Here is a 713,459-nt window from a genome sequence, read left to right as displayed (position 1 = left end):
CTGAGACTTCGGCCCGGAAGGCCTTAATCGAGCCATTGACGGTAACTCGCCGGATCATTATGCAAAAGGCACGCCGTCACACTTATCCGAAGATAATAGTGCTCCGACAGCTTGTAAGCGTATGGTTTCAGGTTCTTTCCCTCCCCTAACAGGGGTTCTTTTCATCTTTCGGTCACCCTACTTTTCACTATCGGTCATCAGAGAATACTTAGCCTTAGGAGATGGACCTCCCAGATTCAGTCCGGATTCCACGTGGCCGGACCTACTCGGGTACCTGTCGGAAGTCTATTCACTTTCAAATACGGGACTGTCACCCTCTATGGTTTCGCTTTCCAACGAATTCTTCTAGCAAACAGTTTTGTAACTCCACAATGACAAGCCCCACAACCCCGCCATGCCGAAGCAAGACGGTTTAGGCTAGATTCGCTTTCGCTCGCCGCTACTCACGAAGTCGCTGTTGCTTTCCTTTCCTGCGGTTACTGAGATGTTTCAGTTCACCGCGTGTGCCTCATATACCTATGTATTCAGTATATGATAATTCAGGAACCTCGGGATCAACGCTCGTTTGACAACTTCCCCAAGATTATCGCAGTCTTCCACGCCCTTCATCGCCATCTGATGCCAAGACATCCCCCATACGCCCTTAATAGCTTAGCCGTAATAATTTTTACCTCACAAAGACCACATTGGCCAGCGGGAGCCAAAAACATTACAACCCGATCTCAATTCACAAGGTCTTGCATAACAACCTTGCACTTGAGTCGATTTGCCTAAGAACAAAATCTCGGTAGCAATACAATTCCTAAGAATTGGTATTGCAACTTGAGAACTCTATGTTTATAGATGCCACTTATTACTTTTACCAAATTGTCAAAGATCGTTGATCCTCAGGGTTATCCCCAGAGAAAAACAGCCAACCAAAATCAGCTGAATCAAAACCAGCACTGCTGAATTCGATTCAATCGACTTAAGTCAGCTGAGAGAGTCATCTTATCGTCGTCTCTCAGAAAGTCAACCGTCCGAGAAACAAATCTGAAAACTTTTTTCAAAACCTCTCAAACACTTTCTTGCCACAAACTGCTTTGCGACAACCACTTGCACTCAACAAGATTTGTTAAGAACAAGTGAAGGAGCAGAATCCTAACCAGTCAGAAACCACTCGTCAAGCCAGAGAGATTAAATTCTCTGAAAGTTTTTTTGTCACAAAACCTTTTGTGACAACCACTTGCCCTCAACAAACCTGCCAAGAACAAATAGCGGAGCGGGATCTTAACCAGTCAGAAACCACCCGTCAACCCAGGGGAGAAAAATTCCCTGGAAGTTTTCCAGAAAGACTTGGGACCTGATTTAGAACCTCTAAAAGGCACAGGTCACTTCACTTCCCGAAAACACAATGGAGACGACCGGGATCGAACCGGCAACCTCCGCCTTGCAAGGGCGGCGCTCTCCCAGTTGAGCTACGTCCCCTAACAGTGCCAACAATACTATTGCTGGCAAACCCCAGGCATGCAACTAAAAAAGCTACAAAACCTGGAGTCCCTCTTAGAGAAGAAAAAAATGGGCGTACGTGGATTCGAACCACGGACCTCAGCTTTATCAGAGCTGCGCTCTAACCAACTGAGCTATACGCCCCAATAAGAGGACGCGTATTCTGTCTTCTTATGTTGTTGCTGTAAAGTCTCTTTCGACACTAGTTTTACAAAAAATTACATTTTCTTCATGGTAAAAAGACACACCACCTGCGAACTGGTTCGCTTTCAGCTGTTATCCACCCGGAAACAGTTTTCCAACGGTTCACACATTAAACACGTAGTAGCTGACAGACATCAGGGAATACGTTCTTTCAACAAAGCTCCCTGACCGAAATTTATCTATCAGAGAGAAACAACGATGCTCAATCTTCTACTCAAAACTGGTTTATCACTGGCATTACTGTCCAGTCTGTCCAGTCTGACCATTTCTGATAATAGAACCTGCGCTTCGAACAACCAGTCGCAGAACCTGCCGCTTCCTTCTGATTCACAATGCTGCCTGTCCCAGGATGCACCTGATCATTGCCCGGTCAGGCCAGCCTCAAGTGATGACTGCCAATGCAGTATTCACCAGGTCCTGGCGACTTCCAAAAGTCGATTACCCGAACCAGATACTGGAATTTCCACATCGCATGATTCCAGTCTGCCAGCTCCATTCGGCCTGAGTACAGTCGCTACATCCCACCATTTTCAGGCGAATTCACGCCCATTATATCTGATACACTGCGTCTGGATCTGCTGATCACCTGAAACCGCGTACTCATGTTTCATCCAATTTCAGCAATTCATTCACTGATCCACTCTAAAGGAGATGTCAGATGTTATCGAAAATGATCACTGCCACAATGTTGTCTGTCGGGCTGGGAATTACTGCCTCTGCTCATTCACAAACAGATACATCCAACTGTTGTCAACTGAATTTGACCTGTTGCGAACAAGGTCAAGCCTGTTGTATTACCTCTTCAAAAGCAGACTGCTGCCTGGAGGACCTGGCCTGTTGTGACCAGGCAGAACAATGCTGCCTGACAGAAACAACCTGCTGTGAGACAAAACTCTCCTGCTGCGAAACCGGGGGGAACTGCTGCATCGAAAGCCCCACCGCTAACAGCCCCCCGCAATAATACCTCCTGAAAAAGATAGATCGTTTCTATCTTTGAAAATGGTCCCCTGCAGACAGTTAGTCTGCGGGGGATTTTTTCTACCTGCCGGAGCTGCGCCCCTGCTCTGCAACTACAATCACCAAATCCCCCATCGTCCTGTATGTAATGAACTTGATAGCTAATAATGTTGCAGTTTCCGGGACTTTGTGGATGGCTGTCCCCTACTCTGCCACTTTCACTTTCTGCTTTGCCATTTCATGGAACTGTTTCCATGTAATGACCTCAATCCCCAGGTCCTTAATTTCTTTCATGACTTCCGGATCAGTAAAGACACGTCGATCTCCATCGCGGCGTGAGGAACTATGGGTAATATTCTGTAATTCCTGATTATCAATGCCACAATGAATAATTATCTGTGTCACCCCCGGTTTGAGTCCCCGCAGCTTGTCCAGATATGACTGTTTTCGCTTTCCATAATCTGGCTCGCCATAAAACTGAACCAGTTCATCCAACACGGGCAGACCGTTTTTCGAAAGAACCGCTTTGAGTTCTTTCGACTTCTCTGCAATCAGGCCGTACTTCTTCGGATCAAGATTAGCAACAAACAAGACAGGGAGCTGGTATTCAATTCCCAGATTCACATACATTTCCAGCAGATCAGGGCGGCTGACGACAGCCCCCATATGGGTATCGAGGTGACTTAAGGGAACACCAAATTTTTTCGCACGCTCGATCTGGGCTCGCAGCTCTTTTTCGGCGTCTTTTACATTAACATGCTGCATTACCTGCCCGACATTGTCCCAGAGATATTGCTCCTCGTCTAGCAGGCTGGGGACCAGATCACGCGAAGCAACTGGTCCCCAGCGATAATTTTTCCATTCCGAATTCAAAGTCAGATGAATGCCAAAATCCTGATCCGGATTCTGCTTTGCGTATTCGGCAAATTCTTTGAACCAGGGACAAGGCACCATTATGCTCGCAGACGAGACGATTCCTTTCTGCATGCCTTCTATCGTTGCCTGATTCACCGAATGCGACATACCGGCATCGTCCGCGTGGATGATGAGATATCGTTTCTCCCCTGTTTCTTTGTGTTCCGCCTGAACAGAAGCGACACTGGTCGCAGCAATTACACAGAACCAGATCATCATCATTTGACGTTTCATAAATCACCTGAGGGAGTTACGGAAAATGAAATACAGGATTTGATGCCGCGAATTGAAAGCGTTCGCTTGAATTCTGATATCAATCAGATCAAGCTATAAGTGGATTTGGATTGTTACCACTTCTCTATTCTACTTATCCTGCAAGGAACTACAAATGAATTGTACCTCTCTGAAACGACTTGCAGCCGTTTTGCTGATGCTGATCTCCGTGAATGCATTGAATGTAAAGCTGGCGCACGCAGAAATCAAACTTCCCGCGATTATCGGTGACAACATGGTCCTGCAACAGGGGCAGAAAAACCCGTTATGGGGTTGGGCCGAACCAGGTGAGAAAATCACCGTTACCGTCAATGGACAGACTCACTCTGCTACTGCAGATGAAAATGGAAAATGGAAAGTCACACTCGAACCTCTCAAAGTTGGTGGTCCCTATGAAATCACGATCAAGGGAAAAGAGTCCATCACCCTGAAAAATGTACTTTCTGGAGAAGTCTGGATCTGTTCTGGTCAATCCAATATGGCCTGGACCGTTGGATCATCCAATGATGCCGACCTGGAAATCATGACCGCCAATTACCCCAAGATCCGATTGATATCGGTACCCCAGGTTGGCACACAGGTAGCCCAGGATAACTTCAAAGGTCAGTGGGAAGCCTGTACCCCTGAGACCGTCAGAAACTTTTCGGGGGTTGGGTACTTTTTTGGTCGGCAACTCTACCAGACATTGAATGTCCCCATCGGCCTGATTGACAATGCCTGGGGTGGTTCTTCTGCAGAAGCCTGGGTGAATCGTAAACGACTGGAAGATGAGCCTGCCTTTAAAGAGATGCTGGAAAAATGGGAAAAGACAGAAGCGTCCTACAACCATGAACAGGCTGTTACAGCTTACAATAAACGTCTGGATCAGTGGAAAGAATCAGTCAAAAAAGCCAATGCAGCTGGAAAAGCCGCGCCACGGCGTCCTCGCGCACCACGTAACCCGCTGACAGGTAATCATCGTCCGGCTAACATTTACAATGGCGTATTATACCCGACCATTGGTTACGGGATCAAAGGTGTGATCTGGTACCAGGGTGAATCCAATGCCAGCCGCGCCTATCAGTATCGAAAACTGTTCCCTTACATGATCCAGAACTGGCGTGACGAATGGAAACAGGGCGATTTCTCCTTCTACTGGGTCCAACTGGCAGATTTCCGCAACGAAAACCCGGAACCAGCTGACAGCGACTGGGCTGAACTCCGTGAAGCACAGACCATGACAATGGATGCACTCCCCAATACGGGTGAAGCCGTCATCCTGAATCTGGGTGAAGCCTCTGACATTCATCCCAAAAACAAACAGGATGTCGCCATGCGACTGGCCCGCTGGGCACTGGCGAAAGACTATGGCGTGAAAGTCGTACACCAGAGCCCCCGTTACAAATCTATGGAAGTCAAAGGCAACAAAGCGATTCTGACCTTTGATCATGTTGGCGGTGGCCTCGATACCTTCGACGTGACAACTCCCATCGGTTTCGCCATTGCCGGCGAAGACAAGAAGTTTGTCAAAGCGAATGCGAAAATTGTTGGCAGCAATAAAATCGAAGTCTGGAGTGACGCAGTTGCGAATCCAGCTGCCGTTCGCTACGCCTGGGCAGATAACCCCGTCTGTAACGTCCAGAATAAAGAAGGTCTGCCTGTCACACCCTTTCGTACGGATGACTGGCCTGGAATAACAATCAATAATCATTAAGCAATCTACTGATAATGCAGTCACAAAATGCCTCAGGGAACAGGTTTCTCTGAGGCGTTTTTTATAAGCTCTTGACGGTGTCCCGTATTACAGCAGCGTTTCCATCCGCCTGCAGGACTGAACTTCCCACACCTGCTGCTGCACATTCCCGCACTCCCGCTGCATAAAATGAACTTGACCGCTGCGCGCCACCGGCGATAAGCGTTGTTTTGGGTCGCGCGCGTATCCAGTTTACAGTGCACCGGAACACGCGACACTTGTTCGTACTCTTCACGATAAATGAGCCTGTTTTTTCCAGATATTCACTTGTCAAAACAACACCCGTTCCCAATGTATGCCTGCGGGTCGACGCACTTCGCAGGTTTTCGTCCAAACATCGTCTCAGCACCGCCAGACATCGTTCCCATATCAACACAGTTCGCCACATTTTACTGTTCATCCCCCTTGACCTCCCCAGGCCCTTCCACAAAATAATCCAACATGCAATCAAACCCGCTTCCCAAACCCCAAGCATCACCCCTCCCCTTTCGTGTCATTTCGTGTTTTTCGTGGTAGCAATACAAAACGGTCGGGCGCCCCGGTCGGCTCGCCCGACCGTGCCGATGCGATCATCCCCTGATCGGTTTCACATCGCATTATAAAAGAAGTGCCCCCACCCCCGCAGATGAATAACCCGAACCACTATATACAGATCAGGGGGTAGCCCCGAATGTAATTCGGGGTTGTCGCAGACAACAGGAAACTGTCAGAGCAGACCTTCAAATAAGAATTGACTACCCCGATATAACACAAAAGAAAGGGTAACCCCGGATGTAATCCGGGGTGAGCGCAGCGAACAGGAGGTCCTGGCGAATCCGCTCCCTCCACAATCGAACTTCCTCTACCCGCCGGGTGCCATCGGTCGGCCTGCCCGACAGTGCCTGTGCTCAGGGCCTCCTTCCCGGGTTCACCAGGCATTATAAAAGAAGTGCCTTCAGTATCTGCAGATGAATATCCCGAACCACCGTCAACAGGTCAGGGTTTAATTCAGAAATCTCATCCAGGCCGGTTCACAACCATTTTTTCTTTTTAAAATAGGTCACCAGTACCACAGGTAATGTGATAAAAACCACCCACAGAAGCGGATACGACCATTTCCAGCGGAGTTCAGGCATGTATTCAAAGTTCATACCATAAATTCCCGCAATAAATGTAAGCGGAATAAAAATCGAGGCAAATACCGTCAGGATTTTCATCACCTCATTCATTTTGTTACTCACACTCGAAACATAGATATCCAGCAGGCCGGCCAGCATATCACGATAAGAGTCCACCGATTCTGAGATCCGCAGAACATGATCAAACACATCGCGAAAGTAGATATGCGTTTTCTCGCTGATCAGATCATGATCTGATCGCAGGATCGCTGACAACAGTTCCCGCTGAGGTGAAGTCGAACGACGTATATTGATCAGTTCCCGCTTCAGATGCTGAATGGAAACCAGCGTATTTGAGGTGGGATCCGATAATAATTCTGCTTCAATTTCATCAATCCGCTCATCCATCGAGTCCAGCAGCACAAAATTCTGATCGACGATGCTGTCTAAAATCGCATAGGTCAGATAATCCGACCCCAGAGATCGAATGCGGCCTGTACTGGTGCGGATCCGCTGAATCAGGGGAAGAAACAATTCGTCCTTCCACTCTTTGAAGGTAAAAACGAAATCATTAAACACCAGAATGCTGATCTGCTCGTAATCGACACTAAACTCACTCGACGCAACGTCCTCTTCTCCCAGGGAGAGACCTTTCAGAACGATATAGAGATAATCATCGTACTCTTCGAACTTGGGCCTCTGGTGAGTATTGAGAATATCTTCCAGCACTAACGGATGAATGTCGAAATATTTGCCGATCAGCTCGGTGATTTCGACATTTTTGAGTCCTTCCAGGCAGACCCAGGTAATCGAATCCTTCTCACGGAATTTGAGCAGATCCTCCACTGTTTCCACACTGGGTTCCTCGACATCAATCAGCCCATAATCGATCACAGAAATTCGTGTATCTTCTTCATTAAAGTCGGCCACGTGGATCAGAGAACCAGGTGGCATACCGGCTTTTTTTGAGGTATTCCGATAGGCATCAATCATAGATATTTGCTCGCAGGAAAAGCGGTCATGATTCATTCGCACACCTGAAGCTGGTGAGACGAGAACGCAGTAACACTACCTGGGGGCTCTCCCACAGGCAGTCCGAGCCAGATTTTATGACATCATGGCTCGGGCTGCGAGATCAGACTGATGCGGGACTGGTCAAATCTCGAAGGAGTTGCCATCTTCCTTGTAGACCACCCGGTAGAGTTCTGTACGGCGGTCATTCCAGTTCTGCACACTGCCCGACTCACGATGCCGCCTTAACAGTTCGAAGTCGAGGTCATGAATAATCACGGTTTCGACGTTCGGATTACACTCCGCCGCCACGCCATCACTGGCGAATTCCATATCGGAGGGTGTAAAAATCCCAGACTGGGCATAGTGGATGTCGGCATTTTCCACAAAGGGCAGATTGCCTGTGCAGCCTGATATCGCTACGTACAGGTGATTTTCGACACAGCGTGCCTGGGCACAATGTCTGACCCGCAGATAACCGTGCCGCGTATCGGTATTGAAAGGCACGAAGACAATCTGTGCCCCTTTCTGAGCGGCAATCCGGGTCAGTTCGGGGAATTCAATATCGTAACAGATCTGGATGGCGATCGTACCGCAATCCGTTTCAAAGACTTCAACCCGGTTGCCTGAACTGACGCCCCACCACTTGCGTTCACTGGGAGTGATATGAATTTTATCCTGTTTTCCAATTGTTCCATCGCGACCGAACAGATAGGACGAGTTAAACAGCGTGCCATGCTCGACAACAAACTGCGACCCCCCAATCACGTTGACATTGTATTTGACAGCCATTTCCGTAAAGAAATCGAGATACTGTGGTGTGAATTCCGCCAGACGTCGTGCGGCCTGCCCGGGACGAGTCGCCTCCACACAGGAAAGCAGTTGTGTGGTAAACAACTCCGGAAACAGGATGAAGTCGCATTTATAATCGGAGGCCGTATCCAGAAAGAACTCGCACTGCTGGGCAAACTCGTCGAAGCCTTTAATCGAACGCATCTGGTACTGCACGACACAGATCCGGATCGGTTCGACCGGATGATGAAAACGCCGTTTGGCACCACGTTTATAGTCCAGATTCGTCCACTCCAGGTAGGTCGCATACCCGCAGGATTCGGTATCCGAGGGCAGATAATTGGGAATCAGCCCCTGCACGGAAAATCCATTGGCCAGTTGTGCTGTCAACACCTGATCATAGATCGCCTTTTCAACCACGCAGTCAATGTATTCACGGGCCGTCAATTTGTCGGCGTGCAGATGATATCCTGGAATCCGACCGGCAATAATCATCTGGGTCAGATTTTTCTGACGGCAGAGTTCTTTGCGGGCATCATACATCCGCCGGGAAAGTTTCATCCCGCGAAAATCAGGGTGAACCATGATTTCGATCCCGTACAGCGTATCCCCCTTGGGATTATGATTGCGGATATACCCGTCGTCGGCGACTGCTTTCCAGTTATGCCACTCCATACTGGGGTCAAATGTCAGAATCAGACTGGAAGACGAAGCCGCCAGTCGCCCATCAATTTCCACACAGAGTTGTCCCTCGGGAAAATGCTTGAGCTGGCTTTCAATATGCTCCCGCCCCCAGGTCTGCATGCCGGGAAAACAGAGTTGCTCCATTTCCACCAAGGCATCGAAGTCGTCCATTGTCAAAGGTCGGACTTCGATCTTCCATTCGAAATCCTTCAGATCAAGTGGTTCCATTGATTTTCCTTAAGAGAAGCAGCTACAGGGACAGTGCACGAGATTATTATCGTCAGCACTCTTGATTTTGAACAGCCCCCGAAAATCCTTTTCTCTGCGGTTGCCAGGAATACCCTTGCCCGAAATCCCTTCTTCAGGTCTCCGTAACAGTTTCTGTTCGGGAATCGCTCGCCATGTCCTCAAAGAGAGATTTCGTATCTCTGGCAGTTAATACAAAGATCGCCCAGGCTCCCAGCACCGTCCCCACAGGAAAGATAATGCAGGTCACTGCGGCGCCCACGAGACAGGTCCGATAACTGATTCGCTTTAAGAGGCAGACCCCTGTTAAAAAACAGACCAGTGTAAAGGTAATCGAGACAATGAACATCCCCATTAGCATGCTGTTCGCCATGGAATCAAATTGATCACTGCTTTCAGGTTTGGTTCCCTCGAGTGACGTCAGATTTGCTGTCATTTCAGAATTCGCTTTGAGCTGATCGCCAATATTCCTCAAAATCGCAAGATTGAATATAGAGATCAGACCCAGAACTAAAAACAGGGCGCCGATCAGATTCAACTGGCTGGCTCTGGAAGCAGTCATCGGGCCACTCCTCTGTTCGCTGGGATGGGAGGTCTCAACGACATATATTCTGAAATTCAGGATAAAAAATCGTCTTCCGCGAGTAGATTCGGTGCATCAAAGAGAGGCTGGGCCTGTTTATCAAACAGGATCAGCAGCGTCCAGACTCCCAGAGCGGTTCCGAGCGGGAACCAGATGCAGACCGCAGCTGATCCAATAATACAGACAGTCCGGCGGGTTTTCCGGTACAGGTTGATCCCGGTGACCAGTGTCATTCCGCCAAATAACAGACCCAGGGTCCCCATAAAGCCATACATCAGATAAAGGGAGGGTTGCATGGTCTGTATCATCTGCCGGGGGTCGGGTCGATCCTGGCGTTTTGGAAAATCAATCTGCTCAAATGACTCCATCACTGACTGCATCATTACGTAATGGAGCGGCAGCAGCAACAGCCCCAACAGGCAGAAGCCAGCCAGAACCATGAATAACACCCCGGCTACTTTGAGCTGCTTTTCGAATTTGTCTGTCTGTTTAGACATCCGTGACAACCTGACTTTGAAGTGATTGATAAGTTGAGATTGTTCTCAGTCTAGAATAACAAATGAAAAATCCAATCCATTAACGATCCTGAACCTGATTGCTGTGAACCCGCCTTTTTCTGGAAAGATTGTCGTTCTGCGTTCTCGGGGTATCGGGCGACAATCGGCTGGTCGTTCAGGTTCTGGTAGCCGTTCAGATCGGGTTCCTCCCACTCCAGCGGATTGAATTCCACATTCGAGAAGAGATAAACAGTACTCTGCTGACCTGAGGGGTGAATATATTGCACCGCCCTTAATCTCCAGGGGCGTTTCTCCAGATGAAGCTTGAATTCATTAAAAAGGGCTGCGTATCTTCGATTTTTTGGCTTGCCGGCAATCCAGATATGAGTGTCATTTTCCCGAATGACCTGCAGATAAGAATCAGAAATAAATTCATCAAAATTCGCCTGATTAGGCACACCAGGCAGAACCGGTGCCATGTTGTCCATTTCCGAGAAGTACCGACCGAAATCATACCATTTCGGCTCCGATTCAGTCTGAGGTCGTTTAATAATTCTAAACTCTTCGTACTTTTTTTCTCTGTGATCGATGCTTCTGATCCATGATTTCTGCCAGCGCCATTCTTCGCTGAAACCCTCTTTATACTCATAAGGACTCCCATCAGGTGCTTTCTTCAGAGAGTCAGGATCAGGTTGATTCGGTGCGGGGTTGTATCGAAAGAAACCATACTGAGGTCCCAGATAGCCAAAGGTACCCACTGAATGCTTTTGCTGCTGAAATACATCATCGTAATCAATTCTTAAAATCTCGCCTTGTACTCCTGTGAAGCTCAGGCATTCTTCACTCCATTCGTGCAGAACCTCCCGGGCTCGCTGCTCTGTTTCATGGACAGGAGGGGATTTCGATTCCGCTTTGAGGGGAGTCACAGTCAGTCCGAACACGATCAACGTCAGAAAAACACGGGCATCCATTCGAGTGTTCCTTTTAGTATGAGATAAAACTGCTCAGGCCGGGAGATTTTCGGGGCAACACAAATCCTGGCGGCTGTGCCATTCGTGGGGAATACCCCGCATCAGCAGGGCACAGTCGAATTCGATCGTCCCCGGCGGAAAACGCTGGGGATCATCAAAGAAACTGGATGCGATGGACTCTACCTGCAGCGGTTCCGCTTTCCAGTCCCGGCAACTCAATTCCAGCCCGTCAAAATGCCCGGCCCTGTTGCTGGCCGAATACCCCAGTGACCCCTGTTCGAAAAAGTCAGACGCTTCCTGCACAGTAGCGAAGATTGACGAAGCAGGTAATTCATCCACGATGGAACCTGTCACCTGCATCCGGGCCTGACCATCTCTGGCCCGCATTTCGACCGAGAAATGGTCGTCCGTCTCTTCGACTGTAAAGCGGGCATGGTGATGAGTTCCCGGAAAAATCCGCCCTCCTGCCAGTGCATTCAGACAGGAATCCGTATCCCGACGATTAACATAGACTCCCTGGTGTGTCTGACCGCCCGCTTCCCATTCGACGGCGAACCGGTGGGCGGCGTTTTCAGAACGAATTCCCCAGGAAAAGGGAGCACACCGGGGGCGGACATTCGTCAGTCGAATAAGACAAACGCCACCAATGGCATATCCATGAATCAGTTGGGGACGAAACGGGGCCGGCAGAACACGGGCCATGGCTTCCGGATCAACACGGAAATTGGCCAGAATACGACGGTCAATCATGCCTTCAATTACGGGAATCTTCATTACCGGCTCCAGGAGAAATGAGAGTGAACTCCCCTACCAGTTCCAACGATACCCCATCTCCCGCCTTTCGTCAAAAATATTTTCCATGCGGAAGCAAACGGCGACAAAGTGACTTCTACCAGTCCAGAACTGAAAAATGAGGTCATCAGTGGGAAGAGCTGCTTCGATTTCGAGTTAACGTCAAAGTAAGCCTTTGCGGGCATATTTTGAACGGCGACACAGTCGAATTATTGTTCGACATTTATTCTATGCAGTAAGCCCCTGACTGAAAGGAACTTAGATAGCTGGAAATTATTCAGCGGCCGCTGATTCTCCGGTGCCGGAATGGGAATTTGATTCCCGTTGATGGTGAGGATTCATCTTCAATTGTGCCGCCTCATCGCAGGGTTCGACAACGACCAGATTGGTTGAAAGCTCTTCCACAACCTGACCTTCCAGCCCGTCTTCCTCGCGTCGAAATCGCCTGATTTGTGAAGGTTTAGTTCCTTCAGGCAGCATTCCCAGGTTGCAGATCGGCTCACCCGGACTGATAGCCGGCAGAGTGGTCATCCCAATCACAACGGAATCAAAAGGGGCATACAGCATACTGCGTTCTCTGCCCAGCAGAGTGGTGTTGGTCGCCAGTGGCTGATCTTTTTCGATAATGTCGCCCGGCTTGACATGGAATTTGAGGAAGCCCCCCCGCTCTGCACGGACCCACGTCGATTTATCCACGATGACCTGATAATCGGGAGATTCCGGCTCGCCATCCAGCATTTGCAGATCGCGCAGAACATTTCTGACCCCGCGCGCTGCAGACTCAACGATTCCCGGTTCGACTTTCCAGACTTCGCCACCTTCCATGATGATGGTCGGACAACCTGAGTTACAGGCTTCACGACGGAAGGCTCCTGCGGGTCCTTTACCATTCATAATGATTTCCGAACCAAAGGCTTTCGCCAGACGACTCACTTCAGGATTACTCAGATCGCCGCGGACATTAGGATAATTGGTGCGACGCACCGAAGCGGTATGCAGATCGATGCCATAATCGCAGCGGGATACAATTTCATCAAAAATGATTCTCGCCATGCGACTGGCAAGGCTTCCGTTTGCAGACCCCGGAAAAGAGCGGTTCAAATCGCGCCGGTCAGGTAAATAACGCGAGTGTCGATCAAAGGCCAGAATATTGAGAACCGGAACCAGAATGACCGAGCCCCTCAATAGCTGGAAATCGACATCCTGAATCAACTCTCGTATCGCCCCCGTGCCATTAATTTCATCGCCGTGTAACGCGGCAGTCACAAATACCACCGGTCCGTCTTCCTCAGCACGACGGATATGTATGGGAATTTTGACATTCATACTGCTGTAGCTTTCGCTGACAGCCAGCTTGACGTCGCGCGACTGTCCAGCCGGTATAGATTCTCCGTTCCATTGATCGATTGGCTTACGTCGTCGCGGTTTTGTCATGTGTGTTGTCAATTCCTTCCCGACCGCGCTGACTCAGCGGTCTCCTTGACAGCGTCAGTCAGTACTTCTTCGGCCACGGGTAATTCGGGCAGATCCTGGACTTTCGGACGACGTTTTCGGCGTGTTTTTGAAGGAACCAGATCGCGCATCAGTTCCAGCTTACCAAAACAGAGTAATCGATCATGTGATTCCAATTTTCGATCGGAACGGGGGTTGGGAATCACCGTTGTACCACGATAGAGGGTCAATACGTTTATATCTTTATCCCGCAGTCCAGATTCATTAATGGCTTTCCCCACGTATTCAGACCCTTCCGGAATATGAATCTCAGTCACACCATATCCACGGCTGACAGTCAGTCGCTGCCGCAGATCAATCTCCGGAAAATCGACCTGGGCCGAAATATAATCGACCACGGCACCGGCAATATCGAGCTGGGTACATTTCTCGATTCCCTCCAGGCCAGGTGAGGAATTGACTTCCATGATCTGTGGTCCATTTATCCCTTCCAGCATGTCAACACCGGCGACTCGCAGGCCCATAATCTGCGCTGCACGAACTGCTGTTTTACAATAGGTCTCATCCAGAATGACTGGTTCCGTCAGGCCGCCACGATGCACGTTGCTGCGGAACTCCTGGCCTTGTGCCACGCGTCGCATGGCTGCCACTACCCGGTCTCCGACGACGAAGGCCCGGATGTCACGCCCCTTGCTTTCGGCGACAAATTTCTGAATCAGTACATTCTGTTTCTGGTTCTGTAACAGTTCGATGATGGCTTCAGCCGATTTCACCGATTCGGCAAGAAGCACGCCAATCCCCTGGGTTCCCTCAAGAAGTTTGATTACTACCGGGGCGCCCCCCACGCGTTCAATGGCGGGCAACACGTCTTTTTTATCACGGACAAATGTCGTTTGCGGGATCCCGATCTGATGCCGACTCAGAATCTGCAGACTGCGGAGTTTATCTCGGGAGTTGGTAATTCCAGAAGAGGAATTCGCACAAAAAATATCCATCTGCTCGAACTGGCGGACCACCGCGGTTCCGAAATACGTAATAGAGGCCCCAATGCGAGGCAGCACTGCGTCATAATCAGAGATGGACTTCTGGCGGAAAAAGAGATCCGGTTCCGCCTGTTTGAGGTCGATGGCAAATTTGAGCGTATTCAAAACTTTGATCTGAAAACCACGTTGCTCTGCCGCTTCGCGCAAACGCCGCGTGCTGTAGCACCTGGGACTGCACGAAAGAATTGCAAGTTTCATGAAATATCCTTTTGTCGCCTGAATGGTTTTGGTTTGAACCCGTTAAACCGATTTTGGCTTTTTGACTTGTTGCGGCTTTCCACCATAATAAGACTTCCCGGCGTCGACTAAAAAGCGTCGACGAAATGCTTCACGACCGAGCAGCATTCGGAAGCCCATTTCATCGCGGTTGGCAAGCGTTAATTCGACGGGCCAGCTGACTCCCAGCAATTCGATATTCGTCACGATGACAGGCCGCAGACTGGCCTTCCCGCTGGAACTGCGTACAGAACGGAATTCAAAAATCCGGGCTTCTGCGACCACCACCTCGCGCGTTTTCCGTTGCACGGGATGGACCTTAAATCGAATCCATTTTTCATTGTCTCGCTCGAACTGATGCAAATCATAAGCATGCAGAGACGACGAACGGGCGCCGGTATCTACTTTTGCTTTAATGCTCTCAATTCCCAGATCCGGTAGACTGATCCACTCGCGCCAACCAATGACAGGCAGACCTGTTCTCCGTCTTTTTTCCTTCTGCAGTATTCTCGTCACGTGTGCTGCATGGCCTCCTTTGCTCTCTTTTCTCAGTTTCGAGATATTTAGTCTACATTAAAATACTTAGATATGCCAGTTCTGCAACACGATTTCGTCTATATCTGGAAGGCATCATATTTAAGCGTAGCGTCTCCCGGTCTATGATACCCGGTCCAAATGCCCCTGGAGACGCAACAGTAAAATGGAACACAGCCTAACCCGCTGTATCAGCTATCGTATCTGTGGCACGAACCTCTAACTGAAAATCTGAAAAAAAAAACAGGCGATGCCTGAATCTGGCATCGCCTGTTTTTCATGTTTTGTAGTGTAATCTGATCGTATAACTATGGTTTGGGAGTTAATCCAAAATCCATGGGAACAGAAGGATCCAGCTTGGGAGCGTACTCGTAAGGAGCAGCATACTGATATTTCAGAGGTGCCTTCGGATTGAGGAGATATTCATCATCGTTACCAAAATTTGAGGCAGAAGGATACTTCGGGGTAAACGTCCGCGGAGGATTTCCCTGGGCAGGAGCGTTAATCCGTTCTGACCAGCCAAGCGTCACATCAACCGTGCTGACGGCGCCCTGTTCTCCTACCTGGATCACAGAAAGCTTAACGTCCTGACCTGGCTGCGCTTTGGCTAACAAGGAGTTCAACTGACGGACGGAAGCCAGACGATGGCTGCCGAATGACAGGATAATATCGTACTTCATTAAGCCTGCCTGATCTGCAGGAGATCCGGGGGCCACGTGCATGATCACAACACCATAGCCTGGATTTCCATCCAGATTGGTGCCCACGCCGGTCCACCAGTCAGGTGCACCGTTTGTCAAATGAGCAGCCAGCGGGCCGGATGCATCAGTGCAAACCACGCCCAGTGTGGCTTTGTAGTATTTCGCATAATGCTGATCCAGACGGGCTTTATGAGCGTCACTCATCAGAGCAGCATACTTCTGACGCGCGGTCGAACCAGCTTGTTTTTTGACAGGTGCTTCTTGAGCCTGTGATTCATAATTCACGACCAAAAAGAGTGTGAGAAGACAAAGCAAGCCCTTGCTCGATATAGACTTCTGCAGTTTCATCTTTGTAACCCTTTATCTCAAAATATGTACACGACACATGATATTTCTGGCTGCGGAGCTTCTCTTTTCAAGGCAACCCAACAATTGCCGCACTCAACGCATATACCCTATCCTAGCTTACGCATATACCTTGTCAAATACGGAAATCGAATTCTGATGATTATTTGCAACATCACCAGAAACGCTCTCTCACCTCAAATCATGCGCGATAGAAATCTGATACTCCTTCTGGAACCAGAGCAAAAGAGCGTGTAAGCTGATTGAACAGTCTGCAGGACTTTCTAACTACGTGAAACTTTGCCCTGTCCTCACTTCATCCCTGCCTTACTGATAAAGAGAACTTTAATGACGACAATCCCAGCGCGCTCTTCCTTTCGTTTCTGGTTGATCTGTTCCCTGCTCGCATTCATGAATTGCCTCTGCTGGTCCGGACAAAGCTGGAGTGCCGAGCGAAAACCTAATATCCTGTTGATCGTCGCCGACGATCTGGGCTACAGCGATCTGGGATGTTTTGGAGGCGAGATCGAGACTCCCCATCTGGATTCCCTGGCTGCCAGGGGAGTGCGACTGACTCAGTTTTATAATACGGGCCGCTGCTGTCCCTCTCGCGGAACCATCATGACCGGTCAATACCCCCATCGGATCGGTCTGGGGCACATGACGCGCAATCTGAATCAGCGCGGGTACCAGGGACATATCTCTGACGAAGCCATCACGGTCGCCCAGATCCTGCAGCAGGGAGGCTATCGCACATTCCTCTCCGGGAAATGGCACCTGGGAACCGAGGATCCAACCAAACTTGGTTTTGAAGAATTTTACGGGACACTGGTCAGTGCAAAAACGTTCTGGGACGTCAATCACTTCACCAGACTTCCCGCCTCCCGAGCGACGCACACCTATCCCAAAGGAGAATTTTATGGCACTGACGCGCTCGGCGATTACGCGATCGATTTTCTACGAATGGGAAGACACACCCCGGAACAACCCTGGTTTTTATACCTGGCCTTCAATGCGCCGCATTTTCCACTGCATGCCCCCAAAGAAGAAATTCTCAAGTATGCAGACCGCTACCATGCAGGCTGGGATAAAATCCGCGAGCAACGACTGGCGCGTATGAAGAAAATGGGAATCGTACCACCGGAGACGAAGCTTTCTCCCCGTTCACAATACTGGGACTGGGGTGAAGCAGAGGCGCGAGTGAACCCGGCCTGGGATTCGTTGCCTTCAGACCGCCGAGGCGACCTGGCGCGACGCATGGCAATTTTTGCCGCGATGGTGGATCGTATGGATCAGAATATCGGGCGCGTCCTGACCAGTCTCAAACAGAACAATGAACTGGAGAATACGCTGATTATTTTCACTTCCGACAACGGGGCCTGTGCAGAATGGGATCCCTATGGATTTGATATCCGATCCAGCCGCAATAACACGTTATACTGGGGAGATCAACTCGATAAAATGGGCGGACCGGACACGCATCACAGCGTCGGTTCCGGCTGGGCAAATGCTTCAAATACCCCTTGGAGACTTTACAAACATTATAACCACGAAGGGGGGATCGCTTCACCTGGCATCGTGCACTGGCCTGCACAGATTAAGCAGCAGGGCACCATTGTTTCGACTCCCGCCCATATTATCGACATTGTCCCCACACTGCTGACAGCCGCACAAGTCGATTACCCCGCTCAGTGGAATGGCTTGAAAACGATCCCCCTGCCCGGACAGAGTCTATTCATCCCCATCAATAACTCTCCTCAGACCGAACGCACGCTCTACTTTGAACACCAGGGTAACCGGGCCATCCGGGAAGGTCGCTGGAAGCTCTCCGCTCTGCGCGGCGGACCGTGGGAACTCTATGATATCTCAGTCGATCGTACAGAACTGAATGATCTGGCCGAAAAGCATCCGGAGGTCGTAAAGCAACTCGACCAGAAATGGCAGACCTGGGCCAATGCGAATTTTGTACTCCCTTTCCCCACAGATTACCGCATCGATTATCTGGCACCGTTGAAGCAATAGTATTCCCAGCAGAAACAAAAACAGAGCTGGTCAACATTAACCAGCTCTGTTTTATGGTGAATAGATAAGTTCAATAGTTGAGCAGTGATTACTCGCTGGCAGAAGTACTGGAAGACTTATCTTTGTCCTTCTGAGTAATTCTGACCATGAGCCATTGCTGAGTCTCATCTTTACCGATGTGCACCAGCAGTGGCGCTTCGTCTTTGGTCAGGTTATAGATGCCTGTATCATAGACGGTATTTTTGTCATCACCGACTGTCCAGGCGGCCCGTTGTGTTTTCTTATCCACGGATCCCTCGACCTGCTGAGTTTTATTGGTCTTGGTATCGGTGAAATTACCCCGGATGATGCCTTGCGCATCAACGGCCAGTTCCACAGTGGAATCAGACTTGGTCTGCCCACTGGGTGAGAGAGCGAACACACCGAGCGGCATCCAGTCCTTCTGATTGCTGACATCCGCGGCAGCGCCTTGTGACGCCAGCTGACTGGCCTGCTGGGTGTATTCTTCCGCAGATCCAACGTCCTGGTTGTTCACGTAAACACTGTTATCCTGGTAGACCACGTTATTGCCATAGTCATAATAGAGGGGCTGCGAATTGGCTAACGTCAACCAGGCCATCATCGAGTTCCAGGTGCAGGCACTCCAGGCATAACCAGCCGGCCAGCCGGGAACGTACCAGACTCCCGGATGCGCTGCATACCAGCCGGGATAATACATCCCGTATCCAACAAATCCCCCGCGAATCACGGCACCATGATAATAGCGGGTTGAAGGAGGGACATGCACAAATCCGGCAGCATAGCCTCCATTTGGTCCTCGAACCACTCCACCAGCCGTACCGCCTCCATTGGGTCCGCGAACAACACCGCCCGCGGCTTTCCCGCCATTGGGACCGACAACACGACCACCAGCAGCACTGCCACCATCCCGGCCGACGACACGTCCTCCTGCAGCTGTGCCTCCGTTCGGACCAACGGCTCTACCACCGGCAGCAGATCCACCATCGGGACCCACAACACGTCCCCCGGTTGCACTACCGCCGTTCTTTCCATCGATTGATCCGCCAGCTGCGTGACCGCCATCCGGGCCGATGGCACCTCCACCGGTTACAGTATTTCCTCGCGGCCCCGTATAAGTACCACCGCCAGCGACACCACCATTCGGACCATGATAAATATTACCAGATCCGGAACCGGAGCTGATGGAACGGTTGATCGTATCACGCCCGGTAAAGTCCTGCACATGGGGATGAGAGTTGGTCACCGCATTGTGCCCGGCATCAGAGGGCAGACCCAGGAAATTATTTAATCCCTGTTGAGTGGGGCGCTTGTTGAAGTTCATGTCTCCGACATTCAGTGAACCCGAATTTCGAAATCCTCGGTCTCCATTACCGCCGAGCTGGTTTAAATTTCCCCGATCGAAATTATTTCTCCCAGATTGCTCAAACGAGCGTGCCTCATTTGAGAATTTGGAGTCGAATCCGCTTTGATCATTAAAACGGCTGGTCGTATCAAATCGACTGCCGTAATTGGAAAAGCGACTGCCGTCAAAGCCACCGCTTCCATTAAGACCGTTACCACCCAAATCGCGACCGCCTCCATAGCCGCCTGCGCCACCAAGTCCACCGGCACCACGGAAATCACCGCCGCCAGCACCGTCGAAACTTCTTCCGCCGCCGCCGAAGCCACCACCGGCTCCGCCGAAGCCACCTCCGCCGCCACCAAAGCTCCTGCCGCCTCCGCCGCCAAAGCCTCCTCCACCTCCGCGGAATCCACCGCCACCAAAGCCGCCACGAGCCCAGGTTTCAGAAAGTTCAGGATTGAACAGGCAGACCGCCGTAACCGCCATCAGTGTGATGAATAATCTCATATCTAATATCCCCAAATTCAGAATTTTGTCAGTGTGTGTTTTGAAGAGCCTGGTTCGCGGAAATTAATTTCTCCTGGAGACCACTTCGAGTGCATCTGGTAATTCAGTCCCATTTACGAAACGATTGACTGACTGCCAGCGACAACCATGATCATCAATTTTCGTCACAATATTATTAGCGCTCGTGAGCATGCCATTTGCCATAACACCACGGGATTCGATCGCCCACCCGCCATCGACGGGCATCCAGATTCCGATCGCATGACTGCCATCCGCATTGAAAGTCCACGACATGATATCGCCACTCAATGGATCAATTCCGATAATTTGAACGCCAATCTGCTGCGTTTTTTTTCCAGTTTTCGTCACAAAAGTTCTTTCGATGAACTTTTTCCCCGGCATCCAGCGATAAATGGTCTTCAATGTGACACCTTGATCCTCGGTGGTCCAGCTTCCAATCAGCCATTCCAGATCCTTCAGGTTAATTTGCGACGCTGAAGGTGAAGCCACCGATTCATTAACGCTGACCATCTTCCATTGACCATCCTGTTTCATATGGGTCGCGGTATATCGACTGTAAGCTGGGGGAGCTTCCGGGCCAGTCACAACGGTCCGCCCTTCTTCGATCGCCAGCTGATCACCGATTTCGCGTACCGCATCGACGGAGATCTGAATTTTCGCATCTTTGTTGTTTTTGAAGTATTCCGTATACATTTTCTGAATCTCAGCGCGACCGGCCAGGCGTTTTCCACTGCCATCGATATATTCCCCCTCGGGAGCCCAGAATCCAGCAACTTTTTCGGCATTCCCTGCATCAAAAGCCTGTTTAAACTTCTCAGCCACTTTCTTGACTGCTGTTTCAGCATCGGAGGGAGAGGGGGTTTCCTGAGCTTCTGCCGCTGCAGGCTCCCCATTTGAAGTGAGCGGAGTTCTCTGAAACTGCGCCTGCAGAGCAGCACTGTCCAGCATGAAAAATAACGAAAAAGCAGATACGGTGAGACCCGAGCGGGTCAATCGCAGTAGAAGATTCATTCTGACATCTTTCAGATATGGTGTTGAAATTCGCTTGCATTGTGAGAGAGTCAACAGACTGCTCCAGAAGCCACAGCCCGAGGTTTTATTCTATTCCTGTCTATTCAATATTGCACGCATAATTTATGATCTCTTTCAGAAAATTCATGAGCTGTTAAACGTAACGAAAACAATATTCGCTCGACTACCAGATCCCCTGATGTTAGCGCGCCTGTTTGATCACACTGCTGATGAATTCATGCAATGACTGTTCTCCTTCTCACTGAGAGCAGTAAGCAAAACGATTCAGCAACAACAGATCAGTGAATCCGAATTTGTTACTTCAGAGCCATCAGCACCTTTGTTATTAAGAATCATTGATGCTTCATCGTCTTAAACAACTTGCTCCCCTGGCTGTCATTGCTGTTTTCATGGGAGCAATCTGGCTGCTGTCCCGGGAATTAAAGCATTACAATATCCATGATATCCGCAATGCCATTTCCCACATACCGGCCTGGAGACTCTGGGCGGCCGGCGGCCTGACAGTCTTGAATTACCTGGTTCTGATCGGCTATGACTATCTTGCCGTCCGCGCGATACAGCATCCACTCTCCCTGGGAAAAATTTCACTTGCTTCGTTCACCGGTTTCGTAACCAGTTATAACTTCGGTGCCGTTCTGGGAGGAACTTCGGTCCGCTATCGCCTGTATTCCGCCTGGGGACTTTCGGCGGTGGAAATTCTGCAGCTGGTCATCATGCTGGGTACTACATACTGGATTGGTGTGTTTGCCTTAGCGGGAATCGTTTTCGTTTCCCACCCGTTTCCGATCCCCGCTTCATTACACTTCCCATTTGATAATGTGCAGCCAGTCGGGTATATCCTGCTGACTGTCGCCGCCTGTTACACTTCGCTGACGTTGATTCGTACCAAACCAATCAACGTCAAAGGAATTCAGTTAAAACTTCCCGGCACGGGGATGACTTTACTGCAACTGGCTGTCTCTGCCATTGATCTGATCCTGGTTGCTTTCATTGTATATACGCTGCTGGCGGAAGACATTTCCATTGGATACGGGGAATTTCTGGGAATCTTTCTGATGGCCACTGTGACGGTAGTCCTGTCGCACGTGCCTGGCGGAATTGGTGTTTTTGAATTAGTGATGCTGACTCTCCTGGCATCTCCCGATTCAGGAAAAATCCTGGCCGGCCTGCTGGTATTTCGAGTGATTTATTATCTGATTCCCCTGTTTGCAGCAGTCATACTCCTTGGCTTGCATGAACTGTCTCTCAATCGAGGCCTGGCATCACGCGTGATGCAGGAAACAAGCCGCTGGTCGACAGCCATCGCCCCTCTGATTCTTTCCGGGTGTACGCTGCTGGCCGGAGCCGTACTGCTGTTTTCCGGAGCAACACCGATCGTCACCGCCCGCATTGGATCTCTGCAACAGACGCTCCCACTGCCTCTCATTGAAGTTTCGCATTTTCTGGGAAGCTTAACGGGGGCCGCCCTGCTCGTCCTCGCCCGTGGTCTGCAGCGTCGACTGGATTCTGCCTGGTGGCTGATTACCTCTCTGTTGAGTGTGGGAATTGCAGTCTCTCTGATGAAAGGTTTTGATTTTGAAGAAGCGATCCTCCTGAGCGTGCTGCTGTTCGCATTATTGATCAGTCGCAAACAGTATTATCGAAAAGGGGCGTTGATCCACGCCCGTTTCAGTCCCGGCTGGGCGGCGACCATTCTGACCATCGTGATCTGTTCGATCTGGCTGGGCCTGTTTGCTTATCGACATGTCGAATACTCAGACGAACTCTGGTGGGCTTTTACCATCAAGGGTGATGCCTCACGCTTTCTAAGAGGCAGCGTCGGCGCGATCGCTATCATCCTGCTGTTTGCAATTTCCAGACTGGTGGCAGCCCACAAACCTCGCACGCTGCCACCCACTCCCGCTGAACTGGATGCGGTGAAACAGCTGGTCCTGTCATCGCCTCAGACCTCTACGCAACTGGCACTGCTGGGCGATAAATCACTACTGTTTAATGACCGGCAGACGGCCTGCATCATGTATGGCGTACAAAAACGTTCCTGGATTTCACTCGGCGATCCTATCGGGGCAGACACAGAACGGGGAGAACTGATCTGGCAGTTCCGGGAACTGGTCGATCGTTATGACGGCTGGCCCGTCTTTTATCAGGTGAAACCGGAGAATCTTTCACTGTACCTGGATCAGGGACTGACAATTCTCAAACTGGGGGAAGAAGCCCGGGTCCCGCTGGATTCATTTGACCTGCAGGGCGGTAAGCGTCGCAAGTTGAGACAGGCCATCAATCATTGTGAAACAGATCAGTGTGAATTCTCCCTGATTCCCCGTGATGGGGTACCGAAAATTCTCGGGGAACTCAAACAGATTTCTGATGCCTGGCTCCAGGCGAAAGAGATCAGCGAAAAAGGCTTTTCACTCGGCTACTTTGATGAAACCTACCTCAAGCAGTTTCCAATTGCCATCGTTCGACAGCAGGGACGGATCATTGCGTTTGCCAATGTTCTGGAGGGTGCCCGCAAAGACGAACTCTCTGCTGACCTGATGCGACATATCCCCGAGGCACCGCCGGGAGTCATGGAATATCTATTTGTGGAATTACTACTCTGGGGCAGGCAGCAGGGTTATCAATGGTTCAATTTCGGTATGGCTCCCCTGTCCGGTATCGAAAATCGTCCCCTGTCCCCTGTCTGGAATCGAACGGCCAATTTGATTTTTCGTTATGGCGATCATTTCTATGGCTTTGAGGGATTGAGAAGTTATAAAGAGAAATTCGATCCCGTCTGGACACCCAAATACCTGGCGTCACCCGGCGGAATGGCATTGCCTCAAATATTGTCTGATGTTGTCGCGATCATTGCAAAAAACCAGTCAAATTCAAACCGGACCTGATACCATGGACCACTGGGATAAAATCGAAGGTTCTCCTGTAAAGCTGGGGGAAACCTGGGTTCCTTCCGAATACGCTTATAATTTTGCCATCTATTCCAAACATGCAGAGCGGGTTTCCCTGCTCTTTTTCGCCGAAAATGATCTGTATCATCCGGTTCATGTTTATCATTTTGAACCTCACCGCAATAAAACAGCTGAAATCTGGCATTGTCGAATCCCGGCCGTCAATATTCGTCCTGCTACGTATTATGCCTATCAGATTGAGGGCCCCTCTCCCGAAGCTCCTTATGACTGGCATGCGTTTGATTCTGAAAAACTGCTCTTTGATCCGTATTCACGAAATATCTATTTCCCGCCCGACTTTGACAGAGAGGCTGCCTGCCACCCCGGAAGCAATATGGGTCGCGCTCCGCTCTCGGTTCTGCAATCTATCGAATGTGCTTTTAACTGGGACGATGATCAACCGGTTCACCATACCTCTAATTTAATTATCTATGAGATGCATGTGCGTGGCTTCACAAAGCGGGATAACTCGGGCGTAACCGAAAATGCCCGGGGCACCTTTGCAGGAGTCATCGAAAAAATCCCCTACCTGCAGGAACTGGGAATCACAGCGGTCGAACTGCTGCCCGTTTATCAGTTCGATACTCAGGACGGCAATTACTGGGGCTACATGCCTCTCGGATTCTTCGCACCGCACGATGGATACTGCATGTCGCAAGAGACCTGTGAACGACACATTGAATTTTGTGAAATGGTGAAAGCCCTGCACCGCGCCGGAATCGAAGTCATTATAGATGTCGTCTACAACCACACAGGCGAAGGAAACGAGAATGGTCCGACCTACAGCTTCAAAGGCATTGATAACACGACCTATTATTCATTGACAGGCAACCCGGAATCTCAGTTCGCCAACTACTCGGGAGCGGGTAATACCCTGCACACCGCCAACCGTGCCGTGCGTAAAATGATTGTCGACAGTCTGCAATACTGGGTGAAAGAAATGCACGTCGATGGATTTCGTTTCGATCTGGCCAGCGTACTCACCAGAAAAGCAGATGGCAGCATTGAAGACACGAACCCGACGACACTCGGGCAGATCGGATCTGATTCTTCGCTGGCAGGCAGACGATTCATTGCAGAACCCTGGGATGCGGGTGGCGCTTTTCAGCTGGGCTCACGTTTTCCCGGTCATCGCTGGATGCAGTGGAATGCCGCCTATCGGGATACGCTGCAAAAATTTGTCCGAGGCGATGAGGGACAGATTGCGGACCTGATGACGCGACTGTACGGCAGTAGTGATCTCTTCCCGGATGACTGCCTGCATGCACTCAGACCCTACCAGAGTATCAACTACATCACTTCGCATGACGGCTTCTCCCTGTACGATATGGTGTCATTCAATCAAAAACGCAACTGGGAGAACGGCCAGCACAACGAGGATGGAACTCACGATTACAGCTGGAATTGTGGCTGGGAGGGATCTGACGCCCCCGAGGACATTCTCAAATTGAGAAAGCAGCAGGTCAAAAACTTTTTCACCCTCCTGATGGTTTCCAATGGCACCCCCATGTTTCGCATGGGCGATGAATTCCTGCAAACCCAGGGAGGAAATAACAATCCTTATAATCAAGACAATGAAACCAGCTGGCTGGACTGGAGTCGTCTGGAAGCGAACCAGGATATGTTTCGATTCGTTAAACTGCTCATCGCGTTTCGCAAAACCCACTCGTCGTTGTGTCGTTCCCATTTCTGGCGGGAAGACATCAAATGGTATGGCGTTACGCGTTATGTGGACCTCCAGCCTTCTGCCCGAACTCTCGCTTTCTGCCTGCATGGAAAAGAAGAACAGGATGCTGACATTTATGTGATGATTAACGCTGCCGCCAATACCTGCTGCTTTGGAATACATGAAGGTACTCCGAAAGAATGGAAATGCGTCGTAGACACGGCACAACCCAGTCCGCAGGATATTCTGGAATCAGGCAACCTGGGCTCCATTACAAAAGACACGTATGACGTGCAGGCACGTTCTGTCGTAGTACTGATCCGACAGACAGGTTAAAATAGATTGCGTACAGAATTCATGCGAGCGGGTTCTCAACAAATCAGATGAGGGGAGCACTATGGATGGGATTGCTGAAGTCTTTGGTGGAGTCATGATTGTGTTTGTGATCGTAATCTTTTCACATCGCTATCGGAAAAACAAAGCGAAACGGGATGTGAACGAAAAAGCAGATTCATCTTGAATCATCAGGCTGAGATTTCTATGCTGCGGAATCGCGCCCTCTGAAATGGCGATTCAACAACACCAGTTTTACAGGAGGTAACACGCAGTGATCGAATCCCATACCCCTCTCTCCGGATCACAAATCAGAACACGGTGCTGTATTGTCGGCGGAGGCCCGGCTGGTCTCTTTCTGGGCTACCTGCTGGCCCGCGCGGGTGTGGAAGTCATTGTCCTGGAAAAACACAAAGATTTTCTGCGTGATTTTCGTGGCGATACCATTCACCCCTCTACGCTGCAGCTGTTGTTTGAACTGGGGCTGTTGGATGAGTTTCTGAAAATCGCTGACAAGCACTTTGAATCTCTGAACCTGAACTTTGAAGGCCAGCAGATTCCCGGACCTTATTTCACGCATCTCCCAACCGAATGTAAATTTATCACATTTGCTCCCCAATGGGACTTTCTGAACATGATTGCCAGTCATGCCAGTGAATATCCCAACTTCCATCTTCATCTGCAGGCCGAAGCGAAACACCTGATTCGGGATGGAGAGCACGTCATTGGGGTCAAAGTAAATGGACTGGAGGGGGAATACGAAATCTTTTCCGATCTGGTGGTAGGCGCCGATGGTCGTGGTTCGCAGATGCGGATTGACGCCGGCGTCGAAGTGATCGAAAAGGGAATTCCCATTGATGTCCTCTGGTTTCGAGTAGGCAAACAGGGAGACATTGATGACAACACGCTGGCACGGATTAAACAGGGCCGCATGCTGATCACAATTGACCGCGGAGACTATTTCCAGGCAGGCCTGATTATCCATAAAGGTTTTTTTGATGAAATCAAACAGGAAGGGCTGGAAGTCTTCCGTAACAGAATTCTGGATATCCTCCCCGATCTGGGAGAGGGAGTCGCAGAAATCGACAGCTGGGACAAAGTCAGACTCTTAACCGTGCAACTGAATCATATCACCAACTGGGCACAACCGGGCCTGTTATTGATTGGAGATGCCGCCCATGCGATGTCTCCTGTCGGCGGAGTCGGGGTTAACCTGGCGGTACAGGATGCCGTCGCCACTGCCAATCTGCTGGCTGATAAACTGTACGCGGGAGTGGTTACATTGGCCGATCTGCAAGAGGTACAAAACCGTCGTGAACGGCCAGCATTGAAAACACAACGCATGCAGGTCTTTGCCCATCAGCGCCTGTTTGGAGGACACTCTGCCCCCGGTAAACCTGTCTCGATCTCCTGGGGCCTCAGAAAATTTGCCAGGCTATTGGCCCCGATTCTTAAACGAACCGCAGGCAAACTGATTGGTCTGGGATTCCTGCCCGAGCATATCCAGACCCCGGAACGGGCAGCCAAAAACAGAACTCCTGTTGCCCCATAATTGTTCAGAGCCGGTTTCGTAAAAAGAAAACCGGAAAGATTCTGCCTTTTTGTTTCCCGCATTGTTAAAATGAAATCTGGTCTGGATGACTTTTACCAGATCAGATTTATTGAAACGAGGTACCAGGAAAAGCAGCATGGGTAGATTCTGTTTCCGTAGTTTGATTCTGACTCTGGTGATTCTGACTCTGGTATTGTCTGTTGCCGTCACATCCCAGGCGGATGAACAGCTTGATAGTACGACTCAGATCAGAAATGCGATCCAGAGATCCATTCCCCTGATCGAAACAGCGTCCGCGGGATCAGCACGCGAACGAAAGTGCTTCACCTGTCATAACCAGGCCCTCGCTGTTCTGGTTCTGGATGAAGCCCGCCAGCGAGGATTCAATATCAATCCAGCGAATTTTCAGTTGCAGGTAGACCATACAGCGAAACATCTGAAACGAGGGCTGGAAAACTATCGTGCCGGCAAAGGACAGGGAGGCGGCCCTGACACTGCCAGCTATGCGTTGTGGACACTCGAAATAGCCGGACAAAAGCGGGATGAAGTGACGACTGCAGTCACGGGTTACCTGCTGGAACGTGACAAGGGGCGTCCGCACTGGATCCGTAATTCCACCAGGCCCCCTTCCATGTCTTCAGACGCCAATACGAACTATTTTGTCATCAGGGCACTGCAGACGTTTGGCAGTGAATCTCAACAACCGGAAATCAAAGCCCGCATCGCAGACGCCCGGCAGTGGCTGCTTGATCTGAAACCCGCTTCCACAGAAGAACGTGTGTTTCAACTGCGCTGCCTGCAAACCCTGAGTGCTGACGACGCGGTCCAGCAAACTTCCGTAAATGAATTATTGAAGCAGCAAAACGCGGATGGTGGCTGGTCCCAACTGCCGGAGATGCAGAGCGACGCCTACGCAACGGGCACTGTGCTGGTAGCATTGTTACGTTCTCATCTGATTGATGGGGACCAACCTGCGATCGGAAAAGGCATTCAATATCTGGTCGATACACAACAGAACGATGGCTCCTGGCATGTAATCAGCCATGCAAAACCATTTCAAACTTATTTTGAAACCGGTTTTCCCCATGGAAAAGATCAGTTTATCTCGGTCACCGCCAGCAGCTGGGCCACTGTGGCTTTGTTACTCACTCAGCCAAAAGTGGATTGACAGCAATTTTTCCCGTTCCACTGATACTGCTTATTCTGATATAACCACAGCCTGACCATTTCCCGTAGAAAAGTATCGTGAAGTGAGTGGCGTCTCATCTCCGTTAAACCCCTATCATATCAGAGGGCTGACTGACCATGTTTGAACGTATTTCGAATGGCTGGGCGTTATCGAAACAGAGCTTTCGAGTCTTGATGCTGGATAAAGAACTGTTGCTGTTCCCGATTATGAGTGGGATCTCCTGCCTGCTGGTTTTAGCCAGCTTCGCCTTACCGCTCTGGGACAGTAAATACTTCGACACGATTATGAATGACCAGCAGGCGCCCCAGGATCCTCTGGCGTACGTGATTTTATTCGCCTTCTATTTTGTCAATTATTTTGTAATGATCTTCTTCAACTCAGCCCTGATGGCCTGTGCGATAATCCGTTTGAAAGGTGGTAACCCCACCGTAAGTGACGGTTTTAATGCCGCGTTAAATCGACTGCCTCAAATTGCAGGCTGGGCCCTGGTCAGTGCGACGGTTGGGTTTATCCTGAAAATGATCGAATCCCGCTCGGAACGCATCGGACAGATCGTCGCCGGCCTGCTGGGCATGGCCTGGTCGATCACCACATACTTTGTCATCCCGGTACTCGTCGTCGAAAAAAAGAATCCCTTCGAAGCCATGAAACGCTCTGTCAGCGTATTACGCGAAACATGGGGCGAATCGCTGGTTGCCAATTTTGGAATCGGCGCGATCATGTTTCTGATCATGATTCCGGTTTTCCTGATGATGGTCGGCGGCGGCATGTTGATCGCCACAGGAAATGCCCTGGCGGGGGGAGTTCTCATTGGATGTGCCATCCTGTTGATACTGTTGATCTCCCTGGTTTCCTCTGCAGTACATGCCATCCTGATCGCCGCGATCTACCTGTTCGCAGCAGAAGGTGAAGCTCCAGCACAGTTTGACCAGACCCTGATCGCACACGCCTTTAATCGAAAATAAGCCGGTAAAGCAGTCGCCTGTCAGAATTCCCTTGAAGTCAGCCCGTTTCGGCACTTATGATCAAGTTGATCTTTTTGCTCCCACTGATTTTCTGCCGAGGACTTCTCAATGGCATTGCGTGTTCTATTACTGACTTGCCTCTCTTATCTGTCGACTGCAGTCTCTGCCGCAGAGCCTGGTATCCAGCTACAGTTAAATCCGGTGATCTATCAGCGACATATCACGCGTATGGGGAAACAGGGTTTCGCAGCAACTGACTTGAGTGTCTATCCAGGCCAGCGATCAGAACGATTTGCCGTTCTGGGAATCAAACAGACAGAATCGAAAGACTGGAAAGCCTATCATGGGCTGGATGAAAAGCAGCTGGACATCAGGCTGAAACAACAGGCTACCGAGGGATACCATCCGCTGGTCATCAGCGGCTACGAGAAACGGGGGGAACCACGGTTCGCCATCATACTCACCAAATCAGCGGCAGCAGATTCAATTCTCAAACACTCCCTTCCCGGCAATCAACTCCAGTCCACTCTGAAATCCTTAAAAGAAGAGGGCTACGCGCCATGCCAGTTGGACGGGTACACTGTCAACGATCAGGCTTTTCATGCAGGCGTCTGGAAAAAACAAAATGACAGCGTCTGGGAAGCCACCTGTCAGGTTCCGTTAAATCAGTTTCAGAAAACCTTTGATGATTACACAACGAAAGGATTTCGGCTCGTCGACCTGTGCGGTTTTGTTGAAAATGGGACGGTCATTTATCATGCCCTCTGGTCGAAAGCAACTGGCCCTGAATGGATATGTTATTATCATCTCTCACCAGATGAGTTCCAGAAAACCAATCAGAAGCAGCTCTCCGAGGAGTTTCAGCTCACCAGTCTCGACGCGTATTCCCTGGATAATCAACCATTTTTCGCAGGAATCTGGGAGAAAGTTGAGCCGGAGAAGCGTGTGGAATTACCGCTCTGGAAATCACCGGACGCGATTCCGATGACGGGTCTGGACCAGAAAGAATTAGCGTCACTCGATCAATCAATCAAAGACTTCATGATGTTGCATAATCCTCCGGGAGTTGCTGTCGCCGTCAGTTATCGCGGTCGGCTCGTCTATGCACGCGGTTTTGGATATGCAGATAAAGAGACCGAAGAACTGGTGCAGCCCGACAGTCAGTTCCGCATTGCCAGTATTTCCAAACCCATCACCGCCGTCGGCATCATGAAACTGGTCGAACAAGGTAAGCTTAAGCTCGACAGCCGCGTCTTCGATATTTTAAAACAGTATCGACGTTCGCTTTCGCAGAAGGAAGTTGACCCGCGACTGAAAGACATCACTGTCCAGCAGTTACTTAATCATACCGCGGGCTGGGATCGGGAAGAATCTTTTGATCCGATGTTTCGTTCGATCACTTTTGCAAAACAGGTGGAAAAACCCGCGCCCGCGGAAATCGATGATATTATTCGTATCATGCTGAAACATCCACTCGATTCTAAACCAGGTGAGCGCTATGCCTACTCTAATTTCGGCTACTGCTTACTGGGGCGGGTCATAGAAGAAGTCAGTGGCCAAACCTATGAAGACTACATCCAGCAGACAATCTGCAAACCGCTTCACATGAACGAGACACAACTGGGGAAAACGCTTCTCGAAGATCGCAGCGAGAAAGAAGTCAAATACCACAGCAACCTGCGGGGAAGTTCGGTCTTTGCTGCCAATTTGCGAAAACAGGTCCCTTCCCCCTACGGTGCCTGGTATCTGGAAGCAATGGACTCTCATGGCGGGTGGATTTCATCAGCGCCGGACCTGCTGCGATTTGCAACCGCTTTTGATGTCCCGGACCGCAGCCCCATTTTGAAAGCCCCGACAATCTCTCTGATGCTGGAACGCCCCCCCGGACTCGCTGGATTCGACGAGCAAGGTCAACCCAAAGACGCCTACTATGCCTGCGGCTGGATGGTCCGTCCCATAGACACTGCCGGGAACTCCAATCAATGGCACGCCGGTTCCCTGGATGGGACATCAACTCTGCTGGTGCGAAGGCTCGATCGAATCAACTGGGCAATCCTGTTCAATTCTCGACATGGAATCGATGAAAAACGACTGTCTTCACTGATTGATGCCCCCATGCATACCTGGATTAACCGAATCGAACGCTGGCCTGCCAAAGATCAGTTCAAACAAAACTGATTCCCGTTTACTGCTTCAGATGGTGGTCAAAAAACTGGTAAGCCGTTTCGCGAGTGGCTGGTGGAAAATCGTGTTTTGCTTCCGGATACACAGCCTGCAAGTTTTCAGGCTGACTCGATAACGCATAAACGGGTTGCGCAATCCGCACCACATCTTTCACGCCGGACACCTCAAAGTTGCTGTCGCTAATCGGTGCACATGCCAGAAACGCGCGGGGCGCAAAACTGGCAACGATTTCGGTAAAATCAAAGGGAACCAGATCCGGATTGTTCTGATACTCGCTATTGATCACAGGCATATACCGGTCACTGGTCCAGCCTTTCAGTTTGCCACCATAATATTTATGGAAACGGGTAAATCCACAACTGGAAACCAGTGCTTTAATCCGGGAATCAAAGGCAGCCGTGAACATCGTGTTATGGCCTCCCAGTGAATGCCCGATGCAACCGATACGATCCCCTTGCACATAATCCAGAGACTGCAGTAAATCGAGAGACCTCATATTGTCATAGATGGCTTTCATCGTGCCACTGCGGTATTCAGGATGCGCCTTGAAATCGTAGGGATATTCACCGAACGAAGGGTAATCCGGCGCGAGTGTGACATAACCCCGCTCGGCCAGTTCCAGCGCATATTTCAGATTCGGCAAGCCTTTGATTCCCGCCGGTTCTTCTTTGCCCGTACTGGAATTCGTCTGATGCAGACAGAGTATCGCTGGCACAGGATGCTCAGGAGACGCTGAATCGGGAACGAATAAATACGCCTTCACACGCTGATTTAAATCATCTGTATGATAAGAGATCTTCAACCGCTTAACCGACCCGACAATCGTTTCTTCCAGCACCTTCAGATCCAGGGGAACCGGTTTCGTCGGACGGGGAACTTCACCCATCACGGTCTGCATATTCGCCAGAATATGACCGCGACGAATGTTCCAGTCCTCCCAGCTCTGAACGGAATGCTTCTTCCCGGCTGAATCGAGATAATAAGAAAGATCCAGATGCTCCTGATAAACGGGAACCTGCTGCCTGGGATTTCCGGGATCGTCTGCCCCACACACCACCGGGCAACAGGTAATCATACAGATGACGAAACAAAAATATCTTGAAAGCACTGCTGTCCCTCTCTTAAACTGAACCTGATTATTTTTCAGATGGTTTTGCTTCTGGTTTTACAGATTCCGCAGGAGCGATCAGCGTATTCTTGATAATGGATTCGGTCAGCTTTTCATGATCAGATTCGACATCGATTAACAGATTATTCCCGAAGATCACATGCGTTGTCGGCTCGATCACTTCCACTGCTTTCGGTCGAACCGAAGAAAACAGGTTGCCGGAAACGGTGACTCCGCGGGTTTTATCCAGCGTCAGCCCCGCAGCTTTCAGATCATTCGTACGGCGTTTGACCTGTCCGTTTCCAATATAGCTGTTGGAGAAATTATTGCCCGTCACCGTGATCCGACCCGACTTGGGTCCAATCTTTAAAGCATCCGCAGCCAGCAGTGTAAATGTATTCGCACTGACCGCACAACCATGGGCATCATCCAGAATAATGCCGCTGCCATTATGCGCGATGACATTGGCAGACAGCGTAATGCCATAACATTCCTTATCCAGGGTAATCGCCCGGCCCTGGCATTCTTCAATCATGTTGGCACAGACAATAGAACCATAGGTATTTTCAATGATCACACCATCCCGTAAATGGTCATCCAGATTGTTGCCACTCATGCATAGATTAAATCCTTCCGCGCATTTTAACGCATCCAGGTTCTCTTCAAAATGATTCGCTGAGACCACAATGTCATGACAGCCGATCAAGTTCAACCCGGTGGCTTTATTGTAGGTAATCAGACAGTCGGAAACACGGGGATCTTCAAAGCAGAAGTCCAGAAAAATACCGTCGCTGCCATGATAGCTGCAGGTGACCCCATGGATGTAAATCTCCTGAACCCATTTGGCATTAATGCCCCGCCCACTCTTCTCATTTCCTGTCACACGAAAGTTCTGTAACTGCACACGCCAGATGCGTGGCTTCGGATCGGGCTTTCCATTCGGAAGCTTTGCATCAGCCGGCGGATGAATGGCGATTGCATCCTTTCCTTCTTCATTTTTATTATGAATGTGTGTCGCGGAACCGGCCCCCATCAGCAACACATCACCTTTGGTAATGACTAATGGCTGATCAATTTCAAAGTTCCCGGGAGGCAGCATGACGACGCCCCCTTCAGCAGGAAGAGCATCCAGCGCCTGTTGGATAGATTCATAATTGATTGCGTGGATCACAGGGCGTGCCCCAGGCAGTTTCGCTTTCCCTTGACTTGCCCCGTTTTCCTGACCGGCGAACACGAAATTGGAGCTCAACGTAATCATGAGCGCCAGAGACAACATTAAATATTTAACGGCTGTGCGAGAATGATTCATACCAGGCAGGACCTCTCATAAATTCAAATCGTAGGCAGGAAGAATACCGCTTTGGAAAAACCGGTATTCACTATCAGGACTGGGGAATTCCACCAGCTTAACTTTGTTTCGTAATTCCACCATCACAACCGAAATGGCTCAGATAGTCAAGCTGCAGACTCACCGGGCTCGCAAAGCAGAACCTATAATTTGAAGTACGGAAATCGATACTGATTCGAAAGGCAGTCTCTGTGATTCGATTACAATTCCCCACGCGGAGCGACTTGTATTTTATGCGAGGAATGCTAGAATCGCTTTCCGCAACAGTTGCATCTGTTTATGGTTTTAGTAACATGAACACTGACAACAGGTTGCACCTGCTGCTCCACAGCGGCATCTCTCAAAATCCGGCAACTTTCGGATTTTATGAGGAACCTGAAACACATCAGGATAGTCCACTATTCTGACAGGCACCCGTAGCTCAACTGGATAGAGCACCGGTCTTCGGAACCGGGGGTTGGGGGTTCGAATCCCTCCGGGTGTATTTTTTCAAGTCAATTCAAAACAACAACTTACAAACCCAAGGCCTTCGTCTCACCGACAAAGGCCTTTTTAATTCCCCCCACTACTGCGATTTTTTTGCATTAGTTCAGCCATACGCTATCCACTTATTTTAGCCTAGATTTAAACAATTGGATGCAATAATTCTGACACTCCAGTTGCTGATCTTTAAGAACTCATTGCCTTCGTTTATCACGACAACTATCTCCAGCCCGAATCAGAATTCCAATTACCTGGGCAAGATGGACTTCGGCTTCCCGGAGTTTCGAAATGATCTGTTCGGAGAAATGAAGTTTGGTAGGCATGTTGCCTCCTCCTCAATTGGTCCAGAATCCTGATTAGTATATCAAGTTCTGGATGCGGTTAAGGGGGGGCACGTCAACCAGCTGAAGCAATCTGCAGCAGAAGGAATACTTGAACAAGCCATTGTCAGCGTTTCTGAATCTCTATCGGCTGGCGAAATATCAAAACTCGAAAACGTTACGATCCAAGTGGTCGATCTGAATGGGGGGACAATTGGTCGCGTAGCTTCTGATACAATTTATATCGATATTAATGCCGCAGGCTATGGCTGGTTTATCGATGAAACTCCTCTGGATCATAGCGAGTTTCGATACGACCGCAAATTATCATTGATCGCGTTACCCGGTAGTGAAGCAGAAGGTCTGATCGATCTCTGGACGGTGATACGTCATGAATTGGGGCATTTTCTGGGATACGAACATGAGGAAAATGGAGTCATGGAAGCGACACTGGATCTGGGAGTACGTAACCTTCCGGACTGGAATGCTGACGCCGATGACTTCTTCGCATCAGTCAAGGATGAACTGGAACTTCTTTTATTCTGATACTCCAGTTGTTTGAGACGCCTAGCTTCTGCCGATTTCATGCCGCCGAACTGATTCCGCCAGCGCAAGTAATTCGATTCACTGATATCCAGGAACTGCAGCACGGAAGCCAGATCTTTACCGGCATTCAGCATCGCATCCGCATCACGCAACTTGCGGACAAGCCGCTCGGAATTTTGACGTTTTCTTTGCTTGTTCATCAAAAGTTCCCTGCGTCAAAAGGACGCTAAGAACCTTCATATCAATAGAACCAGTTTTTGAAAAGCAGACCAGGAAAGAAGGACACTCGGATGATGGCGATTGGTGTTTACACGCGACTGAGATTATCTGGTTGACTTATCAAAATGTTTCAAAAAAAGAACACTGACAGTCTGGATACTTTCGAGCGAAACAGGTACCCGAATTGCTGGAATGTAATTGGTAGCTCAAAAGTGATGATTATGACGGTGAATCGGGTGATCTGCAGCAGCTTCAGAGTGCCAGAATACGGCGTGGCCTGATTCGGGGGCATTTTACCAGTATCCAGGGTAATCACCTTCCAATTAGGTATAAAAATTGCCGTTTATGCTGATCGTTGAGAAATCTGTCGAGCAAAATCATGTAGTGGGAACGCTCAAATCAATCGTAGTATTCTTCAGAAGTTCCCTGGTATTGAGTTATCGCATACAAGAAAGCCACATCAGGGTTCATTCAATGTTTTTAAAACAACAATCTTCATTGTTGAGTCAAGCTACCGTAGTAATCAGCTTAATCGTTTTCTCGACAACTCTGTGGGGCGTGTATACTCATTTTTCTCCAGTCCCATTTTGGGATATGTGGTCTGGTTATATTGGGTTTTATTTACGGGTTTTGGAGAACGACCATTCGGTCTGGCTTAGCCAGCATAACGAGCATCGCATATTAATCTCACGCATGTTATTTTGGCTGGACTTGGAATATTTCAAGGGCCTGGGGGTGTTTCTTGTCTGTGTTAATCTAGTAATCCAACTGGGAATGGCATTTGTTTTTTTCGCAGTGGTTTCTAAAAAACTGAAAGCAGATCCCCATAAAACGGCAATCTATGCGTTTATTTTCTGCCTCTTATTTTCCTGGGTTCAACGCGAAAATTTTATATGGGCTTTTCAGAGTCAGTTCTTATTCGTCTTCATGTTTTCGCTTTTATCGTTTTTAAACATGGGACGATACACTGCAGATAATAAAAACCATTATTTGCTGCTCTCCTTATTTTTTGGATGCTGTGCCACTTTTTCAATGGCAAACGGCCTTCTGGTATTCCCCTTACTGGTCGTTCAGGCCTTACTCCTACGTACCTCCAGGTTGTCTCTTGCGACCATCATAGCGGTCGGAATTACAGTATCGATTCTTTACTTTATTGACTACCACAAACCAGTAAAACATGATTCTGCCATTCAAAGTATTCTACAAAGCCCATTATTGGTAACAGTATTTACGCTTACTTATTTAGGCTCACCTTTTGTATTTGTCCTGGGGCAATCATATCTAATAACAGCCGCTGGTTTTTTCTTTTTAACCGCAGCGGGAGTATGCTTATACTGCATTATCAAAAAACATGCTCTGGATTATGTGAATGTCACTTTATTTATTTTTCTGCTGTTCATCGTGGGGACTGCTTTGGCCACCGCATCCGGAAGAATATTTCTCGGTGTCGATGGTGCTCTGGCAAACCGCTATGCGACACCCGCTTTAATGGGGTGGATCACATTAGTATTAATTGGTTTTATAAATCGCACGATCCTTCCCAAAGCCTGTTTTTATATTGCAAAGGGCTGTTTGATTTGTATCCCCCTGCTCTTACTCCCTCCACAGATAAAAGCTTTTGATAATTTTGCTGGAACTGCCTTTCATCGAAAAATTGCAGTACTGGGAGTGGCCAATCATCAGTACGATTCCTTTTACTTTGAGCAGATTTGTTATAATCAGGAAGGACTATTAGAGATCATTGAACAGTCCATTGATAAAGGCATTTCTGTCTTTTCATCAGATTGGATTAAATATGAAAACAATCAGATCTCGGCGGATTCAATTCATCCAGAGCCTTGCATGGGGGCCATTGAATCAACTGAACCTTTTCAATCGGGGTCTTCCATTTCTTATCGTGTGAAGGGTTGGGCATGGGATCCGAAGACACAGACAGTCCCGGAAAAAATCATCCTGGCCGATAAAGAATTTAATGTCGTTGGCTATGGAATTAGTGGCGAACCCAGATTTGATATTACGAAAGCCATAGCAGGGAATCCTTTTAATTCCGGTTGGCTGGCATATATTATCAATCCAGAGGTCAAAGGACCGATTTCTGCGTACGCTGCAACTGATTCAGGCTTATTTAAAATTCCCGGTAAGCCAATAGAACTGGATGAAAGCGTCAGGGTAATGAATATTTCGAGATGGAAAGGCGAACCCTCTTCAGAACTTTTACACATTTCCGGGGAATGGAAAAAAGGGGCGACCCATCCACGAGTTCGTCAAAAGGAAAACCAGACGATTTACGGTTCCTGGGTTGGCGGAGATGAATATGTTGGAAAAGTCGAATTTGAAATAAGCCCCAGTAATGATCCGGTAAACATCATCTATATGACCGGACCTGATTCCAGATTTCAAGATATTGAAATCTATGATATGGCTGGTAAATTACTGTATCGCTTTCAATTACCGAAGAGCATAAACGTGTGGTCAAAAATCTCATTGCATTTGAAAACGACTGAAAATATCAAAATCGTTGTGGCGGATAATGGAAATTCCCGGGGACAATGGTCAGCCCTGCTAATACCATAATACCTGCCCCCCATCCATGCCTTGTCTGTAACTTGACTCAAACAACCTTGCCTCTGACTCTGTACCAGTTGGAATGCCCAATGCACTGAAAGGACGACGCACACTGGTTGAGAAACGAAGACGGACTGATGACAGACAATCGGTCAACAGGATAACTGTGCTGGCCTCCTGAAACAGTAGCGATACTGAGCGGATCGTTTCCGGACCTGGTGTTTCTCCGTTGTTGCATCATGCTCATGGTCGTTCAACAGCGGAATCCTGTTTTATCTTAGTCCAAGTTGTTTATTACGGGACTTGTGGAGTTCCTGCACCGGACTATCCTGCGGTACATAGACTTCAGCATAGCAGCTGAACGGATCATGAGGATCGCCATAGGTTGCGATGAGCCTCCCATTGAATGCCTGGCTGGTATCTCTCTCCTGGCTATCGTAGCTGACGACAAGGTAATCGTAAGGGAATTTTCGTGCGTCAAAGTAAAATTCCCGCATCATTGAGAGCAGTGTTTTGCGGCCGGCTGCAGAAAAGTTATAAACAAAGGCCCGATCGACCGTCACACGGGCATCAGGGGGTATATCGTCAATGATCTGTTGGGCAAAGCGCGGGCCGCTGTAATTGACGTTGGACCAGTTTTGTATATGAGCGACCCAGGTACGGATTCCCGAACCGGGGAACATGGCCGCCACAAAAATCAGGGCTCCCGACACGGCAGCGACCCGCCAGGTGAGGCTGTGTTCCCAGAAGTTTCGCCCCAGCCGACTCAAACCCCAGCCAAGACAGAGAAAGAGCAGTGCACCTGGATAGCACCAGTAGCCTTTGGTAGGATGAGATCCCTGGCACGCGATGAGCAGATAGATTGACGACCACGAAAGATATATCAGGATGCGTGGCCGCCGATCCACTGACCGCCAGGCCAGCCAGGTGCCGGCAAGCAGTCCGCCGGTCATCAATGTGAGTTGAATCGTCCCGGCATATTCTCTGAGCAGGCCGAGTTGAGTGGGAAAGTAAGGCCAGGGAAAGAGAAGCCTGCTGATCAGGCCCGGTCCCGAACGATCTAAGACGTTGTTAGAAAACTGGAGCCGAAACGTTTCCGGGTAAGCGAAGATCAGAGGGAGCCACAAAGCAAAGATGGCCAGAGCACAACCGGTGATCACCGTCCCCCGGCTGAAGCGTTCCCGCCAGGTGCCCTGTGTCAGAACCGCCCAGAGACCAACCTGAATACAGAAGACGATTGCAAAGGGGTGGGTCAGCATACCCAGCCCCAGACAGATGCCGGCCAGGATCAGGTCACGGTATCTTTTTTCGTTGTCATACCAGCGCCACATCATCCACAGCGCGGCCAGCCCCCACATGCCACACAGCATATCCGGGCGTGAAATCATGGCCGGGAGGAAGAGAAGTCGGGAGAGACTGAACAGCCCGGTGCCGATCACCCCCGCCAGGGGGTCCTTCAATATCCGCCACGCCAGTAGATAGATCAGAATAATCGCACCGACTCCTGCCGTAATGGAGACCAGGCGGGTCGTACTGTAAGTCGGCGGTAAAACGGCGTAGAGGGGCGCGCTGGCATAATAAAACAGAGGTGGTAGAGCGAAGAGGGCTTTGTCGACATTATAGAAAGCGCTTTCGCGATTTCGTTGAGGGACGAAAGGGACACGGGGGATACCTTCCTGCCAGATCGTGGAACCGGGAATTGCGAACCATTCTTCATCTTGCCCCCCTGCTTCGCGCATGACCAGAGGGACACGCCAGATGAGGAACAGCAGAATAATCACGACTAATGACCAGCGGTACCAGTTCGTCTCCCGCTTTGATGATAGAATGGTATTATTGTCTTCCAAAGGATCATTTCTGGATTGGTGGTACAGTCGAGTGATCTCTCCCCATACCAGAAAGGTTTCGGGATCACAGTCAACGTTTGCTTGAGACCGCGTGGAATCAGTGGGTTGTGGATTGCTTCAGTTCGATTCGATCTGGGAGCAAAGCACAGATCTCTGTTGATCAACCAGGAACTCCATTCAGAGTCTGCATAAACAATAATCAGTTTCTGTGTCAGGATCAAGAATGATTCTCATGCAGTATTGCCTGAAAAACAGGAAGGTTCCGTCTGATTGCGGAAAGGATTTGAGTACTTCCGATAAAGGCCTTGTTCATTTCCTCTCTTGATAATTCCCTGAGTCCGTCACCAATCAATTTCAGACAAGCTGCTAAACCACGGCCCCCTGCTCCTGCAGTGTTTTTCGCAGATGCTCAATATCGACTTCACGGGGACTGACAGACTGTTTGAGAGAGAGGCTGGCTGCGGTCCCAGCGGCCTGGCCGGTGGCATAGCACGGCGGAATCACGCGGGCCGAGGCGGCTCCTTCATGGTCTGCCGAGATGGGACGTCCTGCCACCAGGAGATTACTGACCTGTCGCGGCACGAGACAGCGATAGGGAATTTCATAATGATCTGCGTGAATGCCTTCCAGGCGGCCGCGGGGCCCCTGCGGATCATGGATATCGATCGGGTAGGAACACTGGGCGATTCCATCTGCGAACTTGCGTCCCTCAAGTACATCCTGACCGTTGAGCACGTAGTCTCCCAGAATATGTCTCGTTTCTCTCACACCCACCTGACTGCCTGTGGCGAGCAATTGTGTGTTTTCCAGACCGGGACAGTGCGAACGGAAAAAGCGAATCAGATCCCAGGCCTGACGTCGGCTTTCGACTTCGGCGCGAGACAGGTCATCGGGATTCGTTCCATCTATATTCTGAACACGGGTCGTATTCACGCGCCACTGACCGGGTGTCGGCTCGCGATAGATATTCAGAAACTCGCGTTCCAGAGTCCAGTCGCCGGTTTCTCGTGCCTGCTTGACAATACATTCAAACAGACGTTCTCCCGGGTGCAGTTTTTCATGCTCGCGCATCCAGTCAACCACGCGGTCATCATCGACATTGCCGATCGTCAGAAATAACGTGACTGGCATCATCTTGCCATCTTCGCGGCGGCCTACTTCAAAAGGAGCCCCTGCTTTGGCTGCGATGTCTCCATCTCCTGAAGTATCAATGACTACTTTGGGTCGCAGCAGTCCGAGCCCGGCTTTATCAAGAATCACAATATCAGAAATGCGCTCACCGTCCATTATGACATCAACAAATGAAGTATGAAAACGAATTTGTGCGCCGGAATCGCAGACCATTTCCAGTGCTGCCATCTTGAGCGATTCGACGTGAAAAGGTGTCACATTGGCATGCCCCAACTCGATAAAAGAACCCCAGGCGGAACCCGCTTCTGTCGTGGAAGGATCAACGGCGCCCCCCATTGCCACCATGCGATCTATGACTTCCTGAAACAGCCCGGCGACGAGTTGTCGCTTACCATCGGGTGTATAGGACGTCATGAAGGGCCCCACCATCCCGGCCGTCGAAGTTCCACCCAGAAATCCGTAGCGTTCAACGAGAATCGTCGATGCCCCGTTGCGGGCAGCAGCAGAAGCAGCCGCGACACCAGCCGAACCGCCACCGATGACAGCGACATCCACGCTGGCACGCAGCGGAATATCCCAGGTTTTTGTGATGAACTCAGTCTCAATCGTCATGGTTGTTGATCCAGCGGAAGTAAAGAATGCTATGAATGCAAGAGTCAAAATAGCAATCAGCCAACCAGGTCGCAACACAGACTCAAAGCGTTCTGAATTCTGATCCGGGTGAAACACCAGAGTTTTACCTGTAAACCGAGCGCAATGACTCTGTTCTCTGACATCGCTTTGATGATTCTTTTCAGAAGCTCAGGCGGACACTCGTGCGAGTTCGGGAATCGGTTCGCCAAAGGGAAGGATGGCGACGGGACGTCCCTGGAGATCGTGGAGGACATGCTCGTAATCGATGCCCAGATGTCGATAGACGGTTGCCCATAGATCGTTGGGAGTCATCCGCCGTTCAACCGGGTATTCGCCTTTGGGATTGGTCGCACCAATCACCTGGCCTGTGCGCATCCCGCCACCTGATACCAGGACAGACATGGCTTTAGGCCAGTGATCGCGGCCGGGCTGCATGACGCCGGTCTGCGTTCCGCGTTGAACGGAAATTTTAGGAGTCCGACCAAATTCTCCCGTGACCACGAGTAAGACCCGTCGGTCCAGCCCGCGCTGATACAGGTCTTCGATCAGAGCAGAAACGGCCTGGTCATAAGGTGGCAGACGCCAGTCACAATCTTTAAACAGGTGCGCGTTGACCGCATGAGAATCCCAGTTATAGGCGGCTGTTTTCGGTGTGGGCTTACCTGGATAAGGGTGTTCCCAGACCATCGTCACAAAACGGACACCAGATTCTACCAGTCGTCGTCCCAGAATGGCGCGCTGTCCATATGCATTCCAGCCATAACGGTCGCGCAGTTCTTTAGGTTCCTGTGACAGATCGAAGGCACTGCGGACCTTTTCGCTGGTCAGCATATCGATGGCCTGGCGATTGAAACTGTCCATGGCTTCCATGGAGCCGCTCTTGTCCACATCGCGGCGGAATTTATCTATGCCTTTTAACATGGCAATCCGGTCATCCAGTCGCGCTTCCATGGAAGACTTTACGCCGATGTTCTGGACTTTGAAATCCGGATCGCTGGGATTACCGGCGACCATAAACGGCGTTGAGGAGGGTCCCAGATAAGCGGGCCCCATGGCAAATGTATCGATGGAAGCACGGGAGGCATCAACTTCGGAAACACAAACCGGCATTTCGTTGCCGTTTTTCTCGAGCATCTTTTTGACGATGGTACTGACTGCGGGAGCATCATTGATGGTGCCGACAGGAGTGGCAGGAATCCGGCCGGTCATCAGGCGTTTGTGTCCGCCGCCATGGTCTGCGAATTCATGATGAATGGAACGGATCAGGTTGAACTTATCTGCGATTCTGGCGTGCTGGGGGAGCATCTCACAGACATCAAGACCGGGAACATTCGTATGAATCGGTCGGAATTCACCACGATATTCTGCCGGTGCACCAGGCTTCATATCATAGGTTTCCATGTGAGGAGGACCGCCGGGAAGCCAGACGAAAATCACAGAGGTATCTTCGAGTGAATCTCCCATCGCCTTTGCCATGGCCTGCTGGCGCAGCAGATCATTCATTCCAAGTCCCAGCAGGCTCGCCCCGCCGAACTCAAGAAATGTACGACGCTTCATCGGACCTGCGCAGCGACCTGTTCCGGATTTCACACCCATTGCATTCATCCCAATCGGTAAAAAAACTCGATTCGCTTTGAAAACTGGTACACATCAACGTATTGTAATGTATCTTGCATCGTTTAAAATGGAAACACAAGTTCAATTTAAATCAGAAACTTCTGAAATTTGGACTGAATGACGAAAAACGATCGATAAATCCGATTCAGCAGCCAGTTTAGCCCCGTTTTCATTCTATGGGTCTGGACGAGACTGTTTGATTCTGATTTCTCAAGACGGTTGTTTTTACAGCCACAAAACGAACCTTCTGAACCTGAAAGTCCGGGAAGTTTTATGAAATCGCTTTCTCTTTTACTGGTGCAGTTTTTCTGTCTGACTGCTGTCTGCACATCGTATACAGGTTCTGTGGAATCAGCGGAACTGATTGGATACCTTCCCCGACAGGCAAAGAGTATTCATCTGACTGACCCTGATGCCTCGCAACAGCTTCTGGTAACACTGAAAGAAGAACAAACGGGAAGTCAACGGGATGTGACTCGGGAAGTAAAGTATGAGATCATTCCTGCGGGAGTCGCCCAAGTCAGTTCCACCGGTTTTGTGACGCCGCTGTCCGACGGCAGTGCCACGATTACAGCCCGATTGAATGAGAAGCTGGCGGTGAATTTTCCGATCGTGGTTTCTTCCTTCGAAACGCAGCGACCGGTTAATTTTTATAACGATGTAATTCCACAACTGACACGGGGCGGCTGTAACAGCGGTGCCTGTCATGGCACTCCTTCCGGAAAGAATAATTTTCATCTTTCCCTGCTGGGTTTTGAACCAGCCAATGATTTCGAATACCTCACGAAAGAATCATTGGGACGTCGCGTTTCTGCAGCAGCACCGGAAACAAGCTTGCTGCTTCGTAAAGCAACGGGTGAGCTTCCTCACGGTGGCGGAAGTCGCTTTAAAAAGGGAGGCGCAGAATACGAGCTCATTAAGCGCTGGATCCAGGAAGGAATGCATTATGATCCTGAGTCGGGCCCGACTGTCAAACACATCGAAATCTATCCTCAGAATCGTGTGCTCCCGTTACATGCACAGCAGCAGTTGACGGTCACCGCTTACTTTTCAGATGGAACAAAACAGGATATTACCCGTGTCGCGGAGTACAAGCCGAACCAGCCCAAAATGTCTGAAGTAGATCATCATGGACTGGTAACACTCAAAGACATGACGGGCACCACATCCGTCATGGTTCGCTTTCAGGAACATGTTGCCGTTTTCATGGCAACCATTCCTTTAGGAAAGCCGACACCCAACCTGCCTGATCCGACGAACTTCATCGACAAACATATTTTTGCCAAACTGAAAGTCCTGGGACTGCCCCCTTCGGAAAATTGTGATGACTCCACGTTTCTGCGACGCGTCACCCTCGATATGACGGGGAGAATTCCGACACTGGAACAGACCCGCGAGTTTCTAACAGACAACCGTCCTGACAAACGGGCACGAAAAATTGACGAACTGCTGGACAGTCCCGGATACTCTGATCTGTTCGCTGCCAAGTGGGCAGGAATTCTACGCAATAAAGCGGGGGGAAATCTGGAACAGATCGCGCGAGAAACATTCGCATTTCATTCCTGGATCCGCAGCAGTATTTCGAATAACAAACCTTACAATCAATTTGTCACCGAACTGGTGACGGCACGAGGTAAATCGGGAACCAATCCCGCTGTCTCCTGGTACCGGGCTGTGAAAGACCCCAAAGACCAGATGTCTGACATTGCCCAGGTGTTTCTGGGTGTGCGAATTCAGTGCGCTCAGTGTCATCATCATCCTTATGAAAAATGGAGTCAGGATGACTTCTACGGATTTCAGGCCTTCTTCACGACGATTGGTCGAAAAGAAGTCTATAAACTGCCGGAAGACGACACGGTCTATCATAAACGCATGGTTGCCGTTGCGATAAATCCCAATACTGATCGCGAACTGAAACCAACTCCACTGGACGGAGATGCTTTGGACATCCCTGCCCGTCGCGACCCGCGCATTGATCTGGCCAACTGGATTTCTTCCCCGGAGAATCCTTTTTTCGCGAAGATGCTGGTGAACCGCTACTGGAAACATTTCTTCGGCCGCGGTCTGGTCGAACCGGAAGATGACATTCGAGTTACCAACCCGGCGACGCATCCGGAACTGCTTGATGAACTGGCTGCATCATTCGTGAAATCGAATTACGATCTGAAACAGTTGTGCCGCGTAATTTGTAACAGCCGCACTTATCAGTTCAGTTCGTTCCCCAACCAATACAACCAGGATGATGACCAGAACTACGCCCGCTACTATCCAAGACGTCTCTCTGCCGAAATCATGCTCGACGCCATGAATGATGCCGCCGGCGCAAAGAATAACTTCAACCATCAACCTGTGGGAGTTCGTGCGGTGGCGTTACCTGATGACTCCGCGAATGTGGACTCGTTTTTCCTGCGTGTCTTTGGTCGTCCCCAGATGGATACCGCCTGCGAGTGCGAACGCACGGCCAACGCCGACCTGGCACAGAGCCTGCACCTGATCAATTCTGACACGATCCAGAATATTCTGACGACTTCCAACGGCAGAGCCGTTCAAATGGCTCGTGACAAATCAAAAGATGATCGCACCCACATTGCAGAACTCTATTTACTCACCATGTCGAGACAGCCAACACAGGAAGAACTCGATACGGCGCTGGCACACCTCGCTAAAAAACGTCAACAGTCTGCTTCTAAAAATCAGACAGAAGAACAGGCTGTGAAAGAAGCTTACGAGGACATTATCTGGGTGGTTATCAACACCAAAGAATTTTTATTCAACCATTAAACAAAATGAATGATATAAAAATGAAGACGATCAATCGTTTGAGTTTATGTGGCTGTTTCTTCTCAGTGCTGTTGTTTCTGTTACATCAGCAGATGGTTTCCGCACAACTGCCTACCGCTGATCTCAGACAGATCAGGCCGTTTGCAGCATCGGCGGGAAAAACGGTCAAGATGTCAGTCATCGGATCGAATCTGGATGATGCCAGCGAACTTCGGTTTTCGCATCCGGGGATCACGGCCAAACCGGTGATGCTGCCTGCAGATGACATTTACCCGAAACCGCGCATTCAAGGCTCCCAATTTGAAGTCGTCGTTTCAGATGATGTTCCTCCCGGTATCTATGAAGTCCGTGCCGTCTCCTATTTTGGACTGTCCACAGCCCGCCCGTTTGTTGTGGCTCCTGCTGACAGTCAGGAAGTGGATGAGACCGGAAAGAACGAAAGTCGTGAAACAGCCCAGTCTATTGAAGTCAATTCGACTGTGACAGGTAATGTTCCATCCCGAGGCATCGACTGGTATCGGTTTAAAGCAAAAAGGGGACAACGGGTACTCGTCGAACTGGTAGCGGAACGAGTCGATTCCCGCCTGGATGGCCAGATTGTGGTCTATGATTCCGAAGGGCGGGAGATTTCCCGCAATCGGGACTGGTATGGACGCGACCCTTTTCTCGAAATCCAGTCAGAACAGGACCAGGAATATTTCCTGGCGATCTCTGATATCCTTTATCGGGGTGGTTCAGAACATTTTTATCGTCTGAGTATTTCTGATCGACCTCATATTGACTTTGTCTTTCCACCTGCTGGGGAACCCGGATCCCGGAAAGTCTATACTGTTTATGGACGCAACTTACCAGGTGGCAGCCTGGGGAATGCTGTTTCTTTGAATGGACAGAAACTGGAGTCCATCGAAGTAGAAATCCAGCTTCCCGAAGTCGCAACTCCCCCTGCCAGTTTTCAGCCCTGGGAACCTCGGCAGGGAATTCTTAACGGGCATGAATTCCAGTTGGAAAAATCAAATTCCGTCAGCATTGGTTTTGCGACGGCACCAGTTGCCCTGGAATCCGCCGGGCAGAAAGCACAAACTGTAGCAGTTCCCGTCGAAATTGCCGGCCAGTTCATTGAGCCCAATGAAGAGGACGTTTACCAGTTTCAAGCCACTAAAGGAAAAACCTATTGTATTGAAGTCATCGCAGATCGAATGAAATCCAAGGTGGACCCATACCTCGAAATTTACCAGGTCACGAAAACAAAAGAAGGTGATGTCACGCGAAAAAAAGTGGCAGAAAACGATGACCTCCCGTCGTTTTTCAGTACTGACAATAAAGATGCGATTAATTTTGACACCGTGGATGCGGCAGCTTCATTTACAGCAGATGCAGACGGATTATATGAAGTCGTCGTTTTGAATCAGTTCGGCGGTGGCAGCCCGGCCCATATCTATCGGCTGGCGATCAGAGAACCCACGCCTGATTTCCAGGTCTTTGCTTCAACGGAAAGAACGCTGCCCACTAACCGAACCGGTTACTCAGTCACCCCGCTGCTCAGGCGCGGTGCCAACTGGGGAGTCCGAATCGTCGCACCGCGGCAGGACGGTTTTACCGGTGATATCACCATAACTGCAGAAGGTTTGCCACCAGGCGTCACGGCAAAGCCACTTGTCCTCAGTGGTAAAACGGATCGTGGCGTACTGGTACTTGCGGCTGATCCTGCCGCAAAACGCTGGGCAGGCGAAATCAGAATTACAGGTAAAGCCCAGATCAATCATAAAGAGAAAGTCCGCGAAGCGAAGTTTGCCTCCCTGATCTGGGGGCATATCTTCTCAGATTCCATTCGAGTTCGTTCCCGCCTGACAACGCGCATTCCGCTGGCTGTCAATGAAGATGAAGAGGCCCCGGTGGTGATCACACCAGTAGAAGACAAAACCTGGGCCGTGGAGCTGAACCAGAAACTGGAAATTCCGATTCAATTAACCGGCAAGGGATCTCGCAAAGGCAACCTGACGATCGAACCGAACGAGCTGTTTGGCCTGCTCCGACGCCCTCCAACAGTGAATATTGGTGAAAAAGAGACAGAGGGAACGCTGGTGATTGATTTCAAACCTGATGGGAACTTTAAAATCGAACCAGGCCAGTATCAGTTTGCTTTAATGGGGGTGGGCGTTACCCAATATCGCCATAACCTGCCTGCGAGTGAGGCAGCGACTGCCGAAGTAAAACAACTCGATGCGCTCATTGAAGCGATCAAATCAGATGTCGAACTGACTAAATCCGCGGCTGAGAAATCCAAATCGACGCTGGAACAGGTTAAACAGAACGCGGAACAACTGAAGCAGGCACAGGCAGCATATGATACGGCTTTGAAAGCCAACCAGGCTGCTAAAGACCGTCTGAAACGTGCAGAAACCGCCTTAACTCAGGTAACGAACAAAGCGAAGTCAACCGAAAAAAAGGCGGCGGCAGCAGATAACAAATTTGCCGCCTGGTCCAAACTGATCACAGTCAACGTGACTAAGCCTGCTGAGAAAAAATAGTTCTCAAACTGATCTTTCTCAGATATATCATGATCAAGCAGATCGTCATGTCAATTCTGATCTATTTTCGATATCAGTATTCGGTTTTCCATGCTATTCGTTTTGCGAAACGAAACTGTGCCCAACGCTTCGAATCAATTTTCTGACACTGCGACAAATTGTCTTCAGTGGGTTCCTGACTGTGAGTGCCAGGTTCTTTTGCGATTCCACTTACAAGAAAAAGACAGGCATGACCTCCATCTTCGCTGGCATTTCTCCTTATTTTTCAGGAGTTCCCGATTCGCAAATAATAAAGGCGGTATCTCCGGGCACATCGCGAATCCTGTGTTTTCTCTTCTTCTCAGGCTATGAAAGTATATCATATGTCCCGATTCTGGTCTGAATACTTCTAATGTATAGGGACTTTTCCTGCAGGCCAGTAGACAGATAGTATCTGTCTGCTGATAATAGCTTAACAGGTGAAGTGTAGTTAACCTGAGGATTCATCTCCATTTAATGAATGGATTAATCCAGATACCCACTGCCACAGAAGCGTAATTCTGATTGAATACCTCGCAAAACATAATTCTCTGCCTGATTTAATATTGGATAAAACAGTTACCCAATTGAGAGAAGACGATGATGAACGATTCAAAACTTGACCAGATGGTGCAAACAGGTAATCCAGCATTAGATACCATTCTGGAAGGTGGTTTGACGTCCGGTCGGGTCTATTTAGTTGAGGGTGACCCGGGTACGGGCAAAACCACCCTTGCCCTCCAGTTTCTGCTGGAAGGAGCTAAAAATGGAGAGACGGGTTTATACGTCACGCTGTCTGAAACCAAAGAAGAACTCGAGGCGGTTGCCGCTTCGCATGGTTGGAACATGCAAGAGATTGAGGTCTACGAACTGGTTGATTCAAATGAACTGGTTGACTCCAATGCCTCACAGTATTCCATGTTCGAACCTTCCGAAGTGGAATTAAGTAAAACGATCCGCGGGGTACTGGAGCACGTCGAACAGAGTAAACCCACGCGAGTCGCCTTCGATTCACTTTCCGAAATGCGGCTGCTGGCACAGAGTCCTCTTCGCTATCGACGCCAGATACTGGCCCTCAAACACTTCTTCACTGGTCGCAACTGCACGGTGCTGATGCTGGACGATAATACCGCACAGGATGCGGATCAGCAATTGCAAAGTATTGCGCATGGCGTGATTCGCCTGGAACACTTGATGGGAGATTACGGGGGCGAACGTCGTCGCTTGAGAGTGATTAAGCATCGAGGCCAGAAATTTCAGGGAGGCTATCATGACTTTCAGTTGCTGACGGGGGGGCTGAATCTGTTTCCCCGCAAGGGACAGCCACAACCGATTGAGAACGCGAATTTCCCACTTATCTTGAGTGGAAACGATTCATTAGACCAACTGGTGGGCGGCGGTCTCTCCCCCGGAACCAGTACCCTGCTTCTGGGTCCGGCAGGAGTGGGTAAATCATCCACTGCCATGCTGTATGCAATTTCCGCTGCGAGTCGGGGCGAAAAAGCGGTCTTTTTTATCTTTGATGAAACGCGTGAAGTCCTCCTGGAGCGTGCAGCCAGTTTAAATATGCCACTTCAGGAACACCTGGAGTCGGGGAATATTCTTATTCATCAGCTGGATCCCGGTGAATTACTGCCCGGAGAGTTTGCCTGTCAGATTCGAGAAGCGATCCAGCCCAGTGAAGATGGCCGGCGGGTTTCTGTCGTGGTTATCGACAGCCTGAATGGTTATATGAATGCAATGCCTCATGAGCGTTTTCTGATCGTGCAGATGCATGAAATTCTCAAGACTTTGGCCAAGCAGAAAATACTGACATTCCTTGTTGTTGCCCAACATGGGATGCTGGGGCATATGGCTACCCCTGTCGACGCCAGTTACCTGGCAGATGCAGTCATCCTGTTTCGTTATTTTGAAGCGACAGGAGAACTGCGGCAGGCGATTTCCGTGGTAAAAAAACGGACTGGCTCTCATGAGCGCACAATACGTGAATTTCAAATGCGGAATGGTGTCATTCGAGTTGGTTCACCTTTAGACGAATTTCAGGGAATCCTCAGTGGTACCCCCACTTTCACCGGAAAAACCTCAAAGTTACTGGGAAGAGAGCATGAGTAAAGAATCAGTGACAGAGGATTCCGACAGTCTCTGTGTGCTGATTCTGGCTCCGACCCCCAAGGACAATGAATTTTGCGTCCAGGTTCTGGAAGATGCTCGAATTAAAACACGAGTGTGTACCAGTCTGAAAGAACTCTATGAACAGGTCAACCAGGGTCACGCTGCGGTCGCACTGATCGCAGAAGAATACCTGAAAGCTGATCAGAATGGCCTGATACCGGACTTACTGTCAAACCAGCCGGCATGGTCCGATCTTCCCATCGTGGTTTTACTGATCGCCGGTGAGCATGCCTCGCCTTCACTCAATCAGTTACAGGAACTGGGGAACATTACCCTGATTCGGCGTCCGGTTCGGATTGCAGTTTTTATCAATACGATCCGGGCGAAGCTTCGCGACCGGGAACGCCAATACAGTGTGCGCGACCTGCTGAGAGAACGAACCGAAGTCAATCAGAACCTGGAGATTCAGCAAAGACGCTTTTCACTGGCCTTGAAAGCAGGAGGCATGGCTGCCTGGGAACTGCAGAATGAGAAACTGTACTGGTCGGATGCGATTTATGATTTACTGGGATTGCCTCCCGGTGAACCTGTCACACTTGAGCGATTTTATTCCGTGATTCACCCTGAGGATTTACCGAAGTTACAGGAAGTCTGGGAAGCCTCCGTCAGGAAAAATCAGTCTTTTGAAGAAGAATTTCGTATCCTTTACTCTGGCAAAGAACAGAGATGGATGGAGTTGATGGGCGAATCTGTAGAATGGGAACTGGGAAACCCCGGTCATTTCGCCGGCCTGTTCTGGGATATTACAGCGGAAAAAGTTCAGGAGAAACGGGAACAGCGTGCAGCTGAAATTGAACGGTTTCTGAGTGAAGCAACGATGACACTTGCCGCTTCGCTTGATTTTGAAACGACACTGGAAAGCGTCACATCATTATGTGTGCCCACCTTGGGAGACTGGGCGATTCTGGAGTTGATCGGCGATGATCATACCATCAGGCGCATGAAAATTGCTCATTCGGATCCGGGAGCCTCGATTCTGGCAGAGCAGCTGATGCAAACCGACTCCATCCCCTCCTTAAAGGAACGGTCAGCCAATTCACATCTGTTCGGAAACGAAACTATTTTTGTGGAAAACCTGACAGAGGAATTGCTTCAGGAAGTCGTTCCGACACCAGAGCATCTGCCTGTCCTGCGAGAGTTAGGCGCGGAGTCATTGATCGTGGTAGCCCTGGGGATACGCGATCTGCAGTTTGGTGTTTTAACCCTGATTCAAACAGATGCCGCCCATCGACACAAAATCAGTGACTTCAAGACTGCTGAAGAACTGGCACGACGGGCTTCCATCGCGATTGACAATGCCCGGCTGTACAAAATCGGGCAACAGGCGAGCGCTGCTAAAAGTGAATTTGTTGCCAACATGAGTCACGAAATACGCACTCCCATGACAGCAGTTCTCGGCTATGCTGATTTACTTGCCGGTTCAGAAAACGATCCAGAAAAGCTGAAACACCTGCGCATGATACAGAAAAACGGAAGTTTCCTGCTGGATATCATCAATGATATTCTGGATCTTTCCAAAATCGAAGCCGGCAAGATGGAATGCGTGACGGAGTATTTTGCCGCGAATGAGCTGATTGCAGACGTGTACTCGATGATGCATATTCGCGCGGCCGAAAAGAAACTCGATTTCAGTGTCGAATACGCAACAACCATTCCCAGCCAGATCGAAAGCGACCCAAAACGACTGAGACAGATTTTAGTGAACCTGATTGGGAACGCGGTCAAATTCACCTCGGAGGGTTCAATCCGACTTGTCATCTCCTATGATGCATCCGGTGAACCGCCCGCCATTCAGTTTGAAGTGATCGACACAGGTATCGGAATCACAGACGCACAACTTTCCCAGCTTTTCCAGGAATTTTCTCAAGGCGATACTTCCGTGACCCGCGCGTTTGGAGGAACCGGGCTGGGGCTTGCTATCAGTGCGCGACTGGCCCGCATGCTGGGCGGAAGTATTGAAGTTCACAGTAAATCCGGTTCAGGTACCACATTTACCTGCCAAATCACTGCCGGTTTAGTCGAGTCTGCTTCATTGATTCAGCCGCAGAATAAACATAAAACATCGAATGACAAACCAGATTCTCAGGGATCGGCACCTTCTTTATCCTGCAACGTACTGGTCGTGGATGACCGACGTGATATCCGTTATATTGTAAAACAGTTTCTGATCAAATCCGGCGCACAAGTCGAATCGGCCAATGATGGGCTTGAAGCTATCGAACGGATAAAACAGGGAGAAAAATCATACGATATGATTCTGCTGGACATGCAGATGCCTCGGCTGGACGGATACCAGACTGCGGAACGACTGCGCAGCCTCGGCTTTAAGCGACCGATCATTGCACTTACTGCGGACGCGATGCACGGCGATATGACCCGTTGCCTGGCCAGTGGTTGTGATGCTTTTATCAGTAAGCCGATCAATACTAAAGAACTGATTGAAACAGTGGCTCGCTATACGCAATAAAGTTTTCGGATATTTCTTATTCAGAAGTCAGCCAGCCTCAATCTGTTACTTTCTGGATCGCATCACATTGAGCCATAGCGTCTTCCGATCTAGATACTCGATCCCCATAGCCCCGGAGACGCTACAGTAAAAATGGATACAGTCTATACGGCCCAGAACAGCTCGAATTGAGGATTATGGATATAGTCCCCGGGCCAGTTTCGCCTGGGCAACGCGTTCGACCCCCTCAATCATGGCAGCGGTTCGCATATCAAACTGATTCTTCTGGGCGCGATTCAGAGTTCGTCGAAACGCGTCCTGGAGAATCGACTTCAATCGCTGGTTTACTTCATCCAGTGTCCACATATAGTTTTGAGTATCCTGAACCCATTCGAAGTAGGATACGGTCACACCGCCGGCATTTGCCAGAATATCCGGCAGGATAAACACTCCTTTTTCATTAAGCACTTCATCTGCTTCCAATGTCGTCGGGCCATTGGCTCCCTCCGCCAGAAGTTTACATTGAATACGGTCGGCATTCTCCGCAGTGATCTGATTCTGCAGTGCTGCCGGAACCAGAATATCACACTTGAGCTCCAGCAGTTCTTCATTGCTGATGTGATCCCCTTCTGGATAACCTTCCAGAAACCGGTTTTGGGCGACGTATTCCAGCAGTGAAGGGATTGATAACCCGTGCCGATTATAAACGCCGGTTGTGGCATCACTCACGCCAATGAGCTTTACCCCCAGTTCACTCAGGAACAAGGCGGCATGGCTGCCGACATTTCCAAAGCCCTGTACCACGGCCGTGCATTCACTCAGGTTCATTTTCAGGTGTTTCGCCGCTTCCTGGATCAGATAAACCACACCGCGTCCGGTGGCTTCATTTCTGCCGCGGGCTCCCCCCAGTACCAGTGGTTTTCCGGTAACAACTGCAGGAACAGTGTACCCCTTTTCCTGGCTGTAGGTATCCATAATCCAGGCCATGACCCGTTCGTTCGTTCCCATATCGGGAGCCGGAATATCCTTATCAGGACCGATAATCGGGCTGATTTCTGTAGCAAAGCGCCGCGTCAGCCGCTGCAGTTCATGGCTGGTCAACCCGGTCGGATCAATACGAACTCCCCCCTTCGCTCCTCCAAACGGAAGATGCACGAGCGCGCATTTCCAGCTCATCCACATGGCCAGTGCAGAAACTTCCCCCAGGCTGACATCCTGGTGATAACGGATCCCCCCTTTCGTCGGTCCCATCGTCAGAATATGCTGGACTCGATATCCAAAGACGGTCTCCACCTCTGTATAATGATCCCGCCGAAAGGGTAATGTGACCACCAGGGTTCGCTGCGGGAATAACAGCCGCTGCCTGATATTATCATCCAGTCCCATGAACTGAGCCGCTTTCAGAAACTGCCGCTGGGCCAGGCGAAACATGGGAGAATCCCATTCTGCGTCTCGTACCCGGGTCCGTTCAATTGCATATCGCATCGATCGAATCAGTGAAGTTCTGCTGAGTTGCGTCTTCACGAGGTAATCCTGGGCACCGGCCTCGACCGCCTTGGCAGCCAGTTTGACATCATCCAGACCGGTTACAATGACAATAGGAATCGTCGGGGCAAATGAACGAACCCTGATAAATGTATCCAGGTCTTCACTGTCAGGGAGAGTCAGATCGAGGAGCACGACATCTACCGCGGCCGCATCCAGTTGATTCAAACCGGCCTGTAATGTCCCGGCATACTGGAGTTGAAAAAAGGGAGATTTTGATTCTGATAATAAAGTTTTAACCAAGCCGACGTGAATCGGATTATCTTCAATCAGAAGTACTTTTACTGTATTCCCAGATGAAGTATTCATCAGTTATTCCTTTTCTGAGGTAGTTGACTCAATGTGATCGACGACTGCGGGGAGTAATCGCTCGAATTCGCGGTCCAGATTCTCCAATGCCTCCCTGGCTTCGCTCAATTTTTTCTCTTTCCCCATCATTTCCAGCTTTTGAGCCGCTTCTGCAGCAGGATGCGCTTCAAACAGAGCAGCCGAACTTTTCAGCGTGTGGGCGGCGCGCCTGAGCGTCTGCGCGTCATTGTCTTTCAAAGCTTCCCTGATTTCAGACAATAAGCGAGGGGCCTCGGTCAGAAAGATCTGTCCCAGTTCATTAAGCGCTTCAGCGGGAATTTCAGATTTCTCCATCGCCTGCTGCCAGTTAATGACAGGCATTGTGCCTGGTTCGTAGAGTTCCTCTGGTTGCCTTGCCTCTGCCTTGCTGCTTGAATCATCCATGATCTCATCCGCGTCTTTCGATTCAGGAATAATAATTTCTTCGGTGAGAGCATCTGCTGAAGTAAAATGCAGACATTCTTCTATCGTCGAAAACAGTTCTCTGACACGAACCGGTTTGGATACGTAACCATCCATGCCAGCCTCCAGACAACGCTCACGATCTCCCTTCATCGCGTGTGCAGTCATGGCGATGATGGGAACGTGCTCTCCTGTCTCCTGTTCATATTCTCGAATCTGTCGGGTTGCTTCCAGACCATCCATTTCAGGCATCTGTACATCCATCAGAATCAGATCAAACTCACGGTTTTTCCTTTCGTTCACGGCATCGCTGCCATTCAGAACGACTGCAATTTCATGCCCCTGGGGTTTCAGGAGTGCCAGCGCCAGTTTCTGGTTTACCAGGCTGTCTTCTGCCAGCAGAATCTTCAGAGGCGGGATCCTCTGTGCCAGATCAGCAGTCGCTGTTCGCATATCATGCTGTGGCGTCCCGTTCATCCCCAGGGTTTCTGCAATCGAGTTGAACAACTCCGACTGCTTTAATGGCTTAATCAGATGGGCGGCTATTCCCAGCTCTTTACAGCGGGATATTTCTCCCTGGCGGTCGCTGGAAGTAATCATCATGATGACGGCACTGCCCAGTGTGGAATCCTGCTTGATGGCCTTTGCGACAGAAAACCCGTCCATGACAGGCATATTTGCATCAACCAGTACCAGGTCAAAAGGATGCTTTGACTGCTGGCTGGCGTGCATGACATCCAAGGCATCACTGCCGCGATTGATGGATTGAGTCTGCATGTTCCAGCTTCCCAGCATCTCTTCAAGAATCTGGCAATTCGTAAGATTGTCATCCACAATCAGAACCCGTAATCCATCAAGCTCCGCTTTCAACAAAGGTTCGTTTGCAGGCACTTCCTCCTCAGTTAATTCGAAACGGGCCGTAAAATGAAATTCACTTCCTTTGCCGACTTCGCTGTTGACCCAGATCTTTCCCCCCATCATTTCAATCAGGCGCGAGGCAATCGCCAATCCCAGCCCCGTACCACTGAAGCGTCGGGCCATCGATTCATCAACCTGTTCGAAAGCCTGGAAGATCTGCTGTTGTTTGTCCTCAGGGATCCCGATTCCGGTATCGCGGACAACAAAATGCAGTTGCAGTTCATTTTTTGACTGGAAGTCGTAGTTCACGTCCAGAACAATTTCGCCTTCCTCAGTAAATTTAATGGCATTACCGACCAGGTTGACAATAATCTGACGCAATCGGAAACGATCACCGACGATCGTATCCGGGACATCTGCATCAAGGTGGAAGGCGAGTTCCAGGTGCTTGTGATGAGCACGGACTGCGAGAGACCTCATGGTATCTCCCAGGTTTTCCCGCAGGTGGAACGGCGCTTTCTCAAGATCAAATCGCCCCGCTTCGATTTTCGAGAAATCAAGAATATCGTTAATCACCGAAAGTAATGATTCCCCCGATTCCTGCACCATCGTCAGATATTCACGTTGAGTGGAATTCAGGTCCGTATCGAGCAGCAGTTCCGTCATCCCGATCACGGCATTCATCGGTGTGCGAATTTCGTGACTCATCGTAGCCAGAAATGCACTTTTCGCGCGACTGGCAGCTTCAGCAGCTTCTTTTGCCTGTCTTAATTCTTCCTCTGCCTGTTTTTCTACCGTAATATCATGAATAAATGCGGCAAACAGAAAGCCGCTCCCCTGGGGAACCGGTGTGATGGTTAGTTCCACGGGAAATTCATGACCATCGCGGTGCATGGCTGATAGCTCCAGACGTTTGTTGAGAAAGGGACCTTCGCCTGATCGTAAATAATGCTCAATACCATGCGTATGCTGCAGCCAGTAACGTTCAGGAATGATCGTCTCTTCCAGAGAACGTCCTATCGCTTCTGCATAAGACCAGCCAAATGTCACCTCCGCCTGTTCGTTCCACTCACAAATAAGACTCTTCTCATTGATGGCAATGTATGATTCATGAGTCGTCGCCAGAATCGCCCGGTTCTTTTCGTCTCTTGACTGCAGTTCCTCCTGGTTGGCACGAGACTCCGTAATATCCCGCATTACAATGACGCCGCCTCGTAACTCACCGCGATCGTTTCTGAGAGGCCGGGCGGTCACACTGATCCAGGTCCCCTCCGGGATATCCGGATTTTCGAGATACAGCACAACTTCATCCAGCGACTCTCCCCGCATCGCGCGGGCCAGAGGCAGATCCCGGGAGGGACACATGGTTTTGCCGTCTGCCAGGTAGCATCCATAAATCTGCGACCACTTGTCAGGATCCACATTCTGCGGACCAATACCTACTATCTGCTCGGCGGCCGGATTCCAGAATACGGAATTTCCATCCTGGTCAGCAACAATCACACCATCGCCCATACTGTCCAGGATCGATTGCAGAATCTGCGACTGCCGCCTGAGCTGCTTCTGTGAAGCTTTTAGCTCAGCCGTGCGTTGTTCAATCCGGTCTTCCAGTTCTTCTCGAGAGGCAGACAGTTCCTCTGCCATATGATTAAACGCTGCCCCCAACATGCCCACTTCATCTGAAGAAGAGATGGGAACCCGGACATCCAGGTTCCCTTTCGCAATTTTGGAAGCGGAAGTAGCCAGCCCCAAAACAGGCCGGGTAAAGCGACGTGCAACGAGAAACGAAACAGCCATGCCGAAAAACATCAGCCCCACCTGCAGTAGCAGCAGCACTTTGCGCAAATAGGTCACAGGCGCGTAAGCTTCCTCCAGGCTGATTTTGGCAATCATGCCCCAGGGCGCTTCCAGATCTGGTTGATAATCAACCGGGCGATAAGAGACCAGTACCCGATCGCCGCTGTAATTCAAAACTTCTGATCCACTCTCGTCCTGCAGTGCTTTTGCCATCGCCGGCACATCAGAAATCGGCACCGACCAGACTTCACTGTCGCGTGGCTGAAACAGATAGCGAACATGATCTCCCTGCTGGGTCGCAACCAGTAAGTCCCCTGTCTTCTGCAAGCCAACGCGATTCGTCAGTATCTCTTTGAGCGGGGTCACATCCAACCAGACCATGAGGACCCCCAGCAGGTTTCCTGCTTCAGAGTTCATCGGTGCGACCAGGTAAGTGAGATAACGGCCGTCGACTTCCTGAGGCAGATCCAGGCGTGGATGCTCTTTTCCTTCCAGAAAACCAGGATCACCGGCATAGGTTTTACTCAAATAAGCATCATTGGTCGCAGTAATCACGGTTCCCTGCGGATTGACAATCCACAGATCACGAAAGCTCGATGAACTTCCAAATTTTGTGTCCTCCAGAATTCGCTGCGATTGCTCGCGAAACGAATTCAGATCAATTTCTCCCCCGTTGAACTCCTGAATCAATTCATGCAGGCTGGTCCGATTTGTCACCAGAGCAGCACGTTCTAACTGCTGCTTCACATATTCTTCGAAGAGCGCTGCCCGATCTGTGACAACCAGTTGCAGACGGAGGTGAATATTGTCATGAATAATATCACGCGCGAGAACATAGGCCAGATGCCCGAGAATCCCGCCGCTCAATACGACGACAGCTGCAACGAACAGAGTATTCTTTAACAAAAGTGATCGCCAGAATGAAGGCGGTTCATTTGTGAAAGTATGCTGCTTTGCTACGGGAGCAACTTGAGCTCGATCAGTGGAAGCGCACATGGAGCTGATCCTTCCTGGCACATAACGATACCTGCGCCTCGGGTGCACGGCTCTTCTCCAGCCCCTCTCCCGGTGCAGCAATTTCTTTGCAATCGTCAGTCGACTTCAATCTGCAATTTGTTGCATCGTATGCGTTTACATATATTCTATGCAGTAAACTCTGCTTTGGAAATGGGTTGTTTAAAAGTTCGAAAAGATCTCCCGGACTTTCATCAAAAAAATGATCGATTTTAAGGAATCGACTGATGTCACATGGCATTGAAGCGGTTTGTTTCTGAATCTGCCTGGTCTCAGTATTTGAGCCAGAACACAACAATTCCACTGCCATAAAACCCGGCATACGTGAACAGCTTCAAGATCGCAGAAAGACAGATTCCTCTGAACTTTTCTTTGGAAAGCTGTGCTTCCAGCAGTCCCGGCGGAAGTGCCCCGATCGGACCAGCCAGAAAGGCCCATTCAAAAACCAGGCTCAAACGTCGGCATAACAGAAAATACAGAATTGAAATGCCAGCGAAGATCAACAGTGGCAGATAATCACGCCAGAGGGAACGCTGATTCGATCTTCGAAACTGGACGACTGCCAGAACAGGATCGAAGGCAATATACAGACAGAGAGGCCAGGTAAAAACGAACTCCCCAGTCCAGGCACTGATCCAGGTAGTCCCCAGCGCACCACAGATAAAAGCGAGGGTTCGATAACAGACTGTCCAGGTTAATAACCGAAGCTCAACACGAACCAGACTGGCCGGGATCAATGCGATCAGCAGACTCGCCAGCAGCAATCCCGTGGACCAGCAAAACCAGTTCCAGAGCCAGGCCTGGGAAGGCAGGTCAAAGGCATACTCTGGTTCGACGGAAAGAATCTCTCCCGCCCAGTCCACATATCGTTCCTGGGGGATCTCATCAACACGCAATGTCTGTTGCTGAGTTGGCAGTAATTCAGGCTTCCCGACATAGATACAGGCCGCCCGCGACTGATTGCGAACATAAACACAACCACGATGCAGAATCGGAGGCGTCCAGGTCAATTCGCCTGTCAGAACAGAACAGCGCGCCAGAATATCACATTCCTCCGGATTGATTCTTAATAAAATCAGTTCACCACGCTCGTTGAGCAAAATCAGTTTGTCGTCGGCAACGATGATCCCTGCCTGACCAATCTCGTCCGAAGTATCATTGGTGGAGCGTTCCGGTCTGCCTGAACCCTGCTCCCATAATTCGTTTCCCGTCAGAAAGTCAATGCAGCGGAATTTTCCCCGCGAAGGTCGTTGCGTTTTTGACTGCTGATCAAAAATATCAAAACCATAGATCTGATCCCCCACAAGGACACTCGAAAGAACGTCATTCGCTAAGATCCTGGAACGCCAGATCGTTTTAAGTGTGGCCCCTTTTTCAAACTCTGCGGGGATTTCGAACAATTGAGAGCCCGACCTGAAGGGAGCCGCAATCCATAGATATGGCTCCCGATAGAGTGGCCAGGACGAATGTTCGTCGTATCCTTCAGAAAGATCATGTTCCAGAAGTAATTCACCGGTTTTGAGATCGTGAAGTACCAGTGCATTCTCCAGGTAACCCACGATCAGTTTTCGTCCATTTCGTACAATGGGCATAGCCGGCGTATAACTGGCTGGTTGACTTCCTGCCTGCCAGGCTGTCTTTCCATCCTCCAGATGCAAGGCGACCAGGCTTGCCCCGGGACCTCCGACAGGCATTACGACCAGTTGATCGACGACCGTAGGCGAACAGGCATAACCAAAGCCGATCCCCCCATCCCCTTTGAATTCTGTGACGAGATTGCGCGACCAGATTAATTTTCCAGTGTCTGCATTCAGGCAACCAACCAGCCCGCTGGGACCGGCAAACAACAGACGCCCCTCTGCCAGTGTGGGAGTGGCACGCGGTCCCGGGTAGACTCCCGCCAGTTCGTAAGGCCAGTCATACCAGTGCTTCCAGATTTCTGTTCCCGAACGGGCATCCAGACAATAGACATACTGCCCCTGCAGGTTCTGTCCCTGGGTATAGACCCGATTTCCTCGCGCAACAAAAGCAGAGTACCCCTGGCCCAGTTCTTTGACCCACAGCACCGGCGGCCCCGCGGTGGGCCAGGTATCCGCGATATGGATCTCAGGGGAATGTGCATCAAAATGAAGTCCCCTGACCGCAGGCCAACCTGCCTCTTTGACATCAGCCGGTAGAAATGGACTGGGAACAATTGTCTGTGCATATAAAGATCCGGGAGAAGTCAGCAAAGATAAAATCAACAGCAGCCAGGCTGCCTGATACAGCTGGGCGATAATCCCTCGCGCAGGGGGTGATGGCACATTTGTCACAGGCTGTTCATTCAATATCGAAGCGATTCAGAATCTTAATTCAGAAATGTCAGGAACCGGCTGCCGAAAGTTTAGAGAGTGCCTCAAGTGCCTCGACCGGAACGGTCATGGACGAATCCAGTGATTTCAAGGCATGCACAACAGGCGTCAGTGTGTCTCTCAAATCCTCGTTATCAGAAGCCAGGTGATGTAAAACAAAACAGGCACCATCTCTGAACTCCGCGGGATCTTTGATTAATGCATGCAAAACCTCCGGCACGGCCTTTTCATTCAATGCGATCAATGCATCGCCGGCCACCCATTTCACACTGGTATCATCTGTTAAAGCTTCTACTAAAGCAGGTACTGCATCCGGGTCGCAGATGGCTTCAAGCGATTTGGCTGCTTCCCAGCGCCGCATTTCGGAAGCACTTCCCAATGCTTCCGCCAATGCAGGGACCGCTGGCTTGCCGAGTTTAGTCAAACTCTTCCGAGCGGACTGGCGTAACTCACTGTCTGAACTGTCAAGCTGACTGATCCATTCAGCAACTTGAGGATCTGCGATATCTGTCTGAGTTGGTTTATCGGTCATCACCGTTTCTCCTGTTGATTAGACAGTTAAAATACTGAAAACGACAACAAGCGGTATTATACCATTTTTCGAATCAAATTACACGATTCTTTCCAGTTTGGATTCGAATACGAATCTACCAGAATCCATCACCGTCTCACAGTTTGCAATGATTGCTGTATCCCAGTCGACTCATTACAATCAGGCAGATGGTGAATTGATAAGAATAATCGTACGCTGACAATGAAATCCGGTAAACGGTATGCCACATCGATTGAACAGACTTCTGGTTTTTCCGCTCCTGCTTCTTGCGATCAGTCTTCCACTGCGTTGGGGGCACAGCCATGAAAGACTTCTGGGACAACAACTGGCTCAACACATACAGTTGTTCCACCCTCCTTTTCAAAATCAGTCACTCCCCTCTGGCTGGCATTCACACCCTCTCTTCCCCGGTGTTGTCCTGGAAGACCACGGCCATTCAATCGTCTTCAACAATTCGTCTGCCAGCGGATTTCAGTCACCTGTTGAGCGCGTGCATCCTGACCTTAAGCCTGTTGATCCGGGCATTCCTGATTTTTCAGACCTCACCCTGCTTCAGCGTAATCGTCTCAAAAGCCAGGCTTACAAAGTATGCAGCACGCAGACTTATCTGTATCTTCAGATTCTGCTCATTTAAAGCTGCGTAAATCACGAGCAGATATTACAAACCCACAACTGAATTTTTCTGTAATCCACCCACTTCAAGGAACTCCCAAAATGAATTTGAACATAAAACTGATCATTTCCGTCTGTTTCACCCTGTTGGTCGGCATAACACTGGCATTCAACTCGTCTTCTTCCGTGCAGGCAGAACCGGCCAATGGCAAGAAAGATGCAGGCGAACCGGTTGAGCCGGATATGCACGAGTTTATGGAGTACGTTTTTCAACCCACTTACAAACGACTCAAACAGGCGATGGCTGCAGAACCTGCCGACAGAAGTGCCTGGAAAACGATCAAAGCCGACTCTCTGATTCTCGCAGAAGGGGGCAATCTTTTACTTCTGCATGATCCTGAAAAAAAACGTAAAGAATGGGACGCCCACAGTATTGAGGTCCGTAAAGCAGGTGGTTTGCTTTATAAATCAGCGAAAGCAAAAGATTTTAAAGCAGCTCAACTGCACTATCAATCCATGCTGAAAAACTGCAATGCCTGTCATCAACAGTTTGCAGGCGGCAAGCATCAGCTGAAACCCTGATCTCAAGACCTGTCCCAGATATGTCATTACCGCCTGTGTGCCTTAAACGGGCAGCAGGCGGTAATGATCGAATTTGCTGTTTCATGCAGGCTGAACCAGAGGACTGAAGTTCTTTACTCTGGCTTCTGCTGCGAATCTTTTTCCGCGTGGGTTGCTTTACTGATGAGCTGCTTCAACTTAGATTCCGGGCTCACCAGTTTTTTCGCCAGAATATCCTGCTCGGTAAATTTCGCCAGTAATATTTCGCCATCCGTGGATCGATTGCGATCGTATGAAATATAAATCGATCCATCCGGCGCCTGAAAACCATCGGGGTAGGAAATTCCTTTTCGCTCATCAATCACCAGCCCGCCCTGCCAGGTCAGACCATCATCGTCTGAGAGCCAGGCACTTAACTGTACCCTGCCCTGATGGGAGTCAATCTTATCTCCATGCTTGATGAGCAACAACCGCCCTGATGCCAGTCGGCGGATATGAAAACGCGCGTTGGGCTGACGAATCTGTGGAGGCTGTGTAGGATTCGCCCAGGTTCGGCCGCCATCCGTCGATATCGTCTGCATAATGCCTTTTCGGGTCCGCGCCAGCATCCAGAGTGAACCATCCTTGCGTTCGACGATCATATGTTCGTGCCAGTCCGGGTTGGGAAATACTGCCGCGCCACGGCGTTGCCAGGTGGCTCCCTGATCGGTCGAAACGAATACATTCGCTCCACGCTGGGAATCCAGCTCTTGAAAGCAACCTTTAAAGGGTCCGAAACCGCTACGCTGATCCAGCGAGATCGGCAGCATCCACTCTCCCTTCGATAACACAGTCGGTTTATTTAAAGTGACTCCATGCCAGATCCGGCGTGGCTTGGACCATTTTGGATCTGCGGCATCAGGATTCTCACATACCGTTGCCCAGACTCCTGCCCGGCCATCGAACATATGCAGTGATTGATCAAAGATCAGCCAGAGCCGCCCGAGCGGATCGGTCCAGAGATTGCCAACCAGAATACTGCGATCAATGGGATGATCCGGCGAATGGGAATCCAGAACCACACGCGGCCGTGACCAGCTTGCCCCGTCATCATCACTGGAGGCAAGTACAAAAAAAGCCTCGGGACTGTCGCCCCCTGCCACCCAGCAGGCCCAGAGCCGCCCGCCAGGCGTTCTTTCGATGCCAATCGTCATGCCGTAATCAAGTTTGTCGTAGTCATATTCAGGAAGCGGTGAAGTATTCACCACGGGCGGAACTAACGCCAGATCGGCCAGCTGTTCCATATTTTTAATCTCAGCCTGTTTCTCTTTTTTCGACCTGGGAGTCGCTTCAGTTACTTCGACGCTTGTATCAGCCCCCATTACGAGTAACACCAGTTTCTGAAACCGCAGATGCTCTCCTTGTTTTACCTGTTTTCGCCAGGTAGTCACCCGATTGATTTCACCCGGGAAGAGCGGAAATTCCGGGAGATCCACTTTTTCAAATCCCTGTCGAATCAGATCGAGTACTCGACTCGCCGCTCCTGGCCGTCTGGCGGGAGTCAGGGCATACAGAGTTCCCGCTGTTTTGCAGACCACTTCATACCCTTCAATAGTTGTTTTGAGGAACTTTAGTCCTTTCAATAACTCAGGAACCTCCTGGAGTCTGTATTGACGATCGGTAAACAGTTCTACGCCCGGCTGCATGATGGCGGGCTGAACAACCGGTTTTGGTTTCGGCTTTCTTTGCATGCCCGCTTGAGAAGCAAACTCGCCCTTCGCTTCGAGTTTACCAAACATGATTCGCTCTTTACGACTGGGAGAAGAATCTCCCTGTGTGACGCAGAGCCAGATGGCTCCTTCGTATTCTGCGAAAGCCGGATATTGAAATGAGTGAGGTGTTTCGAAGCGGTACTTGCGCTGCCAGGTCTTCCCATCGCGGGAGACATCGACGTTAAAGACGCTGCGATTCACACCCTCAATGCGGGTCGCTTCCTGCCAACCCAGATAATACACTTCACCAAATTTATCGAAGGTCGGTTTTGAATTCGTGCCATTGGGAACGGCAGGAATTGGTGCACCCACTGTCCAGTTATGACCATCCTGACTGGTAGTGAAATAGTAATTGCGATCGCCGCCATCATTGCGGCAGATGGCCATCCAGGTTCCATCGGACAGGCGATTGATGGCCGATTCACTCAGTTGTGCAGACTGGGGTTCGTTGTAATGCCCGAGTACTTCAATCGTATCATGCTGATCATTGATACGGGCGAGTGCATTCTGTTTTCCTGCAAAATTATTAATGGCGATATAAGTCTGATTTTCCCAGTTTTTGAAGGAATCAAACAGATAAAGCCCGAAATCTTTAGCCGGTTTCCTGAAACCGTCCGCAACGGCATCGACATGAAAATACTGCGGCTGCATATCGAAGGTACCAGCAGCGGTTTTCAGTTTGATCTTATGGATTTTGTTTTCGAAAGCACGGGCAGGAATATCAAAATCAATATACCAGGTTTGAGCCTGTCGCTTGCCGGGCTGTTCACTGGCAAAAAAACAACGCAGGGTATTTTCATCATGTTGAAGAATCCGGGGTACAAAACAGGCACCGACGGGCAATGTTTCATTTTCGTACTCCTGGCTGCTGCGTGCGAAGGGAATGACCGCTTCGACTTTTAACGACGTCAGATCTACGATCGACATTGCGCAGTAGATTTCAGGCCAGCCGGCACTTTCACCGGCTCGGGTATCATTGACCTCTGCAACGATAAAGGCGTGATCGTTTATCAGGACCAATTCCGCATCGTGAGCCCCCTTCACCTGTTTTCCCGTGACCGTGATCAGGCGTTCCAGAACCTGATCACCGGCGAGCGCAGCATCCCAGCCAGCGGGTACCTGTGGTTCCGCAGCAGTGCACAGCGAAACAAACAGAAAGAAGTTGAAAGTGAAGCCGAGCGCGTATTTCATGGGAGTCATTCTTTTCTATAGTTTTCAATGAATTGAATGCAGGTCTCTGTTATAACGATATTTATTATGCACAACCGAGCAGTTTTCGAACAGTCAGACGCGGCGAGATAAAGCGTTTTGAGTAGTCTGCATAGATAAAGTAAGAGGTGATGAGCACGAATTCAAATCAGGAATCACAGGCAACAACGAGCGGAAATCTGGCACCGTGGACAACCGGCGATCTGCCCGCGCCGCCTCCCTTTACGATTCGCAATTTATTTCGCACGATTGGCCCCGGAGCAATTTTACTCGCGGGTTCCATTGGAGGAGGTGAATGGCTGGTCGGCCCGACCATTACGGTCAAGTACGGATTGGATATTCTGTGGATCGCCACAGTTGCGATTGTGCTGCAGTTGCTGTTTAACCTCGAAGCAATCCGGTACACACTTTATACGGGTGAACCGATCCTGGTGGGAATCATGCGCTTACGTCCCGGCTCCCGCTTCTGGGCCAGCGGTTACATCTTCGCCACCATTGCCCAACTGGGAGTACCTGCCCTGGCGGCGGGTTGTGCCTCTGTGCTCTTCGCTGCGTTTGCCGGTCATATCGCCGGCGCAGGAGATGCCACGTACCTCAGCTATTTAACTTATGTTGTGATCCTGGTGACGGTAGGAATCCTGCTTAGCGGCAAGACGATTGAACGCATGCTGGAATATTTTTCCTGGGCAATGATCGCGTTCATTTTTTCGTTTCTGATTGTTGTGAATGTACTTTTCGTTCCACTGGAACACTGGCTGAAAACCTTAAGTGGGTTCTTTCAGTTTGGACGACTCCCCGCTGATATTGATATTTTGTTGCTGGCTGCTTTTGCTGCGACCGCAGGCTCCGGAGGCATCGGCAACCTGGTGATTACCAACTGGTATCGCGATAAAGGTTTTGGCATGGGCAGCAGGGTCGGCTCGATTTCGAGTGCCTTCAGTCACAGTGAAGTACAGTTGTCTGCAACAGGTCAGGTTTTTCCCATCACCGACGAGAATCTCCAAAACTGGCGATCCTGGTGGAAGTATGTCTCTGCAGACCAGATCTGGCTCTGGGGCATGGGGTGTCTGGTCGGCATGTTTTTGAACGTCAATCTGGCGACAGCCGTCATCCCGGAGAATACGGAGATGGATCACATGGCAGCAGGTGCTTTCCAGGCCCGCTACATGGCGGAACATCTCTGGTCAGGCTTCTGGTGGCTGGCGCTGTTGAATGGGTTCTGGGTGCTGATGTCGACTCATTTAAGTAATACCGATGTTTTGATTCGCACGGTGACCGATATTGTCTGGGTGGCCAGCCCGCAGGTGCGCGAACGCCGTAGAATGAATATCAGCCGGCTGTATTACTTCTTTCTGACGCTTGCCACGATCTGGGGACTGCTGGCAGTGAACTGGGGCCATGCGCTGTCCCTGTTCAAGATTCTGGGAGCCGTCGCCGGGCCTGTACTCGCTATTGCTGCGGTACAGATCCTGATTGTCAACACGAGGCTGCTACCTGAAGAACTGCGGCCTCACCTCTGGCGGCGCGGTGCCTTGATACTGTGTGCAATCTGTTACGGATGCCTGTCGCTGGCTTTGCTTTGGGACTTGTATTTATCGCTGAGATGAGCCAGACTGTACTGTACAAAGAGCGTGCTCATTGGATCATGGAGATTCCAGCTGTGAAGCCACTTGTATCAACCAGAGAACATTGCCCCCCTGTTTTCCCACGAACGGTTTTGTTAGCGATCCTGCTCTGCGCTACTCTTCCCTCTTTCTCTGCTGCAGCTGAGAATCCTGTCGCACAAACACCTGTGTTTTATGAAAGCAGGATCCAAAATCTCTTCGAAGAGAAGTGCCTCAGCTGTCACAATGCAAAAACCAGAAAAGCGGGACTGGATCTGAGTTCTCCCGAGAGCATCCTCAAAGGAAGTGAGTCGGGGCGGATCATCCAGGCGGGTGACGCAGACGCCAGTCTGTTATTTCAGATGATCGAATCATCTGAAATGCCGCCGGATGAGAAAAAACATTTCAGTAAAGAGGAACTTCAGCAGTTGCGTGACTGGTTGAACGCCGGTGCCCACTTTCGCGAAAAAGTCAAATCAGCGCCTGCTGTCACGCAGCACGACATTATTCCCCTGCTCCATTTACGATGTGTGGTCTGCCATGGGGGCCGGCGCAAAGAAGCCGGTCTGGACTTGCGAACGAAAGCATCCATTGTCAAGGGGGGCAAATCCGGGCCGGCAGTCATTCCGGGTAATCCGTCAGACAGCCTGTTGCTCAAACGAATTCATGCAGGTGAAATGCCACCCCCGCGCAAGCTGGTCTCAGCCAGCGTCAAACCGATGCCGGACAATGAACGGGAACTGCTTGCGCAGTGGATTGCGCTGAAATTACCGGAAGTAGATGCGCCGCGAAGTGAGGAAGAAACACTGATAACGGAGGCTGATCGAAAATTCTGGTCTTTTCAGCCCCCCGTACAGCCAAAGCCACCGAAAGTTGAGGGGCAGGACCGGGTACAGAATCCGATTGATGCATTTGTTTTACAGCGTCTGGAACAGAAGGGGCTGAGCCTGTCTCCTGCCGCCAGCAGACGAACTTTAATTCGCCGACTCTATTTTGATTTGACCGGGTTGCCTCCGCAACCTGATGAAATCGAGCAGTTTCTCATTGATACGGATCCGCGTGCCTATGAAAAACTGGTGGATCGTCTGCTCGCATCCCGTCGCTATGGCGAACGGTGGGCACGGCACTGGCTGGATGCCGCCGGCTACGCGGATTCGGAAGGTGCACAGAATGAAGACAAACTGCGGCCTCACATGTACCGCTATCGTGATTACGTGATTCGGGCCTTGAATGAAGACAAGCCTTATTCGCGTTTTCTGATAGAACAGATCGCCGGGGATGAACTGGTCGATTACCAGTCAGGAAAAATCACGCCGGAAGTTTACGACTGCCTGGTTGCGACAGGATTTCTGCGAACCGCCCCCGACCGTACGTTTGCGGACATCACGAACTTTGTCCCGGATCGCCTGGAAGTCATCGCCGACGAGATGGACATCCTCGGTTCGGCTGTGCTGGGGTTAACCATTAAGTGTGCCCGCTGTCATTCCCATAAATTTGATCCCATTCCTCAACGCGATTACTATCGTCTGACTGCGGTTTTCAAAGAAGCCTATGATGAACACGACTGGCTCAAATCACAGGGACCACGGACGCTGTCATATATCCCGAAGGAAGAACGCGACAAATATCATCAGCGCGAACAGGAACTGGCTGCCAAAGTGCAGCAGATCGAGCAGGAAATCGCTAAGCTGACAAAACAGACACAGAAGCTGCAGATGGAAAAGCAGGCCAAATCGCTGGAAGAAGCTGATCCGCAGTATAAACAGAAATGTGATCAGCTACAGCAGAAGATCAAAGCATTGGAGGCTAGAAGACAGCCTCAACCGCGGATTCGCGCACTCTGGTCCCGGGGCACCCCTTCCCCCAGTTATATTCTGAAACGTGGAAACTATCTCACTCCCGGACGCCCCGTCGAACCCGGTGTGCCCGCTGTACTCGCCGGCAGACAAAACCCGCTGGAGGTGATATCCAAGCCCGGTCAAGTGGCTCACAAGGGGGGACGACGGCTGGCGTTTGCACGCTGGCTGAGTCAGCCGGACCATCCATTGACCGCACGGGTGATGGTCAATCGTATCTGGATGCATCATTTTGGCAGAGGAATTGTCAAGACACCCGAGAACTTTGGACGGGCAGGAGAACGTCCGACTCACCCGGAGCTGCTGGACTGGCTGGCAACAGAATTTGTGCGGCAGGACTGGAGCCTGAAAGCCCTGCATCGGCTGATGGTTACCTCAGAGACTTATCGACAGTCCTCAGCGGTATCGGATGAGGCATTGCGCGGAGACCCGGATGGCAGCCTGCTCTCGCGGATGCCTTTAAAGAGGATGGAAGGTGAAGTACTTCGGGATACGCTGCTCTACCTGTCAGGCCGATTGGATGAAACTCCTTATGGGCCTGCCGATCCGGTTGATGTACGCCGTGATGGTCTGGTGACATCCCAAGTTTCCGATCAGGGCTGGCGCAGAAGCATCTATGTGCTGCAACGCCGCACACAGATACCAACGCTGCTGGAAAACTTTGACTATCCACAGATGGGCCCGAACTGTATTCGACGCGGCGAATCACTGGTGGCGCCCCAGGCGTTACACTTATTGAACGATCAGATGATTCATCGACTGGCGACTGACTTCGCTGCAAGAGTCTCCAGTCAGGCTGGCAATGATTCTACTGCTCAAGTGGAACAGATCTACCTGCAGGCATTTGGTCGGGAAGCATCTCAGGAGGATATTTCCATTGGGATAGAGACTATGAATGCATTGAATCAGCAATGGTTAAAAGCGAATCCCAAAATCACAGCAGAGGAAGCATCTCAAAAATCGCTGACTAATTATTGTCATGCGATTTTCAATCTGGCCGAATTTCAATATATCGATTGAATGGATCTGTTGATCCATATTACTGCAGCAGAAAGTAATGTTGTATGAATCCTGAAAGCTCTGTCCAGAATCTAATTCCTCGCCGCAGTTTTTTTCAGCAGGTCTCCACGGGGTTGCAGGGAGCCGCCCTGACCTGGTTATTGAAACAGGATCTGTACGCTGAGGAAAAACCGAAGCCGGCTCACCAGACTCCCCAGTTCGGCCCTCATCATCAGCCGCGCGCCAAATCGGTCATTCATTTATTCATGAACGGCGGTCCCAGCCAGATGGACCTGTTTGATCCCAAGCCTTATCTGGACAAACACCATGGCCAGGATTACTTTCAAAAGATTGCCGGCGAAGTCGAGTTTCCTGCCCAGGCGGGTGCGATCATGCGCAGCCCCTTCAAGTTCGCACAGCATGGCGAATCAGGGATGTGGGTCTCGGATATCATGCCTCACCTGGCGGAGCAGGTCGATGAAATCACCATGATCCGATCGATGTATACGACCAATTTAACCCATGAACCGGCGCTCTATAAAATCCAATCAGGCAGTGAATTCACAGGGCACCCTTCCCTGGGCGCCTGGGTTTCCTATGGACTGGGAAGCGAAAACCAGAATCTACCCACCTATGTCGTACTGGATGATCCACGTGGTCTTCCCGTAAACGGGATTGAAAACTGGCAGGCAGGATTTCTGCCGGCACAACATCAGGGCACACGCTTTCGCGCCACCGGTTCGCCCGTGCTGAACCTCAAACCCGATTACGAACAACCTTCTACAGTCACACAACTGGAACGCGATCTGATTACCCGCCTGGATCGAATTCATCAGCGAAAACGGACACACCATCATCAACTGGAAGCGCGGATTTCCTCTTACGCTCTGGCCGCCCGGATGCAAATCGCGGCATCCGATGCCCTTGATCTGACACAGGAGACCCAGAAGACTCAGCAACAGTATGGTATCGACCAGCCTGTGACAGAATCTTATGGTCGCCGCTGCCTGATTGCACGTCGTCTGGTTGAGCGGGGTGTGAGGTTTGTCCAACTATTCATCAACAGCCAGATCTGGGATACACACAGTTCGATCGCTTCTAACTTGAAAAAAGCCTGCCAGCGGACGGATCAACCAGTGGCGGCATTACTTCAAGACCTGAAACAACGCGGTTTACTGGATGACACTCTGGTAATGTGGGGTGGCGAAATGGGGCGTTTACCTATTGCCCAACTGGCAGCGAATAAAGATGCCAGCAAATCAGGTCGCGATCATAACAAGAATGCCTTGTGCACCTGGATGGCTGGTGGCGGCGTGAAAAAAGGGCTGGTCTGGGGCGCCACAGACGAACTCGGCTTCGCTGCGGTCGAAAACCGCATCAGTGTTCCTGACTGGCATACCACCATGCTGCATTTACTGGGGTTAAACCACGAAGAACTGTTTATTGAACGCAATGGACTGAAAGAGCGTCTGACCGGAGTAGGTAACAATCCTCAGATCATACAGGGGATACTGGCTTAAATTAATCTTCGCAGCCCCAACAGCCCCTGGCCGAGCGCTAAGACCGAATCCGGGCTTATATCATCTCAGCCGGAGTCATTCCCCACCTTTCAAATTGAGACCAAATGTCGCCTTACAACAAATAAGGAAATATTTTCACAATTAATTAGCATTCCTAATCCAAAACGTTAGGATCAGATAAAACCCTCTCTTCCTGATTCTTTCAGAGTCAGGACAATCGTCGATGATTCATGTAAAAACTCCCATTTCGGGAAATTGAAAAACCAAAATTCGTGTCACAACAAAAAGCAGGCAGTTTCAAAAACAATTGATTCGAAACCGACAGGAGGCACCATGTTTAAACGTGTTACTTCGTGGTTGAATTATCTGCTGCTCAGCCCCGCTGTCTTGTGTATTGTGCTGGTTGCGTTTTTTTCAGGTTCTCTGCTGCTCTGTAATCACCTGATTAATGTGGATACATCAGGAAGACCGCTGACGTATCAATGCACCATATTTAAAAACCACCCCGTCACCCAGGAATTAATAGATGCCACCAGTGAGTTAAACTGGCAATCCGACCCGGAGCTGGTAGCCCGGGTAGACGAATTGTGTGAGATTCTGGCGCAAATGAAAGCGGACCGGGAACAGAATATTCTTTCCAAAGCAGACAAAGATCATTTAGATGATCATCAAGACTGGTTTGTTGATATTTCCGTACCAGTCAGACAGGCTTCCATGGAATCAATTCGTGAGTCGGAGATGTGAAGTACCGGGTCAGAAGTAAGATGATCAGCACAGAACAGCAGCCGCCGTTCAATGCAAACCGTAGCGGCTCATCTTATAGTGTAGTGTGCGAACACTGACCCCTAACAGTTTAGCCGTTTTTTCACGATGATAATCACATGAAGCGAGTGCCGCAGTAATTGCTGTCTGCTCTGCCGCTTCGGTCACTTCTACCAGCGTTTTTACAGGAACTGATGTGGCCGACATTTCGGGATTCAGTTCAACGGGTATATCTGTCGCGTGAATCACTTCCCCCGGCAGAGTCACCACCAGTCGTTCAATGACATTGCGAAGCTGCCGAACATTTCCAGGCCAGCGTGCTCTGGCAAACTTCTGCATTGCCTCGGGAGAAACCTGTTTTAAGGGCCGGTTATGCCTCTGGCAGAAGTGCGTCAGGAAATGTTCGATCAACAGGGGAATATCATCTTTACGTTCGCGGAGCGCCGGTATCTGAATCGGGATTACATTCAGTCGATAAAACAGATCCTCACGAAAGGAGCCGTCCTCAATCAGTGGCTCAACCGATTTATTGGTCGCAGAGATAATCCGGGCGTCACTGATAAATACTTCTTCTCCTCCCACTCGCATGAACTGCTGCGTTTCCAGGACGCGGAGTAAATCGACCTGGCTTTTGGCTGGCATCTCTGTCACTTCGTCCAGAAACAGGGATCCTCCCTGGGCCTGCTCGAAGCAGCCCGGCTTCTGTCGGGTTGCACCGCTGAACGACCCTTTTTCATGTCCGAATAATTCACTTTCAAGAAGCGTTTCGGGCATGGCACCGAGGTTCACGGCAATAAAGGGACCGCTGCAACGATTACTTAAATCATGCACGGCACGGGCAACCAGTTCTTTCCCGGTGCCACTTTCCCCCTGAATCAGAATCGTCGCATCGGTCGCTGCCACCTGACGTATCTGCTGAAACACATCATTCATCGCGGCACAGTTTCCAATGATACCGGAAACTTCACCGGCATTAACCAGGCGATTTCTTAATTCAAGATTCTCAATCTGTAAACGATGATGCTCTCGCGCTTTGCGAACCTGATGTCGAATCAGGTCCAGATCCAGAGGCTTGGTGATAAAATCAAATGCCCCCAGGCGCATGGATTTCACCGCTGTTTCCACGGTTCCATGGGCCGTTATGAGGATCGTTGTTGTCTGCGGACGGATGTGTAGAATCTGATCAATTAATTCGAGCCCGTCCATTTTTCCCGGCAAGCGAACATCGGCAATGACCAACTGAAAAAAACCTTCTCGGAATTTAGCAAGCCCTTGTTCTGCATCTTGTGCCGTCTCTAACACATCGGCTTCGCGCGCTAAACCTTTTGCCAGCCCCGAACGAATGTTGGGTTCATCATCGATGATCAGTATTCCAAATCCATCAGAATTCATGGTTTCTCGTTTATTGGCAATAGTACTGAAAAAGCAGTTCCACCAGCACCCGTCTTCAAATCAATGGTACCATCATGCTGTCTTACAATCTTTTCACATAGAGCAAGTCCCATGCCGGTTCCGTCATTACGGGTTGTAAAATAAGGATCAAAGATGCGATCACGGTACTCGGCTGGAATTCCCTTACCGCTATCGGACACCTTTATACGCAGCCATTCCCCTTCCTGCTGTAAACCAATTGAAAGAATCCCCCCCTCAGGCATGGCCTGCAGTGCATTCAATGCCAGATTCAGGAGCACCTGATCCATGTGAACAGAATCTGCTTTTATGGCAGGGAGGTTTTCTTCTGCAAGATTTACCTCCACTTTGACGTGCTGCTGTTCTGCCTGAGGTCGAATAAACCGCGCTAACTTTTTGATTAAGGTTCCCAGATCAACGTCCGTACGGCCTGGCTCAGACATGGAGGCATAGTCGCGAAATCCCTCCAGAACGGCTGTCAGGCGGATAATTTCAGTATGAATTACCCCCAGCATTTCATTGACATCTTCGCTGGTCGTCTGCCCCATGAGAGCTTCATCCAATAGTTGAACATGCAGAGAGAGAGCACTCAGTGGATTTTTAATTTCGTGTTGCAACCCCGTAGCGAGTGACCCCAGACCTGCATATCGTTCCATTCTGCGCAGTCTCTGTTCCATCAAAGCGCGCTCTGTCACATCGCGAACGTGGAGCACGGTCCCCAGTTCTTCCTGTTGCTCATTCCTCAGTAAACTGCACCCTGCCCGGAGAGTCTGTTCATGTCCCTGTGTTGTAATCGTATAATCACAGTCTCTGACAGGGGAATGATGCGCATTGACATGACTGCAGATCACCGACAGCAGGGTGTGTTCTATGCCAACGACAGATAAAGGCTGATCAATAACATTCCCATGCAGGCCGAGTAATTCCATTCCGCGCGGATTGATACTGGTGATGACTTCCTCTCGATCTGTCGTCAGGACTCCCTGATCCATGCTGGCCAGCACATCACTTGCCAGAACTTTGACCTCACGTAAAGAACGTTCACTATTTAAATAGGCGCGAACCAGCAAAGCCAGAGCAACTGCGGTAACACAGAGATTCAATACCAGCAGGATTGATAACTGTGACTGAAATCGTAATTCCCCCGCCAGTTCCCTCGCGACAGCCAGATCACTGTCAGGCAGATCTCGTATAATCCGCGCTACTATTTCCTGTTCACGTTGGAAATCCGCGAGAATCCAAAGAGTCACTATCAGTCCTGTGAGACTCAGGAGAGCCAGACCACCGATTGCCAGTTGAAATCCGCGACTGACTCGCGTCTTGTAGACATGAAACATCTATAGGATCCCGCCCGCCATACATTTCTCTCCCTGCAGAGATGAGTGTTCGCAATAACATCCCCGAACAGCCATCCTGCTGGAACAGATCATTCTAAACTCTTTTGTACACAAAATATTTTAGTCGGTAATTGTAATTTCTCAATGAGTTGAAGCCCGTGCTTTTGCTTACCCCATCTGCAGAATCTTGCAGACAATATGCAGCAGTTTGCACATATCATCAATCTGGAGTGGACTGACAGAGAGTTTTATCCACAATAAGAAAGAGGATCATCCTTTCTACAGATTTATGAAAAGAGCTTGAAGAAGAGAGACTCCTGCCAGCTTTCAGACCAGCAACTGTATTCAAACACGTTTCATTTGAGACCTGAAAAGGAAACCTGGATCTCACGAACAGGTAAGCAAGCATTAATTGTACCGTGGACATGTTCATGAATCAGTCTCCCCTTGTTACAAATCAACTATCGATGAAGATCCAGTGTATCACAACATGTACTGGAGCGGATCACATTTGGTCCTGTCGTCTGGCGATCTATTAAACTCGATTCACATGAACCTGGAGACGCTGCGTAAAACTTGCCACAGTCTTTAAGACAATTTTCTGATCCATTGTCTTCTGATCGGCTGCATCCATTGTCCACGAACTGCCCTTAATGAAACGAATATTCATCCTTGTAAGCTTTCCTGTGTGAGAGATCGGAGCCAGACAGGTCAGCCTGATTGCCATGCATTCGTGCTTGACTGCGCCACGGTCATGTAATACTTTATATTACATGACACAAAACAGCAAATTATCTGGGATTCTTCACATTCTGCTTCACATGGCCGAGCATCCAGGCCCTGTCACATCAAAAGACCTGTCCGAAATGATGGTCACTAATCCGGTAGTCATCCGACAAACCATGGCAGGCCTCAGGAAGCAGGGATATGTAAAATCAGAAAAGGGACATGGCGGCGGTTGGACGCTGGCGTGTGATCCCTCGACTGTGACATTGCAGGATATCTACGCAGCGCTCGGGAGCCCGTCTCTACTTGCCATAAGCAATCGAACGGAATCGCCAGGATGCCTGGTAGAACAAGCCGTGAACTCTACTCTCCAGCAGACCTTCAACGAAGCAGAGGAACTACTGCTTTCCCGTTTTGGTGAAATCACGCTGGCGATGTTGATCGCAGAGTGTCACGCAAATGCCACAGCTCGTGGAAATAACTCGCAATGTTATGGAGCCTCTTGATGGATCAGCACTCCTCTGCCCCACCAGACCCGTTCTCTGATCCTCAAAGTGTAGCACGATATAAAGAGGGGCCGCCGCGCATTGTGCCCGGGTTTGCTGACATGCAGCGCATGACGACTCTCATCCTTTCTGAATGTGTTCCGCAGAAAGGTCGGGTGCTCGTCGTTGGAGCAGGAGGTGGATTGGAGTTACAAACATTCGCGCAGGCACACCCGGGTTGGACCTTCGACGGGGTTGACCCGTCTGCTGAAATGATCCGACTTGCCGAGCAGACTTTGGGACCGCTCTTGTCGCGTGTCCGCTTGTATCCGGGGGAAGTGGACATGGCTCCGGACGGACCGTTTGATGCAGCAACCTGCCTTTTAACGATGCACTTTGTAGAACGGAAAAAGCGGCAACGTATGGCAGTTGAAATTCGCCGCCGGCTGCGCCCCGGATCGCCTTTTGTGGTAGTTCACATGAGTATTCCTGATTATGAAGATGCAAAAGCACGGGCTCACTGGTTGTCGCGCTATGCAGCCTTTGCGGTCAGTTCCGGAGTTGCCCCCCGGAACGCGGATACTGCCCGGGCCACAATGGAATCACGTTTAAATATTCTCACTCCCGAGCATGACGAAGCGATCTTGCATGAAGCGGGATTTTCGAACATCAACCTGTTTTATGCAGGATTCACATTTCGTGGCTGGGTGGCATATGCCTGATGCAATTCAGCCAGGCACCTCTACAACGAGTTCAGCAGTTTGAATCTGAGTTCTGGAATACATCATATTTAACGATAGCGTCTTTCGATCTATTATACCCGGTCCCACTGGCCCCGGAGACGCTGCAATACAACTCGAAACAGTCGAAAGTTGATCTCCTGTCAAAGCAGTAACAGGGGAAAAGATCCATTCCAATACCGACATGACTGTTGTTGAGAAAAGAGAAACGTGCCCGTCGTGAAGCTCAGAGGCATTGACAGAAATCACGCAGTTGCCAGCCACCCATCATGCTAGCTACCCGCCAAAGTAAGCACATGAAGGTGACTGGCAAACTACGTTAACTCATGTCGAGAAAAAAACTGAACCTCCCACTCGCATGGGCATTGGTCATGCGCAACTGATAAAACTCAGGAAACCAGCACGACGGAACACGACTCTTCATACTGATGATCAAGCACGCTTTCAGACGACCATTTTCTGGAACCGTTTTGATCACAAGATGATTCCCTTTTTCTCAGGTAATAAATTTGTCAGGATCACGAACACGAACGGACTCAAGATAAACAGTAATCGCATGTGTTTCAAAACGTGGCTGACGACAAAAGTCGACAATGGAATCTGCAATTTCATCTGTCGTAATCATTTCGATCCTGGTCTGCGAATGATCCATAAATGGTTCATCATAAACCTGGTGATGTCCCTGCCCCCAGCAGTTCATACACGTGAAACCTTTGATACCCAGCTTTTGAAAACTGGTTAACATTTCCTGTTCATAATGGGCTTCGGTAATCACAATCACTTTTGCCAACTCTATCGTCGCTGTCATGTCACTAATTCCTGTGAACGTAAGTGAATCCGCGATGTATGTTTAAAATGAATGAGTGGATTGTCAAACTGAATGCAATGGAGAAGCACCGCTTTCCAACCCACTCATTCACTGGTGAAGTTTGCTGATATCTCTCTACTCGATTTTTTTATGGGAGTGTCTGCAGTGGATTCATTTCTACCGGAAAGCCTCTCTCACACTTCCTCTGTCTTCTGATTCAGCCCCTTACCTGCAAATCGGGCTGCGCTCATTGTTGTCATCTTTTCCAGAGTCATGCCACTGGAAAGTTTTTCATAACCACCTGTGCAACCAACATGTAGACGGGAATACCGATGGTAACGTTGTAAGTAAACGTGAGCCCCAACGATGCTGCCAGAGGCAGAGTGGGACTGGCTTCGGGGATGGCAAGTCTCTGCACAGCTGGTACAGCGATATAGGATGCTGCTCCACACAAAACGGCAAAGAGTGCATAAGTCCCCAGGTCAAACGGTTGCCCCAGAACGATACTGTAGCCATGGGCCACCAGAATTCCAATTATTGCAAAGACGTTTGGAGCAAGGACACCAAACATGATGAATCGCCAGCCAGCGGTCTTCAGGTCTTGCAAACGACGGCAGGCTGTAATTCCCATTTCCAGCAGGAACAGACACAACATACCGTGAAAAATATTAACAAACAAAGTATCGTCTGCCCGTGTGACCGCCTCACCCTGCAGTCTCCCCAGAAATCCGATAATAATCCCGCCAAACAGCAGGTAAAGACCGGGATTCAGAAAAACTTCATGCAGAAGCTCTTTACTGAAAACGGGTTGTTTTTCCGTTTCCCCATCCAGTTCAACTGCCAGTTCCTGCTTTGTGGCAGTCACTGTTTGTGTTCTCTCAGCAACAGCCGCCATAGAATGGCCATGCATGCGACTTCCCTCATATCGAGTTAACGGTTCGCCGTCTTCATCGACTGTAATTTCTCCACCACCGTCTGCTCCTTCCATCGCTAACGCAGAATGGACGGCAGGTTGATAGCCGGATTCATGAGGCATATTCCCCTGGGGGTCCATACCTTGCTGGCGTAAACGCGATACGAGATAAAGGGCAACCAGACATCCCGGGATTTCCATAACAGCTAGCATCACTGGCATATAAGCAGCGTAAGCGATATTGGCCGCAGTAATCACACCCAGACAGGTCACAAAAGTACCAGCAGAGTCTGACCCGTAAAACCCGGCGACAGTAGCCGCATCAACCTGACGCAATTTCGTCGTACGTTGCAAAATAAAATAAGCTATAGCACCAATACTCAGGTTTGTGATGAATCCGATCGCCATGAAACCCAGCGCCTGACCAAACTCGGCTAAAGACAGCGAAGCCAGTTCTTCCCCCCCGTGCCAGCCAATAGCAACCAGCAGGTACAGAGTCAGCCCCTGGTACACGGCTTTTGGAAATTCAAACGGCACCTTCAAAACAGGTATCAAAAAACCCATATAGAAAAACAGTAGAAGCGGTTTAAAAAGGTTGTGAGCAAAATTATGAATGAATTCTTCAAACAAACCAGTGCTCCTCAACTTGGCAGGTGCGATCGGTACGATTTCCGATCAGGGGATTGATCACTTAGAAGTTCACTCAATATTGCGAACATGAATTGAACAGGTTTGCTTGTAGCAATCAGCATACCGGTAAATCCAATCAATTGATTATGCAGGCTCCAAACGAGTGATATGCCTTGAAATGTAGGGCATTTACATTTGAAATTTTTATATGCGTGTCTGTTCGAAGCTCAAAAGACTGGAATCCATTCCTATACCGCCAGATAAAACATGCAAGATATTGCACCTCAAATGCAAGACAATGCAGACCCGTCAAGTGAAAAACCAGGTGCGTGCTGTTCGTACCGAGTTCAACCATCATTACCGGCTGGTGACTCAATTTCTGCTGAGGTCACTTCAGAAAATTCATTACCAGGCGATTCGATAGAATCTGGTAGACTTTATCCTGCTGAAATTTCAGCACTGATTTTCAGAAGTTGATACAAAACTTCCTGCTCTGCGTCCGATTGAGATGGACAGAAAAAGCTGGCGGTACGTGGTGATGTGTTCTGATATGGGGGCGCGGAGCCAGACGGTACCGGAGTGATACAGCGTGGGCAGGCGATGATTCAGTGAGAGATTTTCACCGATAGATAGCTGAAATGGTGTTTTAGACTGTGTCCAGTTTTACCGTAGCGTCTCCAGGGCCATTTGGATCGAGTATCATAGACGGGGACGCTATGATTTAACGTGACGCGTTCTAGATCTGGGTCACCTGTTCCTGTTCGCTGCGTTGCTGTTCGTCGACTGCTTTATGGTGTTCCCAGTTCCCGGCAGCTCCAGAACGTCGCTCATCGAGATTTTTCAAGACACTGGCCTTGCCATAAAGCAGGACGCGATCGTTCACTTCCAGACGTGTCCCTCCCCTGGGAGCCCCGACATAGCTTGTGTCCGGTTTTTCAATCCCCAGCACCAGGATCCCTTCTGAATCCAATTTCAGCTCAGTCAGTTTTTTATCGGCAAGCCAGCCGTCGGGGTTCACATTCAGTTCCACCACGAGGTAGTCGCCCGTCAGATGGAGCAGTCCTGCGTAATCTCGAATTTCAAGATCAGTCCAGCGCTGGAGCGCATTCTGAATCACCCGGGAGATACGATGATCAATCCATTCACTGTAAGCAAGCATCCAGAGTAATGACAAGCCAGCAGCGAGAAGTGCAATGCGTAACCAGAGGCCTGTACTGGAATCTGCACCGACAAAGGAAATAATGAGAGAAGAAATTGCCGTTACGATTCCCGCATTACCGAGAATCATCAGTGCCATGATGATCCGACGACGAACAGGGTGACGCATCACTTTTTCCGTCTCACTTGTGGTGAATCCGGTACTGGTAAATGCAGAGCGTGCCTGAAATCGTGCCAGTGGAGTGGAAAGCCCTGTCAACGTTAATGCGACTGTTGCCACTCGAACCACAATGATTGATACGACAATAATCACTATCAGTGAAATGATCGCAAACATGGTTTTTTCTATTCAATGCAATGTTTAAAATAGTTGAACTTGCTGCGATTCATTATTTTTTCGCTATGACCCAGACTGCATGCACAAGCCCGGGAATGTAACCACACAGAGTCAAGACAATATTCAGCCAGAAATGCATTCCCAGTCCGACTTGCATTAAAACTCCCACTGGCGGCAAAATGATTGCCAGGATAATCCTGACCACATCCATGAAAGTAGAAGATTGTGGTTGAGCGTGTTGAGGGTAGTGAGTTGACATCGCCTGTTTCCTTTCTGAATTGCTTAAAGCAATCTGTTGTAGTGCCCCTTGAAACGGAGTCAGATTTCACATTGGTTCCAGGGTGCATCGCATTTTACTATCGTGTCTGTCAATCTATTCGACTCGGCCCAGAAGGTCTCGGAGCCGCTATAGTAAAACTCCACACACTCTGACAACGAACCTGGTTTGATTCCGGATCAAATTTTCAAAGTGATTTAGTGGATTAAGAAGCACATCCCATACCAATCCCCCAGCAACGTGAACATAAACTATATAAACGTTAAAAACAGGGGTATTATAAGGTTTAAGCGGTAGAGGAATCCATTAATGGAGCATGTTCCTGGCAGCAGCGCGACCGGCTTGAATGCAGAGCCATCAGTTCAGAACGACTCGGGTGAGGTATTTACTGACTTGCTGATAGGAACCATTTATTGTGCAAATCAGGAATTCTCAGATTTCCATGCGGAGAGCTCGCTATTGAGCCGTGTGAATTCCGACTCAAGAACGGGAATCACAGCAGGTACTTCCAGAAGCTTTCCCTGGCGTCCATATTCCTCGATCGTTTTCGCCACTTCCACGGCTGGATAGGCATTAAAGTTAGCACATAGTCCTTTCAAACTGTGTGCTGCACGCGTCAGTTCTTCCGCATCACCTGCCACTGCCTGTTGATTGATTTCTTTCAGTAGCCCGGGGGCGTCTTCGAAAAAGAAATTGACCATATCGTTGAGGATTGTCATATCATCACCGACTCGTTTGAGGGCGGCCCGCATGTCAATTACGGGCCTGGAATCTACTGTGGGCGGTTTAGATGGGGAAGGCTCCTGCAACAGTTCTTGTTCTGACTCCTCAAGAGAGACTTTTGAACTCGCAAGACTATTCTCGGGTAAATTGGTCTTCTGATGACGCATTGCCAGTCGCTCCAGTATCAAGATCAGTTTTTTGGCATCTATGGGTTTAGAAATATAGCTATCCATGCCAGCCGCTATACATTTATCGCGATCCCCGCGCATCGCATAGGCTGTCATTGCAATAATGGGAGTGTGCACACCAGAACCATATTCGTTCTCACGAATCATGGCTGTTGCCTGCAAACCATCCATCGTTGGCATCTGCACGTCCATCAATACCACATCAAATGACTCATTTCGCAGACAATCAACCGCTTCACGACCATTATCGGCGATCACACACTGATGCCCCCGTTTCTTGAGGATCGCGTTAATCACTTTCTGGTTTGCTGGAGTATCTTCTGCCACCAGTACTCGCAAAGTCTGTTTTGATTCTCTGATCTGGGACACGCTGGAACTTTCCAGTTGAGGCCCCTTCAAGGCGGTCATGATGGCATCCAGCAGATCTGATTGTGACACCGGTTTTTCCAGAAATGCGGAAATATCCAGGCCCTGGCATCGTTCACTGAAAATCTGGTGATCGGCAGAAGACAGCATCAGAATGGTCGCTGAATCAAGCAGTCCTTCTTCCCGCGCCTGTTCCAGCAGCATAAAACCATCTGTTTCCGGCATCAGGGCATCCACAATCACCAGTGGATAAGATTTCTCTTTCTCGCTGAGTGCAGAGAGTTGGTCTAATGCTTCCCGCGCAGAGTCAACGGGTGTCGGAGACATGGACCAGTTGGTCAGCATTTCTTCTAAAATGACACGATTCGTCTGATTATCATCTACCACCAGTACCGGAAGATCACGTAACTCAGACACTGAAGCTTTTTCGTTTCCCTGGACTGATTCTTCCGGTTCTGCCACCGGTAAAATCACCTGGAAAGAGAAGCAGCTCCCTTCTCCCGGTTCACTGGTTAAGTACATTTCTCCATCCATTAAGCCGATCAGTTCGTGACAGATCGCCAGCCCCAGGCCTGTTCCAGAATAATGTCGCGTTGTCGATGCATCCGCCTGTGCAAAAGGAGCAAAAATTCGTTTCTGATCTTCCACCGCGATTCCAATACCCGTATCAGACACGCTGAATTCCAGCAGAGCCTTTTCTCCCGGTTGAAGTCTGGGAAGCGGGATTTCACCTGCAGGCTCAATCAGTTTGACATCAACAACCACTTCTCCCTGTTCTGTGAATTTGATCGCATTCCCGGCCAGATTGGTCAGAATCTGACGCAGGCGGACCGGGTCACCCAGTACCTGAGACGGTACCCGTTTATCAATGCGGCAGATTAATTCCAACCCTTTCTCACAGGCACGCAGCGAAAGCGTTTTCACTGCTTCGTCAATCATGACCCGTAAGCTGAATGGAACAGGTTCCAGTTCAAAATGCCCAGCCTCCAATCGCGAAAAATCCAGAATATCATTCACAAGCAGAAGCAGTGAGTCTGCTGAATCTTTTGCTGTCTGCAAATAATCCCGTTTAAGCGGTGTCAGGTTTTCCTGCAAAGTCAATTCAAGCATCCCCAGGATCGCATTCATGGGTGTGCGGAGTTCATGGCTGACATTGGCCAGAAATTCGCCCTGCGCGCGTGTTGCCTGTTCAGCTTCATCCTTGGCTTTACTCAGTTCCTCTTCACGACGGCGCCTGGCAGTGATATCTCTCTCGATACTCGATGACCCTACGACCTGTTGATCCATTCCACGTATAGGGGAAACGGTAATAGCCACATCGATAATGGTTCCATCTTTCCGCATGCGTCTCGTCTGAAACTGATCCAGCCTGCGTCCCGTTTTCATCGCTTCCAGTATTTCAGACTCTTCACGAGCCATTCCGGGAGGCAGCAGAATTGATACGGTCTCACCGATAACTTCTTCTTCCAGCCAACCATATATAACTTCGGCTCCATTATTCCAGGAGGTGATTGTGCCATCGGGTGCTTTTCCAATAATGGCATCCCCTGAAGAATCAACAATGGCGGCCAGCCTGGTACGTTCTTCCTGCCACTGAACCCTTTCAATGACATGTCTGATCAGATTACTGACCCCGCGAGATAATGCCAGTAGATTCAGATCCGGAGAAATGAGCCTGGTATTAAAGAACTCGACCACGGCGATCACATCGCCATCGAGTTTTACTGGAAATGCAAAAGCTGACCGAACACCCAGTGCGGCAAAGTCTCGCTTTTGAGTAATGATTTCTTCATTTTCAAAGTCTGTCACCCAGACAGGTTCACCGCGACTCCAGACATATCCTGGCAGATCTTCTCCACGCACAAACGACTGCTTCTCTGATTCATCCCGTAAGTCCAGAAAATGGTCTCGATTTGCCAGATGCCAGATTCGTGACGAGACAAGACGATTTCCTCCCTGGTGACGCAGGTAAGCATGACCAATGGGCCAACCTGAAATATCTCCCAGGTTGGCAACACAAATTCTTAACGCATCTTCGAGAGCGTCGCTTGTCGATGAGGAAAAACTCGCCTGTTGTAACAGGGCCGCCTCAAGTTTCTCACGGGCAATAAGCTGCTCCGCTTCTTTTCTGTCAGAAACATCTCTTACAAAAGCATTGAAAATAACCTGACCATGCCATTCAATTTGTGTGATGATCATTTCAACCGGGAATTCATGACCGTTCCGGCGGAGCGCTGTCAATTCCATTTTATTATTAATCAACCGCCCTTCCCCGGTAGATTTAAACTGCCGAAGTCCATCCTGATGCTGGGCGAGATATTGAGGAGGGATGATTAATTCCGCGACCGCGCTTCCGATTGCTTCATCTCGAGACCAGCCAAATATTTCTTCGGCCCGCCGATTCCAGTCAACGACATCACCATCTATATCCATGGTGATAACCGCATCCATTGCGGAATCAACAATTGTCTGTAATCGGCCATCGGAAGCCCATAAAGCATTCTTCGGGAATTCTGGCTTTGAGGAAAGTCCCATGCGTTTTCATGCCCGACTGGAAAAAAGATTAGAATTCTTGTGAATTTACTGATGAGGGTATTTACTGAAGCGGATATGACACCAATTTAACAGAATGGAATTATTATTTCCATGACAACCTGTAGAGAGCAGGGATTCAGTTGAGGGGGATTGTGATAATGGTATCTTGATTGTGCTGAGCGGTTCCAGCATTAAATATCGTGGCTTTTAATTTATTCCACTCGTCTATTTACCTGGGAGTGTCTAAAGCCTCTGTTTGATTACGATTGATATCTGATTCTTCCTCGACTGACTCTTCAGAATCGATCGCATCTTCTGTCTGGTTCATCAGCTTTCTTCCTTCTCTCGCTGCATCCTCAACGAGTTCCTCTCCTTTTCTTACTGCTTGTTCCGTATCTTTTTTAACTTCGTTTTTATGGATTGTCATAGTTGCGCTGTCATCCAGGTCAGCAAACGAAATCCAACCTCCCACCACCATGGCGACAACCGCTACTATGATCAGAACGATGATGATTACGTTTTGCATCTGATTTCTCCAGTATGTTGAACAACGACCGCAAGCACATGACAGACCAAGCCGATGGCACTCTTTTGAATGCCATCGGCCAGTCGTCTCAGCAGTTTCGAATCAAGCGTATATCGCTTTCTTCAAATACTTATTCTGTGGGAACTCTCTTACCTGTCAGCAGACTGATGACAGCTAATACGAGAAAGATAAAAAAGCAGATCTTTGCTGCGCCATAGGCCATGCCGCCGACCAGACCAAAACCAAACAGACCCGCTACCAGTGCAATTACTAAAAACATTAATGCCCAACTCAACATGGTGATACCCTTTCAATTTGTGGGATTGTAAACTCCTGCGAAACCAGGTTCTAAAGCCCGATCCGGCTGGTTGGATTGAGGTTCAAATTTGCCAGCCGACCAGGTATGCCCCTGGTTCATTCGATTTGCTTGTTTCAATTTCATTCACATTGCTGTGATAATACAGGACTTCGCAATCGCTGTGCCAAGCTGAAAGTACAATACGACAAATCGACGTAAGCCATTAAACAAAAGCATGTTGGAGCACTGATAAAATCCGTACAGGATTCTGAATTCACTGTTTGGTAGTGGAAAATCGATTGCTGATCGCTCGATGGGAGACGCGCCTGGGCGTTAAGCGACCGCCAGGCTGTGAGCAGTTTTACACCAGCGGCTTCAGGTCGAGTTAGAGCGAGCTGATAGAGCAAGTGACGCTATGATAAGATGTGACGCGATCTAGACTGTGTCCAGTTTTACCGTAGCGTCTCCAGGGCCATTCAGATCGAGTATCGCAGACCGGGAAACGCTATGTGTAAATGTGACGCGCTCTAGTTCTCATCTATACTGACGGTTTTCTCAAGGGAGATACCAAACTGCGCAATGCGATCACGTATCTTGCCGCGAGTGATTCCAAGAATTTCGGCAGCACGTGTCTGATTACCGCTCGTTTCATTCAAAACGCGAGTCAACAGATATCGTTCCATCGCTTCCAGTGTTTCGCTGTATAGATCTGTAGATTGTTCCGCAAGACGCTGATCCACGAACAGACGTAAATCAGATAATGGCGAATCATCACCATTGATATCAGCTTGAGGCTCTGATGGAACCGCCTGCGTGCTGAACCGTCTGGATAATTCATCTGGTAGAAAGGAAGGAACAATGATGGGAGAAGTGCTCTTCAACAGAGACTGCCGAACCACGCTTTGAAGTTCCCTGACATTTCCAGGCCAGGGATACTGAATCATCATCTCCAGAGCTTCTGAAGAGACCCCTTCTGTTTCTGTACGCCCCATTTCAAAACATGCTTCATTCAGATAATGCTCGACCAGCAATGCGATATCATCACCCCGTTCACGTAAAGGAGGCAGCGAAATTGTCATTCCATTAAGTCGGTAGAACAGATCTTCACGGAATAAACCCGCCTTAACCATCTCTTCCAGATTGCGGTTCGTGGCTGCAATAATACGGACGTCGGTTTCAATCGTTTTATTACCGCCAACCCGTTCAAATCTCTGTTCCTGCAACAGACGCAGTACCTTTCCCTGAGTCAGTTGTGACATATCTCCCACTTCATCAAGGAAGATTGTCCCCCCATTACATTGTTCAAATTTACCGATTCGCTGTCTGTCTGCGCCTGTAAAGGCTCCCTTTTCATAGCCAAACAGTTCGCTTTCCAGAAGTGTTTCCGTGAGCGCAGCACAGTTGACGGCCATGAAACTGTCTTTGGAGCGGGGACTATGCTGATAAATTGCCCTGGCAACAAGTTCTTTCCCAGTTCCACTTTCTCCACGAATAAGAACATTGACGTTTTCCGCTGCGACACGCCCAATCGACTTGAATACTTCAAGCATTTGTGGACTACGCCCTACAAACTGATCCCCTTTACTGGCTTTAGTATCACCCACCGGCAATGCAACCGGGATATTCATCAGCCGACGTGTCTCAATAGCCTTCTGGACCAGCTGATTCAATTTAGGGAGATCCAGAGGCTTGGCAAGATAGTCAAAGGCCCCCAGTTGCATGGCTTCAATCGCAACATTACTTTCACTGGAAGATGTAATAAACACGACTGGTAAACGTCGATCAAGTTTATGGATTTCGCGAAATACGTCTAAACCGGATACCGAAGGCAGCATAATATCCAGTAGAACAACTTCAGGAGAACTCTCCCGAATCGCATCCATCGCCTCGTCAGCGGTGCCAGCCGTGATGACATCGACGTTCATTTTTTCCAGCGATCGACGTACCATCTCGAGTACCGTGCGATCATCATCCACCACTAATGCCTGAGACATAATTTATTCCAAACTGATTCAATATTTGAAAGGATTTCTTTCACAGAATTTTTCTATTCTAGCAATCTGATTTCTGTTTTACAAAGAGTCAGAAAATAAAACCCTGGCAATTCGTTTTCCTTGTGGACGATTCAGCGTCTCGAAAACTGATAACCTGGTCTGTAAATGAAGAATTTAAATCGAAAACCGGTTTGTGATAGATTGACTGTGTATAGCTCTGCGTTACACTTTAAGCATCCATGACCTGCTCCCGGAGTATGGTCATCAGCAGGCCTATGACAGCCCTGCGGCGAACTAACCATGTACGCCGCAGGGCTTTTTTTATTAATCTGGCTGCCTTTCATCAAAGTGCTGACTGATGGTCAAGCATCGCGGTTTCTCAGCGGTCGATCACATTATTTAGTAAATGAATTAACTGAGCCAGAAATTAATTCTGAGAATAATCTGAATTCAGCATTTTCGTCAGTAAAACAAAGAACCTTCTGCATGGTCTACAATGAAATCCCTCCTGACTCAAAGAAATTCCCACGGAATGGCACACGATCTGCATTTCGTCTTCAGACAGAACCAGGAAAGGAGACAGAGATGTACCGAAGCACGAACGAACTTAAAGGCTACAAAGTCCTGGCGACCGACGGGGATTGTGGAACTGTTCAGGATTTATTGTTTGACGATGATACCAATATCATGAGATATCTTGTGGTAGATACGGGAAGCTGGCTTACTGATCGTCAGGTCCTGGTATCTCCCGTAGCAATCGATCAACCAGACCTGGATAGTTTTGAACTACCGACAGTACTTTCCAAAGCCAATATTGAAGCAGCACCGTCAGTGGAAACAGACCAGCCTGTTTCCCGGCAGTACGAATCAGCATTAACGTCTTTCTATAACTGGCCTGTTTACTGGGGAAGTTCACCCACTCCAATATTGAATCGCCCTGCGGCTACCGTTGAACTTAAAGAACGAGTGGCTGCCGGGAACGGTGATCCTCATCTACGAAGCGCCAATGAAGTCACTGGTTACGAAATTCAATGTATGGAAGACACGCTCGGACATGTGGAAGACATTATCGTGGATACAGAAAGTTGGAGTTTACGCTATCTCGTGATCGATACTCGTAACTGGCTGCCAGGAAAAAAAGTGATCATCGCATTCGACTGGGTCACACATTTCACCTGGGATGATCGAAAAGCGCATGTAGATTTAACACGGTCACAGGTTGAAAATGCTCCGGAGTACGACCCACGACTTCCAGTCAATCGCGCTTACGAAACACAACTCTATGATTTCTATGGACGTCCCACTTACTGGTAGAGCAGCTGGTATTCCATGAAGACAAATCTGGCTGAATAGATGAAGCCATTTCACTTGAGATTTTTAACGGACTCCCGGTGCGCATACAGCGAGCCAGGTTAGTTTTAGCAATAAGGAAACCGTTATGAAAAACTACATCATCAATTCCTGCTTTTTATCGTTAGCCCTGATGCTGATGTCGGCAACAGCGTTCACCCTGGCAGGTTGTGAAGAAAAAGAGAAAGTCCTCGATATTGAAACTCCCAACGGGGAACTTGAGATTGAACGCGACAAAAGCGACGGCGATATTGGTGTCGATCTCAAGAAGAAAGAGTAAACAGAAAATGAGTCGTTTGCTGATTTCCAGTCTGGGATCGGCAGTTAATTATTGTTTAAAAATATGTATTCCAATACAGGAGAAGAGAGATGAATTCAGACCAATTTTCAGGAAAATGGAAACAGATCAAAGGTCAGGCTAAACAGAAATGGGGAGAGTTGACCGACGATGAAATCGACCAGATTGATGGCAAACGGGAAGAACTCGTAGGCAAAGTCCAGGAACGATATGGCATCGCTAAAGAAGAAGCAGAACAGCAGGTAGCCCAGTTTGAGAGCTCATGCCACTGCTGAAACTGATTTTTCAGCGCTCGCTTAACACTATCAACAGCTGATAATAGAACTTACTGATAATTCAAGACTGCCGGCGAATCCTCGCTCTAACCGTTAAATATTTCGGTCAATTACATTCAGTCATCTGTATTGTCTCAAAGGAAATATTATCAGCTGTGATAGTTAATTACAGGTCACATCTTACTTCAAATTCTTTGATACCCGAGGAGAACTAAAATGAAACGATATACTACACTCGCAAGTATTTTTGCGTTTAGTGTTGCTACTTTATGCCTGGCCGGAAGCACGTATGCTTTTGACAATCCAAATGAAGAGAAAGCACAAACACCGGATAATTCCAAGACATCCAAGGCTGATAAAAAAGCATCCAGAACCGATAAAGCCGAAAGAAAACAGATGAAAAAAGCGGGCATGGCAACCCGCGCCAGTAAATTGATTGGGATGAATATTGAAAATCCTCAGGGACAGAGCCTGGGCGAAATCAATGATCTGGTGATAAATACTTCAACCGGAGAAGTCCGCTACGCAGCTGTCACCTATGGTGGTTTCCTCGGCGTGGGAAATAAAATGTTTGCTGTGCCTTTTGAAGCATTTAACATCAAACAAAAAGCGGATTCGCAAGAACCTGCATTGATCCTGAATGTGACACAGAAACATTTGGAAGGTGCAACTGGCTTTGATCAAGATCACTGGCCGAACTTTGCAGACGACAGCTATCTTGCTGATCTCAACAAACGGTATGATGTGAAACAGAAAAGAGCGCACAAGAACGAAAAGCTTCGTTCCAAAACAGGTAAACTAGACCCTAAAACATCGGGAACGAATGTAAGAATCAGCCAGTTAAATGGTATGAACATTCAAAACTCTCAAGGAAAAAGTGTTGGTGAAATCAAAGATATTGTTGTCAATGTTACACACGGTAATGTCCAATATGCCGCTGTGACCTACGGAGGATTCCTTGGTGTTGGGAATAAAATGTTTGCCGTTCCATTTAAAGCGTTTGAGATAAAACAGAACCCAGAAGAACCTGAAGAACAGATTCTGGTTTTGAATGTGACTCAACAGCAGTTGGAAGGAGCCCAGGGATTCGATGAAGACCACTGGCCTGACTATGCAGACCCGGACTTCTCGAGAGAACTTCATAAACGCTATCGAATTGATGCTGATCTTAAAAATCGTGATTTAAAAGTGAATATCGACACCTGAGTCGGTTTTTGAATCCAGCTTAGCTCCAGTTAATAAAACGCTGTGAGGAGTGATTTACTGCTCATAGCGTTTTTTTGTATCTTTTTTAATCATTCTCTATACCATAATCAAAACAGCCGGTTGATACGGTTAACAATACTGGAACGATAACCTGAGAGAATCATCTTCGATAAGGAGTATAACTGGAATATGAGAGCACGACTCGAGAATCTATGGGATTCTTTCCGAACCAGCTTCTGGTTTGTCCCGACCATCATGTCCTTAATGGCTATTATGCTGGCAATGGGAACAAATCAGCTGGACAGCCTGCTCGCATCGTCTGATCGTCAACTCAGCTGGTTTTCAACGACCGCCCTTGCTGCCCGCTCTACGCTCTCTTCGGTAGCGGGAGCAACGATTGCACTGGCAGGTGTCGTATTTTCGATCACCATAGTGACTTTATCGATAGCCTCTTCCCAGTACGGTTCCCGACTGGTTCGCAATGTCATGGGTGCCAGTATCGCTGACCTGGTAATTGGCCAGTATATCGGAACCAGCCTGTATTGTATGCTGATTCTACAGAATGTACGCGAAGCACACGGAGACAGCCCTGCGTTTACTCCACAAGTGGGAACTGCTGTTGGACTCTGCCTGGGTCTGATCAGTATGGGAATGCTGATCTGGTTTATTCACCATGTGGCGACCGCCATTCAAGCCCCGACAATTATCCTGGAAGTCTCTCGTGATCTGAACGAGGCCATTAATCGATTGTTTCCTGAACGGATTGGCGAGGCGGCGGAGAAGGAAATAGACGAAGAAGCACTGGAAGATCAGAATTGTCAAACATTCGACGAAATTTTATCAGGGGTTGGAAAATATAACATCACTGTCCCCTCGAAACGGGAAGGCTATATCGAAGGCATTGATGGGGGAAGTCTGATCTCGCTGGGGCAGGAGTTGAATGGTGTGGTGGAACTGATGTGTAAACCCGGAGATTACATCACCCAGGATCAACTGCTGGCCCGGGTCTGGTGCCAGGATCAGACAGAAACAGAAGAGGATTCTGAAGAACAGATAGAAACGGTGAACAATACGGTTAATCGAGTCATCATTATCGGCCTGCGTCGCACCCCCCGCCAGGATGTCACCTATGCAGCCCGAGAACTGGTTGAAATCGCTTTACGGGCCCTCTCCCCGGGAATCAATGATCCCTTTACCGCAATGAGTTGTGTGGACCGGCTGGGAGGCGCACTGGGCAGACTTGTTGAACGATCCTGTCCCAGTCAAATTCGACGAGACAGCGAATCGGTTCCTCGCCTTTTAATAACCACGGCTGATGGTTTTGCTGAAGTTTTAAAATACTCATTCGGCATGATTCGTGAGTATGGTTCCAGCAACACCACCGTTTCACTGAAGATACTGGAGGCACTGACTGGAATCACCAGCCATGCTTCTCGCCCGGAAGATATTGAAGTAATCCGTCAGGAAGCAGAAGCTTTACAGACCGCGTTTGAAGAACACCATCTTGTCAAAGCAGACCTAATTAGTTTTCAGCAGGCTTTCGATCAGTTAAACAATTTACTGGAGTCCAGCCTGCGGATGACCCGCGAGCCCGAACTGTCTTAGATCAGTTCCAATCCAGTATTCTGATAATCAGAAAAGTTCATCACGCGAGAGGAGCACATTCATGGGAATCTTTCAATTTTTATTATTGCTGTTGGTCGCTGCCATCTGCGGTGGCATTGCACAATCACTGGCAGGATATTCCCGCGGGGGTTGCCTGACCTCAATCGCCCTGGGTTTCATCGGTGCACTGCTAGGCACATGGATTTCCGGAAAGCTGGGCCTGCCTGAATTACTGACGGTTGAATTCGGGGATCAACCCTTCCCCATTCTATGGTCGATTATCGGAGCGGCGCTGTTTGTATCACTACTCAGTCTGATTTCATTCCAGAAGAAATAAGGAATCAGTCTTTCTGGATGAGATCGAAGGCACCCTCAGCGGTAATGATTGCACGGGCGATTTCAATCAGTTTCGTGCGTTTATGACTGGCGATTTTTTGAAGCTGGCGGAAAGCTGTCGCCTCATCCAGATGAGCAGTTTTCATCAGAATTCCCTTAGCCTGTTCTATGATTTTTCGATCATTCAACGAGTCACGGAGATCCTGATTTTCCTGTCGAAGTTCAGCAAATTCGGCAGCGCGTCGATGTACCAGCAATATTGTAGGGCCAAGATCAATCGCTCGAATCGGCTCAACCAGCCATGCCATGATATGATCCAGAGCTGCAGTTTCCACGAGCTCCAGGTCAGACTTGGGAGTAACAATAATTCCCGGGACGGGAGTATTTTTACCAATAAGTGTCAGAGCGCGAATCCCATCCATATCAGGCATGCGTACGCCGCTGATGACGATATCAGGCAGTTGACTGGCACAGGCTTGAATAATTTCCTCACCCGTTTGAACAGTCCCGATGATCTGATGCCCCAGTTTAAGCACTGCCTTCTGGATAAGCTGCAGAGTCGCACTGTTACTGTGTGCAATCAGTATCTGCAGCGATTCCATCTCCATCATCAAATTTTCCTGATCTGTTATTGAGTATCAGAATTGTCACAAAAAAATACAATCAGGTCCTATTAAACCAGATTTAAAGTGCTTACACCATCTCCCGGGTTTTTAAAATTGATGAAATGTTTGCGTTATTGGTGTATCTGATCGAACCTCAATAATCGTTTTCAGGACCTAGCAGTACCTTGAATAACTTCTTATAACTAAGACAGGAAGGGACGCGAATTGTCCTTGCCCGAGTTGAAATGATAGCCTCAAGTTTTCTCACAAAAATAACTGGCCAGTTCACATGCGAGATTATGAGTTCCGGCCTGGAGTGATATCGCAAATATGAAAAAAGTCATCTTGATTATAATTGATGCCATGGCGTCCCGAGTTGTCCAACCAGCATTGGAAAAAGGCTTGCTGCCCCATTTCCAGCAACTGGTGGAACGGGGTGTTTTATCCCGGGAATGCACGTCCATATTTCCCTCGATTACACCGGCTGCAACATGCGCCCTGGCAACAGGCACTTATCCCTTCGAACATGGAATCTCCGGTGCATACTGGTACGATCGTGACCAGGATGATATCGCTTATTTTGGATCTGATCTGCCGGCAATTATGAATGAGGGGATGGATCGATATATCAATGATTTTCAGATCAAACTGAACATCGACCGTCTTCAGGTACCGACGATTTTCGAGCGAATTGAGCAACACGGGAGCCTGACGGATGCAGTGGTCAACTTCATGTGGTATCGAGGCACTGTGGCGCATGAAACCAGCACCCCTTTTCTTCTGAAGTTGACTCCCGGAGTGACCCTGGCGGAATCGATGATCGGACCACATACCATGTTTCTGGGAGAGTTTGTTTCGACTCCGCTTTATGGGAATACGCTTTCAGCACGAGGTGGCATTACGAGGCGATTTGGTTTCCACGACGATACGACTGCCGACTATCTGCTGGGGATGGCTGAGCAGGACTGTCTACCAGATTTTACACTGGCCTATTTTCCCAACAATGATTTTGACAGTCACTCAGAGGGACCGGAAAACGCGATAACAACTCTCCAGAACGTCGACAGTCACCTGGGCAAACTGATTGAAATCCTCGGCGGTATCGACCAGTTTCTGGAAAAACATACAATCCTGATGACAGGTGACCATTCTCAGAGTGATCTGGAGGAAAATCCGGGAATCCATTTAGACGAAGTACTCAAAGAGTTTCAGGTCGTAGATGCCGGTAACCCCTGGAACACTTCAGAAGAATTGATGGTTTGCCCGAATATGCGGTCGGCACAAATCTACATGCAACCCGAATTGTGGGAGAATCGCAAGGCAGTCATTGACTGTCTGTTGAATTGCCCCGAGATTGACCAGGTGATGTGGTGTGACCATGACAGTGGATTGAATGGGACAGACCAACCGGCCTTTTACGTTCATACGCAAGACCGGGGACATCTGGTTTTTAAACCGGCTCCTGATTCAACCGGTGATGCCCACGATGTCTATGGTACATCCTGGATCTGGAATGGCGATTTAAACGCCGTCGATGCAAGCATTACAGCTGACCATCAAATTAAATTCGGTGATTACCCGAATGCATTTGAACGTATCGCAACAGGTTTTTCTGAAAAGACAGGAAACATCTGGGTGACAGCCCGACTGGGTAAGGAATTCTGTCTGCCGTCAATGAAGTGTAATCCAGCGGGCTCGCATGGTTCCCTGCATGAGTTAGATTCGACCGCCCCCCTGATCGCAGCAGGACTGCCTGATGATTTCGAGTTGCCTGATGCGCTTCGTATTATCGATATTACACCGATCTGCCTGCAGTTACTGGGACTGGAAACGCCACGCCAGCCAGGTGAAAGTGCGATCAACAATCCTCAGAATAGCCAGAAAAGTTGAGAGGAAATCAATCGTGTCTTGAACTGTCCACTCTCACAGGAATGCGTTCACCCAGACAGGATGCGGGCAACCGGCTGCAGGGACTTAAAGTGGTCACAGGATATCTTGACCATGCCGATCAGGGGAACGGCCAGTAGAATACCACCAACGCCCCAGGCCCAGCCCCAGAAAATAATGCAGACAAATACCAATGCCGGGTTGAGCTTCATCGAATGCCCTAAAATCATTGGCGTAAACACATTCCCTTCCAGGGTATTAATCACGATATACATCAACGGCCCTAACATGGCTTCTGCCGGCGTATTGAGATAAACAATTCCGATTAGAAATGTCACAGCTGCACCAATAAATGCGCCCACAAACGGAATGAAGTTGAGAGTCGCTGCCATGATTCCCAGCAGGATGGGATCGGGGAGGCCCAGCAACCACATCACAGTTCCGATGATGATCCCCAGCCCAATATTGATCGCTGTAATCGTGACCAGATATCGGGAAATACCATTTTCCACGTTACGAATCATTGTCACGAGGCCTCGTTTATCGTCGAGGGTCGGAAGTAACTCAACGACCGAATTCAATGTCCGATGCCCCATCGCCAGTAGAAGATAGACCAGCACCACAGTGATTGTCACACCTGCCAGAAAATTAACAGTTGAGCTTAACAGGTAACTGGTGACTGGGGGCTGTTGAATTGAAACCTTGACCACATCGTCTTTTTCTTTACCGCCTGCAATGTCAGATACCTGGGAAGAAGCCTGGTCGATTTTATCTACCGGGTCGATAATGAAGCGTAATTTCTGTTCCGCTTTTCTAAATGTGGCAGGAGCGCTCGAAAGCCAGTCAGAAACCGGCGACGCCAGGAAATAGCTGGCAAGACCAATCATAAAAGTGAGAGAGAGCACAACGATCGCTGCAGAAAGAGATTCCGGAATGGGACAGACTCGTGTCAGAAATCTTACTAAAGGCGCCAAAAGAAAAAACAGAACAATCGCCAGCGCGATGGGTATAAAAATGGCTCGAGCAAAATACAAGGCATGAACTACACCCAAAGTCGCAAGAATGGCCAGTGAGATTCGGCCATAAGATTGAATCTGAATCTTATCTTTTAATACAGTAGACGACACCGCCTGCTCTTCCCTGAGCTGCTGAATATCAGAAGATGAAGAATCTGTATCCGAATCATCGCCAGTTCGAACTTCCTGGCTGGGGTTCCGGCAATCGGATGCATTGGACGTCGTAGACAGGGACACAGAATCTTCTCCTTACTGGTAAATATCAAAACAGAGAGTTTCCCCTCCCTGTTACATTGATGATTATTTTCTTACCAGGGTTTTAACTTCCAACCAACGATGAAACCGATTCCGAAACACCACAGGGCCGCAGTCCCGGGATTCTGCTTTGCGTAAGTAGAGACATAATCGACCAAATCATCAACCGGTTTCAGCTGGTCGTAATTCTCTGCACCAGGCGCACCTGCGGTTGTTTCTCGATCCGCTGTCTGGGCATTTTGAGAAGAGGTTGTGTACATATTCATGATTGATTTCCTTTCAAATTTATTCTTAAAGATCGATCTTATTTTCTGTGAACAGTTTTCTGACGATTTCGATGCTTATCGGAGATAATAGTTTTAATCCAATCGATATTACTTCGCAGTTCAGTTCCCGATCGCTGTAAGATGCGTAAGCTTTTCTTAAAACCTTTCCAAGCGAAGAAGAAAAATCCGCTGGCAAGAATCAGACTTAAGACGGCTACTGTCAGCATGCAGGAGGCCAGAGTTAATTCAAATGCGCTACTCAACCACCAGGCACATCCTAAAAGCAAAACAGGAAATGAGCCGATACACAGTCCCATCCCGACAGCCAGATAGATTGTCGGAGAGAATGATTCTCGGACTGCATCTCGCGTATCTACAGACAGGAGTTCTACTTGAAGCTCACTCAGAGCCAGTAAATCTGCCCCCAGGTCACCCAGGTCGCCTCGCATGTCAGGCTTATGTTCCGACTGGACTGTTCCGTTCTGACCGATCATCGTTTCACCCACCATCCGGCAAACAGACCTGTAAGCAGACTGATTTTCAAGGCCTCACCAGGATGCTCGCAAATCTGCTTACGTAAGCGTTCTTTCAAATCTGTTAGTATCGATACAGGATCTGATTCATCCTGCTGTCCAACAGACTGGGATCTGCTTTCAGCCCACTGGGAAGTATTTTGTTTCACCTGCATTTGATAGGGACTCATTTGATTAAAATCTCCGGTCGAGATGATTTTCGAAGGGTTTTGTAGCGGCAGAATCAGCAGTATCCGACTGCCCGGAAGCAGAAGACTGACTCCCGCTTCCCTGATTCTGATTCAAAATTGATGCCGCATGCTGTGCCACCTGTGCTACTGCTGCTCGCATCGCCAGGCCGGATAAAAACGTAAATGCTGTTTTAACTACTCCAGCTCTGTCGGCATCATCATCGTCTTCTTTATTGATGACCAGGCGTTTTTTTCTGGCCAGTTTTAACAATTCGTCCGTATAGGGGTTACTGACTTTCAACTTTCGGGGAACTATCATAAATCCAAATGCAGCTGCAGCCCCGACACATGCCCAGGGATAATGCCTGATGTAGTATTGCCAGTCCGTCAATGTCGAAGCCGACTGCTTAATCTGGCTGACATCGTCATCCAACTCACAGCGAATTTCATGCATCGCCTGTCGTATCTGATTTGCTCGTTTGTCTTCTGGCTGGCTGGCCACTCTTTCAACTCCCGTCTGGAATTCTTTTGTCCCGAAATAGCCTCTATTACGAACGCAAACTATTTCTGATGTCGCTTCCCCTGCTCTCACATCAGGAACGGAAATGTTTCTTCAGTGAGTCGGGAACAATTTCAGACAATGACTCTCGGACACTGTTTCCTACGCGATCCATAAAAGCCTGATCCCGTGAAAAGTACCTGGTCGAACCCCGGAACATGGATCCTAAAAGCAGTCCAGCACCGATGCCGACCCCCAGGCTGATCATTACGGATTTGACTGGTTGTTCTTCTACGTAATCGCAAACCTGAGATGATTTCGAAGTTACCGAACTTTCCGCCTGATCGTGCGAGACAGGTACAATGTGTTTTTCCAGATCTTCATATTGGTGAATCATGATTTACTCCCTGTAAGATTCAGTCCATGGTATTGAGCAGTAAATTGAGAATTATCGACGCCACGCCAGGCTTACAATCACACCTGCAATTAACCCCGTGCCAAACGCCACTGCAACGGACTCCGCGGGATGCTTACGTACCGTACGCTCTGCCTCGCGATACCCTTTCTGAACTGACTGATTCACCTGCTCATATTGCTCACGGGCAGCGTCTGAAGCGTGAGCAAACTGTTCTTTGGAATTTTTGACAGCTTCGTTTAGAGTGTCACCCATTTTATCTGCCATTGTTGATGCCGATTGAGAAAAGCTCTCAACCATCGAATCGAGTTCTCGCTGGATATCTCGTTTCGTTTCACCGGTCTTCTGCTGAATCCTCCCTACGAGTTGATCTGTCTTGCCTTCCAGCCCGTCTAGATCACTCGAATTAAGCTGGCTCCATCGTTCTTCAATGCGTCCCCGAATTTCATTCCAGTGGCCGCGAAGTTCTTCTCGAGTGGTCATTATTCTCTCCTTACATTAACTGTGGGATTCTTAATCTACTTGGAAACGCTAAACGTCACATAACCTGAAAAGCAAGAAGTATGCCACTTCATAGATTCCCCCCCCGACCGTTGAATCCAACAGGTTGAGATTGTACGAATTCTCATTAAAAACAGGCTGAATCACAAGTTTTTCACATTTTTTAAGGATCAGCCCGGAAGTCCGCCTGGATACAGGGTTTCCCTTTGGGAACGGTCGCCAGTGTGCCAACCTGACTCCCTTTCGATCAATCTTTACAGCCTGTACTGGAAAATCGCGAGCTCCATTTGAAATGGGTACCCCGAGTGAACGATTGATTCATAACAGATGCCTGACTCAATTTTCTGGTGAAATCTTGAAGTAGATCCGTCATCAGTGGCAACAGAAACGTATAGAGATTCAATCCTCTCCATAAACGATTACAGAATACCGGGATCGGTCAGTTGTGATTGAGCCGAAATTACGCATGAACAGCACGACTTGTCGGTATTGCAGGCAATCGGGTACAATCACCGCAGAATGCTCCGGTCGAACCCGGATGCCTGGCACGATTGATAAAATCGAATCTATACTGACTGGGAGATTTGTTGGTTGTTTGATGAGTTCGAAGACCCTGAGATCTTTCTCAACCGATTACGCGAGAATCCGGAAGGGGTGCTTGCGGATGAATACGACCGTTACCGGGATCGTCTGTGGCGTATTGTCAATTTTCGACTGGATACACGACTGCTCGGTCGGGTTGACGCGGATGACATACTGCAGGAAGCATACCTGGATGCGGCCACGCGCATTGAACACTATCTGAACGACCCGGCTACTACGTTTTTCATCTGGCTGAGAACGATTGTCGGACAGACTTTGATTGACGTTCATCGTCGACACCTGGGTGCGCAAAAGCGAGATGTGCGTCGTGAAGTAAAGGCAAAGCGTCGCGTTTTTTCAGCCTCGACTTCCTTTCAGATTGCAAACGTTCTTCTGGGGGACATGACTTCACCCAGCCAGGCTGCCCTCAAGGAAGAACTGGCGATTCAGTTGCGTGAAGCTTTGGAGTCCTTAAATGAAATTGATCGCGAAATTCTGGTCCTGAGACATTTTGAAGAACTGTCCAACCTCGAGGCATCTGAGGTCCTGGAAATTGAACCCAAAACTGCCAGTATGCGATATTTTCGTGCTCTGACCAGATTACGCTCCATTCTGGTTCAAATCCCTGGTATCATTGAATAAAAGTCTTCATTGAAGCATCTTTCTTTACAGATCGAAATCGTCAGGACAACAGTTGATGTTATCACCCGATTCCCCTCAATCGATCAAAAATCTGACACCTCCGGCGACATCCGCTCTGGATCAGGTCGCTGATGATTTTATCGCTAAAATTCGTCAGGGTGAAAAACCAGTAATCACGGATTATGTAAACCGTTATCCGGAACTGGCCAGCGAAATCGAAGAAATATTTCCCGCGATTGTTGCCCTGGAGGGTGGAAAATATGCCGCTCAGGCACAGGGAAAAGTCTCCCTGGGTGCCAGTGCACCAGATCAACTGGGAGATTTTAAGATTGTCAGGGAGATCGGCCGGGGCGGCATGGGCGTTGTCTACGAAGCAATACAGGAATCTCTTAATCGCCGTGTCGCATTGAAGCTTCTGCCACGACATTCACTGCTCGATGACAAACAATTAAAACGATTCCGCAGAGAGGCAGAACTGACCGCTTCCCTGCACCATACTAATATTGTTCCGGTATTCGGTGTGGGTGAAAACGGAAACTTCCACTACTATGTGATGCAGTTGATAGAAGGTGTGGGACTGGATGAACTGACACAGAAAATTGTCTCTACTGCTGTGGACAGTCATGTGAAAGTAAAAAAAACGAAACCGGTTTCTGAAACAGAAACCGGTAGTGATACTGTCTATACACCGTTTGAACCTGGTGACGAAAATCGATCCGACGATCAACCTGCTGCAGAACACCTTCATTCGTCAGAATTCAAAAAGTATGTCAATTCACCTTACAAGATTGCGACATTAGGAATTCAAGCGGCAAATGCCCTGCAATATGCACACGACCGGGGGATTCTGCATCGCGATATTAAACCAGGTAACCTGCTCCTCGACCGCGAAGGGCTCTTATGTATCACAGACTTTGGACTGGCACGCGCCGCCGAACAGAGCGATCTCAGTAAATCAACCGATATCGTGGGAACGCTGGGATATATGGCTCCGGAAATGTTTCGGGGAGAGACTTGCCGACAGAGTGATATCTATGGACTGGGAATCACCCTCTATGAGCTTTTAACGAAACGTTATGCCATTGAAAGAACCAGTCGGCATGCCATGATTGAACAAATCACTCATGGCACGATCACCTCTCTAAGGCGAATCAATCCGCGCATTCCACGCGATCTGGAAACCATCATTCTCAAAGCGATCGCCACCGATACGAAACATCGATATCAGACTGCCAGTGAACTTGGAGAAGACCTGAACCGGTTTCTGGAAAATCGTCCTATCCGGGCAAAGCGCATATCGCCAATCGAATATCTGTGGCGCTGGAGCTGCCGTAACCCTGCAATCGCGTCTCTGTCCGGACTTGCATTAATGTTGATGCTGGCTCTGGGAATTTCCATGGCAGTGGGATTTGACAGGGAGCGGCGGGAACGAAAGCGGGCAGAATCATCTGCTCAACTGGCGACGAATGCCCTCGATCGTGTCTTTGACCGCTTTGTCCCCTCAAGATTGCATACGCCAGAGATTTCCGGTGCCGGAGACGGCTATGCGGAGCCGGTGCTCTCACGTGAATCAGCTGACCTGCTGGCAGGCATGGTCCAGTTCTATACGAAACTGGCGGAATCAACTGGTGAGCAGGAGGAGTTTCAAAACAAAGCTGCGAACGCACAACGCAAAGTGGGAGATATTCATCGTCGGCTGGGAGATTTCAGTTCTGCTCTGACAGCTTATCAGAAATCACTCAATCTTTATCAGCAGAATACTGGTGAATCGAATGCGTTGACCATCGCTACCTTGTATAATGAAATCGGTCGCATTTACCGTTACCTGAGTCAACACAGTGAAGCCACTGAAGCACATGAGCGTGCAGAAAAACTGCTGCAGGCAAATTTTGCTGCCGACCTGAATCAGGCAGATCTTCAGTTTGAACTGGCACGGACTTTTTTCCTGAAAGCCATTCAGTTTCATCCGGATCAACTAGGGAGCATGACCACTAACATACGCTTGCAGACTCCCACCGGCAGATTCGTCCCGTCGGAGGAAGAACGCACACAACTCCAGCAAGCCATTGAAATTCTGGAAGCTCTGATTGAGTCAGATCAGACCAATCCGGAATATCGCTATTTACTCGCGCTTTGTCTGCAGGAACAGCTTCCCGCCGATTATGTACGCTCTCCAGGTGAAAGAGGCAAACAGGCCCGCGCTTTCGAAATTCTGGAAACGCTGGTTCAAGAGCACCCCCATGTTGCAGACTATCGTCAGGCTATAGTGAAATCGTTTGGACGTCTCGATATCCGTCGGTTAAATCCGGATGAAATCGATGAATCTGTCATCGAACGCCTGGAAAAAGCGATCCAGCATGCCAGCCGCCTGGTCTCAGATTATCCCACAATTCCAGAATATAAGATTTCCCTGATTCACGCACATAACAAGCTGGCACATGGTCTGGATAAAATGACCACGCAACAAGGGGGCTCAAACGAAATTCGGACACGCCACGATACCGCCGAACTCTCCCTCCGTACCGCCCTCCGATTGCAGAAAGAACTCATTATTCAGTTCCCGGAGGCACCAGAACACCGAATCTGGAAAGCCAAGTTTGAAAACGGACTGGCTGATATTCTGTATAAAAAAGGGAGTGAAACCGAAGCCATCAGCCTGCTGGAAAGCGCAATTAAAACGTTGCAGGCTGAACTAAAAACAGATCCAGACTCATACAATATCCATAGCGTTCTCTTAGGTTCAATGGAAGAACTTGCCCGAATCTACCACTATGTCGGCAATGAAGTTGACAGTTGGCTGATGTGGGACAAATACGATCAACTCATGGGAGAATATAAACGGAAATTTCCTAACGCCGTTCATCGCATGTCAAATGAACATTCTCCACCAGCACATGGAGGCCCGCGACCTCAGCATGGCAGGCGTCCTCCGCGGGGACCAGACAGACCCGGACCTCCCCGGTTTAAAAATCGTTGACTCATTTCAAATCAGTCGAATACACTCACCGATTTTACTTTTCCTGAAGCCTGGTCATTTCCCACAACCATTCGATTCTGAATTCATACGAGATTTGACCGCACGGCTGTTCAGAAAACGGACCAGAGAGACACTCAGTTCATCGGCCGACTGATAGCGGTTCTGTTTTGACCGATCAAGGCAGCCGAGAATGATATTTTCCAGCGCAGGTGGAATCTCTCTGTTGATTTCACGCGGGCGTGCATATCTCCCACAGAGAATCTGTTCGATGAGAGCATTGGAATTCCTGGATTCAAATACTGGCAAGAACGTAGCAAGTTCATAAAGAACACATCCCAGGGAATAGAGATCGCTGCGTTCATCCATATCACCCTGGATACGTTCTGGAGGCTGATTCAACAGAGACTGAACCCTCTGTTGCCTGAATGTGCCTTCCAGATGTTGGGGGAGAGAGAAACCTGTCAGCCAGCAGTGTCCTTGCTGGTTCAGAATAAAATTGCCCGGCCTCAAGTCACAATGCAATGTGCCACGACTATGAGCAAAACGTAGTGCATTGGCTGCCTGCAATCCCAGGTTGGCAATCGACCGCCAGTAATTCTGCCTGAATTCTGCCAGCACCTGAGGCAGTTTTTCTTCATACAGGTAACCGGCCTGTGGTTCATATTGAGCCTGGTCTACTGTTCCTGTCTGCTTCTGTGCCAGACCTCGCAGAACCTGATCCAGACTGATTCCTGGAACCAGTTGCATTATGGCATAAGTATACCCCTGATCTTCCTCAGTGCTTTCAACCGAAACAATATTAGGATGACTGAGTCGATAGACCAGACGTGTTTCACGTAGAAACCTTTCCTGCAATCGAAGAGAACAGTCCGACTTCCAGGGTAAAAGTCTGACAGCGACCTTTCGTTTGTGTTGGCCTTGCGCAGCGGCATAGATGATTGAAGTACGGTCGCGGTTGATTTCATTCAATATGTGACAGTTCCCTAACTGGGAAATCATGAAATCAGCCGGAATCTGTCTCCGTAACCTGGAAAATTCCTGGTTCGTTTTCCACTCTTCCATTGCAATCAGAACGGGGAAACTTTCACGAATTTCGTCAGCATATCTCGGACAGGCACTCGCATAAGCATCTATAGAGGGATTCAACCAGCGGCGATACTCTTCTACAAAACGGGACGCCAGAACTTCCAGTGTGATTCGCTCGGAAGCGGTTTCCTGCCGTTCGATTGTCCCAGATGATGATTCAGAATTCATGTTGCCCCCTCAAGGAATTCTGAAGTCAGCTGGTATGTGCCCGGCTTACCATTGTGGATTCGACAATCTTCCGTTTCAACAGTCCCGCGGTGTTGTCTTTTTCAGTGACAACAGCACTTTAAAAGACAGTCGTTCTTCAGGTCAGTCTGATCACTTTGGGAATGAAAGCGAAGTACAACAATTTCAGCAGATCGGATAATACAGATACCTGAGCTGGCTTCAAGCGGCACCATCTGGTTTCATCAGCAAGACTTACGATCTACACTCGCTGGAAGGCTGGTAAGAATCAAACGGGCCCGCAATTTTATAACGAAAGCCGTTTCTGGTCAGCTACCGACAATTTTATAGATTTTTAATAAAGCTGCGGCAGTGACTTATGGAACGCATGACAACAGACTGCAAGCCAGCCCGGCAGCGATTACTACATGTCGAGTTCCTTGTATTGAGCCTTATTATCCAGGACCGTTCCCCAGACTCGATTGGAAGCCTGATGTCGTGAGGGACCGAAGTTAATGATCGGACCGATTCCCAGGTCCAATCCTTGTATCTGTTCCAGGGCGTTGATCAGATTTTCTGTAGTCATGGGTTTGCCGGATTTTTCCAGGCCTTTCAAGCCTTCTACCAGACATTCAGCCGCAATGTACCCTTCCAGTGAAACAAAACCCGGCTTGGAGAGGGGATAGAACTTTTTCATGGCATTTCGATATCGTAATACGCCGGTGGCACTCGAAAGATAGTAGGGGACAACCTGAGTCACAATCACCCCTTCCGCGTACTGCGGCCCCATTTCTTTAAACTGTTGAGCCAGCAGTTCACTCCCCACGAAGGAAACAGCGGCAGTACGAATATTCAGATTATTATCTTTGAGCTTCTGGACCATTAACGCCGCCGGTTTATAAGTTGCGACCATGATCAAGGCTTCGATGCGATCCTGATTCTGTTCAATCTGTTTGACAGCATCTGCAATTTGCGTGGTATTACGCTCATAGCCAACTCTGAATATATTTTCCGGTTGGATTTTGTATTTTTCCAGAGCTTTCGCCACACCTGCAAAGCCATCATCGCCGAAGGAATCATTTTGCGCGAACACCGCAATTTTTTCCGGGGCAATGTTTTTCTTTTCCACAAAATAGTTCACCATTGCCGCTGTTTCATCTGCATAGCTGGCGCGAAGATTGAATACATAGCGGTCGGGAGGATCACGTCGCAGGCTTTGAGCCCCGGTGAAAGGAGCAAAAAACAGATACTGGTTTTCATTAGCATAAGGAACTGTAGCCTGTGCTGTCGGAGTTCCTACATTCCCGATCACCGCAAACACCTTATCCTTTTCAAACAGCGTGTGCATATTATCCAGCGCCTGGTCTGGTTCATATCCGTCATCTTTCACAACCAGTTCAATCTGGCGACCACCGATACCACCCGCTTCGTTGATCGATTTAAAACAGGCCTGCATCCCCATAACCATATTGGTTCCCAGTTCCTTATTGGCACCGGTCATGGCAGTTGAAGTCGCCAGAATGATTTTATCTTTGGTGATTCCCTGGGCGGCGGGTCCCGCCTGCTGGATCGGTGTCGACGATTCAGTCACTTTTTGAGGATGGCTGTAATTCCAGTAATAGTAAGGAACCAGCGTCAACAACAGAAAAGTCACCAGAAAAATAACGGTATTAAATACCGTACTGCGCCACGGAGCAGTTGTCGAAGCAGGAGCTGTAACAGGAGATCCTTCCAGCTCTTCCTGGCTCAGAATCTTTGTATCATCATATTTTTCTACACTGGCTGTGATTGCCTTCAGGTCCTGCAGCATTTCTTTGGCAGACTGATAACGGTCTTCCGGCTTTTTGGCCATCGACTTACTGACGATGGCAGCACATTTATCAGGGATGCTGGAATTCACCTCGCGGGGGTCAAGAATGTCCGCATGGCAATGGGCATACATGATCTGCACAATGCTGCCAGCATCTTCATAGGGATGATCTCCTGTCAGCAGGGTGTAATAGGTTGCTCCCAGAGAATAAATATCGCTACGCATGTCGACCGGTTTCGACTCGCACTGTTCGGGACTCATGAAGTAAGGAGTCCCAATCAGCTGACCATCCTGTGTAAGCTGCATCGATTGCTGGATGATTCGTTTCGCCAGACCAAAATCAGCAACTTTAATCGTGCCATGGGCCGACTGCAGCAGATTTCCCGGCTTAATATCACGGTGGACCAGACCGGAGGCATGAGCCACCATTAAACCCTCACAGGCATCTGCGATAATGCGCGATGCTTCCAGAGGAGAATAAGGACCGATCGACTCCAGATGGTCATCCGTACTGCCGCCCGTCATCAGTTCCATTACGATGTAATGGACGTCCCCTTCCTGGTTGATTTCGTGAATCGAAACCACATGGGGATGGGTTAAGCGACCGGCGGCTTTGGCTTCTGCAAGAAACCGATCCAGCATCATCTTGTCTGAAGCCAGTTCGGCAGGCAGGAGTTTAATGGCAACGTCACGCTCGATCATTGAATCGTGCGCCTTGTAAACAACCCCCATCCCCCCCTGTCCCAGGAGACCGGAAATCGTATATTTGCCCAGCTTTTTACCAATCCACGCGGCAGCCTTCTCAGCAGAAGGCCCTTCCAGATGAGGCGCTGACTTTCCAGTGATGCTGTCACCACCTATCATGGTTTTGTCAATTTCGTTGATGTTGATTGGCGGAATTTCATCGACCGTTTCTTCCTGCGCAGGATCGACGGGGGGAAATTCATCGACAGTTTCTTCACCATCTACGGGATCTTGATAACCTTTGTCCGACACGGGTCAGTTCCCAGATTTCGATCGTCTCAATCGAGTAATATTTCAGCCCCGGAATACAGGGATCCAGTCAGGCAGCTCTCAAACGACTGAAATATTCATTCCAATCAACGGCCGGTGTTCTACTGAACACACAATAAAGACCATGTGAGTGAGGGTTTTATTGATATACAAAATCATCGTTCATAAAAATATTTACGCAATCGTTTTTTTTCAATCTCGATAGAATATTCATGAAAATTCGCTAAGAACAGGGAATGTACAAGCACTTCTCTGTTCTCTACCTCCAATAACGGCAGAACGTTGGAGTTGACACCTGTTTTTCACCAATTATTTCCAGAACCATCAGAGGTTATTCGTCACTGGAAACACGAATTTCGAAGTCTGCAGAATCAATACAACCATCACAGAAGACTGCATGTGATAGATCAGATCCGATTCACAGTAAATTGATGGCATTCTGCTGAGGCTGCCACAGTCAGTACTTATTGACTGGCAACCCGAAGACGGACCGTTTTGAGATCCAGAAGTGCTTTGTTGATTTTGCCATCGCTGCGGACCGTCAGTCGCGTCTGGCCACTGGGAACAGAAATCGTACCTATTTTGCGACTCTGATAAACGTCCCAGCTTCCCGTAGAAGCTATTGACCAGATCAGTCGCTGACCGGCGACTTCCAGCTGCATCAGATTACCGGCAACCCCCTGTGGACAGGCATATTCCAGATAGACATCATATTTGCCGGATTTTGGAACGTCCATTGTCCAGACGGCCCGGTCATTTTCACTCTGCCAGTACCCCAGATTCTTATATTTATTTTCAAACTTCAGTGTTTGACCATAAATCTCTGCGAGTTGGGGAGTCAAAAAGTAATCTCCCCGGAGTGCTTCCGCCTCCACGACAGCCGGTTCGTTGCCGCTAAATGTTTTGCGTGGTAATTCCGTTGCGTTCAGATAAGTAATTACATCCGCCAGATCCTGGGGAGTCATATCTTTTTCTAACCCTTCCGGCATCAGTGATTTACCGGTACTGAGCAGTTCTTCCAGATCGTTGCGCAACAGAGTTTTCGTTTTGCCATCATTTTGAACTAATGTAATACTCTCCCCACTCTCGGCAGCAAGCAGTCCATTAAACGCCAGCCCGTTGACGGTGACTGCCAGATAGCTCACATATTTATTCTCAATCGCCCGGTTGGGATCCAGAATCGCTGTCACTAATGCTTGATGAGACTTATCAGTCAACGCTGACAAATCCGGGCCGATGGGCTTTCCTTCCTGATTCAGCTGATGGCAGACAGAACAGCGTTTGATAAAAATCTGATGTCCCGACTCTACATTTCCTTTGAGCTCCAGGACCTTGGAATACTCTTCAACAACTTTCATTCGATCGGAATTCAGGGATGAAGCCAGCAGTTGTTCTGCCTGCTGGCGAATATTCTTGTCTTTACTGCTCAACAGGTGCTGGCGACTGGAAGCATCGATCTCGGCGGGAAGAATGGTTTTCTGTTCCAGAGCCGTTAAGACGGACTGACTCCAGGCACTGCGACTCAGCAGAGCGTTCAATACTTCAGCACGTAAGCCGGGCCCAAAACTTTTCCAGCGTTCAAGTAATATTGCGGGTGTTTTTTGATTTCCGAATTGTGTCAACGCCGCAACAGCAGCGCTCTGAAGTTCACGCGAATTCCGAGGAGAAAGCAGGCCCGCCAGCAGTTCGAAATCCTCGTCGCGGTGTGCGAAACCGCGACCGAGTAATACAAGAACATCACGACGCTGATCCTCTGAAACTGTTTCATCAGCAGCAATGATTCGCGCCTCAGCAAACAGAGGTTTCAGTTGATCCAGTACTTCCCGTAATTGTTGATTGGATTTCTGATAAAACTGTGTAAGAGACTGATTCCGACGCCCCAGCGATTGCAGCAGGGCGGAGACAGCCTGAAACTGCCACGGCTCAAATGTTTTCCCGGCTGTTTGTTTCCCGACCACATGATAAATCTGCTGCAACGTCGCCTGATCATGCTCAGCGACTGCCATCGCCACCAGAGCATTAAAACTCTCAGCGGGAGGCTCTTTGCCCTTCAGATCCTTGAAAAGTGCCGTTGTGAAAGTTTTTAAGTGGGAACCTGTTGAACTCAGGATCGCAGTACGCAGGTAAGCATCCCGGTCGTGTTGCAAAACCAGTTGTGCCAGAGCAACACCTGCTTCCGGCGAGTTCCACTCCCCCAGTGAATAGGCAAGCTGCATTTGTACCTGAGGATCAGAGTCGTTGACCATACCCAGAAACTTCGCCCCGATTTCCGGGGAATCGTCTACAAATGCTTCACTAATCCGAATCGCATGGCGGCGTACACCTGGATGCGGATCTGCCAAAGCTGAGAGTACCTCTTTCGTGGTGACTTTTCCCAATCCTTCCAGCACACACAATGCATGCATACGGGCCGTCGCAGCATTGCCGTCTGATACCATCCTCTTCAAATCCGGTACCGTCGAATGCCGTTTCTGACTCACGATCCATTGATGAGCCATATCACGCTGTGTCCCGTTTGGACTTTCCAGCACCTGTACCAGCTCTGAATCCGTCAGTTGATCGAGCCGGGGGACAGAACGCAACGGCGTATCATCTTTTACAATCCGATAGATTCTCCCCTGTTCCTTCCCGGCGCGCAGATCCAGTTTTTCCTGCATTTCCTGCGGAATCCACTGCGGGTGTTCAATCACATGACGGTACATGTCTGCCACCCAGAGCGTCCCATCAGGTCCGGTGCGCGCCATCGTGGGGCGAAACCAGTTATCCGTCGAAGCCATGAACTCCGAATCCTGTTCGCTCTCTGCCCGTTGGCTGGTGAAAGTGGTTCCTTTAGCTGAAACGATTTCACGATGTACCAGATTATGCACCGGTTCACAGATAAACGAGTTACCGACGAATTCAGGCCCCAGCAATTCATCCCGATAAAAACAGAGACCACAGGCCGATGTAATGCGATTCACTTTATTGAAATCGTTAAAGCGCACCTGTGTTCGGCTGACGGGAAAAATCGTGGCGGCACCTGGTCGGACCGAAACCTGGACTTTCGCATTCGGCGCAATCAGACTTTTATTACGGCGGAGATAGTGATCCGTCAGTGCATAATGAAACGCAGGATTACTGTTAGTGCTGCCAAACCAGTTGCCCCAGTCATCGCGTTCTCGGCCGAACTGTGTCTGCCCGGACTGCGGGTCCATCAATCCGGAATCCGGCCTGATGCGTAAATCACGACGTCCAAACGTCAGCTTCTCCCCCGTTTTAACCGAGAGCAGATCGCCGCCGGAATCGCCGTTGGCCAGATAGATCCAGTTGTCCAGCCCCCAGCGCAGACCATTGACGCGATGCTGCTGGTTCCCTTCACCAAAGCCGGTATACAGCGATTCGCGCAGATCGGCTTTGCCGTCTCCGTCTGTATCTTCTGCATAAAATACTTCAGGAGCCGTCGTCACAATCGCGCCCTTACGCCAGGCCATGACACCCGTAGGATATCCCAGTCCCTCTAAAAAGAGCGTCGATTTATCATACTGGCCGTCACCGTCTGTATCTTCCAGGTAGCGAACACGCCCGGCAAATTTTCCGGTTTCATCCACTCCCAGTGGATAGTCAGCCATTTCTGTTACCCAGAGTTTTCCATCCGGTCCCCAGTCGAAAGCGACGGGATCCTGCACCAGGGGCTCAGCAGCAACCAGCTCTACATGGAATCCGGGTTTGACTTGAATGGTTTTCAGCGCTGCGGAAGGCGACTTGGGTTGAGGTCCCTGTAACTCCATCAATTCTTCAAACGACTTGCCGGCGACAAGATGTTTCAGTTTGGCTGTATCTTCATTTTGAACCCAGAGATGTTTCGAGTGAAACCAGGCACCATTATTCGTTCCGTTCCGGGATATGGCGGGAACCTCATCTGCATCTTTTCGCTGCTTATTAAACAGTTGCTTCCAGCCCTCATCAATTGATTTAAACAGATGCAGCGAATAGCAACTCTCATTGGAAAAGAGCGCATCCTCGTAGCCATCTTCATTAATATCCACAAACCGCAGCCCCGCATCCTGACCTTTGGCATCGACAAGCACTGTCTCCTGGGGCAGCGACCAGGCAAGTCGCTGCCATTTTGAATTCTTCTCAGACCACGTAAACACAGACTGCTGATCTGGATTAGAAACGATTAACTCGCACTGCCCATCATGATTCAAATCACGCAGGCGGACTCCCTGGTCGATGCCTTGCTTGAGAATGAACAGCGACTGTTCTCTCGCAGGCAAGCCTGCCAAAAGTGCATCATCTTCAATCCAGTTTTTACCGTCAAAACGCCAGGCATTAGATTCATCAGCGGTCAGCGTGAACAACACCACCTGATGATTCAAGATCCCAAAGCGGCTGCGAATGGATTGAGTGCCGTCGGCAGCAGGCTTAGTAACCAGTTGAGTCGGGAATTCACTGTCGACCCAGCTATTATGAGCCGGATTCCAGATTCGAGTTTTCTGCACACTCTGATTGCCGATGACGACATCCATGAAACCGTCACTGTTCAAGTCCAGCAGTCGCACTCCATTGTCAGCCCCCTGCTGATTTCGCAGAGGCTGACCGGCCAGCAGGTGCCGGTTCATACGCTGCAGCACTTCACGAAACGAGAGAAACTGCACCGCGGCTCCATGTTTCACTGTCGCATGATCAATCAACTTGATGACCTGCTCATTACTGATCCAGCCATGTGGATGAAAGACCAGATTGAACGTCCCCTGTTTGACAACAGTCGCATCCAGCACGGCGGTCCAGTCACGAACCGTCAGCGGGTTCATCGGTTTCTGGCGATGCTGGGCTGACCAGTCACTGGGCGTCACACAGGAAAATTCCCAGCACAGCCGTGAAATCGGGTACGGATAAGGATAATTAAAGATGGTATTTACAAACCCCCGATCGACGGGAACATACTTTTCAATGCGCCCCTGACCATCCGGATCGACAACATACTCTTTTGGCAATTCCGGATCCTTGTTCGTGAATACATGAAATACCGAAGTATCGATCTGCAGAAAGTTACCTTTCGAGGACTGACTGTTGAAGATCTCGGTAAAAAAACGGGGACTGACGGTATTCAGGGAATCACAACAGGGCATGCGATAAGCAACGGGCTGACTGTGAGGGATCTCGTTCAACAGATCAACACAGCGATCAACGGTCCCTTTGGCTTTTTCAAAATCACGATCTTTCAAAAGTGGACAGGGATGATCATAAGTGTGTACCTCAATGCTGACCCCCTCTTGAATCCACTTCTGCAGATGAGGGTCTTCCGGCTTTACGCGGCAGGTCATGATACTGACGCCCGCGCTCCCGTTGATTTCTTTGAGTCGCTCCAGAATGGGTCGCAGGTAAGTTTCGTACTTCTGAACATCACGCATGTCATCGATGGCAAGCACACAGACCGCTTTGACGGAAGGATCTCCATACCACTGCGGCGTTGTCAGCTTGGGAAAATGCTGCGACACATAATAGGGATCATCCTGATCCAGGTAGACCAGGCGATTACCGGTTTCGACGGTTTTCTCCGCTGCCTTCAGCGAGCAGGACAGAAAAAACACAATACTCAATATCAGAACGGAAAGTTTCTGGATTCGATCCCGGTTTGAACACGCGGATTGAAAAACAGCTGTGACTGACAAAAGCATCTGTAATTCTCCGGTAGTTATTAAATTGCCATACTGACTTAAGAACCTGGTATTCGTCGCGCTTTCAGGAAACACTCTCCCTTTGAGTCTGGCTGTCTCATTGTGACCTGTCAACCAACCAAACCACTTATTGTATACAATTCAGACAATAACACCGTATTGGAAAAAACTGTCCCTGTGACACAAAACCCAACATAGTGATCAATAACAATCTGTTTTACAACTTACCGAGACCATCGCCAGAAACAATTCTCCTGAATATGAATTGCAATATTGTTCACAATTACACAGAATGGAGCAATCAAAGCGATAACACAGTATCATCCCGTTGGAAATAGACCAGGTAACATCATGTCCCAGATCGAATCAGCCGCCAATCAGAGCCAGGACATTGTCGAGCAATTACGGATGGAGATCATCACCGGACGTTTTGAAGAAGGCATGCCGTTAAGAGAAGTCAGTCTGGCGGAACGGTTTCAGGTCAGTCGAGCCCCGATTCGTGAAGCGCTCAAGCAACTGGCTCATGAAGGCATGGTGGAATCCAAACCAAACTGCGGTATGCGCGTGGCCCCGGCTTCCTCGGAATCCATGCAGGAGCTGGTGATTCCGCTCCGGCAGACGGTGGAATCCTTTGCTTTGAAGTCCATCTTTTCAGATTTGTCAGAAGAGGATTTTCACGAATGGGAGGAGCTACTTATTGAGATGAGAGCCGCCTGCGAAGCCAGAGACTATGCTCAGCTCACGGAACTGGATATCAAATTCCATCAGTCGATCGTTGCCAAATCACCGGAGCAGGGTCTGATGTCGATCTGGGTGACTCTTGTCTCTCGACTGCGTCGCCACTTCCTGGCAGGATTTCAGAAACCCAATGACCCGATGAAGGTCTACTACGAGCATGTCGCGATTGTAGCCATGTTTCGAACCGGCAAGCTGGAACCATCGTTGCAGGCCCTGATTTCCAATATCGATTAAAAAAACTCCCGCTGCCACAAAACAATCTGTGACGACGGGAGCCCCTGATTTATAGAATATTGGATTACAGAGAAGACATTTCTGTATAAGCATGGTCCAGAGCGTTTCTCAATCGCCATGCCTGTTGTGAAACACAGTTCATCTGCTGCGACTCACTCAAGGCATGTTTCATGTTCATGCGAATGGTAGCAGGCATGCTGTCTGTACTCTTAAGGACATCCTGCATTGTTTTCTGATAAAGCTGAGTCGTAGCGTGATAATCCCCACAGTTATAGAGATTAGCGCCCCGTGCCACGGCATGCTTGATCTTCTCGCGAGCTTCTGTCGCACTGTACTTCTTACCTTCTGGAGGCATGATCACAGTATCGATGACATGAATCACCCCGTTGGAGGCATCCAGGTCCGTCATCAGCAGTTTGGCGTTATTAACTTTTGCAACTCCATCCACCACTTTGATCATCACAGGTTTACCCTGCAGCGTTTTCGCTTTACCTGCTTTCAAAGCGTCTTCAGAGTAAACCCGGCCTGCGACGACATGATATTTCAAAATCGCGGCCAGTTTGTCTTTGTTCTCTGGCTTCAGAAGTGAGGCAATCGTCCCTTCCGGTAGTTTCGCGAACGCATCGTCAGTCGGAGCAAACACGGTAAAAGGCCCCTGCTCAGACAACACGCCAGCCAGACCAGCCGCCTTGGCTGCAGCAATTAAGGTTTTAAACTTCTCAGCTTCCACTGCCGTTGTGACAATGTTTTTATCGCTCGGAAGAATAACGGAATCTATCACGTGAATGATCCCATTGGAGCACATGATATCTGTCGCTTCGACTGTTGCTCCATCAATCTTTACACTTCCTTCTCCAGCCGCGATATCCACACGCTGACCATTCAGTGTTTTCGCCCCTTTCAGTTTGACAACCTGACTGGCGGGTACTTCACCTGAGATCACGTGGTATTTCAGGATGGCGATCAGCTGATCTTTATTCTCCGGCTTCAATAAAGTTTCGACGGTACCGGCAGGTAATTTCTGAAAGGCGGCATCCGTGGGAGCCAGTACCGTAAAAGGCCCGTCACCCTGTAATGCACCAACCAGATCAGCAGCTCCCAGGGCGGCGGCAAGTGTTTTAAAAGATCCTGCTTCCACAGCAGTTTCGACAATGTCTTTCTTTTCAGCGGCCTGAATCAGCGTGGCTGATAATGTGACAGCAAAAGCGGTGGCCACAGCCGCTGACTGCTTTAGCAAGTGGTTCATCAAACAAACTCCTTGGGTGATGAGAAATAATTGACTCGGTTTCTGAACGACTGGAGCGCATCACATGTAACCATAACGCCTCTTGATCTATAGCACCTGGTCCAAATGGACCTGGAGACGCTTCAGTTAAACTGGACACGGTCTTATGTGAAACATGAGTGGCCACTACAGTTTCCAAGCTAACAATACCTTAGAATGAGAAGGCTGTTTGACAAGCAGCGGTTTGCAAAGATTTCTGAAATGCGCGAAGAAGGATCTGAATCGAGAATCAATCAGGGAGCAGAGCAATCCTCAGAGGGGTTATTAAATACAGGTGTTTCCAACCCGTTCTGCTGTAAATCGGGATCCAATTCAGATTGGTGGCAGCGTTTCCAATAGGATGCCAGGAGTGAACTGGTGACTGCACTCCACGGACCAAAGACTGCAGAACCCAAAGCAATAACCGGGTTTTTCAAAACATTGACCGCCAGGCCAGTCGCCATGCCCCCATTCTGAATCCCCACCTCGAGTGCCACGGTACGACAGTCCCTGTGACTCAGCTTCAGGCACCAGGCCGCCCCGTAGCCCAGTGTATAACCGGCTGCATTCTGACAGAGAGCTGCCGCAAATAATGCCAGCCCGACTGCAGCCAGTTCCTGCCTGGCAAGCGCGATCGTAATCGCGATGATCAGGCAGATCGAAAACATGGCAATACCCGGAAGTATTTTTCCTAACCTGTTCACAAACCGGGGAGCAAACTGATTCACAAACAAACCCAGCAGAACAGGAAGCAGAACCATGAAGAGAATCGAACGCATCATCGGCAACACGGGAATCGGCACGTACTGCCCTGCCCAAAACTCCATTAATAGTGGTGTCAGAAACGGAGAAAGCATTGTAGAACAGGCCGTCATCGTGACAGATAAGGGGACATTGGCGCGGGCGATGTAGGCGATCACATTGGAAGTCACTCCTCCCGGGCAGGATCCAATCAGAATCAGTCCGGCAGCGATTTCCGTGGGCAGTTGAAATAGAACCACAAAAATCCATGCCAGAAAAGGCATGATCGAAAACTGGCAAATCACTCCGATCAGTACCGCGCGAGGCATTTTTAATACTCGACGAAAATCGGCAAACGAAAGCGACACGCCCATCCCGAACATAATCACCTGCACCAGCGGCACAATTGCCTGACGTGGTTCCCAGCCCCCGTGATTCCAGTCATATAGCCAGGGAAAATAATAGCCACTGACAGCAAACAGGAGCACCCAGAGAGTGAATGGAATTTGTATCAGGCGGAATAATTGCTGTTTCACGAAGCCAGTCCCTTCTTCCAGCTGAAACTGGTCCAGCCATTATTCTATGCCACCATCTGCAGCCGTTGAGCCAACCTGTAGAGATGTGACTGGTAGAATCGATAAGCCACAGTCTTCTTTCCCGATCGAGTACACGACATACAGCTTGCCATCATACTCATGAGCATAGGGATAAGACCATTGCTTACTTTTCGCGAAACCTTTGAAGCGCGGGGCCTCCGATTTTCCATGGCGAATTCTCCACATCTGGCTGAGCGTGGATGCGCCTGGCTGACTGACGGAAATCACCAGCGTATCTCTGTTTTTTAAATTGGAGACAAGGTACTGCTGTCCGGTACTAAGGTTCCCCAGATATGCCTTGGCACGCGGCATCCGCAGATTGGCAGGCCGTGCGCTGGACCAGTTGCGGCCATTGTCCTGACTGATGGAAACCCAGGCCGTTCCACCGCCCCCTCGAATAATCGCCCGCACATTCTTCCCGTCAACAGCGACGGTGGTCTCTGCAAAAGAGGGTGAAAGTTCAGGAGGGAAGGGAATCCGAACCGTATCCCAATGCAAAAGATCATCACCATGGCTGATGGCAACGACAGGCAGTCCATCCTGATCCTGTCCGCCGGTAATCAGATTCCCATCGGGCATGCGAACGGGTTCGTCATACGGCCAGCAGTTCTGCATGACAATGCCTTTTGATTCCCATTGATCCGTTTTTTCATTGAGCACGAACGCCTCGCCCTGCAGACCGGGAAATCGTCTTGCCGGTTGCCCCACTCCAAATCGACTGCAGATCGTCCATAATTTCCCCTGATGTTTCAGCAGAACGCCATGACTGTGCCTCTCGGATCCTTCAAATCCCGGACCAATCATTTCCAGCCCCGACCAGGTCTTGCCGCCATCTTCAGAACGCCTGCCCTGCAGCGTTTCATGCGGTCCATTCTCATTGGCCGGGCTGTTGGCCCAGTTCGCATATAAGACACCATTATGAGCTATGATGGCGGCACCATGCAAAAATTTATAGCCATCTTTTTCAGCGCGATGAATTGTCTGATGGGTCATTTCCGGTACAAAAGGAATCTGATCCAGATCGGCGGGGACAGGTGGCCCACTCCACAGAGCAAACGGTTCTGGCAGTGGTTCGACACTGCCAGGACTCGGGAGTTGAGTCCCCCCCTTGATTTCCAGATCATCAATCAGGTACCAGGCATCGTTCGCCAGACGCGTACCCGAAACCAGTGCCAATCCCGCCAGATCCAGATCACTGCGATAGGCGTGAAGAGTTCCGGTGGGAGAGCCTGGCAGTTTGAACTCTCCCGGTTTCGCTAACCAGAAATCGATGCCAGATTGTCTTGCATCAACCAGGATCCGCAGGCGATGCCAGATCGGATCTGTCGGATCTGTTGAGGGTTCCACGTCCTTTGAGATCACGCGCCACGAACGTGTGCGACCATCATACTGTTGCAGTTTCCCATTTTGAATACACAGGTTCAACTGGCTGGCATCAGTACCTTCCGGTGCGAAGGTCCACAGATTCAAAGAACGACCGGCTCCGGGTGAAAATGCAAACGAAAACTCAATTAACACTCTCTGTTGTGGCTGAGAAAATGCCCTGGTGATCGCAGTCAGACCGCCTGAAGCAGAACGCACGCTTTTTAAAGCATGGTTCGATTCCCCTGCCCCCTGCGCAACGACTTTGACGTTGGGTGAAGTTTTCGGCAGAAAAACAGACCAGCCCGCGGGAACCGCCCCGACCCGATCGGATTCAAATCCACTTTGATAAATCAGATCTTCGGATGCATTCAATACAACAGGAAACGTCAGGCAAGCAAACAGTATGAGCACAGATTTCATTGGGGACCTTTCAGCGCATTTAAAGTCGATTCAAGTTTTGATGCATCTTACCCAAAACCTGATTGACATTCAGCGAGAAAGACTGAGCTGGTCGTGATACACCTGAGGAATATGAGCTTCATCCGTTATTTGATCGAATTCAAATAAGCGAGCAGGTCGGCCATTTCCTGTTTGTTGATCTGCTTTTCCAGTCCCTCAGGCATGAATGACAGCCGCGAGCTGATCAGCTCATCAATGTCGATCCGCAACACGGTATCACTCGTGCCATCCGCACGGGCAATTGTAATGCTGTTCGCATTTTCTTCTTTGATCAAACCCGTAATCGTTCTCCCCTGGGTGGTCACCAGCAGGTAGGTCACATACTGTGGCTTCACCTCCCGGTTGGGGTCCAGAATATTCAGCAACACGGCTTCCGTCCCCCGGTCTTTAATCGCTTTCAGGTCGGCTCCCAACTGTATGCCGACATTCTCCAGACGGTGACAGGCCGAACACGATTTCTTAAAGACCTCTTTCCCGCTGGCCGCATCCCCTTTAAGTTTCAAAGAAGACTGATACTCCTTGATGACATCGGAACGCCCGGTCAAACGCTCATTGTGAAACAGGGACTCCGCCATTTTTTTGACTGCTTTGTCCTGATTCTTCTTCAACAGCTGTACTCGCTCCGGACCTATATCACCGGGATTGATGTCGCCCGCCTTCACCGCCTCCAGCAGACTGACCAGCCACGGCTTTCGAGAAAAGAGCGTCTCGACCGCGCTCATCCGTAACTGAGGACTCAGGCCAGGCCAGGCTGCAATCAACAGTTCAGCCACGCGATCATCGTTGATCAGCCCCAACGCTGTGATCGCTTTCTGACGAACCGGCAAAGGCTGCTGCACGGAAAGCAATTCCTCAAAAACCGGTTGCGTCTCATCGAATGATCCGATACTTAAAGTCGGAATGGCTGCTACGCGTGTTTTCACCACTGCTTTACCATTCGTCGCCTGAGAGATCGCGGTCTGCATCATCCCTTTCAGCAGCTTCGCCGTATGATCACTGTCCGATTTCGCAATGACCTGTTTTGTCTCATTGGAGGCACGAGAGAGCAGATTGCGAAACAGAATTTCCGCCAGCTTCTGATGTGATTCCGGCAGAGCTTCGAGTGCAGCCAGCACCCGTTTCACATTACCCGCTTCCTGCTGGGCACCAATCTGGACGGCTAACGCAACCAGGAACTGCTGGATCTGCTTTTCTTTGAGTGACTTGTTATTCTTGATCAGAATTTCGAAGACCTCACCGGCTCCCTGATCCAGCGAACTCTGTACCGCCATCCGTATCCATTGATTGGCTGCATGTCGTTTCAACAGATCCGCCAGCGCCGCATTGCGTGCCGACGATTCAAATGCTCCCAGCGAGAATGCAGCCTGATACTGCACTTCGAGTGAAGGATCTTTCGCCAGAGCAATCATCTGTTGTTGAATTGCTTTCGCGTCAGCAGACTGTTCGGCAATTTTTAAAGACTGCTTGCGGACCTGGAAACTTTCATCCTGCAGCCCTTTCAGTAATGTAGATTCATCTAATGATTTCAAAGCTTCCAGCGACCAGAGTGCCGTCGCCCGCGTAATAGGTTTTGTGGAACCGGTCGCCAGCTGCTTCAGATCACTGGCAACCGATGTATCCTGACGCTCATACAACAGTCTTTGCGCGATATCGCGTGTCCAGCCATTATCACTTTCCAGTAATTCAACCAGTGCCTGTGAACTGAGTTTTGTCAGATCGGTTTGCTGAGGCTGTTGAAATCCTTTCGGAACGATCCGATAGATTCGCCCCTTGTCCTGTCCTCCCACCGGATCCAGATGCTTGATCACCTCTTCCGGAATAAAAGGAGCGCCTTCGATTAATTCACGATACATGTCTAAAACGTAAAGCGCGCCTTCAGGCCCATTCTCAAATTGAACCGGTCGGAACCAGACATCCGTCGAAGCCAGAAACTCCGCATCCTGGTCAGCACGGGGAGCCACCAGCGACAGTCCGTCCGGCTGAGGAGCTGCACGATAAACAAGATTGTTCGCCGGTTCGCCGACAAACAGGTTCCCCTGATATTCCGCAGGCCACGCACCGCCACGATAAACGGTAATCCCCGTCGCTGCAGTGAAGAAACCAGAGGGCTGTCCCTTTTCATAGTCACCCCGCTCACTTGCTGCACGAATCCGGGACCGCAGCACACGCCACGGTTCCACCTGACTGATACGCAGCAGCTTCGTGAACTTCCCACCGGGAGCAATCGAAACCGGAGCGGCCGGCGGTGCCAGGTAAGGATTACGGGCGATATAACGGTCGTCGTACATCAGCACCTGCATCGGGATACTGTTCGCGCAGACAAACTCACGATTCCAGTTCCCCAGGCTCATCCCATGCTGTCCGCCACCGGTCGTCAGTTCAATCGTGCGGGTTTCGGGGTCCAGAATTACGCCCCGCCCCTTGGTATTGTAAGTCTTCTTGTTCTCATCAGCGGCGAGAGTCACATTACCGCCATCAATGCCTGTGGAGAAATGGATTTTGTTATCAAGGCCCCAGCGGAACGAATTGATCATTCCCTCATCACCTTTGTCGCGACCAAATCCGGTCATCACCACTTCGCGTACATCCGCAATGCGGTCACCATCGGTGTCTTTACAGTAATACACGTAAGGTGGTGCCCCGACAAAGACGCCCCCCTTGTAGCTGAAAACAGCAGTTGGCAGCGTCATATCAGACAGAAACGGGTAGCTCTTGTCGAATCGGCCATCGCCGTCGGTATCTTCCAGCAGTTTGACCGAACTGTAGCCTTCCTTATTCGCATCATTGTATTCCGGCATTTCAACCACATACGCACGACCACGGGCATCAAAGCACATCGCGACGGGATCTCGAACCAGTGGCTCTGCCGCCACAAGTTGAATCTCAAAATCCGGATGAATTTTGAACGACTTAACAGCCTCTTCCGGCGTGAGCGGCAGTATCCGAGGCATCTCCGCTGAATAATCGACCTTGGGTTTGCTCTCCGTTTTATCAGCCGACTGAACGGTCAGCGTCAGTCCCGTCAGCAGAATCGAAATGAGAGCGAATGCGAACACAGAAAGACGGAAACGCGAGGCAGAAATAGAGGAAGGCATGAATCAATCCTGTTGAAGGCTCAGGAGGCGGGAAAGGGACTTTATTTAACATCCCTAATTTATATGTTTTCTGCATTATAAAGCAGGTATCACGGCAAGTTGAAGTATGCGATCCAGAAACTGACACATTTTCTACAAATCAGTATCCGCTGATCTATAGGGCTCTTTCTGTGATGAAAGCCGTCAGTCTTTCATCAGTTGTTTCAGCTCTGCTTGCAGCTGTTTCACCGTTTCTTTCGCAGCCGGATCGTTGATCAGGTTCTGCATTTCATAAGGATCACGCAGCATATCGTAAAGTTCGTTCATCCCTGTCAGTTCATTAAATTGAATGTACTTCCAGCGTGGCGTGCGTACCGCCGTGTATCCCATTTTGACCAGCCGCGGGAACACGGTGTCACTGTTGTACTCCACCAGGAACGACTGACGCCAGTCCGCCGGGTGCTCCCCTTTGAGCAAAGGCACCAGACTGCGACCATCATACTTCTGATCCGTTTTGACATGCGCCAGATCCAGCATCGTCGGAGCCAGGTCCACACTCACAGCAAATTCATCAATCACAGTCCCCGCTTTAATGACAGGGGGATAACGTACCAGCAGAGGCACGCGGATCCCTTCTTCATAAGGCAACCGTCGCTCCACACTCAAACCATGTTCGCCGTACCAGTAACCGTGATCGCTGGTGAAGACAAACACCGTGTCGTCAAGTTTCCCCTGCGACTCTAACAGTTCGCACAGAGAGCCCACCCCTTCATCAATGCCAGCCAGCATCCGCAGACGATCGCGGATCACTTCATCACTGGTTCCTGTCTTCTGACTTAAAGGTGGCAGACCCGGCACAGTTCGTTTTAATGCCCGTTTCCCTTCGAGCGTATCCACCACATTCAATCTGCGGGGAATCGCATCATCGCTATACAGCTTTTCGTGTCGCTTGGCAGGCATGAACTTCGCTGCCGACGGATCGGTAATACTTCCATCGTCGCGCTGCGTCAGTTCCGGATGCAACGCTTTATGTGCAATATACAGACAGAAGGGTTTCTCACCCTGTGCTTTGACGAATTCATTCACTTTCTGATTGAGCACATCCGTCGTATGTCCCTTGAACTGAATTCGCTCGCCATTGATGTTCAATGTTGGATCAAACGAGGTCCCCTGCCCCTTCATACTCACCCAGTGATCAAAACCGGGGCGGGCCGTATCGTCATTCCCCATATGCCATTTTCCGACATACGCGGTCGCGTAACCAGCTTTCTGGAGTTCCTGGGGAAATGTCTTCAGCGTATGGCTGTGTTCGCTGCGGTTGATGTTATCGAAAATTCCATGATTGTGCGTGTAGCGTCCCGTCAGCAGACAGGCCCGCACGGGAGAACAGAGAGGCGTCGAACAGAAGGCATTCCGGAACCGGGCCCCTTCGCGGGAGATCCGATCGATGTGTGGCGTCCGCACAAACGGATGTCCCATGCAGCCCAGTTCGTCCCAGCGCAGATCATCTACCAGCACCACAACCATGTCAGGCTGCGCGGGAGCGGCTTTCACAGAGACCGCATTCAGACAGAGGCAGATAACCAGACAACACCAGACCAGAGTCTGCACCATGACGAACCGGGGAAAACGTTTCACGAAAACTGCTCCTGGTTGAGATTCATAAATCATCGTCTGAGCACGCGGACGAATTGGTTGAGACTTCACTGTACCAGACTGCCCGGGTGAATCAAGTAAGCTGGCAGTTTTGGCAGAACCGGAATCGGGCTTCCGACCTGCGTCACAAATCGCAGTACTGCTGCACTGTCTCCCTCTCATCTGATTCTTCCTGAATAAACTCGTCTTGACTCCGCCGAGCCAGTAGAGATAAACGCTAAAACGTGTCGCGCGCGTGACCAGTTTACAGTGCACTGAAACACGCGTCGCTTGTTCCCGTTCTTCACTATAAAACAGCCCGTTTTTTCCAGATTTGCACTGCCCGTAACCACAGAGGTTCCGAAAGTACTCGTGCGGGTCGCCGCACATCGCAGCCCTTCGCCCCGGCACCGCTTCAACATCGCAATCCATCGCCCCCGGATCAACCTGTATCGCCACATTGTTCCCCATCTCCACTTGCTCCCTCCGCGCCCTTGCATAAGATTCATCCTCGAACCTGAAATCAAATTTCCGATCACCGATTCAAAAGAAAACACAAAACCAGCCATATGAAAAACCCCGCATGCCCCGACTATCCAGGCGAAAGCATTTTTGAAAAGTGACTCACGACACACAGAGCCTGGCATCCAACTAAATCCTTTTTCGTGAAGTTTCGAATTTTTCGTGGTAGGAAATAATCGTGTCGGGTGGCCCTGTTGGCTCGCCCAACAGTGACTGTGCAAAGCCCCCGATCCCCAAAATCACAAAGCATTATAAAAGAAACTCACCCGCCCCCGCAGATGAAAATCCCGAACCACTACAGATAAAACAGCGGACTTAGTAAGTTCGACACAATTCACAGTAGAACAGATTAGCCGCAGGGCGTTAGCCTAATGGCACTTACTTTAAATTAAGCTGGTTACCCCAGCCGTTTGGCATGGGATTTGCGCAGGATTCTATTCTTGAAAATAGACTGCCAATTTGCCAGGAGTAATCACGCTGTGAAACAATCACCGGAACAGATTCTTGAATTCGATCGTGCCTTCGAACAACTTAAAGATTTGGTGGACTTACGCCAAGCCGATCAGCTGCATCCCAGGCGGCCCAATGCAATCTATACCGCCTGCGTTGTGCTGTGGATGCTGATTTTTCAACGCCTCAAACCAGATGCCTCACTCGAAGCGGCGGTGAAGCATCTGATTGAAAATCAACCTGACTACCTTCCTGAAAACAAACGATTAAGCCAGGGTACACTCTCGTCCAACAGTGCAGCATACAGCCGGGCTCGCAGCGAACTGCCGTTGGATGTTGTGAAATGGTTTTCCAATGAAATCACTCGTGCCATCGTCGGGCAATCTGAAACCCTGCTGGACGGTCGTCAAATATTTTTACTCGATGGAACCACGATCACATTAGCACCGGAAAAAGAATTACAAACGAAATTTCCGCCCGCCTCAAATCAGCACGGTGAAAGTGTCTGGCCTGTTGTCAATCTGACCGTTTTTCACGAACTCAGTAGTGGATGTGCCTTGCTGCCACAGCTGGGGGCCATGTATGGACCTGAAGCGGTTTCCGAAACGGAACTTGCCCGAAATGGCATGCACTGCCTGCCAGACGAATCGATCATCATGGCTGATGCAGGATTTGGGATCTTTGGCGTTGCTTACCAGGCACAACTCCTGGGGCATGATTTTTTTCTACGCATGAAGAAGTTAAACTTTGAGTCACTTCGAGCCAAAGCAAAACTCGTATCGCAAAGCCCAAAACATAAGACCTACCAACACCAGTGGACTCCGACCCCCAAAAACCGTAAAACACAACCCGGGCTCCCCAGGGACGCTTCGCTGGCTGTTGTTTTGCACGAAATCATCGTCAATGAAACCTTGACGCTGTATTGCGTTACCAGCCTGCCGCAAGACGCTGCCACCCTGGGCAACCTCTACAATCAAAGGGTCAATGTCGAAGTTGATATTCGTAACTTGAAGGTCGTATTGGACACCGAGAACATTCGCGCCAAGAAGGTAGACACGTTTTTGAAAGAGCTGTATACGTCAGTGGTCGCCTACAATTTAGTTGGTCAATTCCGCAGACAGGCGGCTGAACTGAATCAGGTTGCTCCGCGGCGGATGAGCTTTAAGCGAACCTGGACAACATTCCAAACGTTCCTGTTGAAGCACCTGCACACTGAGCCAGAATCATGGCGTGAATCCTTCGAGCGAGCACTGTTCTACGCGACCAAAGATAAACTACCCAATCGCGCTGCCAGCCGAAGCGTAAAAAGAGAATGCTACGCCAAACGTTCAAAGAGAGACCATTTCGAAAAAAGAAAAAAGCCCCCAGAGAAATTGAAACACACTGATCTGAAGTAAGTGCCATTAGGCGTTAGCCCCGGTTGTGTTACGAACTTATCATCAACCGAACCGACCTCTTGACGACTGATGACAGGAAAAGGAACTACCACGAAAAACACGAAATGAAAAAAGGGTAAGCCCGGATGCACATTCGGAAACGAAGCCACGGGCTCAAGCTTTCGACGACTCTTCACCGTCAGTCCCCGGTTCACGTCTGCAGGAATTTCCACCGGCGATCACTGGCACTCGAACGACCGCAGTGATCGCCGGCCGACCGATCCTAGCGGCAAAATACCTTCACCTGGGGAACAATCAGCCCTCGCCCCACGAATCCCGCTCAGGTGGAACGAGATTCGCATCATGTTGAAGTGAAACTCCGTGAGGCCGCAGGGGCGGCCCCGTTCACAGCAACTACAGGGGATTTACCGATGACTGATTCCGAAACATATACCAGCGATACAACGCGAACTCTCGCCTATGAATGCCCCCACTGCGGAACGGCTAATACGGTCGATCCCGGCGCGATCGGCGAGCTCGTCACGTGTGTGAATGACAATTGTGGTCAGGTCTTCAAGATTGATGCCCCCGCCGGTCACCTGCTTCGTGACGACGATCCAAAGGCGGTCGAGGCGCGGGACCACCATCGGAATACCTCGGTGTCTCAGGCTGAGCAGGAACTCTGCACCGTGCACCCGGCGATATTCGGGAATCATCCGTTCTCGTTTCTTGGGTGCCTGCTGGTTGTCATTGGGGGTATTGTCGCGGCGGTGATGGGGCGCGACGAGTTGATCCAGTTGTATTCCGGATTGACTCTCGCCTTAGCCGGGGTCTTAATTCTGTCGTATTGGTGGCTTCAGACCCGGTTCCGATCCGTGACCGTGACTTCAAAACGCACACTCTACACTCAGGGCATCTTTTCCAAACAAACGAGCGAAGTGCAGCACGATGACGTTCGCAACATGCAGGTGAATCAGAGTTTCTTCGATCGCCTGGTTGGCGTCGGACACATCGCAATCTCCAGTTCCGGCCAGGATGACATGGAGATCGACGTTCGCGGACTGAAGTCACCGCAGCGGGTGATCGACATCATTCGCGAATATCAGTAGGATTAATAAGATCACCTGGAAGAAGCGGGGGAATCGCTGCAATCTGTAATTGACGGGCAGCAGCAAGATTGGCCATTCCGATCCCCCAGATACATAAAATTTCATCGATCGTGTTGGCAAAGATTCTGTTCGCTTTCGTCTGTCTTACATGACCACGTACGATCGATTGAAAACCTTCATTTGCCAGGAGGGTATTTTTCTCAAGAATTGCCTGAAATACCTGGGCATACCCCAAAAGATCTGTCAGCTTATGCTGCTCACAGGCGACAAACAGCTTCGGAAGCCACCTTTCCATCTCAGCGAAATCATTGAGTACAAAGGCCCTTAAAGTATATCCCATCACATAGTCAAAAGGGTGGTCATATTTTTTTTCAAGGACGTCTCGTCCTCCCATATTCAGCGCAAGCCGTTTCGCAACGTCCCTGTTCTTTGCTGCTAAAGCATTGAATAATGATTTATACGACAACATGGAAACCAGCGAATCATCTATCGGCTCCCCTGCAGCATGTCGGAGAAAAAGCCCAATATCTAACTCTGCAGCTTCAGTGAGTTGCCTTTGAAATGAATCCACGTCGTGCTTTAAATAATAATCTGCGACTGCAAAAAAACGCAGATCTAATGCGAGCATATTAGTGCTTGAACCATTCCTGTCTTTAACAGAATCATTCGCGTTCGCTCTTACGATCTCGCGATTCTCACTCCGTAACTCTACCAGCATTGGTAATCGATCTACGAGTTTTGACATTTCTCTTCTCTTATCTCTTCATTCAATACTGGAAAAGGACAATCAATCGATTCCATCATCCCGCACTCAGTCCCGATGTCCATCCAGTCCCGTCCAATGTTTTTCATTTTCGTGTGGTTTCGTGTTTTTCGTGGTAGCAATTCATTTACATGAACCACGTTCAATCACTTCATTGCCGCAGCCCACGCGCGGACCGCTTTTCTGATCGACTTCTCATCAAAAGCCGCGAAGCCCAGGATCAGCCCGCGGGCCTGTTTCGGTTCCCGGGCATAGATGTGCACCGGATGAAATTCCACACCGGCCCGCTATGCCGCGTCCATCAGGGCCCGGTTCTGTTTCGCCGTCTTCCCCTGCACGACCAGATGCATGCCCGATTGCCGGCCGCGTTATATATACATCAGAAGTGGGTGTTAGCCGAAGAAAAGTGGGTGATGTGTGTATCCCAACCGGTGGCGTCACAGGCTAGGTAAACCACGATGGCCCTTCAATTTTTCTTGGCGAACATCAGGTCACCCCATCTCAGATTTAAATGAGGTTTCTCCGCTTTCGTAATCAATCACAACAATAATTTCTCCACCATCTATGACAGCGTCCAACTCTTCATTTAAACTGTAAGAGCTATAGATGATGACCCAAGTTTGAGGTTTACCAGCATGTCTATTCAGCGTGGCAAATTCGGGATAACAATCGACTCCCATTTTTTGAATAATAAATTCTCTCGATTTCTCAATTGCTTCTTGAATATTCATCGTCCAACTCCTCCCCACTTTTCTGTGTTGTACTAAATCATGTATTCTCAATACTCAGGTGTTAACTGACACCAACGATCTGGTTTTTCGGGCAAATTAAACACAAATTATTCTGGAACGTTGATACCAACTACTCTGGGGAGATCTTTGTATACTTTCGTTCCCAGCGTATTGCAATGTAGAAATTGCCCAGCCTCATGCCAGACAGTTTGTTTCAATGGATTTTGATCTCTAAAGGTAAGAGTTAAAAGACCTTCTTTTGTAATAAAGAATGAACCTCGGGCATTAAGTGGTATTAGATTAGGATCAGTACAACCTACTTCTAGTTTAGCCCCACGTCGGTTTAAGTCCTTTTCTAGTTTTCTAGGTCGTTCTACACCATACCAGTCTCCTCCAGTAGCAGATAAACACTCGCTAACGCTAACCTTTCAGGGCTATTGACTAAGGAATACAACACTGTAACATCACCTTTTCAATCACCTCATCGCCGCAGCCCACGCGCAGACCGCTTTTCTGATCGACTTCTCATCAAAAGCCGCGAAGCCCAGGATCAGCCCGCGGGCCTGTTTCGGTTCCCGGGCATAGATGTGCACCGGATGAAATTCCACACCTGCCGACTTTGCCGCGTCCATCAGGGCCCGGTCCTGTTTCGCCGTCTTCCCCTGCACGACCAGATGCATGCCCGATTCGGGTAGTTCCAGGTCAAGCTGATCCCCCAACTCGCTCTTCAATGTCTCATACAGGCAGGTCTGACGCGTATGGTACAACGATCGCATCTGGCGAATGTGTTTCAGGAACTGACCCGATTCGATAAATCGATGCAGCACCATCTGCATGAGTGGCGGAGAGAACCGATCGTTCAGCCAGCGGGCGTACGCAAAAGCACCTGCGATCTGTTCAGGCACAATCAGGAATCCCAGCCGGATCGCTGGAAACAGCAGCTTGCTGAAAGAACCCATATAAATCGTTCTGCCGCGCTGATCCAGACTGCTTAGCGCTGGATGCGGGCGCCCCATGTACCGGAACTCGCCATTATAGTCATCCTCGATAATCCAGCTCTGCTGCCGTTCCGCTTCCGCCAGCAATTCCAGCCTGCGATTCAGACTCATCGTCATTGCCATAGGCCACTGTCCGCCCGGCGTCACATACATCAGCTTCGGCGATTTCTTCCGCGCGGGTACCCGCGTCAGGTCGATCCCTTCCCGGTCCACGGGCACGGGGACAATTTTGAATCCCAGCAGTTCCAGTAACTGGTTGGCGGGCGCGTTGCCCGGTTCTTCCACCCAGATCTCATCCCGTGGCTCCAGCAGCACCTGCGTGACCAGGTTCAAGCCCTGCTGCGCTCCTGATGTGATCACCACCTGCTCCTTACTGCAGGAAACGCCCCGCGAAACACCCATGTACTCAGCAACCGCGGCCCGCAACGGTTCGTACCCCTGCGCATCACACTGTTCCAGATGTCGCATCGACCAGCGGGCCTGTTCATTCGCCAGACGATTCCACGTCGCCCGCGGGAACTCTTTCACCGCAGGCAGATGCGGTCGGAACGGTTCCGCCTGAGAAGCAAATTCCGGCATCCAACTTGCATACTCATCAAGCAGTTTGCCCGATGCCGACAGCGACGCTTTGAAATTAGTCTCCGACGTTTGCGTCCGGTTTGCGTTGCCAAACTCAAACGCTTCAGGAGGAAACTGCGCAACACGCGTTCCCGAACCGGTTTCGGATTCCAGGTAACCTTCCGAGATCAACTGCTCATACGCGGCCAGCACCGTATTCCGCGAAATCCCCAGCATCTGTGAAAGCGTGCGACTGGAAGGCACCCGCGATCCCGGCGTTAAGAGTCCGCTGGAAATCCCCTCGCGAATCTGATCCTCCAACTGCTGATACTGGCTCACATCCGCCGATTTCTCGACAAAAATCGCTTCAAATTCAAATCGTTCTTTCGCGCGTCGGCTCATGAAAAGTGGCCCCATCCAATTAACCCATAGTGGTTCTTTAACGGGTCCATCGTACTGGTATAATCACAGCATCACAAGCAGCTTATTCCTTCATATTCACTGATAAGGAGACAATGAAATGTCCGGAACCCGCGTCAATTATTACAAACACGTCGGCAAAGCCGCCCAGCACCTGATGGCTATCGAAGAACTGCTCGAGCACACCACGCTCGGCCCGAAACTCCTGGAACTGATCCGCCTGCGCACCTCACAAATCAACGGCTGTTCTTTCTGTGTGAATTACCACACCCAGGTTCTCGGCTTACTGGAAGAAACTCCCGAACGCATCAACCAGGCCGCCGTCTGGGAAGAAGCCCCCTGCTTCACCGCACAGGAAAAAGCCGCCTTTCGCTGGGCCGAAACCCTCACCAAAATCTCCGACACCCGCTACGTCAACGATGACCTCTACCAGGCCACGCTCGACGCCTGGGGTGAAGCCGGCATCAGCGAACTCACACTCGCCGTCGGCATGATCAACACCTGGAATCGACTGGGCATTGCCTTCCACACCGATCACGGCTTCATCGATCAACTCCTCCGCGCCAAACGCAACGAACTGGCACACGCCTGAAAGTCTGTCAGAAAATATTTACGAATACCAACAAAGGAATTCCACTGTGAAATTACAAAGCGTCTCGTCGGCTATCTTGTTTTTCATCAGCGTCTGCTGCCTTGCTGCATTCACGTTTGCAGCAGGCGCAGCAGAACCGAAAGTCCACGTCAAAGTGCTGCGTGCGGATGAACTCCCAGTGAAACAAAACGGCAAGAACATGACTGCCACCATGCTGGATGTCACCCTCGATCCCCTCGCAGGCAGTCCCCCGCATCGGCATCCCGGTGCCGTCTCCGGTTACATCCTCGAAGGCACCTTCGAATTCCAGGTCGGCGACGGTCCTCTGCAGACCTTCCGAGCCGGCGACACCTTTTTCGAACCCGCCATGATCCTGCACCGCATCGGCCGCAACCCCGATCCTGAAAAACGAACCCGTTTCATCGTCACCATGGTGCATCCCTCCGATGCCAGACAACTGGTGATCCCAGAACCCAAATAAAAAAGCGTCAGAACTTCAACCGTCGAACACACTCATTAGCCGCAGGGCCTTAGTCCCGGTTGTACTACGAAATTGGCATCAACCAAACCTGCCTGTTGATGACTGAAGCCAGGAAATGAACTACCACGAAAAACACGAAATTTGTGATTGATCTACAGAAAGCAGCACCTTGAACTCCTCTACCCCGCGACACGAACGCCTCACCCGGTTCGCCCTTTATTTCGTCCGCCTGGCTCTGGCAGCTTCGTTTCTCTCCGCCGTCGCCGATCGCTTTGGCTTGTGGGGCGCAGCCGGCACCGGGGAAGTTTCCTGGGGCAGCTTTCCCCCATTCGTCGACTACACGGGACTGCTGCTCTGGTTCCTGCCCGAACCGCTGGTCCTACCCTTTGCCTGGACGGCCACGATCTTGGAAGTCCTGCTGGCAATCGGCCTGCTCATCGGCTTTCAGTTACGTTACGTTGCCTTCGCCAGCAGCCTGCTCCTCTTCACATTCGCTCTGTGCATGACCTTCGGCACCGGCCCCGAAGGCCCGCTCTCCTTCTCCGTCTGGACTGCCTCCGCCGCCGCCTTTTTGCTCGCCACACACCCACAGGTGCAGCGAAAGCCTGCTGAAAACTAAGGCTCTCTCACATTTGAATTGTTGAATAGAACCGTATCACACCGTTTCAATCACTGCACGGTTCATTGCTGATCAACATAAAGCGCGTAGATGTGTGCGCTGCTGTCATTCGCGAAGGTAACCCGAATTGAGAATGGTTCGGTGACCGCAATATCGTCGCTGTTTGTGGCCGGCCAGATGATCGCCTGACGCGTGCCGTTGTGAGTGAGCCTGGCAGCGTTCTTGCCCGAATAACCGGCGATGGATTTGCCCCGGTTATCAATCAGCTCAACGCGCGGCGGGGATCCGATATTGGCCTGGTCAATATTCGCGATCAGGCGGACGCCGTTCTGCTGTGGGTGAATGGTCATCGTGTCAAATACCGCAGCGGCACTTTCGTCGATTCGCGACAGATAACCGAAGCCGTCACGTCGCATCGTGACCAATCCCACACCGCCACGTGGCGGGAACTTCGGGGCTACCGTCAGATCCCAGGCACCGTAGTAAATATAGGTCTCGTCGCCGACATGAGCGAAGCCCTGTCCCTGGAGCAGGCCGCCTACGTCCCACTCGCCAACTTGACCGGCTTTAATCAGCACGTAGTCGCGGATCGGTTCGCGGAAGTGAATGCCATCGTTGCTGATATTGAGGCCAAGATCGATGATCCGATCTTTCCACTCGGCAGCGCCCCGCCAGATCCCGTAAACGCCGAGCAGCACATTGTTGCGATGCCACACCGACGAGGGTAAATGTGCTTCCTCATCTTCAGCGGGCTTGCCGGGAATGCCAATCGCGGTGCCGCGCATGAAACCGAATGCGGGCGATTCCTGCCAGTGAATCAGATCCGGCGAGCGATACGTCGTCATCACCCGCCCCGCCACTTTGCCATCAGCCTGATACACCCAGGGAGTAATCTGTTGACCGGCAAGGTGGTACATGCCTTTCCAGCGAAACAGACCGCCCTGCTCAAAATGCACGGGCGGCAGCGTGCGGTATTCATCTTTGATCTGGCCGTTCTCGAACTCCATCTTGGTGGCAGCCCGCCAGCGCAGTCCGTCTGCACTGAAGAAAGCAACTGAGGTCGCGACATTTTTCTTGCGCGCGGCCAGACGGGTCTGCACATTCATCATCATCTTGAAACGACGCGTCGGATCGGGCTCGTCCGCTTCGTGGAGCACGATCATGTGGATCGTGCAGGCTTCCGGAGGATCGAAGGCGACCAGGTTGTTGTTGGTATTACCTCGATATTCGACCAGCCCGAGATTCGGTTTGGTCCAGTGAATGCCATCGTCACTCTCTGCATAGGCGACACGCAGGCCTTGGTACGCCCGCTTGAATACGGTATCGTCCAGAGCAACGTACCAGAGTTTATATTTTCCCTCGTGTTCAATCATCGAACCGTAAAACTGAACGCCCCCTGCATCGCAGGCTCCCTTTTTACCGATGGGGATCAGCGGATTGTCCGGATGCTTCTTCGGCGGCGTCATCGTCAACTTGAGGTTCGACTTCCACGGGATGCTGTGTTCGTCAAAAGCGAACAGGCTGACATCGTATTCCGTCGAATCTTCCGCTTGAACCGCAGTGGTCAGTACAAACACAATCGCAAACAGTAGCAGACGAATCATGGAGTGCTCCTGGCTTTAATTGAATGGCACTACCGATTAAGGCAATGACGATGGGCGTAATTTTAAAGCAGTGTAGCGGTTTCCGCTGTGCGAATCCAATAATATCGTCGCGTATTAAACGCAGACGTGGTGCGAATCAAGATCGATGACACCGCATGCGGCAAACTGATATTTCTATTTTCATCCACTTTTTTCTTCGCTGATCGATCCGAGCGTGACTATAATAGCAGTCGTTGCTCAGGAATGTCTTTTTACTCGATTAACGACTCGAACAACCATAGAGGAGAATGCCAATGAGAGACCTGGGATTGAAAGTCTTCACCATCGCAGCGGCACTGGCCATCAGCCCCCTGCTGTTATCCGCAGCGGAACAGGATTCCCAAGCCAATGACAACATCCAACTGGATCCCATCGTCCGTGAAGGGACCGCGCATCTGAATTACGACGACGCGACCCGGGCACGTTACCACTTCCACAATGGTCACTGGATGTTTGAGACCGAAGAAGGCCAATGGCTGATCCATCAGAACGGCGCCTGGAAACGCTCCAGACCCATGAAGGACATCACGACGACACTGCAGATGAGTTCCTACACCGCGCAGGTTCCCGCGGAGCCTGGGCTGGAGCCTGTTCCGGAAAATCCGCCAATGATTGAGTCTCTTCCTGACGGCGGCGTCATCTTCAGACCACCCCCAGGCGGCAACCAGCTCGCCCCCTATTTCGATCAGTTCATCCCCAGCTACGCCAGCACGGGTCGCGGCTCTTACGGGGGATATGGTGGCGGCTGTTATGGCGGCAGCTATTACAGTTCGTACCGCCGCTGGTAAAGCCGGAAACAGGTTACCGCAACAGCGAACCTGCTTCAGAATTGGTGAGAACAGATAGCAACCGGTGTCAGGTCCAGGATCTTTTGGACCTGACACTTTAGTTGCTGCAAGATCCATTTCTCATTTCTAAATTCAGCGAAGAATACCATGCCCGTCTCTACTGAAACTCAAGTTCGTGTCGCGCATGCGGATGTGGTCATGGACATGGCGTTCCAGCGCTCCCTGGGATACTGGCAGCATGGCGAGAAGGAAAGCGATCCCTGGCTGAAACGGACGGGCGACTCAGGTGCCATCTTTCTCGAAGAGAAACAAGCCGTCATCATCGAAGGGGACTGTCTCCATCAAGTCTCGGCTCCGGAAGGGGGCACGATACTTGTCTGCGGCAATCTGTACTCCACTCTGGATGTCAGCGGCTTCTCCGAAATCATCATCACCGGCGATGTCAGGCCGGACGGTTATATCAGAGCCGATAACTCTTGCCATACGTTTATTGGAGGCCGCCTCGAAGGCACACTGCAGTCTTCTGATTGGAGCAAAGTCTGGATTGAATCCGATTTATCAGGTGTCCTGAAAACCGGATTCTCTTCCACGCGCATCCACGTCAACGGCGATTACACCGGGAGCATCATACCCCATGAACAACCATCCTCATTCTTTCTGACCGTCGCCGGCTTTGCTGCGAATGATTCACTTCACAGAATCATGGAATACTACCCCAACCGTTTTAATGCCTCCATCAGCGTCAGCGATGTCCCGCCAGGCCTGTACCCGCTGGAGGACTCTCTTCGAAGAAACGAACGTGGCAATTGTTTTGCCCGCTGGTCGGTTCAACAACAGCGATAATCAGTAATCAGTAATCAGTTGGGCATAAATAAATGCCAGCGAAAAGTCACATTTTTCGGCCCCCGCTCTCAGGTAAGACAAGACTCCCCCCGAATCGACTGATATACTGACACAGAAAGTCGGTTCGCTGACGCAAATGTCGCGCCCCCCCCCTTAAATCCTGCACTCGATTTCAAGGACCACTGATGATGTACCGCTTGAGTCTGCTGCTGTTTGCGCTGTGCTGTGCCGCTCCCACTTTTGCAGCAGAGCGTCCCAATGTCCTGTTTATCGCCGTCGATGATCTGCGTCCCGAACTGGCCTGTTACGGCAAGCAGCACATTCATTCGCCAAATATCGACAAGCTGGCCGAGAGCAGCGTGTTGTTCGAGCGGGCGTTCTGCATGGTGCCCACCTGTGGTGCTTCGCGGGCCAGTCTGATGACCGGCATCCGCCCTGCGCGGAATCGCTTTGTCAACTTTCTCGCCTGGGCCGAACGCGATGCGCCGAATGCCACGACGATGAATACCCAGTTCAAACAGAACGGCTACTACACGGCGTCGCTGGGAAAGATCTTCCATCACCCCGCCGACAACAGGCAGGGCTGGTCCGAACCGCCGTGGCGACCGAAAGGGGTGCAATGGTATCAGCGACCGGAAAACCAGGAAAAGCACGCCGCACGACAGAAGCTGGGCAACAAGAAAAAAGGGCCCGCGTGGGAATCAGCCGACGTCCCCGATAACGCGTACATGGATGGCGTATTGGCAGAGAAAGCCATTGAGAAACTGCAGCAGTTGGAAAAACAGGAGCAGCCTTTCTTCCTGGCGGTCGGTTTCTTCAAGCCGCATCTGCCCTTCATCGCTCCCCAGAAATACTGGGATCTGTACGACCACGACAAAATCCAGTTGCCCGCCAATCACAAAGTCCCGCAGGACGCACCAAAAGAATCAATTCACAGATTCGGCGAACTGCGGGCCTACGCCGACATTCCCGCGAAGGGCCCGGTCTCTGAAGAAACCGCCCGCAACCTGATTCACGGCTATTACGCCTGCGTGAGTTATACCGACGCGCAGATTGGTAAGCTGCTGGCGGAACTCGATCGTCTGCAACTCAGCGACAACACCATCGTCGTCCTCTGGGGCGATCATGGCTGGAACCTGGGCGATCACACACTCTGGTGCAAGCACAGCTGCTACGAAAGCTCGCTGCACATCCCGCTCATCGTGCGGGCACCGGGGATCAAGGGGGGCGAACGCCGCTCATCGCTGATGGAGTCGATTGACGTCTATCCCACCCTCTGCGATCTGGCCGACATCCCGCAGCCGAAACACCTGAAAGGGCAAAGCTTCGTCAGCCTGATGAAAGACTCTACAGCAGAATGGAAACAGGCCGCTGTCAGCCGTTATAGAAACGGCGATACCATTCGCACCGATACGCTCCGATATACCGAATACACGCTTCCCAAAGGCAAGCTGGTCTCGCAGATGCTTTACGATCACAGCACCGACCCGCTGGAGAACGTCAACGTTTCCGCACAGCAGGCCGACGCCGTCAAAGAGTTGTCCGCACAGTTAAAGCAGCTCAAAGGCCGTAACCGGAAATCCGGCAAAGGCAAGCAGAAGCCATAGCGGCCTTTATTGAAGGTAAACTGCTTTATAATAAAATCAGAATCAGAACGATAATCAAAATCAATCCGATCCCTCCACTGGGCCCGTATCCCCAGTTACGACTGTAGCCCCACGTAGGTAAGGCTCCGAGCAGAAACAGAATCAGGATGATTAATAAAATTGTCTCTAACATGACTTCACTCCTTAGCTGTAGATCTCATTGAATTGTTTAAAATTTGCCAGGCTTGACTATTGCGGGTAAATGCAGTTTGTATGCCAGTAAACCTCTTCTGACATTATTTTTCTCATATTCAATAAGAACCCTGTCTTTAAAGGGCTTATTAGCACTCCACTCGTCTGTTTTCCAAAATCAGCGGGCACCGCAATCACTCAATCCGCCTAAATATGAGCGATCACAAACCAGCCTGGCAGCCAAACCGACTCAACCATAAATAAAGGAAATAAAGGGGTCAGCGACTGTCTTGGATTATGTCAAGAAGCAAGAAGATTTTGATCCCACGTCTGATTGTTTTTCATCATGGAATTCAGGATGGTGATAAACTTTCTCATGCAGGCTGTGATGGCCAGCTTCTTCGGTTTACCTCTTTCCAATAAGGACAAGTAAAATGCTTTGATGCGACTGTTCCAGCGCGTGGCTACTAAGGTCGCCATATAAAGGATCCGCCGTATCTGGCTTCTGCCGGCATATGTTCTGCGCTGCCCTTTGAATTTGCCACTGTCCCGAACGAGAGGAGCCAGGCCGACGAGCTTGGCGATCTGCTGCCGATTCAGTTGCCCGAGTTCAGGCAGCCCGGCAATCAGGTTAGCGGTTGTTGCCGGGCCGACACCTTTCGCAGAGAGCAGAATTTCGGACTTCTGTTTCATGGTCTGGTCGGCTTCAATGACCTTCAGCATTTCATTGTCCAGTTTTTTAAGCTGTTTCTGATAGAGTTGGATCGCCCGTTGAATGAAGGCCCGAATTTGCCGATCCTCAATTTGCTGCTGACGATTGGATTCCTGGGTAATCATACTTTGAACCTGTTCTCGACGAGTTGCCAGCAACTTGAGTTTCTCCCTGTTTCGATCGATTTTTCCCATCGTCCTCGGTTGCATCATCTGTCCAAAAGAGGCGATGATCCTGGCGTCGATGGCATCGTTTTTCTCAAGCTTCCCACAGGCTCTGGCAAAGTCACGAATCAGCTTCGGATTCACCACGGCACATGCAATTCCCTGGCTCTGTAAATATTTGACCAGTTTCTTTTCGTAGCCACCCGTGGCTTCCATGACGACGGTTGCGTTGAGCTTGATGATCTGCCGGGCAAGCAGCTTGAGGGAATCCTGCTGATAAGCGATCTTCTGCTGCTGGCCATTAATCGTATGGAAGAGATCGAGTGAATCTTTAGAAACATCAATGCCAACCACAGAAATTGAAGAGGAGTCTTTCATCGTGTGTCCCATCCTAGTAAAATACGAGCTCACCTGAGTGGCTCTAGCGACTGTTCGGGTTGAAAACGATGCGGCTCTGCGATCCAACTGACCCACGGTGTCTATCAGCACCCAGGACTCGACGATCTACAAAGTCGCAGCTCATCCCTGATGGCCATCAGGGATGAGCTCTTATCAATATAACCAGCCACATCAATTCTGTAAGCCTGGTCCAATGCCGCTCGTACCCGAGATACTAGGAACCTATTATTTTTGGTTCCTGACCCCTTTATTTAAAAAAGAACCCGGAAAACAGATAATTCTGCTTCCCGGGTCTGAACAGAAGGCCCCAGCCAGCGGAACGAATTTGTTCAGATCCGTTCCGGCCATTTCCGTTATAAGCATTTCATAAATGCGACCAGGGCCTGCTTTTCCTGCTCCGTCAGATCGGTCTGCAGTACCAGGTTAAAGAACTCCACCGTGTCCGCCAGCGTCATCAGACGGCCGTCATGATGATACGGGGGCGAATCTTTAATCCCACGCAGTGTGAAGGTTTTAATCGGACCGTCGGGCATATTGTACTGATCACTGATCGTTTCAGTCTTGTAGAACCGCTCCAGATGCAGGTCGTGCATTTTATCGTCCAGATAAAACGGCGCCGGATGGCATTCGGCACAACGACCTTTGCCAAAGAAGACTTCCTGCCCCTGCAGTTCCAGCTCAGTTGCTTTTTCCGGAATCAGTTTCCCGAAGACATCCAGCTTGGGAGCCGGGGGAAAATCGAGCATATTCTGCATCTGTGCCATCATCGCGACGGCATCACTGCGATCAGGAAGATGCACGCCTTTCTTGGCGGCGATCACATGGTCGCCATCGAAATAGGCGGTTCGTTGTTCGAACTCACTGAAATCTTCGACGCTCCGCAACGATCGCTTTGAGCCATGTATCTGTTGATTGAACATGCCCCGCAGACTGACGGTATCAATCCGAAAACGAGCGGCTTGAGGTCGGGTATCCGGATTCAAATGAAAGGCAGCATTCGTGTGTCCGTTGACATGACAGTCCAGGCAGGATACTCCCAGACTCGCTTCTTTCACTTTGCGATCTTCTGTCTGGTTAAACTGCTGTTGCGGGAACGGTGTCAGCAACAGCCGCATGCCTTCCATCTGCACGGGAGTCACTTTTCCTTTCAACAGTTTGTAATAATTCTTGATCGACAGCACCTGTCCCTGCGAAATATCTCCCAGGTCGGGACGACTGGAGAGAAAGATCGGCGGTGGAAATTCAGGGGTCAGGTGATCGGGCAGATCGAAGTCGACATCAAAACGGGACAGATCGCGGTTTTCCAGCTTCTGGATCGCATCAATCTGATTCTTGGGAAAGACCTGCCCTCCGACCGGATGATTGGCGTGCGGCAAAGGACGGAAACCATACGGAAAGGTATTCGTCTCTTTAATGCGTTCGGGAGTCGCCGCCGAGAGCTGTTCCCAGGTCACGCCTTCGGGCAATTTCACGCGTACTCCCTCCTGAACCGCTTTCCGACCGCCGGACATCATGGTTTCAGAGGGTTGATCGCTCATGTCATAGCGATTTTGGAACAGATTTTCCTGACGCTGCATCAACTTCGGTTTTTTCTCTACATCCGCCTGCATGACCTCTTCAAAAGGTTTCTCTTTGACCACAGGCATGTAAGTCTGATCGGGCAGCTTGGGCTTTGCCTTGTCTGCTTCCTGTGACTTTAAAGCAGGGGCAAAAGAAGTACAAAGTACCCCCGTTAATAAACTGAGCATCAATAATTTACTCAAGCTTCTTCGTTGCATTGATTCGATCCTTTTCCTGGCGATTCATCTGGAAATAATTACTCAACAACTGCCTCCCCGTTCGGTCTTAAATACCAGACGGCGCAGAGTTGACCGACCCGAAAATACCTCAAGCAGAGACTATGGATTTACTGTCGCAACAGCTGAAACAGCAGATGTTATGCCAAACTGAGAGAGTCCGTGCCTGAAAGAACAGATACAATCCTCTGGAGCACATCCCATTTAACTATCGCGTCTCGCGATCTATAAAAAGCAGTTCAAATCGAACGGGAGACGCGAAAGAAAAACAGGAGACAGCCTATGGTACGGAATAAATTTGCAGGTTAAAAAGCGAATTTTACTTCCGAAGTGGTAGGGGAATCCCCGATGCGGATGATTTCCGATCAAAGTGACCGTTTTCAAGCCAGCACAGTACCGCCCGAGCGAGCCACTTTTGACCAGCGTGGCTCTCGAGCTGCAATTTTCAGTCCCGGCGGTCTTGGAGACGCTACAGTCAAACGGGAAACCGTCGAGCGTGGCCAGAAATCGAGATACTTATCTCTGCTTAAGCGGTGCGTGAGAGGGAATTGGCTGCGGCTGCCCCTTCACTTCGGTCAATGGAACGATCTGAATGGCATTGAACATCGAATAACCGCTGGGGCCGCGATGGCTGATGAGTGTCACTTCTTCGCCCGCCTTCTTCTTGAACTGGAAGCTGACATACTGCAGACCTTCACGGTAAGGCTGCGTCCGATAGTCCCAGGTTCCGTCATTGGCGGTCGCTTTTTTGCCAACCACCCGCTTGCCGACTTTGAGTTCAATCTCCGCATTCTGATCGGGCGCATCGCCGTGGGCAAAGACATAGATTTTGTACTTACCCGCCGGAAGGTCGAGAATTTTTGTTTCCAGATCCACACAGCGACAGTTGTGATAAATATAACCCTGGAAGATACCGCTCTGCCCCTTGATGCCCCACTCCCCATCATGACGGGTTACCCGCAAACGGGCGGTACTCGGGCTGGCATCGCTATAGCGCATATAGTCGACGGCGGTTGTGCCAATATCCACTGAATTCCACACATCACTGGGCCGCCCCACGATGCCATCGTAATTCCCGATTCCCGGATCATGGGCAAACACCACATTCAACGACCGTACCGCCGGCCGTTTCCCGGCTTGAATCAGATCAGGACGACTGCCATTTTTGAAAGGTTTCTGAGTGGGAGCAACGGGAATCGATTTCAATTCGCTTCGCTTCGGCTGTCTGGGTAGCGACTCCTGTCGAGACTGTTGCTGATGCTGTTGCGGTGCCTGCGAAGATTGCCTGAGCGACTCCGCCCGAGACTGCTGCTCGCCACGTTGAGTGGTCTCGGCCTGTTGTGCCCAGGCGGTTCCGCTGAACGCCACCTGGAAGACTCCCAGCAGACCGGTCAGCCCGATAAATGTGATCGCCAATGCAACCATCGTCCGCACTCGGACCGGACGTCGATCCTGGGTTTCCAGCAGAATCGCCTGCAGTCGCTCTGCAAAACCGCTGCGCGACGCCATCGAGACAGCCAGGTATTTCAGCCTGCGACCTGCCTGGAATCGCGAGACCACCTGCAGCAGTTGGTCGGCGTAGTCGGAAGCCCGGGTTCCATTTTGTAAGACAATATCATCACAGGCGCGTTCCCGTTCGAAATGCACACAGCGGGAGGCGAACCAGATCAGCGGGTTCAACCAGTAGACTGCACACGTCAGTTGCACAAACAGTTGCAGCAGGCAATCGCGACGCGAGACATGCGCCAGCTCATGCAGCAGCGCAACACGGATTTCCTCATCCGACCACTGCTCTGCTTCGCGCGGCAGTAAAATTGAGGCCCGCAGCATGCCCCATGTCATCGGCATCGTCCACTCTTCTTTCACCAGTAAAGTGACAGGCTGCGTACAACCTAATGTTTCGCGACAGGTCTGCAGGATGTCAAACAGGCGTCCTTCCGAAACCATTTCACACTGCCGACCAATTGAACGAAGTCGAACCGACATCACCGCCAGTCGCAGACACAGCAGCACCACTCCCGTCAACCAGCAGACGCTCAACCACTGCATGGCTTGTGAAATATAAAACGTCGCGTCTGCGGAGCGACTGTTTTGAATCTTGTGCTGAGTTGTGAACGTGACAGCAGGCGGTATTTCTGTTTGGCTGGCAGCAGTATTTGCAGCGTTGTACGGTATCGTTTTCACAACAGGCTCTGCTGCCGACGTTGTCTGGCTGGTATTTGCAGCATTCGCCTGCGACAGGGAAAACGTTCCCATCGACCATTTCGGCAGGCTCGCATTGATGACAGGCAAAGCCAGTACCGCCAGGAGCGCAGCACCCCAGACCGTATGCCGCACAGAGGCGCTCGCCTGTTGTAACAACCGTGTCAACAGAAATGCAGCCACCAGAATCGCGGTCGACTTGATCACCAGGTCCAGCAGGAAATCAGGCTGTCCGATAAACGCAATAAGTTCCCAAAATACATCCATCGTTTAATTCCCCTTTTCTCGCGCTGCTTTGATAAGTTTGACCATCTCACGCAATTCGTCGTCGGTCAGAGTATCGTCGCCACTGGTCAGCTGCGCCGCTAAAGCCTGCTTAAAGGAACCATCAAAGAACGTCTGGATCACATGCTTCAACGCTTTCGTCCCTTCCGGTCGTCGTGGCGATGTGGGCGCGTACACAAACTCGCGTCCCCGCTTATGCCGACTCACGATGGTCTTATCCATCAGAATACGCAGCATGGTGCGAATCGCGGTCGGCGTCGGTGCGTTCGGCAGATCACTCTGGATCTCCAGCACGGTCGCTTCCCCGCGCGAATAAATCGAATCCATAATCTGGCGTTCCCGCCGGCTGAGTTCGATATGCTGTGACATTTCCCGTTCCCTGTAATCGCTTCAAAACTGACACGCTAAATTATTAGCGTTTACACAAGGCGTGTCAATACGAAAAGCTAATTTATTAGCGAATCGGTCCTGTAAGCCATCTGAGCTTCTCAAGTCAGTCTTGCGTCTCAGCCGCGTGCCCTTCCGCTTGACTGGGAACTACGGCCCCTTCCGGGGTATGAGATTTCCGATAAAGCCCCCTGGCCTGCATCACTTCCTGATTCGGCAGATGTGAACCACAACGCTCGCACTGTGACCGGTACTGAGGTAAGTGAAACTCACATCGGGGACAAATATACCACAACCAGTCAGCTCGCGTGCGTCCGGGATTGGTTTCCGCAGCTGCGATGGCAGCCAGTAACATCTCTGCGGTCGACTCTACGCCATATGTATAAGTTGTGACGGTTGCCTCAGAATGATCCTGCTGTCCCTGCTTCAAATTGAACCAGGGACAGAATTCCTGAGGCATCGGATATTCAAGCAGATACCAGCCTGGATCACGCGATGCGTGTATCCACGCCAGTGAAGGCACATGATCGGAGGGGTCTTCCGCATCCCGGGCATTGAAATTCATCATCGAATGTGAAGTACCAACCCAGAGATCCGGCCCCTCTATCGTTTCGAGATATGTGAGAAGTTGATAGTTTGGAAAATCGTATTCCCGATAGACATTGTATGAATCCGGATCGGGTCCCCACCGTTTCAGAAGTTGATCCCCCCACTGATGCTTGATTCCTGTGATTTTCATAGACTCTTATTTCTCATATTTATCGATAATCTACCGACAACCTGGCGAACAGAAATTTGCCTGTTCTCGTTCCTGATCAATCCGTTTCAGGTGCGATAATGCCTTCAGGAGCGGATACTGTCCGATACAGGCCTTTTGATTTCATCTCATTTTCTGGAGGAAAAGAAAAACGACAACGCTCACAGTGCACCATGTAATGGGGAGAGTGCAAGTCACAGACCGGGCAGAGATACCATATCCAGTGGGCACGCGTTCGACTCGGATTCGTATCCGAAGCGGCAATCGCATTTAATAACTGGGTTGCCGCCATCTCTTCACCACTGGCTGTTAAAGTTACCCAGGCACTTGCCCAGAGATTATTATTCCCGTGCCGCCTTTTAACTCTGGGAATGACATCACGTGGTACCGTCTGAGCCCCCTCCTCCACAATTTCCGCAGACGCTGGAACCCAGGGACGTGCTTCGCGTGGCAAAGGATATTCAATCCTGTAAAAGACAGGTGAGGAATTGAAATGGTAACTGTTAAACCCGGAGATTTTGACGAACACCAAAGGTGGTACAAGATCATTTTCATGTTAGGAATCACGAGCGTAGAAACTGAAAAGTGAGCTATTTCTGGAATACCACAAGCTCGGCCCTTCAACCGTTTCCAGGAACGTTAAGAATTGCTGGACAGCAAGATCAAGGGCATCATAATATTCAGGCTCACTAGCTCGAGAGGGAAAGGAGGAAACAAATTGTGTTTCTTCCTGTTCGAATGTCATACTCAATAGTTTCATTCAGTTTAATCCCTTTTGGAGGGGGCAGCAGAGAGATTAACATGATTTGAGGTAATGAAGCCAGGAGATGAGTCCCTCTGATTCGATTTTGATCACCCACTACCTACACCAGTCCAGGTAACCTCCCCTAAATGACTAACTGTCTTCATCTACATAGTCACAGTAAAAGCAGGTCTCTTCCGGAATCGAAACCGTCTGCTGTAATTTCGGTTGCTTCTGTTTGCGGCGCACCAAGAGATCACTACCTTCTATGAGAATTCAGGCATACCACTTCATCATGTTATCAGTGAGAGAATCGAGAAAAAAATGAGCCCCCTTTCAGGGATCTGCTTTTTCTTCTTTGCGTTCCGTGACGGTTCCCTCTTCTTTGATATAAACCCGAGTTCCTGCTGGGAAATCAAGATTCGAAAAAACAGTTTCAGACAGTTGCTGCAGATCAAGCGAGATGCTGGTGACATGGAATTTTTCCCGCCACGAAAGCTGCTGTTTCCCTTCCCGTTTGATCACGAACGAATCGTATCGGTCGGTGTGAAACCTCACAGGTATCCAGACACCGGGTTGGACTTCTCGCCATTCATCGACCGTCGATTCCGCAATGGGCATCTCTGTTGACCAGCGGTACGTGTAACTCAAATTCCGCACAGGCAGCAGGTTTCGATCCACAGCCAGCCAGAGTTCCCAGCCGTTATGACGGGTTCCGTTGGAGAGAATGACATCAATGAGCACCCTCTTGCATTTGTGCCCCTGAAATTCACGATCTGCTAAGAGTTGAGTTTCAATTTTCGAACCGGGAGCAACATAAGAAGGGTTCGGGTACGCCAATACTGCTGGCGCCCCTTTCATATACGTGGAGAGAGGAACCTTCGGGGCTCCACTGCTGAGCAGATACATATGCGGCCGGGCCAGGTTCGTCAGGCTCGGGTACTCATCCGAAACCTGACCTTGACGCTGGGAGTGAGTTTGCTCGGCGTTCTCTGGAGTCTCGATGAGTAACTTCCGCAAACTGCGAAAGGTGGTTCCATCAAAAACCTGAATTGATTCCGACTCACTGTATCTGCTTTTAGGACCGTTCTTCGGGACTTTCACTGCCCCGATATATCCCACTTTTAAACGCCCTTTGGATTTCTCTTCCAGTCGAAATTTCTGTCCCTGTAGCGTGAGTGAATAGTCCCACTGTTTTCGAATCTGCTGATCCGGGTCTGCCGCTTTGGGAAATTTTTCGTAAACTCGTGTCAGTTTGAGCCGCTGGTCTGCATAGAACTTCTCATTGCGTTCAATCTCACGAATCAGATCCTGCAGCGTTTCGATCTGCTGTTCCCCGGATGCAGGTTCCTTCGACTCAGCCTGCGCCCGGGGTTTATCTGGTTCCGCTCCAGTAGCAGAGACAGAGAATACATGGACTGGCATCAGAATCAGTAGAGAGATATATAAAGCATTTCCCATCAGTTTTATCTGTAACAGCACGTTGATTCTCCTGGTGACTCAATGAGAAACGAAGTCCAGCTTCTTCAATTCAACATTCTTCAATCGTTCGCGTCCTGTTCCGGAATGATCTTCAGCTTGGCCAGCCATTCCATTGACTGCTTCTGCCAGGCGTCCCACATCGGGCCTTTGTAGCCATTCAGTCCATGACCGCCGGAAGGAAGTTCCAGCAGTTTGGAAGGAATCTTCTTCGCCTGCAGAGCCGCATACAGATCCTGGCTGTTTTTGATGGGCACCGGTTTGTCATCAACGGCATGCGCCAGGAAAATGGGAGGTGTCTCTGCGGTCACCTGTTTTTCGTTGGAAAACAGTTTTACCATCTCCGGAGTCGGATTGTCGCCCAGCAGATTTTTACGCGAGCCCCCATGCGTACTTTCCCCCATCGTCACGACAGGATAAACCAGGATGGCAAAATCGGGACGGCAGCTTTCGCGATCAACGAGTTCTTTGGCCTGGGGATTTCCTTTATCAAAATGGGTCGCCGCAGTCGAAGCCAGATGTCCGCCGGCTGAAAAGCCCATGATGCCGATCCGATTGGGATCGATGTCCCAGCGTTTGGCATTCGCCCGCACCAGACGAATCGCCCGTTGGGCATCCATTAAAGGCACGTACGTACGACCGTGGGGCATCCGGTATTCCAGCACGATCCCGGTAATCCCATGTTGATTGAGCCACTTGGCAATGCCGTGCCCTTCTCCGCCGGTTACCAGTCGCTGATAACCGCCGCCCGGACAGATCACAATCGCGGCCCCGTTCCCTTTTGCCGGTCGATGCACGGTGATTTTGGCGTCTTCCTTTTTGAAGTGCTCCCTGTCAATCGGTGCGTGACCGTTCCATAACGAAAACTCTTCCGGAGCCAGACTGGTGGCTTTGGTCGAGACACTGACCGTCGGCGGAACCAGCAACGCGGACAAGACCTGCGCGTAAACGCGATGCCCGAAATCATTCGGATGGTTCACGCCGTTTCCGGTCAGATCCCAGTCCTGTTTCTGCTTGAGAAACTCGGTCCAGATCGAAGTCATATCCGCCAGCGCGACTCCCGGCTCGCAGAGTTCCGCCAATGCATCGCGATACTGGGGAAACAGTTCATGTTTGAGTCGTACCCAGTCCCGGTTGCCCAGCATGGGGGCGACCAGAATGAATTCTGTTTCCGGCAGCTTTTTTCGAACCTCTTCCATCAGGGCTTGCGTATTGGCCTGATATTCTTTAGCAGAGCGACCGGCGGAATCGTTCATGCCAAACGCGATGATCACCAGATCGGGTTGGGGTGCCACCACCTGGTCCACTTCCGTCAGCGCCCAGCGTGTGTCTTTGCCTCCCACCGAGGGATTCGTCACATTGACCTTCGTCTGATACTTATGTTCCAGATGCTGCTGCAGCAGTTCCAGAAACGCTGGCTGAAACGGCGCCGCCCCTGCCCAGCCTGAGGCATTACAGCCCGTGGAGATACTGTCTCCCATCAACACGATGGAAACCGGCTTCTGCTCGCGCAGCTTGCTTATCGTGCGGGGCAGCATTTTCTCATCAAAGGTCGGCGTAATCCCCTGCCAGTTGACCGGCTCGTGAGTGTAGGTGATGCAGGTCTGCATATTGTGATATTCGAGTTTCCCGCCAAAGAAGATTTCGCCATTCCCGTCGCGGTGCGTCAGTTTATGTCGCTGTGAGTCATCGGGACGACGCAGGTCAGCAGGCGTCTGCGAATTGATTCTCGAATTGGCAGTCAGCATAATTTCGTGCGTCCCTGGATTCCAGCAATAGTCGCGGCATTCCTCATAAGTAATCGTCCCCGCAGAGTTAGTCACTTTCAAAACTCTGTCGATCGGAAACAGGACCGATGCACTCGCTACCCCGGTTTCCGGATCTTGAATAAACAGGACTGATTCACCGCGAACCGTATCCCCCTGCCAGAACGGTTTCAGCAACTCAGGCTGATACTTCCACTCTGACTTCGCTTCAGGTTCAGCAGCGAAAGTAATTCCCGACAGCAACAGCATTGCCGCTGTCAGAGCAGTAACCAGTCGCCAGGATCGGTTGACATTGAATTGAGAGAGGAAAAACCCGGCGTGAATGGGATTAGGACTGTTCACAAAAAACCTCCGATTGAGCTGCCTGGACGAGGATATCACTGTTACAATAAAACGGACCTGCATTGTAACGCGCTCAATTTCGTTTGTCTGCTGAATTGAGAGAAATGCCGACAATCAGGATCTGCCAGAAATGGAATGACACATTTTGCATAATTTCTTTGGATATATTTTTCCCCGTTTGATAGATATTGATATACGAATCAGTCTTTTAAGAAATCGGTAAATCCCAAGTAACAAGAGGCAACTGTGGCGAATCCGGATCACATATGGATCATCCGACAGGGAAATCAAGCGATCAATCAATGGAAAAGCAGGCATCCCGATGCAGGTCTGGATCTTTTTAAAGCGGATTTGCGAAGAGATAACTTAAGTGATCTCGATCTGTCGGAAGCTGATCTGAGAAATGCAGACCTGCGAGATGCGAACCTCGAAGGCAGTGATTTATCAGGAGCTTATCTGGGGCAAGCCAGACTTTGCCAAACAAATTTGTGTCGCGCCAATCTGCAGAAGGCTGACCTGACTGGGGGCAATCTGACAGGCGCCATTTTGAATGAAGCGAATTTGGAAGCTGCTTATTTGAATCAGTCCAATTTTAGTCATGCTGATTTAAACGAAACGAAGCTTGCCCACACTAAATTAATGGAAGCAAATTTCTTCAATGCCGATTTAAGGAAAGCGGATTTAAGTGGTGCTGACCTGAGGGGAGCGAATTTAAAATGGTCTAATCTCAGTGGAGCCAGGTTATCAGCTGCTGAGTTAAGTAAAGCAAATCTGATCGAAACTGATTTGAGCGACGCGGATCTGACTGAGGCCATTTTCACTGATGCGAAATTGCGGCAAGTCAAATTGAATAATGTAACCGGATATAATTTGACTTCTGAACAGGAAGCCGAGAACGCAAAAAAGATAACAAAAAGAATTATGGGAACTGGTTATTTGATTATCCTGATCTCTGTTCTGATATTTCTCGGATTGATCGCGATGGGCACTGTCTTTCCGCCATCAACAGACAACCCTGGTCAACTTGATCCCGCTGCTTCGGGAATAATCACTTTCCTGGCAATGGGAATTCTGCTTATAGGTTTTCTTACCGGTTCTGTGTATATTGCGACAGACAAGGGTTATTCCGGGGAACTGGGATTCATTATCACATTCTGTTTTATCCTGACGGCATACCTGCTGTTGCAGGTCCTGCTGGCGGAATTCATCGGAGTCGCATTTTTCGGTCCAATCGTTCTGGCACTTTTACCAGATAAAAACCAGAGACGAACTTACTGAAGCAGATTCGAAAGCAACGGTTGTACCGACGGGAATCTGCAAAACAATGCGGTATTCACGCAATAGCCTGAATGCCTTGCTCTTATCACCTGCAATGATTTGCAGCCTGTTTCGCGTCGTGTTTCCCAACTCTGTTGATCGTCGGCCCACTCAGTTTCCAAATCAGAAATCGGCTCGGAAATGCTCCGGACCCCCAGCGACTGCCAGTATTTTTTTGTACCCTTATGTGAGCAAAAAACACGCAGGTTAAGACAAAATTAATTAGCTTTGCATTAGTTTTTACTGTTGCGTTTTGTATAGAATATATGACACAGGTCCAGCCTGTCACTTCATTTGCAGTCTGGTACGCTGTCATCTCTGAACAATTCAAGGAACGACTCTGGGAGTTATTGCATGTCAGGAAACCAAATCGGTCGCCGCGGTCTGCTTGCGCGGCACTGGAAGTTAAGCAGTTGTTGTATTGCCGCCTTTGCGTTCATCGTCTTCTCCAGCCTGCCCGACTCCGAGGCAGCACCACGACGAAAACCCGTCGCAAAAAAAGCCGCTCCGAAAAAAGAAGAACCGCTCCCGCCACGATTCACAGTCAAATCCAAGCCCGTCAGTACGACCAAACTTTCATCAGCCATCAAATCGGCAGAACAGATCGACAAGCTGGTTGAAGCCAACTATCGGAAATACAAAGTCGAACCCAACCCGATGACGACCGACGAACAGTTCCTGCGTCGCATCTACCTCGACATCACCGGCACGATCCCCACCTATCGGGAAACCAAATACTTCCTGGCTTCACGCCACCCCGACAAACGCAAGATGCTCATCGACCGTCTGTTGAACAGTGATGGTTACGCCAGCCACTTCTACAACTACTGGGCCGACGTATTACGGTACACCGACCGCCTGAATAACAACGTCGATGGTTCTCCCTATCGTCAGTGGATCAAACAATGCCTGGCAGAGAACAAGCCCTGGGACAAAATGGTCAGTGAAATGATCACGGCAGAAGGATTGATCTGGGAGAACCCCGCTACCGGCTACATGCAACGTGATTCCGGCATGCCACTGGACAACATGAATAATACCGTGCGTATTTTCCTGGGAACCCGCATCGGCTGTGCCCAATGCCACGATCATCCCTTTGATCGCTGGAAGCAGAAAGAATTCTACGAAATGGCGGCTTTCACGTTCGGTTCTTCGACCCGCGCCAGTGGCCGTGACAAACGCTTCTACACCGGTCAGGATCCCAACAGCCGTCTGCGTAAAGAGTTCGCAGAACTGGATCAGGAAGAAAAAGACCGACGTCGCAAGCAGGGACGATTCAATCGCATGATCCGCGTGAACATGATGGTTGTGCACGACAATAACCGGAAGATTCAGCTGCCACATGACTACGCTTATACGGACGCCAAACCGAAATCGGTGGTCGAACCCAAAACCATCTTCGGTAAACCGGCAGACATTCGCAAAGGCGAAACGCCTCGCCAGGCTTTCTCCCGCTGGATGGTCTCTAAAGATAACCCCCGGTTTGCTTTGACCATTGCCAACCGACTGTGGACTCAGGCCTTTGGAAGAGGACAGATCGAACCAGTCGACGATATGATGGACAGTACTGTCGCAGAAAACCCCGAACTGATGAAACATCTCGAATCAGAAATGAAACGACTGAATTTCGATATGAAGGAATATCTGCGAATCGTGTTTAACACGAAAACCTATCAGCGACAGGCATCTCCCAAGGATGTTCCGCTGAGTGAAATCTATCACTTCCCGGGACCGGTATTGCGTCGCATGTCCGCTGAACAGGCCTGGGATTCCTTCCTCACAATCGCCGTGGTGGACCCCGAAGAATACCGCGAACTGCCCGCAGAAATGGAAACCGAAATCATCTCGGTCGACCTCAATAAAGCGACCGCCCAGGAAGTCCTGGATGCGGATGAAAAGAAACGGGAGGAAATTGACCGTACGCGATACAAACGGGAAAAGAAATACAAGTACAAAGGCCAGCTGCTGGCCCGTGCTGCCGAACTCCCTTCTCCGGTACCGCCCAGCCACTTCCTGCGTACTTTCGGTCAGTCCGACCGTGAACTGATCTCTGGTTCATCCGACACCGGATCCGTGCCACAGGTGCTGTTCATGTTTAATGGCCCGGTCACTCACATGATGCTGGAAAAAGGTTCCACGATCTACAACAACGTGATCGAGCAGAAAACAATTAAAGATGGCGTCGATGTCATTTTCATGACCATCCTCAGCCGTCGTCCCGACGCAGATGAGTTGAAAATCGCCATGGACGAAATCGAAAACAATGGCCCTGCAGGTTACGGTAACGTGATCTGGTCACTCGTGAATACCCGCGAGTTCCTGTTTATTCAATAAAACCATTTCGGCTCCCTCCGGTCAAACCGTGGGAGCCGGTTATGCAAATGACAACTAATTCAAATCAATATCAAAGGCATACAGATGAGAGAACTCTATAAACAACTCGACGGAGTCGGTCGGCGGCGGTTTCTGGAATATGCTGCCAAATCTGCACTGGGTGTCAGCGTGCTCCCCGTATTCAACAACATGCTGGAAGCGGCTCCCACAAAAAGTAAAGGTCCGAAAGGCAAGCCCGTCAATGGTAAAGCCAAACGCCTGATTTACCTGTATATGGCTGGCGCCATGACTCACCTGGATACGTTTGACCTGAAACCAGGTCATAAAAACCAGGGGGACACCAAAGGCATCAAAACCAGCGTTCCGGGGGCTCAAATCAGCGAGTTTCTCCCTACATTGGCAGAAGAATTTGACAAGATGGCCGTCATCAATTCCATGTATACCGAAACCGGCGCGCATGGACCCGGTGAATACCTGATGCGGACCAGCTATAAGGAAATCGCTTCGACCCGGCACCCCTCTATGGGACCGTGGATCCAGCGTTTCCGTGGACGTCAGAATAAAAATCTGCCCGACACCGTTCTGATCAGTGCGCCCGCCCGACACCCGAGTTCAGGATTCCTGGACCCTTCTTACAGCCCCCTGCCGATTGGTGACCCCAATCGGGGGCTGGAGAATACAGATACTCCTTCCTACCTGTCTGAAAACACGTTTGAAAAACGAATTGATCTGATCAATAAGTTCGACAAAAAGTTTCAGACCAAGTTCAAGAATCAAAACGTCCTGGCTTACACGGACTTTTATTCTCAGGCCACCAGCCTGCTCTCCAGCGATGAACTGAAAGCCTTCGACCTGAATGAAGAAAAAGCGGAAGACCGTGACAAATACGGCCGCAACTCATTCGGTCAGGGATGCATGCTGGCACGCCGTCTGGTCGAAAACAACGTCCGCTGCGTCGAAGTCAACTTCGGTGGCTGGGACATGCACCGCGATATTTACGACGACGGGATTCTTCCCACTCGAACCGGTATTCTGGACAAGGCACTCGGCAACCTGCTCAAGGAACTGTCGGAACGCGGACTGCTGGATGAAACACTGGTCGTTCTCACCACCGAATTCGGCCGTACTCCCGTAATCAACCAGAATGGTGGTCGTGACCATCATCCCGGCGTCTTCTCTGCCGCCTTAATGGGTGGCGGTATCAAGGGAGGCCAGTTCTACGGAAAGTCTGATAAAGGGGGACATAGCGTTGATGCTGACGGCGTACTGCCGGCTGACTTCAATGCGACCATCGCGTCAGCTTTGAACCTGCCTCTGGACAAAGAAATCTTCTCCTCTGAAGGTCGCCCCTTCAAAGTCGCCCACGATGGCGAAGCAGTCACCAAACTGCTCTAAAACCAGAACCTTTTCATTGCAAAATCCAGTACGGCTTCCTTCACGGGGAGCCGTTTTTTTTATAATTAGCAACCTTAAAAAATATTCGTCCTTCTCAGCGAAAAACCCGAAAAATGGTAGACTCCTAAATTTAAGCCGTCTATGATCAATATATGGAATCATTGATATGAGCTTTGAAAATCCTTCCCCAATGCCACGATGATCCACAAATAATATGAGTATCCGACCTTGAGTCCCGCCAGTTTTTCCTCAAAACCGCAGTCTGGAAAGACGATGATGATACGATCCTGCCGCTGCTTTTGTTGGTTTCAGACGTACCTGATTCTGACGCTCTTCTGTTCCTTTACTCAAGCCGCAGACAGTTGGCTGCAGTTGAAAGGAGACAGCCAGCGTTCCGGTAATGCACCTGCCATCTCCCTCCAGACGCCCCTCTCTCTGGCCGCAGCCGTCCCGTTAACCGACGGCATTTATACATCGCCAGTCGTCAGCCAGGGAACCGTCTTCGTAGTAGATGGCGCGGGTGTTGTCTTCGCGTTGAATGGACAGACCGGTAAAGTCCTCTGGAAATACGCGACGAAAGGGGGAACGGGAAACTGCAATAATGTTGCTTCGCCCGCCATCATCGATAACTACCTCCACGTCGGTACTGCTGCCGGCTATTATTATGTATTCGACCTCAAAACCGGCGCCGTCATCCAGGAACTGGACTGCCGGGAACCGATCTTCTCTGCCCCGGTTGTCAACAAAGGCCGCGTCTATTTCGCTACCCTGGGCGCGCAGGTTTATGCAGTCGAACCGGCCGGTGAAGTCGTCTGGACTTGGGACTTTGTCAAAGAAGTCGTCGACTTTGAGGGCAATCGCTGGAGCGGCGCAGACTGGTTAAAACACCGAAAAGACCGAGTCACCTGGAAGGATCACTTCGTCTGTTCCCGCGATATCTGCCTCGCCGGTGATTCCCTGGTCATCCCTGCCGGCGGTCGAACGGTCTTTCTGAAAGATGGCGGCACAGCCCCGGAGCTGCAGGTCGTAGGAGAAATTCCCAAGTACGCCGGTGCAGAGTTCCCCGCCACCTTTGGTCAAAGCGCGGATGCCGCCGGCAATGTTTTTGTACAATGGCATCGCCGCGATAATGCAGGGCGCGTCGAAGTCATGCGACTGGACGGCGACAAAATCCAGGCCGACTATATTAAAGGCACTCAAACATCCATCCGCGATCCCGGCCTGCTCGGCTTTGCCTCGGTCACTGTTCGCGGCAACGATGTCTTTCGTGTTCGTCCCGAAGCCGGTCTCGGTCTGGTCCGTCATACACTCGACTCTGAAACAACCGACGTGCTCTGTGAAGCCCCCTCCATCTGCCCGCCGGTCATCACGGACAACCACATTGTTTATGGCGGTCTGGATGGCACCTTGTATGTCATCTCGCTCTCAGATAAACAGATCACAGAATTCAAAACAGCGTTTCAGGCACCGATTACAGCTCCCGTCGCTATTGCCGACCAGAAAATCTATGTCCCCTGCGAAGACGGTTATCTCTACATTCTCAATGCCGATGGTACCACGCCCCAGACACAGGCCGCACTCCCAGCAAAAGACCTGGAACTCTGGAAAATCCGCAACCCCCTTACTGGTCCTCTCGCCAAACCGGAATTTGACTGGTACACCAACTACGGCGACTTCGGGGGTACCAATGCCAATGCCCAGGACTTGAAACCGCCTCTGCGAATGCGGTGGGCGCGGCGTCTGGAAGGCACGGTTAAACATCTGCCTGTCTGTGGCGGCGGTCGTCTTTATACGCATACCGCTGAAGGACAGATCATCGCCGTCGAACAGGATACCGGCCGTTTGCTCTGGAGACGCTATTGGCCCGACGTCTATCTCTCGTTTACTTCGCCTCTCTATATCGACGGCAAACTGCTGATCCCTCAGGCAGGGATCAAAAAATCCGTCATGCGTTGTCTGGATGCTGCCACCGGCGATCTGCTCTGGGAGGCCCCCTTTACCGGTTCTCCCAGCTGGAGCCGACAGTTTCCCCCCGTCGTCTCAGGTAATATTGCCATCTATGCTTCCGGCTCCGGCGAATATGCGGCCCAGGGAACAGAGAAAGCCTTCACCTTCGGCGGCAAACCAGCGGTCAAAGAAGACGGTCGCGAAGTCATGAGCTGGATTTATTCGAACGACAATCCCTACTACCCCCGGGATCACCGTCCGCGGATCTGGGCCTGGGATCTCGACACAGGCAAAGTCGTCTGGGAGAAAGATTTCTCCGACTACGGTCGTGGCGGGAATGATTGTGGCATCGCCATTCTGGACGGGAAACTGTATTACTCCACCTTCTTCGGCTATGCCAGCAGTCAGCGAAAACGCCGCGGTTTACCCGTCGAAAATAATGGAATCACCGCCTGCCTGGATCCCCGGACAGGGGATGTCGTCTGGCTGACCAACAAATACTATGTCACATCCAAATGCACGCTCAGTGCCCGCGACGGACGCATTTATATAGGTGGATACAACCGTGCGAATGAAGACACGCAGGACCGGTTTGTCTGGTGCCTGGATGCGAAAGACGGTGCGCTGGTCTGGCAATCCGATGCAGTGACCTCGGCTTTGAATGTCGTCACCGTCGGCAAGGATTACATCTTTTCCAATGCGCTCCGGGGAAAAGGAAACGTCTTCGATCACAAAACAGGTAAAGTCGTGAACAGTATCGGGCACAACTATGCCTGCTGTCGATTCACACTCTCTGAGCCTTATGTACTGGGCGCCAATATGGATATGATCGATTTATCAGACGACGGCAAGCTGGTTTCCACCGGCCCCGCGATCGACTCGCGCGAGTGTCTGGGAGCCGTCGTTTCCAACGGGCGGATTTTTTACACATCCCAGGCCAGCGGCTTTATCGTCTCCCAGACCTATGGGGAAGCTTCGAAAAAACTGCCCGCTGTCTGGGAACGCCCCTGATGAAAAAAGTTCCCAAATCGCAAGTTGACTATTTCAAAGGTTAAGAAACAATGAAGTGACGTCGGCGTGTATCCCGAGATTTTCAGCCCGTTGGTTTGCACTGCTGTTTCACACAATTTAAAATTCACCGATACGTTAGTATTAACGTATCATCTGCATCCCGCAGAACACTTTTGTCACGTATAGGAATTTGAGGAGAAATACATGAAAAGACTGCTTACACTTTCAGTCGCGTTGATGTTCGTTGCAGCCAGCTCATTCAGCTCAGCAGCCGAATTGAAATCTGGAATCGAAGTTGGTGGAAAACCAGCTCCTTACACAGTCAATGATTGTACAGGACCTAACGCTGGTAAATCACTATGTTATCGCTGCAGCTACGGCAGACGACCTGTAGTGAATATTTTCACTCGGGACATGAATGGCAACGTCCAGGATCTGATTACTCAAATCGACGCTAAAGTCGGTAAAAACCGTGATCAGAAAATGGCCGCATTTGTCGTGCACCTGACAGACGATGCTGACAAATCCAACGCTGAACTGAAAAAAGTCGCTGACAGCAAGAAAATCAAAAACACACCGCTGACCAACTACGAAGGCGAAGCGGGTCCTTCGGCCTACAATATTTCTAAAGACGCTGACATCACCGTACTGATGTGGGTCAACGGAGAAGTAAAGGTCAATCACGCTTTCAAGAAAGCCGACCTTTCCAAAGACAAAATCTCTCAGATCGTAAAAGAGACTTCCAAAATCTTGAACTAACGATTGATGAGATTGCTTTTTAACCAGGAATCGACCCCGCTTACCCTGACCGGTGAGCGGGGTTTCTACTTCCCGCCCGAAAAGTCTCAGACGAATCTACACAGTAACAAAAGGGGTTTACATGTTTCTTCGTGTCAGGTCCGTTCATTCTGCTCTACTGCTGACGCTCGTTTTATGTGCGAGCCTGTTATTCACCACGCGGCATCTTTCCGCCGGTCAGTCAAACAGTCTGCTTGACATTTCCGCCGATGGGAAATTGCTGGCCTGCTCGAACAGAGACAGTGGCTCAGTCACCATTGTTGATTTGAAAACCAGTCAAAAACTCCACGAAATCAAAGTCGGTAAACATCCCGAAGGCGTCTCCTTCGTGGGAAACAGCCATCAGGTCGCGACCGCCGTCTACGATGAAGACCGCATCGTGTTCCTCAATGCCGACACCGGCAAACAGACCGGACAGACCGAAGTCTTCGACGAACCGTACGGCGTGGTTTCCACCACGGACGGCAAACGTATTTTTGTCACACTTGACTATCCCGGTCGCATTGTAGAGATCGATCCTGCGACAAAAAAAGTCGTCCGCGAGTTCTCTTCCGGAAAGCATCTGCGTGGCATCGCTGTCTCCAGCGATAACCAGAGCCTGTTTACCACTGAATACTATTCCGCACTGGTTCGCCGGGTGGATGTCAAAACGGGAAAAACCGTCGACGAATGGCCGGGCGGCAGCACCGATAATCTCTCTCGACAGATTACCCTGCACCCCCGTCGCGCCAAAGCTTATCTGCCTCATATTCGCTCACGCATCACTGTCGCACACGGCGCCGGTTCGATCTTCCCCATCGTTTCCATCGTTGATACGAAACCCAAAGCAGGCAAACGCCGACGCAAAATTCCGATGGACTCGTTCCGCGGTGCTCGCGTCACCTGCAATCCGTGGGATACCGCCATCACTCCCGATGGAAAAACGTTCTTCATCGTCTTCGCCGGAACCGACGATCTGTATGTCAGCAATGTAATTGATGACGATTACCGCGAACTCACCTTCCGCGGTTCTCTCAACGTTGGCGCGAACCCCCGTGGCGTACGCGTCGCCCCCGATGGAAATACATTCTACGTTTATAATGCCCTCGACTTCGAAATTGTCGCTTACGACACACACTCACTCAGTCGGCTGGCCACGATCAAAGTCACAGAAAATCCCTTAAGCGACGAAGTCCTGCTGGGCAAACGTCTGTTCTACACAGCGCTGCAACCCATGACGAGCCGTCTCTGGATCTCCTGTGCCAGTTGTCATCCCGACGGACAGCCCGATGGAAAGACCTGGCATAATCCGGAAGGCCTGCGAAATACTCAGTCACTGGCCGGCATGGCGTGGACCCACCCTATTCACTGGTCGGCTGACCGCGACGAAGTTCAGGACTTCGAACACACAATCCGTGGCCCCCTGATGCAGGGGAAAGGCCTGGCACGCGGCAGAATTTATGAATCTTTAGATAAACCCAACAAAGGATTATCAGAGGCCCTCGATGCCATGGCCGCATATTCCAACACACACGATTTCACTCTCAGCCCGTATGCGAAAAATGGCTTATCCCCCGCAGCCCAGCGCGGACGCCAGCTCTTTTTCTCAAAGCAGACCCAGTGCGCCACCTGTCACTCAGGTCCCTTCCTGACTGATTCGGTTCCTTCGAAATCGATTACGCGGCACAACGTCGGCACCGCCGTCGATAATCCCGGTGAAAAAATGGGGCCTGAATATGATACGCCGACGCTCCTGGGCATCTACCGCACTGCCCCGTATCTGTCACACGGCAAAGCAGAGACACTCGAAGAAGTTTTGACGACCTATAATCACAATGATCAACACGGCAAAACCAGCCAGCTTTCAAAACAGGAACGTGCCGACCTCGTCGAATTCCTGAAAGCACTTCCCTACGAAGACCCGGTACCACAGGCCAAAGCCGCCGGACTGGTCAAAATCACAAAATAACTGACCTCTTTTGAAACTCAATATCTGGAAATAACAGAAACATGTCGCCTCAAGTACTCTGTCTGTTTGGTTCACTCGTCTTATTTTTTGGCTGCAGCCAGGAAGGCAGCACAGCGGATACTCCGGTAGAACCGGGTACCCCCGCTCAAACAGTAGCTGCTTCCCCAGCAGAGCCAGCAACAAAGAAACAAACCGCTCCGGCGATTCCCGGTGCACAGACCTTTGAACAGGATGGGATCACCGCTCAAATCGCCAACTGGGAACAGCTGCAGGAATTCATCGGCAACCAGGACGATAAAATCGTTATTGTCGATCTCTGGTCGAGCTGGTGTGAACCCTGCCTTCGCGAATTCCCGCACCTGGTCGCGCTGCAGAAGAAGTATCCGGAAAAAGTCGTCTGTGTTTCCTTCAACCTCAATTATGACGGCAGCAAGGCTTATCCTCCGGAATCCAGCAGGGAAGAGCTCATGGAGTTTTACACGAAGCAGAATGCAGAGATCGTCAACCTGATTTCCAGCACACCAGACGAAGATCTGTACAAGAAGCTTGATCTCGCCGCGATTCCCGCCGCCTATGTGTATGGCACTGATGGGAAACTGCTGAAACGCTTCGACAACGAAACCCTAGCCTACGGACAGGAAGGCTTCACCTACGAAGAACACATCGTCCCTTTCATCGATGAAATGCTCCAGCAGGCACAAAAGCCGACGGAATAATCATCGATCCCTGTTTGATTGCTGATCAGGCAAACGTAATATAGATCCCCGACATGATTCCAGCCAGTAGTATGGCAATCAGTCGCGGATCGGTAATTCCTGACAGGGGTTTCAGCACGATTTCTTTCAATGGGTTTTGCCAGCACATCATTTTAACCTGATCTTCAGAAGGAGGTGGAGTCAGCAGACTGACTGACACAAACACCACCGAGCAGATGACAAACAGCCACCAGGCCTGCAACATAAAGGGAATTCCCATCTCTTTTGTGATCAGTTCAAATCCAAAGTCGAGCGCAAATGTCAGCCCGCCCAGAATCGAACCGATAATTAAAGTCGACAGCGAAGCTTGTGCAGTCCCCCGTTTCCAGAGCACACCCCAGATGAAGACCGCAGTGATCGGCGGCGCCAGGCAGGCAATCATACTGTTCAATCCGGAAAAGATGCTTTCAAATTTACTCCCCATCGTGGACCAGCCAATCGCCAGGATCATGACCACCACGGCGGTGATCCTCCCGACAACCACCAGTCGCGCATCGCTGGTTTCCGGTTTCAGTTTTTTCACGACATCAATACTGATCAGAGTCGCTGTGCTGTTCAATGCCCCGGCGATCGTACTCATCAAAGCTGCCAGCAGCCCCGCGGCAATCAGTCCCTTCAAGCCTTCCGGGATCAATTGTTTAATCAAAACCGGCAGCGCTTTATTAGGATCGTCGCCAATCTGTTCCTGAAACAAAACATAAGCAAGCACGCCGGGAAAGACCATGATCAGTAACGGCAAGACCTTGATAAAGCCCGCGAATAACGGGCCAGCCTGGGCATCCTTTTCAGTTTCTCCCCCCAGTACCCGCTGCACAATCGTCTGATCCGCACACCAGTACCAGATTCCCAGGACCGGGTATCCCAGCAGGAAGGCATACCACGAATAGCCCCCGCTTTCCTGTAGCATACTCATGTGTTTTTCAGGGAGCGCTGCACGCAGTTTCGTCAACGAATCAATCCCCTGTTCGTTCAGGGCACCTGCCGCGAAGTAAGTCACCGCAATCGAACCGATAATCAACAACACGGTCTGAATCGACTCGGTGATCACCACCGCTTTCAATCCGCCGACGACGGTATACAGCGTCGTGATCGCGGAAATCACCAGTACGGAAGTGATGACATCGATTCCAAAAAACTCGTGAATCACAGTCGAGCCCGCATACAGCGTCATGCCGATGTGGATGAACAGAGCCGCCACGACGCCCATGATCGCCAGCACGACCCGCGATCCGGCACTGAAGCGTTGTTCCAGGTAATCGGGCAAGGTAACCAGACCGCTGCGGTGATAAATCGGCGCAAAGATCAGCCCCAGCAAGATAAGGGTAAACGCCGCCAGGCATTCGAAGTTCCCCACGACCAGCCCTACACGATAGCCGTCGGCAGCCAGTCCGATCAGATGCACGGTGGAGATATTTGTGGCAAATAAAGACAGTCCAATGGTCGGCCACTTTAATGAGCGTCCCGCCAGGAAGTAACTGTCGACAGTCTGTTTCTGTTTTCGGCTGACGAACAAACCCATTCCGGTAATCAACACCAGGTAGGCGACGATGATCACAGAGTCAAGAACAGAAATATCCAGTTGATTGGCTGCCAGCAGAAAGAGCGCGTTCATAAAGAGGCAATCACATCATAGATCTAAATCAGGTGGGCGAGACTTCAACTTCAGAAGACGTCACATCTTCGCAGACTGGTTCCGTTGTTTCCAGTGGCGGCAGCCCCCCTGCGGAGGCCAGTTCGTTAAACTGATTAATCAGCCGCAGTCCCACCGGAATTCCTGACTGCAGACGCTCCACTCGAGTCAATGCCTCCGGTTCGCCCGGATAGTAAACTTTGCCTCCCTCTTTCAGAGGCTTGACGGCTCCCCAGCGTTGAATCAGCTCTTCAATGCGATCCTGGAACGTTTCCACCTCGGTAAAGCGACTGATATCAATGGCCCCCACCATACCTCCCAGCAGACGTCGCTGTGTCAGATCGCCATACATTTTGGGAATATCCGGGCCAATGGGAGCCCCTCCCAGCAGCGCGCACAGCACATCGATCATCAGTCCCAGCCCCGAGCCTTTGAAACCACCAAATGGAAAAAGTGCTACCACTTCATTGGGATCGGTCGTCCCCCTTCCATTGGCATCCAGCGCCCAGTCTCCCGGGATCGAAACACCTTCCGTCGCGGCATTCGCAATCGTATTCCAGGGCGTAATGCTTGTCGCCATATCCAGGCAGAGCGATTTCCCCTCTTTTCCCGGTGCCGTCATGCAGATCGGGTTTGTCCCACAGAAAGGTTCTGCTGCTCCGTGGGGAGTCACCATCGGATCAACGTGCGTAAACGCAAAGCCGATCATCCCGGCCTCTGCAATCCGTAATCCATAATAAGCCAGTGCTCCGCAATGCGAAGAGTTACAGATCGAAACCCAACCGGCCCCGGAATCCCGCGCCAGTTCCACCGCATGGTCGGCTGCTTTCACCATCGCCAGTTGCCCCAACCCGTGATCGCCGTCCACGCGACCGACGGCGTCTCCCAGCGGTTCCCACTGCATTTCCGGTCGGGGTTGAATGCTCTGTTGACGAATGCGCTCCAGGTAATGCGGTAACCGTGCCACGCCATGAGAATCAATTCCACGCAGATTCGATTCCACCAGGGTATCTGCTACCAGACCTGCATCGTGCCCTGTCAGATTCGCTTGCAGCAGCAACTGGTAACAGAACTCCTTCAGGGATTCAGGCTCAATCAGAGCACTCTCAACTTCGATCTGCGCCAAAGGTCACCTCAACTTCTCATTTTTGTGACGCATCCTGTAATGTGTCACGGAACACAATTCAATTCAAACAGGGTAGTAAATGACTACATTCAGATCTGTTCTCAGGCAAACAGATCATACATCACTTCACCATGCACGTCCGTCAGACGGAAATCGCGCCCGGCAAACTGATACGTTAATTTCTTATGATCCAGCCCCAGCAGATGCAGCATCGTGGCATGCAGATCATGTACGTGGACCTTATTCTGGACCGCGTAATAGCCATAATCATCGGTGGCACCATACTGCAGCCCTCCCTTGATGCCTCCCCCCGCCATCCACATCGTGTACCCCTGGGGGTTATGATCGCGGCCGTCTGCTCCCTGACTGACGGGCGTTCTGCCGAACTCACCGCCCCAGAGCACAAGCGTGTCATCCAGCAGCCCCCGCGCTTTCAAATCTTTCAGCAGCGCGGCAATGGGTTGATCGACCTCTTTGCAATTCCGAGGCAGTGCCGTTTTTAATCCTCCATGCTGATCCCATTTATAACTGTGAGTAATCTGCACAAACCGCACACCCCGCTCAGCAAAACGCCGTGCCATCAGGCATTGTCGACCGAAGTTTTTCGTCACATCCTGATCCAGCCCATACTCCTTTTGTGTCGCCTCGGATTCATCGCTGATATCCTGCAATTCCGGCGCGGCCGTCTGCATCCGGTATGCCAGTTCAAAGGAATTGATACGTCCCTCCAGCGCCGCATCGGGGCCGGACTCAGCCAGATGCTCCCGGTTCATCTGCTGCAGATAATCCAGTTCTTTCCGCTGCACCGACATCGGAATTCCACTCTCATTTTTTATGAACGGAATCAGAGCCCGGTCGGCAGGGATACTCGCATTACCGATCGGCGTTCCCTGAAAATCAGCCGGCAGAAACGAAGAGCTGTAAGCGTTCACGCCCCCATGGGTCAGAGTCGGACAGACAGTAATGAAACCGGGCAGATCCTGATTTTCCGAGCCCAGGCCATAGGTAATCCAGGACCCCATACTCGGTCGCACGAATGTATCGCTGCCGGTGTGTAATTCCAGCAGTGCTCCACCGTGCCGCGAGTTGGAACCATACATCGAGTTGATGATACACAGATCATCGACACAACCTGCCACATGCGGAAACAGTTCACTCACCCAGGCTCCACTCTCCCCATGCTGTTTGAACTTCCAGGGTGAGCCCAGTAGATTTCCCGTCTCAGCAGAAAACACCTGAGGTTTGTCAAACGGCAAAGGCTTACCGCTGTCTTTCTGCAACTGCGGTTTATAGTCAAACGTATCCATATGCGACGGGCCGCCGTGCATGAACAGGAAGATTACACGCTTCGCCTTCGGTGTGAAATGCGGCGACTGTTCCGGTTTTTTGCTGGCTGCCCGACCTTCATTCCCCAATAACGCCGCCAGCGCCAGACTCCCGAATCCGGCAGAACTGCGCTGCAGCATTTCCCGACGGGTGAGCGGCGTTGATCCCCGATAACTATTCCAGTGATTCATAACTGATCTCTTTTCTGACAGACAATCCAAAACAAACTGTTGTCATTTCAATCCACAAACAGAAATTCATTCGACGAAATCAATGCCCGGCACAGACTCTGCCAGGTTCGCAGTTCTTTTTGTTCCGCAGGCAAGTCCAGATCTGCCAGTTCCCGCCGATACAGTTTCAGATAAGCCAGCGCCTGTGCGGTTTCTTTCTCAGTCGCCGATCGACCGAAGATACGTTCGTAAATCCGATTGACTTTCGCCGACTCTTTCAGATGTGTTTCATGCAGAATCGACTCGGCGAAGTCCTCTGTATTCTGCATGATAAATTTGCTGTTCATCATGAATAAGGCCTGCGGTGCGACTGTGGTATGCACCCGGTTTCCAGACAGTACACTCGGATCCGCAAAATCAAAGGCCTGCAGCACCTCATACAGGGCACTGCGGATGATCGGCAGATAGACCGAACGCCGATTCGTCTCATAAACCACCGGATCCACATTCCGCGTGCTCGTCACATATTTGCGATTCTCCACAGTCAGCAGCGAGCCCCCCATTTCATAATCCAGTTTCCCACTGACGGCCAGAATCGAGTCCCGGATCGCTTCTGCTTCCAGACGCCGTCGATTCATGCGCCACAGCAGGCGATTCTCGGGATCAACGGCCGCCATCTCCGGATCAAATTCGGTACTCATCTGGTAAGTAGCCGACAGCATGATCAGACGATGCAGGTCCTTGATCGACCAGCCGTTTTCCATAAACTGCACTGCCAGCCAGTCCAGCAGTTCCGGATGTGAGGGGCGTTCCCCCAGTTTTCCAAAGTTGTCCGTCGTTCTGACAATACCGGTACCAAAGTGCCAGCGCCAGATTCGATTGACCATCACCCGCGCCGTCAAAGGATGAGTATCACTGGTCAGCCATTCCGCCAGTTGAAGTCGGCCACTCCGCTGATCATCAATGGGCGTCTGCTCTTCCCCTTCAATAATCCGCAAGAACTGGCGGGGAACTTCATTGCCCAGCGTAAAGTGACTGCCTCGCAGATGCACCTTGATGTTTTCCGGTTTCTGCTCGGAAACCGCCATCGCGGTCGGATACTCGGGCAGTGCTGCCGTTAACTCTTTTTTCTTACCCCGTTTTGTTTTGAGCTGCGTCAGTAACTCTGCTGTATAATTCTTCTCGCGATCTTCCGGTAATGCAAACGGCCCTTTGGAATCATACAGCACACTGCGTATCGCTTCCCGCTTCGGATCTGGCAAGACTTTCGCAGCCTGTCCCGCTTTCGTTTTCTGGTACGACTGCCACTCCTGATCCACCTCAGCAAACAACGCCTGGTACAATTCGGCTGCTTTCGCCAGTCGCTGCTCTTCCGGCACTGTCTTGATAACCTCAAAGCGTTGATCAGTCTCAACCAACTCCTGCGGCACTGTTCCACTCTGAATCAGTTCATTCCAGACCACAAACGGAGAACCCTTTTCTCCTGCCGTTTTTTTCAGGTATTCCGCCCACTGCAGCAGGAATCCCCCCACCAGCGTCTGCTCAGGCGGTGTCAGGGCAGCAACGCGGTTTTCAGTCTGGCCGGTAGTAACATTCGGCTTGGCAATCAGCAGTTTATCGATATGCGGAAATACTTTTTTACTCTCCAGGCGGACCCGGTTCAGACCGGCTTTGAACTGATAAATCCCCTCTACTTTCCACTGCTGTGACTTGGGATACCAGCTGCCCGTCACTTCACCAGCGACACTGTCATTGACCAGGTTTCCATTAATCAACAGCTGCACCGGACGCGCCGCTGCCGCCGCATAACGAAGCTCCACCTGGTAGCGGCCTGCTTCCGGAATTTCGACCTCATACTCGGCGATATTCGGCAGCTTCCCGGCGTTATAGATGACACCAATTCCCTCGCCGTAACCGGTCGTGGATTTGACAACATTACCCGACTGATACGCTTCCGCTTCCAGCAGAATCGCAGACTGCGATTCATACAGCCGGGGATCAGCGCCAATCGACTGCGCATCGCTGTTCTGCAGATCGTGGTAATTCTTGATCTCAGCCGCCAGCAGATAAGCGGCTATCTTCCCACGCTCCTGCTTCAACAGTCGCTCGTCTGCTTTGCCTGTGATTGATTGAATCTCAGCGTCCAGCGCAGCGATCTGCTGTTTCTGTTTCTCCAAAGCTTCAATTTCAGACGGGCTGGCCAGCAGCTGTTCCTGCCAGCGGGCCACCACTTTGAAGTTTTCCATCGTCTTCGTACTTTTGAAGATACCGGCCAGCGAGTAATAATCTTCAATCGGAATCGGGTCGAATTTATGTGTATGACAGCGGGCACACCCCAGCGTCAGCCCCATGAAGGTCCGCCCTACGGTATCCAGTTGCTCGTCGATGATATCCATCTGCATTTTCGTCTGATCATCTTCGGCCAGCATCTTGGCGCCGATCGAAAGAAAACCGGTCGCCGTGATCTTTTCGTTACGATTTTCAGCATCATCACGCGCCGCCAGAATGTCTCCCGCCAGTTGTTCCTGCAGAAACTGATCGTAGGGCTTATCCTTGTTGAACGCGGCAATCACATAATCGCGATACCGCCAGGCATTGGCATACGCCAGGTTTTCATCCAGCCCATTCGAGTCGGCGTAGCGGGCCACATCCAGCCAGTGACGCCCCCAGCGTTCCCCATAACGAGGCGAAGCCAGCAGGCGATCAATCACCCGGGCAAACGCCTCCGGCGATTCATCGTTGAGAAAAGCTTCGATCTCCGCGCGCGTCGGTGGCAGCCCCGTCAAATCAAATGTCGCACGACGGATCAGCGTCTCTCGATCTGCAGCAGGCGCAGGTGTTCCCCCCGACGCTTCCAGTTTTGCAAGAACAAAGAGATCGAGTGGACTTTTCCCCCAGTCAGTATCGTTCACTTCAGGCAGCTTCGGTTTACGAGGAGACTGGAAGGCCCAGAATTCCTGCTGCGCCTTCGTAAACAGCGGGCCGTCCGGCGTTTCCTGTTTCAATACCTCGACCGGTTTTGCATCAGGCCAGTAAGCACCGCCGCGAACCCACTCTGTCAGATCAATGATCGCTTTTTGAGACAGCTTATCCTTGGGAGGCATGTGTAATTGACCGCTATGTTTGACGGCACTGATCAACAGGCTCTGGTTCGGTTTTCCTGCGACAATCGCCGGGCCCCTTTCTCCGCCAATCACCAGACCCGCGAATGTATCAACCCGCAAACCGCTCTCAATCGAATCCTCGCTGTGGCAGTCATAACAATGCTTGATCAGCAAAGGGCGAATCCGTTTTTCGAAGAATTCTGCTTTCTTCAAGTCCGCTTCTGACGCGAACAAGGGACACAGCGCAGTCAGGCTGACAATTAAACTCAATCCCCAAAATACCAGGAGTTGTCGTTTCATTTATCTGCTTCCGGGAGGGCACGTGTGTGTATGAAGTAACTCTCGACTTACCAACGTTTTTCTACGGGTAGAATGCGTACGAATCCTCATCAGTCAATCTACCACCCAAAGGATTATATATTATATATAATCAGATCGCTGACGCAAAGTCAACCACAGAACATCAACTGATACCGACTTTTAAGAAATGAGCACTTCGGGGCAGATTTTTATGAATCAGCCAGGAATCGCCCCTCACACGTTGTTCGCTCCACCACAAACCAGGCAAAAAAAACACGCCCCGGAATTGAGGCGTGCGATTTGATTTTAAATGGACATCAGCCACCGCTTACCGCTGCACCACTCCGTATTCGGCCTGCAGTTGTTTCACCACATAATCCATCAGTTGCTGTGCTTCCCCGGATGTCAGAGTATGCAGTGCATCACGGAACAACATGCGAATCGTCAGGCTCATCGCGCCTTCTCCCACGCTTTCACCAGAGAAGGTATCGACGCAGATCACGCTTTCCAGTTCCGGTTGCAGTATGAAATCGGCTCCCGCATCCTTTCGCGGTTCCGTTTCCAGATTTTCCACAGCAGATGCGAATGCCTTTTCCAGGGAGGATTCAATTTCGGCATAATGCAGATCACTGGGAACGACAATCGAAATATCGCGGGCAATTACCTGTGTTCGGGCCAGCCCTTTGAACATGCCCGGCGGTGACTTTACGGTAATCAGTGTCGACAGATCCAGTTCGAATCCATACAGAGGCACGCGCGCCCGATCCTTGATGCCCAGCGTTTCCAGATCAATGCGTCCCAGTGCTCCAATACGCTGCTGGCCCTGGCTGATTACGGCGAACTCTTCCCCCCGATATCCGTTCGCCGGTGTATCACTGGCAAACGTGCAACCATCCACATTCAGATGTGAGAGCAGATTCTCCACCAGCCCCTTGGCACGCAGGAAGTCAATCTCTTTTTCCGAAGCAATCCAGGCGGAATCATTTACAGGTCCCCCCAGCACGCCTCCCAGCATCCAGCGTTCATCAATCTCGCTATTCTGGCGGAATGTCCGATCGACTTCGAAGAACCGGAAGCTGCTGGCACCACGCCTGGCATTGCGTTCTGCCACTTCAACCAGGCTGCCTACCAGGCTCTGTCGCAGTGTGGTCATCTCTTTGGAAATCGGGTTCTGTACCTGGATCGCGTCTCCGGGCCACTGGCTGAAAGAGAGAGCAATCTGTTCGGTCGTTAAAGGTGGCGTACGACATTCCAGGAAACCGTTGCTCGTCAGAAAACCGGCAACACTGTTTCGCAGATTGTCGGTATCCGAAACGCGCCCTTTGGTTGTCGTCGCCATCATCGGTTTCATGTCAATACTGTCATATCGCAACAGGCGGGCCACATCTTCCGCCAGTACAACTTCATTGTTCACATCGACGCGCCAGGTCGGAACAGAAATCGTGAGGTCATCCTCAACCTGCATTTCCAGACTGGTCAGACAGTCCTTGATCTGTTTGTCACTGATGTTCGCGCCCAGAATCTTGGAGACGCGTGCGGCACTTAATGTGAACTGAGTCGACTGCTTGACGCTCGGATAACTGTCCGTAACGGTTGAAGCGGGACTGGCGGCTGACAGTTCCGCATCCTGCAGCAGCTCGGCGGCACGGTTGAACGCGCCGCTCAGCATGCCGTTGGGATCGGTGCCCCGTTCGAAGCGATAGGAAGAATCGGTGCCAATCCGCAGTTTGCGGGCAGAAGTTCGAATGCAGACCGGATCAAAACAGGCCGCTTCCAGCAGAATCCGTTTGGAGTCTGTCGTGGTCTGCGAATCCCAGCCTCCCATGATCCCGGCCAGCGCAATCGGCTTTTCCCCATCCGCAATCACCAAAGGTTCGTGAGTTGCATCCACTTCTGCTTCATCCAGCAGCTTGAGTTTTTCCCCGTTCCGAATGCGACGGACTTCAATCTGATTCCCTGTGAGGGAATCGAAATCAAACGCATGTAGTGGCTGGCCCCATTCGAGCATGACAAAGTTGGTAATATCCACCACATTGTTGATCGGCCTCAATCCCGCGGTCTGCAAACGACTTTGCAGCCAGTGGGGAGACGTCCGCACCTGCACGCCATCAAACACCTGGCAGGTATACCGCGAACAAAGTGATTCGTCCAAAATCTTGACGGTGACCGCATCGCCCTTAGCTGACTGCGAATTCAACTCGCGGGCACTGGGATATTTCAATTCCATTCCTAATACAGCGGCCACTTCGCGGGCAACGCCGATCATCCCCAGACAGTCGGGACGGTTGGGAAGCACCGAGACTTCGACCAGTGATTCTTCAATCGGTGAAACAGAAGGCAGGCTTGCGCCCAGCATCGCTTCGTCATTGAAAACCTGCAATCCGGTTGAGCGGGCAATCAGCCCCAGTTCGCCGTCCAGGCAGAGCATGCCCTGTGACTTAACGCCTTTGAACTTGCCTTCACCAATCAATGCGCCACTCGGCAGCTTCGTACCGGAGACCGCGACAGGTACGCCCCAACCAGTTTCAACAGGATGCGAAGAGGCACAGACGATGGTAATCAGTTTCCCTTTTTCGATTTCCACCTGGCATTCATACAACGCGCCCGTATCACCCAACGGCTTTTTCTCGCGAATAAACCCGATGCGGATCGGCGCCAGCGCTTCGGCCAGATGAAATTCTTCTTCGACTTCCAGGCCGACAGTCATAAAAGCGTCGAGCAGTTCCTGTTCTTGACAGTCTGACGCCAGGTAATCGCGCAACCAACCAGTATTAATTCGCATCGTTCTCTCTTCTTATGCCAGAATATTCGTGCCAGGTTTTACCAGGAAAAATGGATTAAAACTGACGCAAAAACGCTTCTTCATTTTCGTACATCAGCCGGATATCACTGATCCCGTGGCGAATCATCGCCATCCGGTCCAGTCCCAGACCAAAGGCAAAGCCCTGCCACTGTTCCGAATCCACGCCCCCCGCCTGCAGCACTTCAGGGCGAATCATGCCAGCTCCCAGGATCTCCAGCCATTTGCCGTTAAACATCACATCCACTTCCGCGCTGGGCGTGGTGAACGGGAAATAACTCGGCCGGAAACGCAGTTGCACGTCTTCGCCAAACAAAGCACTCGCCAGCTGATACAGTACCCATTTCAGATCAGCAAAGCTGATATCCTGATCGATGGCGATCACGTCCAGCTGATGGAAAATCGGAAAATGGGAAGCATCAATTTCATCGCGACGGTAACAGCGTCCCGAAGTCATCGCCCGCAACGGCGGTGGCCCGAACTGTTTCATTGCCCGGGTCTGAAAAGCCGATGTATGGGTGCGGAGCACATTTCCGACAGTCGTGTAGAACGAGTCGTGCATATCCCGTGCGGGGTGCCAGTCGGGTGTATTTAATGCGTCGAAGTTGAAGAATTCGGTTTCGACTTCAGGATAATCATCGTAGCGAAATCCCAGACCGATCAGAATCGATTTCACTTCTTCCATGGTCGCCATCAGGGGATGTCGATGACCGGGCAGGGATCGAACCCCTGGCAGCGTCACATCGATGGCATCAATTTGTGGTCCGGTCTTTTCGCTGGCTTCCAGAACTTCTTTCTTCTCGGCCAGCGCGGTCTGGATGCTCTCTTTGACGGCATTCAGCGTTTTACCAAACTCCCGTTTTTCTTCCGGCGATAATGACTTCAACTGCTGCTGCAGTGATTTCAGTTTTCCCTTTTTCCCCAGGTACTGGACCCGTACTTCGTCCAGCTCTGCAAGATTTTGTGCCGCCGCGATGCTCTCCATGGCGGCTTCTACCAGCGCGTCATTATTGTCAGACATTTTGATTCTTCAGATTTTCGAATATTCTGTTTATGGATTCAGTACTCTGCATGGTCTCTACTCGCTCATATCTCATGAATTGACAACGAGTTGCGCGCAAAGTCCGCCTGAGATCGGGATTGTAACTATTCCTGCTGCTTTCTGCAACTACCCCCACGGCCTGCTGGCCCCCATTCAACAGAAGCCCTGAACAGCTTTAAGCTTAGCAAGATCAGTGGTTTGCACAGACTATGGACAGACCTGCATAAGGGTCTGACAGGCAGATGGTCTCACAGGTTCTCATCTGTGAATTTCAAAGACTAACGGTCGCGAATTACCCGTTGAGAATCTCGGTAACGACATCGCCGTACACGTCGGTCAGGCGGAAATCGCGGCCTGCGTAACGATAAGTCAACCGCTTGTGATCCATGCCCATCAGATGCAGCAGCGTGGCATGCAGATCGTGAATATGAACCTTATCGCGGGTCGCATAGTAACCGTACTCATCGGTTGCCCCATGGACGTGTCCTTTTTTGACCCCCGCACCAGCCAGCCACATCGAATACCCCTGCGGATTATGATCGCGGCCATTTTTCCCCTGCGCGATGGGAGTCCGTCCGAATTCGCCGCCCCACACAACCAGGGTATCGTCCAGCAGTCCCCGCTGCTTCAAATCCGCCAGCAGCCCGGCGATGGGCTTGTCGACCATTTTCGAATTCCGTTCGTGACCGTTTTTCAAGCCGCTGTGCTGATCCCATTTATTATTTCCCAGCGCGACTTCAATATATCGTACCCCCGCTTCGGCAAAACGACGCGCCATCAGACACTGCCGACCGAAGTTTTCGGTGGTTTTGTCATCAATGCCATACAATGCCTGCGTCTCTTTGGTTTCCGAATTCAGATCCATCAGTGCAGGAACTTCCGACTGCATTCGGAACGCCAGTTCATACGAATTGATCACGCCTTCGATTTCGTTATCCACCTTGACCTGCGTCAGATGTCGTTCGTTCATTGCCTGCAACAGGCCCAGTTGTTTGCGCTGTTGACTGACCGAGACACCGTTGTTGGCCAGAAAGCGGATCTGTGCTTCTTTCGCTGCAGTGTCGGCATCACCAATCGCGGTCCCCTGGTAGACAGCCGGTAAAAACGCACTGCCGTAATTGCGTACGCCCCCATGCCCACGTGAAGGACAGATCGAAATGAAACCGGGCAGATTATTGTTCTCGGTTCCCAGCCCATACACCATCCATGAGCCAACGGAAGGCCTGACCAGGCTGTCCGAACCAGTATGCAGCTTCATCACTGCCTGGCCATGCGACTGACCGTTGGTATGCATCGAGTTGATCACGCACAGATCATCAGCGTGCTCAGCGACATTGTCAAACAGTTCAGAAATCCACAGACCGCTCTCGCCCCGCTGCTTGAACTTCCATGGCGATTTCATCAACCGCAGATTTTCCTGTGAAGACTTCTCAATGTTCTTCGCCGCCTTGAATGGCAGTCGCTGACCATCTTCCTTATTCAGACGGGGTTTGTAATCGAACGTATCCACATGACTCGGCCCGCCATGCATAAACAGGAAGATGACCCGTTTGGCCCGCGGTTCAAAATGAGGCGTCTTCGACATCAGCGGAGACTGAGACTTCAACGCGGCTTCCGCGCTCAAACCGGCCAGCGCCATGTAGCCAAAGCCACACGCTGAGGATTTCAACATCTGTCGTCGTGAAATATTGAGAGCTTCCATAACGGTTCATTCTTCATATGAAGGCGAGTGAATCCAGTGATTCACACTATCATTTAGTTCAAAAAGCGAAATTCGGTCGACGCAAACAGGATCTGGCAGTACGAAGCCCAGGCCTTTTGCACCGCCGCTTTCGCATCAGTATGATCCTGGTCATTCTGTTGCTTGAGAGAATCGATATACTGCACCGCTTCGGTCTGTTCCGCTGCCGTCGCTTCCCGCCCCAGGCAGGCCAGGTACAACTGTGAAACACGCTGGCGATCATTCTGCTGTGTGTCAGACAACAGTTTTGACGCGGTCTGCTCCGCCTGAGAAACCACGAACGGACTGTTCATCATAAACAGCGCCTGAGCAGGCACTGTTGTCACCGGGCGATTTCCTACCAGCATTTCCGGAGCCGGAAAATCAAACACGGTCAACGCCGCCGGCACATTGCCGCGTACGATCGGCAGATAAATGCTGCGCCGAAACTCGGACGGATTCTGGTCCACCTTTTTATTCCGGTTCGGACTGATCGCCTGCTCGGGATAGTGCGCCACCGAAGAGCCCCCCTGCGCCAGATCGAGTTTCCCTGAAATCGACAGGACGGCATCACGGATTTTTTCTGCGGACAGACGGCGGCGATTCATCCGCCACACCAGGTGGTTCCCCGGATCTTTCTGATATCGTTCTTCACTGAAGTCAGAACTCAGGCGATACGTAGAGCTCACCATGATCTCGCGGATCAACGTCTTCATCGACCAGCCTTCCGCGACAAACCGCTGTGCCAGATAGTCCAGCAGTTCCGGATGCGTGGGCTGCTCACCCAGGTGACCGAAGTTATCGACACTGCGAACCAGCCCGTTTCCGAACAGGTGCTTCCAGATACGATTCACCATCACACGGCTGGTGAGTGGATTCTGCGACTGACTCAACCAGTTGGCCAGTTCCAGACGTCCACTCTGCTGCGGACTCACGGTCGGCGGATCCTGCAGTGAAGCAATCGTCAGAAATCCGCGATCAACCTTATCACCCAGCTGATGAATATTTCCCCGCCGTGCAATCCGGTAGTCCGCCGGGTCAGGCTGCTCACCCACGGCCAGCGCCATCGGTACCGGCGGCGGTGCATTCTCTTTTAATTTCGCCAGCTCCGATTTGAGCGATTTGACACTCGCCTGCAGTTCCTTAATCTGTTTCTGCTTCTCAGCAGTATCGGGATTTGCTTCTGTTTTTTTTGCCAGCTTCACATCCGGTTTCGGCAGTTCAAACTGGGGCAGGAACTGAACCGCATCGACCACCACATAGCCGGAAGCCCCCTTGTTGGAGATTTCCACATAGCCGGCTGTTCCTGCTGCGAACTCAAAACTTCCCAGTGAAGTGAAGATGCCGTCTATCGGGCCCTGCTTCGTCTGGTCTACGTTGACCGTCTTCAGCCCCTGTTTCGTCTGAATCGTTACAGGCACCTGACTCGCACGGCCGTTGCTGCCCGGAAATGCAAACCGGACTTCATACTTACCAGCGGCTGGCAGATCCGGGATGAAGCGAATTGCCTTTTTCCCCTGCTCCTCGTTCATATCATGCACGTAACCGACGCCCAGGTAATTTTTGGAATAAACCGATTCCTGCCAGGCACCCGTTTTCTTCGCCTCGGCATCGTCGACGACAATTCCCGCGAGTTCTTTCAAACGCTGCTGCTGACTGGTGTCCCCCTGCAGTTTCTTTAATGTATCAGACTGAGACTTCAGTTTTTCTTCCAGCGTTTTCAGATCGGTTTCATATTTCTTAATCGCAGCCGCATGCTCCGGTTTGATCGGCAGTGGACGCGTCATCCAACCTGAAACAAACTGGTTGTTCAAGCGGTTACCATGCACGGTTTCCGTACTGCGAAAGATCCCGGCGAGTGCGTAATAATCGGTCATCGGAATCGGATCGAATTTGTGATCGTGACAACGGGCACAGCCCAGCGTCATTCCCATGAAGGCCCGCCCGGTCACATCGATCTGCTCGTCGACGACATCCATGCGGAGTTTTTCTTTATCACGCTCACTCAACATCTTGGCTCCCATCACCAGGAAGCCGGTCGCGACGATCTTCTCTGTCCGCTCTGCATCATTTTCAAACGGCAGCAGGTCGCCGGCGATCTGTTCGCGGATAAACTGATTGTAAGGCTTATCTTGATTGAAGGCTTGGATGACATAATCGCGGTACCGCCACGCATTATAAAACGTCAGGTTGATATCCAGCCCGTTCGAATCGGCATACCGCGCCAGGTCCAGCCAGTGACGCCCCCACGTCTCACCATATTGAGGCGACTCTAAAAGGCGATCAATCAGATGCTCGTACGCCTGGGGAGAAGGATCATTCACAAACTGCTCAATCTGTTTCGGCGTGGGAGGTAAACCGGTCAGATCAAAATAAACGCGACGCACCAGCGTCTGTCGATCCGCGCCTTTGACGGGCTTCATCTGTTTCGCTTCCAGCTTCGACAAAACAAAACGATCAATATCGTTGGTCGGCCACTCGCTTTGTTTCACTTCCGGAACAGTCGGCTTTGTCAGCGGCCGGAACGACCAGAATTCGCGTTCCTTGTCAAAGTCAAACGCCAGTTCTGATTTCTTCGCTAGCGGACTGGTCTTCACTTTTCCTTCCCGCGGATCGGGGGCGCCCATCTGAATCCACTTGCGAAAGTCAGAGATGATATTCGCCGACAGTTTCTCATCGGGAGGCATCGCGTAAAAATCGGGATCATGTTCAATCGCCTGCAGTATCAGGCTCGATTTCAGATTGCCAGGCACGACTGCTTTTCCCGAATCGCCGCCCATGCGAATTCCGGCCCGCGTGTCCAGTACGAACGAAGCGTTCTCCGGATCGGGTTCCCCGGCATGGCAATCGTAACAATATTCCACCAGCACGGGACGGATTTTGTTCTCGAAGAATTCAATCCCGGCCTGCTTCTGCTGCAACGCCGTTTGTGGATCTTCCGCATACGCGTTCTGATTGAAGACACAGACAACGGCAAGACTCAGGCAGGACAGATAAAGGAAAGGACGCAAAGCAGTTCTCCTTCTCGAAGCTTTCAGATGAACGCACTCAATAGGCTTAGGGAAGCTCACTCTCTGGGATTGAAAGACAGGCAGGAGGGAATCAGTAAACTCTGATCAGGCCTGAATTTTAATCATCGTCCAGTATAACGCATCAACGTCGATCCATGAACTAAATAAACGTGATTTCCACGCAGTTTCAGGCTATTCCCGCGCAGAACTTACCAGATCAGCACGAAACGCAGGCAAAACACTTTTATTAACGAAATAAAGAAATCCCGTAGCTGCTGGACCACACAAGATTGCACGGATCAGCGGCGTAAAACAGGTCGTTGTGATGGAGAATGGATGCCTATTTACATTCGTTTTTGCTACCACGAAAAACACGAAAGAACACGAAAAATCTTCGGGTAGGCCCGAATGCAATTCGGGCCGAGCGCAGCGAGCAGGAGGTCTCAGCTCACAAGATCAATTCATAACATAGCCACCAACTGAAATAATTTATCTTGAGGAACACATACGATTCACATCGTCTGCCCTGCAACCTCCTGTTGCCTCTGGCAATACCGGATTACATCCGGTACCACCCACTTCTTCTCCAGGCTTACCAACACAGTAATTTCTTGTCATTTCGTGGTAGCAACTTTTCACCCAAGCAATCAGTCAACTCAGTCAGTTTTTTCACTTCATCGCCAACTGAACTCCCGAACGTTTACAGCGTTCGCTCAGGTAGCATCCGCCCCTCTCTTTTCTTTCACGGATCGATATTCAAGTTCATTCCAGTCAAAGCGTCCGACCCAGTACTGGTGCTCCTCGTCATAGTCGATCACCGCAGGCGTTTCCAGAAAATCCGGTTGGCCAGTTTCATCGATGTCATCTGGCTGGCTTAATATGACTTTCATCCCGCGCGAAAACTGCACTCCCTGTTCTTCCAGATCCTTCCATGTCCCAGCACAAAGCAGGATCGCATTTCGATCCCGGTCCAGTTTATTAAAGTCAGCATAGATTCGCGGAATTGTCATTTGAAACCTGTCAGCCTGAATGAAATAAAAATGTATTCCCGCCATTCATCTTACGATAGAGACAACAAACAAAGAAACAGCATCTGTAGTTTAGTAAATTCTCCCCCTGGAAATACCTCTCTCATATATTTTCGTGTTTTTCGTGGTAGCAAAAATAATCGAAACCATCTCCCAGTTTTCTTTTGCCCCGCGTTCCCTGTCCCCTATAATCAAAGTTCGTCTATCTGTTTCCTCCACCATCTACCACCAGTCAGGAGCACACCTACTATGGATCGCAGGACGTTTCTACAGGGTTCAGCCGCCGGGCTGGCCTCACTCTCTCTGGAACAGGTTGCCAAAGCCGCTGCCAGCGAACGCATTCGTGTCGGCATGATTGGTGCCGGCGGTCGCGCCTCGGCCCTCAACCGTCATTTCGCTGAAAATCCCCAGGCCGAAATTGTCACCATCGCCGAGATCGATTCCGCCCGGCTGGGCAACACCGTGGAGACCGTCACGAAACTGCAGGGAAAACAGCCCTCCGTCACGCAGGATTTCCGCCACCTGCTCGACGACAACAGTCTCGACGCCATCGTGGTTGGCACTCCCGATCACTGGCACGCGATTCCCACAATCCTCGCCTGTCAGGCCGGCAAAGATGTCTATGTCGAAAAACCGGACGGGCACAACATCGTCGAAGGCCAGCGGATGGTCGCCGCCATGAAAAAACACAACCGCATCGTGCAGCTGGGTTCGCAGCACCGTTCCACCGAACGCCTCAAATCAGCACTTGACTACATTCGCAGCGGTGCCCTGGGTCGCTGCCTGGTCGCGAAAGCCTGGGAAAGTACGAAGCAGGGAAATATCGGCAACCCGCCGGATGGCACGCCTCCCGAAACCGTCGATTACGACATGTGGCTCGGCTCGGCGAAAAAACGTCCCTTCAATAAAAACCGCTTCCATGGACGCTGGCGCTGGTTCCACGATTATGGCACCGGTGATCTGGGAAACGACGGCGTACACCGTCTCGACATGGCCTTCGCCGCACTCAACGCCGCCTGCGCAGCACAGGGAGACGCGGCGATTTCACTCCCTTCCAAAATCTCCGCGACCGGCGGCAAATGGTACTTCGACGACATGCAGGAATGGCCGGATACCCTGCAGGTCACCTACGAATACCAGAGCAAAACCCCCAAGATCCTGACCTACGAAATGCGGATCTGGGCCCCCTATCATTATCACGGTGAATCCGAAGGCGCTGTCATCTACGGTGACAAAGCTCACATGACCATCGGCAACAGCCGCTGGCGCGTTTACGGAGAACGCGGCAAACTGATCAAGGAAGTCAAAGGGGATAGCGACGCGACACCGCATGTGGCCAACTTCCTCGACTGCATCAAGACCCGGAGCAAACCAGCCTGCGATCTGGAGACAGTCGGCCACCCGGCTTCGGTGCTCTGTCACGCCGGCAACATCGCCGCCCGCGTGGGTCGCACACTGGTTCTCGATCCGAAAACCGAAACCTTCGAAAACGACGACGCCGCCAACCAGCTCCGCGGCCGAGAAGAATGGCGCAAACCCTGGGTATTACCCGAAGTTTAAGTGCGACAGAATTGTCCGGTCGGGTGGCACTGTTGGCTCGCCAACAGTGAAATTGAAATCATCCCCATATGGGGGACGCATTCAGTCCCGAGGGTAGGCCCGAATAAAATTCGGGCCGAGCGTAGCGAGCAGGAGGTTGCAGCTCACGAGATCAATTTACAACAGAGAAACCCACCTGTTCGATAAAAAGAGCTTGAGGCACACCCACACTCTACAACATCTACCCCACAACCTCCTGTTGCTTCCAGCAATATCGGATTACTCCGATACCACCCAACTTCTCTACCACACACCCACCAGCAAATGTTCGTGTCGTTTCGTGCCTTTCGTGGTAGCAAAAAACAAAGAGTCCGTTTCGTTTTGCAATCATCGCAGCCCGCGTTACACTGAATGGAATGATTTCACTGATTGTCACACTCCTGTTTTACAGTATTACGGGGCTGATCGTCTTCCGTCGCGTTCCAGCAACCGCGCGCCTCTTTGCCTGGGGCAGTCTGCCCATTGCCTGGGTTTCGCTGCTCGGATTTTGTGGGTTATTTCAGACTCTCAGCGGGTTGCCAGCACTGATCCCCCTGCTCCTGCTGTTTGCGGCCATGATCTTTTCTCTCTTCCGTTTACAGCCGCTGGATAATTCATCAGTGACACTTCCCACTCCGGTACTCTGGATTCTCCTGCTGACTATCATTGCCGAATGCGGCGTTGCCGTGCTGGTTCACACGCACGTTCCCTGGGGGAGTTGGGACCCGATGTTTACCTGGATCATGCGGGCCCGCTTTCTCGTCGATGGAGGTGCGATGTGGGCGCAGGGTTTCAGCAGCGATCTCGCTTTGCTCCACCCCGATTATCCGCCTCTCTTTTCCTGGGCGCTGGTTCCGCTCTGGAGCCTGGATGGCAGCGGTTCCTCTCTGGCGGTCGCTGCCCTCACTATTCCCTGTTTCAGCGGCTTCGTTCTCATTCTTGCCGGCTGGTGGAATGCTCTGGAACGTAAAACTTCTTTATGGCCTGCTTTCACAATTGCCGTTATTTTGAGTACGCCGTTTCTGATCTACCTGCACGCCGTCAAATCGCTCGACTTCATGCTGGCCTATGCAATTCTCACATCGCTTGCCTGGTATTATTATGCCATGCTTTCACAGCAGCGACTGGCCTGGTCGCTGTTTGGTTTCATGGTCGTCTGGTCGGCACTCGTCAAAAATGAGGGACAACTCTGGATACTCGCCTGCTTCAGTTGCCTGATCCTGCTCAGACTCAGCCATTCGTTTCTGGAAACCCCCGAACAGGAATCAGCCGAGAAAAAGAAAATCTCCATGCTGCCCGACCTGATCAAAGGGGCTGCAATTCCGCTCGTGTTTCTGATCTGGTTCAAAGCCAGTCTCGCTCCCCCTAACGATTTAATGGAACCAGCGCGGGCCTTTGAAATCAGTCAGGTCATCCAGCCCGATGTCTTTATGAATCCCTATGGACTGCTGGTGCGCCTCGATCAGGTCGAATCGCCTGAATGGCATCAGATCATCTGGAGCCAGTTCTGGAATGTGCTGTTCGCCTGGAAAACCGAAGCGATCCTGCTCTGGTCTATCGTTCTATTGTTTCTGATCAATTTATCCCGTCGCCAGCATCGACTGCCACGACTGTTGATCGCGCTGGGTTTCCAGCTGGGCGGATATTATGCGGTTTATCTGCTGACTCCCTATAATCCCTACTGGCACGTTTCTACTTCCATGAATCGTCTGCTGCTGCACATCGCACCGGCGGCACTCTGTCTGCTGGGGTTTGCCCTGTATCGCATTTCGCCAACGGCAGGAGAAGCACTCCCGCGCACACAATCCCTGCGACTGGGATTACTCTTAAGCCTGTCTTTACTCGGTCCCCTGTTCTGTTTTTATCAACTTCAGAACAACGTCTTTCCCTGGGATTTTCCGAATGAATCGCTGGTGGAAGAAAGCCAGCTGAAAGAATTGAACTTCCCCCACGTTCCCCAGGCGACCTTCATCACAGATCAATTCGAACCGGCGACGCTATACCGCATGCAGTTTGCCGCGTTGCCAACCGTGCTGCTCGTCGACCGACGAGCGCCCGTTCTGATCGCGAGTTTTCCGACAGAGCAGGAACTCAAAGATTATTGTGCAGAAAACGACTGGGATCTCAAACAGCATCAGGGGGGACTGGGCTGGGCCGAGTCTACGAATCCACAAGGCCCGCTGCCACACATGGAACGCATTCTGGAACAGAGCCGATAGAACCAGAATACGCTATGGGACTATTTTTCCTGTTGTGTCAGCGGATTGGTTTCCAGAATGATCTCATTGATACCAGTCTGATTGAAGCCTTTGAATCCCTCTTCGCGCTGCAGAATTTCCAGATGCGAACCGATGGCTCCCTGCAGCCGAAAGCGGTCTGCCGCCTCTTCATTGATCAAACCTTCATCCAGCAATGACTGAATCCGCGATTCCTTTACAGGCCAGATTTCACCCGCCGTAAACGCCTGCTTGAGATGGGGCAGATCCGTAAAGGGTTTCATCGTTTTGACTGCATTTTCGTCTGCCAGTTGTTCGCGTGCAGCGTCAAAGTCGAACTGGCATTCCAGGTGATGCATGCCCGCCTGCAGAAACGCTTCTCCATGTAGACGGCACCAGAGCCCGACAGTTCCCAGTTGCTTCAGTTCGGGCAGTGGCTCATGCGCGAAATCCTGCGAGACTTCTTCGGGCGACAGATCCACATCGGCAAAGATCACGACTCCTGCTGCCGGCTGTTCCAGCACCTGCGCTCCCCAACCTGCTTCTTTCCCAGCATAGAAACGCTCCCGCAATTGAAAGCCCAGCAGCTCCAGCACAGAAATCAATCGCCAGAAATGTTTGCGACTGGAACGATAAGTATGGTGATCGTGATTCGCCCACCCCATGCCCAGGGTGTCCTGGCGTGCTTTCTGAATCCGGGCGACTCCATTGCGCTGCTGCCAGTAAGCCCGCTCGGCAGCAAAAAACAGATCGCAGGTTCGATCGATCCCCAGGTCATCAATGGCTGCTCGTATCAGGGATTCTGCTGCGGTGAAGCCGGCGATCTCATCGTCATAATCACGCTTTCGTAATTGAAACGCTTCAGCGTGTTTCAGCAACAGTGACACATCTGCATCCATTACCTCTACGGCACAGATTGGCGCACCATGACGTTCAATCACATGCAGTTCCAGACCGTTGTCAGAGATCACAATCCGCTGACGGACTGCAGAACCAGTTTCACCAGTGATGGGTCGTTCCAGATCACATTGATGTATGGTTAAAAAGTCCGCCACCGATTCTACGCGGACAAACAGACGCTCAACTTTGGAATCACTGGCCTGAATCGCGGGAAACATCCCATCAGGATGCTGATGCAGGTGAGAGTCCGCTCCATCAACGGGAACATACCCCAGTTTTACCAATTGATTTTCTAGCGTTTCCGACCAGTTCAGTTCCAGATGATCCACCCAGTCAGATAACCGGGTTCCCGTTTTAAACTGCAGCTGGTCCGCGAAGTCCTGAATCAACGCAGAATGTTTGCAGAAGCCGGATATCCGCTCGTAGATAAACGCTGCCGTTTCCGGATATCGTTTCCAGTCATACGCCGTAAGTGATTCATTGGACATAACTTATCCCCTTTACATTCCCATTCTCTCATGCCAGACTGAAGAGTCAAGTCACCATTCTCTTCTTAGTACGCAAAATGCAGGGAAAACAGAAAGTCAATCAGAAAAGTTATTTTCAGCGTATATAATCACAGTAGGTCTCTCAACGATCATATCACATCTTGAATCACTGGCAGGAGGACCCGGCATGTCACAGACTATTCTTTTAATCGGCGCAGGTAAAATCGGCCGCATGATCGCATCACTGCTGCATGCCAGCGGCGATTACCAGCTGCGCATCGCAGATCAGTTTCCCGCAGCATTAGAGCGCATCCAGAAACGCCTGCCCGATGTGGAAACGCGTACGCTCAACGCCGATTCCCATGCCGAACTTCTGCAGTTGATGCAGGGTTGTACCGCCGTCATTTCCGCGCTTAGCTTTCGTGAAAACCCCGGAGTCGCCCGCGCCGCGCTTGAAGCGGGTATCAACTATTTTGATCTGACCGAAGACCGCCAGACCACCGCCGCTGTCAAGGAAATTGCAGAAGGCGCTGCCGCCGGTCAGGTCTTTCTGCCTCAATCAGGACTGGCTCCGGGTTTTGTCACCATCGTCACAAAACACGTTATGGAGTGGTTCGAAGAAATCGACACCGTGCGAATGCGCGTCGGTGCCTTGCCCCAGCATCCGACGAATGCCCTCGCCTATAACCTGACCTGGTCAACCGATGGATTGATCAACGAATACTGTAACCCCTGCGAAGTGATCCATTCGCATCATGTCAAAAATCACCTCCCCCTGGAGGGACTCGAACAGTTCACACTCGACGGTAATGTCTACGAAGCCTTCAATACGTCCGGCGGACTGGGCACACTTTGTGAAACAATGCACGGACAGGTTCGTGAACTCAATTACAAAACCATCCGCTATCCCGGGCATCACATGCTGATGAAGTTTCTGCTGCAGGATCTGAGGCTCACAGAACGTCGCGCCCTGCTTAAGGATGTGATGGAACATGCGATTCCTGTCACTTTCCAGGATGTGGTGGTTGTCTTCTGCACCGTGCGGGGGACCCGCAACGGACAGTTCGTCGAAAAAAGCGACCTCCGAAAGCTGTACGCGAAAGAAATCAATGGCGAGATCTGGAGTGCCATTCAACTCACCACGGGAGCAGGCATCTGCGCCGTCGTGGATCTCGTCCAGCAACAGCAGTTGAAAGGAACCGGCTTGATCAAACAGGAAGAAATTCCCTTCGATAAGTTTATCAACAACCGGTTCGGCCAGTTCTATGAATCAGAAACCTTTGGACTCGAAACATTGAATTCAGGCGGGTAAGGACATCATGACGCATCCCATTCACGAAGTACTTAAACGTATCGGCTTTGCTGATCATCCGGCAGCAGTCGCCGTCAGCAATACCTGGCAGGCCGGCAGTGGAGAACCGTTGACAGTCGTCTCTCCGATCGACGGTTCGACACTTGTCAGCCTGCGACAGGCCACCCGTAGCGATGTCGATCTGGTCATCGAAACCAGCAAAAACGCCTTTCACCAATGGCGCGAGGTCCCCGCGCCCAGACGGGGTGAATTTGTTCGCTTGCTGGGAGAAGCGCTCCGCAAACACAAAGCCGATCTCGCTGCCATCGTCAGCTGGGAAGCGGGTAAGATCACCCAGGAAGCGCTCGGCGAAGTGCAGGAAATGATTGATATCTGCGACTTCGCCGTCGGTCTCTCACGTCAGCTCTACGGCAAAACCATCGCCAGCGAACGACCGGGACACCGCCTGATGGAACAGTGGCAGCCTCTGGGTCCCGTGGGCGTCATCAGCGCGTTCAATTTCCCCGTCGCCGTCTGGGCCTGGAACGCGATGCTGGCATTCGTCTGCGGCGATACCGTCGTCTGGAAACCTTCTGAAAAAACACCGCTCTGCGCCATCGCCTGTCAGCAGATCGTTAATCAGGTTGCCCATAATTTTCCCGAAACACCTGATGGCATCTCCAGTCTGCTGATCGGCGGCGCAGAGGTCGGCCAAACGCTCGCCGCACATCCGGACCTCCCCCTCATCTCTGCCACCGGCTCGATCCCCATGGGTCGCGCCGTGGCAGAAACAGTCGCCCGTCGGCTGGGACGCAGTCTGCTGGAACTGGGTGGCAACAACGCCATGATTGTCACTGAATCCGCCGACCTGGAAATGACGGTTCGCTCTGCCCTGTTCTCAGCCGTCGGTACCTGCGGACAGCGCTGCACATCACTCCGTCGTTTAATCGTCCATGAAAGTATCGCCGACAAACTCCTCGCATCGCTCAAGAAAGCTTACGAGAAATTACCCATCGGCAATCCCCTGGATGAAGGCACACTGGTCGGCCCGCTCGTCGATCAAAGCGCACTCGAAACCATGCAGCAGGCGCTCCGCACGGCCGAAGAACAGGGAGGCACCGTCCACTTCGGAAACCCGCTTCTGTCCGACATCCCCGCAGGCGGTTCTTATGTCCATCCTGCCATTGTCGAAATGCCGGGGCAAACGGAAATCGTCATGCAGGAAACCTTCGCCCCCATTCTGTACGTGATGCGCTATGAGCATCTTGAGACAGCGATCCAGATGCATAATGCGGTCCCACAGGGACTTTCCTCGGCTATCATGACGAATGACATCCGCCAGGCCGAACTGTTCCTCTCTCCTGTTGGCTCTGACTGCGGCATCGCCAATGTCAACGTCGGCCCCAGCGGCGCCGAGATCGGCGGTGCCTTTGGTGGTGAAAAAGAAACCGGCGGCGGCCGCGAATCCGGCTCCGACGCCTGGAAAGCCTACATGCGCCGCGCCACCAACACGATTAACTACTCGACCGAACTCCCCTTAGCCCAGGGCATCAAATTCGACCTGTAAGGAAAACCTTCATCACAGGGTGGGGTACAGTTGGCTTGTCAACAGTGAAATTGATATCCCCCCAGCAGGGGTAAGCCCGAATGCACATTCGGGCCGAGCGCAGCGAGCAGGAGGTTGCAGCTCACTAGATCAATTCACAACAGAGAAACCCACCTGTTCGAAAAAAAGAGCATGAGGCACACCGACATACTTCAACGTCTGTCCCGCAACCTCCTGTTGCCTGCGGCAATATCGGATTACATCCGATACCACCCACCTTCTCTACCGCACACTCGCCAATAATATTTTTCGTGTCTTTTCGTACTTTTCGTGGTAGAAAATCTTCGAGCAATTCAAAAACTACCCGAACACCTCGCCGGGTACCGGTTTTGAACGGTTATTATCTCCCGGGTGCCATCTGTCGGCTTGCCCGACAGTGAAATTGAGATCCCACCAGCAGGGGTAAGCCCGAATGCAATTCGGGCCGAGCGCAGCGAGCAAGAGGTCTCAGCTCACCAGAACAATTCATAACAGACCCACCAACTCGGTTATCCCCAAATGAGGTACGTCCCCTCAGCATATAACAATCACCCCGCAACCTCCTGTTGCCTGCGGCAATATCGGATTACATCCGATACCACCCACTTTGATTCCGTGCAGACAATTTAGTGTTTTCGTCGTAGAAAAATTTCATGCAATTCGCGGTTTACCCGAACACCTCGCTAATCACTTCACCGCCCAGCACCGTCGCAATCTCTTTTCGGTTGTTATGTCTGAAAAACAGCTTGTGCTGATCCAGCCCCAAAGCGTGTAACAAAGTCGCGTGTAGATCTGCCGGAGAAACAGGACGTTCCACCGGTGTATAACCCAGCTCATCGGTCTGACCAATAATCTGGCCCCCCTGCACGCCACCGCCGGCCATCCACATGCAATACGTCGTCGGCAGATGATCGCGACCGCGCCGATCTCCTTTGGCAGAACCTTCCGTAGTGGGCGTGCGACCAAATTCGCCTCCCCAGATCACCAGCGTGTCATCCAGCAGTCCGCGCTGCTTCAGGTCTTTGAGCAGTCCCGCGATTGGAACATCCGTGGCCCGGGCCTGTTTGATATGATTCCCTTTCAGCGAACCATGCGCATCCCAGCCTCCATTCCTCAGCTGAACGACACGCACACCCCGCTCAACCAGCCGTCGTGCTATCAGACAATGCCTGCCGAACTCTGCGGTTGGCTTGGCATCCAGCCCATATAATTTCGCGGTCTCCGCCGTTTCGCTTTCCAGGTCGAAGACTTCCGGAGCGGAGGTCTGCAGACGAAATCCAAGCTCATACGAAGCAATCCGCGCTTCCAGTTCCGAATCCTCACCCAGCTGATTCAGATGCTTCTCGTTCATCCACTTGATGAAATCCAGCTGTTCGCGGCGGTTCTCATTCGAATAGCCGGTCGGCATTTTGGTATAGGGAATGCCCCGTTTCCCATCCACCAGAGTCCCCTGGTAACGCGAAGGCAGAAAGCCGGCCCCCCAGCCGGGGGTCTGTGGCGCCGGGCCGGTACTGTTTGACAGCATGGAAATAAAAGCGGGCAGGTCACGGCTTTCACTTCCCAGTCCATACGTCATCCACGCCCCCAGGCTGGGTCGGTCTCCGACTGCCGAACCGGTCAGAGCAATACACTCACCCGGTCCATGCACGGGCACACGATGATTCACCGCGCGCAGCAGACACAGTTCATCCACCATCTCCGCTGTCGAAGGAAACAGATTTGATACCTCAATCCCGCTCTCGCCGTATTTTTGAAAGGTAAACGGAGACGCCATCAGTTTTGAACCCAGGCCGGCCCGCGGAATATTCGGAACCCTGGCTGCAATCGCATCGGGCACTGCCTGACCTTCCAGCTTCGTCAACAGAGGCTTGGGATCGAATGTATCCACCTGGCTCGGCCCCCCCGACATGAACAGGAAAATCACATTTTTCGCTGTCGCCGGAAAGTGACTTTGACCAGCGTGCGCTGGCGCACCATCGTCGGCACTTAACAGCCCCTCTTCCGCCAGCAATGACATCAGCCCGACGGCACCGAAGCCCAATACACTCTCTTTCAGCATCGCCCGTCGACTGCGCTGCAGGAATGCAATTCCGTTTTTCTGATTGACATCAAACAACATTCAGCCCCTCTGATCTAAGGGATATAAACGAACTCATTCAGGTTCAGTAACGCATGACACAACATCGACAGCCGCCGCTCTGTCTCTTCTCCTGAACCACTCTGCAGCAGCGAGACGGACCGCCCCTGCTCCTCTTGATTTGGCTTGCGCCCCAGCACTTTCAGAAACGCCGCTTCCGCCTGAAGACTGGCATCATCACTGGTTTCTTCAACAATCTTCTTCGCCAGCATTTGCGCCCGTCGATCCATGAATTGACTGTTCAACATGAATAACGGCTGCAGCGCCACCGTGGAAACCTGCCGACGCGAACAGCTGGTGATACTGTCCGGCGCATCAAACATCGCCATCACCGATGGCATTTCGCTTCGACGCTGAAACAGATAAATCGTGCGCCTGAGATTTTCCTCTTCCCGCTCCTGAGGTACACTCGGCCCCCCCAGTTCCCGTTTCAATTCCCCGGTCGCACACAGAATCGAATCTCGAATCGCTTCTGCTTCCAGCCGCCTGCGCGGCCAGCTCCATAGATACCGGTTCTCTGGATCTTTCTCAAAGTTCGCTTCATCAAACGTCCGCGACTGCCTGTAAGTCGACGACAGCACAATCAGTCGATGGATGTGTTTGGTACTCCAGCCCTGTTCCAGCAGTTCCCTCGCCAGCCAGTCCAGCAGTTCGGGATGTGAAGGGGGTTCACCCTGCACACCAAAGTCGCTGGGTGTCGATACCAGACCGCGACCGAAGTGATACTGCCACAACCGATTCACCCACACGCGTGAGACCAGCGGATTCTTGCGGTCACTCATCCATTCAGCCAGCGCCGTCCGCGAGAGTTTCTCTGAATCAATGTTTGTCGCTCCCAGGACAGCAGGCCAGCCTTTGCCGACTTCCAGTCCCGGTTTATGCACATCGCCACGAATCAGAATCTGCGACTTTGTCTGTTTCAGCTGCGCCGCGGAATACGGGATCGGATCGCGGTTCACTACCGGCAGCCGCTCTATTTTGTCGTGCCCCGTCAGAGGCGAATAGTATCCCCACGTGTGTGCCTGCTTTGTATGCGCGAACCGTTTTCGGTTGATCAGTTTTTTTGCTTCCCGCTGATAAAAATCAAACGTCCCTTTCGTCATCCACGATTTCAGATCGGTCGGGTTCGGCAGATCGTCTCCCTGTAAAGACAGGTTCCCCAGTTGGCCATTCACAAAGAAACCTTGTAGTCGATAGTAGTCCCGCTGCGTCAATGGATCAAATTTATGATTGTGGCACTGGGCACATTCCAGTGTGAGCCCCAGCAGCGCACTGCTTGTTACATTCACAATATCGACCAGCACGTCGTTCCGCTGCGCCGCCTTGTCCATATTGTTCCCGCTGATCCGGGCAGACGCCAGAAATCCGGTCGCAACCACATGCTCGTCTTCATAAGGTGTCAGTTCATCCCCTGCCAGTTGCTCTTTAATAAACTGATCATATGGTTTGTCGGCGTTGAAACTCTCGATCACGTAATCGCGATATCGCCACGCATAAGGTCGCGGTAGATCGTGCTGGTAGCCATGACTCTCCGCCCAGCGCGTCAGATCCAGCCAGTACCGCGCCCAGCGTTCGCCATAATGTTTCGACGCCAGCAAACGTTCCACCAGTTTTTCATAGGCCCGTGGATCGGTATTGTTTTTAAACGCATCCACCTCAGCCAGTGTGGGCGGCAGACCTGTCAGATCGAGTGACAGTCGCCGAATCAGTGTTGCCTTGTCTGCTTCCTCCGCCGGTTTGATCTCCTGCTGCTGCCAGGCACGGGTGATAAACGCATCCACGGGAGTCCGAATCGGCTTCGGTCCGCTCACCTTGGGAACCGCCGGTCGTTTGATGGTCTGAAATGCCCAGTGATCTGACTCCGTTCGCGGCGTCGGCAGCACGGCAAAATCCCACTTCGCCCCCTGGTCAATCCACGCACGCAATAACGCAACCTCTTTCTTTGAGAGGGCTGTCGCTGAATCAGCGGGTGGCATCCGTTCCTCAGCAACTTGTGAGGAAACCAGTTCGATCAGCTTACTCTGACCGCTCTGGCCCGGCACAATCAGTTTTTCCCCGGTACTGAAACCCAGTAGTTCGTCATACACATCCAGCCGATACCCCGAATCCGGATTTGCCCCGGCGTGACAGTTGAAACATTTTTGCTTGAGCAGCGGAACAATCTCATCTTTGAAATGTACCGGTCTATGCCACGCCGTTTGTGACTTTGAACCACCGGCCGGAATCTGCCCCGGCGAAACATCCAGGACGTCGCTCCACGTGCGACTCAACACCAGATCACTGACATAAATCTGGTCCTCCAGTTCTGTTTTATAGCCGGTCGCAAAACCAACCCAGCGCACACCATTCACACTCTGCGGATTCACCGTTGTCGCGACCGGCTGTTCCTGATCACCGGGCTGCGGATCGACCCATAACTCAAATCGCGTGAAACCAGCCCGCAACGATTTCTCCGGCTTCGACAGCCGCCCCACGATCAGGTAATCCCGATCCCGTTCCAGTTCCACCGAACTCCAGGCGGTTTTCTGCGCACCAATCCGCACCATGAAAACCACTTTTCCCTTCTGCGGTCCACTGGAGGCAATGTGCACGCCGATATTCGGGACATGATTGGCATGCACGGCTTTGTCTGAACCTTCGTAACGATCCAGCCAGAAGACGAAGAACTCCCCCTCATCGCGGGGCTTCTGATCGGCGGCATAGCGAAAGCGAAACCGCATAAACAGCTCCTGCCCCTGGTACGTCTCCGTCAGTTCCCGCCGCAACGGATTGTTCCGCTGTACTGATCCCTGAATCAACGCTTCATGCTGAATCGCGGAACCGGAGGTCTGCTTCGACTTCACATCCACAAACAATGCCGGCTGACGATTCGAAAGCACCCAGCCCCCGTTCCAGCCAAATCCTTTGTGATCCCGTTTGACAGAATCCATCTGCGGGTTGACCAGTCCGTGCGCCAGCCGCGGAGAATCCCCGGCAAACGTCTGCGTGGACCAAAACAGCAGCCCGCAAACCAATAGCGCCGTTACCAGCTGCCTGCCTACTCGATTCGATGTCAGAGCCCGATTTATCATCATGATTTCCATCTGATTAAACGTGAGCAGATCCGCCACGTAGCATTTTTTTATGGTTTTAAATGTGCTTCACACTTTGCCAGCCGGAGTGACAAATTAGCCGCAGGACGTTAGCTCCGGTTATGTATCTTTGGTAAGAACCATTTCGATTTTTTAAACACTAAACAACCCCCGGTTTCTCCCATTTATTTAGACTCATCCTGATAAAAAAATATGAATGTCATTACTCCACAGGTTGTGTCACTGATTCAAAAGTCTTTCCAAGTACCAGTCGATCCACGAACAGTGAATCGCCGACCTCTGTGTATTGTCCAATTCGCATGCCCAGAACGTGAACGGCATTCAGCTTCTTTGCCCCTTTACCCAATTCCACGACCGCATCAGGAGTCTCACTTCGTTCCCCGACCGGATTCACCCAGATTTCCAGACGATTGAAATAAGACGACTGCTCTTTCATCACACGCCCCACCAGTAGAAAACATTCTCCGTCGATCAGTCCCGCGGAAAAGCCTTCCTGATTCACCTCGAACCGGGCGAAGAACCGTTTCTCTTTCAAGCCGAAATTGGGCACACGCGAATGACTGCTCCCTTTGCTTCCCGCCACATCGTCAAACCAGAGGGCAAAGAAATCGTTCTTGTCCAGCCCTTCGTACTTCACCAGCAGACTGAAATAAAAATCCTCGGTAAGCGGTTCTGCCAGTTCGCGGGCCATCCGATGTGCCAGGGATGGATAGGCATGATGATGACCGCGGGACTGCAATACCATCGGCCCTCCCTCCAAGTCTCCCCACTGCATCCGCTGTTCAGGAACCATCAGCCGGGTAAAATTCGGATCGGCCCACCAGCCTTCATAGTGAAAACCCACGCCCCCGGTCTGCTGTAACAGCGACGTCGCCGGATACTCAAACGCTTCACCAGCCAGAATCCCTTTCGGCAACGCGGTCTGCATCTGAATCAAGGCATATTCATTCTGCAGTGCTTCGCGTTCAAAGGGAACCGCTTCCACGGGGGGATAGTTTCCCGACTTCGCCGCCGTCAACTGTTCGGGAGTTGGCACATCAGCAAATTTGGTCGGCGTCAGACGGATTGCAGATCCCTGTTCATTCTGTCGTGAGAACAGCACCGCCTGACTCGCTTTCAGATTAAGCGTCTTGGCAGCAGACTGCGGTTTGACATCCACCTGCCCTTCAAACACATGCACTTCCGCTTTGCCCAGCGGATCAACGACTGCACCGAACCGCGTCCCCTGATCGACGATCTGAATCTCAGGGGTATCGATGGTAAAACCGTGTGCTTCGTCAGGAACATAAGCGGCAATCTTGCCATAATTCAGCTTTGCATTCAGCGGGGAACAGAGTTCAATCTGCGCCGGTCCTTCCAGCACAATTCCAGCTCCACTTTCAAAACGAATCCTGCCAATGCCCGACTTCAGCCACAGTTTCTTTCCCGCCGGAAACCGGGTCCCATAGGCGATCTCCTCGCCCAGGTCTTCGTCTGCCCACACCGCATCCTCGGTATCCAGCAGCATCCCGACATGGCTGAGCGCAAGCGGCGCCGGTTCAGAAATTGCAGCAACCTGGTTGACCGGTTCACCATCCCACCAGCCCGCATTCAGCCACAAAGCGATGCCCACCAGCAGCACGGCTGTGACCACAGTCACCGACTGCCACAACGAGATGCTTCGTCCCACTTCGCTTTTCACTTCTTCCGCGACAACCGTTGGATAGGCAGCGGGTTCCAGTGTTTCCAGGTCAACCCCTTCCGGCACCGAGGTATACAGATCAGCTGTCAACACTGCATCAATCTGGATCTGGTTCGTATAGTCTTCAATCAACTCGGGATATTCAGTCAGAATCTCAGTCAGCCGCGCGTCTTCTGCATGGGTCAGACTATGATCCAGAACCCGACAGGTCAGTTCTGCGAGTTCTTTTTGAATTGCCTCGTATGATGAATTCATCACTGTGCCTCCCGGGCCACCTGTTTTTGAATGCATTCCATGAGCACTTTACGAATTCGATATAAGGTCATTGAAACCGCATCCGCTGAACGGCCCGCCTGTGACGCAATCTGATTCACCGGTGTCGCATCGCAGTAACGTCTCTCCACCAGCTGTCGATGTTCGGAAGGCAGCTTTTCCATGCAATGCGTCAGTGCGGCACTGTGAGCATGCGTCTCTACCGCCCTGCTGGTCGCAACAGCAGCAATCTGTTCCAGCGTCTGTTCGTCCACAGCCGACTGACTGTGATTGCGCACCCGTTTGAAATACGCCAACGACTGCAATTGAGCGATGCGACAGGCCCAGGGAAGAAACGGACGGTCCCGATCAAATTCCTGTCGCTTCCGCCAGAGCACGGTATTCGTCTCCTGTAGCACATCATCGACATCTGAAGCCTGGCGTATCAGTGCCCTCAACAGCCCCCGTAGCGCAGGCTGACTGCCGGCAATCAACGCAACATATTCTTCATCGAGATCACTGTCCGACAAAACCAGGGCCCTTCCGCGCGAATCAGATAATTTAAAAACGTCCTGTATCAGTTCATTAGTTCAACAGACTCCAATCTAACGCAGATTCTGATAAAAAGAAATTTATTCATTAAAACGAGTGAAACAAAAAAGACATAAAGCACTGCAATTATTGAACATGCGAAATATCAGCGGGTGGGCCCGAATAAAATTCGGGCCGAGCGCAGCGAGCAGGAGGTTGCAGCTCACCAGATCAATTCTTAACAGGGCAACCAACTCGAATAGCACCTGAATGAGGTACGTCCACTCAACACATAACAATCCCCTGCAACTTCCTGTTGCCTCCGGCAATATCGGATTACATCCGATACCACCCGCTTTCTCTCCCGTACTCTCCACTAGAATTTTTCGTGTCTTTCGTGGTAGAAAATAATGCCGAGCCCCTTAGTGGTCCTTACCGCCCGTCATAACCAAACACCCCGATCACCCGCACCGGCTCCCCCTTTGCCTGTAACCGAATCCGATGCTTCCCGAACGGCAGTCCCAACACGCCGCGACGGTTCTCAATAAAATGGTCCCGCCCCTGCGAATCGGTAAACGGCTCATTGGTCGGCTGTGCCCAGACCTGTTTACCATCCACTTCCGCTATCAGCGTGCCTCCGTCCGGATCATCCAGCCAGGCGATTGAAAGTTCATCCGCCTCCACATCAATTTCCAGCGTCTCACCCGGCTGCAGTTGGAACGCCTTCTTCCCATACGGAGCCCCCCACTTCGATTCGAATGTCTTTACCGCAGATGTCCCCCGCCAGTCCTTTGAGTCGATGCCATAGAACCGGCGGTTCAGACCCACTTTGCAGTCCACGGTGTTCAACTGCGCATTCTTATTGGGAATTTCAATAATATGTCGATCGCCGCGCGACAGTCGTCCATGCACGAACGTCGAATTGCGTGGATTGGGTCGCGACCAACTGTGCCGTCCATGTCCCGCGTGTTGCGCCGGATGACCATCGATCTGCAACTGCATCTTCTCTCGTTTGTTATCCGCCCAGAGATTGAACGCGGCGTCTTCCAGAATCATCATCCGCCCGTCCACAATCCGCGGACTGTCGGCAGCGAACCGGACCATCTCTCCTTCCCAGTTCGCCGTAAAGTCATTCATCCGCGCAGGTAGTTGCTGTTGAGCGATTCCCGGCTGCGGATCGTCGGGCATCTCGAATACCTGCTCCAGCTGTTTGAACCAGATATAATGACTGGCAGCCCCAGGATGACCGCCATCAGGAGCAATCGCATACTGATTACACGTCGTCTTCAGATCAATCAACAACTCTCCCAGATCGACAAACGGGATTCCGTAATGCGTACAGAGCTGCTGCATCGGCCCGGTCATTGAATTCGGCTGCCCTTTGTCGCGGATCCACATGCACGAAACGAACTCCACACCGGGATAGTGCCGCTGAAACCAGCGAATCGCCCCTTCATACGCGGCGATTTCATCGGGACGGTCAATATGCTCATTATGCCCGTGCCCGAAGATCACCAGGTCCGGCCCTGGTTTCTTCCCGTTCTCAAACAGTGATGGATAGAGTTCCTGCCAGGACTTCCCGGTTGGATGTCCGTTGTCATTCGGGTTCGGCGGCAGCTCCAGTTCCGCGTATGCTTTGAAGCCGCTATGCGATTCGCCGATCGATGAACCATCGGCGGCCATCACGTTCAGCAGAATCTTGTCAACCGGATAATGAAACTTCCGCAGCAGTTCCCGTCGCATCCGTCCGGTATACATAAAATAATGTTGCGACCAGCCCACATAATCCTGCAGTTCGGGTTGCTCCATCCGCTCTGCGATCAACTGTTTCATCGCATCCGGCTTTCCCGGTCGGGCCTCGACCAGGGGCTCTTTATAATGCGGACTCGCGGGATCTTCGTCGTAGAAATACAACCGCGGATTGGCACTCCCCCGATCGATACTCGACCCCAGTGTCAGAATCGTCACCGGCTGGCCCGTTGTCAGCTTCTTCATCGTGCGGGGAATCTGGCGATACAGGTCCGGCAACGCACGCGATGCGGCAGACTCAGTCACCGCCTGATCCCCTTTAACCAGCGCAGGCGAATCAATCCAGACCCGTTTGTCAGAGTCATTCACAAATTCCACCAGCACACCTACCACATTCCGGAACGCAGCATCCGATTCCCGCTGATGCTTAAAACGGGGATCGACTTTGAGACCATTCACTTGCAGATGAAATTCTTTTCCGGTCTCCTGCGCAGACGCCTCCCGCTGCGGCGCACGGATCAGTTCCCCCCGCCCCTGCTTCGCAAACGTCCGCTTATCGGGCAGACGAAATTCCGCCGGCGACCACTCACCATCGTCACTTTCAATCAGCATCAGACAGAGCCGCACTTTGAGGGCGCCGCTTGTTTCCTGGTACCCGTTGACCGACAGGCTGACCGCATCGCCAGACTTCAGTCCCAGTTCCGGCAGCGTCGCAAACTGCCAGATCCGCTTGCCCGGCAGAAGCTCCACCACATTCTCGGTTGGCTGGAGCACCAGTTTTCCGTTGCCCTTCCCGGCAATCACATCTCCCCAGCGATCCGTATTCCAGCAGAGAATCGAGCGTCCCGGCTCTGTTGCAGCCGACTTCCGCAACTGGAACTCCGGGTTCTGCAGGAGGTTCTGCACTGGCTTCGTTTCCTCAGCGCAGACAGCGGAAACCAGGGGACTGGCAACAACAGACAAGACTAAAAGAAACACGTTTTTCACGGCAGGTCTCTCAGGTAGGGGAATTCAGGAAGAAGAAATAAGAAAAGAACCGCTCCCGATCATACCGGAGACCACAACCGGTTCACAACAAAACAAAGGTTTCCAACACAGAAAACACATCAGAATATAGATCAGGAGGTGGGGCCGAATGCAATTCGAGCCGAGCGCAGCGAGCAGGAAACCGACAGTGTTGCATTCAAGAAAGAAACATTTCGTCTGCTCTCAAATCATCTCTGCTGAGGTCGGACAGAGTAAATAACAGATTGTATTTTTGAACTGACACTTTCCTGTTGCCTCCGGCAATACCGGATTACATCTGGTACCACCTGCGACTCGTTTTTTTCATTAGCGGCATCACCAGCTTTCGCTCCGGTACTCCCGCCAGTAAATTTTTCGTGTCTTTCGTGGTAGCATTAATTTCGCTGTAGCACGCGCTTCGTATGAGCCAGTACCAGCGGTATCGAAGCCCGCACTACGGGGAACGTATGCCCTCCTTTGAGCTCCACATACTCATGAGGTAGTTTCAGCTCTGTCAACCGGTCGCGAAAATGTTCGTTCATCGTCCGGTCAAATGCCTGGTCTGCCGTGATGATCAGCACCGATGCCCCTTTTAACTTCTCAGCATCATTGATTGGATTGAACTGTTTCCACACCGCTTCATCGGAGCCGAAACGGTCGACAGGCACTTTGTAGGATTGCCCCTCCGGTAATCCACTACGTGGAAAATCAAGCAGACCGATGATCGAACTGACCGCGGCAAACCGACCGGGATGTCGTTCAGCAAAACGCACGCAGCCAAACCCTCCCATCGACCAGCCGGCAATCGCACACTGTTTTTGAGATGTCGGCAATTCATACTGCTCAGAGACAATCGCCAGGACCTCTTCCAGATACGTCTCATACACATCCTGCTTTCGTAGCGGCGAATTAAGAAACCAGCCATCATCACCGTCCGGCAGAATGATAAATAAGCCGGAACCCAAAAGCTGCTGGCGGATCAGCTTGTCATCAATCAGCGATCGCTCATGCCGCCCCCGCCCATGCAGAATGACCAGCGTCCGTCGCTCCGCAGGTTTGATCGACTGCCAGTTCTTAGGCAACACGACCACTGCCCGCTTTCGTTTCTTCAAGCGCGAACTCTCAAACGAAACCGCATCAATCCGCGGAAAGAGTTCTTCTGTTTCCAGCTCTGATGCAGACAACTCAGAGGCAGACAGCGACAGCCCCACCATCAGGCCAGCTTTCATCAGATTGTTCCAAAACCTTTTCGAAAACATCACACTTCCCTAACAGTATCAACATCATTGGTAAACATTGTGGGTGGGCCCGAATGCAATTCGGGCCGAGCGCAGCGAGCAGGAGGTCGCAGCTCAATCTAACAATTCACAACAGAGCAACCTACTCTAATAATTCAAACAAAATGGGGCACGCTCATTCCTCACGCAGCACTCACTCTGCCACCTCCTGTTGCCTGCGGCAATACCGGATTGCATCCGGTATCACCCAGTTTTTTGTATTATCTGCTTCAATACACCCTGATCTCACACACCCGCGCCTGAACCACTCCGTTCGTCGCAGTCACGACAATCCGTAGCTGTTTCACAGTGATCTCCGATTCCAGTTGATGCACTCGACGCCGCTGAACATTCCCCGTAACGTTAACAATCTGTTGCCAGTCAGAACCGTCGTGAACTTCAATCTGATAATCCCGCACCGTTTCCGGTTGCGGCGTTCCCCACTGCATCTTAGCAGTATAACCATCATGATGGCTCAAAGTCAGATGCCGATGCAGGCCCGTATCAAATATCAGTTGAACCACATTCACCTTTATTGACTTTTCCCATTCCAACAGCAGCGTCGCCGGCAGATCTTCAGCAGGATCGGACAACCAGCGATGCCCGCCGGGAAAGGCACGCCCCTCGGGTGCACCGGCCGATCCGTGCACACTTCGCGTCTGTCCCGAGATTACATGACATGCTTCGTATCCAGCCTGCTCGCTACTGGCAGAAACACTTGCGGAGCGAGCGAGATCATATACATCTTCGTTTCGAATCCCGACCAGATACGCATCATCACGCAACAACTGCTGCTGAATCTGCGCCATTATTTCAGAATTCGTGCTCAACTCAGCTGGTTCCTGCTGTTGCTGAATCGCCAAAGCGGCCGCCGTCCCCACTCCCTGCCCGATCGTCGCACAGGTCGCCATCACCCGCGTCGATGAGAATGCCACATGCGTTGCAGAGATATTGCGTCCCGCAAACATCAGATTTTGACGATTCACCGAAATACAGGCCGCAAGCGGTATGTCATACAAATGAGGCACTGGATGCTGTATACAGGGCTCCAGCCCAGGCGCATCGATACCTTCGGGCGGATGCAGATCCAGCGACCAGCCACCATAGGCAATCGCATCAGGAAATGCGCGGGATGAGAGCAGATCGTGTTCGGTTAAAATATGTTGCCCGATGAACCGGCGGCTTTCGCGTTTGCCTGGTACGAATCCAAACCAGTCCAGCGCCCAGTGTGCCGCTTGAAATGGATCTTCGCCGGCGGGCGTTCCCTCCGGTCCGTTTTTCACATGATCCCAAATGCCCAAGACGATCGCCAGCAGTTCATCGCGGATCTGTTCATTCTCTTTAATCGTATCCAGCATACCGCCCCACTCGGCCCACCAGTAACCATACTCGTGTGTCGGCTCCTCTTCACCCGGCGTCGCATAGAGTCGCAGCTTCAACTCTGCGGGATCAAATTTCCGCGCCCACGCGGGCGCCACAAAAGGCATCGGCCGGTCATGACGACGTGCCTGCATCAGAATCGTCGATCCCAGTCGATGTGAATCTGCCGTTTCCGGAGCCAGACTTTCATTGAACTGTTTTTGACTTTCGCGCCCTTCCATAAACAGCGCCCCGGCTTCTGCAGCCAGTCGTCCATCACCGGTACAGTCAATAAATATTTCCGCGTTGATCGTGAAACGGTCTTCTGTACTCTGCCGTTCTGCAGTCGCACTCTCAATCCGGTCGCCATTCAATTGAACCGCAGTCACACAGGTATTGAGCATCAGTGTGAGATTGGGTTCCGCCTGGCATTTCTCATACAGGATCAGATCGAACATCGAAGCCGAACGTTGGGGATTGCGGAGGCAGTTTTCCAGCCTCAACTCCTCGATGATCCCCCCTTCACGGGCTTCCGTCTCCAGTTCTGCTCCCCGATCAAAACGCCCCGTGCCATTCGCACCGACGATATGCATGCGGACTTCACTTGATGCATTTCCGCCGAGCACCGAGCGATCCTGGCACAGAATGACCTTTGCCCCACAGCGCGCCGCAGCCAGCGCGCCGCAGCAGCCGGCCATCCCTCCGCCAGCGATGAGAATCTCAGAATTCAGAACATGCTCTTCCAGTATCGTCATTTTGCCTTAACACCTGTTTTTGTTTGACACCCACTTTAAATGTCATATAATATCACCCAGGACTCTTTTTTCAATATATCCTCCGATAATAACGACCTATAATGGCACTTATTCAAAAAGAACCGCCGCATTCGCTGGCACTGGAACTCTCCGAACGCATCCGCCATCGGATCCAGTCCGCTGAATTTACAGACGGTGATTTTTTTCTGACCGAAGCCGAACTGGCGGAAGAATATCAGGTATCGCGACGCATTGCCCGCGAAGCCGTCAACCGCCTGTGTGCCTTGGGACTGCTGGAAGGACGCAAGCGCAAAGGACTGATCGTCCGCCATCCCGATCCGGTTGAAGTCTGGGCAAACTGCCTCCCTTCACTGGCACGTTCGCAGGAAAAGCTGGCCGAACTCGCATCCTTCCGCTATGCCCTCGAAGTCGGCGCGGTCGAGTTGGCCATCAAAAATGCCAGTGAAGCACAGATTGAACAGCTGGCTGAACTCGCCGAACAGTTCAAACAGATCGCCCGCCAGAAGAAAGACCGCCCGCGCCGTATCGAAGTGGAGCGCCAGTTTCATGGTCTGATTCTGGAGATGTCGAGCGTACCTCTGATCGCCGACATGCAGAAACTGCTGGCGGCTCTCTTTGAAACTTCCTATCCCACGCGAAAATCTCCCATGCTGGATGATGACGTCAACGAGCGCATCATCTGGCAGCACTTTGAACTGGTCAGTGCGATACAGGATCGCGACGTCGAACGGGCACGCTCCGTCATGCGGGCTCATTTAAAATATCTGTTGATGCCGGAACGGGAAATCGACTGAAACACCGAGACATTATTCCAGAAAGCGTATCACCATGAAAAAAACACAATTCTGTTTGATACCCCTGCTAACACTGCTCTGCTGCAGTATGCTGACAGCCGCTTCTCTCCCTGCAGGTGAAAACAGCGACCTGCCGGAAGTAGAAGTCTCGAATGTCCATAAAGTCTTTGACAACGGCGAGCACAATGCGTTTACCGACATGATCGAATTCAAAGACAAATTCTATCTCACCTTCCGCACCTGCCCGGGCGGCCATATGCTGTTCCCGACTTCGCGAATCCTGATCATGCAGAGCGATGACGCGAAAACCTGGAAACAGGTCGATGAATTCTCGGTCCCCAAACGCGATGTCCGCGACCCGCACTTTCTGATCTTCAAAGATAAACTGTTCGTCTACACCGGCACGTGGTACTGCGGCGACTCTGCTCCCAAAACACGGACGATTAACGAACACCTGGGCTTCGCGGTCTGGTCCGCCGACGGAAATGAGTGGTCGAAACCGATCATGCTGGAAGGAACCTACGGCCATTACATCTGGCGGGCTGCTGCCTATAAAGACAAAGCTTACCTCTGTGGACGCCGCATCCGACATTTTGCACAAGGCGATAAGGATCGCGAACTGATCGAAACCGCGATCCTGGAAAGCGACGATGGACTGGTCTGGAAAACCGCCAGCCTGTTCAATGAAAAGCAGGGAGATGAAACCGCGTTTCTGTTTGAAGACAACGGCGACCTGCTGGCCATCGGTCGCAGCGGCTCCAATCCAGCCTGGGTGATGCGATCGCGGCCCCCCTTCGATCACTGGGACCGCAAACAACTCGACCGCTATATCGGCGGACCGCTGCTCGCCAAATGGGGTGATCGCTACCTCGTCGGCGGCCGTCAGCGCAAGAACGGGAAATATGTGACTTCACTCTACTGGTTCAAGGACGATCAACTACACGAATTCGCTTCACTCCCCAGTGGCGGAGACAACTCTTATCCCGGCATTCTGATCCTGAGTCCCGATCACGCCTTGATTTCCTATTATTCAAGTCATGAAAAAGACAAGGATGGTAAACCGATCACCGCAATTTACATGGCTGATCTGAAACTGAAAAATAAATAACGGCAATTCCGTGGAGTTCAATAAGGGGAAGTGTCCTGCGGGAGGCTTTCCCTTTTTTTATAATGCCTCATAATACATTAACGATGTGCATTCTGAATGAACCGCTTTCACTTCAAAACTTGACGCCGCTGATATATCACGATATATTATATTAATTAAAGTATATCCGGTCTCGAACGAACCAGCAGTGGACGCTAATGGAAGATACATCAAAAAATCTCACTGAATACTCTTATCAGTATATCAAACAACAGATGGAACAGAACGTGCTCGCGCCGGGCGCCCGACTCGTGAACCGCAAACTGGCTGCGGAACTGGGGGTGAGTGCGATTCCCGTACGCGAAGCAATCTGCCGTCTGGCATCGGAAGGCTTCGTGGAACACATTCAGGGATCCGGTGCCTTCGTCCGGGAGATTGGACGCGAAGACCTGGATGAATTGTACGTGCTGCGTGATCTGCTCGAAAGTTTCGCAGCCGGCGAAGCGGCCTTGTATATCACACCGCAACAGTTGGACGATCTGCAGTTTCTCATTGACGAGATGCGTGAAATCACTGCTTTGCTGAATGAGCGGAACGCGAAACACACCACGCCGACCCAATTCAATCGCTGGGTGGACTGCGAAACCGAATTTCATGAAATCCTGATCGAAGCCTCGCGGAACCGACTGCTGAAAAAAGTCATTCAGGAACAGCGGGCGATCACCGATGTCTTTTATGCCCTGCGGCAGTTAAAACATAAGATCATCACTCCTCAAAGTGCAGAAGAAACCTGTGCGGGCAAAGAACAGATCCTGGCAGCGTTCCGTAACCGGGATGCCGATCTGGCCCGACAGATTATGAGCGAACAGATCCAGGCAGGCCGTCGCGACGTCCTGGCTTTCATGCGAAAACAGGAACGAGGTCGTAATGCAACTTAAACAGCTGGAAACAGGGATCCTGTTCAAAAATGCAAAACCGCATGTCAAAAGCGTGCACGCCTACTTCCCTTCGGTCGCATCCCTGCCTGATGGCTCGCTGCTCTCGATGTATATGCTGGGAGAAGCCTTTGAAGCGGTCGACCTCAAACTGCACCTGTCGCGATCGAGAGACCAGGGACAGACCTGGGAATATCAAGGCTCGATCGACACCAGTGTAACCGGGCGACAAACATCCACTTTCGGGCGGCTTGCAGTGACGGAAACAGGAGAGCTGATTGCAAATCTGGTTCGCTTTGATCGTACCGATTTCCCCGGCGAAGGCTTATGCAATCCACAGACACTGGGTATGGTCCCCTCCGAACTGTTAATAATCCGCTCCCTCGATCAGGGTAAAACCTGGTCAGAACCAACCCTCGTCACTCCGCCACTCGAGGGCCCCGAATTCGAAATGTGCAGCCCGCTTACGATCCTCAATGATGGCCGCTGGATCTGGCCCACTTCCACCTGGCGAGACTGGAACGGCGCTTTACCCAATGGAAATCGCATGCTGGCGCTGGTCTCCCGCGATCAGGGCAGTTCCTGGGATGAATACCTCGATATCATGCACAGCGAAAACAACAACCTGATCTTCTGGGAATCCAAAGTTGTTGAATACCCTGAAGGACGTCTGCTGGCGGTTGCGTGGTGCTACGACGAAGCATCGTCAACCGATCTCCCGAATCACTATGCAATCAGTGATGACGGCGGAACTTCCTGGTCGGAACCTGCTTCCACACAGATTCAGGGCCAGACTTTGACACCCTGCCTGCTCGAAGATGGCAGCCTGCTTAATATCTATCGTCGCATGGATCAGCCGGGACTCTGGGCCTGCCTGTCCCGTTTAGATGACGCAGGCAACTGGATCAACGGCGACCAGCAGCCACTCTGGGGGCACAATCAGCTGGAAGGGATTACGGCCACGGGAGAAAACATGTCCGATAATTTCGCCGTGCTCAAATTCGGTGCCCCCCATATTACCCGCCTCTCTGACAGCGAACTGTTTGTCACTTTCTGGTGCTACGAACAATGCGTCAGCGTGATTCGCTGGTTCCGCTTTCAGGTTGAACAGCAATCGATTGCGCAAAACCAGAAAACAGTCGTCAATTGTTAATCAGTCACTCACTGCTTGAGGTACACTCGTGTCTTGTCACTCCTTGCGCCTCGGAATAAAGCCAGCCTTGTTCCTCGTTTTGCTGCTCCTGCAGTTACATACAGTGACAGCAGAAGTTCCGGACCTGCAAGTCGCAGTATTTTCCACTGAGATTACTCCGCCCCTGAATGAGCCGGTGGGGATGGGATTTGTTCCCATTCCCCGGACAATTGAACATCCGCTGCTGGCCAAGGGTGTTGTTTTCAAGCAAAATAATCGCCATTATGTTTTGTGTGCACTCGACTGGATGGAAGTTCACAACGAATCATACGACGCATTGCGGAAGACTCTCGCCGAAGCTGCCCACACCACCAGTGCTTGCGTAGCCCTGCATTGCCTGCATCAGCACACGGCACCCGCGATCGACTCAACCAGTCAAAAACTCTATTTAAAACCGGAAGATCCCCGCCGTATTGCATCTCTCAAATACGAACAACGTGTGACCAAACTACTGCACACAGCAGTTCGCAAATCGCTAAAGAGTATGCAGCCCATCACGGGGCTGGGAATCAGTCAGTGCCTTGTGGAACGAGTGGCATCAAACCGACGCCTGAAACAGGCAGATGGCTCCATCCGCGCACGCTTAAGCAGTACAAAAGATCTCGAACTGCAGAACGCGCCACAAGGTCTCATTGACCCCTGGATGCGCACTCTATCATTATTTAACCAAAATCAATGCCTGCTGCAGATCCATTATTATGCCACACACCCACAAAGCTTCTACGGAGATGCCCGCATCAGCTATGACACGGTCGGCATTGCTCGAGAACGACTGCAGAAAAAAAACAATGTGTTTCAGCTCTATTTCACCGCCTGTGGAGGAAACATTGCCATGGGTAAATATAATAATGGCACACGGGAAGCACGCCAGGAGCTTTCAGAGCGGCTATTCCAGGCGATGGAATGTTCCCTCACACAAATCGAACGCCTGCCGGCTGCACCCCTGCAATGGCAGACCACAAAAATTCAGTTTACCCCACGACGCGCCGCTGAATTCCAGAATGCCCCCCAGCAATCGATCCTGCAGAATCAGCAATCCCCCCTCTCGCAAAAAATTAAATCAGCCATGATCGTCACTTGGAACGAACGCCTGAAACAGGGGGACCAGATCGAACTCAGTTGCCTGACCCTGGGAAAAGTCAGACTGCTCCACCTGCCAGGTGAACCCTTTGTTGAATTTCAACTGGCAGCTCAGAAAACACACCCTGAACTGTTCCTGCTGACAGCCGGCTATGGCGATTGTGCAATGGGTTATATCGGGACTGAAATATCCTACTCAGACCGTGGTGGCTATGAACAGACCTGGTCTTTCATCGAGCCAGGCGAGGCATTGCTTCAAGCAGCAATCGAACAACTACTGGCTGGAAACGGCTGCCCTCATTAAAGTTCGTGAGCAGAATTTCCACGCCTCACTTCCCTGAACCCACTTCCGCAGCTCACACCCCACCCCCGGGATGACATTCAGGGAACCCCTTGATTTTTTTGCCAATCATCCATTTTCCCGTTGACAATATTTCCAACCCACCTCATGATATATCATGATATATAATCATTTCATAATTTTACAATTCTCACACAGAGGCCGATTCCTTTGTGGATTCATATTTTTATATCTCTACAGGAGACCGAAAAATGATGAGACGACATCGAGAAACAGAAACTGCCACCAGGGGCTTTACTTTAATCGAATTACTGGTCGTGATCGCCATCATCGCGATTCTGATTGCCTTGCTGCTGCCTGCAGTACAGCAGGCTCGTGAATCAGCGCGTCGCAGTACCTGCAAAAACAATCTCAAACAGATTGGCCTCGCGCTGCACAACTACCATGAATCGCACGGCTTGTTCCCCTTTGGTCGCAGTTTTACTGATAACTCCAGTTCTGCCCCGCAAAACTTCGGTTCCCAGATGTGCTCCACCATGCTGCTTCCATTTCTGGACCAGACGAACGTCTACAATCAGTTCAATTTTCTGGCGGCTTTTAATCACGCTTCGAATTCTCCGGTGACCCAAAACAAAATCAACGTGTTTCTCTGCCCCAGTAATCCACAGGATGAAGGACAGAACTGGACAGGAGCCGGCGGCCCCAACGACTCCTGGGGCAGTCACTATCAGCCGGTAGCACATAGTGGCAGAGACGGGAACCCGGCACGCGATGGACAGGACGCCGTCGGCTTCAATAAAGATGGTGTCTTTTATCGCAATTCAAAAACCCGTTTTCGCGATATCCTGGATGGCTCCAGTACAACCCTGGCGTTTGCAGAAACAGTCGGCGACAAACCCGGTACACACGAACTGTTTACCTGGGGTGCCTACGGCGGTGGTGGCATTGGCGTTCGCAGCGGCATCAATGCCAATTTCCCCCTGCTCACAAGCTGGAGCTGGAACGGCGATGATTTTACAGGTCCCGGCAGCTATCACACAGGAGGCTGTCATTTTCTGATGGGAGATGGTGCCGTCCGCTTCATTTCTGAAAATATTGATCTGGGAACACTGCAGGACCTGACAACCCGTGCCGGTCGTGAAGTGATCGGCGAATTCTAAATCTCTTTGACTGCTTCTGCTTCACAAGCGACTGCATCGCCACACAATTTACAGGTACCAGAAAATGAGCAAACTGAATTTCCTCTGTAGCTGGCTGCTTTTACTCACTGGATGCGGTCAAGCGACCGACGAAATGACGCTCACCCCCATGAGTGGAACCATCACCTACCAGGGAACTCCCATTGAGGAAGGAGTGATTCGACTCGTCCCCCAGAAAGGCAGCTCTGCACCAGTCAGAACAACACAAATTAACGCAGGCAATTATCAGTTCACCGATCGGTCCGCAGTCAAACCGGGCACGTACCAGGTAGAGATCAATGCCTACCAGGGAGAAGCGGGACTGCCCGGTGATCAACCCACAGGAAGTTCCACCAGCCGAAAACAGTACCTGCCAGAACAATTCAATACGAAATCAACGATTGAACCACTCACCATTCCGCCGGACAGTGACCCGGTCCAGCATGATTTTAATCTCAAATAAAAAGGCCTCTCCATGAAATCGCTATTCCGTATCCCGCCCCTCTGCCAAATTGGTTTCAGCCTGCTGTTTCTGGCTATGATATCGACCGCTAACCCCAATGATTGCCATGCTGAATCGCGCCTGCTGATCAAAGCCACAAAAGAGCTGCCGCGACATGGCGAAGGTGCTTTGCTCACGCTCGACAACGGGCGACTACTTGTCGTTTACACCCAATGGTACGGCGCCACAGGCAACGACCATGACCCCGCGCGGCTGGTTGAAATTCATTCGGACGATGGTGGCAAAACCTGGTCGGAGCCGCAAACCGTTCAGGAAAATATTGGCAAGATGAACGTGATGTCGGCCAGTCTCGTCAAAACAACCAGTGGGAAAATCCTGCTGACCTACATCCGCATCGACAGCAATCGCTTTGCCAATTTATGGTTCAAAGAATCAACTGATGAAGGAAACACCTGGAGCGAACCCAAACAACTGTCACATGGCAAAAAGGGATTAATTTTCACCGTCAACTCAGCAGCCATCCGATTGAAATCCGGACGCATCCTGCTGGCTGCCTTTGGTTCTCCCAGTGCCTGGCAGAAAGACGAACACTTTGTCTCTTTCAGTTTTTACACCGATGACGAAGGCAAGACCTGGCATCGATCAGCCAATGAAGTGGATTGTCCTCTGCGCGGTGCAATGGAACCTGAAATTGAACAACTCAACGATGGGCGTATTCTGATGCTCATCCGCACGCAGACCACCCGCATGTATCGCGCTTACAGCAGTGATGGGGGAGAAACCTGGAGTCCTGCTGAGAAAACCGACATTGTACATCCCGAAGCCCCCATGCTGCTGCAGCGTGCACCAGGAAAAAACGCACCGCTGATCCTGATCTGGAACAATGCAGTTGTTCCCGGAGCCGACCATCAGGGACCACGCACGCCGCTGACTCTCGGTCTTTCCTATGATGAGGGAAAAACCTGGGAGAACCTGACCAAAATCGAAGATGATCCCAAAGGCTCTTACTCTTATGCCAGCATGGATTTTCGCAATGATTCGCTGCACCTGGTGTATTACGGTCCGGGGGGACTGCGTTACCAGGAAATCCCATTAGCGACTCTGTTGCAGAAAAACAGTGAGCCCTGACCGACTTCGGCTGGCAGATTCAATCAGCCGAGCCTGCGTAGATTCCAGTGAAACAGGAAAGATTAAAGGGGTCAGCGACTGTCTTGGATTATGTCAAGAAGCAAGAAGATTTTGATCCCACGTCTGATTGTTTTTCATCATCGAATTCAGGATGGTGATAAACTTTCTCATGCAGGCTGTGATGGCCAGTTTCTTCGGTTTACCTCTTTCCAATAAAGACAGATAAAATGCTTTGATGCGACTGTTCCAGCGCGTGGCTACTAAGGTCGCCATATAAAGGATCCGCCGTATCTGGCTTCTGCCGGCATATGTTCTGCGCTGCCCTTTGAATTTACCACTGTCCCGAACGAGAGGAGCCAGGCCGACGAGCTTGGCGATCTGCTGCCGATTCAGTTGCCCGAGTTCAGGCAGCCCGGCAATCAGATTAGCGGTTGTTGCCGGGCCGACACCTTTCGCAGAGAGCAGGATTTCGGACTTCTGTTTCATGGTCTGGTCGGCTTCAATGACCTTCAGCATTTCATTGTCCAGTTTTTTAAGCTGTTTCTGATAGAGTTGGATCGCCCGTTGAATGAATGCCCGAATTTGCCGATCCTCAATTTGCTGCTGACGATTGGATTCCTGGGTAATCATACTTTGAACCTGTTCTCGACGAGTTGCCAGCAACTTGAGTTTCTCCCTGTTTCGATCGATTTTTCCCATCGTCCTCGGTTGCATCATCTGTCCAAAAGAGGCGATGATCCTGGCGTCGATGGCATCGTTTTTCTCAAGCTTCCCACAGGCTCTGGCAAAGTCACGAATCAGCTTCGGATTCACCACGGCACATGCAATTCCCTGGCTCTGTAAATATTTGACCAGTTTCTTTTCGTAGCCACCCGTGGCTTCCATGACGACGGTTGCGTTGAGCTTGATGATCTGCCGGGCAAGCAGCTTGAGGGAATCCTGCTGATAAGCGATCTTCTGCTGCTGGCCATTAATCGTATGGAAGAGATCGAGTGAATCTTTAGAAACATCAATGCCAACCACAGAAATTGAAGAGGAGTCTTTCATCGTGTGTCCCATCCTAGTAAAATACGAGCTCACCTGAGTGGCTCTAGCGACTGTTCGGGTTGAAAACGATGCGGCTCTGCGATCCAACTGACCCACGGTGTCTATCAGCACCCAGGACTCGACGATCTACAAAGTCGCAGCTCATCCCTGATGGCCATCAGGGATGAGCTCTTATCAATATAACCAGCCACATCAATTCTGTAAGCCTGGTCCAATGCCGCTCGTACCCGAGATACCAGGACTCTTTTTTTATAGTCCTGACCCCCTTTTTTCGCTAGAAAGATCCCACTCCGTTTTTGAAGATGCATCTGGCAGCAGACCAGCCAATTCCGGTTCAAACTGCAGTTCCTCGGGAACGACAACCAGAGTGTCGCTGACGAAGCCCCCCCAGCGGAGGGCAGGATTATCAGACTTATGGCATGTTTTATGAGAGAAATAACCCAAACCGGCACTTTTAGTTCTGAGATACTTCATGTGCCATATGAGACATCTCAGAAATGAAGCCAAGTACGAAATTAAGGTTATATTACTGATTCAATCAGATGGAATCTGATCAAGCCAGTAGGTATAGCTATCTCTCCAAATGTTTCCATCTTTTCTCTCACGAAGAATACCGTATGCTTCAGCGATAGAACCTCCTATCGGTTCAAGGGGATTCAACTTAAATCCTTCCAGCACTGGCAGGTTATATGAAATCTCGCTCTTGGGGCGTCTCAAAACACTCCAGCGGATTTTGTGCCTGCTCTCCTTTAATAATAATTTTGCCAACAGTAACCCCATATCTGCAGCCAGGGCATAACCTCTGTCAGTCAGTTTCTTTTTTTCAGTGTCACATTCTGAGAATTCTTTTTGTTGAAGGTATTGAGCTGCTTTTTTACCTGCTGCACTCATAATTTCTTCAACGTCTTGATTTTTCGTTTCAGGTACATTCAGAAATTTCAACAAAAAAGAAACTCGTTCATCAATTGAAGCTAACAGCCAGTCTCTGTATTGTCTGGCTTCTTGTAGGGTCCAGTCTCGAGCATTTTTTTGACACAGTTCAAGCGGGGGGACAAACAAGGGATATTCTTTCATACCAGATTCCATCATCAGTAATTGATCGTTATACCGGAAAGTTCAAGAAGTTTTTCAAGAGGTCCCGTAGGACCAATTTTTCCAGTCTTGCTACGAAAAAAGTGCCATTCGATCTTATCTATTCCATTATTTGGTGTGCTCAACAATTCAACATCTTTCGCTACTTGAGTGCGGACAAATTTACTAGCAGAAGTTCTTCCTACTTTTGACTCTCGAGCTACACCATCAGCCAAATTATCAATGTATCGACCACCTGATGAAGTTTTTCTGTAGACTTGAGATACACCTCCATATGTATCCTCCAAAAATTTCTCACCTGCTTTTCCAGCGGCCCGATTTGCCTTTAATTGAGCCTTGGGACATAGGCCGCCATTATGAACCAGCACACCAGAATCGGCAACGAAGTAGGTGTGTTTAACCTGGACTTCGAGATTGTAAACCGGTTCCGGCGGGCCGCGGGGGGTGATACTGGTGACGCGGGCGATGCCATTTAAGGTCTGCAGTTGTTCGCCCACGGAGAGACTGTCGGCCCGGATGAAGGCTTCCCGGTCCACGCTCCAGATCGGGTGGTTCGGCGTGGTGCCGATCGGTTTGGATTTGCCTTCAACGGCGACGCAAAACAGATCAGCGATTCAATGCGCCTATTCACTCTTGTTCAGTTGTTCTAAAACTTCAAGTGAACACTCTGAAAGTATCGGATCTTCCGACCAGCGTTCCAAAACAGGAAGTACCTGTTCAATGGGAGCGGACAACAGCCCCAGCGGCAGAAATGACCGTCCACGTCCATGATCGGGATCTTCTGCTAATTCAATAATTTCTTCAATATCTGTCGGCATAGCTGCCTGCGCAATGGCATCTCCTAATAACCATTTAAGCTCAGAGTCTGCATCAGAAGTATCGCGAAATATTTTGACCAGTGCGGAAAACGCAACTCCACGAGATTCTGGTGTTGTTAATGCTCTTACAATTCCCTGAATTGTCCAAGGGTGATGGTTCTTTTCCAGATGTCTAGCTAGAATGGGAATCGCCGAGGCATAACTGACTGAAGTATTGACAAAGTCCCACACAGAGTTAATTGTGATCCCCACGGCATGACACTCTTGGATGAGCTCCCTCTCATCTTCAGCAAGCTCTTGTTCGCGAATGGCACTCTCCTTTTCTTTTTTCTGCATCCTGAGTTGATACTCAGGGTCTTTCTCCAGTTCATCCATCAACTCTTTTGCAGACATTGGTTTCTTTTTCATTGTATCCCCGGGATGTACTTTAATATGATCTCACCTTTACGGATTTTCTCCAGCAATGTCGACGATAGTTTTGTTGATCCTCTAACGAATAGCTCATATCTCAGTCCGTTAGTTTTAGCATAATCCGAAAAGTCTCTTAATTGACGAGTATAACTTAACTTGGCAACATTTTTAACTTCCGTCAATTTTGTTGCGGTCAAACTATCTGGTATTCGATTTTGGCCATTGATTGAAATCTTGGTCTTTCTTCCACCAATTCCCGCTAGCGTCTCACCCACACGGCCTAGAGTCGTTGGCTTAGGTGTGAAACTTGAATCAATCACAGGTAAGTTGCAGGTCTTTCCATTATGAACCAGCACACCAGAATCGGCAACGAAGTAGGTGTGTTTAACCTGAACTTCGAGGTTATACACCGGCTCCGGGGGGCCGCGGGCTGTGATGCTGGTAATGACTGTGGTGCCGTTTAAGGTTTGTAAACGCTCTCCCACTGTCAGGCTGTCGGCTCGGACGAAGGCTTGTCGGTCGGCACTCCAGATCGGATGGTTCGGCGTGGTGCCGATCGGTTTTAATTCATCCTCAACTGAGATATCCAGTGTCTGGGCGGCTTCATGCCGGAAGGTGCCGGTGACGATCTGGAAACCAGGTCCCGGATTCGCGGCTATGGGGGGGCAATTCGCGATCTCAAGAACCTGCGCATTTCCGGGGAACATTTTAAGGGGTCAGTGAATCTTTAGAAACATCAATGCCAACCACAGAAATTGAAGAGGAGTCTTTCATCGTGTGTCCCATCCTAGTAAAATACGAGCTCACCTGAGTGGCTCTAGCGACTGTTCGGGTTGAAAACGATGCGGCTCTGCGATCCAACTGACCCACGGTGTCTATCAGCACCCAGGACTCGACGATCTACAAAGTCGCAGCTCATCCCTGATGGCCATCAGGGATGAGCTCTTATCAATATAACCAGCCACATCAATTCTGTAAGCCTGGTCCAATGCCGCTCGTACCCGAGATACCAGGACTCTTTTTAATAGTCCTGCCCCCCTTTTATTCAGCTAGCCGCGGTTTCTGTGATTTCGTCTGGCCGTGCCGAGTATAGTTGCTGCCCTGCTTTGGATTGAACGTAACAGTTGCGACCTCCTGCTCGCTCCGGATTGCATCCGGGGGCACCCTTTCTTTCACATGAGCCGTACAGCGTGAGACGCAGTTTCTGCAGATCGGGGGACAACCGGAGCTGACGCTCTGCGGCCAATGGGGAACGCTTTATGGTTTATTTTTATAGCCACCACCCACTTTTATTTTCGTGTGGTTTCGTGTTTTTCGTGGTAGAAAAATCTGATTGAGATGTTTCATGCTGTTCCCATTGTGTGTGATACCAGGGCGATACTCACCAGGCAGGCGGACACATGGGGCGCTGTATGATGAACAGGTGGGATACGTTGTTCTGAATTGTACGATTTCACTGACAGTTTCCTGTTGTCTGCGACAACCCCGGATTGCATCCGGGGCTACCCTTTCTTTCGCATGAGCCGTACGGCGTTAGCCGCGGTTACTGCAGATCGGGAGACAACCGGAGCTAACGCTCTGCGGCTAATGGGGAACGCTTTATGGTTTATTTTTATAGCCACTACCCATCTTTACTTTCGTGTGGTTTCGTGTCTTTTCGTGGTAGAAAAATCGATTTCGAGAGGTTCATCGGTTCTCGTTGTGGTGTGATACTGGTGCGAACCGTGTCAGACGGACACGTGGGTTCCGTTCCTATGGCTGGGCAGGTTGGTGATCTGGAAACTGCTTGTACGATTTCACTGACAGTTTCCTGTTGTCTGCGACAACCCCGGATTGCATCCGGGGGCACCCTTTCTTTCACATGAGCCGTACGGCGTTAGCCTAATGGCACTTACTTTAGATCAGTGTGTTTCAATTTCTCTGGGGGCTTTTTTCTTTTTTCGAAATGGTCTCTCTTTGAACGTTTGGCGTAGCATTCTCTTTTTACGCTTCGGCTGGCAGCGCGATTGGGTAGTTTATCTTTGGTCGCGTAGAACAGTGCTCGCTCGAAGGATTCACGCCATGATTCTGGCTCAGTGTGCAGGTGCTTCAACAGGAACGTTTGGAATGTTGTCCAGGTTCGCTTAAAGCTCATCCGCCGCGGAGCAACCTGATTCAGTTCAGCCGCCTGTCTGCGGAATTGACCAACTAAATTGTAGGCGACCACTGACGTATACAGCTCTTTCAAAAACGTGTCTACCTTCTTGGCGCGAATGTTCTCGGTGTCCAATACGACCTTCAAGTTACGAATATCAACTTCGACATTGACCCTTTGATTGTAGAGGTTGCCCAGGGTGGCAGCGTCTTGCGGCAGGCTGGTAACGCAATACAGCGTCAAGGTTTCATTGACGATGATTTCGTGCAAAACAACAGCCAGCGAAGCGTCCCTGGGGAGCCCGGGTTGTGTTTTACGGTTTTTGGGGGTCGGAGTCCACTGGTGTTGGTAGGTCTTATGTTTTGGGCTTTGCGATACGAGTTTTGCTTTGGCTCGAAGTGACTCAAAGTTTAACTTCTTCATGCGTAGAAAAAAATCATGCCCCAGGAGTTGTGCCTGGTAAGCAACGCCAAAGATCCCAAATCCTGCATCAGCCATGATGATCGATTCGTCTGGCAGGCAGTGCATGCCATTTCGGGCAAGTTCCGTTTCGGAAACCGCTTCAGGTCCATACATGGCCCCCAGCTGTGGCAGCAAGGCACATCCACTACTGAGTTCGTGAAAAACGGTCAGATTGACAACAGGCCAGACACTTTCACCGTGCTGATTTGAGGCGGGCGGAAATTTCGTTTGTAATTCTTTTTCCGGTGCTAATGTGATCGTGGTTCCATCGAGTAAAAATATTTGACGACCGTCCAGCAGGGTTTCAGATTGCCCGACGATGGCACGAGTGATTTCATTGGAAAACCATTTCACAACATCCAACGGCAGTTCGCTGCGAGCCCGGCTGTATGCTGCACTGTTGGACGAGAGTGTACCCTGGCTTAATCGTTTGTTTTCAGGAAGGTAGTCAGGTTGATTTTCAATCAGATGCTTCACCGCCGCTTCGAGTGAGGCATCTGGTTTGAGGCGTTGAAAAATCAGCATCCACAGCACAACACAGGCGGTATAGATTGCATTGGGTCGCCTGGGATGCAGCTGATCGGCTTGGCGTAAGTCCACCAAATCTTTAAGTTGTTCGAAGGCACGATCGAATTCAAGAATCTGTTCCGGTGATTGTTTCACAGCGTGATTACTCCTGGCAAATTGGCAGTCTATTTTCAAGAATAGAATCCTGCGCAAATCCCATGCCAAACGGCTGGGGTAACCAGCTTAATTTAAAGTAAGTGCCATTAGGCGTTAGCCGCGGTTTCTGCAGATCGGGAGACAACCGGAGCTAACGCTCTGCGGCTAATCTGGAATGTTCTACGGTGAATAGTAATGACACCTTTTGAACTTCCAGTGGTGCAGGATTTTCATCTGCGGGGGGTGGGAGCCGATCTTTATAATTTGTGGTGAATCACGTCAGGGAACCGTGAGCCACGATCTGGCTTGTGAGGCTGTGCCGAATGGATATAGGAATCCCGGTTCCGGGTGGTGCGTGGTAGCTGCGACCTCCTGCTCGCTGCGCTCGGCCCGAATTATATTCGGGCTTACCCCTGCATCAGGAGCGGGAACTGGTTTTTCGGGCAGCGTCAGGCAAGCGAGCTGTGCCACCGGCATGAGAGGACGTTGAGTTATGTTCGTTGTTGTAGTGTTCAATCTGCTTTTCTATCCGGGGTGTCTGGTGACTGTGATACCGTTGCATGGTGAACTATTTTCTGTAGAGGCGCGGGGGCGTCAAGGGGGGATGAACCGAATCGGGTGGCGATCTGCGTTGATACAGGGACGATGCTGGTGTGAGCAGTGGCGGTTCCGGGGTGAAAGACTGCGAAGTGTGGCGACCCGCAGGCATACATTCGGAACAGGTGCTGTTCTGCGAACTGCTTATCTGGAAAAAAGGGGCTGTTTTATAGTGATGACTGCGAACAAGTGGCCCGTGTTTCAGTGCACTGTAAACTGGGCACGCGCGCGACCCAAAACAACGCTTATCGCCGGCGGCGTGGCGGGGTCAAGTTCATTTTATGCAGCGGGAGTGCGGAAATGTGTCGCTACCAATGTGGAATATTCAGTTCTACAGTCGAATGGTGATGTGAGTGATGACCCTTTATTGCCCGCGCGCAGCGTGATGCCGGGTGGGTCGTTTTGGAGTCCTTTCTAAAAAGTGAGTATGTGATGCGCAGGTATTATGCCGAACTTTGTGTGGGCGTTTTTCCCTGCACATCAGGGCCGTTGGGCTATTGGCAGTGAGGGGGGATGAACTTCCAACAGCTGTTTTTTGACTGTTATCGGTGACAAGCCCGCATACATGGATTAACATAACAGATCAACAAATTCTGATTCGTATTCCTGTCCGAAAAAACTGACCTTCCGAGGCGCTCCATGAAACTCCTGTCTTCATTCGCATTCCTGATCATCAGTTGTGCTTTCTCAACACCTGCGTCAGCAGACTGGCCGCAATTTCGGGGAGACGCTGCCCGCAGTGGATACACCGAAGCCCCCCTGCCCAACCGCATGGAACTGCAGTGGACGTTTCGGACAAAACACGCTCCCGCTCCCGCCTGGCCGACTCACACCCGCATCAAGTTTGATGAAGTTTTTCAGCCCATCATTGTCGATCAGACGGTGCTGTTCGGCAGTTCGGCTGATGACCAGCTTTATGCCCTGGATCTGAAAACGGGAGAACTGAAATGGAAATTCTTCACCGAAGGGCCGATCCGTTTTGCACCGGCGGCCTGGAAAGACCGCGTGTTTGTCGCCAGCGATGATGGCTGTCTGTACGCGCTGGCCATCAAAGATGGTTCCCTGCTCTGGAAAAAACAGGGGGGACCGCAACGCAAATTCATCATGGGCAACGACCGGCTCATCTCACACTGGCCCGCAAGAGGCGGCCCGGCAGTGGTCGGCGATCAGGTCTATTTCGCCGCAGGCGTCTGGCCTTCGGATGGCGTTTACCTTTATGCCCTCGATGCTGCAACGGGCGACGTGATCTGGGACAATCAGAATTCCGGTCAAATGCTGATGAATCAACCCCATGGCGGCGCGAGTGCGAAAAGCGGCGTCTCTTCTCAGGGTTATCTGGCTGCCAGCGAAGACCAGATTTTCATGCCCACCGGACGCGCAGTTCCCGCGGCTTTCGAACGGGCGACCGGGAAGTTTCAATATTATCACCTGCAGAAAAATCAGCAGCGCGGCGGTGCCGATGTGGTACTGGCAGATCAGTTTTTCTGTAATGCCGGTTGTCTCTACGATCAGACAAACGGCAACCTGACACAACAAACGGGAACCGGCCCGATGGTCGCCACGCCGAAAGGAATTCTACGAGGCAGCGGTCAGTCTCTGATTTACAGCGAATGGTCGGACACAACTGCCCGCGACCGGAAAGGGCAACCGATTACCGTCAGACAGCTCAAGGAAAAACGCCTGATCCCGCTGGATTATGAAATCACCGATCTGATCATCGCCGGCAACGACGCGTACTGCGGCTCTCACAACAAAGTGACCGGCGTCGATTATAAAGCGCAGGCCAACTCCTGGTGGTCGCATGATATCAAAGGGACTGTCCGCGGCCTGGCGGCCTCCGATGATTGCCTCGTCGTCAGCACCGATCAGGGCGTCATCAGCTGCTTTGCGAATGCTGAACCCAATCACAAGAAGACTGGAAAACGTCCCTTCAGGGAGATGCCGTTTTCCGTCAGGCAGATTTATTCCACTGCCGCACAAGAAATCTGCGACAAAACCGATGTCAAATCCGGAATCTGCATCGATCTGAATGCGGACGATGCGTACCTCGCAGCCGCGCTGGCCCGGATTTCGACTTTCCAGATATATGTCGTCATGAAAGACGCGGAACATGCCGCTACTGCGCGTCAATTTCTACATGATGCAGGTTTATATGGTTCACGGGTTGTCGTGCATGTCGCTGATTCAGAGCAGCTTCCCTATTCCAAACACTTTGCGAACCTGGTGATCTGCTCTGCTTCACTCTACCGGGATATGACCCCGCAACTTTTAAGCGAAGCCCGACGCATCCAGCGTCCTTATGGCGGTCAGTTTTGCAGGGGACCGGTCAGGAAAATGCAGGTGGAAACCAAAGCCGACCTGCAAGGGGCCGGAAGTTGGACGCACCAGTATTCAAATTCAACAAACACCGTGAACTCGGATGATGAAATCGTCAAAGGGCCGCTCAAAATGTACTGGTATCGAGACATGGATTTCCAGATTCCCAATCGTCACGGTCAGGGTCCCGCGCCGCTGGTGAATCGGGGCGTGATGGTGGTCGGCGGTCTGCATGGTTTATGTGGGCTGGATGCTTACAACGGGCATACGCTCTGGAAATACAGACTCAAAAACAATCTCACCGATATGAATGGCATTCACCATGATCTCAGCACCGCGGAAGTCGGCAGCAACTTTTGCCTGGGCGGCGATGATGTCTTTGTCAGCAAAGACGACGTTTGTCACCAGATCAATTTGAAAACCGGCAAACTGGTACGGAAGCTGTCCACGCCCGTCAGCCGCGACGATCCGAATCAGAACTGGGGGTATCTCGGTTATCATGACGGCGTGGTATATGGCTCTGTGAGTAACGACGCGCATTATACCAGCCCCCGTTACAAAGGACTGAAGCTGCGAAATGAATCGGTGCTGTTTTTTGCGATGGATGCAAATACGGGTACTCTACTCTGGACCTATCAGCCGGAATATTCGATCCGCAACAACGCGATTACGATTGGCAATAACAGCGTGTATCTGGTCGACCGTGAGATTGCCAAAGCCGACCACATTAAAGAAGCACGGCGGAACGGCCGCCCCAATCCCCCGTCTCCGGAAGACGCGTTGCGCAAAGGAAAACTGAAAGCGTTCCAGGCCAAGACCGGCATGGATCTCTGGCACGACGATCAGGAAATTTTCGGGACACAGCTGGCGCTTTCCGAAGACCACGAGATCCTGCTGATGTTTTATCAGGGAATCCGGCATAATTTTTTCCAGCTCCCCTCTGAAGTTGGCGGGCGCATGGCGGCCATCGATGCGAAGACCGGCAAGCGGATCTGGGATATCAAAGCCGAGTATCAGTCGCACCCTGTCATCAACGGCGACAAGATCTATGCCCAGGGGGGTGCCTGGAATTTAAAAACCGGCAAACCCATCGATTTCCAATTCGACCGCTCCTACGGCTGCGGACAGATTTCCGCCAGTAAACACATGATGGTCTTTCGCTCGGCGACACTCGGTTATTTGGATCTGACCCGTAAAGCCGGCGTCGAAAACTTTGGTGGCATCCGCCTGGGCTGTTACATCAACGCGATCCCCGCCGGCGGTCTGGTGCTGGTTCCCGATGGTTCGTCTCAGTGTAACTGTTCGTATCAAATGCAGGCGTGGTTCGCTCTGGAGGGAAGCGAGTGAGCAGATGTATGGTCAGAAAACCTGTTAAAACCAGTGGATTCTCAATAATTTGAGAATTAAGTGGTAGTTCTCCTGGAAAGCGTGCGTTAGGGTTCCTGACGGATCCTGTTCCGCGACACTTAAAACATGATGAAATTCAACGAACAGGGATACATCGAATTTACAGGGCCCCCAGCAGGGAGATCGATTCTGATGAAATTTCTGATTGCGTTTGCAGCTGTTGCCGTATTAATTGCGACTGGAGTCTCTTCTCATCCGCCACGTGATAAGGGAGATCGGGGCTGCCGGCGACCGGAGGGTCCCCCTCCTGATCCATATATGATTCTGTTTGATACCGACCAGGATGGCGAAATTTCCCCAAGGGAAATCGAACAGTCAGGCTCTGTGCTCAAGAAACTGGATCGTGATCAGAGTGGCACGCTGACACGAGATGAAATGCCGCGCCCCCCACATCCTCCGCGAGATCATCACCCCGGTGCGGAGCATCACCGACGACCAGGAGCCAATCGCCCCCCTCGCCACGGAGCAGACCCAATGCCAGAACAAAGGCAACAGAAAGCAGTCTCAAAAAACACTCCTGCTGACACGGTTATTTTTACAGGAGGGTACGAAACAGATCCTCGTGATCACGGACGCCCGGTCGCTCTGATTGCCGCGGCACTCGGCGTCAAACCCGAAGTCTTTCGTCAGGCATTCAGTAACGTGAAACCCGCACGCGGCGGTGATCCTTCTCCCGCCCGGGCGCGTGCCAACAAAGAAGTATTGATGGCAGCCCTTGGAAAATACGGTATCACCAACGATCGACTGGACAACGTTTCAAATTATTATCGCTATCAACCTGAACGCGGAGGCCTCTGGAAACATACACCTGCCACAGCAAAAGCCATCATCAAAGAAGGAACGGTGACCGGCTTGCAGATCACCAATGCAGGATCGGGTTATATGACGCCTCCCACAGTAACTATAGCCGGCCATGAAGATGTAAAAGTAAAGGTCGCGCTTGAATTCAGCCAGGACTTTTCGAAAAACGGCAGCATTAAATCATTAAAGATCGTGAAATGATGACATCGGTGATCGCACGAAGTTAACTGTGCGCGCGATCACCCGGCTCACTTTCAACCAGCTGACAGGGCACTCGCTTTTTGCTGCAGCACTTCCAGTTGTGCATCGATTTTATCTTTCGCAGCTGAACTCTGATATAAAGACAACAGCTCTTTGGCCGCATCACGCAATTCGATATAGGGACCTTCGTATTCGCTGGCATACGCTTCCAGGGACTCCATCAGAATCGAAAGATTCTGAGCTGCCTGCTTCGGACTTTTTTTGGCTGCCGCGATAAAATCATCAATCGACTTTTGAGCAACCTTGCTCTTTTCCGTTTCAGTAGGTGGAGGCGACGATTCACGACCACCACAACCTGTCGCTGTAAAAGTAATCATGATTAATGCGATGCAGCAAAGCAGCTGCTTATAATTCTCAATACTGTTTTTCATTTATAAAATCCTTTTATCCGGGGATTAAAAAAACAGCTCCAATAGACCCTATTGGAGCTGTCGTTTATCTGCCAGGCTGGATCAGACAGATTGTTTAAAATTCACCAATCACATTGCCATCACCAATCGACAACAGGTTGAGATAAGTGGTTTGATCCACATTTTCGGAGATGAATCGTACCGCTCCATCAGCCATGGTGAAGTGCACGCCTCCCACATGAGAACTGCGGGCTGCCTGACCAGAACCTGCATTTGTATCATCTGGATTATTTCGACGGTTGAAATCGTTATCGGAAGTATTATTTGAGGCATACGGAGTCCGATCATAAACCTGTGCATTCGGAGTCAGGATCCCGTTAGAATTCCGTCCGGCAAACAAAGCTCCAGTACACCAGCCCCAGGCTCCCTTATCATCTGAAGTGGCTGTCCCCACCACGATTTCCCCCAACATAATCGTATTTGAAGTTCCATCTTCGACATCACGAATTTTTGCGCCGTATTGACCCACCGCGCTGAACATTCCGCGACGAGTATTGTTATGATCAGATCTGGTCAATGCAGAACCTGATCCAACAGCAGCGGCGTAGGTAATTCTTGAAAACCCGTCATGATCCTGAGTCAAACGGCTACGGTCCACTTTTGTCTGCGAGGGACACTTTAAACTGGGGATGATGGCCCGTAAAACACTGGAGCCAGTATTAGAATTCGCACTGCGGGCAGGCAAGCTCATATTGTAGTTATTATACAAGGGACCCTGATCCATGAAGGGTAAAACCTGTACAACCCAAGTGGTTCCCCAGAGTGCATCCCGTCCATTTTCAGGAGCAACACCAACACCATACCAGACAGCGCCAGGAGGAAAAGTACGGTGTGAATCATGATAGTTATGTAATGCCAGACCAATCTGTTTCAGATTGTTTTTACAGGTACTGCGACGAGCTGCTTCTCGTGCCTGTTGCACAGCGGGAAGTAACAGAGCAATCAGAATCGCAATGATGGCAATCACCACCAGCAATTCAATTAATGTAAAACCTCGCTTGTGTGAGACGTTCTTCGATCTCATGAGTTCAACCCCTTAAATATAGTAAATATAAATTGAGACAATACCGGAAATACTGGCATTGAAATGAGAGCCCGGGTCACTCGCTTTAGTAGATTAAAAGCTGGGCGGATAAGAATGGCTTTACATTTGAAATGAACGCAAATCACTTCAGATAGCGTTTATGAAAGCATCACTCTTCTAAAGTTAATCTAATAGGAATTTTAGAGTTTTATCGGTTAATGACAACAAGAAGAATTCTTTAATTCACAGCATAATAGAAAATAATTTATTCCGTATAGTGTATTCTCAGTGAACACGCATTACTCAACAAAATTAACTATTTATTGATATGTAAATCATACTTCTACGTATAAATCAACGCTGCCCCGACATTCCATCATTATGAACTTTATCGAAGTAAGATCTGATTTCCTGGCGGCTTCTATTTCTGTTCAAATGATGCTTCCAACTTGCGACGCAGCTTTTCTTAACTTACATTAGAAAGCTGAGACATCACAAACCACAGTCGAGTTAACAAGCAGCATCAGTTCACAAGGAAATCCACATGAAAAGATTGACGACTAACCTGAAGTCAACCAACAGACTCGCACTCTTGTTCTGCCTGTTGACCGTTAGCCTTTTTCATTCTGGACAGTCTGCAGTCCATGCTGAAACAGAGTGGAAAGCAGGGATCGCCAAGGCAGTCATCACCCCCCAAACCGGTGTCTGGCTCGCAGGCTACGGGTCCAAGCGACTGCCTGATGGAAAGCTGCATGATATCTGGATGAAAGCGCTGGCCCTCGAAGATGATAAAGGTCATCGTGCCGTGCTGATCACCAGCGATTTCCAGGGGGTCCCCCGCAGCATGAGCGACCGCGTCTTCGCTGAGATCAAACAGAAATTTCAGCTCGAACGCCATCAGATCATGTTTACCTTCTCGCATAATCATTGTGGACCAAGACTCGGTGATGACCTTTACGATTACTATCCTGTCGATCCGATGCAGGTCAAACTGGTGAATGAATACACTGACCGCATGGTTGTTAAAACCGTACAGATGATTGGAGAGTCACTGAAAAACCTCGCCCCTGCTCGACTGCAGATGGGCAATGGTCACACCACCTTTGCCGTCAACCGTCGCAATAATCGTGAAGCCGATATCCCCAGTCTCCTCAAAGCGGGAAAGGAACTGGTCGGACCGGTTGATCATGCTGTACCTGTCATGACTGTCACACGCCCCGATGGCAAGCTGGATGCAGTCCTGTTTGGATATGCCTGTCATCCCACGACACTCAGCTTTACTAAAGTCTGCGGCGACTATCCCGGCTTTGCTCAGCTGGAACTCGAACAGAAACATCCCGGTGTTACCGCCATGTTTGTCAACACCTGTGGTGGCGACCAGAATCCGCTTCCCCGTCGCAAAGTCGAACTCTGCGAAAAATATGGCCACATGCTGGCTGTCGCCGTTGAAGAAGTTTTGCAGAAACCACTCGAGCCCATCTCCGATGGATTATCGACCGCGTTTGAATATGTTGAACTTCCCTATCTGAAAACCGTCACGCGTGCTGATCTGGAAGCTGACCTTCAAAGCAGCAGTGCCATCAAAAAGCGCTGGGCCGAACGACTGCTGAAAAAACTTGACTCCGGAGAAAAATTTCCATCGAGCTATCCCTATCCGCTGCATGCCTGGCGACTGGGCAGCAACATGCTGATGATCGGCATGGGGGCGGAAACCGTCGTTGACTATGCCTTGAAATTCAAACGCGAATTCGGGCCGGGTACCTGGGTCTGTGGTTATGCGGATGACATGATCTCCTACATCCCCTCCAGACGAGTCTGGCTCGAAGGAGGTTATGAGGGAGGTTATAACCTGTATGAATACGGTCGCCCGGCTTATCGCTGGGGACCGGATACAGAAACCCTGATCTCAAATTCCGTCGACAAACTCGTCAAACAGGTTGAACGTAAATCTGACTGACTGTTTCCAGTTCAACTTACGCTTCGACAGATGTGATCGGCTTGCCTGTGAGTACTTTTTGTACCAGTGGATGGGCGAGGAGCTGCTCCCGCTCTGCTGCAGTCACAGGTCGCATTGGCTGCGGAGCAAAGTTGCCGGGGATCCCTCGCTCGTTCATCAGTGTTGTGACCGTCGAAAACAGCGGGGTAGAGAACGTTGTCAGCAATTTCAGTAATGCCGATAGATCCTGTTGCACCAGCGCCAGCCGATTCCAGTCTTTCACCAGAGTCGCTTCCACCATTGCTTCAATCCATTCCGGCACCACAATATAAATTCCATCCAGATGTTCGCGTACTCCTGCCTGCAACAGGACATCCATCAGATTGGGCTGTGCGACAATGACGCGGAACTCTTCACCCACCGCATCGATGACAGGACGAATCGTCGTGAAATGATCCGAACATTTAATCCCCCGAATATTGGGATGTTTTGCCAGCTGCAGAACGGTATCGACTTCCAGTTTTGTACCGGTCGTCTGCGGCAGATCGTAGAGGAACACGGGCCGGGAACTCAGGTCGGCGAGCGTCTCAAAGTAATCAACCAGGTCACTCTGACTGTACTTGAGGAAGTAAGGAGAGATCACCACGATACCATCAATGGCAAAATCTTCTACCATGCGAATCCGCTCACGCGTTCGCACAAAACTCGTATCTCCTACTCCCACCAGCAGCTCAGCATGTCCCGCATTGAATTGTACGCTCCGCTCTACCAGCTCACGGTAAGTTGAATCTTTCAGTAGCTGCATCAGCCCCATCGTTCCTGCGACCAGAAAGCCATTGATGCCATGCGTCAGCTGGTCCTGAATCTGTGCTTCCAGGCCGGCTGGATGCAGATCTTCTTCCGCTGTCAGTGGAGTTCCCAAAGCGGTAATCATTTTCAACGAGTGAGTCATGCTGTATTTCTTTCTAAATAATAATTCAAGCCGTCTGATCGATAAATTCAGCTAAGGAGATCACGGGACTGGTCGTGCCAGCTAACATGCGATCAACCGATTCCTGATCCTTGAACCCGCTGCCCGTAATCACACAGACAACGGTCTCTTTACTTGTAATTTTACGTTCGGCGGCTGCCTGTAAGATGCCTGCCATCGAAACAGCGGCAGCAGGTTCACAGAAAATACCCTCCTGACGCGCGAGCAACGCCTGGACCTCATATACAAATTCGTCTTCCACCAGATACCCACTGCCACCGGTATACCGGCAGGCAGCAATCACATCGTTCCCATCCAACACACTGGCCACCTGCAGTCCCCCAATTTTCGTCGTACTCCGACAGGTCTGGGCACGATCGGTCCCTGCCAGTAACGGACCGGCGATCGTATTGTTTCCCGCCGGTTGCACACAATGAAATGCTGGCAGTCGTTTGATTTGCCCTGCCTGACAAGCAGTCTGAAATCCACGATAGACGGCCAGCAACAGCCCTCCCCCTCCGGCACAGCAGAACAGATGATCGATCCCCCCTCGCTCATCAGAGATCTGGCTAACCAGTTCGCGACCAATTGATTCGACCCCTGCCATCCCGATGGGATTGAACTGGTAGCTGCTGACCTGTAACTCTGTGTCGGCGGCGGCCCCCAGATGTTTCAGATACTTGAACACCTTTCCCGAGATTTCCGGATCGGCACCAAACCCCTCAATCCGCCACACGGTCGCCCCATAAGCCAGCATCTGTTTCAGCTTGTTTTCAGGAGCACCGATAAATACCGCAACCTGGCAATCCATTCCCGCGGCAGCACAGTAAGCCGCCAGGGCGGAACCCGCGTTTCCACTCGAACAGGTCACCACCCTTTTCTTCCCCTGTGACAGCATGTCCGTGACAGCTGCAGCAGCAAAGCGATCTTTATAGGAACCGGTGGGATTCACCGTTTCCAGTTTGAAATATAAATGATCAAGCCCCGCGTCGGGACCGATTCGACGTGATTTAATTAAAGGAGTATGCCCCTCTCCCAGCGTGAAATACGCTGACCCCATAACTGTTCCTTTTGTAGCGATGCCTTTAATATATTGTCTGATGCACGAACCCAATGAGCTATTATTAAATCAGAATGTCGCTCGCAACATCAGCAATCTTTGTCAAAACGTCATGAAAAGTCTTGACGACCAAATAAGCAATTATATGATAATAGATCAGTTTATCATACAATCTTTTTATTTGTAGTATAATGCGAACGCAATAATAACGAACTCCACTTCTGGAATTTCAGGCCCGTTCAATACTGGCAGTTATTTTTCGCTTTAAATTACACTTCTTACTGTCATCTATGGCGCTCACCGGAAAGCAGTGAATCGATGGAAGTATCGCGTGACGATATCACAGTTCCTACAACGGAAGCCCGAACATTGAGTGCCGAAGTCGCAGACCATCTTTGTGAACGTATTCGCAGCAAACGCCTGGCTCCCGGCGATCGACTGGGAACCGAAGCAGAACTGGCAGACCAGTTTGGCGTTTCGCGAACGGTTGTTCGTGAAGCCGTCGGTTCTCTTAGAGGGCTGGGAGTAGTGATTGGTCGACAGGGACGCGGACTCTGTGTAGCGGAAGCGGACAATTTTTCTGATGTACTCAGAAAAGCCCTGGTCCCCCAGGTCGCCAGCCCCCACGGTTGGCGGGAATTACAACAGTTACGTGCCGTGATTGAAATTGGTTCCATTGCCTTGGCAGTCGATCTGATCACGACAGAAGAAATCATCCGCCTGCAGACAATCGTCTCCGAAATGAAACGCGTGATGAAAAAAATAAAACTGGATCCCAAGGGAGCCAGTAAAGCATACAAAGAGATGGACTGCCTGTTTCACCAGACAATTCTGGCAGCCTCTCACGGCAACTTTGTCAAACAGTTTCATGGCGTGCTGCTGGATTACTTTCATGCCGGTGACCTGTATGGTCAGGCTCCCACAATGAGAGGGCTCCGGCAACACGAATTGATCGCCAACGCAATTGCCGACCGGGACACCGATCAGGCAACCATGCATCTGACCGACCACCTGAAACCGCAGTTAAAAGCACCAACCCAACAATAACGGAGAAGAACGAGTCGCTCTGACATCTGAATACAGAAATTGAAACTACGATACCTCAGGCGCGGATATCGAAACAATAAACAACAGCTTCAGCTTGATGAATTGATTCCTGCAGACCTCAGACAGAACCGTTCCGGGTTCAGTCTTACAGCAGAATACGCACCTGTGTGCCAGGGTGATTATATTGTTTATATTTTCTGAGCTTCGTTTGATGGAGACGATTCAATGTTCCTGACTGATTACGAAAAACGACATCGTGGATTTACTTTGATCGAGCTACTGGTGGTCATTGCCATCATCGCGATCCTGATTGCCCTCCTGCTGCCAGCGGTCCAGCAGGCCCGTGAAGCAGCCCGTCGCTCCTCCTGTAAAAATAATTTCAAGCAGGTCGGCCTGGCTTTACACAACTACCACGACACGTTCACCGCCTTTCCCATCGGGGCTGGCATCAGTGGGGGATGCAGCGGGTACTCGGGCGCGCATCTGTTTTCCTGGGGCGTACGGATCCTGCCTTACCTCGATCAGGCAAACATTTATAACAATCTTAACTTTTCCGGCTCTACTCCATTCGTACCAGCAAACTTCAGTTCCAGTACCTGCCTCGTTCCCGTCCAGCCCTTCCTCTGCCCCAGCAATCCACAACCTGACGTCATCGTCAATAAAGCAGGCGCATTCGCCGGCGCGCTACCGGATGGTATGGGGAGAACCGATATGGGAGGCGTTGCTGATTCGATCAGCTGGAAATGCAACAGTGGCTCCGGAGTGCGTCCCACTTCAGTAGGAAATGGCGTCCTGTTTGCCATCTCGCGAGTGAAAATGCGCGACATCATTGACGGTGCCAGCAACACACTCATGGTCGGAGAAATTACAGGTTCTCTCGCCTCCTCAGGTCTGAATGGAAATTCTTATACAGGCTATGACGTCTTTGATACCAGTAACGGTATCAATAGCATCGACACTGTCCCCGGAGGCGGTACCTTTGCTTTTCGGCCCCAGGGATTCTCCAGCTTTCACGTCGGTGGAGCACATTTTGTACTCGGCGATGGCTCAGTCCGCTTTCTGTCGGAAAACATTGACCAGGGCACACTCTCCGCAATTACCACCCGCAATGGACGTGAAGTCGTAGGCGAATTTTAAACTGATCATAGTTTATAGTTTATGGACTCTATCCGAATCTCGATTCAAACGCAGCCCCACTCTAACGGGGATGTCACGAGGACGCCTGCACCCTGCAACGACGCAGGGTAAAGCAGAGTCGAATAAACAATTGAAAGGAGGCAGAGATGCCTGAATTAAAAATCATAATATGCATTCTGATCAGCCTGCTGCTGGCAGGTTGTGGCAGGATCAGCGATGCCCCCGACCGTCGGATTGTCACGGGAAACGTCACTCTGAATGGCTCTCCGCTTGAAGGTGGTGTCATTCGCTTTCTTCCTCAACCCTCTGGTCCCATCGCCGCGGGGAAAATTCGCGATGGCAAATATGAAGTCACCAATAAAGGGGGAGTCCCTCTTGGAAAACATAAAGTTGAAATCAAAGGGACTCCGATTCTTCCTGAGGATACCACCGGAATGTCGCTTGGTGAAATTGATGCAGCGACCAAACCCGCCATCAATGTTCCCGAAAAGTATTACAAAGACTCTCAGCTTGAGGCGACAGTAGAAGCAGGCCATGACCCGTTCAACGTTGACTTCGAACTGAAAGACTGACTTTACTCAATTGGATTATAAGGTTTTCCGAAATGCTGCAGCGCTTCATCATAGCCTCGTTCCTCGTTTCAATCTGCTTCTCATCATCAGTCACACAGGCGGAATGGAACCATCCCCAGACGAAAAAACTACCGCATCAGCACCTGGGCCCCTTTATTAAACTGCAGAATGGCAACCTGCTGGCTCCCGATGCAAAACAGTCTTTACTCAGCACCGATCAGGGAAAAACCTGGGAAGCTACCCCCCTGTACCAGGAACCGTCCAGGTTCCATACCAGTAACGAACGCGCGCTGCTGCAGACAAAAAAAAGAACCATTGTCCTGGCCTATATGAATCTGGCGGAACGCAAATTTCACTGGAACGATAAACAGGGAGGCCCACAGCCCGATTGTTATCTCCCGGTGTACATCGTGCGCAGTACCGATAACGGAAAGTCATGGCTTCCGCCTCAGATCCTGCAGGACCATGGCTGGTGCGGTGCCGTCCGCAGTATCATTCAGACGCGCTCCGGTCGCATTATCGTTGTCGTCTCCCAGACCATTGCCAATCCGGGTCGACATGTCATGCTGACCTATTACTCCGATGATGAAGGAGCCACCTGGAACCACAGCAACATGATTGACCTCGGCGGTTCAGGCGATCATGACGGCGCCATGGAAGGGACGATCGTTGAACTGAAAGATGGTCGCATCTATGCCTTAATCCGCACAAAATTCGGACGCTTCTGGGAAGCCTACTCGACTGACGAAGGCGCCTCGTGGCGCACCATTCAACCTTCAGAGATCCCGGCCAGCAGTTCGCCCGCCATCCTGCAGCGACTGGAAAGCGGACGGATTGTCATGCTCTGGAACCGCTTCCGTGACCCCGATCGCAAACTCGGGCGACGGGAAGAATTGTCGATCGCCTTTTCCGACGATGAATGTAAAACCTGGAGTGAGCCGGTTGTCATCGCCCGCGATCTGACACCAGCCGGGAAGAAATACGAAAACCGTGTCTCATATCCGTATGTCACGGAAATTACGCCCGGAGAACTCTGGATCACCACCATGCAGGGCCCCGTAAGGCTGAGTTTGAAAGAAGCTGATTTTCTGAAATAACTCCAGCTACCATTCCACCCCACCCCCATACTCAACTTCCTGCAGAGTAATTGTTTAAGCCCTCTCCCAGCTGCCCGTAATCTTCCACGCCACGCAAATAACACTTATTTGCGTGGCGTGATTTCAATGTTTCTCTGATTCTTCTTAAAGCTATTTTCAGAGAATCGCTGTATTTCCGCTTTACATTAAGTATCTATTTGAGTATCACGAGATAGACTCAAGGAAACGGGTGGTTTTAATTTCCCTGCTTATGTGCATCAAATTGCGTCACATTCATTATCTTTGATCTTTCAGGAAGCCTGAGGTCTGCTATGAATAAGACTGCTGAACTCGTCACGGTAAAGACAGTCGCCAAAGCGGCTGACTGCGCCGTCAGCACAGTCAGCCGTGCATTGCGTGACGACCCTTCCATCAGTGATGCCGCCAAGCAGCGAATTCGCCAGGTCGCTGAATCGCTAGACTATCGCCCCCTCAGGCGCCGCCGTCCTAAGAAAGAAAACAGCCAGAACCCAGGCAGCGTCCTGGCCGGAAAACGATTGCTCGTTGTCTCCCTGGGACTGGATCGCTCTTTAATTTCACTCCCAGTCGTCAGCTCTGCGATCAGCGGAGTCGAAGACGCGTTCTCTGAACTGGGTGTCCGTTTTCAGATCGCCCATATTCCCGACCTGCAGGCAGTCCCTGCTCATCTGGATTTTGACCAGACGGATGGTCTGTTCCTCATTGGTGCCCTGCAGGGAAAAATGCTGATCGAATCCAATAGAACATTAATGGAACGACTTTCTCGCATTCCATCAGTCTGGCTCCTTGGCAGACCACAAGGTTGCGCGGGTGACTGTGTAGGTGCGAATGATGTTCTTCTAGGCGAAAAGGCAGCCGACTATCTCGCCGATCACGGACACCAGCATGTCGCCTTCCTCAGTCCTAAACCAGATCACCTGATTATGACGAATCGCGAAACCGGCTTCGTCTCCCAGGCAATGCGACGCGGCCTGGATATTCAGCGCTTCGTCGATCCTCCTTCCCGAGGCTGGAAGCTGCCGATCAAACCTCCACTTTCAACAGACGCCGTTCAGCACCTGGTCGATCAACTGTTGAATGCCAGCAAACGTCCCACAGCAATCTTCGCCGGAGCAGACAGTGTCGCCGCGGTCGTCTATGGATCACTGGCCCGTCGCGGAATTAAAGTGGGTGATGAGATCAGCGTCATTTCCGGCAATAACGACCATGCATTTATTACCGGCCTGTATCCACATCTGACCACGTTTGACATTCACGCACATGACATCGGTCGACTGGCGGTCAGACAACTGGAGACCCGACTGTCCATGAACAATGCCATTGCCAATGTCGACTTAACCCTCGAACCACACTTGACTCCTGGCGAATCAGTCCGCCAGCTCTAAAACTGATTACAGCCCCCCTGCTCCGAATGAGGAAACCAGATATGCAGCCGCTCAACCGCCGTCAGTTTCTCACCACCGCCAGCATCGCCACAGGCGGTCTGCTGGGACTCAACAGATTACAGGCAGCAAAACCAGATAATCCGGAACTCACGCTCGGTTTCAGCCTGTATGGCATGCCTCACATGAAAACAGAGGAGGCACTCCGTATCGTCGCCGACATCGGTTATGACTCGGTCGAACTGGCTCTGATGAACGACTGGGACGCTACCCCCGCCAAACTGAACTCAGAACGTCGATCTTCAGTTGCCAAAACGCTTGACGAAACCGGATTAAAGTTGACCTCATTAATGGAGCACTGCATTCTAACCGGTTCCAAGGCCAGTCAGCAGAAAGTCCTCGAACGCTTTAAACAGGCTGCTGAACTGGGACACGATCTGCGCCCCGACCATCCCCCGCTGATCGAAACGGTCGCCGGAAGTGGCAAATGGGATAACCTCAAAAACGAAATGCGCGACAACCTGGGTGAATGGGCCAAAGTTGCCGCCAGCACAAAAACCATTATCGCCGTCAAACCACATCGGGGCGGCGTGGTCGATCATCCCGAACAGGGTGTCTGGCTGGTCGAACAGGTCAACAGCCCCTGGATTCGCCTCGATTATGACTACAGCCACTTTACTCATCGGGATATTTCACTGAAAGAATCCCTGCAGACCATGCTGCCTTATACCAGTTTCATACAGGTCAAAGATACGATCATGAAAGACGGTAAAGTCAGTTTCGTGCTGCCTGGCGAGAGTGGGGAGATTGACTACGTACAACTGCTCAAACTGGCAGTCGCAGGCGGCTATCGAGGAGATATCTGTTGTGAAGTCAGCAGTATGGTCTTCCGTCAGAAAGGCTATGATCCCGTTGCCGCTGCCAAAACCTGCTATCAGAATCTGGCCCCCGCTTTCAAACAGGCGGGACTCAAACGAGGTTAAACCATTTTCAGCCCCCGAGCATAAAAGATTCGCACATGACTCAATACCAACGAATCCCACTACTCGTTCTGATACTGGCTGTATTATTCAGCCAGCCCGATTCAGTCTGCGCAGCAGAACCAGTCAGACCTGATGCCAGCCAGCTCGAATTTTTCGAACAGCATATCCGACCGGTTCTGATAGAAAAATGCGCCGACTGCCACTCCGGTGATGCCGACGCTGAAAGCACACTGGCCGTCCATTCCCGCGCGGCTCTCATTCAAGGCGGCGATTATGGTCCAGCGATTCTGCCCGGAAATGCGCAACAGAGCCTGTTGTTTCAATCCATCCAGCGAACTCATAAAGAATTGAAGATGCCCCCTGATGCGGATGAGAAACTCAAACCGGAAACCATCACCCATTTCAAACGCTGGATTGAATGGGGCGCTCCCTGGCCTGCTGAAAAGCCAAAGCCAGTCACGACATCACAAAAAACCAAACCACAGAAAATGACAACCTCACACTGGTGTTTTCTGCCGCGAAAAGAACTCGCTCCGCCAACCGTCAGCAACCCCAAATGGTCGGTTTCTCCCATCGATCGTTTTGTTTATACACGACTGCAGAAAGAACAACTCCAGCCCGTCGGCCTGGCTTCCCGGCGAACTTTAATCAGACGCGCTACCTTCGATCTCACCGGATTGCCTCCCACGCCCCAGGAAGTCAAAGCGTTTGAGGATGACCCGGAAACTGATTTGAAAGCATTTACCAGAGTAGTAAACCGACTGCTGTCATCCCCGGCATACGGCGAACGCTGGGGACGCCACTGGCTCGATGTGGCTCGCTATGCAGACACCCAGGGCGATGTCGGGGATTTCCCCATTCCCGGAGCCTATCTCTATCGCAACTGGGTGATTGATGCGTTCAACACCGATCTCCCCTATGATCAGTTCCTGAAAGCCCAGCTTGCAGGAGATATTCTGGCAGAACGCGAAGCCGATCCGGAACAGGCTCGTCAACTGAAAATCGCGACAGGCTTCATTGCCCTGTCGCGACGCTTTGGTAACACGCGCTATGAAGATCAGAACCTGACCATTGACGACACCATCGACACCGTCGGACGTGGCATCATGGGTGTCACTTTGAAGTGTGCCCGCTGCCATGATCATAAATTCGATCCGATGCTGGCCACCGATTATTACGGCCTTTACGGTATTTTTGAAAGCACACTTTATCCGAGTATGGGTGCATCCAATCAACCCTCGCCGGCACAGCTCGTCTCGGCAGAAAACGATCCCGATTCGCAGCAGAAAATCAATGAATACTGGGATCTACTCAGCTATTACCAGCATCAGATTCGCAATCACTTCCGCCCCTGGCTGAAACCGACGCTCGAAGAGTATAAAGACGTCACCGCAAAAATTGAAGCAGCGAAAATATCCAAAAGCCCGACAGACAAACTGGAACAGCAACGTCAGAAGCTCCTGGCAGCACATAAAGGTAAATTCCGGGAACTGATGCTGCACGGTTTACCATGGCTCAAAGCCGAAAAAGCCCGACTGGTAAAAGCGCCTCCTGCAGAAATGCTATATGCTGTCATTGATGGCAAACCGCATCACTCTCGACTGCATCGACGCGGTAATCCGGAAAATCCAGGAGACATCGTTCCACGCCAGTTTATCAATGTCATCTCAAAATCAAAACCGGAGATCGACAAAACGGAATCCGGTCGCGAGGAGCTGGCCGAATGGCTCACCGACCCGACTCATCCTCTGACCTCACGGGTGATTGTGAACCGACTCTGGTATCACCACTTCGGACATGGTCTTGTCAAAACAGTCGACAATTTTGGCGTCTTAGGCGATACCCCCTCTCACCCGCAACTGCTCGATTACCTCGCCGGTCAACTGATTGATCAGCAATGGTCGCTCAAAGCCCTGCATCGTCAGATCATGTTAAGCCGCGTCTATCGACTCGACAGCCATGACATCACAGAAAACTCCAACCGTGATCCGGACAACGTCTTTCTCTGGAAATATACCCGCAGACGCCTGGACGCCGAATCCATCCGCGATGCCCTCTTGTTTGTTTCCGGCGAACTGGATTGTGAACAGGGAGGACCGCACCCCTTCGTCCCCTGGCACAAAAAAGGGTATAGCCTGAATCGTCCGTTTCATGAGGATTTCCCAACAAAGAAACGTAGCGTCTATCTGATGACGCAGAGACTTTATAAACACCCGTTTCTGGGCCGGTTCAATGGACCGGAAACCAACGAAACTTCGGGAACCCGGGACAGCTCCCACCTGCCGACACAGGCGCTGTACCTGATGAATGCACCACTCCTTCCCGAACTGGCAGAAGCGTTTGGCAAACGGATTCAGCAATCGGCGGGGACGGAGGAAAAGCAGATCATCCAGGCCTACCAACTCGCATTCAGCCGAAACCCGACCGCTGTAGAGCTGTCAGAAGCGGCGCAGTTCCTGGAATACTATCGCGAAGAATTAAAAACAGAACAACCTGATGAAGACACAGACGCCGGTCAGAATGCGTGGACAGGTTTCGCGAAAGTTCTGCTTACCAGTAACGAATTCTTTTTTGTCGATTAACATTAACGTTTCGAATGAAAACAATCAGGTTTGAATCTATGCACGACTCATCCTTCTTCTCACGTCGACAGCTGCTGCAAACAGGGCTCGGAACAGCCGCCGGACTCGCTTTGCCGAACACACTGCCAGCGGGACAGGATCTGCCTCACCACCGCCCGGCAGCCAAACAGGTCATCATGCTCTACATGTCAGGCGGATATTCGCATGTCGACACTTTCGACCCCAAGCCCGAACTGACCCGTCGGCACGATCAATCGATCGGCGATGAAAAAAAAGCGGCCGTCTCAGGACAGCCGATTGTCGAACGCTACCTCAAAGCGCCTCTCTGGAAGTTTCGCCCCAATCAGGAATGCGGAACGGAAGTCAGCGACCTGTTCCCCCACATTCGCAAGATCATGCATGAAACGGCCCTCATCCGCTCAATGAACAGTGATCACCGCGATCATGGTGAAGCCACTTTGCAACTGCATACGGGCAGCACCACAGCCGCCATGCCCGGCATCGGTGCCTGGTTAAGTTACGGCTTGAAGTCATTCAACCCGAACCTGCCTTCTCACGTCGTCATTTCAGAACATCGTCCTTACAATGGACCTCAACTCTGGGATTCCAACTTCCTGCCCGCTGCCAATACAGGGGTGCGCGTTGTCCCCGGTGATGATCCGATCCCGTTTCTCAAATCACCTGTTTCACAATCGCGGCAGCAGCTGGAACTCGCGCTGTTGAGAAAAATGAATCAGCGTCACTTTAATCAGCGTGACCACGATGCCCAACTGGCAGGCCGCATGTCGACGTTCACCACAGCCGCCGGGTTGCAGAAACAGGCGCCTGAGGCACTCGACCTGTCAAAAGAAAGCAAAGCCACACTCAAACTTTATGGTGCCGACAAAAAAGATCAGTCCAGCTACGCGGCTCAATGTATTATGGCACGTCGACTGGTTGAACGGGGAGTCCGCTTTGTCGAGATCATCGATGCAGTCGGTGCCTGCCGGGATAACTGGGACGCGGCACATCGTGATATCGCATCCCACGAAAAATATGCCCGCCGTGTTGACCAGCCGGTCGCCGCTTTGCTGATGGATCTGAAACAACGCGGCCTGCTGCAGGATACGCTGCTGGTCTTCTGCACCGAATTCGGCCGCACTCCCTGGGCGCAGGATGGAAAAGGAACGAAATCGCGTAACCATCACCCGGAAGCCTTCTCCTGCTGGCTTGCTGGCGGCAATGTCCGCGGCGGCGTGGTTCACGGGCAGACCGACGATATCGGCAATTATGTCATCAAAGATCTGGTGCACGTTCACGATTTCCATGCCACCATTCTACATATCATGGGACTGGATCACGAGAAACTGACCTACCGCCACGCAGGTCGGGATTTTCGACTGACCGATGTGCATGGGCACGTCGCCAAAGAAATACTCCACTCATAAAATCTTATTTCAGAAACACAGGCACCGACTGGCGTTTTTTTCGACAGCGCTGACGTTATTTTCAACGCCCCTTCTAAAACAAAATCACTGACTTTTCAGCCTTGTCTGCCTATACTGAAAAAGTGATCGCAATCCAAAGCGGAACAGCTTTTGCGACATCTTATCGACAACAACCCTCCCAGCATTCATATTCAGGAGTAATTAAGAATGAACTGGTTTCTACGCCTGATGATCATCGGCTGTCTCTGCTGGAATATCAGCCCTCTTTCTGCAGCAGGACCGGATTCAGTAGAGTTGAAAGCGTCCCGTGACAAAGCGATCAACTTTCTGAAGAACTCACAGAATGAAGATGGCACGTGGACCTTCAGCGAAGCGGCGGGAATCTCAGCTCTGGTGACCTCGGCGCTGATTGAATCTGGCGTCCCTGTAACTGACCCGACCGTGGACAAAGCGTTAAAGAAACTGGTCTCCTTCTGTCAGGAAGATGGTCGTATCTGCTCTGCCCGCAGTCAGCACTCCGGTTACGAAACCGCTGTCGCCTTGATGGCATTACAGGATGCCAACCAGTCAGGCAAGTACACACCCCAGATCAAAAAAGCAGAACAGTTCCTCCGCAGTCTGCAGTTTGATGAAAGCAAAGATATCAAACCCAGTGATCTGGAATATGGCGGCGCAGGTTATGGCCCCGATGGAGGCCGTCCCGATCTCTCCAATACCGTCTTCATGATAGAAGCCCTCAAAGCCGCCGGTGCGAAAGCCGATGATCCCGATATCCAGAAAGCACTCACTTTTGTCTCTCGCTGCCAGAATCTCGAAAGCGAATTCAACACGTCTCCTGCAGCTGCCAAAGTCAATGATGGCGGCTTCTACTACAATGTCTCTGCTGGCGGTGCCTCTCCTTCTGGAAAAAATCAAGACGGTGGCCTTCGCTCCTACGGCAGTATGACTTACGCTGGTCTGAAAAGTATGATTTACGCCGGTCTGACTCCCAAAGACCCGCGCGTCAAAGCAGCTCTCGACTGGATTCAGAAAAACTACACAGTCGAAAACAACCCGGGCATGGGAGATAACGGTCTCTACTACTATTACCAGCTGTTTGCCAAAGCCCTCGACACTGCCGATCTGAAACAGGTCAAAGACAGCAAAGGCCAGGAGCACGACTGGCGTAAAGAACTGGCAAATCACCTGTTTAAAATCCAGCAGGAAAACGGCAGCTGGGTCAACTCCAAATCCAATCGCTGGTTTGAAGGAGACCCGAACCTCGTTACCGCTTATACGCTGCTTGCATTAAAAAACTGTGAGCCCAAACCAGCAGCAGACTGACGATCAGTCCTTTTTATCCGGATTTGCCAGTGAGCGCTGTCGCAGCCAGTCTGCGGCGCGATCCGGCCAGGTATCGACGTAGGAATCATCCACGGGTCGCATCCCGTAGCCATGACCGCCATTCTCGTAAATATGCAGCTCGCTGGGCACCCCATTTTTCTTTAAGGCCGTATAGAACAGAATACTGCTGATGGGCGTTGCATGGTCATTGTGTGCATGAACCATCAGTGTTGGCGGCGTGGTCTTATTGATCGTCAATACTTCGTTTAACTCCCCTGTTTTTTCATCGACCAGTCGCCAGGGATAAATCAGCATACTGAAATCGGGTCGGCACGAAACCTGATCCACATCGTCAGCAGTTGCATAGGCTCGCTCTTCAAATCGGGTCGTTATCAGAGCCGCGGCCTGACCGCCGGCGGAAAAACCGATCACACCAATCTGCTCAGGCTTAACTTCCCATTCCGCAGCCCGCTTGCGGACCAGGCTGACAGCACGTTGCCCATCCTGTAAGGGACGTTCTGAAAACGGAGGTAATCTGGCATCGGTCTGTGCGCGAGGCTCAGGTTGTTTGGTTCTATAATGCGCAACAAACGCGGTAATCCCCAGAGAATTCAACCACTCTGCCGTTTCAGATCCCTCTTTATCCGCGACTACATAATTGTAGGCACCGCCCGGAAAAATCAGGACCGCTGTCCCGTTGCGTTTCCCTGCCGGTGGCTGAAACAGATGCAACTGAGGTCGCGTGATCTCTTTGATGCGAGTCGCCGGTGGATTTTCGTTCGCCCGCCGTTCCAGTTTAACACCTGTCTCACGGGTTGTTTCTCCCGGTGCGTTCTGCTCCCAGAGATCAATCACGGCATCCGGCTCGCGTGCTTCAACCAGCGAGCTGAAACTCATTCCTGCCATTAATAAGAACAACCATGTATTGTTAAACCGTCTCACGCCAGTATCTCCTTGATGATATTTGACGGTTCGACGCCCGTCAGTTTGAAATCCAATCCCTGATGTCGATAAGTAAACCGCTCATGATCGATGCCCAGCAGATGCAGCACCGTTGCATGCAGGTCGCGTACATGCACCGGATTCTCGGCAACATTATAACTGAATTCATCAGTAGCCCCGTAGGTCAGTCCGGCTTTAACACCGCCGCCGGCCAGCCAGGTGGTGAAGCAGCGTGGATGATGGTCGCGGCCCCCTTCGGGACTGTCCCATTTCCCCTGCCCGGCAACACCGCGACCAAACTCGCCACCCCAGATCACCAGTGTCTCATCTAAGAGACCACGCTGTTTGAGATCTTTGACGAGCGCGGCACTCGCCTGATCGGTATCACGACAACGGGCGATGCACCACGAACTTAAACGGCTGTGATGATCCCAGTCGGGATGAAACAGCTGCACGAACCGCACGCCCCGTTCAATCAGACGCCGGGCCTGCACGCAGTTGGCAGCATAACTTCCCGGACGCCTTGAATCGGGTCCGTATAACTCGAACGTGGATTCCGGTTCATCACTTAGATCATTCAGCTCGGGAATGCTGGACTGCATCCGCCATGCCATTTCATATTGTCGAATCCGCGTTTCAATTTCCGGGTCGCCCGTTTGTTCCAGTCGCAGCTGATTCAGTTCGGTTATTCCGTTTAACATGCCTCGACGAATGCTGCGGGGCATGCCATCGGGATCGCGCAGATAGAGAACGGGCTCTTTCGCATTCCTCAGTTTGACCCCCTGATATCGTGAAGGCAGGAATCCACTCCCCCAGTAATGGTCGTACAACGGTTGATCACTGGGTCGCTTCATCTTCGAAATCAGCACCAGGTAATCCGGCAGATTCTGATTTTCGCTGCCCAGCCCGTAACTGCTCCAGGCACCAATGGAGGGTCGTCCCGGCAACTGATGTCCGGTCAGAAATTTCGTCATCGCAGGAGCGTGGTTGATCTGATCAGTGACCATCGACTTGATGAAACAGAGCTCATCCGCGACTTCCCCATGATAAGGCAGCCACTCTCCCAGCGTCGCGCCGCTTTCACCATACCGCTTGAACTTCGTGCGGGACGGCATGATTAACTGCTTCTGATTGGCAGTCATCGTGGTCAGCCGTTGTCCGCCGCGTACACTCTCCGGCAGTTCCTTGCCTGCCCACTTCATGAGATCGGGTTTGTGGTCGAACAACTCAATCTGAGATGGGCCGCCCGACTGAGTCAGGAAGATCACATTCTTCGCCCGCGGCGGTTTGTGCGGCAGATCTGCCAGGCCGATATTAGAATTTGGTTTTGCAGCCACACGACGTGTGCTTTCTAACAGACCGAGGGCCATCGCTCCCAGACTGACGCCGGCTCCACGACCCAGAAAATAACGTCGGGTTTCTGCCAGTGCGGCGTTTTCAATTGAATTATTCATGAGTCATCGCCTCATCCAGGTTAAAAACCATACTGGCCACCACCATATAAGCAGCCAGTTCCTCGGGCGAAACTTTATTTTCGGCTGGAGGCTGTCCACTGGAAATCAGCTTCAAAGCTTCATCGGGTTTCCTGCGATAATAAGCAAAAGACTGCTGCTGTTCCTGTTTCAGAACTTCCGACTCCCGCTGCTGTAGTGTTCTCGAAAGAATATGCTGTGCTATGAAATCCAGCCGTTCCTCAGCCGCTTTCTTCCGCTGGATCGCCATTCGCGCCAGTTCCCTGGAAGATTCGAGAACACTTTGATCGTTAAGTAACGTTAAAGCCTGCAGCGGAGTATTAGTCCGTCGGGGCTGCACTTCACACACCCGACGCTGCGCACTGTCAAACAGAAATGTGGGAGCACTCGAACGACGCCAGAAGGCATACAGGCTCCTTCGATACTGGGCCGCTCCCTGGCTGGGTTCATAGCGGAAGCGCCCCATAAACATTTCGGTCCAGACGCCCTGTGGTTGATAAGGCATCACAGGGGGACCTCCCAGCGCCGGGTTGAGCAGTCCACTCGCCTGGAGCGCCGCATCACGAATCATCCAGCTGGGTAAACGAAAGCGGGCTCCCCGTGCCAGCAGGCGATTTTCCGGATCGCGTTCCAGTAGTTCCGCAGTGACTTTGCTCTGCTGCTGATACGTGCGGCTGGTCACAATCAGCCGGAGAATATGCTGCAGGTTCCAATCATGCTCCATCAATTCGACCGCCAGCCAGTCGAGTACATCTGGATGAGTCGGTAATTCTCCCTGCAGACCAAAGTCTCCCGGTGTACGAACCAGTCCCGTCCCAAAACAGTTCTGCCACAAGTGATTGACCACCACACGCGCCGTTAAAGGATTCTGATGTGAGACCAGCCACTCTGCCAGATCCAATCGATCTTTAGTCTTCTCTGCAGGCAGGGCAAGCACCGCAGCGGGTACCGAACGTGAAACTTCTTTGCCGTGCTTGTCCCAGACGCCCCGCTCCAGCACAAATGATTTGCGGGGTTCTTTCCGTTCCGCCAGAACCATCACGTTCAGCTCGCCGGCTGCCTTTTTCACCTGCGCCAGTTGCGTATTTGCCTGATCCAGTTCTGATTTACGCTGTTGATAATGTTCATGATCCACCAGAAACTGATCCAGCAGCCGTTGCTTCAATTTCGCATCCAGTTTTTCAGGATCCTCTATTTTTGCTGCTGCGAGTGCTTCTAAAGGCATTGGTTCCAATGAACGGACAGCGGGCCCCGGCTGGTCTGTCAGCATCACTCGAAAGCGGCCAATATTCGCATCTCCTTCTGTGGATCGATGCAGCATTACGAAGATCAGTTCTTCGCGCTCATCCAGGACCAGAGGTTCTGCCAGTTCGAATACGGCGACATGCTTCTGGTGCGCATCATGGGTTTCGGTCGTCCAGCCATTCCGGGGATCGTCATCGAGTGTATCTTTGATTTTTCCGTAGTTGCGACCTTTGACATTTTTTTCGACATCGGCAATCGCGGAGACAAAGTCAATATCGCGCAGCTGGGAACTCCCTTCACGACGGACCTGTAGTTTGACGTCCGTCAGAATAAATTCGCCACTGTCGCCACGACTCAGTTTTCCTGCGGTATGCGATTCATGCGGAAAGACTTCCAGCCGCAAACCGGTGACTCGAGGTAAGTCTGTCGCTACGCTCAGTCGATAATCATCCTGCCTGAGTTCCGGGCCCCTGGCTTGAATCACCCCCTCAGACTCAACAGACAACCTGGTGCCTTCAACAGAGGTCACCGATCGCAGTTCCGGCAGATGCCAGGCGGTAAACTCATTCTGTACCTTCTGCAGTTGCTGAACCAGCCACGGTTCAAACTCCTGTTTCGCCTGCTGAAGTGCAGCAGTTTCCCGTGGTTTGCGATCGTCCGCGACCTGCTGTGCCTCTTTGACGGCGCGTGCTGCCAGTGGCGATTGAAATTTTAAATACGGCTTTGCGCGACTGCCGGCCTTGCCATCTTCGTCAATACTGTTGAAGAATGCATAGAGACTATAGTAGTCCGCCTGTGAGATTGGATCAAACTTGTGGGAATGACACTGGCAGCAACCCAGTGTCAATCCGAGCCAGACCGTTCCCGTGGTGTTGACCCGGTCGATTACATAATCGACGCGCGACTCTTCGGGATCGCGGCCCCCTTCTCCATTGGTCATGTGATTCCGGTGAAAACAGGTCGCCAGTTTCTGCTCGTCTGTGGCATCCGGCAAGAGATCGCCGGCGAACTGCTCAATCGTAAACTGATCGAAGGGTTTGTTCTCATTGAATGACTGAATCACCCAGTCCCTCCACGGCCAGTTTGTCCTGGTAGAATCCTGCTGAAAACCATCGGTATCAGAGTAGCGTGCCAGATCCAGCCACCACATCGCCATTCGCTCGCCGTAATGTTTTGACTTCAGCAGACGATTGACCAGCTTCTGATCCGCATCGGATGACTTGTCATTCACGAAAGCTTCCACTTCATCCACCGTCGGCGGCAGCCCCGTCAAATCAAAGGAGAGCCGGCGAATCAGAGTTCGTCGGGACGCCGGTTTTGAAAACACGAGTCGCTCTTCAGTCAGCTTTCGTTCCACCAGCGCATCAATGGGATTGAGTTTCGCTTCCTGCTCATTCAACGCGACTTTAACGGGTGGCTCGAACGACCAGTGCTTCCCCCATTGTGCCCCTTCTGCAATCCATTGACGGATCGTTTCAATCTGTTTTTTAGTGAGTGGTTTACGATGCGAATCAGCGGGCGGCATTAGCAGATCCGCGTCGGAACTGGTTATCCGCGCCAGAACCTCACTCAGTTCCGGCTTACCGGGAGCAATGGCAAACGCACCATCTCGATTCTCAGTCGCTGCTTCGACCAGATCGAGCCTGAGATCGGCTTCACGATGCGTCGGATCCGGACCATGACAATGAAAGCAACGATCCGAAAGAATCGGCAGAATGTCATGACTGAAATTGATCTGGTCCGCTGCACACAACTGATTCCCGGCAATAACACCCGAAATCACAATAATTAGTTTGGACAGGTAAGGCATAAACGTTTAAAGCTGGCTCTTAAAACAGGGATGTTTTTATGAGGAAGGATATCAAAAGAATACGTCAAATTCATGTTACGTTCGACACCCACTCAGGTCCAGAGAAACCCGTCGAAACGATAGGCAACATGTGATTTCAAGGAATTTCTCAAGAAATCAGAATGATTAATAAAATTTCTGGCAAACTGACGCATCGCTAAAACAATAAATACGCCTCATCATTTCTATTAAAATACAGATAGGTAGTTTTATTAAAAAAAGATTGACAACCCAGCCTCTTAGTATACCATTTTGTTTAGGATATTTACTTATCTTTAATAATGAACTCTTGCCAGCTATTGAAAAAAGCGACTCAGCTATCAGCCGCTCAATATTTCCTTCTCTATTGAAAATTTTTTATGAGGAAATCATCCCATGGGCAATTTATCCAGACGCAAAGCTTTTACTTTAATCGAATTACTCGTTGTCATCGCGATCATCGCTATTCTGATTGCTCTGCTGCTACCTGCGGTCCAGCAGGCACGTGAAGCAGCCCGCCGCTCACAATGCAAGAATAACTTGAAGCAGCTGGGACTCGCCTTCCACAACTATCATGACACCTTTACCTGCTTTCCGAATGGCAGCCATCCAACCCCCAGCTATGTTGGTGGTGGCTATCACATGGGTTGGGCTCCCAAAATTTTCCCTTATATTGATGAAGCCAACCGTGTAAATGCTATGGAGAGTTTCTCTGCGAACCCCATCACACAACTGGCCCCCTGGCGGTATGACTCTGCTCCCCATAATGGTTCCAGTCAGATCTGGGGACCTGTACCTGTCTTTGCCTGTCCTTCCTCCGCTCTGGGAGATCGCTCACCAGATATTGTGAACTCCACACTCCCCTGGATTGTGGGACATGGCGCCCTGCACTATCGCGGTTGTGCCGGGCGTATTGAAGATGTAACGAACCCCTCAGACAGTAATAACTATCGCTGGGCCAATACCGGTCTCATGTATCCACACAGTAAAATCCGTTTTCGCGATATTACTGATGGTGCCACGAACACAATTCTGTTGGGAGAGTCTTCTTCATCGCGCGGCTGGTCCTCTTCAATGAAGGCTGGCTGGGGAGGAATTCAACCCTGGACCTGGGGAATGTATTGGTATACGGACACCCGCAGGCTGACACTGGACAGTAAGAACATTCAGTTCCCAATCAACTATCGGGGAGATTTCGGAACGAATCATACACCTTTTACCAGCTACCACATTGGTGGTGCTCATTTCATGATGGGCGACGGTTCGGTTCACTTTATCAGTGAAAATATCGATCTCGCACTGTTCAAAGCATTGGGAACACGAGCCGGCGGAGAAGTCCTCGGCGAATGGTAAGATTCAAATCGAATGCACTCTGTCGGCGGAAGTTATCGATCGTCGATAAATTGGTCCGAAGTACTGTCACAATTCAATTTTTACTATTCTCACTTCAACATCGAAAAAGTGTTACCCATGATTATCATACAGCAATTTTTTTTGAGACGTCCTTTCATCTTTTCAAACTCAGTTTTATTCCTGTTCTGTTTAATCATCGTAACCATGACAGGGTGTGGCGACGGTCACCCGGCGCGATCCCCTGTTTCGGGAACCATCAGTTATAATGGAAAGCCTTTGAAAATTGGCTCACTACTTTTTGTCCCAGTCAAAGGGGGGCCTCCTGCTCAGGGAAAAGTCAGAGGCGATGGCTTTTATGTAATGGAAACTTTTAGCACAGAAGATGGTGTAATACCCGGCGACTACAAAGTAATGATTACAGCTCTCACCAGTTCCGGAGGCTCCGGACTACCCGAAGATACCGTCAAGGCAAACGCGGAACCGGTCTCAGTCATTCCAGAATGGTATGGTGATCTGGAAAAGTCCGGACTGCGCGTGACCGTCATTGCCGACAAGCCAAATACGATTGATTTTCCACTGACAGACGATAAACCTCAAGACCTGGTCACAAAATAATTCACCCGATCCACGCAGTACGGAACAACGATTCCGTACTGCGGTGTTTTCCTCTCAATCAATGTAATAGCTTCTCTGAAATTCCATTCCTGCTAAATGATCTTGCATTTTTCAAAGTGTCTGATCAATTCAGGCTTACTTGATTAGTCTAAACAGGCTCTCTCCCCTGATCCCCTGCACTGATTTCAGCATACAGTTCGCATTCATTCACCTTCCTGAATATAATGAGATCAGGCCTTTATTGCCGGCATTCACTTACCACTCCTCAAATGACCTGTTTTGCAGAGATCATCAATATAAAGATCGTCCATGAGTACAAATTCACCTTCAAGTCGCCAGCAGTTTGAAGAATATAAAAAAGAATTTCAGGAAGCACACGTTGCTCCACAGGGGAACGCTTCCACAACGCGAGACCGCTCCTCCTGGGAACTGGTCAAGAGCTTTCTGGGTTTGCTTAAAGTGCATCGCTGGCCTGTGATATTATCTCTGTCAACTCTGACTGTCGCGACATTACTTGCTCTGATCCCGCCAGCAGCGACAAAATTCGTAGTTGACTATGTTCTCCAAAAAAAACCACTGCCGAAATTGATGCCGGCCTGGTTCCCGCACGAACCCTGGCCGATGCTGGTCACGATCACTGTGACAGTGATTATTATTTCCCTGATTCGCATCGGACTGCAGATCTGGGGACGCTGGCACGCAACTCGTGTGACCAAAATGATTCAGATGAAAGTTCGCAAAGATGTCTTCGCGCAGGCAGTCCGACTGCCTCTCCATCGGGTGCAGGAACTCAAATCGGGAGGTGCCGCGAGTATTTTACGCGAGGATGCCGGCAGTGTAGGTGAACTTGTTTTCGGCATGCTTTACAATCCCTGTCGTGCCATCATCCAACTGCTGGGCAGCCTGGTGATTCTCGCCTGGGTCGACTGGCGACTTCTGCTGGGAGCACTCTTTCTCGTTCCCCTGGTCTATCTGTCACACCGGACCTGGATCAGTCGTATCCGTCCACAACATCGAAAAATCCGGGCACAGCGTGTTGCTGTTGACGCTTTGGCCACGGAGTCCTTCGGGGGCATGCGCGTGGTCCGTGCCTTTGGACGCCAGCGATCAGAAACCAGCCGCGTTCTGCGTGGCAATCACCTGATGGGACGCCAGGAACTCTATGCCTGGTGGTGGTCTCGTTTTATCGAAATTGTCTGGGAAACCCTGATCCCTGTCGCTTCCGCCTGCCTGCTGCTCTACGGCGGCTGGCAGGTTCTGCAGGGTGAATTAACACTCGGCGACCTGGTCATGTTCCTGGCTTACCTGCTGATGCTGCTTGGTCCCCTCGCGGTACTCGCACAAAGTGCAGCGCAGTTTCAGAACAGCCTGTCCGGCTTCGATCGCGTACTGGAACTTCTCGACGAACCCCGCGAAATGGAATCTGCTACCGCGCGGACGATCACGAAAGCGGAAATTGAAGGTCAGGTTACATTTGAAAATGTCAGTTTTCAGTATCCAAATTCTCAACAATATGCATTACGGGAGGTTTCACTCGACATTGCTCCGGGTGAAACCATTGCACTGGTAGGTCCCAGCGGTGCCGGTAAAACAACGTTTTGCAATCTGGTTGCCCGTTTTTATGATCCCACTTCAGGACGGGTTCTGCTTGATGGTCACGATTTAATTGATTTTGATGTGGAAAGCTACCGGAATCAGATCGGCGTCGTTGAACAGGATGTGTTTCTGTTCGATGGCTCGATCGCTGATAATATTGGATACGGAGATCGCAAAGCGACCATCGAACAGATTCAATATGCGGCAGAAATCGCGAATGCAGACGAATTTATCCGAACCTTACCAAACGGCTATCAGACTCTCATCGGTGAACGCGGTGTTAAATTGAGTGGCGGACAACGACAACGACTGGCGATCGCTCGCGCCATTCTCGCAGACCCCAAGATATTAATTCTTGATGAAGCCACCAGCAATCTGGACACTGAAAGCGAACGGCTGATTCAGGACAGCCTCACAACGCTCATGCAGAATCGCACCTGCTTTGTAATTGCACACCGCCTGAGCACAATCACACACGCCAGTCGGATTGTTGTTTTTGAAGGGGGACGCATCATCGAAAGTGGGTCACATGAAATCTTAATGGAAACCGGCGGCAAATATAAAGAGATGGTGCTGCTGCAAACCAGCCCCGCAGAAGTTTCCTGAAACGATATTTATCTGCACATTCGTTTTTGGAATTATGGACATCTACATCACATTTTCAAATTGAATTCACGCTCTCGCATGTTTACAATTTTATCTATCACACCAGTGTCGTGAGTGCACTAAGTTCCCTCCACAAGTTGAAATAAAATTGATTCATTCATTTCAACGGCATTCACAAGAAACCAACAGGTAATCTAAAACTCATTCAGTTAATTAGTTGTTACTGAAACCAACCCGAAAAGGAAATCAGTAGAATGAAATCCATCGTTCTCAATCAATGTCATTCCATTTTAAAATTCAGCATCGCTTGCGGAATGATGATGGGCTTACTTTCGCAGAGCAATCTTCAGGCTGCTGAAAAACAAACCGCGAAAAAATCAAACAAAGTCATGCTGGGGACAGCAGAGCTGACCTCAGGAATTCCTGGAAAAGGCCCCTTGACGGAAAAAGAGATCAAGGACTGGCTGAGCGACTCCGCAAACCATGAAGTACTGGAAATCACATTGCCGCTGGGATTAAATGCCGGGGCGGGCCAGATCGTAGGACTCAAAGAGAATCCGCTCACGCGTGCAAAAATTGAGCTGGGACGTCAGTTGTATTTCGACCCGCGTCTCTCTGCAGATAACACCATCAGTTGTGCAAGCTGCCATCATCCCGATGAAGGCTTTGGACGTCACACGAAATTTGGCATCGGAATCAGAGACCTTGAAGGGGGACGTAACTCTCCCGTCAGTTACAACCGAATTCTGAGTGGTCCCCAGTTCTGGGATGGACGTGCCGCCACTCTGGAAGAACAGGCCGTCGGCCCCATCGCCAACCCGATTGAGATGGGACACACTCATGAAGCCGTCGTCAAATCCATCAGGGAAATCCCCGGTTACCGACTTCAGTTCCACAAAATTTTCAATGATGGTGTCAACATTGATAATATCGGCAAGGCCATTGCCGCCTTCGAACGCACACTGGTCTCAGGCCCTTCCCCCTTCGATTATTACGAACAGCTGCGTCCGTTTCTGAAACTGGATAAAGAGGATCTGGAAGACTTTAAAGAAGAATACACGGCGGCCCTCTCGCTGGCGGAAGCACATCCGATGTCAGAAAGTGCCAAGCGGGGGCGCGAACTCTTTTTCAGCGAGAAGGTCAACTGTGCCGCCTGCCACCTGGGCCCCAACCTGGCTGATGAAAAATACCACAATCTGGGAATCGGGATGTCTGCCGAAGAACCGGACCTGGGACGTTATGTCGTCACGAAAAAAGAAGAAGACAAAGGCGCCTTCAAAACTCCGACGATTCGAAACGTCGAATTCAGTGCTCCCTATATGCATGATGGATCCCTGGAGACACTTGATGAAGTCGTCGAACATTATAACAAGGGAGGCGACCCTAATCCTTATCTGAGTGAAAAGATCAAGAAGCTGAATCTTTCTGATCAGGATAAGAAAGACCTGGTTGCCTTCATGAAAGCCTGCAGTGGTCCCTTTACCAAAGTCGAATCGGGACGCCTGCCTCAGTAACTCATCTGAGTCCTCGATCTCCTCACAGCCCGGTCTGCTAACCGGGCTGTTTTTTTTGTCAGACAGAATTTCCCGGTCGCCTGTTGCATCTTCAGTAAGTCTGGTATCTTTAATCTCTACTGCAAATGAGCCACTGCCAGCGTTTCTTTATTTCAGAAGGATTCACATTGACCGGTGTACTGGAAGTCATTGTACTGACCACACTCGCTGGGGTTACAATTCCAGTGGGTGGTTTTCTTGCCAGAATCGAACACATACACCCCCAGTGGCTGGATGACGAGTTCCGGCACTCGGTCATCGCTTTTGGAGGCGGTGTACTGCTGGCCGCAGTTGCCCTGGTACTGGTACCGGAAGGCATCGCTGAACTGCCACCCTGGATTGCCTCCCTGGCTATTCTGTCGGGTGGCATCTGCTTTATGTTTACTGACATTTACCTGGCGAAGCATCGCAGTTCTGCTGCACAGTTGCTAGCCATGTTGCTCGACTTTGTTCCAGAATCAATGGCATTAGGAGCATCTTTCGCCACCAACAGTCAATCAGTCGGACTGCTGCTGGCCATCCTGATTGGCCTGCAAAACCTGCCTGAAGGTTTCAACGCCTATCGAGAACTGGATAGTTCCTCAACCATGAAAAAGTCGGCCATCCTGCCCGGTTTTTGTCTACTCGTCCTCTTGGGACCTCTATCAGGACTGACCGGTTATTATCTGCTGGCTTTATTCCCCAGACTGGTGGGACTGATCATGCTCTTCGCAGCAGGAGGCATTCTTTATCTTACCTTTCAGGATATCGCGCCGCAGGCGCAGATCAAACAACGCTGGGCTCCTTCACTGGGTGCCGTAGTCGGATTCGTATTCGGACTGATCGCCCAGATGGTCATCGCCTGACGATCAGCGAATCCTGGAGGATCTACTGCATCCTGAATTCCACTGTTTACACATCCAAATTCCAGTCTATAGTGGATTTATCATTATCAGCTTTCAAACATTTCTGCTATTTCATTATTAATAAGGATGAGCGTGTCGAACTCCAATCCAGCGAAAACGGGTTCAGCAGTCTGGAAATCCCTGGAAACATTGATTGCCGCATTTACGGTCATCATGATCACCGCCCATTTAATCCTTCGATATGGAACAGATTGCACAGTATTCATTCAAAACCTTCCTCTCTGGTCCGTACTGGCGCTGGGGGGAATTCCCCTGGTCTGGGGACTGCTGGTCAAAATGGTTCATCGAGAATTCGGCTCCGACCTGCTGGCGGGAATCTCCATTGTCGTATCCGTTTTACTCGATGAATACCTGGCTGGCTCACTGGTCGTACTGATGCTCTCTGGCGGAGAAGCCCTGGAAGCGTATGCCGTCCGCAGTGCTTCTTCTGTATTACAGGCACTCAGTAAACGCATGCCTTCGGTCGCTCATAAAAAAATGGAGACTGACATTCAGGATATCGCACTGGATCAGATCGCCATTAACGATTCGATTGCCATCTTTCCCCACGAAATCTGTCCCGTAGATGGAATCGTCATCGAAGGGCATGGCGTGATGGACGAATCCTACCTCACCGGCGAACCCTATATGATGTCCAAAACTCCGGGTTCCCAGGTCCTCTCCGGAGCCATCAATGGTGAAGCGGCACTGGTCATCCGCGCGGAAAAACGAGCCGTCGACTCCCGCTATGCCAAAATTATGCAGGTGATGCAGAGTTCCGAACAGCATCGCCCGCGAATGCGACGTATGGCCGATAGACTCGGTGCCTGGTATACGCCACTGGCTGTGCTGATTGGATTGGCTGCCTGGGTCATCTCGGGCGACCCGGTTCGCTTCCTGGCGGTCATGGTAGTCGCCACTCCCTGTCCACTGCTGATCGCTATCCCGGTCGCCATCATCGGCTCCATCTCACTGGCCGCACGCAGAGCCATCATTGTCCGTGACCCCACGGCGTTGGAAACAGCGGACACCTGCCGCGTCATCATCTTCGATAAAACAGGCACTCTAACCTATGGAGAGCCTCATCTCACCGATCAACTCTGTGCACCCGGTTTCAATCCCCTGGATGTCCTCTCACTCGTTGGCAGCCTGGAACGTTTCTCCAAACACCCCCTCGCCGGCGCAATTTTGCAGACGATGCAGCAGGCAAATACCGTCAGTCATGAAGCAACCGAAATCAGTGAGCCTCCAGGACAGGGGATGCAGGGAACCGTCGACGGACATACCGTGCAGATCACCAGTCGCAAGAAATTACTCAAACAGCAGCCAGAACTGGAAGATCAACTTCCCCCGCAGGCGGGAGGACTGGAATGTGTGATCCTGATCGATGATCAGTACGCGGGCATTTATCGATTTCGTGACACCCCGCGAACCGACGGACAGTCTTTCATCTCTCACCTTTCGCCGCGGCATCAGATCCAGAAGACCATGCTGGTTTCCGGTGACAGGGAATCAGAAGTCCGTTATCTGGCCGAGCAGGTCGGAATTGAAAATGTCTATTTCAGCCAGAGCCCCGAACAGAAACTGAAAATTGTCAATTCGGAAACCAGCCAGGCGAATACAATCTTTGTCGGCGATGGCATCAACGATGCACCGGCACTCATGGCGGCAACAGTCGGCATGGCCTTTGGTCAAAACAGTGATGTGACTACCGAAGCCGCCGATGTCATTGTCATGGACAGTTCGCTGCAGAAGATTGACGAATTCCTGCACATCAGCCGCCGGATGCGTCGCATCGCATTACAGAGTGCCATCGGAGGCATGGCGTTGAGTATGTTCGGCATGCTGCTGGCGGCCTTTGGATATCTCCCTCCCGTAGCTGGTGCGTTGTCCCAGGAAGTGATCGATGTACTCGCCGTGCTCAATGCACTGCGAGTCGCCATTCCACCAAAGGCGCTCATTGATTTCAATCCCGAACGTCCCGCCTGATCTGTGGAATCAATGTCGGCAGCAGTTCACTTCGCTTCAAATCGCACGGCAGGAATCCCATTGGAATAAGATATCACATAGCGACCATCGGAAGTTGGATAAACGACATCCTGCTTCAATTCAAAATCGGTCGGCGACTGACGCAGGCGAAACTTCTTTTCTCCTGGAATGATGTAAGGACCACCGTATTTGACAATCATCTTTGTCCTGTCACCCAGTGAATGTCCCGTTGATTTGAATATCACGCCATCCAGATCCGACTTTGTGACAAATTTGGCTTCGACATCCAGATCGGCCGCCTGCATATTCTGAACCATCTGTTTTGCATCTTCATACGGACAGGTCGTATCTCCTGTCCCATGAATAACCACAATTTTCCCGGCATGCCCCATTTTCTTCATTACTTTCAGATGCTCTGGATTCCCGATGAAACGAAGTTCCTGTGCTCCAGGTGAAAGATAGTCGGCTGAACTTTTACCCCGACTGTAGCGCGCATCCAGACTGCTCCCCCCCGGCAGATGATAGGCGATATCATCTGACAGACGCGGCATCCCGCAGATATCAACCACACAGGTAAAGGTGTGCGGTGCAAACTTATTACACATGAGCGTCACATTTCCCCCGCCCGAACCACCGGTGGAATAAATCCGATGCGAATTAAAAGGGATCTTCTGTTCGTTTAATGCATGATAAACATGTGAAAGTGCCCTTAATGCATCGATCGCCTGCAGATAACCAAAATCATAGGGAGCCCCCGACTGATCTTTCCAGGACCCGCTTTGAACTTAATCCACCGAAATCACAATCACATTCAGCTCTCTGGTCAGTACCGCCGGATTCCCGGCTCCTGAAGTATTCGTGCCTCCCCAGTTATGCAGATTGAGCATCAGCCCGGTTTCAGCATTCACATTCTTTAATTCTTTGCCCGGATAGTACAGATATACTTTGACAGTCCGAGGTCCCGGCTGAAACGGCCATTCCTGTGTTGAGATGGAAAAGCTGCTATCGCGTTCTGGTAAATCTGCTGCCTGCAAAGCAGTACACACAAACCCGACGAATAAGAATACCAGAACAGATAATTGAAACCGAATCATGGATGGAACCTTCACTGAATGCGACGACACAGAAACAGATTTACGGGAATTCAACAAGCAATCGCTTGACGCTCTCTCTAAGATCGATCATGGTAAAAGAATCCCGCAGAGTCAACACTGACCATACCGTATCAGGAAGAAGCCCATGACTTCACTGCCGATTGTAAAACCAGAGGAAATCAAACTCGACAACGAGCGGTTGCAACAGGCAGGAAGTTTGCTGAAAGAGTGGACTGCAGCAGGCAGTGTTCCCGGAGCCGCAATTGTTGTCGGGCGGTACGGTATGATGGTCGAACCTCAATTCTTTGGAAAACAGGGACCTGAAAAAAACGCGAAAGCCATTCGATCTGATGGTATGTTTCTGCTGGCTTCCATTACCAAACCGATTGTCTATATGAGTGCGCTGCGTCTGGTGGAACGAGGCGAACTGGTTCTCTCACTCCCCGTCACACACTATATCCCCGACTTTGCTGCACACCATAAGGAGTCCATGCTGGTTCATCACCTGTTTACACACACTTCGGGCATGCCTGATATGCTGGAAAATAATGTCGCACTTCGTCAGTCACTGGCGCCGCTCAAACAGTTTATCCATGGAGCCATCTACGATACCGTCCCCCTGTTCCAGCCAGCGGGAACTGGACTCAGCTATCAGAGCATGGGCACATTGATTCTCGCAGAAATCATACAGCGATTGACTCGAAAAACCATCGCACAGCATGTTCGAGATGAAATCATCAAACCACTGGGGCTGCAGAATACCTGGCTGGGACGGGGAGAATTCCCGCGTGAACGACTGGTGCGTGTCGAAACACCGGAATATCAGACTGATTCCAACTTTGGTTGGAACAGCCCCTATTGGCAGGATCTCGGGGTGCCGTGGGGAGGCATGTTCAGTTCCCCCGCTGATATGGCGGTCATCTGTCAGTGCATGCTGAATTATGGAGAAGTGGCAGACCGACGCCTGCTCTCCCGCTCGATGCTCGAAATGGCAACGACCAATCGCTTGAATGATTATCCCGATCTCCCCGAACCGATCCGCCGCTCTCAACCCTGGGGACTGGGCTGGCGCTTAAATCATCCCGGGCAGTCCGGAAGCTGGGGAAACCTGCTCGACCGCAGTGTATTTGGACACACCGGCGCAACAGGAACCATGGTCTGGATGGATCGCCGCCGCAATGGATTTGCGGTACTGCTCACGACTGCCATTCGTTCCCAGGCTCCCTGGCGCCTGGTAAAACTGTCGAACATGATTGCATCTGCGTTTTATTAATCAGCCTTACTGTCCAGAAATGCGTTTCACACTTTAACGATAAATTAAAGTCTGACTCCTTCACATTACGATGGAAATGATGACCGTTACATCAAATTGCTCGAATTCATATTCACATAGGTAAGATAGTTCAACTGGGTCCTGAACTATTTTGTCAGTGGATCAGTTTTTTTCATATTAGAAATTGATGAATTCACATTCATTAATCAGACTAATGCACTATACTGGGACACATCCATTTTAAAGAACGCATTTTCATTGCACTTATTCCTGATAAGAATGAACGGGAAGAGGCAGCTTTAAACCGGATTACTGCTGAGATCAACTCACCGGCTCAGTAACACATCAGCTCGAAACAGACACCTTTGAATACCAGATGCCAGGCATTGATTATGAACTCTGTGATTCCTGTTCTTGACCCCGCGTCTCCGCAGGCAGAGGCCATTAACAATTTGTTTCTTCAGGTGTTACTCATCAGTGCCGTCATTTTCGCGATCGTATCAGGTTTGATCCTGATTGCCATTTCGCGTGGCCGACGCCGTGACACTCTGCCCGAACAGAATTTTGGTAGCGAGAAATCTGAAATCTTCTGGATGATCGGCCCTGTGATCATCGTCATCTGGTTGGTTGCCATCAGTGCCAATCTGGTTATCACACTGAATGCCATTCCCCAGGCAGACCCCGATGGGAAGACCAATTTCAATGATGTTGATCTGATTGTGACCGGGCACCAATGGTGGTGGGAAGTGAAATATCCCAAATCCGGGATCATTACCGCTAATGAAATTCATATGCCAGCGGGTAAAGAGAAAAAATTCCGCATTCTGGTTACCTCTGCCGATGTGATTCATTGTTTCTGGGTTCCACAACTGGGGCGCAAGATCGATGCCATCCCGGGACGAGATAATTACATCTGGCTGCAGGCAACAAACCCGGGTTCGTACCAGGGACGCTGTTCTGAATACTGTGGTGCTCAGCATGCCTGGATGAACTTCAAAGTCTACGCCGATACAGACGAAGAGTTTCAGCAATGGGTGGCCAGTGAAAAGCGGACGACAGAACAGCCTCCGTTACTCTCTCCTCTGGCCGCTGACGGCAAAAAGTACTTTTTTCAGGCAACCTGTCCGCAGTGCCACACGATACAGGGGACAGAAGCAGAAGCCACGATTGGCCCAGATCTGACCCACTTTGCCAACCGCAAGGAAATTGGTGCAGGCGTCATTGAAAACACATCGGAAAACCTGGCTTTGTGGCTCAAAAATCCCCAGGCACTCAAACCGGGATGTAAAATGCCAGACTTCAAGCTGAGTGATACTAATTTAAAACAACTCGTAGCCTACCTGGAGACACTCAAGTGACGACAGGATCCGTCGAACAACCACAACTCACGATGCTTGAACCCCAGCCGACTTCCACGCGCATGCTGGATTGGGTCAGTACGCTCGACCACAAACGTATCGGCATCATGTATATCCTCACCGCCGTCTTTTACCTGGCGGTCGGAGGCTTTGAAGCTTTGCTGATGCGAATTCAGCTGGCTTTCCCCAACAATACGTTTCTTTCACCGGAAATGTTCAATCAGCTCTTCACCATGCATGGCACCACGATGGTTTTCCTGGTCGGAATGCCGGTACTGACTGGCTTTGCCAATTATTTCGTCCCCCTGATGATCGGTGCTCGCGATGTCGCGTTTCCCCGTTTGAACTCCTTCGGCTTCTGGATGTTCTTTTTCGGAGCGGCCCTGCTGCACTTCAGCTTTCTGACAGGTTCAGCGCCTAACGCAGGCTGGTTCAGCTATGTTCCACTCTCTTCGAAAGCCTACAGCTCTCTGCAGGGAGTGGATTACTGGATCATCGGTCTGCTTATTATGGGCATCGGTTCTGTTTCCGGGGCGATTAATATTTTTGCCACGATCATCAATCTACGGGCTCCCGGCATGAGTCTGCAGCGCGTCCCGCTGTTTGTCTGGATGATGTTGATGCAGGCGATACTCATCATCCTCGCTCTGCCGGCTCTGAACTCGGCACTGGCCATGTTATTGATCGACCGCTGGCTGGGCTCTGCGTTCTTTGATCCGACACGCGGTGGTTCAGCCGTCCTCTGGCAGCATTATTTTTGGATCTTCGGACACCCGGAAGTTTACATCCTGATCCTGCCTGGCTTCGGCATGATCTCGGAAGTCATTCCCGTTTTCTCACGAAAACCGATCTACGGTTATACGTTCGTGGCAGCTTCCTCGGTAGCGATCGTGCTCCTGGGCTACGGTGTCTGGGCACATCACATGTTCGCCGTCGGACTGGGCATGTATGCCGACATCTTTTTCGCCGTGGGTTCACTGCTGATTGCCATCCCCACCGGAATCAAAGTCTTTAACTGGACCGCCACTCTGTGGGGGGGAGAAATTCAGTTTAACACCTCGCTGCACTTCGCAGTCGCGTTTCTGCTGCAGTTCGTGATTGGCGGATTAACGGGCATCATGTTTGCTGCTGTCCCGATCGACTGGCAGTTGACTGATACCTATTTTGTGGTCGCTCACTTCCATTATGTGCTGATCGGTGGACTGGTCTTTGCCTTATTTTCAGCCGCCTACTACTGGTTCCCCAAAATGACCGGACGCATGCTGAATGAACGCATCGGAATTCTGCAGTTCTGGCTCTGGGTTCTCGGCTTTAATATGACTTTTATGGTGCAGCATTTCCTGGGATTGATGGGCATGCCTCGCCGCGTCTACACCTATGCTGACAATCCCGGTTGGGCCATGCTGAATGGAATTGCTACCCTGGGCGCCATTTTCATGGCAGTCGGCACCCTGGTCTTTCTCTGGAATATCTTCAAAAGTTTACGTAGTGGAAAAATTGCCGGCGACAATCCCTGGGATGCCTTCACCCTTGAATGGGCCACCACTTCGCCGCCTCCGCCGGAAAACTTTCCAGTCATCCCTGAAGTAAAAAGTCGACGTCCCGTCTGGGACATCAATCATCCGGAGTATGCTGACTGGAAAAAAGAAAAAACTCCGGAAGATAAAGGCAGACGCGGCAACCTGGCCAAAATCGCTGCCTGGTCATTCATCGCATCTGAAGCGGTCTTCTTCCTGCTGCTCCTGGTCGCATACGTGGTCTTCAATACAAAACTCATGGCACCGGTGGGCGAAGCCAGTTCTCCCGAGACGCTCTCTGATGTGACTTCATCTGTCCTGGACGTCAAACGGACCGGCATCTTCAGCCTGTTCCTGATTGCCAGCAGTATCACTTTCTGGATCGCTGAACGTTTTTTGAAAGCCGGAAAAAAATCTGCGTTTGTCTTTTCCCTGGGTCTCACCATTTTGTTGGGCATCATCTTCCTCGCCGGTCAGGTCTGGGAATATACGGGACTCCTGACGAGTGATATCAGTATCAATACAGACCTGTTCTCAGCAACTTTTTTCACAGTGACCGGGTTCCACGGAATTCACGTGACCGCCGGTGTGATTGCCCTGTTTGTCATGCTGCTGATGGGGCTCAAAGGAAATTTGACATCTGAGAAAACACACGTCTTCGGAGCCGTCGGCGTTTATTGGCACTTTGTCGATGTCGTCTGGATCGCCGTCTTTGGAATTATTTATCTGGGGCTTCTGCAATGAGTTCGTATTTCGATCTGACAAGCAGTTTATGGAAATGGGATTCCCCCGTCTGGCTGTTGGTCCTCGCACTGACCGGGATGTATTTCCTGTTACAGCGTGGCACCACCGGAAAACGACTGACAGCATTTGCGACTTCAATGTTCGCACTGGTACTCGCCTACGTCTCCCCGATTGGTGTTCTCTCCGACGGCTACCTGTTCAGCGCACACGTCATCCAGCATCTGTTGCTCTTATTGATTGTCCCCCTGTTTCTGCTGCTCAGTCTGTCTAAGCCCGCCATGGAATCGCTCTTCAATCGTCCGTTGATGAATCGGCTGGGGTCCGTGATGGCCGTCCCGTTCCTGGGCTGGCTCAGTGGTCTGGGAGTGATGTGGTTCTGGCATATCCCCTCTTTCTGCAATGCATCGACCATAAACTACTCACTTGGAATTTTCCGGGATGCCACCTTCCTGCTGGCTGGCCTGGCATTCTGGTGGCCCGTCTTTTCGCCTGTCAAACGGTATCATCTGAATCCAGCGGTGGCAGTCGCATACTTGTTTTCAGCCTGCCTGGCCTGTACGCTGCTGGGCATCTATATCACGTTCACCGTCATCTCTGTCTGTCCCGCGTTTGCCAGCCCCGTCGATCGGATCGGAATTCTGAATCTGCTCTATGACCAGGGACTGACTCCTGCGACAGACCAGCGACTGGGCGGACTCCTGATGTGGGTTCCTCCCTGCTCACTCTACGTGACCGCGATCATGGTCGTGCTCAAACGCTGGTACGCTGACATCGAACATGTCTCGGCTCCACAGTCGACGGTAACCCCCGGTTCTCTCAGGGAGGCACATCAGTGAATCAGCCCGATTTACCCGAAACACATTCTGAAGAAACCACCGAACACGAACTGCAGCCCACGTATGCCCCTGCGACACTCGCCCTGGGTATCATGTTTATGTTCTGGGGAATCTTGACACACTGGAGCATGTCACTGATCGGAATCATGGTCATGGTCGGAGGCATCTGGTCCTGGATGAAAGAGATCAACAGCTCATGGAGTGAAACGCCTTGAATACCGAACAACCTCAGTCAGATCAACCATGTTGCCAGCAACAGCAGCGCCGCACGTTTCTGACCCGTCTTTCAATCGGGTTATCAGCGCTGATTGGACTTATAATCACCTTACCGGGAATCGGCTTCGTTCTGGCACCGGTCTTTCGCAAACCAAAACAGCAATGGAGAACGGTCGGCAAACTCGAAGACTTCAAGGTTGGCGGATTCGTGCTCGTACAATATGAAGACCCTTCTCCGGTCGTCTGGTCTGGTGTGACGGCCAAAGCCGGTGCCTGGATCCGACGCGCCAGCGAATCTGAATTCATCGCCTTTTCCATCAACTGCCGACACCTGGGTTGCCCGGTTCGTTGGGTTGAGGACCCGAGACTGTTCATGTGCCCCTGTCATGGCGGCGTTTACTATGAAGACGGCACGGTCGCTGCAGGACCTCCGCCCGAACCATTGGATCGACTGAAAGTGCGTGTGCGTGATGGTCATGTGGAAATTGAAACAGCACCCACACCTTTGACGCTGACAAAGTTAACCTGAAAACCACCTTTGATGAAAAGCGAGTATCCGGCTGAATGAGTGACAACTTCCTGACTCGAACCTGGAACTGGATTGACAATCGAATTGGTTTTTCCGATTACATTGTTCCGCTGATGGTCCATCTCGTGCCCGACAACGCCCGCTGGTGGTATATCTTCGGCAGCGCCACTCTGTGTGCCTTTGTGGTTCAGGTTCTGACCGGAATCAGCCTGGCCATGTCCTATGTTCCGGGCGGGGAGAACACTTACGAAAGCCTGGTTTACATTACAAATACTGCACCGCTGGGCAGCCTGGTACGGGGCATGCATTATTACGGCGCCTCCGCCATGGTCATGCTGGCCGTCATACACATGGTGCAGGTCTACATGCACGCCACGTATAAATACCCACGCGAAATGAACTGGATGAGCGGGGTCGTGCTACTGTTCGTCGTGCTCGGCATGGCATTCACCGGTCAGTTATTACGCTGGGATGCGAACGGCGTCTGGTCTGTTACCGTCGCTGCGGAAATGGCGGGGCGAACCCCCATTATCGGCCCTACACTGGCACACTTTATTCTGGGCGGTGAGACGGTCGGCGGTTCCACCATCACCCGCTTTTTTGCCATGCATGTTTTCATTATGCCAGCGCTGATTTTTGCCGGCATCGGATTGCACATGCTGCTGATCATGAGGCATGGAATCTCCGAAATGCCCGATGTCAAAGAACCGGTTGACCCGGACACCTATAAAGAAGAGTACGAAAAGCGGATTCACAAGACCGGTGTCCCCTTCTGGCCTGATGCCATTTGGCGGGATATGATCTTCTCCACGATCATCGTGGCTGTCATTTTGGGCTGTGCCCTGTTTCTCGGGCCCCCCGCTCTGGATCCGCCCCCCAATCCCAGCAGTATTAATGCAAACCCACTGCCCGACTGGTACTTTCTCTGGTACTTCGCCGTGCTTTCACTGCTGCCTCCCCAACTTGAAACCTGGGTCATTCTGGGAGTACCGGTCCTGGGTTTTCTGGGCCTCTTCTTTCTACCCATGATTTCCAATAAAGGGCACCGCGCCCCTTCCAAACGCCCCTGGGCCGGCTTCACCGTGATCTTCGGATTTGTCGCCTTCCTGGTATTAACAATTTATGGATATAAAAAACCCTGGTCTCCCGACTTTGGCGTAAAATTTCTGCCGGCATCCATCGTAGGCACCGATCAGGGACCGCTGGCTGAAGGGGCCAAACTAATGCACATTAAAGGCTGCCTGTATTGTCACGATATCGGCGGCTATGGTGGTCATCGTGGTCCGGAACTGACAGAAATCGGGAAATTGCTGACTCGCGACGATTTGATTATCCGCATCAACAATGGCGGACATAATATGCCTGCCTTTGCCAGTTCAATCAGTGATCAAGAATTACAGTTGATTGTTGGTTTCCTGCTGACGCGGGGCGTGATGCATGAGGATAATTCCCCAGCAACCGCCACACCCTGACATCGTCTCTTTACAAGCGATTCCATCGAGTTCAGATCAAATTAACTCATCACTTCTGACAGGTAAGTTCCATGAGATATTCGGCGTATATCCTGACAATCGTTTTAGCACTGCTCTGTCTGATTCTCGGGCTGACTGTTGAAAGTGATTTTCTCTGGGCGCTACTGGTCCTGATTCCCCTGGCGCTGCTGGGAACCTGGGACCTGATACAGACGCGTCACAGTATCACCCGTAATTATCCGATCATCGCTCACATGCGATTTCTGCTGGAAATGATTCGACCTGAAATCCATCAGTACTTCATCGAAAGCAATATCGATGGGCGTCCCTTCAATCACGATGCCCGCTCTTTGATTTATGAACGTGCCAAAAACATTGATGGTTTAAAACCTTTTGGAACCGAACTGGATGTTTACGGCGAGGAATACGAATGGCTCAACCATTCCATGGCCCCTCGTCCAAAATCAAAAGAACTCTTCCGTACCACCGTCGGCGGCCCTGAATGCAAGCAGCCTTACTCCTGCTCCATTCTTAATATCTCCGCCATGAGCTTTGGTGCGCTCAGCCCGAACGCTCTACTGGCATTGAATGCGGGAGCCCAAAAAGGCAACTTCTATCACTGTACCGGCGAAGGAGGCGTCAGCCCTTATCATCTCAAAAACGGGGGTGACCTGGTCTGGCAAATCGGTACGGGCTACTTTGGCTGCCGTAATAACGATGGGACTTTTAACCCTGATCTGTTCCAGGAACAGGCGGCTCATGAATCCGTCAAGATGATCGAAATCAAAATCTCCCAAGGCGCCAAACCAGGACATGGCGGCGTCCTGCCGGCTGCCAAAATCACTCCCGAAATTGCCTCTACCCGCAAGATTCTGATGGGGCAAGACTGCATTTCTCCACCCGGCCATAATACCTTCAATACGCCCATCGGTCTCTGCGAATATATCGCGCAACTCCGCGAACTCTCGGGCGGCAAACCGATTGGTTTCAAGCTCTGTATCGGCCACCCCTCTGAATTCCTCAGCGTCTGCAAAGCCATGCTGCAGACAGGCATTCTCCCCGACTTCATTACTGTCGACGGAGGTGAAGGGGGAACCGGGGCAGCGCCGCTGGAATTCTCTGATAACATGGGAATGCCTTTGAAAACAGGTCTGATCTTCGTTCACAATGCACTCGTTGGCTGTAATCTCCGAGACAAAATTAAAATCGCCGCCGCAGGAAAAATCAGCTCGGCCTTCACCCTGTCCCGCGCCCTGGCGATCGGTGCCGACTGGTGCAACTCCGCCCGTGGCTTCATGATGGCAGTCGGCTGCATTCAGGCCCAGTCCTGCCACACCAATGAATGTCCCGTCGGTGTCGCGACCCAGGACCCCGGACGTCAACGTGCCCTGAATGTTGGAGATAAAAGCGAACGCACGTTTAATTTCCACCACAATACGATGGAAGCACTGGCGGAAGTCATCGCTGCTGCAGGTCTTGACCATCCCGATGAACTTCGCCCGTGGCATATCTACCTCAGAACCAAACGCACCGAAGTTCTGTCCTACCACGAAGCCTTCGATTTCCTGCAACCGGGTGAACTGCTCAACGATTGCCCTTATCCCGTCTATAAAAAAGTCTGGGACCTGGCCTCCGCCGACACTTTTGAAACACACCACGGCTAAACAGCACTCCGACTGACAGCCTTTCAATACCTGCAATTTCAGCTGATCTTTCAGCAAAAAAGATTGCCGCTCCATCCCTGCATAAAATCAGATCGTTGGCACAGATCATTCCGGTACCAATCCGAACACTGTTCAGTGGTATTCCATCAATTCTTTGATACCATCCCCGCATGGTTACCACACTCATTGGACATATTGACTCAGACTGCTTCTATGTAAGCTGCGAAAGAATCAGATCTTACAGTCTGCGCGGAGTTCCCTGTGGCGTGCTGGGTAACCAGGGAGCCTGTGTCATTGCCAAGAGCTACGAACTCAAAGCCTATGGCGTAAAAACAGGACACCCGATCTGGGAAGCCAAGAAACTCTGCCCGCACGCCGTTTTTGTGAAGCGGGATTTTCGCTGGTACGAAGTCATTTCCCGGCGACTGCTTGATCTGCTCAAAACCGTCAGCCCCCTGGTCGAATATTACAGCATTGATGAAATGTTTTTCGATGCCTCCGAGCTTCAGCGATATTTTCGACTCCCCCTGGAAGCTGCCACCCGGGCTTTGCAGACACTGGTTCAGGAGGAAATCGGCGTCCCGGTCTCGATCGGAATTGCTCCCTCCCGCTCCCTCGCCAAACTGGGCAGCGATGCCGCCAAACCGTTCGGCATTCAGGTGATTGAGCGCGACTGTGAACGGTTTCTCCGCTCACAACCCGTGGGAGAACTATGTGGTATTGGCAGCCGTAGCGAGCGCAAACTCCGCGACAGAAACATTCACACCTGCTGGGACTATCGTCAGGCAGATCGTCTGCTGATTCGTAATCTGCTCACCATTAAAGGGGAAGCCCTGTGGTGGGAACTGCGAGGCGACGCGGTCAATCCAATTCAGACCACTCGCCCTCCTCACAAAGCGATTGCCCGCGGCGGCTCGTGTGGCGGAAAGACCATGGATGCCGACCGCATTCGCGCCTGGGCGGTACGAAATATCGAACGTCTGATCGAAGCCCTCGATCATCACCGCGTCTATGCCCGGCACATCAGCCTGCAGATCGACGCCAATAAAACCGCACTCTGGCTGGGACGTACGCCACTGGCAGTCCCTTCCGCATCCTTTCGCATGATTTACGATGCCGTCATGCCCATGCTGGCGACGGCCCCGACCACGCACCCGGTCAGCCACATGCACATCATTGCCGAAAATCTGACCTGGCGGGACCGGATCCAGAAATCATTGTTCTTCGAAGACGCGCAAAGCCCCCTCGATCAGATCAAACGGGACATCAATCAAAAACTGGGCCGGTTTGCCATTCGCAGCGCGGAGACACTGCCGCTGCATGAAATCTACCACGACGCAACACACAACTACGACATCTGTGATATTTCTGGAAAGATGTGCTTCTAATGTGCACCGGAATTACCATTGCCTGGCGGGACATCCCCACCAGACTCATTCGCAAACACCAGCTCGACGAACGCATCATCCAGCGCTCAGAAACAGCAGACAAAGAAATCCTGTTCATGCAGCGACATCGTCAGCCCCTGCTCCCCGTTTTTTACCAGGGAGAACTGCAGATCCTCCCCTGGGGCAATCGGCACCGCCACAACAACGCCCCCCTCGCCTGGTGGTGTGAACTCGCCACGCTGCAATCGGGCGCCTGGTCCCTGTATCACCCCGAACCGGTAGAAATTCTCGCGAACTTCGGGCTGGAACGCGGTGTCTGGTTTCAGATCAGAGAAGGCATTCAAGGCGTCCTCATTCATGACCAGCACGAACAACCCTGCGTCTACCTGCTCCTGCAACCCGCGTCCCACTACTACCAGGTCATGACCGGCTATCACCGCGAACCTGTCTTTCTGGGGGAGCAGATTTGAAAACGCTGGAGTCAGTTCGAGCCATCCAATCCCAACTAAGCTATTGAGTACACACTCATCACGCGATATACTTCAGCAAAATTCCCATCACTCAGGAGAGAAGATTATGAATGGATATCGCTTCTATACTGTCGCCAGCCTGCTGTTACTCACGGCGCTATTCACTGCCTGCCAGAAGTCAACGCCGGCCCCCCAGGAAGAGCCCGGAGTCAATGCAGAAACCGAAATCATCCCCGAACCCAACGCCGGCTCTGAAAAACCGCAGTTGAATGTCGCCATCAGTACGGACATCGCCCCCTATGTCATGAAAAATGGGACGACAGGTATCGAAGTCGAAATCGCCACCCAGGCACTCCCCGGTTACCAGCTCAACTTTATTCAGATGCCTTATGAGAAACTGCAGTCAGCGGTCGCTGAAGATCGGGCCGATATGGCTCTGGGAGTACAGAAATTCAAAGACGTCGAAGGAATTTTCTACTCCGACAATTTCATCGACTTTGTGAACGCTGCCATTACCAAAAAATCAGCCAATCTGAAAATCGAAAAAGTCGCCGATCTGGCTGACCATAAAGTGCTCACCTGGCAGGATGCGTACCTCGAACTCGGCCCCGAATTCGAAAAGCTGTTCGCTCCAGACAGTCCGCAGCGTAAAAATTATGTGGAAGTCGCCGACCAAAGTGAGCAGGTTAAGCAGTTCTGGGACTCTAAAGACGCGGTGATTGTGATTGACCGCAGCATCTTCAATGCCATCAGCCAGGCGACAGAACACAAACTGAGTGAAGTCGACTATGCGTCGATTTTCCCCGAGGCCACCTATTTCAAAGCCAACTTTGAAGAAGCCGACGTCCGCGATGCCTTCAATGTGGGTTTGAAAAAACTCTGCAGCAGCGGCGAGTATGATAAGCTGCTCAAGAAATACAACATCGAACTGCCAGGTACCATCTGCGATTCTAAAGCTCATCCATGACCGAGATCACTTATTTGAAAGGCGATGCCACCACGCCGCAAGCCAGAGGAAATAAAATCATCGCCCATGTCTGTAATGACCTGGGTGGCTGGGGAAAAGGTTTCGTGCTGGCAATCAGTAAACGCTGGCCTGAACCGGAAGCAGAATACCGTCATTGGCATCGCAACCGCGCCCAGAACAATTTCGCCCTGGGCGAAATACAGTTGATCAATGTCGAAAAATACATCTGGGTGGCCAATATGATCGGTCAGCGCGGCATGAAAACCGGCAGCAAAGGCCCGCCCGTCCGCTATCCGGCCATCGAACAGAGCCTGCAATCAGTCGCAGATAAAGCCCGGGAACTTTCGGCATCAGTCCACATGCCACGCATCGGCTGCGGACTGGCGGGTGGAAAATGGGACATGATCGAGCCTCTGATTGAACAGACACTCTGTGTTACAGAGATCGAAGTCTACGTATATGACTATGGAACATAACTTATTCTGGTGCCCCCGGGAAAGGTCTGATTCCAGACAACTATTCTTCTTTCAACAGCGTATACTTCGGCACATAAGGCAGCCGCCACAGAGTCGCTCCGCCCAGGCTTGTTGTAAAAAACATCTGGTTGTTCTTCATGAACACAACATTCTCCACATCGTCAAAATGCGAAAGAGTTTCAATCAGAGGTTCACCAGACCCGGTGTGCCAGACACGCGCCTCACCGTACTTACACCCCGTCGCCACCAGGTTGCCATCGGGACTGAAGCGAACCGTGAGTACCTCGTTATCGTGCTCCATGGGCCGAGCTTTGACTTTACCGGTCGACAGTTCCCACAGCCGGGCAAATCCATCCCGGTAACCGGCTACCAGAGTTTTCCCGTCGGGACTGAAAGCGACAGTATTCACTCCTTCTTCCTGCTGCAGGATCGCAACAGGCGCGGCTGTCAGAGCATCCCAGAGATAGACGCTCCCATCGAGGCAACCTGTGGCCAGCAGCTTACCATCCGGGCTGAGGGCGGCCCCTCGCGTAAACGAACCATGCTTGAGCGGCTTCCCGATCTGTTTGTGCGTCTCCAGATCCCAGACATGGCCGGAACTCCCCGCCAGCGTAAACATTTTCTTCCCATCCGGGCTGAATAAAATTGCCTCAATTGACGCAGTGTGCTGGAATGGCTCGTCTGCCGGTTCACCGGTTGCAGCATCCCACAGGCGAACGGTCTGGTCCCAGCTGCCGCTGGCTACTTTTTTCCCATCAGGACAGAAGGCGACTCTCGTCACCAGATCATCGTGCTGCAGCACTTTGCCTATTGGCTTGGTAGTAACAGTATCCCACAGTCGAGCCGTCTTGTCTTCGCTGCCGGTTACAATGGTTCTCCCGTTGGGAGAAAATGCGGCATCATAAATGGCTTCCGCATGCTTGAGCGAATTCCCCATCTGTTTCCCGGTCGCGAGAGACCAGAGCTTTGCCGTACCATCCACAGCCGTGGTCAGGATCTGGTTTTCATTGGGGCTCAGCAACAGAACTTCAATCCGTGATCCATGCGAATACTGTTTCCGTTCTTCAGCTTCCCTGTTAATCGGCAGCAGCTTGTCATAGGGCTGACCTGATTTTGGATCCCACAGCAAGACCGAATCGACGCTGCCCGTCGCCACAGTTTTCCCGTCCGGACAGATCGCCACCACGCTCACTTCATCTTCGTGTTGAACGGGCATCCTCCGGAGCAAACCACTCTCCACGTCCCAGATATAGGCCAGTTTTCCTGCCGCGGAAATGAGCGTCCTGTTATCGGGACTCAGGGCCAGATGAGAGACTTTTTCTTCATGCTTGAACTCACGGGATGGCACCTCGCGGACCAGCGCGTCCCACAGACGAACCGACCGGTCTTCGCTTCCGGTAGCGATCAGAGTTCCGTCCGGACTGTAGGCCACCACGTTCACCCGGGAGTGATAAGTAAAGGAAACTTCCTGGAGATACTGACCACTGGGAATATCGAACTGATAAATGGCCCGCTTCGTCCGGTCGGTCACCACTGTCTGACGATCTGGACTCACAGCAAATGCGTGCAACGTAAAACTGTATTTAATCAAGTCGCCTGATTTCTGCTGCGTAAAAGTATCCCAGAGCTGTGTTCCTGTCCTTGTCGACACGGCCAGTGTCTTACCATCATAACTCAGGGAACGGCTCTCCTGTTGAGTCTTGACAGGAAACGCCTCGGTCTTAAACTGGCCGGATTTCACATCCCAGAGACGAATCCGTTTATCGAACAGTTGACTCAGTAAATCATCGCTTTCGGTCACCACCGTCTGGCCATCTTCAGAAAACGCCACCGCTGTGACCGGGCCACGATGCCTCCAGGGTTTGCAAATCGGTTCTCCTGTCACAGCATTCCAAAGCCGGGCCGTAAAATCTTTACTGCCCGTCACCACCTTGCGACCATCAGGGCTGAAGGCAATCGAAGTCACAGGGCCTTCATGTTGCAGCCTGCCATGAAATGCTTGAGGGATTTCAGATCCCCCCGGGCGCAGCGCCTCTACCGGACCGGTATTCTGCAGAGTAACCTTCTCTTCGACAATCGCAGCGGGTTTTTCAGCAGCATCCCGCTGTTTCCACAAACAGATCATACTCTCAGCGCTGGTCACGGCTGTATTGCCATCCGGGCTGAAAGCAACACGTTTGACAACCTTAGCGTCATGATAGAAGAGATCGCCTATTCGTTCCTGCGTCTCTCCATCCCACATCCAGGTTTCACTGCCGCCAGCCAGTATGGTCGTTCCATCAGGGCTGAAGACTGCTGATTCAAAGGTAATCGTTGGCTTCATTTCCTTGCCAATCTGTTTGCCACTGGCAACATCCCACAGACGGGCAGCCCCCCAGGACCCCGTCATCAACAAGGATTTACTATCGGGACTGAAGGCCAGCGATTCAATACATTTGGGCAGTTTGATAATTTCTCCCAGCGGCTTTCGGGCAACAGGATCCCAGAGTTGGAACATGCCCTCCTTCAGCAATTCTCCGCCCCCAACCGCCAGGTATTTTCCATCGGGACTGAAAGCGACTGCATACACAGAAGGTTCTATCTCCAGTTCTTCACCAATCTGCTGGCGACGTTCGACATCCCAGAGCTGCACATCATAACCGCTGACAGTCGCCAGCATTTTTCCATCGGGACTGATTGCCAATTGTCTGACTTCGCTGCTCAACTCCAGTGAATCTCCGGAACGTGTTCCTGTTTTCACATCCCAGAAATTAAGGAATTCACCATCATCTCCAGTAATGAGTGTTTTGCCATCCGGAGTGAAAGCAACGGCATTCACATAATACTCATGCTTGAGAGGTTCCCCCACCTGCTCTCCCGTCTCGACATCCCAGAGTCGCGCCGTGTAATCATCGCTGCCGGAAGCCAGCAGCTTTCCGTCCGGACTGAAGACGATATCCTTCACCTCATCGCGATGCTTCAGTACATCGACCGTTAACTGATCGCTGGAGACATCCCACTTCATTTGTTTGTTATACTTTTCAGGATCGTATTCCGCAGCCTCTTTCGAGAGCGGAATCTCGGAAATCTTCCAGACCCGAACTGTCGTATCAGAGCTGGCGGTCAATATGGATTTCCCATCCGGGCTGAAAGCCACATCGGTAATCGAAGCCCCGTGACGTATGGGCCCTGCCACCGGACGCCGTGTCTCCATGTCCCAGAGCATAGCCGAATGATCCTTACAACCGGTCAGTACCAGTTTTCCATCGGGGCTCACTGCCAGTTTCTCAATGGACTCCTCATGATGAAACGCTTTCCCCAGCGGTTTCCCCGTTTCCGCATCCCATAAATGCACATTCTTATCTTTGACTCCCGAGAGGGCATCAGAAATATTGAGCACACTCCCCGCGGTCAGCAGTGTCTTACCATCCCGACTGAAGGCCATCGCCTGCACGATCCCTTTATGCACACAGGGACTCCCCTTTACTTTTTGCGTCGCCACATCCCAGAGGAATGCCTGGGGGGACCAGCCACCGGTCGCCATGGTTTTCCCGTCCGGGCTGAAAGCCAGTACCGTGACCAGACTGTCCTGGGACAGCGGCTGACCGATCGGTCGCCCCGTCGTCATGTCCCACAATTGTGAACGATTCATCCCGCCGGTCAGGATCGTCTTGCCATCGGGACTGAGGGCCATCGAGAATACCGAACCCTGCCCCTGCAGTAGATCTCCTTTGGATTGATTCGTCGCCAGATCCCATTTCCAGACTCGTTCCACATTCGGGTTCGGCTTCAGGCTGGCACTCGCCAGAATCAATGTCTGGCTGTCGGTACCGAACTGAACCGTAGCCAGGTACTTGTTCTGAATTGCCTCACCCTGTTGCTTCCCGCTGGTAAGGTCCCAGACATAAACTGTGCCGTCCCCACAGCGGGTTACCATCAGCTTGCCGTCCGGGCTGAAAGAAGCCTGGTCCACGTCCCGCGGATGCTTAAAGACGAGTTCATCCATTGCTCCCCGTTTGGCTTTTTCCAGCGGAACTGGCGTGGGCGGCTTAGTTTCCCGGGGCTTACTCTTTTCCGCCGGTGCTTTACTTTGAGCCGCACTTGCAACCGTCATCTTCTCTTTCTTTTCCTCAGGCTGCGTCTTGGCTTCTGTTCGCAGCGACTCAATCTGCCTGAGATAAGGCGCATCAGTACATCCCAGCAACACAGTCTCATTATCGGGGCCAACGGTCACCGTGCGAATAGTATTTTCGTGTGTAAAGGGAAACGCCTGCGGAGTATCACCACTGAGATCCCACAGTACATGCGAGTTTTTCCAATCCTTCCGGTCCATGTATTCTACCAGCACGCTTTTATCTTCAGGCGTAAAGGCGAGCGTCTCGACCTCTCCTGTATATTTGAGAGGCTCCTCTTTCCTTTCATTCCGCGTCAGATCCCAGAAGTGAACCTTCCCCGCTTTGGTTCCCGTTAACAGCGTCTTGCCATCGGCGCTGATCGCGATGGCCTTGATGTTCGACTCGAGCCGATACGACTCCTTCTTTAAATTTCTGCCGGGCACATCCCACACTTCCAGGTAATCTTTCCCCGTCGACGTAAACAGGGTTTTCCCATCCGGGGACAGCAGCATCGCTTTGATGTAGGACTTACCTTTCTCCAATGGCTCTCCCGCAAGCTCTCCCTTTTCAACATCGCACACATAGACCACATTTTTACTCGCGGCGAACAGGGTCTTCCCATCGGGGGTGATCGCCAGACTCAACACTGGCCCTTTCAGTTTCAGCTCTTTGTCCTCGTCCAGTTCTCCTGTTTCAGCATCCCAGAATTGAACGGTACTGTCAGTGCCACCACTGATCAGCGTTTTCCCATCGGGCGTAAAGACAATATCACTAACGCGTCCTGACAGGTGATGGAGTTTCTTTCCCTTCTGCTTACTGCTCGCCACATCAACAATCTGCGCCGAACCATCATGGCTGGCAACCACCACACTCTCAGCGTCCGGACTAAAGACGATCTTCTCGACTGGACCTCGGAACTGCAGTTTCTTCCCTTTCTGCTTGCCGCTGGCCACATCCCACAGCTTGGCCGACTTATCATCCCAACTGCCGGTCACAAGTGTTTTGCCATCGGGACTGAAGACCGCGGAAATGATCTGCTTCTGCTGTTTGAGAGGCCCTTCAAACCGGGGAGGCACAACCTGTTTGGGCGCCGTTTTTTTTACCTGCTGCGGTCCAGGGTTCAGAGAAAACCAGAAAGCAGTCGTCCCCGCTGCCATCACTAGAACTGAAATCCCCAGCAGGCTCCAGCCAAATTTTGAATATTTTTCAGGGGCTGGTTCATGCTCGAGGCTGACTTGATCTGTCATTATCCTGCTCGTTTTCTCAGTACGGAATGGATTGTTTCTGGAGAGCACCCGCCAAACATGAACACAATACACGTGTCACATTCGCACAGATACACCATAATTGGTCAAAATTCAATACACAATCCTTCGCTGGTAATTTTTACCAGATGCGCAGCATTCAAAGGCTCCCTGAACACCATCTGTAAGCAGTATCAGAGCTGTGTAATTCGATCATCCCTGTCAAAAGAAAAACAGGAGGCCGTAAGCCTGAGCAAGCCCCGAAACCGGTCAATCTCACAGACTTTCGAAGATACTTCGAGATCAGTATCAGTCGGCAGCACCGATGTCGTTATTGAACGCGTCCTGCAGAATCCGGCGTTCGTGACGTTGATGGGCGATGTAACTCGTAATCCAGTCGCGGAGTTCATCTCGTAATTCACTCGCAAGCTGCTTCATCTGCTGCAATGGTTGCGAATCCTGCATCCGGGTGCGCAGTTCGTCCAGCTTCTTTAATAAATCGCAGCGTTCCTGGTACAGGTCTCGCACCTGCCCCTGCCAGTTGGGATGCTCTTCGAGAACTTCTTCCAGATAACCACCTTCATCCTGTAACTCGAATTCACGCGGCATTGCCTTCAAAAGTGTATCGAGTACTTTGGAGATCCATTTCCAGGCCTCCGCATCACCGTCGGCTTCTTCCAATAAGTCCAGTAAGTCGCCTAACAGGATATATTCCAGCGCTGAAATCTCTTCCAACGCGCCATCAACAAGACATGAATATTTTCTGGCCATTCTAAACTCCTTGAATCGCAAAGAGACCACTCCGCGCAAGACGCTCTCTCTGTTACGGGATAGATTGATGTGACGTAGGCAACTCCTGTTTGAAATTTGCTGGATCAATCGGAAATGAAATAAGAACGCTGTGATTTGCTGATATCAATTTACCATCCTGAAGAGAGCCCGTCAAAAATATTTTCGCAGAATCAAATTTCCACAGGATTACAGAAAGGCGCCCCAGTTCCTTCCCTCCAAACCAAATCTTTCAACCTCATACAAGATTGAGAGTTAGCATTTTCCGTTAAAGAGTTTTCTCATACTTTAGACACCTGTACTATCCATCACCGACAATCTGACAGATTCTGCTCTGACACCGCACAGAGCGTGAAATCTCCTCTCAAACCGCGGCGATATTTCATTGCCGTTGATCAATAGATTCGCGCCTCTTGTTCCGCTACACTGAATTTAAGACTACTCTGAAAGAATCCAGTTACAATCATTCATATCACTGATCACGTTTGCTTTAGAAGCAGGATCAAGACATGCCTACGACCACCGGGATGAAAGGGGGCGGCTATTACGATGCCAACTCCCGAGAACAGCGTTCTGCTTCGCAGGCTTTTCTTCCCTGGCTGGAAACAGCCGTTGCGGAACTGCCTGAACCATCGCCTCACCAACAGTCATGGAACCTGCTCGACATCGGTTCGTCTGAAGGTGCGAATGCCATCTCTACCACCGAACAGCTCATAACCTGGTTAAGGAAAAGAAGTGAGCTGCCTGTCTGGGCATTCTTTGATGATCTGCCGACCAATGACTTCAACCAGATGTTCCTGAACCTGTTTCCAGCCGGGAAACCTGTCATTACTGCCAACGACATTTATACCGCCGCCATTGGAGGTTCTGCCTTTGAACGACTGGTTCCCCCCGCCAGCCTGCATATCGCGACCACCTTCAATGCGATCGGCTTTTTTGAAACCAGACCTGCTGCCTCGCTGCCGGGGTTCATCCTGCCTATGCTGCCTAACCTCAGAGCACCACGAGACGGCGTGCAGGTCAGCGAAGACGAATTGATCCCGTTTCAAAAGCAGGCACATCAGGATCTCTGTCATTTTTATCGAGCACGAGCGGCAGAACTGGTTCCCGGCGGAAAACTGCTGGTTCAAATATTCGGGAGAAATGAAACACATTCCACGGGTCATGGAATAATCGATGTACTCAGCGACGCCTTACTTGATTTCGTTGAGGCAGACCTGCTGCCCCGCTCTTTCTATGAGGAATTCCTCTTTCCTGCTTCCTATCGAAATACGGCAGAACTGATTGCTCCTATCGAGAATGAACCCGACTTGACGGCTGCGTTTCGTGTCGATCAGCTTGATGCACGCGATGTACCGGTTCCCTTTAATGATGTGTTTGCTGAGAATGAAGACCGGGCTGCCTGGGCGAAAAGTTATACAGGCTTTCTGCGCGCTTTTACTGAACCCGTCCTTGCTGCCGCCCTGCCAGAATATTTGCCACAGGAAAATACTGTGGATAAAATATACCAGCGAATTGATCGCCTGTTGCAGGATCATCCAGATCGGTATGAATTCCATTTCATTTCGATCGCAACATTACTGACACGACTTTGAACGATTAGATTGAGGGATAGAACTATGGTATCGGAACCATCCGAAGCAAAATATAACCCGCTCACCCCCGAAGAAGCCCGCGTCATCCTGCATAAAGGAACCGAGCGCCCTTTTATCGGCGAATACACCAACCTCAAGTCAGAAGGAACATTTATCTGTCGCCAGTGCAATGCACCTCTCTATCGCAGTGAAGATAAATTCGAGAGTCATTGTGGCTGGCCCAGTTTTGACGATGAACTGGAAGGCGCGGTAGATCGCTTCCCCGATCCGGATGGCTCTCGCACCGAGATCGTCTGCCACAACTGCGGCGGTCATCTGGGTCACGTTTTCCTGGGGGAACGCATGACCGATAAAAACACCAGACACTGTGTGAACTCCATTTCGATGAAGTTCATTCCCGCCGGCGAGGAATTGCCCTCTGTGATTTCAGCGGACAAACCCTGATAATTCACGAGCTGCAGGACAGCATCGAACAGCCGGGACGATTGCGGGCCCACTCCGGTCGCCTCCCGGCGTATTCTTCCTGTTCAGGCTGCTCGTCATAAGGACGTCTCAACAGTTCCAGCAGCTCATTCACCAGGGAGAAATCGCCTTCGGCTGCTTTATCAATCGCCAGTTGCGCCAGATAGTTTCGCAGTACGTACTTGGGATTCACACGATTCATCCGTTCCCGCCGCACTGTGTCGGAAGACTGCTCCTCACGCAGGCGTTTTAAATATCTCTCCAACCATTCCACAATTTTCGCGCGCACATCACCCGTGACTTTGTCCGGTTCGTAATACGCATCCATCAACGGCGCCAGTAACTCGGCTGCATCGGACGATGGTTGACTTTCGGCTTTCAATAATGCCAGTCGACGGAAGAAAATGGTCATGTCCGTTTCTACCAGTTGCAGCACCTGCTGCAGTTCTTCAATCAGCGGCAAATCAGTGTCCCTCTGCAGTGAACTGAATCCCAGTTTCTCTGCCATCATCTGCTGGAATCCCTGTTCGAACCCGTCTACATATTCATCCAGCGATTGCTGTAGCGGTTCGGCATCTTCAATTAAAGGAAAGATGGCATTCGCCAGCTGTACGAGATTCCATAAGGCAATCTGCGGCTGATTTCCAAAGCGATAGCGTCGCCCCGCGGCATCAGTGGTGTTGGGAGTCCAGTTGGGGTCATAATCTTCCAGCCAGCCATACGGACCATAGTCAATCGTCAGTCCCAGGATTGACATGTTATCCGTATTCATCACGCCATGCACAAAACCGACACGCATCCAATGGATAATCATGTCCGCCGTACGACGACAGACTTCTTCGAACCAGCGCAGATAGACTTCACGGCTCGGTTCACCCAGCTCGGGAAAGTCAGTGCGAATCGTATAGTCGACCAGTTTCTGTAACGGTTCAATTTCACCACGGGACGCGAATATCTGATAATTCCCGAATCGCAGAAAAGAAGGCGCGACGCGACACACCACAGCCCCCGGCTCATGCTCGGGATTCCCATCATAAAACATATCGCGCAAAACCTGTTCCCCGGTAAGAACCAGACTCAGCGCCCGTGTTGTCGGCACTCCGAGATGATACATGGCTTCACTGCATAAAAATTCGCGCACGGACGACCGTAACACCGCCAGTCCGTCAGCAGTGCGAGAATAAGGCGTCGGCCCTGCCCCCTTTAACTGTAGTGTCCAGTGTTCCCCTTTTTGATTGCGAACCTCTCCCAGGTTGATCGCCCGGCCATCTCCCAGTTGACCGGCCCAGTTCCCAAACTGATGCCCGCCATAACACATGGCAAAAGGGTCCATCCCTTCCAGAACCTGGTTCCCGGCGAAGACCTCGGCAAATTCATCTGATTCGACCGCAGCAGTGGAAAGATCTAAAAGATCCGCCACTTCTTTCGAATACGAGACCAGTTGCGGCTGACTCACTCTGGTGGGGGTGACGCGCGAGTAACAGGCCTGACTCACCTGCCTGCGGAAGTTCTCCGTCTCCGGATCAGCGGGCATTTCCCGGGTAAACTGGTTATCAAATTCAAGATCATGCAGATTTTTTATTGTTTGTTGACTGTTCATACCTGAATTCTATCAGCTGAACAGTCTGAAGAAAAGATATGCACTTTCAGCAACCGCTTACCGAACTCTAAAACAACATTCAGAATTCCAGCTGTTTAACCTTTCGTGAAGCGAGATACGCGGTTAAGACCGTGATTGCAGAAATCGTACCAAATACCGGGGGAAAATGATTTCCTGAGAGATCAAACTGACCCTGACTCTCAGCGGTAAACAGATTGTTATAGACATACATCGGGTCGAATTCCATGATTCCAGGAATAGATTCAATGACCATGGTACTGATAATAAATATCGCTAACGCCATCACGGCTCCCCGTACAGGTTTTTTCCACCAGCAAACCCCCAACACAGCGAGAGAATACATCATGGCATGTAAAATAGGAAAACAGGCGATATACGACCAGCTTAACAGATTTCTGTCATGGATATACTGATTATTAATATAAGGATCCAATGGGGATCGGGAGAGCATGTTCCAACCGAGAAGAATGGTAGTACCATCCAATACGGTCAGTACAGCACACAACCCAACCAGATATTTAAACCAGAACCAGTGGTTCATTTTGAGAGGTCGAGACATCCAGAAATGCCCCAGTCCTGGTGTAAGCTCCGCGGCAAATATTCCCGACCCGACAACCGTCGCCCAGAGTATTCCAATAATCCACATTGCCGATGATAGACTATAAACTGTTAACTGTATCGTTCCGCCTTCCGTATAACTACTCGTAAGAATATTCGCAAACGACATCAGACAGGCTAAGGCGAGTCCAGCCAAAGCTAATGGAACTGACTGTCTCAAATTAATCCAGGTTAGAGAAAAATATTGTCCCCGATGCGGGAACGAGATCCACGAGAAGAAAGGTGGCCAGCTCCAGCGACGATTCTTTCTTCCTGTGAGATCCAAACTCCGCGTTCCATAACGCTGCGTGAACCAGTACCCCAGCCCGCATAGTATCAGCACATTCAAACACAAAGGCAACCAGATACGATTTGACATATCAAGATCACTGAAACTGCCGACTCCATCTCCATAGCCATAATATATAACCATCGACTGGGGAAACAGCACACCAATCCAGTCTTCCAGGTAAAACAATCCCGCTCTGGATAACATCACGCGGGCTTCCGTTGGTAGAATCCAGGCAAACGAAATCGCTGCTCCCAGGAAACCGATGTGTGATTCTTGTCGTCGTCGCGCACCAGCCAGCACTAGAACCATAAATAAAGCAGTCGCCGATACGGAAGCGACACTGGTAACTTTTGCCAACAAAATCAAGCCTGCCGCGGGTGTCAGACTCGGGAGTTCCCCAATGGAGAAACCGGAAGGGTACCCATCTCGACGCTGAGGAACCTGCTCCAGTATCCCCAAAGCCAGAAGTAAAGCGAGTATCATTGATCCCAGAAAGATGGGGCCCACGAGAGCAATGATTCCCCCAACCAGCCTTGTAACCGCCACCCGCGAAAGAGATACCGGTAAGGACGAAGTAAACGGAAGAGTTCCTTGCGTGACTTCGCTCAAACAAACCCGCATCGCAAGAAACACGGTCATGAACATACTGTAGACCATACAGATCGAACCGAAACGAGCGACCGGGGTGCGATAACCTGAGACCAATTCATAGATCGTCACATAGACCACACCACACAGAATCCACGCCAGACAGACAAAAAAGGTCCGCCTGCGTTCCCGCCATTCTTTCCAGACCAGAGACTGTAATACTAAATCCATCTGACTGTTCCTTGAAACGAGCCCACTTTTTCAGCAGTATTGCTCACACAACGACGGGCATCCCCGCCTGGGGCCAGGCTTGCGTACGACCAATCACAAACGACTCAAAAATCTCATCCAGGCTCAACTCCACAATTTCATGTTCGATACCCAGTGAATTCAGCTGTTCCACGAACCGTTCCGCTCCGTCGACGGTCACAACGAACTGTGACTCCCACACTCGGACATCCAGTAATCCGGGAGGAGGCATGACTCCTGCGATTTCCACCGAATTCAGTACAAAACGTTTGACCTCGGACCGCAGTGTTTCCGTCGCAGACTGTCGAATGATTCTTCCTCCATCCAGAATTGCGACAGCATCAGCCACTGCTTCGACTTCATCCAGCAGATGTGAGCTGAACAGTACCGTGCGACCCGCTGCCTGCAGATGTTCAATCAGATCACGGTTAAATTCTTTGCGGGCAATCGTATCCAGTCCCAGAGCGGGATCGTCGAGAATCACCACATTCGGCTCATGCGCGAGCGCCAGTGTCAGTCCCAGCTTGACGTTCTGCCCCTTGGAAAGTCGTTCAATCCGCTGATGTCGGGGAATATCAAACCGCTCCAGATAATCGTCTGCCAGCGACTGATTCCAGGCCGGATAAAAGGGATTCAGAAAATGACACAATTCCACCGCCGTCATCCAACCATACATCGTCTGATCTTCCGCCAGATAGCCGACGCGACGCCGCAACTCGATCGCTTCCCTTGTGGGATCGCAGCCATCCACTTGTATTGAACCGGCATCCGGCTTGAGTAACCCCAGCAACATGCGAATCAGCGTCGTCTTACCAGCGCCATTTCTGCCCAGCAACGCCAATGTCTGGCCGCGGGGAATCTCCAGTGAAACTTCTTCCAATACAACATTCTTACCAAACTGTTTTAGGACCTGATCAATTTTGATGGCTGCTGCTGACACGTTCGACTCCTGTGAAATAGATGACTTTCCCAATTCTGTCTCGTGTTATTGACGCGTTGCTGCTTCTGTTTTTAATTCCCGTTTCGACTCTGCAATCGAGGTCGTCAACAGCTTTCGGAGTTCAGCCGCGGTGAGTCCGAGCAGTAACCCCTGGTGAACCACCGCTGAAAATTCCCGTTCCAGTTGCTCCCGCTGCTCCGCCATCTGCTGTCGATTTTCGGAGAAGGCAGCCTGGGGTAATACAAAAGTGCCTTCCCCATGCCTCATTTCCACCAAAGACTCGGCAGCCAGTCGCTCATAGACGCGCACCACCGTGTTAACATTCACCCCCAGCCGCGATGCCAGCTTACGTACGGAAGGCAGACTGTCTCCCGGCAGCAATGTCCCGGAAAGGCAATGTGCCCGGATCTGCTCCATGATCTGCCGTGAGATCGGCGTTGAAGAACCACGTTCGATTCGGATATGCATAAAAACTCACCTCAAAGAGTACACAGTACTATAACAGTACGTTCTTGCATGTCAATCTTATTTTTTTGAGAAGCACCCGTGAAATACGCTCTCACCTCCGTAACTGTGCCTGCTTCTCCAAAAACACTTGTAGAAAAGCAGGCAATCCTTCATAGTTAACATAAACCATCCTTGATATTTCCTGCATTCACTTATGCTCAGAGTGATTCACCAGTCAGGATGACCCCGAGAGGAGCAAAAACATGAGTCTCATCAATCGTCGCACCTGGTTGCAACAGGCTTCCGCAGCCACCCTCCCCTGGTTGATGACACAACCTGTCCCTGCAGCTGGCACCACCAAAAGATCAAAGCTACCAGTTGCTGCTATAGTGACCGAATACACGCCGAACTCGCATGCAGATGTGCTGGTCGGAAAAATCCTGGAAGGCTTCCAGCAACAGGGAGGCGTCGGTCCTGACTTAAAACTGGCTGCACTCTATACCGATCAGGTGCCGGCGAGGGACATGAGCCGCAGCCTGTCACGTAAATACAAATTCCCTCTGGCAGGAACGATTGAAGAAGCGATCACGCTCGGAACAGATCAGGTCCAGGTCGCAGGAGTTCTGATTGTCGGCGAACATGGCAACTACCCTTTTACACCTGACACGAAACAACACATGTATCCCCGTAAACGGTTCTTTGATGAAATCACAGCCACGTTCAAGAAATATGGCAAGTCGGTTCCCGTGTATAATGACAAACACATGGGTTATCGCTGGGAGGACGCCAAAGCCATGTACTATATGTCACTCAAAATGAATTTTCCCATGATGGCCGGTTCTTCCCTGCCCGTCGCCTGGCGCAAACCGAGATTAACGCTACCCGAGAATTGTGAAATTGAATCCGTGCTGACAATCGGTCGTGGTAATTTTGAAGCCCACGGCTTTCATTCGCTGGAAGCCCAACAATGTTTAATTGAACATCGCAAAGGTCCTGTGGGAGTTACCGCTGTGGAAACCGCGCAAGGCCAACAGATCTGGAAAGCCGGACGGAAGGGAAAATGGGATCGGGCCATGCTGCAGGCGGCGCTGGATGTAATCCCGAATGTCGCCAAAGGAGACTGGGAGGAGATCCTGAAAGATGACAGTGCGTTCTATTTTCTGGAACATCAGGACGGTTTAAAAAGTACGATCGCGATGGCAAATCGACTCAGTCGGCATTATGCTGTCGCCGTTAAACTAAAAGGAGAAGACAAACCGCGGGCCACCTGGTTCAAACTGGAACTCAAGCCCCCGTTCGGTCATTTCGCCTACCTGCTTCAGGCCATCGAACACATGATACATACAGGCGAACCAGCCTATCCTGTCGAGCGAACGCTGCTGACTACCGGCATTCTGGACGCCGTCATGCATAGTCTGGCAGCAGACGGCAAACGAATTGAAACGCCTCATCTGGCCATTGATTACAAGCCCACCCACTGGCCGTATGCGAATCAGACCGCTCACCCCTGACCAGTTCAAGAAAACCTTATTTCAGCAATTCACATAAACGTTGTGCCAGCAGACTGACCTGATCTGATCTTAGACACAGTGGGTTGACCGACAGCAGGCCTTCATGCAACCGGGCATGACCTACATACACCACAGGCGTACCCTCTCTCAATTTCCGGCAGACATCAAAGGCTGTTCCGACTTTGTCTTCTTCAATCTGAATCTCCAGCAGCGGCCAGCGTTCACTGCATTCCGGTATTACCAGAGACCAGGCGGCATTCACATTCGCCTGTTCCAACTCTCCTGCGATCTGTTCCAGCCAACGGCGGTACTCCTGGTTCTGCGCATCGTAGGCACCGGAAGAAAACAGTTCTAATGCGGTCAGCAACGCAATAATCTCTTCTTTCGAAACTTTCAGAGCGCGTCCAATCCCGTGCCGGGGAATACCATCGAACATTGTCAGATCAATCAGGTCGGCCGGAGGATCCCACAACTGCCCGTGATCGTCCATATCAAGCAGTTGCAAAGCTGCAGAAGAAATCAATTCCCGCTTTCCACATAACAGACCTGTCGACTGCGGACCGCGAATTGCTTTTCCACCACTGAAGGCAATCAGGTCGGCTCCCGTAGCGGCAATTGCTTTCAGATTGGAGCGTGGCGGCACTTCTCCTGCTGCATCAACGAGAACCGGAATCCCCCGCTGCCGGGCGACTTTGATAACTTCACTCAACGCCGGCTGTGAATTTGCTGCATGGACATAGACAATCCCCGCAGTTTGCTCATTGATGGCAGCAGCATATTCCCAGGGTTCCGTGCGTCGAACTCCGGCATTCGAAACAATTTCATTAAAACCGACTTCTACCAGCCGTGCCCCGGATGCCCTGACTGCATGGTCATACCCGCTCCGCTGTTCCCGCGCAATAATAAACTCATGCGGAAAACCGTCACAGTGAGGCAGTTGTTCCATCCGCCTCAAATCATGCCGTGCCAGTACCGCAGCCGCTCCCAGTGTCAGCGCTCCCGCAGCACCGGAGGTCACCAGACCGGCCTCCGTACCGGTATGCTCGGCAATCTTACGTGAAGCTGCAGCCTGCAACTGCTCTAGCGAAACAGAGACTTCAGACGCCTGTCGAAATGCCTCCAGCACTTCTTCAGGCATCGGTGCGCCACCCAGTCGAGTCACGCTGCCACAGGCGTTAATAATCGACTCCACACCAAAACGTTGATAGATACTCACCCGCGACTCACTTTCCATATTTCTGGCGTGCCCAGTTTTTGAAGGCACGCTGAGCTTCTTTTCCTTTTCCGGGAAATCCACCATGCTGCACCATCCAGATGGTAACGAGCCCGTCTGCAGGTCGAATTTCCATATTCGTGGCGTGCGCACCACCATGTCCAAACCAGTCTGGTCCGACTGCCAGCCCCAGTCCGTAGCTTTGCTTAACTGCTTCAGGCGTCTGTCGCGTTGTCGATGCTTTAAACTCGTTTTCGCTTAAATAACGTTTGCCCTTGAACTCTCCTCCGTTAAGCAGCATCTGACAGTAAATCGCAGTGTCCTTCATCTGTTGAAATTAAATTATCAAGTCCTTCATCTTACCGAAAGTATGTATCCAAGGTAAAGCGGGCAGACCAATCCTGGTCAAACCGTACGGGTCAGACAGAAGAAATTCATAAGTGTCGAATTGATTCATCGATACTTTTTTTCTGATTCCGGGCAATCATGAACAACTGCACTATAGTCGAGACTCCTGTTTTGTCTATGATTAAGTGAAGACTGCAGGTATCCGATCACACCTGCCCAGCTCATTATCTACTTGACAATACTAATCCAAACTGGAATGAGATAACTTTATGAATCGTCCCACCAATCTGGCGGAACTCCGAGAAAGCGGCTGGAAGAGTAAAACAGTAAAACGAGAAATTTATGATAATCTCATGCAGGCCCTGCAGACCGGCGATGAACTGTTTCCCGGAATTGTCGGCTATGATGATACTGTAATTCCCGATATTGTCCTGGCACTCCTGTCAGAACATGACATGCTGTTCCTGGGAGAAAAAGGGCAGGCGAAAAGTCGTATCATGCGATTACTGATCCGATTTCTTGATCCGGAGATCCCCTACCTGGACATCCCGGAATCACCGGTCCACGACGACCCCTATCAGCCGATCACCAGTATCGGGAAAAAGTGTATCGCGAATACCCCTGAACACGAGGTCCCCATCGCCTGGTGGTCTCGAGAAGACCGCTACGCAGAGCGTCTCGCTCCAGGTACGAAATTCGCCGATGTGATTGGTGAAATCGACCCGGCCAAACTGGCGCACGGCGAAAGTATGTCTGCAGAAAGTGCGCTGCACTTCGGCCTGATTCCCCGCATGCATCGCGGCATCTTTGCCATGAACGAACTTCCCGAACTGGATGAACTCGTACAGGTGGGTCTGTTTAATATTCTGGAAGAACGGGACGTGCAGATTCGCGGCTACCCCATCCGCTTCGACCTCGACATGCTGATTCTGTTTTCATCCAATCCATCAACATTCAACCGTAGTGGAAAAGTCATCCCGCAGTTGAAAGACCGGATCGGCTCGGTCATCCATACTCACTATCCCCGTGATCGCAGCCTGGGAATTGAAATTATGGAGCAGGAAGCCAGCGTGGAACTGGAAGGCCAAGTCCCCGTCGTGGTTCCCTATTTCATGCGGGAAATTATCGAGCAGATTACCGTCGCCGCCCGGGCATCGAAATACGTTGATCACGACTCGGGTGTGAGTGCCCGCTTCAGTATTGCCAATTATCGAATGATGGTTGCTGCCGCCCGCAGACGAGGTGCCGTGCTCAATGAAAAACCGGCGGTCCCCCGCATCAGCGACCTGGGACACCTCTATTCTTCTTCATTGGGAAAACTGGAACTCGATCTGATGGGCGCCAACCAGATGTCCGAACGTCAGGTTCTTGATGCCATCATCGCCAAAGCAATTCAGGATGTCTTCCAGGAATACATCGTCGAACATGGCTTGGCAGAGATCGGCGAAATTTTTGCCCAGGGCATCAAAATTGAAGTCGGTGACATGCTCCCCTCCTCCCAGTACGCAGAACGACTGAAACGGGTTCCCCCTGTCTGGGACAAAGCATTCGAAGTCAATGCTTCGGGTGACGAATCCATCCGGGCCTCCTGCATCGAATTCGTATTAGCGGGACTGTATGCCAATAGTAAAATTTCGCGTTCCCAGGATCATGGACGCATTGTCTATGAAACATAAACGTCACACTCGACTTCTACGACAACTCTCCCAAGAGAGATTGAGATACGACTATGTCTGATAAACGACTGACCGGCGGGATTATCCATACGTACCAGAAGTACGACCCGAAACGCATTCCCGACCCGATGCAACCCCCTCCCGACCTGGTATCTCCCGCTTTGAATCACATGATGTATTATGGTTCCATGCGGGAATTGACGGAGGAAGAACTGGCACGGGCCATCAAACTGGATCCCAGCCAGATCGCAGGTCTGGGACCCAGCCTGGATGCGCTCGTTGCCATGTTGGAAGAGCGCAAACGCAAAATCTTGGAAACGTATGAGACTGACAGCGTCCGCAAAAAAGCCCGACGTTCTTATCGTGATTATGCCAAACAGATGCAGCCCCCACGTCGATTAAAGGACTTCTTTCAACAGGCGGTCCGCGAAGAACAGATCTACGATCTGGAACGGATCTGGTACAAAACAGAAGATGACAGCAGTCCGTTTGCCCGCGGCCTGGTTCAACTGGTTGATCGCCTGGGCGACAAATACGAAATCGATGAGCTGGCATCCAAATACTACTTCACCGGGCAAACGTCGATGACGATTCCGGAAGCCCTGGAAATCAAAGCTGAGCTTGAGAAGATAGACGAACTGCTCAAGCAACTCGAAGAAGCCCGCGAAACCGCACAGATCGCCATCATCGATATGGAAGCCCTGTCCGAATTCACACAACCCGGGGACATGGAAACGCTGAATGCTCTGCAGAAACAGGTCCGCGACCTGATGCGGGAAATGGCCGATCAACAGGGACTCGAATTTTCTAAAGGTCAGTTTCGCCTGACTCCCAAAGCATACCGTCTGTTTCAGAGTCGCATTCTGGAAAAGATCTTCAGTGACCTGCAGGCATCACGTACCGGACGACACACAGGCCCGGTTGTTGGCGAAGGAGCGGTAGAACTTCCCACCACCAAACCATATGAGTTCGGAGATTCCGTTTCGAACATGGACATCACCCAGTCCTTCACGAATGCGATTCTCCGCGATGGTCCCGGCTTACCTATTCGCTTGAAATCTGATGACCTCGTGATTCATAAAACCCGTAACACACCAAAATGTGCCACCACCGTGCTGATGGACATGAGCGGGTCGATGCGATACGAAGGTCAGTACGTCAATGTCAAGCAGATGGGCCTCGCGCTCGAAGCATTGATTCGAGGCGAATACCCCGGCGACTATCTGCAATTCATCGAGATGTATACCTTCGCCAAACCGCGAACGGCGGCAGAAATTGTCGAGTTGATGCCCAAACCGGTCACCATATTTGATCCGGTCGTACGTCTGAAAGTCGACATGAGCGATGAAAATATCAGCGAGCAGATTGTGCCACCGCACTTCACGAACATACAACATGCCCTGCAGCTCTCAAGACATTTTCTCGCTCTTCAGGATACACCCAACCGCCAGATCATTCTGATTACTGACGGTCTACCTACTGCGCATTTTGAAGGCGAGCAACTGTACCTGCTCTATCCGCCGGATCCACAGACCGAAGCTGCCACGATGCGGGAAGCCCATTTATGCAAACGCGAAGGCATCACGATTAACATCTTTCTGATTCCCAGCTGGTCTCAATCCAGTGAAGATATTCAGTTTGCCCATCGTTTGGCAGAAGCGACGCAGGGTCGCGTCTTCTTCACTGCCGGCCGCGATCTGGACCGCTACGTCGTCTGGGACTATGTTTCACATCGCCGGGATATCATCGGCTGACAATGCTCCCCGAAATTGCAGAACAATACAGAAAGGCAGGACCCGAGTGGCCCCTCGCCTGGCCTGAATCAGAGACTGTTTCCTCGCCAGACATTCAGGCAACCAAAGTGCTGCTGCTGTAATGAAGTGATTAGTTTTTGACCGGATTTTCCATAGCGATCAGCATTCAATGCCATCGCCTGGAGAGCGTGTTCCCGTGCCTTGCTTGTCTGTTGAGTATCTTCATAAAACTGCGCGAGCAAATAATGCTGGTCAGCCGTGGGTGCCAGTGACAACGCCGATAAATACGCACTTTCTGCTTCTTCATAGTTCCCTCGTTTCCTTTCAGCAAATGCAATCCCTTTCCAGGCAGAGACAATCCCCGCCTGTTGCTGTTCTGAATGCGGCAATCGTTTCCAGGCATTCAGGGACTTCTGGTACCACCGCTCACTTTCTCCCCACTGCTCCTGCTGCTGATAGATATTCCCCAGCAACTGACAGGTGAGTGGGCTCACGGTTTTCTGATCTTTCCAGGGAGCCAGCAGTCGGATTGCTGCTTCGCCTTTTCCCAGAATGGTCAATAGCCGTGCCTGTTGATAGGCGGCTTCTTCACTACCTACGGGCTCAAGCTGCATAAACCCGAGGTTGCGTTCGATTTCATAACAGCTGCGATCCAGGTCGCGAGCCAGATCACCTGCGGGTAGATCACCAATTTTCTGCCAGGGTGCCAGTACACAGACCTCGCGAGTCAAACGTCGCGCATCCCCCAGGCGACCACTGCCCAGTGATTCCTCAACAGTTGTCACGATTTCATTCACCCGTGATTGAATATAGATCGCTGGAACCAGGACCGCTGTCATCAAAGCCAGCCCCCAGATCAGGAATCCCTGCTTAGAATTCGATTCAGAGGTTTTTCCTCTTTTTGAGATTTGCCCTTCGATCAGACACAGAGTCATCATCAGCCAGAAGGCCAGGACAGGTCGCAGAATCATGGACTCCCAGGCATCGTATCTGCTCAGCGTGCCATTCGGATGACTGCTGGTCAAAGCCATGATCAGAATTCCTGCCGCGCCAGTATAAAATATAATCTGAACCAGTTTAAACAGAGGCGGACTGTGATGACTGAAAACACGGAACAGCCAGTCAGAACTCAGAATGACCAGTGGCAACATGCAGACGAAACAGACAATTGCAATATCGACACGCAGATAAGGCAGACTCAGACTTTCCGCGTCACGGACTGTGGAAACCCACCAGCCAGTCAGACAAGCTAGAATAATCGCCAGCAGAATTATCGGGCTGCTATCAGATGTCACATTCACTGTACCTTTAATTTCGACGTCGGCAGCTATTGTTGTATCGAGAGAACCTTTCTGACGTTTCATGCGCGCGCAGGCCTCCTTGATTTCCAGAGGAAGCCATCATAGGCATAATGCAGAAACGCCATGATCAGATTGGCCGTGAGCCAGAGTTCCAGCAGATGAGATTCCATCAACCAGGCTCCCATGCCCAGGATCACGACAAACACAGCCAGAATCAGTCCCCAGCGAGGCATCAGTTTTTTAAACAGTTGTGTCGTCGATTGACCGGATTTCCGTGTCCGGTCGACGGACCAGTTGACGATTGCCAGATATTCAATGGAATGAAACAAAGCGGACGCCGTCGTCAGGACCAGCAGCATCATCGGGTTTTGAGCAGCCACTGCCCCCAGCATTGCCAGATACAATGTCATCACACTGGTAAAGTAGAGACATCGGCCCACTGTTTCCGCTCTCAGCTGCCAGAGTTCCCTAAGAATCATGGAGACTGGAATCACAGCAAAGACATAATCCAGAGTTCCCCACCCCTGGCTGGCAGCAGTTCCCACAGAAGCCCAGCTCGCAATTCGAAACGTTACATACAACAGAAAGCCCCGCATCAGCCATTTATCAATCCGCAATCGTCCGGGGGAAAGTCCCCCTGATTTACGACCATAAATACTATAGATGCCGTGATGTTGAGCAGCAAAATGCCAGGCATTCCAGATGTAATCGATTGTGAGCAGGCAGGTGAGCGCCCCCGTGGAAATCTTGACCGCTATTGGAATCGTCAACAGACAGACCGTAATCAGAATGTACTTCGTCTTGTTGGCCTGCAGACGGTCCCGCTCTAAAAACAACAATGCGGGTGTGATCCAGCGATGCGGTGTTGTAATAAAATAGACCTGCCAGAAACTGATGCCACTCTGAATCTCCAAGCCTCCCCACCACTGAAGTAATACCAGTAATGGCCATCCCAGGTTCGCCAGGAAGAGCAAATCGTATCGGGGATCAACGAGCCAGGCTGCCTGAAGCGACTGGCGAAAGCTGCGCACTGCAGAGTCAGGTTGTTCAACAGCCACCTGAGACAAAAGTGCGGATTCAGTCATTTGAGAGATACTTATAATTGCCCTGAAATCATGCCAGGTTCAAAGAACCGATTTGGAATGAATAATGATTTGAGTACATCTCATAGATATTCTAATAACAGTTAACTCTCTGTCCTGTATTACCCTGGCGACTCCAAGCTCATTTGGATCCGGTATGTTAGATTGACAGACGCTATGGTTATATGTGATGCGCTCTAGAGTAACGATTCTGGCTTCCAGTCTGAGCTTTGCGGAATTCAGACAAAGAGATTGCTGATCTTGAATAAACAGCAATCTCGCATGAGATGTATCTTAAGCGTGAATTATTAAGAAGCTGTGAACAAATGAAGAAATTATTTTGGATAAGAAAGGCTTGGAAAAAAGAGGTGGCTTCAAACGCTCCTTTCAGATAGAAAATCCCATAAATTAATGTTTCGTGAAGTTCGTCATCGAGACAGAATCCGATCCGCGAGACAGCAGTTGCGCAGCAGGCAGTCAGGCTGAGTCAAACGCTGACAGCTCCAGACGAAAGTGTTACTTTCCCTGGAGGGTATCACATTTAACCATAGTGTCTCTCAATCTAATATACTCGGTCCGAATGGCCCCGGAGACGCTACAGTTAAACTGGACACAGTCTAGCCGGCGGGCTGTTCAGGATTAAAGCCCTTAATATTCTGACCATGCGGTTTCACTGCGCTGTTATCATCGGCAACTCGAAACCAGGATGTGGTACTTTTGCCCGAAGCAAGTTCTTTCACCCGCACGATCCAGACTCCTGCTTTATCATTAGGTGCAATCTGTACCTGGAATTTCTGTTCGCCATCCTGAAGAGCACGATATCCGGACATTTCCGCCACACGTCCTTCCGCATCTTCAATCGATACTTCCACAGGTATGACAGCAGCGACCGGGGCCCCCTGCTCATCAAGAACTTGAATCGTAACTGTTCCGGCTTCCCCGCGTTTCAATGCCGAGGGGACGTCAACAGCCACCCGTTTGATCGGCTGATCTGTGCGGAGATAAATCCCGCCTGCACCGGGTCCCAGTTTCACATTTGATGTCTGCTGCTGATTCGACAATTCCATATTGACCTGCTGATGCTGAACCAGATCATAAAAAAAGCCATCCTGGCGATTCACAGATAAAGTTGATTCTGCAGGGAGTCCGATTTCCATCACACGACCATGGTGACCGACATAATCGCCGAATTCGCGATTGTCATTCACGACAAAAATGTAGTCCGCATGAGAGGCACGACGACAATAGGGAACCACATTCAGATTAGAAGAATCGACATAACGAGAGTACTTTCCAGTCAGTGCCTGTCGCAGTTCTGCAGCCTTTTTCTGTAACTCCTGTTTATCAAGATCTGCTTTACCGGATCGCGTGTAGGATGAAATTCGAATGTCTGGTTTGACAGCAGGAGAAACCCGTTCGTCGGCAATCACGATCCCGCCCCGCGTCTGAAAATCTTGAATTGCCTGCTGAATCGATTCTGTAATCACATCACAATCCATCATCACCAGTACCTTGTACTGATCCAGTCCAGTCTGATTGATTGTTTCGTCAAACACAACATCCGTCTGTAAACCGGCCCACTGCAGCATCTGATGCGCGTCTCCCAGCCAGTAACCGTTCCAGCCATAAGTTCCGCGTCTGGCAAAAACCTGTGAGGCAAAACTTTCATAGAAGGCAATATCATTCTTTGCTGCCGGCATCGTTTTTAGAGCCGGTCCCAGAGGCTGTACGACTTCATGAATCAGTCGCGTCAATTCGTGTTGAGTTTGAGGATTGGTATAGCGATATCCGCCGGCCCCATCGGTTGGCACCAGAGACTGCCAGCCATGGTACATAATGCCTTTGATGGGTCGTGACATTTTAGCCCAGAACGCTTCTCTCAAATGCATGGGAGAGATCGTGATAAAAGCCGCATCTGGTTGTTCTTCCTCCCAATGTGCCAGATCTTCTGGCCCGTCACCCGTTTTTTTCGGAATCGGCGCGGTCTGTGATCGATACCAGATGATCTGCGTCATATTCATCACATCCTGATGCTTTTGAGACCCTCGGGCCATGGCAAACAATTCGTCACCAACAACATTGATACGAATCGGATCGGGATAACTGTAAGTCCAGTGCGAAAGTACATTCACATTTCCACCGGAGCCAAATACACTGGCCACGCGCATCGCCGGGTCATACCAGGTCCAGAATTTTTTAGCAGTCGAATTCAGCCCCCGTTCCAGATCACTGTTTAATTCGTTCCAACCATCACCGGTTTTCCAATGCCACTTGTAGTAGACATAGAGCGGGTCATCGTCAGAAACGACACGGTCCGAAGGGAAGTTTTTCAGTTTTTTATAGTCAACTCCCCGAGGTGGACCGGCTTCTGCTGGAATCTCTATTCCGGCAAACTTCTTAAATGCTTCGCGGTCATGTTGATGAAAACAGGGACGTGAATGACCTCGAACTTCAGTATGCAGTAGAGCAGAATCCAGCGCGGGATAATCCTGATAGGTCTGTGCTACTGAAGCTCCCACGTTATACGTGAACTCTTTGATCTCTGGAATCAGGGGGCAGATGTCTTCGCGTGAAGAAAGCGTGGTTCCATCCCGGTTCACACGTTGAAGTTTTTCACGAGATCTCAGATAAGAACCAGGAGACAATGATGCGTAAAACGAAATGCCATTGGCCAGCCCCCGATCCAGACCGGCTCGCATCTTAGCGACATTTTCTTCGGAATCTACCAGGGTGGGTTCGCCCGCTTCCAGTACTTTTGCGTAATTGACCCTGGTTGCCACCGCATGTGTAAAACCAATTTTTTTCAGGCGGTCAATTTCACCAATCCCGGCTCCCCACATGATCACGGGAAACTGGTCAGGTAATTTACGCCCTACAATTTGAATCGGGAACACTGCCTCCGCTGTTGTCTGTGGCGGACCAGATGTTTTCAATCGGGCCGTCAAGTCATACTGGTCCGGACGTAAGGAGGTATTTAAAGGGAACAGGATCTGTTGGGGTTTACCTGATTCCAGATTTTTCAAAGTGGATGTCCCCTGAATGTCGCCATTCAATAACCAGGTGACAGTCGCTTCTGACAACAACTCCGGCTGCAGGTTCGTTACCTGAAAGGCAAGCGACGGGTTCTGCTCCATCCGAATGTAGCAGGACCGCTGAGTAAGACGATCAAAGCGCACCGGACGAAATTCCAGTTCCCCACTACTGATCCGCACCTGATCAATCAGCCCCGGAAAGCCACCATAATTACTCCCGTTACGATCCCCGATAGTAAGCGGCCTGGTCCCGGGAGTGATCGCTCCCACGCCAGCGACTGTCTTTTCACCGTGTGGTAATCCATTGACCAGAAATCGACCTCGACCGGCACCGTTATACATAAACACAATGTGATACCAGGTACCTGGATCCAGCTTGAGCGGGTCGGAATACCAGGTCTCAGAAAAGTCACCAAAACCGAGAATGGCTCTCAAAGTTCTGGTTCCGGTTCGCCCCGCCGGATTAACGATGAGTTGATAGTCGTTATGGCTGACATACTTTTTATCGAGCAGATAGGCGGTAACCGCTTTTTCAATATCGGCTTCAGGCTGGACCCACATTTCCAAAGTGAAAGCACCGCGCGGTGAAAGACGAGGTGACGTTTTCACGGAAGCCCAATGGCGTTTATCCTCTACGGGAAATCCGGGGAAGGAACGCATCGCAGCACCGAATTTCCCCTGTGGTTCAATTTCAGACCCATTGAAGGAAGCCGTATTTCCGTTTCCTGAAAGATCAGTACCCGGATTAGTATCATCAAACGTCCACAGTCCCAGAACATGAGGACCGGTGGCATTCTCCTGGGTATATTGTGAATTCCAGGGTTCCTGTAATGCGAGCGAACCGGAATCAGCAGCGTGAAGGCTGGACACAGCGCCGAGTGAAATTATTAACAGAGCAACTGATTGAATGACTTTTCGCATGAACGCAAACTTTCGAATTACATGATGCAGGAGCCTAAAGTGTAGTCAATAATTATTTAACACAGTTTACCAATCCATGTTACCAATGAAAACTGTGTTGCTTCAGACATTTGTCTACAACCATTGGCACATTCATTCTTAGCGAATGTCGAGACGTATTTGTTCGCGGGAACAATACCTGTTAGGATGCAGACAGCGTTTCTCGCCAGCCGCTTTATACAGTCTCCCCTTTCACTGCATCTGTCAGGTTATGTCTACAGAATCTCAACATACATTAGAAAATAGTCCCCCCTTGATTGTCATGAGTGATCTGGATGGCACATTGCTGGATCATGATACATATTCGTTTACCCCCGCAGTGCCTGTCATCTCACGATTACGAACTGCGGGAATTCCATTGATGCTGAATACCAGCAAAACGGCAGCCGAACTGCGCACGTTGCGCGAAGCACTGAACAATACCGATCCCTATGTAGTGGAAAATGGTTCTGCCATCTATTTTCCTGACACAGCGTTTATCAAATCAATTGAGTCATCTGCACAAATTTCAGGAAAAGACGTGCATATTTTAGGGGCAAGCAGAGCTGAGATCCTTTCGATCATTCAAAAAAAACGCAGTGAAGAAAATTTCCTGTTTACAGGATTTTCAGACATGGAAGTCTCTGAAGTCATTGCATATACGGGATTATCGGAATCCGAGGCTGTACAGGCAATGACCCGGGAATTTTCAGAGCCGCTAATTTGGCAGGACTCGGCACATCAATTGCGTAAGTTTGAAGCACTGATTGCCAATCATGGTCTGCGGCTGCTGCGAGGTGGCCGGTTTGTGCATGTGATTGGCGCGTGTGACAAAGGAAAATGTCTGCAGTGGTTCAGGGAATGTTATACCCGTTCGGGTAAATCCTCTCCCCGATTCGTGGCACTCGGTGACAGCCAGAATGATGTCGCCATGCTCAATGCAGCAGATATCGCGGTCATTGTGCGCTCTTCCCATCATGAACCTCCCGATCTTGAGAAGCAATCTTCGGTCATCATTACTGAAGAGTTCGGCCCACAGGGATGGGCTCATGCGTTAACCCAAATACTGGATGAAACATTGACCTGATCATCCCGGTTTTGGCGCTCAAACATCGATCATGGAGATCTGGTATGGGAGACTTTTACCAAAACGGTATCATTACGACATTACATAATCTCTCGTCACGCCCGATTGACGAGATGGAAGCAGAACTGCTTCAGTTTTCCAAAATACGCCCGATGAGCCTGGTGCTGCCCTGTCTGTACAGCGAACTAGAAGGGCCTGCCCTCGATAAAATTGTGACAGAACTGGCGAAAGTCGGTTATCTGAATGAAATCGTGATTGGTCTGGATCGGGCAAACGAAGAGCAATACAAACACGCCATTCAGTTCTTCAGCCGCCTCCCCCAGAAACATCGGATTCTCTGGAATGATGGCCCTCGACTTCAGGAAGTCAATACTGTCCTGCAGGACCAGGGACTGGCTCCCAACGAGCTGGGAAAAGGCTGCAACGTCTGGTACTGCCTGGGTTATATCCTGGCGCAGGGAACGTCTGCTTCCGTCGCTTTGCACGATTGCGATATCCTCACTTATGACCGCAATCTGCTGGCACGACTGATTTATCCTGTCGCCAACCCCAGTTTCAACTATCAGTTCTGCAAAGGTTATTATGCACGGGTCGCTGGCAGTAAAATGAATGGCCGGGTAACTCGACTGCTGGTGACCCCATTGTTAAGGGCACTGAAAAAAATACTCGGCTCACTGGATTATCTAGAATACCTCGACAGCTATCGCTATCCACTGGCGGGCGAGTTTTCGTTTCGTGTTGATGTCATTAACGATATCCGGATTCCCAGCGACTGGGGGCTGGAAATCGGTGTACTCTCGGAAGTAAATCGGAATTTCTCGACCAACCGGCTGTGTCAGGTCGACATTGCTGACCGCTATGATCACAAGCATCAGAACCTGTCCGTGGACGATGCCCACGCGGGGCTTTCGAAAATGTCGATTGATATTTCGAAAGGCATCTTTCGCAAACTGGCGACAAATGGTGTTGTCTTCTCCACCGAAACGTTTCGGTCGATTAAAGCCACTTACTATCGGATTGCACTCGACTTTATTGAGACTTATCGCAACGACGCCATCATTAACGGATTGGCCCTGGATATTCATAATGAAGAAAAGGCTGTTGAGCTGTTTGCAGAAAATGTGCTAAAAGCAGGTTTGCACTTTCTGGATAATCCGATGGAAACCCCCTTCATTCCCAGTTGGAATCGGGTGCAAAGTGCCGTTCCGGATATTTTTGCGAGCCTGTGCGCCGCAGTTGACGATGACTATCGGGAGTTTGCCTGAAACCATGAGTGAGCCAGTTGAGCATTCTGCAGTCAGTGAGTATCAGTTTCTGGTAGAAAACCATTTAAAAGTCATATACCCTGAAATTGATCAGAGTGCCTTTGCCAGGGAACTGATTCAGATCATGTGTCCTGACGGGAATTGCCAGACGCCTCGGACACACCAGAATCACTGGGATCAGAAAAACGTGGTGATGATCACATATGGCGACAGCCTGCTCACGGAAGATCAGCAGCCACTGGAAACACTGCTGCAGTTCTCTGAAGAATTCCTGAAAGAAACCATCGATGGAATTCATATCCTTCCGTTTTTCCCTTACAGTTCAGACGATGGTTTTTCCATTATCGATTATCATCAGGTGAACCCGCGCCTGGGTGACTGGACTCACATAAATGCCATCGCGAAGCAGTTTCAACTGATGTCAGACCTGGTAATCAATCACTGTTCCAGTCAAAGTGAATGGTTCCAGCAGTTCAGACGAGGAGAGACGCCAGGTAAGGATTATTTTTTCTGTGCTACTCCCGAAGAAGATTTATCTGAGGTCGTTCGTCCCCGCACTAATGAATTATTGTGTCCGATTGAAACTCCCGATGGCACACGTTACGTCTGGTGCACGTTCAGTCCTGATCAGGTTGACCTGAATTTTGCTAATCCCGAACTGCTGCGGGAACTGGTTAAAATCATCAAGCTCTATCTGGACCAGGGAGTCAAGATCTTTCGGCTCGACGCGATTGCCTTTATCTGGAAGGTGGCAGGTACCAGTTGCCTGAGCCTGCCGGAAACACATGAGATCGTGCGCCTCTTCCGTACATTGATCCAGTTTGTTGCTCCAACGGCCATGATCATTACTGAAACCAATATCCCCAACCGTGAAAACCTGGCCTATTTCGGGAACTCGAATGAAGCCCATGCCATCTATAATTTTTCACTCCCTCCGCTGCTGGTAAACGCCATGCTTTGCGGCAGTTGTCAGCACTTGAAAACCTGGATGATGAGCATGCCCCCTGCCCTGCATGGCACCACTTATCTGAACTTCATCGCTTCCCATGACGGTATCGGACTCAGACCTGCTGAAGGACTGATGAGTGAAGAGGAAATCGGCAGCATGGTCGCTATGATGGAACAGTTTGGCGGACGAATCTCCATGCGGTCGCTCGCAGGAGGTGTCAAGCGCCCTTATGAAATCAACATCTCGTTGATCGATGCGATGAAAGGGACTCTGGATGGGGAAGATGAATGGCAGGTCGAACGCTTCCTGTGTGCGCATGCCATCATGTTTGCGCTGGAGGGAATCCCGGCCGTCTATATTCACAGTTTCCTGGGTACCCTGAACGACCAGGCAGCCGTCACAGAGACCGGTCAAAATCGATCCATCAACCGTCATCGCTGGGATTACCACAAACTCGCACTGGCACTTGCCGATGACACTTCCATTCATGCACAGGTCTTCCAGGGCATGTGCCATCTATTGAAAGTGCGTCGACGCCAACCAGCCTTTCACCCCAATGCCACCCAGTTTACCTTACACCTGGGAGACAGTGTGTTTGCCTTCTGGCGTCAGAGCATGGATCGTCAGCAGAGTATTTTCGCGATTAATAATATTTCCAACCAGGAACAGATTGTCCCCTTATCCGAAATCAATCTGATCGGGACCGATAACTGGACTGATCTGATCAGCGGAGAACTATATTCTGACCTGCGTGCCGAACTGGTCCTGAAACCTTATCAGGTGATCTGGCTGACTAACCGGTGGTCGCACGATTAACCCCGGACTGACATTCTCAGAACATCAGACCTGATTCTGAAAGCAGAGTTCATATCCATCCGGATCTTTGAGAAACAGTTGATTCATTCCATAGAAGGCGACCTGCGGAGGCTCCAGGTTCAGTCCGTTCGCTGAGAACTCAGCATACATAGTTTGCGCATCATCACAGAGAAAAAAGAGCCCCACACCTTTGATCCGTTCCGCTCTGACTCCATCTTCATCCGGACAGGCCGGTTGTAACATCAGCGCCGCCGATCCCCGATCAATACGACACCATAATACTTTTCCCTCAGGCTCCCATTTCAGACTGACTTCAAACCCCAGCTTATCAGTGTAAAATTCGATGGAATCATCGATATCTTCTACAAACAGGAGAGGGACCAGTTCTTGAACAGGGTTATTCTCAGCTGACATGACATCCCCTTATGCATGAAGGATATGGCAGAACATACTGTATTTAATCATCTGATTCACGATGGACCGTCTCTGGTGAAAATGCTGGCAGACAGATTGCGATATACTCCGCTCCTTCATTTCCGGGAGTGCTGTAGCGGACCCATTCCCCCGCATCCAGAATTATCGCCTGCCCTGTTTTGACTTCGAATTTTCCCAGCTTCGTTTCCACATGCAATACGCCTTTCAAGACTACAGACATCTCCTGAAATTCGGGAGATTGCGCCGGTTCAACCCAGCCGCCAGGAGACACCATCCGGGCAACACTGATGGATTCATCCCCCGTGTTCACGCGTCCGACAAATTCTTCGATCTGTTTCGGTTTATTCCCCGCAGCTTTTACAATTGTGGGGAGTTCAATGTAACGAGGCATACTGGCTCCTTATAAATAAATGATACATCGAAATCAGAATTTTATGATGACTCATCGTATTGTGATGGCTTTTTGACAGGAAAGCCGCAATCAGGCATCCCTTGTACTACGTATTCATTATTTTGACTCTGTAGATCGACTCGGGACAGTCAATAATTTGCCATGAACAGGCTAGGAATGCAATGGGTGAATTCTTATCATGAAACCAGATTCGGAGAATCAAGCCATTTTAAAAACACCTCTGTCACTCTGTTCCGTTCGCACCTGCTATCTACATTTTTCCGGAGCCAAACATGTTGACAAGTTTATTGCTTCCAGTCCTGTTATCAGCGGTCGCCCTGTTTTTCGCCAGTTTTCTATCCTGGATGGTCATACAACTCCACAAGAATGACTGGAAAATAATGGAGCAGGAAGACACCTTCCTCAAAACAATGCGGGAACTGAATGTGCCTGTAGGCAGCTACATGTTTCCGGGATGCAATTCAGCTGATGAAATGAAAAGCGAAGAATATCAGGAGAAATGGAACAAAGGCCCCTGCGGTGTGATGACGGTGTATCCCAAAGTCAACATGGGGAAAAACCTGGGCCTGACCTTTGTGTTCTTTCTGGTCATCAGTTTTTCACTCGCCTATCTGGCCACCCTGGCGATTCCACCTGGAGCAGAATTTATGGTCGTCTTTCGTTTTATGGCCACTGCCGGCCTGTTAACTTTTTTATCGGCGACGGTTCAACATGCGATCTGGTTTCATAATCGGATCGTGGGACACATCATTGAATCCATTGCCTATGCCGTTATCGTTGGTGCCATCTTCGGCCTGATGTGGCCAGTTGCTTAACCCCTGCAATTTTGATTATCAATTAACAAACTGAGGTATATCAATGACTGTTTCTCTTCCACTGTCCGGTCAAAAGTTTTTACTGTTTACAGGCGAAGACTACGAAGACCTGGAACTCTGGTATCCCAAACTCCGCCTGGAAGAAGCTGGTGCAGAAACCACTCTGGCAGGTCAGGAAGCAGGGAAGACCTATCTGGGAAAACATGGCTACCCTTCCGTCTCGGAAGCCACGATCGACAGCATCAACTCAGCTGATTATCACGGAGTCATCTGTGCCGGTGGCTGGATGCCTGATAAACTCAGACGATCTGAAAAAGTACTCTCACTTCTGCAGGAATTCCATGAAAGCGAAAAACTGATCGCCGCTATCTGCCATGGAGGTTGGATGCCCATCTCGGCTGGAATCTATTCCGGCGTCAAAGTCACCGGTTCACCCGGAATCAAAGACGACCTGATCAACGCAGGCGCTGTCTGGGAAGATGCTCCTGTAGTTGTTGATCGCCATTTTGTCTGCAGCCGACGCCCCTCTGACCTGCCCGATTTCTGCAAGGGCATCCTCGAAGTCCTGAAGGCGACTTAGACCGGTTAATCAAAGATCTGATTCGCAAGCTGTTGCACTTCTGCAGTCTGATGTGTCTTCAGTCGCTGCAGCAGTTCGCCATCGATCAACTTCGCTAAATGCTGTTGCTGTTGAATCGCCTTCAACAAGGCGATCGCACGGGCATCCGTTCTGATTAATGCCAGCAGGGCAATTTTCTGATTACGGGGAGTTAATACAGGCAGTGATTCGATCAGGTCTGCAGTTGCTGTCGGCACATCAATATCGCCAAGCCCGCTGACGGCTCCCATCTGCAGTTCAGCATGACTGGCATCATTCAGGTAACGCTTCAGCTGTTTCTGGCAGATGTCATAATCCAGCATGGCTACCATCCGCAACGCATCATAACGGGTGCCACCTTTCACATTCGGATCCTCGGCCATCTTGACGGCACGCAGGAGTGCCTGCTTCCAGCGGACCGCCAATTCCGGCTTCTCTTTCAGCAGCAATTCGATTTTACTGCGAGGCCAGTCGCCGGCAATCGTAATTCCATTAATCACCCCTCCTCCAATCACGACCGCCTGCCAGCATTCCAGCGGTTTATCCGGTCCGGGAAGAGATACCTCCAGCAGGTCGCGAATTTCATCTGCCTGATTCCGTTTTCCGACTGCGATCGCGGTTCGCCAGATCTCGGGGATATTTCGATATTCATCCGGAGTTCCGACTTTGACCTCTGCCACAAGGGCTTTGATCTTTGTGCCGGGCTCTGCCCCTTTTGTTTTGACAGATTTCTCAACAGGTTGAACTGGCACCGCTACATTCTGATTCTCCGAAGAAGCGCTGGCCAATGAAATTTCAGAGAGAAATATCCAGCCCTGCTTACCCTGAAAATCGATACGAACAAACTGTGCCCGTTGTTCGGGAATATTGATTACCGTTGTCCGTCGATCAATTTCATAGAGCCCCAGGCCATCAGCGTGATCATCAAACCCAGAAAACTTGTGAGGATTGCCATACTGTTTGCTGTTGTTACTGAAAGCAACCTCGATTGAGGAGGGTGCATGAATCGATCCCGGTTCATGGTTCACGCCATAGACAATTCTCAATGCGTTAACAGGAATTTTGCGCTGCAGATCTATCACAATGCGAGGCTGTGGCTCAGTTCCAGCAAAGCGAAAGCCAACCCACTGACCATCATTAAATCGTGTTGAACCTGTAGAACGATTCACCAGTTTTAAATTCTGAGGATCGTCCGGGTAGTTGGCATCCGGCTTGACAGATCCTGCATAAGTATATTTCAGAGGTGCACTGTGTTCCTGCAGATATACCAGCAGATCCGCCATCGCGGCGGGAGGAATCTCACGCTCAAGGCCTTCAGGCATCAGTGACTTTCCACTATTAATCAATTCATCCAGCTGCGTTCTGAGTATGGTCTGTACTTTTCCCTGCTGTGCTTTCAAGGTAATACTGTTACTCTGTTCCGACACCAGAATCCCGGTATTGATGCGACCATCGTCAGTGACTGCCAGATACGAAGCGTATCGACCATCGACGGCTTTATTCGGATCAAGAATGGAAGTCAGTAAAAATGACTTCGACTGATCGGTGAGTGCAGCCAGGTCTGGTCCAACAACGTGCCCTTTCCCGTTCAAGCGGTGACAGTTGGCGCATTGTTTTTCAAAAACCAGGCTGCCTCGATCCACACTGCCCTGTTTCAAATCGATCGATGCATACTGCTTCAGGATCGCTTCCCGGCTTGCGCTGGTCGCGACTGAAAACAATTTTCGGGCACGCTGTTTGATCTTTTCATTTTTATGATCAATCAGGGTCTGACGGTTTGTTAAATCGATTTGAGCAGGTTGTATTACCTTCTGCTCAATTCTGTTTAACAGATCCAGCGTCGACGATTCGCGGGACAGTAACTGACTGATAACCTCAGCCTGTAAGGCGGGCGTAAATTGCTTCCAGTTATTAAAGACCAGTTCCACGGCAGCAGGACTCTGCGACTGGATCAGGCTTTTCAAGACAGCCATCTGAAGATTTAATGCTGTCTGTGGTGATAACAAATCTGCAACCAGCTCAAGAGTATCCTGGCTTTGATCAACTGAGAGAACAAACTGTAATGCAGCGATCCGTACAGCCTCTGATTGTTTGGTTTCTGATATCTGTCTGCATGCCAGACTGATGAGCCGCTTCCATTGAAGCCCCTGTTTCTCCAGGCTCGATTTATCACGACCTGGCATTGCTTCGGTCAATTGTGTTAATGCCAGCCATTCCCAGGCTTCCGACTTCTGTTTTCGTATAATATGCTCAGACAGTGCAGTGGAAACCTGTTTCAATAATCCAGGATCCCTGGTCGCAACTGCCATGTCCAGCAATGAATGAAACATCGGCAGCAATTGGGGATTCGCTTCGATCCTGGGAAGCAGTCTTACCAGAGCCGGACTCAAACGAGCGGGCTTAAAACTGGTCAATACTGCCGACCTGAGATAGACATTCTCCGAATGCTGTTCCAGCAACTGTAACAGAGCCTTGGTCGCCTCATCCTTTTTCAGATATCCGAGTGTATAAGCCAGCTGGAGTTGTACTGAAAGTTCCCGTTCCTGATTGACCCGTTCCAGTACTGCGTTTGCCAGTTTCTCTGACTGTTTCAGGAACGGCTCAGCTAATCGAATCGATTCCCTGCGAACACCGGGGTCCTGCTCGATAATCCGCGGCAATAGTACATCCGGTGTCAGTGCCTGCAGTCCGTCCAGTGTGCACAATGCCTGTAACCGGGATTGTGGCAATACTCCATCACTGGCAAGCTTTGACAAGGAGGGAACTGCTTTCTTATCCCCCCGCAAAATCAGTTCCTGCTGCACCATGTCACGCAAAGTTCCATTCGCACTATTGAGTAACTGAGTGAGCTCTTGAGTTGGCAGTTGTTTTAGATCAGGGACAGGTTGACAGGTTTGATTTTTCGCGGAAATTCGATAAATCCTGCCACGAGTCTCGCCAGCGCGCACATTCAATTTTTGTACTGCTTCTGGCGAAAGAAATTTGGGATGCTCAATCAGATACCGGTACATATCCACGATCAGCAGCGAGCCATCCGGGGCCGTTCTCGCCTGGACTGGTCGAAACCAGTTATCGGTGGATGTTAAAAAATCTCGTTCCTGTTCTTCAGGTGCTCTCAGTCCCGAAAACGTGACCCCCTCTGGTTTCACGACTAAGCGATGTACCAGTTGGTTAACGGGTTCACAGATAAACGCATTTCCATAAAAAGATTTACCTAATTCCTTATCCCGGTATAGCCCCAGACCACACGCCGATGTCGGACGCCCCCGCTGTCCACTCAGGTGAAACTGAACCAGTTCACCTACGGGAAACAACTGGTTGACATTTTCTCCCTGGGGTATCGAAACTTCCGGAGGAGGCGAACTCACATAGGGGTTCTTCTGGAAATAGGTTTCATTAACCGGGTAATGCACACACAATGTACCATTACGGCATCCAAACCAGTTGCCCCAGTCATCACGCACGCGTCCCTGCTGAGTCCGGCCACTGACAGGCTCCAGGACACCAGTCTCAGGTTGAAACCGAAAATCCCGGTTGGTCACGTTGACAGTCTGCCCGTTAAAGGATTGTATGATACCGCCGAACAACCCACCGGAGGCATAGACCCAGTTATCAAGTCCGGGAACCAGGCTGTTAACCCGCGCCTGATAATTATGTGTCGCGAAACCGGTCAGAATTTTCTTCTGAATATCCGCTTTGCCATCGCCGGTAGTATCTTCTGCATAAATGACATCCGGGGCCGTACAGACCAATACCCCTTGTTTCCAGACCATCACCCCTGTCGGAAAAGCCAGACCTTCCAGAAATACAGTGGCTTTGTCATACCGGCCATCCTGATTCAGGTCCTCCAGATACTTGACCACTCCTCCCGGTTTGTAATTCCCATCCATACCCGCAGGATAATCACGCATCTCGACGACCCACAATTTGCCATCTGGTCCGAAATCCACTGCTACTGGATCTACAACAAGGGGTTCCGCAGCGACCACTTCCACTTTCAGATCATCTGTCAGATTCATGCGGGAAATGGATTCCGCAGGAGTCAAAGGCCGTTTGCCTCCTGTACGACTCACATCATCGACTGCCTTGAAGGAATCAGGTAACTGCCGGGAAACGACATCCAGAATCTTTTTCTCCACCCCTGAAGCAAGCGGACCCGGCAGGTCATACCAGACCATGGCATTTTTCCCTTCATAGCCGCCTTCCTGTAAAACCCGTTCGGACGGGATATAGCAGGGGACATGATTGGCATAGGAATTCACCCAGACTTTCGCGCCATGTTTTTGCTTGATCGCCAGGGAATAATCAACGACCACTTCTCCGCCGAGAAAGACCATCGCCAGATCGTCTCCAAAAGACCAGGTCTTGATCGGGTATTCGATCTGATCTGTTAAGACCTCTCCCCGCTCTAATCGGTTCAGATTTTTTTTCGCATGGTATCCAGTGATCCCCGGTTTACCGACACGCTGTTTCCATTCTTCTACGGTTGGCAGGGTCGCCAGAGGTAATTTGATTTCTTCACTAAAAGCTGAGAGATTTCCAGTGACAGCTGTAAGACCAGTTTTAAGCCGTTTCTGAATTCCTGCAGCAACGGCTTTCCCATTCACGCGGGCGGCCCCCTGATCGTCACCTCTGAATTTCGGATTCTGGTCTGCACCACAGCCGATCACGACCATTGCCATACAGCCGGGAATATCTGCTTCGACTTCCTCGACAGCGCAACCAGCCCAGTCACCGGACATGAAAGGAACACCACCCAATGTCGTGCAGTGACAGGCATAACCAACCAGAATCGCACGTGCTTTACCTTCCGGGCTTTTCACGCGCAGGACAGGCAGGTCATAGTCAGTGGGCCCGGAGATGTTCCTGCGATTTTTCGCAAACGTCGCAGTTCCGATGCCCCATTCCAGAAATGCAGGTTGGACATCTTTGATCGCCTGTTGAGCCACGGTGGTTAATTTCTGAATCAGGTCACTGGTATAACGCTCCACTACCGCCTGTTCTGCTGTGGAAAGATCCTGTGTGTAAATATTAGGAAGCACTCCGGTCAGCATGGGGGCAGCATGAGTGTGTGTCGAACAGACCACCAGGCCAGCCGGCCTAACCTGATACTCTTCTTTCAGATTCGCGACAACCCTCTTGGTCACCAATGCGGGTACACCACAATTTTCGACTGAGATCAGAACATGAGCCTGTCCCTGCTGGTTCAGGACTGCAATCGCCCGGGCCCAGAGTGGCTGCTCGACCTGATCGATTAAATCAGTCCCTCGTGAGGCATAACCGTTCAGGAGCACGGGATACTCAGGAGTGATATCGACTTTTGCCAGACCGACCTGGTAAGATTGAGGTTTATCTGCATGACAACTGGAAAAAGAAATAACATAAATAAAGAGTAACACTAAGAAACGTGTGAGATACATTTACTTGTTTCCTCATCCAGTCGTTTTTTTGTGAGCGAAGCATACCCAGTCATTCCTCAATGAAATCAGGCACACTTTTCAAAATAGTTAGAGTTCTTTAAAATCTTCTGAACCCTCAGTGTACCAGCAGCGATCACGACGCATCAATCCAGTGGTGCGACAATCTCTTTCAATTTTGCGACAACAGAAAACGGATCGATGAACGCCCACTCAACTCCGCAGGTTGCAATTTTTATTGAAACGTCTAAAACATTTGGTCGTGAAATTTTACAGGGCATTTCGACTTACTCCCGTACGCACGGCCCCTGGTCAATTTATATTGATGAATGGGGGCCACAAACCCCATTACCTGAGTGGATCAAAACCTGGCAGGGGGATGGCATCATTGCCCGCGTTCGTTCACGTCAGATGGCGGAACGACTGGCCCGACTTCGGGTCCCGGTGGTTGACACGCTCCAACAGGTACCCGAACTGGAGATGCCTGCGGTTTTTGCTGATGATACCTTGATTGCTAAACTGGCGTTTGAACATTTGCACGATCGACATTTGAGGCAATTTGCATTCGTGGGTGTCGAGAAAGCGAACTGGTCGCATCGACGTCGTGATGCCTTTGCAGAGATCGCCTGCGAACAGGGGTTTACCTGCGAGATTTATTCTCCCCTTTCACGCCGCCGATTTGCTGAAAGCTGGAATGGAGGACAGGACGACCTGGCAGACTGGCTGGAAGCACTCCCCAAACCCATTGGCTTATTTGCTGCCCACGACCTGAGAGCTTTATGCGTTCTCGACGCCTGCCGACGGCGCGATATTGCCATACCAGAACAGGTCGCGGTTGTGGGAGTCGATAATGACGATGTATTTTGTGAAGTCGTTGATCCGACACTTACCAGTATCGCACTTCAGGCGAAAGAGATTGGTTATCAGTCAGCAGCGCTCCTTGATCAGTTGATGCGCGGCAACCCTCCGGCACAGTACCCGCTGCCCGTCCCACCTCGGATACTGATACCACGCCGATCTACAAATATGATCGCCGTCGAAGATCCCGCCATTGCCTCTGCTCTGGAGTTGATCCGCAGAAAGGCATGCGAAAAAATCAGCGTCTCAATGATCGCCAGTCAAGTCAATCTGACACGACGCTCCCTCGAACGACGATTGATGAAACTGGTAGGAAAGACACCTCACCAGCTTATTTCTGAAGAACGCGTGAGACGAGCCAGGCAACTACTGATTGATACTGATTTTACCCTTGAACAGATTGCACAAATGGCGGGTTTTTCCAGCGCCGCTTATCTGAGTGTGATTATTAAAGAACATGAAAACTGTACTCCTACCGAGTTTCGTCAGAAACCCTGATCGAGTTGACGCAAGACATTTTCATTCTCGATTTCTGCCCCTTGAAGAGAGCGTCCATTACTCATCACCAGCATTACTTTTACACTGAGTTTCCTCGAATCTGACTACGCCCGATCCACACTTTTCAGTGTGATCCAGTTTGGATTGAAGCTACATAGCCTATTGACGCCTTAATATTTTACACATAAAATGGCTGGATTATGTTCCATTAACCAGGGGTCAAAATGTCACACAGCAAATTGCAGCATGAGATTAAAAAAAAGCAACCTTTTGACTCTCTGGAACAGGCAGCGATTTTAAATATTCTCAGAACAAGTGATGTCTTTCATAACCAGTTTGGCAGACTCTTCCGAGAATATGGTTTAACGCCTTCACAATATAATGTATTGCGAATTTTGCGTGGCGAACGCAAACCGATGCCTTCTCTCGAAATCGCAAACCGCATGATTCAGGTTGTACCCGCGATTACAGGCTTACTTGATCGCCTGCAGGCTCAGGAATTAATTAAGCGAAATCGCTGTACTGAAGACCGACGCGTTGTTTATATCGAAATCACCGCCAAAGCTCTTAAGTTGTTAAAAGAGATCGATAAACCGGATCTGGACCTGCATCACAAACTGATTGGTCATCTCAGCTCATCTGAACTCACTGAACTTTCCCGCTTACTGGAAAAAGCTAGAACTTCACTTAAAAGTGTGGAATAACCCCTCTTAAATTCTCTACCTTTCTCGTCTGGCCTGAAGCCAGATTTACTGCAGCGTCTTCAGCGCCACTTGTCCAGTGCCCTTGGACCGAATGCGATAAAAGTCTCTCTTCCTAAAGTGAACCGTGATAGCATTTCTTTGTCTCTCTAAGCAGATCTACTGATAGCACCCGGATAACTTGAGCCTGATTCTAAATACGAACCGGCATTTGATTTCCCTATCTAATTAAGTATTGATATCAATAGTCAGGATCGCAGACTCAGCTATCGACATTAAAATGGGAATAAACTGATTTCAATCTCGATCTGATGGATTAGTAACACCCGTATTCTGGAGCAGGCATCCCATCTGTAGTGATTCTCAATTGAATTTAGACTCTCTTGTCTGACTTAAATAATATTTTTATTTCATTCGAGCACAAGTTTGAGTAAATTGATACTTAGACCTGTCTCTGTTCAGAGATTGAAAATAATGATGATACTACATTAGATGGTCAGTGAGTCACGAAACGAGACTCATAGGTTCACTACACGAAGCTGGCAAACCAATACGTAGAAGCCCTTCACTGAGGAACTGACAGATGAACTATAGCCCTGAATGGCCATCGACTCATATCACTCTTTTAAATCGAGTTCGATTTCAGACAGACTCCGAAGCATGGAGGGAATTTGTTGGTATCTACGGCCCTTTGATTTACAATTATTGCCGAAAGTTCCATCTCAAAGACTGCGACGCTGAAGATGTATGCCAGGAAGTATTTCGGAAGATCAGCACTTCAATGCATTCATTTGAATATAACAGGCAGTTGGGGCGGTTTCGATCGTGGCTGGGCACTGTAACCTATCACGAAATTTGCCGTTATTTCAAGAACAACAAACGATTCCAGAATCAATCCGGGACCCCCGGTCTACGGGATGAGATTTATGAGCAGGCTGGGGAATCAGATGCCGCCTGGGCTGATGAGTTCTGCAGCCATATTTACTCGACTGCTCTTAATAATATTCAACCCCTGTTTGATAACCAGACCTGGAAAGCATTCGAGCTGACCTGGATTGAGGATCTTGGTGCACAACAGGCTTCAGAAAAACTGGGCGCGGAAATCACTTGGATTTATAAAGCAAAATTCCTGGTACAGAAAAAACTGAAAGAGGAGATACAGCGGCTTTCGTTTGACAGCGTTGTATTTCAAAAATGATTTTTTTTTCGGGCCATTTATGCAAAAATGTATTTCAGACAGCCAGATCATTCATTATCTCCGCAATGAGCTTGATGAACTTGAAAATCAACATGTCAAAGATCATCTGAATCATTGCGCTATCTGTCAGAAACGAACCGAGGCCTACTCAGAAGATAAGGAACTGAAGACCTGGCAGGAATGCCAGCAACGACATAATCAGTCCGGTCATTCCGACCAGAATCCTTTTTCAGAGCAACAGCTGGACCGTATTTATAACTCAACAATCTCCTCCATAAATCAGCCACCATCGACGGCATATTCACCATCCCCGCATACCAGTTCTTCTCATCACATACCAGTCGACGAGGAATTGAATCGGATCACAATCAGGGTCGTTGGAAACTACCACCTCATTGAGAAAATTGGGCAGGGAGGGATGGGTGTAGTCTATAAAGCCATCCATGCTCGCCTGAAAAAACAGGTTGTCCTTAAATTACTGTTAAACAACCAGTGGGATAATGACACCCAGACACAAAGGTTCTATCGAGAGATGGAATTGATCGGGCAGTTAGATCATCCCAATATTGTCAAAGCCACAGATGCCGGTGAAGTCGATGAAACCTGTTTTCTGGTCATGGAATACTTATCCGGACATGACCTGAAAACCATCCTTAAATCCGAAAACAGGCTTTCCATCACCTCCGCCTGCTACATCGTGCGACAAGCCGCAAATGGTCTGCAATATATTCATAATCACAATCTGATTCATCGAGACATTAAACCATCTAATCTCTTTCTCACCCTGGAGGGTGAAGTAAAAATTTTAGACCTGGGGTTAGCAGGACTCAGTCAGGCGAATCCGCACCTGAGTGATCTGACTGACAGTCAGTGTATCATGGGCAGTGTGCAATACATGGCCCCCGAACAGGCTCACAGTGTAAAATCAATCGATCATCGAGCAGATATCTATAGCCTGGGATGTACGTTTTATAAACTGTTAACCGGACAGGCACCTTTTAAACAGCAGACCCAGATTGCTACAATTCTTGCCCATCGTGAAGAGACATCACCCCAACTGTCAGATCTGCTACCGGAGATTCCTGAAAAACTGGAAGAACTGTTTCAGTCGATGATGAAGAAAGATCCCGTCGATAGAATTCAGACCATGGCGGAAGTTGTGGAAATACTCGACCAATTTCTCAGCGAACAAAACGAAATTCCTCTCAATGAATCGGCGGAAACCTGTCTCAGTGAAAGCCAGGAATTAATTGAACTGTGTCGAAATACAATTTTGACTCCGCCAATTGAAGTCATGTCCGCAGATGCCAGTACGCAGGTTCAACCGTCGACACGTTACGTAAACTCGAAACGAATCAGTCTGTTTTTAACATTGATTCTGCTGTTCAGCCTGGGAACATGGGTCGCATGGTGGTATCAGCCCCCTGCACCGGAACAAGTCGCGGATCTTCCCCCAACTGTTATGCCAGTAAAAGAGCCGTCACCTGAACAGGCGAAAATGGAACGTGAAGCAGCAGTCTGGCTGTTGAATCATCAATGCGAAATTATTATTGACGGGCGGTATGAACCGGTGACTCAGGTACAGGAATTACCCGTAGTTGATTTTTATATCAGGGAGATTAAATTTCATCCCCAGACAATCACGCGCGAAGTCATGGCCCCCCTGAAGGGGCTTGCTAAACTGGAGACTCTGCACCTGGAAGACTGCCACGTCATGGATGACGCGCTTGCTCCTCTCGAGGGAAAGCTAACCTTAAAAACTCTGGATCTGCATGAAACGGGTTTGACAAATGCAGGACTCTCACACATCAGCAGCCTGTTGAACCTGACTCACCTTTCTCTTCAAAAAAACCGCGAGATCACAGACGAAGGTCTACAGGCCCTGGCGAATCTGAAAAAACTGAGTTCGATCAATCTGGATCGACTTAATATCACGGACGAAGGCATCACATTCATAAAACACAATCCCCGTCTGGACTGGTTAAATATTAAAGACACGCAGATCTCTGATACATCTATTCCACTACTGATAAAACTGAATCGAATGAAGAATCTGTATCTGGAAGGATCTAAAATCACAGATCAGGGAATCCAGAAAATCAAAAATGCTTATGCAGGCAGAGACCCCATCAAATACTAAGCCCTTTTAATCGCACACACACCAGTTTAAAACTGAATTATGCTGCGTAAACTCCCATAATCCTCACTATCAGATTTGATTCATTACCTCAAACAAACGAAATCTGATTTCTCATATTGACCCGTCTGTGTCCTTCTGAATACTACATTAAAGCTGAATTCTTAATCCATATTTTCCATGAAAAAAGGGCTAAACTCATGGTTGGAAACGCGATATGGCCGTATGACACTCAGGCAGTCATACAGCAGAAACCTCATATTAAATCTACTCCAGCATGCTCTCAAAAGGTCAGCATAGTCATTGCAGCTCGCAATAACTCAGCTTACCTGGCAGAGACGATCGAGTCCGCATTCAATCAGACCATCCCGTGCGAGGTGATTTATACCGACGACTGCAGTTTTGACGATTCAATCAACATCGCTCGACAGTATCAGAATCGGGGATTGATTCTTCTTGAGTCTCCCTGCCATACCGGTGTCTGTGAAACAAGAAATCGGGGTGCGGAAATCGCAAGAGGTGATTACCTCCTGTTTCTGGACGGAGATGATATCCTGCCGTTAGATTATGTGAAAAAACATCTTGAAAAGATGTCGCCGGACACCCCATTTGCATATGGGGGTGCAGAAGCGTTTGGAGACTACTCCACACTCTGGAATGCCCCTGAATGGACAGATGGTCGTCTCTGGTTAAGAAATTTTGTGAATACCTCAGCACTCTGGAACCGCCAGGCATTTGAAACTGCTGGCCGCTGGCGAAATAAGATCAATACCATGTGGGACTGGGATCTGGCATTACGAGGTTCCCGGTTAGGCACACCGGTACGCAGTAACGCGGTACTACGATATCGTCAGCACGCAGACTCCTGGTCAGCAAATATCAAGACGAAGTACCAGCAGCGCCAGGAAATCCTGCTGCCACAGATGCGGCAAATCTGTTCGCGTCTCAGTATCGGATCGATTATCAGTGGCAGAGTCGCTGATTTTTTTCCGCAGTGGATTTCAGCCATCTCACAATCAGTAAACCTGATCAACAGCCCTGAACCTGTTGAACTGGTGCTTCTCGATAATACAAACAACACCAGCACACTGAGAAAAATGAGAGACGAAGTCAGCCGCTACGTCAATACATTTGAAACAATTCGAATTCTGCCACACCCGACTTCTATCACTTTTTCTGATGAAAAAGAACGCAGAGACAAAACGGCTCGTTTCATGGCCCAGGCTTGCAATCGATTGCGGTTTGAAATGCGAGGGGATATCCACTGGCTGATCGAAGACGACATCCTGGTCCCACTGGAAGCAGGTGTGAATTTAATCTCAAACCTGACAGCTGACTGGGTCCCCCCGAACGCAGTCTCCGGATGTTATCGCAATCGTCATACAGAATCACAATATGTCGGCGGCCTGTTTGATGACCATCACATCGTGAACGCATTTTCTGATATTGGCGGCGAAACCAGAGTAGTAGATTATTGCGGAACAGGTTGCCTGATGTACTGGAAAGACAGAACTCCACGCTACTGGAATAGCCATTACAGAAATATGCCTGCACATGATTGGGAATGGTGCTCCCAACTGAAATCATCTGATGGCGTTATTTTGATGCTGCCATCAGTGCATTGTGGCCATGCAAAGTCTTCCAGTGAGATTTTGTATTGAGACCTGCAATGGCGGGAGACAAAAAGAAAGCACGAGCCCACATACACAATGAAAGGAAGCAGGCACTAGTCCCCTAACCTTGTGTGCTTATTAAGCAAGTGAGCTCGCGCATTTCCATGATGAGTTCATTGATGCTTATCACAAAAATGAATAACACCCTCTATATGCATATAGTGACATAGACCCCATTTCTTCCCAAATAATTTCAGTTTTTTGATATGTTTTTAAAAGAAAAACAGCATCAACAACACTTTAGTACAGTTATATATATTATTACAGAATGGCATTCTAATCAGATATCACGAAATCAGCAACCCTTGAATCACCTGCGATAAATAACCACAAGTCCTTTTATAAATAGTTCTTACAATACCATATCTCACAGAAAATGAACTGGACTTTACAAATCCTTCCCTGAGTTTCACTTTAACCGGCAAGACATCGGCGAGGATACTCTCCTGAAACCAAAGACACGTACTCATTAGTACACTGCAACTACATGTTACGATATATTTGTCTGCATTCCCTTTCTTTTCATTTTACTTTTGACTTCAGATTGTTAACAATTAACATTAAACGACCGTTTCACGCATCGAACTATTACTGTCCAGGGAATACAAATGAATGAACCGCAACTGGTCCGGGGACTGGGCGAACAAATCGTGGAACGGCTTCGTGAAGATATTCTCTCAGGCAGGATTGCTGAGGGAGAACGATTGCGTGAAGTGGACCTGGCAAAACGATTCTCTGTCAGTCGAGGTCCGATTCGGGAAGCCATCCAGCAACTGGCGTGGGAAGGTGTCGTCGAAACCGATCGGAATAAGGGAGCGCTGGTCTCTACTTCGGCTCCCAATGAAATCACGGAATTAATCATCCCGCTTCGCTGCACGATTGAAAAATATGCCATACGCCTCTATTTCGACCAACTGACAGAAGACGACTTTCTCGTATGGGAAACGATTCTGAAAAAGATGAAACAGGCATGTGAAGTAAATGATTTTGCCCTCATCTCGGAACATGATATTGCCTTTCATCGTTCCCTCGTCACGCGTGCCCATTCTCCCGATCTACTGGCCATCTGGTCGGCGATGGTATCACGCATCCGAAGACACTTTCGAGAGTCACATCTGAAATACCAGCAACCGATTCAAATCTATGAGGAACACCTGCCGATTATCGAGGCGCTGCGTGAAGGCAGTCTGACAGAAGTATTACAAACGATTGATGATCATATCGAATAATTCAACAGGCAATCCGATTTGAACTATCTGGAAAATCATGCGATGAAACTTTTACTGCACAGTCTGATCTGGTTCCTGACCCTGACCTGGATCTCACCTTTCGAATTCGCGTCAGCAGAAAGCCCTCTGCTGAATCTCAGCGAAAAAGAACGGTATTTCGAACAGCATGTACGTCCCTTGTTAATCAGACATTGTCAGGACTGTCATGGCGTGAAAAAACAGTTTGCCGAGCTGAGACTCGATTCCCGCGACGCACTGCTTAAGGGAGGGGAAAGTGGACCGGCGGTGAAAGTGAATCATCCGGAAAACAGTCTCCTGATGAGTGCCGTCCGACGCGAATCACTGGAAATGCCGCCTGAAAAATCTCTGAAAGCAGAAGAAATAGAAATCCTGTCAACCTGGATCAGACAGGGAGCCATCTGGCCTCAATCAGCAAATCAAAAACAGCCAACCACAATTGACTACACAAAACACTGGTCATTTCAGCCGATTCAAGACCCCGTCATTCCCCGTGTCAAAAATAATAACTGGCCACAAAATGACATTGATTATTTTATTCTCTCTCGACTGGAACAGGCAGGGCTGCAGCCAGCCCCGACCGCGAATTCTGCCGTACTCCTGAAACGTATTTTCTGGGACTTGACGGGTTTACGGCCTACCCGGGAGCAGGTTCAGAGTTTCACAGCCGATAACCAGCAATCAAGGGTAGATACTGCAGTCACAGCACAACTCGCTTCTCCGCATTATGGCGAGCGCTGGGGCAGACACTGGCTCGACCTGGCACGTTATGCGGATACCAAAGGGTATGTCTTTTTCGAAAAACCTGCCTTCCACTTTGCCTACACATACCGCGACTATGTTATCAACAGCTTCAATCAGGACAAGCCCTTCGATCAGTTCATACTTGAACAACTCGCCGCCGATTACCTGAAAGAAGAACTGCCTCATGAATCACAGGCAGCCCTTGGTTTCATTACTCTCGGCCCACGCTTCAAAAATGATATTCACGACATCATTTCTGACCGCATCGATGTGGTCACGCGCGGATTTCTAGGGCTCACCGTCGGCTGTGCCCGTTGTCACGATCATAAATACGACCCTGTGTCCATCGAAGATTATTACTCGCTGTATGGGGTCTTTCGAAATTCACTTGAACCACTCGATCTTCCATTTCGCAACCAGGACCAGCTCTCGCCTGAACTTCAGGAAAAAGCTGTTCAGATACAACGGGCAGCCAGAGAGCTGAACGACCTGTATCAAGGTCAACACAAAAAAGTATTAGAGGATACTTCGAAACGCCTGTCAGAATACCTGATCGTCGCACAGTCACGCAGACAGGGTCCGGATACTGTGAAATTCGATGTCATTGTAGATGGCAATGATCTCAACCCTGAAACCTTACTGCTCTGGCAGGAATTTCTGGACATCGCGGAAAAATCCGAGGACCCGGTATTTTCGATCTGGCAGAAGCTGGAAAGCGTCCCTGAGCAAATGTTTGCTTCCCGGGCGATTGAGGAACTCAAGCTGACAATGATGAATTCTCATCCTGATTCTGTGGAATACCTGATCGCTTCTTTTTTATTGAAAAATAATCCACAGCAATTTGATGACATCATTCGCGGCTATGCAAATCTCTTTCATGAGATTGATGACGAATGGACCAATCGAATTGTTGTAGCCAGAAAACCAGGACAGAAACATCATCAGCAAACATTCCCGATCGTCAAGCGAGAATACCTGAAAACGTTTTACAGCCCTCATTCACCACTGGTCATTCCCTTGCACGGTTATACGGTTTTAAAACTCTTTCCAGATAGAAAGCTTCAGCAGAAAGTAAAAAAACTGAATGCTGCACTCGATCAGGCACGCGCGAAGGTTCCGGTCGAACTCGCACAAATGATGACGCTCCGTGATGCCGATCATCTCATTGAACCACGCGTCTTCAAACGGGGGAACACCGGATCACCGGGGCAACCCGTCCCCAGAAAGTTCCTCAGTTTTTTCGATCAGATATCGGATAAACCATTTCAGCAGGGAAGTGGCAGACTGGAACTGGCGAATGCGATTACTTCTCCCCGAAATCCACTTACTGCGCGAGTCATCGTGAATCGTGTCTGGCAACATCATTTTGGACAGGGAATTGTCGACACCCCCAGCGACTTCGGAATTCAGGGGTCACATCCTTCTCATCCGCAGCTGCTGGATCACCTCGCCAGCTGGTTCATGCAAAATGGCTGGTCGATCAAAAAACTTCATCGCTATATCATGCAATCTGCAACTTACCAGCAGTCAAGCGTCTCACACGAAACGGGAGAGAAACTTGATCCCGCCAACAAACTGTTATGGAGAATGAATCGCCGCCGCCTGGACTTCGAATCGATGCGTGATACGCTGCTCCAGGTGAGCAATCAACTGGATAAAACAGTCGGCGGTAAATCGATCTCGGGGATCACCTCTGCTTCCAACCATAGACGTACCCTCTACACTTTCATTGACCGCCAGCAGGTTCCCGGTCTGCTCCGGACATTCGACTTCCCTTCTCCCGATGTCAGTACCGGCGCCCGCAATTCGACTTCGGTTCCCGGTCAGTCGCTGTTTCTGATGAACCACCCCCTTGTCCTGAAATCCGCACGCATCCTGGGGCATGAATCGAGACAGGCAGAAACCCCCACAGCGGGAATTCAAAAACTCTACCAAACGATACTCCAGCGTGATCCCACACAAACAGAACTCGACGAGATACTGGAATTCCTCAAAACAGATCAGATCAAACCCGAACCTGAAACGATCCGACCAGAATGGGAATACGGTTACGCCTCCTATGACCTCAAAACAAAAACTGTGAGTGATTTCCAACCTCTGCCCCACTGGGATGGTAAACAGTATCAGGGGGGAGACCGATTACCCGACCCCAAAATCGGCTGGGTCTTTTTAGACCAGACCGGCGGGCACCCCGGTAATGATCTGGATCATGTCGCCGTAATCCGCTGGCGCGCTCCTGAAGACATCACCGTGTCGCTGACAGGAACTCTCAAACATGAACTGCCACAGGGAAATGGAATCCGCGGTCGAGTACTGGTCAATAATCAGTTGGCAATCGGCCCCTGGACATTGCATCAAAGTACGGCGAAAACCGATATCAAGACAATCAAACTAAAGAAAAATCAGACAATCGATTTTGTCGTCGATATTGCCGGGCACCTTGGCTTCGATTCATTTGTCTGGTCGCCGGAGATTAAAATTCAGGCACCTGAATTCACAGCCGTTTCCAGAAACGATCGGCAGCCACCACTGCCGCAACTGTGGAATTATTCCCAGGATTTTCGCAAGCCAGCACCTGTACCAGTTACTCCCTGGCAGAGCCTGGCTCAGATTCTGCTGCTATCTAACGAATTTCAGTTTATCGATTAACCGGCAGGGATTTATCATGTCATTCAATCAGCCCACACAATTTGCACCGCAGTTTTCACGGCGCGAAATGCTGACTCGTTCCGGTATGGGAATAGGTATGCTGGCACTCGCGGAACTCACTGCGCGGGAAAATGCCCAGGCTTCTACCAGAGAAAAACCAGCTACACGACATCATCCGGCTTCCGCTAAACAGGTCGTGCATTTATTCATGAATGGGGGGCCTTCGCATGTCGATACCTTCGATCCCAAACCGCTACTCAAAAAATATCACGGTAAGCCCCTTCCCAATCCAAATCTGCCAACAGAGCGTAAAACAGCCGGTGCACTGGGCTCTCCTTTCCAGTTTAAAAAGTATGGCGAGTCTGGCATCGAAGTCAGTGAACTGTTTGACAAAACGGCAGCCCACGTAGATGATATGTGCATCATTCGCTCTATGCATTCAGATATCCCCAATCATGAGCCCTCGCTGCTGCTCATGAACTGCGGTGATAACGCACTGCCCCGTCCCAGCTTCGGTTCCTGGGTGAATTACGGGCTCGGTTCACTCAATGAAAACCTGCCCGGCTTTGTCGTCCTTTGTCCGAACGGCTTTCCCGTCGTCGGTCCCAAAAACTGGCGTTCCGCCTTTCTCCCCGGCGCTTTCCAGGGAACACATCTCGACACCAAAGAAACTTCTGTCTCCCGTCTGATTGAAAATATCAATAACCCTCAAACACCAAAACGACAACGGCGCCAGTTAGACCTGCTGCAGAAGATCAATCAGCGACATCTGGAACAGCGCGGCCATGATTCACTGCTCGAAGCGCGAATCCAGTCATTTGAACTGGCCTATCGTATGCAGTTTGAAGCATCGGACGTGCTTGACCTCTCTAAAGAACCCAAACATATACAGGAAATGTATGGGGACGGTCTACAGGGACGACAACTGCTCATGACCCGGCGGCTGCTGGAAAAAGGGGTGCGTTTCATTCAGGTCTGGCATAGTGGCGGACAGGAATGGGATAACCATAGCGGCATTGAAAAGAGCTTGCGACGCCTGTGTGGTCAATGGGATCAGCCCATTGCCGCCTTCCTGACTGATTTAAAACAACGCGGCATGCTCGATTCCACACTCCTGCTCTGGGGAGGCGAATTTGGCAGGACACCGGTCGCTGAACTCCCCTCGATGAGCGGACGCGATCACAACCACTACGGCTTCAGCATGTGGATGGCCGGCGGTGGTGTCAAAGGGGGACACGTCCACGGCGCCACCGATGAAACCGGCTTTGCAGCATCAGAAAATAAAGTTCACGTACACGACCTGCATGCCACCATGCTGCACCTGCTTGGTATCGATCACGAACGACTCACCTATCGCTACGCCGGCCGAGACTTTCGATTAACCGATGTTCACGGACGCGTCGTCAAAGAGATGATCTCTTAATTTACTGTTCCCATAGTTCTTTTCAGCCAAGGCTCTCAACATCAATGAAAATTGAACAAATCACCTGTCAGATTTTACGTTCCGGTTCTGTCACCAACAAAACAGCCAGCTGTCAGGATTCGGTACTGGTTCGTATCAAAACAGATACAGGCCTGGAAGGCATCGGAGAAGCCGACTCTTCTCCAGAAGTCGTCAAAGCAATCATTGACGCTCCCTACAGTCACAATGTCGCCTGTGGATTGCGCGAACTGCTGATCGGTGAAAACCCACTCGAAACAGAACGTCTCTGGCAGAAAATGTATCGCCATACCATGTACTTCGGCAGAACCGGCGTCACGATCACCGCGATGGCAGCCATTGATATGGCACTCTGGGATTTAAAGGGCAAACATTTTAAAGAACCCATTCATCGCTTGCTGGGAGGACAATATCACACCGAATTCCAGGCGTATGCTTCGATCCTGTTTGGTAAGGATGGTCAGGAAACCTGTGACATCGGCCAGCGCTGGATTGAAAACGGTTACACTGCGGTCAAATTCGGCTGGGAACCAATGGGGCAGTCGGAACAGCTTGATATTGAACTGGTCGCGGGAGCACGCGAAGGGATGGGCGATGGGATTTTATTGATCGACGCCGGCTGTGTCTGGGACGCCCGTACCGCGTTACAGCGGGCACACGCTTTTTCCGATTACAATATCGGCTGGCTTGAAGAACCGCTGTTTCCTCATGACATCGCCGGTTATGCGTGGCTGAAAGATCGTTCTCCCGTCCCCATCGCTGCCGGCGAAGAAGAGTGTGGTCGTGAATCGTTTCGCCCCTACTTCGAACAAAGAGCTCTGGATGTCTATCAGATCGATCTGGCCCGCAATGGTTTTACTGAGGCCAGTTACCTGAAACAAAGAGTCGCGGAAATTGGTGCCCGTCCCTGCAACCACTGTTATACCAGTCCGATTACTGTCGCCGCCAGCCTGCACTGGCTGGCCACCTGCAAAGATGCCTTCATCTTCGAAGATTGCGTCGAAGATGAACCACTCCGCCATGAGTTGACTCTCGAAAAAGTACAGGCAGAAAATGGAGTCATTCAGGTTCCCAACCGTCCCGGACTTGGCATCACTCTGAATGAAGATTTTGTCGCAGCACATATCGTCGCTGAATCTAACTAATATCAGACCGGTTTCCCCACATATCAATAGAAGCTTCAACATGACTCAAACTCCGATCAGTACCAGGATTGATTTCGATAAAACCGGCATCCAATGGGGGACACTCAACATCCCCTTCTCCTACAATTTAAGTGGCTGGGCACAGCTACAGATTCCCATCTCAACAATGGCAAGCGGCGAAGGTCCGACTGTACTGCTGATGGCGGGAAATCACGGGGATGAATATCCCGGGCAGATCGCCATCATGAAACTGATGAAAGAATTGAACCTGGACGATATTTCAGGACGCATTATCTTTATCCCCGCAATCAACATCCCTGCAGCCAAATCTGCGACTCGACTCTCTCCCCTGGATGGAAAAAATCTGAATCGCTGCTTCCCCGGAAATGCGGAAGGCACTGTCACAGAGATCATGGCTCATTACCTGACCCATGAAATCTTTCCGCGTGTTGATGTCGTCATCGATCTGCACACAGGAGGACGAGGCGTCTATTTCTATCCGTGCGCTCATATGCATCTGGTCGAAAATCGTGAACAACTCCGCCGTATGGCGGCTGCAACGGAAGCCTATAATACCGATTTTTCCTTCCTCTATGCCGACATCGCCGGCAAGGGATTGTTGCCTGTCGAAGCGGAAAACATGGGCAAGACCGTCGTCACAACAGAAATGGGAGGTGGAGAGGTCACCAACGCCGCCGTACATCGACTCTGTCAGTCTGGACTGAAGAATGTGCTCATTCATCTGAAAGTTCTCGCTGGTGAAGAGACATCGCGTTCCGATCTGGGGTTGCCACCGACTCGCTGGATTCAGGCTCTGGACGCGGAAGATTATCTGTTCGCCCCGGAATCAGGTATCTTCGAAAGCTTCGTCGATGTCGGCGCGGATGTCTCCGTAGACCAGCCCTTAGGGGCACTCCATTTTCTGGAACGCCCTGATCGAGAACCGACCATCATCCACGCCCCTTCAAAGGGAATCGCCATAGCCCATCGTGGCCCCACCCTGACCAGTCAAGGCGATATCCTGTTCTGTCTCGCCCATGATGTGGAAACAGATGTTCTGAAAACATTTGCGTAACCACAGTTTTCGAAGCAAAAGGGATCTCTCAAATGAGTTGGCTGGACTGGATGATCGTGTTCTTGCTTAATGGGTCGGTAATCGCCTTCGGGTTTTACCTGGCTCGCAGCACCCACTCCAGCAGTGACTGGTTCCTGGGAGGTCGTTCGCTTCCCTGGTGGGGACTCGGACTTTCTATATTCGCTACCAGTGTCGATAATGCTGACGCCGTCTCATTAACCGGTTACGCTTATAATCATGGCATGCACATCATTACGGCCTTTACACTCGCCAGTGTCTGCGGTGCTGTCCTGGCTTCGTTTGTAGTGGTCCCGGTACTCTACAAAGGTGGCTTTTACACGAACGCGGAATACCTGGAAACACGCTTCGGAAAATCGATTCGCACCATCAGCGCCCTGATTCAGATTCAGTATCGCACCAGCATGCTCGGCCTGATGATCTGGTCAATCTATCTCATGCTGCAGGGAATTCTAGATTTCACTCCCTTGCAATGCTGGTCCCTGATCATACTTCTCGTCATTTTCACCGCCGCCTACACGACCTGGGGAGGTTTGACATCCGTGGTCTGGACAGATGCCTTGCAGAGCCTGATCATGATCGCTGGCGGCATCACGATTTTCTTTGCTGTCTGGTCAGCCAGTGGAGGCTGGGCAGCCACCGTTCAAAAGCTCTCAGAGTCAACTGATGCCAACGGGCAACCACTGATCAACTGGCTGCACATCGGACAGTTTCAGGACAGCCAGTCTACTTCCCCCTATCTGATCGTCATGGGCTGGTCGATCATTGGCCTGGGTTATTACACTGTAAACCATACGCAGACCATGCGACTGATGGGGGCCCGCTCTTTGTGGGATATGAAAATGGCAACTCTGTTCGGCTGTCTGCTGATAATGCCCATCATGATCGGCACGACGTTAATGGGTGTCATGGGGCGTGTCCTGGTCCCCGAATTTACAGCGCACTCCGCTCCAGACCAGTTATTCCCGTATTATGCCAACCAGTTTCTGGCCCCCGGATTCAAAGGACTGGTGGTCGCCGGCATCCTCTCTGCTGCCATCAGTACCTTCGATTCGATCGGCTCTGCGTTATCCGCATTATTTACACGCGATATCTATGCATGCTGGATCTGTAACAATCAAACGGAAAAACACTACCTTAAAGTCACTCGCTGGGCGACTGTTGGCATCCTGCTAATCGGTTTCCTGTATATCCCCTTCATTGTTCGCTATGACAATATGATCCAGGCATTTCGCACACTGATTCCGATTTTTGTCACGCCGCTGTTTACCATCTATCTACTGGGAGTTCTTTCTCGCGTTCCTCGCCAGAGCGGTCTGGTGGGGCTGATCGCCGGCTCATCGTTTGGAATACTCGGCTTCATCGACCGCGAACTGGTCGACCATCAACTATTCAGCCCGTTACTGACCGAAAAATGGTATGCCTTCCCGGCTTCGATGCTGGTCACTGCCCTTGCCATGTTTTTAGCAGCGATTAAATGGGGCTGGCTGGAAAAAGAGAGTGCACTGGTATTGAAACAGGATGACGTAATCAAAGAACAGACCTGGCTCACAGAAAGCCGGGAGGAACTGCTGGATATCCAAATCAGTCCCTTCAAAAAATCAACGCCGCAATACTTGAATCCGAACTGGTACGCCCTGGTCTTAATCGCCATTTCATTCTGGATCATTTTTGGACTCTTCTGGTAAACCACAGACCAATATGAATATTGACAAGCAGAAACTATATCAAACTGGTTTAACATACATCGCATGCTGTTTATTAATAAACACATCAACTCAAGCAGCCGACCTCGCACAAAGACTGTCTGCTCCTCAGGACATTGCATTCACCGCCAGCTGTGATCAGAGTCTGCAACACTACGTCCTCATGTTGCCGAAACCCTTTGATGAACAGAAGCCTCATCCTGCCTTGATTGCTTTACACGGTCACGGATCGGATCGCTGGCAGTTTGTGAAAGAGATGAGAGGCGAATGTAAGGCAGCCCGCGACTTTGCAGCAGAGCATCAGATGTTGTATGTCTCACCCGACTATCGCGCCCGTACTTCCTGGATGGGGCCCAAAGCAGAAGCAGACCTCGTCCAGATTATTGCGGATCTTAAAAAACAATATCAGATCAGTCAGGTCTATCTGTGTGGCGGTTCCATGGGCGGTTCATCCAGCCTGACCTTTGCAGCTCTGCATCCCGAACTCATTGATGGGGTCACCGCGATGAATCCTACTGCCAATCATCTGGAGTATGACAAATTCCAACCCGCCATCCAGGCATCATTCGGAGGCACCAAACAGGAAATTCCCACCGAATATAAAAAACGAAGTGCCGAATACTGGCCGGAAAAGTTCACCATGCCCGTCAGTATTTCCGTTGGCGGTCAGGATCAGCTGGTGCCTCCGGACAGTGCGCGTCGCCTGGCTCGGATACTGAAACAGTTAAACAGACGAATCCTGTTGATTGATCGTCCCCAACAGGGACATTCAACATCCTATGAGGACAGTAATTCACTTCTGAAATTCATGCTGAAAAAATCAGCGCAGCAGTAACGACATTGATTTCGGTTACTGCCCGATCTGTGTCTCATTGCGCAGCATATTCCCACGGTTTAACAGCTCTTCCGTCGGCACAACCACCTTGGGCTGCAACTGGTAGGTGAAATCATGACGATTGGTCACCTCGAAAGGCAGCAGGTTGTCTGATACTGCATCCAGAGGAAAAACCTGATACCAGGGGGTTTTGACCTTCTGCATTACCGTCTGCGTTTCGTAGCCATCTTTGGTCAACGTGATTTCCCGTGTCGCATAATAAGTGAAATCGACAGAGACCGGCGTATAGCCGATTTCATCTCCATCCACTTTGACCAGCGCCCCGGCGGGGATCGAACGGATCGTCATTCTCCGATGTACACAGCCTGATTGCGTAAACGCCAGCAGAACCAATAGCGCAAGCAGACACTGCCGCTTTGTATTCGCAGCTGTATCACGCCAAAAAACAGGGGTATCGGACAGACAGGAATCGGACATGGATTATTAGAATCAGAAATAACGGGAACGGCACAAAACTCGACCTCAGGTCGGGAAACCCGATAGAAGAGCGGAGATTTTACTGCGATCCTGAATTTCTGCCAAGACAAGTTTCTCCATGCCAAACCCCGCTCAACTTCCGTAAGTCATTTATATATTTCAACTTAAGTATGAACACCCAATACGCTCAACGTCTGAAAATCTGCGAACCTCTTCACAAATCCATGTTTCAATAGTCTAGATCGTATCACATTTAACCATAGCGTCTCTCGATCTATTATACTTGATCCAAATCGACCTGGGGACGCTACAGCAAAGCCGGAGACAGACTAAATCGACCGTGAAAACAGCAGATTTGCGGAAAGCACAAAATTATTTTGCACACAAAAGCGGGTAAGTGTCCCCGTTATCTTGAATTTCTTGTCCGAGCGTGCGATAAAGTGCGAATCAACAGCAAGTTATAGAACTCTGAGCTATTCTGCCAGAGCTTCTCACAAATCGGGACGTAGCGCAGCCTGGTAGCGCGCTACACTGGGGGTGTAGAGGTCGCAGGTTCAAATCCTGTCGTCCCGACTTACTTACCATACAAGCCCATCGTCGTTTTCGGCGGTGGGCTTTTTGATTGGAATCGCTGAGTTTCACGTCTGTTTTAACAAGTCAAACGACGTTCTGTCTCCCAGGTTTAATGGACCAACATTTCTGTCGGTTGTCGCCTGCTCTCGAAGTGATTTGCTCCAATCGGCTCTGCCTTAATAAAACCGGTTGTTGGATTTACGAAAGATCTTGGAAATTCCGAAGCGGTCAGGGCGACCAACAACTCCGAAGAAAACGACAGCAGGAGCGGTTCGCGGTCCGAAAGATGGCTGATTGCTGGAACTTTCCCTACGGCTTCGACGTCAAACATGTTGACGCATTCAGTACCGCGAACACGCAGGTTCGTTCGCACAAAGGAAGATGAAATGACGATTTCGTCGAGAGGTACCGCCGTAAAAATCGTTTTAGCCATCGTTATAACTGGCTGTTCAAGGAAATCCACAGACACATTCGACTTACCCGAAACTGCAAAAAATAGAACGATCGATAACATCATTTCCATCGAATTTTCAAAGAAGGCATATCATTTCTCCCTAGCTGAAGTATCAAAGGGCATCACCATTGATTACACGATTCGTGTCAAACAAGACATCTACAACGTCATTCCACGTCCACAAGACGATGGGTTTGTGTCGGGACCGGGGCCAGGTGGCTTGTTTCCATTCGAGAAAATCTCGGGTAATGGCCAATCCTACTCGCTGCGGGATCTTGGTCTTGGACCACAGAACGAGAAACCGGCCCGCACAATCAAGAAAGGCGTGTATGCCATTTCTTTCGAGTGGGAGGGGCACAATTGGACTGGGTCTTCCGACTTTGATAACCCTAAGGGTGATCCATTTCCACCAGGTCGCTATATTTTGACGATACGAATCGTTGGTGAAGTGGAAACCGCACAGGGAAAAAAGCCTTACGATATTGCCAACAGCGTCGAGGTAATTCTTGTACCTTGAGTGTTTTTTGTTTGCGGGTAAACAGCTGAAGAGAGTTCCCTTTAGGTGTGTAATACGATATTGCATCGCAGGACTCATACGCCCTGTTACCTTTCATTGCATCTGTTCTCCGACACGACTAAGCTTGATAAAGAGCCACAAACAGCACTCAAACAGTGATTAGAATATAGAAAGCGAAAAATCATGAAAACACGACAACTCGGCAACAGCGGTCTCGAAGTTTCCTCCCTCGGTCTTGGCTGCATGGGTCTCAGCTTTGGCTACGGTCCCGCCGTCGAAGAACAGGATGGTATCGCCCTGCTCCGTGCCGCCGTCGATCTGGGTGTCAACTTCTTCGACACCGCCGAGGTCTACGGCGCCTTCACCAACGAAGAACTCCTCGGCAAAGCCCTCTCTCTCGTCCGCGAACAGGTTGTCATCGCCACGAAGTTTGGCTTTGCCATTGACGACCAGGGAGTACAGACCGGTCTCGACAGTAGCCCCGCACACATCCGGAACGTCGTCGAAGCTTCGCTCAAACGACTGCAGACCGACTACATCGATCTGCTCTATCAGCACCGTGTGGATCCGGAAGTGCCAATCGAAGAAGTCGCTGGCACTGTCAAAGAACTGATCGCGGAAGGCAAAGTGAAACACTTCGGCCTCTCGGAAGCAGGTGTCGAAGTCATCCGCCGCGCCCACGCGGTCCAGCCGGTCGCCGCCCTGCAGAGTGAATACTCCCTCTGGTGGCGTGAGCCGGAAGAAGCCATCATCCCCACACTCGAAGAGCTGGGCATAGGTTTCGTCCCTTTTAGCCCCCTGGGCAAAGGCTTCCTCACCGGCAAGATCGACGAATCAACCACATTTGACAGCACCGACTTCCGCAACAAGGTTCCCCGCTTCGCTGAAGAAAACCGTAAAGCCAACCTGGCCCTCATCGACCTGTTGAACCGGATTGCAGAACGCAAGCAGGCCACTCCGGCACAAATCGCACTGGCCTGGATCCTGGTTCAGAAACCGTGGATCGTCCCCATTCCGGGTACCACGAATCAGCAACGCCTCAAGGAAAACATCGCTGCGGCAGACATCGAACTCTCCGCAGGTGATCTTGCCGAAATCGACAGTGCCCTCTCAGAAATCGATGTTCTGGGCGAACGCTACCCCGAAGCGGCAATGAAAATGATCAATCGCTGAACGATGAGAACCGGGGGGCTTTAGTCAGTTTCTTCGACTTAGCCCCTTTTTGCGTCAAACTCGAATTTAGTTTTCCGCCTTCAATCCTACCGCTTTGCCATCCAACTGCCACTGTGGGTCGACTTTCCCCAGCAAGTGTTTCAGTGCGGTTGCTGTCACATCAACCAGATAGGCCTGCTCCTGAATGCGCCCTGGTTTCACCGACGGGCCATGTACAATCATAAAGACCCTGCGAATTTCTGGCACCTGGTGTCCGTTGCTGTGGCTGCGTTTCAGACCTCCATGATCAGTACAGACAATCGTCAGCCAGTCCTCGTTTTCATAATCGGGCCGGGAATGCATTGCTTTGAGAACAGTGTTCACACACGCATCCACATTTTCAATGGCAGAAACGTATTCCGGAACATCAGGGCTGAATCCAATCGCATGCCCTGTCGCGTCAGTCTGATGAAAATAGACAAACATTGCAGACGGATTCTCTTCACTCAGGATGCGTGCTGCCTTTGCTGCGATAATTTTATCCCGTTCTCCTTCTCGCTTCAGTGCCCCTGCATTACGGGGATCAGGAGGTTGAACATAAACCCGTACGGTATTACCCCGATGCAACTCCAGATTCAATGCACCTGCTTTTCCATCATAATTTCCCATAAGAATATTGCGGCCCTGATCCGTCGTTTTAAAACGGGCTTCTATGGTGAAGTCTGATCGCGTGACATCTCGAAATGGTTCTGTCATAGCAATCCGCAAGCCATGCGATTTGGATCCTGCGGCAGCCAGATCTAACGCCTGCGATTCAGCACCGGATCCCAACTTCACTCTATGAAGTTCTGAAGTAGGCGAAACAGCATTCGCCGGGAAAGGTCCTCCCGTATCACCTGCCGTATCAGAGAACTGCTTGACCTTACCATCGCTCTCTGGACAGTTCTCAAACATGTACTCTGCAAGCAGGCCCTTACGATCGACAGAGTGAACAGACCCGGCTGTTGATTTAGCCAATAGCTTGATTTCCTCCGCCGAGAGAGCCCGCTTCCAGATTCTTACATCATCCAGTTGTCCATGAAAACAGGTCTGACCGGTACGGGTATCTCTTCCGAGATAATAAAAGGCTCCCCCCAGAGAAAAATCCAGATTCACCCCAGAAAGTGAAGCGATCTGAGTACCGTCGAGATATAACTGCAAGACATCCTGTTTTCGAACAGCTAGCAGGTGATGCCATTTCCCATCCCGGGTATTAATATTGAGCTTCGAAGCAGAGGCACTGAGATCTGCGATCTGTTTTTTTGCTCGAGGTAATGACTCGACCTCTGCAATATCTGCCTCTGATAGAATATATTTATGAATCGGCTCCCAGGAGACGAACGATGCTGTCTGTGCATCGGGTCGTTCCCGCTTCAATCGTTTGAAAAAATGCGGGAACAGTTCGTAGTTCTTACCTTTGAAATTATTATCGTGCACACCGTGTTTGTCGGCCCAGACGCCGGTCAGAATACTCGACCACCCGGGACCACTGATTGTATCATTTTTCTGATAACGTTTTCCTAATATCTGTGCCTGATCGGTAAAAGCACCTTCACGAATCAGTCTGTCAAATGCAGGAGTCCTGGCTTTTAGCAATGCATCCGGCCGCGTGCCATCCATACCGATGATTAATACGCGTTTGTGAGCTCGATCCTCAACGGGTTCAGCTGCCGACAATGAAGGTAGCAGAACAGTTCCAGAGAGAAGCAGACAGAAGATCCCCGCAATCTGTTTCAGGTTACTCATCACATTTCTTTCCCTCAGGCGAGTGATTAAAAATGGTTTCTGTAAATGACTCTTCAGCCAGAGAAGACTACAGTATAGCGCGCCCTGTTTTGAATACTCAACTGCGTCGTGATGAATTTGTGATGAAGTTATACTCAGTCCGGAAAAGCCTGCAAAGCCAGATCAGCGACTTCGCACAATTGTTTCCTCCCAGCTCCACCTGCCGCCTGTACGGCGATCCCATAAGACACCGTCGATACATATTTTGCCAGTTGCTCTGCATTGGAATCGGCGGGTAGATCCCCTTCCTCGATCGCACGCTCTAACCGTTGACACAATAGTTTCTCACACTTGGACCGGCGTTTAACCATTTCCTTGCGAATGGACTCCGCGGCATCTCCGCAAGCCAGGGCGCTTTGTACCAGAAAACAACCACGTGGATTTTTTGAGTTCGAAATCAGCTCAATATTTCCGCTCCAGAGTTTTTTCACAACTGCCCGGGCCGTTGGCTCGTCCAGTGCACTGAGAAGATGGCAGGCACGGATTTCCATATAGCGATCAATGGCCTTATGAAACAGTGCTTCCTTATTTCCAAAGGCTGCATATAAACTCGGCCGATTGATACCCATGGCCTCAGTCAGTTCCAAAATAGACGTACCTTCATATCCGTTTCGCCAGAAAACATCTAACGCATCGTCTAATGCCTGATTTGTATCAAATTCACGTGGTCGTCCAACCGACATACTGAGGCTGCTCCTTTTCTTACTGATTAGTACACAATCGGACTTGACTCGCCAAGTTGATTGGTATATTTTTTACCTGTCAGTATATAATTCTATTATATTAAGGAAGTTTCAACATTGGAATTCTATCATATCAACATATAAATATTTTTCACTGCCGTTTGGGAATGATTCAGAAATCAGCGCCCCCTGACTGCATTTTCAGCCTCGGATACGGTATTTGCTCTTAAAAATGCCACCAGAAACTTCTAAGTCGAACCAGTTATCGAAACCAGGGTCTATCCCCCTGAAACCGATGTGAATTCCTCGAATTCAAAGTGCTCAAAAAATATTGAGACCGGACCTGATTGCTGAGTTTCTTTTATGCAATCGGAAGGTGACTCTAAGCCCCCAGACAGACTCCATGGAGAACAGCTAATGTCGCGAGTGACATTGTTCGTATTATTAATTCAGACATTGATTTTAACTGCCTGTAACGAGAACGCCGCTCCTCCGGTTGCTCCGCCTCCCGCCAAGGTCACCACTGCCCGGCCTCTGGTTTTGCCAGTCATCGAATGGGACGAATACACCGGACGCCTGGCAGCTATCGACGCTGTTGAAGTCAGGGCCCGTGTCAGCGGCTATCTGCAATCAACTCATTTTGAAGAAGGTCAGTTGATCGAAAAAGGAGATCTGCTGGCGATTATTGATCCACGCCCGTTTGTTGCAGAATTGAACGCCGCCCAGGCAAGGTTAGAAGAAGCCAATGCCAGGCTGGCTGAATCGAAATCATTGCTGAAACAGTCACAGGCGGAACGAGCGGATGCCGCCGCCCTGTTAACTCTGGCGGATCAGCGCGTCAGCCGCGTTCAGCAACTGGCACGTAAAAACGCCACGACACAGGATGATGTCGATGTCAGTAAAAGTGAAAAATTACAGGCGGAAGCCAACCTGGCAGCAGCCGATGCCATGATTGAATCCTCGAATGCCCGAATTAAAACTTCTGAAGCAGCCATCGAAACAGCGAAAGCAAACCTGGAAGCAGCAGAGTTAAATATACAGTACACTCAAATTCGGGCCCCCATCAGCGGACGCATCAGTCGACGCTATGTAACGGAAGGTAACCTGATCAGTGGAGGCTCAGAACAATCGACACTTTTAACGAATATCGTCTCAGTCAATCCTATCCATTGTTATTTCGATGCAGACGAACAGGCCTTTCTCAAATATGCCCGTCTCTCACGTGAAGGAACCCGTAAAAGCTCGCGGGATGTTAAAAATCCGGTCTATATGAGATTGATCGATGAAAAAGGATTCCCCCATATCGGTCATATGGATTTTGTAGACAATCGCATTGACCCCAATACTGGAACGATGCGCGGCCGCGCCATCTTCTCAAATGATGATGACAGGCTCACTCCCGGGCTGTTCGCAGAAGTCCGCCTGCCTGGCAGTGGTCGCCAAAACTCTATTCTCATTCCCGACAGTGCCATTGGCAGTGATCAGTCAGAAAAATATGTGTATCTGGTTGATACTGAGAAACAGATCAGACGACAAGCCGTGGAGTTAGGGCCTATCGCCAAAGGTTTAAGAGTGATCCGCTCCGGTCTGGACGGATCGGAACTCATCGTGACACACGGGTTGCAACGCATATTCCCTGGCGTCACCGTCGATCCCACTCTGGAAACACTCAAAGCAGCCTCTGAATCCGGTTTACCTGATGATTATCGACCGGTACCACCAGAGAAATGGCTCTCGCGCCGTTCTGCTCCTGCACCACCTGGAATTTCTTCAAACATTCATCAGGCAGGCGCTCGAACATCAGCTCGATCAATTGGGGGTCAATAAATCATGAAGTTCCCTCATTTCTTTATTGATCGTCCCATTTTTGCATCCGTGCTATCGATGGTTGTGCTACTGGTGGGAAGCCTGGCTTACTTCCTGTTGCCTGTCGCGCAGTATCCGGAAGTCGCGCTCCCCACGGTTGTCGTCCGTGCCAGCTATCCGGGAGCCACACCTGATACAATCTCTAAAACAGTCGCCACTCCCCTGGAACAGGAAATCAACGGCGTCGACAATATGGTTTACATGGATTCGCAGGCAACAACTGACGGCTCTATGACACTGACCGTTTCCTTCGCTCTGGGAACCGACGTTGACCAGGCCCAGGTGCTCGTGCAAAATCGTGTCGCCATCGCAGAGCCGACTCTTCCCGCCGAAGTGCGTCAGATCGGGGTTACCACACGCAAAAGTTCGCCCGACCTGATGATGGTGATCCACCTCTATTCACCCGACGATTCCCGGGATCAACTCTATATCAGTAATTATGCCTACCTGCAGATTCGCGATATCCTGTCCCGTCTGGACGGTGTAGGAGACATTCAGGTTTTTGGAGGAACACAATACAGCATGCGGGTCTGGCTGGATGTGGAACGCCTGGCAGCACTCGACCTGACTCCTGGTGATGCCGTACAGGCTATGCGCCAGCAGAATATTCAGGTTGCAGCAGGAGTCATCGGACAACAGCCACTACCTGAAACCAAAGAAGCATTTCAGGTAAATGTGAACACACTCGGTCGGTTGCAAACTGCAGAAGAATTTGGCGAAATCATCCTGAAAACAGGCGAGGAAGGACGTCTCGTGCGGCTGAACGACGTTGCGCGAATTGAGCTGGGGGCTACCGACTATTCCGTCCGCAGCTATCTAGGCGACAAAAACGCCGTCGCCCTGGCCATGTTTCAGCGCCCCGGCTCAAATGCGGTCGCGACGGCAGAACGCATCATCAGCAAAGTCGAAGAACTTTCACAACAGTTTCCCCCCGGATTAAAACACGAAGTCATTTACAATCCGACCGCGTTTGTGGAAGAATCGATCGACGAGGTTTTTTCCACACTCTGGCAGGCAGGCCTGCTGGTCACGCTCACTGTATTTGTCTTTTTGCAAAACTGGCGTTCCACCATTGTGCCCACCATTGCTATCCCGATTTCACTGGTCGGTACTTTTGCCGTCATGCATGCCATTGGCTTCAGCTTGAATAACCTCTCACTGTTTGGACTGGTCCTTGCCATCGGTATCGTCGTAGACGATGCCATCGTGGTCGTCGAGAATGTCGAACGACTGATTGCGACCGGGCTTTCGCCTCGAGACGCAACTCGAAAAGCAATGGACGAAGTCGGTTCAGCATTGATCGCAACGACGCTGGTTTTAATCGCTGTTTTCGTACCCACTGCTTTTATTGCCGGAATCAGCGGACAGTTTTATCGACAGTTCGCCATCACCATTGCTGTTTCGACAGCTATTTCTACATTTGTATCTTTAACGCTTACCCCCGCAATGTGTGCGTTGCTGTTACGCCCTCCCAGAAAGGCTGCTGATAAAACGGCTTCAGCCAGCCGCTACCGTCTGATTCGTGGCCTGGTCTACCTGCGCGATCTTCCCTTCTACCTGTTTAACAAAGTTTTTGATTTCACCAGCGAACTTTATGCAGGCATCGTCTCACGCGTGTTACGCTTGAGCTTCCTGATGCTGATTGTGTATGTCGGACTATTGGGATTGACGTGGTTCGGTTTTACAAAAGTTCCCAGTGGTTTTATTCCGGCGCAAGACCAGGGTTATCTGATTATTGCAATTCAATTGCCCCCTGGAGCAAGCCTGAATCGAACCGATAAGGTCACACGACAGATTACCGATATGGCACTGGAAGTACCTGGTGTTTCAAATGCAGTGTCGTTTGTCGGTTTTTCAGGGGCAACGCGCGCCAACAGCTCCAACTCAGCCGCTATCTTCCCTGTACTCGAAGACGCTAAGCTCCGTGCCACGAAAGGACAATCGGTCGAAACAGTCCTGGCAGAACTCCGCAAGCGGGTAAGTGTAATTGAAGATGCCAACGTATTCGTCATCCCCCCACCTCCTGTCCGTGGGATTGGAACGGGGGGCGGCTTTAAAATGCAGATCCAGGATAAGTCAGGCGCCGGTATGATTGCATTACAGGATGCCACCAATGCAGTGATCAACCAGGCAAGACAGGAACCGGGACTGGTCCAGGTATTTACGAACTTTACGATCGGGACGCCTCAATATTATGCTGATATCGACCGTACTAAAGTCCGCATGCTTGATGTTCCCATCAGTAATGTCTTCGACGCTTTACAGATTTACCTTGGTTCGTCTTATGTGAACGACTTTAATTTCCTGGGACGTACGTATCGCGTAACGGCACAGGCGGATTATCAATATCGTGATGAACGCGAAGATATCGCCCGGTTGCGTACCCGCAGCAGCTCCGGCGCGATTGTTCCACTCGGATCAATGGTCACACTCCGTGAAACAACGGCACCGGATCGAATCGTCCGTTACAATCTTTACCCGGCAGCTGATATCAACGGAGATACAAAGACCGGCTTCAGTTCCGGGCAATCCATCGCCACCATGGAACGTATTGCCCGGGAAACCTTACCACCGGGATTTGGCTTCGAATGGACCGATATCGCGTACCAGCAGAAAGCCGCGGGAAATACGATCGTTTATATCTTCCCGTTGTGTGTGCTGTTTGTATTTCTGGCGCTTTCCGCTCAGTACGAGAGCTGGATCCTGCCACTTGCGGTTATCCTGATCGTGCCGCTCTGCCTGTTGTGCGCTGTCTTTGGAATCTGGCTGCGAGAGATGGATAATAATATTCTGGTACAGATCGGCTTTATCGTGTTGATCGGCCTGGCTTGTAAGAATGCGATTCTAATCGTCGAGTTCGCCAAAGCAGAAGAAGATACAGGCAAGAGTCCATTTCAGGCAGCCGTCGATGCCTGCCGGTTACGTTTACGGCCAATTTTAATGACCGCCTTTTCCTTTATTTTAGGTGTAATTCCACTCGTGATTGCCACTGGCGCCGGTTCGGAAATGCGACAGGCACTGGGCACGGCAGTTTTCAGCGGTATGCTGGGAGTCACTCTATTTGGACTGTTTCTGACCCCCGTATTTTATGTCGTGCTGCGAAAAATGGCCACCCGTCGAAATCTCCCCGACCCGGAACACGAAAATCGCGTTACTGCTCCACAGACTGTTATCGAAAACCAGTCATAAAAAAACACCTCATCATTGGTTAGTTCTCAATGATGAGGTGTTTTGTATTTCCAAAGCAGAATTTACTTAGGCAACAGTTACTTCCAGAGTAATTTCGGCGTTGAACAATTTCGAAACGGGGCACCCGGCTTTCGCCATGCCGGCCAGTTCTTCTACTTTGGCTGCATCAGCACCGGGAACGCTGGCTTTCAGAGTCAGGTGAACGGCGTTAATCGCAAAACCACCTTCGACCTGATTTAAAGAAACCTCAGCCGAAGTCTCCAGCTTGTCGGCTGTGAAACCGGCATCACCCAGAATCTTCGAAAGGGCCATCGAGAAACAGCCCGCATGAGCAGCGCCCAGCAGTTCTTCCGGGTTCGTTCCCTGCTCACCTTCGAAGCGGCTGGAAAAACCATAAGGCAGTTCGGTTAACGCGCCACTCTCGGTTGAGACGGTTCCTTTGCCATCTTTAAGCCCCCCCTGCCAGACTGCAGATCCTGTTCGTTTAATCGCCATGATCAACTCCTTTATTTTAAATTGAGACTTTTTACAACACAGTCCCCTCAGCTTAATCAATTCGCTTCTGGATGTCACCCATCAACCCGTCAGCACTTTGGTCGTCTGTTCTGAATAATCAAAATCACGAGATAGAGATTCCCACTATTGCCTGCCCCCCATTTCAGGATTACAATCCATCATTCTAAAGAACTTACCAATATTTGAGTATCAGAACCAGACTGAGACGGGGAGTTTATTTCATGTGTCATTACAAATCATATTCTTATCTATTTGTATTCTTTCTAATCATCAATCTGGTTCCCCGCACCACTATTCCTGCAGAAATTTCGTCACCATTAAAACCTGACACAGCCTATACCGCGAAAAAAAGTGAGCCCGTCACTCATGAGGTAGAATTCTCGATCATTGTGACCCCGCCATATCATTGCAAGTTATTGAAAGTCTGGGTTCCGGTCCCCCAGTCAGATACTGCTCAGAAAATTGAGGACAGTCTATTCAGCACTTTTCCGAAGAATGTCGAACCTCAAATTTCCAGTGAACCGATTTACGGAAACCGCTTTGCCTGTTTTGAGTTTCACGAGCCACACGGCGCTCAGATTATAACACATCGCTTTCAGGCAAAGGTCTGGAACCTGAACTGGCAACTTGAGCCGGAAACTGTCACCACCGTTTCCAACTGGCCTGACCAGTTCGCACCATACCTGACGCCTCAATCCATCGAGGATCAGCAGCAGTTTCAACAGGTGCTCAAACAGATTGGAAATGCCTCCGAAAAGAAAAGTTCGGGATTGACGCAGGCGATGAACTGGATCGACCAGAATCTGACTTACGATCACATCAACGCGTCGTTACAGGCCGATGCCAACCATGCCTTGAGCAAACGACGCGGGCACTGCAGTGACTACCATGGCTTATGTGCAACGATGGGACGGGCCATGGGATATCCCACGCGCGTCACCTATGGACTGGCCCTCTACCCCCAAAACTCACCATCTCATTGTAAAATGGAAGCATTCCTGCCCCCGTATGGCTGGGTCAGTTATGATATTTCGGAAACTCAGAAACTGGTTAAATCAATTCAGTCCTCAAGCGATTTAACACCGCAACAAAAACAGAATTTCATTACCGCCGCCCGCCAACGGCTCCGTTCCGGGTTTCGAGAAAACAGCTGGCTCCTTTTGACAAAAGGAACCGACTATGAACTTGCGCCTCCCGCTGCAAAACCGGTACGAATCGTACGCACTGCCTATGTCGAGGCAGACGGCGTTGCCCTGCCCGAACCGGACCCCGCCAATATCAATCAGCGCGAATTTTCGTGGATGACATCCCACCGCTACACAGCTGACAGACCCTTTAAAAAGCCGTTCAAAGACCTCTCAACACTCAACAGAGATTAACTGCTCCAGGATTTCTGAAAGCGAAGTTTCACTCGCAACGGTTATTTCAGTGAGCGAAAGGGAATGAGTTTCCACAATCGCTTGTCGCGCAGGAACAGACTGAGCCAGACCAGTATACCAAGTCCCGCCTGAACGACAAAAGGGTCGCCGACTCGCCAGTGTGTGCAGATCGCACCACCCAGATAGCCGGTCAATAAAATGGCTCCCAACACCGACGTCCAGGGAAGCAGATACAGTACCAGGCAGGTCAGCTCCAGAACCGCCAGCGGAACCACCATTGAGTGGGGCAGTCCCAGATGAGTCATGCCTTCTGCCAGTTCAGAGCCTCCTTTAAGTTTCATCACTCCGCTCATTCCGAACAGGAAAGCCATGGCAGCAGCAATCAGACGGCCAATCCAGACCAGTGCGGTGTGAGGGCGTTGACTCGGTGTGGATATGGCGTCATTCATGATCAATTCCTTGTTGGGAGTCGGGAAGCAGTGATAAACAGATCAAAACATATACATCAAACAGAGAACCGCATCGTTCTGTTTAAGATCGCGATTGAAATTCACTCAGCTGCAGAAGGATCCATATAGAACACTTCCCAGATATGACCATCCGGATCCTGGAAGCCGTGTGCATACATAAAGCCATGATCCTGGGGTTCATTATAAGTACTTCCCCCGGCAGCAACAGCTTTTTTTACCAGTTCATCTACCTGGTCCCGATTCTCACAGGATAATGCCACCAGCACTTCCGTACTTTTTGTCGCATCACATATTTCTTTGGGAGTGAACATCTTAAATTTAGGATAAGTCAACAGCATGGCATAAATTTCCTCGCTGATTGCCACACTCGCAGCTGTCTCGTCTGTCCATTTTTCATTAATCGAATATCCTAATGCTTTATAAAATGTCATCGACTTCTCCAGGTCTTTGACCGGGAGGTTTATGAATACTTTTTTCGACATTTCAACTCCAGAATCCAATGTGAGTGATGATTGACTGATTGATTTCTCGTTCGCTGAAACACTAAACTCGAGAATCGCGATAATTATTCTGCCGAGTTCAACCGCTCCGCAGCAGTTCTGATCCGATCTTCCTGCGCCTGTAACTCCGGAGTAAATTCATCGCCGAAATCTTCCGGTCCAAAGATGGGCCGTATTTCAATGTCCGACTCCTCAGACATGGGATTGGGACAGCGTTTCACCCACTCGATCGCTGCTTCCATCGAATCCACCTGCCAGATCCAGAACCCGGCGACCAGCTCTTTCGTCTCTGCAAACGGACCATCAATCACCGTACGATTGGTACCGGAAAAACGAACGCGGGCACCGCGCGAGCTGGGGTGCAGCCCTTCTCCGGCCAGCATGATTCCTGCTTTGACCAGTTCTTCATTAAAGTTCCCCATGTCGGTCAGCAACTGTTCGCTCGGCATTTCACCTGCTTCTGAACTGGGAGTGGCCTTGACCATTACCATGACTTTCATTTGATTTCCCTCTCTGTTCATCTCGGAACTGCTATCTGTTACGACTGCTGTTCGATTATCGAACATTCATTATCGGATTCGACATTGCGGTCTATTTTTTCACTGGGATTTCCGGCAACTCGAAAATGGGCCGAATCTCCACAGTCCCTTTCTTCGCCGGTGGAAGACGACTGGCAATCGCGATCGCCTCGTCCAGATGATCGACATCTATAATATAATATCCCCCCAGCTGTTCGGTGGTCTCTGCAAATGGACCATCTGTCACAATGCGGCGGTCCTCACGAACCCGCACACTGGTAGCCGTCGAAACCAGATGTAATGGCGAAGACGCCAGGTATTGGCCTTTGTCATTCAACTCATGACAAATCTGCATCGATTCTTCCATGCAGGCAGACCGTTCCTCTTCGGTCCAGTTTCTTTCTTCACCATAAATCAGCAGCATATATTTCATCGTATTTACCTTTAGTACTTCGATAAAAATCAATAACTCACGTCAAATTGAATCCTGTTTTATGATCTCGATTCAGGCAGATCAGTAAGTTCAACCACGGGACGCACCTCAACGGTACCGACTCTTGCTCCGGGAATACGACGTGCGACTGCGATGGCAGCATCTATATTTTTTACATCCACCAGAAAATAACCTCCCAGGTGCTCTGTCGTTTCGGCAAAGGGACCGTCAGTGATAAGTGCCTCTCCTTTACGAACTCGCACACTCACAGAGGTCGTCACAGGTTTCAAGGGAGCAGCGGAACAATATTGTCCTTCCGCATCCAACTCATGACACAAAGCGACCGATTCCAAAGTCGCCAGCTTCCGTGCCTCTGCTTCCCAGGCATCTGCTTCTGCATAAACCAGTAACATAAATTTCATAACCAGGCTGCTCCACTCAGGTTTTTCGACGGTAGTGGGAAGTCACTATCTGTTGCCACTTTCCTTCATCAGTCAGGATTTCACTTGTGAGTATCCAATGTGAATCATCGACCAGTTCAATTATGTCTTTATAAGACGTCATCCCTTCACCGTGAAAATTCGGCCCCTCTGTATTCAAGATGAGCTTCTTACCCTCCGAAATAATACCACTGGTGTATAGCCAGAGATGCGTCATCATGGACCCGACGAATGTTCCCGTGTAACAACTCTTTTTCGCATCGTAGCCTAAAGTCATCAGCGTTGACCAGCGGCCTCCCTCGGGTTCCTCTCCACTGCCTTCCAACAGATACCACATTCCCTCCATTGAGCGACACCTGGTTTCACCTGTTGACTTATGCAGCGGCTCTCCCGGCCCCATCTGGCATTCCGCTTCCGTCAACCAGTCTCCCAGCAATGGCTCCAGCCAGCTATGTTCCGCCTGGGGTTTTTCAAACATCGTACTATCCTTTTGTCAGTTTAATAAAAAGTGACTTTCTGATCTCTGCCTTTCAGGTATTCCCGGCAGCAGTATCACGTGCCTTAATTAAAGCGTTGATCTCATCATTCGCAGGCCGGATTTCAAAAGGCCCGAAACGAACACCTGGATGCTTTGACATCAGAGCAATGGCATGATTCAAATCCCGGGCCTCCAGAAACAGCAAACCACCAATCTGCTCTTTGGTTTCCGCGAATGGCCCATCGGTTACAGCCACCTGCCCTCCTTTCATCCGCAGTGTCACAGCCCCTTCCGCATGCTGTAACGCTTCGCCTCCGATAAAGTGACCGCCTCGTCTGAGTTCGTCATCGTAAGCAAAACATTCTTCCATGAATCCTGCCATTTCAGCTTCCGTTTTGCCTTCCATGGTTGCATCATCGTAGTAGCCCAGACAGACAAATTTCATCTTTTTCTCCCCAGAAATGTATATGATCTGATCGTGAAATTTATTGAATTACAATGACTCTCCAGCCGCAGCCTGTTGCAGACGTGCAATATCCAGTTTTGCCATCTGCATCAATTCCTGCATCACCCGCCCGGGAACAGCAGGATCGGGATCTGACATCAACTCAGGCAATATACTGGGAACGATCTGCCAGGAGAGTCCGAACTGATCTTTCAACCAGCCACACTGCCCCGGCTCTCCACCTGCAGATAACTTTTCCCACAGCTCATCGATTTCACCCTGGGTATCACAGTTCACAGCAAATGAAATCGCTTCGGTAAATTGAAATCGGGGGCCGCCATTCAAGGCCAGAAACTGCTGACCTTCCAGTTCAAATGCAGCTACCATGACAGACCCCTCAGGTCCCGGGCCTCCTGCGCCGTAATAATTGACATTCAGTTTCTTTGAGTTTTCAAACACCGACAGATAGAATTCCATCGCCTGCTCGGCATTGTCATTAAACCAGAAAAATGGCGTAATTTTCTGCACCTTGGACATGATCCAGATTCCTGATGACTGGAGTAATAAAGAAGCTGAAAACAGACAATAGAAAAATCAACCCTGGCTGAACATCGACTGCATACCTTCCTGAATTTCTTCCAGACTCAGATCACGCACATGTGTCGCGATCGCCCAGCAATGCCCGAACGGATCTTCCACCTGCCCGTAACGATCTCCCCAGAACATATCAGTCACAGGCATTTTCAATGTGGCTCCCGCTGCGACTGCCTGCTCGATCAACGCATCTGCGTCTTCCACCTGCAGATGCAGTGTCACAGGTGAACCGCTCAATTCTTTGGGACCTTGAATGCCACAATCGCTGTTCGCATCCACCAGCATTACCTGCGAATCACCAATTTTGATACAGCCATGCATCAGCCTTCCATTCGGTCCAGGCATCCGCATTTGTTCGACTGCACCAAAGGCCTTTTCATAAAATGCCATCGCATCGGCCGCACCGTCGCAGACCAGATGTGGTGTGACCGTATGCATGCCTTCCGGAACAGGTTTGACGTCTGTGTTCTGTTTTGCTGAATTCATGTTCTCGCTCCATTGATCATCTGAAATATGATAAACCGTATTTACTTCTGCTGAGAATTAAATACCTTATTTACCCAGTAGTCGAACGTGCCCCGGCGAAATCGACATTCAGGCAGAAACATTTTTCATTTTGAGAATAAGACGCTTTCGACAGGGAATCACATCCACATAAAACCAGCAACAGCAATCCCTTACGTATCGATGACTTTACTGAGACTGAGCCTGGATGTGCGTCAGTTCCTGCAGGCGCTTTTCCAGAAACCGAGATTCTGCTGTCTGATTCGTCAGGGAGAGTGCTTTCCCATAAGCGGCTCGGGCTGCCTCAATCTGCCCCAGTCGTCTGCAGAGATCAGCGCGGGCAGCATAAATCAGATGGTACTCCTTGAGATCTCCGCGAATCAGAATCGCATCAATTAACTGCAAACCGGCTTCTGCACCATCACGCATCGCAATTGCCACGGCGCGGTTCAATTCAATGATCGGCGTTGGATTGGCCTGTAACAGCAGATTATACCAGGAAACGATACGTGACCAGTCAGTCTCCGCGCTGCGTGAAGCGACTGCATGGGCGGATGCGATTGCCGCCTGAATCGTATAACTGCCCACTTCACCGGAGGCAATCGCCTGCCCCACCAGTGCTGTTCCCTCCCGGATCTTTTCCTGATCCCATAACGAACGATCCTGATCTTCCAGCAGAATCAGATCTCCGTCAGTAGTCGAACGGGCTTCACGACGCGATTCGTGGATCAACATCAACGCCAGTAAGCCTTTCACTTCCGGGTCTTCCAGCAGATCCAGCAGCAGACGGCCCAGTCGAATCGCCTCTTCGGATAAATCTTTACGTGTTAGAGAATCGCCTGACGAAGCTGAATAGCCTTCGTTGAAAACCAGATACACGACTGTCAGCACAGCATCCAGCCGCTCAGGCAAATCAGCCCGGTTGGGCACAACATAGGGAATGCCCGCATCACGGATCTTCGACTTACCCCGTACGATTCGCTGCGCCATTGTGGAAGGCGAAGTCAGAAACGCGCTGGCGATTTCCTCCGTTGACAAGCCACACACTTCGCGTAAGGTCAGCGGAATCTGTACCTGAGGTGCAATCGCCGGGTGACAGCAGGTAAAAATCAACCGCAGGCGGTCATCTTCGACCTCAGTATCCGACTTCTCGGCATTCAGACCGGCGATGCCTTCCAGTCTTTGTGCCACTTCAAGCTGTGCTTCATCAAAGCGGACACGACGGCGAATATGATCGATGGCTTTAAAACGCCCAGCTGATACCAGCCACGATCGGGGATTGGCAGGAATTCCATCACGGTCCCACTGTTCGACCGCAGCAGCAAAAGCTTCATGCATCGCCTCCTCAGCCAGATCAAAATCACCAATCAGACGAACCAACGTCGCAAAGACACGACGTGAATCCGTCCGGTAGACTTCGTCGACTTTCTCGCGTATTTCTGCAGAGGAATATTCACTCATCTGACTACTTCTTTTGTCTCAGACAGAAACGGCGTTCTTAAGCAAATGAAAAATACAACCTGGCGCGAGAGATGGGTCGGATTTATTTTTCCTTAATGATCTTACTCAAAATCGGATGATTATCCCGAATATGATAGGACAATGCCTTACGTGCCGACCGCCAGTCCTGCTCGATTAAAGCTGTCAGGATGGCCTGATGCTGTCTGACCGTTTCAATAGCGGTTTCCCGGTCCTGATCTTCCCAGTCAAACAGGATATCATAATACCTGCCCTGTCGCTGAAAAAAGTCTTTGATGTAATAATTACCCGCTTTTTCGATCAGATATTCATGTAAAGAATTATCGATCTGTACGTCTTCTTTCGCAGACTGTGGAATGACATTACCGTCCAGGATCTTCTGCAGGTCTGCTTCCTTAAGATGAGGCTTCGCCAGTTCCAGAGCTTTAAGCTCCAGCAGTTCCCTCACTTCCAGAAAGGCCTGCATGTCTTCCTGGCGAAACGGCCTGAGCCGCCAGCCACGTCGCGGAATATGATCCAGAATGCCGGTCCCCGCCAGGCGGTTTAAGATAATCCGCAACGAAGAACGACTGATTTTGTATCTGCGGGCAGTCACCTCTTCACGGATATCGACCGGCTCTCCTTTCAGGCTGAGCTTCACAAAATCATTCGTGATCACTTCAAACATATCCGCCGGCGGTTCCGGTAGCGCGGAACTTTGCCCCTGTTTGAGAGGTTTGATCTGCTCTGCATTTCGAACCAGTCTGCGGTTCGTTCCTTTCTGTAGCAGGCCTTCCTCTACCAGTTCTGCCAACGCGATTCGAACCGGCGAGAAACTGACCTGGTAATGTTCCGCCAGTGATTCCAGAGTCAGTTGGGCGGGTAGTTCCTGACCGCTCCGCAAGCGAATTTCCAGGTCGTTCTTGATGTAGTTCTTGAGAGACATGACGCGATTCTGAGACCAACCGTCTTTCTGGTGAAGTGCTTAAAACAAGGAAAAATCAGTAAACCAGAGGCGAAAGAATACAGGTTCTCCGTGCTGTCCAGTTTACAATTCACACTTCCCGTATGAAAGCCTACACCTTCAGAAAAGCATAAAACACTCTCTCACAGCTCATTCGACAGCCCACTCGACTACACGCCCAGCTCTTCCCAGGGGCCGGTGATCGCAAACGTCACTCCGGGATCATGTATGTTGACAAACAGCCATTCTCCATCCGGACTGAAACAGGCCCCCGCCCATTCCCCACCGCTGAAATCTCCAGCAAGTGACCCGTGCTGACCGGATTTCAACTGAATGTTATTGACGGCAACTGTCTTCAATTCTCCTTTACGCGAAAGGGCGTGCAGACGCAGAGGTTTCAAATCAGCGTCTTCGCACAGAATCAGACCGCCTCGGGGACTGACTGTTAAATTATCCGGACTGTCCAGAATCTCATGGCGCGGTGATTGAAATACCAGCTCCAGAGTCTGTGCTTTGGGTGAATAAGACCAGACCTGACCCAGTCCGGCTTCGCCTCCATTAGTGCAGTTAAAGTAGACAACACCATCGCCAAACCAGCAGCCTTCCAGACGACCAAACGTCGTTGCGCCTTTGTCTTTTCCCTGCGAGTAGACCCCGAGACCGTCTTCTTTGCCCGGCGTATTGCGACGCAGGGGATCTTCAATATCAACCCATTCTGCTTCGTAGCGAATTCCAGTTCTGGCGCCGGTTCGCAGATCATCTTTTCCTTTGATCTTAATCATCTGCAGACGGCCTCCTTTCGTCAGCACCTCAGGTTCGTTCGGCAGGAAGCGATAAAAACCGGCGGTGTCACGGTCCTCGGTTTCGTAGATCGTGCCTTCCGCAGGATCAATGGCGAGTGCTTCATGGACGAAACGCCCTAATGCCTGCAGAGGTTCGACCGTTGCTTTCCCTTCTGCAGGAACTTCAAAGACCCAGCCATGATGTTTTTCATGCTCGTACTGCACATCCCGGAAACTTTCCTTCGGGCCTATCACTGTTTCCTCGCAGGAGAGCCAGGTATCCCAGGGAGTCGGTCCGCCGGCGCAGTTCTGCACGGTCCCTGCCAGGCTCGTCCAGCTCCTCAACCACTTCCCGGATTTGACATTGAACTGCAGATTGGCACAACCACCGCCTGCCTTGGAATCAAAGGTCAATTCCGCCGGACCAAAACTTTTCGCCCCCTTGATTTCGTGATTTCGACAAAGCGTTACGATATCACCGGTCTGGGAAATCACTCCCATCCCATCATGACCTTCCGGCGTGATTACACCGTCAGACATCACATCCCCTACCCAGCCGAATGACTGGTACCGAAACCCTTCAGGCAGCTTTAATAAAGGCAACCCTGTTGTTTCATCCCGGATCGGGTTGAGACCGGAATCACTTTTCTCAAGCCCTTTGGCTTCGACTGCTGACAGAAAACGAGAAAAGACAGTACCTGCTGCAGGAGCAGCAATCGCTGATTTAAGAAATAGACGCCGCGATGAGGATGTACGCACGAGTCCCTCTGTGAAACTGGAAAGCAGGACATTGTGTCAGATTGTGGTTCCGAACATAGAACCCGGGGAGAAAATGACACTTTCGCAAAATAATACAAGGTTTTGTTAAGTTTTAATGAACAAACAATGAAGACTTCCAAACCCGTTCTTCTTATTCGCATAACCAGAATTTCTTGAACACAGAGAGAGCCTCTGTTGGGCTCGCTTTTCAGTAACACATATGACCAGTAGAACTCTATTTCCGCTGAAAACATTCAACTTGACCCGCTCCTGGCATTCAGCATACTTCCCTTGTTTTATGCGTCGCGCGCGTTGCTCTTTTTTTCACAATGTGAGAATTCATTCACACCTGCCGTTTCTTCACCAGTAAAAGTCCCTGAAAACAAGGCATTTTTCTTAATTTCGAACTTTTCAGTCAGCATCCATTCACTCATATTTCTGTCATTTTTGCCCCATTTCAAACCCTTTCAGTACCACTTTTATGCTTTAACACGCTCCAAGTCACACCAGCCTGAGGACAGCCTCGCACTTATCAAAGTCAACCGACCTGGAATTCAGTATCGAAATTCCAATCTTATTGCTGCGGGGAGGCACTCAGGCGATAACTGATCTGCGCATCAGCTCCTGCTGAATTTCCAGCCTGGAAAATCTGCACCATTTTACCAGTTGCGCAGCAGCCAGCGGAGATGAAAAGCCGACAGTACCATCAGAGAGCAAAGCCACCTCAATCAGCGAGTGACCTGCTGGAAAGGCCGCTTGTCTAGGGGCCTTTTGAAGAAGGAAACGAGAACCCGGACTGACGGACTCGGGAAGGTTGCTGCTGAGGTTGGTCCCCGGCTTCCTTCAATCCCGAACTCCCTTTCATGGCGCCACTCACACCCAGCACTTCCGGATGGCGGGCAATCTTATCGCTGAAGATGCGAATGTCCCGGGCAATCGGCTCCAGGTTATTCAACAACACCGTCAGTGAGCTGGCGGAACGGTTCATATTCCGATAGAGCTCCGGATCCGAAATGAATTTTTTCAGTGAGCCATCCCCCGCATTCAACGCCCGCGAGAAGGAATTCAACTCTGCCAGAATGGCGTCCAGTCGGGTCAGACTGCGATCCATTTTAACCACCATCGACTGACTGTGCTTTGCCAGCGGGTCAGTCACCTGGGAAAGATTATCCAGGTTCTGCCCGGCTTTCTGCACCGCAATTTCGACTGATGCAATCGTGCGTTGCGTGCTTTCAATCATGGCCGGCATGGCAGCCATTGAACGTTTCAGATTTTCCTGCTGCACGGGGTCGGCCACCAGGTGATTCACACTGGTCATCATCTGGTTCATCTTACGCATCGCCAGCGAAAACTCTTCCAGGGAAGTTGCTGCCCGTTCGATAACCACGTCCAGGTTGCCCTCCTTGGTCTCCATCAGGCGATTCATATTACTCGCTACTTTCTCCCATTCTTTACTGGTCGTGGAAAACGCATCAAGGGTCTTGGTCACCTGTTGCTCCATACGATAGACGATCTCCATCGGATCACTTGACTCACGTCCCACCAGTCGGTCGCCGGGATTCAGGAATTCGGAACTGACGCCGGGCTCGATCACAATTTTCGAGTCCCCCATAATCGAACTGACGATCTGCGGACTGGCATCTTTGCGCAGATGTTGGGACTCGCTGATATTCACCAGCAGCATTACTCCCGTTTTACTGTCACTGGTAATAATTTTATCCACTTCACCAATCCGGATCCCGTGGCGCACGACAGGGGTACCTTGATGCACGCCTGAAATCGACTCGAACCTCATGGCGATCGTATATTTTTTCTTCCACAGTGTTTCCAGTTGGCCGAACTGAAAAATCATTCCGGCTCCCGTGATCATTGCAGAAATCACAAACAGTCCTACACGAAATTGAATCTGGCGGTCCGTCATAAATAACCTCTATTTTGATCTCATCCTTGAGATCAATTACTCTGGTCTGGTTTTAAAAATTACTTTTCTCTGTCTCGGAACAATCTGGCTCAGCTGGCTTCGGCCAGTTCACGAATCCGGTCACCGGCCTCGCCATGGACAAACTGATGCACCCGGGGCAAGTCAGACTGAAACGCTTCCTCTGCCGTCCCCTCGAACACAATCTGATCTTCCGTGGCATTCAATCGGGCCAGCGGATACAGCATGATAATCCGATCAGCGACCTTCTTGACAGTGCTCATGTCATGTGTCACGACAATACTGGTTACCGGACGACTGGCACGTGTCTGCAGAATCAGCTCATTAATCACATCAGTCATGACCGGGTCGAGCCCCGTGGTGGGCTCATCATACAGCATGACTTCAGGTGTCATCGCCAGTGCCCGGGCCAGGCCGACCCGTTTCTTCATCCCTCCGGAAAGTTGAGCCGGTTTTTTCTGACTGATACTTTCAGACAGTCCCACTTCCCGTAATCGTTCGACTACGATCTGATCGATCTCTTCTGTTTTTAATCGCGTATTCTGTTTCAATCCGAAGGCCACATTCTCATAAACGGAAAGACTGTCGAATAACGCTGCTCCCTGGAACAGGTAACCGATCCGCAATCGATCCCGATGCAGTTCGCGCGGACTGCGATCAGCAATCGAACGATCATTCCACAGAACGTCGCCCTGGGAAGGTTGCAGCAGGTTCATGATCATTTTCATGGTCACACTCTTACCACATCCACTCTCGCCGATCACAACCAGCGTTTCGCCGCGACGCACTCCAAATGAAACATCGCGCAACACCTGCTGTGTCCCGAACTGGCGGGACACATTCCGCAGTTCAATCACATATCCCTCGTTGGCGGTTCGATCATTCATGGTATATAATTTTCTGTTCGATTTCGAACGGAGACGTTATCTGAGGACCCCTGGATAAACGGACTGCATGAAGTGATAGAAGTTCACAATCGTGACCCCCAGCAGAAAGTCCAGAATCATGATTACAATAAAGGAATACACAAACGCTTCTGTCGCCGCCTTACCCACTCCCTCGGCACCTGCACCACAGTGAAAGCCCCGGTGACAGGAAATCAGTGAAATCGCGGCACCAAAGAAGAAACTCTTGAAGATGCCCCCCATCACATCGTAGGCATACACAAACTGTTCGGAATAATGCCAGTAATAAAAGGAATCCACGCCTAAGATCTGCGTGCTGAAAAACCAGCCTCCCAGAATCCCGACCGCGTCGGCCACAATTGTCAGCAGTGGAATCAGTAAACAGCAGGCAAGAAATCGGGGAACCACCAGATAATGAATCGGGTCTGCTCCCAGCGCACGCAATGCATCGATCTGTTCGGTCACACGCATCGTTCCCAGTTCCGCCGACATCGAAGTTCCCACACGACCGGCCAGCATGATCGCCGCCAATACCGGTCCCAGTTCTTCCACCAGCGAAATGGCGATCACGGCACCAATCTGATTTTCCAGATGCATTAACTTAAATTGATCATACGACTGGACTGCCAGCACCATGCCGATGAATCCACCTGTGATCAGGATCACGGGAATACTCTGAATCCCGATATGGTACATGCACGACCAGAGATTGCTCCGGGGAGGTAGCCGGGTAATAATCCATCCCAGCATTTCCCAGCCAAACAGAAACAGATCCCCCAGCAGGCAGACCGTATTAATAACTCCACGTCCCAGACCATGAATCAGGGTATCTCGAGGGACTGAAGGAGAAGCAGATGACATTAATTCTTTCCAGTTCAGACTTTACTATTCTATTAACAGAAACTTCCGCGGGCGGAAGGTTAATAGATTTTTGGATTTGAATCGAGACCATTTCTGCTTTGCCGGCTCAATATACAAATGGGGGGATTTTCTAAGCAGAAGGACACATTTTGAGAGTTGAGTCTTTCCGTACGACCGTTTCTCCTGATAAAATGCATCAAGATCAGTTGAATTGATAAATTGGGGTGTATCTCCATGTCACATATTGATTTAATGCACATCACTCACTCAGGATACCGGTCGATCTGATTGGCCAGACCGTGATGTGCTACCCACTTTGACACCAAATCCGATGAACAACAGAGAAAGTAAGGATAGGTAAAATGAGATTTTTTTCTGTCGCGCTGATTTCCGTTATCTCGATCACTCAGGTTGCTAACCTGTCAGCCGAGGATAAAAAACCAGATCCCGCTACCGAGCAGGCCAAAGCCAAAATCATCGCCGCCGGAGGGTCCGTTCTGGAACTGGCGCAAAATGATGACCGACTCGAAATTGCCTTCCACCTGTCAGACCAGAAAATCACCGATGAAACCCTCAAAACCCTCGCAGGGCTCTCGAAAGTCGATTCACTCAATCTGCGTGGCACAGAAGTGACTTCCGCCGGACTGGCACAATTGCAGCATCTGAAAGCTTTAACTCACCTGCACCTGGAAAAAACCAAGGTGAATGATGCCGGTCTCAAGCATCTGCAGCAACTTCCCAATCTGGAATATCTGAATCTGTATGGCACCGAAATCACAGACGCCGGTCTTTCCCAGTTGAGTTCACTGAAAAAGCTCAAACGCCTTTATGTCTGGCAGACCAAAGTCACTCGCCCCGCGGGACTGGCGCTGCAGGAACAGATCACCGGCCTGGAAGTCATCGGCTTACCCGAAGAACCCAAACCGGTTGCAGCGGAAAAGCCAGAACTTCCCAAACCAGTAGAAAAGAAACCGGAAGCGAAAAAGACTGCTGAGAAAAAGCCGGAACCTGAAAAAGAAAAGAAACCGGAGCCCAAACCGGCTAAAAAGAAAGCCGAGAAGAAACCCGCTGAGAAACCAGCAGAAAAAAACGAAGCTCCCAAGCAAGCCGAGAAAAAAGACAAATAACATTTCAGGATTGCATTACCGTATAAAACGCAGGGCGCCCCCAGTCCTGCGTTTTTTGACATTCTACTGACGAACAACCTACTGACGAACAACTCACTCAAACTTTCGTTTCTCATTTTCAAATGGAATCGTATGGAACTACAGTCCGATCTACCGTGGCCACTGAATCAGAACTCGGATTTAATCGATCTGATCGCCAGTATCTCCGGGGAGCATAAACGGATTGTTACATCAAAACTCCTTCAGGAAGAAAAATGCCTCGGCTGGAATGTCAGAACGGATTTGCAGGACAGGCAGTTGCCACCCCATCACTGGAGCGAAGACCTGGCTGAATTTTATGCATCGACGAATGCATTTCTCTATGAAACTTCTGTCTGGAATCGCAGGCCGCTCAAACAGGAAATCCGCAACTGGATCTGTGACTATCTGAAAGCCAGTTTCCCGGAGCCACTGAAAATCCTCGCCTATGGGGACGGACTGGGCTTTGACAGCCTGCAGTGGTCGCAAACCAGACATGATGTCACCTACTTCGAAGTCTCCCCAGACTGTATTGCTTATGCACAGCAGGTCTTCAAGAAAAACAATGCCGAAATCAACATGCTCCAGTCCATTTCAGGTCTGGAGCCCGATTCGTTTGATGTGATCATCTGCCTGGATGTTCTCGAACATGTCCCGGAGCCGAGTTTCATCCTCGCCGATTTCACGAAGTGGCTGAAAGTTGACGGACTGTTAATTACTCACTCCCCTTTTTTTCTGGTACATCCCTGGTACTCAACACATCTGAAATCCAATCAGAAATTCAGCGGCTGTACGAAGCTTTATACAAGCCTCGGACTGCAGCCTGTTCGCAGTCGCCTGTTCTGGGATCCGATTGTATTGAAAAATACCAGGCAAGCTTTCATCAGATCAAAAATCCCCTGGAGCACCAGACTGGGAGGAGTGCTCCTTGCGCAGGGACGTGGCTACAATGGAAAAATCCACTCATTGATTGCGCGACTCAAATCTCAGGGACATTCACACTGGGTCAATGATTTGAAACAACTGCTGGAACAGGAACAGGCAGGAACGCTGGAACTGCCTCCTGCCTGATGTACCGACTGCCAGCCAGACAATCTCAGATGATCGACGAATTTGTCTGTTCGGTTTGCTCTACTGATTTTTTTGCAGGCTGATAAGGCTCATAATGCACGATCTGTATCTGAAAGGGAGCCGCCGCATTATAAATAACACCTCGCCAGCGAATACGTTCTGTTCTCCTGGCTGCTAACAACGCCGCGCAATAGACAAGCAGAGTCGGTATCAGAACAAACACAGCGGTGAGTGGCAGGCGTTCCACATTTACTCCCCGTTTTGCGATCAAACGTCTGATCTGCAGGTCCAGACGGTATACCACATATCCTACCGATCCGCTGGTAAACGCAATGACGCCAAGAATCATCCCCACCCAGGGCAGATTCCCCTGATTCAAAAACAATCCCAGTTGTGCAATCAGGGTCAATTCAGCAACCGCAGAAAACAGGCCGAGTCCACAAATAAACAACCAGCGAGAATGATAAAATCGGGCATTCATCAATTGCCTGGTCATGAATTGAAAACAGGATTTCAAAGACGTAGATTCCTCATTGACCATGGTGACAGCGGGGACAAACACAACTTTCTGATCAAGCTGGCCAGCCAGTGTGTTCAAATAGGTATCTTCCCACATCATCTTCGACCAGGCTTCTGCCAACCGGGGATTTCGAAAAACACGACCGCTGACCGCAACAGAACCACCCCAGACAATTTCCATCGCCAGCATTTGAATCACAGCTGCAGAATTCCAGATATACCGCACCAGGGTTCCCACATTCGCTTCTCGCGGCGCATACCACCTGATGCCGGAAGCGACGCCGACCTGCTCATTCTGCAGAGGCTGTACCAGATCTCGAAGCCATGTCCGGTGAGGTACTACATCTGCATCCAGCCAGGCAACCACTTCGACGTCTTCAGACAGATCTGATAACCCCTGGAGCAATGACTGATTTTTCAACCCGCAGTTCTCGCTTCGTGATTCCAGCACGCTGACCTGACAATGGGGATGACTGTGTTGCTCCAGATACTGATTGACAAACTGAAAGACAGGATCCTCTACGTGGTCCACAATGATCTTCACTGAATATTCTGGATACTCCTGATTGAGCAACCCCTCCAGGCAGTGTATCAGGAATGGATCATTGCCCCTCAACGGCAGGAGTACGATGGCCGGAGGTTGATATTCAGTCAAATCGGCACCGGAACGGTTCTGCTCATAAAGCCGAAGGCAGCCCCGTCCCCAGTACAGGTACATGATCCCAAAGTACACGAGCATCAGGAGGCACGGTATTGCCAGTAAGTACATTCAATTGGCCCTGGTGAGTTTAAAATTGCAACACGATTATGAAACGGATCAGCTCCATCTGAAGCGCAACTCTTCTCAGTCGGGAGTCGCGCGATTGCTGGAATTACCGATTTACGAGAAGCTCCGCAGAGCAGATGCTCTGCCTTCCTCTGAATCGAGTTATCCGGAATCAATTTTATCTGAGAATTAACTGGCGGGGCTCGCGTTCACGCAGCATCCTACAGCGGCATTTGAGGCATTGCAATAAGCAATCTGCAGAACAGCAGACCTGAAAATGAAACCGGTTTTCACAGTCAGCAGAACCTGATCTTTAAGGTTCCTTCCCCTGCCAGATCACTTCTGCCTCACCTGAACAGCCAACTGGACACAGTTTCGTGTTCGACCAGATTAAATAAAATTTCAGCATACAGTTGCAAACGTGACCACACCGGAAGTAAAAGCATGATAGAATGCTGCGTGAGCTACAACTGGAAATTCACCATTGATACTGGTGATCGACTTGAAGACTGTGTCCCGTTTTACAGTAGCGTCTCCAGGGCTATTTGGACCAAGTAGAATTAGTCAGGGGACGCTATGGTTAAATGTGATGCGTTTTAGATTTAAATCCCAAGCGACAAGTCACGATCAACCGGGGAGAGAGCGGCTTTGGAAATTACACACCATCAGGAAATCATCGCACCGATTGATCTTGTTTTCAGTTACCTGAATGACGATGAAAAAATGAAGCTCTGGATGGAAGGGCTGGAATCGGTTGAATATCCCAGGGGGAAAAAACCAGAAAGTAAAGCAGGGACAAAGTTCATCCATTCCATTAAAGAAGGCCTGAATACCCAAACATACAAAGGGATCATTACCGAATACGAACCACCGTCGCTGCTCGCTGTGAAACTGTCCCATCCCGCACATCGAATCAAAGTCACATATGAATTAACTTCACTCGGCAGAAAAACGGAACTGGACTATCACTGCGAGCTGGAATACACATCCTTTTATTATCGCTTCATGGGAGTGTTATTCAGCTGGTTTACAAAGCGAATTCTGAAATCACAGCTCGCAAAACTCAAACAGCTCGCAGAACAGGAATCGGTGCGGCGTGTCCCTCCTGCAAATTAATCACTTTTTTTTCTTTGCCTTGTCTTTCGTTCTGGCTGCCAGCTCAGTCGGCGTTTCAGGGCCCAGATGATAGAGGCGTGCTGTCTTGTCAAAACAGGCCACACACATCCGCAGACCATCCGGATGGAAATCCAGATCATAGGGCACACTTTTGATTTTTTCCGACGCGAATGGTTTTTCTTCCCCCAGTTTCCAGAACCAGATCATCCCAGATGAATTTCCGCCAACCGCGGTGATAAAATCGTTTTCGGGATGAAAGCGGACGCCCCAGCAGGTTCCTTTAAAGTTATCATCGGGTGACATGATCGCCAGTCGTTTGCCGGTCGCCCAGTCAAACAGAATCACGGTTGGCACCCCGATTCCGGCGAAGGCATTCGAAACTTCACCGATCCCGCTGATAGCGAAATATTTGCCATCCCGGCTGATATCCATACCTCGGACGCCGCCAATATGCCCATGAAAAGTCTTATCGTATTTATAAATTGCACTTCCGTCGAAATCACGCACCAGTGCCCCGGTTTTGACATCCCACTGTTTCAGATTCCCACGCAAATCTCCTGAAATCAGCCAGCGGCCACTCGGGTGAAATTTCACGTTATATACCTGATGTTCGTGACCTTCCAGGGTCCGGACCAGCTTCGCCGTCCTGACCGACCAGAGTTTCACCAGGCAGTCATTTCCTCCTGTCGCTACCAGAGTTCCGTCAGGGCTGATGGCCACTCCGCGCACATAACCTTTATGGGCCGCAACTAAATGTTGTGGTTTGGGTTGATCCGACTCCAGATCCCACCAGGCGATCTTCCCTTCATACGCGCCCGTGATCAACAACGGATCAGAACGCCCTACATCAAATCGGCGGACCCAGCTCTGATGTCCCAGCAACTCCGTATTCTCCGCACTCACCAGATCCCAACGGTTAAAAGCGGAACCCTGGGCGCCTGCCAGCAGGTAATTTCCATTCGCGTCGATCTTACAGGAATACAACGGACGCGAATGGGAAAACGCAGCCACTTCACGAAATCGCGTGGGATCTGCTGCAGGCGTCTGCTTGCGAAACAGCTCAGCGAATTCCTGAAACTGACTCTCTTTCTTCTGTTGATCCGTCAGTATTTTTTCAGCTGCTCCTGACTGCTTTTTCAAATCTGCCTGCTGCTTCTGCTTCTCAGGCAGCGACTGTTCCAGCATTTTCAACTGCTTTTGCAGTTGTTTCAGTTCCTGTGAAAGTGTTTCAGCCTTGAGTTTCGCGGCTTCAGCTGATTCATTTGCTTGAACTTCCGTCTTTTTGTCGTCTGATTTCTTCTCCGAAATCGCTTTCAGTTGCTGTTGCAGCTGTTTTAAAGCATCCGTTTCGGTTTTGATCTGCTGTTTTGCATTTTGAATCTCGGCCTGAAGCTTACTGATTTCAGAGTCGGCCTGCTTCAGTTCTGCAGTGATCTGGTTGACGGCTTTCGCTTGAGCGTCAGTAAGTTTTGACGCTTTGGCAGCATCCTGTTCCGCAAATTTTAAAGCAGCTGGTAACTGCGTTGGCCCATGAATGAGGATTGGCTTAACTGCCTGGAGCGGAGATTCGGCAGCAGATGTTTTATCAACTGATTCATCCGCCGTCGCTGGAACCGTTCCACAGCACAGCATCGCCACTGTCTGCAGACACAAGAATTGAAACCGCCGCGCTGGTAATCCACTCACGCCAGAATCTCCTTGATTGCTTCAGTCTTGGGATCGGCTTTGGCAATCGGTTGACCATTGGGATAAAACTCTTCTGTCGAATCCAGTCCGACCGCCTGGTAATAGGTGTGGAACAGATGCCCGCCATTGACTTCACGATCAATCACTTTGGTACCGGTCTCATTCGTCTTACCTGAAACCGCGCCCCCTTTGATTCCGGTTCCGCCCACGGCGATGGACCAGGCTGTTCCCCAGTGATCGCGGCCTATGCGCGAATTAATTCGGGGTGTACGACCAAACTCGCACATGCAGATAATCAGAGTATGTTCCAGTAGCCCCCGATCATAGAGGTCCGAGATGAACATCGCAAAAGGCCGATCGAATTCCCCCAGTTGCTCGATATGAAAATTGAAATTCTCGGAGTGAGTGTCGTAGTTCGTATGGCCCACTTTGACAAACGTCACGCCTTTTTCAATCAACTGACGCGCCATCAGACAGTGTTGACCGAAATCGTGTTTGCCATAGCGTTCCACATCTTTATCAGAAAAATGACTGAAGTCAAAAATATCCCGCCGGGACATCAACGCCGCCGCCTGATCGAACGACTCATTATAGACTTCGGTATGCGCGGTTTTGCGTTTCTGTTCAAATCGCTGACTGACTTTACTTCTCAGACTCCGCCTGAGCGCGTCTCGCTCCGCCGTCATGGAAGAATGCATCTCCAGATTCGCTGGCGCCTTACCTCCCGACAAAACCAGTGGTGCATGGCGGGGTCCCAGAAATGTCGCTTCCTTAGAAGACCCCCCGGCTCCCACAGAAATATACCCCGGCAGCGGGCTGTCGGCGGGAGACAGATGACTGGAAAACGAGGAACCCAGGTATGGGTATGCAAACCCGGGCTGTTCTTTCCGCCCGGTCTGCATAATGTAGGCTCCTTTGCCATGATTGTTTTCTTTGGTGTTAATCCCCCGCACCAGCGCAAGATGGTGCATCTGCTGCGCCGTGTAAGGCAGCAGTTCGCTGATCTGCACACCAGGTGCTGACGTGTTAATCGCCTGGAAAGGGCCTCCTGTTTCCGTCCCCGGCTTGGGATCCCAGGTCTCCAGCTGACTCACCCCACCGGACAGCCAGAACACCACCACCTGCTTCTGTTGCGCAGCCAGTTTTTTCGCTGCCTGCACCTGGGTCATTCCACCGAAGCCCAGCATACTTAATGCACCAGCGGCAGAGCCACCAATAAAAGAGCGACGCGTCAGTGATTCATGTGATCCACAAGCATAGTTACAACGCATTGTCACACCTTTTTCCTGTATTCCGTATGTCGGACTGTATTTCAATCTATTTGATCAGTGATTAAAGCGAAACTCCGATGACATTAACAACGCCCAAATCAGATCAGTGACGACCACTGCCCGATCTGACCCTTTTTTCCCTGCCAGTAGCGTAGTCACTTCTTGCTTTTCAGAGGGAAGGGGTGATCTTGTCAGGACGCTGAGGTACAGTTCTTCTGCCAATTTTGCGGTTTGATCCGCTGGAATTTTCATGAGTCGATCAGCCAGATTTCCCGGCCGCGCCGGCAGAATCACCTGAATCCGCTGATCATTGGACAGGTATAAAATCTGATCTGCAGTCGCTTCGAATTCTTTAACGGGCTCACCCGGCACACCACCAAACAGGGATACAAACTGTCTTTCATAGCCCAGCAGATTTTTCCGAAGTGTTGCTTCACTCAACTTCGTTTTCAGACTGTTTCGATGTACTTCTGCCAGTCCGGTCGCTTCCATGACCGCCCAGGCATACTGCTCCGGATTCAAAGGCTTCATCAACGCGTGAGTGAATTGGGCATCGGACAAGTCATTCGCCGTTTTATCCTCAAACAATTCGTTGGCACTCGAGCGCTGATACGTTTTGCTCAGAACGATTTCGCGCAGATACCATTTCAGGTCATACTGATGTGCCATCAGTTGATCTGTCAGGACATCCAGCAACTCCGGATGTGAGGGAGGATTATCCGAATGGTCTGCATCAAGAGGATGGACGATTCCCCGTCCCAGCAGCATCGCCCATAATCGATTCGCCATTGTTCGCGCAAAGCGGCGATTCTCTCTGGTAATCGCATTGCCCAGTTGAGCACGACGGCTGTATTTGGGAATCGGTCGAACATCCTTGGCCGGTTTGACTTTATACTCTTCCCCCTTTTTAAATGTGGGTTCAGAAATCTTTTTGCTGTCAAACACAGCGGGCAGTGTTGTCTCGGGACCTTTGGAGGTTTTGTCACGAACTTCAAATACCGATTCAAATTTGACTTCGCCTTCGGCTTTCTCCGCAAAGACTGTCTGCTTCTTCTTTTTGTCCGTAAACACAAAGCTGCGAATCAGAAACGCCGAGATCCCGTAGTAATGATCCTGTTTCCAGTCCGCAACTTCCGGGTGATCGTGGCACTGGGCACACGTCAGGTCGGCCCCCAGAAAAATTCGACTGATATCACGCGTCAGTTCGTTCACTTCGCCACTGCGGGCCAGATAAAATCGGGCTTTTGCCTGGTGCGCTTTATCAGAGCCATCCGCTGAAAGAATTTCACGTACCAGTTGATCCAGCGGTTTGTTCTCAGCGACGGAGGTTCGCAGGTATTCTTCCCACGTGCTGACATTGAAATATTTCTTATTCATCCGCTGCATCAGCATCACATCCAGACGCTGCGACACAAAGCGGGCGTACTCGGGAGAGTTTAACAGCTGATCGACCAGAACCGCACGTTTGTCGGGCCGTTGATCATTCAGAAAACCTCGCGTCTGTTCGATCGTCGGAATCCGCCCCGTGAGATCAAGGAAGATCCGCCTCAGAAATTCTGCATCGTCACTCAGTGGAGACGCCAGCCTGGCATAATCGGCATGACGGTTCTGCACAAACTTGTCGATTAACACATGCAGAGCAGGACCAGCGGATAGGTTCGGCTTTTGAGCTACCAGTGCCTCATCAGCAGACTGTGACAGATCTGCGGCCATGACGGAAAATGATCTCACCGGGAGGTAGAACACAATCAGCAGCAAAACGTAAACTCGCATGTTCGCGCGAAACATGGGTCTCCTTTCTTCCGTTCTCTGCAATGTCGTTCAGACAGTCTGGCCGTCTGAGGCGGGACGTAGCGAAACTCAGTCAGTTTCAATACGTTGGAGGAAGTCAAAACACATAGGTGGGTGTTTATTTATCGTCTATTGTGCAACCCCCGCTCCACTCCGTCAAGTACAATCCGTAGATCTTACTTAGCTTTACACGATTCCGTTCAAGAGCTGAACGAACGAAAACAAAGCTTCAAAAGTTCGCTCTAACGATCCCTTTTTTTAATGGGAGCTCTTTGCGAGTTCTTTGAGATGTCGTAGCAGGCAGCCATTTCACTGTTTCGCACAAATAGTTTGCCGTGAGCCAAAGCGGGATGATTCCAGGTCTGTCCGCTGATCGCCTGAATTTTCGCCACCTGGAAATATTCGTCAGGATCCGCTTTCACCAGTTCCACGCTGCCATCCTCTGCCAGAATCAGCAGCATTGAGCCTGCAAGCAGCATCTGACCATAACCATAGCGTCCTTTTTTCCACATTCGTTTCCCATTCTCCAGGTTAAAACAGGTCAGGATGCCTTCATCCAGTCCGTAAACGAATCCATCATGCATCACTGCGGAATTGAATTTCAGTTTGGGACTGTTACTTGTCCAGACTTCTTTCACTGTCCAATCCTCTCCGGACTTTTCAATCAAAAGTCGCGCCGAACCAACTCCATATCCTGAGCCGATAAAGATCGAGGAATCATTTATCACAATTGGCTGGGCGGCGTTGACGCCCGCCTGGTTCGTCCAGGGATAGAACCACAAGGATTGACCGTCAGCCGGCGCAAAACTTTCCAGCCCTTTTGCATGAAACACCAGGATCTGAGGCACTCCCTGTAATTCTGCCAGTTGGGGAGAACTATAGCTCGATTTTCGGGTCCCCCCCGACCAGACCTGCTCGCCGGTCCGTTTATCAAAAGCGATGATCGAACGATGGCCCAGCTCGGATGGATCCACAGCCAGCCCCTGGTTCACAATCACCAGATTTTCCCAGATCAACGGGGAGCCGGACATACCCCATTGCAGATTGTTCTGATTCTGTTCTTCGAGCAGATCGTGAGACCAGACTGAAATACCGGTAGCCGCTTCGAAACAATGGAGCACTCCCGTGCCCCCCACTGTATAAAGAAAACCCTGATCGAAGGTCGGAGTCGCGCGCGGCCCGACTCCCCCCAGAGTCTCTTCAAAGCGTACCTCATCTTCAGAAACCCAGAGTTGATTTCCACTCAACGCGTCATAGCAGACTACGACTTCGACGTCGCCTCGCTGCTCCTGCGTAAAAGCCCGATCACCGACAATGCAGAACGATCCCCAACCTGCACCGACCGGATGCTTCCAGATCAATTCGGGAGGATCTGTTTTCCAGTCGGTTCGAATGAACTGCTCATCCACGATCCCATTCCGGCTGGCACCCCGGTAGCCGGGCCAGTCCCCCGGGACCACATCCGGAATCTGTCCCGATGCTTCCCCGTTTGCGACAGATTTGTTATTGATCTGTTTGAAATATTCTTCTGCCCGTTCTTCAGGAGTCGGCGAGAAGCGAAATCGAAACCGGGGGACCATGTCCCCCTCAAAACTTTCCACGCGCAGCAGGCCAAAGAACAGAACGAATGCCAGAACGGCACCGCCAAGACCCTGGAAGCGTGTCTTCCAGGCTAAACCTGAAAACAGCAGCCACCAGATGAGTAAGCCCACCAGGATATTGCGGATCCCTTCATAGACCGAGAACACCTGGTAAGTCCGGTCTGGTGCCAGTCGAAACCAGTTAAAAACAATCGCAGCGATTCCGAGCAGCAGAATCGCCAGTCCCCATTTCCAGCGAAACGTGCGCCGGGGTATTTCAACAGATGTTGCCTGATCAACTTCTGGTTCGGTCTGTGGCCCGCTTTCATTCATGCAACAGCTCGTTATTTTTTAAACAGACCCACATAGGCTTTGACAACACTGGATGCCGGCTCCAGATCCGATTTCACAATCCGTGCCAGTGGTGAATAGATGACTTTCACAGATCGGGAAAATGGAGGAAACTTCATCTTACCTTCGATCCAGACCATTGGCCCCGCCAGTAAAAAATAGAGCATCAGTAACGCAAATGCACACATCACAACAACCCCTGTTTTCTGCAGAGTCGTTGTCTGTTCCACATCGGAAACCGGTGTCAGCTTTGAGTTCACAGGTGCGTCCATAATTCAACTCGATATTGTGAGTAGCTTCATAACAGTCTTACCCGAAACTCATTTGGGACGTTTCAACAAATATCGGAATTGATTCAGGGCCGACTACTTTTTACGGAAGGCAGGCAACTGCTGACCGGTTTCCCGATCAAATTCATCCGGTCGACGGGTGCGAGGCAGTCGGTCATGAGTCTCCTCCTGCCACTGATCCAGGGCTGTTCGCAATTCCTGTTGAACTTCGGCATACTCCGGATTTCCTGCCAGATTACGTAATTCATGTGGATCTGTTTGTACGTCATAAAGTTCCACTTCCTGTCGGGGAATCTGAAAACAGCTTTGCTGATCTTCGGTCAGTTTCCCCGCGTCACGCAGTTCCAGCATTTTAACGTACGTATCACTGCGAACGGCATCTGCAGGTGGAGTTCCCGGAATATCGGTGTAGAAATTCCGAATGTATTTATAGCGCGGCGAACGGACGGCTCGACCAAAGTCTTCAAAGTCATGCCAGTTGTGCTCTGCAAAGATTAAACCGCGGGTGGTTGCTTTCGGATTCTTCAACAGTTTGCGGAAACTTTTTCCCTGAAAAGTTTCTCCGACTGGCAAACCTGCCAGATCCAGTACGGTCGGCGCAAGATCGACCGAGCTGATCAGGGAATCAGAAACGCTCCCCGCTTTGACTTCAGCAGGCCACGCGACAATCCAGGGAGTTCGAATTCCGCTGTCATACATGGTTGTCTTGCAGCGGGGAAAAGGACGCCCGTTATCACTCAAAAAGATAATCACCGTGTTGGACGCCACCTTCTGCACATTCAGTTCTTTACGCACATTGCCGACGACGCCATCCAGCCTGGCAATCTCATCATAGTATAAAGCCAGGTCCCCCCGTACTTCCGGTGTGTCGGGCAGATAAGGGGGCACGACGACATCTTCATTGGTATGCGGTCGGTCAATAATATTCCGCTGATAGGGTCGATGCGGATCAGTAAAGGCAAACCACATGAAAAACGGCTTCTCTTTCGGTCTCTGCTTCAGTGTCGAAACCCACTCGTTCATCTTCGTCGTGACCAGATCGAACTTACTTTCCGTAGGTGTCCCCAGATGCCACTTCCCGGCTGAAGCGGTATAGTAACCGGCAGCTTTCAGTTTCTCGACAAAAGTTAGCTGGCTGGCGGGCAGGGGTAGATGGAGCTGATGCGCTCCCGTGCTGTGTGGATAGCGGCCCGTGATAATACTGGCTCGACTCGGACTGCAGGAACTGCAGGTCAAATAAGCATGGTTAAACTTCATGCCATCCTTAGCCAGCTGATTCAGATTGGGCGTCTGAATTTTGGGATGCCCATAAGCACCACAGTCATCCCAGGCCATGTCATCCGCAATGAAAACAATAAAATTGGGCTTTTCCGTCGGCTGCGTTTGCGCTGAAACTTCCCCTTTCAACCCCATGAATACCAATACTGTCAGCAGGAAGCATTTCAACGGCATCAATCGCATAACGGTCTCTTTATCAACTTAAAATGGAATTCGTTTAAGGCAGGATACGGGCACGCTCATCAGGACCTGGCATTCGGCAGGTATCATGTTTACCAAACAGGCGATAGCGAACTCTCGCAATCAGTCGATATCCCAGGTCCCGGATCGGAAGTGGAACGCACCACAACAACCATCCATAGAGATTCCAGGGAAACCCCAGCAGCCACAACAGCCTGACGACTGCCGCAGATCGGCGATAACAGTGTGCCCCATCCGCAGTCCGGAAGATAACCGTATCGACACTTGCCAGATCCTGCTTATTTAATAATTCGCGTGCAGTTTCTCCCTGGAGAGGTGCATAATACAACCGTGCCTGCCGATCTCGAATCATTGCAAAATCGACACTGGAATTACATAAACCGCATACCCCATCAAAAAACAGAATCGGCTTCTCCACCAGACGACACGTTTCCGTCCCTTCTGTATGAATGTCCTCAGATACAGCAGAGTCAGGAAGATTGGGATCCAGGGTCGTTACTGATTTTTTCATGTGGTTTTGTTTCTTAATCTGAAACACGATCCAGCTTGCCGAAAAAACGTACTTTACCTGTAATATTATACGTAATAAGCATTTATCTCCAGCCGTATTTTACTGCATTCGTGGGAATACCGGCAAAACGCTACGCCACACACTCTGCTGACGCCCCCGTAAGTCCGATTCATTGAATACTTCTGTTGTTTCCTCAAAATTAACGCTAGAATCAGAGTAGCTAACCTGCCGATTTTACTAAAAGCAGGCTTATCTCTCGTTCAATCCGGTCAAGAATACCATGCAGCCCCCATCCTCACATTCTGATTCACAAATGCGCTGGAATCAGGGTCTGGGAGTCTCTACGCTGGTTCACCTGCTTATTATTGGCAGTCTGTCGCTGATTTTCGAACATCAGCTCGATAGACAGCGTTCAACGTCAACAGATACCATCCAGACCCGCTGGACGCCCACACAAGATCAACAGGAACCAGAAATACAGGAACTGGTACCCGTCGTCATCCAGAAACAGAGCCCCAGTAACTCTGCTCTGCTTTCCAGATTACCTCTGATCGCTGACCGTACTTCTGCGCCAGATCCTGAATCCCAGTCATCGTATCTACAGGGCCCCCTGCCCCAAGCAACACAGTTTGAAGAATCGCTGACCACAAAATACGGTTCAGAAATTGTCGGCGCACTACTGACCTCGACAGCCCTCGGAAATGGAGAAAACGGTTCTGACTCGGGAAATGGGAATGGGAGGTTTTTCGGAATCAATCCGCAGAGTAAAAAAATCGTCTACGTGGTCGATTCATCCAACAGTATGAATTTCCCACATGAAAGTGAGGGAAAAACCAGGCTGGGTCGCGTCAAACTCGAACTGGCACGCGCGATCCACTCCATGGACGAAGATCAGCAGTTTTTTGTAATCTTCTTCAGCGACATGGCAATCCCCATGCCCGCGCGTGCGTTACAACCTGCCACAAATCAGGCAAAAAAGAAATATCTCAACTGGGTTGCCCGAGTACCCGGTATCGGAACAACGGAACCCTATCAGGCGTTACTGCTGGCTCTGAGTTTGCAGCCGGATACTATTTACTTTCTGACCGACGGTCAATTTGACCCGGTGATCGTGAAGTCCTTTAATAAAGTCGCTGCGCAGAAATACCGTAATCAGAAAGTTACGGTGAATGGTATCTGCTTTGGCAGCCTTGAAGGAGAACAGACCATACGGGAACTGGCAGAAAATAATTCGGGGACGTTCACCTTCATTCCCTGACCCTACAACAATTGAACATACATACACACCAGGTTGCCTCTCGTAGATTCTTTAAAGCCATTCAATATCTAAGTCTTTACAGATAAATACTTTTTGGAATAGTATGCCCCTTGCTTTTCTATCATCGTGTTTTTTCGCGTGATATTTTGGGCCACACTTCGCCTTCTTAGAAGTGATCAGTTTGATTGCTTTTCTTTCAAGTATATTTCCCAAGCTTGTACTCCAAGTGACTCTGGTTGAATCCAGACGATTGAACCAAGCCGTACGAAAATCTGGATCGCTTAATAACATGAATTCCACGATCACCGCAAAAACAGAACCCCGAAAACGCGGTGTACGCAAAGGGACGCTGAACTCGCCTTCATTTCTGGCCTTGCTCGGCACTCAGTTTCTGGGAGCGATGAACGACAATATGTTTCGCTGGTTCATCATTCCCATCGCCAAACCGGAGATCGGTGATGCGAATGCGCTTTCCTTAGGACTGGCCTGCTTTACGCTCCCTTATCTGCTGCTGGCCAGTCTCGCCGGTTATCTGGCAGACCGTTTCAGTAAACGTACGGTGATCATTGCCTGCAAAGTCGCAGAAATTTTTATTATGATTGCAGGGGTCTGTGCAGTTCTGATCGGGAATCTCTATCTGCTGTTTTTCATCGTGGCTCTCATGGGCTGCCAGAGTGCGCTCTTCGGTCCTGCCAAGTTTGGAAGTATCCCCGAAATGCTGCGAGATAATCGCCTCTCACGCGGTAACGGTATCATGGGATTGACGACTGTTGTGTCATCGGCCATGGGATTTATCGCAGGCAATTATCTGTATCACATTACACAACCCAGTCTCTCCGCCCCCGGTTCTTTTAGTGATATCAGCTTCGCCGCCTTCACCCTGGTAGGTGTCGCTGTGCTGGGAACAATCACCAGCCTGAAAATCAGGAAGCTGGAACCCGCTGCTCCTGATCGAGAGTTTCCCTATAATCCCGCCAAAGAGACCTGGCATCAGATGCAGATGCTCACCAGCAGTACTCCCCTGTTGAGAACCGCTTTAGGTGTCGCTTTTTTCTGGATGCTGGCTTCGCTGGCACAGATGAACGTGGATACGTACGGCATCAATGAACTGAATCTGACTCAGAAAGATATCGGTCCTCTGCTGGGAATCCTCGTCTTCGGCGTGGCGCTGGGCAGCATGCTCGCAGGGATCTGGTCTTCCGGACGCATCGAACTGGGAATTGTCCCCCTGGGGGCTGCCGGCATTGTCATCACCTCGCTGCTGCTCTACTTCACCGGAAACAGTGTCATTCCTGGATCCGAGTCGAACTCACAACTGCTCTACGGTCTCTCCCTGTTGTGGCTGTTTCTACTGGGGGTCAGTTCCGGACTGTTTGATATTCCGCTGGAAACGTTTCTACAACATCGCAGTGACGTCGACACGCGGGGCAGTATCCTGGCAGCTGCCAACTTCCTGGCCTTCCTGTTTATTCTGATCGCTTCCTTTGGCTTCTGGGTCATGCAGGCAAAACTCGAAATGTCCGCCAGCCAGATCTTCATGGTACTGGGCCTGCTCACCATTCCGGTCGGGATCTATATTTTCAAGCTGCTCCCCAATGCAACCATCCGCTTCATGGTCTGGCTGGTTAGTTGTACGATTTATAAACTGCGTGTGAAGGGGGTTAAAAATCTGCCTCCGAAGGGGGGAGCCCTGCTGGTAGCCAACCATGTCTCGTGGCTGGATGGCGTGTTCCTGATCCTGACATCCACGCGACCGGTCCGCATGATTGCCTATTCCACCTACGTCCAGGGCCCCTGGGTCGCGTGGCTTACGAAGTTGTATAATACCATCCCCATCAATGTAGAAGATGGCCCCAAAGCATTAATGCACTCCATCAAAACAGCCCGATCTGCCATTGAAAACGGAGAATTAGTCTGTATCTTTGCGGAAGGGAAATTAACCCGATCGGGATACCTGCAGCCTTTTCAATCGGGTCTGATGAAAATCATAAAAGGCACAGGCGCCCCGGTGATACCCGTCTATATTGATGAACTCTGGGGGAGTATCTTTAGTTTTCATGGCGGAAAATTTTTCTGGAAAAAACCTCGCAGATGGCCTTATCCCGTTTCCATTCGCTTCGGGAAGCCCATTCTTCATCCCGAAAATGAAAAGCACGTCCGTAGAGTAGTGCAAAACCTGGGAGTCGAATCTGCCAATTTTCGAAAGACATATCAAATGATAGCGCCAAGATTGTTTCTGAGAAAATGTAAGAGTCAACGATTCCAGCAAAAAGTAGCCGATTCCACGGGAGTGGAACTGACGGGTGGAAAATTATTGACCGGTGCGCTGCTGATGAGGCGACTGCTCAACAAATACGTTCTGAAGCAGGATGAAAAAATGGTCGGTGTCCTGCTGCCTCCTTCCGTAGGCGGCAGTGCGGTCAATGCCAGCCTTGCCATTTCAGGCCGCGTCCCCATCAACCTGAACTACACCCTGTCTGACAGTGATATCAATTATTGTATCCGGGAAGCAGGCATCAAAACCGTGCTGACCAGCAGCAAGTTCCTGGAGAAAAAGCCCATCGAAATGGATGCGAATGTGGTCCTGGTCGATGAGATCAAACTCAAAGCGTCCCTGTTTGACAAACTCATCAGCCTGTTCATGGCTTACATCCTCCCGGCCTGGTTGATCGAACGCATTATTGGTCTGACCAAGGTCAGCTCAGACGACCTGAGTACTGTCATCTTCACTTCCGGTTCAACAGGACGCCCCAAGGGAGTCATGCTGACTCACCATAATATTATTTCCAATATCAACTCAGCCGACGACCTGCTGCAACTCGCCCGGCGTGACTGCATCCTGGGAATCCTGCCGTTCTTCCATTCGTTCGGCTACACGATTGCACTCTGGATGCCTTTTGCCAGAAACATGCGATCCTGTTTCCACTTTAACCCGACCGATGCCCGCACCGTCGGCAAAATGATTGAAAAATACAAAGTCACACTCTTTACCTCCACGCCTACGTTCCTCAGGCATTATCTGAAACGCTGCACACCGGAACAATTCCAGTCACTGGAGATTGTGATTACCGGCGCAGAAAAACTGCCTCAGAGCCTGGCCAGAGAATTTGAAGAGAAATTCGGCATCTTCCCGACTGAAGGTTACGGCACGACAGAACTCTCTCCCGTCGCTGCGGTGAATGTTCCCCCCACACGACAGCTGGACCCGACAGAAGTCAGTGCCAAGCCGGGCACCGTAGGCCGTCCCATCCCCTGTGTCATGGCCAAAACCGTGGACCCGGATACGAGGGAAGATCTCCCTGACGGAGAGGAAGGCCTGTTGTTTATCAAGGGGCCCAATGTCATGAAGGGCTATCTGAATAATCCGGAAAAAACAGCAGAGGTCATTATCGACGGCTGGTACAATACTGGTGACTTTGCCATCATCGATAATGAAGGATTTATCAAAATCACCGGCAGGCAGACCCGCTTCTCCAAAATTGGCGGAGAAATGGTCCCGCATCTTCGGATTGAAGAACTCATCATCGACATTGTCAGCAACCCGGAGGAAGATGAACCGGAAGTCCAGGTCGCGGTGACTTCGGTTCCCGATCCGAAAAAAGGGGAACGGCTGATCGTCCTGCATAAACCACTGCAGATTTCAGTCGATGAGATTCTCAAAACGCTCGCCAGCGAAAATCTGCCCAATCTCTGGATGCCTTCCAGCGATAGTTTTCTGGAAGTCGAAGCCATCCCTCTGCTGGGCACCGGTAAACTCGATCTGGCAAAAATCAAGCAGGTTGCCTCTGAAGCCTTTGCAGCCGAAGTCACCAGTTGATATCATCATTATTACTTTACATGCTTTAGCGGTGTGCTTTCCGCACATCTTTCGCTTTCGCAACAGCTTACACAGATTTATTGAAAACTGTGTTAGGTTTTGGGGTCTCATGAGTCCATTAGTGTAAAGAACGGGCCATTGTATAGTGAAAACGCTATTTAGAGTGTGATCACTATGGTGTAACCGTTTAGCGATAGTGTATGTGATGAGGAAGCAGGCATGATAAATCAAAATGTCAAATTGACGGAGCGGCAACTGGCGATCTATCAATTTCTGAAAGACAAAATTGTTAACCGTGGATATGGTCCCACGGTCAGGGAAATCGGCGATGCATTCGATATCCGGTCTCCTAACGGTGTGATGGGACATCTGAAAGCTCTGGAACGAAAAGGGCTGATTAAACGTAAATCCCATATCTCACGTTCCATTCAACTTTGTGACAATGCACAGAAACCGGCAAACGTTACCTTTTCCGGTTCACTACAGGCTGGGACACCAATCATCCCACCAGCGGCAGATGACTCACAGGTTGATTTCAGCGCTCTGTTTGAGAGTGGCGATAATTTCTGCCTGAAAGTCAAAGGCAACTCCATGATTGAAGCACAGATTCAAGAAGGAGATTTTGTCGTTGTCAAAAAGCAGGACACCTGCCAGCAGGGCGAAATTGTCGTGGCACTGGTCGATAATCAGGAGGCAACATTGAAACGCTTCTATCAGGAAGCAGACCGTGTGCGACTGGAACCTGCCAATTCGACCATGTCCCCCATCTATTCCACCGACGTTCAGGTGCTGGGTGTGGTGAAGGGTGTCATCCGCAAGTTTAACTGAGTCACTGCAGACTGGCTAATCCGGGTCAGTCTACTGTGCCCATCTGCGTTCGAGCGAGGGTAATCAGCATCGTTGCCGGCAGAGGCTCTATGCCAATCTGTCGCAGCATGTTGATAACCTGCGCTGTGGTATATTGCGCGTGCGTACAAACATGCAGCAATATATCTTCACAACGCGTCTGATGCACGCGCCCTTTTCCACTGCTCGTACTCCGTTTATTGACCAGGTCATCCAGCATTTCCGTCGAAATCTGCTCCAGATAGTCAATCCACCTCTGTTCCTGTGCATTCCATTTCTGCTTCAGTTCTTCCAGGGACCTGATCCCACCTGCTCCCTGCTGATTTCCCGGCAGTGCCTCTGCCACATCGCCGGGCAAAACGGGAGACTCGTTTCCCTGTAATGCTTCCAGCCAGACATACTCAGCCGCATATAGATGCACCAGTGACCGCCAGACAGATCCCTGGCCGATGGAAAAACTCTGATGGAGCTGCTTATCCGAAAGTGCTTCTGCCGAGTCCAGTAAAGCCTGGTTTACCCAGCGCCGATGTTCATGTAATCGAGAGATCGATCGAACGGCCATTCATTGCCCCTGATTTTTTATGTGAAACTCAAGCAAAACAAGCCGCATACAGACCACCGGCTCCTGTTCATTCTCTCAGAGCTGTATTACACGCCCGGGGTTCACAGTTCAGATCACAAAATCACCTAAACCTTCACTGGGTTTTCACTTGGAACAACCCATTTTTGTTTTCTCAGTACGATTTTTGAGCGTTTTTTTATTTAGATTGTTTCTCAGCTCTTGAATTGCCGAAACTATTTTCTATCCTTAGCCTTAGATTCAGCGGGAATCAACACCATTCTGGGGGATTAGCTCAGTTGGGAGAGCGTTTGGCTGGCAGCCAAAAGGTCACCGGTTCGAGCCCGGTATCCTCCACTTTAAGCCACTTGCAGTGTTCTGCAAGTGGCTTTTTTTATTTTGATTAACTCTTGAACAAAGCTGCTGAATGCAAAAAAGATCGGCACAGTCTCTTATCGGAAAGACTGGCCGACCTTTAGCTACCACATGCCCGGTCTGGTGGGTCCCGCGGGAGATCCTGCCCGACGAGCCCACATTGTTCTACTTCTGTTGTACATTAGGAGTGGATGATGGTTGAGGCTGAGGTTCAGGAATCACTTTCTCTTCGCCAGGCACACAACCGGGGCAATCCAGATCAGGACCTTCGATCACGTCTTCCTGCACAGCCCCTGGTTTACAAAGTTCACAGGGCTGATCCACCACTTCAGGTTCCAGGACCAGGTCTCGGGAGTAACTGCCTTGAGTTCCACCATAATTGCCACCGTTCCCCACAACATTACAACTGTTGTACCCCAGAACCGCTCCGCCTCGTGGATAGTTGAAATAACATGATCCAGAATAGAAGGCTTTAAATTTTCCAAAGTAGCTTTGCGAATAATAGCCACTGTAAGCGTAGCTCTGATTCAATGAAGAAATCGCAGTCCCGATATCCGAAAACTCACTGATGACAGCCGTCTGGACATAACTTAAGCCGACAATCATCGCCAGGACGGCAACGGTCAGGATAATGACCAGTTCAGCCGAGAGAACGAATCCGCCTTCATCGTTCCAGAATTGTTTGACAAATTGATGCATGGGAAGCTCCTTTTGTGATCTTGATGTTCCGCATTTTGATTGAAAAGTCTGCTTGATCCGCTCTGGAGAATCACTCCAGGGCGTACAGGATTCAACAGCACGAAATCAACCTGTCTGTTGAACAGATTGATCAACGCTGTTGCACGATAAATTGTGTTTCTCACAGGGACGATTCCCTGCCTCTGATACTGTTGGTCGATTGAAAAATGCCGATTGGCTAAAGCGGGAGAGGAAAGTTTCTCAGGCTTTCCTTATCTGGATTTCGAGGCGGAACTCAATTACCTCACTCACCATAAAATCAGGGTAAATACCAGAAGTTCTCTCCGCTTCAGTCAATCAGTCATCGGTGGTCTCTCAGGTCACCGACTTGTGCAACGGTCTCTCAGGTCGCCACACACTCTCTCTATGCACTTAACTTCTCCTGACACGTTCAGACAGGAGAATCATTTTGTGAATGGTATAACCGTCATATTCGGACTGTTCAGTAATCTCCGAATAACCGGCATGCCTGTTACATTAGGCAATATGCGTGCCATACGAAGAACGCCTATGAAACCTACAACCAGGATTTTCGACATAAACCATTTAATCAGAATAACTTATATATTCGGAATAAAGCTGTATTCGAAAAGATGCGGTCAGCAAGAAGCGGGAGTTCGACCTGGAATGTTCAGATTGCTTTACAACGACTTTAACGCTTTTGATAAGAAATCTGGTCGTATCGGTTATGACGATCAGGCAGGAAACGCAGCGGAAAGGCTCGGTCTCAGGACCGTCGGCTGGTTTTTCAGAACCAGGGTGAGAAATTTCAGTCGAGTGAATGGTTTACCGCTTGCGTTGATAGAGAAACGAAGCAGAAATATGGACAGGTAAGGAAGCTCTTTTCACATCAGGGGCTGGATGAGGGGATCAGCTCATTCCATCCTAATTCCTTAAAATCTTCACAGCACCCATCTTGTTCATCTTTACATTAACTATGGTATATGACCAAAATACCAATCCGGGTGACTAATAACCTGGATCGGTCTAACGCGACATCAAGCAGTTGAGAAAAAAGAACCATGAAGAATCGGACGCAATTGAAGTATTCAGCACTGGCGTTACTGTCACTGGTCTGCCTGGCGAGTTCCTGCCAAAAGTCTGAACGAGACTTGCTGATCGGGCGATGGCAAAACTCCAGCGGACCTAACATGATTTTCAATAGAGATGGGAGCGTCTACAGCGTGCATCTGGGAAAACGGCGTAAAGGCGCCTTTTACCTCGATACAGAATCGGATCCACAGCAAATGGTCCTCGACATGCGAAAAACGGAAATCAATGCCGTTTTATTTTTTGATTTCCATGCTTTCTCTGAAAAACATTTAGAGCTGACTCCTACTTATGTGCAGAGAACTGGCGGTCCCAAAAAAAAGTCTAATGTGACTCGAAAATTACTATTCCAGAAAATTGATCCCAACGATCCTTTGATGGGAGCCAGTCGCTTTTCTGCAAAAGCAACTCCGACAGTCGCCCCCTAACCTCTCGTTAAACTGTTGGGAAGTAAACGGCGCATTAAAAAAGCAGCAGTCGTCAATCGACGTCTGCTGCTTTTGTATTTTGTTTGTTTCTTCGCTTATTCGACACTGCGAACGTTGGTCACAGATTCCAGACTTTGAACGGTTTTGAGAAACGTATTATCAACTGAAGGTATATAGTCGTCGTTGCTCACATGCAAAGGAGGCTCAAAACCCTGAATCGGCAATTCCTGGACTGCAGAAATCTGAGCCACAGGTTGCTCCATAGTTCCGATCACTTCTGCATCAGCTTCTGTGATGATCCTGAATTCTGTGTCTTCTGATTCAGAAACAACTGACTCTTCTGTCACAGTTACGACTTCAGACACGAACGAATCAGCTGGGACTGGTTCTGTGACAGGAGTCTGTGCAACCTGAACCTCAGGTTGTGAGATTGTTTTTTCCATCTGCTGTTTCTGCAGCTGGGCAACCTGTACCACGGCTTCCTTGATCGAATCCAGGTCTGGATTGATTTCTAAAGCGCGGTGATAATGCCGGGCTGCATCATCCAGCATACCTCTCTGCAGGGAGATATATCCCAGATTGGCATGCGCTTCTTCAGCACTCATCACAGTACGAGCTACCTGATAAGCCTCGTCCATGCGTCCCTGATGCCCTAACACGAGGCTCAGATTGTTGAAGGAGCGTTTAGTACTGGGATCTCGTTTGATCGATTCTTCCAGTGCAATCTCAGCAGCGGGAAGATCATTCTGCAGATAAAGGGCATAACCCAGGTCTGTCAGATATTTGGGATTCTCGGGCTGAACCTTGACTGCTTCCATCAGATATTTGGTGGCAGTTTCATGTCGGCCCAATTTTGAGTTGACAATCCCCATACGATGTAAAGCGACTGAGTTCCCTGGATTTCGCTGTAACATGACACGATAAGTCTGCTCGGCTTTGACGAACTGACCTTTTTCTTCAGCCTGTCGCGCCATTATCATTTGGGGAGACTCATCCATTGGCAACTTCAGGCCTGATCGCACCATATTCGGAGAGTGAGAACATCCCGTTGTCAAAAGAGCGGCCACTCCGGAAAAGAGGACCATTGTCCATATTGTTGAGTTTCGCATTCCATTACCTCACAAAATTTAATTGTGATTTTTCACTATCCATTGTGAGAAACACTCAGACCATCCTGGGCAGACACAAGTATTAAAACAGGCATTGCTGACCTGAAAGTGACTCGAAATTGAATCCGTTCTACATTCAGTCCCGGTGAGAATAGTTAAAGGTAGATTCTATCTACGAAACACCAGGACTCCTTTTCATTTATCGACCACCGTTAAGCCTGGGATGAAAGAAGTCGTAGAATCCCGGAACTCTTCTCGAATTCCTATCTGAAGCAGACCCTATATGTTCACATTGCTTCAACAATCGGCAAAATCCGCCGATCGAAATCGGGCAGAACCATCAAAAACGCATATACATCAATGCATTCTGATCCGTCGCCTGCTGAGTAGCTATGGGGATGAAACCGGCAGAAATGAAAGCCCGACACTTCATTTACGATTCCTGTTCGTCAGTGTCTGCTTCCTGATACTCGGGTAACACTTCAAAACCCAGTAGTGTTTCCACTTGCTCTGCCAGCAGACAGAGACGTCCCAGCACCCGATGATTCAAGGCCATCAGACTATCGAACAGAGCCTCTGCCGCACCCAGAAGCTCTGCTGGGTTATTCGATTCCGGAATCCGTGCGAGTGCAAATTCGGCAATCGAAATATCGACACGAGAATGTTCAAAAGGATACAGCAGGCGTTTAAAACGATTGTAAATCGAATTCAGCAGCGCTTCCATTTTCTCCATTTCGGAAAGCACCACTTCACAATATTTATCATCGGTACGCAAATCATCAAAAAAACGCAGTAACACCTGAAGCGCAACCGAGTTCATATGCAGTTCCCATAAACGGCTGATCTGTGAATTCGTGGCCTGTAACGCCAGCAGCAGATCAGGCAAGTCACGTTCCCAGAGAGCAGCATCAGCAATCTGAGCCTGCACTTTTGGGACATGAAACAACTGCAGGCCCCGTTCGAGTCGATTCACGACCAGTGTTTCATACTTTTCCAGTTCGCCGCGTGTTTCGCTTTTCTTCCGTTCAATACCATGCTTTGCATTGATGACCTTATCGTAATTCTTCAACGATTTGAAAAAAGGATCATCAATATCCAGCTTGAGCCGCGCGCGTACAGCGACTTCGGCCATCGTCACACTCATTGATTTTGACTCAAATTCACGATACTCATCAATAAAGGATTTATATTTCACCCGATATTTCAACTGCTTCTCTCGACTGCTTTTCAATTCCTGTGCACACTGCTTTGCATCATCCGGGGTATGAATGGCGGACTCGGAAAACAGCAGTGGGCGGTTCGGATAAATCGCTCCCTGATAAAATCGTTGCACCGCTTTATGGGACTCATTTTCTGCTTCCAGTCGAATCTGTAATTCATCCACCGAATGCAGGTCTTCGCGCGGGATTTTCTTGCCGAACACCCCGTAATAGAAATCACGTGTGACAAATTTGGCTTCCCGGGAAAAATCGCTGAACAAAACCGTTGCTGGAGACTTCAACTGGAAGATTCCCTCCGGATCTTCATCCTGGATATTGGCGATTCGCTCCAGCGTCGCAGGATGCGTATCAAACCAGCCGGTCTGCTCCTCTTTGATATGCTTATTCACAGCCTGTTTTACTTCTTCCGGCAGCTTATTCAAATTGATATTGATCAATGCAGGGAAATTGTCAACCAGTCGCCCCTCAGCATAAAACTGTCCCAGATCACTTAATGCCCCCTGGTTGGCGACTCCCAGTAACGCCAGCCGTTTACTGGTCACTGCAAAACAGCGACTTCCCGCCAGACGTGCCTCGTAACGATCTGCGTCAAACTCCATCTGCCGCATCAGAAAACCACTTACCAGGTGTCCCACCATCATCAGTAACCACAGAATTTTTCGTGTGAGCCAGACAAACAGCCTTGCCAGGTACAAAACCCAGCTCACACGTATGTCGATGGATTGCGACAGATACTCCAGCCGCTCATCCCATGCATCACGTTCGTAGACCACGCGCATAAACCACATATTGATACTGCGGATAATAAACGAAAGTCGCATGCCGGCTCCCTGCGAAAAATGACCAAATTCATGTGCGAGTACTCCGGAAAACTGCCTCAGCGATAAACCGGCAACCAGAGGCATGCCGATTGTCAGCACCAGGTCATTCCCCAGCATACTCAACCAGCCCCGCCGGAAACCGGCGGACGCATTGACCTGAATATCAAGGTTAATCTGCACCGGTTGCGGCGCACCGACGGCGTCACAGACCTGATCGACAAACATAAACAGCAGTGGTTCTTTTTCCCGCTTCAATGCACGAAACGCCGAAGAATGAGAAGGCCGCGAAAAGAGTGGCTTCAACATGAAAATGATCAGAATCACACCGACGATAATCGGTGTCAGATACACCAGCAGCAGCAGGATCATCCCCTTGCCTCGATTGCGTGTCGAAGAACTCGAACTGCCGGCTTCAAACATACTCAGTGAATGAACGGCATGAAAATAAACGCCCCAGATCACCCCACCGATCATCGCAATGTAGATCAGCGGCAGTAAAACCATGACGAAACTGACCAGGAGCGCACACAGGCGATACATCATTGTGGGAGTGACCGGCTCGATATTCCCTTCGAATGCCTGCATGATTTTACGCGGCGTCAGTTTCTGTATCTCGCGACTGGAACGTTTCCGAGGTTTTGCAGGTGAAGATTTTTCAGCTTTGGCAGGCTTCTGGACAGACTGTTTCACTCGACGGGGGGCAGAATCACTCATCACGGTTCCTGTCTCAATCTTGCTGCCGCGAAGACTTCCCGGAGCGCCACATGATCTAACGAACAGAACTCCTACTTGACATATAGTAAGTAGTCCAGTTCATAAAATCCATAATCATTTCTGGCACATTAAGACAATTTTAACTTAATACTGCCGCGCTGGATCCTGCCGATAAAACATGCGCAGAGTTTCATAGAGATCAACAGAATATTCCTGCATGAGTCGCGGTTGTTCAAAAAAATGTTCGGAACAGACGGCAAAAAATTCAGCCGGATTGGTGGAGCCATATGGATCAATAAATGTGTCCTGCCCCTGTTGTACCTGTGAAACCAGCCTCTGAAACTCTCTGGTCATCACTTCATTCCAGCGCCGATATTCTTCGGGACCACTTAGCAGTGGAGTACCATTAAACTGCCGGTCAATGGCATCGTAATAATGCGCGAATTCATGGATCACAACATTGCGACCATCATCGGGAATCTGCCCTCCCTCCCGAATACTTTCCCACGACAACACGATCGGCCCCTGTCCCCAGGATTCTCCCAGGCGGAAGGACGTCCCTTCTGTCAGCACGCCGATCGAGTTGAGCATCTCCTCGCGTGCCATATAAGTATCAGGATAAACCAGTACCGTCTGCAGGCGATCAAAGCAGTCGGTGGCAAACCCCAGTGTCAACAGGCAGGCCTGCCCGGCGATTGTCAATTTGACTTCTTCGGTAATTTCAAAACCATTACAGCCTTCCCAGTACTTTTCTTTGAAGAAAATCTGCACACGCTGATAAAGCAGCGTCCGCTGAGCCTCGGTCAACCGGGAGAGCTGCGATACGTTCTGATCCAGGATTGTTAACCAACTGTCTGGCATCGGCGAAGCCAGAATCTTTCTGCGTCTGCGGTTCCGCCACCAGGTAAATAACATGAAAAACAATCCTCAACCATGAATCTGAAATCGTATGCTTGACGTTCGTCGTGGAATTCAGGAGCATTATAGTATCAGTGAACTCAAAACATAGTCCACGAACTTTTTTCTGAATCTTCAAATCGACAGTTCAATTGAAAGCAATCATGAGAAATCTCGCCCGACTGACACTCATTGCCGTATCACTTTATTTCCTGATACCAGATAGAACAACGCTCTCTGCAACTGCTCCTTCGAAGCCGAACATCGTCTTTATCCTCGCCGATGATAAGAATTAAGCTTTCGCTGACAGCGGCTTTTTACCCCTGAATCAGTGCTTTATTCCGCATATTACTGCTTTTAACGATTCAGCGAAATTTAGGTTGATTTTGGTAAATCCAGTTGAATTAACTACACTTTGCTACATCACACTTCAATGCATCAAGTGGCTTGGCTCCTGAAACGTAACACTTAAATCCCACCAGAGATAAGCTTTTAAAGAAGAAAGAACCATGATTTTCACAAATAAAAATGAATGACTTTTCGTGAAAATCTCTGGCGTATCTTCGTTAATCTCCTGAGAAGTGAGCTTTTGGGGCATTTCTGGTCTTTCAAGTCTTCTGAGTCAGGGGGAAAACACCCAGACCTCTTCTCACTATCCCCTCATCAGAACAGGAGGGTTGGTAATGGCTGTGTCACAGGTCTGATGCCCCTCGAAACCTGCGGTGGAAATCCACCGGCAGGGGCCTGCTTGGCTCTCCATATTCAAAGATCTTTTCACACTTTAACTTAAAGCTTTACGGGAGACACTCATGAATCTGCCACGTCAAAAACAGTTACCCCAAGGACGCTTTTATAATCCTGAAGATCTGCAGGAATGCTGCCTTTCTAATTACGACATCGGAGCGTGCGATCTCGAAAATCCTGGCGGTGTATACCGTATCACGCGGAGTGTCTATAACGAGATCGAGAAACGAATTGGGAATCAACCCGCCGAGACCGGAGGAATGCTGGGAGGCAATCGAGAAACAGGTATCGTGACTCACTTTCACTTTGACGAATCGGCGAGTTGCAGTGCCGCAACCTACAGCCCTGATTATCAAACCCTTTCGCAACTCCTCTCTGAAGACTGGAATCCAAAGGGGATCAATTTACTTGGTTTCGTGCACAGCCATCCAGGGAGTATGGCATATCCCTCTGGAGGCGACATGACTTACGCTTCCAGAATTCTTGCTAGTAATAGCGCGATGCAGAATTTACTGATGCCTATAGTTGTAACGAAGCCTAATGCAGGTCGATTTGAGCTCGTTCCCTTCTCAGCAGTGCGTCAAGGCCGCAGTGTCGAAATTCAATCTATGAAGTTTGAGATCATAGATGACGAATCCATAGAGCCTCGACCCGATGTGGATCAGTACAGCGAAGAACTGATCGACTATTCTGCATCATGGCTTCCAAAATGCTTTCCTCTTAAAGTTGTTGCCGGCTCTGAAGATCCCTCAGTGAGAATTCTTAGTAAACTCTGCATGCGGTATCACCACGAGAATGGTCGACCATGGACAGATACCAGTAACACGTTCCAACGAGTTATCGGTGCTTATGACCTGGAGCGTTTGTCTCGTTGCCGGGTGATCTACGTGGGAATGGGAGGAGCTGCGTGCTTTGCCGAAGAACTGGCCCGGGCTGGTGTTGGTGAGCACGTGTTGATCGATGGCGATGTTGTCTCAGAATCAAATCTCGCGACGCAACAGACATACCGGGAGGATATCGGGAGACAAAAAGTCGATTGTGTCTCGGAGCGTATTCTCAGCATCAACCCGAACGCAGCTGTGTCCGCGGTCCCTCGCTTTTTGGATGATAATTATACCGATACGGAGTTCCAATCGCTGGTTGCATCCCCGTTGAGATCGGGGTTGGTCTACAACTCCAATGCACTACCGAAAATCAGTGCCAAGGGTGTATTGCCAGAAGTCGTATTGCTCTGTGGTCTCACTGACAGCTTTGAAGCTCAGGCTCGAATCAATCGCCTGGCCCTACAGTACGGCATTCCAGCTTTGTGCGCACAGGTCTATGCCTCGGGTGAAGGCGCTGAGGTTACTTTCTCTCACCCTGACGTGACACCCGCTTGCCAACGATGTGTTCTTGGAAGCAGGTATCGTGCGTACCTTGAGCAAAACTTCCAGAACAATGTCACCTCGGACGGAACACCGATTTTTTCCACAACGAGGCTGAATGCCATCAAAGGCTTCGTTGGGCTCGCGTTGTTGCAACATGGCTCGAAACATCCTCGCTGGAATCAGCTGCTGCAACGGATCGGCAACCGAAACTTAATCCAAATCCGCATGAGCCCTGAATTGCCACTTGACGTATTTGACAGGGTCTTCGGAGGTGGTGATCAGAGCCGGCAGCTCTTTGACGAAACCGTCTGGTTACCACAACAACCGGAAGGGCTTGAAACAAACCACCCGACTTGTCCCGACTGCCGTGCCACGGGCAATCTATTGGATGCCATGGGTACGTTTTCAGATACTCGTGAATTGCATACGAAATAGGCCTCATAGAACTTTAATTCCGTACCATTCGATGGTTCTTTTCTTGAGTCGAAAGGCAACAACATGATTACTGTGACTGTTTTAGGCCGTTCTAACAGCCAGCCCCAACGGGGAAGAAAGGTTTCAGTCCATTGGACGTGGAGTCATAGCACAGGTTACACAGACGGTAATGGTTCCGTTAACCTTCAAGGAGGCCCGGGAACTGGTACTATCTATGTGAGTGGTCAAAAAGTCAGGTCAGGTCGACTTTCTCATAACATCACTGTATATGGGTAAATAAGATAACGCACGAAAACGGTTGGCCCAGCGACTGCAATACAGTTCGTTGTGGCCAGCTGTTTTTTCTGATATCTGAATTCGTGAAAGCCCGTAGCGGAGGTGAGAATGGAACTAAACTAGCACCCATTACCGCCTGTGAACTTTCATAAAAACCATAGCGAGTAACGACGCCAACTGAAGTTATCAGAGTCGTTCTCCGAGAACGTAGAAAAACAACTCTCAGAGCACCTTGGCCTGTAGCAATTGAGTAAACGATTGATCGAAGAGAGAGCCCCCCTGGCGGACTGTTCCTGGTTTGGGACTTTGTCCGACTGCTGCCTCTGAGTCGGCCGTACAAAGTAAGTGACTGCTCAAAGTGTACTTGCAGCAGATTGAGCAGCGTTCGAGTAACCCCGGCTGCCGTTATATGTATCACACAGACAAATGATCCCGAAGATGCTATGAGGTTCGGTGGAGCCCTATAGAAGGGGCTTATGACACCTCAGAATCGACTGGTCCGGATATACTGCTGCGTCTTATCAGCCCACAGAGCGGCAACTTGCTTAACCTGTGAATACGAATAGAGAGGTGTATTCCAACAGACGTATTTCCGATTGCCATCGGAAAGCCGATGTATTGAGTGAGCATCACTGGCTCTCCTTTGATAACCTGGTTGCGACTCAATGTACGCATGCCATGTACCGTCTGGCTGTTCTTCGAACAGGAAAAGGTAATCGGCCAGACCATCTTTAGTTCGATAGTAAACTCGGTATCTTCTCATTAAGTTTGCTCCCCTGGTCGGTTAGCCGTACTTCTTTTTTAATGGCTGCTCCTAGGCAACATCTTATAACGTACCATTACACAGGGTGCAGGCGGCGCGTGATGGGTTCGAATGGAACGCCTCTTGCTTTTCGCTAATTAGACGTTGTAGCAATGGCAAACCACGCTGGTCCACATCCTGGATAACTAACGAAAGCCTGACGTGATTTTTCACCAAAAGACAGAAATAAATAATATGAAAATGCAGGTATCTTCTTCGTTTGTAAAAGGGAGCTTACCACGTGTGTAGTGACTACATCTAAAACTATACTTGTGCTCAGAACTTGTTTCTGTTTCAACGACAGGTAAACAGAGAGCTAATTTATAGAGGGCACTGCTGAAATCGATCAGTTCGCTAAAATTCTTGAAGTTGATTTTTCAGAATCGCTATGGGTGGAAAGGCCCATGCAGCTTCAGATGAAAAGTGTGCGTTTACTCTACTGTGCGGCACGAGGTTTGGCAGATATTTTGAATTCGAACGAGGACACAAGTTCAGAACGGGCGCTAGTGTTTCTCGAGGCTTTCTTGGGTGTTATTTTCCCGGCTCCTGCAGGACCAGGAAAAGCGACAACTGAATCTGGCAACAGGAATTCTCGGAGTCTGTTTCTATCAAGGTCACTGATCAACTCGCACCATACCCCGCCCTGGATGCGTTGAGCTGACTGTTGACCGGCGAGATTATCGCAGCTGCTTAATGAAGAGGGGGACTTCAATACGACAGAATAGGGGGGGCCGAGCCCTTCAACTCAGTGTGCAATGATTTGTAAACACTGTTTCACACCTGGAAGATTTCCACTTGGTTCAGCATGTAAAAAAACGGGCGACGTATTTTCGTCGCCCGTTTCCCTCCCCAAGGTATGGTTCTACATTTCTCACCCAGCGTGAAATGTTCCCGGAGGTACCACATCTTCACCATGAAATGTCCCTGGAGGTACCACATCCTCCCCGTGAAATGTTCCCGGTGGAACTACATCTTCACCGTGAAAGGTTCCTTCTGGTACGACATCCCGCCAGGCAGGAATCATCTTCTGCTTCTGCTTTTGTAACATCGCTCTCTCCTCTAAAAGGTTTTCGCCCAGGTTGATTTCGCCTGTGAAACCACAGCATACCCCGGCTCTCAGAAATACAACGAAACGGTGGGACGATTTTTCACAACTGATTCCAAAAATATTCTTTTCAATTTGTCGTGAAATTTCTCGCGGGCGGTTCGTTAGTAGGATGTATTCTGTGTCCATTTCTAGAATCCTGTCCCCCACAATGAGGTGAAGACATGCAAGTTCCCTGTCAGTATTGTCAAGCCCTGGTAGAGCATACCGCGACATCGTGCCCCACCTGCGGATCCAGTTTTCACGCTCCACCCCAATTGAGTGTCGTTCGTCCTGCGGTACGGCCCAAGCTGCAAGTGAATGTAGAATTGGCGATTACCGTCGACCGCACTGGCAGCAGTCAGCAGTTTGCCGACGGCATTCTCAAATCGGTTCCACTAATTACGGACCAGATTGAAGCCAAGGCTCGTAACCTCACAGTCTGGCTTCAATCGCATGGAGATGAGGACTATGACCAGCATCCGGTCCTGCTGACCAATGGTGGTACCGCAGTACAAGCCATAAAAGATCTTTCCCACATTGTATTCGCTGGAGGTGGAGATGCCCCGGAACATCATTTGTCGGGAATCGAGGAACTGGCGAATTCGGTTCCCTGGAATGCTGATCCCCAGCAGGCTCGCGGAGCTCTGCTGGCCTTGACCACGGCTGACTCAAAACCAACTGGTTCTGGCCGCTCGGCGCGGGAGCTCGGGGAAGCACTTCGCAGCCGTGGACTGCTGCTATATCTCATCTGTGAGCCTGCACCACAGATGAAAGAACTGTGTGAGGGAGCCGGAGGGCTCATGTTCCCCATTTGCAATGATCCAGACCCCAAGGAAATGCAGAAAATCGCTGGCCAGCTTTCTGCCAGCATCGTGCAGACTATTGCCACTGGTGGCACTGTGCCACTGCCCGTCTGAATATGGAAGTTTTCAGTCCATCTCAGCTTTTTCTAACGATAGGAACGCAATAATGGCTTTTTCTCAACAATCTTCATCTGGTTCACATTCCTCAGCCGATCGACAGATGAGTATACCACGAAGTGGTCTCACTCGCCCACATTGGCTAGGCCGCAGCAATAAACAACTGGCAATTCTGGTTCGCGACTGTTCAGGCTCCATGCATGGAACTAAAGCATTAGAGGCAACCCAAGCTTGCGAGGTTTTGATTACTGAGTTGGCCAAACCTGAAAATCATGGGGGATTTGAAGTTGCCGTGATCGACTTTAAAACCAACGCAAAACTCTGCCACGACGTCCCAACAGCTACTGACCTGTTGGGACATCTTCATCCGGTGATCGGAGGTGGTGGAACGAACATGGCACCGGGACTGTTCATCTCCAGAGAAATTCTGGAGCGTCCAATCTTCCCATCGCAAATCTACTTACGCCCGGTCGTAGTGGTGCTGAGCGATGGTTTGACGAGCCATCCTGCCAAAACCTCCGAAATCGCAACCCAATTGAAAAAGGATGCTGACATTGTAACGGTGGCGTTTGGAGACGATGCTGACGAACCGTATCTCATTTCGTTGGCCACGTCATCAGAGCATTTTTACCACTGCCGTACCGGCACTGACCTTCGAGCGTTTTTTGCTTCTGTCGGCACGACGTTGAGCGTCAGCCTCCAGCGAGGCCAAAATGCGACTGAGTTGTTGTCGCAAATCCATAACCAATAAGCCGCAACGGAGCGATGGCGTTGCTGGCTCTCGCCTGATGAGGTAAGCAAATACTCGAGAAAACAGGCCTAATCGATGCGAATTGTTCCCTCCCGAGAAATGCTGGAATATCTGGACTCATTGGGAGTTCAGCCGCCCGCTCCACCTGCCACGGCCAGGTCATCGAAACGCCCCGCGTGCCCTGCTAAGAATGTTCACGAAAAATGTCCTACAGCTCACAGCCCTTTAGAAAAACAGAATGGTTGTCTCATTATGCTGTTGGCGCACCTCCTCGTCGTACTGTTTGGGATTCTTGCCCCGGCTCAAGAGTCACATCCGGATCTTCCTGGTAGCCAAGCCTTAACACCAGGTCTTGAGAGTGAATCCTCTCTACCACAAGAAGATGCTAACGGTCCCGACAGGGGAACGCTGACAGAACAGAAAATGAATGATCCATTTAAATGGGAGCATTCAGACTTTGAGATAAACTATCGGGACCGATGGCAGATGGGGGCTCATCCAGAACCCAGTGTCATCGATCCACAACAAAACCGCCGTCCATATCTGGATACAGCACCTACTCCAAAACTCTTGACTCCACCGCAACCCGATTCAGATATTAACCCTGAGACTTCCCAAGTTTTCGAGAAATCTGGTGTCAAAACCAAGCCCGATATGTGGAGCACATGGTATCACGACTTGTGGAAAGCGATCCGATCTTCTCGAGACACAAGTGGGCTTTTCGAATGGCCTCGCTTCAGCTATGAGGAAATGTGGCGTCTGACAATCATTATCGGTTTCGTTGGACTCCTCTCACTCGCAGCCAGACTGATCTATTGGAACAGGTATGGACGCTCATTACTTAAGCGTCAACTTGATGCTGAGAGTAAGCTCTCGAACCGTCACTCTGCAACTGATGAATCCTGTTCGGCATCAAGTATTCAATCGATGAAGATTTATTCCGATCCTAAGGATGTCGCAAAAGAATTAATTCCCAGTTTAATTGCCCATCGAGATCCTTGGAGTTTGGGATACTATTCTACTAAAGGGCATGTACGAGACGAGAATCAGGATTGTGTGATCGGTTTTAATTATGCAGGCACTCAGTTACTTATCATCGCCGATGGTTGTGGGGGAGTTCCGTTTGGTGCGGAAGCGAGTCATATCGCTGTAGAGGCCATGACTAAGGAACTGATCTGGGCGATTATCAGCGGCGCAAGCACAGCCGCAGAGAGATTAGATGCTGGATTTCAAAAGGCGGCTTCGGCGCTCGCGGAAAAGGCAAAAGAGTTACAGTTTTCGGAATCTGAGGCAGGATTGCGGACGACACTCATTGCTGTGATTGGGACTCAGTCAAGCTACAATTGGGGCTTTATTGGTGACGGAGCAGTCAAGCTCATTCGTAGGTCGGGAAAGGTTATTGAATGTATGGATCCCCATCGGGCAAACCCGGATGTATCAAACGTTCTGTCCGCGTCATTAGGACCGACACCTCATGGCATTCCCATGTTAGGAAATATCAAGCGGGAGTCTGGAGATCTTCTTCTGGCTGGAACGGATGGCGTTTTCGATCGCGTCGACAACCGTTTCCATCGCGATTTTATGAGGATGGCGATTTACTGTCAGGGCGATCTGATGAAGGCATGCCAAGATTCCTTAATCCAACTGGCGGATTTGGTGGATGACTCGTACAGCTATGTCTGTGACGACAACCTGTCGATGGCTGCGATGATGGATGGCAACCCGCCCGCAGTGGAACTCTCGTTCTGGAATACACTCATGATGGATGTCTACTCATGATTACTAATGGAGCTACTATAAAAACTCGTGTTTTCGGAAAACTGACGATCGGAGAAATGATCGCAAGCGGTGGTCAAGGAACGGCATATGATGCCGTCGCTATAGACGGTTCTCAATACATCCTCAAGCTCTACCATCCGGAATTTCAAACGGCCGAATCGCGAAAGCGACTCGAAACACTCATTGCCCAAAAGTTTGAAACGGAAAACGAAGCTCTCATCACGCCCCGTGAGATCATCAATGTTAACGAATCCATTGGACATGTAACCCCCAAAGCACCAGGTCTCTCACTCGAAGAGATGCTGACCACCGGAGGGTTTGACATGCTCGAAGGAATCCAAATCGCCTGCGCTCTGGCTCGATCTATTTCTGTCCTTCATCAGCGTGGATATGCGCACGGAGACATTCACGCGAACAACGTATTGGTGCATCGGAATCGGATCTGCCGGATTTCTGTGATCGATTTCGATAACTTTGCCGGCAATTCTTTGCCGGCTTCTCCCTGTTTGGGGCACCAGTTGTATATGGCCCCCGAGATCCGTGTGAACCACACTCCCCCTTCGGTTGAGGCCGACCGATTCAGCCTGGCTGTTCTGACCCATGAACTGCTAACTCTCCGCCATCCGGTTCCAAACGATGCTACTGAAGCTGAATTCAACGAGGTGATGAGCGCGGGAAAGTGGTTGGGGGATCCCGGCCGTTCGACAAAGAGAGAATGTCAACAGGGGTATCCTCCCGAGGTGCTGGATACTGACTTGTCTCGACTGTTTCGTCTGGGAATTAGTCATAAACCAGCCGAACGTCCAACTGCCGAAGAATGGCAGGATGCTCTCTTCAATTCTCTATTCCGGGTATTTGTTTGCCCATCATGCAGTGCACCGAACTTGGTAGATAACTCGAAGAAACGCTGTGTAGTCTGTCGGATTCCCTACCCCGTGCTGAAGTTAAGTGGCGTTTTTGGCAGGATCATCCTCGATCAATCAAGCACGGTGATCAGCCGAAATGTTCTCGGCGGATCAGCTAGTGTCAGCAAACGCCACGCTGTCATTCGACGAGTGGGGCCCGAATATCGGATTGAAGATTGTTCTGCAAACGGCGTCTATCGAAAAACGGCAGACAGTTGGATCCGGTTACCACAGTCATCCGAGCTGTCTCGTCAGCCGATTCTTTCAGCGGGAGAGACGATTCGTTTTGCGGATGTAGAATGCCTGGTAGCTACTGCATAGATGTTGAAGAGAGGAGCATGCTGAGTAGGTGGAGTCATTTTACACTGAAACTGATGGGCTCGGTAATCCTTAACCAGTGCTGAAAGGACACATAGACGATCAATGTCATCTCCGCGCAAGCAACAGACTTTTCAGGCATGACCATTCCTGGCAGGCAGATTATGCTAAATCAGGTATCAGGTCTGTAGAGGAAAACGTGATTGTAATGACGACATGCTGTTCTTTGCCTTGGTGATTCCAATCGATCACGAGTCTGTCATGGGGCTGTGGTTTTCGGCCATCTCGGGAAGTAATAGATGTTTCCAAAACAAACCGATCGTTGATGACACCCAACTCAACACCACGACTCCAATCCGTACTGGCTTTCACAGAGACATCTCCCTGCAAAAAACCGCCCAAGCGGATGTCGAGGCTCTTATTCTCTTCGTTCCAAGTCAGCCAGATATTAGCCGTTCCGTCAACTGTCTCGGGATTTCCTTGTCTCCACTCACAACGGGAATCGTCTGCCGGGAGTTCATAGTTTGGTTGAGTTAAACCAGGCCGTGGTGTGAATGTCTGCCTCTCCAATGGTTTTTCGCCGAGTGTGTATGCTTGAGGAGCAGAATATTCGTCAGGCGTCAATGTGTCAAAGTGGGGGAGGGTTAGTCCCAGGTCTTCGACCGTTTTGCGTGATTCTTGACGAATGATATTTTCCCAGTATTCAGGGTATTCATCCACCAAAGCATCGTGCAGGGAATAGAGGGCAATCGGATTGAGTAAGAGCTCCGCCAGTTGGTCGTTACTGAGCTGTTCAGGCTCAACACCCCACTCCACGTATTCTTTAATTTGTTCTGGTGCCAGATCCTCTCGAAATCTGTACTTTTGCTTGAGATGCTGGCCCAGCCACATACGGTGAGCGTGTAGCAATTGGGGGTTGATTACAATCCGTTCCAGCCATTCTTGCAAAACCGTTCGACTCCCTGATGGAAGTCGTACTGACGACTCGGGGTCAATCCGCTCGTGCGAGATGATCAGATCGAGCAAATACAATTCGACCTCACGAGGAATTTTGAGTTCAGCCATTTAAACTACCTTTGTTTTCGTTTGCAGGCTTCATCAGAAATCAGTCGTTTGAGAAGCCCGGTGTTCTAAGTTATATTGTATTCTGAGTGAGAGGACATAAAAACCCCCTATTCTGTCGTATTGAAGTCCCCCTCTTCATTAAGCAGCAGGAGAAGGATAATTTCAGTCAGTACTTGCCAGTCCTCAGCAACAAAGCTTCCTTCCAGATCAAGAAATTGCTGCCTTAACCAGGAAATGGCATTTTGGCAATCTTTATACGCCTTTGCCATCGAAACACCAAGGGAAAACCTGATCTGGTTAAAGGTAGCCTCATCAGCATAGTGTTGCTTGAGGATCTCGCGGTACCCCTCTGGCATTTGGGAAATGATCTTCTTGCCCAGTTTCCGATCAAGATGACAGCCAGACCTGCTGCTTAAATGGGTGGTGATCTCACTCGGAAGGGCACAATACTTCTTTTCCCGTCTGCCTTGTTCGAGAAGATTTCGATCTGCTGCCACCTTAAACCAACCCGAAAATTTGGATTTCGAAGCAACCGAACCAGACCTGGGTCTCAGATATTACCTACATCTGGACAAATCAGGGCTGGTTATATCTGGCCTGTGTTATTGTTTTGTATTCACGCAAAGTGGTCGGCTGGAGCATGTCTTCACAGATGACGAAGGAGTTGGTTCTGGATGCGTTGCAGATGGCGATCATACGACGCTGTCCAAAAGGAAGTCTGTTACATCACTCGGATCGCGGCAGTCAGTATTGCAGCGAAGCGTATCAGCGAGCCCTTAAGGTCAACGGGATTCAATGCAGCATGAGTCGCAAGGGAGACTGTTGGGACAATGCGGTGATGGAGAGCTTCTTTGCGACGCTCAAGAAAGAGCTGGTTCATCGCCAGAAATACGAAACACGGGCATCAGCCCGGCACAGCATCTTCGAGTATATCGAAGTGTTCTACAATCGTGAGAGGCTTCGTTCATCTCTGGGCTATCAGAGTCCCGAAATGTTTGAGCAAGCGGTATAACCTAAACCTAGCGCCACTATTTCTGGGGAACATCATAGCCAACTTTTCTCTTCATACTCAGGTTTGCAAAAGGTTAGTCAGTTTTATTTCACAACTATCGAAACTCGTAAATTCCAAATTCGAGGATTAAGAGTGTTTCGAAATTCTTATTGAGAGTGTCCGATATGGTCATTCCCAGTTGATCTGCTTTTCAAAAACTGATCCAATTGTTATGAAGGTTCTTAGCGTCTTTTTGACGAGGAGAACTTTTGATGAACAAGCGAAGAATACATCACAACCCCGAGCAGATTGTCCGCAAGTTGCGTGATGCGGATGCTGAATGCCGGTAAAGATCTGGCTTCCGTCCTGCAGAATCTCGAAGTCAGTGAATCCACCTATCAGCGCTCGCGGAATCAGTACGGCGGCATGAAATCGGAAGAGGCCAAGCATCTCAAACAACTGGAAGATGAGAACAAACGACTGAAAGAACTGGTCGGCGATCTGTCTCTGGACAACAAGATGCTGAAATATATCTCGGAGGGAAACTGGTAAGCCCTTCCCGAAAACGAGCCGCCGTCAAAGCGATACAGAATGAGTTCCGTGTTTCTGAGCGGAGAGCGTGTCTGGTTCTGGATCAGCCCCGGGCCACTCAGCGTTACCAGTCGAGCCCACGCAGTGATGAGCCGTCCCTGGTCAAGCGCATGTATGAACTGGTACGGTCTCGGCCCCGGTTCGGCTATCGCCGGATCGCCAGGCTGCTGCAGCGGGAAGGCTGGCAGGCCAGTTTCACCCGTGTGTACCGTTTATGGCGTCGGGAAGGGCTGAAAGTGCCTCAAAAGAAGAGAAAACGTCGCAGGACCGGTGACTCCCGTAATGGCTGTCACCTGCTGCGTCCAGAACAGAAAGATCATGTCTGGTGCTGGGACTTTGTGTTTGACCGGACCACATCGGGCAGTTCCCTGAAATGGTTTTCCATAGTCGATGAATTTACCCGGGAGTGTCTGACTCTGAAGGTTGATCGAAGCATTCGCAGCGAGGATGTGATTGATACTCTGGCCGAATTGTTTTCTTCCAGGGGAGTGCCGCAGTGCATCCGAAGTGACAACGGTCCGGAATTTATCTCCAAAGCGATTCGACGCTGGTTGAGTCAACTGGAGCTCAATTCGTTGTATATTGAGCCGGGGGCTCCTTGGGAAAACGGTTATGCGGAAAGTTTCAACAGTCGATTCCGGGATGAATTCCTGGCAGTCGAAGTGTTTGAGAGTCTGGGAACAGCCCGCAGGCTCACGGATGCCTGGAAGGAAGATTACAACGGGCAACGCCCACACAGTTCGCTGGGATATGTTACCCCGGCAGAGTTTGCGAGTCGCTGTGCAGTTTCCAATCGGGCTGCGCCCTCATTCCAACTGCACAGCGATACTTACCTAAACCAACCTTCATAAGACCTGGTACAGGTTTTTAAGGCAGGTCACAGTTTCTCAACAAAAGCACTCGAATAATTTTCACAGCAATCCACGTAAAATATTTTTAAAGAGTGAAAATTCACTGAGTTTCTTCGTTAAGGCTTTGAGTGTCGAGGTGACCATGGCAATTCCATTACTGAAGACAGCCTGGTTGAGATCCTCTGCAAGAGGAGTTCTGAGGCGCCCATCACAAGTAAATTGAGTAAATTACTGGATGGAAAAACTACGATGCAAACACAAGCTGCGGATTTAGCAATTTTCTTTATTTGTCTATTACTCGGTGGTTACTATTGTCTGAAATATGTTATGAGGTCTCAAGGATTTCGGACGGGGTTTTGGACTGGCTTCTGGACACGGATTTTTATTGGAACATTAAGAAGTTCTACCGGTAGTGGTTTTCTAGAAAAGATCTTTAAAACATTTCTCTTCATCTTTGTGTTGTTGCTACTACTCGCATTCATGAATTTAAGGAAATAGCATTCAGGCAGGAGATATAAGTGAAGATCCCACACTCTTATCCGGCGTAACCCGACTGAAAAATGAATCTCTATGTGGGACTATAATCTTCAAATGTGTTTAAGGTGTACTCGCTGGCGATGATATTGAAATTCAGTACCTGTCTCCGGGGGGGAGTTGAAGTGAGATCCATGCTGTGCATCATCAACACTAACACTCCCTGCTTCATTCAGGCGGTCGCTAGACTGTGTCCAGTTTTACTATAGCGTCTCCAGGTCCATTTGGACCGAGTATATTAGATTGATAGACGCTATGGTTAAATGTGATGCGATCTAGAACAAGTCCCCTGCGATCGCTCGTCAGATCTACTTTAAAAACAGTTGGTAACCTCTGTTTTAACGCTGTTGAAACTGGCCAAAAACGGCTATCCAACTAATGACAAAATAAGCTGGATTTTTACTAACTATTCATGAAAACCATAGACTTGAATTCGTTATATAGCCAAACGGCGAGATACTGTTTCTTGCCGAAGTTTCAGATCTTCCCAATCAGGGATCATATTTCTCCAGGAGGTAAACGTGGCAACACAAGCAACTTATCGAACTCGTGATGGACAGGCTGATTATCGGTTTAATTTCGAACAACAATCTAATGGTACCTACCGCGCCTACATCACTAGTCAGCCTGGCTATAACGGTCGTGCCAGTGATGCGCACACAACTCACCGTAATAGCGATGCCAATGGACGCAAATTCGTGTGCTGGACGCGGCCTCTCAATTCTTTATCAGAAGCAAAGGCTGTTGCTGCACAATGGGCTGATGCAACGCAGCAGTACCGTAAAACAGGTCACCGGTTCTAACTAATGGACTAAGTTTCTTTTCACACTTTTACTGTAACTTAAAGGGATTTCACTATGGGTTGGTTTATTGCCATCTTCATCGGGCTGATTATCCTGGGAGCCTGCTGTGGAGATCCACCCTCAGGATCATGGCGGTAATTTCTGTCATTTAATAACGAAACAAGGGGAGCCATTTCTGGATCTCCTTATTTCGTTATTTTTTACATCCGAGCCTGTTTGACGAAGATCGAATCCGTGCAGGGAGGATATGGAGCAAAAGGCTTGGTATAAACCGCTACGCGGTGCAGAGACGAAGATTGTCTGCTGTCAACTCACTGGAACTCATGAGGGCCCTGGGGGGCAGCGCTCTATGGAGACTCCTCTCTTCGGGCAAACTGCTGAAACCGATCCGCTTCGCCCTGTCAGTTGATTCTATCAGTCTGGAGATCGCTGCCAGCAGACAGTCAAAATTGAAAGCACACTGGCAGATCAGATTGCAGTAAGTGAAGTAGGAATCTGTCCTGGACGGATGGGCTCGCGCCATCAAACGCAGACAAGGTATCTATGCACTGATGCAGCAACCCAGACAGATTCTCTGGGAACATTTTTTATGCAACAATATATAATTCAATATTACCGTTCGCCCTTGCCCCCTTTTATAAATACACTTTTAAGTGTCTGAGGACTCAGATACACCATTTATCGGTTGTAATTCAAGATACGAACCGTTTCTGACCCGGAAATCCCGCATTCCTCGTCCGAACATGCCACCGTTTCCTGTCGCAATGCCATACTTTTTTTCGGAAAACGCCGGCAGACTACTGTCTCAATGGGGATGAAATGAACCGATCGGATGCTCAAATCCAACTGGTCATCGGCTTTCTTGAGTGGGTGAGGTGATTGCATCATCATCGTTGTCTTTCTTTTACAATTCCTACATGTTTCAGGATTTCCAAATCCCGGCCCGATGCTTTTACTTTCTCGCCAGTAACTGTCTTCGCTCGTATATTCCTCAAGAAATCTGCCAGGCTAACGTCAATTTCGTTCAACGTTACACCTTGATCCGTGAGAATTCCAAGCAACACAACCCCGGTCTTAAGAGTCGGCGACACATAAAACGGGCAAAAGACTTGGTCACTGCCGCATCCTGAATTGATAGGCTTGCAGGCCGAATTCTCCCAAAAATCAGCGTCATTGGCAAGAATTAGAACGGTTTTTTCCTGATAATACGCTCTCTCAATCGATTGCCCCACCTTTTGCGCCATATTCGTCATAGTGGTATCGAACAACTCAAGATGAGTTCGTCTTCGTATGTTTTCTGGCTCACAAGCATGAGCATCCGCATCCACACTCTTCATGGTCTCTTCAATAATCTCCCACGATCTTCGGTCGCTTGCGAGTTCAAGGAGTGTATTCGGGTAGTATTTGGAAATAGTGAATAATGCATGCACGCCGAGCATGAACCTGGAGTTTGCCAGAAGTGGACGGTGTGTGCTGTGGAACGGAAAGAGTTCCGGCGATTCCTGCGCGTACACATTTTCTTTCACAACCGACGGCAAATCCATCATCAAACGCACTTTCAGATCATCGTAGAAGAACCGACCGCCGAATGCCTTATAGGATTCCGTGCCAGGATATAACGACAACGTATTGAAGCGTATTCGACATCCGGCATTCTGTGCCAGTAACGCTGTGGCAATGGTGTCTTCAAGTTGGTCGCGGCCAACATCGGGCTCTTCAAGCAGAAACGAGGCAGTGGGCCTGATTCCCACTTTGGAACAACACTCGAATCTGCGAAGCATATCCTCGTTTCCGCGATAAAGTGCTTTTGCAAAATTTCGCTGTGCTTTGGGGTGCACAACGTCTACACCAACATAAACAGAGTGGCAACCTGCAGCTGCCATTGCCTCGACAACTGGTTCGGATAATTGTGATAAGGTTGCATAGCAATGAAATGATATTTCTAAATTCGCAGCCGCAATTCGTTCGCAGAGATCAACAGTAGCACGAGGGTTGTTGATGAAATTATCCTGCACAAAGAAAAATCTGCGAGCACCTAAGTCAACTGCTTTTCGCAGTTCCGCCACGAAAACATCGGGGGCTTGACGTCTTTCCCCCTGTCCAAAATGGCCCGGGGCATAACAGTATCTGCATGACATTACACACCCACGCTGACCGGCTTCGAAATCGAGAGTGCGAGTAGGATTAACTTCAAAGTAGCGATTCAGTTCAACCAAATGATACGCCGGTGGTGGCACGTTCGCCGGTTTGGTCCGAAGGTCAACCTCTACACAAGACAATGTCGGACCTTCTCTAGAAACAATTCCTGGAATGCTGCGGTTACAAACCCCATTACGCAATTTGATTTCATTCAAAAAAAAACGGAATGACACCTCAGCTTCACGAGTTGCTACGAAATCAATCCATGGATATCGCTTGATCACATCATTCGCAATTGCTGAAAAATGTGGGCCTCCAAGAATAGTAATCACATCTGGCATATGCTGCTTTACCCGCTGTGCCAGTTTCAGACAGAAATGGGAATTAACTCCCATGCTTGAAAAACAGACAACGTCAGGCCGAGTGTCGCAGACTCTTTCGATAGACCAGTCATATAGCTGATCATCTTCTGGTGCTCGTTGGCTCAGAACTTCTAAATTGAGGTCTAGGATTTGCGAAGTGCAGCCACATTCTTCGGCAATAGATCCTAGAAGTAAAGTCCACAGGGGGGGGGCGAGGTCGATGCTGACCTTTGAAGCACAAGGCGGATTAACGAAAAGCACGTTCATACTTATATGCCTGAATCCTGAAGGCTTTCACCGATGTCCAACAAGATTGCTTCCAACAAGAGCAGATTTCGTTCGTCTGGCGACTGCCGACAAGTTCTTCTACCATCGGCACTGGCCTCTCGCTCAGTATCAGCATGTTCCATTCGAATCCGATCTTTAAGAACAAAACGAATCCTTTTCAAAAGCTGAATCGCTTCTTGCCCCGGACTCACACCTTGCCAGACTTCATCCCGCAACCAATAAAGGCAGTATCTCATACTTGCTGTCTCTTTTACTGAATCTTCGATAGTTCCCTCAAAGTATTGCGGCAATCGCTTTAGTAGTTCCTCACGCTGATACCGCAACATCATTGGTGCGAGGGCCTGATAAGCAATAAAAACGTGATTACGAATCTGTGCCGGAATCAGGTTACCATTCTTCATTAAGTAGTCTTTCCAAAACGTTTGATCATTCGCTTCCTGATGGGCATGTTCTGCCAATTGCAATGCGATCGAAGCGGGATTGGTACCGCCAACAATTCCTAGACGATGTAAACCACCAATTACAGTTGCGTGTTCGATTGCTCGCGCCCTCCATTTGTCCGTAATTTGCCAACGATGGGGTGCGCCACCCAGAAATCTGGTGTAAAAGCGTCTCAACGCGCTTGGTTCTGACAGACGATCAATCGCGGTTATTAAATGATAACGAGCATGTCGAGTGGTTGGCGTATCATCATCTAACGAATCGGGGAGCAACTTTTGAAAACCTGATCGAAATGCTTCACCTAAACTTTCCAGCACGTCCTGATTGATTTTACATACGGTAATTGCGATCTCGGACAAAAAAGTCAGGTGCCATGCAACTGTTTCTCTTTCTAAACCACTCTTCAGGCAATCTTGAACATGTTCAAGCAGTCCTTCACCTCCTAGTAACACTGCTGCCGCCCGCGCTCCATAAAAGCGAAGATTGCCTTGCCCGGCTATCGATTCTCGGCTTGGTTCAAACTGCAAACGCAAAGCATCAATGGTACTCTTAAATAACTGAATGTCAGACTCACGAGCATCCTTTCTGCTGAAAACGGACCGGAGGATGGCCAGCGCCGATTTAAATGCATCCCAGATGGGCTCCAGTTCTAACCAGATTATACATGCATCTTCCTGTTGGTGAAGAATCTTCGAGATGGATTTGATTAAACTGCGAGCATGTAGAACATCCTGTGTCGCCCAGTTTGGAATGATGCCCCTATTGGCAAGTACAAACATCGCATGATCATCGATATCTTCCAGGAGCGAGGATACCTGGATGACCGTACCGTCCACCAAAAAGTCCTTGGTGGCCGTATCCTCAGAACGCAATTTCCGAGAGACAAAAGCGTGCAAAAACCGCAATGCCGGGTCAAATCCGCTATGAATCCAATCACCGTTTTCGACAGTCAGGTCTAGTCGACTTCGGGTCTCTCGTCGCATGTTGTTCTCAATCGCTTTGAGAAATATGTGCTCCTCGTCTCCAAGCCGATCAAAACAAAGTCGGTGGTCGAGTTCTTCATTGTCTGGACCGTCAGGAATCAAAAACTCTGGGCTAACATCGGCTTCTTCCAAAAAATCTATCGTGTATAAGGACGCCAGCAACACGCAGTCGCTTTGAAGTGCCGCCGGAGTCAAATATCCAGAGCCGATGCGAGCAAGCGTGCGCCCTGCCACTCCTGCTGAAGTTAAACACGATACCGATTCTCCCAATGTTCCGAAAAATGAACGGTCCGGCCTGGCGTCAAGGAGCCTGCGACGACAAAGGATCGCAGTCTGAAGAACATTAAGTGGCAATACTCGGATCTGATGTGTAATCCACCACCGATCCTTATCCAGAGACTTGGATTTCTGAATTATTTCGCTTACACCGTCACCTGAAATCAGCAACCGCGCAGTAGTGCTGAAAAATGTAAGCAACTTTTCAACGAAGGATTCATCTATTCCCCCTCGTCGGAAATCAAGATTATACAGAATGAGAACAACTGAAGAAGACGACAGCGCCTTCAAAGCAGATTTGCCATCTAGTGGCAAGTCCGCTGCAGTAAAGATCGATTCAGCCAAGGCCTCCAGGCATTCGCTGTCGTCTTGAATGTCCCAAGGTTTGCTACGTTGCAGTTCAAGTTCCCATTGGTTCCAGTTTGTAATGATCGGGACTGGTATTGCCGCTGGACATCCATCTGCCGGACTATATTGTTCAGCGAGTGTTGCTGCCAGTTCAACACACGTCCAGGCTCGCGCGCTTCCGCGACGACCCTCAAGGCAAACTCGGACGGGCCCGCTCCATCGCTCCGAAAGAATGCTTTGGACCTCAGTCAACGTGTCTTTCGAATAGGTAACAGCGGACTGACCAGCCCTGCGCCACTGACAAACTCTTGCTGGAATTGTCAGGGGCTCCCGCCGACTTCGATGTACCAGACGATCGTCGTGTAGACGCCGCAGGTATTGTGCGATTGCGCTGGGAGGATAGCCCAGATTCTCCGTAGTGGACTCAGCGCGGGGACTTTTTCGATACTGTTTCTTCACTTGATCCCAGACGTCGGAGTAATGTTCGTAGCACTGCTCGACGGCTTTGATTTGTGACTCTGATACATTCTCTCGTTCCAGAAGCTCAATTACTTCTTTATCAAATGTCTGCCTTCTGAGCCTCGATTTCGCGCGAATCCAACGCAGGACTTGACGTGAGGAGCGGCGATTCATCATTTGATGCGATACATATTCAGCTATCTTTGTGGGCTCGCTCAGGTCTTTGCCGAGTGTTTTCGACAGCAATCGTCCCAAATCTTCCGCTGCTGAATAAAGTTCTTCGATGTTGCCGTCAGTGATTACAGATATCTCTTTCACGGTTCACCTTGTACTCAAGTACTGAAATTGTCCTGTATTTAATGTCGGGACATCTACATTAGCACCAGAAACAGGATATATCAAGAAAACACTTTTTCTATCGACAGTCAGGAAGACTGACATATAAACGAAATTTAATAATTGACAAATAATGTCGGACATGTATCATATGTCTTTAAGCTCGGTAGTCATAACCGTTATTTTCGCAATAATCGAATCTCGGGAATTGGGGCAATTCTATGAATTACCAATACTCCTATGGAATGAAAGATGCGACTCCTGCAACAGTGCCCTACCCTGACAGTCTCTCCATTTCGCCTAAATGTGAAACATTTAAAACTTTTGGCTCCCACAAAAACCGCCCCATAAAACTCAACGCCGACGTGTTAGGCCGAACTGGCAGAGTCCGTTCGATCAACGGCCAAATGCCATTATATCTTGTCAGCTGTTCGGGCAACTTTGAAAACGACTTTGCTTTTTGCACTCAACACGACGAAATCGATGCTGTCGTGATCTCCGCCGTTCTTTCTCCGGTCGAATCGTTTGACGCACTGGCCGTTCACGGTCAGGCCGGCGCCCTTTTTGTACCCATCGCCCCTGGTGGCATACTCAACGTGTTTTCGAAGCATGCCAACAAGCACCAGCGAAATTGGACGAGCTTTGCCCTGGGTACTCAAGGTTTGCGACTATCTAACGACTCTTTAAGCAGTAAGCGATACCTTCCCGCCTACGATATCCTCAATCGCTATGTGAACTGGCCGCTGATGAATAGCCCACCTTTGCTTTTCCCAAAATAATCTACTTAGGAGATTAGCTGATGCCTGGTGAAATTGAAAATTGGCTACAGTCTGAACTGAATTCAATCACCGACAGGATTTCGATCGAGATTGAAGACGACCAGTGTCCCCACTGGCATGCAGAGGGATTGCATTTGCACACACAGGTGCAACTGAGCGTTCAAACTGCTATGGTTAAACTTCGTGAAGAGGAAACCCGGGCTGCGGAGGGAAACGAGACCTCAGAAATGCTGGTCGTGTCATTGCAGGCTTCCACCCAGCGATTGCAGCACTGGCTCAAAGCCAGGGCCAGGAGTATCCTGTTTCTTTCAAACTGGGGAAATGATGTGGCTCAACGTGTTGCTGCTGATCTGGCAAGGAAGTTTTCTCACCAGGGCCGCTATCTCAACCTGGTTGAAGACGCTGTCCAAGACGCTTTTATCGAGTTTCAAGAGACCCTCGAAGAGCAAGGTGATGAATTCCCCATTGCTTCGAAATCCAAATTTTCGGCTTGGATCCGGGTGGCAGCAAAGCGAAATCTTCTCGACTATGGCAGACGGGAAATGAAGTATTGTGCCCTTCCGGGCGAGACCACCGACTATTTAAGTAGCAGGTCTGGCTATCACCTTGATCCGGAACTGGTCAAACTGGGCAAGGAGATCATTTCCCGAATGCCAGAGGAGTACCGAGAGATCCTCGGGCAACGCTATGCCGATGAGGCCACCTTCAGCCAGATCAGGTTTTCCCTTGGTGTTTCTCTGGGAAAAGTATTTAATGACTGTCAAAATGCCGTTTCCTGGTTAAGGCAGCAATTTCTTGATCTGGAAGGAAGCTTTGTTGCTGAGGACTGGCAAGTACTGACTGAAATTATCCTTCTCCTGCTGCTTAATGAAGATGAGGACTTCAATACGACAGAATAGGGGGACTCTTCAACGCAGTATGCAATTATTTGTAAACACTGCTTCACACCTGGAAGCGACATCTGCTGGCCAGTAACCACGTCGTTGCAGCGTTCGAAGTATTACGGTCTGCCATAAATTGATCAGCCACCAGGGAAGCGGTTGGCAGATCGTCATGCCTGGAAGATTTCCACTTGGCTCAGTATGTAAAAAAACGGGCGACGTGTTTTCGTCGCCCGCTTTCCCCCATGGTATGGTTTTCATTTCTCACCCAGCGTGAAATGTCCCTGGAGGTACCACATCCTCCCCGTGAAATGTTCCTGGAGGAACTACATCTTCACCGCGAAAGGTTCCTTCTGGTACGACATCCCGACAGGTAAGAATCATCTTCTGCTTCTGTAACATCGCTCACTCCTCTTAAAAGGTTTTCGCCCAGGTTGATTTCGCCTGTGAAACCGCAGCATACCCCGGCTCTCAGAAATACAACGAAACGGTGGGACGATTTTTCACAACTGATTCCAAAAATATTCTTTTCAATTTGTCGTGAAATTTCTCGCGGGCGGTTCGTTAATTTTATGTGACTAACCATCTTGGTAGCACAGGTAACAGATTATGTCGCCCGTATCATTTTTGTAATGGGAGCTTCGAAATGCGGCAGTTTATAAATGGGTCAGATGAAGCGTTTAAAGATCTCGAAGAAAAGGCGAAACGTGGCTGTGTAACCTTCTCGGACCAAGAGATGCCCCAAGGAGTCTCCCCATCCCGAGCTCGGGTGGGATTCGAGGTCGATCCAGCCACCCAGAAGGCGACGTTGCTTGTGGAGCATGGAGGACAGTACACTGGCCGAGAGACTGACATTCGTCAATGGATTGAGATAGGTGCCTGTCAATTCCAGAATTTCGCGGCACTCAAGGAATGGTTACAACACAGGCTATCAAACTATTTTACCTCAGGAGATCAAACAGAAACTCAAGGATGGGAAGTGCCGGGGAATGGCAATGTTGAATCAGTGAGCCGATCTGCAGATGAACTTACCGATCTTTCGAAAGTTAATTCCGATGTAGCCGGGCTTAATCGACCAACTTACATTAATGCGATGCAGATTGCTGAAAGTCTACAAGAACGAGTTCGAGGACAGAATTCTGCAATGGAAGTTCTGGCAAAGAAAACCGCTCAGCACTTGGCACGTCGACACCCACGTCGTCCAATGACGGGAATGCTGCTCGGGCCAACCGGCACCGGCAAGACGTTGACAGCCGAGTCGCTTTCTGAAGTTCTCAGCATTCTTATGCCATCAAGAAACAGATACGGTTTCCTCAGACTCGATATGACTGAATACCAGGAAAGACACCGGATCAGTCAATTGATTGGTTCACCACAAGGATACATTGGCTATGGAGAAGGTGCTCAACTGGTGGATACTCTCTCTGCTAACCCCAGGACCATCGTCGTATTTGATGAAATCGAGAAAGCACATCCTGACGTATTTCGAACGTTAATGAATGCCATGGACGCTGGTCGTCTTTCATCGGCAGCACGGACAAACAGTGACCATCAGGTTGACTGTCGACATGCGATATTTCTGTTCACGACAAATCTGGAGTGCCATCCCATTCTCGAAGAGCTTCGGTCCAAAGGAGATCCCATTTCATCGTCGATAATCAATGAGGTCAGTCGGCGACGCCTGAAGACTAAAGGACTTCCTCCCGAGTTGGTTGGCCGAATCAATACATTTTTGGTATTCCAGCCATTGAGTGGACGGACACGCGCAGAAATTATGACCCAGTCCATCGCCCGCGTGGGGCAGGAATACGGAGTCGATGTTGTCACCGTTGATCCTCGCGTTGTGAACAAAATGTTACAGGAGGGAGAAGGGGTCAGCTTTGGTGCTCGCCCTGATGAATATGCTGTAGATGATCTGCTCGGAGGAGTCTTTTCGTCCGCTGCTCAGCAGGGACTTCAGCAAGTTGAGATCCGATCCGAGCCGGAACTGGCATGTGTTCCCGCCGCGACAGAAGAAAGTTGCTGAAGCAGGGCACACAAATATCGTACAGAGCCTGCTCGAGCGGAACGGGGCGGGGAATCCCCTTCGGTTTCTTGAGCCTCTTGATTGGATCTGCTACGTCAAACATCCCTGCAGCGCGGTTAAAAGCCGCATTCTCGATGGCAAGCACTCTTCTGTGTGTGGCAGGACTCTTCCAGGACTCATGGCTGTCAATCCATTCCTGGATATGCCCCTTTTGGGGAATCGGAAAAGGGAAGGCTACCGCAAGACAAACAAAGATCATTCATTCAAGTAACTGAATTATTCCGGTCTCCCTTACTCATCTTGTATTTTGTCAGACTCTGCTCACAACACCGCAAATATTCTGAACAAACCCGTGCTACGAACCAGGAGCCGTGGTTGATCACATTACCCGATTCGTCTGACCAGGTAAGCTACTCTTTCGCCAGGATAATTTCTACTTCGTGTTTCTTATTCTTTCCACGAATGCGATTGCCATTTTCATTGAATAGCGTGCCCCATCTTTTCGTTCTGGCTTTATGCAATCCCCCTATATCAAAGCGGATTCGTATCATGATTTGCTTGACCCGCTGGTTCCATTGGCTGATACTAAAAGGTAATAACTTGCAATCCCCGAGAAGAATCACTTTGATTGGAGCCATTATGCAACCTGCAGCAGTAATTTCCGGGCTTGATGAAAAATCATCAAATAGATATTTACTACATAATATTACTACACTCATCCTTACAACACTGACATTATACATTGTGTTTGGTTCGCTTAATATAGCATATTCCTCTGAAAAGAAGAGTGTACCTAATATTGTATTTATACTCGCCGATGACCTGGGCTATGGCGATCTGGGCTGTTACGGCCAGAAAAAAATCAAAACGCCCCGCATTGATCAGATGGCAGCCGCAGGCATGAAATTCAGCCAGATGTATGCCGGCTGTACCGTGTGCGCGCCTTCACGATGCGTGCTGATGACAGGCCTGCACATGGGACACGCTCGCGTCAGAGGTAATACACGCGTGAAAGAAAACCAGTCTCTCAAACCCGAAGATGTAACCGTTGCTGAAATCCTGAAACAGGCAGGCTACAAGACCGCGCTGACAGGAAAATGGGGTGTGGGGGAAGCAGGGACACAAGGCGTTCCCAACCTCCAGGGCTTCGATTATTTTTATGGCTACCTGAATCAACATAATGCCCACAACTATTATCCCGGCTTCCTCTGGAAGAACGGAAAAAAAGTTTCACTGAATAACATCGTCGATCCTGCCACGATCAACTCCGACGGGCTGGGCGGAGTTGCGACTAAAAAAGTCGACTATTCGCATGATCTGGTCATGCAGGAAGCACTCGATTTTATCGATCGGAGTGCCCAGGATCCCTTCTTCCTGTATGTCGCGCTCACAATCCCCCATGCCAATAATGAAGCAGGACGCAAAGTGGGTGACGGACAGGAAGTTCCCGATTACGGCATCTATGAAAACACGGACTGGAAGAAACAGAATAAAGGACAGGCCGCCATGATCACCCGTATGGATACCGGTGTCGGCCAGATTCTGGATAAACTCAAAACCCTCAATATCGACAAAAATACTCTTGTCATATTCAGTTCAGATAATGGACACCACCGCGAAGGTGGCAACGACCCCGAATTCTTTGATGCGAATGGCCCCCTGAGGGGCATGAAACGCGATCTCTACGAAGGGGGCATCCGTGTACCCTTCATCGCGTACTGGCCCGGAACGACACCCGCAGATTCGCTTTCCCATCACATCGGCTATTTCGGTGACCTGATGGCGACTGCTGCAGAGCTGGCAGATGTCCCCTGCCCTCCCGGGCTGGACAGTGTCAGCATTGCTCCCACGCTCACAGGTCATCCTGACCAGCAGAAGCAGCACGACTTCCTCTATTGGGAATTCTATGAACAGGGGAGTAAACAGGCGGTGCGTGCAGGAAAGTGGAAAGCCGTCCGTATGCCCATGCTGACCGGCAATACAGAGCTGTATAACCTTGATCAGGACCTGGGCGAAGGCAAAAACATTGCCGACCAGCACCCCGAACTCGTCAAGCAGCTGGAAGCCATGATGCAACAGGCCCATTCAGATGACCCGCTCTGGCAGCCCGGCGGAAAAGCTCCTAAAAAACAGCCCGCGCCTGGAGATGGCAAACCGCGATTTTGAAACAGTTCCCGGCTGAATTGATATTGATCATCAATTACAAATATATGTTTCAATCGTCACGAGCGCGACTTCACCTGTCAGGATATCGTAGTATGCTGTTGATTTTGCAGAAACATTGAGGAATGTAAAGCCAAACAAAGTGCTGCAGAAACCTTCTACCGGGACTGTTGCCTGCGCGCGAACAGCAGGCAAAACACCAATGGCATTAACATCTAATGAAGTATTAAAGATTATTCCCGGTGGTGCACCAGGAGTCGTTATTCTGCCAAACACTAAATTCCCATCGCAGGAAGCATTTTGGTTCGGGTTTGTCACTACGATTGTGCCATCATAATTGGGATCCAATACAACAGGATTCCCGATTACAGTATTGGCAGCAGCATAGGTAACACCGGAGTTTCTAGGAGTCTCGGTCAGAACAGCTCCTGAAGCCCCCCACTCCTTAGCAGCAGCTAATGCTGCCGCATCAAGCGCTTTATTGAGTTCTGACTGAGCTTGCCATAAATTTGATATTTCTAAAACAACACAGAAAAAAATCAGAAAAACCGATCCCCAGAGGATCAGCCACAGTACTGCAATCCCTCGGCGATTGTTGTGAGCACCTGTATTTGAATCAATTCGTTTCATAAATGTAACGCAGAGTTAGAAAACAAGAAAAAAAGATATCACTTTATAAGTACAAGCAGTGTGCTAAGGAATGGTCGGTATGGGCAATAATGGAACCTCATAGATATACGTCGTTGTTTGTTCGACAATATAATCCTGGACTGAAAAACCGATACTTGAGATCAGGTCTGGTACATTGCCATTAAGCGGAACACAAACCGTCGTGCGAACCGACTGATTAACGAACACAACAGGCCCTGAAGCTGAGGGAGGAACCACTGGAAGAGCTGTTGTGGGAGGCTCGCACTCACAATCAGGATCTGCTACTGCAGGGTCAGAAACGGTAACTTCAGGACCAGGACCAAGAGGAGGAACGACAGGCAGAATCCCATCAGGAACATTATGTTCTAAGATGACCCGGCAACTCCCCAGAGGAATTCCCCCCACATTCAAGACCCGATCCACGCTCGCCTTCAATGGACCTGTATTTAATGTATTGATTGTTGCACGTTCTGTTTCGGAAGCAATCTTGGCAGCATAGCGACTCGCATATGCGGTCTGCTCATTGACTACATAAATCAGGGAAATCTGGACCATTGACAGCATGATGATCAGCAATGCAGGGGCGGTCAGAATCAATTCCAGCACGACAACCCCCGCTCGGGGAACTGTTGTCTCCTTATTTAATTGTCTGAATTTCTGCACGGTCAGATCCCATATAATTTCACAAGACAAATTTTTTTATGATTTCCAGCAATCTAATTGCTGCAATACTAGTTTGGCAAGCAATTTGCGTTCCCTAGATTCCTGTCACTTCAGTTCTCTGCAGAAACTGCGGAGAATCTGGAGAACGTCTGTCATTCAAGCAATCTGGAATTCCCGTACCATTCCGCCGGAAACAATTTTGCCTTGAATATTGATAACTAAACTTAGCACGCGCGAACCAAATGTCTCCATTTGTTAACACGTGCCAGAATTGAAGTGCGTAAAATGCAATTGAGCGGGCCTCGAAGCTTGTTGAATAACGGGAACAGCCGATTTTCCAGTTTAACTGGAGACAGGCAGCGCACAGGATCGGTATTGCTGGAATTTATCCTGGCGTTTCCGCTGATCCTCATTATCTCGCTGGCAATCATCGAGTTCGGTTTTTTCGCGCTGCTGCAGCAGACAGTGACGGTCGCCACAATCGAGGGTTCGCGCGAAGCAGCGCAGGTGGGTACAACAACCGACTCAGTGGGGAACTTGATCAAGCAGTATGTTGCCGTCAATTCTTTGAACCTGGTGGTGACTTCACCGGCTACATCAAATGCGGGTAACGTTTTAGTGACGATTGAAACGGGTCCGCCTACCTCTACCACCGTGACCATCGGAAACAGCGATATCCCCTGCACGCCGGTTGGTCCTGCCCCAGGAACTTCAGAAGTCAAAGTAACGGTTTGTGCCAATTTAACTGATACGAATGGTGAAATCCCCCTCCCCAACCTCTTATCTTCATTTGGTTTCACGCTTTCGGGAAAACAGATTGAAATCAGCGCTATGACCGGATTAGAGTAACAGCTGTCTGATTATCTCTTTCACACCGCTTTGAGTTCTTTACGGAACTCAATTTTCTGTCAGAACAGCAAGTTTCTCTGCACATGAACGAAATTGCGACAGGTATGTTCTTCTGGCTGTTGAAGATACTGGGTGCGTATCTCGGAATTCTGATCGTACTGACTCTCGTTCTCTCCCGCTGGAAAAAAAATTCATCCCAGGAAACGGAAGAAATTGCCGACCAGAAAAAGCAGCAGAAAAAACGCTGATCTACACATCTTCTTACTGGGCAAACGGCAGCGGGAACTGTTTCTGTGTCTGATTACTGGTTTGCGCAGGTCGCGTCCAGCGTCCCGTGGCATTACCGGCGGGTCTGCCTCGCATCACGTTATTCAGAAATGTTTTCAGAGAACCATCCAGCAGTGGATTCGATTTGATATCCACGATCGGACTGGAGGTCGTTCCCCGCAGTTCAACCCGAATCCAGCCACTGGTGGCGTGTCCGATCAACTGGGTAATCGCCGGTAGAGGCAGCTGGCGACGCGTGAGCTGAGAAAACAGATCCACTTTCAACCGTCCATCAAAGTGCGCTTCGCCCGCCTGTCCGTACAGACTGATGGCGTTTCCTTTGAGCTCGATATATTTCAGATGAAAGGTCTGGTTGGAAACCGTGAAATCGCAGAAGGCAGAATCAAAGGCGGTTTTATCGGGCTGAGCCAGGCGTACCACTTTGAAAATCTGGGCAATCGGAGGCAGTTCATAAATGGCAGCCGGGCTGATCTGCAACTGTCCCTGCCCTTTCAGGTCTGATTTACTGGACCCACGTCCCCAGAGCTGAATCCAGCCATTCATTACGCCACGCAACTGGGACTGTCCCGGCATATACCGGGCCGCATATTCTTCCAGCAGCCCCCGGTTCAGTTCGATCTGCATATTATAGGTGGGGATATCATTCAATTCGATATCCCCCATGCAGGTCAGCACACCACGGATTGCCTTGGCAGAAATCGGCTGCATGGAATTGATCTGCGGTAAACTGACTGACTGAAACTGCTCGCGACGGATCTGTCGCGAGCCGACTGTTAATTGCTGATCATGAATTTCAAACGGGCCTCTGATTTCTGTCAGATGATAATCCAGAATCACCGCCGAATCTAAATCCAGATCTCCCTTCAAATTGAGATGACTTCCATCCCAGTTCCCTTCTGAATGGACCTTACCGTAAACTTTAGTAAGATCCACACCGGCGGTCAGCGTGTTTTCAGCCAAATACGAATTCATATCCCACGCTGCGGTAATAGATGTTCCCGGCTGTTGTGAGCCACGAAATTCGATTTTGCCATTCGCTGAAATCGGTCGCTGGATATTGAGCGTATTCAATGCCGATGCCATCGCTTCCGGCAGTGCCTTCTGAAACGCACGATCCGTCGTCAAGTCATCGATGATCATATTATCCAGCAATACCCGCCAGTCCCCCCGAGGCGTGACTTCGGCAAATGCCTTTCCGATGCGAATTTTTGTCTCATCATGATTTCCAAAGATTCCTGACATGCGGACTTCGCTGACCCCTGTTTCAGGGTTGACGAAATAACTCCCATGGGCTTTCAGGTTATCCAGGGGGTAGGGAAAGTCTTTCAGACTCATACTGCCGTCAGACAAGGCCACACTGGGAATACTGACCTGCAACGGTTTGCCACGCTCCCAGACGACATGCGTATCCAGGTCAAGCTTCCCGGTAGGCGAGAAATTCATCCAGAGTTCCTGCAACGATTCTGGTAACGCCAGTTTGAGACTGGAATCACAGGATGCATTTTTGGCTGATACTTTCAGCTCCAGTTTACCATTATTGGCAAAACGGGCATAAGAACCGTCTGCCGACAGACTCGCACTGCCATGTTTGCCTGTCAGTTGCTCAAAGCGGGTGACTCCCGTATTACTGAAATAGGAGACACGCCCTTTGAGATCGCTGATTCGATAGGGAAATTCCTGATACTGCAACGATCCATGATCCATTTCTGCGACGAAATTCAAATGAATCGGCTGATCTAATAACGGGGCCCGAGTGAGGGTAAGGGTGGCATCGGCTGTTCCCTGCAGGTCGACCTGATCCAGTACTTTTCTGACGACCTCAGGAGAGGCAGCCCGCAGCGTTGCATCAATAGGCACCTGCTTGATTTGGACCCAGATATCAATCTCAGAAGCGGGGCCTGGATGCCTGACACGGCCTTTCGCTTCCACACGCCGCTGGCCAGCCGTTCCGTCAAAGTTCAGTCGCAGTGTGTCTCCCTGCGTCTGCTTCATTTGCCCTTTGATATGCGATACGCGATAAGGGAAATGTACCGGAATCACTTCTGCATCATAAGTCGAAACATTCAGATTCTGAATCTGCCACTTGCCTGTGCCAGGATGATTTAAATCAACTTCCAGATCCACATTACCACTGGGCCGTAACGTATCATAAGTACGGGCCAGGCCTCCCGACAGACGACTCCGCAGCCGTTCATCGAGTGGAAGTTTTCGCGTCTGGAAGGAAAAAGAACTCTTATATTTCAGAGGTGAATTGATGGCCGCATACTCAGAAAAGCGATGGATGCCTTTCAGTTCAAAACTGGTTTCACCATTAAACGCCTGTAAGTTCTGAACTTCCAGCCGCTGATTATTCACCAGCACCTTTCCCGCGATGTTACGCAATGGAAAAGGTAACACCGGGTGCTTCAGCTTGCCTTCACGTAAATGTGTCAGTACCTGAAACTGAGGGGGTTCGTTCTGACTGCTGCGCGCAAGACTGAATTGAATATCCATCTGGGCACTCACTCCCAGGTCATACATACCTGTGGCAGGATCTGGTTTCAATTGCAGGGATGGCATTGCTGTTTTCAACTGATTCATCAGTTCCGGAGAAATCCCGGTTGCCATCCGCACCAGATTCGGCCCAAACTCAAGTTGACTCCACGATCCTGCGATCGACCCCAGCTTGGTATTGATATCCCAGTAACCTGAGATTTCCAGTTTGCCTGCCTGGGGAATCGAAGTGTGGCCCTCAATTTCATAGCGGCTGGTTCCAGAGGGAATCAACCTCAAATCCAGATTCTGAAATGTCATCGTCGTGGGAACCCCCTGGGCTCCCCGTTCAAATTTCAATGACAGACTCCCCCGTTCAATGACCAGTTCGGGGAGTGGATTATCACTTTTGACCGGTTCCGGCAGACCTTCCCAGTTCCAGGTCCCGTCTGCCATTCGCACCAGCACCAGTTGGGGACGATTCAGCACCACTTTCTGAACGTCGATGATCTGGTGCCGTGCGAGCTTCTCCTGGTTCAAAGTCACTACGACCTCAGGCAAATCGATAATCGTGTCAGGGTGATTCACCACGTTCACCCGGCAGCCTTCAATCCGCACCCGACGCCGAAAATCAAACTGCGCCCGATCCATGTCGAGCATCAGTCCCGGAATATGGTTCGTTATCTTTTCCAGGATGCCCGCTTTTAACATTTCATCACTGCGCATCCACCAGTAATACCCGTAACCTCCGCCGGTAATGACCAGCGAAAACAGGATCAACAGACACCATTGAAATGTTTTACGAACAACCATAGCTTTACTTAATCACTTGAGATCTCTACCAGATCACGGATGGATTTCTTTCTTTTGAAATCGGGAAACATATAGCTGGCAGATACCCACGGCTGACAGAATATACAAACTGTATTCCGCCGGCAGTCGGTACCGCAGCGAACTGACAAACACCAGATGAATCAACGAAAAATACAGAATGGGTCCCGTTGTCATCAGCAACAGCAGACATTGATTCCGGGAAACCCAGGCTCCATAAACGGCAAAGACCATCACAGGCACAAAAACCACCGACACCGCCAGCATCATCCACCAGGATTGGAACTGGGCTGCATTCGGCCACGGTTTCCAGTATCGCAGCAGCTTCGCAGCCATTAACTGCAATACATGTCCTGGATGCTGCTTCGCATACGCAACCGCCCGTTGTGTATAGTGTTGATTCATTTCGTATTCTGTCATGGAATCCAACACGTGTTCCTGATCAAAAAAAGTCATGTCGCTGTCGCCGGTGGCCCGTGGATTCAAGCCATCATACAAGCTCGGTCCTGCCCAGAGCGTGGTGGGAACAAAATGTCCTGTCACCTGATAATTTCGTATCACCCAGGGCAACAGCATCAAAGTAAATCCCGCCAGCAGTACCAGTGCTCTCTGCACCGCTGCTTTGCGATGCCCTCTCGCACTCAAAATATAAAAGGCGACCACCAGGGGAACGACCAGCAGCCAGCTGGGTCTCACATAATACGCCAGTGCGAGTGATACGCCTGCCAGCAGTGACCAGAGGATTCCCCTGTTCCGATCTGTACTCTCCCATTTGATATTTGATAATTTGACGAGCACCCATAATGAAATCAGCATCGTGAGGGCAAATACTGTCTCGCTTAAAAACAGCACACTGAAACCCGCCATCACCGGAGAGACTGCCGACAGCCCCGCTGCCAGCACACCCACCGTTTCATTCACCAGCTCCTTCCCCAGTAAATAAACAACAAAGCAGGTCACCACGCCCAGCAACGCCAGCACCAGTCGTACCCGCGCATGCGATTCACCGACCACCGACATCGCTCCTGCCAGCACCACTGGAAATCCAGGCATCCGCAGTACACGTCTTGGTGGTGTGTAAATCGAATACGGTTCACCATGTTTCATGGTCTGAGCCAGCTTCCAGTAACCTTCTGCGTCTCCTTCAATCACGTATGTTCGATCAGGCTGACGATCCAGTTGGCGCTGCACGTACACCGCCACGCCACACCTGATAAATGCGGATATCAATAAAACCAACAATAATAAATAGTTAAGCCGTTTTGTCTGCGGCATATTTTTCCCTGCCACTTTTGAAATGTGGGAATAGTACGACTACTCGACTATCAGGGTCAATTCCAATATAGCTGCCCTGCAATCGCAGGTATCAATCATCTCTGATTTGAGACCCCGATTTCACAGATAGTCGACATCTCTACTGAACAAACTACGTAATGACACGAATCGATAATTCGCATTCGGTCCCCTCCAACTCACCCATCTTGACACAAAACCAATGATCGTTTAGTCTCCCCGCTCCTCTCTCAAGACGCATCACCTCCAATTCATCTCACTCCTTTCACGAAGCCCATTTTTAATGGCTGAGGGAAACTATGCGCTATTTCAAATTCTCGATACTCTCCGGAATCGCCCTGTTCGCAGTCGCCATGTTTTTCCTTTCCCGTTCGATTGATGGCTTTCTTGAAGTCAGCAAAGATTCAGAACAGGTCTCTACTGACTCAGCATTGGAATTATCATTATCAGAACCTGGTGAATTTCCCGAGCTCAACCTCGATTTCCCGGCGGGGGTAAATGAAAGTCCTGAGAAATCAGAATCAGCTCCTGATACACAAACCAGTAAACTGAAAACGCCCAAAGCACCGGGGCCTGTTTCAGAAAAGCCTGAAGATCAACTTTTAGCTGCTGGCTCAAATCAGACAGGAACAGTCCCTGAACTGAATCTTCTGTTGCTCGCGCAAACGACCAGAGAACAACGTACCACTCTGATTGAAGAACTCATTCGCCTGGATGCGGATCTGGTGCGTCAAGCGGCACTCACAGCCGGACTCCAGCAGGAGCGATCACCTGGTTCGGGTCAGACGGTCCAACAGATTGCACTTTCAGCCGGTTCTCCAGGCAAGATGATCTCAGCTGGATATTCCCCCCGACAGAATCCCACCCAGCCAGATCCGTTTCTGGTACAACAACAGCAGCCCGTACAAATCGTAGCCGCCTACCACGGAATCAGCATTAAGCTGCCAGGTACGCCGCTGCAGAACGGGCAACTGCACCAGAAGATTAAAGTCGTTCCCGCAAACACCAATACGCTGATGCCGGCAACGGTTTTAAGCCAGAACCTGGTCGCCCTCGACCTCCCGCCTCGACTCATACAGGCGGGCAACAGTCGGAACAGAACCGTACTCAAGCTGTCTGAACTGGGTGAATTCCAACCAGCCGAAATCGTGAAGCTGACAGGTGCGGGACTGGTGATCGGCCTGAATGGAACTGGTGACCGGAATATTTCTGCGGAGGCGATCCGGGCACTTAAATCATCCATGAACGCAATGAACATCGATCAGCGCAACATCAAAACACCAATCCAGGCCGGGAATCTGGCCAATGTCTCTATTGTGGTCTATATCCCGAACCAGGGAGTTCCCCGGGGAAAGCAGCTGGAGTGTTACATTACTGCAGCCAACCCGGGCGTCGATCTGACCGGCGGTTATCTCCTGCCGACGACGATGAATATTTCTGGTTCCCAAAATACAAAAGCTGACGCGATGGCGATGGGCTCAGTTCAGACCGATCACAGCAAACAAAAAAATCAGGCCATGATTGCCAGGGGGGCGCAACTCCTCACCGAGGTGAATCCCCGCCTGGTTTCAGGTCATGGAATCCCGCACCTCAAGTTTTTTCTGAATGCAGATGCCCATTCTCCTCAAGTAAGTACATTGATCACACGTGTGATCAATCAGTTTCTCCAGGCAGAAAAACACCTGAATTCCAAAGCCATGCTGCAGTCTTCCGGACTGATCATGATCTCACTTCCTCATAATGATCCACAGCAGGCACATCATCTGGCGACCCGGCTCCTTTCACTCGCCCTCCCTCTGCAATCATCCACTCCCCAATCACAACAACCACAAATCATCATCAACAGCAATACAGGCAAACTTCAAACCAGAGGCCACGTGCTTCTGCAACCTGCCTTCGTTAACCAGCAGGACCTGATCCTGGAAATCGGAGCTGCAACACAAAACGGCCCTGCAGAGGGTGCAGATTTAATTGCACTGCTGCAACATCTGCAGATTCCGCCGCAGATTCAAATTCAGCTCTTACTGCAACTTCAACAGCAGGGAAAAATCAATGCAACACTGCTCAGGGAGTAATCCCCTTGCCGTTGCCTGCTGAATCTGGGAAAATAGGGGACTGCCTGAATCAGTGTGGTCCCTTTTTTCATTGAGCTGATACTTTCATGTTTTCCGAACTAACTGGCATTGAACTGCTTCACATCGCCCAGCGACTCGCCCCTGTGATTCTGCTGGGACTGTTCTGGAGTTGGGAAAGCTGGGCAGCATTTAAACCTTTTGACAGACGGCTCCGCTATCGGCATGCTTTTCACAATCTGCTGCTGGCAGTGTTGAATGTTCTGTTCATTGGACTGTTGTTTGGTACTGCCGTGGAATTCATGTCCCAATGGTCTCAAGAGCACAACTGGGGGCTGCTCCATCAACTTCTACTGGGAACCATCTGGAAATCGATTCTGGCGGTCGTTCTGCTGGATGCCTGGATGTATTGCTGGCACAGGTTGAATCATCGCATCCCCCTGTTCTGGCGATTTCACCGTATGCATCACAGCGATCCTCATATGGATGTCTCCACTGCCACCCGTTTCCACTGGGGAGAACTGGCTTTTTCCACTTTGTTTCGTCTGCTGCTTATACCGCTACTGGGACTGGAGTCCTGGCAGATCATCCTGTACGGGCTTCTGGTCTATTTCTCCACGCAGTTTCATCATGCGAATATCTCTCTGGGAAGGCTTGATCCTCTCCTCCGCTGGCTGTTTGTCACACCTGACATGCATAAAATCCACCATTCTCGCCTTCACCGGGAATTTAATTCCAATTACTCGACGGTTTTTTCCTGCTGGGATCGCCTGGCGCGGACCTATCAGATGCGGCCCCACCTTGAAACCATTGATTTCGGGCTCCCTGATTATGATGACCCACACTGGCAATCCCTGCTGGGCATGTGGAAAACCCCTTTTAGTTCCCCACCACCACAACCGGACCCAGATCACCGGAAAAGCCCTCCAGATTGACATTTCAGACCGGCTTTTCGGTAGAATCAGCGCGCCTCAGCCGATACTCAATATACGATTCTGAAGTTTGTGTCTTGGCAAAGAGTCGGTGCGGAGGTATACTTCAATGCGTACCTGAGTATTTTTATATCAAATTCAGGACGATCTGGTTGGAACAAGCGAGTAGCGTATTCTCTGAATTGATTACGTTTTCCGACCTGAAAGGGTGTTTTGCAGAGCTGGATCCTCTTGTGGCCCTTTCTACTTGTGCAGCGGGTTTGCTGCACATCCCTGCTAACTGCCAACGGTTGTGTTGACCGCTGACGAAAGCATCCGCGTCGTTGTGGACGCATCGAATTCTGTGATTTTCTTGTTTATCCAGAGTTCCCACAGAAGCGACGTTTGCTTTTGGTCAAGCTGGTCCCACCTGCTTTACCCAAGTGAATCCCTGAAGAGTCAGGCGAACGATTCTCCTGCTCTCGTACACCCCAGGTGTACCGTTGCAACCAGACGGAACCGATGAAACTCACACGAACGTGAATCAGCGTCCCTCCGCTCTGTCTCCCAAAACGAATCGAATTACTAACAATATCAGTCTTGTCATCTGTGTAGATTCCCAGAATTCATCCCACATGATGAAGCCAGATTTCGGCAGACAGGACCAGAAAAAACATTAAGGCAAAACATTGAATACGTTTCAAGAACTCAAGTTAATTGCACCCGTACAAAAAGCTCTGGTGGAAGAAAACTACAAAATACCAACCCCCATCCAGGCACAGACAATTCCTGCCGCGCTGGAGGGACGGGATGTTCTGGGGTGTGCCCAGACCGGTACCGGTAAAACTGCCGCTCTTGCTCTCCCCATTTTAAATCAACTGGGAAAAAACAGTCGCAAATCAATCCCGCATCACCCGCTTGCCCTGGTCCTGGCCCCGACACGCGAACTCGCCATTCAGATCGGTGACAGCTTCGACGCCTATGGCAGACATCTGAAATTGCGATCGGTTCTGATTTACGGTGGTGTCGGCCAGGGAAACCAGGTGAAAGCCTTAAAACGGGGCGCTCACATTCTGGTCGCAACTCCGGGGCGCCTGCTCGACCTGATGAACCAGGGGCATATCAAGCTGAACCAGCTGGAAGTTTTTGTACTTGATGAAGCAGATCGCATGCTCGACATGGGTTTTCTTCCCGACCTTAAACGAATCATCACCCAGTTACCGACGCAACGACAGTCATTATTCTTTTCTGCCACACTGGCACCGAAAATCACGGAACTTGCACACAGCCTGCTGTCGAAACCTGTCACCGTCAATGTGACTCCCAAGACAACCAGTGTCGAAAAGATTCAACAGCAACTCATGTTTGTGGAACGCAATTTCAAACAGCCGCTGCTGCAGAAAATATTGGGCGGCGATGAAGTCGAACGGGCGCTGGTCTTCACAAAAACAAAACGAACCGCCAACACACTCTCACAACGCCTGGTACGCAGTGGGTTCAAAGCCACCGCGATTCACGGCAACAAATCACAGGGAGCGCGGCAGCAGGCACTGGAAGCGTTTCGACGCAAACAGGTACAGGTTCTGGTTGCCACCGATGTGGCAGCACGCGGAATTGACATCGATGGCATTACCCATGTGATCAATTTCGATCTCCCCGTCGAACCCGAAGCTTACGTGCACCGTATTGGACGTACGGGCCGTGCAGGTGCAAATGGGATCGCCATCTCATTCTGCAGTGAAAGCGAACGCAAGGAATTGCGTTCCATTGAAAGGCTGATCGGCCAGAAAGTCCCTGTTTCCAAAGAACATTCACAGGCTGGCCTGAAAGCGGAGAAACTCGAACCGGAACCACGAAGAGGCCGACAGCCGGCCAAAATCAGACAACAGGCAGCCAACGGGGCACGGCCTCCTCGTCGCAGAAGCCGACGTGCGGCGGAAGCGGCAACCGAAGCCAATAAAGTCAAACCAGGCTCCAAAAAGCCCAAGTGGAGACACATCAAAGCACGCTCTCAACAAACCAGCTAGTTTGAGAGATCCTCTGATGACTGACTTACGTCAAATCGAAAGACATAAGCTGATACCTGGAACGAATCACATTTAGCCATAGCGTCTCTCAATCTGTTATTCGCGGTCCCAATGGCCCTGGAGACGCTAAAGAAAAACTGGACATAATCTAGATCTTTATCAGGAGAATTATTATCGCAAAAAACCAGAACACTTTTGCCAAACGTCAACGTGAAGCGGATAAAAAGGCAAAAGCCGAGGCTAAGCGAGTCCGTCGCAATAATATCAAACAGGGAATCGAAACTCGCCCTCCGTATCAACAGGATATGGAACCAGGCATGAATGGCGAACCAGAGGACGAATCGTCCTTGTAAGATTGAATCGATAAAAAAAGACCGGAAGTCCCTCTGACTTCCGGTCTTTTTTATTTGCGATCTGATAACACATCCCCCATGTGATGTGTCGTACAAGTAGTTTAAAATTCACCCAGTACCTGACCATCCTGTTTGTCACCCAGGTGCTGGAAAGTGGGACGATCAATATTGGATGAAATAAAGCGTACTGCTCCGTCAGCGAGCAATGCATGCACGCCCCCCACATGATAACTGCGGGCAAAGTTATATTTCGTACCTGTATTTACGACACAAGGGGCGTTCGGCCAAGTCGTTGATTTACAGGCATAGTTCTGATCGGGTACCGGTGTATTCGGAACTTCACGTGTGGAAAATGTCATTTCGCCGTGAGCTCCCCCAATCCCGTAACAGCCGGGGCAACCCCAATAGGTGGTTGTAGCGGCGTTTCCCCGGATGATAATTTCCGAAACCATGATGGTATTCGAGGAACCATCTTTCAGATCACGAATCTTGGTTTTGGAGTTCTCAGAAAATATTCCGTTCAGATTTGCACCAGTCGTAACTGAGACGTTGCCCGCTGATCCGATATAGCTCCCCTGCGAACGTCCTGCAGAATCGGCATTTCCAGGCGTCGAAGGATCCGAAGGACACAGGTAAATGGGAACGACCGCCTTATAAATGGCAGGGTCGGTCACCAGATGCACATGAGTCGCCGTGCTGGCCGAATATTTGTTGTACAAGGGGGCCTGATCCACAAAAGGTAAGATCTGATGTGCCCAGGTATCTCGCCAGAGATGAGTCCCATAAGGGGAAGAGGGATTATAATTTCCAGCCTGTACTTCCATATGACCATAAGGAAACGTGACGTGTGTATCATGATAGTTATGCAATGCGATACCAATCTGCTTCAGATTATTTTTGCAGGTCGAACGCCGGGCCGCTTCACGGGCCTGCTGAACGGCGGGCAGCAACAGGGCAATCAGGATCGCGATAATGGCAATTACAACCAACAACTCAATGAGCGTAAAACCGCGCTTGCGAGATACAGACATGGGGACTCCTCTTAGTAGTTGATAAGAATGACGAAGAAAATGCAGGAGGGATTCAATCGGGGCAAAGTAACTCTGCCAGGCAGGGTGTTTCTGAAAAACAATGGCAGGGGGAGCGCTGTTAATTACTTACGAATAATAAGTATCGAACCATCTCGACCCGTTGACAATATCTAAGATTCTCAGAAACTGCATGTTTCCAGATTCTTATGTACACATTTTCTCTTCAATGTGCACCAAAGCGAGCTTCAGTATTCTAAAACCTCAGCGAGGTTTTTCCGTTGCACGTAAACAACAGTCTATTGGACAGACATCGTGACTCGCTCCCAATTCCCCCAGAGCGGGACGATCTGTCGTGCCACTCATCCGTTCTACGATCAGTTCTCTGATCATCGTAATAAATCGGGGATGAACGCCCACAGTTTTCGCACGCACCATATTAATACCCAGTTCCTGGCTGACATCTTTTGCCTCGGTATCCAGGTCAAACAGAACTTCCATATGATCCGATACAAAACCAATGGGAACGATCACGAGATCTTTGACTTCCCCTTTAGCCCCCAGTTCTCTGATAAAATCACAGATATCGGGTTCCAGCCAGGGCTGCTGAGGTGGACCACTCCGACTCTGATAAACAAGATGCCAGGGATGCGTTCCCAGTCGTTCACTCACCAGGCGGGCTGACTCCAGCAGTTGAACCTCGTATCGACAGCCAGCCGCCATTACCATCGGAATACTATGTGCCGAGTAGAGAATAGTGGCCTGCCCCCGTCTTTCTTCCGGGATCTGCTCCAACGCTTCCCGTGTCCGGGAAACTGTTGCTTCAATAAAACCCGGATGATTAAAGAACACGCGCAGTTTATCGACTTCTGGCGCCCCTGCTCCCACTTCCTTCTGGGCGCGTTGAATATCTTCCCGGTACTGTCGGCAGCCGGAATAGGAACTGAAAGTAGAAGTAAAAAAAGCCAATGCCCGTTTGATTCCATCGGCTTTCATTAGCGAGAGTGTGTCCGTCAGCAGCGGATCCCAGTTACGGTTCCCCCAATAGACAGGGAGTTGAGGACCATGCTCCGCCAGTTCCTGCTCCAAAGCCCGAATCAAAGCTCGGTTCTGCTCATTGATGGGGCTCACCCCGCCGAAATGCTGATAATGCTCGGCTACCTCCAGCATCCGTTCTCGGGGAACATTCTTGCCACGCAGTACATTTTCCAGGAAGGGAATCACATCGTCAGGCCCTTCCGGACCACCAAACGAAACAACCATAATGGCATCATACGTATTACTCATCGACGACTTGACTTTCCTGCCCTGCTCTCCAGGTTACGCTGACAACGGTTCTAAATGCCTGAACACACTTCCCAATCAATGGCTGAAAACTTCTCTTCATTTTGTAGCCTGCTATAGAAAAAATACCACTCCAAACATCAAATTATTTTGAGATGACGCTGATCGAGAGAAGGTTTCTGATTTCCACAGTCGTCTTCAGTGACCAGACCGTCCAAACCCTCACCCCAGGCTCATCTTAGACAATGTTTCCTTTTTCCAACATCATGAAATATTACCTATGACGTGAATGGGGGATGCTTCGGTTTTAAGGATTCTTCCACAGGCAGTCTTTACGCCGATCAGCAAAACGGAATTCTCACCAGATTATACCGAACTACTACTTTGTTAGCAGTTATAAATTGATATGCCCGCCGCCAATACAAAACATCGCTCACTTTTAAGATTTCATTGCAGGTATCAATTCGGATGACCACCCCCACCGTGCTGGAACTCCCGGAAGCACCCGATTTGCGTCAACAGACACAGTCGGTCAGTCTTCAAAACCAGTCAGCTTCTACTCGTTTTTACTACATGGACTCGATGCGTTCGATTTTGATGATGCTGGGAGTCGTACTGCATGGTGCGTTAATCTATTCGTCGGGTGACCACTGGATCATATCAGACACCCATAAATCCGAGTTTTTTGCCATCCTAGACTCTGTGATCCATGCCTTTCGTATGCCGGCATTTTTCATTATCGCCGGTTTTTTCTCGATGATGAGTCTTAAAAAATATGGCATTGGTACATTTACTCGCGTCCGTCTGACCCGCATCCTGGTGCCACTCTTCTGTACGGCTCTATTCATCAATTCTATTGAGTTGTATTTCCGCACGACGATTCTCCAGCATAATCCCATGACGGTCGCTCATTTTTTAACACAAGTTCTTCCCCAGAAATGGATTGTCGGCGAATGGGTTTCGCACCTCTGGTTCCTGTTAACGCTGGTGCAGTTTTTCGCGGTGGGGATCATACTGTTCGCTTTGAAAAATCATTTCAGCAGGTTCTCTCATTTTGATCGCTATCTCGGCGGTCTGCGAAAAAACTGCTATTTTCTATTTTTACTTCCACTGGCTGACATCTCCTGGTCCGTCGCTGCCCGACTGGCCCCTGATATATTCCATGGGTCCCTGTTTTGTGGACTCTTAAATCTAGAAGATTTCATGATCTATCTCCCCTACTACCTGGTAGGGCTCTGGCTTTTTCATGACCGACTTCTGCAGAATGAATTTCATACCATCGCCCGCTGGGAATGGAGCGCACTGGTTCTGGCGATTCTGACACATCATCTACTGGAAAACGCCCACGGTTTGAGCCAGGAAAGTTTTCTGCGGATCTATTCGACAGGCCTGACATTTGCTCTCTCCAGCCACATCTGTTACGTCCTGTTTTATAAATTCATGAACCGGGACTCCCCGGTCTTCCGCTATCTGTCCGATGCATCCTATTCGATTTACCTGTTTCATCACCTGTGTGTCATCGTGATCGGATATCTGCTGCTCAATGTACAGATTGCGATTGGCTACAAATTTCTTACAGTCGAACTGGCAACGATTGCTATTACGCTATCAATTCATCATTTTCTGATCTTACGATTTAAAACGCTGCGATTTATGTTCAACGGTAAATAAAGTCCGGCTGGTAGAACCACTTTCTCCCTGTCCTTCAAGTCGCCCATTGCCTAGAATACTTCAGGTGTTCTATGAACTCTGAACTTAACCTGGCTTACACGACGAGGGACAAAAGTGTCATGACGATTTCACAATTACCGCTCCTGTTTTTCATTGGTTTATCGCTCACCACACTCTTCGCATTGATCAGCGGTTGTGAGAAATCCGTTTCCATGGAAGACCGCCCGGTCGCCCTCGCCGAAGAGTTGTCTCAACCCCGGGAAACTCCCGTTGCACAGGAAGACGGAGGCCTGGAAGTCGTCACACTGGGCTCAGGCTGCTTCTGGTGCACGGAAGCCGTCTTTCGCGAGCTGAAAGGTGTCAAATCAGCGGTTTCAGGCTACTCCGGCGGCAAAGTCGATAACCCAACCTACAAAGCCGTCTGTAGTGGCACAACAGGCCACGCAGAAGTCATTCAGGTCACATTCGATCCGCAGCAGATTGCCTTTACCGACATCCTCAAAGCCTTCTGGGAAACACATGACCCCACGACCTTAAATCGCCAGGGTGCTGATGTAGGCACTCAATACCGTTCCGCCATTTTCTATCACAATGAAAAACAAAAAGAAGAAGCCGCCTCTTATAAAAAACAGCTTGATGCGTCAGGCCAGTTTAAGAGCCCGATCGTGACGGAAATCACCAAGTTTGAAAAATTCTATCCGGCAGAAAATTATCACCAGGACTACTTCAAACTCAATCCGGAAAACCAGTACTGCCAGTACGTGATTCGACCTAAACTGGAAAAGTTTCGCAGCAAATTCGCTGATAAACTGAAGAAAGCGGAACCTGAGAAAGAATGAGAAGTGAATCTGCGAATTCAGATAGCTCCGCTGCAATACTGGCGTAGGTCAAGCATCCAGCCGGTCATTCGAGATACTGAAACCTCAACGCGAGGTAGCTGATAATTTAGAACTTTCTGTAACTTTCCTCACATCCACGGCTTCATTTGAAAACCGGTCTCGGTACCAGTCGGCAAACTGATGACTGAGCTGCATCAGTTTGGCAGTGACGGAAGTCGCAGAATAATGCACATAGCGGTAACTGTTCTCTACTGATGTGTACCAGTTCTGCTTGGCTTTCAGTGACCCCGGACCAATATCCAGAATCCGGTCTCCCCGCAGCATGCTGTCTTGAATCATCCGCCCCATCAGCACGCAACCTGCGCCTTTGACGGAAACACCGGGATCAAAGCCCATCCGCAGGGAGTAAACAAGTCCGTTATAAACATAATTATAATTAAAAGCGGCGGGGCGACCTGCAACAAACAACATATTCAGATCGACAGCGCCAGCCTGAACGGCCCGTTCATGCACGTCACGGATAAACGGCGCGACGCTCGCATGAGACAGTGTAGTCCCCGTAGTTGATCTCCCCTGCCAGCTCTGACGGGCAATCTCCTCACACTGGTCGTATAAATCCCAGCGGGGATCACTTTCTCCAGCCGCTGCGCCAGCAGGCCGGTATCTGAGATATTTCACATTCCCTTCCTGCTGCACGCGTTTTTCAGAACACAGGTACGTCTTACGGGCTCTGGTCGAGCGGGAACCCAGATACTGCTCCCAGTTCTGTTTCAGATCAACATAGGCAGTCTGACACCACATGAGTGTTTCAAATGAAACATTCATGGACTTTAACGCCTGTTCTGTCGCCCCACACTCAAAGCCGGTACTGTCCACGCACCGCAGATCAAGTAAATCCCAGTCGCGCCGGGAATGCTGAATATAATCTAAAGCAGTGCATAACGTCTTTGTCAGATCAGCGGACACCGGACCATAAAAACTGCCCCAGTCATCAAACGGAAATGTTAGAATCCGGCAGAGGCCAAACTTTGATTTAATACGACGCACACAGAGAGGAACGATTCCCGTCACCTGTTCCCCATCTCGTACAACTAGCACTCTTAATGTCTGATCTTCTGCAAAATGTTTCCAGTAAACCTGTAACCATTCCAGTGACCGGAAAAATGTTCCCCCCGGAGTCACTCTGAGTAATCGCTGCCAGTCTGACCGATAGGCGGTAAGGGCATCAATCTCATTCAATTCAATTACATCTGACATCTGTCACTCATTTCAGTTTCACTGTCCGATTCAAAATCAAATAGACATGAAAACATAACAGCTGCAGTCAAACTGGAAGTCATCGATCATCTTACACCATTGCCGCAGACTGTTTTTCACATGATTCACAAACTTAGCCTGCCTACACTGGAAGAAACGAATTTTCACCTCCGTGATTTTTATTGCCGCCTAAAACCACTCACCAACGTCGAATTATGACGGTTATAACGAAGATAAAATACGCTTCTCCGGGAAGACAACATGGCTTTATTAAGGATGAGTAACTGGTAAGACAGACGCGGGATCTTGAGGCTACGACACAAACGAAGTCGGCCCCGGATCGCAATCTGGTCCCAGGTTGCACTTTCTGATACTCAGCGTCGATTAACGGGCACTTTCTGGTGCTGTAAATCGAGCTGCAGGCTGGTATCACTGCTGCCAAATCGATCTCGGAACCAGGAAGCCACCTGGTGACTCAGGCGTAAGACATTTCCAATCGAAGACGCAGGAGAGTAATACACATAGCGATAGCTGTTTTCGACCGATGTGTACCAGTACTTCTTGGCTTCCGGGGCACCTGTCCCGACATCCAGAAGCAGATCTCCCCGATCCATACTGTCATGCAGGATGCGCCCCACCAGCAGACGGCCCAGTCCCTGATCGGAGACCTCAGGGTTATAGCCCATTCGCAAACCGTTGATCAAACCGTTCTGGACGAAATTATAACTGAACGCAGCCGGCTGACCGGAAAGAAAGATCAGGTTCAAATCGAACGCCCCGGCTCGTACAGCGTTTTCGTAGGTATCGCGAAAAAACTGGCTCACATTCGCATGTGTGATTGTAGTACCTGTCGTAGAAGATCCCTGCCAGCTTTTGGCGGCGATCTGTTCGCACATTTCATAGAGGTCCCACCGGGGATCACTCTCTCCAAATGCTTCGCCGCGAGGACGATACCGCAGATGCTCAATCTCTCCCTGGGCCTGCAGGTTTCTCTCCGCCCGCGCATAAGTCTGACGGGCCTTACGGGGACGGGCCGCCAGATACTCTTCCCACGACTGACTGAGATCCACATACATCGCCTGTTCCCACAGGAATTTTTCAAACTCCATATTTTCTGCCTGGAATGCCCGCTCTGTCGCCCCCCCATCAAATCCATCTGTTTCCACACACCGCAGGTCAATCAGATCCCAGTCTCGGCGGGAGTTCTGGAGATATTGAAAAGCGGACCCTAGCGTTGATTCCTGGTCAGCCGAAACCGGACCATAGAAACTCCCCCAGTCATCAAAAGGATATGTTAAGATCCGACAGGCCCCGAATTTGGATTTGATCTTTTTCCAGCAGAGAGGCACAATGCCCGTGACTTCACCATTCTCACGCACTACCAGTACGCGTAGTTTCTGATCGGCAGCAAAATGTTTCCAGTAAACCTGCAGCCATTCCCGAGACCGAAAAAACGTCCCCCCTGGCGTGAGGGGAAGCAGCCTGCTCCAGTCACTCTGAAAATCATTTAAGGCGTCGGTCTCGTTCAGTTCAATTACATCGGACATGGCGGCGTCTTCTCTTATTTCGAATTCATATCACATCAAGTAGTCAGCGCATTTGATAGCTCGTGAACCTGGTTTATCTGCCAGGAAAATAACTGCCAATTCGTTGCTGCAGATTGATCTGTCTGGCAGCAGGGTATCACTGACTCACTGTTCGTCTCTGAAGCTTAGGTTGCGTACAGTGAATGCCAAATGCATCGAGGCAAAAGGAGGAAAATACCGAGGTCGGTTTTTAATGAATTTCAGGAAGAATCCGAAACTGCGGATAAATTCGGGAACAGAAAACCGGGAGATCGGCAGAGAAGACTGAGAGAGGACTAAAAATCGCAATTCAAAGCTTACGACCACGGAATCGTAAAAGCAGGCAATTCAAAGCAAAAAATAGGGCCGACAGGACTCGGAAGATTTGGCGTAAGCAATTAGCTCCTAGTAAGATAGCAATATAGCACATTTCAGAAGTTGCAGTAGGTGTTGCAGCTGGAATACTTTTTAGTCTAAGGAAGCTTAGTCAAACTCCCATGGTTGGATAGATTGACACTGCTTTGTGTGCTTGTAAATTTAAACTAGTATGACATCCTCGATGATTTAACTATGTTATTTCTGTGGAAACATGCAAACCCAAACATATAAACGGGGAATTCTTTGGTGACCGTCACACCTGAATTCGGTAGAGGGGACGAAGGATGATAACAATTAAGCTGCAAAATAATCATTTTCAATTCGATAAATCTAGCTACAACCACTTTTCGCCATTATCCATACCGTTACATATGCGCAGCTAAAAAATGCCAATCCGTTGCATATTATACAATTTTCTCATTGATTCCTGTTGCTCGTATTGCATATTATATAACGAAAGGATATGTTTCTGCCGATAAGCAAAGGAGAATGACCAGTGTCTGGCAGTGAGAAAAAGAAAATAAAAATTGCCCTAAAGATAGGAGGAGGTCCATCTCCTGGATATTTATGGAATGTATTGCTTTTAGATGGGGCACTGAGCGATTCTGATAGATTTTTAGAGAAGGTCCAATACCAACATTTTGAACAGCAGTTCAAGCTGATGGCATCTTGTAGTGAGCCTCTTCGATGTCCCGGCTTAGACATTGACCAAATAGAAGATTTTCACGAACTGAAAGATACTGGAGGTGTTCTCAGATCCAATAGCTTTCGTGTATTCTTTGGAATCGATAAGTCGGATAAGAAAAATCACTCAATAGTCGTCTTGGGGGTTTGCGTAAAGAAGACCAATCGCCAAACTCCCAAACCCGTGAAATTAAAAATACAGGGGCGCTGGCGTAAATATAAAAATGGTGACTACAAGGAAGTATAGCCGAATTCAAGTGCAATTTGGATTGCATTTACCGAAGGACAGATATAATGACCACCACTCTCAATAACTCAAACTCATTTGATACAAATGATGGTGTGAGAGCTTATGTTGAGCAATCTCTCAAAATGCTTGATCAAGTTGTAGAGCAAGTTATTCCTAAAGATGATGTGGACAATTTTAAAGAACTTCTGGACATTTTCTTTGCCGCAGAAGATAAAGAAGAAAAGCAGGAAGCATTTGAAGGCTTAGTTGAAATTCTCATGCAGGAACCTATTACGGTTTCACGACTGGATTTAGATCATGAACCAGGAGAAGAGATTCAAAAATGGATGAATTTTGTTGGCAAAAAAATTCACCGTTATAGAAAAGCAGCAAAGATGTCTCAAGAAGTTCTGTCAGAAAAAACTGGCCTTCCACAGAGTCATATCAGCCGACTTGAAAGCGGCAAACACAGCCCATCAAATGCTACTCTTAAAAAAATCGCAGCCGCTCTTGACATTGAAATAAAGCTGCTTGATCCATCTGCTTGATTCGCTTTTCACAACACACTAAGCCGCCTATTTGGGCGGCTTTTTTTATGTTTTAGTATTATCTCTATTATGAATCAATCACTCTTATTTTAAAAGATATAGAACACTATGACAGAAGAAAACAGTGCAAAGGTAGTTAATATCGAATGCGCTTATTGTGGCAATTCCTTTAATGTAACTCCTCGCTTAAAGCCTTGGTTGAAGTCAGGCCGGGTTACAATTACTTGCTCATCTTGTAAGGAAGAATTTCTTTGGAAGGCTTGCCCTCAGGGAGCCCTAAGCGAAAAAGATATTATTGAGTTAATAGATCTTGGGAATGACAAAATCATAACACTAGAAGAGTATGATGGTGCCACATATTCAGCTCAGTCTTTCGCAAAAACATTCCAAGATACATAGAATGCTATCCCAGAGCCTGTAACAGAGATCATAAAGAACCACTGGTTGAAAAGTGATGGTGCACCTTCAGTCTGGCTTCTTAATCCTAGAGAAATTGGCGAGGGATCACCATGGGCAGTCACGAGAGATGAAGGTCGCACATTTTTCTTTCTTTCCAAGGTTTTAGAAAAAATCCCTTTCAACTACCTCCAACTATTCGTCGCTCATGAACTCGCCCATACATTTTGTATTGTCTTAAACGAACCTTCACACATGACAATGGATGATCCTATTCGGCGTGAATGGATTGTATGGCAGTTAATGGAAAAATGGGGCTTTGATCAAATTGGAGCAGAGGCATGGATGGATCAGAACTTTGATGAGGCATCTTTAGACTTCCATGAGAATCCAAAGAATTGGGAAGAATCACTTCGAAAGGTGAGAGAGGGACATGAGCTTCTAGTAAATCAACTTTCTGACCAATCTATCCCATCAGAGCTCAATACTTGGTTATGAATGTATTCAAGCACTCACTAAAAAAGTTGATTTTTACACTCATAGAAAATGTGTGAGAAATCGACTTTTAAATAGATTCTTGTATCTACTAGATAAATATAGTGATCAAATAATACTCAAATTGCTTGCTTATAGGGATCGCATTTAAGAGAATCCAAAAAAAAACGCCAGCGGTTGAGGCTGGCGCGGGCCAATGGATTAACCATTGGGGGTGTTTGTATAAGGAATTATCGGCCACATGAGTGAGGAAATCAAGTCCAAAAAGCAAAGAACCGTTATATATATCGACGGTTTCAATCTCTATTTTGGGATGAAAGATAATGGATGGAAAAGATACTATTGGCTGGACTTATGGAAATTTGGAGAAGCGATATCTCAAGACAGAGAGGTCATAAGTGTCAAATATTTCACGGCAATCGTATCGAAACCGGCAGCTAAAAACGTTAGGCAAAGGAAGTTTATCAGCGCCCAGAAAACGCTGAACAACCCTCCCGATATTATCAAAGGAAAATATTATTCCAAGACTAAGCACTGTTTAAGCTGCGAAGAACCATATGAAAGACACGAAGAAAAAATGACAGATGTCAATATTGCCACCCATTTAGTAAATGACGCCTGGCTGGATCTGTATGATGTGGCAATAGTTGTTAGTGGTGATAGTGACCTCTCTACTCCAATAAGAACTGTTAATAATCAATTCGAGGACAAGAAAGTAATTGTAGGCTTCCCACCAAACAGACACTCCAAACAATTGAAAGGATTGGGAAGTTGGTTTCCTATTCATGAAAGCACGTTCAAAAAATGCCAACTTCCAGATGTAATCGAACGAGAAGGAAAGCAGGCACTTACTCGACCTGATAGGTGGAAATAAATACCAATACAAGAATCTCTCTGTTGATCCTCACGGACGAGGTCTGTACCTGTCAAACTGCCGTTCCATTATTTGCTGCTGAAGCAGATTGTTTTGCGTACCTTGAAGTGAGTTTTGATTTCTCTGCAGATAGTTCGATTCACGTTGAAGATTGATCATTTCTTGAGTTTGCATCTGCTCTCTGATCTTTGTGAAATTATTAAATCTCTGCTGTGCAGCCTGTTGTTGCTGCGGAAGTACTACAGATAGATAATATTGACGCTCCTGTCGCTGCTTCTCGGCTTCCATTTCTTTCATTTTTTGTTGGAACTGGACACCACGCGCTTTTGCTTCTCTTCGTTTTTTTTGATACGCGTTTGATGCTGCGTATGCCTTTGAATTATAGGTAATGACACTGCTGCGTTTCTTAGTTTCAGGGGCATCTATTTCAGACTCTGCAACACCAGGACTTTCAAGGCTGGGTTGTTCTTCATTTCTCTCAATCGATGACGAGTCGACTTCTATCTTCTCTTGATTCGAGCTAGTAAAGAATTTCACCTCTGGAATAAGATTTTTTGTATGAGTTGTGCTTGCATAGGATATCCAGAAACCACTCAGGAAAAGCATTCCCAATGTGCAGGTCCAAAGAAGTGCTTTTTGCATAGCTTAATCCCCACAAAAAATGAACATATAATCACACAAAAACATTATTTCAGCTACCTATAATATAGCTCACATATAGGCAACGCAAGTAGTTTAGGTAGATTTATGATCATCTGAACCGATCAAGCAGACAGCACCGAATACAGATACTTCTGGAAATCTATAAACGTGCTGTTGATGTTGTCTGTGCTTCCAAGGGCAGCGATGGCGTCCTGGATGGCTTCGTATTTCAGTTTGAGCAGTTCCGGCAGGACTTCCTGATCCAGGGCTTCTTCGCCGTCTTCGATGTAACGGGAAAGCACAAACTCCACAAACTCGCGTTGCTCTGGTGACAGGCTTTCAAAGATCACTGACTCGGCAGCTTTCACGCGTTCTGCTCTGGTGATTGGTGAGACTTCGAATGAGACGTATTCCAGCACGTCGAACAAGTCAGACTTGGGATCGGCGACCAGGTCGCGCAGGGTTTTCAGAGACTCGATGCTATACCCTGCCTCGTCCAGGCGTTCGAGCAGTCCCTTGCGGGTCGTCGGATCGCTCCAGATATCGCGCAGTTCCTGTTCTGAGGAATAATACTCAGGCAGCTTGCCGAACAGTTGTTGAATGAACATCTCAGCGGTGACAGGCTGCCCGTCAGCGTCCCAGAATGAGGTTTCGGTCATGTGTTTGAGCTGACGCGTTTTCCCCTGTCCCAGTGTAATCTTGACCGTTTTGACGCACTTACAAGGGATCTCGCCGCATTCCGCGCAGGGCTCTTTTTCGCAGACGCAGGGGCGCTCACCACACTTCTTGCAAAGTTTAGGCTGCTTCTCGCACTGGCAGGGATAGGAACCGCAGTTCTCGCAGACGTCGGGATCAATCGGGTCGCCGTCCCATTCCGGATCGGCGAAGTGATCGAAGATGTTCACGAAGTCGTAAATCGTGAAATAGTCTTTCCCCTCAAACGTCCGCGTTCCCCGTCCCACAATCTGCTTGAATTCGATCATATCATTGACCGGACGCATCAGGACGATATTTCGCACATTGCGGGCATCGACGCCCGTAGATAGCTTCTGAGATGTTGTGAGGACGGTCGGGATCGTCTTCTCGTTATCCTGGAACTCGCGCAGCGCCTGTTCGCCTAAGATGCCATCATCCGCCGTCACCCGAGCGCAATAATCGGGATTGTTACTGTCTTTATTCTGATTGATCAGGTCCCGTACTACCGCCGCGTGCAGCTGCGTTTTGCAGAAGATAATCGTTTTCTGCTTCTGGTCTGCTTCTTCCAGAAGGATCTTCACGCGGTACGCTTCCCGCTCCCGGATCTCGATCACCCGATTGAAGTCTTCTTCTTTATATTGCTTGTTCTGCTCCACTTGTCCCTGAATGATTTCGTCATCGGGGGAATAGATGTATTCATCCAGTGTCGTCTTGATGCGTTTGACGCGGAATGGGGTCAGAAAGCCGTCGTTGATCCCCTCTTTCAGCGAATACTCATAGACCGGCTTCCCAAAGTAATCGTAGGTATCGACGTTATTTTTGCGTTTGGGGGTCGCCGTCAGTCCCAGTTGAACTGCAGGCGAGAAGTATTCCAGAATGTCGCGCCAGGAACTTTCATCAGACGCCCCACCCCGATGGCATTCGTCAATGATGATCAGATCGAAATAGTCGGCTGGATAATCCCCGAAGTAGGCAGTCTCACCAGGGCCGCTCATAAAGGTCTGGAAGATCGTAAAGAAAATACTGCCATTGGTCGGCACTTTCCCTTTTTTCGCAATCTCCCCCGGACTGATGCGGACCAGGGCATCTTCCGGAAAGGCAGAGAACGCGTTGAATGCCTGATTGGCGAGTACGTTGCGGTCTGCCAGAAACAAAATCCGGGGACGGCGTGTCCCGTCCCGCTTGAGATTCCAGCGCGTCTGGAACAGCTTCCAGGCGATCTCAAACGCTACCGCCGTTTTCCCCGTCCCGGTTGCCATCGTCAGCAGGACGCGTTGTTTTTCGTCGGCAATCGCATCGGTCACGCGGTTGATGGCGTTCGCCTGATAGTAGCGGGGCTGCCAGAGTCCGCCCCCCAGATTCAGCGGTTGACGATGGAACTTGTCCCGCCATGCGTTCGACTCGGCAAACGTCTTGTCCCACAGTTCCTGCGGAGTAGGAAAGCGGTTAACCGTTCCCTCCGTTCCCGTCTGCATACAGATCTGATAGATCTCGTTTCCATTCGTGGCAAACGTGGTTTGCGTATCCAGTCGCTTGGCGTATTCCTTCGCCTGCGCGACGCCGTCCGCAGCGGTCTTTTCGTCGCTCTTGGCTTCCACTACTGCCAGCCTGCAGCCCCTGTAGATCAGTACATAATCTGCAATCAGTTGCTTGCCCCGACGTCCCCCGATCTGAATACGCCCGTCTGTGATCGGGAACTCCCGCCGCACCAGTGCGTCTTCGATACTATTCCAGCCCGCCGCCGCTAAAGCCGGGTCGATCAGTTCCGCTCTGGTCTCGGCTTCATTCATGGCACGAGCTCCAGTTCTTTTGTTTTGCTGGTGAGCTGTCCTGTGAATGCTTTTTGCAGGAGGGACTGTTTTAATTCATCAAGAGCAGTAAGTTTCTGCTGGTAAATGGGAGAAAGATTATTGCACGATTCCGCTATAGCGTTCAATTCACAAACAATCTTCTCTTGCTCAGAAACACTCGGAAATGGAAAAAGCATTCGCTCAAATGTCCCCATATTGATATTATCTTGCGCAGAACCTTTTCCTTCTGCTTGTAATCCTGATTTAAAGTTCTGTAATAAATATTCAACAAAATCAACATTTGCCTTTTCAGGATCACAAACTAAACCGATTACGCTGTCTGGTATACAAGCATCAAATGTTAGAATCGCAGTCTCAGCAATATTAGCCGCAATTGTTATGCACAGTGTCCCCACAGGCCAGAGCTTGCTTTGAGCGAGTCCCTTTTCGTTATATGTCTGTGTGAATTTAGTTATGTAATGATTGGCGTTCCTAATCTCACCTGTTTGGATGAAGGGATATTCTCCACCATAAAGAGATTTGTCATTCCTTGGCCTATGTCGTGATTTGCCACGTCCAAATGTCTTGGCAATTTCACTCAACTTTTTTTCTTCCCATCCCTCACCTTTCTCGGTAAACACCCGATTGAGATAGCTGTCAAACAGTTCGCGGGCGTTGGCGAGATTCCGCGCGGCGTTCTCCTTCGCTCTGGCAATCGCCCCAAACGCTTCATCGAGAATCGCCACAATTCGCTTTTGCTCAGATAGGGGGGGAAGACATAGTTCTCGATCTTCCATTGATCCTTTTGTGACATGGATCATGGTAGTACCGGTGCCCTGCTCAGATCTGATTTTTTCAGAATCCCATCCAAACCAGTAACAGAGAAAGTTCTTATTTACTTTTGATTCATCGAGTTGTACTTTCCAAATATGGTAATGGTATATAACTTTTGGCCCACTCCATATTCGAGGACCAAAAGAAGCTGACCACGCATAAAGCAAGTCTCCTTCCTCGCAATATTTGTTATCATCCAGCTCTAAATCAGAGTAGTACCATGAACGGTTGGTGAAGAAATTCCCAACACGCAGGACAGGATATTTCCCGCTATCAAGCAGTTCTTTTTTTTTGTAGGCTCGGCCATTCAGGAGAGTACAGATTTCACCCAGCCTGCATTTTTGGTAATTGTCACTCATACCAACCCCCGAATCGTTTCCAGAATTTCAGAGGCTTCCTGATCCAGGGCTGTAATCTCATCGAGGATCTCTTCCGGATCGCGCAGCACAACTTCATCGTCCCGATTGGGATTCTTGACTGACAGATCAAAAGACGTCTGATCGATATCCTTGATATTAACCGTCCAGGAGTTGTCGCTCTCCTTCTTCTTAGGCTGCAGCTTTACAAACTCGGCCAGATCGGCTTCGTTGAGGGGATTGGTTTTTCCCAGATTGCGCCCCGGATTGAGCTGGTAATACCAGATTTTGCGGGTTGCTTTCCCTTTCTCGAAAAACAGGACCACCGTTTTCACTCCCGCCCCGGTAAACGTCCCGCCCGGCAGATCAAGGATCGTGTGCAGGTCGCAGCTTTCCAGCAACTGCTTCCGCAGGCTGACGCTGGCATTGTCACTGTTTGAGAGGAACGTGTTTTTAATCACAATCCCTGCCCGTCCCCCGGCTTTGAGCAGCTTGATAAAGTGCTGCAGAAACAGAAACGCCGTCTCCCCCGTTTTGATCGGGAAGTTCTGCTGTACCTCTTTGCGTTCCTTGCCCCCGAACGGCGGATTGGCCAGACATATATCAAATCGATCCTTCTCCTGAATATCGGCCAGGTTTTCCGTGAGCGAGTTGGTGTGAATCAGGTTCGGGGCTTCGATCCCGTGCAGGATCATATTCATGGTGCCGATAATGAATGCCAGCGATTTCTTTTCCTTCCCGGTGAACGTCTTCTGCTGCAGTATCCGCGCGTCTTTATGCGAGAGTTTCTTACCCCCGTGATTTGACTCATCGCTCAGAAAGTCAAACGCTTCGACCAGGAAGCCCGCAGAGCCGACGGCAGCATCATAGATGGTCTCGCCGATCTGGGGATTGATCACTTTGACAATCGCCCGGATCAAGGGACGGGGCGTGTAATATTCGCCCCCGTTCCGACCGGCGTTCCCCATGTTCTGAATCTTGCTCTCATACAAGTGAGACATCTCGTGCTTTTCGACACTCGTCTGGAACCGCAGTTCATCAACGAGATTGATCACCTCGCGCAGATTGTAACCGCTCTGCAGTCGGTTCTTGAGCTCACTGAAGATCTCGCCAATCTTGTATTCGATGGTGTCCGTACTCTCGGCAGACGTCTTGAATTTGGCGAGATAGGGGAACAGCTTCTGATTCACAAAATCGAGTAGATCATCGCCCGTCAGGGCCGCGTGATGGTCGATTTCTCCATCGTCCTTGCGGGGCATCGCCCAGATTCCCCAGCGGTATTCCGGGCGCAGGATCGGTTCAAAGGCTTTCCCGGACAGGCTGGCCACCGATTCCCGCTCGCGTTCCAGGTCGTCCAGGTACTTCAGAAACAGCACCCATGAGGACTGCTCCACATAATCCAGCTCACTCCCACAGCCCGCGTCTTTCCAGAGGACATCATCAATATTTTTAAAGGTCTGTTCAAACAAGTGCTCTGATCCTGTCTTTTCCCTGATGTTTAAGCAACTTCGAGCAGTTTGCCCTGCTCTGAAATGGTCGCAAATGATTGTACAGTAGCCAGATACCTATCACAACAATCGAAACAGCAGGACTCAGGGCTTTAGGGAAATAGCAGACAGGACGTCTTTTAATGCTGGAACTACTGCAGAATGTCTGGCAGAATCAGATTAAACAAAACCACAGGCGACCAGGGATGAGAAACTGAAAACCGGTTATCCCGAATCGGTCCACAGCAATGATTTTACTTTCCGGGATTTGCCACAAGGGATAATGATGGAAGAGAAACAGAAGCGTGATGCTGTCCTTGACAATCTTTCATTTGTAAGCAACTGGTCAATCTCAGTAATTACACTACTTTTCAACATTACAGATGACCTCTATGCACTAAAAGACATTTCAACTAATAGAGGAAAATATTTCGGAGACAGACGCGGAATACCGGCTTGGCCAGAAACTCACGGTGACTACGACTCTACTCTGAGATACTACACCAATGCAGTTCTTGTAGACGGTCAAATCCATGCTGATAAGATACAGGCGAAGCTCAAAGAAGCTGCAACGGATAAACGTTTCAAAGCAGCCTTATGGCAATTAAAACTAGCGAATGCTTACCATCTAGATCCATTAGAATTTCACGACAATGCATATCACACATCGATTGAAGCGATCTTTGCTGTTGGTAAATATGTAACAGTCATATTCGAAGAGTTCAAATCGATATCGAAGAAGTGGGAGCAGGATAAAGACGATAGCAATCTATTCCAACCATACTTCGCTCTGGTATCAGGACGCACTGTGAATTACATACTTGATGAAGTCCCTCAGTCCTTACTGGAAGATCTCTCTAGAAAACAAACGACTGAATCATACCAATGCAGCAGATGGATATTCGATCTGTGTGGTTATCCTGATGGCGTATTCCAATACAAAGATTCAAATGACTCTAAAAGGAATGATAAGCGTTATCCTCTTCAAGATGCATATGAAGCACTTAGTCTTAGTACAACCCAGTTTAATAAGTATCGAAGAGAAGCAGGTATTGAGAGCCAAGGTAAAGGATATGAGATGCCTGAATCTGATCTGATAATAATCGCAAGTCACATTTTCTACAATTCGTCTGCGAGTCAACGAACAAAGAGAGATAGTCGCCGTTTTCTAGATGAAGTTGGACATATCTAGTCGATTTGCTTACGCTTTTTCTTACGTTCCAATCAGTTTGCTAACGTTATTCTTGCGTCCTTACGTTCCAATAATGAAAGCATTTACTCCCCGAAATCTTCTGCTTTAATTGGTCTCAGAACGTGACTGACTGGAGGTCACACGACGAGACCAGCTAGTAAGATTAAGGGATTAGACATGACTACGATTTGCGATGAACCACGACTACTTTTGAATGAATCCGAAGCAGCGCACCTGCTCAACGTCTGCGGACGTACGCTTGCCCGGATGAGAAACCAGGGCAAACTCAAATTCCTGAAGATCGGCAATGCTGTGCGCTATTCACGCGCGGACATTGAAGAATTCATCGAATCACAAGCGAAGACCACCTAAAGCAATAAAGCCCCGCGTCTGGATCAGAGACCGGGGCTTTGCGTGTTTTCAGTTAGTGATTTTTGCAAGATGTTACCGAAAACAAGGATTGATTGAATGGTATCTGACCCAGATAAGAAGTCAACGAGAAGTCAAAAAACCGGACATGGTCGAAAATCAGAAAATGCAATAATTCTGGTTGATATCGATTCAATTCGTCCCTGCCCTGAAAACGATCTGATTTACACAATCGATCCTGAATCGCCAGAGAACAAGCGACTCCAGGCCGACATTGCCGAACGCGGTATTGTGGAACCAATCGTGGTTTCGCGTGATGACGTCGGAATCATCATCTCAGGCCACAGGCGGTACGCTGCAGCGTGTCGAGTTGGACTCACTAAGGTTCCAGTCAGGTATTACGACATCAAACGTGAGGACGACTTAGACGCGTTTGTTGAACTGCTGGTGACTTTTAATAGAGACCAGCGAGAAAAGACATTCGACGAGAAACTACGCGAAGAGGCGACCCGACACAATCCCTGTGAAGCACATCTCACTTTACTTGAGGAACGTAACAAACCGCGCGAGATTGCAGAACCATTCATCATCGAAGGTATCAAGACGCGTTCGGAAATTTCGCCAGCCAAGAAGCCAATGCTAGACACTCTCTTTCAGGTCTTGGAAGACAACATCACGCCGATGACCGTTCGCCAGATTCATTATCAGTTTATGAATGACCCACCATTGAGACACGCGAGCAAGCCGAATTCCTGGTATCGAAACAAGTTATGTGACTATAAAAACCTGGTCGATCTGGTCGCGCGTGCCAGAATCGCAGGACTGATCTCAATGCAGGATATCATTGATGAAACGCGTCCTTTCAAGAATTGGTCTGCTTTTCGGAACTCAGGAGATTTCATCAACAGGCATATGCAAAATTTCTTGAATGGTTACTGGCGAAACCTGCAGCAGTCTCAACCAGATCATATTGAAATACTGGCAGAGAAAAACACCATCTACAGTACAGTCAATCAGATTGCCCAGGAGTACTGTATCCCCACTACATCACTACGCGGATACGGCAGCATCTATCCGCGTTATGAGATGACGCAGCGATACTTCAGGAGCGGTAAGGATAGGCTGATCATCCTGATCGTCAGTGACTTTGACCCGGACGGCGAAGAGATTGCTCAGAGTTTCGCGCGTTCATTGCGTGATGAATTCGAAATCGAAAACATTCACCCGATCAAAGTAGCGCTGACCTATGATCATATCAAACGGTTTAACCTGGTCCCGAATATGGAAGCGAAGAAATCCTCTTCACAGTATCAGAAGTTCTATGATCGGTACGGGACAGATGACGTTTTCGAGGTCGAAGCACTTCGGCCAGCACAATTACAGACACTTCTGGAAGAGGCAATCGACAGCGTCATGGATCTTGACTTGTTCAATCAGGAACGGGAGAAGGAGAAGTCCGACGCGGCTGATATCGAAGCATACAGAGAGACAATTCTTAATTACATAAAAGACTACAGAAACGAGGAGAGTAACTGACTGGAACATCTCAGCAATGAGACGGCGTTATGTTTTTGGAGAACTTTGCACGCCGCGAGTTTAAAGAACTCCAGATTGTACTGAATGTCGATTTTCGATGGTCATGCAATCAATGATGACACGACTTTTTAACCTCAGTCAGTGATTGGAAGCACGTAACAAGGTGCCTTGGAGAACAGGCAAAGATTGGTCTCGTTAAAAGCGAGTTTCCGGGGAACGGGCAGGTAGTTGATCCTGCAAAGTGGCTGACGTCCCGGTCCAGATGTAACAGATTCCAAAACCGTCAATAAAACCTGTTCTCACAATCTGAAACAGTCATTCAACCAGTCAGTGAAGACAGACATCGCTAAACCTTACGCAACAGACAGTTGTTACAAGGGATAGCCACATTGCGGACTGAGCAAAGCGCGAAGGAGAGAAACCGGACATGGTCGAAAGCGGGCAGACAATAAGGCAAAGACTGCAGTTCTGCGCAGAAAAATACAGTATTTTAGCGGGTCCCTCTACAGGCGAATCGATCATGCGAGTTCAGAGCCCTATAAATCCGGGCCGTAACTAATATTTCAGGGGGCATCATCATCATCAGTTGCCTGTAAAGAGATTAAAACAGTGAGTCCCAGCATGAAGAAGAAGAAGCCAGTTTTTCATGTTACAGGCAGAAATTTCCGCCATTCCGAAAGCACGTCGGCAATTCTGTTGAGCCAGAAAGGACCCGACCAGACCAGAACAGACAAAGAGGAACCGGGGCCGGTTCAGTTATCTAGCAGCTAAGCAGGCGGAACCACAGACAGAGCCGCAGTGTTACGCAGGCAAAAAAACCAGTGAGAGGGAATCGGGGGCGGGGTCCTCTGACAAGGGGGGATACAATAGCTGTTTCGGATCGCGACAATACCGTACATCACAACAAATTCAGGGAATGTCGGTCAGTCGGTCGCATTATACAGAGTTGAAACCGAATATTAAGCAAAACCCGCTCAATAAAGTTAGCGCTATTTATTGAGCGGGTCCGTTACTCCGGAACTATGCGAAAGAAACGGAGCAACTAACCCGCAGGCTGAAAGTCATTGTGAATAAGTAAGGGACAGAAATCAATTGATATTGAATGGGGCGAAAACAGGAGCAGACGCTATCAGGGGTCCTGAAAAGAGAGGCTATATCCAAGCGTGTTTTCGGAATCTCGGAAATATTTGTCGACAGGATTTGTAAAAAAAGATTGCCGCCGCAGCAGATTCGCGGGGTCCTTCTGAGAGAAACTCCCGCGCGTCAGTTCAGAACACCATAAATCCGGGCCGTAACTAAAATTTCAGGGTGCATCACCACCACCATCAACATCAATTGATCGAGAGAAGTAAAAACAACCAGAGTTGACGAAAGACAGGAACAGCGGGATAATGCAGATTCCTAAAGCCGAAAGGCACCAAATGATGATTCCTAAAATAATCCAAGTAATCAAGAATCCGTACTCATGCGCAGAGTGCCGTAACAGCGATGCCGGCAAGGTAGCATTTGGCTGCCTAGGAGCTCTGAGTGTGAGTGCGGATTTTTGCTTGCGCACTGTCTTTTATGGTGCGCAGAGAGGAATCAATTCTCATGCCTGCATTTTTTCAATGCTTTCAGTCCACAAGACCACAGCTTGTACCAGGCGTTCCATTGTCTGCCGATCCTTGCACGGGGGCTTTCAGATTTCCAGGGACTGGCGCGGACAGAACCACACCACATCTCACATTTCTTTTTTGGCAAATTTAACAGTTCCGCGAAATCGGAACAGGACTGGGAAGATAGGTTCTTCCAAAACAATTCTTTGATTTTCAGACCGTCGAAGAGTATCGACGTCACAGGTAAGTTTACTTTCAGAAAGGGAGAAAGTATGGCGAGTATAGCCAAGAGACCAAACGGGGGAAAAATGATCCAGTTTTTCGACTCCGGCGGTAAACGGCGCGCGATCCAGTTAGGACGCGTATCCATGAAAAACGCAAACTCAGTGCGGGTACACGTGGAAAGACTGGTAGCCGCCCAGATCTCAGGCAGCGCAGTCGATGACGTTACCTCATTCTGGCTCAAGAAAATCGATCAGACAATGATTGATAAGCTGGCAAAGGTCGATCTGATCAAAAAGCGTGAGTCTGCCGATCTGGGAAAGCTGATCGATGATTTCATCAAACTGAAAGACGGGGACGTCAAACCGCGAACGGTCGCAAAATATCGGGTCGTTAAAAAACACCTGATTGACCATTTCGGCAAGAGTCAACCGCTCAGGACTCTGAATGCTGGTGAGGCGAAGAAGTGGCGCGCCTATCTGGTCAGTAAGGGACTGGCGGAAAACTCAATACGAAAACTCTCAGGCATCGCCAAGACCATGTTTAATCATGCGGTCGAGAATGAGCTGCTGGTCAAGAATCCGTTTCGCTGTCTCCCCTCTGCTCTGGTCCCAACCAGGGAGCGACATTTCTTTCTGTCAGCAGAAGACGCACAAAAAGTGATTGATGCGTGTCCTGATGATGAATGGAAGCTGATCGTCGCGCTGGCGCGTTACGGCGGACTCAGAACGCCGTCTGAGACGTTCTCTCTCAAGTGGCAGGACGTCAACTGGGAGCAAAGCCGGTTCTATGTCCCCAGTCCCAAGACAGAGCGCTACGCGGGCAAAGAGGGCCGGATCGTACCGATTTTCCCAGAGCTCAGACCGTATCTGGATACATGCTTTTTCACGGAAGATAAAAAGCCGTCTGAGTATGTGATTGCGAAGCATCGAGTCAGGAGTGAAAACTTGCGGACGACGTTTCACAAGATCATTAAACGGGCCGGTCTCAAACCGTGGCCTAAGCCGTTCCAGAATCTACGATCCAGCAGGGAAACAGAACTGATTGAACAGTTTCCCATTCAAACGGTCGTATCCTGGATCGGAAATTCCCCTACTGTAGCGTTGCAAAGTTATTTGCAGGTAAGGGAATCGGACTTCGAAAAAGCGTTGCATATAAGTTGCAGTCCAGTGCTTTCTACAGTAGACCAGGCATGACAGGCAAAAATCTCTGATTGCCGTATGTCCTTACCAGTTCTCGCCTTTCTTCCGCAGTCCTTGTTAGTCCAAAAGAGTAAATAGGGCCGACAGGACTCAGTAGGTTTCGCTTAACCACTTTGAGAACTATTAGATACGAGATGCTGAAAACCGAAGCGGTGCAGAATGCGGTGCAGATGGAATTATCATTGTAACTTTCCAACCAGAGGATCGATTAAAAGAGTGATCTCTCCCACATGCTCTCTAATGGATGCCTGCAATAATTCGTGTGCTTCACGAAGCCGTTTTCCATTCTCGCCTACTGGTTGCGTAATAAAGATCGGATCGAACCTTAAATTAAAAAGGGCATCGACTTTTCTCGATAAATGTTTTAATTCGTATCGAAACTTATCAATTTCTTAACAAAGATTTACATTTTGAAGCAATTCATACTTAATAGAAGATGTGGATTCCAAAAACACCAAATCCATATTGAAATATGGTGTTTAGCCAGAATCACTTACCCAATTCAAGAGTCCTGCAAGTAAGTCATTATTATGTTCTATCGACAACTTCAACCCATCAAGTAGTTGTTTGCGTTTTACTTTTTCCGACTCGGTTAGTAACTTACGAGCAGCCCATAAACCGCTGAGAAATCCGATAAATGCACCCAGAAATATTTTGAGTATTTCGACGAAGATTGCCATGAGAAGCCCCTTTCAATTTGCATACTACTCAGGCGAAATTCTTAATGCATCCACATTCGGCATCATACTTATAAATCCATTGACATTGGTTATTTTGTAATGGACTTTATGTACTCTACAATGCGTACCATCTTCTAGTTGAATAATTTCACCAACTCTGGGAACAAAATGCACGAAGGCCATGAACGAAACACAGCCCGAATCCCCCACTTGAGCTCCAGGTTCATCGCATATCACATGGATGGGTCGCATTCCGAGTCTTTCAGCTTCGTGCAGCGCATCTAAATTGACATCTGGAGTTCCATCGGGATCGTAATTGAGCATTAGTTTTCTATCCTTATTCTCTGTGATTTATTTATCAGAATTAGTTGAGACCATAGTAAGCACCGATAGCATTTCCAAGTAAGCCTCCAGCAGCACCAATACCAATATCCCAAGCCCCTGTAGCTGCCTTTGAAATCATATTTCCGACCCAATGTCCTACATTCTCGCCATAAGAACTGACTTGGCCCCCAGGCGGATCAGAGGAAATTGCTGATTTGAGATCATCCAAATCTTGAGCCCCAATTCCGTTTTCTTCCAGATAGGTTCGAAGGCTTTCGAAGTCTCCTTGCTTCACAGTTTGGTGCAAATTTTGAGTAACTTTGCTTTGGCTTACATCCCCAAGAATTCCTTGAAAGTTCTGAATATTGATATTGGCGTGAGCGCGGTTTTTTTCTGCTGCGGAAAACGTTAGGCCTTCCCCTAGAATGTTGTCCTTTTCAAGTTTTAAAGACCATTCAAGAATTATAGTTCTAACTTCGTCCAAAATACCTGCGATCTGATTTCTACCTACAATCCTCTGGGGTTCAAGCTGAAAATCTCGCCCTTGCATACGCATCAAATCTATCGTTACCTCACTCGGAAGTGGCATCACTAAACGTGCATTTTCTGGGTTCGGCCCATGAAGAAGATCGATAAGTGATCCAATCCCGACTGTGACTTTTACATTATTGCAAATCAAATCCATAAATTCAGGATCATCAATCAAAAAGGGAATATATCCATGGTATGGATTTAAAACCCTTAAGTCTGTGAGAACTTGTCGATAAGCTGGAACGTTAGAATCTTCTTTGTAACCGTGTAATTCACTGTTAGCCCAATCTCTAAACTCGGTCAAATCGAGCTTCGTTGATACTAATAGCGACTTACGAAGGAGTTCTGATATGTCAGACTCGTTGTTGGTAGCTAACTCTTGCAATTGCAGGACGAGGGGTAAGTTATTCATTCGAAATACTCATGTCTTCAAATTGAGAAAATTCTGTAACACCACCTAAACTACAATTTAAGAATCCAAGTGGAGATATTAGATTCCAGCTTGTGATAGCGGTAACAAACCACGACAATCAACACTTGACCACTATCGTACCTCAAGCACTGAAAATTACAAAGCATATAGATAGCGAAAAATATAAAAGGAGAACCTATGGACTCTGATGGTGCAGAGCTAATCGTAAAATGGTATTTGGAAATTGAACAACGGCTCTTTTCAATTCTCAAAACAGTGCCCCTCTCCACGGACACTGAAGGAGTTTTTCTACCATCTTTATCAAGTATAATTCTTGAGTCTTGCAGTCTGATCGACACCATTTTTCGTGACGGTTACAAGCCAGTGGCTCAGGCCCAAAATGCAAACATGCCTATGTATGCTCGGTATTACGAAGGTATTTACGAACTCTCTTCTGCCAGAACTGTCATCTATAATTACCCAATACAATCATTGTGTCCCTTTGAAAATTGGATGTCTCCTAATGGAGATTACATTCCTATCCTTTGGTGGCAGAACTACAATAAGCTAAAACATGATCGCATTCAGCACTTCCCATTGTCTACATTTCGCACGGCGATTGATTCACTTTGCGCCCTGCACCAGATCCTGGCATACACCCCAGCCTTAATAGATGCCTTAACGCGACATAATCTACTTTGTACTCTTGGGATAAACCCGGCAATAATCACTGCATGGCTAAAGGGTGAAGAAGAATATGATGAAAGATACCAAGCGTTAATCGAGACAGAACTGTTTGCAACTCCAAGAGGCAGCCTCACATTTCCAGAAAACTTGCAAAATGCAAACGTCCGTATATATGATATGAATCACAAGTTCTGGAAATATGTAGGTTTTAACAATTACTGAAATCCACATAATCAATGCGGCTAGGGTAGCTCCCGAAAGCTGGTTCCCCTGAACCGGCCCGCCGCATTCTTATATTCGTCAGGGGATATTGCCACAGGGAGGCAAAGATGAGAGAACCGTGCCAGGACTGGAAGCTGCGCGATGCATCAATGACGCTGGGTGATATGGTCCGTTTGTCATGGACTGTGAGCAAGCTGAAAAGCATGGAAGCTGAGCAACTCAAAAATGTGGAAGCAGTTCAACTTGCAATTAAAGAAGGCCGTGATTGTGGTAATGAGCTTATTGAGAGAACCGATGAGCTCTCGAATGAGATCAGTGACGCAAGGGCATTCCGTGAGATCATTGAAAAAAACACCAGTTGGTTAACACAAACGATAGAAGACTCACTCCACCTCTTCGCTAATCTGTCTGATGTTGTTGTCTATGGAATTGAACGTCCATCGAAGCTGATAGCCACAAGCGGGCATCATGCGGGAATCATGATGTTACGAGGATATCTCGATGTAGATTATACATCAGAGTCTGGGTTCGATTTTGAAGAACTGGCAACACATATCCAGTCAGAGAGACTCAGGCTTTTCCAGGTTAATGATTCGTTTGACGAAACTGGTGTTTCTAATGGGGCTCATCAGGCAGTCATAGAAGAAATTGAAAGCATCAGTGAACGCAAGACTTTGTTTCATGATGCTACTGAAGAACTTCCAGAAGAATACAGGCTCAATAATGGCGGAAAGCCAAAACCGCTTGAGGGCAACAGAACAGAGTTGGTCTATGCAATCACTGGAATCTCAAGTAAGCCAGGCAAATTCAAAGACATGATCACGAAACGCAGCCTCTGGGTTATTAAGCTTAGTGATAGAAAATACGAGTTATATTTTCCAAAACAGCACCACTCTCAGATTGAAGAATACCGATCAAGACTCAGCCAGTACAGACAAAAGAAACAAGCTAACTGACCTCAACTTACTATAACACACCGTAACTTACCGTAACTGGCATTTCCCTTTTTAGACTATAAAAAAAGGGAAGATTACTATTTGCTCCTGAAAGATCTATGGTATTTTGAATTGCATGTGGTTGACCTGTTGAGACCACAACAGACCAGAAAGCCAACTGAATTCAGGAGGAATGGATGATCGAAAACTCGGCTCATTCTACACAGGAGCCCCCTGTCCTTGTTGACAGCAAAGAAGCTGCTCGCCTGCTTGGGTGTTGCGAGCGTACTCTCTGGAAGATGCGAGAAGAGGGTAAAATCCGTTGTGTCAAGCTTGGTGCTGCTGTTCGCTATGCACGAAAAGAAATTGACCGCTTCATTGATTCACAATCAACACCGCTAAATCCCAGCCCAGCTTGAATCCCGTGAATCTCTATTTCTGATTAACCGGGGGATCGTTCCGCCTGGTTGCATTTCGTTGTATTGCATGTGGAGGCAATTAATGACGACTGCTGAGATATCGAAGCCCAAGGTCGGGCGACCCAAGGGGGCAAAAACCCAATCCCTACCAGTTCAAAACGTTTTCCTGTCTCAATGTCCGGCTTGCTTATCAACTGACCGGCTGGGCTACTCAAGTGTGAAGACCAGAGAGTTCTCAGGCACGGCCCCCACTGGGCAGCCTTTCAACTACGTGAGCAGAAAACGAACTCGCTGTCGTAAGTGTGGTCAAAAACGGATTGATGTTACTTACGAAAACGTGATCTGACAAACGGGAAAATCGGATTCCGAATTAACGATCTTACATAATTTCAAAAGTGTGATACTTTCGATTACGCCAAAGAGGAAACCATTCGAAAACGAATGACACACCTATCACTTACGAAAGGAGTCGAGCAATCGCAGATCCAAGTTCAATCCAGTCTGGCGGGGTGTATACCCTGGACCAATTCAAAACGCTGGCAGGACTTCAACACTGTGCGTTCCAGAACGCTGTTAAAAAGGGGTTGAAGACGATCACCATCGGACGCCGCAAGTATGTCCGAGGTTCTGATTTCCTGGCGTTTCTGGATAAGCAGGCTGAAGCGCAGGAGGCAGCCACAGCCCTCTAATCAGGGGGCCTGTGGCCTTTATTACACGGACGATTTTTAAGCGAGGGAATGATGGCAGCTGAAGAAAGCGAAACAACCAGAAACATTAGACTTTTCTGGCAGCAAGAGACTGAGAAGCGGAAAGCGGAGGAAGTTGAACTGGCAAAGCAAAAAATCCGCGAGGAAGGAATCGTGTTCAATGTCGACCAAGTGTATGAACAACGCGAGCGCGACCGGAAATACAAACTGAAGCTTCAAACACTGAAGGAGAAAGGCAAGCTGCGGTTTCAAGACCTGATTCGTTTTCGGTAGCAGGTCGCACGCAGCAACGGTTTAAACCATTCATTATCCATTTTAGAAGAGCCATAAATGAATCACAGCCTTAGAATTTCCAGTCCTGCTGAACGCGACTGGTATTCGGACGACACAAAAAAAGCGTTGGTCCCCCTGGTGAAGGAAATCGACTCTCACAATAAAAAAGTTGACATTCACGAAGAGGCCCGCGCTCGAGTTGAGTCTGGAGACATCGAGTCAATTTCGTCAAAAGACCTCTTCGAAGGTCCAGCCAGCAACACTTACCGTTTTGATCTGTATGGCAAGGCACTTGAGCTTTGCAACAAGGTGAAAGAGTTCTCTCAACTCCACGTTGCTGACCATAAGACGCGGCATAACGAGATCGTTGATCAGCTTGAATCATGGAAAGTTCGGATTCGTGAAGAACTGACAAAACTCGGCTATGTCGAAGAGGCCTTGCATCAAGGACATCGCCAGTCAGTCAATCTGTTTTATCGAATGCACCCAGAAGTTGTGAAATTGCTTCTGTTAGAACAGAGTTTCAAGCATCCTGACTACCCATCAGGGGGGAATCGGGCTGTACTGATCGATGGAATGAACAGACTGAGAAAGCAGTGCCTGGCTACGTAGGAACCACATTCCCTGTATAAGTCCCGGCTGTGATCGTTGCCACAGAGGTATGCAGCCGGGGCTTACAGTGGAAACCAATGAAATAGGCTGTGATGTGCTGGCGACTGGGGTTTACGATTTTCCCCTGGTCGCCAGCATTGGCGGTCAGCAAATCATGTGCTTTTTTAATTCTCTGCCGACGACTGAGGTTTTCAAATTTCCCTCAGTCGTCGGCGTCGGGGCAGTTGGCAGAGTCCCCGTCCTTAAATCAGAACCTCGTTTTATACAGGGATAATGCTTTGACTTCAGATTCTCCTACCGACACTGAAACCACTTCCCATCTCCTCAAACTGGATGCCATCCGCATCTATGAGAAATTCCAATCGCTCTGTCCTGCATTGTCATATGAAGAGGCTAACCAGCTGCGGGACAACATTCTCTCAGACGGTGAATTCCGGGAGCCTCTGATCGTCTGGAAATCAGAAGGCATTCTGGTCGATGGCCATAACCGGTTTAATGTGTGGCGAAACCTCACGGACGAACAACGGCAAAGGATTGCCCCGCCACGCATCAAGCAGCTGGAATTCTTAGACCGGGACGCTGTGCATGACTGGATCATCAACAACCAGATCGGACGGCGGAATGTAGCCCCCTCACAGCGGGCATACCTGGTCGGGAGGCTGTATAACTCCCAGAAGAGGGACAACACAAGTTTCTTGAATCGGGGCAATAATCCTGCAGAATCCCCGTCTGGTCAAAATGTCCGGACGGGAGAAACTGCAGGCAGGATAGCCAACCAGGTCGGCATTAGCGAAAAGCAGGTCAGACGCGATGCCAAGTATGCCGAAGCCGTTGATAAACTGGCAGACAACCTTGGACCGGAAGTCAGGGACGAACTGCTAACTGCAAAGAAAGTCAGCAAAGACCGGGCTGTTGAGATTGCAGCATTGCCAGCCGATCAGCAGAAAGCCGAATACGAGCGTGCGATGGGGAGAGGGGAGCCGTCCCCGGGAATCACCTACAATCCTGCCGAGTGGGGCGGATACGAACCCGTTGCCGATCCTGTTGTACCTGACGACACTGTGACTGACTATCACGTGAAGGAAATGCAGGCCCCGTATCGCGAAGCTCAGAAGCATGCCACGGCACTGAAGAAAGCCATCGGCGAATTGTCCAGTGGTCCGGGTGGTGCCTGGTGTAATCCCAACGCCATGCAGGACATCATGACCTGTTACACCAATCTGATGAACACGATCAACTACCGCAAGCCGGTTGCCGTCTGTGGATACTGCAACGGCAAGAAGTGCGACAGATGCTACCAGACGGGCGCGTTGAACAAAGATCAGACTCAAGCCTTGGCTGAAGGTCTAAGCGCTACAGGACAGGCCACAGCGGGCGTGCAACAGGCTGTCTGAGTGTCTGCCTGAACCCCACGGGTCCTTTTTTGGGTATGGAATTTTACTGAGTAACATACGATCTGTCGGGTTTTGTGTGTCTCTTTCCTTCCGAATTCAGAACACAGCGAATTGAAAATATTTGCCTTTTAACCAGGCTGCAAATAGCCGGTTTTCACTGCAATTGGATTCAGTAAAACGAGGGGCGTCGGTTGTTTTTTGTCGGTTTCTCAATCGGCGTCCTCGTTTTCACATTCATTGAACAAAACAGCGGAGGTTTCTTGAACTACGTTCTCAATCACGTTCGCCTGGACAAGCTGGCCATGCATCCTCTGAGTATTACTCTGTATGGGTACGACATCGACCGTAGTTTCATTGCATCTGTGAGACAGCACGGCATTATCTGTCCGATTCAGGTTACACAGGACCTGATCATCGTTGACGGACACAAGCGTTTTCAGGCAGCCAAGGAAGTCGGCATCATCGAGGACCATGTGATTGTCCGTCTGGACCTGAACGACGAATGGTCGATTCAAGAAGCCCTGATTGAATGCAACAGACATCGTGACCGATCAGCCGAAGTGAAGCTTCATGAAAGGCAGGTGCTTGCCTCTATCGCAGATGAGCGGCGCAGGGAACGAGAGTTAGTGACTGGACGGCAGGAAGCCGTTGCCGTTGGTCTGCCCCAGTACGAGCCGTTTCAGTTTTCCCCGTATCAGTGGGAGTACGACCCATAAGCCGGGGAAACCTGGTGACACAGCATCAGACAAAAATCCCTCGAAGGATCATTTTGATACTTCGGGAAAACACAGCGATTATTGATACAGAACCTCGTTCCGTCATTGTGTCGGAACGGGGATATCAGCCGTAAGTTTTCAACCAGCGGCATACAGCCTCGATTGGCAGTGAGTTGAAATAGTTCCGATGTGCCTAACCAGCACTGCGAACGTAGTACCCGGCAGTTACCGTGGAAGCCTGGATTGGCAAACAGGTTGGAAGCGGCGTCCCTGAGTGGGCGTGAAATGTGGAGCAAAGACCTGCCTGGATCGGAATGAACAGCGAAACGGACTTTTGACTATTAAAGTCTTAGCTCCGGTTACGCGCTGAACTGTCATGCCACCTTTCTTGGCTGAATTATGTTTTGTCATCCTGGACTGAGAGTTTCAGGATGATTCAACACTGCAGGAGGGGAATGATTGTCTCACATCTGGGGCAACCCAGTGGGGGCAAACAGGATTGATTATCCCAAGACAGTTAACACCAACCTGGGTATCCACGATCCAGAAATAGCGCTGAATACATCTCAGACCGTGAACGGTGAATCAAACTGTTAAGCAGAAATTGAAGCTGTCTCTTGGCATGGATTGCGCAAAGAGAATTCAGAACGGAATCACGGACGATGACGGAAAAGTATCGGAACAAGAAAAACAAGGGCGTGATGTTTCGCAGACGGTATAAGGAAAACGCGAACCAACCCGACTTTGTGGGGTCCTTCACGATTGAGAACGGCAGGGAATACGAGTTCGCGGGCTGGAATGCAACGGGCCGAAAGTCGCTGAAGCCATACGTGCGGTTGCGGGTGGCACCGAAGGGAAACTGATTGACTGGCTTGTGTTCCGTTCTCATAATAGCAAGATATCCAATTTGAATAGATAGTCATTAGGGAGAACAAAGTGGCAAACCCTGAACATGTCGAGATTGTTAAACAGGGTAAGGATACCATAGAAAAATGGCGAAAGGAGCATCTTTACACGATTCTTGATTTACGCGAGGCAGACTTGAGTGAACTCATTTTGCCTTCAGTTGACTTTGGCAACCTAGATATAAGCGGGGCCAATCTCTACAGCGCCAATCTATCTTTTTCAGTATTGCATAAAATTAAAGCCATCGGGACGGACTTTACTGGAGCTGACTTGTCTTGGGCAGACTTAGGGATATCCACTTTTACCAACGCGATATTTAGAAATGCTATTTTTGTCAAAACTGATTTTACTGAATCGAATTTATGTGGTGCTGATTTTCAAGATGCAACGTTGCATTATACAAATTTTAGTTTTGCTAAAATGAAAGACACTTGCCTAAGTCGTGCGAAATCTTCATATACTCTTTGGACAAATTTAGATTTGTCTGAAGTAATAGGACTCGAAAAAATCGAACACCTAAATCGAAGTACCATAGGTGTTGATACCTTAATGCGATCTCACGGAAAAATCCCCCAAAGCTTTCTGAGTGGTTGTGGCTTACCAGATGGTTTTGTCACCAATATACCGAGCCACTTTTCAGGAGCCAAAATTGATTTCTATTCCTGTTTTATCAGTTACAGCCACGAGGACAAAATGTTTGCTCGTCGTCTATACGAGGCATTAATGGGAAAAGGGATTAGCTGCTGGCTCGACGATCATCAGATTCTGCCTGGTGACAACATCTATGATCGGATAGACCACGGTATCCGGGGCTGGGACAAAGTACTGCTCTGTGCGTCCAAGCATTCTCTGACGAGCGGATGGGTTAATGATGAATTGAAACACGCGTTCGCCAAAGAAAAGCAGTTGTTCAAAGACCGGGGCTGTGAGGTTCGGTCTCTAATCCCTCTGAACCTGGATGGTTACCTTTTCTCAGACTGGAACCATCCAAATAAGAATCAGGTGCTCGAACGTATGGCCCCGGATTTCACTGAGTGGGAGTCGGACAAAGCAAAGTTTGAACAGCAGCTGGAGCGAGTGGTGAAGTCCTTGCAGACGAACAATACTGGGCGGGAGCCCGAGCCACCACGGAAATTATGAGTTATAGAAAAAAGCGTCCTATCAAACACAAAAATATTTTCAGAGACATTCATAACCTTGTAATTAACTCATCGAATTCATCAGCAGTCATCGTGGAAAAAACATTGTCAGGTTTGTTGGCTTTCCATTTTATTAATTTTTCCACGGCCTCTTTCGACAATTCAAAAGTACTGTCATTACCAAACCTGATCTCATGTGTCATGCGAACAGGTTCATCCTCGATTGGTTTAAATTCTTTGGGCAGAAACTTTGGGTCAATATGTTGGTATGTGCTTTGCTTTGAACTAATTCTACTTACGATTTTCTTTAAATCTTTGAGTTCACTTAACACATATTCGGATGGTGTTACTTCGTCAGTTTCAATTCCTACCAGATTCTTGATTCTAAAAGAACCTAGAAATGTTGAGTAGTTTGGGTCCGACTTAGCTTTCTCTAGTGTTGACTCTACTTTTTGTCGCAAAGTTTTTTTGAATTTAACCATACTCCGATAATTTAAGTTTCTTGGATACGGGATGTGCTCAATTGGTGAGGTATCAAAAGAGTACTCCGTTTCATCATCCTTAATCACAATGGTAGGCTTATCAAAAGCGAGCCTAAGGCCTAATTCAAACATTACATTTGGATTCTTACAACTCACATCACAAACTACCACAGGGTTTTGATAAAGGTTTTTAACGATTCGGTCTTGAATGATTCCAACTTCGTCGGCATCACTTACCAGCCGGGTTTTTATCGACTCGGAATCCAAAGCTTCTTCGATAATCTCTCTGACCTGTTCCCAGTGGTCTGCACTACAACCATCGATTTCTGAAATAGGCATGATCAAACCACATTCGATTGTTTCTTTTGTAGTATTGCTGGATTTGGTCTTGGTGATCTTTCTTCGAGTAGCCGCTTTTTTTGCCATGACAAAATCTTCATTTGGGTGTTTGTTCAAAAGGTGTGAAAGCCTCAATCCACTCTACAGAGATTGATATACCAACGTCAATTACCGAATTGCTTTCAATAAAAAGTTTGTAACGTATTGACAAATAACGCGAATCAAAACAAAATCGAGCCTTCTAAAAGCTGAAAGGCAAATAGTAACTATGAATTCTAAAACCAATAATAGTAATTGGAGTGCAGGCTCTTGCGCAGAGTGGGGTATCCGTGAGGACCCCGGGCGGTACTATTCCGCCTTAGAAGCTGTGTGTGAGAGTCTGCACTCTTTTTTTACGCCTTGTGCGTAATGAAAGGTGGTTAAGGATGAATACCACATTCACAAACCCCGCGTGCGTCTCTGGTTCTCAAAACGTCTCTGGAAGCGGCTTCGATTCTCCCAAAGGTCATTCAACGGCAGTTGATCAGCTGGCACAAAAGGCAGCCAACTGGGAAGCCCTGAAACCTGTTGAAGCCCCCACTATCGGCACACCAGCCCCTGACGAAGTGTTACGCGTCGATACCCCCCGCCATGACTGGCCGGTTTACCTGGTCAACGTTCCTGAAGACTGGCAGGCTGATTGCTGGCGATCAGTTCCGCCACATACAACGATGTACAAGAAAGCCAAAACAGCTGCTGAGATTGCTGCTATCCTCAACCGGGAACGAATCGCAAACAGCAAGGACGGCATTGTCTCTCACTGGTACATTCGCGTTCGCGTCGGCAGTAAGTATGCCAATCTCAGTGTTGCCCTGCCGACTCCCTGGAAACCGGAAAACGAATATGATTTACCCCCGGCATTTATCAGGATCGATGGCCCCCGCGATCAGTGCAAGCAGATTGTCGGTGACTTGAATTATCGGCTTGATCACTGCGAACCGGGAGAAGTCCGCAAGCGGGCTTACATTGCTCGTTCCATCTGTCCTGCTGATCTGGAACCGTGGCCTAATCAGGATGATACCCAAGCAGAGGAAAGCAATTCGGATCCAGTTGACCTGGAACCGATGGAACAAAAGGGTGACACAGTGTCACCTTTAAATCAAACTGCAGAGATGGAAACCCCGTTGGTTGATTCTGAAGAGGACGAAACAGAACTCTTTGAGATTCAAATGGGGCATCACTTCGCTACGAACCCGACAATTAGCGAAGAGGTGATGTTACAGGTTCAGAATGCAAACAGCAGTGAGGATGCCAGACGAAAAGCCGATTTATTTCTGATGGAATCAGCCATCGATATGAGTCAGCGTATTGCTCTGAATGGGTTCAATGAAGCCGATAACGATGGGAACGAATACAATGTCGTTCTCACGGATGGCACGCATTTGAGGTTTCGGTTGAGCAGGTGCGAAGCGTTGAACCTGATTTCTGCCTGGAATCAATTGCATAAACACAGCGAGCCAGAAGCCGTAATTGAAAAACGGCAATAAGGTCTTGGACTCTCCCGAGGCGCAGCTATTGCGCTTCGGGGATTTCTATATACCTAGATTCTTCTCAATTGGACTCTTGAATTCTACAGGGAAAATCACAAAACATAACTCTATGTATTCGTAGACTACATATGCGAACGATTCGTTACTATCCATTAACAATGCTAGAGGAGTATAGAACGTTCCAATCCTCTCTTCATATTGTTGATACTTAGGATCATCCATTACTTCGTAGTAAGTTAAACCTGAGTTGCTTTTAGAATAATCCAAAAGAATAGTGGCAGGCCCAATACTCAAAACGTAAGCCACTAACAAAATAGGAATGGCATAGCCCAGAAAACGAAGAACTTTCCATCTCTTTTTTTCAGTCATTCAAACTACCTCAGCACAGGTAAACCAAACCTTTAGTTTAAACGATTAAATTCAAAAAGAAACAGCAGTTTTCAGTAGGCCCCCTCGACAATCGCACTGAATGGAGTGTAACGCGATTGATTCTCAGACGATGGATACGTCCTATCATTCAATAAACACAGCTAAAAGCGAAAGCAAAGCGATACATGGCAAGCATAACCAAAGAACCAAACGGACGTAAGAAAATTCAGTTTGTCGGTTCAGATAAAAAACGGCGTTCTATTCGTCTCGGCAAAGCCACAATGAAAACAGCAGAAGCAACCAAGGTTCGCGTTGAGTGCCTGGTATCTTCGAAAATGTCCGGTCATGCCTTGGACGATGTTACATCCCGCTGGCTGACAACGATTGACGATACTTTGAGAGACCGGTTGGCCCGAGTCGGATTGATTGAGCAGCGAGAAATCGTTCTCCTGGGCAAGCTGATTGACGATTTCATCAAGCTTCGAACGGGAGACGTTAAACCGCGTACTGTGGCAAAATACAAAGTAGTCAAAAAACATCTGATTGACCACTTCGGAAAAGACAAGCCTCTGAAGTCTCTGAATGCGGGTGAGGCTAAGGAATGGCGTGCTTACCTGATCGGTCGGGGATTGGCGGAAAACTCCATACGGAAACTGTCAGGCATCGCAAAGACGATGTTCAATTACGCGATTGATAAGGAATTGCTGTTCAAGAATCCGTTCAACTGTTTGCCATCTGCGCTGGTCCCCACGAGAGACCGGCACTATTTCCTTTCGATTGATGATACCGAAAAAGTGATTGACGCCTGCCCTGATGCAGAATGGCAGCTGATCATCGCCCTGGCCCGCTACGGTGGCCTCAGAACGCCCTCAGAAACGTTTTCTCTGCGTTGGGAAGACATCAACTGGCATCGAAACCGGTTCTACGTCACCAGTCCCAAAACAGAGCGATACGCGGGCAAAGAGGGACGTATCGTGCCGATCTTCCCGGAACTCAGACCGTATCTTGAAAAGTGTTTTTTCGAGCCTGCAGAAGACCTTACAGAGCATGTGATTACCCGACATCGTATCAGAAGTGAGAACCTGCGGACGACGTTTCACAAAATCATTAAGCGTGCTGGTCTCGTACCCTGGCCTAAACCGTTCCAGAATTTGCGATCCAGTCGAGAGACCGAATTGATAGAACAATTTCCGATCCAGACGGTTGTTGCCTGGCTTGGAAATTCGCCTCAAGTGGCGATGCAAAGCTATCTGCAAGTGAGAGAATCGGACTTTGAAAAAGCGGTGCAGAATGCGGTGCAGTACTCGTCTGATCGGGCTGGTATAGCCTCGCAAACGGAAAACAGAGACGATGATTCATCTCATTGCGAATCCGAGACTTGCGAGCCTATGCGAGAGAATACTATACAAAAGAGTAGGGCCGACAGGACTCGAACCTGTAACCAACAAATTATGAGTTTGCTGCTCTAACCGATTGAGCTACGGCCCCAAGTTGTTTTCAGATTATTAGTTACCACGACCATCCTGAGAACAGAAACGGATCAGTGGACACCGATGTCTTTCAAAGAAATGTAAGGCTGATAGCTTACTGGACCTCCGGGGGACTGTCAAAGCAACAGGAGTTGAAAGCGGCATTCCTGCTTAACTTTCCGTCAATTTCACTCGTCTGTTGAAGTCTGACACAAGCCACGGTAAACAGGATCGTAGCAGCATTCGTTTTTTCGGGATTATTCCCAGTCCATAATCGGAGGCCCGCTTCCCATATGCACTCAGTGACGCAATCAATCCGCCGCCTCTTTTTGCTTCCACTGCTGATATTTTGCAGCTTCTATCTGATTTTTGGAATCGTCCCTAGCCAGATCAGAGCGGAAAATGCTCCCACGGTACCAGGCACTCCCATTCGTGTTGGCTCGGTGGTTGGCGGACACATCCACCCTGCCCTCTGTCGGGCCGCGAACGGTGACCTGCTGGCAGTCTATAATGAAAAGGGCGGGGGTGGAAAAGAACTAATGCTTGCGCGATCTACTGATGGCGGTCTGACCTGGTCGGCCTGTCAGCCGATTCCCACGATCAAAGAGTGTTCCATCTATCCAGGTTCACTCACCACACTCAAAAATGGCGAAATTGTCCTGCACTGGTCCTGCTACCGCGTGGAAGGCACACGTCGCTGGCGGGTGCCTCAATTCTGCACCTCCAAAGACCATGGCGTGACCTGGTCTCCTGTCACGGAGATCCCCCTGGATGATTACACCAACTACACCTGTCTGCGACACCCGATTCTCGAACTTGATGCCAACCGCTGGGTGTGCCCCTTCTATGATCGCACAGTTATTTACAATCGCAGCAAGAATATGATCACTCCATTCGGCGATGGGCGTAATCATGGCATGGTACCCCTCATCCGAACAAACCAGGGGACTCTCATCAGCGGTGCACCCCAGAATGAGGCTCCCGTCCCGTCCGGAAAACCAGGCAACATGGTGTATGGTCTACGTTCGAACGACCAGGGGCAATCCTGGCAGCCTCTGCAATCACTCCCTTATTTTGGTGTTGCCGGCTATGACCTGGCTGCCCTCAAACAGGGGCCCGTGGTTCTCACTTCAATTCTGTATGGCGTGGGCCGTGATGATGAATGGGCCTATGAACTGCAACTTTCACACGATGCCGGCCGGACATGGGACAAAGATCATGCGGTCATCATTTATAATCCGGGCCGTCCGATTAAAGGAAGGGGCTGGCCTCGCACAGTACAGATTGATGATAAGACTCTGGGCACCCTGTTCTACGATCTTGATCCCCATCAAACCGACGGTCCCGGCGTATTCTTTGTTCGCACACCACTGGCTGCGTTACAGACAGACGAACATTAATTCGTTCTGCGGGCGATCTGGCTGGCACGCCAGGCTTCTCCATACAGGGCAAAACCGAGTTGCACGGTCTTTGATGTCTCCCGCAGCGCTTTTGTCAGTTTTGGATCGAAGGGTTTGAGGCCGCGTGCTTTTAACAGACCGGCAACCTGCATGACAACAGCCTGATCGTATCCATCCAGATGTTTGAGCAGTGTATTCAGATCTTCTGCATGCTGTTTCACCAGTCGCTCTGCATACTCGAAAGCAGTCGTATTTTTACCATCGCCGTCGACGTCTATCCAGACCGCCCCCGTCGACCCCACGACCTGCGATTCGAATTCCGGAGTAGCAGGCTGGTACGGTTTCGCGAACTGCCAGTACGGCGCGGACACCCCTGGACCTGTCGCAACAGCAACCAGAAAACAATCATGTGAGGGCAGTACCACCTGCCAGGTCCCCTGCCACTTCACGCCCCCACATTCCCGGGACTTGATCTGCTCACTGCGGATCAATTGTCCGTTCGCATACAGTTGAATCTGTGCTGCGTTCACCCAGGAAGGACCGGAGACCGTCAGACTCACAGTGTATTCTTTCGCTGGTGGAACGAGTTCACCCGGACCATACCGGGAATTGACTTTCATCTGAGTCAACAAACCGTATGACACGAGAACTTTCCCGTCCACAAAATTTTGTATTGTCTGACTGGCATCAATCTTGCCCGGATCCTGGGCATCCGATTGAATATAAGTTCGAGACTGACCGACAATATAGCGACTGACATCATGCGAATCGCTGCAACCGACCGGCGTTAAAAAAACGCCGCGATTCAACATGCCAAACCAGTCGTGATACAGTTGCATGAAATCAGTTTGAGTGGCCCCCGAATTAATGAGTTCCATCGCATTTGCCTGTAACCGCCAGCCGTCCAGATTCTCTCCCGTCAGACTGAGATGATTTTTCGGACCAAACGGGCGATAGTTGGAATGGATATCGCGGGCATGATTTAAAATCACGGCTTGCACATCAGGTGTTGTCAGAATGCTCTCGAATATTTCATCCCAGGCAGAAAGTTGATAATCGGGAATCGGCCCCTCTTCCCGGACAGGAAACACATTGAAGTGCCCCCATTTCGTAGTGACTTCATTGCCGATCACGGGCGTAAAGTACTGACGTACTTTTAATTCTCGTGCGAGCGGTTCGTAGTTAATCTGTTTGTTATGATCGGTGGCAATCGGAAATTCAATCTGCTCTCCTGCCAGTGTCAGCAAGCGTTCTTTCAGGGAGCAGTCGCCGTGCCCGGAATGAGTCAGAGTATGAATGTGTGTATCGCAGCTCACGTAGCCCGAAGTATCTACTTCCCGGCCAATCTCAAGTTCAACCTTCTTTTTATCTCCCTTTTTCAGGATCAGATGTTGTTGGTCGACACCATATTCGAACCCACGACCTGCATACACCGTGTATTCCCCCGCCGGTAACTCAACCTGCGTTTTCCCGTCGCGGGTATACACCACGCCCGTCCTCACCGCCTGGTGTTCATCAGATTCAGCAGAGGAAACGACGAGTGTCCCCTCCGCATTCACAATAGTGATTCGACAGGGAATACCCTGCTTTGTTTCTTTATCAGTCACTTTAATTGACAATTGCGATTCCGAAAGAAATTCAGAAGCTGGGTCAGTCAGCAATACGATCTCTCCCACGCGAATATCATCAGGAGTTATCTTGCCAGACTGGTAAATCCGCAATTCATTCACTCCTGTTTTCAGCGTCTCCGGCGGAACGGGTATCAGCAGTTGCTGATCCTGTTCCTGTCGAACCAGTTTTCCCTGGATCTTGCCATTGAGCTCGATATTCCAGGTCTGTTTCACATCCTGTTGACGTAAAAAAAGAGCTGTTTCCCCGGAATTCGATTCTGCGTTAAATCGCAGTAACAGCTCTTTGTCCTGTGCCTGCTCCGGAAACGTAGCCCATTCACGGTCCCCCGAATGGCGCAGATGAACCAGTTGCTCAGTGATGATCAACGGCTCTGCAGACGCTACCGTTTCAGCAAAGATCAGGCAAATCAGTAGTGTCGTAAATGGGGAGGCCGGCATGATGAGCGACTTTCATTCGGTAAAATTCTGATTATGTAAGCTCTGATTGTATCAGTGATCTGTCGCTTCTTTTTTTGTACTTTGCAGTAGATAGGCCAGCAGATCATGCAGTTCTTGCGGCGAGAGAATTTCCAGCAGATTTGCGGGCATTAATGAGAGTGGCGACTGCTGCTGCTCATCAATGTCATCTTTCGCGACTGTAAACTCTTTCCCTTGATTATCAACAAACACCAGCACCGCCCCTTCTTCTCGCCTTTTTAATCCCGAGACGATCCGTCCGGCATCCGTAATCACAGTCGTCGTACGAAAATTGATATCGACCGCACGATTCGGATCAAGTACATCCTCCAGCAGCCGCTCCAGCCCCCGGTTCCCGATACCATCCAACTGAGGTCCCACAATGGCACCTTTGCCTGCCAGCTGATGACAGACCGCACAGTTCTTTTCAAAAACAGTTTTCCCATTTTCTACAGACAATTCAAAAGTCGCATGCGACTTGAAATGCTGAACAATATTTTCCTGTGTCTTTTTCTCGCGGGGAGGCAATGCACTGAGTAATATTTTCATCCGACGCCTAAGCTCTGGATCAGTTGATTGCTGAATCTGATTCTGGATCGCTGGTTCTGTCAGTAACTGTGGTGATATTTTCCCCTGCTCTGCATACACGATCAGACGCTCAGTGCCTCCGGGTTGTTGAGACACTTTTCTACCTAATTCCGTCTGGAGACGAGAAGGATACATTTTGAATGCGCGCTGCAATAGAACATCAACCTGGTCCTGTTTCTGCCCAATAACTGCCTGGATCACATCCTGTTGAAAGCTGCCTGCAGCAGGATTTTGTGGAACCGGCAACGGAAACAGCGGCAGAAACGCGTCAGTTCCATCCAGAGTCATCACCGCTGAAGCCAGTTCATTTTTCAATTTGGGATCGAGAAATGGCTCAGTCAAGAGAGTAAGCAGGTCCTGACGGGCTGCATTAATCTGGAACTGTTCCACCAGAAAGGCGGCTGCGGACCAGCGGTTGATCTGTTGCTGAATTCCTTGACAGGGAATGAAAATCACATCGGGTTCAAACCGTCCGACGGCCAGCCAGGCATAGATTTTTCCACTGTCGCTGTCGACCACTTCCAGGTAGCCTTCAGTACCTGCAAACTCCTTGAGATCCCAGTCAACCCGTTGTGCCAGATCATTCCGTGGCACGGAAACCCGCTTGAGGACACGTTGATCATCCAGGTGACGCAGTTGCACATAATTCCGACCATTCTCGGGTCGCTTTGGAAAGCCTGAGTGTCCGGCCAGATAAAAGCTGAATTTCTCTGGTATGGTAAAAAGCTGCGAAATCAATCTCCCGGTCGCCCGTTCCCCGGCAGGTAAACTGCAGAGAAAAGGAGCAGACTGGTTCCCATCTGCAGAAGCCCTGTGTTGTAACATCCAGGGATTCTTCGAGTCCACCTCATTCAGCGGATAATTGACCCACTGTATCGATTGCTTTTCCTGCCGCTTGATTAAAGTTTGAGTCAGTCTCGTGGCCCAGTCAGAAAGTACAGCATCGATGCGCAATCCTTTCTGTTGATATCCCTGTAACACTGCCTTGATAACCTCCACCTGCAAATCAAGGTTTTCCGCCAGTTGAGTTTGTGCCATCTGAATTACGACGGCCAATTTCTCCTCTGGCAGATAGCGCACCATATGCCTGCTGTACTCCGGCAGTTTCTCTGGATCAGCTTTTTCTGCCTGCAGATAACGAAGCAGGTAGAGGGCCGCCTGCTCGGTGGGTACCGCCAGCGACAGTGATGCCAGTTCGCTGCGTTGCTCGGAAGCCAAAGCTTTCCAGTCCAGTTGCTTCAGGATTTCCGAATTACGAATCTGCAGCATCAATGCCCGTCTCACTACATATTCGAGATGATGGTCTTCTGCCGGAATCTTTTTGTGTAAAGCGAACAGAGCCGGGATATGCTCTGCCGCAGGGTGAAGGCCCAACGCTTCTGCTGCGGCGCGTTGCACAAATGCATTTTCATCCCGCAATGCATCTGTCACCAGTTGATGGTGGAAAAAACTCCACGTTTTTTGTTCTGCCAGGATTTTCACTGTATGAATTCGCACCAGCTCCGCAGGACAGGCTAACGCTTTCGCCAGCAGGTTGTCCGTCAAAGCGTCCCTGCGAAACAATATCCACAAAGAATGTACTACGATGACAGGCTGTTTTGCTTCGAGAACCGCTTTCTGTAGTGGTTCTACCACGTCCAGTTCTGTCCGATCAGAAAGATAATCTGTGATCAGCGTCCGTGTTATCAAATTGGAAGTACCAAGCGCAGCAATTAACTGTTCCACGTTCATCTTTGAATAATCGACCGAAGAATGATCCTTACCTTTACAGACAATCCGCCAGATGCGTCCCCGTAAACGATCCCGTCCCGGATGATCCAGGGGGACCTCATAATGTCCAATAATCTTGTTATAAAAGTCGGCGACGTACAGCGCACCATCGGGCCCCTGACGGATATCCACCGGCCGAAACCAGGGATCGGTCGAGATCAGGAAATCAGGTTCTTCCTGCGCGATAATGGTCGAACCATGATAAACGGGAGAATTGCGATTGATTCGACTCGTCATCACGTTTCCACTGAAGAAATCACCTTGATACTCTTCGGGAAACTGTTCTGCAGAAATAATTTCCACACCAGCAATCGCGGTCGAACCATGCAGGTGATCCATCATCGGTTTGACAAATCCCAACCCATCATGGGGTTTCCCGAAACTCGGATAGTAACCACCTCGCAGAATCTGGTAGATCGGTTTAGAGTGACAGTCCGCGGTAAACAGGTTTCCTTTTTCATCAAAGGTGGAACCAAAGGGATTTACCTGTCCGTGAGTGAAGTGCTCAATCCGCGAACCATCCAGCCGCATCCGGTAGGTGTTCCCCGACTGCATCTCAACGACATGCCCGTCACTGCCACTCACGCGAGTCTGGTTATTGAATCCATGGTTCGCATACAACCAGCCATCCAGTCCCCGCCGAAATGAGTTGTTCATGCCATGTGTATCACGTTCATATCCCATCGGGCCGAACAGTCTGGTAACCTTGTCAGCCCTGTCATCTCCATCGGTATCTTCATAAAACGAAATATCTGGAATACTGAAGGCAATCACTCCGTTCTGACAGGGATACAGACCTATCGGAATATTCAGCCCTTCCGCAAACGTAGTGATCTTGTCAGATCGTCCATCGCCATCGGTATCTTCAAGAATCTTAATCGTGTCTTTGCCCCTGGTGCCCGGCTTGACGGGATAAGGGTATTCGGACGAATCGGTAATCCAGAGCCGCCCTTTCATGTCAAACGCCATATTCAAAGGTTTTTGAATCTCAGGTTCTGACGCGAACAATTGAATCTCAAAACCTGGTGGCAGTGTGAAGGACTTCTGCTCAGCCTGAGGAGTGAGCGGTTCTGTAGTACGAATAATTTCGCGAAACGGATTATCCGACGTTTGAGCAAATACGAAAGCCGGCGTCAGCAGACACCAGCCAAGACACCACCAGGAGATCCGAAAACACTGCATCATCGTTGCTTCACCTGTGAATCTTCAAAAAGAAAAAACCCGTCTGCTGCAGGCACTGAAAGTGACAGAAGACGGGTTTAATCGTAAAGGATCAATTCAGCAGAATCAATCAGGAGTTAATCAAGTTCTTTGATATAAATATTGCGGAACTGCATCAGGCTGCTGGCGGGGCTGAAAGTCCCATCCTTCAATTTGCCGCCATGATGTTGAAAGGCAATCGGACCTTTTTCCGGAACGTCCGGCAGTTGCGCGTTTTCCAGAACCATTTCATTGTTCAAAATGACAGTCAGACGATCCTTGACCATAATAATAATGAACTTGTTCCATTCCCCCACTGGTTTGTCGGCGTTTGTCTTGGGAGTCACACCTGCCCGTACTTCAGGTGAAACCGACTGATTGCGTCGATAGGAATAGACTTCACCCGAACCGATGGGCCAGCACCAGATATTGACCTGTGCTTTCGGTGTGCCTCGCAGATAAATCCCTGAATCGGCATTCGGAAGTTCGACGGTAATTACGTTTCCATTCGCATCTTTCAATTCGGAACCATCGGCTAATACGATGGGCACTTTATACAGGCCCGTCGTTTCTTTGATTCGCCACTCCAGGCTTAAAATGAAGTCGCCATACTCCTTTTCCGTCCAGAGATTTTTATCTCCCTTGGCTTCGCTTTGTGCATCATAGTCAATCACTCCTTCCACAACTTTCCAATGCCCGTTGTCTCCTTCAGGAACTTTCCAGCCGGTAAAGTCTTCGCCGTTAAACAGGGATGTGTACCCCGGATGCAAAGCATCTTCAGGTGGAATTTTTACGATCGCGCCATCGGTAACACTTCCCTCTTTGGGCAGTTGTTTTGGTAATGTCTTCGGTTTGACCGGCTTGATTTCTTTCTGTGCCAGAACTTCGTGCTGACTGAACAGGGAACTTACGGCGCACAGACACAACCCCCAGCCCAGGATCTTATATCGAATACTCATAACTTGCCTTCTCTCATAACAGGACATCAATGCAGAATAGTCACTGCCGCAATACAGCAGTGGATTGCAGTTAATCGTATCGCAACACTGTTCGCCTTCCCACCCAAATACACAACTTTAGTTTAGAGAAAACGCAGTGTAAGTTTGTGTCAATGAAATTATGTAGGGTCGAAATGAAATTGATTTCTCATGCTCCGCCCAGTACCTTTATAGATAAGTCATCAATGATCTCATTCTGAACTTCTCACCTGACTTTGAGAGATTTCTCTATGTACGTTCCTTCTGCTCTCACGGCGCGGACATTTTACAGTAGCCTCTGTTTCGCCCTGCTCATGAGCCTGCCATTCGTTGAAACGGCAACAGCAGAAGTAGCACCGCTGACAGTGCAGGAGAAATTCTATCTGCAGAAAATCCGTCCCCTGCTGGAACAGAAGTGCCTGGGCTGTCATGGCAGTACCCCGGATGACATCAAAGGGGAATACAACATGCTGACGCGGGACTCCCTCATCAAAGGCGGGGAGTCAGGCGAAGCAGCTGTGACTGTAGGCAAACCAGAACAGAGCCCCTTCTGGAACGCGGTCACCTGGAAGGACGACTCCATTCAGATGCCGCCCCAGGAACGCAATCGCCTGAACGCAACAGAAATCGCTGACGTGAAACAGTGGATTGCACAAGGCGCCATCTGGACAGATAGAGAACTCCCCCCATTGACTACAGATAATGCCAGCCAGAATACCGCCACCACCATGTCCACATCCGGCGGACAAAGCCCGACCTGGACCAATCGTACTTATGAACCTGCTGAAATCTGGGCCTATCAGCCAATCCAGCGTCCTCCAGTTCCCTGGAACGCCCTTGCAGAAAAGCAGACATCACGGCAAAATCCGATCGATGCGTTCATTCAGCGAAAACTGAAACAGAAGCAACTCCCTGCTTCCCCGCCCGCCGAGAAAAAAGCACTCGTTCGACGTGCCACTTATGATCTGACCGGGCTGCCTCCGACTTTGAAGCAGATCAGTAAATTTGAAAAAAACCAAGGTCAATTCGACTGGTCACAACTCATCAAAGAACTGATGGAGCGTCCCCAGTATGGCGAGCAGATGGCACAAATGTGGATTGATGTCGTCCGCTATGCCGACACCAGCGGGTTTGCCAATGATTATGAACGCCCCAACGCCTGGCGGTATCGTGATTATCTGGTCCGCAGTTTTAATGCTGATAAACCCTATGATCGATTCATTATTGAACAACTGGCGGGCGATGAACTGGCTCCTGAAGATCCCGAGCTGTTGATCGCCACCGGTTACCTTCGCAGCGGTCCCTGGGAACACACGGGGATGAGTGTCGCCGCCGTCACGCGCCAGCTCTTCCTGGATGATATCACCCAGAGCGTAGGCGTCAGCTTTCTCGCGCACAGTTTCCGTTGTGCAAAATGTCATGATCACAAATTTGATCCGGTTCCGACCCGCGATTACTACCGCATCCAGGCAGTCTTCGCTCCGGTACAGTTCGCGGATCGTAAAGTAGACTATCAGCCATACGAAAACATTTCCGGTTTCGCCGACATGAAAGCCCGCACGGAGCGACTCCTGGCAGAAACGCAGGCACAACAACAGCTGTTCAAAGAGAAAACAGACGCTGCAATCGCGGCCTGGCTCAAAGAAAACGGTTACCAGAACCTCAAACAGGTTGCCGCCGACAAACGCCCCCCCCTCAAATGGTTTGGCTTAGCCGAACTTGAAAAAAGCCTGTTGAAAATCAATAACAAACGCATCGCTTATTTCGAGCGGGAACTCAAACGATATGAACCGTATGCTTTCAGCGTTTATAATGGGCCGCCGAACAATTACCGCTCCACAAAAACAGTCAACCTCATTCCAGGTGCGAAACAAAAACAGGGTGAGATCCAGCAGACCTTCATTCTTGCCGGGGGCGCCATCACTGCTCCCACAGACAAGGTCACGCCAGGAGTCCTCAGTGCGGTGGCCGGATCCAACAGCATCAAAGAACCGAATGCCTGGAATACCATCCCCCAGTCAACAGAAGGCAGACGCCTGGCGCTGGCCCGCTGGATTGCCAGCTCCAATAACACATTGACCGCCCGGGTTTTTGTGAATCGCATCTGGCAGATGCATTTCGGCACCGGACTGGTCGCCACCCCCAATAACTTCGGTCAGAAAGGGGACAGCCCTTCTCATCCTGAACTGCTCGACTGGCTCGCTACCTGGTTCATGGATCATGGCTGGTCGCTCAAACAGCTGCATCACCTGATCATGACCTCTGACACTTACCAGCAAAGCAGCCATCCTGTTAATGCAGAACGGGTTCGAACAGTCGACCCCAGCAATCGACTCCTGTCTCATTTTCCCACCCGTAGAATGACCGCAGAGCAGCTTCGCGATTCTCTGCTCTCTCTGACAGGCGAATTAAATCCGGAAATGGGAGGACCGGGTGTCTTTCCGGAAATCAACTGGGAAGTCGCCCTGCAACCACGTCATATCATGGGATCAGTGGCTCCCGCCTATCAACCGATGCCGCGTCGTGAACAGAGGAACCGACGCACGCTGTATGCCTTTCGCTACCGCACCCTTTCAGATCCGATGCTGGAAGTCTTCAATCGACCGGGGAGCGAATCATCGTGCGAACGTCGCGATGAAACGACGGTGACCCCACAGGCGTTTGCTCTGTTCAATGGTCAATTTACACACGACCGCGCCCTGGCGCTGGCCCATAAAATCAGGCAGGAATCAAAGACTCACGAAGACGCGGTTCAGCTTGCTTTCCAGCAGGTTCTGCTACGCGTCCCTGAATCTTCTGAACTGCAGATGGCTTTGAAACACGTCCAGCAGATGCAGACATATCATAAACAACATCCTCCTCAGCAAATCCCTCTGCCACGCGAAGTGAAACGTGAAATGATTGAAGAATTAACTGGTGAGTCGTTCAGCTGGACCGAAAACCTGGACCTGTCAGAAAATTACAAGCAGGATCTCAAACCATGGGACGTAGATGCAGCCACCCGCGCCCTGGCGGAGCTGTGTCTCGTCTTGATGAACTCCAACGAATTTATTTATTTGCGATAATATCCCCATGCATCGATTACAACGCCGCGACTTTCTGTATGGCATGAGCGCCAGCCTGGGCACAGTCGCCTTTAATGCGCTTCTGCAGGCAGAAGAAAAAGCCTCACCGAAATCAGCGAATCTCAAACGGGCGCAGCCACTCGAACCGCGCGATCCCCACCTCAAGCCCCGCGCCAAAGCCTGTATTTTCCTGTTTATGGAAGGGGGCCCCAGCCACCTGGATACCTTTGATCCAAAACCCGCGCTGGAAAAGCTGCACCTCAAAGAATTCATTCGCGAAGACAAACAGGTCTCCGCCATGGCCAGCGGGAAAAGGTACTACATCAAAAGTCCCTTCAAACACAAGCCAGCCGGTGAATCAGGCATTTCACTCTGTGAACATTTTTCGCATCTTGCTGACGTTGCTGATGATCTCTGCGTCTATCATGGACTGCAGGCTGAATCGATTAATCATCCCACTGCCTGCTATCACATGAATACAGGCAACCGGTTCGGCGGGGACCCGGCCATCGGTTCCTGGATGACTTATGGTCTGGGAACCGAAAACCAGAACCTGCCCGCATTCATCGTTCTCCCCGAAGTCGCTTACCCGCAGGGAGGTTCTGCCAACTGGTCAAATGGCTTTTTACCGGCTTACTTCCAGGGAACGGCTTTGCGTTCTCAAGGCTCACCCATTCTGGATTTGAATCCCCCCGCTCATGTAACCCGCGAAACGCAGCGCAAAAACCTGGACCTGCTCGCACAACTGAATCGGGCAGACATGCAGCGCCACCCGCATGAAGAAGTTCTGGCGGCCCGGATGGAATCGTACGAACTCGCTTTTCGCATGCAGGCACAGGTACCTGATATCATTAACCTCGACCAGGAAACCAGGCAGACCCAGGAAATGTACGGCCTGGGTCAACCCGAAACGGATAGCTTCGGTCGCCGTTGCCTGCTGGCTCGGAAACTGGTTGAAGAAGGTGTCCGCTTCGTACAGATCTACGCCGCAGGCTGGGACTCACATGACTTCCTGGAACGTTCGCACAAAGCACGCATGCAAGCCGTCGATAAACCCATCGCGGCGCTGCTCAAGGACCTGAAATCGCGTGGACTGCTCGACGACACACTCGTCGTCTGGACGGGTGAATTCGGGCGATCTCCCGACAATGGCATTCGCAGCGGCAGACAGGCAGCCGGTCGTGATCACAATGCGAAAGGCATGGCACTGTGGATGGCAGGGGGCGGCGTTAAAGCCGGACATCGTATCGGGGCCACTGATGAAATTGGGGATCATGCCGTAGAAGTCGTCAACCCGATCAGGAACCTGCATGTGACTCTGGAACATATCATGGGGCTGGATGATAACCAGCTCACCTATTTCCACGAAGGCCGCTTCAAAGTACTCAGCCAGACTGGTGGAGCCGTGATTAATGAATTACTCGGATAATCGGCGGTTTCGACTGTCATTCCGTCAGTGACTTTCGCATTTTCTGATGGGGAATCGAAACGGATAAAAATTCCTCACCCACCTTTTGATAACCCAGTTTTTGATAAAAACCCACCGCAGAAGTACGAGCATCCAGTTCCAGAAATTGAAAGCCCCGCTGTTTCAGACTGGTCTCACTATTTGACAACAGTGATTTACCGACCCCCCGCTTTTGAAAGTCGGCGGAAACGGCCATCTGTCTGATTTTCACTTTCACATCTGAAACAGGAACCGCCAGTACACAGGCAATCACTCGACTTCCCTCCACAATCCCAAAATGTAAATAATCCGCCTCAGCTGATAAATCTTCCTCCAGTAAATCCAGACCTAAAGCCTGTCGTAATATTTCATTTCGTAATCGACACGCCTGCTCATAGTTCTCAGACAGAAAAGTTATTTCGATGAATCGCAACACTCCGTCACCAGCCTTCTATACATAATCCCCCCACCAACCAGGTTAAATCACTCCGAAAATGACAGTCATCCCCGTAAAAACTTCTGCTGAAACTTCATTATATAAACAGACTTACAGATTTCCTCAATTTTCCGAGGCTAATTTTACCACATTCAAGCTGTATTCAATAAGGGTTGGGTCTGTAAAGACTTCTCTCGTCGCGACTCAGTGAGAGGTAATGAAAATGGCGGTAGCAACCGACCGAACAACGGAATTTATAATGCTGTTCTCCCGACATAGCCAGAGAATCTACCGATTCATCAGATCGCTCGTAGATAATCGGACAGATGCCGAGGAGATTTATCAGAATACGTGCACCGTACTCTGGTCAAAATTTGACGCCTTCGAGCCTGGATCTAATTTCTGGGCCTGGAGCTGTCAGATCGTGCGCTATGAAGTTCTCAACTATCGACGACGACAAAACCTCGAACGAAACATATTCAGTAACGAGTTCTACAACCGAGTTGCCGAAAGCGCAATGGTAACCGTTGATGAACTGGATCAGCAACAGGCCGCCCTTTCCGTCTGCTTTGAACTGTTATCACAACGCCAGAAAGAAGTCCTCGAAAGAATATACGAACCGGATGCCAGTCCCAGTTCGGTTGCCCAGGATCTGAAGCGTACCCCCAATGCAATTTACAAAACTCTGAAACGCGCCCACGATCTCCTTTTCAGCTGTATTCAGAGACGCCTTCATTCCGGAGACCTTTTCTAATGTTAACTCCTGAGGAACGGGAAGAACTGATGCAACTCTGCTGGGAATACCAGTACGGGAACCTCTCCTCCCGACAGGCCGGTCGTCTGGAGAAACTGGTCCTGCAATCCGATTCCGCCCGAGACTTTTTTATCCAGTATTCCGGAATGTGTGCGAACCTGGAGTGGGAAGGAATTGTGGACCCCGGCCCGCTGGGACGCTCCTCAGATTACGAACCACTGCCTTCCGGTGAACTCAAAACCATCCCCGATCACCTGTTAACAGAGACAGTTCCACCAGATCGTCGAATAATTTTATCCACGATCCTCGCATGTACGATCTGTGCCTTAGCAGCCGCATATCTCTTAACGTCTGCATTTCTGCAAAATAAAGACCCCCGGGTTCTGGCCCGGATCATTAATATAAAAAACGCAGTCTGGTCTGAAGGTAAAAATAACTGGCAGCCAGACGACGTATTGCATGCGGGCGATCAGATTCACCTCCGCTCTGGAATTATCGAACTGGAAACCGTCACCGGTGCGAAAGTAATCCTCAAAGGAGTCTCACAGCTCACACTGATTCAACCAGATCAGTTCATGCTCAATCAGGGCAATCTCTTTGCTCACGTCCCTCTCCAATCACAGGGACTGACAGTCGACACTCCCTCATCGCGCGTCGTAGATCTGGGCACATCCTTTGGACTGATTGTGACTCCCGATCGTGAAACAGAAGTGCATGTTTTACAGGGACTTGTCCGCTTCGATCTGCTTGATGAAAAACGCCAGACAACCATTACCCAGGATCTGACGGAAAACACGGCGGTCCGCGTACAGGCTGATTCCAGAAAGATAACGCGGTTTAAATCGACGCCAGAACTGTTTGTGCAAAACCTCGTGCCTGATCAACCACAGTTAGTTGCACACTGGAAACTGTCCGATCGGGAAACTTCACAAATTGCCCATGACTCTGGCGAACATCTTCTGCATCTGAATATTCTGGAAGTTCATGGGCAGTCCCCCTTCACTGGTCGCCCGGCACCGCAAAACATCAAATCGTCAGCCGGCCCGTTTGAAACGCAATACCATAAACTGTTCCGCACGCTTTCCGAACAGGAGGCTTCCCTGTTCGATATGCAGCGATTCACGATTGAACTCTGGGCACGCAATCCCAATATCAAACAGCAGGGCGATTCCGACACGCTGTTCCATTATCGAAATACAAACCTGCATTCCACGTCTCAATTCAACCTGTTTACGGACGATCATTCCGGCAGAATGGGCTTTGGCTTCCTGAATTCAGACAACCAGTATGTTTCATTTCACACTAAAAAGAACATTCCCTGGGAACAGGACCGCTGGTACCACATCGTATTCACGTATGACTCCAATCGTTCTGCCGCACATGACAGCATCGTTACTTTCACGAGAACGCCGGAATTCAGTTCCAGGCCGGATCTGCAGCAGACTTTCAATAACATCGCAGACATTATGCCCCTCACGCCGGGAGGAATTCTGGCCATTGGCGGATCCACTCTTACAGATATCTCACGACACTGGGGAGGCGACATCGCTGACGTCCGCTTTATTAATGGAATCCCCGCGCGTTATCTGAAACAGCAGAATTTTAATAAGAAATAGCAATTTTCGACTCTTGTGAACGGTTCTTTAGAGTCATTTTTTATCTCGTTTTTCAAAGCAGGAATCTCATGAAGACATCAAAGTCCAGACGTGGCTTTACACTGATTGAACTGTTAGTTGTCATCGCCATTATCGCCATCTTAATCGCTCTCTTACTTCCCGCAGTCCAACAGGCACGCGAAGCCGCCCGTCGCAGCACCTGTAAAAACAATCTGAAACAAATCGGATTGGCGCTTCATAACTATCACTCCACTTTCGGAACATTTCCTGCCAGCCGCATCGGACCTTATGAAAGTACCTGCACAACCTGCGGACTCGATTCCCGGTTTAGCGCTTATATCCCACTGCTCCCTTACATCGATCAGGCACCTCTGTTCGCCCAGATCACCAGCAACCTGGGCGCCACTTCTTATGTCTGGAATACCGGATTCCCCGCCTACAAAACAAAACTACCAATCATTAACTGCCCTTCTGATATCAACACGAATGATATCACCGATCTGGGACAGCATAACTACCTGTTCTGCATCGGCGATCAATACAGTAACTTCCAATCCATCTCTCCAGGAAACCTGAGGGGCGTCTTTGGATTTCAATCCAGTGTCCGCATGCGGGATATTATTGATGGAACCAGTAATACCGCCATGGTTTCCGAATGCATTCGTCCTCCCGGGTCTGGAGCCCTGACACCCGCTAACGGCGCAGGTACCAACTCAACCAGCAATTCCACGAACCCTTCCGCATGCCTTGCCAGTTTCGTGAATGGCGCATTTACAACGGGATTGCTTGATCGAAATCGTTCCCTGGGAACACGCTGGACCGATGGACGATCCGGCTATATTAATTTCAATACCATCCTGCCTCCCAACGCGCCGGTCTGTAATGGCCAGACAACTCAAGGAATTCAACCCCCATCCAGTCGCCATGAGGGGGGTGTCCATCTGCTGATGGGCGATGGTGCCGTCCGCTTCATCAGTGAGAATATCGACACGGGAAATATCAGTGCCTCCCAGGTCTCATCCGGCAAAAGTCCATACGGAATCTGGGGCGCATTGGGATCAAAAAATGGAGGTGAAACTTTGGGTGAGTTCTGAGCTACATTTCAGCGCAAGGATGCGACTTCAGTCATCCCTGAATTGGTCAGTCGACCATTCAGGAGATGCTTCTCAATATCCTTTGTGAACAGAAATCGATGCTTATAATTTTCATTCACTTTAACTTTCATAGATAAAGAAAGTTGCTCGCATGCGTCGCTCATTGACCCTGTTGATAATTACTTTGATCTGCACGGCCTGTTCCGGGGCGTCAGAAGATAAATGGACGAAACAGCGCCCCCCAACCTATCCCGTTACTGGTACAGTAAAATTCAACGGGACACCACTTGAGGGAGCTACTGTCGTCTTTCAATCAAATGGTGCCCAGACACAGGCGGCCGTCGGCCGCACAGATAAAGACGGGAATTTTCAGATGCGTACCTTCGAAGAAGGTGATGGCGCAATCGCCGGTGAACACCGTGTGACCATCACTTGCGTCAAAACAGAAGGGCCCGCAGACGGGACTAATCTGGATGAGGCAGATGTCGTCATCAAGGAAACATCCCTGATCCCTGAGAGGTATGCAGATGCGCAAAAGTCCGGTCTCACTGCCACAGTCAAACCAGACCAGGAAAACGCAGTTACCTTCGAACTGGAAAAGAAAAATTAAAATGACAGACAGTTCAAACCAGGCTCACTCTGTCCCCTCGGATTCAAAACGAGCTTGATTTTTTTCACCCCCATTCACGATGCGGGCCCCATGTAAATGGTGCACGATACGCCAGAGATGAGAGCTGATGCGCGTCAGCCAGCGAAATGCATCCAGTTGCTGCAGCAGGTTATCAAATTGAGAATCTGCTGTGGTAGCTGACTGAGTAAACTCCCGCCGTGTCTCTTTCTGCTGTCCATCCCATTTCTCCCAGAAGTCCTGCAATGCCTGTTCATCATCCTCTGAAAATCCATTATGAAGGGTCTGTTCGAGATGTTGAATTTTCTGATTCAACTCATCCACAAAACTGCTCAGAGTCTGATTCTCTCTGGCAGAGCCCAGCCGTTCCATTTCATCGCACCGCCGCATTAAACGCTGCAGATGATCCAGCGCCAATACCACTTCTTGCGAAGAATGGACCGTTTGGCGATCTGAACTGGTCACGTTGATCTGTTTCAGATACCGGGAGGTGGTTTCCAGCGTATCGTGATACTGAGAAAATTCTTCATCCAGGTCTTCCCGCGCTACTTCCGAGAGGAACAGCTTCTGCATCAGTTGCAAAATACATTGAAATACATCAACCAGGGTCGAGCGCGCTGCTTCAATGGCCACATTGGGATTGGAGAGCAACGATTCATCCAGCCTTTCAGTCTGATCGTTTTCTGCTTCTGGAATAATACGTATGATCAACGCGGAAAATGCTTTCGTAAACGGAACAATGACCAGCAGTCCCAGCAGATTGAACAGTGTATGGAACGTGACCAGCGCAATATCAGGTGAGATGCCACTTGCGGGGCCTGCATACTCTTCCCAGAACCAGACATAGACCGGCAGCAGAAAGTAGGCAAGAGTCGCAGTCACCAGGCTGTAAAACACATGCGCCAACCCGGTTCGTCGGGCAGCCACCGATTTCCCCAGAGATGCCAGCAAAGCAGTGAAGGTCGTGCCGATACCAAATCCGATCACCAGCGCCCCCGCCTGTGCCAGTGAAATCGCCCCCGAATGCAGGGCTGTAAGCGCCATCACAACGCCCGCACTGGATGACTGTGTCAGTAGGACGATTCCAACTCCTATCAACAGCAACAGCAGTCTGCCCAGCCAGGAGTCCTGCGGAAATGATTCCGGACTCACCATTTCCGCCAGACCAGACATCCCTTCCTGCAGAATATCGAGCCCCACAAAGATGAGGCTGAATCCGGCGATGGTGAATCCGATCAGAGCAATGCGTTTCTTACCAAACAGATTAAGCAGTACCCCCACCAGCACCAGCGGAAATGCAATCTGTCCCAGCTTCAATTTGAAACCAAACAGAACCACAATCCATCCGGTGACGGTCGTGCCCAGATTCGCCCCGAACACTATCCCCAGCGACTCGGTTAAAGTCAGCAGCCCTGCCCCGGCGAAGCCGACAGCGGTGACAGTGGTGGCACTGGAAGACTGCAGTATGGCAGTCACGATAACCCCCGTCGCAATCCCACTGGGAATGCTTTTGGTAAACCGGGCAATCATCCGCCGAATCGTACCGCCGGCCAGATCTTTCAGACCGCTGGTCAGGATTACCATTCCCAAAAGGAATAGCCCCAGACCTCCTATCGAATCGATTATCCCTGCATCCATGGTATTTCCGGCAGTGTTGTAACAGAGTGTAATGTACCCGTGCAGCCTCTGCTGCAGCCAGCATGCTCTATTCTATCACAACCGCGAAACATTTCGAGACCGTCATATTGTCCGGAATTCTACCAGGCGGTCCAGCCTCCATCGACCAGCAGATTCTGCCCCGTAATATAACTGCTGGCATCACTGGCAAGAAATACGATTGCCCCTTTTAATTCGGATGGCTTTCCCATCCGTCCCATAGGACTGTGCGCATTCAATCGTTCTGCCAGTCCCTCCGGTGCTGCCTCGGAAGGGAATGGACCAGGACTCAAACAGTTCACCCGCACACCATCTTTGGCCCAGTAGACGGCCAGATGCCGCGTCTGATGAATCACGCCCCCTTTCATCGTGTGATAAGCAACCGGGCTGGCATTACAGATGCCCTCGTATGTCGCCGGATAGGAACCAACCACTCCATACATCGAGCCAATCATGATCACATTGCCTTGCGCCTGTCGCGACACAACATGATCTCGCAACTTTCTCGCCAGGAGAAAAAAGCCGGTCGCATTCTGCAGATGACGCGTAAAAGCTTCAGCTGTGACGGTCCGCCAGTCCTCACCCACCGGATCATTTCCATTATTCACCAGTACGTCAATCTGACCGGCGGCCTGGCAGGCCGCATCAAATCCCTTTTCAAGAGACGCTTCGTCCATGTGATCCAGTTCGACTCCCAGATGTCCCAGCTGCTGCGGGTCGGGTAGTTCACTGGCGGCCTGTTGTGCCCGTTCTGCATTACGGCTACTGATAACCACTCGTGCACCCGCTTCGGCCAGTCCGCGTGCCATCGCACTTCCCAGGTAACCACTGGCACCGGAAATCAGCACCGTTTTGCCGCTCAGGTCAAATAACTGTTGGATCGTCGGTTCGGTTGTGGAATTCATAGGTCTCTCAAATAATCAGATCAGGTTATTGAAGAAAGAAAATGAGCCGGTTCCATCCAGGTTCGATTTTTTACCGAATCCAGAATCGACAGATTCACCGCCAGTGTCTGCAGCCCCGCTGAGAGTGGGCATAAAGGTGGACTTGTATCGTCCAGATAGTCCAGAAAGGCGCTCGCCTGTCGTTGAAACAGTGTGTCTCGCTCCAGCGTTTCCTGGAAACCAACCTGCCATTCTCCTTCCGGTTCTGTCACCCAGCGATACCAGCTTTTCTGATATTCAAACCGCAGCATGCCCCGCTCACAGATGACCGTAATCATCGATTCATTCGCAGGCTGATGCTGGTTCAGACTGAAACTGCCCAGCACAGTCCCCTGTCGAGTGATGACGTGCACGGTATCTTCGACATCAACGCCTTCCAGCACCTGATGTGAGAAGTCCGCCACCAGCGCATCGACGGGGCCCACAAGATATTCGCCGGCATTCATGGAATGTGTTAATGCATCCTGTACCGCGCCACCTCCTGTCGCATGGGATTTGTAATAGATGTCGCGATAAGCCGGGCGGTACGTCGGAAAATTCTGTCCTGACACAACAACCAGTTGAACCGGTTTCCCGAATTTCCCCGAGTCCAGCGCCGCTTTCATTGCTGCCAGAGCCGGATGCGCGCGATACACATACGCGACGGCTGCCTTGCGACCTGTTTCCTGAAGCAGTGCCTGGAGTTCACCAATCCCCTCAACACTGGTACTTAATGGCTTTTCAATAAACAGATCCAGTCCCGCCCGGACGGCCTGAATCGAATTGGCTATGTGCACATGCGCGGGTGTGGCGATCACCGCACAATCATGAGGTTCTGCTAATGCCGATTCCAGGTCCGTATACTGCCGTTCGACCCCATACTGGTCCGCAATCTTTGATCGCAAATCGTTGTTCAACTCGCAGATTGAAACATCCGCGCGTCCCGTCGATTGAAAACACCGTAGATGCCGCTCACCAATCGAACCAACGCCCACCACCAGTACTCGTTTTCGTTCCGTCATCGCTGTCTTCTCTCATCAACGGTTGGCTTACAATGTTTCAACTTGATCCCGGATCGCCGGGAACTCACATCCTCATCTTAAAGTGGCGTTCGGAATCAGCAAGCAGAGACCATTAAAAAACTCCGGAAAAGGCTGAGCTCAATTCCTTAACCCTCCGGAGTGACCTCTTCAACTCAACGTCTCTTATTTCTGAAACTGCAGTGAATACAGGTCTGCATCTTTCATCACAAATTTCAGACGTACCGGCTTGCCACTCAGGGATTTCAAATCGCTCCCCTGCTTCCAGGAGACAACCCGGTCCACTTCGTTGCCAATCTGTTCGCGACAGTCCGCCAGGGTGAAACCGGGAATCGGCTGTCCCTGCTCATCCTGAATCTCAACCTTGATGCCGCCGGCGGCCGATGTCGAAAAGTTGATCGACAGCTCTGAACCATCAAATACCAGCGGTTTGGTAACCATCTCGCCCCCGGCATAGTCCGCTCGCAATGAAGCAAACCCGTCCAGACGTAACGAATACCGCCTCAGATGTGACGTCGGCTGGGCGTAATCCTGGTTCACATACACCGACATTTCTGCAGGACCCGTCTGAACCACATTCAAGGCAGGATAATTGGTCCGCGAAACCCAGTTCTGAGCCCCGATACCGCCAGCGATATATCCACTCAGAAAGGTCCGCTGATAGGTATCATCACCGCGAGTCGTCATCAGGATGGCATCCGATGTATCTTTGAAATAACGGGGATGCACACCGATTTCTTTCGCCTGCTCATCGGTCAGCACCTGGCGTCCCGGCATGAAGCGGGCGGCGATCGCCAGGTAAATATGAGGCGCACGAAAATAAGGATGCGTCTGATTCGTATAAAGGTGCTCAATCGGCGCTTCGCCATCGAGAGTTGTATATTCCATCAGCACCGGCGCGGACCAGTGAATGAAATCATCACTCTCGCTGCGGGCAATTCGGCGAATTTTATCTTTAAACACGCGAAAATAACTGAGGTACTTTTTCTCAACCGGTGACCAGAACGCTACATTTTGAGAATCAAACATGTACTTATAAGGCACCATCTTTGTAGGAATCACCGATCCGGCGGGATGCTGTTTCCAATGAATTCCATCCGGAGAAGTGAATGCAACGAGACCACTCTTCATCGTTCCGCCCAGTGCTTTATACTTTTCAGCAGCAGGAACACCAGGTCGAGTATCCAGAAACGGAGAGAAGTTGTGCGTCATCGGTGCCGCATCAGCCAGAATGATATTATTCTTCTTATGCCCCTGCTTCTCGAACAACGTAAATTCCGGCTTGGTCCAGTTCACGCCATCTTTGGATTCCGCGTAACAGTAAACTTCCCCCACATCACCATCAGCGCCGGCAGTCGGCCGACCTCGATAATACGCCCGGTAGACATCCCCATCCTTGATGATTGTACTGTACCCGCAAAACAACCCTTCCCAGGGTTTATCAAACTTCAATACAGGTCCTTCATCAACTGGATGATGGAGTCGAAGCTCCGCCCCTTTCAAACTGCCAATCAGATAATCATCCACAAACAGTTCGCGGTGATCGCCAATCTCAAGTGGCGTTTCTTCCTGCTTTTTTTCACCTGCCCAGATCAGGGAAAGATCGAGAAACCCCACAAGAACCAACAGTGTTACCATCAATTGCTTCATTTTATATCCCCTTGCCATAACTAAGACATGTTGTACCCACGCACTAATAACACTCAAACCAACAGGCTTATTTTTCACGCATAACACTATAATCACAGTTGACACAACACAAACAACTTGTATCGTATTCAAATACAAGTAACCACACTTGAATCCAATTTCAACCCTGAATCGAACTAAAAAACGAAACCATGGCAGCACGTGCTCCCGACACCATCCAGAAAACGACGCCCTCCGGTTCATCTCCCGCAGGAAAACAGCGTCCCAAGTACATGCTGCTCGTCGAACAGCTCATCCAGCAGATTACAACGGGTGAACTTCGTCCGGGCGAAGCCCTGCCTTCCGAACACCAGCTCTGTGAGACACATCAGTTGGCCAGGACCACCGTCCGCAATGCCATGCAGTTACTGGAAGAACAGGGCTGGGTGAATCGGATCCATGGCAAAGGTTCATTTGTCAGCACCAATCCGCCACTCCCGGTTTCCAGGTCACTGGATATTTTTGCATTCGTTTTGCCTGAAACACGCACTGGCTATTACCCTTCTCTGCAACGCAGTTTCGAACAGGCGGCTGCGATGACTCAGCATCAGGTTCTTGTCTGCTGTACTGAAAATAAAATCGACGCACAGGGTAATACCATTCTGCAACTGATCGACAAACATGTCGCAGGAGTCGCACTGGTCCCCGCTACCGTTCCCGCGACACCCGCATATCAGGTCCGTCAACTGCAGCAGCATGGCATCCCTGTTGTCTTCTGTCATCGCGAAGTCGAAGGCGTGCAGGCTCCCCTGCTCTCCATTCCCTTCCGTGAAGTGGGCAGACTGGCCGGACAGACATTACTCGAACAGGGACACAGGTCACTCGCGTTATTTTCGCCGCATCGCGCCAGTGCCTCCATCGAATACGAAGCAGGCCTGCGGGAAGCACTCGCAATACAAAAAGATTCCTGCCCTGAGCCTTTCATTTTTCATGGCCCCAGTTCACAAATTCATCCCATCGATTACGAACAGGATCTGTTACAGACACTCGAAACCATGTTCCAGCGCGAACAGCCTCCCACCGCCATTTTTGCGACCTTCGACTCGCTGGCGGAACTGATTTACCTGCTACTGACAAAACTGGGAAAGCGGGTACCTGAAGACATCTCGCTGCTGGGTTTTGGTGGCACGGTTCGCAATGGTGCCATCCAGAGCAGACTCTCTTCCATCACGGTTGACGAAATCGCCATCGGCCAGAAAGCAGCGGAACTGCTGACGCAAATGAAACAGGGAACTTTGCCCCTGGATTCTGCAGAAGTCTTCCCCATACCCATCAATACCAGCAGGGGACAAACCCTGGGGCCACCCCCTGCCCCAACAGTTTGATTAACCGCAGTTCGATCCACTACTGCACTGCGCGACAGGACAAAACAGTATGACACAAAGCAATCAACATTCAGAACGCCCTGCCCTGGCATTCCTGTGGATCATCATCGCCGCCATTCTGATGTCACCCGCCTTACAGGCCGAAGAAGCATCAGACCTGAAACAGAAACTGGCCAGTCTACCTCAGCCCTGGCAGGAAAAGCTGCATCGACTGACGCTCAAAGAGTACACGGAGACTCTGAAATACTGGGAAGAAACTTTCCCTGACCGGGTCCAGGTGGACCGTATTGGTGTCACTCTCGAAGGCATCCCCCTGCCGATGCTGAAAATCACCGATCAGAAATCCGATGATAAACTGAAACAGGTTTGCCTCGTCACTGCCCTGCATGGCGGCCCCGAACGCAGCGGTACTACAGCCGTGCTGCACTTCATTGAATGGGCGCTCAGCGACGATCCGGAAGCCGTCAAAACCCGCGAGAACCAGCTCCTGCTGATCATTCCCATCATCAACCCGTATGCGTATTTCGAAACCGATCGCTTTGGTAATTCACAGAAAATCGATCCCTACACCGGTGGGGGCACCGCTAACTGGGACCTCAAAACATTCGAATTTAAACATCCTGAAAAAGCGCCTGAAGTCATGGCGGTCCTGTCCGTGATTGATCAATTTCGTCCCGACGTGCATGTCGACGTGCATGGCACTGGCCTGCAGGAATACGCCCCCGATCAACTGGGATCCCGCGAACGCTATCGCGGACAGACCATGTTTGAAGTCACCGGCTCCGCCTATTCCAATATGTCACTCCGCCCCTGGGACTGGCGAATTACGGAAACGATCAACGCCGCAGGCATCAAAGCAGGATTCGGTTACGACCGTTTCGAAGCCGATGCACAGCGCCTCTATTGGGGATCCTCACTGACAGCCATGTCAAATCGGCTCTGGCTCGGTCGTCCGAACTTTTACACTGCGCATTACGGCTATGCCCGCTATCACACCATGGTAATGGCCTTGGAAGTCGGCTGGGAACAAAGCGGCCTGGCACGCCTGCAGGCCCTGATGAAAATCGGCAATGAGAGATGGAAAGGCGAATATTTCAACGGCTATCCCGTCAACCGGGTACAGGGTTATATTGGACACTTCGCCACAGCCTGGGGAACCACACCGCAGGCACGACGCCAGAGTCGCAGCGAACTCTGGAAGCAGCAACCATACTTCTCCCAGGCGATCCTCTATCCACAAACCGCAGGCAGAGAAACCTACCTGATTGCCACTTCAAACAAAGCAGCCGCGTTGCTCTCTGCTGATATCCCGGAATTTCTGGACAATATCAAAAACATCCCTTCGGTTGATCAGGAATCATTGAAGACCATTATCGAAGCCGGTCCGGAAATCAAATTCGCCGTCAGCAAAGGTCACACTGCGACTGCAACAGAACGCCCCATCGAGCATGGCCTCTCGTTCCAACTGCGCATTCCCTATCCGGATCCAGACCTGGTAGACATCAGACTCAACGGCCACCTGCTCAAAAAAAGCGACACCGACGGCTACCTCTCCTGGTTTAGTGACGGGTTTACTCACGTGCAGGTCAATGTTCCACCGGAAAAATCGAAATCTACTGACCTGTATCTAATCACCTGTCTCTACAATCCCAAAAAAACCAGAACGTATGGCTGGAAGCCGCCTCAGTCAGTCATGGAACGTATCAAAGACACAAATGAATAAATCGAATTTACACACAAAGGAACCTGCCATGAAATCTGCCTCGCCTTTATATGCAGTCTGCCTGCTATTGCTGTCAACAACATTGCTCTCAGCAGCAGAACCGGTTCAATTGAAACTGGAAAGTGTCCAGAAAATCTGGGATAAAGATCCGCACAACGCATTTACAGGACTGACCCGTTTTAAAGACCAGTGGTTCTGTGTCTTCCGCACCGGCAAAGCGCATGTCTCACCGGATGGATCATTACAGGTACTCTCTTCCAAAGATGGTAAAACCTGGAAACCTGTTGCCCGCATCTCTTCAGAAACGTCTGACCTCCGCGACGCCAAGATCAGCGTCACCCCCGAAGGCCAGCTCATGCTCAGCGGCGCTGCTGCACTGCCCCAACCGAATCCCGTTAAACATCAATCGATGAACTGGTTCTCTGACGACGGCACACACTGGTCGAAGGGTTACAAAATCGGCGATCCCAGTGTCTGGCTCTGGGGCATGAAGTGGCATAACGGCGATGTCTACAGCATCGGCTACCACACGGGAAAGGAAGGCCCTCGTTTCACACGCCTGTATAAAAGCAGTGACGGCAAAGACTACGAAACGGTCGTCGACAAACTGTTTGATACCGGGTACACCAACGAAAGTTCGCTGGTCTTCACGAAAGACAACACCTGCTACTGCCTGTTGCGCCGCGATGCCAAAGGTGCGAACACCGGACTGCTGGGTGTCTCCCGTCCTCCGTATACCGACTGGGAATGGAAAGACCTCGGCGTTCGCATTGGTGGTCCTGATCTGTTCCAGTTGCCCGATGGTCGTTTCCTGGCAACCGTGCGACTCTACTCACCCAAAGCTCACACATCCATCTGTCAGATCGACGTTGAGAAGGGTACTCTTACAGAACTGCTGGAACTCCCCAGTGGCGGCGATACCAGTTACGCGAATATGGTCCTGCATGATGGCCTGTTAAACGTGAGCTACTATTCCAGCCACGAGGGCAAAACATCAATCTACTTTGCCAAAGTCAGCTATAAATAAGTTTTCACCTGAGAGTGTGGCCTGCACGCGTGACAGGGGTCTGTGAAGCTAAATTCACAGGCCCCTGTTTTTTCATCTAATCAGGAAATGAGAGAAATTAATAACGGCGTCAGCAGTGTCACCAAAACCAAAGCAACAGGATATACAGTGGCATAACTCGTAGCGGGGATACTGGAATCTACAGCCGATGTCACCGCCCCCAGTCCCGGTGTTGATGTCATCGCACCGCAAAACCCTCCCGCCATTTCCAGCAAATCCAGTTTTAACCAGTAGCGGGCTGCCACAAGGCCGGTCAGCAGGGGAACCACGACCAGAATTATTGCCACCGCACACAAGCTCCAGCCCTTCTGTTGTACCACGGCAACAAACTGGTCTCCCGCCTGACTGCCTGCCTGTGCCAGAAAAAGTGACAACCCCAGATCAGCCAGCAGGAGTCTCCCCGCACGAGGCATACGGATTGACAACCGTCCGAACTGACCGAAATGCCCCAAAATCAATCCCGCCAGCAATGGCCCCCCCGCCATCCCCAGGGAAAGTGAGAAACTGCCCAACGAAAGACTCAACTTCCCCAGAACCATCCCCGCAATCAAGCCCCCTGCAAGGACCACCAGGTCCGTCTCTTCCGCAGTTCGTGCCCGGTGTCCGGCATAGTCGGCAAAGGCATCCAGACTCTCCGGTTCACCAACGGATCTTAAGATATCGCCAAAATGGATGGTCTCATTGGCACCCGGCACGAATTCGATATCTTGACGGGTAATCCTCGCGATCGTGACTCCAAACCGGGACAGCAGGTGGAGGTCCTTCAGGGTCCGCCCCACCATCTTTTTTGAAGACACAACGATGAGTCGACGCTGATGCTCCACATCAAGTATACATTGTGCTTCTGAACTTCTCACTCCCAGTGTTTCGATGACGGTCTCAATCTGCCCGGTGCGACCGATAATTAATAACTGTTGACCAACTTCCAGTTGAAACCCTGCTGGAATCGGTTGCAACTGGCCATCCCGGATGATGCGAGACACCTGACAATTCATTCGCGCCAGTACTGTGACATCTCTTAAGTGTTTTCCGTTCAGACTGGGATTCGTCACTTCAACCAGTTCTCGTAATATCTCACCTCGAAGATCATACCCCGAAGCCCCCGTTGCTGCCGCCATCTCCGGAAACCAACGGGGCAGCAGTTGAATAAACAGAATCACCCCAATCACACCAAACGGATAAGCTATCCCGAACCCGACGGCCACATCCGAACCCACTGGCAGTTTTTCTGTGGCTGCTGCCAGAGCGGGAGTACTCGTCAAAGCACCCGCAAACAAGCCGCTGGCCAGATCAGGGCTCAATTGAAATATCCGCGCGAGTCCCCAGGCGACCGCTGCTGTTACACTCATCATCACTACCGTTAACAACATCAATGTTTTGCCGCGACTGACAAACATCTGCAGAAAAGAGGGGCCCGCACCAATCCCCAGACAGTAGATGAAGAGGACCACTCCCACCATTCCGACTTCAGATGAAACCTGGAACCCAAAGTGTCCTGCCAGCAGGGCGATAAAGACCACACCAGAGGAACCCAGCGAAACCCCCTTAACGGAGGTCCTTCCGAGAATCTGCCCCAGGCCAATCACAGCAAATAACAGAATAATATTTTCGATGGTACACTACCTTGTAACAATTAACCTGGAGCGCGAGACTCGGTCCATCGTAACATAATCGAGTTATCACCTGTGTGCCACCTGAGGAAGAATGAACATCGCATGATATTCGCATTTAATCCTTGAGTGAATTAACACTGAAAAGATAAACCACTTGCCTGTAACCTTCGCACCCGATAAAACTACAGTTTCAATTTAAAGTCAAGTAATTATTACTCTGTCAGCAGGTTTCTCATGTTCCAGACACTCCCCTGTCTCCTGGCACTCACACTCGGCTTCACCACCGGTAATAACCAGGTACTCGATGAATTCAATTATCCATCATCGACGGAAGTCAGAAAAAACTGGCAGGAACTGAAGGGAACACTTCCCCTCGCCATGCAGAAATCGAACGATCAGAACGTTCTGTTGCTCTCTGCCCCGTTCTCTTCCAATCGCGAGATCCCGCGGGCCGGCATGGACAAATCAGTCAAACTCGATCTGACCACGCCGGGCGTCTTCACAGTCGATGTGAAACCGGAGGCTCCCGACAGTAATCACCAGGTCAGTCTCTACTTTAAAAGTGGGCCCGGCTGGTACTCGGCAGCCAGAAGCGTCAAAGGAAACAACTGGCAGACCCTCCGTTTTTTGAAGAGCGATTTTCGTCCCGAAGACAAACCAGCAGGCTGGAACAATATTGATACCATCCGCCTCGTTGTCTGGCGGGAATCAGATTCAGAACCGAATACACACTTTCAAATACGGGATCTGAAAGCAATTACGAATGAGATTGTGATCATTGTCCCCGATCCGGGTCAGCAGCAGAAAGACACGAACACCGTAGCCGCCGCCGATCGTATCGAAGGCTTCCTGCAAACGTCCGGCATCAATTGCGACCGCATCAGCGAGTCTGAACTGACCATAACCACACTCGGAAAGCGATCCGTCGCGATCCTGCCCTTCAATCCCGATCTCTCTGCCAAAGCCTGCGGCACTCTCAATCAGTTTATGGAACAGGGAGGCAAAGTCTTTCTGAATTTTCATATTCCCCCTGCACTCGAAAAGAACCTGGGAATCAAAAAAGGAAGTTACTTTAAACCGGAGGCTCCCGGCGGCCTGGCTTCGATTCGTCTGAAAGATTCCAAAATCCTGGGCTTACCAACCGAAGTCAAGCAGGCTTCCTGGAACCTGGTGACCGGCATTCCTTCAGGACATGGAGCGCGCATCGTGGGCCAATGGTATGATGAAAAAGGCAAGTCAACTGGCAAGCCCGCACTCATCGTCAGTGACCGTGGTGCCTACTTCAGTCACTTGATTCTGGGAGACGACCCGATCCAGAAACAGGCGCTGCTGACCGCCCTCATGGGACACTTCCAGCCTGCACTTTGGGACTCTATCGCTGCAGCGACCATTGCGCAGGCCGACCAGGTGGGCCCTTTTCAGACCTTTGCCGATCTGAGACAGCACGTGGTGACTACCGTCACTCCCGCTAAAAGCAGTGAACTGGCGGCCCGCGACCTGGATCGTACGACGACCACGCTCAACCAGGCCCGACGCCTGCTCGAACAAAATCAGGCATTTCAATCAATCCCCTTTGCGCGAACCTGTCGCGAAAAGCGCGTCAAGATCTATCTGCTCACCCGTGCCAGTCCCCCCCGGGAAGCCCGCGCCGTCTGGGATCATTCTCCCACAGGTCCGTACCCCGGCGACTGGAACCGTACCTGCAAAGAACTGTCAGACGCCGGCTTTAATATGATCATCCCCAACATGCTCTGGGGAGGCCTGGCCCATTATCCCAGTGATGTGCTGCCTCGCAGTACGACTTATGAAAAGTATGGCGATCAGATTGAACAATGTCTGAAAGCCGCCCATCAACATGGTCTGGAAGTCCATGTCTGGAAAGTCAATCACAACCTTTCGACGGCCCCTCAAGCGTTTGTCAAAAAGATGAGAGACGCGGGCCGCACGCAGGTCAGTGTCACCGGCGAACCCTCTGACTGGCTCAACCCGGCTCATCCGGAAAACTTTCAACTGGAAGTCGACAGCATGCTGGAAGTCGTTCGTAAATACCCTGTCGATGGCATTCACTTTGACTACATCCGTTATCCCAATGATCGTCATGACTATAGTGACTATAGCCGTCAGAAGTTTGAAGCCGACACTGGTATCAAAGTACAGAACTGGCCTGCAGACTGCTATAACGGCACATTAAAAAGCCAGTACCGCGACTGGCGCGCTGCCCAGATCACCCGACTGGTAGAAACGGTGCAACGTGAAGCCCGGAAGATTCGACCAGGTATTAAAATCTCAGCCGCTGTCTTCCGCGAATATCCCGACTGCCGCGAATGGGTGGCACAGGACTGGCCGCTCTGGGCTAAAAACGGCTACCTCGACTTCATCTGCCCTATGGATTACACCGACAACGACACACAGTTTCGCATCTGGATTGAAGATCAGCAGAAACACCTTGCCGGCAGTATCCCCGTTTATCCCGGCATCGGTGCGCTCTCTTCCAGAACAACTCTCAGCAGCGATCGCATACTGGGTCAGGTTGACATGACCCGCAAACTGAACGCGGGCGGCTTCACCGTCTTCAGTTTAAATCCTCAAACGATCTCCAGCATCATCCCCGATTTCAAACAGAGCGCCGGCAAAGTCAAAGCAGTCCCCCCGCATCGTCTGAAAAAGTGATTCAGATTTCCTCGAAGGGGGGGGTACCGACATTATTTCTCTGAATCAAAAAACAGGCAGGTCAGAAACATTTTCCAACCTGCCTGTTGATTTTCACTCTCACGAGTCAGTCTTCGGCACGGCTTCCATCACCGCACATCTTAACCACTTTCGGATTAAAGCGTGCTACGATTTCCACCAGGTCCTGCTGCTCGGCCATGACTTCATTGATGTTTTTGTAAACACCGGGAACTTCATCAGCGCCCGCCGAAATCACAGTGATGCCGCGTTTGGCCAGATCATTTTTCACTGCATTCCAGCGATACTTATCCTTGGCTTTATTACGCGACATACAACGACCTGCTCCATGCGAAGCGGAATTCAAGCTTGCCGGATTTCCTTTTCCGCGCACCACAAATGCCGGATCAGCCATGGAACCGGGAATCACACCCAGCTCACCGGCCGCCGCTGGAGTTGCCCCCTTGCGATGCACGTAAACTTCTTTTCCGTCATGCTCTTCCTTCCAGGCAAAGTTATGATGATTTTCCACGCCGGAAATCACCTTGCTTCCCAGAATCTCTGATACATTTTGATGAATCACGGCATGATTCGCAGCCGCATAATCACCCATCAAATTCATCGCCGCCCAGTATTCCTGGCCTGCCTCGGAATCCATCTCCAGCCATGCCAGTCGTCCCAGTTGATGATGTCGTTTCCGCAGACGTGCCTGGGCAATTCCAGAATAAGTACTGCATACCGAAGCACCCGTTCCCCGACTTCCACTATGGCTTAACAGCGCCACATACTCGCCGGCGTCCAGCCCGAGTTCCTGATCATCCTGCGCAATGGTCAGCACACCAAATTCCACAAAATGATTTCCCGAACCGGAAGACCCCAACTGCTTCCAGGCTTTGTCTTTGTTCTGGCGCGTGATTTTTGTCACTGACCAGTCCTCATCCATCACGGCATGCCGCTGACGTTTTTCATGCGCCTGGCCTACGCCAAACACGGTTCCCCGATTCAGCGCATCCACAAACTGGTGATGTTTCTGGTTCAGCTTGCTCACCGAAATATCCAGCACAGACAGCTTCATACGACAGGCGATGTCCACACCGACGGCGTAAGGAATCACTGCATCTTCCAGCGCCAGTACGCCACCAATAGGCAGTCCATATCCGATGTGCGCATCAGGCATCAGCGCGGCACCCCACGCGGAAGGCACATGACATGCCAGATCCATCTGTGAAAACGCACCTTCATCGATGCCCTCTTTACCCCAGATCTGGTAAGTAATCGGTTCAACCGCTTCTTCGCTGTTGTCGTCTACCAGTTCCAGCGCCAATTGCCGAAAAGCAGCATCATCCAGATACTCTTCAGGGTGTTCTACCACTTTCTGTACGAGTTCTTTCAGTTCTTTACCGCGCACTTTGCCATTCGCTTTTTCCTCGGCGACTTTCATCTGAATCGCTGTTTTTGCAGTCTTCAGACAATATTCAGGCACTCCGATTTTCAGTAACTGTCGAGAATTCATTTCTCTCTTCTCCTCCCTCAATACGGGACACGACGCTCTGCCCCTCTCTGGATTTCGTGCGCCATCGACTTAAAACCAGAACCTGTTTTACAATAACATGATTCGTTCTCAGTGGACACACGCAAACCGAACAGGTTCTCTGATCTTGAAAATACGCGATAAAAACAGATCTGCAAATTCAGTTCTTCTGGAATCTGCTTCGATTAACGATTTCAATAGTCATTTAAAAAGTTCAAACCAACAAACCACTTCTGCAACGCGTACCACTTACAGATCTTAGACAGTTACTGAATGATTGTGTCTATTTTCCAGCCGCAGTGTTTGCTGCTGTCGGTTTAAATGTTGAAATCATTCCTGACCGAACTAATGCATTCACAGGGAGATACGTCAAAATCCCTCAATCGTCGTCTTGCAAAGGGTTTTCGCTGCGATTAGAATAACTGAATGAACCTGAATTCAGAAACGACAGCTTTGCTCCCCTGTTTCTGAAACAAGTGCCATCCCGCCTGCTGAACCGTGTGGCTCAGCTACCACCGTTGCAAACTGATATGGATTGTCGGTCGGACAGGTATCACCAGAGATTCATTGACAAGTTAATGTCGCGCAGCCCCCTTTCAGGCCGCCGTTGATTGACTTGAAAATTTTCATCCAGAAGGTGAACGTCATGCTTCTTCTGTGTTTGAGCAAGCGCCTCGTCCCTGCTCTGCTTCTAACTGTTTTCTGCGGCACCACCACTGCTGTTTGGGCGCAGAATGCGGATAAAGTTTCCCCCACAAAAATTCGCTCCATCCTGTCTGAAAACTGTTTTCAATGTCACGGACCGGATGTCAAAAAACGGGCCGCCGATCTGAGATTTGATACAGAGGAAGGCGCTTTTGCCGATCTCGGAGGACATAAAGCCATTGTCCCCGGCAAAGTTAAAGAGAGTGAGCTGATCACACGCATCACCACTGCCGATGAAGACCTCAAGATGCCGCCTGCAGAGAGTGGTAAAAAACTGACCACAGAAGAAGTCAATCTGCTTACCCGCTGGATTGAGCAGGGCGCGGAATGGCAGGATCACTGGTCGTTCGTGACTCCCGTCAAGCCAGCGCCTCCCGCAGTCAAACAGACAGACCATGTAATAAACCCAATCGATCAATTCATCCTGGCCCGACTCGAAAAAGAAGGTATGAAAGCATCTACTGAAGCAGATCGTCGCGATCTGATCAGACGGGTGACACTCGATTTAACCGGATTGCCCCCTGCTCCCGCAGAAGTGGAGGCATTCGTGAATGACAAGTCACCCAATGCCTACGAAAAAGTGGTCGACCGCCTGCTGGAGTCTCCTCATTACGGCGAGCACATGTCCCGCTACTGGCTGGATATCGCCCGGTACGGCGATACGCATGGATTACACCTGGATAATTACCGGGAAATGTGGCCTTACCGCGACTGGGTCATCAATGCCTTCAACACCAATATGCATTACGACCAGTTTGTGATTGAACAGCTGGCTGGTGACCTGTTGCCCAACCCCACCCTGGAGCAGCAGATCGCTACCGGCTTTAACCGCTGTCACGTGACCACCAACGAAGGGGGCTCCATCGCCGAAGAGGTTTACGTGCGTAATGTCATTGACCGTGTCGAAACCACCGGCCAGGCCTTCATGGGACTGACACTCGGCTGTGCCGTCTGCCACGATCACAAATTTGACCCCTTCACGAAAACCGAGTTCTACCAGATGTTCGCCTTCTTCAATAATCTGGATGGCCCTGCCATGGATGGAAACATCAAAGATTCTCCACCATCTGTGCGGGTTCCCAACGCAGCACAATCCAAACAGCTGGAAGCTTATAAATCCCAGATCGCTGCCATCGAACAGCAGGGAGAAAACAGGACCAAAACCAACGAACCGGCGTTTCAATCCTGGCTAGAGTGGAAACAGCAGATTCTGAAAACCGGCAGCAACCCTGATCTTTCGATACCGCAACCGGGAGGACTCCTCGCGGCCTATCCACTCAATGAAAAAACAGAAGCCACTGCCGCAGATCTGAAGAATGAAAAGAATAAAGCCACCGTCAAAGGGGCTCCTAAATGGGTCGCTGGTAAATTTGAAAACGGTTTTCAGTTCGCGCCAGGCAGTTATCTGGATCTGGGAAAAACCGGACAGTTTGCCAAAGGAACTCCCTTAAGCTTTGCGATCTGGGTCAAAACGAACGGCAAAACTTCAGGTCCGATTGTTTCCAGCATCAATCCGAATTCACGCGAACGCGGATACGACCTGCAGATTACCAACCAGAACCTCGGCGTCAGACTGATTGATCGCTGGCCCGGCTATGCCGTCGAAGTAAAGACCGCCAATAACGAAATTACGGCCAACCAGTGGCATCATGTCTGTGTCACCTACGATGGTTCCGCGAAAGCGCATGGCGTTGCCATCTATGTCGACGGCAAACAGTCAGAACTGACAATCTCCTCTGATTCGTTCAAGAAAACGACGCCGTTGAATTCTGCGACTCTGACACTGGGACACTCGGCAACCAATGCCCACCTGACCAATGGATTTGTCGATGAATTTCGTATCTATGATCATGAGTTGACAGAAACCGAAGTCAATCAGGTGTACTTCGACAATCAGGTTGATCCCGTCCTGAAACTGGCCGCCGATAAACGCACGCCGCAGCAGACCGAATTACTCAGGCAGTACTATTTGAATCAGTTCGACTCCGAATACCGCAAACTCCTGGCAAAAAAAGTTCAGATCAAATCGCAGGAAGAGAAGCTGATTCAATCCCTGCCCACTACACTTGTTTTCCGCGAGCGAAATAATGTCAAGGAAGCATTTGATCTCAAACGCGGTCAGTACGACCAAAAGGGCGACAAGGTCGACAGAAAAACGCCATCTCAATTCCCCGCGATGGCAGCCGAATGGCCCGTCAACCGCTTGGGTCTCGCCAAATGGCTCGTCTCTCCCAGTCACCCACTGACGTCGCGTGTCGCAGTAAACCGCTTCTGGCAGCAGTTGTTCGGAACCGGAATTGTGGAAACCAGCGAAGACTTTGGTAACCAGGGCGCGCCGCCCAGTCACCCCGAACTGCTGGACTGGCTGGCAGTCGACTTCCAGGAACATCAGTGGGATGTAAAACGTTTCATGAAGCAGATGGTTATGTCCGCCACGTATCGGCAGAGTTCGAATGTGACACCTGAGCTGTATAAAAAAGACCCGAAGAACCGCCTGCTGGCACGCGGACCTCGCTTCCGTCTCGATGCCGAAACACTCCGCGACCAGGCATTGGCCATCAGCGGATTACTGGTTCCTAAAGTCGGTGGTCCCAGTGTCAAACCACCACAACCCGATGGTCTCTGGTTTGCCGTCGGGTATTCCGGATCGAACACGGTTCGCTTCAAACAGGATACCGGCCCGGAGAAAGTTTTCCGTCGCGGGATGTATACATTCTGGAAACGAACATCGCCTCCTCCTGAAATGTCGACATTTGATGCTCCCAGTCGTGAAGCCTGCACGATGCGTCGGGAACGAACCAATACTCCTTTACAGGCCCTGCTTTTATTGAACGATCCGCAATACATGGAAGCCGCCCGCGCGCTGGGTGAGCGAATAATCAAGGAAGGGGGCAACACTTCCGAAGAACGGATCAAATTTGCCTATCTGCTGGCCACCGGAAAACCAGTCTCAGCAGAAGATTTGACGCTGATGCAGAATACTTTCCAGGATATGCAATCGTATTACCAGGATGATCCGAAAGCCGCTACAGAACTGATCGCCGTTGGAGAATCCAAACCGGATCCCAAACTGAATCCCCAGGAACTGGCAGCCTGGACCATGATCGCCAACCTCATCCTGAACCTGGATGAAGTGCTCACGAAAAACTGATGTTTCATGGCTGAAACGAAGCAGTGATACTGAGTCAATAAAAACAAACTGGTTGAGAATGAAATAGAACAAAAGGTAAAGTCATGAATCCCATTCAGGAACGACTCTCACAAATTACGCGACGACACTTTTTCAAAACCGGGGGCTTAGGCCTGGGTACCGCCGCCCTGGCATCGCTGGAATCCGGACGTCTGCCCCTGCAGGCAGCGACCCCGGAAATGAAATCGACAGGTGGCCTGCCAGGCGTACCACATTTTGCCCCCAAAGCCAAACAGGCCATTTACCTGTTCATGGCGGGATCCCCTTCACAGATTGATACACTTGATTACAAACCAAAACTGAACGAACTTTTCGATAAAGACCTGCCGGAAGAAGTCCGCAAAGGGCAGCGACTGACGACCATGACTTCAGGGCAGTCCCGCTTTCCATTGGCTCCTTCCAAATTCAAGTTTCAGAAATACGATAATGGAGGCGATGGTGCCTGGGTCAGCGAACTGCTGCCGCATACTGCCGGCATCGTGAAAGATATCTCCATCGTCCGTTCACTCTGGACGGAAGCCATCAACCACGATCCCGCCATCACCTACATCTGCACCGGCAATCAGCTCCCCGGTCGCGCCAGCCTGGGTTCGTGGCTCAGTTATGGTCTGGGCTCCATGAATGAGAACCTGCCCTCCTTCGTTGTGTTGACTTCCACCTGGTCGGGGCGTCAGCAGGCACAGGCGCTTTACAACCGACTCTGGGGCAGCGGATTCCTGGCGAGTAAATACGCGGGCGTCTCATTAAGATCGAAGGGTGATCCCGTACTCTTTCTCTCGAACCCTCCGGGGGTTCCTTCCAAACTGCGGCGGCGTATGCTCGATACGCTGGCAGAGATGAATCAGAATGAATTCGACCAGATCGGCGATCCGGAAATTCAGACACGTATCTCTCAGTACGAAATGGCATTCCGCATGCAGACTTCGGTTCCCGAACTGACCGACATCTCCAAAGAAACCAAAGCCACTCTCGACATGTACGGCCCCGAAGTACACAAGCCGGGCACCTTCGCCTACCACTGTCTGCTCGCTCGCCGCATGGCCGAACGGGGCGTGCGTTTTTCACAGATCTTCCATCGAGGCTGGGACCAGCACGCGAACATCGCCGGTGACCTGCCCAAGCAGTGTAAAGATATCGACCAGCCCGCAGCCGCCCTGGTCAAAGACCTGAAACAGCGAGGCATGCTGGACGACACGCTGGTCGTCTGGGGCGGAGAATTCGGTCGTACGGTTTACTGCCAGGGAAAACTGACTCGCGAAAATTATGGACGCGACCATCACCCGCGCTGTTTCAGTGTCTGGATGGCGGGCGGCGGAATCAAAAAGGGTGTCGTGCATGGCACAACCGATGATTTCAGCTACAACGTCACGGAAAACCCGGTTCACATTCATGAGATGAACGCAACGATTCTCAAGTGCCTGGGCATTGATCACAAAAAACTCACCTATAAATTCCAGGGACTCGACCAGAGACTGACGGGAGTAGAAGATCACAGCCCCGTCCAGGAAATTCTGGCCTGACCCAAATCGATCACTGATTAAATGAAACAGGATCGCCCGTTTTTTACGGACGATCCTGTTTTTATTTCAGAAATCAGCAACTCGATCAGTCTCAATTTGCTATTTCTCTGCTGCCTGCTTTTGCAACTTCAACATCTGAGCAGCATAACGTTTCCCAAACTCCCGTTCAGACTCTGCATTGAAGTGTACCTGGTCACTTTTCGCAGGCAGTCCTTTGGAAGACGCCACAGCCGTGGCAGGAACTTCTTTTGCAATCCCGTGTAATGCCTGATTGACAGTCGGCGCTCCCGGTCGCGTGAAGAATTCTCCCAACTCTCCCATCACGAAAGGCATGTCAGGTTCACCCAGATCAGTTCGTAAATCAGCTATCATTCCGGACAACCGTTTCTGGTAGCTGTTATATAATTTGGGATTAGAAGAATCACCTTCTCCCTGATGCCAGATCGCTCCCTTAATCACACCTTTTTTCTGATTCTCTTTGGCCAGTTTGACCGCACGTTCATATAGATCGCCCCCTTTGACCCAGCGACTGAGTGGCGTCCCCCCCACCGCTGCGGGAATTAATCCGATGGTCACTTCAGGGTAAGCATCTGCAATGACAGGACCAAAACCGGAACCCGGCCCCACTCCCGCAATTTTCGGCTTATCGAAATGCAGCGGATCTGTTGCAGGCACCCAGTTCCCAGCTTTATCGAGTTTCAACACCCGGGGATGTGCTTTATTGCTGGCAGGATCAACTTTGCCCCGCCCTGCCATATTGGACTGCCCGATGAGCAGATAGATATGAAACTTTTCTTTCTCGGGTAACTCAGCAGTTTTGTCAGCGGCCAGCAGCGGCGATAAAACAACAGACATCCCCAGACACAGGGTCAGATTCAACAACCATTTAATTTTCATTTTTTGGGATTCCCACTCGAAAACAAGAGACAAAATCATCAGTATTCCTTTTACTATAGAGACAGACACAATTCCAACTCAAGTATACGGTTTCTGTTTTTTATGAAAGAAGCGTCGCGACATGAACTTCCTCACTCAAAAAACACTCATTCTGGCTCTGTTGGCAACAGTTTTCAGCCTCTTCCCAATCGAATCATCAACAGCGGCTGACAAAAAACCGGCAGCAAAGAAGAATGCCTGGAAGCCGTTAGCAGGCGCGGAATACAAAGTCTACAAAAAAATCGAACAGGGTGATCTGCATCTGAATATCTATAAGCCCGCAGACTGGAAAGCCACCGACACCCGTCCCGGCATCGTCTTCTTCTTTGGGGGCGGCTGGAGAAACGGCAATCCCAGCCAGTTTGAACCACACTGTAAACACCTGGCATCCAAAGGCATGGTTGCCTGCACCGCCGAATATCGCATCAAATCCAAACACGATACAACGCCGTTTGAATGCGTGGCCGATGGGAAATCCGCAGTCCGCTGGATTCGCGAACATGCAAAAGAACTGGGAATCGACCCTCAGCGTATCGCAGCCGGCGGTGGCTCTGCCGGTGGGCATGTCGCCGCCTGCACGGGAACCGTGATCGGCTTTGATGAACCCGATGAAAACAAAAGCATCTCGTCCGTCCCGAATGCGATGGCGCTGTTCAATCCGGTCGTCGATACCACAGAAACTGGCTGGAAAGGCGGCCCTTCTCAGTTGGGAAAACGCTGCAAGGAAATTTCACCAATTCACTTCCTCAAAAAAGGGACGCCGCCCACCATCATTTTTCATGGCACTGCTGATAAAACCGTCCTGTTCGAAAATGTCGAACGTTTCACAGAACAGATGAAACAAAACGGCAACCGCTGTGAACTGGTCGCCTACGAAGGTGAAGGGCACGGATTCTTTAATCTCCGCAAAAACAGCGAAGACAACTACCACTCCACAATCAAACAACTGGATCAGTTTCTGACCTCACTGGACTACATCGAACCAAAACAATAATCCGTTTACTGAAACAATCTCGAACTCTCCCTGTATTTACAAAACCATCTCAAGGAATGCTCATGACCGGTTTCACGAATCGGAAAATGCTTTTCTCCTGTATCAGCGGCTTGATGTTCGTTCTGGCTACGTCGTTCTTGCAGGCAGAGGAAATCAAAACACCTCGTTCACTTGATGATCGAGTGAAAATCGAATTGTTCGCCTCCGAACCGGATATCGTTACAGTCACCGGACTGACTGTCGATCAGCACAACCGCGTGTATGTTGTTGAGAGCCACACTCACTTTCGTCCCGAAAATTACCAGGGACCGAAAACCGACCGTATCCGCTTCCTGCAGGACACTACCGGCGATGGACACGCCGATCGCATCCAGACCTTCTATGAAGGTTCAACCGAAACGATGAACATCGCCGCGCATCCGGAGGGCTGGATCTACGTCGCAACCCGCAGCTCGATTTTCCGACTGCGCGATCAAGACGATGATGGCACCGCTGATATCAGGCAGAACCTGGTGCAACTGGAGACGACAGCCACCTATCCGCACAACGGCTTCTCAGGTTTTGCCTTCGACTTTTTTAACAATGTCTACTTTACCATGGGAGAAAACGAAGGAGCTGATGCAGAGCTGGTTGGCGATTTTGGAAACGTCTATTTCACCCTCGGTCAGAATTATGGAGACGATGCCCTTCTCGTGGGAAAAGGAAATGTACGCATTCCCGCCCTCCGCGGCGAAGGAGGTATCTTCCGCTGTCGTCTGGATGGCAGCAAGCTCGAACGCATCGCTACCGGCTTCTGGAATCCCTTCCATCTCTGCTTCGATGTCAACGGTCGCATGTTTGTCGGCGATAATGATCCCGGGAACCGACCTCCCTGCCGCCTGCTAACAATCGTGCGGGGTGGCGACTATGGTTATCGACGCCGGACACTCGAACCCTTTATCGCCGTCAACGCAGAAACGCCCGGCACACTGCCGATGACCTCGTCTACTGGCGAATCTCCCACCGGACTGATCATCTACGAATCGGATCAGTTGCCCGCCGACTATCGCGGCGACCTGCTGGTTGCCAGTTGGGGAGAACATCGTATAGACCGCTACCACCTCACTCCGGACGGAGCCGCTTTTAAAGCAACGACTCAGCCCGTTATCGCCGGCGAAGAACATTTTCGGCCCGCCGGGATCGCTGCAGGTCCTGATGGCAGTCTATATGTCGGCGACTGGGCAGATCGTTCCTATCCCCTCCACGGCAAAGGTCGCGTCTGGCGCATCTCTGCGGTCAAACCTGGAGAGAAACAGAAAGATAATACAATCACTTCTTCTGACTGGCAGACCCGTAATGCCGCTGCCAGGCATCTACTCACACAGGGAGAGGTTGGAATCACCGCATTAAAAGCCGCTCTCAAAAATGAAGATCCCCGCGTTCGTGCTGTCGCCTTGAATACCCTGGTCAGTGTCGACAAACTCTCTACCGAACAGGCCACCTCAATCCTGCAGGACAAACAGTCCGGCCTACGGGAACAGGCGGTGACGATCCTGCCTGAGAAGCTGATTGAATTAACGAAAATCGCTCAGGAAGATCCCTCGCCTGCTGTTCAGGCAGCGGCGTTAAGACGAATTTCTGATAAGTCAGCGCTGCCGCTGATATTTCAAAGGCTTGCTTCTCCCGACAAATTCATGCAGCAGGCTGCGCGGCAGGCTCTCCGCAATACGTTATCCGACGCAGAGCTCGCTGAAAACTTTTCACACGCAGATCCCGCCGTCCGTCTGGGTGTCATTCTGTTGTTAAAAGCAAGCCACGCAAAGCCCTCTACTTCTATACTGCATTTGGCTTTGAATGATGAGAATCCGCAAGTCCGCTTTGCAGCCGTTGAGTGGATCGGCCGCGATGAACTGCATGAATTTCGCGAGACACTGATTGCAGACCTCGCCAGCAAAGCCCCCACTCCAGAACTGCTGAAAGCTTATCTCGCGGCCATCGCTCAACTGGATGGAGTGATGAAAGACTGGACGCGAGGCAAAACCGGCGACTGGTGGGTCAGCAAATCCCAGGCACGCCAGCAGGCAGCACAATTGCTCGAGCTCCCCGAGACATCCCCAGCGGTACTGCAACAGATCCTCTTGTTTCTGCCTGCAAATGATCCCGCCTTGAGCGAAGCGAAACTCACTGAATTCCTGAAATCGGAAGATCCCGGTCTGCAAACCGAAACCGTCCGCACCCTGCGCGAACTCAAATCCGATTCTGTCAGGGAAAAACTGTTACAACTCGCAAACGACGAAGCGACGGATGCCAATCTGCGTGCAGAAGCCCTCATTGGTCTCGACTCTTCTTTCGCAAAAAATATCGAGCCTCTGCTGAAATTAGCACAGAATAAAAACCCAATCGTCAGCAATGAAGCCTTGCGAACCCTGTCCGGCGCTACCTTGACCGGAGTACAACGTACGAGACTTCAACAGCTCGCAGTTGCTGATGCAGACAAAGCGGCTGCCGTGGAAAGGATCTTTACACGACAGCTGAATGAAAAACGCCCCACCAGAGATCAGCTCGCAGCATGGATGCAGACGCTCGCAGGCCCCGCGGACTCCCAGGCCGGCCAGCGGCTCTTTTTTCACCCCAAAGGTCCCGGCTGTTTCCGTTGTCATCAGATCGATGGCCGCGGTCAACAGGTAGGACCAGGACTCATCCGTTCGAACGGTAGAATCGCCCTGAACAGGGAACAGCTGGTCGAAGCGATTATCAATCCCAGCAAAGACATCGATCCAGGATTTCTACCCCTCACGATTGTCACCATCGATGGAAAATCCGCATCTGGCATCTACCACAAGCACAATAACAAAGAACGCTCCATCTACAATTCAAAGGGTAATGTGATCTCATTCAAAATCAGTGAGATTGAAGAGATGGTCCCTTCTAAAACTTCGATCATGCCCAACGGCCTGGCAGACCAGATGACTCTTCAGGAATTCCGGGACCTGATTGCCTATCTGCTGCCGGAAGCAGGTTCGAATCGTTCGTCAGACTGAGTCCCGGTTTAACGGACAGCTCCCCCGTTGACGTTGATTACCTGGCCGGTAATATAAGCCGCCTCATCACTGCAGAGAAAGCGGGCCATCTTCGCGATATCTTCCGGCGTCCCCCAGCATTGCATTGGGGTCTCCCGTTTGACGCGTTCCTGCCAGACGTCACTGGCGTTTTCCCCCCAGGCAGTCAGAATCCACCCCGGTGCGATACAGTTCACGCGTACCTGGGGAGCCAGCGATACTGCCAGGGACCGACTGAAACCCATAATGGCATTCTTACTGGTGGAAAATAATTCTCCACTGGCTCCTTCCATGCCCCGGTCTGACTGATCCCAACCAATATTCAGAATACAGCCACTCCCCTGCTGTTGCATACGTTCTCCCACAGCCCGGGATAATAGTACGGTTCCGCGTACATCCACATCGAGCAGCTTTTCCAGTTTCTGACCATAATCCAGCTTCGCTTCACTGCCGGTTAATAAATCGACCCCGGCATTATTCACCCAGATGTCCAGTTGGCCCCAGGTCTGAAAAGCCTGATTCAGGAAAGATTCATAATTCTCGAGACAGGCAAGATCTGCAGATAATGTCTTCGATTTCCGCCCCAGTTTCTGCAGCTGGCTGGCAACCGTTTCCGCTGCTTCTTTTGATTTCCGATAATGAATCAGCACGTCCGCCCCCGCCTGAGCCAGCTCAATTGCGATCGCTTTTCCGATCCCACTTGAAGAACCGGTGACCAGAACTTTCTTACCGGTGAGATTACAGAACGAAGATACAGACACGTCATAACTCCATATTTAAAAAACACTTAAGCAGACAAATCGCATGTTTTTTCGCGAATAATTAGATAAACTGGATAAATACTAGTTGACGATCGGGTACGGCACTACCATAATTGCCATCGAATTAAGGGAGCGTTCTTGGCGATCATCTGGACCGCAAAGCGACTCCCTCATATCACATCTTTCGCCTGTCTGGCAAATAATACAAGTAGTTGAGTAAGTAATTCAGCTTAGATCTGCGCGCCATGTATTACAGGCGATTTAGGGCCACAATGTTGTAAAGTTGGTATGGCCAGCGATTGGCTGCTTGTTTTTTTGCGATTCATTCCCCCACTTGACTTGTGAGCGGAACGAACAGATTATGCCCCACAGGCCGGTCGTTGAAAACGAACGACGGTTGAAAATGAGCTTTTTTGCATGAATTTAAAAAAGGAAACTAGTAATATGGCCACAAACCTTGTGGATCCGCCCCAAGAAGGAACGACACAGCGTTTTCCCACTCTGCCAGATCATCTTGAAAAGAATCTGGTGAAGGTCTTTAAGTTGCTGTCTGACGAGACACGACTGCGAATTATGCTTTACCTGGCCCAGGAAGAAGAGTTATTCGTAACGGCGCTATGTGAACGCCTCAATCAGAGTCAACCTGCTGTCAGCCACCACCTTGCACTGTTGCGGGATGCGGGACTGATCGAAGCACGACGAGATGGAAAACACAATTTCTATTCCATCTGCCGTGAACACTTCCATTCCATTATGGGAGAACTTTTCAACAGCTTTAATGATCCCGAGGAAAATATCATTCGGATCGATCATTTCACACTGACACAAAATCAGAGCTGATCCCTGTATCAGTCTCAAATCTGAAAAATCCAACGAAGAGACCGACCTTAGACAGTCGGTCTCTTTTTATTTGCGCCCATCTTTGATAGAACATAACAGATTTAACCAGATTTTTTCCATGTCCTGAGATCAGTACAAACAATGCAGAAAACAGCGAAATTAGCCCTTGCCGATGGTAGTGTGTTCACAGGGACGGCCTTTGGTGCAGACGGAGAAGTCCACGGTGAAGTTGTGTTCAACACGAGCATGACCGGTTACCAGGAAATCCTGACTGACCCTTCCTATTGCGGCCAGATCGTCACGATGACCTATCCGCAGATCGGGAATTACGGGATCGTCCCCGAAGATGTCGAATCCGGAGGCATCTCGTTACAGGGTTTCATCGTTCGCGAACTCTGCGAAATCCCCAGCAATTATCGGTCTACACAGACACTGGATGAATACCTCAAAGCGGCCGGCGTCATCGGACTGCAAGGTATCGATACCCGCGCCCTGGTTCGAAAAATCCGCACCAGCGGGGCTATGACCGGCGTGCTTTCAACAACAGATCTCGATGATGAATCGCTCGTTAAAAAAGCCCAAAGCAGCCCGCAACTTGTCGGGCAGGATCTGGTCAGCAAAGTCATCCCTGAAGCGGCGTCTGAATGGAATGAAGCCCTGCATCCACTGGCCCACAGCAGTTCTACTCATTCCTTCTCAGGTAAAAATATCGCGACGCTTTCCGAAGAAGATCTGGCTGCCGAAAGCGCCTACCACATCGTCGCCATTGATTATGGCATGAAGTGGAATATTCCGCGTCACCTGAAACAACTGGGCTGCAAAGTCACGGTACTCCCCGGAAACTGCACCGCAGCGGAAGTCATGGAACTCAATCCTGATGGCGTCTTTCTTTCAAATGGTCCCGGAGACCCGGAACCGCTGACCTATGCCATCGATACCATCCGCGAACTGCTAGGTCAGGTCCCGATTTTCGGCATCTGTCTCGGCCATCAGCTGCTGGGCCTGGCTTGTGGATGCAAGACTTTCAAACTGAAATTCGGTCATCGTGGTGCCAACCAGCCCGTTATCAATCACGCCACCGGCCAGGTCGAAATTACCTCGCAGAACCACGGTTTTGCCATCGACCCTGAAACGAAACCCGACGATGTAGAAATCACTCATATCAATATGAATGACAATACCGTCGCCGGATTACGCCATAAAACTCACCCGGCTTTCAGCGTCCAGTACCATCCCGAAGCCTCCGCCGGCCCGCACGACAGCCATTATCTGTTCCAGCAGTTTTTTGAAAGCATCAGCCAGGCACGCGTTTCTTCCTGATTGCCCCTGTGATTCAAAAGAATCAGGGTTGAAATGATCGCTGAATTTCATTTCAATTCACTTCAATCAGGCGTGGGAGATCCGTTCATCCTCAACTGATCGAGTAGACAAAATACTGAATTTCAAGATTCCGATATACATGACCGACGGGAACAGAATCTGCCCCCGCACTTTTTTACAGACAATTGACAAGATAGAAAGAACCCCACATGGCCCTCGAACGAACTCTGATTCTGATTAAACCCGATGCCATCCAGCGCCGCCTGGCCGGTACGATTCTGACCCGCTTCGAAAACAAGGGACTGAAAATCGTCGGCCTAAAACTGCTGCAGGTTACCAAAGAATTAGCGGCAGAACATTATGCAGAACATGTGGAGAAGCCATTCTATCCTCTGCTCGAAGAATTTATCACCGCCGGTCCTGTCGTCGCAATTGTCGCGGAAGGCCCCGAAGCGATCACCGTCGTCCGCTCGATGATGGGTTCCACCAATGGTCGTGAATCCGCCCCCGGAACCATCCGCGGCGATTATGGCATCAGCCGCCAGATGAATCTGGTGCATGGCAGCGACGGTCCCGAAGCAGCGACCCGCGAAATCAAAATCTACTTCAAGCCTGAAGAGTTGATCGAATACGGCACCGCTTTAGGTGACTGGGTCTGTGCAGACGACGAGAAATAATCTCGGCTCTTCACAAATTTGAAACCATAAAAAAAGGCCATCCTGAATTGGGGATGGCCTTTTTCTTTTTGACTCTCAGTTGAAAGCAGCTTATTTTGCAGCTTCAATCGCACGCTTCATCGCGGTACCCATGTCGGCTGGACTTTCCGCCACGACGACACCGGCTGCTTCCAGAGCGGCAATCTTTTCATCTGCGGTTCCGCTGCCACCACTGATGATCGCGCCTGCGTGTCCCATCCGTTTTCCGGGAGGCGCTGTTTTGCCGGCAATGAAACCAGCCACTGGTTTGGTGACATGTTCCTTGATGTATTCAGCTGCTTCAATTTCAGCCGTTCCACCAATTTCACCAATCAACATGATCGATTCCGTTGCAGGATCGTTTTCGAACAGCTCCAGCAGATCAATAAAGGTCGTCCCGATAATTGGGTCACCACCAATGCCAACCGCAGTACTCTGTCCCAGGCCAATATTACCCAGCTGCCAGGCCGCTTCGTAGGTCAGTGTTCCACTCTTACTGATCAGTCCCACAGAGCCGGGCGTATGAATGTAACCAGGCATGATCCCGATCTTGGCAATCCCCGGAGTAATCACGCCAGGACAGTTCGGGCCAATCAGGCGGCTCTTTTTGCCTTTCAGATATTCCATCACACGGACCATGTCGAAGACGGGCACGCCTTCGGTGATCGCGATGATCAGTTCCATGCCGGCATCGGCGGCTTCCATAATCGCTTCACCACAGAATGGTGGTGGTACGAAGACCAGACTGGTGTTGGCACCGGTCTTTTCAACCGCTTCTTCAACCGTATTGAAAACAGGAAAACCATCAACCTCGGTCCCACCTTTTCCAGGAGTCACTCCGCCCACCAGGGGAGTTCCATATTCGCGACATTGCTGGCTGTGAAACAGCCCCGACTTACCAGTGATCCCCTGGCAAATGACGCGTGTCTTTTCAGTAACTAAAATACTCATAATCTGTCACCCTTGCGGGAAATATGTGTTTGAATGAAGGCAAAGATCGCTTTTTACAAAACAACCACGTCAAATGATCGCGGCCCGCTGATCACTCAACAGGCCGCAGTCGGTCCTATGAACTCAAAGTGGCGACCACTTTCTGGGCGGCATCGGTCAGGTCTGTTGCTGAGATAATATCCCGACCGCTTCCGGCCAGCATCTCGCGAGCCTTATCCACGTTAGTCCCTTCCAGACGCACCACCAGAGGTACTGTGAAACCAACCTTCTCGTAGGCTTCCAGCAGCGCGGTCACAATTGTGTCGCACTTCATGATCCCGCCAAAAATATTGACCAGAACCGCTTTCACGTTATCATCCGCCAGGATGATGCGAAACGCTTCGCTCACCTGGTCGACGTTCGCTCCGCCTCCTACGTCCAGGAAGTTGGCTGGTTCGCCGCCATGATGCTTGATCAGGTCCATCGTGCTCATCGCCAGACCGGCTCCGTTCACGAGACAACCAATATTTCCATCCAGTTTGACGTAACTTAACCCGGCATTGCCCGCGTCTACTTCGGCAGGTTCTTCTTCTGTCAGGTCGCGCAGTTCTTCCAGAGGCTTGTGTCGGAACATCGCGTTTTCGTCAAATGATACCTTGGCATCCAGCGCCACCAGTTCTCCCTCGCCGGTAATCACCAGCGGGTTGATTTCGGTCATGCTGCAATCATTATCGATGAAAAAGCGACTCATCTGGCAGAGGAATTTCTCGGCACTGCGAACAGTTTTTCCTTCCATCCCCAGTTTGAACGCCAGCTTGCGTGCCTGGAAACCGAGCAGACCCGTGTGAATCGAGAAGGGCTCGCTCAGAATTTTTTCCGGGCTCTCTTCTGCCACCACTTCGATCTCCATTCCCCCTTCCGTAGAGAGAATCAGAACCGGGCCGCCTGCTTCACGGTCGACGACACACCCCAGGTACAGCTCCTGGGCAATATCCAGTCCCTGCTCGATGAACAGTGTATTGACCTGCTTGCCTTCTTCGCCCGTCTGAATTGTTACCAGTGTCGAGCCCAGCATCCGCTCCGCATTTTCGCGAACTTCTTCCGCAGATCGAGCCAGCACAACGCCTGCCTGTTCGGGGTATTCTTTGAAACGACCTTTGCCGCGGCCACCGGCGTGAATCTGTGACTTCACAACCACTAAAGGACGATCCAGTTTCTCAAAAGCGGCCACTGCTTCGTCTACGGTTTTCGCTACAATTCCCTCAGGTACGGGAATCCCGGCTTCGCGAAACAACTGTTTGGCCTGATATTCGTGAATTTTCATTGATTTTTCAGACTTTCTCCTGAAAATTTGCTACCGATTAGAAAAAGCGGCGTTCAAAAACTTTGTCGAGCCCACAGCTTGAACTCAGGCCATCATAACGGGTTCACAACAGCATATCCAGCAAGCCATACTCGCCAGCGACCTAAAATTTCTGCATAATGGAAATCAATGTCTGCTACCGGTTTCAATCTGTTTTTTGATGCGTCAAAATCAGAAAACAGCCGTCTGCCACACGACTCAAATCAACCCAATCCGAGAAATCGCATGCTGAAAAATATCCCTCCCCTCCTCTCGCCTGATCTGATGTATGTTCTCATGAAAATGGGACACGGCGATGACATTGTCCTCGCCGACGGTAATTTCCCCGCCGACTCCCACGCTCAGAGACTCATCCGTCTCGACGGGCACGGCGTTCCGGAAATCCTGGAGGCAATCCTGCAGTTCTTTCCCCTCGATACATTCGTGGAACAACCCGCGGGTGTGATGCACCCGGTCGATGACCAGACTCCCACACCCCCCATCTGGAAAACCTATGCAGATCTTATTCAACAGCATGACTCCCGCAAGACGGGACTGGAAAAAATCGAACGCTTTGAATTCTATGATCGAGCCAGAAATGCCTACGCCATCATTGCCACCAGCGAATCAGCCCTGTATGCCAACCTGATCCTCAAAAAAGGAGTGGTGACCACTTAGTCACCCTTTCCCCGTCTACTGAAAATAATCCCCTTGACCGCTGCGCACCACCGGCGATAAGCGTTGTCTTGTGTCGCGCGCGTGCTCAGTTTACAGTGCACTGAAACACACGACAGTTGTTCTTGATCTTCACTATAAAACAGCCTGTTTTTTCCAGATTTTCACTGCCTGAAACAGCACCAGTTCCCGATGTATGCCTGCGGGTCGCCGCACTTCGCGAGCCATCAGCACAGTACCGGCCCTGATCACCCCGGTATCGGTTCCCTATCAACAAACATCGCCACCCCTGTTTCTGCTGAATCGCCTTGACCGCCTCACGCCCTTCGCGAAGATCACAACTTATCGGGAGGTAAACCATCATCCTCAACTTCATAATTTCAGTCACAGAAAAAGCATTATGAAACATGACCAACTCCTGATCGCCCTGGAGACGCTACGATAAAACGGGACAAAGTCTGAACGACCATCGCAGACACGTTCGACGATTTGATGTCAGCCCGACACCAGAAAACGCGAACAGCAAACCGGGCAATATTACAGAAGCGCACGGGCAAACCCAGCTGAATCTCAACCACCAGTGCTCAACACGAGGCAGAAGATGCAATGACAGCACCCCGAAATTTTCAGCACCCACTGAGATTGATCAAAGTACATAAGCAATGGGTGGTACCGGATGCAATCCGGTACGAGCGCAGCGAGCAGGAGGTCTCAGCTACAACGAGCGGCGCAGAGCAATCCCGCCTGCTTCTACGTTTCAGAATATGAGGATCGCTTTCAAACCAGACGCACCCAACTCTGTCACCTCCTGTTGTCTCACGGCAACCCCGGATTACATCCGGGGCCACCCAATAGGTACACCTACAGATTTTCCAGATACATAATATCGCGCAGAGCTCCAGCGCCAATCCATGATGTTTTCTACCAGCCCCTTCTTAACAGGGTTCATGTGGATATAAGTCAATTTCTCTTCGATTTTTTCTTCTGTCTCAATTTCAAATGAATAATAGCGTTTTTGCCAAAGCGGATCTGCCGACTGGAAGTTCTTCGCATACTCACTGTGATTTTGAAGAAACTGTTTGATAGAACGACTGGAACTCCGCTTCCAATCCCTAATGAATGCACTCAGCTCTCCAGGCTCCTTAAACCAGATTAATGAGTGAACATGATCTGGCATTATCACAAACCCAACACATGTCGCAGAGTGTCGTAAAATCTCGTGATTCAGAGCTCCCAAAACACGCCGTTTGGCATCATCGTGATCAAGACAGGTTCGATTTCCATAACAGGAAAAAGTAATGAAGTGGACATATCGCTGATCATCGAAGTTGATTCTTTTGTTCATGTTCACATGATAACAAACGAGAATGATCCGCCAAACTCTTATTGATCATAAAACCATTTTGTGTGGTACCGAATGCAATTCGGTACGAGCGCAGCGAGCAGGAGGTCTCAGCTACAGCGATCGGCGCAGAGCAATGCTACCTGCTTCTACGTTTCAGAATATGAGGATCGCTTTCAAACCAGACGCACCCAACTCTGTCACCTCCTGTTGTCTCACGACAACCCCGGATTACATCCGGGGCCACCCGGAAATTGTTGATTCGCATAAAATAGCGGGTGGTACCGGATGTAATCCGGTACGAGCGCAGCGAGCAGGAGGTTGCAGTTGCAGCGATCGGCGCAGAGCAATCCCGCCTGCTTCTAAATTTCAGAAATTGAGGATCGCTTTCAAACCAGCCAACCCAACACTGCCACCTCCTGTTGTCTGACGACAACCCCGGATTACATCCGGGGCCACCCGGAAATTGTTGATTCGCATAAAATAGCGGATGGTACCGGATGTAATCCGGTACGAGCGCAGCGATCGGCGCAGAGCAATCCCGCCTGCTTCTACATTTCAGAAATTGAGGATCGCTTTCAAACCAGACGCACCCAACTCTGACACCTCCTGTTGTCTCACGACAACCCCGGATTACATTCGGGGCCACCCGGAAATTGTTGATTCGTATAAAATAGCGGATGGTACCGGATGTAATCCGGTACGAGCGCAGCGAGCAGGAGGTCTCAGCTACAGCGATCGGCTCAGAGCAATGCCACCTGCTTCTACGTTTCAGAATATGAGGATCGCTCTCAAACCAGACGCACACAACACTGCCACCTCCTGTTGTCTGACGACAACCCCGGATTACATCCGGGGCCACCCGAGAATTGTTGATTCGCATAAAATTGCGGATGGTACCTGATGTAATCCGGTACGAGCGCAGCGAGCAGGAGGTCTCAGCTGCAACGATTGGCTCAGAGCAATGCCACCGAACCCTTCGTTTCAGAAAATGAGGATCGCTTTCAGGCCAGCCAGCCTACTTCAACAGAATTGTCTGCTCACGATCCGGTCCCACGGAAACAATCTCCACGGGTTTGCCGATGATTTCCTCGATTGCCTTGATATAAGCAATCGCATTTTCCGGCAGATCTTCCATTTTACGAATGCCGGTGATGTCTTCTTTCCAGCCTGCGATGGTACGATAGACAGGTTTGGCCTGTTCCAGATCCAGAATGTGGCTGGGGAAATCAATGACCTGCTTGCCATTGATGTCATAAGCTTCGCAGATCTTCAGTTCATCCAGGCCGCTCAAGACATCCAGCAGCATCACGGCAATGCAGTCCACACCACTGATGTTGGCGCCATAGCGGGTCGCAACAGCATCAAACCAGCCACAGCGTCGGGGACGCCCGGTAACCGTACCATATTCGTTCCCCACATCGCGAATTCGCTGACCAATCTCATCATGCAGTTCGGTCACGAAAGGTCCGCCTCCTACGCGCGTGGTATAGGCCTTCACCACGCCGATCATCTTATCGATGTAGCGTTCGGAGACGCCACTTCCATTATGAATTCCACAACCGGAACTGTTGGAAGAGGTCACATAAGGAAACGTACCATGGTCAATGTCCAGCAGACTTCCCTGGGCGCCTTCAAACAGAATTTTTTTCTTCTCAGCGACCGCATTCAGCAAATAGGTACTGGTGTCGACAACATGATCCTTCAGTTGCTCGGCATAACCTGAATATTCTTCGTAGATCGCATCGACATCCAGGGGTTCGGCTTCCGGGTCGAGCGCCTGAAAAATCTTGTTTTTGTAGGCGACGATTTCTTCCAGGCGACTCCGGAAAAACTCGGGACGCACCAGATCCCCCATCCGGATAGCGTGCGTTCGGCCCGCTTTATCACGGTAGCAGGTCCCGATTCCCCGCATGGTTGTGCCGATCGCTTTTTCCTTGCGACTCTGCTCGAAAACCACTTCTTCCTGCATATGATAGGGAAAAATCACGTGGGCCCGGTCACTGATCAGCAGCCGACTGGCTTCAATCGGACCATTCTGCTCAACAATGGAGGCCATTTCCTGTAGAAATGCCTTGGGATTGATGACCACTCCCCCGGTTATCACGGAAGTGACGTTCGGATTCAGAACTCCCGCCGGTAAAAGTGAGAGTTTATAAGTCTTTCCATCAAATTTGACGGTGTGGCCTGCATTATTTCCCCCCAGGTATCGCACCACGATTTCGTGCTGCTCTGAGAGTAAATCTACAATTTTGCCCTTGGCTTCATCGCCCCACTGCAATCCGATTACCGACGTCGCTGACACAACACTATCCCACTGGTTAGACAATATAAAACGGAGAAAAAATGATTCTGCCTGATTCAGAAAGGACCAGACAAGGCGCATTCCAGGCGCGCACCGGCCCATTTTATCGAACTAAAACCCGTTTGGGGAGCGCCACGCGTCAGGTTGATCTTAATAATTGGATTTTCGCTGAGACTGATGATATAATTCCTTACAGAGATCGCCTCCGTGCGGGCCAGACCAGGTTTTTTCAGCAGGATAATGAACATAACTCCTCAAAAACGCGTACTGATTATCGATGACGACGAAGGTCTGACTGAACCGCTTCAAATGGCCATGGAAGCCGCCGGGTACGAGGTTCTGGTTGCCCACGACGGAAACGAAGGTCTGATGAAAATCGAGCGCGACGCACCCGACCTGGTGCTTCTGGACCTGGTCATGCCCCGACGCAGCGGATTTGCCGTCCTTGACACCATCACCAATTATAAACAGCGTGCCCCGCGGATTATCATGGTGACAGGAAACAGCGAACCCAAATACCGCGAACTGGCCCTCGATCGCGGCGTCGACCGCTTCATCCCCAAACCCTACCACATCGAAGACCTGGTCGAAGCAGTCAATGAACTACTGAAACCCGATTAACACCATCTCGGATATTAGAAAAATGGGTAACCCGAATATAATTCGAGAGTTCCCCTGGGAAGTGTTGCGCAATCAATGGGTGGTACCGGATGCAACCCGGTACGAGCGCAGCGAGCAGGAGGTCTCAGCTGCAGCGATCGGCGCAGAGCAATGCCACCTGCTTCTACATTTCAGAAATTGAGGATCGCTCTCAAACCAGCCAACCCAACACTGCCACCTCCTGTTGTCTCACGACAACCCCGGATTACATCCGGGGCCACCCGGAAGTTGTTGATTCCTATAATATATCGGGTGATACCGGATGTAATCCGGTACGAGCGCAGCGAGCAGGAGGTCTCAGTTGAAATGATCGATTCAAAGCAATGCTGCCTACCTCTTCAGTTCAGAAAGTGAGGCGACTTCTCACACCAGACATCACTATCTCTGCAACCTCCTGTTGTCTACGACAACCCCGGATTACATCCGGGGCCACCCGAAAAAGTTGGTTTCAATTATTTATTGGGTGGTACCGGAGAAGATTACCCGCCGCCAATTGCGGGTAGAAAGTGAATTTCACTTTCAGGGGTCACCTTCTGTGAGAGCCCGCGGGGGGTCACGTTCTGATCGACGGTCACCGCGAGCCCTGCCCTGAGTGTGCCCTCAGGGCAGAGTCGCTCTTTGACGCCGGGATACAACTCGTCTAAAGACTCAACCGCTTCCCTGACGGTCGTTCCTTCCACAACAACTTCTGCTGCCCCTTTGCAATAGGGTTTGAGCAGCGGAGGAATAAACAGACGAGGCATATCAGCTTCCGTTCCTGATCAGGATTCTTTTTTCAACAGTTCATGCAGAACCCGTGGCGGCGACATCGGCAGTTCATACATCCGCACGCCGACGGCGTTGTGAATTGCTGCTTCCAGAGCCGCCGGTGGTGGCACGATGGGAACTTCTCCCACGCCACGCACACCGTAGGGATGTCCCGGGTTAGGGACTTCCACAATAATCGCATCGATCATCGGCAGGTCATAGCAGGTCGGAATCCGGTAATCGAGGAAGTTAGCATTTCGCATGCTGCCTGCTTCGTCGTACCAGTATTCTTCGTTCAACCCCCAGCCAATCCCCTGCACGGCTCCCCCCTGAATCTGTCCTTCAACATACGCAGGATGTATCGCGGTACCACAGTCCTGGGCGGCGGTGTAACGCAGAATGTCTACTTTCCCGGTATTAGGATCGACTTCCACGTCCACTAAATGTGTACCGAACGCGCCGCCGGGCTCGTTGTGATTGGAGACACCACGTCCCACCAGCGGCTCACCTCCCAGAGATAACTCGATGGCAATTTCCTTGAAGGTCATCGACTTGTCCGGACCAATCACAGAACCGTCTTCGTAGGAAACGAGATCGGGATCCACTTCCCACAGTTCAGCGGCTCGGCTGACGATCTGCCGCTTCAGGTCCTGGGCGGCTTCATAAGCGGCCCAGCCCGTCGCGTACGTCACGCGGCTTCCGCCAGTCACATCGGTATAGCCCACACTGTCCGTATCGACCACTGCCGGTTTAATGTCTTCTGCTGCCAGTCCAATTGCTTCCGCGAACTGCATGGCAATCGCGGTCCGGGAACCACCAATATCCGTCGAACCTTCCAGCAGACCAACAGAGCCATCCGAATTGACGGTCGCGGTCACGGCTGATTTCAATCCCGCGTTAAACCAGAAACCGGAGCCAATGCCCCGTCCCTGATTTGGACCAGTCAGCGGCGTATTGTAATGCTCGCTGTTCTTGATGGCTTCCAGTGTTTCGACCAGGCCGATGCGGGGATACGTCACGCCATCAATCCGGCGTGTCCCTTCTTTCGAAGCGTTGAGCAGGCGAAATTCTACCGGTTCCATGCCCAGTTGTTCGCACAGTTCATCCACAACGGTTTCCGTCGCGAACGCGGCGTTGGTCGCTCCCGGCGCGCGATACGCATTGGTACGCGGTTTGTTGACGCAAACGTCATAACCTTCCACGCGACCATTGGGAATGTCATAGCAGGAGAAGACACACATCGCACCGGCGCCAATCGGAGAACCGGGATAACCGCCTGCCTCATAAGCCATCCAGGCCTCGGCGGCGGTGAGACGTCCGTCAGCATCGACGCCCATCTTGATTCGGATAAAGGAACCGGGGGTGGGGCCAGTTGCCTGCAGCACGTCTGCCCGGTCCATCACAATTTGAACGGGAACACCTGCTTTACGGGATAAGACTGCAGCCGCTGGTGCAAGATAAACGGAGATCTTGCCACCAAACCCCCCGCCAATTTCTGCAGGGACCACTTTCACGCGGGCCAGAGGCACATGCAACAACTCTGCCATCTGCGAGCGGACCGAAAACGTGCCTTGAGTCGGAGTCCAGACGGTAATCTGACCATCGTTATTCCACAATACGGTCGCAACGTGTGGTTCGATATACCCCTGGTGCACGGTCGATGTGCGGAATTCGCGTTCGACAACATATTTCGCGTCGGCGAATCCTTTTTCGAGATCCCCTTTTTCGAACACAATATGCTTGGCGACATTACTAGGCTTGTCCCCTTTTTCACCCGTAGAGGCTTCTTCCGTCCGCACATCAGGATTCAAAACAGGTGCCGAATCTTCCATCGCTTTCAGCACATCCAGCACGGGTGGCAGCACTTCATATTCGACTTCAATCAGGTTGGCTGCTTCCTGTGCGATATGCAGATTGTCGGCGGCAACCGCAGCGACTGCGTGCCCTTTGTAAAGCACTTTGGTGCGGGCCAGATTGTTGCTGCTCAGATGGTTGAGGACGACAGCCCCTTCTCCCAGCTCGGCAATTTTATCGCCGGGCTCCGGCAGATCCGCACTGGTGACGACGGCACGCACACCTGGGAAAGCTTCAGCTTTTGAGGTATCGATCGATTTAATGTTGGCATGGGCATGCGGGCTCCGCAGCACTGCACCGTAAATCATGCCTTTGACTTTGATATCCGCACCGTACAACGCACGACCGGTAACTTTATCAGCGCCGTCATGACGAATCGGCCGGGTGCCAATCACCTTATATTGAGGAGTCTCTTCGCTACCTTCTGCGGTTCTGGTTTCATCAATGGTCGCCATTAGACAGTCTCCTTCTCACATGAGGCAGATTGAGCACACCGAGTTTCTGCAGCCTGCTGGATAGCACGCACGATTTTGTCGTAACCGGTGCAACGGCACAGATTGCCCGCCATCGAAAAACGAATTTCTTCTTCGGTGGGATTCGGGTTCTCATCCAGAAATGCCTTGGCTGCCATGATATAACCGGGAGTGCAGATTCCACACTGCAGCGCCGCGTTTTCCAGAAACGCTTCCTGCAGCGGATCCAGGCCATCGCCGGGCGCCAGACCTTCAATCGTTTCAATGTTGGCACCATCCGCTTCCACGGCCAGCACCATACAGGTATTGATGGCTTTCCCGTCAATCACCACGGAACAGGCACCGCAGTTGCCGTTCGAGCAACCTTCTTTGGCACCGGTCAGATTCAGCGTATTTCGTAAGACTTCGAGCAATGTCTGCCGGGGCTGGCAGAGGAATTCCTCTTCACGCCCATTGACAGTCGCGGTTACGATCCGTTTCTTCGCCATCGAAAAGTCCTTATTAAAAAATGATCGATTATTATTTTATTGAGTGAGTGAGACATCAGACAGCGGGTGACCTAGCCGCGAGCACGCTCGACCGCTTTTTTCAAAACACGTTCGGTCAGTACGCCCGTCACATGCAGGCGGAACTCTTCCGTTCCCCGCATGTCCGTAATCGGATGGATCACGGAGCGGGCCGCCTCGCCTGCTTTTTTGATCGTCTCATCACTCACAGGCTGGCCGGTCAGCAGTTCGCTGGCTTCCTGGGCATAAAATGGTTTTGCGGCGACCGCGCCCAATCCAATGCGGGCTGAGACGAAGTTTTCACCACTCTCATCCAGAACGACAGCGGCACCTACGCCAACCACTGCGATATCCATTTCATTGCGGGGAATGAACCGCCGGTAATGGGAACCGCTGTGTGCAGGTCGTGGCGGGAATTTGAGCTCGACGATAATTTCACCTGGTTCCAGAATATTTTTACCCGGTCCCGTGCAGAACTGATCGACGGGAACTTCTCTGGTTCCGGAAGGGCCCTGAATCACCACAATTGCATCCAGGGCGATCAACGCGGGAGTCGAATCCGCTGCGGCACCGGCGTTCGCCAGGTTGCCTCCGACGCTGGCCCGGTTCTGAATCTGCATGCCACCAATAATATTGCTGCTGTCAGCGATTGCCGTGTAGTTTTCCAGAATTCCCGGATGGTTGTAGATCTGGTAGCACGGCACTGCCGCTCCCAGACGCAGGCCGGCGTCGTTCTCTTCCAACGCCATCAGTTCGGGGATCTTTTTCAGATCGACAATCAGATCCGTCGATAATCTGCCGGTCCGGACATGGTCAATTAAATCGGTTCCCCCCGCGAGCGGGCGGGCATTCCCATTACTTTTAGCCAGCAGACCAACGGCGTCTGCCAGTGAAGTGGGGGCTTCATATTCAAAGTCACGCATCGCAGGTTCATCCCTCTCCTAATTGTCCAGACAATCCTCTATTCGGCTTTGATTCGAAAGCGAATTTCAGACTGGTCATCGAGTATCACTTTGACTTTATTATCAATCACCTGTCAACTAACATCAATGCAACGAAAGAGGAACTGGCGACCTAATTTTTTAATTTTAGAATTTCCTTAAGAATAAAGTCTCTCCCCCGCCTGACAAGTCCGATTTGCCTGCATCGAAGCAGAAAACTTCCGATTGCCTGACCCGCAACACTTACCTCACCTATGCGGATTTGGTAACCTGCTTGCAGTTAACATCATATACGAATATTTCGGGTCATAGAGCCCCGTACGATGAGAGGCCAGCCCCCAACACTCAAGGGAGTGTTTACGTAAGAGTATTACTGACAGGATGTCGATTGAATGGGGCCTTTCCACCAGTTAACTCCCCTGTCCAGTGGTCTCAGTTCAATCTTAATCATTAATACCGCGACACAGAAAAGTGCAGTCTGCACTCAGAGGCAGGTTATATAAGTGGCACGAAAAAAAGCGTCTTCCATCTCGAACCAGAATTTTGAGCAGCGAACGCAGGAACTCGGCGAGCAGATCTGGGGTCTGCTGGAGCGCCGCGAACCGACCATGTTCGAAAAACGCTGGTGGGACGATCGAATTCTATCCTGGGCCATGGCCGATGAGTCGGTCAAAGTGCAGATGTTCCGCTTCGTGGATGTCCTGCCCATGCTTCGCTCGCATGAATCGATCGTCAGGCATCTGCACGAATATTTTGAAGATGTTCGCAAGCACCTTCCCTGGGCGGCCCGGATCGGCCTGGAACTGTCGACGCCGAACTCGGTTCTCGGCAGAGCCCTTGCGCTGAACGCCCGCTCCAATGCCCGCCGCATGGCCAGCCGGTTTATCGCTGGATCAACAGTCGATGAAGTTCACCGCACCGTCGATCGACTTCGCAGCGAAAACTTCACCTTCACCCTGGACCTGCTGGGGGAAGCTGTTATCAGTGAAGTCGAAGCCGAAGCCTATCTGCAGTCGTATCTCGACCTGATCAGGGGCCTGGCCCCCCGCGTTCGCAAATGGTCCGAAAATGTGCAACTCGACTGGGACAACCAGGGCCACCTGCCCCGCACCAATGTTTCGATTAAGCTCTCAGCCCTCTGCAGCCAGTTCAAACCAACCGATCCTGTCGGTACGATGGCAGCGGTTCAGCCTCGGCTGCGAACCCTGCTGCGACATGCCATGAAATACGATGCCTACCTGCACGTTGACATGGAACAGAATTCCTATAAGCCACTCACGCTGGAAATCTTCAAGCAGACGCTGATGGAAAAGGAATTCCGCGACTTCGACAACGCCGGCATCGTGATCCAGGCCTATCAGCCCCAGGCGGAAGCCGACCTGATGGATCTCTTGAAATGGGTCAAAAAACGCAAGACCCCTGTCTGGGTCCGGCTGGTTAAAGGCGCTTACTGGGATTACGAAACGATCACGTCCCAGTACCGCAACTGGCCCATCCCTGTCTACCAGGAAAAATGGGAGTCGGATGCGAACTATGAAAAGCTGACACAGATCCTGCTGCAAAACTTCCAGTGGCTCAAACCTGCATTTGGCAGCCACAACATGCGGAGCCTGGCACATGCGATCGCCGTCGCACACGAACTGGACGTCCCCCCTTCCGCGTATGAAATTCAAATGCTGTACGGGATGGGCAAAGAGCAGGCACAGGTCTTTGCGGAGATGGGCCATCGAGTCCGCATTTACACGCCGTTTGGCGAACTGATTCCCGGCATGGCCTACCTGGTCCGCCGCCTGCTGGAAAACACTTCTAACGACTCATTCCTTCGACAAAGCTTTAGCGAGCACGTCAACCTGGAGACCTTGATGATGAATCCGTCCGATCACGCCAGTAAATCCAACCGGAAAAAAGCATCTTCAGAAGAGAAGCATTTCCAGAACGAACCACTCATCGATTTCAGCCTGGAAGAATCACGCCAGAAAATGCGGGAAGCACTTGAAACGGTCGAAGATCAGTTCGGCAAAGAATACCCGCTGCTGATCAACGGACGGGCGATCGACACCAAAGCCACCCTCACATCACGTAATCCTTCGCACCTCTCCGAATCGCTGGGAACGATTTCTTCCGCCTCCGCCGACGATGCGATCGACGCCATTGATGCGGCCCGACGGGCCTTCCCCGGCTGGTCAAAAACCGAACCGCAATACCGCGCCGAATACTTGGAACTGATCGCCGCCAACATGCGTCGCAAGCGTTTTGAACTGGCAGCCTGGATTGTCTATGAATGCGGCAAGCCCTGGGAAGAAGCCGATGGCGACGTCGTCGAAGCAATTGACTTCTGCATGTACTACGCCGACCAGATGCGTAAACTCTCAGACCCTCGACACTGTGACGTGCCCGGCGAAGAGAACGTTTACTTCTATCGCCCCCGGGGTACTGTAGCCGTCATCGCCCCCTGGAACTTCCCGCTGGCGATTTTGACTGGCATGACAGCCGCCGCCCTGGTCACTGGAAACACGGTCGTCATGAAACCGGCCGAGCAGTCCTCGATTGTCGCTGCCAAGCTGATGGATCTGATTCACGAATCCGGGATCCCCGATGGCGTGGTGAACTTCCTGCCCGGAGTCGGTGAAGAAGTGGGCCCCGAACTGGTCGGCAGCCCGGACGTGGAAATGATCACCTTCACCGGTTCTCGTGATGTTGGGCTCGCGATCAATGAATCTGCCTCCAATACAGACATTCGCCAGAAAATGGTCAAACGGGTTGTCGCAGAAATGGGCGGTAAGAACGCCATCATCGTGGATGATGACGCCGACCTCGACGAAGCGGTTCTGGGTGTGATTCATTCCGCCTTCAACTACGCTGGCCAGAAATGCTCTGCCTGTTCACGGGTGATTGTGGTCGAATCGATCCACGACGTCTTCGTCAGTCGCCTGGTGGAAGCAACAAAGAGTCTGAAGATCGGTCCCGCAGAAGATCCCGGCACCATCGTGGGCCCGGTCATTGATCAGGATGCCCGACAGCGAATTCAGGAATACATCGAAATCGGCAAAGAAGAAGCCACATTGGCGCTCGCCTGCGATACTTCAGAACTGGATGAGGAAGGTTACTATGTCGGGCCCCATATCTTCATCGATGTGGACTCCACCTGCCAGATCGCGCAGGAAGAAATCTTCGGACCGGTTCTCGCCGTCATGAAAGCCGATGACTTCGAGGAAGCGATTACTATCGCCAACGATACACCGTATGCCCTCACGGCCGGTATTTACAGTCGCAGCCCGGCTCACCTGCAGAGAGCCCGCATGGAACTGATGGCAGGCAACATCTACCTGAATCGCAACATCACAGGCGCGATGGTCGAACGCCACCCGTTTGGCGGCTTTAAAATGTCAGGCATGGGCAGCAAAACCGGCGGCCCCGATTACCTGCTGCAGTTCCTCGTCCCCGTCAACGTTACCGAAAACACCATGCGTCGCGGCTTCGCGCCGACGGCAGTTGGTGAAGACGAAGAAGATGACTAAGTAATCTGCAGACGGCGTCAATTTTTGCCCGGCGGTTCCTCTGGCAGATATTTTTTAAACTCCTGCAGGTTGTTCGCTTTTTCAATCAACTCAGGGGTCAGCAGGCCCGCGTAATAGATGGGCAACTTCGGTTCGGTCTGCAGATTATCGATCAGCCACTTCAACCCGGCAGGTCCCCGTACGAGCACCATGACATTGACCTCCCCCTTTTCCTCCAGATGTTTTTTTGCGAGAAGATGCGGTGACTCGCCAAGTCTCTGAGAAACAGATTGCTTTGAAGCCGGGACTGTACTCGCCGACTCATCGCCAAATATGACAAGGTACACGCCTCGCGAACTGTATTCATCTGCATTGGGTGGATCTTCGCCTGTCAGCTGTTTGTACGCACTGTCAGCCTGTTGCAGCGCCACGTCGGACAGCTTCGCATGCTCGCGTAACGCCTCTGCAAACAGGGTCGACAGGTAGTATTTATCATCTTCATGATCGCGGACGCTCCACAAAATTCGCGACCGCATGTTTCGATTGGTCGTGTCGTCGAACGGCGGAGCCATATAGACGTGAAAAAGGGCTCGCAGAACATTCCTGGTCTTGTCGGTTCCCAGCCCAAACCCATAATAGAGAGCGGCCTTCCGCACATCTTCGGGTCCCTTCGGGTCGAGCGCCTGATAGAAAATCTCGGTCAGACGGGGATCACGGGGCCAGCCCAGTGCACCGGAAATCCACCCGAACATTGTATTCGGTGAAGAGGATCGACGAAGCCCGCGTCGAAACAACTCCAGCAATTCGCGATCTGTAATTACCAGTTTTTCCCGGTTCTCATACAGCTCATCCAGTTTCTGCCCCGCCTGGACATCATCTGCGAAGAAGGACTGATAATCGGGAGCTACAAATTCCGCTGCCTGATAAGCATAAACCTGACCTGCAGATGGACGCGTATAAGCAGGCAGCCTGCTGGCAGGAGCATCCACCGGCAGAAATCGCGCAAACTCCTGAAGACGACGTTTCTGCAGGACCCGCGCCGAAAACAGTTCGTTGAAATCAAGTTCCGTATAATTCCGTTTTTCAAGATAGTCTACCAGCAACCGGCGGGCCTTCAGTCCCTTCAACAGGACAACAGCCGTCTCTCGCCCTTCATTCACACGGGTCACATATTCCAGCAACAGCTCTTCTTGACCACGCAACGGCTTGAGAACCATTTCACGCAGCAGTTCAGCAGCCCGGGGATGTGTGACAGAAACATCCGTCCGATGAAAGGCTATCATCCACAAACCAACGTCATCAAAGCGCCCCAGCTCCGGCGGATCGGTCTCAAACACCGTCTTCCAGATCTCCAGTGTCCCCGCAACAGTCAAATCAACCAGTTGTCGGTGATCCTCGAGCAGCCCCAGCAGCAACGTCCGCGTCTGTGCTTTGTCGCCATAGGTTCGCATGCCCCAGGCAATCCGCTGCTGCATCTGCGCATCAAGCTTTGGATATTGCTCCATCAGCATCCGCACGAGGTTGGATGACCGCTGTGACACTACCGTCGGGCCATGATACATCGCATAGTGAGCAACTCCACCATCGTCACAGACACTCGCATGATACATCAACTCGATGGCACGGGGATCCTGTTGCTCCCGGTTCCAGATATACTGATTTCCCACTTGCCCCAGCAATGTCGTTCGATGCTTCGTGCAATGCCGCAACCCACGTCTGATAAGGGACAGCCGCTGGTCAATACCCGTTACCTTCAGCTTTCCTTCCAGCATCAGGTCAAGCTGTTTACCGGCCTCTTTGTCGTCCGGAAAAAAAGACTGAAAATCCGGTGGCACATAGCGATCACTGCGGTTCCAGGCATACGGGGCTTCAATTCTGAAGGGAATCGCTTCAGCAGCGGGGGAGTCTGCGGCGAATATCGGGCCACACTCCGGACAACAATCCGCCAGCACCGCAGCGATCAGTAGACACACAAGTTTGAACTTCAAATCAGAGGTCGATTTCATTTCACTTCCTCCGTATTTTAAGAGCCACCGGTATCAGGCAGACTGTGATTAACCGAAACCACCACCCCCGCTGTCACCCATGTAGCCCCCTTCGGGAATATCCAGATTTGCATAGTTGGCAAATCGCATCGAAGATGCCATCCAGGTCAGGTTAATAATCCCGGTCGGACCACTTCGGTGCTTGGCCACCACCACTTCTGCCAGGCCGGGACTGTCTTCCGGATCGTATTTATCAGGACGATGCAGAAACATGATCAGGTCGGCATCCTGTTCGATGGCACCACTCTCTCGCAGGTCGGCCAGTCGCGGTCGCTTGTCATCCCGCAATTCAACACCACGGTTCAACTGCGCCAGTGCAATGATCGGGATGTTCAACTCTTTACACAGCCCTTTCAGACGACGGGTGATCGACGCAATCTGCTGCTCACGCGGCATCGTTTTATCTTCCGGTTCAATCAACTGCAGATAGTCGATAATGATCAGCCCCAGGTTACTGAGCCGCTTCAATCGTCGGCAGATCGCACTGATTTCCTGAATCGTTCGCCCCGGTTTGTCATCGATATACAGGGGCATTTCGCTGAGCTCTGACGAGGCTTCAATCAGACGATGGCGTTCGTCATCTTCCAGATCACCCGCACGCAGCGAGTGACCGTTGACACCGGAACGAATACAGAGCAGACGTTCGGCTAACTCAAGTTTCGACTGTTCCAGACTGAAAATGATCGTCGAAGTTGCTCCCTCGTCGGCAGCCGCTTCGGCAAAGTTACAGACCAGCGCTGTTTTTCCCATTGAAGGACGAGCTGCCAGAATGATAAGCTCAGAGGGCTGAAAACCATTGATCTGGGTATCCAGATCCAGAAAACCCGTCGTCAGCCCGGTCAGCATGCCTTCCTTTTGAGAGCGCTCGTGAATTCGATCGAAGGCATCCATCAGGATGTCGCGAATTTCGATCTTATCCCCTTCTCCCTGCTGTTCCAGAATACTGAAGATACTCTGCTCTGCCTTATTCAATACGTCCAGGGTGTCTCCCTGCGGCGCATAACTTTCACGGATGATTTCCGTACAGGAATGAATCAGGGTCCGTTGTACCGATTTATCTCGGACAATTTTCGCATAGTATTCAGCATGGGCCGCGTGGGGAACACTTTCCAGAATCTCATGCAGGTACAATACCCCGCCCGCTTCTTCCAGCTCGCCTTTCGAATCCAGCTCCTCAGCTATTGTCACCGCATCGATGCCGCGCACCCCCGCATCATGCAGGCGCAGAATCGCGGCGAAAATCCGCGTGTTTTTGTCGCTGTAGAAGTGGTTGGCTTTGACAATCTGCACCAGATCATCAATCACCACATTATCCAGGAGAATCCCGCCGAGCACCGCTTTTTCCGCATCCAGGTTTTGCGGTGGAACCTTGCCGAATAACTCTTCGACCGATTCCTGCTTCGGGCGGCGAAAATTTCCTTTACCGGCGACTGACATAACCATCCCCTGGTTCTGTTGGCAATAAGAAGTGAGTTCTCTCTGCAGCACGCTGGCCAGATCAACCCTCTGCCTCGGCAAACAGCAAATCAGACCACACTGCGAGCGCAATCATATATAACAAAAAGAGGCCCGGCAATATACCGGACCTCTCTCTTATTTTCGAATCCCAGACTGGTAAAATTTCTCTTACCAGACCAGCCTCAGCTTTTTTCTGCAGTCGGTACGACCCAGACTTTAACTTCGGTTTTCACCTTCTCATGCAGCTGCATTTTCACGGTGTACATCCCCAGTTCTTTCAGGGGACCTTCCAGGCGAATGCTTTCTGCATCGATATCAAAGCCACCCTCTTTCAGAGACTTGCTGATGTCGACGGCAACGATGGAACCGTAGAGATGGCCATCTTCGTTCGCATTGGCTTCCATTGTCACGCTGTGCTTGCTCAATTTGTCAGCGAGATTCTTCAATGACTTCAGACGGTCTTTTTCGAGTTCGGCCATCCGCTTCTGGTGCTGGACGACCATCCATTTATTGTGATCAGTCGCAATCGTTGCCAGACCATAAGGCAACAGGAAGTTACGGGCATAGCCAGGTTTAACCCGGACAATATCACCCTGCTCACCAAGGCTATCTACTTTTTCTGCCAGCAATACTTCGATAGACGATTTGGTACTACCGACGACAGCGGCGTTACGTTGTTTACGAACCATTATCAGTCACTTCCGTAATTCTTGTTTTATTCAATCGTTTTAAAAAACTGTTACCTGCGGTGTCATTCACCAGCAACCATGCCACAATTAGAAGGGCACATCATCATCAGGAATCCCACCAGGCGTATCATCATAAAATGAATCTGCCGGACTGGAACCGCCACCCTGCGAAGGAGCGTTTCCACGTGAGGCATATCCGCCACCACCACCCGATGGTGCACCACCACCGCCGCCAGACTCACCTTTGCCGCCCAGCATGGTCATGTTTTCGCCTACCACCTTGAGCTTGCTCCGTTTCTGTCCGGACTCTTTATCATCCCACTGATCCAGTTGCAGACGACCTTCAATCAGAACGGAACGCCCCTTGGTCAGATATTCGCTGGCTACTTCTGCAGTGCGTCCCCATAGCGTCACGTCAACGAACGTGGTTTCTTCTTTGCGGGAATTCGAGTTCTTGTCAAACCAGCTGCGATTCACAGCGAGACCAATTTCCGCGACCGCACTCCCCCCCGGTGTATAGCGTACCTGTGGGTCGCGTGTCAAATTGCCTACCAGTATGACTTTATTAAAACTGGCCATAATTGGCCTCCCTGAGCTTGAATGTTATAAACGGGAACATTCCAGAAGAACTTCCTTATGAATCATCGAACCGGCGATGAAACTCTATTCTTCATCATCATCGTCGATGGCATCGTATTCAGGACCATCATCATCTGACTGTCCCTTGACCTCTTCTGCCGGTGCTTCTGGAGCAGAACTGGGGTCGATGGCGGAAACCATCGCATCAAACAGTGTTTGAGGCTGCTTGATCACCATCTGACGAATTACAACGTCGCTGAGGTGGCAGGAACGGGTAATCACGTCCATACCACTGCCAGGCATGGTGAAGTACACGAGATAATGCAGACCTTTCATATGGCCTTCAATCTCATATGCCAGTTTTCCATCCTGCCAGGGACGATGTGCCACAATTTCGGCACCAGCCTTATCCAGGATTTCCATCAGATGAGCAATGGTCCCTTCATGATCAGCAGCAAACTTGCCACTGTCCAGCAGGAACATACCTTCGTAATTTACCATAACTGCTTTTTTTTCTGCTACAGACAAGACTTTTCTCCCGGAATAATTTGACTGATATAATTCAGCCAGATTGATGATCCAATTCTCATTTATTTCTTATTGCCGGTTCAACCAAACCGGGATCTGTTTACTCAGGTGCATTGACCTGGTTCATGGCCATTTCAAGTCCACTCTGAACCCAGCACTCAATCCCACGGGCAGCATTGTCGACTGCCGTTGCGATCAGCTCGAATTCCTGTTTCCCCTGAAATCGTCCCAAGACATAATCCGCTGCTGAAAATCCCGCAGGAGGCCGCCCCACACCTACTCGCAGGCGTGGCACATCCTGGGTACCCAGCTTCTGGATAATATCCTGTAATCCTTTTTGCCCACCTGCAGAACCAGAGCCCCGTAACCGGAGACGCCCGACAGGCAGATTCATATCGTCACAAACAACCATCACATCAGTGGCTGGCAGTTTGAAAAATTTTGCCACAGCGGCAACACTGCGACCACTTAAATTCATAAATGTTTGCGGTGCAACAAGTAACACCTTATCGCCGCCACAGGAAATCTCAGTGACTTCCGCTTCAAACTGGCTGCGTGACCCAGGTGCACCGTGCCACTCTGCCAATTGACTTAACACTTCAAACCCGACATTGTGACGCGTTCGTTCGTATTTTTTACCGGGGTTCCCCAGTCCTACGACCACTTTCACAGCGACACCCGCCAGATATTATTTTCTTAACCTGTACTGATCACGCGTGGTGATCTTACTCTTCCGTTGCTTCTGCTGGTTCAGAGACTTCTGCTTCTTCTTCTCCTGCAGGCACTGCTTCTTCAGCACCATGTGCCAGCACATGCACAACGACCAGTTCCGGATCATTGTGAATCTTACAGCCACGAGGCACTTCAATATCACTGACATGAATGGCATCGCCAATTTCCAGTGCATTGATTTTCACGGAAATGTAATCAGGAATACTGTGAGCCAGACAGTCCAGTTCCAGTGCATGCAATGGCTGCTCCAGAATTCCGCCGTCAGTCGCACCAGGCGATGTACCCCGCAGACGCACGGGAACTTCCAGAGTCACTCGTTCCGAAGCGTTGATTCGGATCAGGTCAACATGCAGAATTTGTGTTCCGAATGTATCCCACTGCAGATCTCGCAACATGGTTTCTTCAACTTTACCATCCACGTCGATCTCAAACACACGTTCGCGGTTCTTGACCAGATCCTGCAGGTCATGCTCATCCACACTCACATGTGCAGGATCCTGACCGTGGCCGTAAACCACTGCTGGAATCCGACCAGCACGACGAATATGTCGACTTTCGATCGAGCCTAATTTTTCACGCTTCGTAGCACTGATTTTCTGCAATACAAAATCGTCTGACATTTCCCAACATTCCTCGAGGAGTATTACCACGACTCACGTCGTGCCACTCTTCCATTAAAGACTTTTGAATCTATTACCTGACACTATGTCGTTAAATACTGCAAATACTGTTGATGATCAACCAGTGCCCCCGCCTGATCAGTGATCAATGGAGTGCCTCGTCATATCGATCTGTTTTCCATCTCATTCGGAACTAAATGATCCCGGAGACACATCCATTGATTTTGGGCACAGGCTAAAGCCAGACAGAGAAGGCAGTTCCGTCCGAAAAGCACATATGATCCAAGGGCAATCCCAGCGATTCCACCCGCTTGAGCGGCTGGTACTTCACCAGTTTGCGATAGTTGAAGCGTGCAAAAATAACTTCCCGCGCACAAATCTGCAACCGATTCCCCCCTCTATCTTGCTTGAAAGTTCCAAGACACACTGTTTTTTTCATTTTCATAAGTCGATTCTACCCGTCAGGATCAGACCAACTTTTTCTTTCCACCAGAAAAGTGTACACAAACACATCCACCAGTTCAACCAGCTCCCCCCGATTGATCGTACAGACGGCAATGATTCCGACTGAGCGGGATTCCTGCAGATTACGTATTGGCTCTGGCAGTGCAGGCTGTAGAATAGAGTGAGAGTGACTCAAATGTTCTGGCAATCAATCCCCCTGCCAGACAACCATAAGGCTGCGTGGATGAATTCAATCAGAATAAACCGAACCAACGTTTTAATCGTTATAACCTGCCTGCTCCTGCTCCCCATCTCAGGAATTTCTGCAGAGGAACCGGAGGAAAAACAGGATCCCTTTCAACCCAATGCCCAGAAACCGGCCCCCGCACAGAATGCACTCAATCCCCTGAAGAAAATCATTCAGGGCTGGTTTGGAAAACCCAACCCGGCGCAACAGGCAAATAAACCCGCTCAATCGAAAAGCCCCGACTATTACCGTTTTCCCCAGGATCTCGAACAGGAACGACGATTCAAAAGTGTGCAGCAGTTAATTGACGGAGAACAATGGGAGGCAGCCCGTGAAAAACTGCAATTAATGCTGGAAAACAGCCTGAACCTGCCGGTTCACATTGATGGCGACCGTCAACTGATCACTGACCGCGAGCTGATTTACGAACTCCTGCACCTGCTTCCGAATGAAGAGCAGGAAAAATTCACGCGCCAGTATGAATCGCTGGCCAGCAGACTGCTCACGGATGCCCTGCAGAGCAATGCAGTTCCTGAGACTTATGCAGAAATCGCTACCCGGTTCGCCAGCACTCCCGCCGGCTTTGCAGCCATGAACTACCTGACTTCTTACCATCTCGATCGAGGCGAATTTGGCCTGGCTGCACAATACCTGCAACGCCTGCTGAAACTGAATGCCCCGATCACCAGGTCGCGGCAGTGGAGAACAAAAGCAGCCTATATCTTTAAACAGACAGGAAATGAAGAACTGGTCGCAGAACTGATCCAGGCCGACGATGCGCCTGCCGGCCCCGATCAGTCCATCAAAATAGGTGGCGCGGACGAAAGCCCGCTCAAGTGGTTACAGAAACAGGAAATTCTGCAGACGACCGCAAACCTGATGCTGACAGAGTGGCCGATGCTGTTCGGCTCCCCCAATCATGCCGCGCGCGCTCAGGCTGCCGACCCTTTACTGATCCCTCGCTGGTCTTTCCCTCTCACATCAAATCACTCGATTCAAATCCAGCTGCAACTGATTCAGGAAGATCTCACCAGCGCGCGACATGCTACCATCCCCGCTCTGCCACCTTTAGCAATCGATGGAAAAGTCATCTTCCGCACCCTTAAAGGAGTACAGGTACTTGAAGCCCGCACGGGAATGCCACTCTGGGAAGCCGCTCTGGAAAACTCGCCGGAAACAGCCTATATCAATGCCCAGCTCAAAAGCAGTAACACTCCACAGGCCCGAGGACTGTTCGATGCGGAACAGGAACCACAGTCCTTTTCTCCTTATAAAGGAACAGATCCCGACTCACATGCTTTAACCAGCCTGCTCTACAGAAATGCCAACTGGGGCAGCCAGAGCAGCGACGGGAAACACCTGTTCGTGCTGGAGAGCATGCGTCTGAACCTCGGCAGTTCCGGCTCTACACGGAATTTCAATCGCCTGAGACAGCGGGGCGGCTTTGAAACAGATTTCTGGTCCAGCAATCAACTGGTTGCCTACGATCTGAAAACCGGCCAGCCAAAATGGAAAGTGGGGGGAACCCGCTTTGAAGAACCGTTCGACCTGCCACTGGCGGGAACGTTTTTCTTTGGTGCTCCCACTCCGGCTGAAAACGAAATTTATATTATCGGCGAACGGGACCGGGAAATCCGCTTGTATGCCCTCGATCCGGAAACGGGTGCAGAACGCTGGTCACAACAGATTGGCAACCCCGATCAGGATATTGAACTCGACATGGTCCGCCGCTGGTGGATTGCTCCTGTCGCAATTGACCAGGGGGTCATTATCTGTCCCACCACAATCGGACTCCTGACCGCCATCGATCGTCTGAATCATTCCATCCTCTGGTCCACCAGATACGAACCGGCCAGCAGCAGCAGAAACAACCAGCAGTTCAATCACATCAACCAGACCACCCGGGAACCCCTGAACCAGCGCTGGTGCCCTTCTGCACCCATTATCAGCGGAAACAAGGTAATTTATACGCCCCAGGATGACGAAACACTAGTCTGCCTCGATCTGATTACCGGTTCCCCCTGCTGGACCCGCCGCGCCAAAGAAAGCTCCCTCTACCTGGCGGGAGTCGTCGACAATCTGATTCTGCTGGTTGGCTTAAATGGCGTACATGCGGTCTCACTGACGAATGGTAAAACCGTCTGGAGCAAAAGCTTTGATTCCGAAGCCGGCCTCCCTTCAGGCCAGGCAGTCATCGCCGATCAGCGTCTGCACGTCCCTCTGCAAAGCGGGCAGATCTGGACCTTTGACGTCAAGTCTGGCATCATTCTGAATAAACTTTTCAGCCCCCATCCCGGTCAACCATTGGGCAACCTGATCATCTACCAGGGGCAGTTTTTGTCACTCAGCGCTGCAGGACTGGTCAGCTTCGAACAGAAACAGACCTTCGAAGCAGAAATTGAACAGTTGAAACAACAGAATGCCAGTGACCCGCTGGTACTCTTTAAAGAGTCAGAACTGTTAATGATGAGCCACCACCATCAACAGGCACTGACGAAACTGCGACGGATCGACCCCCAGCAGCTCCCTGCGAAACGTCGACCTCAGTACCAGGCACTGATGATCGACTGCCTGACCTCGATCATTCGCTCGAATTTCCAGCAGTATGACGAACTGATCCCGCAGTTGAAACAACAGGTCACCTCGGAAAAAGAACGCATTGAACTGCAGAGGCTGCTCGTCGAACGAGCCCGGGCTCGTAAAGAATTTTCCACGGCCCTGGAATTTCTCCTCGAACTCGCGACTGCTCCTGCAGAGGCAACTATCAAAACAGGCGCTACAGAAACGCAGATTGACTGTTGGATCGCGGGACAGGCGGCTGACCTCTGGCAACAGGCCACTCCCGAACAACAGGAACTGTTTACGCAACAGATCGACGAGCGCACCCGGAAGATTCTAGCGGCAGACAACGATACCAGAGAGCGTTTTCTGCAGCAGTTCGGCTTCCTTGATGCCTCCATTCCAGTCCTGCGATTTCAAATCAGTACGGCAATGCAATCGGAGAAATTCTTTGAAGCGGAACTCTGGCTGACCAAACTGATGAAACGGAAATCGCCAGAACATACAGCGGAAGCGCTGGCCGGAATGGTGCAACTCTGCATGAAATTCAACCTGACAGATGACGCCGCTTATTACCTGAATCAACTTTCGGAGCTTGATCCCAACCTGATTGTCGCAGAGAATCTGACTGCTGCACAATTCCAGGAGCAATATCATCAGAAGCTAGAGACACTCAATCAGAAAGCATTGCCGGAAAGCTGGCGTCCCCACAATCTGAAACTGATCGTAGGCGGTTCGTCGAGAAATTATTCTTCGCGGGAGAACACTCTGGACACCAGTGATTCCAGCCTGCCGTTCTACCGTTCGCTGATTCTTTCAGTCGATCCAAAACAAAATCGGCTGACGATGGATCAGCCTGCAGGAAACCAGCAGATGTGGTCGACACCCCTGCGGTCATCCATTCAGTCCCGCTCGTCCAGCTTTAATGAAAGTGATGTGGTCGGGCACAATCTGATTCTGCAGCATCGAGACATGCTGCACTTCTTCGATCTGGTCGATCGCAGACTGATCTGGAGCCAGAAGCTGGAGAAGGAACAGGCCAACCGCTATTACGCCAGCTCCTATCGCCTGACACCGGCCCAACTGGGAAATGAATCCACTCTTGTGCATCGACACCACCCCTCCATCGCCATTCGCAAAGTCGGAATGATCGCCGCCGCGAATGCTGACTATACCTGCTATTACAGTCGTCGGCAGATCGTCATGATTGATACCCGGACCGGAAAAGTTCGCTGGACCCATGAGAATGTCGACAAAGAAACCCGCGTGCTCGGCGATGATCGCATGATCTATCTGGTCACCCGGGATCGTGTTACCAGAAAGATCCTGCGGGTCAGTGACGGCCAGCTGGTGGAGATTGGAGAAACTGGACAGTACCTGGAGAATGCCATTTATCAGGGTGAATCGGCGTTCGTCGCGATCTCATCTGCGGAAGACACAAAACTGCCAGGTCTGACAGCCGGCGTCAGTTCCCTCTTCAGTTTTCATCCCCAGTCTAAGGAATTCAACTGGAAACTGGATTTTCCCCGTGACTCGCAATTTGGCCTGTTCAGCCACCATTACCTGTCAGTTCTCGGCCCTAAAGGTCAGCTGTTGGTCATTGACCTCCGCAACGGAAAGCGTTCTGAACTGGAAGGGATCCCGCGGGCGGAACTCAAAGATCATCAGAATTTCTACCTGGTTGCAGATCGGGAACAGATTTATTTCGCCGCACATTCCCCCTCGCATAACTCCATTTCGGTCAATATTCCTTCGATCCCCATCAACGGGATGCTTTACACCTTCAATCGCCAGACCGGGAAACGACTCTGGAGCCAGGAAATTAATAATCAACATCTGGTTCTCGACCAGCAGAATCTGCTGCCCGTGATCCTGCTGGTGTCGCGAGATTACAAACGGAGGGGAAATCGATCCACCAGCATTATCCATCTCCAGGCGATTAACAAGCGGACGGGGGAGAGCCTGCTCACTTGGAATGCCCCCATTGATTCCAATATCAGAGATTTGAATGTCGATTATGGGCAGAAAATGATAGAAATCCTGACTTATAATGCAAGAATTCGTCTGTATGATGCCGATGAACTGGCAATCCGGGACCAGAAGCGGGCTGCACCACAGCCCCCCGCAGAAAAGCAGACGACTGAAAAGAATTAAATTACGACTTGCGAAACAAGACTCATAAAAATACAATGAGGGCGTTTCGCGATGGTTTTTCTGTCAAACTGAAGAAAGCGTCCATGTACCGTTTCTTAGTTCTGATTCTGATTGCTTGCCTGGTTTTACCAGCCGCCCCGGTTTCGGGTTGCGAATGCAGCCAGCAGCAGACCAGCCAGGGCAAAGGCTGCTGTTGCAGCAAATCAGCCTCTGATACGGAGGTCCCGACGAAATCCTGCTGCTGCCGGACTTCCCCCATTACGAAAAAACAGCCTGAGTCGAATCACAAGCAGACTCAATGTCAGAAACCGAATTGCCACTGCCAGCAGACGTTTTCGCAGACCGCTGCAACCGTCTCTGTAAAAACCGTCGAGTTAGAGCAGCAGTTACGCAGTCAGTTCGAATCAATCGACCTGACTGCTCAGCTCACTCACCCTGTCCGCCCCGCCGTCTCACGCAATTTTGAGCGGCGTCCCCCTGAAATTTCTTACTCTTCAGGGGAGTTTTGCGCGCACTTCTGCCTCTGGTTAATCTAGTTTTTTAATACAAAACCGGATTGGCCCGCTCCGTTCTCAAGCAGTAGACACTCTAGTCTTACTCTTGCGCGCTTCCCTGCCGAATCTGAATTCTGCAGCGGAAAACCGGAACGGAACCTGCTTTCGTCTATGTGCTGTACTATTTTGTAACAACGACAATTTTTTAAACTTTCGAGGAGAAACCCATGCGTCAAGTATTATCTATCGCCGCTTTAGTTGCAGTCGCTGCATTTGTTGGTCAGAGTTTTGCTGCTGAAGCAGGTAAAGCAGTTTGCCCCGTCGCCGGCAAACCTGCCAACCCCGCTCAGACAGTTGACTACAAAGGCGGAACCGTCAGCCTCTGCTGTGGCAAATGCAAAGCTGCTTTCACAGCCAACCCCAAGAAGTTTGCTGCCAAAGCCAACATGCAACTGGTTGCAACCGGTCAGGCCAAGCAGGTTAACTGCCCCTTCGCCGGCAAACCAGTTAACCCAGCTCAGTCAGTAACAGTTGCTGGTACAGAAGTGAAATTCTGCTGTGGAAACTGCAAAAGTAAAGCAGCCAAAGCAGAAGGCGATGCACAGATCAAACTGATCTTCAACGACAAAGCCTTCGAAAAAGGATTCAAAGTCACTGAAAAGTAATCTCTTTCCAGTTGACTGAATCAGTTTTTCCTCAGCATCCATTTGCGGGCCAGTATGCTGAGCGTATATCGGGAGCGGGAGTTTTAAATAAAACTCCCGCTCTTTTTTTGTTTGAATGCATCCTGTTTGATTACGTCGTGTATTCCGAATTCAGCCTTACATATTCCTGCGTCAAATCGCTGGTCCAGAACACAACCTGCTCCTCGCCAAAGGGCAGGCGAACCTGAATCAGAACATCCCGGTTCTGCCTGATCCCATCCGAGATTGCCTGTTCGTTATAGTCGGCAGGTCTCCCGTCTTCATAAATCAGCGCCCCGTTGATATGCAGTACAATATCCCGCTCTGTCAGTTTCACGCTGGTCCGCCCGGAGGCAGAAACAATCCGCCCCCAGTTGGGATCAGAGCCGGCAATCGCTGTTTTCACCAGCGCATCATTGGCAATGGTGCGGGCAATTTCCATTGCGTCTGCGCGGTCTGCAGCGCCGGAAACTTCAATCGTCACGAAATGGTCGGCCCCTTCCGCATCCCGAATGATAGCCTGCCCCAGTTCCATCGCCACTTCGTCCAGCGCGGTCTGTAACTGAGTCAATTCTGTTTCCGATAATTCATGGGCCTCCGAGGCGCCATTGGCCAGTAAAATCACCGTATCACTCGTACTCGTATGGCCTTCAACAGAAACACAGTTGAAACTGCGATCAACGGCGTGCCTTAGCATCTGATCGGTCTGGGTCGCATCGAGGGGCGCGTCCGTCATGATCACCGATAACATGGTCGCCATGTTGGGAGCAATCATCGCGGCTCCTTTCGCGACACCACTCACCCGAACTTCCTGTCCGCCGACACTCACAACACGCGTCGACTGTTTGGGAACCGTATCGGTCGTCATCATCCCCCGGGCTGCGTTCAGAAATGATTCTGCATCCGCGCCCAGTTGTTCAATCGCTGCAGGTATTCCCGCTTCCAGCGGCGTGCGAGGCAAAAATCGCCCGATGATTCCGGTCGAACAGACCAGCACATCTTCCGCAGCAACACCCAGCCCGCCAGCCACCAGTCCGGTCATCCATTTGGCATCTTCAATTCCCCGCTCCCCGGTACAGGCATTCGCATTGCCCGAGTTGATCACAACCGCCCGCAGCGAATCGCCGGGCACCCGTTCTCGGGATACTTTCACCGGGGCACCACACACCTGGTTTTTCGTAAACACTCCCGCTCCCGCGCAAGGCACATCAGAGACGAACAGCGATAAATCAAAGGTCGTTTTTTTTTCTTTGATTCCACAGGCCAGGCCGGCGGAACGAAATCCCCGGGGTAAAATCATGTCAGCAGTCAACTGCCTCTCCTCGCGGTAAATAGTTTCAGACGATCAGGCCCGTGGTTTCCGGATAACCCGCCATCAGATTGAAATTCTGGACGGCAACACCGGCTGCCCCCTTGATCAAATTATCGGTGGCGGAGAACACAATCAATTGATCGCCGGCAAATTGCACCGAAATATCACAGTAATTGGTTCCCGATACATTCTTCGTCGCCGGGATCGCATCAATAATTCGGACGAACGGCTTGCCTTCATAAAAAGTTCGATACACGCCCAGCAGTTCTTCGCGGCTGACAGCTTTCGTCAGGCGGGGATACATGGTCGCCAGTATCCCCCGGTTCATTGGCGTCAGGTGAGGTGTGAAGGTTACCTTTACTTCTTCCCCCCCCACGGTCGTCAGTACTTCTTCGATCTCGGGAGTATGCCGATGGGTTCCCACGCCGTACGCGGTGATACTCTCATTGCACTCCGGATACAGGGTTCCCAGCTTGGGGTTCCGCCCGGCACCGCTCACACCACTTTTGGCGTCAATGATAATGCCCGTTGGTTCTATCAGGCCGGCAGCCATCAATGGCGCCAGTCCCAGAATCGCCGTACTCGTATAACAGCCGGGGTTGGCAATCAGGTCGGCGTCCGGTATTTTTTCCGACCACAATTCGGGCAGACCATACACGGTACTTCCCAGCCGCGTCGGATCGATATGCACATGGTGATACCATTTTTCATAGACGGCAGGATCACTCAACCGGTAGTCGGCACTTAGATCCACCACCCGGCAACCTTCTGCCAGCAGATCAGGAATGACTTCCATACTCGCCACATGCGGGAGTGCACAGAATACGAAGTCAGAACGTTCGGCAATCTCGGCTGGCGTCAATGCTTCGCAGCACAGATCCAGGCGACCGGTCAGACAGGGATGGATTTCGCTGATATGAGGCGATTCTTCTGAGCGAGATGTCAACGCCACGATTTCCACGTCTGGATTTCGCAGCAGAATCTTGATGAGTTCCAGAGCCGCATAACCGGTGGCTCCCATGATGGCAACTTTTGTCATTATTTCCTGATCCGACTAAAATTCTCTGCAGAAGTCGTCAACTGACCGACGTCTGCCACTATAGTTTCAAAACGTCCATTCTAAGCCTGATTACGATGACGACAAGTAACTGTCCAGAAAGGATCACCCGCTTTATCCAGATTCTGCCAGGTAATCACTGGCAGAGCAGCAGATTGAGGAAAATCAAATCAGCGCCACATGCTGAGCTGACTGACATTGGCAGAACAGGTCATCATGCAGATTTAATAATGATTGTTTAGAATCAACAAAGTCAACGCCCACACCGATTTTGACTGTGATTCTTTCAAATTAAGCGGCAAAAACAATTCGGTTTCCTTTTCAAAAACGGGTGGAAACATCACAATAAAATCATTGATTCAGGTCGTTTTCGACAGCCATTCAATTTGCCTGTGCTCCGGTCCCTCACAATAGATGATGCTTTCGGTGAGGTCGTCATCAGGGTTGCCAGCGAGCATGTGCCAGTTCAACACGGAATAAAGAAGAGGAAAGAATGTCTAACGTTGCCAAATTAGCCGCCGATGCGCTGACTGAAGGTGGTGGAATTTTTCGTTTGTCCCCGACATGGGTTCCCCGATCATTTCTGCAGCCTGGTCGCCGCCTGAAACTGCATCCCAATGATTACTATGCATTAGGTACCCACCGCGGAGGAATTGACGAACGCTGGTTTGGCTCTACAACTGTCGCTGCGAACGAAGGCGCACCCGATGACGAAGGCTTAAGCTACTGCGTTTTCGGCGGTGAAAAATTCACTCTGCGGGATGCCATCAGCGAACTCGGTGCCGAAATCATCGGCGATAGCATCTGGGGCAAATACAATCGCTGGCCCGTCTACTCGAAATTCTTCGACAATATGGGACCCATTCCTCACCACATGCACCAGAACGCCGAACAGGCTGCCAAAGTCGGGCAGGAAGGTAAACCCGAATCCTACTACTTCCCTCCCCAGATGAACGCCATCGGTAACAATTTTCCTTACACGTTCATGGGACTGGAACCCGGTACCACCAAACAGGATGTGATCGACTGTCTGGACCGCTGGAATGACGGCGACAACGGAATTCTCGATCTTTCCAAAGCCTATCGCCTCAAACCGGGGACCGGCTGGTTGATTCCCCCCTGCGTTCTACACGCCCCGGGAAGTCTCGTGACTTACGAACCACAGTGGGGCAGCGACGTGTTCGGCATGTATCAGTCCATGGTGGAAGGCCGGGCAGTTCCCCGCTCACTGCTGACCAAGGACTTCCCCGAAGACAAGCACGACGATAATGAATATCTCGTCGATGCCCTTGACTGGGAAGCCAACGTGGATCCGAACTTCAAGGATAATAACTACCTGGAACCAATCGCCATTGGCGATACTGCTGCCGACGGTTATGTCGATCGCTGGATCGTGTACGGCAAAGTCAAAGGCGAACAGCTCTTCACCGCGAAAGAACTGACCGTCGATCCCGGCGCGAAAGTGACCATCAAGGACACCGGCGCTTACAGCTGGATCACGGTTCAGGGTGAAGGCACCATCGGTAATCTGAGACTGCAGACACCTGCCATGATCCGCTTCGGTGAAATGACCGAAGATGAAGTCTTCGTGACCGAAAAAACCGCACAAGCGGGTGTCACGATTGAAAATACCGGCAGTGAGCCACTGGTTTCACTCCGTTACTTCGGTCCCGATGCCTGCCCGAGTGCACCCAACATTGGCGATTACCGTAAATAAAGCCGACCCATCACACAGGAACTGCCCGAACTCTCGGGCAGTTTTCTTTTTGATCTCTCAACTCCTGCTAACATGAAGGACCGTCTCATGAGTGATAACGCAGCTAACACCTTACCCAAACTTCATAATGCAGCCTGGCCGGGTGTGGTCGGAAAAGGCCCTGATTCCGAACCTCCCATCGACCTGGATACCATGCTCGACTTAACCGCTGCCGCGGAAGTCGACGGCATCAAATTTGACGGGACCGACCTGTTCCTGTTTGATCCTCACGTCAGTATCGACTCCTCCGATGACGACTTGAAACAACTGGCCGAAAAAGTTCAATGTCGCAACCTGGTCATCGGTTCGGTCGTGGCTCCCGTCTGGCCTCCCACAGGGGGTGGCTCTGCCATGGGAAGCGCCGAAGAACGCGGCCAGTTCCTTGAACAGGTCCTCAAAGGCTGCACCATCGCCCGGAAACTGCGCGAACTGGGCGTTCGTCCCTACGGCGTCGTGCGTCTCGACTCTGCAGCCGGCGTGAGTGACTGGGTGGGCGATCCCGAAGGCAATCAGGCAAAAATCGCGGAAACCTTCAAACAGGCCGCCGACATCGCCGCCGATCATGGCGAACGCCTCGCTGCCGAAGGCGAAATCTGCTGGGGAGGCATGCACAGCTGGAAACGCATGGTCCAACTGCTGGAAATGGTCGATCGCCCTGACACGCTGGGTTTCCAGGCAGACATGTCACACACCCTGCTCTACCTGATGGGTTATAACGCCCCCGAAGACCGCCTGCTCCCCGAGGACTTCGACTGGAGTGATGAAGCGACCTTCGACGCGGCCTACAAAACCCTGACCGACGCCCTGCGCCCCTGGACGATCGATTTCCACGTTGCCCAGAATGATGGCACCGTGCACGGCACCGGTTCCCACGACAAAACCGGTCGCCACTGCCTGCCTAAAGACCCTAATGGCAAGCTCGATATCGTCAAACGGGCTGGTTACTGGCTCAAAGATGAAAGCGGTAATCCCACGAAGAAATTCGAACATATCTGCTGGGATGGCTGCATGTTCTCCAACGAGATCATGATGAGTCCGCAAACCTGGAATGACATCCTGGAAGCCATGATTAATGTCAGAAAAGCCCACGGCTGGTCCTGATCCTGCTTAATTTTATTTCAATCTCAACCTGAATTTTCATATTGAAGGAGTCACACCAATGAGCAAACCCGTACGCGTCGGCCTGATCGGCTACGGATTCATGGGACGTACCCACTCCAATGCTTATAGACAAGTCGGTAAATTCTTTGACATCGAACACACGCCTGTTCTGCAGGCCTGCTGTGCCCGCAGTGAAGACAAAATCAAAGACTTCGCTGACAACTGGGGCTGGGAGTCCTACGAAACCGACTGGCGTAAGCTGATTGAGCGGGACGATATCGACCTGATCGACATCACCACCCCCAACAATTCCCATCACGATATCGCCATTGCAGCTGCCGAAGCCGGTAAAATGGTGCTCTGCGAAAAACCGCTGGCCATGAACACCGCCGAAGCAGTCGCGATGACAGACGCTATCGAAAAAGCAGGCGTCGCGAACATGGTCTGGTTCAACTACCGCCGTGTCCCTGCAATTACGCTGGCGAAACAGCTGGTCGACGAAAAACGTATCGGCCGCCCTTTCCATTACCGGGCCGCTTATCTGCAGGACTGGACGATCGCCGAAGACGTTCCCCAGGGGGGTGCCACACTCTGGCGTCTGGATGCGAAAGTCGCCGGGAGTGGCGTTACAGGCGACCTGCTGGCTCATTCGATCGACTCGGCCATCTGGCTTAACGGGCCGATCACTTCGGTCTCCGCTGCCACGGAAACCTTCATCAAAGAACGCGTTCACCAGGAAACCGGCGAAAAGACGAAAGTCGAAATCGACGATGCCTGCATGTTCCTGGCCCGTTTCGCCAATGGCTCAATGGGAACCTTCGAAAGCTCCCGTTATGCCCGCGGACGCAAAAACTTCAACACGTTCGAACTGAACGGCGAAGACGGTTCGGTCTTCTTCGATCTGGAAGATCCGCAGATCCTGCAGTATTTTGAATATGCCAATCCTACGACCGGTGAGAAAGTCGAAGACCATGTGACCGGCTGGCGACGGATTCATGTCACCAACTTCGAGCATCCTTACATGGATCACTGGTGGGTTCCCGGTTGTACCATCGGATACGAACACACCTTTACCAATGCCCTGGCAGACTTTTTCCAGGGACTCGATACTGGTAAACCAACCCAGCCCGACTTCCGTGCGGCACTGGAAACACAGAAGGTCTGTGACGCGGTGCTGCAAAGTGCCAAAGACAGGCAATGGGTTGAAATAGCATAGCATTGCAGGCACGTTTTCTGTTATAATGCCTGCATAACAAGTCTTTGTAAAAACGGGTGGCACTCCGCGTCGCCCGTTTTTGCTATATAATGAATCTGAAAACTGAAGTTAGCACGAATCGGGAGCCAAAAAGATGGACCGTCATCCAATCACACAAGAAGGTTATGATAAGCTGCGCGAAGAAATTCGTCATCTGGAAAGCGACGTCATGCCTGAAATCGCGGAAAAAATCGCAGATGCCCGCGCGGAAGGTGATTTGAAAGAAAATACCGAATACCATGCCCAACGTGAAGCACAGGGGATGACACAGGCGAAAATCAACCAGCTGAAATCCAAACTGGCCAACTGCTACATCGCAGACAAGTCGACAATGCCGAAAGGCGTCGTTACCTTTGGCTCAATCGTGACCGTAAAAAATCTGGATGATGGACTGGATGAGAAATACGAGTTCGTAGGACCTGGCGAAGAAGATTACCTGGGTGAAGTCATGAAGATTCTCACTTCAAGTCCGCTTGCAGAAGGTCTGCTCAACAAGAAAGTGGGAGATAAAGTCGAAGTCGAAGTCCCTTCCGGAACACTGAAATTTGAAGTGATTCAAATTGAAGACTGATATTATTCCAGGACCAAAAAAATAAAAAGCGGCATGAGATATTTCTCACGCCGCTTTTTTATATATCGTTTCGTTCCAGACAGCAGAAAAAGAGTCATCAGACTTCCCGGGCTGATTTCAATCACAGATTGAGAGCATCTCAGTTTCCCACAACCAGAGGCCCACGTGCCTCGCAGATGCTGTTCTCAACCGGCAACAGGTTATTTAGCCTGAACCAGCACACGATTCATTAAAGGAATCGATGGTGCAAATGTCTGCACGGTCTGTGTCACCAGCTGCTTCAGGTAGTAACTGGAGCTGACGCCATACACCGTAATTCCTGCGTGATCACAGCGAACTTTGACATTCTGAACCTGGTGATGAGTACCAGACTGAATCTCAGACTCCAGCCTCGCAGGGGCAGGACAGCTATCCCAGGCTGCGGTGAACCGCGGGGCAACTTCCCGGGGAGGTGTACTTTTCGCACGCTCCATAAGAGCTTCTGCTGTGATTGTTTCTTCTGCAACGGTACGCTCTGGCTTTTGTAAAATTTGCAAAGACATTGCAATCATCCAACTTAAAAAAAGTGTGTCGGCTTTGTTTTGTACTGGTTTCAGGACATTCGCGAATCATGTGCCGAAAAGAAAACTGTTCAAAAAAAACAGCAATCGCGATACGCTGACTGTGATACGCGATTATCGTATCTGTTTCAACACACAACACTTAGTCAATTCAACTTTGAACCGAATCTTAATCCGCTGTAAATAGAGAGGCCCGAAAATCAAGCTTGAGCATGCGTCGTTTTTTTGCTGATCCCCAAACAAATGCACAAAAAGTGTGCGAACACCTGCAGAAACGCATCCCGGTAAATGATCCTTACGAACCATAGCCTGAAACCAAGCACAATCCGGTTGAACTGTCTGCCTTGATAAGTTGATCCATCAACTACTTCTGATCGTCAATCCAGGCCGCAATATCCCGTACCACCTCCTCAGCCACATTTCCGGGAATCATGTACTCCGCAGGAGTCCCCGGCCCCTCGCCTGCCATGAAGAGGTGGTTCAGCTTCGGGTAGGAAATGAACCTGACATCCTTCCGGTTCCTTAAAGCCTGCTTCCACCTGGCGAAGTCATCCATCGTCACCTGATAATCCCGCTGCCCCTGCAGGATCAGGAGAGGCACCTGGAGCGTTCTGGCACGCTCTGCGGCATCATAGCCTCTCAAGGCCAGCCAGTAGCTGGCGGGGATTCCCAGAGGAAGTTGCCCGGCGGGTGTTTCGGGCTTCAGCTCCAGAGATTTGACCATCGCAACCTGTTTTTCCAGTTCTTGAAGCTTCTGCTGGCTTTCCGCGGCAGCCTCGCCGTTGAGCGCGGAAAGATACTTCACCTGTTCCAGTACGATCTCCTCCAGGGGTCGTGCGGAGCCCGCCAGACTGATCAACCCGGCAATCCCCTGCGCTTCTGCTCCCAGCTGGGGAAGAAGGTAGCCCCCCAGACTATGCCCCAGAACAAAAACCCGGGTTCTGTCAATCTGCGCCTGCGACTGGAGAAACTGAACCGCTGCCACCGCATCATCAATCGTTTCTTCCCTGACGGTCAGACTTTCCGACAGGAGCACCATCTTCAATCGATGATGCTTTGTGCGTTTCTCATAGCGCAGAACAGCGATTCCCTGTGACGCGAGCCCTTCTGCCAGATCACGAAAGGGCTGATTTGGACCAGTCGTTTCATTGCGATCCTGTGGGCCGGAACCATGCACCAGCACAACCGCGGGCACCTTCTTACCCATTACCGGTACTGACAGCGTCCCTGGTAGCGACCAGAGCCCGGTCCCGATGGTAACTTCGGTCTCTTTAAACCGGTTCGGCTTGACATAAGAGGGGCTTTGATAGCGGCCTGCAGGCAGAAAAAACAAACCAGCGATCTGCTGGTTTGCAGCGAAGACGACCTTCACATCCAATAGCCCCTTTTCGAAGCGACAGGTTACGAGAGTAATCTGATACTGCGGAACTTTCTGCAGCCGGATACTCTGAATTTCCTGAAGTTCTCCCCACTGACCAGAAATCCCTTCCCAGAGCTTTTGCAGCTTGTCTTCAGGCAGGTGATGACTCATCTTGCTGTCAAAGCTGCTGACAGCCTCTCTGTAGTCCCCCTGAGCCAGTTGTGTGACGAATTCCCGGGCCAGACTCTCAGGAGTATTTTCAGCCTGCTCTGCGGCCCTGGTCTCCAGAGCGATTGTAGCAAGGAGTAACATGACTCCAGACAAGATCGTTTGCCTCATGTCGTCAGTCCACCTCTCCACAAAGCGGAAGCGGTATGAACATTCTGTCTCAGCGCAAGGAAAGGGTCTTCAGTCAATTGCCTGAAGACCCTTTTCTATCGAAAACATAACGATTCGCATTGTGAAAAAGACACTGCGAAATCGATGATTTTAAGCAAGAAGTCCCTGCAGCAGGTTTTCTCCTGGACCGTGATCGTAACAATCACTGTTATTCCAGAGTGGTAGACCAGCAGCATAGCGAGCAGCCAGCATCAGAACCTTCTGTTCTGAACCAGGCTTCGCCTGTGTTGCTTCGTCTGGGTTAATGCCCATTTCGCGGTACTCTTCTTCACCGAACAGAGCATCGAAGTTGGGATCATACCCTTCACCAGAAAAATCCTGGTAATCACCATCTTCGTAGCTGACCAATGACTGATCATCTTCAAGTTCGTATGAAAGAGTCTCAACGTCATCCGTACCCATCAAAAATGCCGACATTCTCTTCTTCTTTCTCCAACAACAATTACAAAAGTCCAGAATCTCCACCCATACCATATGAGTGAACAAACCTTCTACGTGGAACAAAACAATCAGTCATCTCTACCAAACCGAGAAATTCAATCGCTCGTAGCGTACGCATCCATTGCGTTATTTGGGAGATTGAAAGCAACACCCTCCAAGGGTGTGGGAAGTTTTTTCAGGTGGGAAACTCTTCTAAATTAGTGGTTAAAAAACATCCCGAATTTTTTTGGCTGCAGTTGAAAACCGCAAGAGAGGACACCTATTAGGTATCCCCTGTTTCTAGGACAATTCTTTAGTTTTTATGGTAAAATGTCAACAAGATTTTTGACATTTTTGCAAACTACTTTGAAATCGAATCCCTCAACAGGTAACTCTCGCCTGAGATTCAGATTTCGCCTGCCGTTTCGGCTGAATCTGCTGGATTTTGATGAATCAAAACCACATGGTGACAACATTCAACAGTAGCACTCGTTCACAGATCAGGGGCGATGAATCCCGTAACGTTTCAGTTTCCGATCCAAAGTGGAACGTTCAATTCCCAAGATTTGAGCCGACCGCGATTTATTCCAGTTGGTATTATTGAGCACTGCCAGAATATGTTCCTGCTCCATGATCTCCAGTGAAACTTCCCGATACCGGGTATGAGCGGCAGGAAGCACATTCTGAGGATCGCTTTCCATGCCGACGGCGGATAACTGGATATCAGAAGCGTCTATCACGTCGCCGGTGCACAAGATAAAAGCCCGCTCGATCGTATTCTGCAGTTCGCGGACATTACCCGGCCAGTGATACGCTTCCAGCAGCTCCTTGGCTTCCTCGGTAAATCCGCGAATCGGTCGCCCTGTTTTCACCACAAAGCGATTCAGGAAATAATCGGCCAGCAGCAGGATATCGTCCGCACGTACCCGTAGCGGGTCAACGCTGACCTCTACCACGTGCAATCGAAAATAGAGGTCCTGCCGGAAGATCCCTTTTGCAACCGCTTTCTCCATATCCCGGTTTGTCGCAGCAACCACCCTCACATCAACATTGATCGATACACTGCCGCCGACCCGCTCAAAGGAATGCCCTTCCAGAACCCGTAGAAACTTTGCCTGCACCCCCAGGGACATTTCCCCGACTTCATCCAGAAACAGAGTCCCCTTATGTGCCTGTTCGAATTTACCAGGCTTCTGACCGGTTGCACCGGTAAAGGCCCCCTTTTCATGCCCGAACAGCTCGCTCTCCAGCAGACCCTCACTGAGAGCCGCACAGTTCATGCAGACAAAAGGCTGTTTCTTTCTCTGGCTGTTGAAATGAATCGCTCTCGCTACCAGCTCTTTACCAACGCCGCTCTCACCACGAATCAGCACACTGGCATCTGTAGGGGCAATCCGCAGGATCTGTGCCTTCATCGCAGTCATACTGGGGCTTTTCCCGACCAGCTCACTCTCGAGCTCCAGTTGCTCCCTCAGTGCTTTATTCTCGCCTTCCATCCGCGCCAGACCATCGGAGAGTCGTAGCTTCTCACTCAGGTTCTGAAAGGAAATCGCCAGTTGATCCGCCAGAGCCAGTGTGAACTCCAGGTCATCTGAATCCAGCGGATTATCGGGGTTGGTCGAATACAGGTGGATCAGTCCTGCCACCCCCCGTTTATTTCGCAACGGCGCACAGATGACACTCTGGGCATGAATTTTCCCCAGGCTGTCCCGCGTCGACAGCTTGCTGTCATCCGCGATATTGTGGGCCAGAATCGCATCCCCTTCATCAAAAACCATCTCTGACAGGAAGTGGGAAGGCTTCTGGTAAGGCAACTCGTCGACTGATTGAAAAGCGATGACCTTCAGGTGTTCAGGCTTGCGGGGCTGCTGCTGGGCCGGATCAAAATACAAAATAGCCCCGATATCCGCACTCGTTCCCTCAAACAGCCCGTTCAGGACAATCTGCGAGAGTTCCTGCTCGGACTGGACATTGCCCATATCCAGCGCCAGGCGATACAGGCGCCCCAGCTCACGGCTGGTTCGATCCCGGTCCCGGTCAGAATGAGAGACTGGAGGCGGTGTGTGAAACCGGGTGTGACTCTTTCGCTGGATGATCTCGGGGACGTTGAACTCTTCCCAACTGGACTGATGCCCCGCCCCCATGGTCTCACTCTCCAGCTCGGCACTGGAGCCGTCTGACGTCGGACGCGAGGAGAAACGGGATACATCAAACGTAAAGATCGCCTGACTGTCACCAATTTCTACGATGTCGCCTTCCTGGAGCTCATAATCCTGGCTGATGGGAATCCCCTGTACCAGCGTCCCGTTTCGACTTCCCAGATCTCGGATGTACCAGGCAGAATCGCTATAGAAGATCTCGCAATGATTGCGGCTGCAGACCTCGTCGTCGAGCACAATCCGGTTCGTCGGCGCGCGGCCGATGGTCGTCACCTGACGATCCACCAGGCGATACACCTTGCCCCGCTCTTCCAGCTCCTGAATGATCAGATACGCTACCGAGGAAGTCACGTTTGAGTTTTTCTTTTCAGAATTATGCATGTATGATGACACAGGACTGGTTCCACTGCGGTAAATCCAGCGAACGTGATCCCTCATAATAGAGCCAACAGGCACCCGCCCCGCAAACATTGCCGAAATCAGTACGCCCTATTTACTTACGATAGCCCGGACATTTATTATATTCAATTAACTTGCACCAGAACATAAAATTCGTCAAGCTAATTGTGTGAAATCTGAATTACATCCTGCCTCAAACGAGAATCTCCCATGAACAGACTACTTTCCAACCGCCGTTTTACCCACCCCCTGCGGATCATGCTGATTGTATGCTGCTCTCTTACCGTTCTGTCCTCACTGCACGCAGAAAACTGGCCGCGCTTTCGAGGAGCCGACGGTTCAGGCATTTCGGAAGAAAAAGGCTTCCCGCTGCAGTGGACCGAGAAAGACTACGCCTGGCACATGGAACTGCCTGGAATCGGGCATTCTTCACCGTCCGTCTGGGGAGACAACCTGTTTGTCACTTCCGCCATCGATGAAGGAGAAACCCGCTACCTGTTCTGCATCGACCCCAAAACCGGAAAAGAAAAGTGGCGACAGGAAACGAAACTTAAAAAGAGCCATAAACATCGCAAGGGAAGCTGGGCCTCCAGTACCCCCGCCACCGATGGAGAACACGTGTATGTCGAGTTTGCGGATGAAGAGTCATATCTGCTGATCGCCTACGACTTCAAAGGGAACAAAATCTGGGAACGCAACCTGGGCGCCTTTATGAGCCAGCACGGACATGGCAGCTCTCCCATCATCTATAAAGACCTGGTCATCGCCACCAACGACCAACAGGGCCCCAGTTTTGTCACCGCGTTTAATAAACTGACCGGCGAAACAGTCTGGCAGGCAGACCGGGAGGTCCGTCGGACTTCCTATGCGACCCCCATCATTATCAATCACCCCAATACGGGACCGCAACTGATTTGTGTCAGTGGTGCAACCGGCGTCAGCAGCCTCGACCCGGAAACAGGGAAACTGAACTGGACTACGGGAGAATTTCCGCAGCGAACTGTTTCTTCCCCCGTGTATGGCGAAGGCCTGATTTTTGCTACCTGTGGCGGGGGCGGCAGAGGCAAACTGCTGTATGGCGTAGACCCTACCGGTTCAGGTAATATCAAAGAAAGCCATATCAAGTATCAGCGTTCCACCAAACTTCCTTACGTTCCGACTCCGGTTGTCTACGAAGGACATCTCTATCTCTGGGGTGATGCCGGCGTCGTCAGCTGTGTCGATCTGGCCACTCAGAAAAACATCTGGACCGAACGTATTGAGGGAAACTTCAGCAGTTCTCCCGTCTGCATTAACGGCGTCCTGTACTGCATCAATGAAAATGGTGATCTTGCCATGATCGAAGCCTCTCCCCAGTTTAAATCACATGGAAAAGTCAAACTCGGAGACCCCAGCCATGCGACCGTGGTGGTCGCCAATGGCCAGATGTTTCTGCGGACCTTTAAACACCTGTACTGCCTGCAACCTCAAAAATAAGTTGCACGCGGAAAGAGATGCGGAACGTTGGAAAAATTGATTCAAACTGTTCCAGTATCTGCTATACTTTAGATGAGGACAGTTCTAAACGATTAAGCTCATCTCCCAGTAATCTCTACGAATCTCTAATGATCAAGTAAAACCTCAACCGAGATAACGGGCCATCTCAAAACTTCAGCAACCTGAAAACTGACTGAATTGAAAAACAAGGATTTATTATGCCCGCCTGGCCCGGTGGCCCCTGCCCGCAATGCGGGGAGGACATGCCTGCAAATCTGGTACACTGTCAAACCTGCCGTGAGTTGCTCAATGATGACCTGGAGCACGATACAGTAGAGATTCCCGCTTTCCATCCACTGAAAGAGCTGGCGGTCTGCTGCGATGCTTATCCGGTCGGATACTTTTTCCAGTGCCCGGACTGCCGTAAAGAATTACGCGTCCATAAAAAATACCTGGGAAAACAGGTCTCCTGCAAATTCTGCCAGGCCCCTTTAGCCTTGAAAATCGATGCCAGCAAAGCCATCTCCCAGGGCTTCTATACCAGTTGTCCGCACTGCCGACAGGAACTGCGCATAGCCCACAAATACCTGGGTACAGTGGCAGCCTGCAAATTCTGCAAGGGACACATCCAGTTGCTCGAGAAACCCGCAGACCCGGTGGATCAATAGCTGGTCCACTTGCCTTTATAAAGGAATCAAGGCTCCGACTGCTGCGTGGTGGAGGCGTCTTTTTCCCAGCTGACATCGGCCTGTGCCGGTCGGGTTTTATAGAGTGTGCCGTCCTCCTGGAACAATAGAGCGACATTGAGATGCCACAGACTGCCATCTTCCCGCTGCCACAGATCACAATAATAGATCGAAGGACTGGAAGCAAAATCGCCCGAAATCCCCGCATCGTTCAACTGACGGATAGCCTGTTCTTTGGGAGTTCCCAGCGGCGCGAGCTCCAGGATCTTTGCCGACTGCTCTTCGAAGACCAGCGGGGCCGGCACAACCGACCTGAAGCCGGTGCACGCAGACAAACTCATGAAACTCGCCAGACAGCACGACAGCGCAATCAGCCAGTGTAGCCTACACCTGCTGCATCCCGGAGCTGATTCCACGCCTGTCTGCATCTAATCCCTGCCTCCCTGATCGGGAATTACTTCTGAAATGAAACCTGCCTCAGTCCCGACAGATTCGACTCGTAATATAACAGATTCCTGTTTTCGGGCGAACTGCAATTTGAGAGATCCTATATCCCCCATTCTGACAGATATCAGACCGGTACGTAAAAAAACCAGGTCTGTTTCATCGAACAGACCTGGCAGATTTTATGTCTCTGAACTGAGCAGTCAAACGACTCAGAACTTATGCTGCTAAAGCAGCCTGGGAAGCTTTCACAATCTCATCAAAGATCTGTGGCTGATAAATTGCCAGTTCGCTCAGCGATTTACGATTCAGAGTGATTCCCGCTTTGGTCAAACCATTGATAAACTGGGAGTAATTCGTCCCACGTGCGCGGCAGGCAGCAGTGATTCGAGTCACCCACAATGCACGGAATTCACGTTTGCGAACGCGACGGTCACGGTAGGCGTACACCCGGGAACGAATCAGGGTTTCTTTGACGGTTCGCAGCAGTTTACTGCGACCACCAACATTACCGCGGGCTTCTTTGAACAGTCTTTTCTTGGCTCGACGTCGAGCTGCACCTTTTCGAACTCGCATTATTACTTTCCAACTGTGATGTTAAATATTGATTCTGTCAGCACACACTCCAGCTTAAGTAGCCGGGATCTCGGCAAAGTTATGAACTGGGACGCAGAGCATTCACAATCAGCTTTGCTTCCGCGCCTGTCACAATACCATCACCGCGAAGTCTGATCTTTCGCTTGGGGCTCTTTTTACTGAGAATGTGACCGCGAAATGCTTTCCTGTGCTTGGCTTTACCAGAAGCAGTAATTTTGAACCGCTTCTTCATTCCTTTATGTGTCTTTTGCTTAGGCATTTTATTTTCTATCTTCGTAAACGTTTCAGAGACACGGGCTGCCTCTGAGAAAACAGAGATCCAGTCTTCAATCCAGAGTCATTTCCTCTACGTGTTCTGCATTCTTCTCACGCAGAATCCTCAACCAGGAAGAACACATCTGTCCATCAAACAGTACAGACGGAACTTCAACAGGGAGGTTGATCGGGCAGTATAATCAGCCTCACGTTACTTTTTCCACCGAAACGGGGTTAAAAACCCGGTGACTTCGTAGAAAAAATGACGGATTGACTGAAAACCGGTGTATCCCGATCGGCTGACCGATGATCGTTCAATCAATAATGAGATCTGGCAAGCTGAAAACATCTCAGATTACCATTGATCTTCAAAGTCTACTACAATTCATCCCTGAAGTACAGTGTGGGATCATCCCGCAAAAACCGATCGTTTTATCCTGTCGCTGCATCCGATTTTTTCAGACGTTCTTCGATCACGTCCCGGGGAATTGCCAGCATTTTCTCAATACTGATGGCTTTATGTCCTTTATACACTCCCGGAAAAGCAGTGAAGACCGGCGAACCTTCCAGCTCAACCGTCAGGCTCTGGGCACTCCCCTTGTTACACATGATGACATCACCCACAGCCAGATTCAGTACTTCACCCGCCGTCAATTTACTGTTGTCCAGTTCGACCCGCATCGCAATTTTTGACTTAGAGACACTCGCTTCCAGATTCAGTTGCTGTCTCAAATCCGGTGACTTCTTCTTGTAAGCAGACCAGGTATCGGAGGTCAATTTGTTAGACAGAGGCTCAATCGTATTGAAGGGAATACAGAGATTGATAATCCCTCGCGTTTCCCCCATCGTGACTTCGAAAGAAATCAGCACGATCACTTCGTTGGGTGGTACAATCTGCACCAGTTGAGGATTACTTTCGACCTGTGAGACCCGTAATTTCCAGTCACACAAGTTACTCCACGCCGATTCAATCCCTTCAATGGCCAGCCCGGTAATCCGGGAAACCAGGCGGATTTCGATTTCGGTCAGCGCCCGATTCGGGTAGGCACCATGCGAATGCCCATCCCCCCCCAGTAACCGGTCAATGATGGGAAAGATGATCGACGGGCTGATGTCCAGAATAATATGCCCGTCCAGCGTTTCGGACTCAAGTAGATTAAAACAGGTCGGGTTCTCCAGACTGAATACAAATTCGCTGTAGGTCAACTGGTCTACACTGATCAGCTTGACTTCAATGATGGAACGCAACATCCCGCTGAGGGCGGCACCAAATTCACGGCTAAAGCTTTCATGCAACGCGCGAAATGCCCGCATCTGCTCTTTGCTGACACGCTCGGGACGTTTGAAGTCATAGATACTGATCTGGGAATTGAAGTCGGTATTGCGCGTCGCAGGACGGCTCGATCCACCGCCGCTGCTCGCAGAGGGATCTAACGCCGATAAGAGCGACTCGACTTCATTTTGACTCAGTACGTCTGCCATCCCTGGCCTCCCTGAAAATTGAAACACGGCGAGAGCAGGCTGCCCGCGACGGGATTTCAATCATTGATCTAACTGCTACTCTCGAATCTGCCCTGCTCCATGGGCTACATATTTATAACTGGTCAGTTCGTTTAATCCACAGGGACCACGTGCGTGAAATTTATCGGTACTGATCCCGATTTCCGCTCCCAGTCCGAACTCTCCTCCATCGTTGAAACGCGTGCTGGCATTCACGATCACTGCCGCCGAATCGACTTGTGTTGTGAACTTCTCAGACGCCGCCAGCTCTGTCGTGACAATCGACTCGGTATGCCCCGATCCATATTGATGAATATGTCGGATCGCTTCATCCATGTGATTCACAATTTTGACGGAGATGATTTTGGCCCCGTATTCCGTGCCATAATCTTCTTCAGTCGCCGCTGTTGCCCCCGGTGTCCGTTCCAATGAACGCGGACAGCAGCGCAGTTCGACTCCCTGCTTCTTAAGCGCCTCTGCGACACGTGGATAAACTGTATCGGCGATATCAGTATGCACGAGCAGGCTTTCCGCTGCATTGCACACACCGGGACGCTGACATTTACTGTTCACCGTAATCGATACTGCCAGCTCTGGATCAGCCGATTTGTCGAGATACACGTGGCAGACGCCATCAAAATGCTTGATAACAGGCATTGTCGCATCGCGGGCCACTCGTTCAATCAGACCTTTTCCCCCACGGGGTATCGTCACATCAATGTATTCGCTCAGTTTCAGAAAATGTCCCACTGCTTCGCGGTCCGTCGTTTCAACCAGCTGCACTGCTTCTTCGGGAAGCCCGACATCACGCAGGCCTTCCTGTAACAGCTTATAGAATGCGATATTGCTGTGTAATGCTTCTTTTCCGCCCCTCAAAATCACGGCGTTTCCGCTTTTGACACACAATGCAGCCGCATCGATGGTCACATTAGGGCGTGATTCATAGATAAAAAAGACAACGCCCAGCGGGACTCTTACGCGTGTCACCAGCAGACCGTTCGGACGAATATTACTGTCGATGATTTCGCCAATCGGATTCGGCAACGCGATGATCTCTTCCAGAGCCGTAATAATCCCCTGCAATCGGGTCTCGGTCAGTCGCAGCCGATCGATCGAAGCCTCCGTCAGGCCATATTCAGGTGCCTGTTTGATGTCGGCGGCGTTTGCTTCCAGCAGTTCGGGTGTTCGTTCTTGAATCAGCTCAATCATGCGGCGCAGCCAGGCATTTTTCTGATTCCCGTTTGAGGATACCAGTTTCCGCGAGGCGTCTCGTGCCTGAGATGCCAGCTGTTCTGTATATTGAGCCAGGTCTAATTCTGTCATGTTACTCTTAATCGATTACGGGTAGATGGTAAATGTGTTCATCGACCATCCTGGTACGTAAAACACGTGCAGTTCTCTGATAAAAGGACACGAGATGCGACCGGGAGGTGCGCGCCGTGCCGCCACAGGCTAATGGCCTGATCGACTGTGTTCAACATACCGCAGTATCAAATATCCGTCGAAATGTGTCAACGCGGGATCACAAACGTCGATTCTGACTCGATTTCAGGCTAAAACTTCCAGTCTGAGTATAATTTCGACCGAAAGTCATGCCATTCTGCATTTCTGGTGCGGGAACCACAACTCTCCGCCATTTCTGCTGACCATTTATCCATCATCCGCAATCGATCCGACATGATCCGCACAGTATTGAACACAACCTTCTGAGCGCCTTTGGCTCCGTCTTTCAGCATCTGATCGAATTCGCGTCCGGGAATCCGCACGACTTCCACATCGGACAAAGCAACCACGCTCGCTGAGTGAGGAGCAGGCTTGAAAAACGACATTTCGCCGAACACCGACAGTGGGCTCAACTTAGTCAGAGTCTGCTCGCTTCCATTGGCCAGTTTCTTACGTACCTCACAGGAACCACTCTTTATGACCCAGAGATAGCGTGTGGAATTCCCTTCGTCCAGAATTCGTGCCCCTTCAGAAAACTCTTCCGTTTCAGAGTAATAGAGCAATTCTTCCATTTCAGCCGGTGTTACAGACTGAAACAGAACACAATCATTGATCAGTTCCTCTGTGGATATCATATTAGTTACCTCGCAAGCGTCAGGTGTGAAATAAATGTGAATCTCGGTCCGAATTGAACTTCACGAAAAATAATGGCGGGATTTCAGATGCCTCCCAGAACGGTGGCACGCCCTACCCGTCCAATTCCCAGTATATAGGCGGCGACGCGCAGAGACACTTTTTTATCAGTAGCAATCTTCCAGACCAGTTTAAAACTGTCATTCATAATACGATCTAATTCCGACCGTACGCGGGATTTTTCCCAGCTGAAATGCTGACGATTCTGAACCCATTCGAAGTAACTGACCGTCACGCCCCCGGCATTGGCCAGAATATCAGGTACCACGATGACTCCGTTTTTATCGAATATTTCGTCTGCTTCCGGGACAGTCGGATTATTGGCAGCTTCAATAATGCATCTCGCTTTGACTTCCTTAGCGATGTCTTTGGTCAATACCCCACCCAAAGCAGCGGGAATCAGTACGGTCACATTGGATGTGAGCAGTTCCTCGTTCGAGAGGGCTTCCGTTTCCGGAAATCCTTTGACGGCTCCTGTGTCCTTAGTGTATTCGATAAGTTTGGGAATATTAATTCCATCAGCACAGTAAATTCCGCCGCTGGCGTCAGACACAGCGACAATCTTGGCCCCCAATTCATCCAGAAAATGAGCAGTGTAGCTGCCCACATTGCCGAACCCTTGAATTGCGACAGTCACTCCGGTCACATCAATCTTCATATGATCCAGTGTGTCCCGTGTCACCATCGCCACCCCACGGCCGGTGGCCTCTTCACGACCATCGGCGCCATGCAGTTCCAGCGGTTTTCCTGTGACACAGGCCGGGTTGAATCCCCGGTATTTTTCATACTGATTCATGATCCAGGCCATCACTTGCGCATTCGTTCCCATATCCGGTGCCGGAATGTCTTTGAGAGGCCCGATCACATCATAGATCTTATCGATAAATTTACGGGTGACCCGTTCCAGTTCCCCCTGGGACAATTGACTGGTATCTACCGAAATCCCCCCTTTAGCACCGCCGTAAGGAATATTCACCAGAGCCGTCTTCCAGGTCATCAAAGAGGCCAGCGCCAACACTTCATCTCCATTGACCTCCGGGTGAAAACGCAACCCCCCTTTCATGGGGCCACGCGAACTGTCATGTTGCACACGATAGCCGATATAGGTCGCGATTTCACCATTATCCCGTTCAATAGCCACTTCGACTTTGACTTCTCGCTCCGGGGTTCGCAGCAGATCCTGCATATTCTTCGACAAACCGACCTGGCGCGAAGCCTGATAAAAATAACGACATGCTGTTTCGTAAGAACTCATTACATCCTGTCCTGTCTCACTGCGAGCTGAGATCTGAAAAACCAGGGAACCGACTGATACGATGCGTAGTTAACTGAAATCATAATTCCAGAAGATTCGCCACTGATTTTCGATTCATCGTGAAAGCGATTTCCTGGTCAAATAATTAAGATTTCTTCATACTTGAAAAGATAGGTCACATTTACGACTTAAAGTCTTTGAAAATCAGAGAATCTGAACTTCGAAACCGAAATCAGAGCTTCCCCTCAGATTTGCGCTCCGTGATAAAATTCTGTTAAATAAAAGGCCACTAGACAAACTGTTAAACGGAATTGAATAATCGATACATCCATCATAACCCGGCATCAGAGCCAGGCTCACTTTTAACGTAAGGGAACCAACGCCTGTCGATCGGCCGGCGGTTCAAGCTGCGAAGGAACTTCGCGAGACCAGATGCCCGGGACTTCCTTTAGAATATACAGAGCCAGTTCACGAGCGTATAAGGCATGGCCTTCACGTGAAAACTGAGACACATTTTGCAGATAATATCGATCCGGATCCTGGATACTCTGAAAAGTGCGTGAGGTATCACAGAAGGAAAGATTGATCTGTCGGGAATACGTCTCCAGCAGTTCAAACGGAAAGCGGCTTCCATAAGTCACACCGGCACGAACTCCCAGTTGTGCGCGGGCCTGTTCTCCCCCCATCGCTGTCTCAGATACCTGCCATGGTTTGGGATAGGATGCCATGATAAAACGCGAGTAAGTCCCCTGAGCAATCTGTTGAATATTTTGAATGGGCTCCAGGGTCTGCCGGACATAAACTGACCAGTCGGGGGGATGATCTTCCAGCCACAGATATTTTCCCTGAGGCGTATCAATATCACGATCCAGACCCGCTGGTTGATTTTCCACCCAGTAATCGCCGAGCCAGCGAAGTGTATAACGATAGACGAAGAAGTGACTCTCCAGTCGTTCCGGTTCATGCATCTTCTCAAACAGAGGATGCATCGAGCACAAAGGTACCCCGGCATCACTGATCTGTGTGTAACGCCGCAATGCATGATCGTCGGCAACATCGGACATGTCAAAATGAAATAGAATCAGGTCGGGCTGCAGCCCCAGCAGGGAATGTCTTAAATGCAGATACGACATCAGGGGACAGGCATCAGGCACGCCGGCATTGATGACTTCTACTTTCAGTTCGGTCTGCTTCTGTAACAGCGATTCCAGTCGGGAGCAGAAAGTATCCTCGTCTGACATCTCCGGAGCCAGAACCGTCTCGCCTCCCAGGCAGAGAATCCGAAAGACCCCCGCAGGCTTAGGGATCGCAGGTTCAGCCCCTCTGAGCCCCAGGCTGTTGATCGAAAACTGAATTGTTTCTCCCGTATCAGGATGTTTGCGGGAAACATCCTGCAAAGGCCGGATGCGGTGATAACTCACGTCGGAGGGAATCAGAAACCCTTCAGAATCATAGCTACGGACAGAATCCTGATCTCGATATTCGGCAACGCGCAGCGCCACCTCGCTCCCAACCGCTAACAGGATGAGAGTAATCAGTGCCAGCGTAATATGCTTAAGCCAGCGCAGAGGTGAGCGGATGATCTTCAAATATCAGAAACCGATGTTAAGATTTTAAGCTGATTCTACTTAACGAATACGTTGTCCCCCGTCTTCAATGCGGGAGGCAACTCAGGAAATGCTGCTGTTCTTCTGGACAAATACGAAGAAGCCAGGAAAGGCCAATTGCAGTTATTTGTCAACAATTCAGCGGGGATTCTAATTTTGATCCTGATTTACAGCAATATGAGTCTGAATACCCACACTGACAGATCTGGGAAGTTCAGCTTCACCCGCATTGAAAAAACTCTTGTGAAAGCCTAACTTGCATCATTCGAAACAGGATACTGTCCATCGACCATCTCAATCTATTCTCAACCGGTGATCCAGACTTATGAGCAACCATTCCACAGAGACTGCAATTAAAGTCAATTCTAAAAAAGCGTTACAGCTCGTGACTGAGCTCATGGCAATCCCCGGTAAGAGTGGTGAAGAGGCACTGATCGCTGCGGAAATCAAAAGCCGCCTGCTCAAAGCGGGACTGTCTGAAACAATGATCCAGTTTGATTCTGCCCATAAGAAAAGTCCGATTGGTGGTCAGACAGGGAACATGATCGTCAAACTGCCCGGCACAATGCGGGGACCACGCCGCCTGCTGATGGCCCATATGGATACCGTCCCTCTGTGTGAGGGGGCAAAACCGGTCAAAAAAGGAGATCTGATCCATTCCAAAAGTGAACTGACCGCATTAGGTGCAGACGACCGCTCGGGCTGCAGCGTCATACTTAACGCACTGCTCACCATTCTCGAACACAATCTGCCGCATCCACCACTCAGCTTCTGCTGGATGGTTCAGGAAGAAATCGGTCTGGTCGGCGTTCGTCTGCTCACAACCAGTAAGCTGGGAAAGCCCCGGATGTGCTTCAACTGGGATGGTAAGCTCTCTGACATGGTCTGCATCGGTGCAACCGGTGACTCGGGTATGCTGATCCAGATTCAAGGCATCGCCAGTCACGCCGGCGCGCATCCGGAATGCGGTGTCAGCGCCGCCGTAATCGCCTCCCGGGCTATTGACGACCTCTACACGAATGGCTGGCACGGTCTGGTAATCAAAGGCAAGAACACGGGATCCAGTAATGTTGGAGTCATCGAAGGCGGAGCCGCAACGAATGTAGTCATGCCCGAATTAACCATCAAAGCGGAAGCCCGCAGTCACAATCCCCGCTTTCGCCAGAAAATACTGGATGAGTTTAAAAAGGCTTTCCTGAAAGCGGCCAAATCAGTGAAAAACAGTGAAGGGAAACAGGGGAGCGTTTCTTTCGAATCCTATTTGAAATATGATTCCTTCCGCCTCCCGGAACAGGAACCCGCTGTGCAGACAGCGCGGCTTGCCATTGAAAAACAGGGAGGACAACCGGAACTGACGATTGCCAATGGTGGTCTGGATGCCAACTGGATGACCGCCCATGGATTTCCCACTGTCACACTGGGATGTGGCCAACAGGACATCCACACGACCAGTGAAACCCTGATGATTGATGAATATCTCAAAGCCTGTCAGATTGGACTGCTGCTGGCGACGGCGACAGAATCAGCCTGAAAAAACTCATACGTATTACACAAGACAATAGTTAAAGACTCTGATTGAATGAGCGATTCATCCCAGCCCTTCAAAGAAATGTGGAGCAACCTGCAGACACTGGTCAATCGCCAGTTGGAAGAGGCCCTCGATCAATCGGGTGACTGCCCGCCGATTCTCAAAGCAGCAATGTCCTACAGCCTCTCTGCTGGAGGAAAACGCTTACGCCCCATCCTGGTGCTACTCAGCTGTGAAGCCTGTGGCGGTGATCAGAGCACAGCCTTACCAGCCGCCTGTGCCATCGAAATGGTACACACCTATTCTCTGATCCATGACGATCTACCGGCGATGGACGACGATGAACTCCGCCGTGGCTTACCGACCAGCCACATCAAATTCGGTGAAGCAAATGCAATCCTCGCTGGCGATGCGTTATTGACCCGTGCCTTCGAACTGCTCGCTAATCAGATCGAAGTAAAATCCTGTGCTGCAGCATGTTGTGTCGATCTCGCAAATGCCGCTGGCGCTGTGGGAATGGTCGGAGGTCAGGTCGCCGATCTGGAATCAGAGCACCTCGAAAACCCCACACTCGAAATTCTGGAAGCCATTCACAAACGTAAGACAGGCCGCCTGATCTGCAGTGCACTGACCATGGGGGCTCGCATTGGCGGAGCAGACCCAGCAACCCTGAAAAACCTGGAAAGATACGGCACTTGCATAGGATTGGCATTCCAAATTACCGATGACCTGCTTGATTTAACCGGTGATGAAGAAAAAATGGGAAAAGGCGTGCGAAAAGACGCCGATCACGGTAAATTAACATACCCCTCCCTGATTGGCGTTGAAGAAAGTCGACGACGCTCTCAAAATTTAATTGAAGAAGCGTGCCTCTCGATCGCCCCACTTGGGAGCCACGGCCAACGATTGGAAGAACTGGCCCACTTTATATTAGAACGAGACCACTGATGAACATCGAAATTCTACCACGGATCAAGTCGCCACTTGATATGAAAACTTTATCCGGGACTGAACTCGAAACGCTGGCTGCAGAAATTCGTGAAGTTTTGTGCACAGTTGTAGAAGACCGCTCGGCTCACTTTGCAAGTAACCTCGGAGTGGTTGAACTCTGTATTGCCCTGCACATGTCTTACGATTTCTCCAAAGATCGACTGATCTGGGATACAGGACACCAGATTTACCCACACAAACTACTGACGGGTCGCTACTCACAAATATCGACGATCCGTCGTAAGGGGGGCCTGATGGGCTACCCCAATCCGGAAGAAAGCGATTACGACCTGTTCATGACCGGGCATGCCGGTGCCAGCGTTTCCACTGTCCTCGGACTCAAGGCTGGCGATGATCTGAGGGGAGAATCAGATCGCAAATCAGTGGCCGTCATCGGTGATGGAGCACTTCCCTCAGGCGTGGTCTTCGAAGCCATGAATAACGCAGCGGGCATGGACCAGGATGTGCTCGTCATTCTCAACGATAACAAAATGGGAATCTGTCCCCGTGTAGGCGGGCTGGCAACGTATCTCGATAAAGCACGCGTGGCACCTTTTTACAATGGCCTCAAACGCGATGTCTCCTGGCTGCTGAATAAACTCCCCGTCGTCGGCGAGTCCATGGAACATACCCTGGGCAGCTTTAAAGAAGCGGTCAAAGGCTTTCTGCATGGGGGCATGCTGTTTGAAGAAATGGGCTTCCGCTACATTGGCCCTGTCGATGGCCATGATATCGAATCACTGTCCGGTTATCTGCAGATGATCAAGAACATCAAAGGCCCGGTCCTGCTGCATGTATTGACCGAAAAGGGGCACGGTTTTGAACCGGCAACGAATGATCCCGTCTCATTTCATGCCCCGGCTCCGTTCCAGAGGAACGAAGAAAATGAAATCGTGCCTGTGGAAAAACCAGGCAGCAGCTCTCCCAAAGCGTTTACCGATGTCGTCAGCAGTTCGATTTTTCAGGCGATGACTGACAACGAACGGGTCGTCGTCCTCACAGCGGCCATGTGCGCCGGTAATAAGCTCGGAAAAATCCGCGATGGCTTCCCTGACCGCTTCTTTGATACCGGGATCTGCGAAGCGCATGCGGTTGCCTTCGCTGGCGGAATGGCTAAAGCAGGTCTGCGACCCATCGTCGATATTTACAGCACTTTTCTGCAGCGCAGCTTCGACCACATCTTTCAGGAAGTCGCTTTACAGAATCTGCCCGTTACCTTCTGCATGGACCGTGCCGGAATCGCCGGTGAAGACGGCCCTACCCATCACGGCGCCTTCGATAACACTTACATGCGGTGCTTTCCGAATATTGTCAACATGTCCCCCGGTGACGCTTTGGATGTCGAGCCCATGCTCGAATTTTCGCTGCAGCACGATGGACCGACGGCAATCCGCTACCCCAAAGCAGCCGCCGATTCAGTCGAACGCCAGGTCGCACCTGTGGAACTCGGCAAGTCGGAAGTCTACGTCTGGGGCAAAGATGGAATGCTGATCGCATTTGGCTCTCTGTTCACCAATTGCATCCAGGCTGCGGAAAAACTGCGTGAAGAAGGACTCGACATTGGTGTCATCAACGCCCGTTTCTCCAAGCCTCTTGACGCAGAAGTCATCCACCAGGCTTTGCAGGAATCGGGCTTTGTGATTACCGTTGAAGAAGGTACACTTTGTGGCGGCTTCGGTTCTGCCGTTCTTGAGTCGGCAAATGATGCGGGAATAAACACCAGTCACCTCAAACGACTGGGAATCCCGGATCGTTTCATTGAACATGGAAACCGCAAGGAATTACTGGCTGACCTGGGTCTCGATGTTGCCGGGATTACGGCAACAGCCCGTGAACTGGCACAGCAGACCAAAGTGGCAATCAACGATTAGTTACGTTTCGCATTCTCCAATCAGTATGGACGCTTGATTTACGGAGCCATCCGCATGTTTTCACTGAGTTCTGTTTCTTCTGCATCGATTCCCGGTATTCTCTGCCTGACGCTGGTCGCATTGGTTCTGTCAGCCTCTGCGAATGATTCTTTCGCGGAACCCTATGAATTCAGAGAACCCGTTCAGGACGCACGTACTTTCAACGTGAATTCTACCGTGCGGGTGAAAGGACAACTGGAAACAGCGATCAAAACAGGGCAGGCACGCTCACTCGCACTCGACGTCGATGGAAAATTTCAGTACCTCGAACGACGCTTACCCGGAACCGGACGCGATGCAGAAGCATTTCGCTCACTTCGATATTATGAAGCAGCGACAGCCACCATCGATGTTCAAGGGCAGAAAACCTATGCCCGTGGCAGCGACAAGCATCGTCTCATCGTGGCAGAAGGAACTCTGGAAGGGCTCTCTCTGCATGCCCCCAACAGTCATCTCCTGCCTTCCGAAGTCGAACTGCTGAACTCCCCGGGAGACAGCCTGCCCGTGATGGCATTATTACCACAATCGGATGTTGAAGTGGGTGAAGTCTGGACTCCGGACCGCTGGGTGCTGCAGTCTCTGACCGGCCTGGAAGCCGTTTTGAAATCCGAGTTAACCTGTCAACTGGATTCCGTCGAAGATCAACTGGCCACCATCAGCTTCACAGGCAGTATTGAAGGAGCGACCGTTGGCGCGCAGACCACCATCACCGTCAAAGGCAAACTGCAGTTCCGCCTGGATCACAACTATATCAGTCAACTCGAACTGCAGCAGACCGAAAAACGTTCGGTCGGCTCTGTCAGTCCGGGAATGAAAGTGACTGCTGATGTCAACTGGACACGCTCTGTCGCGACGGCCTCAGGCCCGTTAACCGATGAAATTCTGGCTTCGATCCCACTGGAGACCAGTCCGGAAGCTAAATACCTGAGCTTTGAACCACCGTGGGATATCCGGTTATTACTGCCTCGTGACTGGTATGTCTTCCATCAGACTGGTCAGGTTGCCGTATTACGTCTGCTCGATAAAGGGAGCCTGGTCTCACAGGCCAATATCTCAAAAATCCCGACTGTCAAACCAGGAGAACATACCAGCGAAGAACAGTTCCAGCAAGATATCCGTTCTTCCCTGGGAGACAAGCTCATCAAGATTCTGAAAGCAGAAAACCTCTCCACAGACGACGGACGGTTTATCCACCGCGTCACCGTTGCCGGAAAAGCCAACGACATCCCGGTCCAATGGATTTATTACCTGTGCGCTGCACCGTCCGGCAGGCAGATCTCATTCGTCTTCACCGTAGACGAAAAACTGATCAATGAACTGGATAATCGAGACACGGATATCGTGCTGAGTCTGCAATTCCTCGAACCGAAACCAGCGCCTGTCCAGGCAACTCCCCTCGAAGGTAACAAACGCAAATAATCCAGACAGTTCTCTCGCGACCCCAAACGCGACCTGCAGGTGATCCGGTCAGGATCAAATCGGGCTCATAAACCGTACGACCAGCATAATTGGTCATAGAGTTTCGCGATCGAACAGGGATTCACCTGCACTTCACCTCGATTTGCGAACTAAACTTCATGTACCTGGTTACAACTCTCCCTTTTCTCCAGGCAATCATTCGCAAACCAATCGCTTCTATTCGGATTTCCTTCCCAGACAGGAAGAGAAGTATGACACCTGTTCTCGCAACAATATTATCAACACTGCCCAACGAAATACTGATCTGTTTCGGTGGGGGGTTGCTGATTGCTGCCTCGCTGGGTTTTGCCGCCGGCTATGCCCTCGGTAAGAGTACCCCGGTCCGGAACCTTCGGCGTGCGCAGAAACATCTTCAGAACTGCTACCAGCACGTAAAAGAAACGCTGGACACAGCCTGTACCGCCTGCTCGCTTCTCGAGAAATTCCCGGGCACAATTCTTACCAGCGACCAGACGCGGGAATTGAATTCCAAACGCACCAGTCTGCTGTCACTGATCAATCGACTGGTAGAGCGAAAAAATACAGAGCCGGAAAAAACCCCGCCTGTTACAAAGCAGGAAAAAAAGAAGCCGCAGGATTTCCCGGCTTTACAGTGGGCCTTCCAGCCGGAACACTCGCATTTAAAGCTGCCTGATTCTTCTGCTTTCGAAGCCAATCTGGACATGCTGTTGCTGGCGGGAACTTCTACGGAAAATAACAGTGGACTGCTACTTGTGCAGATGAATCAACATGACCAGTTGAAAGAGCGGTTCGGGATCATGGCTCCTATCAAGTTCATGAAAACCCTTTCGCGACTGATCATGCACAACGTGCGAGACGAAGATGTGATCTGTCTCTGGAAATCAGACACGCTGGCGATCCTCTTCCCAGCAGTTGAAGTCGACGCCGGACAGATCTGTGCTGAAACGATTCGAGACGCGATTCGCCACCATCATTTCCGACTGGAAAGTAACAGTCCCGAAGTCGTCGTCACCGCCAGCCTCGCTTATCTCAATTGTGTTCCCGGCGATTCAGCCGAGCTGGTACTGGAACGAGGTCTACACGCATTGGCCCAATCGCAGAAACAGGGCCGCAATCAGCTGATTATTCAGGACAGTCACTCCTACGAACACAAACAGGCAGTTTGAATTCTCCTGCAGCTTCAGCTTGTCAGCTCTAAGGGGTTTCAGAACCGGATCGTTCGACCGGCATTTCACTGATCCACTGTCCGATCAAATCGACGGCTTCCTGATGAATCACCCGGTTCCCGATATTTGGCATCCGCGCTGCCAGATCACTGGACTGCAGACGATGCATCAGGATCGACTTCTCAGGCGCACCAGGTACGATGTCATAACTGCGACCGCCTGAGCCTCTGCCTGCAGCGACCGGATTTTTCCAGACGCCCCACCGGGCAGGGTCCTCCTGCGAAAAACGCAGGTCCAGCCCCGTCGTGCGCGCATTGCCGCCCGGGCTGTGACAGTGAGCACAGTTCACCGCCAGATATGCACGAACCCGTTGATCCACTGTTCCCGAACGAGGCTCTGAAAACTCCGGGAGCTTTGTGATTTCTTTCAACGCGGGAGTTCCCTGCAGCAGCCCCTTTCGCGTCAGATAAGCCAGCTGATTCTCTTCTCCGTCAGCATAGTGATTCTTCCGGTTCAGATTCGCAGCGACAGGACCAAGGGGCACATACTTTTCATTCTGGCTGTGACAACTGATACACTGATTGGCATTCGGCACCAGATGCCGGGTGGATCGTACCTGGCCATCAGTGTGAATCCAGGACACATCGATTTCCCCGCCCCCCAGGCTGAGTTCAGCATCTGTCTGCTCTTCATTCCAGATGTAGGAATATCCGTACCATCCGGATTCTTTCAGAAACTCAACACGTGTTTCCAGCAGGCGTTCACCAGCACCCGGATCCCGCTGATCCTTCAGGTAAGAAAACGTTTTGACTAACATGCTGCCCACGGGAAACTCCAGTACCCCGGATTCCTGAAACCGGATTTTTTCTCCGGCAGGCAGTCGCACAAAACGATGTTTGGAAGTGTAATCGGTAAACAGCGTTGTCAGCAGCTCATAGGGGATCACATCATTCACAGGCTCCTGTGTCGCGCCATTTCCCTGGAACAAACCCAGTTCAGACAGTTTAGGCGGCGCATCATAATAGATCTGTAATGCCTTATTTTTTGTCGGTTCCGGTTTTCCATGAGGTTGAAGCACAACCGGATTCAGCGCTGGCAGTGCTCCGGTGAAAGATGACGCATCAGTCTCGGGTTGATATTTTCCGGTCGCAATGTTAACCGGCGTCAGATTCCCGAAATCAATATTCAGAAATCGAACATCCCCGTTATTTGATATTCGCAAACTTTTCTCAGCCGGAATCTTTCCATCAACCAGCTTGCGAGAATCAATCACGCCGTCATACACAATCTCTGGTAACGGGGTGCCTACCAGTGACTTCAAAATCAATCCCAGTTCCCCGTCCGGATCCATGCCTCCCCCCTGGATCTTATTGTCATGGATCGAAACACCTTCCGGGTAGGGATCGTAATTCGGATCCTTCATCTTCTTTCCAAAAATCAGGAAGCTGACGACAGACACATTAAACGATCGATTGTCTCTGATGGTATTTTCGAATATCTCGACTTCATCGGTGGCCATCACCAGAATTCCGGTTCCCGCCGGGACGGAAGCGACCATATTTCCCTCAGGTGCAAAGTTAGCCAGGTTATTTTTAAAGATGCGATTTCGAAACAGCCTGACCTGCCTCCCGTTTTTTTGAGGCAGTCCGGGCAGGTCGAAGACCAGCAGACCGCCGGTATTTCCGGTGACCACGTTCTCATACACGTCTGCGTTGACCGTATTCTCAATCTCGATACCGGCCACATTCGCTTCGGCACGGCTGTTACGGACAACGACGTCCGTTGACTGTCCCACATAAATCCCCGCATCGGCGGCACCGATCGCCACACAGTTTTCAATCAATACATTCTTGCATTGCACCGGATAAAGCCCGTATGCCCCGTTTGTCGTTTTCGGGCCTCCTGTCCACTCCGTGCGCACGCCGCGAAAGGTCACATTCTCAGCCCCTAAAACTTTGATGGCATTATGACTGGTATCTTCCACGGCAAAATTTTCCAGAACCAGGTTGTCCCCGCTGGCCAGCAGCCCAAAACTGCCATCGGTCTGATGCTTGAAAGAGAGCACCGTTTTTTCGTGTCCCTCCCCGCGAATAGTGACATTATCGGTCACCAGATTTAAACCGGAGTGTAAATCATACCTGCCCGCTTTGAGAATCAGCACATCACCGGGAACCGCCTGAATCAGTCGCGACTGAAATTCAAACTGAAATTCAGGCCCGGGTGAAAAGGTATAAGTCGATGCTTCCAGTTTAAACGCAGGCTTTTCCTCCGCACCTGCTAAAACAGCAACATGCAGCAAGCTGCATCCCAGAATCAACACTGACAGAGCAATTGCCCGGCAACATGTCATCCATTGATAAAGCGCCATATCAAAGAACCTGTCAAGAAATGAGTTGAAATGAATTCGTTATTTTAACGCAACCGTCAATCCGGTTCGCAGCAGATTGCCCAGCGATGGTTTCGTATATAAATCAAATAGACGCCAGCCCACCGCTTCCGGATTGGGATGAGAAGGAAACCAGACCGGCTGCGGAAACAGGGTTAACGGCCCATAGAGTACCGTTTTTTCCACTCCCGCCAGAAAGTAAGTGTTATGTACGTTCCCAATTCCGCTGACGACATCCTGTAGCGTCGCCCCGGAAGCCCCACCCCAGGGAGTCGACATGAATGCGTAATTCAAAGCGGGCCAGTGATTAATTCCCACTGCTCCATATTTCAGCTTACCAATACATCGATCCAAAGTCGCGTGGTCTGTTTGGCGAAACGCATCTGGAACCGTAATCGTGGCACACAGGGTCCCCCAAACATCTCGATTCACAAATTCTACTGCTCGCTCCAGAAAATCTGAGTCTGACTCTGCTTCGAGTGCTGTCTCGGCACAGACACAGACAAACGATTCTTCCTGAAACAAATGAGACGACTGAACCGGATCGGCATCGCGAATCAGCTTCCAGGGTAAATACTGTCTGTCATCGGGTTCAGCGCCGGCAAAACGTTGCCAGCGTTCGGGTGCGCCCGGATAATAAGCGTAGCGTCGAGGAATGTGTTGTAGCTTCTGCTCAATCATCGTCAGAAATCGATCCCGGTCCGGCCAGTCGGCATAAGTCACAATCACCTTGGTCGCCAGACAGTTAAAAGACGCATTATTCACGATGGAAGCGGCAATGTTTTCCGCCTGAAACTGTAACTGTTTTTCAGAATAGCGACCGGGAACAATAATCCAGGGAGAAACGTTGCCCAGTTCACTGGTCACCGGGATCTCCAACTGAGGCTGGTTGCTTTCTTTTCTCGCACGGCATTCCTCCGGATCGCTGCCCCACACAATCGCATCATGTGTCCGTGTTGAGCCGGTAATATGAATCCGGTCTATGGCAGGATGCGCGACCAGGTATGCGCCTGCCGCTGCATCTCCGCTGACAATCCTGAGCAGCCCGGCATCGATCAGCGGGGTAAATGACCGTTCGAATACAGTCTTGAGATAGTCATTCACTGGATTCATCTTCAACAGCACCCGCTCGCCATCCTGCAGGATTTTAGTTAATACATCAGTCGCGGGGATTGCGGAAACGTTACCTGCTCCCAGCACCAGTGTCAGTGGCAAAGCAGAATTCTCAGTCTGTTCCAGATGGGTCAGGTCAAACAGGGTCTCCGCACCAATGTCCTCAGGCAACCAGGCTTCTGCGGACAGTCCGTAAAACACCAGAGAATCGTATATTCCCGAGGTCGGAAACACCGGTACGCGAATCTGTTCCCCTGATTTTGCCTTCGGTGATGCCGGTAAACGTGGCTGTCCCTCAGATTGAATCGATTTCAAGCTGAGTAGCAGTACCTGCAGGAACCGGGCCACCGATACCGGCCCTGCCAGCACTTCTTCTGCGCAGGTTGTACTCTCCCTTGGTATCCGTTTCGCTTCACAAGCCAGATCGACCCATTCTCGAGCAACCTGGGACAGACAACAGAGACACTGCCCTGTCAATTCGATTCGGCGTGCAACAGACAGACCAGCCTCTGACCGGCTGGTTGCTGCCAGTTCATCCAAAGCCTGATCCAGCTTAGACTGGTCGCTATTTGTCGCGTATTGCTGATGCAGGATCGTGTCCCCCACTCGAACCGGATTAGGACTCCAGGACGCGTCACAATTAACCAGAGTGTCTCTGGATCTAACTGTACTCGGACCAAATGACCTTTGAGACGCTACAGTATAAACTGTTTATTGCCTAACCGGTGGAATACCACTCCGCGAATTATACTGAATCGAAATGGAAGGCACTTTTTCATCAAAAGGCACGGACATCTGGTAACGATACCGTTACAACCAACTGAATCCTAATCCCCCCCAATCTTGAGTTCAACAAAAATCTGAAAAATTTGTCGTCCTGCTTCACGGCTGGAAATTCTGTTGTGACACTGAGGCTTCTTCCCTTCACAATCTGCTGCAGCTATACTCCAGATTCCCTATACACTTGGAGCCACTATGAATTCGACTGAAGCCGAGGAGATTCCGCCTAAGAAAGTGATCCGTTCACACGACGCGATCCTCAAGGCGGCCATCGCTGAATTTGCAGAACGTGGCGTGGATGGCGCTCGGATCGAAGCGATCGCCAGGCAGGCGAAATTTAATAAATCGCTGATATACCGCTATTTTAACGACAAACAGGGACTGTTCGAAGCAGCCCTGCAACGCAAACTCGAAGAGCGAAACGACAGCGTCGAAAAAATCCCCAAAGAGATTTCCGAGGTCCTGCAATTCTATGTAAAAGAAAACATGCGCGACCAGAATTATGTGCGGGTTCTGCTCAACGAAGCGCAGCAAAATCAGGGGGAACCGCTGATCGATAATGCCTGGCGCAGAGAGTACTATCAGAACCACATTGATCGGCTGAAACAATCGCAGGCGGAAGGTGACATCTCTGACGAGTTTGACCCTGTCTGTCTGATGCTCATTTTTACGGCTCTGGTCTTTTTCCCCGCGACATTGCCACAACTGGCCCAACTGATTTCCGGCCACAAAGTCGACTCCGACGAATTTCAGGTACTATGGAACAACTGCCTGCTGGCTCTCACCAGACTGATGCAGCCTTCTTAGATAATTTCGTGCGAAACGACCTGCCCCATCAGCACCTAAACCACTGTAGATATAAAACTTACAGAAAATCAGCAAAAAACAACCCGAACCCGATTCAATCTCAGATCCCCGGATTCCAGGTCGATGATTTACCAAAGGAAACCCCTCATTCGGAATTCCTTTGAATAAATACCAACGTCTGACAGTCAACAGACGTAATAATTTCTAGTGGACTCTGGAAAGTTCGGAATAGTCTTTTCATCTCGTTTTCAGCATAAAGCGATCACTGAGAGACAGTTGAGAAAAGCAGGTCCTGGAAATGTCATCTTGTTCTGTTTTCTCTGATCCTATAATATCAAGCGGCTGACATTAGTGAGACTCTGGATCGCTTCAGATCTCACTAACGGTTTTTTCTATATCACTTCAAATCCAAGCAACGGACGAAACTTATGAAGTTAAATCCTCCCTCAAAAGCAGCCTCTGCTCTCAGTCTTTGTATGGTTCTCCTTCTGGGAACCGCGATTTTCGCGCAGCAGGCTACTGTCTCTGATTCAGCCAGTGATTCAACCACAGCCAAACGGGTCTGTGCGATGGTCAGCCGCTTCCATATCAGCGGCAAACCGATCAATGATGAAATCTCTCAGAAACTGATGAAGCGTTTCATCAAACAACTCGATCCACAAAAGCTGTATTTTTACAAATCAGATATTGAGGCATTCGAAAAAGACAAAACCCAGCTGGACGACAAACTGGCAGTTGGTGATGTCAACTTCGCTTATGAATCATTTGATCTGTACCTGAAGCGTCTTCAGGAACGGATGGAATATGCTCAGCAACTGGTCGACGTAGATCACGACTTCACCGTTGATGAATCGATCATCGTTGACGCCAAGGAACAGGACTTTGCCAAAGATCAGACAGAGATGAATGAACGCTGGAGAAAGCGTGTCAAATACGATCTGCTGAACCTGGTTCTGGAAGATACCAAGCTCGAAGAAGCACGCGAGCAGTTACACAAACGTTATCGTAACAACCTGCGAACCATGGCTCAGACGGAAAAGTCGGAAAAGCTGGAAATGTATCTGAGCTCTCTGACTCACTGTTTTGATCCTCACTCCAGCTACATGTCTCCCCAGACACTGGAAGACTTTCGGATCAGCATGGAGCTCAGCCTGGACGGTATCGGTGCTGCCCTGCGATCTGAAGACGGTTTCACAGTGGTTGCCGAAATCGTACCCGGCGGTGCCGCTGATGCCGACGGACGCTTGAAACCAGGTGACAAAATCGTCGCCGTGGCTCAGGAAGATGGCGATTTTGTTGATGTTGTCGAAATGAAACTCAGCAAGGTGGTCCGGTATATCCGTGGAAAACGCGGTACCATCGTGCAACTGCGAGTCAAAAAAGAAAAGAATAACGCCGTTGAAACCTATGAGCTGACCCGCAAAAAAATCGAGTTGAGCACATCGGAAGTCAAAGGCAAAATCATTGAAACCGGCGAAAGACTTCCGGGTAAAACCGGCCGCATCGGCGTCATCAGCATTCCCTCTTTCTATCGCGATTTCCGTGGTGCACAGCGGGGTGATGAAAACTTCAAAAGTACCGCTCGCGATGTTCGTAAAGTCCTGTATGACTTCCGTGACCAGGGTGGCGTCGATGGTGTCGTCGTCGATCTGCGATTCAACGGTGGTGGTGCACTCAGCGAAGCCATCGAAGTTTCAGGCCTGTTTGTGGATGAAGGCCCGGTTGTTCAAGTTAAACAGATGGACGGCGAACGAAAAATTCACAGTGATGTCGAACCAGGTGCGGTCTACACAGGACCTCTGGTCGTTGTTTGTAACCGGCTTTCCGCATCCGCTTCTGAAATTTTCGCAGGCGTGATCAAAGACTACAAACGCGGACTGATTATCGGCGACACAACCACGCACGGTAAAGGGACCGTACAGAATGTGATGCCCGTCAGCAACCAGATGTTCTCATTCCTGCGTGGACAGGACCTGGGAGCACTGAAACTGACAATCAACCAGTTCTATCGCGTCAACGGCGACAGTACTCAAAACCGGGGCGTTCGCTCTGACATTGTACTGCCTTCATTGATCGACAATATGGATCTGGGCGAATCCTTCCTGGATGATGCCATGGAATTCGATCAGACCGAGGTCGCTCAGTTTGCTCCTGTCGGTATGGTAAATCCACAGATTCTGGATCAGCTGAAACAGTCCAGTTCAAAGCGGATTGTTGCTGACAAGGAATTCAAAGAAACGCAGGAAGAGATCGACAAATACCTGCAGAAGAAAAACCAGAAAACCATCTCTCTGAATGAAGTTACTCGACGCAAAGAATTGTCCAGCGACAAAGAAAAAGAGAAGGAAGACAAGAAAAAAGAAGAAGAAAAAGCAAAGAAAGAAGCAGCCGACAAGGAGATCTTCAAAAAGGATTACTACAACGATGAAATCCTGAATATCACTGTCGATTACATGAACGTACTCAAGAACATGAATACCGTTCAGCGTTAATCCTGCTTCAGGAATTTACTGACTCCCCCTTGACTCCGGTCTCTCATTTCAGAGGCCGGAGTTTTTTTATTCAGGTGTTTCAGCCGACTCTCAGCAGTAGTTCAAATTGAACATTCCATTGACTGGTCCACTTCTGCATGGAATCCGAGTCACTGGATCCGCTATAATCAATTTGGTTTTCTGCGTCTCTGGCTCATTTTCAGGTTCCACCATGCCGAACACACAGCACCTGCCCCGCTATCTTCCAGAGCAGACTTACGAGTGGAATTACAAGCACGCCCCCGAGCCCGTTGATCGGGAAGTACCCTCTTTTCCCGGTTGCTGGTCATTCTGCGGTCTGCCTGTTCCCTCTCCACTGGGGATTCCCGCTGGTCCCTTATTAAATGGGAAATGGGTGCTGTATTATGCCAGTCTTGGCTTTGATGTACTGACCTATAAAACGGTACGTTCCTCCTCCCGCGCCTGCTATCCCTTGCCCAATCTGCAACCGGTGCAGACTTCCTCACTCGAAGGTACTGAAACCGCGGTGAAACTCTCAGCAGAAATGCAGGGCAGCTGGGCGGTCTCCTTTGGGATGCCTTCTGCTGAACCTGATGTGTGGCGTCGCGATGTGGAACAGACCCGCAAACAGTTGTCGGCAGAAAAACGGCTCTCCGTCTCTGTCGTTGGCAGCCTGCAACCCGACTGGTCACTGGAAGATCTGGCCGACGATTATGCGCGCTGTGCAAAATGGGCCATCGAAAGTGGTGCCGACTGCGTGGAAACCAATTTCTCCTGCCCGAATGTCTGCACCCGTGATGGCCAGCTTTACCAGCAGCCCGAGGCAGCGGCACTTGTTGCCAGTCGTGTCAAAGCGGTATCAGGAACGGTTCCCTACCTGATTAAAATCGGCCACCTGTCGCAAAAAGCGGAGGCCCATGCGTTTCTCCAGGCCGTACTTCCTTTTGCTGCAGGAATTGTCATGACCAACAGTGTGGCAACAACGGTCGTCGATGATCAGGGAACGCCACTCTTCTCGGGAGAACAACGTGGAATTTGTGGTGCAGCAACCAGACAAGCTTCGCTGAATCAACTGCGTTTGTTTACAGAGTTGATCGCTGAACTCCCCGCCGACCAACCCCGCCCCGATCTGATTTCCTGTGGCGGTATTGGTTCTGCCAGTGATGTGCGGACGTTCCTGGCAGCCGGCGCCAACGCCACACATCTGGCGACGGCTGCCATGTGTGATCCCCTGATCGCCTGTCAGATTCGCAAAGAGCTGGCTGCCACCTCCTGATCATTTTTCAGAAAACCTGGCAGACACATTAAGTTTCACTTGCGCCAGCGTTTTTTCTGAATCCCCCGGTTTGTCGCTCGACCAGCAACCACGGGTACCGTAAGATGAGGACATGAATGCCATTGTTGTTAAAAACCTGGAAAAAACCTACAAAGTCTACCAGAAAAATGAGGGAGTCTTCGCCTCAATCAAGGGACTGTGGCGGCGCGACTACAAAACGGTTCACGCTGTTTCCGATGTAAGCTTTTCAATCGAACAAGGCGAAATTGTGGCCTTTCTCGGTCCAAATGGTGCAGGAAAAACGACCACCCTCAAGCTGCTTTCTGGCCTCATTTTCCCTTCTGCTGGAGAAGCCACGGTACTGGGACATATCCCCTGGAAGCGGGAAAATGAATATCGACGTCGTTTTTCCCTGGTCATGGGACAGAAAAACCAGCTCTGGTGGGACCTGCCGGCCCAGGAATCGTTCCGGCTGCATAAAGAGATTTACCGCATCGATCCGCAACAGTATGAACGCCGTATTGACGAACTGACCAGCCTGCTCGAAGTCCGTCATCTAATCGGGCAGCCTGTACGGGAGCTCTCTCTGGGAGAACGGATGCGAATGGAACTGATTGCGGCATTGCTGCATAAACCGGACGTACTGCTCCTGGATGAACCCACGATCGGCCTGGATGTGGTTTCGCAGCGCCGTGTGCAGGAGTTCCTGAAATATTACCAGATCGAACAGAAAACCACGGTTGTCCTGACCAGTCACTACATGAAAGATGTGGAGGCCCTCTGCAAACGTGCCGTCATCATCAATCAGGGGCAGATTAAACATGATGGCCCCCTCAGTGATATCCTGGACCGATTCAGCAACTATAAGATCATGGACGTGCAATTTGATGGCGATGACATGCCCCGTGACTTTTCACAATGGGGAGAAGTCATTGAAAATGAGGCACCACGTGTGAAGTTGAAAGTTCCCCGCAACAAAATACCGGAAATCCTGTCGAACCTGCTTTCCAAGTATCGCATTCTGGATGTAGGCGTACAGGAAAGACCCCTCGAAGAAGTCATCGCAGAAGTATTTACCGAGCAGAAAAACGATGCCCGGCGTCTGCAGGACGAACAGAGTCTCCTGCAGTCTGCCTCCGATTAAAACCACCCGCTTCCGATTTGGATTTCGTTCCTGTTGATAACAGCCTCATGATTGCCAGCCTGCGAACTCACTGGATTATCCTAAAGACCTCGATCGAGGAACGCCTCGTTTATCGGGGAGACTTTGTCTTTGCCACATTCGTACGGTTCCTTCCCATCGTCACACAGATATTCCTCTGGGGTGCCATTTACGGGATCCATTCGACGAATCCAGTCGCTTCGATCAAAGGTTATAATTACAAAGAGATGGTCGCCTATTACCTGCTGGTAATGGTTGGTCGCGCATTTTCCAGCATGCCCGGCCTGGCCAATGGCATCGCCAATGATGTGCGGGATGGAACGATCAAAAAATACCTGATTCAGCCCATCGACATGCTGGGCTATCTGTTCTGGGCCCGGATGGCTCATAAGCTGGTTTATTACATGGTCGCAATCGGTCCGTTCATTCTACTCTTCTACCTCTGTCGCGACTACTTCGTCGGCTGGCCGGATGCATTTACGGTTACCGTCTGGGTCTTGTCGCTGTTGATGGCATTTCTTGTCGGATTTTTAATCGAATCACTGATCGGCTTGATCGCATTCTGGTTCCTGGAAGTCAGTTCGCTGATCTTTATCTATATGATGCTGAATTATTTTCTCTCCGGACATATGATTCCCCTCGACCTGTTTCCGGAACCCCTGAGCAGCTGGATGCAGATGCTGCCGTTCAAGTACCTGGCGTATTTCCCGGGAACTGTCATTCTGGGTAAATATACCCATCAGGAACTGATTTTCGAATTGTCTATTGAAGTCGTCTGGATCATCGTCCTGTTTTCTCTAAATCGCATTGCCTTTCAGCGCGGTATCCGCCGTTATAGCGCCTTCGGGGGATAAATCCTTCAATTCAGGGATTTATGATCTTAATGAATACTTAATATCATCCCGTTTTTGCGTAACTGGACTGCCTGGACCGTCAACTTTCCGGTTTTCCCCCTTAGACGAATCCCCGCCAGTCTGCTAAAATCATTTCAAAGGGTTCAGGGCACTTTCTTCACAAGTGTCAGTTTGTTGAACGAGAGTCTCTTCTCCCTCCCTGGGTAACGAACTAGTTTCAGCCGGTTTGTGTCCAGTCGTTGTACCCGCCTGCTGCCTCAATTACGAATTTAAGACAGTCCTGAAATCCATTCCTGTCGGGCAGGGTTTCTGATTTCGTAAATGCAGTTAAATACAGGCAGTTTTCAGAGCTGTCTGGTCCTGAATACGTCAATATGTCCTAACCAAAATTAATCAAATGTCTATTACTCCTATTATCCCTACTGATGAAGAGGAACCCATCTATAACGGGTTATTCTGGCTCTGCTATCTGGCAAATGTCATGCTGGTCACCGCGAACGCCATTACATTCCGTTTCGCAGATCTGATCACCTATCTCGGAGGAACCGAAGAACTGGTCGGCGATATCGTTGGCTGTGGTGTCTTTGTCGCCTTGATTGCCCGCTTCTTTCTGGGACAGGGCATCGACCGTTATGGAGTGCGCCGACTCTGGGCACTCTCTGCTTTGATCTTTGTCGTTGGTGCTGGAGGTATGACCGTCTGCCGATCGCTGGGATGGGAAATATTCGCGTTACGCATGTGTTTTGCCACGGGGATTGCCGGAATGTTTACCTGCTCTGTGGTCCATATCCAGCAGAAAGTTCCTCAGCACCGTCGAACGGAAGTTATTGGCAGTCTCGGCAGCAGTGGCTTTGTCGGCATGATTCTGGGGACCCAGACCAGCGACTGGATGCTTCGCTCGTTTGCACCCGGGAATGCCCAGTTTTATGCCTTGTTCGGTATCCCCGCTTTTCTGGGGCTCTGTTATTTTGCAATCGTCATTTATGTCACCAGCAATGATACTCACCGCAGACCCAGGGTCACACCAGCCGCCCATCAGCTGCTGTTCCGTTACTGGCCCGGACAGGTTGTCGTCGTCGCCATCATGATGGGACTCAGCTTTACCGTCATCAGCGTCTTTTTGACGCGGTTCGTCTCCCAGAAAGAACTGGGGGGAATCGGTACCTTCTTCGCCGGTTATGCTGTCTCCGCATTCGTGATTCGGATTGTGACACGACGCTGGGGTGAAACTGTCGGACGCAATAAAATGATCACACTGGGATTGATGGGACACGCCATCGGCCACACGATACTGCCTTCCATTACTGAAGAATGGCAGTTAATCGGTCCTTCCATCCTGTGTGGGTTTGGACACGCCCTGCTCTTCCCGGCGGTTGTTTCACTGGGAACCGAATCCTTTCCCCGACATTACCGGGGAACAGGAACAACGATCGTGCTGGGCTTTTTTGATGCAGGTGCCATCATTTTTGCCCCGATTCTGGGAAGCATTATTGACCGCTGGGGGTTTACTCCCATGTTCTATACTTCGGCGTCTGTGATGACGCTGACTGCCACCGTTTACACATTGACTGCCAATCACAGCCTGAGTAAAGACATCGCTGTTCCACAACAACAGGAGTTCTGCCCCTCTCTCGAAGAAGCCATTGATTGATCAATTCGCCCTGGAGTCCGCAATCAGAAGCAAACAGGGTGTCCGGCTTTAGACTGTGTTCGGTTTTACTGTAACATCTCCAGGGCCATTAGGATCGAGAATCCCGAATCGGGAGACGCTCTGGTTAAATGTGACGCGTTTTAGCGAATAGCTCCGGATTCTATATCTTTCACGACTTCAGCCAGAACCGCAGGATCTTCTGATTTGAGAACATGATCAATCCTCGAAGCCGGAACATTGAGTCGCTCCATCAGTTCCTGTGCTTTTTCCCAGAGTTTGGCTTTCTTCTTGCCTTCCGTCAGAAAGAGATTGGTGCAAAGTTCAGACAACCGCTGTTGATCAATTGAATCTCGATTGTCATAGTAACGTTTGATCACGTCTTTTTGGTAATTTGAATAATCGGCCATCTGAAAAACGAGACTCCTGTGATCACTTCAACTCAAAACGGACTGGAATGCCTGACAGGCTTATTGCAACTGAGATATAGAAGACTTTTATCGGTTTAAAAGTTCCCGAGACTGACTAAAATTTATACTCTGTCGCAACAAATTGAAATGATTGATTTTATGCATCTGCCCCCTGAAAAGGGAAGAGAAAAAGTATCCTGAGCTCGAATGAGGGTTCCAGTTAAGAGAATCTCTAAAAATTGTGCTAAATCCGCACTCCCAAGTCGTTACAATTAACGTAAAATACCCACTTCGCATAAATATTGCATTTTACCCGGATTAAAAATAAGCGCAACCGGGGATTTAGACGATAAGACATCATATAGTATTCACAACAAATGGCCGAAAGTTCTGATTAGTTGACTCACCAATTTTCTGGGAGTAACATTTTATGCGTTCTCAGCAGTATCTAATGTAATCACTATCTGATACTCACAACTGTTTGAATCATCTATTAGAAAAAGTGCTGATAGTTCATAAGTCCGGAGCGAAACGTGTCCGTCACACAATTTACTGAGCAGGAATTAAAAGATCTCGAAGAAAAAACGACGATTCCTCGTTTTTTATTCTTACCCCTGGGATTAATAGGGCTCTGGTGCCTGGCTGTCTACTGGCCAAGTCAGGCAATCGGGTGGCAGATTTTCTGGACACTCTTTACCTCATATTGCCTTTTCTGCTGGACCAGTTGTTTCCACGAATGCTCTCACCATACCCTGTCTGGTTCCAAAAATGCCAGCATCTGGTTGGGTCGTGTATTGGGGACCGCGATGTTTGTGCCCTACACCGTCTATCGTGAGAGTCATATTCGTCACCATGCCTATCTCAATAAACCCAGCGACTGGGAGCTCTGGCCTTATTCAGACCCCAATACTTCGTTGCGGTTCCGCAGAATCTTTATCTGGTTCGATCTGGGGATGGGCCTGTTTATGGCGCCGTATATTTACGGTCGCATCTTCTGGCATAAAGATTCCCCGCTTACGGACCCCAAAGTCCGCCAGACGATTCGTTATGAATATGCAGTCATGGTGCTCTTCTGGGGCTCTGTATTAGGATTGTGTGCATACTACGGTGTACTCTGGGACTTGGCACGTGTCTGGTTTTTGCCCCATTACCTGGCTGGTATTTATCAGAATACACGTAAATTTACCGAACACCTGGGCATGAGCAGTTACGACCCCATGCTGGGTACCCGTACCGTCGTCGGCTCTAATTTGATTACTAAGCTTTGTACCTACTTCAATTTTGATATCTTTGTGCATGGTCCTCATCACCGCCATCCACGTATAGCGCATAACCTGTTGCTGCAGAAGATGGATGACTATCAGGAAAAAAACCCGGATGTCAAATATCCTGTGTTCACGACCTACTGGGGTGCAATCATCGATATGGCGCCTGCCTTTCTCTTCAAACCCGGTGTGGGCATGAATGCAGGCGCTCCACCACCAGGAAAAGAAAAGAAGCAGATTGACAACTTTGTACAGGATGTCGCCAAAGAAGTGATCGCCGATGACGATCTCGTCACCAAACCGGTCGATTAACCTCTACGCGGGCAAGCCTGAACACCTGGCGTGCATTTAACTGATACATGGCACTTTAACTGCGGGCAATCAGTGACATTGCACGCCTCTCACCTGAAGTTGCCTAAGTGTCGCGTTTGTAAAAAGGCAGCTCAGTCACATTGACAGGGTATCGTTTGCCTCGGATATCTGCTTCCAGAATCTGCCCTGCATCGGCGAATCCGGCTTCAACGTAAGCCATCCCGATCGGCAGATCCAGGGTGGGTGAGAAGGACCCGGATGTCACCATCCCCACCTGCTGATCTCCTGAGAACAACAGCGAACCCTCACGGGCTGCCCGCTTCCCCTCCAGGGTAAAACCAACACGGACTTTTCGATCATCGCGTGCCTTGGCAGCGATCAATGCCTCTTTCCCGATGAAATCAGCGGCCTTTAGTTTCACTGCGAAATTCAGCCCCGCAGTATAAGGATCGGTCGATTCATCCAGCTCATGACCATACAAAGGCATCGCCGCCTCCAGTCGCAGAGTATCCCGGCATCCCAGGCCAGCAGGGATCAGTCCCGAGGGCTCTCCCCCGGCGATCAAACGCTCCCAGAGCGCCGCTCCTTCCGACTGATCAAGTACGACTTCAAAGCCGTCTTCGCCGGTATAGCCCGTGCGACTGACCAGCGCGTCAACACCTGAGACCCTGGTTTCAATCCCGTAATAATATTTGATTTCGCTCAGTTCTGCTTCCACCAGGGGATTGAGAATCGCCAACGACTGCGGGCCCTGTAATGCCAGCATGAATTTATCACGGGTCTGATCTTCAATCCGAACATCAAAACCGCTCCGCTGCCCTTCAATCCAGTCCACGATTTTCAGACGATTGGAAGCATTCACCACCAGCATATAAAAGTCAGAGAAACGGTAGACCAGTACATCGTCCAGAATGCCTCCGGATTCATTTGTGACCAGCGAATAGCGAATCTGTCCCGGCTTGAGCGATTCCACGCTGTTCGTCAACAACCGATCCAGGAAACGGCACGCATCGGGCCCGGTGAAAAACAGCCGTCCCATGTGGGCAATGTCAAACAGTCCTGCCGCATTACGGACTGCCTGATGTTCTGTGGTGATATTGGAATAGAGCAAAGGCATTTCCCAGCCCGCAAAATCGACCATACGGCCACCATGGTCGACATGCCACTGATGACAGGCAGTATATAATAATGAATCGGACACGGACTTCTCTCTTCTCTATTGGCTGTTACAGACTGAATGGATCATCAAAAACAGGCGGATTCGCCGTCGATCACAAGGCGCATCTATTGTGGAAGCTCGGCTGGAATCTCGCAATCAACACACTCCGGGAATCTGAAATTTCCCAGACTCTTTCATTATAAAAAAAGCGAGGTCGACGATTAAGCAGACCTCGCTTTCGAATTAATGATTCAAAATCAAACGCAGCTTACTCCTTTGCACACAGCTTGGCACGCATATATTCGCGATTCAGGCGGGCAATGTTCGAGACCGAAATCTCAGCCGGACAGGCAGCCGAGCATTCCTCTGTATTCGTGCAGTTGCCAAATCCTTCCAGATCCATTTGCGCCACCATATTCTGGACGCGACTGTCTCGCTCTGGCTTGCCTTGAGGCAGCGTTGATAAGTGGGAAACTTTGGCAGAAACAAACAGCATCGCTGAGGCATTCTTACAGGCCGCGACACAGGCACCACAGCCAATGCAGGCCGCTGCATCCATCGCAGTCTCCTGAACGGGCGCGGGCACTGGAATCGCATTGGCTTCGGGAGCATTTCCGGTACTGACCGAAATATAGCCCCCTTTCTCGATGATGCGATCAAAGGCACTGCGGTCGACCACCAGGTCACGCACGACCGGAAATGCCTGAGCACGCCAGGGCTCGACCACAATCGTATCACCATTCTTAAAGCGACGCATATGCAGCTGACAGGTGGTCGTCCCGGTATCCGGCCCGTGTGCCTGACCATTGATCATCAGGCTGCACATGCCACAAATCCCTTCGCGGCAGTCATGATCAAAGGCAATCATCTCTTCGCCTTTGGCATGCAGTTGCTCATTCAGGACGTCCAGCATTTCCAGGAAGGACATATGAGTCGAAATCCCGGTCAGCTTGTATTCCACGTATTGGCCCACGGCATCTGCGCCGGGTTGTCGCCACACTCTGAGCGTCAGATCCAGTGTCTCGCTCATTATTTATAACTCCTCGTAGCCAGAGGTACTTCGACAAATTCTAAATGCTCACGGTGTTCCACAGGCTCGTTGCCTACTCCCGTGAATTCCCAGGCCGTCACATGACAGAAATTCTCATCGTCACGTAATGCCTCATTTTCAGGAGACTGGTGCTCTTCACGGAAATGTCCGCCGCAGGATTCTTCCCGAACCAGCGCGTCTCGCACCATCAACTCACCGAACTCCAGGAAGTCGGCCAGACGGCCGGCATGTTCCAGGTTCTGATTCAGTTGCTCACCCTGGCCGATCACTTTGATGCTGGACCAGAACTCGTCTCGCAGGTTACTAATTTTGCCCATCGCTGTTTCCAGCCCCTGTCGTTCCCGTGACATTCCACAGTATTCCCAGAGGATGTGTCCCAGTTCACGATGGATGCTGTCTGAGGAACGGGTTCCCTGCACACCCAGAATTTTTGCATTCCAGTCCTGGGCATTCGCCATGGCTTCCGTAAATGCTTCATCATCAGTCGAAACGGAAGGCAGATTCTGCGAACCAAGATAGTGTCCCGTGGTATAAGGTGCCACAAAGTAGCCATCTGCGAGGCCCTGCATCAGAGCCGACGCTCCCAGGCGGTTCGCACCATGATCCGAAAAGTTGGCTTCCCCCAGGACAAACAGACCGGGGATAGTGCTCTGCAGATGATAGTCCACCCAGAGCCCGCCCATCGTATAATGCACGGCAGGATAAATACGCATCGGAACCTGGTAAGGATCTTCGCCTGTGATCTTGTGGTACATGTGAAACAGGTTACCGTACTTGGCTTCAATCGCATGACGACCATCGCGGGCAATCGCATCGCGGAAGTCCAGGAATACGGCCTGTCCGGTTGAACCAACCCCGTAACCGGCATCGCAACGTTCCTTAGCAGCACGGGAAGCCACATCACGGGGCACCAGGTTACCAAACGCAGGATAACGACGTTCGAGGTAGTAATCCCGTTCGCTGTCCGGGATCTCATTTCCACGACGTTGATCACCGGCAACTTGAGGCACCCAGACCCGGCCATCATTTCGAAGGCTCTCACTCATCAGTGTCAGCTTGGACTGATAGTCACCACTGACGGGAATACACGTCGGATGGATCTGCGTGTAACAGGGATTTGCAAAAAAGGCACCCCGTTTGTGACAGCGCCAGGCTGCGGTTACATTGGATCCCTTGGCATTCGTCGACAGATAGAATGCGTTTCCATACCCCCCGGTGCACAGCAGAACGCAGTCCGCGGAATATTTTTCGAATTCGCCGGTAATCAGGTTGCGGACGATAATCCCCCGGGCGACACCATCAACCTTGACCAGGTCCAGCATTTCCCGTCGAGGAAAGAGCTGAATACGACCGGCGCCCACCTGTCGCATCAGGGCACTGTAGGCTCCCAGCAACAGCTGCTGCCCGGTCTGTCCGCGGGCATAAAATGTGCGAGACACCTGGGCACCACCGAACGAACGATTTGCCAGGGTTCCGCCATAATCGCGGGCAAAAGGAACTCCCTGTGCCGCACACTGGTCGATAATGTTATTACTGACCTGTGCCAGACGATGCACGTTGGCTTCGCGGCTGCGGAAGTCTCCCCCTTTGACAGTATCGTAAAACAGTCGCCACACACTGTCACCATCGTTGGGATAGTTCTTGGCAGCGTTGATTCCGCCCTGGGCAGCAATACTGTGTGCTCGACGTGGCGAATCCTGAAAACAGAAGGACTGAACCTGATAGCCCAGTTCCGCCAGGGACGCCGCAGCAGATGCACCTGCCAGCCCGGTACCGACTACGATGATTTTTTTCTTGCGCTTGTTCGCCGGGTTAACCAGCTTCATTTCCTTCTTGCAACGATCCCATTTCTCGGCCATCGGCCCTTCAGGAACGCGAGAATTTAAAACCGTGGTAGCCGCCTCGGCCATGATGTAAACCTTCACAACGGAAACTGTTGAACTATTAAATAATGCGCGAGTTCAATCGGAACTGAATCTCAGACATTTAATGAATAAATAATCCCCAAATGGGCAGACTGGCAAAACCGATGGCAATTACTGCTGCAAACAGAATCGCAAACTTCTTGATCCAGGGTGTATATTTGGGATGATTCAGACCCAGTGACTGAAATGCACTCCAGAAACCATGGGATAAGTGGAACCCGAGAATGATCGTCCCGATGATATAAACAGCAGCACTCCAGCTGCCGAGCACTTGAACGATAATGCTGTAAGGATCCGCCTCGACGACTCCTTCCGGTGTTTCAACGGTATAAGCTACCGCAGGATTCAGGTGCAGTTTCATATCAATCATATGCACGATCAGAAAAATCAGAATGATCGAGCCGGAAAGAAACATCCAGGAACTGGTACGTCCCATGGGAGTTTTTCCAAAAAAAGAGGGAGGCTCTTCAATCTTACTCTGTTTCTCATGATAGCTGATGTGTCGCGCTTTACGATTGTCACTGGTCAGCTTGAAAGCCAGAGCGATGTGTGCAAACAGCAGTAGAAACAAACCTGTTTCTGCGACCGGCAGCAGCAGCATACTGTGCAAATCGTGCGCATAGGAATTGTAGGCATCTGCTCCCACATACACGAGCAGATTCCCTGCCAGATGCACTACCAGAAAGCTACAGAGTAAAAGTCCGGTAATCCCCATCACAAACTTTTGACCCAGCGAAGACGACAGTAAGGTCATGATCCATTTTGTCGCTGATTTTCCGCCGGCTGTCGGAGAGGGTTGCTGTTTCTCAGCTGTTTTCGTCACCATAATCTAGCTCTCACACGGATACCCAGAGGCACACCATGAATAAGATTGTGATAAATAATTTTGATGCGAGTAACTGACTGTCAATCACTCCACTGGCCATAATTCAGAATGCCAACTGGCTGATTCTAAATTAGAGACTTTACTTAAGTTATTATATTTCTTTGCCTTCGAACATCAATCATTACATAATTATAAACTTAGATGCTTTTGCAAAATTTTAGGTTTTCTAGAAGCAATTCGAATATTTTCAAGCCATGCCCCATATTATTTCGATTCAATTCCAGAAAGTGAGTTTCTATTCTCAGAACAGGGAAGCCCTGCACTATTACATCGGTTACTTCCACGCTGTTCTTCGTTACCCTTGATCAATTGCTCTTTATTTTCGTTTTTTCTTCCGGGTCTTCTTTGATTTGGCTTTGCGCACACTCTCTTTCTTTTTTGACTTCGCAGCCCCGGCAGGAGCTCTCTTTTCCGGTGCACCAGATCCCTTCTTTTTTGTCTTCCCATATTGCTTGGGGCGAGGCAGTCGAAAATCCAGCTCGCGGCGGTCCAGATCAATCTTCTCGACTTCGACCGTCAACAGATCACCTACGCGATACTCCTGGCCAGTCCGTTCTCCCACGATACTGAATTTGGGAACTTCCTGATGGAAATAATCATGTTTCCCCAGACGACTGATGTGCAGCAAACCTTCCACAGGCACATCCGTTCCCCTGCAGAACATACCAAAGGTTTCCACCCCGGTAATCATGGTTTCCAGCGTCCTGATGTTATTATCGATCATCCAGGTCAATAGTTTGACCTTTGTCAGTTCCCGTTCGGCAGATTCTGCGCGACGCTCCCGCAACGACAGTTCATGCCCCAGCTGACGGAGTCCCTGCGGGCTCTGCCCTTTTCCTTTATCCGGTCGTTCCAGGATTTCATCGATCATGCGATGTATGGTTAAATCGGGGTAACGACGGATCGGACTGGTAAAATGACAGTAATGATCAACGGCTAACGCATAGTGCCCTAACTCCTTATCTGTATATTCCGCTTGCTTCAGACTCCTGAGCAATGCGTAATTAATAGCCTGCTCCACAGGAGTTCCATGAACTTCATTAATCAGCTTCTGCAGATCTTTGCGACTCTGGACTTTATTCAGGGTAAACCCGAGGGCGTTCGCGAATTCGGCAAATGCGAGCTGACGAGGCATTTCTGGAGAAGGATGGACGCGACGCAAAAAACGTAATCCACGATCATGAAACGCTTCTGCAATTGAAATATTGGCAGCCAGCATGAATTCTTCGATGATCTGATGACTTTCATCATGCTCACGTTCGACGGCACCGGTAACACGATGCTTGTCATCAAATGTCAACTTCACTTCGGCCAGATGCAATTCCAGAGCACCTGCAGAAAAGCGGCGTCCCCGCAACATCATTGCCAGTTGATACATGTTTTTCAGCAGTTCACGCACTTCTGCTGAAACGTGTTTCCCTTCATCATCCCGCTCCTGGACAATAGGCAATACCTGCTCATAGGCAAATCGCTGCTTCACTTTGATCGCGGTATTGGCAAATTCGGTATGAACGGGAATCCCTTCTGGAGTGAATTCGATGAAAGCTGATTTGGTAAACCGAACCTGCCCTTCCTGCAGACTGGCCAGGCCATTGGAAATGATCTCTGGCAACATTGGAATCACTCTGCCTGGCAGATAAACGCTGGTACCTCGGTGTTTGGCCTCGCGATCCAACAGGGAACCCTCTTTGACAAAGTGCGCCACATCTGCAATATGTACCCCCAGCAGCCAGTGCCCTTTTTCATCCCGTGTAAGGGAAATCGCATCATCGAAATCACGCGCATCCGCAGGATCGATGGTCACAATCGTTTCTCTGGTCAGGTCACGTCGATTCCCGAGTTTTGTTTCGTCGAACAGGCTGGCCTGCTCGCGCGCTTCAGCCAGAACTTCCTCTGGAAAATCGAGAGGAATCCCAAACTCGTAGATGATCGACAAGAGGTCGACACCAGCTTTTCCATGAGGCCCGAGTACTTTGGCAATGACGCCTTGGCCCAGGTAATTTTTAGAAGGAAAGTGCAGTATATCGATGACAACTTTATCTTCCGAACGCACTCCCTTGGCCCCGGGATCACCTACATGGATCGGCGAATTGAAGATTTTGCCGTCCACGTGCACATAACCTTCCCCCTGTGTTTCAAAATAGGTACCCACAAAGGTCGTCGATGCCCGTTCGATTATCTCTACCACGCGGCCACAAATCTGCCCCCCACTCCGCTGGCGATTGATGGCCGTCGCATACACTTCATCACCGGTCTGTGCATCACCCAGATCGCGTTCCGAGATGTAGAGATCCCCGGCATGTCGCTGATCATGCGCAATATCATCCGGTTTATGATGAGGAATCAGATAGCCGGCACCGGAATTTGTTTTCTTGATTGTACCGGCGATCCAGCCCTCCTTTTTAACAGGTCGGATCAGCCCGGAATCGGAAATCAGGATCTCCTTGCGGGATCGCAGGTTGGCCATCGCCTGTTCAAATTCCGGAGAACTTGATTTTGAGCCCCCTACTTTTTTCAGCAGTGCCTTTTCACGCACCGGTGTGTAACCGGTTCTGTTCACATAATCGAGAATTTTCTTCTCAAAGTCGGGCATGACCTCAATCCTCGGTTATTCCCTTGAACAATTTTCGCTGCAAGCGGGGCGAATAAGGGGTCCAGTTTGATGTGGAATTCAGATCATCGTCAATGAATCTCGCAAACTCATTCACTTTGGCATCCAGGTTATCCAGATGATGCAATGCCACTGCTTCCGGTGTCATCGGCAGACGCGCGCTGCCGAACTCATAGGTCCCATGATGACTGACAATCATGTGCTTCAGACGCAACTCTGCTTCTTTGGGAAACGATTCGCCTGTCATCTCCTGATAAGCACGGATTTTCTCGGTCAGCATCTCGACGCCAATGATCAGGTGTCCCAGCAACTGACCTTCATCCGTATAGATAAATTCATTTTCATATCCGAGCTCCCGGACCTTGCCCAGGTCATGCAGGAAGACCCCCGCCAGCAGCAGACTCATATCCGCTTTGGGATAGAGGTCAGAAATGCGCTGCGCCGTTTCCATCAGATTGACAACATGTTCGATCAAGCCGCCGTGATAGGCATGATGGGTTTTCACACCCGCGGGGGCTCGGCAAAATTCATCCATCAAGGCTTCGTCGACCAGGAAACATTCCATCAGCGTACGGATTTCATTGTTTTCGATTCCCAGCAGCATCTCGCGCAGTTTCGTCAGCAGTAGCTGTACATCCTGGGGTGCCTGTGGCTGGAAATCTGCCGGATCAAGGTTTTCTGCAGAGACCGGCTCAATATAAGTCAAAATGATCTGCAGGGTCCCCTGAAAGAGATGCACTTTCCCTTTGGCCTGCACATAATTGCCCGACTGAAAATGCTGCATCCGCTCTTCAAGCACATTCCACATCCGGGCATTCACGACCCCCGTCGAATCCCGCAGGTCGGCCGACAGAAACAGGCTGGCATTGCGATTTGCACGTAACTGCTTATCAACTAACAGATAAACCTCATTGACTGTATCACCATCCTTGAGTTGATTTATATTTTGTCGAGACATCTCGATTCGGCTTTCAGAATCACTTTTAAAACGCTGTTGTCGATCTTAAGTTTCGCTAAGAAACACAATGGAACGATCTTAAGCCGTTCCATTCTACTCAACAAGTCCGACACCAGTCCGTTCTGAAAGTCTCTACCATTTGCCTGAAATGATGCCCGCCCATTCCCTAATCACGATCTTTCCGATCCGTGACGAAACTCAATAAACCCCTGATCTCATGGAACTTAGAGCCACGGGAATATTTTCACTCCGAACAAGTCCGAACCTTTTGAAGACGAATCGGTTCTGCTAGACTGTGTCCAGTTTGACTGTTGCCTCTCCCAGGGCGCAGATACGACTTCATAAATATTTTCTCATCAGATACTTAAGGAAATAACGTGCGCTGGTCGAATACTCTGATCCCCACCATCAAAGAAGTTCCCGCTGATGCGGAGATTCCCAGCCATCAGCTCATGTTACGAGCCGGTCTGATCCGCCAGTTGATGGCGGGCGCCTATACTTATCTCCCACTGGGATGGAAGGCAATTCAGAAAGCCGCGCAGATTGTCCGTGAAGAAATGGACGCCGCCGGGGCCGCAGAACTCCACATGCCTGCCTTGCAACCGATCGGCTTGTTTGAACGCACACAGCGAAAAGAAGCCTTCGGCTCTGTGCTGATTCAGTTCAATGTTCCCCGGGGAAATCGACAGATTCCCATGGCACTTGGACCGACCCACGAAGAAGTGGTCACCGATCTCATCAGTCACTGCATCAGCAGCTACAAACAGTTGCCTCTGACGGTCTATCAGATTCAGACTAAATTCCGCAACGAAGAACGCCCCCGCTTCGGCGTCCTGCGTACCAGCGAATTTTTGATGAAAGACGCCTACAGCTTCAGCTCTTCCGTAAAACAGCTCGACGAAATCTACGACCGCATGTACCGCGCCTACTGCCGGATTTTTGCCCGTTGTGGTCTGAAATACCTCCCTGTCGAAGCAGAAAGCGGTCCGATTGGCGGCGACGCTTCGCATGAATTCATGATCCCCGCCGACAACGGTGAAGATTCGATCGTCTACTGTGAAGCTTCAGGTTATGCAGCCAACATGGAACGAGCCGACACCGGTCGTACTTCACCGGAAATCGTCACCAGCAGCAATGCAGCCGCCCTGGAGAAAAAATCCACTCCCGAAGCCACCAGCATTGAACAGGTCAGCAAACTCCTGGGATGTGAACCATCTCAAATGATCAAAACCCTGATTTATCTGGCGGACGGCGAACCTGTGGCCGTTCTGATCCGCGGCGATCACGAAGCCAACGAAGGCAAAATCCGCCGCGCCTTGTCGGCCAGCTCAGTCGAGTTAGCCGATGACAAGACCATCCAGCAGGTGACAAACGCACCAACCGGATTTGCCGGACCGGTTGGTATCAAATGTAAAATCATCGCCGACCATGATGTCCCGGTCATCGAAAACGCAATCACCGGCGCAAACGAAGCGGACGCCCATTACCTGAATGTGAATGTTGGCCGGGACTACCAGTTGGAAACCACCTTCGACCTGCGAAATGCCGAAGCGGGCGACCCCTGCCCTAAGAGTGGCGAACCACTGACAATTGTGCATGGCATCGAAGTTGGCCATGTGTTCAAACTGGGAACCAAATACACGGAAGCCCTGGATGCCAACTTTCTGGACGAAAAAGAAAAGCGGCATCCGATCATCATGGGTTGCTACGGGATTGGCGTGAATCGCATCGTCGCAGGTCTGGCAGAAACACGACACGACGAGAACGGCCTCATCTGGCCCCTTTCCATTGCCCCCTATGAAGTGCTGGTAATTCCGTTGAACGTAAAAGACGACGAAGTCATGCAGACTGCGGAACGCTATTACAACGAACTTAAAGCAGCCGGCGTTGATGTCCTGTTTGATGATCGCAATGCCCGGCCCGGCGTTAAATTCAAAGACGCGGACCTGATCGGCATTCCCTATCGGGTCGTCATCGGCGGTAAGGGGCTGCAGAAGGGAGAAATCGAAACCAAGTGGCGGACTGCTGAAAATGCAGAGATGATCGCCCTTGATGCAGGCATCAGGCCTGTTCTTGAAGCTCTGGAATCACGCAAGGCAGAAGAGTATCAGGCGGCGAATGTCCCTGAGTGAATTGCTGATATCGCAATAAGCGACTTTCCATAATAAATACAGGCCGGCAGAGAGATTCACTCTGCCGGCCTGTTAGCAATTCCATCTTTCATCGAAGCCGGATTACTTCAGCTCTTTGATCCGAATGTTTTTCCAGGCAACGGAATAAGGACCGGTTCCCTTTTTGATTCCGTGAACCTGCAGGCCGATGAATCCTGTGGGATGAGATTTATAAACACGCTCATCGACCAGATCTGATACCTGCTCCCCGTTGACCCAGGTTTGGATTCTGGGACCATTGGCGACAACCCGGAATTGGTTCCATTCGCCATCCTTCAGATTCTTGTGGGGCGTACGCTTGTCTTCCGGGGTCATCCAGCCAATACCTTTGCCAGCGTACTTGATCGCTTCACCATAGATGTAGCCGGCTTCTGCACCATTATCGCCACTGGCTTCAATTTCGACCTGAGGGCCATTTACGCGGCCATCTCCGTTCTCCTGCTGGCTGCGAATCTGGACGCCGGAGTTCAGGTTATTGTGAACCTTAACTTCAAATTCCAGTTCGAAATTACCATAGTTTTTCTTCGTACACAAAAACGAATTCGGGCTGCCTTCTGAGGTTGTGCCTTCAATCGTGCCATCCTTCACCATATAGGTGGCAGTTCCATTGTGTTGAACCCAGTTATTAAGTGTTTTCCCGTCAAACAGGCTCACCCAACCGGAGTCTGCGCCGGCGTGAAGACTGACGCTCAGACTGACAACAGCTAATAACGCTACACCTAATCCCAGAAAGGAATGTCGTTTCATTTTTCTCTCCCAAATAATCACAATGTTGATAGTTCTTCGTAAGTAGTTCAAAAGCCTGGTTCAGCGAAATGCGTTTCTCAGGCAGACAGAATTGTTCAATCGATCGACGAGGACAGGACAGGTCCGGGCGCATTAATCTTCTGAGCCTGCTTTGCATCACCGGGCATCTCACGATGTTCAAATTCGGGAGGTTTCGGTTCTCCCGGACGCTGATTTCGATCGGGAGTCGGAGTCTCAGGAATGGTATCTCCGGTTTGAACCGTCCATTGATCGAGGGCTTTCCTGAGCCGAGCCAGTTCCGCGGCATGCTCCGGTTTCGACGCCAGATTATGGAACTGATAAGGATCTTCTGAAACCCGATACAGTTCTTCCTGTGGACGAGGTTTTAAAAAAACGTCCTGCTGAAATTCATTCAGTTGCCCCGCTTTGAACCGTTCCCAGAGCACTTCGCCTGAAGGGAATTCTATCGATTCGACACACAGGTTGCGCTGCTCTGGCCAGGCATTTCGAATGTAAAGCCAGTCACCGTTTCTCACCATCCGTTCGTGGGCTTTAAAGACATGCCAGTTATGTTCAGCAAAGGCAAAGTCACGCACTTTCGATTCCGGCTGTTTGAGGACTTTTTCAAAACTGACGCCCTGAATGCGTGGATCGAGGGGTACACCTGCCACTTCCAGAAATGTAGGGCCGATGTCCATTGAACTGACCAGACTGTTACTCACACCACCGGCTTTAATGACTGCGGGCCAGCGGACAATCAGTGGTGTTTTAATGCCACTGTCATACAGTCGGGTTTTACAGCGTGGAAAGGGGCGGCCGTTGTCTGAGAAAAACAGGACGAGCGTATTATCAGCGATCCCCTGGGCATCCAGTTCATCCAGGATCCGGCCGGTAAAATAATCAATGCGACTGATCTCGTCGTAGTACTGTGCCAGGTCACGGCGTGTTTCTTCACAGTCAATCAGATAGGGAGGAACAACGACTTCGGAAGGCTGATGGGGCTGATATTCTTTGGATGCCTGCCACGCGCGGTGGGCATCGACGGATGCAAACCAGCAGAAAAAGGGTTTGTCTTTGGGACGTTTTTTCAGAATGGGAACCCAGTCTGCTTCGCGTCCCGGTCCTTTCCCTTTTGAGACGAGATCGAAGGCGGTCAATGCATAATTACCCATATGCTGTTTACCTGAGATCACCGTATAGTAACCGGCATCACGTAATAACTGTGGAAAGAGCACCTGACCTTGAGGAAGAGGTGTATGCAGTTCCGGAGCACCCGTGTTATGGGGATAACGACCGGTAATCACACTGCAACGACTCGGGCTGCAACTGCTGATCGTCAGATAGGCATTGTCAAACCGCAGACCTTCTTTGGCCAGTCGATCCAGATTGGGAGTTCGCAGGGACGGATGGCCGTAGCACGCCAGATCGTTCCAGGAAACATCGTCTGCCAGGATCATGACAATGTTAGGCGGAGCAGCAATAATGCGCTCAGACTGAAATAGAGATGCCAGCAGAAAAGCTGCCAACAGATAAAAGAGATGGTTCAAGAAAGAAAATCGAACCTGCATGATGCACGCTACCTCATTCAGAATTAGAGAATTCAGGTCTCGACCTGCCAGACACTGTAGACTCTACAGTACTACAACAGGTCAGACTTCTCAATCATGAGGAGGGAATTCAGATGCTAAGTTCCAGGCAATCAATTTCATAACAATAGTTAGTAAAGGCAGAGTTAATCGACTTCGGGATCAATGCCAAAATCTTCCGGTTCTTCTTTATCCAGAAACAGGTTTTCATCTGTTTCCGTCTGTTCTTCCTCTTCAGCAGGTTCAAACGAAATCGTCAGGTGTACCTGATGTTTTACGACAGGGTTGAACTGAGACCCCAAAGGTTCAAATCGCAGATGAATATTTGCTTCTGATGCAATTTCATCAGCGGTTTTCTCAGCACTGTCTGCCAGATCACTCTGGCCGCTTTCGCGATAACAGGCGCCCAGAGATTTCCAGGGCAACTGGCTATGTGGTATCGGCAATAAATCAGCCGCGTATTGTAAAGGTTTAATCGCTTCGGAGTAGCGTCCGACTCGTTTTAAAGATTCCCCTCGTAAAAAAGAATACGAGGCAGTTAACGATCCCGGATCGATAATCTGATCCAGTTCTCTGAGCGCCTGTCGAGGCATACCCAGTTCAAGATAACCTTCAGCGGCCATCAGTTGTCTTACTGTTTTTTGAGGAATTCGAGGGATCATCATTTTTAATACCTCCCGTTTCACCATCTCATTGGTGAGTGTCACTGGGTTGAATATATGGGAAATCAACACCTCAGGGCTCATTCACATTATTTGTTGTACTTAAAAACGCAATTCAAAGCCCGCTGGATCAATTTTACCGCACACAATGTGCCAAATCTGCCTCCGCTTCTATTGAAATAAACCTAAAGCATTCACACAAAATAACTTATACCGCCTCATGATCTGTAAACCAGAACTCGACAGTGCCAATTTGGCGGTTGTTTTGGCATCAAACTGGTGGCAGATTGCTCCAAAGTTGTACAACCGCAGGGCTTTTCATTAGACAAGACAGAAGGGAAACCGGTTCGCGCCAGCTCAAACTGAAACAAGGCTGCCCGACATACTGATTTGTCAGGTCACTGTGGATACTTACGTACAAAACGGTGTTTATTCGGAAATTATTTTGCGAAACGTTTCATCGACTTCAAATATTTCCTGCGATTCAGACTCTTCTGGAGCGGTGACAGGCGCATTCTGAACTTCCTCAGGACTTTGGGGCCACACTGTTGAGATTCGAGACGTATCTCCCTGCAGCCAGTCGTGATGTCCGTTGGCTTTTTCCGGTTGTAAGAAGAGAACCGTTTTTATTTTAGAGGGCTCGATCTCAAGTTGTGATTTGGCCTGCTTGGTGGACTTCCCGGCAGCCTGTGTCTTTTTTGCTGCTACAGGTTCGATTTTCGGTTGATCTGACTTCTTAGCAGAAGCCTCTTTTTTCTTTTCTTTGCCGGCTGTCTCAGCTTTGATCCATTCTTCCAGCGTTTTGACATCCCGTTTTTTCGTTTCCTGTTTGATCTCAGATTTCACCGGAGTTTCAACAAAACGGGCCGACTCCAGATAATCCACAGTACTGTCATTGGCAAATTCCTCGCCACTACCCAATGGGATTTCAATTTTGGCCCCGGCAAACTGGGCTCCCTCTTTGTAAATGGTACCGCGTTGAAAAGGTCCTGCTCCTAAGATCCACGTATCACGGGCGGTACTCTTGGACTGAAGGACTCCTGACTGCCAGACACGTTCACGTGTTTTCTGGTTATAGGCGAACACACTGATTTTCGCAGCGGCCGACTGATTGCTCTTCTTCGCCAGCGAGATTTCGGGGATGGTAGGAATTGCTGGTGCGGCTGGCATTAGTGTCGCCGCGGAGGAAAGCATATTACTGGCCGGGATTCCATAATTTACTTCGTGGCTATTCGTAGCCAAAGTGCCGACGCGCGCCTCAATGACGTAGTCCGCCTCCTCTTTCTTCTCCTGAATCAGGCAGTTGGCGGCGACGATCTGCTGTCGCAATGAGCTGATGATATAGTCTCCGTTGACAAAACCGGCCTCTTTGACGTTCTTGATGTAAGTGGTATCAAAAAAGACTTTTTTATTTGCCAGTGTGCTGAAATCAAGTCGGGAGATGGTCTGGTCGACGGCATCGGATGTCAGTAACTGCTCTGTCGCACTGTTGCTGATCATCTTTCCGCAGCCTGATAACAGGATCAGCAGTCCAATGAGCAGACAGCCCTGAATGCGATTAGTAAGGCACCGATTAAAATCAAACATGAGTCTTGGCGATCGTCTTTTCAGCACAAAGTTCGTCGACACGATTTCCACCGACTGAGCGGGAAAAATCCCGACAGGCAGCAGCCCGGAAATACAGTGTGAAATACAACAGCCATACGTAACCACAGAGATCAATATACGCATTGACTCTTTGATTGTATTTGATGTTGATAGTTGTGTGGGAAAGTTGGCCAGAACCAGGAAGGAACTTTGACCAGGAGGTAAGTCTGACTCGTTCTGTATGGGCTACAGAGCAAGGCAGGTGTCCATGCCGGGATGATTTCTTAAATGAGAGGAGTTAAGTAATCACCCGAGGGCCAAAGTATAGCGAACACATCGTGAAACTCAAATATGATTTTGATCTTAAAATAATTTACGTATTCTACATCTTCATATAGACTTATATCAAAACAACAAACACAGGTTTACTCAAAAAACTCTGTGTTTTTTGGTTTTTTAACGAGGAATGCGGGGACTCACACCCCGACTCGACAATGAAAATTCGGTCATCCGGGAAACAGAATCGGGCCAGTTCCAGGATGATCCATGGTCCCGTGTCAAACACAGGACTTCACAGCTCGCTTCGATCTCTTCCACTGCTTCAGCCGTCAGTGAGGCGACCTCTGCCAGTTCCTTATAGCCCCCCAGGCGAAAACATTCGCTCAAGGCACTCCAGGCTTTACGACTTTCCATGACAGGAAACAGGCGTGCTGCCTGATGAAGAGGGTCAATCGCCTCCTGATATCGTTCCTGACGCAGGTAAGCTTCCCCTGTGAGAAACAGACGCATGGCTTCCAGGGGACCCGCATCTTCTAAAGAAGTAAGGGCATCCAGGGCCTGAATAGGCATCCCCAGTTCCAGGTATCCCTCGGCGGCCATAATTTTGTGAATTACTTTGGGAGAAACGTTGTCAAACATAATCAATTCCTTTTTTTACCGGTGGGGCAAGCAATCCATTGCCCGGCTGCGATGTTGTTTCCAAAAACGTCTCAATCCTCTGAAACGCTGACTCGATAGATTTTATAAATGCAACCTCCATACCAAATGGAATACCACGGATGAGGATTTTACCTATCTCAAGACTGTGAAACACCTTCAACCACAGAGAAATTTCACTTCGTATATTCAGGATCAACCAAAATGCAGTTTCTACCCGGACTGTTTCTGTAACATCTACATCTCCCGATCTATAAAACGGGTATTATTCGAAGCTGACGCAATCCCATGCGAAAACTTGCACTTCGCTTGAGAAACCTGCATGATAGTGAGCACCTAATTCACAAGCCTTTACCGGTGACATGACTTCTTACGAGACTGAGGATGAACCTTATGCTGTCACACTGCCAACCTGCTGTTCGATGTTGCTTTTCATTAGTGTGGTGCCTGCTGCTCACTCTGTCTCACTTGATCATCTGCCCACAGTCAGAGAGTGCTGCCGCGGAACCAGGCCGCCCTAATATTCTGTTTATCTTCACCGATGATCATGCCTCGCATGCCATGAGTTGTTATGGCTCGAAAGTCAATGAGACCCCGAACCTGGATCGCATCGCCCGTGAAGGCATGCGGTTTAACAACTGTTTCTGCACGAACAGTATCTGTGGTCCCAGTCGCGCAGTCATTCTGACCGGCAAACACAGTCATTTGAATGGCTTCAAACAGAACGGCAACAAATTTGACGGCGCGCAGCAGACGTTCCCCAAAATCCTCCGAAAGTATGGCTATCAGACTGCGATTGTCGGGAAATGGCATCTGGCCTCCGACCCGACGGGTTTCGACTATTCTGAAATTCTGATTGGACAGGGGCCTTATTATAACCCGCCGATGATCAAGAACGGGGAACGTGTCAAACACGAAGGGTACACCACGGATATCATCACCGATCTGGCACTCGACTACCTCAAAAATGATCGCGATCCTGACAAACCTTTTATGTTGATGTTTCAACACAAGGCACCACATCGTAACTGGCAACCCGGACCCAAATACCTCCACATGTATGACGATGTGACCATCCCGGAGCCGGATAACCTGTTTGATAATTATGAAGGTCGCGGCACTGCAGCCCATCAGCAGGATATGACCATCGCCAAAACGATGACTCCGTTTGACCTGAAATTAACTCCCCCCACCAATCTGACCCCCGAACAGCTGGCAACATGGAATGCCGCATATGAACCCAAAAATGAAGCATTTCGCAAAGCAAATCTCACGGGAAAAGATCTGGTACGCTGGAAATATCAGCGTTACATGAAGGACTATCTCAGATGTGTTGCCTCTGTCGATGAGAATGTGGGTCGCATGCTGGACTACCTGGAATCGTCAGGCCTGGCAAAGAATACCGTCGTAATCTACTCGTCTGATCAGGGCTTTTACCTGGGAGATCATGGCTGGTTTGACAAACGATTCATGTATGAAGAGTCATATCGGATGCCTTTGCTGGCACGCTGGCCCGGCGTTATCAAACCCGGCAGTGTGAATAACGACCTGGTATCCAACCTGGATTTCGCGGAAACCTTTCTGGACCTGGCCCACGCACCGATCCCTGCTGATATGCAGGGAGTCAGTCTGGTACCTCTCTTCAAAGGGGAAGAGGTGAAATGGCGTGAAAGCCTCTATTACCATTACTATGAATTCTACAATGATCGACGTTCCGCTCACATGGTCCGCCGACACAACGGGGTCCGTACAAAGCGATATAAGCTGATCGATTTCTACAATCTTGGTGAATGGGAACTTTACGATCTGGAGAAAGATCCCCGGGAGATGAAAAACGTTTACTCAGAACCGGAATATGCCCAGGTGGTCAAAAACCTGAAAGCGGAACTGAAGCTGCTGCAGGCAAAATATCAGGTTCCTGATGACACAGGTTCTGTGGAGAAAGATCCACCTTCACTACGTCTCAAACCGAGAAAAAGTGGGGCCGCACGAAAAAAGAAACCCGCTGGAAAAAAATGATTCCGGGAGGTTGAAGCTGCGACCGGACTAAAGATGCCTGCATCATCCCTGGTCGCCTGTAAGACGGCGAAAGCGGAGTGCAGCGACGGCATATTGACGCGTGCCCAGGTCCCAGCGCCAGGGAGGCAGCATCTCGACATCTTGAACCAGTTTTGCCAGCGGCGCTTTGCCTTTCAATTGCGCAAACAACAGTCCCGGATGCACGCCGTGAAAAAAATTACGTGATGACAGCAGCTGAGACAAATACTGGGTGAATTGAAAATCGGGAACATCCTTCAAATCTGCTGCAGATTCCGAAGAGACAAAGTCACTGATAATGAGTCCCGCGCCCCCCTTGCCAATCAAATCCAGCACGGTGCGGAAATGCTGCTCGCGCACCGCAACCATCAGTTCCTCAAACTGGGGGTGGGTCTCGCCGAGGGCATGTACAACCTGAAGAATCAGCTGACTCAAGATACAAGTGGAACAGACCACTTCAAAAGGGCCGGGAAGATTCCATTCGGGAGACTCAGATAACGCGTCCCTAATCTTCCGCAGATCGCCCTCCCCTTGACGATGCTCCGATTTATAAGCTGCCAGCATGTCACCAACTCCGGTCAGATCCAGCACATGCAGGCAGATCGCCGGATTTTCAGAGACCGACTGAAAATCAACAGCGTATCTCAATGCAGATTCGTCCAGATCTACCAGATGAATTTCGCTGTACACTTGCGACAGTTTCTGCAAATCCAGGTCGTTACAGTTTCCCGCCCCCAGCACACATAATCGCCCCCGGGAAGAATCGGCCAGGTCTGTCAGATATCCTGTGATTAAATTGCGATGCGATGCCCCCTGCTCCCAGTTAGGACGACTCGCCAGGTTAAATCGAATTTCTTCCTCAAATAATTCATTCATCACAGTCGTTGAAATACTCCTCTTTCCAGAATCGCAACTCGGATTATACAGGTGAGGACAACTGTAAGTCATGCAGGGGATATATCAATCGAAAACTGGCTGGAATTACATTTTTCGCTATCACTAATCCCTGATTTCAGCCAAACTAGAGCATATTATTCCCGATTCCTCTCTGTTACTCCGAATGCCATTTGAAATGCTTTTCTTTGTTATCGCCTGTCTTATTCCCTCATTTCTCATTTCGTTTCTTGCCACAGCAGCGATGCGGAAACTGGCACCGCGCTGGGGGCTGATTGATCAGCCTGCCCAACGCAAAGTGCATATCACTCCCACTCCCCTTGGTGGAGGTGTCGGCATCTGGCTGGGAGTCATCATTCCGATCGTCTGCGCGCAGCTGATCGCACTGGTGCTTGTCAAATCAGGCAGCAATCCGTCATGGATTCCCGCGGAACTCATTGTCCATCTGGATGGAGTTCTCTATCGCTCGGAACAACTCTGGATGGTGCTCGCGGGAGGGACAGTTCTTGCTGTCATGGGACTGCTTGACGATAAACTCAATATCTCATGGAAGCCACGCCTGATCATTCAACTGCTTGTGGCTGGTGGTCTGGTAATGGGGGGCATCCGGGGTTCTCTCTTTATTCAGCAACCCTGGATCGGGATGCTGCTGACAGTCGCCTGGATCATTGTCCTGGTCAACTCATTAAACTTTCTGGACAACATGGACGGCCTCACATCGGGCATCGGGCTGATTGCAGCCATCCTGTTTGCAATAATCATGTTGCGTTTTACAGGTGAACCACGCTGGCTGGTCGCCGGCGTTCTACTTGTTCTCGCAGGTGCGATTGCCGGGTTCTTATGCCATAACTGGCCTCCCGCAAAAATCTTTATGGGAGACTCGGGCAGTTATTTCATCGGGCTGATTCTGTCTACGATGACCATTCTGGGTACATTTTATCCCGGCACAACTCCCACCGGCGATGTCATCGTGAATCGGCATGTTATCCTGGCCCCGCTTTGCATTCTGGCGATCCCCCTGTATGATTTCTGTACGGTGATGATCATTCGATTGAAAGAAGGTCGCAGCCCGTTTCATGCAGATAAAAGCCATTTCTCACACCGCCTGGTCGAGCTCGGCTTAAGTAAACGGGCTACAGTTCTCACCATCCACCTGGCGACATTGACCACGGGAATCGGCGGACTGATTCTGTATGAAGTTTCGTCCTGGAGCGCTGCTCTGCTGGTCATACTCATGATTCTGTGTGTCCTTTCGATCGTGACGATCCTGGAAAATGTAGGTCGGAAAAATCGGGAATGAGTAAGCAGCGTAAAAAAAAACCGCCACAGCCGATTCGAGTTGAGACGACTCCAACAGCGTCCTCTCTCTTCTGGCTGACCAGTCTGCTCCAGGGAACCCAACTGTTTCTGGCTGGCACGCTCATTTTAGCTCGTTACTTTGTACCAGCAGAATCTGCACCGGACGGGGACACTCTCACGTTTGCGCTGGGCTGGTTCCTGGTCACGATTCTGTATGCCGCCAGTTTTGTGACAGATCGCTCCCGATCGTTTCGGCTGGACCTGTTTGACTGCGCCGTCTGGCTGCTGGTTGCAGGTCAGGTTCTCTCCACACTGGTCATGATTGGGTTCGGAGAAGGTCAGCAGCGGGCTGCTTTGAACATGATGTGGGAATGGGTCGCTCTGGGCTGCAGCTTCTCCCTGATCCGCCGCCTGATTGCCACATCTGCATTGCGCGGCACATTGATTGTGGGATTCATCACGACTGTCGTAGTTCTCGCCGTTTATGGCATCTGGCAGCATCATTGGATGTACGACCAACTCTCAAAAGAGTATCTGGCGACCCGGCAACAGTATGATGCCACGCGCTCTCCCGAAGCCCAGCAGAAACTGCTTTCGATGGGAGTTCCCGCCCATGCCCTCCACGGGAGCGGCCGCGAACTGTTTGAACGACGACTGTTGGACAGTTCCGAACCCCTGGGCATGTTTGCTCTCGCAAATACATTTGCCGGCCTGTTGACTGTTGGCTTTCTGCTTTCGTTTGCAGTAACCATTGATTGTTTTTTCCGGAAATCTGCGTCCTCCAGTTCGCTCTGGAATCAGTGGAAACCCGGAGTTTTTCTGCTGTCGACCATGCTGATCGGCTACTGCCTGATCCTGACCAAAAGCCGCACTGCATGGGTCGGTCTCATCGGTGGCCTTGTCAGTCTGGGACTGCTGAAACTGCTTCAATCACGCCGGAGCTCAACAGCCGATCCTCAACGCTGGAAAAAACAGCTTGTCAAATGGGGAGGTCTGGCCACGATTCTCTGTATTGGTTTTTTGCTGTTGGCCACGTTGAGTGGAGGTGTTGACCGGGCAGTGTTGACCGAAGCCCCAAAGTCTCTTCAATACCGTATCGAATACTGGACGGCCACCTGGGATGTCATCAAAGAAAATCCGATCTGGGGGACAGGTCCGGGAAACTTCCGATCACATTACCTGAAATTCAAGCTGCCTGGATCCAGTGAAGAAATCGCGGATCCACATAATTTCATCCTCGATGTCTGGGCGAATGCAGGCCTGATTGCATTCGCTGGATTACTGCTGATTCTGTGCCTGGCCTGCTACCGCTGGTTGATCAAACCATTGCCCGATCTTAATACTGCGGAACAGCAGGCTCCCTTAACCGGGAACCTCTTTTCGCAATCGCAACTGGCACTGCTGTCAGGGTTCGGGCTCTCATTTGCCCTGCTTTGGGGGATGCAACTGTTTCTGTTTTCTGTCGATGAATCAATTCTCTGGCTGTTTTGCCTGGGCTGGCTGGTACTCTTCTTCATTTTAAATACCAGTGCTAATTTGAGTGTAGCTGATCCTGATGCAAACGCCTCAATATTGCCCCTCGCGTTCGGAGCAGCTTTTATCAGCTTATGCATCCATTTATCTGGTGCGGGGGGCATTGCCATGCCCGCGATCACTCAGACCTGGCTGCTGCTGCTGGCACTTGCTTTTCCCATTATTACCAGGCCAGCCATACCTGACGCAAGTTCAGTAGACCAGGCAAATCCAAGCTCATCTCAAACCGAGGCACCTATACATTTGCGAGCAATCCCCCTGAGTGCCTGTCTGATCCTGACGTTTTTCTTTATCTGGTCTTCGTTTGCGCCAACGATCCAGCGGAAATCGCTCGTATTACAAGCGGAACAGTCACTCATGCGTGGCTCATCGGTTCGAAATGCGCAACGTTATTTCAGTCAGGCCAGTCAGGTAGATTCAATCTCTCCGGGTCCCTGGCAGGCTTTGGCTGAGATTGAATTTCGAGAGGGAGAACAGAATCGCAGTGCATTTGAACGGGGTGTCGAGTTGAAAGAAGCTGCAATTCAAAGAGATCCAATGAATCCGCTCCATTATTTCGATCTGGGTCGACAATGGGAACAGCAGTATCAGGCCTCGCACCAGCAGGATGATCTCACTGCTGCACTCGAAAGCTTCCAGCGTGCCGTGGCAGGATATCCCAATAATTCCCTTTATCGAGCTGAATTTGCAAAAGCTCTGTCAGAAGCAGGCAAGTCTGCCGAGAGCCAGCACGAGGCTCGCCGCGCGATTGAACTGGATGAAGCCAACAGACGTGGTCAGCATGTGGACAAATACTTAAATGAAGATATGGTAAGTCGAATGAAAGAAATAATTAACGCAACTCCATCGAATCAGAATTGAACTCGGTCGCGCTTAGGCCCATAATAACTGAGTGTTCTCTGTAGGGATCCAGTCTGATCTGAATTTCCCGACATTATTATTGTGGTCCATTATATTCAAACTACTTCTTTGCTGGTGAAATCATGAATTTACGAGCCGTTACGGCGTTAATTGCTCTTGTTATTGCACTTGCTGGTACAGTCTGGCTGGGTCGAGGCAATGGAGACATCCAGCCTGCGGCTCCTGTTCCAAAACAGACTGATCCCTCTGACGATCGCCCGAAAATTTCACCCACCGGCCCCTACCCCAAAGCGGTCGTAGACACTCCACTTTACAACTTTGGCAGTATGGCTGTGGGGCAATCGCTGTCTCATAATTTCATTCTGAAGAATGAGGGAGAAGTACCACTGGAAGTCCAGAAAGGTGCCACTACCTGCAAATGCACACTGAGTGAAATGAAGGAAAACATGGTTGCCCCTGGCGAGTCAATCAAAATTGAATTGACCTGGACACCCAAAAGCCCCCAGCAAAACTTTGGGCAAACAGCCACCATTTACACCAACGACCCGAAAAATCAGGAACTCAAGCTGCAGATCGAAGGCACTGCGAACAACCTGATCGCTTTTACGGGCGACTTTGAAGGCAGTCCTCACTGGTCCCTGCCCACCATGTCCACTACAGATCCGGTCTCGTTTTCGGGAAAAATACACACCAAATATCTGGATGAATTTAAGATTCTGGGAATTGAATCGAGTAAGCCGGGACTGACTTCGAAATTCAGACCACTCACGGCGGAAGAATTGAAAGAAGCTGATACGAAATCCGGCTATACAATTGAAGTCACTGCAGACCCTGAACAATTTCCATTGGGAGGATTCACCGAACGGCTCACTGTCAAAACGGATATCCCGCATGATTTATCGCCGCCGGGTACCGAGGAGAAACACGATCACCCCGAGGGTCACGACCACAAACACGATCATGAGCATGCAACACCAGAAGGACCGCGAACTTTTGTGATCCAGGTTTCAGGAAATCACACCGGCCCCATCCGGATTGTTCCTACCTATGGCGTGCACTGGAATCCCAATACCATGATTTTGAACCTGGGGGAATTCCCGGCAAAGGAAGGCAAGACCGTCACTCTCTCCATGTTTGTCGAAGGGACTGAACATTCACTGGAAATCGTTGACCAGGAAATTGCACCTGATTTTCTAGAATTTGAATTGAAAAAAGACGACAAATTTGAGTCAAAAACCAAGCAGCGATATGAACTGAAATTTGCCGTCCCTGCCGAGATGTCTCCGGTTTCCTTCGGGAGAACGAATCTCGCCAAAGTCAAACTGCAGACGAATCATCCGAATGCCAAGGAGATCGAATTTCGCGTTCAGTTTATCTCACTGTGATTCCCAGTCCCGAAGAGAAAATGATCCCGCATTCGACACAACCTGTAACCTTTTATTGTTGAAGACCTTTCCAGGGCCAGGGTCAGATCCACTTTGACGCAACACCATGTATTGAGCTAAAATAAACCATGAGGAAGCTCCCCATCGTTTACTTTCCTCAATCACCTCCACGGAAGGTCAAACTGAATGTTAAGCAACCGAATTTCAACTCAGATTCTTTTTCTCGCGCTTCTGATCATCCCCCTGCAGACAGGGTGTGAATCGAGTTCCTCGCCAGAAACCAGCGTCGTCTCTGAAGATATAAAAGCTCCCGATACAATTCCAAAGCAACCAGAAGTAACTGAACCTGCTGTTCAGAAAGCCCCTGCGACCGCTACGGTTCAACCGGAAGCTCCTGCTGCGAAATCTCCGCACGCTGCCACATCAGTATCCAGGACAGCAGCTCCCGCCGGTTCCCCGAAACCGCTGTTCAAAGACTGGCCTGCCCCCAAACTGGCGATCGTCCTGACGGGAGAACGGCACGGTTATCTGGAGCCCTGTGGCTGTACTCAAAATCAGACGGGAGGCGTTTCACTGCTGGCCAATCTCTTCAAACAGATCGAAGACAGAAAATGGCCCGTGACGGCTTTTGATCTGGGAGGCCTGGTCAAACGCAATCGCCGTCAGAGTCAGATTAAATATGAAACCATTCTGGCATCCATGAAAGACATGAATTACGCGGGCGTCGGCCTCGGCCCTGAAGAACTGAGATTCGGGGCTGACATTTTCCTGCAACTGCACAATCCGGAACCGCAGGCCCCCAATACCACGCCCACATTTCTGGCTGCCAACATCCTCATTCTGGAAACGCCCGGACTTGGTAAAACGGCATTCAAAATCGTTGAAGTCGGCGGCGTGAAAATGGCAGTCACTTCCATCCTGAGCAAAAGCCAGGCTGAGAAGTTTCCCGACATCACCTGGCAGGAACCCGCAAAAGTATTACCCGACGTCATTCAACAGATGCAGGCCGCTAAGCCCGACCTGATGATACTCCTCTCCCAGTCGGAAAAAGAAGAATCAAAAGCACTCGCCGAAAAATTCCCCCAGTTTGATCTGCTCCTGACAGCAGGTGGCGTGGAAGATCCACTCGGAGAACCGACATTCATCGGAAACACGATGATGGTAGATGTCGGCCATAAAGGGAAAAGTGCCGGAGTGGTCGGTTACTACCCTGACCAGGCTGACAAAGCAGATCCTTCGAAACGCTTCCGCTTCACGGTCATTGAGCTGGATAAACAGCGGTTCAAAGATACCCCGAAAATGGCCGAGCACATGCAGTTCTACCAGGATCGTCTGAAACAGGAAGATCTCGCCGCGAAAGAACTCCCCATCGACCATCCCCGTGGTGCCACGTTTGTGGGTGCAGAAACCTGTGGCGAATGTCACACCAAAGCCTATGAAAAATGGCTCACCACCGCACATGCCCACGCCTACGAAAGCCTGATTAAAGGTCGCAAAGACCAGATCGAACGAGGCGAGAAAATCGTCTCACGAATTTACGATCCCGAATGTCTCTCCTGCCATGTCACCGGCTGGCAACCCCAGGAGGTCATTCGTTACGAAAGCGGATTCGTCAACAAGCAGGAATCTCCCCATCTGCTGGGTCAGCAGTGCGAGAACTGCCACGGTCCCGGCAGCGGCCATATCGAGCTGGTCGAAATGGATAAGCTCGAAGAAGCGAAGAAGGTCATGCGAGTCACGCTTGCCGAAGCCAAAAAGAATACCTGTTTTCAATGTCACGATCTCGATAACAGCCCCAAATTTGAATTCGATTCCTACTGGGAAAAAATTAAACACCCCTGGCGCGATTAATTGCTCACACAGGAGCGATCGCCACCCCCTTCACTTTATTTCGGATAGCTCTCGTTACATGCTGGAAGTCGAACAAAAATTTCGGATTCATGACAAAGATCAACTCATCGACCAGCTGGCACAGCTGGGGGCCACAAGTGGTGAACCGATCGAACAGCATGACTACTATTTTGCACATCCCGTACGGAACTTCGCGGAAACCGATGAAGCACTCCGCATCCGCCGCAATGGCACCGATAACCGGATTACCTATAAAGGTCCGAAACGGGCCACCGTCAGTAAGGTTCGAAAAGAGATTGAACTCGGTTTTGAGTCGGGAGAGTCCGCGTTTGAACAACTGGCCGAAACGCTGGAGCTGCTTGGATTCGAACAGGTCCGCACGGTCAAAAAACGACGCACCCCTTATGCTTATGCTCACAATCAGCAAACGTTCGAAATTACGATCGACGAAGTTCAGGAACTGGGGACGTTTGCTGAAATCGAACTGCTTGCTGAAGAAGACCAGCTCGCTGCAGCGGAAGCCGCGATCATCGAACTGGCAAAATCTCTTGGACTTTCCAATCAAATTCGACTGTCCTATCTGGGGATGCTGATGGATCGGGAAGCGGAAGTGTCCTCAGAATAAGCTTCTTCATATTTTCGAATCTTTCCCCGCTTTTATTCCTTTTCAGACTGGTGAGATTCTGAAATAATTGTCGACAGCTATAAATGTCTCATGTTTTCTATTGTGACAAGAGAGTATTTATTTTAATATACCTTTGCTCACAATAGACATTTCTTTTCAAAACCATGGGTCGAGACGGCGTTCAGTAGTAGCGTCCCCGCAATTCTCGATAAATTAGGCAGTTGCTTCGCCTGACGAACTCGAACTCATTGCGGGGCAAGTGCATATTATTGAAGGAAGACCTTAATGGCCGCAAAAGCAAGATCAAAAAGAGCAACCCCTGCCCCGAGCACAAATGGCACGAATGATTCGGAAGGGATGCTGAAAAACGCTCTGGGACAAATTGAACAGGCCTTTGGCAGAGGCGCGATTATGAAACTGACGGGCGCAAATGCCCGGTCTGTTCCCTCAATTGCCAGTGGTGCACTTTCACTCGACCTGGCACTGGGAGGTGCCGGATTTCCGCGAGGTCGTATCATCGAACTTTACGGGCCTGAATCGAGTGGTAAAACCACGCTCGCACTGCACGTGATTGCCAATGCTCAGAAAGAGGGAGGCATTGCCGCGTTCATCGACGCCGAACACGCACTCGATCCGGTCTGGGCAAAAAAACTGGGGGTCAACATTTCCGAACTGCTCGTCAGTCAGCCAACCTATGGCGAAGAAGGCCTGCAGATTGCCGAAATGCTGATCAAATCGAACTCGGTGGATGTCATCGTAGTCGATTCCGTCGCCGCCCTGGTTCCTAAAGCGGAACTGGACGGGGAAATCGGAGATACACACGTGGGCCTGCAGGCCCGCATGATGAGCCAGGCGATGCGAAAACTGACTGGCGCCATTTCCAAATCGAAAACAACAGTGATTTTCATTAACCAGATCCGTGAAAAGATCGGCGTCATGTTCGGCAGCCCCGAAACGACCCCCGGCGGTCGCGCACTGAAATTCTATAGTTCGGTACGTGTGGATGTCCGCCGGATTGCCACGCTGAAAGACGGGGATACTGTGACCGGTATTCGCATGAAAGCCAAGATTGTCAAAAACAAAATCGCGCCCCCCTTCCGGATCGCGGAATTTGACATGCTCACAACAGGCGGAATTAATTACGAGCTGGATCTGCTGGACCTGGCAGTCGAAAACAAAATCGTCAAGAAGAGTGGCAGCTGGTTCAGCTACGGCGAATTACGACTGGGACAAGGGCGTGACAAATCCAAAGTCGTGCTCGAAGAAAACCCGGATATCTGTGAGGAAATCAAACAGAAAGTTCTGGCGGCACAAGGAGTCGTCCCCACTCCCGAAGAAGAGTCCGAACCGGAAACAGAGGCTGTCGAAGCCTGACCCGATGCCGGGCTATCCGGCTGAAAACAATCTGAATGACAGAACGACCTTGATGCCCGACCGGTATTCAAGGTCGTTTTGCATTGGGTTCTCCCTGTAAAAACAGTAAAATGTTACCGGGACGATCAAAGCGGGAAGCAGAAGCCTCTTTCCGCTCAAAAAACACTTCTGTTTCATTACAAGGCCCTGCATGTTTGATGCTCAACCAACAATATCTGCCCCTGGTCGACCGTGTTTAGTGAGAAAACTGTTCGCTGGATGTCTGTTACTCCCGCTCCTCTCTGGTTTACCACTCGGGGCGCAATCACCGGATGCCACTACTGTCGCATTGGCGGTTCAACAGCAGATTGTGAAAGCCATTGAACAGACGGAATCCTCCGTGGTGGCGATCTCAAAGATCAAAATTCCCAAGCAGAAATTTCAGTCACGCATCCCTGCCCCCTTCGGCATCGATCCCAATCAGGGTTTCAGTATTTCTCAGGATCCCCAGGATCTCAATTTTATCCCCAATGAATTTGGTTCAGGAATTCTGATTCCAGACCCGACAAAACAGAATCGGATACTGGTGCTGACGAATTTCCATCTTACAGAAGGGGGCCCAATCGCAGAACAGACCTCCATCCCGGAGAGCCGAATTTACGTACATACTGCGAACCGGCAGGGGTTTTATGCAGAGATTATCGCCGCAGATCCTCGCAGCGATCTGGCCGTTCTCACCCCCGTGCAGCCTGTGTCTCCGGAATACGCACGCTCTCTGACTCCCATCAGATATGGTAAAAATCAACCGGTAAAAAAAGGACAGTTCGTCATCGCTTTGGGGAATCCCTATGCCATCGCCCGCGATGGTTCCCCCAGTGCGAGCTGGGGGATTATCAGCAATTTTCATCGCTATCCGGTTCCTATTTTCAAACATTTTTTGAATCAGGAAATTGCCAAGGAAGAAACCCTGCATCACTTTGGCACTCTGCTGCAGGTCGATACCCATCTGGACCTGGGTACCAGCGGCGGTGCTCTGCTGGACCTCGAAGGCAACCTGATTGGCGTCACAACCGCACTGGCTGCGCTGGAGGGATACGAAAAGTCGGTTGGCTATGCGATCCCCATCGATCAATCGACTTTGAGAATCATCGACAGCCTCGCCGCCGGTCTCGAAGCCGAGTACGGTTTCCTGGGCATCGAACCTGGCACACTGGATCGGGGTCAGGTACGTAACAGCTTTCCTGGAGCCGTAGGGCTCGACGCCCCCTTTTACGTGGAAGCTTCTCGGGTCAAACAGCATTCACCTGCACAACTGGCCGGGATGCTGCCCCATGACCTCATTCTTTCCGTGAATGGTCAGAAATTGACTCATGATCTGGATCTGATGCGTGAAGTTGGTAAAGCTGGTGCAGGAAATGAGATAAAGCTTCAAATATTGAGAGGAAAAAAAGCGCGTGAGTTGACTCTGAACGTGAAACTGGGAAAATGGCCCGTAGCGGATGATGAAGGGATTATACAAACCCGCTATCGCCATCCTCTCTGGCGCGGACTTAGAGTCGATTATCCTACTGCTCGCAGGAAATATACATTCAGTCCGTTCAGTTATCCACCTGCTGTCGTCGTAACGCATGTTGCTCCGGACAGCCCTGCACAACAGGCTGGGCTCAAGGAAGGTGCCTTTATCAGCCAGATCAATGGACAAGCGGTTCAAACGCCGGATTCGTTCTATCAGGAAGCACAAAAAGTCAACAATTCACCGGTAACATTACTATATCTGGATGGCCAAAAGCTGATCCTTCCCCCAGCAAGCAATAAGAAACAATGAAAACAGACGAACTTCGCGAGAGCTATCTTTCCTTCTTTGAAGAAAAAGGCTGTGTTAAACGTCCTTCCGATGTCTTGGTTCCGCGAGATGACAAAACGGTTCTGTTCACGCCAGCCGGGATGAACCAGTTTAAGGATCAGTTTCTGGGAGTGGGAAAACTTGAATTCCCCAGTGCCACAACCTGCCAGATGTGCCTGCGAACCGGCGATATCCAGAACGTGGGTGTCACCGCGTATCACCATACGTTCTTCGAAATGCTGGGTAACTTCTCGTTCGGAGATTACTTCAAACGCGAAGCCATCCACTGGGCCTGGGAATATCTGACCGATAAAAAATATCTGGGACTTGATCCCAGTCTGCTCTCCGTCACCGTCTATCAGGAAGATGATGAAGCCTACAACATCTGGCATGACGAGATCAAACTGCCTGCCAACCGCATCAGTCGTGAAAACGAACACGAAAACTTCTGGCCCGCCGGTGCTCCCTCTGACGGCCCCGATGGAGTTTGTGGCCCGTGTAGCGAAATTTTCTATCATCCCAATGGTGGGAAAGATAATGTCGAGATCTGGAACCTCGTCTTCACTCAGTTTAACCGGGTTGGAAATCCTCCTGATAATCTGAAGCCCCTTCCCAAAAAGAATATCGATACGGGCATGGGGCTGGAGCGGACCGCTTCCGTACTCCAGGGAGTCCGCAGCAACTTTGAGATCGACACACTCAAACAGCTCTGCCTGGCCGCTGGTGATATTGTCGGTACGGGATACGATTTCGATGCGCCATCGGGGCGACCGGTTCGTCGTATCTCGGACCATGTACGGGCCATTACTTTCAGTATCCATGAAGGAGTCAACCCAGGTAGAGACAAAGAGAGCTATGTCGTCAGGCAATTACTCCGCCGCGCACTGCTGGAAGGCTACCTGCTCGGCAAACATGAACCGTTTCTGCACCGGCTGGTCCCGGCCGTTGTTGAGATTATGAAAGCTCCGTACCCCGACATCGCCAAAACAGTTGAAAACGTGCAAAGCACGATCAAAGAAGAAGAAGAGCAGTTCCTGGGTGTCATCGAAAAAGGACTCTCCCGTTTTGAAGGCTTCCTGAAATCGGCAGAACAGGCAGGCAGTTCGGTCATTTCCGGGGAAGACGCTTTCGACCTGCATCAGACCGATGGTTTCCTGATCGAACTGACGGAAGCCCTTGCTGCCAAAAACAACATGTCCGTGAACCGGACCGAGTTCAACAACATGATGCAGCGACATCAGAAAGACAGCGGCAGCGGCGCCTTCCTGGATTCTGTCATGTCAGAAGGACCACTGACCGCACTCCACAAAACCATCAGCGAAACAGACTTCAAGGGTTATGAGACCACCACGACCGAATCCAAAGTCATAGGCATCATTGCCGAAGACCGGCTGGTCGAGTCCATGGTCGAAAAAGGCCATGCTCACCCGGTTGTCGTCGTACTCGACCAGACCCCTTTCTACGCAGAAGCCGGCGGACAGGTTGGTGATACCGGGTTCCTCGAAGCAGACGGAATCAAATTCGAAGTCACCAATACCCAGAAAAATGCCGGCCTTTACCTTCACATTGGACATCTCTTGACGGGTAAACTGGAGCAAGGGCAGACTCTCACAGCAACAGTCACAGAGCCGCGTCGTTCCGGAATCCAGCGTGCCCACTCAGCAACACACCTGCTGCATCATGCACTGCATACCGTTCTGGGAGAAAACGCCATGCAGCGTGGATCCAAGGTGGAAGAAGACACGCTCCGTTTCGACTTTTCCCACAGTAAAGCAGTGACTCCGGAAGAGATCAGCCGCATTGAAGATATTATCAACCAGCGCGTTTCTGAAGGGGCGCCCGTCACGACCGAACTGATGAAGCTGCAGAAAGCCCGCGAACTCGGGGCCATGGCACTGTTTGGTGAAAAATATCCCGACTACGTTCGCGTGGTTCAAATGGGCGACTTCAGTACCGAACTTTGCGGAGGCACCCACCTTTCCAATACAGGGCAGGTCGGCTTATGCAAGATCATCAATGAAGAACTGGTCGCCAAAGGGGTACGACGTATTTATGCATTGACAGGCCCGAAAGCACTGGAAAAAACCAGAGACACTGAAAAACTGCTGCTGGAAATAGCCGCCCAGATGAAGGTACCGCGACCTGACGATTTACCGGTCCGCATTCAACATCTGCAGGATGAACTCCGCGAAACCAAAAAGCAGCTCACCAAATTTTCCAGTAAGTCACTCGCGGGAACCGCTGATGATTTACTGGAAGAGGCACCTGTTGTGAACGATGTTAAAATCGTGGCCTACCATGCCAAGGATGCTTCACGCGATCAACTGCGGGAACTGGCTGACCATCTGCGGAAAAAAGGCAAACAGGTTGCCCTGATCCTGGGAACAGTACTCGACGGCAAAGTCGCATTGATGGCAGCCGTCAATTCTGACCTGGTGAAACAGGGGCTCAAAGCCGGTGACTGTGTCAAAGCAGCCGCCAAGGTGGTAGGCGGTGGTGGCGGTGGTCGTCCCGACATGGCCGAAGCCGGCGGAAAAGATCCCGATAAACTGGACGAAGCACTCACGACCGGCGCAGACTACTACCGTAGTCAGTTGGAAGTCTGAGCCTGGCTGAATCCGGTTCTATCCCTTAGAGAAGATTACGGCGATTGAGTTCTGCGACAACACGTTGCACGATTTGTGAAACATCGTTGTTGCCGAGCTCTTCCGTAATTCCAGTGGCACAACCACCGATGGGCTCATTGGTAAAACCATGTTCGGAGAGCATGCACTGCAGAGTCCGACTCAGAGTCGAAATATCTGTCTTCTGCTCTGATGTGATTGGCTGCCGTCCCTGCCCCATCTGAAAACCACGCAGTTCAACCGCAGCCCGGAATCCTTCCGGGAATTCAGCGGAATAAATCATCGTGTCGAACAAGGTCAACAAGTCATACTGCACACGGCGGGCTTCATCCAGTTGAGCCGACATCGTCAGGTCATACAACTTGCGTGTCAGTTCAGGAACAACGCCCGAACTCGCATTGGTCCCGCCATCCGCACCACTCAACAGTAACGGCATTAATGCGGCATCCCAGCCTGTCAGAAATGAGAACTCGGGACGATTCGGACGCACTGCCTGAATCATACGGATCATATTGGGAATGTCCCCTGAAGAATCTTTGATCGCCACGATCTTCTCGCACTCTTCTGACAGACGCTGAATCGTAGGCACATCAATGGGACTGGCGAACATCGGAATATTGTAAAGCGTCACGTCGATCGGAGTATTATCACCAATTTCCTTGAAATAAGCATAAACCGAGGCTGGACTCAATTTGTAATAAAAGGGGGCTACAATCGCGACGGCACGGATCCCCAGGCCATGATAATACTCACAGGCCTTGATGGTTTCTCGAACATTCGCCTCGGCGGCACCGGCCAGAATGGGAACGCGGCCTCGAGTCTGATCTGCGATGATCGCGACGATCCGTCGACGCTCCTCTGGTGTGAATCGAGTAAATTCCCCCGTGGAACCATTGGGATACAGACCGTGCACCCCTTTTTCAATCAGCCAGTCGATATAACGTCTGAGCTCCGGCTCATTGATTTCGCCGTGAGAGTCAAAAGGGACCAGATTGGGTGTAAATATTCCACTGAGCTTGGATTGGGGATTCATTCGGGGAGCTACCTATACTTAAAAACAGATTCGCTAACTTACGGAGTATAGGAAGAGTATAGCATACATATCAAAGGGACGACACAGTTTCAGGCCTCTTCAACGGCCCCTTCTGCAGACTCTGGATCATCTTCGGAATCTGAATCATTCGTATCGATTATGCCCGCTTCGTCGGGTTCACGATCCTCAGAAAGGTTAAAATCCTCAGCACGCACCCCGGCATCCAATAGTTTTTGGGCCTCAGCTTCGGCAGATTTCCCGTAAAACTGCAGGATCAGAAATAATACAACCAGGCCGACCGGCAACAGAATATATGGCTGGATCCCGAAGCCTACCGGGATATATCCAAAGACTACCGATACGATGGCAACGGTTAACGCGTAAGGCATTTGTGTCAGCACGTGATCCAGATGGTCAGATCCCGAAGCTGCGGAAGAGAGTACAGTGGTATCCGAAATCGGGGAGCAGTGATCTCCGAAAATCGCTCCCGCCAATACACCGCCGATTGTCCCCAGCATCAGATGATGATTCGGATCCGCTTCATTTAAGGGAACCAGCAGGCTGTAAGTCAATGAAATCGCTAAAGGCATCAGCAGCCCCATCGTGGACCAGGAACTTCCCGTCGCAAAACTGACAGCAGCCGCTAACAGAAATGTAATCGTTGGCATCCAGTTAGGAGACAGACTGCCTGAAAGCAGCTCCACCAGTACACCAGCGGTATTCAGATGGTTTTCATCACACACCGTCGCGACTGCCCAGGCCAGTACCAGAATCAGAATCGCCAGGAACATGCTCTTCGCTCCCGCGGACCAGGCCTCAACACATTCATTCAGGGACAGTGCTTTGGTAAAACTGCAACTGGCAACGGCAGAGATAGAAGCCAGAAAAGAGGAAATCAACAGCACCCGGTTGGGTGAAGCATGCTCCAGAATTTTACTCATTGATTGATCCAGTAACGGTTTCCCCTCCTCGAGCCGTTCCAGATTCAGCCGATCGATTTCAATCGTTCCCGTCCACCATAGACCAATCATCGCCAACCCGAGTAACACGGATAGTGGTATCAAAGCATTACGTAACAGTTGACGGCGGGCCAGTTCACCATTATCTGAACCCAGCTCAGCTTCCACGACATTAAAACGCCCCGGTCGCACCAGCTGGTTAAATGCAATCGCCCGCGTTTCGGCTTTGAGCATCGGTCCATAATCGTTACCCAGATAAGCCACTAACCAGACAAAAGCCAGCAGATGCAGCGGATAAAACCGATAAGGCAGACTGTATAAAAAAGTGGTGTAGTAATCCTCGCTGATCCCCAGACTGCTGTAGGTATCAGCTATATATCCGATTTCCACACCCACCCAGGTCGAGATGATCGCGATCCCGGATACCGGAGCCGCCGTGGAATCCACCAGAAATGCCAGCTTCTCGCGCGAAACTTTCATGCGGTCAGTAAAGGGACGCATGGAAGTTCCTACCAGCAGTGAGTTGGCATAGTCATCAAAAAACACGACCAGCCCCAGGAACCAGGTCATTAACTGACTGTGCTCACGCTTTGTTGAATAACGCGAGAGACGGTTGACCAGCGCAGCAGTTCCCCCGCCGGCCGACATCACTCCGACCATCGCCCCCAGAAACATCGTAAACAGAATGATCATCATATGGGAATAGCTGCTGCTACCCGGCTCGACAATCTCATGAATCACGAACGTATCCAGAGTATGCACGAAACCCAGAAACAGATTCCCATGGGCTAATATGACTGCACCGAGCCAGATGCTGACCAGTAAGGCCAGAATGATATTTCGAAACCAGATCGCGAGTATGACAGCGATAATGGGAGGCAGCAGACTTAACCAGCGTGAGATACGGTATACCACGACTGTAGCGGTGCCCCGAATGTCAGGATCAACAACAATTGTATCCGCAGTAATGAAGACCTTCTGATTTTGTGCCAGATCCGTTTTGAGTTCGAGTACCCCGTTTTCAAATGGAGGCAATGCCGTATCAACGTCTCTAACCCATAATTCCAGGCCAATAATCTGTTTGGGATGCCCCGAGAATTCCGTATCGAGAGTTCCATCCAGTTTGAGAGCACGCAACGTAACCTGACCAACGGGAATACCAATCACGGCAATCGGGGGCGCTTCAATCTCGTAGCGGGCAGGTTCCTGCTTGAGGGGCACATCCGTAATCTGATCGGTCTGTGCCAGAAAACTGGTTAAAATAATCAGCAATGAATGAATCGCCGCCATCGTCCCTCAGGCTGCTTAATCAAAAATAGATTGGTTCGGCGGATTGCAAAATTTTTATCACGCCATCCAGTGAACGTCCTGCTCGGTATATTGAAACCGATCCCCGTCTGATCTGCAAGCGATGATTTCAGAAAGCGAACACTTTCACGAATCCGGTCGCCAGCTAATTCTCTGTCTCATCAAGTGGCCAGAACAGATGGAACGTCACACCACGTTCCTGACAGGTCTCAGCCTCAATTTGACCTCCATGCAGTTCTACAATTCGCCAGCATTTGGAAAGGCCAAAGCCGAGCCCGCGCCCCGCCTGCCTGGCTGAGTAGAATGGGTCAAACAGGTGCTCCTGCTCCTGCTCTGACAGGCCTGGACCATCATCTGTAATTTCTAAATGCACCATCGGAACCGCATCCACGATTTTTTCTTTCGCAGAAATACATATCTGTCCGCCCGGTTCCAGCACATTCAGGCAGTTCAACATCAGATTACTGATCACAACTTTTAACTGTGTTTCATCCGCCCGGAGGCAGGGCACTCCTGGGAGATCAACGGTCAACAGAACACCCGAATCCTGGATCGCCTCATGCAGGCTATGTTGAACGTCATTGATCGTTTTAGAAAGATTGACCGCTGTCGGTCGGGGAGCAGGCGGTCGGCCAAACAGCATGGCATCGCCGATCATGTCCCGGATTCGATATGCCTGCCCGCCAATCGTCGCCAGCGACTGTCGACGTTCCGGATCGGTCTCCTGTTTCAGCAGCATCTGTACCCGCCCGGCAATCGTGGCGACCGGATTATTAATCTCATGCCCGGCACCTGCAGCAAATTCGGCCATCGCTTCCAGCTTGTCGGTGCTCGGTAAAACTCGCTGCCTGATAGTTTTCCCCTGTTCCACTTCAGTCTGGCAGGTATGACAGTCATCGTGTTGAGAGTCTTGTCGATTCCCTGTTTCCCATGCCTGAGTGAGAAGTCGACGGCTGATTTCTGTTAGTTCAGAACTCAGCGCAAGCAAATCATTCGAACTCTGATTCGAAAACAGAAACACACCCGCCAGAGAAATCTGCGCACAGGGGATCGCGATATAATGAAAGGAACTACTGGAGATCAGGGAAAAAGGTCGCCCCTGCTCTGCAATGGAACGAGCCTGTTCGGTAAGGGAGCGACTCTGATCAATCCGAATCGACGCCTGCGTGAAACAGTCTGCTTCCGCCTGGGACCGACGAAACAACCCGGCGGTTAATTCCAGGGATTCCTGATCGAACTGAACCAGATAAGCGGCTTTTGCAGCGGTGGCTTCACACCAGACGGCTGCCAGTTCTCCCAGCACAGAATCCAGAGATTCAATCGGGATTAATGAAAACAGTCGTCGGTAAAAAACATCCGGCAGGCCAAGGCTCACTCCACCGGTTTCGCTCGCCATCAGACGCTCCATTTAACAGTAGCCACGACGATCGGAAGCGCAATCCGATCGTCATGTTACTGATATTTCACCTGACTCTGAAATCAGCCGGCAGTATGAACAGATTCCAGATTCAGAAGCGTACAGACGCGATCGGCTAACTGCTCTACTTCAAACGGCTTTTGCATAAAGTCATTTGCACCGGCGGCTTTCAGATCGTCAATCTTGTCTGCTTCAACCATACCACTGATGCAGATAATTTTGACATCGTCCATCGAGGAATCACTGCGAACCCGCTGGCAGACTTCCTTACCATTAATATCAGGCAGCATGACATCCAGAATAATGATGTCCGGATGATATTCTTTCACCATCATCCCGGCGTCAAAGCCGTTATTTGCTACGCGAATTTCGAAGCGGGAATCCGCTTCCAGTACGTCGCGAATCAATTCTACCAACTCTTCATCGTCATCCACGATTAAAGCTTTACGCTTTCCACTTTCCAGGGCATCAGTCGGAATTCCGTTGTCTTTCATAAACTTAAACAACACGTCGCGCGGAATTCTACGAAAGCGAGAGCCGGGTACCCGAAATCCCTTTAATTGGCCTGAATCAAAACAGCGAATAATCGTTTGTTGACTCACTTTGCAAATCTTTGCGGCTTCGCCCGTGGTAAAGACCGTTTTCATATTGCTCATCCATCCTTTGAAGACCCGCCCCTAAGCTGCGGGAAAGACCAAGCGCTGTAAGGCTATTACAACATGCAATAACCGAGCCCCTGCGCAGAAGTAGTGATGACCCGATCATCAACACCGCTGCATGAAACTGACATCTCCATAATCAGCCTCTTACCTATTTACCTGAAAATGAGGTAAAGCGATAATAAACCGCATCCTCCAAGGTGCAGTTCTGTGGCCCGTTCACTTGCCAAACGCCACTGATTTTCCAGACGCTTTAAGTATCCCACATAGATACAAACGCCAAAACTTTCAATACCGCTTGACTTTACCAGTATTATCAATAACTCCGATTGTATCTATTCTGACGATATGGTCAACACGCATTCGCTATCTTGACTGAATTATTGAAATAAACGCCGACTGCCCTTACACTTACACGCATTAGAAACAGGGAGAATCATCGCAGAAAAGCATTTTCTGCGGTTTTAAACAGTATGAATAGACGGCAAAAACCCCCAGCGCAGCAAAGAGTTACGATTTTTTGATCACCTGCATCGAGAATGATCAGGTCGCCAGTCGGCTGGAACTGTTTAAATAAAGTACTAAAACTGTCAGGTCAGCCGGCGTTACCCCACTGATTCTCCCTGCCTGCCCGATGTTTCGTGGCTTGACGCGGCTCAGTTTTTCCTTGGCTTCATTTCGCAGATTCGGAACCAGCTGGTAGTCGATATGATCTGGAATGTGCAGAGTTTCCACATTCTTCTGCTTCTCAATTTCAGCAGTCTGGCGTTTGATGTAGCCTGCATACTGAACTTCGATCAACGTCTGCTCGATGGCCCGTTCAGAGAGTGGGAACGCTTTTAATTCCGGTGCAAATCCGCAGATATCTTCCCAGCCGGTATCCTGCCGCCGTAACCATTCTTCCAGAGTCTGGCCCTGATATCGGTTACCGCGAATGAACTCCATAATTTGACTGATTTCTGCTTCGTATGCCTGAAACTGTTCCCAGCGTTCCTGGCTGACCGAACCGATACGCTGACCAATGGGCGTCATCCGCCGATCCGCATTATCCTGCCTGAGCAGTAAACGAAACTCGGCTCGTGAGGTAAACATCCTGTAGGGTTCATCAACGCCTTTCGTCACCAGATCATCGATCAGTACTCCCAGATAGGCTTCGTTACGATCGAGAATGAGATCCTCTTTCCCAGCAATCTTTAATGCGGCATTCAATCCTGCCAGCAATCCCTGCCCGGCTGCTTCCTCATAACCGGTGGTCCCGTTCAACTGTCCGGCGAAATAGAGCCCGGCAACCCGCTTGGTTTCCAGCGTGGGTTTTAACTGTGTCGGAGTCGCAAAATCATATTCCACCGCGTAGCCGTAACGCATGATTTCCGTTTTTTCCAGACCCCGGATGGAATGGATCATCTCATCCTGCACATCACGTGGCAGACTGGTTGAAATCCCGTTGCAGTAATACTCGTTCGTATAACGCCCTTCCGGTTCCAGGAAAATCTGATGGGAATTACGTTCAGAGAACCGTACCACTTTATCTTCGATGGAAGGACAATAGCGCGGCCCGGTTGAGTTGATCTGTCCGGAATACATGGGCGCCCGATGCAGATTCTCATTGATCACTCGATGGACGTGCTCGTTGGTTTCGGTCAGATAGCAGGGCATCTGCTCTTGAGTCAGCTTCTCAGTCATATAGGAAAATGGCTGGGGACGTTCATCTCCGGGCTGTTCTTCCAGCACAGAAAAATCAATTGTGCGTCCATTCAGACGTGCGGGTGTTCCCGTTTTAAATCGCTGTAGTTCAAAGCCCAGTTGTGCCAGGCTGTCGGACAGGGTTCCCGTCGTTCCTTCCCCAGCGCGTCCCCCTTTGGTCTTTGCTTCTCCCGTATGCATGATTGCCTGCAGGAATGTGCCCGTTGTCAGAATCACGGCGCGCGCCCGATAGGTCGCATCGCCGTGCACTTCCACTCCGCAAATCTGATCATTTTCGACGATCAGACTTTTCACGATTTCCTGCCGCAAAGCCAGGTTGTCCTGTTGCTCTACCTTCCACTTCATGCAGAACTGATACGCTTTTTTGTCCGCCTGTGCCCGGGGGCTGTGCATGGCGGGACCTTTGGAGAGATTGAGCATCCGGAACTGAATTCCGGTCTCGTCGATCACGCGCCCCATTTCACCACCCAGGGCATCGATTTCACGAACGATCTGGCCTTTCGCCACTCCACCAATCGCAGGGTTACAGCTCATCTGTCCGACCGTATCGCAGTTCATCGTTAAAAGCGCTGTTTTGGCCCCCAGCCTTGCAGAAGCCAGAGCAGCTTCACAGCCGGCGTGCCCTGCACCAACGACAACGATATCATAATCATACGAAACGGAATGACTCATGGTTCTTCTTTGTAAAATAAGAGTATGTAATTCAGATACTATCTGAAGAGACTGCCACCCGCAGGAGGGTTCAGGTTTAAATGCTCCATCGCGGCCATGGTGACAATACGACCTCGGGGGGAACGCTGGATAAATCCGCAACGTAATAAGAACGGTTCCACTTCGTCTTCCAGGGTATCCGCCGGAATGTTCAAGGTATGCCCCAGCGCCTGTACTCCCGCAGGTCCGCCGGAAAATGTTTTCACCAGGGCTTCCAGATAACGACGATCCTGGCGTTCCAGTCCCAACTGATCAATCTCCAGCATTTCAAAGGCGCGCTTCACCACTTCGTTGGTAATCTTACCATCCGCCTTACTTGTGGCAAAGTCACGCGCCCAGCGCAACAGATTATTCGCTTTCCGTGGTGTCCCCCGGCTACGACGGGCAATCTCAAAAGCGGCGTCATCCGTGATTGGTGTTTTCAGTTTGCGGGCATTCCTGCGGACGATTTCTATCAGTTCCTGATCTTCATAAAAGTCCAGATGCTCGCGGCGGACAAAACGATCCCGCAAAGGAGCCGTCAGCATCCCGCTCCGCGTCGTCGCACCAATCACAGTGAACTTCTGCAGTTTCATGTTAACGGTCCGGGCATTCAGACCTTCACCCAGAGTAATATCCACCCGGAAATCTTCCATTGCAGGATAGATAAACTCTTCGACAGTCGCCGGCATCCGGTGAATCTCATCAATGAACAGAAACGATCCGTGGCTGGCATTCGTCAGAAAAGGGAGCAGGTCTTTTGGTGCACTTAAAGAAGGGCCAGAGGTGATCTGCAGTTCGGTCCCCAGTTCCCGAGGCAGTACCGATGCCAGAGTCGTTTTTCCCAATCCGGGAGGTCCATCGAGCAAAAGATGGCCCAGTGGTTCATTGCGCTTCCGCGTGGCATCCAGAAAGACTTCCAGACGTTCCACAACGGCACGCTGCCCCACCACTTCGCTCAGACGCTGAGGCCGTAAAGCGTCATCGTACTCACCATCGTCGGCCAGAAAACTGGAATCCCAGCCGTCTTCACCACCCGAAGAAAGATCTTCCGGTTCATCATCTCCCTTAATGACAGGCTCTCGTACCATACTTCCATCCACACCCTGATATGCATTCCATTGTGCGATCGCTTCATGCCAAGCATGATACTTGAACTCAAGTGCACGGAAGACGACACCATCAACCTCAGTAGTGGTCAATGTACACTGCGCGAAGCGACTCTGCCTCGTTTAACGGCTGGTATCATAGCAAATCAGCCGCCCTGCCGTAAAACCCCCGGAGCTGCTCACCGCTCCGAATCCGGATTTAATCTGAAGCCCTTAATCCGCCGCCCATTGAACAAAAAGAACAGGAGGGCAAATGCAATGCAACTTCAGATCTCATGCCTGAAGGTCCAGGACCTGAAGATTTTACACCAGATGCTTTCTGACCTGACGTCTGGGCGATTATTGATAAGTCATCTCTGCATAACTCACGGTACCAAGTACCGAGTAAAACGGGATCACCATCAGATATATGAAAGCCATGAAACCGAAAAACATGAGAAAGACCATAGTCTGTGCTGGCCCCCCCGCCTGTTCTACGGAGGACATCATTGCCAGGAGCAACAAATAGGGCACGATCGAAACTCCGGCCATGATCAGATAGATCAGGAACATGCTGAACTTATTCCCGGCGGTGACTTTTCTTGATTCCGTGAAAGCGTCAATCCCCGGTAAATCCCGGTCAATCAGCAGAAAGGCATACGGCCAGAACATAAACACGATAATCAAACCCGGAATGATAAAAGCCACAAGTCCAGCCATATAGGCAAGACCAAAAACAATACTGCACAGTATCATTCTGCCTAAAAAAGGACCTCCACTGAAGATTTCCCCCATTTCAGGGTGCTCACCTCGAACCATCTTCAATAAATATTTCATCACCCCCAGCATCAGATAAAATACGATACTGTAAATAATTAATATTGCCACAAAGTAGAAGATTACTCCAAAGACAACAATCAGACTCTGATCGCCTTGCCCCAGTCCCAATACCAGTGCTCCCGCAAATCCAATTGCCATCAAAATCAGCATGACCACGACTGCCGCTACGACATAGAGAACATAGGCCAGAATATGGATTCCAATGATAGATCCCAGGTTAGCTTTATAGACTTCCCAGGTGCGGGAGAAAACATCGCCCACCTTAATTTTGCGGGGCACCCATTCCCCTTTCTGCAGCATTTCTCCACAGTGTTGGCACCGTTTTGAACCAGCAGGGCTCGATTCTCCACACATGGGACAATCGGTCTGGTTCCCCGCCAGAAAGCTATCTTCTTCCCGCACAGGACCTTCAGCCAGAAAGCTCTGATCTTCCGGAACCGGTGTCTCGGAATCAAGTCGATCAAATTCATCAAAACCGTCATCTGTTTGAGCAGAGGGAGAGGGTTCGGGTGCAGGGACAAGGATCGGTTCGCCACACTGTGGGCACTTGGCACGGCGTCCGGCTTTGTCATCAGAGGTTTTCAGGACTTTATTACAATGCGAACAACTGAATTCAATCGTCAATGTGGGATCCCCTGTCCTGTTTACCTGGTGTTTAGTCGGCTAAAACCTCTGCCATGATGTCTTCCGGAATATTGAAATTCGCGGTTACGCTTTGCACATCATCATGATCTTCCAGTGCCTCCATGAGTTTCAATACTTTTTTACCATCTTCTACTCCCAGATCAACGGTTGTATCCGGAATTCGCGATAACTCGGCCAGATTGGTAGGTATATTGCGTTTTTCAAATTCTTCCGAAACCTGCTGAAATGCATCTATGCTGCACGTGACTTCGAAAACATCTCCGTTCGCAGAGACATCATCAGCGCCGACTTCCAGCGCGACTTCGAACAGTTCATCTTCCTCAATCGCATCAGAGGGAATCAGGAACAGGCCTTTTCGCTCGAACATCCAGGCGACACACCCCGTGCTGCCCAGGTTCCCGCCATGCACTTCAAAGATCTTGCGGACTTCACCAGCGGTTCGATTTCGATTTTCCGTCAGGATATCACACAAGACTGCCACACCAGCGGAACCATACCCCTCGTAGACCAGTTCTTCAAAATTTTCGCCGGATAATTCACCACAGCCTTTTTTAACAGCGCGGTCAATATTTTCTTTCGGCATACTGGCTTTGCGGGCTTTGTCGATCGCATACCGCAACGCCAGATTCATGACAGGGTCTCCCCCGCCATGCTGTGCCGCTACGATGATCGCACGACTCAACTTGCCAAAGAGTTTACCCCGCTTCTTATCGACCACGCCTTTCTTGGCGGCGATATTTGCCCAATGAGAATGACCTGCCATTTGTAACTTTACTCAGCTCTAAGTATGCGTGAATTCACTGCGAACGAAGGACGCAGAAAAGAATAAATACCGGGCCTTATATTACAATAAACGGACAGGGAAAGAAATCGATTACTGGTTCAGTTTTTTCTGAAGCTGATCAATCAATTTCGGGTCTGCAGGAGAGGACTGTTGTGCTTCTTCCAGCGCTTTCTTCCAGAGCTCATTCGCTTCTTTGGTTTTATTAAGCTTGTGATAGCAGTCTGCCAGATGATCCAGGATCGTACTGTCCCCACCGCCCGGCAACTTGCTGGCTTTCTCAAGATATTCAGCCGCTTCCTGGTAACGTTCCAGCTTGAATAAAACCCACCCCATACTGTCAAGGTAAGCCATATTGTCCGGTTCGGATTTCAAAGCGATCCGAATCATCTTTTCCGCTTTTTCAAGGTTTTTCCCCTGGTCTGCATACAGATAACCCAGGTCATTATTGATCGAAGGATTCTCAGGATCGTCCGCCAGCATCTCCTCCAGGACGGCTTCCCCTTTGCCAATCTCCCCCTGTTGTACATAGGTATTTGAGAGCATCATCTTCACCTGGTAGACCCGCTCTTTCTGTTCGGGATATTTTTTGATGAATTTCTGCATCTGCACAATGGCTTTTTCCCAGTCGTGGCTGTGATAGTAAATCCAGGCGTGCTGGTAATCCAGCAGAGGGAATTTGGGTGCTGCCTGCCGCGCTTCTTCATTCACTTTGATCGCTGCTTCTGTCTCTCCATTTCGCTCACGTGCATCCGCCAGGAAATACAACAGGTTGATTCGCTGCGGTGCCAGCAATGGGTTCTCAACCGCTTTCTGTAGCAGGACAGCCAGTTCCCCATACTTGTCTTCTTCACGTAGCAGCTGACTGTACTCTTGAAGAATCAACAGCGTCCAGTTACCGCGAATCTGTGGTTTTTCGTGTTTAGCAGCGGCATCCATGGCAAACTGATAAAACTCGGAGGCAGCAGCCTTCCGATCGGCTTCGGAAGCGAGTTTCGCAATCATGAAGGCAGAAAACACGTCTACTCCGGGTGGATCCTGTTTCTTCAACTTCTCCGCTTCCGCAATCAGACCTTTCACCAGCTCCGGATCTTTCGACATCCTTTCCAGATTAGACTGGATTCGCTGAACGCCATCTCCGGTCTGTACAATCTTAGAAAGTGTCTCGATTAACTTGGCATACTTTTGATTTTTCTGATACAGCGATAACAGGCCTGCCAGGCCTTCTGTATCTGAAGACTCTCCAATGGATTCAAGATAGGTTTTCTCTGCATCATCAAAACGATCATTTTCACCGTACTGTTCGGCCAGATAATAATGCAGAGTCCGGTTGAAGCGATCTTTTTCTGCGAGTTTTTCCAGCTGGGGAATCACGTCGGCCTGGCGATTCAATGCTGTTAAGATTTCCGTTAAAAATTCATAAGCTCTGCGTCCCTTGGACTGCAGTTGTTCATCGAAATAAGACTGCAGGGAATCCAGAGCCTGTTGATACTGTTTGGACTGAAAATAAACCTGTGCCAGGTGATATTTCAGAATTCCGGGACGCCCCTTCTGAGAATCAGCCGCTTTATTAAAAGCGTCTACAGCCAGTTTGAGGCGGTCTGTTTCCAGAAAGGACTGGCCAATTCGCTCATACAGTTTGCCCTGCTTGGCTTCCAGTTGTGAACGTGTATTGTACTCGAATGTAAATTCTTCCGGTTTCGTAAGGGCGCGAAATACGACTTCCCAGCACTGGGCGGCTTCCTCTTTTTTCCCCAGCCGCTCGTACAGATTTGCCTGATCGTGCTGGATAATCACATAGACACCCGACTTCTTATCAATCGAAGGAGAATCCGAAGCCTTTTTCAGAAAAGTGACCGCCTCTTCAAAACGTCCCTGTCCTGCCATATGCAGACCCAGTTTCCGCATCAGCTCATAGTCTTCGGGATCCAGCTCAACCGCCTTCTGAGCATATTCAATGGCTTCCTCGGTTTTATCCAGACCGGAAGCCAGTCTGATCAGCACACGGTAAATCTCGATTGAATTTGGGTTATATTCCATCGCCTTTTTATAGGCATCGTAGGCGCCGATGAAATCATTACGTGCCTCACGCATTCGCCCGGTCATATACCAGGCTGCAGAATCGATTTCTTTCTGATCCACAGGCGTGCGGGGTGTTGCAGGTACAAAAGGCAACACCACATCGTCGGCAATCCCTTCTTCCAGAGAGAATACCCTGGGAGCTTTCTGCTTTTGAGCATCTTTCTCGCCCCCCTTCTTCCCCGGCATTTTCGCAGACAGAACACCCTGTCCGGTTGTCATCACATATGCTGCCAACAACAGTATCAGACAGGCCCTTAAGATTGGCGTCCGGGAAAATTGACTCATCGTTCAACTCCATTATCAGAAATAGAGAATCTCTATACTCAATCGGAAACCGGCAGCTGCAAGTGCGCAACAACCTGCCGGGCACGTTCATTGTAACGCGTCTTCACTATCTTCTCCAAGGCTGGTTTTGCAGGAATCCGTTATTTTCGCCTTGGGATACAGAAGATCTGGCAAAATTACAGGGGAGAAGACTTCTCTCTCAGTCAGATCAGTCAGCATGAATCGACTGAGGACAGCGTTGCCAGCTTATTTTTTGGTAGAAGAGGATTTCTTTTTCGGCACTTTTTTTGTAGTCGTAGTGCGTTTGGCAGCAGGTGCTTTGCCGGTCGTTTTTTTGACCGTTTTTTTGGCTGCCTTTGTTTTCGCGGGGACTTTCTTTTTGACTTTGGTCGCCGCTGTTTTTGTTTTCGAAGAAGCTTTCGCCTTCTTCTTTTTTACTACTTTTTTCTTCTGCTTCGAAAGCGGATTAGCAAACATGGCTTCCATTCGACTGGGAGCATCCATCAGATTGACGCCCTCTTCGGGCAGCGGATTTTTTACCAGGTTGAAGTCGGCAGCCAGTTCTTCATCCGTTGCCAGGCAACGCAGCAGATGGCTGAACAAGGGCGCATCTGTTTTCCGCACGGTGGACTTCAAAGTGTCACTTGCTGTTTCAATGGACTCTTCTTCGGGCAGCAGTCCCAGCCATTTACTGGCATTCAGAATTTTTTCATCGGCCGGTACAAGGTGGCTCCCCAGCACAACCTGCAGCGTATGATTCAGCACAAAAGGTGTTAAGGTTTTCATGCGGGCCAGCTGCTTCTGAGCCTGCTCCAGAGTCTTCTTGCGCATCATCTCCAGATCGAAACAGAACTCTTTATCAAACACATACTGCAATACAGTCCGGATGCGGTACGCACGCCATTCAGCATCACCCACGTCTGCAAACACCAGTTCCAGCTCCGATATCGTACTGACACGAATCTCATTCAGATCATGAAAACCATCCAGCAAAGCGTCGAAAACGACGTCTGCTTTTTCGTTTGTCGTATTCTCCAGGCAGATCGCATGCAGAATGGTCTCGAGCACGGGGCGATCGTACTTCGGTAAAGTGGCTGAATAGCGTTTCTTAAGCGACGCAATCAGCTTCTTGCAAACAGCCTGTTTATCTGATGTGGAAATTTTTTTAGTAACCATATCTGTCTGTACAATATTTGAGATGTATCAATTGGAAAGTAAGAATACAGTTCTTTTCATGGATGGAAGCACTGCCTGCTATTCCTGAGGATTCTCTTCGTCAGTGCCCCGTACTTCTTCCGAAGAAGAATTTTCTGCTAACTCTTCCGCTTCTCTCTCGACCTGTAACTCATCCAGAATACGAATCGTATCCAGTGAATCTTTCACGGCAGTGTCCAGCACAAATTTGATCACGGGAGTATATTTGGTTTGAATCCGATCTGCGATTTTGGATTGGAGAAACCCTTTCGCAGATTGCAGCCCGTGCATACAAAGCGCCTTTTCCTTTTCATCCCCCATGATCGAAATATAAATCTTGGCTGACTGCACATCAGGTGCAACATCAACATGCAGGACTGTCACATTCCGGATCCGGGGATCGCGCAAATGCAGCAGAATCGTTGTACTTACTGTTTCTAATATCGCCTGTGCGATTTTTTCTAATCGACGTGATGTCATTCAGTTTCCACCAGCATTCCTGTTTGAATCGATCCAGCTTATGAACTGGAATCGAGAGTTCGTTTCACCTCATTAATCCGGAATGCCTCCAGCAGGTCTCCTTCTTTAATATCATTGAATCCAGAGAGCAGAATACCGCACTCCATGCCTTCGCGTACTTCCTTGACATCATCTTTTTCACGTTTCAGGGAAGCGATCGGATACTGATTCAATATTTTCTGATCTCGAATCAGATGCACGCGGTCATTTCGATTGATCGTACCGTTCAGCACGCGACAACCGGCAATTTTTCCATAACGGCTGATGGAGAACGTCTGTAGAACCAGAGCACGCCCGGTCTGTTCCTGAACCAGTTCAGGACGTAGCATGCCTTCCAGTGACGCCCGAATATCATCTACTACTTCGTAGATAATACTGTAACGTCGAATCTCAACGTCTTCCTGTGTCGCCAGGTTCAAGGCACGATCTTCTGCAACCACATGGAACGCGATGATAATCGCATTCGAGGCGCTTGCCAGATACACGTCGCTTTCATTGACCCCGCCAATCCCTTCGTGCAGAATTTTGACGCGGACTTCCGGGTGTTCAAATTTATTGATTTCACTGCGAATGGCTTCAAGAGAGCCGGGAGTATCTGCCTTGAGAATCAAAGGCAGATCCTGAATCGCCCCTTCGATCGCTGACCCCAGGATATCTTCCAGGGTTCGTGGCCCGCCACTGTGCCGGGCCAGCGTGTCGGCACGACCTTCATGCCGTCGCTCTTCTGCCAGTTCCCTGGCCTGATCGATGGTTTCCACAACCACAAAATGATCGCCTGCACCAGGAACGGAATCCAGACCGGTAACCTTGACTGGCGTAGAAGGAGGTGCTTCCTCAATCTGCTGATCCGTATCATCGTACATGGCACGAATATAACCGTATGATTTACCACAAATAACGGCATCACCAATCCGCAAGGTCCCTTTCTGAACAATCAGCCAGGCGACCGAACCACGACCTTCATCGCGGAAACCTTCCAGGCAGGCTCCCACGGCAGGCCGATTTGGATTTGCTTTAAGCTCATGCAGTTCGGCTGTCAGCAACAGGGTTTCCAGCAGGTTATCCAGCCCCATTTCCTTTAAGGCTGAAACGCGGACCACATCCGTTTCTCCCCCCCATTCCGAGGGCAGAACGTTTTGCGAAGCCAGCTCCTGCATTACTTTCTGTTCATTGATGTCCGGCAAATCTATCTTATTCAGTGCCACGACCATCGGAACACCGGATGCCTTCACATGACTGATACTTTCAGCCGTCTGAGGCATCACTCCGTCGTCAGCGGCAACGACCAGTACCACCATGTCAGTTACATTCGCTCCCCGAGACCGCATTTCACTGAATGCGGCGTGACCGGGTGTGTCTACAAAAGTCAGTTTATGACCGTTATATTCGATCTGATAGGCGGCAATATGCTGTGTAATGCCGCCTGCTTCACCTTCAACGACTTTGACATTGGACTTCCTCAGGGTATCGACCAGGGTCGTTTTACCGTGATCGACATGCCCGAGAACTGTAATAATTGGCGGACGGGTTACCAGATCTTCTGGAGCGTCTTCCTGTTCGATAATTTCGGTGACTGATTCCAATGCGCCTCGTTGCCGTTTAAAGGTTAAATCAACTCCCAGTTCCATCGCGACTGCCAGGGCGACATCTTCTTCGATGATCTGGTTAATGGTGACCATCTCACCAAATTCCTTGAACATGATGGACATAATCGCTTTGGCAGGACGCCCCATTGCTTCGGACAGACTCCGCACCGTCATCGGCACTTCCACTTCCGCCTCGGTCTTGTGGACGACATTACCTGTATCATGCTTCCGCTTGGAACGGCGGGGGCGGCGGCCAACGACATCCTGCTGCTCCGACCCTTCGCCTGAGAATCCCCGGCGACCTTCCTTACGCTGTTCGCGACGCTGCTTACGCGCTTCGACCAGACTCAGGCTGCCACGACGGGTCTTCAAATCGTCATCCTGGGGATCCCGGTCTTTTTCTTTCTTTTTCTGCTCTGTATGTTGTGCCAGATGAGCAGCCAAGGGGCTTTTCTGCTCCAGAATATCAGCAGTCAAACGCACTTCCGGCTTTTGTGCCTTCTCTTCTTTTTTCTTGGGCTTTGGAATCACCGGCTGCTTATAGGCAGGAGGCGCTGCTACGTTCGGCAATGCAGACTTCGGCTTCGCTTTCGGTTGAGGCTTGCTTGAGCGGGTTGATCCAATTGGTTTCATTTCTCGAATATTGGAACCGGAGGCGCCACCAGCGGGAACATAATCATCGCGGGTCATCGCCTGATCAGATTCTGGCTTGGCGGCAGTTTCCTCAATTGATTCCTCTGACCGACGCTTGAGTGCCGCGGAGCGTCCTTCAGCAACTTCTTCTGTTTCTTCAATCGACTCATCATCCTGACTGGTGGTGACCTCGTCTTCTGAAACAGTCTCCGCTTCCTCTTGTTCAACCACTACCCCAGATGCACCTTCTTCGGAATAGGAGTCTTCATCAGAAGTACCGGATGACTTCTGGGTCGAGGAACGGGACGGCTGCGGACGGGATGTCATCGTCTTGATATTACGCATCTTCGGTTGTTCCCGTTGAGGCGTCAGAGTCTCCTGGGCGGAGGACTCCTCGGAACTGACGGCAGGTTTCCCCTTCTGTTCCAGATATGCAATAACAATGTCACGTTCGTCGGGCGTAATGCTGGCCAAAGCGGAGTTTTTCAACTTCACCCCGGCTTTGTTACATTCATCGATCAGCACTTTGCTGTCCATGCCCAACTCTTTTGCAAGAGCAAAAATACGAATCTTCAACAGCCCTTCTCCCGTGAACAAATCTGCAATACGTTTTCAAATCCTGTCAGACTGAAACGATTTGCCTGATGAGGCAACAACCTCATAACACTTACTCGTAATCGAATGAACTATTCCTGCTTCTCGGTCGATTCTTCCGGAGAATTTTCTACATTCACCGGTTCCTCAACTGGTACTTCATCAGGAACAGTCGTTTCGTCTGCCTCTTCGGCATTCTCTGTATCATTTACATCAACAGCGGTTTCTTCAACCGCCTCATTTTCTGCAACAACCGGTTCTGGTTCTGCAACTGCCGGTTCTGGTTCTGCAACTGCCGGTTCTGGTTCTGCAACAACCGGTTCTGACTGCTTCTCTTCTTCGGATTCAGGCGTATCCGACTCCTTAGCAACTGCGGCAGCCGGATTCTTCTGAGCAATTCGCATTGCTTCTTCTTCTGCTTCGACACGTTCACTTTCCCGGTCCGCCACTTCGACAATCTGTTCACACTGCTCGGCTGTCAGGCCACCCAGTTCTGCCAGTTGGTCCGGCTCAATCACAGACAGATCGTAGTAACTGAAGAAACCCTGTGAAACCAGGCTCTCCGCCAGTTCTTCAGACACGCCCGGGATTGAAGAGAACGCTTCCACTGTTTTATCCAGTTGCTCGTCCAGCTCCGTTTGCGTCATGACTTCAATGTCCCAACCGACCAGTTTGGAGGCCAGACGCACGTTCTGACCTTTACGGCCAATCGCCAGAGGCAACTGATCGTCTCGAACCAATACGATCACGCGGCCCAGCATCGGGCACAAAATGACATCTTCCACTTCCGCAGGCTGGAGTGAATTCGGCACCAGCACCTGCAACGAGTCGTTCCAGCGAACGATGTCGATCCGCTCGCCAGCCAACTCGTCAACAATATTTTTAATCCGGGCTCCCCGCATGCCGACACAGGCACCAACACAGTCGATACTGCTGTCAATACAGGACACAGCGACTTTAGAGCGATATCCGGCTTCCCGCGCCAGCGAACGCACATCAATAATCCGATCGGCCACTTCCGGGATTTCGAGTTCAAATAACCGGCGTACCATATCAGGGTGAGTTCGTGAAAGAATCACCTTGACGCGACTACCCGCTTTACGAACATCCAAAACAACTGCACGTACACGGTCATTCACACGGAAAGACTCGCCAGGGATCTGTTCGCCTCGCGGCAGAATTCCTTCAATTTTACCCAGGTTGACCAGCACCGCACCACCTTCGACACGGGAAACGGTCCCCGAAACCGACTGGTACTGCATCTCCATGTATTCATCAAAAACCGTATCGCGTTCTGCTTCACGAATTTTCTGAATCATGACCTGCTTAGCTGTCTGTGCCGCGACTCGCCCCAGAATTTCGCCCAGAATGTCCTTACCCAGTTTGTCGCCATCACAAAGAACGGTTGGTTCGCCTGTATCTCGGTCAATGTCTACAGAAAGCTCATGGTCATCTCCAAAGTGACGACGCGCAGCCGACAGGATGGCCTGTTCAATTCCACCAAACACGATCTCTTTATCGATACTTTTATCGCGTTGAATGGCATCAACAATCCGGAGAACTTCCTTACCGTCCATAATTGTGTTTCCTTCATTCGACAGTTGAGATCTTCAACTGACTCGAAAACTACTCAAACAAGATCTGAAACTGGTCAAATCTATTTATATACCGCGGGAACTTAAGCCCCAGCGATACCGCTATTAACAAAAAAAAGCGGGAACATGCCCACTTTATGACTACCCGCACCACCGCAAAACGGTCGTCAGGCGTAGCCGCGATTGGTATTTTACAATACAAACAAACGCGACAATCGGATTGGTGAGCCAATGCTCGTGTTCCAACCAGCCTACATATTTGAGGACTCCATTCGAGTTTACGAATGCCGATATCATCACAAAGAAACAAACAGCCCCAGTGGCATGTCACCCCTTGCAAGCACAATGCGTACTGAACACCAGTATGCAAAACAATTGCGCATAAAGCACCACTACAATGAATGCTTCACTATCAACAGAAATTAATCTTCGCGCGTTCAGATGTCAAGCACCGCAGGCAACTATTTCATAACGACTTAACTTCACCGAAATTGATTTACCAAAACAGCAGCAGACACGGAAAACCTGTACAGTTATCCGGCAACATTTCAGTTATTACCTCAAAATTCCCGGTATATCAAATTCAGGACTTTCTTTACGACGAGTGCAGATTGATCTCCATAGAAACGCGAAACTTCTATACTATCATACGCAGAGCCCCGAAAAGGACGACCACTTTTTTAACGATGGCCGTGCTGCTTCTGAGTTCACCTACTGTAACTTTCTGAAGGATTAATCCCGGATAACGGCAACTGAAGCTACCTGTTTCATGTTGAATCTGCTCGAAAGAATCACATATTCTTCTACCCTCAAATTTTGAAGGACAACCCTGAAATGTCTCGCCTTTTACTTTTGCTGATTCTTTGCGCTGGAATCCCGCTCCCTGCATCTGCTCAACCCCCCGCTGCTACAAACGACCCTTATGCTCAACAGAAAATCCAGGCCGACCAGGCACAGCAGCAAGGGGACTACGCAAAATCGATCGCACTCACTTCGCAAATCCTGCAGCAGAAACCCGATGACCATGTTGCCTATTACCTGCGAGCCAGCGCCCGTGTCGAAGCAGGCCGCGCACAGGGCAACGTCCAGTCCATTCGCGAAGGAGTAGCCGACGCACGTGAGGCAATCCGGCACAGTCGAAACCAGAACATAAATTACTACCTGCCTTACCTGTACGGGATGATGAACCTGGCCGTCATGGAAAACAAGAAAAGCCATGCAGAGACGGCATTGACCGTCGCAAACCAGGTCCTGGCCCGTCCGGAACTCACTCCGGAAGAAAAAGCCAACTTCCACTACCAGCGCGGCATGATCTACCTGCCATTAAACAAACCGCAGGAAGCAGCACAGGATTTTACAGAAACCATCAAACTGTCACCTGACCACTTTGCAGCACTTCTTGCTTTGCCTGACGCCTATGCTCTCGCCGGGAATAACGAGATGGCCCTGGCGAGCTTCAATCAGGTCATTCAGAAACAACCCAATTCTCCGGTCGTCTATAACAACCGGGCCATGTTTTACCAGCAGCAGGGAAAGCTCCAGGAAGCCATCAATGACTTCTCCCGGGCGATCCAGATCGAACCGAAGTACCATCATGCAATTACGAACCGGGGGTTTGCCTATCTCGAAGGAGGAAAACCGGACACTGCAGAAGCTGACCTGACACAATCTTTGTCCATTGAACCCAATCAGCCATTTGTTCTGGGCATGCGCGGTGAGGCACGACTCCTGCAGGGGAAAATCACCGAAGCGATTGCGGACCAGAAAAAAGCAGTTCAGATGGACCCGCAAAACCCTGCCCTACACTCCGACCTGGGGTTCTCCTATTTCTTTAACAAAGAATACCCCTCTGCTTTATCCGAATTCAAACTGGCTGCACAGCTGGCTCCGGAACAGATGAAAGTCCTCGATCCCTGGGTTTACCTGGCGATGGTCCAGAGCAATCAGAAATCTGCCGCCGATGCCCGGTTCCAGTCGGCTATCGCCAAAAAACCGGACGATCGCGACTCCGTTGACAACCTGCTTTTGTTTTTGATGGGGGCTATTTCGAACACGGAACTGCTCGACTCCATCGATCAGAAAGATGTAGAACGGGCGAAAGCACAAATCTGTGAAGCCTACTTTTTCATTGGACAGAAAGCACTTCTGGCTGGCGACTCGGCAACCGCTTCCCAGAATTTCCAGGCCTCACTGAATACAAACATGAAGGGCCTCTCCGCTTATCGTGGTGCCCAGTATGCCCTGAAGAAATTTTAATATTGAATCATCGGGAAACAACAAAAGCCTCGTAAGGATTGACATTCCTTACGAGGCTTTTTTATTTATGCAGTAATTCAACAATCTCAGACACCACAAATGACAGAAGCACTGGCCTGACCAAAGGTGGTGGTACTGATCTTTAGAAACAGTTTGTTATCTGTAGGCAGGGGCTCATTCCGAACCACGTTTAACGGGCAGTCGGGATCGGGTGTTTCATAGTTCAAGGTCGCGGGAATCACGCCCTGCTTCAAGCCAACCAGAGATCCGCTGGCTTCCACAATACCGCAGGCAGAACCAGAATTACCAAAGTAACTCTTCAGGGCAGTCACGGGAATTTGAGTGGCCTTGTCACCAAAAATATCCTGAATGGCAAGATATTCCTGGACGTCAATTACCTGCTCACCCAGGCCATGGGCGTTGATATGTCCGATATCACCCACTTCCACATCAGCTCTTTTCAATGCCAATCTGATGGCATTGGCGATCGCTGTTTTGGTATCTACCGAGCCATCCCGTTTTACTACGCACGAAGCCCCTGTACCCAGAACTTCACCCCAGACCTTTGCCCCCCGCTGCTCTGCGTGTGATTTTTCTTCCAGCAAGAGAGAACAGGCTGCTTCACCCAGGACCTGCCCGCTTCGCGCCTTGTCAAATGGACGCGAACGCTTCTCAAATTCCGCAGGGGAATCTGCCAGCTGATCCCAGAACTTTGCGTGAATGGATTTCACTTCGTGGACCCGGGTTCCGGTCACACCAGCAACCATAACATCTGCCCAGCCCCGTTCAATCACGCGTTGAGCTTCACCCAGCACAAGATTTCCAGATGCTTCTGCATGCGTTATCGAGTTGTTAGGGCCCCGGGCGTCAATAATGATTCCAATATGACAGGCAGGCATGTTCGGCAGATATTTCAGCAGCCACAATGGTTCCATTTTGGCCAGGCCTTCTCCACCCCAGCGTTGATACTGGAATTCGTGCCCCTCGGAAGCAGCCATACAGGCTCCTACCAGAACTTCAGGAGGACTGAGCATCAGATTGGCACCGAACTCGATCCCAAAACGTTCGCTGTCGACCGCTGAAAGATCCAGCGCGGAATCATCCATCGCCAGGTTAGCAGAAGCAACCCCCAGTTGAATCTCGCGGCACATGACCTTGAGACTCTTTCGCTGCTGTTTCAAATACTCTTTTTTAATCGTGGTCGCATTGAAATCGGATACTTCCGCAACGCAGACATCAGGAGCTGCCAGATGAGAATAGAGTTCGGATTTTTTGACTCCTGACTTTCCGGTCATCAGGCTGTCTTGAAATGCTTGCACTCCGATTCCGATCGGGCTGAGAATCCCCATACCCGTTATCAGAATTCGCCGCTTTGATTCTGTATTCATTTGAATCTCTTAAGAAAGTCCCGCTAATCAACTACGCCAGCTGCACTCGAAATAATGTATCTTCATCGTAGAACAAAATTCTCCACAGACAAGAGCTTTGCCTGCTTCAATCGGAAAAACCACTGACGCAGTTAACCGTGTCTGGTAAAGAAGAAGCTGAGAGATCGTGCCCTTCGCTCTGCCTGCTGCCTGAACCCAAAGCAACAGCAAGACATACATACACCACTCTGACCCAGTAAAGCAGCTGTAACAAGGGATAGCTAAGACAATCATGCGCCGATTTTCAACCCTGAAGCGACATTCAGATCAGGAATTATTCGGGAAAACTCTAACCCCTTACAGGTAAACCCGAAAAGAGAGAGAATGATTGCAGAAAGCCAGAAGACAGCGGCAGGCGCCCTAAGGCGCCTTCTGCAGAATCAGACAGGCGTTATGCCCGCCGAACCCGAAACTGTTCTTCATTACCCTGTTCAGCTTCATTTCACGGGGCTCATTGGGAATGTAATCCAGATTACACTGCTCGTCCGGATTATCGAGATTGATCGTCGGAGGTGCTACCTGCTCCTGCAATGCTTTCACCCCCACAACAAACTCAACACCCCCTGATGCCCCCAGCAGATGACCCAGATGCCCCTTTGTACTCGACACTGGCATCTGTTTCACATGTGAATTGAAAACGGTATTGATCGCAGCTGTTTCTGCCACATCGCCGAGCGGAGTACTCGTCCCATGCGTATTGATATAGTCAATATCCTCTGGATTGACACCGGCATCTTTAATCGCATGCAGCATGGCACGGGCAGCCCCCCGTCCTTCCGGATCAGGCGCTGTCATGTGAGTCCCATCTGCAGACATGCCATAACCGATGACTTCTGCGAGAATGGGAACTCCCCGTTTTTTTGCATGTTCGTACTCTTCGAGCACGATGATGCCGGCCCCTTCAGCCATGACAAACCCATCTCGATCACGATCGAAGGGACGACTGGCTGACTGCGGATCATCGTTACGTGTCGACAGGGCATTCATACGGGCAAAACCAGATAACCCCATCGGGGTCACCGCGGCTTCACTGCCGCCTGTAATCATGATGTCGGCAACGTCATGCTGGATCAGCTTGAATGCATCCCCGATCGCATTGGTCGCGGAAGCACAGGCCGTTGCCACAGCGCTGTTCGGTCCCTTTAACTCGTAAGTCACCGAAATATTCCCGCTGGCGGCATTGACCATCAGCTTCGGAATCATAAAGGGAGAAACACGTGCCGGTCCCTGGTTGTATAGACGATCATGCTGACTTTCGATTTCATTCAGACCGCCAATACCACTGCCGACCAGAACTCCTCTGCGATAAGGATCACCTTCAAACTCTTCGAGTTGAGCCTGACGATAAGCAATATGAGCGCCTACCAGAGCGAACTGCACAAACCGGTCAACACGCTTCAGATCTTTCGCTGAGATATTCGTATATTCGCTGGCATTGAAATCCTTGATCTCGCCGCCAAAACGAACTTTGTAGTCTGAGCAGTCAAAGCGTTCCAGCGGACCAATACCACTTTTACCAGCGCATAACTTGTCCCAGAACTCTGAGACATCTAAACCCAGAGCCGTTACAACAGATACTCCGGTAACGACAACTCTCCTGCGCATTCGTGAACACTTCCTACAATGAAAAGACAGGACCAGATAGTTTCAAAACAAAGGACAGTTCAGCTGGATGGTTACAGATCCGAATTCAGCTCGCCTTTTCAGTGATGTAGCCAACTACATCGCCGACGGTTTTGATTTTGTCATAGTCGTCATCAGGAATGGTCACATCAAACTCGTCTTCGAATTCCATAACGAGTTCTACAATGTCCAGAGAATCGGCCTTGAGGTCGTCGATAAACTTGCTGTCCAGCGTAATATCTTCTTTGGGATGGCCTAATTGCTCGCTAACGATACCAACCACTTTTTCTTCAATTGACACTCTTCTTCTCCTTCACCGTCTTAGTGATTTTTTTTAACTTCAGGATGGCTGGAAACATCATTCCCAGACCAACTTGGATGCATTCGCCTACAGATGTAGCGATGATATATCCACTTTCCCGAATTATGTAAACCTTAAAATGAGACAAGAATTATGAGTCTTGTCTACTTCGCCAAAGTTCTCTCATAATTTGATCGGGCTCACTTTACCAGTCTGAGAACCCACGATTTCAGGTTCTACAGAATTTTCTTCAGAGTTCCCACGTAAGTTGTTGTAGCACAAATTGATAGACCAGATCAAGCTCTGAATTGTCTGCGAAAATGTACTCCGCAACACCACTGTCCTTTTGCACGCTTTATTGAAACGCACACAGAACCTCACTCTTAAAACCCCTATGAATCGTTGACCGTTTCACAGGAAATTTTTCGATCCACGCGTTTCATCAATCCCTTCAGAACCTTACCAGGACCAATTTCATAAAACTCATCAAACCCGGCCGCCAGCATCGTCCGCAGGGAATCCTCCCAGAGCACCGGGCTGATCACCTGTCGTACCAGCAATTCGCGAATTTCATCCGGTTCTTCGTGAATTTCTGCGTCTACGTTGGAAATCACGGGAATTTCCGGTTTCTTCAGACCGACTCCTGCCAGCGCTTCTGACAGGCGACTGTCCGCCGGCTTCATGATTTCCGTATGGAATGCCCCTGCCACCGCCAAAGGAATCGCCCGGCCCCCCTCCTGCTCGGCCAGCTCCGCTGCCAGTTCGCAGGCACTGTTTTCCCCAGACAGAACAATATTTCCAGGGCAGAGATAATTGGCAATCCAGATCTTACCCGCAGATGATGCGGACTGACAGATCTCGGCCACCTTCTCCCGATCCAGCAACAGGATACTGACCATCCCGGACGGATTCGCATCTGCGGCTGCCTGCATCGCTTCGCCACGGCGCTGCACAACACGCAGCCCGTCTTCAAAACTCATGGCTCCCGCAAAAACCAGGGCAGTATATTCTCCCAGGCTCAATCCAGCTGCCATCTCGCAAGCCAGAACTTTATCAGGAGAATCTGCACGCAACATTTCCAGAGCGGCCAGGCTGGTCACAAACAAAGCAGGTTGACTGATGACCGTTGAGTCCAGTTCTGCACTGGGACCTTCAAAACAGAGTTTTGCCAGATCGTATTCCAGAATTTCGGAAGCACGATGATACAGCTCCCGGGCAGCCGGATAATTTTCGGCAATCGTTTTACCCATCCCGACATGCTGAGCACCCTGTCCGGGAAATAAAAAAGCGATTCTGCTCACGAGTCGATCCCTCTAATTTTGGAATTGCGCTGCTAGTTTAAGATGCCGACTCAGGCAACAGGCTTCTGCACCAGATGATCGGCGATCTGCGAATTGATGCCACGATCCTTGAACATGGCACTCCCCCTCAATGCATTTGTGATCGAGTGGGCATCACTGGAACCGTGACAGATGATACAAATCCCGTCAATACCGAGTAATGGCGCCCCGCCGGTTTCATGGTAGCGGAACCGCTTACCCATCTCCTGAAAGGCCAGCTTGGCCTTATCTCGCTCGACATCAAGACTGCCGATGATCTGCCGGGAAGCTTCTTTCATCAGAAAATCAGCCATCCCCTCACTCACCTTCAACACCACATTGCCGACGAAACCTTCACAGATTAATACGTCAGCTTCCCCCTGATACAGACCGCGCCCTTCGACATTACCTACAAAGCTGTCTTTCAGCGGCCCCTCATTCAGCAGGCGATATGTGTCACGATAGAGATCATTCCCCTTCACGTCTTCACTGCCGATATTGATCAGGCCAATCTTGGGTGACTCGATCCGCAATACTTCGCGGGCATAAATCTCACCCATCACAGCATACTGGTAGAGATGAGAAGGTCGGGCCGAAGGATTCGCACCGACATCCATCAGCACGGCATGGCCGGCACTGGTGGGTAAAGTCACTGCAATCCCGGGGCGTTTGACACTTTTCAGGAACAGTCGGGTTTTCAAACCAGAAGCGACAACCGCACCGGTATTTCCCGCGCTGACAACCGCATCGACTTCACGGGCCGCCATCAGCTTCCAGCAGACGGAGATAGAGCTGTCCGGTTTCTGACGCATGGCGTCAGTCGGTTTTTCCTCCATCCCTACAACCTGGCTGGCATGGACAATCGAAAGACGATCACCATTATAGCCCGATGCTGCAACCTGAGCTTCCAGCAGGTCCTGTGGACCTACCAGAACGACATTGAGTGCAGGATCCGCCTGCAATGCAACGATTGCTCCTGTTATGTTCGGTTCAGGGGCATAATCTCCCCCCATTGCATCCAGTGCAATCCGCATTGACCACTAGTCCTCAGTATCAACGATGGTTCGCCCCTGATAGAAACCACAATGAGGGCAAATGGCATGAGAAGGGGACGCGGTACCACATTGTGGGCAATAGGTGGGCTTACTTGCCTTCACACTATTATGACTGCGTCTCTTACGAGAATTGGATTTTGACATCCGTCTTTTAGGAACTGCCATGAAAAAGACCGCCTTAAAACACCTGACTTAACTTAAACTAAACGTAATACGTAACTTAACCTAATTTTTAGACCCTGTAAGCGCACGGAGATCTCTCATACCAGCTTTTCTGACAGGAATCGAACATACTATGCAATTTTCAAAACAACTGTCAAGCTACAGGGCCCACATCAGTCGATATCAAAAATGATATTTTCGTATTGATTCGCGTAATCAAAACATCAGTACACACATTATCCCGCCGGGACCCCAGGAAGAAGAGTAAAGCAATGACGGATCATCGCCTCAAATCACCTGCCTCACGAACGCTTCAGGTCATCCTCACAGTTATGACACTGCTTCTTCTTCTGCAGAACTATGTCCTGGCTGCGTCACAACAGATGACTCCACAAGAACTTCAGGCATTTGGTAAGCAGATTCAGGAAACCGCCGCTGCTCAGGATCCGGCTAAATTCCGGGCCCTGTTTGACTGGAAAACCTTCATTAATCGAGTCCTGGCAGAATACGAACAGAATTCCGCCGTTAAACAGGCAATTCAACCGGTCCGCCAGCAACTTGAAGCCGCCTACACGGGCGAAAATCAGGGGATCGACTCTGAGATTCTCGCAGAAGTTGCTAACGGAGCGGACTATCGCTTCCTTGCCATGCGAAAAGAAGACGACCAATTCAAGGTCATTTTCCGCTTCCTCCGCCCCGACTGGACTCTCAACTACCAGGCGCTGATTATCGAAAAACAGGATTCCGGCGAACTGAAAATCATCGACATCGACAGTTTCTCTACCGGAGAGCTGATTTCTCAATCTCTGCAGCGGGTCTATTTACCCGAATTGTACAAGGCCCATGGAGCCAATCAGGATAAACTGACTCCCGAACAGAAAACTCGGATCCTCGACCAGAAAAAACGTTATGACTTCCTTACAGTCACCGACGAAAAGGCTGATCCATTCCAGGCGTACTCACAACTTCCTTCTCAATACAAAAGCGATAAAACGGTCCTGCTCTTTCTGGCGCAAGACTCAATTGCCAAAGAAGACAGCAAAAAATACCAGCAGGTGTTAAACGTTTTTCGCAAGTACCATCCTCAGGATCCCGCTGCAGAGATGTTGAGTGTTGATTATTTCAGCATGGAAAAACAATATCCTCAGGCCATCGACTGCCTGGAGCGTCTGTCCGCTTCACTGAAAACAGTGGACCCTTATCTGTACTCCCTGCGGGCTGGCATCCTGATTGAAATGGGCGACATCAGCCTCGCTGCGAAATACGCCGGTAAAGCATCGGAAATTGAACCGGATCTTCTGCAACCTTACCTGCACCTGCTCAACATCTCCGTACTCCAGGGCAATTTCGACGAAACCATTAAACACCTGGAAACTCTCAAATCCAAATTTGGTTTTGCCTATGAAGACCTGGACCTCAGTGAACTCGAAAACATCGAAAAATTCACGGCTTCCCCCCAGTTCAAAAAATGGCAGTCAGAAAAGCTGCCTCCCAAAGCAGAATAGCACGCAGGCTCAGCGGGCGGTGGTCTGTTTCAACGCAGGTAAAACATCGCAGTGTTTCAATGCCAGTAATGGGTAAAAAGTCCCGCTATAGGTAATAAAATGCCAGCGATCTGTATTCAGTGAACGAGTCCACCAGCGACCCGATTCACGCTGATGAGTCAGGAGCCACTGTACTCCTTTTTGAATCTGGGGATCATTGGCAGGCACGCCACTTTCCCGCAGGACAAGTATCGCCAGCCCCGTCTGATGGCCATCACTCGACAGTTTTTTCCAGCGACCTGCCTTTTGATCGTATTCCGGCTCGGCACGCAGTTTTTCCGCCCGATTCCCTCGTCCCCAGGCTTCAGGTGTCGCAAAAGACCGTATCGACCAGCCTCCGTCAGGCAGCTGATGCTCGCGAATCATTTGAATCAGAGCCTGTTTTTGCTCTGCACTGATCAGATCCGGAGAGGAAGCAGCTGTCCATAACAAAAGCACTTTACCATAATCATGTGCAGGCTCAGTCTGCTTTAGAAATGAATGTAAACGCGCTACAGACGCCTGGAGTTTTGGATCCTGCAGATTTTCGCGCCACCCGGGCGCAGCCGCAATGGCCTGTGCCGCAATCGTTGCCCCATGATAATTACTCGACTCGAAGGGCGGCCAGCAGTCGGCATTCCCCCAGCTGCCGTCTTTCGACTGCACGCTCAACATGAACCGCAACGCTTCATCCGTTTCAGGCGACAGTTTCCTGCTGACATGCTGATCCCATTCCGCCAGGCCGGCAGCCACATAGGCAATCTGAGTCGGCAGAATCCCACTCAACTGTTTCTCGCGATCCATGGCTTCCAGCTTACGCAGCTCTTTGATAAAGAAGTCGCGTTTCTCTCGCGCGGGAACTCCCAGTTCCGGCGTCAGCTCGGGCCGCGACAAAAGATACATCCCGTTCGTGTGACAGCTCACACACTTCCGCTGGGTCGTCCAGGCATCGCTGCCCTGCTCCAGATATTGTTCTCCCTGTTGCAGTGAGAATTCTTTACGGATGGGTTCGTCGACATAGGCTCCAGGAACATGGATTACATCCGTCTGATACTGGAACTTTTTTGCTCTTTCAGGAGTGGTCTCAGAATTCGAAGTCTGTGCAGTCACCTGCAGACTCCAGAAACCAATCACTAAGATAAAACTGTTTACATTGGTCGTGTTTATCACTTTGGCCCCTTGATCAAACCGTGCTTTCACTTATCTCCTGCCGACAAGCAAAGTGACACATCAGCATAGGCAAATGGCATCACAACCACCACAAAAAAATCAGAGCTGTTCTTATCTACCCCCTTAAGCCACTGATTCGCCGCGACCAAAAATAAAAAAATCCCCCAACACTAATAAACACCACATAAACTGCTTGCCCATCGAACCTTACAGCTTCACCACTTCAATTCTTTAAAATCTGTCTCGACAAGACTCTATATCCGTATCTCAAATCACAGAAACAACTTAGCCAAACCCCGACACAGTTTTAGTTATGCGTAATAATGCGTTTCGAACACGTTTCACATAGTTATGGGCAACAACTCACGATCTGATCAGCCAATTGAATCAAGCGATTTTACCAGAATTCTCGCACCGTTTTCTCCGAATCAAAACTCCATGCTCTCGGGGGATGATCTGAGCGGAGATTTGCCAGATTTCATTTTACCCAGCGTTTTCAATCAGGATAGAAAACAGAAAGACCTAATCGGGAGATCGCCTTCCGGAAAATAATCCCTACCGGGAACGAACTGCTTTTATTCAGCACTTCAAAATTCAGTATTCCCCCACAACCTGTCCGTCATCGCGTACCGCCAGACGCTGAAAGGTCGAATTGATATCCTGCAGATGAGTCGCGCTGGAAACGCTTCCTTTCTTATAGTCGATATTTTCACTTAGAAAATGAACTGACCCATCACAGAAGACAAAATGCGCACCACCCACATGGTTACTGCTGAAGCCACGTACGTCATGCTCGGCACCTGCAATTGCATTAATACCGTTATAGGTCAGACCAATCACAGCTATTCCATTCCCTTTACGGGCATAGCTGCTACTTTGCGTATTATTCGAAGCAGAAAAACCGATGGCATTCGCTCCTCCCACTTTGTTGTTACTTTTGTAAACATACGCACGCTCACCCACCAGAATAGTGTTACTGCTCCCATCAGTAATATCACGAAAACGGATGCTGGAATTGGCAAATCCGATTCCATGCGCAGGTCCGTATTGCGTCGCATAGACGGGTGGGGTCGTACTGTCCCAGGCGTTCGCAACCATCACATAATCCGAACGGGCAATCTGGTAAGACGTCGTTCCATCGGTCACGGTAAAATTATAATTATTGGATGAAGAAACATAATCATTCAGATTAGGTCCAGGGTCGGACGGACAGAGAAACACCGCCATTGGTTGCTGCAGCGCTTGTCGAACTGTGGCATTCGCCAGATTTTGATCCAACGTCGCACTCCCGGCATTGAGCAGATTATATAAGGGAGCCTGATCAATATAAGGCAGCACGAACGTACCCCAGCCATAGATTCCCAGTTCCCCCTGATTACAGGCTGACCACACCGCTGAAGAAGTGCAGGGTGTTTTGGTTATATAACCGGGTGGAAACGTACCATGCGCATCGTTGTAGTTGTGCATCGCCAGCCCGAACTGTTTCATATTGTTTTTACACTGCGATCGCCGGGCTGCTTCGCGGGCCTGCTGCACGGCCGGCAACAGCAACGCTATCAGAATGGCGATGATCGCAATCACTACCAGCAATTCAATCAGTGTAAAACCCTGTTTCCTGTAGGTCTGACTCGTTTTCATATCGGCATCCCTGATAAATCAAACTATTAAATCAATGAAACGCTTTCTTCATTATTTGATTGAACTTTTCACCATTTATCGTGATCGATTTTTATTTGGATTGCATATCAATATTGAACTCATTCTCACCCGGCTGCACTTCCAGCTTCAATTCACTTTTGGAACCATATTGTTTGGGGATTTGGGGACCGGTGGCATCAATGCCCCACTCAACCCGTACCGTACCGGGCCCCAGCTTGACACCAGGTTCATCGATCAGGTATTGCGCTTCGTAATTTCCAGTTGCATCAGTGATCCCTGTTGAAGGGCGGCCACTTTCTGGCTCGAACAGTACACTGACTCCTTCAAGTGGTTCACCATCCAAGGTGATGGTTCCATGTACCTGACCTAATTCGGGCATGTCAGGAGCCTGATCGCTGCAACCGGAATGCATGCTGATTATGAACAGAGTTGTCAGTATAAATCTTCTGCGCAAAGTGACTGTCCTTTTTCACGAAAGGCATAAGCATGCTTCCTCTTTAGAATTGAGTTGAGGAAAAACTTATACTCGACGAATTTGAGATATGAAATTCTGGAAATCACCAGTCGTCTGAGTGCGATAGACGGTTGTTATGATTTGATCAACTTACATTTCTACTATCATCGATACAGGCCGGAAAAGCAAGAAAAATATTTACTTTTCGGCCATTTTACGACTCCATCCCGTATCAGATATGAACTTAACAACCACCACGCTTCTGACAATCAATGTCAGATTGATACTGGCTCAGAAACAATCTTAATCGGCTGCCAGACAACCAGCCTTAATTCACTCACAAAAAACTGGTTGTTGTCCCGGAGTCGCGTGATCAGTTGATGGCTTACAGCATGACTACTAACACCTGGAGTAAGATCCCGATTTCTGTCAAAGCAGATCACAAGATAATCCCAACAGTCTCGTCGAGCATGGCTGCGTGTCTGCTGGATCAGTCTATTTATGCTTACTCATCCGTAGCCGGTAAGTGGGCAGAACTGAAATTCCCCGAGGATATTCGATACCTATTACGAAGTCGGTATCGACAGAGTAAACGCTGAATCGAGAATCCCCACTGGACACAACTCGGTGGCCCGAGTCTAATATTCAACACCTGTCAAAATAAAACACCCGCCACCACACTGGCTGCAGGGAACCACTGCGCCTGATGTCTTAAATGAAATCCCGGAGTCAAGCGTGACCGTCTCACCTCAACAGCAGACTAACTGGCCGATGGCACGCAAAATCCTGTGGGTGATTCTGTTCCTGATCGCACTGGCAATATTTGCCCCCGGTTACAGCGCCGCTCTCCGCCCGGCGGAGGGCCAGGTGTTCGACTTTTTTAAAGAATGGGCGGCCGTCCAGAATCGCCTGACTGGCATGCCTGTTTATGCGGATCAGGAAGTTGCGCTCCTGAAACATCTGAATCTGAAGCTGACTAACTCGGACGGATTTTTCGATCGCTATAATACGCATCCTCCGTCGGCTAATCTGATCGCAGTCCCTTTTGCCTGGCTCTCGTATCAGAATGCGCAATTCGCGTGGAGCCTGGCCTCACTGGCAATGCTTGCGATGGCGATCTTCTGGATTGTACAGGAACTCAAAATCCAGATGACATTCTGGAGCACGCTAGCGTTGATAACGTTATTACTGGCCTGCGATCCGCTGCAACAGTCACTGATTCAGGGACAACCCAATTTGCTGCTCGCACTGCTGATTGTTGCTGCCTGGAAAGCAGGACGCTCCGGAAATCCTCTGGTGTCAGGAGTCTGCCTGGGACTAGCCACGGCAGTCAAAATTTATCCTGCTTATCTGTTCCTTTACTTTCTGATCCGGCGCGACGTTCGAGCGCTGGCGGGAGGGGCATTGGCTTTTGGCAGTATTACCCTGATTACAATCGCGCTTCTGGGCAGCGATTCATATCATGATTATCTGACAGTGGTCCTGCCTTCCCTGGCTGACATTACCAACAACTGGGGCAACGCATCGCTGCTCGCCTTCTGGGAACGCCTGTTTGATCAGCCTACAGACACGATCAGCCCGGTCGTTGATTCCCCACTGCTTCTGCTGGTGACGGTCTGGACCTCCTGGCTGGCACTGACAGCCCTGGTGGCAGGCGCCATCTGGAAAACCCGCCATGCAAAATTCAGCGATCAAAGCTTTGCCATTACAATTGTCGCCATGTTACTGATGACCCCCACTACCTGGCATCATTATTTCATCATCCTGCTGGTTCCTGCGGGAATTTTACTGGAAGCATTTCCTCCCTACTCGGGAAAACGCTGGCTGGTAAATCTGACACTCATCGCGCTGGCAATCAGCCCGCGACTCGCCTGGGCTCTGCTGATTCCCTCACAGAAAACCATTACTCCTGCAACGGCTTCCGCTCCCTGGCAGCAGGGAGGCATGGTCGCCGCCCCCTGGCAGTCGCTGACGGCGCTTTCCTATCAATGCTTTGCCCTGCTCTTCATGATGGCATTGCTCTGGCCCGGGACGTATCCGTCCCGTCAACATGCGCAAGATTCCACGGCACCCCTGACTGCTTCCTGAAAGGGAATAACCATTGCCACCTCAGAAACTGTATTATTTCAGTGTGAGGGGGGCCTACTCGCCGATTTTGACCGTAATTTTCCCACTGTTGTCAGCCAGTTCATGCCAGTTGTCTCGACACCGCAGAAACAGCTTTCCGCTCGCAGGCGCCTCAAATCGGTCTGCATTACCCAGTTCGAATGCTTCACTCAGTTCGTAATCCCCTGCCTCGTTCTCATACAGGACGACTCCCATTAAAGTACCCCGCCCGGAATCATCACCACTGGCTGTCACATCTTTACTTTCCGTGGCAGTGTTCCACTCTCCAAAAGTTGAGATCTGATATTCCTGCCCCTCTTCCACCAGCACCCGGGATGCCTGCCAACCCTGGTTGGCCTCAATTTTTGAAGAAAGGGGACGCACGGAATTCGGTTTGCGAAACTTGGTTTTCCAGTCCCACTGGCACAGATCACAGCGATACCCCTGGTCGAAGTGCCTCAGAAAGAACAGGTATTCAAACGAAATCTCCTTGTCCATCGATCCATACGTCTGATCGAAGGAGACCGGCTTGTTCGTCAACAGAGCCAGCCCCAGTGGCCGAAACCGCGCGGAGTAATTCGGATTCGTCGCCAGCAGATGGCACAACGCCCACCGCCAGCAGTAATTCTGCCAGGAATCGCCCGTTGTGTCTCTGGAATTCACAATCTCGTTCAGGCTTTTGGGCTCGCTCTGCCTGATATAATCAATCACATACCGCTCGCAGGTAACAGCCAGGGGCTGGCCTTTGCGAGGGACGACTTTCCAGTTATTGCCCATCTCGGCCATGCCTTCGCTGTACCACACTGGCCCCGTACGACCGAAATTCTGGGCGCAATAGGCGTGTACAGCTTCATGCTGAGGAGTTCCCTTGTTCGCGGTTGCATATACAATTGATTTGGCAGCGATAATCTGTCCGCCGCGATAGGTTGTGCGGCTCATCGTCACACCACCTCCCCCCTCTACCGACTGCATTCCCGCTGGATGAAGACTTCCCGCAGGCCAGTTTGCCAGATCCTTGACCACGTAGCATTCGATCACAGACCGATTCGGACTCGCCCAGTAAGTCGAAATAATGACCAGCATTTTTTCCAGGCGTTCCAGTAAATCCCGCGCCTCTTCAGCCGGCAAATCGGTGTGGATCAGAAAATTTTTAGAACGGTAATCGGCAGGCGCAGCGGGAGAAGCAGGCCGCTGGTTCACGGTGCGCCGATTTCCCTGGGCATTGAGACTGGTGACAGAAACGGTCACCAGAAGCGCCAACACCAGAAATGAACGAAAAAAAGCGGGTTTGATGATTCTTGCTGCTGACTCCACAGACAGTTTCCTCCTCGTTGATTCAGCCCGGCATTGGATTTACAGAAATGTTGATACCAGAAGATAAGAAGATATGTGAGCATTTATTGTAACACGATTCAAACCAGTGACAAATTTTTACTGGTCGAAACAGGTAAGCCCATATCCCACACGCTTGATATGTTTCCGCTCCCACTTTACCCTGAATGAACGTTTTTAAAGAATGTTTAGTTTATTCGTCATTTGCACTCATTAAGTGAGAGGTCTTCTCCATGAAATATCTAACGCAGATTCGCCTCGGATTTCTACCACTACTGCTCTGCAGCCTCTTTCTGGTAAACCCCGTCCGAAGTTCAGCATCTGAAGCGCTTTGGAAAGCCGCTTCGGTCAGCGTCGTGATTACGCCGGAAGAAAACCTCTGGATGGCAGGTTACGGCGGACGCACGGCTCCCGCCGACGGCAAAATCCACGATCTCTGGATGAAAGTGCTGGTGATAGAAGCCCGTGACGGACATCGGGGCGTGATTGTCTCAACTGATACCCTGGGTATTCCCCAGTCAATCTACAACAATGTCTGCGCGGCTCTCAAGAAAAAATACAAACTGGAACGCAGCCAGATCATGTTGAACAGCTCTCACACCCACTGTGGTCCTGTATTGAGACGTGCCCTGAACGATATCTATCCCCTGACTCCCGAGCATATTAAAAAGATCAATGCATATTCAGAAAAGCTGGAACAGCAACTGGTTGATGCCGTCGGAAAAGCAATCAAAGAACTCGAACCCGCGACTCTCTGGGCTGGAACCGGCTTCACCAGTTTCGCCGTCAACCGTCGCAATAATATCGAATCGGAAGTCCCCGGTCTCAGAAAAGCTCATGATCTCAAAGGGCCCGTGGACCACAGCGTCCCGGTTCTCGCCGTCAAAGACAAAGATGGTCAACTCAAAACGCTCGTCTTCGGTTATGCCTGTCACAATACCACTCTGGGCATCCAGAAGTGGTGTGGAGATTATGCCGGTTTCGCCCAATACGATCTCGAAGCCATGTTTCCCGGCGTGACCGCCATGTTCTATATGGGCTGCGGAGCCGACCAGAATCCACTTCCCCGTCGCACACAGGAACTGGCTGAATCGTATGGTTCACGGCTGGCACATGCGGTGGCTGACACAGTGCGACTCCCCATGGTGGAACTCGATCCCGAACTCAAAACCGAAATCGAGATTACTGACATCAAGCTCGCTGATGCACCCACGAAAGCGGAACTCGAAAAAATCGCAGCCGGTAATCCCAAATCCTACGTGACCCGCTGGGGAACTCGACTGTTGAAGGAACTGAATGCCGGCGAAACCTTTATCACCTCTTACCCATTCCCGGTCCAGGTCTGGCAGTTGGGAAAAACTCAGCTCTGGATCACCATTGGCGGCGAAGTCGTCGTCGATTATTCTCTGGGAATGAAAAAAGAGTTCGGCCCGAACACCTGGGTTGCCGGCTACTGCAATGATGTGATGGCCTACACCCCGTCACTGCGGGTTCTGGAAGAAGACGTTCCCCCGCGTAAATCATCCCGCTGGGGCTATGAAGGGAACACATCGATGATGGTCTATGGACTACCCGCCAACCGCTGGTCGGATGAAATCGAAGACAAAATCATCGATAGTGCCCGGAGACAGGTCAAAAAGGTCCGAAATGGAAAATAGACACCTGCTTCGTTAAAATGGCAGCTTCGACCCCGATTTTGCCTGCTGCATGACGGCTTCTGAGGATGTTTTACGTTTTTAAGCCCCTGCCGTTTGTCGCGCAGGATCGGAAGCCCTAGAATGCAGCATATTCAGATCCAGTTAGATATTTAATACGAGACAGGTTCGCAGTCGCGACCTGGAACCAATTGTCCACCCCTATTTATGTAGCACTGAGGAGAGAGTAATGGCTTCCGGAAATCCTTTTGGCGCGGAAGGTCAATTCAAGGCAGCAGGTAGTGAGTTCACCTATTACCGCCTGCAGAAACTGATTGATGATGGCATCGGCAATATCGAATCACTTCCCTATTCCATTCGTGTGCTGCTCGAATCCTGCCTGCGAAATGTGGATGGCTTCGTGGTCAACGAATCGGATGTCACGAATCTCGCCAACTGGAGTGCGGAATCTCCCAATCCTGTCGAAGTCCCCTTTAAACCAGGCCGCGTGGTCCTGCAGGACTTCACCGGTGTGCCCGCTGTTGTCGATCTGGCTGCCCTCCGCAGTGCCATGGTCCGACTGGGCGGCGATCCTCAGAAAATCAATCCTCTGGTACCCTGTGACCTCGTGATCGACCACTCGGTGCAGGTCGATGAATTTGCAACCCGACTCTCCCTGCAGCACAATGTCGAAAAAGAATTCGAACGGAACCAGGAACGCTACCAGTTCCTCCGTTGGGGTCAGCAGGCACTCAATAACTTCGGCGTCGTGCCTCCTGCCACCGGTATCGTACATCAGGTCAACCTCGAGTATCTGGCCAAAGCCGTGCTCACCAAAGATGGCGTTGCGTATCCAGACAGCCTGGTCGGAACAGATAGCCACACCACCATGATCAACGGCCTGGGTGTCGTAGGCTGGGGTGTCGGTGGTATTGAAGCCGAAGCGGTCATGCTCGGTCAGCCCATTTACATGCTGACACCCGAAGTCGTCGGCTTCCGATTGAGCGGCAAACTTCCCCCCGCTGCGACGGCAACTGACCTGGTACTCCGTATCGTTCAGATGCTTCGCGAACACGGTGTCGTCGGCAAATTCGTTGAATTCTATGGTCCCGGCCTGTCCAACATGAGCCTGGCAGACCGTGCCACGATTGCAAATATGGCTCCCGAATACGGTGCCACCATCGGATTCTTCCCCGTCGACGATGAAACACTGAACTACATGCGTCGCACCGGACGTACTGACGCGGAAGTTGATCTGGTCGAACGATACTACAAAGAACAGGGCATGTTCCGCACCGACAGTTCTCCCGAACCCAGTTTCACCAGCAAACTCGAACTTGATATTTCGACAATTGAAGTCTCGCTGGCCGGACCGAAACGTCCCCAGGACCGCATCGCTTTGACCGATATGAAATCACACTGGCACAGTGATCTCAGCAAAACCTTCGGCAAACAGGATCCTTCCAACACCAGCGTTGCCGTCGAATATAATGACCAGAACTTCAATCTGAAGGACGGCTCGGTTGTGATCGCCGCCATCACCAGCTGTACTAACACCAGCAACCCTTCTGTCATGCTGGGTGCCGGTCTGCTGGCCAAAAAAGCCGCTGAAAAAGGGTTGACCCGCAAACCATGGGTCAAAACCAGCCTGGCCCCCGGAAGCCGCGTTGTGACGGATTACCTTGAAAAAGCGGGCCTGACTCCTTACCTGGATCAGCTTGGCTTCAACCTGGTCGGATACGGCTGCACCACCTGTATCGGCAACAGTGGTCCACTGCCTGCTCCCATTTCCAAAGCGATCAATGAAAACGATATTGTTGCTGCCGCTGTCCTGTCCGGTAACCGGAACTTCGAAGGACGTATCAGTCCCGATGTCCGTGCCAACTACCTTGCCAGTCCACCACTGGTAGTCGCCTATGCGATTGCCGGTACAACGGACATCGATCTCAGCACAGAACCGCTGGGACAGGATCAGGATGGCAACGACGTCTTCCTGAAAGATGTCTGGCCTTCACAGGAAGAAGTCAACGCGACAATGGAATCATCCATCAATCCGGAAATGTTCCGCCATGAGTATGGCAAAGCCACTGAAGGTTCTCCGGAATGGCAGGCCATCAATGGCGGCGACGGAGATATCTTCGCCTGGGATGAACACAGTACCTACATTCAGGAGCCGCCGTTCTTCGTCGATATGCCTGTAACACCAGCTCCCATCAGTTCCATCAATGACGCGCGCGTTCTGGTTTCGGTAGGCGACTCGGTCACCACCGACCACATCTCACCCGCTGGTGCCATCAAAGCAGATTCCCCTGCCGGGAAATATCTGCAGGAAAACGGTATCACTCCCGCAAACTTCAACAGCTACGGCAGCCGCCGCGGTAATGACCGGGTGATGACTCGCGGTACCTTCGCGAATATTCGTCTCAGTAACCTGCTGGCCCCCGGGACCAGCGGAGGTGTCACCACCTACCTCCCGACCGGCGAACAGACTTCAATCTATGAAGCATCCCTCAAGTATAAAGAAGCCGGTACTCCACTGGTCGTCCTCGCGGGCGGCGATTACGGCATGGGTTCATCACGTGACTGGGCTGCGAAAGGAACATTCCTGCTGGGCATCAAAGCCGTCATCGCGACCTCGTTTGAACGCATTCACCGTTCCAACCTGGTCGGCATGGGCGTGCTGCCTCTGCAGTTCCGTGATGGAGAAAGCCGCGAAGAACTGGGGCTGGACGGAACGGAAACGTTTGACATCGAACTGGATGACAACCTGAAACCAGGCCAGGCCATTCGCGTCACCGCGACCAAGGAGAACGGAACCCAGGTACTGTTTACCGCCCAGTGTCGCATTGATACTCCCGTCGAAGTCGAATACTACCGTAACGGTGGAATTCTGCACAAAGTACTTCGCGACCTGGCTGCATCCTGATTTGATGAAGACTGCGTTTGAAACCGATCTGATTGTCGAGGATTACCTGGACGGAGCCCGCATCGATCGGTTTCTCAGCCGTCATTTCAGAAATTATTCGACGCATCGTCTGCAGCGCATCGTACAGGCGGGGTTTGCTAAAGTGAATGGCATTCCCGCTGATCCGTTGCAGCGCGTGTTTCGAGGTCAGCAAATCAATATCCGGCTCCCGGAGCCACCCGATAAAACGTATGATCCGGAACCACTGCCACTGGAGGTTCTGTATGAAGATGCGTGGCTGATCATCGTCAACAAGCCCCCGGGTATGATTGCACATCCGGCGGGAAATATTCTTTCCGGCACAGTCGCCAATGCCCTGCAGTATTACCTCGATCAGCAGACCGGAGTACGCAGCCTGTTGCGCCCGGGTATTGTGCATCGGCTCGATCAGTTCACCAGCGGAATTCTGATCGTCGCGAAAGAGCATCTGGGACACCGCAGTCTCTCGATCCAGTTCCAGCAGAATCGCGTCAGCAAATCCTACCTGGCGATTGTCCGTGATCAGCCGAAACAGGACCTGTTCGAAAACAATGACGCGATAGGCGAACACCCGACACAGGCAGGCGTCTGTATGACCACCCACCCGGAGGCGCTGCGAGCCAAAGCGGCGTTTACCCGTTTTGAAGTCGTAGAACGCTTGCCGGGCCACTCACTGATTCGCGCATTTCCCAAAACCGGACGTCTGCACCAGATCCGTGTGCATCTGGCCGACCTGGGATTCCCCATCATCGCCGACGACTTTTATGGCAACGATGCCCGGCTGCTCGATGACCGCGAGTTAATTTCCAGGCAGGCATTGCATGCCGAGCAGATCGAGTTCTCACACCCTGTAACCAGTTTGCGAATGAATATTTCCGCCGGAGTACCAGCTGATTTCCAACTGGCACTCCAGCGGATACGAAGCGCCTGGAGCGTATAACAACGATTATTCGTAGCGACCTTCACACTACGATCCTCAATCCACTTCACTTTAAGCAAGCCAGAATACATCGCATTTCACCATGGCGTCTCTCACTCCATACTGCACAGCCCTAATGGACCAGGAGACGCTACAGTAAAACCGGATACAGTCTAGATTTCCACGGTTTCCTCTTCATCCAGTTCGGCTGGTTGCTCTTCGAGTTTGTGCAGCGCGAGATCGGCACTGATTTTGGTGAGCTTTGATTCTTCAAACAGTCGATCCAGGCTCATTTTCTCAAACGCGTCGAAGGCGGCCACTTTGTAACATTCTGCCATCGTCGGATAGTTAAAGACGGCGTTGCGGAAATATTCGATCGTGCCGCCAAAAGACATGACCGTCTGACCGATGTGCACAATCTCCGTCGCGGCTTCACCAATCGCATGAATACCCAGAATCTTAAGCGTTTCCCGGTGAAACAGGATTTTCAACATCCCGTCCCGGTCACCCGATATCTGTCCGCGGGCGATTTCCCGATAGCGGGCCGCACCGACTTCATACGGGATATGCGCGTCTGTCAGTTGTTGTTCGGTTTTTCCGACCATCGAGATTTCCGGGATCGTGAACAACCCATAAGGCATCAGGTCGAATGCTTCAAAGGGTTCGTTGAATGCATTACAGATCACGCGACGCCCCTGCTCCATCGAAACACTCGCCAGCGCCGGGAAGCCTACAATATCACCGGCCCCGTAGATGTGAGGCACCCACGTCTGATGCTCTTCGTTGCACCACAGTCGACCGCGTTCATCAGGTTCCAGGCCGGCTGCCTGAAAATTCAGTTCGTCCGCATCACCCACGCGTCCCACCGTATACAATACGGAATCTGCCACCAGACGTTTGCCACTCTCGGTCTGCACTGCCGCCATCGAATCAGAAAATCGCTCGATGCCAACCACTTCTTCTCCCATCCGGAAGATCATTCCCAGGGAACGGGCATGGTGAATCAACGCGTCAATAATTTCGCGATCACAAAATTCCAGCAGTCGCTCTCGACCATCCAACACGGTAACTTCCACACCCAGCGTCGCGAACATGATGGCATATTCGATACCGATCACACCACCACCCACAACGATCATCGAACGTGGAATCTCTTTCAGATCAATAATTTCATCCGAATCAAAAATCGTCTCACCATCAAAGGGGATGTGTGGCGGACGTGAAGGCTTGGTCCCGGTTGCGACCAGGATGTAGTCACCATACAACTGCTTTCGCCCTGTTTCGCAGTCGACTTCCACTTCATGCGGGCTGACGAACTTTGCTTCACCTATATAGACTTCCACGCCGTTCCGTTCCAGCTGATCATGAATAATTTCCAGTTCATGCTCAGCCACGTCGGCCAGTTTCAAACGCAGATCCTGCATCGTGATCCGACGCTTGCGGCGGTACCATTTGCTGTACACATCCCGATGACGATAGCCGGTCAGATACAAAATGGCTTCTCGCATGGTCTTAGACGGAATCGTCCCCTTATGCAGGCAGACGCCCCCCATGCCACGAAAGTTGCGTTCAATAATGGCAACACGCTTCCCCAGCTTCGAAGCAGCGATCGCCGCCTTTTGACCGGCAGGACCACTTCCAATAATAACAATGTCGTATTTCATCGGACCACTCTCAATACGTCAGACTCTCTTCCCACGAACGGCACTCTTACGCCGTATGTCAAAATGAGAAGACTGGCTGAACTTTTCTACGTAAACGAACACCTCTAACTTCGGAATACTGGCGGTCTGACAAAGATATAAAGATTGAAGCAATCAACCAAACAGGCTATTTTGCGTGTAACTTGACGGTTATACTGATATTACCGGCAACTTCGATTTGAAATACCTCCCTGAAAGAACCAGTAAAGCAGCAGTCTCGCCTTAGATGGTTCTTCACTCAGCTGACTCACGACAAGGAACTTCGATGAATCACCACATCCGAAAAATCTGGAACGTTCCAGAACACGAGCACACCCCTGTCGAAGTGTTTCAAAACCGGAAACTATACCGCCGGGAATTTCTGCAGCGCATGGGAACAGGACTGGGCATCGCCGGCTTTGCTGGTTTGCTCGCAAGCTGCGAACAGGCAACCAAAGAAGAAATCGAACAGGCGGGAGCGACGACTCCTCTACCCCAAGCATCAGGGTCGATTTATCCAGCACAGCGAAATCCTGCATTCAAATACGGGCGGCCCGAGACTGACCCCATTGAAGCGGAAAAATTCACCAACTTCTACGAGTTCACCGGCCCCACTTCCAAACAGGCCTGGAAATACGTGGAGCATTTCCAAACCGCTCCCTGGTCTGTCACCGTGGAAGGGGAATGCGCAAAGCCGCGTACATTCGATCTGGATGACCTGTCTAAAGAGTTAAAATTTGAAGAACGCGCCTACCGACATCGCTGTGTTGAAACCTGGGCCATGTGTGTGCCCTGGACCGGTTTCCCGCTGGCCAGTCTGTTAAAACTGGTGGAACCGAAAGCGTCTGCGAAATTTGTCGCCTTCGAAACGTTCAACAAACCCCAACAGGCTCCTTATATGGAATCCAGCGGCCCGGGAACCTGGCCATGGCCTTACACGGAAGGCTTGACGATGCCCGAAGCAATGAATGATCTGGCCTTCATTGCCACGGGCCTGTATGGAGCCCCCTTACTCAAACAGAACGGCGCCCCCATTCGACTGGTCGTCCCTTGGAAGTATGGATTCAAGTCGGGTAAATCCATCGTAAAAATCAGACTCACCAAAGACCAGCCCGCGACGTTCTGGAATACCGTCAACCCTGAAGAATACGGATTTGTCGCGAACGTAGAACCCGACGTACCCCATCCCCGCTGGAGTCAGCGTACAGAATGGATGCTGGGAACCGAAAAACGCTACGACACGAAACCCTTCAATGGTTACGGCGAATATGTCGCCAGCCTGTATACAGGCTGAAAAGCAGAGTTTCAAATTAAAAAAGCCCCGGCAGATCGCTCTGCCGGGGCTTTTCATTTTTATCTCAAATCAGACATTCATTCAGACTTAGTCATCTGAAGTAAACATCATGACGATTCGCAGCACGTACCAGAACAGTGTGGCAACAGAGGCAAACAGTGCCAGTGAAGCAGACACATACTGATCGGTCGAGTAATGATGCAGAATGTTCGAAGTATCATAGAGAATGTAACCACTGAGCAGAATGACCATCGCAGCTGCAAACCAGATTCCCAGTGAGAAGCCGAACAGCGACGCACCGATGGCAATTCCGATTGCTGCCAGACCGGCAATCGTCAGGAAACCTCCCATGAAGGAGAAGTCGGCCCCGGTCACAAACACATAGGCGGTCAAGCCACCAAAAATACACAGGGTAATAATCGCCGCAATGGGAATTACGGTGGGATTAGCAAACTGAGTCGCGATATACAAAATCGGGACAAAGATCAACGCTTCTGCAACAATGTATAATCCCAGGCCTGCATACTGCACAGCCAGCGATTTCGCGCTGGAAGCCATGGCGCTGGCAACCCAACTGGCTGCCATGAAAGCGATCAGTACCAGCCACCAGTTCCCACCAATGGCGCCCATCATGCCTTCCACGAGAGCTTTGTTGCTGAACAGGATGAATTCCAGGCCCATAAAGGCGAAAATTGCACCGGTGAGGTGCATGTAGGTCTTGCGGATAAACGCGGCGCGTTCGGAAGCAATTGCGTCAATGGCAAAGACACCGCCACCCGCCGTTGTATCCTGGTCATAATAATCAGGAGTGTAGTTGTTCATTGACAGTTTTCTCCAAGTGAGTGAGAAGGGATGTTCCAGACGAACACAGTTTGGGTCATCAGTTTCGATCAGTCTGCTTTCGCCACTTTTACATCCGCGGCTGGCAGGCATGCTAATTATAGATCACGGTGCACAAAATTCAAGTACAAGTAAATACTCTTTTGCTGCAGGTATTTTATACGCTGCTTTTATTCTACCACCGGGTGCAGCACTTTCGTTATCGCGGGTAATCTGTTCTGATACTTTATACGCAAGTTTACATCAGAGAATTCAAAAAATTCTAGAAAATAATTGTGAAAGCCTACGAAATATTTGATGAAATGATTGAATTTAAATCAGAAAAGACAAATCAAAAATGGGAATTCTGGATCGATGTCGGCGGTACCTTCACAGACTGCATCGCCCGTTCACCTGACAGCGAATTCATCCCGTTCAAGACTCTTAGTTCGGGTATCACCAAAGGTCATGTACAGGAAATTACTACCCCTGACACGATAGTCGACCCATCCCGAGTCGGCAACCCGGCAAACTTCTGGCAGGAGTATCAGATTGAATTTCTGAATAATGAGGGAGAATCCCTGCATACCGCACAAGTGACGCGGTTTGACAACCAGAGCGGAACCCTCACCTTCCACCCCGCCCTGCCTCCCACAGTACAGGTCTCCACCAGCTATGAACTCGCCTCCGGTGAAGAAGCCCCCATCCTGGCCATCCGCTGGATTCTGGGCCTGATGAAATCCGACCCGATTTCCAATATCAGCGTCAAACTGGGAACCACGCGTGGCACCAATGCGTTGCTCACGCGTAACGGTGCCCGTACTGCTTTCATCACTACCAAAGGATTCGCCGATGTCCTGCTGATCGGCAACCAGGACCGCCCTCGGCTGTTCGATCTGGCCATTCAAAAACCAGAGCCCCTCTTTGAAACCGCGCTGGAAATCGAGGAACGAATCGATGCGGAAGGCAATGTACTCCACGCCCCCGATCCCGCTCGTATCCGTCAGCAACTTGAGCAACTCAAGGCAACCGGCGTGGAATCGCTGGCGATCTGTCTGCTGCATTCATTTGCCAACCCCAGGCATGAGGAACTGGTCGCCCGCCTCGCTGCCGAAGTCGGCTTTGACGAAATCAGCGTGTCCAGTCGCCTGTCGCCTCTCATCAAAATCGTCTCCCGCGGCGATACGACCGTCATGGACGCCTATTTAAATCCAATTCTCAAGGACTATATTCGCAAACTCCGCACGCCACTCAAAAGCAGTGAGTTGAAACTCATGACGTCCGCCGGCGGTCTTGTCGATGCGGATCATTTCGTCGGCAAAGACAGTATTCTCTCCGGTCCTGCAGGAGGTGTGATCGGTTATTCGCGTGTCGCGGAAACAGCCGGTTTCCCCCGATCCATCGGCTTTGACATGGGAGGCACGAGTACCGATGTCTCCCGCTTCGACGGCGAATATGAGCGGGAATTCGAAACCACGAAAGCAGGTGTGCGGATCGTGGCCCCTATGCTGAGTATTGAAACAGTCGCCGCCGGTGGAGGCAGTATCTGCGGCTTCGATGGCATCAAACTCCACGTCGGTCCTGACAGTGCCGGTGCGGATCCTGGTCCCGCCTGTTACGGGCGGGGCGGCCCGCTCACCGTCACCGACCTGAACCTGTACCTGGGCAAAATTATCCCAAGTCGCTTTCCCTTCGTCTTAGACAGGCAGTCTGTTGAGCAGCGTCTGACGCAGCTCTGCGAAGAGATTGCTGCTTCTCCCATGGGAAAAACCTACACCCCACTCGAACTGGCAGAAGGTTTTCTGCAGATTGCAAATGCAAACATGGTTCGCGCCATCCGTAATATCTCGGTGGCCCGGGGCTATGATCCCGCCGATTATGCCCTGGTCAGTTTCGGGGGCGCAGGTTCGCAACATGCCTGTGCCATTGCCCGTTCACTCGGCATTCATGAAGTTCTGATTCATCCCTATTCAGGAATCCTCAGCGCGTTTGGCATCGGACAGGCTGATGTGCGACGGTTCGGACAGCAGTCGGTCCTGCAGACCTGGTCCGCCGATCTCAAACAGGAACTGCAGCGGCGATTCACAGAACTCGATGAGAGTGTTTACGAAGAAGTTCGCGCCGAAGGCATTCCCCCGGAACGCATTGATGCCCCCCTGCACTCATTGGAAATGCGTTATCTGAGAACTGATGCGACGATTCAGGTTCACTGTCAGTCGGGGCAGGACGAATTCACCCGGTTTGAACAGGAACATCAGCGTCTCTACGGTTACACCCACAAGAGTCGGGCCATCGAAGTCACCGCGATGCGTACGGAAATTATCGGACGCATGGAGGAACCCAACCTCCCGGAATCAGAACTCATCAATCGCAGCCCCACACCATTGGAAACGACACAGACCTGTTTTCAGGGAACCATCCAGCCCACGGCAGTCTACCTGCGCGAAGATTTGCATCCCGGTGATCAGATCTCAGGCCCGGCGATTATCTGTGAAGCGATTTCCACTGTCATCATTGACCCCGGCTTCACAGCCAGCATTCTCTCCCGCGGTGAAACACTGATCCAGGAGACATCTGACGGTACAACGCCTCCCGCCAAAATAGCGACGACTGCCGACCCGGTCATGCTGGAAATCTTCAACAACCTGTTTGCTTCCATTGCCGAACAGATGGGCATCACGCTGCAACGAACCTCAATCTCAACCAATGTCAAAGAACGCCTCGATTTCAGTTGTGCCGTCTTTTCCGCAACCGGCGATTTGGTGGTCAACGCGCCCCATATCCCCGTGCATCTGGGCGCCATGAGTGAAACCGTCAAACGCATCATCGCCGACAACCCGGACCTGGCACCCGGAGATGTCTTCGTGACCAACGATCCTTATCGAGGTGGCTCGCATCTTCCCGATGTAACCGTCATCACTCCCGTGCATCACGCAGAATCAAACGAACTGATCTTCTTCACCGCCAGTCGTGCACACCATGCAGAGATCGGGGGGATCGTACCCGGCAGCATGCCACCGTTTTCGAAAACACTGGCAGATGAAGGTGTGCTGATTCGCAATTTCAAGCTGGTCGACCAGGGAACATCTCGCGAAGATGCTTTGCGGGAACTGCTGAAATCGGGCGCGTTCCCTTCCCGCTCGGTCGAAGATAATCTGGCAGACGTCTCTGCCCAGGTTGCCGCCAACAATTGTGGCGTGAGTCTGCTGAACGACCTGGTTCGTCGCTACTCGCTGAGTGTTGTGCTGGCTTACATGAAACATATCCAGCAGGCAGCCACGGAAAAAATGCAACTTGCCTTATCTGAGATTGAAGATGGCGTTTACTCCTTCACAGATCATCTGGATAACGGCGTGCCGCTTACAGTCAAAATCACGATTAAAGGCTCCAGCGCCGTGGTTGACTTCACTGGCACCGGACCGGTTCTGAAGACGAACCTGAATGCCAATCGGGCCATTGTGAATGCCGCCGTGCTGTATGTCTTTCGCTGTCTGATTCAGGAAGATATCCCGCTGAACAGTGGCGTGTTGGCTCCCATCAACATTGTTCTTCCGGAATGTTTTCTCAATCCCCCCGAACGGGAGACGCCCGCAGAATGCGCGGCGATGGTGGGGGGCAACGTGGAAACTTCACAGCGCACCGTCGACACTCTGCTGGGCGCGCTCAACAAAGCAGCCGCCAGCCAGGGGACCATGAACAACCTGACGTTCGGTGATGAGACATTCGGCTATTATGAAACCATTTGTGGCGGAAGCGGCGCGACCGCCGCGCAGGATGGCGCTGACGCCGTGCATACCCACATGACAAATACCCGACTGACAGACGCCGAGATTATCGAACGCCGCTACCCGGTGCGATTGCACGAATTTTCCATCCGCCAGGGCTCCGGAGGCGCGGGCCAACACCACGGCGGTGCGGGCATTATTCGTCAGATTGAATTCCTGAAACCGTTAAAGATTTCACTGATCTCAGAACGGAGGGGAGAATACGCGCCCTTCGGTCTGGCCGGCGGTACTCCGGGGCAGATTGGGGAAAATCTGCTGCAGAAAGCGGACGGATCCACGACGGAGTCACTGGGAGGAAAATTCTCTCTCTCCGTTGCAGCAGGCGATATACTGACGATCAAAACCCCAGGTGGCGGCGGATTTGGCACACCTGAGTAATCAGTTTTTGCTCTACAATCTGTTCACCAACTCAGACTGTTTCCGGTATTCCCCGACCTGGAAATTCAGGTTCTGGGCATAATTGCGACCATCTGCTTTGTGATTTTTCTTGTCACGCGGTAAGGTGAGCGTAGGGCCAATTTATCAGAAATTCTTACAGACAACCCCAATTTAAAGAGAAGGAAAATCATCGTGTCCGAAAACCGTCGTGCCGAAGTGGATGCCGCATTGGCTGAGGTTGATTTTGAAAAATTCAACTATCAGGTCGTGTTCGAAACCACGAAAGGTACTATCAAAATGGACCTGTATCCCGATGTGGCCCCGGGACACTGCAAAAACATCATTGGTCTGACGAAAATCGGCTTTTATGATGGTATTATTTTCCACCGGGTCATTCCCGATTTCGTCGTCCAGATCGGCTGCCCGCAGGGTACAGGAACTGGTGGACCCGGTTATACTATCGACGCAGAGTTCAATAATCTGCCCCACGAAACCGGCATCCTCTCCATGGCTCGCACCAGTGATCCCAATTCAGCCGGCTCACAGTTCTTCATCTGCCTGGGACGTGTCCCCCACCTGGACAACCAGTACACCGTCTTCGGTAAAACCAGTGATGCTGAAAGTGAAGCCGTCGTTCTGTCGATTGGCGAAGTCGAAACGAATCACAACGACCGACCGCTGGAAGATGTCAAAATCACTGGCTCAAAAGTCATTGCCACTGCAAAGTAGTTGATGATGAGCGTTGACCGAACGGCTTTCAAGACAGGCGCTCTCGTGCGACAGGCATGTCGCAGCGGAGAATTCACCGGGCAGACATCGGGGCTCGCCCCCGGGTTTGCCCAGGCGAATCTCGTCATACTCCCCCAGGCAGAAGCCCGACAGTTTCAGGAGTTCTGTGAGAAGAACCCCAAACCCTGTCCTCTGCTGGAAGTCACAGCACCGGGTGATCCCTGCCCGCATCGACTGGCAGAAGCGGCCGACTTGAGGACCGATCTCCCCCGCTATCGTGTCTGGCGTCGCGGGGAACTTGTGGATGAGCCCACAGAAATCACTTCGCTCTGGCAGGGTGACATGGTGGCATTCCTGATCGGTTGCTCCTTTACCTTTGAAGCGGCATTGATCGCAGCCGGGCTTTCCGTGCGACATATTGATCAGGGTGTGAACGTTCCCATGTATCGCACGACGATTCCATGTGAATCAGCGGGAATGTTCAGCGGCCCGCTGGTGGTTTCAATGCGTCCCTTCAAACCAGCGGATGCCATTCAGGCCGTCCAGATCACCGGGCGATTTCCCGCCGTCCATGGTGCCCCTGTGCATCTGGGATTTCCAGAACAGCTGGGTATAACGGATCTTTCATCACCCGATTATGGAGATGCCGTCACTGTGGGACGGGATGAACTACCTGTCTTCTGGGCGTGTGGCGTGACTCCGCAGGCGGTACTGATGCAGGCCAAACCGGAATTTGCCATCACGCACAGCCCGGGCTGCATGTTCGTTTCTGATCTGAAAGACAGCGACCTGGCAGTTGATTAAGTAAGTCAGCCCGAAGCTCGCTTGATTCAGGAATGCGATTCGACTTCGGAAGATTCATGAGCAGACACATTCTGATCCGGCAGATGAATCGAACGGATGCGATAATCTTCCCACATGAGTGAGTAAGCAAAGCAAGGCTCACGGTCGAGACTGAAAGCCACAGGCTGACTTTCCCAGAAGCTCATCAGGTTACCGCGAGGGGGACTGGTATAGAGCCGACGCTTGCAATCCGGACAGACCATGCCGAACGGTGTGGCCTGGTCTTCTTCGCATTGATGGTTGAGACAAATTGTTTTTTGTGGTTCATTTCTCATACGAGCCAATTATATCGAACCGGTATCAGACCACTCCAGTTCTTTTTTTAATTACTCATACAAAATTCTCTGAATCGCAGTGGTTGACCTGTTTGTTTCTGAAGAATGTGCAGACTGTGGAAAGAGAAAATCCCCTGTATTCCTCAGAACCGGCCCAAGCAGCAATACAGGCACCTGATTCCTGGTCAAATCCACTCTGACTGCCAGATTCCTGCACTCAAGCCCCTTGATTCATCGCATCCTGGAATCCAGTTTGGTATAAATTAATCCCAGTCTGAACCTGATTCCGGGCTCAGCACATACATTATTCAGGGAAAAAGGAACCTGCAGATCCGGTCGCCTGGCTCCGCAGTTTCCAGAATGGATCCCTGTTTGTTTTGAATTTAGACTCTGGTATGAGATCCTATGGCAATCAACCTTTCCGAACAACTGAAGGGAGTGCTCCCTCCGGTCATTACACCACTGACCCCCGAACGCAGGCTGGATACAGCTTCTGCTGAATCCGTTTACCGGTTCATGCTCGACAAAGGGGCTCATGGACTGTTTCTGTTTGGCACATCTGGTGAAGGACCTCTGCTCTGTGAAGCAGACCGTCACGAGGCAACTGAGATCGCAGTCAAAGTTGTGAATGGCAGTGTTCCCCTGCTGGTGGGAGTCATTGCTCCCGGCACCGAACAGATTATAGAGCAGGCGAAAGTCGCAAAAGCACAGGGCGCCGATGCCATCGTCGTCTGCCCTCCGTATTATTACCCTGCCAGCCAGAAGGACATGCTCGTCCATTATCGTACGATTCGGGAAGCCGTCGATATCCCCATTTTTGCCTACGACATCCCCGTGATGACAAAAGTCAAAATCGAAATGGATACGCTGATGACCCTGGGCAGAGAAGGCACTGTGATTGGTGTGAAAGACTCCAGCGGAGACGCCGTCAGTTTTCATCGTCTGGTGGCCAGCAAACCTGCTGGCATGAAACTGTTTACCGGAGCAGAGATGCTGGTCCACGCTGTGGTGCTGGCCGGTGCAGACGGAACCGTGCCGGGACTGGCGAATGTCGGACCGGAGTTGTTCGTCCAACTCTACGAAGCAGCCGCGGCCAACAACCATCAGGAAGCGGTCCGGTTCCAGGAAGCCATCGTCCGGTTATTTGAAGTGTTTGTCTGCCCCGATGGCACGATGAATGTCGGTTACATCATTGGTTCAATGAAAACTGCACTCCGCCTGCGCGGCGTGATCGAACACGACACCCTGTTCCATCCGTTCCCGGCCTGTACTCCGGAACTGATTGAACGTACCCGCACGATCATGACGGAAGTAGGTTGCCTGTAATCACCTTCCCCGGACGCACTCCTTTTCTCTTGCATCGTACCCCGAATTGAATGAAACATTATGAGCGGAGTTTTAAACGAACGAGCGTGCCTGTTGACAGAACAGCTGCTTGCCAGAGCGGGTGAACTGAAAGTCATACCGCATGCCCTGCAGAACGGCGCGATCGTTGTGGATTGTGGAGTGGAAACTCCCGCAGGTTTACAGGCCGGTTTATTGCTGGCCCGCATCTGCATGGCCGACCTGTGCAGCATACAACTGGCTCCGGGAGAACTGGAAGGACTCTCGCTGCCTTACCTGCAGGTTCAGACCGACCACGCCGTCGAAGCCTGCCTGTTGAGTCAGTATGCCGGTTGGAAAATTGATGTCGATAAGTTTTTCGCAATGGGCTCTGGCCCGATGCGGGCTGCCGCTGAAGTGGAGGACCTGTATCGAGTCCTGGCATTTGGTGAATCACCCGCCCGGACAGTCGGCGTGCTGGAAGCCAACACCTTACCCGGCGTAGATGTAGTTGAGAAAATTTCCAAAGCAACAGGTGTCGATCCCAAAGACATCGTGCTATTAGTCGCGCCCACATCCAGTATCGCAGGCAACATGCAGGTCATCGCCCGCTCTGTGGAAACCGCCATGCATAAACTGCTGGAATGTAAGTTTGATGTGCATCGAGTGCAGGCCGGGTTCGGGACGGCTCCCCTGGCACCGGTCGCCCAAGACCATCTGACAGGGATCGGACGAACCAACGACTCCATCCTTTACGGCGGTTCCGTCACCCTGTGGGTTACCGGCGATGATGAATCACTGCAGGAAATCGGTCCCTCTATTCCTTCCAGTTCCGCTGCCTGTTATGGCAAACCATTCCTGGACGTCTTTGCAGAAGCCGATCATGACTTCTATGAAATTGACCCCAGTTTCTTCAGCCCCGCGGTCATCATTTTCCAGAACCTGGATACCGGAAACGTATTTCAGTTCGGCCAGATGAACACAGGTCTTTTGAAAAACAGTTTTGGATTCTAACTTTTCGATATCCGTCTCAATATGGAATAACGTTCGTGCAGATTGCCATTCTGGGAAATCAGATCAGCTGGTACTGCGATCAACTCCAGCAGGCAGCCCGCGCACGAGGACACGAAGCGTCCAAAATTGAATTCCGTGATATGGCTGCTTTCGTCAATCACTCTGCCTGCGAACAGTTTTTCAGTTACGATGCAGAACAGACACAGATTAATCTGCCGCACTTCGACTGTCTGATCATCCGCACGATGCCCCCGGGTTCACTGGAACAGGTTGTCTTTCGCATGGACATGCTGGGCAGGCTGGAACAGGCAGGAGTCACTGTTTTTAATTCTCCGCGTGCCATCGAATGTGCCGTCGATAAATATCTGACGACATCCCGACTCGCAGCCGCCGGCCTGCCTGTCCCTGCGACTGCGATCTGTGAAACTTCAGAAACAGCGTTGCAGCATTTTTCACAGTTGGGAGGAGATGTGGTCGTCAAGCCGCTGTTTGGCTCGGAAGGACGAGGCATTTTTCGCATCAGCGATCCCGATCTCGCCTATCGTTCGTTTCGCACACTCGAACGTACCCAGGCGGTAATTTACCTTCAGCAGTATATCGCCCATCCCGGTTATGACCTGCGAATCCTGCTCCTGAACGGTAAAGTGATTGGTGCCATCCGTCGACACGGGAATAATGATTTTCGCACCAATGTATCTCGCCAGGGGCAGGCTGAACTCTACCATCCCACTGATCGGGAAATCGAACTGGCGATCCGCGCAGCATCTCTCACGGATGCCGAATTTGCAGGCGTCGACCTGCTCTCTCCCGCGGATGCTCCTGAAGAATGTTACCTGCTGGAAGTCAATGCCGTCCCCGGCTGGAGAGGCTTTCAGTCGGCAACACACATTGATGTCGCGACGCTGGTCATTGAATATCTGGAACAGAAACGAAACAATAAGCCATCTGCTTGATTTTTAACTTAAAATTATTCTGAAACGAGTATTGAAATGGAATTGAACGCACTACTGACCGCCCTGCAAACCCACCTGCCTGAAATTCTCCGCTGGTCAGGAGCGATCGCAAAGCGTTTGAGGCACTTCAACATTGCCGTCGAAAATAAAACGTCAGGCAGCGCCTTGACCGACGCATTGACGCTGGCAGACCTGACGCTGCAGGAACTGATTGTCGCAGCATTACGGGACCGCGATCCAATATTCTGCAACTGTCGCATCGAAGCAGAAGAAAAGACGGGCGACCTGCACCGTTTTGCACAGGACTCACCTTATGTCATATCGATCGACCCGATTGATGGGACCAAACAGTATCGCGATAAAACAGCTGACGGCTATTGCGTGATGGTTCACCTGCGCGACAGCGAGACCGTCCACTATTCCCTGGTATATATTCCCGAGACCGGCGAACAGGGAACCTGGGTGGAAGCGGTCCACCAGAGTGTTGTCTGTGGTCCCGATGATCTGAGTCGCCCGGCCCGGGAGGTTCTGGATGACATGCCTGCCATCGATCCTGCCACACGTCCCGATTCCCCGAAAATCTACCTCATCGGCTTTCAGGATAAAGACACCTCTAATGCAGAACTTGTCACAGCAACCGGACTGGAAGGCGTACCGCCTGAAGAGATGCCGGGCAGTATTTATGATCATCTGGCGACCGGCGCATTCGGGGGGTCACTGATTCATACTCCGAATGTCTATGATTTCCCGGTTTCGCTGCATATCGCCCGGATTCTCGGCGGAGATGCAGTCTGGGTTCACAACGGAGAGTCCGTTAATTTTCACGAACACTGGATGGATGAGCGGGCCGACATGCTGCGTCTGCCTGGCATCACTGCCTGCAGTGCCAATCCAGAGACACTTAAGACACTTTGTGAACTGGCAAAAGACTGGAGCAAAGTTCGCTATCAGGACTGAGCGTCGGTCGGTTCCAGAGGCTTAGTGGCCTCCACAATAATGCCACCCAGTTTCAGAAACTGATGGATCGGAGTAAACCAGTGCTGCTCTTTCCAGGGCAGTCCCGATTCTTCAAAAGCCTGTTTGAGCTCGATCCGGTTGTAGGTGCGACATTTCCAGGTGCGACTGTTGAGCATGCCGGAGAATTTGTCCTCCGTCGCCAGTAGAAACAGACTGCCTCCCGGCTGCAGCACGCGATGAATTTCTGTCAGACCATGCCGGGGATCAGCCACGTACTCCAACACCCAGCCACAGGTCACACAATCGAATGATTCATCCTGAAAAGGCAGATTCGTCATATCAGCCGAAAGATAATTCGGGCGGGGGCTGTCCATGCGGACTCGTGCCCGTTTCAGCATCTGATGCGACAGATCACAGGCGACCAGCCGGGCATCGGGATGCGTTTCCCGTAATAAATGTCCCAGAATCTGCCCTGCCCCTGAACCGATATCCAGAATGCTGCGGAATTCAGTCACATCAAAACGTCGCGTCTTGATAATGCGACCCACCAGCGGATCATGCAGAGATAATTTGCTCGCCAGATAGAGCACGGCGCCGGCAGGGCCATCGTATAACTTACGCGTCGTCGACTGAAACTGACTCTGATCGATCTGATCGCCACCGCCAAATTCAATCAAAGAACGTAGAGACTTCCTCAAACGAAGTCGTTTAGGAGTATTTTTACGGGGAGAACTTAAAGGAGCCATAGTTCGAATTGCTTATCAAATCAGGAGAACGGTGTGAGGTCGGGAGGGAGCCGCGACCTGCTGATCGTAGCCATCTTAACGCCACGGAAACCGGAAATCGTTATGATTTCCGGTTTTCTTAATATTCTCTAAAGAAGACTTCTTCTGTAAGCGTCATAAACGGTCCAATGATAATACCTTATGAATATCAATTTTTCCAGCAGCTTGATCAATCGAATTTAGCCCGTTATTATCAGGGGAACGAAGTCTCTCTCCAATCGAATATTACGCAGTAGTGACACGTTGATCGTGATTCGTTGCGGACCTGAAAATCTTAACATTTTTGACCGTTGAATTGCGCCAGAATAATAATTTCTGCGACAAACTGAAGGCTTAAATTGTTCATGACCGAACGGATCAACCTAAAACAGACTGACGACATCCGCGATGTGATCCATCTTGCTGTCCAGTACCTGGCAAAAGGGGAACTGGTCGCCTTTCCCACGGCGACAGCCTACGTGATCGCAGGCCAGTCACTCAGTCCCGCCGCGATGACAAAACTACGCGCCCTGACTGGGGGCGACCAGCCGCTGGTCCTGTGTGTGAAGGGTTTTGACGAGGCACAGGATTATCTGCCGGAAATGCCACCTTTGGCTCGAAAACTGGCCAAACGCTGTTGGCCTGGTCCAGTGGTTCTGGAACTGGAACGCCCGCAACCAGGGAGCCTGTTTTCACAACTGCCCCCCGAAGTGCAATCAGAAATCTGTCCTGGCAGTCAACTGAGGCTCCGGGCTCCTGCACATGAAATTATTTTTCAGGCCATGCGTCTCTCCCCGTCTCCCCTGGTGCTGTTGAACGAAGATTCCAAATATCAGACTGCCGATTCGCTCATCGACGATTTCGGAGAAGAAGTCGCTTTGGTGATCGATGATGGCCCATCCCGTTTTGGTGATCAGTCTACCATCGTCGGCATCGTCGATAATCAATGGAAAATACTCCAACCCGGAGTGGTGACCGAAACCACACTCAAACGGCTCTCCAGTGAGATTTACATGTTTGTTTGCACAGGCAACACCTGCCGTAGCCCGATGGCAGAAGGCCTGTTTCGCAAACTGCTGGCAGATAAGCTGAAATGCCAGGAAGATGAGCTGTCTGATCGAGGCTTTATTGTCGGGTCAGCCGGCCTCGCTGCAGCTATGGGAGCGCCTCCCAGCCCGGAAGGAGTTGCCATACTGGCTGAACAGGGAATTGACATCCAGGCACATGAAAGCCAACCGCTGACAGAACGCCTTCTGGACCAGGCTGATCACCTTTTTACCATGACCCAGGGGCATCGTGCAGCCATCCTGTCGGAGCGTCCCGATCTGGAAGAGTCTGTCAAACTCCTGTCTTCCGAAGGAAAAGATGTATCCGATCCCATTGGAGGAGGCTTTCAATGCTATATCGAGTGTAAAAATGAAATCGAAAAGCATCTTACCCAGATTATTGCTCAGATCAACATCCCACAAAGTTAATAAGCAGCCTGAATTCTCACCGTCTGCGATTATCTTTTTTCCAGCACAATTTTCTACATGAGCTGCGAGGGCTCACTTGCTATAATAGATGGTAAACCATTAACCTTACCATTATGAAGATAATGTTAACCCGTCATAAATTCAGTTGTTACGATAGATAATCCACCTGCAACGGGGTCGATATAAACCCTGATCTACTTCAGAGATCATTCAACAGGGGTACCTCATTTCGAACATCTGAATCAGGGTTTTATCACTATTTACAATTAGCTTCTTGCCACTTGATACAAAAGAGTTTCAATGAAAATTGCAGTTGCCAGTGATCACCGGGGATTTGCTACAAAGGCCAAGATCCTCACACTTCTCAACCAGTTAGGACATGTGGCCTTTGATTATGGTCCCGAGGATGGAGAAAGTGTCGACTATCCCGACTACGCAGTAAAAGTCGCGAAAGCCATCGGTGAAAAAGCAATTGATCGTGGTATCCTGATCTGTGGTACTGGCATGGGCATGTGCATCGTTGCCAATAAATTTCCAGGAGTGCGTGCGACTCCCTGCCACGACGATATCACCGCCCAGATGAGCCGCCTGCACAATGACTCCAATGTGCTCTGTCTGTCTGCGGATCTACTGGGAGACCGGCTCGTCAACCGCATGATTGAAATCTGGCTGAAAGAGGAATTCGAAGGTGGCAGACACGCACGGCGGCTGGAAAAACTGCACAAAGTTGAAGAAGAGAACATGCCCCCGCATTAAGCTTTTTTTCACCCGATGTCTAAACGAATATTCCCCATCAGCGTGAGCCAGTCAGACCTCTAACAGCTTCGCTGCGCCTGGGGTTCCTGTCTGCTGAAGACGGCATTGACGAGTCTCGCAGATATACCGCACGAGTCATGGAATTTCCCTTACCGATTCCTTTTCAAATGGAACAAATCTCTGTATCGTCGACGATGTGTCATCAGGGAATTTAAGACTTCTTTCTACAGGGTCTCAGCCGTTCAAGTTCCAGGGAAAAGAAATAACACAGAGGGTTATGCAATCATGGATCAGGCCAGCTTAAAATTTACTAAAACGCATGAATGGATCGGTGTCGAAGGCGATATTGCAACAGTCGGAATATCTGACTTCGCAGTAAATCAATTGACCGATCTGGTTTATATTGAACTCCCCAAAATCGGGTCGACCTGTGAAGCCGGTAAAGTGTTCGGCGAAGTCGAAAGTGTCAAAGCCGTCAGTGACCTCTATGCCCCTGTCAGCGGGGAAATTGTGGAGGCAAACGAAGCCCTCGTGGATGATCAGTCTCCACTGTCGGATGATCCTTTTGGTAGCGGCTGGATCACAAAAGTCAAAATGTCGAATCCCGCGGAACTGGACCAGTGCATGAACGCCGACGACTATAAAAAGTTTTGTGAGTCTGAAGCACACTGAAACCAACTGGCAATTCTGGTGATGAACGGTTTTCACATGCTGTTCACTGCATTTCCGGACCTGAGGGGGGACGAATCATTCAATCCCCTCGGAAAATGGATAAAACAGAGTTCCCACGTTTCTTCTGCGACTATAATCCCAACAGCGTTTACCAAACTTTCGTTATTGATCGAGTGAACTGTGCCCTACCTCTTCAACACACCAGAACAGCAGCAGGAAATGCTGAAAACCATCGGCGTCGAATCGCTGGAAGCTTTATTTGCCACCATCCCGTCTGAATTACGACTGGACCGTCCGCTTGAAATCCCGCCCGCGCTGACAGAAATGGAACTGCAGGCGCATGTCACCAGTCTTGCGGCAAAGAATGTCGGACCGACGACTCGTGTCTGTATGCAGGGGGGCGGAGCCTACGATCATTTCATCCCTGCTGCCGTCGATGAAATTGCCCGCCGGGGTGAATTCTACACTGCTTACACACCCTATCAGGCTGAAGCCAGCCAAGGCAGCCTGCAGACCTTTTTTGAATTTCAATCGCTGATCTGCCAGTTAACCGGTATGGATGTTTCTAATGCCAGCCTGTACGAAGGGGGAACCTGTGTCAGCGAAGCTGCATTCATGGCAATGCGGGTGACCAATCGACACAAACGTGTGGTCCTGCTCGGTTCGCTGCATCCCGAATACCAACAGGTAGTGGAAACTTACCTGACCCATTTGAACTGCGAAGTCGTCATTGTTCCCTGTATCGATGGAGCCGCTGATCCCGCTGCCGTCGATGCGGCCATGAACGAAGAAACCGCCTGCCTGGTCATCCAGCATCCTAACTTCTTTGGTACGCTGGAAGAAGCAGAGCAGTTAACGGAAATCGCACACAAATATGGTGCCCTGTCTGTCGTGTCTTATGATCCGATCAGCCTCGGGATTCTGAAACGTCCTGGTGACTATGGTGCAGATATCGCAATTGCAGAGGGTCAGTCGCTGGGAACCCCCCTGCAGTTTGGCGGCCCCTACCTGGGCCTGTTCTCCTGCAGCGAAAAATTTGTCCGCAGGATGCCTGGTCGTCTGATTGGCCAGACAGTAGACCGCAACGGCAAACGCTGCTACGTTCTCAACCTGCAGGCCCGCGAACAACATATCCGCCGTGACAAAGCCACCAGTAACATCTGCAGTAACCAGGGACTGATCGCGATTCGCGCTGCTGTCTATCTCGCCCTGCTCGGCAAACAGGGGATCCGCGAAGTCGCTGAACTCTCCTGCCAGAAAGCACACTATGCCGCCGAACAACTGGCGTCAGTCGAGGGCATCGAGCTTCTGTTCCCGGAACGTTCTTTCTTCAAGGAGTTCGCAGTCAGTTGCTCCGAAGGGGCCGATTACCTGCTGCGTAAAGCACGTCAGGCCGGCTTTGACCTGGGCCCCGAATTATCCCGGTTCGAATCTCAGCAGTCTCCTGAAAAATTCCAGACAGCTGTGCTGGTGGCAATTACCGAACAGAGAACACGCGCAGAAATCGATCAACTGGTCAACGCTTTGAAAGCATAAGCGTCCTGATCTACACAAGTGCTTAACAAGTTTCATTTTTATATTTCGAAGCAGCATTCAATACCATGCGAAATAAACTGGCCACTGAATCTTTATTTGCTCTCTCACAACCTGGCAGACGTGGCGCCGAATTCCCGGCGGCCGATGTTCCGGAACGCCCTTTGAGTGAACTGATTCCGACTTCAGCACTGGCAGAGAAACCTACCGGCCTCCCGGAAGTCACTGAATCTGATGTGATCCGTCACTTTGTCAATCTGTCGACGTTGAACATGTGCGTCGATACCCACTTCTACCCTCTGGGTAGTTGCACGATGAAGTACAATCCGAAACGCCATGAGCGGCTGGCCAGCCTGCCGGGGATCGTGGATCTGCACCCCTACCAGAACCAGGCTGATCTGCAGGGTATGCTGGGCATGCTTTACGAGACGCAGGAAATGCTGGCAGAAATTGCAGGTCTGCCTGCTGTCTCATTACAACCCGCCGCCGGTGCACAGGGAGAATTCACAGCCCTGTTGACTGCGAAAGCTTATTTTGAAGATCGGGGCGAAAAGCGGACTAAAGTTCTGTTCCCCAACAGTGCACACGGGACAAACCCGGCCAGTGCCGCGATTGCCGGTTTTGACTGTGTGCAGCTCGCCAGCAGCAAAGAAGGCCTGGTTGATCTCGAAGACCTCAAAGCACACCTGGATGATCAGACTGCCGTCTTCATGGTCACGAACCCGAATACGCTGGGACTGTTTGAAAAAGACATCAAGCAGATTGCACAAATGGTGCACGATGCCGGTGGACTGGTCTATATCGACGGTGCCAACATGAACGCCATCCTCGGCTATACCCGTCCCGGTGATTTTGGTGGCGACATGATGCACTTCAACGTGCATAAAACCTTCACAGGACCACATGGTGCCGGCGGTCCAGGTTCGGGACCGATTGCCGTGCGTGATTTCCTCGCAGACTACCTGCCAGGTCCGGTGATTAACTATCACTCCGAAGCCGATGAAGCCAGCCAATACACCCTGGAGACTCCGGCGAAATCGATTGGTCGCGTGCGGACTTTTTACGGAAATATCGGCATCCTCGTCCGGGGCTACTGCTATTTGAGAACTCTGGGAGCAGCCGGTCTCAAAGCGGTTTCTGAAAACGCCGTGCTGAATGCCAATTACCTGAAAGCGCTTCTCAAAGACGTACTACCTGTTCCCAATGGCGACTTATGTATGCACGAATTTGTAGCCTCCGCTTCCAAATCCAAAGCAGCCAATGGAATTACTGCTATGGATATTGCCAAGCGGCTGCTCGATTTCGGCTTCCACGCTCCCACGGTTTACTTTCCACTGGTAGTCCCTGAGGCCATCATGGTGGAACCCACGGAAACCGAATCAAAAGAAACCCTTGATGCCTTCGCGGAAACAATTATTAAAATCCTCCAGGAAGAGCCGGAATTTCTGCATCAGGCACCACACAGCACGCTGATCCAGAGACCCGATGAAGTGGTTGCCGCCCGCAATCCGATCCTGCAGTGTTGTGAGCCTCAATAAACAGCTCCAGTCCGTTTTCCCGTGACTCACTCTACAGACTGATTCCGACATGCCCCACTCTGCAAAACCGGATCACTGTCGCCTGATGATTGAGCCGGCCCCTCTGTCAGGGAGCCGGAATATGGCCATTGATGAAACACTACTGGAATCAGCAGCAAATCAGCAGCGGTGCACATTACGCTGGTATCAGTGGAATCAACCCACCATCTCATTGGGATACTTTCAGAAAAATGAGGCAGAAGACTCTGCTGAGATCTGGAAGGACCTGCCTCGCGTGCGCAGACTCTCTGGTGGCGGAGCGATTCTGCATCACCATGAACTCACATACTCATTCGCACTCCCCGGCAGCCATCCTCTGGCCAAAACACCACCCGAACTCTATGTGGCCATCCACCAGCCCATTATTGATATTCTGGCGGCGCATGGTCTGCAGGTTCAGTTTCGAGGCGTCTCATTCCGATCGAAATCTGAACCCTTTCTCTGCTTCGGTCGTGGCGATGAGAGAGACCTGGTTTATCAGGGACAAAAAATTCTGGGAAGCGCACAACGCAGAAGACGCGGTGCAATTGTGCAGCACGGCAGCCTGTTACTGCTGACATCAGAACACGCTTCTGAATTTCCCGGTTTGCTGAATCTGGCTGATCAGGCTGATCGATACCAGAGGGCATTTCTAAAAACGCTGACAGAAGACTTTTGCCAGGCCATATCGCAGGCCCTGACCATCCCGCTGGAGTCGCAAATCCTGACTGACGAAGAACTGTCTCAGTCGGAGAGTCTGGAAAAAGATAAATATTCCGTAGATGCCTGGACGGCACGTAAATAATAGTCTTAAAAGCATTATCATCAACACTTATCAGAATCAAGGATATTTAATTGTTTATTAATAAATTATCCACATGCAGCATGAGTGTTTTATAGTTATTGACATCTCGTCAAATGCCTGATAGCGTTAAGTATGTAATACATACTTTTATTTCATTGAGATTTCGTGTTACGGAAAAAGTAGTGGCTTTTTTACTTACCGGAAAGTGAGTCAAACCACACAATGCGGGCCAGATGAGCATTGTAATTTGCTCCCTTTTATTTTCAGATTATAAGGTAAATCACTCATTTCTGTTTCTTGTTCATTTCACATTTTTCTTCCAAACTAAAGTCAAAAATGAAATCCAGGTGATCGGAAAACGGATGGTAATTTCAGATTACCAGTCCCTCTTCCAGAGCTTTGAAGTGTTCTGTTTGAAACCTATGGAGTGAATGTTTATGTTGCAGCTATCGTTAAAAGTCGTTGGCGGTCGCCATGATGGAAAACAAATCCCCATCAATGGCAAAAAGTTTTTGATTGGCCGGGAAGAAGACTGTCATCTGCGACCTAACAGCGACATGGTCAGTCGTCACCACTGTGTATTTACAGTTGATGAATATAGCGTCCGTTTACGCGATTTTGGCAGCACCAATGGTACGATGGTCAACGGAAAACGGATCAAGGGTGAAGTCCAGCTGTCTCATGGAGACCAGATCCAGATCGGTAAACTTGAATTTATCATTCAAATGTCACACACCGCTGATGCGGCAACAACGCCAGATAAACCCGAAGTGGCCGAGCAACCAACTCCCGGCAGCGAGATTCTGACCGGTTCTGACACGGTGTTCGATATTCCTGTACACTCACCAGAAGAAGGTTCTTCAACTGCTCCTGCTCAAACAGATGCAGCACCCGCTGCTGCTGAAGCGCCTGCTGGTCCGGGAGTTTATGAAGGGGATACGCAGATTCTCTCGGCAGAACAACAGCGTCAGGCGCAACTGGCATACGAACAGGCAGCACAACAGGCCGGTTACCCGCCACAGCCACAATATGGATATCCTCCTCAGCAGATGCATCCTGGACAGCAACCCTATCCGTACCAGCAGATGCCACCACAATACTATCCACAGCAGGGCTATCCGCAACAACCGATGCCAGCATATCCGCAGCAGTATCAAATGCCTCCTCAGGGTTATCCTCAACAGCCTCCTCAACCCCAGGAAGAAGAACAGGGACGAGCCAAGCCGGAGTTACCTCCTGTCACTCTGCCACCTCCGGAACAGACCGGGTTGAAGAACAAACAGGAAGCCGAGAAATAGCTTAGAGAGCGTGATTACAGTCAATCCTGGCAGTTCTCCGGTATTGCCACTGCAGTCAGCAGGAGCGATACGCTCTCAACTGGATTTCCTGTTCCCGAATCAACTGCATACGCGATAATCCTGACTTCCCATTGCTTTTCTGAATTGTGTTTGGCAGAATCAGAGAATAAGATCAAAGGTGTGGTTGATTGACCGAACAGCGAGTACTGTAGCGACAGTTGCTTCGTCACCATCGGTTTCACCATAATAAATCCTGTTCTGAAACTGTGAATTCACAATCTATGATGTCAACAGAGGGAGATGCTTTCCGTGAATGATTCAGCAAACGCCAGCAACGATGTTCAACGACGATATCGTGAGTTTCTCGATCTGCTGCCACTGACATTATCACTCGCCGGTCTCCCCGCAAGCGACCATGGCAAATATTATACGGAAGAGCAGGTTGAAGCCCGGGCCTACACGATCAAACATGCCTTCAAACAGGCCCGCATCCTGACGCGTGAATGTATCCAAAAACAATAATTGGCAATCAGCAGTGAAATTCTCAACGAATCAATCTAGAGCGCAGCACATTTAACCATAGCGTCTGTCGATCTATGATATATGGTCCAAATAGTCTCGGAGACGCTGCAGTAAAACTGGACACGGTCAAAACAAAAACGGGAGTCGGATTCTGAAGAATTCGACTCCCGTTTTTTGATTGAATGCTGTTCCCAGCTTGGGTATTCGTCAGCTCTGCTATTTACTCTTCAGTTCGAAGCTAAATTCATTTGAACCGGAATCGCTGACGTCGGCTTCCAGAGTGGTTTTCTCATTGTACTCCGCAGGAAGATACTGTTCGACTGCAGGAACCGGTGGCTCATCGGGTGCGCCGCCAACAACGGTTTTCCCCGGGATCTCTTTCGTCGCAGTGATCACAACCGATTTCTTACCAGCGGTTGCAGTCAGGGAATATGATCCGTTTTCAATCTTTCCGGCAGCGCTTGCCGCTTTTCCCGAAGCATCGCGAAAAATAATATCTCCCTCTGTTAAAGGTTCTCCATCTAACGTGACATTTCCAGAAACGGGATAAGTCACAGGTGCATCACTTGCCCCACCACAGCCGACGAGGGAAACAGAAAAACCTACCAGCAGTAACAGGCATGAGGCCAACTTCATTAAAAATCTCCTGAAATATAAGTGCCCCCCTGACATCTCTGCCAAGGGTAAAAGGAACAGCTGAATTTATACCGTATCGCTGATTCCAATACTACTGATCATCAGCTGATGCTGTGCTCCCCAGTCGATCAGCTTGTAAAACGCTATGGTTAAATGTGATGCGATCTAGAATTCGCCGACTACTTCTTCACCGGAAATGGTCGCTAAGGCACGAAAGGTACCACGGTCAATATTCTCTGAAACAAAGCGAACGGCACCGTCCGCCATGCCTACATGCACGCCTCCCACATGCTGACTGCGGGCATAGTTCCAACGCGTGGATGTGTTATTGACACAGGGAGCATTGACATCCGTGGTGCTCTTGCAGAGGTAATTCTGGTCTGGCGCTGACGTGTTGGGAGTTTCATACGCGGTAAAAGTCACTTCCCCATGCGCCCCACCAATCCAGTAGCAGCCGGGACATCCCCAGGAAAACCCGGTGGGTACTGCCACGCGCTGTACGCCTTCGCTTAACATCATCGTACTGGACGTACCATCTGTGATATCGCGCATTTTGGTTTTCGTTTCGTAACCGAACATTCCATTATCAGTACCGGTGGAACGGTTACTGGCCCAGCCAATACAGCCCATGTAACTTCCTCCCCAGCGGACACCGGTATTTTCAGCAAAGGCAGGCCCAACATCGGAAGGACACATGAAAGCCGGTAACGGTGTACTCACAAACTTCTGGCTGCTGGAAATATTATGCACATGATTGCTCGTACTGGCGGAAACATTGGCGCAATCTGCCTCGTAAGCATTATACATGGGAGCCTGATCAACATACGGTAAAATTCGATGGAACCAGGTATCTCGCTGATGACATGCCTGAGGATACCACCCATTCGCGCCCCGGTGTGCATAGGGAAAGACCTGATGCGCACTCTCATAGTTGTGCATGGCCAGGCTGATCTGTTTCAGGTTATTTTTACAGGTACTGCGGCGTGCTGCTTCCCGTGCCTGCTGCACTGCAGGAAGAAGCAATGCAATCAGAATCGCGATAATCGCAATCACCACCAGTAACTCAATTAAAGTAAATCCACGTGACTTCCCTGTTTGACTATAGCGTTGCATATCAGACTTTCTCTCAAAAATAATACTAAGTACTTGCAATTTAATAATAGACTTTAATTAAAACCAGACACAAAATAACCTTTGCTTTATTAAGTTTCTTTCACGAAGCCTCCGCTGTCAACCAGAATCCTTAACCATTTACCATAAAACAACTTAACAAAAACACATGCTAAACAAATGCAAAGAGTAAACGCATTTCACGGCCAAATCGCAGGCAGAATTCTTAAAGCCGTGGTAACAACAGCTTAGAGCCTGTTCAGCTTTACGGTAGCGTCTCCGGAACCATTTGGACCGAGTATAAAAGATTGACAGACGCTCTGGTTAAATGTGCTACCTTCTAGAAACAGGGAGTGCTGTGATCTCATTTTTCTGAAACTTCCCCTCCCTGATTCTGGTATATTGAGTGAGTGACCTGGGGTTTGAATTCAGATTTAGATAGATACGAACATTAATACGGGATTCCTCAGTGAATGAAGACGATGCGGCGCAAGTCCGAAGTTGCCTGGATGGTAATACAGAGGCGATGCGCGCGTTCGTAGCCCGGTTTCAAAGTTCCATCTTTGGACTCTGCTACCGCATGCTGGGACATCGACAGGACGCCGAAGATATCGTCCAGGAGGTCTTTGTGCGGGCTTTTCGCAGTCTGCACCAGTGGGATTCCAATAGAACCTTGAAACCATGGTTATTAACCATCGCCGCCAACCGCTGTAGAACCTTTCTGAGTAAACGTTCCCGGCGTCCTGTTCCCTCAGAATTTGCCTCTGATCTGGCCATCTGTCAGTCGGCTGAAGAGTTACAGGATCTCGGGGAAGAATTACAGAATGCGATCAGTCTGTTACGCGACGACCATCGCACATGCTTTATTTTATTTCATCAGGAAAATTTGAGCTGTCAGGAAATCGGAAATATTCTGGACCGTCCGGAAGGCACGATTAAAACCTGGTTGCACCGTTCCCGACAGGAACTGGCTGCAAACTTACGACAGCGGGGAATAGTACCAGAGGTCCGACATGAATCTCGTTGACTTTCAAACCAGACTGGAAACCATGATCGAAACACGTGATTTCGATCAGCGTTCACGACTGGAACAGCTTTCAACATCTACGCCAGAGCATCAGCGCCTCTGGGAAGACTTTCTCATTCTGGAAACAGCTGTACCAGCCTGGCAACAGAAACTGCCAGAGATCGACCTGGTAGAGGAAGTCCTCGCCCAGTTAGAAGCAGCTCCGATATCAGCTGTGGGAAAATCGCACGTTCAAGAGATTCCGCGCACCAGGTCAAGGGCTCGACAATGGTCTGCCAGCCTGTTTGTCGTTACCGTGTTACTGATCGCAATCACCGTGAAGTTCTCTGGAAACCAGATAGAAAAAGTGGGCCCCGGCACCATGCCTGTCATCACAGAAGTGGCTTCTGATTCCCCTGTGCCTGTTGTTCTCCAGCCACAGCCTCATCGGAGTTTTAACCAACTTCTGAAAAATGCAGGTGCCGCTTCCTGGGGACTGGCTCAAACTACTGCCGGGACCATGACGGAAGCAGTGAGCCTCGTTCCGGTCACTGACCCCCTGCCTGAAACAACGGAGCCTCTTGTCCGGGAATCAAACTGGGTGGATGATATCAATCTGGAAATGCAACCAATCAAAGACCAGATCAGCCATGCCTGGAATTTTATTATTCATTCCGTACCCGAAGACTCAACAAAAATTTGATGAAATTGAGTTTACCGAATCTCCACAATCAGACCGGTCTGGAGTTGTTAAGATATGAAGTTAAAGAAACCGTTTAAATCAACATCTCGCATCCTGATACAAAAGATTGCGTGCACGTTCATCGTGGTTCCGGCACTCCTCTGCCTGGCAGTCGTGGTTCCGGTCAGCGCTGCCGAACCACTGAGCCAACTGGTTGATGAGAAGGCCGGCGTCTATCTGGAAGCCACTGACCTGAACTCGCATGTCAAACAGTTTCTACTTTCACCACTGGTAAACCGCTTTCGGAAAACACAGGTTTTTCAAACCTGGCTGCAGTCGCAAGACGTGATCAACCTGAAACAGGGTTTGCGCGATATTGAATCGGTTACTAATCAGCCATTACTGCCGCTGCTCAATGATTTATTCGGAAAATCGGTTGGACTGGCAATTTTCAATCATGGTCCCAAACAGAACCCCTCCCTGTTACTGTTAACGACGGTTCGGGATCCAGCCGTTGTTCAGAAGCTGCTGGACGACTGGTTTACCAAAACTGGAATCAAAGTCACTTCCAGCACATTCCAGGGCACGACCTGTTATAAAGCCAGTCAGCAGGACGATCCTTCTGCTCCTGTTGTCACCTACGCGTTTCTGGATCAGACCCTGGTTGTGTCAGACAGGCGATCGAACCTGGAATCAACGATTCGCCTGTATCAAAATCAATCGTCGGAGAATCAGCAGAGCCTGTTCCACCTGGAAATGTACCGTCGCGCACGGGGAGTATTGGCAGAGGATGTCACCGGTTCTGTTTTTCTGAATCCGCGTGCCTGGGATGAACATATCAAACCTCCCAAAAACGAGATCGAACAGGGAGTTGTGAACTGGTGGAAGAAAACAGGGGCGCTGATCGCAGGTCTGCATCTGAAAAACACAGTGGCAGTGGAAGCTGTGATTCTGTTTAATTCGGAAGCCATAGATCTACCTTTGTTGAATATCCTCCAGACCCCTGCTGAAATCCCTGATCCCTACACGCTGATTCCTAAAAAAGCACTGGCAGTACTCAGCGGACATCTGAATGTAAATTTACTGACGAATAGAATTGTCAGTTATTATGCGGAAAAGAACCCGGAAAAATGGCAGAAATTCCTCGCCGTCAGCACAGGCCTCCTGGGGGGCCTCGACCCCGTTACGGAAGTGTCAAAAGCTCTCGGGCCCAGTGTCCTGTTTTATTCTGTGCCTCGCAAAACGCTCTCTTTTGATGCCATTTCCTTTGATGGGCTTGTGGCGATGCAGCTGACCACTGCGGATACAGAACCGGGTACAACAGACAAAAGCAAATATCAGTCTGCCCTGGAAAATGTCGCCAATTTCCTGATGAACAGTATGCTCAGTCATCACAATGCGGAAGCTGCCCCCGGACACCAGACTTCGATTTTAAAAATCGAAGACCATGAACAGTACCATATGCGATGGATTGAAAGCCTTGGCCCTTATCGCCCCGCTTATGGAATCAATGATCGACAACTGGTCGTTGCCAGTTCGCCCGAACTCGTCAGAGAATTCTTTACTCTGAAATCAGAAGAGAGTCTGGCTGCGTTACCATTATTTCAGTCCTGGAAAGAGACCTTCTTCCGGGAAGAAAAGCAACTCTGTTTCCTGAACATCGCTTCAATCAGAGCTTTCATCGAACAGAACTCCGATTTTCTCGCAGAGCAGCTTTCCAAGGGACATGGCGGCAATCTGGAGAAAGGCAAAAAGAAGCTTGCCGGACTGAAAAGCCTGCTCCAGTCTTTTGACGGGCTGTTCTTTGCAGCCGGCCTGCAGAAAACTCAGGTCCGGGTTATCTTCGGTCTGGGCTCTCATAATTCTGCTGAATGAATTACCCGCTTCTGTACACAATTCTGAACATGCCAGCAGAAATCGAACCGGATAATTGACACGATCGGGATAACTACGCAATCGGCAGGCTCGATCACGCTTATCAGTGTTAATTATTTTAAACAAACTACCCAATCCCGATTTTGGTGGGAATAATTGAGTAAGTTAGTTCCACTTTTCTGTTCTGGCCAGAAATAAATCAGAATCGTGGAGCGATTTTCACAAATTTGTGAACCGGGAACTTGAGGTTCAGAGTCAACCGTCACGTTTCAGCGTCTCAAACTGTCTGATTTGCGTTGAATTTTACACTTTCCCGTTTGTGTTCGAATTACTTCAGACAACTATCTCCCCTCGAAAAAAGGCATTATTATAACATGGTAAATCAACTTGATCCCCCATCCGAACTGGTTGTGGACCGTCGTCGTGTCAGCCGCAGAGATTCAGGTAAGAAAGAAGCCATTCACACGAAGCATGAAGTGGTCGACCAGCGTAAAACTGAGCGTCGTCGTCAGATCGACCCTACCACCTGCGAACGCGATTACAGCGATCAGGAAATCGACTTCATGAAAGCCATGGACGACTACAAACGTCGCAGCGGTCGGCAGTTTCCTACCTGGAGCGAAGTCCTGGAAGTACTGCACAGCATGGGATATCGCAAAGTCGCAGAGCCGACTGATATCCTGCTCTAAGCGACACCGTCAATAGACACTGCAATCATGGACTCTCACAAGTGAGATGCGCGGGCAATGCATCTCACTTGTTTTCTTTCAGGGAGTCCGACCGATAATGACCAAAGTCAAATCATCATATTGTTCTGCCTGACCTGCGAAGGTTCTCACCGCCTTCAAAATCTGCTCACCTAATTCAGCAGGGCTCTGAGGGGTTTCCAGAATCACTGACTTCAAACGCTCGATTCCAAACTGTTCGCGTTCTTCATTCATCGCTTCCGTGACACCATCTGTGTACAGAATCAACTGCTCACCTGGTTTCAGATGATGTTGAAGCGACTGATATTCATAATCATCCATCACGCCCAGTGGTACACTCGGATGATCGCCACACAGTTCTCGCAGTGTACCATCCGCTTCCAGCAGCAGCGGCTCCAGATGTCCCGCATTGACGAATGATACCAGGTTCTCTGTCAGCTCAATCTGTCCCAGAATAAATGTGATGAACCGTCCGTCATGAGCTGCTTCATCAATATGATGATTCACTCGATGTACGGCATCCGCGACATCATTCACGAATTCCACCGTGCTGCGAACAGAACTGCAGACGCGAGACATGACCAGTGACGCCGGCACCCCCTTCCCGGCTACATCACCTAATGCAAACCAGATCAGCGAATCGGAGGTCTGAATAAAATCGTAGTAATCTCCTCCCACTGCACGAGCCGCCTCATAGGAGACAAAGAACTCGTAACCCGGTACCTCTGGTATCCTGGCCGGCAACAGCCCTTTCTGAACGCGGGCCGCAATTTCCATCTCGTTATCGTACCGCTGTTTTTCTACATGCGAGATCATCAGTCGGGCGCTCTCATATGAGAGTGCCGCCTGTCCGGCAATCACCATCAGCAACTCAAGGTCATCATCAGAAAACATCTGACCGGCCAGTTGTGTGTCCAGATTGATGATTCCGATGACGCTACCATCCAGACCAAGCATTGGTGCACACAGGATGGAACGAATCGTCAGCGTGGATACCGACTCACTTTTCTCAAATCGTTCATCGTTAGCAGCATCGGCAGACAATACACCAGTTTTTTTATCGGTGACGGCCTTCAATACCGTCCGGCTCAACTGCAATGCTTCCAGGTCGTCTTCCCGGCGATGGCGTACCGCTTTGGGAAAAAACCGCTGATTGTCATGGTCTCGCAATAGAATACAACCACGGTCGGCAGCGGGAAAAATGTGAAACAGTCCTTCCAGAACACGTTCCGCCATAGAGTCCAGATCGGTGGCTGTCGCAATCGTACGACTGATCTCCAGGATGGCTTTCAATTTGATTTCGGGTTTGATCTGAAAACGAGCCAGCCCGCTGCCGGATTCCGAGGCGCGGAGAATGGTCGATTTATCAGTAGCGGGAGGGCGGACAGAGACATTTTTCAGCGACGGGATTAATCCGTAAGAAGTCAGCAATCCTTCGTGCTGTGAATTTTCGTATTCCTGATCACTGGAAAATTCCAGCAGAAACGGGCCAATTGAGATCTGATCACCTGATTGCAGAACAACCGGGTCTTTTACCGGTACATCATTGATGAATGTCCCGTTGCCACTACCCAGATCTTCAATTTGATATTCGTCTTCAGCAGTAGCGGTAATGCGTGCATGATAGCGGGAGACGGTATTCGATTTAAGACAGACTTCGCATTCGGGATGCCGTCCCAGCGTCACCTGCTTCCCTTTGATTTCCAGTCGAGAAGAATCGCCATTATTTTGCAGGAACAGGCTGGCAGACATGGTAGAGGCGATCGGATTAGATTAAGAAAAAGGCACCCTCAGGAAACACGCCCGAAAGTCATTATCGTAATATCATCATTCTGGGGACGACCATTGGCATGTCGTCGGACATCTGCCAGCAATGCCTGCCCCAACTCAGCGGCATTTTTGTCACGATTGTTCTTAATGAACTCCCGCATCCGGTCCAGGGTATACAGTTCCCCTTCCGGGTTCATCGCTTCATCCACGCCGTCGGTAAACAGAACCACGATTTCTCCGGGTGCCAGATCTCGCTCTACTACTTCGAACGGGAAACCTTCCATCACCCCGATTGGAACTCCAATACTCTCTTCTGGAAATTCATCCAGGGTTCCATCCGGCTTAAGGATCATCGGGGACATATGCCCTGCATTCACCAGCGACAGACGATGTTTGTTCGTATCCAGAACCACCAGCACATAAGTGACGAATCGTCCCTCAACAGCACTGTCGCACATATGATCGTTAATCGCATCGACAGCCGGTCCGACTTCATGCACAAAACGCAGAGTATTCTGCACACAACTTGACATGCGGGCCATAATCATGGCCCCGGGTACTCCCTTTCCGGCGACATCGCCAAACGAGAGGCCGATCATATCATCAGGCAGTTCGAAGATATCATAGTAATCACCGCCAACCGCCTGTGCAGAATCATAAGAGGCAAAAAATTCGTAACCCTCGACATCCGGCACTGAACTGGGCAGCAAGCCCTGTTGCACGCCGCGGGCGATGTTCATTTCATTGTCCTGCTTCTGTTTTTCCATGAAGGACGACATCAGCCGTGCGCTTTCATAAGAAAGCGCCGCCTGACCGGCGACAGACATTAACAGATCCAGATCTTCTTCCTGAAACTGTTGAACCGGGTTCTGCGTATCGATATTGATCACGCCAATTGGTTCTTCCGCCAGCCCCAGCATGGGCACGCACATCATGGAACGGATCGACAAATTTGAAATGGACTCACTCGCATCGAATTGAGCATCACTGGCCGCATCTGCTGAGAGAATCCCTGTTTTCTCTTCGAGTACTTTTTTCACAATGGTACGGCTCAACTTGACCGTGGCATCTTCACCATCTCGGCGATGCTTGAATGCGCGGGGCACCATCTCACCATTGTTCTCGTCTCTTAATAAGATACAACCGCGGTCCGCTGCGGGAAAGATGTGAAACAGAGTAGTGAGAATCTGCGGCAGCAGCTTTTCCAGATCGACAGTTCCCGCCAGACTGCGGCTGATTTCGATCATGGCTTTTAATTTTGCTTCCGGGCGAATATCCAGCCCGCCAAATCCACCGACGCCGGAAACGGCCCCCATGATGGTAGCGCCGGCATCACCGTCCTCATCATCATTCGAAAAACCGATATCAAAACTGCTGTCGATCGTCACACCAGACCGCTTTGGTTCCTGTTTCTCATCTGATTCAAACCGAAACAGAATGGGACCCACTTTCAACCGATCTTCGTGTGCCAGTCGGGTTCGACCTTCAATCTTTTTCCCATTAACGAACGTTCCGTTTCCACTTCCCAGATCTTCAACAAAAAACTCATCCCCTGCTCCCACGACCTGGGCATGACGACGTGAAACCATATTCGAATCCAGCTGAATCTGACAGTCAGGATGTCGGCCCAGAACCATCTCGGATCCGGTAAGTGAGTATGAGACCGCTTGACCAGCCTGCAGCATGACCAGAGTAGCCATATGGGAAACCCTTAATGATGAAACTATGATGGATATGATAAAAATGGGATATGTATCATATTTTAAGTAGCATCTGTCTCTGATGCAATCACTTCATGTCTTCCGGGATACGGATTAACTGCCAAAAATGGTTTCCACATTGCCTCGCAGTATCAGTTTCCCGAGATCGATCGCGCGTTGTTCCGACCAGTTTCTCCCGACTACGAAATCACTGGCCAGTACATTTGCCAGCACACGACGATACATCCGGAACTTAGGCAGTGCGAACTCCAGTTTATACATATCGCTGTAATAACCGATCTGCTTGGTCTTGGGAACGGCTTCCAGGCGACTCTTACAGTCAAAAGTAATGAACGCTGGCGTATTCGAATACCACCAGTGTCCATTGATGACCACATTCGGGAAAATCCAGCTGTAGCTGACCAGTTCCTGATTGCTGGTACTTGTCAATACAGAAACGGGAAATGTGACTTTGGGAAACGCGTTGAACAGTTCCTTATACAGAATCAGAGAAGTCCGCTTGTCATACAGATCCTGCCCCTGATACACGCCTGCTTCGTAAACGCGACGGTTCACTCCAATCATCAGATCGAAAGGCAGACGATGTTCGGCACAATATTCTGCCAGAGTCCAGAAGACAAACTGACTCACGATTTTTGACTCGTCGGCGGTAATCTCATCGCCGGCAAACAGCGACCTCACAATGGGATCAACCTGATCAGCAGTCACGGCAACCGGATTGAAATCGGGCGGCAATGAAATCGCACAGGCCCGGGCCCCCTTCGAAGTAAAATGTTCAAATAGCTTGCCAACCGCATCTCTCAACGTTTTGGCACAGCCGACGTCCAGTTGGGTTGCTTTCGCCAGGCGTTCCCGGGTTTCGGGTTTCGCCAGATGGAATACCAGGTCATCAGTTCGCAGGCAGGGAATGTAGAGCTTTGTGTCAAAGCCTTCCAGGGGATCATCGAAATCGTTCGTTAAAAATACCTGCTCAAGACCGCTCTGTTTTAAAACCTGCTGTTCCCAGTCAGGTTGGGCCATCTTCTCAGCCGCAGTGTCGTACAGTTTTTCCCAGTTGGATTCTGTAATCGCATCCTCTTCGAAGCCGAAAAACTCACTGCAGATATCCAGTAACCAGCTGAGCTGAATTGTATTATCCAAATCCCCCAGCTGTGTCACCAGCCGCCCGACTTTTTCTTTGGGGTCGATTCCTGGCTCTTCAATCACTTCACGAGGCAGACCCGCAGAGTGGGCCAGTTCGGTGTAGTAATGATAGCCCATGATATCCGCCAGTGTGGTGGAAGCCGCAGAGTGGGGATTGATATGCGTATGAGGGTCAATCAGAACCAGATTCTCTAATTCGGTAAAGATACGTTTACTCAACTGTTCAGACATAATGTAGTGATTCCTGCTGTATTCAAATTAATTTTAAACCCGAATCAGGGATGGGATAGCCCTTCAGGGGAAGTCCCCCGGGATAGACTTCGAGTTGTTACGATCTGGCGGAATGAGTCGTTGTGTGTCTCGAATATAATCAGTCAGACCTGACAGTGCAATCAGGAGCCCCTTCCCCTGGAGTCGCTGATCCTGTTTCCCTGTTACAGAGAGGTAGAATTCCCCCAAATGGTCAAGATCTCTGCTCGAAAGCGCGCAAAAAAGCGACCTTGTGAATATATTCACAGGGCCGCTGGAAGCTGTACTTTTTTTCTCAGATCAGTCTGGCTTATTTGCCGGCACTGGCCTGCTGATTCTGAGGAACAGGTGGTGGATTAAAACTGTTGAGCAGTTTCCCTGTCTTCGCATCCCAGACTCGTAGAATTCCATCTTCACCACCGGCGATGACAATCGATTCATCCCGGCTGCCGGCAACACTGTAGACATAGTCTGTAGAGCCTGACAGATTGCGGTAGTTTGATCCATTGGTTGTCAGATGCATGCGAACGGTCTTATCGCCACCTCCACTGACAATGTTGTCCCCCAGTCCCAGGAAGGCGATTGACGTGACCTGCTTGGAATAACCGGAAATCGTTCGTTTCTGTTCGCCGGTTTCAATATTCCAGACTTTGATCACATTGTCGGCACCTGAGCTCACGATAGTGGACTCATCAGCTTTCCAGGCAACATCCAGAACGTGGTGAGTATGACCTTCAAATGATTTCACAAAGTTGCCGCTCGCGACATCAAAGATTTTGACAAATTTGTCAGCAGCTCCTGTCAGCAACGATTTTCCTGAACGGGAGAAGCGGATGCCAAGCACCGTATCGCTGTGAGCATCTCCCAGCTTCTTCACGAGTTTTCCAGTAGCAGCATCCCAGATTGTGATTTCACCACTACGCGAAGGATCACCACCGCCGACGGCCAGCAGTTTGCCATCCGGGCTGAAATCCAGACAGAGTGCCCGGTTGGAAATGGGTGAACCACCGACTTTCGAGGGATCTTTTTCATCGGCGCCCAGTTGAGCAACCAGAGTCCAGACCGGCTGAATACTCTGTACCAGAACCGTTTTGTCAGCACTTCCTGACACAACCGTTGTTTTGGACGTATAACCAACTGCCGAGACAGGAGCAGTGTGCCCCCCCACCGTATCCAGTTCCTGACCGGAAGTGGCATCCCAGATACGAACCATCTGGCTGTCATCCCCAGTGGCAATCTGTTTGCCGTCTTCGGAAAATGCAACCGACTTCATGGGAGTCAGAACCGCAGCCTGTTTCTTGGCTTCCGCCAGAGCAGCATCAACAGCTGTGGCTGTTTTATCGATTTCTGCTTTTTCTTTAGTCCGTTCTGCCAGTTGCCCTTTGATTTTGGTGAGTGTTCCTTCTGCAACTTTCACAGACCGTTCAGATGAAATCACTTTTTTCTCAGCAGCAGCAACCGCATCCGTCAGTTTTTTGGACTCGGCTTCTGCATCAGCCACTTTTTTATCAGCGGCCTTGGTATCCGGTTTGGTTTCCGCCAGCTTCTTGGCAGCAGCAATCGCAGCAACCGCTTTGGGCACAGCCTGTTTGGCAGTCGCGATGGCCTGCGTTGCCGCTTTTTCATCGGCTGCCTTTTTCTGCTGGGCTGCCGTCAGTTTTTTCTGAACTGCATCAAAGGCTGCCTGTGCTTTGGTAACCGCTTCTTTTTTCTTTGCTTCGCCTTCTTTGTCAGTTGCATCTGGCTTGATCGCATTCGCATCATCCAGAGCTTTTTTCGCGGCAGCCACTTCTTTTTCTACAGCGGCAATCGCAGCCTGATTGGCATCGTTCGTCTGTTTTAATTTCGCTTCCGCATCAACAACTGCTTTGTCCGCAGCTGCCTTCTGGGCATTTGCCGCCGCGACAGCATCTTCACCCTTTTTCTTATGATCTGCCAGCAGTTTTGCCAGCTCTGCTTTGGCAGCAGCCAGTTTCTTGGCTGATTCGTCTGCCTTTTTCTTTTCTTCTGGCACCGCTTTTTTAGCTGCTGCCAGTTCTTCATTACGTTTCTTTAATTCTGCTTCGCGATCTTTGACATTTTTGTCAGCGGCTTTCATGGCAGCATCTGCTAATGCGACCTGCTGCTTTGTGACGGTCTGAGTCTCTGTTGCCAGAATCATCTGACGCTCCTTGCTCAAATCGCCACGAAACTCTTTCAGCATTTTACCGTCGGCAACCTGCCAGATTTTTCCAGTTCCATTCGCAGAAACGGAAACCAGTGTCTTGCCATCAACGGTGACATCAACATCCGTGACAGGTGCTCCATGGTTAATCGAACGGATTTGCTTTTTCCCGGCCAGATCCCAGATTCGAACCGTACCGTCTTCACTGCCTGAGACCAACTGCGTGCCGGCAGGCATGATCAGTTTCACAGTTGAAATCGGCTTGGCGTGACCTTTGAGTTCGTACAATGCAGCAGGAACCTCTGGTGCCTTTTCTCCCTCTTTGGGAGCGGGTAGAGTCAACGGCCAGGCATATACTATATGATTTGCTGCACCACCAATCACCTGAGTTCCATCTTTACTGACAGTTAACGCATTGATGACAGCAGGCGTCTTCATTGTGGAAATCTGCTTTCCATCAGCGACATTCCAGACCCGCAAGCTTTGATCAGCAGCGGAAGTGACCACTTTCGTACGATCCGGTGTGAATCCCAGCCCCTTGATGACTCCGGTATGCCCTTTCAAATCAACCAGTTTAGTCCCTTCCGGCAGCTTCCAGAGTGAAACAGAATTATCAGCGGTGGCAACAGCCAGAACGCTACGATCGGCATTCAAAGCCATGCCTGTCACAGCGGCTGGCAGGTCCATCTTTTTAACGACATTCCCCATCGACTTCTTCCAGAGCTTCACGACCCGGTATCCGCCTGATGCCAGCAGGCTGCCGTCAGAATTGAATGCCAGTGAATGCACAAAATCGCGATGGGCGGCTCCCAGTGGATAAAATGGCTTCCCGTCCTTCTGCAGTTTCAACAGAGCGGGATCATTGAGGGTAGCTACTTCTGCTCCTGCTGCCAGATCATAAATGGCAATCCGGTTCGCACGACCGGCGGCTGCATAACGGGCCCAGGGGGACAGCGCTGTGCTGTAAATGGAATTCAAATCGGGAGGCAGTGACTGCCAGGCGACTCCTGCGTCAGCTGATTTGCCGCTTGATTTCGCACCTTCGATAATCCACTGACGTAAAATCCAGACCTGCTGAGGAGTGAGAGCTTTGGCGCCCACCTTATTCGGCAGCGGTGGCATAAAGCTCTCTTCCGTGCGGGAAGCGACGTTATATAGATAGCTCTCATCAGGCTTACCGGGAACGACCGAGGCACCGCTGTCTCCCCCTTTGATCAGATCTTCCACATTTTCCAGGACCAGCGAACCTTCCTTTTTCGCGACGTTGTGGCAGGCGATACAATTCGCGTCCAGAATTGGAAATACATCTTTTTCAAAACTGACGGGACGCCCCAGTTCCACCTTCGCAGGTTGGATTGGTTTTTCTTCCGCCACTGTGAATTGACTGCAGCCCAAAACTGCAGTGATGAAAACACTTAAACTGGCAAACCGGTTCCGCATAACATGCCCCTCTGATATCGCTGATGAAACAGTTGGATCAACAACCAACCGCCTGAGTTTTCTGAATATGATAAATTGATTTCTTCTGTTTTTATTTGGTGACTTTTAGCTTGATCGGTGCATCGACCAGCGCCTCTCCCTGGAACGCGGCTTTCGCCCTGACCACCATGTTAGCCAGATCACCTTCAGTCGCATCTGCAGATGCTTTGATTGGGATGGTCACTTCCGTTTTATCTGCTGGAACCTGTACCGTATCAGCAGTCACGCCCGTGACACCTGGCGGTAAAGGTAACGTTAACTCCACAGGACCTTTAAAATCATTGATGCGTTTGATGGTCGCCTTGACGTCGATTGCCGCGCCTTTTTTCAGTGCTCCCCCTCCGGGTACTGCCAATGTCAGAGTCACCGGTGCCGGTTTGACGCGGATGACCAGCGGAGTCGAAGGAGCATAAACTTTCACCGTTTTTGCAGCGGCTGCTTTCTCTGCCGCCGCCACTTTGGCATCCACTGCTTTCTTCGCTGCTTCAGCCGCTTTGACGGCCGCGGTCGCTGCTTTCACTTCTTCTTCGGCTTTGGCCTGTTCGGCTTTTTTCTGATCTGCTGTTTTGTCTGAGGCTTTCGTGATCTCATCCCGTTTTTTCGTCACTGCAGCCAGAGCCGCCTGTGCCTCAGTCAGTTTTTTGGTGACTTCTGCCTGCTCTTTTTTGGCTTCATCAACTAAAGCAGGATTGCGGCGATAAGAGACATCGACGGTGGACTGCAGATAGGTCGTATAAACACCAGGCTTGGCATTGTTATTGACAAACAGCTGAAACATCTCGTCCGCTTTGCCTTTAGCAATTGTTTTATTCTCAACAGTGATATTGCTGTTCTTGGGAATACCGTTCCAGGCGAGCGCAACTGCATTATCAAAGCCGGTTCGCTTCACCACTTTGACGGGAACCAGAATCTGGCGTCCCTGATTCACACTCACATCCGCGACATCCGCAACGACCTGATACGGTGCGACTTCATCAATTACAGATAATGCCAGCGAGCGTGCGATCCGTGAATCAGCACGCACATTATTCGCCGCGGGTCGCAGTACAGTGGCAGCCCGGGCGACGCGTTCCAGTTTTCCGGCATCCGCACCAGAGGTCCCCGTAATTTCAATTTCACCTGACCACGACTGAGCAGTTTCTTCTGCGGTCAGAATCATTTCTGCATTACTGTCACCACTGCCGATACTGGCAGCTTTACAGCTAACTCCGGGCGGCAGACCTTTGACGGACAGCTCGATCGTTTCATTAAAACCATCCTGTCTCAACGCCATGACGGCAATTTTGAAGCTGTCCCCTTTTCTCAGAGTGATTGCCGCTGGTGATCCCCCGGTATTGACGGCCTGTGGGTACAGCGGTAATGCCACCAGACGAAAATCCGGTTTGGGCTGTCGAATCACGGCTCGATATACCATTCGTGGATTACCACGGGTTTCGAACTGCAGATCACGCAACGTGACGCGATATTCGCCATCAGCGGGTGCTGTAAACAGGTAATAAGGATCGTCTGTCCGTGTATCAAATAACTTACCACTTAGATCGGCAAATACCGTTGTGGCACCGACATTGGCAAGTTGCTTAAAAGTCTCTTTGCCCTCTTTGTCCTTGATCACCTGTTCCACCACGATCACAGGATCAATGACGATCCCATTACGCTGCCCAAACACTTCGATCGAATACTTTTCTTTTGCTTTCCCGGTAAAGCGAAACGAATCGACATCATTTTTCACTTCAAACTGCCCTACCAGTTCGCCTGGCAGGGTTAATTTTTCTTCTTTGGTCTGTTCGTCACGAACCACGTTCCCTTCGGCATAGTAGATTGTTACCGGATTGGAACTTCCAGCGGGTGTCGCCCAGACATAGGAGTAACCGTCTGCACTGACTTCATGTGGAAATCCCTGCTCGCCCATTTTCAAGGTAGTGGGTTTTGATGGCAATGTGATAAACACGTTGACTTCCTGCAGGGGCTCATCGCCGATACTCCAGTCCGAAATTTTTCCTCCCGGCAGGTTATAGCCATACAGGGTATAGCTGCCGGTTGTTCCCGGAGTTCCTGAGGGGGGCATAATGAATTCGATATGCGGTTTTTTATGAACACTCAACCGATAGACGTTATCAACGCCACCTGCATAAGTCAGGTCATGGACTTTGATCTTATAAGTGCCATCCAGAGGCAGTGTCAGATTGATGTAAGGATCGTTCCGAAAGGTATCGCGTTCACTGACCAGACGTCGCTGATCCGGGCCATATAATTCAACAATGGCGACAACAGGGGAATCAATGCGGGCAGCACGACAGTCAATGGAGACCTTGTCTCCCTTTTTGCCTGTGAATGAATAGTAGTCGACGTCGGTCGCACCGTTCAGCAAGGCATTCATTACCGAATCCATCACCATCGGCGTTGCCTGATCCTCTTTATTGTTGGGTTCGACTTCGGTTTTCTCAGCCAGATCTCCTACTACGAATGATCGGGGATTACTCAAACCATACAAGCCGTTCGCGCGGACATCATACACACCGACGGGAACATCATTACCAATCGTTACCAGAAACGTGTTGGCGACAGGAACCTGTTTGCCGTTGCTCTGCTGCATTTTAGGAACGGCTTTGATATCCGGGTGACTGAACCACAGGGCATTCAGTTCATCCAGATCTTTCCCATTCGTCACCCGTACTTCAACAGTCTGGCCTTTCTGTCCTCCCGAAGGATTGACCGAATAGACAACTGTCTGAGGCAGCTGAGCGTGAAGCGACTGAATGTGGTTTGATAAAACCAATCCCAATCCTGCAGCAAGAAAACAAACAACCTTCGTGGATAAACGACGACGGTCAAAAAATCGCGTATGCATCATAATACTGCTACCAATTTTCTGGATGGAATTTTCTGGGAGGATTTCAGGAGGGAACCCGCAGTCAACACGTTTCATATCGGCCAAAACGCAATCAATACAGGTTATCTTAAGTTTATTGTAAAAAAGCCGACAACCATTGTCTAAACATAAAACAGTGGTCAAATTGAAATTAAGAGACTTTTATCGGAATTCATGATCACGGAAAATCGAGTTTCGCTGCGAACAGATGCCATCAGAAAACCGCGAAGGCACGCTGATGACATCTGATGTTCGCTGCAATACATCTTAATGATTAAACAGGAATTCCTTGGTATTAATCAGAGCCCAGATGATATCTTCATAGGCAATCTGTGGCTTTTCTTTATGTCGTTCAATATAGGACAGGGCAAATTTCATTTCCTGTTCCTGGGGAGCACGAGAATATACCCAGCGATACAGTTCCTGAACTTTTTCCTCGTTGGAACGTTTCGTGTCTTTCGCCAGCAAGGCGGCTCGACTCGATGCACCTGTAATCTTATCCTGAACTTCTTTACTGTTCAGAAGATGCAGGCTTTGTGCCAGGTTAGCGCTCTGGGAACGTTCACATTCACAGGCAGTATCCGCCTGTGGTTGCCCGAATACTTTGAGGAAGTAAGGAGCCGAAGTGGCATCTGTAATCTGAATGGCTTTCGTATCAGCGGGCAGACCTGAGAAACGCTGTGAGGAATTGGTCACCTGATGGAAGACATCATACAGCACTTCTGCGGTTAATCGCTTGGGATAATACCGCGAGAAGTTCTGCTTGTCTTTCAGGTTGTATTCGTTCGGCAGCGAACTGAGCTGATAGGCATTAGAACGGCAGATGGCACGCACCAGTTCCTTCAGATCGAATCCTCTTTCCACAAAATGCTTGGACAGTCCTTCCAGCAACTCGGGGTTGGCAGGAGGATTGGTGGCACGCATGTCATCTTCGGGTTCGACAATGCCGCGACCGAAGAAGTGTTTCCAGTAACGGTTCACAACTGCTTTTGCAAAGAAGGGATTATCGGTTCGCGATAACCATTGCACTAAAGCTACACGGGGATCACGTTCGGGACTCAACTCCAGAGGCTGCATCCCCAGAGCCGTAGGCTTCAGGTTTTCGCCAGAGCGAATATTCTTCGCTGTCGCCATTCCCTCTTTATGAAAGATACGTTTATCACGGAAACCACGTTCGCCAATCGAACCAGCAGTTGGGTCTTTGGTTCCGACCCGGCTGAAGAATGCGGCCAGTCCGTAGTAATCATCCTGGCTCCATTTTTCGAAGGGATGATGATGGCAGCGAGCACATTGAATACGGAGTCCCAGGAAGAGTTGTGCCGTGTCTTCCACCTGTTCTTCTACAGTATTAACTTCGCGGTACCAGACGACTGCCGGATTCTGGCGAAACTCGCCGGATGCAGACAGGATCTCGCCTACGAATTCGTTGTAGGGTTTATTCTCGTACAGACTGTCCCAGATCCACTGATAGAAGGCATTCGTACCGGCAATATCCACAGGCTGCAGCTTTTTATTTCGCAACACCATATTCCATTTGTTGGCAAAATAATCAGCATAAGCGGGGCTGTCGATGAGTTTATCAATCAACTTGTCACGCTTGGCAGGATCTTTATCTGCCAGGAAGGTTTTGACTTCTTCTTCAGTCGGTGTCGTTCCAGTAATGTCGATGTAAACACGTCGCATGAACGTGGCATCGCTGGAAACCGGTGAGGGAGGAATCCCCAGAACTTTCAGTTTGTTGAAGACGGCTTCATCAATCAGATTGCGTGATTCGGGAAGAGACACAATTTCGACCCCCAGGGGAATTGTGGCACGGAACGTGGCAACCTGCCCCTGATAACGGGCCATGATGGCAACTTCACCAGACAGGGTCAGCGTTTTGACCAGACCGGTTTTATTGACTTCGGCCATTTCCGTATCGTTGGCTTCAAACAGAGCCATCCGGGTGACGTCTTCAGTCGAACCGTCGGAGTAAGTTGCGATGACAGAAATCTGCTGTTCAGCTTCCTGGTTCATGGTACGGGTGGGAGGATAACATTCGATGGCGACAACCTTGCGATCATTCTCGCTTCCATAAGGCATCCCCTGCTCAATCCAGCGATACAGTAATCGATACTCGTATGAATCGGGTTTAATCAGTTTTCCGCCACCATGAGGTGTGACTCCGGTCCCCTTCATCAACAACAGGCTTTCCGCCGGTGAGGAAGGAAACAGGCGACGCCCGCGGCCTTCTTTGACCAGAAACTCATAATCGTCTCCAGGGTAGAAACCCAGCAATGACAGTTTAAAACCATTCTGCCCGCTGGCTTTGCCATGACAGCCACCGCTGTTACAGGTCAGCTTGGTAAAGATTGGTACAACCTGATTTTTAAAGTTGATTGCTTCCGGAGTCGAGATTCCCTGCACAGCGACCGGAATGGAAACAGACTTGCCATTCTTCGCTGTCACAGTCAATGTCGTTTGACCATCCTTCAACGGAGCCAGATAACCATCGCTGGAAATGGAAGCGATACTCTGATCGGCGACAGCATACACAACATCACGAGTTACGTCGTGCTGCTTACCATTGGCGAGCACCCCTGTCACCACGACCTGCTGCCGGGAATCAGGTCCTCTCAATTGAAGAATTTCTTTCCCGCCTGGCTGAGGCCCCACCTGGATTTCCTTGAAATCGACAGGAGCGACTGCTGCAGGTGCAGCCTCCACTATCCTAACCGCATTTCCAGAGAAGAGTGATAGAGTCAACGCTCCACACAACATAAGGACCTGGGGTGTCCGAGAGCCATTAATTCGGAAATCCATACGTCAACTCCTATGAAACTGATTCGTTCTTAACTTATGGTCTGGCAGCGATCAGGTTTGGCGCGTTATCACGCAGACCGTTAAAAGTATGATGTTTGTAAGACGCTTGTTGTTGGCTGGTATTTACAGGAAAGTTTTTCAGGTAAGTTAACCACTCAAAGTCTGCTGAGCAGTTCTATTTTGCGGGTCAGGAAAAAGCGATTAAGTAAAAAGTACTTTTCCTAAGATATTCAATGTATCAAAGAATATTTAATTGTCAACGTTTTAACATATCATCTGAATGTTTTATGTTTTTTTGTCCACTGAACCAGAAAACCGGCAGAGCCCGATACCCTGTAGAACACTTCAGCTGTCATATCCGATAAAGCCGGCAGAACCCATGATACCCTGAGATTTCATAGATTGTCTGCTGTAACAGAAAGCCTGTAAAACAGCATGACTGGTATTTATTTTCCAGGTAATCACTCTGTTCTTTTAAAATCGGGATTTCTTTGATTGCCAGTCCAACTCACTTCTATAGAATAAAGTTAGCATAGATTTTCCGCCGGGAACGGCCTGCTGGAAAATTTTCTAGTATTCGTTTTATCTAATATCCAGGTGGCTTCAAATCGTACCAATGTCTGATCCTGCTCACGCTGACTCGACCATCCCCAACATTCAATGCGTCTTCGAACAATTACGGGCGGGCAAGCCGGTCATTGTGACTGACTCCAGCGAACGGGAAAATGAAGGCGATTTTATTGTCGCAGCCGAGGCTATTACACCGGAAATCGTTCAGTTTCTGCTTCGCTACGGGAGTGGTGAACTCTGTGTTTCACTGCCGGAAGAAGTGGCAGACCGACTGCAATTGAACCCGATTGTCGGCCCGGAAGAAAACACCGCCCCCAATCAGACCCAGTTTCTGATCCCCATCGACCATAAAGACAGTGGCAGCGGAGTCAGTGCGGAATGCCGTGCGATTACCATTCGCGCCCTGAGCGACGAACATGCCCAGGCAAAGGACTTTGTCCGCCCGGGACATATCCATCCACTTCTGGCCAAACAGGGTGGTATATTACGTCGCGCCGGACATACCGAAGCGACCGGCGATCTGCTGCAGATGGCTGGTTTAAAACCGGTCGGCGTGCTGATTGAAATTCTCAGCCAGAAAGGCTTCGGCATGGCCGACGCCCAGGAGTTGCGGGAAATTTCCGAGCAGTTCGACATTCCGATTATTTCAACAGCCGAAGTCATTCGACATCGCTATATCAGTGAAAAGCTGGTTCACCGGGAAGTTGAAGTCCCCATTAACACCAAAAACTATGGCACCGTCCAGGTCATTGGCTATTCCGTAGAGCACGAAAGCCAGCAACCGGTCGCCCTGGTCTGGGGTGACCTCCATTCCGTGGAAGCCCCCCTGGTACGCATGCATTCATCCTGCTTTACAGGCGATCTGCTGGACTCTTTGCGTTGTGATTGTGGCGACCAGCTGCATATGGCCATGTCAGCAATCAATCAGGCAGGTGCAGGAGCCGTCGTTTATCTGCCTCAGGAAGGTCGCGGGATCGGTCTCATTCCCAAACTCAAAGCTTATGTTCTGCAGGACCAGGGATATGATACGGTCGAAGCCAACATCCAGCTGGGATTCAAAGCGGACAGCCGGGACTTCACCGTAGGCGTTCAGATTCTGAAAGATCTGGGGCTGACGAAAGTCCGTCTGCTGACCAACAATCCCAAGAAAACCGATTCCGACGTCTACACGGGCTTCAACCTCGAAGTCGTCGAACAGGTGCCCATTGTTGCCCCGCCCCATAAAGATCGGGAATTCTACCTGCAAACCAAACGCGATAAGATGGGACACATCCTGCCCACTACCCCTGCAGACTGAGACTCGATCACTGATTGAATCGCTGAGCCGAGAGAAACTCAATCGGTAATGCGGTTCTACCAGTCGTAGCCAGGTCAGCCAGAATTTCCCCCATCACGGAGGCAAATTTGAATCCGTGCCCCGAAAACCCGGCGCCATACACAACCCGCTGATTCGCAGGATGCTGATCAACGATGAAATGCCCATCGGGAGTCCCCGTATACATACAGACGGTGTGCCGCATCGGCTGTGGGTCCAATGCAGGCATCACCGCCTCCACAAATCGAGAAACGCGGTGCACATCATTCTCATACAATGACCGATCCACATCAGCAGGATCACTGACGGTTTCACCTCCGGTATGCTCAGCCAGTTTGACAGAAGCTCCCTCCAGTGAAGGCAATCCGTAGAATTCTCCCTCAGGCATGTCAAAAAAGAAACTCCCACGACCGGCATCCAGATTATAAACCGGCTCACGAACCGGGTTCCAGAACAACACTTTCCGTACGACTTCCAGTGGTAATTGCAACTCGCTCAGGCAGCCACTGCTCCAGGCCCCTGTCGTTACAATCAATGAGGAAGCAGTAATCTTTTGACGATCTGTTTTGACCTCGACTGATCGTTCACTGACTTTCACTCCCAGAGTCTGTTCATTGAGATAAACTGTCGCGCCTTGTGCCTGCGCACACTCCAGGTGAGTCTGAACACACTGTTCCACATGCAGAAAGCCTGCCTCCGGTTCATGTGTCACTTCAAAGCCGTCTGGAATACGAAACCCGGGAAATCGCTCGACTGCATCCGCGGGAGACACACTTTCCACTTCCACTCCATAGAGTTCCTCAGCCAGATGCACTCCTCGGATTACGGCTCCGTCAGAAGGCCCTGCTACCATCAGACCACATTGGTTAAACAGTGTTTTACCTGTGGTCTGCTCCAGATCGTGCCACAGCTCGTAAGCACGCTGCAGCAGTGGAATATAATTCGGGTGCTCGAAGTAAGCCTTGCGTATGATGCGTGTCTCACCATGAGAACTGCCCCGGTCATGCGCCGCGCCAAACTGTTCAATGCCCAGAACATTCAATCCACGTTTTGAAAGATGGTAAAGCGCACTGCTGCCCATCCCCCCCAGCCCCAGTACCAGATAATCAACATGCTGTGTCATGAATGCGCAGCGATCTATTTAAAGAATCAGTTTCCGCAACAGACCATGATTATTGATCGCAAAGACTTCCAGCGTCAATCTTGTTTTCAGAACGCTCAGTCGCTGCGCATAAAATTACCGGGTGTTCAAGAAATGACAGTCAACCTACCCCACATACACACTGACCATCAAATTGGAACACCCGGTAATTAATCACTTCACAGAAAACCATCATAGTTTGATCATTTTCTGTTCTTAAAGACCTGTCACTACATCACGCGGCTTGCCACTTCACGGAACAACCCAAACAAGCCGGAGCTGTCGCAGCAGAATCTGTTAACGTCGTACTCCTTCCTCACCGCACACGCGTACTCAGCACTGACAGCCCGCCCGAATTCCAATCAGGTCGATTGAAAAATCCCCCCCTGGGCTACTCTGCCGTCAGCAGCAGTTGTCTCACACTTTTCTCTAGCAGACCAGTCGGGCTGCTTCGACAACCGATAAAGTTGCTCGGATGCCGGCTTCAGACAGAACCTCGCCGTCCTGATCCTTTCCCAGCCCTTTGATCACCGGTTGTTTTTCCATGTCTTCTTCTTCCTCGAACAATTCAGCCCGGACGACTCGCAGTTCATCCGGTGCATCAATGCCGATTTTGATGGAACCTTTCCCCGTCCGAATCACTTTTACAAGAATGTCATCACCAATTCGGATTCCCTCAGCCAACTTCCGTGTCAAAACCAGCATCGTTGTCACTCCTTTTATCGTTAATAAATCTCATTTCAGATTTGATCTTTGGTTTACCTTACTGCAATCCAGCCTGTCCACAGGTGATTGCCCTGTCTGATCAATGGTATTTGCGATTTGTGTGCCAATGTCAGATCTTCCCCAGGCCATTTCCCGCAAGACATTTCCTCATAAAGACTTAAAATTATTCTCTTTTTCGAGCGATCATTTCGCGCGGGTTCGTTTTTTCAAAAAACTGTCCCCAATAGTACAATTTGCAATCCTCTGAAATCAGATTGAGAACACATTTTTCAAGTTTTCCGGCTGGGGCAATCGATAAGTCAGTGGCTTCGGTTGCATTCTCAGGCGGGGAAAATATACTATTGGGTTCCTCAGCTGGCCGAATCTGTTAATCTGCGGTCACTTTACGTCAATTGAAATCAGCAAATGCTGACCTTTTCAAAACCCACTAGATAGTTAAAGAGTATACAAATGGGTCAGAAGTGTGATGCCTGTGGCAAGACTCCTGTAGTTGGTAATCGAGTTCGTCAGCGCGGTAAATACAAATACCTCGGCGGTAACGGACGTCAGACAACCGGCGTTTCCAAGCGCGTCTTCCGTCCCAACCTGCAGAAAATTCGGGTTCAGGATGGTGGCAGTGTGGTCACCCAGCGAGTTTGCACGCAGTGCATTCGCTCCGGTAAAATCACCAAAGCCGTTGCTAAAAAACCGTTTACGCTACCTGCCAGCTAATACAGACTCCTGCTCTCGAGTAGATCGACCATGAGCACTCAACTTACTCAGGACGAAGTTCTGAAAGTCGCTTCACTCTCCAGGCTGAAGCTTTCCGAAACGGAAGTGACCGCCTTGGGAGAACAGATGGGGTCCGTGCTGAAATATATAGCCATGCTGGACGAGCTGGATACAGCTGATATTGAACCTATGGCACATGCAATTGAGATTTCGAATGTCTTTCGGGACGATCAACTGCAGAAAAGTCTCCCCCGAGAACAGGCGCTGTCCAATGCCCCCCAGACAGACGGGAATTATTTCCTTGTTCCCGCGATTCTGTAATTGACCGGCGTCTTTATCCTTGAGCACATAAAAGCAATAATCCAAGGCCCGGCTTGCTGACAAGTCGGGCCTTTAAAACTTATATGGAGACTCGACAGTCCATGTCTATTACTTCAGCCACCGCCAGTGAACTGCTGGCGAAAATGAATGCCGGAGAAGTCAGCAGCGAAGAGATTACCGCAGCCTGCCTGCAGGAAATCGCCCGTCGAGACGACAGCATCAATGCCTTTCTTTCGTTACAGGGAGAAACGGCACTGGAAGCGGCTCGCGCAGTCGACCGGAAACGGAAAGCCGGCGAACCCCTGGGAAAACTGGCAGGCATTCCGGTTGCCCTCAAAGATAACATCTGTGCCAAAGGTGCTACCACCACCTGTGCCAGCAAAATGCTGGAAGCATTCACTCCCCCTTATGACGCCCATATCGTCGAACAGCTCAGAGCAGCAGACGCGGTCCTGATCGGCAAAACCAACCTCGACGAATTCGCCATGGGTTCATCAACTGAGAATTCCGCTTTCAAAACAACTGCGAACCCGTGGAACACGAAGTGTGCCGCCGGGGGGTCCAGTGGTGGCTCCGCTGCCGCCGTCTCCGCCGGTTTTGCTCCTCTCTCACTGGGCAGCGATACCGGTGGATCCATCAGACAGCCAGCAAGCTTTTGTGGAGTTGTCGGACTGAAACCAACCTACGGACGCGTGTCACGCTACGGACTGGTCGCCTTCGCCAGCTCACTCGATCAGATTGGCCCCTTCGCTCGTGACGTGACGGATGCCGCCCTGCTGCTGGAAACCATCGCCGGTAAAGACCAGCGTGATACCACCAGCCTGGACGCAGACGTTCCCTCTTACACAAAGAATCTGGAACAGCCACTGAAAAACTTGAAAGTCGGCTATATCGAACATCTGCACGAAGAGGGCCTGCACGAAGATGTGAAAGCAGCCACGCAACAGGCACTCGAGGTTTACAAATCGCTGGGCGCGGAACTGATTCCTGTAGAACTCCCGCATGCCAAATACTGTGTCGCCACCTATTACATCATTGCCCCGTCTGAAGCCTCCAGTAATCTGGCCCGCTACGATGGCGTACATTACGGTCATCGTGCGAAACAGTTTGACAACATGATCGACATGTACGCTGCCAGTCGTGGTGAAGCGTTCGGCGATGAAGTCAAACGCCGTATCATGCTGGGGACCTATGCTCTCTCTTCCGGCTACTATGATGCGTACTACCTCAAAGCACTCAAAGTCAGGCGACTGATTCGCAATGACTTCGAACAGGCGTTTCAGAAAGTGGATATTATCGCCTCGCCCGTCACCCCCACTCCGGCGTTTGAGATTGGCGAACTGGTGGACGATCCACTGGCGATGTACCTGGCTGACATTTTTACAACCAGCGCGAACCTGTCAGGTATCCCTGGCGTATCGATTCCCGCGGGCATGAGTCAGAATCAGCTCCCGATAGGTCTGCAGTTGCTCGCACCGCCGCTGGAAGAAGCGCGACTGCTGCGTGCCGCCCGGATGTTTGAACGGGAAACAGACTGGCATTTGAAGCGTCCTGAATAGCCGACACGAAGCCAATCCTGACATAGAAGATTAAAACCAGATACTTTAGATACTGAATAAAGGGTAGCGTGACAGCATGGACTATACGGTCATTATCGGTCTTGAAGTCCACGTACAGTTACAGACCAGAACCAAGCTTTTCTGTGGCTGTTCAACGAAATTCAACCCGGATCATCCCAATACACAGACCTGTCCAGTCTGCCTGGGATTGCCTGGCGCACTTCCGGTTTTAAATCGGGAAGCCTTTCACCTGGGTATGAAAGCCGGCCTGGCAATCAACTGCGAAATCCCCTCGTTTACCAAATGGGACCGCAAGCAGTACTACTACCCGGACCTCCCTAAAGCATATCAGATCAGCCAGTATGACCTGCCCATGAGTCAGAATGGATGGCTGGAAATTGAAATTGATCCGGAAACCCGTGAAACCAAAAAAGTAGGAATCATCCGGGCTCACCTGGAAGAAGACGCCGGCAAAAACAGCCACGATGAATCAGGACGGGGACAGGACAGTAAAGTCGACCTCAACCGCTGCGGCACCCCGCTGATCGAAATAGTTTCCGAGCCAGACCTGCGTTCCGCCCAGGAAGCCCGTAAGTACCTGGAAGAGCTGAAACTGCTACTGACTTACATTGATGTTTCCGACTGCAACATGCAGGAAGGCAGCCTGCGTTGTGACGCGAACGTCAACCTGCATATTCACCAGGAAAACGGAGAGTCCATCCCCACTCCGATTGTAGAGATCAAAAACCTCAACAGCTTCCGCGGCGTTGAACAGGCAATTGAATTTGAAGTCAAACGCCAGTGGGAAGCGTGGCAGGAAACGAAACTGAGCCTGCATGATATTCCCAAAGAAACGCGTGGCTGGGATGCCGACCGGGGAATTACACTGGAACAACGAGGCAAAGAAGAAGCGGCCGACTATCGCTACTTCCCGGACCCCGACCTGGCACCGGTAACTGTCACCGACGCAGAGCGGGATAAAGTAAGCGGTGAACTCTGCGAACGACCGGCGCTCCGTCGAAATCGTCTGGAAAAAGAATTCCAGCTGTCTGCCTATGATGCAGCCGTGATCATCGACCAGGGCCTGGCATTTGCAGACTACTTTGAACAAGTTGCCAAAGGCTGCCAGAACGGGAAACAGGCGGCCAACTGGGTCACCCAGGATGTATTGAGAGAACTGAAAGAGGGTGGACTGGAAATCACCGCCTTTTCCATTAAACCGGACGTGCTGGCTGCTTTACTTGAGAAAGTGGAAAGCAGTGAAATTACCACGAAAAGTGCCCGCACCGTTTTTCAGGAACTATTGAAGTCTGAAGATGCTGTCCCCGGCGTGGAATCAATTCAGTCCATCATTGAAGCCAAGGGACTGGCCATGGTTTCTGATACCGGCGCACTGGAAGCTGCGGTTCAGGCAGTCGTGGCAAAGAACGAAAAAGCGGTCGCCGATTTCCAGAGCGGTAAACAGGCGGCCGTTGGGGCGTTAATTGGGCAGGTCATGCGGGAAGTCAAAGGCGCTGATCCGAAAGTAGTGCGGGAGCTCCTGATTGAAAAGATGAGTTAAGCAACTCCCGGAATCATAGCCTTGCAATTTCACACAAGAAGGCTCAGCAAAGACAGGATGCGTTATCCTGGCCTATTTTGATCCGGTCCGGTTAAAAAATACCCAGTTCATCACGTGCGTCATCAGTCATTAACTCGGGTGACCATGGGGGCGACATGGTCAGCTGAATGCTGGCTTCATCCACGTCATCCAAACGCTCTAATGCCATCTTCGCCTGCGTGATGATCTGAGGGCCGGCAGGACAGGCAGGGCTGGTTAATGTCATCGAAACATTGACCTTGGCCTGATTCTCTTCAGATCGCTTGACATCATACACCAGTCCCAGATCCACAATATTGATATTCAATTCCGGATCAATAACCTGCTTCAGCGCATCAACCAGAGACTCGTCGCCTCCGACTCCTCGAAAGGCAGAAAATACGGGCAACTGTTCTTCCGTCTTGTCCTGATCTTCTCCAGTCTGCTTATTGATTTCGTCTGACATAATCCTTATCCCTTTATATTGTGATGCACCTAAACATCCATTTAATATAATATCGATGATAGTACTTAAAAATATGATTATTAGAAAACGGCCCCTAGAGCCGCTCGATTCGGTTAAACCCGGTCCATATCATGAATGCCGTCAATTTAATGACGAACGAATATCTTCTGGCCTTTGACTTCCACTTCAAACGTCTGAATTGGCTTGGTGGCAGGCATACAGAGCGCTTTTCCAGTCACAAGATCGAAACGCGCTCCGTGGCGGGGACAGATAATCGCACCTTCTTCGATGCATCCATTGGTCAATGGTTGTCCATCATGGGTGCATACATCTTCAATCGCCAGAAACTGATCTTGAATACGAATCAGGAGAGCAGGTGTATCGCCAAGAAACACATCCAGCCGATCTGCGTCGCCAAAATCATTGATTGATGCAATCTCTTCGAAGTCAGGCATATTCTGTGTACTATATAATTGTCTGTGATCAGCAGAATACTACCGACCAAATCCTAATTTTTTGATAATGGCCTGATTTAGAGTCTCACGCACCACCTCGACCGGGATCCGGTCAAATACGGTCTGAAAGAAACCTTCCACAATCATATGCATCGCTTCATATTCTGATATACCCCGCGACATACAGTAAAAGATCTGCTCTTCGTCCACGCGACCTGCGGTGGCTCCGTGAGTGCAGCGAACATCGTCGGCTTCAATTTCCAGGCCGGGAATGGCATCACCACGACAGGTTGGCGAGAGCATGAGTGAATCATTACGCTGGTAGCCATTGGTCTGCTGACCTTCCGGTTCAACCCGGATCATTCCTCGCCAGATAGCCCGTGAATGATCGCGAAGCACCTGTTTATACAGGAGATCGGATCGGGTTTCAGGAGCATTATGAGCCTGTTTTGTGTAAAAAGAGTGAATCTGCTGATCGGTAGAGAAAGTCACGCCATTGACTTCTGCTTCTGCTCCCCGACCATCCAGCACCACATCCTGATGGATATGAGCCAGTTTGGCGCCGATCCCACCAACGGTCCATTGCAGGAACCCGTTATTCTCAACTCGACCGGCCTGATGGGCAATGTGCCAGACTTTATGATTCCAGTTCTGCAGCTGGACATATCGCAGCCGGGCCTCTTTGGCCAGGATCAACTCGACAGCCCCGGAGTGCAGGCCCAGATTGTCTTCGGACGTCGAAGCCGTTTCTTCCAGCAGTGTTGCCGAGGCACCCTCTTCCAGAATCACCAGAGTGTGACTGAAGTCGGCAGCCTTTTCAGCCTGTAGCGTAATCAGGCTATGCAGGGGGGCATCCACAACAACATTGCGAGGCACGTATAAAAAAGTGCCTCCTGTCCAGAACGCAGCATGCCATGCTGAGAACCGGTCTGTATTACTGTCAACGGCCCTGGTCATGAAATACTTCTGAACCAGATCGCTGTGTTCGCGTGCGACTGATGCCAGATCGCCGAAGATAACTCCTTTGGCAGTCAGCTCATCCGAAAGTTCACTTGAGATCAGCTGGCCATCCACATGCGTAACATGCCCGGCAAATTCAGCCTGCTCTTTCAACAGCGTGGATGCCTGCTGCGTCTCCGCCGACTCTAATCCGGAGCTCAACTGAAACCGATCAGGCCTGAGTGCCCGTAAATCCACTCGACGATACTCTTCCGGATCCAGTTGAGTTTCCAGAAGTTCCGAGTAACGCTTGAAGGCCTGACGTCGCGATTCTGTCACCCAGGCGGGTTCGTCTCGGGTCGCCAGAAATGCCTCGAAAGCGGCTTCACTAAATCCAGCCGGGATGTCAGCAGAGGTATTAACGGATGAAGTACTCATACTATTGTCTGTTATGCTTTCAGTAACGATTTAGAAGAACTTCAAACCCGTTCAATGAGCTGAAGTCTGCTTACTCAAATTTGAATGATAATGCTTCTCAGTTTCCGCTCGCTGGATTAACCAATGGAGCCTTCCATCTGAAGTTCAATCAGGCGATTCATTTCGACGGCATATTCCATCGGCAGTTCTTTTACCAGAGGCTCAATGAAACCTGTGACAATCATCGAAGACGCTTCAGCTTCTGTCAGTCCGCGACTCATCAGATAAAACAACTGCTCTTCACCGATTTTGGAAACGCTGGCTTCGTGTTCGATCGCCACATCGTTGTCTTCAATTTCGATATAAGGGTAGGTATCACTGCGACTCTCCGGATCCAGCAACAAGGCATCGCAGACCACATTGGACTTACAGCCATGTGCTTCCGGATCCACTTTCACCAGTCCGCGATAGCTGGACCGTCCGCCATCTTTGGAGATACTCTTGGAAATAATCCGGCTTGAAGTATTCGGAGCACAATGCACCATCTTGGCGCCGGCATCCTGGTGCTGCCCCTTACCTGCGAAGGCGATCGAAAGGGTTTCGCCACGGGCACCTTCGCCCATCAGAAAGATGGCGGGATACTTCATGGTCAGCTTGGAACCCAGGTTACCGTCAACCCATTCCATCAGGGAATCTTCGTAGGCATGCGCCCGCTTGGTAACCAGGTTATAAACGTTGTTTGACCAGTTCTGAATGGTCGTGTAACGGAACCGGCCGCCCTTCTTGACGATGATCTCAACGACGGCTGAGTGCAGACTGTTTGAGCTGTAAGTCGGAGCCGTACAACCTTCCACATAATGGCAGGAAGCACCTTCATCGACGATGACCAGGGTCCGCTCAAACTGGCCCATATTTTCCGAGTTGATGCGGAAATAAGCCTGCAGTGGAAATTCAATATGAACACCGGGAGGCACATACACGAATGAGCCACCAGACCAGACGGCCGAGTTCAAAGCAGCAAATTTGTTATCATCGGGAGGAATAATTTTACCGAAATACTCCCGGAACAATTCGGGGTGTTCCTTCAGAGCCGAGTCCGTATCGGTAAACAGAACTCCCTGTTTGGCCAGATCTTCCTGCAGGCTGCCGTAAACCACTTCAGATTCATACTGTGCTTTTACACCAGAGAGAAATTTCTTCTCGGCTTCGGGGATCCCCAGACGATCATAAGTCTTACGAATATCATCAGGAACATCTTCCCAACTTCGTTCCTGCCCTTCAGAAGCGCGCACGAAATAATGGATATCCTGGTAATTGATCTCATTCAGATTCCCGCCCCATTGCGGGGTTGGTTTCTGCTCAAAAATCTCAAAGGATTTCAAACGAAAGTCACGCATCCAGGCGGGCTCATTTTTCATCTCTGAGATCTGGGCCACCACTGCGGCATTCAAGCCTTTTTGACCGGTAAATACGTACTTATCGGTGGGGTCATGAAATCCGTATTGATATTCTCCGATATCAACGTTTTCATTTTCGGAATTAGTATCCAACTTAGTAGACATTTCAGATTCTCCCACTCTGTATTAAAACCATTCCAAAAGGAAGTGGCGTAACTGCTTCAATTGATCGTAATTCGTAACGAATATTTTTTGTCGTTCTTTCGCAGAGCCTGCAGGTCAGACGGCTTCGACAACTTCTTCTGCTGCCGCATCTGGATGACGTTCCCGCACGCTGGAGTAGCCATGTTCGTGAAGTTCCGCGGCCAGGCTGGCATCTCCCGTTTCGACAATACGGCCAGCCAACATTACATGTGTAAACTGCGGCTGATTGAATTCCAGTAACCGCTCATGGTGAGTGATGATCAGCACTCCCATTTCAGGACCGGTCAGACGGTTCAGACCTTCACTGACGACCTTGACGGCGTCACTGTCCAGACCACTGTCGGTCTCATCCAATACGGCAAACTTGGGCTTAAGCATGGCCAGTTGCAGAATTTCCATCCGCTTCTTTTCACCGCCGGAAAAACCATCATTCAGGTAACGACGTGCCATTTCCAGATCCATACCCAGTTCACTCATCTGATCCCGGAGCTCTTTGCGGAACTCACGCATCGGAATCAGTTTTTCGCCTTCCTTACGATCCGGATTGCGAACATTGGACATCGCATGCCGCAGAAAGTCCGCGACTTTGACACCCGGAATCACAACTGGATACTGGAATGCGAGAAACAATCCGAGGCGGGCCCGTTCATTGGGATCAAGTTCTGAAATATCGGTGCCATCGATTTCCACTTTACCTTTGGTAATTTCATAGCTCGGGTGACCGGCCATCGCATAGGCCAGCGTACTTTTCCCTGAACCATTGGGCCCCATCAGAGCATGTACTTCGCCCTGCTTAATTTCCAGGTTAACCCCTTTTAAAATCGGAGTTCCAGAAACAGATACATGTAAATCAGAAATTTTCAACAAACTCATTTTCGTATTTCACCCTGTCATCCGGAGTTCTGAACGCATTCAGAAACAGCAAATAAATTAAAATCAGACTTAACTGATATGTGCTTCGAACTCACAGCAGTGATGCCCATCCAGACAACACTCTGAGAGATTCATTTTGGTACCTAAAACTCGCTCGAAAACCCTCTGTTCCAGCTCACAAATCGAGGCATCACCACTGGCAATGTCATGGTAAGGGCAATTATGCTCCCGCAAAATCGGAAGGGGCCCCGTATGATCCAGCTCAACGACAAAGCCACGCTCTTCCAACGCCTGCTTTAACTGTTCCATTCGCCCCTGGAGCGAAGGCGCATCTACATTTCTTCCATACTGCTGAACCAGAGCGGTTTGAATCCGCGCTGCCAGTCGACAGCGCAAATCTTCATCATCAATCCCTTTCAGTTCTTCCCAGAGAATATTTGCCAGCTCGGCGTAATTATCCCCGAGCAATCGCATCCCCAGACTTGTTACGGAATAGGTATAGTGAGGACGACCTCGCCCCTCCTTCACCTGAGTCCGTTCAATCAGTTCCAGACCCTGTAAACGAACCAGACGCTGTCGGACTGCCGTCGCGGTTACGCCTTCCTGTTCACAAATCTCGTGAATCGTTGCTGACTTAAGGCGATTGAGCCCCAGCAGAAAACTACGGTCATTTTCATCAATCGAAACACGCATGAATCGTTTTCTATCCGCAATGAAAAAAGGAACTGATGACCTGTAAAGAGAGTGATTTGAAGCATCAGAATCACCATACACTCAATTCTCTTTATACCAGCATCCTAGGCAGATCGGCTATTTTTGACAACCAATATTGTCAAAAATCAATAATTGAGATTCAGTTTCAAAAGTCGGGAACTTTTTGAGGCTTTTTCAAGATACGTCTTGGAACGTAAATCTTTATTTGATAGTCTCATACAACGATTATGAGAACGGCGAGACAAGGAGCGCTCACGGGATGTATTTTGATTATCTCTAAACCTGCCCTGAAAACCAACCCAGGCCAATTACAAAATTAAGGAAAAGCAGTAACAGACCGTGCTTTTTTTCGCTTTGGACACTGTAAACAAACTTAATTTCAGTTTGATCTGAATCCGCGGCTACTGTTAACTGCAAATGGGAATAGACTCTTATGAAATTCGACCGGCCCTCAATCTCGAACGCAATACGCTCCAGCATGGCGGCACTCCTGATTTTTTCGATCCTCTTCTCAGCGGCTTCGCCCCTGCAGGCATATCAGGACAACCCGGCGCCGGAATCGGCGACCGAAGCGAATGCCCCTTCAACAAAGGCTGAATCCAATTCCGGACTGGCTCGTTTTGAACGAGGTGTTGATCAGTTGTTTGGTATATTTAACGGATATGTGGCAACCGTCTTCTTTTTCCCGATTCCGCTGAACTCGCACCAATATCATTCCGGCGGTGGAGTTCCTCTCGCCGTACTCTGGCTGGTTATCGGGGCGACCTACTTCACCTTCCGAATGAATTTCATCAATCTGCGCGCTTTTAAACACTCGATTTTACTAGTCATGGGGAAATACGATGACCCAGAGGACGAAGGTGAAGTCACACACTTTCAGGCACTGACAGCCGCCTTGTCTGCTACTGTTGGTTTGGGAAACATTGCCGGAGTTGCAATAGCGATTGCTACCGGCGGTCCGGGAGCCATGTTCTGGATGATGCTGGCTGGACTGCTGGGCATGACATCCAAGTTTGCCGAATGTACTCTGGCACAAATTTACCGCCGCATTAACCCGGATGGTCGTGTGATGGGAGGACCGATGTGTTATCTCTCAGTCGGTCTACAAGACCAGTTCCCTGGTAATTCCTTTATGAAAGGGTTGGGAAAAACACTTGCCGTTTTCTTTGCGATACTATGTATCGGCGGCTCACTGGCAGGAGGCAATTCGTTTCAGGTCAAACAATCCCTGGGTGCTGTTGCTGAGACGATCCCGATATTGAAAGATAACAACCTGGAGTGGGTCTATGGGATTGTGATGGCATTTTTCGTGGGGATCGTCATTATCGGTGGGATTCGCAGCATCGCCCGTACGACAGAAAAAATTGTGCCGCTGATGTGCGGCATCTACATCCTGGCATGCCTGGCAATTATCATAATGCAGGTTGAACAGATACCCGCCTGTTTCAAGGCGATCTGGGATGGTGCTTTCAGCGATAACGCGATGTATGGCGGCTTCCTGGGCGTGTTGATCATTGGATTCAAGCGGGCCGCGTTCTCAAACGAAGCGGGAGTCGGCTCCGCAGCCATTGCCCACTCAGCCGCGAAAACAAAATATCCGGTCAGGGAAGGTATCGTCGCATCGCTGGGCCCGTTTGTCGATACGATCATGATCTGTACCATGACCGCACTCGTGATGATTATTACGGGCGCTTACAATGACCCTCAATACGCAGACCTGATTAAGTCTGATAATGGAGCCGCTCTGACTTCAGCGGCCATGAATTCTCAGATCCCCTACTTTAATTATGTGTTATCAGTTTCCGTGATCCTGTTTGCCTATTCAACGATGATCTCCTGGTCCTACTATGGCGAACGTTGCTGGGCGTTTCTGTTTGGTGACAGCGCGAAAATTTCACTGGCCTATCGTATCCTGTTTCTTATCTTTGTGGTGCTAGGCTCGGTCGTTTCAGCAACCAATATTCTTGACTTTGGTGATTTAATGATTTTGGGCATGGCATTTCCCAATATTCTGGGAGTCCTGCTCCTCTCCAACCGGGTCAAGCGGGAACTGGATGGCTACTGGAGCCGGTATAAGTCAGGAGAGTTTGATAACACAACCTCTGCCTCTGAAGGCAAATGAGCGTCCAATTTCTGATACCGTTCTGAGATTACCGCTGTCTGCACCAGTCTCATGATTATAAAATACAGACAGTTGTTATCCTTCACTCTCATTCATTAATGAAAGCACTGGGTTATGAGTTACTTCACCGGAAAAAACATCCTGGTTCCCGTTGATTTTTCTGAAAGCTCACTGGAAGCCATCAAAAAGGCTATCCAAATTTCAGAAGACGCTGCAACGGTAACTGTCGTGCATGTAATGGTACCACTTGATCTGGTTTCACCGGGTGTGCTTTTTGGAGGGCTGACCGATGAAAAACGGACAGAACACGTGAATAAACTGGCCAAATCAGAATTTGACAAACACCAGATTGAAGGCGTGACCTTCGAAACGCTGGTCGGCGACCCCGGAATTAAGATTGCGGACTATGCGAAGGACCATGCCACCGATCTCATCGTGATTCCATCGCACGGTTATACCGGCATCACCAGGCTGGCCCTTGGTTCTGTCGCGGAACGGGTTCTCAGGCACGCCCCCTGCCCGACGCTGGTACTCAGGCAACCAAAACCATAATCATCCAGATCAGGGTTGATCGGGCTTTTGCTGTGCAACAGGTTCCTTGGGTTGTGCTGCCGGTTCGGAAGCAAGCACTTCCACAACCAGTTTGCGAAAATGAATTTCAGAACCTTCACTCTGCAAAGCAATCGCCCCTTTGCTTGGGTCACAGCCGGTGACTTCCCCCAGTTTGGCTCCGTTAATCATTACGGAAATATTTCCGGATCGGCAAGTCAGTACGCATTGATGCCATTTTCCGACTGGTAAATCCAGAGGCATGGTCGGGGAAAGTTTATTAGCAGATTTGGCACCACTTCCGGGCGTGGGAAAAACATAACCAGCCTCGGGACGATGTAACTGAACCTGAAATGCTTTCGGCCAGACTTTATCCGGCTCTGCAGTGAATAGTAAAATCCCACTGTTGGCATTCGGGTCGTTAGGATACATCCACTCCAGACTGAACTGAAAATTTTCGTATACCTTCTGCGTACGAATATAACCGTACGGTTTTCCGGAACAGACCAGGACGCTGGGTTGATCTTTTCCACCACTGATGACCTTCCAGGTCACATTCCGATTGGCCTCTTTCTCTTCTTCACTGATGTACTTCCAGTGATCCCAGAAATTTCCGCCATTCAACAGTTTTTCCGGCCCCGGTAACTGGGGGGCGGGAGCAGCCGTTTTGTCTGCTGGCTTTGGTTCAGATGCTTTCTCTCCGGCTGGAACGGCAGGAGGCTTCTTTTCACCCGCGCCAGAATTTGCTGGAGGTGTTGCTGCCTGCGCATGCGCTGGCGAATTGCATAACGATAGATCGGCCATGCTTACGATCACGAATAGCAAAGCAAATCGTTTTCTTATTTTAATTCGATTTTTAATTCGATTTGAGTGGACAGTGAACTGCCTCTCTTCTACCCAAAGTCGATGAAGAATGTATAACACGCTGTTATTGCCCGACTTGACTGTTAAAAGAAACTGTTTCTGGAAATGTAGATAAGAGAATTAGACATTCTAAACCCATACTCATCAACATTCAATTACGGTCATCGCTCCAGTCACCAGATTTCACAAATGGCCCAACCGGAACACTGAACACAACATCACACCAACAGCCTAACACCGGGTACAGCCTGTTACCAGCACGAAATCCGCACATTTCCCGACCCGGGAGCAGATCAGGCAGCACCAATCTCACAATCGTTCGCTGAAACAGGAAACAGGAATTTTATTTGACGTCCAAGTTGCAGCGCTGATAGACTGTTTTGATCACGGAACGTTATGATCTCTCCCTCCACTTTAAGAAATGACTGGTGCCCCCATGCAATTTGACCCACACCCTTCATCACCTGAATTGAATCCTGACTCTTTCACAATCACTCGTCGTCACTTTGTCAGAACCATGGGTGCGGCGATCGCCGGTACTCCCTTCCTCGGAGTCGATGGACTGCTGGCAGGTCAGACCGGAGACGCAGCTAAAACTACCGCACCAGAGCCTCTCGTCAAACAGTTATATGAAAGCATGACTCCGACACAGAAATCAAAAGTCTGCTTTGACTGGGACCATAAAGATAAAAACGGCCTGCTGCGTCAGCATGTCCGCGCCAACTGGAACATCACAGAGCCCATTGTAAACAGCGACTTCTTTACAAAAGACCAGCAGGAAAAAATTGAAGCCATTTTCTTTGGCCACTTCAATCCCAGTTGGCATAAAAAAATCCGTAAACAGTTAATGGACGACCAGGGCGGTTACGGAGAAGACCAGTCCATTGCCATCTTCGGCACACCCGGTACCGATCAGTTTCAGTTTGTCATGACAGGACGACATACGACTGTCCGCAGCGATGGAGACAGTGCTGAACACCTGGCATTCGGGGGGCCGATTTTCTACGGTCATGCTGCTGAAGAATTTAATGAAACAGCAGGACACCCGGGCAATGTATTCTGGGAGCAGGCTCTGAAAGCCAATCAAGTTTACAAGATCCTGGATGGCAACCAGCGTAAAGCGGCCCTGATCCCCAAGGCACCACCTGAATCGAAAATTCAATTCAAAAAATCTCCTGACCAGATTACCGGTTTACAGATTTCCGATATGACGAAAGATCAGAAACAGGAAATGCAGTCTGTGCTGAACCTGTTAATCGAACCTTTCCGCACTTCGGACCAGAAAGAAGTCAAAAAATGTATCGAGGCTCAAGGCGGTCTCGACAAGTGTCGTATTTCCTTCTACCAGGCAGGCGACATCGGCAATGATGGAGTCTGGGATAACTGGAGACTGGAAGGCCCATCTTTTGTCTGGCACTATCGTGGTGCCCCTCACGTGCACGTCTGGGTTAACATCTCAGCTGATCCACACACGCAGATCAGCGCTACCTGACCTGCGTTTCGCAGCGCAAGCCGACGCGGCTCACATGACGGAAGCAGTCCTGTTTGATTTCAGGACTGCTTCTGCTGCATCGTAGACTTTCCGCATCGTGAATATCACATTGCCAAGTTCCTTTAAGGCAATCAGAAATCTTTGAAGCAGTATGCCTGATAAGAAATTCATATTTTGATTCGACAAGATAAAGTTGATTTACTACATGTCATTTTTTCCGGGCCAGCAGCAAACGATTTCAGAAATCGTTGACACATCATTTACAGTTCGTTTCAACAGCATGAGATTTCACCTCCTGTTTAATTTTATAAACAGGCAAACGCGGAACCATGAAACAACGTTTTTATTGAACTCATTAAAAACGAGGTTCAATGTCGGTTGACTTTCTGAGTGGATAAGCAATATTGGTTCTTAGTCAAAATCGTTTTTCCTTTTTTACTATGGAAAAATTTTTGCGATCACTTATGATACACTCCAAGACATGACATTGGTCAAATCAGATCGTTGACCCAGCCTGTCAGACACTCCTGGATTATCATTCACTGTGTAAATTTTTGTTATTTCCAGTTAGTAACTTCGCACTAACTGTTAATATACCTGATCTCCTCTCCAGACTGCAGGTGGCCGAGTGACTAAAGAGCTTCTCTCACAGCGTAAAGTCAATTCGTTCTCAACTTCTTCTTCGACCTCCAAACCTGATCATGCCAACCCAGTCCTTTCGTTGATCGATCGAATTTCGATCAATCAAATCACCACTTACCACTGGTCTCTGGAAGAAAGTCTGCGTGGCCTCGTAGCCTGCGGTATTCCTGCCGTCGGTCTCTGGAATCGAAAAATTCTGGACCTGGAAACTGCACAGTCTGCAGAACTGGTGATCGATTCGGGAATCAAGGTTTCGACCATTTCCCTGGCAGGTGGTTTTACCGGTTCTAACGAGTACCCTTTCGAAGAAGCCATCACTGACGCCATCCAGTTGATTGAATTTGGCGGACAGGTCAACGCGGCGGCAGTGCAGATCGCCAGCGGTCCCCGCGCCGGACATACTTTGAACCATGCTCGCGAACTGACCGTTGATGCCCTGAAGAGGCTCGGGGATGTTGCTGCCTCGAATGGCACGCGCCTGGCTCTCAAAACCATGAAAAACCCACTGGCGCGCAACTGGACCTTTCTCAACTCGATCGAATCGACATTGGAACTGATAGATACCTGTCAGCATCCAGCAGTCGGAATTGCGATTGACCCTGCCCACATTTGCCTTGAAAACTCTGCAAAAAACCTGATCGCTGATATTATCTCGTTAATCGCGGCGGTACAGATTTCAGAAATTGAACCTGGAGAATCAGTTCAGGAACTGTTTCCGGATTTTGATGTCATGGAAGCCATCAATGATGCTGGATACCAGGGTTACTATGACCTGGAAGTCTGGTGTGAACACTTCTGGCAATCCGATTATTCAGAGACACTCACCAATCTGCGCCTTGCCTGCCAGTCTGAAACTCCTTCTCAGTTCAGTTGAGAACTCTGCGAGAGAACGATACAGATTTTTTGTGACTCTGGCAAAATTTCCGGCCTGTGATTGATAATCGGATCACACTTTGGTTACGATGGTGACACAAGTGATGCGCAAATCAAATAAAATACTGGCATGGGTAAAATTTCCAGCCTGTTTTTTCACTCCCTAGATTTTTTACGGCTCTCTATTATACAGGCAGCCCCAAAAATCCCTCGCTGATTAATTCTCTCCTGAGTTTTTCTGGAATGTGGTGACACGTAATGGCTCACGAATCATTTAGCCTGAATGATCTGGCAAAACAGTTAGGCCGAGACCGCCGCGAACTGGAAAAGCTGGCTAATCGAGGCAGAATCCCGGGACGTAAAGTTCAGGGTGAATGGCAATTTCATTCCACCGAAATCACGCACTGGCTGGAACAGGAAATGCGCAGTTATTCAACATCCGAACTGGAGCGGGTGGAACTAACCAATCCTCCGCCGCTGCTGGATGCAGACAATCTCATCAGTAGCCTGATGCCTGAAGAACTGATTGCAGTCCCCCTGGAAGCGCGCACAAAAAGATCGGTTCTGGAAAGTCTGATCGAAGCGGCTGGCAGAACCTGGCAGATCTGGGAGCCGGCAACTGTTCTGACTGCCATTCAGGAACGGGAAGAAGCTTACCCCACAGCATTCGATAATGGAGTCGCAATTCCCCACCCCAGAAACCCGACCCCCGATGCAGTCGGCGAACCACTTATCGCCTATGGTCGAACCCTGTCAGGAATTCCCTTTGGCGCACAAAATGGAACTTTGACAGATATTTTTTTTCTGGTGATCTGCTCCGACGCTTCGACTCACCTGTCCGTACTTGCACGACTGGGCAGGCTGATGCAACTACCGGATTTCGTCGAACAGCTGCGTGAAGCCCCTACACCGCACGACACCAGACAGGTCATCATTGATGCCGAAAAAAAAGTCTCTCCTATCTGAAATGCCCCACTCAACCGGGTACGGCACCGGTTTCTGCCTGGGGATGATCCGGTCTATAGTCCTCTCCTCGTTCCGCTCGATCTGTTTTCAGGGTCACGATTTTACAGGAAAAGAGCGTATTCAAATCAACGGTTTGTTATGATTCTGAATATATTTGAATTTCCAACGTTGACGAAACCTGCTGGAACACAAAGAATGGTTTGCAGCACTGGTCATTGAATCACGTAATACCCCTCTCAAATACGACGGCCACATTCAGAATCGATACTGCCAGAAATTGCTTCATTAATTTTGATACTGCTCCCTTAAGTGCCTACGAAAAGAAAGCTCATGAATTCAGAATCCCCGGACCAACTTGATGTCATCGCCGTCGGTGCTCATCCGGATGATGTTGAGATCGCCTGTGGTGGAACCCTGGCCAAACTGGTCCAGCAGGGATATCGCGTAGGCATTATTGACCTGACTGATGGCGAACCTACGCCACTCAGTCCGGGACCGGAATCCAGACTGCAGGAAGCAAAACAGGCTGCTGAAATACTGGGAATCCATGTGCGGGAAACCCTGGAACTGACCAACCGACGTCTGTTTGACAGTTTTGAAAACCGAGTTGCCCTTGCAAACCTGTTCCGGAAATATCGCCCCAAAGTTGTGCTGGGACTGGCAGGTAAAACCCCCATGGCTTCTCCCGATCACTGGCAAGCCATGCAGATAACGGATGCAGCTGTATTCTATTCCCGTTTGACTAAATGGAATGACCAGTTCGATAACACAGAACCACACACGATTCAGAAACAGGTCTGGTATCCTCTGGGATTTGGCTCTCTGAATTACCCTGAAGGCAGTGGGCAGTTTGTCGTTGATATTTCTGATACTTTTGAGCAGAAAATTGAATCGATTCGAGCCTATCAGTCCCAGTTTCCCCCCGAAAAAAAACGGGTTTACCGGCTGGTGGAGAGCCAGAATCGCCTGTTGGGAACCAGTGCCGGTTTTGAAGCAGGTGAACTGTTTATCTGCTCCACCACGCTGGGGGTTCGTGATTTAGTCCAGACAGTTTGCCCCTGAAACTTTTCATAAGACACTAAAAAACCAGCAGATACAACATTATTAAAATTTCATTCCCGAACAAAAGATGCTATGATACCTCAAAGGAATTTCACATATGTCTAGCATGGAAGGCGTGAGACTTCGGCCTCATCCAGAATTATTATCGACACGCATACAGGCTTTTTAATGGTTGGAATTCGTTACGGCTCAGTCAGCATTACCGGAAATTTCCGTGAAAATAATGAGGACAATCTCTGTGTTGATGACCTCAACAAATACTTTCTTGTCGCCGATGGGATGGGCGGACAGTGCGCCGGAGAAAAAGCCAGCCAGTTAGCAATCGAAATCATTCCGCAGAAGCTGAATGAGCTGATCGACTTTAATAGTGACCCGGCTGAAAAAGTGACTCAGGCCATCGATCAGGCTGTCGCCCATGCCAATCTCGAAATCATGGCTCTGGGCGAGTTGGACCCCAACTGCCGCAGCATGGGGACGACGATCGTATTTGCCATTCAGGTTGGTGAGAAATTCTTCATTGGCGGCGTGGGAGACAGTCGGGTTTACCTGTTGAGAAACGATGTCCTGCACCAGTTGACGACCGACCATTCGCTGACACAGGCACTCGTAGACGCGGGTACCATAACACCTGAAGAAGCTTTAACACACCGCTACAAAAATGTGCTCTATCGTTACCTGGGAACGAAAGACGGCAGTGCCGGCACTCAAGCACGTCACCTGGATCCGACACCTCAGGACCGAATGATACTCTGCTCGGATGGTGTCACCGATGGAATCTCCGATGAAAAACTGCAAGAACTGCTGGGACAGTTTGATGAACCGCAACAGGCAGCAGAAGAGATCGTAAAAGCGGCGCAGGAAGGTGGTTCCAAAGACAACATTACCTGCATCGTAATTTTTATCGATGAATAACTCGTGCCTCAGCAGAAAACACGGCATTTCCCTGTCTCCGATGCCTGGTAAACTGCCGCCTCTCAGTTTTCATTCTGGCTGAACAATGCGATTTCGAATTCTTTTACCCTATCTGCTGACCAGCCTGATCACCATTGCCCTGCTCTGGCTGACTCAAATTCCGCTGGGCGTGGAAGGTGAGTGGACCTGGAATCGAATCCCGTTTGCGGCCGCTGAAATGATTCCCGGCTGGATCGTTTCCGCTATCGCGTTCGCCGTCTATCTACTGCTGACTCTGATTGCGCTCTCGCGGATGCCTGACTGTCGCTGGTACGAACTGACTGTCTGGCTGACAGGTCTGACAGCAGCTGCGGGCCTGTGGTCTCTGCTCCTGCAGGACAGCCCGCCTGGAGAATATCGACTGTCGAAGGCAGCCTTTGTACTTTACTACAAAGGCTCCTCAGGGTATTTCACCCAGGCACAGACGGAGATCTCAGATGCCACACAATTTCTCAGTGAGTATGAAGCAAAGATGGAACAAGGTGATGTGCTGCATGAAGGCACTCATCCTCCAGGTCTGCCTCTGTTTTACCTGACATTGATTCGACTCTGTGAAAAATATCCCGCTCTGCAATCATTTTTAGTGGATATGCAGCCTGCCTCATTTCAGGAAGCCGCTGACGTCATCGAGGGCATGACTTCGCGTTCCAAATATCCCCTGCTCCCGCGAGACCGTGCGGTTCTGTGGCTCGCAACCCTGATCACGTTAAGCATGTCATCACTGACTGTTGTCCCCCTCTTTCTGCTTGCTCGGGAATTCAGTTCGCGCGCGGTCAGCTGGCAGGTGGCTGCATTCTGGCCGTTGATACCAGCCACACTGATCTTCCAGCCTAAATCCGACGCACTTTATCCTGTGATCGCCATATTATTTCTGTATCTATGGGTGACTGCCTGCAGAAGAAATAACCTGATCTGTGCTTTCCTGGCAGGCCTGTTGATCTGGGGAGGCCTGTTTCTGACTTTGGCATTTCTGCCGGTCGGCGTGTGTGCGGCCTGCTTTTTTATTCTGCAACTCTGGCCTCGTCTGACGGGCTCCAGACAAGCCCCCCCTGCCTGGAAAACGCTTGCCTTAACTGGTTTCAGTGGTCTGGCAGGTTTCTGTTTACCTGCATTCATCCTGGCTGCCGTGTTTGACCTGAATCTGCTGCGGGTCTGGTATCTGAATTTTCAAAACCATGCCGGCTTCTATAGCGAGTACACGCGGACATACTGGAAGTGGCTGCTGCTCAATCCACTCGAGATCAGCCTGGCACTGGGACTACCCGTGTCCTGGATGGTTATTCGTTCTCTCTGCTTCCAAAGACGAATCTCCGCTGAGCAGGCAAATTGTTCCACCCGCTCCAGCCTGAAAGCATTTCTGCTGTCCAGTGGCATGGTACTGATGCTTTTATGGCTTTCGGGAAAGAACATGGGAGAAGCGGCGCGACTCTGGTTGATCTTTCTGCCCTGGTTACTGCTGATGACGATCCCTTACTGGCAGAGGATCCATGACATTCAGGCTGGTGAAAAGTTGCAGGCCAGTTCTTTTCTGAAAATGCAGACGGTCTGGATCATCGCAGTAACGGCGCAAGCTGTCGTTTGTGTCGCGACCGTCACTCGGATCACCGGATTTCATTTTCCTCCGGGCTGAAGTTCGAGCAACGCTCCCCGCACAATTCCTGTAATCAGGTTATTCGGAAATCTCTGCGCAGCACTAAGCACCTGATTTTGGCAATGTCGATATTCTATTCAGGGCGTATCCCGTGCTCCTGACGATTTCCGATTGAACCTGGAGTCACTTTGATAGCCCTGAACTGAGGTGGGAACTCTTTACCTTGATTGAAACCAGGTGAACTGATATGGCCTTTTTGAAATTTAACACGACCAGACTCTGCAGAATCATCTGCTGCGTCCTCGCCGTGGTTTCAGCGAGTCATTCAGGTTGCTCCGACCATTCTCTTGAGTACACCGAGCTCAAACAGATCAACGAAAAAGTAACGGAAGCAGAACTGAAGCGCTACCTCAAAGTCATTCAGCTGATACCCGAAGGCAAAATGCCCACATTCCCCACCGTCTATGCACCAGCGCCGGTCTGGAGCCATATTCGTTCTCTGCCTATTGAAGATCTGGTTAACAGCGAGCAAATCAATATGTCACAGCTCTGGGACGTACAACGTATCAGCGATCAGTTTGGGATACGTAACCGATTGCTCAAAAAAGCACTCCTGCGGAGGGATATGTCCAAAGAGCAATTCATCAGCTTTACCCTGGCCATCGGGCTGGCAGCCAGCCGCCACCAGTTACGATCAGATCAGAAGCTTGAGGAAATGATCACCAAAGGGAACAACGCGATCCATCAGATGCAACTGGATAAACGCCCGTTTTCCTCACTCTCTCTGGAAGAGCGCCATCGGACCCTGCACGAGGCCATGTGGATTGCCCGTGTGAACCGCGCCGAACATCTCATTCAGGTTCCCCCGGAAAATATCAACCTGGTCAGAAAAAACTGGGATCAACTCAAGACAGTATTACCGCCGCAGTTTTTGAAAAACCCGCTGGATGAACTGACCGATACGCTGGAAGAACGCGGTATCCCCTTCACTGTTCAGGAAGATGGCTCTGACCAGCTTTTGGAATGGACATCAACCAATGCCATTATTGGAACAGATGCCCCCGACCCCCAACCTGCCCCGGTGAAGATTCAGTAATGATCTTACTGAGCGGAAGCGACATCAGGTCGCAGCTTTTGTGCCTCATTCAGATATACGTGTACTACTTCTGACTGTTTCTGATCCGTATTCACGTGAATCATGACCCGGATGCAGCGAGGCATCGCTCCTTTGACGGCAATTTCAGAGGCACAGATCAGTGGTACTGATTTCATCCCCAGTTCACGAGCCGCTTCTGCCGGAAATGCAGAGGTCAGATCTGGAGTCGTTGTAAAAAATACAGAGACAATATCTTCGAAGTTTTCGATCCGGTTTGATTTGAGAAGCTGTTCCAGCAACTCACGCGTTGCAGACAGGACTTCTGCAGCAGCATCCTGTGTCACCGTTGTTGCACCACGTATTCCACGTACCGACATCGTTAATACCATATATCTCTAATTGTTGATTACTTAACTGGAGAGACAGACGTAGTTTGCGACGTCAGTCTAATGCTCCGGAAACGATTCCGCAAAGCCAGAAGCACATCCTAACTTATTCATCGGCTATTCGCTACCAGTGACATTCCTGAATTCTAATCCGCCTTTCTGATCGCCTCTGTAATTAAATACTGAACCAATTGAGACTTAATGAAAAACTCGTCAAATCGAATCTGTCCCCATTAAAAAAAATGCTCTTGCGTTAAATTTGTGAAATCAGTTAAAAATCAGCGAGATTAGGGGGAACAGCATTACAGGATTTGCCACGATGGCGGTCCCACCCCTCTGTTCATCGTCTGACAATCGATCAACTAAACGTGCATCTTCCGGAAAGGACTCCTTGATGTCGACGACAGTCGAGTGGATCGCTCAAGAGCTGAATTGCCTGGTGAAAGGCAATCAAAGATTAGAAATACATGGTGCGGAGTCTGTTCTGAAAGCAGGCCCTCACGATATCACCTTTGTCGGCGATGAGTTGAACCTCAAGCGGTTGAGATCCAGCAATGCCGGCGCAGTGCTTCTGGAAAAACGGCTGGAAGAGTCGTTCGAGAAATCATTCGGAGAAGCTCCCTTTACTTCGATTGCCGTTGTTGATGCACAGGCAGCATTCATCAAAATCATTCAGAAACTGCGTCCATCACGACCCCTGCCTGAAATAGGGGTCTCTCTCCAGGCGCAAATCAGTGACAATGTCGAGCTGGGAGAAAACTGTCAGATCTATCCCCAGGTGACAATCCGCCCGGGCGTTCGTATCGGAAAAAACTGTCGCATCTATCCGGGTGTTTATATTGGAGAAGACTGCGTCATTGGCGACGATGTCACCATTCATGCTAACGCCGTGTTTTATCCAGATGTGAAACTTGGCAATCGAGTATTGATCCACGCTGCAGCTGTGTTGGGATGCGACGGATTCGGTTACCGGTTTGAAGCAGGCCGATTTATTAAAATCCCTCACCTGGGCAGCGTACGGATTGAGGATGATGTAGAAATCGGCGCAGGCACCACGATCGACCGGGGCATGATCGGCCCCACCGTGATAGGTGAAGGCACGAAAATCGATAACCAGGTCATGATTGCCCACAACTGTGAAATCGGAAAACATAATGCCTTCGCATCACAGGTAGGCTTCGCCGGTTCCATCACAACCGGAGACTACGTACGGTGTGCCGGTCAGGTTGGAGTAGCAGACCATGTACATATTGGAGACCAGGCGACCCTGGGTGCGCGGGCTGGTGTGCATCGGGATATCCCACCTGGAGAAGTCCACATCGGGACTCCGGCTGCCCCGGAAAAAGAACAGCGTAAGATCGTAATGTCGATTCGCAAAGTTCCCGAGATGAGAAAACAGATTCGTGAACTGGAAAACCAGATCAAACAGATGAGCCAGCAACTCGAGAGCCTGAATCAACTCACTGCCGACAAGTGACCAGGCGGCGGGCTCTGTTCACTCTTCCGACAAGATTCAATTTGAACTCTGAAAAATCGATGAAAGAATTGCAAACGAACAACTCAGATCATTCTCACCGTCAAATCGGACTTCTGGCAGGAGCGGGTCGCTTCCCCATTGTGTTTGCGGAACAGGCGCGGCAACAGGGATATTCAGTCTGCTGCCTGGGCATCTTTGGCATGGCCAGTGAAGAATTAACCGAAGTCTGCGACATCTTTCACTGGATCCCACTGGCACGTATCGGCCGAGCCATCAAGCTGTTCCAGCGGGAAGACGTCAATCGCATTGTGATGGCAGGCAAGATCGAGAAGACGGTCCTGTTCAGCCCCTTCCGAATTTTAAAATTATTACCTGATCTGCGCACGCTGCATATGTGGTATCGCTATGCCAAAAAAGATCGCAAAGATGACACCCTGCTGCTGGCTGTGATTAAAGAATTTGAACGTGACAATATTTTCTTTGATTCTGCATTGGATTTTTGCCCGGAGTTACTCGTGAAGCACGGATTTCTGACCAAACGACGCCCCAGTCATTCCCAATGGGAAGATATCAAAATGGGATGGGACATCGCCAAACAGATGGGACAACTGGATATCGGACAAAGTATCGTGATCAACGATAAAGCAGTGATCGCGGTCGAAGCCATCGAAGGCACCGACCGGGCAATTCAACGTGCGGGCCAGTTGTGTAAACGGGGCGGTTTCACCGTCGTCAAAGTGGCAAAGCCCCAACAGGATCGCCGGTTCGATGTTCCCACCGTTGGTATCAAAACACTACAGACCATGCATGAAGCGGGCGGACGGGTTCTGGCGATTGAAAGCAATCAGACAATTATGATTGATCAGAAAGAAGTCGCCGACCTGGCAGACAAACTGGGAATCGCAATCGTCTCTCTGAATGAGGAAGAACTGACACTGCAACTGGCCAGCTAAAGGCGATGCGGGTCGAGAACGTCACTCGGAGATCAGCTTGATCTCGCTGCCATTTTCACTGTCGGAATCAAGTGCTTCTTCTTCCTGCTGTATATCCAGGTTGAATGCGGTCAGCATTTCGGTCCTTTGATGCACTCCGACTTCCGGATCGTCCTCCTTAGGATCCCCCGCAAGCTCTACCTCAAATTTCGTTGAGGCCAGTGAAAGCTCATCCCCGGGTAATAAGGCACCGCGGATAATTTTCTGACCATTCACCCGTGTTCCATTTGTGCTGCATAGATCCCGTACAAACAGCAGGCCATCTGTTTTAATAATCACACAATGGATCTTGGAAATACTGTTTTTATCAATCTGTATGTCACACAAATCTGACTTCCGCCCAACGACGGTCACATCCTTTTTAATCAGGATCGGCTGGCCTCCATTAACCGGAATCAATCTCGCTATCATCGCTGTGGCCCGAAAGGGAAGAAAGAGTGTGTAAGTGACTACTTAGAAAACGCTTATTGCGACCCAACCAGAAATGAGTGTACAAATGAAACA

526 protein-coding genes, 6 tRNA genes, 1 rRNA gene and 5 pseudogenes (1 of these 538 cut by a window edge) are annotated in these 713,459 nt (G+C 50.4%); 263 read left to right on the top strand and 275 right to left on the bottom strand.

What is annotated here, in order from left to right; all coding sequences use genetic code 11:
• The 3 genes from GmarT_RS08235 to GmarT_RS08225 all read right to left on the bottom strand — a co-directional run.
• Positions 1–657, bottom strand: a 23S ribosomal RNA gene (locus tag GmarT_RS08235) (it extends 2,232 nt beyond the left edge of the window).
• A gap of 737 nt (positions 658–1,394) precedes the next feature.
• A tRNA-Ala gene (locus GmarT_RS08230) sits at positions 1,395–1,467 on the bottom strand.
• Positions 1,468–1,558: 91 nt separating this feature from the next.
• A tRNA-Ile gene (locus GmarT_RS08225) sits at positions 1,559–1,632 on the bottom strand.
• A 718-nt stretch (positions 1,633–2,350) separates the two neighbouring features.
• On the opposite strand from GmarT_RS08225, the gene GmarT_RS08220 reads away from it, so the two are divergent.
• Positions 2,351–2,653, top strand: a complete 303-nt coding sequence (locus tag GmarT_RS08220) for a hypothetical protein (protein ID WP_149302537.1) — start codon at positions 2,351–2,353, stop codon at positions 2,651–2,653.
• A gap of 200 nt (positions 2,654–2,853) precedes the next feature.
• On the opposite strand, the gene GmarT_RS08215 is transcribed toward GmarT_RS08220, so the two are convergent.
• On the bottom strand, positions 2,854–3,798 hold the full coding sequence (locus GmarT_RS08215) for a polysaccharide deacetylase family protein (RefSeq protein ID WP_044240692.1): 945 nt from the start codon (positions 3,796–3,798) through the stop codon (positions 2,854–2,856).
• Between the two features lie 154 nt (positions 3,799–3,952).
• Between GmarT_RS08215 and GmarT_RS08210 the strand changes: the two genes are divergently transcribed.
• A complete protein-coding gene (locus GmarT_RS08210; protein WP_002649812.1) occupies positions 3,953–5,530 on the top strand; it encodes a sialate O-acetylesterase in 1,578 nt (525 codons plus the stop codon).
• Between the two features lie 1,049 nt (positions 5,531–6,579).
• Here GmarT_RS08210 and corA read toward each other — a convergent pair.
• The 10 genes from corA to GmarT_RS08160 form a co-directional block, all read right to left on the bottom strand.
• Positions 6,580–7,659, bottom strand: coding sequence for a magnesium/cobalt transporter CorA (corA, locus tag GmarT_RS08205; RefSeq protein ID WP_002649760.1), 1,080 nt, complete (start codon positions 7,657–7,659; stop codon positions 6,580–6,582).
• Positions 7,660–7,821: 162 nt separating this feature from the next.
• Positions 7,822–9,381, bottom strand: coding sequence for a carbon-nitrogen hydrolase family protein (locus tag GmarT_RS08200; protein WP_002649761.1), 1,560 nt, complete (start codon positions 9,379–9,381; stop codon positions 7,822–7,824).
• A 133-nt stretch (positions 9,382–9,514) separates the two neighbouring features.
• Positions 9,515–9,961, bottom strand: coding sequence for a hypothetical protein (locus GmarT_RS08195; protein WP_002649762.1), 447 nt, complete (start codon positions 9,959–9,961; stop codon positions 9,515–9,517).
• Positions 9,962–10,017: 56 nt separating this feature from the next.
• Entirely contained in the window at positions 10,018–10,479 is a 462-nt protein-coding gene (locus GmarT_RS08190) for a hypothetical protein (RefSeq protein WP_002649763.1), read from the bottom strand.
• A 50-nt stretch (positions 10,480–10,529) separates the two neighbouring features.
• Positions 10,530–11,450: a hypothetical protein gene (locus tag GmarT_RS08185; RefSeq protein WP_002649764.1), complete on the bottom strand. Its 921-nt coding sequence runs from the start codon at positions 11,448–11,450 to the stop codon at positions 10,530–10,532.
• 33 nt (positions 11,451–11,483) lie between these two features.
• Complete coding sequence (locus GmarT_RS08180; RefSeq protein ID WP_002649765.1) at positions 11,484–12,224, bottom strand: DUF2071 domain-containing protein; 741 nt, start codon at positions 12,222–12,224, stop codon at positions 11,484–11,486.
• A gap of 291 nt (positions 12,225–12,515) precedes the next feature.
• Positions 12,516–13,676, bottom strand: a complete 1,161-nt coding sequence (locus GmarT_RS08175; RefSeq protein WP_002649766.1) for a succinylglutamate desuccinylase/aspartoacylase family protein — start codon at positions 13,674–13,676, stop codon at positions 12,516–12,518.
• An 8-nt stretch (positions 13,677–13,684) separates the two neighbouring features.
• Entirely contained in the window at positions 13,685–14,935 is a 1,251-nt protein-coding gene (locus GmarT_RS08170) for a RimK family alpha-L-glutamate ligase (protein ID WP_044240648.1), read from the bottom strand.
• Between the two features lie 42 nt (positions 14,936–14,977).
• Entirely contained in the window at positions 14,978–15,469 is a 492-nt protein-coding gene (locus tag GmarT_RS08165) for an ATP-dependent zinc protease family protein (protein ID WP_197994424.1), read from the bottom strand.
• A gap of 326 nt (positions 15,470–15,795) precedes the next feature.
• Positions 15,796–16,536, bottom strand: a complete 741-nt coding sequence (locus tag GmarT_RS08160; protein ID WP_149302535.1) for a PDZ domain-containing protein — start codon at positions 16,534–16,536, stop codon at positions 15,796–15,798.
• 345 nt (positions 16,537–16,881) lie between these two features.
• Here GmarT_RS08160 and GmarT_RS08155 point away from each other — a divergent pair, with 345 nt between their 5' ends.
• A complete protein-coding gene (locus GmarT_RS08155; protein ID WP_223123521.1) occupies positions 16,882–18,555 on the top strand; it encodes an arylsulfatase in 1,674 nt (557 codons plus the stop codon).
• 88 nt (positions 18,556–18,643) lie between these two features.
• On the opposite strand, the gene GmarT_RS30215 is transcribed toward GmarT_RS08155, so the two are convergent.
• Positions 18,644–20,425: a protocadherin gene (locus GmarT_RS30215; protein ID WP_187782352.1), complete on the bottom strand. Its 1,782-nt coding sequence runs from the start codon at positions 20,423–20,425 to the stop codon at positions 18,644–18,646.
• 63 nt (positions 20,426–20,488) lie between these two features.
• A complete protein-coding gene (locus GmarT_RS08140) occupies positions 20,489–21,457 on the bottom strand; it encodes an SgcJ/EcaC family oxidoreductase (RefSeq protein ID WP_052301269.1) in 969 nt (322 codons plus the stop codon).
• 359 nt (positions 21,458–21,816) lie between these two features.
• Between GmarT_RS08140 and mprF the strand changes: the two genes are divergently transcribed.
• The 7 genes from mprF (at position 21,817) to GmarT_RS08110 (ending at position 32,309) form a co-directional block, all read left to right on the top strand.
• Complete coding sequence (gene mprF, locus GmarT_RS08135) at positions 21,817–24,363, top strand: bifunctional lysylphosphatidylglycerol flippase/synthetase MprF (protein WP_002647806.1); 2,547 nt, start codon at positions 21,817–21,819, stop codon at positions 24,361–24,363.
• A 4-nt stretch (positions 24,364–24,367) separates the two neighbouring features.
• Complete coding sequence (locus GmarT_RS08130; protein ID WP_002647807.1) at positions 24,368–26,428, top strand: glycogen debranching protein; 2,061 nt, start codon at positions 24,368–24,370, stop codon at positions 26,426–26,428.
• A 61-nt stretch (positions 26,429–26,489) separates the two neighbouring features.
• Positions 26,490–26,612, top strand: a complete 123-nt coding sequence (locus GmarT_RS30210; protein WP_002647808.1) for a hypothetical protein — start codon at positions 26,490–26,492, stop codon at positions 26,610–26,612.
• An 87-nt stretch (positions 26,613–26,699) separates the two neighbouring features.
• Positions 26,700–27,977 carry an FAD-dependent oxidoreductase gene (locus tag GmarT_RS08125; protein ID WP_002647809.1) on the top strand — a complete coding sequence of 426 codons (1,278 nt, stop codon included), beginning with the start codon at positions 26,700–26,702 and terminating at the stop codon, positions 27,975–27,977.
• Between the two features lie 136 nt (positions 27,978–28,113).
• Positions 28,114–29,145, top strand: a complete 1,032-nt coding sequence (locus GmarT_RS08120) for a prenyltransferase/squalene oxidase repeat-containing protein (protein ID WP_044239095.1) — start codon at positions 28,114–28,116, stop codon at positions 29,143–29,145.
• A gap of 137 nt (positions 29,146–29,282) precedes the next feature.
• Positions 29,283–30,131: a DUF6159 family protein gene (locus GmarT_RS08115; RefSeq protein WP_002647811.1), complete on the top strand. Its 849-nt coding sequence runs from the start codon at positions 29,283–29,285 to the stop codon at positions 30,129–30,131.
• A gap of 108 nt (positions 30,132–30,239) precedes the next feature.
• Positions 30,240–32,309 (top strand): serine hydrolase, encoded by a 2,070-nt coding sequence (locus tag GmarT_RS08110; RefSeq protein ID WP_002647812.1) that lies wholly within the window; start codon positions 30,240–30,242, stop codon positions 32,307–32,309.
• A 7-nt stretch (positions 32,310–32,316) separates the two neighbouring features.
• Here GmarT_RS08110 and GmarT_RS08105 read toward each other — a convergent pair whose 3' ends face one another.
• Complete coding sequence (locus GmarT_RS08105) at positions 32,317–33,423, bottom strand: alpha/beta hydrolase (protein WP_149302529.1); 1,107 nt, start codon at positions 33,421–33,423, stop codon at positions 32,317–32,319.
• Between the two features lie 28 nt (positions 33,424–33,451).
• Positions 33,452–34,732, bottom strand: coding sequence for a NosD domain-containing protein (locus GmarT_RS08100; protein WP_002647814.1), 1,281 nt, complete (start codon positions 34,730–34,732; stop codon positions 33,452–33,454).
• Between the two features lie 449 nt (positions 34,733–35,181).
• Between GmarT_RS08100 and GmarT_RS08095 the strand changes: the two genes are divergently transcribed.
• Positions 35,182–35,255: transfer RNA gene (locus GmarT_RS08095), tRNA-Arg, on the top strand.
• 193 nt (positions 35,256–35,448) lie between these two features.
• Here GmarT_RS08095 and GmarT_RS30205 read toward each other — a convergent pair.
• Complete coding sequence (locus GmarT_RS30205; protein ID WP_002647815.1) at positions 35,449–35,577, bottom strand: hypothetical protein; 129 nt, start codon at positions 35,575–35,577, stop codon at positions 35,449–35,451.
• Positions 35,578–35,763: 186 nt separating this feature from the next.
• Here GmarT_RS30205 and GmarT_RS29880 point away from each other — a divergent pair, with 186 nt between their 5' ends.
• On the top strand, positions 35,764–36,120 hold the full coding sequence (locus tag GmarT_RS29880; protein WP_044239097.1) for a zinc metalloprotease: 357 nt from the start codon (positions 35,764–35,766) through the stop codon (positions 36,118–36,120).
• 47 nt (positions 36,121–36,167) lie between these two features.
• On the opposite strand, the pseudogene GmarT_RS30330 reads toward GmarT_RS29880, so the two are convergent.
• Positions 36,168–36,254, bottom strand: a pseudogene (locus GmarT_RS30330) (hypothetical protein); the annotation flags it as partial.
• A 559-nt stretch (positions 36,255–36,813) separates the two neighbouring features.
• Between GmarT_RS30330 and GmarT_RS08085 the strand changes: the two are divergent.
• Entirely contained in the window at positions 36,814–38,913 is a 2,100-nt protein-coding gene (locus GmarT_RS08085; RefSeq protein WP_081459556.1) for a hypothetical protein, read from the top strand.
• Positions 38,914–39,176: 263 nt separating this feature from the next.
• Here GmarT_RS08085 and GmarT_RS08080 read toward each other — a convergent pair whose 3' ends face one another.
• The 3 genes from GmarT_RS08080 to GmarT_RS08070 all read right to left on the bottom strand — a co-directional run bounded on the left by GmarT_RS08080 (position 39,177) and on the right by GmarT_RS08070 (position 44,072).
• Complete coding sequence (locus GmarT_RS08080) at positions 39,177–40,751, bottom strand: glycosyltransferase family 39 protein (RefSeq protein WP_002647819.1); 1,575 nt, start codon at positions 40,749–40,751, stop codon at positions 39,177–39,179.
• Positions 40,752–41,117: 366 nt separating this feature from the next.
• On the bottom strand, positions 41,118–42,494 hold the full coding sequence (locus GmarT_RS08075; protein ID WP_149302527.1) for an FAD-dependent oxidoreductase: 1,377 nt from the start codon (positions 42,492–42,494) through the stop codon (positions 41,118–41,120).
• A gap of 189 nt (positions 42,495–42,683) precedes the next feature.
• Positions 42,684–44,072, bottom strand: coding sequence for a DUF1501 domain-containing protein (locus GmarT_RS08070; RefSeq protein WP_230682354.1), 1,389 nt, complete (start codon positions 44,070–44,072; stop codon positions 42,684–42,686).
• Positions 44,073–44,405: 333 nt separating this feature from the next.
• On the opposite strand from GmarT_RS08070, the gene GmarT_RS08065 reads away from it, so the two are divergent.
• From GmarT_RS08065 to GmarT_RS08050, 4 genes are all read left to right on the top strand, one after another.
• Positions 44,406–46,913, top strand: a complete 2,508-nt coding sequence (locus GmarT_RS08065; RefSeq protein ID WP_002647825.1) for a DUF1549 domain-containing protein — start codon at positions 44,406–44,408, stop codon at positions 46,911–46,913.
• Positions 46,914–46,933: 20 nt separating this feature from the next.
• A complete protein-coding gene (locus tag GmarT_RS08060) occupies positions 46,934–49,441 on the top strand; it encodes a hypothetical protein (protein WP_044239102.1) in 2,508 nt (835 codons plus the stop codon).
• A gap of 621 nt (positions 49,442–50,062) precedes the next feature.
• Complete coding sequence (locus tag GmarT_RS08055) at positions 50,063–51,571, top strand: ATPase domain-containing protein (protein WP_002647828.1); 1,509 nt, start codon at positions 50,063–50,065, stop codon at positions 51,569–51,571.
• Positions 51,564–54,098 (top strand): response regulator, encoded by a 2,535-nt coding sequence (locus GmarT_RS08050; RefSeq protein ID WP_002647829.1) that lies wholly within the window; start codon positions 51,564–51,566, stop codon positions 54,096–54,098. The genes GmarT_RS08055 and GmarT_RS08050 overlap by 8 nt, the downstream gene beginning before the upstream one ends.
• A 174-nt stretch (positions 54,099–54,272) precedes the next feature.
• Here GmarT_RS08050 and GmarT_RS08045 read toward each other — a convergent pair whose 3' ends face one another.
• The 4 genes from GmarT_RS08045 to GmarT_RS08030 form a co-directional block, all read right to left on the bottom strand.
• Complete coding sequence (locus GmarT_RS08045) at positions 54,273–55,931, bottom strand: Glu/Leu/Phe/Val dehydrogenase dimerization domain-containing protein (RefSeq protein WP_002647830.1); 1,659 nt, start codon at positions 55,929–55,931, stop codon at positions 54,273–54,275.
• 3 nt (positions 55,932–55,934) lie between these two features.
• Positions 55,935–60,023 (bottom strand): response regulator, encoded by a 4,089-nt coding sequence (locus tag GmarT_RS08040; protein ID WP_002647831.1) that lies wholly within the window; start codon positions 60,021–60,023, stop codon positions 55,935–55,937.
• A 290-nt stretch (positions 60,024–60,313) separates the two neighbouring features.
• The gene (locus tag GmarT_RS08035; RefSeq protein ID WP_157158973.1) at positions 60,314–62,353 is read right to left on the bottom strand and encodes an outer membrane protein assembly factor BamB family protein; all 2,040 of its coding nucleotides are present in this window, start codon (positions 62,351–62,353) and stop codon (positions 60,314–60,316) included.
• A 49-nt stretch (positions 62,354–62,402) separates the two neighbouring features.
• Entirely contained in the window at positions 62,403–62,924 is a 522-nt protein-coding gene (locus tag GmarT_RS08030; RefSeq protein WP_002647834.1) for a HEAT repeat domain-containing protein, read from the bottom strand.
• A gap of 241 nt (positions 62,925–63,165) precedes the next feature.
• Between GmarT_RS08030 and GmarT_RS08025 the strand changes: the two genes are divergently transcribed.
• Positions 63,166–63,579: a hypothetical protein gene (locus tag GmarT_RS08025; protein WP_002647835.1), complete on the top strand. Its 414-nt coding sequence runs from the start codon at positions 63,166–63,168 to the stop codon at positions 63,577–63,579.
• An 80-nt stretch (positions 63,580–63,659) separates the two neighbouring features.
• Entirely contained in the window at positions 63,660–64,139 is a 480-nt protein-coding gene (locus tag GmarT_RS08020; RefSeq protein ID WP_002647836.1) for a hypothetical protein, read from the top strand.
• 113 nt (positions 64,140–64,252) lie between these two features.
• Here the strand turns inward: GmarT_RS08020 and GmarT_RS29715 are convergent, their stop codons facing one another.
• A complete protein-coding gene (locus GmarT_RS29715; protein WP_198139430.1) occupies positions 64,253–67,060 on the bottom strand; it encodes a sialidase family protein in 2,808 nt (935 codons plus the stop codon).
• Between the two features lie 149 nt (positions 67,061–67,209).
• Between GmarT_RS29715 and GmarT_RS08010 the strand changes: the two genes are divergently transcribed.
• From GmarT_RS08010 to GmarT_RS07995, 4 genes are all read left to right on the top strand, one after another.
• Positions 67,210–68,685, top strand: a complete 1,476-nt coding sequence (locus tag GmarT_RS08010) for an Nramp family divalent metal transporter (RefSeq protein ID WP_002647838.1) — start codon at positions 67,210–67,212, stop codon at positions 68,683–68,685.
• A 53-nt stretch (positions 68,686–68,738) separates the two neighbouring features.
• A complete protein-coding gene (locus GmarT_RS08005) occupies positions 68,739–71,558 on the top strand; it encodes a DUF1553 domain-containing protein (protein WP_187782351.1) in 2,820 nt (939 codons plus the stop codon).
• Between the two features lie 44 nt (positions 71,559–71,602).
• On the top strand, positions 71,603–73,057 hold the full coding sequence (locus tag GmarT_RS08000; protein WP_002647840.1) for a DUF1501 domain-containing protein: 1,455 nt from the start codon (positions 71,603–71,605) through the stop codon (positions 73,055–73,057).
• 333 nt (positions 73,058–73,390) lie between these two features.
• On the top strand, positions 73,391–73,801 hold the full coding sequence (locus tag GmarT_RS07995) for a hypothetical protein (RefSeq protein ID WP_002647841.1): 411 nt from the start codon (positions 73,391–73,393) through the stop codon (positions 73,799–73,801).
• Between the two features lie 48 nt (positions 73,802–73,849).
• On the opposite strand, the gene GmarT_RS07990 is transcribed toward GmarT_RS07995, so the two are convergent.
• Both GmarT_RS07990 and GmarT_RS07985 read right to left on the bottom strand, forming a co-directional pair.
• Complete coding sequence (locus GmarT_RS07990; protein WP_002647842.1) at positions 73,850–75,211, bottom strand: sigma-54-dependent transcriptional regulator; 1,362 nt, start codon at positions 75,209–75,211, stop codon at positions 73,850–73,852.
• Positions 75,208–76,566, bottom strand: a complete 1,359-nt coding sequence (locus GmarT_RS07985) for a two-component system sensor histidine kinase NtrB (protein ID WP_002647843.1) — start codon at positions 76,564–76,566, stop codon at positions 75,208–75,210. The genes GmarT_RS07990 and GmarT_RS07985 overlap by 4 nt, the downstream gene beginning before the upstream one ends.
• 773 nt (positions 76,567–77,339) lie before the next feature.
• Between GmarT_RS07985 and GmarT_RS07980 the strand changes: the two genes are divergently transcribed.
• Positions 77,340–77,798, top strand: coding sequence for an Rrf2 family transcriptional regulator (locus GmarT_RS07980; RefSeq protein ID WP_044239106.1), 459 nt, complete (start codon positions 77,340–77,342; stop codon positions 77,796–77,798).
• Positions 77,798–78,499, top strand: a complete 702-nt coding sequence (locus tag GmarT_RS07975; RefSeq protein ID WP_002647846.1) for a class I SAM-dependent methyltransferase — start codon at positions 77,798–77,800, stop codon at positions 78,497–78,499. Before GmarT_RS07980 ends, GmarT_RS07975 begins: the two co-directional genes overlap by 1 nt.
• Before the next feature lie 514 nt (positions 78,500–79,013).
• On the opposite strand, the gene GmarT_RS07970 is transcribed toward GmarT_RS07975, so the two are convergent.
• The 9 genes from GmarT_RS07970 to GmarT_RS07935 all read right to left on the bottom strand — a co-directional run bounded on the left by GmarT_RS07970 (position 79,014) and on the right by GmarT_RS07935 (position 89,270).
• Entirely contained in the window at positions 79,014–79,325 is a 312-nt protein-coding gene (locus GmarT_RS07970) for a P-II family nitrogen regulator (RefSeq protein ID WP_002647849.1), read from the bottom strand.
• 271 nt (positions 79,326–79,596) lie between these two features.
• Positions 79,597–80,868, bottom strand: coding sequence for a sodium-dependent bicarbonate transport family permease (locus GmarT_RS07965; RefSeq protein WP_002647852.1), 1,272 nt, complete (start codon positions 80,866–80,868; stop codon positions 79,597–79,599).
• A 736-nt stretch (positions 80,869–81,604) separates the two neighbouring features.
• Entirely contained in the window at positions 81,605–82,363 is a 759-nt protein-coding gene (locus GmarT_RS07960) for a TrkA C-terminal domain-containing protein (protein WP_002647854.1), read from the bottom strand.
• A gap of 52 nt (positions 82,364–82,415) precedes the next feature.
• The gene (locus tag GmarT_RS07955; protein WP_002647855.1) at positions 82,416–82,574 is read right to left on the bottom strand and encodes a YqaE/Pmp3 family membrane protein; all 159 of its coding nucleotides are present in this window, start codon (positions 82,572–82,574) and stop codon (positions 82,416–82,418) included.
• A 488-nt stretch (positions 82,575–83,062) separates the two neighbouring features.
• Positions 83,063–86,452, bottom strand: a complete 3,390-nt coding sequence (locus GmarT_RS07950; RefSeq protein ID WP_002647856.1) for a PAS domain S-box protein — start codon at positions 86,450–86,452, stop codon at positions 83,063–83,065.
• A gap of 229 nt (positions 86,453–86,681) precedes the next feature.
• Entirely contained in the window at positions 86,682–86,978 is a 297-nt protein-coding gene (locus GmarT_RS07945) for a hypothetical protein (protein WP_002647857.1), read from the bottom strand.
• Positions 86,979–87,108: 130 nt separating this feature from the next.
• On the bottom strand, positions 87,109–87,276 hold the full coding sequence (locus GmarT_RS07940; RefSeq protein ID WP_002647858.1) for a DUF1328 domain-containing protein: 168 nt from the start codon (positions 87,274–87,276) through the stop codon (positions 87,109–87,111).
• 12 nt (positions 87,277–87,288) lie between these two features.
• The gene (locus tag GmarT_RS30200) at positions 87,289–87,420 is read right to left on the bottom strand and encodes a hypothetical protein (RefSeq protein ID WP_002647859.1); all 132 of its coding nucleotides are present in this window, start codon (positions 87,418–87,420) and stop codon (positions 87,289–87,291) included.
• A gap of 383 nt (positions 87,421–87,803) precedes the next feature.
• Entirely contained in the window at positions 87,804–89,270 is a 1,467-nt protein-coding gene (locus GmarT_RS07935) for a sigma-54-dependent transcriptional regulator (RefSeq protein WP_002647860.1), read from the bottom strand.
• 585 nt (positions 89,271–89,855) lie between these two features.
• On the opposite strand from GmarT_RS07935, the gene GmarT_RS07930 reads away from it, so the two are divergent.
• The 6 genes from GmarT_RS07930 (at position 89,856) to GmarT_RS07905 (ending at position 94,341) form a co-directional block, all read left to right on the top strand.
• Complete coding sequence (locus GmarT_RS07930) at positions 89,856–90,584, top strand: PRC-barrel domain-containing protein (protein ID WP_044239150.1); 729 nt, start codon at positions 89,856–89,858, stop codon at positions 90,582–90,584.
• Between the two features lie 124 nt (positions 90,585–90,708).
• Complete coding sequence (locus GmarT_RS07925) at positions 90,709–90,900, top strand: hypothetical protein (protein WP_002647862.1); 192 nt, start codon at positions 90,709–90,711, stop codon at positions 90,898–90,900.
• 89 nt (positions 90,901–90,989) lie between these two features.
• The gene (locus tag GmarT_RS07920) at positions 90,990–91,193 is read left to right on the top strand and encodes a CsbD family protein (RefSeq protein ID WP_002647863.1); all 204 of its coding nucleotides are present in this window, start codon (positions 90,990–90,992) and stop codon (positions 91,191–91,193) included.
• Between the two features lie 216 nt (positions 91,194–91,409).
• A complete protein-coding gene (locus GmarT_RS07915; RefSeq protein ID WP_002647864.1) occupies positions 91,410–92,399 on the top strand; it encodes a PRC-barrel domain-containing protein in 990 nt (329 codons plus the stop codon).
• Between the two features lie 189 nt (positions 92,400–92,588).
• Complete coding sequence (locus tag GmarT_RS07910; RefSeq protein WP_002647865.1) at positions 92,589–94,004, top strand: DUF2254 domain-containing protein; 1,416 nt, start codon at positions 92,589–92,591, stop codon at positions 94,002–94,004.
• Between the two features lie 61 nt (positions 94,005–94,065).
• Entirely contained in the window at positions 94,066–94,341 is a 276-nt protein-coding gene (locus GmarT_RS07905) for a GlsB/YeaQ/YmgE family stress response membrane protein (protein WP_002647866.1), read from the top strand.
• Positions 94,342–94,345: 4 nt separating this feature from the next.
• Here the strand turns inward: GmarT_RS07905 and GmarT_RS07900 are convergent, their stop codons facing one another.
• Positions 94,346–94,951, bottom strand: coding sequence for an ANTAR domain-containing response regulator (locus tag GmarT_RS07900; protein ID WP_052301271.1), 606 nt, complete (start codon positions 94,949–94,951; stop codon positions 94,346–94,348).
• A 324-nt stretch (positions 94,952–95,275) separates the two neighbouring features.
• Between GmarT_RS07900 and GmarT_RS07895 the strand changes: the two genes are divergently transcribed.
• Positions 95,276–96,835, top strand: coding sequence for an alkaline phosphatase family protein (locus GmarT_RS07895; protein ID WP_002647868.1), 1,560 nt, complete (start codon positions 95,276–95,278; stop codon positions 96,833–96,835).
• A 47-nt stretch (positions 96,836–96,882) separates the two neighbouring features.
• On the opposite strand, the gene GmarT_RS07890 is transcribed toward GmarT_RS07895, so the two are convergent.
• The 6 genes from GmarT_RS07890 to GmarT_RS07865 form a co-directional block, all read right to left on the bottom strand.
• Positions 96,883–98,085 carry an AI-2E family transporter gene (locus GmarT_RS07890; protein ID WP_002647869.1) on the bottom strand — a complete coding sequence of 401 codons (1,203 nt, stop codon included), beginning with the start codon at positions 98,083–98,085 and terminating at the stop codon, positions 96,883–96,885.
• Positions 98,086–98,156: 71 nt separating this feature from the next.
• Positions 98,157–98,369 (bottom strand): hypothetical protein, encoded by a 213-nt coding sequence (locus tag GmarT_RS07885; protein ID WP_002647870.1) that lies wholly within the window; start codon positions 98,367–98,369, stop codon positions 98,157–98,159.
• A gap of 38 nt (positions 98,370–98,407) precedes the next feature.
• Positions 98,408–98,863: a phage holin family protein gene (locus GmarT_RS07880; protein ID WP_002647871.1), complete on the bottom strand. Its 456-nt coding sequence runs from the start codon at positions 98,861–98,863 to the stop codon at positions 98,408–98,410.
• Between the two features lie 213 nt (positions 98,864–99,076).
• On the bottom strand, positions 99,077–99,574 hold the full coding sequence (locus GmarT_RS07875) for a hypothetical protein (protein ID WP_002647873.1): 498 nt from the start codon (positions 99,572–99,574) through the stop codon (positions 99,077–99,079).
• Between the two features lie 91 nt (positions 99,575–99,665).
• Entirely contained in the window at positions 99,666–99,968 is a 303-nt protein-coding gene (locus GmarT_RS07870; protein WP_002647874.1) for a DUF883 C-terminal domain-containing protein, read from the bottom strand.
• 51 nt (positions 99,969–100,019) lie between these two features.
• Positions 100,020–100,469 (bottom strand): CsbD family protein, encoded by a 450-nt coding sequence (locus tag GmarT_RS07865; RefSeq protein ID WP_002647875.1) that lies wholly within the window; start codon positions 100,467–100,469, stop codon positions 100,020–100,022.
• 609 nt (positions 100,470–101,078) lie between these two features.
• Here GmarT_RS07865 and GmarT_RS07860 point away from each other — a divergent pair.
• Positions 101,079–101,711: a sigma-70 family RNA polymerase sigma factor gene (locus GmarT_RS07860; protein WP_002647876.1), complete on the top strand. Its 633-nt coding sequence runs from the start codon at positions 101,079–101,081 to the stop codon at positions 101,709–101,711.
• 55 nt (positions 101,712–101,766) lie between these two features.
• Positions 101,767–104,688 (top strand): protein kinase domain-containing protein, encoded by a 2,922-nt coding sequence (locus GmarT_RS07855; protein ID WP_002647877.1) that lies wholly within the window; start codon positions 101,767–101,769, stop codon positions 104,686–104,688.
• A 54-nt stretch (positions 104,689–104,742) separates the two neighbouring features.
• On the opposite strand, the gene GmarT_RS07850 is transcribed toward GmarT_RS07855, so the two are convergent.
• Positions 104,743–105,942, bottom strand: coding sequence for a serine/threonine protein kinase (locus tag GmarT_RS07850; RefSeq protein WP_002647878.1), 1,200 nt, complete (start codon positions 105,940–105,942; stop codon positions 104,743–104,745).
• On the opposite strand from GmarT_RS07850, the gene GmarT_RS07845 reads away from it, so the two are divergent.
• The gene (locus GmarT_RS07845; RefSeq protein ID WP_002647879.1) at positions 105,941–106,141 is read left to right on the top strand and encodes a hypothetical protein; all 201 of its coding nucleotides are present in this window, start codon (positions 105,941–105,943) and stop codon (positions 106,139–106,141) included. The genes GmarT_RS07850 and GmarT_RS07845 overlap by 2 nt on opposite strands.
• 222 nt (positions 106,142–106,363) lie before the next feature.
• Here GmarT_RS07845 and GmarT_RS07840 read toward each other — a convergent pair whose 3' ends face one another.
• Together GmarT_RS07840 and GmarT_RS07835 are read right to left on the bottom strand one after the other, a co-directional pair.
• A complete protein-coding gene (locus GmarT_RS07840) occupies positions 106,364–108,745 on the bottom strand; it encodes an ABC transporter substrate-binding protein (RefSeq protein WP_002647880.1) in 2,382 nt (793 codons plus the stop codon).
• Positions 108,746–109,227: 482 nt separating this feature from the next.
• On the bottom strand, positions 109,228–114,423 hold the full coding sequence (locus tag GmarT_RS07835; protein ID WP_002647882.1) for a PVC-type heme-binding CxxCH protein: 5,196 nt from the start codon (positions 114,421–114,423) through the stop codon (positions 109,228–109,230).
• A 351-nt stretch (positions 114,424–114,774) separates the two neighbouring features.
• On the opposite strand from GmarT_RS07835, the gene GmarT_RS07830 reads away from it, so the two are divergent.
• Positions 114,775–115,395, top strand: a complete 621-nt coding sequence (locus GmarT_RS07830) for a GntR family transcriptional regulator (protein WP_002647883.1) — start codon at positions 114,775–114,777, stop codon at positions 115,393–115,395.
• 64 nt (positions 115,396–115,459) lie between these two features.
• Here the strand turns inward: GmarT_RS07830 and GmarT_RS29875 are convergent, their stop codons facing one another.
• The 5 genes from GmarT_RS29875 to GmarT_RS07805 form a co-directional block, all read right to left on the bottom strand.
• On the bottom strand, positions 115,460–116,641 hold the full coding sequence (locus GmarT_RS29875; RefSeq protein WP_002647884.1) for a fasciclin domain-containing protein: 1,182 nt from the start codon (positions 116,639–116,641) through the stop codon (positions 115,460–115,462).
• Between the two features lie 272 nt (positions 116,642–116,913).
• Complete coding sequence (locus GmarT_RS07820) at positions 116,914–117,936, bottom strand: bile acid:sodium symporter family protein (protein WP_002647885.1); 1,023 nt, start codon at positions 117,934–117,936, stop codon at positions 116,914–116,916.
• 39 nt (positions 117,937–117,975) lie between these two features.
• Positions 117,976–119,781, bottom strand: coding sequence for an exo-alpha-sialidase (locus GmarT_RS07815; RefSeq protein WP_002647886.1), 1,806 nt, complete (start codon positions 119,779–119,781; stop codon positions 117,976–117,978).
• A gap of 125 nt (positions 119,782–119,906) precedes the next feature.
• Entirely contained in the window at positions 119,907–122,915 is a 3,009-nt protein-coding gene (locus GmarT_RS07810; RefSeq protein WP_002647887.1) for a PVC-type heme-binding CxxCH protein, read from the bottom strand.
• A 183-nt stretch (positions 122,916–123,098) separates the two neighbouring features.
• A complete protein-coding gene (locus GmarT_RS07805) occupies positions 123,099–125,000 on the bottom strand; it encodes a sulfatase family protein (RefSeq protein ID WP_002647888.1) in 1,902 nt (633 codons plus the stop codon).
• Between the two features lie 530 nt (positions 125,001–125,530).
• On the opposite strand from GmarT_RS07805, the gene GmarT_RS07800 reads away from it, so the two are divergent.
• Both GmarT_RS07800 and GmarT_RS07795 read left to right on the top strand, forming a co-directional pair.
• Positions 125,531–126,898: an IS4 family transposase gene (locus GmarT_RS07800; protein WP_002646599.1), complete on the top strand. Its 1,368-nt coding sequence runs from the start codon at positions 125,531–125,533 to the stop codon at positions 126,896–126,898.
• Between the two features lie 410 nt (positions 126,899–127,308).
• Complete coding sequence (locus GmarT_RS07795; RefSeq protein ID WP_052301296.1) at positions 127,309–127,986, top strand: PH domain-containing protein; 678 nt, start codon at positions 127,309–127,311, stop codon at positions 127,984–127,986.
• Here GmarT_RS07795 and GmarT_RS07790 read toward each other — a convergent pair.
• The 4 genes from GmarT_RS07790 to pdxR form a co-directional block, all read right to left on the bottom strand.
• Positions 127,967–128,731: a hypothetical protein gene (locus tag GmarT_RS07790; RefSeq protein WP_044240465.1), complete on the bottom strand. Its 765-nt coding sequence runs from the start codon at positions 128,729–128,731 to the stop codon at positions 127,967–127,969. The two genes, GmarT_RS07795 and GmarT_RS07790, sit on opposite strands and share 20 nt — an antisense overlap.
• Before the next feature lie 164 nt (positions 128,732–128,895).
• Entirely contained in the window at positions 128,896–129,027 is a 132-nt protein-coding gene (locus GmarT_RS30195) for a hypothetical protein (protein WP_002649522.1), read from the bottom strand.
• 213 nt (positions 129,028–129,240) lie between these two features.
• Positions 129,241–129,480: a hypothetical protein gene (locus tag GmarT_RS07785; protein WP_002649523.1), complete on the bottom strand. Its 240-nt coding sequence runs from the start codon at positions 129,478–129,480 to the stop codon at positions 129,241–129,243.
• 476 nt (positions 129,481–129,956) lie between these two features.
• Positions 129,957–131,438, bottom strand: coding sequence for a MocR-like pyridoxine biosynthesis transcription factor PdxR (gene pdxR, locus GmarT_RS07780; protein ID WP_002649524.1), 1,482 nt, complete (start codon positions 131,436–131,438; stop codon positions 129,957–129,959).
• A 118-nt stretch (positions 131,439–131,556) separates the two neighbouring features.
• On the opposite strand from pdxR, the gene GmarT_RS07775 reads away from it, so the two are divergent.
• The 3 genes from GmarT_RS07775 (at position 131,557) to GmarT_RS07765 (ending at position 133,148) form a co-directional block, all read left to right on the top strand.
• Positions 131,557–132,048 (top strand): carboxymuconolactone decarboxylase family protein, encoded by a 492-nt coding sequence (locus GmarT_RS07775; protein WP_002649525.1) that lies wholly within the window; start codon positions 131,557–131,559, stop codon positions 132,046–132,048.
• Positions 132,049–132,094: 46 nt separating this feature from the next.
• The gene (locus GmarT_RS07770) at positions 132,095–132,529 is read left to right on the top strand and encodes a cupin domain-containing protein (RefSeq protein ID WP_052301297.1); all 435 of its coding nucleotides are present in this window, start codon (positions 132,095–132,097) and stop codon (positions 132,527–132,529) included.
• A 169-nt stretch (positions 132,530–132,698) separates the two neighbouring features.
• Positions 132,699–133,148, top strand: a complete 450-nt coding sequence (locus GmarT_RS07765; protein WP_002649527.1) for a hypothetical protein — start codon at positions 132,699–132,701, stop codon at positions 133,146–133,148.
• A gap of 62 nt (positions 133,149–133,210) precedes the next feature.
• On the opposite strand, the gene GmarT_RS07760 is transcribed toward GmarT_RS07765, so the two are convergent.
• Positions 133,211–134,752 carry a glycoside hydrolase family 32 protein gene (locus GmarT_RS07760; RefSeq protein ID WP_002649528.1) on the bottom strand — a complete coding sequence of 514 codons (1,542 nt, stop codon included), beginning with the start codon at positions 134,750–134,752 and terminating at the stop codon, positions 133,211–133,213.
• Between the two features lie 293 nt (positions 134,753–135,045).
• On the opposite strand from GmarT_RS07760, the gene GmarT_RS07755 reads away from it, so the two are divergent.
• The 3 genes from GmarT_RS07755 (at position 135,046) to GmarT_RS07745 (ending at position 138,029) form a co-directional block, all read left to right on the top strand.
• The gene (locus tag GmarT_RS07755; protein WP_002649529.1) at positions 135,046–135,579 is read left to right on the top strand and encodes a hypothetical protein; all 534 of its coding nucleotides are present in this window, start codon (positions 135,046–135,048) and stop codon (positions 135,577–135,579) included.
• 147 nt (positions 135,580–135,726) lie between these two features.
• On the top strand, positions 135,727–136,422 hold the full coding sequence (locus GmarT_RS07750) for a hypothetical protein (RefSeq protein WP_002649531.1): 696 nt from the start codon (positions 135,727–135,729) through the stop codon (positions 136,420–136,422).
• A 185-nt stretch (positions 136,423–136,607) separates the two neighbouring features.
• Complete coding sequence (locus GmarT_RS07745; protein WP_230682355.1) at positions 136,608–138,029, top strand: sulfatase; 1,422 nt, start codon at positions 136,608–136,610, stop codon at positions 138,027–138,029.
• A gap of 25 nt (positions 138,030–138,054) precedes the next feature.
• Here the strand turns inward: GmarT_RS07745 and GmarT_RS07740 are convergent, their stop codons facing one another.
• The 9 genes from GmarT_RS07740 to GmarT_RS29870 form a co-directional block, all read right to left on the bottom strand.
• Entirely contained in the window at positions 138,055–138,201 is a 147-nt protein-coding gene (locus tag GmarT_RS07740; protein ID WP_002649533.1) for a DUF3309 family protein, read from the bottom strand.
• 299 nt (positions 138,202–138,500) lie between these two features.
• A complete protein-coding gene (locus GmarT_RS07735; protein WP_002643830.1) occupies positions 138,501–139,454 on the bottom strand; it encodes an IS110 family RNA-guided transposase in 954 nt (317 codons plus the stop codon).
• 374 nt (positions 139,455–139,828) lie between these two features.
• On the bottom strand, positions 139,829–141,253 hold the full coding sequence (locus tag GmarT_RS07730) for a cytochrome B6 (RefSeq protein WP_198139460.1): 1,425 nt from the start codon (positions 141,251–141,253) through the stop codon (positions 139,829–139,831).
• Positions 141,254–141,787: 534 nt separating this feature from the next.
• The gene (locus GmarT_RS07725; RefSeq protein ID WP_002649536.1) at positions 141,788–143,740 is read right to left on the bottom strand and encodes a M56 family metallopeptidase; all 1,953 of its coding nucleotides are present in this window, start codon (positions 143,738–143,740) and stop codon (positions 141,788–141,790) included.
• 3 nt (positions 143,741–143,743) lie between these two features.
• Positions 143,744–144,127, bottom strand: a complete 384-nt coding sequence (locus GmarT_RS07720; RefSeq protein WP_002649537.1) for a BlaI/MecI/CopY family transcriptional regulator — start codon at positions 144,125–144,127, stop codon at positions 143,744–143,746.
• Positions 144,128–144,251: 124 nt separating this feature from the next.
• A complete protein-coding gene (locus tag GmarT_RS07715) occupies positions 144,252–144,884 on the bottom strand; it encodes a hypothetical protein (RefSeq protein ID WP_002649538.1) in 633 nt (210 codons plus the stop codon).
• A 76-nt stretch (positions 144,885–144,960) separates the two neighbouring features.
• Positions 144,961–145,356 carry a hypothetical protein gene (locus GmarT_RS07710; RefSeq protein ID WP_149302521.1) on the bottom strand — a complete coding sequence of 132 codons (396 nt, stop codon included), beginning with the start codon at positions 145,354–145,356 and terminating at the stop codon, positions 144,961–144,963.
• 624 nt (positions 145,357–145,980) lie between these two features.
• Positions 145,981–147,126: a hypothetical protein gene (locus GmarT_RS07705; protein WP_002649541.1), complete on the bottom strand. Its 1,146-nt coding sequence runs from the start codon at positions 147,124–147,126 to the stop codon at positions 145,981–145,983.
• 59 nt (positions 147,127–147,185) lie between these two features.
• On the bottom strand, positions 147,186–149,231 hold the full coding sequence (locus tag GmarT_RS29870; RefSeq protein ID WP_230682356.1) for a GDSL-type esterase/lipase family protein: 2,046 nt from the start codon (positions 149,229–149,231) through the stop codon (positions 147,186–147,188).
• Positions 149,232–149,477: 246 nt separating this feature from the next.
• Here GmarT_RS29870 and GmarT_RS07695 point away from each other — a divergent pair, with 246 nt between their 5' ends.
• The 7 genes from GmarT_RS07695 to GmarT_RS07665 all read left to right on the top strand — a co-directional run bounded on the left by GmarT_RS07695 (position 149,478) and on the right by GmarT_RS07665 (position 160,697).
• Positions 149,478–150,509: a pentapeptide repeat-containing protein gene (locus GmarT_RS07695; RefSeq protein WP_002649833.1), complete on the top strand. Its 1,032-nt coding sequence runs from the start codon at positions 149,478–149,480 to the stop codon at positions 150,507–150,509.
• A gap of 393 nt (positions 150,510–150,902) precedes the next feature.
• The gene (locus tag GmarT_RS07690) at positions 150,903–152,882 is read left to right on the top strand and encodes a DUF1549 domain-containing protein (RefSeq protein WP_149302517.1); all 1,980 of its coding nucleotides are present in this window, start codon (positions 150,903–150,905) and stop codon (positions 152,880–152,882) included.
• Positions 152,883–152,966: 84 nt separating this feature from the next.
• A complete protein-coding gene (locus GmarT_RS07685; RefSeq protein ID WP_002645986.1) occupies positions 152,967–154,277 on the top strand; it encodes a DUF1501 domain-containing protein in 1,311 nt (436 codons plus the stop codon).
• 273 nt (positions 154,278–154,550) lie between these two features.
• Positions 154,551–157,235 carry a PQQ-binding-like beta-propeller repeat protein gene (locus GmarT_RS07680; protein WP_044237483.1) on the top strand — a complete coding sequence of 895 codons (2,685 nt, stop codon included), beginning with the start codon at positions 154,551–154,553 and terminating at the stop codon, positions 157,233–157,235.
• A 204-nt stretch (positions 157,236–157,439) separates the two neighbouring features.
• Complete coding sequence (locus GmarT_RS07675; protein ID WP_044237486.1) at positions 157,440–157,994, top strand: hypothetical protein; 555 nt, start codon at positions 157,440–157,442, stop codon at positions 157,992–157,994.
• Between the two features lie 121 nt (positions 157,995–158,115).
• Positions 158,116–159,981 carry a c-type cytochrome gene (locus GmarT_RS07670; protein WP_002645989.1) on the top strand — a complete coding sequence of 622 codons (1,866 nt, stop codon included), beginning with the start codon at positions 158,116–158,118 and terminating at the stop codon, positions 159,979–159,981.
• 41 nt (positions 159,982–160,022) lie between these two features.
• Positions 160,023–160,697 carry a TlpA disulfide reductase family protein gene (locus tag GmarT_RS07665; protein WP_002645990.1) on the top strand — a complete coding sequence of 225 codons (675 nt, stop codon included), beginning with the start codon at positions 160,023–160,025 and terminating at the stop codon, positions 160,695–160,697.
• A 25-nt stretch (positions 160,698–160,722) separates the two neighbouring features.
• Here GmarT_RS07665 and GmarT_RS07660 read toward each other — a convergent pair whose 3' ends face one another.
• From GmarT_RS07660 to GmarT_RS07620, 9 genes are all read right to left on the bottom strand, one after another.
• Positions 160,723–162,348, bottom strand: coding sequence for a sodium:solute symporter (locus tag GmarT_RS07660; protein ID WP_002645991.1), 1,626 nt, complete (start codon positions 162,346–162,348; stop codon positions 160,723–160,725).
• Positions 162,349–162,376: 28 nt separating this feature from the next.
• A complete protein-coding gene (locus tag GmarT_RS07655; RefSeq protein ID WP_002645992.1) occupies positions 162,377–163,492 on the bottom strand; it encodes an Ldh family oxidoreductase in 1,116 nt (371 codons plus the stop codon).
• A gap of 101 nt (positions 163,493–163,593) precedes the next feature.
• Positions 163,594–165,009 carry a DUF1501 domain-containing protein gene (locus GmarT_RS07650; RefSeq protein WP_002645993.1) on the bottom strand — a complete coding sequence of 472 codons (1,416 nt, stop codon included), beginning with the start codon at positions 165,007–165,009 and terminating at the stop codon, positions 163,594–163,596.
• Between the two features lie 47 nt (positions 165,010–165,056).
• Entirely contained in the window at positions 165,057–168,392 is a 3,336-nt protein-coding gene (locus GmarT_RS07645; RefSeq protein WP_002645994.1) for a DUF1553 domain-containing protein, read from the bottom strand.
• A 328-nt stretch (positions 168,393–168,720) separates the two neighbouring features.
• Complete coding sequence (gene pheT, locus GmarT_RS07640) at positions 168,721–171,174, bottom strand: phenylalanine--tRNA ligase subunit beta (protein ID WP_002645995.1); 2,454 nt, start codon at positions 171,172–171,174, stop codon at positions 168,721–168,723.
• Positions 171,175–171,229: 55 nt separating this feature from the next.
• Positions 171,230–172,213, bottom strand: a complete 984-nt coding sequence (pheS, locus tag GmarT_RS07635) for a phenylalanine--tRNA ligase subunit alpha (protein WP_002645996.1) — start codon at positions 172,211–172,213, stop codon at positions 171,230–171,232.
• Between the two features lie 313 nt (positions 172,214–172,526).
• Positions 172,527–173,936 carry a DUF1501 domain-containing protein gene (locus GmarT_RS07630; RefSeq protein ID WP_149302515.1) on the bottom strand — a complete coding sequence of 470 codons (1,410 nt, stop codon included), beginning with the start codon at positions 173,934–173,936 and terminating at the stop codon, positions 172,527–172,529.
• Positions 173,937–173,989: 53 nt separating this feature from the next.
• The gene (locus GmarT_RS07625; RefSeq protein WP_002646000.1) at positions 173,990–176,965 is read right to left on the bottom strand and encodes a DUF1553 domain-containing protein; all 2,976 of its coding nucleotides are present in this window, start codon (positions 176,963–176,965) and stop codon (positions 173,990–173,992) included.
• 713 nt (positions 176,966–177,678) lie between these two features.
• Complete coding sequence (locus GmarT_RS07620) at positions 177,679–177,975, bottom strand: hypothetical protein (RefSeq protein ID WP_044237491.1); 297 nt, start codon at positions 177,973–177,975, stop codon at positions 177,679–177,681.
• A 267-nt stretch (positions 177,976–178,242) separates the two neighbouring features.
• Here GmarT_RS07620 and GmarT_RS07615 point away from each other — a divergent pair, with 267 nt between their 5' ends.
• Positions 178,243–179,553: a Gfo/Idh/MocA family protein gene (locus GmarT_RS07615; RefSeq protein ID WP_002646002.1), complete on the top strand. Its 1,311-nt coding sequence runs from the start codon at positions 178,243–178,245 to the stop codon at positions 179,551–179,553.
• A gap of 395 nt (positions 179,554–179,948) precedes the next feature.
• A complete protein-coding gene (locus tag GmarT_RS07610) occupies positions 179,949–181,790 on the top strand; it encodes a hypothetical protein (protein WP_002646003.1) in 1,842 nt (613 codons plus the stop codon).
• Between the two features lie 20 nt (positions 181,791–181,810).
• Here GmarT_RS07610 and GmarT_RS07605 read toward each other — a convergent pair whose 3' ends face one another.
• Complete coding sequence (locus GmarT_RS07605; RefSeq protein WP_002646004.1) at positions 181,811–183,175, bottom strand: hypothetical protein; 1,365 nt, start codon at positions 183,173–183,175, stop codon at positions 181,811–181,813.
• Between the two features lie 187 nt (positions 183,176–183,362).
• On the opposite strand from GmarT_RS07605, the gene GmarT_RS07600 reads away from it, so the two are divergent.
• Complete coding sequence (locus GmarT_RS07600; protein WP_002646005.1) at positions 183,363–184,487, top strand: saccharopine dehydrogenase family protein; 1,125 nt, start codon at positions 183,363–183,365, stop codon at positions 184,485–184,487.
• A gap of 7 nt (positions 184,488–184,494) precedes the next feature.
• Positions 184,495–186,033, top strand: coding sequence for an L-piperidine-6-carboxylate dehydrogenase (gene amaB, locus GmarT_RS07595; RefSeq protein ID WP_002646006.1), 1,539 nt, complete (start codon positions 184,495–184,497; stop codon positions 186,031–186,033).
• A 685-nt stretch (positions 186,034–186,718) separates the two neighbouring features.
• On the opposite strand, the gene GmarT_RS07590 is transcribed toward amaB, so the two are convergent.
• The 7 genes from GmarT_RS07590 to GmarT_RS07560 all read right to left on the bottom strand — a co-directional run bounded on the left by GmarT_RS07590 (position 186,719) and on the right by GmarT_RS07560 (position 199,889).
• Entirely contained in the window at positions 186,719–188,170 is a 1,452-nt protein-coding gene (locus GmarT_RS07590; protein ID WP_002646007.1) for a DUF1501 domain-containing protein, read from the bottom strand.
• A 14-nt stretch (positions 188,171–188,184) separates the two neighbouring features.
• Positions 188,185–191,262 carry a PSD1 and planctomycete cytochrome C domain-containing protein gene (locus tag GmarT_RS07585; protein ID WP_187782350.1) on the bottom strand — a complete coding sequence of 1,026 codons (3,078 nt, stop codon included), beginning with the start codon at positions 191,260–191,262 and terminating at the stop codon, positions 188,185–188,187.
• A gap of 220 nt (positions 191,263–191,482) precedes the next feature.
• Entirely contained in the window at positions 191,483–193,216 is a 1,734-nt protein-coding gene (locus GmarT_RS07580; protein ID WP_002646009.1) for a FecR domain-containing protein, read from the bottom strand.
• Complete coding sequence (locus GmarT_RS07575) at positions 193,216–193,743, bottom strand: sigma-70 family RNA polymerase sigma factor (protein ID WP_002646010.1); 528 nt, start codon at positions 193,741–193,743, stop codon at positions 193,216–193,218. The genes GmarT_RS07580 and GmarT_RS07575 overlap by 1 nt, the downstream gene beginning before the upstream one ends.
• 433 nt (positions 193,744–194,176) lie before the next feature.
• On the bottom strand, positions 194,177–196,399 hold the full coding sequence (locus GmarT_RS07570) for an SGNH/GDSL hydrolase family protein (protein WP_149302512.1): 2,223 nt from the start codon (positions 196,397–196,399) through the stop codon (positions 194,177–194,179).
• Between the two features lie 494 nt (positions 196,400–196,893).
• On the bottom strand, positions 196,894–197,727 hold the full coding sequence (locus tag GmarT_RS07565; RefSeq protein WP_157158934.1) for an alpha/beta hydrolase: 834 nt from the start codon (positions 197,725–197,727) through the stop codon (positions 196,894–196,896).
• Positions 197,728–198,005: 278 nt separating this feature from the next.
• Entirely contained in the window at positions 198,006–199,889 is a 1,884-nt protein-coding gene (locus tag GmarT_RS07560; protein WP_002646014.1) for an FAD-dependent oxidoreductase, read from the bottom strand.
• Between the two features lie 101 nt (positions 199,890–199,990).
• On the opposite strand from GmarT_RS07560, the gene GmarT_RS07555 reads away from it, so the two are divergent.
• The 8 genes from GmarT_RS07555 to GmarT_RS07520 all read left to right on the top strand — a co-directional run bounded on the left by GmarT_RS07555 (position 199,991) and on the right by GmarT_RS07520 (position 208,068).
• Positions 199,991–200,704 (top strand): FadR/GntR family transcriptional regulator, encoded by a 714-nt coding sequence (locus GmarT_RS07555; protein ID WP_002646015.1) that lies wholly within the window; start codon positions 199,991–199,993, stop codon positions 200,702–200,704.
• Positions 200,705–200,738: 34 nt separating this feature from the next.
• A complete protein-coding gene (locus tag GmarT_RS07550) occupies positions 200,739–201,812 on the top strand; it encodes a hypothetical protein (RefSeq protein ID WP_002646016.1) in 1,074 nt (357 codons plus the stop codon).
• 197 nt (positions 201,813–202,009) lie between these two features.
• A complete protein-coding gene (locus GmarT_RS07545) occupies positions 202,010–202,729 on the top strand; it encodes a GntR family transcriptional regulator (protein WP_002646017.1) in 720 nt (239 codons plus the stop codon).
• A complete protein-coding gene (locus tag GmarT_RS07540; RefSeq protein WP_002646018.1) occupies positions 202,719–203,879 on the top strand; it encodes a sialidase family protein in 1,161 nt (386 codons plus the stop codon). Before GmarT_RS07545 ends, GmarT_RS07540 begins: the two co-directional genes overlap by 11 nt.
• A 103-nt stretch (positions 203,880–203,982) precedes the next feature.
• On the top strand, positions 203,983–205,302 hold the full coding sequence (locus tag GmarT_RS07535) for a hypothetical protein (RefSeq protein ID WP_149302511.1): 1,320 nt from the start codon (positions 203,983–203,985) through the stop codon (positions 205,300–205,302).
• A 248-nt stretch (positions 205,303–205,550) separates the two neighbouring features.
• Complete coding sequence (locus tag GmarT_RS07530) at positions 205,551–206,459, top strand: DUF1559 domain-containing protein (protein WP_002646020.1); 909 nt, start codon at positions 205,551–205,553, stop codon at positions 206,457–206,459.
• A gap of 64 nt (positions 206,460–206,523) precedes the next feature.
• Positions 206,524–206,940, top strand: coding sequence for a hypothetical protein (locus tag GmarT_RS07525; RefSeq protein ID WP_002646021.1), 417 nt, complete (start codon positions 206,524–206,526; stop codon positions 206,938–206,940).
• A gap of 12 nt (positions 206,941–206,952) precedes the next feature.
• Positions 206,953–208,068 (top strand): sialidase family protein, encoded by a 1,116-nt coding sequence (locus tag GmarT_RS07520; RefSeq protein WP_002646022.1) that lies wholly within the window; start codon positions 206,953–206,955, stop codon positions 208,066–208,068.
• A 93-nt stretch (positions 208,069–208,161) separates the two neighbouring features.
• Here GmarT_RS07520 and GmarT_RS07515 read toward each other — a convergent pair whose 3' ends face one another.
• The 6 genes from GmarT_RS07515 to GmarT_RS07490 all read right to left on the bottom strand — a co-directional run bounded on the left by GmarT_RS07515 (position 208,162) and on the right by GmarT_RS07490 (position 214,695).
• Positions 208,162–209,115: an IS110 family RNA-guided transposase gene (locus GmarT_RS07515; RefSeq protein WP_002643830.1), complete on the bottom strand. Its 954-nt coding sequence runs from the start codon at positions 209,113–209,115 to the stop codon at positions 208,162–208,164.
• Between the two features lie 534 nt (positions 209,116–209,649).
• Positions 209,650–210,189, bottom strand: a complete 540-nt coding sequence (locus GmarT_RS07510; protein ID WP_044237496.1) for a hypothetical protein — start codon at positions 210,187–210,189, stop codon at positions 209,650–209,652.
• 14 nt (positions 210,190–210,203) lie between these two features.
• Positions 210,204–210,812: a Hint domain-containing protein gene (locus GmarT_RS07505; RefSeq protein ID WP_261337829.1), complete on the bottom strand. Its 609-nt coding sequence runs from the start codon at positions 210,810–210,812 to the stop codon at positions 210,204–210,206.
• 18 nt (positions 210,813–210,830) lie between these two features.
• The gene (locus tag GmarT_RS07500; RefSeq protein WP_002646026.1) at positions 210,831–211,433 is read right to left on the bottom strand and encodes a hypothetical protein; all 603 of its coding nucleotides are present in this window, start codon (positions 211,431–211,433) and stop codon (positions 210,831–210,833) included.
• On the bottom strand, positions 211,430–212,143 hold the full coding sequence (locus tag GmarT_RS07495; RefSeq protein ID WP_002646027.1) for a putative toxin: 714 nt from the start codon (positions 212,141–212,143) through the stop codon (positions 211,430–211,432). Before GmarT_RS07495 ends, GmarT_RS07500 begins: the two co-directional genes overlap by 4 nt.
• A 1,184-nt stretch (positions 212,144–213,327) precedes the next feature.
• The gene (locus tag GmarT_RS07490; RefSeq protein WP_002646599.1) at positions 213,328–214,695 is read right to left on the bottom strand and encodes an IS4 family transposase; all 1,368 of its coding nucleotides are present in this window, start codon (positions 214,693–214,695) and stop codon (positions 213,328–213,330) included.
• A gap of 772 nt (positions 214,696–215,467) precedes the next feature.
• On the opposite strand from GmarT_RS07490, the gene GmarT_RS29705 reads away from it, so the two are divergent.
• The 3 genes from GmarT_RS29705 (at position 215,468) to GmarT_RS07470 (ending at position 220,017) form a co-directional block, all read left to right on the top strand.
• A complete protein-coding gene (locus GmarT_RS29705; RefSeq protein ID WP_044237498.1) occupies positions 215,468–215,710 on the top strand; it encodes a hypothetical protein in 243 nt (80 codons plus the stop codon).
• A gap of 221 nt (positions 215,711–215,931) precedes the next feature.
• On the top strand, positions 215,932–218,955 hold the full coding sequence (locus GmarT_RS07475; protein ID WP_002646030.1) for an outer membrane protein assembly factor BamB family protein: 3,024 nt from the start codon (positions 215,932–215,934) through the stop codon (positions 218,953–218,955).
• A 192-nt stretch (positions 218,956–219,147) separates the two neighbouring features.
• Positions 219,148–220,017, top strand: a complete 870-nt coding sequence (locus GmarT_RS07470) for an EF-hand domain-containing protein (protein ID WP_187782348.1) — start codon at positions 219,148–219,150, stop codon at positions 220,015–220,017.
• A gap of 53 nt (positions 220,018–220,070) precedes the next feature.
• Here the strand turns inward: GmarT_RS07470 and GmarT_RS07465 are convergent, their stop codons facing one another.
• Positions 220,071–220,448 carry a hypothetical protein gene (locus GmarT_RS07465; RefSeq protein WP_002646032.1) on the bottom strand — a complete coding sequence of 126 codons (378 nt, stop codon included), beginning with the start codon at positions 220,446–220,448 and terminating at the stop codon, positions 220,071–220,073.
• Positions 220,449–220,542: 94 nt separating this feature from the next.
• On the bottom strand, positions 220,543–221,511 hold the full coding sequence (locus tag GmarT_RS07460) for a DUF1559 family PulG-like putative transporter (RefSeq protein ID WP_002646033.1): 969 nt from the start codon (positions 221,509–221,511) through the stop codon (positions 220,543–220,545).
• A gap of 544 nt (positions 221,512–222,055) precedes the next feature.
• Here GmarT_RS07460 and GmarT_RS07455 point away from each other — a divergent pair.
• Positions 222,056–223,468: a neutral/alkaline non-lysosomal ceramidase N-terminal domain-containing protein gene (locus GmarT_RS07455; protein WP_002646034.1), complete on the top strand. Its 1,413-nt coding sequence runs from the start codon at positions 222,056–222,058 to the stop codon at positions 223,466–223,468.
• Positions 223,469–223,484: 16 nt separating this feature from the next.
• Here the strand turns inward: GmarT_RS07455 and GmarT_RS07450 are convergent, their stop codons facing one another.
• Positions 223,485–224,399, bottom strand: a complete 915-nt coding sequence (locus GmarT_RS07450; RefSeq protein ID WP_002646035.1) for a dihydrodipicolinate synthase family protein — start codon at positions 224,397–224,399, stop codon at positions 223,485–223,487.
• Positions 224,400–224,424: 25 nt separating this feature from the next.
• Positions 224,425–225,477 (bottom strand): threonine synthase, encoded by a 1,053-nt coding sequence (locus GmarT_RS07445; RefSeq protein WP_002646036.1) that lies wholly within the window; start codon positions 225,475–225,477, stop codon positions 224,425–224,427.
• Between the two features lie 318 nt (positions 225,478–225,795).
• Here GmarT_RS07445 and GmarT_RS07440 point away from each other — a divergent pair, with 318 nt between their 5' ends.
• From GmarT_RS07440 to GmarT_RS07400, 9 genes are all read left to right on the top strand, one after another.
• Positions 225,796–226,524: a FadR/GntR family transcriptional regulator gene (locus GmarT_RS07440; RefSeq protein WP_002646037.1), complete on the top strand. Its 729-nt coding sequence runs from the start codon at positions 225,796–225,798 to the stop codon at positions 226,522–226,524.
• Between the two features lie 225 nt (positions 226,525–226,749).
• The gene (locus GmarT_RS07435) at positions 226,750–227,661 is read left to right on the top strand and encodes a DUF1559 domain-containing protein (protein WP_002646038.1); all 912 of its coding nucleotides are present in this window, start codon (positions 226,750–226,752) and stop codon (positions 227,659–227,661) included.
• Between the two features lie 146 nt (positions 227,662–227,807).
• On the top strand, positions 227,808–228,233 hold the full coding sequence (locus GmarT_RS07430) for a hypothetical protein (protein ID WP_002646039.1): 426 nt from the start codon (positions 227,808–227,810) through the stop codon (positions 228,231–228,233).
• A gap of 32 nt (positions 228,234–228,265) precedes the next feature.
• Entirely contained in the window at positions 228,266–229,330 is a 1,065-nt protein-coding gene (locus GmarT_RS07425; RefSeq protein WP_002646040.1) for a sialidase family protein, read from the top strand.
• A gap of 311 nt (positions 229,331–229,641) precedes the next feature.
• Positions 229,642–230,733: a LacI family DNA-binding transcriptional regulator gene (locus GmarT_RS07420; RefSeq protein ID WP_002646041.1), complete on the top strand. Its 1,092-nt coding sequence runs from the start codon at positions 229,642–229,644 to the stop codon at positions 230,731–230,733.
• 41 nt (positions 230,734–230,774) lie between these two features.
• The gene (locus GmarT_RS07415) at positions 230,775–231,713 is read left to right on the top strand and encodes a sugar phosphate isomerase/epimerase family protein (protein WP_002646042.1); all 939 of its coding nucleotides are present in this window, start codon (positions 230,775–230,777) and stop codon (positions 231,711–231,713) included.
• 35 nt (positions 231,714–231,748) lie between these two features.
• Positions 231,749–234,295, top strand: a complete 2,547-nt coding sequence (locus tag GmarT_RS07410; protein WP_002646043.1) for a PSD1 and planctomycete cytochrome C domain-containing protein — start codon at positions 231,749–231,751, stop codon at positions 234,293–234,295.
• A gap of 38 nt (positions 234,296–234,333) precedes the next feature.
• Positions 234,334–235,722 carry a DUF1501 domain-containing protein gene (locus GmarT_RS07405; protein ID WP_149302510.1) on the top strand — a complete coding sequence of 463 codons (1,389 nt, stop codon included), beginning with the start codon at positions 234,334–234,336 and terminating at the stop codon, positions 235,720–235,722.
• A 207-nt stretch (positions 235,723–235,929) separates the two neighbouring features.
• Positions 235,930–237,045, top strand: a complete 1,116-nt coding sequence (locus GmarT_RS07400; protein ID WP_002646045.1) for a prenyltransferase/squalene oxidase repeat-containing protein — start codon at positions 235,930–235,932, stop codon at positions 237,043–237,045.
• 3 nt (positions 237,046–237,048) lie between these two features.
• Here GmarT_RS07400 and GmarT_RS07395 read toward each other — a convergent pair whose 3' ends face one another.
• From GmarT_RS07395 to GmarT_RS07385, 3 genes are read right to left on the bottom strand one after another with little or no spacing between them, the layout of a single operon-like run.
• On the bottom strand, positions 237,049–237,987 hold the full coding sequence (locus GmarT_RS07395) for an alpha/beta hydrolase (protein WP_149302509.1): 939 nt from the start codon (positions 237,985–237,987) through the stop codon (positions 237,049–237,051).
• A complete protein-coding gene (locus GmarT_RS07390) occupies positions 237,984–239,441 on the bottom strand; it encodes a DUF1501 domain-containing protein (RefSeq protein WP_002646047.1) in 1,458 nt (485 codons plus the stop codon). The genes GmarT_RS07395 and GmarT_RS07390 overlap by 4 nt, the downstream gene beginning before the upstream one ends.
• Positions 239,434–242,514 (bottom strand): PSD1 and planctomycete cytochrome C domain-containing protein, encoded by a 3,081-nt coding sequence (locus GmarT_RS07385; protein ID WP_002646048.1) that lies wholly within the window; start codon positions 242,512–242,514, stop codon positions 239,434–239,436. The genes GmarT_RS07390 and GmarT_RS07385 overlap by 8 nt, the downstream gene beginning before the upstream one ends.
• Before the next feature lie 414 nt (positions 242,515–242,928).
• Here GmarT_RS07385 and GmarT_RS07380 point away from each other — a divergent pair, with 414 nt between their 5' ends.
• The 6 genes from GmarT_RS07380 to GmarT_RS07355 all read left to right on the top strand — a co-directional run bounded on the left by GmarT_RS07380 (position 242,929) and on the right by GmarT_RS07355 (position 251,128).
• Entirely contained in the window at positions 242,929–243,885 is a 957-nt protein-coding gene (locus tag GmarT_RS07380) for a DUF1559 domain-containing protein (protein ID WP_002646049.1), read from the top strand.
• 204 nt (positions 243,886–244,089) lie between these two features.
• Positions 244,090–244,500: a hypothetical protein gene (locus GmarT_RS07375; RefSeq protein ID WP_149302508.1), complete on the top strand. Its 411-nt coding sequence runs from the start codon at positions 244,090–244,092 to the stop codon at positions 244,498–244,500.
• Positions 244,501–244,809: 309 nt separating this feature from the next.
• Positions 244,810–246,702, top strand: coding sequence for an ABC transporter ATP-binding protein (locus GmarT_RS07370; protein WP_002646051.1), 1,893 nt, complete (start codon positions 244,810–244,812; stop codon positions 246,700–246,702).
• 254 nt (positions 246,703–246,956) lie between these two features.
• Positions 246,957–248,216, top strand: coding sequence for a cytochrome-c peroxidase (locus GmarT_RS07365; protein ID WP_002646052.1), 1,260 nt, complete (start codon positions 246,957–246,959; stop codon positions 248,214–248,216).
• A 167-nt stretch (positions 248,217–248,383) separates the two neighbouring features.
• Positions 248,384–249,100 (top strand): ZIP family metal transporter, encoded by a 717-nt coding sequence (locus tag GmarT_RS07360; protein ID WP_149302507.1) that lies wholly within the window; start codon positions 248,384–248,386, stop codon positions 249,098–249,100.
• Positions 249,101–249,226: 126 nt separating this feature from the next.
• A complete protein-coding gene (locus tag GmarT_RS07355) occupies positions 249,227–251,128 on the top strand; it encodes a heavy metal translocating P-type ATPase (RefSeq protein WP_052301246.1) in 1,902 nt (633 codons plus the stop codon).
• A gap of 26 nt (positions 251,129–251,154) precedes the next feature.
• On the opposite strand, the pseudogene GmarT_RS07350 reads toward GmarT_RS07355, so the two are convergent.
• A pseudogene (locus GmarT_RS07350) lies at positions 251,155–251,871 on the bottom strand (DUF2920 family protein); the annotation flags it as partial.
• Positions 251,872–251,913: 42 nt separating this feature from the next.
• Entirely contained in the window at positions 251,914–252,222 is a 309-nt protein-coding gene (locus tag GmarT_RS07345) for a hypothetical protein (protein WP_002646056.1), read from the bottom strand.
• Positions 252,223–252,367: 145 nt separating this feature from the next.
• Here GmarT_RS07345 and GmarT_RS07340 point away from each other — a divergent pair, with 145 nt between their 5' ends.
• The 12 genes from GmarT_RS07340 to GmarT_RS07285 all read left to right on the top strand — a co-directional run bounded on the left by GmarT_RS07340 (position 252,368) and on the right by GmarT_RS07285 (position 265,132).
• On the top strand, positions 252,368–253,495 hold the full coding sequence (locus GmarT_RS07340) for a serine hydrolase domain-containing protein (RefSeq protein WP_002646057.1): 1,128 nt from the start codon (positions 252,368–252,370) through the stop codon (positions 253,493–253,495).
• Positions 253,496–253,887: 392 nt separating this feature from the next.
• On the top strand, positions 253,888–254,853 hold the full coding sequence (coxB, locus tag GmarT_RS07335; RefSeq protein ID WP_002646058.1) for a cytochrome c oxidase subunit II: 966 nt from the start codon (positions 253,888–253,890) through the stop codon (positions 254,851–254,853).
• Positions 254,850–257,114 (top strand): cytochrome c oxidase subunit I, encoded by a 2,265-nt coding sequence (gene ctaD, locus GmarT_RS07330; protein WP_002646059.1) that lies wholly within the window; start codon positions 254,850–254,852, stop codon positions 257,112–257,114. Before coxB ends, ctaD begins: the two co-directional genes overlap by 4 nt.
• Entirely contained in the window at positions 257,111–257,950 is an 840-nt protein-coding gene (locus GmarT_RS07325; RefSeq protein ID WP_002646060.1) for a cytochrome c oxidase assembly protein, read from the top strand. The genes ctaD and GmarT_RS07325 overlap by 4 nt, the downstream gene beginning before the upstream one ends.
• On the top strand, positions 257,947–258,165 hold the full coding sequence (locus tag GmarT_RS07320) for a hypothetical protein (protein WP_002646061.1): 219 nt from the start codon (positions 257,947–257,949) through the stop codon (positions 258,163–258,165). The genes GmarT_RS07325 and GmarT_RS07320 overlap by 4 nt, the downstream gene beginning before the upstream one ends.
• Positions 258,162–258,695: a QcrA and Rieske domain-containing protein gene (locus tag GmarT_RS07315; RefSeq protein WP_002646062.1), complete on the top strand. Its 534-nt coding sequence runs from the start codon at positions 258,162–258,164 to the stop codon at positions 258,693–258,695. The genes GmarT_RS07320 and GmarT_RS07315 overlap by 4 nt, the downstream gene beginning before the upstream one ends.
• A gap of 35 nt (positions 258,696–258,730) precedes the next feature.
• Entirely contained in the window at positions 258,731–260,167 is a 1,437-nt protein-coding gene (locus GmarT_RS07310) for a cytochrome b N-terminal domain-containing protein (RefSeq protein WP_002646063.1), read from the top strand.
• A gap of 71 nt (positions 260,168–260,238) precedes the next feature.
• A complete protein-coding gene (locus GmarT_RS07305) occupies positions 260,239–261,831 on the top strand; it encodes an FMN-binding glutamate synthase family protein (protein WP_002646064.1) in 1,593 nt (530 codons plus the stop codon).
• 170 nt (positions 261,832–262,001) lie between these two features.
• Positions 262,002–263,219 (top strand): DNA polymerase Y family protein, encoded by a 1,218-nt coding sequence (locus GmarT_RS07300; RefSeq protein ID WP_002646065.1) that lies wholly within the window; start codon positions 262,002–262,004, stop codon positions 263,217–263,219.
• On the top strand, positions 263,219–263,689 hold the full coding sequence (locus tag GmarT_RS07295; RefSeq protein ID WP_002646066.1) for a hypothetical protein: 471 nt from the start codon (positions 263,219–263,221) through the stop codon (positions 263,687–263,689). Before GmarT_RS07300 ends, GmarT_RS07295 begins: the two co-directional genes overlap by 1 nt.
• A gap of 106 nt (positions 263,690–263,795) precedes the next feature.
• Positions 263,796–264,656, top strand: a complete 861-nt coding sequence (locus GmarT_RS07290; RefSeq protein WP_002646067.1) for a substrate-binding periplasmic protein — start codon at positions 263,796–263,798, stop codon at positions 264,654–264,656.
• The gene (locus tag GmarT_RS07285) at positions 264,653–265,132 is read left to right on the top strand and encodes a macro domain-containing protein (RefSeq protein ID WP_002646068.1); all 480 of its coding nucleotides are present in this window, start codon (positions 264,653–264,655) and stop codon (positions 265,130–265,132) included. Before GmarT_RS07290 ends, GmarT_RS07285 begins: the two co-directional genes overlap by 4 nt.
• 40 nt (positions 265,133–265,172) lie before the next feature.
• On the opposite strand, the gene GmarT_RS07280 is transcribed toward GmarT_RS07285, so the two are convergent.
• Together GmarT_RS07280 and GmarT_RS07275 are read right to left on the bottom strand one after the other, a co-directional pair.
• Positions 265,173–270,473, bottom strand: a complete 5,301-nt coding sequence (locus tag GmarT_RS07280; RefSeq protein WP_002646069.1) for a hypothetical protein — start codon at positions 270,471–270,473, stop codon at positions 265,173–265,175.
• A gap of 306 nt (positions 270,474–270,779) precedes the next feature.
• Positions 270,780–271,241 carry a hypothetical protein gene (locus GmarT_RS07275; RefSeq protein ID WP_002646070.1) on the bottom strand — a complete coding sequence of 154 codons (462 nt, stop codon included), beginning with the start codon at positions 271,239–271,241 and terminating at the stop codon, positions 270,780–270,782.
• Between the two features lie 527 nt (positions 271,242–271,768).
• On the opposite strand from GmarT_RS07275, the gene GmarT_RS07270 reads away from it, so the two are divergent.
• Entirely contained in the window at positions 271,769–272,854 is a 1,086-nt protein-coding gene (locus tag GmarT_RS07270) for a class I SAM-dependent methyltransferase (RefSeq protein ID WP_002646071.1), read from the top strand.
• A 24-nt stretch (positions 272,855–272,878) separates the two neighbouring features.
• Positions 272,879–273,298 carry a methionine-R-sulfoxide reductase gene (locus GmarT_RS07265; protein ID WP_002646072.1) on the top strand — a complete coding sequence of 140 codons (420 nt, stop codon included), beginning with the start codon at positions 272,879–272,881 and terminating at the stop codon, positions 273,296–273,298.
• A gap of 4 nt (positions 273,299–273,302) precedes the next feature.
• On the opposite strand, the gene GmarT_RS07260 is transcribed toward GmarT_RS07265, so the two are convergent.
• The 4 genes from GmarT_RS07260 to GmarT_RS07245 form a co-directional block, all read right to left on the bottom strand.
• On the bottom strand, positions 273,303–274,916 hold the full coding sequence (locus GmarT_RS07260; RefSeq protein WP_002646073.1) for a protein adenylyltransferase SelO: 1,614 nt from the start codon (positions 274,914–274,916) through the stop codon (positions 273,303–273,305).
• Between the two features lie 79 nt (positions 274,917–274,995).
• Positions 274,996–276,645 carry a hypothetical protein gene (locus GmarT_RS07255; RefSeq protein WP_002646074.1) on the bottom strand — a complete coding sequence of 550 codons (1,650 nt, stop codon included), beginning with the start codon at positions 276,643–276,645 and terminating at the stop codon, positions 274,996–274,998.
• Positions 276,646–276,688: 43 nt separating this feature from the next.
• Complete coding sequence (locus tag GmarT_RS07250) at positions 276,689–277,603, bottom strand: ABC transporter ATP-binding protein (protein WP_002646075.1); 915 nt, start codon at positions 277,601–277,603, stop codon at positions 276,689–276,691.
• Between the two features lie 45 nt (positions 277,604–277,648).
• Entirely contained in the window at positions 277,649–278,071 is a 423-nt protein-coding gene (locus GmarT_RS07245; RefSeq protein ID WP_002646076.1) for a GntR family transcriptional regulator, read from the bottom strand.
• 242 nt (positions 278,072–278,313) lie between these two features.
• Between GmarT_RS07245 and GmarT_RS07240 the strand changes: the two genes are divergently transcribed.
• Complete coding sequence (locus tag GmarT_RS07240; RefSeq protein ID WP_002646078.1) at positions 278,314–279,561, top strand: hypothetical protein; 1,248 nt, start codon at positions 278,314–278,316, stop codon at positions 279,559–279,561.
• A gap of 16 nt (positions 279,562–279,577) precedes the next feature.
• On the opposite strand, the gene GmarT_RS07235 is transcribed toward GmarT_RS07240, so the two are convergent.
• A complete protein-coding gene (locus GmarT_RS07235) occupies positions 279,578–280,825 on the bottom strand; it encodes an aminotransferase class V-fold PLP-dependent enzyme (protein WP_198139412.1) in 1,248 nt (415 codons plus the stop codon).
• A complete protein-coding gene (locus GmarT_RS07230) occupies positions 280,785–281,102 on the bottom strand; it encodes a serine hydrolase (protein WP_002646080.1) in 318 nt (105 codons plus the stop codon). Before GmarT_RS07230 ends, GmarT_RS07235 begins: the two co-directional genes overlap by 41 nt.
• A gap of 289 nt (positions 281,103–281,391) precedes the next feature.
• Between GmarT_RS07230 and GmarT_RS07225 the strand changes: the two genes are divergently transcribed.
• Both GmarT_RS07225 and GmarT_RS07220 read left to right on the top strand, forming a co-directional pair.
• Positions 281,392–282,798, top strand: coding sequence for a magnesium chelatase ATPase subunit I (locus GmarT_RS07225; RefSeq protein ID WP_002646082.1), 1,407 nt, complete (start codon positions 281,392–281,394; stop codon positions 282,796–282,798).
• Between the two features lie 53 nt (positions 282,799–282,851).
• Complete coding sequence (locus GmarT_RS07220) at positions 282,852–284,552, top strand: hypothetical protein (RefSeq protein WP_002646083.1); 1,701 nt, start codon at positions 282,852–282,854, stop codon at positions 284,550–284,552.
• 68 nt (positions 284,553–284,620) lie between these two features.
• Here GmarT_RS07220 and GmarT_RS07215 read toward each other — a convergent pair whose 3' ends face one another.
• From GmarT_RS07215 to GmarT_RS07205, 3 genes are all read right to left on the bottom strand, one after another.
• Positions 284,621–285,916, bottom strand: coding sequence for a tetratricopeptide repeat protein (locus GmarT_RS07215; RefSeq protein ID WP_002646084.1), 1,296 nt, complete (start codon positions 285,914–285,916; stop codon positions 284,621–284,623).
• Positions 285,913–286,938: a hypothetical protein gene (locus GmarT_RS07210; RefSeq protein WP_002646085.1), complete on the bottom strand. Its 1,026-nt coding sequence runs from the start codon at positions 286,936–286,938 to the stop codon at positions 285,913–285,915. The genes GmarT_RS07215 and GmarT_RS07210 overlap by 4 nt, the downstream gene beginning before the upstream one ends.
• Positions 286,939–287,552: 614 nt before the next feature.
• Positions 287,553–290,888 (bottom strand): LamG-like jellyroll fold domain-containing protein, encoded by a 3,336-nt coding sequence (locus tag GmarT_RS07205; RefSeq protein WP_002646086.1) that lies wholly within the window; start codon positions 290,886–290,888, stop codon positions 287,553–287,555.
• A gap of 250 nt (positions 290,889–291,138) precedes the next feature.
• Here GmarT_RS07205 and GmarT_RS07200 point away from each other — a divergent pair, with 250 nt between their 5' ends.
• Genes GmarT_RS07200 through GmarT_RS07190 form a run of 3 tightly spaced genes read left to right on the top strand, consistent with a single transcriptional unit; the run spans position 291,139 to position 295,023 of the window.
• Positions 291,139–291,993 (top strand): HAD-IIB family hydrolase, encoded by an 855-nt coding sequence (locus tag GmarT_RS07200; RefSeq protein WP_044237503.1) that lies wholly within the window; start codon positions 291,139–291,141, stop codon positions 291,991–291,993.
• A 44-nt stretch (positions 291,994–292,037) separates the two neighbouring features.
• Positions 292,038–293,258 carry a glycosyltransferase family protein gene (locus tag GmarT_RS07195; RefSeq protein ID WP_002646088.1) on the top strand — a complete coding sequence of 407 codons (1,221 nt, stop codon included), beginning with the start codon at positions 292,038–292,040 and terminating at the stop codon, positions 293,256–293,258.
• Positions 293,259–293,262: 4 nt separating this feature from the next.
• Entirely contained in the window at positions 293,263–295,023 is a 1,761-nt protein-coding gene (locus tag GmarT_RS07190; RefSeq protein ID WP_002646089.1) for a sugar phosphorylase, read from the top strand.
• Between the two features lie 24 nt (positions 295,024–295,047).
• On the opposite strand, the gene GmarT_RS07185 is transcribed toward GmarT_RS07190, so the two are convergent.
• Both GmarT_RS07185 and GmarT_RS07180 read right to left on the bottom strand, forming a co-directional pair.
• Complete coding sequence (locus GmarT_RS07185) at positions 295,048–295,437, bottom strand: VOC family protein (RefSeq protein WP_002646090.1); 390 nt, start codon at positions 295,435–295,437, stop codon at positions 295,048–295,050.
• Between the two features lie 43 nt (positions 295,438–295,480).
• Positions 295,481–295,849, bottom strand: coding sequence for a cupin domain-containing protein (locus GmarT_RS07180; RefSeq protein ID WP_002646091.1), 369 nt, complete (start codon positions 295,847–295,849; stop codon positions 295,481–295,483).
• Between the two features lie 293 nt (positions 295,850–296,142).
• Here GmarT_RS07180 and GmarT_RS07175 point away from each other — a divergent pair, with 293 nt between their 5' ends.
• Together GmarT_RS07175 and GmarT_RS07170 are read left to right on the top strand one after the other, a co-directional pair.
• Positions 296,143–296,685 carry a hypothetical protein gene (locus tag GmarT_RS07175; protein ID WP_044237506.1) on the top strand — a complete coding sequence of 181 codons (543 nt, stop codon included), beginning with the start codon at positions 296,143–296,145 and terminating at the stop codon, positions 296,683–296,685.
• A gap of 43 nt (positions 296,686–296,728) precedes the next feature.
• On the top strand, positions 296,729–297,265 hold the full coding sequence (locus GmarT_RS07170) for a type 1 glutamine amidotransferase domain-containing protein (protein ID WP_002646094.1): 537 nt from the start codon (positions 296,729–296,731) through the stop codon (positions 297,263–297,265).
• Positions 297,266–297,270: 5 nt separating this feature from the next.
• Here the strand turns inward: GmarT_RS07170 and GmarT_RS07165 are convergent, their stop codons facing one another.
• Positions 297,271–302,703, bottom strand: coding sequence for a neutral/alkaline non-lysosomal ceramidase N-terminal domain-containing protein (locus GmarT_RS07165; RefSeq protein WP_002646095.1), 5,433 nt, complete (start codon positions 302,701–302,703; stop codon positions 297,271–297,273).
• Positions 302,704–302,901: 198 nt separating this feature from the next.
• Here GmarT_RS07165 and GmarT_RS07160 point away from each other — a divergent pair, with 198 nt between their 5' ends.
• The 12 genes from GmarT_RS07160 to GmarT_RS07105 all read left to right on the top strand — a co-directional run bounded on the left by GmarT_RS07160 (position 302,902) and on the right by GmarT_RS07105 (position 320,625).
• Positions 302,902–304,056 (top strand): XylR family transcriptional regulator, encoded by a 1,155-nt coding sequence (locus GmarT_RS07160; RefSeq protein WP_002646096.1) that lies wholly within the window; start codon positions 302,902–302,904, stop codon positions 304,054–304,056.
• Between the two features lie 224 nt (positions 304,057–304,280).
• Complete coding sequence (locus GmarT_RS07155) at positions 304,281–304,760, top strand: MarR family winged helix-turn-helix transcriptional regulator (protein ID WP_002646098.1); 480 nt, start codon at positions 304,281–304,283, stop codon at positions 304,758–304,760.
• Positions 304,761–305,340: 580 nt separating this feature from the next.
• Entirely contained in the window at positions 305,341–305,955 is a 615-nt protein-coding gene (locus GmarT_RS07150) for an RNA polymerase sigma factor (RefSeq protein ID WP_002646099.1), read from the top strand.
• A gap of 19 nt (positions 305,956–305,974) precedes the next feature.
• A complete protein-coding gene (locus GmarT_RS07145; protein ID WP_149302506.1) occupies positions 305,975–308,095 on the top strand; it encodes a protein kinase domain-containing protein in 2,121 nt (706 codons plus the stop codon).
• A 197-nt stretch (positions 308,096–308,292) separates the two neighbouring features.
• A complete protein-coding gene (locus GmarT_RS07140; protein ID WP_002646101.1) occupies positions 308,293–309,753 on the top strand; it encodes a glycosyltransferase family 2 protein in 1,461 nt (486 codons plus the stop codon).
• A gap of 620 nt (positions 309,754–310,373) precedes the next feature.
• Complete coding sequence (locus tag GmarT_RS07135) at positions 310,374–310,994, top strand: GntR family transcriptional regulator (protein ID WP_002646102.1); 621 nt, start codon at positions 310,374–310,376, stop codon at positions 310,992–310,994.
• A gap of 42 nt (positions 310,995–311,036) precedes the next feature.
• A complete protein-coding gene (locus tag GmarT_RS07130) occupies positions 311,037–314,405 on the top strand; it encodes a PSD1 and planctomycete cytochrome C domain-containing protein (RefSeq protein ID WP_052301248.1) in 3,369 nt (1,122 codons plus the stop codon).
• Between the two features lie 16 nt (positions 314,406–314,421).
• Positions 314,422–315,828 (top strand): DUF1501 domain-containing protein, encoded by a 1,407-nt coding sequence (locus GmarT_RS07125; RefSeq protein WP_002646104.1) that lies wholly within the window; start codon positions 314,422–314,424, stop codon positions 315,826–315,828.
• A gap of 44 nt (positions 315,829–315,872) precedes the next feature.
• Positions 315,873–316,991, top strand: a complete 1,119-nt coding sequence (locus tag GmarT_RS07120) for a mandelate racemase/muconate lactonizing enzyme family protein (RefSeq protein WP_002646105.1) — start codon at positions 315,873–315,875, stop codon at positions 316,989–316,991.
• Between the two features lie 40 nt (positions 316,992–317,031).
• Complete coding sequence (locus GmarT_RS07115) at positions 317,032–318,066, top strand: succinylglutamate desuccinylase/aspartoacylase family protein (protein ID WP_002646106.1); 1,035 nt, start codon at positions 317,032–317,034, stop codon at positions 318,064–318,066.
• A gap of 32 nt (positions 318,067–318,098) precedes the next feature.
• Positions 318,099–319,772: a sodium:solute symporter family protein gene (locus GmarT_RS07110; protein WP_002646107.1), complete on the top strand. Its 1,674-nt coding sequence runs from the start codon at positions 318,099–318,101 to the stop codon at positions 319,770–319,772.
• A gap of 181 nt (positions 319,773–319,953) precedes the next feature.
• Entirely contained in the window at positions 319,954–320,625 is a 672-nt protein-coding gene (locus tag GmarT_RS07105; RefSeq protein WP_157158935.1) for an alpha/beta hydrolase family protein, read from the top strand.
• 15 nt (positions 320,626–320,640) lie between these two features.
• Here GmarT_RS07105 and GmarT_RS07100 read toward each other — a convergent pair whose 3' ends face one another.
• Entirely contained in the window at positions 320,641–321,102 is a 462-nt protein-coding gene (locus GmarT_RS07100; protein ID WP_002646109.1) for a PEGA domain-containing protein, read from the bottom strand.
• 499 nt (positions 321,103–321,601) lie between these two features.
• Here GmarT_RS07100 and GmarT_RS07095 point away from each other — a divergent pair.
• A tRNA-Pro gene (locus tag GmarT_RS07095) sits at positions 321,602–321,675 on the top strand.
• 109 nt (positions 321,676–321,784) lie between these two features.
• Here GmarT_RS07095 and GmarT_RS07090 read toward each other — a convergent pair.
• Positions 321,785–322,006, bottom strand: coding sequence for a hypothetical protein (locus tag GmarT_RS07090; protein WP_002646110.1), 222 nt, complete (start codon positions 322,004–322,006; stop codon positions 321,785–321,787).
• A gap of 55 nt (positions 322,007–322,061) precedes the next feature.
• On the opposite strand from GmarT_RS07090, the gene GmarT_RS07085 reads away from it, so the two are divergent.
• Both GmarT_RS07085 and GmarT_RS07080 read left to right on the top strand, forming a co-directional pair.
• Positions 322,062–322,646: a hypothetical protein gene (locus GmarT_RS07085; protein WP_002646111.1), complete on the top strand. Its 585-nt coding sequence runs from the start codon at positions 322,062–322,064 to the stop codon at positions 322,644–322,646.
• Positions 322,647–322,829: 183 nt separating this feature from the next.
• A complete protein-coding gene (locus GmarT_RS07080) occupies positions 322,830–323,819 on the top strand; it encodes an aldo/keto reductase (protein WP_002646112.1) in 990 nt (329 codons plus the stop codon).
• Between the two features lie 66 nt (positions 323,820–323,885).
• Here the strand turns inward: GmarT_RS07080 and GmarT_RS07075 are convergent, their stop codons facing one another.
• Both GmarT_RS07075 and GmarT_RS07070 read right to left on the bottom strand, forming a co-directional pair.
• Complete coding sequence (locus GmarT_RS07075; RefSeq protein ID WP_002646113.1) at positions 323,886–325,583, bottom strand: LamG-like jellyroll fold domain-containing protein; 1,698 nt, start codon at positions 325,581–325,583, stop codon at positions 323,886–323,888.
• A gap of 134 nt (positions 325,584–325,717) precedes the next feature.
• Positions 325,718–326,305: a TetR/AcrR family transcriptional regulator gene (locus GmarT_RS07070; RefSeq protein ID WP_002646114.1), complete on the bottom strand. Its 588-nt coding sequence runs from the start codon at positions 326,303–326,305 to the stop codon at positions 325,718–325,720.
• 417 nt (positions 326,306–326,722) lie between these two features.
• Between GmarT_RS07070 and GmarT_RS07065 the strand changes: the two genes are divergently transcribed.
• Positions 326,723–328,132, top strand: a complete 1,410-nt coding sequence (locus GmarT_RS07065; RefSeq protein ID WP_002646115.1) for an efflux RND transporter periplasmic adaptor subunit — start codon at positions 326,723–326,725, stop codon at positions 328,130–328,132.
• 3 nt (positions 328,133–328,135) lie between these two features.
• The gene (locus tag GmarT_RS07060; protein WP_002646116.1) at positions 328,136–331,360 is read left to right on the top strand and encodes an efflux RND transporter permease subunit; all 3,225 of its coding nucleotides are present in this window, start codon (positions 328,136–328,138) and stop codon (positions 331,358–331,360) included.
• Positions 331,361–331,426: 66 nt separating this feature from the next.
• On the opposite strand, the gene GmarT_RS07055 is transcribed toward GmarT_RS07060, so the two are convergent.
• On the bottom strand, positions 331,427–331,855 hold the full coding sequence (locus GmarT_RS07055; protein WP_002646117.1) for an OsmC family protein: 429 nt from the start codon (positions 331,853–331,855) through the stop codon (positions 331,427–331,429).
• A 242-nt stretch (positions 331,856–332,097) separates the two neighbouring features.
• Here GmarT_RS07055 and GmarT_RS07050 point away from each other — a divergent pair, with 242 nt between their 5' ends.
• Positions 332,098–333,255 (top strand): transglutaminase-like domain-containing protein, encoded by a 1,158-nt coding sequence (locus tag GmarT_RS07050; protein WP_149302504.1) that lies wholly within the window; start codon positions 332,098–332,100, stop codon positions 333,253–333,255.
• Between the two features lie 41 nt (positions 333,256–333,296).
• Here GmarT_RS07050 and GmarT_RS07045 read toward each other — a convergent pair whose 3' ends face one another.
• From GmarT_RS07045 to GmarT_RS06975, 15 genes are all read right to left on the bottom strand, one after another.
• On the bottom strand, positions 333,297–333,704 hold the full coding sequence (locus GmarT_RS07045; RefSeq protein WP_002648559.1) for a DoxX family protein: 408 nt from the start codon (positions 333,702–333,704) through the stop codon (positions 333,297–333,299).
• Positions 333,705–333,805: 101 nt separating this feature from the next.
• Complete coding sequence (locus GmarT_RS07040; protein ID WP_002648560.1) at positions 333,806–334,207, bottom strand: VOC family protein; 402 nt, start codon at positions 334,205–334,207, stop codon at positions 333,806–333,808.
• Positions 334,208–334,290: 83 nt separating this feature from the next.
• A complete protein-coding gene (locus GmarT_RS07035; RefSeq protein ID WP_044239740.1) occupies positions 334,291–334,725 on the bottom strand; it encodes a YciI family protein in 435 nt (144 codons plus the stop codon).
• 91 nt (positions 334,726–334,816) lie between these two features.
• On the bottom strand, positions 334,817–335,176 hold the full coding sequence (locus GmarT_RS07030) for a YciI family protein (protein ID WP_002648562.1): 360 nt from the start codon (positions 335,174–335,176) through the stop codon (positions 334,817–334,819).
• 59 nt (positions 335,177–335,235) lie between these two features.
• Complete coding sequence (locus GmarT_RS07025; protein ID WP_002648563.1) at positions 335,236–335,598, bottom strand: YciI family protein; 363 nt, start codon at positions 335,596–335,598, stop codon at positions 335,236–335,238.
• Between the two features lie 16 nt (positions 335,599–335,614).
• On the bottom strand, positions 335,615–336,094 hold the full coding sequence (locus tag GmarT_RS07020; RefSeq protein WP_002648564.1) for a DUF1579 domain-containing protein: 480 nt from the start codon (positions 336,092–336,094) through the stop codon (positions 335,615–335,617).
• A gap of 52 nt (positions 336,095–336,146) precedes the next feature.
• Complete coding sequence (locus GmarT_RS07015; RefSeq protein ID WP_002648565.1) at positions 336,147–336,539, bottom strand: YciI family protein; 393 nt, start codon at positions 336,537–336,539, stop codon at positions 336,147–336,149.
• A 48-nt stretch (positions 336,540–336,587) separates the two neighbouring features.
• Positions 336,588–337,076 carry a VOC family protein gene (locus GmarT_RS07010; protein WP_002648566.1) on the bottom strand — a complete coding sequence of 163 codons (489 nt, stop codon included), beginning with the start codon at positions 337,074–337,076 and terminating at the stop codon, positions 336,588–336,590.
• A 57-nt stretch (positions 337,077–337,133) separates the two neighbouring features.
• On the bottom strand, positions 337,134–337,619 hold the full coding sequence (locus GmarT_RS07005; RefSeq protein ID WP_002648567.1) for a VOC family protein: 486 nt from the start codon (positions 337,617–337,619) through the stop codon (positions 337,134–337,136).
• Between the two features lie 207 nt (positions 337,620–337,826).
• Positions 337,827–339,098, bottom strand: coding sequence for an RNA polymerase sigma factor (locus tag GmarT_RS07000; RefSeq protein WP_002648568.1), 1,272 nt, complete (start codon positions 339,096–339,098; stop codon positions 337,827–337,829).
• Positions 339,099–339,180: 82 nt separating this feature from the next.
• Entirely contained in the window at positions 339,181–340,041 is an 861-nt protein-coding gene (locus GmarT_RS06995; RefSeq protein ID WP_002648569.1) for a GntR family transcriptional regulator, read from the bottom strand.
• A gap of 188 nt (positions 340,042–340,229) precedes the next feature.
• Complete coding sequence (locus tag GmarT_RS06990) at positions 340,230–341,600, bottom strand: alkaline phosphatase PhoX (protein ID WP_002648570.1); 1,371 nt, start codon at positions 341,598–341,600, stop codon at positions 340,230–340,232.
• Between the two features lie 760 nt (positions 341,601–342,360).
• Positions 342,361–343,521, bottom strand: a complete 1,161-nt coding sequence (locus GmarT_RS06985; RefSeq protein WP_002648573.1) for an MlaD family protein — start codon at positions 343,519–343,521, stop codon at positions 342,361–342,363.
• An 89-nt stretch (positions 343,522–343,610) separates the two neighbouring features.
• On the bottom strand, positions 343,611–344,426 hold the full coding sequence (locus GmarT_RS06980) for an ABC transporter ATP-binding protein (protein WP_002648574.1): 816 nt from the start codon (positions 344,424–344,426) through the stop codon (positions 343,611–343,613).
• Positions 344,427–344,462: 36 nt separating this feature from the next.
• A complete protein-coding gene (locus GmarT_RS06975; RefSeq protein WP_002648575.1) occupies positions 344,463–345,305 on the bottom strand; it encodes an MlaE family ABC transporter permease in 843 nt (280 codons plus the stop codon).
• A 362-nt stretch (positions 345,306–345,667) separates the two neighbouring features.
• Here GmarT_RS06975 and GmarT_RS06970 point away from each other — a divergent pair, with 362 nt between their 5' ends.
• Positions 345,668–346,432 (top strand): leucine-rich repeat domain-containing protein, encoded by a 765-nt coding sequence (locus GmarT_RS06970; RefSeq protein ID WP_002648576.1) that lies wholly within the window; start codon positions 345,668–345,670, stop codon positions 346,430–346,432.
• 132 nt (positions 346,433–346,564) lie between these two features.
• Complete coding sequence (locus GmarT_RS06965; RefSeq protein WP_002648577.1) at positions 346,565–347,521, top strand: class I SAM-dependent methyltransferase; 957 nt, start codon at positions 346,565–346,567, stop codon at positions 347,519–347,521.
• A gap of 25 nt (positions 347,522–347,546) precedes the next feature.
• Here GmarT_RS06965 and GmarT_RS06960 read toward each other — a convergent pair whose 3' ends face one another.
• Positions 347,547–348,809 carry a glycosyltransferase family 2 protein gene (locus GmarT_RS06960; protein WP_149302503.1) on the bottom strand — a complete coding sequence of 421 codons (1,263 nt, stop codon included), beginning with the start codon at positions 348,807–348,809 and terminating at the stop codon, positions 347,547–347,549.
• 645 nt (positions 348,810–349,454) lie between these two features.
• Between GmarT_RS06960 and GmarT_RS06955 the strand changes: the two genes are divergently transcribed.
• Positions 349,455–349,922, top strand: coding sequence for an SRPBCC family protein (locus GmarT_RS06955; RefSeq protein WP_002648581.1), 468 nt, complete (start codon positions 349,455–349,457; stop codon positions 349,920–349,922).
• On the opposite strand, the gene GmarT_RS06950 is transcribed toward GmarT_RS06955, so the two are convergent.
• From GmarT_RS06950 to GmarT_RS06920, 7 genes are all read right to left on the bottom strand, one after another.
• The gene (locus tag GmarT_RS06950; RefSeq protein ID WP_002648582.1) at positions 349,923–351,608 is read right to left on the bottom strand and encodes a WD40 repeat domain-containing protein; all 1,686 of its coding nucleotides are present in this window, start codon (positions 351,606–351,608) and stop codon (positions 349,923–349,925) included.
• Positions 351,605–352,879 (bottom strand): DUF1501 domain-containing protein, encoded by a 1,275-nt coding sequence (locus tag GmarT_RS06945; protein WP_002648583.1) that lies wholly within the window; start codon positions 352,877–352,879, stop codon positions 351,605–351,607. The genes GmarT_RS06950 and GmarT_RS06945 overlap by 4 nt, the downstream gene beginning before the upstream one ends.
• Before the next feature lie 54 nt (positions 352,880–352,933).
• Entirely contained in the window at positions 352,934–354,667 is a 1,734-nt protein-coding gene (locus tag GmarT_RS06940) for a DUF1549 domain-containing protein (protein ID WP_002648584.1), read from the bottom strand.
• A gap of 245 nt (positions 354,668–354,912) precedes the next feature.
• Positions 354,913–356,583 (bottom strand): PQQ-binding-like beta-propeller repeat protein, encoded by a 1,671-nt coding sequence (locus GmarT_RS06935; protein WP_002648585.1) that lies wholly within the window; start codon positions 356,581–356,583, stop codon positions 354,913–354,915.
• Positions 356,584–356,594: 11 nt separating this feature from the next.
• Positions 356,595–356,861: a hypothetical protein gene (locus GmarT_RS06930; RefSeq protein ID WP_149302502.1), complete on the bottom strand. Its 267-nt coding sequence runs from the start codon at positions 356,859–356,861 to the stop codon at positions 356,595–356,597.
• Positions 356,862–356,966: 105 nt separating this feature from the next.
• The gene (locus GmarT_RS06925; protein WP_052301279.1) at positions 356,967–358,352 is read right to left on the bottom strand and encodes a sulfatase family protein; all 1,386 of its coding nucleotides are present in this window, start codon (positions 358,350–358,352) and stop codon (positions 356,967–356,969) included.
• A gap of 34 nt (positions 358,353–358,386) precedes the next feature.
• Positions 358,387–358,881 (bottom strand): thiol-disulfide oxidoreductase DCC family protein, encoded by a 495-nt coding sequence (locus tag GmarT_RS06920; protein ID WP_002648588.1) that lies wholly within the window; start codon positions 358,879–358,881, stop codon positions 358,387–358,389.
• Positions 358,882–359,161: 280 nt separating this feature from the next.
• Here GmarT_RS06920 and GmarT_RS06915 point away from each other — a divergent pair, with 280 nt between their 5' ends.
• The 3 genes from GmarT_RS06915 (at position 359,162) to lexA (ending at position 364,784) form a co-directional block, all read left to right on the top strand.
• A complete protein-coding gene (locus GmarT_RS06915) occupies positions 359,162–360,139 on the top strand; it encodes a vWA domain-containing protein (protein ID WP_154931381.1) in 978 nt (325 codons plus the stop codon).
• 289 nt (positions 360,140–360,428) lie between these two features.
• Positions 360,429–363,956 carry an acyl-[ACP]--phospholipid O-acyltransferase gene (locus tag GmarT_RS06910; protein WP_002648591.1) on the top strand — a complete coding sequence of 1,176 codons (3,528 nt, stop codon included), beginning with the start codon at positions 360,429–360,431 and terminating at the stop codon, positions 363,954–363,956.
• 219 nt (positions 363,957–364,175) lie between these two features.
• The gene (lexA, locus tag GmarT_RS06905) at positions 364,176–364,784 is read left to right on the top strand and encodes a transcriptional repressor LexA (RefSeq protein WP_002648592.1); all 609 of its coding nucleotides are present in this window, start codon (positions 364,176–364,178) and stop codon (positions 364,782–364,784) included.
• A 25-nt stretch (positions 364,785–364,809) separates the two neighbouring features.
• Here lexA and GmarT_RS06900 read toward each other — a convergent pair whose 3' ends face one another.
• Positions 364,810–365,364, bottom strand: coding sequence for a DinB family protein (locus GmarT_RS06900; protein ID WP_002648593.1), 555 nt, complete (start codon positions 365,362–365,364; stop codon positions 364,810–364,812).
• Between the two features lie 281 nt (positions 365,365–365,645).
• Here GmarT_RS06900 and GmarT_RS06895 point away from each other — a divergent pair.
• Positions 365,646–365,718, top strand: a tRNA-Ala gene (locus GmarT_RS06895).
• 183 nt (positions 365,719–365,901) lie between these two features.
• Here the strand turns inward: GmarT_RS06895 and GmarT_RS06890 are convergent.
• On the bottom strand, positions 365,902–366,435 hold the full coding sequence (locus GmarT_RS06890; protein WP_002648594.1) for a Flp family type IVb pilin: 534 nt from the start codon (positions 366,433–366,435) through the stop codon (positions 365,902–365,904).
• Between the two features lie 1,061 nt (positions 366,436–367,496).
• Between GmarT_RS06890 and GmarT_RS06885 the strand changes: the two genes are divergently transcribed.
• Positions 367,497–367,952: a hypothetical protein gene (locus GmarT_RS06885; protein ID WP_002648596.1), complete on the top strand. Its 456-nt coding sequence runs from the start codon at positions 367,497–367,499 to the stop codon at positions 367,950–367,952.
• A 95-nt stretch (positions 367,953–368,047) separates the two neighbouring features.
• On the opposite strand, the gene GmarT_RS06880 is transcribed toward GmarT_RS06885, so the two are convergent.
• From GmarT_RS06880 to GmarT_RS06870, 3 genes are all read right to left on the bottom strand, one after another.
• Positions 368,048–368,950: a tetratricopeptide repeat protein gene (locus tag GmarT_RS06880; RefSeq protein WP_052301280.1), complete on the bottom strand. Its 903-nt coding sequence runs from the start codon at positions 368,948–368,950 to the stop codon at positions 368,048–368,050.
• 544 nt (positions 368,951–369,494) lie between these two features.
• The gene (locus tag GmarT_RS06875) at positions 369,495–371,816 is read right to left on the bottom strand and encodes a M48 family metallopeptidase (RefSeq protein WP_002648599.1); all 2,322 of its coding nucleotides are present in this window, start codon (positions 371,814–371,816) and stop codon (positions 369,495–369,497) included.
• A 144-nt stretch (positions 371,817–371,960) separates the two neighbouring features.
• The gene (locus tag GmarT_RS06870; RefSeq protein ID WP_002648600.1) at positions 371,961–372,731 is read right to left on the bottom strand and encodes a M90 family metallopeptidase; all 771 of its coding nucleotides are present in this window, start codon (positions 372,729–372,731) and stop codon (positions 371,961–371,963) included.
• Between the two features lie 791 nt (positions 372,732–373,522).
• On the opposite strand from GmarT_RS06870, the gene GmarT_RS06865 reads away from it, so the two are divergent.
• Complete coding sequence (locus tag GmarT_RS06865; RefSeq protein WP_002648602.1) at positions 373,523–375,259, top strand: ThiF family adenylyltransferase; 1,737 nt, start codon at positions 373,523–373,525, stop codon at positions 375,257–375,259.
• Positions 375,260–377,208: 1,949 nt separating this feature from the next.
• On the opposite strand, the gene GmarT_RS29415 is transcribed toward GmarT_RS06865, so the two are convergent.
• A complete protein-coding gene (locus GmarT_RS29415; protein ID WP_155367920.1) occupies positions 377,209–377,385 on the bottom strand; it encodes a hypothetical protein in 177 nt (58 codons plus the stop codon).
• A gap of 221 nt (positions 377,386–377,606) precedes the next feature.
• On the opposite strand from GmarT_RS29415, the gene GmarT_RS06860 reads away from it, so the two are divergent.
• From GmarT_RS06860 to GmarT_RS06845, 4 genes are all read left to right on the top strand, one after another.
• Positions 377,607–378,341, top strand: coding sequence for a hypothetical protein (locus tag GmarT_RS06860; protein ID WP_044239722.1), 735 nt, complete (start codon positions 377,607–377,609; stop codon positions 378,339–378,341).
• Between the two features lie 52 nt (positions 378,342–378,393).
• Positions 378,394–379,095 carry a vWA domain-containing protein gene (locus GmarT_RS06855; RefSeq protein ID WP_044239725.1) on the top strand — a complete coding sequence of 234 codons (702 nt, stop codon included), beginning with the start codon at positions 378,394–378,396 and terminating at the stop codon, positions 379,093–379,095.
• A 75-nt stretch (positions 379,096–379,170) separates the two neighbouring features.
• Positions 379,171–380,874, top strand: coding sequence for a PP2C family protein-serine/threonine phosphatase (locus GmarT_RS06850; RefSeq protein WP_081459592.1), 1,704 nt, complete (start codon positions 379,171–379,173; stop codon positions 380,872–380,874).
• A complete protein-coding gene (locus GmarT_RS06845; protein WP_002648607.1) occupies positions 380,871–382,100 on the top strand; it encodes a protein kinase domain-containing protein in 1,230 nt (409 codons plus the stop codon). The genes GmarT_RS06850 and GmarT_RS06845 overlap by 4 nt, the downstream gene beginning before the upstream one ends.
• 159 nt (positions 382,101–382,259) lie before the next feature.
• Here GmarT_RS06845 and GmarT_RS06840 read toward each other — a convergent pair whose 3' ends face one another.
• Together GmarT_RS06840 and GmarT_RS06835 are read right to left on the bottom strand one after the other, a co-directional pair.
• The gene (locus GmarT_RS06840; RefSeq protein ID WP_002648608.1) at positions 382,260–383,162 is read right to left on the bottom strand and encodes a hypothetical protein; all 903 of its coding nucleotides are present in this window, start codon (positions 383,160–383,162) and stop codon (positions 382,260–382,262) included.
• Positions 383,163–383,269: 107 nt separating this feature from the next.
• Positions 383,270–383,659: a hypothetical protein gene (locus tag GmarT_RS06835; protein ID WP_149302501.1), complete on the bottom strand. Its 390-nt coding sequence runs from the start codon at positions 383,657–383,659 to the stop codon at positions 383,270–383,272.
• Between the two features lie 32 nt (positions 383,660–383,691).
• On the opposite strand from GmarT_RS06835, the pseudogene GmarT_RS06830 reads away from it, so the two are divergent.
• From GmarT_RS06830 to GmarT_RS06820, 3 genes and pseudogenes are all read left to right on the top strand, one after another.
• Positions 383,692–384,174 (top strand): annotated as a pseudogene (locus GmarT_RS06830) (IS3 family transposase); the annotation flags it as partial.
• A 251-nt stretch (positions 384,175–384,425) separates the two neighbouring features.
• Positions 384,426–385,595: pseudogene (locus GmarT_RS06825) on the top strand (IS3 family transposase).
• Between the two features lie 1,055 nt (positions 385,596–386,650).
• Entirely contained in the window at positions 386,651–386,932 is a 282-nt protein-coding gene (locus GmarT_RS06820) for a hypothetical protein (protein WP_044239730.1), read from the top strand.
• Positions 386,933–387,610: 678 nt separating this feature from the next.
• On the opposite strand, the gene GmarT_RS06815 is transcribed toward GmarT_RS06820, so the two are convergent.
• The 3 genes from GmarT_RS06815 to GmarT_RS06805 are packed head-to-tail and all read right to left on the bottom strand — an operon-like array spanning position 387,611 to position 392,546.
• A complete protein-coding gene (locus GmarT_RS06815; RefSeq protein ID WP_002648617.1) occupies positions 387,611–387,823 on the bottom strand; it encodes a hypothetical protein in 213 nt (70 codons plus the stop codon).
• On the bottom strand, positions 387,820–389,700 hold the full coding sequence (locus GmarT_RS06810; protein WP_002648618.1) for a B12-binding domain-containing radical SAM protein: 1,881 nt from the start codon (positions 389,698–389,700) through the stop codon (positions 387,820–387,822). The genes GmarT_RS06815 and GmarT_RS06810 overlap by 4 nt, the downstream gene beginning before the upstream one ends.
• Positions 389,701–389,702: 2 nt before the next feature.
• Positions 389,703–392,546 carry a hypothetical protein gene (locus tag GmarT_RS06805; protein WP_044239732.1) on the bottom strand — a complete coding sequence of 948 codons (2,844 nt, stop codon included), beginning with the start codon at positions 392,544–392,546 and terminating at the stop codon, positions 389,703–389,705.
• A gap of 239 nt (positions 392,547–392,785) precedes the next feature.
• Between GmarT_RS06805 and GmarT_RS06800 the strand changes: the two genes are divergently transcribed.
• The 3 genes from GmarT_RS06800 (at position 392,786) to GmarT_RS06790 (ending at position 396,250) form a co-directional block, all read left to right on the top strand.
• Positions 392,786–393,343, top strand: a complete 558-nt coding sequence (locus GmarT_RS06800; RefSeq protein ID WP_002648619.1) for a hypothetical protein — start codon at positions 392,786–392,788, stop codon at positions 393,341–393,343.
• Positions 393,344–393,363: 20 nt separating this feature from the next.
• On the top strand, positions 393,364–394,242 hold the full coding sequence (locus tag GmarT_RS06795) for an RNA polymerase sigma factor (protein WP_002648620.1): 879 nt from the start codon (positions 393,364–393,366) through the stop codon (positions 394,240–394,242).
• Between the two features lie 628 nt (positions 394,243–394,870).
• Complete coding sequence (locus GmarT_RS06790; protein ID WP_149302500.1) at positions 394,871–396,250, top strand: AAA family ATPase; 1,380 nt, start codon at positions 394,871–394,873, stop codon at positions 396,248–396,250.
• A gap of 410 nt (positions 396,251–396,660) precedes the next feature.
• Here the strand turns inward: GmarT_RS06790 and GmarT_RS06785 are convergent, their stop codons facing one another.
• Positions 396,661–396,888, bottom strand: a complete 228-nt coding sequence (locus GmarT_RS06785; protein WP_052301305.1) for a hypothetical protein — start codon at positions 396,886–396,888, stop codon at positions 396,661–396,663.
• Between the two features lies 1 nt (position 396,889).
• Here GmarT_RS06785 and GmarT_RS06780 point away from each other — a divergent pair, with 1 nt between their 5' ends.
• Entirely contained in the window at positions 396,890–398,416 is a 1,527-nt protein-coding gene (locus GmarT_RS06780; RefSeq protein WP_081459656.1) for an arylsulfatase, read from the top strand.
• 30 nt (positions 398,417–398,446) lie between these two features.
• Here GmarT_RS06780 and GmarT_RS06775 read toward each other — a convergent pair whose 3' ends face one another.
• Both GmarT_RS06775 and GmarT_RS06770 read right to left on the bottom strand, forming a co-directional pair.
• Positions 398,447–399,043 (bottom strand): pilus assembly protein TadG-related protein, encoded by a 597-nt coding sequence (locus GmarT_RS06775; protein WP_149302499.1) that lies wholly within the window; start codon positions 399,041–399,043, stop codon positions 398,447–398,449.
• 63 nt (positions 399,044–399,106) lie between these two features.
• Entirely contained in the window at positions 399,107–399,727 is a 621-nt protein-coding gene (locus GmarT_RS06770) for a TadE/TadG family type IV pilus assembly protein (RefSeq protein ID WP_002649473.1), read from the bottom strand.
• A gap of 375 nt (positions 399,728–400,102) precedes the next feature.
• On the opposite strand from GmarT_RS06770, the gene GmarT_RS06765 reads away from it, so the two are divergent.
• Both GmarT_RS06765 and GmarT_RS29410 read left to right on the top strand, forming a co-directional pair.
• Positions 400,103–400,576 carry a TadE/TadG family type IV pilus assembly protein gene (locus GmarT_RS06765; protein ID WP_002649474.1) on the top strand — a complete coding sequence of 158 codons (474 nt, stop codon included), beginning with the start codon at positions 400,103–400,105 and terminating at the stop codon, positions 400,574–400,576.
• An 83-nt stretch (positions 400,577–400,659) separates the two neighbouring features.
• Positions 400,660–400,824, top strand: a complete 165-nt coding sequence (locus tag GmarT_RS29410; protein ID WP_002649475.1) for a hypothetical protein — start codon at positions 400,660–400,662, stop codon at positions 400,822–400,824.
• 13 nt (positions 400,825–400,837) lie between these two features.
• Here GmarT_RS29410 and GmarT_RS06760 read toward each other — a convergent pair whose 3' ends face one another.
• Both GmarT_RS06760 and GmarT_RS06755 read right to left on the bottom strand, forming a co-directional pair.
• Positions 400,838–404,149, bottom strand: a complete 3,312-nt coding sequence (locus tag GmarT_RS06760) for a DUF3971 domain-containing protein (RefSeq protein ID WP_149302497.1) — start codon at positions 404,147–404,149, stop codon at positions 400,838–400,840.
• Positions 404,150–404,182: 33 nt separating this feature from the next.
• The gene (locus tag GmarT_RS06755; protein WP_002649478.1) at positions 404,183–405,364 is read right to left on the bottom strand and encodes an ArnT family glycosyltransferase; all 1,182 of its coding nucleotides are present in this window, start codon (positions 405,362–405,364) and stop codon (positions 404,183–404,185) included.
• A 395-nt stretch (positions 405,365–405,759) separates the two neighbouring features.
• On the opposite strand from GmarT_RS06755, the gene GmarT_RS06750 reads away from it, so the two are divergent.
• The 3 genes from GmarT_RS06750 (at position 405,760) to GmarT_RS06740 (ending at position 410,470) form a co-directional block, all read left to right on the top strand.
• Positions 405,760–407,535: a flagellar basal body P-ring protein FlgI gene (locus GmarT_RS06750; protein ID WP_002649480.1), complete on the top strand. Its 1,776-nt coding sequence runs from the start codon at positions 405,760–405,762 to the stop codon at positions 407,533–407,535.
• Positions 407,536–407,621: 86 nt separating this feature from the next.
• Positions 407,622–408,467: a sterol desaturase family protein gene (locus GmarT_RS06745; RefSeq protein ID WP_002649481.1), complete on the top strand. Its 846-nt coding sequence runs from the start codon at positions 407,622–407,624 to the stop codon at positions 408,465–408,467.
• Between the two features lie 665 nt (positions 408,468–409,132).
• Positions 409,133–410,470, top strand: a complete 1,338-nt coding sequence (locus GmarT_RS06740) for a DEAD/DEAH box helicase (RefSeq protein ID WP_002649482.1) — start codon at positions 409,133–409,135, stop codon at positions 410,468–410,470.
• A gap of 454 nt (positions 410,471–410,924) precedes the next feature.
• On the opposite strand, the gene GmarT_RS06735 is transcribed toward GmarT_RS06740, so the two are convergent.
• Complete coding sequence (locus tag GmarT_RS06735) at positions 410,925–411,854, bottom strand: DUF1559 domain-containing protein (RefSeq protein ID WP_002649484.1); 930 nt, start codon at positions 411,852–411,854, stop codon at positions 410,925–410,927.
• Positions 411,855–412,115: 261 nt separating this feature from the next.
• Positions 412,116–413,138, bottom strand: coding sequence for a ferrochelatase (locus tag GmarT_RS06730; RefSeq protein ID WP_002649485.1), 1,023 nt, complete (start codon positions 413,136–413,138; stop codon positions 412,116–412,118).
• 465 nt (positions 413,139–413,603) lie between these two features.
• On the opposite strand from GmarT_RS06730, the gene GmarT_RS06725 reads away from it, so the two are divergent.
• A complete protein-coding gene (locus tag GmarT_RS06725) occupies positions 413,604–414,806 on the top strand; it encodes an acyltransferase family protein (protein ID WP_002649486.1) in 1,203 nt (400 codons plus the stop codon).
• 119 nt (positions 414,807–414,925) lie between these two features.
• Complete coding sequence (gene msrA, locus GmarT_RS06720; protein ID WP_002649487.1) at positions 414,926–415,645, top strand: peptide-methionine (S)-S-oxide reductase MsrA; 720 nt, start codon at positions 414,926–414,928, stop codon at positions 415,643–415,645.
• An 84-nt stretch (positions 415,646–415,729) separates the two neighbouring features.
• On the opposite strand, the gene GmarT_RS06715 is transcribed toward msrA, so the two are convergent.
• The gene (locus GmarT_RS06715) at positions 415,730–416,902 is read right to left on the bottom strand and encodes a GNAT family N-acetyltransferase (protein WP_002649488.1); all 1,173 of its coding nucleotides are present in this window, start codon (positions 416,900–416,902) and stop codon (positions 415,730–415,732) included.
• A gap of 374 nt (positions 416,903–417,276) precedes the next feature.
• Positions 417,277–418,449, bottom strand: coding sequence for a GNAT family N-acetyltransferase (locus tag GmarT_RS06710; RefSeq protein ID WP_002649489.1), 1,173 nt, complete (start codon positions 418,447–418,449; stop codon positions 417,277–417,279).
• An 892-nt stretch (positions 418,450–419,341) separates the two neighbouring features.
• On the opposite strand from GmarT_RS06710, the gene GmarT_RS06705 reads away from it, so the two are divergent.
• The 5 genes from GmarT_RS06705 (at position 419,342) to GmarT_RS06685 (ending at position 422,071) form a co-directional block, all read left to right on the top strand.
• Positions 419,342–419,776 (top strand): hypothetical protein, encoded by a 435-nt coding sequence (locus GmarT_RS06705; RefSeq protein WP_002649491.1) that lies wholly within the window; start codon positions 419,342–419,344, stop codon positions 419,774–419,776.
• Positions 419,777–419,823: 47 nt separating this feature from the next.
• Positions 419,824–420,306: a helix-turn-helix domain-containing protein gene (locus tag GmarT_RS06700; protein ID WP_002649492.1), complete on the top strand. Its 483-nt coding sequence runs from the start codon at positions 419,824–419,826 to the stop codon at positions 420,304–420,306.
• A 108-nt stretch (positions 420,307–420,414) separates the two neighbouring features.
• On the top strand, positions 420,415–420,705 hold the full coding sequence (locus GmarT_RS06695; RefSeq protein WP_002649493.1) for a hypothetical protein: 291 nt from the start codon (positions 420,415–420,417) through the stop codon (positions 420,703–420,705).
• Between the two features lie 45 nt (positions 420,706–420,750).
• Complete coding sequence (locus GmarT_RS06690; RefSeq protein WP_002649494.1) at positions 420,751–421,200, top strand: hypothetical protein; 450 nt, start codon at positions 420,751–420,753, stop codon at positions 421,198–421,200.
• Positions 421,201–421,438: 238 nt separating this feature from the next.
• The gene (locus GmarT_RS06685; protein WP_002649495.1) at positions 421,439–422,071 is read left to right on the top strand and encodes an NYN domain-containing protein; all 633 of its coding nucleotides are present in this window, start codon (positions 421,439–421,441) and stop codon (positions 422,069–422,071) included.
• Between the two features lie 30 nt (positions 422,072–422,101).
• Here the strand turns inward: GmarT_RS06685 and GmarT_RS06680 are convergent, their stop codons facing one another.
• The 4 genes from GmarT_RS06680 to GmarT_RS06665 form a co-directional block, all read right to left on the bottom strand.
• Positions 422,102–422,713: a hypothetical protein gene (locus tag GmarT_RS06680; RefSeq protein WP_149302496.1), complete on the bottom strand. Its 612-nt coding sequence runs from the start codon at positions 422,711–422,713 to the stop codon at positions 422,102–422,104.
• A gap of 122 nt (positions 422,714–422,835) precedes the next feature.
• The gene (gene hsdR, locus GmarT_RS06675; RefSeq protein WP_149302495.1) at positions 422,836–425,199 is read right to left on the bottom strand and encodes an EcoAI/FtnUII family type I restriction enzme subunit R; all 2,364 of its coding nucleotides are present in this window, start codon (positions 425,197–425,199) and stop codon (positions 422,836–422,838) included.
• Positions 425,196–426,392, bottom strand: coding sequence for a restriction endonuclease subunit S (locus GmarT_RS06670; RefSeq protein WP_002647523.1), 1,197 nt, complete (start codon positions 426,390–426,392; stop codon positions 425,196–425,198). Before GmarT_RS06670 ends, hsdR begins: the two co-directional genes overlap by 4 nt.
• Positions 426,389–427,858 carry a class I SAM-dependent DNA methyltransferase gene (locus tag GmarT_RS06665; RefSeq protein ID WP_002647524.1) on the bottom strand — a complete coding sequence of 490 codons (1,470 nt, stop codon included), beginning with the start codon at positions 427,856–427,858 and terminating at the stop codon, positions 426,389–426,391. Before GmarT_RS06665 ends, GmarT_RS06670 begins: the two co-directional genes overlap by 4 nt.
• A 301-nt stretch (positions 427,859–428,159) precedes the next feature.
• Between GmarT_RS06665 and GmarT_RS06660 the strand changes: the two genes are divergently transcribed.
• The 4 genes from GmarT_RS06660 (at position 428,160) to GmarT_RS06645 (ending at position 433,986) form a co-directional block, all read left to right on the top strand.
• Entirely contained in the window at positions 428,160–429,068 is a 909-nt protein-coding gene (locus GmarT_RS06660) for a hypothetical protein (protein WP_002647525.1), read from the top strand.
• A gap of 177 nt (positions 429,069–429,245) precedes the next feature.
• Entirely contained in the window at positions 429,246–429,440 is a 195-nt protein-coding gene (locus GmarT_RS06655; protein ID WP_002647526.1) for a helix-turn-helix domain-containing protein, read from the top strand.
• A gap of 96 nt (positions 429,441–429,536) precedes the next feature.
• Positions 429,537–430,973, top strand: a complete 1,437-nt coding sequence (locus tag GmarT_RS06650; protein ID WP_002647527.1) for a ParB/RepB/Spo0J family partition protein — start codon at positions 429,537–429,539, stop codon at positions 430,971–430,973.
• A gap of 1,867 nt (positions 430,974–432,840) precedes the next feature.
• A complete protein-coding gene (locus GmarT_RS06645; protein WP_052301265.1) occupies positions 432,841–433,986 on the top strand; it encodes a tyrosine-type recombinase/integrase in 1,146 nt (381 codons plus the stop codon).
• 485 nt (positions 433,987–434,471) lie between these two features.
• Here GmarT_RS06645 and GmarT_RS06640 read toward each other — a convergent pair whose 3' ends face one another.
• From GmarT_RS06640 to GmarT_RS06630, 3 genes are read right to left on the bottom strand one after another with little or no spacing between them, the layout of a single operon-like run.
• Positions 434,472–434,672 carry a hypothetical protein gene (locus GmarT_RS06640; protein ID WP_002647531.1) on the bottom strand — a complete coding sequence of 67 codons (201 nt, stop codon included), beginning with the start codon at positions 434,670–434,672 and terminating at the stop codon, positions 434,472–434,474.
• 24 nt (positions 434,673–434,696) lie between these two features.
• On the bottom strand, positions 434,697–434,996 hold the full coding sequence (locus GmarT_RS06635; RefSeq protein WP_002647532.1) for a hypothetical protein: 300 nt from the start codon (positions 434,994–434,996) through the stop codon (positions 434,697–434,699).
• A gap of 40 nt (positions 434,997–435,036) precedes the next feature.
• Positions 435,037–435,939 (bottom strand): AbiTii domain-containing protein, encoded by a 903-nt coding sequence (locus tag GmarT_RS06630; protein ID WP_002647533.1) that lies wholly within the window; start codon positions 435,937–435,939, stop codon positions 435,037–435,039.
• 198 nt (positions 435,940–436,137) lie between these two features.
• Between GmarT_RS06630 and GmarT_RS06625 the strand changes: the two genes are divergently transcribed.
• From GmarT_RS06625 to GmarT_RS06580, 9 genes are all read left to right on the top strand, one after another.
• Positions 436,138–436,848 carry a hypothetical protein gene (locus GmarT_RS06625; RefSeq protein ID WP_002647534.1) on the top strand — a complete coding sequence of 237 codons (711 nt, stop codon included), beginning with the start codon at positions 436,138–436,140 and terminating at the stop codon, positions 436,846–436,848.
• 107 nt (positions 436,849–436,955) lie between these two features.
• Complete coding sequence (locus tag GmarT_RS06620; protein ID WP_002647535.1) at positions 436,956–437,804, top strand: hypothetical protein; 849 nt, start codon at positions 436,956–436,958, stop codon at positions 437,802–437,804.
• Between the two features lie 176 nt (positions 437,805–437,980).
• Positions 437,981–438,202, top strand: coding sequence for a helix-turn-helix domain-containing protein (locus tag GmarT_RS06615; protein WP_044238885.1), 222 nt, complete (start codon positions 437,981–437,983; stop codon positions 438,200–438,202).
• A 740-nt stretch (positions 438,203–438,942) separates the two neighbouring features.
• Entirely contained in the window at positions 438,943–439,182 is a 240-nt protein-coding gene (locus GmarT_RS06605) for a hypothetical protein (protein ID WP_044238888.1), read from the top strand.
• A 57-nt stretch (positions 439,183–439,239) separates the two neighbouring features.
• Positions 439,240–439,794 (top strand): hypothetical protein, encoded by a 555-nt coding sequence (locus GmarT_RS06600; RefSeq protein ID WP_002647538.1) that lies wholly within the window; start codon positions 439,240–439,242, stop codon positions 439,792–439,794.
• 278 nt (positions 439,795–440,072) lie between these two features.
• A complete protein-coding gene (locus GmarT_RS06595) occupies positions 440,073–441,188 on the top strand; it encodes a ParB N-terminal domain-containing protein (RefSeq protein ID WP_002647540.1) in 1,116 nt (371 codons plus the stop codon).
• 260 nt (positions 441,189–441,448) lie between these two features.
• Positions 441,449–441,904: a ParB N-terminal domain-containing protein gene (locus tag GmarT_RS06590; protein WP_149302493.1), complete on the top strand. Its 456-nt coding sequence runs from the start codon at positions 441,449–441,451 to the stop codon at positions 441,902–441,904.
• 662 nt (positions 441,905–442,566) lie between these two features.
• Complete coding sequence (locus GmarT_RS06585; protein WP_044238891.1) at positions 442,567–442,767, top strand: hypothetical protein; 201 nt, start codon at positions 442,567–442,569, stop codon at positions 442,765–442,767.
• A gap of 73 nt (positions 442,768–442,840) precedes the next feature.
• The gene (locus GmarT_RS06580) at positions 442,841–443,950 is read left to right on the top strand and encodes a toll/interleukin-1 receptor domain-containing protein (RefSeq protein ID WP_002647543.1); all 1,110 of its coding nucleotides are present in this window, start codon (positions 442,841–442,843) and stop codon (positions 443,948–443,950) included.
• Between the two features lie 49 nt (positions 443,951–443,999).
• Here GmarT_RS06580 and GmarT_RS06575 read toward each other — a convergent pair whose 3' ends face one another.
• Positions 444,000–444,857 (bottom strand): hypothetical protein, encoded by an 858-nt coding sequence (locus GmarT_RS06575; RefSeq protein ID WP_002647544.1) that lies wholly within the window; start codon positions 444,855–444,857, stop codon positions 444,000–444,002.
• Between the two features lie 338 nt (positions 444,858–445,195).
• Between GmarT_RS06575 and GmarT_RS06570 the strand changes: the two genes are divergently transcribed.
• A complete protein-coding gene (locus tag GmarT_RS06570) occupies positions 445,196–446,296 on the top strand; it encodes a hypothetical protein (protein ID WP_002647545.1) in 1,101 nt (366 codons plus the stop codon).
• A 45-nt stretch (positions 446,297–446,341) separates the two neighbouring features.
• On the opposite strand, the gene GmarT_RS06565 is transcribed toward GmarT_RS06570, so the two are convergent.
• Together GmarT_RS06565 and GmarT_RS29865 are read right to left on the bottom strand one after the other, a co-directional pair.
• Positions 446,342–446,668 carry a hypothetical protein gene (locus GmarT_RS06565; RefSeq protein WP_002647546.1) on the bottom strand — a complete coding sequence of 109 codons (327 nt, stop codon included), beginning with the start codon at positions 446,666–446,668 and terminating at the stop codon, positions 446,342–446,344.
• 239 nt (positions 446,669–446,907) lie between these two features.
• Entirely contained in the window at positions 446,908–447,207 is a 300-nt protein-coding gene (locus tag GmarT_RS29865) for a hypothetical protein (protein WP_230682357.1), read from the bottom strand.
• On the opposite strand from GmarT_RS29865, the pseudogene GmarT_RS29860 reads away from it, so the two are divergent.
• Positions 447,178–447,918: pseudogene (locus GmarT_RS29860) on the top strand (tyrosine-type recombinase/integrase); the annotation flags it as partial. The gene GmarT_RS29865 and the pseudogene GmarT_RS29860 overlap by 30 nt on opposite strands.
• Positions 447,919–448,082: 164 nt before the next feature.
• Here the strand turns inward: GmarT_RS29860 and GmarT_RS06555 are convergent.
• A tRNA-Ile gene (locus tag GmarT_RS06555) sits at positions 448,083–448,156 on the bottom strand.
• Between the two features lie 274 nt (positions 448,157–448,430).
• Between GmarT_RS06555 and GmarT_RS06550 the strand changes: the two genes are divergently transcribed.
• Positions 448,431–449,537: a sialidase family protein gene (locus GmarT_RS06550; protein ID WP_002647548.1), complete on the top strand. Its 1,107-nt coding sequence runs from the start codon at positions 448,431–448,433 to the stop codon at positions 449,535–449,537.
• Here the strand turns inward: GmarT_RS06550 and GmarT_RS06545 are convergent.
• The 3 genes from GmarT_RS06545 to GmarT_RS06535 form a co-directional block, all read right to left on the bottom strand.
• Entirely contained in the window at positions 449,534–451,606 is a 2,073-nt protein-coding gene (locus GmarT_RS06545; RefSeq protein ID WP_002647549.1) for a CehA/McbA family metallohydrolase, read from the bottom strand. The two genes, GmarT_RS06550 and GmarT_RS06545, sit on opposite strands and share 4 nt — an antisense overlap.
• Positions 451,607–451,657: 51 nt before the next feature.
• A complete protein-coding gene (locus GmarT_RS06540) occupies positions 451,658–455,167 on the bottom strand; it encodes a PVC-type heme-binding CxxCH protein (protein WP_052301266.1) in 3,510 nt (1,169 codons plus the stop codon).
• Between the two features lie 113 nt (positions 455,168–455,280).
• Positions 455,281–456,141: a 3-keto-disaccharide hydrolase gene (locus GmarT_RS06535; RefSeq protein WP_002647552.1), complete on the bottom strand. Its 861-nt coding sequence runs from the start codon at positions 456,139–456,141 to the stop codon at positions 455,281–455,283.
• A gap of 269 nt (positions 456,142–456,410) precedes the next feature.
• On the opposite strand from GmarT_RS06535, the gene GmarT_RS06530 reads away from it, so the two are divergent.
• Together GmarT_RS06530 and GmarT_RS06525 are read left to right on the top strand one after the other, a co-directional pair.
• Positions 456,411–459,224, top strand: a complete 2,814-nt coding sequence (locus GmarT_RS06530; protein WP_002647553.1) for a PSD1 and planctomycete cytochrome C domain-containing protein — start codon at positions 456,411–456,413, stop codon at positions 459,222–459,224.
• 7 nt (positions 459,225–459,231) lie between these two features.
• Complete coding sequence (locus tag GmarT_RS06525) at positions 459,232–460,653, top strand: DUF1501 domain-containing protein (protein ID WP_002647554.1); 1,422 nt, start codon at positions 459,232–459,234, stop codon at positions 460,651–460,653.
• A 16-nt stretch (positions 460,654–460,669) separates the two neighbouring features.
• On the opposite strand, the gene GmarT_RS06520 is transcribed toward GmarT_RS06525, so the two are convergent.
• Positions 460,670–461,107, bottom strand: a complete 438-nt coding sequence (locus tag GmarT_RS06520) for a GNAT family N-acetyltransferase (RefSeq protein ID WP_002647555.1) — start codon at positions 461,105–461,107, stop codon at positions 460,670–460,672.
• 217 nt (positions 461,108–461,324) lie between these two features.
• Here GmarT_RS06520 and GmarT_RS06515 point away from each other — a divergent pair, with 217 nt between their 5' ends.
• The 4 genes from GmarT_RS06515 to GmarT_RS06500 all read left to right on the top strand — a co-directional run bounded on the left by GmarT_RS06515 (position 461,325) and on the right by GmarT_RS06500 (position 465,181).
• Positions 461,325–461,861 carry a sigma-70 family RNA polymerase sigma factor gene (locus GmarT_RS06515; protein WP_081459543.1) on the top strand — a complete coding sequence of 179 codons (537 nt, stop codon included), beginning with the start codon at positions 461,325–461,327 and terminating at the stop codon, positions 461,859–461,861.
• Positions 461,861–463,477 (top strand): LamG-like jellyroll fold domain-containing protein, encoded by a 1,617-nt coding sequence (locus GmarT_RS06510; protein WP_002647557.1) that lies wholly within the window; start codon positions 461,861–461,863, stop codon positions 463,475–463,477. Before GmarT_RS06515 ends, GmarT_RS06510 begins: the two co-directional genes overlap by 1 nt.
• Before the next feature lie 68 nt (positions 463,478–463,545).
• Positions 463,546–464,571: a DUF1559 domain-containing protein gene (locus GmarT_RS06505; protein WP_002647558.1), complete on the top strand. Its 1,026-nt coding sequence runs from the start codon at positions 463,546–463,548 to the stop codon at positions 464,569–464,571.
• Positions 464,572–464,722: 151 nt separating this feature from the next.
• A complete protein-coding gene (locus GmarT_RS06500) occupies positions 464,723–465,181 on the top strand; it encodes a peptidase associated/transthyretin-like domain-containing protein (protein WP_002647560.1) in 459 nt (152 codons plus the stop codon).
• 24 nt (positions 465,182–465,205) lie between these two features.
• On the opposite strand, the gene GmarT_RS06495 is transcribed toward GmarT_RS06500, so the two are convergent.
• The 4 genes from GmarT_RS06495 to GmarT_RS06480 form a co-directional block, all read right to left on the bottom strand.
• Positions 465,206–466,837: a Na/Pi cotransporter family protein gene (locus GmarT_RS06495; RefSeq protein ID WP_044238895.1), complete on the bottom strand. Its 1,632-nt coding sequence runs from the start codon at positions 466,835–466,837 to the stop codon at positions 465,206–465,208.
• A gap of 119 nt (positions 466,838–466,956) precedes the next feature.
• Positions 466,957–467,760 (bottom strand): SDR family NAD(P)-dependent oxidoreductase, encoded by an 804-nt coding sequence (locus GmarT_RS06490; protein ID WP_002647562.1) that lies wholly within the window; start codon positions 467,758–467,760, stop codon positions 466,957–466,959.
• Between the two features lie 20 nt (positions 467,761–467,780).
• Positions 467,781–468,800 (bottom strand): Gfo/Idh/MocA family protein, encoded by a 1,020-nt coding sequence (locus GmarT_RS06485; protein WP_002647563.1) that lies wholly within the window; start codon positions 468,798–468,800, stop codon positions 467,781–467,783.
• 183 nt (positions 468,801–468,983) lie between these two features.
• Complete coding sequence (locus tag GmarT_RS06480; protein WP_002647564.1) at positions 468,984–470,468, bottom strand: glycoside hydrolase family protein; 1,485 nt, start codon at positions 470,466–470,468, stop codon at positions 468,984–468,986.
• Between the two features lie 191 nt (positions 470,469–470,659).
• Between GmarT_RS06480 and GmarT_RS06475 the strand changes: the two genes are divergently transcribed.
• The 3 genes from GmarT_RS06475 to GmarT_RS06465 are packed head-to-tail and all read left to right on the top strand — an operon-like array spanning position 470,660 to position 474,582.
• Positions 470,660–471,832, top strand: coding sequence for a GntR family transcriptional regulator (locus GmarT_RS06475; protein WP_002647565.1), 1,173 nt, complete (start codon positions 470,660–470,662; stop codon positions 471,830–471,832).
• A 49-nt stretch (positions 471,833–471,881) separates the two neighbouring features.
• A complete protein-coding gene (locus GmarT_RS06470) occupies positions 471,882–473,555 on the top strand; it encodes a M14 family zinc carboxypeptidase (RefSeq protein ID WP_002647566.1) in 1,674 nt (557 codons plus the stop codon).
• 28 nt (positions 473,556–473,583) lie between these two features.
• Positions 473,584–474,582: a sialidase family protein gene (locus GmarT_RS06465; RefSeq protein ID WP_149302492.1), complete on the top strand. Its 999-nt coding sequence runs from the start codon at positions 473,584–473,586 to the stop codon at positions 474,580–474,582.
• 80 nt (positions 474,583–474,662) lie between these two features.
• Here the strand turns inward: GmarT_RS06465 and GmarT_RS06460 are convergent, their stop codons facing one another.
• Positions 474,663–476,207 carry an aspartate:alanine exchanger family transporter gene (locus GmarT_RS06460; protein ID WP_002647568.1) on the bottom strand — a complete coding sequence of 515 codons (1,545 nt, stop codon included), beginning with the start codon at positions 476,205–476,207 and terminating at the stop codon, positions 474,663–474,665.
• 261 nt (positions 476,208–476,468) lie between these two features.
• On the opposite strand from GmarT_RS06460, the gene GmarT_RS06455 reads away from it, so the two are divergent.
• Positions 476,469–478,904, top strand: a complete 2,436-nt coding sequence (locus GmarT_RS06455) for a glycoside hydrolase family 10-like protein (RefSeq protein ID WP_002647569.1) — start codon at positions 476,469–476,471, stop codon at positions 478,902–478,904.
• Between the two features lie 106 nt (positions 478,905–479,010).
• On the opposite strand, the gene GmarT_RS06450 is transcribed toward GmarT_RS06455, so the two are convergent.
• Positions 479,011–480,414 carry an RtcB family protein gene (locus tag GmarT_RS06450; protein ID WP_002647570.1) on the bottom strand — a complete coding sequence of 468 codons (1,404 nt, stop codon included), beginning with the start codon at positions 480,412–480,414 and terminating at the stop codon, positions 479,011–479,013.
• A 664-nt stretch (positions 480,415–481,078) separates the two neighbouring features.
• On the opposite strand from GmarT_RS06450, the gene GmarT_RS06445 reads away from it, so the two are divergent.
• The gene (locus tag GmarT_RS06445) at positions 481,079–484,288 is read left to right on the top strand and encodes a DUF1553 domain-containing protein (RefSeq protein WP_002647571.1); all 3,210 of its coding nucleotides are present in this window, start codon (positions 481,079–481,081) and stop codon (positions 484,286–484,288) included.
• 83 nt (positions 484,289–484,371) lie between these two features.
• Entirely contained in the window at positions 484,372–485,847 is a 1,476-nt protein-coding gene (locus GmarT_RS06440) for a DUF1501 domain-containing protein (protein ID WP_002647572.1), read from the top strand.
• Between the two features lie 99 nt (positions 485,848–485,946).
• Here GmarT_RS06440 and GmarT_RS06435 read toward each other — a convergent pair whose 3' ends face one another.
• Entirely contained in the window at positions 485,947–486,783 is an 837-nt protein-coding gene (locus GmarT_RS06435) for a sialate O-acetylesterase (RefSeq protein ID WP_002647573.1), read from the bottom strand.
• An 82-nt stretch (positions 486,784–486,865) separates the two neighbouring features.
• On the opposite strand from GmarT_RS06435, the gene GmarT_RS06430 reads away from it, so the two are divergent.
• Together GmarT_RS06430 and GmarT_RS06425 are read left to right on the top strand one after the other, a co-directional pair.
• The gene (locus tag GmarT_RS06430; RefSeq protein ID WP_002647574.1) at positions 486,866–487,777 is read left to right on the top strand and encodes an alpha/beta hydrolase; all 912 of its coding nucleotides are present in this window, start codon (positions 486,866–486,868) and stop codon (positions 487,775–487,777) included.
• A 62-nt stretch (positions 487,778–487,839) separates the two neighbouring features.
• Positions 487,840–490,797, top strand: a complete 2,958-nt coding sequence (locus GmarT_RS06425) for a PVC-type heme-binding CxxCH protein (RefSeq protein ID WP_002647575.1) — start codon at positions 487,840–487,842, stop codon at positions 490,795–490,797.
• An 8-nt stretch (positions 490,798–490,805) separates the two neighbouring features.
• On the opposite strand, the gene GmarT_RS06420 is transcribed toward GmarT_RS06425, so the two are convergent.
• A complete protein-coding gene (locus tag GmarT_RS06420) occupies positions 490,806–491,576 on the bottom strand; it encodes an SDR family NAD(P)-dependent oxidoreductase (protein ID WP_002647576.1) in 771 nt (256 codons plus the stop codon).
• Positions 491,577–492,020: 444 nt separating this feature from the next.
• Here GmarT_RS06420 and GmarT_RS06415 point away from each other — a divergent pair, with 444 nt between their 5' ends.
• The 3 genes from GmarT_RS06415 (at position 492,021) to ndk (ending at position 494,413) form a co-directional block, all read left to right on the top strand.
• Positions 492,021–492,416: an ArsR/SmtB family transcription factor gene (locus tag GmarT_RS06415; RefSeq protein ID WP_002647577.1), complete on the top strand. Its 396-nt coding sequence runs from the start codon at positions 492,021–492,023 to the stop codon at positions 492,414–492,416.
• 141 nt (positions 492,417–492,557) lie between these two features.
• On the top strand, positions 492,558–493,736 hold the full coding sequence (gene carA, locus GmarT_RS06410; RefSeq protein WP_002647578.1) for a glutamine-hydrolyzing carbamoyl-phosphate synthase small subunit: 1,179 nt from the start codon (positions 492,558–492,560) through the stop codon (positions 493,734–493,736).
• A 209-nt stretch (positions 493,737–493,945) separates the two neighbouring features.
• The gene (ndk, locus tag GmarT_RS06405) at positions 493,946–494,413 is read left to right on the top strand and encodes a nucleoside-diphosphate kinase (protein ID WP_002647579.1); all 468 of its coding nucleotides are present in this window, start codon (positions 493,946–493,948) and stop codon (positions 494,411–494,413) included.
• 90 nt (positions 494,414–494,503) lie between these two features.
• On the opposite strand, the gene sucD is transcribed toward ndk, so the two are convergent.
• The gene (gene sucD / locus GmarT_RS06400; protein ID WP_002647580.1) at positions 494,504–495,382 is read right to left on the bottom strand and encodes a succinate--CoA ligase subunit alpha; all 879 of its coding nucleotides are present in this window, start codon (positions 495,380–495,382) and stop codon (positions 494,504–494,506) included.
• A gap of 115 nt (positions 495,383–495,497) precedes the next feature.
• The gene (gene sucC / locus GmarT_RS06395) at positions 495,498–496,685 is read right to left on the bottom strand and encodes an ADP-forming succinate--CoA ligase subunit beta (RefSeq protein ID WP_002647581.1); all 1,188 of its coding nucleotides are present in this window, start codon (positions 496,683–496,685) and stop codon (positions 495,498–495,500) included.
• Positions 496,686–496,949: 264 nt separating this feature from the next.
• Between sucC and GmarT_RS06390 the strand changes: the two genes are divergently transcribed.
• Positions 496,950–497,381 (top strand): RbsD/FucU family protein, encoded by a 432-nt coding sequence (locus GmarT_RS06390; protein WP_044238927.1) that lies wholly within the window; start codon positions 496,950–496,952, stop codon positions 497,379–497,381.
• Between the two features lie 829 nt (positions 497,382–498,210).
• Here the strand turns inward: GmarT_RS06390 and GmarT_RS06385 are convergent.
• Both GmarT_RS06385 and GmarT_RS06380 read right to left on the bottom strand, forming a co-directional pair.
• Positions 498,211–498,723, bottom strand: a complete 513-nt coding sequence (locus tag GmarT_RS06385) for an REP-associated tyrosine transposase (protein ID WP_002647584.1) — start codon at positions 498,721–498,723, stop codon at positions 498,211–498,213.
• A gap of 1,015 nt (positions 498,724–499,738) precedes the next feature.
• Positions 499,739–501,025: an adenylosuccinate synthase gene (locus tag GmarT_RS06380; RefSeq protein ID WP_002647585.1), complete on the bottom strand. Its 1,287-nt coding sequence runs from the start codon at positions 501,023–501,025 to the stop codon at positions 499,739–499,741.
• Between the two features lie 240 nt (positions 501,026–501,265).
• Here GmarT_RS06380 and GmarT_RS06375 point away from each other — a divergent pair, with 240 nt between their 5' ends.
• Positions 501,266–501,646 (top strand): response regulator transcription factor, encoded by a 381-nt coding sequence (locus tag GmarT_RS06375; RefSeq protein WP_002647586.1) that lies wholly within the window; start codon positions 501,266–501,268, stop codon positions 501,644–501,646.
• A gap of 518 nt (positions 501,647–502,164) precedes the next feature.
• Here GmarT_RS06375 and GmarT_RS06370 read toward each other — a convergent pair.
• From GmarT_RS06370 to GmarT_RS06355, 4 genes are all read right to left on the bottom strand, one after another.
• Entirely contained in the window at positions 502,165–502,428 is a 264-nt protein-coding gene (locus GmarT_RS06370) for a MoaD/ThiS family protein (RefSeq protein WP_002647587.1), read from the bottom strand.
• A gap of 18 nt (positions 502,429–502,446) precedes the next feature.
• The gene (locus GmarT_RS06365) at positions 502,447–504,741 is read right to left on the bottom strand and encodes a xanthine dehydrogenase family protein molybdopterin-binding subunit (RefSeq protein WP_002647588.1); all 2,295 of its coding nucleotides are present in this window, start codon (positions 504,739–504,741) and stop codon (positions 502,447–502,449) included.
• Positions 504,741–505,247: a (2Fe-2S)-binding protein gene (locus tag GmarT_RS06360; protein WP_002647589.1), complete on the bottom strand. Its 507-nt coding sequence runs from the start codon at positions 505,245–505,247 to the stop codon at positions 504,741–504,743. Before GmarT_RS06360 ends, GmarT_RS06365 begins: the two co-directional genes overlap by 1 nt.
• Positions 505,248–505,318: 71 nt before the next feature.
• Entirely contained in the window at positions 505,319–506,188 is an 870-nt protein-coding gene (locus GmarT_RS06355; RefSeq protein ID WP_002647590.1) for an FAD binding domain-containing protein, read from the bottom strand.
• Between the two features lie 521 nt (positions 506,189–506,709).
• On the opposite strand from GmarT_RS06355, the gene pruA reads away from it, so the two are divergent.
• Positions 506,710–509,724 carry an L-glutamate gamma-semialdehyde dehydrogenase gene (pruA, locus tag GmarT_RS06350; protein ID WP_002647591.1) on the top strand — a complete coding sequence of 1,005 codons (3,015 nt, stop codon included), beginning with the start codon at positions 506,710–506,712 and terminating at the stop codon, positions 509,722–509,724.
• Between the two features lie 17 nt (positions 509,725–509,741).
• On the opposite strand, the gene GmarT_RS06345 is transcribed toward pruA, so the two are convergent.
• The 7 genes from GmarT_RS06345 to GmarT_RS06315 form a co-directional block, all read right to left on the bottom strand.
• Entirely contained in the window at positions 509,742–511,709 is a 1,968-nt protein-coding gene (locus GmarT_RS06345; RefSeq protein WP_002647592.1) for a hypothetical protein, read from the bottom strand.
• Between the two features lie 48 nt (positions 511,710–511,757).
• The gene (dnaB, locus tag GmarT_RS06340) at positions 511,758–513,185 is read right to left on the bottom strand and encodes a replicative DNA helicase (protein ID WP_002647593.1); all 1,428 of its coding nucleotides are present in this window, start codon (positions 513,183–513,185) and stop codon (positions 511,758–511,760) included.
• Positions 513,186–513,388: 203 nt separating this feature from the next.
• Complete coding sequence (gene rplI / locus GmarT_RS06335; RefSeq protein WP_002647594.1) at positions 513,389–513,895, bottom strand: 50S ribosomal protein L9; 507 nt, start codon at positions 513,893–513,895, stop codon at positions 513,389–513,391.
• Between the two features lie 87 nt (positions 513,896–513,982).
• Positions 513,983–514,474, bottom strand: a complete 492-nt coding sequence (ssb, locus tag GmarT_RS06330; protein ID WP_002647595.1) for a single-stranded DNA-binding protein — start codon at positions 514,472–514,474, stop codon at positions 513,983–513,985.
• Between the two features lie 84 nt (positions 514,475–514,558).
• Entirely contained in the window at positions 514,559–514,975 is a 417-nt protein-coding gene (gene rpsF / locus GmarT_RS06325; RefSeq protein ID WP_002647596.1) for a 30S ribosomal protein S6, read from the bottom strand.
• Between the two features lie 127 nt (positions 514,976–515,102).
• The gene (gene pth, locus GmarT_RS06320) at positions 515,103–515,672 is read right to left on the bottom strand and encodes an aminoacyl-tRNA hydrolase (protein WP_002647597.1); all 570 of its coding nucleotides are present in this window, start codon (positions 515,670–515,672) and stop codon (positions 515,103–515,105) included.
• Positions 515,673–515,727: 55 nt separating this feature from the next.
• Positions 515,728–516,354 (bottom strand): 50S ribosomal protein L25, encoded by a 627-nt coding sequence (locus GmarT_RS06315; protein WP_002647598.1) that lies wholly within the window; start codon positions 516,352–516,354, stop codon positions 515,728–515,730.
• Positions 516,355–517,042: 688 nt separating this feature from the next.
• Here GmarT_RS06315 and GmarT_RS06310 point away from each other — a divergent pair.
• From GmarT_RS06310 to GmarT_RS06300, 3 genes are all read left to right on the top strand, one after another.
• Positions 517,043–521,758 (top strand): PQQ-binding-like beta-propeller repeat protein, encoded by a 4,716-nt coding sequence (locus tag GmarT_RS06310; RefSeq protein ID WP_187782347.1) that lies wholly within the window; start codon positions 517,043–517,045, stop codon positions 521,756–521,758.
• A gap of 83 nt (positions 521,759–521,841) precedes the next feature.
• Entirely contained in the window at positions 521,842–522,294 is a 453-nt protein-coding gene (locus GmarT_RS06305; RefSeq protein ID WP_149302490.1) for a hypothetical protein, read from the top strand.
• A gap of 185 nt (positions 522,295–522,479) precedes the next feature.
• Positions 522,480–522,917 (top strand): hypothetical protein, encoded by a 438-nt coding sequence (locus tag GmarT_RS06300; protein ID WP_002647603.1) that lies wholly within the window; start codon positions 522,480–522,482, stop codon positions 522,915–522,917.
• Between the two features lie 130 nt (positions 522,918–523,047).
• Here GmarT_RS06300 and argJ read toward each other — a convergent pair whose 3' ends face one another.
• Positions 523,048–524,247, bottom strand: coding sequence for a bifunctional glutamate N-acetyltransferase/amino-acid acetyltransferase ArgJ (gene argJ, locus GmarT_RS06295; protein ID WP_230682359.1), 1,200 nt, complete (start codon positions 524,245–524,247; stop codon positions 523,048–523,050).
• A 25-nt stretch (positions 524,248–524,272) separates the two neighbouring features.
• Entirely contained in the window at positions 524,273–525,286 is a 1,014-nt protein-coding gene (gene argC / locus GmarT_RS06290) for an N-acetyl-gamma-glutamyl-phosphate reductase (RefSeq protein ID WP_002647605.1), read from the bottom strand.
• Between the two features lie 511 nt (positions 525,287–525,797).
• Here argC and GmarT_RS06285 point away from each other — a divergent pair.
• The 4 genes from GmarT_RS06285 to greA all read left to right on the top strand — a co-directional run bounded on the left by GmarT_RS06285 (position 525,798) and on the right by greA (position 529,987).
• Positions 525,798–527,021 carry a cupin domain-containing protein gene (locus GmarT_RS06285; RefSeq protein WP_002647606.1) on the top strand — a complete coding sequence of 408 codons (1,224 nt, stop codon included), beginning with the start codon at positions 525,798–525,800 and terminating at the stop codon, positions 527,019–527,021.
• Between the two features lie 87 nt (positions 527,022–527,108).
• Positions 527,109–528,161, top strand: coding sequence for a sugar phosphate isomerase/epimerase family protein (locus GmarT_RS06280; protein WP_002647607.1), 1,053 nt, complete (start codon positions 527,109–527,111; stop codon positions 528,159–528,161).
• 58 nt (positions 528,162–528,219) lie between these two features.
• Positions 528,220–529,377 carry a Gfo/Idh/MocA family protein gene (locus GmarT_RS06275; RefSeq protein WP_002647608.1) on the top strand — a complete coding sequence of 386 codons (1,158 nt, stop codon included), beginning with the start codon at positions 528,220–528,222 and terminating at the stop codon, positions 529,375–529,377.
• A 133-nt stretch (positions 529,378–529,510) separates the two neighbouring features.
• Positions 529,511–529,987 carry a transcription elongation factor GreA gene (gene greA, locus GmarT_RS06270; protein ID WP_002647609.1) on the top strand — a complete coding sequence of 159 codons (477 nt, stop codon included), beginning with the start codon at positions 529,511–529,513 and terminating at the stop codon, positions 529,985–529,987.
• Between the two features lie 200 nt (positions 529,988–530,187).
• Here the strand turns inward: greA and GmarT_RS06265 are convergent, their stop codons facing one another.
• The 4 genes from GmarT_RS06265 to GmarT_RS06250 all read right to left on the bottom strand — a co-directional run bounded on the left by GmarT_RS06265 (position 530,188) and on the right by GmarT_RS06250 (position 535,236).
• The gene (locus GmarT_RS06265; RefSeq protein WP_149302489.1) at positions 530,188–530,529 is read right to left on the bottom strand and encodes a hypothetical protein; all 342 of its coding nucleotides are present in this window, start codon (positions 530,527–530,529) and stop codon (positions 530,188–530,190) included.
• A gap of 382 nt (positions 530,530–530,911) precedes the next feature.
• Positions 530,912–532,246, bottom strand: a complete 1,335-nt coding sequence (locus GmarT_RS06260) for an alpha/beta hydrolase (RefSeq protein ID WP_149302488.1) — start codon at positions 532,244–532,246, stop codon at positions 530,912–530,914.
• Between the two features lie 150 nt (positions 532,247–532,396).
• Positions 532,397–532,723, bottom strand: a complete 327-nt coding sequence (locus GmarT_RS06255) for a hypothetical protein (protein ID WP_002647613.1) — start codon at positions 532,721–532,723, stop codon at positions 532,397–532,399.
• Between the two features lie 503 nt (positions 532,724–533,226).
• Positions 533,227–535,236, bottom strand: coding sequence for a sigma 54-interacting transcriptional regulator (locus GmarT_RS06250; RefSeq protein ID WP_230682360.1), 2,010 nt, complete (start codon positions 535,234–535,236; stop codon positions 533,227–533,229).
• 258 nt (positions 535,237–535,494) lie between these two features.
• Here GmarT_RS06250 and GmarT_RS06245 point away from each other — a divergent pair, with 258 nt between their 5' ends.
• Both GmarT_RS06245 and GmarT_RS06240 read left to right on the top strand, forming a co-directional pair.
• Positions 535,495–536,760, top strand: coding sequence for a PQQ-like beta-propeller repeat protein (locus GmarT_RS06245; RefSeq protein ID WP_002649498.1), 1,266 nt, complete (start codon positions 535,495–535,497; stop codon positions 536,758–536,760).
• Between the two features lie 218 nt (positions 536,761–536,978).
• On the top strand, positions 536,979–537,428 hold the full coding sequence (locus GmarT_RS06240) for a hypothetical protein (protein ID WP_002649499.1): 450 nt from the start codon (positions 536,979–536,981) through the stop codon (positions 537,426–537,428).
• Between the two features lie 26 nt (positions 537,429–537,454).
• On the opposite strand, the gene GmarT_RS06235 is transcribed toward GmarT_RS06240, so the two are convergent.
• The 8 genes from GmarT_RS06235 to GmarT_RS06200 form a co-directional block, all read right to left on the bottom strand.
• Entirely contained in the window at positions 537,455–537,787 is a 333-nt protein-coding gene (locus tag GmarT_RS06235; RefSeq protein WP_044240447.1) for a hypothetical protein, read from the bottom strand.
• Positions 537,788–538,109: 322 nt separating this feature from the next.
• The gene (gene rplT / locus GmarT_RS06230) at positions 538,110–538,466 is read right to left on the bottom strand and encodes a 50S ribosomal protein L20 (protein ID WP_002649502.1); all 357 of its coding nucleotides are present in this window, start codon (positions 538,464–538,466) and stop codon (positions 538,110–538,112) included.
• Between the two features lie 79 nt (positions 538,467–538,545).
• Positions 538,546–538,746: a 50S ribosomal protein L35 gene (gene rpmI, locus GmarT_RS06225; RefSeq protein ID WP_044240451.1), complete on the bottom strand. Its 201-nt coding sequence runs from the start codon at positions 538,744–538,746 to the stop codon at positions 538,546–538,548.
• Positions 538,747–539,174: 428 nt separating this feature from the next.
• Positions 539,175–540,224 (bottom strand): flagellar motor switch protein FliM, encoded by a 1,050-nt coding sequence (gene fliM / locus GmarT_RS06220; RefSeq protein WP_002649505.1) that lies wholly within the window; start codon positions 540,222–540,224, stop codon positions 539,175–539,177.
• A gap of 75 nt (positions 540,225–540,299) precedes the next feature.
• Positions 540,300–541,565 (bottom strand): glutamate-5-semialdehyde dehydrogenase, encoded by a 1,266-nt coding sequence (locus GmarT_RS06215; protein ID WP_002649506.1) that lies wholly within the window; start codon positions 541,563–541,565, stop codon positions 540,300–540,302.
• Between the two features lie 230 nt (positions 541,566–541,795).
• Positions 541,796–542,320 carry a Crp/Fnr family transcriptional regulator gene (locus tag GmarT_RS06210; protein ID WP_002649507.1) on the bottom strand — a complete coding sequence of 175 codons (525 nt, stop codon included), beginning with the start codon at positions 542,318–542,320 and terminating at the stop codon, positions 541,796–541,798.
• A gap of 83 nt (positions 542,321–542,403) precedes the next feature.
• Positions 542,404–543,633, bottom strand: coding sequence for a Glu/Leu/Phe/Val family dehydrogenase (locus tag GmarT_RS06205; protein ID WP_002649508.1), 1,230 nt, complete (start codon positions 543,631–543,633; stop codon positions 542,404–542,406).
• Positions 543,634–543,995: 362 nt separating this feature from the next.
• Positions 543,996–545,222, bottom strand: coding sequence for an SGNH/GDSL hydrolase family protein (locus tag GmarT_RS06200; RefSeq protein WP_002649509.1), 1,227 nt, complete (start codon positions 545,220–545,222; stop codon positions 543,996–543,998).
• 343 nt (positions 545,223–545,565) lie between these two features.
• Between GmarT_RS06200 and GmarT_RS06195 the strand changes: the two genes are divergently transcribed.
• The 5 genes from GmarT_RS06195 (at position 545,566) to GmarT_RS06175 (ending at position 552,274) form a co-directional block, all read left to right on the top strand.
• Complete coding sequence (locus GmarT_RS06195; protein ID WP_002649511.1) at positions 545,566–546,771, top strand: M20/M25/M40 family metallo-hydrolase; 1,206 nt, start codon at positions 545,566–545,568, stop codon at positions 546,769–546,771.
• Positions 546,772–546,819: 48 nt separating this feature from the next.
• Positions 546,820–547,716 carry a polyprenyl synthetase family protein gene (locus GmarT_RS06190; protein WP_002649512.1) on the top strand — a complete coding sequence of 299 codons (897 nt, stop codon included), beginning with the start codon at positions 546,820–546,822 and terminating at the stop codon, positions 547,714–547,716.
• A complete protein-coding gene (gene dxs, locus GmarT_RS06185) occupies positions 547,716–549,629 on the top strand; it encodes a 1-deoxy-D-xylulose-5-phosphate synthase (RefSeq protein WP_002649513.1) in 1,914 nt (637 codons plus the stop codon). Before GmarT_RS06190 ends, dxs begins: the two co-directional genes overlap by 1 nt.
• A gap of 54 nt (positions 549,630–549,683) precedes the next feature.
• Complete coding sequence (locus GmarT_RS06180; RefSeq protein ID WP_002649514.1) at positions 549,684–551,087, top strand: hypothetical protein; 1,404 nt, start codon at positions 549,684–549,686, stop codon at positions 551,085–551,087.
• A 251-nt stretch (positions 551,088–551,338) separates the two neighbouring features.
• On the top strand, positions 551,339–552,274 hold the full coding sequence (locus GmarT_RS06175) for a GGDEF domain-containing protein (protein WP_002649515.1): 936 nt from the start codon (positions 551,339–551,341) through the stop codon (positions 552,272–552,274).
• Between the two features lie 28 nt (positions 552,275–552,302).
• Here the strand turns inward: GmarT_RS06175 and GmarT_RS06170 are convergent, their stop codons facing one another.
• Both GmarT_RS06170 and GmarT_RS06165 read right to left on the bottom strand, forming a co-directional pair.
• Positions 552,303–554,642 (bottom strand): parallel beta-helix domain-containing protein, encoded by a 2,340-nt coding sequence (locus tag GmarT_RS06170; RefSeq protein ID WP_149302487.1) that lies wholly within the window; start codon positions 554,640–554,642, stop codon positions 552,303–552,305.
• Between the two features lie 39 nt (positions 554,643–554,681).
• Positions 554,682–556,379 carry an aldehyde dehydrogenase family protein gene (locus GmarT_RS06165; protein ID WP_002649517.1) on the bottom strand — a complete coding sequence of 566 codons (1,698 nt, stop codon included), beginning with the start codon at positions 556,377–556,379 and terminating at the stop codon, positions 554,682–554,684.
• 369 nt (positions 556,380–556,748) lie between these two features.
• Between GmarT_RS06165 and GmarT_RS06160 the strand changes: the two genes are divergently transcribed.
• The 6 genes from GmarT_RS06160 (at position 556,749) to GmarT_RS06135 (ending at position 564,795) form a co-directional block, all read left to right on the top strand.
• Positions 556,749–557,360, top strand: a complete 612-nt coding sequence (locus tag GmarT_RS06160; protein ID WP_149302486.1) for a TetR/AcrR family transcriptional regulator — start codon at positions 556,749–556,751, stop codon at positions 557,358–557,360.
• A 428-nt stretch (positions 557,361–557,788) separates the two neighbouring features.
• Complete coding sequence (locus GmarT_RS06155; protein ID WP_052301293.1) at positions 557,789–559,852, top strand: carboxy terminal-processing peptidase; 2,064 nt, start codon at positions 557,789–557,791, stop codon at positions 559,850–559,852.
• Positions 559,853–560,063: 211 nt separating this feature from the next.
• Positions 560,064–561,128, top strand: a complete 1,065-nt coding sequence (locus GmarT_RS06150; protein WP_002649457.1) for a beta/alpha barrel domain-containing protein — start codon at positions 560,064–560,066, stop codon at positions 561,126–561,128.
• A 112-nt stretch (positions 561,129–561,240) separates the two neighbouring features.
• The gene (locus tag GmarT_RS06145; protein ID WP_002649458.1) at positions 561,241–562,272 is read left to right on the top strand and encodes an ABC transporter ATP-binding protein; all 1,032 of its coding nucleotides are present in this window, start codon (positions 561,241–561,243) and stop codon (positions 562,270–562,272) included.
• Positions 562,273–562,319: 47 nt separating this feature from the next.
• A complete protein-coding gene (locus GmarT_RS06140) occupies positions 562,320–563,144 on the top strand; it encodes an ABC transporter permease (protein ID WP_052301294.1) in 825 nt (274 codons plus the stop codon).
• A 397-nt stretch (positions 563,145–563,541) separates the two neighbouring features.
• Positions 563,542–564,795: an MFS transporter gene (locus tag GmarT_RS06135; protein ID WP_002649460.1), complete on the top strand. Its 1,254-nt coding sequence runs from the start codon at positions 563,542–563,544 to the stop codon at positions 564,793–564,795.
• Between the two features lie 140 nt (positions 564,796–564,935).
• Here the strand turns inward: GmarT_RS06135 and GmarT_RS06130 are convergent, their stop codons facing one another.
• A complete protein-coding gene (locus GmarT_RS06130) occupies positions 564,936–565,202 on the bottom strand; it encodes a hypothetical protein (protein ID WP_002649461.1) in 267 nt (88 codons plus the stop codon).
• A 533-nt stretch (positions 565,203–565,735) separates the two neighbouring features.
• Between GmarT_RS06130 and GmarT_RS06125 the strand changes: the two genes are divergently transcribed.
• A complete protein-coding gene (locus GmarT_RS06125; protein WP_002649462.1) occupies positions 565,736–566,779 on the top strand; it encodes a fatty acid desaturase family protein in 1,044 nt (347 codons plus the stop codon).
• 103 nt (positions 566,780–566,882) lie between these two features.
• Here the strand turns inward: GmarT_RS06125 and gcvT are convergent, their stop codons facing one another.
• The 6 genes from gcvT to GmarT_RS06095 form a co-directional block, all read right to left on the bottom strand.
• The gene (gcvT, locus tag GmarT_RS06120; protein WP_002649463.1) at positions 566,883–567,980 is read right to left on the bottom strand and encodes a glycine cleavage system aminomethyltransferase GcvT; all 1,098 of its coding nucleotides are present in this window, start codon (positions 567,978–567,980) and stop codon (positions 566,883–566,885) included.
• Between the two features lie 226 nt (positions 567,981–568,206).
• Positions 568,207–568,968 carry a succinate dehydrogenase/fumarate reductase iron-sulfur subunit gene (locus tag GmarT_RS06115; RefSeq protein ID WP_002649464.1) on the bottom strand — a complete coding sequence of 254 codons (762 nt, stop codon included), beginning with the start codon at positions 568,966–568,968 and terminating at the stop codon, positions 568,207–568,209.
• A complete protein-coding gene (locus tag GmarT_RS06110; RefSeq protein WP_002649465.1) occupies positions 568,968–570,899 on the bottom strand; it encodes a fumarate reductase/succinate dehydrogenase flavoprotein subunit in 1,932 nt (643 codons plus the stop codon). The genes GmarT_RS06115 and GmarT_RS06110 overlap by 1 nt, the downstream gene beginning before the upstream one ends.
• A 76-nt stretch (positions 570,900–570,975) precedes the next feature.
• Positions 570,976–571,740, bottom strand: a complete 765-nt coding sequence (locus tag GmarT_RS06105) for a succinate dehydrogenase cytochrome b subunit (protein ID WP_002649466.1) — start codon at positions 571,738–571,740, stop codon at positions 570,976–570,978.
• Between the two features lie 376 nt (positions 571,741–572,116).
• Positions 572,117–574,393 carry a ribonuclease R gene (gene rnr / locus GmarT_RS06100; RefSeq protein ID WP_002649467.1) on the bottom strand — a complete coding sequence of 759 codons (2,277 nt, stop codon included), beginning with the start codon at positions 574,391–574,393 and terminating at the stop codon, positions 572,117–572,119.
• A gap of 4 nt (positions 574,394–574,397) precedes the next feature.
• Positions 574,398–575,369: a 3'-5' exoribonuclease YhaM family protein gene (locus tag GmarT_RS06095; RefSeq protein WP_002649468.1), complete on the bottom strand. Its 972-nt coding sequence runs from the start codon at positions 575,367–575,369 to the stop codon at positions 574,398–574,400.
• Between the two features lie 377 nt (positions 575,370–575,746).
• Here GmarT_RS06095 and GmarT_RS06090 point away from each other — a divergent pair, with 377 nt between their 5' ends.
• The gene (locus tag GmarT_RS06090) at positions 575,747–577,501 is read left to right on the top strand and encodes a proline--tRNA ligase (protein WP_002649469.1); all 1,755 of its coding nucleotides are present in this window, start codon (positions 575,747–575,749) and stop codon (positions 577,499–577,501) included.
• A 102-nt stretch (positions 577,502–577,603) separates the two neighbouring features.
• Here GmarT_RS06090 and GmarT_RS06085 read toward each other — a convergent pair whose 3' ends face one another.
• The 5 genes from GmarT_RS06085 to GmarT_RS06065 form a co-directional block, all read right to left on the bottom strand.
• Positions 577,604–578,287 (bottom strand): 3-keto-disaccharide hydrolase, encoded by a 684-nt coding sequence (locus GmarT_RS06085; protein WP_002649470.1) that lies wholly within the window; start codon positions 578,285–578,287, stop codon positions 577,604–577,606.
• 95 nt (positions 578,288–578,382) lie between these two features.
• On the bottom strand, positions 578,383–579,855 hold the full coding sequence (locus GmarT_RS06080; RefSeq protein WP_002649471.1) for a sulfatase family protein: 1,473 nt from the start codon (positions 579,853–579,855) through the stop codon (positions 578,383–578,385).
• A gap of 164 nt (positions 579,856–580,019) precedes the next feature.
• Positions 580,020–580,538 (bottom strand): tetratricopeptide repeat protein, encoded by a 519-nt coding sequence (locus GmarT_RS06075; protein WP_149302485.1) that lies wholly within the window; start codon positions 580,536–580,538, stop codon positions 580,020–580,022.
• Between the two features lie 426 nt (positions 580,539–580,964).
• A complete protein-coding gene (locus tag GmarT_RS06070; RefSeq protein WP_315853676.1) occupies positions 580,965–582,122 on the bottom strand; it encodes a DUF6655 family protein in 1,158 nt (385 codons plus the stop codon).
• Positions 582,123–582,578: 456 nt separating this feature from the next.
• Positions 582,579–583,040, bottom strand: coding sequence for a tetratricopeptide repeat protein (locus GmarT_RS06065; protein WP_002649851.1), 462 nt, complete (start codon positions 583,038–583,040; stop codon positions 582,579–582,581).
• 411 nt (positions 583,041–583,451) lie between these two features.
• Between GmarT_RS06065 and GmarT_RS06060 the strand changes: the two genes are divergently transcribed.
• The gene (locus GmarT_RS06060) at positions 583,452–585,077 is read left to right on the top strand and encodes a sulfatase family protein (protein ID WP_149302483.1); all 1,626 of its coding nucleotides are present in this window, start codon (positions 583,452–583,454) and stop codon (positions 585,075–585,077) included.
• Positions 585,078–585,119: 42 nt separating this feature from the next.
• Here GmarT_RS06060 and GmarT_RS06055 read toward each other — a convergent pair whose 3' ends face one another.
• Positions 585,120–585,974 carry a hypothetical protein gene (locus tag GmarT_RS06055; protein ID WP_149302482.1) on the bottom strand — a complete coding sequence of 285 codons (855 nt, stop codon included), beginning with the start codon at positions 585,972–585,974 and terminating at the stop codon, positions 585,120–585,122.
• A gap of 193 nt (positions 585,975–586,167) precedes the next feature.
• Here GmarT_RS06055 and GmarT_RS06050 point away from each other — a divergent pair, with 193 nt between their 5' ends.
• From GmarT_RS06050 to alaS, 8 genes are all read left to right on the top strand, one after another.
• The gene (locus GmarT_RS06050; protein WP_149302481.1) at positions 586,168–587,289 is read left to right on the top strand and encodes an MraY family glycosyltransferase; all 1,122 of its coding nucleotides are present in this window, start codon (positions 586,168–586,170) and stop codon (positions 587,287–587,289) included.
• The gene (locus GmarT_RS06045) at positions 587,286–589,682 is read left to right on the top strand and encodes an O-antigen ligase family protein (protein ID WP_002649156.1); all 2,397 of its coding nucleotides are present in this window, start codon (positions 587,286–587,288) and stop codon (positions 589,680–589,682) included. The genes GmarT_RS06050 and GmarT_RS06045 overlap by 4 nt, the downstream gene beginning before the upstream one ends.
• A gap of 122 nt (positions 589,683–589,804) precedes the next feature.
• The gene (locus GmarT_RS06040) at positions 589,805–591,067 is read left to right on the top strand and encodes a DUF1573 domain-containing protein (protein ID WP_002649157.1); all 1,263 of its coding nucleotides are present in this window, start codon (positions 589,805–589,807) and stop codon (positions 591,065–591,067) included.
• A gap of 186 nt (positions 591,068–591,253) precedes the next feature.
• Positions 591,254–592,918: a multiheme c-type cytochrome gene (locus GmarT_RS06035; protein WP_002649158.1), complete on the top strand. Its 1,665-nt coding sequence runs from the start codon at positions 591,254–591,256 to the stop codon at positions 592,916–592,918.
• Between the two features lie 58 nt (positions 592,919–592,976).
• Positions 592,977–593,543, top strand: coding sequence for a class IV adenylate cyclase (cyaB, locus tag GmarT_RS29405; RefSeq protein WP_002649159.1), 567 nt, complete (start codon positions 592,977–592,979; stop codon positions 593,541–593,543).
• A 285-nt stretch (positions 593,544–593,828) separates the two neighbouring features.
• Complete coding sequence (gene recA / locus GmarT_RS06025) at positions 593,829–594,917, top strand: recombinase RecA (protein WP_002649160.1); 1,089 nt, start codon at positions 593,829–593,831, stop codon at positions 594,915–594,917.
• Between the two features lie 238 nt (positions 594,918–595,155).
• The gene (locus GmarT_RS06020; protein WP_187782346.1) at positions 595,156–596,721 is read left to right on the top strand and encodes a S1C family serine protease; all 1,566 of its coding nucleotides are present in this window, start codon (positions 595,156–595,158) and stop codon (positions 596,719–596,721) included.
• Positions 596,718–599,345 carry an alanine--tRNA ligase gene (gene alaS / locus GmarT_RS06015; RefSeq protein ID WP_002649163.1) on the top strand — a complete coding sequence of 876 codons (2,628 nt, stop codon included), beginning with the start codon at positions 596,718–596,720 and terminating at the stop codon, positions 599,343–599,345. Before GmarT_RS06020 ends, alaS begins: the two co-directional genes overlap by 4 nt.
• A gap of 25 nt (positions 599,346–599,370) precedes the next feature.
• Here alaS and GmarT_RS06010 read toward each other — a convergent pair whose 3' ends face one another.
• From GmarT_RS06010 to nusA, 13 genes are all read right to left on the bottom strand, one after another.
• On the bottom strand, positions 599,371–600,396 hold the full coding sequence (locus GmarT_RS06010; RefSeq protein ID WP_002649164.1) for a dihydrodipicolinate synthase family protein: 1,026 nt from the start codon (positions 600,394–600,396) through the stop codon (positions 599,371–599,373).
• An 89-nt stretch (positions 600,397–600,485) separates the two neighbouring features.
• A complete protein-coding gene (locus GmarT_RS06005; protein WP_002649165.1) occupies positions 600,486–602,645 on the bottom strand; it encodes a Na+/H+ antiporter NhaC family protein in 2,160 nt (719 codons plus the stop codon).
• Positions 602,646–602,808: 163 nt separating this feature from the next.
• Positions 602,809–604,059, bottom strand: a complete 1,251-nt coding sequence (locus tag GmarT_RS06000; RefSeq protein ID WP_044240194.1) for a sensor histidine kinase — start codon at positions 604,057–604,059, stop codon at positions 602,809–602,811.
• A gap of 83 nt (positions 604,060–604,142) precedes the next feature.
• Complete coding sequence (locus GmarT_RS05995) at positions 604,143–604,727, bottom strand: response regulator (protein WP_002649167.1); 585 nt, start codon at positions 604,725–604,727, stop codon at positions 604,143–604,145.
• A gap of 555 nt (positions 604,728–605,282) precedes the next feature.
• A complete protein-coding gene (gene mnmG / locus GmarT_RS05990) occupies positions 605,283–607,115 on the bottom strand; it encodes a tRNA uridine-5-carboxymethylaminomethyl(34) synthesis enzyme MnmG (protein WP_002649168.1) in 1,833 nt (610 codons plus the stop codon).
• 38 nt (positions 607,116–607,153) lie between these two features.
• Positions 607,154–608,224 carry a Holliday junction branch migration DNA helicase RuvB gene (gene ruvB / locus GmarT_RS05985; protein WP_044240199.1) on the bottom strand — a complete coding sequence of 357 codons (1,071 nt, stop codon included), beginning with the start codon at positions 608,222–608,224 and terminating at the stop codon, positions 607,154–607,156.
• Positions 608,225–608,581: 357 nt separating this feature from the next.
• Positions 608,582–609,685 carry a hypothetical protein gene (locus tag GmarT_RS05980; protein ID WP_002649170.1) on the bottom strand — a complete coding sequence of 368 codons (1,104 nt, stop codon included), beginning with the start codon at positions 609,683–609,685 and terminating at the stop codon, positions 608,582–608,584.
• 31 nt (positions 609,686–609,716) lie between these two features.
• Positions 609,717–610,469 carry a YebC/PmpR family DNA-binding transcriptional regulator gene (locus GmarT_RS05975; protein WP_002649171.1) on the bottom strand — a complete coding sequence of 251 codons (753 nt, stop codon included), beginning with the start codon at positions 610,467–610,469 and terminating at the stop codon, positions 609,717–609,719.
• 111 nt (positions 610,470–610,580) lie between these two features.
• Positions 610,581–612,854 (bottom strand): tetratricopeptide repeat protein, encoded by a 2,274-nt coding sequence (locus GmarT_RS05970; RefSeq protein ID WP_002649172.1) that lies wholly within the window; start codon positions 612,852–612,854, stop codon positions 610,581–610,583.
• 246 nt (positions 612,855–613,100) lie between these two features.
• Positions 613,101–614,030, bottom strand: coding sequence for a hypothetical protein (locus tag GmarT_RS05965; RefSeq protein WP_002649173.1), 930 nt, complete (start codon positions 614,028–614,030; stop codon positions 613,101–613,103).
• Positions 614,031–614,108: 78 nt separating this feature from the next.
• Positions 614,109–614,528 (bottom strand): 30S ribosome-binding factor RbfA, encoded by a 420-nt coding sequence (gene rbfA, locus GmarT_RS05960; protein WP_002649174.1) that lies wholly within the window; start codon positions 614,526–614,528, stop codon positions 614,109–614,111.
• Positions 614,529–614,566: 38 nt separating this feature from the next.
• Positions 614,567–617,362 carry a translation initiation factor IF-2 gene (gene infB, locus GmarT_RS05955; RefSeq protein WP_149302480.1) on the bottom strand — a complete coding sequence of 932 codons (2,796 nt, stop codon included), beginning with the start codon at positions 617,360–617,362 and terminating at the stop codon, positions 614,567–614,569.
• A gap of 110 nt (positions 617,363–617,472) precedes the next feature.
• Positions 617,473–618,957, bottom strand: a complete 1,485-nt coding sequence (nusA, locus tag GmarT_RS05950; RefSeq protein WP_002649177.1) for a transcription termination factor NusA — start codon at positions 618,955–618,957, stop codon at positions 617,473–617,475.
• Positions 618,958–619,809: 852 nt separating this feature from the next.
• Here nusA and GmarT_RS05945 point away from each other — a divergent pair.
• A complete protein-coding gene (locus GmarT_RS05945; protein ID WP_081459622.1) occupies positions 619,810–621,231 on the top strand; it encodes a tetratricopeptide repeat protein in 1,422 nt (473 codons plus the stop codon).
• 86 nt (positions 621,232–621,317) lie between these two features.
• Here GmarT_RS05945 and GmarT_RS05940 read toward each other — a convergent pair whose 3' ends face one another.
• The 6 genes from GmarT_RS05940 to rpmF all read right to left on the bottom strand — a co-directional run bounded on the left by GmarT_RS05940 (position 621,318) and on the right by rpmF (position 627,121).
• Positions 621,318–622,619, bottom strand: a complete 1,302-nt coding sequence (locus GmarT_RS05940; protein WP_002649179.1) for a beta-ketoacyl-[acyl-carrier-protein] synthase family protein — start codon at positions 622,617–622,619, stop codon at positions 621,318–621,320.
• 399 nt (positions 622,620–623,018) lie between these two features.
• Positions 623,019–624,263 carry a beta-ketoacyl-ACP synthase II gene (gene fabF / locus GmarT_RS05935; RefSeq protein ID WP_002649180.1) on the bottom strand — a complete coding sequence of 415 codons (1,245 nt, stop codon included), beginning with the start codon at positions 624,261–624,263 and terminating at the stop codon, positions 623,019–623,021.
• A gap of 85 nt (positions 624,264–624,348) precedes the next feature.
• A complete protein-coding gene (gene acpP / locus GmarT_RS05930) occupies positions 624,349–624,582 on the bottom strand; it encodes an acyl carrier protein (protein ID WP_002649181.1) in 234 nt (77 codons plus the stop codon).
• Positions 624,583–624,974: 392 nt separating this feature from the next.
• Positions 624,975–625,883 (bottom strand): ACP S-malonyltransferase, encoded by a 909-nt coding sequence (gene fabD / locus GmarT_RS05925; protein WP_149302479.1) that lies wholly within the window; start codon positions 625,881–625,883, stop codon positions 624,975–624,977.
• Between the two features lie 50 nt (positions 625,884–625,933).
• The gene (gene plsX / locus GmarT_RS05920; protein ID WP_002649183.1) at positions 625,934–626,935 is read right to left on the bottom strand and encodes a phosphate acyltransferase PlsX; all 1,002 of its coding nucleotides are present in this window, start codon (positions 626,933–626,935) and stop codon (positions 625,934–625,936) included.
• Between the two features lie 6 nt (positions 626,936–626,941).
• On the bottom strand, positions 626,942–627,121 hold the full coding sequence (gene rpmF / locus GmarT_RS05915) for a 50S ribosomal protein L32 (protein WP_081459625.1): 180 nt from the start codon (positions 627,119–627,121) through the stop codon (positions 626,942–626,944).
• Positions 627,122–627,390: 269 nt separating this feature from the next.
• Here rpmF and GmarT_RS05910 point away from each other — a divergent pair, with 269 nt between their 5' ends.
• Positions 627,391–628,623, top strand: a complete 1,233-nt coding sequence (locus tag GmarT_RS05910; RefSeq protein WP_002649184.1) for a tetratricopeptide repeat protein — start codon at positions 627,391–627,393, stop codon at positions 628,621–628,623.
• A gap of 9 nt (positions 628,624–628,632) precedes the next feature.
• Here the strand turns inward: GmarT_RS05910 and GmarT_RS05905 are convergent, their stop codons facing one another.
• The 3 genes from GmarT_RS05905 to GmarT_RS05895 form a co-directional block, all read right to left on the bottom strand.
• On the bottom strand, positions 628,633–629,841 hold the full coding sequence (locus GmarT_RS05905; RefSeq protein WP_002649185.1) for a prenyltransferase/squalene oxidase repeat-containing protein: 1,209 nt from the start codon (positions 629,839–629,841) through the stop codon (positions 628,633–628,635).
• Positions 629,842–630,405: 564 nt separating this feature from the next.
• Positions 630,406–631,449 carry a DUF1559 domain-containing protein gene (locus tag GmarT_RS05900; RefSeq protein ID WP_002649186.1) on the bottom strand — a complete coding sequence of 348 codons (1,044 nt, stop codon included), beginning with the start codon at positions 631,447–631,449 and terminating at the stop codon, positions 630,406–630,408.
• Between the two features lie 91 nt (positions 631,450–631,540).
• On the bottom strand, positions 631,541–631,849 hold the full coding sequence (locus tag GmarT_RS05895; protein ID WP_149302478.1) for a carboxypeptidase-like regulatory domain-containing protein: 309 nt from the start codon (positions 631,847–631,849) through the stop codon (positions 631,541–631,543).
• A gap of 810 nt (positions 631,850–632,659) precedes the next feature.
• Here GmarT_RS05895 and GmarT_RS05890 point away from each other — a divergent pair.
• Positions 632,660–634,012 carry a glycosyltransferase family 87 protein gene (locus GmarT_RS05890; RefSeq protein ID WP_044240210.1) on the top strand — a complete coding sequence of 451 codons (1,353 nt, stop codon included), beginning with the start codon at positions 632,660–632,662 and terminating at the stop codon, positions 634,010–634,012.
• Positions 634,013–634,066: 54 nt separating this feature from the next.
• Here GmarT_RS05890 and GmarT_RS05885 read toward each other — a convergent pair whose 3' ends face one another.
• A complete protein-coding gene (locus GmarT_RS05885) occupies positions 634,067–635,344 on the bottom strand; it encodes a hypothetical protein (protein WP_002649189.1) in 1,278 nt (425 codons plus the stop codon).
• Positions 635,345–635,595: 251 nt separating this feature from the next.
• Between GmarT_RS05885 and GmarT_RS05880 the strand changes: the two genes are divergently transcribed.
• The 3 genes from GmarT_RS05880 to GmarT_RS05870 all read left to right on the top strand — a co-directional run bounded on the left by GmarT_RS05880 (position 635,596) and on the right by GmarT_RS05870 (position 640,880).
• The gene (locus GmarT_RS05880; protein ID WP_002649190.1) at positions 635,596–637,020 is read left to right on the top strand and encodes a neutral/alkaline non-lysosomal ceramidase N-terminal domain-containing protein; all 1,425 of its coding nucleotides are present in this window, start codon (positions 635,596–635,598) and stop codon (positions 637,018–637,020) included.
• Between the two features lie 226 nt (positions 637,021–637,246).
• Positions 637,247–639,922 (top strand): aconitate hydratase AcnA, encoded by a 2,676-nt coding sequence (gene acnA, locus GmarT_RS05875; RefSeq protein WP_149302477.1) that lies wholly within the window; start codon positions 637,247–637,249, stop codon positions 639,920–639,922.
• A gap of 4 nt (positions 639,923–639,926) precedes the next feature.
• Positions 639,927–640,880, top strand: a complete 954-nt coding sequence (locus tag GmarT_RS05870; RefSeq protein WP_002649192.1) for an RluA family pseudouridine synthase — start codon at positions 639,927–639,929, stop codon at positions 640,878–640,880.
• Positions 640,881–641,032: 152 nt separating this feature from the next.
• Here GmarT_RS05870 and sthA read toward each other — a convergent pair whose 3' ends face one another.
• Positions 641,033–642,523, bottom strand: coding sequence for a Si-specific NAD(P)(+) transhydrogenase (gene sthA / locus GmarT_RS05865; protein ID WP_002649193.1), 1,491 nt, complete (start codon positions 642,521–642,523; stop codon positions 641,033–641,035).
• Positions 642,524–642,827: 304 nt separating this feature from the next.
• On the opposite strand from sthA, the gene msrP reads away from it, so the two are divergent.
• Positions 642,828–643,835 (top strand): protein-methionine-sulfoxide reductase catalytic subunit MsrP, encoded by a 1,008-nt coding sequence (msrP, locus tag GmarT_RS05860; protein ID WP_149302476.1) that lies wholly within the window; start codon positions 642,828–642,830, stop codon positions 643,833–643,835.
• 87 nt (positions 643,836–643,922) lie between these two features.
• On the opposite strand, the gene GmarT_RS05855 is transcribed toward msrP, so the two are convergent.
• On the bottom strand, positions 643,923–644,657 hold the full coding sequence (locus tag GmarT_RS05855; RefSeq protein ID WP_044240222.1) for a Bax inhibitor-1/YccA family protein: 735 nt from the start codon (positions 644,655–644,657) through the stop codon (positions 643,923–643,925).
• 293 nt (positions 644,658–644,950) lie between these two features.
• Here GmarT_RS05855 and GmarT_RS05850 point away from each other — a divergent pair, with 293 nt between their 5' ends.
• From GmarT_RS05850 to GmarT_RS05840, 3 genes are all read left to right on the top strand, one after another.
• Entirely contained in the window at positions 644,951–648,817 is a 3,867-nt protein-coding gene (locus GmarT_RS05850; protein ID WP_002649196.1) for a hydantoinase B/oxoprolinase family protein, read from the top strand.
• A gap of 192 nt (positions 648,818–649,009) precedes the next feature.
• The gene (locus tag GmarT_RS05845; protein WP_002649197.1) at positions 649,010–649,546 is read left to right on the top strand and encodes a peptidylprolyl isomerase; all 537 of its coding nucleotides are present in this window, start codon (positions 649,010–649,012) and stop codon (positions 649,544–649,546) included.
• A 3-nt stretch (positions 649,547–649,549) separates the two neighbouring features.
• Positions 649,550–650,350 (top strand): putative hydro-lyase, encoded by an 801-nt coding sequence (locus GmarT_RS05840; protein ID WP_081459626.1) that lies wholly within the window; start codon positions 649,550–649,552, stop codon positions 650,348–650,350.
• Between the two features lie 26 nt (positions 650,351–650,376).
• Here the strand turns inward: GmarT_RS05840 and GmarT_RS05835 are convergent, their stop codons facing one another.
• Positions 650,377–650,673, bottom strand: a complete 297-nt coding sequence (locus GmarT_RS05835) for a hypothetical protein (protein WP_149302475.1) — start codon at positions 650,671–650,673, stop codon at positions 650,377–650,379.
• Between the two features lie 396 nt (positions 650,674–651,069).
• On the opposite strand from GmarT_RS05835, the gene GmarT_RS05830 reads away from it, so the two are divergent.
• From GmarT_RS05830 to GmarT_RS05815, 4 genes are read left to right on the top strand one after another with little or no spacing between them, the layout of a single operon-like run.
• Positions 651,070–651,990: a dihydrodipicolinate synthase family protein gene (locus tag GmarT_RS05830; protein WP_002649201.1), complete on the top strand. Its 921-nt coding sequence runs from the start codon at positions 651,070–651,072 to the stop codon at positions 651,988–651,990.
• 60 nt (positions 651,991–652,050) lie between these two features.
• Positions 652,051–653,001 carry a methenyltetrahydromethanopterin cyclohydrolase gene (mch, locus tag GmarT_RS05825; protein ID WP_002649202.1) on the top strand — a complete coding sequence of 317 codons (951 nt, stop codon included), beginning with the start codon at positions 652,051–652,053 and terminating at the stop codon, positions 652,999–653,001.
• A 35-nt stretch (positions 653,002–653,036) separates the two neighbouring features.
• The gene (locus tag GmarT_RS05820) at positions 653,037–653,954 is read left to right on the top strand and encodes an ATP-grasp domain-containing protein (RefSeq protein WP_002649203.1); all 918 of its coding nucleotides are present in this window, start codon (positions 653,037–653,039) and stop codon (positions 653,952–653,954) included.
• Between the two features lie 36 nt (positions 653,955–653,990).
• Positions 653,991–654,911 carry an inositol monophosphatase family protein gene (locus tag GmarT_RS05815; protein WP_002649204.1) on the top strand — a complete coding sequence of 307 codons (921 nt, stop codon included), beginning with the start codon at positions 653,991–653,993 and terminating at the stop codon, positions 654,909–654,911.
• Here GmarT_RS05815 and GmarT_RS05810 read toward each other — a convergent pair.
• A complete protein-coding gene (locus GmarT_RS05810; RefSeq protein ID WP_081459627.1) occupies positions 654,902–655,657 on the bottom strand; it encodes a class I SAM-dependent methyltransferase in 756 nt (251 codons plus the stop codon). The two genes, GmarT_RS05815 and GmarT_RS05810, sit on opposite strands and share 10 nt — an antisense overlap.
• A gap of 383 nt (positions 655,658–656,040) precedes the next feature.
• Between GmarT_RS05810 and GmarT_RS05805 the strand changes: the two genes are divergently transcribed.
• The 8 genes from GmarT_RS05805 to GmarT_RS05770 all read left to right on the top strand — a co-directional run bounded on the left by GmarT_RS05805 (position 656,041) and on the right by GmarT_RS05770 (position 664,292).
• Positions 656,041–657,150, top strand: a complete 1,110-nt coding sequence (locus tag GmarT_RS05805; RefSeq protein ID WP_002649206.1) for an arsenate reductase/protein-tyrosine-phosphatase family protein — start codon at positions 656,041–656,043, stop codon at positions 657,148–657,150.
• A 300-nt stretch (positions 657,151–657,450) separates the two neighbouring features.
• Positions 657,451–657,906, top strand: coding sequence for a ribose 5-phosphate isomerase B (rpiB, locus tag GmarT_RS05800; protein ID WP_002649207.1), 456 nt, complete (start codon positions 657,451–657,453; stop codon positions 657,904–657,906).
• 285 nt (positions 657,907–658,191) lie between these two features.
• Complete coding sequence (gene gcvH, locus GmarT_RS05795) at positions 658,192–658,578, top strand: glycine cleavage system protein GcvH (protein ID WP_002649208.1); 387 nt, start codon at positions 658,192–658,194, stop codon at positions 658,576–658,578.
• Between the two features lie 180 nt (positions 658,579–658,758).
• Complete coding sequence (gcvPA, locus tag GmarT_RS05790) at positions 658,759–660,114, top strand: aminomethyl-transferring glycine dehydrogenase subunit GcvPA (RefSeq protein WP_044240213.1); 1,356 nt, start codon at positions 658,759–658,761, stop codon at positions 660,112–660,114.
• A 65-nt stretch (positions 660,115–660,179) separates the two neighbouring features.
• Positions 660,180–661,649: an aminomethyl-transferring glycine dehydrogenase subunit GcvPB gene (gene gcvPB, locus GmarT_RS05785; protein ID WP_002649210.1), complete on the top strand. Its 1,470-nt coding sequence runs from the start codon at positions 660,180–660,182 to the stop codon at positions 661,647–661,649.
• 121 nt (positions 661,650–661,770) lie between these two features.
• Positions 661,771–662,472 (top strand): lipoate--protein ligase family protein, encoded by a 702-nt coding sequence (locus tag GmarT_RS05780; RefSeq protein ID WP_157159002.1) that lies wholly within the window; start codon positions 661,771–661,773, stop codon positions 662,470–662,472.
• A gap of 437 nt (positions 662,473–662,909) precedes the next feature.
• Positions 662,910–663,770: an FHA domain-containing protein gene (locus GmarT_RS05775; protein ID WP_187782345.1), complete on the top strand. Its 861-nt coding sequence runs from the start codon at positions 662,910–662,912 to the stop codon at positions 663,768–663,770.
• A gap of 300 nt (positions 663,771–664,070) precedes the next feature.
• The gene (locus GmarT_RS05770; protein WP_002645837.1) at positions 664,071–664,292 is read left to right on the top strand and encodes a hypothetical protein; all 222 of its coding nucleotides are present in this window, start codon (positions 664,071–664,073) and stop codon (positions 664,290–664,292) included.
• 216 nt (positions 664,293–664,508) lie between these two features.
• Here GmarT_RS05770 and GmarT_RS05765 read toward each other — a convergent pair whose 3' ends face one another.
• Together GmarT_RS05765 and GmarT_RS05760 are read right to left on the bottom strand one after the other, a co-directional pair.
• The gene (locus GmarT_RS05765) at positions 664,509–664,928 is read right to left on the bottom strand and encodes a hypothetical protein (protein ID WP_002645838.1); all 420 of its coding nucleotides are present in this window, start codon (positions 664,926–664,928) and stop codon (positions 664,509–664,511) included.
• Between the two features lie 165 nt (positions 664,929–665,093).
• Positions 665,094–666,041 carry a DUF1559 domain-containing protein gene (locus GmarT_RS05760; protein ID WP_002645839.1) on the bottom strand — a complete coding sequence of 316 codons (948 nt, stop codon included), beginning with the start codon at positions 666,039–666,041 and terminating at the stop codon, positions 665,094–665,096.
• A gap of 466 nt (positions 666,042–666,507) precedes the next feature.
• Here GmarT_RS05760 and GmarT_RS05755 point away from each other — a divergent pair, with 466 nt between their 5' ends.
• The 4 genes from GmarT_RS05755 (at position 666,508) to GmarT_RS05740 (ending at position 670,290) form a co-directional block, all read left to right on the top strand.
• Positions 666,508–667,065, top strand: coding sequence for an RNA polymerase sigma factor (locus GmarT_RS05755; protein ID WP_002645840.1), 558 nt, complete (start codon positions 666,508–666,510; stop codon positions 667,063–667,065).
• On the top strand, positions 667,052–667,747 hold the full coding sequence (locus GmarT_RS05750) for a hypothetical protein (RefSeq protein WP_002645841.1): 696 nt from the start codon (positions 667,052–667,054) through the stop codon (positions 667,745–667,747). Before GmarT_RS05755 ends, GmarT_RS05750 begins: the two co-directional genes overlap by 14 nt.
• A gap of 54 nt (positions 667,748–667,801) precedes the next feature.
• Entirely contained in the window at positions 667,802–669,601 is a 1,800-nt protein-coding gene (locus GmarT_RS05745) for a DUF3352 domain-containing protein (protein WP_002645842.1), read from the top strand.
• Positions 669,602–669,975: 374 nt separating this feature from the next.
• Entirely contained in the window at positions 669,976–670,290 is a 315-nt protein-coding gene (locus GmarT_RS05740; protein WP_002645843.1) for a hypothetical protein, read from the top strand.
• A 78-nt stretch (positions 670,291–670,368) separates the two neighbouring features.
• Here GmarT_RS05740 and GmarT_RS05735 read toward each other — a convergent pair whose 3' ends face one another.
• The 6 genes from GmarT_RS05735 to GmarT_RS05710 form a co-directional block, all read right to left on the bottom strand.
• Complete coding sequence (locus tag GmarT_RS05735; RefSeq protein WP_002645844.1) at positions 670,369–672,060, bottom strand: SpoIIE family protein phosphatase; 1,692 nt, start codon at positions 672,058–672,060, stop codon at positions 670,369–670,371.
• A gap of 38 nt (positions 672,061–672,098) precedes the next feature.
• On the bottom strand, positions 672,099–673,778 hold the full coding sequence (locus GmarT_RS05730) for a SpoIIE family protein phosphatase (protein ID WP_002645845.1): 1,680 nt from the start codon (positions 673,776–673,778) through the stop codon (positions 672,099–672,101).
• Positions 673,779–673,892: 114 nt separating this feature from the next.
• Entirely contained in the window at positions 673,893–675,173 is a 1,281-nt protein-coding gene (locus tag GmarT_RS05725) for a glucuronate isomerase (RefSeq protein ID WP_002645846.1), read from the bottom strand.
• A gap of 328 nt (positions 675,174–675,501) precedes the next feature.
• Positions 675,502–678,795, bottom strand: a complete 3,294-nt coding sequence (locus tag GmarT_RS05720; protein ID WP_002645847.1) for a c-type cytochrome domain-containing protein — start codon at positions 678,793–678,795, stop codon at positions 675,502–675,504.
• A gap of 91 nt (positions 678,796–678,886) precedes the next feature.
• Positions 678,887–681,610, bottom strand: a complete 2,724-nt coding sequence (locus GmarT_RS05715; RefSeq protein WP_157158932.1) for a pre-peptidase C-terminal domain-containing protein — start codon at positions 681,608–681,610, stop codon at positions 678,887–678,889.
• 360 nt (positions 681,611–681,970) lie between these two features.
• Complete coding sequence (locus GmarT_RS05710) at positions 681,971–684,358, bottom strand: DUF1549 domain-containing protein (RefSeq protein ID WP_230682365.1); 2,388 nt, start codon at positions 684,356–684,358, stop codon at positions 681,971–681,973.
• Positions 684,359–685,121: 763 nt separating this feature from the next.
• Between GmarT_RS05710 and GmarT_RS05705 the strand changes: the two genes are divergently transcribed.
• Positions 685,122–686,372, top strand: a complete 1,251-nt coding sequence (locus GmarT_RS05705) for a bifunctional 3,4-dihydroxy-2-butanone-4-phosphate synthase/GTP cyclohydrolase II (RefSeq protein WP_002645851.1) — start codon at positions 685,122–685,124, stop codon at positions 686,370–686,372.
• Positions 686,373–686,379: 7 nt separating this feature from the next.
• Here GmarT_RS05705 and solA read toward each other — a convergent pair whose 3' ends face one another.
• Together solA and GmarT_RS05695 are read right to left on the bottom strand one after the other, a co-directional pair.
• Positions 686,380–687,513 (bottom strand): N-methyl-L-tryptophan oxidase, encoded by a 1,134-nt coding sequence (solA, locus tag GmarT_RS05700; protein ID WP_002645852.1) that lies wholly within the window; start codon positions 687,511–687,513, stop codon positions 686,380–686,382.
• Between the two features lie 447 nt (positions 687,514–687,960).
• The gene (locus GmarT_RS05695) at positions 687,961–688,236 is read right to left on the bottom strand and encodes a carbon storage regulator (RefSeq protein WP_002645853.1); all 276 of its coding nucleotides are present in this window, start codon (positions 688,234–688,236) and stop codon (positions 687,961–687,963) included.
• Between the two features lie 471 nt (positions 688,237–688,707).
• Here GmarT_RS05695 and rpmB point away from each other — a divergent pair, with 471 nt between their 5' ends.
• From rpmB to gatB, 4 genes are all read left to right on the top strand, one after another.
• Positions 688,708–688,968, top strand: a complete 261-nt coding sequence (rpmB, locus tag GmarT_RS05690) for a 50S ribosomal protein L28 (RefSeq protein WP_002645854.1) — start codon at positions 688,708–688,710, stop codon at positions 688,966–688,968.
• A 30-nt stretch (positions 688,969–688,998) separates the two neighbouring features.
• On the top strand, positions 688,999–689,289 hold the full coding sequence (gatC, locus tag GmarT_RS05685) for an Asp-tRNA(Asn)/Glu-tRNA(Gln) amidotransferase subunit GatC (protein WP_002645855.1): 291 nt from the start codon (positions 688,999–689,001) through the stop codon (positions 689,287–689,289).
• A 101-nt stretch (positions 689,290–689,390) separates the two neighbouring features.
• Positions 689,391–690,848, top strand: coding sequence for an Asp-tRNA(Asn)/Glu-tRNA(Gln) amidotransferase subunit GatA (gatA, locus tag GmarT_RS05680; protein ID WP_002645856.1), 1,458 nt, complete (start codon positions 689,391–689,393; stop codon positions 690,846–690,848).
• A gap of 76 nt (positions 690,849–690,924) precedes the next feature.
• Positions 690,925–692,409, top strand: coding sequence for an Asp-tRNA(Asn)/Glu-tRNA(Gln) amidotransferase subunit GatB (gene gatB, locus GmarT_RS05675; protein ID WP_002645857.1), 1,485 nt, complete (start codon positions 690,925–690,927; stop codon positions 692,407–692,409).
• A 91-nt stretch (positions 692,410–692,500) separates the two neighbouring features.
• On the opposite strand, the gene GmarT_RS05670 is transcribed toward gatB, so the two are convergent.
• The 6 genes from GmarT_RS05670 to GmarT_RS05645 form a co-directional block, all read right to left on the bottom strand.
• Positions 692,501–692,893 (bottom strand): metal-sulfur cluster assembly factor, encoded by a 393-nt coding sequence (locus GmarT_RS05670; RefSeq protein ID WP_002645858.1) that lies wholly within the window; start codon positions 692,891–692,893, stop codon positions 692,501–692,503.
• A 146-nt stretch (positions 692,894–693,039) separates the two neighbouring features.
• The gene (locus GmarT_RS05665) at positions 693,040–693,348 is read right to left on the bottom strand and encodes a Rieske (2Fe-2S) protein (RefSeq protein ID WP_002645859.1); all 309 of its coding nucleotides are present in this window, start codon (positions 693,346–693,348) and stop codon (positions 693,040–693,042) included.
• Positions 693,349–693,387: 39 nt separating this feature from the next.
• A complete protein-coding gene (gene sufD / locus GmarT_RS05660; RefSeq protein WP_002645860.1) occupies positions 693,388–694,725 on the bottom strand; it encodes a Fe-S cluster assembly protein SufD in 1,338 nt (445 codons plus the stop codon).
• A gap of 116 nt (positions 694,726–694,841) precedes the next feature.
• Positions 694,842–696,266 (bottom strand): Fe-S cluster assembly protein SufB, encoded by a 1,425-nt coding sequence (sufB, locus tag GmarT_RS05655; RefSeq protein WP_044237414.1) that lies wholly within the window; start codon positions 696,264–696,266, stop codon positions 694,842–694,844.
• 114 nt (positions 696,267–696,380) lie between these two features.
• Positions 696,381–697,178, bottom strand: a complete 798-nt coding sequence (gene sufC, locus GmarT_RS05650) for a Fe-S cluster assembly ATPase SufC (RefSeq protein WP_002645862.1) — start codon at positions 697,176–697,178, stop codon at positions 696,381–696,383.
• A 69-nt stretch (positions 697,179–697,247) separates the two neighbouring features.
• Positions 697,248–697,871, bottom strand: coding sequence for a helix-turn-helix transcriptional regulator (locus tag GmarT_RS05645; RefSeq protein WP_002645863.1), 624 nt, complete (start codon positions 697,869–697,871; stop codon positions 697,248–697,250).
• Positions 697,872–698,325: 454 nt separating this feature from the next.
• Between GmarT_RS05645 and GmarT_RS05640 the strand changes: the two genes are divergently transcribed.
• Positions 698,326–700,014 carry an alanine/glycine:cation symporter family protein gene (locus GmarT_RS05640; RefSeq protein WP_197994374.1) on the top strand — a complete coding sequence of 563 codons (1,689 nt, stop codon included), beginning with the start codon at positions 698,326–698,328 and terminating at the stop codon, positions 700,012–700,014.
• A 114-nt stretch (positions 700,015–700,128) separates the two neighbouring features.
• Complete coding sequence (locus GmarT_RS05635) at positions 700,129–700,566, top strand: universal stress protein (RefSeq protein WP_002645866.1); 438 nt, start codon at positions 700,129–700,131, stop codon at positions 700,564–700,566.
• A gap of 9 nt (positions 700,567–700,575) precedes the next feature.
• On the opposite strand, the gene GmarT_RS05630 is transcribed toward GmarT_RS05635, so the two are convergent.
• Entirely contained in the window at positions 700,576–701,367 is a 792-nt protein-coding gene (locus GmarT_RS05630) for a 3-keto-disaccharide hydrolase (RefSeq protein ID WP_002645867.1), read from the bottom strand.
• 496 nt (positions 701,368–701,863) lie between these two features.
• Between GmarT_RS05630 and GmarT_RS05625 the strand changes: the two genes are divergently transcribed.
• From GmarT_RS05625 to GmarT_RS05595, 7 genes are all read left to right on the top strand, one after another.
• Positions 701,864–702,919, top strand: a complete 1,056-nt coding sequence (locus GmarT_RS05625; protein WP_002645868.1) for a DUF3500 domain-containing protein — start codon at positions 701,864–701,866, stop codon at positions 702,917–702,919.
• 628 nt (positions 702,920–703,547) lie between these two features.
• Positions 703,548–704,435, top strand: coding sequence for a sugar phosphate isomerase/epimerase family protein (locus tag GmarT_RS05620; protein WP_002645871.1), 888 nt, complete (start codon positions 703,548–703,550; stop codon positions 704,433–704,435).
• A 257-nt stretch (positions 704,436–704,692) separates the two neighbouring features.
• Positions 704,693–705,400: a PTS sugar transporter subunit IIA gene (locus GmarT_RS05615; RefSeq protein ID WP_002645872.1), complete on the top strand. Its 708-nt coding sequence runs from the start codon at positions 704,693–704,695 to the stop codon at positions 705,398–705,400.
• Positions 705,401–705,730: 330 nt separating this feature from the next.
• Positions 705,731–706,462, top strand: coding sequence for a PIG-L family deacetylase (locus GmarT_RS05610; RefSeq protein WP_002645873.1), 732 nt, complete (start codon positions 705,731–705,733; stop codon positions 706,460–706,462).
• Between the two features lie 168 nt (positions 706,463–706,630).
• Positions 706,631–707,374 carry a PP2C family protein-serine/threonine phosphatase gene (locus GmarT_RS05605; protein ID WP_002645874.1) on the top strand — a complete coding sequence of 248 codons (744 nt, stop codon included), beginning with the start codon at positions 706,631–706,633 and terminating at the stop codon, positions 707,372–707,374.
• 85 nt (positions 707,375–707,459) lie between these two features.
• On the top strand, positions 707,460–709,043 hold the full coding sequence (locus GmarT_RS05600; RefSeq protein WP_002645875.1) for a hypothetical protein: 1,584 nt from the start codon (positions 707,460–707,462) through the stop codon (positions 709,041–709,043).
• A 208-nt stretch (positions 709,044–709,251) separates the two neighbouring features.
• Positions 709,252–710,100, top strand: coding sequence for a hypothetical protein (locus GmarT_RS05595; protein ID WP_002645876.1), 849 nt, complete (start codon positions 709,252–709,254; stop codon positions 710,098–710,100).
• A 5-nt stretch (positions 710,101–710,105) separates the two neighbouring features.
• On the opposite strand, the gene aroH is transcribed toward GmarT_RS05595, so the two are convergent.
• Positions 710,106–710,477 (bottom strand): chorismate mutase, encoded by a 372-nt coding sequence (aroH, locus tag GmarT_RS05590; RefSeq protein ID WP_044237417.1) that lies wholly within the window; start codon positions 710,475–710,477, stop codon positions 710,106–710,108.
• 403 nt (positions 710,478–710,880) lie between these two features.
• Between aroH and lpxD the strand changes: the two genes are divergently transcribed.
• Together lpxD and GmarT_RS05580 are read left to right on the top strand one after the other, a co-directional pair.
• Positions 710,881–711,963 (top strand): UDP-3-O-(3-hydroxymyristoyl)glucosamine N-acyltransferase, encoded by a 1,083-nt coding sequence (gene lpxD / locus GmarT_RS05585; RefSeq protein ID WP_002645878.1) that lies wholly within the window; start codon positions 710,881–710,883, stop codon positions 711,961–711,963.
• Between the two features lie 59 nt (positions 711,964–712,022).
• Entirely contained in the window at positions 712,023–712,916 is an 894-nt protein-coding gene (locus tag GmarT_RS05580) for an LpxI family protein (RefSeq protein WP_002645879.1), read from the top strand.
• A gap of 21 nt (positions 712,917–712,937) precedes the next feature.
• On the opposite strand, the gene GmarT_RS05575 is transcribed toward GmarT_RS05580, so the two are convergent.
• Positions 712,938–713,366 carry an FHA domain-containing protein gene (locus GmarT_RS05575; protein WP_044237420.1) on the bottom strand — a complete coding sequence of 143 codons (429 nt, stop codon included), beginning with the start codon at positions 713,364–713,366 and terminating at the stop codon, positions 712,938–712,940.
• Positions 713,367–713,459 lie beyond the last annotated feature (93 nt).

Origin of the sequence: Gimesia maris, assembly GCF_008298035.1 — a bacterium.
Classification (GTDB): Bacteria; Planctomycetota; Planctomycetia; order Planctomycetales; family Planctomycetaceae; genus Gimesia; species Gimesia maris.
The sequence above is the reverse complement of the archived record's forward strand: the minus strand, read 5'-3'. Positions and strand labels throughout refer to the sequence as shown.

Bases quoted from the DNA above. Each gene is read 5' to 3' on its own strand.
- GmarT_RS08220 (WP_149302537.1), top strand. From the start codon at position 2,351: ATGTTATCGAAAATGATCACTGCCACAATGTTGTCTGTCGGGCTGGGA.
- GmarT_RS08215 (WP_044240692.1), bottom strand. From the start codon at position 3,798: ATGAAACGTCAAATGATGATGATCTGGTTCTGTGTAATTGCTGCGACC.
- GmarT_RS08210 (WP_002649812.1), top strand. From the start codon at position 3,953: ATGAATTGTACCTCTCTGAAACGACTTGCAGCCGTTTTGCTGATGCTG.
- corA (WP_002649760.1), bottom strand. From the start codon at position 7,659: ATGATTGATGCCTATCGGAATACCTCAAAAAAAGCCGGTATGCCACCT.
- GmarT_RS08200 (WP_002649761.1), bottom strand. From the start codon at position 9,381: ATGGAACCACTTGATCTGAAGGATTTCGAATGGAAGATCGAAGTCCGA.
- GmarT_RS08195 (WP_002649762.1), bottom strand. From the start codon at position 9,961: ATGACTGCTTCCAGAGCCAGCCAGTTGAATCTGATCGGCGCCCTGTTT.
- GmarT_RS08190 (WP_002649763.1), bottom strand. From the start codon at position 10,479: ATGTCTAAACAGACAGACAAATTCGAAAAGCAGCTCAAAGTAGCCGGG.
- GmarT_RS08185 (WP_002649764.1), bottom strand. From the start codon at position 11,450: ATGGATGCCCGTGTTTTTCTGACGTTGATCGTGTTCGGACTGACTGTG.
- GmarT_RS08180 (WP_002649765.1), bottom strand. From the start codon at position 12,224: ATGAAGATTCCCGTAATTGAAGGCATGATTGACCGTCGTATTCTGGCC.
- GmarT_RS08175 (WP_002649766.1), bottom strand. From the start codon at position 13,676: ATGACAAAACCGCGACGACGTAAGCCAATCGATCAATGGAACGGAGAA.
- GmarT_RS08170 (WP_044240648.1), bottom strand. From the start codon at position 14,935: ATGAAACTTGCAATTCTTTCGTGCAGTCCCAGGTGCTACAGCACGCGG.
- GmarT_RS08160 (WP_149302535.1), bottom strand. From the start codon at position 16,536: ATGAAACTGCAGAAGTCTATATCGAGCAAGGGCTTGCTTTGTCTTCTC.
- GmarT_RS08155 (WP_223123521.1), top strand. From the start codon at position 16,882: ATGACGACAATCCCAGCGCGCTCTTCCTTTCGTTTCTGGTTGATCTGT.
- GmarT_RS30215 (WP_187782352.1), bottom strand. From the start codon at position 20,425: ATGAGATTATTCATCACACTGATGGCGGTTACGGCGGTCTGCCTGTTC.
- GmarT_RS08140 (WP_052301269.1), bottom strand. From the start codon at position 21,457: ATGAATCTTCTACTGCGATTGACCCGCTCGGGTCTCACCGTATCTGCT.
- mprF (WP_002647806.1), top strand. From the start codon at position 21,817: ATGCTTCATCGTCTTAAACAACTTGCTCCCCTGGCTGTCATTGCTGTT.
- GmarT_RS08130 (WP_002647807.1), top strand. From the start codon at position 24,368: ATGGACCACTGGGATAAAATCGAAGGTTCTCCTGTAAAGCTGGGGGAA.
- GmarT_RS30210 (WP_002647808.1), top strand. From the start codon at position 26,490: ATGGATGGGATTGCTGAAGTCTTTGGTGGAGTCATGATTGTGTTTGTG.
- GmarT_RS08120 (WP_044239095.1), top strand. From the start codon at position 28,114: ATGGGTAGATTCTGTTTCCGTAGTTTGATTCTGACTCTGGTGATTCTG.
- GmarT_RS08115 (WP_002647811.1), top strand. From the start codon at position 29,283: ATGTTTGAACGTATTTCGAATGGCTGGGCGTTATCGAAACAGAGCTTT.
- GmarT_RS08110 (WP_002647812.1), top strand. From the start codon at position 30,240: ATGGCATTGCGTGTTCTATTACTGACTTGCCTCTCTTATCTGTCGACT.
- GmarT_RS08100 (WP_002647814.1), bottom strand. From the start codon at position 34,732: ATGAATCATTCTCGCACAGCCGTTAAATATTTAATGTTGTCTCTGGCG.
- GmarT_RS30205 (WP_002647815.1), bottom strand. From the start codon at position 35,577: ATGCCTACCAAACTTCATTTCTCCGAACAGATCATTTCGAAACTCCGG.
- GmarT_RS08085 (WP_081459556.1), top strand. From the start codon at position 36,814: ATGTTTTTAAAACAACAATCTTCATTGTTGAGTCAAGCTACCGTAGTA.
- GmarT_RS08075 (WP_149302527.1), bottom strand. From the start codon at position 42,494: ATGACGATTGAGACTGAGTTCATCACAAAAACCTGGGATATTCCGCTG.
- GmarT_RS08070 (WP_230682354.1), bottom strand. From the start codon at position 44,072: ATGAAGCGTCGTACATTTCTTGAGTTCGGCGGGGCGAGCCTGCTGGGA.
- GmarT_RS08065 (WP_002647825.1), top strand. From the start codon at position 44,406: ATGAAATCGCTTTCTCTTTTACTGGTGCAGTTTTTCTGTCTGACTGCT.
- GmarT_RS08060 (WP_044239102.1), top strand. From the start codon at position 46,934: ATGAAGACGATCAATCGTTTGAGTTTATGTGGCTGTTTCTTCTCAGTG.
- GmarT_RS08055 (WP_002647828.1), top strand. From the start codon at position 50,063: ATGAACGATTCAAAACTTGACCAGATGGTGCAAACAGGTAATCCAGCA.
- GmarT_RS08050 (WP_002647829.1), top strand. From the start codon at position 51,564: ATGAGTAAAGAATCAGTGACAGAGGATTCCGACAGTCTCTGTGTGCTG.
- GmarT_RS08045 (WP_002647830.1), bottom strand. From the start codon at position 55,931: ATGAATACTTCATCTGGGAATACAGTAAAAGTACTTCTGATTGAAGAT.
- GmarT_RS08040 (WP_002647831.1), bottom strand. From the start codon at position 60,023: ATGTGCGCTTCCACTGATCGAGCTCAAGTTGCTCCCGTAGCAAAGCAG.
- GmarT_RS08030 (WP_002647834.1), bottom strand. From the start codon at position 62,924: ATGACCGATAAACCAACTCAGACAGATATCGCAGATCCTCAAGTTGCT.
- GmarT_RS08025 (WP_002647835.1), top strand. From the start codon at position 63,166: ATGCCACATCGATTGAACAGACTTCTGGTTTTTCCGCTCCTGCTTCTT.
- GmarT_RS08020 (WP_002647836.1), top strand. From the start codon at position 63,660: ATGAATTTGAACATAAAACTGATCATTTCCGTCTGTTTCACCCTGTTG.
- GmarT_RS29715 (WP_198139430.1), bottom strand. From the start codon at position 67,060: ATGAAATACGCGCTCGGCTTCACTTTCAACTTCTTTCTGTTTGTTTCG.
- GmarT_RS08010 (WP_002647838.1), top strand. From the start codon at position 67,210: ATGAGCACGAATTCAAATCAGGAATCACAGGCAACAACGAGCGGAAAT.
- GmarT_RS08000 (WP_002647840.1), top strand. From the start codon at position 71,603: ATGAATCCTGAAAGCTCTGTCCAGAATCTAATTCCTCGCCGCAGTTTT.
- GmarT_RS07995 (WP_002647841.1), top strand. From the start codon at position 73,391: ATGTTTAAACGTGTTACTTCGTGGTTGAATTATCTGCTGCTCAGCCCC.
- GmarT_RS07990 (WP_002647842.1), bottom strand. From the start codon at position 75,211: ATGAATTCTGATGGATTTGGAATACTGATCATCGATGATGAACCCAAC.
- GmarT_RS07985 (WP_002647843.1), bottom strand. From the start codon at position 76,566: ATGTTTCATGTCTACAAGACGCGAGTCAGTCGCGGATTTCAACTGGCA.
- GmarT_RS07980 (WP_044239106.1), top strand. From the start codon at position 77,340: ATGACACAAAACAGCAAATTATCTGGGATTCTTCACATTCTGCTTCAC.
- GmarT_RS07975 (WP_002647846.1), top strand. From the start codon at position 77,798: ATGGATCAGCACTCCTCTGCCCCACCAGACCCGTTCTCTGATCCTCAA.
- GmarT_RS07970 (WP_002647849.1), bottom strand. From the start codon at position 79,325: ATGACAGCGACGATAGAGTTGGCAAAAGTGATTGTGATTACCGAAGCC.
- GmarT_RS07960 (WP_002647854.1), bottom strand. From the start codon at position 82,363: ATGTTTGCGATCATTTCACTGATAGTGATTATTGTCGTATCAATCATT.
- GmarT_RS07955 (WP_002647855.1), bottom strand. From the start codon at position 82,574: ATGGATGTGGTCAGGATTATCCTGGCAATCATTTTGCCGCCAGTGGGA.
- GmarT_RS07950 (WP_002647856.1), bottom strand. From the start codon at position 86,452: ATGGGACTTTCCTCAAAGCCAGAATTCCCGAAGAATGCTTTATGGGCT.
- GmarT_RS07945 (WP_002647857.1), bottom strand. From the start codon at position 86,978: ATGCAAAACGTAATCATCATCGTTCTGATCATAGTAGCGGTTGTCGCC.
- GmarT_RS07940 (WP_002647858.1), bottom strand. From the start codon at position 87,276: ATGTTGAGTTGGGCATTAATGTTTTTAGTAATTGCACTGGTAGCGGGT.
- GmarT_RS30200 (WP_002647859.1), bottom strand. From the start codon at position 87,420: ATGAAATTGAAACAAGCAAATCGAATGAACCAGGGGCATACCTGGTCG.
- GmarT_RS07935 (WP_002647860.1), bottom strand. From the start codon at position 89,270: ATGTCTCAGGCATTAGTGGTGGATGATGATCGCACGGTACTCGAGATG.
- GmarT_RS07930 (WP_044239150.1), top strand. From the start codon at position 89,856: ATGTACCGAAGCACGAACGAACTTAAAGGCTACAAAGTCCTGGCGACC.
- GmarT_RS07925 (WP_002647862.1), top strand. From the start codon at position 90,709: ATGAAAAACTACATCATCAATTCCTGCTTTTTATCGTTAGCCCTGATG.
- GmarT_RS07920 (WP_002647863.1), top strand. From the start codon at position 90,990: ATGAATTCAGACCAATTTTCAGGAAAATGGAAACAGATCAAAGGTCAG.
- GmarT_RS07915 (WP_002647864.1), top strand. From the start codon at position 91,410: ATGAAACGATATACTACACTCGCAAGTATTTTTGCGTTTAGTGTTGCT.
- GmarT_RS07910 (WP_002647865.1), top strand. From the start codon at position 92,589: ATGAGAGCACGACTCGAGAATCTATGGGATTCTTTCCGAACCAGCTTC.
- GmarT_RS07905 (WP_002647866.1), top strand. From the start codon at position 94,066: ATGGGAATCTTTCAATTTTTATTATTGCTGTTGGTCGCTGCCATCTGC.
- GmarT_RS07900 (WP_052301271.1), bottom strand. From the start codon at position 94,951: ATGATGGAGATGGAATCGCTGCAGATACTGATTGCACACAGTAACAGT.
- GmarT_RS07895 (WP_002647868.1), top strand. From the start codon at position 95,276: ATGAAAAAAGTCATCTTGATTATAATTGATGCCATGGCGTCCCGAGTT.
- GmarT_RS07885 (WP_002647870.1), bottom strand. From the start codon at position 98,369: ATGAATATGTACACAACCTCTTCTCAAAATGCCCAGACAGCGGATCGA.
- GmarT_RS07880 (WP_002647871.1), bottom strand. From the start codon at position 98,863: ATGATCGGTCAGAACGGAACAGTCCAGTCGGAACATAAGCCTGACATG.
- GmarT_RS07870 (WP_002647874.1), bottom strand. From the start codon at position 99,968: ATGATTCACCAATATGAAGATCTGGAAAAACACATTGTACCTGTCTCG.
- GmarT_RS07865 (WP_002647875.1), bottom strand. From the start codon at position 100,469: ATGACCACTCGAGAAGAACTTCGCGGCCACTGGAATGAAATTCGGGGA.
- GmarT_RS07855 (WP_002647877.1), top strand. From the start codon at position 101,767: ATGTTATCACCCGATTCCCCTCAATCGATCAAAAATCTGACACCTCCG.
- GmarT_RS07845 (WP_002647879.1), top strand. From the start codon at position 105,941: ATGTTGCCCCCTCAAGGAATTCTGAAGTCAGCTGGTATGTGCCCGGCT.
- GmarT_RS07850 (WP_002647878.1), bottom strand. From the start codon at position 105,942: ATGAATTCTGAATCATCATCTGGGACAATCGAACGGCAGGAAACCGCT.
- GmarT_RS07835 (WP_002647882.1), bottom strand. From the start codon at position 114,423: ATGCTTTTGTCAGTCACAGCTGTTTTTCAATCCGCGTGTTCAAACCGG.
- GmarT_RS07830 (WP_002647883.1), top strand. From the start codon at position 114,775: ATGTCCCAGATCGAATCAGCCGCCAATCAGAGCCAGGACATTGTCGAG.
- GmarT_RS29875 (WP_002647884.1), bottom strand. From the start codon at position 116,641: ATGAACCACTTGCTAAAGCAGTCAGCGGCTGTGGCCACCGCTTTTGCT.
- GmarT_RS07815 (WP_002647886.1), bottom strand. From the start codon at position 119,781: ATGAAATCTGTGCTCATACTGTTTGCTTGCCTGACGTTTCCTGTTGTA.
- GmarT_RS07810 (WP_002647887.1), bottom strand. From the start codon at position 122,915: ATGCCTTCCTCTATTTCTGCCTCGCGTTTCCGTCTTTCTGTGTTCGCA.
- GmarT_RS07805 (WP_002647888.1), bottom strand. From the start codon at position 125,000: ATGGGGAACAATGTGGCGATACAGGTTGATCCGGGGGCGATGGATTGC.
- GmarT_RS07795 (WP_052301296.1), top strand. From the start codon at position 127,309: ATGACTGATTCCGAAACATATACCAGCGATACAACGCGAACTCTCGCC.
- GmarT_RS07790 (WP_044240465.1), bottom strand. From the start codon at position 128,731: ATGTCAAAACTCGTAGATCGATTACCAATGCTGGTAGAGTTACGGAGT.
- GmarT_RS07785 (WP_002649523.1), bottom strand. From the start codon at position 129,480: ATGAATATTCAAGAAGCAATTGAGAAATCGAGAGAATTTATTATTCAA.
- pdxR (WP_002649524.1), bottom strand. From the start codon at position 131,438: ATGAGCCGACGCGCGAAAGAACGATTTGAATTTGAAGCGATTTTTGTC.
- GmarT_RS07775 (WP_002649525.1), top strand. From the start codon at position 131,557: ATGTCCGGAACCCGCGTCAATTATTACAAACACGTCGGCAAAGCCGCC.
- GmarT_RS07760 (WP_002649528.1), bottom strand. From the start codon at position 134,752: ATGATTCGTCTGCTACTGTTTGCGATTGTGTTTGTACTGACCACTGCG.
- GmarT_RS07755 (WP_002649529.1), top strand. From the start codon at position 135,046: ATGAGAGACCTGGGATTGAAAGTCTTCACCATCGCAGCGGCACTGGCC.
- GmarT_RS07750 (WP_002649531.1), top strand. From the start codon at position 135,727: ATGCCCGTCTCTACTGAAACTCAAGTTCGTGTCGCGCATGCGGATGTG.
- GmarT_RS07745 (WP_230682355.1), top strand. From the start codon at position 136,608: ATGATGTACCGCTTGAGTCTGCTGCTGTTTGCGCTGTGCTGTGCCGCT.
- GmarT_RS07740 (WP_002649533.1), bottom strand. From the start codon at position 138,201: ATGTTAGAGACAATTTTATTAATCATCCTGATTCTGTTTCTGCTCGGA.
- GmarT_RS07735 (WP_002643830.1), bottom strand. From the start codon at position 139,454: ATGAAAGACTCCTCTTCAATTTCTGTGGTTGGCATTGATGTTTCTAAA.
- GmarT_RS07730 (WP_198139460.1), bottom strand. From the start codon at position 141,253: ATGCAACGAAGAAGCTTGAGTAAATTATTGATGCTCAGTTTATTAACG.
- GmarT_RS07725 (WP_002649536.1), bottom strand. From the start codon at position 143,740: ATGGATGTATTTTGGGAACTTATTGCGTTTATCGGACAGCCTGATTTC.
- GmarT_RS07720 (WP_002649537.1), bottom strand. From the start codon at position 144,127: ATGTCACAGCATATCGAACTCAGCCGGCGGGAACGCCAGATTATGGAT.
- GmarT_RS07715 (WP_002649538.1), bottom strand. From the start codon at position 144,884: ATGAAAATCACAGGAATCAAGCATCAGTGGGGGGATCAACTTCTGAAA.
- GmarT_RS07690 (WP_149302517.1), top strand. From the start codon at position 150,903: ATGTCAGGAAACCAAATCGGTCGCCGCGGTCTGCTTGCGCGGCACTGG.
- GmarT_RS07685 (WP_002645986.1), top strand. From the start codon at position 152,967: ATGAGAGAACTCTATAAACAACTCGACGGAGTCGGTCGGCGGCGGTTT.
- GmarT_RS07680 (WP_044237483.1), top strand. From the start codon at position 154,551: ATGATGATACGATCCTGCCGCTGCTTTTGTTGGTTTCAGACGTACCTG.
- GmarT_RS07675 (WP_044237486.1), top strand. From the start codon at position 157,440: ATGAAAAGACTGCTTACACTTTCAGTCGCGTTGATGTTCGTTGCAGCC.
- GmarT_RS07670 (WP_002645989.1), top strand. From the start codon at position 158,116: ATGTTTCTTCGTGTCAGGTCCGTTCATTCTGCTCTACTGCTGACGCTC.
- GmarT_RS07665 (WP_002645990.1), top strand. From the start codon at position 160,023: ATGTCGCCTCAAGTACTCTGTCTGTTTGGTTCACTCGTCTTATTTTTT.
- GmarT_RS07660 (WP_002645991.1), bottom strand. From the start codon at position 162,348: ATGAACGCGCTCTTTCTGCTGGCAGCCAATCAACTGGATATTTCTGTT.
- GmarT_RS07650 (WP_002645993.1), bottom strand. From the start codon at position 165,009: ATGAATCACTGGAATAGTTATCGGGGATCAACGCCGCTCACCCGTCGG.
- GmarT_RS07645 (WP_002645994.1), bottom strand. From the start codon at position 168,392: ATGAAACGACAACTCCTGGTATTTTGGGGATTGAGTTTAATTGTCAGC.
- pheT (WP_002645995.1), bottom strand. From the start codon at position 171,174: ATGCGAATTAATACTGGTTGGTTGCGCGATTACCTGGCGTCAGACTGT.
- pheS (WP_002645996.1), bottom strand. From the start codon at position 172,213: ATGTCTGACAATAATGACGCGCTGGTAGAAGCCGCCATGGAGAGCATC.
- GmarT_RS07630 (WP_149302515.1), bottom strand. From the start codon at position 173,936: ATGGAAGCTCTCAATATTTCACGACGACAGATGTTGAAATCCTCAGCG.
- GmarT_RS07620 (WP_044237491.1), bottom strand. From the start codon at position 177,975: ATGACAATTCCGCGAATCTATGCTGACTTTAATAAACTGGACCGGGAT.
- GmarT_RS07615 (WP_002646002.1), top strand. From the start codon at position 178,243: ATGGATCGCAGGACGTTTCTACAGGGTTCAGCCGCCGGGCTGGCCTCA.
- GmarT_RS07610 (WP_002646003.1), top strand. From the start codon at position 179,949: ATGATTTCACTGATTGTCACACTCCTGTTTTACAGTATTACGGGGCTG.
- GmarT_RS07605 (WP_002646004.1), bottom strand. From the start codon at position 183,175: ATGTCCAATGAATCACTTACGGCGTATGACTGGAAACGATATCCGGAA.
- GmarT_RS07600 (WP_002646005.1), top strand. From the start codon at position 183,363: ATGTCACAGACTATTCTTTTAATCGGCGCAGGTAAAATCGGCCGCATG.
- amaB (WP_002646006.1), top strand. From the start codon at position 184,495: ATGACGCATCCCATTCACGAAGTACTTAAACGTATCGGCTTTGCTGAT.
- GmarT_RS07590 (WP_002646007.1), bottom strand. From the start codon at position 188,170: ATGTTGTTTGATGTCAATCAGAAAAACGGAATTGCATTCCTGCAGCGC.
- GmarT_RS07585 (WP_187782350.1), bottom strand. From the start codon at position 191,262: ATGATGATAAATCGGGCTCTGACATCGAATCGAGTAGGCAGGCAGCTG.
- GmarT_RS07580 (WP_002646009.1), bottom strand. From the start codon at position 193,216: ATGAATTCATCATACGAGGCAATTCAAAAAGAACTCGCAGAACTGACC.
- GmarT_RS07565 (WP_157158934.1), bottom strand. From the start codon at position 197,727: ATGAAAGCTGGCCTGATGGTGGGGCTGTCGCTGTCTGCCTCTGAGTTG.
- GmarT_RS07560 (WP_002646014.1), bottom strand. From the start codon at position 199,889: ATGACGATACTGGAAGAGCATGTTCTGAATTCTGAGATTCTCATCGCT.
- GmarT_RS07555 (WP_002646015.1), top strand. From the start codon at position 199,991: ATGGCACTTATTCAAAAAGAACCGCCGCATTCGCTGGCACTGGAACTC.
- GmarT_RS07550 (WP_002646016.1), top strand. From the start codon at position 200,739: ATGAAAAAAACACAATTCTGTTTGATACCCCTGCTAACACTGCTCTGC.
- GmarT_RS07545 (WP_002646017.1), top strand. From the start codon at position 202,010: ATGGAAGATACATCAAAAAATCTCACTGAATACTCTTATCAGTATATC.
- GmarT_RS07540 (WP_002646018.1), top strand. From the start codon at position 202,719: ATGCAACTTAAACAGCTGGAAACAGGGATCCTGTTCAAAAATGCAAAA.
- GmarT_RS07530 (WP_002646020.1), top strand. From the start codon at position 205,551: ATGATGAGACGACATCGAGAAACAGAAACTGCCACCAGGGGCTTTACT.
- GmarT_RS07525 (WP_002646021.1), top strand. From the start codon at position 206,524: ATGAGCAAACTGAATTTCCTCTGTAGCTGGCTGCTTTTACTCACTGGA.
- GmarT_RS07520 (WP_002646022.1), top strand. From the start codon at position 206,953: ATGAAATCGCTATTCCGTATCCCGCCCCTCTGCCAAATTGGTTTCAGC.
- GmarT_RS07515 (WP_002643830.1), bottom strand. From the start codon at position 209,115: ATGAAAGACTCCTCTTCAATTTCTGTGGTTGGCATTGATGTTTCTAAA.
- GmarT_RS07510 (WP_044237496.1), bottom strand. From the start codon at position 210,189: ATGAAAGAATATCCCTTGTTTGTCCCCCCGCTTGAACTGTGTCAAAAA.
- GmarT_RS07500 (WP_002646026.1), bottom strand. From the start codon at position 211,433: ATGAAAAAGAAACCAATGTCTGCAAAAGAGTTGATGGATGAACTGGAG.
- GmarT_RS07495 (WP_002646027.1), bottom strand. From the start codon at position 212,143: ATGTTCCCCGGAAATGCGCAGGTTCTTGAGATCGCGAATTGCCCCCCC.
- GmarT_RS29705 (WP_044237498.1), top strand. From the start codon at position 215,468: ATGACTGCGAACAAGTGGCCCGTGTTTCAGTGCACTGTAAACTGGGCA.
- GmarT_RS07475 (WP_002646030.1), top strand. From the start codon at position 215,932: ATGAAACTCCTGTCTTCATTCGCATTCCTGATCATCAGTTGTGCTTTC.
- GmarT_RS07470 (WP_187782348.1), top strand. From the start codon at position 219,148: ATGAAATTTCTGATTGCGTTTGCAGCTGTTGCCGTATTAATTGCGACT.
- GmarT_RS07465 (WP_002646032.1), bottom strand. From the start codon at position 220,448: ATGAAAAACAGTATTGAGAATTATAAGCAGCTGCTTTGCTGCATCGCA.
- GmarT_RS07460 (WP_002646033.1), bottom strand. From the start codon at position 221,511: ATGAGATCGAAGAACGTCTCACACAAGCGAGGTTTTACATTAATTGAA.
- GmarT_RS07455 (WP_002646034.1), top strand. From the start codon at position 222,056: ATGAAAAGATTGACGACTAACCTGAAGTCAACCAACAGACTCGCACTC.
- GmarT_RS07450 (WP_002646035.1), bottom strand. From the start codon at position 224,399: ATGACTCACTCGTTGAAAATGATTACCGCTTTGGGAACTCCACTGACA.
- GmarT_RS07445 (WP_002646036.1), bottom strand. From the start codon at position 225,477: ATGGGGTCAGCGTATTTCACGCTGGGAGAGGGGCATACTCCTTTAATT.
- GmarT_RS07440 (WP_002646037.1), top strand. From the start codon at position 225,796: ATGGAAGTATCGCGTGACGATATCACAGTTCCTACAACGGAAGCCCGA.
- GmarT_RS07435 (WP_002646038.1), top strand. From the start codon at position 226,750: ATGTTCCTGACTGATTACGAAAAACGACATCGTGGATTTACTTTGATC.
- GmarT_RS07430 (WP_002646039.1), top strand. From the start codon at position 227,808: ATGCCTGAATTAAAAATCATAATATGCATTCTGATCAGCCTGCTGCTG.
- GmarT_RS07425 (WP_002646040.1), top strand. From the start codon at position 228,266: ATGCTGCAGCGCTTCATCATAGCCTCGTTCCTCGTTTCAATCTGCTTC.
- GmarT_RS07420 (WP_002646041.1), top strand. From the start codon at position 229,642: ATGAATAAGACTGCTGAACTCGTCACGGTAAAGACAGTCGCCAAAGCG.
- GmarT_RS07415 (WP_002646042.1), top strand. From the start codon at position 230,775: ATGCAGCCGCTCAACCGCCGTCAGTTTCTCACCACCGCCAGCATCGCC.
- GmarT_RS07410 (WP_002646043.1), top strand. From the start codon at position 231,749: ATGACTCAATACCAACGAATCCCACTACTCGTTCTGATACTGGCTGTA.
- GmarT_RS07405 (WP_149302510.1), top strand. From the start codon at position 234,334: ATGCACGACTCATCCTTCTTCTCACGTCGACAGCTGCTGCAAACAGGG.
- GmarT_RS07400 (WP_002646045.1), top strand. From the start codon at position 235,930: ATGAACTGGTTTCTACGCCTGATGATCATCGGCTGTCTCTGCTGGAAT.
- GmarT_RS07390 (WP_002646047.1), bottom strand. From the start codon at position 239,441: ATGAATAATTCAATTGAAAACGCCGCACTGGCAGAAACCCGACGTTAT.
- GmarT_RS07385 (WP_002646048.1), bottom strand. From the start codon at position 242,514: ATGCCTTACCTGTCCAAACTAATTATTGTGATTTCGGGTGTTATTGCC.
- GmarT_RS07380 (WP_002646049.1), top strand. From the start codon at position 242,929: ATGGGCAATTTATCCAGACGCAAAGCTTTTACTTTAATCGAATTACTC.
- GmarT_RS07375 (WP_149302508.1), top strand. From the start codon at position 244,090: ATGACAGGGTGTGGCGACGGTCACCCGGCGCGATCCCCTGTTTCGGGA.
- GmarT_RS07370 (WP_002646051.1), top strand. From the start codon at position 244,810: ATGAGTACAAATTCACCTTCAAGTCGCCAGCAGTTTGAAGAATATAAA.
- GmarT_RS07365 (WP_002646052.1), top strand. From the start codon at position 246,957: ATGAAATCCATCGTTCTCAATCAATGTCATTCCATTTTAAAATTCAGC.
- GmarT_RS07355 (WP_052301246.1), top strand. From the start codon at position 249,227: ATGAGCGTGTCGAACTCCAATCCAGCGAAAACGGGTTCAGCAGTCTGG.
- GmarT_RS07345 (WP_002646056.1), bottom strand. From the start codon at position 252,222: ATGATTCGGTTTCAATTATCTGTTCTGGTATTCTTATTCGTCGGGTTT.
- GmarT_RS07340 (WP_002646057.1), top strand. From the start codon at position 252,368: ATGACTTCACTGCCGATTGTAAAACCAGAGGAAATCAAACTCGACAAC.
- coxB (WP_002646058.1), top strand. From the start codon at position 253,888: ATGAACTCTGTGATTCCTGTTCTTGACCCCGCGTCTCCGCAGGCAGAG.
- GmarT_RS07325 (WP_002646060.1), top strand. From the start codon at position 257,111: ATGAGTTCGTATTTCGATCTGACAAGCAGTTTATGGAAATGGGATTCC.
- GmarT_RS07310 (WP_002646063.1), top strand. From the start codon at position 258,731: ATGAGTGACAACTTCCTGACTCGAACCTGGAACTGGATTGACAATCGA.
- GmarT_RS07305 (WP_002646064.1), top strand. From the start codon at position 260,239: ATGAGATATTCGGCGTATATCCTGACAATCGTTTTAGCACTGCTCTGT.
- GmarT_RS07300 (WP_002646065.1), top strand. From the start codon at position 262,002: ATGGTTACCACACTCATTGGACATATTGACTCAGACTGCTTCTATGTA.
- GmarT_RS07295 (WP_002646066.1), top strand. From the start codon at position 263,219: ATGTGCACCGGAATTACCATTGCCTGGCGGGACATCCCCACCAGACTC.
- GmarT_RS07290 (WP_002646067.1), top strand. From the start codon at position 263,796: ATGAATGGATATCGCTTCTATACTGTCGCCAGCCTGCTGTTACTCACG.
- GmarT_RS07285 (WP_002646068.1), top strand. From the start codon at position 264,653: ATGACCGAGATCACTTATTTGAAAGGCGATGCCACCACGCCGCAAGCC.
- GmarT_RS07280 (WP_002646069.1), bottom strand. From the start codon at position 270,473: ATGACAGATCAAGTCAGCCTCGAGCATGAACCAGCCCCTGAAAAATAT.
- GmarT_RS07275 (WP_002646070.1), bottom strand. From the start codon at position 271,241: ATGGCCAGAAAATATTCATGTCTTGTTGATGGCGCGTTGGAAGAGATT.
- GmarT_RS07270 (WP_002646071.1), top strand. From the start codon at position 271,769: ATGCCTACGACCACCGGGATGAAAGGGGGCGGCTATTACGATGCCAAC.
- GmarT_RS07265 (WP_002646072.1), top strand. From the start codon at position 272,879: ATGGTATCGGAACCATCCGAAGCAAAATATAACCCGCTCACCCCCGAA.
- GmarT_RS07260 (WP_002646073.1), bottom strand. From the start codon at position 274,916: ATGAACAGTCAACAAACAATAAAAAATCTGCATGATCTTGAATTTGAT.
- GmarT_RS07255 (WP_002646074.1), bottom strand. From the start codon at position 276,645: ATGGATTTAGTATTACAGTCTCTGGTCTGGAAAGAATGGCGGGAACGC.
- GmarT_RS07245 (WP_002646076.1), bottom strand. From the start codon at position 278,071: ATGCATATCCGAATCGAACGTGGTTCTTCAACGCCGATCTCACGGCAG.
- GmarT_RS07240 (WP_002646078.1), top strand. From the start codon at position 278,314: ATGAGTCTCATCAATCGTCGCACCTGGTTGCAACAGGCTTCCGCAGCC.
- GmarT_RS07230 (WP_002646080.1), bottom strand. From the start codon at position 281,102: ATGAAGGACACTGCGATTTACTGTCAGATGCTGCTTAACGGAGGAGAG.
- GmarT_RS07225 (WP_002646082.1), top strand. From the start codon at position 281,392: ATGAATCGTCCCACCAATCTGGCGGAACTCCGAGAAAGCGGCTGGAAG.
- GmarT_RS07220 (WP_002646083.1), top strand. From the start codon at position 282,852: ATGTCTGATAAACGACTGACCGGCGGGATTATCCATACGTACCAGAAG.
- GmarT_RS07215 (WP_002646084.1), bottom strand. From the start codon at position 285,916: ATGAAACGTCAGAAAGGTTCTCTCGATACAACAATAGCTGCCGACGTC.
- GmarT_RS07210 (WP_002646085.1), bottom strand. From the start codon at position 286,938: ATGACTGAATCCGCACTTTTGTCTCAGGTGGCTGTTGAACAACCTGAC.
- GmarT_RS07205 (WP_002646086.1), bottom strand. From the start codon at position 290,888: ATGCGAAAAGTCATTCAATCAGTTGCTCTGTTAATAATTTCACTCGGC.
- GmarT_RS07200 (WP_044237503.1), top strand. From the start codon at position 291,139: ATGTCTACAGAATCTCAACATACATTAGAAAATAGTCCCCCCTTGATT.
- GmarT_RS07195 (WP_002646088.1), top strand. From the start codon at position 292,038: ATGGGAGACTTTTACCAAAACGGTATCATTACGACATTACATAATCTC.
- GmarT_RS07190 (WP_002646089.1), top strand. From the start codon at position 293,263: ATGAGTGAGCCAGTTGAGCATTCTGCAGTCAGTGAGTATCAGTTTCTG.
- GmarT_RS07185 (WP_002646090.1), bottom strand. From the start codon at position 295,437: ATGTCAGCTGAGAATAACCCTGTTCAAGAACTGGTCCCTCTCCTGTTT.
- GmarT_RS07180 (WP_002646091.1), bottom strand. From the start codon at position 295,849: ATGCCTCGTTACATTGAACTCCCCACAATTGTAAAAGCTGCGGGGAAT.
- GmarT_RS07175 (WP_044237506.1), top strand. From the start codon at position 296,143: ATGTTGACAAGTTTATTGCTTCCAGTCCTGTTATCAGCGGTCGCCCTG.
- GmarT_RS07170 (WP_002646094.1), top strand. From the start codon at position 296,729: ATGACTGTTTCTCTTCCACTGTCCGGTCAAAAGTTTTTACTGTTTACA.
- GmarT_RS07165 (WP_002646095.1), bottom strand. From the start codon at position 302,703: ATGTATCTCACACGTTTCTTAGTGTTACTCTTTATTTATGTTATTTCT.
- GmarT_RS07160 (WP_002646096.1), top strand. From the start codon at position 302,902: ATGAACGCCCACTCAACTCCGCAGGTTGCAATTTTTATTGAAACGTCT.
- GmarT_RS07155 (WP_002646098.1), top strand. From the start codon at position 304,281: ATGTCACACAGCAAATTGCAGCATGAGATTAAAAAAAAGCAACCTTTT.
- GmarT_RS07150 (WP_002646099.1), top strand. From the start codon at position 305,341: ATGAACTATAGCCCTGAATGGCCATCGACTCATATCACTCTTTTAAAT.
- GmarT_RS07145 (WP_149302506.1), top strand. From the start codon at position 305,975: ATGCAAAAATGTATTTCAGACAGCCAGATCATTCATTATCTCCGCAAT.
- GmarT_RS07140 (WP_002646101.1), top strand. From the start codon at position 308,293: ATGGTTGGAAACGCGATATGGCCGTATGACACTCAGGCAGTCATACAG.
- GmarT_RS07135 (WP_002646102.1), top strand. From the start codon at position 310,374: ATGAATGAACCGCAACTGGTCCGGGGACTGGGCGAACAAATCGTGGAA.
- GmarT_RS07130 (WP_052301248.1), top strand. From the start codon at position 311,037: ATGAAACTTTTACTGCACAGTCTGATCTGGTTCCTGACCCTGACCTGG.
- GmarT_RS07125 (WP_002646104.1), top strand. From the start codon at position 314,422: ATGTCATTCAATCAGCCCACACAATTTGCACCGCAGTTTTCACGGCGC.
- GmarT_RS07120 (WP_002646105.1), top strand. From the start codon at position 315,873: ATGAAAATTGAACAAATCACCTGTCAGATTTTACGTTCCGGTTCTGTC.
- GmarT_RS07115 (WP_002646106.1), top strand. From the start codon at position 317,032: ATGACTCAAACTCCGATCAGTACCAGGATTGATTTCGATAAAACCGGC.
- GmarT_RS07110 (WP_002646107.1), top strand. From the start codon at position 318,099: ATGAGTTGGCTGGACTGGATGATCGTGTTCTTGCTTAATGGGTCGGTA.
- GmarT_RS07105 (WP_157158935.1), top strand. From the start codon at position 319,954: ATGTTGCCGAAACCCTTTGATGAACAGAAGCCTCATCCTGCCTTGATT.
- GmarT_RS07100 (WP_002646109.1), bottom strand. From the start codon at position 321,102: ATGTCCGATTCCTGTCTGTCCGATACCCCTGTTTTTTGGCGTGATACA.
- GmarT_RS07090 (WP_002646110.1), bottom strand. From the start codon at position 322,006: ATGTTTGACGTCGAAGCCGTAGGGAAAGTTCCAGCAATCAGCCATCTT.
- GmarT_RS07085 (WP_002646111.1), top strand. From the start codon at position 322,062: ATGACGATTTCGTCGAGAGGTACCGCCGTAAAAATCGTTTTAGCCATC.
- GmarT_RS07080 (WP_002646112.1), top strand. From the start codon at position 322,830: ATGAAAACACGACAACTCGGCAACAGCGGTCTCGAAGTTTCCTCCCTC.
- GmarT_RS07075 (WP_002646113.1), bottom strand. From the start codon at position 325,583: ATGAGTAACCTGAAACAGATTGCGGGGATCTTCTGTCTGCTTCTCTCT.
- GmarT_RS07070 (WP_002646114.1), bottom strand. From the start codon at position 326,305: ATGTCGGTTGGACGACCACGTGAATTTGATACAAATCAGGCATTAGAC.
- GmarT_RS07065 (WP_002646115.1), top strand. From the start codon at position 326,723: ATGTCGCGAGTGACATTGTTCGTATTATTAATTCAGACATTGATTTTA.
- GmarT_RS07060 (WP_002646116.1), top strand. From the start codon at position 328,136: ATGAAGTTCCCTCATTTCTTTATTGATCGTCCCATTTTTGCATCCGTG.
- GmarT_RS07055 (WP_002646117.1), bottom strand. From the start codon at position 331,855: ATGGCGATTAAACGAACAGGATCTGCAGTCTGGCAGGGGGGGCTTAAA.
- GmarT_RS07050 (WP_149302504.1), top strand. From the start codon at position 332,098: ATGTGTCATTACAAATCATATTCTTATCTATTTGTATTCTTTCTAATC.
- GmarT_RS07045 (WP_002648559.1), bottom strand. From the start codon at position 333,704: ATGAATGACGCCATATCCACACCGAGTCAACGCCCTCACACCGCACTG.
- GmarT_RS07040 (WP_002648560.1), bottom strand. From the start codon at position 334,207: ATGTCGAAAAAAGTATTCATAAACCTCCCGGTCAAAGACCTGGAGAAG.
- GmarT_RS07035 (WP_044239740.1), bottom strand. From the start codon at position 334,725: ATGAAAGTCATGGTAATGGTCAAGGCCACTCCCAGTTCAGAAGCAGGT.
- GmarT_RS07030 (WP_002648562.1), bottom strand. From the start codon at position 335,176: ATGAAATATATGCTGCTGATTTATGGTGAAGAAAGAAACTGGACCGAA.
- GmarT_RS07025 (WP_002648563.1), bottom strand. From the start codon at position 335,598: ATGAAATTTATGTTACTGGTTTATGCAGAAGCAGATGCCTGGGAAGCA.
- GmarT_RS07020 (WP_002648564.1), bottom strand. From the start codon at position 336,094: ATGTTTGAAAAACCCCAGGCGGAACATAGCTGGCTGGAGCCATTGCTG.
- GmarT_RS07015 (WP_002648565.1), bottom strand. From the start codon at position 336,539: ATGAAATTTGTCTGTCTGGGCTACTACGATGATGCAACCATGGAAGGC.
- GmarT_RS07010 (WP_002648566.1), bottom strand. From the start codon at position 337,076: ATGTCCAAGGTGCAGAAAATTACGCCATTTTTCTGGTTTAATGACAAT.
- GmarT_RS07005 (WP_002648567.1), bottom strand. From the start codon at position 337,619: ATGAATTCAGCAAAACAGAACACAGACGTCAAACCTGTTCCGGAAGGC.
- GmarT_RS07000 (WP_002648568.1), bottom strand. From the start codon at position 339,098: ATGAGTGAATATTCCTCTGCAGAAATACGCGAGAAAGTCGACGAAGTC.
- GmarT_RS06995 (WP_002648569.1), bottom strand. From the start codon at position 340,041: ATGTCTCTCAAGAACTACATCAAGAACGACCTGGAAATTCGCTTGCGG.
- GmarT_RS06985 (WP_002648573.1), bottom strand. From the start codon at position 343,521: ATGACGGACCGCCAGATTCAATTTCGTGTAGGACTGTTTGTGATTTCT.
- GmarT_RS06980 (WP_002648574.1), bottom strand. From the start codon at position 344,426: ATGAATGATCGAACCGCCAACGAGGGATATGTGATTGAACTGCGGAAT.
- GmarT_RS06975 (WP_002648575.1), bottom strand. From the start codon at position 345,305: ATGTCATCTGCTTCTCCTTCAGTCCCTCGAGATACCCTGATTCATGGT.
- GmarT_RS06970 (WP_002648576.1), top strand. From the start codon at position 345,668: ATGAGATTTTTTTCTGTCGCGCTGATTTCCGTTATCTCGATCACTCAG.
- GmarT_RS06965 (WP_002648577.1), top strand. From the start codon at position 346,565: ATGGAACTACAGTCCGATCTACCGTGGCCACTGAATCAGAACTCGGAT.
- GmarT_RS06960 (WP_149302503.1), bottom strand. From the start codon at position 348,809: ATGTACTTACTGGCAATACCGTGCCTCCTGATGCTCGTGTACTTTGGG.
- GmarT_RS06945 (WP_002648583.1), bottom strand. From the start codon at position 352,879: ATGCGTTGTAACTATGCTTGTGGATCACATGAATCACTGACGCGTCGC.
- GmarT_RS06940 (WP_002648584.1), bottom strand. From the start codon at position 354,667: ATGTTTCGCGCGAACATGCGAGTTTACGTTTTGCTGCTGATTGTGTTC.
- GmarT_RS06935 (WP_002648585.1), bottom strand. From the start codon at position 356,583: ATGAATGAAAGCGGGCCACAGACCGAACCAGAAGTTGATCAGGCAACA.
- GmarT_RS06925 (WP_052301279.1), bottom strand. From the start codon at position 358,352: ATGCGATTGATGCCGTTGAAATGCTTCCTGCTGACAGTATTGGTATTC.
- GmarT_RS06920 (WP_002648588.1), bottom strand. From the start codon at position 358,881: ATGAAAAAATCAGTAACGACCCTGGATCCCAATCTTCCTGACTCTGCT.
- GmarT_RS06915 (WP_154931381.1), top strand. From the start codon at position 359,162: ATGCAGCCCCCATCCTCACATTCTGATTCACAAATGCGCTGGAATCAG.
- GmarT_RS06910 (WP_002648591.1), top strand. From the start codon at position 360,429: ATGAATTCCACGATCACCGCAAAAACAGAACCCCGAAAACGCGGTGTA.
- lexA (WP_002648592.1), top strand. From the start codon at position 364,176: ATGATAAATCAAAATGTCAAATTGACGGAGCGGCAACTGGCGATCTAT.
- GmarT_RS06900 (WP_002648593.1), bottom strand. From the start codon at position 365,364: ATGGCCGTTCGATCGATCTCTCGATTACATGAACATCGGCGCTGGGTA.
- GmarT_RS06890 (WP_002648594.1), bottom strand. From the start codon at position 366,435: ATGCATCAATTTGTCAAACAATTCTGGAACGATGAAGGCGGATTCGTT.
- GmarT_RS06885 (WP_002648596.1), top strand. From the start codon at position 367,497: ATGAAGAATCGGACGCAATTGAAGTATTCAGCACTGGCGTTACTGTCA.
- GmarT_RS06880 (WP_052301280.1), bottom strand. From the start codon at position 368,950: ATGGATGAGTCTCCCCAAATGATAATGGCGCGACAGGCTGAAGAAAAA.
- GmarT_RS06875 (WP_002648599.1), bottom strand. From the start codon at position 371,816: ATGAGTGATTCTGCCCCCCGTCGAGTGAAACAGTCTGTCCAGAAGCCT.
- GmarT_RS06870 (WP_002648600.1), bottom strand. From the start codon at position 372,731: ATGTTATTTACCTGGTGGCGGAACCGCAGACGCAGAAAGATTCTGGCT.
- GmarT_RS06865 (WP_002648602.1), top strand. From the start codon at position 373,523: ATGAATCTGCCACGTCAAAAACAGTTACCCCAAGGACGCTTTTATAAT.
- GmarT_RS29415 (WP_155367920.1), bottom strand. From the start codon at position 377,385: ATGTTACAAAAGCAGAAGCAGAAGATGATTCCTGCCTGGCGGGATGTC.
- GmarT_RS06860 (WP_044239722.1), top strand. From the start codon at position 377,607: ATGCAAGTTCCCTGTCAGTATTGTCAAGCCCTGGTAGAGCATACCGCG.
- GmarT_RS06855 (WP_044239725.1), top strand. From the start codon at position 378,394: ATGGCTTTTTCTCAACAATCTTCATCTGGTTCACATTCCTCAGCCGAT.
- GmarT_RS06850 (WP_081459592.1), top strand. From the start codon at position 379,171: ATGCGAATTGTTCCCTCCCGAGAAATGCTGGAATATCTGGACTCATTG.
- GmarT_RS06845 (WP_002648607.1), top strand. From the start codon at position 380,871: ATGATTACTAATGGAGCTACTATAAAAACTCGTGTTTTCGGAAAACTG.
- GmarT_RS06840 (WP_002648608.1), bottom strand. From the start codon at position 383,162: ATGGCTGAACTCAAAATTCCTCGTGAGGTCGAATTGTATTTGCTCGAT.
- GmarT_RS06815 (WP_002648617.1), bottom strand. From the start codon at position 387,823: ATGATGATGCAATCACCTCACCCACTCAAGAAAGCCGATGACCAGTTG.
- GmarT_RS06810 (WP_002648618.1), bottom strand. From the start codon at position 389,700: ATGAACGTGCTTTTCGTTAATCCGCCTTGTGCTTCAAAGGTCAGCATC.
- GmarT_RS06800 (WP_002648619.1), top strand. From the start codon at position 392,786: ATGAATTACCAATACTCCTATGGAATGAAAGATGCGACTCCTGCAACA.
- GmarT_RS06795 (WP_002648620.1), top strand. From the start codon at position 393,364: ATGCCTGGTGAAATTGAAAATTGGCTACAGTCTGAACTGAATTCAATC.
- GmarT_RS06790 (WP_149302500.1), top strand. From the start codon at position 394,871: ATGCGGCAGTTTATAAATGGGTCAGATGAAGCGTTTAAAGATCTCGAA.
- GmarT_RS06785 (WP_052301305.1), bottom strand. From the start codon at position 396,888: ATGGCTCCAATCAAAGTGATTCTTCTCGGGGATTGCAAGTTATTACCT.
- GmarT_RS06780 (WP_081459656.1), top strand. From the start codon at position 396,890: ATGCAACCTGCAGCAGTAATTTCCGGGCTTGATGAAAAATCATCAAAT.
- GmarT_RS06775 (WP_149302499.1), bottom strand. From the start codon at position 399,043: ATGAAACGAATTGATTCAAATACAGGTGCTCACAACAATCGCCGAGGG.
- GmarT_RS29410 (WP_002649475.1), top strand. From the start codon at position 400,660: ATGAACGAAATTGCGACAGGTATGTTCTTCTGGCTGTTGAAGATACTG.
- GmarT_RS06760 (WP_149302497.1), bottom strand. From the start codon at position 404,149: ATGGTTGTTCGTAAAACATTTCAATGGTGTCTGTTGATCCTGTTTTCG.
- GmarT_RS06750 (WP_002649480.1), top strand. From the start codon at position 405,760: ATGCGCTATTTCAAATTCTCGATACTCTCCGGAATCGCCCTGTTCGCA.
- GmarT_RS06745 (WP_002649481.1), top strand. From the start codon at position 407,622: ATGTTTTCCGAACTAACTGGCATTGAACTGCTTCACATCGCCCAGCGA.
- GmarT_RS06735 (WP_002649484.1), bottom strand. From the start codon at position 411,854: ATGTCTGTATCTCGCAAGCGCGGTTTTACGCTCATTGAGTTGTTGGTT.
- GmarT_RS06730 (WP_002649485.1), bottom strand. From the start codon at position 413,138: ATGAGTAATACGTATGATGCCATTATGGTTGTTTCGTTTGGTGGTCCG.
- GmarT_RS06725 (WP_002649486.1), top strand. From the start codon at position 413,604: ATGACCACCCCCACCGTGCTGGAACTCCCGGAAGCACCCGATTTGCGT.
- msrA (WP_002649487.1), top strand. From the start codon at position 414,926: ATGACGATTTCACAATTACCGCTCCTGTTTTTCATTGGTTTATCGCTC.
- GmarT_RS06715 (WP_002649488.1), bottom strand. From the start codon at position 416,902: ATGTCAGATGTAATTGAATTGAATGAGATTGATGCCCTTACCGCCTAT.
- GmarT_RS06710 (WP_002649489.1), bottom strand. From the start codon at position 418,449: ATGTCCGATGTAATTGAACTGAACGAGACCGACGCCTTAAATGATTTT.
- GmarT_RS06700 (WP_002649492.1), top strand. From the start codon at position 419,824: ATGACCACCACTCTCAATAACTCAAACTCATTTGATACAAATGATGGT.
- GmarT_RS06695 (WP_002649493.1), top strand. From the start codon at position 420,415: ATGACAGAAGAAAACAGTGCAAAGGTAGTTAATATCGAATGCGCTTAT.
- GmarT_RS06685 (WP_002649495.1), top strand. From the start codon at position 421,439: ATGAGTGAGGAAATCAAGTCCAAAAAGCAAAGAACCGTTATATATATC.
- GmarT_RS06680 (WP_149302496.1), bottom strand. From the start codon at position 422,713: ATGCAAAAAGCACTTCTTTGGACCTGCACATTGGGAATGCTTTTCCTG.
- hsdR (WP_149302495.1), bottom strand. From the start codon at position 425,199: ATGAATGAAGCCGAGACCAGAGCGGAACTGATCGACCCGGCTTTAGCG.
- GmarT_RS06670 (WP_002647523.1), bottom strand. From the start codon at position 426,392: ATGAGTGACAATTACCAAAAATGCAGGCTGGGTGAAATCTGTACTCTC.
- GmarT_RS06660 (WP_002647525.1), top strand. From the start codon at position 428,160: ATGATGGAAGAGAAACAGAAGCGTGATGCTGTCCTTGACAATCTTTCA.
- GmarT_RS06655 (WP_002647526.1), top strand. From the start codon at position 429,246: ATGACTACGATTTGCGATGAACCACGACTACTTTTGAATGAATCCGAA.
- GmarT_RS06650 (WP_002647527.1), top strand. From the start codon at position 429,537: ATGGTATCTGACCCAGATAAGAAGTCAACGAGAAGTCAAAAAACCGGA.
- GmarT_RS06645 (WP_052301265.1), top strand. From the start codon at position 432,841: ATGGCGAGTATAGCCAAGAGACCAAACGGGGGAAAAATGATCCAGTTT.
- GmarT_RS06640 (WP_002647531.1), bottom strand. From the start codon at position 434,672: ATGGCAATCTTCGTCGAAATACTCAAAATATTTCTGGGTGCATTTATC.
- GmarT_RS06635 (WP_002647532.1), bottom strand. From the start codon at position 434,996: ATGCTCAATTACGATCCCGATGGAACTCCAGATGTCAATTTAGATGCG.
- GmarT_RS06630 (WP_002647533.1), bottom strand. From the start codon at position 435,939: ATGAATAACTTACCCCTCGTCCTGCAATTGCAAGAGTTAGCTACCAAC.
- GmarT_RS06625 (WP_002647534.1), top strand. From the start codon at position 436,138: ATGGACTCTGATGGTGCAGAGCTAATCGTAAAATGGTATTTGGAAATT.
- GmarT_RS06620 (WP_002647535.1), top strand. From the start codon at position 436,956: ATGAGAGAACCGTGCCAGGACTGGAAGCTGCGCGATGCATCAATGACG.
- GmarT_RS06615 (WP_044238885.1), top strand. From the start codon at position 437,981: ATGATCGAAAACTCGGCTCATTCTACACAGGAGCCCCCTGTCCTTGTT.
- GmarT_RS06605 (WP_044238888.1), top strand. From the start codon at position 438,943: ATGGCAGCTGAAGAAAGCGAAACAACCAGAAACATTAGACTTTTCTGG.
- GmarT_RS06600 (WP_002647538.1), top strand. From the start codon at position 439,240: ATGAATCACAGCCTTAGAATTTCCAGTCCTGCTGAACGCGACTGGTAT.
- GmarT_RS06585 (WP_044238891.1), top strand. From the start codon at position 442,567: ATGACGGAAAAGTATCGGAACAAGAAAAACAAGGGCGTGATGTTTCGC.
- GmarT_RS06575 (WP_002647544.1), bottom strand. From the start codon at position 444,857: ATGGCAAAAAAAGCGGCTACTCGAAGAAAGATCACCAAGACCAAATCC.
- GmarT_RS06570 (WP_002647545.1), top strand. From the start codon at position 445,196: ATGAATACCACATTCACAAACCCCGCGTGCGTCTCTGGTTCTCAAAAC.
- GmarT_RS06565 (WP_002647546.1), bottom strand. From the start codon at position 446,668: ATGACTGAAAAAAAGAGATGGAAAGTTCTTCGTTTTCTGGGCTATGCC.
- GmarT_RS29865 (WP_230682357.1), bottom strand. From the start codon at position 447,207: ATGTTTTTTGACTACTTTGTATTTTGCCACAGTACGCGGTTTAACGTC.
- GmarT_RS06550 (WP_002647548.1), top strand. From the start codon at position 448,431: ATGCACTCAGTGACGCAATCAATCCGCCGCCTCTTTTTGCTTCCACTG.
- GmarT_RS06545 (WP_002647549.1), bottom strand. From the start codon at position 451,606: ATGCCGGCCTCCCCATTTACGACACTACTGATTTGCCTGATCTTTGCT.
- GmarT_RS06540 (WP_052301266.1), bottom strand. From the start codon at position 455,167: ATGATGCAGTGTTTTCGGATCTCCTGGTGGTGTCTTGGCTGGTGTCTG.
- GmarT_RS06535 (WP_002647552.1), bottom strand. From the start codon at position 456,141: ATGAGTATTCGATATAAGATCCTGGGCTGGGGGTTGTGTCTGTGCGCC.
- GmarT_RS06530 (WP_002647553.1), top strand. From the start codon at position 456,411: ATGTACGTTCCTTCTGCTCTCACGGCGCGGACATTTTACAGTAGCCTC.
- GmarT_RS06525 (WP_002647554.1), top strand. From the start codon at position 459,232: ATGCATCGATTACAACGCCGCGACTTTCTGTATGGCATGAGCGCCAGC.
- GmarT_RS06515 (WP_081459543.1), top strand. From the start codon at position 461,325: ATGAAAATGGCGGTAGCAACCGACCGAACAACGGAATTTATAATGCTG.
- GmarT_RS06510 (WP_002647557.1), top strand. From the start codon at position 461,861: ATGTTAACTCCTGAGGAACGGGAAGAACTGATGCAACTCTGCTGGGAA.
- GmarT_RS06505 (WP_002647558.1), top strand. From the start codon at position 463,546: ATGAAGACATCAAAGTCCAGACGTGGCTTTACACTGATTGAACTGTTA.
- GmarT_RS06500 (WP_002647560.1), top strand. From the start codon at position 464,723: ATGCGTCGCTCATTGACCCTGTTGATAATTACTTTGATCTGCACGGCC.
- GmarT_RS06495 (WP_044238895.1), bottom strand. From the start codon at position 466,837: ATGGATGCAGGGATAATCGATTCGATAGGAGGTCTGGGGCTATTCCTT.
- GmarT_RS06490 (WP_002647562.1), bottom strand. From the start codon at position 467,760: ATGAATTCCACAACCGAACCGACGATCCAACAGTTATTTGACCTGAGC.
- GmarT_RS06485 (WP_002647563.1), bottom strand. From the start codon at position 468,800: ATGACGGAACGAAAACGAGTACTGGTGGTGGGCGTTGGTTCGATTGGT.
- GmarT_RS06480 (WP_002647564.1), bottom strand. From the start codon at position 470,468: ATGAAGCAATTGATGGTAACACTGTTGGTTCTTGTGGGGTTTCTCGAT.
- GmarT_RS06475 (WP_002647565.1), top strand. From the start codon at position 470,660: ATGGCAGCACGTGCTCCCGACACCATCCAGAAAACGACGCCCTCCGGT.
- GmarT_RS06470 (WP_002647566.1), top strand. From the start codon at position 471,882: ATGACACAAAGCAATCAACATTCAGAACGCCCTGCCCTGGCATTCCTG.
- GmarT_RS06465 (WP_149302492.1), top strand. From the start codon at position 473,584: ATGAAATCTGCCTCGCCTTTATATGCAGTCTGCCTGCTATTGCTGTCA.
- GmarT_RS06455 (WP_002647569.1), top strand. From the start codon at position 476,469: ATGTTCCAGACACTCCCCTGTCTCCTGGCACTCACACTCGGCTTCACC.
- GmarT_RS06450 (WP_002647570.1), bottom strand. From the start codon at position 480,414: ATGAATTCTCGACAGTTACTGAAAATCGGAGTGCCTGAATATTGTCTG.
- GmarT_RS06445 (WP_002647571.1), top strand. From the start codon at position 481,079: ATGCTTCTTCTGTGTTTGAGCAAGCGCCTCGTCCCTGCTCTGCTTCTA.
- GmarT_RS06440 (WP_002647572.1), top strand. From the start codon at position 484,372: ATGAATCCCATTCAGGAACGACTCTCACAAATTACGCGACGACACTTT.
- GmarT_RS06435 (WP_002647573.1), bottom strand. From the start codon at position 486,783: ATGATTTTGTCTCTTGTTTTCGAGTGGGAATCCCAAAAAATGAAAATT.
- GmarT_RS06430 (WP_002647574.1), top strand. From the start codon at position 486,866: ATGAACTTCCTCACTCAAAAAACACTCATTCTGGCTCTGTTGGCAACA.
- GmarT_RS06425 (WP_002647575.1), top strand. From the start codon at position 487,840: ATGACCGGTTTCACGAATCGGAAAATGCTTTTCTCCTGTATCAGCGGC.
- GmarT_RS06415 (WP_002647577.1), top strand. From the start codon at position 492,021: ATGGCCACAAACCTTGTGGATCCGCCCCAAGAAGGAACGACACAGCGT.
- carA (WP_002647578.1), top strand. From the start codon at position 492,558: ATGCAGAAAACAGCGAAATTAGCCCTTGCCGATGGTAGTGTGTTCACA.
- ndk (WP_002647579.1), top strand. From the start codon at position 493,946: ATGGCCCTCGAACGAACTCTGATTCTGATTAAACCCGATGCCATCCAG.
- sucD (WP_002647580.1), bottom strand. From the start codon at position 495,382: ATGAGTATTTTAGTTACTGAAAAGACACGCGTCATTTGCCAGGGGATC.
- sucC (WP_002647581.1), bottom strand. From the start codon at position 496,685: ATGAAAATTCACGAATATCAGGCCAAACAGTTGTTTCGCGAAGCCGGG.
- GmarT_RS06390 (WP_044238927.1), top strand. From the start codon at position 496,950: ATGCTGAAAAATATCCCTCCCCTCCTCTCGCCTGATCTGATGTATGTT.
- GmarT_RS06385 (WP_002647584.1), bottom strand. From the start codon at position 498,723: ATGAACAAAAGAATCAACTTCGATGATCAGCGATATGTCCACTTCATT.
- GmarT_RS06375 (WP_002647586.1), top strand. From the start codon at position 501,266: ATGAACATAACTCCTCAAAAACGCGTACTGATTATCGATGACGACGAA.
- GmarT_RS06370 (WP_002647587.1), bottom strand. From the start codon at position 502,428: ATGCCTCGTCTGTTTATTCCTCCGCTGCTCAAACCCTATTGCAAAGGG.
- GmarT_RS06365 (WP_002647588.1), bottom strand. From the start codon at position 504,741: ATGGCGACCATTGATGAAACCAGAACCGCAGAAGGTAGCGAAGAGACT.
- GmarT_RS06360 (WP_002647589.1), bottom strand. From the start codon at position 505,247: ATGGCGAAGAAACGGATCGTAACCGCGACTGTCAATGGGCGTGAAGAG.
- GmarT_RS06355 (WP_002647590.1), bottom strand. From the start codon at position 506,188: ATGCGTGACTTTGAATATGAAGCCCCCACTTCACTGGCAGACGCCGTT.
- GmarT_RS06345 (WP_002647592.1), bottom strand. From the start codon at position 511,709: ATGAAATCGACCTCTGATTTGAAGTTCAAACTTGTGTGTCTACTGATC.
- dnaB (WP_002647593.1), bottom strand. From the start codon at position 513,185: ATGTCAGTCGCCGGTAAAGGAAATTTTCGCCGCCCGAAGCAGGAATCG.
- rplI (WP_002647594.1), bottom strand. From the start codon at position 513,895: ATGGTTCGTAAACAACGTAACGCCGCTGTCGTCGGTAGTACCAAATCG.
- ssb (WP_002647595.1), bottom strand. From the start codon at position 514,474: ATGGCCAGTTTTAATAAAGTCATACTGGTAGGCAATTTGACACGCGAC.
- rpsF (WP_002647596.1), bottom strand. From the start codon at position 514,975: ATGGTAAATTACGAAGGTATGTTCCTGCTGGACAGTGGCAAGTTTGCT.
- GmarT_RS06315 (WP_002647598.1), bottom strand. From the start codon at position 516,354: ATGTCAGACGATTTTGTATTGCAGAAAATCAGTGCTACGAAGCGTGAA.
- GmarT_RS06310 (WP_187782347.1), top strand. From the start codon at position 517,043: ATGAATTCAATCAGAATAAACCGAACCAACGTTTTAATCGTTATAACC.
- GmarT_RS06305 (WP_149302490.1), top strand. From the start codon at position 521,842: ATGTACCGTTTCTTAGTTCTGATTCTGATTGCTTGCCTGGTTTTACCA.
- GmarT_RS06300 (WP_002647603.1), top strand. From the start codon at position 522,480: ATGCGTCAAGTATTATCTATCGCCGCTTTAGTTGCAGTCGCTGCATTT.
- argC (WP_002647605.1), bottom strand. From the start codon at position 525,286: ATGACAAAAGTTGCCATCATGGGAGCCACCGGTTATGCGGCTCTGGAA.
- GmarT_RS06285 (WP_002647606.1), top strand. From the start codon at position 525,798: ATGTCTAACGTTGCCAAATTAGCCGCCGATGCGCTGACTGAAGGTGGT.
- GmarT_RS06280 (WP_002647607.1), top strand. From the start codon at position 527,109: ATGAGTGATAACGCAGCTAACACCTTACCCAAACTTCATAATGCAGCC.
- GmarT_RS06275 (WP_002647608.1), top strand. From the start codon at position 528,220: ATGAGCAAACCCGTACGCGTCGGCCTGATCGGCTACGGATTCATGGGA.
- greA (WP_002647609.1), top strand. From the start codon at position 529,511: ATGGACCGTCATCCAATCACACAAGAAGGTTATGATAAGCTGCGCGAA.
- GmarT_RS06265 (WP_149302489.1), bottom strand. From the start codon at position 530,529: ATGTCTTTGCAAATTTTACAAAAGCCAGAGCGTACCGTTGCAGAAGAA.
- GmarT_RS06260 (WP_149302488.1), bottom strand. From the start codon at position 532,246: ATGAGGCAAACGATCTTGTCTGGAGTCATGTTACTCCTTGCTACAATC.
- GmarT_RS06255 (WP_002647613.1), bottom strand. From the start codon at position 532,723: ATGTCGGCATTTTTGATGGGTACGGATGACGTTGAGACTCTTTCATAC.
- GmarT_RS06245 (WP_002649498.1), top strand. From the start codon at position 535,495: ATGAACAGACTACTTTCCAACCGCCGTTTTACCCACCCCCTGCGGATC.
- GmarT_RS06240 (WP_002649499.1), top strand. From the start codon at position 536,979: ATGCCCGCCTGGCCCGGTGGCCCCTGCCCGCAATGCGGGGAGGACATG.
- GmarT_RS06235 (WP_044240447.1), bottom strand. From the start codon at position 537,787: ATGAGTTTGTCTGCGTGCACCGGCTTCAGGTCGGTTGTGCCGGCCCCG.
- rplT (WP_002649502.1), bottom strand. From the start codon at position 538,466: ATGCGAGTTCGAAAAGGTGCAGCTCGACGTCGAGCCAAGAAAAGACTG.
- rpmI (WP_044240451.1), bottom strand. From the start codon at position 538,746: ATGCCTAAGCAAAAGACACATAAAGGAATGAAGAAGCGGTTCAAAATT.
- fliM (WP_002649505.1), bottom strand. From the start codon at position 540,224: ATGGCAGACGTACTGAGTCAAAATGAAGTCGAGTCGCTCTTATCGGCG.
- GmarT_RS06215 (WP_002649506.1), bottom strand. From the start codon at position 541,565: ATGACAGAATTAGACCTGGCTCAATATACAGAACAGCTGGCATCTCAG.
- GmarT_RS06210 (WP_002649507.1), bottom strand. From the start codon at position 542,320: ATGATATCCACAGAGGAACTGATCAATGATTGTGTTCTGTTTCAGTCT.
- GmarT_RS06205 (WP_002649508.1), bottom strand. From the start codon at position 543,633: ATGAGTTCTTACGAAACAGCATGTCGTTATTTTTATCAGGCTTCGCGC.
- GmarT_RS06195 (WP_002649511.1), top strand. From the start codon at position 545,566: ATGAGCAACCATTCCACAGAGACTGCAATTAAAGTCAATTCTAAAAAA.
- GmarT_RS06190 (WP_002649512.1), top strand. From the start codon at position 546,820: ATGAGCGATTCATCCCAGCCCTTCAAAGAAATGTGGAGCAACCTGCAG.
- dxs (WP_002649513.1), top strand. From the start codon at position 547,716: ATGAACATCGAAATTCTACCACGGATCAAGTCGCCACTTGATATGAAA.
- GmarT_RS06180 (WP_002649514.1), top strand. From the start codon at position 549,684: ATGTTTTCACTGAGTTCTGTTTCTTCTGCATCGATTCCCGGTATTCTC.
- GmarT_RS06175 (WP_002649515.1), top strand. From the start codon at position 551,339: ATGACACCTGTTCTCGCAACAATATTATCAACACTGCCCAACGAAATA.
- GmarT_RS06170 (WP_149302487.1), bottom strand. From the start codon at position 554,642: ATGGCGCTTTATCAATGGATGACATGTTGCCGGGCAATTGCTCTGTCA.
- GmarT_RS06160 (WP_149302486.1), top strand. From the start codon at position 556,749: ATGAATTCGACTGAAGCCGAGGAGATTCCGCCTAAGAAAGTGATCCGT.
- GmarT_RS06155 (WP_052301293.1), top strand. From the start codon at position 557,789: ATGAAGTTAAATCCTCCCTCAAAAGCAGCCTCTGCTCTCAGTCTTTGT.
- GmarT_RS06150 (WP_002649457.1), top strand. From the start codon at position 560,064: ATGCCGAACACACAGCACCTGCCCCGCTATCTTCCAGAGCAGACTTAC.
- GmarT_RS06145 (WP_002649458.1), top strand. From the start codon at position 561,241: ATGAATGCCATTGTTGTTAAAAACCTGGAAAAAACCTACAAAGTCTAC.
- GmarT_RS06140 (WP_052301294.1), top strand. From the start codon at position 562,320: ATGATTGCCAGCCTGCGAACTCACTGGATTATCCTAAAGACCTCGATC.
- GmarT_RS06135 (WP_002649460.1), top strand. From the start codon at position 563,542: ATGTCTATTACTCCTATTATCCCTACTGATGAAGAGGAACCCATCTAT.
- GmarT_RS06130 (WP_002649461.1), bottom strand. From the start codon at position 565,202: ATGGCCGATTATTCAAATTACCAAAAAGACGTGATCAAACGTTACTAT.
- GmarT_RS06115 (WP_002649464.1), bottom strand. From the start codon at position 568,968: ATGAGCGAGACACTGGATCTGACGCTCAGAGTGTGGCGACAACCCGGC.
- GmarT_RS06110 (WP_002649465.1), bottom strand. From the start codon at position 570,899: ATGGCCGAGGCGGCTACCACGGTTTTAAATTCTCGCGTTCCTGAAGGG.
- GmarT_RS06105 (WP_002649466.1), bottom strand. From the start codon at position 571,740: ATGGTGACGAAAACAGCTGAGAAACAGCAACCCTCTCCGACAGCCGGC.
- rnr (WP_002649467.1), bottom strand. From the start codon at position 574,393: ATGCCCGACTTTGAGAAGAAAATTCTCGATTATGTGAACAGAACCGGT.
- GmarT_RS06095 (WP_002649468.1), bottom strand. From the start codon at position 575,369: ATGTCTCGACAAAATATAAATCAACTCAAGGATGGTGATACAGTCAAT.
- GmarT_RS06085 (WP_002649470.1), bottom strand. From the start codon at position 578,287: ATGAAACGACATTCCTTTCTGGGATTAGGTGTAGCGTTATTAGCTGTT.
- GmarT_RS06080 (WP_002649471.1), bottom strand. From the start codon at position 579,855: ATGCAGGTTCGATTTTCTTTCTTGAACCATCTCTTTTATCTGTTGGCA.
- GmarT_RS06075 (WP_149302485.1), bottom strand. From the start codon at position 580,538: ATGATGATCCCTCGAATTCCTCAAAAAACAGTAAGACAACTGATGGCC.
- GmarT_RS06070 (WP_315853676.1), bottom strand. From the start codon at position 582,122: ATGTTTGATTTTAATCGGTGCCTTACTAATCGCATTCAGGGCTGTCTG.
- GmarT_RS06065 (WP_002649851.1), bottom strand. From the start codon at position 583,040: ATGTTTGACAACGTTTCTCCCAAAGTAATTCACAAAATTATGGCCGCC.
- GmarT_RS06060 (WP_149302483.1), top strand. From the start codon at position 583,452: ATGCTGTCACACTGCCAACCTGCTGTTCGATGTTGCTTTTCATTAGTG.
- GmarT_RS06050 (WP_149302481.1), top strand. From the start codon at position 586,168: ATGCTTTTCTTTGTTATCGCCTGTCTTATTCCCTCATTTCTCATTTCG.
- GmarT_RS06045 (WP_002649156.1), top strand. From the start codon at position 587,286: ATGAGTAAGCAGCGTAAAAAAAAACCGCCACAGCCGATTCGAGTTGAG.
- GmarT_RS06040 (WP_002649157.1), top strand. From the start codon at position 589,805: ATGAATTTACGAGCCGTTACGGCGTTAATTGCTCTTGTTATTGCACTT.
- GmarT_RS06035 (WP_002649158.1), top strand. From the start codon at position 591,254: ATGTTAAGCAACCGAATTTCAACTCAGATTCTTTTTCTCGCGCTTCTG.
- cyaB (WP_002649159.1), top strand. From the start codon at position 592,977: ATGCTGGAAGTCGAACAAAAATTTCGGATTCATGACAAAGATCAACTC.
- recA (WP_002649160.1), top strand. From the start codon at position 593,829: ATGGCCGCAAAAGCAAGATCAAAAAGAGCAACCCCTGCCCCGAGCACA.
- alaS (WP_002649163.1), top strand. From the start codon at position 596,718: ATGAAAACAGACGAACTTCGCGAGAGCTATCTTTCCTTCTTTGAAGAA.
- GmarT_RS06010 (WP_002649164.1), bottom strand. From the start codon at position 600,396: ATGAATCCCCAATCCAAGCTCAGTGGAATATTTACACCCAATCTGGTC.
- GmarT_RS06005 (WP_002649165.1), bottom strand. From the start codon at position 602,645: ATGGCGGCGATTCATTCATTGCTGATTATTTTAACCAGTTTTCTGGCA.
- GmarT_RS06000 (WP_044240194.1), bottom strand. From the start codon at position 604,059: ATGGCGAGCGAAACCGGTGGAGTGAGCCTTGGCCTGCCGGATGTTTTT.
- GmarT_RS05995 (WP_002649167.1), bottom strand. From the start codon at position 604,727: ATGAAAACGGTCTTTACCACGGGCGAAGCCGCAAAGATTTGCAAAGTG.
- mnmG (WP_002649168.1), bottom strand. From the start codon at position 607,115: ATGAGTCATTCCGTTTCGTATGATTATGATATCGTTGTCGTTGGTGCA.
- ruvB (WP_044240199.1), bottom strand. From the start codon at position 608,224: ATGGTACGAGAGCCTGTCATTAAGGGAGATGATGAACCGGAAGATCTT.
- GmarT_RS05975 (WP_002649171.1), bottom strand. From the start codon at position 610,469: ATGGCAGGTCATTCTCATTGGGCAAATATCGCCGCCAAGAAAGGCGTG.
- GmarT_RS05970 (WP_002649172.1), bottom strand. From the start codon at position 612,854: ATGAGTCAATTTTCCCGGACGCCAATCTTAAGGGCCTGTCTGATACTG.
- GmarT_RS05965 (WP_002649173.1), bottom strand. From the start codon at position 614,030: ATGGTTACTAAAAAAATTTCCACATCAGATAAACAGGCTGTTTGCAAG.
- rbfA (WP_002649174.1), bottom strand. From the start codon at position 614,528: ATGACATCACGTCGATTAGAAAAAATCGCACAGGCGATATTAGAAACA.
- nusA (WP_002649177.1), bottom strand. From the start codon at position 618,957: ATGGACGGTAAGGAAGTTCTCCGGATTGTTGATGCCATTCAACGCGAT.
- GmarT_RS05945 (WP_081459622.1), top strand. From the start codon at position 619,810: ATGTCTCGCCTTTTACTTTTGCTGATTCTTTGCGCTGGAATCCCGCTC.
- GmarT_RS05940 (WP_002649179.1), bottom strand. From the start codon at position 622,619: ATGAATACAGAATCAAAGCGGCGAATTCTGATAACGGGTATGGGGATT.
- fabF (WP_002649180.1), bottom strand. From the start codon at position 624,263: ATGCGCAGGAGAGTTGTCGTTACCGGAGTATCTGTTGTAACGGCTCTG.
- plsX (WP_002649183.1), bottom strand. From the start codon at position 626,935: ATGCGGATTGCACTGGATGCAATGGGGGGAGATTATGCCCCTGAACCG.
- rpmF (WP_081459625.1), bottom strand. From the start codon at position 627,121: ATGGCAGTTCCTAAAAGACGGATGTCAAAATCCAATTCTCGTAAGAGA.
- GmarT_RS05910 (WP_002649184.1), top strand. From the start codon at position 627,391: ATGACGGATCATCGCCTCAAATCACCTGCCTCACGAACGCTTCAGGTC.
- GmarT_RS05900 (WP_002649186.1), bottom strand. From the start codon at position 631,449: ATGAAAACGAGTCAGACCTACAGGAAACAGGGTTTTACACTGATTGAA.
- GmarT_RS05895 (WP_149302478.1), bottom strand. From the start codon at position 631,849: ATGCCCGAATTAGGTCAGGTACATGGAACCATCACCTTGGATGGTGAA.
- GmarT_RS05880 (WP_002649190.1), top strand. From the start codon at position 635,596: ATGAAATATCTAACGCAGATTCGCCTCGGATTTCTACCACTACTGCTC.
- acnA (WP_149302477.1), top strand. From the start codon at position 637,247: ATGGCTTCCGGAAATCCTTTTGGCGCGGAAGGTCAATTCAAGGCAGCA.
- GmarT_RS05870 (WP_002649192.1), top strand. From the start codon at position 639,927: ATGAAGACTGCGTTTGAAACCGATCTGATTGTCGAGGATTACCTGGAC.
- sthA (WP_002649193.1), bottom strand. From the start codon at position 642,523: ATGAAATACGACATTGTTATTATTGGAAGTGGTCCTGCCGGTCAAAAG.
- msrP (WP_149302476.1), top strand. From the start codon at position 642,828: ATGAATCACCACATCCGAAAAATCTGGAACGTTCCAGAACACGAGCAC.
- GmarT_RS05855 (WP_044240222.1), bottom strand. From the start codon at position 644,657: ATGAACAACTACACTCCTGATTATTATGACCAGGATACAACGGCGGGT.
- GmarT_RS05840 (WP_081459626.1), top strand. From the start codon at position 649,550: ATGATGAGCGTTGACCGAACGGCTTTCAAGACAGGCGCTCTCGTGCGA.
- GmarT_RS05830 (WP_002649201.1), top strand. From the start codon at position 651,070: ATGGCAATCAACCTTTCCGAACAACTGAAGGGAGTGCTCCCTCCGGTC.
- mch (WP_002649202.1), top strand. From the start codon at position 652,051: ATGAGCGGAGTTTTAAACGAACGAGCGTGCCTGTTGACAGAACAGCTG.
- GmarT_RS05815 (WP_002649204.1), top strand. From the start codon at position 653,991: ATGGAATTGAACGCACTACTGACCGCCCTGCAAACCCACCTGCCTGAA.
- GmarT_RS05810 (WP_081459627.1), bottom strand. From the start codon at position 655,657: ATGGCTCCTTTAAGTTCTCCCCGTAAAAATACTCCTAAACGACTTCGT.
- GmarT_RS05805 (WP_002649206.1), top strand. From the start codon at position 656,041: ATGACCGAACGGATCAACCTAAAACAGACTGACGACATCCGCGATGTG.
- rpiB (WP_002649207.1), top strand. From the start codon at position 657,451: ATGAAAATTGCAGTTGCCAGTGATCACCGGGGATTTGCTACAAAGGCC.
- gcvH (WP_002649208.1), top strand. From the start codon at position 658,192: ATGGATCAGGCCAGCTTAAAATTTACTAAAACGCATGAATGGATCGGT.
- gcvPB (WP_002649210.1), top strand. From the start codon at position 660,180: ATGCGAAATAAACTGGCCACTGAATCTTTATTTGCTCTCTCACAACCT.
- GmarT_RS05780 (WP_157159002.1), top strand. From the start codon at position 661,771: ATGGCCATTGATGAAACACTACTGGAATCAGCAGCAAATCAGCAGCGG.
- GmarT_RS05775 (WP_187782345.1), top strand. From the start codon at position 662,910: ATGTTGCAGCTATCGTTAAAAGTCGTTGGCGGTCGCCATGATGGAAAA.
- GmarT_RS05770 (WP_002645837.1), top strand. From the start codon at position 664,071: ATGCTTTCCGTGAATGATTCAGCAAACGCCAGCAACGATGTTCAACGA.
- GmarT_RS05765 (WP_002645838.1), bottom strand. From the start codon at position 664,928: ATGAAGTTGGCCTCATGCCTGTTACTGCTGGTAGGTTTTTCTGTTTCC.
- GmarT_RS05760 (WP_002645839.1), bottom strand. From the start codon at position 666,041: ATGCAACGCTATAGTCAAACAGGGAAGTCACGTGGATTTACTTTAATT.
- GmarT_RS05750 (WP_002645841.1), top strand. From the start codon at position 667,052: ATGAATCTCGTTGACTTTCAAACCAGACTGGAAACCATGATCGAAACA.
- GmarT_RS05745 (WP_002645842.1), top strand. From the start codon at position 667,802: ATGAAGTTAAAGAAACCGTTTAAATCAACATCTCGCATCCTGATACAA.
- GmarT_RS05740 (WP_002645843.1), top strand. From the start codon at position 669,976: ATGGTAAATCAACTTGATCCCCCATCCGAACTGGTTGTGGACCGTCGT.
- GmarT_RS05735 (WP_002645844.1), bottom strand. From the start codon at position 672,060: ATGTCTGCCAGCCTGTTCCTGCAAAATAATGGCGATTCTTCTCGACTG.
- GmarT_RS05730 (WP_002645845.1), bottom strand. From the start codon at position 673,778: ATGGCTACTCTGGTCATGCTGCAGGCTGGTCAAGCGGTCTCATACTCA.
- GmarT_RS05725 (WP_002645846.1), bottom strand. From the start codon at position 675,173: ATGTCTGAACAGTTGAGTAAACGTATCTTTACCGAATTAGAGAATCTG.
- GmarT_RS05720 (WP_002645847.1), bottom strand. From the start codon at position 678,795: ATGCGGAACCGGTTTGCCAGTTTAAGTGTTTTCATCACTGCAGTTTTG.
- GmarT_RS05705 (WP_002645851.1), top strand. From the start codon at position 685,122: ATGTCTGATCCTGCTCACGCTGACTCGACCATCCCCAACATTCAATGC.
- solA (WP_002645852.1), bottom strand. From the start codon at position 687,513: ATGACACAGCATGTTGATTATCTGGTACTGGGGCTGGGGGGGATGGGC.
- GmarT_RS05695 (WP_002645853.1), bottom strand. From the start codon at position 688,236: ATGCTGGTTTTGACACGGAAGTTGGCTGAGGGAATCCGAATTGGTGAT.
- rpmB (WP_002645854.1), top strand. From the start codon at position 688,708: ATGGGTCAGAAGTGTGATGCCTGTGGCAAGACTCCTGTAGTTGGTAAT.
- gatC (WP_002645855.1), top strand. From the start codon at position 688,999: ATGAGCACTCAACTTACTCAGGACGAAGTTCTGAAAGTCGCTTCACTC.
- gatA (WP_002645856.1), top strand. From the start codon at position 689,391: ATGTCTATTACTTCAGCCACCGCCAGTGAACTGCTGGCGAAAATGAAT.
- gatB (WP_002645857.1), top strand. From the start codon at position 690,925: ATGGACTATACGGTCATTATCGGTCTTGAAGTCCACGTACAGTTACAG.
- GmarT_RS05670 (WP_002645858.1), bottom strand. From the start codon at position 692,893: ATGTCAGACGAAATCAATAAGCAGACTGGAGAAGATCAGGACAAGACG.
- GmarT_RS05665 (WP_002645859.1), bottom strand. From the start codon at position 693,348: ATGCCTGACTTCGAAGAGATTGCATCAATCAATGATTTTGGCGACGCA.
- sufD (WP_002645860.1), bottom strand. From the start codon at position 694,725: ATGAGTACTTCATCCGTTAATACCTCTGCTGACATCCCGGCTGGATTT.
- sufB (WP_044237414.1), bottom strand. From the start codon at position 696,266: ATGTCTACTAAGTTGGATACTAATTCCGAAAATGAAAACGTTGATATC.
- sufC (WP_002645862.1), bottom strand. From the start codon at position 697,178: ATGAGTTTGTTGAAAATTTCTGATTTACATGTATCTGTTTCTGGAACT.
- GmarT_RS05645 (WP_002645863.1), bottom strand. From the start codon at position 697,871: ATGCGTGTTTCGATTGATGAAAATGACCGTAGTTTTCTGCTGGGGCTC.
- GmarT_RS05640 (WP_197994374.1), top strand. From the start codon at position 698,326: ATGAAATTCGACCGGCCCTCAATCTCGAACGCAATACGCTCCAGCATG.
- GmarT_RS05635 (WP_002645866.1), top strand. From the start codon at position 700,129: ATGAGTTACTTCACCGGAAAAAACATCCTGGTTCCCGTTGATTTTTCT.
- GmarT_RS05630 (WP_002645867.1), bottom strand. From the start codon at position 701,367: ATGGCCGATCTATCGTTATGCAATTCGCCAGCGCATGCGCAGGCAGCA.
- GmarT_RS05625 (WP_002645868.1), top strand. From the start codon at position 701,864: ATGCAATTTGACCCACACCCTTCATCACCTGAATTGAATCCTGACTCT.
- GmarT_RS05615 (WP_002645872.1), top strand. From the start codon at position 704,693: ATGGCTCACGAATCATTTAGCCTGAATGATCTGGCAAAACAGTTAGGC.
- GmarT_RS05610 (WP_002645873.1), top strand. From the start codon at position 705,731: ATGAATTCAGAATCCCCGGACCAACTTGATGTCATCGCCGTCGGTGCT.
- GmarT_RS05605 (WP_002645874.1), top strand. From the start codon at position 706,631: ATGGTTGGAATTCGTTACGGCTCAGTCAGCATTACCGGAAATTTCCGT.
- GmarT_RS05600 (WP_002645875.1), top strand. From the start codon at position 707,460: ATGCGATTTCGAATTCTTTTACCCTATCTGCTGACCAGCCTGATCACC.
- GmarT_RS05595 (WP_002645876.1), top strand. From the start codon at position 709,252: ATGGCCTTTTTGAAATTTAACACGACCAGACTCTGCAGAATCATCTGC.
- aroH (WP_044237417.1), bottom strand. From the start codon at position 710,477: ATGTCGGTACGTGGAATACGTGGTGCAACAACGGTGACACAGGATGCT.
- lpxD (WP_002645878.1), top strand. From the start codon at position 710,881: ATGTCGACGACAGTCGAGTGGATCGCTCAAGAGCTGAATTGCCTGGTG.
- GmarT_RS05580 (WP_002645879.1), top strand. From the start codon at position 712,023: ATGAAAGAATTGCAAACGAACAACTCAGATCATTCTCACCGTCAAATC.
- GmarT_RS05575 (WP_044237420.1), bottom strand. From the start codon at position 713,366: ATGATAGCGAGATTGATTCCGGTTAATGGAGGCCAGCCGATCCTGATT.